879 protein-coding genes, 4 tRNA genes, 3 rRNA genes, 1 other RNA gene, 12 pseudogenes, 6 riboswitches and 7 other annotated features (2 of these 912 cut by a window edge) are annotated in these 922746 nt (G+C 44.2%); of the genes and pseudogenes, 638 read left to right on the top strand and 261 right to left on the bottom strand.

The features are described 5' to 3' along the window. From opp3b to ACZ444_RS13765, 10 genes are all read left to right on the top strand, one after another. Positions 1–47 carry the 3' end of an oligopeptide ABC transporter permease gene (gene opp3b, locus ACZ444_RS13810; RefSeq protein WP_382360489.1) on the top strand. It extends 883 nt beyond the left edge of the window, so the window shows 47 of its 930 coding nt (coding positions 884–930); its start codon lies beyond the left edge, outside the window; it ends in the stop codon at positions 45–47. Then, entirely contained in the window at positions 48–1205 is a 1158-nt protein-coding gene (gene opp3C / locus ACZ444_RS13805) for an oligopeptide ABC transporter permease (protein ID WP_382360486.1), read from the top strand. 20 nt (positions 1206–1225) lie between these two features. Further along, positions 1226–2266 carry an ABC transporter ATP-binding protein gene (locus ACZ444_RS13800; protein WP_382360483.1) on the top strand — a complete coding sequence of 347 codons (1041 nt, stop codon included), beginning with the start codon at positions 1226–1228 and terminating at the stop codon, positions 2264–2266. Next, a complete protein-coding gene (locus ACZ444_RS13795; RefSeq protein WP_382360480.1) occupies positions 2266–3201 on the top strand; it encodes an ABC transporter ATP-binding protein in 936 nt (311 codons plus the stop codon). Before ACZ444_RS13800 ends, ACZ444_RS13795 begins: the two co-directional genes overlap by 1 nt. 351 nt (positions 3202–3552) lie before the next feature. Continuing rightward, positions 3553–5259 carry a peptide ABC transporter substrate-binding protein gene (locus ACZ444_RS13790; RefSeq protein WP_382360477.1) on the top strand — a complete coding sequence of 569 codons (1707 nt, stop codon included), beginning with the start codon at positions 3553–3555 and terminating at the stop codon, positions 5257–5259. An 86-nt stretch (positions 5260–5345) separates the two neighbouring features. Beyond that, positions 5346–6284: an ABC transporter permease gene (locus ACZ444_RS13785; protein WP_382360474.1), complete on the top strand. Its 939-nt coding sequence runs from the start codon at positions 5346–5348 to the stop codon at positions 6282–6284. Beyond that, on the top strand, positions 6281–7204 hold the full coding sequence (locus ACZ444_RS13780; protein WP_382360471.1) for an ABC transporter permease: 924 nt from the start codon (positions 6281–6283) through the stop codon (positions 7202–7204). The genes ACZ444_RS13785 and ACZ444_RS13780 overlap by 4 nt, the downstream gene beginning before the upstream one ends. A gap of 14 nt (positions 7205–7218) precedes the next feature. Continuing rightward, a complete protein-coding gene (locus ACZ444_RS13775; protein WP_382360468.1) occupies positions 7219–8247 on the top strand; it encodes an ABC transporter ATP-binding protein in 1029 nt (342 codons plus the stop codon). Further along, positions 8240–9262: an ABC transporter ATP-binding protein gene (locus ACZ444_RS13770; protein WP_382360465.1), complete on the top strand. Its 1023-nt coding sequence runs from the start codon at positions 8240–8242 to the stop codon at positions 9260–9262. The genes ACZ444_RS13775 and ACZ444_RS13770 overlap by 8 nt, the downstream gene beginning before the upstream one ends. Positions 9263–9518: 256 nt before the next feature. Continuing rightward, a complete protein-coding gene (locus ACZ444_RS13765) occupies positions 9519–10328 on the top strand; it encodes a LysM peptidoglycan-binding and 3D domain-containing protein (protein WP_382360462.1) in 810 nt (269 codons plus the stop codon). A 49-nt stretch (positions 10329–10377) separates the two neighbouring features. Here the strand turns inward: ACZ444_RS13765 and ACZ444_RS13760 are convergent, their stop codons facing one another. Further along, positions 10378–10533, bottom strand: coding sequence for a hypothetical protein (locus ACZ444_RS13760; RefSeq protein ID WP_382360459.1), 156 nt, complete (start codon positions 10531–10533; stop codon positions 10378–10380). A 222-nt stretch (positions 10534–10755) separates the two neighbouring features. On the opposite strand from ACZ444_RS13760, the gene ACZ444_RS13755 reads away from it, so the two are divergent. Both ACZ444_RS13755 and ACZ444_RS13750 read left to right on the top strand, forming a co-directional pair. Next, positions 10756–11946, top strand: a complete 1191-nt coding sequence (locus ACZ444_RS13755) for a glycine C-acetyltransferase (protein ID WP_382360456.1) — start codon at positions 10756–10758, stop codon at positions 11944–11946. A gap of 130 nt (positions 11947–12076) precedes the next feature. Beyond that, the gene (locus ACZ444_RS13750; RefSeq protein WP_382360453.1) at positions 12077–13015 is read left to right on the top strand and encodes an NAD-dependent epimerase/dehydratase family protein; all 939 of its coding nucleotides are present in this window, start codon (positions 12077–12079) and stop codon (positions 13013–13015) included. Positions 13016–13068: 53 nt separating this feature from the next. On the opposite strand, the gene ACZ444_RS13745 is transcribed toward ACZ444_RS13750, so the two are convergent. The 4 genes from ACZ444_RS13745 to ACZ444_RS13730 all read right to left on the bottom strand — a co-directional run bounded on the left by ACZ444_RS13745 (position 13069) and on the right by ACZ444_RS13730 (position 18289). Then, the gene (locus ACZ444_RS13745) at positions 13069–14694 is read right to left on the bottom strand and encodes an ABC-F family ATP-binding cassette domain-containing protein (RefSeq protein ID WP_382360450.1); all 1626 of its coding nucleotides are present in this window, start codon (positions 14692–14694) and stop codon (positions 13069–13071) included. A gap of 66 nt (positions 14695–14760) precedes the next feature. Beyond that, the gene (locus tag ACZ444_RS13740) at positions 14761–15390 is read right to left on the bottom strand and encodes a YpmS family protein (protein ID WP_382360447.1); all 630 of its coding nucleotides are present in this window, start codon (positions 15388–15390) and stop codon (positions 14761–14763) included. 12 nt (positions 15391–15402) lie between these two features. Next, positions 15403–16320 carry a GDSL-type esterase/lipase family protein gene (locus ACZ444_RS13735; protein WP_382360444.1) on the bottom strand — a complete coding sequence of 306 codons (918 nt, stop codon included), beginning with the start codon at positions 16318–16320 and terminating at the stop codon, positions 15403–15405. A gap of 220 nt (positions 16321–16540) precedes the next feature. Then, positions 16541–18289 carry a PLP-dependent aspartate aminotransferase family protein gene (locus ACZ444_RS13730; protein ID WP_382360441.1) on the bottom strand — a complete coding sequence of 583 codons (1749 nt, stop codon included), beginning with the start codon at positions 18287–18289 and terminating at the stop codon, positions 16541–16543. Between the two features lie 120 nt (positions 18290–18409). Continuing rightward, positions 18410–18529, bottom strand: a riboswitch (SAM riboswitch). Positions 18530–18849: 320 nt separating this feature from the next. Here ACZ444_RS13730 and cls (ACZ444_RS13725) point away from each other — a divergent pair. The 3 genes from cls (ACZ444_RS13725) to ACZ444_RS13715 all read left to right on the top strand — a co-directional run bounded on the left by cls (ACZ444_RS13725) (position 18850) and on the right by ACZ444_RS13715 (position 22273). Beyond that, the gene (cls, locus tag ACZ444_RS13725) at positions 18850–20292 is read left to right on the top strand and encodes a cardiolipin synthase (protein ID WP_382360438.1); all 1443 of its coding nucleotides are present in this window, start codon (positions 18850–18852) and stop codon (positions 20290–20292) included. Between the two features lie 70 nt (positions 20293–20362). Beyond that, the gene (locus tag ACZ444_RS13720) at positions 20363–20884 is read left to right on the top strand and encodes an acyl-CoA thioesterase (protein WP_382360435.1); all 522 of its coding nucleotides are present in this window, start codon (positions 20363–20365) and stop codon (positions 20882–20884) included. A gap of 144 nt (positions 20885–21028) precedes the next feature. Then, entirely contained in the window at positions 21029–22273 is a 1245-nt protein-coding gene (locus ACZ444_RS13715) for an aminopeptidase (RefSeq protein WP_382360432.1), read from the top strand. 171 nt (positions 22274–22444) lie between these two features. Here the strand turns inward: ACZ444_RS13715 and recQ are convergent, their stop codons facing one another. After that, entirely contained in the window at positions 22445–24595 is a 2151-nt protein-coding gene (recQ, locus tag ACZ444_RS13710; RefSeq protein WP_464433430.1) for a DNA helicase RecQ, read from the bottom strand. A 189-nt stretch (positions 24596–24784) separates the two neighbouring features. Continuing rightward, the gene (gene brnQ, locus ACZ444_RS13705; RefSeq protein ID WP_382360426.1) at positions 24785–26083 is read right to left on the bottom strand and encodes a branched-chain amino acid transport system II carrier protein; all 1299 of its coding nucleotides are present in this window, start codon (positions 26081–26083) and stop codon (positions 24785–24787) included. A gap of 566 nt (positions 26084–26649) precedes the next feature. On the opposite strand from brnQ, the gene ACZ444_RS13700 reads away from it, so the two are divergent. Next, on the top strand, positions 26650–28545 hold the full coding sequence (locus tag ACZ444_RS13700; RefSeq protein ID WP_382360420.1) for a cation:proton antiporter: 1896 nt from the start codon (positions 26650–26652) through the stop codon (positions 28543–28545). A gap of 74 nt (positions 28546–28619) precedes the next feature. On the opposite strand, the gene ACZ444_RS13695 is transcribed toward ACZ444_RS13700, so the two are convergent. Both ACZ444_RS13695 and ACZ444_RS13690 read right to left on the bottom strand, forming a co-directional pair. Beyond that, a complete protein-coding gene (locus tag ACZ444_RS13695) occupies positions 28620–28799 on the bottom strand; it encodes an SE1832 family protein (RefSeq protein ID WP_382360417.1) in 180 nt (59 codons plus the stop codon). 81 nt (positions 28800–28880) lie between these two features. Further along, positions 28881–29963, bottom strand: a complete 1083-nt coding sequence (locus ACZ444_RS13690; protein WP_382360577.1) for an AI-2E family transporter — start codon at positions 29961–29963, stop codon at positions 28881–28883. 427 nt (positions 29964–30390) lie between these two features. Between ACZ444_RS13690 and ACZ444_RS13685 the strand changes: the two genes are divergently transcribed. The 5 genes from ACZ444_RS13685 (at position 30391) to ACZ444_RS13665 (ending at position 32845) form a co-directional block, all read left to right on the top strand. Next, a complete protein-coding gene (locus ACZ444_RS13685; RefSeq protein WP_382360414.1) occupies positions 30391–31191 on the top strand; it encodes a TerC family protein in 801 nt (266 codons plus the stop codon). After that, positions 31192–31548 (top strand): DUF488 domain-containing protein, encoded by a 357-nt coding sequence (locus ACZ444_RS13680; RefSeq protein ID WP_382360411.1) that lies wholly within the window; start codon positions 31192–31194, stop codon positions 31546–31548. Positions 31549–31610: 62 nt separating this feature from the next. Further along, positions 31611–32051 (top strand): OsmC family protein, encoded by a 441-nt coding sequence (locus ACZ444_RS13675; protein WP_382360408.1) that lies wholly within the window; start codon positions 31611–31613, stop codon positions 32049–32051. A 327-nt stretch (positions 32052–32378) separates the two neighbouring features. Continuing rightward, positions 32379–32624 carry a hypothetical protein gene (locus ACZ444_RS13670; RefSeq protein WP_382360405.1) on the top strand — a complete coding sequence of 82 codons (246 nt, stop codon included), beginning with the start codon at positions 32379–32381 and terminating at the stop codon, positions 32622–32624. A gap of 26 nt (positions 32625–32650) precedes the next feature. Further along, on the top strand, positions 32651–32845 hold the full coding sequence (locus tag ACZ444_RS13665; protein ID WP_382360402.1) for a hypothetical protein: 195 nt from the start codon (positions 32651–32653) through the stop codon (positions 32843–32845). A gap of 31 nt (positions 32846–32876) precedes the next feature. Here ACZ444_RS13665 and ligD read toward each other — a convergent pair whose 3' ends face one another. Both ligD and ACZ444_RS13655 read right to left on the bottom strand, forming a co-directional pair. Continuing rightward, positions 32877–34055 carry a DNA ligase D gene (gene ligD, locus ACZ444_RS13660; protein WP_382360399.1) on the bottom strand — a complete coding sequence of 393 codons (1179 nt, stop codon included), beginning with the start codon at positions 34053–34055 and terminating at the stop codon, positions 32877–32879. Continuing rightward, positions 34052–34669, bottom strand: a complete 618-nt coding sequence (locus ACZ444_RS13655) for an ATP-dependent DNA ligase (protein WP_464433847.1) — start codon at positions 34667–34669, stop codon at positions 34052–34054. Before ACZ444_RS13655 ends, ligD begins: the two co-directional genes overlap by 4 nt. A gap of 96 nt (positions 34670–34765) precedes the next feature. On the opposite strand from ACZ444_RS13655, the gene ku reads away from it, so the two are divergent. Further along, positions 34766–35602 (top strand): non-homologous end joining protein Ku, encoded by an 837-nt coding sequence (gene ku, locus ACZ444_RS13650; RefSeq protein WP_382360393.1) that lies wholly within the window; start codon positions 34766–34768, stop codon positions 35600–35602. Between the two features lie 179 nt (positions 35603–35781). Then, positions 35782–36804, top strand: coding sequence for an acyltransferase family protein (locus ACZ444_RS13645; protein ID WP_382360390.1), 1023 nt, complete (start codon positions 35782–35784; stop codon positions 36802–36804). Between the two features lie 123 nt (positions 36805–36927). Here the strand turns inward: ACZ444_RS13645 and ACZ444_RS13640 are convergent, their stop codons facing one another. Then, positions 36928–38277, bottom strand: coding sequence for a YjiH family protein (locus ACZ444_RS13640; RefSeq protein ID WP_382360387.1), 1350 nt, complete (start codon positions 38275–38277; stop codon positions 36928–36930). 284 nt (positions 38278–38561) lie between these two features. On the opposite strand from ACZ444_RS13640, the gene ACZ444_RS13635 reads away from it, so the two are divergent. The 4 genes from ACZ444_RS13635 to ACZ444_RS13620 all read left to right on the top strand — a co-directional run bounded on the left by ACZ444_RS13635 (position 38562) and on the right by ACZ444_RS13620 (position 39957). After that, positions 38562–38870, top strand: coding sequence for a phasin family protein (locus ACZ444_RS13635; RefSeq protein WP_382360384.1), 309 nt, complete (start codon positions 38562–38564; stop codon positions 38868–38870). Between the two features lie 125 nt (positions 38871–38995). Further along, the gene (locus ACZ444_RS13630) at positions 38996–39124 is read left to right on the top strand and encodes a hypothetical protein (RefSeq protein WP_382360381.1); all 129 of its coding nucleotides are present in this window, start codon (positions 38996–38998) and stop codon (positions 39122–39124) included. Positions 39125–39253: 129 nt separating this feature from the next. Then, on the top strand, positions 39254–39559 hold the full coding sequence (locus ACZ444_RS13625; protein ID WP_382360378.1) for a YwdI family protein: 306 nt from the start codon (positions 39254–39256) through the stop codon (positions 39557–39559). A gap of 29 nt (positions 39560–39588) precedes the next feature. After that, complete coding sequence (locus ACZ444_RS13620; RefSeq protein WP_382360375.1) at positions 39589–39957, top strand: DUF423 domain-containing protein; 369 nt, start codon at positions 39589–39591, stop codon at positions 39955–39957. 31 nt (positions 39958–39988) lie between these two features. Here the strand turns inward: ACZ444_RS13620 and ACZ444_RS13615 are convergent, their stop codons facing one another. The 3 genes from ACZ444_RS13615 to hemQ form a co-directional block, all read right to left on the bottom strand. Next, entirely contained in the window at positions 39989–40240 is a 252-nt protein-coding gene (locus ACZ444_RS13615; protein ID WP_382360372.1) for a hypothetical protein, read from the bottom strand. 147 nt (positions 40241–40387) lie between these two features. Continuing rightward, the gene (gene gerQ, locus ACZ444_RS13610; protein ID WP_382360574.1) at positions 40388–40879 is read right to left on the bottom strand and encodes a spore coat protein GerQ; all 492 of its coding nucleotides are present in this window, start codon (positions 40877–40879) and stop codon (positions 40388–40390) included. 640 nt (positions 40880–41519) lie between these two features. Further along, positions 41520–42260 carry a hydrogen peroxide-dependent heme synthase gene (hemQ, locus tag ACZ444_RS13605; protein WP_382360369.1) on the bottom strand — a complete coding sequence of 247 codons (741 nt, stop codon included), beginning with the start codon at positions 42258–42260 and terminating at the stop codon, positions 41520–41522. Between the two features lie 252 nt (positions 42261–42512). Between hemQ and pta the strand changes: the two genes are divergently transcribed. Further along, positions 42513–43481, top strand: a complete 969-nt coding sequence (gene pta, locus ACZ444_RS13600) for a phosphate acetyltransferase (RefSeq protein ID WP_382360366.1) — start codon at positions 42513–42515, stop codon at positions 43479–43481. A 347-nt stretch (positions 43482–43828) separates the two neighbouring features. Here pta and ACZ444_RS13595 read toward each other — a convergent pair whose 3' ends face one another. Then, positions 43829–44680 (bottom strand): lipoate--protein ligase family protein, encoded by an 852-nt coding sequence (locus ACZ444_RS13595; RefSeq protein ID WP_382360363.1) that lies wholly within the window; start codon positions 44678–44680, stop codon positions 43829–43831. Between the two features lie 88 nt (positions 44681–44768). Here ACZ444_RS13595 and ACZ444_RS13590 point away from each other — a divergent pair, with 88 nt between their 5' ends. The 3 genes from ACZ444_RS13590 (at position 44769) to ACZ444_RS13580 (ending at position 47178) form a co-directional block, all read left to right on the top strand. After that, positions 44769–46097, top strand: a complete 1329-nt coding sequence (locus ACZ444_RS13590; protein ID WP_382360360.1) for an HD domain-containing protein — start codon at positions 44769–44771, stop codon at positions 46095–46097. After that, a complete protein-coding gene (locus ACZ444_RS13585; RefSeq protein ID WP_382360357.1) occupies positions 46087–46587 on the top strand; it encodes a YwgA family protein in 501 nt (166 codons plus the stop codon). Before ACZ444_RS13590 ends, ACZ444_RS13585 begins: the two co-directional genes overlap by 11 nt. Before the next feature lie 69 nt (positions 46588–46656). After that, entirely contained in the window at positions 46657–47178 is a 522-nt protein-coding gene (locus ACZ444_RS13580; protein ID WP_382360354.1) for a YwhD family protein, read from the top strand. 184 nt (positions 47179–47362) lie between these two features. On the opposite strand, the gene ACZ444_RS13575 is transcribed toward ACZ444_RS13580, so the two are convergent. Continuing rightward, positions 47363–49423 carry a transglycosylase domain-containing protein gene (locus ACZ444_RS13575; RefSeq protein ID WP_382360351.1) on the bottom strand — a complete coding sequence of 687 codons (2061 nt, stop codon included), beginning with the start codon at positions 49421–49423 and terminating at the stop codon, positions 47363–47365. 224 nt (positions 49424–49647) lie between these two features. Here ACZ444_RS13575 and ACZ444_RS13570 point away from each other — a divergent pair, with 224 nt between their 5' ends. Then, positions 49648–50088 carry a YwiB family protein gene (locus tag ACZ444_RS13570; protein WP_382360349.1) on the top strand — a complete coding sequence of 147 codons (441 nt, stop codon included), beginning with the start codon at positions 49648–49650 and terminating at the stop codon, positions 50086–50088. Beyond that, positions 50085–51758: an arginine--tRNA ligase gene (argS, locus tag ACZ444_RS13565; protein ID WP_382360346.1), complete on the top strand. Its 1674-nt coding sequence runs from the start codon at positions 50085–50087 to the stop codon at positions 51756–51758. Before ACZ444_RS13570 ends, argS begins: the two co-directional genes overlap by 4 nt. A gap of 118 nt (positions 51759–51876) precedes the next feature. Here the strand turns inward: argS and ACZ444_RS13560 are convergent, their stop codons facing one another. Both ACZ444_RS13560 and ACZ444_RS13555 read right to left on the bottom strand, forming a co-directional pair. Continuing rightward, positions 51877–52266, bottom strand: coding sequence for a hypothetical protein (locus tag ACZ444_RS13560; RefSeq protein WP_382360343.1), 390 nt, complete (start codon positions 52264–52266; stop codon positions 51877–51879). A 1-nt stretch (position 52267) separates the two neighbouring features. Beyond that, on the bottom strand, positions 52268–52468 hold the full coding sequence (locus ACZ444_RS13555; RefSeq protein ID WP_382360341.1) for a helix-turn-helix transcriptional regulator: 201 nt from the start codon (positions 52466–52468) through the stop codon (positions 52268–52270). A gap of 337 nt (positions 52469–52805) precedes the next feature. On the opposite strand from ACZ444_RS13555, the gene ACZ444_RS13550 reads away from it, so the two are divergent. The 49 genes from ACZ444_RS13550 to ltrA (ACZ444_RS13310) all read left to right on the top strand — a co-directional run bounded on the left by ACZ444_RS13550 (position 52806) and on the right by ltrA (ACZ444_RS13310) (position 104212). After that, the gene (locus tag ACZ444_RS13550; RefSeq protein ID WP_382360338.1) at positions 52806–54896 is read left to right on the top strand and encodes a (Fe-S)-binding protein; all 2091 of its coding nucleotides are present in this window, start codon (positions 52806–52808) and stop codon (positions 54894–54896) included. Between the two features lie 184 nt (positions 54897–55080). Further along, a complete protein-coding gene (locus ACZ444_RS13545; RefSeq protein WP_382360335.1) occupies positions 55081–56268 on the top strand; it encodes an acetyl-CoA C-acetyltransferase in 1188 nt (395 codons plus the stop codon). An 87-nt stretch (positions 56269–56355) separates the two neighbouring features. Then, positions 56356–57207, top strand: a complete 852-nt coding sequence (locus ACZ444_RS13540; RefSeq protein WP_382360332.1) for a 3-hydroxybutyryl-CoA dehydrogenase — start codon at positions 56356–56358, stop codon at positions 57205–57207. A 47-nt stretch (positions 57208–57254) separates the two neighbouring features. Further along, positions 57255–58394, top strand: coding sequence for an acyl-CoA dehydrogenase (locus tag ACZ444_RS13535; RefSeq protein WP_382360329.1), 1140 nt, complete (start codon positions 57255–57257; stop codon positions 58392–58394). Positions 58395–58428: 34 nt separating this feature from the next. Next, positions 58429–59568, top strand: a complete 1140-nt coding sequence (locus tag ACZ444_RS13530) for an acyl-CoA dehydrogenase (protein ID WP_382360326.1) — start codon at positions 58429–58431, stop codon at positions 59566–59568. Positions 59569–59612: 44 nt separating this feature from the next. Beyond that, on the top strand, positions 59613–60248 hold the full coding sequence (locus tag ACZ444_RS13525; protein ID WP_382360323.1) for a TetR/AcrR family transcriptional regulator: 636 nt from the start codon (positions 59613–59615) through the stop codon (positions 60246–60248). Between the two features lie 27 nt (positions 60249–60275). Continuing rightward, the gene (gene icmF, locus ACZ444_RS13520) at positions 60276–63518 is read left to right on the top strand and encodes a fused isobutyryl-CoA mutase/GTPase IcmF (RefSeq protein ID WP_382360320.1); all 3243 of its coding nucleotides are present in this window, start codon (positions 60276–60278) and stop codon (positions 63516–63518) included. 352 nt (positions 63519–63870) lie between these two features. After that, positions 63871–64446, top strand: a complete 576-nt coding sequence (gene rpoE, locus ACZ444_RS13515) for a DNA-directed RNA polymerase subunit delta (protein ID WP_382360317.1) — start codon at positions 63871–63873, stop codon at positions 64444–64446. A gap of 307 nt (positions 64447–64753) precedes the next feature. Beyond that, positions 64754–66358 carry a CTP synthase gene (locus tag ACZ444_RS13510; protein ID WP_382360314.1) on the top strand — a complete coding sequence of 535 codons (1605 nt, stop codon included), beginning with the start codon at positions 64754–64756 and terminating at the stop codon, positions 66356–66358. Between the two features lie 217 nt (positions 66359–66575). Next, on the top strand, positions 66576–66935 hold the full coding sequence (locus ACZ444_RS13505; protein ID WP_382360311.1) for a response regulator: 360 nt from the start codon (positions 66576–66578) through the stop codon (positions 66933–66935). 215 nt (positions 66936–67150) lie between these two features. Beyond that, positions 67151–67792 carry a fructose-6-phosphate aldolase gene (gene fsa / locus ACZ444_RS13500; protein ID WP_382360308.1) on the top strand — a complete coding sequence of 214 codons (642 nt, stop codon included), beginning with the start codon at positions 67151–67153 and terminating at the stop codon, positions 67790–67792. A 143-nt stretch (positions 67793–67935) separates the two neighbouring features. Beyond that, positions 67936–69222, top strand: coding sequence for a UDP-N-acetylglucosamine 1-carboxyvinyltransferase (locus ACZ444_RS13495; RefSeq protein ID WP_382360305.1), 1287 nt, complete (start codon positions 67936–67938; stop codon positions 69220–69222). Between the two features lie 72 nt (positions 69223–69294). Further along, the gene (gene glpX / locus ACZ444_RS13490) at positions 69295–70263 is read left to right on the top strand and encodes a class II fructose-bisphosphatase (protein ID WP_382360302.1); all 969 of its coding nucleotides are present in this window, start codon (positions 69295–69297) and stop codon (positions 70261–70263) included. Between the two features lie 388 nt (positions 70264–70651). Beyond that, positions 70652–71938, top strand: coding sequence for a transcription termination factor Rho (gene rho, locus ACZ444_RS13485; protein ID WP_382360299.1), 1287 nt, complete (start codon positions 70652–70654; stop codon positions 71936–71938). A 172-nt stretch (positions 71939–72110) separates the two neighbouring features. Next, entirely contained in the window at positions 72111–72356 is a 246-nt protein-coding gene (locus ACZ444_RS13480; protein WP_382360296.1) for a type B 50S ribosomal protein L31, read from the top strand. Positions 72357–72527: 171 nt separating this feature from the next. Then, a complete protein-coding gene (locus ACZ444_RS13475; protein WP_382360293.1) occupies positions 72528–73148 on the top strand; it encodes a thymidine kinase in 621 nt (206 codons plus the stop codon). 178 nt (positions 73149–73326) lie between these two features. Continuing rightward, entirely contained in the window at positions 73327–74397 is a 1071-nt protein-coding gene (prfA, locus tag ACZ444_RS13470) for a peptide chain release factor 1 (protein ID WP_382360290.1), read from the top strand. Positions 74398–74399: 2 nt separating this feature from the next. Beyond that, a complete protein-coding gene (gene prmC, locus ACZ444_RS13465; protein ID WP_382360287.1) occupies positions 74400–75260 on the top strand; it encodes a peptide chain release factor N(5)-glutamine methyltransferase in 861 nt (286 codons plus the stop codon). A gap of 99 nt (positions 75261–75359) precedes the next feature. Continuing rightward, a complete protein-coding gene (gene spoIIR / locus ACZ444_RS13460; protein ID WP_464433415.1) occupies positions 75360–75971 on the top strand; it encodes a stage II sporulation protein R in 612 nt (203 codons plus the stop codon). A 65-nt stretch (positions 75972–76036) separates the two neighbouring features. After that, positions 76037–76438, top strand: a complete 402-nt coding sequence (locus ACZ444_RS13455; protein ID WP_382360281.1) for a GNAT family N-acetyltransferase — start codon at positions 76037–76039, stop codon at positions 76436–76438. 275 nt (positions 76439–76713) lie between these two features. Beyond that, positions 76714–77739 (top strand): L-threonylcarbamoyladenylate synthase, encoded by a 1026-nt coding sequence (locus tag ACZ444_RS13450; protein ID WP_382360278.1) that lies wholly within the window; start codon positions 76714–76716, stop codon positions 77737–77739. Between the two features lie 143 nt (positions 77740–77882). Next, positions 77883–78437, top strand: a complete 555-nt coding sequence (locus tag ACZ444_RS13445) for a manganese efflux pump MntP (protein ID WP_382360275.1) — start codon at positions 77883–77885, stop codon at positions 78435–78437. Positions 78438–78768: 331 nt separating this feature from the next. Then, complete coding sequence (locus ACZ444_RS13440; protein ID WP_382360273.1) at positions 78769–79362, top strand: hypothetical protein; 594 nt, start codon at positions 78769–78771, stop codon at positions 79360–79362. 535 nt (positions 79363–79897) lie between these two features. Further along, positions 79898–80062, top strand: a complete 165-nt coding sequence (locus ACZ444_RS13435; protein WP_464433412.1) for a hypothetical protein — start codon at positions 79898–79900, stop codon at positions 80060–80062. Positions 80063–80183: 121 nt separating this feature from the next. Beyond that, positions 80184–80858: a hypothetical protein gene (locus ACZ444_RS13430; RefSeq protein WP_464433410.1), complete on the top strand. Its 675-nt coding sequence runs from the start codon at positions 80184–80186 to the stop codon at positions 80856–80858. Positions 80859–80863: 5 nt separating this feature from the next. Further along, the gene (locus ACZ444_RS13425) at positions 80864–81502 is read left to right on the top strand and encodes an ATP-binding cassette domain-containing protein (RefSeq protein WP_382360267.1); all 639 of its coding nucleotides are present in this window, start codon (positions 80864–80866) and stop codon (positions 81500–81502) included. Further along, complete coding sequence (locus tag ACZ444_RS13420) at positions 81490–82047, top strand: hypothetical protein (RefSeq protein ID WP_382360264.1); 558 nt, start codon at positions 81490–81492, stop codon at positions 82045–82047. The genes ACZ444_RS13425 and ACZ444_RS13420 overlap by 13 nt, the downstream gene beginning before the upstream one ends. 126 nt (positions 82048–82173) lie before the next feature. After that, positions 82174–82782: a low molecular weight protein arginine phosphatase gene (locus tag ACZ444_RS13415; RefSeq protein ID WP_382360261.1), complete on the top strand. Its 609-nt coding sequence runs from the start codon at positions 82174–82176 to the stop codon at positions 82780–82782. A gap of 20 nt (positions 82783–82802) precedes the next feature. After that, positions 82803–84167, top strand: a complete 1365-nt coding sequence (locus ACZ444_RS13410) for a methyl-accepting chemotaxis protein (protein WP_382360258.1) — start codon at positions 82803–82805, stop codon at positions 84165–84167. Next, positions 84121–84669: a TIGR01440 family protein gene (locus ACZ444_RS13405; RefSeq protein WP_382360255.1), complete on the top strand. Its 549-nt coding sequence runs from the start codon at positions 84121–84123 to the stop codon at positions 84667–84669. Before ACZ444_RS13410 ends, ACZ444_RS13405 begins: the two co-directional genes overlap by 47 nt. A 56-nt stretch (positions 84670–84725) precedes the next feature. Continuing rightward, complete coding sequence (locus ACZ444_RS13400) at positions 84726–85961, top strand: serine hydroxymethyltransferase (RefSeq protein WP_382360252.1); 1236 nt, start codon at positions 84726–84728, stop codon at positions 85959–85961. 388 nt (positions 85962–86349) lie between these two features. Beyond that, complete coding sequence (gene upp / locus ACZ444_RS13395) at positions 86350–86979, top strand: uracil phosphoribosyltransferase (protein WP_382360249.1); 630 nt, start codon at positions 86350–86352, stop codon at positions 86977–86979. A gap of 15 nt (positions 86980–86994) precedes the next feature. After that, entirely contained in the window at positions 86995–88107 is a 1113-nt protein-coding gene (wecB, locus tag ACZ444_RS13390) for a non-hydrolyzing UDP-N-acetylglucosamine 2-epimerase (protein ID WP_382360246.1), read from the top strand. Between the two features lie 261 nt (positions 88108–88368). Then, positions 88369–90552 carry a S8 family serine peptidase gene (locus ACZ444_RS13385; protein ID WP_382360243.1) on the top strand — a complete coding sequence of 728 codons (2184 nt, stop codon included), beginning with the start codon at positions 88369–88371 and terminating at the stop codon, positions 90550–90552. Positions 90553–90993: 441 nt separating this feature from the next. Beyond that, positions 90994–91374: an ATP synthase subunit I gene (locus ACZ444_RS13380; RefSeq protein WP_382360240.1), complete on the top strand. Its 381-nt coding sequence runs from the start codon at positions 90994–90996 to the stop codon at positions 91372–91374. Between the two features lie 43 nt (positions 91375–91417). Continuing rightward, complete coding sequence (atpB, locus tag ACZ444_RS13375; protein ID WP_382360571.1) at positions 91418–92155, top strand: F0F1 ATP synthase subunit A; 738 nt, start codon at positions 91418–91420, stop codon at positions 92153–92155. Positions 92156–92210: 55 nt separating this feature from the next. After that, positions 92211–92417 (top strand): F0F1 ATP synthase subunit C, encoded by a 207-nt coding sequence (atpE, locus tag ACZ444_RS13370; RefSeq protein ID WP_382360237.1) that lies wholly within the window; start codon positions 92211–92213, stop codon positions 92415–92417. Between the two features lie 209 nt (positions 92418–92626). Then, the gene (atpF, locus tag ACZ444_RS13365; RefSeq protein WP_382360568.1) at positions 92627–93091 is read left to right on the top strand and encodes a F0F1 ATP synthase subunit B; all 465 of its coding nucleotides are present in this window, start codon (positions 92627–92629) and stop codon (positions 93089–93091) included. After that, the gene (locus ACZ444_RS13360) at positions 93088–93627 is read left to right on the top strand and encodes a F0F1 ATP synthase subunit delta (protein WP_382360234.1); all 540 of its coding nucleotides are present in this window, start codon (positions 93088–93090) and stop codon (positions 93625–93627) included. The genes atpF and ACZ444_RS13360 overlap by 4 nt, the downstream gene beginning before the upstream one ends. A 21-nt stretch (positions 93628–93648) precedes the next feature. Continuing rightward, positions 93649–95160, top strand: coding sequence for a F0F1 ATP synthase subunit alpha (gene atpA / locus ACZ444_RS13355; RefSeq protein ID WP_382360231.1), 1512 nt, complete (start codon positions 93649–93651; stop codon positions 95158–95160). A 97-nt stretch (positions 95161–95257) separates the two neighbouring features. Next, entirely contained in the window at positions 95258–96121 is an 864-nt protein-coding gene (gene atpG, locus ACZ444_RS13350) for an ATP synthase F1 subunit gamma (protein ID WP_382360228.1), read from the top strand. Positions 96122–96161: 40 nt separating this feature from the next. Further along, entirely contained in the window at positions 96162–97568 is a 1407-nt protein-coding gene (atpD, locus tag ACZ444_RS13345) for a F0F1 ATP synthase subunit beta (RefSeq protein ID WP_382360225.1), read from the top strand. Between the two features lie 95 nt (positions 97569–97663). Then, on the top strand, positions 97664–98062 hold the full coding sequence (locus ACZ444_RS13340) for a F0F1 ATP synthase subunit epsilon (RefSeq protein WP_382360222.1): 399 nt from the start codon (positions 97664–97666) through the stop codon (positions 98060–98062). Positions 98063–98363: 301 nt separating this feature from the next. Beyond that, positions 98364–98597, top strand: coding sequence for a DUF1146 family protein (locus ACZ444_RS13335; RefSeq protein WP_382360219.1), 234 nt, complete (start codon positions 98364–98366; stop codon positions 98595–98597). Positions 98598–98692: 95 nt separating this feature from the next. Further along, on the top strand, positions 98693–99406 hold the full coding sequence (locus ACZ444_RS13330) for a YwmB family TATA-box binding protein (protein WP_382360216.1): 714 nt from the start codon (positions 98693–98695) through the stop codon (positions 99404–99406). A 33-nt stretch (positions 99407–99439) separates the two neighbouring features. Further along, positions 99440–100756, top strand: coding sequence for a UDP-N-acetylglucosamine 1-carboxyvinyltransferase (gene murA, locus ACZ444_RS13325; protein ID WP_382360213.1), 1317 nt, complete (start codon positions 99440–99442; stop codon positions 100754–100756). Between the two features lie 267 nt (positions 100757–101023). Beyond that, positions 101024–101257 (top strand): DUF3953 domain-containing protein, encoded by a 234-nt coding sequence (locus ACZ444_RS13320; RefSeq protein WP_382360211.1) that lies wholly within the window; start codon positions 101024–101026, stop codon positions 101255–101257. 118 nt (positions 101258–101375) lie between these two features. Further along, complete coding sequence (locus tag ACZ444_RS13315; protein WP_382360208.1) at positions 101376–101609, top strand: hypothetical protein; 234 nt, start codon at positions 101376–101378, stop codon at positions 101607–101609. Positions 101610–102418: 809 nt separating this feature from the next. Further along, on the top strand, positions 102419–104212 hold the full coding sequence (gene ltrA, locus ACZ444_RS13310; protein WP_382359188.1) for a group II intron reverse transcriptase/maturase: 1794 nt from the start codon (positions 102419–102421) through the stop codon (positions 104210–104212). A 215-nt stretch (positions 104213–104427) separates the two neighbouring features. Here ltrA (ACZ444_RS13310) and ACZ444_RS13305 read toward each other — a convergent pair whose 3' ends face one another. After that, the gene (locus tag ACZ444_RS13305) at positions 104428–105033 is read right to left on the bottom strand and encodes a zeta toxin family protein (protein ID WP_382359505.1); all 606 of its coding nucleotides are present in this window, start codon (positions 105031–105033) and stop codon (positions 104428–104430) included. Continuing rightward, a complete protein-coding gene (locus ACZ444_RS13300; RefSeq protein ID WP_382359508.1) occupies positions 105033–105227 on the bottom strand; it encodes a hypothetical protein in 195 nt (64 codons plus the stop codon). Before ACZ444_RS13300 ends, ACZ444_RS13305 begins: the two co-directional genes overlap by 1 nt. A gap of 250 nt (positions 105228–105477) precedes the next feature. On the opposite strand from ACZ444_RS13300, the gene ACZ444_RS13295 reads away from it, so the two are divergent. From ACZ444_RS13295 to ACZ444_RS13180, 24 genes are all read left to right on the top strand, one after another. Next, positions 105478–106077, top strand: a complete 600-nt coding sequence (locus ACZ444_RS13295; protein WP_382359511.1) for a hypothetical protein — start codon at positions 105478–105480, stop codon at positions 106075–106077. Positions 106078–106421: 344 nt separating this feature from the next. Then, positions 106422–106841 (top strand): hypothetical protein, encoded by a 420-nt coding sequence (locus ACZ444_RS13290; RefSeq protein WP_382359514.1) that lies wholly within the window; start codon positions 106422–106424, stop codon positions 106839–106841. Between the two features lie 610 nt (positions 106842–107451). Further along, positions 107452–108384 carry an ABC transporter permease gene (locus ACZ444_RS13285; protein ID WP_382359517.1) on the top strand — a complete coding sequence of 311 codons (933 nt, stop codon included), beginning with the start codon at positions 107452–107454 and terminating at the stop codon, positions 108382–108384. Position 108385: 1 nt separating this feature from the next. Beyond that, complete coding sequence (locus ACZ444_RS13280) at positions 108386–109342, top strand: ABC transporter permease (RefSeq protein WP_382359520.1); 957 nt, start codon at positions 108386–108388, stop codon at positions 109340–109342. Between the two features lie 9 nt (positions 109343–109351). Next, the gene (locus tag ACZ444_RS13275; protein WP_382359523.1) at positions 109352–110356 is read left to right on the top strand and encodes an ABC transporter ATP-binding protein; all 1005 of its coding nucleotides are present in this window, start codon (positions 109352–109354) and stop codon (positions 110354–110356) included. Between the two features lie 18 nt (positions 110357–110374). Beyond that, positions 110375–112033 carry a peptide ABC transporter substrate-binding protein gene (locus ACZ444_RS13270; protein WP_382359526.1) on the top strand — a complete coding sequence of 553 codons (1659 nt, stop codon included), beginning with the start codon at positions 110375–110377 and terminating at the stop codon, positions 112031–112033. Between the two features lie 171 nt (positions 112034–112204). Continuing rightward, the gene (locus ACZ444_RS13265; protein WP_382359529.1) at positions 112205–113164 is read left to right on the top strand and encodes a C40 family peptidase; all 960 of its coding nucleotides are present in this window, start codon (positions 112205–112207) and stop codon (positions 113162–113164) included. Continuing rightward, a complete protein-coding gene (locus ACZ444_RS13260) occupies positions 113161–114177 on the top strand; it encodes an ABC transporter ATP-binding protein (RefSeq protein ID WP_382359532.1) in 1017 nt (338 codons plus the stop codon). The genes ACZ444_RS13265 and ACZ444_RS13260 overlap by 4 nt, the downstream gene beginning before the upstream one ends. Positions 114178–114340: 163 nt before the next feature. After that, positions 114341–115492: a stage II sporulation protein D gene (gene spoIID / locus ACZ444_RS13255; protein WP_382359535.1), complete on the top strand. Its 1152-nt coding sequence runs from the start codon at positions 114341–114343 to the stop codon at positions 115490–115492. Positions 115493–115845: 353 nt separating this feature from the next. Further along, positions 115846–116781: a peptidoglycan DD-metalloendopeptidase family protein gene (locus ACZ444_RS13250; RefSeq protein ID WP_382359538.1), complete on the top strand. Its 936-nt coding sequence runs from the start codon at positions 115846–115848 to the stop codon at positions 116779–116781. Between the two features lie 402 nt (positions 116782–117183). Further along, on the top strand, positions 117184–117486 hold the full coding sequence (spoIIID, locus tag ACZ444_RS13245; RefSeq protein WP_382359540.1) for a sporulation transcriptional regulator SpoIIID: 303 nt from the start codon (positions 117184–117186) through the stop codon (positions 117484–117486). 339 nt (positions 117487–117825) lie between these two features. After that, positions 117826–118827 carry a rod shape-determining protein gene (gene mreB / locus ACZ444_RS13240; protein WP_382359543.1) on the top strand — a complete coding sequence of 334 codons (1002 nt, stop codon included), beginning with the start codon at positions 117826–117828 and terminating at the stop codon, positions 118825–118827. Between the two features lie 55 nt (positions 118828–118882). Next, positions 118883–119686, top strand: a complete 804-nt coding sequence (locus ACZ444_RS13235; protein WP_382359546.1) for a flagellar hook-basal body protein — start codon at positions 118883–118885, stop codon at positions 119684–119686. 10 nt (positions 119687–119696) lie between these two features. Continuing rightward, the gene (locus ACZ444_RS13230) at positions 119697–120512 is read left to right on the top strand and encodes a flagellar hook-basal body protein (RefSeq protein WP_382359549.1); all 816 of its coding nucleotides are present in this window, start codon (positions 119697–119699) and stop codon (positions 120510–120512) included. A gap of 82 nt (positions 120513–120594) precedes the next feature. Beyond that, positions 120595–120990, top strand: a complete 396-nt coding sequence (locus tag ACZ444_RS13225; RefSeq protein WP_382359552.1) for a DNA-directed RNA polymerase subunit beta — start codon at positions 120595–120597, stop codon at positions 120988–120990. A gap of 82 nt (positions 120991–121072) precedes the next feature. After that, positions 121073–121492: a 3-hydroxyacyl-ACP dehydratase FabZ gene (fabZ, locus tag ACZ444_RS13220; RefSeq protein ID WP_382359555.1), complete on the top strand. Its 420-nt coding sequence runs from the start codon at positions 121073–121075 to the stop codon at positions 121490–121492. A 132-nt stretch (positions 121493–121624) separates the two neighbouring features. Continuing rightward, the gene (locus tag ACZ444_RS13215) at positions 121625–121927 is read left to right on the top strand and encodes a hypothetical protein (RefSeq protein ID WP_382359558.1); all 303 of its coding nucleotides are present in this window, start codon (positions 121625–121627) and stop codon (positions 121925–121927) included. A 272-nt stretch (positions 121928–122199) separates the two neighbouring features. Continuing rightward, positions 122200–123063 (top strand): TetR/AcrR family transcriptional regulator, encoded by an 864-nt coding sequence (locus ACZ444_RS13210; protein WP_382359561.1) that lies wholly within the window; start codon positions 122200–122202, stop codon positions 123061–123063. A gap of 26 nt (positions 123064–123089) precedes the next feature. Then, entirely contained in the window at positions 123090–123959 is an 870-nt protein-coding gene (locus ACZ444_RS13205; protein ID WP_382359564.1) for an efflux RND transporter periplasmic adaptor subunit, read from the top strand. Then, positions 123956–127006, top strand: a complete 3051-nt coding sequence (locus tag ACZ444_RS13200; protein WP_382359567.1) for an efflux RND transporter permease subunit — start codon at positions 123956–123958, stop codon at positions 127004–127006. The genes ACZ444_RS13205 and ACZ444_RS13200 overlap by 4 nt, the downstream gene beginning before the upstream one ends. 105 nt (positions 127007–127111) lie before the next feature. Further along, complete coding sequence (locus ACZ444_RS13195) at positions 127112–127402, top strand: hypothetical protein (RefSeq protein ID WP_382359570.1); 291 nt, start codon at positions 127112–127114, stop codon at positions 127400–127402. A 134-nt stretch (positions 127403–127536) separates the two neighbouring features. Beyond that, entirely contained in the window at positions 127537–128613 is a 1077-nt protein-coding gene (locus ACZ444_RS13190) for a glycosyltransferase family 4 protein (protein ID WP_382359573.1), read from the top strand. Positions 128614–128832: 219 nt separating this feature from the next. Continuing rightward, complete coding sequence (locus ACZ444_RS13185) at positions 128833–130053, top strand: amidohydrolase (protein WP_382359576.1); 1221 nt, start codon at positions 128833–128835, stop codon at positions 130051–130053. 211 nt (positions 130054–130264) lie between these two features. Continuing rightward, the gene (locus ACZ444_RS13180; RefSeq protein WP_382359579.1) at positions 130265–131725 is read left to right on the top strand and encodes an APC family permease; all 1461 of its coding nucleotides are present in this window, start codon (positions 130265–130267) and stop codon (positions 131723–131725) included. A gap of 1220 nt (positions 131726–132945) precedes the next feature. On the opposite strand, the gene ACZ444_RS13175 is transcribed toward ACZ444_RS13180, so the two are convergent. The 4 genes from ACZ444_RS13175 to tagD all read right to left on the bottom strand — a co-directional run bounded on the left by ACZ444_RS13175 (position 132946) and on the right by tagD (position 137126). Continuing rightward, positions 132946–134640 (bottom strand): aryl-sulfate sulfotransferase, encoded by a 1695-nt coding sequence (locus tag ACZ444_RS13175; protein WP_382359582.1) that lies wholly within the window; start codon positions 134638–134640, stop codon positions 132946–132948. A 96-nt stretch (positions 134641–134736) separates the two neighbouring features. Next, entirely contained in the window at positions 134737–135435 is a 699-nt protein-coding gene (locus ACZ444_RS13170) for a C39 family peptidase (protein ID WP_382359585.1), read from the bottom strand. 115 nt (positions 135436–135550) lie between these two features. Continuing rightward, positions 135551–136738: a CDP-glycerol glycerophosphotransferase family protein gene (locus tag ACZ444_RS13165; RefSeq protein ID WP_382359588.1), complete on the bottom strand. Its 1188-nt coding sequence runs from the start codon at positions 136736–136738 to the stop codon at positions 135551–135553. Then, complete coding sequence (gene tagD / locus ACZ444_RS13160; RefSeq protein WP_382359591.1) at positions 136728–137126, bottom strand: glycerol-3-phosphate cytidylyltransferase; 399 nt, start codon at positions 137124–137126, stop codon at positions 136728–136730. The genes ACZ444_RS13165 and tagD overlap by 11 nt, the downstream gene beginning before the upstream one ends. Positions 137127–137470: 344 nt before the next feature. On the opposite strand from tagD, the gene ACZ444_RS13155 reads away from it, so the two are divergent. From ACZ444_RS13155 to ACZ444_RS13145, 3 genes are all read left to right on the top strand, one after another. Continuing rightward, the gene (locus tag ACZ444_RS13155) at positions 137471–140086 is read left to right on the top strand and encodes an N-acetylglucosaminidase (protein WP_382359594.1); all 2616 of its coding nucleotides are present in this window, start codon (positions 137471–137473) and stop codon (positions 140084–140086) included. Between the two features lie 147 nt (positions 140087–140233). Further along, positions 140234–142894 carry a peptidoglycan recognition protein family protein gene (locus ACZ444_RS13150; RefSeq protein ID WP_382359597.1) on the top strand — a complete coding sequence of 887 codons (2661 nt, stop codon included), beginning with the start codon at positions 140234–140236 and terminating at the stop codon, positions 142892–142894. 192 nt (positions 142895–143086) lie between these two features. Further along, positions 143087–143914 carry an ABC transporter permease gene (locus ACZ444_RS13145; protein ID WP_464433390.1) on the top strand — a complete coding sequence of 276 codons (828 nt, stop codon included), beginning with the start codon at positions 143087–143089 and terminating at the stop codon, positions 143912–143914. A gap of 44 nt (positions 143915–143958) precedes the next feature. Here the strand turns inward: ACZ444_RS13145 and ACZ444_RS13140 are convergent, their stop codons facing one another. Further along, positions 143959–144672: a glycerophosphodiester phosphodiesterase gene (locus ACZ444_RS13140; RefSeq protein WP_382359603.1), complete on the bottom strand. Its 714-nt coding sequence runs from the start codon at positions 144670–144672 to the stop codon at positions 143959–143961. Between the two features lie 277 nt (positions 144673–144949). Here ACZ444_RS13140 and ACZ444_RS13135 point away from each other — a divergent pair, with 277 nt between their 5' ends. Both ACZ444_RS13135 and ACZ444_RS13130 read left to right on the top strand, forming a co-directional pair. Beyond that, complete coding sequence (locus ACZ444_RS13135) at positions 144950–146005, top strand: glycosyltransferase family 4 protein (protein WP_382359606.1); 1056 nt, start codon at positions 144950–144952, stop codon at positions 146003–146005. A gap of 23 nt (positions 146006–146028) precedes the next feature. After that, the gene (locus tag ACZ444_RS13130; protein ID WP_382359609.1) at positions 146029–146754 is read left to right on the top strand and encodes a WecB/TagA/CpsF family glycosyltransferase; all 726 of its coding nucleotides are present in this window, start codon (positions 146029–146031) and stop codon (positions 146752–146754) included. Between the two features lie 173 nt (positions 146755–146927). On the opposite strand, the gene ACZ444_RS13125 is transcribed toward ACZ444_RS13130, so the two are convergent. Further along, positions 146928–148049, bottom strand: a complete 1122-nt coding sequence (locus tag ACZ444_RS13125; RefSeq protein ID WP_382359612.1) for an LCP family protein — start codon at positions 148047–148049, stop codon at positions 146928–146930. Positions 148050–148335: 286 nt separating this feature from the next. Between ACZ444_RS13125 and ACZ444_RS13120 the strand changes: the two genes are divergently transcribed. From ACZ444_RS13120 to ACZ444_RS13110, 3 genes are all read left to right on the top strand, one after another. Next, entirely contained in the window at positions 148336–148479 is a 144-nt protein-coding gene (locus ACZ444_RS13120; RefSeq protein WP_382359615.1) for a hypothetical protein, read from the top strand. Between the two features lie 67 nt (positions 148480–148546). Continuing rightward, positions 148547–148780: a DUF1659 domain-containing protein gene (locus ACZ444_RS13115; protein ID WP_382359618.1), complete on the top strand. Its 234-nt coding sequence runs from the start codon at positions 148547–148549 to the stop codon at positions 148778–148780. A 54-nt stretch (positions 148781–148834) separates the two neighbouring features. Then, positions 148835–149050, top strand: coding sequence for a DUF2922 domain-containing protein (locus ACZ444_RS13110; protein WP_382359621.1), 216 nt, complete (start codon positions 148835–148837; stop codon positions 149048–149050). A gap of 68 nt (positions 149051–149118) precedes the next feature. Here ACZ444_RS13110 and ACZ444_RS13105 read toward each other — a convergent pair whose 3' ends face one another. Together ACZ444_RS13105 and ACZ444_RS13100 are read right to left on the bottom strand one after the other, a co-directional pair. Beyond that, positions 149119–149934, bottom strand: a complete 816-nt coding sequence (locus ACZ444_RS13105; protein WP_382359624.1) for a hypothetical protein — start codon at positions 149932–149934, stop codon at positions 149119–149121. Positions 149935–149955: 21 nt separating this feature from the next. Next, on the bottom strand, positions 149956–151380 hold the full coding sequence (locus ACZ444_RS13100) for a TcaA NTF2-like domain-containing protein (protein ID WP_382359627.1): 1425 nt from the start codon (positions 151378–151380) through the stop codon (positions 149956–149958). A gap of 297 nt (positions 151381–151677) precedes the next feature. Between ACZ444_RS13100 and hsdR the strand changes: the two genes are divergently transcribed. Genes hsdR through ACZ444_RS13085 form a run of 3 tightly spaced genes read left to right on the top strand, consistent with a single transcriptional unit; the run spans position 151678 to position 157171 of the window. Continuing rightward, positions 151678–154047, top strand: coding sequence for an EcoAI/FtnUII family type I restriction enzme subunit R (gene hsdR / locus ACZ444_RS13095; protein WP_382359630.1), 2370 nt, complete (start codon positions 151678–151680; stop codon positions 154045–154047). Between the two features lie 35 nt (positions 154048–154082). Next, complete coding sequence (locus ACZ444_RS13090; RefSeq protein WP_382359633.1) at positions 154083–155528, top strand: type I restriction-modification system subunit M; 1446 nt, start codon at positions 154083–154085, stop codon at positions 155526–155528. Continuing rightward, positions 155525–157171 carry a restriction endonuclease subunit S gene (locus ACZ444_RS13085; RefSeq protein WP_382359636.1) on the top strand — a complete coding sequence of 549 codons (1647 nt, stop codon included), beginning with the start codon at positions 155525–155527 and terminating at the stop codon, positions 157169–157171. Before ACZ444_RS13090 ends, ACZ444_RS13085 begins: the two co-directional genes overlap by 4 nt. A gap of 351 nt (positions 157172–157522) precedes the next feature. On the opposite strand, the gene ACZ444_RS13080 is transcribed toward ACZ444_RS13085, so the two are convergent. Further along, complete coding sequence (locus ACZ444_RS13080; protein WP_382359639.1) at positions 157523–159286, bottom strand: hypothetical protein; 1764 nt, start codon at positions 159284–159286, stop codon at positions 157523–157525. Positions 159287–159591: 305 nt separating this feature from the next. Between ACZ444_RS13080 and ACZ444_RS13075 the strand changes: the two genes are divergently transcribed. The 8 genes from ACZ444_RS13075 to ACZ444_RS13040 all read left to right on the top strand — a co-directional run bounded on the left by ACZ444_RS13075 (position 159592) and on the right by ACZ444_RS13040 (position 166170). Continuing rightward, a complete protein-coding gene (locus ACZ444_RS13075; RefSeq protein ID WP_382359642.1) occupies positions 159592–162015 on the top strand; it encodes a transglycosylase domain-containing protein in 2424 nt (807 codons plus the stop codon). 127 nt (positions 162016–162142) lie between these two features. Then, positions 162143–162916 (top strand): C40 family peptidase, encoded by a 774-nt coding sequence (locus tag ACZ444_RS13070; protein ID WP_382359645.1) that lies wholly within the window; start codon positions 162143–162145, stop codon positions 162914–162916. A gap of 172 nt (positions 162917–163088) precedes the next feature. Then, on the top strand, positions 163089–163625 hold the full coding sequence (locus ACZ444_RS13065) for a TIGR04104 family putative zinc finger protein (protein WP_382359648.1): 537 nt from the start codon (positions 163089–163091) through the stop codon (positions 163623–163625). Positions 163626–163635: 10 nt separating this feature from the next. Then, entirely contained in the window at positions 163636–164082 is a 447-nt protein-coding gene (locus tag ACZ444_RS13060; protein ID WP_382359651.1) for a hypothetical protein, read from the top strand. Positions 164083–164305: 223 nt separating this feature from the next. Beyond that, positions 164306–164662, top strand: coding sequence for a hypothetical protein (locus tag ACZ444_RS13055; protein ID WP_382359654.1), 357 nt, complete (start codon positions 164306–164308; stop codon positions 164660–164662). A gap of 26 nt (positions 164663–164688) precedes the next feature. Further along, on the top strand, positions 164689–165063 hold the full coding sequence (locus ACZ444_RS13050; protein ID WP_464433387.1) for a hypothetical protein: 375 nt from the start codon (positions 164689–164691) through the stop codon (positions 165061–165063). Between the two features lie 66 nt (positions 165064–165129). After that, complete coding sequence (locus ACZ444_RS13045) at positions 165130–165780, top strand: lysozyme inhibitor LprI family protein (protein ID WP_382359660.1); 651 nt, start codon at positions 165130–165132, stop codon at positions 165778–165780. 189 nt (positions 165781–165969) lie between these two features. Continuing rightward, positions 165970–166170 (top strand): hypothetical protein, encoded by a 201-nt coding sequence (locus ACZ444_RS13040; protein WP_382359663.1) that lies wholly within the window; start codon positions 165970–165972, stop codon positions 166168–166170. A 470-nt stretch (positions 166171–166640) separates the two neighbouring features. Here the strand turns inward: ACZ444_RS13040 and ACZ444_RS13035 are convergent, their stop codons facing one another. After that, positions 166641–167546: an IS3 family transposase gene (locus tag ACZ444_RS13035; RefSeq protein WP_464433843.1), complete on the bottom strand. Its 906-nt coding sequence runs from the start codon at positions 167544–167546 to the stop codon at positions 166641–166643. A gap of 11 nt (positions 167547–167557) precedes the next feature. Continuing rightward, positions 167558–167869, bottom strand: coding sequence for a transposase (locus tag ACZ444_RS13030; RefSeq protein ID WP_382360195.1), 312 nt, complete (start codon positions 167867–167869; stop codon positions 167558–167560). A gap of 70 nt (positions 167870–167939) precedes the next feature. Here ACZ444_RS13030 and ACZ444_RS13025 point away from each other — a divergent pair, with 70 nt between their 5' ends. The 9 genes from ACZ444_RS13025 to ACZ444_RS12985 all read left to right on the top strand — a co-directional run bounded on the left by ACZ444_RS13025 (position 167940) and on the right by ACZ444_RS12985 (position 173829). Beyond that, positions 167940–168176 (top strand): hypothetical protein, encoded by a 237-nt coding sequence (locus tag ACZ444_RS13025; RefSeq protein ID WP_382359350.1) that lies wholly within the window; start codon positions 167940–167942, stop codon positions 168174–168176. Positions 168177–168296: 120 nt separating this feature from the next. Then, on the top strand, positions 168297–168545 hold the full coding sequence (locus ACZ444_RS13020) for a hypothetical protein (protein WP_382359347.1): 249 nt from the start codon (positions 168297–168299) through the stop codon (positions 168543–168545). A 42-nt stretch (positions 168546–168587) separates the two neighbouring features. Beyond that, positions 168588–168872, top strand: a complete 285-nt coding sequence (locus tag ACZ444_RS13015) for a hypothetical protein (protein ID WP_382359345.1) — start codon at positions 168588–168590, stop codon at positions 168870–168872. Between the two features lie 299 nt (positions 168873–169171). Next, positions 169172–171229 carry an ABC transporter permease gene (locus ACZ444_RS13010; RefSeq protein ID WP_382359342.1) on the top strand — a complete coding sequence of 686 codons (2058 nt, stop codon included), beginning with the start codon at positions 169172–169174 and terminating at the stop codon, positions 171227–171229. 18 nt (positions 171230–171247) lie between these two features. Next, complete coding sequence (locus ACZ444_RS13005; protein WP_382359339.1) at positions 171248–172114, top strand: ATP-binding cassette domain-containing protein; 867 nt, start codon at positions 171248–171250, stop codon at positions 172112–172114. Between the two features lie 7 nt (positions 172115–172121). Further along, the gene (locus tag ACZ444_RS13000) at positions 172122–172745 is read left to right on the top strand and encodes a hypothetical protein (RefSeq protein WP_382359336.1); all 624 of its coding nucleotides are present in this window, start codon (positions 172122–172124) and stop codon (positions 172743–172745) included. 191 nt (positions 172746–172936) lie between these two features. Next, on the top strand, positions 172937–173395 hold the full coding sequence (locus ACZ444_RS12995; RefSeq protein ID WP_382359333.1) for a GNAT family N-acetyltransferase: 459 nt from the start codon (positions 172937–172939) through the stop codon (positions 173393–173395). Positions 173396–173483: 88 nt separating this feature from the next. After that, complete coding sequence (locus ACZ444_RS12990; protein WP_382359330.1) at positions 173484–173639, top strand: site-specific integrase; 156 nt, start codon at positions 173484–173486, stop codon at positions 173637–173639. 31 nt (positions 173640–173670) lie between these two features. After that, positions 173671–173829, top strand: coding sequence for a site-specific integrase (locus tag ACZ444_RS12985; RefSeq protein ID WP_382359327.1), 159 nt, complete (start codon positions 173671–173673; stop codon positions 173827–173829). A 284-nt stretch (positions 173830–174113) separates the two neighbouring features. Here ACZ444_RS12985 and ACZ444_RS12980 read toward each other — a convergent pair whose 3' ends face one another. Genes ACZ444_RS12980 through ACZ444_RS12970 form a run of 3 tightly spaced genes read right to left on the bottom strand, consistent with a single transcriptional unit; the run spans position 174114 to position 177688 of the window. Beyond that, entirely contained in the window at positions 174114–174758 is a 645-nt protein-coding gene (locus ACZ444_RS12980) for a hypothetical protein (protein ID WP_464433382.1), read from the bottom strand. After that, entirely contained in the window at positions 174745–175617 is an 873-nt protein-coding gene (locus ACZ444_RS12975; protein ID WP_382359321.1) for an ATP-binding cassette domain-containing protein, read from the bottom strand. The genes ACZ444_RS12980 and ACZ444_RS12975 overlap by 14 nt, the downstream gene beginning before the upstream one ends. 13 nt (positions 175618–175630) lie before the next feature. Beyond that, the gene (locus ACZ444_RS12970) at positions 175631–177688 is read right to left on the bottom strand and encodes a hypothetical protein (RefSeq protein WP_382359318.1); all 2058 of its coding nucleotides are present in this window, start codon (positions 177686–177688) and stop codon (positions 175631–175633) included. A 235-nt stretch (positions 177689–177923) separates the two neighbouring features. Here ACZ444_RS12970 and ACZ444_RS12965 point away from each other — a divergent pair, with 235 nt between their 5' ends. From ACZ444_RS12965 to ACZ444_RS12925, 9 genes are all read left to right on the top strand, one after another. Beyond that, complete coding sequence (locus ACZ444_RS12965; protein WP_382359356.1) at positions 177924–178514, top strand: ankyrin repeat domain-containing protein; 591 nt, start codon at positions 177924–177926, stop codon at positions 178512–178514. Between the two features lie 215 nt (positions 178515–178729). After that, a complete protein-coding gene (locus ACZ444_RS12960; protein ID WP_382359315.1) occupies positions 178730–179545 on the top strand; it encodes a ZIP family metal transporter in 816 nt (271 codons plus the stop codon). 471 nt (positions 179546–180016) lie between these two features. After that, complete coding sequence (locus ACZ444_RS12955) at positions 180017–180427, top strand: GNAT family N-acetyltransferase (RefSeq protein WP_382359312.1); 411 nt, start codon at positions 180017–180019, stop codon at positions 180425–180427. Positions 180428–181229: 802 nt separating this feature from the next. Beyond that, positions 181230–183023 carry a group II intron reverse transcriptase/maturase gene (gene ltrA, locus ACZ444_RS12950; RefSeq protein WP_382359188.1) on the top strand — a complete coding sequence of 598 codons (1794 nt, stop codon included), beginning with the start codon at positions 181230–181232 and terminating at the stop codon, positions 183021–183023. A gap of 225 nt (positions 183024–183248) precedes the next feature. Continuing rightward, entirely contained in the window at positions 183249–183428 is a 180-nt protein-coding gene (locus ACZ444_RS12945; protein WP_382359359.1) for a hypothetical protein, read from the top strand. 603 nt (positions 183429–184031) lie between these two features. Further along, positions 184032–184211, top strand: coding sequence for a hypothetical protein (locus tag ACZ444_RS12940; protein WP_382359362.1), 180 nt, complete (start codon positions 184032–184034; stop codon positions 184209–184211). 163 nt (positions 184212–184374) lie between these two features. Continuing rightward, positions 184375–184806, top strand: a complete 432-nt coding sequence (locus ACZ444_RS12935; RefSeq protein ID WP_382359365.1) for a hypothetical protein — start codon at positions 184375–184377, stop codon at positions 184804–184806. 228 nt (positions 184807–185034) lie between these two features. Further along, positions 185035–185361 (top strand): hypothetical protein, encoded by a 327-nt coding sequence (locus tag ACZ444_RS12930; RefSeq protein WP_382359368.1) that lies wholly within the window; start codon positions 185035–185037, stop codon positions 185359–185361. A gap of 64 nt (positions 185362–185425) precedes the next feature. Beyond that, positions 185426–186382 (top strand): threonine ammonia-lyase, encoded by a 957-nt coding sequence (locus ACZ444_RS12925; RefSeq protein WP_382359371.1) that lies wholly within the window; start codon positions 185426–185428, stop codon positions 186380–186382. Positions 186383–186439: 57 nt separating this feature from the next. On the opposite strand, the gene ACZ444_RS12920 is transcribed toward ACZ444_RS12925, so the two are convergent. Both ACZ444_RS12920 and ACZ444_RS12915 read right to left on the bottom strand, forming a co-directional pair. After that, on the bottom strand, positions 186440–187651 hold the full coding sequence (locus tag ACZ444_RS12920) for a CynX/NimT family MFS transporter (protein WP_382359374.1): 1212 nt from the start codon (positions 187649–187651) through the stop codon (positions 186440–186442). A 202-nt stretch (positions 187652–187853) separates the two neighbouring features. Beyond that, positions 187854–189110, bottom strand: a complete 1257-nt coding sequence (locus tag ACZ444_RS12915) for a YeeE/YedE family protein (RefSeq protein WP_382359377.1) — start codon at positions 189108–189110, stop codon at positions 187854–187856. Positions 189111–189385: 275 nt separating this feature from the next. On the opposite strand from ACZ444_RS12915, the gene ACZ444_RS12910 reads away from it, so the two are divergent. The 6 genes from ACZ444_RS12910 (at position 189386) to ACZ444_RS12885 (ending at position 196242) form a co-directional block, all read left to right on the top strand. After that, a complete protein-coding gene (locus ACZ444_RS12910; RefSeq protein WP_382359380.1) occupies positions 189386–190987 on the top strand; it encodes an ATP-binding protein in 1602 nt (533 codons plus the stop codon). Further along, positions 190988–191692 carry a response regulator gene (locus ACZ444_RS12905; protein ID WP_382359382.1) on the top strand — a complete coding sequence of 235 codons (705 nt, stop codon included), beginning with the start codon at positions 190988–190990 and terminating at the stop codon, positions 191690–191692. Between the two features lie 112 nt (positions 191693–191804). Then, the gene (locus ACZ444_RS12900; RefSeq protein ID WP_382359385.1) at positions 191805–192821 is read left to right on the top strand and encodes a tripartite tricarboxylate transporter substrate binding protein; all 1017 of its coding nucleotides are present in this window, start codon (positions 191805–191807) and stop codon (positions 192819–192821) included. A 142-nt stretch (positions 192822–192963) separates the two neighbouring features. Next, the gene (locus ACZ444_RS12895; RefSeq protein ID WP_464433375.1) at positions 192964–193338 is read left to right on the top strand and encodes a tripartite tricarboxylate transporter TctB family protein; all 375 of its coding nucleotides are present in this window, start codon (positions 192964–192966) and stop codon (positions 193336–193338) included. A gap of 15 nt (positions 193339–193353) precedes the next feature. Continuing rightward, complete coding sequence (locus tag ACZ444_RS12890; protein WP_382359391.1) at positions 193354–194853, top strand: tripartite tricarboxylate transporter permease; 1500 nt, start codon at positions 193354–193356, stop codon at positions 194851–194853. Between the two features lie 12 nt (positions 194854–194865). Continuing rightward, a complete protein-coding gene (locus ACZ444_RS12885; protein ID WP_382359394.1) occupies positions 194866–196242 on the top strand; it encodes an SLC13 family permease in 1377 nt (458 codons plus the stop codon). A 160-nt stretch (positions 196243–196402) separates the two neighbouring features. Here the strand turns inward: ACZ444_RS12885 and ACZ444_RS12880 are convergent, their stop codons facing one another. After that, complete coding sequence (locus ACZ444_RS12880; RefSeq protein WP_382359397.1) at positions 196403–197512, bottom strand: C40 family peptidase; 1110 nt, start codon at positions 197510–197512, stop codon at positions 196403–196405. Between the two features lie 442 nt (positions 197513–197954). Here ACZ444_RS12880 and ACZ444_RS12875 point away from each other — a divergent pair, with 442 nt between their 5' ends. Next, positions 197955–198719, top strand: coding sequence for a tyrosine-protein phosphatase (locus ACZ444_RS12875; protein WP_382359400.1), 765 nt, complete (start codon positions 197955–197957; stop codon positions 198717–198719). 110 nt (positions 198720–198829) lie between these two features. Next, on the top strand, positions 198830–201103 hold the full coding sequence (locus ACZ444_RS12870) for an ATP-binding cassette domain-containing protein (protein ID WP_382359403.1): 2274 nt from the start codon (positions 198830–198832) through the stop codon (positions 201101–201103). An 854-nt stretch (positions 201104–201957) separates the two neighbouring features. Here the strand turns inward: ACZ444_RS12870 and ACZ444_RS12865 are convergent. Beyond that, a complete protein-coding gene (locus ACZ444_RS12865) occupies positions 201958–202134 on the bottom strand; it encodes a hypothetical protein (RefSeq protein ID WP_382359406.1) in 177 nt (58 codons plus the stop codon). A gap of 235 nt (positions 202135–202369) precedes the next feature. Continuing rightward, entirely contained in the window at positions 202370–202822 is a 453-nt protein-coding gene (locus ACZ444_RS12860; RefSeq protein WP_382359409.1) for a hypothetical protein, read from the bottom strand. A 1262-nt stretch (positions 202823–204084) separates the two neighbouring features. Here ACZ444_RS12860 and ACZ444_RS12855 point away from each other — a divergent pair. Further along, on the top strand, positions 204085–204264 hold the full coding sequence (locus tag ACZ444_RS12855; RefSeq protein ID WP_382359437.1) for a hypothetical protein: 180 nt from the start codon (positions 204085–204087) through the stop codon (positions 204262–204264). A gap of 270 nt (positions 204265–204534) precedes the next feature. After that, complete coding sequence (locus ACZ444_RS12850; protein ID WP_382359496.1) at positions 204535–204723, top strand: hypothetical protein; 189 nt, start codon at positions 204535–204537, stop codon at positions 204721–204723. Here the strand turns inward: ACZ444_RS12850 and ACZ444_RS12845 are convergent. Continuing rightward, positions 204671–204820 carry an amidase family protein gene (locus tag ACZ444_RS12845; protein ID WP_382359440.1) on the bottom strand — a complete coding sequence of 50 codons (150 nt, stop codon included), beginning with the start codon at positions 204818–204820 and terminating at the stop codon, positions 204671–204673. The two genes, ACZ444_RS12850 and ACZ444_RS12845, sit on opposite strands and share 53 nt — an antisense overlap. Before the next feature lie 250 nt (positions 204821–205070). Then, positions 205071–206138, bottom strand: coding sequence for an aldo/keto reductase (locus ACZ444_RS12840; protein ID WP_382359443.1), 1068 nt, complete (start codon positions 206136–206138; stop codon positions 205071–205073). A 146-nt stretch (positions 206139–206284) separates the two neighbouring features. On the opposite strand from ACZ444_RS12840, the gene ACZ444_RS12835 reads away from it, so the two are divergent. Together ACZ444_RS12835 and ACZ444_RS12830 are read left to right on the top strand one after the other, a co-directional pair. Then, positions 206285–207712 (top strand): phospholipase D family protein, encoded by a 1428-nt coding sequence (locus tag ACZ444_RS12835; RefSeq protein WP_464433371.1) that lies wholly within the window; start codon positions 206285–206287, stop codon positions 207710–207712. Between the two features lie 154 nt (positions 207713–207866). Beyond that, on the top strand, positions 207867–208118 hold the full coding sequence (locus ACZ444_RS12830) for a TIGR04104 family putative zinc finger protein (protein WP_464433369.1): 252 nt from the start codon (positions 207867–207869) through the stop codon (positions 208116–208118). A 291-nt stretch (positions 208119–208409) separates the two neighbouring features. Here ACZ444_RS12830 and ACZ444_RS12825 read toward each other — a convergent pair whose 3' ends face one another. Together ACZ444_RS12825 and ACZ444_RS12820 are read right to left on the bottom strand one after the other, a co-directional pair. Further along, positions 208410–208688: a hypothetical protein gene (locus ACZ444_RS12825; RefSeq protein WP_382359452.1), complete on the bottom strand. Its 279-nt coding sequence runs from the start codon at positions 208686–208688 to the stop codon at positions 208410–208412. Positions 208689–208835: 147 nt separating this feature from the next. Continuing rightward, on the bottom strand, positions 208836–209429 hold the full coding sequence (locus ACZ444_RS12820; RefSeq protein ID WP_382359487.1) for an ECF transporter S component: 594 nt from the start codon (positions 209427–209429) through the stop codon (positions 208836–208838). A gap of 136 nt (positions 209430–209565) precedes the next feature. Next, a riboswitch (FMN riboswitch) is annotated at positions 209566–209690 on the bottom strand. Positions 209691–209897: 207 nt separating this feature from the next. On the opposite strand from ACZ444_RS12820, the gene ACZ444_RS12815 reads away from it, so the two are divergent. The 6 genes from ACZ444_RS12815 (at position 209898) to ACZ444_RS12790 (ending at position 216551) form a co-directional block, all read left to right on the top strand. Continuing rightward, positions 209898–210272: a hypothetical protein gene (locus ACZ444_RS12815; RefSeq protein WP_382359454.1), complete on the top strand. Its 375-nt coding sequence runs from the start codon at positions 209898–209900 to the stop codon at positions 210270–210272. A 187-nt stretch (positions 210273–210459) separates the two neighbouring features. Then, positions 210460–210570, top strand: a complete 111-nt coding sequence (locus tag ACZ444_RS12810; protein ID WP_382359457.1) for an LPXTG cell wall anchor domain-containing protein — start codon at positions 210460–210462, stop codon at positions 210568–210570. A gap of 387 nt (positions 210571–210957) precedes the next feature. Then, a complete protein-coding gene (gene aceB, locus ACZ444_RS12805) occupies positions 210958–212532 on the top strand; it encodes a malate synthase A (RefSeq protein ID WP_382359459.1) in 1575 nt (524 codons plus the stop codon). Continuing rightward, complete coding sequence (gene aceA, locus ACZ444_RS12800) at positions 212525–213805, top strand: isocitrate lyase (protein ID WP_382359461.1); 1281 nt, start codon at positions 212525–212527, stop codon at positions 213803–213805. Before aceB ends, aceA begins: the two co-directional genes overlap by 8 nt. 302 nt (positions 213806–214107) lie before the next feature. Beyond that, the gene (locus tag ACZ444_RS12795; protein ID WP_382359463.1) at positions 214108–215424 is read left to right on the top strand and encodes an MFS transporter; all 1317 of its coding nucleotides are present in this window, start codon (positions 214108–214110) and stop codon (positions 215422–215424) included. A gap of 161 nt (positions 215425–215585) precedes the next feature. After that, positions 215586–216551 carry an aldo/keto reductase family protein gene (locus tag ACZ444_RS12790; RefSeq protein ID WP_382359465.1) on the top strand — a complete coding sequence of 322 codons (966 nt, stop codon included), beginning with the start codon at positions 215586–215588 and terminating at the stop codon, positions 216549–216551. Positions 216552–216623: 72 nt separating this feature from the next. Here ACZ444_RS12790 and ACZ444_RS12785 read toward each other — a convergent pair whose 3' ends face one another. The 4 genes and pseudogenes from ACZ444_RS12785 to ACZ444_RS12770 form a co-directional block, all read right to left on the bottom strand. Beyond that, positions 216624–217238, bottom strand: coding sequence for a CadD family cadmium resistance transporter (locus ACZ444_RS12785; RefSeq protein ID WP_382359490.1), 615 nt, complete (start codon positions 217236–217238; stop codon positions 216624–216626). 98 nt (positions 217239–217336) lie between these two features. Beyond that, positions 217337–217516, bottom strand: coding sequence for a hypothetical protein (locus ACZ444_RS12780; protein ID WP_382359467.1), 180 nt, complete (start codon positions 217514–217516; stop codon positions 217337–217339). Continuing rightward, positions 217482–217679: a metal ABC transporter substrate-binding protein gene (locus ACZ444_RS12775; RefSeq protein ID WP_464433839.1), complete on the bottom strand. Its 198-nt coding sequence runs from the start codon at positions 217677–217679 to the stop codon at positions 217482–217484. The genes ACZ444_RS12780 and ACZ444_RS12775 overlap by 35 nt, the downstream gene beginning before the upstream one ends. 4 nt (positions 217680–217683) lie before the next feature. Further along, positions 217684–217884: pseudogene (locus tag ACZ444_RS12770) on the bottom strand (metal ABC transporter ATP-binding protein); the annotation flags it as partial. Positions 217885–218015: 131 nt separating this feature from the next. Between ACZ444_RS12770 and ACZ444_RS12765 the strand changes: the two are divergent. Continuing rightward, positions 218016–218297: a hypothetical protein gene (locus ACZ444_RS12765; protein WP_382359473.1), complete on the top strand. Its 282-nt coding sequence runs from the start codon at positions 218016–218018 to the stop codon at positions 218295–218297. Positions 218298–218409: 112 nt separating this feature from the next. Here the strand turns inward: ACZ444_RS12765 and ACZ444_RS12760 are convergent, their stop codons facing one another. Next, positions 218410–219426 (bottom strand): cation diffusion facilitator family transporter, encoded by a 1017-nt coding sequence (locus ACZ444_RS12760; RefSeq protein ID WP_382359476.1) that lies wholly within the window; start codon positions 219424–219426, stop codon positions 218410–218412. A 221-nt stretch (positions 219427–219647) separates the two neighbouring features. Here ACZ444_RS12760 and menB point away from each other — a divergent pair, with 221 nt between their 5' ends. Continuing rightward, the gene (gene menB / locus ACZ444_RS12755) at positions 219648–220469 is read left to right on the top strand and encodes a 1,4-dihydroxy-2-naphthoyl-CoA synthase (protein WP_382359479.1); all 822 of its coding nucleotides are present in this window, start codon (positions 219648–219650) and stop codon (positions 220467–220469) included. 290 nt (positions 220470–220759) lie between these two features. After that, positions 220760–222115, top strand: a complete 1356-nt coding sequence (locus ACZ444_RS12750; protein WP_382359493.1) for a C1 family peptidase — start codon at positions 220760–220762, stop codon at positions 222113–222115. A gap of 97 nt (positions 222116–222212) precedes the next feature. Here the strand turns inward: ACZ444_RS12750 and ACZ444_RS12745 are convergent, their stop codons facing one another. Both ACZ444_RS12745 and ACZ444_RS12740 read right to left on the bottom strand, forming a co-directional pair. Further along, a complete protein-coding gene (locus tag ACZ444_RS12745) occupies positions 222213–222353 on the bottom strand; it encodes a hypothetical protein (RefSeq protein WP_382359482.1) in 141 nt (46 codons plus the stop codon). A 692-nt stretch (positions 222354–223045) separates the two neighbouring features. Next, positions 223046–223180, bottom strand: a pseudogene (locus tag ACZ444_RS12740) (protein rep); the annotation flags it as partial. A 165-nt stretch (positions 223181–223345) separates the two neighbouring features. Here ACZ444_RS12740 and ACZ444_RS12735 point away from each other — a divergent pair. Next, positions 223346–223915: a cysteine hydrolase family protein gene (locus ACZ444_RS12735; RefSeq protein ID WP_382359484.1), complete on the top strand. Its 570-nt coding sequence runs from the start codon at positions 223346–223348 to the stop codon at positions 223913–223915. 437 nt (positions 223916–224352) lie between these two features. On the opposite strand, the gene ACZ444_RS12730 is transcribed toward ACZ444_RS12735, so the two are convergent. The 4 genes from ACZ444_RS12730 to ACZ444_RS12715 form a co-directional block, all read right to left on the bottom strand. Next, a complete protein-coding gene (locus ACZ444_RS12730) occupies positions 224353–225708 on the bottom strand; it encodes an IS1182 family transposase (RefSeq protein ID WP_464433229.1) in 1356 nt (451 codons plus the stop codon). A gap of 168 nt (positions 225709–225876) precedes the next feature. Beyond that, positions 225877–226491: a hypothetical protein gene (locus tag ACZ444_RS12725; protein WP_382359003.1), complete on the bottom strand. Its 615-nt coding sequence runs from the start codon at positions 226489–226491 to the stop codon at positions 225877–225879. 4 nt (positions 226492–226495) lie between these two features. Then, positions 226496–226696 (bottom strand): helix-turn-helix transcriptional regulator, encoded by a 201-nt coding sequence (locus tag ACZ444_RS12720; protein ID WP_382359005.1) that lies wholly within the window; start codon positions 226694–226696, stop codon positions 226496–226498. 218 nt (positions 226697–226914) lie between these two features. Next, on the bottom strand, positions 226915–227136 hold the full coding sequence (locus ACZ444_RS12715; RefSeq protein WP_382359007.1) for a TIGR04104 family putative zinc finger protein: 222 nt from the start codon (positions 227134–227136) through the stop codon (positions 226915–226917). 104 nt (positions 227137–227240) lie between these two features. Between ACZ444_RS12715 and ACZ444_RS12710 the strand changes: the two genes are divergently transcribed. The 7 genes and pseudogenes from ACZ444_RS12710 (at position 227241) to ACZ444_RS12680 (ending at position 234922) form a co-directional block, all read left to right on the top strand. After that, the gene (locus ACZ444_RS12710; protein ID WP_382359009.1) at positions 227241–227597 is read left to right on the top strand and encodes a hypothetical protein; all 357 of its coding nucleotides are present in this window, start codon (positions 227241–227243) and stop codon (positions 227595–227597) included. Positions 227598–227710: 113 nt separating this feature from the next. Further along, positions 227711–228661: pseudogene (locus ACZ444_RS12705) on the top strand (iron-hydroxamate ABC transporter substrate-binding protein). 182 nt (positions 228662–228843) lie between these two features. Next, complete coding sequence (locus ACZ444_RS12700; RefSeq protein ID WP_382359012.1) at positions 228844–229257, top strand: cupredoxin domain-containing protein; 414 nt, start codon at positions 228844–228846, stop codon at positions 229255–229257. Between the two features lie 249 nt (positions 229258–229506). After that, a complete protein-coding gene (locus ACZ444_RS12695) occupies positions 229507–229803 on the top strand; it encodes a metal-sensing transcriptional repressor (protein ID WP_382359103.1) in 297 nt (98 codons plus the stop codon). A 17-nt stretch (positions 229804–229820) separates the two neighbouring features. Then, entirely contained in the window at positions 229821–232208 is a 2388-nt protein-coding gene (locus tag ACZ444_RS12690) for a heavy metal translocating P-type ATPase (protein WP_382359015.1), read from the top strand. 236 nt (positions 232209–232444) lie between these two features. Further along, on the top strand, positions 232445–232654 hold the full coding sequence (copZ, locus tag ACZ444_RS12685) for a copper chaperone CopZ (RefSeq protein ID WP_382359017.1): 210 nt from the start codon (positions 232445–232447) through the stop codon (positions 232652–232654). Positions 232655–232858: 204 nt separating this feature from the next. Further along, positions 232859–234922 (top strand): heavy metal translocating P-type ATPase, encoded by a 2064-nt coding sequence (locus tag ACZ444_RS12680; RefSeq protein WP_382359020.1) that lies wholly within the window; start codon positions 232859–232861, stop codon positions 234920–234922. Between the two features lie 156 nt (positions 234923–235078). Here the strand turns inward: ACZ444_RS12680 and ACZ444_RS12675 are convergent, their stop codons facing one another. Next, positions 235079–235495 carry a cupredoxin domain-containing protein gene (locus ACZ444_RS12675; protein ID WP_382359023.1) on the bottom strand — a complete coding sequence of 139 codons (417 nt, stop codon included), beginning with the start codon at positions 235493–235495 and terminating at the stop codon, positions 235079–235081. 162 nt (positions 235496–235657) lie between these two features. Further along, positions 235658–237082 carry an aldehyde dehydrogenase family protein gene (locus ACZ444_RS12670; RefSeq protein ID WP_382359026.1) on the bottom strand — a complete coding sequence of 475 codons (1425 nt, stop codon included), beginning with the start codon at positions 237080–237082 and terminating at the stop codon, positions 235658–235660. A gap of 201 nt (positions 237083–237283) precedes the next feature. On the opposite strand from ACZ444_RS12670, the gene ACZ444_RS12665 reads away from it, so the two are divergent. The 3 genes from ACZ444_RS12665 to ACZ444_RS12655 all read left to right on the top strand — a co-directional run bounded on the left by ACZ444_RS12665 (position 237284) and on the right by ACZ444_RS12655 (position 241707). Continuing rightward, positions 237284–238594, top strand: a complete 1311-nt coding sequence (locus tag ACZ444_RS12665) for an aminotransferase class V-fold PLP-dependent enzyme (protein WP_382359029.1) — start codon at positions 237284–237286, stop codon at positions 238592–238594. Positions 238595–238765: 171 nt separating this feature from the next. Beyond that, positions 238766–240520, top strand: a complete 1755-nt coding sequence (locus ACZ444_RS12660; RefSeq protein ID WP_382359032.1) for a carbon starvation CstA family protein — start codon at positions 238766–238768, stop codon at positions 240518–240520. A 176-nt stretch (positions 240521–240696) separates the two neighbouring features. Further along, complete coding sequence (locus ACZ444_RS12655; RefSeq protein WP_382359035.1) at positions 240697–241707, top strand: DUF3231 family protein; 1011 nt, start codon at positions 240697–240699, stop codon at positions 241705–241707. Between the two features lie 115 nt (positions 241708–241822). On the opposite strand, the gene ACZ444_RS12650 is transcribed toward ACZ444_RS12655, so the two are convergent. From ACZ444_RS12650 to ACZ444_RS12640, 3 genes are read right to left on the bottom strand one after another with little or no spacing between them, the layout of a single operon-like run. After that, positions 241823–242821 carry an aliphatic sulfonate ABC transporter substrate-binding protein gene (locus ACZ444_RS12650; protein ID WP_382359038.1) on the bottom strand — a complete coding sequence of 333 codons (999 nt, stop codon included), beginning with the start codon at positions 242819–242821 and terminating at the stop codon, positions 241823–241825. Positions 242822–242841: 20 nt separating this feature from the next. Beyond that, positions 242842–243606, bottom strand: coding sequence for an ABC transporter permease (locus ACZ444_RS12645; RefSeq protein WP_382359041.1), 765 nt, complete (start codon positions 243604–243606; stop codon positions 242842–242844). Then, the gene (locus ACZ444_RS12640; protein WP_382359044.1) at positions 243590–244372 is read right to left on the bottom strand and encodes an ABC transporter ATP-binding protein; all 783 of its coding nucleotides are present in this window, start codon (positions 244370–244372) and stop codon (positions 243590–243592) included. The genes ACZ444_RS12645 and ACZ444_RS12640 overlap by 17 nt, the downstream gene beginning before the upstream one ends. A 318-nt stretch (positions 244373–244690) precedes the next feature. On the opposite strand from ACZ444_RS12640, the gene ACZ444_RS12635 reads away from it, so the two are divergent. The 4 genes from ACZ444_RS12635 (at position 244691) to ACZ444_RS12620 (ending at position 249061) form a co-directional block, all read left to right on the top strand. Continuing rightward, a complete protein-coding gene (locus tag ACZ444_RS12635) occupies positions 244691–246202 on the top strand; it encodes an AbgT family transporter (RefSeq protein WP_382359047.1) in 1512 nt (503 codons plus the stop codon). Between the two features lie 404 nt (positions 246203–246606). Then, on the top strand, positions 246607–247944 hold the full coding sequence (locus ACZ444_RS12630) for an L-cystine transporter (RefSeq protein WP_382359106.1): 1338 nt from the start codon (positions 246607–246609) through the stop codon (positions 247942–247944). A gap of 145 nt (positions 247945–248089) precedes the next feature. After that, complete coding sequence (locus tag ACZ444_RS12625; RefSeq protein ID WP_382359050.1) at positions 248090–248242, top strand: ketopantoate reductase C-terminal domain-containing protein; 153 nt, start codon at positions 248090–248092, stop codon at positions 248240–248242. A 309-nt stretch (positions 248243–248551) separates the two neighbouring features. After that, the gene (locus ACZ444_RS12620; protein WP_382359053.1) at positions 248552–249061 is read left to right on the top strand and encodes a YfiT family bacillithiol transferase; all 510 of its coding nucleotides are present in this window, start codon (positions 248552–248554) and stop codon (positions 249059–249061) included. Between the two features lie 81 nt (positions 249062–249142). Here ACZ444_RS12620 and ACZ444_RS12615 read toward each other — a convergent pair whose 3' ends face one another. Then, positions 249143–251350, bottom strand: a complete 2208-nt coding sequence (locus ACZ444_RS12615; protein WP_382359056.1) for a heavy metal translocating P-type ATPase — start codon at positions 251348–251350, stop codon at positions 249143–249145. 113 nt (positions 251351–251463) lie between these two features. Next, on the bottom strand, positions 251464–252288 hold the full coding sequence (locus ACZ444_RS12610) for a cytochrome c oxidase assembly protein (RefSeq protein WP_382359059.1): 825 nt from the start codon (positions 252286–252288) through the stop codon (positions 251464–251466). A gap of 379 nt (positions 252289–252667) precedes the next feature. Between ACZ444_RS12610 and ACZ444_RS12605 the strand changes: the two genes are divergently transcribed. The 11 genes from ACZ444_RS12605 (at position 252668) to ACZ444_RS12555 (ending at position 261074) form a co-directional block, all read left to right on the top strand. Then, on the top strand, positions 252668–253261 hold the full coding sequence (locus ACZ444_RS12605) for an SCO family protein (RefSeq protein WP_382359062.1): 594 nt from the start codon (positions 252668–252670) through the stop codon (positions 253259–253261). A gap of 3 nt (positions 253262–253264) precedes the next feature. After that, positions 253265–253675 carry a FixH family protein gene (locus tag ACZ444_RS12600; RefSeq protein ID WP_382359065.1) on the top strand — a complete coding sequence of 137 codons (411 nt, stop codon included), beginning with the start codon at positions 253265–253267 and terminating at the stop codon, positions 253673–253675. Between the two features lie 531 nt (positions 253676–254206). Further along, on the top strand, positions 254207–254641 hold the full coding sequence (locus ACZ444_RS12595; RefSeq protein ID WP_464433353.1) for an anti-sigma factor: 435 nt from the start codon (positions 254207–254209) through the stop codon (positions 254639–254641). 352 nt (positions 254642–254993) lie between these two features. After that, on the top strand, positions 254994–255578 hold the full coding sequence (locus tag ACZ444_RS12590) for a DeoR family transcriptional regulator (RefSeq protein ID WP_382359071.1): 585 nt from the start codon (positions 254994–254996) through the stop codon (positions 255576–255578). A 29-nt stretch (positions 255579–255607) separates the two neighbouring features. After that, complete coding sequence (locus ACZ444_RS12585; protein WP_382359074.1) at positions 255608–256084, top strand: FixH family protein; 477 nt, start codon at positions 255608–255610, stop codon at positions 256082–256084. 30 nt (positions 256085–256114) lie between these two features. Next, the gene (locus tag ACZ444_RS12580; protein ID WP_382359077.1) at positions 256115–257734 is read left to right on the top strand and encodes a copper resistance protein CopC; all 1620 of its coding nucleotides are present in this window, start codon (positions 256115–256117) and stop codon (positions 257732–257734) included. 27 nt (positions 257735–257761) lie between these two features. After that, positions 257762–258397 (top strand): YcnI family copper-binding membrane protein, encoded by a 636-nt coding sequence (locus ACZ444_RS12575; RefSeq protein WP_382359080.1) that lies wholly within the window; start codon positions 257762–257764, stop codon positions 258395–258397. A 604-nt stretch (positions 258398–259001) separates the two neighbouring features. Further along, the gene (locus tag ACZ444_RS12570; protein WP_382359083.1) at positions 259002–259151 is read left to right on the top strand and encodes a hypothetical protein; all 150 of its coding nucleotides are present in this window, start codon (positions 259002–259004) and stop codon (positions 259149–259151) included. After that, entirely contained in the window at positions 259132–259422 is a 291-nt protein-coding gene (locus tag ACZ444_RS12565; RefSeq protein ID WP_382359086.1) for a hypothetical protein, read from the top strand. Before ACZ444_RS12570 ends, ACZ444_RS12565 begins: the two co-directional genes overlap by 20 nt. A gap of 58 nt (positions 259423–259480) precedes the next feature. Next, a complete protein-coding gene (locus ACZ444_RS12560; RefSeq protein ID WP_382359089.1) occupies positions 259481–259771 on the top strand; it encodes a hypothetical protein in 291 nt (96 codons plus the stop codon). 232 nt (positions 259772–260003) lie between these two features. Further along, the gene (locus ACZ444_RS12555; RefSeq protein ID WP_382359091.1) at positions 260004–261074 is read left to right on the top strand and encodes an acyltransferase; all 1071 of its coding nucleotides are present in this window, start codon (positions 260004–260006) and stop codon (positions 261072–261074) included. Between the two features lie 57 nt (positions 261075–261131). Here the strand turns inward: ACZ444_RS12555 and ACZ444_RS12550 are convergent, their stop codons facing one another. Next, entirely contained in the window at positions 261132–262256 is a 1125-nt protein-coding gene (locus ACZ444_RS12550) for a 5-methyltetrahydropteroyltriglutamate--homocysteine S-methyltransferase (protein WP_382359094.1), read from the bottom strand. A 28-nt stretch (positions 262257–262284) separates the two neighbouring features. After that, on the bottom strand, positions 262285–263025 hold the full coding sequence (locus tag ACZ444_RS12545) for a cyclase family protein (RefSeq protein WP_382359097.1): 741 nt from the start codon (positions 263023–263025) through the stop codon (positions 262285–262287). Between the two features lie 99 nt (positions 263026–263124). After that, a riboswitch (SAM riboswitch) is annotated at positions 263125–263222 on the bottom strand. 148 nt (positions 263223–263370) lie between these two features. Here ACZ444_RS12545 and ACZ444_RS12540 point away from each other — a divergent pair. From ACZ444_RS12540 to ACZ444_RS12515, 6 genes and pseudogenes are all read left to right on the top strand, one after another. Continuing rightward, positions 263371–264031: pseudogene (locus ACZ444_RS12540) on the top strand (tyrosine-protein phosphatase). Positions 264032–264411: 380 nt separating this feature from the next. Then, entirely contained in the window at positions 264412–265284 is an 873-nt protein-coding gene (gene galU / locus ACZ444_RS12535) for a UTP--glucose-1-phosphate uridylyltransferase GalU (protein ID WP_382359100.1), read from the top strand. Positions 265285–265305: 21 nt separating this feature from the next. Then, positions 265306–266270 (top strand): annotated as a pseudogene (locus ACZ444_RS12530) (NAD-dependent epimerase/dehydratase family protein). A 136-nt stretch (positions 266271–266406) separates the two neighbouring features. After that, positions 266407–266816 (top strand): annotated as a pseudogene (locus ACZ444_RS12525) (Rossmann-fold NAD(P)-binding domain-containing protein); the annotation flags it as partial. A 205-nt stretch (positions 266817–267021) separates the two neighbouring features. Beyond that, complete coding sequence (locus tag ACZ444_RS12520) at positions 267022–268215, top strand: IS256 family transposase (RefSeq protein ID WP_464433219.1); 1194 nt, start codon at positions 267022–267024, stop codon at positions 268213–268215. Between the two features lie 412 nt (positions 268216–268627). Then, a complete protein-coding gene (locus tag ACZ444_RS12515; protein ID WP_464433229.1) occupies positions 268628–269983 on the top strand; it encodes an IS1182 family transposase in 1356 nt (451 codons plus the stop codon). A gap of 363 nt (positions 269984–270346) precedes the next feature. Here ACZ444_RS12515 and ACZ444_RS12510 read toward each other — a convergent pair whose 3' ends face one another. The 5 genes from ACZ444_RS12510 to ACZ444_RS12490 form a co-directional block, all read right to left on the bottom strand. Continuing rightward, entirely contained in the window at positions 270347–271465 is a 1119-nt protein-coding gene (locus ACZ444_RS12510) for a DnaD domain-containing protein (RefSeq protein WP_382359250.1), read from the bottom strand. Positions 271466–271540: 75 nt separating this feature from the next. Continuing rightward, positions 271541–272110: a sigma-70 family RNA polymerase sigma factor gene (locus ACZ444_RS12505; protein WP_382359247.1), complete on the bottom strand. Its 570-nt coding sequence runs from the start codon at positions 272108–272110 to the stop codon at positions 271541–271543. A gap of 879 nt (positions 272111–272989) precedes the next feature. After that, the gene (locus tag ACZ444_RS12500) at positions 272990–274180 is read right to left on the bottom strand and encodes a quaternary amine ABC transporter ATP-binding protein (protein ID WP_382359244.1); all 1191 of its coding nucleotides are present in this window, start codon (positions 274178–274180) and stop codon (positions 272990–272992) included. Between the two features lie 34 nt (positions 274181–274214). Next, positions 274215–275066 carry an ABC transporter permease gene (locus ACZ444_RS12495; protein WP_382359242.1) on the bottom strand — a complete coding sequence of 284 codons (852 nt, stop codon included), beginning with the start codon at positions 275064–275066 and terminating at the stop codon, positions 274215–274217. 121 nt (positions 275067–275187) lie between these two features. Continuing rightward, positions 275188–276126 (bottom strand): ABC transporter substrate-binding protein, encoded by a 939-nt coding sequence (locus tag ACZ444_RS12490; protein WP_382359239.1) that lies wholly within the window; start codon positions 276124–276126, stop codon positions 275188–275190. Between the two features lie 523 nt (positions 276127–276649). Here ACZ444_RS12490 and ACZ444_RS12485 point away from each other — a divergent pair. The 4 genes from ACZ444_RS12485 to ACZ444_RS12470 all read left to right on the top strand — a co-directional run bounded on the left by ACZ444_RS12485 (position 276650) and on the right by ACZ444_RS12470 (position 279731). After that, complete coding sequence (locus ACZ444_RS12485) at positions 276650–276949, top strand: hypothetical protein (protein ID WP_382359236.1); 300 nt, start codon at positions 276650–276652, stop codon at positions 276947–276949. 148 nt (positions 276950–277097) lie between these two features. Further along, positions 277098–277787, top strand: coding sequence for a FadR/GntR family transcriptional regulator (locus tag ACZ444_RS12480; RefSeq protein ID WP_382359233.1), 690 nt, complete (start codon positions 277098–277100; stop codon positions 277785–277787). A gap of 7 nt (positions 277788–277794) precedes the next feature. Further along, the gene (locus ACZ444_RS12475) at positions 277795–279048 is read left to right on the top strand and encodes a CynX/NimT family MFS transporter (RefSeq protein ID WP_382359230.1); all 1254 of its coding nucleotides are present in this window, start codon (positions 277795–277797) and stop codon (positions 279046–279048) included. Positions 279049–279251: 203 nt separating this feature from the next. Beyond that, the gene (locus tag ACZ444_RS12470; protein ID WP_382359227.1) at positions 279252–279731 is read left to right on the top strand and encodes a nucleoside deaminase; all 480 of its coding nucleotides are present in this window, start codon (positions 279252–279254) and stop codon (positions 279729–279731) included. Between the two features lie 164 nt (positions 279732–279895). On the opposite strand, the gene ACZ444_RS12465 is transcribed toward ACZ444_RS12470, so the two are convergent. Next, on the bottom strand, positions 279896–281941 hold the full coding sequence (locus ACZ444_RS12465; RefSeq protein WP_464433344.1) for a catalase: 2046 nt from the start codon (positions 281939–281941) through the stop codon (positions 279896–279898). 271 nt (positions 281942–282212) lie between these two features. On the opposite strand from ACZ444_RS12465, the gene ACZ444_RS12460 reads away from it, so the two are divergent. The 6 genes from ACZ444_RS12460 to ACZ444_RS12435 all read left to right on the top strand — a co-directional run bounded on the left by ACZ444_RS12460 (position 282213) and on the right by ACZ444_RS12435 (position 291704). Continuing rightward, positions 282213–283103, top strand: coding sequence for a proline iminopeptidase-family hydrolase (locus tag ACZ444_RS12460; RefSeq protein WP_382359221.1), 891 nt, complete (start codon positions 282213–282215; stop codon positions 283101–283103). 753 nt (positions 283104–283856) lie between these two features. After that, on the top strand, positions 283857–284456 hold the full coding sequence (locus tag ACZ444_RS12455) for a trimeric intracellular cation channel family protein (protein ID WP_382359218.1): 600 nt from the start codon (positions 283857–283859) through the stop codon (positions 284454–284456). A 382-nt stretch (positions 284457–284838) separates the two neighbouring features. Beyond that, positions 284839–286041, top strand: coding sequence for an ornithine--oxo-acid transaminase (locus ACZ444_RS12450; protein WP_382359215.1), 1203 nt, complete (start codon positions 284839–284841; stop codon positions 286039–286041). An 809-nt stretch (positions 286042–286850) separates the two neighbouring features. Beyond that, the gene (locus ACZ444_RS12445) at positions 286851–288206 is read left to right on the top strand and encodes an IS1182 family transposase (protein WP_464433229.1); all 1356 of its coding nucleotides are present in this window, start codon (positions 286851–286853) and stop codon (positions 288204–288206) included. 432 nt (positions 288207–288638) lie between these two features. Continuing rightward, positions 288639–290048, top strand: a complete 1410-nt coding sequence (locus tag ACZ444_RS12440) for a sodium/glutamate symporter (RefSeq protein ID WP_382358733.1) — start codon at positions 288639–288641, stop codon at positions 290046–290048. A gap of 36 nt (positions 290049–290084) precedes the next feature. Beyond that, positions 290085–291704, top strand: coding sequence for an amidohydrolase (locus ACZ444_RS12435; RefSeq protein ID WP_382358732.1), 1620 nt, complete (start codon positions 290085–290087; stop codon positions 291702–291704). A 691-nt stretch (positions 291705–292395) separates the two neighbouring features. Here the strand turns inward: ACZ444_RS12435 and ACZ444_RS12430 are convergent. Continuing rightward, complete coding sequence (locus ACZ444_RS12430; RefSeq protein WP_464433837.1) at positions 292396–292452, bottom strand: putative holin-like toxin; 57 nt, start codon at positions 292450–292452, stop codon at positions 292396–292398. 141 nt (positions 292453–292593) lie between these two features. Here ACZ444_RS12430 and ACZ444_RS12425 point away from each other — a divergent pair, with 141 nt between their 5' ends. Continuing rightward, on the top strand, positions 292594–292995 hold the full coding sequence (locus ACZ444_RS12425; protein ID WP_382358738.1) for a hydantoinase B/oxoprolinase family protein: 402 nt from the start codon (positions 292594–292596) through the stop codon (positions 292993–292995). On the opposite strand, the gene ACZ444_RS12420 is transcribed toward ACZ444_RS12425, so the two are convergent. Continuing rightward, complete coding sequence (locus ACZ444_RS12420) at positions 292932–294257, bottom strand: cyclic 2,3-diphosphoglycerate synthase (RefSeq protein WP_382358731.1); 1326 nt, start codon at positions 294255–294257, stop codon at positions 292932–292934. The genes ACZ444_RS12425 and ACZ444_RS12420 overlap by 64 nt on opposite strands. A 144-nt stretch (positions 294258–294401) precedes the next feature. Continuing rightward, on the bottom strand, positions 294402–295601 hold the full coding sequence (locus ACZ444_RS12415) for a site-2 protease family protein (protein ID WP_382358730.1): 1200 nt from the start codon (positions 295599–295601) through the stop codon (positions 294402–294404). A gap of 246 nt (positions 295602–295847) precedes the next feature. Between ACZ444_RS12415 and ACZ444_RS12410 the strand changes: the two genes are divergently transcribed. Next, complete coding sequence (locus ACZ444_RS12410) at positions 295848–296561, top strand: EcsC family protein (RefSeq protein WP_382358729.1); 714 nt, start codon at positions 295848–295850, stop codon at positions 296559–296561. A 248-nt stretch (positions 296562–296809) separates the two neighbouring features. On the opposite strand, the gene ACZ444_RS12405 is transcribed toward ACZ444_RS12410, so the two are convergent. After that, positions 296810–296866 carry a putative holin-like toxin gene (locus ACZ444_RS12405; protein WP_464433837.1) on the bottom strand — a complete coding sequence of 19 codons (57 nt, stop codon included), beginning with the start codon at positions 296864–296866 and terminating at the stop codon, positions 296810–296812. 356 nt (positions 296867–297222) lie between these two features. Here ACZ444_RS12405 and ACZ444_RS12400 point away from each other — a divergent pair, with 356 nt between their 5' ends. The 13 genes from ACZ444_RS12400 to ACZ444_RS12340 all read left to right on the top strand — a co-directional run bounded on the left by ACZ444_RS12400 (position 297223) and on the right by ACZ444_RS12340 (position 308062). After that, positions 297223–298008: a hypothetical protein gene (locus ACZ444_RS12400; RefSeq protein WP_464433340.1), complete on the top strand. Its 786-nt coding sequence runs from the start codon at positions 297223–297225 to the stop codon at positions 298006–298008. Positions 298009–298011: 3 nt separating this feature from the next. Further along, entirely contained in the window at positions 298012–298719 is a 708-nt protein-coding gene (locus tag ACZ444_RS12395) for an AAA family ATPase (RefSeq protein WP_382358727.1), read from the top strand. Between the two features lie 731 nt (positions 298720–299450). Further along, positions 299451–299750, top strand: a complete 300-nt coding sequence (locus ACZ444_RS12390; RefSeq protein WP_382358726.1) for a hypothetical protein — start codon at positions 299451–299453, stop codon at positions 299748–299750. Positions 299751–299805: 55 nt separating this feature from the next. Continuing rightward, positions 299806–300198: a disulfide bond formation protein DsbD gene (locus tag ACZ444_RS12385; protein WP_382358725.1), complete on the top strand. Its 393-nt coding sequence runs from the start codon at positions 299806–299808 to the stop codon at positions 300196–300198. An 83-nt stretch (positions 300199–300281) separates the two neighbouring features. Continuing rightward, positions 300282–301103, top strand: a complete 822-nt coding sequence (locus ACZ444_RS12380; RefSeq protein WP_382358724.1) for an SDR family oxidoreductase — start codon at positions 300282–300284, stop codon at positions 301101–301103. A gap of 126 nt (positions 301104–301229) precedes the next feature. Then, a complete protein-coding gene (locus tag ACZ444_RS12375) occupies positions 301230–301598 on the top strand; it encodes a thiol-disulfide oxidoreductase DCC family protein (protein ID WP_382358723.1) in 369 nt (122 codons plus the stop codon). Between the two features lie 112 nt (positions 301599–301710). Further along, a complete protein-coding gene (locus tag ACZ444_RS12370; protein ID WP_382358722.1) occupies positions 301711–302061 on the top strand; it encodes a hypothetical protein in 351 nt (116 codons plus the stop codon). Positions 302062–302882: 821 nt separating this feature from the next. Next, the gene (locus ACZ444_RS12365; protein ID WP_382358721.1) at positions 302883–303680 is read left to right on the top strand and encodes a fumarylacetoacetate hydrolase family protein; all 798 of its coding nucleotides are present in this window, start codon (positions 302883–302885) and stop codon (positions 303678–303680) included. Positions 303681–304090: 410 nt separating this feature from the next. Continuing rightward, entirely contained in the window at positions 304091–304462 is a 372-nt protein-coding gene (locus tag ACZ444_RS12360; RefSeq protein ID WP_382358720.1) for a GntR family transcriptional regulator, read from the top strand. Then, entirely contained in the window at positions 304459–305316 is an 858-nt protein-coding gene (locus tag ACZ444_RS12355) for an ABC transporter ATP-binding protein (protein ID WP_382358719.1), read from the top strand. Before ACZ444_RS12360 ends, ACZ444_RS12355 begins: the two co-directional genes overlap by 4 nt. Then, positions 305317–306024, top strand: a complete 708-nt coding sequence (locus ACZ444_RS12350; RefSeq protein WP_382358718.1) for a hypothetical protein — start codon at positions 305317–305319, stop codon at positions 306022–306024. It begins immediately after the preceding gene. A gap of 535 nt (positions 306025–306559) precedes the next feature. Beyond that, the gene (locus ACZ444_RS12345; RefSeq protein WP_382358717.1) at positions 306560–307468 is read left to right on the top strand and encodes a hypothetical protein; all 909 of its coding nucleotides are present in this window, start codon (positions 306560–306562) and stop codon (positions 307466–307468) included. Between the two features lie 78 nt (positions 307469–307546). Continuing rightward, the gene (locus ACZ444_RS12340; protein WP_382358716.1) at positions 307547–308062 is read left to right on the top strand and encodes a DUF6141 family protein; all 516 of its coding nucleotides are present in this window, start codon (positions 307547–307549) and stop codon (positions 308060–308062) included. A 115-nt stretch (positions 308063–308177) separates the two neighbouring features. On the opposite strand, the gene ACZ444_RS12335 is transcribed toward ACZ444_RS12340, so the two are convergent. After that, positions 308178–309311 carry an NADH-dependent flavin oxidoreductase gene (locus ACZ444_RS12335; protein ID WP_382358715.1) on the bottom strand — a complete coding sequence of 378 codons (1134 nt, stop codon included), beginning with the start codon at positions 309309–309311 and terminating at the stop codon, positions 308178–308180. A 475-nt stretch (positions 309312–309786) separates the two neighbouring features. On the opposite strand from ACZ444_RS12335, the gene ACZ444_RS12330 reads away from it, so the two are divergent. The 4 genes from ACZ444_RS12330 to ACZ444_RS12315 all read left to right on the top strand — a co-directional run bounded on the left by ACZ444_RS12330 (position 309787) and on the right by ACZ444_RS12315 (position 314715). Then, positions 309787–310728 carry a glycine betaine ABC transporter substrate-binding protein gene (locus tag ACZ444_RS12330; protein WP_382358714.1) on the top strand — a complete coding sequence of 314 codons (942 nt, stop codon included), beginning with the start codon at positions 309787–309789 and terminating at the stop codon, positions 310726–310728. Positions 310729–310863: 135 nt separating this feature from the next. Further along, positions 310864–311091: a binding site (T-box leader), on the top strand. Between the two features lie 86 nt (positions 311092–311177). Next, on the top strand, positions 311178–312341 hold the full coding sequence (locus ACZ444_RS12325; RefSeq protein ID WP_382358713.1) for a pyridoxal-phosphate-dependent aminotransferase family protein: 1164 nt from the start codon (positions 311178–311180) through the stop codon (positions 312339–312341). After that, the gene (gene serA, locus ACZ444_RS12320) at positions 312338–313924 is read left to right on the top strand and encodes a phosphoglycerate dehydrogenase (RefSeq protein ID WP_382358712.1); all 1587 of its coding nucleotides are present in this window, start codon (positions 312338–312340) and stop codon (positions 313922–313924) included. Before ACZ444_RS12325 ends, serA begins: the two co-directional genes overlap by 4 nt. 227 nt (positions 313925–314151) lie before the next feature. Beyond that, positions 314152–314715 (top strand): hypothetical protein, encoded by a 564-nt coding sequence (locus ACZ444_RS12315; RefSeq protein WP_382358711.1) that lies wholly within the window; start codon positions 314152–314154, stop codon positions 314713–314715. Positions 314716–314867: 152 nt separating this feature from the next. On the opposite strand, the gene ACZ444_RS12310 is transcribed toward ACZ444_RS12315, so the two are convergent. After that, positions 314868–315767, bottom strand: a complete 900-nt coding sequence (locus tag ACZ444_RS12310) for a glycine betaine ABC transporter substrate-binding protein (protein ID WP_382358710.1) — start codon at positions 315765–315767, stop codon at positions 314868–314870. Between the two features lie 389 nt (positions 315768–316156). On the opposite strand from ACZ444_RS12310, the gene betA reads away from it, so the two are divergent. Continuing rightward, on the top strand, positions 316157–317839 hold the full coding sequence (betA, locus tag ACZ444_RS12305; RefSeq protein ID WP_382358709.1) for a choline dehydrogenase: 1683 nt from the start codon (positions 316157–316159) through the stop codon (positions 317837–317839). Between the two features lie 493 nt (positions 317840–318332). Here the strand turns inward: betA and ACZ444_RS12300 are convergent, their stop codons facing one another. Then, positions 318333–319568: a cytochrome P450 family protein gene (locus ACZ444_RS12300; RefSeq protein WP_382358708.1), complete on the bottom strand. Its 1236-nt coding sequence runs from the start codon at positions 319566–319568 to the stop codon at positions 318333–318335. A 314-nt stretch (positions 319569–319882) separates the two neighbouring features. Between ACZ444_RS12300 and ACZ444_RS12295 the strand changes: the two genes are divergently transcribed. The 5 genes from ACZ444_RS12295 to ACZ444_RS12275 all read left to right on the top strand — a co-directional run bounded on the left by ACZ444_RS12295 (position 319883) and on the right by ACZ444_RS12275 (position 324869). Then, complete coding sequence (locus ACZ444_RS12295; protein ID WP_382358707.1) at positions 319883–320491, top strand: TetR/AcrR family transcriptional regulator; 609 nt, start codon at positions 319883–319885, stop codon at positions 320489–320491. 134 nt (positions 320492–320625) lie between these two features. Then, entirely contained in the window at positions 320626–321894 is a 1269-nt protein-coding gene (gene kynU, locus ACZ444_RS12290; protein ID WP_382358736.1) for a kynureninase, read from the top strand. Continuing rightward, positions 321894–322541 (top strand): arylformamidase, encoded by a 648-nt coding sequence (kynB, locus tag ACZ444_RS12285; protein ID WP_382358706.1) that lies wholly within the window; start codon positions 321894–321896, stop codon positions 322539–322541. The genes kynU and kynB overlap by 1 nt, the downstream gene beginning before the upstream one ends. Continuing rightward, positions 322531–323373, top strand: a complete 843-nt coding sequence (kynA, locus tag ACZ444_RS12280; RefSeq protein ID WP_382358705.1) for a tryptophan 2,3-dioxygenase — start codon at positions 322531–322533, stop codon at positions 323371–323373. The genes kynB and kynA overlap by 11 nt, the downstream gene beginning before the upstream one ends. 152 nt (positions 323374–323525) lie before the next feature. Next, positions 323526–324869 (top strand): sodium-dependent transporter, encoded by a 1344-nt coding sequence (locus tag ACZ444_RS12275; RefSeq protein ID WP_382358704.1) that lies wholly within the window; start codon positions 323526–323528, stop codon positions 324867–324869. A 21-nt stretch (positions 324870–324890) separates the two neighbouring features. Here the strand turns inward: ACZ444_RS12275 and ACZ444_RS12270 are convergent, their stop codons facing one another. Beyond that, positions 324891–325517, bottom strand: coding sequence for a YczE/YyaS/YitT family protein (locus tag ACZ444_RS12270; protein ID WP_382358703.1), 627 nt, complete (start codon positions 325515–325517; stop codon positions 324891–324893). A gap of 127 nt (positions 325518–325644) precedes the next feature. After that, positions 325645–326274 carry a YczE/YyaS/YitT family protein gene (locus ACZ444_RS12265; protein WP_382358735.1) on the bottom strand — a complete coding sequence of 210 codons (630 nt, stop codon included), beginning with the start codon at positions 326272–326274 and terminating at the stop codon, positions 325645–325647. Positions 326275–326868: 594 nt separating this feature from the next. On the opposite strand from ACZ444_RS12265, the gene ACZ444_RS12260 reads away from it, so the two are divergent. From ACZ444_RS12260 to ACZ444_RS12250, 3 genes are all read left to right on the top strand, one after another. Beyond that, positions 326869–327636: a gluconate 2-dehydrogenase subunit 3 family protein gene (locus ACZ444_RS12260; protein ID WP_382358702.1), complete on the top strand. Its 768-nt coding sequence runs from the start codon at positions 326869–326871 to the stop codon at positions 327634–327636. An 18-nt stretch (positions 327637–327654) separates the two neighbouring features. Further along, entirely contained in the window at positions 327655–329397 is a 1743-nt protein-coding gene (locus ACZ444_RS12255) for a GMC family oxidoreductase (protein WP_382358701.1), read from the top strand. An 88-nt stretch (positions 329398–329485) separates the two neighbouring features. Further along, positions 329486–329803, top strand: a complete 318-nt coding sequence (locus tag ACZ444_RS12250) for a hypothetical protein (RefSeq protein ID WP_382358700.1) — start codon at positions 329486–329488, stop codon at positions 329801–329803. A gap of 491 nt (positions 329804–330294) precedes the next feature. On the opposite strand, the gene ACZ444_RS12245 is transcribed toward ACZ444_RS12250, so the two are convergent. Both ACZ444_RS12245 and ACZ444_RS12240 read right to left on the bottom strand, forming a co-directional pair. Beyond that, the gene (locus tag ACZ444_RS12245; RefSeq protein WP_382358699.1) at positions 330295–330552 is read right to left on the bottom strand and encodes a DUF3006 domain-containing protein; all 258 of its coding nucleotides are present in this window, start codon (positions 330550–330552) and stop codon (positions 330295–330297) included. 14 nt (positions 330553–330566) lie between these two features. Next, the gene (locus ACZ444_RS12240) at positions 330567–331895 is read right to left on the bottom strand and encodes an MBL fold metallo-hydrolase (RefSeq protein ID WP_382358698.1); all 1329 of its coding nucleotides are present in this window, start codon (positions 331893–331895) and stop codon (positions 330567–330569) included. 434 nt (positions 331896–332329) lie between these two features. Between ACZ444_RS12240 and ACZ444_RS12235 the strand changes: the two genes are divergently transcribed. Both ACZ444_RS12235 and ACZ444_RS12230 read left to right on the top strand, forming a co-directional pair. Continuing rightward, positions 332330–332896, top strand: a complete 567-nt coding sequence (locus ACZ444_RS12235; protein ID WP_382358697.1) for a DUF3006 domain-containing protein — start codon at positions 332330–332332, stop codon at positions 332894–332896. A 551-nt stretch (positions 332897–333447) separates the two neighbouring features. Next, positions 333448–334857 (top strand): MDR family MFS transporter, encoded by a 1410-nt coding sequence (locus tag ACZ444_RS12230; protein WP_382358696.1) that lies wholly within the window; start codon positions 333448–333450, stop codon positions 334855–334857. A 99-nt stretch (positions 334858–334956) separates the two neighbouring features. On the opposite strand, the gene ACZ444_RS12225 is transcribed toward ACZ444_RS12230, so the two are convergent. Beyond that, the gene (locus ACZ444_RS12225) at positions 334957–335460 is read right to left on the bottom strand and encodes a hypothetical protein (RefSeq protein WP_382358695.1); all 504 of its coding nucleotides are present in this window, start codon (positions 335458–335460) and stop codon (positions 334957–334959) included. A 157-nt stretch (positions 335461–335617) separates the two neighbouring features. Here ACZ444_RS12225 and ACZ444_RS12220 point away from each other — a divergent pair, with 157 nt between their 5' ends. Then, positions 335618–336025, top strand: coding sequence for a hypothetical protein (locus tag ACZ444_RS12220; protein WP_382358694.1), 408 nt, complete (start codon positions 335618–335620; stop codon positions 336023–336025). Between the two features lie 138 nt (positions 336026–336163). Further along, positions 336164–336877, top strand: coding sequence for an arylamine N-acetyltransferase family protein (locus ACZ444_RS12215; RefSeq protein ID WP_382358693.1), 714 nt, complete (start codon positions 336164–336166; stop codon positions 336875–336877). A 447-nt stretch (positions 336878–337324) separates the two neighbouring features. Here ACZ444_RS12215 and ACZ444_RS12210 read toward each other — a convergent pair whose 3' ends face one another. Then, positions 337325–338041 (bottom strand): ABC transporter permease, encoded by a 717-nt coding sequence (locus ACZ444_RS12210; RefSeq protein ID WP_382358692.1) that lies wholly within the window; start codon positions 338039–338041, stop codon positions 337325–337327. Beyond that, positions 338038–338883: an ATP-binding cassette domain-containing protein gene (locus ACZ444_RS12205; RefSeq protein WP_382358691.1), complete on the bottom strand. Its 846-nt coding sequence runs from the start codon at positions 338881–338883 to the stop codon at positions 338038–338040. The genes ACZ444_RS12210 and ACZ444_RS12205 overlap by 4 nt, the downstream gene beginning before the upstream one ends. Positions 338884–339018: 135 nt before the next feature. Between ACZ444_RS12205 and ACZ444_RS12200 the strand changes: the two genes are divergently transcribed. Both ACZ444_RS12200 and ACZ444_RS12195 read left to right on the top strand, forming a co-directional pair. Beyond that, positions 339019–339609 carry a CBO0543 family protein gene (locus ACZ444_RS12200; RefSeq protein WP_382358690.1) on the top strand — a complete coding sequence of 197 codons (591 nt, stop codon included), beginning with the start codon at positions 339019–339021 and terminating at the stop codon, positions 339607–339609. Further along, complete coding sequence (locus ACZ444_RS12195) at positions 339606–340088, top strand: hypothetical protein (protein WP_382358689.1); 483 nt, start codon at positions 339606–339608, stop codon at positions 340086–340088. Before ACZ444_RS12200 ends, ACZ444_RS12195 begins: the two co-directional genes overlap by 4 nt. Here the strand turns inward: ACZ444_RS12195 and ACZ444_RS12190 are convergent. From ACZ444_RS12190 to ACZ444_RS12155, 8 genes are all read right to left on the bottom strand, one after another. After that, positions 340017–340310 (bottom strand): DUF3923 family protein, encoded by a 294-nt coding sequence (locus ACZ444_RS12190; RefSeq protein WP_382358734.1) that lies wholly within the window; start codon positions 340308–340310, stop codon positions 340017–340019. The two genes, ACZ444_RS12195 and ACZ444_RS12190, sit on opposite strands and share 72 nt — an antisense overlap. Before the next feature lie 756 nt (positions 340311–341066). Next, a complete protein-coding gene (locus ACZ444_RS12185; RefSeq protein ID WP_382358688.1) occupies positions 341067–342050 on the bottom strand; it encodes a DUF3231 family protein in 984 nt (327 codons plus the stop codon). Positions 342051–342232: 182 nt separating this feature from the next. Then, on the bottom strand, positions 342233–342763 hold the full coding sequence (locus tag ACZ444_RS12180; RefSeq protein ID WP_382358687.1) for a hypothetical protein: 531 nt from the start codon (positions 342761–342763) through the stop codon (positions 342233–342235). 441 nt (positions 342764–343204) lie between these two features. After that, positions 343205–343441 (bottom strand): hypothetical protein, encoded by a 237-nt coding sequence (locus tag ACZ444_RS12175; RefSeq protein WP_382358686.1) that lies wholly within the window; start codon positions 343439–343441, stop codon positions 343205–343207. Between the two features lie 131 nt (positions 343442–343572). Beyond that, complete coding sequence (locus ACZ444_RS12170; RefSeq protein ID WP_382358685.1) at positions 343573–343779, bottom strand: hypothetical protein; 207 nt, start codon at positions 343777–343779, stop codon at positions 343573–343575. A 667-nt stretch (positions 343780–344446) separates the two neighbouring features. Further along, positions 344447–345238, bottom strand: a complete 792-nt coding sequence (locus ACZ444_RS12165) for a VLRF1 family aeRF1-type release factor (protein ID WP_382358684.1) — start codon at positions 345236–345238, stop codon at positions 344447–344449. Between the two features lie 83 nt (positions 345239–345321). Further along, a complete protein-coding gene (locus ACZ444_RS12160) occupies positions 345322–345462 on the bottom strand; it encodes a lmo0937 family membrane protein (RefSeq protein WP_382358683.1) in 141 nt (46 codons plus the stop codon). A 79-nt stretch (positions 345463–345541) separates the two neighbouring features. After that, positions 345542–345784 carry a DUF4190 domain-containing protein gene (locus ACZ444_RS12155; protein WP_382358682.1) on the bottom strand — a complete coding sequence of 81 codons (243 nt, stop codon included), beginning with the start codon at positions 345782–345784 and terminating at the stop codon, positions 345542–345544. Between the two features lie 283 nt (positions 345785–346067). Between ACZ444_RS12155 and ACZ444_RS12150 the strand changes: the two genes are divergently transcribed. Together ACZ444_RS12150 and ACZ444_RS12145 are read left to right on the top strand one after the other, a co-directional pair. Continuing rightward, positions 346068–347225: a M20 family metallopeptidase gene (locus ACZ444_RS12150; RefSeq protein WP_382358681.1), complete on the top strand. Its 1158-nt coding sequence runs from the start codon at positions 346068–346070 to the stop codon at positions 347223–347225. 97 nt (positions 347226–347322) lie between these two features. After that, positions 347323–348729 (top strand): YfcC family protein, encoded by a 1407-nt coding sequence (locus tag ACZ444_RS12145; RefSeq protein WP_382358680.1) that lies wholly within the window; start codon positions 347323–347325, stop codon positions 348727–348729. Between the two features lie 126 nt (positions 348730–348855). Here ACZ444_RS12145 and ACZ444_RS12140 read toward each other — a convergent pair whose 3' ends face one another. Next, complete coding sequence (locus tag ACZ444_RS12140) at positions 348856–349743, bottom strand: LysR family transcriptional regulator (RefSeq protein ID WP_382358679.1); 888 nt, start codon at positions 349741–349743, stop codon at positions 348856–348858. Between the two features lie 130 nt (positions 349744–349873). Here ACZ444_RS12140 and ACZ444_RS12135 point away from each other — a divergent pair, with 130 nt between their 5' ends. From ACZ444_RS12135 to ACZ444_RS12110, 6 genes are all read left to right on the top strand, one after another. Further along, on the top strand, positions 349874–351079 hold the full coding sequence (locus ACZ444_RS12135) for an MFS transporter (protein ID WP_464433323.1): 1206 nt from the start codon (positions 349874–349876) through the stop codon (positions 351077–351079). 21 nt (positions 351080–351100) lie between these two features. Next, on the top strand, positions 351101–351526 hold the full coding sequence (locus tag ACZ444_RS12130) for a universal stress protein (RefSeq protein WP_382358677.1): 426 nt from the start codon (positions 351101–351103) through the stop codon (positions 351524–351526). A 358-nt stretch (positions 351527–351884) separates the two neighbouring features. Next, positions 351885–353078, top strand: a complete 1194-nt coding sequence (locus ACZ444_RS12125; protein WP_464433219.1) for an IS256 family transposase — start codon at positions 351885–351887, stop codon at positions 353076–353078. A gap of 133 nt (positions 353079–353211) precedes the next feature. Then, a complete protein-coding gene (locus ACZ444_RS12120) occupies positions 353212–354384 on the top strand; it encodes an AAA family ATPase (RefSeq protein WP_382358130.1) in 1173 nt (390 codons plus the stop codon). A gap of 257 nt (positions 354385–354641) precedes the next feature. Continuing rightward, positions 354642–354893, top strand: a complete 252-nt coding sequence (locus ACZ444_RS12115; protein WP_382358129.1) for a hypothetical protein — start codon at positions 354642–354644, stop codon at positions 354891–354893. A 375-nt stretch (positions 354894–355268) separates the two neighbouring features. After that, positions 355269–356261 (top strand): SAP domain-containing protein, encoded by a 993-nt coding sequence (locus tag ACZ444_RS12110; protein ID WP_382358128.1) that lies wholly within the window; start codon positions 355269–355271, stop codon positions 356259–356261. Between the two features lie 93 nt (positions 356262–356354). On the opposite strand, the gene ACZ444_RS12105 is transcribed toward ACZ444_RS12110, so the two are convergent. The 3 genes from ACZ444_RS12105 to ACZ444_RS12095 are packed head-to-tail and all read right to left on the bottom strand — an operon-like array spanning position 356355 to position 357398. Further along, complete coding sequence (locus ACZ444_RS12105) at positions 356355–356756, bottom strand: DUF3021 domain-containing protein (RefSeq protein WP_382358127.1); 402 nt, start codon at positions 356754–356756, stop codon at positions 356355–356357. Between the two features lie 2 nt (positions 356757–356758). Beyond that, the gene (locus tag ACZ444_RS12100; protein WP_382358126.1) at positions 356759–357208 is read right to left on the bottom strand and encodes a LytTR family DNA-binding domain-containing protein; all 450 of its coding nucleotides are present in this window, start codon (positions 357206–357208) and stop codon (positions 356759–356761) included. 25 nt (positions 357209–357233) lie between these two features. Next, on the bottom strand, positions 357234–357398 hold the full coding sequence (locus ACZ444_RS12095; RefSeq protein ID WP_464433322.1) for a hypothetical protein: 165 nt from the start codon (positions 357396–357398) through the stop codon (positions 357234–357236). Between the two features lie 113 nt (positions 357399–357511). On the opposite strand from ACZ444_RS12095, the gene ACZ444_RS12090 reads away from it, so the two are divergent. From ACZ444_RS12090 to ACZ444_RS12075, 4 genes are all read left to right on the top strand, one after another. Beyond that, a complete protein-coding gene (locus ACZ444_RS12090) occupies positions 357512–357910 on the top strand; it encodes a MerR family transcriptional regulator (protein WP_382358125.1) in 399 nt (132 codons plus the stop codon). Further along, positions 357907–359409, top strand: a complete 1503-nt coding sequence (locus tag ACZ444_RS12085; RefSeq protein WP_382358123.1) for a class I adenylate-forming enzyme family protein — start codon at positions 357907–357909, stop codon at positions 359407–359409. The genes ACZ444_RS12090 and ACZ444_RS12085 overlap by 4 nt, the downstream gene beginning before the upstream one ends. Before the next feature lie 28 nt (positions 359410–359437). Continuing rightward, positions 359438–361117 (top strand): acyl-CoA dehydrogenase family protein, encoded by a 1680-nt coding sequence (locus ACZ444_RS12080; protein WP_382358122.1) that lies wholly within the window; start codon positions 359438–359440, stop codon positions 361115–361117. 202 nt (positions 361118–361319) lie between these two features. After that, a complete protein-coding gene (locus tag ACZ444_RS12075; protein ID WP_382358121.1) occupies positions 361320–363725 on the top strand; it encodes a penicillin acylase family protein in 2406 nt (801 codons plus the stop codon). Between the two features lie 136 nt (positions 363726–363861). Here ACZ444_RS12075 and ACZ444_RS12070 read toward each other — a convergent pair whose 3' ends face one another. Further along, entirely contained in the window at positions 363862–365454 is a 1593-nt protein-coding gene (locus tag ACZ444_RS12070) for a fatty acyl-CoA synthetase (protein ID WP_382358120.1), read from the bottom strand. 549 nt (positions 365455–366003) lie between these two features. Between ACZ444_RS12070 and ACZ444_RS12065 the strand changes: the two genes are divergently transcribed. Then, a complete protein-coding gene (locus ACZ444_RS12065; RefSeq protein WP_382358119.1) occupies positions 366004–366330 on the top strand; it encodes a hypothetical protein in 327 nt (108 codons plus the stop codon). A 174-nt stretch (positions 366331–366504) separates the two neighbouring features. Here ACZ444_RS12065 and ACZ444_RS12060 read toward each other — a convergent pair whose 3' ends face one another. Beyond that, complete coding sequence (locus tag ACZ444_RS12060) at positions 366505–366837, bottom strand: fluoride efflux transporter FluC (RefSeq protein WP_382358118.1); 333 nt, start codon at positions 366835–366837, stop codon at positions 366505–366507. Positions 366838–367206: 369 nt separating this feature from the next. Next, positions 367207–367629: a ferritin-like domain-containing protein gene (locus ACZ444_RS12055; RefSeq protein ID WP_382358117.1), complete on the bottom strand. Its 423-nt coding sequence runs from the start codon at positions 367627–367629 to the stop codon at positions 367207–367209. A 344-nt stretch (positions 367630–367973) separates the two neighbouring features. On the opposite strand from ACZ444_RS12055, the gene ACZ444_RS12050 reads away from it, so the two are divergent. The 3 genes from ACZ444_RS12050 to ACZ444_RS12040 all read left to right on the top strand — a co-directional run bounded on the left by ACZ444_RS12050 (position 367974) and on the right by ACZ444_RS12040 (position 369874). Continuing rightward, on the top strand, positions 367974–368603 hold the full coding sequence (locus ACZ444_RS12050; RefSeq protein ID WP_382358116.1) for a YczE/YyaS/YitT family protein: 630 nt from the start codon (positions 367974–367976) through the stop codon (positions 368601–368603). Positions 368604–368730: 127 nt separating this feature from the next. Continuing rightward, positions 368731–369219 carry a hypothetical protein gene (locus tag ACZ444_RS12045; RefSeq protein WP_382358115.1) on the top strand — a complete coding sequence of 163 codons (489 nt, stop codon included), beginning with the start codon at positions 368731–368733 and terminating at the stop codon, positions 369217–369219. A gap of 268 nt (positions 369220–369487) precedes the next feature. Further along, positions 369488–369874: a hypothetical protein gene (locus ACZ444_RS12040; RefSeq protein WP_382358114.1), complete on the top strand. Its 387-nt coding sequence runs from the start codon at positions 369488–369490 to the stop codon at positions 369872–369874. 91 nt (positions 369875–369965) lie between these two features. Here ACZ444_RS12040 and ACZ444_RS12035 read toward each other — a convergent pair whose 3' ends face one another. Both ACZ444_RS12035 and ACZ444_RS12030 read right to left on the bottom strand, forming a co-directional pair. Then, a complete protein-coding gene (locus ACZ444_RS12035) occupies positions 369966–371342 on the bottom strand; it encodes a S53 family peptidase (protein ID WP_382358113.1) in 1377 nt (458 codons plus the stop codon). A 98-nt stretch (positions 371343–371440) separates the two neighbouring features. Continuing rightward, the gene (locus ACZ444_RS12030) at positions 371441–372565 is read right to left on the bottom strand and encodes an NADH:flavin oxidoreductase (protein WP_382358112.1); all 1125 of its coding nucleotides are present in this window, start codon (positions 372563–372565) and stop codon (positions 371441–371443) included. 248 nt (positions 372566–372813) lie between these two features. Here ACZ444_RS12030 and purU point away from each other — a divergent pair, with 248 nt between their 5' ends. Next, positions 372814–373677 (top strand): formyltetrahydrofolate deformylase, encoded by an 864-nt coding sequence (gene purU / locus ACZ444_RS12025; RefSeq protein WP_382358111.1) that lies wholly within the window; start codon positions 372814–372816, stop codon positions 373675–373677. A 139-nt stretch (positions 373678–373816) separates the two neighbouring features. Continuing rightward, the gene (locus ACZ444_RS12020) at positions 373817–375334 is read left to right on the top strand and encodes an SAP domain-containing protein (RefSeq protein ID WP_382358110.1); all 1518 of its coding nucleotides are present in this window, start codon (positions 373817–373819) and stop codon (positions 375332–375334) included. A gap of 441 nt (positions 375335–375775) precedes the next feature. On the opposite strand, the gene ACZ444_RS12015 is transcribed toward ACZ444_RS12020, so the two are convergent. Continuing rightward, positions 375776–376702 carry a prenyltransferase gene (locus tag ACZ444_RS12015; protein WP_382358109.1) on the bottom strand — a complete coding sequence of 309 codons (927 nt, stop codon included), beginning with the start codon at positions 376700–376702 and terminating at the stop codon, positions 375776–375778. Between the two features lie 296 nt (positions 376703–376998). Between ACZ444_RS12015 and ACZ444_RS12010 the strand changes: the two genes are divergently transcribed. Together ACZ444_RS12010 and ACZ444_RS12005 are read left to right on the top strand one after the other, a co-directional pair. Further along, positions 376999–377928 (top strand): LCP family glycopolymer transferase, encoded by a 930-nt coding sequence (locus ACZ444_RS12010; protein WP_382358108.1) that lies wholly within the window; start codon positions 376999–377001, stop codon positions 377926–377928. A 59-nt stretch (positions 377929–377987) separates the two neighbouring features. Then, entirely contained in the window at positions 377988–379154 is a 1167-nt protein-coding gene (locus ACZ444_RS12005; RefSeq protein WP_382358107.1) for a nucleotide sugar dehydrogenase, read from the top strand. A gap of 183 nt (positions 379155–379337) precedes the next feature. Here the strand turns inward: ACZ444_RS12005 and ACZ444_RS12000 are convergent, their stop codons facing one another. The 3 genes from ACZ444_RS12000 to ACZ444_RS11990 form a co-directional block, all read right to left on the bottom strand. Beyond that, on the bottom strand, positions 379338–379691 hold the full coding sequence (locus ACZ444_RS12000) for a SpoIIAA family protein (RefSeq protein WP_382358106.1): 354 nt from the start codon (positions 379689–379691) through the stop codon (positions 379338–379340). A gap of 157 nt (positions 379692–379848) precedes the next feature. Next, positions 379849–380685 (bottom strand): IS3 family transposase, encoded by an 837-nt coding sequence (locus ACZ444_RS11995; RefSeq protein ID WP_382359185.1) that lies wholly within the window; start codon positions 380683–380685, stop codon positions 379849–379851. Further along, positions 380685–381005 carry a transposase gene (locus tag ACZ444_RS11990; RefSeq protein WP_382359182.1) on the bottom strand — a complete coding sequence of 107 codons (321 nt, stop codon included), beginning with the start codon at positions 381003–381005 and terminating at the stop codon, positions 380685–380687. Before ACZ444_RS11990 ends, ACZ444_RS11995 begins: the two co-directional genes overlap by 1 nt. A gap of 322 nt (positions 381006–381327) precedes the next feature. Between ACZ444_RS11990 and ACZ444_RS11985 the strand changes: the two genes are divergently transcribed. The 4 genes from ACZ444_RS11985 to ACZ444_RS11970 all read left to right on the top strand — a co-directional run bounded on the left by ACZ444_RS11985 (position 381328) and on the right by ACZ444_RS11970 (position 385633). Then, complete coding sequence (locus tag ACZ444_RS11985) at positions 381328–381903, top strand: REP-associated tyrosine transposase (RefSeq protein ID WP_449280301.1); 576 nt, start codon at positions 381328–381330, stop codon at positions 381901–381903. Between the two features lie 84 nt (positions 381904–381987). Further along, on the top strand, positions 381988–382830 hold the full coding sequence (locus ACZ444_RS11980) for an aldo/keto reductase (protein ID WP_382359123.1): 843 nt from the start codon (positions 381988–381990) through the stop codon (positions 382828–382830). 135 nt (positions 382831–382965) lie between these two features. Continuing rightward, a complete protein-coding gene (locus ACZ444_RS11975) occupies positions 382966–384030 on the top strand; it encodes a DUF4236 domain-containing protein (protein ID WP_382359120.1) in 1065 nt (354 codons plus the stop codon). 271 nt (positions 384031–384301) lie between these two features. After that, positions 384302–385633, top strand: coding sequence for a short-chain fatty acid transporter (locus ACZ444_RS11970; protein ID WP_382359117.1), 1332 nt, complete (start codon positions 384302–384304; stop codon positions 385631–385633). Between the two features lie 127 nt (positions 385634–385760). Here ACZ444_RS11970 and ACZ444_RS11965 read toward each other — a convergent pair whose 3' ends face one another. Beyond that, positions 385761–386678: a DMT family transporter gene (locus ACZ444_RS11965; protein WP_382359114.1), complete on the bottom strand. Its 918-nt coding sequence runs from the start codon at positions 386676–386678 to the stop codon at positions 385761–385763. 602 nt (positions 386679–387280) lie between these two features. On the opposite strand from ACZ444_RS11965, the gene ltrA (ACZ444_RS11960) reads away from it, so the two are divergent. From ltrA (ACZ444_RS11960) to ACZ444_RS11930, 7 genes are all read left to right on the top strand, one after another. After that, positions 387281–388609 carry a group II intron reverse transcriptase/maturase gene (ltrA, locus tag ACZ444_RS11960; protein WP_382359111.1) on the top strand — a complete coding sequence of 443 codons (1329 nt, stop codon included), beginning with the start codon at positions 387281–387283 and terminating at the stop codon, positions 388607–388609. A gap of 206 nt (positions 388610–388815) precedes the next feature. Then, on the top strand, positions 388816–389526 hold the full coding sequence (locus ACZ444_RS11955) for a spermine/spermidine synthase domain-containing protein (RefSeq protein ID WP_382359109.1): 711 nt from the start codon (positions 388816–388818) through the stop codon (positions 389524–389526). 274 nt (positions 389527–389800) lie between these two features. Continuing rightward, positions 389801–390121: a transposase gene (locus ACZ444_RS11950; RefSeq protein ID WP_382359182.1), complete on the top strand. Its 321-nt coding sequence runs from the start codon at positions 389801–389803 to the stop codon at positions 390119–390121. Further along, the gene (locus ACZ444_RS11945) at positions 390085–390957 is read left to right on the top strand and encodes an IS3 family transposase (RefSeq protein WP_464433808.1); all 873 of its coding nucleotides are present in this window, start codon (positions 390085–390087) and stop codon (positions 390955–390957) included. Before ACZ444_RS11950 ends, ACZ444_RS11945 begins: the two co-directional genes overlap by 37 nt. Before the next feature lie 176 nt (positions 390958–391133). Continuing rightward, positions 391134–392300 (top strand): lactate 2-monooxygenase, encoded by a 1167-nt coding sequence (locus ACZ444_RS11940; protein ID WP_382358849.1) that lies wholly within the window; start codon positions 391134–391136, stop codon positions 392298–392300. A 136-nt stretch (positions 392301–392436) separates the two neighbouring features. Beyond that, positions 392437–393567, top strand: coding sequence for an FAD-dependent oxidoreductase (locus ACZ444_RS11935; RefSeq protein WP_382358850.1), 1131 nt, complete (start codon positions 392437–392439; stop codon positions 393565–393567). A 54-nt stretch (positions 393568–393621) separates the two neighbouring features. After that, a complete protein-coding gene (locus ACZ444_RS11930; protein WP_382358852.1) occupies positions 393622–394752 on the top strand; it encodes an FAD-dependent monooxygenase in 1131 nt (376 codons plus the stop codon). Positions 394753–394786: 34 nt separating this feature from the next. Here ACZ444_RS11930 and ACZ444_RS11925 read toward each other — a convergent pair whose 3' ends face one another. Continuing rightward, entirely contained in the window at positions 394787–394963 is a 177-nt protein-coding gene (locus ACZ444_RS11925; protein WP_382358854.1) for a hypothetical protein, read from the bottom strand. A gap of 156 nt (positions 394964–395119) precedes the next feature. On the opposite strand from ACZ444_RS11925, the gene ACZ444_RS11920 reads away from it, so the two are divergent. From ACZ444_RS11920 to ACZ444_RS11910, 3 genes are all read left to right on the top strand, one after another. Then, on the top strand, positions 395120–395551 hold the full coding sequence (locus ACZ444_RS11920; RefSeq protein ID WP_382358856.1) for a hypothetical protein: 432 nt from the start codon (positions 395120–395122) through the stop codon (positions 395549–395551). Positions 395552–395639: 88 nt separating this feature from the next. Then, entirely contained in the window at positions 395640–397583 is a 1944-nt protein-coding gene (locus ACZ444_RS11915) for a BglG family transcription antiterminator (protein WP_382358858.1), read from the top strand. Positions 397584–397679: 96 nt separating this feature from the next. Beyond that, on the top strand, positions 397680–399695 hold the full coding sequence (locus ACZ444_RS11910) for a fructose-specific PTS transporter subunit EIIC (protein ID WP_382358860.1): 2016 nt from the start codon (positions 397680–397682) through the stop codon (positions 399693–399695). 38 nt (positions 399696–399733) lie between these two features. Here the strand turns inward: ACZ444_RS11910 and ACZ444_RS11905 are convergent, their stop codons facing one another. After that, on the bottom strand, positions 399734–400249 hold the full coding sequence (locus ACZ444_RS11905) for a GNAT family N-acetyltransferase (protein ID WP_382358862.1): 516 nt from the start codon (positions 400247–400249) through the stop codon (positions 399734–399736). A 123-nt stretch (positions 400250–400372) separates the two neighbouring features. On the opposite strand from ACZ444_RS11905, the gene manA reads away from it, so the two are divergent. The 12 genes from manA to ACZ444_RS11845 all read left to right on the top strand — a co-directional run bounded on the left by manA (position 400373) and on the right by ACZ444_RS11845 (position 414892). Beyond that, entirely contained in the window at positions 400373–401332 is a 960-nt protein-coding gene (gene manA, locus ACZ444_RS11900) for a mannose-6-phosphate isomerase, class I (protein WP_382358864.1), read from the top strand. 237 nt (positions 401333–401569) lie between these two features. Then, a complete protein-coding gene (locus tag ACZ444_RS11895) occupies positions 401570–402754 on the top strand; it encodes a hypothetical protein (protein WP_382358866.1) in 1185 nt (394 codons plus the stop codon). Beyond that, positions 402751–403845 (top strand): 5,10-methylene-tetrahydrofolate dehydrogenase, encoded by a 1095-nt coding sequence (locus ACZ444_RS11890; RefSeq protein ID WP_382358868.1) that lies wholly within the window; start codon positions 402751–402753, stop codon positions 403843–403845. The genes ACZ444_RS11895 and ACZ444_RS11890 overlap by 4 nt, the downstream gene beginning before the upstream one ends. A gap of 140 nt (positions 403846–403985) precedes the next feature. Continuing rightward, positions 403986–405416 (top strand): MDR family MFS transporter, encoded by a 1431-nt coding sequence (locus ACZ444_RS11885; protein WP_464433320.1) that lies wholly within the window; start codon positions 403986–403988, stop codon positions 405414–405416. 315 nt (positions 405417–405731) lie between these two features. Next, positions 405732–407135 (top strand): peptide MFS transporter, encoded by a 1404-nt coding sequence (locus tag ACZ444_RS11880; protein ID WP_464433319.1) that lies wholly within the window; start codon positions 405732–405734, stop codon positions 407133–407135. A gap of 319 nt (positions 407136–407454) precedes the next feature. Next, complete coding sequence (locus ACZ444_RS11875; RefSeq protein WP_382358874.1) at positions 407455–408165, top strand: hypothetical protein; 711 nt, start codon at positions 407455–407457, stop codon at positions 408163–408165. A 485-nt stretch (positions 408166–408650) separates the two neighbouring features. Next, on the top strand, positions 408651–410369 hold the full coding sequence (locus ACZ444_RS11870) for a hypothetical protein (protein WP_382358876.1): 1719 nt from the start codon (positions 408651–408653) through the stop codon (positions 410367–410369). After that, positions 410362–411360 (top strand): membrane dipeptidase, encoded by a 999-nt coding sequence (locus ACZ444_RS11865; protein ID WP_382358878.1) that lies wholly within the window; start codon positions 410362–410364, stop codon positions 411358–411360. The genes ACZ444_RS11870 and ACZ444_RS11865 overlap by 8 nt, the downstream gene beginning before the upstream one ends. A gap of 3 nt (positions 411361–411363) precedes the next feature. After that, positions 411364–412167 (top strand): hypothetical protein, encoded by an 804-nt coding sequence (locus tag ACZ444_RS11860; RefSeq protein WP_382358880.1) that lies wholly within the window; start codon positions 411364–411366, stop codon positions 412165–412167. A gap of 39 nt (positions 412168–412206) precedes the next feature. After that, positions 412207–413670, top strand: a complete 1464-nt coding sequence (locus tag ACZ444_RS11855; protein WP_382358882.1) for an aldehyde dehydrogenase family protein — start codon at positions 412207–412209, stop codon at positions 413668–413670. Positions 413671–413802: 132 nt separating this feature from the next. After that, positions 413803–414537, top strand: a complete 735-nt coding sequence (locus ACZ444_RS11850) for an IclR family transcriptional regulator (RefSeq protein WP_382358884.1) — start codon at positions 413803–413805, stop codon at positions 414535–414537. Positions 414538–414640: 103 nt separating this feature from the next. Beyond that, positions 414641–414892 (top strand): hypothetical protein, encoded by a 252-nt coding sequence (locus ACZ444_RS11845; RefSeq protein ID WP_382358886.1) that lies wholly within the window; start codon positions 414641–414643, stop codon positions 414890–414892. A 90-nt stretch (positions 414893–414982) separates the two neighbouring features. Here ACZ444_RS11845 and ACZ444_RS11840 read toward each other — a convergent pair whose 3' ends face one another. Next, positions 414983–415852 carry a DMT family transporter gene (locus ACZ444_RS11840; RefSeq protein ID WP_464433316.1) on the bottom strand — a complete coding sequence of 290 codons (870 nt, stop codon included), beginning with the start codon at positions 415850–415852 and terminating at the stop codon, positions 414983–414985. Positions 415853–416129: 277 nt separating this feature from the next. Here ACZ444_RS11840 and ACZ444_RS11835 point away from each other — a divergent pair, with 277 nt between their 5' ends. Continuing rightward, positions 416130–416327, top strand: a complete 198-nt coding sequence (locus ACZ444_RS11835) for a hypothetical protein (protein WP_382358890.1) — start codon at positions 416130–416132, stop codon at positions 416325–416327. 237 nt (positions 416328–416564) lie between these two features. Here the strand turns inward: ACZ444_RS11835 and ACZ444_RS11830 are convergent, their stop codons facing one another. The 8 genes and pseudogenes from ACZ444_RS11830 to ACZ444_RS11795 all read right to left on the bottom strand — a co-directional run bounded on the left by ACZ444_RS11830 (position 416565) and on the right by ACZ444_RS11795 (position 423820). Beyond that, entirely contained in the window at positions 416565–417761 is a 1197-nt protein-coding gene (locus ACZ444_RS11830) for a cation:proton antiporter (RefSeq protein ID WP_382358892.1), read from the bottom strand. A 121-nt stretch (positions 417762–417882) separates the two neighbouring features. Beyond that, entirely contained in the window at positions 417883–418251 is a 369-nt protein-coding gene (locus ACZ444_RS11825) for a YuzC family spore coat inner layer protein (RefSeq protein WP_382358894.1), read from the bottom strand. A gap of 184 nt (positions 418252–418435) precedes the next feature. Next, a pseudogene (locus ACZ444_RS11820) lies at positions 418436–418555 on the bottom strand (thiaminase II); the annotation flags it as partial. 85 nt (positions 418556–418640) lie between these two features. After that, positions 418641–420206: a long-chain-fatty-acid--CoA ligase gene (locus ACZ444_RS11815; protein ID WP_382358898.1), complete on the bottom strand. Its 1566-nt coding sequence runs from the start codon at positions 420204–420206 to the stop codon at positions 418641–418643. 325 nt (positions 420207–420531) lie between these two features. Beyond that, positions 420532–421143 carry a Type 1 glutamine amidotransferase-like domain-containing protein gene (locus ACZ444_RS11810; protein WP_382358900.1) on the bottom strand — a complete coding sequence of 204 codons (612 nt, stop codon included), beginning with the start codon at positions 421141–421143 and terminating at the stop codon, positions 420532–420534. A gap of 110 nt (positions 421144–421253) precedes the next feature. After that, a complete protein-coding gene (locus tag ACZ444_RS11805) occupies positions 421254–422477 on the bottom strand; it encodes a Zn-dependent hydrolase (protein ID WP_382358902.1) in 1224 nt (407 codons plus the stop codon). A 21-nt stretch (positions 422478–422498) separates the two neighbouring features. Then, positions 422499–423059 (bottom strand): annotated as a pseudogene (locus ACZ444_RS11800) (hypothetical protein); the annotation flags it as partial. Positions 423060–423133: 74 nt separating this feature from the next. Beyond that, positions 423134–423820: an SDR family NAD(P)-dependent oxidoreductase gene (locus tag ACZ444_RS11795; protein ID WP_382358904.1), complete on the bottom strand. Its 687-nt coding sequence runs from the start codon at positions 423818–423820 to the stop codon at positions 423134–423136. A gap of 152 nt (positions 423821–423972) precedes the next feature. Between ACZ444_RS11795 and ACZ444_RS11790 the strand changes: the two genes are divergently transcribed. The 3 genes from ACZ444_RS11790 to ACZ444_RS11780 all read left to right on the top strand — a co-directional run bounded on the left by ACZ444_RS11790 (position 423973) and on the right by ACZ444_RS11780 (position 427773). After that, entirely contained in the window at positions 423973–424644 is a 672-nt protein-coding gene (locus ACZ444_RS11790; RefSeq protein ID WP_382358906.1) for a superoxide dismutase family protein, read from the top strand. Positions 424645–424945: 301 nt separating this feature from the next. Next, the gene (locus ACZ444_RS11785; protein ID WP_382358908.1) at positions 424946–426553 is read left to right on the top strand and encodes an amidohydrolase; all 1608 of its coding nucleotides are present in this window, start codon (positions 424946–424948) and stop codon (positions 426551–426553) included. Positions 426554–426756: 203 nt separating this feature from the next. After that, positions 426757–427773 (top strand): asparaginase, encoded by a 1017-nt coding sequence (locus tag ACZ444_RS11780; RefSeq protein ID WP_464433314.1) that lies wholly within the window; start codon positions 426757–426759, stop codon positions 427771–427773. Positions 427774–427910: 137 nt separating this feature from the next. Here the strand turns inward: ACZ444_RS11780 and ACZ444_RS11775 are convergent, their stop codons facing one another. Together ACZ444_RS11775 and ACZ444_RS11770 are read right to left on the bottom strand one after the other, a co-directional pair. Continuing rightward, positions 427911–428237: a hypothetical protein gene (locus tag ACZ444_RS11775; protein WP_382358912.1), complete on the bottom strand. Its 327-nt coding sequence runs from the start codon at positions 428235–428237 to the stop codon at positions 427911–427913. 356 nt (positions 428238–428593) lie between these two features. Further along, positions 428594–429625, bottom strand: coding sequence for a YeiH family protein (locus tag ACZ444_RS11770; RefSeq protein WP_382358914.1), 1032 nt, complete (start codon positions 429623–429625; stop codon positions 428594–428596). 116 nt (positions 429626–429741) lie between these two features. Here ACZ444_RS11770 and ACZ444_RS11765 point away from each other — a divergent pair, with 116 nt between their 5' ends. Further along, the gene (locus tag ACZ444_RS11765; protein ID WP_382358916.1) at positions 429742–430632 is read left to right on the top strand and encodes a LysR family transcriptional regulator; all 891 of its coding nucleotides are present in this window, start codon (positions 429742–429744) and stop codon (positions 430630–430632) included. A gap of 121 nt (positions 430633–430753) precedes the next feature. Here the strand turns inward: ACZ444_RS11765 and ACZ444_RS11760 are convergent, their stop codons facing one another. After that, complete coding sequence (locus tag ACZ444_RS11760; RefSeq protein WP_382358918.1) at positions 430754–432964, bottom strand: DUF6395 domain-containing protein; 2211 nt, start codon at positions 432962–432964, stop codon at positions 430754–430756. Between the two features lie 308 nt (positions 432965–433272). Between ACZ444_RS11760 and ACZ444_RS11755 the strand changes: the two genes are divergently transcribed. The 12 genes from ACZ444_RS11755 (at position 433273) to ACZ444_RS11700 (ending at position 446881) form a co-directional block, all read left to right on the top strand. After that, the gene (locus ACZ444_RS11755; protein ID WP_382358920.1) at positions 433273–434481 is read left to right on the top strand and encodes a NupC/NupG family nucleoside CNT transporter; all 1209 of its coding nucleotides are present in this window, start codon (positions 433273–433275) and stop codon (positions 434479–434481) included. A gap of 90 nt (positions 434482–434571) precedes the next feature. Further along, positions 434572–434675: riboswitch (TPP riboswitch) on the top strand. 164 nt (positions 434676–434839) lie between these two features. After that, the gene (gene tenA, locus ACZ444_RS11750) at positions 434840–435529 is read left to right on the top strand and encodes a thiaminase II (RefSeq protein ID WP_382358922.1); all 690 of its coding nucleotides are present in this window, start codon (positions 434840–434842) and stop codon (positions 435527–435529) included. 168 nt (positions 435530–435697) lie between these two features. After that, on the top strand, positions 435698–436873 hold the full coding sequence (locus ACZ444_RS11745; protein ID WP_382358924.1) for an SIS domain-containing protein: 1176 nt from the start codon (positions 435698–435700) through the stop codon (positions 436871–436873). A gap of 167 nt (positions 436874–437040) precedes the next feature. Continuing rightward, the gene (locus ACZ444_RS11740) at positions 437041–437322 is read left to right on the top strand and encodes a sulfite exporter TauE/SafE family protein (RefSeq protein ID WP_382358926.1); all 282 of its coding nucleotides are present in this window, start codon (positions 437041–437043) and stop codon (positions 437320–437322) included. A gap of 239 nt (positions 437323–437561) precedes the next feature. Then, positions 437562–438371 carry a transporter substrate-binding domain-containing protein gene (locus tag ACZ444_RS11735; protein WP_464433310.1) on the top strand — a complete coding sequence of 270 codons (810 nt, stop codon included), beginning with the start codon at positions 437562–437564 and terminating at the stop codon, positions 438369–438371. Beyond that, a complete protein-coding gene (locus tag ACZ444_RS11730; protein WP_382358930.1) occupies positions 438371–439069 on the top strand; it encodes an amino acid ABC transporter permease in 699 nt (232 codons plus the stop codon). Before ACZ444_RS11735 ends, ACZ444_RS11730 begins: the two co-directional genes overlap by 1 nt. A gap of 194 nt (positions 439070–439263) precedes the next feature. Beyond that, positions 439264–439986 carry a GntR family transcriptional regulator gene (locus tag ACZ444_RS11725; RefSeq protein WP_382358932.1) on the top strand — a complete coding sequence of 241 codons (723 nt, stop codon included), beginning with the start codon at positions 439264–439266 and terminating at the stop codon, positions 439984–439986. Between the two features lie 469 nt (positions 439987–440455). Next, positions 440456–441811 (top strand): aminotransferase, encoded by a 1356-nt coding sequence (locus ACZ444_RS11720; RefSeq protein WP_382358936.1) that lies wholly within the window; start codon positions 440456–440458, stop codon positions 441809–441811. A gap of 49 nt (positions 441812–441860) precedes the next feature. Beyond that, on the top strand, positions 441861–442769 hold the full coding sequence (locus ACZ444_RS11715) for a selenium metabolism-associated LysR family transcriptional regulator (RefSeq protein WP_382358938.1): 909 nt from the start codon (positions 441861–441863) through the stop codon (positions 442767–442769). 51 nt (positions 442770–442820) lie between these two features. Next, positions 442821–444602 carry a sulfoacetaldehyde acetyltransferase gene (gene xsc, locus ACZ444_RS11710; protein ID WP_382358940.1) on the top strand — a complete coding sequence of 594 codons (1782 nt, stop codon included), beginning with the start codon at positions 442821–442823 and terminating at the stop codon, positions 444600–444602. Positions 444603–444815: 213 nt separating this feature from the next. Next, positions 444816–446345 carry an APC family permease gene (locus ACZ444_RS11705; RefSeq protein ID WP_382358942.1) on the top strand — a complete coding sequence of 510 codons (1530 nt, stop codon included), beginning with the start codon at positions 444816–444818 and terminating at the stop codon, positions 446343–446345. A gap of 251 nt (positions 446346–446596) precedes the next feature. Next, a complete protein-coding gene (locus tag ACZ444_RS11700) occupies positions 446597–446881 on the top strand; it encodes a hypothetical protein (protein WP_382358944.1) in 285 nt (94 codons plus the stop codon). 85 nt (positions 446882–446966) lie between these two features. Here the strand turns inward: ACZ444_RS11700 and qoxD are convergent, their stop codons facing one another. Genes qoxD through qoxA form a run of 4 tightly spaced genes read right to left on the bottom strand, consistent with a single transcriptional unit; the run spans position 446967 to position 450783 of the window. After that, positions 446967–447260, bottom strand: coding sequence for a cytochrome aa3 quinol oxidase subunit IV (gene qoxD, locus ACZ444_RS11695; protein ID WP_382358946.1), 294 nt, complete (start codon positions 447258–447260; stop codon positions 446967–446969). 1 nt (position 447261) lies between these two features. Next, positions 447262–447867, bottom strand: a complete 606-nt coding sequence (qoxC, locus tag ACZ444_RS11690) for a cytochrome aa3 quinol oxidase subunit III (RefSeq protein WP_382358948.1) — start codon at positions 447865–447867, stop codon at positions 447262–447264. Between the two features lies 1 nt (position 447868). Further along, on the bottom strand, positions 447869–449803 hold the full coding sequence (gene qoxB, locus ACZ444_RS11685) for a cytochrome aa3 quinol oxidase subunit I (RefSeq protein ID WP_382358950.1): 1935 nt from the start codon (positions 449801–449803) through the stop codon (positions 447869–447871). A 23-nt stretch (positions 449804–449826) separates the two neighbouring features. Continuing rightward, a complete protein-coding gene (qoxA, locus tag ACZ444_RS11680; protein WP_382358952.1) occupies positions 449827–450783 on the bottom strand; it encodes a cytochrome aa3 quinol oxidase subunit II in 957 nt (318 codons plus the stop codon). Positions 450784–451165: 382 nt separating this feature from the next. On the opposite strand from qoxA, the gene ACZ444_RS11675 reads away from it, so the two are divergent. Further along, the gene (locus tag ACZ444_RS11675) at positions 451166–451360 is read left to right on the top strand and encodes a YwbE family protein (protein ID WP_382358954.1); all 195 of its coding nucleotides are present in this window, start codon (positions 451166–451168) and stop codon (positions 451358–451360) included. 91 nt (positions 451361–451451) lie between these two features. On the opposite strand, the gene ACZ444_RS11670 is transcribed toward ACZ444_RS11675, so the two are convergent. The 6 genes and pseudogenes from ACZ444_RS11670 to ACZ444_RS11645 form a co-directional block, all read right to left on the bottom strand. After that, positions 451452–452645 (bottom strand): DUF4317 domain-containing protein, encoded by a 1194-nt coding sequence (locus tag ACZ444_RS11670; RefSeq protein WP_382358956.1) that lies wholly within the window; start codon positions 452643–452645, stop codon positions 451452–451454. Between the two features lie 134 nt (positions 452646–452779). Beyond that, positions 452780–453619 carry a YitT family protein gene (locus tag ACZ444_RS11665; RefSeq protein WP_382358958.1) on the bottom strand — a complete coding sequence of 280 codons (840 nt, stop codon included), beginning with the start codon at positions 453617–453619 and terminating at the stop codon, positions 452780–452782. Positions 453620–453854: 235 nt separating this feature from the next. Then, on the bottom strand, positions 453855–454784 hold the full coding sequence (locus tag ACZ444_RS11660; protein ID WP_382358960.1) for a nucleoside hydrolase: 930 nt from the start codon (positions 454782–454784) through the stop codon (positions 453855–453857). Between the two features lie 120 nt (positions 454785–454904). Then, a pseudogene (locus ACZ444_RS11655) lies at positions 454905–455570 on the bottom strand (Na+ dependent nucleoside transporter N-terminal domain-containing protein); the annotation flags it as partial. A gap of 117 nt (positions 455571–455687) precedes the next feature. Further along, on the bottom strand, positions 455688–456611 hold the full coding sequence (locus ACZ444_RS11650) for a pseudouridine-5'-phosphate glycosidase (RefSeq protein WP_382358962.1): 924 nt from the start codon (positions 456609–456611) through the stop codon (positions 455688–455690). A 33-nt stretch (positions 456612–456644) separates the two neighbouring features. Continuing rightward, entirely contained in the window at positions 456645–457610 is a 966-nt protein-coding gene (locus tag ACZ444_RS11645; RefSeq protein ID WP_382358964.1) for a carbohydrate kinase family protein, read from the bottom strand. A gap of 193 nt (positions 457611–457803) precedes the next feature. Here ACZ444_RS11645 and ACZ444_RS11640 point away from each other — a divergent pair, with 193 nt between their 5' ends. Together ACZ444_RS11640 and ACZ444_RS11635 are read left to right on the top strand one after the other, a co-directional pair. Next, positions 457804–458889 (top strand): carbohydrate kinase, encoded by a 1086-nt coding sequence (locus ACZ444_RS11640; RefSeq protein WP_382358966.1) that lies wholly within the window; start codon positions 457804–457806, stop codon positions 458887–458889. Positions 458890–458967: 78 nt separating this feature from the next. After that, the gene (locus tag ACZ444_RS11635; RefSeq protein WP_382358968.1) at positions 458968–459651 is read left to right on the top strand and encodes a copper homeostasis protein CutC; all 684 of its coding nucleotides are present in this window, start codon (positions 458968–458970) and stop codon (positions 459649–459651) included. A gap of 21 nt (positions 459652–459672) precedes the next feature. On the opposite strand, the gene ACZ444_RS11630 is transcribed toward ACZ444_RS11635, so the two are convergent. After that, a complete protein-coding gene (locus ACZ444_RS11630) occupies positions 459673–460212 on the bottom strand; it encodes a TetR/AcrR family transcriptional regulator (protein ID WP_382358970.1) in 540 nt (179 codons plus the stop codon). A gap of 147 nt (positions 460213–460359) precedes the next feature. Here ACZ444_RS11630 and ACZ444_RS11625 point away from each other — a divergent pair, with 147 nt between their 5' ends. Further along, positions 460360–462951, top strand: a complete 2592-nt coding sequence (locus ACZ444_RS11625) for an MMPL family transporter (protein WP_382358972.1) — start codon at positions 460360–460362, stop codon at positions 462949–462951. A 123-nt stretch (positions 462952–463074) separates the two neighbouring features. Further along, a complete protein-coding gene (locus tag ACZ444_RS11620; protein ID WP_382358974.1) occupies positions 463075–464004 on the top strand; it encodes a glycine betaine ABC transporter substrate-binding protein in 930 nt (309 codons plus the stop codon). A 130-nt stretch (positions 464005–464134) separates the two neighbouring features. Here the strand turns inward: ACZ444_RS11620 and msrA are convergent, their stop codons facing one another. The 4 genes from msrA to ACZ444_RS11600 form a co-directional block, all read right to left on the bottom strand. Continuing rightward, on the bottom strand, positions 464135–464863 hold the full coding sequence (gene msrA, locus ACZ444_RS11615) for a peptide-methionine (S)-S-oxide reductase MsrA (protein ID WP_382358976.1): 729 nt from the start codon (positions 464861–464863) through the stop codon (positions 464135–464137). Between the two features lie 201 nt (positions 464864–465064). Beyond that, on the bottom strand, positions 465065–465721 hold the full coding sequence (locus tag ACZ444_RS11610) for a hypothetical protein (protein ID WP_382358978.1): 657 nt from the start codon (positions 465719–465721) through the stop codon (positions 465065–465067). A gap of 35 nt (positions 465722–465756) precedes the next feature. Further along, the gene (locus tag ACZ444_RS11605; protein WP_382358980.1) at positions 465757–466086 is read right to left on the bottom strand and encodes a hypothetical protein; all 330 of its coding nucleotides are present in this window, start codon (positions 466084–466086) and stop codon (positions 465757–465759) included. A 164-nt stretch (positions 466087–466250) separates the two neighbouring features. After that, complete coding sequence (locus ACZ444_RS11600; RefSeq protein ID WP_464433219.1) at positions 466251–467444, bottom strand: IS256 family transposase; 1194 nt, start codon at positions 467442–467444, stop codon at positions 466251–466253. Between the two features lie 213 nt (positions 467445–467657). Between ACZ444_RS11600 and ACZ444_RS11595 the strand changes: the two genes are divergently transcribed. Both ACZ444_RS11595 and ACZ444_RS11590 read left to right on the top strand, forming a co-directional pair. Further along, positions 467658–468050: a (deoxy)nucleoside triphosphate pyrophosphohydrolase gene (locus tag ACZ444_RS11595; protein ID WP_382357916.1), complete on the top strand. Its 393-nt coding sequence runs from the start codon at positions 467658–467660 to the stop codon at positions 468048–468050. 41 nt (positions 468051–468091) lie between these two features. Beyond that, entirely contained in the window at positions 468092–470986 is a 2895-nt protein-coding gene (locus ACZ444_RS11590) for a DEAD/DEAH box helicase (protein ID WP_382357915.1), read from the top strand. A 103-nt stretch (positions 470987–471089) separates the two neighbouring features. Here the strand turns inward: ACZ444_RS11590 and ACZ444_RS11585 are convergent, their stop codons facing one another. Further along, positions 471090–472010, bottom strand: coding sequence for an NADP-dependent oxidoreductase (locus tag ACZ444_RS11585; protein WP_382357914.1), 921 nt, complete (start codon positions 472008–472010; stop codon positions 471090–471092). A 316-nt stretch (positions 472011–472326) separates the two neighbouring features. Here ACZ444_RS11585 and ACZ444_RS11580 point away from each other — a divergent pair, with 316 nt between their 5' ends. The 3 genes from ACZ444_RS11580 (at position 472327) to betB (ending at position 474789) form a co-directional block, all read left to right on the top strand. Further along, positions 472327–472866 carry a TetR/AcrR family transcriptional regulator gene (locus ACZ444_RS11580; protein ID WP_382357913.1) on the top strand — a complete coding sequence of 180 codons (540 nt, stop codon included), beginning with the start codon at positions 472327–472329 and terminating at the stop codon, positions 472864–472866. Between the two features lie 4 nt (positions 472867–472870). After that, positions 472871–473200, top strand: a complete 330-nt coding sequence (locus ACZ444_RS11575) for a DMT family transporter (RefSeq protein ID WP_382357912.1) — start codon at positions 472871–472873, stop codon at positions 473198–473200. Between the two features lie 119 nt (positions 473201–473319). Next, positions 473320–474789 (top strand): betaine-aldehyde dehydrogenase, encoded by a 1470-nt coding sequence (gene betB / locus ACZ444_RS11570; protein ID WP_382357911.1) that lies wholly within the window; start codon positions 473320–473322, stop codon positions 474787–474789. A gap of 173 nt (positions 474790–474962) precedes the next feature. Here betB and opp4A read toward each other — a convergent pair whose 3' ends face one another. From opp4A to ACZ444_RS11520, 10 genes are all read right to left on the bottom strand, one after another. Further along, on the bottom strand, positions 474963–476840 hold the full coding sequence (gene opp4A, locus ACZ444_RS11565; protein WP_382357910.1) for an oligopeptide ABC transporter substrate-binding protein: 1878 nt from the start codon (positions 476838–476840) through the stop codon (positions 474963–474965). A 95-nt stretch (positions 476841–476935) separates the two neighbouring features. Further along, positions 476936–477853, bottom strand: a complete 918-nt coding sequence (locus ACZ444_RS11560; RefSeq protein ID WP_382357909.1) for an ABC transporter permease — start codon at positions 477851–477853, stop codon at positions 476936–476938. A gap of 28 nt (positions 477854–477881) precedes the next feature. Then, entirely contained in the window at positions 477882–478844 is a 963-nt protein-coding gene (gene opp4B / locus ACZ444_RS11555; protein ID WP_382357908.1) for an oligopeptide ABC transporter permease, read from the bottom strand. Between the two features lie 6 nt (positions 478845–478850). Then, the gene (locus tag ACZ444_RS11550) at positions 478851–479783 is read right to left on the bottom strand and encodes an ABC transporter ATP-binding protein (protein ID WP_382357907.1); all 933 of its coding nucleotides are present in this window, start codon (positions 479781–479783) and stop codon (positions 478851–478853) included. Next, the gene (locus tag ACZ444_RS11545; protein WP_382357906.1) at positions 479770–480786 is read right to left on the bottom strand and encodes an ABC transporter ATP-binding protein; all 1017 of its coding nucleotides are present in this window, start codon (positions 480784–480786) and stop codon (positions 479770–479772) included. The genes ACZ444_RS11550 and ACZ444_RS11545 overlap by 14 nt, the downstream gene beginning before the upstream one ends. Positions 480787–481194: 408 nt before the next feature. Continuing rightward, positions 481195–481617 (bottom strand): MarR family winged helix-turn-helix transcriptional regulator, encoded by a 423-nt coding sequence (locus tag ACZ444_RS11540; RefSeq protein ID WP_382357905.1) that lies wholly within the window; start codon positions 481615–481617, stop codon positions 481195–481197. Positions 481618–481627: 10 nt separating this feature from the next. After that, positions 481628–482380 (bottom strand): SDR family NAD(P)-dependent oxidoreductase, encoded by a 753-nt coding sequence (locus tag ACZ444_RS11535; RefSeq protein ID WP_382357904.1) that lies wholly within the window; start codon positions 482378–482380, stop codon positions 481628–481630. Between the two features lie 209 nt (positions 482381–482589). Continuing rightward, on the bottom strand, positions 482590–483474 hold the full coding sequence (htpX, locus tag ACZ444_RS11530) for a zinc metalloprotease HtpX (RefSeq protein WP_382357903.1): 885 nt from the start codon (positions 483472–483474) through the stop codon (positions 482590–482592). Positions 483475–483486: 12 nt separating this feature from the next. Next, positions 483487–484035 (bottom strand): LemA family protein, encoded by a 549-nt coding sequence (locus ACZ444_RS11525; protein ID WP_382357902.1) that lies wholly within the window; start codon positions 484033–484035, stop codon positions 483487–483489. A gap of 54 nt (positions 484036–484089) precedes the next feature. After that, positions 484090–485550 (bottom strand): aryl-sulfate sulfotransferase, encoded by a 1461-nt coding sequence (locus ACZ444_RS11520; RefSeq protein ID WP_382357901.1) that lies wholly within the window; start codon positions 485548–485550, stop codon positions 484090–484092. Positions 485551–485813: 263 nt separating this feature from the next. Here ACZ444_RS11520 and ACZ444_RS11515 point away from each other — a divergent pair, with 263 nt between their 5' ends. Beyond that, positions 485814–487037, top strand: a complete 1224-nt coding sequence (locus ACZ444_RS11515; protein ID WP_382357900.1) for a dicarboxylate/amino acid:cation symporter — start codon at positions 485814–485816, stop codon at positions 487035–487037. Between the two features lie 159 nt (positions 487038–487196). Here ACZ444_RS11515 and ACZ444_RS11510 read toward each other — a convergent pair whose 3' ends face one another. The 5 genes from ACZ444_RS11510 to ACZ444_RS11490 all read right to left on the bottom strand — a co-directional run bounded on the left by ACZ444_RS11510 (position 487197) and on the right by ACZ444_RS11490 (position 491933). Next, positions 487197–488207 carry a FecCD family ABC transporter permease gene (locus ACZ444_RS11510; RefSeq protein WP_382357899.1) on the bottom strand — a complete coding sequence of 337 codons (1011 nt, stop codon included), beginning with the start codon at positions 488205–488207 and terminating at the stop codon, positions 487197–487199. Further along, positions 488204–489211 (bottom strand): FecCD family ABC transporter permease, encoded by a 1008-nt coding sequence (locus ACZ444_RS11505; RefSeq protein ID WP_382357898.1) that lies wholly within the window; start codon positions 489209–489211, stop codon positions 488204–488206. Before ACZ444_RS11505 ends, ACZ444_RS11510 begins: the two co-directional genes overlap by 4 nt. Before the next feature lie 191 nt (positions 489212–489402). After that, entirely contained in the window at positions 489403–490341 is a 939-nt protein-coding gene (locus ACZ444_RS11500; protein ID WP_382357897.1) for an iron-hydroxamate ABC transporter substrate-binding protein, read from the bottom strand. Beyond that, positions 490292–491137: an ABC transporter ATP-binding protein gene (locus ACZ444_RS11495; RefSeq protein ID WP_382357896.1), complete on the bottom strand. Its 846-nt coding sequence runs from the start codon at positions 491135–491137 to the stop codon at positions 490292–490294. The genes ACZ444_RS11500 and ACZ444_RS11495 overlap by 50 nt, the downstream gene beginning before the upstream one ends. A gap of 139 nt (positions 491138–491276) precedes the next feature. Further along, complete coding sequence (locus ACZ444_RS11490) at positions 491277–491933, bottom strand: NAD(P)/FAD-dependent oxidoreductase (protein WP_382357895.1); 657 nt, start codon at positions 491931–491933, stop codon at positions 491277–491279. Positions 491934–492146: 213 nt separating this feature from the next. On the opposite strand from ACZ444_RS11490, the gene pepV reads away from it, so the two are divergent. Genes pepV through panD form a run of 3 tightly spaced genes read left to right on the top strand, consistent with a single transcriptional unit; the run spans position 492147 to position 495827 of the window. Then, positions 492147–493562: a dipeptidase PepV gene (pepV, locus tag ACZ444_RS11485; protein ID WP_382357894.1), complete on the top strand. Its 1416-nt coding sequence runs from the start codon at positions 492147–492149 to the stop codon at positions 493560–493562. A gap of 27 nt (positions 493563–493589) precedes the next feature. Next, positions 493590–495386 carry a M3 family oligoendopeptidase gene (locus ACZ444_RS11480; RefSeq protein WP_382357893.1) on the top strand — a complete coding sequence of 599 codons (1797 nt, stop codon included), beginning with the start codon at positions 493590–493592 and terminating at the stop codon, positions 495384–495386. A gap of 51 nt (positions 495387–495437) precedes the next feature. Continuing rightward, positions 495438–495827, top strand: a complete 390-nt coding sequence (gene panD, locus ACZ444_RS11475) for an aspartate 1-decarboxylase (RefSeq protein WP_382357892.1) — start codon at positions 495438–495440, stop codon at positions 495825–495827. Between the two features lie 52 nt (positions 495828–495879). On the opposite strand, the gene ACZ444_RS11470 is transcribed toward panD, so the two are convergent. Continuing rightward, complete coding sequence (locus ACZ444_RS11470; RefSeq protein WP_382357891.1) at positions 495880–496233, bottom strand: SpoIIAA family protein; 354 nt, start codon at positions 496231–496233, stop codon at positions 495880–495882. A 136-nt stretch (positions 496234–496369) separates the two neighbouring features. Between ACZ444_RS11470 and ACZ444_RS11465 the strand changes: the two genes are divergently transcribed. The 3 genes from ACZ444_RS11465 (at position 496370) to ACZ444_RS11455 (ending at position 499823) form a co-directional block, all read left to right on the top strand. Then, entirely contained in the window at positions 496370–497302 is a 933-nt protein-coding gene (locus ACZ444_RS11465; protein WP_382357890.1) for an aldo/keto reductase, read from the top strand. 384 nt (positions 497303–497686) lie between these two features. Next, the gene (gene putP, locus ACZ444_RS11460) at positions 497687–499207 is read left to right on the top strand and encodes a sodium/proline symporter PutP (RefSeq protein ID WP_382357889.1); all 1521 of its coding nucleotides are present in this window, start codon (positions 497687–497689) and stop codon (positions 499205–499207) included. Between the two features lie 157 nt (positions 499208–499364). Then, positions 499365–499823, top strand: coding sequence for a small multi-drug export protein (locus ACZ444_RS11455; RefSeq protein WP_382357888.1), 459 nt, complete (start codon positions 499365–499367; stop codon positions 499821–499823). A gap of 129 nt (positions 499824–499952) precedes the next feature. Here the strand turns inward: ACZ444_RS11455 and ACZ444_RS11450 are convergent, their stop codons facing one another. The 4 genes from ACZ444_RS11450 to ACZ444_RS11435 form a co-directional block, all read right to left on the bottom strand. Next, entirely contained in the window at positions 499953–501710 is a 1758-nt protein-coding gene (locus tag ACZ444_RS11450; protein WP_382357887.1) for a GMC family oxidoreductase, read from the bottom strand. 20 nt (positions 501711–501730) lie between these two features. Continuing rightward, the gene (locus ACZ444_RS11445) at positions 501731–502495 is read right to left on the bottom strand and encodes a gluconate 2-dehydrogenase subunit 3 family protein (RefSeq protein WP_382357886.1); all 765 of its coding nucleotides are present in this window, start codon (positions 502493–502495) and stop codon (positions 501731–501733) included. A 77-nt stretch (positions 502496–502572) separates the two neighbouring features. After that, positions 502573–504330: a GMC family oxidoreductase gene (locus tag ACZ444_RS11440; protein ID WP_382357885.1), complete on the bottom strand. Its 1758-nt coding sequence runs from the start codon at positions 504328–504330 to the stop codon at positions 502573–502575. Positions 504331–504351: 21 nt separating this feature from the next. Further along, entirely contained in the window at positions 504352–505185 is an 834-nt protein-coding gene (locus ACZ444_RS11435; RefSeq protein WP_382357884.1) for a gluconate 2-dehydrogenase subunit 3 family protein, read from the bottom strand. Positions 505186–505346: 161 nt separating this feature from the next. On the opposite strand from ACZ444_RS11435, the gene ACZ444_RS11430 reads away from it, so the two are divergent. The 4 genes from ACZ444_RS11430 to ACZ444_RS11415 all read left to right on the top strand — a co-directional run bounded on the left by ACZ444_RS11430 (position 505347) and on the right by ACZ444_RS11415 (position 507768). Next, positions 505347–505568: a DUF2829 domain-containing protein gene (locus tag ACZ444_RS11430; RefSeq protein ID WP_382357883.1), complete on the top strand. Its 222-nt coding sequence runs from the start codon at positions 505347–505349 to the stop codon at positions 505566–505568. A 99-nt stretch (positions 505569–505667) separates the two neighbouring features. Beyond that, complete coding sequence (locus ACZ444_RS11425) at positions 505668–506417, top strand: 3-oxoacyl-ACP reductase (RefSeq protein WP_382357882.1); 750 nt, start codon at positions 505668–505670, stop codon at positions 506415–506417. 100 nt (positions 506418–506517) lie between these two features. Then, positions 506518–507078 carry a QueT transporter family protein gene (locus ACZ444_RS11420; RefSeq protein WP_464433304.1) on the top strand — a complete coding sequence of 187 codons (561 nt, stop codon included), beginning with the start codon at positions 506518–506520 and terminating at the stop codon, positions 507076–507078. A gap of 39 nt (positions 507079–507117) precedes the next feature. Continuing rightward, on the top strand, positions 507118–507768 hold the full coding sequence (locus ACZ444_RS11415) for a YcxB family protein (protein ID WP_382357880.1): 651 nt from the start codon (positions 507118–507120) through the stop codon (positions 507766–507768). Between the two features lie 61 nt (positions 507769–507829). Here ACZ444_RS11415 and ACZ444_RS11410 read toward each other — a convergent pair whose 3' ends face one another. After that, positions 507830–508843, bottom strand: a complete 1014-nt coding sequence (locus ACZ444_RS11410) for an NADP-dependent oxidoreductase (protein ID WP_382357879.1) — start codon at positions 508841–508843, stop codon at positions 507830–507832. Positions 508844–508912: 69 nt separating this feature from the next. Next, a complete protein-coding gene (locus ACZ444_RS11405; protein WP_382357878.1) occupies positions 508913–509563 on the bottom strand; it encodes an SDR family oxidoreductase in 651 nt (216 codons plus the stop codon). Positions 509564–509930: 367 nt separating this feature from the next. Between ACZ444_RS11405 and ACZ444_RS11400 the strand changes: the two genes are divergently transcribed. The 4 genes from ACZ444_RS11400 (at position 509931) to ACZ444_RS11385 (ending at position 514098) form a co-directional block, all read left to right on the top strand. Beyond that, positions 509931–510548, top strand: a complete 618-nt coding sequence (locus ACZ444_RS11400; RefSeq protein ID WP_382357922.1) for a DUF47 domain-containing protein — start codon at positions 509931–509933, stop codon at positions 510546–510548. 19 nt (positions 510549–510567) lie between these two features. After that, positions 510568–511572, top strand: coding sequence for an inorganic phosphate transporter (locus ACZ444_RS11395; RefSeq protein ID WP_382357877.1), 1005 nt, complete (start codon positions 510568–510570; stop codon positions 511570–511572). A 285-nt stretch (positions 511573–511857) separates the two neighbouring features. Beyond that, positions 511858–512211, top strand: coding sequence for a superoxide dismutase family protein (locus ACZ444_RS11390; protein ID WP_464433303.1), 354 nt, complete (start codon positions 511858–511860; stop codon positions 512209–512211). A 144-nt stretch (positions 512212–512355) separates the two neighbouring features. Continuing rightward, complete coding sequence (locus tag ACZ444_RS11385; RefSeq protein ID WP_382357875.1) at positions 512356–514098, top strand: phospho-sugar mutase; 1743 nt, start codon at positions 512356–512358, stop codon at positions 514096–514098. 99 nt (positions 514099–514197) lie between these two features. Here the strand turns inward: ACZ444_RS11385 and ACZ444_RS11380 are convergent, their stop codons facing one another. Next, entirely contained in the window at positions 514198–514611 is a 414-nt protein-coding gene (locus ACZ444_RS11380; protein ID WP_382357874.1) for a YugN family protein, read from the bottom strand. A gap of 76 nt (positions 514612–514687) precedes the next feature. Then, positions 514688–515110: a pyridoxamine 5'-phosphate oxidase family protein gene (locus ACZ444_RS11375; RefSeq protein ID WP_382357873.1), complete on the bottom strand. Its 423-nt coding sequence runs from the start codon at positions 515108–515110 to the stop codon at positions 514688–514690. A 161-nt stretch (positions 515111–515271) separates the two neighbouring features. On the opposite strand from ACZ444_RS11375, the gene ACZ444_RS11370 reads away from it, so the two are divergent. Together ACZ444_RS11370 and ACZ444_RS11365 are read left to right on the top strand one after the other, a co-directional pair. Beyond that, on the top strand, positions 515272–515556 hold the full coding sequence (locus tag ACZ444_RS11370) for a transposase (RefSeq protein WP_382357872.1): 285 nt from the start codon (positions 515272–515274) through the stop codon (positions 515554–515556). 73 nt (positions 515557–515629) lie between these two features. Continuing rightward, a complete protein-coding gene (locus ACZ444_RS11365) occupies positions 515630–516568 on the top strand; it encodes an AEC family transporter (protein WP_382357871.1) in 939 nt (312 codons plus the stop codon). Between the two features lie 122 nt (positions 516569–516690). Here the strand turns inward: ACZ444_RS11365 and ACZ444_RS11360 are convergent, their stop codons facing one another. From ACZ444_RS11360 to ACZ444_RS11350, 3 genes are all read right to left on the bottom strand, one after another. After that, entirely contained in the window at positions 516691–517380 is a 690-nt protein-coding gene (locus ACZ444_RS11360; RefSeq protein WP_382357870.1) for an ABC transporter ATP-binding protein, read from the bottom strand. Positions 517381–517383: 3 nt separating this feature from the next. After that, a complete protein-coding gene (locus tag ACZ444_RS11355; protein WP_382357869.1) occupies positions 517384–518454 on the bottom strand; it encodes an ABC transporter permease in 1071 nt (356 codons plus the stop codon). Between the two features lie 171 nt (positions 518455–518625). Continuing rightward, positions 518626–519222, bottom strand: coding sequence for a TetR/AcrR family transcriptional regulator (locus ACZ444_RS11350; protein ID WP_382357868.1), 597 nt, complete (start codon positions 519220–519222; stop codon positions 518626–518628). 380 nt (positions 519223–519602) lie between these two features. On the opposite strand from ACZ444_RS11350, the gene ACZ444_RS11345 reads away from it, so the two are divergent. The 7 genes from ACZ444_RS11345 (at position 519603) to ACZ444_RS11315 (ending at position 526136) form a co-directional block, all read left to right on the top strand. Continuing rightward, a complete protein-coding gene (locus ACZ444_RS11345; RefSeq protein WP_382357867.1) occupies positions 519603–520361 on the top strand; it encodes a cytochrome c biogenesis CcdA family protein in 759 nt (252 codons plus the stop codon). A 16-nt stretch (positions 520362–520377) separates the two neighbouring features. Then, positions 520378–520950, top strand: a complete 573-nt coding sequence (locus tag ACZ444_RS11340; RefSeq protein WP_382357866.1) for a TlpA family protein disulfide reductase — start codon at positions 520378–520380, stop codon at positions 520948–520950. A gap of 47 nt (positions 520951–520997) precedes the next feature. Further along, complete coding sequence (locus tag ACZ444_RS11335; RefSeq protein ID WP_382357865.1) at positions 520998–521624, top strand: NAD(P)-dependent oxidoreductase; 627 nt, start codon at positions 520998–521000, stop codon at positions 521622–521624. Positions 521625–521900: 276 nt separating this feature from the next. Beyond that, on the top strand, positions 521901–523049 hold the full coding sequence (locus ACZ444_RS11330) for an NAD-dependent epimerase/dehydratase family protein (RefSeq protein ID WP_382357864.1): 1149 nt from the start codon (positions 521901–521903) through the stop codon (positions 523047–523049). 151 nt (positions 523050–523200) lie between these two features. Next, positions 523201–524355, top strand: a complete 1155-nt coding sequence (locus ACZ444_RS11325; RefSeq protein WP_382357863.1) for a glycosyltransferase family 4 protein — start codon at positions 523201–523203, stop codon at positions 524353–524355. A gap of 125 nt (positions 524356–524480) precedes the next feature. Next, a complete protein-coding gene (locus tag ACZ444_RS11320; protein ID WP_382357862.1) occupies positions 524481–524924 on the top strand; it encodes a GtrA family protein in 444 nt (147 codons plus the stop codon). A gap of 162 nt (positions 524925–525086) precedes the next feature. Then, positions 525087–526136 (top strand): enoyl-CoA hydratase/isomerase family protein, encoded by a 1050-nt coding sequence (locus ACZ444_RS11315; protein ID WP_382357861.1) that lies wholly within the window; start codon positions 525087–525089, stop codon positions 526134–526136. A gap of 165 nt (positions 526137–526301) precedes the next feature. On the opposite strand, the gene ACZ444_RS11310 is transcribed toward ACZ444_RS11315, so the two are convergent. The 3 genes from ACZ444_RS11310 to ACZ444_RS11300 all read right to left on the bottom strand — a co-directional run bounded on the left by ACZ444_RS11310 (position 526302) and on the right by ACZ444_RS11300 (position 527653). After that, the gene (locus tag ACZ444_RS11310) at positions 526302–526655 is read right to left on the bottom strand and encodes a SpoIIAA family protein (RefSeq protein ID WP_382357860.1); all 354 of its coding nucleotides are present in this window, start codon (positions 526653–526655) and stop codon (positions 526302–526304) included. 158 nt (positions 526656–526813) lie between these two features. Beyond that, the gene (locus ACZ444_RS11305) at positions 526814–527152 is read right to left on the bottom strand and encodes an ASCH domain-containing protein (protein WP_382357859.1); all 339 of its coding nucleotides are present in this window, start codon (positions 527150–527152) and stop codon (positions 526814–526816) included. A gap of 228 nt (positions 527153–527380) precedes the next feature. Then, on the bottom strand, positions 527381–527653 hold the full coding sequence (locus ACZ444_RS11300) for a DUF378 domain-containing protein (RefSeq protein ID WP_382357858.1): 273 nt from the start codon (positions 527651–527653) through the stop codon (positions 527381–527383). A 356-nt stretch (positions 527654–528009) separates the two neighbouring features. On the opposite strand from ACZ444_RS11300, the gene sph reads away from it, so the two are divergent. After that, the gene (sph, locus tag ACZ444_RS11295; protein ID WP_382357857.1) at positions 528010–528996 is read left to right on the top strand and encodes a sphingomyelin phosphodiesterase; all 987 of its coding nucleotides are present in this window, start codon (positions 528010–528012) and stop codon (positions 528994–528996) included. 89 nt (positions 528997–529085) lie between these two features. Here sph and cls (ACZ444_RS11290) read toward each other — a convergent pair whose 3' ends face one another. The 3 genes from cls (ACZ444_RS11290) to ACZ444_RS11280 form a co-directional block, all read right to left on the bottom strand. Further along, positions 529086–530558 (bottom strand): cardiolipin synthase, encoded by a 1473-nt coding sequence (cls, locus tag ACZ444_RS11290; RefSeq protein ID WP_382357856.1) that lies wholly within the window; start codon positions 530556–530558, stop codon positions 529086–529088. A 278-nt stretch (positions 530559–530836) separates the two neighbouring features. Continuing rightward, positions 530837–531598: a glucose 1-dehydrogenase gene (locus tag ACZ444_RS11285; protein WP_382357855.1), complete on the bottom strand. Its 762-nt coding sequence runs from the start codon at positions 531596–531598 to the stop codon at positions 530837–530839. 255 nt (positions 531599–531853) lie between these two features. Then, the gene (locus ACZ444_RS11280) at positions 531854–533005 is read right to left on the bottom strand and encodes a glycerate kinase (protein WP_382357854.1); all 1152 of its coding nucleotides are present in this window, start codon (positions 533003–533005) and stop codon (positions 531854–531856) included. A 271-nt stretch (positions 533006–533276) separates the two neighbouring features. On the opposite strand from ACZ444_RS11280, the gene ACZ444_RS11275 reads away from it, so the two are divergent. After that, positions 533277–534179 (top strand): nucleoside hydrolase, encoded by a 903-nt coding sequence (locus tag ACZ444_RS11275; RefSeq protein ID WP_382357853.1) that lies wholly within the window; start codon positions 533277–533279, stop codon positions 534177–534179. A gap of 213 nt (positions 534180–534392) precedes the next feature. After that, positions 534393–535451 carry an HD-GYP domain-containing protein gene (locus ACZ444_RS11270; RefSeq protein WP_382357852.1) on the top strand — a complete coding sequence of 353 codons (1059 nt, stop codon included), beginning with the start codon at positions 534393–534395 and terminating at the stop codon, positions 535449–535451. Between the two features lie 32 nt (positions 535452–535483). Here the strand turns inward: ACZ444_RS11270 and ACZ444_RS11265 are convergent, their stop codons facing one another. Further along, complete coding sequence (locus tag ACZ444_RS11265; RefSeq protein ID WP_382357851.1) at positions 535484–536353, bottom strand: LysR family transcriptional regulator; 870 nt, start codon at positions 536351–536353, stop codon at positions 535484–535486. A gap of 198 nt (positions 536354–536551) precedes the next feature. Here ACZ444_RS11265 and mmgD point away from each other — a divergent pair, with 198 nt between their 5' ends. The 4 genes from mmgD (at position 536552) to ACZ444_RS11245 (ending at position 541742) form a co-directional block, all read left to right on the top strand. Further along, positions 536552–537661, top strand: coding sequence for a citrate synthase (gene mmgD, locus ACZ444_RS11260; protein ID WP_382357850.1), 1110 nt, complete (start codon positions 536552–536554; stop codon positions 537659–537661). 90 nt (positions 537662–537751) lie between these two features. After that, the gene (locus tag ACZ444_RS11255) at positions 537752–539185 is read left to right on the top strand and encodes a bifunctional 2-methylcitrate dehydratase/aconitate hydratase (RefSeq protein WP_382357849.1); all 1434 of its coding nucleotides are present in this window, start codon (positions 537752–537754) and stop codon (positions 539183–539185) included. Between the two features lie 308 nt (positions 539186–539493). After that, a complete protein-coding gene (gene prpB, locus ACZ444_RS11250) occupies positions 539494–540402 on the top strand; it encodes a methylisocitrate lyase (protein WP_382357848.1) in 909 nt (302 codons plus the stop codon). A 236-nt stretch (positions 540403–540638) separates the two neighbouring features. Then, positions 540639–541742, top strand: coding sequence for a class II histone deacetylase (locus tag ACZ444_RS11245; RefSeq protein ID WP_382357847.1), 1104 nt, complete (start codon positions 540639–540641; stop codon positions 541740–541742). 128 nt (positions 541743–541870) lie between these two features. On the opposite strand, the gene folE is transcribed toward ACZ444_RS11245, so the two are convergent. Continuing rightward, complete coding sequence (gene folE / locus ACZ444_RS11240; protein WP_382357846.1) at positions 541871–542443, bottom strand: GTP cyclohydrolase I FolE; 573 nt, start codon at positions 542441–542443, stop codon at positions 541871–541873. Between the two features lie 345 nt (positions 542444–542788). Here folE and ACZ444_RS11235 point away from each other — a divergent pair, with 345 nt between their 5' ends. Next, positions 542789–544180 (top strand): tetratricopeptide repeat protein, encoded by a 1392-nt coding sequence (locus tag ACZ444_RS11235; protein WP_382357845.1) that lies wholly within the window; start codon positions 542789–542791, stop codon positions 544178–544180. Between the two features lie 184 nt (positions 544181–544364). Beyond that, a complete protein-coding gene (locus ACZ444_RS11230) occupies positions 544365–545699 on the top strand; it encodes a diguanylate cyclase domain-containing protein (RefSeq protein WP_382357844.1) in 1335 nt (444 codons plus the stop codon). 82 nt (positions 545700–545781) lie between these two features. Here ACZ444_RS11230 and ACZ444_RS11225 read toward each other — a convergent pair whose 3' ends face one another. Beyond that, complete coding sequence (locus tag ACZ444_RS11225) at positions 545782–545940, bottom strand: hypothetical protein (protein WP_382357843.1); 159 nt, start codon at positions 545938–545940, stop codon at positions 545782–545784. 78 nt (positions 545941–546018) lie between these two features. Then, entirely contained in the window at positions 546019–547134 is a 1116-nt protein-coding gene (locus tag ACZ444_RS11220; RefSeq protein WP_382357842.1) for an NAD(P)/FAD-dependent oxidoreductase, read from the bottom strand. A 101-nt stretch (positions 547135–547235) separates the two neighbouring features. Between ACZ444_RS11220 and ACZ444_RS11215 the strand changes: the two genes are divergently transcribed. Both ACZ444_RS11215 and ACZ444_RS11210 read left to right on the top strand, forming a co-directional pair. Further along, positions 547236–547742 carry a hypothetical protein gene (locus ACZ444_RS11215; protein ID WP_382357841.1) on the top strand — a complete coding sequence of 169 codons (507 nt, stop codon included), beginning with the start codon at positions 547236–547238 and terminating at the stop codon, positions 547740–547742. A gap of 175 nt (positions 547743–547917) precedes the next feature. Continuing rightward, the gene (locus ACZ444_RS11210; protein WP_382357840.1) at positions 547918–548850 is read left to right on the top strand and encodes a manganese-dependent inorganic pyrophosphatase; all 933 of its coding nucleotides are present in this window, start codon (positions 547918–547920) and stop codon (positions 548848–548850) included. A 245-nt stretch (positions 548851–549095) separates the two neighbouring features. On the opposite strand, the gene menC is transcribed toward ACZ444_RS11210, so the two are convergent. Next, the gene (menC, locus tag ACZ444_RS11205) at positions 549096–550211 is read right to left on the bottom strand and encodes an o-succinylbenzoate synthase (protein ID WP_382357839.1); all 1116 of its coding nucleotides are present in this window, start codon (positions 550209–550211) and stop codon (positions 549096–549098) included. A gap of 167 nt (positions 550212–550378) precedes the next feature. Here menC and ACZ444_RS11200 point away from each other — a divergent pair, with 167 nt between their 5' ends. From ACZ444_RS11200 to ACZ444_RS11175, 6 genes are all read left to right on the top strand, one after another. Beyond that, a complete protein-coding gene (locus ACZ444_RS11200; RefSeq protein ID WP_382357838.1) occupies positions 550379–550978 on the top strand; it encodes a Dph6-related ATP pyrophosphatase in 600 nt (199 codons plus the stop codon). Between the two features lie 31 nt (positions 550979–551009). After that, positions 551010–551564, top strand: a complete 555-nt coding sequence (locus ACZ444_RS11195; protein WP_382357837.1) for an SLOG family protein — start codon at positions 551010–551012, stop codon at positions 551562–551564. 136 nt (positions 551565–551700) lie between these two features. Continuing rightward, on the top strand, positions 551701–551853 hold the full coding sequence (locus tag ACZ444_RS11190) for a small acid-soluble spore protein P (RefSeq protein WP_382357836.1): 153 nt from the start codon (positions 551701–551703) through the stop codon (positions 551851–551853). 137 nt (positions 551854–551990) lie between these two features. Further along, positions 551991–552770, top strand: coding sequence for an ABC transporter ATP-binding protein (locus ACZ444_RS11185; protein WP_382357835.1), 780 nt, complete (start codon positions 551991–551993; stop codon positions 552768–552770). Continuing rightward, on the top strand, positions 552770–554521 hold the full coding sequence (locus ACZ444_RS11180) for a putative ABC transporter permease subunit (protein WP_464433301.1): 1752 nt from the start codon (positions 552770–552772) through the stop codon (positions 554519–554521). The genes ACZ444_RS11185 and ACZ444_RS11180 overlap by 1 nt, the downstream gene beginning before the upstream one ends. Before the next feature lie 70 nt (positions 554522–554591). Then, a complete protein-coding gene (locus tag ACZ444_RS11175; protein ID WP_382357833.1) occupies positions 554592–555374 on the top strand; it encodes an HAD family hydrolase in 783 nt (260 codons plus the stop codon). Positions 555375–555559: 185 nt separating this feature from the next. On the opposite strand, the gene ACZ444_RS11170 is transcribed toward ACZ444_RS11175, so the two are convergent. Then, positions 555560–555991, bottom strand: coding sequence for a DUF5392 family protein (locus tag ACZ444_RS11170; RefSeq protein WP_382357832.1), 432 nt, complete (start codon positions 555989–555991; stop codon positions 555560–555562). A 155-nt stretch (positions 555992–556146) separates the two neighbouring features. On the opposite strand from ACZ444_RS11170, the gene ACZ444_RS11165 reads away from it, so the two are divergent. The 4 genes from ACZ444_RS11165 (at position 556147) to ACZ444_RS11150 (ending at position 559316) form a co-directional block, all read left to right on the top strand. Next, entirely contained in the window at positions 556147–556479 is a 333-nt protein-coding gene (locus tag ACZ444_RS11165) for a tRNA-binding protein (RefSeq protein ID WP_382357830.1), read from the top strand. Positions 556480–556548: 69 nt separating this feature from the next. Next, on the top strand, positions 556549–556935 hold the full coding sequence (locus ACZ444_RS11160; protein WP_382357829.1) for a VOC family protein: 387 nt from the start codon (positions 556549–556551) through the stop codon (positions 556933–556935). A gap of 41 nt (positions 556936–556976) precedes the next feature. Then, a complete protein-coding gene (locus tag ACZ444_RS11155) occupies positions 556977–558359 on the top strand; it encodes an FAD-binding oxidoreductase (protein WP_382357921.1) in 1383 nt (460 codons plus the stop codon). A 78-nt stretch (positions 558360–558437) separates the two neighbouring features. Then, positions 558438–559316, top strand: a complete 879-nt coding sequence (locus tag ACZ444_RS11150) for a cytochrome c oxidase assembly protein (RefSeq protein ID WP_382357828.1) — start codon at positions 558438–558440, stop codon at positions 559314–559316. 51 nt (positions 559317–559367) lie between these two features. Here the strand turns inward: ACZ444_RS11150 and ACZ444_RS11145 are convergent, their stop codons facing one another. The 3 genes and pseudogenes from ACZ444_RS11145 to ACZ444_RS11135 all read right to left on the bottom strand — a co-directional run bounded on the left by ACZ444_RS11145 (position 559368) and on the right by ACZ444_RS11135 (position 560997). Then, positions 559368–559562, bottom strand: coding sequence for a Spo0E family sporulation regulatory protein-aspartic acid phosphatase (locus ACZ444_RS11145; RefSeq protein ID WP_382357827.1), 195 nt, complete (start codon positions 559560–559562; stop codon positions 559368–559370). Between the two features lie 258 nt (positions 559563–559820). After that, positions 559821–560525 (bottom strand): NAD-dependent protein deacylase, encoded by a 705-nt coding sequence (locus ACZ444_RS11140; RefSeq protein ID WP_382357826.1) that lies wholly within the window; start codon positions 560523–560525, stop codon positions 559821–559823. 175 nt (positions 560526–560700) lie between these two features. Then, positions 560701–560997, bottom strand: a pseudogene (locus ACZ444_RS11135) (AAA-type ATPase lid domain-containing protein). Between the two features lie 162 nt (positions 560998–561159). Here ACZ444_RS11135 and rocD point away from each other — a divergent pair. The 3 genes and pseudogenes from rocD to ACZ444_RS11120 all read left to right on the top strand — a co-directional run. Continuing rightward, a pseudogene (gene rocD, locus ACZ444_RS11130) lies at positions 561160–562291 on the top strand (ornithine--oxo-acid transaminase); the annotation flags it as partial. A gap of 35 nt (positions 562292–562326) precedes the next feature. Then, a complete protein-coding gene (locus tag ACZ444_RS11125) occupies positions 562327–563598 on the top strand; it encodes a Glu/Leu/Phe/Val family dehydrogenase (RefSeq protein WP_382357824.1) in 1272 nt (423 codons plus the stop codon). A 227-nt stretch (positions 563599–563825) separates the two neighbouring features. Then, positions 563826–565241 (top strand): hypothetical protein, encoded by a 1416-nt coding sequence (locus ACZ444_RS11120; protein WP_382357823.1) that lies wholly within the window; start codon positions 563826–563828, stop codon positions 565239–565241. A gap of 109 nt (positions 565242–565350) precedes the next feature. On the opposite strand, the gene ACZ444_RS11115 is transcribed toward ACZ444_RS11120, so the two are convergent. Continuing rightward, positions 565351–565800, bottom strand: a complete 450-nt coding sequence (locus tag ACZ444_RS11115; RefSeq protein ID WP_382357822.1) for a FixH family protein — start codon at positions 565798–565800, stop codon at positions 565351–565353. 274 nt (positions 565801–566074) lie between these two features. Here ACZ444_RS11115 and ACZ444_RS11110 point away from each other — a divergent pair, with 274 nt between their 5' ends. The 4 genes from ACZ444_RS11110 to nagE all read left to right on the top strand — a co-directional run bounded on the left by ACZ444_RS11110 (position 566075) and on the right by nagE (position 569905). Then, positions 566075–566686, top strand: a complete 612-nt coding sequence (locus ACZ444_RS11110) for a class I SAM-dependent methyltransferase (RefSeq protein WP_382357821.1) — start codon at positions 566075–566077, stop codon at positions 566684–566686. A gap of 251 nt (positions 566687–566937) precedes the next feature. Further along, the gene (locus ACZ444_RS11105) at positions 566938–567432 is read left to right on the top strand and encodes a PTS sugar transporter subunit IIA (RefSeq protein ID WP_382357820.1); all 495 of its coding nucleotides are present in this window, start codon (positions 566938–566940) and stop codon (positions 567430–567432) included. A 30-nt stretch (positions 567433–567462) separates the two neighbouring features. Then, on the top strand, positions 567463–568281 hold the full coding sequence (locus ACZ444_RS11100) for a PRD domain-containing protein (RefSeq protein WP_382357819.1): 819 nt from the start codon (positions 567463–567465) through the stop codon (positions 568279–568281). A 139-nt stretch (positions 568282–568420) separates the two neighbouring features. Next, positions 568421–569905: an N-acetylglucosamine-specific PTS transporter subunit IIBC gene (nagE, locus tag ACZ444_RS11095; RefSeq protein WP_382357818.1), complete on the top strand. Its 1485-nt coding sequence runs from the start codon at positions 568421–568423 to the stop codon at positions 569903–569905. A gap of 66 nt (positions 569906–569971) precedes the next feature. On the opposite strand, the gene ACZ444_RS11090 is transcribed toward nagE, so the two are convergent. Beyond that, positions 569972–570733: an NRDE family protein gene (locus ACZ444_RS11090; RefSeq protein WP_382357817.1), complete on the bottom strand. Its 762-nt coding sequence runs from the start codon at positions 570731–570733 to the stop codon at positions 569972–569974. 348 nt (positions 570734–571081) lie between these two features. Between ACZ444_RS11090 and ACZ444_RS11085 the strand changes: the two genes are divergently transcribed. From ACZ444_RS11085 to ACZ444_RS11035, 11 genes are all read left to right on the top strand, one after another. Then, positions 571082–572497, top strand: a complete 1416-nt coding sequence (locus ACZ444_RS11085) for an MDR family MFS transporter (RefSeq protein WP_382357816.1) — start codon at positions 571082–571084, stop codon at positions 572495–572497. A gap of 99 nt (positions 572498–572596) precedes the next feature. Continuing rightward, positions 572597–573208 carry a 3'-5' exonuclease gene (locus tag ACZ444_RS11080; protein WP_464433300.1) on the top strand — a complete coding sequence of 204 codons (612 nt, stop codon included), beginning with the start codon at positions 572597–572599 and terminating at the stop codon, positions 573206–573208. A gap of 61 nt (positions 573209–573269) precedes the next feature. Beyond that, positions 573270–573869 carry a short chain dehydrogenase gene (locus tag ACZ444_RS11075; RefSeq protein ID WP_382357812.1) on the top strand — a complete coding sequence of 200 codons (600 nt, stop codon included), beginning with the start codon at positions 573270–573272 and terminating at the stop codon, positions 573867–573869. 95 nt (positions 573870–573964) lie between these two features. Further along, positions 573965–574186, top strand: coding sequence for a YdbC family protein (locus tag ACZ444_RS11070; RefSeq protein ID WP_382357811.1), 222 nt, complete (start codon positions 573965–573967; stop codon positions 574184–574186). 94 nt (positions 574187–574280) lie between these two features. Next, a complete protein-coding gene (gene sppA / locus ACZ444_RS11065) occupies positions 574281–575273 on the top strand; it encodes a signal peptide peptidase SppA (RefSeq protein ID WP_382357810.1) in 993 nt (330 codons plus the stop codon). Between the two features lie 12 nt (positions 575274–575285). Further along, entirely contained in the window at positions 575286–575753 is a 468-nt protein-coding gene (locus tag ACZ444_RS11060; protein ID WP_382357809.1) for an RDD family protein, read from the top strand. Positions 575754–575856: 103 nt separating this feature from the next. Then, positions 575857–575997, top strand: a complete 141-nt coding sequence (locus ACZ444_RS11055) for a small, acid-soluble spore protein L (RefSeq protein ID WP_382357808.1) — start codon at positions 575857–575859, stop codon at positions 575995–575997. Positions 575998–576065: 68 nt separating this feature from the next. Beyond that, positions 576066–576252, top strand: a non-coding RNA gene (gene ssrS, locus ACZ444_RS11050) — 6S RNA. 118 nt (positions 576253–576370) lie between these two features. Further along, positions 576371–577519, top strand: coding sequence for an AI-2E family transporter (locus ACZ444_RS11045; RefSeq protein WP_382357807.1), 1149 nt, complete (start codon positions 576371–576373; stop codon positions 577517–577519). A gap of 132 nt (positions 577520–577651) precedes the next feature. Then, positions 577652–579892, top strand: a complete 2241-nt coding sequence (locus ACZ444_RS11040) for a YhgE/Pip family protein (RefSeq protein WP_382357806.1) — start codon at positions 577652–577654, stop codon at positions 579890–579892. A 201-nt stretch (positions 579893–580093) separates the two neighbouring features. Then, positions 580094–580915 carry an alpha/beta hydrolase gene (locus ACZ444_RS11035; RefSeq protein ID WP_464433299.1) on the top strand — a complete coding sequence of 274 codons (822 nt, stop codon included), beginning with the start codon at positions 580094–580096 and terminating at the stop codon, positions 580913–580915. Between the two features lie 94 nt (positions 580916–581009). On the opposite strand, the gene ACZ444_RS11030 is transcribed toward ACZ444_RS11035, so the two are convergent. Both ACZ444_RS11030 and dat read right to left on the bottom strand, forming a co-directional pair. Next, positions 581010–583004 carry a S9 family peptidase gene (locus tag ACZ444_RS11030; RefSeq protein WP_382357804.1) on the bottom strand — a complete coding sequence of 665 codons (1995 nt, stop codon included), beginning with the start codon at positions 583002–583004 and terminating at the stop codon, positions 581010–581012. Between the two features lie 161 nt (positions 583005–583165). Beyond that, positions 583166–584032: a D-amino-acid transaminase gene (gene dat, locus ACZ444_RS11025; protein ID WP_382357803.1), complete on the bottom strand. Its 867-nt coding sequence runs from the start codon at positions 584030–584032 to the stop codon at positions 583166–583168. A gap of 228 nt (positions 584033–584260) precedes the next feature. Here dat and ACZ444_RS11020 point away from each other — a divergent pair. From ACZ444_RS11020 to ACZ444_RS10980, 9 genes are all read left to right on the top strand, one after another. After that, a tRNA-Gly gene (locus ACZ444_RS11020) sits at positions 584261–584334 on the top strand. A 129-nt stretch (positions 584335–584463) separates the two neighbouring features. Beyond that, complete coding sequence (locus tag ACZ444_RS11015) at positions 584464–586167, top strand: ABC-ATPase domain-containing protein (protein WP_382357802.1); 1704 nt, start codon at positions 584464–584466, stop codon at positions 586165–586167. Between the two features lie 79 nt (positions 586168–586246). Beyond that, on the top strand, positions 586247–587392 hold the full coding sequence (gene queG, locus ACZ444_RS11010; RefSeq protein ID WP_382357801.1) for a tRNA epoxyqueuosine(34) reductase QueG: 1146 nt from the start codon (positions 586247–586249) through the stop codon (positions 587390–587392). 25 nt (positions 587393–587417) lie between these two features. Beyond that, positions 587418–587918 (top strand): methylated-DNA--[protein]-cysteine S-methyltransferase, encoded by a 501-nt coding sequence (locus ACZ444_RS11005; RefSeq protein ID WP_382357800.1) that lies wholly within the window; start codon positions 587418–587420, stop codon positions 587916–587918. Between the two features lie 52 nt (positions 587919–587970). Continuing rightward, a complete protein-coding gene (locus ACZ444_RS11000; protein ID WP_382357799.1) occupies positions 587971–588813 on the top strand; it encodes an amidase domain-containing protein in 843 nt (280 codons plus the stop codon). A 54-nt stretch (positions 588814–588867) separates the two neighbouring features. Further along, positions 588868–589341, top strand: a complete 474-nt coding sequence (locus tag ACZ444_RS10995) for a tRNA (cytidine(34)-2'-O)-methyltransferase (protein ID WP_382357798.1) — start codon at positions 588868–588870, stop codon at positions 589339–589341. A 543-nt stretch (positions 589342–589884) separates the two neighbouring features. Further along, positions 589885–592749, top strand: coding sequence for a 2-oxoglutarate dehydrogenase E1 component (locus ACZ444_RS10990; RefSeq protein ID WP_382357797.1), 2865 nt, complete (start codon positions 589885–589887; stop codon positions 592747–592749). Next, on the top strand, positions 592736–594022 hold the full coding sequence (gene odhB / locus ACZ444_RS10985) for a 2-oxoglutarate dehydrogenase complex dihydrolipoyllysine-residue succinyltransferase (RefSeq protein WP_382357796.1): 1287 nt from the start codon (positions 592736–592738) through the stop codon (positions 594020–594022). The genes ACZ444_RS10990 and odhB overlap by 14 nt, the downstream gene beginning before the upstream one ends. Positions 594023–594308: 286 nt before the next feature. Further along, positions 594309–595388 (top strand): undecaprenyldiphospho-muramoylpentapeptide beta-N-acetylglucosaminyltransferase, encoded by a 1080-nt coding sequence (locus ACZ444_RS10980; protein WP_382357795.1) that lies wholly within the window; start codon positions 594309–594311, stop codon positions 595386–595388. A gap of 309 nt (positions 595389–595697) precedes the next feature. On the opposite strand, the gene ACZ444_RS10975 is transcribed toward ACZ444_RS10980, so the two are convergent. Beyond that, entirely contained in the window at positions 595698–596249 is a 552-nt protein-coding gene (locus tag ACZ444_RS10975; RefSeq protein ID WP_382357794.1) for a beta-class carbonic anhydrase, read from the bottom strand. A 190-nt stretch (positions 596250–596439) separates the two neighbouring features. Here ACZ444_RS10975 and ACZ444_RS10970 point away from each other — a divergent pair, with 190 nt between their 5' ends. After that, complete coding sequence (locus tag ACZ444_RS10970; RefSeq protein ID WP_382357793.1) at positions 596440–597246, top strand: S1C family serine protease; 807 nt, start codon at positions 596440–596442, stop codon at positions 597244–597246. Positions 597247–597298: 52 nt separating this feature from the next. Here ACZ444_RS10970 and ACZ444_RS10965 read toward each other — a convergent pair whose 3' ends face one another. Beyond that, positions 597299–597535 carry a YhdB family protein gene (locus ACZ444_RS10965; RefSeq protein ID WP_382357792.1) on the bottom strand — a complete coding sequence of 79 codons (237 nt, stop codon included), beginning with the start codon at positions 597533–597535 and terminating at the stop codon, positions 597299–597301. Positions 597536–597694: 159 nt separating this feature from the next. Between ACZ444_RS10965 and ACZ444_RS10960 the strand changes: the two genes are divergently transcribed. The 5 genes from ACZ444_RS10960 (at position 597695) to ACZ444_RS10940 (ending at position 601909) form a co-directional block, all read left to right on the top strand. Next, a complete protein-coding gene (locus tag ACZ444_RS10960; protein ID WP_382357790.1) occupies positions 597695–598456 on the top strand; it encodes a YhcN/YlaJ family sporulation lipoprotein in 762 nt (253 codons plus the stop codon). A gap of 167 nt (positions 598457–598623) precedes the next feature. Then, a complete protein-coding gene (locus ACZ444_RS10955; RefSeq protein ID WP_382357789.1) occupies positions 598624–599091 on the top strand; it encodes an S-ribosylhomocysteine lyase in 468 nt (155 codons plus the stop codon). Between the two features lie 256 nt (positions 599092–599347). After that, positions 599348–600109, top strand: a complete 762-nt coding sequence (locus tag ACZ444_RS10950) for a (S)-benzoin forming benzil reductase (RefSeq protein ID WP_382357788.1) — start codon at positions 599348–599350, stop codon at positions 600107–600109. 170 nt (positions 600110–600279) lie between these two features. After that, positions 600280–601032, top strand: a complete 753-nt coding sequence (gene map, locus ACZ444_RS10945; RefSeq protein WP_382357787.1) for a type I methionyl aminopeptidase — start codon at positions 600280–600282, stop codon at positions 601030–601032. Positions 601033–601129: 97 nt separating this feature from the next. Beyond that, positions 601130–601909 (top strand): cobalamin-binding protein, encoded by a 780-nt coding sequence (locus tag ACZ444_RS10940; protein WP_382357786.1) that lies wholly within the window; start codon positions 601130–601132, stop codon positions 601907–601909. Between the two features lie 185 nt (positions 601910–602094). On the opposite strand, the gene nhaC is transcribed toward ACZ444_RS10940, so the two are convergent. Continuing rightward, positions 602095–603465 (bottom strand): Na+/H+ antiporter NhaC, encoded by a 1371-nt coding sequence (gene nhaC / locus ACZ444_RS10935; RefSeq protein WP_382357785.1) that lies wholly within the window; start codon positions 603463–603465, stop codon positions 602095–602097. A 377-nt stretch (positions 603466–603842) separates the two neighbouring features. On the opposite strand from nhaC, the gene ACZ444_RS10930 reads away from it, so the two are divergent. Together ACZ444_RS10930 and ACZ444_RS10925 are read left to right on the top strand one after the other, a co-directional pair. Next, positions 603843–604571 carry an AzlC family ABC transporter permease gene (locus ACZ444_RS10930; protein WP_382357784.1) on the top strand — a complete coding sequence of 243 codons (729 nt, stop codon included), beginning with the start codon at positions 603843–603845 and terminating at the stop codon, positions 604569–604571. Continuing rightward, positions 604568–604861: an AzlD domain-containing protein gene (locus ACZ444_RS10925; RefSeq protein WP_382357783.1), complete on the top strand. Its 294-nt coding sequence runs from the start codon at positions 604568–604570 to the stop codon at positions 604859–604861. The genes ACZ444_RS10930 and ACZ444_RS10925 overlap by 4 nt, the downstream gene beginning before the upstream one ends. 80 nt (positions 604862–604941) lie before the next feature. On the opposite strand, the gene ACZ444_RS10920 is transcribed toward ACZ444_RS10925, so the two are convergent. Further along, positions 604942–605808, bottom strand: coding sequence for a cation diffusion facilitator family transporter (locus ACZ444_RS10920; RefSeq protein WP_382357782.1), 867 nt, complete (start codon positions 605806–605808; stop codon positions 604942–604944). A gap of 225 nt (positions 605809–606033) precedes the next feature. On the opposite strand from ACZ444_RS10920, the gene ACZ444_RS10915 reads away from it, so the two are divergent. The 5 genes from ACZ444_RS10915 (at position 606034) to ACZ444_RS10895 (ending at position 610018) form a co-directional block, all read left to right on the top strand. Then, positions 606034–607230, top strand: coding sequence for an MFS transporter (locus ACZ444_RS10915; protein WP_382357781.1), 1197 nt, complete (start codon positions 606034–606036; stop codon positions 607228–607230). Positions 607231–607306: 76 nt separating this feature from the next. Beyond that, a complete protein-coding gene (locus tag ACZ444_RS10910) occupies positions 607307–607540 on the top strand; it encodes an IDEAL domain-containing protein (RefSeq protein ID WP_382357780.1) in 234 nt (77 codons plus the stop codon). A 150-nt stretch (positions 607541–607690) separates the two neighbouring features. Continuing rightward, complete coding sequence (fumC, locus tag ACZ444_RS10905; protein WP_382357779.1) at positions 607691–609076, top strand: class II fumarate hydratase; 1386 nt, start codon at positions 607691–607693, stop codon at positions 609074–609076. Between the two features lie 155 nt (positions 609077–609231). Beyond that, entirely contained in the window at positions 609232–609447 is a 216-nt protein-coding gene (locus ACZ444_RS10900; RefSeq protein ID WP_382357778.1) for a small, acid-soluble spore protein, alpha/beta type, read from the top strand. A gap of 208 nt (positions 609448–609655) precedes the next feature. After that, positions 609656–610018, top strand: coding sequence for a YlbF/YmcA family competence regulator (locus ACZ444_RS10895; RefSeq protein WP_382357777.1), 363 nt, complete (start codon positions 609656–609658; stop codon positions 610016–610018). Positions 610019–610086: 68 nt separating this feature from the next. On the opposite strand, the gene ACZ444_RS10890 is transcribed toward ACZ444_RS10895, so the two are convergent. Further along, entirely contained in the window at positions 610087–610269 is a 183-nt protein-coding gene (locus tag ACZ444_RS10890; protein WP_382357776.1) for a YhzD family protein, read from the bottom strand. Positions 610270–610549: 280 nt separating this feature from the next. On the opposite strand from ACZ444_RS10890, the gene ACZ444_RS10885 reads away from it, so the two are divergent. From ACZ444_RS10885 to ACZ444_RS10875, 3 genes are all read left to right on the top strand, one after another. Next, a complete protein-coding gene (locus ACZ444_RS10885) occupies positions 610550–611125 on the top strand; it encodes a GbsR/MarR family transcriptional regulator (protein ID WP_382357775.1) in 576 nt (191 codons plus the stop codon). A 44-nt stretch (positions 611126–611169) separates the two neighbouring features. Then, positions 611170–612117, top strand: a complete 948-nt coding sequence (yhaM, locus tag ACZ444_RS10880) for a 3'-5' exoribonuclease YhaM (RefSeq protein WP_382357774.1) — start codon at positions 611170–611172, stop codon at positions 612115–612117. Positions 612118–612200: 83 nt separating this feature from the next. Continuing rightward, a complete protein-coding gene (locus tag ACZ444_RS10875) occupies positions 612201–612395 on the top strand; it encodes a sporulation YhaL family protein (protein WP_382357773.1) in 195 nt (64 codons plus the stop codon). Positions 612396–612448: 53 nt separating this feature from the next. On the opposite strand, the gene ACZ444_RS10870 is transcribed toward ACZ444_RS10875, so the two are convergent. Both ACZ444_RS10870 and ACZ444_RS10865 read right to left on the bottom strand, forming a co-directional pair. Next, positions 612449–613366 (bottom strand): peptidylprolyl isomerase, encoded by a 918-nt coding sequence (locus tag ACZ444_RS10870; RefSeq protein WP_382357772.1) that lies wholly within the window; start codon positions 613364–613366, stop codon positions 612449–612451. Positions 613367–613822: 456 nt separating this feature from the next. Beyond that, a complete protein-coding gene (locus ACZ444_RS10865; RefSeq protein WP_382357770.1) occupies positions 613823–614368 on the bottom strand; it encodes a DUF3267 domain-containing protein in 546 nt (181 codons plus the stop codon). Between the two features lie 172 nt (positions 614369–614540). Between ACZ444_RS10865 and ACZ444_RS10860 the strand changes: the two genes are divergently transcribed. From ACZ444_RS10860 to ACZ444_RS10845, 4 genes are all read left to right on the top strand, one after another. Continuing rightward, positions 614541–614882, top strand: coding sequence for a DUF1878 family protein (locus tag ACZ444_RS10860; protein ID WP_382357920.1), 342 nt, complete (start codon positions 614541–614543; stop codon positions 614880–614882). Between the two features lie 430 nt (positions 614883–615312). Continuing rightward, complete coding sequence (locus ACZ444_RS10855; protein ID WP_382357769.1) at positions 615313–616527, top strand: quaternary amine ABC transporter ATP-binding protein; 1215 nt, start codon at positions 615313–615315, stop codon at positions 616525–616527. Next, positions 616520–617350: an ABC transporter permease gene (locus tag ACZ444_RS10850; protein ID WP_382357768.1), complete on the top strand. Its 831-nt coding sequence runs from the start codon at positions 616520–616522 to the stop codon at positions 617348–617350. The genes ACZ444_RS10855 and ACZ444_RS10850 overlap by 8 nt, the downstream gene beginning before the upstream one ends. Before the next feature lie 99 nt (positions 617351–617449). Next, positions 617450–618433, top strand: coding sequence for a glycine betaine ABC transporter substrate-binding protein (locus ACZ444_RS10845; RefSeq protein ID WP_382357767.1), 984 nt, complete (start codon positions 617450–617452; stop codon positions 618431–618433). Positions 618434–618755: 322 nt separating this feature from the next. On the opposite strand, the gene ACZ444_RS10840 is transcribed toward ACZ444_RS10845, so the two are convergent. The 3 genes from ACZ444_RS10840 to ACZ444_RS10830 form a co-directional block, all read right to left on the bottom strand. Then, the gene (locus ACZ444_RS10840; RefSeq protein WP_382357766.1) at positions 618756–619115 is read right to left on the bottom strand and encodes a YtxH domain-containing protein; all 360 of its coding nucleotides are present in this window, start codon (positions 619113–619115) and stop codon (positions 618756–618758) included. 135 nt (positions 619116–619250) lie between these two features. After that, a complete protein-coding gene (locus ACZ444_RS10835) occupies positions 619251–619769 on the bottom strand; it encodes a tryptophan transporter (protein ID WP_382357765.1) in 519 nt (172 codons plus the stop codon). A 194-nt stretch (positions 619770–619963) separates the two neighbouring features. Beyond that, positions 619964–620389: an HIT family protein gene (locus ACZ444_RS10830; RefSeq protein ID WP_382357764.1), complete on the bottom strand. Its 426-nt coding sequence runs from the start codon at positions 620387–620389 to the stop codon at positions 619964–619966. A 511-nt stretch (positions 620390–620900) separates the two neighbouring features. On the opposite strand from ACZ444_RS10830, the gene ACZ444_RS10825 reads away from it, so the two are divergent. Together ACZ444_RS10825 and ACZ444_RS10820 are read left to right on the top strand one after the other, a co-directional pair. After that, a complete protein-coding gene (locus ACZ444_RS10825; RefSeq protein ID WP_382357763.1) occupies positions 620901–621644 on the top strand; it encodes an ABC transporter ATP-binding protein in 744 nt (247 codons plus the stop codon). Then, positions 621637–622863 (top strand): ABC transporter permease, encoded by a 1227-nt coding sequence (locus ACZ444_RS10820; RefSeq protein ID WP_382357762.1) that lies wholly within the window; start codon positions 621637–621639, stop codon positions 622861–622863. The genes ACZ444_RS10825 and ACZ444_RS10820 overlap by 8 nt, the downstream gene beginning before the upstream one ends. 11 nt (positions 622864–622874) lie before the next feature. Here the strand turns inward: ACZ444_RS10820 and ACZ444_RS10815 are convergent, their stop codons facing one another. Continuing rightward, positions 622875–624053, bottom strand: coding sequence for a M20 metallopeptidase family protein (locus ACZ444_RS10815; protein ID WP_382357761.1), 1179 nt, complete (start codon positions 624051–624053; stop codon positions 622875–622877). A 152-nt stretch (positions 624054–624205) separates the two neighbouring features. Further along, the gene (locus ACZ444_RS10810) at positions 624206–624649 is read right to left on the bottom strand and encodes a ferritin-like domain-containing protein (RefSeq protein WP_382357760.1); all 444 of its coding nucleotides are present in this window, start codon (positions 624647–624649) and stop codon (positions 624206–624208) included. Between the two features lie 208 nt (positions 624650–624857). Here ACZ444_RS10810 and ACZ444_RS10805 point away from each other — a divergent pair, with 208 nt between their 5' ends. Continuing rightward, positions 624858–625355 carry a thioredoxin family protein gene (locus tag ACZ444_RS10805; RefSeq protein WP_382357759.1) on the top strand — a complete coding sequence of 166 codons (498 nt, stop codon included), beginning with the start codon at positions 624858–624860 and terminating at the stop codon, positions 625353–625355. Between the two features lie 42 nt (positions 625356–625397). On the opposite strand, the gene ACZ444_RS10800 is transcribed toward ACZ444_RS10805, so the two are convergent. Then, positions 625398–625901 carry an antibiotic biosynthesis monooxygenase family protein gene (locus ACZ444_RS10800; RefSeq protein WP_382357758.1) on the bottom strand — a complete coding sequence of 168 codons (504 nt, stop codon included), beginning with the start codon at positions 625899–625901 and terminating at the stop codon, positions 625398–625400. A 147-nt stretch (positions 625902–626048) separates the two neighbouring features. On the opposite strand from ACZ444_RS10800, the gene ACZ444_RS10795 reads away from it, so the two are divergent. From ACZ444_RS10795 to hemY, 4 genes are all read left to right on the top strand, one after another. Next, positions 626049–628184 carry a transglycosylase domain-containing protein gene (locus ACZ444_RS10795; protein ID WP_382357757.1) on the top strand — a complete coding sequence of 712 codons (2136 nt, stop codon included), beginning with the start codon at positions 626049–626051 and terminating at the stop codon, positions 628182–628184. Between the two features lie 117 nt (positions 628185–628301). Beyond that, complete coding sequence (gene hemE / locus ACZ444_RS10790) at positions 628302–629342, top strand: uroporphyrinogen decarboxylase (protein ID WP_382357756.1); 1041 nt, start codon at positions 628302–628304, stop codon at positions 629340–629342. Between the two features lie 17 nt (positions 629343–629359). Then, complete coding sequence (hemH, locus tag ACZ444_RS10785) at positions 629360–630301, top strand: ferrochelatase (protein ID WP_382357755.1); 942 nt, start codon at positions 629360–629362, stop codon at positions 630299–630301. Then, positions 630294–631709 carry a protoporphyrinogen oxidase gene (hemY, locus tag ACZ444_RS10780; protein ID WP_382357754.1) on the top strand — a complete coding sequence of 472 codons (1416 nt, stop codon included), beginning with the start codon at positions 630294–630296 and terminating at the stop codon, positions 631707–631709. Before hemH ends, hemY begins: the two co-directional genes overlap by 8 nt. Positions 631710–631898: 189 nt before the next feature. Here the strand turns inward: hemY and pepF (ACZ444_RS10775) are convergent, their stop codons facing one another. Both pepF (ACZ444_RS10775) and yhfH read right to left on the bottom strand, forming a co-directional pair. Continuing rightward, positions 631899–633710: an oligoendopeptidase F gene (gene pepF, locus ACZ444_RS10775; RefSeq protein WP_382357753.1), complete on the bottom strand. Its 1812-nt coding sequence runs from the start codon at positions 633708–633710 to the stop codon at positions 631899–631901. 330 nt (positions 633711–634040) lie between these two features. Beyond that, the gene (gene yhfH / locus ACZ444_RS10770) at positions 634041–634169 is read right to left on the bottom strand and encodes a protein YhfH (RefSeq protein ID WP_382357752.1); all 129 of its coding nucleotides are present in this window, start codon (positions 634167–634169) and stop codon (positions 634041–634043) included. Between the two features lie 101 nt (positions 634170–634270). On the opposite strand from yhfH, the gene ACZ444_RS10765 reads away from it, so the two are divergent. The 3 genes from ACZ444_RS10765 to ACZ444_RS10755 all read left to right on the top strand — a co-directional run bounded on the left by ACZ444_RS10765 (position 634271) and on the right by ACZ444_RS10755 (position 636814). Further along, positions 634271–635002 carry an MBL fold metallo-hydrolase gene (locus tag ACZ444_RS10765; protein WP_382357919.1) on the top strand — a complete coding sequence of 244 codons (732 nt, stop codon included), beginning with the start codon at positions 634271–634273 and terminating at the stop codon, positions 635000–635002. A 73-nt stretch (positions 635003–635075) separates the two neighbouring features. Next, entirely contained in the window at positions 635076–636071 is a 996-nt protein-coding gene (locus tag ACZ444_RS10760) for a lipoate--protein ligase (protein WP_382357751.1), read from the top strand. Positions 636072–636295: 224 nt separating this feature from the next. Beyond that, the gene (locus ACZ444_RS10755) at positions 636296–636814 is read left to right on the top strand and encodes a competence protein ComK (RefSeq protein ID WP_382357750.1); all 519 of its coding nucleotides are present in this window, start codon (positions 636296–636298) and stop codon (positions 636812–636814) included. On the opposite strand, the gene ACZ444_RS10750 is transcribed toward ACZ444_RS10755, so the two are convergent. After that, positions 636762–637151: a YhjD family protein gene (locus ACZ444_RS10750; protein ID WP_382357749.1), complete on the bottom strand. Its 390-nt coding sequence runs from the start codon at positions 637149–637151 to the stop codon at positions 636762–636764. The two genes, ACZ444_RS10755 and ACZ444_RS10750, sit on opposite strands and share 53 nt — an antisense overlap. A gap of 228 nt (positions 637152–637379) precedes the next feature. On the opposite strand from ACZ444_RS10750, the gene ACZ444_RS10745 reads away from it, so the two are divergent. The 6 genes from ACZ444_RS10745 to ACZ444_RS10720 all read left to right on the top strand — a co-directional run bounded on the left by ACZ444_RS10745 (position 637380) and on the right by ACZ444_RS10720 (position 648285). Further along, positions 637380–638027: a TVP38/TMEM64 family protein gene (locus tag ACZ444_RS10745; RefSeq protein WP_382357748.1), complete on the top strand. Its 648-nt coding sequence runs from the start codon at positions 637380–637382 to the stop codon at positions 638025–638027. A gap of 62 nt (positions 638028–638089) precedes the next feature. After that, positions 638090–638638, top strand: coding sequence for a signal peptidase I (lepB, locus tag ACZ444_RS10740; protein WP_382357747.1), 549 nt, complete (start codon positions 638090–638092; stop codon positions 638636–638638). 160 nt (positions 638639–638798) lie between these two features. Then, on the top strand, positions 638799–642296 hold the full coding sequence (gene addB / locus ACZ444_RS10735; RefSeq protein WP_382357746.1) for a helicase-exonuclease AddAB subunit AddB: 3498 nt from the start codon (positions 638799–638801) through the stop codon (positions 642294–642296). A 57-nt stretch (positions 642297–642353) separates the two neighbouring features. After that, positions 642354–646094, top strand: coding sequence for a helicase-exonuclease AddAB subunit AddA (gene addA / locus ACZ444_RS10730; protein ID WP_382357745.1), 3741 nt, complete (start codon positions 642354–642356; stop codon positions 646092–646094). 255 nt (positions 646095–646349) lie between these two features. Continuing rightward, positions 646350–646715 carry a YisL family protein gene (locus ACZ444_RS10725; RefSeq protein ID WP_382357744.1) on the top strand — a complete coding sequence of 122 codons (366 nt, stop codon included), beginning with the start codon at positions 646350–646352 and terminating at the stop codon, positions 646713–646715. A gap of 70 nt (positions 646716–646785) precedes the next feature. Beyond that, positions 646786–648285: an alpha-amylase family glycosyl hydrolase gene (locus ACZ444_RS10720; RefSeq protein ID WP_382357743.1), complete on the top strand. Its 1500-nt coding sequence runs from the start codon at positions 646786–646788 to the stop codon at positions 648283–648285. Between the two features lie 35 nt (positions 648286–648320). Here the strand turns inward: ACZ444_RS10720 and yppF are convergent, their stop codons facing one another. Then, a complete protein-coding gene (yppF, locus tag ACZ444_RS10715; protein WP_382357742.1) occupies positions 648321–648506 on the bottom strand; it encodes a YppF family protein in 186 nt (61 codons plus the stop codon). Positions 648507–648684: 178 nt separating this feature from the next. Continuing rightward, complete coding sequence (locus tag ACZ444_RS10710; protein WP_382357741.1) at positions 648685–649545, bottom strand: DegV family protein; 861 nt, start codon at positions 649543–649545, stop codon at positions 648685–648687. 121 nt (positions 649546–649666) lie between these two features. On the opposite strand from ACZ444_RS10710, the gene ACZ444_RS10705 reads away from it, so the two are divergent. Continuing rightward, positions 649667–650509: a YitT family protein gene (locus ACZ444_RS10705; RefSeq protein ID WP_382357740.1), complete on the top strand. Its 843-nt coding sequence runs from the start codon at positions 649667–649669 to the stop codon at positions 650507–650509. Between the two features lie 62 nt (positions 650510–650571). Here the strand turns inward: ACZ444_RS10705 and ACZ444_RS10700 are convergent, their stop codons facing one another. The 3 genes from ACZ444_RS10700 to ACZ444_RS10690 form a co-directional block, all read right to left on the bottom strand. Then, on the bottom strand, positions 650572–650835 hold the full coding sequence (locus tag ACZ444_RS10700) for a NifU N-terminal domain-containing protein (protein ID WP_382357739.1): 264 nt from the start codon (positions 650833–650835) through the stop codon (positions 650572–650574). 197 nt (positions 650836–651032) lie between these two features. Beyond that, entirely contained in the window at positions 651033–651239 is a 207-nt protein-coding gene (locus tag ACZ444_RS10695) for a DUF3813 family protein (protein WP_382357738.1), read from the bottom strand. A 132-nt stretch (positions 651240–651371) separates the two neighbouring features. Then, positions 651372–652220, bottom strand: a complete 849-nt coding sequence (locus ACZ444_RS10690; RefSeq protein ID WP_382357737.1) for a Cof-type HAD-IIB family hydrolase — start codon at positions 652218–652220, stop codon at positions 651372–651374. A gap of 131 nt (positions 652221–652351) precedes the next feature. On the opposite strand from ACZ444_RS10690, the gene yjfP reads away from it, so the two are divergent. Both yjfP and ACZ444_RS10680 read left to right on the top strand, forming a co-directional pair. After that, on the top strand, positions 652352–653113 hold the full coding sequence (gene yjfP, locus ACZ444_RS10685; RefSeq protein ID WP_382357736.1) for an esterase: 762 nt from the start codon (positions 652352–652354) through the stop codon (positions 653111–653113). A gap of 128 nt (positions 653114–653241) precedes the next feature. Beyond that, the gene (locus tag ACZ444_RS10680; protein ID WP_382357735.1) at positions 653242–653553 is read left to right on the top strand and encodes a metal-sulfur cluster assembly factor; all 312 of its coding nucleotides are present in this window, start codon (positions 653242–653244) and stop codon (positions 653551–653553) included. 138 nt (positions 653554–653691) lie between these two features. Here the strand turns inward: ACZ444_RS10680 and ACZ444_RS10675 are convergent, their stop codons facing one another. Both ACZ444_RS10675 and ACZ444_RS10670 read right to left on the bottom strand, forming a co-directional pair. After that, positions 653692–654384 (bottom strand): Crp/Fnr family transcriptional regulator, encoded by a 693-nt coding sequence (locus ACZ444_RS10675; protein WP_382357734.1) that lies wholly within the window; start codon positions 654382–654384, stop codon positions 653692–653694. A 120-nt stretch (positions 654385–654504) separates the two neighbouring features. After that, the gene (locus ACZ444_RS10670) at positions 654505–655329 is read right to left on the bottom strand and encodes an undecaprenyl-diphosphate phosphatase (protein ID WP_382357733.1); all 825 of its coding nucleotides are present in this window, start codon (positions 655327–655329) and stop codon (positions 654505–654507) included. A gap of 85 nt (positions 655330–655414) precedes the next feature. Here ACZ444_RS10670 and ACZ444_RS10665 point away from each other — a divergent pair, with 85 nt between their 5' ends. Further along, positions 655415–655945, top strand: coding sequence for a hypothetical protein (locus ACZ444_RS10665; protein ID WP_382357732.1), 531 nt, complete (start codon positions 655415–655417; stop codon positions 655943–655945). Positions 655946–656044: 99 nt separating this feature from the next. Here ACZ444_RS10665 and ACZ444_RS10660 read toward each other — a convergent pair whose 3' ends face one another. Beyond that, positions 656045–656221: a DUF2929 family protein gene (locus ACZ444_RS10660; protein ID WP_382357731.1), complete on the bottom strand. Its 177-nt coding sequence runs from the start codon at positions 656219–656221 to the stop codon at positions 656045–656047. A 172-nt stretch (positions 656222–656393) separates the two neighbouring features. On the opposite strand from ACZ444_RS10660, the gene ACZ444_RS10655 reads away from it, so the two are divergent. From ACZ444_RS10655 to ACZ444_RS10630, 6 genes are all read left to right on the top strand, one after another. Then, the gene (locus ACZ444_RS10655) at positions 656394–656963 is read left to right on the top strand and encodes a hypothetical protein (protein WP_382357730.1); all 570 of its coding nucleotides are present in this window, start codon (positions 656394–656396) and stop codon (positions 656961–656963) included. 68 nt (positions 656964–657031) lie between these two features. After that, positions 657032–658009 carry a BMP family ABC transporter substrate-binding protein gene (locus tag ACZ444_RS10650; protein WP_382357729.1) on the top strand — a complete coding sequence of 326 codons (978 nt, stop codon included), beginning with the start codon at positions 657032–657034 and terminating at the stop codon, positions 658007–658009. 147 nt (positions 658010–658156) lie between these two features. Beyond that, positions 658157–659098 (top strand): beta-ketoacyl-ACP synthase III, encoded by a 942-nt coding sequence (locus ACZ444_RS10645; RefSeq protein ID WP_382357728.1) that lies wholly within the window; start codon positions 658157–658159, stop codon positions 659096–659098. Between the two features lie 31 nt (positions 659099–659129). Next, a complete protein-coding gene (fabF, locus tag ACZ444_RS10640) occupies positions 659130–660368 on the top strand; it encodes a beta-ketoacyl-ACP synthase II (protein ID WP_382357727.1) in 1239 nt (412 codons plus the stop codon). 135 nt (positions 660369–660503) lie between these two features. Further along, a complete protein-coding gene (locus ACZ444_RS10635; protein WP_382357726.1) occupies positions 660504–660710 on the top strand; it encodes a hypothetical protein in 207 nt (68 codons plus the stop codon). 91 nt (positions 660711–660801) lie between these two features. Continuing rightward, on the top strand, positions 660802–661563 hold the full coding sequence (locus tag ACZ444_RS10630) for a YjbA family protein (protein ID WP_382357725.1): 762 nt from the start codon (positions 660802–660804) through the stop codon (positions 661561–661563). 105 nt (positions 661564–661668) lie between these two features. On the opposite strand, the gene trpS is transcribed toward ACZ444_RS10630, so the two are convergent. Continuing rightward, complete coding sequence (trpS, locus tag ACZ444_RS10625; RefSeq protein WP_382357724.1) at positions 661669–662661, bottom strand: tryptophan--tRNA ligase; 993 nt, start codon at positions 662659–662661, stop codon at positions 661669–661671. 53 nt (positions 662662–662714) lie between these two features. Beyond that, positions 662715–662891, bottom strand: a binding site (T-box leader). Positions 662892–663089: 198 nt separating this feature from the next. Between trpS and ACZ444_RS10620 the strand changes: the two genes are divergently transcribed. From ACZ444_RS10620 to pepF (ACZ444_RS10595), 6 genes are all read left to right on the top strand, one after another. Further along, positions 663090–664652, top strand: coding sequence for an FMN-binding glutamate synthase family protein (locus ACZ444_RS10620; protein WP_382357723.1), 1563 nt, complete (start codon positions 663090–663092; stop codon positions 664650–664652). A gap of 147 nt (positions 664653–664799) precedes the next feature. Next, positions 664800–666023 carry a putative glycoside hydrolase gene (locus ACZ444_RS10615; RefSeq protein WP_382357722.1) on the top strand — a complete coding sequence of 408 codons (1224 nt, stop codon included), beginning with the start codon at positions 664800–664802 and terminating at the stop codon, positions 666021–666023. A gap of 423 nt (positions 666024–666446) precedes the next feature. Continuing rightward, entirely contained in the window at positions 666447–666842 is a 396-nt protein-coding gene (gene spxA / locus ACZ444_RS10610) for a transcriptional regulator SpxA (RefSeq protein ID WP_382357721.1), read from the top strand. Positions 666843–667169: 327 nt separating this feature from the next. Beyond that, complete coding sequence (mecA, locus tag ACZ444_RS10605) at positions 667170–667862, top strand: adaptor protein MecA (RefSeq protein ID WP_382357720.1); 693 nt, start codon at positions 667170–667172, stop codon at positions 667860–667862. Between the two features lie 80 nt (positions 667863–667942). Next, the gene (locus tag ACZ444_RS10600) at positions 667943–669133 is read left to right on the top strand and encodes a competence protein CoiA (RefSeq protein ID WP_382357719.1); all 1191 of its coding nucleotides are present in this window, start codon (positions 667943–667945) and stop codon (positions 669131–669133) included. An 80-nt stretch (positions 669134–669213) separates the two neighbouring features. Beyond that, positions 669214–671028 carry an oligoendopeptidase F gene (gene pepF / locus ACZ444_RS10595; protein ID WP_382357718.1) on the top strand — a complete coding sequence of 605 codons (1815 nt, stop codon included), beginning with the start codon at positions 669214–669216 and terminating at the stop codon, positions 671026–671028. Positions 671029–671677: 649 nt separating this feature from the next. On the opposite strand, the gene ACZ444_RS10590 is transcribed toward pepF (ACZ444_RS10595), so the two are convergent. Continuing rightward, entirely contained in the window at positions 671678–672574 is an 897-nt protein-coding gene (locus ACZ444_RS10590) for a ClpXP adapter SpxH family protein (protein ID WP_382357717.1), read from the bottom strand. Between the two features lie 207 nt (positions 672575–672781). Continuing rightward, positions 672782–673429: a CYTH domain-containing protein gene (locus ACZ444_RS10585; protein WP_464433296.1), complete on the bottom strand. Its 648-nt coding sequence runs from the start codon at positions 673427–673429 to the stop codon at positions 672782–672784. A gap of 91 nt (positions 673430–673520) precedes the next feature. Here ACZ444_RS10585 and yjbM point away from each other — a divergent pair, with 91 nt between their 5' ends. The 5 genes from yjbM to ACZ444_RS10560 all read left to right on the top strand — a co-directional run bounded on the left by yjbM (position 673521) and on the right by ACZ444_RS10560 (position 677952). Further along, positions 673521–674126 carry a GTP diphosphokinase gene (gene yjbM / locus ACZ444_RS10580; RefSeq protein ID WP_382357715.1) on the top strand — a complete coding sequence of 202 codons (606 nt, stop codon included), beginning with the start codon at positions 673521–673523 and terminating at the stop codon, positions 674124–674126. A gap of 12 nt (positions 674127–674138) precedes the next feature. Then, positions 674139–674945: an NAD kinase gene (locus tag ACZ444_RS10575; RefSeq protein WP_382357714.1), complete on the top strand. Its 807-nt coding sequence runs from the start codon at positions 674139–674141 to the stop codon at positions 674943–674945. A gap of 30 nt (positions 674946–674975) precedes the next feature. Beyond that, positions 674976–675845, top strand: coding sequence for an RluA family pseudouridine synthase (locus ACZ444_RS10570; RefSeq protein ID WP_382357713.1), 870 nt, complete (start codon positions 674976–674978; stop codon positions 675843–675845). Between the two features lie 93 nt (positions 675846–675938). Further along, on the top strand, positions 675939–677297 hold the full coding sequence (mgtE, locus tag ACZ444_RS10565; protein WP_382357712.1) for a magnesium transporter: 1359 nt from the start codon (positions 675939–675941) through the stop codon (positions 677295–677297). Positions 677298–677442: 145 nt separating this feature from the next. Continuing rightward, positions 677443–677952: a CotO family spore coat protein gene (locus tag ACZ444_RS10560; RefSeq protein ID WP_382357711.1), complete on the top strand. Its 510-nt coding sequence runs from the start codon at positions 677443–677445 to the stop codon at positions 677950–677952. A gap of 73 nt (positions 677953–678025) precedes the next feature. On the opposite strand, the gene ACZ444_RS10555 is transcribed toward ACZ444_RS10560, so the two are convergent. Beyond that, positions 678026–678493 (bottom strand): CotY/CotZ family spore coat protein, encoded by a 468-nt coding sequence (locus tag ACZ444_RS10555; protein ID WP_382357710.1) that lies wholly within the window; start codon positions 678491–678493, stop codon positions 678026–678028. A gap of 337 nt (positions 678494–678830) precedes the next feature. On the opposite strand from ACZ444_RS10555, the gene ACZ444_RS10550 reads away from it, so the two are divergent. After that, on the top strand, positions 678831–679097 hold the full coding sequence (locus tag ACZ444_RS10550) for a hypothetical protein (protein ID WP_382357709.1): 267 nt from the start codon (positions 678831–678833) through the stop codon (positions 679095–679097). A gap of 71 nt (positions 679098–679168) precedes the next feature. Here ACZ444_RS10550 and ACZ444_RS10545 read toward each other — a convergent pair whose 3' ends face one another. From ACZ444_RS10545 to ACZ444_RS10530, 4 genes are all read right to left on the bottom strand, one after another. Next, positions 679169–679864: a DUF421 domain-containing protein gene (locus ACZ444_RS10545; protein WP_382357708.1), complete on the bottom strand. Its 696-nt coding sequence runs from the start codon at positions 679862–679864 to the stop codon at positions 679169–679171. A 377-nt stretch (positions 679865–680241) separates the two neighbouring features. Further along, positions 680242–680667 (bottom strand): GNAT family N-acetyltransferase, encoded by a 426-nt coding sequence (locus tag ACZ444_RS10540; RefSeq protein ID WP_382357707.1) that lies wholly within the window; start codon positions 680665–680667, stop codon positions 680242–680244. After that, positions 680664–681182 carry a YjcG family protein gene (locus ACZ444_RS10535; RefSeq protein ID WP_382357706.1) on the bottom strand — a complete coding sequence of 173 codons (519 nt, stop codon included), beginning with the start codon at positions 681180–681182 and terminating at the stop codon, positions 680664–680666. Before ACZ444_RS10535 ends, ACZ444_RS10540 begins: the two co-directional genes overlap by 4 nt. Positions 681183–681289: 107 nt before the next feature. Next, on the bottom strand, positions 681290–682003 hold the full coding sequence (locus tag ACZ444_RS10530) for an alpha/beta hydrolase (RefSeq protein WP_382357705.1): 714 nt from the start codon (positions 682001–682003) through the stop codon (positions 681290–681292). A gap of 141 nt (positions 682004–682144) precedes the next feature. Here ACZ444_RS10530 and ACZ444_RS10525 point away from each other — a divergent pair, with 141 nt between their 5' ends. The 3 genes from ACZ444_RS10525 to ACZ444_RS10515 all read left to right on the top strand — a co-directional run bounded on the left by ACZ444_RS10525 (position 682145) and on the right by ACZ444_RS10515 (position 683922). Further along, positions 682145–682876, top strand: coding sequence for a DUF421 domain-containing protein (locus ACZ444_RS10525; RefSeq protein WP_464433295.1), 732 nt, complete (start codon positions 682145–682147; stop codon positions 682874–682876). A gap of 117 nt (positions 682877–682993) precedes the next feature. Further along, positions 682994–683155, top strand: a complete 162-nt coding sequence (locus tag ACZ444_RS10520) for a hypothetical protein (RefSeq protein ID WP_382357703.1) — start codon at positions 682994–682996, stop codon at positions 683153–683155. 167 nt (positions 683156–683322) lie between these two features. Continuing rightward, positions 683323–683922, top strand: a complete 600-nt coding sequence (locus ACZ444_RS10515) for a nitroreductase family protein (protein WP_382357702.1) — start codon at positions 683323–683325, stop codon at positions 683920–683922. A 292-nt stretch (positions 683923–684214) separates the two neighbouring features. On the opposite strand, the gene ACZ444_RS10510 is transcribed toward ACZ444_RS10515, so the two are convergent. Continuing rightward, positions 684215–684287 (bottom strand) — tRNA-Val (locus ACZ444_RS10510). Positions 684288–684482: 195 nt separating this feature from the next. On the opposite strand from ACZ444_RS10510, the gene ACZ444_RS10505 reads away from it, so the two are divergent. Further along, complete coding sequence (locus ACZ444_RS10505) at positions 684483–684917, top strand: universal stress protein (protein ID WP_382357701.1); 435 nt, start codon at positions 684483–684485, stop codon at positions 684915–684917. Between the two features lie 69 nt (positions 684918–684986). Here ACZ444_RS10505 and ahpF read toward each other — a convergent pair whose 3' ends face one another. Both ahpF and ahpC read right to left on the bottom strand, forming a co-directional pair. Further along, positions 684987–686546, bottom strand: a complete 1560-nt coding sequence (gene ahpF, locus ACZ444_RS10500) for an alkyl hydroperoxide reductase subunit F (protein WP_382357918.1) — start codon at positions 686544–686546, stop codon at positions 684987–684989. An 11-nt stretch (positions 686547–686557) separates the two neighbouring features. Then, a complete protein-coding gene (gene ahpC / locus ACZ444_RS10495; RefSeq protein ID WP_382357700.1) occupies positions 686558–687124 on the bottom strand; it encodes an alkyl hydroperoxide reductase subunit C in 567 nt (188 codons plus the stop codon). Between the two features lie 235 nt (positions 687125–687359). On the opposite strand from ahpC, the gene ACZ444_RS10490 reads away from it, so the two are divergent. The 9 genes from ACZ444_RS10490 (at position 687360) to ACZ444_RS10450 (ending at position 695169) form a co-directional block, all read left to right on the top strand. Next, positions 687360–688538 (top strand): hydroxymethylglutaryl-CoA synthase, encoded by a 1179-nt coding sequence (locus tag ACZ444_RS10490; protein ID WP_382357699.1) that lies wholly within the window; start codon positions 687360–687362, stop codon positions 688536–688538. A 244-nt stretch (positions 688539–688782) separates the two neighbouring features. Next, positions 688783–689772, top strand: coding sequence for an NAD(P)H-quinone oxidoreductase (locus tag ACZ444_RS10485; RefSeq protein ID WP_382357698.1), 990 nt, complete (start codon positions 688783–688785; stop codon positions 689770–689772). A gap of 74 nt (positions 689773–689846) precedes the next feature. After that, positions 689847–690131 carry a WYL domain-containing protein gene (locus ACZ444_RS10480; RefSeq protein ID WP_449280296.1) on the top strand — a complete coding sequence of 95 codons (285 nt, stop codon included), beginning with the start codon at positions 689847–689849 and terminating at the stop codon, positions 690129–690131. A gap of 229 nt (positions 690132–690360) precedes the next feature. Continuing rightward, positions 690361–691143 carry a transporter substrate-binding domain-containing protein gene (locus tag ACZ444_RS10475; RefSeq protein WP_382357697.1) on the top strand — a complete coding sequence of 261 codons (783 nt, stop codon included), beginning with the start codon at positions 690361–690363 and terminating at the stop codon, positions 691141–691143. Positions 691144–691260: 117 nt separating this feature from the next. Continuing rightward, the gene (locus tag ACZ444_RS10470; RefSeq protein ID WP_382357696.1) at positions 691261–691920 is read left to right on the top strand and encodes an amino acid ABC transporter permease; all 660 of its coding nucleotides are present in this window, start codon (positions 691261–691263) and stop codon (positions 691918–691920) included. Then, positions 691920–692642: an amino acid ABC transporter ATP-binding protein gene (locus ACZ444_RS10465; protein WP_382357695.1), complete on the top strand. Its 723-nt coding sequence runs from the start codon at positions 691920–691922 to the stop codon at positions 692640–692642. Before ACZ444_RS10470 ends, ACZ444_RS10465 begins: the two co-directional genes overlap by 1 nt. Before the next feature lie 288 nt (positions 692643–692930). Beyond that, positions 692931–693461 carry a diaminobutyrate acetyltransferase gene (gene ectA / locus ACZ444_RS10460; RefSeq protein WP_382357694.1) on the top strand — a complete coding sequence of 177 codons (531 nt, stop codon included), beginning with the start codon at positions 692931–692933 and terminating at the stop codon, positions 693459–693461. A gap of 1 nt (position 693462) precedes the next feature. Beyond that, on the top strand, positions 693463–694743 hold the full coding sequence (gene ectB, locus ACZ444_RS10455) for a diaminobutyrate--2-oxoglutarate transaminase (RefSeq protein ID WP_382357693.1): 1281 nt from the start codon (positions 693463–693465) through the stop codon (positions 694741–694743). A gap of 39 nt (positions 694744–694782) precedes the next feature. Then, complete coding sequence (locus ACZ444_RS10450; protein WP_382357692.1) at positions 694783–695169, top strand: ectoine synthase; 387 nt, start codon at positions 694783–694785, stop codon at positions 695167–695169. A 59-nt stretch (positions 695170–695228) separates the two neighbouring features. Here ACZ444_RS10450 and ACZ444_RS10445 read toward each other — a convergent pair whose 3' ends face one another. Further along, complete coding sequence (locus ACZ444_RS10445; RefSeq protein WP_382357691.1) at positions 695229–696086, bottom strand: GNAT family N-acetyltransferase; 858 nt, start codon at positions 696084–696086, stop codon at positions 695229–695231. Positions 696087–696244: 158 nt separating this feature from the next. Between ACZ444_RS10445 and metA the strand changes: the two genes are divergently transcribed. The 4 genes from metA (at position 696245) to ACZ444_RS10425 (ending at position 703490) form a co-directional block, all read left to right on the top strand. Further along, complete coding sequence (metA, locus tag ACZ444_RS10440; protein WP_382357690.1) at positions 696245–697162, top strand: homoserine O-acetyltransferase MetA; 918 nt, start codon at positions 696245–696247, stop codon at positions 697160–697162. A 160-nt stretch (positions 697163–697322) separates the two neighbouring features. Next, positions 697323–698522, top strand: a complete 1200-nt coding sequence (locus tag ACZ444_RS10435) for an exonuclease SbcCD subunit D (RefSeq protein ID WP_382357689.1) — start codon at positions 697323–697325, stop codon at positions 698520–698522. 22 nt (positions 698523–698544) lie between these two features. Beyond that, complete coding sequence (locus tag ACZ444_RS10430) at positions 698545–701637, top strand: AAA family ATPase (RefSeq protein ID WP_382357688.1); 3093 nt, start codon at positions 698545–698547, stop codon at positions 701635–701637. A gap of 179 nt (positions 701638–701816) precedes the next feature. Beyond that, on the top strand, positions 701817–703490 hold the full coding sequence (locus ACZ444_RS10425; protein ID WP_382357687.1) for an ABC1 kinase family protein: 1674 nt from the start codon (positions 701817–701819) through the stop codon (positions 703488–703490). A gap of 103 nt (positions 703491–703593) precedes the next feature. Here the strand turns inward: ACZ444_RS10425 and ACZ444_RS10420 are convergent, their stop codons facing one another. Together ACZ444_RS10420 and ACZ444_RS10415 are read right to left on the bottom strand one after the other, a co-directional pair. Beyond that, positions 703594–703800, bottom strand: a complete 207-nt coding sequence (locus tag ACZ444_RS10420) for a twin-arginine translocase TatA/TatE family subunit (protein ID WP_382357686.1) — start codon at positions 703798–703800, stop codon at positions 703594–703596. 73 nt (positions 703801–703873) lie between these two features. After that, the gene (locus tag ACZ444_RS10415) at positions 703874–704233 is read right to left on the bottom strand and encodes a Lin0512 family protein (protein WP_382357685.1); all 360 of its coding nucleotides are present in this window, start codon (positions 704231–704233) and stop codon (positions 703874–703876) included. Positions 704234–704499: 266 nt separating this feature from the next. Here ACZ444_RS10415 and ACZ444_RS10410 point away from each other — a divergent pair, with 266 nt between their 5' ends. The 3 genes from ACZ444_RS10410 to ACZ444_RS10400 all read left to right on the top strand — a co-directional run bounded on the left by ACZ444_RS10410 (position 704500) and on the right by ACZ444_RS10400 (position 707602). After that, on the top strand, positions 704500–704991 hold the full coding sequence (locus ACZ444_RS10410) for a QueT transporter family protein (protein ID WP_382357684.1): 492 nt from the start codon (positions 704500–704502) through the stop codon (positions 704989–704991). Positions 704992–705056: 65 nt separating this feature from the next. After that, positions 705057–705650, top strand: a complete 594-nt coding sequence (locus ACZ444_RS10405; RefSeq protein ID WP_382357917.1) for a DNA-3-methyladenine glycosylase — start codon at positions 705057–705059, stop codon at positions 705648–705650. 488 nt (positions 705651–706138) lie between these two features. Beyond that, positions 706139–707602 (top strand): catalase, encoded by a 1464-nt coding sequence (locus ACZ444_RS10400; RefSeq protein ID WP_382357683.1) that lies wholly within the window; start codon positions 706139–706141, stop codon positions 707600–707602. A 243-nt stretch (positions 707603–707845) separates the two neighbouring features. Here ACZ444_RS10400 and ACZ444_RS10395 read toward each other — a convergent pair whose 3' ends face one another. Continuing rightward, a complete protein-coding gene (locus ACZ444_RS10395) occupies positions 707846–708778 on the bottom strand; it encodes an NADP-dependent oxidoreductase (protein WP_382357682.1) in 933 nt (310 codons plus the stop codon). 179 nt (positions 708779–708957) lie between these two features. Continuing rightward, positions 708958–709059: riboswitch (purine riboswitch) on the top strand. A gap of 165 nt (positions 709060–709224) precedes the next feature. Here ACZ444_RS10395 and ACZ444_RS10390 point away from each other — a divergent pair. The 8 genes from ACZ444_RS10390 to ACZ444_RS10355 all read left to right on the top strand — a co-directional run bounded on the left by ACZ444_RS10390 (position 709225) and on the right by ACZ444_RS10355 (position 715271). Beyond that, positions 709225–709815, top strand: coding sequence for a xanthine phosphoribosyltransferase (locus ACZ444_RS10390; protein WP_382357681.1), 591 nt, complete (start codon positions 709225–709227; stop codon positions 709813–709815). Positions 709816–709998: 183 nt separating this feature from the next. After that, complete coding sequence (locus ACZ444_RS10385; protein WP_382357680.1) at positions 709999–710469, top strand: hypothetical protein; 471 nt, start codon at positions 709999–710001, stop codon at positions 710467–710469. A 35-nt stretch (positions 710470–710504) separates the two neighbouring features. Next, positions 710505–711587 (top strand): aldehyde dehydrogenase family protein, encoded by a 1083-nt coding sequence (locus ACZ444_RS10380; protein ID WP_382357679.1) that lies wholly within the window; start codon positions 710505–710507, stop codon positions 711585–711587. A gap of 376 nt (positions 711588–711963) precedes the next feature. Further along, positions 711964–712263: a rhodanese-like domain-containing protein gene (locus ACZ444_RS10375; RefSeq protein WP_382357678.1), complete on the top strand. Its 300-nt coding sequence runs from the start codon at positions 711964–711966 to the stop codon at positions 712261–712263. A 288-nt stretch (positions 712264–712551) separates the two neighbouring features. Further along, positions 712552–712758: a copper chaperone CopZ gene (gene copZ / locus ACZ444_RS10370; RefSeq protein WP_382357677.1), complete on the top strand. Its 207-nt coding sequence runs from the start codon at positions 712552–712554 to the stop codon at positions 712756–712758. A gap of 254 nt (positions 712759–713012) precedes the next feature. Continuing rightward, positions 713013–713504 (top strand): MarR family winged helix-turn-helix transcriptional regulator, encoded by a 492-nt coding sequence (locus ACZ444_RS10365; RefSeq protein WP_382357676.1) that lies wholly within the window; start codon positions 713013–713015, stop codon positions 713502–713504. Further along, the gene (locus ACZ444_RS10360) at positions 713482–714444 is read left to right on the top strand and encodes an ATP-binding cassette domain-containing protein (protein WP_382357675.1); all 963 of its coding nucleotides are present in this window, start codon (positions 713482–713484) and stop codon (positions 714442–714444) included. The genes ACZ444_RS10365 and ACZ444_RS10360 overlap by 23 nt, the downstream gene beginning before the upstream one ends. Continuing rightward, positions 714444–715271: an ABC transporter permease gene (locus ACZ444_RS10355; protein ID WP_382357674.1), complete on the top strand. Its 828-nt coding sequence runs from the start codon at positions 714444–714446 to the stop codon at positions 715269–715271. Before ACZ444_RS10360 ends, ACZ444_RS10355 begins: the two co-directional genes overlap by 1 nt. Positions 715272–715513: 242 nt before the next feature. Here the strand turns inward: ACZ444_RS10355 and ACZ444_RS10350 are convergent, their stop codons facing one another. Continuing rightward, the gene (locus tag ACZ444_RS10350) at positions 715514–716620 is read right to left on the bottom strand and encodes a M24 family metallopeptidase (RefSeq protein ID WP_382357673.1); all 1107 of its coding nucleotides are present in this window, start codon (positions 716618–716620) and stop codon (positions 715514–715516) included. Positions 716621–716777: 157 nt separating this feature from the next. Then, a riboswitch (cobalamin riboswitch) is annotated at positions 716778–716962 on the top strand. 126 nt (positions 716963–717088) lie between these two features. On the opposite strand from ACZ444_RS10350, the gene ACZ444_RS10345 reads away from it, so the two are divergent. The 4 genes from ACZ444_RS10345 to ACZ444_RS10330 all read left to right on the top strand — a co-directional run bounded on the left by ACZ444_RS10345 (position 717089) and on the right by ACZ444_RS10330 (position 721355). Then, positions 717089–718072: an ABC transporter substrate-binding protein gene (locus ACZ444_RS10345; protein WP_382357672.1), complete on the top strand. Its 984-nt coding sequence runs from the start codon at positions 717089–717091 to the stop codon at positions 718070–718072. Continuing rightward, positions 718044–719087 (top strand): FecCD family ABC transporter permease, encoded by a 1044-nt coding sequence (locus ACZ444_RS10340; RefSeq protein WP_382357671.1) that lies wholly within the window; start codon positions 718044–718046, stop codon positions 719085–719087. Before ACZ444_RS10345 ends, ACZ444_RS10340 begins: the two co-directional genes overlap by 29 nt. Before the next feature lie 48 nt (positions 719088–719135). Beyond that, positions 719136–720542, top strand: a complete 1407-nt coding sequence (locus tag ACZ444_RS10335) for an ABC transporter ATP-binding protein (protein WP_382357670.1) — start codon at positions 719136–719138, stop codon at positions 720540–720542. Positions 720543–720677: 135 nt separating this feature from the next. Next, complete coding sequence (locus ACZ444_RS10330) at positions 720678–721355, top strand: uracil-DNA glycosylase (RefSeq protein WP_382357669.1); 678 nt, start codon at positions 720678–720680, stop codon at positions 721353–721355. Positions 721356–721401: 46 nt separating this feature from the next. Here ACZ444_RS10330 and ACZ444_RS10325 read toward each other — a convergent pair whose 3' ends face one another. Next, on the bottom strand, positions 721402–722199 hold the full coding sequence (locus tag ACZ444_RS10325) for an N-acetylmuramoyl-L-alanine amidase (protein WP_382357668.1): 798 nt from the start codon (positions 722197–722199) through the stop codon (positions 721402–721404). A gap of 419 nt (positions 722200–722618) precedes the next feature. Between ACZ444_RS10325 and ACZ444_RS10320 the strand changes: the two genes are divergently transcribed. From ACZ444_RS10320 to ACZ444_RS10305, 4 genes are all read left to right on the top strand, one after another. Next, entirely contained in the window at positions 722619–723350 is a 732-nt protein-coding gene (locus tag ACZ444_RS10320; protein ID WP_382357667.1) for a gamma-glutamyl-gamma-aminobutyrate hydrolase family protein, read from the top strand. 184 nt (positions 723351–723534) lie between these two features. Continuing rightward, the gene (locus ACZ444_RS10315; RefSeq protein WP_382357666.1) at positions 723535–723996 is read left to right on the top strand and encodes a hypothetical protein; all 462 of its coding nucleotides are present in this window, start codon (positions 723535–723537) and stop codon (positions 723994–723996) included. Between the two features lie 27 nt (positions 723997–724023). Further along, positions 724024–724902, top strand: a complete 879-nt coding sequence (gene garR / locus ACZ444_RS10310) for a 2-hydroxy-3-oxopropionate reductase (RefSeq protein ID WP_382357665.1) — start codon at positions 724024–724026, stop codon at positions 724900–724902. Between the two features lie 130 nt (positions 724903–725032). Continuing rightward, positions 725033–726028: an LLM class flavin-dependent oxidoreductase gene (locus ACZ444_RS10305; RefSeq protein ID WP_382357664.1), complete on the top strand. Its 996-nt coding sequence runs from the start codon at positions 725033–725035 to the stop codon at positions 726026–726028. 53 nt (positions 726029–726081) lie between these two features. Here ACZ444_RS10305 and guaC read toward each other — a convergent pair whose 3' ends face one another. Then, positions 726082–727065, bottom strand: coding sequence for a GMP reductase (gene guaC / locus ACZ444_RS10300; RefSeq protein ID WP_382357663.1), 984 nt, complete (start codon positions 727063–727065; stop codon positions 726082–726084). A 76-nt stretch (positions 727066–727141) separates the two neighbouring features. On the opposite strand from guaC, the gene ACZ444_RS10295 reads away from it, so the two are divergent. Then, entirely contained in the window at positions 727142–727477 is a 336-nt protein-coding gene (locus ACZ444_RS10295; protein WP_382357662.1) for an aminotransferase class III-fold pyridoxal phosphate-dependent enzyme, read from the top strand. An 83-nt stretch (positions 727478–727560) separates the two neighbouring features. Here ACZ444_RS10295 and ACZ444_RS10290 read toward each other — a convergent pair whose 3' ends face one another. From ACZ444_RS10290 to ACZ444_RS10280, 3 genes are all read right to left on the bottom strand, one after another. Then, positions 727561–729333 carry a cation:proton antiporter gene (locus ACZ444_RS10290; RefSeq protein WP_449280297.1) on the bottom strand — a complete coding sequence of 591 codons (1773 nt, stop codon included), beginning with the start codon at positions 729331–729333 and terminating at the stop codon, positions 727561–727563. Between the two features lie 154 nt (positions 729334–729487). Then, on the bottom strand, positions 729488–730258 hold the full coding sequence (gene sdhB / locus ACZ444_RS10285; RefSeq protein ID WP_382357660.1) for a succinate dehydrogenase iron-sulfur subunit: 771 nt from the start codon (positions 730256–730258) through the stop codon (positions 729488–729490). A 147-nt stretch (positions 730259–730405) separates the two neighbouring features. Then, positions 730406–731455: a C45 family autoproteolytic acyltransferase/hydolase gene (locus ACZ444_RS10280; protein ID WP_382357659.1), complete on the bottom strand. Its 1050-nt coding sequence runs from the start codon at positions 731453–731455 to the stop codon at positions 730406–730408. A gap of 187 nt (positions 731456–731642) precedes the next feature. Here ACZ444_RS10280 and ACZ444_RS10275 point away from each other — a divergent pair, with 187 nt between their 5' ends. Further along, positions 731643–733127: a BCCT family transporter gene (locus tag ACZ444_RS10275; protein WP_382357658.1), complete on the top strand. Its 1485-nt coding sequence runs from the start codon at positions 731643–731645 to the stop codon at positions 733125–733127. Between the two features lie 65 nt (positions 733128–733192). Here the strand turns inward: ACZ444_RS10275 and ACZ444_RS10270 are convergent, their stop codons facing one another. Beyond that, complete coding sequence (locus ACZ444_RS10270) at positions 733193–734779, bottom strand: peptide chain release factor 3 (protein WP_382357657.1); 1587 nt, start codon at positions 734777–734779, stop codon at positions 733193–733195. A gap of 411 nt (positions 734780–735190) precedes the next feature. Between ACZ444_RS10270 and ACZ444_RS10265 the strand changes: the two genes are divergently transcribed. From ACZ444_RS10265 to ACZ444_RS10225, 9 genes are all read left to right on the top strand, one after another. Next, positions 735191–735451, top strand: coding sequence for a metal-sensitive transcriptional regulator (locus ACZ444_RS10265; protein WP_382357656.1), 261 nt, complete (start codon positions 735191–735193; stop codon positions 735449–735451). Between the two features lie 216 nt (positions 735452–735667). After that, complete coding sequence (locus ACZ444_RS10260; protein WP_382357655.1) at positions 735668–735967, top strand: rhodanese-like domain-containing protein; 300 nt, start codon at positions 735668–735670, stop codon at positions 735965–735967. A gap of 62 nt (positions 735968–736029) precedes the next feature. After that, positions 736030–736431, top strand: coding sequence for a DsrE/DsrF/DrsH-like family protein (locus tag ACZ444_RS10255; RefSeq protein ID WP_382357654.1), 402 nt, complete (start codon positions 736030–736032; stop codon positions 736429–736431). Positions 736432–736449: 18 nt separating this feature from the next. After that, the gene (locus ACZ444_RS10250) at positions 736450–737574 is read left to right on the top strand and encodes an MBL fold metallo-hydrolase (protein WP_382357653.1); all 1125 of its coding nucleotides are present in this window, start codon (positions 736450–736452) and stop codon (positions 737572–737574) included. Between the two features lie 39 nt (positions 737575–737613). Beyond that, on the top strand, positions 737614–737841 hold the full coding sequence (locus tag ACZ444_RS10245) for a sulfurtransferase TusA family protein (protein ID WP_382357652.1): 228 nt from the start codon (positions 737614–737616) through the stop codon (positions 737839–737841). A gap of 275 nt (positions 737842–738116) precedes the next feature. After that, complete coding sequence (locus ACZ444_RS10240; RefSeq protein WP_382357651.1) at positions 738117–738698, top strand: class I SAM-dependent methyltransferase; 582 nt, start codon at positions 738117–738119, stop codon at positions 738696–738698. 70 nt (positions 738699–738768) lie between these two features. Further along, positions 738769–738915, top strand: coding sequence for an SHOCT domain-containing protein (locus ACZ444_RS10235; RefSeq protein WP_382357650.1), 147 nt, complete (start codon positions 738769–738771; stop codon positions 738913–738915). A gap of 130 nt (positions 738916–739045) precedes the next feature. Further along, positions 739046–739348 carry a metal-sensing transcriptional repressor gene (locus ACZ444_RS10230; protein ID WP_382357649.1) on the top strand — a complete coding sequence of 101 codons (303 nt, stop codon included), beginning with the start codon at positions 739046–739048 and terminating at the stop codon, positions 739346–739348. A 452-nt stretch (positions 739349–739800) separates the two neighbouring features. Continuing rightward, positions 739801–740292 carry a CBO0543 family protein gene (locus tag ACZ444_RS10225; protein ID WP_382357648.1) on the top strand — a complete coding sequence of 164 codons (492 nt, stop codon included), beginning with the start codon at positions 739801–739803 and terminating at the stop codon, positions 740290–740292. A gap of 10 nt (positions 740293–740302) precedes the next feature. On the opposite strand, the gene ACZ444_RS10220 is transcribed toward ACZ444_RS10225, so the two are convergent. Further along, complete coding sequence (locus ACZ444_RS10220; RefSeq protein ID WP_382357647.1) at positions 740303–741571, bottom strand: MATE family efflux transporter; 1269 nt, start codon at positions 741569–741571, stop codon at positions 740303–740305. A 377-nt stretch (positions 741572–741948) separates the two neighbouring features. Here ACZ444_RS10220 and ACZ444_RS10215 point away from each other — a divergent pair, with 377 nt between their 5' ends. From ACZ444_RS10215 to rrf, 9 genes are all read left to right on the top strand, one after another. Further along, positions 741949–742365, top strand: a complete 417-nt coding sequence (locus ACZ444_RS10215) for a GntR family transcriptional regulator (RefSeq protein ID WP_382357646.1) — start codon at positions 741949–741951, stop codon at positions 742363–742365. Continuing rightward, the gene (locus tag ACZ444_RS10210; protein ID WP_382357645.1) at positions 742349–743230 is read left to right on the top strand and encodes an ABC transporter ATP-binding protein; all 882 of its coding nucleotides are present in this window, start codon (positions 742349–742351) and stop codon (positions 743228–743230) included. Before ACZ444_RS10215 ends, ACZ444_RS10210 begins: the two co-directional genes overlap by 17 nt. Before the next feature lie 57 nt (positions 743231–743287). Continuing rightward, positions 743288–744007 (top strand): ABC-2 transporter permease, encoded by a 720-nt coding sequence (locus tag ACZ444_RS10205; RefSeq protein ID WP_382357644.1) that lies wholly within the window; start codon positions 743288–743290, stop codon positions 744005–744007. Continuing rightward, positions 744007–744702: an ABC-2 transporter permease gene (locus tag ACZ444_RS10200; RefSeq protein ID WP_382357643.1), complete on the top strand. Its 696-nt coding sequence runs from the start codon at positions 744007–744009 to the stop codon at positions 744700–744702. The genes ACZ444_RS10205 and ACZ444_RS10200 overlap by 1 nt, the downstream gene beginning before the upstream one ends. 156 nt (positions 744703–744858) lie before the next feature. After that, positions 744859–745185 carry an ArsR/SmtB family transcription factor gene (locus ACZ444_RS10195; protein ID WP_382357642.1) on the top strand — a complete coding sequence of 109 codons (327 nt, stop codon included), beginning with the start codon at positions 744859–744861 and terminating at the stop codon, positions 745183–745185. A 60-nt stretch (positions 745186–745245) separates the two neighbouring features. Further along, the gene (locus ACZ444_RS10190) at positions 745246–746190 is read left to right on the top strand and encodes a cation diffusion facilitator family transporter (RefSeq protein WP_382357641.1); all 945 of its coding nucleotides are present in this window, start codon (positions 745246–745248) and stop codon (positions 746188–746190) included. Between the two features lie 827 nt (positions 746191–747017). Beyond that, a 16S ribosomal RNA gene (locus tag ACZ444_RS10185) occupies positions 747018–748584 on the top strand. A gap of 258 nt (positions 748585–748842) precedes the next feature. Beyond that, a 23S ribosomal RNA gene (locus ACZ444_RS10180) occupies positions 748843–751768 on the top strand. Positions 751769–751888: 120 nt separating this feature from the next. Further along, positions 751889–752004 (top strand): 5S ribosomal RNA (rrf, locus tag ACZ444_RS10175). The 16S, 23S and 5S rRNA genes sit together here, the layout of an rRNA operon. Before the next feature lie 334 nt (positions 752005–752338). Here rrf and ACZ444_RS10170 read toward each other — a convergent pair. The 4 genes and pseudogenes from ACZ444_RS10170 to ACZ444_RS10155 all read right to left on the bottom strand — a co-directional run bounded on the left by ACZ444_RS10170 (position 752339) and on the right by ACZ444_RS10155 (position 754791). Next, positions 752339–752695: a hypothetical protein gene (locus tag ACZ444_RS10170; RefSeq protein ID WP_464433293.1), complete on the bottom strand. Its 357-nt coding sequence runs from the start codon at positions 752693–752695 to the stop codon at positions 752339–752341. A gap of 221 nt (positions 752696–752916) precedes the next feature. Continuing rightward, positions 752917–753111, bottom strand: a pseudogene (locus ACZ444_RS10165) (transposase); the annotation flags it as partial. Positions 753112–753300: 189 nt separating this feature from the next. Further along, a complete protein-coding gene (locus tag ACZ444_RS10160; RefSeq protein WP_464433292.1) occupies positions 753301–753450 on the bottom strand; it encodes a hypothetical protein in 150 nt (49 codons plus the stop codon). 69 nt (positions 753451–753519) lie between these two features. After that, positions 753520–754791: a BaiN/RdsA family NAD(P)/FAD-dependent oxidoreductase gene (locus ACZ444_RS10155; protein WP_382358579.1), complete on the bottom strand. Its 1272-nt coding sequence runs from the start codon at positions 754789–754791 to the stop codon at positions 753520–753522. A gap of 151 nt (positions 754792–754942) precedes the next feature. On the opposite strand from ACZ444_RS10155, the gene ACZ444_RS10150 reads away from it, so the two are divergent. Next, positions 754943–756559: a putative polysaccharide biosynthesis protein gene (locus tag ACZ444_RS10150; protein WP_382358578.1), complete on the top strand. Its 1617-nt coding sequence runs from the start codon at positions 754943–754945 to the stop codon at positions 756557–756559. Between the two features lie 13 nt (positions 756560–756572). Beyond that, a complete protein-coding gene (locus ACZ444_RS10145; RefSeq protein WP_382358577.1) occupies positions 756573–757298 on the top strand; it encodes a pseudouridine synthase in 726 nt (241 codons plus the stop codon). A 23-nt stretch (positions 757299–757321) separates the two neighbouring features. On the opposite strand, the gene ACZ444_RS10140 is transcribed toward ACZ444_RS10145, so the two are convergent. Further along, the gene (locus ACZ444_RS10140; RefSeq protein ID WP_382358576.1) at positions 757322–757546 is read right to left on the bottom strand and encodes an HTH domain-containing protein; all 225 of its coding nucleotides are present in this window, start codon (positions 757544–757546) and stop codon (positions 757322–757324) included. A 172-nt stretch (positions 757547–757718) separates the two neighbouring features. Between ACZ444_RS10140 and thpR the strand changes: the two genes are divergently transcribed. From thpR to ACZ444_RS10125, 3 genes are all read left to right on the top strand, one after another. Continuing rightward, a complete protein-coding gene (gene thpR, locus ACZ444_RS10135; protein WP_382358575.1) occupies positions 757719–758279 on the top strand; it encodes an RNA 2',3'-cyclic phosphodiesterase in 561 nt (186 codons plus the stop codon). 1 nt (position 758280) lies between these two features. Continuing rightward, positions 758281–759201, top strand: coding sequence for an NERD domain-containing protein (locus ACZ444_RS10130; protein ID WP_382358574.1), 921 nt, complete (start codon positions 758281–758283; stop codon positions 759199–759201). 155 nt (positions 759202–759356) lie between these two features. Further along, a complete protein-coding gene (locus ACZ444_RS10125) occupies positions 759357–760184 on the top strand; it encodes a phosphotransferase (RefSeq protein ID WP_382358573.1) in 828 nt (275 codons plus the stop codon). On the opposite strand, the gene ACZ444_RS10120 is transcribed toward ACZ444_RS10125, so the two are convergent. After that, complete coding sequence (locus ACZ444_RS10120; protein ID WP_382358572.1) at positions 760159–760446, bottom strand: YtzH-like family protein; 288 nt, start codon at positions 760444–760446, stop codon at positions 760159–760161. The genes ACZ444_RS10125 and ACZ444_RS10120 overlap by 26 nt on opposite strands. 68 nt (positions 760447–760514) lie before the next feature. Here ACZ444_RS10120 and trmB point away from each other — a divergent pair, with 68 nt between their 5' ends. Beyond that, positions 760515–761153: a tRNA (guanosine(46)-N7)-methyltransferase TrmB gene (trmB, locus tag ACZ444_RS10115; RefSeq protein ID WP_382358571.1), complete on the top strand. Its 639-nt coding sequence runs from the start codon at positions 760515–760517 to the stop codon at positions 761151–761153. 139 nt (positions 761154–761292) lie between these two features. Next, complete coding sequence (locus tag ACZ444_RS10110; protein ID WP_382358570.1) at positions 761293–762153, top strand: YtnP family quorum-quenching lactonase; 861 nt, start codon at positions 761293–761295, stop codon at positions 762151–762153. A 44-nt stretch (positions 762154–762197) separates the two neighbouring features. Here ACZ444_RS10110 and ACZ444_RS10105 read toward each other — a convergent pair whose 3' ends face one another. Further along, on the bottom strand, positions 762198–762515 hold the full coding sequence (locus ACZ444_RS10105; RefSeq protein ID WP_382358569.1) for a PepSY domain-containing protein: 318 nt from the start codon (positions 762513–762515) through the stop codon (positions 762198–762200). A gap of 194 nt (positions 762516–762709) precedes the next feature. Between ACZ444_RS10105 and ACZ444_RS10100 the strand changes: the two genes are divergently transcribed. After that, positions 762710–763774, top strand: a complete 1065-nt coding sequence (locus ACZ444_RS10100; RefSeq protein WP_382358568.1) for a M42 family metallopeptidase — start codon at positions 762710–762712, stop codon at positions 763772–763774. An 11-nt stretch (positions 763775–763785) separates the two neighbouring features. Further along, a complete protein-coding gene (locus ACZ444_RS10095; RefSeq protein WP_382358567.1) occupies positions 763786–764292 on the top strand; it encodes a DUF84 family protein in 507 nt (168 codons plus the stop codon). A gap of 207 nt (positions 764293–764499) precedes the next feature. On the opposite strand, the gene ACZ444_RS10090 is transcribed toward ACZ444_RS10095, so the two are convergent. Beyond that, a complete protein-coding gene (locus ACZ444_RS10090; RefSeq protein WP_382358566.1) occupies positions 764500–764940 on the bottom strand; it encodes a YtoQ family protein in 441 nt (146 codons plus the stop codon). A gap of 231 nt (positions 764941–765171) precedes the next feature. Here ACZ444_RS10090 and ACZ444_RS10085 point away from each other — a divergent pair, with 231 nt between their 5' ends. The 11 genes from ACZ444_RS10085 (at position 765172) to motS (ending at position 776094) form a co-directional block, all read left to right on the top strand. Then, a complete protein-coding gene (locus ACZ444_RS10085) occupies positions 765172–765489 on the top strand; it encodes a thioredoxin family protein (RefSeq protein ID WP_382358565.1) in 318 nt (105 codons plus the stop codon). A 16-nt stretch (positions 765490–765505) separates the two neighbouring features. Next, positions 765506–766309 (top strand): DUF1444 domain-containing protein, encoded by an 804-nt coding sequence (locus ACZ444_RS10080; protein ID WP_382358564.1) that lies wholly within the window; start codon positions 765506–765508, stop codon positions 766307–766309. An 18-nt stretch (positions 766310–766327) separates the two neighbouring features. Next, entirely contained in the window at positions 766328–766927 is a 600-nt protein-coding gene (gene ytpR, locus ACZ444_RS10075; RefSeq protein ID WP_382358563.1) for a YtpR family tRNA-binding protein, read from the top strand. A gap of 109 nt (positions 766928–767036) precedes the next feature. Further along, complete coding sequence (locus ACZ444_RS10070) at positions 767037–769286, top strand: DNA translocase FtsK (RefSeq protein WP_382358562.1); 2250 nt, start codon at positions 767037–767039, stop codon at positions 769284–769286. Positions 769287–769536: 250 nt separating this feature from the next. Continuing rightward, positions 769537–770862 (top strand): UDP-N-acetylmuramate--L-alanine ligase, encoded by a 1326-nt coding sequence (gene murC, locus ACZ444_RS10065; RefSeq protein ID WP_382358561.1) that lies wholly within the window; start codon positions 769537–769539, stop codon positions 770860–770862. 335 nt (positions 770863–771197) lie between these two features. Further along, positions 771198–771605: a DUF948 domain-containing protein gene (locus tag ACZ444_RS10060; protein WP_382358560.1), complete on the top strand. Its 408-nt coding sequence runs from the start codon at positions 771198–771200 to the stop codon at positions 771603–771605. A gap of 18 nt (positions 771606–771623) precedes the next feature. Next, positions 771624–772049, top strand: coding sequence for a YtxH domain-containing protein (locus tag ACZ444_RS10055; protein WP_382358559.1), 426 nt, complete (start codon positions 771624–771626; stop codon positions 772047–772049). Positions 772050–772194: 145 nt separating this feature from the next. Then, positions 772195–773280 (top strand): bifunctional 3-deoxy-7-phosphoheptulonate synthase/chorismate mutase, encoded by a 1086-nt coding sequence (locus ACZ444_RS10050; protein WP_382358558.1) that lies wholly within the window; start codon positions 772195–772197, stop codon positions 773278–773280. 161 nt (positions 773281–773441) lie between these two features. Beyond that, on the top strand, positions 773442–774440 hold the full coding sequence (ccpA, locus tag ACZ444_RS10045) for a catabolite control protein A (protein WP_382358557.1): 999 nt from the start codon (positions 773442–773444) through the stop codon (positions 774438–774440). Between the two features lie 75 nt (positions 774441–774515). Further along, positions 774516–775334 carry a flagellar motor protein MotP gene (gene motP, locus ACZ444_RS10040; RefSeq protein ID WP_382358556.1) on the top strand — a complete coding sequence of 273 codons (819 nt, stop codon included), beginning with the start codon at positions 774516–774518 and terminating at the stop codon, positions 775332–775334. Next, on the top strand, positions 775324–776094 hold the full coding sequence (gene motS / locus ACZ444_RS10035; protein WP_382358555.1) for a flagellar motor protein MotS: 771 nt from the start codon (positions 775324–775326) through the stop codon (positions 776092–776094). Before motP ends, motS begins: the two co-directional genes overlap by 11 nt. A 61-nt stretch (positions 776095–776155) precedes the next feature. Here the strand turns inward: motS and ACZ444_RS10030 are convergent, their stop codons facing one another. From ACZ444_RS10030 to ACZ444_RS10015, 4 genes are all read right to left on the bottom strand, one after another. Further along, positions 776156–777322 (bottom strand): acetoin utilization protein AcuC, encoded by a 1167-nt coding sequence (locus ACZ444_RS10030; protein ID WP_382358554.1) that lies wholly within the window; start codon positions 777320–777322, stop codon positions 776156–776158. Then, positions 777319–777969, bottom strand: a complete 651-nt coding sequence (locus ACZ444_RS10025) for an acetoin utilization AcuB family protein (protein WP_382358553.1) — start codon at positions 777967–777969, stop codon at positions 777319–777321. Before ACZ444_RS10025 ends, ACZ444_RS10030 begins: the two co-directional genes overlap by 4 nt. Before the next feature lie 33 nt (positions 777970–778002). Continuing rightward, on the bottom strand, positions 778003–778623 hold the full coding sequence (locus ACZ444_RS10020; RefSeq protein WP_382358552.1) for a GNAT family N-acetyltransferase: 621 nt from the start codon (positions 778621–778623) through the stop codon (positions 778003–778005). A gap of 132 nt (positions 778624–778755) precedes the next feature. Further along, positions 778756–781572 carry a transglycosylase domain-containing protein gene (locus tag ACZ444_RS10015; protein WP_382358551.1) on the bottom strand — a complete coding sequence of 939 codons (2817 nt, stop codon included), beginning with the start codon at positions 781570–781572 and terminating at the stop codon, positions 778756–778758. 126 nt (positions 781573–781698) lie between these two features. Beyond that, positions 781699–781911 (top strand) — a binding site (T-box leader). A gap of 60 nt (positions 781912–781971) precedes the next feature. On the opposite strand from ACZ444_RS10015, the gene tyrS reads away from it, so the two are divergent. Beyond that, positions 781972–783243 (top strand): tyrosine--tRNA ligase, encoded by a 1272-nt coding sequence (tyrS, locus tag ACZ444_RS10010; protein ID WP_382358550.1) that lies wholly within the window; start codon positions 781972–781974, stop codon positions 783241–783243. A gap of 136 nt (positions 783244–783379) precedes the next feature. On the opposite strand, the gene rpsD is transcribed toward tyrS, so the two are convergent. Together rpsD and ACZ444_RS10000 are read right to left on the bottom strand one after the other, a co-directional pair. After that, entirely contained in the window at positions 783380–783985 is a 606-nt protein-coding gene (gene rpsD / locus ACZ444_RS10005) for a 30S ribosomal protein S4 (protein ID WP_382358549.1), read from the bottom strand. Between the two features lie 357 nt (positions 783986–784342). Further along, complete coding sequence (locus tag ACZ444_RS10000) at positions 784343–784828, bottom strand: GAF domain-containing protein (protein WP_382358548.1); 486 nt, start codon at positions 784826–784828, stop codon at positions 784343–784345. A 115-nt stretch (positions 784829–784943) separates the two neighbouring features. Here ACZ444_RS10000 and refZ point away from each other — a divergent pair, with 115 nt between their 5' ends. The 5 genes from refZ to ACZ444_RS09975 all read left to right on the top strand — a co-directional run bounded on the left by refZ (position 784944) and on the right by ACZ444_RS09975 (position 790112). Further along, a complete protein-coding gene (gene refZ, locus ACZ444_RS09995; RefSeq protein WP_382358547.1) occupies positions 784944–785567 on the top strand; it encodes a forespore capture DNA-binding protein RefZ in 624 nt (207 codons plus the stop codon). Between the two features lie 174 nt (positions 785568–785741). Further along, the gene (gene ezrA, locus ACZ444_RS09990) at positions 785742–787433 is read left to right on the top strand and encodes a septation ring formation regulator EzrA (RefSeq protein WP_382358546.1); all 1692 of its coding nucleotides are present in this window, start codon (positions 785742–785744) and stop codon (positions 787431–787433) included. 46 nt (positions 787434–787479) lie between these two features. Beyond that, the gene (locus tag ACZ444_RS09985; protein WP_382358545.1) at positions 787480–788619 is read left to right on the top strand and encodes a cysteine desulfurase family protein; all 1140 of its coding nucleotides are present in this window, start codon (positions 787480–787482) and stop codon (positions 788617–788619) included. A 6-nt stretch (positions 788620–788625) separates the two neighbouring features. Then, positions 788626–789828, top strand: a complete 1203-nt coding sequence (thiI, locus tag ACZ444_RS09980; RefSeq protein WP_382358544.1) for a tRNA uracil 4-sulfurtransferase ThiI — start codon at positions 788626–788628, stop codon at positions 789826–789828. Positions 789829–789908: 80 nt separating this feature from the next. Next, complete coding sequence (locus tag ACZ444_RS09975) at positions 789909–790112, top strand: small, acid-soluble spore protein, alpha/beta type (RefSeq protein WP_382358543.1); 204 nt, start codon at positions 789909–789911, stop codon at positions 790110–790112. A gap of 48 nt (positions 790113–790160) precedes the next feature. Here ACZ444_RS09975 and ACZ444_RS09970 read toward each other — a convergent pair whose 3' ends face one another. After that, complete coding sequence (locus ACZ444_RS09970) at positions 790161–790961, bottom strand: NAD kinase (RefSeq protein WP_382358542.1); 801 nt, start codon at positions 790959–790961, stop codon at positions 790161–790163. A 110-nt stretch (positions 790962–791071) separates the two neighbouring features. On the opposite strand from ACZ444_RS09970, the gene ACZ444_RS09965 reads away from it, so the two are divergent. The 5 genes from ACZ444_RS09965 to ACZ444_RS09945 all read left to right on the top strand — a co-directional run bounded on the left by ACZ444_RS09965 (position 791072) and on the right by ACZ444_RS09945 (position 795089). Then, a complete protein-coding gene (locus ACZ444_RS09965; RefSeq protein ID WP_464433291.1) occupies positions 791072–791650 on the top strand; it encodes a DUF2953 domain-containing protein in 579 nt (192 codons plus the stop codon). Between the two features lie 21 nt (positions 791651–791671). After that, a complete protein-coding gene (gene ytfJ, locus ACZ444_RS09960; RefSeq protein WP_382358540.1) occupies positions 791672–792196 on the top strand; it encodes a GerW family sporulation protein in 525 nt (174 codons plus the stop codon). Positions 792197–792290: 94 nt separating this feature from the next. Continuing rightward, the gene (gene tpx, locus ACZ444_RS09955; RefSeq protein ID WP_382358539.1) at positions 792291–792791 is read left to right on the top strand and encodes a thiol peroxidase; all 501 of its coding nucleotides are present in this window, start codon (positions 792291–792293) and stop codon (positions 792789–792791) included. Between the two features lie 115 nt (positions 792792–792906). Further along, the gene (locus ACZ444_RS09950) at positions 792907–793884 is read left to right on the top strand and encodes a class I SAM-dependent methyltransferase (protein ID WP_382358538.1); all 978 of its coding nucleotides are present in this window, start codon (positions 792907–792909) and stop codon (positions 793882–793884) included. 23 nt (positions 793885–793907) lie between these two features. Then, on the top strand, positions 793908–795089 hold the full coding sequence (locus ACZ444_RS09945; RefSeq protein ID WP_382358537.1) for an acetate kinase: 1182 nt from the start codon (positions 793908–793910) through the stop codon (positions 795087–795089). Positions 795090–795163: 74 nt separating this feature from the next. Here the strand turns inward: ACZ444_RS09945 and ACZ444_RS09940 are convergent, their stop codons facing one another. Further along, positions 795164–795598, bottom strand: coding sequence for a universal stress protein (locus tag ACZ444_RS09940; RefSeq protein ID WP_382358536.1), 435 nt, complete (start codon positions 795596–795598; stop codon positions 795164–795166). Between the two features lie 129 nt (positions 795599–795727). Here ACZ444_RS09940 and ACZ444_RS09935 point away from each other — a divergent pair, with 129 nt between their 5' ends. The 6 genes from ACZ444_RS09935 to ACZ444_RS09910 all read left to right on the top strand — a co-directional run bounded on the left by ACZ444_RS09935 (position 795728) and on the right by ACZ444_RS09910 (position 800153). Further along, positions 795728–795880, top strand: coding sequence for a hypothetical protein (locus tag ACZ444_RS09935; protein ID WP_382358535.1), 153 nt, complete (start codon positions 795728–795730; stop codon positions 795878–795880). A gap of 138 nt (positions 795881–796018) precedes the next feature. Further along, the gene (locus ACZ444_RS09930) at positions 796019–796777 is read left to right on the top strand and encodes an SDR family oxidoreductase (RefSeq protein ID WP_382358534.1); all 759 of its coding nucleotides are present in this window, start codon (positions 796019–796021) and stop codon (positions 796775–796777) included. Positions 796778–796909: 132 nt separating this feature from the next. Continuing rightward, entirely contained in the window at positions 796910–797590 is a 681-nt protein-coding gene (locus tag ACZ444_RS09925; protein ID WP_382358533.1) for a metal-dependent hydrolase, read from the top strand. A gap of 137 nt (positions 797591–797727) precedes the next feature. Then, a complete protein-coding gene (locus tag ACZ444_RS09920) occupies positions 797728–798483 on the top strand; it encodes a prepilin peptidase (protein WP_382358532.1) in 756 nt (251 codons plus the stop codon). Between the two features lie 63 nt (positions 798484–798546). Beyond that, positions 798547–798768: a hypothetical protein gene (locus ACZ444_RS09915; protein WP_382358531.1), complete on the top strand. Its 222-nt coding sequence runs from the start codon at positions 798547–798549 to the stop codon at positions 798766–798768. Between the two features lie 77 nt (positions 798769–798845). Then, positions 798846–800153 (top strand): DRTGG domain-containing protein, encoded by a 1308-nt coding sequence (locus ACZ444_RS09910; RefSeq protein ID WP_382358530.1) that lies wholly within the window; start codon positions 798846–798848, stop codon positions 800151–800153. Between the two features lie 140 nt (positions 800154–800293). On the opposite strand, the gene ACZ444_RS09905 is transcribed toward ACZ444_RS09910, so the two are convergent. Beyond that, entirely contained in the window at positions 800294–800584 is a 291-nt protein-coding gene (locus tag ACZ444_RS09905; RefSeq protein ID WP_382358529.1) for a YtpI family protein, read from the bottom strand. Positions 800585–800717: 133 nt separating this feature from the next. Between ACZ444_RS09905 and ACZ444_RS09900 the strand changes: the two genes are divergently transcribed. Continuing rightward, entirely contained in the window at positions 800718–801665 is a 948-nt protein-coding gene (locus tag ACZ444_RS09900) for a DHH family phosphoesterase (RefSeq protein ID WP_382358528.1), read from the top strand. A gap of 65 nt (positions 801666–801730) precedes the next feature. Here ACZ444_RS09900 and ytrI read toward each other — a convergent pair whose 3' ends face one another. Together ytrI and ytrH are read right to left on the bottom strand one after the other, a co-directional pair. Beyond that, complete coding sequence (gene ytrI / locus ACZ444_RS09895) at positions 801731–802231, bottom strand: sporulation membrane protein YtrI (protein ID WP_382358527.1); 501 nt, start codon at positions 802229–802231, stop codon at positions 801731–801733. Beyond that, on the bottom strand, positions 802231–802563 hold the full coding sequence (gene ytrH, locus ACZ444_RS09890; RefSeq protein ID WP_382358526.1) for a sporulation membrane protein YtrH: 333 nt from the start codon (positions 802561–802563) through the stop codon (positions 802231–802233). Before ytrH ends, ytrI begins: the two co-directional genes overlap by 1 nt. A 183-nt stretch (positions 802564–802746) precedes the next feature. Here ytrH and dnaE point away from each other — a divergent pair, with 183 nt between their 5' ends. From dnaE to ACZ444_RS09850, 8 genes are all read left to right on the top strand, one after another. Beyond that, positions 802747–806085, top strand: a complete 3339-nt coding sequence (dnaE, locus tag ACZ444_RS09885; RefSeq protein WP_464433289.1) for a DNA polymerase III subunit alpha — start codon at positions 802747–802749, stop codon at positions 806083–806085. Positions 806086–806282: 197 nt separating this feature from the next. Continuing rightward, a complete protein-coding gene (gene ystJ / locus ACZ444_RS09880; RefSeq protein ID WP_382358524.1) occupies positions 806283–807521 on the top strand; it encodes an NADP-dependent malic enzyme in 1239 nt (412 codons plus the stop codon). A gap of 118 nt (positions 807522–807639) precedes the next feature. After that, positions 807640–808260 (top strand): FadR/GntR family transcriptional regulator, encoded by a 621-nt coding sequence (locus tag ACZ444_RS09875; RefSeq protein ID WP_464433833.1) that lies wholly within the window; start codon positions 807640–807642, stop codon positions 808258–808260. A 92-nt stretch (positions 808261–808352) separates the two neighbouring features. After that, on the top strand, positions 808353–809213 hold the full coding sequence (accD, locus tag ACZ444_RS09870) for an acetyl-CoA carboxylase, carboxyltransferase subunit beta (RefSeq protein WP_382358522.1): 861 nt from the start codon (positions 808353–808355) through the stop codon (positions 809211–809213). Further along, entirely contained in the window at positions 809210–810166 is a 957-nt protein-coding gene (accA, locus tag ACZ444_RS09865; RefSeq protein ID WP_382358521.1) for an acetyl-CoA carboxylase carboxyl transferase subunit alpha, read from the top strand. The genes accD and accA overlap by 4 nt, the downstream gene beginning before the upstream one ends. A gap of 255 nt (positions 810167–810421) precedes the next feature. Continuing rightward, positions 810422–811381: a 6-phosphofructokinase gene (gene pfkA / locus ACZ444_RS09860; protein WP_382358520.1), complete on the top strand. Its 960-nt coding sequence runs from the start codon at positions 810422–810424 to the stop codon at positions 811379–811381. Between the two features lie 21 nt (positions 811382–811402). Beyond that, positions 811403–813163 (top strand): pyruvate kinase, encoded by a 1761-nt coding sequence (gene pyk, locus ACZ444_RS09855; protein WP_382358519.1) that lies wholly within the window; start codon positions 811403–811405, stop codon positions 813161–813163. A gap of 71 nt (positions 813164–813234) precedes the next feature. After that, positions 813235–813621: an FxsA family protein gene (locus ACZ444_RS09850; protein WP_382358518.1), complete on the top strand. Its 387-nt coding sequence runs from the start codon at positions 813235–813237 to the stop codon at positions 813619–813621. A gap of 5 nt (positions 813622–813626) precedes the next feature. Here the strand turns inward: ACZ444_RS09850 and ytvI are convergent, their stop codons facing one another. Further along, positions 813627–814736 carry a sporulation integral membrane protein YtvI gene (gene ytvI / locus ACZ444_RS09845; protein ID WP_382358517.1) on the bottom strand — a complete coding sequence of 370 codons (1110 nt, stop codon included), beginning with the start codon at positions 814734–814736 and terminating at the stop codon, positions 813627–813629. Positions 814737–815013: 277 nt separating this feature from the next. Here ytvI and citZ point away from each other — a divergent pair, with 277 nt between their 5' ends. From citZ to ACZ444_RS09755, 18 genes are all read left to right on the top strand, one after another. Beyond that, the gene (gene citZ, locus ACZ444_RS09840) at positions 815014–816129 is read left to right on the top strand and encodes a citrate synthase (protein ID WP_382358516.1); all 1116 of its coding nucleotides are present in this window, start codon (positions 815014–815016) and stop codon (positions 816127–816129) included. 154 nt (positions 816130–816283) lie between these two features. Then, entirely contained in the window at positions 816284–817555 is a 1272-nt protein-coding gene (gene icd / locus ACZ444_RS09835) for an NADP-dependent isocitrate dehydrogenase (RefSeq protein WP_382358515.1), read from the top strand. Positions 817556–817769: 214 nt separating this feature from the next. Next, entirely contained in the window at positions 817770–819158 is a 1389-nt protein-coding gene (gene pnpS, locus ACZ444_RS09830) for a two-component system histidine kinase PnpS (RefSeq protein ID WP_382358514.1), read from the top strand. Between the two features lie 71 nt (positions 819159–819229). Beyond that, a complete protein-coding gene (gene polA, locus ACZ444_RS09825) occupies positions 819230–821869 on the top strand; it encodes a DNA polymerase I (RefSeq protein WP_382358513.1) in 2640 nt (879 codons plus the stop codon). A gap of 12 nt (positions 821870–821881) precedes the next feature. Beyond that, positions 821882–822706, top strand: coding sequence for a DNA-formamidopyrimidine glycosylase (mutM, locus tag ACZ444_RS09820; protein WP_382358512.1), 825 nt, complete (start codon positions 821882–821884; stop codon positions 822704–822706). Between the two features lie 14 nt (positions 822707–822720). Next, entirely contained in the window at positions 822721–823320 is a 600-nt protein-coding gene (coaE, locus tag ACZ444_RS09815; RefSeq protein WP_382358511.1) for a dephospho-CoA kinase, read from the top strand. Between the two features lie 145 nt (positions 823321–823465). After that, on the top strand, positions 823466–824497 hold the full coding sequence (locus ACZ444_RS09810; RefSeq protein ID WP_382358510.1) for a glyceraldehyde-3-phosphate dehydrogenase: 1032 nt from the start codon (positions 823466–823468) through the stop codon (positions 824495–824497). A gap of 267 nt (positions 824498–824764) precedes the next feature. Continuing rightward, a complete protein-coding gene (gene nrdR / locus ACZ444_RS09805) occupies positions 824765–825235 on the top strand; it encodes a transcriptional regulator NrdR (RefSeq protein WP_382358509.1) in 471 nt (156 codons plus the stop codon). Between the two features lie 37 nt (positions 825236–825272). Continuing rightward, positions 825273–826613 (top strand): replication initiation and membrane attachment family protein, encoded by a 1341-nt coding sequence (locus ACZ444_RS09800; RefSeq protein WP_382358508.1) that lies wholly within the window; start codon positions 825273–825275, stop codon positions 826611–826613. A 26-nt stretch (positions 826614–826639) separates the two neighbouring features. Beyond that, positions 826640–827572: a primosomal protein DnaI gene (gene dnaI / locus ACZ444_RS09795; protein WP_382358507.1), complete on the top strand. Its 933-nt coding sequence runs from the start codon at positions 826640–826642 to the stop codon at positions 827570–827572. A 244-nt stretch (positions 827573–827816) separates the two neighbouring features. Then, a complete protein-coding gene (gene ytxC, locus ACZ444_RS09790; protein WP_464433288.1) occupies positions 827817–828668 on the top strand; it encodes a sporulation protein YtxC in 852 nt (283 codons plus the stop codon). 340 nt (positions 828669–829008) lie between these two features. After that, complete coding sequence (gene thrS / locus ACZ444_RS09785) at positions 829009–830958, top strand: threonine--tRNA ligase (RefSeq protein WP_382358505.1); 1950 nt, start codon at positions 829009–829011, stop codon at positions 830956–830958. Positions 830959–831101: 143 nt separating this feature from the next. Beyond that, positions 831102–831220 (top strand) — a sequence feature (ribosomal protein L20 leader region). Positions 831221–831287: 67 nt separating this feature from the next. Beyond that, a complete protein-coding gene (gene infC, locus ACZ444_RS09780) occupies positions 831288–831797 on the top strand; it encodes a translation initiation factor IF-3 (RefSeq protein WP_382358582.1) in 510 nt (169 codons plus the stop codon). Between the two features lie 29 nt (positions 831798–831826). Then, a complete protein-coding gene (gene rpmI / locus ACZ444_RS09775; protein WP_382358504.1) occupies positions 831827–832024 on the top strand; it encodes a 50S ribosomal protein L35 in 198 nt (65 codons plus the stop codon). Between the two features lie 63 nt (positions 832025–832087). Next, positions 832088–832444, top strand: a complete 357-nt coding sequence (rplT, locus tag ACZ444_RS09770; protein WP_382358503.1) for a 50S ribosomal protein L20 — start codon at positions 832088–832090, stop codon at positions 832442–832444. 143 nt (positions 832445–832587) lie between these two features. Next, positions 832588–833160, top strand: a complete 573-nt coding sequence (locus ACZ444_RS09765) for a TVP38/TMEM64 family protein (RefSeq protein ID WP_382358502.1) — start codon at positions 832588–832590, stop codon at positions 833158–833160. 339 nt (positions 833161–833499) lie between these two features. Then, positions 833500–833985, top strand: a complete 486-nt coding sequence (locus ACZ444_RS09760) for a dUTP diphosphatase (protein WP_382358501.1) — start codon at positions 833500–833502, stop codon at positions 833983–833985. Between the two features lie 72 nt (positions 833986–834057). Then, complete coding sequence (locus ACZ444_RS09755) at positions 834058–835134, top strand: M42 family metallopeptidase (protein WP_382358500.1); 1077 nt, start codon at positions 834058–834060, stop codon at positions 835132–835134. A 60-nt stretch (positions 835135–835194) separates the two neighbouring features. Here the strand turns inward: ACZ444_RS09755 and ACZ444_RS09750 are convergent, their stop codons facing one another. Together ACZ444_RS09750 and sspI are read right to left on the bottom strand one after the other, a co-directional pair. Continuing rightward, positions 835195–835869 carry a lytic transglycosylase domain-containing protein gene (locus ACZ444_RS09750; protein WP_382358498.1) on the bottom strand — a complete coding sequence of 225 codons (675 nt, stop codon included), beginning with the start codon at positions 835867–835869 and terminating at the stop codon, positions 835195–835197. 263 nt (positions 835870–836132) lie between these two features. Continuing rightward, positions 836133–836357 carry a small acid-soluble spore protein SspI gene (gene sspI / locus ACZ444_RS09745; RefSeq protein WP_382358497.1) on the bottom strand — a complete coding sequence of 75 codons (225 nt, stop codon included), beginning with the start codon at positions 836355–836357 and terminating at the stop codon, positions 836133–836135. 94 nt (positions 836358–836451) lie between these two features. On the opposite strand from sspI, the gene ACZ444_RS09740 reads away from it, so the two are divergent. The 3 genes from ACZ444_RS09740 (at position 836452) to pheT (ending at position 841020) form a co-directional block, all read left to right on the top strand. Then, on the top strand, positions 836452–837189 hold the full coding sequence (locus ACZ444_RS09740; RefSeq protein WP_382358496.1) for a TrmH family RNA methyltransferase: 738 nt from the start codon (positions 836452–836454) through the stop codon (positions 837187–837189). Positions 837190–837544: 355 nt separating this feature from the next. Next, positions 837545–838594, top strand: coding sequence for a phenylalanine--tRNA ligase subunit alpha (pheS, locus tag ACZ444_RS09735; protein WP_382358495.1), 1050 nt, complete (start codon positions 837545–837547; stop codon positions 838592–838594). Next, a complete protein-coding gene (pheT, locus tag ACZ444_RS09730; RefSeq protein ID WP_382358494.1) occupies positions 838594–841020 on the top strand; it encodes a phenylalanine--tRNA ligase subunit beta in 2427 nt (808 codons plus the stop codon). The genes pheS and pheT overlap by 1 nt, the downstream gene beginning before the upstream one ends. Before the next feature lie 40 nt (positions 841021–841060). Here the strand turns inward: pheT and rnhC are convergent, their stop codons facing one another. After that, positions 841061–841987, bottom strand: coding sequence for a ribonuclease HIII (rnhC, locus tag ACZ444_RS09725; RefSeq protein WP_382358493.1), 927 nt, complete (start codon positions 841985–841987; stop codon positions 841061–841063). Positions 841988–842203: 216 nt separating this feature from the next. On the opposite strand from rnhC, the gene zapA reads away from it, so the two are divergent. The 11 genes from zapA (at position 842204) to uvrC (ending at position 855008) form a co-directional block, all read left to right on the top strand. Continuing rightward, positions 842204–842464: a cell division protein ZapA gene (zapA, locus tag ACZ444_RS09720; RefSeq protein ID WP_382358492.1), complete on the top strand. Its 261-nt coding sequence runs from the start codon at positions 842204–842206 to the stop codon at positions 842462–842464. Positions 842465–842470: 6 nt separating this feature from the next. Further along, the gene (locus tag ACZ444_RS09715) at positions 842471–843010 is read left to right on the top strand and encodes a CvpA family protein (RefSeq protein ID WP_382358491.1); all 540 of its coding nucleotides are present in this window, start codon (positions 842471–842473) and stop codon (positions 843008–843010) included. Positions 843011–843137: 127 nt separating this feature from the next. Then, on the top strand, positions 843138–844850 hold the full coding sequence (gene polX, locus ACZ444_RS09710) for a DNA polymerase/3'-5' exonuclease PolX (protein WP_382358490.1): 1713 nt from the start codon (positions 843138–843140) through the stop codon (positions 844848–844850). A gap of 61 nt (positions 844851–844911) precedes the next feature. Then, positions 844912–847254: an endonuclease MutS2 gene (locus ACZ444_RS09705; protein ID WP_382358489.1), complete on the top strand. Its 2343-nt coding sequence runs from the start codon at positions 844912–844914 to the stop codon at positions 847252–847254. Between the two features lie 379 nt (positions 847255–847633). Further along, a complete protein-coding gene (locus ACZ444_RS09700; protein ID WP_382358488.1) occupies positions 847634–849325 on the top strand; it encodes a long-chain-fatty-acid--CoA ligase in 1692 nt (563 codons plus the stop codon). 121 nt (positions 849326–849446) lie between these two features. Then, the gene (locus ACZ444_RS09695) at positions 849447–850034 is read left to right on the top strand and encodes a TetR/AcrR family transcriptional regulator (protein ID WP_382358487.1); all 588 of its coding nucleotides are present in this window, start codon (positions 849447–849449) and stop codon (positions 850032–850034) included. Positions 850035–850052: 18 nt separating this feature from the next. Further along, complete coding sequence (locus ACZ444_RS09690; protein ID WP_382358486.1) at positions 850053–850826, top strand: enoyl-CoA hydratase; 774 nt, start codon at positions 850053–850055, stop codon at positions 850824–850826. A 21-nt stretch (positions 850827–850847) separates the two neighbouring features. Next, the gene (locus ACZ444_RS09685; RefSeq protein WP_382358485.1) at positions 850848–851621 is read left to right on the top strand and encodes an electron transfer flavoprotein subunit beta/FixA family protein; all 774 of its coding nucleotides are present in this window, start codon (positions 850848–850850) and stop codon (positions 851619–851621) included. 54 nt (positions 851622–851675) lie between these two features. Further along, the gene (locus tag ACZ444_RS09680) at positions 851676–852650 is read left to right on the top strand and encodes an electron transfer flavoprotein subunit alpha/FixB family protein (RefSeq protein WP_382358484.1); all 975 of its coding nucleotides are present in this window, start codon (positions 851676–851678) and stop codon (positions 852648–852650) included. Between the two features lie 156 nt (positions 852651–852806). Beyond that, positions 852807–853124, top strand: a complete 318-nt coding sequence (trxA, locus tag ACZ444_RS09675; RefSeq protein WP_382358483.1) for a thioredoxin — start codon at positions 852807–852809, stop codon at positions 853122–853124. Between the two features lie 90 nt (positions 853125–853214). Next, on the top strand, positions 853215–855008 hold the full coding sequence (gene uvrC, locus ACZ444_RS09670; protein ID WP_382358482.1) for an excinuclease ABC subunit UvrC: 1794 nt from the start codon (positions 853215–853217) through the stop codon (positions 855006–855008). A gap of 47 nt (positions 855009–855055) precedes the next feature. Here the strand turns inward: uvrC and ACZ444_RS09665 are convergent, their stop codons facing one another. After that, positions 855056–855493, bottom strand: a complete 438-nt coding sequence (locus ACZ444_RS09665; protein ID WP_382358481.1) for a YslB family protein — start codon at positions 855491–855493, stop codon at positions 855056–855058. A gap of 270 nt (positions 855494–855763) precedes the next feature. On the opposite strand from ACZ444_RS09665, the gene ACZ444_RS09660 reads away from it, so the two are divergent. The 4 genes from ACZ444_RS09660 to ACZ444_RS09645 all read left to right on the top strand — a co-directional run bounded on the left by ACZ444_RS09660 (position 855764) and on the right by ACZ444_RS09645 (position 859579). Beyond that, positions 855764–856384 (top strand): succinate dehydrogenase cytochrome b558 subunit, encoded by a 621-nt coding sequence (locus ACZ444_RS09660; RefSeq protein ID WP_382358480.1) that lies wholly within the window; start codon positions 855764–855766, stop codon positions 856382–856384. A 134-nt stretch (positions 856385–856518) separates the two neighbouring features. Continuing rightward, positions 856519–858267, top strand: coding sequence for a succinate dehydrogenase flavoprotein subunit (gene sdhA, locus ACZ444_RS09655; RefSeq protein WP_382358479.1), 1749 nt, complete (start codon positions 856519–856521; stop codon positions 858265–858267). Positions 858268–858288: 21 nt separating this feature from the next. Next, on the top strand, positions 858289–859053 hold the full coding sequence (sdhB, locus tag ACZ444_RS09650; protein ID WP_382358478.1) for a succinate dehydrogenase iron-sulfur subunit: 765 nt from the start codon (positions 858289–858291) through the stop codon (positions 859051–859053). 82 nt (positions 859054–859135) lie between these two features. Beyond that, positions 859136–859579, top strand: coding sequence for an acyl-CoA thioesterase (locus ACZ444_RS09645; protein ID WP_382358477.1), 444 nt, complete (start codon positions 859136–859138; stop codon positions 859577–859579). A 45-nt stretch (positions 859580–859624) separates the two neighbouring features. Here the strand turns inward: ACZ444_RS09645 and ACZ444_RS09640 are convergent, their stop codons facing one another. Both ACZ444_RS09640 and ACZ444_RS09635 read right to left on the bottom strand, forming a co-directional pair. Beyond that, a complete protein-coding gene (locus tag ACZ444_RS09640; RefSeq protein WP_382358476.1) occupies positions 859625–859849 on the bottom strand; it encodes a helix-turn-helix domain-containing protein in 225 nt (74 codons plus the stop codon). Positions 859850–860054: 205 nt separating this feature from the next. After that, positions 860055–861410, bottom strand: a complete 1356-nt coding sequence (locus ACZ444_RS09635) for an IS1182 family transposase (protein ID WP_464433229.1) — start codon at positions 861408–861410, stop codon at positions 860055–860057. A gap of 240 nt (positions 861411–861650) precedes the next feature. On the opposite strand from ACZ444_RS09635, the gene racE reads away from it, so the two are divergent. The 7 genes from racE (at position 861651) to ACZ444_RS09600 (ending at position 866034) form a co-directional block, all read left to right on the top strand. After that, positions 861651–862463, top strand: a complete 813-nt coding sequence (gene racE, locus ACZ444_RS09630) for a glutamate racemase (protein WP_382360588.1) — start codon at positions 861651–861653, stop codon at positions 862461–862463. A gap of 115 nt (positions 862464–862578) precedes the next feature. After that, positions 862579–863691: a GerMN domain-containing protein gene (locus ACZ444_RS09625; protein WP_382360591.1), complete on the top strand. Its 1113-nt coding sequence runs from the start codon at positions 862579–862581 to the stop codon at positions 863689–863691. A gap of 140 nt (positions 863692–863831) precedes the next feature. Continuing rightward, the gene (gene rph, locus ACZ444_RS09620) at positions 863832–864599 is read left to right on the top strand and encodes a ribonuclease PH (RefSeq protein ID WP_382360594.1); all 768 of its coding nucleotides are present in this window, start codon (positions 863832–863834) and stop codon (positions 864597–864599) included. Next, the gene (locus ACZ444_RS09615; RefSeq protein ID WP_382360597.1) at positions 864596–865198 is read left to right on the top strand and encodes an XTP/dITP diphosphatase; all 603 of its coding nucleotides are present in this window, start codon (positions 864596–864598) and stop codon (positions 865196–865198) included. The genes rph and ACZ444_RS09615 overlap by 4 nt, the downstream gene beginning before the upstream one ends. A gap of 9 nt (positions 865199–865207) precedes the next feature. Further along, a complete protein-coding gene (locus ACZ444_RS09610; RefSeq protein WP_382360600.1) occupies positions 865208–865720 on the top strand; it encodes a metallophosphoesterase family protein in 513 nt (170 codons plus the stop codon). 155 nt (positions 865721–865875) lie between these two features. Then, positions 865876–865946: transfer RNA gene (locus ACZ444_RS09605), tRNA-Gly, on the top strand. Positions 865947–865960: 14 nt separating this feature from the next. Then, positions 865961–866034, top strand: a tRNA-Arg gene (locus ACZ444_RS09600). Between the two features lie 134 nt (positions 866035–866168). Here ACZ444_RS09600 and ACZ444_RS09595 read toward each other — a convergent pair. Further along, a complete protein-coding gene (locus ACZ444_RS09595; RefSeq protein WP_464433287.1) occupies positions 866169–866372 on the bottom strand; it encodes a helix-turn-helix domain-containing protein in 204 nt (67 codons plus the stop codon). Between the two features lie 367 nt (positions 866373–866739). Here ACZ444_RS09595 and ACZ444_RS09590 point away from each other — a divergent pair, with 367 nt between their 5' ends. The 13 genes from ACZ444_RS09590 to ACZ444_RS09530 all read left to right on the top strand — a co-directional run bounded on the left by ACZ444_RS09590 (position 866740) and on the right by ACZ444_RS09530 (position 882642). Next, positions 866740–867723: a tetratricopeptide repeat protein gene (locus ACZ444_RS09590; protein ID WP_382360606.1), complete on the top strand. Its 984-nt coding sequence runs from the start codon at positions 866740–866742 to the stop codon at positions 867721–867723. Between the two features lie 144 nt (positions 867724–867867). After that, a complete protein-coding gene (gene tig / locus ACZ444_RS09585; protein WP_382360608.1) occupies positions 867868–869154 on the top strand; it encodes a trigger factor in 1287 nt (428 codons plus the stop codon). Between the two features lie 286 nt (positions 869155–869440). Next, complete coding sequence (gene clpX, locus ACZ444_RS09580) at positions 869441–870721, top strand: ATP-dependent protease ATP-binding subunit ClpX (protein ID WP_382360611.1); 1281 nt, start codon at positions 869441–869443, stop codon at positions 870719–870721. A gap of 216 nt (positions 870722–870937) precedes the next feature. Then, positions 870938–873259, top strand: coding sequence for an endopeptidase La (gene lon / locus ACZ444_RS09575; RefSeq protein WP_382360614.1), 2322 nt, complete (start codon positions 870938–870940; stop codon positions 873257–873259). Continuing rightward, entirely contained in the window at positions 873256–873837 is a 582-nt protein-coding gene (gene yihA, locus ACZ444_RS09570; protein ID WP_382360617.1) for a ribosome biogenesis GTP-binding protein YihA/YsxC, read from the top strand. The genes lon and yihA overlap by 4 nt, the downstream gene beginning before the upstream one ends. Before the next feature lie 207 nt (positions 873838–874044). After that, on the top strand, positions 874045–875409 hold the full coding sequence (gene hemA / locus ACZ444_RS09565; RefSeq protein ID WP_382360620.1) for a glutamyl-tRNA reductase: 1365 nt from the start codon (positions 874045–874047) through the stop codon (positions 875407–875409). Positions 875410–875532: 123 nt separating this feature from the next. Continuing rightward, the gene (gene ccsA / locus ACZ444_RS09560) at positions 875533–876249 is read left to right on the top strand and encodes a cytochrome c biogenesis protein CcsA (protein WP_382360623.1); all 717 of its coding nucleotides are present in this window, start codon (positions 875533–875535) and stop codon (positions 876247–876249) included. A gap of 21 nt (positions 876250–876270) precedes the next feature. Beyond that, positions 876271–877200 (top strand): hydroxymethylbilane synthase, encoded by a 930-nt coding sequence (gene hemC, locus ACZ444_RS09555; protein WP_382360626.1) that lies wholly within the window; start codon positions 876271–876273, stop codon positions 877198–877200. Continuing rightward, entirely contained in the window at positions 877200–877970 is a 771-nt protein-coding gene (locus ACZ444_RS09550; RefSeq protein ID WP_382360629.1) for a uroporphyrinogen-III synthase, read from the top strand. The genes hemC and ACZ444_RS09550 overlap by 1 nt, the downstream gene beginning before the upstream one ends. Positions 877971–877984: 14 nt before the next feature. Next, positions 877985–878965 (top strand): porphobilinogen synthase, encoded by a 981-nt coding sequence (gene hemB / locus ACZ444_RS09545; protein ID WP_382360632.1) that lies wholly within the window; start codon positions 877985–877987, stop codon positions 878963–878965. A gap of 21 nt (positions 878966–878986) precedes the next feature. Beyond that, entirely contained in the window at positions 878987–880276 is a 1290-nt protein-coding gene (hemL, locus tag ACZ444_RS09540; protein ID WP_382360635.1) for a glutamate-1-semialdehyde 2,1-aminomutase, read from the top strand. Between the two features lie 155 nt (positions 880277–880431). Then, positions 880432–881508 (top strand): stage VI sporulation protein D, encoded by a 1077-nt coding sequence (gene spoVID, locus ACZ444_RS09535; protein WP_382360638.1) that lies wholly within the window; start codon positions 880432–880434, stop codon positions 881506–881508. A gap of 141 nt (positions 881509–881649) precedes the next feature. Beyond that, a complete protein-coding gene (locus ACZ444_RS09530) occupies positions 881650–882642 on the top strand; it encodes a phosphotransferase (protein WP_464433286.1) in 993 nt (330 codons plus the stop codon). Here ACZ444_RS09530 and ACZ444_RS09525 read toward each other — a convergent pair. Then, complete coding sequence (locus ACZ444_RS09525; protein WP_382360644.1) at positions 882639–882827, bottom strand: hypothetical protein; 189 nt, start codon at positions 882825–882827, stop codon at positions 882639–882641. The genes ACZ444_RS09530 and ACZ444_RS09525 overlap by 4 nt on opposite strands. Before the next feature lie 129 nt (positions 882828–882956). After that, positions 882957–883187 (top strand) — a binding site (T-box leader). A 54-nt stretch (positions 883188–883241) separates the two neighbouring features. On the opposite strand from ACZ444_RS09525, the gene ACZ444_RS09520 reads away from it, so the two are divergent. Then, the gene (locus ACZ444_RS09520) at positions 883242–885887 is read left to right on the top strand and encodes a valine--tRNA ligase (protein ID WP_382360647.1); all 2646 of its coding nucleotides are present in this window, start codon (positions 883242–883244) and stop codon (positions 885885–885887) included. A 24-nt stretch (positions 885888–885911) separates the two neighbouring features. Here ACZ444_RS09520 and ACZ444_RS09515 read toward each other — a convergent pair whose 3' ends face one another. Further along, positions 885912–886769, bottom strand: coding sequence for an ATP-grasp domain-containing protein (locus ACZ444_RS09515; protein ID WP_382360650.1), 858 nt, complete (start codon positions 886767–886769; stop codon positions 885912–885914). Further along, positions 886744–887661: an ATP-grasp domain-containing protein gene (locus tag ACZ444_RS09510; RefSeq protein WP_382360653.1), complete on the bottom strand. Its 918-nt coding sequence runs from the start codon at positions 887659–887661 to the stop codon at positions 886744–886746. The genes ACZ444_RS09515 and ACZ444_RS09510 overlap by 26 nt, the downstream gene beginning before the upstream one ends. Before the next feature lie 97 nt (positions 887662–887758). Here ACZ444_RS09510 and ACZ444_RS09505 point away from each other — a divergent pair, with 97 nt between their 5' ends. The 27 genes from ACZ444_RS09505 to yajC all read left to right on the top strand — a co-directional run bounded on the left by ACZ444_RS09505 (position 887759) and on the right by yajC (position 909856). Continuing rightward, positions 887759–889054 carry a bifunctional folylpolyglutamate synthase/dihydrofolate synthase gene (locus tag ACZ444_RS09505; RefSeq protein ID WP_382360656.1) on the top strand — a complete coding sequence of 432 codons (1296 nt, stop codon included), beginning with the start codon at positions 887759–887761 and terminating at the stop codon, positions 889052–889054. Between the two features lie 153 nt (positions 889055–889207). Then, positions 889208–890134 carry a hypothetical protein gene (locus ACZ444_RS09500; RefSeq protein ID WP_382360659.1) on the top strand — a complete coding sequence of 309 codons (927 nt, stop codon included), beginning with the start codon at positions 889208–889210 and terminating at the stop codon, positions 890132–890134. Between the two features lie 181 nt (positions 890135–890315). After that, on the top strand, positions 890316–891005 hold the full coding sequence (gene radC, locus ACZ444_RS09495; RefSeq protein ID WP_382360661.1) for a RadC family protein: 690 nt from the start codon (positions 890316–890318) through the stop codon (positions 891003–891005). Positions 891006–891223: 218 nt separating this feature from the next. Further along, positions 891224–892261 (top strand): rod shape-determining protein, encoded by a 1038-nt coding sequence (locus tag ACZ444_RS09490; protein ID WP_382360664.1) that lies wholly within the window; start codon positions 891224–891226, stop codon positions 892259–892261. A gap of 12 nt (positions 892262–892273) precedes the next feature. Further along, the gene (gene mreC / locus ACZ444_RS09485) at positions 892274–893155 is read left to right on the top strand and encodes a rod shape-determining protein MreC (protein ID WP_382360667.1); all 882 of its coding nucleotides are present in this window, start codon (positions 892274–892276) and stop codon (positions 893153–893155) included. Next, positions 893152–893691 (top strand): rod shape-determining protein MreD, encoded by a 540-nt coding sequence (gene mreD / locus ACZ444_RS09480; RefSeq protein WP_382360670.1) that lies wholly within the window; start codon positions 893152–893154, stop codon positions 893689–893691. The genes mreC and mreD overlap by 4 nt, the downstream gene beginning before the upstream one ends. A 42-nt stretch (positions 893692–893733) precedes the next feature. Next, complete coding sequence (gene minC / locus ACZ444_RS09475) at positions 893734–894420, top strand: septum site-determining protein MinC (protein WP_382360673.1); 687 nt, start codon at positions 893734–893736, stop codon at positions 894418–894420. Beyond that, positions 894413–895210, top strand: a complete 798-nt coding sequence (gene minD / locus ACZ444_RS09470) for a septum site-determining protein MinD (protein ID WP_382360676.1) — start codon at positions 894413–894415, stop codon at positions 895208–895210. Before minC ends, minD begins: the two co-directional genes overlap by 8 nt. A 100-nt stretch (positions 895211–895310) precedes the next feature. Next, positions 895311–896075 (top strand): peptidoglycan DD-metalloendopeptidase family protein, encoded by a 765-nt coding sequence (locus tag ACZ444_RS09465; RefSeq protein ID WP_382360679.1) that lies wholly within the window; start codon positions 895311–895313, stop codon positions 896073–896075. Further along, a complete protein-coding gene (locus ACZ444_RS09460) occupies positions 896062–896925 on the top strand; it encodes a site-2 protease family protein (protein WP_382360682.1) in 864 nt (287 codons plus the stop codon). The genes ACZ444_RS09465 and ACZ444_RS09460 overlap by 14 nt, the downstream gene beginning before the upstream one ends. 72 nt (positions 896926–896997) lie before the next feature. Beyond that, positions 896998–897082: a sequence feature (ribosomal protein L21 leader region), on the top strand. Positions 897083–897094: 12 nt separating this feature from the next. After that, positions 897095–897403 (top strand): 50S ribosomal protein L21, encoded by a 309-nt coding sequence (gene rplU / locus ACZ444_RS09455; protein WP_382360685.1) that lies wholly within the window; start codon positions 897095–897097, stop codon positions 897401–897403. Between the two features lie 61 nt (positions 897404–897464). After that, positions 897465–897806 (top strand): ribosomal-processing cysteine protease Prp, encoded by a 342-nt coding sequence (locus tag ACZ444_RS09450; RefSeq protein ID WP_382360687.1) that lies wholly within the window; start codon positions 897465–897467, stop codon positions 897804–897806. A 1-nt stretch (position 897807) separates the two neighbouring features. Further along, the gene (gene rpmA / locus ACZ444_RS09445; protein WP_382360690.1) at positions 897808–898098 is read left to right on the top strand and encodes a 50S ribosomal protein L27; all 291 of its coding nucleotides are present in this window, start codon (positions 897808–897810) and stop codon (positions 898096–898098) included. Positions 898099–898204: 106 nt separating this feature from the next. Next, positions 898205–898729 (top strand): Spo0B domain-containing protein, encoded by a 525-nt coding sequence (locus ACZ444_RS09440; RefSeq protein ID WP_382360693.1) that lies wholly within the window; start codon positions 898205–898207, stop codon positions 898727–898729. A gap of 12 nt (positions 898730–898741) precedes the next feature. Then, complete coding sequence (obgE, locus tag ACZ444_RS09435) at positions 898742–900019, top strand: GTPase ObgE (protein ID WP_382360696.1); 1278 nt, start codon at positions 898742–898744, stop codon at positions 900017–900019. A 39-nt stretch (positions 900020–900058) separates the two neighbouring features. Then, the gene (gene pheA / locus ACZ444_RS09430; RefSeq protein WP_382360699.1) at positions 900059–900910 is read left to right on the top strand and encodes a prephenate dehydratase; all 852 of its coding nucleotides are present in this window, start codon (positions 900059–900061) and stop codon (positions 900908–900910) included. Positions 900911–901079: 169 nt separating this feature from the next. Continuing rightward, complete coding sequence (gene safA / locus ACZ444_RS09425) at positions 901080–902180, top strand: SafA/ExsA family spore coat assembly protein (RefSeq protein WP_382360702.1); 1101 nt, start codon at positions 901080–901082, stop codon at positions 902178–902180. After that, a complete protein-coding gene (locus ACZ444_RS09420) occupies positions 902173–903123 on the top strand; it encodes a hypothetical protein (protein WP_382360705.1) in 951 nt (316 codons plus the stop codon). The genes safA and ACZ444_RS09420 overlap by 8 nt, the downstream gene beginning before the upstream one ends. 32 nt (positions 903124–903155) lie before the next feature. Then, entirely contained in the window at positions 903156–903902 is a 747-nt protein-coding gene (gene nadE, locus ACZ444_RS09415) for an NAD(+) synthase (RefSeq protein ID WP_382360708.1), read from the top strand. A gap of 66 nt (positions 903903–903968) precedes the next feature. Then, positions 903969–904496, top strand: a complete 528-nt coding sequence (locus tag ACZ444_RS09410; protein WP_382360711.1) for a YhcN/YlaJ family sporulation lipoprotein — start codon at positions 903969–903971, stop codon at positions 904494–904496. A 131-nt stretch (positions 904497–904627) separates the two neighbouring features. Further along, entirely contained in the window at positions 904628–905359 is a 732-nt protein-coding gene (locus tag ACZ444_RS09405) for a YebC/PmpR family DNA-binding transcriptional regulator (RefSeq protein WP_382360714.1), read from the top strand. 106 nt (positions 905360–905465) lie between these two features. Then, positions 905466–906071 carry a Holliday junction branch migration protein RuvA gene (ruvA, locus tag ACZ444_RS09400; RefSeq protein WP_382360717.1) on the top strand — a complete coding sequence of 202 codons (606 nt, stop codon included), beginning with the start codon at positions 905466–905468 and terminating at the stop codon, positions 906069–906071. 12 nt (positions 906072–906083) lie between these two features. Beyond that, positions 906084–907085 carry a Holliday junction branch migration DNA helicase RuvB gene (ruvB, locus tag ACZ444_RS09395; RefSeq protein WP_382360720.1) on the top strand — a complete coding sequence of 334 codons (1002 nt, stop codon included), beginning with the start codon at positions 906084–906086 and terminating at the stop codon, positions 907083–907085. Next, positions 907082–907279: a DUF2905 domain-containing protein gene (locus ACZ444_RS09390; protein WP_382360723.1), complete on the top strand. Its 198-nt coding sequence runs from the start codon at positions 907082–907084 to the stop codon at positions 907277–907279. The genes ruvB and ACZ444_RS09390 overlap by 4 nt, the downstream gene beginning before the upstream one ends. A gap of 60 nt (positions 907280–907339) precedes the next feature. Further along, the gene (gene queA, locus ACZ444_RS09385) at positions 907340–908368 is read left to right on the top strand and encodes a tRNA preQ1(34) S-adenosylmethionine ribosyltransferase-isomerase QueA (RefSeq protein ID WP_382360726.1); all 1029 of its coding nucleotides are present in this window, start codon (positions 907340–907342) and stop codon (positions 908366–908368) included. Between the two features lie 40 nt (positions 908369–908408). Beyond that, the gene (gene tgt / locus ACZ444_RS09380; protein WP_382361680.1) at positions 908409–909548 is read left to right on the top strand and encodes a tRNA guanosine(34) transglycosylase Tgt; all 1140 of its coding nucleotides are present in this window, start codon (positions 908409–908411) and stop codon (positions 909546–909548) included. Between the two features lie 20 nt (positions 909549–909568). Beyond that, positions 909569–909856, top strand: coding sequence for a preprotein translocase subunit YajC (yajC, locus tag ACZ444_RS09375; RefSeq protein WP_382360729.1), 288 nt, complete (start codon positions 909569–909571; stop codon positions 909854–909856). Positions 909857–909932: 76 nt separating this feature from the next. On the opposite strand, the gene ACZ444_RS09370 is transcribed toward yajC, so the two are convergent. Beyond that, a complete protein-coding gene (locus ACZ444_RS09370) occupies positions 909933–910310 on the bottom strand; it encodes a TIGR04086 family membrane protein (RefSeq protein ID WP_382360732.1) in 378 nt (125 codons plus the stop codon). Positions 910311–910449: 139 nt separating this feature from the next. On the opposite strand from ACZ444_RS09370, the gene ACZ444_RS09365 reads away from it, so the two are divergent. After that, positions 910450–911733: an ArsB/NhaD family transporter gene (locus tag ACZ444_RS09365; RefSeq protein ID WP_382360735.1), complete on the top strand. Its 1284-nt coding sequence runs from the start codon at positions 910450–910452 to the stop codon at positions 911731–911733. Between the two features lie 106 nt (positions 911734–911839). Here ACZ444_RS09365 and spoVB read toward each other — a convergent pair whose 3' ends face one another. Continuing rightward, entirely contained in the window at positions 911840–913393 is a 1554-nt protein-coding gene (spoVB, locus tag ACZ444_RS09360) for a stage V sporulation protein B (protein WP_382360738.1), read from the bottom strand. 112 nt (positions 913394–913505) lie between these two features. Between spoVB and ACZ444_RS09355 the strand changes: the two genes are divergently transcribed. From ACZ444_RS09355 to hisS, 8 genes are all read left to right on the top strand, one after another. After that, complete coding sequence (locus tag ACZ444_RS09355; protein ID WP_382360741.1) at positions 913506–913814, top strand: post-transcriptional regulator; 309 nt, start codon at positions 913506–913508, stop codon at positions 913812–913814. A 49-nt stretch (positions 913815–913863) separates the two neighbouring features. Beyond that, the gene (gene secDF / locus ACZ444_RS09350) at positions 913864–916137 is read left to right on the top strand and encodes a protein translocase subunit SecDF (RefSeq protein ID WP_382360744.1); all 2274 of its coding nucleotides are present in this window, start codon (positions 913864–913866) and stop codon (positions 916135–916137) included. Positions 916138–916275: 138 nt separating this feature from the next. Then, positions 916276–918603, top strand: coding sequence for a single-stranded-DNA-specific exonuclease RecJ (recJ, locus tag ACZ444_RS09345; RefSeq protein WP_382360747.1), 2328 nt, complete (start codon positions 916276–916278; stop codon positions 918601–918603). After that, on the top strand, positions 918593–919105 hold the full coding sequence (locus tag ACZ444_RS09340; protein ID WP_382360750.1) for an adenine phosphoribosyltransferase: 513 nt from the start codon (positions 918593–918595) through the stop codon (positions 919103–919105). The genes recJ and ACZ444_RS09340 overlap by 11 nt, the downstream gene beginning before the upstream one ends. Positions 919106–919322: 217 nt before the next feature. Continuing rightward, positions 919323–921524 (top strand): RelA/SpoT family protein, encoded by a 2202-nt coding sequence (locus ACZ444_RS09335; RefSeq protein ID WP_382360753.1) that lies wholly within the window; start codon positions 919323–919325, stop codon positions 921522–921524. 26 nt (positions 921525–921550) lie between these two features. Continuing rightward, positions 921551–922000, top strand: coding sequence for a D-aminoacyl-tRNA deacylase (gene dtd / locus ACZ444_RS09330; protein WP_382360756.1), 450 nt, complete (start codon positions 921551–921553; stop codon positions 921998–922000). A 133-nt stretch (positions 922001–922133) separates the two neighbouring features. After that, on the top strand, positions 922134–922307 hold the full coding sequence (locus ACZ444_RS09325; RefSeq protein ID WP_382360759.1) for a hypothetical protein: 174 nt from the start codon (positions 922134–922136) through the stop codon (positions 922305–922307). Between the two features lie 49 nt (positions 922308–922356). Further along, positions 922357–922627: a binding site (T-box leader), on the top strand. A gap of 101 nt (positions 922628–922728) precedes the next feature. After that, positions 922729–922746: the start of a histidine--tRNA ligase gene (gene hisS / locus ACZ444_RS09320; protein ID WP_382360762.1), read on the top strand. Its footprint extends 1272 nt past the window's final position; 18 of the gene's 1290 nt are visible here — the first part of the coding sequence; the start codon lies at positions 922729–922731; its stop codon lies off the right edge, out of view.

Genomic DNA, 922746 nt, shown 5'->3' with positions numbered 1-922746 from the left:
ATGTCATCATTGATCCGCGAATCCGGCTGACAGGGGGAGAGAGTTAAATGGCAACGAATCGAGACAAAGATGAAGTACAGAAAGAATTGTTTGTTCCCCTTGAACGGCAGGAAGATACAAGTGAAGATATAACAAAACCTAGCCGCTCCTTTTTTCAGGATGCAAGGCGGACATTCTTTAAAAATAAGCTAGCCGTTGTAAGTATGATACTTATGGCTATTATTATTCTTATGAGTATACTGGGACCTCATATTAATGAATTTGGACTGGATGACCAGGATTTATCACGTGCTAAAATGCCGCCGCGTGTCCCGGTTATTGAGGATATGCCTATTCTAGGCATGGATGGAACATTAGAATCTGAGTTTAAAGGTGATGATGTCGAGGAAGCTTCACAAAAGGCTGTGACCCGGTACAACAATGATGAAGACTTTGTTGATATCAATGTATTGTCAAAAGGAGATGGAAGCGCGGACTCTGCTGAAGTTTCAGCTTCTTATCATATTTATCAAGCAAAAGATATGCAGAGTGAATACTTCTGGCTTGGTACGGACCGGCTGGGCCGTGACCAGTGGACCAGACTGTGGCTGGGAAGCAGAGTGTCCTTAATTATTGCTTTTGTCGCTGCTGCAATTGATCTTTTGATTGGTGTTGCTTATGGTGCTATCTCCGGCTATTTTGGCGGCAGAGTAGACAATATACTACAGCGTATCCTTGAAATATTTATCGGGATTCCTAAGCTCGTGGTCATGTTCCTGCTCTTAGTCCTGCTTGAGCCGGGCATTATGTCAATTGTCTTAGCCCTCACATTAACCGGCTGGACAAGCATGGCGCGTATTGTAAGGGGTGAAGTTCTTAAGCAGAAAAACGAAGAATACGTTATGGCAGCCAGGACACTGGGCCAGTCAAACCGCAAGATTTTAAGCAAACATCTGCTGCCAAACATCATTGGTATTGTCATTATTAATATGATGTTCTCGATTCCAGATGCTATTTTCTTTGAGTCTTTCCTTAGCTTCATTGGACTTGGCATTGTACCGCCTGATGCGTCTCTTGGTTCTTTGATCAATGGCGGGTTTAAAGTGCTGAGACTGTATCCATTTATGGTTCTGTATCCGGCTATCTTGATTTCAGCTATTATGATTTCGTTTAACCTGATTGGTGACGGACTTCGTGATGCGTTTGATCCGAAAATGCACAAATAATGAGGAAGGTGCTTCAGCCCATGAGTGAATTATTGAATGTCGACAATTTACATGTATCTTTTAAAACTTACAGTGGAGAAATTCAAGCGGTTAGAGGGATTAGTTTTAATTTAGAAAGAGGCGAAACACTGGCGATTGTTGGTGAATCGGGTTCAGGGAAGTCGGTAACCACCAAGGCTATTACCCAGCTATTGCCAAAGCCACAAGGTTATATTAAAGCAGGAAATATCAGCTTTGAAGGCAACGACATTACAAATTATACGAATAAACAAATGCAGAAGCTGCGCGGAAAAGATATTTCCACGGTGTTCCAGGACCCAATGAATTCGCTGAACCCGACCATGAAAATCGGAAAACAAATTGCAGAAGGTCTGATGAAACATCGGAAACTGAATAAGTCACAGGCAAAGGCTAAAACAATTGAATTGTTGGAACTGGTTGGCATTCCGCAGCCTGAAACACGATTAGGTCATTATCCGCACCAATTTTCCGGCGGCATGCGCCAGCGTGTTGTTGTGGCCATGGCACTTGCCTGCAGTCCAAAAATCCTGATTGCTGATGAACCGACAACTGCACTGGATGTAACCATTCAAGCGCAAATTCTTGAGTTGATGAAGGATATTCAGCAGGAAATGGACAGTGCCATTATCTTTATTACACACGATCTTGGTGTTGTTGCCAATGTAGCTGATCGAGTAGCGGTTATGTATGCTGGGAAAATTGTCGAAATCGGTACATCTGAGGATATTTTTTATAATCCCAAACATCCATACACATGGGGCTTGTTAGGATCAATGCCCACAAGCGATAATGACGGGGAGCTGTATGCGATTCCAGGAAGTCCGCCGGATATGCTGAATCCTCCTGAAGGTGATGCTTTTGCCCCAAGAAATGAGTTCGCTCTGGAAATCGATAAACAAATGGAGCCGCCCATGTTTCAGGTATCCGATACACATTACGCCGCTACGTGGCTGCTGCATGAATATGCGCCAAAAATTGACCCGCCGGAGGCTATTCAACGTCGTATGCAAGGATTTGCATCAATGGGTGGTGATGATTAATGGAACAAGAAAACGTATTGGAAGTCAAAAATTTAAAGAAACATTTTAAAGCTGGATCAAAAACGGTTACTAAAGCCGTTGATGATATTTCGTTTAATATTAAAAAGGGTGAAACATTCGGGCTTGTTGGTGAGTCCGGGTGTGGTAAGTCAACAACAGGCCGGACTATTATCCGATTGCATGATGCGACTGAAGGTGACGTATTATTTAATAGCGAAAATGTCCATGAGAAAAAATCAAAACAGCAATTGCTGGAATTGAATCGCAAAATGCAAATGATTTTTCAGGATCCGTCATCATCTCTGAACCCTAAAATGACAGTTATGGATATCATAGCTGAGGGCATTGATATTCATAATCTGGCCAGCGATGAAACAGAGCGGAAGCAGCGCGTCGAATCCCTGCTGGAGACTGTTGGGCTGAATAAAGAGCATGCAACCCGTTTTCCGCATGAATTCAGTGGCGGTCAGAAGCAGCGTATCGGAATTGCCCGAGCGCTGGCTGTTGAACCAGAATTTATTATTGCTGATGAACCGATATCTGCATTGGATGTTTCCATTCAGGCACAGGTTGTCAATTTGCTGCAAAGGCTGCAGCGTGATCAGGAATTGACATATTTATTTATCGCACATGATCTGTCGATGGTGAAATATATCAGCGATCGTATTGGCGTGATGTACTTCGGTCATATGGTGGAACTCGCTAGCAGTGACGAGGTATATCACCATCCACTGCATCCTTATACAAAATCGTTATTGTCAGCTATTCCACTTCCGGATCCAGCTTACGAACGCCATCGCAGACGTACAGCCTATGATCCGTTTGATCATGATACAAGTGAGGAACCAAGATTGCGTGAGGTTAAACCAGAGCACTGGGTTCTCTGTACGACGAAGGAATTTGAAGAATATAAAGAGCAAGTGACTGCTAAATAACTAATAGCTGTTTGGTCACGCAAGCGTTCATTTTGATTGTTCGGGTTTTGGTTTGACAGGATACGTCTGTCTTAGTCTTTTTTAACTTTGAACATTCCCCATCTATAGTTGGATAGGTGTTCATGGTGGTATACTTCATCAAATTCACCGCCATGAACGCAAATCCTATTCATTTTCGACTTTCTTTTTCTCCTTTGGCGATCCATGTCTACTTTTTTTCAGCTTAAAGACTTTACAATTTATCAGAAAAATAGTACTATTAGAAACAATAACTCAGGAAACAAAACCAGGAGGTGATTTAGTAAAACATAAATATTGCTAATATTACAAAATTAGGAGGGTCAAGAACTGATGAGAAGGGGTAAATGGCAGTTACTTATTGCATTTATGTTTGTTATGGCACTTTTTATGGCAGCTTGTGGCAATGATTCAGAAGATGGTGGTGAATCTGCAGAGGGCAGTACGGACGAATCCGATGAAGGTGAAGCAGATAATGGGGGCGAAGAAGGTGAAGCTGACAGTGATTCGGATGGAATGGCAGACGATCAGTCACTGACAGTCAATATCAAGACGGAGCCTCCATCATTGCATCCAGGAAAAGCAACGGATACAACTTCGAATGCTGTTCTGAGTCAGATATTTGAAGGGCTGACACGCATTGGTCCGGACGGGGAACCACAAAAGGCAATGGCTAGTGAAATTGATGTTTCAGATGATAAGAAAACCTATACCTTTACCATTCGCGAAGATGCTGAATGGTCCAATGGTGACCCAATTACAGCCCAAACATTCGCTGATTCATGGAAGTGGGTATTGAATCCTGATAGTCCGGATACTGATTATGCCTATCAGCTATACCCCATAAAAGGCGCTGAGGCAGCCAAGAAAGGTGACAAATCCTTAGATGATGTCGGCATTACAGCAGTAGATGATGAGACACTCGAAGTGGAACTTGAAGAACCTACACCCTACTTTTTAGAGCTGACAGCATTCTATACGTTTTATCCAATTAATCAAAATGTAGCAGAAAGCAATGAAGACTGGGCTGCTGATGCAGGTGAAGACTATGTAACAAATGGTCCATTTCTATTAGATGAATGGAAGCATAAGAACCAGGTTGTTTTAAAGAAGAATCCTGACTACTGGGATGCGGAAAATGTGAATTTAGAAACGATTACGATGGAGATGGTTAACGATGAAAACACATCAAAACAAATGTATGACGAAGGCGAATTAGATTGGCTCGGATCACCGCTGGATGCGGTACCTTTAGCAGCCATCCCGCAAATGAAACAGGAAGGCAATCTGGAAATCTCTCCAAAGGCGGGCACGTATTACTATTCATTTAACACAGAGAAAGAACCGTTTACCAATAAGAATATTCGTAAGGCATTTGCATTGTCCATCAATCGTCAAGCCATCGTCAAAAACATTACAAAAGGTGAACAAGAACCTGGCATGGCTTTGGTGCCAACAGCTATTTGGGAAGAAAATGAAGAAGGATACTTTGACGATAATAATGTTGAAAAAGCAAAAGAATACCTTGATAAAGGACTGGAAGAAATGGGTCTTGATGAACTGCCGAAGATTAAACTTTCCTATAATACCGACGAAGCGCACGCTGCCATAGCAAAAGCTGCGCAGGATATGTGGCGAGAAAATCTCGGGGCAGAAGTAGAATTGAATAATGAAGAATGGAATGTTTATCTCGATTCTATGACTGAAGGCAACTATCAGGTTGGCCGTATGGGCTGGATTGCTGACTTCCTTGATCCAATCAACTTCCTGGAAATCTTTGAAACAGTTGGCGGCAACAACTATACCAACTGGGAAGATGATGAGTATGCCAGCTTGCTGCAAGAGGCAAGAAAGGAAAAAGATGAAGGGGTACGTAAAGAATTGCTTCGTGAGGCGGAACAGCTCTTTATGGATGAAATGCCACTTGCACCCGTTTACTTCTACACAAATGTTTATGCGCATAAAGATTTCGTCAAAGACGTTACAGTCGGAAACTTGGGGACTATCCAGTTCAAGTGGGGTTATATTGCCGAACATTAGTGTCATTTAAGTAAATAGGGGAGCGATAGCTTGTTTGCTCCCCTGTTCTTATCAACCTGACTTATGGAAATATGGGGTGTGGTGATTTGGCAAAATATTTACTAAAACGTTTAGGCTTCATTGTTATATCCCTTTTTATTATTGTTTCGGTTACTTTCTTATTAATGCAGACTGCTCCAGGCGGTCCATTCGCATCTGAAAGAGATGTGCCTCCTGAGATTGAAGAGCAATTAAATGCGCAATATGGATTAGATGAACCACTCTACATGCAATATTTTGATTATTTGACGGATATCGCAACGTGGGATTTTGGTCCATCATTTAAATATCCTGCCCAATCTGTAAACGATATTATTAATCGCAGTTTTCCCTATTCTTTAGTATTAGGGATGGAGGCTATTTTTATTGCGCTGGCTGTAGGTGTCCTCCTTGGTGTTGTTGCTGCACTGAAACATAATAAATTTGGTGATTATACGGCAATGGTGATTGCTGTTTTGGGTATTTCGGTACCAAATTTTATTGCGGCAACTCTTCTGCAGTTTGTATTTGCCATTCAATTAGATGCGCTTCCAGTTGCGCGATTTGAGTCTTTTTGGCATACCATACTCCCGGCAGTAGCGCTTGCGACAACGCCACTCGCATTTATCGCACGATTAATGCGTTCAAGTATGCTGGAAGTGCTGAATGCCGACTATATCAAAACAGGTAAGTCTAAGGGGCTTAGTGATCGCGTGGTGACCTATAAACATGCTCTTCGTAATGCGATTATGCCGGTCGTGTCTTATATGGGGCCTTTAGTTGTAGCTGTTTTAACTGGAAGTTTTGTTATTGAGAAGATTTTTGCGATACCGGGACTTGGTAACGAATTTGTTCAAAGCATAACCAACAGGGATTATACTGTTATTATGGGAACGACTGTTTTCTTTAGTATTCTTTTATTAGTTTCTATATTATTAGTAGATCTGATATACGGACTAATTGACCCCCGTATGAAAATTGGCAGTAAAGGGGGAAGCAAAAGTTGACACAACCTGATCTGAATTCTTCTGACTTCGAACCTATTGAATATGATGAGGCAGAAGCCGAAAAAATTGCGAGTGAAACAACGTCTTTCTGGAAAGATGCCTGGCGCAGGTTTAAGCAAAACAAACTGGCATTGTTCGGCGTTGTCATTATTGTTTTGCTCGGAATATTATCCCTGTTTGGCGGACCAATTTCTGGATACAATTATTATTCGAACGACTTGATTAATTCTAATAAGCCTCCATCTGGTGAGCACTGGTTTGGGACGGACCAATTAGGAAGAGACATATTTGCACGCAATTGGTACGGTGCCAAAATTTCCTTGTTTATTGGACTGTCCGCTGCATTTTTGGATCTGATAATCGGTGTTATTTGGGGAGCAGTTGCTGGCTTTTTTGGAGGCAAGATTGATGAATATATGATGCGCATTGCTGATATTCTGTATGGTGTCCCCTATCTCCTTGTTGTTATTTTGCTAATGGTTGTTCTGCCACAGGGCTTATGGACGATCATTTTAGCGATGACTATCACAGGCTGGATTAACATGGCACGAATTGTGCGAGGACAGGTTATGCAACTGAGCAATGAAGAGTATGTTATGGCAGCACAGTCGCTCGGAGCTGGGAAAATTAGGGTGCTGTTCAGGCATCTGGTGCCTAATACGATGGGCCCTATCCTTGTAACTCTAACATTGACAATCCCTAATGCTATTTTTACGGAAGCATTTTTAAGCTACTTAGGGCTGGGCGTTCCGGCTCCACTCGCAAGTTGGGGCACGATGTCCAATGATGCTTTGCCTTATTTGCAATTCCAGCCATATCAGTTGTTTTTTCCGTCATTCTTTATCGTATTAACGATGCTCGCATTTAACGTTATTGGCGATGGAATGCGTGACGCTTTGGACCCAAAGGAACGTAGCTAATGGGAGGACAAATAATGAAAAAACTTCTTGATGTTAACCATCTTTCAGTTTCGTTTACGACATTCGGCGGTGATGTTAAGGCCGTTCGAGATGTTAATTTCACATTGAATGAAAAGGAAACGCTGGCCATTGTCGGTGAATCAGGTTCCGGTAAAAGTGTCACGGCACAATCATTGATGCGCCTGGTACAGATGCCGCCGGGAAAGTTCACGGATGGTACCATTGAATTTAATGGCGAAGATCTTATCCAAAAGTCCGAAAAACAAATGGAATCTGTTCGCGGTCAGGAAATAAGTATGATATTCCAGGATCCCATGACGTCACTGAATCCAATTATGACGGTTGGAAAACAAATTTCAGAAAGTTTAATTAAACACCAGAACATGTCAAAAAAACAAGCCCATAAACGTGGGATTGAATTGTTAAAATTGGTTGGTTTGCCTAATGCGGAAGCACGAATTAACCAATATCCCCATGAGTATTCAGGTGGGATGCGTCAGCGAGCCATGATAGCTATAGCATTGGCGTGTACGCCTGAAGTACTGATTGCTGATGAGCCGACTACAGCGTTGGATGTAACGATACAAGCCCAGATTTTATCTTTAATGGATGATTTAAAAAAGCAGATGGGCACAGCGATCATTTTAATTACACATGATTTGGGCGTTGTAGCCAATTCGGCTAATCGTGTAGCGGTCATGTACGGCGGGAAAATTGTTGAGACGGGATCTGTTGATGAGATTTTCTATAACGCGCGGCATCCCTATACGTGGGGACTGCTGGAATCTATGCCTAAGCTGGAGGACGACAATAAAGAGCTTCATGCTATTCCAGGATCACCTCCGGATTTGTTAGATCCGCCCAAGGGCTGTCCTTTTGCAGCACGCTGTCCCTATGCGATGAAGGTTTGCAAAAATCATATGCCTGAGTATACTGAGCTGTCAGATACGCAAAAAACAGCATGCTGGTTACTGGATGAGCGAGCGCCAGACGTCGAACCGCCTGAATCCGCTGTGGCAGGAGGCTTGAAAAGTAATGGCTGAACAACGTGAAAAACTGCTTGAAATAAAAGATTTGAAAAAGCACTTTCAAGTTGATAAAAAAATAGTGCTTAAAGCGGTAGATGGTATTTCCTTCAGTATTTATAAGGGAGAGACATTTGGACTTGTAGGTGAATCGGGCTGCGGGAAATCAACGGCCGGCCGCACTATTATGAGATTATATGAAGCCAGCAGTGGAGAAGTTGATTTTCAGGGGCAGAATGTTCATGGAAAAAAGTCCAAGAGGGAACTCAAGGATTTCAATCGAAGTATGCAGATGATTTTTCAGGACCCGTATGCATCTTTAAGCCCTAGAATGACTGTAAAAGATATTGTTGCGGAAGGCATTGACATTCATGGGCTGGTTAGTACAAAAAAGGAACGATTGAACCGTGTTAACGCATTATTAGAAACGGTGGGTTTGAATCAACAGCACGGCAATCGCTATCCCCATGAGTTTAGCGGAGGCCAGCGTCAGCGTATCGGTATTGCTCGAGCTTTAGCGGTTGATCCTGAATTTATTGTAGCGGATGAACCGATCTCAGCATTGGACGTATCGATTCAGGCTCAGGTCGTTAATTTACTTAAGAAATTGCAAGAGGAACGCGGCCTAACCTATTTATTCATTGCTCATGATCTTTCAATGGTCAAACATATCAGTGACCGGGTAGGGGTTATGTATTTGGGAAATATGGCAGAAGTAGCGTCAAGTGATGATTTGTATCATAGGCCATTACACCCGTATACACAGGCGCTTTTAAGTGCCATTCCTGTTTCTGATCCGGAAGTTGAACGGTCACGGGAACAAATTGTTATTGAAGGTGATGTTCCCAGTCCAACTGATCCCCCAAGCGGGTGTCGCTTTCGCACCAGGTGTCCGCTCGCTATGGATGTCTGTGCAAACGTTGAACCCGAATGGCAGGAATATACAGAGGATCATTGGGTTGCTTGTCACCTATACAATGACAAGTACAATGATGAGTATAAAGCACGGCAAACAGCACAAGTAACCTCATAAAAAACAGCCGGTATTAAAAAAGATGAGCTTTTCCTATGATGGAAAAGCTCATCTTTTTGTGTCATATAGCTTACATAATGGCTGTTTTGAGATCGAACTGAAATGTTTTTGGGACTTTTACAATCAATCTATGATTCATGTAATATTTTAGCATTCATTTGGCAACCCTTGTAACAGACTCTTAATTGACCTGTAACTGCACACCCCATGGCCGTGTGTTAATATAGGCAATGCAAATTCAAAGGAGGGACTACCAATGAAAAAAATGGTAGCTTCAATCGCTACAGGCGTCATATTAGCAGGCGCGACAATGACAACTGCTTCTGCAGCAGACTACGATGTTGAAAAAGGAGACAACCTTTGGGGCATCGCCCAGGATCACGATACAACTGTGAATGAACTCGTCGACATAAATGATCTTAAAACAACGATTATCCAGCCTAAACAGACTCTGAATATCAATGAAGATAACGAGACTTATACGGTTGAGAAAGGTGACACATTATACGCCATCAGCCATGAATTTGATGTAACGGTTGCTGATCTGAAAGAATGGAATGATCTTGATTCTGACATTATTCAGATTGGGCAGGGTCTTCATATCAATGGCACTGCTGTGAATCAGGATGAGGAAGTCAAGTCAGCCAGCACAAATCAAAATGCATCCGCTCAGACAAATGAAACTGAGCAGGCGCAAGCAAGTAAATCAGACAAAACAAAAGATAATCAGAAATCATCACAGAGTAATCAGAAATCATCACAGAATAAACCCGACGGTAAAACCGTTTCGGTAACAGCAACAGCCTACACCGCTGACTGTGACGGCTGCTCAGGTATTACGGCAACGGGTGTTAATTTGAATGCCAATCCGAATAAAAAAGTCATAGCTGTTGATCCAGATGTTATTCCCTTAGGAACAGAGGTTTATGTTGAAGGCTATGGCCGTGCCACAGCTGCAGATACGGGTGGCGCTATTAACGGCAACAAAATTGATGTCCACGTTGCTTCTGAAAGTAAAGCCAATAACTGGGGCGTTCAAAACGTTAATGTAACGATTCTTAATTAATTGAAATACACTGAATGCAGAGGGAGCACCTAAATCGGTGCCCCTCTTTTTACATTTTATCTGTTATAACTGTCTGGCTGTCTTGTTCTGCCATGTTCCCATTGTCATCTGCCTTACCCTCATCATCGTCCAGCGTTTGCGAATAACCGGTAATACCAAATCCGAGAATCATAATGAAAAATAATGATAGTAAAACCTGCTTCATAAAAGGGGTATTCCTCTCCTTATCGATTTGCCTGCTTTTATTATAGTAAACTAGTCAGCAAAATACGAATAATCATAACAGGTAAATTATGGAATTATTTAGATGGCCTCATAACAGGTGACATACCAAAGTGCAGCCTGATGTGTTAAACTTGTCTTAGGAATATGATAAGCTAATGACTGGAAACGGAAACAATGCTTACACATGAGGAGGAAACCATAAATGACTAGCAATCGATTACAATCGTTCTTACAGGACAACATTGCTGATTTAAAGGAACGTGGTCTGTACAATGAAATCGACCCATTAGAGGGAGCCAATGGGCCAACGGTTGAAATTGATGGCAAACAAATGATTAACTTGTCGTCTAATAACTACTTAGGTCTGGCTACCGATGACCGGTTAAAGAAAGCTGCCAAAGAGGCTGTTGATTCACATGGTGCCGGCGCTGGAGCTGTCCGTACGATTAACGGTACACTGGATCTGCACCTGGAGCTGGAGAAGAAACTGGCTGAATTTAAAGGAACAGAAGCGGTTATTTCCTATCAGTCTGGTTTTAATGCTAATATTGCAGCGATTCCAGCTGTCATGGATAAACATGATGCGATACTGTCTGATGCATTGAACCATGCATCAATTATTGATGGCTGCCGGCAGTCTAAAGCAAAAATTATCGCCTTTAATCATTCTGATATGGACGACCTGCGTGAAAAGGCACGTGAAGCGGTTGAGTCCGGTGCTTATAATAAAATTATGGTTGTTACGGATGGTGTCTTTTCTATGGACGGTGATATTGCGAAGCTGCCGGAAATTGTTGGGATTGCTGAGGAGTTTGATCTGATCACCTATGTAGATGACGCGCACGGATCCGGCGTACTCGGCAAAGGTGCTGGAACCGTGAAACATTTTGGATTGCAGGATAAAGTTGATTTTCAGATGGGGACTCTGTCCAAGGCAATTGGCGTTATCGGCGGCTATGTTGCCGGCAAATCCGAACTGATCGACTGGCTGAAAGTTCGCTCCCGTCCGTTCCTGTTCTCCACAGCTGTGTCACCAGCTGATGCTGCTGCCAGTACAAAGGCGGTTGAGATTCTGATGACATCATCCGATTTGAATGAAAAGTTGTGGGCGAACAGTGATTACTTGAAGAGTGGATTAAAACAGCTCGGGTTCGACACTGGAAGCAGTGAGACACCAATCACGCCATGTATTATTGGTGATGAAAAAGCAACGCAAGCCTTCAGTAAGCGCCTGAATGAAGAAGGCATTTATGCGAAAGCCATTGTCTTCCCAACAGTACCACAAGGAAAAGGGCGCGTGCGCAATATGCCAACGGCCGCCCATACGCAGGCTATGCTGGATGAAGCACTGACTGCCTATGAAAAAATTGGCAAGGAACTGGAAATCATTTAATATTTTCAGTCAATGATAAAGCCGGAATCCCGGGATGCTGTCTAACCTTTCCGGGATTCTGTTATGACCAGTGACATATGCCCCGTAATCTACCGCGGCATGAGGAGACCAAACAGCTGGAGGAAAAAACATGAAAAAGATCTTAGTGACTGGTGCAATGGGCCAAATTGGTTCAGAACTGGTCAGAACACTACGCCAACATTATGGTACATCAAACGTTATCGCCTCAGATCTGAGACAAAGTGAAACAGACGAGGGGCCATTTGAAATGGTCGATGTCACCGATGAAAAAGCCATCTATGAAGCTGCTAATAAGCATCATGTAGACACCATTATGCATTTGGCGGCCTTGTTGTCGGCTAAAGCAGAAGAACAGCCGAAATTTGCCTGGAACCTGAACATGGGCGGCCTTTTAAATGCCCTGGAAGTAGCGCGCAAATTAAATCTGCAATTTTTCACGCCGAGCTCGATTGGTGCTTTCGGACCGACAACGCCTAAGCAAAAGACGCCGCAGGAAACGATTATGCGTCCGACGACGATGTATGGTGTTAATAAAGTAGCCGGCGAATTGCTGTGCAACTACTACTATGAGCATTATGGTGTTGACACACGGGGTGTGCGGTACCCTGGGTTGATTTCGCATGGCACACCGCCTGGTGGCGGGACAACTGATTATGCAGTTGACATTTACCATAAGGCCCTGAGTCATAAGCGTTATACGTCTTATATCGCACAAGGGACATATATGGATATGATGTATATGCCGGATGCGCTGAACGCGATCATGAAGCTGATGGAAGCTGATCCGGCTAAACTGCTGCACCGCAATGCTTATAATATTTCTGCGATTTCCGCCGCGCCAGAGGATTTTGCAAGATCCATTCAAAAGCAGATTCCGGATTTTGAATTGGCGTATGACGTTGATCCAGCGCGGCAAGAAATTGCTGAAAGCTGGCCGGATCAATTGGATTCATCGGCTGCCGAAGCTGAATGGGGTTTCAAAGCTGATTATGATATTGACCGCATGACTGCTGATATGCTGGCTAAACTCCGGACCAAACAGGATTGAAAAAAACGTTCCCTGAAATGTTCAGGGAACGTTTTTTAATGAATTGATGGTTCTTAAACGGCCTCATACATGGCTTCAACTTTTTCCTGCAGATCTTTATCGGCCACATACTCATCATAGGACATTTCTCTATCAATAATGCCCTGAGGTGTAATTTCAATGAGCCGGTTAGCGATTGTCTCGATAAATTCGTGGTCATGTGATGTGAATAGCACTGATCCTTTAAATCGCTTCAGCCCATTATTCAATGACGTGATTGATTCCAGGTCAAGGTGGTTGGTTGGTTCATCGAGTACCAGCACATTAGCACCTGAAAGCATCATTTTCGACAGCATACAGCGAACCCGCTCACCGCCGGATAAGACATTCGCTTTTTTCAGTGCCTGATCGCCTGAAAACAGCATGCGGCCGAGAAATCCCCGTAAAAAGGTTTCTGTTTCATCTTCTGGTGAATATTGCCGCAGCCACTCAACAAGCGGGAGATCATTGCCGTCAAAATAGGCAGCATTATCTTTAGGGAAATAGGACTGCGATGTTGTTATGCCCCACTTATACGTACCGGCATCCGGTTCCATATTGCCCATAATTATCTCAAATAGTGTTGTGTTGGCGACATCATCTTTGCCGATAAACGCAACTTTATCATCTTTGCCCAGGGTGAAACTGACATTATCCAGTACTTTTCGGCCGTTAATCGTTTTCGTTAAGCCTTCGACAAATAACAGGTCATTGCCAATTTCCCGGTCGGGTGTAAAGTTAATATAGGGATACCGCCGTGATGATGGTTTAATATCATCCAGTGTGATGCTGTCGAGCATCTTTTTCCGGGATGTGGCTTGTCTTGATTTCGACCGGTTAGCACTAAAGCGCTCGATAAACGCTTTAAGGTCTTTAATCTTTTCTTCTTTCTTTTTATTTTCTTCCTGTGCCATTTTTTTCGCCAGTTGGCTTGATTCATACCAGAAGTCATAGTTGCCGACATAGATTTCAATTTTGCCATAGTCAACATCCGCGATGTGTGTGCATACCTTATTAAGGAAGTGGCGGTCATGCGATACGACAATCACGGTGTTTTCGGATTGAATCAGGAATTCTTCCAGCCACTGAATGGCGTGAATGTCCAGACCGTTCGTTGGTTCGTCCAGAAGTAAAATATCCGGATTTCCAAAGAGTGCTTGTGCCAGCAATACTTTAACTTTCTGGGCTTCCGACAAATCCGCCATCTGTGCTGAATGATAGGACTCCTCAAGACCAAGTCCTTTCAATAGAACGGCTGCGTCGGCTTCTGCCTCCCAGCCGTTCATTTCAGCAAATTCGCCTTCCAGCTCGGCAGCACGGATGCCATCGTCTTCCGAAAAGTCCGGCTTCATGTAGAGGGCGTCTTTTTCCTGTTTAACCTCGTATAACCGCTCATGTCCCATAATCACGGTTTCCATAACATTGTAGTCTTCATAAGCAAAGTGATCCTGTTTTAAGACGGCAATCCGCTCATCGGGTCCTGTCGAGACAGTTCCAGACTGCGGGTCCTCATCACCGGACAGAACACGCAAAAACGTGGACTTGCCTGTTCCGTTCGCACCGATGACACCGTAGCAGTTGCCGGGTGTGAACTTCAGATTGACCTCTTCAAACAATTTTTTATCCGCATATCGCAAACTCACATTATTAACCGATATCATGCATTAACGTCCTCCAATTCTTTTCATTACTGTCAGCTTAAGTTATTTCATATGTTTCGTCAACGTTCATTGCGCGTTGTAAGCTGCCTGTTTAATTCCCAGAGAGCGGTAGGGCACTTCAATATTAAAGGCAATATTGTCAGCTTCCAGATCAATTTGCTTAACGCTTATATGGAAGTTGCTTTTGATGTCCATATCGGTTACCGCGACATAAATTTCTTCTTCGGCAGGATTAACCGTTACCCACTCCGGCATTGGCAAGTACTTTTCCAGGTATTCCATGATCTTCTTGTTCGGCAGTGCCAGTTTCCCAATTGAAATTGATTTCTGTTTAAGCGTAATATCACCATTTTTCTGCACAATTGGTTCAAGGTGCACCGATAGCGGAACAGTAGTGGAAAATACGGGCAGTTCACCGGCCAGCTCAACATCTTTATCCAGTGAGACGTGATATTGGTGACCATCGCCTTTTAAAAGTTTTTCCAAATAGGCGTTAATCAGTTGATCTAAATTTTGTTTCGTTGTACGCACAACGAATTCCGAACGGAGCTGGGTATGGTGATCAGCCGGATCGGGCTCTTCCGTTTCAGATACTGGCCAGAAGATTAGAATGGCAATACACGCAAGGGCCAGAACGTTTACCCCAAGCAGCAGAAAAAACCAGCGTCTCCATTTATGCACTTTTTGTTTTGACACGGCACACCCCCCTTAGTCGTCAATTATATGATTCAGTACCCGTTTGGCCATCCGCTGATAACCCTCATGGCTGGGATGGAAATTATCATCGGCGAATAGATCAGTATTTCCGGATGCGAACAGGTCGTCAATCGGAATAAATGCTGCCTGATCGTATTCTTCCGTTATATTCTGTCCTGTTTCATTCCAGTCATCAACGATCATGTCAAGTTCATCAATAGAGTCAAAATAATGCTCAAACGGATTATAAATACCTATTAAATAAATGGCGGCGTCTTGATTTAGATCATGAATGTTATTGAAAATGCGTTGCAGCCGGTGTTTGTACGCTTGTTTAGCCGGCTTAAACTGCTCTATGTGCAAGTCGGTTACGTTTTCTTTAACAACCTGCATAATATCATTAGCACCGATTGTCACCAGCACCATATCGGCATGTTTAATTGAATCCGTGATTTTAGGCTGGCTGAGGCGCTCCAGCAACTGGTCTGAGCGATTGCCGCGTTTGCCGAAGTTGGCAAACGACATGATGTTTTTATTTTTATTAATTTGATTGTCTAAAATCCCCACATAACCGCCATCCACAACATCATCACCGACACCCTGGGTCAGTGAGTCGCCAACAGCGGTTACGTATGTTTTCTTATCTTTAAATAAATCCAGTGTCCGCTTGATGGTGTCATTTAAAAATTCCTTGAGTCCAGTGGCGGGTTCTTCCGATTCCTTGTTTATAGGCACGTCTTTCTGGGAAGCAGCGTTTGCCTGCCTGTCGCTGTCATGATTCGTTTGCTCATTAGCAGCATCATCTTTATGCTGCTGGCTCGCCTGATCATTCGTCTGTTGATCTGGGCTTGATGATTCAGAAAAAATTAAAAAACCAGCAAGAGCCACAAGCAAGACGCCTGCTATCGTCAGCACATACTTTTTTGTCATGTTTTACACCTGTCGTCCTTTGTCACGTAATCAGCACGTTTCATCGTAGAATGGCAACCCTTTACTTTGCAAGCTATAGCTTTTAGCATTTTTCATCTTTATGTTCTCTTCTATTATAGCATATTCACGCTTGTATCAGCCCTATAAAAAACAGGTTTAAACATTAAAATTCGCCCTCGAACTGAAGGCGAATTTTAAAATCATAGTCTCGTGTGAGCACTCAGGTGTGTACCATTTCTTCGGCGGGATTATGATGCCGCAGCCGATAAGCCTCCTCATATGCCCGTCTGCCGGAAATGACCGTAAGACCGGATGTGCGTGCCCGTTCAAGCGATTGATCGTAATGGGCGGCTGGCTGTTCCGTCCAGAGTATCGCTGTTTTCTGCTCGATGGCCTGTTCAGTTATTTCTGGCGGCAGTGTGTGCTGATTCGTCAGGATGGCATCCACCTGGTAAGGGGAAGCGTCTAAGCTTTCAGAGGTGCCGCTGTCCTCTGTACCAATCGGGACAATCTGAAAGCCGGATTGTTTCAGCTGGCTGACATCTTCAGCAAAACGATCATCCCCTGAGTTCAGTCCAAAAACGGCGATGGTTTTAGGCCGTACTGTCCCATTTGTCCGGTCGAAAGGTGAGTGAAGCAGCCATCTGATCGCGTCATCTTCGGTTGGCTGGATGGCAGCTGGCCGCCCGGAGGCTTTCGCAATGGCCTGATCCAGATCAGCCAAAATATCCTGTGTTGCTTCAAGGCCAACTGACAAGCGAACTAATTCTTCCGTTACACCGCTTTGCGTCAGTTCATCTGTACTTAACTGCTGGTGAGTGGTTGAGGCCGGGTGAATGATCAGCGACTTCGCATCGCCTACGTTGGCAACATGGGACCAGAGCGTCACATTGTCAATTAGCTCCTGGCCGACTTTTCGTCCCCCTTCAACGCCAAATGTAATGATAGAGCCGTAACCACTGTCTAAATATTTATTGGCCAATTGATGCGAGGGGTGCCCCGGATGTCCTGGGTAATTTACCCATTCAACGGCTGGGTGGCTGTTCAGAAAATCTGCTACAACAGCAGCATTTGCGTTATGACGTTCGACCCTCAAGTGCAGTGTTTCCAGGCCCTGCAGCAATAAAAAAGCATTTTGCGGGCTCAAACAGGCACCAATATCACGTAATAGCTGGACACGCAATTTCATGGCAAACGCTGCCGGACTTAGATCGGCATAACGCAGACCATTATAGCTGTCATCTGGTTCTGTGAATTCGGGGAAGTTGCCATTATCCCATTGAAAACGTCCGCCATCGATAACGACACCTGCAATTGCCGTGCCGTGACCGCCAATCCATTTAGTGGCTGAATGGACGACAACATCAGCACCCCAGCTGATAGGCCGCGTCCCGTAAGGTGTAGCGAATGTATTATCAATGATAAGCGGGATCCCGTTTCGGTGTGCTATCGCGGCAATGGTCTCCACATCCAATATGTTCAGGCCTGGATTGGTAATAATTTCGCCGAAAAAGGCTTTTGTATTGGCGGTGATGGCTTTTTCGAAAGCGGCTGGATCGGTTCCATCGACAAATGTGACATGGATGCCGTATCTGGGCAGGGTATTGGCGAACAAGTTGTGTGTCCCGCCGTACAGACTGCTGTCGGCGATAATCTCATCACCACTGCTGGCCAGGTTTAAAATCGACAGTGTAATGGCAGCCATGCCGGAAGCAACGGCAACAGCTGCTGAGCCATCCTCCAAAAGAGCCATTCGCTGCTCGAAAGCATCGACGGTGGGGTTCATCATACGTGAGTAGATATTACCCTCTTCGGTCAGGCCGAAGAGATTGTGTGCGTGCTCCGTGTCGTCAAAAACATAGGATGTTGTCTGATGAATCGGGACCGCTCGCGCCCCTGTTTCTGGATCGGGTTTCTGCCCTCCGTGAAGTAATTGAGTCTCTTGACTGTACAGGTTGAATGGTGTCATTGGAATTCCTCCTTTGAAAATGATTGCGGGCTTTCTTAGCCAATTGGCATCATCATTCCGTTAACCAGGAAAAGAAAACCTCCTTCAGAAAAGAAGGAGGCTGACATAGCGCTAATCCTTCTCTTATCTGTCAGAATCTGCTCTAGTCTGCAGGATTTAGCACCTTTCAAAGTCATATCGCCGGACTTGATGGTTGCCGGGTTTCATTGGGCCTGGTCCCTCCACCGCTCGCAATAAGAGATTTTAATTTTTATTAATTAACTGAATATTATAGATGACCTGGTGGGCGTTCGTCAAGTTGTTTTTAAAATTTTATCGCTGGGTATATCATTTAGTGAGAGATGTCAACTATATGTATCTCAGCTGGGAGGTGAAATGGTGCTTAATCAGGCAGTTTTATAAAGTTATTCCAGAGACTTTCACCTAGTATCTGGCTAAGAGGTTATACGGTTTATGACAAAAGGGCAAATTAACAGCACATCCAGCTTGGCTCTAACGTATGAAGGAAAATTATGCTATATTATGGATAGTGGCCATATGCTGAAGAGGGGTTTTAACAAGTGAACATTATATCATTCTTTCTAGGCTTGATCCTTGTTTTGAACATTGCCCTGGCTTTTACGGTTATCTTTCTGGAACGAAAAGATGCGTCCACAACATGGGCCTGGCTAATGGTCCTTTTGTTCATTCCGATACTTGGATTTATTTTATATTTAATTTTCGGCAGACGGATCAGTGGCCAGCATATCTTTACATGGGATACCAAAGCCAGACTAGGGGTGAAATTTGCTGTCCAAAAACAGCTGCGAGCACTGGAAAACGGCACGTTCCATTTTAAAAATGATGCGTTGGCTGATTATAAAGATCTGTATTATTTGCATCTGCGCAATGATGATGCGATTTTGACACAAAATAATGATGTTAAGATCTTTACAGATGGCGCGAAAAAATTTCAGACCCTTATGCAGGACATGGAACAGGCGACGGATCATATTCATCTGCAGTATTATATTCTCCGCAATGACTGGCTTGGTGAGCGGACAGCCAAAATACTTATCCGAAAGGCGCGGCAAGGGCTGGAAGTGCGCGTTCTTTACGATGATATGGGGTCACGGAAAATTAACCGGAACTTCTTGCGGCGACTGAAACAAGAGGGGGTCATGATTGAATCTTTTTTTCCGCCGAAAATCCCTAAAGTCAATTTAAAAATTAATTACCGCAACCACCGCAAACTGGCTATCATTGATGGTGCAATCGGTTATATTGGCGGGTTTAACATCGGTGATGAATACCTCGGTTATAATCGCAGGTTCGGCTTTTGGCGGGACACGCATCTGCGGGTCGTCGGCAATGCAGTTGAGAATATGCAGACCCGGTTCATTCTGGACTGGAACCAGGCTTCGCGCAATCATATCATGTATGATGAGCGCTATTTCACGCCTAAGGCTGGTGGTGACATCGGGATGCAGATTGTTTCAAGCGGGCCTGATTCAGACTGGGAGCAAATTAAAAACGGCTATATTAAAATGATCATGTCGGCAAAAGAGTATATCTGCATCCAGACGCCCTACTTTATTCCTGATGACAGTCTGCAGGATGCACTCAGGATTGCAACCCTGTCGGGGGTTAATGTCAAACTTATGATTCCAAATAAGCCTGATCACCCATTTGTATACTGGGCTACATTCTCTTATATCGGAGATCTGTTGAATGCAGGGGCACAGGTTTATATTTATCAAAATGGTTTTCTGCACGCGAAAACATTGATTGTTGATGGCAAAATTGCATCAGTCGGCACAGCCAATATTGATGTGCGCAGTTTTCGCCTGAATTTCGAGGTGAACGCTTTTATGTATAATCAGGGCGTGTCTCAGGAATTATTGGATGCTTTTTACCGGGATATGGCGCGCTCAACCCAAATGACCCGAACACTGTACCAGAACCGCTCGCTTGGCATTCGGTTTAAAGAGTCCATAGCCCGTTTGCTCTCCCCCGTTTTATAAGTATTAGCGCTATAATCGTGCTACAATGGGGGAGAATACTTATGAAACAAGAAGAATTGGAGGCAACATTATGGAGTCAAAACCATGCAAAAATTCATTAGCTGTTAAAACATCACACGTGCTGCCGCCGGACACGAATAACCATGGTACATTATTTGGCGGTAAGCTAATGGCGCATATTGATGACGTTGCAGCCATATCGGCTGTCAGACACGCACGCAAACCTGTTGTAACGGCATCAACTGATTCGGTTGATTTTCTGGCACCGGTTAAAGAAACGGATTCCGTATGCGTGGAGGCATTTGTTACATGGACACACCACACGTCAATGGAAGTGTTTGCTAAAACCGTGAAGGAAGATTTGTTAACAGGTGAGCGTGAGGTGTGCACGACCGCATTTCTGACGTATGTTGCGATTGAAGATGATGGCAAGCCGGCGCAGGTACCAGTTGTCTATCCGGAATCCGCTCAGGAAAAGCAATTGCACGAAGGGGCACCGGAACGTGCGGAAGAGCGGAAAAAGCGCCGTTCGCATTCCAAAGCGGTTGCAGCTGACTTTGGCACCGATTATCCGTGGAATGGCAACGCCTGATCAGGCCGTCACAACGCCATATTACTGGTGTTGTGGTTAATCAGGCCAGAGAAACGATATAATTTGCGAACAGTTAGATTATTTGGTAAATAACATTATTTATGACATAATAATAGTGATATCAATTTGTTTGGAGGTAATCATATGGTCGCTCGTGAAACAATGGAAAAATACGCGGATCTGGCGCTGAGAACCGGTGTTAATCTGCAGCAGAATCAGGCACTCATGATCAATGCACCGATTGAAGGGTCGGATTTTACACGTATTGTCGCCCGGAAAGCCTATGAGATGGGCGCGAAGAATGTACATATTAACTGGGCCGATGACGAGCTGACACGTCTGAAGTATGAAAATGCTCCGGATGAAGTGATCGGTCATGTTCCGGACTGGAAGGTTGACATGCAGGAATCATTTGCTGAAGATGGCGCCGCAGTGCTGTCCATTAAGGCCACCGATCCGGATCTGCTGAAAGGAATTGATTCAGCGCGTGTGGCAATGGCAAATAAAGCATCTGCTGAAGCCATGCAAAACTTCCGCCAATATACGATGAATGACCGGATTACGTGGTCAATCATCGCCATTCCAACGGGGGACTGGGCACAAAAGGTATTTCCGGGTAAATCCCGTGAGGAAGCAGTCGCAAGTCTTTGGGATGCCATTGTCTCGATTGTCCGGGTTGACAAGGACGATCCCGTAGCAGCTTGGCGGGAGCATAATCAAACGCTGGAGACAGCCCGGGAGATTCTGAACCGGAAGCAATATCAGAAACTTATCTACAAGGCACCGGGAACAGATTTCGAAATTGCCTTGCCAAAAGGTCACCTGTGGAAAGGCGGATCAGCTGTATCGGAGCAGGGGACAACCTTTAATCCAAATATGCCGACTGAGGAAGTCTTCACGATGCCCCATAAATATGCCGTGAACGGCACGGTTTCCAATACGAAGCCGCTTAATTATGGCGGCAATGTGATTGACGGGTTCAGCCTGACCTTTAAAGACGGCAAAGTTGTTGATTTCCAGGCAGAACAGGGTGAAGAGACCCTGAAGCATTTGCTTGATACCGATGAGGGCTCGCGCCGTTTGGGTGAAGTTGCACTCGTACCGGATGAATCACCGGTATCCCAGTCAGGCCTGATTTTTTACAATACGCTGTTTGATGAGAATGCATCCTGTCATATTGCGCTTGGCAAAGCCTATCCGACCAATTTGGAAGGTGGCTCCGGCATGACGAACGAGGAGCTTGATCAGCATGGTGTGAATGACAGTTTAAGCCATGTGGACTTTATGATCGGCTCAGATCAGCTGGATATTGATGGCGTTCTGGAAGACGGCACGACTGAGGCTGTTTTTCGCAACGGAACATGGGCCATAGACGTTACCGGCAAGTAAGCGGCTCCGGCTGCTGAGGAGGCTCACCAGCCGCCTGCGGAAAGCGGCGTCTATTTTAGGAGCGGTTAGTCGGATGAGCCATTTATTTGGGCTGTTTGGACTTGTGTTTGACAAAACACTCGTCCCAGCCCTTTTTTAATGACTTTTAACGATTGTGGACATACAACCTGCTTACATAAAACCATTTTTAACCAGAACGGCTTTAATCGTTGTATAGTCATAGGTATCTGAAAGCATTTCTTTTAATGGTTTCAGTTTTGGCTCGTCAGTATTATGGCGGGCAGTTAAAATGGCCGCTTCTGCATCGGTGTTGAAAAATATCTCCCAGGCAATGGGATGGCCATCTTTAAAGGCCTTGAACAGGTGACTTTCAACCGTCTGGGATGTCATGTCCCGGATGAGCGCAATTTCCTGAATAGATTTACCCGACTGAAACATCGTATAGCTGATCACGTGACTTGGCCGCTCGTCAGCCTGCTTTTCCTGTTTGGGCGGCGACGGCTGATGGCTCGTCACTCTGACAGGTTTTTTCACGTCGGGATGCGTCTTAAGCCACGCTTGAACGGCTTCCAGAAATGCTTCTCCGTATTGTTCATATTTCTTATCGCCGACACCCTTAATTGTCAGCATAGCCTCTTTCGTTTCTGGTAAATAGCGGCTTATCTCTTTGAGCGTTGCATCGTTAAACAGCACGTACGGGGGAACGCCTTGCTCGTCCGCCATTGTCCGCCGCAGGTTTCGTAATGAGGCAAACAAATCCTCCTGATAATCAGCCTGTTCGCGTTCGGGAATAGGCGCGGTATACATGAAGACCGGATGTTTTCCTGTCAGCACATCAACCGAATACTGATTTAATTGCAATGTCGGGTATTTGCCGTCACGGGTGGCCAGTAAACGTTCAGCGACCAGGAATTGAATCCTTTCCGCAATGGCTTTTTCGGTATAAGCGGACAGAATGCCAAAGGTGGAGAGTTTCGTTAAGCCGAATTGGCGGATCCGGTTGTCGCGGGACCCCTTCAGCACTTTGGCCGTCATGCTTATGCCAAAACGCTCATCCATGCGTTTAACGCAGGATAGAATCATTTGCGCTTCTTCTGTGATGTCGACGCGCTCCTGCAGCTGACGGCAGTTGCTGCAGCGTCCGCAGTTTTTTCCGCCGGACACCTCGTCATGAAAATAATCAAGGATATAATCGGTCAGGCATCCTTGTGTATGACAATAGTTAATCATCGCCTGCAGCTTTTGGTATTCGTGCTGTTTTTTCTCATCGTCGAGCACGGATTGTTCAATTAAAAACTTTTGCAGCTGCACATCCTGCGGGGAAAATAATAGAATACAATCGCTGTGATCGCCATCACGGCCTGCTCTGCCTGCTTCCTGATAGTAGGCCTCAATCGTCATCGGCATGGCGTAATGAATGATGAAACGTACATCGGGTTTATCAATGCCCATACCAAATGCGTTGGTGGCAATCATGATGGTCTTGTCATCATGGATAAAGGCAGCTTGTGCTTGTTTGCGTTCATCTTCTGTCAGGCCGGCATGGTATTTAGCAACTGAGAACCCGCGTTTTTCCAATTGGTCTTTCAGTGTATCGGCCTGTTTGCGTGTGGCTGTGTAAATGATACCGGACTCTTCGGGATGCTCCGTCAGAAATGACTGAACATACGTTGGTTTATTCTTTCCCTTAACGATATGAAACGCCAGATTGTCGCGTTCAAATCCCGTTTTGATAACGTGTTCGCTGTCAATCTGTAATAATGTCTGGATATCGGCGATAACATCGCTTGTCGCCGTTGCCGTTAAGGCTGTGGTGACTGGAATGTTGGGGAGTTGCTGCAAATTCGGTATAATCGACCGGTAACTGGGACGGAAATCATGTCCCCACTCGGAAATGCAGTGGGCTTCATCAAACGCAACCAGCGCGATCGGAATCTGTTTTATGGCGGCCATGAAGCGCCCAGACTCAAATCGTTCGGGTGCGGCGTATACAAATTTGTATCTGCCAGCTTCAATATCAGCAAGGCGCGTCTTCTGTTCGCTGGCAGACAGGGAGCTGTTTATATAGGTTGCCGCGATGCCCTGAGCCTGTAATGCATCGACCTGGTCCTTCATTAGGGAAATGAGCGGCGATATAATAATGGCGGTGCCCTCATGTGCCAGTCCAGGGATTTGGTAGCAGAGAGATTTGCCTCCGCCCGTCGGCATCACGGCTAATGTGTTGTGGTTAGTGATAATGGAATCAATTGTCTGTTTTTGGCCGTTTCGGAATGTATCATAGCCAAAGTAGGTTTTTAATAGATAGTCAGGTTGTTTTGTCAAAACGTCAATGCCCCCTCTGGGAGGTTTGCCCGGCAGACTGATCCGGGCGCAATTCAGTCTGCCGAAAGCCCACACATAATCTGTTCTCCAGCTTAACATACCGTTTATGGCAGTGCCTATTAGAAAAACACCGCACTCAGCTGATCCAGCACCGTCACAAGCTGTATTGCGGGCTGTCAGTCACCAGCCTTAACGTGCGTGGGACGCTTTCGTTTTATTTTTAAAGATATAGCCAATCAAGCCGCCAATAATGGCCGGGAACAGCCAGCCAAGACCAATGGAGGAGAAGGGCAGTTTTTCCATAATGGCCGCAATCTCGGGCATGTTAACGCCAAATTCATTGAGCCCATCATAGAGAGCAGCAATCGCTGTCAGCAGAATGGCACCGCGATAAACTGTTCTGTAGCCGCCGAAAAACTTGTGCAAAAACGTCAGGATAATCAGCACGATGGCAATTGGATAAATAAACGTAAGCACCGGTACCGATACACCGACAATGGTGTTCAGGCCCTGATTGGCAATCACATAGCTGCCAATGGTGATAACGCTGATAATCCAGCGGTACGAAATGCCTGTCAGCTTATTAAAGAATTGCCCGCAGGCGACGACAAGACCGACTGATGTCGAAAAACAGGCAAGAGCGACGATCAGACCGAGTATCAGAGCACCGAAACTGCCAAAGATGCCTTCTGCGGCACTTGATAGAATGTCCCCGCCATTGGTGAAGTCACCCGCATCACCCATTCTGGTGCCGATCCAGCCAATGGATGTGTAAACGACTGCAAGGGCGATGCCTGCAACAGAGCCAGTCTTAAGAGTCGCTTTCATCAGACCTTTTCGGGTGGAGATGCCGCGGTCTTTAAATGCATTCACAACGATAATCCCAAAAGCAAGGGCCGCAATGGCATCCATCGTCAGATAGCCTTCCGCAAATCCGTTGAAAAAGGGAGCAGTTGCATAGTCTGCACTCGGCGGTCCTGCTGCTGTCTGATCCAAAAGCAGAAATCCACCAATGCAGATTACGATCAGGGCAAGCAGCAAGATTGGTGTCAGCCATTGGCCAATCCGATCGACAAGTTTCGACGGATTCATGCTGACAAGAAGAACTGCTATAAAGAAAATGGTCGTGAATATGAACAGCAAACCGCTTGTCCCAGCCGTAAATGGCTCAACCGTCATTTCAAATGCGACAGTTGAGGCACGCGGAATTCCGAAAAACGGGCCGATTGCCAGATAAACGACTGTTGTAAAGATCAGACCGAACAGCGGATGTACGTGATCGGCCAGTTCCCTGGCATCATTGCTGACAAAGGAAACCGCAGCAACCGCCACTACCGGCAGGCCGACTCCGGTTAAAATAAAACCGATGATGGCAGGCCAGAAAGATGTCCCTGCTTCAATGCCTAAGGTAGGCGGGTAGATCAAATTGCCAGCACCAAAAAATAAAGCAAACAGCATAAAACCGATGATGAGTGTATCTTTTTTCATAAAGGCGTACTCCTCTCGCTGGTTATTAACAAAAAAAGGTAAATTGTAAGAAAATTAAAGTTTAAAATATTTAGAAATGGGATTAGAGCAAACGTAGTTTAACAAAACGTGACGAAATATGTCAATTTATTTTAAACATTTACGTTTGTTCGGGTTATAATTGTTATGCCGGTTTTAAAATTAAATTGTTTACAATTAGATTCAGCACATTTAGAATGACCTTATCACTTAGAAATGAACGGGCAGCAACAATCCTGTGCTCATGGTATTGCGTTATAGTGTGAGCGATAAAGGGGAGCGGGCTGCCCATTACTATGTGTTTTTTTAGTCCTCTGCCATGCCGTCATGCAGGTGTTGCTACGCACCTCTGACAATTTCGATGCAACTTGTATTCTATCAAGAGAAGCCGGGCTGAGCAGCAGCTTCCAGTTGCCGCACCGGTGCCAGACACGTCCAGGCATCGAAAATTTTTCTCTTTTGTGTACCAAATGCTTGTACCTGCATATACAACACTGGATTGGTATATGTGGCATATGAACGATAAATGATTTAAAGGGGGGAAGCGTATGCTGCCATCTCTTTTATTTGAAGTTATGCTGATCGGTCTTTTAGGAGTAGGTTCGCAATGGATAGCCTGGCGGTACCGGATGCCGGCTATTGTTGTTATGTCGATCGTGGGGCTGCTTGCCGGACCGATTCTGGGATTTATGAATCCGGAAAAAGATTTTGGTGAACTGTATAACCCGATTATATCCGTAGCTGTTGCGATCATTTTATTTGAAGGCAGTTTGAACTTAAGTTTTAAGGAAATCCGGGGTCTGGGCCGTCCCGTTTTTCGCATTGCCACCATTGGTGTGTTTCTGGGCTGGGTCCTTGGATCACTGACGGCGCATTATGTCATTGGTTTAAGCTGGGCTGCCGCATTTGTTATCGGCGCGTTGTTTATTGTGACAGGCCCGACAGTCATTATGCCGCTTCTGCGTCAGTCCAAATTGCAGCCGCGTCCGGCGAAGATTCTGAAATGGGAAGGGATCATTGTCGATCCGCTCGGCGCCCTTCTAGCCGTTTTTGCATTTGAAATCATTGCCTTTTTAACAGCCAGCAATCCCGACGGTTCAGCCTTGCTCATATTTTTAGCGGCGTCTGTATTTGCGGCTGTAATGGGCTGGGCATGTGGTCTGGGGATAGGCTGGATGTTTGAAGTTGGCTATATCCCGGAATTTCTCAAATCACCTGCTGTCTTTATTATTGTCATTGCCTGTTTCACATTTGCCGATGAAATCGCGCACGAAACAGGGCTGCTTGCGGTGACAGCCATGGGCGTTACACTTGCCAACATGAACATCAGCTCAATTGACGACATGCGCCATTTTAAGGAAAATATTTCGTTACTGCTCATTTCGGCCATTTTTATTATGGTGACGGCTTCACTGCAGCTGGATACACTGCTGGAAGTATTTGATCCGAGTATTTTGGGTTATGTTTTATTAATGATGTTTATCGTCAGGCCATTGTCTATTTTTCTGTCGACGATTGGAACAGTCCTCTCCCTGAATGAAAAACTATTGCTGGGGTGGGTTGCACCGAGGGGGATTGTGGCTCTGACCGTTTCCAGCTACTTTGCGTCGATTTTAAGTCAGGCGGGCTACGCTGATGCGTCGCTGATTACGACGATCACGTTTGCGCTTGTGTTTTCGACGGTTGTTGCCAATGGTTTCTCAATTGGCTGGCTTGCCAAGAAGCTGAATCTGTCGAAGGAAGGCAGACCCGGTACACTGATTGTGGGCAGCAACAGTTTCACAGTGAACCTGGCTAAATCACTGCAGAAGGCAAAATCCCCCGTTATGGTGGTCGATTCATCGTGGAAAAATCTGCGAAAGGCCCGTGAAGCAGGCGTTCCCTTTTATCACGGGGAGATGTTATCGGAGCAGACTGAATACAATTTGGATACAATCCCTTATGATTATCTGATTGCTGCTTCGGAGTATGATGCTTATAATGCGCTTCTCTGTACAACGTTCATGCCGGAGTACGGGCGGACGAACGTGTTTAAAGTCAGGCCTTACCGCCGGAATATGAACGACACAGGCGATATGGTCAGAAAAGTCGGCGGACGCTTCCTGTTTAAACAGGAGCTGACACTGGAGGACTTAAACCAGAGAATCCGGGAAAATTATATTTTACGGCAAACGACACTTACAAGCCGGTACAACTATAAGCAATATTTGCAGGATAAAGCTGAAGAGACCATAAGACTGTACGTGATCAAACGATCAGGCCGGGTGCGCTATTTTTCAGAGGAAACACGGATTACACCGGAAGTCGGCGACGTTCTTGTCAGCCTGACACCGCCGGTTAAGGAGATCAACAAAATTAAAAAACGCCTGGAAAATCAGCGGAACAATGGCAACGGCAAAAGCCAGCCAAACGGCGAGCGTGGTGGCGTTGATCAAAGCAGTTAGCTAGCAGGGCCGGATCTTAATGAACCTATTAAAAAGAACCAGGGTGAGCCTTCATTGGCTTCCCCTGGTTCTTTTTAATCCAGCTGCTCCAATTGCTGGTTCAGCTTGGCGACGCGTTCCTCAATTTCAATCAACTTGTTCTCACCGGTTGATGTGTCCACACCAAATGAGGTTGCTTTTTCCACGTCACCCTGAATTCTTGCATAATCCGATTTCAGCTCGGCTAATTCCGCTTCGATTTGTCCTTTGGTCACACTGATCACTCCCTGCTCTTTAGTTTACTGAAAATGGCGTGTGAAAACAAGGATGCCTCAAGATTTATGGTCGCTGCGGCATCACAAGAGAGCAGCGTCTTCATCCTCATGCTCATCCTGATAAGTCTCGTAGAAATGACTGATGATTGTCTTGGCCACTGTATAGACAGGAATGACAAACAGCATCCCGAGCAGTCCAGCAATACTGCCTGCAGCCAGCACGAGTGTAATAACGGTTAATGGGTGCAGGTGCAGCACTTTGCCGATGACATTCGGCGATATCAGGTTGCTTTCAATTTGCTGGGCAACAAGCATGACAAGCGCTACCCAAATTGGCATGAGCGGGTCCTGAAAAAGCCCGACAAGCATGCCAGGGACAACCCCGATATAGGCCCCGAGAAATGGGATGACACTGAGAATCATCCCGAACAGAGCCAGTGTCAGAGCATACTTAAGACCGATCAGCACATAGCCGATATACAGCATAACACCTATACAAAAGGCAACAACTAATTGCCCCATAATATAGGACGTTAATGTTTCATCAATCTTATGCAACAGTGCACGCAGATTAGCTGCCTTCTTCTTTTTAAGAAACTGTGTGATAAACGGGACAAATTTCTCGCCGTCTTTCAGCATGAAAAACAGGAAAAAAGGAATCAGAACAACGGCAAATAGAATGCCGATAAACTCACTGATAAAGCCAAAAATGAATGACATCGCTGACTCGATATAGGTTTGCAGGTTTGATGTCACGTTATCAATGGTATCGTTTATCCCCGGAGGAATGACGTTCTGGTTTGCTTGTACATAATTGACGAGATCCTGAACGGCCGCAACCATGGCTGGTATGTTATTGACCAGATTATTGAACTGGGTTTGGAGAATAGGCATAAGATAGCGTGCAACGATATACAGCAGGAGCAGCAGCAATACAAAGACAAGCAATATTGCAACGATACGGTTTAGTTTCATTTTTTCCAATAAATGCATGACCGGCCGGGTTATATAAAATAGGAGACCTGCTCCGATCACCGGCAGAGCGACAGCGCCGACATATGTAAAAATGGGTTCGAAAATAAAATCAGCGGCTGATACTAATAATAAAAGCAGGAAACCAAGAATCAGGACGATTAATGCTTGGAACCAGCGTTTGTTGATCATGATAATCACATCTCTCTGTTAATTTATGTCAATGTCTATTGTAACGGCTCGGGCACTTAATAGAAAGGTATTTTGTCAGGTTAGCCGACAAACGATTCATTTAAACATTGTTGCCAGTGTCTATCGAGACATAATACGGGAAAAGCGGGCAGAATTTCTGGCTGCGACTGGTTGACAAATTGTGCAATAGACGGTTTAATAGAATGTAATAAGAATTGTTTCTGAAGGGGAGTAGCTGCACAATACAAGTCGTCAATACGAGATCGTCTATCTCCGGCTTGATTGGCAACGAACGTTGTTAGCGAGACCTTTACCATGCTGGTAAGGGTCTTTTTTTGGTCCTTGCCTATGGGCGGGGCTATTTTTTATGGGTTTTGGCAGCCGGCAATGGGTCCCGCCCCCAACCATACCACGAGGGGGAAAATCAGTGGAAACGTCATTAGTGATCGAGTATTTATGGGTCCTGGTTGTCCTGATTGGTCTGGAAGGGCTGCTTGCTGCTGATAACGCATTGGTTCTGGCCATTATGGTTAAGCACCTTTCGCCAAAAGATCGGAAAAAGGCTTTGTTCTACGGACTTGCCGGGGCATTTGTCCTGCGGTTTGGTTCCTTGTATATTATTTCGTTTCTTGTCGATGTCTGGGAGATACAAGCCTTGGGTGCTATCTATCTGCTTGTTATTTCCGGCAAAAATTTATATGATGTATGGACAGGTCGTGCAGGTACTGATGAAACGGACGTCAAACCGGCCAAAAATGGGAGTGGTTTTTGGCTGACGGTTGTTAAAATTGAGTTTGCGGATCTGGCATTTGCTGTCGATTCGATTTTGGCTGCTGTGGCTCTTGCGGTGGCTTTGCCGGAGACCTCATGGCCGCAGATCGGCAGTCTTGACGGGGCACAATTTGCCGTTGTGTTCGCCGGCGGGATGATTGGTCTGATTATTATGCGGTTTGCCGCGAACCTGTTTGTGGATTTGTTAAACAAACGGCCTGGTCTGGAAATTGCCGCATTTGTGATTGTAGGCTGGGTTGGTGTGAAGTTATCGGTGCTGGTGCTGGCTCATGAGGAGATTGGGCTGATACCGCACGCATTTCCGCAGTCAGCAGTCTGGAAGCTTATCTTTTATACGGTGCTGGTTGCGACTGCCGTTATCGGCTGGTTCTCTTCGGGGCAGAAGACGTCAGAACCGCCGCAGCAGACCTTTTCTGAACAAAGGGGTGATGACTAGATGGCTGTAAGGCTAAAACGTATTTATGATCAGGCAGAGCAGGATGATGGTCTTCGTGTTTTGGTTGACCGGGTCTGGCCAAGAGGCGTGGCCAAAGATAAAGCGCAGCTGGATCATTGGCTAAAAAGTATTGGGCCGTCCAAAGAATTGCGCCAATGGTTCGGGCATGATCCGGAAAAATACATGACATTTAAAGAGCGCTATGAGAATGAACTGAAGGAAGGAAGTCAGCATGAAGCGTGGGAGCAGCTGAAAGACCTGGCTGATGGGACGAAACAGCTGACTTTGCTGTTTGCCTCCAAGGATGAGGAACATAATCAGGCCAGAGTGCTCAAGGAGCTGTTGGACAAGTCTTAACAGGACGATAACGGAGCAGCTCTTGCGGCACTGGCCGCAATATTTTAACCTGAGGTGATTGTATGGCACAGCATCATTTTCATTTGCAGGCAGACTGGCCGGGCGGGCGAGACAGTACGGGTCAGATTGATGCCGGCAACCTGAAGACCTCCATTTCGATTCCGCCGGAGATGGATGGACCTGGCGTCGGGACGAATCCGGATGAGATGCTTTTGGGGGCTGCTGCGACGTGTTACGTTATTACACTGGCAGCGATGATTGAACGCGCGGAGCTCCCGCTTAAAGAGATGTCGCTGGATTCAGAAGGCATTGTCGACGTTACCAATGGTGTCATGACGTATGACAAAATTATTCACAGACCTTATGCAGCCCTCAAGGATGGTGCCGGCGATGCGGATTACCAGAAGCTGCATAAACTGGTTGAAAAAGCTGAATCAAGCTGTATGATTTCCCGTGCCATCAAGGGCAATGTCGCTATCGAACTGCAGCCGACGATTCAATAAGACTCAATGCAGCGTTCACAGTGTTTAGCAGACATGAGCACATGACCGCTGCGGGAAAATGCTGGGCTTTCCGGGGGCAGCTGGCAAGCCTCCTCGGCCTGTCGGCCTGCGGGGTCTTGCCTATGCCTTTGCTCCCCCAGGAGTCTTCGCATTTTCCCTTCGCTTTATTTAGTGACTAAATTCAGATAATTAGCTTGGGAGGCAGTCTCAGGCTTTTTTAGTGTGCTGTGGTATTTTTGTCTGAAATATTAATGTGGCCGTGCTTATTATGTTACGATGAAAGGAGTTGAAGGATCGGAATGATAGGAGGGCTGAGCATGCCTGTTTGTGACAACTGCGGATCCAGCTGGACGTGGGGGGCAGACATTTAAAAAGTCTTTCACACTGGATACGGGTATGGTTTGTCCATATTGTGGTGAGAAGCAATACGTGACACAGCGTTCCCGGAAGAAAAACGCATTGTATGCTTTTATAGCACCTGTCTTGCTGCTGCTTATTCTGTTCATTCTGATTTATTTAGGTGTTTATCCCAATTTAGTCGAATTATCTAATGAAGAGGAGCTTCCTTTTTAAATCTTCTTCTGATTGAGAGGTGCATGATGCTGAATATCAAAACGATTGACCGGGCTTTATTAGCGGGTCTTGCGGCTGGAATTGCTGCGTTTATAATGGCGTTTTTCTTTCCGGATACGAGTAAATTCATATCTATCATTATCGGTGCGCTGGCAGCGTGCGCCGGCTATATGATTGGTGATAAATTGTTTGCAGGAGACGATCAGACCAAGGGACGTTAGCTGCCATTCAGGAAAATCGCACTGATAACGTCTACTTCCTGATCAGACTTAAAACGTTAGCCAGCACCTGTGCGTCACCTGCTGCAAAGTATCCTGCAAACGGACAGCCAATGGTTTGTACGCGTTCAACTGCATTATCAATCTGGAACTCATCAGGTCTCAAATCATCTGTGAGCTCCTCCCAGAAAAGAGGCGCGGCAACTGTGGCATCTTCGCGTTTTCTCGGTGAGTAGGGCGCAACGATGGTTTTGCCTTCCGCGTGCTGCAGGTAATCGATATACAGCCGCCCGCCACGCTTAGCCTTTAACCGCTCTGTTGTAAATAAATCCGGATAGCTGTTTTCCAGCGTCCAGGCCACCGCCTGCGTCAGAACACCTGTCTCCTCATAAGTCAAACTGTCAGACGGCAGAGGAATATGCACCTGCAAGCCTTTCCCGCCCGATGTTTTCAAAAACGACACAAGCTGCAGATCATCCAATACCTGCTTTAATAAACGCGCTGCTTGGATGGCAAGGGTAAATTGCTCACGTCCAGGCGGGTCCAGATCAAATACAATTTCACGCGGTTTAACCTGATCCGCTGTCTGAAATGGAATGTGATATTCCAGCGCGCCCTGATTAGCGAGCCATATAAGCGCGTCTGTCGTATTGCAGACAAAACGTTTGTCCCCATCGTGTGTGATCCCTTTGAGAAAGTCCGGTGCGTCGTCAGGCCGGCTTTTTTGAAAAAAAGATTCACCCTGAACGCCGTCCGGACAACGGATGATTGTCAGCAGACGTTCACGAAGAAACGGCAGCATATAAGGCGCGATGTTTCGCATATACACCAGCAAGTCACCTTTCGCCAGGTCCGCACGCGGCCAAAATGCTTTCGCGGTATGCGTGACGTCAACTGCTTCTGGAAACATAGCCAGATCGAGCTGTGCCTGATGCCATGTGCATGAGGAAGCTGATTTCTCCGGTGTGAGACGGCGGAAATGCGGCTCTCGCAGCTCACCGCTGAGTAAATCCAATGTATGTATCGACGCACAGACTGCCGGCGGGAGCTCATAGCCCTCAGCGACCTGTCTTCCCTTTGTCCGGAATACGTCTTTTAGCGTACGCCATGTTTCCTCATCCAGTCCGTGTTTCACTTTTCCCAGTTCGACAATTTCCCCATTTTTATAAACAGCTGCGGTGACATAATCATTTTCCGGGTTGAAACGGGTCAAAAATGCCGCAATGGTTCGCCAATTTTTGATTTTAAACCAATCATGATGTTTTTCCCAGGCTGATACAGGCTATCACGCTGTTTGGCGACCAGTCCCTCACCCTTAGACGTCACAAGAGTCTGCCACAGGGCATGCGCATCCGTCGTGCAAGCAATATATTGCAGACGCTCTCCCAGCTGGTTCGTGTTGCCAAAAACCAGGGCCAGCTCGTGTTTACGCTGGGCAAATGGCTGGCCTTGACGTGAACTGCCGGCAGACGCCAAAAGATCAAACACCATAAAGCTCGCTGGATGCGCGGCAGCCTGTTCGTTAATCTTTTCTGTGTCCTGCAAGCGGCTGCGTTTCTGTATTAGCGCAAAGTTGGCCTGGTATGTGTGATTTAAGATAGCTAGTTCGCCGTCCAGTTCCAGAGGCAAATACGATTGGACGTGCGATTGCTCGGACCGGCACGCGTCAATAATCTCTGGGAATTTGCCACTTAAATCAGTTCCGTTGCGGCTGGTCAGCTGAACTGAATCATTTGTCCAGGTCAAAACACAGCGGAAACCATCATATTTCACTTCGTAAACCCAGGTCTCTCCGGAAGGTATCGTTTCACACATAATCGGCTGCATTAATGTCACGTTAAACACCTCTATGGGTAATTTGCCCTGAAGCTGGATAAATACACGTTCCAGAAGCCAAACTAACCGCCCAAAGGAGGATTTGCTATGCATACGATGTGGAAAGGGACCATCAGTTTCGGACTCGTGAATATCCCGGTGAAAATGCATGCGGCAACGGAAAATAAAGATATTCGGCTGCGTAATCTGCATAAAGAATGCCGAACTCCGATTAAATACGAGAAAGTATGCCCGAATTGTGATCGTGAAGTGACCAATGATGAGATCGTTAAAGCCTATGAATATGCCAAGAATAAATTTGTCGTGCTTGATGATGACGAACTGGCCGAACTCAAGAAAGAGCAGGCCGATAAGGCTGTGCAGATCATGGATTTTGTTGACATGGAAGAAATTGATCCGATCTATTTTGAGAAAAGCTACTATCTGTCGCCCAATGAGGGCGGGGCAAAATCCTATGGTCTGCTGCGGGAAGCGCTCGAGGATTCCGGTAAAATTGGCATTGCCAAGATCATGATCCGCTCCAAAGAACAGCTGGCGGTTATCCGGATTTATCAGAACACGCTTGTGGTGGAGACGATCCATTATCCGGATGAAGTCCGCGATGTGAAGGATGTGCCAAACGTGCCAGCTGAAAGCAATAATGACGCTAAGGAATTGGAAACAGCGAAGTTGCTGGTTGATGAGCTCTCGGCCGAATTTGATCCGGACAAATATCATGATACGTATCGGGAGGCTCTCATGGAGCTGATCGAAGCGAAAAAAGAAGGGGAAGAGGTCACGACAGCCGAAGATAAAGCCAAGCCGGATAATGTCACCAACTTAATGGATGCTCTGGAGAAATCGGTAGAACGTGCTCAAAAAGATGATGAGCCGCAGCCCAAACGAAAAATTGCACCTAAAGAAAAGAAAAAAATGGCGAAATAGCTTGTGTTTATAACGGATTTTTTTATGTCAGACGTGGCAAAATCAAAGCAAATTTATCATTCCAGTTACAAATGCTAACAACCTGATGAAATCAGTGCTCAGCGGTCGTAAGAATAAGTTAAAAGAGATATAGTGGAGAGTGACATCATAGGAATTTTGCATGTAAAGGGATGAGAAAAATGGCTAAAAGGGAAAGAAATCCGTATTTTGACAATGCCAGACTGGTCCTGATTTTTCTGGTCGTGTTTGGCCACCTTATTCAGCCATTCACGAGTGAATCCTCGGGTGTCAACACACTTTATCTCTGGATTTATACATTTCACATGCCGGCATTCATATTTTTGGCCGGTTTTTTTGCGAAAGGATCAGGATCCATCCGTGACATTATAAAATTAGCTAAAAAATTACTGGTGCCTTACTTGATTTTCCAGGTTATCTATACAGGGTATTACTTTTTGATTGGCAAAGATGGCTGGGAATTTGAGATGTTTTATCCGCACTGGGCTTTATGGTTTTTATTCAGTTTATTCAGCTGGCATATGCTTTTGATCGCGTTTAAACGAGTGCCTGCTGCTATGGGGCTGGCCATAACGGTTGGCATCGGGCTGATTGTCGGTTACTTTGGCGACATCGGACATTCATTCAGCCTCTCACGCACGTTTGTCTTTTTCCCATTTTTCCTGCTGGGGTACTTGGTGACGCAAAACCAGCTGGAATGGCTGAAACATATCCAGTTTAAAGCAGCTGCTGTTATTGTGATGCTTGCTGTTGCAGTTGGCATTTACTATGCGCCGGATTTTAATACAGGCTGGCTGCTCGCATCCAAGTCCTACAGCAGTCTGGGACTTCCGGAATATGGTATTATCGCAAGACTGCTTGTCTATGTCACATCGTTTGCGATGGCCGCAAGCTTTTTGGCGTGGATGCCACAGAAACACTATCCGCTGACGGTGTTTGGGACGCAAACCATTTATGTTTATTTATTGCATGGCTTTTTCGTGCAGTTTTTCCGGCAGGCGGATTTGTTTGCTGTGAATCATTTGGTCGATGTGCTGGGGCTGGCTGTTCTGGCAGCGCTCATTGTCTTCGCTCTCTCCAGCAGGCCGGTGCGCAGTATTTGGCAGCCGTTTGTTGAAGCAAAGGTCTCCATCCTGAAAGAAAAATTAAAACACCATGGGCGAAGAAGACGTATCAGTGCGTGAGACAACGGGGAACAGCGGACTGGTGAGCCGCCTTGGGGTCTCATCTATGTCTCTGTTCCTCGCAGGAGTCCTTAGAGTCGATAACCTAAGCTGGGTTACCACCATTGTGAGGCCGCGGGTTATTTAAAAGATCATGTGTGCAATCAGTGTAATGATCGGCAGCGTAATAAGGGTCCGCAGCAAAAAGATAATTACGAGATCCTTCATCGATACCGGAACTTTGGAGCCAAGCAAAAGTCCGCCGACTTCGGACAAGTAAACTAATTGTGTGACAGACAGCGCGCCGACAATAAACCGGGTGATTTCCGCTTTGATTGAGGCACCGATAACCGCGGGCAGGAACATATCCGTAAACCCGACTAACATCGTTTCGGACGCTTCTTTGGCGTAAGGCACCTGCATTAACTCCAAGAGCGGAATGAATGGCATGCCAAGCCAGCTGAACACAGGTGTATATTCCGCGAGAACCAGAGCGATCATTCCGAACGCCATGACAATTGGGGCAACCCCCATCCACATATCCAGGACATTCTGGCTGCCCTGTTTAAAAAACTGATAGATGCTTGTTTCCTGACGGGCTCTGTCTACCGCTTTTTTGTAGCCAAACGTTAAGCTGTTGTAGCCTTCCGGAATTTGTTCATTAATACCTGTTGAGGACGTATTAATATATGTGTCGTCTTTCCAGGACAGCGGCGGGATCCGCGGCATGATCAGGGCTGCGACAAATCCGGCGGCAATGACCGTCAAATAAAACGGCACAAACATGTGACCAAGGCCGACTTCACTGATGACGACCAGTGTAAATGTAATCGATACGAGTGAAAACGTCGTCCCGATAACGGCTGCCTCGCGTTTTGTGTAGTGGCCATCTTCATACTGCTTGCTTGTCATCAAAACGCCGATCGTCCCGTCGCCTACCCATGATGCAAGCGCATCAATCGAGGAGCGGCCGGGCAGTTTGAACAGTGGACGCATAATCTTGGTCATCAGGGTGCCGAAGAAATCCAAAAGGCCGTAATTCATCAGCAGCGGTAAAAACAAACCGGCAAATAAAAAGACGGCAAACAGGGTATGCAGCAAACTACCGAGCAATTTCCCACCTGTGTCGGGACCGTAAATCGCTTCGGGCCCCAGCTGAAAATACACCATGACCGCAAAGATAGCAGCAGCAACCCGTGTGATTGTCCAAAACAGGCTTTCGTAAAACAGTTTATGGAAGAAAGGTGTCCTCGCAAAGGCATTCGGCCCCATGATTCTTGCAAAAACGGTGAGAACAGCCGTCAGCACAATAATCACCATCATAATAGCCGAAAGTTCGCCACTCAGCCAATCCTGCAGCCAATTTGCGAGAACAGCAATGGGAATAGTCATCCCGTCCTCAGTGCTGACCGGTGTTATAAACATGAACACGCCAAGTAATGACGGAATAATAAATCGGAGGCGATCACCTATCGTATATGCGTTCTTCCCCATTGTTCCCCCTCCTCGATGTTCGTCTTTTTTCTATTATAAACGAATACAAGACCCTTGACTAGACAAAACATGACACGATTTTCGGCATTTTTTGAATTGTGAAGCATAAAGCCCAGACTGTATGGTTCTTGTAGAAAGTTTAACAGCATACGTTTAAATGGAGACAATAGCGGGAAAATACCTGTAAAGGATTATCCGTCACTGAGTACTGATCGGATGCCTGGTGATTTATTCATTGCAATCGTATGCTTGTTTAAAATCAATACGCCTAAGGAGTGGTGACGATGAGCGATTTCTTAAAAAAGGGCTTTTTACTTGGATTAGGAGCAGCTGTCTCCGGCAAAGAAAAAGTGACTAATAAACTGGACGAAATGGTGGAAAAAAATGAGCTGACTCAGGAGCAGGCAAGAAGTTTTATGCGTGACATTATTGATAAAGGTGAAACGAAAACGGATGAATGGAGCAGCAAGCAGTTTGAGCAGACGCAGCATATGGCGAAAGATCTCGGGATCGCAACGCAAGAAGAAGTCAATGAACTGCGGACACGCCTTGCTGACTTAGAGCGGCAGACGCAGACTGATAAGGAACACTGAAGCGGCTGAGGATTTTGGCGATAATCCGCAGATTTTGCTAATTTGCACGATTTTCTTGATTCCTTGGATGACGGGACGTATAATGTAAATAATTAAGCGTCATCACAGGGGGAGTGCTAAGCGTTATGGAAAGCTTTTCACAGTTTAGAACAGAGACGGAAGAGCAGCTTGGACGAAGGCTCGATGATCAGGAAACGGCTTTTCTGTGCTGGGTTTATAAACGCTATAAAGCGGAAAAAACGATGTCGCATTAATCTGTGATAGATGAGGGTGAACGGAAAGTCTTGGCACAAACCAAGGCTTTTTGTATGTGGTAAATAAAGGTGTGTTACACTGGGATGGCATTGGACAAGTGGTCATCAAGGCAAAAAGGAGACGTTAGCATGGCAGTGGAAACCAGAACGATTCTGCAGAAAATCCAGCGTGAGTTAACAAGTGCTCAGCAGACAATCGCTGATGAAAAAACGATGAAAAAGCACCTTGAAAGCATTCAGGTGCTCTCGGAATTATTGCTGGACGAGACGCCTGAATCATCTTCATCCGCATCACCTGCAGCATCCAGCCGCGATGTGAACACGGCAGAGGTGAAAGCGATGATGGGCAATCAATCCTCTGAATCCAAGTCCCAGCGTACCACTGCCCCCGACGATCATGATGGTGCGAATGGCGATTCTCTATTTGATTTTTAAATGAAAACGGACGCGAAAGGAGAGTTAAGATGAAATTATTCCTTGTTATTGGTGCTATTAATGGCTTTATAGCTGTGGCACTCGGTGCATTTGGCGCCCATGGGCTGGAAGGGCGTTTATCGGAAAAGGCCCTGGCGACTTGGGAAAAAGCGGTAAACTATCAAATGTTTCACACGATGGCGCTGCTTGTTACAGGGCTCGTTTTCGCTAAGATTCAAAGCATGGGCTTATTATGGGCTGGCTGGCTGTTTTTAATAGGTATCATTCTATTTTCCGGCAGCCTGTACCTTTATTCCACCACCGGGGTCAAAACGTTTGCGATGGTTACACCAATTGGCGGTGTCGCCTTTTTGGCCGCCTGGGCACTGCTTGGGTATGCGGTCGTGAAGTATTTATAAAGGGTGAAGTGGCACCCCATTGTTGATATGTTTACAGCCGGAAGAAAAGTGCCGTTATCAGCAGCACGAGCACTCCGGCTTTAATGAATTGTTTGATGCCTTCAGGGGTTTTATTGATATGGAGGTAGAAGAGGCCTTCACTCAGGATGCTGAATGCCAGCAAAAATAAACAGAACAGGATCATAACAGGGTAGCCCTTGAAAATAGCAATGGGACCAATGATCCCAGCAAGGGCCAAGCTTATCATTTCCATGCGTCTGTCATTTTCATATGGATTTCGCATACTGATTCCCCTTTACGGGTCAAAATCTAAAAGCGCCCGTTCAGCTGCGGGCGCTTCACCTGATGTCAGGCCATCACCGCCAGACCGGCTATAATGACTTATGCTCTATGGCGTCATGCTGAGTCCGGCGCGGCTGCTATACGTTCGTTACGTTTCCCTAGCGGTGCCTGGCGTCATTTGCGAAAGGTTGCTGTAAGGATATTGGTAATTCAGCACTTCATCAAATGTGACATAATCAAGATAGACCATAAGCAGTAAGTAGCGTTTCCCTGTATCCTGGTCACTTAGAATGATATGGTCACGTCCTGCCGCTTCAATCTGTCCGCGGAACACTTTAGCGTTCCATTCCTCATTGTTTTCAAATGTCATATATACGGTTGCTGTTTTTCCATAGTTCATACGTAAAATATTTTCGATGTATGATTGTTCCATTGGCATCTGATTACCCTGACTTTGCTGCGGCGGGCTCACCGGTGTTTGCTGCTGCTGTGGGTATTGCTGCTGGTATTGAGGCATCTGTTGTTGGTACTGCGGCATTTGCTGCTGATATTGAGGCATCTGTTGTTGGTACTGCGGCATTTGCTGCTGGTACTGAGAATACTGCTGATACTGCGGCATTTGCTGCTGATATTGAGGCATCTGTTGTTGGTACTGCGGCATTTGCTGCTGATACTGAGAATACTGCTGGTACTGCGGCATTTGTTGCTGATATTGCGGATACTGCTGGTATGGCATCATTTGCTGCGGATACTGAGGATATTGCTGGCACGGTGTCATCTGCTGCGGATATTGCGGATACGATGGCATTTGTTGCTGGTGTTGCGGGTATTGCTGGTATGATGGCGTCTGCTGCTGATATTTAGAATGCTGCTGATATTTAGAATGCTGCTGGTATTGCGGTTGCTGCGCTTGCTGCTGGTAATGAGCGGAATAGTTCGGCTGTGCCGGCTGCGTTGACTTCGAGCTGGACGGATAGGTCTGATGGGACTGTGATGTCTGATACTTGTTGTTATTATCTTTCTCACTCATCAAAAAACCTCCTCTATTTTAAATGAATCACCCTTAAGCGTTTGCTGCACTTCAAATGTTTTAGTAACTAACCCTCCACTTCTTTCAGCTTTTGTTCGGCTCCGCTAACTATATATATGAGGGGCAGACATAAATGATGACAGAAGTGCAGAAAAAGTAGGCTGACGTGCGTTCAGCATCCTAAGAGGAGTTCTGAGCAAAAAAAGAGACCAGCTTATCACCGGTCTCGTACAAGGTACATTCAGGTTTTTTAAACACTTAAATAAGTATCAATCGCATCTTTTGTTAAACGATTGCCGACGAAAAATTCACCGAATTCACCATAAAGGGCGGTTACGTCATCGAAGCGCATTTGATAAACGAGTTTTTTCAGCTGCAGTGCGTCATGAGCGAACAGGGTGACGCCCCACTCCCAGTCATCGAATCCGATGGAACCGGTAATGAACTGTTTGATCACACCTGCATACTGCCGACCGGTTTTCGAATGCTCATACATCAGTCGTGCACGCTCTTTGAAGTCAAGCGCGTACCAGTTTTCATTGCCTGATCGACGTTTATTCATCGGATAGAAGCACATGTGCTCCCATTTCGGCAAAATGGGATAGAGCCGTTCCCGTACTTTGGGATCTTCAGGTGAGTTCGTCCCGCTGTACTGTGACATTTCGATAACGGACACGTATGAATAGGCCGGGAGCAGGAACTCAGCAAATTTAGATTTGTTGAACGCTGTTTCAAGATCAGTGAGTTCATTCATTGTTGGGCGCAGAAACATGAACATCAAGTCCGCTTTTTGGCCAACGACCTGGTAGAGCACGTGGCTGCCTTTTTCCGCAGCTTCTGTTTCTTCCCATTTTGTCAGCAGACTTTTGAATTCATTGATAGCTTCCTGGCGCTCGTCAGCAGAAGCCTTTTTCCAGGACGTCCAGTCAATTGTCCGCATGTCGTGAAGTGCATACCAGCCGTCAATTGTTGTAACTGCTTCAGCTGCCATAAACAATCTCTCCTTTTTGTGCTAAAATAGCAGGGGATTCAATCTTTGTGCAGCCGAGCTGCCGCAAAGTTCAAGCAACGATAAGACGTGCAGCCGGCTGTCTGGATATATGCTAACTATACCATATTTGGACTGTAATAAACATGGCGTGATAGGCTTGTCATCCTTCTGTCAATAATGGATGACGATCACGTGACAGCTAGTTACAGATCACGCTTTGTCACTTAATATCGCAAATGGAGGTGTTGTAAGATGAGTCAGCTTTTTGACCAGATAACGGACCAGTTAACGAATGCTGATCGAACGATCGTCTTTCCTGAGGGTGAGGATGAACGGATTCTGACAGCCGCCAGCCAGCTCGCTGCTGCCAATATCGTGACACCGGTTTTGCTTGGTGACGAACAGGCCATTCAGCAAAAGGCCCAGGCGGCTGATGTCGATGTGTCTGTATGCCGCATCATCAATCCGCGTGCGTATGCCGCATTTGACGAGATGGTTAAGGCGTTTGTCGAGCGCCGCAAGGGTAAGGTAACCGATACTGAAGCGCGGGAGATGCTTTTGGACGCGAATTATTTCGGTACCATGCTCGTTTATTTGAATAAAGCAGATGGCCTTGTCAGCGGTGCGGTTCATTCGACAGCTGAAACGGTCAGACCAGCACTGCAGATCATCAAAACAAAACCAGGCGTGAACAAGACATCCGGTGCATTTATCATGGTGCGCCAGAATGAAAAATATGTATTTGCCGACTGTGCGATTAACACAAGTCTTGACAGCCAGGACTTAGCAGAAATTGCTGTAGAAAGTGCGAAGACCGGCGAATTGTTCGGAATTGACCCAAGGGTTGCTATGCTCAGCTTTTCTACGAAAGGCTCTGCCCAATCCGAAGAAACAGAAAAAGTCGTCGATGCACTTGAGGCAGCTAAGGCTAAGGACCCCGAGCTCGTAATCGATGGTGAATTCCAGTTTGATGCCGCGTTTGTTCCGAGTGTGGCTTCCAAAAAAGCACCTGATGCAACGATCAAAGGTGATGCCAATGTCTTTGTTTTTCCGAGTCTCGAAGCCGGCAATATCGGTTACAAGATTGCGCAGCGTCTTGGGGAATTCGATGCCGTCGGTCCGATTCTGCAGGGGCTGAATCAACCCGTTAATGATCTGTCCCGCGGCTGCAGCGCCGAAGATGTCTACAATTTGGCTTTAATCACGGCTGCCCAGGCATGAATAAGGTGAGCGGCTGGGACAAAACGAAAGCGAATACCTCAAGCGTCGAACGATGCTCCGATTCAGCGGAGGAAAAGACGGAGACTCCTGCGGGAGCAAAGGATAGGTGAGACCCCGGAGCGCGCCAGCGCTTCGGAGGCTCACCAGCCGCCCGCGGAGAAGATGTCTTTCTCCGGAGCGGTTCAGTCACGCAAGTGGTTCGTACTTTTATCCCAGCCTCTTTTAAATGGGGATCGAATTGATCATGGTGCGGTGAAAATCGCGCGAGCAGCAGCAAATATCGCGCGAGCATAGCACCGAATCGCGCGAGGTGAAGCAATCCGGCTCAGTCAAAGGATCAGTGCGGCTCACTGCATCGCCGCTACGTCTTCGTTTCGCTTCATCATTTGTTTATACCGCTTCTCAAACTGCGTGAGCTCCTCTTCGGAAATATCATCTGTTACAACCTGTTCGCTCACTTCGTCTAACACATGCAGGACGCGCCGTTTAATGTCGCCGACGCGCAAATCCCTGCCGAGCAGCTGCGACAATGAGGCCATCACGGAAGGATCGATATCCGGGTAGGTAAAACGTGTTGCTTCGTCTTTTCCTGCCGCGTCATAAAAATCCCGCACAAGCTTCGCGCGTTCCTGACTGCTGCCTTCTACATCCAGATAAATCTGGACCGACGCGCCATTTTTGACTCGGCGCTGGGAAATACCGGCGAATTTCCGTCCGTTAATACTCAGATCATAATCGCCGGGGCAATAGGAACGGGCAATTTCATAAGCTTCGATCTCGTCCGTTAAATCAGCCAGTACATAACGGATGAAGCTTACCATGGCTTCATAGCAGTCATAGATGGAGATGTGCCGGACATCCGGTAGGACGAGTGATATGTTCAGAACACCGGCGTCCAGTGCCACAGCCAGGCCGCCGGAATTACGAACGACAGCCGGATACCCGCGCTTATGCAGCAGATGAATGCCTTTTTCCAGATAAGGCAGTTTTGTATCGGTAATGCCGAGAACGATTGTATCCGGATGCACCCAAAGCCGGAGGGCCGGCACCTTTTCTTTGCTTCCGGGAAACAATGCCAGGGCATCATCGACAGCAAATGAGGTCAGTGCGGTATACGCTATATCATGGAAATAATTTTTTTCTGTGTGGTCGAAGAGGCGAAACTGACTGTGTGTGACCACATCCCGCCAATTTTTCATAAATGTCACCTTTACTTAAGTCTTTTATCTCTAGCATAACTCATATATAATAGATTATAACATTGTCGAGCAGGAACGGGTGGAATGAATGCCGTATAAAGACGAGCAATTACATGAAGAAAAAGTATTTAAAGATCCGGTGCACCGGTATGTGCATGTCCAGGACCGCGTGATCTGGGATCTGATTGCCACACCGGAATTTCAGCGGCTGCGGCGCATTAAGCAGCTGGGAACGTCTTACTTAACGTTCCATGGTGCTGAGCACAGCCGGTTCAGCCATTCACTTGGCGTTTATGAGATTGTCCGGCGTATTATCGGCAATTTCACAGACCGCGAGCACTGGGATAATGGGGAGCGTCTGCTCTGTCTCTGTGCAGCTCTTCTGCATGATTTGGGGCACGGGCCGTTTTCGCACTCGTTTGAGAAAGTTTTTAAACTGGATCACGAATATTTTACCCAGCAAATTATTCGCGGTGATACACAGGTGCACACCATTCTTGAACAGGCTGAGCCAGGTTTTGCGCAGAAGGTTGCGGATGTGATTGACAAGACGTATGAAGATCAGCTGGTTGTCAGCCTGATTTCCAGTCAGATCGATGCTGACCGGATGGATTATTTGCAGCGTGATGCTTATTTTACGGGCGTAAGCTATGGTCACTTCGATATGGAGCGGATTCTGCGCGTGATGCGCCCGAGAGAGGATCAGGCAGTGATCAAATACACGGGCATGCATGCGGTGGAGGACTACATCATGAGCCGCTATCAGATGTACTGGCAAGTTTATTTTCACCCGGTCACGAGAAGTGCGGAAGTCATTTTGTCCAAGATTCTTCACCGCGCCAAGTATTTGTATGAGAACCAGTATACATTTAAACTCGAGCCATTTCATTTTGTCGCGTTTTTTAATGAACGTCCGACGTTGGACGATTATTTAAAGCTTGATGAAGCCGTTGTGTTTTATTACTTTCATTTGTGGCAGGAAGAAGACGATGCGGTACTGCGCGATCTGTGCGAACGGTTTATGAACCGGCGGCTGTTTAAATACATTGAATTTAATCCGAACCAGCAAATGAAGGATTATCAGGAATTGTACAGACTGTTTCAGGAGACGGGTATTGATCCTGATTATTACCTTGTGGTTGATTCCTCTTCGGACCTGCCGTATGACTTTTACCGTCCGGGTGAAGAGGAAGAGCGTCTGCCGATTAATCTGCTGATGTCGGATGGCAGTTTGAGAGAACTGTCGCGGCAGTCGGATATTGTTGATGCGATTTCCGGGAAAAAACGGACCGATCATAAGCTGTATTTTCCGGAAGATGATTTGCGCTCCCTTGACGATGGTCCGGTCAAACAGCGAATTATGGAACTTTTACACCTTGATGAGCCATGGAAAGGAGCGAGGAACCATGCTGACTGATCATGCCAGATTGATGCAATTTTTTGCGGCGGCCAGTGCGGTCACCGGCCGAAAGAAACTGCAGAAAATGATCTATATCCTGCAAAAATGTGATGTGCCGTTTCAGGAAAAATATCAATTTCACTTTTATGGCCCTTATTCGGAGGAGCTTTCCCTCAGAGTTGAGGAATTATGCAATCTTGGATTTATTACGGAGGAAAAGCAGACGAAAAGCAGCTATGTTCAATATCATTATGAAATGACCGAAGACGGTGAAGCCTTTTTGCAGCAGTTTCCGGCGTCGATGCCGGATATGGCTGAGCCTATTGCTCAGTTGAAACAGCAAAGTTCGCGGTTTTTGGAGCTTGTCTCCACAATCCTTTATTTTGAAGGGCTGCCGGCGGATGAGGTCGCGGGCAAAGTGCATGCTGTTAAACCCAAACAAAACTACACGAATGACGAAATTAATGAAGCATTCCGCTTTATCCGTGAGATCAGGCCGCTGCAATAAGCTTTGGCCGAAAGGTGTTCACATGATATGCTGACATGTGAACCAACATTTAACAGGAGGGTTCTTGCCATGTCAGATCAATCGTCCGACCAGAATAAGAACAATCAGTTTACGATTATAAAAGACGATCCGAATGATGGACACGAAGGTTACGGCATCGGTTCCATCAGTCTGGAGAATATGTCCTCAGTGATTGTAGACCCGAATGAGGATAAAGCCTATGTCGATATGGAGGCTATGCATGCGCGCAGTGCCGTGGAGCGCCGTGTTAAATTCCAGAGTGACCCTGAGGCTGTTGAGAATGGCAAGTTATACTGGATTGTCTGGGTTACCACTGATAATGGTGAAAACGGGGCCTATTTTGCTGGTGTCGGTTCCAGTCATTTAATTGTGGATCGCTCGATTAAGCGTGCGTACAAGTCGATGCCAGAACATGTTAAACATATGGAGGATTCATTGAAAGGAAAAATTTCCATTGACAATATGGATGAGCATTCCAAAAAGCTGCTGAAGGATTTTTTGGCTGATTTTGAAGGCGGCGACATGTGGAAAAATTCCTCTGATGAATTAAAAAATGCTCTGTCGGAATAATCCGGCGAGCTTTTTTTTACGGTGTTATTTTGTGAACATTTTATGACTTATTTTTGAACAATAATGGAATGCCTTGTGCTCCATGCGGCGTATTTGTAAAATATGGATACATGGACGATACATGTATTACTAGGACTTAAAAAGGGCTGATCCCGATAAGATGGATCAGCCCTTTTTAGAGCGCTTAAAACAGCCGGTCCCATAGGCGTTTCCATAACCCTGGTTCATCCGTATCTTCTGCAGCATCTCCGTTATGCTGTTTCTGATCATCAGGCATGTGGATTTGGCAGTATTCTTCCGGCGCGTTTCCTGCTTTAAAATACATGGTGCGGCTTGTGTCACAATAAGGCGTTGTGCGCTTGCCGGTTTCCGGGTCAATCGCGATCCCGACAACGTCCTCCGGCTTAGCAAATGCTTCTGCAGTGTCTCCTGTGTGCGCTTCTTCCATAAACGATGCCCAAATCTCTTTGGCATACGCATTTTCAGCTGTTCGGGTGATGGCCCGGTTATCATCGTACCCTATCCAGATGCCCGTGACGAGAGATGGACTGTAGCCAAGCATCCAGCTGTCTGATTCGGTTGTGCCGGATTTGCCGGCATAAGTCCGGCTGAGACGATCGGCAATGGAAGATCCGGTGACAGACATATACCCGTCAAGTGAGCGGTCGAACATGCCGGTCATCAGCTGTGTCAGCACAAAGGTCGTCTGCGGATCGAGCACAGGATCCTGTTTGCCGTCTTCGCGTTTGTAGATGGTGCGGCCGTCCCGATCGACAATTTTTCGGATAGCATGACTTTCAAGCTCATGTCCGCCGTTTGCGAGCATGCCATAACCCGTCACCATGTCGTCCACAGTGACGGCTGCTGTGCCAAGGGCGAGGGAAGGCACCTCACGCAATTTGCCGCTGATGCCGAACTGGCGGGCTGTTTTCACAAGCTGGTCTGTACCCAGATACAAGTTAGTCTTAACAGCATAAACATTATCCGACAGCGCCAGCGCCTGGGCAAGCGGGATGGGTTCATCGGCGTAATAGCCGTTATAATTACTGGGCTGATAAACCTCGCCATTTTCCAGCTTGAAGGACGTTGGTTTGCTCATCAGCGTGGTTGACGGGGTATAGCCGTGATTGAGTGCAGCGTAATAGAGAAACGGTTTAAAAGCAGATCCGGCCATTCGCTTAGCATGGGTGGCCCGGTTGAAGGGGCTCTTCGTATAATTCCGGCCGCCGATTAAAGCGCGAATCCCGCCTGTATCGGGATTGATGGTCATGGCGCCGATTTCGATATCACTTCCTGGCTGGATCTCCTGCTGACTGCTTTGTTTCAGCTGTGACTGGAGCCGGGTGTCAAGGGTTGTATGGATTGCCAGGCCGCTGGAGCGTACGTCTTCAGGATCCATATCGAGAATTTCAGCAGCTTCATTCAGAGCGGTATCCTGAAAATAAGGCGCAGCTGATACGGTTTCGCGTTCGCCGGGTTCGGTAAAGGCAAGATTTTCGCGTGCAGCCTGAGACTGTTCTTGTTCTGTAATGTTTCCCTGCGCAAGCATTGAATCCAGGATGTGCTCCTGACGGTCTTTGGCATTTTGCCGGTTGTTAAAGGGTGAGTAGTAGGCAGGTCCTTTAGGAATCCCGGCCATCATGGCTGATTCTGCCACGGTCAAATCACTCGCCGATTTGTTAAAAATGTGCTGACTGGCTGCCTCGGCCCCGTAAGCACCGTGCCCGTAGTAAATGGTGTTTAAATACCCTTCCAGCAGTTCATCCTTCGTATAAAACATTTCCAGCCGGATCGTATAAAACGCCTCTTTTACTTTTCGCCACCACGTTTTTTGGTGCGATAGAAATAAATTTCGGGCATATTGCTGGGTCAGTGTACTGGCACCTTCCTCAAGCGATAAATTTTTCAGATCAGTCATGATAGCACTGGCAATGCGTTTAAAATCAAAACCATGATGATCGTAAAAATGCTGATCTTCAACAGCGAGTGTGGCTTCAATCAGATGGGGGGACATCTGATCAAGTGCCACCCAGTGCCGGTTTTCCGAACCAGTTTCTTCGCCAATAACGGTATCGTCAAGACTGTAATAGACCGTATTTTGTTCATTGGCGAGTTTCGGCGCTCCCATGAGAAAACTGACAGCATAGACGCTCGCAAGAAACATCACCCCCAGCGCCAAAAAACCAATTGGAAGCAAGTAGAACAGCCGGTGTTTTTTCTTAAGTTTATGAAAAAGCGTTTTCATAAGTGGCAGCCCCGTTCGTGTAAGTCTTATGACAGTTGGTCACGTTTGTTTGGTAAACGCGTATCTAGTGGCATTATGGGGAAAAATACAGGAAATTAAACCTGTCATAGGATTACCGGACAGTATCTGAACGTTTAGCGGGATGAGAGCTCGCATATTCCTTCATTGCAATGCAGGCGGGTTTATCGCTATAATAGGGAATCATACCATGCAGGAGCGATTAAATGGCAATGAAACAACAAGTGGCTGTTGAGCTCTCGACAGTCATAACGGATAACAGTGACCGCGACGAAAATACCGTGAAGGCAACAGGCTACTTTTACCCGAATCAGACGATGGATGTGCTGACTTACGAGGAAACGACCGAGGATGGCCTGACGGTGAAAAATATGCTGACACTCAGCTATGATAAAGTGAGCGTGAAACGAACAGGACCGGTATCGATGTATCAGCAGTTCCGTAAGCAGGCCTTAACGGAAAATGTGTACCAGCATCCGTACGGTCATATTCATATGGAGACCTTTACCCGGTCGATCAGCTATCAGCGCCTGACGGATGACGAGAATGGCAAGCTGGTCATGTCTTACAAATTAAAGCTGAATGGAGCGGATGAACGCCACCATCAGCTGATCCTGACGATTCAGCCTGAGGAGGATGTTTCATGAACAATACGTTATCACAGACAGAAGAGCTATTAAAACAGCAGATCAGAGCCGCCGTTTTGAATGCGGATCTGGCTGGTGAAAATGAACTGCCGGATGTGGAACTCGAAAGACCTAAAGATAAGGCGCACGGTGACTTTGCTGCAAATATGGCTATGAAGCTCGCCCGGATTGCGAAAAAGCCGCCGCGTCAGATTGCAGAGGATATTGTCCAGGAATTGGATGAGACAGCAGCGCGTGTGGATAAAGTGGAAATTGCCGGGCCGGGATTTATTAACTTTTTTATGAAACAGGATTTTTTAGGCAATTTAATTCCGGCCATCCTGGAAGCAGGCGAGACATACGGTCAGACCACTACCGGTCAGGGGGAACGTGTCCAAGTGGAATTTGTGTCCGTTAATCCGACGGGTGATCTGCATCTTGGCCATGCGCGCGGAGCCGCCTATGGCGATGTTTTCTGCAATGTCCTGGCGGCTGCCGGCTATGATGTGGACCGGGAGTATTACATAAATGATGCCGGCCGGCAGATTGACAAGCTCGCCCAGTCAGTGGAGACGCGCTACCTTGAGGCGCTCGGGTTTGAAGCCGAAATGCCTGAAGATGGCTACCGCGGTGCAGATATTATCCGGATCGGCAAGCGCCTCGCTGAAGATCAGGGAGACCAATGGGTGAATGCTGACAGAGATGAACGTCTGGCTTTTTTCAGAGATTACGGTCTTGAGCATGAACTCGGCAATCTGAAGCAGGATCTCGCTGATTTTCACGTCCATTTTGATAACTGGTTTTCCGAGCAGTCGCTCTATGATCATAACCGGGTGGAAGAGGCTATCCAGACGTTGCGGGATGGCGGTTATGTTTATGAGCAGGACGGCGCAACATGGTTCCGTTCAACAGACTTCGAGGATGACAAGGACCGTGTGCTGATTAAACAGGATGGCAACTATACGTACCTGGCACCGGATATCGCCTATCATAAGGATAAATTAGAACGCGGCTACAATCAGCTCATTAATGTGTGGGGATCTGACCATCATGGTTATATAGCCCGGATGCGCGCAGCCATTCAGGCGCTGGGCTATCCCGGAGACAAACTGGCTGTTAAAATCATTCAGACCGTGAATCTGTATGAGAACGGCGAAAAAGTCCGTATGAGCAAGCGGACCGGCAATGCTGTCGCCTTAAGAGATTTAATGGACGAGGTTGGTGTCGATGCAACGCGCTATTTCTTTGTCATGCGTTCAAACGATACACAGTTTGACTTTGATCTGGATCTCGCCCGTTCACAGTCGAATGACAACCCAATTTTTTATGTTCAGTACGCCCATGCCCGGATCTGTACGATGCTGGAACAGGCTGAGTCAAAATCATTGCTGGGAGACGGTGATTTTGATGCGGAGCTGCTGACATCGGAAAAAGAGACCGATCTGCTGAAAAAACTGGGTGAATTTCCAAAGACAATCGCTGATGCTGCGGAAAAACAGGTGCCGCATAAAGTCACCCAATATGTGTTTGACCTGGCATCCTTGCTGCACAGTTTTTACAATGCGGAAAAGGTTCTCGATTCAGCCAATCCGGAATTGACGAAAGCGCGAATTGCTCTGATGAAGGCTGTTCGTGTGACCATCAGCAATGGATTGAGTCTGATCGGGATCAGCGCGCCGGACAAAATGTAGGACTGGAACTTACAGGAGTGTGATGCTTCTGTAAGTTTTTTGGATAATCGGAAAATAGTATGGAACGAGGGTTAAAAAGTATCCTCTTCCATAGCCCTGGTCATTGTTTCATATTTATTTACTGATACTTTTTAGCGACCAAAAATTCAACAAAAGGTAATATTACCATCGCTAAACCTAATATCCCTAATAAGAAGACATTAATTGTACCGTTTATTAATTTGTCAGCAGCCACTCCTACTAAAATAAAGAATAATAGAATAAAATAACTGATTTTCGAGCTTTTTTCCATAATTCTTTGTCCAAGCTCTTCTTCCTGTAAAATTCCGTCTTTTTCTTCCTTATTTCCCCATGTAATTGCAGAGAAAAACATCATTAATAACGTCCCAATTACTATAACTTCATTGAATCCAACTTCTTTCCCAGTAATAATTTTAAAAATTGAATAGCCTATCACGATTAGAGTAGCAACTCCAGTTATAATTGCACCTATTTTTCGGGTCCTCATTTTAAATCTCCTCTCCGTTCAAAAATAAATTATCAACTTTAACACCTAAATTCTTCGCAAGATTAAATGCTAACTGTAAACTTGGGTCATATTTATTATTTTCAATCGCATTAATAGTTTGCCTGCTTACATTACATAAATCAGCTAACTCCCCCTGAGAAATACCTTCCTTTTCTCGATATTCTTTTACTCTATTTCGCATATACACAACACCTTCAAATTTAAAGTGATGTAAAACTTATTTTACATAAACAATATAAAATAAGACGAAAGGACTGTCAAACACTTTTTACAACCGTTTCGTCTTTTAAATATTTTATTGTCTGCGAAGAGAAGACTTTTTTATGAAAAAAGACGCGACGGTACCGGTCATTAAAGGATTATATGCGTTAATTTTCTGTTAATCTGTTGACTGAATGATCATTCATCGTCTATAGTGAGAGGTATAACTTGAGAATGATGCGACAGCCATTTTTTATTTTCAAAATAATGCAATCGCTAACATTTTACGTTATACTTGACAAAAGGGGGAGCGAGAGATGAACACATTGCTGTTGATTAATTGGGTGGCTTTCGTTGCTATTGTCGTATATGGGGTGTATCTGTTCGCCAAGGCAGTCGCAACAAGGGTTTCCTACATAAAGCTTGGTCAAAAGTCTGAGTTTGACCGGGCCTTTAAAGAACGGTTCCGGCGTGTTGGGAAGATAGTCTTTGGACAGTCCAAATTGCTAAAGGACAAGAAGTCCGGTTCAATCCACGTTATGATGTTCTATGGCTTTATTCTGGTGCAATTTGGTGCGATCGATATGTTTATCAGAGGATTGGCGCCGGGGAATCACTTGCCGTTCGGGCCTGTTTACCCTGCTTTTACATTCTTTCAGGAACTTGTAACATTAATGATTCTGGTTGCAGTTGGCTGGGCGTTTTACCGGCGCTATATGGAAAAACTGGTCCGTCTGAAGCGCAGTTTTAAAGCAGGACTGGTTCTGGTGTTTATTGGCACACTGATGATCTCAATGCTGTTTGGCAACGGGATGATGATGCTCTGGTCCGGTGAGGCGCTCACATGGTCAGAACCCGTCGCAAGCGGTATAGCCTTTCTGTTTAGCTGGCTGGCACCGACTGCCGCAACTGCTTTGTTTTATGTTTTCTGGTGGATCCATACCGTTACGATATTAGCCTTTTTAGTTTATGTACCGCAGTCCAAGCATGCGCATTTAATTGCTGCTCCGATTAATGTATTTTTGAGCAAGCGCGTGCCGGGCAAGCTTAAACCGATTAACTTTGATATTGATGAGGAAGCCAATGAAGAAGAAATCTCCTTTGGTGCCGGCAAGGTCGAGGATTTTGATCAGCATCAGCTGATTGACTTTTATGCCTGTACCGAATGCGGACGCTGCACGGACGTCTGTCCAGCATCCGGGACCGGCAAAATGCTGTCACCGATGGATATAATGGTCAAGGCGCGCGATCATTTAACGGCAAAAGGCGCTGCTGTTACAGGGACGTCACCATGGGTCCCGGGTTATGCGTTTTCCGGTGGCGCTGCGGAGGCGAATGAGACAACGCCAGGTATGGCTGATATCAGTCTGATTGGTGATGTCATAACCGAGGAAGAGCTGTCAGGATGTACAACGTGCCGTGCCTGTGAGGATGCCTGCCCGGTCATGAATGAGCATGTCTCAACAATTATAGATATGCGCCGCTATTTGGTGATGACTGAAGGCAAAATGAATCAGGGCGCTCAGCGTGCTGTTATGAATATTGAGCGTCAGGGCAACCCATGGGGGCTGTCGAAAAAAGACCGCATCAAGTGGCGTGATCAGGATGAGGATGCTTATGTCCCAACCATTAAAGAACTGAACAAAGAAGGGAAAGATTTTGAGTATCTGTTCTGGGTCAGTTCAATGGGTTCATTTGACAGCCGCAGTCAGAAAATTGCTCTTGCATTTGCTAAATTAATGAATCGCGCAGGCATCAACTTTGCGATTCTCGGCAATAAGGAGCAAAATTCAGGTGATACCGCCCGCCGGATCGGTAATGAATATTTATTCCAGGAGATTGCGGAGAAAAATATTAAAGAATTTGAGAAAAATGGTGTCACGAAGATTGTAACGATTGATCCGCACGCCTACAATCTTTTCAAGAATGAATATCCGGATTTCGGTTTTGAAGCGGAAGTCTATCACCATACGCAGATTCTGTATGACTTACTTATGAACGGCAAACTGCAGCCAGAGCGGGAGATTAATCAGCGACTCACCTATCATGATTCCTGCTATCTGGGCCGTTATAATGGTGTCTATGATCCGCCTAGAGAGATTCTGAAAGCCATACCGGGTATTGATCTGGTGGAAATGAAACGCAACCGTGAAAGCGGCATGTGCTGCGGGGCCGGCGGCGGTCTGATGTGGGCAGAAGACACGACTGGCAATCAGATCAACGTCGCCCGGACAGAGCAGGCGATGGAGACAGAATCAACTATGATTTCCAGTGCGTGTCCGTTCTGTCTGACGATGATGAGTGATGGCACAAAAGCCAAAGAAGTTGAAGAAGATATCAGCACGATGGATGTGGCGGAAATTCTTGCTTTGTCCGTTTTGACAGAGGATCAAGAACAGCCGGCATAGATACAGAAAAGATTTAAATGTTTATTTGACGAGGGGTGCGGAAAAGCTTCCCCTCTGTCTTTTACCAGTGAATTGAGCGAGCGTTCAATAGACGGTGAGAAGGTCAGTTTCAAAAAGCGGCGGCGCGGTTATCGTGATAATTCACTTAAACCAGCAATCTATGAAAAGAAAGGATGATTAAATTATGCGCAAGTCAGTTCTGGTCTCCGGAGCGCGGACACCATTTGGCAAATTTGGCGGTGCTTTAAAGCCCCTTCAAGCTTCACAGCTGGGAGGGATTGTCATCAGGGAAGCGCTGAAACGTGCAGGCGTGGAGGCGGAAAAAATTGATGAAGTCATTATGGGAAGTGTCCTGCAGGGCGGCCAGGGACAGCTCCCCTCACGCCAGGCAGCACGGGCAGGCGATGTTCCCTGGGATGTGAAGACGGAGACGATCAACAAAGTCTGTGCTTCCGGCCTTCGCAGTGTCACGCTTGCTGATCAGCTGATCCGTGCAGGTGATGAAAATATTCTGGTCGCCGGCGGTATGGAAAGCATGAGCAACGCACCGTATATGTTGCCCGGCGCACGCTGGGGACTTCGCATGGGTGATAAACAAGTCGTTGATATGATGATGAATGACGGGCTGATGTGTGCCTTTGGTGATGTCCATATGGGTAGCTATGGCAACAGCACGGCTCAGGAATACGGTCTGACACGAGAGGCGCAGGATGACTGGTCGTACCGGAGTCATCAGCGTGCAATTAAGGCTATAGATGAAGGCAAATTCACTGATGAGATTGTGCCGGTGGAAGTGCCGCAGCGGAAAGGTGATCCTGTCCAGGTCGATACAGATGAAGCGCCGCGCCGGGATACAAGTGCTGAAGCATTGGGTAAGCTGCCGCCGGCGTTTGACCGCGACGGGACGATTACAGCCGGCAACGCTCCCGGGGTAAATGACGGGGCAGGTGCTTTTGTTGTGATGGCTGACGAGACAGCGGAAAAGCTGGGCAAGACCCCGCTCGCCACCATTCATGGTCATGCGGAAGTTGCCGTGGAAGCGAAAGACTTTCCGACAACACCGGGTCTCGTGATTAATAAACTGCTGGAGAAAACAGGGTACCAGCAAAAGGATATTGATCTGGTTGAGATTAATGAAGCCTTTGCGGCCGTGTCACTGGCCAGCAGTCAGATTGCTGAGATTGACCCGGACAAAATCAATGTGAACGGCGGGGCTGTGGCCTTAGGTCATCCGATTGGCGCAAGTGGTGCCCGCATCCTTTTGACGCTTGTCCATGAGCTGAGGCGCCGCGGCGGCGGAATGGGAATCGCAGCCATATGCAGCGGCGGTGGTCAGGGTGATGCCGTGCTTGTGGAAGTACCAAAATCGTAACCAGCCTGATTTTGTCTAAACGAAGTCTAAACCGGATAAATGAAACATTGTAGAGCTTGAGATATGAAGCAGAGGGAGGCAGTTAACATGACAATTCAAAACGTGATGGTGATTGGAGCAGGCCAGATGGGTGCAGGTATTGCGCAGGTCTGCGCCCAGTCCGGCTACAATGTGCTCCTTCATGACGCCAAAGAAGAGGCGTTAAATCAGGGGATCGCGAATATTGAAAAACGCCTGGAGCGTTCCGTTTCCAAAGACCGGATCAGCGAACAAGCTAAGCAGGATGCCCTGGCCCGTCTGCAGCCAGCAGCTGCTCTGGAGAATGCGCGGCAGTGTGATATAGCGATTGAGGCGATTGTGGAAAACCGTGATGTCAAAACGGGTATATTCAGTAAATTGGATGCTTATGCACCGGAACACGCTATTCTGGCCTCCAACACTTCTTCCGTTCCTATCACGGAGCTGGCAGCAGCGACGAATAGGCCGGGGCAAGTAATCGGCATGCATTATATGAATCCGGTTCCAGTCATGCCGCTTGTCGAAGTGATACGCGGGCTCGAAACAAATGATGAAACGTATAAACAGGTGGCGGCTATGGCGTACAGTCTTTCCAAAACAGCTGTGGAGGTCAATGATTCTCCGGGTTTTGCCGCCAATCGAATTTTGATGCCGATGATCAACGAAGCTGTTTTCACTTTGCAGGAAGGGACGGCGTCGGTGGAGGATATTGATACGGTTATGAAGCTGGGCATGAATCATCCGATGGGGCCGCTAACCTTGGCCGATTTTATCGGACTGGATACGTGTCTTTTCATCATGGAAGTGCTGCAGGATGGTTTCGGTGACAGCAAATACCGGCCGTGTCCGCTGCTCAGAAAATATGTTAATGCTGGCTGGCTCGGCAAAAAGGCTGGAAGAGGCTTTTATCAGTATCAATAATTGATAGATTTTTAATAATCGGGATGGCACCAGAGGAGGAAAACGACATGAATCTTCAATTGACCGATGAACAGATCATGATGCGCCGCATGGTCAAAAAGTTTGCAGAAGAGGAAGTGAAACCAGCAGTGGCCCAGATGGAGGCTGAAGACCGTTTTCCTGCTGAACTGATTCGTAAAATGGGGGTTCTTGGGCTGATGGGCGTTCCTATACCAGAAGAACATGGCGGCAGCGGGATGGATTACACATCATATATTATTGCGATCCATGAGCTCTCGAAGGTCAGTGCGACACTGGGTGTGATTCTGTCCGTTCATACATCAGTCGGTACAAATCCGATTTTGACGTTTGGAAATGACACGCAAAAACGCTATTATCTTCCCAGACTGGCCTCAGGCGAATTTCTCGGGGCGTTTGCTCTCACGGAACCTGGTGCAGGTTCTGATGCGGCGAGTCTCCGGACAAAAGCCAAAAAAGATGGTGATGACTATATTTTGAATGGCTCGAAAATGTTTATCACGAATGGTGGGGAAGCCGATACATATATTACGTTTGCCCGAACCGGCGATGAGCAGGGCGCCAAAGGGGTCAGCGCGTTTATAGTCGAAAAGGATACACCGGGTCTTACAGCCGGTAAACCAGAGCGTAAGATGGGACTGCATGGCTCCAGCACTGTTGAGCTGAACTTCGATCAATGCCGAGTGCCGGCAAGTCAAATGCTCGGCGCAGAAGGAGATGGCTTTAAAGTTGCGATGGCGAATTTGAACGCGGGCCGCATTGGCATTGCGGCGCAGGCATTAGGGATTGCGGAAGCATCTCTGGAACATGCGACAGCCTACACGCAGGAACGGGAACAATTCGGTAAACCGATTGCTGCTCATCAGGGTGTCTCGTTTAAATTAGCCGATATGGCTACTGAGGTGGAAGCAGCTCGTCTGCTTGTTTATCAGGCAGCAGCGCTGATTGAATCAGGAAGTCCGGGCAACAAGGAAGTATCGATGGCCAAATTGCATGCATCGCGGACAGCAACGCAGGCCGCTATCGAAGCTGTGCAGCTTTACGGTGGCTATGGTTACACAGAAGACTATCCGGTCGAGCGCTTTTTCCGTGATGCTAAAGTGACAGAGATCTATGAAGGCACAAGTGAAATCCAGCATAAAGTTATTGCGAAAAGCTTAATGGAATAATAAATGACAGTCAGTCTAAAGGAGGATGCAGATAGTGGATTTTCAATTGAACGAAGAACAGGAAATGCTGAGGAAAATGGTGCGTGATTTTGCGTTAAACGATGTGGAACCGACGGCTGCTGAACGTGATGAGGAGGAGCGGTTTGACCGCGGTATTTTTGACAAGATGGCGGAACTCGGACTCACAGGCATTCCGTGGCCTGAAGCATATGGCGGTATCGGGGCGGACTTTGTCAGTTACGTGATCGCGGTTGAGGAACTGTCCAGAGTGTGCGCGTCAACGGGTGTGACGCTGTCGGCGCATCTGTCACTGGCAAGCTGGCCGATTTATAAGTACGGCAATGAAGAGCAAAAGAAGACGTTTTTATATCGTCTGGCCACCGGTGAGGCACTCGGGGCGTATGCATTGTCTGAACCAGGATCCGGCAGTGACGCAGGCAGCATGAAAACGGTGGCGCAAAAAGATGGTGACGCTTACATTCTGAACGGTAATAAAGTGTGGACCACCAATGGCGGTGTGGCTGATATCTATATTGTGTTCGCACTGACAGATCCCGACGCCGGCAATAAGGGCATTAGTGCCTTTATCGTGGAAAAAGGGATGGACGGTTTCACCACTGGCAAGAAGGAAAAGAAACTTGGCATACGCTCTTCTCCGACAACGGAGCTTATCTTTGATAATTGCCGTGTGCCCAAAGAGAATCTGTTAGGTGAAGAAGGGCAAGGGTTTAAAATTGCCATGTCGACGCTGGATGGCGGCCGCAACGGGATTGCTGCTCAAGCAGTCGGTATTGCGCAGGGAGCGCTGGATGCAGCCAGTGATTATGCTAAAGAACGCGAACAGTTCGGAAAGCCCATTGCGGCTAATCAGGGTATTTCGTTCAAGCTGGCCGATATGGCGACCGATATCGAAGCGTCCCGTCTCTTAACCTATCAGGCGGCCTGGCTGGAATCTGAGGGCAAATCTTATGGCAAGGCGTCAGCGATGTCGAAGCTGTTTGCCGGTGATGCAGCCATGCGTACCACGACGGAAGCGGTGCAGGTATTCGGCGGCTATGGCTATACGAAAGATTATCCGGTTGAGCGTTATATGCGCGATGCCAAAATTACACAAATATATGAAGGCACAAACGAAATTCAGCGGCTGGTTATCGGCCGGATGCTGACAAAATAAGATTCAGCATCACACGCCAGCCATTTTTAAAAGGAGGGAGCTGCATGGCACCTGATCAGGTCATCTCGTCGATTAAGGATGCCGAACTTGTGGCAAAACGGCGTCAGCAAATGATTCAAGGTGCCGTTTCGCTTTTCAAAGAGAAAGGGTTTCACCGGACAACAACACGTGAAATCGCGCGGGCATCGGGATTCAGCATCGGCACGCTCTATGAATATATTCGCACGAAGGAAGATGTGTTGTTCCTCGTGTGTGATGCTATCTATGAGCAAGTGAAGACACGGTTGGAATCAGTCATTGACTGGTGGAATCCGTCTGTTGCAACTCTGGAACAAGTGGTTGATTCGTACTTCCGCCTGATGGATGACATGCAGGAGGAGGTGCTGATCATGTATCAGGAAGTGAAGTCGCTGAAAAAGGAAACCAAGGACTATGTCATGCAGAAAGAACGGGATATGGTCACTATGCTGGAAAAGGTGATCACGACCTGCCTGCCAGAGGTTATGTCCAATCAGGATGTGGCGCTGGCAGCCAATAACATGTTTGTACAGGGCCAGATGTGGGCTTTTAGACGGTGGATGCTGCAGAAACAGTTTACGCTTGAGACGTATATCAGCCGGCAGACGCATTTTCTGCTGCAGGCTCTGTCGATTAATGCGGCATCGGAAGAAAAGGCTTAGCAAGCTATTTAACCAGGAGGGGTTCTTGTGGCAAGCGATCAGGTATATAGACCGGTCAATCCTGTCCGGTTTGTGACGGCGTCGAGTTTGTATGACGGACATGATGCATCGATTAACATTATGCGCCGGATTCTGCAGTCGAGCGGAGCTGAGGTAATTCACCTCGGGCATAACCGGTCAGTGCAAGAAGTCGTGTATGCCGCGATTCAGGAAGACGCTCAGGGAATTGCAATTTCATCGTATCAGGGCGGGCATGTCGATTACTTTAAATATATGATCGATTTGCTTAATGAATTGGATGCCAGCCATATCAAGGTTTACGGTGGCGGCGGCGGCACAATCATTCCCAGTGAGATTAAAGAGCTCGAGGATTACGGCGTTTCCGGGCTTTTTTCACCTGAAGATGGCCGTGAACTGGGTATGCAGGGCATGATTAACAACATGATCGAAGGATGCGATTTTCAGCCGCCGCTTTTTGACTTGGAGAAGCACCAGGACAAACTGGCATCCGGTGATAAGCAGACGATCTCCCGGTTCATTACTTATATTGAAAACAATGCCGGTGATGATGCTGCAGTGAACGGGCTGCTCAACCAGCTTCAGGCGAATTCGAATGGAGCACCCGTTCTGGGGATGACTGGCACGGGCGGATCCGGCAAGAGTTCGCTGACGGATGAATTAGTCCGCCGGTTCCTCAATGAACTGCCAGATAAAAAGATTGCGATTATTTCCATTGACCCGACGAAAAAGAAAACCGGCGGTGCCCTGCTGGGTGACCGGATTCGGATGAACGCCATTTTTTCCGATCGGGTCTACATGCGCTCGCTCGCAACACGCAGCTCCCGGGATGAATTGTCCCGCTCGCTGGAGGATGTTATGGCGGTACTAAGGGCATCCGATTATGACTTTATTATCATTGAAACGAGCGGCATCGGTCAGGGCGATGCGGCGATTACCGATGTGACCGATTTGTCCATGTATGTGATGACGTCCGATTTCGGGGCTCCATCACAGCTGGAGAAAATCGACATGATCGATTTTGCTGACTTTATTGTGATTAACAAATATGAACAAAAAGGGTCCGAGGATTCCCTGAGTCAGGTGCGCAAACAATATGAACGCAGTCACATGCTGTTCGGCGAAGATAAAAAGCTTTATCCGGTCTTTGGTACGATTGCCAGTCAGTTTAACGATGCCGGCACAAATGCTCTATTTGCATCAATCATTGATACGCTGAACGACAGCTATGGCTGGTCAGAAGCGGTTGATTTTGAACGGCATCGGATAGCTGAGAAACAAAATATGATCATCCCGAATGAGCGGCGCCATTATTTGCAGGAAATTGCCCGTCATATACGCGGTTATCATGATAAAACCCGGAGCCAGAGTGCTATCGCCCGTAAACTCTATCAGCTTGAAGGGGCCCGGGATGTGCTTGATGACAATACGGCAGCCGAGACGATTGATCAGGCGATTGAGTCCTATGAAGCTGAGCTGGATCCTGAGGCGAAAAAGCAGCTGGATAATTGGGATATGCTGCAAGAGAATTACCAGCAGGAAACGATGACCTATACCGTTCGCAACAAGGAATTCACGATGGATCTAACGACGGAATCCATCTCCGGGCTGCAGGTGCCGAAAGTTGCGCTGCCCAAATACCAGGACTGGGGCGACCGTCTAAGCTGGCTGATGAAGGAAAATGTGCCTGGTTCCTTCCCATTTACGGCAGGTGTTTTTCCGTTTAAACGGAAAGGTGAGGATCCGACAAGGCAATTTGCCGGTGAAGGCACACCGGAGCGGACCAATCGCCGCTTTCACTATTTATCGCAGGACAGTGACGCGAAACGGCTGTCCACGGCTTTCGACTCGGTAACGCTTTATGGCGAGAATCCGGCACCAAGGCCTGACGTATACGGTAAAGTCGGGGAAAGTGGTGTCAGTATATGCACGCTTGATGATATGAAGAAGCTGTATGATGGCTTCGATCTGACGGATCCGAAAACATCTGTCTCGATGACGATTAACGGGCCAGCTCCAATCATTCTGGCGATGTTTTTTAACACGGCGATTGATCAGCAGCTTGTTAAATTTCAGAAAGACAATGACCGGGAGCCGGACCAGGCTGAGTATGAACAGCTGAAGAATGAGACGATTTCGGTTGTCCGCGGAACGGTGCAGGCAGATATTTTAAAAGAGGATCAGGGCCAGAATACGTGCATTTTTTCAACAGAATTTGCCCTGCGCATGATGGGGGATATTCAGGAATACTTTATGGCTAAACAGGTGCGCAATTATTATTCGGTATCGATCTCTGGCTACCATATTGCTGAAGCTGGTGCCAATCCGATTACACAGCTCGCGTTCACACTGGCAAATGGCTTCACCTATGTGGAGTACTATTTAAGCCGCGGCATGGATGTTAATAAATTTGCGCAGAATCTGTCCTTCTTCTTTTCGAATGGACTTGATCCGGAATATACGGTGATTGGCCGCGTTGCCCGCCGCATTTGGGCGATCACGATGCGGGACAAATACGGGGCAGATGAACGGAGTCAGAAGCTGAAATACCATATTCAGACATCGGGCCGGTCTCTGCATGCTCAGGAAATTGATTTTAACGATATCCGGACGACGCTGCAGGCTCTGCTTGCTGTATTGGATAATACGAATTCCCTCCATACCAATGCGTATGATGAGGCGATCACGACACCAACTGAGGAGTCGGTCCGCCGGGCGATGGCCATTCAGATGATTATTAATAAAGAATTTGGCCTGACCAAGACCGAAAATGCTCTGCAGGGATCCTTTATTCTGGAAGAACTAACCGATCTTGTGGAAGAAGCGGTTCTGAAAGAATTTGAAAACATGAATGACCGCGGGGGTGTGCTCGGAGCTATGGAACGGCAATACCAGCGCGGTAAGATTCAGGAAGAGTCTATGTATTATGAGCATCAAAAACATTCTGGAGAGCTGCCGATTGTCGGGGTCAACACATTCATCAATCCGAATCCGCCATCCAGTGAGCAGATCGATTCGATGGAACTTGCCCGCGCTTCCCAGGAAGAAAAAGATCATCAGATTAAGGAACTGCAGCAATTCGAAAAGGCTCATGCAGCTTATACCGATGAAGCGCTGCAACGTTTGAAAGAAACGGCAGCATCCGGCGGCAATGTTTTTGCAGAGCTGATGGATACGGTAAGAGTGGCGAGTCTCGGTCAGATTACAAACGCGCTCTATGAAGCAGGCGGTCAGTACCGGCGCAATATGTAACCGTTGCTGACAATGACAGGTCACCGAAAAAGTTTATGAATCTTAAAGACGACTGGTTTTGGCACCGCGATAGCCGTTTATAAATAACCGGATAGGGATAATTTTATACCAATTCTATGGTTTCCGCTGGCATAAGGCATGCATTTTTGTTTATAATGAAGGGTACGATTCAGATACTGTCTAACGCTAAGGAACTTAAGGAATCAGGCGCTGCAGTCTGATTGGCTGAGCTGTCCTAAACATAGCAGATGAGACTTAGCCTGACAGATAAATGCCGATTCTCGCGGGTGAGATCGGCAGCGGGACGTGCCTATGTCCCCGGTAAAACTATGAAAAAAGGGAGTGCGGTATCGTGAGCTTGCAAAATTCCAGCCGCGAAGAACTAGATAACACCTCAATGCTTGAAGTGGCTTATGATCGGCTGATGGAAGAGCAAAAGGCCATGGATTTTAGCGATCTTTATGATAGGGTAGCCGATCTTAAAGATTTTACGGATGACTGGAAAGAAAAGCATCGGGCTCAGTTTTATACAGACTTGACCGTTGATGGCCGGTTTCTGACAGCCACCCCTGGTTTATGGGGTCTGAAACGCTGGTATCCAGTGGAACAGATGGATGAAGTGGCGGCTGCCACCACGAAGAAAAAGAAATCGAAAAAAGGGCAGAAGAAAAAGGAAAAAGCGGAGGAACCAGCCCCTCGCGAGGAATCCCAGGAACCGGAACGTGAACCGGACTCACCAGGCGATGGCGTCGAAGTCCTGACAGGTCAGTTTGCTGATGAGTCTGCTGCGGAAGAGGATGAATTCGGGGAAAAAAGCGATGTAGATGATGGCTTTGATGACCCAGAAGAATTGGCAGAAGCGGAAGTCTCTGATGACACCGAGTCAGACGAGGCTGATGATGATAAGCGTGAGGACAAAGATAAATAAAATCAGGCGTTTTGTTGGGTGCCGTGAATGCGACTGTAATCGACAATGAGCACTTGACTTTTCTATGGTGAATGCGTAGAATTTTTATTGGGCTCGCTAAAATCGTAAGCATCCGGCGCTCCCCCTTAATACTTGGGGGGAGCGCCTTTTATTTTGTGAAGCGGGATAGGCTGCAGGAGCCAGGCACTGATCAGGTACCTGCAGTAACCCGTTTTGGGATGTTTCATTGAAAGCGACATTGTTGCGTCTATGAGCATCGATTGCAAGCCGCTGCAGCAATTCTTTGGGAAAGACGAGGGATGAATCATTGACTAAATATATTTTCGTAACAGGCGGTGTGGTATCATCATTAGGCAAAGGCATTACCGCTGCGTCACTCGGAAGACTTTTGAAAAATCGAGGCCTTAACGTGACGATCCAGAAGTTTGACCCGTATATCAACGTTGATCCTGGTATGATGAGTCCGTACCAGCATGGCGAGGTTTTTGTGACCGAGGATGGGGCGGAAACCGATTTGGATCTGGGACATTATGAACGGTTTATTGATATTAATTTAAACAAATACAGTAATATTACAACCGGTAAAGTCTATTCCAGTGTCATCAAAAAAGAACGCCGCGGCGATTATCAGGGCGGTACAGTGCAGGTCATTCCGCACATTACCAACGAGATAAAGAAACAGGTTTTCCGGGCTGGCGAAAAGACACAGGCTGACGTGGTGATTACAGAAATCGGCGGTACGGTCGGAGATATTGAGTCATTGCCATTTCTTGAAGCCATACGGCAGATTAAGAGTGATATCGGGCGTGAACATGTTATGTATATTCACTGCACCCTTGTCCCATATATTAAAGCAGCCGGTGAAGTGAAAACAAAACCGACCCAGCACAGTGTGAAGGAATTGCGGTCATTGGGCATTCAGCCGGACGCCATTGTCCTGCGCTCTGAACTGCCGATCAGTCAGGATATGAAAGAAAAGATTGCGCTGTTCTGTGATACATCTGAAGAAGCAGTCATCGAGATGCTTGATGCCGATACCTTGTATCAGGTGCCAATGGCGTTAAAAGAACAGCAGCTTGATCAGCTGGTATGTAACCATCTGGGACTTAACGTTCAGGAAGCCGACATGAGTGAATGGGCGACACTCCTCGACACTGTCCGCCATTTGCAGGATACAACGGTTATCGGGCTCGTTGGCAAGTATGTGGAGCTTCCGGATGCTTACTTATCGGTGGTTGAAGCACTGAAACATGCCGGATTTGCTCATAATACGGCTGTTCAAATCAAGTGGATTGATTCGGAAAAGCAGGACAAGACGTCAATCGACCGTGAGTTGGCGGATGTCGATGGCGTTTTAGTTCCGGGCGGATTCGGCTATCGCGGAATTGACGGGAAGATTGAAGCCATACGTTTTGCCCGGGAAAACCGTATGCCATTTTTAGGCATATGTCTCGGAATGGAGCTGGCAGCTGTGGAATATGCCCGGAATGTGCTTGGGCTGGAGAACGCTCATTCGACTGAATTTGACCCAGCAACGCCGTATCCAGTTGTCGATTTGGGAACAAAGCAGGAAAACACCGATGAGTTGGACAGCATGCTGCGGTTGGGCAGCTATCCGTTCCAGCTGACCAGCGGTACGAAGGTGAAACAGGCGTATGAGGATGAGGATCTTGTGTACGAGCGGCAGCGTCACCGCTACACATTGAATAATGATTTCCGCGAACGTCTTCAGGCAAATGGCCTGCTGATGGCCGGTACAAGCTGTCATGAGGAGCTGGTTGAGGTGCTCGAATTAGCTGATCATCCATGGTTTGTCGCCTGTCAGTTTCATCCGGAATTTAAATCACGCCCGACACGTCCACATGCCTTGCTTCAAGGATTTGTCGGAGCAGCGCAGCAAATACCTGACTAGTGTCAAATTCGACAAAAGTCCCGTTCATCATTTCAGTAAACGGGGCTTTTTTTGATTGAATGCATGCGAAATAACGAACGCCTATTCGCAAAATTTGTTTAAAACTAGCTTAATACATGTGAATTCTCTTATTTTACCCTTTTCGTTTCAATTTTTTGTTCGATAAAAAGAAGGGTTTTTTCAAGTTCTCTTGAATACCTGCATAGGAGGGTCGCTAATGACCAAAACGATACTTGTGGCTGATGATCAGCCCGGAATTCGCATGCTGTTAAAAGAAGTATTCAGCGAGAAGGACTACGATGTCACAACAGCTGAGACAGGACAGGACGCACTTGATTATCTATATGGCAGTTCTTATGATTTGCTGATACTGGATTATAAATTGCCGGTTGTCGATGGTGCCGATCTCTTAAAACGATTGGATGCCGATCAAGTGGACCTGCCGACGATCATTATGAGCGGATTAACGGAGAATATCAGCGAAGAAATTAAACAGCTGTCTGCTGTCCGGGAGGTGTTCGCCAAGCCTTTTGATATACAGGAAATCAGCGATTCTGTCAGCTCAATTCTGGCTTGACGAGACCGTCGTCAGTGAGGTGTTTTATAGGGTGAAAATATGTGCAGCAGCGCCTGAAATTATGGCGCATTTATATGTTAAAAATTCTTATTAGATCCAATACTGCTGCTTGCGCCTTGACGCCCTTGCTGGTATTCTAGCAGTGTAGTGAGATTAGTTGACAGCGGTCTATAGATAAAGCGTGATAATCACAGATAAAGGAGAGGGGTTCTGTCATGAAGTTTTTCCTCGACTCGGCAAGCATTGAAGAGATCCGCTCGGCGAATGAACTTGGCATTTTGGCAGGTGTCACAACAAATCCGAGCCTTGTTTCCAAAGAAGGTGTGTCCTTTCACGACCGGCTGAAGGAAATCACCAGCGAGGTAAGCGGTTCTGTCAGTGCTGAGGTTATTTCCGAAGATGCGGAAGGCATGATTCAGGAAGGAAAGGAACTGGCGTCCATCGCACCGAATATTACGGTTAAGGTGCCGATGACACTGGAAGGTCTGAAAGCCGTTAAAGCCTTCAGCGATCTGACCATTAAAACGAACGTCACCTTGGTTTTCAACGCCAATCAGGCACTTATGGCGGCTCGTGCTGGCGCTTCCTACGTATCGCCTTTTCTCGGCCGGCTGGATGACATCGGCCATGACAGCATGGATTTGATTAACACGATTGCCACCATCTTTAATCAGCACGGTATTAGTACGGAAATTATTGCTGCATCCATCAGACACCCGCTGCATGTGACTGATGCTGCTCTCAATGGCGCTCATATTGCAACACTGCCGTATAAAGTGCTTGGGCAGCTGGTTCAGCATCCGTTAACGGATCAGGGTATTGAGAAGTTCCTGGCTGACTGGCATAAACAGCAATAATGCATAAATATGGAAAAACACACATACACTAGACAGACAAACGATACTGGCTTATCGCTTGGGTGCATTAGCGTGTTTGCTGGTATAGGAGAGGAACGATTTCGGGTGGAAGTGTACGTCTGTCTGGAAGCGGGGTTCTGCAAATGCAAAAAATCTTAATTGAGGGTGGCCGCCCACTAAATGGCAGCGTACGTATTAATGGCGCTAAAAATAGTGCCGTAGCGCTTTTACCCGCTGCTCTCCTGGCGGACTCGCGCGTCACGATAGAGGGATTGCCGGATATATCAGATGTTTATACACTTGGCGAATTGCTTGAGGAAATTGGCGGTGAGGTTAGCTGGGACGGCCAGACGGTCCATATCGACCCTGACCAAATGGTAGCTATGCCGCTGCCAAATGGAAAAGTGCAAAAATTGCGGGCATCGTACTATTTCATGGGGGCGATGCTCGGCAAGTTCAAGCAGGCAGTTATTGGTCTCCCTGGCGGCTGTTATTTAGGACCCAGGCCGATCGATCAGCATATTAAAGGGTTTGAAGCGCTGGGTGCTAAAGTCACGAATGAACAGGGCGCGATTTATCTTCAGGCTGATGAACTGAAGGGAGCCCGGATTTATCTGGATGTCGTCAGTGTCGGGGCAACGATTAATATTATGCTTGCGGCGGTAAAAGCCAAAGGGAAAACGATTATCGAAAATGCTGCTAAAGAGCCGGAAATTATTGATGTGGCAACGCTTTTGACAAATATGGGAGCGGATATTAAAGGCGTTGGCACGGATGTGATCCGTATCGAGGGGGCTGAGTCTCTGCATGGGTGCCAGCATACCATTATTCCAGACCGTATTGAGGCTGGTACATATGCGATTGCTGCAGCGGCCCAGGGTCAGAATGTAACCATTGATAATGTGATCTCAGAACACGTGGAGCCTGTCATGGCCAAGCTGGAGGAAATGGGTGTGACGGTGGAACACAATGATGAACAACTGCATATTTCCCCGCGTGAATCTCTTAAAAATGTCGATTTGAAAACATTAGTCTATCCGGGCTTTCCGACAGATCTGCAGCAGCCATTCACATCTTTGCTGACTGGAGCCCATGGCACGGGTGTGGTGACGGATACCATTTATTCTGCCCGCCTGAAGCATATTGATGAATTGCGGCGCATGAACGCCTCGATCAAGGTCGAGGGCGGATCAGTGATTGTATCTGGCCCCACCAGACTGGAAGGTGCCCGTGTTCATGCGAGCGATCTTCGTGCTGGTGCATCACTGATTATTGCAGGGCTGATGGCAAACGGCATAACAGAGATCACCGGCGTCGACCACATTGACCGCGGTTATGAACAAATCGTTGAAAAACTCAACGCGCTCGGTGCCCGCGTCTGGCGGGAAGACATGACAGAACAGGAAGTCATTCAGTTTCAGGATTCCTGAGGACGGGCAAAGCACCTCTCATATATGAATCCTTTTGGGATGAGGATGAATTTAATAAAGGAGAGGGACTTTATGGAGCGAAGTTTATCAATGGAACTCGTCCGCGTGACCGAAGCGGCAGCACAGTCGTCAGCACGCTGGATGGGATTCGGAAAAAAGAATGAGGCAGATGATGCAGCCACAACAGCGATGCGCCATGTGTTTAATACAATTCCGATGGATGGAACGGTAATCATCGGTGAAGGCGAAATAGATGAAGCGCCGATGCTGTATAACGGTGAAAAACTGGGCACTGGCTCAGGGCAGAAAGTAGATATAGCTGTCGATCCGGTAGAAGGCACCAATATCGTGGCGCAAGGGACCTGGAATGCTGTGGCGGTGATTGCGATTGCCGATGGAGCGGATATGCTCAATGCGCCGGATGTGTATATGAACAAAATTGCCGTTGGTCCTGAAGCCGTTGGTCAGATTGACATCAATGCGTCAGCTACAGCGAATTTAAAAGCGGTTGCCAAGGCGAAACATAAAGCAGTGGAAGACGTGCTGGCGATTGTACTGGACCGGCCGCGCCATGCGGCATTAATTGAGGAAATCCGTGCTGCCGGGGCACGCATCAGACTGATTCCGGACGGTGATGTGGCAGCTGCCATGAATACAGCCTTTGATGACACGGGGGTTGATATATTAATGGGCATCGGCGGCGCGCCTGAGGGTGTCCTGAGTGCAGCCGCGCTGAAATGTCTGGGCGGTGACATGCAAAGCAAGCTCTGCCCGTCCAATGACCAGCAAACTGAAAGGTGTCACAGCTTAGGGATTACCGACTTGGATAAAGTGTACGGGTTGGATGACCTTTGCGGCGGTGATGATGCTATCTTTGCTGCGACAGGCATTACGGATGGTGAATTGCTGAAAGGCGTTCAGTTTAAAGGCGAAAAAGCGACGACGCAAACCGTTGTCATGCGTGCTAAAAGCGGGACCGTTCGTTTTGTAGACGGGGAACACAGCCTGGAGAAAAAACCGAACCTCGTCATGAAGTCATAATTAATAACAGGAAGCCACTGCTTTTTCCCCCGTGGCTTCCTTCATTTATTTATCCATATGCAAGACAAACTGGCAAAAATATGGCGCAGCGTATTGAATCGTGGCTTCTAAAGGCGTATGATAGAGATGTTTAAAAAGAGAGTTTATAGGCAATGATAGTATAAACTGGGAAAACTTCCATTCTAGCTTCCTGCAAGTACTTCTATGATTCGTAACCTTTCAAATAGAAAGAGACATTCACAACTTTTCGAGACACATTTAAATTTTTCAAAAGCGGCTGTAAAGGGATTGGCAGACTGTGCTGCGGCCTTAGCTTAGCGGTATGTGCCTGTCTGTGCTTGAAGGTCCTTTTGACTAACCTTTAAAAATAAATAGGTGTGGTGATTAAATGGCTTCATTATCAATTTCCCAACTGCAGTCATCAACATTGAAAGAGATTTATGAGCTCGCACGGGAATACAAGGTTTCCTATTATTCGAAACTAACCAAAAAAGAATTAATTTTTGCGATCTTAAAAGCACAGGCTGAAGAAGATGGCTACTTATTTATGGATGGTATTCTGGAAATTATTGCCTCAGAAGGATTTGGATTTCTCCGTCCCATCAATTATTCACAGAGCGCAGAAGATATCTACATTTCCGCTTCACAAATCCGCCGCTTTGATCTGCGAAATGGGGATAAAGTGTCGGGCAAGGTGCGCCCGCCGAAAGAAAATGAACGTTACTACGGGATATTGCACGTGGATGCGGTCAATGGCGCTGATCCGGACACATCAAAAGAACGTGTGCATTTTCCTGCCCTGACGCCTTTGTATCCGGAGCGTCTCATGAACCTTGAGCGGAATTCGAAAAACTTGTCCACGCGCATCATTGATTTAATGACACCGGTCGGTTTTGGCCAGCGCGGCCTGATTGTGGCGCCGCCCAAAGCGGGTAAAACGGTGCTCTTGAAGGCTATTGCCAACAGCATTACAACCAACCATCCCCAGGCCAAATTGATTATCCTGCTGGTGGACGAGCGGCCGGAAGAAGTAACCGACATTGAACGTTCGGTTGGCGAAGATGTCGATGTGGTCAGTTCCACTTTTGATGAAGTTCCGGAAAGTCATGTTAAAGTATCTGAACTGGTTCTGGAGCGGGCCATGCGCCTTGTGGAACATAAGCGCGATGTGGTTGTTTTAATGGACAGCATTACGCGACTGACACGTGCTTATAACCTGGTCAGCCCGCCGAGCGGCCGGACGCTTTCCGGCGGTATTGATCCCGCGGCTTTCCACCGTCCGAAACGTTTCTTCGGAGCGGCACGTAATATCGAGGAAGGCGGCAGTTTCACATGTCTGGCAACGGCTTTGATTGATACCGGGTCACGGATGGATGATGTGATTTACGAAGAGTTCAAAGGGACAGGCAATATGGAACTGCACCTTGACCGCAATCTGGCTGAGCGCCGGATCTTCCCAGCCATTGACATTCTGAAATCAGGCACGCGCAAAGAGGAATTGCTCGTTAATAAAAACCATCTTGATAAAATCTGGGCTATCCGCAAGACCATGCAGGATAATCAAAACTTTCTCGACCGCTTCCTGAGACGGCTGCGTGCGACGAAGAACAATGAGGAATTCTTCCAGCAGATGGAAGACGAAATGAAGCGAAAAGGGACGAAAGTGCAAGGATGAATCAGCCGGCATCATCAAGGGGTGTGCCGCCGTTTTAGAGTTGGTTTGAGGTGCGCCGTACTATTGCAATCGAGACGTGTCGCTGTTATAATCTTTTTATGTGAGTTAGATGATATGACGATTACAATTAACTCTGTTTCCAAAGGATTCAGGGCAAAAGGAGCGAGAAGCTATGAGACAAGATATTCATCCCGAGTACAGAAAGGTTGTCTTTCTGGACACAAGTTCAGATTATAAATTCCTGACAGGTTCAACACAAGACTCTGAAGAAACCATCGAATGGGAAGATGGCGAGACGTATCCGCTGATCCGTGTTGAAATCAGCTCAGCGTCACATCCCTTCTATACAGGAAAACAAAAAGCCGATAAAGCCGGTGGACGTGTCGACCGGTTCAAACGGAAATATAACCTTAAGTAAAAAACGGTTGGCAGCTATATCCCGTTACAGCAAACAGGCAATAGTCGATATGTTGCCTGTTTTTTTCACGTTTAGTCGGGAAGAATTCAGACTAACGGGTTCTGCAGCAGCCAAGCGCATTGTAATCTAGCAGGCATAAGTAAAAATGACCTTGAAGGGAGTTCGGCATAAATGCACGTTTTAAACCAAAGCGGCTGGATTGAAGTCATTTGTGGCAGTATGTTCTCCGGTAAATCAGAAGAACTGATTCGCCAGGCTCGCCGGGCAATGTATGGCCATTTAGCTGTACGGGTTTTCAAACAGGCGATTGACGACCGTTATGCTGGGCAAACGGTCATGTCCCATAACGGCACATCCACAATTGCTCGTCCTGTCAAAAATGCCGCAGCGATTCTGGATGATTTGGACGGGACTCAAGTGGATGTCGTTGGGATAGACGAAGTGCAATTTTTTGATGAAAAAATCGTTCCAGCCGTCAATGAGCTGGCTGATCGGGGTATTCGCGTGATTGTTGCGGGACTTGATACAAATTTTCGCGGTGAACCATTTGGCCCAGTGCCGCAGCTAATGGCACAAGCTGAATCAGTCTCTAAGCTGACTGCCATCTGCCCGGTCTGCGGATCACCTGCCAGTCGTACGCAGCGTCTGATTGACGGCAGGCCAGCTGCCTATAATGATCCGGTGATTATGGTAGGTGCATCGGAAGCATATGAACCGCGCTGCCGCCATCATCATGAAGTGCCGGACAAGCCCGATAACCGCTCAAACGATATCCGGGCTGTGTCGGACTGAATGATCCCATAAAGAGTGCTGCGGCGCTCTTTTTTTACGCCTTCATGCGGGCTGACAGAAAGAAGGAACAGCTGCGCGACACGTCAGTCATTGAAAGGCTCACAATCCGCGGCTTCATTTTGACCTTGTGGCTGGCGTATATTATAATGATACTTTAACCTGAGAAGAGGTGACCGTTGTGCTCGAGCGTTTAAAGAGTTTGGAAGATCGCTATGAAAAACTGAATGAGCTGCTTAGTGATCCGGATGTTATAAACGACATTGATAAACTGCGTGATTATTCTAAAGAACAATCCGATCTGGAGGAAATCGTGCAGGCTTACCGGCAGTATCAGGACGTTCTTGGTCAATTGAAAGATGCAGAGGACATGCTGGAAGACGAATCCGACGAAGACATGCAGGAAATGGCCAAAACGGAAATTGAAGAACTGACGGAAAAGGAAAAAGATCTGGAAGAGCGGCTGAAAGTTCTGCTTATGCCAAAAGACCCGAATGACGATAAAAACGTCTTTATGGAAGTCCGTGCGGCTGCTGGTGGTGATGAAGCTGCCTTATTTGCCGGTGACTTGTATCGCATGTATACCAAATATGCCGAGATGCAGGGCTGGAAAACTGATGTGGCGGAAGCCCATCCAACCGCGGTTGGCGGCTATAAAGAAATCGTTTTTATGGTAAACGGAACGGGTGCTTATTCGAAACTGAAGTTTGAAAACGGGACCCACCGTGTCCAGCGTGTCCCAGAGACCGAATCCGGGGGACGCATCCATACGTCGACAGCTACGGTAGCCGTGCTGCCGGAAGCAGAAGAAGTGGAAGTTGAGCTTAATGACAAAGATATTCGCGTCGATGCGTTTGCCGCCAGCGGACCCGGCGGCCAGAGTGTCAATACAACGATGTCGGCTGTCCGTCTGACACACGAACCAACAGGAATCGTCGTATCCTGTCAGGACGGAAAGTCACAAATTAAAAACAAGGAAAAAGCGATGCGTGTGCTGCGTGCGCGGCTCTATGATAAATACCAGCAGGAAGCTCAGCAGGAAATTGAGGAAGACCGCAAGTCTGCTGTTGGAACTGGTGACCGTTCTGAGCGGATTCGCACGTACAATTTTCCGCAGACCCGTGTGACAGATCACCGTATCGGTCTGACGCTGCAGAAGCTTGATCAGGTGATGGAAGGCAAACTGGATGAAATTTTTGATGCCCTGCTTCTGGAAGAACAGACACAAAAACTTGAGGAAATTGGCGAATAGTTATGGCAGAATCCAAGCTGCATGAAGTCCTGCGCCGGGCTTCTCTTTTTTTAGATGATAACAGGCGCGAGCCGAAAGTGGCGGAACTTCTTTTAGAGCACTATCTGGATGTGGACCGGACAGCGTTTTTCGCGATGATGCGTGACCCGGTTCCAGAAGATGTGCTGCAGCGTTTCTGGTCTGCGGTGGAAGCGCATGCCCAGACTGGCGTGCCGCTGGAGCATTTAACCGGATATGCCCCTTTTTATGGACGCGATTTCCGCGTCACCGGCGACACGCTGATTCCCCGCCCAGAGACGGAGGAGCTCACACAGCTGGCTGTTCAGACGGCATCACCGGAGCCATTCACGATTGCCGATATTGGCACCGGGAGCGGCAGCATTGCGGTGACACTGGCTCTGGAACTGCCACAGGCCGCCGTATATGCGACAGACCTTTCCACGAAAGCTCTGGAGGTGGCGCGTTACAATGCGGCGCAGATGGAGGCTGATGTTACCTTTTTTGAGGGTGATTACGGCAAACCGCTGCTCGAACAGGGTCTTCAGGTCGACATGCTTGTTTCCAATCCGCCTTATATCGCATTAGACGAGAAATCCACTTTGTCCGATACGGTCAAAAATTTTGATCCGGAAGAAGCGTTATTTGCCGGTGACGATGGGCTGGCCGGGTACCGGACAATCGTCAATCAGCTGCCGCGTCTCGTGAAACCGCACGGCTATTGTTTATTGGAAGTGGGCAGCCAGCAGGCGCAGACGGTCCAGTGTTTATTACAAGGAGCCTTTCCTGAGAGCCATGTGGCGATTGTTCAGGATATCAGCCAAAAGGATCGCATGGTTAAGGCGGGTCCTTTAATAGATTCCTAGTATATGTAAAAAACCCCTTGGCCATACTGTTGATAAGACAGCTTGGGAGAGGGGTTTTTTACGATGCAAAGGGTCGTGTATTCAGCTATTATAGCCGTTATGATAATCTTAGTAATCCCTGTGACCGGGACTAGCGGGGATATGGCAGCAAATAGTTCAGCAAATGCAGCTCAGCAAGATATACAAGTGATCCCAGATGAGGCCATTCGCCTGCGCATTCTGGCTGACAGTGATGCTGAATCGGATCAGGAGCTAAAACACAAAGTGCGTGATAACGTGAATGCGGCGATCACAGACTGGGTTGGCATGATCACCGATATTGATAAAGCGCGTGAGCTAATTGCAGCGAATATTCCAGAAATCCGCACGATTGTTGAGGATACACTAAAGGAAGAAGGCAGTTCGCAGTCATCTGAAGTTGAATATGGCAAGAATATTACGTTTCCGGCTAAATTGTATGGTTCTTATCTTTATCCGCCAGGTGAATATGAGGCGGTTTTGATCACCCTTGGCGAGGGTGAGGGCTCCAATTGGTGGTGTGTTCTGTTTCCGCCGCTCTGTTTTCTGGACTTTTCCAGCGGTTCGACAGTGGCTGAGGCGGAAGAGACGGAGACCGGTGACGATGACGATGATAAGGAAGACGACGAAGAAGAGGCGTCTGATGAGGAAGAGACTGACGTTAGATTTTTTCTCTTTGAATGGTTTGATTGATTCATAGATTAGTTCGTTTTCACATAGTATTCTAGAGAATCTGCCAAAACATAGAGGTGAAAATCATGGAACTAATAACGGCCGAACATGCATCAGAGGAGAAACTAAACGATTTTTTGCAGCACAATCAAAATCTGGAACGTGAGCAGCTGCTGGCGAAAGGCTATGTCGTGGAATTTGCCGGGAAAATTGAAGGCTGCTTTGTTATGGACGATGTTGCTGATCGTGTCTACTGGCTGAAACAGTTATTTGTGACCAAACAGGCGGCGTCATCGTTGCCAGTTTTGCTGGAAGCCATTCTGGCACTTGCTAGAGAAAAGCAGGCCCAGCAAGTCTTTGTCCACAGTCATCAGCCGATGGTAGATGTGTTACTGGAATCATTGCAATTTCATCCACAAAAAGATAATGAATTCGTACAGAGTTCTCCGAATAACGAAGGATATTGGTGGATGTATCACGTTTCCTGATTAGTTATCAACAATTATATGTGCATAACTGTGTACATCCTGTTTAAAAGCTGTGTATATTAACATCTTGTTGTGCGCAGACCTGTGTATAATCGCCTGATGGGAATAATCCTATTTATGCTGGAAAACCACTATTCCCCATATTTCCAACAGTTGAAGCAATCAGCGGAAAATTTACTTAAATGTGGACAGCCTGTGGATAAATATCTACAGGCTCACTTTTTGTGTTCAAAATGTTATTCAGCTAGAATAAGCCATAGAAAAGAGGGTCAGTCATGATAGAGACAAAACGATGGAATATCCAAACAAAACAGCCGGATGAACGGGCAATAGCCGAGGCGGCATCTCTGCTGCAGAATGGCTATACCGTATCCTTCCCGACGGAAACGGTGTATGGACTTGGGGCTGATGCGACAAACGCTTCAGCCGTTTCTGGTATTTTTCAGGCGAAAGGACGGCCGGAAGATAACCCGCTAATTGCCCATGTTGCGTCGAAAGGACAGCTGCAGAATCTGATTTCAGCGCTCCCGCCTGTTGCCGAGAAACTGCTTGATACCTTTACACCGGGCCCGCTGACGCTTGTGCTTTCAAGCAATGGAGCTTGTGCGGCGAATGTGACCGCTGGGCTCGACTCCATTGGCATCCGCATACCGGAACACCCGGTGGCGCAAAGCTTGCTGCGAGCATGTGACCGACCAATTGCTGCGCCAAGTGCCAATTTATCAGGGAAACCGAGCCCGACGACAGGAGAACATGTCTGGGCTGATTTAGAAGGAAAAATTGCCGGGCTCATCGATGCCGGTCCCACCGGAGTTGGGGTAGAATCAACCGTCGTTGACTGCACACAGGAAATACCGGTCATTCTGCGGCCGGGCGGCATTACCAAAGAACAGCTCGAGGAAACCGTCGGCACGGTGATGGCCGATCCCGCATTGGCTGGTATGGCAGACAGTCCCAAAGCCCCGGGTATGAAATATACACATTATGCACCAGAAATCCCCATGTATCTTGTTGCTGGTGCGCCGGCAAAACTGCAAACGGCGATTGACCGCGCGAGCAGAAACGAGAAACGTGTTGGTGTTCTGGCCAGCACACAGACAGCGGAGCAGCTTCATTCGGCGCGCATTATTCCGCTTGGGGAGGATTTGCATGCTGTTGCGGCGGCGATTTATGATGCCCTGCGGCTGTTTAAAGACGGCGATGCCGATGTGATATTATGTGAAGCTTTTCCAAAGGAAGGCATAGGACGGGCGATCATGAATCGTCTGGAAAAAGCCGCCACGCGTTACTTGCCTGATTGATGCAAGTATTCAGCCATGCCTGTGTCTAAATGCCACAACGTCCTCAACTGAAACCGGCTGGCTTTAACAGCCTGTCTCCTATGTCTGCATATGGCAGACCGGACAAGCATAGAATGCACTAGCATGTCTGAGGGGGCGTAAAGATGCCGGTCTATCAATTAGGGGAAATGGTTTCACTTGTTTTTATGGCGTTTGCATTAGGGATGGACGCCTTTTCCATAAGTTTGGGCATGGGAATGCAGCAGATCAGACTAAAACGGATTGCTATAGCAGGTCTTGTAGTCGGTTTTTTTCATACTGTGATGCCATTTACGGGCATTGTTTTGGGATCTTTCATTTCCACCCAAATTGGACATTATGCCGAACTCAGCGGTGGTCTGCTTCTGGTCGCAATCGGTGCGCAAATGATTTTTTCCGCATTTAATTATGAAACAAAGAAACTGGTTCAGCCTGTTGGTCTGGGTCTGATTTTTTTCGCGTTTAGTGTGAGCCTGGACAGTTTCTCAGTCGGTCTCAGCTTGGGCCTGTCCAATGGCAAGACCGTTATTGCTCTAATTTTGTTTGCCGCTGCCAGTACATTCCTGACCTGGGCTGGCATGCTAATGGGAAAAAAGGTTTATGGGCTGCTGGGCGCCTATAGTGAAATACTGGGCGGCAGCATTCTTGTTGGCTTTGGCTTACATATATTATTTAGCTGACAATCAGGAAGACTTTCCAAAGCAGATGGAAAGTCTTTTTTTTTTCGGCGTGATAAAATGCGATCATAAATGACAAAAAATAGAGACAATGGTACCATTTAACGGAATAGAATGAGAAAGGTCGCAGATAAAGATGATAGCTGTTCAATTAAGACGATTACGACAGAGCAAATTATTCTATATCAGTCTATTACTCGGCGTTTTGATAACGTCGGCACATTACATACAAACGACAAGGACCATTTTACAAGGGGAAGCGTCAACTATCCCCGATTCGTCTTATCTATTATGGTTAAATGCCAGTGACTCTGAAATCACCAATTTGTTCTTCTTGTTAGTACCGATTCTAGCTGCTCTGCCGTTTAGTACCCAATTTCTTGTAGATAGAAAGACCAATTATTATGAACTGATGATGATGAGATCCGGGAAATATAAGTATCTGTTTTCAATGTTAGCTGTTAGTGCTTTCGCAGGATTTCTAGCTATTGCTATACCATTACTTATCAATTTTCTTTTGTTTTCTCTTACTTTTCCGGCTATCCATCCGGATCCTTTTGTGTATTATACGCAAGGTCTTTTTTCGTTTAAAACATTATTTTATTCTCTGCAGCTGAATTTCCCTTTAATTCACACGTTGTTTTATATCTTTTTAAGCGGCATAATTGGCAGCTTATTCGCTGTTTTTTCTGCAGCGTTGTGTCTTCATATTCGATTCTCACTCATTAGTTTGGTTATTCCGGTCATCATCAGTATATTAATTTCTGGGCTTAGTGAACTTGTCGAAGTGGGATTGTCTCCTATCGACTTTTTGGATATGAATGCCACTGCTCCTGTTTATTTATGGTGTATCGCGTTATTTGGTATTTTAATGATTATGTTAACTTTTATTCTAGCTATTATAGGTGTGAGAAGACTTGTTAGATAAAAATTACTTAAAATTTTGCGTCACATCATTTTTTGCACAACGGAAAAACATTTATTTATATCTAGTCACTGGCCTGATAATGTTATTAATATATGGCTTTTTTATGGTGCTATATCAGACAATCGATCCGGATACAGCCAGGCCCTATCATGTCATAACGTATGATGTGCTCAACTATTATCAATTAGTTTATTGGTTTTTAATCCCATTTATTTTGCTATGTGTCCTTGGGAGTCAAATACACAACATTCCAATAGACTTTCAAGTAAGGATGAATAGTCTTCGCCGGTTATTAAGTTTTTACGTCATTCAAATAAGTATGATGGCAATCTGGGGAACATTTATAATTGGATTTATAACATTTGTGTCCTTTCCTCTTTCATCAAAAGCCATCACGTCACATGATTTTGTGCATATTTTTGGGCTACTTATATTTTGTTATCTCAATCTCACGAATATAGGTCTATTACTGATAGTACTCGCAAAAAAGTTTCAGGTACAGATTAGCTTTCTTATTGTTTTTGTAGTATCCCAGATGGACCAGTATTTGTTTGGTCATGCGATTTTTAAATCGACCAATTTGCTGTATACACCCGATTTTTCGTTCATCAGACTTATAACAGCACTATCGGAAAACGCTGTTCTGATGTTTGGGTTACTAGTCATATTGTCTGTACAGATTAAAAGGAAAGAAGGATAAATGAATGCTTCCGTTAATCAAAAGAGATGTGAGGCTGCGTTTACATCACGGAAAAAATCTCATTATAGCCCAATTTTCCTTCTTTTTAATCACGACAGTTTCTTTTATCCTTATGTTCACGTTGAATGATCTGAATACGCAAATGGAATGGCTATCTTTTGAGCAATTTTGGGATGGCTTTTCAGAGCTGGACTTAAAAATGTTTAAGCAAGATGGCACCCTCGCCACGCCATATTTTTGGCTAATTTTTCAATTGCTGTATTTTTTATCACTCAGAACATTTTTCACAGCTGATTTAACAAGCAGCGGAGGACTCATAATCATTCGTACCGGAACTAGAAAATTTGTTATGAGTAAAGTCATATCATTATTACTGTATACAACGATTTATATAGCTTTGTTTGTTTTCTATATTTGCTTTGTTTCGTCTATTCAACACTTTCTGTTTGATAGCAGTATGTCCTGGAAAGCAAATTGGGAAACGTCTATTATCTTTTGTATTTTTTTAATTCTTGTCTTATTTTTAGAATCACTTTTTTATGAGTTAGCAAGTTTGATGATGGGTGACATAATACCATACATAATCTTGATTAGTGTTAATTTCCTATCTATATTCAGTCAGAATATAGTTTTAGTCACTAACTATACTATGTTCAGCAGATGGAGTGAAACAGGGTTATACAGTGACAATACGCTATTAATGCTGACTTGGGTTAGCAGTATGATTATTCTATTGGTCTTGCTTACATTGTGGTTGGTAAAGAAAATCGATTTTGTCTATGAAAAAGGGGAGTAATAACCATGTATGTCGTGGGTGAAAATGTAACCAAAAAAATAAAGGATTTTGTCGTTTTAGATAATATTAGTTTCTCTCTGGAAAAAGGAAAAGTACATGGCATTCGCGGGCACAACGGATCGGGTAAAACCATGCTGCTTCGTGCAATAGCTGGCCTGATTAAGCTATCTGATGGAAAAGTAGTAGTTGATGGAAAAACAATTGGAAAAGATATACTTTTCCCTGAAGATGTTGGTGTTTTAATCGAATACCCGAGTTTTATTCCGGATTATACGGGATTTCAGAACTTATTATTTTTAGCAAAGATAAAAAATAAAATAAGTGAAGAAACCATTCGGGAAACATTGAATTTAATAGGGCTGGATCCAGATGATAAAAGGAAGTTTAAAAAATATTCGCTTGGTATGAAACAGCGTTTGGGTATAGCACAAGCCATCATGGAAAGCCCTGATTTATTGTTGCTGGACGAGCCAACAAATGCCTTAGATGAAAAAGGTATTTCGTTTATGGAGCAAATTATACAAAGACTTAAATCAGAGGGAAAGACAATCGTTGTAACAAGTCATGACCGGGATTTCTTACAAGAGGTTTCAGATGATATCTACTCCATTTCTGAAGGGGTTGTTACCAAGTGGGAAGACTAATAAAAAGCAAAAGCTTATATGTGATACTCGCAGTCGTATTACTTGTTGTTTTTTCAGTTCGGATTGAAGCTGTTAATGATGACCGGGATCATTATGAGACCTATAGAGTGGATGTTCAAAACGGAGATGTCGTTACCTTAGGAGATTTAGAGATGTCATTTGGTGAAGCAACTTCCCCGAAACTGGAGGAATCTGAGAATCAGGCGAATGGTAAAAAAGCCGTTTATAAGCTGCCTATTAAGATAACTAAAAAAAGTGATGCTCCGCTTAAGTCAGAGAACCAATTTGCCATTTATGAAAAATATAAGGATTACATAAACCTGCCACTTGTGGATTACCATGGTAAGTTGAATAATCAAGGCGTTTTTTCTACCCTTAGTTCACTGAAAAAAGATGAAAGTGTTAATTTGACAGTATCTACTGATTTTGTAGTGGGTGATTTGTATTATTATTACGATGATTATAATACAGATAAAGCTGCTTATATTGTCATCGTTGGTCCACAAAGTGAAAAAGGCATGCCGCTTTATTATTACAAATTATAAACGAATGTTTAAACTGAATCCCTTAATGCAAACCCCCCCCATTATTTTCTGACAACCGCGCGATTCTGTGATATAGTTTGAGTAAGAATCATCCTGCATCCACGACAATCAGCGGAGGTTATGCGTTTGAAAATTCTGTTTGTATGCACCGGCAATACATGTCGCAGTCCCATGGCTGAAGCGCTGCTGAAATCGAAAGTACCTGATGCCGAGGTGCAGTCGGCAGGTCTTTTTGCCCCCAGTAATCAAGGTCCAGCCGGTAATGCTGTTGAGGCATTGAAACACGAGGGCATTACGCTGGATAGCCGGTCCAAGCCGGTCAGTGAAGCGCTGCTGCACTGGGCGGATCTGGTGCTTACCATGACGACACAGCACAAGCAGTCACTCATCCTCGAACACCCTGACTCTCAGGCTAAATATTTCACATTAAAGGAATATGCAGCACTTGACGATATAGAGATATGGGACGAATTAAAACAACGGTATGCAGCCTATGAGGAGAAACGTTTGCAATTCTTTAAGGCTTATCGGCACCAAATGGATGATCCTCAACTTGAACAGGCATTGAATGCTCATATGCAGGAAGAATGGCAGAGGATTCAGAAACTGGAAGAACGCCTGATCAGCTATGATATTCCGGATCCATTTGGCGGCAGCCTGACAGATTACCAGAACACATTGGCAGAACTTGAAACGTCTGTCAGTGTTTTGGCGGAAAAGCTGCGTACCAAATAGTTGAGTTGGAGGAACGTGTGATGAAACAGCATTATCGCTTTAGTCTGCGGGTGAAACTCGTTGGTCTGGTAACCTTATTAGCTACTATTACGTATTCAGTCAGCGCATTATTTATCTATGTTTTCTATGATTATGTTCAGACATTTTGGGCTATTTCCGAACAGTGGTTTACAATTATCACTCTGGTTCTGGGCATTATCTGGTCAGGGATACTGGCTTATTTTGCAGCAAGGTATATTACAAAACCTTTAGAAAAACTGAAAGATTCCGCAACAAATGCTGCTGATGGTCATTTGCAGCAAACGATTGACATACCCAAGTCAGAGGATGAGATTCGGTCGTTGTCCATTGCCTTTAAGACGATGCTTGATAATCTGACGGGTATGGTTCAGAATATCGATGAACATGCCGCGGCAACAAACCAGTCTGTCAGCCGGATAAAGTCAGCAGCCGAGCAGGCCGCCCATCATGGCAAGCAGGTTGATGCTTCAATTGATGAGATTTCCAAAGGGGCTGAAAACTCATCTGAGTCCATCCAGCAGACGGCTGAAGCTGTTGAGGAAGCGTCACAGCTTGCCCAGGGCGTGCAGACCAAAGCCAGTGAATCGCAGGAAAAATCCAGTCAGATGCTGAAAATGCTCAGCGACAGCCGTGCTATTGTCAGTGAATTGGTGACGGGGATAAGTCAGCTGGCAAGCGAACAGGAAAAGTCTTTGGAAGATGTTGATCATCTGAAGGAGCATACCGTCCAGATTGAATCCATTATTACAATGGTTGGCGATATTGCCGAACAAACGAATTTGCTGGCTCTCAATGCCTCAATTGAAGCCGCTCGGGCCGGTGAGCAGGGCAAAGGTTTTGCTGTTGTCGCCGAGGAGATTCGTAAATTAGCAGATCAGAGTGCGAGTGCCGTAAAGGATATTTCTGATTTAATTAAAACTGTTCAGGGTGATGCCCAGTCTGTTGTAACCAGTATGAATGAGCATGTGGCCTATGCCAGACAAGAAGTGGAGAACGGCAAAAAGACCGATTCAGCTATTGACGACATGTCAAAATCGGTGCATGATACGGCTAGCGTTATTGAGGATATTTCCGCGTATGTTGACAAACAGCTGAATTCGATCCAGGCAACATCCGAACAATCCCAGGAAGTTGCTGCGGTTGCTGAAGAGACGTCCGCCGGAGCTGAAGAGGTAAATGCGAGCATCCAGGAACAAGCTGGGACACTTGCAGAAATGGATACAATGACTGCAGAATTGGAAAAACAGGCAGGTGCGCTGACGGAACAGGTTCAGCAATTTCATATTGAGCATGACCAGGATGAGGAGGCCTCGGATGATGGCGTTACAACAGCAAGTCAGGCAGGATATGGACGCGCTGGCTAGGGAATGGCTTGAAAGCGGCTATCTCCAGGCAGGAGATGTATTCGTTGTTGGCTGCTCCACCAGTGAGGTGGCTGGTGAGCGTATTGGCACATCCGGCAGTGAAGACATCGCTGCGGCGCTTTTTGCCAGTCTGGAGAATCTTAAGGCGGACACGGGCATCACGGTAGCTTTTCAGTGCTGTGAACATTTAAACCGGGCACTTGTCGTGGATAAATCAGCTCGGAACAGATTGAATCTGGAAGAGGTATCTGCTGTACCTGTACCAGATGCAGGCGGTTCGATGGCTGCTTATGCCTATAAGCAAATGAATGAACCGGCTGTTGTGGAAACGATCCGGGCTGACAGCGGCATCGATATCGGGGACACGATGATTGGCATGCATTTGAAACCGGTTGCCGTGCCGCTTCGCTTTAACCAGCGCTTGATTGGAGAGGCCCGGGTAACGGCTGCCCGCACCCGCCCGAAACTGATCGGAGGCGAGCGTGCGGTGTATCGGGTATGAAGACGCATTAAGGCGGTCACACGCAACACCATTAGAATACAAGGGGGAAATGACTCATGGAACACTTGAAGCAAACAGATGACGCGTTGTACGAAGCCCTTCAGGCAGAAAAAACACGCCAGCAGGAAAAGATTGAACTGATTGCTTCGGAAAACTTTGTATCAGAAGCTGTTATGGAAGCGATGGGATCAGTGCTGACGAATAAATATGCGGAAGGCTATCCGGGCAAACGGTATTATGGCGGCTGTGAACATGTGGATGTGGCCGAAAATCTGGCACGCGACCGGGCTAAAGAGCTGTTCGGTGCCGATCATGCCAACGTCCAGCCGCATTCCGGGGCACAGGCCAACATGGCTGTTTATTTCTCTGTCCTGGATCCAGGTGATACGATTCTCGGCATGAATCTAAATCACGGCGGTCATTTGACCCACGGCAGTCCGGTTAACTTCAGCGGCCGCATGTACAATGTGGCTGACTACGGTGTCGATCAGGAAACCGAGAGGCTTGACTATGACGTTATTCGTGAACGGGCAAAAGAAGTCCAGCCGAAACTGATCATCGCTGGTGCGAGTGCTTATGCACGGGAAATCGATTTTGCCAAATTCCGCGAGATTGCGGATGATGTTGGCGCGTACTTAATGGTTGATATGGCGCATATCGCCGGTCTTGTAGCGGCAGGTCTGCATCAGAATCCAGTGCCGTATGCAGATTTTGTCACGACGACCACCCATAAAACACTGCGCGGGCCACGCGGCGGTATGATTCTGTGCAAAGCGGACTACGCGAAGAAAATTGACAAGGCTGTTTTCCCTGTCATGCAGGGCGGACCGCTGATGCATGTAATCGCTGCCAAAGCCGTTTCTTTCAAAGAAGCGCTGTCTGATGGATTTAAGACTTATGCCGAGCAGATTATCCGAAACGCCAGAGCCTTGAGTGAGGCACTCAGCAAGGAAGGGCTCCGGATTGTTTCCGGCGGTTCAGATAATCATCTCCTTCTGGTTGATGTGACACCACTTGGATTGACTGGCGATGTGGCTGAAAAAGCGCTGGATGATATCGGCATCACCGCGAATAAAAATACCATTCCATTTGATAAGGAAAAACCGTCCGTTGCAAGCGGTGTCCGGATGGGCACAGCAGCTGTGACAACGCGCGGCTTTACAGAAGCTGATATGCAGGAAATGGCTTCAATTATCGCCTCTGTATTGAAAAACTATGAGGATAAAAGCGTCCTGCAGGAAGCAAAAGAACGTGTAACAGCTTTAACCAGTAACTACCCATTATATGCGTAAGTGATAAGAGGCGGGGACATAACGAATACCTCAAGCGTCAAACAATGCTCAGATTCAGCGGAGGAAAAGACGGAGACTCCTGCGGGAGCAAAGGCTAGGTGAGACCCCGGAGCGCGCCAGCGCTTCGGAGGCTCACCAGCCGCCCGCGGAAAGTGACGTCTATTTCCGGAGCGGTTCAGTCACGCAAGTGGTTCGCACTTTTGTCCCCCCCGTATTACGCTTATCATTTTCATTCACCGAGAGTTTTGTCCCATCCCCTTTTTTCTGGCACGGCCACACTTCTTAGCAAGCATTAGATTAATAAGACGGATCGATCGGCACTTGCATGCCAGTCTATTTTTCAGTACAATTTGAAAGATGCCATTAAATATAAGGAGTGATTGCTAAAATGGGACAAGTACATGTGCTGGACCACCCACTCATTCAACACAAATTAACTTACATACGTGACAAAGACACCGGAACGAAGGAATTCCGTGAACTGGTTGATGAAGTTGCCATGCTGATGGCGTTTGAGATCACCCGCAACTTGCCTTTGCAGGAAAAAACAATTGAAACGCCAGTTATGGAAGCTGATACCCAAGTGCTTGCCGGCAAAAAAATCGGCCTTGTTCCAATTATCCGCGCCGGACTCGGCATGGTTGATGGCATGCTGAAACTGATTCCTGCAGCAAAGGTCGGCCATGTCGGACTTTACCGCGATCCGGAAACATTAAAGCCGCATGAGTATTATACGAAATTGCCGTCCGATATCGCTGAACGGGAACTGATTGTGCTTGATCCCATGCTTGCAACCGGCGGCTCAGCGAGTGAGGCTATCCATTTGCTGAAAAAACGCGGCGCCAAGCAGATTCGCCTTATGTGCCTTGTCGGGGCCCCTGAAGGTGTTGATGTCATTCATAACGAACATCCCGATGTCGATATCTACCTTGGTGCGCTTGATGACCAGCTGAATGATGACGGGTTTATCATTCCGGGACTTGGCGATGCCGGTGACCGTTTGTACGGGACCAAGTAAGGCTGGCAGCTGATTATGGCAAAACAGTTGCGCGTGATGACGATCTTCGGAACACGGCCGGAAGCGATTAAAATGGCGCCGCTCGTTCGCGCATTAAAGGAACGTCCGGAACATTTTGACCCGCTGGTTACGGTTACCGCACAGCACCGGGAAATGCTTGATCAGGTGCTGGATATGTTTCAGATTACACCTGACTATGATTTAAATATCATGAAACAGAAACAGTCCCTTGCACAGATTACAACGCGTGCGCTGGAGGGACTTGATTCGGTCATGAAAGAGACTTCACCGGATATGGTGCTCGTTCATGGTGATACGACAACCACTTTTGCGGCATCGCTCGCGGCTTTCTACAACCAGATTGCGGTCGGCCATGTAGAAGCGGGCTTGCGTACAGGCGATAAATACGCCCCGTATCCGGAAGAAATGAACCGGCAGCTGACGGGTGTTATGGCTGATTTGCATTTCGCCCCGACCGATAAAGCCAGACAGAACCTGATACAGGAAAACAAACCGGCTGAACGTATCATCGTAACCGGCAACACCGCAATCGATGCCTTAGCGACAACGGTTGATCCGGCTTATTCAAGTGCTGTTCTGGCGGATAAGGGTGACCGGCGGCTGGTGCTGGTCACAGCCCATCGCCGCGAAAATCTGGGGCGCAATATGGAACAGATGTTTCGCGCCATTAAGCGGCTTGTCGATACTCATCCAGATATTCAGGTTATTTATCCGGTGCATTTAAACCCGGCTGTCCGGCAGACGGCTGAAGCAATTTTAGGGCATGATGACCGGATTCAGTTAATTGAACCGCTCGGTGTGAAAGATTTTCATAATCTGGCTGCGAGAGCACATCTGATTATGACCGATTCAGGCGGTGTTCAGGAAGAGGCTCCGTCACTGGGGGTTCCGGTGCTTGTTCTGCGGGAGACGACGGAACGACCGGAAGGAATCCAGGCTGGCACTTTAAAATTAGCCGGAACAGACGAATCGGCTATCTTCAGCTTGGCTGATGAATTATTGCGGAATGATGCCCTTCACGACCAAATGGCGCAAGCTCCGAATCCTTACGGTGACGGAAAGGCATCCAGCCGCATTGCTGACGCGATCATGACATTTTTAAATTAATAGCCCCACAGAGGCTGGGATATGACGAATTGATCGATTCCCTGAGATGCGTAATAGGAACTGAGTAAAGGAAAAGACGGCGACGCCAGCGGGAGAAGAGGCTCACCATTCACCCGCGGAGAAGATGTCTATTTCCGGAGCAGCTTAGTCGCATGAACGATCCAGTCTGTCCCAGTCTTTTGTTATATCAAAATCGTCATGCATGGTTTTGTCTTCTTTTTCAAATACTACCAGCAGCTTAAATAAAAAGGAGCACCAGCTATGTACCGTATCCTCTCCGCCCTGCTTATGCTCGCGGTTTTCACGTGTACGCCCGCAGAAGCCGACTCCCCGGACACCATCCGTGAAGAAAAAGCTGTGATTATTGAAGTGGACGGCGATCCAGAAGAGCATAAAAATTATCTTGAGGCACATCACCCGGCGATTAACGTCGTGCATACATATGAAACATTGTTCAGCGGATTAGCTTTAAAGGGTGATCCCTGGCGACTTGACCAATTACGGTCACTCCCATTTGTCAAGACGATTCATCCTGTCGTGACGTACGAGACCCAAACCACCGTCTCAGACAGCGCGACAGCTGACAGCGTTCTCCCCGCAACTTTAAACAAGACAGCCTATACAGGAAAGGGTGTCCAGGTAGCGGTCATTGATACAGGTATTGATTATAATCATCCAGATCTAAAGGCGAATTATGCGGGTGGTTATGATGTCGTTGATCTTGATAAGGACCCGATGGAAACGCTGCCTGAGGAAGGCTTGCCGACCAAGCACGGGACGCATGTAGCCGGTATTATCGCAGCAAATGGTGATCTGAAGGGTGTTGCCCCAGATGCTGACATTCATGCTTATCGTGCCCTCGGACCCGGCGGCAGAGGGACATCTGTTAACGTCATTGCAGCTCTTGAACAGGCGGTTGAGGACGGCGCGGATGTGATTAACCTGTCCTTAGGCAATGCTGTCAATGGTCCGGACTTTCCCACGAGTGTGGCTGTTAACCGGGCATTCGATCTGGGGGTGCCGGTTGTCAGTGCTAATGGGAACGCGGGCCCGGACAACTGGACCATTGGCTCGCCGGCAACAGCTGCGAATGCTCTCTCGGTAGGGGCATCTGCGCCTCCGCAAAAAACACCATATTTAACGGCCCCTCTGAAAGACAAGCGCCTGCCGCTTTTGGAAATGGACGGTGCAAAACCCTGGCGTTTAGACAAGCGGTATGATACAGGCATACTTGATGAAGAGGCTGTTCAGGGAAAAATTGCGCTGATTGAGCGGGGAGAGACCCCGTTTGCTGAACTGGCCAGGCAAGCTGAAGAAGCTGGTGCTGTAGCCGCTGTTATTTATAATCAGGAACCCGGCAGCTTCCAAGGTACACTGCCAGAAACAGATGACCCGGTGCAGATCCCGGTGGCTTCAATGACAAAGCAGGACGGCCAGTGGCTTAAAGAGCACATTCGCAGCAGTCAATTTTATGTAAACACCAAGTATGCGATGACAGACTTTACGGTTGCTGATTTCAGCTCCCGCGGCCCGGTTACGGTGAACTGGGATTTGAAACCGAATGTCAGCGCACCTGGCACAAATATTTTGAGTACGGTTCCCGGCGGTTATCAGGAGCTGCAGGGAACAAGCATGGCAGCCCCTCATGTGACTGGCGCAATGGCCTTGTTGCGTGAAGCTCATCCTGATTGGACGCCAGAGGAGCTGACAGGGGCGTTAGCGACAACTGCCCGGCCCATTCGCCGTGATAAAGACGAGTTGCTGGACCCGATCATTCAGGGTGCTGGCGAAATCAGGCCCGAAAAAGCGGTCAATACGACAACGATTCTGGACGAGCCACTGCTGGCATTCGGGCAAATCACACATAATAAGGAAACGAAAACACAGGATATGACCGTTACAAACACATCCGGCAACGAGCAGACCTATAGATTTGAGACACCTAAACAGCAAGCAGGACTCCGCTGGGATTTACCGCTGGCATTTACACTGGATGAAGGTGAGTCGGCAACGATTCCTATCGGCTTGACGGTGCACGCAAACCCGCTGGATAAAGGCATTCATCAGGGCTGGCTGCGGTTGGAGCAGGATAAAAAAACGTATCAGCTGCCCTATCTGTTTATCAATGAGACAGCCGACTATCCTAAGGCGATGGGATTTGACTTAACGGTCAAACCATTTACCCGCGGGACTTATGCGTATCAATTTTATTTGACCGATCCAGCTGAAAGTGTTGACGTGGCGCTGTACCATCCGCAAACGCTTGTTTATGACCGGACGCTTTTCCATACAAGCGATGTGCAGACGGGTCTGAATAAAGGCCAGCTTGATGAGTCGGAACTCGGAGAACCCGGGCAATACGTTGCTGTGATCACGATCAGACTGGAAAACGGCGACAGAGAAAGCTATCAGACCAGACTCAATATCAGGGATCCAGCAGAATAGGAACGCACTGGCTATCAGAACTGTTCAGCCGGTTTTCGTATTATATGTGACAGATTATTACAATTGTCACATAATGTTCACTAAACAAAATGGCTTTTTTCCGTTATAATTAAAAATAGGATTATGTTTAATTATGATTGGCATAGTCACAGCCAGGTTGCTAAGCCATAATTCAAGGCAACTTTTAACCTCGTCCTAATTGACAATCATGAATGGCTCATGTAACATACCTCATTGATGGTATGTTAGGGTTTTCATAGAGGTATAATGGCTGGTACAATGAATTAATACCTGCGCTAACTTTTTTGTTTAACGCAGCATGTGCAGTGACAATTCGCACGTTACCCGTTTAGATTCGGGCTGGGCTTAAGAAAAGGATTGCCAGTGATGTGTTATTGCCTGCCGGTCTTTTTGAACGTTCTCTAAGGAGAAGTGTGAAACATGTCACAATATAATCAAATGGTCATGCGTCAGCGCAAAGGGATGTTGTACCTTCTCGCAATCCTGGTGATCGGTTCAGGTTTCTCCCCATTTCCAGCAATTTTCCTTGGTCTGCTGCTCGGAAGCCTGGTAAGTTTTTTTAATCTGTGGTTGTTGCAGCGAAAGATTCAAAGGTTTGTCGAGAATGCTGCTGAAGGAGAATCGGTGTTTGGGTTAGGTACCTTATCGCGATTGGCGGCAGCTGGTCTTGCTGTCCTGATTGCCATGCGTTTTGATTTCCATATTCTTGCTGTTGTGGCGGGACTGGGATCTTCCTATGCAGTTATTGTGATAAGTTTTCTGCTGCCAGGTCTTAACACACAGAAAAAGCAGTCGGAATAAGGGATCTTTTCAAAAAAATTAGGCCTGGAAAGAGGTGAAGACATTGGATCATGAAGCACCAATCGTCCACGATGCGTTTGGAATCCCCGGGCTGGATTTCAACATGTCGAATGTGATAATGATAGCTATCGCATCACTGATTGTATTTATTATTGGTGTTGTCGGAAGCCGTCATTTACAGATGAAGCCAACAGGCATTCAAAATTTCATGGAATGGTTAATTGATTTTGTCAAGGGCATGATTAATGACACGATGGACTGGAAAACAGGGAAAGTGTTTCTGCCTCTGGGGCTGACACTGATAGCTTACATATTTGTAAGTAACGTCCTTGGTGTTATTACACTTGGGGCAGTCGGCGATGACTTGTGGTGGAAGTCACCGACGGCCGATGCCGGAATCACTTTAACGCTTGCCGTAATGGTGGTTGTTTTAACGCACTTTTACAGCATCAAGATGAAAGGGGGCAAGGAATACGGTAAGGATTATCTCCGCCCGCTTCCATTTTTACTGCCCTTGAATATCATCGAAGAATTCACCAATACACTTACATTAGGCTTGCGTTTATTTGGTAATATCTATGCCGGTGAAGTTTTACTCGGATTACTCGTATCATTAGGGTTGTCAGGAGGATTTACGGCAGGAGGCATCTTTACCTTTTTAGGGTCTGGTGTTGCCTTAATGGCATGGCAGGCGTTCAGTTTATTTATTGGCGCCATACAGGCCTTTATATTCACTATTTTAACGATGGTCTACATGTCTCAGAAAGTAGGCACCGAGTAAAAAGACCATCACAAAACTATGAAACTGTTTTATTTATAAAAAGGAGGAAATATCAATGGAAGCTATAGCAGCAGCAATAGCAATCGGATTGGCCGCTTTGGGTGCAGGTTTAGGCAATGGTTTGATCGTTAGTCGTACAGTAGAGGGGATTGCACGTCAGCCTGAACTGCGCGGTTCTTTGCAAACGGTAATGTTTATCGGGGTAGCACTGGTTGAAGCGATTCCGATCATCGGCGTTGTTATCGCATTTATGGTCGTGTGATAGAGACTGGAAATATGGCACTATGGCGAAGTTCGGCGACACCGGATTATCGCCATTCCTTTATGATAGTAAACTTTATTAAAAATGACCTCATACATCATCAGTTCAAGTTCATTGACTGATCGTTTGCGAAAGGAGTGACGCATGTGCATCTAACAAGTGGTATTCCGGTTATTGCGGCAGGCATAGGCGGTTTGCATATTGGGGATATGCTTACGCAGTTAGTCTTTTTCCTGATATTGCTGGCCCTTTTGAAAAAGTTCGCCTGGGGCCCGCTTATGAATGTTATGCAAAAACGTGAGGAATATGTCACAAGTGAGATCGAGTCAGCAGAACAAAGCCGCGCCGAAGCTGAGAAAGCACAGGCTGAAGCGTCAGAACAACTGAAACAGACGAAAAAGGAAGCAACTCAGATTATTGAAGATGCCAAAAAAACCGGTGCCAAACAAGAACAGGAAATTGTTGAAGCCGCGCGGCGCGAGGCACAAAACATGAAGCAATCAGCTCAGGAAGAAATTGAGCATGAAAAAGAAAAAGCCGTTCAGGCACTCCAGGATCAAGTTGGTTCCTTGTCTGTACAAATTGCCAGTAAAGTAATTGAGAAAGAAATCAGTGAACAGGATCAGGAAGAACTGATTAATGAATACATTAAAGAGGCAGGAGAAGAGCGATGAGTCAAGTAGTTGCCAAACGTTATGCAGACGCTCTTTTCCAGCTGGGGCAGGATACAGGATCCTTGGACCAATTTGTCGAGGAAGCGAAAGTTCTGACATCGGTTTTTGCTGAAAACGATCAGTTAACGGCATTTTTAGAACATCCGAAAGTTTCGCATGAACAGAAAATGCAATTTATCGACGAGGTGTTTCAGGAATTTTCCGGAGACATCGTCAAGACATTCAAATTGTTGGTTATGCGCCATCGCACAGATGTTGCTCCGGCGGTTATGGACCACCTGGTTCATATGGTGAATGATGCAGAAGCTGTTTCGGAAGCAACCGTTTATTCAGTAAGAGAATTATCGGAAAATGAACAAGCGAAAATAAAAAATACGTTTGCTGAGCGTTTTAATAAACGGGACGTGAAACTTAAAACGGTTGTTGATCCGTCTATCCTTGGCGGTATCAAGGTACAGGTTGGCAACACGGTTTATGATGGCACAGTTCAGGGCAAATTAAGACGGATGGAGCGACGTATTGAGGCGGCAAATTAACGAAGATAGGGGTGAAATGGTATGAGCATTAAAGCTGAAGAAATCAGTTCGCTGATTAAGACACAGATCGAGAATTTTGACTCGGATATTGAAGTATCGGATGTCGGCACTGTTATTGAAATCGGCGATGGCATTGCGCGTGCGCATGGCCTCGATGACGCGATGGCCGGTGAACTCCTTGAATTCTCGAACGGTGTCATGGGAATGGCGCAGAACCTTGAAGAAGGAAATGTCGGTATCGTCATTTTAGGGCCATTCTCCGATATTCATGAAGGCGATGAAGTTCGCCGTACAGGTCGCGTTATGCAAGTACCTGTCGGAGAGGAGCTGCTCGGACGCGTTGTTAATCCATTGGGACAGCCACTCGACGGCAAAGGGCCCGTGGAAACGGCTAAAAGTCGTCCAATTGAAGAGCCGGCTCCATCAATTATGGATCGTCAGGAGGTAACCGAACCTCTGCAGACTGGTATCAAAGCGATTGACGCCTTAGTACCGATTGGCCGCGGCCAGCGTGAATTAATCATCGGTGACCGCCAGACAGGTAAAACAACACTGGCTGTCGACACCATCATTAACCAAAAAGATGAGGATATGATATCCATTTATGTCGCCATTGGCCAGAAAGAATCGACTGTGAGAAGTACAGTTGATACATTCCGCCGTCATGGCGCACTGGATAATACGATTATCATATCAGCGGGAGCTTCGGAACCTGCACCTCTCTTATATATGGCTCCGTATGCAGGCGCTGCCATGGGCGAAGAATTCATGTACAATGGCAAACATGTTTGTGTTGTATTTGATGACTTGACCAAGCAGGCTCAGGCTTATCGTGAACTATCCTTGCTGCTCCGCCGTCCACCAGGCCGTGAAGCTTATCCCGGGGACGTTTTCTACGTGCACTCACGTTTATTGGAACGGGCAGCTAAACTGAATGACTCAAAAGGCGGCGGGTCTATGACAGCTTTGCCGTTTATCGAAACACAAGCCGGTGATATCGGTGCCTATATTCCAACCAACGTTATTTCCATTACAGACGGGCAAATCTTCCTGCAGTCTGATATGTTCGCTGCTGGTAATCGTCCGGCGATTAACGCAGGTTTATCTGTTTCACGGGTTGGCGGTTCGGCACAGCTTAAAGCGATGAAGAAAGTCGCCGGGACCCTAAGGCTTGACCTTGCATCATTCCGTGAACTGGAATCTTTTGCACAGTTTGGCTCTGACCTGGATCAGGCAACACAAGCCAAACTTGATCGTGGTGCACGGACCGTGGAAATTCTGAAACAGGGACTTCATAAGCCGCAAGCCGTTGAAAAGCAGGTCATGATGATTTATGCCCTGACAAAAGGTTTGCTTGATGATTTGCCGGTCAAAGATGTTACCCGTTTTGAATCAGAGTTCCACGTATGGCTTGATGAGAACCGGAAAGAACTTTTATCAACTATCCGCGAAACCGGCAAACTTGCCGAAGAAGAAGACATGAGCGGGGCGGTTGAAACATTTAAGAAGACGTTTATGCCAACGGAAAAATAAACGCTTTAAATCAAACGAAACAGGTCTATGAAATGAGGTAAGAGCTGGAGTCACCGGCTCTCGCCTCCAGCTTCTGTCAGGAAGGGTGGTGAATTGCTTGGCATCACTGCGGGATATCCAGAAACGAATCGACTCAACGTCGAAAACAAAGCATATTACAAAAGCCATGGAAATGGTTTCAGCTTCAAAAATGAACAGGGCTGAAGACAATGCCAAATCATTTAAACCCTACAGTCAAAAAATGGAAGAAGTCGTTTCCAGTATTGCTGGCAATGACACGGATGCGCAGCACCCGATACTGGAAAAGCGTGACGTAAAACGCACCGGCTACTTTGTGATTACGACTGATCGCGGTTTGGCAGGTGCCTATAATAATAATATCTTGAAGAAGACTTACGAAACCATTAAGAATCGGCACCAATCGACGGATGAATACACTATTATTGTGGTTGGCCGTGTTGGCTATGACTTTTTCCAAAAACGTGGCATGCCGGTTGCTAAAAGCATTATCGGCATGTCGGACCAGCCGGTTTTTAACGATATCAAAGAACTTGCGGCTGAAACCGTACAGATGTTTATTGATGAAGAAATTGATGAATTGTCCATTTATTATCATCGTTTTATTAATGCGATTTCTCAGAAAGTGACCACACAGCCTCTATTGCCGCTGACGAATCTTAGCGATACGTCAAGTCAAAGCACCAGCCGGTATGAATACGAACCTGATCAGGGTCAAATTCTGGAAGTCCTTTTGCCGCAATATGTGGAAAGCCTGATTTTCGGCGCGTTATTGGATTCAAAAGCAAGTGAACACGCTGCACGCAGGACAGCGATGCGGAATGCGACTGATAATGCCAACGAAATGATTGATGATTTGACATTGTCCTACAACCGTGCCCGCCAGGCGGCGATCACACAGGAGATCACTGAAATTGTTGGCGGTGTTGCGGCACTGGAATAGTGCATTCTGATCGTTTGATAGCAGGATAGGAGGGAAATCAATGAGCAAAGGACACATTACACAAGTTATGGGACCTGTTGTCGACGTCAAATTTGACGAAGGCGAACTCCCTGATATTAATAATGCATTAGTTGTCCGTAGCAACGATAAGGATATGGACGTCAACCTAACACTTGAAGTTGCGCTCCACCTTGGCGATAATTCAGTTCGAACGGTTGCGATGGATTCAACAGACGGTCTTAAGCGCAATATGCCTGTTGAAGATACAGGCGAACCGATTTCTGTACCGGTTGGTCAGGTAACACTCGGACGCGTCTTCAACGTCACTGGTGATAACATTGACCTTGATGAACCGGTACCGGATGATACCCGGCACGACCCGATACATCGTCAGCCACCTGAATTTGAAAACTTGACGACAGGCACAGAAATTCTTGAAACAGGCATTAAAGTTGTTGACCTGCTGGCCCCTTACACGCGAGGCGGGAAAATTGGCCTGTTTGGCGGTGCCGGTGTTGGCAAAACGGTTCTGATCCAGGAACTGATCAACAACATTGCACAGGAACATGGCGGTATTTCCGTGTTTGCCGGTGTCGGTGAACGGACTCGTGAAGGTAATGACCTTTACTACGAAATGAAAGAATCTGGCGTTATTAAAAAGACAGCCATGGTGTTCGGTCAAATGAACGAGCCGCCAGGAGCTCGTATGCGCGTTGCTCTGACAGGCCTCACGATGGCGGAATATTTCCGTGATGAAGAAGGCCAGGACGTTCTGCTGTTTATTGATAACATTTTCCGTTTCACGCAGGCTGGCATGGAAGTTTCAGCACTGCTTGGCCGTCTGCCGTCTGCTGTTGGCTACCAGCCGACGCTGGCAACGGAAATGGGACAGCTGCAGGAACGTATTACGACAACGAATAAAGGATCAGTAACGTCCATTCAGGCGATTTATGTTCCAGCTGACGACTATACCGACCCAGCACCAGCAACAACGTTTGCGCACTTGGACGCTACAACCAATCTTGATCGCGGGTTGTCCGAACAGGGTATCTATCCAGCTGTGGATCCACTCGCATCAACATCGCGTGCTCTGGACCCGGAAGTTGTTGGCGAAGAACATTATAACGTAGCGCGTGAGATTCAGGAGACCTTGCAGAAGTATAAAGAACTGCAGGACATTATTGCGATTCTTGGTATGGACGAATTATCCGACGAGGATAAACTCACGGTTGCCCGTGCGCGCCGCATTCAATTCTTCCTGTCGCAAAACTTCCACGTGGCTGAACAATTTACCGGCCAGCCCGGCTCTTATGTCCCTATCAGTGAAACAGTTAAGGGCTTCAGGGAAATTCTGGACGGTAAACATGATGATCTGCCAGAAGATGCCTTTCGTCTGGTTGGCGGCATCGAGGATGTTGTCGAAGGCGCCAAAGGTATGACGACATAAAACTTTAGATGGAATGCTGGGGAGCGATCGAATGATGATGTTTTTGAACATATCATACTCCCTTCAGTCATTCACCTGTCTTGAGGAGGACTTGCATGAAAACACTGACGGTGAGTGTTGTTACGCCTGATGGTCCCGTCTTGGAAGACAGTTTTGAAATGGTCAGCTGTAGAGCAGAGAACGGTGAGATCGGTGTTTTACCCGGTCACATACCGATGGTCGCCCCATTAACGGTTGGTGCTGTCCGTTTAAAAAATGATTCTAATGCGGAGCAGATGCTGTTTGTTAATGGCGGTTTTCTGGAGGTGCGTCCGGATAACGTCACGATCCTTGCCCAGTCAGCGGAAGTCCCTGGGGATATTGATGTTGAACGGGCCAAACAAGCTAAACAGCGTGCTGAGCGCCGCCTCCAGGCTCAACAGGACGATCTGGACCATAAACGGGCAGAGTTAGCACTCAAACGGGCCATGAATCGTTTGGATATTGCCAAGTAGAATTAAAATCTCTTGTAACATTTTTGTTATAAGAGATTTTTCTGTCAGGTAATACAGTTAAATTAAGCAACTCAGCCAGAGAGTGTAGTTGCGTATTAATGGCATGTCGGCAAAAACAGGGGTATCTCGACACTAAGGTTAAATGAGCTCGATATTTCCCGGGCAATCAAAACATTGTCGAATAGACAGCTCGACATGTAACGTGGCGTTTTGTTGACAACAGACAAGAACCATGGCAAAGTACCAATTAGTTTCAAGCATCGATGCTTGGCCTGATAATTGAAATACAAGGTGTGGAATTATGTTTTCATCAATTGGTTTAACAGCTATCGTCAGTATGATATCGCATTTGATCTTTATCTATATAACATGGCGGCTTATTACCGCTGTTAAGTTTGACGCATTAATTAGAAAAGGACGGGAAACCGAAGCGAAAATCCTGCTTATCTTTATTGCGATTGTGATCGGGACAGGGGTCAGCCGATTCCTGCTGGACTTCATCCAGTGGTCCCAGGATTTGATGTTCCTTTTTTAAAGCAGGCTGTAAGTCCAATATTTTTGCATCAGTACCGTATGAAATCAATCTCTCCTGATTAGACTATGAATATAGTAATCAGGAGGGATTTTTTTATGCGGAAGTCAGCTATCATTTTTATTATGGGATTAATTCTTTTCACGAGTTCCGGTGCCGCGGCCGCCCAGCAGGATGAAATGCTTGATTTGGCTGCAGCGGTGACGGGGCAGTCATTACCCGTGGCCAGCTGGCAGGTTACAATTAAGGAAGATATGTCTAGAAACAAAGCCCGTCGTTTGCTGACAACCTTGCAGGCAAAACATGGGTATAAAGTCACTGGTACTGAGAAGGAAAAAGCGGTAAACTATGATATTGAGTCTGGGCAAGAAAAACAAGTCACGGAACGTTTCCATATAACCATTCCTAAGAATGCCCGTCATCAGGCAGCTTTTTCAGCCATTTTGCAGGGCGAATCCTGGAACAAAGAGGTTATGGAAGCGTATCGTGAGCGTAAGGATTCTGTCCGTTCAGCTTATTTCACAGACAGGTCGACAACATTTGCTTGTTTAACTGCCGACATTGATGATAAAATAAAGGAAGTTTATATTATTAGAAACATGAAAAAATCACTACAGTTGGAAAATGTTGAGGTTCAGCATGATAATGTGGAGAACGCGTCTTTAAAAACAATTGTGTACGGGTATACACCACAGTGGAAACAAGTCATGACTATGGACCAGCCAACAAATTTTCAAATGGCCATCCATGAAAGCACATCTGGTGGCAAACGTTTGACGATAGGCACACCTATCCTGATTAATGAATACTAATATAGTGAAATTGGTTTATAAGGGGAATAGTATATGGAACAAATCATCGTTAAGGGCGGGAACCGATTGCGCGGCTCCGTCAGAGTTGAGGGAGCGAAAAATGCTGTGCTCCCGGTTATAACTGCCAGTATGCTGGCAAGTGAGGGTCAGAGCGTCATCACAGATGTTCCCGTACTGGCAGATGTGTATACCATCAATGACGTATTGCGTTATATGAACGCCGATGTAGAATTCAATGATCAAACAATTCATGTAGATGCTTCCCAGGAACTGTTAACTGAAGCGCCTTTTGAATATGTCCGTAAAATGCGTGCATCTGTATTGGTTTTGGGACCATTACTGGCACGTTATGGCCATGCCAATGTAGCGATGCCCGGCGGCTGTGCCATTGGTTCGCGGCCGATCGATTTGCACTTAAAAGGTTTTGAAGCCATGGGTGCACATGTCGAGGTCGGGAATGGCTATGTGGAGCTGCAGGCAGAGGGACGTCTCCAGGGAGCTAAAATTTATCTTGATATGCCAAGTGTTGGTGCTACAGAAAATATTATGATGGCTGCCGTACTCGCAAAGGGTAAAACGGTTATAGAAAATAGTGCTAAAGAGCCTGAAATAGTTGATCTGGCCAATTTCCTCAATAAAATGGGCGCTAAAGTCGTTGGAGCTGGCACGGAAACAATTCGCATTGAGGGTGTGGAAAAACTGCACGGTGCTGAGCATAACATCATCCCGGATCGTGTCGAGTCGGGTACTTTTATGATTGCCAGTGCGATTACCGGCGGCAATATCCTGATCCAAAATGCTGAGAGTGATCATTTGCGCTCCGTTATTTCCAAACTGGAAGAAATGGGCGTGACCATTTTTGACGAGGATGGTGGCATTCGGGTCATCGGGCCGGACAAAATGCTGTCCACCGATATTAAGACACTTCCTTATCCCGGATTTCCAACTGATATGCAATCGCAAATGATGGCCTTGATGCTGAACGCTTATGGAACAAGCGTTTTCACCGAAACAGTGTTTGAAAACCGGTTTATGCATGTGGAAGAATTCCGGCGCATGAACGCTAAAATGAAAATAGAAGGCCGCAGCGTGGTTATCGAAGGACCAACCAAGCTCCAGGGTGCCAAAGTGGCTGCAACGGACTTGCGGGCTGCCGCTGCGCTTATACTAGCTGGTTTAAATGCGGAAGGCCATACCCGGATAACCGAATTAAAGCACCTTGACCGCGGCTATGTCGATTTGACCGGCAAACTGGCTGGCTTAGGTGCTGATATCGAACGTGTCGATGAGAACGGTGAAAAAGTCTATCAGCAGCCTGCTGGCGGAACCGTTTCCTATTTGATTGACTGAGCATATTTTATAAAAAACACAATTTAGAGATGCAAATCACATATGATTTAGCATCTCTTTTTTTGCGATTATGACGGTACTTATACTAGTTTTTATTGTTAAACACTTGTGTTTCTTATCGCAAACTTGGATATTAATTTTTAAATAATTAGAATTTATTTCGAAGGTCCTGAGATGTTTATGTTAAAATAAGCGTAATAAGCATTGTTAGGCAAACGGGTCAGATAACCGAATAATTGTGGTTTTAAACAATAGGGGGGTAGATAATTGCTAAAAGCACTGAGGGTTATATCACCCATAATTGTCGTAGTTTTAGCTGGGTATGCTTTAATAACTGGGAACTACATAGTAATGCCATATATGATGCTTTTTATGGGAATAACGTTCTTGGTTATGGGCATAGCCCAAATAAAGGAAGAAGGGAAGCTAATAGGTATATTTAGTATTATCGTTTCCATATTTGTTTTTTATGTTTCTGTTCAAAGTTTTTTATTCAGCTAAAGGGGGCAATTGTTAAAGAATGAAAATTCACTTATCTATCCAGATTGTAAAAGAAAGCTAAAACATTTTAGTTATTGCTAAATATGGTGTAAAAGATATTATTTAAGGAGCACAAGCTATGAAAGAAAAAATAAAAGCTTTTGCTGTTACCTTCTTATTAGGTCCATCATTATTAGGACTGGGAGTAGTCATAACATTTGATTTAATACCTATTCTATGGACTCTAATTACCGGAGGACAAGGGGATTTAACTTTCAAAGAAGTATTACTGGACTTCCTATTAGGCTATGTAATTTATCTCATTTATACAATCTACTTAACAATTAGAGCAAAAATAAAAAACGAAGAATAATTTAAGCCACTTGATGTAATGCTTTGGTAGAAAATCACATCTGAAAGGTTGTATAGTGATAGAACTAAAATGACCGAGGTTTACTTAACAATCGGGCGCCGCTCGACAAGTTCTGCTATAAGCGTTTTGAAGCGTGAAATGCAGGGGATTAGCTATCGGACAATCCCAACTTTACAATCAAGGATGGGAATGAGGGAACCATGTTTCCCAAAACCATCCCGTCAATACTCCTGCATGCGTCATGACTGACAGGTCAAGGGGTTTGAAGTACAGGTAGATTCGGCAGAACGAAGGCTAAAGCCACTCCTTCGGAGAAGGTACGTCAACGGATATGCCGCACGGCTGAAAAACTGAATATGGTGAGAATGGTTTCAGCGCAATGAAACTGACGAACAACCGAATATACAGGTCTAAAGATTGAACATAAGGAAACTTATGTCCCATCCGACGATGGGGTGAGTGGTGTGGAGTAAAAATGCGCCCTCTGAAACACGCTATACCGGACTAAGGCGGTATCCAGCTCACAGGCTTCCAGGGAACACCTAAGTTCAGTATCGATAGCTAGATTGTAAGGGACTTGGAAAACAAGGAACGTTGAAACAAGGACTGTCATCCAAAACGTTTGTCATAAGGCTTTTTGCCAAAAGACATTTATCCTTGCGAGGGTAGGGGTATGACTGATGAATCTCTTGTAATGAGAGTGGAGGAATAGCCCCAAGTCTAACGAAATGAAAGATTATTTTCCAAACGTGTATTGCACCGATCGGGTAGGAACGTGGGAACATCGCTCCGAAAGGTGGGATGCCACAGTGCAAGCTTTACGATATTGGGATTACTATGAAATGACCGAGACTTTCACAGATTTGTACGACAAAAGCTTGAAGCACCAATCCTTTTCTCATCTTTATGATGTCATCACATCTAGAGAAAACATTTTATTAGCCTATCGTACTATAAAATCAAATAAAGGCTCCGGAACACCCGGAACCGATAAGCGTACCATTAACGATATTAAAACGTGGTCTGAAGAAAAATTATTACTGGAAGTCCGAAGACAACTTGACAATTACCGTCCCAAGAAAGTCAGACGAAAATGGATTGATAAAGGAAACGGAAAGTTTAGACCGCTAGGCATTCCTTGCATCTTGGACCGCATTATCCAACAAAGCTTTAAACAGGTACTTGAACCGATTGCGGAAGCTAAATTCTATAACCATAGTTACGGATTTAGACCACTACGCTCGGCACACCATGCTATGGCAAGGGTCCAACAACTTATCAATTTATCCCACTTTCATTTTGTGGTTGATGTTGATATTAGAAGTTTCTTTGACCATATAAGCCATACCCTGCTTATAAAGCAGCTATGGAACATGGGGATTCAAGACCGAAAAGTATTAGCCTGTATCGGCAGAATGCTGAAAGCTGAAATAGACGGAGAAGGCATACCTACACAAGGTGTGCCCCAGGGCGGTCTGTTATCAACTTTATTGGCGAATATCGTTCTTAACGACCTTGACCAATGGGTTGCGGGACAATGGGAATTCTTCCCGCTATCCAAACCTTATCAATCCAAAGTAGGTGAAAGACAAGCCAAAAAGCGCACTAATCTTAAAGAAGGCTACCTCGTCCGCTACGCGGACGACTTTAAAATTCTTTGTAAAGACGGTAAAACGGCACATAGGTGGTATCATGCCGTAAGGCTCTACCTTAAAGACCGCCTAAAATTGGATATTTCGCCCGAAAAATCACAAGTTGTAAACCTGCGGAAACGTGAATCCGAATTTTTAGGCTTCACTATTCGTGCCGATAAAAAGCGTAAGAAAAGAGTTGCGCGTACCGGTATTAAAACCGACAAAAAGCGTCAAATTAAAGAAGAAGCTCGAAAACTGATTCGAAGAATGAGGTCTTCGCCTTCGGCGCTTAATGCGTTACGCTTTAACAGCTTTGTACTGGGGATTCATCAGTACTTCAGAAAAGCCACTAAGGTCAATCTCGAGTTCTCACGTCTTGCCTATGATTTAGGTGCGTTCATATACAATCATCTCAGACCAGTAGGTAAATATGGTCATCCAGCTAACGCGCCGCCGACCTATAAAAAGATATACCGTCGCAGCTTTAAAACGTTTCGAGTAGCTGGTGTCTATTTATTTCCGTTGGCGGATGTGAAAACGCAGAACACCATAGGATTTACTCCGGCAATGACGCCTTTCACCAAAGAAGGTAGGAAAATGATATACAATAAACTACAGCCGGATATTCAATCAGAAATTGGTGCATTAATGAAATCAACGCTACCGAATCGGAGTGTTGAATATATAGATAACCGTATCAGTCGATATAGTATGAAGATGGGGAAATGCGAAATTACTGGCACGGAAGTGCCAGCATCAGAGGTCCATTGCCATCACTATGTACCGTTAAGCCTTGGCGGAAACGACCAGTTTAACAATCTTCGCATTCTTCACGAAGATGTACACCGATTGATTCATACGAAGGAAAAAAAGATGATTTATGAACTCATAGAAAGATTTCAGCTTACAGGGACGATGATTGAAAAAGTCAATCGCTTCCGTGATAAATGTAAGCTTGAACCTATCTAGAAATTCCAAACACGAAGTAACGAGGAACTTATAATCGAGTAAATTACGTTAGATGGAACGCGGAATGCGGGGAAACTTGCACGTTCCGTGTGGAGCAGGGGAAAAGCCGGAGATAACTTCAAACGCTTACCTATTGCTGACTTATCTGGAATAAGTAACGTTGATGATCCCAAAATTTTATAACCGAACCAATTTTTCACGTAAAATTGGTTCGGTTATGGTTCTGTTGGTGGGTTTTTCTGAAATTGCTGATATAAAGGCAACACCCATTGAGGGAGTGGAGTAACTTCAAAAGTTATTTTCCCGTCATTTATTTCTAGTATAATTTCTCCACCGTCTTTACTATTATCAATCAGAACAATGTTATCGATAATAGGTGCATATTCATAAAGATGTTTAAATGACGTTTCGTCCCTCCTGAGAATATCTTCAGTTGAGATATGATGACCGCCATTTTCAACTCTCATTGCAACCCTTTCAATATTTTTTCTAACGTTATTTAGTGCAACGTAGAACATAGTCACTTCATAACCATATTCTTTGGCTTTCGCTATTTGTTTAAGCGCATTGTTTCCAGCTAGGGTTGTTTCAATTGAAAAATCTTTGCCTTCATTTAAATATTGATTAACTGATTTAATGATTTCTTTTCCCGCAGTGATTCTTTTTGTAGCTGGATCTTCTAAATTCAATCTTCTTGCAATAGCATTGGCATCTATGTTGATATCAACACCAATTTTGTCGATAATCAAATTGCGAATAGTACTTTTTCCACTGCCGTTATTGCCTGCAAACACAAAGAATATTGGTCGATGCTTGTGCATCAAGATTCACCTGCGTTATGGAAGGGGATAATTTCACCGTTGGGGTATTCCTTTACGAGCACACCATTTTTGTCATATATAATATATGTGTTATTAACTTTAGCATCAATTTTGGCTCGCTCACCGGTCATCTTGGCCCATTGGTCAACCCAGCCGTATTTGCGTCCGGATTCATTGTTTTGTTGTTTTAACATAAGGATCACCACCTTGATTTCATTATATCAGATTGCTGATGTAATTATAATATTTGTTGTCTTTCAGATTGTTTCCCTTTGACGGGCGAATATGTGCCAATTCTAAATGGCTTTATATATTCGTCAATGGTGTTAGGTATTTTAATATTCATAATTGGAATTGTTTCCTTTGTGAAAGATAAGAAATGATTTTAATACGATCGGGCCATTTAGTTGAAGAGTGTATGCATGATTGGGGGAATAAAAAATTATGGATAATTTAAGAGAAAGTAAAGAGTTACCATTCTTCGCAAGAAATCATTCAGGAAAAGTTGATATTAAATATGGTGTTAATAACGATCCAACTACTTGGGGGCTTTCAGAGCTGGAAATGCCTATTAATATAGAGACAGCCAAGGGGTTTCCGTTGTGTGAAGCAAATGTCGTTTATGACGGAAAAGGTTACCATTCGGTTTTTGGCTGGATTCAAACTATTTATATGGACATTAAAGATGTTGATCAGCAAAGTGCATTTGTTGATGTTGGCGCCCTTTTTAAAGAATCAGATATGCCTTTCTTTAGTTTCGGAAACCTTCCAACACTGTTTGATGCTCCGTGCATTAAAAATGTAAGCAATATGGACTGGACAGCTAACGCTTTTTTAGTAATGGCAGGAAACATTATGATGACAAAAGACGTTTATTATGTGATTGGTTTTGAATGGGGTTATGAAATTATTAATGAAATTCCACAAATTAAACCAATTAAAGAATTGAAAACGGAAGATTGGAACGCCAAAACCAATTTTTTAAATAAGGAATATGTTAATTGGGATTTTAAGAAAGGTTATACCGCCGTTCATGAAAAATGATGATTGGAATTGTACTTTTAATTCTTTGAAAAGTACATATTAGAAATTCTGTAGGTCTTTTCGCTCAATCTGGATGTTATTAATCTATTCGCTTACATCCTTCGCTTTATGCGGTATTCTGGAAAAATGATTAAAGGCTTTTAACAGGAATATACAAATTCCTGTTGACTCATTGGTGTATTAATTCTATAATACAGTATATCATGTATTAAGTGCTTAATACACGTTTTTTTACCTATACTGTATTAACAGGTTAATACAGTTAACTTCATCAGAAGAGTTGGGAGCTGTGCGTAAGCTTTGCAGCATTTATTTAGATTGTTATGAAGGGAAGGAATGGGCCTATGAAGAAAAAAGCAGCCTTGTTATCAATGTTTGTTTTAGTAGTTGCCTTTTTATCTGCTTGCACAAATAATAGTGATAATTCAACAAAACCAGATAGGAATAGCCTGGTTTTTAACATAGAAAACCAGGCTAATTTTGGTTTTAATGCGATAGAGATCAGTACTGATAAATCCTCAGGCGGCGGTATAAGTTATGCTGATGGCTCTAAAATTAAAAAAGGGGATACACTTAGAAAGCGTTATAATAATTTAGAAGACTTAGAAGGTGAGGCAACCTTTAAATTTGTGTTATTGATAGGTGACAAGAAACAAAGGGTACCATTGAAAGAAATAACACTTGATTTAGCAGCAAACAAAGAATACTCTTTTGAGATCACTGGTGATTTGGTAAATCAAGCTCGTTTAAAAAGAATAAATTAATGTTTCCTCAATCAGCGCGTTTGTTTCATAACACAACAAGTTATTACATAAAAAACGGGGCTGGAAAAAAGGACGCTCAACAACACAAACCCGAACAAATATCACGCATCAAAGTGAATATGTTCGGTTTTATTTTAGTCGCTAAATGGAGCGAAGGGAAAATGCGAAGACTCCTGGGGGAGCAAAGGCATAGGAAAGACCCCGCAGGCCGACAGGCCGAGGAGGCTTGCCAGCCGCCCCCGGAAAGCGCAGCATTTTCCCGCAGCAGTCATGTCTCTTCAACATTGTTCGCATTTTGAACTGAACGCATACGTTTTGTCTCAGCCCCGTTTTTAATCCGTGTGTTTTGGACTGAGTTTGCAGCTTATTCGGTGCCACTTTCCCCCTTAAACTTTCCCGCCTTTTCTTTCATTCGCCTAATATCTATTATGTAATTGAACATAAAAGGGCTGACATTCGAATAGAATTATCATAGTAAATCGCTTCTTCAATCTGCCAGGAAGCCGCCAGACCTTGACAGGAGTGTATCAAACTGGCCGGGTTGCCGGCTGTATTCAAGCAATTATGAAAGCGGTCTCTACAAAAGGCATCGCTACAGGGGTGTAACAGCATGCTGCGTTATATGGTGAAACGGTTCGGGATTATGCTGGTAACACTGTGGATCATTGTCACACTGACGTTTGTGCTTATGGTGACATTGCCGGGGTCACCGCTGAATGAAGAACGCACAACGAATGAGACGGTACAGGCGAATCTGGAGGAACATTATAATCTGGATGAACCCTATGCTATTCAGTATCTGCTTTACATTAAATCCATTGTCACATTAGATTTTGGACCGTCAATTAAGCAGCCGACACAATCGGTCAATGATCTTTTGGGGCGTGGCTTTCCGATTTCCTTTGAATTAGGGGTCATCACGATTATGACAGCTGTTATTTCCGGTATTATTCTTGGTGTGTTTGCCGCTTTGAAACATAACGGTTTGATGGATTATACGGCTATGACAATCGCTGTACTGGGTATTTCTATCCCTAATTTTGTTTTGGCGACGCTGCTGATTCAGATGCTCGCCGTTAATCTTGGGATCCTGCCGGCGGCCACCTGGTCAAGTGTCTGGCATATGATTATGCCGACCATTGCCCTCGCTACCGGTCCTATGGCGATTATTGCGCGTCTGACACGATCCACCATGCTGGAGGTGCTGACACAGGACTACATTAAAATGGCGCGTGCCAAAGGCTTGAAGCCGTGGAAAGTGATTATTAAACATGCGCTAAAAAATGCCCTGATGCCGGTTGTAACGATTATGGGAACATTGCTGGCAGGTATTTTAACGGGAACGTTTGTGATCGAGCAGATTTTTGGCATTCCGGGTATGGGTAAGTACTTTGTGGAAAGTATTAACCAACGGGACTATCCGGTCATCATGGGCACAACTGTCTTTTACAGCGCCTTTTTGATTGTTGCTTTGTTCTTGGTCGATGTCGCGTATGGTTTCCTTGACCCGCGCATTAAATTGCATAAAAAGGAAGGGGAATAAGATGCGTCAACATACTAACAGTCAATCACCTTACACATCCGCCAGCGTCCCCGATGAGTGGTTCGAGTGGCAGGAAAAAGACCTGAAGGCAGCTGAAAATGTTTCCCGCCCGTCCCTTTCTTACTGGCAGGATGTATGGCGCCGCCTCAAGCAAAATAAACTGGCGATGACTGGCCTGGTATTTCTTGTGCTTTTAGGCATTATGGCGGCTATTGGACCATTGCTGACACCGTATTCTGTCGTGGAGCAAAACCGGCCGGATCAGTTTTTACCGCCCTCAGCTGATCATTGGTTTGGCACGGATTCACTCGGGCGTGATGTGTTCGCCCGGACATGGTACGGGGCGCGCATCTCGTTATTTGTAGGGCTGATGGCCGCGCTGATTGACTTTTTTGTCGGGGTTATTTATGGCGGGATCTCCGGTTATAAAGGCGGTCGCACGGATAGTTCGATGATGCGTGTGATTGAGGTTCTGTACGGCTTACCCTATTTGTTGGTTGTGATTCTGCTGCTTGTCGTCATGGGCCAGAGTCTTCTGACCATTTTGATTGCCCTGTCGGTTACCGGCTGGGTGGGAATGGCTCGGATTGTCAGAGGTCAGGTGCTGCAGCTCAAAAATGAAGAGTTTGTGCTCGCTTCGCAGTCATTTGGGACGAAAACACCGCGCATCATCCGGAAGAATCTGCTGCCGAACACCATGGGGCCTATTATTGTGCAAATAACACTCAGGGTGCCGGATGCCATTTTCGCGGAAGCGTTTCTAAGCTTTCTTGGTCTCGGCATTCAATCGCCGTATGCCAGCTGGGGAGTCATGGCCAATGACGCCTTGGGAGCGATCTTATCCGGCCACTGGTGGACACTGTTTTTCCCGGCTTTCTTTATTTCCTTTACGATGTTTGCATTTAACGTGTTAGGCGACGGGCTGCAGGATGCCCTTGATCCGAAGCTGAAAAAGTAGGTGATTTGCGTGGCAAAAATGCTTGAGGTAAACGATTTGCATGTAAATTTTTCGACTTATGGCGGAACGGTTAAAGCTGTCAGGGGGATTGGTTTTGACTTGCACGAAGGCGAGACATTGGCGATTGTTGGGGAATCCGGCTGCGGTAAAAGTGTGACAGCAAACGCGATCATGCAGCTGATTCCAGATCCGCCTGGGAAAATCGCCGGGGGAACGATCACGTTTAATGGGCGGGAACTGACAGCGGTGCGTGAGAAAGACATGCGGTCGATTCGTGGTGTTGATATTTCAATGATCTTTCAGGACCCGATGACCGCGCTGAATCCGACGCTGACGATTGGCAGCCAGCTGACAGAAGGTTTGAAGGAGCATTATCAGACGTCAACGGCTGAAGCGAAGACGAAAGCGCTGGAAATGATGCAGCTTGTCGGTATCCCGAATCCTGAGGAACGGTTCAGGCAGTATCCGCACCAGTTCAGTGGCGGCATGCGGCAGCGAATGGTGATTGCGATTGCACTGATTTGTGAGCCGGAACTGCTGATTGCTGATGAGCCGACAACGGCACTGGATGTAACGATTCAGGCGCAGATTCTCGAATTATTTGAACGTATTCAGGCGTCTACCGGCGTGGCGATTATTTTAATCACACATGATCTCGGGGTCGTTGCGAAAATTGCTGATCGCATTATTGTGATGTATGCCGGGAAAATGGTTGAAGAAGGCACACGGGACGAAATCTTTTATGAGTCAGAGCATCCATATACGAAAGGTTTACTGAAATCGGTGCCCAGACTGGACAATCAGACGCAGCTGATCCCGATTGATGGGACACCGCCGGATTTATTCGCCCCACCCAAGGGATGCCCTTTCACAGCACGATGTCCGATGGCAATGGTCGTTTGTGATAACGTTTACCCGCCTTCATCGCACCTGAGTGATACGCACAGTGTGGATTGCTGGCTGCAGGATGAACGGGCTGAACGTCTGATGGCGCAAACGGCTGATAAAACATAATTTGGGGAGGCAAAACGTATGAAAAAATATGGTTTGTGGCTGCTCTTGCCGGCTCTGTTGCTGTTTCTGGCAGCGTGTACGACGTCATCAGGAAGTGAGGAAAAGGAAGACACTGACGAGGCGGAGACCGACACCGGGGAAGCGGCGGAGGACGAGGGCGGTGACAGTGAGGACGATGTGCTGTATATGAATAATGGGGAGGAACCGACGTCTCTGGATCCGCCGATCGGTTTTGACTCGGTTTCATGGGAAGTGCTGAATAATCTGATGGAAGGTTTGACACGTCTCGGACAGGATGACACACCACAGCCGGGGATGGCTGAGGATTGGGATGTTTCGGATGACGGCAAGACATATACCTTCCATCTCCGCGATGATGCCAACTGGTCGAATGGTGATCCCGTGACAGCTGGTGATTTTGCTTATGCCTGGCGCAAGCTGCTTGATCCGGAAACAGGTTCGTCAGCGGCTTTTCTCGGCTACTTCATCGAGGGCGGTGAGGCTTATAATGCCGGGGATGGTTCCGCAGAAGATGTCGCGGTTAAGGCTGTTGATGAAAAGACCTTTGAAGTCACACTGAAATCGCCAACTGGCTTCTTCCTGCATATCGTCAGCAATCCGGCGTTCTTCCCGGTCAATCAGGAAGTTGCCGAGAATAATCCGGAATGGCATACCGAGGCTGACTCGTTTGTGGCGAATGGCCCGTTCGAACTGGAATCATGGACACACGATAAAGAGATGATTTTGACTCGCAATACGGAATACTGGGACAGTGATACCGTCAAACTTGACGAAGTGAACTGGGTGATGGTGGATGATGTTAACACGGAATACCAGATGTATGAAAGCGGTGAACTGGATGTAACCGAAATCCCTTCTGAGATGGCCGAACAGCGAATTGACGGGGATGATGTGGTGATTGATGATCAGGCAGGCGTTTATTTTTATCGTTTCAATCTCGGGGAAGAACCCTTCCAAAATCAAAAGATCCGCAAAGCATTCGCCTTGTCTGTGAATCAGGATGACATTGTGAATTACGTCACCAAAAACAAGGAAAAAGCGGCCAATGCATTTGTGTCACCAGGTTTCACGAGCCCGTCCGGTGATGATTTCCGGGATGTGAACGGTGATCTGGTAAACTTCGACCCGGAAAAAGCTAAACAGCTGCTTGAGGAAGGGATGGAAGAGGAAGGCTATGATGAGCTGCCGCCAGTGACCCTGACCTATAACACAGATGAGCAGCACAAAGCCATTGCGGAAACAATGCAGAATATGTTCAGCGAGAATCTTGGCATCGATGTGGAACTGGCTAATACGGAGTGGAACGTTTTCCTTGAAGACCAGAAGGAATTGAATTTGCAATTTTCCCGGAGTTCGTTCCTCTTTGACTACGGTGATCCGATTAACTTCCTGGAAAGCTTTATCACGGATTCAACAATGAACCGCACTGACTGGTCAAATGAGGAATATGACGAATTGATCGCGCAGGCGAAACAGGAATCGGATGAGGAGAAACGCTGGGAGTTAATGTATGATGCTGAGGAAATGCTGGCGGAGGCCATGCCAATCTTCCCAATTCACTACTACAATCACGTATTTATCCATAAAGAGGGTGTTGACAATATTGTGCGGCATCCAGTCGGTTATCTGGAGCTGAAATGGGCGGAGAAGAATTAAACAACCGAAAGATGCGGCTGGGATTAACATGCTCATGCCACAAATCGCTCCGTAACTAGACGTTGCTCATGTGAATACGATTCAGCTTTGTGGCGCCCGGGTGGATTGGTTTGCCGGGCGTCATGAAGGCTGCATCAGGCAGGCATGTCACAAACAAAGGAGGAGCAGGAGATGACTGATCAAACGTTTGATCAATACCCGGAAGGATTATGGGTGACGGCGGTGCAGGCGGCAACTGTCTGGACATCGCCATCATCGCCCAGGGCAATCGATCAGCCAGGCATCAGCAATCCGGCAGACATTGACAACTGGCTGAGGCAGCTGACACATCAGGAAGCCGTCGCGCTGTCTGACGACAATCGTATCCAGACCCAGACGCTGTACGGGGAAGCCGTGATGGTTACGGAAACGCACGCTGACTGGGCACATGTCGTGGTGCCCGCGCAGCCTTCTGTGAAGGATGAACGCGGGTATCCGGGCTGGATCCCGTTGAGACAGCTGACCAATGTAGCAAAGCGTGACTGGCACCGCAGCAAGTCAGCAGCCGTTATCGCTGATCGTGTCTGGCTGGAAAATGACAATGGTGAGCAGACGCTCGAACTAAGTTTTATGACGATCCTGCCAGTTGCGGAAGAGGAGAAGAGCCGTGTGCAGGTGCTGACCCCGCACGGACGCCGTTTTTTGCCCAGAGAGACGGTGCGGGTCTTTTCATCGGATGAAGGTCTCAGCCAGCAGACAGGGCAGCAGCTGCTGACAGATGGCAGGCGCTTTTTGGGATTGGGGTATTTCTGGGGCGGCATGAGTTCATTCGGCTATGACTGTTCCGGCCTCACGTATGCGCTGCATCAGGCAAGTGGTTATCAAATACCGCGTGATGCACGTGACCAGGCACAAAAGGGGAAACCCATTTCCTATAATGCTCTTCAGCCGGGTGATCTGCTTTTTTTTGCCGCTGATACAGGGAGTGGGCCTATCAGCCACGTCGGTCTTTATGATTGTGACGGGCAAATGCTGCATTCACCGCAATCCGGCCGCGGGATCGAACGCATTAAACTGGCGGGAACGTCATATGAAGACAGGCTGTGTGCTGCCAGACGCTACTGGCGGTCTGAGGAGGAGCGGATATCATGACAAAACCTGTTTTACAAGTTGATCATTTAGATAAATATTTTAACGCGGCCAAAGGGCAAACGCTTCAAGCTGTTAGAGACGTGAGCTTTCATATTGAAAAGGGTGAAACGTTCGGGCTTGTGGGCGAATCCGGCTGCGGCAAAACAACCGTCGGACGGACCATTATGGGGCTGTATGATAAAACGGCGGGTGATGTGTTTTATGATGGGCAAAATGTGCACGAGCTGGATAAACAGGCAACGTTTGCCTTTTACCGGAACATGCAGATGATTTTTCAGGATCCCTACGCCTCTCTCAATCCGCGCTCAACGGTCAAAGATGTCATTGCTGAGCCGATGGAGGTGCACGGTCTGTATACGGCAAAACAAGCGCAGCTGGACAGGGTGCTGGCGCTGCTGGAAGAGGTGGGATTGAATCGTGATCATGCCAACCGGTATCCGCATGAGTTCAGCGGCGGACAGCGGCAGCGGATTGGCATTGCGCGTGCTCTGGCTCTGGATCCCGATTTCATTGTTGCTGATGAACCTATTTCAGCACTGGACGTGTCTGTTCAGGCGCAGGTGATTAATCTATTGCAGCGTCTGCAGCAGGAAAAAGGGTTAACCTTTTTGTTCATTGCCCACGACTTATCGATGGTTAAACAAATTTCCGACCGGATCGGCGTCATGTATCTTGGCAATATGGTTGAGCTGACATCCAGCGAGTCTCTTTATCAACAGCCGCTCCATCCGTATACACAGGCTCTGATGTCAGCGATCCCAATTCCCGATCCGGCTATTGAGGATACGCGGGAGCGGATTATACTGAAGGGGGATCTGCCCAGTCCAATTAATCCACCGAGCGGCTGTGTTTTCCGCACAAGATGTCCGTTTGCCATGGCTATTTGCTCCAGTAAAGTACCTGAATGGCGTGAAGTTACCCAGGATCATTATGTTGCGTGCCATTTATATAATGACGTGCCGGAACAGTCGTCACCAGAAGCGGCCGCCCAGCAGATCCCCCGCCAGTCCTGACAATTGTAACGATGTTGATGTGTGCCGCTGGGTGCCTCCCGCATAAAAATGATTTGTTTTCCTGGTTCTATTGTTCGCGGCTGCTGTATAAATTTAATAGTAGGCTAGCTAGACAATGCACCAGTCATAACAATGTCCTATTTTAATGTGAAGGAGGCTATTCATGCGGAAAAACAACATTATTTCGGAACTTCGTAAAAAAACCAAATCGCGAAAACGTCAATCACTGCAGCTCTTGGAAAAGAACAACAAGCGCGTACGCCTTAACGGTGTGCCGTCTTCCTGGAAGGGATCAACGACGCTCTTTCTAAGCAGTTTAATCATGGTTATTCTCGTTATTCCGACACTGATTGTCGTCGTACCATCTGCGTCCGGCGGCGAGGAGCAAGCAGCGGCCCCCAACCCAAATGCCAGTGCCAGCGGAGGAGATGCCCCTGAGGCTGAGACAGCCATGGCCACGGAATCGCCGTTTGCGGTGGATGTCATGCGGGCCAGTTCGGATCAAGTGGAGTCGGTCCCTCTGGAGACCTATGTTGCCAGAGTAGTAGCTTCTGAAACGCCCGCTGAATTTGAAACGGAAGCTTTAAAAGCGCAGGCGCTGGCGGCCCGGACGTTTATCGTGAATCGGCTGCTTTATCAGGAGGATGCCGGCAAGGCGGATGTTACGGATACAACGGGTGATCAAGTCTACCACAATGAACAGGAACTGAGAAAGACAATGGGGAGCGGTTATGAGCAGGAGATGGGCAAAATTAAACAAGCCGTTGCGGATACAAAAGACGAAATTCTAACCTACGAAGATGCTCCGATCACAGCTGCTTATTTTTCAACCAGTAACGGTTATACGGAAAACTCGGAGGATTACTGGGATGAAGAGGTTCCCTACTTGCGCAGTGTTGCAAGCCCGTGGGATAAGAATACCGAGAAATTTATGGACCAGCAGGTATTGTCCGTTGCTGATGTTGAAAAACAGCTTGGTACCGATCTGCCGTCTATTGATAATCTGTCGGTGGCTATAAGTCAGACGGAAGGCCATCGCGTCGATCAGCTCAAGCTGGGGGATGAAGCCTATTCTGGCCGTGAAGTCCGGGAGGCATTGGGATTGGCGTCGAGTGACTTTTCCATCGAAAAGAAAAAGGACCATTTAATCGTCACAACAAAAGGTTATGGCCACGGGATTGGCATGAGTCAATATGGAGCCAATGGTATGGCTGAAGAAGGCAAAAATTATAAAGATATTGTCAAACATTATTATCAGGGTGTCGAAGTCAGCAGCGTGTCGAATACGGCACCAGCACTGGCATCCAAAGAGTAGAGTCATCTGCTGGAGCGGCATTATGAGGTGGGATAGAATTTAAGCGACCAGCTCCCGAGATGAACAAAGTTGCGGCTCAGCGGAGGAAAAGACGGCGACTCCTGCGGGAGCATAGGCATAGGTGAGACCCCGCAGTGCGAAGCACGAGGAGGCTCACCAGCCGCTCGCGGAAAGCGCCGTCTTTTTCCGGAGCGGACTTATGGCTCTTACCTTCTGTCCCAGCCCCTCTGTCATCAGGTTAATGGCTTATGTTGTCCCACTTCTGCGAAAAAAATGCAAAAAAACAGGATTTTTTTTGAGTGATATGTATAGTTTTCCAATTTCATGCTCAGAATGGTTGTTGAGGTGATAACATGAATGAGGAAAACAATGGAGCTCCAAAAAATAAGTGGAGTCGCATTTTTCGCAAGAAGTGGTTTTTTCCGGCCTTGTATTTAGCAATAGCTGCTCTTCTTCTATCAGCGGTGGTATGGTATCAGAATCTCGGACCTGATGAAGCTCAGGACGATTCCGCAGACGATTATACACCTGTTGAGCATGATGAAGAGGCAGAACGTGTCATGGATCAGCAAGAAATCATTCAGCCGCCTGTTGAAAGCATGGATGAGGCTGAGATCATCACGAAATACTATGACTACGATGCTGACCAGGACGATCAGGAAAATGCCATTGTCGTGATGAACGACCGTTATTATCAAAGCACTGGGATCGATGTAGCGGCCGATGATGGCGAAACGTTCGACGTGGTTGCGTCACTGGACGGAACGGTTGATGACGTGAAAAAAGACCCGCTTCTGGGCAACGTCGTCAAGATGAAACATGATAATGGTGTAACTTCTCATTACGCAAGTCTTGAGGACGTCGACGTTTCAGCTGACGACAAAATCGAACAAGGTGAGGTTATTGGCAATGCCGGAGAGAGTCTTTTCGGAAAAGAGAACGGCACCCATCTGCATTTTGAAATCAGAAAAGATGGACAAGACGTCAATCCGGAATCCTTTTTTAATCAGCCGGTGAGCGCTCTGGATGACGTGCTGACTGAGGAAGATGAGACTGACGATGACAGCGACGCATCAGACGGCGCGGATGACGAGGAATCGGATTCTGATGAAACGGAAGTCGGTCCGCCGCTTGATAATAATCCGGAAGAGGACGACTCAACGTCTGATGACGATACGGATAAGTCCAAAGATGATAACGCGGATAAGGACAAAGATGATAACGCGGATAAGGACAAAGATGACGATGCAACGAAAGATAATGACACCGCAAATGAAAAGAGCGCCTGAACGTTACACATCCCCCATGAGTCATCGAAAGGCCCTGGCTGGCTTAGCCGGGGTCTTTTTTGGCATTAAGAGGCTGAAACGAGACAAAGGTCAGGGTATTTGTGAAAAAGGTGTCAATTTCATCATATTCCTCTCTGGTCAGTAATAAACTGTACTATCCAAGCATTCAGAATAGTCTGAGGTGAGAGATTGTGCAGCTTTTCTGCCAGTCATCAGAGTTTCTTAAGCTGATACATACGCATTCACTAAGTACGCGAGACTTTCGCGTATCATGTTTGAAGATTTATACATCCAGAGCTGCACAGAAGAATTTCTTAAAGCGAATAAGTAACTCATTTAATTTCTCGTACCACCTTGTCTCAGCCACACCTCGGAAATATCCAACTTAGGGAGGCGAACGGTGTGCACGATTACATCAAAGAAAGGACAATCAGGATAGGTCAATATGTCGTGGAGACGAGGAAAACCGTCCGGTTGATTGCAAAAGAATTTGGTGTCTCAAAAAGCACAGTCCATAAAGACTTGACGGAGCGCTTGCCGGAAGTCAGTCCGGAACTTTATAACAGGGTCAAACACGTCCTCGATTACAACAAGTCAATTCGCCATCTCCGCGGTGGTGAAGCGACGCGCAATAAATACAGAGACGACGAAAGTGACAGTGACAGCCCGGAAGAAGACGACCATAGCGCCAAACCGGTCGGATAAGAGTTTTCCTGTAAGCGATATGCGGGAGGTGAGGTCACAGTCGTTTGAAAACGCTTTAACACATTTTCCAAAAGCCCGGTCCGAGTAGGCCGGGTTTTTAAGATGGTGCTGCCCTTTCAGGATAAACATGGCAGAGCCCCATTTCATGTCGGCACAGGAACGCTCCAGCCGCTTCATGCCGTCATTAAGTAAAACCACCTTCCCAATGCTTTTTCATAATTTTTTTTGAAAACGGCAGTTATATGTTATGTTTTATGGTAAAATGAACTATTAGTAGAAGTGTGCTTACCTATAAATATTAATACGAGAAAGTTTTTGAAAGCAGGGAGGATTTGATGAATGTTTTCGAGAGATATCGGAATTGACCTTGGGACGGCTAATGTGCTCATTCATGTGAAGGGGAAAGGCATCGTTTTGAATGAGCCATCTGTCGTGGCGATGGAGCAGAGCTCTGGCCGTGTCCTGGAAGTCGGTGAGGAAGCACGCCGCATGGTTGGACGGACGCCTGGCAATATTGAAGCAACCCGCCCATTAAAAGAGGGCGTGATTGCTGATTTTGATGTGACAGAAGCAATGCTGCGGCATTTTATTGATAAAATTAATGTTAAAGGATTTCTTTCCAAGCCGAAAATGCTCATTTGCTGCCCGGCTAACATTACGAAAGTCGAGCAGAAGGCCATTAAGGAAGCGGCTGAGAAATCCGGCGGCAAAAAGATCTATCTGGAAGAAGAGCCAAAAGTGGCCGCTGTCGGAGCCGGTATGGAGATATATCAGCCGAGCGGGAATATGCTCGTGGATATCGGCGGCGGCACAACGGATGTTGCGGTTCTTTCCATGGGCAACATTGTAACAGCCGAGTCGGTTAAATTGGCCGGTGATAATTTTGATATGGAAATCTTGCAATATATTAAAAAGGAATACAAAATGCTGGTGGGCGAACGGACGGCTGAAGAGATCAAAATTAACGTGGCGACTGTATGGAAAGATTCGCGTCACGAGCAAATGGATATCCGTGGCCGTGATATGGTGAGCGGTCTGCCGCGAACGATTACGATTTATTCGGATGAGATTGAACAGGCTTTGCGCGAGCCGGCCGCTCTCATCGTTCATGCTGCGAAACAAGTTCTGGAAAAGACACCGCCTGAATTGTCAGCTGACATTATTGACCGCGGCGTAATTTTGACGGGCGGCGGCGCCATGATTCACGGGATTGATCAATTGCTTGCCGAAGAATTGAAAGTTCCTGTTCTTATGTCGGAAGAACCGATGGACTGTGTGGCTAAAGGGACTGGCGTTATGCTGGAAAATATTGATAAAATTGAACGGAAAAGCATCGTTTAGCCGGCAGCAGGTTTCTTATTTTTAAAGGGATATCAACGGCAGAGGAGGGAGAGACGTGCTGAGAGGATTTTACACAGCGGCGAGCGGCATGATTGCCCAGCAGCGGCAGCAGGAAGCATTGTCAAATAACATAACAAATGCGCAGACACCGGGCTATAAAGCAGATCAGCCTGCTATGCGGGCCTTCCCGGAAATGCTGATGCAGCAGATGGGCAACAAGCAAGTTCCGACAGAAGAAGGTCTGAACCTCTCCGAACAAAAGCCAATTGGAAGCATGCATACAGGCGTCTATACGCAGGAAACCATCCCGGATCAAAGCCAGGGAGACCTTCGCAACACCGGTACCTCCACTGATTTAGCACTGGTGAATGGGGAACTGCCCGATGATACAGGCGGCGTGTTTTTTACGGTGCAAAATGCAGAAGGGGAGGAACGCTACACCCGGAACGGCAGCTTCACCGTTGATAATGACGGGTTTCTGGCTACATCACAGGGCTACCGTGTTCTTGATGAAGCCGGGAATCCGGTACAAACGGATAACAAGGATTTCACGGTGGACGGCGCCGGTAACTTGCAGACAGATGACGAGACCACACCGCTTGGCATCGCGTATACAGATGACGTTGCCGCAATGGTTAAAGAGGGCAATGATGTGTTTGCCGGGGACACGGAAGCTGCTCCTGCCGGGGCAGGATATACTGTCAAACAGGGAAGCCTGGAGCAGTCAAATACGGACCCGGCCCAGTCGATGACGCAAATGATGGAAGGCTATCGTTTATTTGAAACGAATCAGCGGGTGCTCAAAGCTTACGATCAAAGCATGGGCAAAGCCGTCAGTGAGATCGCCCGTTTACGTTAGGAGTGATTTGATGTCACGATCGATGATGCAAGCAGCTGTTACCATGAATCAGCTGCAGAATAAACTGGATATGATCGGCGGTAATCTGGCTAACAGTCAGACGACCGGCTATAAAGCACGGAAAGCTGACTTTTCTTCTTTATTATCTCAGCAGATCGATAACATGAACGATCCAGCGAATGCAGAGGGACGTTCAACTCCAGATGGCATTCGTGTCGGTTCAGGAGCAAGGCTCGGAGCGGTTGATCTTGACCTGTCACATGGAGCTGTAAAGGACACCGGGCGGAAGCTTGATACCGCTTTGCTGGATAAAAATCACTTGTTTGAGATTCAGACACCGGAGACTCGGTATACGCGTGATGGTGCTTTCTACCTGAGCCCTGTGAATGACGGAGAGGATGTCATGCTCACAACAGAAAATGGCGATCCGGTCATGGGCGAAAACGGCGAAATCGTCTTTGAAGAAGGCTTTGATGACGTAACGATTGAGACAAACGGCCAGATTTCTGTCGAACGTGGCGACACAACGGAGAATGCCGGAAAACTGGCTATTAATGATGCCATTCGGCCCCAGCTGCTGGAGCCTGCTGGTGAGAGCAGCTTCCGTATGCCGGACTTGGCTGAAGCAGGCTATAACGCCGAAGAGATTATGCAGCCAGCAGATGATGAAGGTAATGTATTGCGTCACGGGGCACTGGAGCAGGCTAATGTTGACCTTGGCGAACAATTCACGGACATGATGACAGCACAGCGGTCTTATCAATTTAACGCCCGGACGCTTTCAATGGGTGATCAGATGATGGGGCTTATCAATCAGCTGCGGTAACCGCTGACCGGGACATCCTGAGTCATGTATCCGGTAATCCAGCTGAGGGCTGAGGCAGCAAATGGATGTGAGGAGAAAAGTCATGTCAACAGATCAAAGCAAGCAAGCCGCAACTGATGAAAACAATCAGCTGACGGCTGATGAGAAAACAGAACAGGAGCCAGTAGCCGGTGAACCACATGACGAGCAGGCGGCAAGTGTTGGGGAAGCCGAACGGCATGTTTCAGCAAAAGATCATGAAGCGCAGCAGGAACCGGCACAAAAGAAAAAACAAGCCAAACAGAGCAGGCAAAAAAAGCCGCGCCGGCGGGTGTTTCCGATATGGCTGCGGCTGCTTATCGTTCTGATTCTTTCAGCTCTAGCACTTGGCGCCGGGTTAATGATTGGCTATGGCGTTATTGGAGACGGCAGCCCAATGAACGCCCTGAAATGGGAAACATGGCAGCACATCATTGATCTCGTTGCAAAAGGAACTTAGAACGTGCTGTTTTTCAAGGTCGTCACAGGCTGAACGGCTGGCAGCCTGAAACTATATCATCCCACCTGAAGGAGCGATTGACATGGATAACGAACATATTAAAGAACGGATTCCGCACCGCTATCCGTTCCTGCTGGTTGATAAAGTGACGGACATAGAAGAAGGCCAGCGGGTTGTTGGTATTAAGAATGTTTCGGCTAATGAGCCATTCTTCCAGGGCCATTTTCCCGACTACCCCGTTATGCCTGGTGTTCTGATCGTAGAAGCCTTAGCTCAGGCAGGGGCGATTGGTGTCCTCGGCAGTGAGGAGAATGAAGGGAAAATCGGCTTTTTGGCAGGCCTGGACAAATGCCGCTTTAAACGCCAGGTGAAGCCAGGCGATCAGCTGCAATTAGAAGTGGAAATCACCCGTCTGAAAGGGTCAATTGGCAAAGGAAAGGGTATCGCCACCGTTGACGGGGAAACGGCCTGTGAGGCTGAGATTACATTTGCGATTCAATAGATGATTCGTTCGTTTCGCTGACTAAGCACCGGCAGCATGGCGTTCCTCCAACAGATAAGTGAGCATCTGTATCACTTTGGCTGAACAGGTTATACTAAGCCAAACGCGGTGACATTAAAGGAGGAACGCAACGTGCGCAAATTTAGCTTCTACCGGAAACTTGGTGTGCTGCTAATGGCTCTGTCGGTGCTTACAGCCTGCGGGGACACTGACGAAAATGATAAAGATGATAAGCCGAATAACGCCCCGGCCAATGAAGAAAATAAATCCCCCGATATGAACGGGCCTGATGAGGATGATCCGCATTTAAATGATAGCGGTGAACCGAAAGAGGATCAGATTGACACGGATAAGAAAAGCTATGACGGCCGTAATAACCCCTCAAATAATAAAGACCAGAGCGATGATCGGATGGAAAATGACACGAACCAGTAAACAAAGCATCAGATCTGGCCAAGCCCGCCCGCCCCTGTTTATGGCGTCTCAGACGAAAAAGCGCATACAGCGCTTCTCCCTGAGGTCATGACATTTCCGGGGGCGTTTTTTTGGTTGCTTTTACCGTATTTGGCATGTAGAATATTAAGATGACTGACCGGTTAGTTTTATATGACGATGTGCCGAATCGAACACTCTCACCATACTTATGGGCATCAGAAGCCATACCCGTCTTTAAACCATGAACTCAAAAAAGAAAATCAGGTGTTGTTATGAATCCGAAGAAGCTGAAATTGATCGAGTCCGGCATGATGCTGTTTTCTGAGAAAGGGTATCATGCGACATCGATTGAAACGATTGCAACTGAAGCAGGTATGTCTAAAGGGGCATTTTATCTGCATTTCCACTCGAAAAAAGATTTTGTTATGACCGCTCTACACCTCTATTACCAGGAAATCAGCAACCGGATACAGCACGTGCAGGAAGAAAACCTTACACCAAGTGACAGCCTGGCCAAGCAGATCGATGTTGTTACCCAGTTTATTTACAAATATAAAGAAGTGCTGACAATGTATCTTCGCGAGAACAGTGTTATGGGAACTCAAACGGATACACTGATTCAGCAGATGAAACTGGCGCATTTTAACTGGCTGCAGCAAAATATCCAGCAGATTTACGGTACGGAAATGGCGGGCTTTTACCCGGATCTTGTTATTCAGCTTGAAGGTCTGATGAACGGCTATTTTAAATGGATTATTATTGATGGCATCGCTATTGACCGCCATTACTTAGGCACATATCTTGTACGACGGATTGATGATATGGTGAAAGGAATGCTCGAACGCGGGGAAGCACCGCTCGTGACAATGAATCACGTTGAAGAGTGGTCTCGGGGAGTCTCGGATGTCACGTCAGTTTTGACGGCCATGCAAGCCAAAATCGATACATTAAATCTGACTTCAGAAAAAGCTGAGCAGCTGCATGATGCGCTTAATATGCTTTTTGAGGCGATTGAAAAGGATGAATCGCAAGCACCGCTGATTCAGGGGCTGCTTGTTCACTTTCAGCGCATACCGGCTTTTGTACCGGATTGTCATGAAATAGCACGTCAGTTACATATCGATTTATTGGACTAAAAAACTGGAGAAGAGGAGATTCAGCCATGCGAAAAATAAGTGTGAGCATTGCAGTGGTTTTACTTATAGGGATACTCGCTGCATGCAGTCAGGACGCAGAAGACGATGACAAGGACCAGGAGGATCAGGTAACTTCCGTTGAAACGGCGAAAGTGACAGCCGATGATCTCGTGATTAATCAATCGCTGTACGGGCGCACCAAGCCGGATAAAACAACGCCTGTCATGGTACAGAGTCCCGGTGAGGTAACCGAACTGAACGTGGCCGATGGTGATATGGTTGAGGAAGATGATCATCTGGCAACGATTAAGAGCCAGGCCGGCGAACAGACAATTAATGCACGGACAGACGGCGAAATCACTAATTTGAATGTTCAGGAGAATGACATGGCGTCACAGGAAAAGCCGCTTATGGTGATTGCTGACTTCGATCCCATGACCCTTTCGTATACGGTGACGGCTGATGAGCAGCAAGACTTAGGGACAGATGATACGTATACGGCGGTTATCGATGGAACAGAATATGACGCTGCTATCACGTCTGTCGGCTCAATGCCTGATGATACAGGTCTTTACCCAGTTAAGGCATCGGTTGATAATGCGGATGGCAATATTTTAGCCGGCATGATTTCTAAGCTGATTGTGCCGAAGAAAAAGGTTAGCGATTCGCTGATTGTGCCGACAGAAGCTGTCGTTACCGAAAGCGGTGAAACCTTCGTTTATGTCGTTGAGGATGATAAGGCCGTGAAGAAGGATGTGACTGTGAAAGAAAGCCAATCGAAAAAATCAGCTGTTAAAGGCGATGTTAAGGAAGGCGATCAAGTGGTCGTGAACGGTCTTCTAACCCTATCGGACGGTGCAGATGTTGACGTTGTCCAAGAGGGGGGTAATTCGTGAAGCTTGTTAAATCATCAGTCAAACGGCCTGTAGGCGTCATTATGATCGTTCTGGCGATTATTGCGCTCGGAACGGTCTCAGTTCGTAACTTGAATGTTGATCTGCTTCCCGATATTGATTTGCCGATCGCGGTTGTGGCGACATCGTACCCGGAAGCGGCACCTGAAGAAGTAGAGGATTTAATCAGCCGTCCGGTTGAGTCTTCTGTCAGTTCGATAGAAGGCATTGACACCGTGCAATCGCAGTCTCAGTCTGGCAGCTCGCTGGTTATGATGATGTTCAACAGCGGGACAGATCTTGACCAGGCGATGCTCGATGTGCGGGAAAACATCGATAAAGTGAAAGGTTCTTTGCCCGAAAGTGCCGGAGATCCGAGTGTTTTGCGATTCGACCCGGATCAAATGCCGGTTATGCAGGTGAGCCTCACAGGTGATGATGCAACAAAATTGACGCAAGTTGCGGATGACCAGATTGTGCCGTTTCTTGAACGGCAGAACGGGGTCGCATCCGTCAATGTTGAAGGAGCCAAAGACCGGGAGATTCAACTCGAACTCGATCAAGCCAAACTCCAGGAATATGGGGTAACGGCTAATTCGATCAGTCAGGCTCTGAAGAACTCGAACCAGTCGTCCTCTGCCGGTACTGTTAAAAAGGGCAACAAGGATCTGCAGCTGAGAGTGATTGGTGAATTTGACTCACTTGATGAGATCCGAAATACGCTTGTGCCTACTGAGTCAGATGAAACGGTTCATGTCGATGATGTGGCCGACGTTAACGATACGTATAAAGGATCATCAGGGGAAACAATGGTAAACGGTGATCAGGCTGTTGTGTTATCGATCATGAAAAAAACCGATGCCAACACAGTATCGGTTGCTGATACCATTCATAACAGCATGAGTAATGTTCAGGAGGATCTCCCGTCAGGGGTAAGTGCTGATGTTGTCATTGATACGTCTGATTCGATTAAAATGTCCATTAGATCGGTGATCCAGAATATTCTGATCGGCGGTATCATCTCCTTCCTGATTTTACTGCTGTTCTTGAAAAGTTTCCGGGCGACGCTCGTTATTGGTGTATCGATCCCGATTGCCATTATATCGACATTCTCGCTGATGTATTTCACAGGTGAGACGCTGAATGTGCTGACTCTGGGAGGGCTGGCGCTTGGCCTTGGCATGATGGTCGACAGCTCTATCGTAATACTGGAGCACATATATACGTACCGACAGCGGGGCTATTCACTGAAGGATGCAGCCATTAAAGGGGCATCGGAACTGACGCCAGCTGTGATTGCATCAACAACGACGACATTGGTTGTCTTTTTGCCGATGATCTTTGTTGACGGAATTGCAGCCAATCTGTTTGCACCGCTGGCTATAACGATTTCCTTCGCCCTGATTGCATCTTTGGTTGTAGCGATAACGCTCGTACCAATGCTGTCATCGAAATTGCTCGTTAAAGCCACTGAAAACAGCGGCAAGCGTTATTGGTTCAGCCGGGTCCTTGATCGCGTGACAAACGGCTATCAATCGGCACTGAAATGGGTGCTGGGTCACCGGAAAACAACTGTTTTCGGGACGCTGGCCCTGATTGTTGGCAGTCTGCTGCTCATTCCGGCGATAGGTGCATCGTTTATTCCATCATCGGACCAGGGACAGCTGCAAGTGACTGTGAAAACAGACACAGGAAGTACTAAGGAGCACACAGAAGACGTGACCGAGAAGGTTAACACCCGTTTAGGTGACTATGACGATGTGCTTGAGACTACTTATCTCAATGTTGGCGGTGATGCGTCCAATCAAGCATCCTATATGATGGAACTGACGTCTTCATCTGAGCGCTCACAATCAACCGAAGAAGTGGTACAATCGATGACTGAGGATCTCAAGTCGGTACCTGGCGCGGATATAACCGTCCAGTCAACCAATAGTGCGTCCGGTCTGGGGGATCCGGTGCAAATCAGTTTGAGCGGACCGGAACATGACGTTCTGAATGATCTGGCTGCTGAAGTAACTGACGAGATTTCCCAAGTAGACGGTGTGAGTAATCCTGCATCATCTGCTGAGAAGGGCACACCGCAGATGCACATTGACATCGATTCTGAAAAAGCAGCGATGTACGGACTGACGGCACAGCAGATAACAGGTCAGCTTCAGCTCCAGTTCACTGGCCAGACAGCTGCCAAGTACCGTGAAGACGGAAGTGAAATGGATGTGACGCTCAAGTATCCGGAAGATGAGCGCAGCACGATCAGTGACCTGGAGGATGTGTCCATTCAGTCGAAAAGCGGTGCATCTGTTCCACTGAAATCAGTGGTTACGCTGGAAGAAACACAAGGCCCAGCGACATTGCAGCGTGAAGATCAGCAGCCGCAGCTGAATGTGACGTCAGAAATAGCGGGCCGTGATCTGGGAAGCGTTACAAATGATATCCAGGACCGATTGGACAGTATGAACTTTCCAGAAGGCTACGACTATAACATCGGCGGCCAGGCTGAGGATATGGCTAGCTCGTTCAAGGACTTGTCTGTCGCGCTGGTGTTCTCGATTTTCCTTGTTTATGCCGTGATGGCGGTGCAGTTTGAAAACTTCTTATTCCCGTTTGTTATTATGTTTTCACTGCCGACAACGATTATAGGTGTATTGTTCGGCTTCTTTATAACGGGGCTGCCGCTGAGTATTCCGGCGTTTATCGGGATTATTATGCTGGCCGGTATTGTTGTTAATAACTCGATCGTGCTGGTTGATTATATTAATATACTGCGCGGTGAAGGCTATGGCAGCGATCGATATACCGCAATTATCGAAGCAGGTGCCAGCCGTCTGCGGCCGATACTGATGACGACATTGACGACGATTCTCGCGATGGTGCCGCTCGGACTGGCGCTTGGCGAGGGTGCGGAAATGCAGCAGCCACTAGCCATTACGATTATATTTGGTTTGACGGTTTCCAGCATCTTCACCCTGTTGTTCATACCCGTGGTCTATACACTGTTTGATGACCTGACGGCAAAATTCACACGCCGCGGAAAGAAAGCTAAATAATAGTAAAGGCTCCCTGCCGCGGCAGGGAGCCTTTATAAAAGGACACAAGCTGGCATGGTTTTAAAAAGTTTGCTATGATAAATGATATATGAAGGAGGTAGCATAATGGCATGGTCACGAATGATGAAATGGGTAACCGGTGGCTGTGAAGCGTTTCTCGGAATTCCGATAATCGGCGGTTCCCTTGTTTTTAGTACAACATGGGGCATCCTGTTAGTCATGTTCATCCTGCACCTTATAACATTGCTTCTGGCAAACAGAGGGAATAGAAGTATTGCGGGAAGTGTGCTCGGCATGGTCACATCATTTGTCGGTGTCATCCCGATACTTGGCATGCTCATGCATATCATAACCGCCATTATCTTAATCATCGACGCTGCGACACCGGAACGTTAAAACGGGCGAAAACGAGCGGTTAATCAGCAAGCATGACAGACTGCTGATTTAAATTTGTCTCACCGCCAACAGTCAGCTATAATTTAGACATATCTGGCACGTTTAACATACGGAAGCGATCAAGGGGATCCATTATGTTCAATTACAGTGATTGGGCGATTGCATGTTTAATTGCCCTTGTATCGACATTTCTATTAACCTATCCTGTTAAAAAGCTGGCCATTAAAATCAAAGTGGTCGATATGCCGAATGAGCGTAAAATACATACAAACTCAACACCAAGACTGGGCGGTCTGGCTATATTTCTCGGGACGCTGCTTGGCGGGCTTTATATACAGCCACAGCATGACCATTTGCTGGCGATTGTGCTCGGGGCAGTCGTTATTCTGATCACAGGGGCATTGGATGACCGCTTCTCCCTTCGTCCGGTGGTTAAATTAGCGGGTCAGCTGATGGCGGCGTCTTTTTTGATTTCCTCTGATCTGGTGATTGAACAAATCACCCTTCCTGCAATCGGGAGAATTGATCTTGGCTTCTTGAGTGTTCTGATAACAGCCGTCTGGATTGTCGGCATAACCAATGCCATTAATCTATTAGACGGGCTCGATGGGCTGGCCACTGGTGTTTCGACGATTGCGCTTTCGAGTATGTTCGTGATGGCGATCATTGACGGACAAGCGCTTCCGGCTGCTCTGTGCATTATTCTAATTGGGGCGAATCTTGGGTTTCTATACCATAATTTCCATCCAGCTCATATTTATATGGGGGATGCCGGTTCGAATTTTCTCGGCTTCATGATTGCGGTTGTGTCGATTGTTGGCCTGTTTAAAAATCTCACGCTTTTCGGTTTCATCATACCCGTGATTGTGCTTGCTGTGCCTATTTTTGATACCTTGTTTACCATGGTTCGCCGCGCCTATCATCAGGATCCGATCATGATGCCTGATAATAAACATATCCATTACCGGCTGCTGGCTGCAGGCTTGAGTCACCGGCAGACCGTTCTGGTGCTTTATGGGTTCAGTGCTTTATTTGGAACGATGGCTATTCTCTTCTCCTCCGCTAACGTGCTGGTCGGCATCGGTATTACGATTCTCGTCCTGTTTCTGCTGCAAATCTTTGCAGAAGCAGGCGGCCTGGTAACGGATGGCAGACGTCCAGTGCTGGAAGGCTTGAAACGTCTGTTCCGGAGGCGGGGTAAGGGGCATTGAAAGGTATTGATGCAGATCAATCATCCGCCGGACTGCTGGTGGGTGATTTTTTATATAAGATCCTGTGTGAGATTTTTGCACGTTCGGTGTCGGTTCGGTGATGATACAGGGTCAGCCTTATTTATAGAAAATAGCGACCATTTGCTGTAGAATGACATGCGTCAACGGTTGAATTAGAACGGATCACCATGAGGCTGACAATGGAAAGGACCGATTATCATGACGACGGCGTTTTGGCTTACAAATGCATTATTGGAGACAGGCTATCAAACGTTTCAAGGCAGAATAACGGGAACGGCAACAGACTTGTTTAATCTACTGATCGAGGATGGGAAGGTGAGCCAGGTTGTCCCGGCTGCCGATTCATTGACGGATGATTTACCTCAAACAGATGCCGGTGGCCTGCTGCTGATCCCTTCGTTTATTGAAAAACACTGTCATCTGGACAAGACACTGCTGGGTGATCAGTGGCGTTCGGTCACACTTGTTGACAGTATTTTCGAGCGTTTTGACATTGAGAAAAATGTCTTGTCATCATTGGAGACAACGACGCAGACGCGTGCTGAGAAGCTGCTTAATTGTTACGCATCATCTGGTGTGACGCATGTGCGCAGTCATGTCGACATTTACCCGGAAGCAGGGCTAACGAACCTGGAGGAAGTGCAAAAAGCGCTGGAGACCTATGAAGGTCAGTTATCGTCTGAGCTGGTAGCATTCCCGCAGCATGGTTTACTGCGCTCCGGGGCACAAGATCTGGTTAGAGACGCGCTTCGAAATGGTGCAGACTATGTGGGCGGTGTTGATCCTGCAATGGTGGACGGTGATATTGAAACGTCGCTGCAAACTACGGTTGAGCTTGCGGCAACGGAAAATGCCGGCATTGATTTGCATTTACACGATGCTGGTCATTTAGGCATTTTTACAATGCAGCGTTTAGCACAATTAACGAAGGAAGCCGGACTGCAGGGAAATGTATCGGTCAGTCACGCTTTTGGACTCGGAGATATTCCGGTGTCACAGGCGGCAGAAATGGCCGAGCAATTGCAGGAGGCAGGAATTGCGATTATTTCCAATGTGCCGATTGACGGCCGGTTCCCGCCGCTTCCTCTGCTTGCCGGACGTGGTGTCAACGTCGCGCTTGGCTGTGATAATATTTTTGATGTATGGTCACCATTCGGCAATGGCGATGTATTAGAACGGGCCAATCGTTTGGCCGAAGTTTCCCAGTGGGTGGATGAACGATCCCTCAGTCAGACGCTGTCATTTATCACGGGCGGCAAGACACCTCTGAATGAAGCCGGCGAACAGGTTTGGCCGCACATTGGCGATGAGGCGAGCTTTACATTTGCCGATGCCACCTGCTCGGCAGAAGTAGTAGCCAGACGGCGCGAACGTTTAGTAACGATGTTTCAAGGGAACGTCATTTCCGGTTCGTTTTAATGGCTGTTAAGAAAAGAATTATTAGCGGCATGATCAGTAGCGCCCAGTTAGTAAAAATCAGCTGATATCAGCTGATTTTTAACATAGCAGCTGACCCCGTAAGCATTGCAAGCCTGTCTGAATCATTGTTGCCATCTGATTTTGCAAACGGCAGTAAAGTCTGGTATAGCCAACAGGATAGTCTCAATCAAATGCAAAAAGGAGATAAATCATGGAAAAGCGTACAACCTTAAAGCAATCGTTAAAGCCGCATTGGGTCTGGGCGATAGCCCTGGGCTCATCAATCGGCTGGGGCGTGTTTGTGCAGCCCACCAATTGGATGGATACAGCTGGCCCAATGGGCGTCATTATCGGGCTGTCCATCGGTGCACTGCTCATGATGCTGATTGCTGTAAGCTACGGTTTTATGGTTAAAAGTTTTCCGGTATCAGGCGGCGAATTCGCTTACTCGTATATCAGTCTGGGACGCACACATGCGTTTATCAGCGGCTGGTTTCTGACGCTGGGCTATTTGTGTATTGTCGCGCTAAATGCTTCGGCATTTGCTCTGATGATCAAATTTGTGTTTCCGTCGATCCTTAACACGATGCATATGTATACGATTGCCGGCTGGAATGTTCACTTCACGGAAGTGCTGATTGCCTCGGTGCTGCTGGGAATTTTCGGTTACTTTAATATTCGGGGATCCAGTCTTTCCGGCCGGATGCAGTTTGTGTTTTGCACCATTATGGTACTTAGTGTGATTGCGATTACGGTCATGGTAGGTGTCCAGCCTGGATCAGGTCTTTCCAATGTGCAGCCATTATTCACAACCGATAAAACCGCATTTGCGGCGATCATTTCGATTGTGGCCATTGCGCCGTGGGCTTATGTTGGTTTTGATAATGTTCCGCAGGCGGCCGAGGAATTTCATTTTTCCTCGCGAAAAGCTTTTAGTTTAATCATTTTGGCCATTTTCTTTGCAGCGCTGCTCTACGGCCTGATGGTGTTTGCCACGTCTATGATTGCGCCGTGGCAGAGTCTCGTTGCCCAAGATCAAACGTGGGGAACGGGTGCAGCCATTCAGGGACTGCTCGGCAATGCCGGCCTTGTTATTCTGGTTGCAGGCTTGACGATGGGCATTTTCACCGGACTGAACGGTTTTATTATGTCAGCCAGCCGTTTGCTATTCGCGATGTCACGCGCCCGGGTTCTTCCATCGATATTCTCCAAGTTGCATCCCAAGTATGAAACGCCGCATGTCAGCATCATCTTCACGGTTGGTGTGGCGATGGTGGCACCATGGTTTGGGCGTGAGGCTCTGACATGGGTCGTGGATATGTCTTCGGTTGGTGTAACGATTGCTTACTTTTATACTTGTTTTACGGCGTTCAGGCTATTCTTGTGGTCCGGAAACCGTGATTTCAACACGGATAAATATAGTGTCGCACCGGTAAAGAAAGTATTTGCAGCCCTCGGTATGGCAGCGAGCATTGCCTTTCTGGCACTCCTGCTCATTCCAGGTTCACCAGCTGCACTAGGCAAAGAATCGTTCATCGCACTCATCGTTTGGATTGTGCTCGGAGCTATCTTTTATCTGACGCATCGCAAAGAATTGCAGCAAATCCCGACGGACGAGCTTAACTATCTGATCCTGGGCTCAAAAGAAATCAAAATGAAACATCAGGATTAAATCTGAGTTACCGTAACGGGTTCAGCAGGGAAGAAAACAAAAAAACAGTATATGAAACAGGGGTGCCAATTATATATGATTGAGCATCCCTGTTTTTAATAAGGTTTACACTCCTCTGTATATTTTAATGAATTTTTTAAATACACTTACTTTTTTCTCTAATTGTTTCAAAGGTACGAGACCTTTTATGTTAAAATAATTGTTAAGTACCGTGCCATAAACAGGCCAGATTGTTTGATAAGGAGCTAAAAAAATGATCTTAAATGTGTTATATATAATCTCAATAGTCGCTTTTATAGTTGTCATACCATTTATAATTAAAAAAGAAAAAAAGTAGGTGCCTCAGGTGTAAAAAGTGCGTTAACGTCAATCTGCTTTTTGCTTGTAGCTTTGATAAATATCTCAGCTTATTGGTTTAATTTTATGGGGTTATTATCCTGGACTATAAGCTTTTTTCTAATAATCTTAGCCGCTTATTTCACAAAATTCTTACCTGCCCCTAGAGAAAGTAATTGAACAAGCAAGTGCCGTTGCTGAATAAACACTGTGCCTGAATCGGGCCAGATTGGTGAGAGTTCATAACTATTAGAGGAGGTATTATGTCTGTGGTGGGTTGGATAGCAATTATTTCGGTATTACTAACTATTTCCAGCTTTTATTTCACTCTATCCTTTATTGAGAGCCTGCATAAAAAAGATGAGAGAATTACTAAGCAATCAAAAGCAGCTGCTATTATTTGTCTAGGGATAGCTTTAATATTACCAGTCATATTTATATTTCTATAAATTTTAAGAAAAACAAGAGTCATACTTAATTATTGATCTACAAAGATTTCCTGACGTTTTAACATGGCATGGATCCAGCAAACTGGACACGACTGGTGCATTGCATAGCAGCATACAACATTGAAAGGGGGCTGGGACATAACGAAAATGAATACCTCAAGCGTCGAACATGCTCCGATTTAGCGGAGGAAAAGACGGAGACTCCTGCGGGAGCAAAGGATAGGTGAGACCCCGGAGCGCGCCAGCGCGAGAAGGCTCACCAGCCGCCCGCGGAAAGCGACGTCTTTCTCCGGAGCGGTTCAGTCACGCAAGTGGTTCGTACTTTTTGTCCCAGCTTCGTACTATGCTTATCATTTTCATTCAGCGAGGGTTTTGTCCCAGCCACCTTTTTGCTTGTTATTTATAATTGTTATTGCCGCTGCCTTTTAAATCGTTCTATTCAAGAAAGGAAGCGGTATTTTCCCAGGTGTCGGTATATAATTGGTGACGGACACCGCGATATACCCAGGCACCTGAAGGAAAGTCGTCCATTTCTGCCTCAAAGACGACATTGGCATCGTCATCATGCGTCACTTCGACAATATTGCTCTGGTTGCCTTCGTCCACATGACCAAATCCTATCAGCACGTTGCCGGTATTTGGCTGGTAGCGGGCACTGCCAATAATATTAGTGAAAAAGTCCTCACCGCGTTCTTCACCATATGTCCAGATCAATTTGGCTTCCTTGGTTTTTTCATTAACCCGGTAGTGCGATGCAGCGCTGAATTCCTTGGATAAGTCCTCATTACCACGCGTCACAACGGTATTATTGTCATACAGCAGCAAATCGATGGTGTCCGGATTATCGTCAAAATCAGGCAGGATGCGGACATCGTGCTGGCCTGCCGGGTATTTAAAGTCGTCGCCCTGTCCCTCAACTAAATATTGTTCCATTTGCTTATCCCAGTCTTCCGGATAAGCAAGGATCCATTGGATTTCTTCCGTTTCATAATCAATTTTCATGACGGTGTCACTGTTCCGTCCAGAAATGATAATGCTGTTATCATCATCATCATAAACGACGGCATTCTGATGGAACCAATCTACTGGATCATCGCCAGGTTTAAAATCGTTGCCGCCATATTCTTCATACGCATCAGCTGGAAACAGATCTTTTAAGTCAATTTGGTTGACGACATCGCCGGTCTTACGGTTGATTTCGATCATCGTATCTTCCTTATACGTGCCTTCATCATCATTGACAGTAAGAAGAAGATTTCCTGATGGCAATTCAGCAGCGTCATGGTGTATCAGGGTTGACTCCATTCCGTCAGATTCGGCTTCAGCAACCTCTTCACTGATCTTGAAGGCATTGTATAACTTGCCTAAATAATTGGTTTCAAACAGGCGATTATAAGCGCCTCCGCTATTGTCATCCTTGCCCAGATACAATAAGTGACCATTGTCCAGTTCGTGGAAAATGTGGCTGTTATAGCCCGATCCATACCAGCGGATATCACCATTTGTGTCAAAGCCGTAATTATATTTGGTGCTCGGTATAGCAAATGTCAGCTCATTTGGCTGGATATCCATTTTGTCTTTTTTAGCGGTTTTAATGTTAACCGTTGGAATGTAATCCGGTAATTTCTCAGTTGTAATCGTGATCGTTTTTTCGGATGTGTCGCCGTCTTCTGTTTCAGCTGTAATGGTCACTTTATTGTCCTGATCAGGATAAAGCCCTAACACAGCCAGCTCATGATGGGTTCTATAATCATCAATTGTATTGGAAATAGTGGATGATGCGTCCTTGCCCTTGACGGTAAAGGATACTTTGGCTGCTTGCTCTGTATCAAAAACAACCAAGGCTGCAAGCGGGCTTCGGTCATAAGGATCCAGCTTGACATAAGGATTACTTAATGTGCTGCCCTCACTCTCATCCGCCATAGTGGCTTCCAGCTTCTCTTGTTTATCCAGGCGTTTAGAAGCCTTTTTCGGTGGGTATGGGTAAGGCTTTTCTTTCTGTTTTTCTGCTGCCTCGCTATCTTTTGAATGGTTGTCCGCTTCCTGATTTGTATCATTATTTAGAAAGAAAAAAACAAATGCAAGGCTTGCAACAACAACGACGGCAGAGATGGTTAAAATTTTTTTCATGTTTCCGCTCCTTATTGTCTGGCATTGTTTGGCGTTGCACTTATTCTACCATAGACGCTAGATTCGTGAAATAGATAATGCGGTGGACAGCTAGCTCTAATGGCCGGCTTTGTCTGTCAGTGTTATGGCTCGTCTGCCCATAGACTGCCAGTTCCGGACAAAGCGCTGCCGGTCATAAAATTCGGCTTCTCCGGTATGCGGGTCATGGCAGATAACGTGCTCAGCATCGATTCCGATAAGCACCACAGCATGTTCGTTTTCATACCAGTCGATAACCTGACCATCCGGAGCGGTCCAGGACAGTCCGTAATAGGTGTCACGCTGCGCCAGTGTGGTCCAGGCGAGCACGGGCCTGCCTGAGCGGATGATGTCAATAAGTGCTGTGAATGGTTTGCCTGAGAGATCAGCACCGCGGCCGGGCATAAATGTTTCCAGTGCTTCCAGAACCGGGCCTTCGAACACACCGTAGCTGCCGTCTTCCGAATCGGTATACGGATCACCGACAAACGCTTGATTAGGATGAGCACCTTTGAGCTGGCCATCTGCCATATGGACCTTGTCACCTTGCTTCAAGCTGTCCGCTGCAGTGTATGTTGTCACTGGTTCGCCGTGTCCCCAGCTTAACAGCATCGCGAGCGATGCAGCTTCACATCCAGTCGGCAGCTCGGGGTATTGTTTGTAGGCGGGAACCCCGGTGATCACTGTCGTCTTGCCCGGTGCCTGTACCCGCCGGCGTCCCAGCAGCCAAAAGATGCCAGCAAGTCCTGTATAGGCGGCCAATCGTTTGAGTGACATGTGCACCACCTCCAATTATGATCTTGCGCTAGTATCATTATGCCAGGCCATATCTTTCAATTCATGGAGAAAACGTATGCTTTTTAAAAACCCGGAGGCAATCACTGCCTCCGGGTTAGGCTTCACGGACAACGTCATAAGTTCTGTCTTCTGTTTGATAGACGGCTTTAATCAGACTGTCGCTTGCAGTCCCTTGTGAGTATTGATTCCATTCATCCGCAAATGACTTAATGCGTTCGAAATCAAACGTATTCTGTTCAATGACGCTGATCAGTTCATTAGTATGCGTGACAACAGGACCAGGGACAAGTTCTTCATAGGATCCCCAAAAGCCGCGTTCTTCCGTGTATTGTTCCTGATCATAAGCGAAGAACACCATTGGCCTGTTTAAAAGTGAAAACTCAAATGGAATAGATGAATAATCCGTAATTAAAATATCCGTTACCAATAGAAGATGATTAAGTGAATGCTGGCCGGATACATTAAATACAAAGCCAGGGTACTTATTCTGAAACGCATTTTCGACCGCCGGATGCAAGCGCAGGAGCAGTACGCAGTCATGTTTAAGAGCATGGTGCATTTTATCGATATCCAGTTGTATATCCTTGATATCGATGGTGTCATCGCGGTAAGTCGGCGCATATAACAGCACTTTTTTGTCATACAGCACCGGGTATTCCGCAATTAATGCATCGCGTGATTCCTGTTTTGCCGCTTCATCGAAAAAGAAATCGGTCCTTGGTATGCCTGTCCGTAAAATACGCTCTTCAGATACGTTGAAACTCCGCTTGAAAATGGATGCCATATTGTCTGAGCCAGTGACGACCGAATCAAACTGGCTATATACTTTCCGGAAACGTTTATTCGCGCTTTTTGAACGATAGTGATTCGATGGGTCTTCCAATCCGAATTTCTTAATGGCTCCGGCAGCATGCCAAACCTGGATGCAGCGGACATTTGGCTTGAAGTCTGCGGCGGCCAGAAACCCGTAGTAGTTATCGACAATAATCGCATGGGATGTGGCCAAATGATAGACAGAACGCAGCCAGTCCAGCATGCGGCTGACCTCAAATGTTCTTATAATTCTCGTTGGTGTGCGGAAGTCTGTGCTGCAATGGGAAGTTTTGAGAATAACAACCTGATCATCTGTCTGCTTTTCAAGTGCCCTTGCGCTGTACAAAATATTTTCCCCAAATGAAGCAACAAATGTTGTTTTCTTCTTCTGGGGAAACCGTTTAAAGATCATAAACATAACGCGAAAAGCAAACAGATACAGCGTAATGGCCAGTTCTCTAAACATCATTGGTCATATTTAAATCAGATTTGATTTTAGTTGTTGATATTCCCACTGTCCGCGGCAAATAGACAACCTCACAGGAGTCTTTCAGGAAGTCAAATTCACCTCTCCAGTCATCACCCATAACAAACACATCAACATCATGTTTATTAATGTCTTCCGCCTTTTGCTCCCAGTTATGCTCGGGTATGACTTCATCGACATAGCGGATGGCTTCCAGAATCACTTTGCGCTGTTCAAACGTGTAGTAGGCCTGTTTATGCTTAAGGGCGTTGAATTCATCAGACGAAATAGCTACGATTAAATAATCACCATATGCCTTGGCACGCCGTAAAATATTAATATGACCGACATGCAGCAAGTCAAATGTACCGTATGTGATCACTTTCTTCATGTCACAGAACCTCCCGTTTATGACCTCATTTATTTGTATGATCGTTATTCAGTCTTTGTGTGCTGCTTCTATTTCCAATCATTATATACCTAGAAGACTAATTGCTATTATACTATGAAAGTCAACTAATATAAACATGTATTTTATGTTAATACACGCCGCAGTTCGTGCGAATACGTATGGCAGTATTTGATGAAAGTTGTCATATTAAGGTTTCCATTTCATTTTTTTCCTAGTATAATAGCCACGGAGTAGATTAATATTCTGACAATACAGGAAGGTCCAGTCTGACTATTAATCTAGCAAATACAAGACAACACACGATTGTCGCATGGGGGTATAAAATGAGAAAGTTATCAATCGTGTTAGCTGTATGCCTGCTGTGCAGTACGGTTGCGCCTTCTAGTGTGTTCGCAGCCAACACTGATGCACAGGCTGAATCCGATCAGCCCGAAGCAGCCGCTGCAGCCGAAAACAATCAGCCGGTTTCAAGTGATGAACAGACAGCTGAACAGGATGAATCCGCTGCAGATGCTGATAAATCGGACAAGCAGCCGTCAGCTGACACTGATTCAAACGACCAAGCGGATGATGATCAGGCGAGGGAAGCTGACACCGAAGACAGCCCGTCTTCAAATCAGACATCGTCGTCAGATCACGAAATGACCGACCCGGAAGCAGAGCAGCAAAAGACTGACGAGGGGCAGTCTGCAGATGATGAAGAAGCTCAGCAGCCGGAAACAGATGATGACACAGATGTGACTGCCGAGCAGCCGTCTCCAAAACCATCTGATCCGGAACAGGCGTCAATCAGCGCGCAGTCTGTGACGAATGTGACGACCTCCCCTGCGAGCAAACTCGGTCATCTGCACGCAGGAGCGTCTATCTATGAACAGGCTGGCAAAGCGAGTACAGCCTTCAGTTCGGATGACTACCTCGATGCTGTTTACTACATTAAAGAACAGGCTGAAGCAGGCAATGAGCTTTATTACCTGATCAGTGAGCAGGCCAGCAGCACACGTGGTGTTATTGGCTGGGTCAAGGCAAGTGACATATCGACACATGTCCATAAAGCGAAAGACCGCAAGTCGAAAACGGTCGCGTTCACAGGTTCCGGCAATGCCTATGCAAAAGCCTGGGGCGGTTCGGAAGACCACATTTATGATCTTTCCAATTTCAAAGGCCATGTGTTCCGTGTCCATAAAACCGAGACAGTCGGCCATAACACGTGGTATCGCGGCGACTTCAAAGGTGAACGAATCTGGGTGCATGAGAATTATGTCACCAAGCTGAACGAAAGCCCGACCAGCAAATTGGGGCATCTGCGCAACGGCTCTATGATTTATGGATCTGAAGCCTCGTTCAGCGGAGAAGATTATAAGGATGCTGTTTACTATATTAAAAAACAGGCCAAATCCAAATCCGGTGACAAACGTTACTACCTGATCAGTGAGCAGGCCAGCAGCACGCGTGGCGTTATTGGCTGGGTCAAGGCAAGTGACATGTCGACACATGTCCATGAGGCGAAAGACCGCAAGCCGAAAACGGTCGCGTTCACAGGCTCCGGCAATGCTTATGCGAAAGCCTGGGGCGGTTCGAAAGACCACATTTATGACCTTTCCAATTTCAAAGGTCACGTTTTCCATGTCCATAAAACCGAGACGGTCGGCCATAACACGTGGTATCGCGGCGACTTTAATGGCGAACGCATCTGGGTGCACGAGAATTATGTCACCAAGCTGAATGAAAGCCCGACCAGCCGATTAGGGCATTTGCGCAGCGGTTCTATGATTTATGGATCTGAAGCCTCGTTCAGCGGGGACGATTACGATAATGCGGTTTATTACATTAAACGACAGGCTCAAGCCGGCAGCCGGACTTACTATTTAATCAGTGAGAAGCCGAGCAGCACGCGTGGTGTCATCGGCTGGGTTAAAGCCAGTGACATGTCAACACATGTCCACAAGGCGAAAGACCGTAAACGTAAATCCTTTTTTATCACCAAGCCTGGAAATGCCTATGCGAAAGCTTGGGGCGGCCCGAGAGACAAAGTTTATGATTTGTCTAATTACAAAGGTGACATTTTCCAAGTTCACAAGACCGAAACAGTTGGTCAAAACACGTGGTACCGCGGTGATTTCAAAGGTGAGCGGATCTGGATACATGAAGCCTACGTGGCCCATGAAAATAAGAGCCAGTACGATATGACCCTGAATGATATGGTCGATAAACAAATGGAAAAAACGAATAAAACCGATGAGGGGACATCGTCCGGCTTCGAATCCGCAAGCCATGATGACGTAGCTTACTATATGGATCCGGATAACTTTGAAGGCAATTTCCGGGGCTCCCTGCAATTTGTCGAACTGACTCAAAGTGCCAAAATTGATGTTTCAGAAGTGAATGACAGCATTCTGAAAAATAAAGGTGTGCTGGCCGGCCAAGCGCAGCAGTTTGTGAAGGCTGGCAGTGAGCATGATGTTAATGAAGTCTATTTAATGTCACATGCGATTCTTGAGACGGGGAATGGTGCGTCTGATCTCGCAACGGGCATTGAAGTCGGCTTGGATGAGGATGACGATCCGCAGCTTGTAACATCCGACAACAAGGATGATCTGACAGCCATTAAAACAGTTCACAACTTATTCGGCGTCAAAGCACACGATGACAGCGCGGTAGAATCCGGAGCGAAATATGCTTATAAGCAAGGATGGTTCTCGATTGATAAAGCCATTATGGGCGGTGCTGACTATATCGATCACGGCTACATCGACAGCGGACAGAGCACCCTGTACCAAATGCGCTGGAATCCGGCTTATGCGGACAATCATGACCATCCATCATTCCACCAGTATGCTACGGATATCGGCTGGGCTTATAAACAGACGCGCTACATGAGCAGAATCTATAATCTGCTTGATAATTATCGTCTGATGTACAATGTGCCGCAGTATAAGTAAATGAAATCCAGTTTTATGAAGTGCCTTGATTCAGGGGAGAACAGCCTGGATCAAGGTGCTTTGTTAGTGAGTCTGGCAATCTTTTAGCGGTTGAGAGTTTCCGGGATTAAGAGGACGCTTATAAACATACATATCAGGAGGATCTACATGAAAAAAACAAGCTTGCTGGCTGTGTCTCTGGCACTAATGGCATCATTATGGCCCGTTAATAGTTTTGCCGCTGAAGACACAAATGCAGAAGACATTGACAACGGAACAATCGTGAATGGGGAAGATATTAGTGACTTAACAGATGATGAACTTAAGTACATACCAAAAGCCTGGCGGGATGGCCATTCTGAAGAAGACGCCGACAAGAACGCGCAGGAAGGCGAAAAACCGGAGTCCAAATCGGGAAATGTATCGGCCTTTTCGACCTACCCGGATGTCAATGATTATATTAGAGATATGGATCCTGCTTCGGTGAAATATGAACATAATCTTGATTTTCCGCGCTTCAACTATCGTCATGGCAAGGGTGCTGTTGAGGGCGTTGTAGCACACGAGACGGCTAATGACAATACGACGATTCGCAATGAAATCGACTATATGAGCCGGAATTATAACAGCGCCTTTGTTCATGCATTTGTCAACGATCAACAAACCATTGAAATACACCCGACAGACCGGGCTGCATGGGGTGCCGGGCGCTTTGCCAACGAGCGTTTCGTCCATGTAGAACTGGTGCGCGCCGATACATTTGACGCGTTTGCTAAATCGATCAATAATTATTCCGATTACATTGCTTCTATTCTGTATAAATATAATACAGGCGTCGACAGTGCCGTTAGTGATGGTGAAGGCTCATTATGGTCCCATCGGGCAGTGAGTGATTACCTTGGTGGCACGACTCACACTGACCCGCATGCTTATTTTGACAAATGGGGCTATGACTGGAACGAGTTCGTCGCCCTTGTGGGAACCAAGTTTGAGGAGAAGGTTCGTCACCATAGCAAAAACACCAGCAAACTGGGCCATATTAATGCCAGCAGCGCGCGGATTTATGATGATCCGACAAAGCTGGACACCTATCAGAAGGCAGGCTCCAAGCGGACTGATGAGGTATTCCATATTAAAGCTGAAGCCAAACTAAGCGGCAAACAATATTATTTAATCAGCCGGAAGCCAAGTGCCCAAGACGGGACAGTCGGCTGGGTTCAGGCCAGCGATGTGAAGACGCATGAACACACCAGCGTGGATAAAAAGCAGAAGACATTTAAAGTCTATGGCAGCGGCAATGCGTATGCCGAAATCTGGGGTGGCTCGGATGATCACGTCTACAATTTAAGCAACCATACCGGCGAAACCTTTAACGTGAATCTGACGGAAGCTGTCGGCCATAATACGTGGTATCGCGGCAACCTGGACGGCCAGGAAGTATGGATCCATGAAAGCTATCTTGTTAAGAATGAGAAGACCAGCAAACTCGGCCATCTGCGGCATGATGCCACGATTTATGACACGTTGCGGGCTGATGCTCCGGGTGAAGAAGCCAGTCGATACGAAAATAAAGTGTACTACATTAAAAAGCAGGCTGATGTAAGACGGAACACCTATTATTTAATCAGTGAAAAGCCAAGCAGCACGAAAGGCACGATTGGCTGGATTCAGGCGTCAGATATGCTGACCCATTCCCATACGGGGGTTGATAAGCAGGATAAGACCTTTTATATTGACGGAACCGGCAGTGCTTACACGAAAGCGTGGGGCGACTCTGAGGATCACGTTTATGATTTAGCGAACCGTCAGAATGATGAATTTAACGTGAATCTGACGGAAAAGGTCGGCAGCAATATCTGGTACCGCGGTGATTTGGACGGGAAAACAGTCTGGCTGCATGAAAGCAAAGTCACGACGAAACAAACCAGCCCAACCAGTAAACTGGGTCATCTGCATAGCGGTGCATTGATTTATGAAACGATCGGGGATGAGTCGACAGCCTTCAGTTCAGATGATTATCTGAATGCTGTATACTATATTAAAGAGAAGGCTTCCTTTGGTAATCAGACTTATTACCTGATCAGCACGAAGGCGAGCAGCACGAGAGGCACGATCGGCTGGGTCAAAGCGGACAGCATGTCGACCCATGCCCACAAAGGCGCTGACCGCAAGTCAAAAACGTTTGTGTTTAATGGAGACGGTGATGCCTTCACGAAAGCGTGGGGCGGCTCCAAAGATCATGTGTATGATCTGTCCGATTACAAAGGCGCGGAATTCCATGCTCATAAAACGGAAACCGTCGGCCATAACACGTGGTATCGCGGCGACTTCAAAGGTGAACGAATCTTTGTGCATGAAAGTTTCGTAACCAAAGTTGACACATCACCTATCAGCCGGCTGGGCCATTTAAGATCAGGAGCCACCATTTATAATTCGGTTGGCGACCCGTCGTCAGCCTTCAGTGCTCAAGATTATTTGAATCGCGTCTACTATATTAAAGAACAAGCGTTATTCGCTGGTGATACGTACTATTTGATCAGCACGAAGGCAAGCAGCACGAAAGGTACGATCGGCTGGGTCAAAACAGCTGATATGTCGACCCATAAACATGTCGGTGTCGATAAGAAATCGAAAACATTCACGGTCAAAGGCACCGGCCATGGCTATGATACAGCGTGGGGCGGTGACAAAAACCTGGTGTATGATTTGTCGGACTATGCAGGGGAGACCTTCCATGTCTATCTGACGGAAAAAGTCGGTCACAACACGTGGTATCGCGGCCAGCTCGACGGCCAGACCGTCTGGATGCATGAATCGTTTGTTAAATAGTTAAACCGAACAGTTCTGCTCTTGTTATAAGGGCAGAACTGTTCTCTTAATAAGGAGGTTTCGTGTGCTGCACACGTTTATAAGGCTGTGAGCACATATTGTCAGCGTAATTTCTGATTGTCTTTTGCCTTATTCCCCTGTATAATCTACCATGAATTTATTAACGTATGATGTTCTGTGGCTCGAAAGGAAATGTCTATGAAATCTGCCATTAATGTCATCAAGGAACAGGTGAATTATTTTCATCTTATCCGAAGGCTTTCACTATATGAGATGAAAAGTCAGAACCGGAATAATTACCTGGGGATGGCCTGGGAAGTTCTGAACCCGGCTATCCAAATTTTAATTTACTGGTTCGTGTTTGGTACGCTCCGCACCCGGGATGATGTCGCTGTGGGCGACATGGATATACCCTTTTTCTTCTGGCTGCTGACGGCCTTTTTCCTTTGGTTATTTTTCTATCAGGGTACTGTTCAGGGATCAAAATCAATCTATAGCCGGTTAGGGATCCTGTCCAAAATGAACTTTCCGATGAGTGTGATACCAGCTTTTGTCATCTCGTCCAAGTTCTATATCCATTTGGCCATGATGGGGATTGTGATTATTATATTGCAGTTTAACGGGTATTATATCAATAGTCATTATGTCCAGCTGCTTTATTTTATTGTTGCGGCTTTTGTATTTATTTTTGCGCTGTCGCTGATTACATCCACCTTATCAACCATTATCAGAGACGTGCACATGTTTCTAAACTCAACGCTCCGCATGCTGTTGTATCTTTCTGGTGTTTTATGGCCGATCTCGATTCTGGGTAATATGGAATGGCTGATGAATCTGATGAAATTGAATCCGCTTTTTTATCTTGTTCAGGGTTACCGGCATTCGTTGTTTGGGACAGAATGGTACGCTGTGACCCAGTGGGAGTATACGCTCTATTTCTGGGTGCTGGTGGCGGTGCTGTTTATCATCGGTTCGGCTTTGCATATGAAATTCCGCCGACACTTTATTGATTATTTATAAGCTCTATACAAAAACGCCCTGGCAAAAGCAGGGTGTTTTTGTATTTAGGCCCCGAATATAGCTGGATTATTTGAAAACACCCCATCCACACCAGCGTCAACCAGCTCCTGATAGCGCGCTGGATCATTAACTGTAAACGGATAAACCTCATAACCAAGCTGCCTGCAGGCTTGAACAAACGTTTGATCAACATAGACTTGATTCGGATGCAGACTGCGGATACGGAGGCCACTCGAGACAGCATAGTCCCACGGGCGCAGCAGCCGGTAATAGAAAAGCATGCCCAGGTCGATGGCCGGATTAAGCGTCTGAATCCGTTTCAAGGCAACATGGTCAAACGAGGAAATCATGACATTCCCCCGATTATGCGCCTCCAGCGTCTCCAGCAAACGCCGTTCAATTCCCTCATATAATACAGGAATATTTTTGATCTCAATATTGAGCAGGACCGTTTCCGGACAGATGGCCAGCACTTCGTCAAGCGTGGGCAGACTGACACCGGCGAAATCCTGGCTGAAGGCGGACCCGACATCAATGCGCCGGACGGCTTCAAGGGTATAATCCTTGATCGTCCCCTGAATGGCTGGGTTAAAGCGGGTGAAGTGGTGATCGTGTGAGACGACTAAATGGTTATCCTTTGTCAGCTGCACATCCAGTTCTATCGCTCGCACGCCCCGGTCAAGGGCTTTTTGAAAGGCCGGCAGTGTATTCTCCGGTGCTTCGGTTAAAGAGCCGCGATGGGCAAAATTTAAAGGCATAACAATTCCTCCAATACGTTAATCCGGTGTGCCGTTGGACGATTTCCACGCACAGCACGGAGCTTATTTCAGTATAGGCCATCAGCGGGCACTGAAGCCAATGGATTGTCTGCTGGGTCCGTCAGTCCGAATCTGGTCAGCGCCAATCTGGAAAATTCTCTATGGCTACTTTTATTAAAAGGGTATATAATAGATAGTTGAATAGAATTGTGTGAGCAACGATTAAGCGAACGTTTAGCATATAAATGTCTGTTTCAGGTAAAAAGAGGTGCGCCAAGTGATCAGAATTGTGCTATTAGCTTCGGTAACTATACTTGTATCGTTAATTATAACACCTTTTTTAGTGACATTCGCCAAACGGCTGAATGCAACCGATAAACCGAACGAGCGGAAAGTCCACTCGAATCCAATACCGACTTTGGGCGGAATAGCCATTTTCGTCAGTTTTCTGATTGGTCTTTTGCTGCTGCAGCCGGTAGGGGACTATCATACGGCGATTTTGACCGGCGCATTTGTGATCATTGCGCTTGGCTTTTTTGATGACGTCTTCGAATTGCCGCCGAAAGTTAAATTGGCTGTCCAGCTTGCGGTTGCATCTTTTGTCGTGTTTTGGGGCGGGCTGCAGATGGAATTTATTAATCTGCCATTTGGCGGTGAGATTGAATTTGGCTTTTTCAGTTCCATCGTGACCGTCTTATGGATTGTCGGGATTACCAATGCGATTAATCTGATTGACGGTCTGGACGGTCTGGCTGCCGGTGTCTCGGCTATTGCCCTTTTAACACTGGGCGTGATGGCGGTGATTATGGGACATGTCTACGTCGCAGCGATAGCCTTTATTCTCTTTTTCAGCACCGCGGGCTTTTTACCCTACAACTTTTACCCGGCCAAAATTTTTATGGGTGACACCGGTGCCTTGTTTTTAGGCTATATGATTGCCGTACTCGCTTTGCTTGGCTTTAAAAATGTCACTGTTATTTCGTTTATCATTCCGATTTTTATTGTCGGCGTTCCGATTTCGGACACGCTCATTGCGATCGTACGGCGGTTTATCAACCGGCAGCCAATTGGCAGTCCGGACAGTGCCCATCTGCATCATCGGCTGATCCGAGCGGGGTTCACCCACAGGCAAACCGTGCTGTTCATCTATGCGCTTAATGCGCTGTTTTGCACCTCTGCGATTTTCTTTTCGATGACCACCGTATGGGGGTCGATCTTAATTTTTTCGGTGACGTTACTCACAATGCAAGTCCTAATTGAAAATCTGGAACTGATTAACAGTGATTACAAACCGCTTACTAATTTTTTGAAAGGGCTGCGGCAGCGCCCCTAGATCATATGGAAAGGTGTCAGGCCATGCATGATAGTGTTACGATCATGGATATAACGTTTCGAAACACAACCCAGCAAGCATTCGTGAATGACTATGTTGAGCCGCGCCTGCTGGCGGAGCAGCCTTACTATATAGTCACAGCCAATCCGGAAATAGTGATGAAGACGCGCTCGGATTCCCGCTATAAGCAGAGTGTCCAGCAGGCGGATGTGATTGTGCCGGATGGTGCGGGCATCCTGCTGGCGGCCAAAATCATGAAGCAGCCACTAGAGGAGCGGGTGGCAGGTTTTGATGTGATGCTGGACTTGCTTGCCTTTGCGGACCAGCATGGCTTAAGTTGCTATTTTTTGGGAGCGGAAGAAGCGGTCAATGAACGAGCTGTCGCCGAAGTGAAACGGCGTTTTCCAAATGTCGCCATTGCCGGCCGGCAGCACGGCTTTTTCCAGCTTGATGATCCAGAAGTCGCCGAGAACGCCGCTGCGGCTCAGGCTGATCTCATCTTTGTTGCGCTGGGTCTGCCGCGGCAGGAGTTATGGATCGCAGAACACAGGGATAAATTCACTAAGGGTGTCTTCATGGGTGTCGGCGGCAGTTTTGACGTGCTGGCCGGTACAGCCAAACGTGCCCCTGATATATGGATTAAGCTGAATTTGGAATGGCTGTACCGCTTGCTGAAGCAGCCGCTTCGTTTTAAACGAATCTTAAAAGTGTTTGAATTTCTGCTGCGGGTTGTCTTTCGAAAAACGTGAAGTGGCCCGACTGTGACATGCTTATCACAATACTAAAAGCTAGTGCGCCAATGCACTGGCTTTTTTTGTGTGGCTGGCGCGTTGAGGGAGATTTAAAAGGAAAAAGGCGCCTGCACCGTTTTAGAAGGAGACAGGCATCTAAAAAACCAGCCCGGTTAAGGCTGGTTTAGTATCTAATAGGCAGAGCCGGATGAATTGGCTGCGCCCCCAGAGGCAGGCGACTGTTCCCCACCATTCGAGTTCCCGGTGGAATTGGGTGCCTGTTCGCCATTGCTGGAGGAAGATGTTGAGCTGTTGTTACCTGGTGATGACATGTCTGTTTCCAGTTCAAGATGCTGTTTCAGCATACGTTTGGTTTTCTCAAGTTCGGTCTGATCAACTTTCCAGTAATACGCATCCCCTGGCCAATAATCGCTGCCCTGCAATGTATACGTGTCAAAGTCAAGGTCCTTGCCGGCCATGCCATAAGAAATAAAGCTTTTCATTTCACCGAATTTCATGTTTGTTGTCATATTGCTGCCGACTGCGTCAATAATATTGTCGATCTTCAGTATGGATTTGATCGATACGGATTTATCAACAACAGCCTTAATAACTTCCTGCTGACGCTTGCCGCGTTCAATATCATTATCTTTTTTACGTGTCCGGGCGAAGGCAAGAGCCTCTTCCCCGTTCAGCTTCTGTTCACCGGGATAGAGATGGACAGCGTTCGCATTACCCTCAGAGTCCTGTTCCTTGAATTCATAAGGCACATCAACGGTTATACCATTAACAGCATTAACGACGTCAATAAAGGCTTTGAAATTGAGTTTGACATAATAATCAACCGGAATGTCCAAAAGATTCTCGACCGTATCTCGCGTAGCTTCCATACCGCCAATAGCGTGGGCGCTGTTGATTTTTCTTTTCTGGCCGGCCTCCGGTATATAGACAAGCGAATCGCGCGGAATACTCAGCATCTTAACACTCTGTTTATCTTTATTCAGTGTCGCCAGCATCAGCGTATCCGTTAGTGGGTTGCTATTGTGGTAGCGGAGGTCGTTATTGTCGACACCTGCGATCAGAATCGAGACATTATCTTCGGTCGGATCCACGGCCTGTTCACGCAGATCAGATTTTTCCTTGCCGTCATCTACATGTGATTCGGAAAAGGTCGAGTCAGCTTTAACATATATATAGGTTGCGTAAACAGCAACTGCAAGTAATAGGATGACTGGGATTAATATAAAAATGACTCGTTTTCGAAGTTTTCGTTTTCGCCGTTTATACAGTCCTCTACGCGTTTCGTCAGACATAAAAAATTCCTCTCTGGATTTATCGAAAGCACTGGCACAAGCGAAGGCGATCAGGAGATACAAAAAGAGATCAAGCCTTATCTCATGCAAAATCATTTGAGAGTGCATGGAAATGATCGGGCAGTGCCTTCAACGTTTGTCTTCACTACGATCATTAGATCAATTATTTTTATGGTTCGCGTTTTTACAATCTCATAATATAGTTATAACCTTATAAACTATCATCAATCATATTTTACTATGAAATGCTTTAGAAGTAAATGTGTATTTGATTACAATTGTGTAAATGTGGGATAACATGTCGATTATTGTCTTCATACGCCGATTCGGTATGAGTCTGAAATCGCCGTGGGATGATCTTCTCTTAAAAGGTGAGTATATGCACCAGAATCTGATTTATGCACCATGCACGTATAAGCTGCATGCCTAAATGATTGCAGCGTCATGCCCCTGTTTGGCTGCCCTTACCGATTGTAAGGGTGAAAGGAGGTGAGGATATGGCCAAGCAACAGCTTGTTGATTCCCGCATGCGCCTTGTTTTGGATGATGGCGTTGATGAGGAAACCGGGAAGCAGCATTACAAAACGAAAGGCTTCAATAATGTGAAGACCGGCGCTACAGCTGATCAGCTGTATACGATCGCCACTGCTGTAACACCATTGCAGGAGCGTTCACTGCTGGATGTGGAACGCACGGACAGTTCTGAAATCATGGAGAACGAAGGGGTCTAAGCACCTGCTGTCACGTGGCAAACAGCATTAACGTAACGAGAGGGAGGTGACATAATGAAAAAGCTGGAATTGAAATTTTATAACGAAGATGACCGAACTGTAACCTATTCCTTGGAAAAACCGGTCGAACCGGCTGATCCGCAAGCCATTAAGGCTGCCATGGAGGAAATCATCGCACAGAATGCTTTCACATCATCGGGTGGTGATGTCGTTGCTATCAAACAAGCACGGATCGTTGAGCGTAACGTTGAAGACATCAAGCTGGATTAAATGCATAAGCTATGACAAGAGGGGCGCTGATCATTCAGCAGCCCCTTTATTATGATGTCGATGTCACGTTAAAAGCCCATTGGCGTATTCAGCATACTGGTGATTTGGCTGATCATTTCCGAGAAAAATAGTTGCGAGATGACATACATGAACAGCAGCATAATTAAGACAGCTGCGAGACTGAGATAGACTTTGGGACCTGTGCGGCTGACTGAATTGGTTTTGTCGTACACCATCAGCGCTGGAATCACATACAGCAATAAGCCGTTCGAGGCTGCCAATAGCAACAGAGTAAAAACAAACGAGCCGGCCAGAGCGGTCAAAATTGCGACTGCGTTAACTGTGGCAAAAGGAACGGTCATGCTTCCGAATTGTGTAAAAATCGTTTTGGCAGAATCCGGTGTTCTGCCAGCTTTGGCCATGATGAGCGTGCTGACAAAAGCCAGGGCTATTATAATTAGAGATACGGTGAGCACGGACAGCATCGTGGAAAAGAAAGGAAGATTCGTTCCCATCATTGTTCCCATCACTGAATTGATCATAGAGTCCATTAGGAAGTAAATGCTCAGCGATGATGCCAGGGCGGTTATAACAAGGGTGATCAGTGCCTGAAGCCATTCGTTTTCATGCGTTTGTAAAGCAAACGACGGGTTTTTCAGCAGGTTCAGAAAATAATGCCCGTAATGGCTCAGTCCATCTTTAATTTTTTCCCCGGTATTATCGGCTGGCTGCTCGTTCATAACCGGCTCTGCCGCAGCGGCTGTCTGTTCATGATTATCCTGATTGGCTGTATTTGTACCGGCCTCAGCTTCCAGAGTACTTCCGCATACACCACAAAAGTTTCCCGATGTCTGCTGGTGCTGGCAATTTGGACAAATTAACATAACGCAATAGACCTCCTAAGATTAATTTTCGTCACGATTGGTTTCATCGTAATCGATTGAACTGATTTCATATGCATCGTTAGTCGTTGTTACGGTATATGTTTTAATACGGTCGTAATCGGTTGTTTTACCGCGGTGATTGGTAAAGATAAATTGTTCGCGTGACGTAACTTCCAGTGTCTCTTCATCAATCGTCTCAACGTCTTGCACGCTATTTGCTGTGAAGTTGTAATTGTATCCCTTATCTTCCAGGTCTCCGATGTATTCCTTGAGTTCAGATTCGGCTTCACTGCCGCTTTGAATATACGACGCAATCTGGCTGTAATCCTTGCTGTTCAGCGCTTTTTCATAGTCCGATCGGAAGTCGAGGATAGTGTTTCGTGCATGCTTGTTCGTGTCTTCGTTCTCAGCAAAGGAAAAAGGAATGACGCCAAACATCTTGTTGTCATCAGGTGTGACGGTATTGGACTTGATAACGTCTCCATCAGGCGTCGTCCATTCCGCATGCATCTTGATATCACTGTCGTCTGGGATGGGTCCGAGTTCGTCTAGCTCACCCAGTTTCTGGCCGGTTTCCTCACCATTAATGAATAAAATCGCATCTTTGTGATTAGTTCTGAAGTCATAGGTGTCGCCAGTGAAATCCAGGTTTAACTCATAAGCCTGCTGTGACTCAATCTCCAGCGAATGGTCGATGGCGAAATCACCATATGCATTGCTGGCTTTTGCATTGAGGTCATAAGTTCCCGGGTAAGCCTTAAATCGTCCCGGATCATCCGGGCTGCCTGTTGTGGTTTCCTCATCAATCGTCATCTCCGTATCTTCCAGAGGCGTTGTCATGGTCAGCTCAGTCGGCTGTGCCTTGAGCGAATAAGTCGTGTACAGGCCCAATAAATGATCGTCCGGCTGGACCGTGAACAGAGTGCTGCCGTTACGATCGGTAATATCGCGCGTCAGGTCATTCCCTTCTTCAATGAGCTGCCGATACTGCTTTTTTGCTGAATCCCATTCGTTGGTCTGAATGTATGCCAAATAAGCCTGCTTATCCAGTAAACGATCATCAGTAAAGTCTATGTAACTGGTGAATGTCGCAGCATCATCCTCGGCTGCCGCCTGATCCATTGCCTGCAGATCGTCCATCGGGTCAAAATATGCCTGCAATCCCATGTGCGTTCCAAAAAGAACCACCACGACGGCTGCGGCGGAAATCAAGAGAATTTTTGTACGCTTTTTCATGGGCTTGTTTGGTGGCTTGTTTATGGTTGATTTAGATGCTGAACGGGATGGCTGCTGGGGCGGTGGCCTGTGCTCTGTCTGATCGTGGAGCGGCTGATCAGAGGCCTGCCCAGAGGTGCTGCTGTCAGCCGATTCCTGCTTCGCACCGCAATTTGTGCAGAACTGATGCTGATCTCCTAATGGATGACCGCATTCTGTACAGAAATTCATCTGTGAGCTCCTTTCGCAAAAATGATATGACTTCAAAAAATAGGCTTAATCCTCTATAATTTCATATTATAGCAGATTATGGAAGATTTAAAGAGAGTTCTAGAGAAAAATCCGTATTAATGTAGTATATGACTATATGATAAAATTTAGTCTATGACGACACTTGTTTAAAAACGGATAAGAGAAAATCAAAATTCATAAGTGAACATTCATCGTGTTGACTGATATAAACTGCTATTCGGCAGATGAAATCAATACGTTTTATTGACTTTCGGCTGGGCTGAAGGAGAGGATCAAATGGATATATCACTATCGGAACGTGATATTTGTACGAAATACATAACACCGGCTGTTGAGCAAGCAGGGTGGAATCGGCATAGACAGATGCGCGAAGAAGTCAGTTTCACTGATGGCAGGATCATTCCCAAGGGAAAATCATACACACGGAAAAAAGGCAAGCGTGCTGATTATATTCTCTATTACAAGCCGAATATTCCGTTAGCCCTTATTGAAGCAAAAGATGCTGCACATTCTGTTGGATCAGGCATGCAGCAGGCATTGGACTATGCGGAAATTCTTGATATTCCCTTCGTTTATAGTTCGAATGGCAGAGGTTTTTTGGAACACGATCGTACAGGAACGGGCGAGCTGGTAACGCGCGAACTCACGCTTGATCAGTTTCCCTCGCCTGAAACATTATGGCAGCGCTATCGAACTGGTCAGGGATTTACGGATGAGGAAGAACAAATCGTGACACAAGGCTATCTTACCGGACCGGATAAAAAGCCGCCCCGTTATTATCAGCGTATCGCAATAAATCGTACTGTTGAGGCTGTTGCAAAAGGGCAAGACCGTATTTTGCTGGTTTCGGCAACAGGAACGGGCAAAACCATGATTGCGTTCCACATTATTCACCGATTATGGAAATCAGGTGCAAAAAAGCGTATTTTGTTTTTAGCGGACCGCAATATTCTGGTTGACCAGGCAAAGAATAATGATTTCAGAGATTTTGGGGACAAAATGACAAAGATCCAAAACCACGAAGTTAATAAGTCCTATGAGATTTACCTGGCTCTGTACCAAGGTGTATCCGGTGCCGAAGACTGGAAAAACATTTATAAGGAATTTTCGCCGACGTTTTTTGATTTGATTGTGATTGACGAATGCCACCGGGGATCTGCTCGTGATGATTCAGCATGGCGGGAGATTCTGAATTATTTTGATCAAGCAACCCATATTGGAATGACCGCAACACCAAAAGAGACGGAAGATGTCTCCAATATGGATTACTTTGGCAAGCCTATTTATACGTATAGTTTGAAACAAGGGATCGATGACGGTTTTTTGGCTCCTTATCGTGTCGTGCGCTATCTATTTGATCGGGATGTGGAAGGATGGCGGCCTCATAAAGGCGAAAAAGACAGGAACGGCGAAGTGATTGAGGACCGGATGTACAACCGAAAAGATTTTGATAAAGGCTTAGTGCTGACTGAAAGGACTAAACAGGTTGCTAAACAAGTCTCAGATTATATGAAACATACTGATCGTTATCAGAAGGCCATTATCTTTTGTGTGAATATTGATCATGCTGAACGGATGCAGCAGGCTCTGATGAATGAAAATCAGGATCTGGTTAACGAGAATTCAAAATATGTGATGTGCATTACAGGTGACAAAGACGAAGGCAAAATGGAGCTTGATAATTTCATACACCCAGAAGAGACTTATCCGGTTATCGCGACAACATCGAAACTGATGACAACCGGTGTGGATGCCCAAACCTGTAAATTGATTGTACTGGATTCGAACATCAATAGCATAACGGAATTTAAGCAAATTATAGGGCGTGGCACACGTATCAACGAAGAATATGGCAAGCATTCGTTTACTATTATGGACTTTCGCGGGGTAACCGATTTGTTTGCGGATCCGGATTTCGATGGAGAACCTGTGCAGGTTTATCAGCCAAATGATGGGGAGTCGCCCGTTCCGCCTGATGACACTGATATACCTTCTGAACAAATAGGTGAAAGCCTGGGAGATTATGATATACCTGATGACACTCCCCCTGATATAAGTATTAATGGCAACGATGACTACGACGTGAAAACCTATTACGTTGATAATGTACAAGTGAACGTTCTTTCCGAAAAAGTCCAGTATTACAATGAAGAAGGAAAACTGGTAACTGAATCACTGAAAGATTATACTAAAAATACTGTTCAGGACAACTATCGTACAATGGATGAATTTCTTAACCAATGGCAGGCATCCGAACAAAAAGAAGCGATTATCGAAGAGCTTCTGGATCAGGGTGTGCTGCTGGATGAACTGGAGCGGACTGTTGGACGTGACTATGATCCCTTTGATCTGATTATGCATGTGGCTTTCGACCAGAAACCTTTAACCCGTCAAGAAAGGGTCCGAAACGTCAAAAAACAGGATTATTTTACTCAGTATGGAGAACAGGCCAGAGCTGTTTTGGAAAAGCTTCTGGATAAATATGCTGATGAAGGTATAGAAAATATCGAAAGTATGGATGTGCTAAAGTTAGATGATTTCAGCGAGCATGGTTCTGTCATGGAGATTATTAAACAATTCGGCGGTAAATCACAGTACCAGGTAGCTGTGCAGGAATTGGAACAGGCTATCTATGCCGAAGTATAATAAATTAAGATCAATAGAGCAGGAGATGGAGCAACATGAGCATAACGACTTTAATTAAAAATGTTCAGGATATTATGAGGCAGGATACGGGTGTCGATGGTGACGCTCAGCGGATTGCGCAGTTGGTATGGATGATTTTCTTGAAAATTTTCGATGATAAAGAAGAGGAACTGGAGGTTATGGAAGACGATTATCAATCGCCCATTCCTGAAAACCTGCGCTGGCGGAATTGGGCAGCGGACGATGAAGGCATGACAGGAGACAAGCTGCTTCATTTTATCAATGACGAACTTTTCCCCGGGTTGAAAGAACTTGAAGCCACTGACTTTTATTCTCGCGCCAATATGGTACAAGCCGTGTTTGCGGACAATTTTAATTATATGAAATCAGGTACGCTTATCCGGCAAGTAATTAACAAAATAAATGAAATTGATTTTAACAGCTCCGAAGATCGTCATCTGTTTAATGACTTCTATGAATCATTTTTGAAAGACCTGCAATCTGCTGGTAATAGTGGTGAATATTACACTCCTAGAGCGGTGACGCAATTTGCTGTTGATATGATTGATCCGCAGCTGGGCGAGGAGATCCTGGATCCGGCATGTGGCACGGGCGGCTTTTTAACCAGTGCTATTGAGCGGCTGCGCAAACAAGCGACAAGCGTTGAAGAAAATCAAGAGCTTCAGGAAAAAATCCTGGGCGTGGAGAAAAAGCCATTGCCTCATACGCTGGCAATGACCAACCTGATTTTGCATCGTATTGAGATTCCCCGGATCCGGCATGATAACTCCCTGGCACAGCCCCTTCGCAACTATACGAATAAGGACCGGGTTGATGTCATTGTGACGAATCCGCCATTCGGGGGCACGGAGGAAGACGGGATTGAAACCAACTTTCCCTCCGGTTTTCAGACGAAGGAAACGGCAGATCTTTTCATGGTGCTGATTATGGAATTGCTGAAAAACAATGGACGAGGTGCCATTGTCCTGCCAGACGGTTTTCTATTCGGAGATGAGGGCATCAAAGCACGCATTAAGGAAAAGTTGCTGAATGAGTTCAACCTGCATACGATTGTTCGACTGCCGCATAATGTTTTTTCACCGTATACAGGCATTCGTACTAACATATTATTCTTTCAAAAAGGTCAGCCAACGGAAGAGATTTGGTATTATGAACATCCTTATCCAGAAGGTCAGAAAAGCTACAGTAAGACGAAACCGATCCGTATTGAAGAATTTGAGCCTGAAAAGGCCTGGTGGCATAATCGTGAAGAAAATCGGTATGCCTGGAAAGTTTCAGCCGAGGAAATCAAAAAGCGTAATTACAATCTAGATATTAAAAATCCCTATGTAGCCGAAGAAGACCAGCTTGATCCTGAAGAAGCTTTGAAACAATATGAAGAAGCAGCAGCTAATGCTGAACAAACGAAGAAAAAACTAGCAGACGAACTGTCCGCGATTTTGAATGAGGTGTCTGAATGAACGTATTACAGCACTTTCAGGATATTGTAAAAACAGAAGATGATGTGAAGAAATTAAAAGATTTCATTTTACAGAAGGCTATGCGAGGAGAATTGGTCGAGCAGGATCCCAATGATGAACCAGCTTCCGTATTGCTTGAGAAAATCGAAGAAGAGAAAGAGCGATTAGTGAAAGAGAAAAAAATCCGGAAACCGAAAAAACTGCCGGAGATTACGGATTACGAGAAACCTTATGAGCTGCCTGAAGGATGGGAATGGGTGAGACTAGGACAGTTAATTTCTGTTTCTTCAGGTACAAATTTAACTAAAAAAGAAATGGATCATGGTGGAAACATCCCTGTATATGGTGGAAATGGTATTAATGGCTATCATAGCAATTACAATTGTAATTATTCAACATTAGCTATTGGCAGAGTTGGATATTACTGTGGAAGTGTACATATCTTACCGCAAAAATCATGGGTCACTGATAATGCATTTATTGTTAGCTTTTCAAAAGACAATATTGATATTCATTGGCTGTATAATATACTTAAAACAGTCAATTTGAAAATAAATGCTAGTGCAACTGCTCAACCAGTTATATCCGGAAGAAAAATATACCCTATACTTATTCCATTTCCCCCAATTGAAGAACAAAAAAGAATTGTAATTCAAATTGATAAGCTATTTAGTATATGTGATCAGTTAGAAGAACAAATTCAAAAAAAGAATACTTCTAATTCAAGTTTGAATAAGGGTGTGTTCAACAGGATTCAGGATGCCAATAATCCGTCTCAATACGAGGATTTGAATTTTGCTGTTGAGCATATGGATAGTCTTTGCGAAACAGAAGATGATGTTCAATTGTTGAAGCAAAGTCTGTTGAATCTGACTGTTCAAGGAAAATTAGTAAAACAGGATCCGAATGATGAACCAGCTTCAGTGCTGCTTAAGCAAATTGAAGAAGAGAAAGAGCAGTTAGTGAAGGAAAAGAAAATCCGGAAACCGAAAAAGCTGCCAGATATTAAGGAAGACGAGAAACCTTATGAGCTGCCTGAAGGATGGGAATGGGTGAGATTAAATGCTGTTGCACATTTTATTAATGGAGACAGAGGTAAAAACTATCCTTCCAAAGACAAACTAGTTTCATCAGGAATACCATTTATTAATGCAGGTAGTTTATACAAGGGAAGTATTGATAAATCAAGATTAAGTTTTATAACTGAAGAAAGATTTGAATTATTAGGAAGCGGAAAGGTAAACAACGGTGATTTATTATATTGTTTGAGAGGTACTCTTGGAAAAACAAGCATAGTAAATGACCTTGAGAAAGGAGCTATAGCTTCCTCGCTAGTTATTATAAGACCATATGTGGGTTTATACAGCAGTTATTTGTATTATTATTTAATAAGTAATCTTGGAAAGAATATGATATCTTTTCACGATAATGGGTCTGCTCAACCCAATTTATCTGCTAATGATGTGAAAAAATATAAATTCCCTTTACCTCCTGTAAGTGAACAAAAAAGAATTGTCAATCAAATTGATAAGTTATTTAGCATATGCGACCAATTAATCGAACAAATTCAATCAAGGAACGCTATACACGCAAACTTTGATATAGCTGCGTTTCATGAAGTCAGCGCTAAGGATAATGCCTGATAAAGGGTGTCGACATACAGAAGGATATACATCCAGTTGGAGGAATTCGTTTGTCAGGAAGTTTAATACGGCTATTTCTAATTGATTACAGGAGACGTACTGAAAGAACATAGCAGCAAAAATCTCTATGAATTTACGGATGATTATATATTTAATAGTCCGAGTTATGCGGCCAGCTATAGCTGGAGGGGCAGAAAATGGGAGAAGACGATGGAAGCATAACGGCAAAAACCTTAATGATATGGAACAGGAAGAATTGAACTAAAAAAACGTCAGACATGAGATTGAAGAGGTCCCGTGGCTGGATGTTCTGAACGTCTTTCAGCCACGGGACCAGCTTATGTGCAAGGTTTAGCTGTTCTCATCCGGCTCATCGTCTGCTGTTTGCTGTTTAGCCCCTTTGGCCAGTTCCGCCTGGGTAGGCTTTTGCCTGTCGTTAAGGCCCGGTGCAGCTTTATTAGCACTGTAGAGAGCCTGCATCGCTTCGCCGTCTTTTTCCGAGGAGGAAACGGCGATCAATTCTTTTTCTTCCAGGTAATCATTAACGTGGCTGACCAGCTGATTCAGCAGTTCATCCGATTTATGCATGCCCAGGATGTAGCGGGGGCCATCGAGCGCATGCCTTCCTGAACGCGCCTGGGTGCTCGTGACGAGTTCTGATGCTAAAAACCACGTGCTGAAGGATGATCTGATAACGGTATTTTCACTTTGGGTTGAGTCGTTTACCGACATGCCGACGGACAGCTTCGACTCCGAATACGTGCCTTCTCCCTGAAACTGGACAAGATAGCTTTTAAACTGCATTTCGCCCCAATAGACATGAGCCATGGTCAGCAGGGCAAGCCCGGTTGCGAAACAGATGCCTGGGAAGAAGATTCCTGTAAACAGGCTGCTGATAGGAAAAGATCCGCCTCGGCTCTGATTCAGAATAAACAGCAGAAAAGCAGCGATAATCAGCAAAATATGGCCGCCGACAGCCACACCGAAGCGAATTTTTTTCAAAGGTTCCGGGTAGCTGATGTCCTGGTAGACAGGCTGCGTTTCCTGAATCGTGTCCCCGTCAAAACTGCCTTTATCCATGTTGCCTTCCATATGCAGATTCGGATTCAGCTCGCGGTAAACGCGGTTAGGCATTTCTTTGTACCGTAAATCCGTCATTTTCAGATCGAGCGCCCGGAAGAAATCTTTCGGATGAACATTTTCCTGCCAGTGATCAATCGACTCCGACACTTCTGTTAAGGGCTTTGTCAGCTCTGAGCGTAACTTGGCAAGCGTCATGCCGGCTGTTGCGACAAGCAGAATGAGCGCGTAACTGACGACAAGCGCAAAAGCGGGATTGAACGGCGCTTCCGGGATGGTGATGCCCTGTCTTAACAGGAGTTCCGCTGCAGCCGGGATAAGAATCGTCAGCACAACTACCCAGATAAGCTGTGATCTCTGGCCATCATATAAGATATTTGCATTAATTTTCTTAGCCGATATTGGTGTGACGACCCATAAGACAAACAGGAACACCGCAAGCAGGATCCCCAGCCATTTCGACATAGATGACGTTGTGAGAAGCGTCAGGCCAAGTGAACCGGAAAGAAGGGCTAATAAGTAGACGCCCAGTGTGATCAGCGAATAGGCTGTATTGCGAACCAGGATATGCAAATAATTCCGCATGGCAATCGGGAGAAAGATGAAATTGGGAAAAATATTGTGCAGTACACGATCAAACAGCGTCACAGGTTCGCGGAATGTCAGATTCTTGCGCCCTTTGATCATCTGCGCGATTTCCTGGGCATTGTAATAAACGCTCGCTTTGGTCGTTGCCTCCGCACCTTCTGTCCTGTTTTCCGCCAGGCTCGCGGGCACATCCCGTCCGACATAGAACCGGGACATTTTAAAGATCCCTTTTGTGACGAAGTGAACTCCGCCCGCCAGTAAAATCAGGGTCACTGCAAGCCCGAACCAGCCTGTGGCCAGCCCATTATCTTCAATCTGTCCCTTTAGGGTCAGCAGGGAAATCACTCCGATGATGGCAATGATAACGCCGCTGATTAAGTAGAGAAGCCCCTCCTGTCTAAACGGATTTCTGATCTCTGGTGCATCCGATCCATATTGAAATGACACACGATCCTCTCCTTGTAGCCAGTATGCCAGACGGCAGCAGGCATCTGATCCCGATATCTAACCAATTATATAAAACTATCGTACTATAAGAAACGATTGCGTTACAATAGGTCATATTTGGAACAGGGGGTGTGCGATCTGCATGATGGCACAGAACTTGCCCGTACAGGAACGACGGTCAAAAAAATTTCATATATTAATGTGTTAAATGCTTTATACAAAAAAGACATAGCGGTAGAATTTTAAATACACTGGATAACGGGTATAGGAATCCACATAGATGATGAGATGAGGTAGGATAAAACATGTCAAAAGAAAATACATCACGAATGGAACGGCGGCATCAGAACAAAAAGGCAAAGTCACATAAGCGAGGAGGGTTATGGAAAAAAGGTCTGCTTGGCATAGGGACTGTGGTTTTGCTAATGGCTCTTGCCTTTAGCATTATGGTCATTATCATGGTTCATAATGCACCGACACTGAAGGCGAGTGATTTGCAGACGCCGCAATCAACCCGGATCTATGACCAGAATGACAAGCTTGTCAGCACATTGTTTGATGAGCATAATCGCATTAAAGTGGACATTGACAACGTTCCGGATATGGCAAAGGATGCTGTGGTCTCAATAGAAGATAGACGGTTTTATGACCATAATGGGCTTGATTTTCGGCGCATACTTGGTGCCGTGAAGGCTAATATCCAAGAGGGCTGGGGAGCAGAGGGCGGTTCGACCATTACCCAGCAGCTCGTTAAGCGGACTGTTTTAAGCTCGAAAAAAACCTTAAGGCGAAAAGTACAGGAAGCATGGCTTGCATTGAAATTGGAACGAAAGTACTCCAAAGATAGCATTCTCGAAATGTACTTGAATAATGCCTATTTTGGTGATGGAGCCTATGGTATCAAGACAGCCGCAAAATCCTATTTTGGTGAAGATGATTTGTCCAAATTGAATGTATCGCAAGTCGCTTTATTGGCGGGAATGCCGAATGCGCCAAGTGCGTATAATCCTCTTAAACATCCGGAACAGGCTAAAGAACGCCGTGATCAGGTCCTGTCAGCCATGGTCAGTAATCAGGCCATCTCCCAGAAACAGGCTCAAAAGGCGAAGGACCAATCCATCTCAGATATCCTGCGGGATGACGAGCAAGAAGAGCCGAATGATCAGCCTTATAAAGCTTTTGTCGATACGGTGTATGATCAACTGGTCAATCAGAAGAAGGAAGTCTCTGAAAAAGAATTCTATCAGGGCGGTCTGAAGATCTATACAACCCTTGATTCAAAGGCTCAGCGTTCTGTTTATAACATTCTCCGCTCGGATAAGATTCCTTATCCGGATGACAATTTTGAAACGGGAATCTCCTTGGTTGATACACAAACAGGAGAGGTCAAAGCCGTTGGCGGTGGACGTCACTTTAAAGCGGTCGGCTATCATAATTATGGATCAGCTATTGGCAACTCGCCAGGCTCTACGATTAAGCCTATTTTGGATTACGGTCCTGTTATTGATGATTTGCAGTGGTCTACGTCACATACACTGAAAGACGAGAAATACGAGTACAGTAATGGCAAACCAATCGGGGAGTGGGATAACAGATACTGGGGCAATATTCCCATGCGGCGTGCTTTAGCATGGTCACGGAATATTCCTGCCCTGAAGGCATTTCAAGCTGCGGGCAAAGATAAAGCCCAGACGTTTGCTAAAGGGCTGGGCATTAAGATTGATCCAATTTATGAGTCGGCGTCGATTGGCAGTTTTGACGAGGGTGCCACGCCGCTGCAAATGGCAGAAGCTTATGCCGCGTTTGGCAATGGCGGTACCTATAACCAGCCAACTGCCGTCAGACGCGTCGAATTCCCGAACGGAAAGGAATGGAAGCCGGAATCAGAGTCTCATAAAGCGATGAAGGATTATACGGCTTATATGGTAACAGATATGCTTAAAACGGTTGTCTCGAGCGGAACCGGCACAAAAGCAAATATTGCGGGATTGCCGCTCGCCGGAAAAACGGGCTCAACCAACATTCCCAAGGCTAAACGACAGAAATATGGCATAGCAGATGGTATTAATGATTCGTGGTTTGTCGGCTATACGCCCCAGTACTCCCTTGGTGTCTGGACCGGCTATCCATCATTCAAAAAAGATGATGACGGTATACAATATATTCAAGGTGACAGCGAAGAGGCTATTGCCAAACAGGTTTTCCGAAAGCTCATGACGGATGTATCGGATCCCAATGTGGCTGACTTTGAAAAACCGAGCAGTGTTGTTTCCATGAATTCAGAGCTGTATGTGCGGGGAACACAGCCTGACCCTAAGGAGATTGAGCCAGAGCACGAGACGAAACAAAAGGAAGAAGAACAGTCGGAGCAGGAACAGAATGAGGAACCGTCAGATGATAAGAAAGACGATGAAGCAGACAAACAGAAAAAGCAACCATCCGGCGACGAAGGCAATGATAAAGCAGATAAGCAGAAGCAGAATGAACAAAAGCCCAATGACGGGAATGAGACAGACAAACAGAAAAAGTCCAATGATGGGAATGACGGTAATAAGACAGACAAACAGGATAAGCAGTTATCCGCCAATGGAAATAACGGTAGTGAAGCAAACAAACAGAAAAAGCAGCCATCCAGCGATAAAAAAGCAGACGAAGCAGATAAGCAGGGTAAAAAGTCGTCTGATCATAAGAAGAAGAACCCTGACGCAACAGAAAAAAATGCCAATTAACACTTCGTATCAAATTGTTATCAAATGTTAGTAACCTGTTAAATCCTCTGAAATAATTGTTTGCTATAATGAGGAATCAGCAAACACAAACTAATCAATCAAACGAATGATATGGAGGATGGTTATAATGGCGATGAAGCTTACTGTGAAGAAGGGTACTGTATCAGCGCTGCTGGCAACTTCTGTAGCCTTTAGCCCGCTTATGGCAGGCACTGTTTCGGCACATGGTGCTCCGGATGCAGCAGGATCCAGTGAAGGAGCAGCTGGCGTTGCTGTTATGGACCAGGGTGAACAAGGTCAGGAAATTACAAATCTGCAGCAGCAATTGCAGAATCATGGTTATAACGTCAGCACTGACGGCATTTACGGTCCCAATGTAGAAGCTAAAGTCATCCGTTTCCAGAATGATCAAGGCTGGGATGCTGATGGCGTTGTAGATGCGCCGACATTGAATGCGCTGGACAGCGATGCAGCCACCCACCAGCCCGAGACCATGCAAATAAAATCACAAACGGTTAACAATGACAGTGTCAGTAATGATCAAGCGGTATCGACTGCACGCAATCTGGTAGGCACTTCTTACGTTACCGGTGGCACAACACCAGAAGAAGGATTCGACAGCAGCGGCTTTATTGACTATGTATTCCAGCAACAGGGTATCGATCTAAGCAGAACACATGCCCAGATGTGGTCATCAGATAAAGGACAAAATGTTGATAATCCACAGCCAGGCGATGTTATTTTCTTTGAGAATACATACAAAGATGGTGTTTCCCACAGCGGCATTTATATTGGCAATGACAAGATGATTCATGCTGGAACCGAAGATACCGGTGTCGAAGTCACGTCCTTGACTATTGACTACTGGCAAGACAAATACATCGGTGCCAAACGCTTTTAAAGCTTAAGCAAGCATGCTGAACAAACCCCAGTGGATTCGCATATAAAGCGTGGTACCCGCCATGAAAATGGTGAGGGGCCACGCTTTTTTTATGAACTAAATAATCTGAATCATCATTTGGATACTGCGTGAATGATAGTATATAATGGTGTTCATAAGGAATAATCAGGAAATGGGTAACCGTTATACAAAATGGAAACGATTAGTTGCACAAAAGGGGGGGGATTTGATGCCAACTTGCCAGAGCTGCGGAAAAAAGTGGACTTGGAGACAAACAGTTAATCAGTTATTGGTATTATCTTATGGGATGACCTGTCCCTATTGTGGTGACGAACAATATGAAAACGATTCAGCAATCGCAAAAAGAATCTTTCTTTTATTTCTGTCGTTATTATTACTGCGGGTTGCAGAAAAGCTGAATCTCCCAGGAACTATTCTACTTATTATGATTGTTAGTTTGCTTTTGATAATCGTTATCACATATCCCATGATTCTAAAATTATCGAATGATGAAGAACATAGCATTGCGGTGGCGCGCCCCTGGTATTTAAGAGAAAAATGGGTATATGCGATGTGTGTCATAGTGCCTCCGATCGGGTTCATTCATGTTTTGTTAAATCAGAGTCGCTGGCAACGTGACCAAACATTTATGTATCTGGGTATTGCTGTCATAATGGCAATATTTTGGGTTTTAAATTTTTCCGCTTAGAAGGGATAAGATGAATGAGATAGATTGGGATATACAAGAAGTTAAGCGCTTAAAAAAGAGGCAGCTAATTCAATTCAATTTTGTAGTGCTGTTGTTATTTCTTCTGTGTGTTTATCTTGAGGAAACAGGAAAGCCATTTTCCTTAGTCCTTCTATTTTGTTTTCTTTCATGGATCATGACAGTTTACAAACTGTATGAGCTTACAACAGGGAAGGCATTCACAAAAACAAGCAGTCGTGTCCTGACCTTTGACAGGGATCGTTTGGGAGAGAAACGCTGGAAGCGAAGTACGATAATAGAAATTGTTGTAATCAGTATTTGCAGCATTCTATTAACGGTCTTTGTGTCTGTTACGAATTTTAGTGATACAAGACAGGAATTGTTTATTCTTTATCCTTTTATAGGAGCCTGGATAGGTTCAAATATAGGTGAAATCGTAAGAATAAGTGATTTATGAATAGATTTGATGGAATAAAAAAGCATAAACTAAATCATGGAATGGATAAAAAGAGCCAGATGAATAAATAAACTGGGGGCTATCATTATGTAATTCGACCTTTTCTGGATTGCTTTAGGAATTGCTGTAGCAGGTTATTTTATAGGTAATGGCCTATTGTTGTATAAAAGGTTGTGTTAAGGACGTGCGTCATTCTGATAACGTTAGGTGGTTCAGGAAATTTATGGTATTAACTGTATTTAATATAGCACGATTAGGCTATATCCTAATTGGAGGTGCCGTAGCAGGCTATTTTGGCTATTATCTACCAAATAAAGACGCTTTTATTTGGGAATGGTTAATAATGGGGATTTTGGGACTCATTTGTTTAGCTTATAAAAATAGTCAGGTATCTAATGTAAAAAGGTTAAAGGCAATTGGACTAGATATTTTGTTTATGATTATATTACCTTTAATAGCTAGTATACCGTTACCTTACGGGTTATCCATTGTTTTGATGGCTGTTATTGCTGGGCTATTGGTTTACGGATTGATAAAGTATGCACTTAATCCCTGGCATTGGCAAAAACAAAATAAGTAAAATGGTTTTAAAACAAACGGGCCATTTTGTGGACCAAAATAATTATCGGGGTGTTGAATATTAGTGATTTTATTCCTGTCAATGAGCGTAAAAGACTAAAAAATAAATTACTGATTCGTCATTTTGTTATTTCTCCAATAGTCATAAGTTTTGGAGTGTATTTATATAGCTCTCTTAGTCAAGATGAATTTGTAGATCTTAATATTCTGCTGAATATGGGTGCTATAGTCCTTGTTGTAACATCAATACTTTGGATATTAACGAATACAGATAACGACATTAAAAGGGAAAAGCGACAGGAAATTAAAAAGCATAATAAAAGCAAAAAACGTATCGCTGTTGAGTATGTTTTATTTATTCTGTTACTTATCGCATTTGCCGTTTACGAGTGGAAGTATTAAATAATCAGGCGCAATTACAAAATAATAACATCACATCGTTTCTCAAATCATCGAATCAGATTACAGATGAAAGGTAGTATTTTAATGAAAATTAATCGTAAATTTTTAATGGTAATTTTAACAGTAGTATTAGTTATATTAGCTGCTTGCGAAAACTCATCTGAGGAGTCAAATGCTAAGTCAAACAATGGGTCACCAGATAGCAGTTCGACGCAAAATGTAAATGGTGACGCATCAAATAAAAGCTCAAAAGATACGAATGACACCCAGATAAATGAACAAGAAGATACTTCTGAAAATACATCTACAAATTCAAATAATGAAAAGTCTTCGACGTCCGGTAATGGTGACAGTGAAGTTACTGAAAATAAAAAAGAAGAATATCTTAAGAAACTGAATGAAATGGAAGAATCAGATAAAAACGCAGAGGCTAAAACAACAACATCAGATATGGAGGAACAAGAGGAGGAAAGATACGAAAAATGGGATAAGACATTGAATGAAATCTATGGGGTGTTAAAAGAACAACTTAGTACAGAACAGATGAGCAAATTAAGAGAAGAACAAAGGAATTGGGTAAAACAAAGAGATGAAGCTGCTAAAGAAGCATCACTAGAATATGAAGGTGGTTCAACAGAATCATTAGAGTATGTGGCTACACAAGCAACTCTTACAAAAGAAAGATGCTATGAGTTAGTCGCAAATTATATGAAGTAAACTAACCCGTAATTTACTTTCCATTTGAGTTATTCACCCAGGACTTGGTCCCTTGTGAAGATGGTCGCTAAATTTGTGAAAAAATATTTAAACAAACGGGCGCGATTCCTTAATAAAGAGCAGTGCCCGATTGCGTATAAGGGCCAGATAGTGAAGTAACACATAATTTTAAGAAAGGTGGTAGGTAGGATGGGTTTTTGGTATTTATTATTACTTTTAATAGGTGTCATTTTGATTATTGTAGGATTCGTGAAAAAGGGCGTCTCTGCAGCGGTTAAGGCAGTAATCTTGTTGTTTGTTATTGGAATCTTATTCGTTGTAATGTCGATAATTTTATTGATGCCTGGTAGTTCTGATTTAATTGCAGAACTGCTGAAATTAGATTGGTGATTTTTAATTTTTTAAAGCAATCGGGCGCAGTTGCGGCATAAATCATTGCGCCCTTTATGGCATATAAGAGCCAAGATAGCTTGATGAAAGGGGTGGATAATGGGAATTAAAAAAAGAGTGGTACTAGCAATTATTTTCTTGGCAGTTGCATTAACCTTAATTTTTTACATTTTTTAAATCTGGTACAATGCAGTTATTGTTAAATACACTTACTTTAATTTGTACAATCTTAATTATGAATTACAAAAGACAAGATAATCGGATTAGCCCCTATATTTTAGACATGTAAGGCGAAATTCTCTTGTTTACTCATATTTGCTTTGAATTCATCTGTTTTTCGTCCGCTGACAATGTAACCTTCACTGCGCCTGGGATCAAGGGTAAAGGCTGACGCCCGATCTACCGATCGCCGTTGATCTCATGCTCGTTCCGGCTGCTGTTAACACAGGACGAAAAATCAAGAAAAAATGTTATAGGGTCACCGTTTTCGTCGTTACGCCTGCCTGCATATGCTTACGAAAAAATTCAGCCGGAGGACGATAACCGAGGCTCCCATGAAGACGGACGTTATTATAATCATGAAAGAACTCAGAAACCCTTTCATACGCCGTTTTATAGCTCTCAAAGAGCTCTCGCGAGAGGCAATCGTCCTCCAGGACGCGGTGAAAGGATTCAATATGAGCATTTTTATTGGGCGTTTTGGGCGGAATCCGTTCATGTTCACAGCCCAGGGTTTCGCAAGCTGCCTCAAATGCCTTTGCGACATATTGTGGGCCGTTGTCACTGCGAATAATGGGCTGCGTATCTGCTTCCAACAGATCCCTTTGCCAAAGCGCGTTTTTCAAGGTTCTTACGGCGTCTGTCGCTCGACAGCTCCGCCCCATATGATAGGCAATAATCGAACGATCATAGACATCAAGAAACTCAAGGATAAAAAAGAAACGGTCTTCACCATCGACATAACCATATTTGATATCCGTTTCCCAAAGCTGATTGGATCCTGTGATGATGCGATTTCTAGCAATTCGCCTGGGATAATGGATTTGTTTACGATGCTGGCGGCGTAAAATGCCCAGTTCCTGACACAGCCGATAGATTTTCTTTTTATTAACCACCAATCCGTATTCCCGCCGCAAGGCCGCTGTGAGTTTATGATAGCCATAGTTGTAGCCTGATCCGCTGATCAGCTCCATCAGCCACTCCTGGATTTGCTCATCAGAAATACGTACATGATGGTCATTATAAGAATAGCCTGGCGCCGGACGTCCCTCACTTACTTGTTTTTCTTTCACGGCATAGCGTGTTTGATAATAGTAACTGGAACGGGCCACACCGGCAATTCGTAATACCTTCGCGACGGGATAGCCACGCCCAATCCATTGCTGGGCTACTTCAATTTTTTCAGCAAGTGAGGGTTTTTCTTTTTTACAAGATCCCGCAGGATCGCAATTTCTAGATCCTTATCACCAAGCAGCTGTTTGAGATGATCGTTTTCTTTGGTTAATTCACCAACTTCCTGGTTACTGGCTGCATCAGCATCAACGCCGGCAAAGCCTCCATCATGGTATTGCTTTTGCCAACGGTGAAGCATGTTAGGTGTAATCTCATATCGTCTGGCCACAGCTGCTTTATTGCCGACTTCCTCGGCTTCTTGAATAACCTGGACTTTAAATTCATTGGAATAATGTTGGCGTTCCATAACAAGATCCCCTTTCAACTTTAGTGTAACGCTTGTTACCTTAAGTGTTCAAAGTCACTTGGGGGCTTGTATGGTAGAAATAAATAGGAACCTTTTAGGAGATTTTAGTTTTATGTCTTTTGTTGCATTTTATATGGGCGTTATTTTGATGCCTTTTTTGTGTGTTATTTTTTGTTTGAATTTGGTATCTATATTGAAAAAAATAAAAAGTAATGAAAAAACAACGGTTAATACAGTTTGGATGACAATTTCATTTACAGTAATTATGTGGAGCATTGCAATACTTGCTTCTTATGAAGGCGCTTAATCTAAAAGAGAATACCTCTGTTAAGCTAACGGGCGCGCTAATCTAATAACTTTGCGCTAAATTTTGGCATTTAGTTGAAGAAGATATGTTAAGATTAAGTAACTAAACGGAGGGATATCAATGAAAAAATTTATTGTATTTTCCATTAGTTTTATAGCTTTGTTTGCCGTATTTCAAATTCTATCCGGATATTTTATGACACTTTTCTATACTCCAGATATGACAAGTGCTTGGAGTCAAAGTGGAAGTTTATCTAGCAGTGTTACTATTGCAGGAAGTTCTTCTTTTTCACCATTGCTTTTAGCTTTTCTAGCAGCAGGAATTGCTTATTTTTCACCTAAGATATTTATTAAAAACAGCAGCAAATAATCTTCCGTGATCGGGAGCTTGCCGACAGAAGGAGAGAATAAAATGCAAGAAAAATTGAATTTATGGACATTTGTATCTTCAATAATTTGTATAATTTTATTTCTACTGGTTTCCTTTTCTGGTTGGTTTGGAACCTCCGTAATGGGGGTTCACCCTTTGGCACCGATCCTAATAATTACTTTATTAACATTTCTGTTTAGCGTATTTGGATTATCAGGGATAAAAGACTTGAAAGGTTTGGCAAGAGGGACATCAACAATACTTTTAACGATAAGTTTATCTGTTTTACTGAGCTATATATTACTAATAGGAAAATTGTTCAGCTAAAGGGCGCGATACACCACACATGAAAACAGCTAATATGAGGATCATAGAAGCCATTTTAATTGATCGCCTAGGCTACAAGCCCCGAGGATCGATGAGAAGCTTCTCAATACCTTGGAAAAAAAAGAGGCTATGATCAGATGATATCTCGTTTCATAAAACTATTTTACGTTCTCTTCTATAAAACAGTTAGTGAAGAATTTAAATAATTCATTTACAATATAGACATCGTGATATGTATAGGGGAGGGAAATGTAATCGTTAGCTCATTTCATATGCTTTGGCTTATAGTCAAACGAAACTTGTTATTTTGGTTACTGATCATAAGTCTATTTATCTTTCACTTTTATGTATTCTACATAACGCTGTTAACCTCGGATGAATATGATCCGGGCTATTCGCTTGTCGGCAACAGTTATACGGTTCAAGGTGGTATTTTTATATTTCTGTTCCTGGGTGTTATGTTTGTGAGACTAGAGCAAAGACACGAATGGGACCAGTTATTACGCCCAATCCCTCATGCCCCCATCAAAAAATTAATGGGGAAGCTGTTATTCGCTATCACGGCCATTTTCGCATTATGTTTTTTAACTTATATTATGTGGGCTGCGATGGTTTTTCTATCCGGGCTGCCACTTTCGGAGTTTTATGTACAGGCCTTTTTGTATTTTATGCTTTATTGGGGCATAACTTTCTTCATTAGTTTGCTTATTGGGATACTCATGGCTGAATTGATCGGAAATTTGTTTGTTTATGTGGTTATTTTTATACTCTGGCTAATGATAGGACCATTAAACCAAATGTTTTTTAATGAACTGCTCATCTACTTTCCTGAATCCATTCTAAACTGGTTATCGCGGGAACTGAACCTGGGAGAGTATAATCCGTATATGGCTTATGATGCCATGTATGGTTTTTCTTTAGAAGGCTATCACTGGGTGAAGCGTTGGATTTGGATAGCATCGTTCCTGACATTGATATGTCTGACAGTTCTTGTTAAGCAGAAAATGCCTTTAAGGAAATACTGGCTCATGCCTTTCCTGCTCATAGTTTCTCTTGTTCCAGCCTTGTGGTATGTCAATACACCGCAGCAAGTACTGACATCCAACGGGAGCTCACTTGACCGCGAAATCTATGATTATCAATATTACAATAATTATTCGTTTTCCCATACGAAGTCTTTGGAAGAAAACAAAGTTAACGTTCTAGATTACGATATAGATCTCACGATTGACGACCGGTTAAAGGCAGATGTAACTATGAAAATAGCAGCAAAGGGAGATCATCCGTCACATTCAAAAGCAACCTTTTCCCTGTATCACCGTTTTAAAATATCGGATGTCTTCTTAAACGGTCAGAAGATTCCATATGATCAAAACGGGGATTCGGTAACTGTGAATCTTTCGACACAAGAGATATCTGATGGGAAGGATACACTGACCTTTCAATATGAGGGCGCATCGTCCCCTTTATTTGTTGCCAATCAGCAAGCTGTTTATTTGCCGTATTATTTTCCCTGGCTGCCAAGTACAAGCTCTTATCCAGCCATGCACTATGAAAATTTCGCACTCCATCGCAACAATCATGCTGAGACAGATAAAACCCATTATCAGTTAACGATTCATGGACAGGAACCTGATTATACAAATCTTAATCAGAAAGGGAAGCATACGTGGGAGAAAACAACGGACGAAGGTGTTACGCTCGCTGCAGGACTGCTAACGGAAAAAGATAAGGGAAATGATCAATTTGTGTATCCACTCACATGGGAACGCGGATTAGAGGATCTAGACAAATATAAGCAGAATATTAAGCAAATGAAAGATAACATCATGAGTGATTTGAATTTACCGGAAACACAAATGCCGGAAACAGTCGTAGCGCTGCCTGCTTTATCAAGTGCCGATTCCATGTATCATACAGAAGACTTATGGCTTACGAAGGATACATTATTAGTGAGTCTGTCCCAAGGAAGCACACCTGGCTCGGATATGTTCACCTCTTTAAATGATAATTTGATCTATCGTTTAGTCCCTGCGCTGACATGGAAAAGAGAAGGTATCGATCTATCTTATTATGCGTATTATAATGCTTTTGATATGACATATGGGACAGCCTATAACTTGGATCACGGCATATCTGATGACAAGCAAATAACGAAATCTCAACTATTTCAGATGGTCAAAAACACCGATAATACCGATAAGGCAAACGCATTACAGGCTGTCAGTCAGTTGATTTCAAAAGGTGATGGTGACGATCTGTATCAATTTAGTCACGACTGGTACGACCTTATTCAAAATGAGAAACCTAAATGGCAAAAACTTGAGACATTAGCCAGCGATCACATGGCATCCTGAAACGCGAGGGGGATAGGTATGGAACAATTAATCATCAATCATATGAGCAAAAAATACGGCGAGAAAACCATTCTTGATAATATTTCTATGAACATGGAAGGCATTTATGGCCTTTTAGGGCCAAATGGTGCCGGAAAAACAACGCTGATGCGCATTTTGGCAACATTAATCGAGCCCACTCAGGGAAGCGTGACATTCAATGGGATGAGTTGGCACCAGAAAGATGAAATCAGGCAAAAGATCGGCTATCTTCCTCAGACCTTTTCAGCCTATAAACAGGTTCGCGTGTTTGAATGTCTTAATCATTTAGCGATTTTAAAAGGAATTCAGGACAAAACCTATCGACGACAGCATATAGACAAGATTCTTGATCAAGTCAATTTAAAGGAACAAGCTAAAAGTAAAGTGAAAACATTATCGGGCGGTATGCAGAGACGACTCGGCATCGCTCAAGCTTTACTCGCAGATCCGCCTATTCTCATCATTGATGAGCCAACAGCAGGGCTGGATATTGATGAACGGGCCAGGTTCAGGCAAGTATTACGGCAAATTAAAGAAGGACGGCTTATTGTGATTTCAACCCATCTTGCTGAAGATATTTCATCCCTGGCTCAAAAAATCGGTATATTAAAAGAGGGGCAGCTAATATACGAAGGATTTGTCAGTGACTTCCCTGCTATTGCGAAAGATAAGGTTTGGGAAAAGAAAATCGATGATGAAGAGCTCAATTATATGGATAACGATCAGATCCTTTCCGTTCAGGAAGGTCCTGATCACCATGTTGTTCGTTTTATGTCAAAAGAATCCGTGAAACAAGCCTATCCAGTTCAGCCAAATATTGAGGACACGTACCTTTTTGCCCTGCGCGGTGGCCTTGATGTATAACAAGTCTATGATTCTATTCGAAACAAAAGTTATGGGAAATGCCTTTTATCTCCCTTTCATCGGATTTTTACTAGCTTTGGGGCAAATTTTTTGGGGAAAGGATAGCGATTTATCCCTTTTATTTTGGTCATTGGAATTCATCGTGACACCTTTATCAAGCTGGTGGACCGTCTTCTTGTTTTATGAATATTATGAGGAGGAAGCAGCTGAATTATTATTCAGTTATCCCATTTCAGCATTTAAACACGGGCTTGGGCGAATTCTAGTATTTTTATCGGGATATATTGTGTTGTTTATTAGTTTATTGGCTGTTGCCAGCTTAGCAGACAAGGGGGCATTTCTGGTCCTTATTGTTCAATACATACCAGAGACACTACTTTTTTCTGGATTCGCTTTTTTAGCTGCTGTGATAGTACGAAATATTTTTGTACCCCTTATTATAATCATATTTTACATCACAACAGAGTTTTTTACGAAAGGCAGCCTCATTCCCTGGTACCATGCCATGTTTTTTAATACATCACCCGTGCAGTTTCAGGATATTTGGTCCAGATCCCTTACAAACCTTGTGATATCAGTGGTACTTATGCTTCTTGGACATCTATATCTGTCAAAGAGAAAGCGATCATGAGTTTAGTAAACGGATGATGGGTCATTAATAATGTCATGTATGATTTATTTTTCATTGGTGATTTGATGTAATGTTTTCCTAGAACATTACGTCAAAAAGTTGAGTTATGCTAAAATTAAATCAATATAAATTTAAATGAGGATTGCTCAACTGTCCGTCCATTAGGAGCAACAAAAAAGGGGAGAAGAAAAATGACGGTGAAACTAGAGTCAATGGACTCTGATGAGTTTCAACAATATCTGGAGTATGCAATAAAAAACTATGCGGATGAACACATTAAGTCTGGTGATTGGGGCGAACAGGAAGCATTTAGCAAAGCAAAAAAGGAATTTGAAGAGTTATTGCCTGAAAAGGAGAATACGGAAAACAATTATCTGTTTACTATATGCGATAACGATGAAGAAGTAGGGATGATTTGGCTTGCACAAAGAACAAAAGAAGAAGGATTTATTTTTGATATCAATGTTTGGGATGGCAACAAACATAAAGGCTACGGTGAGCAAGCAATGAAAGACCTTGAAATTGTAGGTAAAGAGATAGGCTTGAAAAGCATAGGACTCCACGTCTTCGGACATAACAAAATAGCACGGAATCTATATGAAAAATTAGGATACACAGAAACAAATATAAAAATGAAAAAGGTATTATAAGTGATTTATTATATTGTGGTAGTCGGGCGCGATTGTGTAAGTCGTCGAAAACGTCGAGCCGTTACGTTCGGCAGCCGAGATTCAAAACATGCGTGAAGCGCTGAATCAGACCACATTTCTGAGACGTAATAACTTATTATTTAGTCTGGGGATTAATACCGGTCTGCGGGTTGAAGATGTGAAAGGCCGAAGCAGCGTGAAGATTCAGGAAGGCAAGACTAGCAAATCACGGCTGTCCATTTAGATGCGGTTATGATTATGTCGGAACCCACACCATGCGGAAAACCTTCGGGTACCACTATTTCCAGCAGACGCACGATATTGTGACCCTGATGGTCATCTTTAATCACTCGCCCCCCCAGAACATCACCAAATGTTATATTGGCATTGAAGAAGACGCTATTAAAAACAGCTTGAAAGATTTTCGATTATAAGATCGTTAAACAAGTCAGGGATAGGACAGGCGTGTCCAAAAGCACACTGATCAGGTCAGATCACCGAAGAGGCTAGGTATCATGCTGTAAAGAAGTTATTTTGATGCCTTCCTACTCATGTTCTGTAACATATATAGTAATTCCTGAATTGATACTTATACATTTTAACAATTTGTACCGACAAATCAGGAAGGCGCATTTTCTTATCCCTAAAATGTGTTTTTTGTTGAATAGTCTTTTCTGCTATTAGCTATATTATGGAAAAGTTAAAACTTCGTTGAGATTTATCTTTTTAATTGTCTTAAATAAATTTGTGCAGCAATAAGGAGTGAAAAACCAACTGATATATTAAGTAACCCTTTACCCAATGTCTCTTGTATGGACAAAGGTGATGTATTAAAAAACATGACATGATACCAAGGGATGACCTGTCCAAGGGTTAGCACTTCTGTAGCTACATACACACCTATGACCATGATAGTGATACTCACATTTTTTGTAAGTATAACTATCAAGAAACTGCCATATGCGAATATGATAGCTTCGGAAAAATACTGGATGAATAAGGGTATAAACGCTGCGTTCACCATTATCATATCTATGGCTGTGATCGTGATCGATAAAAGCAATAAATACATGACTAAAAAGTAATTCACTCTAATAAACCCATGTTCCCAATGAGTTAATGGATAGCTCCTTAATAAATCGTACAACCCTTCTTCAAAATAATCATAGAATAGATAGATGATCCACCATCCGGACATAGGTATTATTAAGTATTCCATTATTTTAAAAATAACAGCCTCATAACCATGAAACGTGAACAATTGATAAATTAAAAAAATATATACAAACATCGGCACGTAAAATGATAATCCCATTGATTTTATTTCAAAAAACGGGTGACATTTTAAATTAAATCGTTTCATTGTTTTCATATCTCATTCTATACAAATAGGCATCTTCTAAAGTAGGCCAATCAGACGTGCAGGCCCTTTGATTTCTAAAATCAAAATATCGAACGCTGTAATGATCGCCCATTTGTTTTATAGAAATAATAGCATCATCGTCCAGACTATCTAACTGTTTCTGTGACAGCTCAGATTCGAACACACATCCACTAGCCACTTGAATCACTTCATCACGTGTTCCTGAGCTAACAACGCTTCCGTTTTTGATAATTCCTATATGATCACACGTCGTTTCTAAATCTTCCACTATGTGAGAGGAAATAATGATAATCCTGTTTTCTGATAAACTTCTTAGCAAGCGACGGAAACGGGATCTTTCCTCTACATCTAGTCCAGCCGTCGGTTCATCAATAACCAGAATCTCAGGATCCCCTAGAAGAGCCTGGGCGATACCAACCCTTCTTAACATACCGCCGGACAAATGCTTTATTTTTGTCTTTTGATTTTGTTCAAGGTTTACCTGTTGCAATACTTGCTGCACTTCCTCATTTCTTGAATCTTTATTTTCCCGACCTTTAAGAACAGCAAAATGATCCAAGACATCAAGAATGTTTAGGTTTTGATACATTGAAAAATGCTGCGGTAAATACCCAATCAATTGTCTGACATTATCTTTGTTTTCCCAACTTATCTCGCCATATTTAATCTGGCCTTCATCAGAGTGAACTAAAGTGGTTAATATTCGCATCAGTGTCGTTTTACCAGCACCATTTGGGCCTAATAATCCAAGAGAACCCGGGATATCTAAATTTATGTTGTCTAATACCTTTCTTCCGCCAAAATATTTTGTTAGATTTTCTATTTTTATTTTATCCATATACACACACTTCCTAGCGGTATTGTTTAATAAGTTCTAACAACTGGCCCCAGCCTTGCTCGTCTTTTTTGACCAATTTAAACCAATCATTCAAAAAGTTATTCATTTTTTCATAATCATTAAAGGATGTAACCCAATTCGTAATAGCCGATAAAGCTTCAATTTTTTGCTGATCTCCTTTTAAATGATCTGGTAATAATTCACCTTCATCAGGAATATGATGTTGTTTATTATAGACGTACGCAAAAACTGTACCAAAATAACGGGCAAATGGTGATTCATCAACACCTGAATGTTTCCAAGTCAACGCTGGTACAGCCCAGTAGGCGTAAAAAGATTGTGGTTCTGGCATTAATGATTGTTGATAGCCTGAATTTTGACCATATATCATATAATCTTCAGTATACCAGATACGCTGGGATGACAAATGATCACGAATAGACAAAATCGGCAAGTACAACACCTTATTCGGATCATGTAAGTCCAGACCTAAGTTTTCTGACACAGCCTGTATTAGTTTATGGTTGGCTTGTTTCAGCATTTCTATATCTTTAGCACTATGACGCGGCCATGAGTTTGGCTGAATTAAAATGTCTTCCTGGAATTTGGTTTTATTGATCTCTCCTGCAGCTAAAGTCAATCCATGATCAGCTTTACCTTTCCAAACATGATTGTTGACCCGAGATAAGTTTGTATAAATTTGTTGATTGCCATCGTAGTTCAAAGTGAATTGAGCTTGTTCTTCTAACTGATGATTGTTTCTTAATAATTCTCCTGAATTTGACGTATTAAATGCCGGCTTTTGTAAAGACGAAGGCAACCATGGAAAATAATAAGGTAAATAAATGGCTTGCCTATTAGCAAAAAAGTTCGGAGAGCTTGTCCCTCTATAACTTACTTGAACATCCACATTATCGCCAGGGTCTAATGATTGATCTAGTTTGACTGTAAAAAAGTCTCGATTTTGTTTAACATTCACTGGCTTATTATTGACACTGGCCTGTTTAATCTTAAAGTTGTGATAAAGCGATAATGTTATTTGTTTTAGCGGCTTCTTCTCATTATTCACAACACTCATAGAAACGGTCGCTTCTAAGACTCGATCAATATTTAAATTGATTTTGTAATCGTTAATGGTTACATCAGTCTTGCGAATGTTATCCAACGATTCAGGATGTGCTGAATAATAATTATAATCATAGTTCTCACGAGCGTTTTCTGTGCTGGATGCACTTACATAAATTTGACGATCAAGCGTTAGAAAATGGATTGAAGGCATTAATAATAAAATACTCACTATTAAAACGATAACTATTTTTTTATTCAATTGGTTTTTAATTAAGTAGATAATTGAAAAAATAGCTATGAGACACAAAATCCAAAGAAGTTTTTTAGCCCAGTGAAATTCACTTAATGGAAAACCATAAAAGGCATTAAATATGGCATAAGGGTTAGGTTCTCCTAAATTTAATAAAGATAGAATCTTGTCTGCTCCTAACTTTGAAGCAGAGTTTCCCAACAAAAATTTATTGGCAGGACCTATGAGCGCCCAGATGAAAATTAAAATAGGGTAAACTAATTTCCCCTTAATGATGTAAGCTAATAAACAACCAATTAGCAAAGAAATAAGAAAAGTAAGACCCCAGTATAAAATAATATATTGATATGCACTCCAATAAAATGTCGACAGTTCTGTACCAGTAAACCACAACTTAAAAGCAAACATAACGTAAGAAGCTGAAATTAAAATAAATATAAAAATAATACTAAAAATAAGCTTTCCTGATATCTTATGAAATGAGCCATGATGAATTGTTTTAAATATGTCATTAAGATAATGTCTTTCTTCGATTCTTATAAACATCACACCAAATAATAAAAATGCTAGTATTCCGCCTTGAATTAAAAAACTCATCTGTGTAAGTGTTTCACCCGGAGAATAATCGTTTCCAGATGTATAGTAGTCAATTCCCATAAACAAATAGAGAAAATAGGCTATAACCAAAATCCACAAAAACGGATTTTTATTAATGATTTTCCAAGTTAAGCACGCGGTGTGTAAAATTTTCATAATAGTCCCCTTAATGCATAAACTATTGTAAGATTTTGTCACCTAATATGTTATCATATAGATATCGTATTAAAAATAATTTGGAGGGCATCAAGGGGGACGTCCCGAGCATAACTCATATCTTTAAGCGTAGACAGTTAGCCAGCGGGCCGAAAGCCATAGAATAAACTACCGAGAGCCTTTGTTTCCGGCGCAAAGTGTTCAAAACTAGTCGACAGAAAAAAAGGTGAAAACGATAAACCAACAACTTATTTCTTCAGCAGCGAAAGGAAACACAGAAGACGTTCTAACACTGCTTCACGATGGAGCAGCTATCAATGCCACGGATAACAGGGGCAGAACAGCCGTATTGGCAGCGACCTATAACAATAAACCAGATACGATAAACGCACTAATCGAAAACGGTGCGAATATAGATATTCGTGATAACCGCTTGGATAATGTGCTTTTGTATGCAGGCGCAAATGGACTGCTTGACATTGTAAAACTTGCTGTTGCGGCCGGCGCGGATACATCGATTACGAATCGCTTTGGAGGCACAGCACTTATACCTGCATCAGAACGCGGACATGTGGATGTCGTGAAAGAACTTCTTACCCATTCAGATACCGATGTCAATCACATTAATGATTTGAATTGGACAGCTTTGCTGGAAGCAGTCATTTTGGGTGACGGCGGGGAGAAACATCAAAAGATTGTACAACTGTTAGTGGATCATGGGGCCGATGTCCACATTGCCGATGGCGAAGGGGTTACACCTTTGCAGCATGCACAGGAACAAGAATTCAAAGAGATTGAAGCGATATTAAAAAAAGCGGGAGCATAGCTCAAAAACTGTAAGTGCTGAAAGATGAAGAAAAGGCAAACTAACTACAAGAAGTCTGTCTACTGGACGTGCTTCTTATTTTTTTGTTCAATGGTAATGTTTTGATAGAACATTACATGTGAAGATCATGTTGTGGTAGGATTAAAATAATCGCGATTTACTCAACAAACAGGTCGTTCAATCAAAAATATAAAAAAAGGAGGGGCTTATTCATTATGTTTGATTATTTTCTGGAATTAAACCCGATCGCACAGGCAACCATTGCCACACTTTTTACATGGGGCATGACTGCACTCGGTGCTGCGCTTGTTTTCGCAACGAAAGGCTTTAATCAGCGTTTTATGGACAGTATGCTGGGGTTTGCCGGAGGTGTCATGATTGCTGCAAGTTTTTGGTCCTTGCTGGCACCAGCATTGGAAAAAGCGGAAGGCGGGCCTTTACCGGTATGGGCTCCAGTCGCAATAGGCTTTTTGCTTGGTGGTATCTTCCTCTGGGCATCTGACAAACTTCTTCCGCATCTTCATCCGGGGTTGGCCATAGATGAAGCTGAAGGGATCAATCCGGACAGAAAAAGACGCAGCACGCTTCTTGTTTTGGCCATTACACTGCATAATATTCCGGAAGGGCTGGCTGTTGGTGTCGCTTTCGGAGCCATTGCCGCCGATTTGCCGACCGCGTCACTTGGAGGAGCCGTGGCGCTGGCGCTCGGTATCGGCATTCAAAACTTTCCTGAGGGGCTGGCCGTATCGATGCCACTCCGGCGTGAAGGCATGTCCCGGGGAAAAAGTTTCGCCTACGGGCAGGCATCCGGCATCGTTGAACCCATTGCTGGCATCATTGGGGCACTTGCCGTCACCATTATGCAGCCATTGCTGCCTTATGCCTTAAGTTTTGCTGCGGGTGCGATGATTTTCGTTGTAGTTGAAGAAGTTATTCCAGGGTCGCAGGAAAACAAAAATACCGACCTCGCCTCCATGAGTGTCATGGTCGGCTTTGCCATTATGATGATTCTTGATGTCGCACTGGGATAGGAAGGCGGGACAGCTATCGTTCCGTTTTTCATTCTCATGTCCGCGTCTCATCCGCCGTGTGTATCTGGAGAATGAAATGGTTCACATGGCAGGAATGAGTCCGTTTATTAACGTAAACGTTTACGAACCATATACAGAGAATATAATGTTCAAAAAGTACAGAAGGGTGAGCTAACGGGTTCCGTTAATTATCGCAAATATTAAAAATGAAGGTGAAAATGGCTATCAAAATGTAAGTTAATTTGTTAGCCATTTTTCGTAACAAATCAGCGTTCAAATATCTTACATTATCAAATCAGGAAATGAATTTTTCCTAGTTATATAAGGGTATTCTAAATATTATGTTAAAATAAACGTAGTACGCACTATTAAGCAATCGGGTCATTTTGCGTAATAAAAGGAGGTATAAGACAGTGGAAAGATTACGGATAAACTCTTCAAATTAAACAATTTTTTGAGGAGGATAAATAAATGACTATTAGTTTTAGTAGCAGTAAAAAGATAAGCAAAGAACAATTAAGCATATTATATAATGATGTTGAATGGTCTGCTTATACAAAAGATTTACGTAATCTTCAACAGGCACTAGAACAATCATTAGAAGTGTTATCTGCTTGGGATGATGAAAAATTAATTGGATTAGTTCGTATTGTTGGCGATGGATTAACCATTCTTTATATTCAAGATATCCTTGTGCTGAACTCTTATCAAAATCAAGGAATTGCTACTCAACTAATGCAACAAATCTTAAAGAAATTCAAAAATGTTCGTCAACAAGTTTTATTGACTGAGGAAGCCCCTGATGTGAGGCATTTTTATGAAAAGAATGGTTTTCAATCCTGTGATAAAGGATCGCTAGTAGCATTTGCTAAGATGAATTAGAGGTTATTACCGTAGGACGAATAAATAAAGGTGTATGATCGGAAGGAATTCTTTTGAATCCTCCTGATTTACCTTATTCAAGAATTGGGCGCCGCTCGACAAGTTCTGCTATAAGCGTTTTGAAGCGTGAAATGCAGGGGATTAGCTATCGGACAATCCCAACTTTACAATCAAGGATGGGAATGAGGGAACCATGTTTCCCAAAACCATCCCGTCAATACTCCTGCATGCGTCATGACTGACAGGTCAAGGGGTTTGAAGTACAGGTAGATTCGGCAGAACGAAGGCTAAAGCCACTCCTTCGGAGAAGGTACGTCAACGGATATGCCGCACGGCTGAAAAACTGAATATGGTGAGAATGGTTTCAGCGCAATGAAACTGACGAACAACCGAATATACAGGTCTAAAGATTGAACATAAGGAAACTTATGTCCCATCCGACGATGGGGTGAGTGGTGTGGAGTAAAAATGCGCCCTCTGAAACACGCTATACCGGACTAAGGCGGTATCCAGCTCACAGGCTTCCAGGGAACACCTAAGTTCAGTATCGATAGCTAGATTGTAAGGGACTTGGAAAACAAGGAACGTTGAAACAAGGACTGTCATCCAAAACGTTTGTCATAAGGCTTTTTGCCAAAAGACATTTATCCTTGCGAGGGTAGGGGTATGACTGATGAATCTCTTGTAATGAGAGTGGAGGAATAGCCCCAAGTCTAACGAAATGAAAGATTATTTTCCAAACGTGTATTGCACCGATCGGGTAGGAACGTGGGAACATCGCTCCGAAAGGTGGGATGCCACAGTGCAAGCTTTACGATATTGGGATTACTATGAAATGACCGAGACTTTCACAGATTTGTACGACAAAAGCTTGAAGCACCAATCCTTTTCTCATCTTTATGATGTCATCACATCTAGAGAAAACATTTTATTAGCCTATCGTACTATAAAATCAAATAAAGGCTCCGGAACACCCGGAACCGATAAGCGTACCATTAACGATATTAAAACGTGGTCTGAAGAAAAATTATTACTGGAAGTCCGAAGACAACTTGACAATTACCGTCCCAAGAAAGTCAGACGAAAATGGATTGATAAAGGAAACGGAAAGTTTAGACCGCTAGGCATTCCTTGCATCTTGGACCGCATTATCCAACAAAGCTTTAAACAGGTACTTGAACCGATTGCGGAAGCTAAATTCTATAACCATAGTTACGGATTTAGACCACTACGCTCGGCACACCATGCTATGGCAAGGGTCCAACAACTTATCAATTTATCCCACTTTCATTTTGTGGTTGATGTTGATATTAGAAGTTTCTTTGACCATATAAGCCATACCCTGCTTATAAAGCAGCTATGGAACATGGGGATTCAAGACCGAAAAGTATTAGCCTGTATCGGCAGAATGCTGAAAGCTGAAATAGACGGAGAAGGCATACCTACACAAGGTGTGCCCCAGGGCGGTCTGTTATCAACTTTATTGGCGAATATCGTTCTTAACGACCTTGACCAATGGGTTGCGGGACAATGGGAATTCTTCCCGCTATCCAAACCTTATCAATCCAAAGTAGGTGAAAGACAAGCCAAAAAGCGCACTAATCTTAAAGAAGGCTACCTCGTCCGCTACGCGGACGACTTTAAAATTCTTTGTAAAGACGGTAAAACGGCACATAGGTGGTATCATGCCGTAAGGCTCTACCTTAAAGACCGCCTAAAATTGGATATTTCGCCCGAAAAATCACAAGTTGTAAACCTGCGGAAACGTGAATCCGAATTTTTAGGCTTCACTATTCGTGCCGATAAAAAGCGTAAGAAAAGAGTTGCGCGTACCGGTATTAAAACCGACAAAAAGCGTCAAATTAAAGAAGAAGCTCGAAAACTGATTCGAAGAATGAGGTCTTCGCCTTCGGCGCTTAATGCGTTACGCTTTAACAGCTTTGTACTGGGGATTCATCAGTACTTCAGAAAAGCCACTAAGGTCAATCTCGAGTTCTCACGTCTTGCCTATGATTTAGGTGCGTTCATATACAATCATCTCAGACCAGTAGGTAAATATGGTCATCCAGCTAACGCGCCGCCGACCTATAAAAAGATATACCGTCGCAGCTTTAAAACGTTTCGAGTAGCTGGTGTCTATTTATTTCCGTTGGCGGATGTGAAAACGCAGAACACCATAGGATTTACTCCGGCAATGACGCCTTTCACCAAAGAAGGTAGGAAAATGATATACAATAAACTACAGCCGGATATTCAATCAGAAATTGGTGCATTAATGAAATCAACGCTACCGAATCGGAGTGTTGAATATATAGATAACCGTATCAGTCGATATAGTATGAAGATGGGGAAATGCGAAATTACTGGCACGGAAGTGCCAGCATCAGAGGTCCATTGCCATCACTATGTACCGTTAAGCCTTGGCGGAAACGACCAGTTTAACAATCTTCGCATTCTTCACGAAGATGTACACCGATTGATTCATACGAAGGAAAAAAAGATGATTTATGAACTCATAGAAAGATTTCAGCTTACAGGGACGATGATTGAAAAAGTCAATCGCTTCCGTGATAAATGTAAGCTTGAACCTATCTAGAAATTCCAAACACGAAGTAACGAGGAACTTATAATCGAGTAAATTACGTTAGATGGAACGCGGAATGCGGGGAAACTTGCACGTTCCGTGTGGAGCAGGGGAAAAGCCGGAGATAACTTCAAACGCTTACCTATTGCTGACGATTGTCGCACAAAGTTGTGCCAGCACGGGTCAATTAATGGAACAAGTAAAAATTTAAATTATTTAGAGGAAGGATGATAGGTAATGGGCGGAAGTAAAATATTTGTATTGTATCTCTTAGCATTAATGGGGCTAATCGGATTAGCAGGAATGGCTTTCGGATATACTGAACCATCCTTAATAAAAGCTGCTTTATTTATTGTCGGAATTACGTTATTGCTTATTTCTGTATTTAAAGAAAAAACAAAGCTAAAAAGTATTTAATAATATGATGATTTAGTTATATGTACGTAAAAAGCCACTCCGCAAACGGGCGCAATTCTGGAATAAGAAATGTGGCGTTATCGGGCCAGATTGTGGAGTAGAACTGATACAGGGAGAAATAAATATTATTATAAAATCGATTGTTGCCGCCTTAATAACTGGAGCCCTCTACTTTATTTTTGTAGTACCAATTATTAAGAAACAAGGCAAAGAAAATTCTAAACCATACTTAGGTGGAATTATCTTCACCATTCTTATCTTCATTGTATTTTTAGCAATATATAACTTTTAATAAGCTAAGTTGTAATATTTCCGCAAACGGGCGCTATTCCTGAATAAATTTAAAAGCAGACTCTCAGTTGATTGGAGTGGAAGGCGGCGACTCCTGCGGGAATAGCATGAGCTGAAGACCCCGCAACGAAGCGTAGCGAAGTGAGGAGGCTGAAGCCATGCCCGCGGAAAGCGTCCGCCTGGAACAGAAATCAACGGGGAATACGCTATTCCTTGGGCACAGTTGCGGAATAAAATACTGCGTCCCTAGTTGTCGAAACGGGCCATTTTGTTGAACAAAATACTATTTTAAAAAATAGCAGGAGTGATTTTATGAAGTGTGATGCCTGTGGCAGAGAAATTAAACCAAATGAATTTATGGCAGTATTAGCGAAGTTTCCTGAAAAAGACCATGTTGGAAGGACAGATGCGATTATCAAAAAATGGGTCAAAACCACTGATGGAGCAATTTATTGCAAGGCGTGTTTTGAAAATAAATTTGGGTCAGATTAAGCTATCGGGCGCATTTATGGAATAAAGCATTCATTTTAAAAAGTCAGAGACGATAAAAATATTGGAAATTATTTTCATGTTTGTTGTAGGATTTATAGTTTTAATCATAGCTGTAATTGCCATTATAAATCAGGTAAAAACATTGGTGAACGGAGGCTAAAATATGACTGCTGCTGAGGCACAGCACTACGAGAAAACAAAAATTTTCTTATTTGTTTTGATATGTAATATAGCAATAGATGGTATTGTCGCTTCTTACCTAAAAACAATTCCTTACGCCACCATAATACTTACTTTGCTTTGTTTCACTATAATTGGAGCAGTAAGATTTAATACAAAGAAATTTAATCGGCTTCGTACAGGGCTGATCATTATTTTAGTTGTGGCCTTTCTTTATGTTTTAGGTTTAAATCACTTAACACCATTATCTGTACCGTATTGGGCCCTTTTTTACCCTGCTATCGTCGGAATTACTACCTATATAGATATAAAATATAAGCCCGAAGGTTTGAAAAAATTCTTTATTCATTTTGCAGGCTTTGTTCTCTTTATCGCAGGTGTTGCATTATATAGCATACAGTTTCCACCTGCATAATGAAAAGTACTACAAAAACAATTTCTAACTCCATCAGGACAAAACACACCTATAAAATAAAAGGACAGAATCCTTTGGTTAAAACAATCGAAAAAAACGAAGATAAATGGGAACCCATTTCTAAAGACACTGGTTCTATAGAATCTGGATCGTTGTATCAATTCTGCCCGTAAACGCAAAAGATAATAATCATCGAGTTTGTTAGCCGCCTAGAAAGGTGGATTATGTTTGCTTGTATTATTCAGTTTTATCCTTGTTATGATTGCAGTTTTATTTTTTCTAATGGGCTATGCCTATCTCAATGACAAGGCCGAAAACATTGTTATGTGGAGCTTTACTGGCAAATTAGAAAAAGAAGTAACCGATAAAGAGGGATTCAAAAAATATAGTGGGAAGCATTCAATCGTATTAGGCTTAATATTTCTTGCAATACCTGTTTCTCTCTTTATCATTAATAGATTTGATTTAAATAGAGAGTTGCTGTATCTTTGGTTCTTTGTTTTTGCTGGTGACGTGATACTAAATAGCATTAAAGAAAGAAAGTTTTTTAAATGACGTGTGAGAGCCATTATCCCGATAATGAGTTCGAACAGATAATGCGAAAAGGTGGGCTAAAGCTGTGATTTCGATTAAAGCTATTGAGAACGCTTCACAAAATATAATTGACGTGGTCCGAAAGACGCCGATGATCACCTCACGCACGCTGTCATCCATGAATGATAATCAGCTGTTTTTAAAAGGAGAGCATCTGCAGCCAATCGGGGCTTTTAAAATCCGCGGTGCCACGAATAAAGTGAAAGCTGCTGCTGAGGCAGGGGCCAAGCATGTGGTAACGGCCTCATCAGGCAATCACGGGCAGGCGGTCGCTTATATTGCCGCGAAACTCGGGCTGCAGGTGACGATTGTCGTTCCGGAAAATGCTGTTTCCAGTAAAGTGGCAGCGATTCGCGGTTATGGAGCGGCTATTATATCATATGGCACGACGTCGACCGAGCGGCTGCAGAAGGCTGGTGAACTGACAGACGACGAGGAGACAGTGTTTATTCCGCCATATGATGATCCGCTTGTCATGGCTGGTCAGGGTACAGCCGGTCTTGAAATTCTCGATCAGATCCCCGATGTTGACGCGATTGTTGTGCCTGTTGGGGGAGGGGGCCTTATGTCTGGTATAGCGACGGCTGTCAAAGAGACAAGGCCCGATGTTCAGGTCATTGGCGTTGAGCCGGAGCGGGCCAATGATACCTATTTGTCCAAACAACAAGGCGCTATCACCGCGATCGATCATGCCGACACGATCGCTGACGGTCTCCGGGCATCGCAGCCTGGCGATCTGACGTTTCCGGTTGTCCAGAAATATGCCGATGACATTGTACTGGTGTCTGAAAAAGACATCCGGCAAGCGCTATTGCTCGTACTGGAGCGTACGAAACAGCTGATCGAACCCTCTGCTGCAACGGCAGTCGCTGCTGTCTTGTCCAATAAGACAGGCTTGCACGGGAAAAATGTTTGCTGTGTGCTGTCGGGTGGAAATATTGCGCTGGATCAGCTGTCCGAATTTATCGGCCAAGCCCGGTGAGCAAATGCGACTCACCATCGCTAACGTCAACACAATAGCCGGGATGCTGAATTATTTTTAGTCGAAAACATAGCGATTGCGTCCGGCTAGTGAACCAAAAATAATCACAAGCAGCGTTACGATAAGCATTGTCGTCAGCGGGATGGTCCAGGAACCTGTAGCATCATATAAATAGCCCATAAACACAGGACCGATTGCTGCTAATAAATAACCAAACGACTGGGCCATTCCAGATAACACGGAAGCTTGTTTTCCGTTGCGTGCCCGTATGCCTACGAATGTCAGGGCTAATGGGAATGTACCACCCAGTCCTGCGCCAATCAGTATAACACTGATAACCATCACGACATACGAGTGACCGAACAATAACCCGCTATATCCGATGAAATCGCAGGCGACCAGCAACCAGACCAGTCCCCATTGTGAGCGGAACTTGCCAGCAAGTACGGGCATAAGAAAACTGAATGGCAAGCCGACGAACTGCATAAACGACAGCATCCATCCGCCTGTAGCCATTGAGACGCCATAATCATGCAGTATCTCAGGCAGCCAAGAGATCGTTATATAAAATAAGAATGATTGAAAGCCCATAAACAGTGATAATTGCCAGGCTAAGGATGATTTCCAGATCGGGATATCAGGAGAAGTCTCCTCACTTGTATTTTCTTTGTTCTCTCGTGGTCTTTTACGGCTGAGATAGATCCAGATAATGACCCCGATGAGTGCAGGTACTGTCCAAATCAATAAGGCCACTTGCCATCCCAGTCCGATTCCTTCAGCTACTGGTATGCTTAAACCGGAAGCGACAGCAGCCATGGCATTCATGGCAGTTGAATAAATGCCCGTCATAAGTTCTGACTTTTTGGGAAGTTTTTCTTTAATGGCTGCAGGAAGCAGCACATTACCAAAAGCAATTCCAATACCAACAAGAAATGTTCCAATATATAATAACGACACAGAAGAAATCGAGCGCATACTAATCCCAATTGCTAATAAAACCAATCCCACTAATAAAGCTTTTTCATTGGAAAAGCGATTTCCGATTTTCGGTGCAAGAGGTGAAGCAGCTGCGAATGCAAGAAGCGGCAAACTTGTAATAACGCCTGCAGCCCCATTTGAAAGTCCCATATCATCGCGTATCAGGCCAATGACCGGACCAACTGATGTAATGGCTGGGCGTAAGTTAAATGCTGTAACGATAATAGCTGCATAGAGCATAAAACGGTACAAACGATTTGTTTTATCGTTTGTCAGCGTATTTCCATCCATAATAAACCCTCCATTCTTTTGAGTAATGACCGCAAACATAGCACAATATAATACGATAACATTTTTTGGGCAAAATTCATAAAGGTTTACTCAAGGAAGGGAATAAAGCGCTGAGTACGAGGAGGCTTACCAGCCGCCTGCAAGCCTCGTCAAGCAAGCGTTATCTGGTGGTCTCCACTTTTGCCTCAGCCCTATGCTGCTATCAGCAAAAGAAATCATTTTTGTTAGGGTTATTCATTCCGAACAGCGGGCGAAGATAAAGGGCAGCAAAGGTACCGGCAAGTGCGACGATTCCCCAGATCCAGCCGTGCAGACTAAATGAAGCAATACCGCCGAAATACGCACCAATATTACAGCCAAAAGCAAGCCGGGCGCCGTATCCCATCAAGACGCCGCCGACAAGGGAGGCAAGTGCCACGCCTTTTTTCATCCTTTTCGGTTTGAACAACCCACCTGAAGAGGAAGCGATAAACGCCCCGAGAATAATGCCGAAGTTCATGACACTCGTCGAATCCTTGAATACAGATTCGGTCAAAGCAGCACTTCGATCACCGCTCCAATACGTCCATTGGGACACGTCGATACCTAATGCACTAACTAGTTTAGAGCCCCATAAGGCAAATCCGGACGTAATGCCCCACGGACTTCCTCTGACAATTAACACCAGGGCATTTAATACAGCTAGAATGACAGCTGCGGTAAGCAACGGCCATGAACCGCGCAGGATTCGTTTCCAGCCTTTTTCCGAGGGCAGGGCCTTCATTTTTGGCGGCCTTTTCCGTTTGGCAACTTTCATGGTTATCCAAAAGATGACAGCAAACAAAGCGATCTGAACAAGCCAAGCGCCAAAATAGCCGAGGTTTGTCGATGTCGCGAGTGAAAATGCGGGCAGACTTGGCATATCATTTACCCAGAATCCCCAATGATCGGCCCCCATGACCGAACCGGCTATGAATCCAAGCAATGTCAAAACGGTCGGTGTTTCCCCGCTTCCGACATGATAAAGTGTTCCTGATGCACAGCCGCTTCCAAGCTGCATGCCAATACCAAACATAAATGATCCTACTAGGAGACTGACGCCAACGGGTGAAACATACCCGCTTGGACCCGAGCCAGTCAGCGAAAAATCAACTGTGAATATAAGTGCAAAGAGGCTGGAGGCAACGGCAAGCAAGACCAGATGGGCCTGTATTCCCTGCACATTGCCCACGGACATCAGCCGGCGAAAAGCGGACGTAAAGCTGAAGCGGGCATGAAACAAGGTGAATCCGAGGGCTATTCCCAGTGCATATAAAATACCTTGAATAGCGGAAACGCTCATAAAAATATAGGCACCTAGGATCACCGTGACAATAGAACCCAAAATGACATGCGGTTTTTGCCAATGACTCAGCGGCGGATTTGGGTTATCCGCTTGATCATGAAATGATTGCGCAGCAGCTTTTTGAGCAGTACTCATTTAAATCCTCCTTTTCATATCATTTTACTAAGGATTAAATCATGATGTGATTATAGCTTACGCATCGCTTGCTGTAAAGACCTTAGTTGGATGAAGCTATTTATATATGAATCATGGCGATCATTTATCCGAAGGCGTGCAGCCATCGTCTTCATGTGAGCACAAGGCGCGCCCATTCATGCAACCCAATTAATTGCCCAATGTTTTAAAATTTCCTATACTTATCCGTGACACATGAAGGATATATTTAATTCAGATAAAGCAGGTGACGTTTGGTGAAACAGCGGTTGCTGAATGTATCGATACAGACAAAAATAGCTGGGATCGTTATTGGCATTATCGTGATGATTGTGGTTTTATTGCTGAGCGCTGTCACGTACACTGAAATCAAGCAATTATATGCGAATAAAAATAGTCTGAGCCTGCAGACAGCGAAAACCATATCCTTCGTGCCTGCCGTGAAGGAGGCCTTGCGGGATCAGGACGGGGAACGACTCGAAGCTTTAACCAAGCAGCTTGATATTCCGGCTCAAGCGGACTACATTGTGATTCAGAACCGCCAGGGGACTGTTTTATCGCATCCGAATGAAGCTATGATTGGTATTGAGCAGGCGTTTCAGGATGGGTATAAGGCGGCTGTATTTGGCGGTTACTATAATATTGATTCTTCTAAATGGATTGGGCCATCTGTTACAGGAAAAGCACCCATCATGAATGAACGCGGAAATGTGCTTGGTGTCGTAACAGTTGGCTACTTAAAAGAAAACATTAATGATGTGGTTGCGCATCGTCTGCGGCGAAATATCTATCTATCTATTTTAGCGATTATAGTCGGTTTTGCTGCCAGTTATATGCTCGCCAGACATATCAGGAAGGATACCCTAGGCCTGGAACCGCGTGAGATTGCCACCTTGTACCGGGATCGTGCAGCTATTCTATCTTCTATTAATGAAGGTGTTATTGCAACCGACAAGAAGGAGAAGGTAACGCTTATCAATGAAACAGCTAAACAACTCCTGCAACTGAATGACCGTGATGTTAATCAAACGATTGATCAAGTGCTGCCTGATGTTCACCAAGGCCGTCTCACGAAGCAGACACCTATCGTTAATCAGGAAATGCATATCAACCGGCGAACAATTATTGTCAATATGGCTCCCATTATCAAAGAAAACGCTTATATGGGAACGGTTATGACGTTTAGAGATAAAACGGATGTAACAGAAATGCTGGATACCCTGTCAGAGGTAAAACGCTATTCGGATGATTTGCGCGCCCAAACACATGAGTTTTCCAATAAGCTATACGTCATTTCCGGCTTAATTCAGCTGGAAAAGTACGATGAGGCTCTGGAGATGATTCGTGAAGAGGCAAATGATGACCAGCAAATAAATAAATTGATTTTTGACCAAATATGGGATTCGAAAGTGCAAGCCGTATTGCTCGGCAAAATGAATAAGGCATCGGAAAAGAAAATTGACTTTCAGGTGGATGACCAAAGTCAGCTTGACCGGCTGCCAGGGCATATTAAATCGTCGGATATTATTACAATTATCGGGAATCTAATTGATAATGCGTTTGATGAAGTACTTAAGCAAAACAATCGCTATGTCACGTTTTCCGCATTGGATATCGGCCATGATATTATTTTTGAAGTAACCGATAACGGAAGCGGGATCAGGGAGGAAGCTATTCAGGATGTTTTTGCACAGCATTATTCTACTAAATCCAGCGACAATGGTGAGCATCGCGGCTATGGATTGTATAATATGAAGCAAGCTGTTGAAGCATTGCGCGGCCATATTGAGATAGATTCAAATGAGTACGGGACAGCGATTACTGCCTACATGCCAAAAGAACGGGAGGAGGGATCCTAAATGATTCGGGTTGCCATTGCAGAAGATGATTTTCGCGTTGCCAATATCCATGAAGGGTTTTTAGAAAAAATAGACGGTGTAGAGGTGGCTGGACAAGCTATGAATGGAAAAGAAACCGTTCAGCTGCTGAATGAACAGGAAGTGGATTTGCTCCTGCTCGATATTTATTTGCCCGACATGATGGGCATCAATTTGATTACACAAATCCGTGATATGCAACCGTATTTAGATATTATCATCATTACGGCTGCTGATGAAAAGAATCTGCTGGAGAAAAGTTTGCGCCAGGGTGTTTTTAACTATCTGATCAAGCCTGTTTCACTGGAGCATTTCATGAAGGTTATCGAAAATTATAAGGAGCGGCAAAGCGTGCTGCAGCAGCAAGATAAAATTGATCAGAACATGCTGGATCATTTATTCACACAATCAGATAAACCGGCTGCAGATACAGAAACGAATGACGAAACATACGAAAACCTTCCCAAAGGCATTGATCAGGTTACCCTGAAAAAGATTAACAACTATATCAGCCATCATCCTGATCCTGTCACGGCTGAAGAAATGGGGATACAGATTGGTTCGTCGCGGACAACTGCCAGAAGGTATCTCGAGTATTTAGTGTCGATTAATCGTGTTTTTGTGGAACAGGAGTATGGTATTGTCGGCCGTCCGGAACGAAAGTATGTGCCGAATCATGGCTCGTGAACAAAATGAACAAAATGAATAAAACATGGTTTATTTCATTAAATTTGAAAACGATTACAAAAGCGAATTTTGAGTTTATTATGTACTTAATATAAAAAGAAAGGTGGATATCATGCGTAAATTCATAGGGGTTTTACTGTTGCTGGCCGTGATTACTGTAGCCGGTTGCTCATCGTCATCTGATGGGGATGGCGGCAAGGATAAAGAAGGAGAGGCCTCCGGCGGTTCCGATTTCCCGGAGAAGAACATTGAAATTGTAGCTCCCGCATCGCCTGGTGGCGGCTGGGATGGAACGGCCCGGGCCATGCAGAAAATTTTATCGGATGAGGGTATTGTCAATCAAAACATGAATGTCGTCAATAAGCCTGGCGGCGGCGGAGAAGTCGGCTGGCAATACCTTAAAGAAAAAGATGCACATACGCTTGCTATTAATTCCAGCTTGGTGATTACGAATAACGTATTGGGTCAAAGTGACCTGACGTATAAAGATTTCACACCGCTGGCAACGCTCACAACCGAGTGGGTCGCTCTTGCAGTAGCACCAGATTCAGATATGACATCCGGCAAAGAGGTCATGCAGAAGCTGAAAGATGATCCGAAGTCGCTAAAAATTGGTGTTGCACCAAGCTTAGGCAATGATGATCACCTATCCTTTATACAGGCAGCTAAGGAATTTGGCGTTGATGTAACAAAAATTGATTTCCAGGTATATGAAAGCGGCGGTGACGTCGTAACAGCTCTCCTGGGAGGTCATGTGGATGCCGCAACGATGTCAGTATCAGAAGCCAAGGAACAGCATCAGGCAGATAAAATTAATATGGTAGCCGTCTCGTCTGATGAGCGCCTGGAAGGCTTGGACGATGTGAAAACGTGGAAGGAACAGGGCGTTGACATGGTCTTCCCGCATTGGCGCGGTATTATGGGACCACCGGATATGAGTGATGAAGAAATCGACTACTGGGATAACAAGATTAGTAAAATGATAGATACAGATGCTTGGCAAGACGTACTCGATAATAACGGATGGGAGTCCTACTATAAGGACAGCGACGAAACAAAGAAATTCCTCAAGAGTGAGACTGATAAATATGAAACACTGCTCAACGATGCCGGGTTGACAGATAAATAAGACAATAGAATGAATCCACCGGGCTAAACGCAGCCGGTGGATTCATTCTCATGGTGAAATGGGGGAAGTAAGCATGTTCCGGCTGATTATGCCAGTTTTTTTGATTGTATTAAGCACTAGCTACTTAATTTTAACGTTCAATATGGACAAAGCTCAGGTAGGCAATCCAGATGCACCAAGATATTTTCCGATGATAATCGGTTTCTTTCTATTGGTCATGAGCGTTATTTATCTCGTTCAGGAATGGAGACGCCGGAGAGAAATTATTGAAGATGTGAAAGAGCTGTCTTCTGGACGTACGCCGAAATTAATTGGTGTGACGATTGTCCTTATTTTGATTTACACCTTTTTATTTGAACGTATCGGTTTTCTCTATTCAACGATTTTGTTTCTGGGTGCATTGCTGTTTCTGGTTAATGGGCGGAAACATTGGCTTCAGAATATTATTGTTGCGGTCGTATTCTCATTTCTGTCCTGGTACTCATTCGCCCAATTACTGAACGTCAGTCTGCCATAGAAAGGAGCTGAAACCATGGGTGTGGATTTTCAAAATGTCATAGATGGTTTAATGGTATCGCTGCAGCCGGGCAATTTGCTCTGGGTGATGGTCGGTGCTTTTCTTGGAACGATTGTTGGTATGCTGCCCGGCCTTGGCCCTGCGACAGCCGTTGCCGTTCTTATTCCGATTACATTCGGGATGAACTCGACAAGTGCGTTGATTTTAATGGCTGCTATTTATTACGGGGCCATGTATGGTGGTTCGCGCAGCTCAATTTTATTGAATACGCCTGGAGATGGTTCTGCGATCGCTGCATCGTTTGATGGCTACCCCATGACGAAACAGGGACGAGCGGGGCAGGCACTGACGATATCGGCGATTGCATCACTGATTGGCGGTTTGTTTGCGATTGTCGGTTTTGTTCTTTTGGCTAAACCACTCGCATCATTTGCATTAGATTTTGGTCCTGCAGAATATTTCTTACTCTTCTTATTTACCTTATCAGCGGTTGTCTCGCTGTCAATTGGCAAAATGGTCAAAGGATTCATTGCTATGGCCCTGGGACTCATGTTAAGTACCATCGGTGTCGATCTGCAAACGGGTGTCTACCGTTTCACGTTTGATATACCGCAATTAAGCGAAGGTGTGGACTTCCTGATTGTTATTATTGGTATTTATGCGGTCGGGGAGGTGCTGTACAATTACCTTCATCTCGATGGCTTGAGTGTGCAGAAAAACAAGGTCGGCAAAAAAGGCATTAACAAAGAGCAATGGAAACAGTCAAAATGGCCGATTATCCGTAACGGCCCGATCGGGTTTTTAATCGGGGTGCTGCCTGGCGCAGGTGGTTCCATCGCATCAATGCTCAGTTATACAACCGAACGGCAGCTTGCCAAAAAGCCGGAGCGTTTTGGCAAAGGGGCCATTGAAGGGGTGGCTGCGCCGGAGTCGGCGAACAACGCTGCCTCAGTAGGCGCGTTCATTCCATTGCTGACAATGGGGATTCCTGGTTCAGGCACTACCGCCGTTATTCTGGGTGCTGTGATTATGCTGGGATTGCGTCCAGGCCCCTTATTATTTGAAAACAATCCTGATATGGTCTGGACAATGGTGAACAGTATGTTTATTGGAAATCTGTTCCTCGTGGTTCTCAATATTCTGCTGGTTGGGCTATTGGTTCGTATACTAAACACACCGCCTAAAGTCCTGTATCCACTGATTCTCGTGCTGGCGTTCATTGGAACATATACGCTGAGTTACAGCACGGTCGACTTTTACTTACTTGTGATCTTTGGCGTAATCGGATTGCTGATGAAACTGCTGGATATTCCGATAGCACCGCTTATACTCGCATTGATCGTCGGCGGTGATATGGAGCAGAACTTCCGCAAGAGTCTCGTTGCTCATGACGGTATCTGGAATATGCTGACGGCTTCACCTATAACGATTGTACTGGCTTTAATGACGTTATTATCCATATCCTATCCGTTTATTGTATCGTGGGTAAAAAAACGGAAAGCCAAAGCGTCATAAAGCAGGTTCACGATGACTAAACAAACTCGTTTTTTGATTACAATACTTGTTTTATATGTGATTTTCTTTATGCCAATTTGGGACTGGGATACACAGGTGCAAGCATTAGCTTTACTTGTTATCGTCCAGATTCTCTGGATTGGCCGGGTCTTTCCGCTTGCGTTGAGTTCACTTATTCTCATTGCCCTGTTATCCATTCATTTTTATTCGTATGATGAGGTGCTGAATGAGTTCGGATCCGGCCTGGTATGGCTGCTGTTTGCAACATTTATCCTGTCCCATGCATTTATCACGACAGGGCTTGCCAACCGGATTGCCATGATGATCCTTGATCTCGCTAAAGGCTCCGTCCGTCTGCTGCTGGCTGTATCGTTTGTTATGATGTTTGTGCTGACCGCCTTCATTCCATCTAATATTGGTAAAGGCAGTTTAATCAGCTCAACGCTGAATGACTTGCTGTCCCATTTGCGGCAAATTCAGGAAACCTCCAATCTTGGCAAGGCGCTGTTCATCGGTATTGCGTATGTCAGTTCAATTGCTGCAGCCTTTATACCAACCGGTGCCAGTTCTACCGTTTATGCGTTTGGGATGCTCTCAGACGTCTCCGATAAAATAACGTACACGAACTGGCTGCTTTTGTTTTCCTTCCCGGTTGGTCTGTTTGTATGTCTGCTGTGGCTGTTATTTATGAAAGCATTCCCGTCTGAACATGTTGACCGGACTGTTGTCGCCGAATTAATACAGACAAATAAACAGAAACTGGGCCCATGGACAAAGCAGGAAATCAAAATGGCTGGAATTATCAGTTTCACACTGCTGCTATGGCTGAGTCAGCCGCTGCATGGGTTCTCTATCCCGCTGGTAGGACTGTTCGGCGCTTTATTAACGGTTAGTCCATATATCGGCGTTATGTCGTGGGATGAAGCGAAAAAGGGTATTAATTGGGATATGATGATCTTTTTTGCCTCAACACTCATGTTAGCTCATTTGTTGCTGGATACAGGGGTGTTGGATACGATAGCTGGATTTATGATTGCACATGCCAGTAACTGGCCGACTTATGTCATCGTTATTGGGCTGATTGTCTTAACCGCAGTTATTCGACTTGTATTTGTCAATGTGCTCGGTTTTATGACCATCATGCTGCCGCTTGCCATTACGGTAGGTGAGCAAATTAACGGCATTTCACCATTGCTGCTTGGCATGGGTGTTTACCTCGCATGTGTCCCTGGTTTTCTGCTTGTGACTCAGTCACCGGTTCATTTAATCAGTTATTCGTATGGTTATTTTACCGATCGGGATTTGCTTCGCGTGGGATTTGTATCGATGCCAATGTGGTTACTAATTATCTTTCTGAGCGTATTTACTTACTGGCAATGGATGCTGTAAGCGTGGCAAGCGAACCTGATTTGTCCACAGACAATGAATGGTTTGCTCGGCCGCCTGGTTTATGGTGGTCTGTGAAAGCGGCGAAAGAAGAGGGGGGACAAACGTATTTTTAAGTCGCTCCGGAAATAGTTTTGTCCCATTCCCTTCTTATATTAATCAATTAATAAAAGCGCTTGTAGCCATCAAAATACTGCTGCCAATAGCTGCTGTTGACATTTGAAATCGTTACGCCATCGGAGCCGGCATGGATGAAGTCGCCATCACCAAGGTAGATTCCCATATGGGAAATGCCGTTTGCACCTGCATACGTATTTTCAAAAAATACAAGATCGCCGAGCTGCGGTTTACTCACATAGTGTGCACGATTATAGTAGCCTTCACTGGAAAGACGGCTGAGATTTTTGCCGGCTTGATTAAACGTGTACTGAATAAAGCCGCTGCAGTCAAAACCGTTTGTTGTGGTTCCGCCCCAAGCGTAAGGGGTGCCCTTAAGACTTTTGGCCGTGTTAATTAATTCATTAACATCATAGTCTGTGTCGACACTGCTCCCACCGTTAGCATTTGACGTGTTTGAGGAAGAATCCGAATCGCTGGATGTTCCGTTCGCTTGGTTCGAATCGTTTGCTCCGATCGAGAGCTTCTGCCCGACTAAAATTAAGTCAGACACTAGATTATTCCAGTCTTTCAGCTTGTGGACAGATACGTTGTACGCGCTGGCGATGGCCGACAGTGTATCACCTGATGCAACGGTATGTGTGTCTGGTGAGTCATTATTTGCGCTGCTGCCGGAAGAGCTTGTCCCATTGCTGGAGCTCGTTGATTCAGATCCGCTGTCAGAATTTGATTCCTTTTTGTTCGCAGCACTCACACTGAATTTGTCGCCTGGGTGGATCAGGTTTGAATCAAGATTATTCCAATCCTTCAGTTCAGATACCGAGATATTATGTTTGGACGCAATTCCACTCAGCGTATCACCGCTTTTTACCGTGTATGTATCCTTCGCACTGCTGTTATCTTTTTTGTTTGATTCGACAACTGATACAGTCGAATCATCTGTCTCCAGAACCTGGCTTGGATAAATGGTGCTTCCTGATAAGTCGTTCACCGATTTCAGCTGCCCAACATTCGTATCAAGCTGCTGAGCGATTGCCCACAATGTGTCGCCGCTCTTGACTTTATAAGAGGCAGCTTCTGCATCATCAGCACTATATATGGTTGCGGCAATCGCGGCACTTGCTGCTACGGACATAAGGATTTTTTTATTGGCCACGTCATATTCGCCTCCAGATCGTTTTATTCTAGTTGCTAGTATATCATGAAAAAATTGTATAATAAGGTTATTTATGGATTTGTAATCTATTCGTAATCTCCTTGTAATATATTAGTCCCTGCTGGAATAAGACTAATAGAAAGCTTCTGTATCGCTCCATGTGGCTAAGTTCGCTTCTCTTAGACTAGAAACGTATATCACAACTATATGAAAGCTGAGTCATAGTCTATCTGTGATCCTAATATAATAATTTCAGGGAAACGTATTAGTCTTGCCGGGATTGCCAGGAATATCAGGACCCGTCTGCGGAATTTACACCCAGAAGGCGTCATTTTCGTCGATTTTTTTAGTTGAAGGAGCCAGTTGAAAAGCTGTACAATAAGTCAATAAGCCTAAAATGCGTGTATAGTCTGAACATATAAACATAATCAGGAGTGTTTGAATGATCGATATCCATAGTCATATGCTGCCGGGGCTGGATAATGGGCCGCAAACCATGGACGATACACTGGCTATGGCGAAGACGGCTGTCAGTCAGGGGATTGATACCGTTATTGTCACACCCCATCACCAGAATGGTCGGTATCATAACCAGCGTGAAGCTATTATTGGCGTCACCGACTACGTTAATGCTAAATTACAGGAGACTGGCATCGCGCTTAATATTCTTCCCGGGCAGGAAATTCGAGTCCACGAAACGATCACGAACGGTCTGCAGGACGGTTCGCTTCTTCCGCTGAATCAGACAACACGCTACGTACTGCTCGAATTGCCGGAGGACACTCTGCCGTCGTATCTCGCCCAGCTCTTGTTTGACATGCAAATTGCTGGCTATGTCCCCGTCATAGCTCATCCAGAACGCCACAGCATCATCGCCGAAAACCCAAATCATTTATACGATATGGTGAAAAACGGCGTCTTAGTACAAGCGGACGCCGCCAGCCTTGTCGGCATTCATGGTAAAAGGGTGCAAAAATTAACCCGAAAACTGCTGCAAGCCAGCATGGTACACTTTATGGCGACAAACACTCACAGCGCCGATAGTGAAGAATTTCGTCTGGCAAAAGCATACCAATCAATGAAGCAATCAGCCAAATTCAAGCTGCAGGAAAATGCTGAATTGCTCATCGATGGCCAGCCAATCCAACCAGACGTCCCCACCCGTATTAAATTGAAAAGAAACTGGAATCCCCTCAAACGTAATTGAAACGTGTTACGCTGAGGGGTATTATTATAAGAACAGACAGCAAGACCGGCTGCAGCAGGATTCGACAAAAACCGGGAAGTGACAGGCACCACAACGAAAGGACGGATAATGTGTCAGAGGTGAAGGATGAAATTAGGCTAAGAGGTCTTAAAGAAAATAACTTGAAAAATGTTGCTTTAAATATACCGAAAGAACAAATTACTCTGTTTACGGGTTTGTCTGGATCAGGGAAAAGCTCCGTTGTTTTTGATACATTAGCTGCCGAAAGCAGGCGACAAATGACGCTGAACTATCCGCTTTATATCAGAAATCGTATGCCAAAATACGAACGGCCTCAAGCCGATCTGATGCAAAATTTAAGTCCGTCGGTTGTCGTGGAGCAGCGATCTGTCGGCGGCAATTCCCGCTCAACGGTGGGCACCTATATGGATATCAGTCCCTTAATCCGGCTTCTGTTCTCCCGTATCGGCGAGCCAGCAGTCGGCAAGGCGACAGATTTTTCGAGTCAGAGTTCGTTCGGCAGCTGCCCGGAATGCGGTGGTTTTGGCAGAGTTATTGCACCAGACCCCGATAAGCTGCTCGATTATAATAAATCACTCCGGGGCTATGCAGTGCAATTCAAACCCTTATCACCGGCAGGCTGGCAGGGCTGGTGGATGGTGACCGGCGGCTTATTCGATCCGGATAAGCCAATCAAGGACTATTCCGAGGATACGTTCAACTTATTAGTCTACGGGCCCCCGGAAGGTGAACGCGTTTTTGCGCCGTTTCATACCAAACATGGTTCTCAGGATCATGAGTGGGACGGGCTATTACCCCGGTTCAGGCGTCTGTATATCAACCGGGACGTCTCAAAGCTGGCACAGATATCCCAGGATGATGTCTTAGCCATGTCGAGTCATTCTTTATGCCCGACATGTCAGGGGTCAGGTCTCAATCCAGAGGTATTGAAATGCCGGATTAATGGCTTTAATATTGCCGAATACAATCAATTGGAACTGACCGAACTCAAGACAGAACTGGCGAAAATCAACGATCCGCTGGGTGAATCAATCGCGCAGCAGATCATTCCCCAGGTTAAACAGCTCATTGACATGGGACTCGGCTATTTGAGTCTGTCACGGCAAATGGGCACCCTGTCCGGCGGCGAAGCACAAAGGGTCAAAATCGCCCGTCATTTAGGGAGCAGTCTCAATAATATCACCTACATTTTCGACGAACCGAGTGCCGGTCTCCATCCCGATGAAGTGGCGATGCTCATCCAAATGCTGCAGAGCCTTAAAGCGCAGCATAATACCGTCATTGTCATCGAACATGATCTGTCAGTCATTAAAGAAGCGGATGTCATCATCGAAATGGGTCCGGGCGCCGGTTCAGCTGGCGGGGAGGTTGTCTTCCAGGGGGCATTAGAAGGCCTCGAAAACTCGAGAGCCGCAACATCCCTGAACCATGAGCTCAGCATCAACAAGCAGCCAAGGGCTATCAATGATTATTTCACCTTGGAAAACGTTAATCATCATAACCTGAAACAGATAAACATCTCGATTCCCAAAAATGTTCTGGTCTCGGTTTGCGGGGTATCTGGTTCAGGTAAAAGTTCCTTAATGCTGGAGGCTTTCCCGGAGACGCATCCTGAAACCATTATGGTATCCCAGAGCAGCATCGGTATCTCTGACCGGTCGACACTGGCTACGTATATGGGGATCATGGATGATATTCGTGCCATGTTTGCCAAAGCAACAGGCCAGCCAGCAGGCTTGTTCAGTTTCAACTCCTCAGGCGCATGTCCTGTCTGCAAGGGCAAAGGTGTCACAACCCCAGATGTCGCCTTTGCTGATCCTGTAACCATAGCCTGTGAAGCATGCGGCGGCACGCGTTATTCAGAAGAGGCACTGTCCTATCGGTATGGCGGTAAAAATATCGTGGAGATGCTGGAACTAACGATCGATGAGGCCATGAATTATTTTGAAACACCCAAGCTCACGAAACGTGTGAACACGCTCAAAGACGTCGGACTAGGCTATCTGACGTTAGGGCAAACGACGCGTTCTCTAAGCGGCGGTGAAGTGCAGCGTCTGAAACTGGCCAGTCATTTGAAAAAAGAAGGCCAGGTCTATCTGCTGGACGAGCCATCATTGGGACTGCACATGGATGATAACGCCCAGCTTTTAGAGGTCTTTCAAAATCTGGTGAACAAAGGCAATTCGGTTGTCATCATTGAACATAATCTGGACTTTATAGCGGCGAGCGACTGGGTCATCGAACTCGGTCCAGAAGGCGGCAAAAAAGGCGGTCATCTCATATTCGAAGGCACACCAGAAGAGATGCTGCATGCCGAAACACCAACAGCCAAATGGCTTAAAGATGAAGCCCAGGACCATTAACGGTGAAGGATTCTAGAACCTCCTCCACTTACCGGAGAGGGAGATGTATTGCTTAAATGAACTGGCCTTTTAGCCGCGATTGGCATTGAATAGGTACCGAGCCAAATGAAATAAGATATAATTATGTTATGCTGGAAGTTACAATAGATCGGCTTCATATGAGGGGGTGGCGTCCCTTATTCCTTACTTGGAGCTCCCCAAGGAGGGAGGTGGCGCCCATCGATGTAGCAGATGCCTTGGCCTTAATGGTCTCGTTCGGTGCTTTGGTAGCGCTGATTATGTCCGATCATAAATAACCCCTCATATGCCTGGAGAGCGTAAGGGGTTATCTTCCCAGCGCCGCCCCCTTTTGGTGGGGTTCGGTCTATTGAGCCGCAGACACTGTAACGTCTGCGGTTTTTAGTGTATGATCTTCTATATAGGAGTATACTTGATTTTCTCTGTCATGAAAAGGGGAGGCAGGGACAATATAAGTAGTTCACTTACTGTGGAGAAAATATAAAATATAACCATAAATACCACACCAAATAACATTCAAATGGGTGTGGTATTTTTTACTGTCATATCAATGTTTTGATTGTAGTCACACTCGTTTTAACATACAAATTCGCACCATTTTTAGCATAATGACAATAAATAGTGTCATCCTGTTATTTTGTCTTCTATTTACTATGTTAAAACAACTGTGAATTACTGTGTCAATTCGTATGTGATTTATCCACTGTTTTTTTAATTTGTAAAAATTTTTCTGTCATCTGTCATCATTTTTTTAATCCATATGTTAAAATGCAGGAAAATAACATAAATACTGAAAAGATTTAATTAGTGTTGCTTACAGTGCAACAAACGGGCCATTATGTTGAATAAAATAAATACCAAAAGGGATTGAGTAGCATGATGGTTTTAGCACCTTTTCTAGTGGCAGTTTTAATTGGAAGCGTTATATTGTTGATTACTTGGTGGTTTAAAAAAATGGATTTCTCTTTGTTTATACGCACCATACCTGCAGTTTTAACAACAATAGCCGTCATTGTTCTCTTTTACATTGGTTTTGTAAGCGTTAAATCAACCATATTTGCCTCAGTTTTAATAATAGTCAATTTATTTATATTCTTCTTCCCATTTTAATGGGTGAATTTTTATAAAGATTGTTCAAGAAAAGGGCGCGCTTCCGGAACAGTTTTGCTCCTGAAGCGGGACATTTTATTGAATAAGAATTTAAAATATAAAAGCCTGTTACATTCGAAAGGCTTTTGCAGATGTTTTTTATTTAACATTCCATTCAATAGTCCATTGTCCTGCTTTATCTAAAATTGCATCTGTATTAAAACTTACATGAAAACCAGATTGGCGTTTAGGTTTGAATTCAGGGATAGTGATTTTTTGTGTTCCAACGTATTTATTTTTGCTTACCCTTTCGATCCCTGAAGCATGCCCATGTACTCGTTTATCTCCAATATAGACATCTGGACTTTCGATTAACTCTCCTATTGAAGTCTTATTTAATTTTTTACAAGTTGTATCACATGTGACACTGTAATGTACTGCAATTGCGTTTCCATCGTCTTTAATGGAATATTCATTAACAGTCAGCGTTATATCTCCGTCTTTCGCTGATCTGTTCACAGGTATTTTTTCTTCAGCTGAAACAGAATTGACACCAACGAATAAACAAAATAACAATATAATCACGCTGAACTTTATCGGTAGATAATTCATTTTAATACGCCCCTTATTTTAGATTTACTTATAAGGTGTACCATTTTTAATGGGTGTATTCACCAATACGAACCAGCTAATAGCAGAAAGGACTATGCCATTAACGGGCGCGCGCGACAAGTTCCGCTATAAACGCTTTGAGGCGTGAACATGCGGGGAATTTTATTAAATTCTAACGTTACAACGAAGGATGGGAATGATGGAACCATGTTTCCTGAAACCATCCCGTCAACAAATCCTGCATGCGTCAAGGCTGACAGGCTTTGGGGTATGAAGCACAGGTGATTCGGCTGAACGAAGGCTGGAGCCACTCTTTTTTTAGAGAAAGGTATGCCAACGGATAGGCCGCACGGCTGAGAAACTGGATATGGTGAGAATGTTCTTTGGGAAAGGAACTGACAAACTTCCGAATGTACGGGTCTAGAGTTAAAACATAGGGAAACTTATGTGTCATCCAACGATGACGTGAGTGGTGTAGAGTAAAAATGCGCCCTCTGAAATACGCTATACTGAACAAAGGCGGTATCCAGCTCACAGGCTTAAAGGAAGCACCTACGTCCAGTATGGATAGCTACGTTGTAAGGGACTTGGGAAGCAAGGGACGTTGAAACAAGGACTGTCATCCGAAACGGTACTATAAGGCATATGCTGAAGGGTATTTATCCTTGTGAAGGTAGGGGTACGACCTGTGAATCTTCTGTAATGGAAGTGGAGGAACAGCCCCAAGTCTAGCGAATGGAACGATGGTTTTCCAAGCGTTTATCGCACCGATCGGGTAGGAACGTGGGATTTTCCACAGTGCGAGCTTCCAGGCAAGAGTTTTCTGTTTGGGCGATAGTTTTCCTCTTGTTTGAAGTTAACGAGGAACTTATCATTTATTACATATCGTTAGATGGAGCGTGGAGTGCGGGGAAACCTGCATGCTCCATGTGGAGCAGGGGAAAAGCTGGAGATAACTTCAAAGGCTTACCTATTGCTAACTATTCCTGAATAAATTTAAAAGCAGACTCTCAGTTGATTGGAGTGAAAGGCGGCGACTCCTGCGGGAATAGCATGAGCTGAAGACCCCGCAACGAAGCGTAGCGAAGTGAGGAGGCTGAAGCCATGCCCGCGGAAAGCGTCCGCCTGGAACGGAAATCAACGGGGGATACGCTATTCCTTTATTGGGCACAGTCGCGGAATAAAATACCGCGTCCCGAGTTGTCGAAACGGGCCATTTTGTTGAACAAAATACTATTTTAAAAAAAAGCAGGAGTGATTTTATGAAGTGTGATGCCTGTGGCAGAGAAATTAAACCAAATGAATTTATGGCAGTATTAGCGAAGTTTCCTGAAAAAGACCATGTTGGAAGGACAGATGCGATTATCAAAAAATGGGTCAAAACCACTGATGGAGCAATTTATTGCAAGGAGTGTTTTGAAAATAAATTTGGGTCAGATTAAGCTATCGGGCGCGTTTGTGGCATAACAGTGTTAATATATTATAAAAATCGCTCAATTGATTTGAGCGATTTTTTTCGTTTTAAATGCATACTAAAACGGGCGTCATTTCGGGTGTTAATAACATTGTTATTTGTCCTGATAAAACACCTGTTAAAATAGTAAGATTTTAAGCGTTAATTGCTTTGTTATTTTGCTTTTTCTCCACCAAAAGTGAACTACTTAAGGGACAATAGGGGTTTTTACACATACGTTAAAGGAAGTGAGAGAAGCTTGGAAAGTCCTTTATTACTACAAACCATAGCTTCCATTGGAGAGGCTATTCAGCATGAGCGCGTTTCTGTCGCTGAAATAGCAGATGAAGCTTTGAAACAGATTGAGAGGTTGAACTCACGTTTGAATGCTGTCATCACCACTCATCCAAACGTACGCGAGCAGGCGGAAAAGTACCTTTTTGATTAACGCTTGCATTTGACGGTTTCATGCCCACAATACCGCAAAAAGCAGCTGGCACACGGACGGACCCGCTTGTGTCGGTTCCAAGCGCTCCCAAGCACACCCATGGATGTGTGACAAAATAAAGATTTAAGACGTATTAACTTTAAAGCTGAAGATAGCTCAGATTGAGCGGAGGAAAAGACGGCGACTCCAGCGGGAGCAAAGGCATAGGTGAGACCCCGGAGTGCGAACGCACTTCGGAGGCTCACCAGCCGCCCGCGGAAAGCGGCGTCTATTTCCGAAGCGGGCTTATGCTCTAACCACTTGATCCAGCTAATTTTGTCCTATTTTTCATTTCGCCCCTCGTTTACTTACTCAATATTCATGGACTTTTTGTAACCTTTGAGATAAGGCATTTCAGACGGTGATCCTCTGTCGAAAGAACTCATCACACGGTGCCATAACGGATAAAATGGTTCCGGCCGGGTGACCGATTCAATTTTGTCATGCTCGTCCTCAGTTAAAACCATCTCAAACGAATTGATATTTTCGCGGAGCTGGTCTTCATTACGTGCTGCGATAACGACCGGGCCAACATTCGGACGGTCTTTTACCCAGGCAAGTGCTATTTGCGGAACGGTTGCGCCTCGCGCGTCCGCCACTTCCTGAAGGGCATCAATGACGTTATACAATCGTTCATTATCCATAACCCATGGTTCAGGCCATCCAGCACCTTGTCGTGTATTCTCCGGAGCCGTTTGCCCGCGGCTGATTTTACCGTTAAGAAGCCCTTCACCCAGCGGACTCCATATCATGGAACCCATTCCAAGTTCGCCAGCCGCTGGCAGCAGTTCGTATTCGGCTTCGCGTGCTTCTGGTGTATAATAAATCTGTTGGCAAACAGGCGGGATATAGCCAGCCTGTTCAGCAAGCGTATAGGTCCGTGCCAATGCCCATCCACTGTAATTCGAAACGCCCCAGTAACGGATTTTGCCGGATTTGACTAAGTCCGTCATCACTGCGATCGTTTCTTCAACCGGCGTACGCCCGTCCCATAAATGCACAAAATACAAATCAAGATAGTCCGTGCCGAGGCGCTTGAGGGATGCTTCAATCGACTTTTCGATATTCAGCCGTGAAGCGCCGCGCGCATTCGGATTATCGCCTAACTGGAATCCTGTCTTGGATGTCAAGAGAACCTCATCTCGGCGATCCTTAATAGCGGAACCCAGCACTTTCTCGGCATCACCATGGGAATACAGATTGGCCGTGTCAAACATGTTGATCCCAGCATCAAGACTCATATCCACCATTTTAGTTGCCTCTTTGACATCGACGTCTCCCATAGCTTCAAATCCATTTGTTCCACTAAAAGGAAGCGTCCCTAAAATGTATTTTGGAACACGCAGGCCAGACGTGCCTAAATAAATATAGTCCATTTAAAAACCTCCTTCCTGCTCTATGTTATGTGTGTACACTAATTGCATCCGAAGATTTCGCAGCCGGTTACTTTTTTGTTTATACTGCTGCATTTCTGGAGAAAGTAGGAGAATCGAACATCAGCTGTAAAAGAAGAGGTTATGTGATGAAAAAACTGTTGCACTCAAAGATGTTTTGGGTGGTTTTACTTGTAATTATTATATTATTTTCTGTTTTGCTGTATAACCAATTGAAGCCGCTTCCTGCAGGGATCTCTTACGAAAGTGATGTCTATCATTCCGACATTGAGTTCCTTAGAGATTTAACCTATCAAACCAAAACGGGGGAGGTGAAGCATGATCGTGAAATCTTTCCTGACATTTTTCGTATGGTCGAGAAAGCAGAAGATGTTATTGTGCTGGACATGTTTTTGTTTAACGGCTACACCAATGAATCACGAGATTTCCCCAAGTTAAGTGAGAAACTGACGACTAAACTCATTAAGCAGAAAAGAAAACATCCAGATTTGCAGGTTGTGTTTATCACGGATCCGGTTAATAATGGCTATCAGTCCTATAGCAATAAAAACATAAAAAAACTGCAAAAACATGATGTGGAAGTCGTTACAGCGAACTTGGATAAGCTTAGGGACTCCAATCCTGTCTATTCAGCGATCTGGCGGACGTTTTTCCGCTGGTTTGGCCAAGGGGGCAAAGGCTGGCTGCCTAATCCGCTGGGAACGAATGCTCCTAAAGTGACAGCGCGCTCCTATTTAGAGGCTTTTAATATGAAGGCGAACCATCGAAAAATGATCGCTACAGAAAATGCAGCGATCATTACATCAGCCAATTCACATGATGCAAGCGGGTTCTTTGTAGATATTGCGTTTAAAGTAACGGGGGATATTGTTCACGAGATCGTGAAAGCAGAGCAAGCCGTACTCGATTACTCTGACAGTGAAACGGATATAAAGCCGGCGAAACATAATAACCAGGCTGCATCGCGTACAGCCGCTGCCCAGTATTTGACGGAAGGAAAAGTGTCTGAACATGTTCTCAAGGAAATTAATCTGACCAGTAAGGGCGATGACATCTGGCTTGGTATGTTTTATCTCGGCAATCGTCAGATGATTCAGGCGTTACAGGATGCGGCGGAGCGAGGCGTCACTATTAAAATGATTCTGGATCCAAATAAAGGCGCTTTTGGCCATCATAATATTGGACTGCCTAATTTACCTGTGGCATCTGAATTAAAGAGCAAGGATCATGTGTCGATCAGGTGGTATGATTCAGCCAAGGACCAGTTTCACGGAAAATTGCTGTATATCAAAGAAGGAACGGAGGCCGTACTGATTGGCGGAGCGGCCAATTACACAACCAGAAATCTCGCTAATTATAATCTGGAAAACGCCATTAAAATTCAAGGGTCGCAGGATGAGCAAGTCATAAAAGACGTCGAACATTATTTTCTGAGGTTATGGCATAATCAGGAGGGCACTTTCACAGCTGATTATGATAAATTCCAGGATCGCAAAACACCGTTTAGAAAAGTGGTCTACTGGATACAGAAAATAACGGGATTCACAACATATTAACAATAAAACATTACATGTGAAAATCATGTTGTGATAAGATTAAAATAGTTGAAATTTATTAAACAAACAGGCATATGTTGCAGAAACAGGCGTAAGGAGAGATGAAATGCCAACTTGTGAAAATTGCCATAATACATGGAGTTGGAAGCAGACTATGAAAAAAATGTTTACTTTGGACCCTGGCATGAACTGTCCCTATTGTGGAGAAAGGCAATATCAGACACGGAAATCAAAAAATAAAGCAGGTTTTTTAAACGCTTTTGTTTTCTTACCAATATTTTTAAATATCTTTTTTGATATCCCAGCAGCGATTTTGATAAGTTTATTTCTCGTTTTAACTTCCTTAGTTATATCGCTTCACCCAGTTGTAATGCATTTAAGTAATAAAGAAGAATATTCTTTCTGAGTATAGCGTTTTATTCTTCAAGAATAGGGAGCGATTGTGTGACTAATTAGGCAAGCTTTTTATTTTAGGCTCTTCAACAAAATCCATGATTGATATTAAGGAATCAATATGGCGCAAGACTAGCCCGCGGAAAGCGACGTGTTTTTCCGCAGCGGACTTAATTTACGATCAGATCATGATTCACTTGCTTGGCTCTCCTGAGAACAGTTGTTACAGGAAAAAATAAAAGAGGCTGCCATTAAGGCAACCTCTTTTGAGAACGAGCGAACCTTACTGGTCGCACTTAATTAATTACCAGCGTCCTCCGAAATTTCCTGGGCCATAAGGTGTGGGGTAATAGTGGGGATAGCCACCGTAGTTGCCGTAGCCACCATAACCACCATAGTTGCCATAGCCGCCATAGCCACCATAATTACCATAGTTGCCGTAGTTACCGTAGCCACCATAACCTGGGCCAGGACCGTAGTAAGGATTGAAATTTCCATAGAAACCTTGCCCGCCATAGTATCCTTGGCCGCCATATGGGGGATAGCCATAATTGTTGTAACGACGATGATTTGAGAAAGCCAATTGATTCACTCCCTTCATAAAGTCTTAAGATATGGTACGTGGAAAATACATAATGGAAACGGCATCTATCAGGGGTGCTTATAAGAAAAAAGAGATTGCCTTGATGGCAACCTCTTTCGCTTTAAGTCGGATATATTATCCCTTGTTTTACGATACGTTTGATGTTGTTAGGGGATTCCAGCGATCGATCAGGGATTTGATCTTTGGATAAAGGAATAGGAAAAGGATTCCGGTCAGTCCCCCGCGGATCAGGTTGAAAGGCAACACCCCAATAACCGCCAGTTTCATACGAGCTGCTGCTGAAAATGACGGAAAATCAAGAAAGACTGTGTACAATGGCAGAAGGATCAAGTAGTTCAGAAATGCCATCATGACCGACGATAGAGCAATCCCGATTAAAAGACCAGACGCAAGCCCTTTTTTAGTACGGACTTTGTTGGCTACGAAAGCAACAGGCAGCACTAAAAACAGCCCCGTCACAAAGTTTGACGCCTCTCCCAAGGGGACACCAAATGAACTGCCGGTAATGAAATAATGCAGTAAATTTTTTAAGGCCTCGACAATGATACCGCCAACCGGGCCAAAAATAATGGCGCCGATCAATACCGGAATCTCACTAAAGTCCATTTTCAAAAATGGTGGGAGACCTGGTAATGGAAAATTGAGCAGCATTAATAAAAATGCTAACGCACTGAGCATTGCTAGAGCCACCATGCGAAAAACACGGCTCCTGGTTTGCATAAGAAATCTCTCCTCTGGCCGATCCACCCCGATTTCCAATGCAGCGCCATTGTACAAAATGAAAACCCCGAAGCAGGCAGCTCCGGGGTGATACATGCACAAATTCATCCGACAATTAACTGCGGACATTATGCGCCTACATCTTCTCCCATCCGGACTATACCGTCGGCTCCGGAATTTCACCGAATCAGTCGATACTCATGGTATCGAGTCGCGGGCTTTACCGCCGGTCAGGAATTTCACCCTGCCCCGAAGATGAATCGTTTATAATTTTAACTAAAGCAATTATACATCCTAAATCGCCTATTGTCCAGTTTTCATCCATATTGTTTTTGAAACAATTAATAATTAGCGTGATTAAATAGACATTGTATATCTGGAAAAGATACCAATTTAGATTTACCTGTTCGGACGCCATCCGCCGAAGATGATTCACTCGGGGATTTTGAACGACCAGAAATCGCAAAGATGATTGACAAGGAACCGATTCGCTCGGGAAATCGAACCCAAGAGATTCATCATAATCCGATAGAAGGAACGTGGGTATTAGAGGAATTTTCCGATGAAGGTGAAAGAAAACTGCCAGTAAACGGACTTATATTTGGCAGCAGCAATAGGGATACTTATACGATTAAAGAGAACGATCCCCTGTCCGCTCGCGTTCAATGTGAATGGGAATTGAAAGTTGGACGTGACGATTGGATGACGACACTTGAGTCGTATAGTGACATGACCTGTGATGAAACGAACTTTTATTTAACGAATACCATGACCGCTTATGAAAATGGCTCGCAAATTTTTGAGAAAACGTGGAACAAGGAAATACCACGGGATCATATTTAATGGCCTAGAAGCGTTAGGATGACGGAAGCTGTCAAAAGGTTTTATCACCCATTTAATGGAAATAACCCACTTTTGTATTAATGGGTTATTTGTATCTATTTTTTCCGTATGGTATTAAACGACCAGAACCGGGTACGAAAATGAGGTAGACAATGCGGCCTCTCAAAAGCCTGAAAAGGAAAAAGCAGTGAATGCCCAAAATAGTACGAATACACCATTATTTATTGTCATTGGCATAGGCATTATTGCAGCAGTCCTCATTTTCTTTTTCATCAGAAGAAGAAAACAAAATAGCTAACTAAGAAGCCAAGGCGTCATACCAGGTTATGACGCCTTTTTTAGTTCGACAAAAATCGAGCGATTACGGGTGGTGACAGGCACCTCCCCAAAAAACAGCCCCCAAAAAACAAGAAATCAAAAAAAGGCGTTGCATTTTTGATGTGCACCTCATATACTGTACTATAACAAATTAATAATTATAAATCTGTTGTATAAAAGAAGGGGGCTGAGGTGAATGACAATGGCTAAATGTCCTGATTGTGGCGGGGATGTCCAAAGCCAGGCGTATTTGCAGGAATGTGACTATTGTTTATCAAAGAAAGAAGCTTAATTTTTTTGCATGTATTGTTATATAACAATAAATTATTTTAAAGTCAGTACTATAACAGGTTGGAGGGACCGGTATATGTTTATCAAGCATGATCAAGTGCGTGTGCATGGGGATTTACAGGAACGGTATGATGAGGTGTTGACGGAAGGAGCTTTGAGTTTTCTTACCAAATTGCATAAAAGGTTCGATGCCAAGAGAAACGCGTTACTGCTGGAGCGAAGCAAGCAACAAGAAGCTATCAATCAAGGGGAACGCTTGGACTTTTTACCTGGAACGACTCACGTGCGGGAGGGTGACTGGACCATTGCGGATATGCCGGAAGAGCTGCATGACCGCCGTGTCGAAATCACCGGATCGGTTGACCGCAAAATGGTTATCAACGCGCTCAATTCCGGAGCTAAAAAGTTTATGGCTGATTTTGAAGATGCAACATCCCCTGTATGGGAAAATCTCATCGATGGTCATATCAATTTAAAAGATGCCATTAGAAGACAAATCGATTTTGTAGGACATAACGGAAAAGCGTATCAGCTCAATGATGACCCTGCTGTACTAATGGTAAGGCCACGTGGCTGGCATATGGATGAGAAGCATATAACGGTTGGGGGCGAGCCGATCTCAGCGTCCCTGGCTGATTTCGGTCTATACTTTTTCCATAATGCCCAGGAATTGATGGAACGTGGCTCGGGGCCCTATTTTTACTTGCCTAAGCTGGAAAGTCATCAGGAAGCTCGTTTATGGAATGATGTGTTTATATTTGCGCAGGAGGAACTTGGGATACCGTATGGCACCATCAAAGCAACTGTACTAATTGAAACCATTACAGCAGCCTTCGAGATGGATGAGATTTTATATGAACTTCGTGATCATTCGGCCGGTCTTAATTGCGGCCGATGGGATTATATCTTTAGTTTCATCAAGAAATTCAAGCACTATGATGATGCCCTTTTACCTGACCGGGCAACGGTAACCATGGAGGTTCCTTTCATGCATGCTTATTCACTGCTGGCTATCCAGACATGTCATAAGCGGAATGCGCCGGCTATTGGCGGGATGGCCGCCCATATACCCGTCAAAAATGACCCGGAAGCCAATAGCGCTGCCTTTGCCAAAGTCCGCGCTGACAAAGAGAGAGAGGTCAGAGACGGCCATGATGGTACATGGATTGCCCATCCGGGCATGGCTGAGCTTGTCAGAGATGTTTTTGACAGCGGAATGGGAAGTGCGAACCAGATACACAGGAAACGAGAGGATATTCAGGTTTCCCGTGAGGATCTTTTGGAGGTCCCGTCAGGTAAGATTACGGAGCAGGGTTTGTATACGAATGTAACAGCAGGCATCCACTATATGGCATCGTGGCTGGGTGGACGCGGCGCCGTTCCGATAAATCACTTGATGGAGGATGCCGCAACAGCTGAAATATCACGTGCCCAGGTATGGCAGTGGATACAGCATCCGAGGGGGATTCTTGAGGATGGGCGCAAGGTTACCAGGGAATTGGTTGGAACCATGATTGATCAGGAAATGGGTTCAATGCACCCGGAGGCGGCTGCATTGTTCCGTCGAATGGTTAGTGAGGAAACGTTTCCTGAATTTTTGACCTTGCCAGCGTATGATCAATTAATCGAGGGGGAAACAGCTAATGGGTAAACAAATGCGTGTGGAACAAGTCCAAAATGAATGGGTCATGAATTCGCGGTGGGATGGTATTGAGCGGCCCTATAGCGCGGAAGATGTTATTCGTTTGCGCGGATCGATTGATATTGACTACACACTCGCTAATAAAGGTGCACAGAAATTCTGGCAGCTTCTGAAAAGCAACCATTATGTTCATGCACTTGGTGCACTGACGGGCAATCAGGCAGTTCAACAAGTCAAAGCAGGTTTACAGGCCATTTATTTAAGCGGCTGGCAGGTCGCTGCAGATGCCAACCTTGCCGGGCAAATGTATCCGGATCAAAGTCTTTATCCGGCTAACAGCGTCCCGGAGGTTGCTAAACGGATGAATAAGGCATTGCAGCGTGCAGATCAGATTCATTATGCGGAAGGGGATGAAAGCATTGATTGGTATGCCCCCATTGTCGCCGATGCCGAAGCCGGCTTCGGTGGACAGCTGAATGTGTTCGAGTTAATGAAGGCCATGATTGAGGCAGGTGCATCCGCCGTCCACTTTGAAGATCAGCAATCATCGGAAAAGAAATGCGGTCATTTAGGCGGAAAAGTTCTACTGCCAACACAAACGGCTGTTCGCAATCTGATTTCAGCCCGTTTAGCGGCAGATGTGATGGGAACACCGACCATTATTATTGCCAGGACAGATGCCAATGCAGCCGATATGATGACCAGTGACATTGATCCATATGATGAACCGTTTTTGACTGGTGAACGTACGGCAGAAGGATTTTTCCGTACGACAGCTGGCATTGATCAGGCTATTGCACGCGGATTGGCTTATGCGCCTTATGCGGATATGCTCTGGTGCGAAACGTCCAAACCTGACTTGGAAGAAGCACGGCGATTCGCTAATGCCATACATGAAAAATATCCGGATAAACTGCTGGCTTACAATTGTTCCCCGTCATTTAACTGGAAGCAGGCGTTAACTGAGCAGGAAATGGCGGATTTTCAGAAAGAGCTGGCTGATATGGGGTATAAATTCCAATTCGTCACACTTGCAGGCTTCCATGCGGTGAATCACAGCATGTTTGAACTTGCCAGAAAATATAAGGATAACGGCATGGCGGCTTATTCTGAATTGCAGCAAGCAGAATTCGCAAATGAGGCATTCGGTTACAGTGCCACAAAACATCAGCGTGAAGTCGGCACAGGTTACTTTGATGACGTCGCTTCCGTTATTTCAGAAGGGACATCGTCCACCGGTGCCCTGGCAGGGTCAACAGAGGCTGACCAATTTTCTGGTTGAATATGGCGTGAAGGAAGTCTGACGTAAGGTATGAAAGGCTTATCCGTAAAACAGGAACAACAAAAACGCGGGCGCTAAGTCATCTTCAGGAATAGCGCCCGCGTATTATATGGGGATGCTGGAGCCAAATGAAAGTCACCAATTCCAAAAGCGATGTCTATTTCCGGCATTTGTGACTGAACTGCCCAAAAGGACTTGATTCAATCAGGATAAAGTGGTATTTTAAATTAAAATAAGTCCGACTATTTCAAATAATTGTTCAGACGTAATGCTGACGGAAAAAATTTAAAAGAGGGGTCCAATTGCTGTTAAATCAAGAGGTACCACGTGACGAGCGAACTAATTTTTTTATTTATATATTTAGCCGTGTCTCGCTGAATATTGGGGACAGCATCTATAATTTTGCTATCAGTTTTTTTATTCTTTATGAAACGGGATCTTCATTAGACTTTTCGATTAATATTGTGATTTCAACCGTTGTTGCTTTAATTTTTCTGCCGCTTTCAGGTGTGATAGCGGATATGGGAAATAAGCGGGCTATCATATTAATTGGTGAATTTATCGATCCGTTGATATTAACAGGTCTATTCCTATATACATATCAGTTTGGCTTCAGCTTGGGGGCCATTTATCTGACTACAGCGATTATGACGGTGACGAGTGCTTTCGCCATGAATGCTTTTCAGACCTCTATCACGGAATTATTTCATAAAAGCCGCGTCCAAAAGGTGTTAGGTTATACATCGAGTTTTATAAACGCATCCGGCATGATTGGTCCTGTTGCAGGGGGCATGCTGTCTGGTCTTTTCAGTTTTGAATGGATTGTTCTCGGTTTTGCCTTTTTGGGTTTCATTTCTGCTGTTATGGACTTCTTTCTAAAATTTGACTTATATCATGATGAAAATGACTATGCTGAGCAGTCTGAAGAAGATCAGGGGGGGTTCAAAAAGCTGCGAAAGGACTTGAAAATAGGGCTGGATTTTGTTTTAAATCATAGCGTGTTTCGGCCGCTTATTCTGTATTTAATGGTTATTAATTTTGTTGGAGCAAGTTTAAGTATATTGCCCTCAAAAATGCTGGTGGATGCATTAAACTTTGATTCGACTGTTGTTGGACTGTTATATACGGCGTTCACCAGTGGCGCTGTTATAGCGGGTGTCGTTGTTGGAAACATGAAGAATTGGAAAAATCCACTCCTCGTGTCCAAGCGGGCCAGTATTATCACTGGCATTATGGTTACGTTGCTGATTATCCCCATCTATATGGGCGGCAGTGATATATGGAAAATCCTAATAATTGCGATTCTTTTCATCGCCGTTAACATGGCTGTTGACTTTATAAATATACCTGTCAGCACTTTTTATCAGCAAACCATTCCCCAGCATATAAAGGGAAGGATTATTTCCATGATCACTATCTTTTCGATGTGCATTATGCCAATGGGGACTGTCCTTTATGGATTTCTATACGATTTAAACAGTTATATTTGGATTAACCTGGCATCAGGTGTTGGAATGGTCATAGCAACATTTTTTCTATTCAAACCGAAAGTTATCAGTGAATCTAAAAGAATGACTGAAGCTATAAGAGAAGAGACGGAAGAAGAAGTGGGAAATTGAATAGAGGAGAGGGGATGCGAATGATGAATCAAACAGAAGATAGGGAGAAGGAAAACAAGATGAATTATTCCTGTCATTGATTTGAAATTTTTAACCATTATCTCCTCCGGTCTTTGGCTTCATGCCACACCATCTATCATCTAAATTTTGGAGGCTATATTATGAACTATCGTCACCTTGGAAACAGTGGTCTAAAGGTCAGTGAAATAGGCCTGGGAAGCTGGTTAACTCATAATGAAACAGAAAGCATTCACCGGGCATACGACTTAGGAATCAACTTTTTTGATACAGCTAATGAGTATGGCCAGGGCGAAGCTGAGCGCGTTTTGGGCAAGGCATTGCACAGGTATCCGAGGGAGTCGTATGTACTGGCAACAAAAGCTTATTTTCCAATGGGGGACGGACCGAATGACCGCGGGCTTTCCCGAAAACATATTATCGAACAGTGCAATGCGAGCTTGAAAAGGCTTGGGGTCGATTATATTGACTTATACCAATGCCACAGATTTGATAAGGAAACACCTACAGAAGAGACGCTGCTTGCTCTGGAAGATCTTGTTCGCCAGGGTAAGATTCTTTATTATGGTGTCAGTCAATGGAGTGCCGCACAGATTACAGATGCGGTACATATAACAAACGAACGCAATCTTCATCCCATCGTTTCAAATCAGCCCGTTTATAATATGATTGTCCGGCAGATCGAAAGTGAGATTGTACCTGTAAGCAAGAAACATGGTATGGGTCAGATTGTCTTTTCCCCACTTGCACAAGGTGTTTTGACTGGAAAGTATAAGCCAGACGAGGACCTTCCTCCTCAAAGCCGGGCAGGAAAGGGTCAGATTAACTATTTGATGAAAAGCTATCTGGATAATAATGTGCTGAAGCAAGTGGCTAAATTGGAGGACGTAGCAGGTGAATTAAACATCGGTTTGTCACAGCTGGCCCTTGCCTGGATTTTGCGGCAGCCTGGCATTAGTTCTGCCATTGTCGGTGCAAGCAACAAGCATCAGCTTGAGGAAAATATAAAAGCAAGCGAGATAGAATTAACGCATGATGTTATCGAAGAAATTGAACCGATTTTAACCGAAATTGACAGAGTGCTGCCGCCTTGGTCTGAAAACGACTGAGATCTAAGAGGCCGCTGCCGTTTAAATACAGCTGGATGCATGGTCGCACAAGCTAAACAGCAGCCATTGAAGTTAACTTAAAAACGATAACAGTGTTTGTATCGTGCCATTTTCATACATAATAAAGGCACCTAATACAATATAAACCGTTGCTGTAATCCATCTGCTGAACCGCTCCATAACCTGGCCAACGCCGGGAATAGCCGTTAATTGTTTAGCCGTAAACATAAGCGCAAAAATAAGCACAATAAAAACGATCAGGGTCACGATGAGTTCATTGAGATCTAATGTAACGAAATAGGGCGCGAATAAGCCGATGTTATCAGCGCCGCAGCTCGCTATCGTTACGAAAGCAACCGTTCTGGTTAATTGGCTCAGGCCTTTTTGATCTAACTGCTTCTCAACTTCTTCCTCATCGTCATCGCCGAATATAGCTATTCTCAGACCGAAATAGAGAGGGACCAACCCTAGTAAACCAAGCAGCCATTTTTCAGGAATGAAATTTAACACATAGGCTAAAAACAAGCTAATGGCGATTAACGTTACAGAACCGATAAATTGGCCTATATAAATATCCCGGTATTGCTTTTTTGTGTGAGCTTGTGCGAAAAACAGCAGTAATATAACGAGTAAATCGGAAGCCGTTGCCGTATAGATGATGATGGCTGCAATAATAACTTGGAACATCATGATCAGCCTTTCTATTTCAGACTTTCAGGTATCATATGTAAATGACAAAAGCCCGGAACAGGAAATGAACCGGGCTTAAAAAGGAGGCTGTTGAGCTAATCCGTCATGAATTTTTTGGCAACAGTTTTCATTGGCTTTTGACTGACGTTTGATTCAACGACGAACAGGACGGTCGGGTCATTTTTATTAACAAATTTTACAGCATTTTTAATCTGGGATGGCGTGCCATTATCTTCTGTATCAATTTCCCATATAAAACCTTCTTTTAAATCCATAACGCTCAGTCAAATATTGATAAGCTCTTTCACTTGCCATAAAGACGCGATCTTCTTCAGGGATATCATTGATCTTGTTCTCGTATTCCTGATCAATACCTTCGAGTTCCCCTATATAGTCTTCTGCGTTTTTCTTATAAACGTCTTCATGATCTGGATCCACGCCGGAATCGCCGTTGCTGCTGCCCGCCGAATAATTCACCGATTTGTTGTTTTTTATAATCACTGAGGCCGACTTCTTCCAGACACCCTTCAGCCAGTTGTTTATCTGCTTTTTTGAGAAGATGAAATACACCCAGTTTAGGATACCTTCCCAGCAGGACGGTGTCGCGAACGTTAATCGGGAAGTCCCAATCGATATCAGTCTTAATATAATCACTTAATCTTATTTTGTCAAAAAAGTACAGTCCATCTTTAATGCTTGCCTTTCAAATTGCTCATTTATTTGATAGAGATATTAATGATGTTTTCCAATACCATTCAGAAGAGGGGAGTTTAGATGATTAAGTGGTTGGCCATTGTCATATTAGTATGGATTCTGTATCAATATGAAAAACGCTTTATGTTACAGGAAGGTCATGACGAAAGAGGGAAGATGATTCTTTACAAGTCCCGTTCAAGAACGTTTACATATGTTTTAGTTGGATGGACAGTTGTTTATTTCATAAATCAATTCTATCACTTGACCTATGCCCAATTTAGAGATGCTATAGCTATCATCATAGCAGGAGTCCTATTCGTTCAATTCATTTATTTGTTTATCTACTGCCGTCAATACTGACGACGCATTTATTTGCGCGTCACGTGTGGTGATTTTTGCTCGTTCCGGCGATCACTATCAAAAGCCGTTGTGGCGCAATCCCGCCAACAAGGAAAGCGCCTGTTTATCGTAGTTATTGTTTGCTTTGACCATCTCCTGATCCCTTTTCGCTGTTTTTTGTTTCGTTTTTCGACTCATCCCAATGCTGGGTGTCATCATGATCGTCAAACTCAATAATAACATCCGTTATCCTTTTTTCATCCAATATTTTCTTTTCAATATTATCGTGAATCTGGTCAGCTTCTGCTATGGTCATATCGGACTCAAGTTCTATCTTCAATTCAGCATGGAGTTCGTTACCTTCCTGCATGACCGCCAGCTTGCGAATGTCTTTGACTTTTGGCTCTTCATACACATACTCGCCAACTTTTTTGACCATATCTTGATCGGCAGCACCTAAGGCCCCTGCGGCATTATCGAGAAAAATTCGCCCGACAACCAGAAACAGCATGAGTCCAATAACAACAGAAGCATAACCTTCAGCCGATTGGAACGGCGTATAGGCGCCAATAAAAATCGCAATGATCGCAATAAACGCGCCGCTGGTAGCTACAGCGTCCTCCAAAAATACGAGCTTGGTTGCCGGATTTGCTTTACCTACGTTTTTAAAACTTTCCGATATTATGTTGAATCCTTTGATATCTTCGCCACCTAGATCTGCGGTGATTTCTTTCATTGATTTAAACCAGACAAACCCCTCGAGAATCATGGCTATCCCAAGAACACTGACGTTCAGCCAAAGCCATTCATTGGACTCAGGGGGCGCTATGATACGGTTGATCCCTTTCTTTATGGTTTCATATGCAAGAACCCCCACGATAAGAACAGCACCGAGCAATACCAGATTAACCAGGCGTGCAAAACCTTCAGGGAAACGGTCGGTAGGCGGTTTATTGCTTAACGCTGATCCGATATAGACAAAGGCTTGATTCACTGTATCGCCAATGCTGTGCATCAATTCAGCAAACATAGCCACATTGCCCGTGATGAAGAAAACAACGCCTTTTGTTATCGCAACCACTGCATTAATAATACTTGCCCATAATGAGGACATGGACCCTTGCTTGAGTAATCGAAAAAGTTCTTTCATGTTTTGCTCCTTTTGCATTAAAAAATATAAAGCCATTTATAGTATGCCACGATAATGCTATGCTACTCATGCTGTTATAGAGCCAGCTGTTTTTGCGGGGGCTGCTGTCAGACAGTGACACATTTAAAGAACTGGTGAGACACGTTTGATGTGACATCACCATGATTTTTAGTAAAATAGCTGTGGAATGAATTATTAAAAACGAAAGGACTGAGTGACTATTGTCAGTTAAATGGGAACCCGCACGGACATATGATGAGATTGTGTATGAGAAATCAGAGGAAGGGATTGCCAAAATCACGATCAATCGTCCCCACAAACACAATGCGTTTACGCCAAAAACAATTGACGAGCTGCTTGATGCGTTTACTGATGCCCGGAATGACGGCAGAGTTGGGGTCATTATTTTAACCGGCATGGGCGATAAAGCATTCTGCTCCGGCGGTGATCAGATGGTCCGCGGCGATGGCGGCTATGTCGGAGGCGACCAAGTACCAAGACTGAACTTGCTTGATCTGCAGCGTCTGATGCGCGTCACGCCAAAACCGATTATTGCGATGGTGGCCGGCTATGCTATTGGCGGCGGCCACGGTCTTCACGTTATCTCTGATTTGACGATTGCTGCGGACAACGCCATTTTCGGTCAGACAGAAAGTAAAGTAGGCAGTGTTGATGCTGGTTATGGACAAGGCTTCCTGGCCGAAATTGTAGGTCAAAAGAAAGCCCGTGAAATTTACTACCTGAGTGAGCAGTACACAGCTGAAGAAGCGGACAAGATGGGTCTTGTCAACAAGGTAGTCCCGCTGGAGCAGCTGGAGGACGCAACCATTGATTGGGCGCAGAAACTCGTCGCGAAAAGCCCGACAGCCCTGCGCCTGATGAAAGCATCCTTCAACGCTGATACAGATGGACTCGCTGGTCTGCAGCAATTAGGCGGCGATGCAACATTGCTGTATTACAGGACGGAAGAATCAAAAGAAGGCCGCGATGCTTTCAAAGAAAAACGCGAACCCGACTTTTCCCAATTCCCGCGTTTCCCATAAGCATACGGCTGCCCGAGCGAAGCGGATCGAGCGCGGCGAAAAATCGATCGAGGAGCGCACTGAAACGACCGAGCGCAACGAAAAATCGATCGAGGAGACGATAAAAATTTAATCAAATTATCACGTTCGGCAGGAATTTTGCAGAAATAAGTCGAATAAGTATAAAGCAACGACATGACAGACGATTGTTATACTGTAATAGCTGAAGCAAACATACAATGGTTTAAGCATAATGGTAGCTTTATAGAATGATGAGCGGGACAATAAATCGTACAAGAAAGGGTGATAAGATGACGGCTGAGGTAAAGGATAACCGTGCTGTAACACAGGATATGATTGAACGTTTCACAGATGATTTCCGGAGTAATCCGCAACACAAAGTCTTAATGAACGCGATCAAACAAAATGGCATCAATGCGGTCGCTATGGATCAGGATGCTGAAGTTAACATGCAGCAGACGTTTTCACATGAGATTAAGTCCGATAAAATAACGGACCAAAAACAAAGCGGACGCTGCTGGATGTTTGCCGGTCTGAACACATTACGGCATGAAGTAGCTAACAATTGCAACTTGAAATCATTTGAGCTATCGGAAAACTATCTGACTTTCTGGGATAAATTTGAAAAAGCCAATTATCTTCTGGAAAGTATTTTGGACACACTTGATGAGCCATTAGACAGCAGAATTGTCCAATGGCTGTTAATGGATCCTATCCAGGATGGCGGTCAATGGGATATGTTCACCAGCCTGGTTGATAAGTATGGTGTGATGCCGAAATACGTCATGCCCGAGACGTATCATAGCAGCCGTTCGGGTGCTATGAATGAGCTGGTAACTCAGAAACTTCGGGAAGACGCGGCCAAACTGCGCAAACAATATCAGGAAGAGGGCGTCTCCCCAGAATCGCTGCGGGACCAAAAGCCGGCCCTGTTAAATGAAATCTTTCGGATGCTGGCGCATTTTCTCGGAGAGCCACCTAAGCGGTTTGATTTTGAATACCGTGATAAGGATGAGACGTTCCATCGTGATACGAACATCACACCGCAAGAGTTCTATCAAAAGTATGTAACAATTAATCTGCATGACTATGTCAGTCTGATTAATGCGCCGACCGAGGATAAGCCTTTTGGGCGTACGTTCACGGTCAAATATCTGGGTAACGTCAGCGGCGGCCAGGATGTCTTTTATTTGAACGTCCCGATGGAAACGCTGAAAGAAGCCACGAAACAGCAAATTGAAAACAATGAGCCTGTATGGTTCGGCTGTGATGTGACGAAAATGCTGAACAGCAAAAGCGGCATTCTGGACACGGCTATGTACGATTATGAATCAGCGCTTGATGTCAGCATGAATCTTACCAAGGCAGAGCAACTGGATTATGGCAATAGCCAAATGACCCATGCGATGGTGCTCCAAGGCGTTAATATCGCCGAGGACGGCAACCCTAATCGCTGGAAAGTGGAAAACAGCTGGGGCGAAAAGCCAGGCAAGGATGGCTATTTTGTGATGAGTGACGACTGGTTTAACGAATTTATGTACCAGGTCGTTGTTCGAAAAGATTACCTCCCAGAGGAATTGCAAACAGCCCTGAACCAGGAACCTATCGCACTGGAACCATGGGATCCAATGGGGTCACTGGCTTAATTTAATCACATTGGCAGTATAAAGAAGCATGAGGAGCGATTCCTCATGCTTCTTTTAGAAAATAGGCCAAGACATAATCCTGCTTTTATTAAAATGATTAAGATTCAGCATCATTTGGCTGATAGACCATTTCTGTTTGGTCGTGCTTTGTGAAAAGGTTCCAATAGGCTTCAGCAATCCAGTCTGGGTCGAAAAATGTGCCTGCTTTCACGGCACTGCCTATCGTAACAGTCCCCACATAAATGCCATCATTTAAAGATGGTTATTCAATTATTGCTATGTGGAATTGGGAAAGAGGAAATTATTTTTAAAAGATTAATTCAACAAACGAGCCATTTTGCGGAATAATTGTATGTTAAAATTTAGTTAAAAAGGGATGATTTTAATGGGACAAAAAAACTTTTCGAGAATAATTTGGGTAATATTATCCTTAATTGTTGTTGCTGGAGTGTTTCTCGTCTGGCACACTATCGTTCACAACCTATTGTTATCCTGCATAATAACTGCGCTTGTAATTTATGGACTAACTAAAACAAATTTAATAAAATACAACCTTTTATTATTTAAAAATTAACCCTGACGGGCGCAATTGTCATGTAACGTGGGCCAGGACTATATTGCAGTTAAGAAGGTGAAGTAACAAAATGAGAATAATTACAACTGTTATTTGGATGTTTCTCATTCTTTATTTACCTGAAGTGATTGGGTTAGATAAAAATATTTATTTCTATTTAATTGCTTTCCCAATATCCCTAATCGGAGTGTTTGTAATGCAACATCTTTTCAATAAAAAATTGGGAAAAAATGCAGACCCACATAATGAAAAATAGTCTTATAAATACTTATACTGCAATCAGGCGCGTTTATTGAATAAGCGCATAAGAATGAGCGGTTTATGGCGGAATGGCTTTTTACCAAGAAGCATTGCTATTGGTTAATGTAATTTTCGGTATTCTTGAAATATGTATTTTCCACACAAAGTAAAACGTTCATGTGCCTATTATAAGAATCATCATGACTGTTTACTGTTACTTCTGTTGCTCTCATAAAGCCAACTAAATTCTTCGCTGATGTTCCTCAGCTGCAGCTCAGCCTCCCGTTGTCGTTTAATGAACCGTCGTATATGACCAGACCCTTTAAACGATTGTCCGTCTGTTAGTGGATAACGCATACATGATCCTAGTATAATATAGGAGAACCTGCCACTTATTAAAAAAGGAGCTTTTAACGATGCACAGCGATAATGAAAAAACTGCACTGCTGGTCATGGACATAGAAAATGGCATTGTATCACGTTACGCCGAAAATGGGGAGGAGCTGTCCCCGGTTCAACAAGCCGTGGCGGCCGCACGGGAAAACAATATGCAAGTGATTTTTGTGCGCGTTGGATTCAGCGAGGGTTATCCTGAGGTCAACCCGCGAAATCCGGCATTTACAAGAATTGCTGAAAACGGGGGCATGACGTTGTCAGATGAAGGCACGCAGATACACGAATCTGTTCAGCCCCAGGAAAATGAACCTATTGTCACCAAGTATCGGGTGAGTGCCTTTGCCGGCAGCAATTTGGAAATGATCCTGGAAGCTTTGGATATTAAGACGCTCGTTTTAACTGGTATTGCCACAAGCGGTGTCGTGCTATCGACATTGCGGGAAGCGGCGGACAAAGACTTTTCACTCAAGGTGTTAAAAGATGCGTGTCTTGATGGTGATCCTGACGTACACCGCGTCCTGACTGAAAAGGTGTTTCCGCAGCAGGCAGATGTCCTTTCAGTTAACGAATGGGCTGAGACAGTGAATTAAAATGGCGGGGATCGCAGTAACGAGTTCAGTTTTGACGGAGAAAAATGCTAATAACAGCATAAATAGTACACTAATTAGCGTATCTTCCAGCAAGCTATTAACAGTATAAATATCATACAGAGAACGCACAGAATTATTTTCTGTGCGTTTTAATGTAATTTTATTGTGTTAGGCAACAAACGCAACCGATTGTGTAAGACAGTTAAATCGTTAGTATATGGAAATTTGGTATTTTAGATGTTGGTCGAATGGTCTTTAAAAAAGATATAATAAGCTAAATATAAAAAGAAAAAACCGCCAATCAAACCTATTATATTATTCCAATAAAAATAAGGGTATTGGAATTAAAATTAAATAAATGAATCAATTTCATAATTGCTCTTATTAAAAACGCAAAGACCTGCAGAATTTCTAATGTGTATTTTTTTAAAATTCCTCTAAGCAGCCTGCTGCTGCTTTAACGCGGCATCAATGCGGTCTGCGGCTAATTTCGATGCATTATACATCAACGTAACGATATCAAAATGGATCTGAGCGCGTTTCCCTGAACGATGGCGAACATTGTTGAGCTGAAAGAATTCCTTTAAATAGGCATTGACACGTTCAACGGCTGATCGGCGCTTGTAGATGGTGTTCCAAGCTTTAGAGCCCCGTGCCGGGGCTGTGTATCGCCTGAGGTCTTTAGTGATTTTCATCTTGAATACTTTCTGGCATATGTCTTCATGGGCTAAAGGGCAGTCTTTGCATTCCTTTGGGTTTGTGTACTTCAGGGTTTCATGTTTGGCATCGTAACTTTCATAACGGTACGAATGTTCACGGAAACATGTTGGGGCAAAATATTTATCAAACCCTATGGGTTCCGATTCATTGCGTTTATTATAGGCAATGATAGATTGCTGGCCCATTCGATAGACCTGCGTGTAAATCGGTTCAAAATCATAACCCGCATCCATCGTCTGATAACGCAAGTTTGAAAGAGGCAAGCGTTCATTCATCCCCTTCAATAAAGGAATTGCGGCTTTTCCATCATTTAGATTTCCTGATGAGAAAAGGGCCTGTAAAATGTATTGACTTGATGTGCCGACAGCCAGATGTCCTTTATAGCCAAACCAGAATGTATTTTTGCCTTCGCTGTTTTTCTTGATCCCCCATTGGGGATCCCGGGGAACACCGTCTCGAAGTTCTGTTAAAGATGCATCCAGTTGAGCTTCGATTTTCCTGTCATAAAGAGGCAGATTCGCTTCTTTCTCAGCTTGTTCCTGGAGCCATTGGTCACGCTCTTCCCTGGATTTACGGCCGCGTTTTTTCGGTTCCGGCTTTGCCTTTTCTTCTTTAGGCGGGGCCTGATCACGTGCTTCGAAATGAGTCGCATCGATGGCGACTGTATCATCAGCGATAAAGCCTTCGGCAATGGCTTGAAGAACAACTTTTTCCTGGGCCTTTTCCAATGCATCTGACTCGCTCAGCTTGGTTAAAAGGCGGGAATAGGAAGCTTCCGAAGGAATCTTGTCTGAAACCAGAAATCCACAATTCAATTTGAAGGCAATATCATCATCTAAGCGTTTTTTCAGGTCTTTTATGGTTGGGATGCGTTCAACATACCGAATGAAAACGGAAATAATCATCGCTGCAACATTCAGCTCTTCAGGCGCGCCCAAACGGGATTTTTTAGCCATGTCGTGATAAATGGCATCCAAATCAACGGCGGAAATGATCGCCTCATACTTTTGGGTAGGTTCCATGTCATAAAGTTCTTGGATGCTAAATAAGCTTGGTTGTCGTATAATAGTCATAGGAAGTATTCCTCCAATCTCTATGGATGTTTTAGTTCAACTACCATTATACAAGATTTGGGGAGGTACTTCCTTTTTTACGTTTTTAAGTCCTTGCGCCGCAAGGGCTATGAATTATGAAATTCGCTCAAATAATCCCCCAAAAGATTCTTTGTTTTTTCGGCATCATTAGGAATCATCATCTTTTCTTTCCCTTAAGGAAAAAAGAAAAAGGAATGGAAAACAACCACATATTATAAATATGACTCCTGTCAAAATGCCATCTGTTGTAGAAAACCCTTCACTAAACGAGGTGAGAGTGCCAACGATAATACTAATTAACGCTAAAGTGATAAATGAAATCACTAATCCCTTTTTAGCAGATTTTTTATTACTTTCGTGATCTACACTAACATTCATTGATAAAAATGCCAGTACGATCGTTGAAACTATAAATACAATCCAAAGGGGATCATCTTTCATCCCGTCCATACCTTCTGCAACAAAATCATATCCTAAAATGCCTATGATACCAATTGTTTGAACAGCATATGCTATCCTTATTTTTTGCAAGTTTTTTGATATGAGTCGTTCATCAGTGGTCAATGACAAAAATGCTAATATAACTGTTGATGCTATAAATACAATCCACAAGGGATTTTCTTTTACCCCAATCATTCCATTGGTTATAAAGTTATACCCTAATATAGCCACCATACCAAGTGTTTGAAGGGCATAGATAATACGTATGTTCTTCAAATTTTGCATTATTAAACGCTCATCATTTATTCTTTGTATCTTCACTTTCTTATTCCTCCCTATCTATCCAAAAAACATCATCTAAGGTTTTATTTACCGCATAGCAAATATTAAGACACAGTTTTAAAGTTGGATTATATTTCTCTTTTTCAATCAAACTAATTGTTTGCCGAGTAACACCTGTTTTCTCAGCTAATTGTTGTTGAGTTAAGTCAACCTGGACACGAGCAACTTTCAAATTATTCTTCAATGTTTTGGCGCACCTCCTATTTATATAGTAACATATATTTTACATTATTCAATATATAAATTACTTAAATCAATGTATACATTACATCTGAACATAAAAATAAGCCATCTCTGTAAGATACCTTTGAAATATTAGTGTGATTTAATTGTTATGGACAATCTGGCCCGATTATGGCACATCGCTATGCCACAAACGTGCCCGTTTCTTGAGCAATAATATCATTCAAAAAGGCGCTCGTCTTTATCGCTTAATTTAATACTAAAAGTAAGAAATGGAACGAAAATTAGACTTAGATATCCTAGTGTAAATAACTTTTGTGTTTTTATAGAAATATATTGTTTTTCCCCGCAGTTGGGGCAACTTTTACCGTTCTTTGAGAATCCGGGCGATAAGATTTCTTTGGTTTTCCATTTATAATTACAGTAGGTGCACCGTGGCATTAAATCACCATAACGCTAGCTTCCATTACCTTTTAGCTGTAGTAATTTTATAGGGCTGATGCCAATATAAATAATGATGCTAGGTATTTGGGGGTGGAAGACTAGTGAATTCAAAAAAGTTAAAAGGCATCATGCCGTTGCTGTTGTTATGTTTGGTTTTGACTGCTTGCGATGAGCTGAAGCTGGGCGATACGTTCACACTAGATAGGACGGCTCAGGGTGGTATGACGATCAGCTCCAAGGAAAGAATAGCTGAAAAGACGCAGGCCCTTCAGGAAAAGGGTGGCGCCGATGCTGTAGAGGAATATCTCGATCTTAGCGAAATGGCCAGTTTTAGTAGCGGGACTGTCGTAAGAGTAACAGACTTCAGTGATGATATGGTTCAGATCCAAAACACGAAGCCGAAAGCGAATGGGATGAAAATATGGCTGGCTAAAGAAAAATTGAAAAAAGTGATGTAATCCGAACGGTGAACGGGTCTATCGGACATTTTTATTGACATTGATAATCATTTTCAATTATCATTAAACTCGAACAGTTAGTCGACAGAGAAGGATAGAAGGAGACGACCGCTATGATAAAAAAGATTTTTCCGTTCCTTTTATTGCTTGTCCTTGTGCTTAGCGCCTGCGGGAGCGGCGATTCCAGTGATGAAGCCAGTGATCAGGCAAAAGAGCAGGGAAATGAGAATCAGGATGAACAGGCAACCAGAACGTACGAGTCGCAGAACGGTCCAGTTGAGGTGCCGAAACACCCGGAACGCGTTGTCGTGCTTTCAACCTATGCCGGTGATCTAGCGTCTCTCGGTGTTAATGTCGTCGGAGTTGATAAATGGACGAAACAAAGCTCCGTGCTGAAAGATGAATTAGGCGATGCTGAGGTGGTGTCCAGTGACAATCTGGAGGGCATCATTGATTTGAATCCCGATTTGATTGTTGGCCGGGAAGGGGCAAATACGAAAAACTTGGATAAGCTTAAGGAAATCGCGCCAACCGTTACCTATGAATACGGCAAGTTAGACTATTTAGAGCAGCATATCGCTATCGGGAAGTTAGTGAATAAAGAAGACAAAGCGAAAGAATGGGTGGAAGATTTCAAACAGCGAGCCGAGAAAATCGGCAATAAAATCAAAGATAAAATTGGCAAAGACGCGACCGTTTCGGTTATGGAAAACTTTAATAAGCAGTTCTATATAGCCGGTCAAAACTGGGGACGCGGCTCGGAAATAGTGTATCATGCCATGGATTTGACCATGCCTGATAAAGTGAAAAAGGCAACTGAGGAGAATGGCTATCAGGAAATTTCCACAGAAGCTGTGCCTGAGTATGCCGGGGATTACATCGTGCTGAGCCGGGCGCCGGGTACGGACAGTGCATTCCAGAACACCGAAACTTAAGAAAATATCCCAGCCGTGAAAAATGATCATGTGATTAAAGTCAATCATAATATCTTTCAATTCAATGATGCAATCAGCCTTGATTACGAGCTGAACGTATTTAAAAAAGCATTTCTTGGCGAATCCTGATATCTAATGGAGCAGCTTTTCCTTGTGAAAGAAGGGAAAGCTGCTTTTTTTGTGCTGCAGCTCTTGTTATGACTTTTAACCAACTGCACCAGGAAAATTGTTCAAAAAACTGTCATTGCTATTTGTTAAAAATGGAATTATTATAAAAATGTAACCATTAAATGAATCGGGGAGGGACGACAATGAAAAAAGGTTTATTGGCCATGCTGGCGCTGGGACTGGTACTGTTTTTGGCAGCTTGTGGCGGCAGTGACGACAGCGAAAGCAGTGACAGCAGCGACAGCAACGGGTCTGAGGAAACAGAAACTGACAGTGGTGATTCAACCGAAGCATCCGGCAGTTCATTAGATATAACAGCTACCGACTTTGAATTTAATCAAGACGAATACACGGTATCTGCAGGTGAGCCTGTAGACATCTCGCTGACAAGTAAGGAAGGAACGCACGGCTTAGCTATTGATGAATTCGACGTCAACATTGAAGGTGAAGGTGAAGCATCATTTACACCTGAAGAATCAGGCGAATATACCATTTACTGCAGTGTCCCTTGTGGAGAAGGACACTCCGACATGAAATCAACATTAGTAGTTGAATAACATCTTAAAATCAAGAAGCTGTTCTGAACGAATGGCTTCTTAATTTTTTACATAAAGGCGTCCGGAAAAGTCATCATACTTCCGGATGCCTTTTTTCATGAGCCGGCCGTTTTTCGGCCATAATGGACATAAACGGTAGTTCAATGTACTACACAAAAACGTTAGATTGACATATATACATTAGGGGGGTATAGTATGAAGTAAGGAAACAAAAAGAAGGTGACCTAGTTGGATGAGGAAATGAACGGCATGCAGTCGGATAAACAGCCTGTTATGCCGCGCACAGATAAGGAAAAAGATCAAATGACCAATCGGCTGAATCGGATCGAGGGTCAGGTGCGCGGTCTTCAGAAAATGATTGAAGAAGACCGTTATTGCATCGATATTTTAGTACAAATCTCTGCGGTCCAGGCAGCTTTAAATAAAGTGGGTTACACCGTCATGGAGCGTCACGCAAAAACATGCGTCTCTGATGCGATACAGTCTGGAAATGGTGACGAATCCATTGAAGAACTCATGAAGGTGATTAAACAGTTTGCTAAATAGGAACGGAGGTGACTTATATGGAACAGAAAGAATTATCGGTAGATGTCACGGGTATGACCTGTGCCTCATGTTCAGCACGCATCGAAAAAGTCCTAAATAAGATGGATGGCGTCGATGCGCAGGTTAACTTGGCGACGGAACATGCTAAAATCCAGTATGATACGGCGAATGTCGAGCCGCAAGAGCTTGTCGGCAAAATTGAAAAGCTTGGTTATGGCGTCGCTGCGGAAAAGGTAGAACTTGATGTTCAGGGGATGACGTGTGCTTCCTGCTCGAGCCGGATTGAAAAAGTTCTGAACCGGACGGAGGGCATCGACGCCGCCAGCATTAATCTGGCGACCGAATCAGGAACGGTCTCCTATGAACCCGGCGCCGTGTCGCTTGATGATATCATCGGCAAGGTGCAGAAACTGGGCTACGATGCTGTCGTCAAACAAGGTCGCGGCGGACAGGAAGAACGCAAGGAAAAAGAGATTAAATCCAAAGAGATTCATCTTGCTATTTCGGTTCTGTTAACGCTGCCGCTTTTTTATACCATGCTGGGGCATATTGGCCTCCCGGTACCTGCATTGTTTGAAAATATGTGGTTCCAGTTCGCGCTTGCAACCATCGTCCAGTTTTATATTGGCTGGCCATTTTACAAAGGGGCCTACACAGCCCTTCGCAGTAAAAGCGCCAATATGGATGTCCTGGTCGCACTTGGGACATCGGCTGCGTATTTTTACAGTGTTGCTGGCATGATTGCATCTCTCGTGACCGGCAGTACGCCCGAGCTCTACTTTGAAACGAGTGCCATGCTGATCACGCTGATATTGGTCGGCAAGTTGTTCGAGACATTGGCCAAAGGACGTACAACGACGGCCATTAAGTCTCTCCTGAATCTTCAGGCAAACGAGGCCACTGTCCTCCGAAACGGGGAAGAAGAAAGCATTCCCGTTGAAAATGTGCAAGTTGGCGATGCGCTTATCGTTAAGCCGGGTGACAAGATTCCGGTTGACGGACGTATCGATGAGGGGCAAACATCCGTTGATGAGTCGATGATTACCGGCGAATCGCTGCCCGTTGAAAAAGATCAGGGAGACCAGGTGATTGGCTCCACGATTAATAGAAACGGCCGGCTGCAGATGACAGCCGAAAACGTCGGGGAAGATACCGCATTGGCTTCGATTGTTAAAACGGTTGAAGATGCGCAAGGGTCAAAAGCACCGATCCAGCGTATGGCCGATAGAATATCGGGTATTTTTGTTCCCATTATTGTCGGCATTGCTGTTGTGACTTTCTTGGTCTGGTATCTTTTAGTTGATCCGATGCAGTTAACGCCGGCGCTTGTTGCCTCCATCGCGGTGCTGGTTATCGCCTGTCCATGTTCACTTGGCCTTGCGACACCAACATCGATTATGGTCGGCACAGGCAAAGGAGCTGAACAGGGCATCCTCTTTAAAGGGGGTGAATACCTGGAAAGAACACAAGCTGTCGATGCTGTATTACTGGATAAGACAGGAACGGTCACCAAAGGCAAACCGGAAGTAACGGATTTCTTATCGTTCACACCGGATGAGCAAGGACTCTTGGAAACACTCGTTGCAGCGGAAAAAGGTTCTGAGCACGCGCTGGCCGGGGCCATTGTCGCTTACGGTACTGAAAATGGCCTGGAAGCAGGTACAGCTGATGATTTTGAAGCGATACCCGGTCATGGTATTAAAGCAACAGTAGGCAATAAACCAGTCGCTATCGGTACCCGCCGATTGATGGAACGCGAGGATATTGATGTTGCGGCACACGATGATGACATGACCAGATTGGAAGCAGAAGGCAAAACTGCCATGTTTATCGCTGTATATGGTGCTGTGCAAGGTATTGTGGCTGTCGCAGATACGGTTAAGGATACGTCCAAGCAAGCCATTACAGACCTTCACAACCTGGGTATCGACACCTATATGATAACCGGCGATAATCAGCGAACCGCCGAAGCCATTGCGCAGGAAGTCGGTATTGACGGGGTATTTGCTGAAGTCCTGCCTGAAGGAAAAGCAGACAAAGTTACCGAACTGCAAAAACAAGGCAGAACTGTTGCCATGGTTGGGGATGGCATCAATGATGCGCCTGCCCTTGCGACTGCTGATATCGGCATCGCGATTGGCACAGGCACCGATGTCGCTATCGAATCAGCTGATATTACGCTGATTGGCGGTGACCTTGAAAACCTAAGCAAAGCTGTCAGCCTCAGCCGCAAAACGATGCGCAATATCCGTCAGAATCTGTTCTGGGCTCTGGCTTACAACTCAGCTGGTGTGCCGATTGCAGCACTCGGATTACTCGCACCATGGGTGGCCGGTGCAGCGATGGCATTCAGTTCCGTATCTGTTGTGACGAACTCACTGCGCCTCAAGCGCGTACAAGTATAAGTTATCGGGACTGGGACAAAAGACAAGAGTCATAAGCCCGCTCCGGAAATAGACGCCGCTTTCCGCGGGCGGCTGGTGAGCCTCCTCGTGCTTCGCACTCCGGGGTCTCACCTATCCTTTGCTCCCGCAGGAGTCGGCGTCTTTTCCTCCGCTGAGCCGTAGTTTTGTTCATCTTGGGGGCTGGTCACTTAAATTCTGTCCCGGCCCCGACAAATATCAAAAAGGAGTGTGTACTAATGGCACAAATACAATTGAACGTAAAAGGCATGGATTGTGGTCATTGCAAGACAGCGGTTACGAATGCATTGGAAGAACTGGACGGTGTGACATCCGCCAATGTATCCGTTGAAAACGGGACAGCGGACGCCGAGTATGATGATTCCAAAGTAACCTTTGATCAAATGAAAGAGGCTATTGAAGATCAAGGCTATGATGTTGTAGCTTAAGTCCATGACAAGGCTCTTGATCGGCTGCCCTGATCAAGGGCCTGTTTCCTTAATGGGAATGCCGGTGATGGAAAAGAATAATGTACCGGAATAAAAGATGTTATCCAACTGTGAATGTCATCATCTTTGTTGTCATTCACTTTTTTATAAAATACTACATACGGTACGGTGGTATCATAAACATTGTCTAAAGAGGTGAAAAACATGTCAAATCATGATAACCACAGCCAACATCATCATGATCATCAGGATCACACCCAAGAGACACATAACCAGCATCATGATCACGAAGGTCATGGTGGCCATGATCATCACGATCACGGAGATCACCACGCTCACATGGTAGAGGATTTCAAAAAACGCTTCTGGATTTCTATTGTTGTAACCATTCCAATTCTTCTGCTGTCTCCGATGCTTCAGAGCTTTGCTGGGGTGGATTGGAGCTTCCCATTTGATCAGTATATTGTATTTGTGCTGGCGACATTCCTATTCTTTTATGGCGGCTGGCCGTTTATTACTGGCGGGATCAGCGAACTGAAAGAGAAGAATCCAGGCATGATGACCTTGATTGGTCTTGCCATTCTCGTGGCCTATGTTTACAGTTCGATGACTGTTTTCGGCTGGGAAGGCAGTGATTTCTTCTGGGAGCTGGCTACATTAATTGATATTATGCTGCTCGGCCACTGGATTGAGATGAAATCAGTTATGGGTGCATCAAATGCTCTGGAAGAACTGGTTAAACTCATGCCGAATGAAGCGCATAAACTTGATGAAGATGGCAACACGACCGATGTTCCGACATCAGAATTACAGCAGGGGGATCACGTACTGATCAAGCCGGGTGAAAAGATACCGGTTGACGGTACGATTGATGAAGGTCAATCGGCTATTGATGAATCCATGCTCACCGGGGAATCCGTGCCTGTTGAAAAGAAACAGGATGATGAAGTCATAGGCGGATCCATTAATAAAGAGGGGTCGATCAAAGCTACGGTCGAGAAAACGGGGGAAGATTCCTATCTGTCGCAGGTCGTAACGATGGTCAAAGAGGCGCAGGAATCCCAATCCAGAACGCAGGATCTGACCAACCGTGCGGCCAAATGGCTGTTTTATCTTGCGCTTGCTTCCGGCTTTATAACATTGTTTATCTGGATCGGACTGGGTTATCCATTTGACACGGCTTTGGAGCGGATGGTGACAGTGATGGTCATTACGTGTCCGCACGCACTTGGACTCGCAGCCCCATTGGTGGTAGCTGTGTCAACGTCTATATCAGCCAAACGTGGTCTGTTAATCCGCAACCGGGCTAATTTTGAAGGCGCGCGTCAATTGAATGCCGTTGTTTTTGATAAAACAGGCACTCTGACACAAGGCGAATTTGGCGTGACGGAAGTGATTGCGAACAACGGCTATGAAAAAGATGATGTTTTGACATGGGCTGCCAGTCTGGAGCAAAACTCCGAACACCCGCTTGCGACCGGTATGGTCAGCTCAGCGATGCAGCAAAATCTCGAACTTAAAACAATCGAAACCTTTGAATCCATTACCGGTAAAGGCATCGAAGGGACGATTGAGGACCGCAAAGTTAATGTTGTCAGTCCCGGCTTTGTCCAAAACAGTCATATGACGTATGACCAGGAAACATTTGAACAGCTGTCCGGTGAAGGGAAAACGGTCGTTTTTGTCCTGCTGGATGATGAATTGATCGGCATGGTTGCCCTGGCCGATATGGTGCGGGAAACAGCGAAAGAAGCTGTTTCATCACTCAAACGTAAAGGTATTGAGACCATCATGCTTACTGGTGATAATCAAAAGGTTGCCGATTGGGTTGCCGGTCAGCTCGGCATTGATGAGGTTTACGCCGAAGTGTTGCCTGATGATAAAGCTAATCAAGTGAAGACGATCAAAGAGAAAGGCTGGAAGGTGGCCATGACAGGCGATGGTGTTAATGACGCACCTGCACTTGCGACAGCGGATCTAGGCATTGCGATTGGCGCCGGAACGGATGTCGCCATGGAATCGGCTGACGTTGTCTTAGTCAAAAGCAATCCGAATGATGTGGTATCACTGATGGAGCTGTCCCGAAAAACATACCGCAAAATGATTCAGAACCTGTGGTGGGCAGCCGGCTATAATATTGTTGCGATCCCACTTGCCGCTGGTGTATTAGCGCCGATTGGCATTATCCTCAGCCCCGCCGTTGGAGCTGTATTAATGAGCCTGAGCACCATTGTTGTTGCGATTAACGCTAAATTGCTGAAAGCCTAATGAAAAGATGCCCTGAAGCCTATATAGCTTCAGGGCATGTTTTGTGCGATGTTTTTTAAGGCGGCGCATAACTGCATAAAATAAATGTTTTTTTAGCAGCGTGGTTATGCAAAAAAAGAAGCTATTCTTTTAGAACAGCTTCTTGAATTCAATGAGTTATTCAACAACCAATGTTGATTTCATATCTGAGTGTCCTTTACCACACGGGACACTGCAGTACATGGTATACTCGCCTGGTTCTTCAGGTGTGAAGCTTGCCTTACCCTCACCTTTTATGTTCACGTCAAATTTATCAATGGCTAGGCCGTGATTGCCTTCCTTGCTTGTCAGCGAGATGTCGACCGGCTCACCCGCAGATACCGTGTATTCGTCTTGATCAAATTTCCAGTTGGTTGCTGCTATATCCAATGAGTTGCCGGATGCTTCACTTGAATCACCACTATTTTCTTGTGTTTTTTCGGATCCATTACTGTCACTGCTGCCACTATCGTCATTGCCGCTGTCGCCACCGCCGCAAGCTGCAAGAAACAGAGCGATTCCCAGCACCAGCATGACCAATAAACCTTTTTTCATTATAGTACCTCCTTAACGTTTAAATACTTTAACAGTTATAATATCTGCAATAATGTCGTTTTTATGAGAAAACCATTCAATCTTTTTAACATCTGATCATAAAAAACGCCTTTATGCTTTGATCGGCATAAAGGCGTTTTTTATTTATAGTTTCACATGTTTTTATTCGGGCATGCCCATGATAGCCTTAGGTTCAAGGTATTCTTCAATGCCGAAATCGCCCCATTCGCGGCCGATACCGGATTGTTTGAAGCCGCCGAATGGCGCTGAATAGTCCGATGGTGCCGCATTGACCGTGATTTGGCCGGCGCGGATACCGGTGGCTGCTTTTCTTAGAGCCTCTGGATCCTTGCCTGCGACATAACCAGCCAGGCCATAAACCGTGTCGTTCGCGATCTCAATAGCATCATCAAGCGACTCATAGGTGATGATGGTGGTAACCGGGCCAAAGATTTCTTCCTGCGCAATGGTCATATCATTGCTTACATCGGTGAAGACGGTCGGTTTGGCGAAATAGCCCTTGCTCACGCCTTCAGGGTTGCCGGTTCCGCCTGCGAGGACTGTGGCGCCTTCATCGATGCCTTTCTGAATATAGCTTTGGACGCGGTCCTGTTGTTTTTTCGCAACGAGCGGTCCGATCTGGTTATCCTGTTGTGGATCGCCAACGGCCAGTTGAGCCACTTGTTCTTTCATTTCTGCTTCAAATGATGCTTTCATGTTTTTCGGCACAAGCACGCGGGTAGCGGCTGTGCAGACTTGTCCGGTGTTCATCGTGATATTGGATACCGCGATGCCGGCTGCTTCTTTAATATCCGCATCATCCAGCACAATCAGCGGTGACTTGCCGCCCAATTCGAGTGCGACTTTCTTGATATCTTTTGCTGCGTTCTCCATCACTTTGCTGCCGGCGATACCTGAGCCTGTATACGAGACGAAATCGATATCGGGATGTGAACTGATGGCATTGCCAACTTCTTGACCCGTGCCATTGACCAGGTTGAAGACGCCTTTTGGCAGGCCTGCCGCTTCAAAGATCTCAGCCAGAATCATCGCAGCATATGGCGTGATTTCTGCTGGTTTTAAGACGACAGTGCTTCCGGCCGCAAACGCACTTGCGATTTTAGTCGACGTCTGGTTGGTCGGGAAGTTCCAAGGGGTGATCAGTCCGCTGACACCGATAGGCTCTTTCATGATGGTTGATTTCTCACGTTTCTCACTAAAGGAGAAGTTCCGCAGTTCCTCAGCTGCCTGTTTAAAGTGGGAATAGCCCATCATAAAATGAACGTTTTCCGATACTTTAAGCGGCGCGCCAAGCTCTTCGGTCATGACTTCGATCAGCTCATCCTTGCGCTTGGTATACTCATCAGCAATTTTCTCTAACAACTCAATGCGATACTCACGGGATGTCTGGGCAAATGAAGGGAAGGCGCTGCGTGCTGCTTTAACAGCCTTATCCAAGTCTTCTTTTGTACCAGCGCTGATATGGCCCATAACTTCTTCCGTCGCTGGGTTCATAACCTCCATCGTCTGTGAACCAGTCGATTCAACCCATTCCCCGTTTATATAATGCTTCAGATTATCGCGCATAATCATGATAGCTCCTTTTGTGTAAAAATCTATTTTCACGGCAATACCGTACCAATCCGCAGCACAGGTTGGTACAGTATTGTCTTTAAAATGTGTTTCACAGGGTATATACCCAACTTACTCACTGTGGTAAACATTTGTTTATCGACTCAGTGAGTGGCATGCGTGTGGTATGATGGAGGGAAAAGGAGGAAATAATTTATGAATTCAAAAAACCTTGTAACAACATTTGAAAATGCAAGACAGTATTTTCCGGCGTTGTCCGATGACGTGGATCAAAACAAACTGTCTTATTTCGATAATTCAGCTGGTACACAAGTTTCTAATTATGTAATCGATAACATCACGAATTTCCTCATAAACCATAATGCTCAGAAAGGAACCATTTTTAAGCGGGAAGAATGGATGTCGCAGAAAATTGTGGAGGCGCGTCAGTTGGCTGCTGACTTTATAGGAGCTAAGGATCATACGGAGATAGCTATCGGCTTAAATGCCTCAACCTTTTTTCAAATGCTAGGCTATGAACTGGGTCAGGATCTTGATGCGGGCGACCATGTCATCGTAACGGATACGGGACACTGGAGTAATATTGACCCGTGGCAGGCACTGACTGATAAGGGTGTTCATGTTCATGTCTGGCAGCCGGACAGTCATGGCAATCTGGATTATGAACAATTCGGAGAGTTATTGACATTAGCGCCGAAAATCGTTGCGGCAGGCTGGGTATCGAATGCGACAGGCACCATTTTTGATATGAAGAAAATAACGAAAATGGCGCATGAAGCGGGTGCTCTTGTCATTGCAGATGCTGTGCAGCAAGTACCTCATCTTCCGACAGCAATTAAGGATGCGGATGTTGATTTCGCTGCTTTCTCCAGTTACAAAATATTCGGCCCCCACTTAGGATTCTGCTACTTTAACAGGGATCATCTGGACCGGCTTGATGGCTATAGAATGCGAGATAGCTTAACGCATGATGCGACAGCATTTGAAATTGGCACTCAGAATCATGAGGGGATTTTAGGTTTTAAAGGTGCTATGGATTATCTGTCTCAGCTCTACAATGATGCCCTGAGAAATGGCCTTTCGGAGCAGGAAATCCCGTTATCTCCAGATGTGAGTCCGAAGCGGCAGGCGTTATACAGTGCTATGTATTGGGTGAAGGAATATGAACAAATGCTGTCGGATTACTTTTTAGAGCAATTGGAAAAACTGCCTCATGTTGAGTTGTATGGCGAATGGTCCAGAGATAAATTGGCGTCCAGAGTGCCGGTTTTTTCGTTTAATTTAGAAGGCTGGCGGCCAGAAGAAATCGGCGAAAAATTAGATGGCTTTGGTATCGAAGCACGCACAGGCAATTTTCATAACGCCGTCGTTAAGCATTTAGCAAAACGATTTAACGGGTCGGCTGTCCGTATCAGTATGATTCATTATAATTCATTTGCAGAGATTGACTATTTATTTCAATGTCTAGAGCAAATGGTGACTGATCACGTTGAGAGTGGATCTTGAGTCAATCATCCTGTTAATTATTTAAATCGAGTCGATAATACCTCCTGTACAAGTTGACAAAATTTTAAGATAAGAACTATAATTAGACTATTACTTTAAAAATGTCAGTTATTTTAAACTATTTTGATATATCTTAAAAAGTAATGAATACTTACAGGAGGAGGCGTTTTTATGAATGCGATATGGCTGGCAGCATTTGGATTTATTGCATTTTTTGTAGGTTATCGCTATTATTCTAAATTCATTGCGACGAAAATTTATAAACTGGATCCTAAGTTTAAAACACCAGCGCATGAATTCGAAGACGGGGCCGATCATGTCCCCACGAACAAATTTGTCTTGTGGGGTCATCATTTCACCTCGATTGCGGGGGCTGCCCCGATCGTTGGTCCTGCCGTTGCAGTGTTCTGGGGCTGGCTCCCGGCACTGCTGTGGGTAGTTGTCGGAACGATTTTTGCGGCCGGCGTGCACGATATGGGTGGAATCGTTCTATCAGCGCGGCACAAAGGTCAATCGGTGGGAACAATTGCTCAGCGTTTGATCGGACAACGGGCTAAGGTGCTGTTTTTATTTATTATCTTAATTCTATTGATTATGGTCATTGCGGTTTTTTCCTGGGTGATCGCCAATCTTTTCGTCGGCTTTCCATCCAGCGTGCTCGCGATTTTCATTCAAATGCCTATAGCGGTCTGGATCGGCGTCTCCGTTTACAAGAAAAAAGGCAGCATGCTCGTGCCGTCGCTGATCGCGCTTTTGGTGATGTACGGGGCCGCCATAGTGGCGAACTATGTGCCTGCACTCCAAATTGACTTAATCAGCTATTTCGGTGGTGCGGATAACGACGTGGCCTTTGGGTTGACCGGGCATTCAATGGCATTCTTAATCTGGATTGTGGTCTTGATGGTCTATGTCTATATTGCTTCGACCATGCCGGTTTGGAAATTATTGCAGCCGAGGGATTTGATTAATTCCTATCAGCTGGTGGTCGGTTTGGCGATTTTATATTTAGGCTTGTTTTTCTCACAGCCAAACATCCAGGCGCCCGCAATGAATGGCGATGTGAGCACCCCTTGGTTTCCGCTGCTCTTTGTCACGATTGCCTGCGGTGCGATTTCCGGCTTTCACAGCCTGGTCGGATCAGGCACGACAGCCAAACAATTAAATAAAGAGCCAGACGCCCGCTTTGTGGGTTATTTAGGCGCTATTGGTGAAGGAGCCTTAGCCTTAGTTACCATTATTGCGGTCATTACAGGATTCGGTTCCGAAGGTGAATTCCTCTCTGCTTATACGGATTTTAATACAGCCAATGGTATTGGGCTGGATAACTTCGTCAGCGGTGCTGGTGCATTGGCAACGGGTGTTGGCATTCCGCCGGGATTGGCCGAGACGATTGTATCGATTATGGTTGTCAGCTTTGCCGCGACAAGCCTTGATACTGCCGTCAGACTAACACGCTATATCATTGCAGAACTCGGTTATGACTATAAGATTCCGTCCTTAACGAATGCGCATGTTGCGACCTCTATCGCGGTTGTATTAGGTGCGGCACTGGCCTTGATTCCACAGGGACCCAAGGGATTTGGCTCAGGTGGCTATCTGCTCTGGCCGCTGTTCGGGACGGTGAACCAGCTTTTGGCCGGAATTACGCTCATGCTCGTTTCCATCTGGTTAATCAATAAAGGACGAAATGCCTTGCCCGCCCTGATTCCGATGGGATTCATGCTGATTATGACGATCTATGCCATGACGCGGCAGCTCCTCTTTGACTGGATGGGCATTGGCGGCAGTGAAAGCCTCGATCCGTTATTGGCTGGTTTGGGAGCCCTTATTCTAATCTTTACGATTTGGGTGATTATCGAAGCCATTCGGATTTTCTTTACAAACAGACCCAAAAACAATGATTTGCAATATTACAATGAAAAGTAATTGAACTATAGTGACATACAATGAGGTTTAGAATCGAAAACATCAGAATTCCCATTTTCTTGTGCTATCTGCGCTGGAAATGGGAATTTGTCCAGGCTTCCCTTCTAAATTAAACGAATATTTCCTTCATAAGTGTAAAAAATAGCTTTAACGAATCATTCTGGAGGGAATTTATCATGGAAACAAACCACAATACGAAATTGACATCTGCCGAACATTCCCAGCTTTGGATAGGCTATATGCAGGATAGTATGTCTATCCGTACTTTGAGCTACTTTTTGCAAACCGTTGAGGATCCAGATATCCGCCCCGTCATCCAGCAAGCTTTAGATCTTTCTCAGGCGCACATTCCCAAGGTCGCCGCTTTATTCCAATCCGATAACCGCCCAGTTCCCATTGGGTTTTCCGACCAGGATGTCGATTTAAATGCGCCTCGTTTATTTTCCGATGAATTTATGCTAAATAATGTGAAGCAAACAGCGCAAATGGGAATGCAAATGTATGCGCAAGCCATCGCCCATAGTGCACGTCAGGATGTTCGGAATTATCTCTCTGAAGCCCTGAATGAATCCTCTCGGCTCTACGATCAATCGCTTGATGTTTTATTAGCCAAGGGTATTTATGTTCGTGCGCCTTATATCGATACGCCGGATCAAGCTAGTTTTGTTAACCAGGAAAGCTTTATGGCCGGGTGGTTTGGGGAACAAAGGCCATTGACCGCATTAGAAATCGGAAACCTGTATGCCAATATACAGCGAAATTCACTGGGGTCTCATTTATTAACGGGATATGCGCAAACAGCCCATTCGAAAAAAGTGCAGGATTATCTAAAGCGTGGCCGTGATATAGCCTCCAAGCATGTACAAACCTTTACCCAAACGTTACAAGAAAATGATCTCCCTGCGTCTGCACCATGGAACGATCCTGTAACGGACTCGACTGTCGCCCCTTTCTCAGAAAAATTAATGATGTTCCAAACGTTAGTGACAAATTCAATTGGGTTTGCCTATTATGGAACCAGTGCATCCACCTCGCTGAGACGTGATCTCCCCGCTCTTTACAGCCGATTAATGGCAGAGATCGGGAAGTATGTTAATGATGGAGGCGAGTTAATGATCGACCATGGATGGCTGGAAGAGCCTCCGCGAATGATTGACCATGATGAACTCATGAAAAACAAACATTAATTATAAAATCAGCTGGATTATATATGAAATAGGCAAGGGACGTTAGCTTCATATCAAAAATAATCCAGCTGCTGTAACGTATGGTCAATTGAAATCACGTTCATGTGCCTAGCATCTAGTCAATAAATTGTTTGTTGACGAGGTCACTGAAGTCTGGTTGTTCTTTGAGGAATTGCAGGTCATAGGATGAATCGCCGAATGCCTGGATGGTATTAGCATTAATGTCGGATTCAAAGTCTATGCGTTCCCATGCGCTTTCCATAACATCGCGCTCGAGTTTTTGGCCGGTGATATCATCTATAGCATTAATCGTCATATCAATTGCCTCATCGGTATGGTCATTTGTATAATCAATTGATTCCTGATGTGCATCAATCAGACTTTGCACCAGTTCTGGATCATTGTCTGACAGCTCGGAACTTGTTACAAAGACTGCAGCCGGAAGCGTCTCTCCGAAAGAGATGTCATCAGAATCAATCACGACATTCGCATTTTTTTTGGATTCTAAAACAGATCCCCATGGCTCCGGTGCTGTCGCAACATCGACATCATTATTTTCAAACATCGTCGTATATTGAGCCGGCTTTCCCGTGACATGATTCATCGTGCCACCTGTTCGTTCTGATGTCACGCCTAAATCTTTCATATACGTCTCAAACTGAACATCGTGCGTGCAGCCGACACGCGGCGAGATGAACGTATCTGAGTCAATATCCTGCGCCGTCTGAATGTTACTGCCATCACGGGAAACAATGACCGTCCCTCCGGTTGATGATGCCGCGATCATTTCAACATCCACACCGGAAATATAATTGTTCATAGCCGGACCTGGTCCGACAAGGCCGCCTTCGATTTCACCAGCTGCAAGAGCTGTCATGAATTCGGAACCATCCGGAAATGTCTGATAGTCCACATTGACATCATCACCTAAGTGGTCTTCATAAATGTTCTTTTCTTTGGCAATCATAGCAGGCGCATGATTGAGATTCGGAAAATAGCCAATTGTCACTGTTTGTTCAGCCTCTTCTGAACCTGAGGCTGTTGAATCATCGCCGCAGGCTGCCAAAACCAGAGTCAAACCGATCACAGCGACTCCCAGTAGTTGTTTTTTCACGTTTAAAAACTCCCCTCTTTTTAAGATACTTCGCTCATCATTCCCCAGCGTGTCAGGATCTTTTCTTCAACCCGGTGAAAGACTAATTGATCAACAACTGACCCAATCACCCCTATGATGATAATAATCCCGATAACGAGACTCATATTATTAAAATCCGACGCGTAAGAAAGGGTGTAGCCAAGACCCGGACCGGAACTCATCAGTTCAGCTGCCATTAAGGCACGCCAGCTGAACGCCCAAGCAAGGCGCACACCGGTAACCGCATGCGGGATCGCTGCCGGAAAGATCACGCGCCGGAACAGATCTGCCCCGTTAGATCCCATGGTGCGGGCAGCCTCTAAATACATCGGATCAACATTTTTGACCCCTGTGCGCATATTCATCGTCATCACAAACGTTCCCCCGATGACCACGACGAAAATAATGGAGGTCTCACCAAATCCGAACCAAATAATCGCAAGCGGTACCCACACAATACTCGGCACACTTTGTAAAGCGAGTATCATGGTGCCCAATGTTTCATCGACTGTTTTCACGGTTGCTAGTAACAACCCTAAACCCGTTCCTATCGCAATCGATATCACAAGGCCGATCAATAAATGACGGAAGCTCGCCAACAGATCATAAACAAGCGTCATATCCGCAAAACCTGAATAAAGCGACTGATAGACTGCATAAGGGCTTGGAATCATGGATTCAGGCCAAATACCGATCAGCACAATCACTTCCCATAACACGAGCAGCATCAGAAAGAACACGAGACGTTTAATGATGACTCGCATCGGACAACGCCTCTTTCATAACGGTATTGATTTCACTTTTTAATAAACTCGAAATCTCTGTTTCTAATGCTGCCATATCTTCTTGGTTTCTTGGACGGGTCAGTTCAACCCGCTTATCTGCCATAACGGTGCCTGGCCGTGCACCCAACATAATGATCCGGTCAGATAATTTAACCGCCTCACGAATGCTGTGCGTTATAAATAAAACCGTCTTGCCTGTTTTTTGCCAAATCCATTCAACCCAGTCCTGCAGAACAATCCTTGTTTGTTCATCTAACGCACCAAATGGTTCATCCATGAGCATTATTTGCGGGTCCATAGCAAGCACCCGGGCGATGGCTACGCGCTGCTGCATACCACCGGACAATTCATGCGGAAAATGATCCAGAAAACCACTCAGCTGCACCATTTGTAAATATTCCTGCACACGTTCGAGCTGTTCTTGTTTCGGCATCGTTTTTCTCAGCGGAAATCGGACATTATCCCGGACATTCAACCAAGGAAACAGGGCTGGTTCCTGAAAAACGACACCCCGATTTGGGTGTGGTCCGGTAATGGGATTGCTATCTAAGGCTATCGTTCCGGATGATGGATGCTTGAGACCGGCGACCAGGGATAATAGCGTTGATTTTCCACATCCCGATGGTCCAAGAATCGAAACAAAAGACCCTTCTTCAATCGTCAGGTTAATATCATCAAGCACGGTCAGCGGCGGTTTCTTTTTCTGTTCAAACTGCTTCGTAAGCCTATCAATCTGCAGATCCATCGATGACCTTCACTCCTTTAACCTCATAATTCCTATAAATTTAGTAAGATTTAAACTGTATTGTAGCACGTTACCCATCCTTTGCCAACTGTTTTTTATATAATTCTGACTAACGGTGTATTTTTAAAATATGTCTGATCTGGAAGGATAGAAACAAGGATCCTATACCCAAAATAGCCATTACTCGGGTTTCTGACAGGAACAACTTATGAAGGAATCTTGTCTTTACAGGAAGCGAGAAGTAAGCTAAAATCAGGCCAAAATCATAGTAAAATGATAGGGAAAAAGGGTTATAGTGAAAAAAAGGGGGAGAAGGTGATGAAAAAACGAACAAGTTTCTTCCAAAAAATTCTGGATGCGATCGAACGGGTTGGCAACAAACTTCCGGATCCGTTTATCATATTTGTCATACTAGCTGTATTAATGCTGTTTGTTTCCTTTGTCTTCAATTTATTCGATGCGTCCGTCGTTCATCCCGGTACGGGCGAGGAAGAACCGGTCAAAAGCCTTCTTTCCGGAGAAGGTCTGCAATTTATTCTCACCTCCATGATTGATAACTTTACCGGTTTTGCGCCGCTTGGCATTGTTATCGTCATGATGTTGGGGATTGGACTCGCGGAAAAGGTTGGCATGCTTGATTACGCCATCCGCAAGACCATCATGAAAGCACCGGGCGCCTTGCTGACGTATTTGCTTGTCTTTGTTGGCATTATGGGTAATCTTGCTGCAGATGCCGCCAATGTGCTGATACCGCCCCTGGGTGCGCTTGTCTTCTATAAGGTCGGACGTCATCCGCTCGCGGGACTGGCAGCTGGTTTTGCCGGTGCCGGTGCGGGATTTACGGCCAATTTGGCGATAGCAGGGACCGACGCGGTATTGTCTGGTCTAACAACGGAAGCAGCTTCAATTGTGAACGAGTCTTTTGTCGTGACACCGGCAGACAATTGGTTTTTTAACATCTTTTCGACTCTTGTATTGACGGTTGTCGGCGGATTAGTGACGTCGCGCGTTATTGAGCCGAGACTGGGAACGTATGACGGTGACGCAGCTGAAGAGGAAGAGGAGGAAGAATTGCCTCATGCCAAAAGAGGGATCGTCCTCGCGCTGATAGCGGCTTTAGTTTATGCGGCGATCATTTTTGTTTCGCTTATTCCGCATGACAGTCCGCTCCGCGGGGAGAATGGAAGTATTACCAACTCGCCGTTTCTCGACGGGATTGTTCCGCTGATCTTTTTCCTTTTCGTGATCATGGGGGTCACGTTTGGCATGACAGTCGGGAAGATCCAGAAAAGCAAAGACGTGAGTCACTACATGGGCGAGGCGATGAAGGATATGACGAATTTTATCGTGCTCGCATTTGCCATTGCGCAGTTTGTTGAATTCTTTTCCTGGTCGAACATGGGCGTTTGGGTGGCTGTTCATGGTGCCAATTTCCTGGAATCCATCAACTTCACCGGTTTTGGACTTGTGGTCGGCTATATTATTTTCACCGCTATCATGAACTTATTCATTACCTCCGGATCAGCTAAATGGTCGATTGAAGGACCCATATTTGTGCCGATGTTTATGCAGCTGGGCTATCACCCTGCATTTACGCAAATCGCCTATCGTGTGGCCGACTCGTCCATGAACATCGTGACACCGCTGTATCCTTATATGATTATTGTGCTGTCGTTTATGCAGCGATATGATAACAAGGCGAACATTGGAACATATATTTCCTTGATGCTGCCTTATTCGATCGCATTTCTCATCAGCTGGATTATATTACTGGCCATCTTCTATTTCACAGGCATGCCTTATGGCCCTGGGGTGCATACGTTTATGTAATGAGGACATAGATCATTCATTTTTGATAAGGCCTCCATTGAAAAAATGGTGGATGATCGGGCTACTAGCAAACATCAAATAATCCCTCATGCACCTGCTAAGGTGCATGAGGGATTATTTTTATGGTTATTATCAGAAATGTCTTTACAAGGGGCAAGGCGTAAGCTATAATCAAGTCATCGTTTAATTCCAAGTAAAATGATCGGAAAAGAAGGGATGGTGGATCGAAGGTTTTTGTGCTTGTATTAACTGTTGATTTTTCGCTGAATCATTTAGCAGGTACAGACAAAAGATTTGGAATCTGAGAGTGAATGATTGTTCATGAGGGGGACTTAATAGTGGCGGTATTTCACGTTTTGATCATTCTTGCCGTATTCTTGCTCATTTGTTACGGCTTGTTCAAAATGCAAAGGAAGCATGTTTCATTTGGAAAACGCGTTTTACTCGCGTTAGTCGTTGGTATCGTTTTCGGGCTTATTGTCCAGCTTTTGTATGGACCGACTTCAGACATCGTTACCAGTGCCATGGATTGGGTTAATATCGCTGGTAATGGCTTCGTATCCTTATTGCAAATGTTAGTCATGCCTATTGTTTTCTTTTCGCTTTTGCGAGCCTTTACGAGTTCTAAATTCACAAAAGGCTTTGGAAAAATTAGTGGCATATCCGTAGGTGTCTTAGTTGGAACAGTTATCATAGCAGGGGCAATAGGTGTTGCGTCTGCTGGTATTTTTGAACTAAAAGGTCTTGAATTTACAAAAGGTGATGAAGAAGCAGAAGCTATCGCAGGCATTGAAGATAGGGCAGGCGATATAGAGGATAGATCACTGCCGGAAATGATTGTGGATATGGTTCCCAATAATATATTTTACGATTTTGCTGGGGAAAGAAGTACGTCAGTCATTGCCGTTGTTATATTTTCAATTATAGTTGGCATAGCGTATATGGGTATTAGAAGAAAGCAGCCCGATCAAGCAGAAAAATTCGGGGCAGGGATTGAATCCATTTTTCATATTGTGATGAGAGTTGTAACGATCGTATTGCGTCTGACGCCATATGGCATTCTTGGATTAATAGCCAATAAGGCTGCGACAAGTGATATATCGACATTTGTGAATCTGGGGTTATTTATTATCGCGTCGTATTTGGCCATCATTCTTATGTTCCTCGTTCATATGCTGATCATTCGTTTTGCGGGCTTAAATCCAATGACGTACATTCGAAAAGGAATGCCAGCACTCATAATGGGATTCTCGTCTCGTTCCAGTGCGGGGACCTTACCTCTTAATATCGAAACACAAAAGAAAAATTTCGGCGTTTCAAATGGTGTTGCCGATATAGCCGGAGCTTTTAGTGTCACGATTGGACAAAACGGATGTGCTGGCATATATCCTGCCATGTTAGCGGTTATGGTTGCACCTGAAGCAGGTATTGATCCTTTCACGCCTGGATTTATTGCGATGTTACTGATTGTTGTGGCTATAGGATCATTTGGTGTTGCAGGAGTTGGCGGTGGAGCAACCTTTGCTTCGATTATCGTCTTATCAACGCTGAATCTGCCTATCGCTATTGTCGGGCTGCTTATTTCGATAGAACCGCTTATTGATATGGCGCGTACAGCATTAAATGTTAGCGGCGGTATGTTATCAGGTGTGTTGACAGGGAAAATAACAAATAACCTTGATAAAACGATTTATAATGAAAAAGAAAACCAAGTAGGTCAGGAACAGCGTCTATCAAGCTAAGATAATTGATGGAATTTGACTATTATTTGATGAGGCGTTCGAACATCTATAATAGATACAATCAAAGCCTATCACAGAAATACCTATACGGATTGAAACGATTGACTGATTGACTAGGGATCAGTCAGGGGAGGCGTTATAGGATTTGCAAAAAGGAAAGCCAATTGAGGTCGAGAATCTTCATGGCGGTGCACTGAATATGGCGAAAGAAAAAGGTTTGACGCTTCCGTTCATGCGATCCATCTATGCATTGTTAAAGCCGTATGAAAATGGATCAAGCTTCGATAGCACGGTTTAATTAGTCACCGCATATTTTAACATCAGTAATATAAAAGTATCATTAAATACTACCATTTAGACTGTGGTTACCAGAGAAATAATCCCTCACATATTTGCTAAAGTGCATGAGGGGTTATTTTTATGGTTATTGTCAGAAATGATAAACGTCCATATTATCCGGGCGTGACAGGCACCTGCTGGATATAATGTACCGGCACAGTATTGGCTATTTGCAAGGCATGGATACTGGCACGGATCATTCTCTGGAACAATTATATGCTATGTTATAATAATATGAGGTGAACAAAATTCTTCCGAGGTGATATAAATGAGTGTCAGATTTCCAATTGGGGAATTGCAAGTTCCTGAAACAGTGTCATTAGAACATATTGAGGAATGGCTGAATGAAATCAAAACGTACACGAGCAGACTAAGAGAGACTGCTGGCTCCTTAAGTGACGAGGAATTAGCGAAAACATACCGTGAGGGTAGCTGGAACGTTCGTCAGCTTGTCCATCACATTGCCGATTCGCAGCTGAACATGTATCAGCGTTTGAAAATGGCGCTGACCGATGACAATCCAACCGTCCCTGATTTTGACCAGGAAAAGTGGGCTGTTCAGCCGGATACGGAGCTGCCTGTCGACAGTTCGCTTAACATGCTGGAAGGTATCAACGAACGCATCGTCGCGTTAGGATCCCGTTTAACAGAAGACCAGCTTGACCGGGCTTTTACACTCCGGGGAAAGGGCGAGACAACCGTTGCCACCAAAGTCGCGAAACTGGCCTGGCACGAAGAACACCACCTAGCCCATATCAAGATTGCTCTATCCCATTGAGTTTCGACAAACTTCGGGTCGTGCCAGGCACGCAGTTCCTGTGTTTACAGAAAAAGAAACACAGGAACTGTCCTATGTTTTTCAGAGTGGGACAGTTTTTAGTCTGAGCGCATTTAAAACAACGGACACCGAACTTAAAGCCATGGCTGCTCCGGCGAGCCAAGGAGCTAGCACACCAATCATGGCAAAGGGTATCATGATAATATTGTATAGAAACGCCCAAAACAGGTTTTGCTTTATATTCCGCATTGTTTTTTTACTGATCAGGATAGCATCAACCAGTCGATTCAAATCACCTTTGATAATCGTGACATCTCCGGATTCAATTGCAATATCTGATCCCGTCCCAATGACTGCTCCGACATCAGAAACAGCAAGGGAAGGAGCATCATTAATGCCATCACCTGCCATTAGAACAGTACTGCCGTTTTGCTGTAATTGCGTGATACTAGCCGCTTTATCTTGTGGAGATACCTCTGCTTGATAGTTATCTATACCCGCTTTTTTCGCAATGACCTTGCTTGCACTTGTATTATCACCTGTCAGCATGCTTATATCGAATCCCAGTTGTTTTAAACGGGAAATGGCAGTCGCGGAAGAAGTCTTCATGTCATCTGCAACAGCTACTATTCCGGCAAAACGGGAATTGATAAATGCTATCATGACTGTTTTTCCTTCTGCCTCCATCTGTGTCATCAGCTGGTATGCTTTTTGCGGGAGGGGATGATCGTTTTTTATAAAGTACCTGGCGTTAGCAATTTTTACTTTTTTTCCGTGTACATAAGCCTGTACACCATAACCCGGGAGAGTGACCACTTGAGATGCTTTAGGAATCGCATGCATTTTCGCTTTTGCCTTATTGACAATGGCTTTTGCTACAGGATGCTCGATATCATTTTCGACCGCAGCGATTGTTTCCAAAAATGCATTTTCGCTGAAATGGTCAACGTAAATGTCTGTTATGTGAGGGAATCCCTTGGTAAGAGTCCCTGTTTTATCTAGAATTAAGGTTTTGCAGTTACCTAATAATTCTAAATGCTTCCCCTCCTTAAATAGGATTCCTAACTGCGCAGCCCGTCCGCTTCCAATCATAATGGATGTTGGTGTGGCCAGACCGAGGGCACATGGACACGCTACGATTAAAACAGCAATGACTTTTTCCAGAGCTTCGTTAAACGGCATCTCCAGAAAATCTGTATACCATGCTACTAATGGCATACATGCGATGACGATAACAATTGGTACGAAAACGCCTGTGACTCTATCGGCTATTTGCTGTATAGGTGCTTTGGAAGCTTGTGCCTCCTCTACAACATCAATGATTTGCGATAAAACCGTCTCTGAATTTCGCTTTGTAATCTCTATGGTTAGCAGACCATTTTGATTGACAGTTCCTGCATACACTGATTTATCAGCGTTTTTTTCTACTGGTATACTTTCACCGGTTAAAAGAGACTCATCAATCGTGGAATTCCCTTTGATGACTCGTCCATCGATTGGAACCTTTTCACCGGGCCTAACGATAAGGATATTACCTGGTGATAGTTGATCAACAGGCGCTTTAAATTCCTGTCCATCTTTATATAATGTTGCTGTTTTGGTTTGTAATTGGTAAAGTTTTTTGACAGCCTCAGTCGTCCGCAATTTCGTTTTTGCTTCCAATAACTTACCCAATAGAATAAATGTAATAATAAAAGCACTTGTTTCGAAATATAATGTCGGATGTCCTGGGGACGGCACAGAAAAAGACACAAACGTTATATAGTGACTATAGAAGAAAGCTGCTGATGTACTTAATACAACTAAAACATCCATGTTGGCGCTGCCGCCTTTTATGGCTTTCCAGGCCCTTTCATAAAATGGAAATCCTATTATAAACTGGATGGGAATCGTGATGGCAAGCTGAAAAAACGGGTTGGTCAATAACGTTGGCACATACATAGAAGAAGCCCAGTTAAAATGTGCAAACATGGCCCAGGCTAATGGAAAAGTGAGTAATGCCGAAACTATAAACTTCCATTGAAGAATTTTGATTTCCTTTTGTTTTTGATGATTCGATTGGTTGTCCCTTTTATCGATTTCCTTAGCTTCAAAACCAATTTTATTAATTTTACTGATGATAGCTGCCATGCTTGTCTGATTTGTGTTAAGTGTGACACGGCCCTTTTCAGTTGTTAAATTAACGTTTATTTCGGCTACCCCATCTATCTTAGAAACGACTTTCTCAATTCTTGCAGAACAAGCAGCACAATGCATTCCTGAGATTACCAGGTAATTGGTTTCTTCCATCTTAGTACCACCTTTTTAAACACTGTACTGTATTGTATTTTAAATAAAATACATTTAGAACATATAAAAAAGCAGTCTAGCTGAGCAGACTGCAAAAATGTGGATCGCTTCTGTTATGAGCTTGGGGCGGAAGGTCTGAATTTGTCCCCTAACTTAAATGTCACCATCAATCCTGTTTTGTGCAACCCTAACATAACGATTCCTGCCATCAATTGATCAAATTTTGTGTTAAAGGGGAAAGGTAGCAAGCTGAATGAATCGGCTTGTGAAGGGGAGCAGTATGGAGCAGTGGTTTGACTAATAGAAGAACTGTTTCCCATATCAATAACGGCCAATAGGATCAGCCATAAGCATGCCGGCATTAGAATAATCCCGCTTAAAAAGGCATAACGTTTCATTTCGCTTCTGCAAAGCCGCTGATTAGAATCTGGGGCTGCGATAGGCCACCACATCCCCAAAGATAACAGGAATAAAACGAATATATAGCCACTGTGTATTGGTGCACTTTTTGAAAGAATCGTTATTACAAATGGAAGGTGGTACATAAAGAATAATGCAGCAAAAACATAAAGCGCTATCTTAGGGGCAAAGAAAAGCTTGCTGATTCTATTCGATTTAAGAACTTGAGACACATGGTTAAACAGTTGATCGGGGATACCTAAGAAAAGAATAGGTGGGATTAGAAAATAAAGGACGCTCATTTGTGTCATGTGTAAACTTAATGATAGTTGACTAATATCTGCCAAAGGGCTGCCGGCTGTGATGTATAATAATCCTAAACCAACAAGAAAAAGAAGGGGCTTCATGTTCCTCAATTTCAGTTGCGTATAGCGTTTTACCAGAAAAACATATGAAATGGCTATACAACAAAGGAACCCCAACAGAGGATATCCCCATTCCAATTGATCGCCCAGCAATAATTGAAAGTATTCAATCAAATACAAATCTCCTCCTTTAATCTTTTTCTGAAATTATAAAGTATGTTAAAGAATCCCTTTTTATAATATTTATATAAAAATTTAAAATATTATAAAATGTTTAATCATATCATAGTATAACACTAGTGGTAACAGGAAGCAATAACCTGCTTATTACTTGTTATAACAGGAAATGTCATAGAGTTTTCACATAAATGTTATTGAATAATTATTCAATAAACTATATTATCGATGTTAGTTTATGATGTAATGTGTTATACAATAACAAACAAGTTATGCGGTTGAGAATATACAGGTGATTCTGCTTACTGTGTGCGATTGTGACAAATATGTCAGAGAGATTCATATTAAAAAAGGCGAGTTAAGGAGGCGGGTAAGATTGAAACGAATACTATTATTTACAACTTATCTGTTACTAATCATAATAGGCTCGGCATGCAGCAGTGAAAAGACAATCTCCGACAAGCTGGACTGGGATGTCCAAAAGTTTGAAGCGACGGATCAGGGTGGAGATACCGTTTCATTAGCTGATCTTAAGGGGAAAGTTTGGATTGCTGACTTTATCTTCACAGGCTGTACGACAGTGTGTCCGCCAATGACAGCCAACATGGCGAAACTCCAGGAAAAATTGAATGAAGCTAATGCTTCGGTTGAAGTGGTTTCATTTAGTGTTGACCCGGAGCGTGATACACAAGACATACGGAAAAAATATATTTCATCACGTGGAGGGGATTTATCAAATTGGTCTTTTTTGGGTGATTACGGTTTTGATTATGTGAAGGATCTTTCCGAATCATCATTTAAATCTGCCGTTGGAAAGCCACCGAAAGGATCAGATCAAGTCTCACATGGAACAAGGTTTTTTCTGGTTAATCAGCAGGGCACCATTGTTAAACAGTATGACGGCTATTCGGATGTGCCTTATGACAAAATAGTTGACCATGTGAAAATATTAAATTCGAAAGGTGACTAACCAATGAAAAGATTACTCGTATTAATCACTGCATGTTCACTTATGTTTCTGGCAGCTTGCAGTAGTACCAATGATGATAACGCAAACAATTCTAAAAATGATGAGGAAGCAGAAGAGTCTTTAAAGCCATTAGAAGTAGAATTTTTAACAAAAGCAGATGCCTTCCACACTGGAAAAGAAGGAACCATTAAAACAAAAGTAACAAAAGGTGACGAAAACGTTGCTGACGCAGATGAGGTCCAATTTGAAATTTGGAAGGGCGAAAATCAGGATACATCGGAAAAGTTTGAACCTGAAAATAAAGGGAAAGGCATTTATGCACTGAAACATACTTTTAATGACAAGGGTACTTATAAGGTTATTGCACACACAACAGCCCGGGACAGTCACGCCATGCCGAAACAGGAGTTTTAGGTAGGGAACGCTGAAAAGACCCATGCTAAAGGTGATCATCAGGATGCAGACGTGATGGCTAAGTTAATGAAACCAGATTCGATTCAAGCAAAAAAGGAAATTACGCTGATGCAGCATTTGCAAGACATCGGACAGTTTAAATAGTTATGAAATTGTGCTGTCCACTCAAAAAGTGCGGTGGGAATCATGAGTACTATTTCATACGCCGGTTGCAGTGACCTTCATTTGCAGTATATAGAGAGAGACAACCTCCTAGCAAAAGCACATTGCTCTATGTACTGGCAGGCCTTATTCCCGACTTCATTCAAGCCATGATGAAAGGAGGAATTTGGGATCCTCCTGAACGGAAAGGGATTCTGTTTCAAGACCCAGAAAGTCAGTTCTGCATGCTTACCGTTTACGCCATTGACATCGGGTCTTGTTATTCTTTTGTTTGCAGTTGCGACCATTTTGACATATGTCAATATACAGTCAGGAATCCAACAGTAAAGTGCAAGCAGCCAGCAAGCTGAAATTATGACGTCGCTCCATTTGAGACCCGCTAACAGCCAAATGCACGAAACGGACGGTTATGCGTATGTTGTGCAGCACAACAACACTAAAAAGCTGATAGTTCAAGTCGATGGATTGCCTAAGCTGGAAGGTACAGAAACTTATCAAGTGTGGTTGTTAAAAGATGGCAAACGTTTGAATGCAGGTATATTTAATACAGATGAATCTGGGTCAGGAGCGTTGACACATATGCTATCTCAAGATGAAGATTTTGACCAAACCGGCATTACAAAGGATCCAAAACTGGATGATACCCAGCCGGAAGGAAAAAAGCGGTGGGATCATAAGACTGACATACAAAAGCAAGGAATAGCAGAATTCTCGGATAATGAAAAAGGTGAATACCGAGCAAAAATTCTATTAATATGCTGGCGTGCATCAACGAGCGCATCGTCGCTTTGGGCGATCGTTTAACAGATGAGCAGTTTTTAAATAAAAAGTAACTGTTTTCCTTTAAAGATAGGTAGCAGTTACTTTTTTCTTCCGCGTTAATATAAACGATGTGACAATGGTTAGCTAACTTTTTGGCTTGTTAGGATGTAAGGGTATTTTTTCAAGTAAATCATGACTTTCTGCATGATACGCATTCATTTCAACAGGAGCGTAAACGAAGTTCGACAAACTTCGGGTCGTGACAGGCACCCCTCCAATGTTAAATCATGTTATATATAATAAATTTTAACATTTATGTCACACATATTGGTATTTTGACGTGTTATATTGGCTATAGTGATCCTAAAGCAAGGCAAACGAAGGAGGCGACGAGGTGTTTCCGATTGAGAGGCAGGAACAGATTAAACAACTGATTCAGATGAACAAGACACTAAGGATTAGTGAGCTGAGTGAGCGATTTAACGTTTCTGAAATGACTATTCATCGTGATCTTAATCCTTTGGTTGAGGAAGGCCTGATCAGCAAATTTTCGGGCGGCATGTCACTTATCGAAAAGAATTATCAAACATTAAGTGATCCGAACAATTGTGTCTATTGTTACAAACCGAATCGTTCGAACATGGTCTATCATTTAATTCTGCCCGGCGGCGAGATTGAATCGGCTTGCTGCGCGCATTGCGGCTTGCTGAGGCATCGTCAGTTGGGTCAAGAGGTATCCCATGCGATTTGCTATGATTTTTTCCTGAATACAACCATCAGTGCTTCGCTAACCTGGTTTGTCATGGATACGACGTTGAACGTTGCCTGTTGTCAGCCACAAGTTCTCACATTCGCTAACGGAGCGGATGCCAGGAAATTTGTTAACGGATTTGGTGGAACCGTTTATGGTTTCCGCGAAGCCATGGACACGGTCTATCAGCAAATGTTTGAGCATTCCGAGTGCTGTGATGATGACTAAAATGAAGTTATTAATGGGAGGGTTAAACTATGAACAATAAACTTTCGCTCGTTCTATTGCTAATACCTTTGGCACTGTTGGCATCGTGCGGCGACGACGATGATAATGAATCAGTCGATATGGATGACGTCAAAATGCTGAAGGTCGATTTTGAGCCGCCTAAGACAGTAGATGTCGATAAAACCTTTGAATTAAAAGCCAACGTTACCTATGGCGATAGCAAAGTAACGGATGCCGAGGAGATGAGATTTGAATACTGGAAGAAGGGTGACAAAGATAACAGCACATTCGTAAAAGGCGACAATAATGAAGACGGGACCTATACAACAGACGTATCTTTCGACGATGACGGTGTCTACGAAGTATATGCTCATACATCAGCGCGCGATCTGCACACCATGCCGAAACGCTATATCGCTGTCGGGGATGCGACTGAAGAAGATGTCGACAAAGCTAAAGAGGACAAGAAGCATGAAAACGAAGATGGAAGCGATAACGATGAGTAACATCAAGAGTACAACAAAGGAGCGGTGGATATGACAGATCGCGTCGACTTGAGGAGGCTGTACGCCAAAAAGTCTCATTTAGCCAACCTGATCGTCCTGTTCATGGCATTTTTCATACTATTGTCCTACACGCCCGCCGCCGAGGCGCATGCCACTTTGGTGGAAATGGAGCCTGCGGAGGACGTGGTGGCAGACAAACCGCCATCGGAGCTGATGCTGCGCTTTAACGAACCGGTCGAGCACGATCTGGCTATGGTCAACGTTTATGATGTTAACGCCCAGCCCGTTTTCACAGGCAATCCTGATAATGAGGAGGAAAAATCACCTAAACTGACATTTTCGCTCCCGGAACTGGACAACGGGACATACACGGTTAACTGGGACGCTGTCTCGGCCGACGGGCATCCCGTTAGTGGTACATATGCCTTTTCGGTTGGTGAGGCAACCGAAAGCGGCGTCAATACGGTTGATGAAAGCAATGGGACGGAAGGGACGCTCATCGCCTCACGAATCATCCCCGAAGTGCTCATTCTGCTCGGTGCTGGTCTGTTCTGGTTTGCGTGGCTGGCGGAACGAAAAGGTTTTCCCGGAATTGATGTGCTCTGGAGCAAACGGCGCTATATCGGAGCCACTCTCCTGTTCCTCGGGACGATGGCGGAACTCGTCACCTATAGTCTGTCACTTCCGCCGGGCATCATCCAAGTGATCCTGAACGGCAGATGGGAACTGTTAGGGCAATTTCCGTTTATCCTGATGCTCTTCGCGCAGCTGCTTTTCCTGATTCTGCTGGTTATTCCAGGCATGGAGCGCGGCTGGTATTTGGCACTCTGGCTCCTGCTGGCGGTGACACTCGCGTTTGGCGGCCATGTATGGGGCATGAAGGATCCGATTATAGCTCTCATTCCGCGTATCTTTCATCTATTGGCCATGGCTTTATGGCTGGGTGCCTTAGCTTATGTGATGTTGCTGGTTATTTCAGAAAAGCGGCAGAAAACGTCGGTTGACTGGCAAGCGTTCAGACCATTCTTTGTTTACAAGATGATCGCGGCTTCTGCACTGGTTGTTATATCAGGTGTGGTTATGGTCTATCTCCAGACCGGTATCACAGCTGTGTTCACCGACTGGAAAACATGGAGCGGCGTCGTCATCGCGAAAGTTTTATTAACTATGGTTATGGGAGGCTTGGCCTTATACCAAACTTTGAAATGGCGAAAAAGACAAACGTTCACAACCAGACGTTTGGTCCGGACAGAATGGCTGGTCGGTCTGGCTGTTATGATACTAGGCGTATGGCTGAGCCAGATTGCTTATCCGATTTCGGTCGAAACGTATGATGAAACCTTAGTGACCGATAATCAAGAAGCTGAGATCCATATTGATGAGCTGCAGACAGGCGACCGGACCATGACCGCGTCGATTCCCGAATTGGACGGCGAACAGCCCGAAAGCGTCGAGGCAAAAGTCACCATGCCGCAGCATGACATGGGTTCGGATGACATAAAGGCTGAAGAAAATGATGAAGGAAACTACACGGCCGAGCTGCCATTTTCGATGTCCGGCACATGGCATTTGGAAATGACAGCGACATACTCGGATCATGAGAAAGTCAAATGGGAAGATGACGTCTATATGGCTGGTCAAGGAGATTAAAACAAATACACTTATGGAGGTAATGATATGACACATAAAAAATGGATCGCACCACTCGTGGTATTACTGGCACTGTTTCTGACAGCACCCGCTGCAAGTGCCCACGTGACACTCCACCCGGAAAAGAGCTCAACCGACGCTTGGGCGAAATACACTGTGCGTGTTCCAGTCGAAAAGGATATGAATACAACCAAATTAGAACTGGACGTTCCGGAAGAGGCTGATCTGGTTAGTGTCATGCCGAAAGAAGGCTGGGATTATGAACTGGAAAAAGACGACGATGACGTTATTACATCCGTTACCTGGGAAGCAACGGATGGTGGTGTTGGCCCCAATGAATTTACCGAATTCAATATGGTCGTGACCAACCCCAGCGAGCCGACTGACGTGAGCTGGAACGCCTACCAAACGTATGAAGACGGCTCCGTCGTGGAATGGGACGGCGGCCCTGATTCAGACGAGCCAGCTCCCGTCACCAAGGTTGTGTCAGGTGACGCGACCGCTCAGCATAGTGATGACAATGATTCGAGTGACGCGACCCAAGCTGACGACAATACCGATGAAGCGAGTACAACGTCAGGCGGCAGCAACTGGCTGCCGATCACCCTTAGCGCTGTCGCCATTTTGTTGGCAGTCATTAGCTTGTTCCGTAAACGTTCCTGAAATCCGGATAGTTTCATGAGGGATGCCAATCACGTATGGTTTAGCATCCCTTTTTTGTTGTGATGGATGGCAGGATTTGAGTCATTTTATATAGAAAAATTGTTTTGTTTATGTACCTGTCACCTAACAGGAGAGTAGTTATAAATTCGGGTCGTGACAGGCCTCTAGGTGTTCGCGCGTTTTTCAGCGTCCTCGCGTGCTTTTTCTGTCACCGGGACTCTCGGCCGTTCGAACGGCATGCGATTTCACCCATACGCATGACGAACGCAGGAAGAACGACACAGATCATTCCGTGCTTATTGCTAAATCAAACATAATAAACGAGAACGACGACTGATGCATACAACCTCAAAATAATCCCCTTGAATGCCTGAACCAGGGCATGACGGAATTTTAGTACTTTGATCAAACGTTTGATCAAGGTTTATGGTTGTACTTGCCACTTATTTTGTAACGGGTGGTCTGATATATGCCAATATCTTAAAACTTTTCGGTATTCAATTAGGCCCTTGCTGGCTGTGGTTGATAAAAACAGTGATCTCTATTGCATTGAGTGAATCGCCTGTCTTAGAGTAGACAGGCTTTTTTAATTTAGAGACAGCGCATGCTGTTAATGGATGTGACTCGTATCATAGCAAACAAAAAAACCGGCGAATTGTTTAAGACAAGAGCCAGCTCATTAAAGCTGCTCATGAATATAGTAACGTATATTGAAAATAAAGGAGGGAAAATATATGTGGAAGAAAAAGTTTGATCAGGACGGGAACCAGAAGTTTGCTTTTTCGCAATCAAACGCTGATTGTGACTGTGATAATAACCATCATGTCGATAACGACAGTGACTTAAAGAGCAGAAATCGCAAGTTTAATAGTGCCAGGATCACGAGAAGTGGTAATTCTTATGTTGATGTTAATACAGATGATAATAAACGTAAAAACCATCAAAACCATCATCAAGACAAATGTAAAAACCATCATCACCGCAAACGTAAAAATCATCGCTACAAACGCAACGACTGCCATTAATCGGTAGTAGTGGGGTTATTTATTACCTCACTACTGCTTCTCATAAGGGGGGAGTATATTGGAACATGCTCAAGACAATGTAAGACCAATAGATGTCACAAATGACCAGCAATCCTCAATTGACTATAGTGGTAATTCAAATGTCGATGTCGACGTTAATGTTGATACAACGCCGATTGCGTATGCCATGCTATGCTCACTTTTAGCTACAAACCAAATGTCTAACAGCGAATTTGAGTCTGCTGTAAGCGAATTAGATGACTTAACCATGAAAGATGGAAAACACCACCCTATAAGAAGCCGTAATGATCTATCCCAGGTAAAAGTAAAAAAACAGCTAAGAAGGTGAAACAGCCTTCTTGCTGTACATAATTTATAGCCTGCTCATTAAGCCGTGCACGCATCATCCCTAAATGGTGTTATATATTTTTAATGTTTTTGTAACGGTACATGCTGTATTTTCATGATAGAATGCCGGTCGTTAAATATTATTCGATTAAAGCCCTATAGCGAAGCAAAAGCTAACAAAGGACTCAAGATAATACAGATGACTCATCCGATATACATTAGAGGGAGAAACAATGGAACGTAACAACATGATTGACTATGTGAAGGGCTTTGCCATTCTTTTTGTGGTGGCCATCCACACGAAAGCAGTTCAGGGTGCTCATCTTGGCATAATAGATGGTGATGATGCTAACTTTATCATTAACACATTGGCACGATTTGCGGTGCCTTTTTTCTTTGCAGCATCAGGCTATTTATTTGTACAGAAGCTGAACACAATTCAGCGAGACAATAAAAATGCGGAACAGGTTCAGTATGCTAAAAAATATATTCGTAAACTGATCAAGCTGTATCTAGCATGGTTTATCTTTTATTTTCTGTTTGAGCTAGCTGTCAATTTTATTGAGACAGAAAAAAACAGTGCTGCATTATGGAATATGTTTACAAATTATATCGACCATTTCAGCCTATGGAGCTTTATATACCTTGGCGACGGCTGGCCAGTCTATCATTTATGGTTTTTGCCAGCACTTATATGGGCGATACTTATTTTATTCCTGTTCATTCAAATGCGATTAATACGGGTATTATTCGTTGTGAGTATCGGACTGCATCTAATCGGTTTATTTGGTCAGTCCTATTCGTTTCTTTTCGATATACCCTTTAACACGCGAGACGGTATCTTTTTTGCGTTATTTTATGTAACGCTTGGCGGCATGATGGCCAAGTATCCAGTCTTCGCCAGCTTTGCGCGAAAGATGCCGACCCGTTCTGCTGTTATTTGGCTTGGCATTCTTTCATGCGTGCAAATACTGGAGGGATTTATCACATTACAAGTGTACGACGGCAAAGCAGAAAATTATTTTATCTCAACTATTCCATTGGTGATCGTACTATTTTTGCTGGTTATCAAACATAATCAGATGGGAAAGGGTTCCGTTATGGCTAAAATCGGTGCGAAGGCAGTGGGTATTTATGTGTCACATGTGTTTATTATGGCGTCTATTCACATTCTGATGCACCGAATGGGATTGACCATGGTGGAAGATTGGCTTCTATGGAAAGTGATAATCACACCAATCGTACTTTTACTGGCTTTTATCTTTTATAACCTATTACAGAACGGCAAGAAACTAGCTTCTTAGGTGCCAGGTACATACACTGTTCCGAATATTTACAATTGTGTATGTACCTGGCACTTGTTACTTGTTAGCAGCATCTCTCCAGATTTCTTTCGCGGTATCGGCGACAAAGGCCAGTTTAGCCCATTGTTGTTCTTCGGTCAGTTTGTTTCCGTGATGGGTAGAGGCGAATCCGCACTGCGGGCTTAATCCCAGTTGCTCGAGCGGCACGTAGCGGGCTGCCTCATGCACTTGAGCGATCACGTCTTGGCGGTTTTCCAGCTCGCCCGATTTAGAGGTGACCAGCCCAAGGATGACGCGCGGGCCGCCTTCCGGAATGTAGGCCAGCGGTTCAAAACCACCGGAGCGCTCATCATCGTATTCCAGGAAGAATCCATCGACGTTGGCTTCGGCAAAAACGTTGGGTGCGATCCGGTCGTAGCTGCCGCCTTCATAGGCCCATGATGAGCGGTAGTTGCCGCGGCACATATGAACGGTCACGGTTAAGTCGTCCGGCTTATAGGCGAGACTCTCATTCAGCACTCGAACAGCCAGATCAATCAACGCGCCACGCTGCTCGCCTGGATCCGCATTCCATGGGACATAGTCTGCCGCCAGTCCCGATATATAGACATCGTCAAGCTGCAGATAGCGGAGCCCGGCATCATAAAATGTCTGAATCGCCTTCTGATACGTCTTGATCAGATCATCTGCATAGCTCTCCAGATCCGGATATATGGCAGGATTCCGCGTACCGTCATTAAAGAACAGATTCGGACTCGGGAGGGTGAATTTAACTTCAGCACGCCCGTCGACAATGGCTATCAGATCTTTTAAATCTTGTACAAAAGGATGATCCGGATTAAACGAAATCTCACCGGTGTTCCGGATACCGTGTTTTTCCACCTTTTCACCATTAAAATCAGCGCCTTGCTCCGGAATATAGGCCTCAAACCCGTTCAAGTTTTCCATGAAATCAAAATTGAAAAATCGGCGGCGAAATTCCCCGTCCGTAACAGCTGGCAAACCTGTCTCCAGCTGTTTATCAACCGCCCGTTCAATCTCCTCATTCTCAACGCTGCGCAGCTTCTCAGCGGAAATGGTGCCTTGCTCAAAATTATCTCTTGCCTCGTGCAGGCGGTCGGGCCGCAGCAGGCTTCCCACCTGATCAGCTGAAAATGGTGCTTTCGTTGTGACGTTCGTCATAGTTAAGCCTCCTCATAAAGATACTTCTCTAAGGCAAAATGGCAAATGACCGTACCGGAAAACCGGACGCTCCTTTGGTTTTGGGTACGATATTAAAGATGACGGCGCCTTTTGCCGGAACCTGATCAAGATTGGTCATCACTTCCACTTGAAACGTATCCTGATTCAGCACGTAGTATTCGGCGACAAGTGCGCCATTCTTCCGGAAATCTGCAGCCGAATCGGTATCAAATGTCTCGTGACCGATGGCTTTAATATGGCGCTGTTCGAATAAAAACTGCAGCGCCTCAACGGACCAGCCCGGCATATGGCTATTGCCCGCGTCATCTTTGTTCTCAAAGGCATCCTGCTCTGGCCAGCGCTTGCTCCAGTCAGTTCGGAGCGCGACAAACGAACCAGGCTCAATCTCACCGTGTTCTTGTTCAAATGCCCGGATATCGTCGATGCTCAATGTAAAGTCAGGGTTGCGCGCGGCCGCCGCTGACTGATCAATCACAATGAGCGGCAGCACCAGTTCCTGGAGCTCCAGCTCATGCACATAACGCTGATCCCCCGGTACAAAATGGATTGGCGCGTCGATATGTGTTCCGTACTGTCCCGGAACGGTGAACGCTTGCGCAAAAAAGCCATCATCATGATCGAACAGCGTCTCAAATTCAGCCGCGTTAAATGCGGAAAAATGCGGTGAATCCGGCCCAAATGCATGTGTCAGATCAATCCATTTTTTCTGCTTTAAAACATTGAACGCCTCAATTAGCGAATTAACCATCGTGATCATCACCCCTTAAATGAAAGCGGAAAGCAAAACAAATAGGATACTAAAAAAGTCTCTTCAATTAAGAAGAGACTTGAATACGATCATTTGCTCTTCTTATCTTAAGCGCCGCACGCCTTCTGGAATTAGCACAGTCACAGACCGATGCTGAGGCTTCCAAGGGCCAGTCCCTCCACCTCTCTGGATAAGAATATATTGCTTCCGTTTTGTTATTAACTACCACAATACATCTGTTATAATAAAAAGTCAACAAAGAATTTTGAAATTTTTTGGTGCCAGGTACATAAATAATGCGAATTGTTTATGTACCTGGCACCACGCACCGCAGGATGTGATAGAATGATAGATATACACAGCCATATATTACCGGGGATTGACGACGGCCACAGACGATCGCCGGCTATGTCCGCGATTTTAATGAGATGCTGGCCCAGGAAGGGATACCGCTCACGGTTTTGCCGGGGCAGGAGTCGCGGATACACGGTGAAATGGCGGACAGGCTCCTGACCGGTGACATTATGCCGCTGAATCAGACGACGAGCTATGTCTTTGTCGAATTACCGTCCGGTCATGTGCCGCGCTATAGCAAGCAATTGTTTTTCGATTTACAAGTGCAGGGCTACATCCCTGTGATCGTGCATCCCGAGCGTAATCGCGAACTTATGGAGCGTCCAGACGAACTGCAGGATTTGGTTAAACACGGCGCGCTCTCACAGGTGACAGCTGCCTGCCTGTCCGGACATTTTGGTAAAAAACGGCAAAAATACGCCAATCAGCTGATCAACGCCAATCTGTCGCATTTCATTGCCTCAGATGCGCATAACACGACATCGCGCGGATTTTGCCTGCAGGAAGCGTATGCGGTGCTGGACAAGGAGCACGGCGCGGACGTCGCGGCGGCCTTCTCGGAAATTGCGAGCTGCTGGTGGCCGGCCAAACGGTTAACCGCCTGCCGCCTGAGTCCATCAAGAAAAAGTCATTTCTCGGTTTGTTTAAATAAAATGAGCGGGAGCATGCCACAGCATGACCAACCTGGTACGATTACTCCAATGCAGGGGAGATCGTTTGCTCAACGTCATGCTTGCTGATGCTCTCGTACTATTAATCTTGCACGTTTAACAAAAAACCTGCCAGCGAATTGCTTGCGATTGTGAAAGCTGTTACCCTATTTGTGACTAGCAGCATTGGGCAAAACGCATTCGCCGATAAATAGTCTGCAGCCACTATATAGGGGAATGCCCAATGACGATGAAATGCATTCCGACGACGTTTATGAGAAAATTTATGCCGGACGCGTTAACGAACGCGCTCATGCAGCGGATCAACACAAAAATACTAGGAAGACTATACAAGAATTGTAGACTTAGAGGAGGTTATCGTTTGGCTACTGTTAAGAAAGCTATTATCCCTGCAGCCGGTCTGGGCACACGTTTTTTGCCGGCAACAAAAGCCATGCCGAAAGAAATGCTTCCGATCGTGGATAAACCGACGATCCAATACATCGTCGAGGAAGCGATTGAATCAGGCATCGAGGATATTATTATCGTCACCGGCAAACATAAACGCGCGATTGAAGACCATTTCGACCGCAACTTTGAACTTGAATACACACTAAAGCAAAAAGAAAAGTATGATTTGCTCGAAAAAGTTAATGACATATCAGACGTGGATATCCATTACATCAGGCAAAAAGAACCAAAAGGACTGGGACATGCCGTCTGGTCCGCACGGAAATTTATCGGCAACGACCCATTCGCTGTCCTGCTGGGTGATAATATCGTCGAATCCGAAACACCTGGCCTGAGGCAGCTGATCGAACAGTATGAGCAAACGGCAAGCTCTGTCATCGGCGTCCAGCAAGTCCCCGATGAGGAAACGAATCGCTATGGCATCGTGGATCCGGATATAAAGGAAGACCGGCGCTACAAAGTCAATTACTTCGTCGAAAAACCCGCCCAGGATGAGGCCCCATCTAATTTGGCGATCATGGGCCGCTACGTCTTGACGCCTAAGATTTTCGAGCATCTTGATAAACATGAAATCGGTGCCGGCGGCGAAATCCAGCTCACTGATGCCATCCAGATGCTGAATCAGGAACAGGACGTCTACGCCTATGACTTTGCAGGCAAACGCTATGACGTTGGTGAAAAATTTGGCTTTATTCAAACAACGTTGGAGTTTGCGATGAAGGATCCGGATATAGGCGATGATGTCACGGCGCTGATCAAGCGTTTGGCCGCTGAACATGACTAATCACGGTGGCTTGGCTTCTATCTGTCTAAAAACTGCTGGATGAAGGCTGCCGCGTCATTGGGATTGATAATCTCAATGACTATTACGACGTGAATTTAAAACATGCCCGGCTGGATCAGCTTGTGCCGTTTGAACGGTTCACTTTTTACGAAGAAGATATCTCCAACAAGGATAAGCTGATGGCCATTTTCGCGGAGCACCAGCCGGATGTTGTCGCTAATATGGCGGCTCAGGCAGGGGTGCGCTATTCGATTGAGCATCCGGATGTTTATATCCAGAGCAATCTCATTGGCTTTTACAATCTGCTGGAGGCTTGCCGCTATTATCCGGTGGAGCATCTCGTGTATGCCTCGTCCAGTTCGGTCTATGGGGCGAACAAAAAGGTGCCGTTTGAGGAGACGGATTTCGTGGACAACCCGGCGTCACTGTATGCTGCCACAAAGAAGTCGAATGAGTTGATGGCCCATACATACAGTCATTTATATGATATTCCGGCCACAGGACTGCGCTTCTTCACGGTATACGGGCCGCTTGGGCGTCCGGACATGGCGTATTTCGGCTTCACGGACAAGTATTTCGCCGGCGAGCCGATCAAGATCTTCAACAACGGCGACTTCGAGAACGATCTGTATCGTGATTTCACCTACATTGACGATATCATCATGGGCGTGGAGCGTTTGCTGAGCCATCCGCCCGAGAGAGATGAGGATGGCAGTGATCCGCACCGTGTCTTTAACATCGGCAACAACAGTCCAGAACGACTGATGACATTTATCAGTACCCTGGAAAAAGCGCTGAGCAAAGCATTAGGGCGTGAGGCTGAATTTAATAAGGAATATGAATCGATTAAGCCAGGTGATGTTCCTGCGACTTATGCGGCGACGGATAAGCTTGATCAGGCGATTAGATTTAAGCCGGAGACGTCGATAGAGGACGGGCTGGAGACATTTGCGGAGTGGTATGTGGGGTATTATGGGAAGAAATGAGAAAACGGCCGACATGGCCGTTTTTACTGAAAGAATAATAATATTAAAAATGAGCTGTCATAGACAGCCCATTTAGCCCTTCCTTTTCACATATGAAAAGAACGGTTAATTTACTGAAGCTTGTTATCGGCTGAACTTCACGGATAAATATTACGCCGGCAAGACCATCAAGATCTTCAACAATGGCGATTTTGAGAACGACCTTCACCGTGATTTCACCTACATCGACGATATCATCATGGGCGTGGAGCGCCTCCTGAGTCATCCGGCCGAGAGAGAACCGAAGATGGCGATCCGAGCCGTGTCTTCGACATCGGCAATAATAGTCCAGAACGGCTCATGATATTTATTGGTGCGCTGGAGAAAGCGCTGAGCAAAGCATTGGGGCGAGAGGTTAAGTTTAATAAAGAGTATGAACCTATTAAGGCAGGTGACGTGCCGGATACATATGCATTGACGGACAAGCTGTATCAGGCGATTGGATTTAAGCCGGAGACATCGATAGAGGACGGATTGGAGAAGTTTACGTATTATGGGAAGGCGTAGGAAACGACCGTATGGCTGTTTTTTATGTAAGTATGCATTCTAGGGGATGTACTTATAAGGCTACGGTCATTGAATTATTATAATCATCTAGAGAGCGTAAAATAGTTTGTGTAAATCGCAATGACTCAATAATGGTCATAGAAAAAGGAAGACCCTTTCCTGTAGAATAGAGTTAGCCAAAACACACCCACAGGAGGTCTTCCCTATGAGCCATCTTACTACAGATTTGCTTGAATCACTAGCCCAAAAACAGGATATTGAAGAAGTTTTTCGCCATCACTTGGAAACAGCGATCAATCAGCTTTTAAAACACGAATTAACAGCTTTTCTGGACTATGAGCCTTATGAGCAGGCTGGCGTTAACTCTGGTAATTCCCGTAACGGATTTTATGGCCGTACGTTTAAGACAGAATACGGCAACCTTGAGCTGCATATTCCCAGAGATCGCAACGGTGCCTTTCAGCAACAAACCCTGGCACCCTATAAACGTTCCAACGACACACTGGAACAGTTTATCATCCACCTGTACGAAAAGGGCATCACAACGGATGAAATCGCCGATTTGATCGAAAAAATGTATGGTCAGCACTATTCCAAACAAACTGTATCCAACCTGACACAGCTTGTGTCAGAAGATGTTAAGGCTTTTCATGAGCGAACGCTGGAACAGCGTTATGTCTGCATTTATCTGGATGCCACGCAAATTCCAATCCGGCGTCAAAGCGTTGAAAAGGAATCGGTCTATATCGCCATTGGCATTGCGGAAGATGGCGGCAAAGAAGTGCTCGACTTCACCATCGCCCCAACGGAATCCGCCGAGGTGTGGGAGGAGCTCGTTCAGCGCTTATATGATCGCGGTGTTGAACACGTCCTTCTTTTCATTTCGGACGGCTTGAACGGCATGACGGATGCGCTGCATCGTGTCTATCCCAAGGCTAAACATCAGGTGTGCTGCGTTCATGTTTCCCGCAACATCGCTAACAAAGTACGTGTGAAAGATCGTGCCGTCATTCTGGATGATTTCAGGGCTGTCTATGAGGCTGAAAGCCGCCAGGATGCTTTAAATGCCCTGGAACAATTTCAAAACAAATGGCATAAGACGTATCCACGTGCTGTCGATGCCGTGATGAAACAGGATCGCTTATTAACGTTTTATGATTTTCCGGCATCCATCCGATCCAGCATCTATACAACAAACCTCATCGAAGGATTTAACAAGGAAATCAAACGCTACGTCAAACGCAAAGAACAATTTCCAAATGAAGATGCCCTGGAACGTTTCCTGGTGACCCAGTTTTTAGATTATAACCATAAGTTCGGTATGCGGTGCCACAGAGGCTTCAAAAAAGCAAAGCCTGAATTACTGCAGATGTTTGAATCGCTGGAGGAACAAGTTTAAACGACTAAAACACTGGCTAACTAAATTCAAAAGGGATAGGGTCATTTACACAAAATTATTGACGCCCCCAATTTTTTAAAACAAAGATTAGATTTTTGTTTATTCATCCAAAACTTACTGTTGTTCAACAGAAGAAGTGGAGTTGGTTTAAAAGTTCTGAATCGTCGTTTTCTGTTAAGGCTGATTGGTTAGTAAACGTTATACAGCATTGTTTTGCCAATTTGGAGCTCTGTTCTATCCATTTAATGCTCGAGTCAATTATCGATATATAAATCTTATACTTGAGCGAATTTCATAATTCATAGCCCTTGCGGCGCAAGGACTTAAAAACGTAAAAAAGGAAGTACCTCCCCAAATCTTGTATAATGGTAGTTGAACTAAAACATCCATAGAGATTGGAGGAATACTTCCTATGACTATTATACGACAACCAAGCTTATTTAGCATCCAAGAACTTTATGACATGGAACCTACCCAAAAGTATGAGGCGATCATTTCCGCCGTTGATTTGGATGCCATTTATCACGACATGGCTAAAAAATCCCGTTTGGGCGCGCCTGAAGAGCTGAATGTTGCAGCGATGATTATTTCCGTTTTCATTCGGTATGTTGAACGCATCCCAACCATAAAAGACCTGAAAAAACGCTTAGATGATGATATTGCCTTCAAATTGAATTGTGGATTTCTGGTTTCAGACAAGATTCCTTCGGAAGCTTCCTATTCCCGCCTTTTAACCAAGCTGAGCGAGTCAGATGCATTGGAAAAGGCCCAGGAAAAAGTTGTTCTTCAAGCCATTGCCGAAGGCTTTATCGCTGATGATACAGTCGCCATCGATGCGACTCATTTCGAAGCACGTGATCAGGCCCCGCCTAAAGAAGAAAAGGCAAAGCCGGAACCGAAAAAACGCGGCCGTAAATCCAGGGAAGAGCGTGACCAATGGCTCCAGGAACAAGCTGAGAAAGAAGCGAATCTGCCTCTTTATGACAGGAAAATCGAAGCTCAACTGGATGCATCTTTAACAGAACTTCGAGACGGTGTTCCCCGGGATCCCCAATGGGGGATCAAGAAAAACAGCGAAGGCAAAAATACATTCTGGTTTGGCTATAAAGGACATCTGGCTGTCGGCACATCAAGTCAATACATTTTACAGGCCCTTTTCTCATCAGGAAATCTAAATGATGGAAAAGCCGCAATTCCTTTATTGAAGGGGATGAATGAACGCTTGCCTCTTTCAAATTTGCGTTATCAGACGATGGATGCGGGTTATGATTTTGAACCGATTTACACGCAGGTCTATCGAATGGGCCAGCAATCTATCATTGCCTATAATAAACGCAATGAATCGGAACCCATAGGGTTTGATAAATATTTTGCCCCAACATGTTTCCGTGAACATTCGTACCGTTATGAAAGTTACGATGCCAAACATGAAACCCTGAAGTACACAAACCCAAAGGAATGCAAAGACTGCCCTTTAGCCCATGAAGACATATGCCAGAAAGTATTCAAGATGAAAATCACTAAAGACCTCAGGCGATACACAGCCCCGGCACGGGGCTCTAAAGCTTGGAACACCATCTACAAGCGCCGATCAGCCGTTGAACGTGTCAATGCCTATTTAAAGGAATTCTTTCAGCTCAACAATGTTCGCCATCGTTCAGGGAAACGCGCTCAGATCCATTTTGATATCGTTACGTTGATGTATAATGCATCGAAATTAGCCGCAGACCGCATTGATGCCGCGTTAAAGCAGCAGCAGGCTGCTTAGAGGAATTTTAAAAAAATACACATTAGAAATTCTGCAGGTCTTTGCGTTTTTAATAAGAGCAATTATGAAATTGATTCACTTCTTTAATATATAAAATTTTCTATATGATTTATGATTATTATACTATTTATTGGAAATAATTGATTGATTAACCATACCAGAAAGGTTCATTAAACAGGAAGACATCATGTCCTGTATCTCTAATAACATTTCCAAATAAGGCCATTTTCTAGGCAACTCCAACTGATTAGCTACTGTTAGAGCCGTGGTTATTGGTCCGAAATCTGATACTCATTTGTCCGTGACCAATCATGCCTGGGTTGGTTGAAAAAGTCGCATGGGTCATCATGCAGCTAAATCCCCTCACACATCCGCAGTTCGTTTTTTATGCGAATACTTAGCCAACAACCGCTCACACTCTTCCCACTCGGCTTGGCTATAATGAGAATTGGTATGATTGGCTGCTTGCTGCTGTTGCATAGCTTGTTTTTGTTTTCGCTCTTGAAACCATTCCGGTATGACTTCGGCTTTTCCGGGACGATGGCTGCTGGATAACTGGCTGTGCCGGTTGCGAAACTGGTGGTCATCGGCTGTGGCTTCTTCAACGGTTCGGATGCCTTTTGTCTGCCAGGATTTGAGAATGCCTTTGACGTAGCCCCATGAGAGCTTGTTCTGCTCCAGGGCGCGTCTCATCGCATCTAACACCAGTGGATCGCCCATGTCGCTAATCCAGCGCTCGATGTCCTGGGCGATATACGGGGTGGCGATGCCAAAATGCTGCTGGTAGAAGTCAGTAGCTGTTGTTATGGTTGGGTTTTGTTTGGTCTGGGTTTTGTATAGGTATTGTTTAACTAATGGGGCCGTGTTGTGGTCCGTCCTGTGGGCCACATAGTGGTCCGGATTGCGGACCGGATTGTGATCATAGGTGTGGCCCGGCGTTTGGTCTGACGGGTAGCCCTCGGATGGACGGATCGTGTCCGGGTGTGCAGCTGCTGGGTTGTCTGGCTTATCGTTATGTGGATGATCGGCATCTCGGTTTTCAGTTTGCCCGGTGACGGACTCTGTGGCGACAGGCTGTGTTGCTGGAATCGAATCCAGATGGTCTGGTGGCGTTTGTGGTGCGTTGTGCGATGCATGTTTCGGCGTGCTGGTTGGGTCGTATGGATCCTGGCAGGCGGCATCGGTATATGCGGTGAAGATTTTGATTTGCGAGATCATGCGATACGTCGCTGCTTGGTTGCCGCTGCCGGGTGTCACGTCGATATAGTCTTTTTCGATGAGTTCGGTGCGAGCGCGCTTGAAGGTGGTGCCTTTGACGCCGGATATGAACTCAAGCATAGTGGCAGGAACGGTGAACGAGGCCTGCCAGCCTGATTTATTGTTGAAGTGCATCAGCGCGTGCCAGACGGCTTGAGCCGAACCGGACAGAGGGTTGAAAACCATTTGGTCGTAGAAGGCGTTAAGTTCTTTAATATAATTCATGAGGATGCTCCTTAGCGTGGATTGTAGTGTGGTGCAGAATGGTGGTGACAGCATAGGGTACCTGGTACGGACGGATCAGAAGAAATCGTCTTGATTGATGATGTTTTGCTCGTTAAGGGTGCGCAGTTTTTTCCTGGCTTGTTTACCCCAGCTTTTTACGGCTTCAAGGGAGACATTCTCTTGCTGGGCGATTTCCGGCAAGGTTAGATTATCGATAATGTGAAATTGTACCCATTTCCATTGCTTGTCCGTCATGTGGGATTTGAGATGCTGCCAGGGTGTGGGATCGTTCAGCTGCGGGTGGGAATTGGCTGTGAGAGGCTGAGCCATTTCGCCTTCACGGCGTCGGTGATTGCCATCTGTCAGTTGTGTGCTGAATTCCTGTGTGGCTTGTTCCCTTACTTCGGTGTAGCGGTTTTCCTTGCGCATACGGTCGATAAGGCGGTTGCGGATCATGTAGTTGAAATAAGTGGCCATGGGGCCTTTATCGGGCTTGTACTTTTCGTAGGCATTCCACATGGCGATGAGGCCTTCCTGGAAGAATTCCTGATGCGGATCGCGGATGTTCATTTTGTGGAGCTGGTAATGAATCCGCCGCTTGTTCTGCTCGAAGATTTCGTCGAAGGTTATTTTGTTGTTAGTCATGTGAGTCTCCTTTGTGAATGTAATAAAGGTAGGATATGTGTGAAGGATGTCTTTGAAAAAGAGGGTGGCGAGTATCTCTATAAAGGCGAGATGCTTAGTTGTGATTACGAGTTGTTATCAATACATTTCTGGATTTCATCAAAGAAATAAAGGGGACGGCCAAGCGCGTTATGCAGTTTCAGTAAATATTTGGCTGTAACGCTGTATTCTCCCCTGAACAGCATCTAGATATTTGTCATTCATCTTAGCTTTCCAAGCAAGCTGTTCAATCGATTTTTGCTGTTGTTCCCGATACATATTTCAGATGCACCGTTAGCCACACATATCCCTCTTTTCAAGGTCAATTATCCTTGGACGGGATTAAAAGCGACACCGCGTATGCGCGGTAATTGTTGGTCTAGGGGAACATAGTTGGCTTATGGTGCCTGGCACGGTCCGGTTTATTTTCGAGATGATATATTCCACTATTTTACTAAGATATTTTTGACTATATTGGAAAGATAACAAAGTATACATTAGTATGTGGTACGTATATGCGTACCGATTGAGTGCTTGGCACGGCCCGGGTTTTGTCGATATATGTCGAATGGCGTTAATGTTCATTTGATATATTCGAAAGTTTGTTAAATATGCTTTTCTCTGCTTTGACGGGGGTTAATATTAGCAGATGAGCAGGGAGAAATCTGGTTTTTGATCTTCAGGCATATACAATACTGAAATTCTCTTATCTTTGAGGGGAACATACGACCTTGACTTTAATTAAACAATCGGCTAATCTATTAATACAAGAGATAGAGAGCATTTGTGGAGAACGCCCATGACAATACACAAAAAAACAGCCACTCCATCCTATATGGAGAGCTGTTTTAAGACGAGCGCTTATTCCTCATGATTTTCGCTGGAGAGACTGGAGAGAACGGCTACTCTTGGTACGATGCCAAGAAGTTTTCCGTCTTTGATGATGGCAATAGGATACTTGGATCTGGTTGCTTTGTTGATTAAGTCCTGAACATAATCGTCAGGGGCGGCTGTTTCGTTGTTGTCTGTCAGGACGTCTTGCAGCGTTTGGCCGGACTTTGATGCTTCCAGGGCGTCATCAATGGTTACAATGCCTTTGAGCTGTCTGTTTGTGTCAATTGCATATACACTGGACAAACCATTGCTTCTCATTTCCCGAATCGCTACTTTGACGCTGTCCCTGATATTAATGAGGGAATTGGGCCTGATCATAATATCTTCAGCCTTCAGGATTTTGGAACGGTCGATATCCTGGACAAAATCAGCGATATAGTCGTTTGCAGGGTTCTCTAAGATATTTTCCGGCGTGTCAATCTGCTCAATTTCTCCGTCTTTCATAACGGCAACACGGTCTCCGAGCTTGAACGCTTCATTGACATCGTGGGTAATGAAGATGACGGTTTTTTGCAGTTTGTTCTTCTGCAGATCAAGTAATTCCAGCTGCATGTCACGGCGGATGAGTGGGTCCAAGGCGCTGAATGGCTCATCCATCAGGAGGATCTCTGGTTCATTGGCGAGAGCGCGGGCGAGTCCCACGCGTTGTTGCATACCACCGCTCAATTCATCCGGGAATGTATCCTCCCATCCTTTTAATCCTACCGTTTCCAGGTTTGATCGTGCTTTATCCAAACATTCCTGCTTATCGATGCCCCGCACTTCCAATCCATAGACGACGTTCATCAGGATGGTACGGTGGTCGAACAGCCCGAAATGCTGGAACACCATCGCCAGTTGATGCCGCCGGAATTGTTTGAGTTGTTTATGGTTATAGTGTGTGATGTCTTCACCATCAACTAGAATATGGCCGTCGGTCGGTTTATTCAGGAGATTCAAACAGCGAATCAGGGTTGATTTGCCGCTCCCGGAAAGGCCCATAATGACGAACATTTCGCCTTCTTTCACATCGAAAGAAACGTTGTTAACGCCAACTGTATGCCCTGTTTCTTCATAAATTTCTTCTTTTGATTTGCCTTGTTTTGCATATTTTAAGGCTCTTTTGGGGTTTGTGCCAAAAACCTTCGATAATTCTTTCACTTCCATTTTAACCGTCATATGCACATACGCCTCCATTTACATGCTGCATGTTTTAATGTTGTTTTTGGATATTGTCTGATAGAGAAAGGGTGAGCCGGTCAATGATGATCGCCAAAAATACGATACTGATGCCTGCTTCGAATCCCTTGGCAATGTCCACTTGCCCGAGTGCGTGTAATACTTCCAGGCCAAGTCCTTTTACACCAACCATGGATGCAACGACGACCATCGCGAGTGCCATCATCGTCGTTTGGTTGACACCGGTCATGATGGCTGGGAGTGCTTGAGGGATCTCGACCTTCCGGAGCATTTGCATCCGTGAAGAGCCAAATGATAACCCCGCCTCGACTACTTCATTAGGTACTTGCCGGATAGATAGGCTTGTCAATCGCATGATTGGCGGGATGGCATAAATGACCGTGGAAAGCAGCCCCGCTGTCAGACCAAGTCCGAAGAAAAAGATCGCCGGGATCAGATAGACGAACGTGGGCATCGTCTGCATGCCATCCAGAATAGGCTTTACGATTATTTCAAATCGTTTGGAATAAGCCATCAGGACACCGAACGGAATACCGATGATAACGGAAATGATAACAGATGCCAGAACAATGCTCAGTGTGAACATCATATCATCCCAATATCCGAACATACCGATCAGCACCAAAAACAGAGAAAATACAATGCCGTTGGACAGGGATTTGAACTGCCATGCCAAAAGTAAAATGATCAAGATGAAATACCACCAGGGCAGCCAGATCAGAAAATCGTTGAAATTGTTCAGCATCCAGAGCACGCCTGTGTTGATTCCATCGAAAAAGGTGCCCCAGTGCGTTGTGAGCCATTTAACAATGAGATCGACGTAATCACCTAAGTGAAGAGTTAAAGATTCCGGGAAATTAAACATTGTGTGGGTTGCTTCGCCGCAACCGCCACCTCACTTTCTGTAAAAGATGTTAGAGTCGTTGAATGATAGAAAGTCGTTTTTGCATGGAAAATGATGTTGTTCCATTGGAAGGACATTAGCATCAGTAAGCATCCTGCACTTTTTGAGCCACATCATCCGGAACCCACTCGGCCCAGACATCTTCGTGCTCTTCCACCCACCATTTTGCTGCTTCCTCAGCTGATGCGTCATTGTCATCCATATAAACAAGTGCTTCCCCTGTTAGATCAGTGGAGGTTTTATATTGCTCCAGAAATTTCATCGCATCGGGATATTTCTCCTCAAAGTCTTTATAGACACTTACATAAACGTCATCTGGTGGAAACTTGGTACCAAAGTTATCGTTCCAGGTTTCCTCATCGTAATCAGGTTCTTCCAGCATGGTCATATCATATTTGGTCGCCAATGCAGTTGGCGTCCAGTAGTATCCAACCCACGGTTCTTTATTTTCATAGGCTCTGACGAATGATGCGGATAATGCCCCTTCTGTACCAGGTGTGAAATGGTTATATGTCTCGTCCAACCCATACACTTTCACCTTTTTCATGGTGATTTCAGACGCTTCTGCCTCACTATATCCTCCGATGATCCTGCCTTTTTCAGGGTCTTCTGGATCCTCGAAAATATCTTGGTAATCGGGTAAATCGTCGACACTTTCCAGATCAGGAGCTATAGGTTCGATACCTCTTTCTTTATCGCCTTCAATGACATATGTCGGGACAAAAAAACCCTGTTGACCGGTAAAATTTGTTTTTAATACGTCGATGTCTCCGGCTTTTTTTGCTTCCTCAAAAGCATCCCGGTAATTATTCGGCCACACTTCCATCGTTACGTCTATATTACCTTGCGTAAAATCGGTGAACGTAGCCGCCGTTGAACCGCTCTTTGTTTCTGTGTCATAGTCATATCCATTTTCAAGAATGAATTGGGCAATATGATTATGTACTCGAATGCTGTCCCATTGGGGGTCGGCAAAACTGATTGTTCCTTTTGCTTCTTCGGTCGCCGTCTCGGTTGTCATGCTGGATATTATAATTATAATAAATAACCCAAGCATGCCAATCCATGTGTAAGTCCATCTATTTTTCATATTCGTTTCCTTTCTATTGTATTTATTACCCTTAAAGCTGGATGAAGGATGAGATATTGAAATGTTCCATAAGGAAAAACAAGAGAACATGCATCAGGTGACTTCTTTCAAAACGATATTTATCCCGGACAATGAAGCTATTTTAATAATTGTAATATTTCCTTAATACGTTATAAGTATATAAAAAAATGCCTATTACCACAAATTGTATTTAAGATAATATTTTGGGATTTTAAAGGCTTATGTCGAAAAATAGTATTAATAGGCAAGAAAATCGGTGAAATACAAACACATAGTCCGTTTTTATTCGAATAACGTTAATCTCGTTCTTTCGGTGCCTGTCAACCCGGGTTTTGTCGAATGCTGAAAGCGAGTGCTGGCTATATGGATCTAGCTCTCGCTTTTTTTGTTTTAGGGGAAAAGAGGCAGGGTTGTTAAAATTCGTCCCTAACTTTTGGCGATCGCGGATTTTCAGCTTATATTTATCGAGCTGGTTGTTCCATCGGGTGTGGCGATAGCTGATGATGCGTTCTGGGATCGCGTGAAGTCGAAGCTGACGGCCAATCAGTGGAAATGGGTGCAGTATCACATCATTGAGGACATGCGTTTGCCGGAGATAGCGCGTCAGGAAGGTGTTTCGGCTGAGGCTGTGAAAAGCTGGGGACGCGAGGCAAGGAGGAGCGGAAGCGCGAACAGGAAGAAGCAGCGAAAGAGGTGCGTGACTCGGTTGCTGGCGAAGTATCGGAGCGGGTAAGGCGTGTGCTTGGGGTGGGTGGCTGCCTCCACAATTTGCATAAGTGCTGTCTTGTTTACCGCGTGCAAAGCATAAGTCTTTACAAGTTGATTTTATTACATTAATATATCCTATGAACCAATCATCCTACAACTTACGGAGGGGCCTCATGATACAAAAACCCAATCGCATGTCACTGGTGGAGCAGGTTGCCGAACAGATCGAGCAATTAATTGAACAAGGGGAATGGAAGATAGGCGAAAAACTGCCACCTGAAATGGAATTAATGGAGGATTTTGACGTCAGCCGTAATACATTAAGAGAAGCGATCCGGGCTTTAGTACACGCCGGATTATTGGAGACCAAACAAGGCAGTGGAACGACTGTGCGATCAAAAAGTGCTCTTGGAGCAGCGTTAAAACCCTATGCTAAAAAAGCTACCATGCTAGAAACACTTGAAGTACGATTAGGTTTGGAAAAACAAGCAGCCCAGATGGCTTCCCAACATAGAACAGATGCTGATTTAAAGAAAATGGAATCACACCTAAACAATGGTAAACAGGCTTTTGAACTCAAAAATCTTGATCAGTTTATTACGTCCGATATTCAGTTTCACAAAACGATTGTGCAGGCTTCCGATAATCAGTTATTGATTGATTTATATGAACATATGACAGATATCATATATTCCTTCGCTTATGATTTCATGGTTATGGAACCTTCTTTTCCATTTGGACAAGCGTTTCATCTTGGTCTATTTCAAGCCATTGAGAATCAGGATAAAGCGTCTGCAGTAGCGTATGTTGATAAGGATATGGCGTTATTAAGGGAAAGTATAACTAAAATGATGGAGGAATAGAGTAGTCATGAGTAAACAAACAGGAGCATTAACAAACAACACGACCAAAGCCAGCTGGTTATTACTTATCGGTGTTATCTTAGTCGGGTCTAATTTAAGGGTCCCCATAACGTCTGTCGGATCACTCGTTTCTTTTATCCGTGATGACCTTGGCATCAGCAATACGGTTGCAGGCTTAATAACGACATTGCCTTTGCTTGCATTCGCTGTTCTATCTCCATTTGCACCGAAAATAGCCAATCGTATAGGCATGGAATGGACAATAGCACTGTCATTGGTACTGCTTATCATTGGTATCATCATACGCTCAATAACAGGAATTGGGCTTTTATTTACCGGAACACTTCTTATTGGACTGGCTATCGCCGTTGGTAATGTGTTAATCCCAGGAATTATCAAGATGAATTTTCCTTTAAAAATAGGCATTATGACTGGTATGTACGCTGTATTCATGAATATATTCGGTGCTTTGGGGTCTGGGTTAAGCGTGCCTATTTCGTCTGCTGGAAACATGGGATGGCAAGGTGCCCTTGGTATCTGGGGACTACTGACACTTATTTCTCTGCTAGTATGGCTCCCACAGCTGCGCAAACAGCGTGATACATCACCTGAAGCAAATGCAGAAGCCAAGCAAAAAAGCAATTTATGGCGTTCCCCGATCGCCTGGGGGATAACCCTGTTTATGGGAGGACAATCCCTGGGCTTTTATACGTTAATTGCCTGGATGCCGGATATATTGAATTCTATCGGCTATAATGCAGGCACTGCCGGATGGATGGTCTTTCTGATGCAAGCTGCATTGATTCCCACTACTTTTGTTATTCCGGTTATCGCTGAAAAAATGAAGAATCAGATTAGTCTGGCTGTCGGAACGGCTGTATTGTTTATGATTGGATTTACCGGATTACTGTTTGAGAGTATGATGTTTGTGCCATTATGGGCTATTCTGCTTGGAATTGCCGGAGGAAGTGGATTTAGTCTCTCCATGATGTTCTTTACAATCAGAACCCACAATGGAAAAGAAGCAGCTGAATTGTCAGGCATGGCTCAATCATTTGGATACCTTTTAGCTGCCTTAGGTCCTGTGCTTGTCGGTACCTTGCACGACATAGGCGGTGGGTGGACAATGCCGCTGCTGTTCTTAATTCTCATATCCGTGATCGTTCTGATAGCGGGTATTGTGTCTGGTAAAGAAAGGACCATATCAGATCGGACCGCAAAACAAAGTGACCAAGAGATTGCGGAAGCGGAAATGTATTAATTTGTCAGGATAATGAAAGGATGGGCAAACATGTTTAATAACATTCTTGTCGCGATTGATGAGGATACGCCTGCATTTTGCGGTAGGTGATAGGCTATTTCCTAAGGACCAGGCTTTATAGTAGATCGGCTTTATGCGACAATGCCATCTGATATGCTAAAGTATAGGTATGGCTTGATGATCATATAGAGGAGGATGCATAGATGGTAAGTAATATGGATATGAAGCATCTCAAGCGGTGTGTGGAACTTGCTGAGGAAGCACTGGATGCTGGTGATGCGCCATTTGGATCAGTCCTTGTCTCAGCAGACGGCGACGTGCTAAAGGAAGATCGCAATCGTGACGCAACAGTCGACAAAACGCATCATCCCGAATTTGAATTGGCGCGCTGGGCTGCACAGAATATGACGCCGGAGGACCGGAAGCAGGCCACTGTTTATACATCAGGCGAGCATTGTTCCATGTGTTCAACGGCGCACGGAATTGCCGGCTTGGACCGGATTGTTTATGTCAGCTCATCACGTCAGCTGTCAGAGTGGCACAAAGACATGAACATTTCTAAAGAAGGTCCCATTTATTCTTACCCAATCGAAGACATTATCCGTGATGCGAATGTTGAAGGCCCTGTGCCTGAACTAGCCGAACAGGTTCGCGAGCTGCAGCGCAGGTATCATGAAGGGTGACTTAATCTCCCCGCGTCGATATGCGCGGGGAGTTAGCTTTTTGCAAAGTGAAATAGGTGTTTCAATCTCTGTTACCCCCGGATTAACGTAAGACCCCGCAGGTAAAAAAAGCCCCCGACCCATTCGTCCGGGGGAACATCACGATCCAACTAAAAACCATACTATTATGTTCTGTCCCAAAATCGCTGTTGTTTAATAGCACGGACAAAATCCAGACCGAAGTCAGCGTTATTGCCAGTGTAAACGACCCCGGCTGAATTATTCGTCCCTGATGCTGCTAGATAGGACTGCCCGGTTGATGCTACACCAATGGGTTTATAATGTTTATACGCTACGTTTACATACTCATTAACTTCATCATTAAATTTATCTTGTACCTTCGATTGACCTCCGATGATATAGAGAGAATCTAATAAATAAGGGTTTGTTGTCAGAAACGTCTTGTCAACTTTGAGTGTTGTGCCATCATCCCCGGTAACCGTTCCCAGGGTATCACTTACAATGACCACAAACACGCCGTATTCTTTTAATGTTTGGAGTGTACGTGTTACCTCATTGGCATTAAATCCGTCGCCAATCAAGACACCCACTTTTAAAGAGAAAGCATATTTAGGTGTACCTGTTTGGCTCAGGGATGGGTAACTTGTTGATACGGAGACATGTGTACCGCTTGGACGACTGACCCCAACGTTATCGGCGACAGTGGCAGCCATATTTTTATCAACATTGACTAATAAATCGACGGCTTGCTGGCGCACTGATTCACTTTTGACACTGCCAATTTGAAAATTCAGAGCTTCAATCATATGCTGCCTTTCAATAGCCGTTAAACTGTTCCAAAAAATTCTCGGCTGTGTAAAGTGATCATCAAATTTTTCAGGTCGCTCGCGTGTGAGGTGGCCCGATACTTGTGACGGGTAATGTTCGTATCCGCCTTGCTCGGGCGGCGTTGTGTACGGCGTATTGTTTAAAAGTGAGTTTTGATGATAATTCGTCTGATCCGCATCGATTTCATAGTTCATATACCCTTCTTGCTGGTTATTATGAAACGGACAAATAGGTCGATTAATTGGCAAGTGCTGAAAGTTTTTCCCGCCTAAGCGATGGTATTGGGTAGGCTGATAGGCAATTAACCTGCCCTGCAAGACCGGGTCATTCGAAAATCCAATGCCTGGGACGACATTCGCAGGATTAAATGCGACCTGCTCATTCTCAGCAAAATCATTTTCCACATTTCGATTCAACGTCATTTTACCAATCATCTGAACAGGGATAAGTTCTTCAGGCCAGAACTTCGTAGAATCAAGGATATCAAAGTCATAGTTGAATTGATCTTCCTCTGAAATGAGCTGCACGCCTAGTTCATATTCAGCATACGCGCCTTGATCAATCGCGTCTCTCAGATCCCGGCGGTGAAAATCCGGATCGATGCCGCCAATCTTCTGTGCTTCATCCATTAGCAGGGAATGGGATCCCAGGACAGGTTTCCAAACGTACCGGACAAACGTCTTCACACCTTCCTCATTCACAAAGAGGTATGTATTCACTGACCATGATTCCATCATCCGGTAACTTCTGAGCACGCCTCGGTCTGACATAACCCACAGCGTCATGTGCAGTGATTCAGGGTTATTTGCCACGTAATCCCAGAAATTATCATGGGCACCTGCGGCTTGCGGCATGCCAGTGCGTGGTTCAGGCTGGTAGGCATGAATCAAGTCAGGAAACTTCATCGGGTCCTGATTGATTAATACAGGGAAATCAATCGTCGTCAGATCGATATTGCCTTCCTCCGTGTACATTTTCACACCTAAGCAGCGTAAATCTCTCGCTGTGTCTTTTGAGCCTTTGTTTCCTTGCACCGTTGAAAAGCGAACAAATAAGGGCGTCTTTTTTCCAGCTTCCTGTAAAAAGCCAGCTTTTGTAAACTGCTTCATCGATTGGTAGCATTCAAACTCGCCATGCGCCCCGTATCCTCTGGCGTGAAGCCTTCTTGGAGGTACCGTTTCATGTCCAAAGGATGTCATCTTTTCAAAAAAATGGACATTCTCTAATACGCCCGGTCCTCGCTCCCCAGCCGTTAAGATTCTCTCGTCATTCGAGACTTGTCTTCCCTGATTCGTTGTCATTGGCTGTCCTGCATCACTAACACGAAATTCATCTAATTGTTCATTCTTGCTATTTCCATTGGAAGATGAATAATCAGACATAAAATCACTCCATTCATTTTGTTGTTGCTAATCAACTGATGTTTATGAACTAGTTTTGATCTTAAAAAAATTTTTATGCGTGTATTTACGGTGCCTGGCACGGCCCGCATTTTGTCGAATGCTCGTGGGTGGACAGGCAGGCTTATGGTGTGGTGCCGGGAAAGCGAGAGGCGTGAGAATAAACATTTTAAATTGTTTTCATTAAATGACAAATATTTAGACAAATGCTACAATAGTCTGACAATCCAAACATCGGAGAGGAGATGCACTTATGTCAGGCAAAACAACGATCGTACCAATCAGTGGTGGTTATCATGTATGGACGAGACGGGTGGGTGAAGGCCCGATAAAGGTTCTGCTGCTGCACGGCGGTCCTGGCGCGACACACGAGTACTTTGAAAACTTTGCGGATTATTTGCCGCCTGAAGGCATTGAAGTTTATTTCTATGATCAACTGGGATCTTATTTTTCAGACCAGCCTGATGACACTAGTCTATGGAATATTGAGCGGTTTCGCGAAGAAGTAGAAGAAGTGCGGCAATATTTGGGGCTTGAGCAATTTTACATCCTTGGTTCGTCATGGGGCGGTATTTTAGGTATGGAATATGCTCTGAAATATGGGGATCATCTAGCAGGATTGGTTATTTCCAATATGACAGCAAGCATTCCATCCTATGTTGAATATCTCAACGTGCTTAGAAATCAGCTTCCTCAGCATCTGATCGATACACTTAATAAATATGAAGCTGCCGGTGACTATAGTGCACCAGAATACGAGGAAATTATACATGAGCATCTGGACAAGCAGCATGTTTGCCGCCTGGATCCGTGGCCGAGTGCTGTTGAACGTGGCTTCGGCCGAACGAATGAAGACATTTATAACACCATGCAGGGAGCCAATGAATTTGTGTTCACCGGCACATTGAAGGACTGGGATCGCTGGGACTCTCTGAAAAATATTACGACACCAACACTAATGATCGTCGGGCGGCATGATACGATGTCTGTCAGCGATATTGAAGAAATGGGGCGCCGGATTCCTCACTCAAGGGTTGGCATCTGTGAGCAGGGCAGTCATTTATCCATGTGGGACGACCCGGAAGCTTATTTTAGTCACTTAATTCAATTTCTCAAAGACGTTAATGCTGGCGAGTTTGAATAATCTATTTTGAAAGGTCACGCAGATGAAGCAGTTTCTTCATTAAACAATCACCCTGTCCGCTTGGATCAGGGTGATTGTTTTGTGGGAAGGTTGATCATGGCAAGGGGGGATGTTATTTATGGGGCGTCAATAATTTTGTGTAAATGACCTTATCCCTGTAGAAGTTTAGCCATTGTTTTTCATAGCTTCAAGATTAGATGATTGCTCGAAGCCACAGCGGCAGCTGCTTGTCCTTGACCCTGCGCCTCTTCTTCGTGATTCGCTGTGTTGTGTTCAGGGACCCGGCCAGCGAGAGCGTAGAAGAGATCGGTCGTAGTACACTGGGTGCGTGGATGGAGCCCTTTGAGAGGGCAGGTATATACTGTTGATGGCGGCAGAATGACTCAGTTGAGCCTTCCCTGAACAAGGGTTTCACATCATTTGCTTGTGCTCTATAACCTTTACAGTAAGAACAGGCTGCATTCTGGAATGTTACTCCCTCGGACGATCATATCCAAAGGAATACCAATTGCTGGTGACTATTAAGAATTAAGTTAAAAGTCTCTTAGCAATCTCCTCATAGAGCAGAATGCCATTCGTATTTATCCAACTCAACATACACATCTGGCTGATGAGCGACGGATGCATCACCAGGCGTCTTGAACCCAGCCTGACAAAAGAATCCCTGTAACGGGACTGTTCGAATGCCGTTATTTACGCTACACTTGTCACATTATGAAATAACACGAAACCTAAAAGGGGAAGCGATGCAAAATGACGTGGGACGTTCTTAATATCATAGGCACGCTTGCTTTTGCCATTAGTGGTGCCATTATTGCACTAAAAGAGCATTATGACATATTAGGTGTCCAAGTTTTAGGGTTTACGACAGCATTCGGAGGCAGTACGATCCGAAATTTGCTAATTGGCATACCAATTGAAAACATTTGGACGCAGGGTGATTTATTCATCGCCGTTTTCCTAACGAATATCATTATCTTTATACTGCCGAGACAGTGGTTTGAATATTGGTTTAAATGGGGCATTCTTTTTGATGCCATCGGGTTAGCATCATTTGCGATTCAAGGGGCTGTCAGTGCTGTTGAAATTGGCGCACCTTTAAGTGCAGTGCTTGTTGCAGCAACTTTGACAGGTTCAGGCGGGGGTATGATCCGGGATGTTTTTGCTGGAAGGAAACCAATGATTTTTCGCGCTGAGATTTATGCTCTCTGGGCGGCACTTGGCGGGTTAATGGTTGGTCTCGGCGTCATCCAGGGCCCTTGGATGACAGGTGCCCTTTTTGCTGCAATTGTTACGTTGAGGATGTTGTCGGTGCAATTTAAATGGCGATTACCTCAGCGTTCAATATCGTGATGACACGGTATAAAATCAATGTTAAGCAATGGGTGCAATTCTGGCATAAAAATTATGCGCCAGATTACTGAAGAAGTACTATTATTGGGCCAGTGAACACAGTACTTCCATCCTGATTATATAAATCAAGAATCGATTGGCTGGCGCTCTATTCGTTCTTTTATGAAATGAGGTTTAATTCGATATTCATTGTTCGGTAAATGCTTCTTACTCTAGGTGTTAGGTCATCCAAATAAATAATATAAAACACAAAAAAATCACATTGTTTGCGTTATCAAGTAATACTGTAATATTCTATATGGGTAGTAGTGTAATGAGAAAGAAGAAGTTTAAGCTTTCTATTATATAAACGCTAATTTAAAAATCTGAGGAGGAATTGAGTATGTCTACAGAAACAAACTCTGCGAATATTATGGAACAAACCTTCCAATATAATGCACATAACTATCACCCATTACCGGTTGTTATTTCTGAAGCAGAAGGCGTCTGGGCAAAAGACCCTGAAGGAAATAATTATGTGGACATGCTGAGTTCTTATTCGGCACTTAATCATGGGCACCGCCATCCGAAGATCATTCAAGCAGTGAAGGATCAGCTTGATACTCTAACATTAACGTCCCGAGCATTTCACAATGACGTGCTTGGACCATGGGCTAAGCGTGTCGCTGAGTTGACGAACAAGGATAAAGTTTTGCCTATGAATACAGGTGTTGAGGCAACTGAAACGGCGATCAAGGCAGCTCGCCGCTGGGCTTATGAAGTCAAAGGTGTAGAAGATAACAAGGCTGAAATTATCGCAGCGACAGGGAACTTTCACGGCCGTACGTTAAATGCTATATCCATGTCCGATGACCCTGAGGCAACGAAAAATTATGGCCCTTTTATGCCAGGAATATACCAGGCAGCGTATGGTGACGCAGAGGCTATTCGAGAAGCTATTACAGCAAACACTGCCGCCGTGATTGTGGAACCCATTCAAGGAGAGGCCGGTATCATTATTCCGCCCGAAGGTTACCTGAAAGAGGTTCGTGACATCTGTACAGAAAACAATGTCCTGTTCATTGCTGATGAAATACAAACAGGATTAGGACGTACTGGTAAAATGTTTGCTTGTGATTGGGAAAATGTCGTTCCGGATATCTATGCTATGGGCAAGGCATTAGGCGGCGGTGTCATGCCGGTGTCTGCTATTGCTGCTAATGATGATATTATGAATGTTTTCATACCAGGGTCACATGGATCAACCTTCGGAGGCAACCCATTAGCTTGTGCCGCATCCATGGCCGCCATTGATGTGATTGAAGAAGAAAATCTTGCTCAAAAGTCACTTGAGCTTGGAGAATACTTCGCAAATGCACTAAAAGAAATCAATAATCCAGAAATAAAAGAGATTCGCGCCCGCGGTCTTTTCATCGGGGTGGAATTCAATAAACCCGTTCGTCCTTTATGTGAGGAAATCATAGAAGCTGGTGTGTTATGTAAGGAAACACATGAAAATACGATTCGGTTCGCGCCTCCGCTCGTTATTACGAAAGAAGAACTTGATTGGGGCATTGATAAGATAAAACAAGTATTGTCAAATTAAAATCATAATGTTTCTGATGAGAATTGACATGTCATTCTCTGCAGAGAACGACTCGCCAAATTTGGCCAGGTCTTTCAGTGAAAATGATAAGCTGCAGGCTTAACAATTAAGTGAGACATGGAATATCGCTAAGCTTGGCAATATAATATATTCTAATAGAAAGTCTTGATGAAGCATGGGGATTTCGACCTCATGCTTTTTTATTGATTTGTAAGTCTTATTGTAGTAAATATATTCTGAGAATCAGCGTATATTGCGTATTTCGGACTTGGCTGGCGACTCCATATAAGCGGGGAATACACAACGTTTCTGGCATATTCCTCGTTCACCAAGACTACCTCGATATTGATACTTCCCGAGCCTCTGTAATAGTTTCACAGGTTAGCAATGTATCAAGCATGCACCATGTTCGGTGGGTCCAATTCACGCTAGGACCAGTTTTTGCCCGTTTCAGACGGATAGATAGGCTTTCCTAATGTATAAAGAAAATATCCCAATCGTTTGGACTGTCTTTGGACAAGGAAATGACATATACCCAATTGGACAAGCGGATATGAGGTATTGTGTGCTTGGCCGGCAGTTGCTGACCATTACGGATATATGTGGGAAAGCGAAAATACGACTTCCCATACTATCGGTATCTGGTTATGGGTTAACTTATATAAAATATAGATAGTACTGAGCGAATTTCATAATTCATAGCCCTTGCGGCGCAAGGACTTAAAAACGTAAAAAAGGAAGTACCTCCCCAAATCTTGTATAATGGTAGTTGAACTAAAACATCCATAGAGATTGGAGGAATACTTCCTATGACTATTATACGACAACCAAGCTTATTTAGCATCCAAGAACTTTATGACATGGAACCTACCCAAAAGTATGAGGCGATCATTTCCGCCGTTGATTTGGATGCCATTTATCACGACATGGCTAAAAAATCCCGTTTGGGCGCGCCTGAAGAGCTGAATGTTGCAGCGATGATTATTTCCGTTTTCATTCGGTATGTTGAACGCATCCCAACCATAAAAGACCTGAAAAAACGCTTAGATGATGATATTGCCTTCAAATTGAATTGTGGATTTCTGGTTTCAGACAAGATTCCTTCGGAAGCTTCCTATTCCCGCCTTTTAACCAAGCTGAGCGAGTCAGATGCATTGGAAAAGGCCCAGGAAAAAGTTGTTCTTCAAGCCATTGCCGAAGGCTTTATCGCTGATGATACAGTCGCCATCGATGCGACTCATTTCGAAGCACGTGATCAGGCCCCGCCTAAAGAAGAAAAGGCAAAGCCGGAACCGAAAAAACGCGGCCGTAAATCCAGGGAAGAGCGTGACCAATGGCTCCAGGAACAAGCTGAGAAAGAAGCGAATCTGCCTCTTTATGACAGGAAAATCGAAGCTCAACTGGATGCATCTTTAACAGAACTTCGAGACGGTGTTCCCCGGGATCCCCAATGGGGGATCAAGAAAAACAGCGAAGGCAAAAATACATTCTGGTTTGGCTATAAAGGACATCTGGCTGTCGGCACATCAAGTCAATACATTTTACAGGCCCTTTTCTCATCAGGAAATCTAAATGATGGAAAAGCCGCAATTCCTTTATTGAAGGGGATGAATGAACGCTTGCCTCTTTCAAACTTGCGTTATCAGACGATGGATGCGGGTTATGATTTTGAACCGATTTACACGCAGGTCTATCGAATGGGCCAGCAATCTATCATTGCCTATAATAAACGCAATGAATCGGAACCCATAGGGTTTGATAAATATTTTGCCCCAACATGTTTCCGTGAACATTCGTACCGTTATGAAAGTTACGATGCCAAACATGAAACCCTGAAGTACACAAACCCAAAGGAATGCAAAGACTGCCCTTTAGCCCATGAAGACATATGCCAGAAAGTATTCAAGATGAAAATCACTAAAGACCTCAGGCGATACACAGCCCCGGCACGGGGCTCTAAAGCTTGGAACACCATCTACAAGCGCCGATCAGCCGTTGAACGTGTCAATGCCTATTTAAAGGAATTCTTTCAGCTCAACAATGTTCGCCATCGTTCAGGGAAACGCGCTCAGATCCATTTTGATATCGTTACGTTGATGTATAATGCATCGAAATTAGCCGCAGACCGCATTGATGCCGCGTTAAAGCAGCAGCAGGCTGCTTAGAGGAATTTTAAAAAAATACACATTAGAAATTCTGCAGGTCTTTGCGTTTTTAATAAGAGCAATTATGAAATTGATTCACTTATAAAATCTTAAAATAAATAAATTAACTAAACACTGTTGTATATCAACGAATTTATAATATAATGAAAATTAAGATAAATAATTGAAGATACTATCAAATTTTAAAGAGGAGGCTACAAATTCTTTGAATCTGAATAGTTGTTATAAAGAATAATTAGTCCTTTTTGATCAAAAGATCGTATGTATCTTGAAATCAAATCAATGGTTCAAATGTAGCAAACTTTATTCTAAGATCAGCTCTTTCTAAATTTTATGGTCAGCAAAATTTTGTAAGCGATTACATTACGTGGACGAAACATTAAACCACGGAAATGGTTGGGTCCTTGTGGTTAAATCTGAAAGGGAGGTTTTATGAGTGTTGTAGTGGCCTTTGGGCTGGCAAGTATTATGCTGTGTATTGGTTTAGTCATTCGGGTAAAGGTCCCATTTATCAGAAATATGCTGGTCCCTACGAGTATTATTGCTGGTATATTGGGATTTATTGTTATGAATACTGGTTTTATTACATCGACCGACTCAAATATGTATATCAATATAGTTAACTACTTATTTGCGATCATGTTCATTTCACTAACTTTGACAAGTAATAATGAATCAGAGTCAGAAAAATCTGGTGGAAAAAATATTGCTAAGGGAGCAATAGGATTAGGATTGATTTGGAACATACTGTATGCGCTGACACCATTGGTTGGAGCACTTGTCATTATGGGTATTGGTGGTTTTTTTGGAATGAATCCAATCTATGGTCTGATCATTCCTTTTGCTTTTACGCAGGGACCAGGTCAGGCTTCGACTTTTGGTACGGTTATGGAGCAGCAATACGGGATTGAAAATGCTGCTACAGTAGGTATTACTTTTGCTGCAATCGGGTTTATCATTTGCTTTGTTATAGGGGTACCACTGGCCAGATTAGGAATCAAAAAGGGAATGGCGAAGAACCTTGGTTCGGCCAAAATTGCAGATTTTATTAAAAGAGGATTTTATACGAAGGAGGAAAAAAGAGAGGAACTGGGAAAGGAAACAATGTTTAGTGGCAATATTGATACGATGACATTTCATTTCGCGATTATTGGCCTCTGTCTGATAATGGCCCTGTTAATATCAGAGGCTGTTTCATATATTCCGGCTATAGGTTCTACCTTTTCTGGTTTGCTGTTTGTTTACGGTATGTTTTCAGGTTATTTGATGAAATTTATTCTGAAAAAATTGGGAATTGACTATATGCTTGATAACACTTTTCAATCTAAAATCACCGGCTGGGCAACTGATTATTTAGTTGTTTCATCATTTATGGGTGTCCCATTGAGTCTCGTGGGCAACTGGATGATTCCAATTATTATAACATCCATTGTAGTATCTATCTTTGTTCTTGCAATATGTATCTTTTTTGGTCAAAGAATAGGAGGGCGTAATGACTTTGAAAGGACTCTTGGTTTATTTGGGGCAACCACTGGTCAGGTACACAGTGGTCTCGCGCTTATAAGGATTATTGATCCAACATTTAAAACGACTGCGGCGATTGAATTAGGCTTAATGAACCTTGCTATGATGCCCTCATTTCTGACAGTTCTTTCGATATTTGCCATATCGTCCGGTACATTTTCTTGGAATATCGGGATATTATTGATTTTGGCACCGGTACCTGTCTACTTGATATTGTTGAAATTTTTAAAGTCATTGGGCAAAAAAACATATACTTGGAAAACAAAACCGGAATCTGAAGACGAAAACGAAGAGATAGACACATTTGCTGCTAAGTAACTCTAAATAAATGTTAAAAGAAAGGGGATATTTTAAATGAGAAAATTATATTATGGTGGAGACATTATTACCATGGAGAAGGCAGATGATGCTGCAGAAGCAGTGTTGACAGAGAACGATATTGTTAAAAAGGTTGGCCGTCTGACAGAGTTTCAGGACATGATGAATGATTCAAGTATTGAAAAGATTGATTTAAAAGGAAACACATTAATGCCAGGTTTTGTTGATCCCCATAGTCATATTTCAATGGTTGGTCAGATAGCGTCTATGGCTGATTTAAGCACGTGTAAAACTTTCAATGAAATAATACAGACACTTAAATTGTATATGCAGAATAATGGCGCAGGAAAAGAAGATTACATTATAGGTTTTGGTTATGATCACAATATCTTAAAAGAAAGGGAGCATCCAAAAAAGGATGTGTTAAATCAAGTATCCGCGGACAATCCGATAGTTATTTTTCATGCGTCTGGTCACATGGGTTGTGTGAATGATGCTGCTTTAAAAATGGCTGGAATTGACGAAAATACTCCTGATATGGAAGGAGGCCATATTGGAAGAAAAGAGGAAACAGGAAAACCTGATGGTTACTTGGAAGAAGGTAATTTTATGTCCATACAAAGCAGTCTGCCATCGGATATGGGAATGGACCAACTAGAAGCATTTAATAAAGGCCAGGAGATTTATATAAGAAATGGAATCACTACAGCCCAAGACGGTGCAACATCGCACGAGACACTTGAACTTTTAAAAGCTGTAGCTGATCAAGAAAGACTAAAATTAGATGTGGTAGCGTATCCATTAGTAGCTGAAAATCCGGAAGACATTAAAAACAATGAAGAATATGTTAAAAAATATCACAATAGTCTTAAGATTGGTGGATACAAAATGTTTTTGGATGGTTCACCACAAGGTAGAACAGCATGGCTGACTGAACCATATGAAGGTGAGGAAAGCTACTGCGGCTATCCCAGATACCAGGATGAACAAGTGAAAGAATATGTGTCTAGGGCCATTAATGATGGGATGCAACTTCTTACGCACTGTAATGGTGATGCTGCTTCCGGACAGCTTTTAAGAAATTACGAATCGGCATTGCAGGAATCAGACAATCCCGATAAGCAACGTTTGCGTCCGGTTATGATCCACTGCCAAACGGTTCGAAATGACCAATTAGATAAAATGGCTGAATTATCGATGATACCATCTATATTTGTGTCTCACACATATTATTGGGGTGATGTTCATTTAAAAAACCTGGGGCGAAAACGCGGAAGTTTGATCAGTCCTGCCGAGTCAGCCTTTCGTAAAGGGCTTATGGTTAATTTCCACCAGGACTCGCCGATAGTGAAACCGGATATGCTTGATGCCATATGGTGTGGCGTTAATCGGCTCACGAGGAAGGGCACTAATATTGGTTCTGAGGAATGTGTAACCGTTTACGAAGGTTTGAAGGCCGCTACAATTAATGCAGCCTATTCATACTTTGAAGAAGACCAAAAAGGTAGTATAAAAGAGGGAAAGTTTGCAGATTTAGTTATACTAGATAAGAATCCATTAAAAATGGATAAGATGAAAATAAATGAAATACAAATTGAAGAAACTATAAAGGAAGGAAAAACTATTTACAAATCAGAATCTGTACTTACTGAGTAGAAATAGATTTCTGACAATAGCGGTATCCGATCAAATATACAACTATAAATTATAGGGAAGACCTCCTGTGGGTATTTTGTGGCTAACTCTATTCTACAGGAAAGGGTCTTCCTTTTTCTATGACCACCATTTCATCATATCCGTTTACACAAACTATGTTACGCTCACAAATATTTTAGTCTATTAAAAAAAATCATAGTTTATATATGAAGAGGCTGGGACAAAACGATGCCCAACAAAACAAACCCGAACAAATATCGCTTATCAAAGTGAATGAGTTCGGTTTAATTTAGTCACTAAATGGAGCGAAGGGAAAATGCGAAGACGCCTAGGGGAGCAAAGGCATAGGGAAGACCCCGCAGGCCAATAGGCCGAGGAGGCTTGCCAGCCGCCTCCCCGGAAAGCGCAGCATTTTCCCTCAGCGGTCATGTCGCTTCAACATTGTTCGCATTTTGAACTGAATGAATACGTTTTGTCCGAGCCCCTTAACTTCGGTGCCTGCTAAGGTCGAGAAAAACAAACATGTTTATTTTCTGCAGAAAATGAGGTATACTATATATAAATTAACATACAATAATAAATACCGCCCATGCTGATACATGGACGGTCACGTGTCATAACCCTCCAAAGGGTGACTCACATTTAATAGGCAAAAACCACCCTAAATGCTTGTCAGGCTAATATAGGGTGGTTATTTTTTATTAGAAAAAGACAGTATCGCCACAATCAGACTTCCAAAGGAAATCATGAGAAGGAGGCTTTGAAAAACTGTCATATTCGATCACCCCCTTTACAAAAGGGGTGAGCCACCCTAAGAAAAACCTTATGACACTCAATTTATAATAACATATTTCTAGCAGATGATAAAAAATTGTGAAAAGGTGATAAGATAGGGGGCAAAGGCGTTATAAGGTCGTGCCGTGCCCTTACAGACGGACAAGAAGCCACGCTTACATTTGGATGTAACAAGTATAGATTATGGGGAGCAAATGGTAGTTTAGAGGGCTCAGTAAACGAGTTTAATATCCATAAAGCTAACAGTGAAATAGATGGACCACATGGTGTGTATCCGCGCTATGTTTTACAAAAAGGTGATGTGCTGAAATTAATGATGGCAACAGGTGGCGGCTATGGTGATCCACCCCTGAGACAACCCCGTAAAACGGAAAAAAGCTTTGGTGATCACCAAAGCTTTTTTCCACCTCCGCCTAACCAAAATACAATCACCTATCCTATAAAATCCCCCAAAATATCATCCAAACTCGGACCACTGACTTCGTTTAAATCATAGTGCACGCGTGTACATGGTTTATCAATCGCTATAACGCGCGTCAGATCGATGGGTGTGCCGATGATGACGGCATCGCAGTCAGCGTTATTGATCGTATCTTGAAGGTCCTGCAATTGTTGCTCGCCGTAGCCCATCGCTGGCAGGACGTTGCCGATATGCTGGTATTGCTTGAATGTCTCTAGCAGAGTTCCGGCTGCAAATGGACGCGGATCGACGATTTCCTGGGCTTCCAGACGCTCAGCTGCTACAGAACCGGCACCGATTTTCATTTCGCCGTGTGTCAATGTTGGGCCGTCTTCCACGATGAGGACGCGTTTGCCGGTGATGCGTTCGGGATGATCGACGGTGATGGCAGATTCGGCTTGGATGATCGTGCTCCCGGGGTTGGTTTGTTTGATATTGTTTTCCACGGTACGAACAGATTCTTCTGGCGCACTGTCGACTTTGTTAATAATGGCTACATCGGCTGTTCTTAAACATACTTCGCCGGGGTAATAGGCCAGTTCGTGCCCCGGGCGATGCGGATCGAGAACCGTTACAGCTAGGTCTGGCTCAATGAAAGAAAAGTCATTATTGCCGCCGTCCCATAAAATCACATCACAGCCATCCGGGTCGTTTTCGGCTGCTTTTAATATTTTTTCATAATCCACGCCGGCATACACAATATTGCCTCTTGCGACATGGGGTTCATATTCTTCCATTTCTTCAATCGTACATTGATGTTTGTTCAAATCGTCAACTGTTGCAAATCGCTGAACACGCTGGGCGTTCAAATCACCATATGGCATGGGGTGTCTCACAGCAACGACGTTTAAGCCATGCGCCATCAGTGTTTCGATGATTTTCCGTGATGTCTGGCTTTTACCGGTTCCGGTTCTGACCGCACAAACTGAAATAACTGGCTTTTGGCTTGTGAGCATCGTACTGTTCGGGCCGAGCAGTTTGAAGTCGGCTCCTGCCGCATTCACCATGGCACTGATGCTCATCACATCGTCGTAGCGAATGTCACTGTAGGCGAACACGCACTCATCCACTTCATAGGTCCGAACCAAGTCAGGCAATTGATCCTGCGAATAGATAGGAATGCCTTCCGGATACAGGCTGCCTGCCAATTCAGGGGGATACCGGCGCCCGTCAATATCGGGTATTTGTGCTGCTGTAAACGCAACAACCCGGTATGCTTCATTGTCCCGGTAATAGGTATTAAAGTTATGGAAATCTCTCCCCGCCGCACCTATAATAATAACGTTTTTGGTTGTCATAGATACAAGCCTCCAATGATTGTCATTGAGCGTCTTAATTGTTTTTATTTTCTGTATTTTAAATCAAATAGGACTATTTTGCAATGAAAAGTTGGCAAATATCAATTTTCAAAAACGATTCACCTTAATCGAGAGGCCCCTGATCTACTGTCTAATGTTACTTGCCTCCAATATATTCATCCCGTACACGAGCAGCAGTGCCAATACAATGGCCAGGCCGAGATACAGGGACAAGGCGCGGATTTTTGTGCTGGTAGACGTTTTGTAATAGGCTTTGGCTTGGTTGATTTCTTGTCGAATTGGCGCCAGCTTTTTTTCGTTTTCACGGATGACGTTAGTCAAATCCTTATCAAGCGGCGTGTTTTCATAAAAGGCCATTTCATAGTTTTTGACGTTACTGAACAAACCTTGCAATATGTTTTTTTCCGTTCGAAGCTTTTTAAGATCATTGCGCTTAGTTTCCTGAATGATCGGGATAGCCTTTCCCGACTCATTCGAAAGGTGAGCATTGATGGTATCGAGCCTGCTCGCGATTTGGTTTTTTAAAGCACGCGCCTGGAGCGGATCTTGCTCTGCATGCGACGCGTCTTGCGATTCATCCGGAGCGATACGCTTCAAGGCGTCGTTCCATTTGGACCGTACAGTTTCTTCATGGCGCAGGATCTCGATGCGTGCATTGTCTTTATAACGTTCCCACCATGTGAAAATACCAAAAATGAAAATCAACATGATAATCGGATCCGGCGACAGGAACATAACTGGAATCATCGCCAAAAGCCCGATAAGCCATATTTTTGTTGACAGAACGGTCACGATCCGTCCGCCGTCAAGCGGTGAAACAGGAAAGAGATTAAACAGATTAATAAGCGCACCGAGCTGTATGACCAGGCCCCAGTAAGGCTCTTGTGTCATCAAATACAGGGCGACGGCTGGCATAATAGAAATGAATCCCGCCAGCGGGCCTCCATACGCCACAAAAAATTCCGTTTCCGCATCCTTGATTTTTTTCGGATCGATGCCGATAGCGGCGCCCAAAAACGGAATGAAAACGGCCGGACTGGTCGGAATGTTCCGCAGCTTGGCCGCAATGAGATGCCCCATTTCGTGGACAAAAATAAGATAGACGATAGCGAACGCGAACTTCCAGCCAAAAAACAGAGCATATCCGCCCAATGAAACGAACATCGACGCAAGCGTTGCAAACTTGCCGATTTTAAACAGCGCAAGCACCCATTTCAGTTTCGCCGCAAGAAACACCCCGATGACTGCGAGCCATCCCCATAAGCCTCGCTTGGTATTGTTGTTTGTATTCGTTGCCATAATAGCCAACCTTTCTAAACGCATCCAATTTCTATCCATTTTACCATATTCAGCGAAGGACTGGGAGAGTGGGATTACCCAGATAGCTGGTGTCTGGCACGATCCGGATTAGTTCGCAACAATTAACAAAGACAGCAATCAAAAATAAGATGTCACGTTTTCCTGGATCATTACATCTGCTAATGATAGTGTGCTAAGATTAATCGGAACTTATTTCAATATGAAGGTTTATGGCGAGGGTCTTTTGATTCCCATGCTGGAGGTTTTAACATGGACTATGAAGCATTGGTTCAGCAGGAACTGTACGAATGGGAGACGAAGATTTTCAGGCGTTCCAGCTGGTTCAAACGGCTGTCTAAAAAAACACAGAATAAAATAAACAGCAAAATACCTGATAAAGCACATGCGATCATTACAACAAGCATTAAGCAAATGGTGAAAGCCACCTTGTTCGGTTCGGACTTAACAACGACAAGTCATTACCCGAGCGAGCATTCCTTGTATGAAAGGGACCGGCTTTTAGACGAAAAGTTGACTGCTTACCGGCGAACGGCCACGGCAGAAGGTGCTGGGACAGGTACAGGTGGATTCTTCTTAGGCCTTGCAGACTTTCCGATGCTTCTGCAGATTAAGATGAAATTTTTATTTGAGGCAGCCAGCATCTATGGGGTAGAAACAAAAAGTTATGAAGAGCGGCTATTTCTGCTGCACGTCTTCCAGCTTGCTTTTTCGAGTGATGAGAAGCGCCGAGAAACATACCGGATTATAATCGATTGGGAAAACCAAAAAAATGGGCTTTTAGATATGGATTGGCACGTGTTTCAGCAGGAATACCGGGATTATATGGATATTATCAAATTGCTGCAGTTAGTGCCAGGTTTTGGCGCCGTGTTCGGAGCCTATGCCAACCACAATTTACTGGACCAGCTGGGTGAAACCGCCAAAAATGCTTACAGGATACGCTATTTAGAGCGCATGTTGTAGGCGCGTTTGGCAAGGGTGCCAGGTACATACACTATTGTGATTTTTATGAATATTTTATGTACCTGGCACGGTTTTGGATGTTTACTTGCTATAAAAAATGGCGTATACTATATATAGAAGAGTATAATATAATAAAGACCGCCCATGCGGATACATGGACGGCCGTGTGTCACAACCCTTCACAGGGTGACTCACATTGATAGGAATAAATAACCATCCTAGATGCTTGTCAGGCTAAGATAGGGTGGTTATTTTTTATTTGAAAATGACAGAATCGCCACAATCAGACTTCCAAAAGAAATCATGAGAATCAGGCTCTGAAAAACTGTCATATTCGATCACCCCCCCTTTATAAAAGGGGTGAGCCACCCTAAGAAAGCCTTATGACACGCACTTTACAATAACATATTTCTAATAGAATATAATACCATCACTGATTATGCATACATTATTATGCAAACATTAAAAGAAATGGAAGGGCTGCAGAGTGATGAGCACAGGGTGCCAGGTACATACACTACTATGATTTTTCTGAATTGTTCATGTACCTGGCACGGCTTCGTCCATTAATTATTTGTTATTTTCTTGCGTTGATTTTTATACTAAACTAAGTATATTGCATTTTATAATTTCCGAATATTACTAAAAAGGGATGAATTTATTGAGTAATTGGGTATGGGGTGGCATTTCAACGATTCTTAGAAGCTTTGAGTACTTTAAAATTTTTAATAAAGAAATTTTCTATAATAAAATTTCTTACATATGGTCATTAGGCGCTCCTATTATTTTTCTTATCATAAATGATTTCAATGAACGAACCAACATGACTTATGAAGCTTTTAGTTATGACGTTTTATTTTACTGGAGTTATATCATTCTCATAACCGGTATTCAAGGTATCGGAATCGATTTACTCTTTATGCGGGATCAAAACTTTTTGAAAATGTATACGTATATAACCGGAAGCAAATTCCCTATCATACTTGGCAGAATTCTGTCCCAGTGTCTTTTTTTGTGGGTGAATCTAATATTATTTACGGTCTTCATCGGTCTGTTTCAAGAGCAGCCGATAGCCAGCTTGCTCGTCACTAGTTTGCTAATACTTATTCCGGTAGTCATTCCAATTTATTTTTTCATTGTACTTATTGCTGCAATGCCGATAAGATCCAATAGCATCGGTCCGATACTAACTTTTATAGTCCTGTTTTTGGTAAGTTTGATAGGGTTAAAGATTGATACCGGCACAGTTATGGATTATTTTGTTTATTTGAACGACTTCCTGAATCCTGCTCAAGTTATTGTCACAAGCGCTGAATCGATCCACAGCATGCTGAGCGGTGCTGGAAGTATCCTCATCGGTTTTTCTGTATTGCCGCTGGCGGTTTATCTTTTAGTGGGAAGCATATCCTGTCAAGAGATGAGCATTATTTCAAAAAAAGGAAGGTAAAGTATGAAATTAGGGCCGATCAACTTTCAATATAAACAACAGAAGGAACCACTGTTGGATAATGCAGCTTTAACGTTACATCCAGGCAAATTGAATGTGCTTATTGGCACAAACGGAGCTGGTAAAACAACGCTTCTGGATATCATTAGTGGTTTGCATGATGTTTCAGATTTTAAAAGTCCATTTCAAAAGAACGAGATTGTCTATCAACTTCAGGGAAATTCTTTATCATCTTATGTACAAGGAAAAGATCTTCTGCGGCTTATTCTGAAATCTGATAATCCCCGCGAACCCTTTCGAAGTCTGGAAAAGAAGTTTTTGGATCAATTGTTTCCGAGAGAGCTTGACATGATGGTCCGGTTGCGGAATACAAAGTTTGGTGATATGTCCGGCGGTGAACGCAGGTGGATAATGATCAGAGCGATCGCCGCGCTTGATAGGAAACTTTACATATTTGATGAACCCACAACAGATCTGGATCCCGCTATGAGATCCATGGTTATGCGTTCACTCGAACATTTGGCTGCCCAGGAAAAGAGTCATGTTCTGATGTCTACCCATATTTTGCATGAGCTGGCCCATACGTCTTGCCAAATGAATTTTCTGCATGAAGGAAGGATCGCATTTACTGGTGACTATTCATCTTTCTTGAAGGAATATAATGCAGAAAATCCAGACACAGCCTTTCAGAACTTTTTGGATACGGTATGAAATAGAGGGCTGTGTTCGGGTAATGCTATTGTTGGTATCCGTCGAAACATATTCATTTAACGAAAGATGTCGTGTTTAGTAGAACTTGCTATGTGAAAAATTTTAAAAGGTTATTGCGCTTTTATTTTTATAGCTGTTGTATTATCTATTGGTTTAACTTGAAACAGTTAAAAGCCTGAATGATTTATGGTCAATCAGTAAAATAGACGCATGACATTCATAAATCGGCAACGTTTAACCTCCGCTATGGCACGGTTTTGGATGTTTACTTGCTATCCAAAATGGCGTATTCTATATATAGAAGAGCATACACTAAAAAAGACCACCCATGCGGTTACATGGAACGGTCATTATAAACTGAACCCCACAAGAGGGGTTGGCAGCTCAGGACAATAATCCCTCACTTACCTGTTAGAGTGCATGAGGGGTTATTTTTTATGGTTATTATTAGAAACGATAAACGCTATCAGCATCCCGAAGGATATCATCAGCGTTAGCGCACTAACAATGTCCATCGGCAAGCGCCTCCCTCCCTGGGAAGTCTCCCAATCGAAGACTAACGGCAGATCGGCAGTGCTGCCAGATCCCTCATGCGAAGCCAGTCTATTATACTTTATTTGTTATGACTGAAGAACTTTTTAGCTTTTAATACAAAATGTTTGAATTATGTTAAAATAAAGTTGGTATTTATAACCATATTGATTAGCAGTAAAATGGGAGTGAAAGCAAATATGAATTTATTTATTGGTATACTTATAGGTGCATTTTTAATTTGGGCCGGCTATATGGTCCAGGCAAAAAAGGTATTTTCCTTTCTTGCAGATGTCACGCAAATGTGGGAGCCGGTTAATAAAACAAGGCTGGGAAACAGGGTTGGTGTGCTCTTGATTATGATTGGCGTTATAGCCATACTGGCAGCTATCGTTACCCCGTGGTTCGGGGCTGCAGCTGGGATAGTCTCAGGTATCTTAGCTGGCATTGGTGCGATTATGATTATTATAGCAATCGGATTAGATCAAATGGGTTATTGAAGCCTCAAACGTTCTCAAAACAGATTAAGAAAGGACTGGAAAGGTGAACATTAAAGTGAGTCAAAAGCTGTTTAATACAGCCGGCTGGATGTTTCTTATAGCAATAGGCGTTTTCTGGATCATCATGGGCTATTCAGGCTTGTATTCATTGTTACTTGCATTATCTTATATAAGTTTTTCAATCAGTGATGGCAGCATTAAAAAACTAGGGAAGCTGTCATTCTCGCAAGCCGCTTTAATCTTATTTGCATTAGTGGTATCAGTGGCTGTTGCGTTTGGCTTAATTCAATTAGGGAACTATATTATTAACGATATGCTGCATTTAACAGGCGTTATCAAGACGATCAGCCTGATAATCGCTACTATCCTTTCGTTAACGCCTGCAATGTTTCTATTTGGCAGCATCATTTACAAAGTCTCCAATCATTTAGAGTCTCATAAATCATGAGTTTGCCAGCAATGGTCCTTTGTTTGATGATTTTTGCGATGTGGTAAAGACTAATGAGTACTGATTACGAAAGGGGCCTGACGATGAAGAGACTTGATCAATATGTATGCGTTATCTCGGGTGCGGCGACAGGTATCGGGCGTGCGAGTGCCAAGCGGTTTGCTGATGAAGGGGCAATGGTACTCTGTGCTGATCGAGATGAGGAGACGGTTCAAAAAACAGCACAGGAAATACGTGACTCCGGTGGTGAGGCGGAAGCATATTATGTGGATGTTTCCGAAGAGGAAAGTGTTAAAGCATTGACGGAAAAAGTCAAGCAGAAGCACGCAAGAATTGATGTTTTGTTTAATAATGCCGGTATTGACCGTGATGGCGGAAAAGTTCACGAATATCCTGTCGAGGCGTTTGATGCTATTATAAATATTGATTTGCGCGGCACGTTTTTGATGAGCAAGTATATGATTCCGCTAATGCTGGATAGGGGCGGCTCTATTATCAATACGTCCTCCATGTCCGGCTCGGAAGCTGACTTCGAACGTGTCGGTTACAATGCTGCGAAAGGCGGGGTGAACAACCTGACGAAAGCGACGGCCTTTGATTATGCACGTCAAGGCATTCGTGCCAATGCTATCGCCCCCGGAACCATTGAAACACCGCTCGTCGATAAAATGGCAGGAACGGAAGAAAATGAGGGTGGCAAGACATTCCGCGATGCCCAGAAATGGGTCACGCCAATGGGACGGTTAGGCAAACCGGAAGAAATGGCGAGCATCGCTCTGTTTCTCGCATCAAGTGACAGTTCGTTTGTGACAGGCGAGATCATTACCGGCGATGGCGGCCTAACTGCTTATACATGGCCAGCCGAAATGTTATTTGAAAAAGGCTGGAAAGACACAACAGACTGAGCGGTGCCTGGCACGGCCCGGTTTTTGTCGAATGCTGGCATATTTAAGCACGAAACGAATAGGGAAACTTGTTTAAATAGTCCGTACTAAACTGAGCGAAAAAAGCTGTTAAGGAGATATTTCCAAATGAAACATACCGTTTTTTACGATGCCAGATGTCCTTTATGCTCAAGTGTGAAGTGGGTGGTTGGTAAGCTGGACTGGTTTCGGCGGATTCGATGGATTCCCGTTCAGGACGCCGAAAATAACAATGACTATAGCTTTTTGAAAAACCGGGATATCTATGACCGCATTCAGATGCTTTCATCCAAAGGTAGGATATACGAGGGTTTTTATACCATACGAAAAATATTAACGCTCTTGCCAGTAACATTTCCTGTAAGCTGGCTATTCTATTTGCCTTACATCGATCGAATCCTGTCGCCTTTGTACATGTGGGTATCGAGAAATCGTTACCATTGGTTTGGACGTCAATCATACGTACCCCAGATCTAAAAAGACATTCAATATAAGGCACAGGGCTTATAGATTTCATCGAAAAAAGGGGAGAAGCTTTTCCCATAAGACTGACAAGGGAACGGAATCTTACGGTTAGGAGAATTAAAACATGGGTCTAAAAAGCAAGTCAGCTCTTCTCATTTCAGCAGGGGCTGTTGCTGCATTTGTGCTCCTGGTTTTTGTACAGAAAGACTCATACAGTACAGAAGATGTGGTTGATTCATTATGGGACCAGTATAGTATTCAAAGTACACAATTCGATGATGATCATACTGTCATGACGGTGACTGTATTTGATAAGGGAGATAAAAACAAAGTCAAAAATTATTTGGCAGACAATTTATCGGAAAAAGACCTGGAACATTATAAACTCAGGGTATATGAGTACTCATCCAATCAAAAGAAATTCCATGAAAACGCAGACAAAGCGGATTTAGTTGATTTTAATCCAGACAATTAAATAGAACAATGCTGCGGCATTTTTAACGTAGTGACACTATTTATTGTTGCTATGTTATTTTGCTGTTCATTAGTATGCTAAAGCATTTGTGAATTTTGGTGTGAATTAGTGTGTCTTTTGATAGTTAATATTAAAATTTGTACAATTAACAAAATGTTTTACTCCACCAATAGTGGTTACTTTCAGTTTTTACATGTTAAAATAAAGAGACACAATAAGAATTTTTAACTGCTTTAATTAGAATTATATTGCGACAAACAGAGTCATTTAGTTGAGCGAAAAGGAGGTATTTATTATTTATATTTTGGCTGCTATTGGAGGATGGCATCTGGAAGATATGATATCCCAGTTAGCGTTTCTAATTGCTTTTATAGTGATTATTGTCCTTATCGTGTCAGCTTTTCACTCACGTTCAAAGTGATCTAAACAATTGGATAGAATTGAAAAGAAATTAGACACCATAAGTGAACAAGTTAAAAAGAATAATTAACCCCCATATTGCGCTGAATTCAGCTAGCAGCACTGCCGAAAGAGACTTCTCCATTCAGTGCATACCACTTTGCTTCCTCTCCATCCCCTCCATATAAACCAGTTCCAATAACAATGAAAAAGCAATCCGTCATAATTTAAAAAAATTCCAGGCGTCATGACTAGCCGTGTAATTTTCAATGTGATAACATAATGCTGTAGAAACGCTTTCAAGTTCATCGGATAACTTACGGCAGAAAAAGCATGAGTCAGCAGAAGTATTTAAATGCCGAATGAAAAACCAAAAATGACAGAAGATAAAATGAAGCTAACGTTATAGGACTGGTGTTAACATGCAAACAACGGAAGAAACGCAGCGGATTGTTCGTTATCAGCAGCATAACGGACAAGTGTACTATGGTATTCTCGAAAATGGCGACATTGAACAACTGACGAGTGATTTTACGGATATTGTAAACGATGACTTAAATTACGATGGGACCAGCGTTAAGTATGAAAATGTGACGATTCTGGAGCCCGTCGAACCGTCAAAACTTATTAATTTTGGGTGGACGTATTCGGAACATGCCGAAGAGACTGGGGGAGAGGCTGATCTGGATGAGCCTTTTCTGTTTTTTAAACCGCCATCTTCTATGATTGCTGATCAGGAAACGATCATGCTTCCTTCCAAGGATTTAACCACGCAGGTGGAAATGGAGGGAGAGGTGGCCATTGTTATTGGAAAAAGAGGCAAAGATATAACAGAAGCGGACGCATTGACGCATGTTTTCGGCTATACCATATTTAATGATGTGACAGCACGGGATCTTACACAAACCGACCCTCAGTTCACGCGTGGCAAGGGTTTTGATACGTTTGGACCTATAGGAACGTATATCGTTAAAGGCATTGATCCCACTAATTTAGGGATCGTCACGACATTAAATGGTGATGTCGTTCAAAAGGGCAATACGAATCAGATGTCACTCTCCATTCCTTTTCTCATCAGTTGGATTTCACAGATCATGACATTGGAACCAGGTGATGTTTTGGCTACTGGTTCACCTGCTGGAAGCCGTCCTATGAAGGCGGGCGATACTGTTGTTGTGGAAGTCGAGCAAATCGGAAAGCTCTCTAACGGTGTGAAATAGAAATGACATAATGCTTTGTTAAACAACCCTGCGATTCATATCGCGGGGTTTTCTTTTAAGATTTTATCCGCAGATTTAGGTGCCTGGCACGACCCGGATTTTGTCGAATGCTATTGGCAAGAAGACAGACTGGTTTTTGGAATGGGTCCACCTGGAACAAGCAATCAAACGGCATTTGAGTTCAGCAAGGTTAATATGATTAAATATTCCATTAGATTAGCATACCGGGTTCAACTAGTTTGATTAAATACTTTGAGCCGGCGAAATAGATCCTGCTTGAAAAAAGCAGGTTTTTTAGTGTGCTTTTGTTCTAAGATATATCAGTAATTTCAAACGATTTTGACATTATACTTAATTAGTTATATAGTTAACCACATAAGTAGTTAACAAAGAACGCAAGGAGCTTAAACATGACGTTTCAATTGGATGAAAACAGTCCCATCTTCCTGCAGATTAAGGAACAGCTGGAGGATTCAATCATTAATGGCACGGTCAAACCGGGTGAACGTATTCCGTCTACGAATGAATTTGCTAAACACTATCAAATCAATCCAGCGACAGCGGCGAAGGGGATCAATGAGCTCGTGGATGAAGGTATTTTAGTGAAGCGGAGGGGTGTCGGCATGTTTGTGACGGAAGATGCAGAAACGATTCTCGTCAGGAAACGGAAGCAGACATTTTATGACCATTATGTAGTGCCATTAAAACGTGAAGCCAGGAAATTGTACATCAGCCAGGATGAGTTACTGGAAATGATTAAGAGGGAGGATGCCGAGTCATGAAAATTGATGTAAACCATCTATCGAAAACCTATAAAAACAAGAAGGTGCTGGACGATTTGTCATTCACCCTGACGGAGCCAAAAATTATTGGGCTGCTGGGACGAAATGGCGCAGGTAAGACAACATTTATGGAAATATTAGCTGGGCATATTTTAGCGTCTGAAGGGGCTATTCGTATTAATGGCGCCAATCCGTTTGATAATCAGCGTCTGACAGAATCGATTTGTTTAATCCAGGAAACTAATAACTTTAAAGCTGAGTTAAAAGTTAAAAATGTCCTGCAGATTTACGCTTATTTTTACCCCACATGGGATCAGGCATTGGCTGATGAACTGATTCGCAAATATCAGCTGGATCCGGATGCCAAGGTCAAAGCATTGTCTAAGGGAATGGCCTCAGCTCTTGGTATTATCGTCGGTTTGGCAAGCAAGGCACCTATTACGATTTTTGATGAACCCTATATTGGGCTTGATGCAGCTGCACGTAAGACATTTTACGATCAATTACTGGACGAATATGAGTCTGAGAAGCGAACGATCATCTTATCGACACATTTGATTGATGAAGTCAGTCTGATGTTTGAGGACGTGCTGATTTTACAGAATGGCAAACTGGTGTTAAAAGAAGAGGCTGAGCAATTGCGGCATCGTGCTTATGCTGTTTCCGGATCTGCCGAGGATGTTGAGGCATTTATCCAGGATAAAGAAATCATCCATAGCGAGGCATTTACTGGAGTGATGACCGCCTATGTTTACGGAAGTATGGAGCAGGCTAAAGCAACAGGTCTTTCTGTTGAAAGTATTCCTATTCAGAAATTAATGATTTATTTAACCGAGGAAAAGGAGGCGCAATAAATGAGACGACAAATAAAGGGACTGCTTTACTTTTTTGGAACGGACATTCGCAGGTCGCTGGCCATTTTCTACACGATTTTACTGGCAATCTTAGTAATATCTCTGGTCATCACTTACTTTCTGGCTCGTGTTGATAACGGCGATGGGATGTTTACGGTATCCTTAACTGGGCCGATGTATGTTTATTGCGCTATTTTTGGTTTTGTGAGCGTGAAGGAATTCGTGCCTTTTTCCATCAAGATGGGGGCGACACGCAAGAATTTGTTTGTTAGCACAGGGGTGTTTTATCTGGCGCTCTCATTTTTGATGGCTGTTGCTGCCAGTATCCTGCAGGAGCTTGTTATGGCATTCATGAAGACAGCCGGGATTGAGCTGTTTTCATTTCTCCATCCGGCATATTTTCTAAATAACACATGGTACACACGAATTGTTATGGATACGTCGATCATGTTTTTCTTTTTTGTGATCATGTTTGTCCTGGGTCTCTTGTTTTACAAATATGGTTTAGCAGGTGCAGGAAGTGTTCTGGGAGCTCTGGTGGTTATTATGTTATTGGGCATTGCCCAGGGCTGGCTCATTGATTTTATAATTGATTTATTTGCCGATATTGAAATGACATTCTTTTATCAGCTGTTTGGTATGGGGTTGCTGTTTTATGGTATCTCATTCCTATTATTGCGGCGAATCACAACGGTCATCGTAAAGTAGACGGATTAACGGCTGTTTTGAGGTGAAGCAGCCGTTTTTTAAGGTGCCTGGCACGGCCCAGATTTTGTTGAACGCTAGTCTTCTTGACTGAAAAAGCATTTAAAATCTAAACAAGAAATGATTGTCGCTGAACCTCAACGAAGCGCTGATTGCGTCGATTGCTACAAAACGACTGTGATTCATGTTATTTCCCGGGTAATAATGTCGAAGTATAAGATGACATAATATCCTGTTTTATAATCAATCACTTAATCAACTTTGAGTTAATTTCATCATTTAAAAGTATCTGAATGGTTGATTGAGTCAACTTATATTTAACTATACAATAAGAGTTAAAGGGGGGATAGTGAAATGTTGCAGATTGGAACAATTATTTCGAGGGAGCGGAAACGTCTTCAAGTGACACAGGATAGATTAGCTGAACATTGCCAAGTATCCAAAGCAACTGTTTCCAAATGGAAAAAATAAAGGTTAGCCTGATATTTTCTTACTGCCGAAGCTGGCTGCTTATTTTAATATCACGGTAGATGATCTATTGGGCTATGAACGGCAGTTATCAAAAGAAGACATACGAAGTCAGTATGCTGCATTCACTTATCGATTCAGTCAAGAACCCTTTGACCAAGTGCATGCCGATGTTGAAGAACAAGTCAAACGTTTTTATCATGACAGCAACTTCTTGCTGCAAATGAGTATTCTGATGTTGAATCATCATATGTTGAGTGAACATAGCGCTAGCATACTTAATGCTGCAGATGAATGGTTAGAACACGGCCGTAAATTAAGCGACGATATCTGGATAACGAAGCAAATCAATTATCTGCAGGCATCTATTGCTCTTATAAAGGCTAACCCTGAAACAGCATTGAATTTATTGGAGGCGGTTAACCAACCAAAAATGGGGGATGAAGTATTACTGGCTACTGCCTATGAACAACTTGATAACCAGACACAAGCAAAGCGGGTCATTCAAGTGATGATGTATCAGAATATTATTGAAGTTGTTGGAAGCAGTCCAAATTACTTACAGCTCGTCTCGTCTGATCTGCCCATTTTTAATGAAACGATAGATCGAATAGAAGGGCTTATTGAACTGTATTCCCTGCGGTGGCTCCATCCCAATACATGTTTGCAATTTTATTATAGCGTAGCACAACGTGCCGCCTCACAGGGAAATAGTGATTTGATGTACACTTATCTCGAAAAATTTGTGGATGGATGTATTCATGATCTTTTTCCTTTGGCGTTACGAAGTGATGATTATTTTTATCTATTGCAAGAATGGCTGGAAGATTTAGATTTGGGGACGAATGTACCGCGTGATGCATCTATCATCAAACAATCGATACATGACTCGATTAATACGCCGTTCTTTGACACCTATGCAGACGAGGATAGAATGACAAAATTGAAAGAACGCCTTGCTTCAGGAATGGAGATTTGATGAAGCCTGCTAATTGAATAGAGAACATCGATTAAGTGACTGCTTCTGAGCAAATGTTAACAAAAGGGACGTGTTTAAATGGATGAAAATAATGAGATGGTGTACCGGGAAGTCCAGCGGCCGCGGCAAATTTGGTATTGGGGATTAATTTTAGCGGTAGCTGTTTTAATGTGGTACTGGTTTATTCAGCAGATTGTGTTTGGTGTGCCAATAGGAAATAACCCTGCTCCAGACGTGGTGACGATTATCCTTTGGGTCCTTTTTGGCATTGCTTTTCCAGTGATCATGCTAGGCGTATTAAAACTCGTTGTTGAAGTCCATCATGATGGCGTTTATATACGTTTTGTTCCTTTTCATATTCATTACAGGAAGTACCTTTTCAAAGATATACGTGATTATCAACGTATGACGTATAGCCCTCTCAAACGGTTTGGCGGTTGGGGATTGCGATTTAATTTTGAGAATGAAAAAGCTTATAATCTGATTGGAAAAGAGGGTATAGAGTTAAGCTTCAATTATAGTAAACTGGTCATCGGCACTCAAAAGCCAGACGAGTTAAAGCGGGCAATAGATTCGGTACGAAAGGAACTGTAATATATCATGCTTAGCCTATTATATTAAACAAACGTACCATTTAATCAAAAAACATCAAAGCCATTGCGTTTACACAACGGCTTTGATGTTCAATCCGGGCTATTGAATTAAATACTTACTTACCATCCGTTCTAGGCAATGGATAGAAGCCGTCATTAAATGCGTCCCATAAATTAGGTGGTAAATCATGCTTATCTTCTCGATACGGATCGAATTTTGAAATGATGGTGTCCGTTGCATCATTTTCGATTTTATTAACGAAATTATGATCTAACAGGATCTCCCTGCCTAATGCCAAAAGTTCAATATTTCCTGTCTCGACAGCCTCTAATGCCTGCTCAGGCGTGAATATGGATCCGATACCAAGTAATGGCATACGGCCATCAATCCACTCGTGAAGCAGTTTAATGCGCTCTTCACCCTGATACTTGCCGACACGCGTTTTAGCGTGCACGTCCATTAATGAAACATGTAAATAATCCAGTGGTTTTTCAACTAAATGTTTGACCAGGTCTTCCGTGATTTCCATCGTGATACCCGGATTTTCGGCTTCTTCTGGTGAGAATCTGTAGCCAATGATGAACGAATCATCAGTATGCGTTTTAACCGCATTAACCACCTCATCGACCACTCTCATAGGGAATTTTAATCGATCTTCTCCCCATTCATCATCACGGCGATTATAGTGGGGTGACACAAACTGCTGGATGATATAGTGATTGGCTCCGTGGATTTCGACACCATCAAATCCTGCTTCGATCGCTCTGCGCGTCGCCTCGCCAAATGCCGTAATCGTTTCTTCAATTTCGTCTTGCGTGATTTGCCGGGCATAATGTTCTTCACTTTCATCGAAGCTTTTTAAGGTGATAGGGCTTGGAGCTGCAGCCTCGCCGCTTGATGTTAGACGCGGCAATGCCTGAGCCCCGCCATGATGGATTTGGGCAATTGCTTTGGCGCCATTTTTCTTCATTGCAGCAGCCAATCGTTTTAATCCATCCAGATCTGAATCACGCGAAACGGAAGGGTGGCCTGGGAATGACTTTCCTAAATCAGTCACATAACTGGCTGCCGTAATCGCTAATCCGACATCTGTCGAGCGTTGTTCCATATAGTTAATTTCCACATCAGAAATGGTGCCATCGTCGTTAGAAGATGTATGCGTGAGTGGTGCTAAGACAAATTTATTCCTTAATTCAGCTTTATTGGGTAATGTTACGTTTTCAAATAGTGGTTCGAACTTTTTATCCATTACTGTAATGCCTCCTCGTATTTATTATCAGAAGAGCGATTAGCCATTCTAGCTATTTCACCTTTTCAAATCCGCGACCAAATCATTATAAACTAAACAATTGGTTTATCAAAACGTAAGACTTGAGAAATTGTTTACAGTTAATGTAAACATGGTGATAGTCATGTCACGCAGGAAGGGTACAGATGGTATCTGACCATACATCCGACGTTTTGTTTCGGCACATATCTTTTCTAAAATCAAAACCCATAAAATGATGCAAATGATTGCTATATTCCTTGAATTTCTGGATAACTATTGTTTTATGTAAAATAATTATAAAAATGCTATGGTTTTCTCGGAAAAACCTTCAAATACACGTTTATGGATTTTTGTTTCTTTGTGTTATAGTGTTAAACAACATCGTTTAATTAGCAAAATTCATTATTTTTTTATCATGCTTGCTCAAACATAACAGAAGGAGTGACGGAAAGACATGAAGAAACAATCTTATATCACAGCGATGATAGCCATCCTGCTTTTAATGTTCCTTGGAGCGTGTGGAAGTGATGATAACAGTGGCAATTCCACATCTGATGCAGCTGATGAAGGTGGCATGGAACTCGGCGGAAAAAAGCTCACATTAGGCGTGGATAGCTATGTCTCCAATACCTCCAACACCTATGTCGCAAAATTATTACTGGAAGAAATAGGGTATGACGTTGATATTAATCAAACCGATGTTGGTGTTGAATATACTGGTTTAAATGAAGGCAGCAATGATGCTATCGTTGGTGGCTGGCTGCCAACCACACATGAAAGTTATTGGGAAGAATACGGTGATAATCTTGAAAAAATTAACACGGTGACAGAGAATGTCGAACTCAGTTTAACCGTACCAGCTTATATGGAAGATATTAATTCTATCAAAGATTTAGCCGATAATACTGATGATATTGGCGAAAAACTGGACTGGGAGATTACGGGCATAAGTCCAGGTGCAGGTGAAATGAAAATAATGAATGAAGACGTTATGCCTGGCTATGGTCTGGATGACGATTGGAACCTGACAGAGAGTTCAGGAGGCGCGATGTCTGCTGCTTTAGGCGATGCCATTAACAACGAAGATCCTATTGTTGTTACGCTATGGGAGCCTCATTGGACGTATAATGAATATGATTTGAAGAAGTTAGATGACCCGAAAGAGAAATTTGGCAAACCAGATGATGTTTTTGCAATTGCGGGCAAAGATTTTGAAGAAAATCACCCTGCAGCTTATAAATTCCTGAGTCAATTCGAAATATCTCAGAAAGATACCCAGGATATTATGCAGGCTATTAAGAATGATGTAAGTGAGGAAGAAGCAGCGAAAGACTTTATTGCTGAGCATCCAGACTTAAAAGATAAATGGCTGGAAGGCATCGAAACAGCCGGATAACAAAACGGCTTTTTTTGGTGCCTGTCACGACCCGGTTTTTGTCGAATGCTGGCGAGTAAGCGTGATACAGGCAGGCTGTTGACATTATCCGTTGATTTGGTTTATTATAAGAAAAATCAAACATACTTAAAATAGCTAACTATAAGGAAGAAGACAGGTGCATTTGTTTTAATCCCTCAGAGAGCTGGTGGGTGGTGTGAACCAGTGGATTGGGCAATGGACAGCACTTCGGAATAAATGGGTCGATAATATGTAGGCCCGTTCGGCATGTGCCCGTTATGCATGAGGACCAATGAAGGCTGGCCGCCACTTGGCCGGCAAAACAGGGTGGTACCGCGAAAACGCTAACCTTTCGCCCCTTCGTACGAGAAGAGGCGAAAGGTTTTTTATGAAACGATTTCATATCATTGGAAAACGATTCAAATCTATCGTGAAAGGAGAGAAAGACGATGCTGCAAGATTCTAAATTACTTCGTACACCAGGACCGACACCGATCCCGCCAAGTATCCAGCGTGCCATGAACCAGCCGATGATCGGACACAGAAGTGGGGAGACAAAGGAGCTTCTGGGGCGGATTCAACCCAAGCTAAAGTCCGTATTTGGTACGGAGGAAGACGTTATGCTGATGACCGGCAGCGGCACAAGCGGGCTGGAAGCAGCGGTTGTCAATTTGGCTGCAGAAGGAGATGAGGTGCTGGTTGTCGTAACTGGCGCATTCGGTGACCGATTGGCTACCATTTGCGAGACCTATCACTTACGCACACACCGGCTTGAATTTACGTGGGGTCAGGCAGCAGACCCTGATCAGATCAAAGCTTTTTTGCAGCAGCACCCGCATCTGAAGGCTGTCTTTCTCACTTATTGTGAGACATCGACTGGTGTGTTAAACCCGGTTCAGTCGATCAGCAAAGTGGTACGTGACCAGTCTGATGCGTTGGTGATTGTGGATGGTGTTTCCTGTATCGGTGGTGTCACCACACAAATGGATGCATGGGGAATCGACCTCCTTGTAACAGGATCGCAAAAAGCGCTGATGCTGCCGCCAGGCTTAACCTTTATTGCTGCAAGCCAGCGGGCATGGCACACGATTGAGGCAAACAAACAAGCAAGATTTTACCTTGATTTGCGCCAGTACCGGGAACAGTTGGCGAGTCATGCTACCCCGTTTACGCCTGGTTTGTCTTTGTTGTTTGGATTGGAAGCGTCGCTGACCCTCATGGAGGAAGAAGGGCTGAACCGTGTTTATGAGCGGCATGAAACAATGGCAAAAATGCTGCGCGCGGCCATGAAAGCCTTAGATGTTCCCTTATTAACCAAGGATCAGGATGCCTCCCCAACCGTTACGGCGATTCAGCCGAAAGATGTCAACGCTGAATCGCTGCGTGCCCAGGTTAAACAAAAATTTGGCCTCGAGTTAGCGGGAGGTCAGCAGCATTTAAAGAATAAACTTATTCGTGTTGGCCATATGGGCTATTGTGCACCGAAGGATATTTTACAGATGGCAGGGCTCTTGGAACTTGGATTGCAGCTAGTGGGAAAGTCAGTTGTGCTGGGAAGTGGCGTCGCAGCAGCACAGGAAATTTATTTGCAGCGGGAGCGTGAGTTGGCATGACATATCGCGTATTTATCAGTGATCCATTAAGCGAAGATGGTATTTATCCATTGCAGGAAGCGGACGATATGGAGGTTGTGCAAGAAACCGATCTGACAAACGAGCAGCTCCACGAGCGCCTGACCGATTATGATGCATTACTGGTTCGAAGTCAGACCAAAGTAACGCGGGAACTGATAGAGAATGCTCATCGTTTAAAGGTGATTGGGCGAGCGGGTGTCGGTGTCGATAATATTGATCTGGAAGCAGCAACAGAATACGGCATTATGGTTGTGAATGCGCCGGATGGCAACACGAATTCAGCGGCCGAGCATACGATGGCGATGCTCGCGTCTCTAGCCCGGAATATCCCACAGGCTGATGCTGCGTTGAAGCAAAACCGCTGGGACAGGAAAGCCTACGTTGGTGTGGAAATGAAAGGCAAAACACTGGGGATTGTTGGACTTGGCCGCGTCGGTGCTGAGGTGGCAGCACGTGCCCAAGGGCAGCGCATGAACGTGATTGCTTATGATCCCTTTTTAACGGCGGAACAGGCCGATAACCTGGGAATCAGGAGCGGATCAGTGGCTGACGTGCTGCAGGCAGCAGACTTTATTACCGCTCACACCCCGTTATTAAACGAGACAAAACACATTATTAATAAGGAAGCATTCGAACAGATGAAGGATGGTGTGCGGATTGTTAACTGTGCGCGTGGCGGTATTATTGATGAGGATGCTTTATATGAAGCTATTATCAATCAAAAAGTCGCCGGAGCAGGGCTGGATGTGTTCGAGGAAGAGCCGGTTTATGACCATAAATTACTTGAACTGCCAGAAGTTATCGCAACCCCGCATCTGGGAGCCAGCACGGTTGAAGCACAACGAAATGTAGCCATTGATGTCAGTAATGATGTTGTAACGATTTTACGCGGCGGGGTCACGCAAAACGCCGTTAACATGCCATCTGTCCCACAAGACATCATGAATCAGATTGCCCCGTACTTTGATCTGGCTGCAAAGCTTGGAACATTTCTGGCGTACCTGGAACAGGATGCTGTCGAGGAAATACATGTTTACTATGCAGGGGAATTGGCGGAAATGGACGTCACCCCTTTAACAAGGAATACGGTTAAGGGCCTGTTGAAACGGCATTTGGGCAATCGCGTTAATGATGTGAATGCAGCATTTTTAGCCGAAAAAAAGGGAATTACCATTCACGAGCAAAAAACATCCGCAACCAACGGATTTACCGACCTGTTAACAGCAGAAATTAAAACCAAATCCAGTATACGTCAAGTGGCAGGAACATTGCTGCGTGGACTCGGGGCACGCATTGTCAAAATAGACCATTACAGCATGGATCTTTCGCCACAGGGGCATATGGTCTTCATCCGCCATAACGATCAGCCGGGAGCCATCGGGCGCGTCGGCGGGCTTCTGGCTGACAATCAGGTTAATATTGCCACCATGCAAGTGGGGCGTACAGAAATCGGCGGCGAAGCGATCATGATGCTTGTGATCGACAAACCACTGAAACAGCACGAACTGAACCAGCTGAAGGAACTGACAGAAGTGCATGACGCGACCGCAGTGGAATTGTAGATGGCGCGGCTGTTCCTGGGGGCTGTTCCTGGGTGCCTGGCACGACCCGGTTTTTGTCGTTTTCTGGCGGATGCTGTCGCCGGAGAGGGTAGCCATTTTACTGGAAGTTAGCTTTATTTAAACGTGAGATGTTAAAGTGAGAGGGGATTAACCAGAGTTTACCATTCTAATGATAATCATTTCTCTGGCTAACCAATAAAGAATGCTTGAAAAGGGGTCCATTTATAATGAAGAAAAGATATTTAGTTACGATTCTAGCTGTTGCTTTTACACTACTATTACTATCTGCATGCAGCGATGATTCCTCAAGTGCGTCAGATCAACCCGATGAAAACGATCAGGAAGACGTGATAGATGATAACCGTCATGCAGATAACAATGCTGACGCTGCAGCAAATCAGGATGAATCTGATAGCAAAGACGTGCATGGATCGCCTGACAGTGAGCAAAACGATCCTTCTTCCGATACAGATCAGACTAATACCGTTAACGGAAATAATAGTGAAAATGCAAGTTCTAATGATAAGTTCACGAAGGGCGATCATGACAATGCGAAGATAACGCGTATGGCTGAAGCGATTGACCATCTGAAAACGAAACTTGATGAGAACGATGAGGTCAATATGAGTGACACAGAATTCATCCCTGATGATAGATCTCCAAAGACAGATAAAAAGGGCAAGTATTATATCATCAGCTTAGTGTCTAAGTCGATGAGAGAAGAGGGCGGCTCCGGAACTGTTGGAAAATATAATGTGTATCAAAACGGCGATTATGAAATGGCATACTAACCATACTCAAAGCAGTGCCTGTCACGACCCGATTTTTGTCGAATGATATAAAAAATGCTAGCTGAATCCCTGAGTTTTCGAGTGATGCAAACTCGGGGATAAGCAGCTAGCGTTAGAACTTTGAAAAGTATTAGTGTGTTTTATTTTTTATGTTAGTTCATCCATTCGTCAACAACGTCTTGGTTGTTTTCTATCCATTTTTCAGCGCCTTTAATTGGTGCATCCTCATTTTCTTGGACCGAAACCATTAAGTCACCGAGTTGCTCGTCCGTTAATTCCCAATTGCTCATCCAATTATAGACATTTTCATAATCTGATTTAAATTCATCACGGCTTGCCATATAAATTTTCTCTGTTTCCCCATATGTTTTTTGGGGATCGTCCAGAAACTTCAAATCAGCTTTGGAGAAAATGTCATGAGGCTTCCATAATGGTGCCACGACAGGCTCTTTATTATCCACTTTATCTTGAATGGTTGCAATCATGGCGGCCTCGCTGCTTTCGATTAGGTTATAATCAAGGTCATAGTCCTCAATGACTTCCTTCGTTTTCTTCATTGTGCCTGCGCCAGGCTCAAAACCTGTTATGTCGCCGTTGAACTTATCTTTATTTGCATTTAAATCTTCAATACTATTAATATCTTCCATATATTCAGGAACGGCTAATCCTACGATGCCATTCCGATACCATGGATCCTCCTCAAAATTGGCTTCATCTTTATATTTGTCATAATAACTTTTATCCTGTACAGGAAGCCATACTTCAGGAGCTATATCTAAATCGCCCTCAGCTAAAGAGGCCATTTGAGGGCCCATTTCCATAAGTTTTAAGTTGACGTCATACCCTTCATCTTCCAAAAGAGCCTTCCACATGCTTGTTACAGCAATGTTTTCCGGCCAATTAATTTGTCCGATAATGATTGTGTCTTTATCTTCAGCTGACGCTTCACTTTCTTTATCTGAATCATCACTTGAATCACTTTCGCTGCAAGCTGCGAGAACAAGGAGCAGCATTGTGGTTAAGATTAATAGACTTTGTTTACTAAAACGCATGAATTTTTTAACACCCTTCTTTGTTGAATTTAAAATAAGATTTTTCATTAAGTATTATAACTTATTTGTATATGGCGCCTTCCCCCTTTACGATGTTAAAAATAATAAATGTATTTATTTTTAATTAAACAATCGTTCCACATAATATGATATTAAAATAAATAGTTTTGTCAAATCAGTTATTGATTTTTACGCCCATTTTACATCACTAATGCCGTGTCACGTGTTTTTTGTTCGTTTCTATTACTTTTTAATGGTTTACAAGGTTTATAGAACCATGTTATATTAAGGTTATTCAACCTGTTAAAAATAAATTTAACAAACTAAATTAAACGTATAAAAGATATGATGATGTTTTAATGCAATCGATAATTTGGGGAGGTTTTAACATGAATCATGAAAAATATGACTATGTCATTGTCGGTGGTGGCAGTGCGGGTTCTGTCCTTGCCAATCGCCTTAGTACAGATGAAGATAAGAATGTCCTGCTCCTGGAAGCGGGTCGCAGTGATTATCCGTGGGATTTGTTCATTCAAATGCCGGCAGCGTTAATGTTCCCGTCAGGCAATCCGTTTTATGATTGGCGCTACGCAACGGATTCGGAGCCTTATATGAATGGGAGGCATGTCGACCATGCCCGCGGCAAAGTACTCGGGGGCTCCAGTTCCATTAATGGTATGATTTATCAACGCGGCAACCCGTTGGATTTTGAACGGTGGGCATCTGATAAAGGAATGGAGAATTGGGATTATGCCCATTGTCTTCCTTATTTCAAACGACTGGAAACAACATCTGGAGCCGATGATTCTGATGCGTATCGCGGTCATCACGGACCCATGAAATTAAAACGCGGTCCTGCGACTAATCCGTTGTTTCAAGCCTTTTTCGATGGAGCCGTAGAGGCCGGTTATTCAAGAACCCCTGATGTCAATGGTTTTCGCCAGGAAGGGTTTGGTCCCTTTGACAGCCATGTGCATAATGGCCGCCGCATGTCTGCATCACGTGCCTATTTGCGCCCGATCATGCACCGAAAAAATCTCAAGGTGGAAACACGTGCGTTTGTCACCGGCATTGACTTTAACGGGACGCAGGCTGAAGGTGTAACCTATCAAAAAGATAAAAAAGCCTATAATGTATCTGCCGGAGAAGTGATTCTGGCAGGCGGTGCCTTTAACACGCCGCAATTACTGCAATTGTCCGGTATAGGGGAAGCTGAACATTTACGGTCGCTTGGCATTAATCCGATCGTTGATTTGCCAGGTGTTGGTGAAAATCTTGAGGATCATCTGGAAGTTTATATTCAGCACGCAACGCCGGAACCTGTTTCCGAGCAGCCAAGTCTTAATAAAGCTAAAATGCCTTGGATCGGTCTGCAGTGGCTCCTGGGAAGAACGGGACCCGCGGCATCCAATCATTTTGAGGGCGGCGGTTTTGTCCGTTCGAATGAAGAGGTCGATTATCCAAACCTCATGTTTCATTTTCTGCCGCTGGCGGTACGGTATGACGGGCAAAAAGCTGACACCGAACATGGCTTTCAGGTTCATGTCGGCCCGATGTATTCGAACTCACGCGGAAGCGTTAAGATTAAATCACGCAATCCTTTCGAGCATCCCAGCATCATCTTTAACTATCTATCGACGGAAAAGGATCGACGTGAATGGATTGAAGCGGTGCGCGTTTCAAGGAACATTTTGAATCAGCCATCCTTACAGGCGTATAGTTCAGGTGAAATTTCACCCGGGCCATCGGTTCAAACCGATGAGGAAATTCTGGAGTGGGTAGCCAACGATGCTGAAACAGCCCTGCATCCATCCTGCACAGCTAAAATGGGGGATGCGTCTGACCCGATGGCTGTCGTTGATCCGAATTCAATGAAAGTTCATGGACTCGATAATGTGCGTGTGGTTGATGCTTCGGCTATGCCGTATACCACCAATGGCAACATTCATGCACCGGTATTGATGCTTGCCGAAAAAGCGGCGGACCTTATCCGCAGCCAAGAGCCTATGCCACCTTTATATAAGGACTTTTATCGTCATGGTGTGCATTCGAAAGACGCCGGAACCGTTTAAAAACAGCAGCCTGCTGGATAATAATTTAAACTACTGGATTGATTAGCTATCCAGTAGTTTTTTCATTCGGGATTCATGTAATCTGGGAAGGGAAAAACGCTAGGGGCACGTTACAGTATATAGGAACAATTGTTCGGTTAAGTTTCTTGTGTTACAATGTGGTCAAGCATAATGGATCGATTTCCCAAGGGAGGGCGGCTATCCCCTATGAAAGGGGGGTGATGCCTATCGACGTTTTCCAAGTATTATCCTTGATGATTTCGTTTGGGATACTTGTTTATATGCTGACCAGTCATAACGATAAATAGACCTCCCATAAGGTAGCTGCTCTACCGGGAGGCCTCTCACTTAAAACGGAGCTGCCCCGCTTGACGGGGTGCGGTCCGTTATGCTCATGTTACATACATATTGCTTAGTATTATTGTACCATTTTATCTATTGAGCTGCCAGGTACATACACTATTCAGAATTGTGTATGCACCTGGCACTGCTTTTAAAATGCTACGGGTAATTCTTTCAGGCCGCGCATTAGCATTCCTGGGCGCCATTGCAGTTTTTCTGGTTCGGTGTCCAGCTGGAGATCGGGCATCCGGCGCAACAAAGTCGTTATGGCGATTTCGCCTTCTAAATCCGCCAGCGGGGCGCCAAGGCAAAAATGCACACCCTTGCCAAAAGCAAGGTGTTTGCTATTACTTTCCCGTTTGATGTCAAACACATCGGGATCATCAAAATGCTCGGGATCATGGTCCGCAGAATCCAGCGCGACCAGCACATGATCGCCTCTTTCGATGGTTTTGCCTTGCAGTTCCACCGTTTCATTTGCCCAGCGATCGGTGCTGAACTCAACAGGGCCTTCGTAGCGGAGGAATTCGTTAAGTGCACCATGAATAAGGTCCGGCTGATTTTTTAATTGTTCCATTTGGTCAGGGTGCTGCAGCAAGGCAAGGACACCATTTGTAATCAAGTTCACCGTTGTCTCATGTCCGGCAATAATTAAGAGCGATATAACGCCATAAAGTTCCTTCTCTGTCAGACGGTCGCCCTCGTCCTCAGCGTGGATGAGCTGGCTGACCAAATCATCCTGAGGATCCTTACGACGTTCGGCGGTTAACTGCTGAAGATAGGTCACAAAGGCCTCGACGTATGGCTGCATATTTTCATTGGCGTGTTCTGGATTGTTATTAGCTTCCACAAGCGCATTCGACCATGTACGAAATTGGTTCCGATCTTCTTTCGGAATGCCAAGCAGTTCACAAATAACGATAATTGGCAACGGAAAAGAAAAATCACCGACCAATTCCATACGACCTTTGGCTTCTGCATTATCCAATAATTCATTGGTAATCTCTTCAATTCTCCCCCGGTAGCGCTCGATCATCTTAGGTGTAAAGGCTTGCTGAACCAGACTGCGCAGTCGTTTGTGATCAGGTGGATCGGAAAATAGCATGTTTTCAGCTAAAGCACTTGAATGATCATGACTTGTTTTTTGCTCTTGTTCGTCCCGCAACTTGGCGTAATCCTTAATAAATCGTCCATCCTTTAAAACGCTTACAGCATCTTCATAACGCGTTACGATCCATGCAATATGACCGTCCGGCATGAGCGTTTGATAGACGGGATCATGGCCGCGGAGGATGCGAAACGTTGGATAGGGATTTTGATTAAACGTTTCGCTGAATAGATTAACCGATTCATTTGACTGCTGCTGCCTTGATGACTGTTCGGACATATGATGATGTCTCCTTTCGTTTAGTGCCTGTCATGATCCGAATGTTGTCAAATCACATCCTGTTGAGCATTATTTATTATAGGATAGTTTTCACCCCATCCTAAAAAAATATGTCCAGGTGCCAGGTACATACACAATTCTGAATAGTGTATGTACCTGGTACGTTAATAACATTTTCTGGGCTTTTGTTAAGTCATGCCTAATGAGATAATAGGTCTGAATTTTAATGTGGGAATGTATGGATCACTTGGGAGATTAATACAGGGTGCAATGGCATTACATTAGGTGATCTCAATGTAAAGGGATGTTTATACATGGAATTCTATGAGACAAATCGTGACAAGCAGGCAATGGAAACGAAAAAGCGAGTGATTGAAGCTGCCCGGCATATATTCTTAAAAAATGGCTTTGATAAGACCACCATTTCCCAAATCATTAAGGAAGCGGGCGTCGGTTATGGTACGGCGTATGTCTATTTTAAGAATAAGGATGATATATTCGTTACCGTTATGGAAGATGTTATGGCGAAATTTTTAAAAGTGGCTCACCAAACATTTTATCCGCAATCGAAAGAAGAAGCTGTGGAACAAATCAGAAGCCAGGTGACTGACTATATGGCCCTGGCGGTTGATGAGCGTGCCATCTTAAAAATTGTCAATGAAGCGATTGGACTAAGTGATATGATTGCATCGAAGTGGTCGGAAATCCAGCATAAGTTTATCGATGGTATTACGGCCGATATAACGTATTCTCAATCCAGACAACTCGCCAATTCTGCATTTGATCCCGCGATTACGGCTAAAAGCTGGTATGCGATGAACGAAACATTTATGTGGCATTTTGTGGCGTCACAAGATCAGGAATTGAAACCAATCGTCGATCAATTAACGTTATTTTACATGTCAGCGTTATATGAGGAATGACTATTAAGCAATAGTTAATTGTCAGTTAACTGATATAGGGTCATTGACATTGTATCAATAATTCTATATAATCTGAATATAAAAACAAATTTACAAATAAGCATATAGTAGGATGGTGACAATGCATGGCGGACATGATGTATTCAAGAACAGATGCCGAGGATATGGATGCTCGCGACGAATTGCGTCAGTATCGCGATGAATTTTATATTCCAAATAATACTGTTTACATGGACGGAAATTCATTGGGACTTATGACCAAACGGGCAGAAAGCTATACACAGTCGATGCTTGATGCTTGGAAGAACTATGGAATTGATGGATGGACAGAAGGAACATATCCGTGGTATTACGTGTCTGAATACCTTGGTGATCGGATGGCACCGCTGATTGGCGCGAAAAATGAGGAAGTGATTGCAACCGGTTCCACAACGGTTAACTTACATCATTTGGCAGCAACTTTTTATCACCCTAAGGGCAATCGGACTAAGATTCTAGCAGACACGCTGAATTTTCCCAGTGATATTTATGCATTGAAAGCGCAGTTGCGCCTGAAAGGTTATGATACTTCCCAGTTGGTGCAGGTGTCCAGCCAAGACGGGCATATGCTGGATGAGGCAGACATTATCGCGGCGATGACGGATGATGTTGCGCTTATTGTGCTTCCCAGTGTATTGTACCGGAGCGGGCAGATTCTGGATATGGAGCGGCTAACGAAAGAGGCGCATGCGCGCGATATTACCATCGGGTTTGACTTATGCCATTCAGTCGGAGCCATTCCACATAACTTGCATGATTGGGGTGTTGATTTTGCCTTTTGGTGTACGTATAAACATTTGAACGGAGGACCAGGCAGTATAGGCGGACTCTTCCTGCATGAAAAACATTTTGGCATAACGCCGGGGCTTGCAGGCTGGTTCAGTTCTGCGAAGGATAAGCAGTTTGATATGGAACATACCTTGACACCAGCAGATGATGCCGGAGCTTTCCAAATTGGAACCCCGCATGTGTTGAGCGCGGCACCTTTGATTGGTGCTCTGGACATTTTTCATGAAGCCGGGATGGCAAGCGTGCGCCGAAAATCACTCGAATTGACGGATTATATGATGAAGCTGATCGATTATGAACTAGCTGCATATGGCATGGCGATCTGCAATCCGAAGCAGCACGAACAACGGGGCGGGCATGTCTATGTAGAGCATCCGGAAGCTGCCCGCATATGCAAAGCGTTGAAGATGAAGGGCGTGATCCCGGATTTCCGGACACCGAGTGGTATTCGCCTGGCACCGGTTGCTTTCTACAACACGTTTACCGACGTGTATGATACGGTACATACTTTAAAAGACATTATGGCTAATGGTATCTACAAACAATTTGCCAACGAAAGGGATGTTGTTTCCTGATGGGTGAATGGATCGATATTTCGCAACCACTCAATAATGATTTGGCGCACTGGCCCGGAGATCAGGCCTTTAATTATCAGACGCCGCTCACTAAGGACCAGACTGGTTCAGTAAATATAGGGAGAGTGACGACGAGTGCGCACGTCGGGACGCATGCAGATGCGCCTTATCATTTTCAAAAAGATGGCAAGAAGATACTGGATTTAGAAATTGATCGCTATATCGGCCCTTGCAGGGTAGTTGATCTGCAGATGTTTAATCGTATTGATGCAAATGCCTTAAAAAGTAAAGTTACCGCCTATACCGAACGATTGCTGATCCGGACTTCCTTGCCGAATGACCCGAAACGTTTCCCGGAAGATGTCACTCCGATTACAGCTGATGGCGCCCGTTATATGCAGACACTCGGCGTTCAGGTTGTTGGAGTCGATACGCCTTCGGTTGATCCGATCACGAGCAAGGAGCTTGTCGGCCATCACGCTCTATTCGAGCACGACATCAATATTTTAGAGAATGTTATGCTTGATCATGTGGATGAGGGCATGTATGAGCTGATAGCGCTGCCGCTGCCGCTTCAGGATGCTGATGGAAGCCTGGTCAGAGCGGTGATCAAGCCAATGAAGGGGGCCAATGACCATGCAAAATAAGCATGAAACCTTTAAAAATGAAGCTGGCATTCATACGGATTTTAAAGAGAAGATGACATACAGCGATTATTTAGGACTGGATACATTGCTGAATAGTCATCATCCATTGAGTGACCACCATGATGAAATGATGTTCATTTCCGTGCACCATGTGAGCGAAATCTGGATTAAGCAAATTCTGCATGAACTGCATTCGGCCACTCGTGATATTCAATCAGGCCATTTATCCACGTCATTCAAAAAATTAGCGCGGGTGGCTGAGATTCAGAAACAGCTGAAACATGTCTGGGATGTGTTGGGTACATTGACACCGGCAGAGTACATGGCGTTTCGTGATAAGCTCGGCAATGCTTCCGGATTCCAATCATATCAGTACCGGATGCTGGAATTTGCACTTGGCTATAAAACAGAATATGTGCTGCAAATCTATGAAAATGAGCCGAAACTGCTGGCGATTCTGCAGGAAGCACACAATGCTCCGAGTCTTTATGATGTCTCCGTCCAGGCACTTGCCCGAGCAGGACTTCCGATCGATGAAGGTGTTCTGCAGCGTGACGTGCGTTATACGCATCAATCCAATACGAGTGTCAAAGAAGCGTGGATCATGGTATACCGGAACGTGGATCACTATTGGGAGCTTTATGAGCTAGCGGAGAAACTGGTGGACATCGAAGACCTCTTTCAGCAATGGCGTTTCCGGCATATGAAAACGGTCGAACGGGTCATCGGTTTCAAGACGGGAACGGGCGGATCCGGCGGTGTCGCCTACTTGAAGAAAGTATTGGATCAGTACTTTTTCCCCGAGCTTTGGGAACTGCGAACAGAGGTATAAGCACGTTATCCTGGAAATATACATGTGATGGGCAGACGTTCGTGTAAGGACACTGCTGAATAGCAGGAGTGGCGGCTGAAAGCAGGTTACGCAAAGGGGAGCCATTTGGCGTCATTGGAAGAAAAACGTTTATTAAAGGGGGAGGAAGGACATTGGCACAAGGCGATAAATTTCGTTCAAAAGCTGGTTTTATTTTAGCTTCGGCTGGTTCCGCAATCGGTTTGGGAGCGATTTGGGAATTCCCTTATATGACCGGACATGCCGGAGGTGGCGCTTTCTTTTTCATGTTTCTCATTTTCACCTTCCTGGTGGGATTGCCCATTCTGCTGGCGGAGTATTTCATCGGAAGGGGATCGCAAAAGGACGCTGTGCGTTCTTATAAACATTATGCGCCTGGAAAGTCGTGGCATTTAGTTGGACGATGGGGCATCGTGGGCAGTATCATCCTTCTGTCTTTTTACAGTGTTGTCGGCGGCTGGATTTTAGTCTATCTATTGAAGGCTCTAACAGGTGGTTTGAGTAACCTGGGAAGCGAGACATATGGAGATGTTTTTGCGGCTATGTCCGCGAATCCTTTCATCGCTTTCTCAGCTCAGATAGTCTTCTTGCTGGTGGCCGTTTTGATTGTGTCACGCGGCATTAAAAATGGTATTGAAAAAGCAAGCAAATTTCTCATGCCCGCATTGCTCGTGTTGTTTATTATCATCGTCGTACACTCCTTAACACTGGCCGGTGCAGCCGAGGGCGTATCGTACTTTTTATCATTTGATTTTTCCGGCTTGACGGCAGAATCGATCCTCATGGCCTTAGGGCAATCCTTTTTCCTCTTGAGTGTCGGTTTCAGTAACCAAGTCACGTATAGTTCCTACGTCGCCAAAGATGAAAACCTCGTGCGCTCAGGTACCACTGTTGTCATCATGAATATATTCGTTGCTTTGCTGGCGGGATTAGCTATTTTTCCGGCTGTATTTTCATTTGGTATTGAACCGGAGGCAGGACCAGGCTTGCTATTTATCGCATTGCCGGCTGCGTTCAGTCAAATGCCATTGGGAATGGTGTTCTTCACGCTTTTCCTTATTCTGTTCCTGTTTGCGGCTCTCACGTCGGCTTTTCCGCTGCTGGAAATTGTCACAGCTGCATTGACTAAAGATGACCAGTCCAAACGTAAAAAAATGGCATGGCTCGTGGGTCTGATCGTGTTCATCGTTGGTATTCCATCCGCCCTCTCATTTGGCGTCATGAGCGATGTACAACTTTGGGGCAACACGGTATTCGACAATGCCAATTATCTCGTTTCCAATATCATGCTTCCGCTGGGTGCATTGTTCATCGCCCTTTTTGTACATTTCCAGATCCCGAAAGAAACATTGTGGAAAGAATTCACCAACGGCATGAGCAAAGGAAGGCGCCTATTTGCCGGCTGGCTGTTCATCATTAAATATGTCGCCCCCATCGCCATTATAATAGCCTTTCTGAATGTTATCGGCGTATTTTAAAGTACCAGGTACATAAACAATTCAGAATTGTTTATGTACCTGGTACCTTCTATTATGCAGGATTTTTCGGCTGCAGTGGAGAGAGACTTGAATGATGGGTCCAAGTGCAAAAGCAATGATAACCGTCCCTATGCCGATGGGGCCGTCTAATAAAAAGCCTGTGATAGCGACGGCAATTTCCAAAAGCGTTCGCGAAAAAGTAATGCTCCAATTCAGCTTATCCGACAGCAGAAGCATTAATGAGTCCCGCGGGCCGGCTCCTAAATCCGCTGAAATATAGATGCCGCCGCCGATGGCCAGAAGTATAACACCAAGAATAAAAGCGCTGGATTCCGACAGAAGTGTATGCGGATCCGGTATCAGCCAATTAAATAAATCGATAAAAACACCGACTAATGTTAAATTCGCAAATGTGCCTATCTGCGGCAGCTTACGCAAGCCAATCGATGACGCTATAATAATAATGACGCCGACAATAATGGACCATAGACCAATGGAGAGTCCCAGCTGTTTAAACAAGCCGACGTGCAGCACATCCCAGGATCCTACACCAAACCGCTGTCCTTTGACGGTCAGAGCAACACCAAGTCCTTCGATCATTAGGCCAACAAAAAAGAAAAGCCACCGAATACCTAGATCTCGTTTCATGTTTGTCCTTCTTTCGCTTGTCATATCGTTAACCAGTCTAGTTATAACAGACTATTAGATTTTCGTCTATATAGGTGGCAGGTACACGAACAATTCCAAATATTATATAGCATTTGTGCCTGGTACCTTAATGAGCTGCCTGGCTTTCTTTACCTATTTTGCTATGAAGGAATTTTCGGCTGTAGCGCAGAGAAACCTGAATGATGGGCCCGAGTGCGAAGGCGATGATAACCGTCCCTACGCCGATGGGGCCACTCAATAGAAAGCCGATAACCGCGACAGCAATTTCCATAAGTGTTCGTGCAAAGGTAATACTCCAATTCAGCTTTTCTGACAGCAGAAGCATTAACGTATCACGTGGACCTGCGCCTAAATCCGCCGAAATATAGATGCCACAGCCTATGGCTAGAAGCATAACGCCAAGAATAAATGTGATAAATTCCAGTACAAATGAATGCGGATCCGGAATAAGCCAATTAAAAAAGTCGATAAATAAACCAACTGATGCCAAATTCGCAAAAGTGCCGATTTGAGGCCACTTACGCAAGCCGATAGAAGCACTCGCAACAATAAGGATACCCATAATAATGGACCAGAGCCCAATCGATAACCCGAGCTGTTTAAACAAACCCACGTGCAGCACATCCCAGGACCCAACGCCAAATCGCTTCCCTTTGATAGTCAAGGCAACGCCCAGGCCAAGGACCAAGAGACCAGTAAAAAAGAAAAGCCACCGAAAACCTAAACCCCTTCTCATATCCACCCTTCTTTCACTCATCGTAAAGTCAATTAGTCTAGTTATAACAGATTGAAAGCATCCGCGTCCAGATGATTAGATGTTTTATTTAGCTGTTCTGGTCGTCAGCTATTTTGTTTATTATTTGATTGAACAGCTATGAAAAAATAAGATTTTAGTACTTCGATGGGTTCAAGGATTCACATAAGATATCCTTGCTAAGAAATGTCGGTTATCCCTACTTAAGCTGAATGACTTAAGACTTCAGACTAGTTCAGAAACACAGTTATATCAATCAAGTTTTGAAAGAACTGTATAGAGTCGGTGATCACTTCGTATATCTTGATCCACGATTTATTTGTTGCTGGTACTGCAACATGGCAACCCCCTAAAACAGCCTCATCCCCTTATTGAACCAAAACCGGATAAAATCTCATGCTGTTCACCATATGAATGAGGAATAATACCAAAAACATACATAACAAAAAGAAATTGGTTAACAATGATAAATGCAAAGACTGACAATGATTTACACACATAATCGATTTTACCAATAAGTCTTTGCGATAAAGTTGAATCACCTAAAAACTTTAATGTCGTAAGGAGGCGGGGAAAGTGGCAGATGATGATAACCCAAATAATCAATCCTCGGAAAAAGAAAGGTTTGATTCGAGCAGACGTCGATTTGTTAAAAATACCGGAATGGTTGTTGGAGGCGTAGCTGGGGGTTCTCTCCTTGGTGGTTTTTTTACTGATCAATTTCTGGACGATACAGGAACAAAGGAAAAGGAAAATGGCAAACAGCCTATTGACTATATTGAAGCAAGGATGTTTTTTAAACATAAAAAAGACTTTGATGTTCTTAACCATGCAACAGAGCGTATTTTTCCTGAAGATGAAAGTGGTCCAGGGGCGATTGAATTAGGCGTTCCTTATTATATTGACAAACAATTGGCGGGAGATTGGGGAAAAAATACGGAAATGTATATGCAGTCTCCTTTCCAAGACGATGAAATACCTTTAAAAAGAGAAGATGTTTTTTTACAAGGTGTACGTAAAATTAATGAAGCGAGTAAAAATAAGTTTGAAGACGATTTCAAAAATCTGGAAAAGGGCGAACAAATTGAAGTGCTGCAATTACTTGAAAATGATGACGTCGATATGGAATTAATCAGGGCATCTGATTTTTTTGAAAGTCTAAAAAGCGCTGTGATGGAAGGGTGTTACTCTGACCCTATTTATGGCGGTAATAAGAATATGGAAGGGTGGAAGATGAAGGAATATCCAGGTGTTCAAATGTCTCATAGAAGTAATCTGGAGAAAGAGGAATTTATCGCCATGGAGCCAAAAAGCTTGAAAGATTACATGGATATCGAAAATTAATATACAAGGAGTATTAAAATGCCTAAAAAAATGGATAAAGTAGATGTCGTAACAGTTGGCGTTGGCTGGACGGGAGGAATTATTGCTGCTGAACTGACAAAAGCTGGTTATAAGGTAGTAGGATTGGAAAAGGGCGGCGAAAGAAGCATTAATGACTACCGATACGATCGGAACGAACTCAAATATTCTGCCAGAGGCGAAATGATGCAAAATTTAAATGATAATACGATTACTTATCGAAATAATTTAGATCAAAAAGCTAAACCAGTAAGAAATAAAAACTCCTTAGTATTGGGGACAGGGACTGGAGGTGGAGGGAGTCATTGGGCTGCTCAGGCACATCGTTACTTTAGTTATGATTTTGAAATTCGAAGTAAGACGATTGAAAGGTATGGAAAAGATAAAATTCCAAAAGGCATGATCATAAAAGACTGGGGAATCACTTATGACGAATTAGAACCCTATTATGATCGCATGGAAAAGACAATGGGTACTTCGGGTGAAAAAGATCCTCTAGCGGATGAACGATCTGACGCCTATCCAACACCGGCAAATAAATTACCGCCATCAATGAAACTATTTCGGAAGGCAACTGAAAGTCTTGGCTACCATCCGTTTGTTAGACCTACGGGCATTGCATCTGAGAAATATGAAAACCCAGATGGGAAAACGATTCAAGCCTGTCAATTCTGTGCCTTTTGTGTTAATTATGGTTGTGACTGGGGTGCTAAAGCAGATCCTAATATTACTGTTATACCAACAGCTAAAGAAACTGGAAACTTTGATTTGCGTACACACGCTGAAGTAAAACGTATTTTATACGATGGCAATAAAGCGACTGGCGTTTTGTATGTAGATACTAGGACAGGTCAGGAATATGAACAACCTGCAGATGTTGTTTCTCTGACAAGTTTTATATTCAATAATGTTCGCTTATTACTTTTATCGGAAATCGGCGAACCTTATAATCCCAAAAGTGGAAACGGGTTAATTGGAAAACATTTTGTGGATCACCATTTTGAGCCTGTTACCAGGGGATTTTTTGAAGACGAAAAGTTTAATAACTATATCGGATCTGGAGGCCTTGGTGTTTGTTTCACAGATTTTGGTGCAGATAATTTTGACCACTCAGATGTTGATTTTCTCAATGGTGGCCAAATTGAAATACAAATGGGTGGAAATGCTCCGATTAGCAACAATCCTGTTCCCGAAGGCACACCTACATGGGGAGAGGAATTCAAAAAACAATCATTAAAGTACTATAATAAATACCTTGATATAAGTTTTAAAATGGCAACATTATCTTTTGAAGATCAGTACATGGATTTAGATCCAGTATATAAAGACAGTTCAGGCGATCCGTTAATTCGATGCACGTATGATTTTACAGATGATTACCGTGCCAAGAGTGAGTTTTTACAAAATAAGTGTGTTGATGTACTGGAAGAAATGGGTGCGGATAAGATTGAAAAACACGGACTTCCTGACCATTTTGATGGTAGTTTTATCTTCCAGCATAACGGTGGCGGCGCCGTAATGGGAGATGACCCAGAAGACTCTTTTGTAAATAATTACTCACAAACATGGGATATGGATAACCTGTTTGTCATTGGTGCTTCGTCTTTCCCGCAATTTGGCATGACAAACCCAACCTTGACAGTAGGAGCATTAACTTATCGTGCATCCGAGGGGATCATTGAATACCTGGAGAACGGCGGTGGTCAATTAGCTAAAGCGACTACTAAACATCAACGCACGTAAACAGTGCGCTCCCCTGGATACAATACAGCATGGATATTTAGATGTTGGTTAGCTGAAACTAATCATCAAACATAAAGGAGATAAAAGAATGACAAAAAAATGGATTACTAAATTAGTCATACCTGTTGTCGCACTCGCCCTGGTGAGTGCTTGCAATACAACGGATGACGATAATGATGAAGCACCGCAGGATACTAATGCTCCAGAAGATACCGATACACCAGAAGAAGAAAACCATCCAGAAGACGAAAATGTTCCAGAAGACGAAAACGTTCCAAAAGACGAGGGGCCAAATCATGATGACACTTCTGATAACAATGATGACTTGAATGCTCCCAATAATAACGTGAACGAAGATCAAAGACCCGGAGCTGGCGGGGAAAGCCGGGATGATAATAATAACTAGGAAAGTGAAAAATGGTTCTCTAATAAGGGATACCCTTAAGAAAATTGCCAACCACCTGCATGGGTGGTTGGTCATTTTAGTGTGTCATGTTATGATTCGTCTCTTTTTGGATTGAATATTAAATCTAAAGTCTCAGCATTTTCTTGAATTCTCCCTGCGAAACGGAGGTTTCCATCCACCTTTCCTGATCCGCAAGTTTTATTCGATGATCTCCAACGTTCGCGGTATATCTATAATCGAAACCAGTGTTATCCTGGGGTCTAATACCGCCTAATTTTTTCTTCAGCTGCCCCCTCTTTTGCTAGAGATTTGTCATGTCTCGATTGGTTTTCCGCATTAAATGTGACTTCAATATAATTATCTTCAAAGGTTTGATTGACTAGACAATTAGCAAGATAGATGCTTGAATAGGTGAGCCGATTCAGGACTTCCTAGGCGATCATAAAACCTGACTAATAGTCAGAACATAATGTTATATCCAGTCACAGCTGCTATTTCTTCTTAAATTGACTCCCCCGGCTTTTCGCTCTGAGCTCCGCCACTAAATCAGCCGACGTCTGCGCTTCCTGGGCGGTTTTTTCCGGATCAATCGTTAAATGATACTGCTCCCCGCTTTGTTCGATATCAAACCATGTATTGACGTCGCTGCCTGCAGGGAGACTATGCCAGTCGATAATAATTTCCGTATTGTTTTCTTCCATTAGAATAACCGCCTGTTTCTCTTCAAACCGGTCTAATACGCCTTTCATAACACATGTCTCCTTTATGATTTAACGCATGCCACATCTTCTGCTTTAATTTTTTTAATGTATGCGTCACCGATCCCCTTGACGTCTGTTAAATCATCTACGGAATCAAAAGGGCGGTGGTCCGACACGTTTGGTGCTCGCTTTTTTCCAATGTATTTGATATTTTGCAGTTCTTTAGCGGAAGCATTGTTAATATCGACACATCCCCCCGTACTTGCTGAATCGCCATTGCCGCTGGTGTTTTTATTAGCTGGTGGTTCGGAATCAGACTGATTGGAGGCGCTTGTCTCGGCGCTTCCGGTACTCTCTGCACGTATCGTGCCTTCTTTTTCCGTGGAAATATCATAGGACGTGCCATCGGTGGTGACGGTAATCGTCCCGTGAACGTCCGTGCCATATAAATCAATGCCCGCATCCTGAATCCTATTGACGACTTCGGCATGGGGATGGCCATATTGATTGTCGGCACCTGCGCTGTAAATCGCTGTGTCAGGATCAACAGCTTCGATAAACGCAGATGTGCTGGATGTGTTTGATCCATGATGACCAAGCTGCAGGATATCGGCGTCGAGCGGCGCGTCAGATTGAACCATGGACGCCTCGGCGGCCTTCTCGGCATCGCCTGTAAACACAAAATTAACGTCTCCATAGGCCATGTGCAATGACACGGATTCTTCATTCAAATCGCTCGATATGCTATTGGGATACAACACGTCGATAGCCATGGGACCGATGGAAAATTCCTCACCGGTTCGTGGTTCGTGATAGTCGGCACCGCTGTTCTTGACAGCCTGGAGTGCCTTCTGGAATGTCTTGGACGAGGATATATTTCCAGACATCCAAACCTCGCCAACATCGTATGTATTCACGATTTCTGCGAGCTGGCCGATATGATCGGAGTGCGGGTGACTGATGACGATCAGATCAATGTCAGCAATAGCCTGGTTTGCCAAATAGTTAACGACATCATCACGCTGCCAGTCCCCGGTATCGAACAGGATGGTATAAGGTTCACCGTCATGCCCATATTGGAAAAGGGTTGCGTCCGCCTGAGCGGCATCGATGTATTGAACGGTCAACTCCTGTAATGCAGAACTGTTTGCCGTTTGTTCTGAGTCGTCTTTTTCGCTGTCATTTGCCTTTTCATCCGCTTCATCTTTGTCCTCATTATCTTCTTTTGGTTCTGCATCGGAATCTTCTGCTGTGTCAGTCGTAACGGCTTCAGTTGTTTCTGCATCGTCAGTATCTGCATCCGCTGCTGACTGCTCAGCATCATCTGTTCCGCACCCGGCCATGACAAGAAAGAAAGCCGTGATAAAAGCTGTAAAACTGTGTCTGAGCAACTATATATCCTCCCTCTATTTATCGGGAGCCCGGTTCATTAAAGGAAAAAAACAATACCAAGTTTTTCCGCACCGCGAGCCGCCACCATTTAATGAGATCGCTTTTCATCTTATCTAGTAACCTATCTAAAAGATATCAAATTGACATGGGGAAAGCTACTGAAAACTGTATTTTCTTTCCGGAAAGAGCCAGCGAAATTAAAAAATCAAGGTGCAGTCGGTACGTATTTTTGCAAAATACAGGGTGCCAGTCTGCCGTTTATGTGCAAATTCGTTTAAAACGGTTTTCTCGATGAACAGAGGACAGGCAAATAGCAATTGGCCCCTTGGCAAAATTTGTTTTCAGAGGCGCTTTTTACTCACGAATTTGTTTTTTGCCAATGTGCGTTATGTCTGATCGGCTGGCATAATGAACAAAATGGGGTGGCTAGGATTTGAAAATATCATTTACAGTTCGTTTTATTCTGGTTGTCAGCGTTTGCTTTTTATTAGTCATTATTGATCCAAAAGGAATGAATGCGACGTCGTCGGATAAGCTGATTAAGGTTAATGCAAACGCATCATGCCATGACATGATGACGTGGCAAGAAGTCAGTGCGGCGAATGTGCTTGGAAACAGATTTGACGTCTGCCGGGATACGTTTAGTTATCTGAATGCGTGCGGAATGCATCCCCTTCAATCATCCGCGGGAATAGGGAACAAGGGTAGTTTTCAGGCGGAGACAGCCATGATGCAGGCATTACTCGATTCGTTCCCCCGGTACACAGAAGCAGTCCTGGAGCGATTCGAAAAAGATAAAGCTGTTATTCTGTTTGAGTCGCTTAATGAAGAGATGGTTGTTCCGAAGCAAGATATCCCCTATGAGGCAGATGTCAATACCTGGTTTAATGTCTGGACGGATAAGCAGGGAAATGCGTCCTTATCCATAAATTATAACCAAACAGAACAGGCACAAAAGCATGCTGAAAAGCTAATAAACCAGCTGAGGTTCATGGAATAGCGGATTTAGATCGCAAAATAATTTAGCGAGTTATGAACATGTGGGTAGTTATTAAATAAGATATATGCTACAATAAAATAATCTTGATGAGTTAGAAGAAGTCGGAAGAACGGAGAATTTGATTTTTTTCAGGAGTGCTCTGCCAGCTGAAAAATAGTCAAAAGGAAGACATCCGTATGCCGGGTGTTTTTTAGTTACCAGCGCTGCTGTGTGGAAATCGATCTATGCACATAGCCAATTAAAGCCATCACAGTGTTAGACAAATTCCCCAAAACACACTTGGATTACACGCTTTATACTGACAATTGCATACGAAGATGGGACAGTAAATATGGGAGTTATATCCTAATGCATCTGGTGAACAATATACAGAACACACACCCAACCAACCTTTCCTTGAGTGTGTGCGTTTTCTGTTGCTGGTACAGCCGTTTAATTTTCGGTTTTTCTTATCATCATAAATATCTGTTTTGTTTTTTATTTTTCGGACATGGTATAAACAGCAGATATTTTTCATCAGCAATTAATTTTTGAAAGAAGGTTGGTATGTCATGGCGAATAAAGAGTCATTTGATTTCAAAAAATATATTCCGCTTTTCGTGGTATTGCTCTCAGGTGCTTTTATTACCATTTTGAACCAGACGCTTCTGGGGACAGCGCTGCCACCTATTATGCGGGATCTCGGATTGGCTGAGACGACAGCTCAGTGGCTGCAGTCCGTTTTTATGCTCGTCAACGGTATTATGATTCCTATTACCGCATTTTTAATCGAGAAATTTACGACACGTCAGCTTTTTCTGACGGCTATGAGCTTGTTTGCTACAGGTACCTTAATTGCTGCCATAGCACCAAGTTTTGCCTTCCTAATGGTTGGTCGTGTCCTGCAAGCTTCAGGTGCGGGTATTATGATGCCGCTCATGCAGACCATTTTATTCCTGACCTTCCCCAAAAATAGAAGGGGTACGGCAATGGGACTGTTCGGACTTGTAATTGCGTTTGCTCCGGCAATTGGTCCGAGTCTTTCCGGCTGGCTTGTCGATCAGTTCCCATGGCGCAGCGTTTTTTATGTCATACTGCCAATTGCTATTTTGGACATTATAGCGGCATATTTCTTGCTGAAGAATGTGACGGAACAGAAAAACCCAAGAGTGGATATTTCATCAATTATCCTCTCGACTGTTGGTTTCGGAGGCCTTTTATACGGATTCAGTACCGCTGGTGATGCTGGGTGGATCAGCCTGCAGGTTATCCTGTCGCTTGTCATCGGTGCCATTTCTCTCACTGTATTCATTACAAGACAGCTGAAATTGAGAGAACCGCTTCTTGAATTCAGGGTATTCAAACATGGCACGTTTGCGTTAGCGACCGGTCTTGGCATGATTGCTTTCGCAGCGATGATTGGAACGAATGTGATCCTGCCATTGTACATGCAGAACATGGTTGGATTTTCGGCGCTTAAATCTGGACTTGTGTTGTTGCCAGGTGCCATTATCATGGGATTTTCAAACCCGATCACCGGTTTTCTGTTCGACAAATTTGGAGGGAAATGGCTCGCCCGCGGTGGTTTGTTACTATTGTCACTGACAACATTCACGTTCACGAATTTGTCTCCGGATACAAGCTTTGCCTATTTGGCAAGCATGAATGGTATTCGTATGATTGCTATTGCCATGATCATGATGCCGATGACAACGTTGGCTTTGAACCAGCTGCCTGACGATCTAATTCCACACGGAACAGCGATGAATAACACATTCCGCCAGGTTTCCGGATCGATCGGGACTGCGATTCTCGTCACGATCATGTCGACAGCTTCCATACCAAGTGAGGGTGTAAGCGGTCTTGTTCATGGTGTGAATATTTCCTTTATCGTCGCAGCCGCCGCGGCTATTGTAGGGTTCATCCTTTCGTTTAAACTGAAAGAAACGGTGAAACCTGGAGAGGGATCATCTGACAGTTAATATATGGTATAAAAAAACCGTCCTTGCTCAGGGCGGTTCTTTTACTGCTGGCTGTTATTATCTTTCAAAGAAGGAATCATTTATTATCACTTCTATTCATTAACCTAGGTTGGACATTGAAAAGAATGCGTAAGTGATGCCAGCCAGCAAAAGAGGGTCTAGGGGGACGTTGGTATCGCTTAGTTTAATTTCATAATAGCCATTAAAAAACAGTCCTTTTGGTGATGCTTCACCTATAAGTTCTTGATTTATAAATAGCTGAATTCCGGACTTAAACAGCCCTTCAGCTTTAATGAACAATGTCGTACCGTCTTGAAATTGTGTTTTGATTTGATCAATTTTTTTCAATGTACCACTCTGCATGTCTGCAACAGGAATGCCTCTGTCCAGAATATGCCAATTGTTGCCTTCGATTATCGAGGACGTTTGCTGAAGAATTTCATAAGTTTGTTCGTTGCTTTCTATTGCAATGTTGACATCATTTTTAGGGTCATGTGAATGACCTTGTTTCCAATAGCGCATTTTGCCGATTTTCGCTTCACCTTGATAGATATCCAAATATTTACCTGATATGAACATCGGGCGCTTGAACGTGATAGTCATGTTTAACGATGCCTCCGTAATATGATGCTATTATACAGGCACTATAACGTTTAGGAAAGTTCTTGTATATGTATTAAACGCTCATTTGTTGAATTAATAGATAGAACATTGTACGGTGTTGTAAAAGAAACGTTTCATAGCAAGGGGGCATAGCAGCATGACGTTTTATGGAACGAATACAGTTTATAAGCAGATGCTGACGTTTGGAATTCCCGCTGCATTAGCAGTGTTTGTCATCGCGCTTTTTATGCAGGGGAAGGGATCCAGTATTGTCAGTCTGCTGTTATTTGCGCTCACCGGCCTTTTGGCAGGCGGTTTAATTGTTCTTCCGATTACCTACATGAAGGACAGGGACAAACGGGTTGTCCTGACTGAATGCGAACTGCGTGTCGAGGAAAAAGGGCATTCGCAATCCGCAAAGTACAGCGATATTCAGGACGTTAAATTTAATGGCAAACAGATCCAAATTAAACTTAAAGAAGTTAAGATCGACATTGCTCATGTTCATGGGTATCCTGTGAATGACATTTATGAACAGTTAGAGAAAAAGCGTCCTAAGAAATGAGAATTAACACCAAAATCTATGGTTGATAAATCACTGCTGGATTATATGTTCGCTGCGGAAAAGGATAATAAATCAATCACTAATGTGTAGAAAGGGCATCTTAAAATGAATGTTAATTCCTATTTACAACGAATAGGTATGGACCGTGTAAAAGAGGTAAATTTAGAGACACTAAGCGAACTTCAGTTACAGCATATGCTCCATGTTCCTTTTGAAAATTTGGATGTGATGCATCAGGTTCCGATTCCATTAGACGTCGAAACGTATTATAAAAAGATTGTGCTGAACAAACGCGGCGGTTTTTGTTATGAATTAAACGGTTTGTTCAACTGGTTATTGCAAACGCTGGGTTTCAATAGTTGCTTTATATCGGCTACCGTTAGCCGTCCCGATGGCTCATGGGCTAAAGAAGGCAGCCATGCAGCTCAGATTGTTGAGTTCGACCAGCCTTATCTGGTTGATGTCGGTTTTGGAGACTCTGCAAGGAAGCCTATCCCTTTAACAGGAGAGCCCTGTGAGGATGTAAGCGGTGTTTACCGTGCCGTCAAGGTGAGGGAGAATATTTTTGACCTGCAAAGAAAGAAAAATGAACATAAATGGGACACGCTATTTCGCTTTGATACAACGCCTAAGGAATTAGCAGATTTTGAGGAGGCATGTTATTTTAATCAAACCTCGCCAAAATCTCATTTTACTCAAAAAGACATCGTATCATTGGCCACTATAGAAGGCCGTATGACGCTTTCGGGTAATGCCTTCATCATCACGCGGCACGGCGAAAAGCAGGAGACGACCGTCAGTGACAGTGAAAAAACCACTGTATTGGAAAAATACTTCAATATCCATTTATAATCATGTGCATACGCTATCCATAAAAAATTTAGTTTTCTTTTTTAAAAATGTGGGGTATAATCATGGAGGATGGTCATATAATGAAAACCGTAGGCATTTGTTTAATGCCTACGGTACAATAGACCATCTCCATTAAGAGGGGTGGCGCATGTGGCTAAATAACCCTTCACGGCCGCCAAGCATATGAGGGGTTATTAGGATTTGTCGGACATAATAAACGCTATCAACGTGCCGAAAGAAATCATCAGCGTTAATACGTTTGCTGTGTCCACTGGCGTCATCTCCCTTCTTGGAAGGCTCCAGAACACCCACCCCTCATATGATGCTGGTCTACTGTTATACATATTTTAACATGTATGCATTTATTATTAAGCGTTTCCCGGAAAAAGTATACAATTAGACAGCCTTCGCTACTTTATTCAACGAACGCACCTCTAGTCTAACCTTCTAGCAGGAACCCTGATATCCCCGATGCTGAATCCAGAAAAACATTAAGATTAAAATGGCGGAATATATCGCTAGCCACACATAAACAAAACCGATCGCCGGAAAAATTGATGCAGCATTGGTTCCTCCCATTAAAGACATCAAATACGGTACGGGTGGCAGAGCCCATGCAATCCACTGCAGGGCATGCGGCAATGCATCATGCAAACCGGCAGAGGCAATGGAGGCAAGCAATACAAAAATAATACCAAGCCAGGCCATTCCCGAATTTTTGGCAATGTGTCTTGTGAATAAAGCTGTTATCGATACTGATAGAACGCCGAGAAAGATGTGACTGAGAAATCCGATGGTTAATTTAGGAATCGAAATAGTTGCCCCGAACATACCCAAAACTACTGGATAAGCCACGGAGGAGGCAGAAAGAGCGATGACGCATAAAGACATCGTTATATATTTGGCTAAAAACACTTTCGCCTTGCTCTTTGCATGAAGAATCGTTAAATGCTGCTGGACAGGATTTTCTGTATGGAAAAAAGTCAGTGTAAACCAGGCCATAAGCAAAAATAAATACACCGCCGTCATGGCTGTACTGCTTAACACCGGGCTTGGCTTATAAGTGTAATTAATGACGACTGCGATCAGATAAATTGTAAGCGGTGGAACATAGCGGTATGATTTTATATAATCTGAGACGTAATAACTGACTAATTCCTTCATTTTTCGCTCTCCGTATGCAGGGATTGAATGGAGCAACCGTGCTGGATAAGTGCAAGCAGAATGCGGTCACTGGCAAACGGCTCAACATCCAGCCGAATAACATCCCCATCATCTATTGGTTCCTTATCTATCACGCCAGCTATTCCATATAGAAAGTCGAGTTTTTGGGCGTTGGTATCGGCTTGAATGATGACACGATGCGGCAGTTCCCCGGCAGGATAATATTCCGATTGAATCGGCTGATCACCCAAAATAATGCCCCTGTCAACGATACTGTTAAAGCGTTTTTGCTCATGACAGGCGACTAAAATCGTCATGCCATCCAACTTCAATTGATATAAAATTGACTCCAAGTCATCCTGTGTACCCGTATCAAGGCCTGAAAGCGGCTCATCCAGCAAAAGAATATCCGGTTTCGCCAATAGAGCCTGCATGATGCCGACTTTTTGTTTCATACCTTTGGAAAACGTATGAATAGCATTAGCATGCTCGCTTTCCAAGCGAAATTGCCTGAGAAGCGATGATATACGATCTTGCAATTCCGGTTTTGTGAGTCCCTGAATCCTGCCCATATGATAGAGATATTGTTTTGCAGTAAAACGAATATCGTCTGGGAATTTTTCCGGTACATAGCTGATTATCAAATCTGGTTTCATGCGCTTAATGGTACCATGTGTCGGTTCTGTGATGCCGGCAAGTATTTTCAAGAGCGTACTTTTGCCCGAGCCGTTGTTGCCCCTTATCACAAGGACTTCACCATGATTAACAGACAGTGAAAGATTAGAAAAGAGTCTGACAGAGTATTTCTTAGTAAGCTCTTGCGCTTCAATTAATGTCGTCATGAATACACTCCGATTCGCTATATAAGATACCAAGCAATATATGCATTCATTATGCCATAATTTGGTTCAATCGTGGCATAAAATTTATCTCTTGGGAAAGTCTAAGTAAACAAAACCATTAAAGGCGGTTACTTAATGAAACAACAACCTTCCGTCTCGATCCAAAAGCTTTACGATGTAAAACAGCAAATGTTTGAAGCAAATTACGAACGTTGGGTAAACGATGTTCTTTTCACATTTAATTGGTGGCTCTTAATTATTTTGACGCTTGTTGTCATCTTTATCTGGCTAAAAGCATTAGACACAAGCCGGCTCCTGGAGATTCTGTTCGTGGGGCTGTGCATAGGAATCCTGGCTACGATTCTTGATGTTACAGGTGATTCCTTGTCTTTTTGGACTTATGGATACAAAGTTGTCCAAATAATAACGCCGCTTAATCCTGTTGACCTTGCCGTTTTACCGGTCGCTTACATGCTGATATACCAATGGTTTACGAAATGGAAACCATATATTTGGGCAACGATTGCTTTAGCCGCTATCGGAACATTTGTGGCAGAGCCTGTCTTCGAGTTGTTAGGTATATATCACTTAAATACATGGAAATTTATCTATTCCTTCCCGATTTACATTGCGATGGGTATCGGTATTAAAGCCTTAACACACAAGATGATGGCTATTCAAAGGCGAGCACGATCAACCAAACAAGGTGAGGAAGACGCGACATGAAGGATCAAAAAAAATCGCCCATTGTAGCTTTAGCCTGGGCTGTTGGCTTGCCGGGATTTGGTCAAATTTATAATCGTGATTATGTCTGGGCCTTGGTTCTCATGGCATGGGAACTATATGTGAACTTACAAGCCGAGATAAATTTATCCCTGTATTATACGATCCAATTAGACTTCGAGCAGGCTCATGACATTGTTAACTTTGAATGGGGATTATTTTACCCTTCCGTTTATGCCTTTTCTATGTGGCAGGCGTATAACCAGGCCAGAGTGCTAAATGGGAAACAAGGCATGGATTTGACCGGCTTTTTCGTGGGATCTGTTGTTGGAATGGTGATAGGCATTACACTTTACTTTTCCTGGACGATGCACACGCCGTTTGCGAGCCCTGTTATAAGCGGCATATTACTAGGACTTATCGCCGGATTTATAGGCCATTTGATTGAAAAACGTTTCGTGCGTAAGCGAACTGATTATTGACACCGGGCGCGATGCCGTTTTTTCCAATTGCTCGGCCAGCCGTTTCAGGCTATTGTTTTCTCTCGTCAGTTTAAAGGGGAGCGATTGGCCATTCTGTCTAAATGTTCCTTCAATCGGGCGCTTGTTCCTGATAAACGCCCGATTGACTAATTTAATCTCAGGTGTTTGCGGAACACCAGCACCATCAACTTCTCTCAGCCAAATAACAGCTGTCCCCGTCACAAACAGCAAAATTCAGACTCGTTTGAATTTGTATGATGACTGTGAATATATACCTGTTTTACTAAACGTTTTCCATCGTCAACCATTCTAACCAATGGCATCCTTAAGTCTGCAGCTTAATCTATCTGAAACTTTAACATATGATTCGATTAAATAAGTCATTTCGGATGGCTCTAAAATTTTCTTTTGTGACCTTTTTCCATATAGCAGCAAATATGACGAAAACAGCAAGACATACCGATAACTCAATCACCTGGTTAAGGATCCAGACATGCGTCAGCTGCGTATTTTTTTAGACGTCTAATGTGATATAAACCAAAAATATAGTGATGAAGAATTCTTTATCAAACATGATTAATGCTCCCAGGTGTTTTTAATTTCCCGAAGGTTGAGGTAGATACCGTACCCTCCAGCTATCAATAGGACTATTTGGCCCAGACCGAAGTTAAGATTGAGCCCATAAGTGAATAAGGCGAGGAATCCAGTCACACTAAACACAATGATTATAATATTCAGGTGATATTGCGTCATCGTCTACCTCCTTGGTTGTTAGGCAAATGGTGTTGAATGATAAATTTACCGAAAATGGTTTTAACTTAATTTTATCATGATTCATTCACTCATTTAACCAGGATCGGATAATTTGGAAAAACATTGCATAAGGTGACGCGAGAAATTAAAAGTCTGCCCAGCTTGAGACAGACTCTCCCGTGCTTGTTATCATAGTACGGTTTAAAAACCGCTCGGGGTGATGGATTAAAGATTCATTTTTGGGGGTTCTTCAAACCAGCCTTTAGACATCATGAGCTTGGTGCCTTCCCGTTGATATTCAAATTCGTCCTTGGCAAAAATCCCGGTTTTGATCTGCAAATCATTCCGTAAATTAAAGCCGGCGCCGAAACCGCCTCCGCCAATAGCAAGGCCGCCTAACAGATAATTACAGAACATCATCAGTTTTTCAGAAAAAGGTGGTATAGTTGAACTTGTAACAGTGCCTCCAGGTGTGGCGGGGGGCTGGATACCATTTTCGAGAAGAATATCTGATGTTTCACTTATAATCTCTTTCGCCAGCTCTCGCCCTTTCGTAAAGTACTTTTTTACATCTTCGTCCTGCGTTGTCTGTATAAAGCCATCCATCAGCTGCATGCCCGTAATATTTGTCTCAATATAACGATATAAAACACCAAATTCAACTGTGTTGAGTGGTCGTTTATTCCCCATTATATTCGTTCCTTTGGCATAATTCTTATCGGTTATATAGCCAGTCGATTTTGGCATTGTGACATAGTTGGGGCGAGAAAGGAATCTTTCTTCAATAAGGTATTGTGTGAAATGGTCATAATAGGTTTCGGTTATCTCGGTCAGTTCTTTATAAAGCTTAATGATATCTTTCCGGTAAGTCATTGTTAGATGAAGGACGTATATACCCATACTGACTTGCTTCAAAATACGGCTGAACATAATGTCGAAACCATTGTCCCACAGCTTGGATGCTTCAAGGTTAATATCTTTTTTGGTAAAACCTTCGGGAACAGCACTACCCTCGTTTTCAAGCAATGTTTTTATTTCGATTGCTTTTGGGTGAATTTCTTTCCACAAACCTGACATAAGATCTTTAGCTTTTGGATCATCAGCTTTTTCAATAAAGTACTCCAGCATTCGCAAAATGACACCTTTTTTATGGTATGTCATCCATAGCGCACCCAGCTCAGTGGAACTCATCTTAGGTTGCTCATTCATACGGGTCCTCCTAAATGCATGTTTTAAGATTAGCCTTTGTTTCGTTCTCAAAAATATGTATTTAGGAGGAATCTGACAAGCTAAAAACACCCTTAAAAGAATAATCTGAGTTCAAATACTCAAGATACTATTGTAGCGAGTGACCCAATTGATGAACAGCCTTTGTCGTCTATAATAAATGGTTAGCTTTCAGAAACGGCTTTTGCTAACCCGTCGTCAGCGTTAAATTTAAACCGCTTAATGTCTCCCTCTTCCGAAAAATTGGCCTGACCTTTTATTTTAAAATGCTGCTTGTCTGCGTCTTCCTTCTGGTATGCTACGTTGGCTGTAAAGTCATAGATGATTTCATCTGAACTCTTTTGCTTAATATCAATGTCCGCAACGTTCATGTCATCGTTTTCTTTTGCCTGATAAGAATAAACGTAGCGACCGATGTATTCCTCGTACATATCTTCCGTGAAATAAGACTGGTACATGTCTTCTGAATATGAATCCAGTTCCGTATCAGCCGGCGATACCACCTTATTTGTTTCATCCTGATCATCAGGAACATTGATATTCTCAGGATCAGTCAATCGATTTAATTTTTTATCTGGCCCTGTAAACGTGTTTTCCAAAACGGCTTCTAAAGTCGTTATGTTTTCATCTTCTGGTTCGGATTCCGAGCTGTCTGCTGAACAGCCTGCACTTAATAAAACAACGCCTAGTATCACAAAAGGGATAACAAGTCGATAAACAATCCTAGTTTGTATTATTTCGAATACCTCCCCGTCATTAGTACGAATGGACGCTAAAGATTTAAAAAAATAAAAAAATCGTAGCGATTAAGCTGACAATTGTATAAAGAACAGAGCCATAGAATGCAGCACCAACATGTGCCTTCAGTTTGCTGCTTTCTTTTTGGACTTTCCATACAGATTCACTTGTCTCAAAAATCGCTCCTTTAGATAAAACACCGCCACTGCTATTAAAAAAATAAATAATAACTGATAAACCCAGACCAATAAAAAAACTCCATTCACTATAGGAAAAGGTGAAAAGGATACTGGCGATTCATACAACGACAGCAATGATGACGGCTGATAAAATTGATCGGCTAATAACGCTTTTCACTGCAAGAACGCCTCTTGGATGATTAGTCGTTTAATTCTGATTTAAGAAGCTTTTTTAGCTGACATTTTTACGGACATAGTAACACCTGTGATTAACTCGAGAATGGCTAATCCCAATACATATAAACCGATCGATGGCAGCGATAAAATTCCCAGAAAAACATGAAAAACGGCGGCAAGATATAAGCCTATCGATCTCCTTAAATAAATACTTAAAATAGCATAGATCAAAACAGCTGTTATCATGCCTGCGATAAGCCAAGGCGTCCAGGATGTCATTAAAGAACCTCCTTTTTATGGTTATACTTTCATTATACACACTATTCAAATGTTAAGGGAACCCAAAAATGACGCTGTACCTGATATGATTAAGGCAATCGACAGTCCTTTCTGCCGCAGTATGACCGCCTTCAGCTCTCTGTTCCGTCTGATTTATCCTTTTTGATCTGTTGGATTGTCGTGATCAATCCTGATAAACCGGCGACAAAAGCGGCTGGCAGGCTTAAAAGAAAAAAGCCCCAATCCCCAGTGTATAGGGATATAATCAGAAAAATAACAGGGATGCCAACTAACGCAAACAGTGAAGCAGTCAATCCCATTCTGTTGTGTTTTGTCATTTATAAACCCCCATTTTTTAATGAGTAGCTAGTGCCTTTGTGATAGCACGACAGCTATTTATCTAAACCACGAGACCGTCTGTTTCAAAGATTTATCAAAGGCTGCAGAACAGTCTCCAAAGGATTTTATAAACGTCGCATCATCTTGTCATAACGATCCAACCCAAGATAACAGCTGCATATAATACGGCAATATAGGTTGCTGTATTATGTTTGAGCGCGTATTTCATCGAGATAAACAGCCTTTCGATTTTAAGTTTTCATTCAATAATCTAGCCAATGGACACCTAAATCCGCAATGAATGAAATGGAGTAATTTAATTGAGGGAAGAAAAGAAGGTGTAACGTAGCCTAAAGCCGTTCTAAGAAAAAATAAAAATGGCAGATGGAATGCAAATAGTGCGCTCTCGGTATTTGTTCACGCTGCGTTCCTCTTGCATGGGATTTACCAAATTAACTGAATATTAGTTTAACATATTTCAAGGTGTTCGTCATTGTTTTTTGTCCGGATGCGGAGAATTCTTACGCGTTGAATCGAAAACAGAGACAAGGAGAGTTTGAGAGGGGAAATAGGGGAGTAAAGTCTTACTACAAACAGTCCTTTCTTTATACAACAAGACAGCCCTTCGCAAGGACTGTCTTGTTAGTCTTTTATGTCTCAAAAAACTTATTCTTCCTCAAAGACGTCAGCTACAATTTTGCTTGGGTTTTCATCTAACAAATTACGCGGGACCATTTTATTGATTTTCCGATCAAAATAATCCTTCAGATGCTTAATCTCATCGTTTTCACCGACTAGCTGAAGCTCGTCCCAGCCTTGTTGTTTAGCCTTTTTCTGTATGGTTTCAGCCAGGCTTTTGAACCAGCGCTGCTGATGAGCTTCAACGCGCTCTTGGTATTCATCTTTTTTGGCGCCGCCCTGTGTCCAGTCACTTCCTTGCGGGCCTTGATGCTCGCGCCAATTATCTGTGTTCAGATCCAGTTTATAATAGTCGGTGTTAAGCACCATACCGATTTCAGTTTCAATCAGCTGTGCCCGGTCCTGTTGAATAACCAGAACGCCCGAGTGCGGATAATCCGAAAGAAGATTTTGCAATTGTTCCGTGTGAGGCTTGTTGTCCCAATGATACTCTGTTGTAACCGGAATATTAAGAGCCTCTGAGAACCATAAGTCTTCATCTGATGTAGCAAATAAAATGATGCTGCGCTTTAATTCATTTTCCTTACCATAAATTTCGTTTTCGACTTTTTCCCGAATTTCTTTGGCTTGGTTCTTTTCTTCATGCGAGTCACTGTCCTGTGTTTTATTAGCCAGATCTTTCAAGGCATTTTTGAGTCTTATTTTCCATTCATCAGCCTGTTGCTCAGGGTCACGGGGATCCGTGTTGAGATATAGGGTAAATACCTTTTTCGGCTCCTCATAAGCCGTGTTTTCCAATTGTTTAAGATAATCTTTCATTAGCATGCAATCTTCCTTTCTTTTTACGTGTAATATATTCAGTATTGTTTTGTGCCGGATTCACACTTAGAATACAGCTCAATTCAAAGTATTGCTCGTATGATTTTAACAACAAGCAGAATGACAGCAATGACCAAAATAATGTGGATCAAACCACCGGCAATGTGGAAGGAAAAACCAATCAGCCACAGAATAAATAAAATAATTAATATGGTCCAAAGCATTTTTACATCTCACCTTATTTATTATTAAGCTCTGCAATATTTACATTCCCATGTATGGTTGCATTTAAAACACAGCAAACTAATCAATTACATCAAAAAACTGCATCAGCACCCCAACGATACTCAGAATCAATCCGGCTATTGCCATGCCTTTGCCAGACACCTCCTGCTGCGATATGTCGTTTTTGGCTTTTACGTACAAAACAATGCCAGCAATGCCAAGGATGAGACCGATCCATTCTTGGGTGACAAGCGAGAGAATTCCTAACACTAAAATGGTAATGGCTTTACCGCTGTATGGCTGTTTCGTTTGTGGCGTCATGCCCAGCACCCTCTTTGAAAATGATACAGTATTATACACTAATATGGTCGGCTTAATCAGTCTTTATGCATTAAATAACACGTCTATGACAGTCCTGTTTTAAGGCAAGTATAAAAATCGCCGATAGGGCATGTATCCCTATTGAAGCGATTTTTTTGTTTGATGGTGCTTGAAAGCGTTCGTTAACCGTTAAAATCGTTATTGACGATCGTCTGATAATGCATTATTATTAATTAATAAGCATAAATATACATTCATTATTCTTATATTGGAGGGCTTTTCTATGGGTTTGCTTAATGAATTCAATGCGATTCAAGACGATTTAGTTCGCATTAGTGAACAGTTGTACCATCATCCGGAGCTTGGAAATGCAGAATTTAATTCAATGCAGCTGCTCGTTGATTACCTGGAGAAACATGATTTTGCCGTGGAAACCGGACTGGTTGATGTGCCGACATCCTTTCGCGCGGAATTCGCTAGTGACAAACCCGGTCCGACGATCGCTTATCTGGCTGAATACGATGCATTGCCGGATATCGGCCATGGATGCGGCCATAATCTGATTGCGGCCACGAGTATTGGTGCTGGTATTGTCCTGAGTAAAATGCTTGAGGAGACTGGTGGAAAAGTAGTCATATTCGGAACGCCCGCTGAAGAAACGGACGGGGCCAAAGTGCCGATGGCTGAACAGGGCATTTTTGCCGATGTGGATCTGGCGATGATGGCTCATCCGGGTGGCGTGGCTGAGGAAAGTGGCCCGACACTTGCTTTGGATGCCATCCAGTTTGCATTCACCGGAAAATCATCACATGCTGCCGCAGCACCGGAAGAGGGTGTTAATGCGCTGGATAGCGTTATTCAGCTGTTTAATGGCATCAACGCCTTGCGCGAGCACGTGCCTGCTGATGTGCGTATGCATGGTATTATTCCGCAGGGAGGAAAAGCAGCTAATGTTGTTCCGGACTATGCCGTGGCGCAATTCTACTTCCGGGCCGAGACGCGCAGCACGTTAAATAACGTTGTGGAAAAAGTCAAAGGCATCGCTGACGGGGCTGCCAGCATGACAGGCGCAACCGTAGCCATATCCAACTATGAACTCAGCAATGACAACTTAGTCACGAATAAACGTCTGTCAGATCAATTCCTGAAGCATCTAAAAGACATAAGCGACGAGGCGATTGAACCAGCTGGTGAGGCGTCGGGATCAAGTGATGTAGGCAATGTCAGCCAGGTTGTTCCGGCCATTCACCCGCATATTGGGATGAATGATGCCAGTCTGGTTCCGCATACCAGGCGTTTTGCCGATACCACCGTTACAGAGGACGGACAGGGTTTCATCAGGAAAGGCGTGCTGTCGCTTGCCGGGACCGGTTATGATGTGTTGACCGATTCCAGTCTGCTGGCGTCAATACAAACAGAATTTAATCAGACGAAAAAATAAAATCAATGGAAGGCCAGGTGGCTGTCAGTTGGACATCTGGCCACTTGTAATCTTAATATTTGTAAAATTAAAATAATTAATTTGAAAGGGAGGTTCCATGAAAAAATCAGGGAACACAATCGGCAACAAGAAGAAATTTGAATTCCCCCATGTTTTTGTTCTTTTATTTGGTATGATTATTATTTTCTCGATCCTGACGCATTTTATTCCTGCCGGTGAATTTGACCGCGTTGATACAGACGACGGGCAAACCGAAATCGTTGAAGGAACCTACCATCAAGTAGAAGATAATCCCATCGGCTTTTTTGATATATTCCAAATGGTGCATAAAGGGATGGTAGAAGGGTCAGGAATTATTGCCTTTATCCTGATTATTGGCGGTGCCTTTGGCGTATTGAATGCTACCAAATCAATTGATACGAGTTTAATCCGAATCTCTGAAAAAATGAAAGGGAAAGAGATTCTCATCATCCCGATTGTCATGACACTCTTTTCGCTTGGCGGGGCGACATTTGGCATGTCAGAAGAAACAATTCCGTTTGTGCTGATATTTATACCGCTGGCATTAAGAATTGGCTATGATTCCATAGTCGGCGTGGCCATGGTGCTGGTTGGGGTATATGCCGGTTATGCCGGCGCGTTTCTTAATCCATTTACGGTAGGTGTTGCCCAGGGGATCGCCGAATTGCCGTTATTTTCAGGCTTAGGCTTTCGCATATTAGCATGGGTGTTATTCACGGGTATCAGCATCGCTTTTGTCATGCTGTATGCCCGGAAAATTAAAAAAGATCCAGCTTCCAGTTCGATGCATCAGATTGATCAATCCTACGAGGTTGCAGACTCAGGTGACGTAACATTGCTGCGGAGACAAGTCATTATTATTGGCCTGTTTTTACTCACGATTGTCGGTCTTGCAGTCGGCGTTATGCTGTTCGACTGGTACATCAAGGAAATAGCTGGTCTGTTTTTGCTGATGGGAATTGTGGCCGGCATCATCTACGGTATGCGGCTAAATCAGATCGCCGAAAAATTTGTTGAGGGGTGCAAGGATATTGTTCTGGCAGCTGTGTCGGTTGGATTTGCTTATGGCATTTTAGCTGTACTCCAGGAAAGTTCCACCATTGACACCGTGTTAAATACCATTTCGACTTGGTTAAGTCAGGTACCGACCAGTTTTTCCGCCGTTGGGATGTATGGTGTTCAGGCGGTCATGAATTTTCTTGTTCCATCCGGCAGCGGTCAGGCAGCTTTGACGATGCCGATTATGACCCCGCTATCTGATCTGGCAGGGGTTAGCCGTCAGGCAGCCGTCTTTGCCTTCCAGCTCGGGGATGCTATCTCCAATGTGTTTTTACCAACATCCGGTATTGTTATGGGTTCCTTAGCGATCGCCCGGATTTCCTGGATTAAATGGATACGCTGGATCCTGCCGCTGCTCGCTATCCAATACGTACTGGGCGCCGCACTCCTGATAGTAGCTCATACCGTTATTTGGCCGAGTTGATGGGTGCCTCTTTGGTGCCTGTCTCCCTTTGGTGCCTGTCACGACCCGGTTTTTGTCGAATGGAGTTCTTTAACAGGGCGCATCTTTAATGGTTGTCTTTCACCACCATTGAGACGTGCCAGCCTGTTAGTACTGACTGGTATTAGCATATTTAAGAAAAAGGTCTGCCGCCTTGGATAGACGATGATTCTTTAGCCATACGACAGATGGTTCAATGTAAAAACCGAAATACGTCATATCAATCGCCACGATATCGTGATAAAAGGCTTTTTGGATAGCTGATTTAGGCAGGATTGACAGTCCGACGCCTGAAGCAACAAGGGCTAATAATGTCGAGATATCTTTACACTCCATAATAACATTCGGCGAAAGATTGCGTTTGTGAAAATGCTGGATAATATTCTCGTAAACCGAATAACCCTCCATAGGCGCAAGCATTAGAAATGGATAGCTCGCAATTTGCTGCAGCTGCACATTTTCCGTGATGGGCTGCTCTTCCCACTGCCTGGGCGCTGCGATGACAAACGGCTCAGATGGAAGTCTGGAAAAGTGATACGCGTCCAGTGCCATCGGCAGCAGCATGAATGCTAATTCAATGATGCCTTCCTGAAGCAATTCCTCCAAATAAGACGAATCGCCGCGCCAGACTTTCAAATAGATGTTGGGGTGAGCAGCCCGGAATGTTTTAATCACCTCAGGCAAATAGGAAATACATGTTGACGATACCCCGATTGCTAATGTGCCGCGTGTTCCCTGACTGATTTCTTGAATCTCCGTTACGATATCCGCAGACGATTGCAGCATGTTGACAGCATGCTGGTATAACGTATTGCCTGCTTCTGTCAGCTCCCACTGCTGATTACTTCGATGGATTAAGGTGGCATCCAGTTCGGTTTCCAATCGCTTTAAATTCTGACTAAGCGGTGGCTGGGCCATGTACAGGATTTTCGCCGCTTTCGAAATACTTCCGGCATCCGCTATGGTCTTAAAATAAGACAACTGCTTTAAATCCATTTTGATCACCCTCGCCCTATATCTTTTACATTATAACATTATCATATTATATATATTTTTCATATATAAGAACCCTTGTTAGCCTTGGGAGGTGCTATTTTTTATAGTTTAGATGAATAGGAGTGAAACGATGGATTCGACTAATAAATTATGGTCCAAAAACTTTATTTTAGTTGTTGTCGCTAACTTATTTGTTTATCAGGGATTTCAAATGCTGATCCCGACATTGCCGGTTTATGTTAAAAGTATGGGCGGGAGCGAACTGCAAGCCGGTTTGGTCGTCAGTTTATTTGCGTTCTCCGCATTGGTCTTTCGGTCCATAACCGGAAAAGGCGCCGATACCATTGGCCGGAAACCATTTCTGCTTATCGGTTTTTTGGTTCTGATTTTGTTTAACGTAAGTTTCTTCGCGTTTTCCATTGTAGCGATGCTGCCGCTGTTGCGTTTGTTCCAAGGCGCAGGATGGGGCATGACCTCAACAGCGATCGCGACGATTATGGCCGATAATGTTCCGGATGCCCGGCGCGGGGAAGGGACAGGCTATTATGCCTTATCGGTTATTCTTGCCACATCTATCGCACCGATCATTGGTATTTCGGTGCTGAATCATTATGATTTTAATATGATCCTTGTTCTGACAACGGTCTTTATGGTAATTGGATTTATATTAACACAAGGTATTTCCATTCCAAAACAGGAAAAACAACCTGAACCAGCCAACGCGCAAAAAGAATCCTTTTGGAAAAGCCTTTTTGAAAAGAAAGCATTGCTGCCATCATTGCTTTGTTTATTTTTAGCCGTCCCGTTTGGCGGATTGATGAGCTTTATAGCCTTATTCGGTGAAGAGATAGGCATCGAGAACATTTGGATTTATTTTGTGGGTCATTGTTTCATGATCCTGATTAGCCGGCCGTTTATTGGCAAGTTATTTGACAGTAAAGGACCTGCTATCGTCATATTTCCAGGAGCTATTTTAATGCTGATTGGCTTGCTGCTTTTATCGTTTACGACGACGATTCCGATGCTGATTCTAACGTCCGTCTTTTATGGTTTAAGTTTTGGAGCGGTCCAGCCGTCGCTGCAGGCATGGGCTATTGACCGGTCAGCTTCAAATCGTAAAGGGGCAGCAAACGGCACCTTTTTATCTTTCATGGATTTAGGTGTCGCATTAGGATCACTTGTACTGAGTTCTGTTGCTGCAGCTACTAGCTATGCCATGATGTACCGGATTTCTTCCATTTGTATGGTGATTTTCATTATTATTTATGGTATCTATTTATTGAAAACCCGAAGCCAAAAGCATTCAGAAGATCACGCAGAAGCGGCGAATCATTAATTTAAAAAGCAGGTGAGATGTATGTTTTGCGAAAAAGTCGTACTCGCTTATGATGGATCAGATGTAGCTGAACAGGCATTGGAAAAAACAGTGGCGATTGCTGAGGCGAATGCCTCTATTCAAATCAGTGTCTTATATGCTGTTGAACTGCCTCAGACGCCTTATGTCATTGGCGATGTATTTGAAGATATGCAGAAGTCGATGCATGAACACGGTGATAAAGTTCTCGCCGAAGCAAACGAAAAATTGGAGGGACTTCCCAATCAGATGGACTTTACTGTCGTGGAAGGAAAAGCACCTCGAGCGATATTAGAACACGCCACAGATCAGGATTGTGATTTGATTGTTATCGGCAGCCGCGGATTAACAGGCGTTAAGGAGCTCTTAGGGAGCACCAGTCATTACGTCGTGCATCATTCGGACGTCCCGGTGTTGGTTGTTCGGTGATAGATGATTTTAGATTAAAAGCTGTTTGTTTTATAGATTCTTATTCCCCCTTTAATGATCCTATTTAAAGGGGGATTCTTATAATCACACGTTTTGTGTTAGCTCATATTGTAGCTGTAATGCGTTTTTTATGTGTTAAGCTTATAGTGTCTTTGATAAAAAGAGACAAAATAATAATAGGACTGGATATTGAATTATGTTACAATAAACGTCAATAACTGTTTAAACAAAGTGTTTTTAGCTGAGAGCGTAAAATAGTTTGTGTAAATCGCAATGACTCAATAATGGTCATAGAAAAAGGAAGACCCTTTCCTGTAGAATAGAGTTAGCCAAAACACACCCACAGGAGGTCTTCCCTATGAGCCATCTTACTACAGATTTGCTTGAATCACTAGCCCAAAAACAGGATATTGAAGAAGTTTTTCGCCATCACTTGGAAACAGCGATCAATCAGCTTTTAAAACACGAATTAACAGCTTTTCTGGACTATGAGCCTTATGAGCAGGCTGGCGTTAACTCTGGTAATTCCCGTAACGGATTTTATGGCCGTACGTTTAAGACAGAATACGGCAACCTTGAGCTGCATATTCCCAGAGATCGCAACGGTGCCTTTCAGCAACAAACCCTGGCACCCTATAAACGTTCCAACGACACACTGGAACAGTTTATCATCCACCTGTACGAAAAGGGCATCACAACGGATGAAATCGCCGATTTGATCGAAAAAATGTATGGTCAGCACTATTCCAAACAAACTGTATCCAACCTGACACAGCTTGTGTCAGAAGATGTTAAGGCTTTTCATGAGCGAACGCTGGAACAGCGTTATGTCTGCATTTATCTGGATGCCACGCAAATTCCAATCCGGCGTCAAAGCGTTGAAAAGGAATCGGTCTATATCGCCATTGGCATTGCGGAAGATGGCGGCAAAGAAGTGCTCGACTTCACCATCGCCCCAACGGAATCCGCCGAGGTGTGGGAGGAGCTCGTTCAGCGCTTATATGATCGCGGTGTTGAACACGTCCTTCTTTTCATTTCGGACGGCTTGAACGGCATGACGGATGCGCTGCATCGTGTCTATCCCAAGGCTAAACATCAGGTGTGCTGCGTTCATGTTTCCCGCAACATCGCTAACAAAGTACGTGTGAAAGATCGTGCCGTCATTCTGGATGATTTCAGGGCTGTCTATGAGGCTGAAAGCCGCCAGGATGCTTTAAATGCCCTGGAACAATTTCAAAACAAATGGCATAAGACGTATCCACGTGCTGTCGATGCCGTGATGAAACAGGATCGCTTATTAACGTTTTATGATTTTCCGGCATCCATCCGATCCAGCATCTATACAACAAACCTCATCGAAGGATTTAACAAGGAAATCAAACGCTACGTCAAACGCAAAGAACAATTTCCAAATGAAGATGCCCTGGAACGTTTCCTGGTGACCCAGTTTTTAGATTATAACCATAAGTTCGGTATGCGGTGCCACAGAGGCTTCAAAAAAGCAAAGCCTGAATTACTGCAGATGTTTGAATCGCTGGAGGAACAAGTTTAAACGACTAAAACACTGGCTAACTAAATTCAAAAGGGATAGGGTCATTTACACAAAATTATTGACGCCCCCTTTTAGCTAATAATAGTATATAAGTTATATTATAAACAGACATTATGTTTATGGAGGTGTTATCTTGAAATTGTTACACTTATCTATAAATGGGATAAATCTCTTTCGGGATGGACTTGAATTAGACTTTATAGCTCGACAACGAGTGACTGATAATAACAGCGAGAATTTGACTCACTTATTTAGTTCTATATATAAGCAAGATATTTTAGGTATTATTGGAATCAATGCTTCAGGAAAAACAACGGCTTTACGTTGGATTTCATTGATACTTGATATTTACTTACGAGAAGGAAAAGTGAATGATAAAGACCATCGGGTTTTATTGCAAAATCAAACTATAACGGCAGAGGCATATTTTTCTGACGGAATTAATTTATATAAAATTCAATCCTTGATAAAACCAGCAGAAGATGGTGAGCCGATTTTTGATGAAGAAAGACTCTGGATAAAGAAACAAACGAAAACTTTAAGCAGAATAAAATTGCTTGAATTCACAGATCACCATTTAGATACTGTACGTTCAAAAGAAGAATTATCTTTTCTCTCTGATTATATGAGTATTATGATATCACTTAAGAAAAAGCATGGTACAAATCCTATCGTGGTTGATCAGCTGCAGGATACAAACATTAATTTAATGAGAGTAATAGGGGATGTACCGACCGAGGTCATTCAATTTCTAGATGATAATATTGAGTATGTGTCTTATGATGGTAATTCTGAAGGAAAAATACATATTCAATTAAAATTTAAAAACAAAGAGGATATTATTTATATATATGATCCTTTGCAATTACCTATATATCTGTCTTCAGGTACCATCAAAGGATTGAATGTCTTCGCAGGAATCGAAAATGTTATGGCCAGCGGTGGCTTTCTAATTGTAGATGAATTGGAAAACCATTTTAATGAAGCGATTGTAAGAATGATTATACAAATGTTCAAACACAAAGATATTAACGTAATGGGTGCTACGCTAATTTTCACGACACATTATGCAGCACTTTTAGATGAATTTGACAGAAATGATACTATATATATTAGCTTTAAAGAAGAGACTTTGCATTTGAAAAACATGTATGATTTATTGGATAGAAATGATTTTAAGAAGAGTGACGTATATCAGAGTAGTTATTTAGGGAAAACGGCTCCTTCATATGAAGCTTATATGGGATTAAAAAATTATTTTTTGCAGCTTGGAAAAAATATACGAAATAAAATGGAGTCGAAATAAATGAGCATGGTCGCTTGTATTTGCGAGGGAAACGCTGAAAGAGCTGTTATAGATTTATTATTGGATCATGATTGTTTAAACTTTACACGGTCAGAAATGTTAGAAGGGGAAGTTCTAAAATATAGAAGTGCTAAGAGCTTTCAAAAAAACGTTTTAAATAAGACTATGAATGAAAAAATCAGGATTTATCGAATACTGGATTCAATAAATGAAAACTTTCAAATTACGGGACCTTTTGAAAAAAAGTCGAAGAAATTGTGAATGTCATTACTGCTCCAGAAATAGAGATGCTTATTATACATGCAGAGGATTGTTATGATGATTATTCCAAAAAAGGGCTGAAGCCAAGTGACTATGTTAAGCAGCAACTTAAAATGAGTAATATAAAAAATTATAACGTATTTAAAGACTATTTCAGTGATATAGATAAGTTAAAGAATGCTATTAGGGTTTATCACTCTAAAACAAAATATAAAGATAGTACTATTTATCAACGATTAATTAAATAACAGCCATATTAATCGTTGATTTCCAATGAGCGAAAAATGTATAAAATATCCAGACTCTGAGCCAGTGCTTCAGGCAAATTTTTATTAAGATAGTATATAGGGAAGATCTCTTGTAGATGTTGTATGCTAACTCTGCAGGGAAGGGTCTTCCTTTTTCTATGACCATCTTTTCATCTAATCCATTTATACAAACTGCTTTTCACATTCAGTTAAATTTTCTGCAGCAGGTAAGTTTGCTCAAGGTGTTAAAATTGAGTAGCACTTATATTGTGGTGACACTGCTCGATACGCAGGCTTTGTCATGACGGAGATAAAGAAGGCTCCGGAAATAGACGTCACTTATTATGCAAACTAGAGAAAAAGGTGGATTTAAGCGTGGGTTTGTTTAACATTTTAAAAAGAATCGTGGGTAAGGATAAATCAGCCCCGAAAGCTCTCGAAGAACAATCAGCATCAAATGTTAACGTGTCTGAAACGGCTGACAGTGAAACGCAACTGGACCCGATCTATCTTGAGCCATTATCGAATGGTCTATTGCCAGGTGAGGTTCTCTTAATTGATTGGATGGATGGCAAGGACACGAATTCGAACATCCCCGACTATTTTTCTGATAGATATGGCTTGGACCCCGAAACGTCCGTGGCTAAATTACGGGAAGAAGCATTTATGACGGAAGCTGGTTTGGTTGAATCATTACAGTCATTTAAAGTACCTGAACTCAAAGATATATTAAGGCAAAATGAGCTGAAGGTCTCCGGAAAAAAACAAGAGCTTATCGACCGTTTGATGGATTATTTAGACGAAGCGGTCATTCATAACTATATTCAGCAAAAGCCATTTAAACGAACGTCAAAAGGTCAGCAGGCTTTAGATGACTACGACTATATTGTGTCAGCTCATAAGAACGAATCAAAAGATGGTATTTATAATATGGGTGAAGCTATTAAGTATGTGAGTCAATTGGATTATCAGCCCAGTAATAGTGAGATTTCCTGGGCGCTGTTTCAGAATGCATTAGTAACGCATTACCAGAATCAGGACTTTCGTTCATATAGAAACGTTTATCATCATATGGCTCAGCAACTGCAGCGAGAAGAGGATTTTGAGAATGCCCTTCTATACTATCTGGAGATTTTTATAATCGATTTAAGTGGTCTTGAAAACGGTGATGGCCTCGAAAGTCCCGAACGTGTGCAGATTGTTCCTGGTATCATAAATAATATTGAAAACTTATATGCCAAGCTTGATCTTGATAAAGAATCCATTCAAGATCTGTTCGGACAAGCCTGGGAAAATGTTTCCTCTTCATTGCCATTTCATTCTTTGGACCAGGAAGCATGCTTTCAGCGTTTATTAGCGACTCTTTAGCTTACGTGCCTGTCACCACCCGGGTTTTGTCGTTTTATGTCGGAAACGCAGGGGTGACAGGCACTGTGTGTGAGTTATTTTTTGAGGATGATGCTATTTAATTGAATTATTCATGTCTTTGATCATTTTTTTGTAATAGAGAACATGACCAATCCAAAATCCCGCGTAAATCAATACGAATAAAGTGAGGTTCAGGAGAATAGGCCAGACTTCCAGTGACTGAAGTCCGGTGCCAAGCATGATAATATGAAAAACAACAAGTGATACTGAAAAATGCACGATCGTTTTTTTCAAGAGACTCCAATTCTCATTTTCATAGATGGAAGATGCAAAGCCGAAATACAGACCGATCAGCATGAATACGACTGTTGCAAGCCAAATTCGGGACAAGTTGTCGCTGTCAATTGAGAAATTTAAAATGGTCATGTAAATCAGCGTGAATATGCCGCCGTGAGCAAACCCCATCATACTTCGAAATAAAATCTTAGTCCCCATTTTTAATGACCTCCCATCATAAGCTGATTTTTTAATGCTTTGACATAATTACGTGATACATATTCCTTGTTTCCGGATTTAAAATAAACACATAGATTACCGTTGAAAGCTACTTCGAATCGCTGAATGTGTTCAATATTCCCGATTACTGACTTTGAAAACCGCTGGAATTTTTGTGATACCAGCAATTCTTCCACTTCATATAGCTTCATTTTTAATTCCATACGCTGCTTTCCCACTGCCGCAAAGACTTTGCGTCCCTCGGAAAATACGTAGTCGATGTCCTCTGGCTGGAGCAGTACCGATTGTTCCCCGTCGACTGCTACAATACGGCCTGGGTCTAAATTCTTGATTTTTTTAACCAGAGCATTCAAGTCTTCACTCCATTCCTTAGCATGAATCGTGACAAACGGTTCTTCATTATTTTCGTCGATATCAATTTGAATTTTCACTGATGCAGCTCACCTCCGATCTGTCTTAATTATGAGAAATAATGACAGATCTGACTACCACATTTGTATAAAATGCCGCCAATTTTGTATAACATGCCATATTCAGCTTATCAACGAAACAATCGGACGCGCCTGCTCCAGCGGGTGGCACACTTTGGTGCCTGTCACCACCCGGGTTTTGTCGTTTCATGTCGGAAAAGCAGGGGTGACAGGCACTGTTAATAGACTGGCATCTGCACTTGAACTTGACGTTAACGTTAATGTTATACTAATTGTTAGAAAATTGCATAAGGGAGGATGCTTATGAGTGAAGGTGAGGTCTATACCATTTCCGAACTCGCCAAGCAATTCGGGATTACGACGCGGACAATTCGGTATTATGAAGAGATCGGTTTGCTGCAGCCAGAACGCAGTGAGAGAGAACGGCGCTTATTTACTAGAAAAGAATACGTCCGTTTGCGCTTAATCATCCGTGGCAAAAAGTTTGGCTTTAACTTGGAAGAGATTGGCGACATGATTCAGTTGTTTGATCACGACCCATCCGGCAGAGCCCAGATGCAAAAGACGATGGCCTATGGCAGAGACAAAATAGAGGAGATAACGGCGCAAATTGATGATCTAATGCTTCTTCGTTCGGAAATGGCGGATTTAATGGATGACTTTCAAAAGCAATTACATGCGTTGGAGGGAGAAAAGGTATGAATATATCCGGACTGCTGGCTCATCAGGCAAGGAAAAATCCGAACCATGAAGGCATTGTTACCGATTCCGATCGCATCACGTATGGCGAATGGAACCAGCATGTTAATCAGCTGGCTGACAGTTTTCGGAAACTCGGGGTTGCCAAGGGCGATAAAGTTGTTTTGCACATGCCAAACACGAAAGAATTCTTATATACGTATTTTGCTGTGCACCGGCTGGGCGCGATTATTATCCCCATTAATGCCAAACTTGTCCAGCAGGAAATTTTATATATCGTGCGGCAAAGTGATGCCAAAGTATTTGTTACGCATGAAGATGTATTTGAACAGGTGAAGGATCTGCCTCAGGAAGCGAATCTCGATTATATAAAAACAGGACATAAAAAGGGCGAATGGTATTCATTTGAAAGGTTGCTCGAGCAAGGGTCACCTGATGATATTCCCTGTGATTTAATCGAGGGGGATGAAGCATCAATACTCTATACATCTGGTACGACTGGGCTGCCAAAGGGTGTTGTGTTCACGAATCGTAATATCCTGACGGTCGCAACTATGATCTGTATTGAAATGTCTATGAGTCCTGAAAGCAGAGTTCTTCATATGATGCCCTTAAGCCATTCCGCACCATTGCATTTATTTCTGATTGCAGGTACTTATGTGGGTGCTACTCACGTCCTGGCTTCAGCGTTTTCGCCGGAGACCTTGCTGCAAAAAGTCGACCGGGAAAAAACAACGCATTTTTTCGGTGCGCCGGTTGCCTATCTGACCACGGCCAAGCATCCTGATATTCAGCAATACGATCTGTCGTCAATGCAGTATTGGGTTTATGGCGGAGCGCCGTTGTCCCAGCATGATGTGCATCTGGTCAAAGATGCCTTCTCTACCGATCGGCTAATGTGTGTTTATGGTCCAACGGAGGCGGGTCCGAATGGGACGATTCTAACCTTTGATGCCCAGGATACGAAAGCCGGAAGTATTGGCAATCGCGCTGCCATGCAGTGTGAAATCAAAGTGGTGGATGAATCCGGCTTTGAAGTCAAAACAGACGAAATCGGCGAGATCATCTTGCGGGGTGAAGGCAATATGAAAGGTTACTATAAAGAACAAGAGAAAACAGATGCGGTGCTCAAGAATAATTGGTTTTACACGGGCGATATGGCCAAACAGGATGAAGACGGCTATTATTGGATGATCGACCGGAAGAAGGATATGATCATATCCGGCGGTGTTAATATTTATCCGAAAGAAATCGAAAATGTTCTCAGCACGCATCCAAACATTGCAGAAGCCGCTGTCATTGGTGTTCCGAATCCTGACTGGGGCGAAACTGTCAAGGCGTTTGTTGTGCCTGAAGAAGATGTTCACGATATAGAGGGTATGTGCCGCGCGTTTTTGGAAGGAAAGATTGCGCACGACAAAGTGCCGAAATTATATGACGTTTTGGAAGCGCTACCAAGAAATGCAACAGGGAAATTGTTAAAAACTCAATTGCGTGAGTAAAAGGGCTAAATAATGTTGGGAGGTTCATATGAATACGAATTTTTACAGGGAAGATCCTCATCTAAAAACCATACTCGAGGAACGTTTGTCTCCGGATTTTTTGGTGTTTGCCGATAACGAACTGGATCAGTTTGGTGCATTATGTGCGGGTGAGATTGACAGGCGGGCGGTTCATACCGATCGAAAAGGTCAGCCTGAACTCATCCCCTATGACAAAATGGGAAATGAGATATCATATGTCTGGCTGAATGAAGGGTACAAAAAAACAGTTGAGGAAACGTATAACACGGGCATTGTCGGCTATATTCATAAGGACATTCCTGAACTGGGACATAAGGGGAATTATGTCTATTCCTATGCGCAAAACTATTTGTTAGCGCATGCCGAGCCTGGTTTCGACTGTCCGGTTGCCCTGACTATGGCAACAGCCTATTTAATCGATCATTATGCTTCGGCAGCGCTGAAAGAAAGATTTTTGCCGCATGTTCTGGCAACAGGGGATACTGAGCTGTATGAAGGTGCTACGCTGTTAACGGAGCGCCAAGGCGGATCTGATGTCGGTGCTAATGACGTCAGAGCTGAGCGTGACGGTGAAATCTACCGCATTACTGGTGAAAAATATTTTGCCAGTAATGCTGGTGCCTGTGGCGTGGCGATGGTGCTCGCGCGTCTCGATGGTGCGCCGGAAGGAACGAAAGGATTGAGTTTATTCCTTGTTCCGTGGGAAGAAAACAGGGCTGGAAATCGGCTGCGGATTCGGAGACTGAAGGATAAATTAGGGGTTCGGGCGGTTCCATCAGCCGAAGTCGAATTTACCGGCGCAAAAGGCTATTTAGTAGGTGAGGAAAATCAAGGATTCTACTATATGGCAGAAGCTTTGAACCTGTCACGTGTTTCCAATGCCATCTCGTCGCTGGGGATTATGCGCCGTGCCTACTTGGAAGCCAGAGATTATGCCAAATACCGGGAAGCGTTCGGCAGTCAGTTGGTCAACTATCCTATGGTTGAGGAAACGTTAAGTGTTCTTGCAGCCAAGCAGGAAGTGGAAATGGACGCTGTCTTTAACATGATAACGCTGATGGATAAGGTGATGGGTCCCGATTCGAAAGACGTATCCGAACGGGAACGCATACTATTCCGGCTTTATGTCGCGACATTAAAAGTGGAAACCGCCAAGCAATCTATTCAATTCGCACATGAAGCTATTGAAATGCATGGGGGGAATGGGTATATTGAGGACTTTGTAACGCCGCGATTATTGCGGGATGCTCAGGTTCTAACCGTTTGGGAAGGAAGCGAAAACATCCTCGCTCTGGAAGTACTGCGGCTGATAAAAAAATACCAGGTGGAGCATCTCTTTGCAGATGACATGCATGACCGATTGACGACGGTGCGGACAGAACAGCAAGAAGACGCTTCAGATGACGTCATAGGCTGGATAGAATTTGTGGAATCTAAACTAAATGATTTAGTTGAAAGACTAGCAGCGGTTAAGACGTTATCTGAGGATAAACAAATCTATTATGCTAAAAAGGCAGCTAAACAAATGACTGATCTGTTAGAGAGCGTCACTGCGATCGAAGCCTTTGGTAAAGGCAATCAAAGACAGCAAGCCATTTCTGAGGTATTCCTCCATAATCTATGGCAAGAACATGAATTTCAAGAGAATCCCATAACACTTAAACACTTTGCCACCATTGTTGGTTAGACATCGGGTGTCTGCTCTGTCTCGTAGGTAGCTGGTTCCGCGCGGATCCTGGGTGGTGCCTGTTCCGGGGGAGTGCCTGTCACCACCCGGTTTTTGTCAAATAATGTCGGATTTGTGTGGGGTGACAGTGTCAGCGGAATTTTCGAAATTTATTATTTGAAAATATAGAATTTTCGCTTCCATTCATGTATAATGATTAGCAATGATTAAGGAGGGGACTTTTTTGGAGGAGAGACAACAGACTCTGAACACAAAAACGGGGAAAAAACGGAATTGGAAAAAAATCATATGGATCACGCTGGGCATCATGCTGCTATTATTAATTGGTATTATCTTTTATGCAAACGAATACATAAATAAATCACTTCCGCAGCTGGAGGGAGAAATTGACCTGCCAGGTTTAGAGCAGGAGGCAACGGTTGTCACGGACGATAGTGGTGTTCCGCATATTACTGCGTCCAATGATCATGATGTGTATATGGCACAGGGCTATGTGCAGGCACAGAACCGGATGTTTCAAATGGAGATGTCACGGCGCCAGGCCTCGGGAACCTTAAGTGAAGTGGTCGGAGAGAAAGCCGTTGATCAGGATAAATATTTTCGCACGCTTGGCCTGAGACGGGCTGCCGAAGCGTCTTACGATATGTATTCTGATGAATCCAAAGCCGTGCTCCAGGCATTTGCAGACGGCGTTAATGCCTATATAGAGGATGCAACTGAGGAAGGAAGTCTTCCGGTTGAGTTTACGCTGATGGGCATCGAACCAGCTGAATGGACAGTTGTGGATTCGTTGACCATTGGCAAATATATGGCCTTTGATCTCGGCGGTCATTGGGAACGCCAGGCATTCAACTATTACGCTTTAAACAGATTTCCCGAAGATAAAGCAATGGAACTGTTTCCGGATTACCCCGACAATAAACCAGCAATTATTGGTGATGGCGAGATGGATATAGCCGGCAGTTTTGATGAGGCTGTGATTCCTAATGATTTTAACGGCAGCAACAACTGGGCTGTAAGCGGGGAAAAGACAGAAAATGGCTCGCCGCTTTTGGCTAATGACCCGCATCTGGGTCTCGCCACGCCATCCATTTGGGTGCAGATGGTTTTGGAAACAGACGATATGAAGGTTGACGGCGTTATTTTTGCTGGTATTCCAGGAATTATTTTAGGACATAACGAGCAGATTGCCTGGGGTGTGACGAATGTTGGCCCGGATGTTCAGCAGCTCTATGTCGAAAAACGGAACCCGGACAATGCGGATGAATTTTTGTTTGAAGATGAATGGGAAGAGGCTGATGTGATCGATGAGCCGATTAAAGTGAAAGACGGCGAAACGATTGATTATCAGGTGACAGAAACGCGGCACGGACCGATCGTTTCCGAATTTGCTGAAGAAAGTGGCGAGGACGAGGTGCTTTCTTTAAGGTGGACGGCACTTGACCCAACAACCGAGCTGGAAGCCATTCTGGAGATTGACCGAGCGTCGGATTGGGATGAATTTGAACAGGGTCTGGAAAAGTTTCTCGCCCCTGCGCAGAATTTCGTATTCGCATCCAAAGATGGCACGATTGCTTATAAAGCCAACGGACGGATCCCGATATATGACGACGGCGAAGATGCGCTGCTCCCACTTGAAGGATGGAAGGAAGAAACGGAATGGGATGATTTTATACCATTTGACGAATTACCAAGGGTTGTGAATCCTGATAAAGGGTTTATCGCAACAGCGAATAATAAGATCACAGGTGATGACTACCCCTATCACATCAGCAACGTATGGGCCCAGCCGTACCGCTATGAGCGTATTGCCGAGGTGCTGGAATCCGGCGACAATCTGACGGCAGACGATATGCAGGATTTGCAAATGGACACCACCGATCTGCAGGCAGAAGAGTTCCTGCCCCAGTTTTTAGATGTATTGGAAGATGCGTCACTGAACGACCGTGAGGAAAACGCCCTGGAGCGGCTCGGGGAATGGGATTTCTCTGATGACAAGGAGGATGCTGAACCGCTGATTTTTCGCCGCTGGTATGAGGAAATACAGGCAGTGATCTATGGTGACGACATCCCGGAATCGATGATGGATCTGTTTAGTGCAGAAGGGCAGACAACCGATCAATTACTGCGTGCTGCTTTAGACGGTGAACAATCTGTTTGGATAGAGGAAGCAGGCGGTCTGGAGGATGTGCTTGATAAATCGCTGACGAAAACGTTGGACCAATTGGCTGACGAATTCGGTGATGATATGAATGATTGGGCATGGGGGGATTATCACCAAGTGCAGTTCGAGCACCCGTTATCAGGTATTCATCCGGTTCTTGAATACTTTTTTAACAACAAGGATCCGCTTCCGGTTGATGGCAGCAGTGTGACACCAATGGCAGCGTCCTATAGTGAAGACGGTCTGGTGGATCACGGGGCTTCCTGGCGCTTTGTTACGGATACGGATGATCTTGACACCGGCTATCACATTGTCGGCCCCGGCCAGTTCGGTCATTTCCGCAGTGACTGGTATGACGACCAAGTAGACGATTGGGTAGAAGGCGATTACCACACGACACGTTTTGAGATGGAAGAGGGCGAGACGCTGAAGTTGAAGCCATGAAGTTAGAGAGCCTGTTTCGCTGAATAAAAATAGATAGACCCCGCGAAATTGATATCTTGCGGGGTCTTGTCTGGTTTAAAAACGATATGGGATACTTTCCACAAGGAACCAGAAAATAAAATCATTAGCTGACAGCCTATGTTTCACTTTTGTCTCTGTCTCTAAGTGTGCGCTTCATGACTTTGCCACTGGGATTTTTAGGGAGTTCATTTATAAGATCCACTTGTTTGGGAGCCTTGAATTTTGACATCCGCTCTTTGCAGAATGTAATAATGGCTTCTTCGGTCAGCTCTATACCTTCCTTGGGGACGACGACAGCTTTTACAGCTTCAATCCAATAGGCATCTGGAATGCTTATAACAGCTGCTTCAGACACGCCATCCATTTGATAAATAGTCTCTTCAATTTCACGGCTGGACACATTGACGCCGCCGGTATTGATCATATCTTTCTTTCTGTCGACTATAGTAATGTACCCTTCTTTGTCTTTTACGCCAAGATCACCGCTGTGCAGCCATCCACCGCGAAAAACCTCGGCTGTCTTTTCCGGATCGTTCAAATAACCCTTCATGGCATGTGGCGTGCGATGCACAATTTCACCAACTTCGCCGCAGGGTACTTCATTGTTTTCATCATCCACAATTTTTGTTTGCGTATGAAGCGATGGGACACCTGCTGAGCCCAGTTTACGCAGCTGATCTTCAGGTTGGAGTGCTGTAGCCAGCGGAGCAACTTCTGTCTGACCATAAAAGTTCCAAAACCTCGCATTAGGAAGTCGCTCAGCTAATTCCTTCAGGACCTCTTTCGGCATAATTGCAGCACCGTAATAGCATTTTTCTAAACTGGACAGATCGTATTTGTCAAAGTCTGAATGCCGCAACAACGCTATCCATACAGTCGGAGGTGCGAATAGCTGCGTTGCGCCTTCCCTTTCAATTGTTTTAAGAATGCTGTCTGGGTCGGCGGATCCGAGAATAATGCCGCTGGAACCAAGATAGATGCTTGGTCCAAGAAATACATGCAGCTGAGCACTATGATAAAAGGGCAGCGCATGAACCAGAATATCCCGTGACTCCATTTTCCCATCAATGACGCTGCTGACATATTCGCTGATAATGCTTTTATGAGATAGCATAACGCCTTTTGGGGAAGTTTCGGTACCGCTTGTATATAGGACTTGTGCTACATCATCATCGTCAATCGAAATATCGACAAATTCTGTTGAATGGTCTTCACGTGCCTCAGCTAATGTTGTCCAAGCAGCCAATTCCACATCAGAAACATCAATTGTATCCATTAAATAGCAGTGGTTTATAACAAGATTCGTCGCTGCGTGTTCCAATAGAGGGGCATACTCCTTAGAAGCTATGAGATTGCTAACATTTGCATGTTCTAAAATGTATCGGACTTCCTCACGGGTTAGCATATAGTTAATTGGAATCATAATCGCTCCAATACGTGCCAAAGCAAACTTAACAACGACAAAATCCAGACTGTTTTTGGACATTACCGCAACCATATCGCCCTTTTTGATGTCATCAGTTATCATAGCATGTGCCGTCTGATTAACCCGATCGTCCAGTTCTGCGTAGTTTAAACGCTGATCGTTGTAAGTGAGTGCCATTTTATGCGGCATCCGTTCCCGCGTTCGTACAAGTAAATCCCCAAGTGTATTTCGACGCGCTCGCTGTAATAAAATGTCTGTGTCTTGAAACGTATCTGCTCTCATCATCACCAACTCCTTTATGGTCTAAAAAATACGATTGAACAAGCTTCTTTATTTCAGTATAAGTTAACCATAAGTTAAATATGATTTAAATCATAATATTTTAACACTTATAGTGCTACACTCCTATACGACATCGGCGATATACAAATTTAAGACCGTAAAGCAGGAGCAAACCGGGAAGTGACAGGCACCATCACCAAAATAATTGAAATTGAAATACCGGTGGATTAGCAAGTAGATAAGGGTCGCTTGTGAACTGAAAACGATATTTCGAGTATCAGCGTGTTTTGATAATGCCCTTTTAACGCAATCTCACGCTCAAATGCTATTTTGACAAAAGATTGGCGACTGCTTATGATGTATTTAGCAATACCTCTATTTCCCTCTGCGTCCATTCAAAGTCTGGTGAACGCAAGCAAGACACGTTTTTTTATTTCCATAAACGATCTCCAGCACCTAACCTTCACTCGGACCTCATTAAAATGAAATCCCTTAGATGACGATGCTCGTGTGGTGTACAGAGAATTTAATATAAAGGAGCTGTTAAAGATGAGTCATGATATTTTCGGAACCAATAAGGCCGGCGAAATCATTGCTTATTTGCGCTTTACCATGGGTGATATAAAATCTGGTTCGGTTTATAGTCTTCTGGATGTTGATGAATACCATGCAGGCGTGAGCGGAACTGGTGATGCAGCCACGTTTTCTGAGGATCAGCTTGCACAAGCACTGGATCAATATAGGCAGTATCATTTTCAATATTCCGGTGAGACGAACACAATTGACGACTTGCAGCAAACGGAAGTTCTTAAGTTTTTCAACAATTGTTTTTATGCAGCTAAAGCTGAGAAAACAGTCCAGATATTTTTTGGCTGAAGATAGAATTCTGTTGTCGCATCCATATGCAAGCCTTTAAAAAGGTTTAGATTATCGCTCACGATTAATGTAAACTGTTATGGATTCAGGGGATGAGATAGAGGCTATTGCACACGTGTCACTTGGAGCTATGGCGCATCTTATGCGATTGCCTGGCATGATGGCAACGACTGGTTAAGAGCGTGGTAAGAATTTCTTTAATGCATGCCAATGATTAATCCGAGAAACGCTAATAAAATACCGTCGATATAACTTATACCCAGGTAGGTTATAAGCGTTTTCTTTTTGCTTTGGTAATAAAGGTTTAATCGTTTCAATTTTAAAGGTTGAAAAGGTCGTAAAAGCGCCCATAAAACCCGTTCCAAAAAGCAGGTGCCACGACGTTTTGATATCTGTTCCGACAAGCAGCCCCAGTATAGTGTCACCTGAAAAGCCAAAAATCAAACTCAATCCGTAGCGGAGTAACGCTCCGATCATTCCGGCTATACCGATTAGAACATAAATCATCATTTCTCATCCTTTTTTATAAAAAAGCGGACTTTTATCACTATACTGGAAATAAGAGGTGCCAGATACATAAACAACTCTAAACAATTTGAATTATCTATTTTTATCGCACCTAATGAAACTGTCTATGTTAGACTTTAAGTTAATAGGGTTAGTCGATTTGCAAACGCTTTAACAGCTCAGAAATGTACTTCATGGCGAGTATACCATTTACAGTCTTATTGACAAAAACCGACAAAAACCGGGGAGTGACAGGCACCGCGCGCAATCGAGTGACTCAAAGAATGGAGGTGCTTGGAGGTTGGGTTCCAGGTACATAAACAAGGTACATACACAATTCTGAATTGTGTATGTACCTGGCACTTTTCATTAATTATCAAGCAATTTGGCTACTTCTTCCTTATGCTTGGTTTCGTCTGCAATCATATCTTCCAGTTTGACGACAAGATCCGTGTAGCCTAGATCTTCCGCTTGTTTTCTCCGAGTTTCATAGCGTTCAATCGTATCTTCTTCAGCTTTCCTGATCGCTTTTAGCAATTCTGTCGTTTCGGCAGGCTGCTCAACTGATGCTGCTTCAGTTGTTGGAACGCCGCCAAGTGCACTTATTTTTTCAGAAAGATAAAGGGCGTGGCCCATTTCATCGTTGATTTCCTCTGTGAAAAAATCTTTTAAAGCAGCACGGTGTATGCCAGTAACGACCGCTGCGCTATATGTGTATTGAATAGCAGCTCCGTATTCATGTGCCAAATCAACATTTAATCCGTCAACTAATTGTTGTACATTTTGATTCATGGTTATCTCTCCCTTTGTATGATTTAAAAGCAGGTGCAAAAACTCAATCAATAGGTCTGCAGCTGATCCAAGAGGATGCAGACGTCCTTGCGATATCTATTTACAATATATATTATATTATAATTATTATAATTTGTAAATACAAAAGAAGAAATTTCTAATAATAGTTACGCATCTTAGGATGACGTTGTTTAGATCGGGGTTTGGTGAAGTGCATCGATATGATATACAATGGTACCTTGAAATCTTTTAATTTAGATACACACCCTTGTTATCAATGTTGACAAAAAACGACAAAACGCGGGAAGTGACAGGCACCATCCGGAGGAGGAAGGATGATTCGTATGCGGCTGGTACGTGCTGGTATTCATTTTTATATAGTTGGCATTTTGATTCTGACATTTGGGATCGCTCTTACCATTTTATCAATGATGGGTACTTCCCCGTACGATTCATTACTGGTTGGTCTGAATCGTACGTTTGGCTTCACGGTAGGTACGTGGGAGGTAGTTCTCGGGTTGTCTCTGCTTATATTCAATGCCATTGCGGAAAAAAGGCGTCCTGAGCTTTTTGCGATGATTACATCTGTTATAACAGGGATTGGTATTGATTCCTGGTTATTTTTATTGGAAAATGTGGTAATTCCTGAAGCTTGGGCTGGTGAATTTGGTTATTATCTGTTGGGTCTTCTCTTTACATGTCTTGGGACTGCTTGTTATCTGCAGTCATCGATTGCACCGAATCCGCTCGATCGGGCTATGCTTGTGGTGACGAATCTAACAGGCTTGAGTGTAACGTATTCCCGTTCTCTCATTAGTATTGTTCTGGTTATTCTTGCCTTTTTCTTTGACGGAGCAATCGGTCTTGGAACACTTATCAATGCCTTGTTTTCAGGATTAATCATCAGTCTGTTTCTCCCGTACTTTGAAAGTCTTCATCATAGACTTCACCGGCGACTGGAGAGGGTATCCTGATGGTTGTATCCGACAACAAACGACAAAAACCGGGTGGTGACAGGCACCATGCATTCCCACAGATAAACAATTAAGCATCCGACACATATCATGCTGTAGACCATTTAAAAGAAAAGGGGCGAAACGCATGATAACATTTGGATCGTTTACAGGAAGCGTGATGGGTATCAGCAAAGTTGAACGTGGGGATGTTCCGGACGGCTGTGTGCAAATGGTGCATCTGCAAAATGAAGAAGGGACGCTTGCCAATTTTATTGTCAGTCCGGATACGTATGTGCTTAATCAGGAGATGATTACCATGGGGGATATTGTAACCGGCTATTACGATGCAAGCGCACCTATGATATTGATTTACCCGCCTCAGTATCCAGCTCTTGTCATGGTGAAGCAATGCCCAGACTTCAAAGTGAAGGTAAGCCATTTTAACAAGGATCTTGTAAGTGACGACAACAGATTAAGCCTGAACATGAATCCTTATACACGAGTGATGACCACCAACGGACAAATGTTTATGGGGCATCCTGGAGGACACGATTTGGTCGTGGTTTATAGTCCGTCAACCAAGAGCATCCCAGCGCAAACCACGCCTTATCAAGTTGTGGTGTTATGTCAGTGAGGCAGGAGGGAAGCTGCCCTCCTCTTCTGGTAGTCGAGGACAGCCGGAGCCTCATCTCTGTGTCAGCATTATAGATCACCACTATTTGTATTCGACATAATTCGTCAGAACCTGGGAAGTGACAGGCACCCAAGCCCAACTATTTGTATTCGACATAATTCGTCAAGAACCGGGAAGTGACAGGCACCCAAGCCCCTCTGCTTTTAACGTTGTCAATCAATCATTATACTGGTTATAGATCTATGTATTGAATAAGGAGACATATCCTATGCCCACATATATTCAGGAAGATTATGTACGTTGTGTATGGCCGAATGTTGCGCTTCCGTTAGGCAAAAAGGGTGACTTTTTGGTCAAACGTTTTAAAGAAAAGTATGGTATTAATATTGAGTATCTCGAAGAAACAACGACCTTGCCGCATCGCAGTGCTGAAGGCAGAAGAGTTGATCAGATATTCAATGTGCAAGGGGACAGCATCGAGAAGTTCGAGCAGATAAAATCTGAGATAGGCGCTTATTATGTCAAAGAGATTGTTCGGAATAAGCAGCATTATATCTATATCGAGCGCGTTTATTTAAGATATTTCAAACGGTCTGAGGATGAACTTATCAGAGAAGGGGAACTATCAAAAGAAGATGCCTATAATACGCTATAAATAGCTTTAACACATAAAGTACGTGCCGGAGCAGGCGACCATGGCTCGCCTCGCAACCCCGGCACATTTTTAAAAATGTGTCTGATGGCACCTAATTCGCGTTTAGGTTTTCTGCTAATTTGGCTACGTCTGGTACACCCCAGCCTGTGCAGTAATCCCAGCCGGGTCCGGCATGATAGCCTCCAATTCCCTGGGAACTGTTGTTGCCCGATACAATATCCCGAAAACCTTTTCCGCCGAGGGCATAAAGCTTTTCATGAATATGATCTAATGCGGGCAAATCCGCGTTTTCACGCTGCTGATTGATTCCCGCCAGGATGCCAGCCCATACCGGGGTGGCAGCTGAGGTTCCACCTACTGTCCCTGGATTGCCATCGAACGTAATAAAATAACCACTATTCGGATCCGCGTTTGCTGCAACATCTGGCACGCCGCGTGATTGTCCCTGAATGCCGGCTTCTTGCTGGTAAGACGGCATAGGAAAAATGCTGGATACACCGCCACCTGTGGCGCCATTATCGTTTGTATTGGTCCATGCTGTTTCCGATTCGACGTCTCCCTGATTCATCGCAAGCGTTGTGCCTCCGATGGACAAGGCGCTCGGACAACTGGCGGGCCCGAAGACGCTGCGTGTTTTAGCTACATTGGGTTGGTTTTTCCCATAAGCGCCGGTATCGCCGGAAGAAATACAAATGATCATTCCTTTTGATACGGCCACATTCATGAGTGCCTCCCAGCCTAATAAATCATTATCAGGAACGGAGGATTCTGAAACACCGTAACTGATCGATAAAATGGATGGCTGATTGTTGGTATCTGTCATGGCTGCATACAGAGCGTGCAGCATATGTAGCGAGAAAGTCCGGCTCGACGTTCCATTGGGTGCCTCATAAATAGCCATTTTCGCTTTTGGAGCTATCGCATAGGCCCATTCAATATCAAGTGTGGCCTCCCTGTCTTTTGGTGCGGATCCACTGGTATTCTGCTGACCATCAACGGAAACTATGGCAGGATTGTTCGGGACCTGCAAACCGGTTTCCATTGTAAAAACGTCCAGGCTGTTCTGGTTGAATCCGGAATTAAACTGCAGGATGCCGATGGTTTCGCCTTCTCCTGTAAAAGAGTCCGGAATATTATAAGCCGCCCGAATGTCATCTGGATAAAAGCCTTTTTTATCGGTACTGATCTGATGCGGACCGGAGCGGTGACCGGTCGGACGCGCGTCAATACCGACAACTGCATGGACGCCAGTCGGCTTCACCGGATCCGTATGTGGGTACCACGCCCCGTCCTGACGCATCGTCAAATCAACCTGAAACGCCTGGGAGATGATATCAAGCGTTCCCGCGATATCGATATAATACGGATTCTGTCCTTTAATCACGAAATGATTCGACCCGGCCCATTGACCAACGCTTTGGCTGTATTCAGAACTATCCAGAACCAGAGCCAAATGAATAATCTTCATAGAAAAACCTCCTGTCATAGCTTATTCTGCCGCGTAGGAAGGAAAAACATGCACGTATTTGCATGGATGGGGCTCTGCATGGGTGCCAGGTACATACACTATTCAGAATTGTTCATGTACCTGGCACTGCTTAATTCCTGATCTTTAATGTAAGCCTGGGGGTCTAAGAGCTCTGAATTAAAGTCTTTGAGTGGTGATCCTTCTTTTACGCGGTTTGGCCAATCCGGGTTGGCGAGAGCTCCTTTGCCAAGCGTGATAAGATCGGCATCACCTGCGTCCACTAATTTTGCTGCCTTTTCAGGGTCTTCTAAATGACCATTGGCGATAACGGGAAGCTTGCCGTATTTCTTAGCTAGTCCTGCCAGTGACAGACCCATTCCAAATGCCGGTTGTGTCGCATCGTATTCCGTTATATGGATGATGTCGACGCCTGCCTCAGCAATGGACTCAAAAATAATAGCTGCATCATCTTCGCCACCTGCCCATTGGTGTGAGAAGTCGTTTATTTTGGATTGCGAAATGCGAATACTCAATGGAAAATCGGATCCGATCGCATTCCGCACAGCACGAATGACCTCCTGCGCAAAACGTAAGCGGTTTGTCAGACTGCCGCCGTATTCATCTGTACGCTGATTGGTGTAATCCGTTAAAAATTGATCAACAATATAACCGTTTGCCCCGTGAATCTCCACACCATCGAAACCGGCATTTCGCGCACGGGTCGCCGAATTGGCAAACGACGTGATAACCTGATTGATTTGCTGCTTGGTTATTTCTTGAGGCACTGGAAATTTTCCGCTTCCGCCATACATCGCAAGCTGTTCCCCCTTTGGCTCTACAGGAGAAGGAGCAATTCGAGTCTCTGTACGAGGATTATCCTGGGACAGTGCGCCCGCATGCATCAATTGAGCAAAAATGGCAGATCCGTGCTGATGCACCGCTTGAATTACAGGTTCCCATCCTGCAGCCTGTTCTTCACTGGCGATCCCAGGCTGATTGAAATAGCCTTGACTGTGCGGTTCATCCGGGTACAAACCTTCTGTAAAAACAAGTGAAAACCCACCTTTGGCATATCGTTCATAATAACGGACCATCCGATCAGTGACCTGACCGTCCTCTGTTCCGCTTATACGTGTCATCGGCGAAACGCTCATGCGATTTTGTAGCTGTATCCCTTTCAACGAAAAATCCTGAAAAAGGGATGCGGTCTTTTCTGATACCATCCAAAAAGTCCTCCTCTAAATTGACAAGTCATGCTTTTCAATCGATCTGGTTTAAGTATTTACCAAATTGAGCTGAATAATTATAAGTGCCAGGTACATAAACAATTCAGAATTGTTTATGTACCTGGCACTGAAGCATCTGTCCTGTGCTATGTGGCAGATGTCAGGTGAACAAATATGCTATAATTGCTTTAGCAGTAGATACAGCAGGTGCGAATGAGTGAGATAAACAGGAAAGGATGGGGTGTATGAATTCAAATGATCATGTTACTGATCTATTAATTTCTTGTCCGGAGAATCCAGGTGTTATTTCAGCGGTTACGAATTTCTTGGCAGATCATCATGCTAATATTGTTCAGTTTGACCAAAATACAACGGATCCAAGTGCTGGCATGCTTTTTATGCGCATATCCTTTGAGCTGAAAGATTCGCGTGTATCTTATGATCAGGTAGAAGCAGATTTAGCTGCACTGGCAAGCGATTACGGGATGTATTGGGAGTTGAATCCTAAAAAGACGCGGAAACGCATGGCTATTTTTGTTTCCAAAGAAGGGCATTGTCTGACAGAGTTATTACTGCGCTGGCAATCGGGAGAAATCCCTGTGGAGATTCCGATGGTCATCAGCAATCATGACGACTTAAGGCATGAGGCCGAACGTTATGGCATACCTTATTATCATATTCCGGTAACCTCCGAAACAAAGGTGCAGGCTGAAGAAAAAGCTCTTAATCTAATGGAAGGGAAAGTGGATTTCATTGCCCTGGCTCGCTATATGCAAATCTTAACGCCTGAATTTGTAGCACATTACCCCAATCAAATTATCAACATCCATCATTCTTTCCTCCCTGCGTTCACAGGTGCGAATCCTTATGTGAAAGCCTTCAATCGAGGCGTGAAACTCATTGGGGCAACGGCGCATTATGTGACCAATGATCTTGATGAAGGCCCTATTATTGAACAAGACGTTCAACGGGTTAATCACCGGAGTACAGCAGATGATTTAAAAATCTCGGGACGTCATGTGGAAAAACAAGTACTGGCCACCGCCGTCTCCTGGCATGTAGACAACAAAGTGCTGGTGCACGGCAACAAAACTGTTTTATTTGTATAGGTGCCTGCTGGTGTCTGTCACCACCCGTTTTTTGTCGAATGACTGTGGTGTGTTCTAGAAGTAATTTTTCATTCTTTTAGTTTTTTTGTGATATAATTGAATTCAGTGACTGTTTTGTATAAATAATGGGGGAATAACATTGTATTTAGAAGGTATTTTGCCAAAAATGTCCAAACTATATTTGGGTCGCATTTTAGATAGTTTTTTAAAAAATGTACATATGGAAACTGAAGAAGAGATGAGAGAAGTCATCCTGCGCAACATAGAAGAATTCAAAAATGAAGAGCGTATTATCAACAATCTGGATTTTACTAAGGAAACCAGAGATGTTGCTCTGCTGAACGAAATGATTTTAATGTCCTTAATGGAACAAGAAGGTTATATTTCAACTGAGAACGGTCTCTATCAAATGGTCGAGGAATTGGAAATAGGTATTTTAGACCAGAGCCGCGACGACGATTTCATGAATAAGGCTATTCCGAGTGAAGCAAAAAGGATATTTAGCTCAGTTTTAACGGAGGCGTGGAAAAAAGATGACTACCTAAATGAACATGAGATCAATATTTTAAATGTTTTACGTAAAGAACTGCACTTATCGAAGCGTGATCAATACTTACTGGAATGCCAGATTGGACGTTTCCCGCAGAAACACAATAAATTGCACACCACGCAGCAAGTCGGAAAATCACTCATTAACCTGCAATCCAGAGGTCTTATCCTGCGTTTCCGAGAAGATACATCTTATTATGTTATTCCTGCAGAAATTGAACGAACGCTGCGTTATGAAATGGGCGTTGAATTAAGAGATGAAGTTTATAAGACGCTGCTTCAAGATTTGAGTGTTGATCAGTTGAAGAAGATTCTGGATGAAATGGATATCGGCGTCAGTGGACGTAAAGGGGATTTAGTGAAACGTATTATAACCCATAATATCCTTCCATCTACATCTCTCAATATATTTGGAACGTCAGAGCTTACGGATATTTTACGCGAACTTGAAGGTGCCAAAATTAGTGGAAGTAAAGAGGACAAAGTGCAGAATATTATTGAGTATTATGAAAAGTTATCCACACCTACTTTATCTGATCCGACAGATCAAAGGTCAAGGCTATTCGATTTCTTTGAAGAGCTTGCTGCAAGAGATTATAAGACATTACGCATCAATAAAATCATAGATAAAGATGTAGAATCAGAAAATGACTTTGAGAAGGCTACGCGCTATACTTTTGAAAAGAAACTTGGATTAACGCTGGCTGATATGAAAGGTACTAGGCATGCAGATGGAAAAGTGCTATTTAATCAGCGGGAAGTTGTCTTGTGGGATAATAAAAGCACCGAAGAACCTTATACTTTTCCTGAAAAGGATTTTAACCAATTCTTACGCTATATTCGTTCTGATGAGATGCGCGTGACACTCTTTTTAGTTATCGTACAGGACTACACGAAAGAGGCTGTTGCTCAAGCTCAGAAATTAAAGGCTTTTTCAGAAGAAGACACAGATGTTGCCTTGATTAAGGCGGCTGATTTAAAATATACCGCGGAAGAATGGCAAAGCTTTTCGGATAAAACGAATCCAGTTTTTGATTTGCAGGTTTTTAATCTGACGGGTGAATTAACCCGGAATCAGCTGATCAGCAGGATGCAATGGGCTCTCTAATAGTGACCATTTCACCGCTGGTGCCTGTCACCACCCGTTTTTTGTCGAATGCACCATTCAGCAGAGGTGACGATAGAATGGATTGATATATGTATCAATTCATTAAAGATAACGTGCGATATTGTTCAGCAGCACTAATAGAGGGAGAGATTAACTGTTGTTTTTAAAACCGCTTGTCGCCGCCTTAATATCAGGAGGTCTCTACTTTATTTTTATAGTAAGAATTATTAAGAAAAAAGGCAAAGAAAATTCTAAGCCATATTTAGGCGGGATTATATATACTATTCTTATCTTCCTTGTATTTTTAACAGTATATAACTTTTAATTGAGTGACTTTAAATGAGGGATCCGTAAATGAGATGTTTCACTGGTTGTCTGCGCATCTGGCTATCGAACAACGTAGCCAGGTAAGGCAATTCAAATGGCACAGAGGGGCGAAAGCTAAATGAAGATACCAATCCAGATACTAGTGGTCATAGCCAGTATCAATAGCATTTTTTCATGGGTGGATACATCCTTATCATCGTTAATTCGCATCTTCAGAACAAGACCAATCGCTATAACACTTATGACGAACACCCCAATGGCACCCCACAGGCGGTCTGATCCCATCCAAAAAGCACAGACTGCTATCATAGCAAAATAAATGAGAGCAGGCAGTCTGGCAAACGCTAATCCAAATCGGTCGACAGCCCACACGACACTGGTGACTTTAGCTGGTGAAGCAGCTCTGTCTGCTTTATGATCCGGAATATGGTGAATCATGACCCATGCACTGCAAAATAACGCATTAATCACAGCGTTTTGTAATGCCCACTCAGGAATTGTATCAAGTGCTATCCAAGCGCCTCCTAATCCGAGCATCAAAACAGCTGGGAACATGGCTAACCATTCGCCGATAAATGGCTTATAGCTCAATTGTAGCGGTTTAAGTGAATAAGACCAGGCACTCCAGAGTCCAATCGCCAGCAGAATGGCTAACTTGTAAAACCCGGCCAAAACAAACATTATGATAACAAACAGTGTAGCTGATATAAGCTGTTTGCCGAGGCGTGATAGACGTGAAACAGTGATCATATTATTCTGAATCAATCGGCTGCCGCCAGACAATATAGCCGGACTGTTTTGATCAGTTCCCGATAAATAATCGGCATGATCATTTAAAACATGAGTTAAAACGCCATGAATAAACACACCGCCAAACAATAGGATCAAAAAGATGAAAAATAGTTTTTCATTAGGGACTTGGCTATACAAAAAGAGAGGAAGCATTGTGGATACAATAGTCGCCACACTCGACGATACAACGGCAATAAGGCGAATTAACGTCCAGCCGGCTCTTAACTTGTTTAAGAAATTCTGTGGCATAGGAGTGCCCACTCCCCTCTAGCTACTTGGAAAAACAATCTTTAGTTATTATTCGACAATGAGTGGCATAAACCCTTTCCTGAATCCTAGAAATTCTTTAGGTGCCAGGCACTGTTCGCATTTAGACAGAGTTTGACAAATTTCGGGAAGTGACAGGCACCCTGCAACAATATAAAATCATTTATGTTTCTGATAGAATAAAATTTATTGGGTCATGTTTTGATTTGCTACAGTGACAGCAATGATGGTTTATAATTAGCAATAAATGGTTTCAGTGGAATGGGAGGTAGTTTACAGTGGCAAAGCGACAGGACCGCCGGAAACGTAAAAAACGCAAATGGCCGTGGATTTTGCTTATTGTTGTGCTAGTGGTCGCAGGCGCTGGAACTGCTTATGGCTATTCTATTTGGCACAACGTCAAAAGCACGGTTGATGATCAACTGCACGAGCCGGTTTCGGGAATCGATACAAAGGTCACGAAGCGAAAGGTCACGGATCAGGAACCTATTAATCTCTTGCTGCTTGGTGTTGATGAACGCAAGGGTGATAAAGGACGCTCTGATACGATGGTTGTGATGACACTGGATCCAGCAGAAGATCAAATGCAGCTGGTCAGTATTCCACGTGATACGCGCACGACTATTGTTGGTCACGGGACGGTAGACAAGATCAATCATTCATATGCGTTCGGTGATAGTGAGATGTCAGTCGATACGGCGGAAAATTTTCTCGATATTGACCTGGATTATTACGTCCGTATGAACATGGAAGGTCTCGATCAGCTGGTAGATGCAGTTGACGGCATTACTGTGATGAACGAGCGCGCATTCTCACAGAACGGTCATTCGTTTGATACCGGTGAGCTGCAGCTGAATGGTGAAGAGGCTCTCGCATATGTCCGCAAGCGAAAAGGTGATCCTGAAGGCGATTTGGGACGTAATGGACGACAGCGTCAGGTGATTGAGGGCATCATCAAGAAAGGTGCCAATTTTAAAGTCGTGAACAAAATCGGCAGTATCATGGATGTTCTTGGTCAGAATATGACCACGAACATGACTTTTTCCGATATGAAGGACCTGGCCACCAACTACCGCAGTGCCCGGAAAGATATCAGTGATTATCAAATGGCCGGTGAAGGCACACGCATTGACGATAGATATTATCAAATAATGTCCGATGAAGAAATTGCAAAAGTGCATGACATGATTACGAAATTTGGCTCGTAATGGTGCCTGGCACGACCCGAATTTTGTCGAATAATCTAGAATGCAGGGAGGCAGCAACTATGAAAATTGCAGTCGCCGGGACAGGCTATGTCGGTCTGTCCAATGCCGTTCTGCTCGCTCAGCATAATGAGGTTGTCGCTTACGATGTTCTTGAGGAGAAAGTGACGATGATTAATGCGGGAGAATCTCCCGTTGTCGATCCGGAGATAGAGAATTTTCTCACCTATAAGGATTTGAATTTGACCGCTACAACTGACAGTGAAATTGCTTTTGCAGACGCTGATTACGTGATTGTTTCCACGCCGACTAACTATGATCCTGATCAGAATTATTTTGACACATCCACCGTTGAGACAGTTATTGGTCAGGTGCTGGATGTAAACGCTGATGCGGTGATTATCATCAAATCAACGGTTCCTGTCGGCTATACGAAGAAGGCTTGCGTTACATTTGCCACAGATAATATCATCTTTTCACCAGAATTTTTGCGGGAGGGCAAGGGTCTTTATGACAATTTATATCCATCCCGCATTATTGTCGGTGAGCAGTCTGAACGCGCCCGCACGTTTGCCAGTCTTCTGGTTCAGGGAGCAGATAAGGAAAATATTGATGTGCTGCATACGAACGAGACCGAGGCTGAAGCGATTAAGCTGTTTGCAAATACGTATCTGGCCATGCGCGTTTCGTTCTTTAATGAGCTCGACTCCTATGCTGAAGTGCGCGGCCTCAATTCGAAGCACATTATCGAAGGTGTCGGACTCGATCCGCGTATCGGCAACCATTACAATAATCCGTCCTTTGGCTATGGCGGTTACTGCCTGCCGAAAGATACGAAGCAGTTGCTGGCGAACTACGAAGACGTGCCGAATAATATTATGAAGGCGATCGTGGATGCGAACAGCACCCGGAAGGATCATATAGCAAACATGATTATCCAGCGCCATCCGAATGTTGTTGGGATTTACCGCCTTACGATGAAGACTGACTCTGACAATTTCCGGCAATCTGCTATTCAGGGCGTGATGAAGCGTCTTAAGGCGAAAGGCATCGAAGTCATCGTCTATGAGCCTAATCTGCACGATGAAACATTTTATAATTCCCGCGTTGAGAACGACTTTTCAGCATTCAAACAGTCAGCAGACGTGATCGTTGCCAACCGAATGACGGATGATCTGCGGGATGTAGCGGAAAAAGTCTATACACGCGACTTGTTTAGTCGGGATTAAGGGGGTACCTGCCAATTGTTCTGATATTCAGTAGGCGTGTCTACAATCGAATCTTTTCTGGAAAAAGTGCTATACATGACACTTTTTTCGTGTGGAAAGCGATTATTAGATGAGAGGCGGTTGCGTTGCAGCCATTAAAAAAGGGCAGCTTTTCATTTATCAGCTGCCCCTTCCAGGTTTTTTTTAATCCTTAAGCCACTCACGAGCCGTCTCCGCATGGTCGGGCGTGAAATAATTCACTTCAACACCTGGAAAGAGATTTTCCAGTTTGGCATCAGCTTTGAGCCAGGTTGTGTCTGTGACCACTGCTGCTTTTTTCATACTTCTTATATACCGAATCATTTTTAGATCTTCAACAAGCCCTTTCAGTGTCACACCTTCCATATTTTCAACCGTGATGAGCAAATTAACTGGTTCTTGCTCCGTCATTTTCTGTTTGAACGTTTCTTCAAATGCCTCGATATCCGATTTGTCGACGTTCCCGTTGATGGCCATCTCGATAATAGGGCTGTTCGTCTGGGTGGTCACATTGATCATCTTCAACACATCCTTTCCGTTCTACAAACAGCATTCCTCATCAGCTAGTAAGTCAAACATACATGGTGCCTGTGGTCAATACCCCATTTTTCGGACAAGAAAATATTCGACACATTGATCATAAATGATCATGTTTATTCGATTGTTTGCTTGTGATTCAGGCTGCCATCCATTGAAAATATTGACTCGGAGACAGCCTGTTCAAACCTTTTTGACAGCGCTGCTTATTATAATAAGCAATGTACTTGGAAATGGTTCTATAAGCGCCTTGAACGGATTGGCACGGAAATAGAATAAAAGCTTCGGATTTAAAATGCGAGAAAAACCCCTCTGCACATGCGTTATCAAGGCATGTGCCTTTTCTTGACATGCTTGGTGTCAGGTTATATGCTTTCATTAATTGATGATATCTATTGGAACGGTACTGCATACCCCGATCACTGTGTAAGATGGTATCAGTATGCGTTCCTTTCTTTTTAACCGCCTTCTTGATCGTATTTTCGACCAGATTAATGTCGTGATCCCGACTTGCCTGATAGGCAACAATCTCGTTATTAAACAGATCCATGATGACCGAAAGGTAAATCGTTTGATTGCCTGCCTTAAACTCCGTGACATCTGTCACCCATTTCCTAAATGGTTTATCTGCATCAAAATCCCGTTTCAATAGATTGTCGTAAACTCTTCCTGCAGATGATTGCTGGTATTTCCTCTTATGGCTTTTCTGTCGGATAACCGCCTTTAAGCCAAGCCTTTTCATGATTCGGTATACCTTTTTATGATTCATGTCCCAACAATAATCCTGGCGAATCCTTGATTCGATACCCCGTACGCCCAGAACACCTTTGTATTGATGATAAATATAAGAAATAAGTTCTTCTTCATTGGCATCTTTGTTGGAACGTTTAAGATAGGCATAATAACCACTTCGGGAAACGCCCAATGCCTCACATAAAGCATTGATAGGATAAGCTTCGCTTCGAAGCTGATCGATTACTTGAAATTTTGTTTCTCCTCCTTTTGGCGTGATAGTTCTAAATACTTTTTTAAGGCATCAACTTCTATTTGGAGGCGATCGACCTTTTCCTCTGTGGTGGAAGAAGTCTCGCCCTTTTTGGGACGTCCTAAAGACCGGTCAAAGGCGGCTTCACCATTTCTTTGATATTTCTTAATCCATTCATAGATGTTATCCCGATGGCGAATATTAAGATCATCCACGACAGACTGGACAGCTTCATTATTTTCCAGGACACGCCGAATCGCTTCTAATTTTGTTTGCTTACTGTAGCGCTGTTTCTTTTGTGATTCAGACATTCTAAAACCTCCCCTCATACTCGCAGCGTAAATGTCGAATCATTTATGTGTCCAGTATAAGGGGTACGGACTACTGTCACCGCCCGAATTTTGTCGAACGATAGAAGCATAAATATTAATTGTTTCGGTCTGCGAATGAAAATACTCATTTTTGTATGCGGTTTTTTCTTTTATGACATTCGTCATCATGACAATGCTATTTTATGCGGTTTATGGATATTTTACTGATTTGATGCTGCAGCCTTTTTAGTCCATCTTAGATCAGAGAAACCAATATAAATTCCACTCGTACTAAGAGGGACAGAAAGGGCTGGTGACAGAGTTGGGAAGAAATAAGCGTATTTGGATGCCAGATGCTTTTTATCACATTGTTTGCCGTGGAAATCGGCGGGATAATCTTTTCTTGGACGATGAAGATATCAAGGTATTTTTTCAGATTATGATTCAAGTGAATAAGAAAACCCCGTTTGTCCTCGCCTCGTACTGCCTCATGACCAATCATTTTCATCTGCAGCTTCGTTCAGGGCAGCATACCGTTTCTAAAGTCATGTCTCTTATTAATAAGCGCTATGCCGATTATTACAATACAAAGTATAAGTTGACCGGGCATGTGTTTGAAAAGCGTTATTATGATAAACTGATTGATTCGAAACTTGGGATGCTGGAGACAAGCCGGTATATTCATCTGAATCCAGTAGAGGCTGGAATGGTGGCTATGCCGGCGCACTATCCCTGGAGCAGTTATCGCTATTACTTATATACGACTGGCCATCGTTTGTTAAATGTGGATGAGGTGCTTGATTGTTTTGCAGGTGATCCTGCGGAAAAGCGGCGAAAGTATCAGGATTTTATGGATCTAACCAAGAAAGAGGTTCTAATAAGGGAAGAGACGATGTGATTGTTCGACAAAAACCGGGAAGTGACAGGCACCGCAACAAAATGGTAATCTAATAGGAAAGGAAGTAAAGGGGTTTGATTGTTGATGAACACGTCTATTCCAGAAATTATTTTGAATGATGGGGTTACGATTCCGGCTATTGGTTTTGGTACATACAAACTGCGTGGCGATGCAGGAGCCAACGCTATAAAAAGTGCCATTGACAATGGCTACCGACTGATTGATACGGCTTATAACTATGAAAATGAGGGTGCTGTCGGAGAGGCTGTTAAAAGATCGCCGGTTCCGCGCCAGGATTTATTTATTACGTCCAAACTGCCTGGTCGCTATCATACCTATGATCTGGCAGTTGAAGCGATTCAGGAATCGTTGTATCGTGCCAATCTGGATTATTATGATTTGTATCTTATTCACTGGCCGAATCCTCAGCAGGACCATTACGTTGAAGCCTGGCAGACATTAATTGAAGCCAGGAAGTGGGGACTTATCAGATCAATAGGTGTATGCAACTTTCTGCCTGAACACCTTGATCGGCTGGAGACTGAAACAGGTGTTAAACCGAGCATCAACCAGATTGAATTGCATCCTTTTTTCAACCAGACAACCGGGCGCGAGTATCATGCGGAACGAGATATTCAAACCCAGTCCTGGAGTCCGCTTGCTAAGGCGAATGATATTTTGACAAATAAAACGCTGCGTGGGATAGCTGAGCGTCATCAAAAAACTGTCTCACAGGTTATTTTACGCTGGCACTATGAGCTCGGGAATATTCCGATTCCTAAGTCGGCTTCTGTGACACGCCAGCGGGAGAATCTCGCCATTTTTGATTTTGCGTTGGACGAACAAGACATAGAGAAGATCGCCATGTTAACCACGCCAGATGGCCGGCTGAACGATCAGAACCCGGATGTATATGAGGAATTTTAGGAGTTTTTTTCAGACGGGCTCTGTCTCCTTTGTCATCATGACGAGGCATCTAAGGACAAATCAGAGACTGAAAACTGATGTTCGACAAAAACCGGGCCGTGACAGGCACCAAAACAAAAACGAGGGGGGATAGGATTGGCTCTACGTTTTAGACGCAGTGTGAAGTTAGGCAAAGGTATTAAGCTTAATGTCAGCAAGGGTGGTGTTGGCATGAGTCTTGGCACCACAGGGCTGCGGCAGTCATTTCATTCAACAGGCCGGGGGACGCAAACGATTGGCATCCCGGGAACAGGCCTATCGTATGTTAAGACGAAGAATCTCTCCGGTAAGCGTTCTTCAAATAATAGCATTTCGCAAATAAGTCAGAACGTGTCACAGAATGAAGCGGCGGTAGCAGAATATAACAACTATGTTCACGCGATCACGCATCTGCATACAAATACGCCGGAAACGACTGACTGGCAAGCGCTGCGTGCTGAATCACCGCCGTTTCAACCGGGAGAAACAGGCCCCGGAGAAGCCGATGCTCAAGCGGATTATCAGGCTTACCAGCCGAATTTCCTGGCTCGTCTCATTAAACCACTGGCGACGAAGCAAAAGAAAGAATTGAAGCAAGCGATCAAACAGGCAAAAAAACAAGATACAGCAGCTTATGAGAAATGGGAAAAATGGCATGATTTAGCGCAAAGGGTTTTGAAAGGCGAAGCAGATGCCTATATCCAAGCGGTCAAGGAGAATCCTGCGTTTGCTGACGTTATTGAGCGCGGCGTTTCCCTGGGCGTGCCGAACGCTCGTGAAGTTGAAGCAGAGCTCCGGGTCAAGCCCAATGATGTTGCTCCAAATAAAAAGGTGACCCTGACAAAAACAAGAAAAGTATCCAAACAGAAAATGGGTAAAAAAGACTATTATAAGATTGTAAAGGATTTTGTCTGCGGCTATGCGCTCTGGGTGTCGCGAGCGTTGTTTGCGAGTCTTCCTATTGAGTCGTGCGTTATCCATGTCACGGCAAATGCGCTGAACACCGCAACAGGCAATCGGCAAAGAAAAGTATTGCTTTCAGTGCGGATTGACGAGCAAATGTTAAATCAGTTGAATTTCGAGCATCTTGATCCATCTGATGCTATGGAAAATTTTGATCATCATATGAATCATTTGAAGACAAAAGGATTCCGGCCTGTCAAACGTCTGACAGTGAAATAACCTGTGAGTTTGAGAAGTTCTGGTGGGTTGATCAGAGCGGTTTAGGTTTTGAGTAGATAGGATTGATAGTTTCATAAATAAGAATAAGCAGACAAGTGTTAATAGAATTTTGACGCTTGTCTGCTTTTTTCGACAAAAACCGGGGGAGTAAACCGGGGAGTGACAGGCACCAAAATTAACGCAATATTATTTATTTAGTAATATTTAATTAGATCATGTTTTATGGTACTGTTAATGTAAGCGTTTACCATAAATGAAAGGGAGATTTGATATGAAAGCTCTCACAAATTTTTTCGACCGCATTGTCCAGCGGTATTTGCCTGATGCGTTTTTATTCGCTATCATTCTTACATTTATTGTATTTCTCATGGGCGTTTTGTTTACCGGAAGTGGGCCTATAGGGATGATTGGAAATTGGGGAGATGGATTCTGGGATCTGCTTGATTTCGCGATGCAGATGTCTCTTATTGTAGCAACTGGCTATATATTGGCTAATACTCCTGTTTTACAAAAAGGGCTGACGAAATTAAGTACTATGGCCAACACCCCTGCTCAAGCAATCATATTAGTAACGTTTGTCGCCTCAATCGCATCATGGTTCAATTATGGATTTGGATTAGTCGCCGGAGGGCTTCTCGCAATATACGTGGCGAGGCGGGTTCCTTCTGTGGACTTTCGTTTGCTGGTGGCCAGTGCTTACAGTGGATTTTTATTGTGGCACGGAGGACTTTCTGCATCCGCTCCTCTATTAGTTGCGACGGAGGGACACTTTCTCGAGGATACAGTCGGCACCATACCAGTTTTAGACACATTGTTCAGTAGTTTCAACCTGTTCATCGTAATTGTTTTGCTGCTTACTCTGCCACTTGTGAATTGGCTGTTGATGCGGAGCCGAGACCCGCTCAGCCAGCCTAACCCCACACTATGGCAAAACAGTAATAATGAACAACAAGAAGAAGAGAAAGAGCAAGCGAAAGAGGTGACACCGGCAACCCGTCTGGAAAATAGCCAAATTATTTCTCTACTGATTGGGCTAATGGGATTTTCCTATATTGTGTATCATTTTGTACAAAATGGTTTTGATTTGAATTTAAATATTGTGATTTTTATATTCCTGTTTTTAGGTATTTTGCTACATCGAACACCTAAGCGATATTTAAATAGTGTTACGGAAGCCGTTAAGAATATCGGTGGTATCGTCATTCAATTCCCATTTTACGCAGGAATTATGGGAATGATGGTTGGATCTGGACTATCTGAGCAAATGTCGGCATTTTTTATTGACATTTCCAATGAGTTCACGTTTCCACTGTTCACCTTTATTAGTTCAGGGATTGTCAATTTCTTTGTTCCATCTGGTGGTGGCCAATGGGCAGTACAGGGGCCAATCATGGTGCCGGCCTCATTAGAAATCGGTGTAAGCACTGCTAAAACAACGATGGCCGTTGCATGGGGAGATGCATGGACGAATATGATTCAGCCATTCTGGGCATTGCCGCTTTTGGCGATCGCTGGATTGAAAGTGCGTGATATAATGGGCTTTTGTGCCATCATTCTTATCTACAGTTTCTTTCCGATCGCCATTGGGTTGTTATTCCTTTAGCAACAAAAAGGTCCTCAAATTTTAAAATAAACGCCCTCTCAGCAATAATGTTGGTCGGGCGTTTTATTTAGTCTGTCGCATTTTGCTTGTCTGCTTATTTCGACAAAAACCGGGCCGTGACAGGCACCTACGTTCTCCGGCTTTTTGAAGTCTGCGCTATGATAATGCCGATGATAATCAGGCCAGATCCGATTAGGATTCCAGTTGATAGATGTTCGCCGAGAATGATGCTAGAAAAGAAAAGGCCGAAAACGGGTACAAGTAAGGTTGAGATGGTGGCCGTGACCATATCGATGAGGCTCAGAACGACAAACCAAGCTGTAAAGCACAAAGCTGAGGCGAGCACGCCAGTAAATAGAATATAGGATATGCTGGTGACATTGAGCACAAGAGGTTCGCCCGACTCAGTAACGAATGCAGCAATTATGATGCCGATTGCGCCGAATGTCATTTGCCACGTGTTGACTTGCAGCTGGGAGGCGTCCCGCAGGTTGCGCCGGTAATAGACGTTGGCAATTCCCCAGGAAATAGCCCCCACAATAATCAGCAGTTCACCTGTCAAGATATCCATTGACTGATTAGTCCAAATATCCCAGCCAAGAATGGTCAGCAGTCCCACTAGGCCGGTGAGAAGCCCCGTTAATTTGGCGGGCGTTAATTTTTCGCCGAGAAATCTAGCGGCGAACAAGCTCGACCACATGGGCATCGAGTATAAGAGCACTGAAGACTTTCCGGCATCAACGAATCTGAGACCGTACATAATAAGAAGATACACAATGGTCGTCTGCAGGATACCTACAACGATGAAATGCTTCCACTGATGTCTTGGGGGCAATCCAGTTCTGGAGAGCCAGATGACGAGAAGCATTGTTACTGCGCCAACACCAAACCGGAATGCGGAAAACGTGAAAGGCCCCATGTAGTTGAGGGAAAGCTTCATGAATACCCAGGCGTATCCCCACAGTAAGATCACCAGGAGAATTAACAGCCATAAGGCCCATCTGTTTTTATGTAAAAAGGTTACAAAGGCATTTTGCTGAAACATAATCCGGCTCTCCTTTTGCTGACTATCGATCTTAAAACTATCATAGCAGGAAATCAAAACAGTTTAAAGACATGACATAGTCGTTCGGGTGCCTGTCAGAGCGACCGAGCGTAGGTCGTAACATATAGCGGGTGGGATGCCCGTCGAGTAAGAGTTAGCCACTCACTCGTAGCGAGTTTTGGATGATAGAAGGTGACTTCTACCATTAAGCGTAAACAGTTAGCTAGTGGGCCGTAAACTACGGTTGAAGGGATTGAGCCCCGAAATACCCAATGAAAGGGCAGATGGTTTTGACAGTCCAGAATGCAACATCTTGATAAGCGACATAGGGCGAGCTTATTAAGACCTTTCCGGGGTCGGTGACCACGGCACGCTAGACATGGATATGTTACGGCAACTCGGGAGATCCTATCGGGTCTTCCTGCGGAAGTAGGGAGTATGGTGTACAAGCGATACAAAGTGAGGAAACCAAATGCCTGATAGGAAGTCGGAGGGCTGCATAGTACCAGTGAAGCCGGGTAATTCCGGTGGAGGAAAGGCAAGCCCCTTATCATTATCTTAATCAGGGAAACATTATCTACACACAGAGGTAGGGAATAATAATGGAAACAAAACTGTTAAGAATCGCAGAATTAGCGAGATCTTATCCTGAGATGCAATTTACATCACTGGCACATTTGTTGGATGAAGCGTCTCTAAAGCAATGTCATCAAGAACTGCCTGATAATAAAGCTACAGGCATCATGGGGGTTACGAAGGAAGAGTACGGTGAGGAATTGAATAACAATGTTGAAAATCTTGTGCGTAGGATGAAGAAGAAAAGCTACCGCCCCCAGCCGGCTAGACGAACCTATATTGATAAAGCTGGCTCAAAGAAGAAACGCCCGCTAGGGATACCAGAGCATGAGGATAAAATTGTGCAGCGTGGATTAGCTAAAATTCTTACTTCAATCTATGAAAGTGACTTCCTCGACTGTTCTTTTGGCTTTAGACCCAAAAGAAATTGTCATGATGCTTTAAAGATTCTGAATGTCTACATTGAACGAAGGCGTACGAACTACATCGTAGATGTCGATATAAAAGGATTCTTTGATAATGTAGATCATAAATGGATGATGGCATTTCTAGAACATCGAATTAAAGATCCCAGTATATTAAGGCTTATAGCCAGATTCTTAAAAGCTGGTTATATGGAGGAGACTAAGCTATACAAAGAATCGTCTGGCACGCCACAGGGTGGTGTTGTATCGCCTATTTTAGCAAATATCTATCTCCATTATGTGTTGGATTTATGGTTTGAGCGTAAGGTGCGTAAAGAATGTAAAGGACAAGCGTACTTAGTACGCTACGCGGATGACTTTGTGTGCTGTTTTCAATACCAACAGGATGCGTACAAGTTCTTTGAAGGCCTCAAACAGAGGCTGGCGAAATTCAATCTTGAAGTTGCAGAGGATAAAACGAATATTATCTCTTTTGGTAGGTTTGCGGAAAAGAAGTGCAGACAAAATGGGAATAGAAAGCCTTCAACGTTTAATTTCCTAGGCTTTACACATTATTGTGGTCAAAGTCGAAAAGGCAAATTTAGAGTTAAACGGAAAACTGACAACAAGAAGATGAGAGCGAAGTTACGTCAAACTAAAATTTGGTTAAAAGAAAACAGAACCAAAGGTGCTGAATTTATTATGGATAAAATTCGCAGGTCACTTATAGGATATTATAATTATTATGGTATTACAGACAACTCACCAGCAGTTGATTTGTTTCGTGACAATATAAGAACATTACTCTTTAAGTGGCTGAATCGAAGAAGTCAGAAGAAATCCTTCACATGGGAGAAATTCGTCTTGTTTCTAAAGAAATTTCCGCTTCCAAGACCAACTGTTAAAGTTAGCATATATCAGCTCAGAGATCATATCAATTATATTCTGTGAAGAATGATAGGTGGAGCCGTGTGCGGGAAAATCGCTCGCACGGTTCTGTGAGGGGAGTGATACACAATCTGCCGTGAGGCAGAAAGGTTCACTCCTACTTGACCGACCCGGTTTTTGTCGAAGATCTTCCGCAGCTGTCACCATCATGTGTGTGGTGATGCTTTCCGCATAGGATTTTAAAGCTGCTTCGTTTAGTTTCGATCGACATGGGTTATATTAAGAGAATCGGTCATTTGTACATTTATGTCAGAAAGGGTGTTCGTATGGAAACGTCTGTTCATGTTTTAGACCGAGTGCAAACGCCCAGAGGCGAATTGCAGCTGCAGCGCCGCGGCAGTCATTATGAAATAATTAATAATGGTATCTTTCTGATGGCAACGTATAATGGCGAATCTGAAAAATATTTGGTTCGGCAAGCGCTGGCGTCTGTAGCCAGTCCGAAACGCGTTGTGATTGGCGGGCTGGGTGTCGGTTTTTCACTGGCAGAAGCTCTGCGTGATTCATCCGTTACCGAGGTGGTTGTTATCGAGATAGAAAATAAAATCATAGAATGGAACCGGACCTATCTTTCCGCCTTTTCGGAGGCGTCATTGGAGGATCCGCGTACGCGTGTTATCCATGATGATATGCTGGAGTGGATGAAGAAGGAGACGGGCCAGTTTGACGTGATTTGCCTGGATATCGATAATGGCCCGGACTGGACCGTGACTGAGCATAATCATGATATGTATCAGCCGGACAGTCTAAGGCAATTGGCCAGTTTGATGCGACCAGGTGGTGCTGTTTCGTTTTGGAGTGCTTCTTCCTCGCCTGACTTTTATCAATTACTTAAGCGCGTTTTTCATCATGTTACGGCATGGAAAGTTTCCCAGAATAAAGGAGACGACGACTGTATATATATCGCTTCTCTTGCTTAGGCACCCCCCTCCAATTTTCAAATGGATCATGAATTTAAGATCTTATCCACCAGTCATAATCTGGAATTTGTTTCCTTTCACCTTCCCTGAACGTGTATAGACAAAGCTATGACCAGTATTTGAAAATGCATCCGAATTTAAAGGGACTCTACCGTAATTGAAACAGGACAGTCCTATTCGACAAAAACCGGGAAGTGACAGTAGTCCGTACCCCTTATACTGGACACATAAATGATTCGACATTTACGCTGCGAGTATGAGGGGAGGTTTTAGAATGTCTGAATCACAAAAGAAACAGCGCTACAGTAAGCAAACAAAATTAGAAGCGATTCGGCGTGTCCTGGAAAATAATGAAGCTGTCCAGTCTGTCGTGGATGATCTTAATATTCGCCATCGGGATAACATCTATGAATGGATTAAGAAATATCAAAGAAATGGTGAAGCCGCCTTTGACCGGTCTTTAGGACGTCCCAAAAAGGGCGAGACTTCTTCCACCACAGAGGAAAAGGTCGATCGCCTCCAAATAGAAGTTGATGCCTTAAAAAAGTATTTAGAACTATCACGCCAAAAGGAGGAGAAACAAAATTTCAAGTAATCGATCAGCTTCGAAGCGAAGCTTATCCTATCAATGCTTTATGTGAGGCATTGGGCGTTTCCCGAAGTGGTTATTATGCCTATCTTAAACGTTCCAACAAAGATGCCAATGAAGAAGAACTTATTTCTTATATTTATCATCAATACAAAGGTGTTCTGGGCGTACGGGGTATCGAATCAAGGATTCGCCAGGATTATTGTTGGGACATGAATCATAAAAAGGTATACCGAATCATGAAAAGGCTTGGCTTAAAGGCGGTTATCCGACAGAAAAGCCATAAGAGGAAATACCAGCAATCATCTGCAGGAAGAGTTTACGACAATCTATTGAAACGGGATTTTGATGCAGATAAACCATTTAGGAAATGGGTGACAGATGTCACGGAGTTTAAGGCAGGCAATCAAACGATTTACCTTTCGGTCATCATGGATCTGTTTAATAACGAGATTGTTGCCTATCAGGCAAGTCGGGATCACGACATTAATCTGGTCGAAAATACGATCAAGAAGGCGGTTAAAAAGAAAGGAACGCATACTGATACCATCTTACACAGTGATCGGGGTATGCAGTACCGTTCCAATAGATATCATCAATTAATGAAAGCATATAACCTGACACCAAGCATGTCAAGAAAAGGCACATGCCTTGATAACGCATGTGCAGAGGGGTTTTTCTCGCATTTTAAATCCGAAGCTTTTATTCTATTTCCGTGCCAATCCGTTCAAGGCGCTTATAGAACCATTTCCAAGTACATTGCTTATTATAATAAGCAGCGCTGTCAAAAAGGTTTGAACAGGCTGTCTCCGAGTCAATATTTTCAATGGATGGCAGCCTGAATCACAAGCAAACAATCGAATAAACATGATCATTTATGATCAATGTGTCGAATATTTTCTTGTCCGAAAAATGGGGTATTGACCACAGGCACCAGTCCAATCCCTCCCATTTTAATTTCTGATAATTTGTAATATAATTAATGTTAGCCTGGAGAGGAAGGGAGATTATTAAATTTATGGCTAATTTCGGCAACCAAGTGCAGTTCCAAAAATACAGGACGATGCAAAATCCGGATCCGCACAGGCTTCCGGTCGTATATGAGGAATGGGAAAGGAAGGCTCGAGACGTTCTGGAAGATGGGCCCTATTATTATGTTGCTGGCGGTGCTGGCGGCGGCAAAACCATGAATTCGAATCTGAATGCTTTTAATCAGTGGCATCTTGTGCCACGCATGCTCCGGGATGTAGAGGAACGGGATTTGACTGTGAACCTGTTTGGCGAAACATACAATTATCCGGTGTTACATGCCCCAATTGGTGTTCAATCGATTATTCATGAGGAAGGCGATCTTGGTTCAGCGAGAGCCTGTGCGGAAATGGGCATTCCGTTTATTGCCAGTTCTGCATCAACTGAACCGATGGAGACAATCGCTGATGAAATGGGCGAGGCGCCGAAGTGGTTTCAGCTCTACTGGAACAAGAACCCTGACGTTACGGCAAGTTTCCTTGAACGGGCAGAATCGTCCGGTTATTCAGCTATTGTTGTGACACTGGATACGCATACACTTGCCTGGCGGGAGTATGATTTAAAAAATGTTTATTTGCCGTTTTTAATGGGAGAGGGAGTGGGCAACTATATGTCTGATCCTGCCTTCCGTGCAAAGCTTGAAAAATCTCCTGAGGAAGATCCTTTGTCTGCTACTATGCAATGGACGGAACTGTTTGGCAATCCCGGTCTGACATGGGATGATTTATCATTTTTGCGGGAGCATACGTCGTTGCCGATTTTATTGAAAGGAATATTGCATCCGGATGATGCGAAGCTTGCCATGGAACATGGGGTTGACGGGATCATTGTTTCCAATCACGGAGGACGTCAGGTGGATGGCGCCATAAGTGCTCTTGATGCGCTTCCGCAAGTTATGGACGTGGTTCAGGATAAACTTCCTGTTTTAATGGATAGCGGCATACGACGCGGTTCGGATATTTTGAAGGCCATGGCTCTTGGCGCAAAGGCTGTACTGGTCGGGCGGCCTTGTATGTATGGATTGGCCGCTGCTGGGGAGGAAGGTGTGCACGAAGTTCTGCAGAATATGCTGGCCGACATGGATTTGACGATGGGTTTGGCTGGTGTAAAATCAGTCCATGAATTAACGCCATCTCATCTGGAGGAGTACCAATAGACAATAGGGTCTGCATCTGAGATGACCAGCCTCCTTCCGTTAAAGTGAATGCTGTACTCGAATGATCATGCAGCTTTAGTTCTTGCCAATCTTTGATATAATGGCATTTATAACCACCGTAACGGGAGGATTTTTAGTGAAAAAAACGGCTCCAGATAAAGACATTGAAAAACCTGCCGCAGATGGATCGGCTGTTGTCGTCGGTGCGTCGCTCTCCGGATTAATGGCTGGTATTGCTCTGGCTCGGGAAGGATTGCATGTAACCATTTTAGAAAAAGCCGATGAGGACAGGCCTGGCGGCGCGGGTTTGCAAGTGGACGGTGGTCTGTTTGATCGGTCGAAAACAGCACGTTATTTGCGAAAAATCGTAACCGATGGAAAGAAATCAATCAAGCTTTGGTCAACGCTCGAAAATCGTTTGCGGACAGAAGTTCAATCTTATTCGACCATTGATTTATGCTTCAATGTACGTGTGCAAACGGTAGACCAGGATAATGCAGCCGCGTGGGCTGAGACGGATGAGGGCGAGGTGTTTCGCGCTGATATCCTGATTGGTGCTGACGGCCATCGCAGTCAGGTGCGTCGCCATGTGGCGCCGCATAAACCAGATGCAACGTATGCTGGCTACTTGGTATGGTTTGCCTCTATCAAAGAAGAATCTATGCCTGAAGGTGAACGTCCAGGCGATGGAGGTCCGAGTGTGAATATGCTGGGCGGCATTAATGGCGGTTTCTTTTTCGGTTCAGTGATTGGACGGGAGGACGGTTCACCCGGATCAGAGAACAGGCGCATTGGCTGTACGTTTTATGATAACACGCGCAATGATCAGTTGCGCCGTCTCGGTTGTGTCCAAGGCAATGTTGTGCATCATTCCCTTGCAGGCCCGGATATTCCGGACGATACACTGGATAAATTAGCTGACCAGGCTTATGAAAGGTGGCCCGAGCCGTGGCTGTCCGCGACGCTCAAGGCTCTGGAGACAAGGAATCTTACGGGAATCCCCATCAAGGAGTATGTGCCGGACAATCTTGTCAAAGGACGTATCGGTCTGATTGGCGATGCCGGGCATGTCCCCGCTCCGATCACGGCCAGCGGTTTTAACGAGTCATTGCAGGATGCAGCGGCCCTGAGCAAATGTGTATCCGCAGGTGTGCAGGGAGATGCGGGCACTAAGGCGCTGGATAAATATGAATCACTCCGTTTAAATAAAGTACGTCAAATGGTGGAATCCGGCCGGGGTTTTGGAATGTCGTATGGCCGTCCGTAGTGGAATGGGTCATACGTGCAACAGCTGGCCAGGTATGCTGGAGGCAGGTTAGAAATGAGACTCGCAATTATTGGCGGCGGCATTGGCGGGCTTGCTTTAGCGGCTGGCCTTCATAAAAAAGGTATCAAAGCGCATGTATTCGAAAAGACGCAAGCGTTTAAACCGCTCGGTGCCGGTCTTGGACTGGGAGCTAATGCGGTGCTTGCCCTGGACCGCATGGGCATTGCGGACGCGATTGAACAAGCTGGTATGCCGCTCCAGGAGCAGCGGTTATTAAACGATGAACTTACGGTGATGAATCGGATTGACTTTTCCCGGTTGAAGAAGCGGTACGGCAAAGAGACGCTGACCATTCATCGGGCCGATTTGCATGAAGCCTTGTACAATGCCGTTGATCCGGATTATTTCCATTTTAATAAGCAGGTGATAGATTTTAACCAGTACGAGGATCAAGTCACGCTGACATTCCAGGATAATGTCACGGAAACGTTTGATTATGTTATAGCGGCAGAGGGCATTCACTCGGTATTCCGGCGCGCGCTTGTGCCGGGAAGTGAACCGCGTTTTGCGGGTTATACGTGCTGGCGGGGCATTGCTTGGAATAAAGGTGATGTGCCATATTATACATCATCGGAAGCTTGGTCTGGACGAGGCCGTTTTGGCTGGGCACCGCTTTATGACGGGCGTGTGTACTGGTTTGCCTGTGTCAATACGCAGGCAAACAATGAATATTATGCTAATCTGACGAAAGAAGGCACGGCGCGCTTGTTTGGGCATTTTTCGCCGACAGCAGAAAGATTGATCCGCGAAACGGAAAGCGGCTCTTTCCTGCATCACGATATTCACGATATCAAGCCGCTCGATTCCTTTGTATACGGACGCATTGCGCTGGTGGGTGATGCAGCGCACGCGACCACGCCGAATATGGGGCAGGGTGCGGGCCAATCAATTGAAGATGCTTATGAATTAATGAACGCCATCAGTCAGGAGTCTTCTATGCCGGCTGCTTTATCGCGCTATGAGGCAAAACGTCTGAAAAAGGCCAATAAAGTCATCAAGCTTTCCCGGCAGATTGGCTGGGCGGCTCAGTGGCAGCACCCGTTAGCCACCGGTTTTCGCAATACAGTGCTTCCGCTGGTCCCCGAATCGTTACTGTTTCGCAGGCTGATGTTTCTGTTTAAATAACAATGGTCAGCCTTTGACGGTATGGTATGAGCGTCTAATCGTCTGCTGCGTCAGCCTGCGATGGTTTACGCCTGTCACCAGTTTCTGCAGATTCATCTGATAATTCGTCTGCTACATCATAATAATTGAGCGCACCTAATCCACCCTCATTGATCATTCGGGAAATCCCCTCTGTCCGCATTTCCTCGTCTCTTTCTGGTCGATTCTTCATGATCAATCCTCCTTTTTAATGTTTGACTATTATCTTTCAAACCCGTCTCATTTATGTCACACCTTTATAATTAGCGGCACGTTTATACGCCACTTTCCTAGAATTCTATGTGCTGAAAACGTATCATGGTATGATGAATGATGAGGAGGGTGTCGTGTGAAAAGAACAGGCCTGTTTTTATTAATCATTTCGTTTATAATGCTTTTAAGCGCATGCAGCGGTGATGGGGAAACGCCTGCCATAACAGACAAAGCGATTCAAGAGGCGAACAATACGATTCATGACGAAGCAGAGGTGCGCGATTCGTCGATTGATGTGTCCGAAAAAGATGAGGAAATCATCTTTATCCTTCAAGTGGATGCATCGACAAGCAAGCAGCGTGCTCAGGAATTAAGTGAAGCCTACATTAAAAAACTTGCCGCAGGTGTGGCAGAGACACCGGACAACGTTAGTGATCCGCCGGAGAAAGACAGTCTCGGCGGGCTTTATGATCATTATGATATACGGGCAGGGGTCAAAAATCCGTCTGATGAATGGCTCCTTGAAGGGGGTAAAATTGGATCAGCTTCTGGTATTATATGGGAATGAGCGGGGTGTTAACTGTATAGCAGCAGCCGACGAATGATTCTGACAACTGCAGTGCATACCCGACACGTGCTATACTGGAGGCCAGGCATTGGGATGGACGGTGAGACGGATGACAAATCGTCAGAAAGAATTGATGCACCGATTACTGACGCAGTCAAATGAATTTGTGCAGGTGCAGGAACTGGCTGATGAGCTTGATTGCTCGGAGAAGACCATTCGGAATGATTTGAATCAGCTGGAGCGTGCGTTTGAAACCGATTCCTCTTTACGGTTTGCGCGAAAACCTGGCATGGGTGTATCCCTTGTCATCAGCAATGAGGCTAAATCCCGGCTGTTTCGCCAGCTGTATCAGTCACAGACGACGCAGGAACATGAACAAATCGCTGAGATAACGTATCAGCTTTTAGTCAGCAACAAGCCTATGACATTAACATTTCTTGCTGATAAGTATTATACCAATAAAATGACCATCAAGCGCTACCTTGAAAAAATTGCTGAATGGCTGGAAGACTACAATTTAACGCTTGTCTCTAAACAGCGTCTCGGCAGTCAGGTGCAGGGAACTGAGCTTAACAAACGCAATGCCCTCGCCCATTTGTCGGAACTCGTGACCTCAAAGATGCAGGAAAAAGCTTATGTGCTGCAGCTGTTTCCGGAACAGGAGATTAACACCGTCAGAAAAGCGCTGCGTGATCTGCAGACACAGTTCTCGTTTTCCTTGAATACTGGTGAGTTTGAGAGCTTGCTGATTCATGGCTTAATCATGATTAAACGAACGCGGCAGCGCTCACTTGTAGCTGTGGAAAATGACACTGAAAAGGGACGCGGTGTGACACTGGAAAACTATCACATGGCCGCTTGGTTCTTAAATCAACTGGAGACAATGCTCGGGCTTAGATTTCCGGAAAATGAGCATATCTATTATACGTGGCATCTGGAAAGCTGCAGGGAAGCACGGCTAGTAACGGATCAGGCGGCTAATCATCTAATCAAGAAAGTTGTTCCAAAAATCACAGAACAGCTGGAGCGGATGACCATGAACCATTTTCAGGCGGATCAGGTATTGCTTGATGGTCTGCAGACGCATCTGGAGTCAGCCATTGACCGGCTGCAAAATGGATTGACAATCCGCAATCCGATGCTTGAAGATATCAAACAGAAATACCCGTATATGTTTAGTATGGTTGTGTTTGCGGTTGAAGATGTGAATGAGACGTATGACCTGACCATTCCAGAACATGAAGCAGCTTATCTGGTTCTTCATTTCCAGGCTTCTGTTGAACGAATGGCTCAGGAACAATCTTATCGTAAACGTGTTGTGATTGTTTGTGAGCTTGGTGTCGGTATGTCGCATTTGCTGCAAGCGAAACTGGAGCAGACATATCAGCAGCTTGACATCATTGGTGTCACCAGCAAGGCAGAGGCTGAGTCGTTTGCGAAACAGCATGCAGCTGATGTCATCATTTCAACAACGGCGATGCCAGATGCTGCTTTGCCTGTCATTGTGGTGTCGCCCCTTTTAGAAGCAGATGATAAAGAGCGGCTCAATCAATGGTTTCGTTCCTCGGATGCCGATGACCCGGTTAGTCAGGAAAAAATCGGTGCACTCCAGCAGCTGTTGCGTGATGATGTGCTCTTTTTGGATATGCAGCAGACGCATCGGCTGGAAGTGGTGGAGATTATGGCTGAGAAGCTTGTTGCGCAAGGTTATACTGACCGGTCGTTTGTTCATAGTGCCATGCTGCGGGAACGATCGTCCGCTACCTCGATCGGAGGAGGGATCGCGATTCCGCATGCCCGGCCGGATCTTGTGACGGAATCGGTTGTCGCAGCAGCCATCCTGCCAGAGCCGCTGCTGTGGGGACATGAACAGGTTTCTGTGGTCTTTCTTCTGGCTATTGCCAGACAGGATGCTCATATGATTAAACCACTGATGCAAACCATCGCATCGATAAGCCGGCAGCCTGCTTTGGTTAAACAGCTGCAGGGAGCAACAAGCGTCGCTGCTATCGTGAATGCGCTTTATCAATAATTCATTTTTTGCCACTTCTCCGGTAAAAGTGAATTATTTTTTATGGGGAAAACCATTATATAATGTAAGCGGATTATCAAAGGGAGGGATTCACTGATGAAGCTCTTAGCTGTAACGGCCTGTCCGGTCGGGATCGCTCATACGTACATGGCGGCTGAGAATCTGCAAAACGCAGCGGATGACTTGGGTGTCGCTATCAAGGTTGAGACGCAGGGCTCGATTGGCGCAGAAAACGAACTGACGGCTGATGATATTAAACAAGCTGACGCCATTATTATTGCGAGCGATAAAGAAGTGGATAAAGAACGTTTTGCCGGCAAACAATTGCTTGTTGTTGGTGTTCAGGAAGGGATCAATAACCCCGAAGAACTGATTAAACGTGCTCAAAGCGGCGATATACCCGTGTATGGAAACGGCGGAAACGATAAGCAGCCAGCTCAGGCTAAGCAGGACAAAAAAGACGGGCAAAACCCGATCTATCGTCACTTGATGAATGGTGTCTCGTATATGATTCCGTTCATTGTTGTCGGTGGTCTTTTGATTGCGATTTCATTAGCACTCGGCGGTGAACAGACAGACGGTGGCCTGAAAATACCGGATGATTCGTTCTGGAAACAAATTGAAAATATCGGTAACGCATCATTCAGTTTTATGGTCCCTATTTTAGCTGCTTTTATTGCTTACAGTATTGCTGACCGCCCGGGACTGGTACCTGGCATGGTCGGTGGTTATATAGCTGTTACGGGAAGCTTTTATGGCAGTGAAGCTGATGCTGGTTTCCTGGGTGGTATTATTGCAGGTTTTCTGGCAGGTTATGTTGCCCTTGGGATCAAAAAGATTAAGGTGCCACAAGCGGTACAGCCTGTCATGCCCATTATATTCATACCAATTATTGCGACATTAATTGTCGGTGCCGTGTTTATTTTCGTTGTTGGCGCACCGGTCGCCAGCGTATTTGAATCGCTGACAACATGGCTGCAGGGAATGCAGGGTGCCAGCTCGATTATCCTTGCCTTAATTCTTGGCGCTATGATTGCAGTTGACATGGGCGGACCCTTTAATAAAGTCGCCTTTCTGTTTGGTTCAGCGATGATTGCTGAAGGGAACTTTGAAATTATGGGAGCAATTGCGGTTGCGATTTGTGTGCCGCCACTTGGCATGGGACTCGCAACATTCATGAACAAACGCAAGTATGAGTCTACGGAAAAAGAAACGGGTAAGGCATCCTTTACGATGGGCTTATTCGGTATTTCCGAAGGTGCTATTCCCTTTGCAGCGCAGGACCCGCTGCGAGTGATTCCAAGTATTATGGTCGGATCAATGGCTGGATCCGTGATTGCGATGATGGGCAGTGTTGGTGACCACGTCGCTCACGGCGGGCCGATTGTAGCCGTGCTTGGTGCCATTGACAACATCGTGATGTTCTTTATCGCAGCTATTGTCGGTACGGTGGTAACGGCTCTCTTGGTCAACGTATTGAAAAAAGATGTGACACCGAAAGCTGTAACCCCTGAAGGTGTGGCTGTCGGCGGCACTGATAATACAGATAACAATTCTGATCAATCAGAGACAAATGCCAGCCAATCCACAGACGCGGCTGAATCGGAGACCAATACGGAAACGGAAGGACAGACCGATCAGGAATCCATTACGATTAATAAATTAACGGATATTCTGACAAAGGATCTAATCACAACAAACGTTGAAGGGACAACTCAGGAAGCAGTCGTTGATGAATTTATCGGCATGCTGAATGCCGAGAATCTGATTTCCTCAACGGAAACGATGAAGCAAGCGATTTTCGAACGGGAACAGGAAAGCACAACCGGAATGGGAATGAACATTGCGATTCCTCATGCGAAGTCAGCTGCGGTTAAGCAGCCTGCAGTTGTCTTTGGTCACAGTCAACAGGGCGTCGACTGGAAGAGCATGGATGGAACGGATGCTCATTTGATCTTCATGATAGCAGTTCCGGAAGAGCGCGCTGGAGACGATCATTTGCGAATCCTGCAAATGCTTTCGCGCAAGCTCATGGATGAATCATTCCGCAACGACTTATTGCAGGCGGATTCTAAAGAAAAAGCCTACGAGCTGCTGGATACGATTCAATAATTATTTAAGAGAGGATCAGCTGTTGTGATCCTCTCTTTTTACGTGTCAGAGAGTTTGGCGTATACATGATTCCAGGTTTGTTTACTGGCTTCATCGATCAGGAGCGGCTGGAAACCGAAGTGCAAGTAATTATGTATGGCGGCCAGATTGTGCGGCTGCGTTTTTAAATAAGCCTGGTTGTGGTGTTGAGCGAGCACATTCATGGCTTTAGCAATTAACGGCTTGGCCAGTTTTTGCCCTTGATATGCCGGATGAATAGCGGTCCAGTGCAGCCGCCCGATTGTTTGGTGGTTGTACGCATTAAACCAGGCCATTGTGGTACCAGCATAATTACCGTTCGGATTCAACAGGAAGATGAGACGTTTTCGTACTTCATCCAAGTGTGGCTCGCACTCATTCTGGAACCGTCGCAATGCGCTTGCTTCAATTTGGAATTCATTGGCGGCGGTTTCGATTTCCGCCCAATGATTTCTGTCATCGAAATCGCTGAAAAATTGAAATTGATAACCCTCCGGGAGAGTGTGATCCGGAATAAAAGATAAATCGTGTGTCATGTATAACGTATTTTTCATTAAAGCTCACCACAAATCATTTAGTACTATAACTGTATTATAGCATAAAATAGTTGCTATAATGAGATTAAAGCTGATCGAATTTAACGTAATGGAGGGAGTTCCATGTCTAACGAACCGATTTTTTTACAGCCCGTATTCAAAGAAAAAATATGGGGCGGCCAGAAATTAAAAACGGAATTTAAGTATGATATCCCGTCTGAGCAGACAGGGGAGGCTTGGGTCATTGCAGCCCATTCTCATGGCGCAAACGTTATCGAAAACGGACCGCTAAAAGGCTGGACGCTCGCTGACGCCTGGGAGAAACATGGCGATCTATTCAATCGTGCGCCAGATGCTGATGATGCTTATCCGCTTCTGGTTAAAATACTGGATGCTCATGATGACTTGTCGGTCCAGGTTCATCCGAATGATGCGCTCGCCCGCGAAATGGAAAATGAGCCATATGGCAAGACAGAATGCTGGTATGTATTGGATGCTGAGCCGGATGCTGAACTGGTTCTTGGCCATCATGCTGAGACGCAGGATGAGCTGAGTCAAATGATGGATGATGGTAAATGGGACAAGCTATTGCGGCGTGTGAAAGTGCAGCCTGGTGATTTCGTGTATGTTCCCAGCGGCACGATTCATGCGATCGGCGCAGGTGTAGTTATTCTCGAGACCCAGCAGAGTTCGGATATTACGTATCGTGTCTATGATTACGACCGGCAGGACAGTCAGGGCAATCAACGCGAATTGCATCTTGATAAGGCTAGACAGGTGACAAATGTTCCTCATCAGACTCCGGAATTGGATCAGAGCACGTCGCATGTTGGTGACATGAAGGTGACGAAACTGGTGGAAAATAACTATTTTGCAGTCAGTCACTGGACACTTAACGGTACAGTTGAAAAGACGCTATCGACAGACTTTCTGCAAGTCAGTGTAATTTCAGGTGAGGCTGTGCTGAAGGTTGATGGCGACGAATATTCTCTTTATAAAGGCACGAACTTCATTTTGCCACATGACATAACGGAGTATGAGCTCTCTGGTGAAGCTGATTTTGTGGTGTCATGGGTTTCGTGAAAAACATATTAACCGCGTGAAGACTTTAGTCTTTTTCTCTGCTAAATCTGAGCTTCGTTTGATTTAGAGTCGATCACTTTCGTTTTATCCCCCCTCCTTTTTATGTTGTTGTTTACAGGGATGCTTTAAACAATGGTCTGAATTCTTATTCTCATTTCAGGGGTAGTTTCAGTATATGGCTTGCGGGTATACTGTAAGGGGCATGAATTAGAAATAAGACAGGAAAGGAGGAAAATTATGGCGTCAATGACAGTTGGGCTGATTCCTTCTCCGGATTTGCCTGCAAATGTTGCTGAAAAAGTTATTAGCCGATTGGCTGAAGACTTGGAGAAGCGCGTCGATGCAACCGTTGATTGGCATGTTGAAAGAGAAGTTAATCCGATTACAGGAGCTGCGGAATATGTCAGTGACATTATTGAAAAGGCGGCCCGTATTAAACAAGAGCACGCTTGGGATTATGTGATCTGTCTTACCGATCTGCCGAGTTTTTCCGATTACAAGGCCGTTACGACAGACGCCAGCGTTCAGCGCGGAGCAGCTCTGGTATCTTTACCGTCGTTCGGTGCTTTCCCGCTTAAACACCGAATCCGGAAAGCGTTCGTTTTTATTGTTGAACTGCTTTATACCAATGGTTACACAGATCAAACGGAAAAAAAGACGTCACCTATTCGCGAGCGGTTTTTATTAGCCAGGGTTAACCGAGTCATTCCACAGGAAAGCGGCAGTACAGATGTACGCTTTATTCTGCAATCAAGCGTTTTTGGCTGGCTGCGGGTATTGTCCGGCATGACATTCGCTAACCGGCCGTGGCTGGCGCTGAAGTCTTTTAAAAAAATTCTGGCTCTGGCCTTTGCGACAGGGACTTATATATCGATTTTTTCAACACCGTGGCAGTTAAGTGTCTCCTATACACCGCTCCGGTTTATACTGCTGATGCTTTTGTCTATTGGCGGCATGGTGACATGGATTATTTTTGCTCATAATTTATGGGAAAGGCCTTCATCTAAAGGGCAGAATCAATACCGGATGTTATATAATACCACGACTGTTATGACATTAATCTGTATTGCTGTTCTTAATTATGTTCTGCTGTATGCGATGTTTATGTTCAGTATTTCACTCTTTGTTCCAGCTGGTCTGTTTGAGGAATGGACCGATTCTGGTACTGATCAGCCTTTGCAAAATTTCATGCGGCTGGCGTGGCTGGCAACGTCACTTGGAACACTCGCCGGAGCCATTGGTGCTACCGTTGAAAAAGAAGACGAAATCCGGCATATTGCGTATTCTTACCGGCAGCTGACACGCTACTATCAAATGGAGCAGGGCACAGTCGAATCAGATAATCGTGGTATCGCAAAAGATGAATCGTCCTCTTATGAGGGAACAGAGCAAAGACACAGAGAGGAGGAGGGTGCGCCATGACACAAACGATTAAAATTGGTCTGATTGCAGCGCCTGAGCTTGCGGAAAGACTGGCTCATGACTTGGCCAGGACGTTGCCTGACACACTGACAAGCGCGCTCTCCCGTGAAGCAGAATGGGAGGTAGAGACTGTCGTTGATTCACTGACCGGTGCCGCTGAAACAGCTGGCGAGATTATTAGTGAAGCCGCCGGTTACCGTCAAACAAAAGATTGGGATTATATTATCAGTCTGACAGATTTGCCTGTGTTTCATAATAAATATATCGTTGCCGTTGATATCGATGAGGATCGTGACGTCAGTCTCATTTCTATTCCAGCATACGGCTGGATGCCTGTTTTGAAACAAATCCAGAAAACGGTGCTGCATAATGTCCAGCATATGCTGAGCGCTGATGAGAGGGAGCGTGCGGTTCCGGGCTCTCGGGTGCTGCAGAGACAATTTCCCATTTCGCCCGTACGAAAAATGCGGGCAAGGCTTGAGGAGACGGGGAATCGCCACACGCGCTATATCTTCACACCGCAAGTGAATGGCACGATTCGTTTATTATCGGGCATGACATTTGCTAATAATCCGTTTAGCATGATGACAAGTCTGACAAAGGTTATTGCGATTGCGTTTACCACTGGTTCGTTTGGGATGATTTTTACAACGATGTGGCAGTTGAGTCATTTATTTTCAAGCTGGCGTCTGGTAATCGTGACATTTGCAGCTATTTTCGGTATGGTTCTCTGGATAATCATGGCCAACGATCTCTGGGAACGTCCGTCAACGCGAAGTCAAAAACGTATTCGCAGGCTTTATAACTTAACAACAGTGCTGACCCTGGTGATTGCTGTTAGCATTTATTATGCGGTCTTATTTTTGTTGTTTTTAGTTACCTCACTTGTATTTATCCCGCCAGATTTTCTGGGCGAAACGTTATCGCTTAAGACGTCTGCCGGTATGGTGCAATACTTGAGAATCGCCTGGTTTGCATCCTCGATTTCGACTGTGGCTGGTGCCATTGGCGCCGGACTGGAAAATGAGGCACTGGTGCGCAACACGACCTATGGCTACAGGCAAAAACACCGCTGGCAGCAGACACATTAAACAGATGAATGGAGGCATCTGCCCGCTTTAATCACGACTCTTCAGGGGTTGTGCTTACTCGCTGATTGATGTAATATCGTGAAGGATGTAATATGTGCATCAGTGTGTCTGCGGTTGCTGCGATGGCATCATGTTTGTGAGTGTTTAAGGAAAAGGGGGCAGGCAATATGGCTTCGGTGGATTTATCACGTTCTTATAGACGCTTGATTGTGGCGATTACCTTATCGGCATCTTTTTTATCTGTTTTGACACAATTTCTGCTTATCACAGCCTTCCCGAAAATCATGGAGGAATTCTCCGTTAACTCGACGGAAGTTCAATGGCTGACAACTGGTTATATGCTGACGATAGCCGTCTTGATTCCAATAACGGGCTATTTGATCGATAAATTTAAAACACGGACATTAATGCTGAGTGCGATGTCGATGTTTTTTATTGGAACATTGATTGGTCTGGCGGCACCTTCCTTCCCTGTCTTGCTGGCAGGACGGATCTTTCAGGGTGTCGGTTCTGGTATTATGATACCGCTGATGCAGACGATTCTGTTTTTGGTGTTTCCTAAGGAAAAACGCGGATTCGCGATGGGACTGGCCGGTCTTGTGATTAATGTGGCACCTGCTATCGGGCCGCCGATATCGGGCGTTATGGTACGCTATTTTGAATGGCGTTCATTATTCTGGGTAACGCTTCCGATTGCTGCATTAATTCTTGTTTTGGTATTTATATTTATGCGCAATATTACGGAACAGCGAAAAACAGATATTGATTTTTCCTCAATTATACTGTCAACGGTCGGTTTTGGCGGCATGCTGTACGGATTTAATCGCGTAGAGGATGCAGGCATAGGAGATCCGATTGCGATTGTGAGCATGCTTGTGGGTGCTGTCGCGCTGGCGCTATTTGCTGTCCAGCAGCTGCGGTTGCAGACGCCGATTTTAGAACTGCGCGTGCTCAAAGTGCCTACGCTGGCATTAGTTGCATTTGTTTCGATTCTCGCATTCAGTCTGCTTATTTCGTCTGAGACGATGCTGCCGATGTATGTACAGAACGCGCAGCAGTTTTCGGCATTTTATGGTGGTCTGATTGTGATGCCTGGTGCTTTAACGCTTGCGCTGATGTCGCTTTTCGCAGGCAATTTGTTCGATAAATATGGCGGAAGAATCATTGCGATTATAGGGTTTGTTTTGTTAGTTGTGAGCACACTCGGCTTCCATTTCATTCTGACGCTTGACACACCATTTATTGTGACGATGATACTCTTCATGCTGGCCATGGCGGGTGTCGGTTTGATTAATATGCCGATCATGACCGCCGGCATCAATGCGCTGCCAGATGAGCTGATTCCGCACGGGACTGCGGTTGTCAATACAGCACGGCAGTTTGGTGGATCACTCGGACTGACGTTTATCATTTCCTTTATCAGTCAGGCTGAAACTGGCTCGGAAGCGGTGGATCCTTTGAATTATTTAAGCGGTGTGAAAACAGCCTTTTTCGTTGCCTTTCTATTCGCGGTGATTGGATTGATATCCGCCTTCTTTATCGACCGGAAGCGAAAGTCAGCTAGAGGCTAAGTGACGTTAATAGCAGTAAATCACAGGAAAAAAATAAGCTTGCCGTCCCCGGGGGGAATTCGCAAACCCCGGGGCTGTTTAATGATTCAGCTGTTCAGGGCCTAACTAAATGAAAATTACGAAAAGCCTCTCTTTTTTCTATTATATTGACGATTGTGACGTTATAGCAGTATAGTAGTCAATACTATAAAACAAATATAATTTTGTTTAAATTTTAACGATTGAAAGGGGTTTAGTACATTGTCCTCTGCACAGCAACGAAAAACACCTAAAGGTTTCTTTGGACATCCCCCTGCGATGTTCACATTATTCAATATGGAATTATGGGAGCGTTTTTCCTACTATGGCATGAAGGCGCTCGTCATCTATTATATGTACTATGAAGTATCACAGGGCGGCCTCGGTTTATCGAAAGACTTAGCTTCCTCTATTATGTCGGTTTATGGGTCGCTTGTCTTTATCTCCGGTATTATTGGCGGCTGGGTTGCGGACAGAGTTTTAGGCAACCGCAATACGCTGATCTGGGGCGCTCTCATTATTATGCTCGGGCATATTACACTATCATTTCCGGGTGGAGTTGGGCCATTATTTATCGGAATGCTGTTTATCATTCTGGGCTCCGGCTTAATGAAGCCAAATATTTCGAATATTGTTGGAGATTTGTATAGTCCGACAAGCCCTAAGCGTGACGCAGCTTTCAGTCTGTTCTATATGGCTGTCAACATTGGCGCTCTTGTCTCGCCGCTGATTGTCGGTCCTGTCGGGCGGAATGTCAATTTCCACTTAGGTTTCAGCCTGGCTGCGATTGGCATGGCGCTCGGCTTGATTATTTATATCTTTACAGCGCGTAAAAATCTTGGTGAGATCGGTAAAAGCGTTAAAAACCCGCTTGAATCAGGTGAACGCAAAACCATGTCAAAACGCATTATGCTGGGAGGCATTGCTTTTCTGTTTCTCCTTCTGATCGCGTTTATGACTGATAATCTGACTGTACAGATGTTCATTAACTTTATTAGTTTCATAGGTATTGCGATTCCAACGGCATACTTTATTGTCATGATTAAAAGCAAGAAAACAACAGATTTAGAACGTTCACGTATCTACGCCTATATTCCACTGTTTGTTGGGGCGATGATGTTCTGGTCCATCCAGGAGCAAGGGGCTGTTATTATGGCCCGGTTCGCTGACCAGCGAACAAATCTGGATTTGTTCGGTTTTAGTATTGATCCGTCATGGTACCAATCTGTGAACCCGTTATTTATTGTGCTATTTGCGCCGATGTTTGCCGCTATGTGGCAAAAGCTGGGAAATAAACAACCGTCAACGCCGCATAAGTTTACAATGGGCTTATTCCTAGCCGGTTTATCGTTCTTACTGATGACATTGCCGGGCTTGCTTCAAGGTACAGATTCACTTGTCAGTCCGCTGTGGCTTGTCGGTTTCTTCTTCCTGGTGACAATGGGTGAATTGTTCATCTCGCCAGTTGGCCTATCAGCGACCACGAAAATGGCGCCGAAAGCCTTTGCCGCACAGACCATGAGTGTCTGGGGTCTGGCTAACGCTGCAGGCCAGGGCATTAACGCGCAAATCACGCCTCTGTACGGACCTGAGACGGAAGTCACTTACTTTGGGATTATTGGCGTTATCAGTATAGTACTTGGTATTATTCTGTTATTACTGTCACCGAAGATCAGTTCCTACATGCGCGGATTGAAATAATAACGCCAAACTGACAATTGACTATGCCGCTCACAAGCCCGTTTGCCGAGAAACCTTCTTGGCAGACGGGCTTTTTAGGTGCGGGCGCGGGCGCCCGTGCCTGTCACCACCCGATTTTCCTCGAATTTTGTCGAATATCTACTGCCGTTTGATCACATCTATTTATTAGGAGCACGCCACTCAGTCTGATACAGTAGAGATAAGATACGTGGAGCGGTAAGGCAAAGGCAGGCTTCATTTAGCTAACAGGTATCAAAACTGTTGTCGTGAGAACATGAGCAAAAGATTGCTGCAAATGAGTGAAGCGGGGGAAGTCAGCATGTTTTATCGAATAACATGGTTTATGGTTGCTATTTTTCTGATTGTGCCAGTAATCGGAATGAGCTTAATGTGGCTGCGCAAGTCTTGGTCAAAGGCCGTTCGAATCACTTTAACGGTTTTATTCAGCATTTATGTTATTGTTATCGTGATTTTCCTGCTGCCATCTGGCGGCACTGGTCCAGATGAGCAATCCCAACCCGACCAGGGGCAAGATGAGCAGACGGAGCAAGACACCGACCAAGAGCAACCGGGGGAAGCAGATGAGGAAAAAGATGAACAGCATGAGCGTGATCCGGCTGAAGAAAAAGGTGATCCCAAAAAACAGATTAAGCAGGGTCTGGCAGATATGTCTGCTGCAAACGTGTTAGCTATTAAAGGGTCATTTGATCAAGAGCCTTATGATATAGAGCTCGTATTACGCGGTGTTCAGGGATCAACTGAGAGTGAGTCGGTGAAAAACATGAAAAAGGGCATCTTAAAAGCCGTTTATGTGGTGAAGGACTCTGGTTATGATATTGAGGATTTAGATATTAATGTTAAGTATCCTGTCACTAATCAAAATGGCCTTGACGAAGAACAGTTCGCTATCAAGTCAAATTTCAGCGGGGAAACCATAGACGAACTGGCAGGAGATCAAGCAGATACTGATGTGACTGAGCTTGATACGATAGCGGACAGCTGGTGGAAGCATCCGGTATTAAATGGATAATATTTTGTTCTGTGACCGTTTTGGCGACACCAATGAGCGGCAAACTCATATGAATACACCTATGGCCATTCGCCTCAAACGTTCACGATCCCCAGTCAAAATAAAATCTTAAAGGTAACCATATGAACTGCTGGTTTATAAAAACTGGCAGCTTTTTTTATGTCCTAACGAATGCTTTTTAAAATGTCTGAAAAGAATATCAATAAAGCATTGACAATGCATTTTCCATGTTTTATTATATAGTTAAATAACGGAATGTGTTTCCGATAAACGGAAAAAGGTATTCTGTTAAACTTATTTACGGTTATCACTTATTAATGTAACGCTCGTTTGTAAGCGTTTACGTAAACACGGGTGCAATACCTTAACTTGAGAGCTGGCGTTCGCAAACAGCGGATTTATTAGATACATGAGTCTAATAGATTCCTGTTTATAGATCATTAAATGAACTGCTAGTACCGGAGCATTTATTGGAGGTGAGAGGCTTGCTGGCAGCGGAGAATATGAAGCATCCATTGCGTCATGCTTCTGAAGTGATGAAACTGGAACGAATTGGTTCACTTCGGCTAACCAGCTTAAGTTTTTTGCGGATCATGATGCGGCATGTGATGCGGGAGAATTGGACGATTGCGTGCAGCACATTTGATTTGGATGATGAAGGGCATGGGCATGTGATTTACGACATTTACACAGCCAAGCATTATTTTTCGTTTGTGGTGATTTCCTCAGATATTAGCGATGACGAGCGAAGTGACCGCGTTATTGCTGAACAATGGGATGTCACTTTCGCACTTAGCGAAGGGGGTATATCCGATGAAAAGTTAGAACGATTAAAGATAAACTTGCCCAAACAAGAAGCCGGACGGGGAGAAGCCTCCGATCTTGTCTGGTCACGAGCCAATAAAAGTAATCGTGTATTTGACTACGTTATCGATTGTCTGACATCGGGGGAGCAGCCGGATCCGAAAGTGCTGAATGAAGTCGGCTATCTGCTGCGGACAACAGCTGTTTACGGAAACGGGAAATTCGGGATTTCTCCCTATGACAAGATCAGGGGTGATCACCCTTTCAATGGTCCGTTTCAAGCGCAAATGTTTGCTGTGTATATGCTGCGACATTTTAGTTTTGACCTGGTGGAACACATCGCTAAACGGCAGGATCCAGAGGCTATCCCGCTTGATCCTGAGGTAAAACGTTTTATCGGCACGGGCAATGCAACCGGCCTTGGCATGGCACCATTTCTGATATCACATCCGCGATTGATTCACCAGTGGATCTATATCCGTGAAGTGGCTATTGCCAGAGTGAAAGACATCAAGCCGTCACAGGATGATTTGATGCTTCTGGTCCAGTGGCTGAACCGCGTTGCGAACTACTTTGATGAATCTAGGCTGATCGACAGACAGATTTACGCCAAGCCGGAAAAATTGGCTGAACAAAGCCGTTTCCTAACGGAGCGTGTTCTGGAGTATTTGGAACTTGGTACATTTGCTGGAATTCCTGCGAATGATGTTTGGGAAGCGTTGTCAGAGATGGCTGTCCGTACCGTTTCAATTGAGATGCAGGAATTACTGCATACCTTGCTCTTGGAGATATATGCCGATCACGTTATGGACCTGGAGCAATATATGAATGTCGAGGAGACGTATCAAATTTCTCCGCGTATGAGTATTCAGGAGCTGAAAAACCTCATTAATCGGCAGTATCAATGGGCTTTTCAGTACGATTTTAATGATCCGGATGAAAAATACTATTTTTGGTATCGCTCGGAGGAAAAAGAGGAACCGCGTTTAGGTGTGCGTCATGAAGAGGCAGGAGCTGAGCTGGCTATGTCTATGAATATTGCCGAGCAGGTGCAGGATTTATATGCCATGTTAAAACAGGCATCACCGGAAGAAATGGTTGCAGCCTTTATTTTAAGATATCCGCGCTATAAGGGCATTATTCAGCGCATTCAATCACTTGACGGCTATGAATACGGCGAAATTCAAGCGAATCTATTAAACAAAGATTTTATGCCGCTCCATCTGCTGCGGTGCAAACTAGCATTCTTTGGGGCCGAACGTTTTAACCCGAAATCCAATCGCTGGCTCCGCATCACCCTATTTCAGGGGGCGCCGCTTGTTGAGGAGATTGGCGAAACATTCCCGGACAATTGGGTTTTCCCACATTTACCAACGATGGAGGAAGATAAACATGCGTAATCAGCAAGACACAATCGTTATCGATGCACTGGAATTAAGTAATTGGGACCGCGATTTTCTGACGATGCTGCAGCAAGGTGGTGTTACGTGTGTTCATGCGTGCTGCGGCATATGGGAAAATGCTCGGGAAACCCTCAGCAAAGTGGGCGAATGGCATCGTTTCTTTAAAGAAAATGCTGATCTGGTACTGCCGGTGCAACAGGGTGATGATATTCGCAGAGCGAAAGAAGAAGGGAAAATTGGTGTTGTGCTCGGCACCCAAAACACGTCACCTCTGGAAGATGAACTGTCACTTGTCTCAGTGTTTAATAAGCTTGGCATTAAAGTGATGCAGCTGACGTATAACAATCAAAATCTGGTTGGGAGCAGCTGTTATGAAGCACGGGATGTTGGTCTCTCACGGTACGGAAAACTCGTTGTCCAGGAAATGAATCGGGTGGGCATGGTCGTTGATCTTTCCCATGTCGGGGAGCAGACATCCCTGGACGCGATTCATACCTCATCACGACCCGTAGCGATTACGCATGCGAATCCGGATTGGATTTATCCGAACAAGCGCAATAAACCATCCGAGGTATTGACGGCCCTGCGTGATAACGGCGGCGTACTTGGATTATGTGCTTATCCGCACCTGGTAAATGGCAAGGAAACAACGTTGGATGAATTTTGCGATATGATTGTCCAGACTATTGATTTCATGGGCATTGATCAGGTCGGCTTGGGGACCGATTTAACATTGAATAAGTCAACTGAGTTCCTGCACTGGATGCGTATGGGCCGCTGGACACATGAAATGGATTATGGTGCTGGATCCAAAGAAAATCCGTCCTGGCCGGAATGGCCGTCCTGGTTTAAAACACCAGCCGATTTCCCCAATATTGCACAAGGATTGTCAGACAAAGGCTTGTCTGCTGAGGCCATTAATAAAGTGATGGGAGGCAATTGGCTGCGTTTCTTTACGGATGGTTTTAAACCCGAAAAGGGGGCGTAGGATATGCGCGTATCTTTCGTAGAGATGTTTAACCATTGTAAAAAAGTGTTCCTTGCATGTGATATTCCTTATGGCTGTGCAGATGACGGAGCAGGTGTGGTCACATGGAGTGAATTTGTTGGCCTTCCCGGGATGCACGTGCTGCAGCGGGAAATTCCGAATATGCATCCGCCTGGCATGGAGAGTGTTAATCTGCTTCAGGAAAGTGAAGGATTGCTTCATTTTGACGGAGGCAAGCAGAGCGCCATCATTCTAGGAAAGCTGATGGCCGACTATGCCTTGTCACAGGCTGAGACAAGGGAAACAGTCCGTGTCCACATGGAAAATACAACCCGTTCACATTTACTGGCACAGCCTGCTAATTATATCGCATCACGCAACAGGGGGTGTTTGATAAATTACAAAACAAGAGACGGGCTGCCGATGTGGATTTTGTCCACGCCGGAGATCGCCTATCCCGTTTTTGCAGAAGGTACTAAAGCTGAGGAAATGGTGCAGCATAGCCTGACCGCAGAACTGGGACAGTATGAAACAACCAGCTTAATGTCTGATGATTTTTGGCTCGTTTGCACAACTAAAACGAACTTAATCACATCTTGTATCCGGAATCTCAGACAAGAAGCAAAATATGGCACCTTTCAATTGACCGAATCAGCGAAGTTGAAAGCGATATTTGAAAGGAACTTCAACAACGGTCTGGAAGTAAATGATCAGCTCTGGCAGGAACTGGACGACATTGGAAGACAGACGCTGGTCAGCGCAACTGAAGAATCAAGACAGCGCGGTGCCGGTGAAATGGGCCCATAGTAAAACTAGATTGATAAAATCATTTGAAGGAGGATTATCATGACAACACGTACAGCTATTACATTGAAAAATTTCGTAAACGGTGAATGGGTAACTCCATCCGGTGAGGCAAAAGAAGGACGGAATCCAGCTGACACGCGAGAAGTTGTTTCATCTTTTCGCCAGTCAACTTCTGAGGACGTGAAAGCTGCGATTGACACAGCAGCGGAAACGTTTCCGTCCTGGCGCAATACACCTGCTCCACAACGCGGCGATTATTTATTCAAAATAGCCGCTTTAATGGAAGAGGAAAAAGATGATCTTGCGAAAACAGTGGTACAGGAAGAAGGCAAAACGTATAACGACGCTGCCAAAGAAGTGGGTTATGCTGCAGGTATCGTCAAGTACTACGCTGGCGAGTGCCGCCGCATGAAAGGCACTATTCAGGAAGCAGACATGCCGAATATTCAAATTGAGACAAAACCTGATCCGCTCGGTGTCGTTCTGGTTGTAACACCATGGAATTTCCCTATGTCCATACCAGCCTGGAAATCGGCACCAGCGATTGCAAGCGGCAATACGGTCGTCCTGAAGCCATCATCTGAAACGCCATTAACCGTTATGAAATTTATGGACATTATCCGGCGCGCAGGCGTGCCAGCAGGTGTCGTTAACCAAGTGGTCGCACCCGGCAAACTCGTTCCGGAAATGATCCATCATCCAGCCGTTAAAGCTGTGACATTCACAGGCTCTAATCCGGTCGGGAAAAAGATCTATGCTGAAGCAGCGAAAGATATGAAACGCTGCCTGCTGGAGATGGGAGGCAAAAACCCTCTGATTGTTATGGATGATGCCGATGTGGATGAAGCTGTGCAGCTGGCGGCCGCAGGTGCATATGGCCAGACTGGGCAGGCTTGTACTGCAACAGGCAGAGTCATTGTCCATGAAAAGGTCGCCAAAGAATTCACGGACAAACTGGTTGAAAAAACGAAAAACTTCCAAGTAGGTAATGGCATGCAAGAAGGGATTGACATCGGACCGCAAGTCAATGAGGATGAACGGCAATCCACCCTTGATTTAATTCAAAGTGCCCGCGACGAAGGGGCTACTGTGCTGACCGGCGGCAAGGTGCCTGAAGGAGCCGAGACGGAAAACGGCTATTTTGTTGAGCCGACAGTCATCAGCGGCGTCAAACCATCCATGACGATTGCTCAAGAGGAAGTATTTGGCCCCGTCAATAATATTATCGAAGTCAGAGATATTGACGAAGCCATTGAAGTTGCCAACAACGTGGATTATGGTCTGTCATCATCGATTTGCACGAAAAACCTGGAATATATGAATCAAGCACTCAGTGAAATCGAAGCAGGCATTGTGAAAGTCAATATGACAACAACCGGAACCTTCTTCCAGGCACCATTCGGCGGCTATAAACAATCCAGCACAGGCACGTTCAAAGAACTCGGCAGTGAAGCTCTGGATTTCTATAGCCAGTACAAAACACACTATATTAAAAGTAACTAATACGATCGTGATGTGAATACCTGTGCGTAAGCAGCGCAGAAGGCTTTAAGGGTCTTGTGTGCTGCTTACATTTATTTAATTAAGTACTATGGTATAATAGTCAAAACAAACAACGGAAAAACGGAGGACGTTATGGCAACCAAAGCAGATGTTTCTGCAACTGTATTGCGAGCGATTCGCATCTTACATTATTTAAAAGAAACACCAGGTCCGCAAAGTGTCAGCTATATCAGTAAAGCCCTGGATTTGTCCCCAGCCATCGTGCATCGCCTATTGGCAACCTTAAAAACGGAAGGATTTGTTTTCCAGGATCTGCAATCTAAACAGTACTCCCTTGGTGCTGCCTTTTTGGAATATGCAAACAAATTATTAACCGATCTGCCATTCGCCCCCATCGTCGAGCCGTGGCTCCTTCATTTACGCAGCATGACTGAGGAAACAGCCGGATTTTATATCCCGAGCGGCAACGCACGTTTATGTGTCATGGAATATGAAAGCAACCAGGAAATACGGCGTTCTGTTGGCGTGGGCACCCAGCATCCGATTCATGCAGGCGCAACAGGCCGTGCGATCCTCGCCTTTCAGCCTGAAGAGATCCAGGAGCGCATTCTGCAGCAGCTGCCGCTGGAAGAACGAGATGCCTTAACGCAAAAACTGCAAACCACAAGGGATTATGGTTACGCCATCAGTTTTGAGGAAATCAACTCTAATGTAGCAGCGCTGTCGGCACCGGTTTTTGAACAGCAGCAAGTTGTTGGCGCCGTGTCGATATCAGGCCCGACATTTCGCTTTAACGAGGAACTGGTTAATAAACATATCCCCACGTTAACTGAGGCGACAGCCAGGATTTCCAACTCATTTGCCTAGCTTCACGAGGAAGATGTTTCATATTAATGGCCAATGGCTTTTTCAGATAAACAGAGTTATAATAGACTCATATAGTCAGCCAAAAGAGAGGAGGGTGCTATTAATGGCGGACAGCCAAAACGAGAAGATTCTGCAGGCGGTCAGAGAATTGCATGAGCAAATGAATGACGGATTCCGCAAAATCGATCAGCGTTTTGAAGAGATGGATAAACGATTCGAAGGAATTGATGAGAAATTCAGGCAAATGGATAAACGGTTCGATGACATGGAGGAAAGGTTCAGCAAATTGCAGGACAGCATGGATCTCCTGGCGAAGAAACAGTTCGATAATGAAACAGATATTTATCGACTTTAAAAAGCTACAGGTCAACACTGAAGCGCAGCAACAGTGCTGCGCAAAAGACACCATCCTGCAGAAGCAAGAGGCATGATACCCGCACCTGTTTTACTGGCGTCTTCTTAAGCGTCGCGCTCGGCGCTGGTAGGTCGCAAACAAGACACCGCCCACAATCAGCAACGATCCCGTAATTTCGTAAATCGTAATAGGCTTCTGCAAAAGAATAACACCCATGAGCATGGCCGCGAAAGGTTCCAGATTGGATAAAATCCCCGCCTTGGATGCATCAGCATAACGAATGTTTTGATTCCATAGTAACGTAGCGAGACCGTGGACGATGATCGCTGTCACAATTAGAAAGGACCAGCCTTGCCAATCACTGCTAACGCTCACTGGATCATCCATAATAAATATGACCGGAATGGATACAATCAAACCTGTCAAATTGGAATAAAAGGTGGTCGTCATCGGACTGACGCGCTGTGACAAGACACGCGTAATGATAATTAAAATGGCAAACGTCACCATGGTGGCAACAATCCACCATAAACCCGGTTCAAAATGAATGGCCGCGCCGCCCTTCGTTACCACAAAGTAAATGCCAGTGATCGCAATAACTGCTCCCAGAACCATACGCACAGTGATGGATTCTTTTAAAAACACTGCAGCCAGAAAGCCCGTAACGATCGGCGACATAGCCAAAATAAGAGCAGACGTTGTGGAATCCGCTGTCACAAGTCCCTCAAAGAAGGTAAGCTGGTTAAAAAACACCCCGACAATACCCAAAAGGACGATCAATCCCATATCACGAAGCGCTATTTTATGGAGACCTTGTTTGGTCAACACGATGATACTTAGGAATAAGACAATAAATAATAGCCTGAGTGATGTTAAAACGGCCGGTGAGAACTCATCCACAAGTATTTTTCCAAATACAAAATTACTTCCCCACGCAGCCACACACAATGTTAACCACATATATATTTTTAACATAAAATACCCTGTCCTTCTGTATAATCATAGCTGCTATAGAGACGACTATGGACACCCGTGACATATTTGTTATAGCAGAATAAAGTGCTGGAAGCAATTAAAAATCATGATTCGAAAGTAGATCTGGTGTTAGCATATAGCTTATTGACATTTTTCATAACTTTATCGTTAACTCAGCTGCCTGCTGCAATTTATCATACGATTGCAGCGGGCAGTTTTTTATGTTCAGCACTGTATAATATTTTAATGCTTAATAATTGATTTGTTTAATATTTCATTCACGTTTGCGGGAAGCGCCGTGTCAGCAACGATGGTTGGCGTTTTCACTGGTTCACTGGGATTTGGTTATCTGACGGACCGTATCGGTGCTAAATATACAGCACTGCTGGCTATGGTGTCAGGTTTATTATCGATGATTTTGTTGCACGTCTTTCCTGTAATGATCGAGACTGGGACATAGCGAAAGCGAATAACTCAAACTTCGAACAATGGCTCGGTTCAGCGGAGGAAAAGACGGAAACTCCTGCGGGAGCAAAGGTAGGTGAGACCCCGGAGCGCGACAAGTGCTTCGAAGGCTCACCAGCCGCCCGCGGAAAGTGACGTCTTTTTCCGGAGCGGTTCAGTCACACAAGTGGTTCGCGCTGTTGTCTCAGCCCCTTTTCCTGTCTCTAATTATGCGTTAATTATTTGAGCTTGTTTAATCTTCTTTAGAAGCAAGCGCTTTGGTTAAAGGTGTGATTCCCAGGCTCTGCACAATGAGTGAAATCAGAACAGCCGCAAAAGCGAGCGAAAGGATCAAGTTGTATTCACCGGCACTCCGGGATTGAAGCTCGAGAATCAGGAACACGGACATCGAGCCTTTTAAGCCTGACCATGTCAAGACAATGGGTTCACGCCAGGTGACGTGGTGACGCCATGATGGAAACAGTTGGAGGGTGCCAGAAATAATGGCAAAACGAATGATTAGTGAAACAGCAAATATGGCAAACGCAAACCCCCACGCGTTAAAGGCCAGATATTCGGAAGACTGAATGCCAATTAATAAAAACAATAAAGCCAGTATTGTCAGTTCAGCGATGCTCCAGAAGCCATTCAATTTTTCCTTTAGATGATTTTCCTGGATTGTGCGGCCGTATTCAAATGACAGCATAATGCCGGCAAATACGGTCGCCAAAACACCAGAGACCCCAATTTTCTCAGCCAGATTGAAAACGCCATAAGCAAGGATGATGCTCAGCATGACCTGATATTCACGGTTATGCGTGATGTGCACTGCTTTACTCATCAGCCAGCCGAAAATGATACCAATCAAAACCCCGCCGATAGATACAACTAAAAAGTCACGCAAAAAGTTCATGACAGTAAGTGACTGATCACCAAGCAGCATGCCTGACAGAAATGTGAATATAACAATGCTTGTCCCGTCATTAATCAGCGATTCGCCTTCAACGACATTTGCGATCTTAGGACTGCCGCCTGATTTTTTAAGGATCGTCACAACTGAAATCGGATCAGTTGGTGTTAAGATCGCAGCGACAACAAGTGCTCCCGCGAAGGAGATGGACACAAACGCACCGCTCATTACATAAATAACGGAACCAAGTATCGCAACGGTTGCTATGATGCCGAATGTCGCCAGAAACGTAATCATACCAGCGTTTTCCCGGAATAACTTTGAGGAAAAGCGGTAAGCGGATGTAAATAATAGCCCCGGGAGAAGTATGTAGTAGATTAAATCACTGGTGACCTGAATGGAGTCAAAATAGGGGATGAATGACAAAATAATGCCCGTCAGCACTAATACGACGGGCGCCGGTATATAACTTTCCTTTCTGTCGAGTGTATAAATCAGGTAGCCGATTAATAATAGTAAGATGATCTGTGCGGATGTCATGACGATTCTCCTTGCCAAGATGTCTTGTTAGTATCTGCTTTTAGACAAATTGCAATACGCCATTATCTCAGATTGATTGCCCCATTCGGATAAGATAATGAGATTATCCTGTATCCTATTTTTAGCGCCAGCGCAGAGCGATGTTAAGTTTACAGCAGTCCTTATGGTTAACTTGTGATTTAAACAGTAAATGAAGACCGTCAGGATTGAATTGAACATCTACATCAGATGCAATACCCGTCGACTTCATAAATTGTTTTACTTTGTCGTGTTCGGACATTTGTGCTGCATTCATGACTTTCGCGCTGAAATCATCTGATTCGGCAAGCTTGTCGATAATCACGCTTGCATCATCCATCAGTTTTTTCGTTTCGCTGGCTGATTGATTAAAAAGGGATGTATCAATTGCAGGATACTGCGGACGACTCCATCCGTATGGGACATAAGGATAATACCCATTATAAAACGCTTGACCATTGGCATAATACATGAATAAATCACCCCTGATTAATGCTTTCACCCCATTGTATGCATGCAGTCTTGTCTTAGGGCCTTATTCATTGGTGATTCTATATATGATACGGTCAGAAACGATGTATTAAAAGTATGATTGGCCGCTGGAGCTAAAACACTCCTTTCGAATTATACTTTAACCAGTTCGAAGGGAGTACTGGTTAAAGTATAGTTATCTCAACCGGCCACGCAAACCGATCTTCAGCCATGTCCCAGAACATATATTCAAAATAGCTCGTTATCACAACAATGTCTTTCAGTTGCTGTAATTCGTGTTCTGATGTTCTAAATAAGCGTTCCATAAAGGTTCCACCCGTTTAAAAATATATTGGTAACACTAGCAAATAATATTATCGGGCCGCGGGTTTACTCAGCTATCTCTCTTAACTGTACCTTCTGAATTTTACCGCTGGCGGTTTTAGGCAGTTCATCTAAGAAAGTGACGCTCTTAGGACATTTGAAATGGGCCAGTCTGTCGCGAACAAAGGTGATTAATTCTTCTTCACTCGCTATATGCCCTTCCTGGAGGACGACCATGGCATGCGGTGTTTCGCCCCACTTTTCATCCGGTTTCGAGACAATGGCCGCTTCCTGCACGGCAGGGTGTTCATGGAAGATACCTTCAACTTCAATGGATGAAATATTCTCGCCGCCGCTGATGATGACATCTTTTTTGCGGTCTACCATATTAATCCGGTTTCGTTCATCAATCGTCCCCATGTCACCTGTATGGAGCCAGCCATTTACAAGCGTCGCATTCGTTTCTTCTTCATTATTCCAGTAACCCTTCATAACGCCATTGCCTTTGACGATGATTTCACCCACCTCTTGTCCGTCATGGGCAACTTCCTGCTGAAATTCATCGACAACACGCACTTTGGTGCCAATCATTTCATAACCGGTTTTGGCTTTCATGGTGTAATAAGCATCTCCGGTTAAATCGCTGTCCTCGGATGACTGGTAGGAGGCAAGCGTTAAAGGCGAGGATTCAGTCATACCGTAGACGTGGTTGAACTCCCATCCCATTTCTTCTTCCACCTGTTTAATAAAAGCCTGCGGTGGTGCAGCTCCGGCAATGACCACACGCACATTTTGGCTGATGGCTGGTTTTGTTTCCATAAATTTATGAATAATACCGTTAAGAACTGTTGGTGCCATATGCATGACACTCACTTGATACGTCTGTACCTTGTCAAGGATGGCGGCGGGATCAATGGATTTCTGCATAACCTGTGTAGCGCCGTTGGCTGTGTAATAAAATGGTGCTCCCCAGCCATTCACATGAAACATGGGCAGAATGTGCATCAAGGTATCCTGGTCACTGACACGAATATGGTGCATGCTCGATAAAGCATGCAAGTAATTATTCCGGTGGGTGAGCATAACCCCTTTTGGCTTGCCAGTCGTCCCGCTTGTGTACAGAAGGGTCGCGGTATCATTTTCATCGAGATCAGCACGCGGGAAGTCTGCTTCCGGCTGGGACTGCAGCCAGACTGGATAAGCAATGTAGCCGTTGTTCGCATTCTCTGCACCATGGATAACAATTTGCTGAACCGTTTTCATTTCATTGATGACAGGTTCAATTAAAGGGAAAAGGTCATAATCGACGAATAGAACTTTGCTTCCGCTGTCATTTAAAATATACAGATATTCTCGCGGATTCAGTCTTGTGTTGAGCGATACCATGATAGCGCCCGTTTGAAAAATGCCATAAAAACCTTCATACATCTCCAGTGTATTAGGTGCCAGGTAAGCGACACGATCGCCTTGTTCCACGCCAAGTGAGGCCAGACCGTGTGATAATTGGTTCACGCGTCTATTGATATCGCTGTAAGTATAAGAATTCTCATCCTGATCAATGATAGCGGGCTTATTGCCATATAGACGGACAGCACGATCGAGAAAATCAGTCAGAAGCAGCGGCGTTTGCATATGGTATCTCTCCTTCAATTAGATAATTATCTAAATAGTAACATATTTAATATAGCAAGTATATTTTTAAGTCAGGATGAGGACCACTGGCTGATTTAGACCGCATTGTTTATGTCGGTTTGTCTAATTAACTGAGCATGGTTCAGTGAAATGGGGTTCACCGGTTAGCCCCGCGTTTGTAGCCTTTCGATCGAGGATGTTATCCGTGACACGACAGTGTAAGGACCTGTTTCTGAGCTTGCAGAAGAAGTTCACGAGCTTCATCGCCAGTATCATATGTAAAATGCCATAAAACGAGCTCCCTGTAATTTAAGGGAGCTCTTGTTTATTCAATAATGATGACTTCGCCGTCTTTCAGTGTCTTAAAGGGGATGTTATGATTCGTCATATAGGTAACCGTCTGATCCGGGACATTTGATTGGTAGTGTGGAATAATGGTATAGTCTAGTATATTTAAGCCGTCCCAAACCGTTGCATAGTCTTCGCCATATGGTTTTTGGTTTGGATCATCAACTAAATGGAGGCCTTCCAATGTCGGTCCAAGCATGCAGATGCCAGCACTGTAGCCGCCATATAAGATGTTTTTATTATCTTTATAAAACGTTCTAACAACATCATCGAAGCCGCTTAATGCTATGGCCTGTGCCAGAATAAACGTATTACCGCCTCTCACCCAGATGACATCGTACTGAGCGAGTGTATTTTCTAAAGCCTCTCTGTTATTGAAGTATTGTTTCAGATCGACGTTGTCTACAGTGAAACCCAGACGCTCTAGTTCCGATGCCTCACTTGCGTCAATGTGACTCTTCTCGTCCATGTCAGTCATAAAATCCATGGCATTGTTGATAAGAGCAACTTGTTTACTGCTATTTTTTGTCATGTTTTTGAGTTTTTGTTCTTCATTTCCCACGCCTTGGGAAGACAGGTAAAAGTTCATATGACCTCCCTATTTCTGTTAAATAGATTCCGTATGTTTCTACGTTAACAGAGAAATCAACGTACATCATATGAAAAACCTCAAATAGTTAGACAAAATTAACGTTAAAATCACGCTTCCGTCAGTTGTTTAGCTGTTTCATATAAGACATTAACCCCACGAGCTAAATCCAGCTCATGTGTATATTCCTCCGGACAATGACTGAGTCCGTCTTGACTTGGTACAAAAATCAGACCGACATCTGTTACATCGGAAAAAACCATAGCATCGTGTCCGGCGCCGCTGTTCATCTTGGTAGAAGCGATATTTAAATCCGTGCAAGTATCTGACAGTAACGATTGAATATGGTCATTTAATGTTTTGGGTCTTATATACAGAGACTGCTGTATGTTAGTTTTAATACGATCATTGTGATAAGAATGAATAAGTTCCTTCGCTTGATTAAGGATATTTAAAACATGCTCTTCTTGTGCTGATCGAATATCAATGGTGAAGTTTACACTATCTGGAATGACGTTTGCAGCATTGGGTGAAACTTGCAACTGTCCTACTGTAAGAACTGAGCCATTACCTTCATCGGCTGCTAGCCGCGGCAAGTCTGAAATCATTTCGGCTGCTGCTATTAGGGCGTCTGATCGTTTATCCATTGGTGTTGTCCCTGCATGACCAGCCTGTCCAATGACAGTCACATTCAGCTGTGTTAATCCTACAATCGATTGAACGACGCCAATTGGTATCTGGCTTTCTTCTAAAGTGGGACCTTGTTCAATATGCATTTCCAAAAAGGCCCTCATGGTACTCGGGTCTCGGTATATTGGCTGTGATATATCAAGCCCTGCGTTTGCCATCGCATCAGTGACGGAAATTCCGTCGGCATCTGTTATTTCACTAAAAGTGTTTTCTTTAATTGAACCTGTGATCCCACTGGATCCCATGAGACCACGAAAACGTGAACCTTCTTCCTCAATCATTGCAATAACTTCCAGCGGATAATGGGGTGTTAATTGATTATCCTGAAACAAGGCGGCAACTTCCAATCCAGCAACAACACCTGCTGCGCCATCATAGGCACCCCCATTTGGCACGCTGTCAAAATGGGATCCCACAATGACACTTGGCGCTTCCCTCAGTTTGCCTTCCAGCTTGCCATAAATGTTTCCCATTCCATCTTCTTGGACACGTAATCCATAGGACTGCATGGTTTGTTTAATATAGTCACGCGCCTGAAGATCTTCTTTGCTATAAGTAAGTCTTGTGACACCATTTCCAGGTGTTTTGGTAAAAGCACTTAAGTCCGTTATAAGTTGTTGAATACGTTTAGGTTTTGCCTGCATAGTGATCCCTCCATGTATTTTTTACAGAAACTTCACAAGCGTACCAGCTAAAATAACTGACACAATTGTAACGGTAACAAACCCGCCAACAAGCATCGGCGGCAGCATATAATTTGTTAAAACTTCCTTTTCCTCCTCATCATTTGTCAAAGAATCAATAACTTCACTTGTGATAATATAATCTGCTGGGAAACCATATAAAGCAGTTAAGGCCACCGCAAAAGACATTTCCTTACTATACTTAAGGAATTTTCCGGCTATTAATGAAAACAAGTACATACCCGCTATTCCTAAAATGATGCTGCCTATAAGAATAAAAACGATATTCATCATCATATCTGGTGTGGCATTTTTTAAACCGTCAAGTATATAGAATATTAGCCCCATCATAGCAAATCCAAATCCATTGGCTTTTTGTAAAGAATGTTTCTCCAGAAAGCCAACATGAGTCGCTAAGACACCGAAGATTAAACAAAGAACAAAAGGACTTATGGAAACGATTGGGTCTAAGGCGGTTGAGATAAGATAGGCTAAATAACCAACAAAAGCGAGCTTGAATAATTTGAAATAGTTGGTATTATATAAAAGTATCGTCTAAAAAAGGCAAAGCAGTAAATGATACTGCTTCGCCTAATTGAAAAATGATTACATAATGTTTAGGAAACGTCCGGTTTCACTACTTCGCCATGTTCTACGATCGCGCTGGAAGCAGCCAAATCAGGCAATCCACTGACAAGATCCATAGGGTCATATTTTCCTTGTGGGTTCCCCTCTGATGTGGCGTTTAGCGGATCAAACAGATTAACCTGGATGCCATTTTCCTTTTCTTCTTCGGCGACAGTCTTCATAAGGCCTTCAACAGCTGCTTTGCTTGCTGAATAGGCGCCCATACCTTTCATGAAGAAATTCACCATACCGGATGTTACAGAAATAAGTTTACCATTGTTACTTTGCCGCAGCATTGGGAGAAAAGCCTTTGTTGTCAGAAACTGACTCGTGAGATTCAAGTCAAACATGCTGTGCCATTGGTCGAGCGTCATGTCTTCAATTGAGCCCATAGCATTGACACCGCCTGCATTATTGACGAGAATATCGAGTTTCCCATCTGTTGTTTTCTCAATTTGATTGACAAGGTCTTGAATCTGCGCTGCATCTGTTACATCCGCCGGGGCTACGATTGTTTTGTCATTTCCGATCTCATCGGCCACTTCCTGCAGTTTTTGTTCGCGCCGGCCGTTTAGAATAACGGTTGCATCTTCTCTTGCAAATGTGATGGCTATCGCACGGCCTAGTCCTGATCCGGCACCTGTTACCAATGCTGTTTTTCCGGTTAATTTGGCCATTGTCTATCCACCCCTCATGATTAATTAGTCTGTTACATATCATATCATTTTATCTGAAAAATACAATAAATAAGCTTTTAAACCTGATCCGTTTAGTACCCGAATAATGCGTCAAGACTGATTATTAAATGATTTTGGAAAGGGGTATTGCAATGCAGATGGTTAAACGCTGGAGTCTGTTCATCGTTTTATTAAGCATCATGACTGTACTGGCAGCATGCGGTGGCAACGGTGATGATAATAACGCAGATAATCAGGACAATGCTGATCAAGAGGACGCTGCAGAACAGGACAACAATGCGGATCAGGAACAGAACGATGGAGCAGCTGACAATGAGAATGCTGATATGGATAACACTGAAAATGCAGACACACAAACAATCGAGGCAGACTTGGAGAATGGTGATCAAGAATCTGTCGGCACGGCAAAACTGGAGGAAAAAGCAGATGGTGTAAATGTCACGCTAAAGGGTGAAAATCTCCCGAAAGGCACGCATGCTTTTCACATTCATGCAAAAGGTGCATGCGAAGCACCAGATTTTAAGTCAGCTAAGGGCCACTATAATCCTGATGATACCGATCACGGCTTTGATACCCCAAATGGCCCGCACGCCGGTGATATGCCGAACATTGAAGTTGGCGAAAATGGCACGGTAACGCAATCATTCCTTGTCCGGGATGTGACACTGGATAAAGATGACGATCATTCCCTCACAGCAGACGGCGGTACAGCGCTGGTTATTCATGAAGGTGCTGATGACGGTGAGTCACAGCCATCCGGAGATGCCGGTAACCGTTTGGCGTGTGGAGTTATTCGTCAATAATTTAGCTGAGCTTTTCTGCACCTCCCCCAAAGTGACGGCTTTGGGGTTTTTACTATTATGTTTCTTTGGCTGACGTGTGAAATAGTTTAGTCATTTCGAATGATTTTAATTAAAACATCTTTATTTCTTATCTGTACTTATGAAAAAATCAAATCGAACATTTACAAATTGTTATAACGATGATAATTCCTCCGCTAACGACCGAGAATTTTTCATCTTGAGAAGGGCATATTAAAGCCTGCAATCATTACAACCGGCTTTAATAGGCTGAACATCACTCAGAAAAGGAGCGGGCGTTAATATGGAAACACTATATTATGGCGGCAGCATTATTACGATGAATCATAATTCTGAAAATGTTGAAGCTGTTCTTATTGACGATTGGAAGATTAAAGAAGTTGGAACGCTGGAAGTATGTAAAGCTTCGGTTCAGCATGATGATGCTAAAATGATTGATCTGCAAGGGAAAACGCTGATGCCAAGTTTTATTGACCCTCATAGTCATATGTCATTAGTAGGCCCTGTCGCTGAGATGTGTGATTTACATGCCTGTAATAACTTCGATGATATTGTCTCGACGCTTAAGTCTTGTGAAAATGCAAAAGGGGCAGATGCGCCGGATGTTATTCTTGGCTTTGGCTACGATCACAACTTTCTGGATGAAGGTGAGCACCCAACAAAGCATGTGCTGAACCAAGTGTCTGTGGAAAAACCAGTTCTTATAATGCATGCATCAGGCCATGTGGGAAGTTCGAATGATGCAACCTTAACCAAGGCGGGCATTGACCGGAATACCCCTGATGCAGAAGGCGGACATATTGGCAGAGAAGATGACTCAATGGAACCTAATGGCTACTTGGAAGAGGCGAATTTAATGGAATTACGTCACACGGTTCTCTCGGGTCAGTCATTTGACTTTTATAAGCTGGCAGTTAAAGGACAGGATGTTTATACAAGCAACGGGATTACGACTGTTCAGGACGGTGCAACAGGCGCTGATTCGCTTGAGCTGTTAAAGGCATTATCCGAAAATGAACAGCTGAAAGTGGATGTTGTGGCCTATCCGACTATTGCTGATAATCAAGAAGGTTTAAGCAAGAATCAGGCCTATGTCAAAAATTACTATAAGCGGCTCAAGATCAATGGTTATAAAATGTTTTTGGATGGCTCGCCACAAGGGAAGACAGCCTGGATGACTGAGCCTTATGCAGGTGAAGATACCTATCGGGGCTATCCGTCGCATTCAGATGAGCAAGTGAAGGATTACGCCAGACAAGCTATCTATGATAACGTACAGCTTTTAACACACTGTAATGGTGATGCCGCCTCTGACCAGCTGTTACAGAATTATGAGGCCGCTCTCGAGGAAACCGGTGATCCACATAAAAATTATCTGCGTCCTGTGATGATCCATGCTCAGACTGTCCGGAACGATCAGCTGGATAAAATGGCTGAATTAGCTATGATTCCATCTATTTTTAACGCGCATACGTACTACTGGGGTGACATTCATCTGAAAAACCTCGGCGATAAACGCGGAAGGCGGATCAGTCCTGCTAAATCAGCGTTCGATCGTGGTCTGGTCGTGAACTTCCACCAGGATTCGCCTGTTATTAAGCCTGATATGCTTCATACCATCTGGAGTGCTGTCAATCGTACCACGCGGCAGGGGCAATCAATCGGACCAGAAGAACGTGTCGATGTCTATGACGCTTTAAAAGCAGTGACGATCAATGCCGCTTATGCCTATTTTGAGGAAGATCAGAAAGGCAGTATTACAAAAGGGAAACTGGCCGATCTTGTCATTCTGGATCAAAATCCTTTAGCCATTGATAAAGACAAGCTGAAAGATATACAGATCGTTGAGACAATTAAAGAGGGCGAAACCATTTATCAAGCAAATGAATAACTAGCGTCAAATCACTTGCTGTATGTTTGTTATGTTTCCTGGATTAGATAGGGAGATGATTAAACTAATATGCTGCAAGTGATTTTTTTAGGTATATTTTATGAATGATGTATTTATTATGAAAATTCTGCTATAATTAAATCAGCTATTTAGTATAGGCGCTTTTGCAGACCCTGCAAGAATAAATGAAGGGACGGATCAATGTGCGTTATTCCGCTGAACAGCCAATCCAGGTTTACCGGGGAAATTATCTGGAAAGTATACATGATGTGCATATTGCTATTGTCAATGCCAGTGGCGACCTGCTGGCTTATTATGGGGATGCCAGCAGGCTAACGTTTGCCCGTTCCTCGGTGAAACCGTTTCAGGCTGTGCCGCTTGTGCAGTCCGGAGCGATGGAAACATTCCATTTGACCGAACGGGAATTGGCCTTATTTTGTGCCAGTCACAGCGGTGAGTCGTTTCACCGGGAAGCGGTCGCCGAGGTACTTGCAAAACTCGATCTGCAGGAGGATGACTTGCAGTGCGGCACCCATATGCCGCACGATACAGCAAGTGCCAGGCAGCTGATGCGTGAAGGAGAGGAGCCAACCCCTGTTTACAGCAATTGTTCCGGTAAGCACACCGGAATGCTTGCCGCCTGTGTTAAACAGGATCTGGATCTGGCGACATACCGCGATGTGTCTCATCCTTATCAGCAGCAGATTATGAATGCAATTGCTGATATTAGCTGTTTTAAGCGGGATGCTATTGCCACATCAGTGGATGGATGCGGTGTGCCTGTTCATCGACTGCCTTTGTACAATGTGGCGCGTGCGTTTGCCAATCTTGCAGCGCCGAAAGATGATGACAGTCAGGGACAAGCATTGAAGCGGATAAATGAGGCGATGACCGCTTACCCTGAGATGGTAGCGGGAACGAAACGATTTGATACGGATTTAATGGGTGCTTTTGAAGGCAGACTTGTTGCCAAAGGCGGGGCAGAAGGTGTGCATTGTTTCGGTGATAAAGAGCGCGGCGTTGGCGCAGCGATCAAAATTGAGGATGGCGATGTCCGGGGAACCAGTGTTGCGGCCCTGGAGGTTCTGCAGCAGCTTGGTATTGGCGATGAAACGACTTATGAGTTATTGGCCGATTATCACGTAGCACCCGTCTTGAACGCCCGAAAAGACAAAATAGGCCGGATTGAAGCTGACTTCCAGCTGAATGTGCTGCGCTAATGTGTTTAAATGCCTTTTGGAGTGTGCGATGTTTTGAGGGTGTGGTGTGTCGCCAAACATTTGGGGCCATCGTTAATCTTTTCGATGTGACGATGACCCCTCGTTAGTGTGCTGACGGCATAGTGAACGATCCGCTTCTACCAGGTGTCCCACTTTTTATTAAGGATTCCGATGTCCTTTAATAGGCTGATCAGCAGCGTATCTTCCTTGCTGTTTAGTGCCTCTTTTGTACATGATCCATTGGCTTCGTAGTTTTGTTCTTTGGCTTCATCTAAAGTGGCATCTTCCAGATTGTTGCTGGGATCGGCTTGCTCAAAGCAAGGCGGTGCAATATAGGTTTGTTTCGAATGTTCAAGAACAATCCGCGTGTCAGATGACGGTGCTGTCTGTCGGGGAATGACCAGCATCAGTGCAATGGCGATGACAATCAGACCCGCAATTAATAAAATCGTTCGCTGTTTCATTAAGGCTTACCCTCCGGCTGAATAGCAGTTAGAGAAATCTATTACATTTTATTATAACAATTTTAAACACGTTAGCAACTGCTTTCATGTGAGCGCCTTAACAAAATGGAATGAGACATAACAAAAGCAAATAACCCAAATTTCGAACATGGCTCGGTTCAGCGGAGGAAAGACGGAGACGCCCGCGGAGAAGACCTCTTTTTCCGCAGCGGTTCAGTCACGCAAGTGGTTCACACTTATGTCCCATCCCCATTGACGATAAACCTATTTAGCGGACGACCAGAACCGGCCGGTCTGTACGGTGACTGGGAGCCATCTGTTGCAAATACAATCGTATTCATCTGGCAAACCTCCTTTTAAACGGTAAAGTAGAAGACAACTGACAGTAGAATGGATGTGACAGTCATGGCAGCTAAAGGACGCAGAGCACGTGAGCGCAAGTCGCTTAAGCTGACATTCAGACCAAGACCAGTCATGGCTGCTGTTAGTACCCAGGTTGTCAAGGAATCAACGAAATCAAGCACATTGCTGGATACCGGGATAACCGGGCCAATGACATAAGTTCCTAAAATACTCACAATGATAAATCCGACAAGGAACCATGGAAATTCGATTTTTGAACCATCTGCTTCATTTGAATTGCTTTTGCGTTTCATAATCGCAATAAGAATAAAGCATAGTGGCACAAGCAGGAAGACGCGTCCCAATTTTGCCAGTAATGCAATGGCTAATGCGCTGTCACCAGCCGGTGCGCCAGCAAGAGCGACGTGTGCGACTTCATGCAGCGTGCTGCCAGCCCACACCCCATAATCCATGGAATCAAGCGGAAGAATTGGCCGCAGGATGGTGTAGACAATGGCGAAAACAGTTCCCATCAGGGCTATAATGCCGACACCAATGGCTGTATCTTTTTCTTTTGACTTTAAAATGGGCGAAACGGAAGCGATAGCGGCTGCACCGCATACACCTGTGCCGATGCCGAGCAGCAGTGATATGCTTCTGTCAGCTTTAAACAGTTTTGCCAGCCATATGGTTACAAAGATAGCAAAAACAATGACAATAGCATCACGAGCAAGCAATCCCAGACCGTCACTCAATACTGTATCGATATTGAGTTTCAATCCGTAGAGAATAATAGCTGCTCGCAGCAAACGTTTTTGTGAAAAAGCAATGCCTGGCCGGATGACTTCCGGGTAACCGAAAAACTGCCGGTATAAAACAGCGAGGACGATAGCACATGCCATTTGTCCGACACGACTAAAGCCGGGTACCATAGCAAGTAAATAGCCTAATAAAGCAATTAAAAACGTAAATGCTATTCCGCCCAGCCATTTAATCAAAGGAGATGGCTGTTTCTGCGGCCCTGGATTCGATTGTACGTTCTGCATATATGTAACACCTCCTGCATTAAGGATAGGGGATTGATTGCTATAAGAAAAATAAATATTTATAATGATAACCATAAGTATTATGTTATAATGAGAAAATAGGCTAGGTGTTAATCATGGATCAGCATTTACACGTTTTTATGACAGTAGCAGAGAAACATAACTTCTCCCGTGCAGCAGAAGAACTGCATATGACACAGCCCGCCGTCAGTCAGTATATACGTATTCTGGAAGAAAACCTCGATGTCAGGCTGCTGGAGCGGAATAACCAATATGTGCATTTGAACAAGGCCGGTGAAATCGTGTATGATCATGCTAAAGAAATTATCGGCTTGTATACCCGCATGCAAAACCTTTTGGATGATTTAACCCATAAAGCGAATGGGCCGCTTTCCATTGGAGCCAGTTACACGTTTGGCGAATATGTTCTCCCCCATATTATTGCAAACATGAAAACGCGTTATCCGGAAATTCAGCCGACGGTAACCATTGGCAATACAGCTGAAATAGCTGATTTTGTGATGCACCATCAGCTGGATATCGGAATTGTTGAAGGCCATTTTAAAAAAGAAAAACATCTAAAGACCGAGGTATTTGCTGAGGATGATATGGTTGTGGTCGCAAGTACCGGCCATCCCCTGGCTAAACGGCCTGGAAAGGTAACCGTCGGCGATCTAGCAGCACAGACGTGGATTTTGCGGGAACTGGGATCAGGAACCCGTGAAGCAGCTGACAACGTATTTGAACAGCTTAAAATAGAACCGGAAACAATCATTAATTTTGGCAGTACGCAAGCAATTAAAGAAGCTATTGAATCAGGACTGGGCGTCAGTTTATTGTCGAAATGGGCAATTCAAAAAGAACTGCGGCATGGCGACTTGCAGATCATTGAGGTCGACGGACTACCAGTTGCCAGACAATTTTCCCTTGTCACCGCAACACCTTACCAGACCAAGGCATTGCAAGTGTTTATTGAGCTATTGCGCCAGAAAGAATGGCTGGATTGACCATTGAACTGGGATGTTCCTTAATTCTCTTGAGCCGGTGCACCGCATCTATGGGCCGATGCAGCACAGACATAAGTCCCACCGCGGCATGCATGTGTCTTCCTCTCCAGGATCGGTGATATCAAATAACCGCCTGGATCATGTCGACAAATTGCTTGGCGCGGACTCGGTTGGTATGATGGCGATGAACGAGTTTGTAGCCTTCCTGAGCGATTGCCTTCCGTTCTTCGTCGTGCTTTAAATAGTAGAGGGCTTTGTCATAGAAATTGGTTTGATTCGCGGCAATATAATGAACGCCATCCTGAAAGCCCAGCGCTTTTAAATCTGAATTGGGCTCTGCGATTAAAAGCGTATTGCAGCCAGCCACTTCAAAATATTTCATAACTGGATACTGATAAGTTGAACCACACGTGAAGAATATTTTGGCGCGGTTAATCTCTTGTCCGAAAGCATCGTCAATAATCAGCTTCGACCGGTCTTTTTCAAGGTGGCCGGGATGCTTGTGATAGACAAATCCTTGTGTTCCTGCCAATTTATCCCAAACGGCCCGGCGAAATGGATAATTATCTGCCATATGGCCCATCAATAGAAAGTCGATATCTTTTGTGCGCTGCCAGTCTTTTATATGATCGGGATTGATGGAAAAAGGCAGGAACCGAAACTGGGAAGCATACGCGGGAAACCGCTCCAGAAAAGGGTGTTTGCTGACTGAAAAGATCAGAGAAATACGATTGTCACGAAAGTATTTGCGCCGCAGTTCATTTTGCCAGTGAGCATCGATTACATAGGTGCCGACTGGTATAGTGATTTTATCAAGATTGTTAATGCGTGGCGATAAACGGTGTTTGGCCGTTATATCGTAATGAAAAATGAAGTCCGGACGCGTTGGCTGCTTGTTCAATATATTTAATATATCGCCATCGTCATGATGGTAGGTGACATTGGCAAATGCCTCAATTGCCTGTAAGAATTCATATTTTACTTTATGCTTGGGAAATAGTTGATCAAATCGGCGAACGAGTATGAGGATGTTAATTTTTTTAGAGTCAGTTGCTTTTTCTGTTTCTGGCAAATCACCTTCATTATAGGATTGTTTCATCGCTTTTATATCGCGTGTATCCATAGGTTTTGTATATTTTTGGATGGTCTGTTTGATCTGGTTACGATATTTTGGCGCGAGAAGTGCTTGTGCCTTAGGATGCCATCGCTCCATCCAGTCGAATTGCAGATGATCGCCCCGGGTTTTTTTCTTGAGTGCCAGCATGTCTGGATGATTCCCATTATAGTGGGCCGTCACATAGGTTAAGACATTTTCATAATAGATAGGTGATTGTTTAATAATTTTTTGAACTTCGTCAATCTGAAATAAACGATCCAGATACGACTTTTCGAGTGTGCTGTCTGTTGTCGTCTTATCCAGAAGGCCTTTTCGGAAGCATTTATAACAGTTCATACAAGGCTCATGAACCTGGCCTCTGCTGCAGGCGTGAGCAAATGTATAATATGGCGTCTGTCTTGCAATTTGTGTTGTCATAACTTCGCTCAAACCGATTGTTGGCAGCGTAAATGGCATATCAACCGCTTCCAGCAGATGAGACCATGGTTTTCCTATCTCTGTATCCTGACACTCCTGATAAGGTCCGTGCCCGATTTGATAGCCGATTTCCAATGTTTGTCCGTGTCCTGTTGTATCAAGTCCGTAGTAATCCGCTAATAAGAGCGCAGGCACACTATCGGTCAGATACGTGTTAAAGCCGACCGGTTTTCGTATATAGGGCATGTCAGTTTTAATTTTGTGGACGTTTTTTCCCATGTCAGCCATGGCATCACAGGCATAGTGGGCTGCTTCCTGATTTAAAAGCGTGTGACCCATCCCTTCTTGCGTTAGGCGATCAATATAAAACAGATGGGTATCCTCGGGCAGCAATGCAACTGCCGCAGTTGAATCAATTCCGCCGCTGTATGAAAGAGCAGGGACCGCATGTGATGGTGCTTGTCTGGGTTTGATGGTTCCCTGAACGGGTGAGACGCGTATATTCGTGGTTTGCCTGAGGCGTTCGTGGAATGATTTGCTGACACCTCGAGGCACTCGGATGCGCGAACCGCAAAAGGGATAAATAATGGCTATGGTGGCAAGTGCGAGCAGATCAGGATGAACCGAATCGAGCGTCCAGTCAGCCGGCAGATGGAACTCACAACGTTTGGATCCCATACGAGTCGTTTGGTTTGTCTTGAAAACGCTATTAAATACGGTGTTTGTTTTGGGATCGTCGTTTTCTGGCGTGAATCCCAATTCCAGTTTGCCGTTGTCAGCTTGAGCGTTAATGATCACATTTAGTCACACCTTTACAGAAGTTTTGGTCTTTCTAGTATATGTAAAGGTTAATTCGAATGTATGGGTTGCTCTCGCGGTATATCAGTGTCATGATGCTAACGCTTTGACAAGCATTCAAGGTGCTTGGTACTATGACTGTATCCGATTACAAAAATCGACAGAAATCTATTAGGGGAGGCTCGCACTTTAACTATATTTCAATCAGTTACAAACTGTGCGATATTTCAGAAGATACTTAATTAGAAGTCTGAAGTCTAACATTAGAGAATCCGAAACAATACTTTCGATAGGGATGTGGACAAAGAATGAATATTTTATGGGGAATAGCGGGTATTGTAATACTTCTTGCAATCGCCTTCCTATTTTCAAACAATAAGAAGAGAATTAATTTTCGAACTGTATTTGTCGCTCTGGCAATTCAAATCGTTTTCGCACTTATCGTGTTAAAGTGGCCGCTTGGGCATAAGGCACTTGAATGGGTCTCCGGTATTGTGGAGAAGATTATCGGCTCTGCTAATGCTGGAATAAGTTTTCTTTTTGATCCCCTTATCCCTAAGGACGATAGCATCTTTGCTTTTCAGGTACTGCCTGTCATCATCTTTTTCTCGTCACTTATTTCAGTCTTATATTATCTTGGTGTCATGCAGTGGATCATTCGGATGCTCGGCGGTGCGCTCTCTAAACTGCTGAAAACAAGCAAAGTCGAATCCATGAACGCCGCAGGGAGTATCTTTCTTGGACAAACGGAATCACCGCTCGTAATCAGACCGTATGTTAAGAACATGACGCTTTCTGAATTGTTTGCTGTGATGACTGGAGGCCTGGCTACTGTTGCCGGATCAGTCCTGGCTGGCTATGCTTTGCTTGGTGTTCCTATGAGATTTTTAATTGCAGCAAGTTTCATGGCTGCGCCGGCTGGTTTATTAATGGCAAAAATTATTATCCCTGAAGTTAATAAGGAACAAACCACAGATGAAGTTACACTGGAAAAGGATACAGAGACGACCAATGTGATCGATGCAGCTGCCGGGGGTGCCAGTGATGGTCTGAAATTAGCCCTGACGGTTGGCGCAATGCTTATCAGTTTTCTTTCACTTATTGCTCTCGCCAATCTGTTTTTAGGCTGGGCCGGCGGTTTATTCGGTGTGGATGATTTAACCTTGCAGCAAATTCTTGGCTATATCTTTTCACCAATTGCGTTTATGATTGGTATTCCATGGGATGAAGCTATGCGTGCCGGATCGCTTATTGGTCAAAAGATTATTACGAATGAATTTGTTGCTTTTTCCAATTTCGGTCCTGTTATTGATACTTTTTCTGATAAAGCTCAAACTATTATTACATTCGCTTTGTGCGGATTTGCCAACTTTGGCTCGATGGCCATCCTGATCGGCGGACTTAGTCCAATGGCGCCAAATAAAAGGGGTGACATTGCAAGAATCGGGCTGAAGGCTGTGCTGGCCGGGACACTCGCCAATCTATTAAGTGCCGCAATAGCAGGTATGCTTGTTTAAAGCTAGATTGGCAGTCTGACGTACAGCGAAAAGGTCCGTACTTGTTTGACGAAGCCTTCTTGATAAGTTATGCTAAAATTAAATTAATAAGAAATCCACTAGGGGTGCCTGCGCGGCTGAGATAAGATGACTGTCTTAATCCCTTTGAACCTGATCTAGTTTGCACTAGCGGAGGGAAGTGGAGCTGGTACAATAGTTGAGATTGCTAGAAAACCACTCCATTTCCGGGGTGGTTTTTTATTAGTTTCTTGAAAACCAGCAGGGCATCAAATTTATTGTATATCGTCAATACTGTGGTGGAAGTTGGCTGCTAGATGCGGATAATTGGTTGATCATGCATTTTGAGGAGGATTTAGTGATGCGTTTTTCGGAATCTTTGAAAGAGGCGACCGGACAGAGCTGGACATACAGCCTGAACCATCCTTTTGTCCAGGGGATTGTGAGAGGCGATTTGCCGCTGGAAACATTCAAAAATTATATCATGCAGGACATCTATTATTTAAAACACTACGGGAAAGTCCATGCCTTTGCGGCTGCTCAGGCAGATGACTTCAGTCAGGCAGCATCTCTGGCGGAAAAAGCCAAAACAACAGCTGAAGCAGAGCTTACCGTTCATAAGGAACATGCCAGAATTTTAAATATTACCGATGAAGACGTGCAGCAATTCAAACCTGCGCCAACAGCTTATGCCTATACATCCCATTTATATCGCGCCGCGTTATCCGGCAGTCTGGCGCAAATGATCGCTGCGATGCTCCCGTGCTACTGGTTATATGCCGATATCGGTCTGGAAAACAAGGGCACGAAGACCGGCGTCGAAATTTATGATAATTGGATTCAGATGTATGCAAGTGATGAATTTCAGGAATCAACGCGCGACATGATCAACTTGCTGGATGACCTCGCAGCCGAGGCAAGCGCAGCAGAGAAGGCGAAAATTAAAGATCAGTTTGTGATAGCTAAAGAATATGAACTTGCTTTCTGGGAAATGGCTTATAGATTTGAAACGTGGCTTTCGGAGCAGAAACAGACGAAGGTCTCCGGTTAATTATCACAACAGGGTGTCCCGCACTAGAGCGGGGCACCCTGTTTTTTATGGCAATATGAAACAAAGCAATATGAATTTTTCGGGAAATTGTTTATAATGACTAATAGACGTTACGCCAACCGCGCGAGAAAACAGTTCATGTACTAAAACCATTAAGGGAGCATACGTATGTTTAATTTAACGCATGACATGCTGGAAGCTAACAGCGCGATGCAAACAGCTGAAGAAATAGCCCAGCAGCCAAACGTATGGGTAAAAATGACGGACATGGTGTTTAAACAAAAGAGTGCCTGGAAGGAATTTGTTGAATCGATTTATGCCAAGCACGAACGTGTCCGGGTCATTATGACGGGAGCCGGTTCATCCGCTTTTGCCGGGGAAACACTCGTGCCGGAATTGCGCAGGCAAACCGGTACTCATGTAACATTTGAAGCGGTTGCGACAACAGATATTGTTGCCACACCGAAAAATTATTTGTTTCAGAATATACCGACCATCATGGTATCGTTTGCCCGCTCAGGCAACAGTCCCGAAAGCCTTGCTGCTGTTTCCCTGGGGAAACAGATGGTTGATCATTTTTATCAGGTGGTCATTACATGCAATGCGGAAGGTCAATTGGCTGTAAACAGCAAACAGGACGACAATTCCCTGACCATTTTGATGCCGGATGAGGTAAATGACCAGGGATTTGCGATGACGAGCAGTTTCACCTCCATGATGATGACAGCTTATGGCGTGTTTACGGAAAAGCCTTTCACCGGTAATGAGGCGAAACTCCTAATATCAACGGCCGAGGATTTTCTGGCAACTATTCCTGATAAGATTGATGAGCTGCTTGCGTTTGATTTTTCCCGGGTTGTTTATTTAGGCTCCGGTCTGATGAGCCCGCTTTCCCACGAGGCAGCGTTAAAGATGCTGGAACTGACGGCCGGTAACGCTGTTGCCATTCATGAATCGTCATTAGGTTTTCGTCATGGTCCGAAGTCCATTTTGAATGACCAATCCGTTGTCGTTCTATTTGTATCCAGCCATGCGTATACACGGAAGTATGATATGGATTTATTGCGGGAACTGGCAGCTGATAATTCCGGTTCAAAGGTTATCGCTCTCACAGAGAAGCCAGACGAGGAAGCAGACGAGCTGGCTGATTGGGCTATTTATGCGCATGATAGTGAAGAATCGTTTTCAGGTGATTTCCAATTAGCGTTTACCTACATTTTGTTTGCGCAGCTGCTGGCCTTCAGAAAATCATTGCAACTTGGGTTGACACCTGACAATCCGAGTCCGGACGGGCGTGTTAACAGGGTCGTGCAAGGTGTAACTATTTATGATTATGAACAATAGGAAAATGCGAATTTAATCGATCGGGGTGGACGACCCTTCGATCGCAAAGTAACCCATTATAGAAACGGGCTGACCAATTGTTTTGAGGTCGGCCTTCTTTTTTATGGTTGAAATAGGGGTTTTTGTGTTGCTTATATACATTGCAATTGATGTATAACTTTATTTGTATGGGTATATTATCCAATTATTTTGGTATTGGCGGTGTATGGCTTCTTGTACCAATTCTGATTTATATATTTAAGTTCCCTGCCCATTTAGCAATAGCAACTTCCATTTTCTCATTATGCCTTTACTCTTCCTATGGCGTTGTATCCCAGTTTTTTTATGATAAAATCGACTGGATGGCTATTTTATGGGGGGCAATTGGTATCATTATTGGCTCTAAGCTTGGCATGAAACTGGCCCAGCGTATGGGGGATTATTATGCAAAATGCTGTCCATTCTATTAATTTTATTGGCTTTCGCATGTATTTTGGATAGAATAGCCATCGTCAGTAACACACCGAGAGCTTTGTTCCAGTCATAGCCTGTTTTTATCGCGTATAGTCTTTAAAGTTGTTAGCAACCAATGATACGCGTCTTGCTTTAGTGACAGAAAGCCATTACAATATTCGTGTTAATTTTTATAATACGTATTTAAAAGCGGGGGAGAAAGTTGCGGTTAAGAGGGGATTTATTAGTTGTTGTTATGTGTTTCATATTTGTATTAGGGGGCTGTGGTCAGACAAGTAATAATGCTAAAGATGATACATGGGACCAAATAAAAGAAGAAGGGAAACTGGTTGTCGGAACTCCCGGAACGCTGTATCCTTCTTCCTATTACCCGGAAAACTCCGATGAGTTAACTGGTTATGATGTAGAAATAATGAAAGAAGTTGGCAATCGGTTGGATCTAAATGTTCAGTTTGAGGAACTTGGCTTTGACGAAATGTTTGCTGCCTTGCAGTCAGGCCGAATTGATGTTGCACCGGCCGGGTTAAGGGGCAATACTAAGAAAAAGTTTTCGTATAGTAAACCGTACAAATATTCATATGCAACCATGGTTGTACGTGAAGATGAGGTAGATGATTTTACATCGCTTGAAGACTTGGATGGAAAAATTGCAGGTGGTGCTGCGACAACAGTATACAGCGATATTGCCCGTAAATTCGGTGCGGAAGTGAAAACATATGGAAACGTTACGAATGATGTTTATTTAAGAGATGTTGAGAATGGCAGAACGGATGTTGTGATTAATGATTATTACTTACAAATGCTGGCTCTAAAAGCACTTCCCGATTTGGATGTCACGATTCAGCCAGATTTAAAATTTTACCGGTCTAATCAGCATGCTGTTATTGAAAAGAATGCTGATAGACTAAAAGAAAAAATCAATGGTTCTCTAACAGATATGAAACAAGACGGGACCCTTACTAAACTGTCTGAAGAATTTTTTGCTGGAGAAGATGTATCAGAGAAGCCGGAGGAAAATATACGAACAATTGAGGATATTGATTAATGTTTGACTTAGAAATGGATCAAGTTCAGTTGGATAAATTGTTTGATTGGCATTTAGCATGGGATAGTCTGCCATTTCTTTTAGAAGGTGTACCAGCTACATTAATCGTATCATTTATTGGAATGGCAATTGGTTTAGTTCTGGGTTTCTTTTTGGCTTTGGGTCGCGGCTCGAATCGGACTGTCTTAAGGTGGCCGTCGCGACTCTATATATCGTTTATGCGCGGGACGCCTATACTTGTATTTTTGTTTATACTGTATGCAGGACTGCCGGTTATCGGTATTGAACTTTCCGCATTTTTAGCTGCTTCGTTGGCGTTTGGCTTAAATAGTGCTGGTTATATCGCGGAAATTAACCGTTCATCACTAAGCAGTGTCGATAAAGGACAATGGGAATCGGCTAAGGCCCTTAATCTTGGGTATTGGCAGACAATGCGAAAGATTATTTTGCCGCAAGCGACCCGAATCGCTATTCCGCCTCTGACCAATGTTTATTTGGATCTGGTGAAGGCAACGTCACTGGCAGCCGTTATTACAGTTCCAGAACTGTTTCAGAAGGCGCAAATTGTTGCAGGGCGCACATATGATTCGATGACCATGTATATTCTTGTTGCTCTTATTTACTGGCCTATTTGTATTATTATATCTGCTTTGCAGGAACGACTGGAAAAGCGATTCAACCGGTATTTGGAGCCCTGATGATGATTGCAACTATGTTACCTGTTTATATTGCACAGACTTAATCTCCCTGTAAACTAGTGCAGTGGAACCGGGAGTCATTGCGGCATACCTCTATATTATGTTAGTATATTGTATTAATTCAATTCAGAAAAATTAGATACACTAACAGAACGAGAAACTGGACTATACTGCATATTAAAGGAGTTTTCACTGTGCAGCTTGATTATAAGAGTCCGATGCCGTTACATAGCCAATTGAAGGAGGTTATTGAGAAACAGATTGAAACTGGGGAGCTGGCAGGACAAATCCCGAGTGAACGTGAATTCATGGAAACTTATCATGTAAGCCGAAGTACAGTGCGTGAAGCGATTCACTGGCTTGTCCGTGAGGGTGTTCTGGAAAAACGCCATGGAACCGGGACTTTTGTTTCTCTTAAGTCAATCAACGAGTGGCTGGGCAACCTCGTGAGCACGACTGACACCATCAGACAAATGGGGATGGAGCCTGGAGCAAAACTGGTAACCTATTATAAGGTGACGCCGTCTTTAACGATTCAGGAGCGGACAGGTTTTGCAGAGGCTTATTTTATTAAGCGGGTCCGTTATGCCGATAGTATTCCGATAGGTGTTGAATGCCACTACTTTCCGCTGTCCATTGGTGAGGCGCTCGTGCAGTATGATTTAGATGACATATCTCTGTATGAATTTGAGGAGAATGAGCTGGGTATCTGGTTTGCGGAAGCGAGTCAGACGATTGGCGGTGGGCTAATTCCTGAAGAAAACGCGAAACATTTACATATTCCTGCCGGTTCTTCTGGTTTAATTGCTGAACGGCTTATTAAGGATCATGATGATCAGATTATTGAACTGGAGAAGGCCTATTACCGGAGTGATATGTATCAGTTTACGATTAATTTATCACGAAAATTTGGCTGAATCCGGGCGTCTGTTCTTAATCCCACTTCATTTGTTCCTCCGTATGCCGCTTAGTCGTTAAAAGATCCGTCATATACACTTCAATTAATAAAGAAAGATTATAATTGTTATTCAAATCCTTAATGACGGAAATTTCACAAAACTTATTGCGTTCATTGTCTTTTGAGAATATACTGAAGATAAATCAACTAACTGGTCCGGACGTCACAACGTTCACTGGTCTAGCTGGTTTAGGGGCTTATTTAAAGGCGATTGAAAGTGTTTCTGTGCTCAGTGGTGCTATGCGGAAAGTTAATTAACACCGCTTGGCGTACCGCTGTTGCAAAGGGGTGACTGTGATTTAAACACAGAATAGCAGCTGAAATGAAAGCGGTTACTAAAGCGTTGCGATTGCGCAGACAGAACCTGCTGATAAAGTAAGTATTCAATCCATTTCGGCCATTATTCAGTGATAAAGGGGGATGGAATCATGAAAACGGAAAAAGAGGTTAATCGTGTTTCTGCAGCAGAGGACTCACATCTCTGGAATGCCATGCACAAATATGATCCGGAAGCTAAGGCAATGGTTGCTGAATCGGGTAAGGGGTCCTGGTTTAAGGATGAAAATGGTGATCAGTATTTAGATGGCGTTTCTGGATTATGGTGTCTGAATGTGGGCTATGGGCGTGAAGATATCGCTGATGCAGCGGCTAATCAGCTGAAAAAACTAGCTTATTTTCCGCTGACGATGAACCATAAGCCGGCCATCCAGCTGGCTAATAAGCTTAGCGAACTCCTCGGAGCCCAATACCAAACGTTTTTCTCCAACAGTGGCTCAGAGGCGAATGAAACGGCATTTAAAATCGCACGGCAGTATCATATTCAGACAGGAAATCCGACTAAATATAAATTTATTGGCAGATACCGGGCCTATCATGGTTCAACGATGGGTGCTATGAGTGCGACCGCTCAGGCAAATCGCCGGGTTAAATACGATCCAGGTGCGCCAGGTTTCATGCATGTGGCACCTCCTTACAGCTACCGGTCACTTTACAGCGGAACAGCGGAAGAGAAAGATCTTGCCGCAGCTGAAGAACTGAAAGAGAAAATTATCTGGGAAGGGGAAGAAACGGTTGCTGCTGTCATCATGGAACCAATCATTTCAGGCGGTGGTGTTATTATCCCATCCATGAAATATGTTGAGCGGGTGGCAGAGATATGCAAGGAACATCAGGTTCTTCTCATTATGGATGAAGTGGTTTCCGGCCTGGGACGTACAGGTGAAATGTTCGGGTTTAAACATGCAAATGGCGTCACTCCGGATATTGTGACGATGGCTAAAGGACTGACAAGCGGCTACATGCCACTGGCAGCGACTTCAGTCAAAGAGGACGTTTTTTATGCATTTAAACAAGAAGGCAAAGACAGTCACTTCCGGCACGTATCAACTTATGGCGGTCATCCTGCAGCCTGTGTCGTTGCGCTGGAAAATATCCGCATTATTGAAGAAGAGGATATTATTAATCGGGTCAGACAGCTTAGTCAGACAAAACTTGAGGCACTGCATGATTTGACTGAGCATAAAAACGTCGGCGAAGTCCGGCAAAAAGGCTTCTTTATCGGTCTGGAAATGGTTGAAGACAAAGACACGAAAGAGCCGCTGTCAGAAGCGAAAATAGGTGAGATTGTTGCTGGCTGTAAAGCAAAAGGCTTAATTATCGGCAAAAATGGTGATACGGTCCCAGGCGGCAATAATATTATCATGATTGCACCGCCACTGACCAGCACAGAAGACGATTTAGATTTTATTGTCGACACAGTCAATTCAGTTATCCACAGCATGTAGCGCTATGCCGGATGCTGACACTAATATGCTGGATTGGCGGTGTTGAGGCGTGAATTATGAACGATTAAAAACGTTTATCACAGTAGCGGAAAAAAGCAGTTTTTCCGAAGCGGCCAAGCGGTTGTTTGTCACGCAGCCGACAATCACGTCACAGGTAAAAGCTCTTGAAGATGAGCTGGATACCAGATTGTTTGAGCGTACAACCAAAAAAGTCGAAATGACACAGGCCGCCAAGGTATTACTGGATTATGCCAGGGATATTGTACAGATGAATGATGCCGCACACAAAGAAATTTCGCAAATGGAAGATCATGCTTGCGGTGATCTAAAGATGGGATGCAGTCTGACAATTGGTGAGTATTTTTTACCGGAATTTTTGAAGCGCTTTAACGAAGCTTATCCTTTAATCCAGATTCAGGTCAGCATCGCTAATTCCACACAGACTGTTGAGCGGATCAAGGATCAGGTGATTGATGTCGGTTTAATTGAAACGCCGATTGAGGATGAGAGCATCCAGATGGAGTCGTTTTTAGAGGATGAACTGGTGTTGATTGCGCCTCCTGATTTTATAACAGACGAGGATACGATCACGCTGGAGCAGATAGAGGAGACACCTATTATCCTTCGAGAGGGGGGATCAGGAACGCGGGAAGTGCTGAAGTACTATTTACAGCAGGCGGGATTGTCTGAAGATGATTTGGATATTGTTATGGAACTCGGCAGTACCGAAGCTGTTAAACGCGTTGTGGAGTCCGGATTAGGTGTTTCCTTTATATCAAAAAAAGCTATTCAAAAAGAGCGTGAATTAGCGCTTTTAGAAGCTTACAGGATTAATGGTCTTAAATTGAACCGGCATTTTTATATTGCTTGCAGGCAGAAACAGGTTTTAAAAACAGTATCTGAACGTTTTCTTGAATCGCTGAGAGGAATGGCTTGGGAGACAATGCCGGTTCACTGACATACACTGTCACATTTTAAGTTAATTATTATGCCGAGGAGGTATAGACTCATGGTCAAACAAAAAGAAGAAGTGCAGCAGGCAGTTCAGCAGCAGAAGCAGAAGATGACGCCGAGTGAGGCAATTGTGGAAACGCTCGTTCAGGAAGATATAAAAGAAGTTTACGGCATTGTTGGTTCGGCATTCATGGATATGCTTGATTTATTCCCAACTGCCGGCATCCGTTTCCTGCCTGTACGTCATGAGCAGTCGGCCGGACATATGGCTGATGCACAGGAGCGTGTCTCAGGCAAGGCTGGTGTCATTGTCGGTCAGAATGGCCCGGGAATATCGAACATGGTCACGTCAGTTGCTGCCGCTTATCAGGCACACAGTCCGCTGGTTGTGATCTCACCATCTGCTGGTAATCCTGCTAAGGGACTCGACGGATTCCAGGAAGCCGATCAGGTATCGATCTTTGAGGATATCACATTAGAAACAGTTACCGTCACCCATGCAAGCCGTGCTGCTGAACGTCTGCGGACAGCTTTCCGAATTGCTTATGCAGAGCGCGGACCGGTCTTGTTTGATATTCCGCGGGATATGTTCTACGGGGAAATGGAAGACTATATTCTGGAACCGCATCAGTACCGTGCCGAAAAACGGGGGAGCGGTGATGCTAAGGCCATTGAACGTGCTGTGGACTTGCTGAAAAACGCTAAAAACCCTACCATTATCTCCGGCCGCGGCACTGTTGATGCTGGAGGTAATGACACCGTTGTGAAACTTGCTGAATATCTGTCGGCTCCGGCGGCAAATGCCTATATGCATAATGATTCCTTCCCGGCCGATCATCCGCTCGCAGTTGGTCCAATCGGTTATATGGGGTCAAAAGCTGCTATGTATACGCTGGAAGAAGCCGATGTTGTGCTGGCAATCGGTACACGTTTATCCCAGTTCGGTACATTGCCTTGTTACGATATTGATTATTTCCCGAAAAACGCGAAAATCATTCAAATCGATATTAATCCGCGCCAAATCGGACGGACACATCCGGTTGAAGTAGGTATTGTCGGCGATGCGAAGGCTGCCAGTGAAGAAATTTATCAGCAGCTGCAGACGGCTCTTCCTTCACCGCAAAAAGACGACGAGCGGATGAAGGCAGTAGCTAAACGCAAAGAGGACTGGGATCAAGAGCTGGTTGATATGGCGATGGAAGATGGTATTCCCATTAACCCGCGTCGTGCGCTTCTGGAAATGACGAAGGCACTGCCTGAAAATGCCATTGTCTCATCTGATATTGGTAACGTCTCATCAACTGCAAATGGCTACTTGAAATTTACACAGCCGCGTCGTCACATTGCAGCATTGACATATGGCAATACCGGATTTGCCTATCCTGCAGCATTGGGCGCTCAAAGAGCTGAACCGGATGCCCCCGTATTTGCCGTTGTCGGTGATGGTGCTTGGGGTATGAGTCTGCATGAAGTCAGTACAGCTGTCGAACAGGACATTCCGGTTGTTGCCTGCGTATTCAACAATCAGGCATGGGCAGCTGAGAAGAAAAACCAGGTCGATTTCTTTGATGACCGTTATGTTGGTTCGAATATCAAGGGCCCGGAATTTGCTGATGTTGCAAAGGCTATGGGGGCACTCGCCTACAGCATTGACAAACCAGAAGATATTGTCCCTGCGATTGAAGAGGCTCTGAAGCAGCGGAGACCAGCTGTCTTGAACATCTATGTTGATGGGACGCAACTTGCTCCGCCATTCCGTAAAGATGCCTTGAATATGCCGACACGTATACTTGATAAGTATAAACATCTCGACTACAGTCAGTGGGGCAATAAGTAATTTTTGGCGGAAAATCTCTCTGTCGGTCTGTGCTGACAGAGAGATTTTTTAAAAATAAGTTATTGTAATCGTTACCAAGCGAAAGGGAAACAGTCTTTTGGCCACGAAGGTATAGTTCAAGCCAGTCAGAGTCATAATGAGAACCCGTACTTAATTCTGACTTATATAGGAGTCTTGTGTTAAACAGAAAGCTCAGAGGAGGAACATTTTGTAATGGAACAAAGGGGACAACTCTCAAGAACGCTAAAACCCCAGTGGGTCTGGGCGATTGCATTAGGATCGGCGATTGGCTGGGGTGCGTTTGTGCAGCCGTCTGTATGGATGGAAGACTCCGGACCGCTGGGAGCTATGATTGGTTTTGGCATCGGTGCGGTTTTAATGATGATTATAGCAGTCAGTTACGGTTTTTTGATAAAACATTTCCCTGTGTCCGGCGGTGAATTTGCCTATGCTTTTTTAGGCTTTAATCGTAATCATGCTTATGTGGCTGGGTGGTTTTTAGCGTTAGGGTATATCTGCATTGTTGCTTTAAATGCAACGGCATTATCACTTGCTGTGCGCTACATCTTTCCGTTTATTGCGGAACAGGGGTATCTCTACAGTGTAGCTGGTTATGATGTATACCTGATGGAAATCCTTATCACAAGTGCAGCCCTGATTCTGTTTGCTTATACGAATATACGCGGAACAGGCGTGTCGGGACGTGTCCAGTTTGTATTTGTTATCTGTATGCTTCTGGGTATTGCTATTCTAAGTATTGGTGCTATTTTTCATCCGTCCACATCTTTCAGTGGTATGGAGCCCTTGTTTAAACCTGATACATCGATCTGGTCCAGCATCGTTGTGATAGTAGCGATTGCGCCGTGGGCTTTTGTCGGTTTTGACAGTATTCCCCAAGCGGCAGAGGAATTTAATTTTCCGGCTAAAAAAGGCTTCACCCTGATTATTTTAGCACTTTTTTTCGCTGGGATTGTCTATATGGCGATGATTATGGCAACATCCCTGGCAGATCCGTGGCAGAGTATGACAGGCTTGCAGTGGGGGACAGGCGATGCCATGGTTGACTTATTTGGAGATTTCGGCCTGATCATTTTAGCCGTTGCCTTAGTCATGGGTGTCTGCACTGGTTTGAATGGCTTTTACTTGTCAAGCAGTCGTCTGCTGTTCGCTATGGGTCGTGCCAAAATTATACCTGGGATCTTCGCGAAATTGCATCCGAAGTACGGAACACCGTATGCAGGTATTATGTTTACATCTATTGTATGTTTGATATCACCGTGGTTTGGCCGGGAAGTTTTAAATTGGATTGTTGATATGTCATCAGTCGGCGTTACCATTGCGTATATCTACACATGTGTTACGGCCTTTAAAATGTTTAAATGGTCTAATGAGACATCGCTCAGTGATCAGTTTAGAACGCTTCCCTCCGTGGCTGCCCCGTTTAAGAAAGTGTTTAGTTTAGCGGGTGCGCTGATCGGCTTTGCTTTTCTTCTGCTACTGCTTATCCCGGCGTCACCAGCGTTTATGGGGATACCATCATTGATTGCGCTAGTTATTTGGCTTGCTCTCGGAACGGTCTTTTATTTGTATAAGGCTCCTGAGTTCAATAAAATTGAGTACCAGGAAATGGAGCATCTGATTTTAGGTCATCATTCAGAAAATACCAGTCCGAATGATACAGAAGAAGTCAGTGCCACTGATGAGGATCCATCTGCTGACAACATGAAGGGTAAATATGAATGAATGATGACTTGACAATGGCAGGGATACGGCTATCAGCGCCCTGAGTCCCTGTTTTTTGTGGTGGCAGCGGCAGTCGATTATAAGAAATGTGTTTGTTTTTAGCTCATCAAGCCATAATATAAAATGTAAGTGGTTTGACAATGTCAATAAATATTTTTAAATAAAATGTGAAAAATGTGTGACAAATGTGAGTCAATTTGTTATACTAATTGTAGAAATCGCTTACATCACATTAATTGGAGATGGTTAAAATGGATGTTTCTTTTATGCTGTTAGCATCGGTTACACCATTTATGTTTCTGTATCTTAAAAAATATCTGCTCGTGGGTGTGCAATCGATGCTTCTAATTGGAATGTGGTTTTACGTTATAGAGGCAATGTTTTTCGCAGCTCCGAGTGCTTTTTCCATCACGTGGCTGACGTTTTACGGAAGTTTAATTTTAGCAGAAGTAGCCTGGGTACAGTTTATCATCCGCATTGTCGAAGATTCGAAGCAATACACCACTAATTATCGATCCAAAGAAGTTTTTGACTAAATAAACATCTCCTAATATATAAAGAACCTCTTTCCTGAAGAATTCTGGAAAGAGGTTCTTTATGGTTCTGTTTTCGATTTCCACTTTAGAAACCAAATGACATCGTAAGCAGCGAACCGCCGATCAGGACAACAGCTATGACGGCCGCGTGGAACATCATATTCCATGGGGTGTTCCCATTGCTCTGTTCTGTTATGTGCATGAACATAAACAGCTGTATGATTGCCTGTAAAATGGCCATGACAAAAATGGCGATGATAATCCATTTAACCGGTAAGCTGGACCCTAGTGCTGTCCAAGCTGCAAGTACTGTCAGCACGAGCGACAGAACAAAGCCTATAATTTGCTGATACGGTATTTTTTTGGATTTGTTTTCCATATTATACCACCATCCCAATCAGATAAACGCCTGTGAAAATGAAAATCCATACGACGTCTAAAAAGTGCCAGTACAAACTGAAAATAAAGACCTTTCTGCTGGTCGTGGCTGTAACACCCTGCAGAGCTGACTGAATCAAAAGCAGAATGCCCCAGCCGGCGCCAAATGTTACGTGAATGCCGTGTGTTCCTGTCAGGACAAAGAAGGCCGACCAAAAGGCAGCTGACTGCAATGTTACGCCTTCCTGGGTGTAGTGTATAAATTCGTTAACTTCCAAACCCAGAAAACTGAGACCCAGAACCAGCGTGATAGCGAGCCATATGATCAGTCCTTTAGATGACCCGCGGCGCATCTCATGAATGGCAAGCCCAGATGTAAAACTGCTCAAAAGCAGAATGAAGGTCATCACCAGGACACTGCCCGGCTCGAACATGTCAGCGGGTGATGCTGCATCTGCTGTCCGGCCGAACAGGACTGTGTATGTGGCAAACAGTGTCCCGAATAACGCAATTTCCGCTGCCAAGAAGATCCAGAAACCGACAATGCTTAGCTCACCTTTTTCGGTCTGGTGCTCCAGCGGTTTAGCATTGGTTTTTTCTGTACTCATATTATAACCCCCTTGACGAGCGTTCCGTCTCGATGATCTCGTCCCTGCTGATGTGATAACCTTCATCTTTATCAAAGGAACGGATAATCATCACGACAATGCCGCCGATCAAACCGATAATGGCTGGCCATATCCATTCAAAGATAAGGCAGAAGCTGGCGATAGCTAATATACCCATCATTATAAATGGTTTTGCGCTTTTATCTGGCATATGAAGCGATTCAACCTTGGATTCATCATAGACAGATTCGCCTCTTTGTTTCATAACCCAGTAGGCATCCAGTGAATCGACTTCTGGCACAATAGCAAAGTTGTATGCAGGGACCGGATTTGGCGTAGCCCATTCAAGCGTTCTGCCATCCCAAGGGTCGCCGGTTGTCTCACGTTCACTGTACCGATAGCTGTAATAGACATTGTAGACAAATACTGCAAAACCAATGCCCATGCCAAAGGCGCCGATCGTTGAGACCACATTCAAGTCAAACCATTCTGGAATGATGTGGAATACCCTGCGTGGCATTCCGTTGAGTCCCAGGAAGTACTGTGGCAGGAAACAGATGTGAAAGCCAATGACAAAGAACCAAAAAGCAACCTTTCCAAGAGCTTCGTTCATCCTGTGGCCGAACATTTTAGGATACCAGTAAACCAGTCCGGCAAAGCAGGCGAATACAGTACCTGCAATCAGCACATAGTGGAAGTGAGCGATCAGGAAATACGAGTTATGGAATTGTTTATCAGCTGCTGCCATGCCAAGCATAACGCCTGTAACACCGCCCATGACAAAGCTTGGGATAAACGCCAGTGACCACATCATAGGAACCGTCATGCGTATTTTTGATTTATACAGGGTTGCCAGCCAGTTGAATATCTTCACGCCGGTTGGTATTGCAATCGCCATGGTTGATACCGAAAAGATCGAGTTGACGAATGCGCCTGCACCCATCGTAAAGAAGTGGTGCGCCCAGACTAAAAAGCTCAGACCGGCAATCAGGATGATCGACCAGACCATAACACTGTAGCCGAATAATTGTTTCCGGGCAAACGTCGCGATTACTTCGGAAAAGATACCGAATGCTGGGAGAACAACGATATAAACCTCGGGGTGTCCCCACATCCAGAATAAGTTCACCCACATCATCGGCATTCCTTCACCGGCCAATGTGAAGAACTGTGACCCGAAAATACGGTCAATCGTTAACAGCGCCAGTGCGACTGTTAAGATCGGAAAAGCAAATACAATAATAAACGAAGTGATCAAAGTTGACCACGTAAATATTGGCATTTTAAACATTTTCATGCCTGGTGCCCGCATCTTCAGAATCGTTACCATCAGATTGATACCTGTTGCAAGTGTTCCGATACCGGATAACTGCAGGCCAAGCAAGTAGAAGTTTTCACCAGGTCCTGGACTCATAGCAGCGCCTGCAAGCGGTGTATAACTTGTCCAGCCAGCATCAGGCGAACCTCCGATAACAAATGAAATGTTAAATAGCATGGCACCGAAGAAGAATGCCCAGAAACTCAGCGCGTTTACAAATGGAAGTGCAAAGTCACGCGCCCCAATCTGCTGCGGCACGACAATATTCATAAGGCCAATCAGAAAGGGCATGGCCATGAAAAAGATCATAACAGTGCCGTGCGTTGTGAATATTTCATCATAGTGCTCGGCATCCAGAAAATTCATACCTGGAAAGGCAAGCTGTATCCGCATCATTAAAGCATCAACGCCACCGCGGAACAGCATGGCCAATGCACTTAGAATATACATAATTCCGATTTTCTTATGATCAACGGTGGTTAACCACTCGCGCCATAACCATCCCCATTTTTTAAAATAGGTCAGCAGGAAAATGACAGCAATCGTTACGAGCGCGATGGAAACCATAGCCCCATAGACGAGGGGTTCACCGGTCACAAAGAAATCATCAAGCTGCATAAATGTCCACCTTCTTTTCTTAATTAATCGTGATGATGATTCTTGCTATTTTCAAGACCGAGGTCATCCTTGTATTCATCTCTATGCCGTTCAATCGAATAGTCACTGCCTTTCATGGTTCCATGATCAACCCACTGCAGATGTGTTGATGAAAATTCCCTCGTATTATCCAAAACACTTGGTTCTAATAAGTTGTCATACTCATTTTGTGTCAGCTCAGGCGCTGAATCCTGAACGTTTTTCACCCATTCATTAAAGTTATCCTGTGATTCAGCATGAACTTTAAATGTCTGTTCAGTAAAGCCTTCTCCGTTAAAGTTGGAGTTGCGGCCCTGGTAAACGCCAGTTTCATCAGCCTGCAGAAAAAGTGTTGTCTCCATGCCCGCCATGTTGTATTTCTGACCACCTAATGCTGGGATCCATAATGCTGACATGGAGCCCGCTGATGACAAGCGGAATTCAATAGCCCGATCCTTCGGTATGTGCAGATAGTCAACGGTTTCTATCCCTTGTTCCGGATAACTGAAGAACCACTTCCAATCAGCAGCCGAGGCATAAATGACGAGTGGATTTTCTGCCTTAGCTTCAGTTGGCGCCCCAGTGGCCGTTGATCCTGGCGATTTTTCCAAATCGTACAGCGTAGTGACCGTCGGAATGGCCAGCGATACGATAATAATAACCGGGATAATGGTCCAAATTGTCTCGATCAAGGTATTCCCATGCATCTCCGGCTTGTAGTCTTTCGGGTCCCGACCTGGTTTGTCACGATATTTAATCACTATATAGGCAAATAGCACAAATACCACAACGACAATCCCCAACATAAAGTAGAGGGAATAAACGATCAGATCCTTCTGCTGCTCACCGACCGGTCCCTTTGGATTCATAACGGTCAGATCACTGCACCCGCTAAGCATCAGGAGAAGCGGAATGAAGAGAAGCAGGATCCATTTGATTGAATATTTTCCGCTGTTTCTCATGAGGCAATCCCTCCATAATAAACTGGCATTGAACAGCCAGCTATTTATTAATCCGTTCGTCAATAAAAATTATAACAGACCAATGGCTTTTTACCAGCAGCTTCATTAAATTACAATAAAATGTTTCGCTTTTTGTAACGTTTTACTCAAAAAATGTTCACTTTTAAGGAAAAAACTGGCCATATGCTTAAATAGTGAATAAATTTGCGACAAACAAAATTAAGAACGTATAAGTGGTTTATGCAGATTAATTCTATTTTGGTCAGAATGGGGAGCGATTATGCCAGGTGAAGGCGGATCACGTATTGATGGCGGCAGGTCATTGTTTGGTGTTATGCTTAGGATAAACGCGTCTGACGATAAAATAAGGAGTTAATTAACAATGTCTGGAACCAATCGGGCCCATGTGAAAATCGGCCAAACAGTAAAGGTAGTCCAAAAACAGGACCAGCGTACCGGAAAATTAACAAGGGGCGTCGTCGACAAGCTGCTGACAAATTCAGCCACTCATCCTCATGGGATCAAGGTTAAGCTGGAGGATGGCGTGGTCGGACGCGTGAAGGAAATCGTGAGCTAAGTCAAAGGAAGCCCTTTAAATGCGGCACCGGATTCAAATGATGAATCCGGTGCCGCATTTTATTAGCTGTCCATGCCAGGATCAGGTCTTATCATTCCTTATTGTCTGGTGCTTGCTGGAATAAAGCTTCGGGGATCATTTCAAAGCCTTCAATTACTGTATTTTCTTCGACTTCCATCATGAGATACCGTTTATTATCGAAGTGGACCTGGCGTACATAGCGCAAGTCCTCTGGTTTAATAGCAATATCCGCCAGTTTCGTTTCAATTTTAATGGACTTGGAAGAATATTTCGGTATGACGTTCGGTGCTTTAAACTCATAGGACGTATCATCTATGACCGTTTTAAAAGCGGATTCAACCTTTTCAGTATTGATATCTTCAAGGCCGCTGTGCTGCAAAACCTGTTCCACGTCTTTATAATCCAGCTTGGGTGTCTCGTCTTCGTCGTTTTCTTCGGTTACCCGGTGGATTTCATCGTAAACATTGGAGAGCGTGGATGTTGTGATCGCTTGCTCACCGGCTGCATTTTTTACAATCTCCTCAAATACGAGCTTGTCCTGTGCGGCGGTCATGATTTCCTCAGCATTTAAGACGTTCTCAATAAAGTGATAATCCGGCTCGTTCTTTTTGCCTGAGGCGTAAAGAACATGGTTAACATCGACGGCGTTATCCGTAATTGAAGGGAAAAGAAAGCCGGATAGTGGTGATTTCAAATTAATCACGGGATCGACGACAATATTATATTTAAATGCTTTTTCGACATAATCAAATAGTAATTCTTTCTTCGGCTCCTCTGTTTTATTCATACTGCACAATATAAATGGATTAGCGTATACGGTATCCCACTGACTTTCTTCTGATTCCTCGCTCGCACGCTTCGTTGGTTTCATGTATTCACCGCGAATGAACGTGATAACAATATCCATGTCATATTGTCTGTCCTTCAGCATTTTTTCCACGAGTTTGAGCATTTGCTCCTTCCATGCTTCAGTATCATCGGTCAGCAGTCCCTGGTGCAGGATGAGCTGGCTGCTGTTTTCGGCTTGCTGCTGGAATTTTAATTCGAACAATTTTTCGTCGAGCTGACCGGTCAGAACCTTTTTAAAGTTCTCCATAAACAGCATTTTCTGCTCTTCTTCCAGCAGGTCAAAAGGGGTGCTTTGATAATGGTAAATCTCGCTTGATTCCTTCAGGATGTAAACGTTAAAAATGTCACGTATTTTTAATTGGTCATTATTAATCTTAAATTGTTTGCGAATAGTTGCTATATCTTGTTTATCCATTTTGACGATTCTCCTAAGTCACTGATATAGCCTTTATTTTATCATAGGTGGCATCTATTTTCCTGGCTTTATCCTGATTTAATTTAAGACATCCGTACGTACGCTATTTAAAAGGGGCTGATTCCTGTACGTGTTCAGGATTTTTTCGCTGGCCAGGAGAAACTGCCGCCGAACACATCACGCACGTCATGAATCACCACAAATGCCCGATCATCAACCGAATTAATGAGCCGTTTGAGTCTCATAATCTGATACTTGCTGATAATAATGTAAGCCATGTCAGAATGCTCTTTTAAATAACCGCCATACCCTTCAAATACGGTAGCGCTGGTATCCATGTGCTGCACGACTTCATCTGTTATAGCTGGAGCACGGCTGGAAATGACACTGACAGCTTTGCGGGTATCAAGCCCTTCAATAATAAGATCCGTCGCTTTTTTACCAACGAATAGCGATATAATGGTATACATCGTGTTAAGCGGCCCAATGATAAATAAGCCTGCTGCGACAACGATGATATCCAGGACAAAATTCGTCCGTGTCAGATCCCAGTCCAGGTTATGGTGAAGCATTCTGGCGATGACGCTTGTCCCGCCCATGGAGCTGCCGGTCCGGAATATCAGCCCGGTGCCGATGCCAATAAATAAACCGGCGAAAATGGCTGATACAAGCGGGTCGCCCAATGACTCACCCAAGCCCTCTGTCAAATAAAGAAAAAGCGAGATGAGGGGCGATGTGATCACCGTTAGCATCACGGATCGTCTCGGTAAAACGCGATAACCAATCAGAATAATAATAGCTGCTAAAATGAAGTTAACGATACCCGGTGACCAGCCGAATGCATAGTGCACAATGACGGAAATTCCGGTCAAACCGCCATCAGCCAGATTGTTGGGAATAGCCAGAAGTGTAAGTGCCAGGGCATACATGAGCGTCCCAGCGATAATGAACACCAGATCTTTGACGAGCCGCATTCTCATTCCTCCCTTAGATGGTTTCAGTAAAACGGTTTATTGATTGATGCCAAACCGATCATACATTTGTTTTAAATAAATCAAACAAATGCATGATTAAATCCATAAAGAGTCTACATTTTCTTGTTGGCTGATGCAAGATTTTAACGTGAATGAGCTTGAAATCAGGGAACTGACGGCAACTGTATAACAAAAACCCCTTGACTGCCGAAGCAGAAAGGGGTATAAACCGCATCTAATAGGTCTTAAGTGCATTAATCATTAAGGTCCAAAAGCCATCCACGTCCAGTTCGGTGCCAAATTTGGCATTGGTTTCCCGGCCGGTCACACCTTGGAGGTCGACTGCTGTTGTACCAGCCGTGAATTCACCTTTTGTTTCCACGGCGATGTTGACATCTTGCATGGTAAACAGTTCAGGCGCCACACAGTAGGCAGCAGTCAGCACATCGTGCACGGGAGCACTTTTGAAATTGAACGTTTCCTGATAGGTCGACGTGAAAAAGTCTAATAATTCTCCAACAACTTGAGCCACATTGTTGTCAATGCTGTTGATCTGCTTAATAACCTCAGGGGTCGCAAGTGCCTGATGCGTGATATCCAATCCCATGACAGTGATAGGGATGCCGCTTTCGAATACGCTTCTGGCTGCCTCAGGATCTGCCCAGATATTGAATTCAGCTGTCGGTGTCCAGTTTCCGCTGGTACCACCGCCCATGAGTACAATCTCATTAATATTTGCTTGAATGCCTGGCGTTTTCGCTAAAGCGAGCGCGACATTGGTCAAAGGCCCTGTCGCCAGAAGTGTGACAGGCTCTGCTGCTTCCCGCGCCAACCGGCTGATTGTATCGGCACCATGCTCATGTGACCATGAACGGCTTGGTTCGGGAAGATCAGGACCGTCCAAACCGGAATCGCCGTGAATAGAAGGCGCTGTTTCGCGTAAACGAACGAGTGGCTTGCTTGCACCCTGGGATACGATCACATCGTTCAGTCCGACAAGGTCACAAATTTTCAGGGCATTCCGTGTTGTATTGTCAATGTCCGCGTTTCCGGAAACGGTTGTTATGCCAATAATATCCAATTCCGGCCGGGCTGCAGCTAAAATAATGGCGATCGCATCATCGTGACCCGGGTCACCGTCCATAATTATTTTTTTCGTTGTCATCATGTTTCCTCCTTTACATAACGAGTCCCATCATCGTTCCTGAAATGATAGAAGCCAAGGTAGCTCCCAGTAATAACTTCATTGAAAGAAAGGAACGCGTTCTTGATCATCCGTTTGCACAAGGTCCTCTTCGTCTGACAGATCATAAGGGTTAATAATATTAGCGACAATGAGTGCACTGAATATATTCAAAGCAACGGCTGTTACGACATATTTCGGTTCCAGCATTGTCATATAAGATCCAACCATGGCCATACTGACGGCACTCATTGCTGACGTGCAAATGGTGTATAAACGTTTCTGACCCAGCTTAGGAATCTGGTTCTTAACTGTCAAGAATACCTCCGGCTGTCCGAGTGCGGCAGTGGATACAGCGAAATAGCTTTCCAATTTCCCCATACCTGTTAGTTTGCTTATAATAAGCCCTACATATTTAATAATGACAGGGAGTATTTTGAAATGATTAAGGATACCGATTAAGACCGAAATAAACACGAGCGGGAGAAGAGCTGAGAAGATGAATGGATCCTCGCCTTCATTGACAATACCGCCAAGGACAAAATTGATACCGGCATCGGCAATCGACATCAGCCCTTCGAAAAATTTCCCGATATTTTTGACAATCGTTAATCCGGCCGTTGTGTTCATCAGCGTGAAAACCAGAATCAGCTGTATGACCAGCATGAGGCCTATGCGTTTATATTTGATATGCTTTCTGTCATTACTGAACAAATAGCCAAGGCCAAACACTAATAATAATCCGGTTATAAGGAATACAACATTCATTTTTTGTCCTCCTTGAATGTTAACGCTTTCATCTTAGATGGCGAAATATCGATAAAATAGAAATACGGTATTCCATTCTATTTTATCGATATTAGGGACAAGGTTCAGGTGATCATTTTAGGATTGATTAACTTGCCTGTTATAGCTCACGGCAATTTGACTGCCGATTTTCGCGTTGTGTTTAACCAGTGCTATATTGACATCAAGGCTTTTGCCTTCAGTCATCTCTGTTACTTTTGCAAGCAGAAATGGGGTTGTGTCTTTACCGGAAATATGCTTTTCTTCTGCCTCTTTAAGGGCATCATTAATAATCTTATTAATGTAATCGGCATCCATGGCATCTTTTTGAGGAACCGGGTTAGCAATGACAATCCCGCCATCCAGCTGCAAGTCCCATTTGGTTTTCATCGTTTCAGCCACGCCATCTGTTGAATCTGTTGAGGATGGCAGCAACTGATCGCTCTCTCTTGTGAAAAAGGCAGGTAAATAATCGGTTTCATAGCCGATGACAGGGACGCCTTTTGTTTCCAGGTATTCCATTGTGAGCCCTAAATCAAGAATCGATTTCGCACCGGCACAGACAACTGCAACGTTTGTACGGGCTAATTCCTCCAGATCGGCCGATATGTCCATGGTTGTTTCGGCACCTCTGTGCACACCGCCAATGCCGCCTGTCACAAATGTTTCGATGCCGGCTAATTCAGCACAAATCATCGTGGTCGCGACAGTCGTTGCACCCAGCTTGCCAGAGGCAACGACCTGAGCTATATCCCGTCTTGAAACTTTGGCGACATCATCACTGCTGCCAAACATTTCAAGTTCCTGATCAGATAGACCGATTTTGATCTGGCCGTTCATAATGGCAATGGTGGCTGGCACGGCTCCGTTATCACGGACAATCGTTTCAACATCCCGGGCCATCTGGACATTTTGCGGATAAGGCATACCGTGTGAAATGATGGTCGATTCCAATGCAACAATGGCTTGTCCATTGTCTTTAGCCTGCTGCACCTCTTGCGAAAATTCGAGATATTGTTTCATATTTTTGTTCCTCCTTATGGTCATAAACATGTATTAATGGTTAGGAGCATTAATGGCTCGCTTGACATCTGCAGCCAGCTGAGCAGATGATAAATCGGTTCTTACCGTTTGGTTTGACATGATGGTTTTATGTGCATTAACCATACCCGATTGAATGTTGGTATCTAGTGACTGATCTTGCAGCCAGGCATGTATGACAGCTGAACAAAAAGAGTCACCAGCGCCGGTTACATCCGTAATGACAGGGGTGTCAATGGACGGATAATAACATACGCCGTCATGCTCATTTCCAGCCATGGCCCCCTCAGCACCATTTGTTATAACAACATTTTGGATACCACAGTCTAACCAGTTTTGGACAGCGTGCTCCCAGTCCTTGTGGTTTTGTATCATCATATTCATAAATGTCTCTGTTTCATCTTTATTGATAATGAGCCAATTGACAGCATCAAGTGCTGCCGGCAGATTCGCCATTTTTGGGGCAGAAACCGGAATAATTGCTAAAGGAATCTGCTCTTTCACCGCAAACCGGCAAAGAAAATCGATCGTATCCTGTGAGCAATTTAAATCAACGACAATGCATTTTGCTGTTTTTAAAGTGGCTTGCTTTTCCTGTAATAAATCGGGCGTGATTGCGTCAAATACTTCCATATCGGCAAAGGCTATTGCCAGATCACCGTTTTTATCGAGTACAGCAGTGTAAGAGCCGGTAGCCTGTTCTTCAAATTGAGCAGCAGCACTTAAATCCATAAATGAGTAAGACCCATTGGCTATTTCCTGCCACGCAGCATCATAGCCACTTGCTGTGATCAATTTGACATGTTCACCCAGCCTGCCTAAGTTTTCGGCTATATTTCTGGCCACACCTCCTGCTGAACTGCTGGATTGAACTGGATTGGATGTTTCACTGACCATATTCGATTTTAAATAGAATTTGCGATCGACGTTTGCCCCGCCAATACAGATTATAGGCGATTCTTGGTACGGATCCTTCTTCATATTGTCACCTCACTACTAAACAAAAGTTTAGTAATTAAACATAAGTTTATTGTATTCGCTTTCCTGCTAGATTGTCAATAATTTTATAGTTTTCTTACGAGAGGAAAGATAGAATTTTTGACTGTATGTATCCGAATGATTTACAAATGTGTGTCATTAACCTAAACTAAATTTGTAAAGAGAGGTCGTGCCAATGAGTAAAGAAAACGAAATCTTATATCAAATCCGGATGAATCCATTTATCTCTCAGCAGGAGTTATCAAATAGAATAGGCCTGTCACGTCCAGCGGTCGCCAATTACATAACCAAATTAATAAAAAGCGGCGACATTAGGGGGCGTGCCTATGTGTTAAACGACATGTCTATGATCACTTGTCTGGGGGGCATGAATGTTGACCGTAAAGCAAGGGCAGAGCAGGACGTTCGTCTGAATACGTCGAATCCTGTCAGAACGAAAGAAACGTGTGGCGGCGTGGCACGCAATTATGCTGAAAATCTGCGGTACTTAGGCTATAATACACAACTGATGGCCTGTGTCGGAGATGATAAGGAAGGCCATTGGCTGTTAAATGAAACGAAAAGTGCTGGTGTTGATGTGAGTCAGGTTTGGAAATTTGCGGCAAGCGGTACCGGTACTTTCACAACGTTATTGGATGCGAATGGGAAAAGTGTTGTCTCAATGGCAGACATGAACATTTATGAGCATCTGACAATTGCGATGCTGGAGGAAAAGTGGTCAGCAATTACGTCAGCAGGCATCTTTTTAGATACAAATCTGCCTGCTGCTTGTGTTCATTATATAATTGATCGAAGTTTTCAGGAAAACATCCCATTGTATATCGATCCCGTTTCGTCAACTAAAGCTCTTAAACTGCCAGAACGTCTGGATGGTACAGAATTGCTGATCCTCAGTAAAGATGAGGCGGAAGCACTGTACGGCAAACCGATTCATTCAGTCAGCACGTGTGAAGCAGTTTGTGAAACGTTGAGCCAGCGCGGTGTGAAACGGGTGGTTATTAATCTGGACGATGGAGGTGTCTATTATTATGCTGCAGGTGAAGCAGGCCTTCTGACGCCTTTTGAAACGGAAGTGACTGATGATACGGGCATTAGTGACGCCCTGGGAGCAAGTGTTGTGTATGGTATTTTGCATGGCGAATCGTTGCGCGATGCCTGTCAGCTGGGTCTTGCGGGAATGGAACTGACGCTGCAGACCGAGGCATCGATATCCAGCCAGCTTAAACCGGAAAAACTGCACAGGATGATAAGGCCCGATTGATGCGGGAAAAATTCTATTGGAAGACAATCTAATTCTGTTACGCGTATATAGCTAAATGTCAGAAAGAGGGAGATAGCGATGAAGCTGGAAGTTATTGTACAAAATGGGGACGAGGCCAAACAGGCGGAGGAACTGGGTGCCGATCGGCTTGAACTTGTCTCCGCAATCTCAGAAGGAGGGCTTACACCTAGCTGCGGGACGATCAAACAAGTGCTGCAGAGCGTATCGATTCCAGTTCAAGTCATGATACGTCCGCATAGTTTTCATTACCATTATACGACCAGTGATAAGGCGATTATTTTCGAGGACATTCAGGCGTTGACTGATATGGGCGGCCACAGAATCGTTTTTGGCGTATTAAATAAAGATGGCACGATTAATGAGACTGTTCTGAGGGAACTGACGGAACGTTTTCCCGAATTGGACATAACGTTTCATAAGGCGTTTGATGAGGTTCCTTCACAGCGAGACGCTTATATGACGCTGGCTAAGTACCAAACACATGTGAAGCGCATCCTGACTTCCGGCGGGAAAATGCTGAGCGCCGATAATCTTCAGGATCTGCTGCAAATGAAACATGAGACAGGCGGACCGGCTATTATGCCCGGAGGCGGGCTGAATACAGATAACATTGCGGCTATTCATCGTAATGTCTTGGCTGATCAGTATCATTTTGGTAAAGCTGTCAGGGTGCATGACTCGTTTGCTAATTCATTTGACAGTGAACGCATGGCCAGGGTGAAAAAGGCAATAAGCACTTGAACGCCTTCATTAATAAATCTGCTAAATTTCCATTTTAATAACCTGATGAAAAATTTGATCTAATTCTTGTGACGTTTTGTTGATTTTATTTTCACGAGCCCATTTTAAAATAGCATCAAGGTTTGCCCTGTAAATATATATAATTAAGCTTTCTGGCACATTAGAATCAATGCGAAAACGTTTTATATTGGCCTGGATATCATTTTCTAATACACCAACAAAATAATTAGTTAATATCTCGTGAAATTCGGGCTCTTTTTTTTGTTTTTGCTGAATCCCTTTAATTTTTGAAGTGATAATATAATTTATAGACTCTATGGGCGAATTAATCCGTGTTTTAATGTCTAATTCAAAATAGTTTTTCGAGTATCCCTTGAATAGATAAACTAACAGGTCATATTTGTCCTGAAAGTGTTTGTAAAAAGTGGTGCGATGGACTAAAGCATTATCACAAATCATCTTGATTGTGATGGAAGACAATCCATTTTCCTCCAGCAGATGGAATAAAGACGTAGAAAGTAAGTTTTTTGTTTTAATGACACGTAAATCGTTCTGATTCAATCTACATTATCCCCTTTATCTGTAGTTTAACTATATAGATTAATAAAATTAACTCTATGATTTATATGTTATTAATTATAACCTGTTATCGTATGATATGTATATTATTTACTTAGATTATACGATTTTTTTGTAGGAGGTCATACCTTGGCTAATTTCTTATATAAAGTAGGCTCATTTTTTGCAAAACACAAATGGTGGAGTGTGCTTATTTGGCTAGTATTGTTAATAGCCATCATTACGCCGCTCACCACGAATGCCCCTAAGTTTGACAGCGATATTAAAATGAACGGTCTAAAATCTATCGATACAAATGAAAAAATCGGGGACGAATTTAATCAAGACAGTGAAAAAGCTAAAATACGTATTGTCTTTAAGTCGAACACAGATAATGGTATTACAGAAGAGGATACCAAAAATGATATTCAGGATACCTTAACTGATATCAAGAGAAATGACGATTACGTAGCAAGTGTTACAGACCCGTATGAAGCTAAGCGAATTAATGATGACGGGACAACAGCATTTGCTGATGTGAACTACGTTACCGCTCAAACGTCTTTGAAAGAAGCATCTAAAACGAATGTAGAGCATGAATTAGATGACTTAAAAGAAGATCATATGCTTCAAACAGAGTTAACGGGGAGCGGCATGGAAGATTTAGAATTTGGCGGACTTCCTGAAGTCGTAGGGATTGTCATTGCGTTCATAGTATTATTAGTCACATTTGGTTCGCTGATTGTCGCAGGTATGCCAATACTAAGTGCATTGCTCGGGTTAGGGTCAAGTGTCGGTATTATCGCATTATTAACCTTCGCGTTTGATATTCCCAATGTGACATTGACGCTTGCGATTATGATAGGCCTTGCGGTTGGTATTGATTATGCGTTGTTTATTTTATTCAGATATAGACAAATTGCTAAAACAGAAAGAGACCATGTGAAGGCGATTGGCCTCGCCGTAGGGACAGCAGGAAGCGCTGTTATATTTGCTGGTATCACTGTGATTATTGCCGTTTGCGGTTTATCCCTTGTTGGTATTGATTTCTTAGCAGTGATGGGCTTCTCCTCTGCGATTAGTGTGTTTATTGCTGTCTTAAGTGCTCTCACGTTATTACCGGCTTTCATTAGCATTTTCCATAAACGTGTGCAGCCAAAGGCCAACAAAACGGAGACAAAAGATCATGTAGAAACGCCTTGGTCAAAATTTGTCGTTGGAAAACCAGCTCTAGCGGTGTTTCTCGTTTTGGTTGTTCTTGGATTGGCCATTATTCCTATGTCACATATGAGATTAGGCCTGCCTGATGATGGCATGAAGCCAAATGATTCAACACAGCATAAAGCATATGAAATTATTTCAGAAGACTTTGGCGAAGGATATAACGGGCAAATTGCCATGTTGGTTAATACGAAAGATAAACAAGACGGAGATGCGCTGAACCAGGACTTACAAAATATGACTGATGATATTGCGGATATGGACAACGTTGATACGGTTGCGCCAGCACAATTAACGCCAGCCAATGATTATGCATTAGTAGGAATCATTCCCGATGATGGTCCGAATTCGGAATCAACGAATAATCTTGTCCATGATTTGCGGGATTACAGTGATCAGGCAAAAGACTTATATAACTTTGATACCGAAATTTCAGGACAAAGTGTGATTAACATTGATATGTCTGAAAAGCTGAACGATGCGATACCAGTTTTCGCTGGTGTCATTGTTGCGCTGGCTTTTGTGCTGTTGATGCTTGTGTTTAGGTCGATTATTGTTCCATTGAAAGCAGTATTAGGGTTTGTCCTTTCATTAGCAGCAACCTTAGGATTCACCACGCTTGTTATGCAAGATGGCTTTATAAGCGGATTGTTTGGAGTCGATACACCGGGGCCATTACTTGCCTTTTTACCAGTGATTGTAATTGGCTTGTTATTCGGACTCGCTATTGATTATGAACTTTTCTTAATGACACGAATTCATGAGGAATATAGTAAGACACACGATAACGAGCATTCTATTAAAGTAGGCATTAAAGAAAGTGGACCGGTGATTGTGGCGGCAGCTTTGATTATGTTTAGTGTGTTTATTGCTTTCGTATTCCAAGATGATGTCATCATTAAATCACTTGGTATTGCACTTGCATTTGGCGTGTTATTTGATGCCTTTATCGTTCGCCTGACATTGATACCTGCCCTTACGAAATTATTTGGGAATGCTTCGTGGTATCTTCCAAAATGGCTCAATCGCGTCTTGCCTAAGATTGATATTGAAGGGTATGCGCTGGAGGAGAAAATGCATTCTGACCAAACGTTATCAGCGGGTTATCAGTCATCAGCTGATTCAGAAGATGAACAAATGGCACCTTTATCCGATATAGAAATGGATAATCAAACAGAACATCTGTACCATGATTTACTGGAAGTATCACCAGATCGCAGCACATTGTTTAACGGTGTATTATTTAATGCGTTAATGGAATACGCAAGAGAAAATCACCGGGAAATCTATGATAAGTATACTTCAAAAATGACAGATGAGGAGATTAGTAATCAACAAGAGCTAATGAAAAACGTTCACTCAAGCGAGCCAGCCAAAGAGTTAGAAGGAAAATTAAGCGATGATGAGATATTGAAGTTATTGAATCAGCAAAACCAAAATGTTGAAAAAATAAATGATATCATTTCCAAACTTGTTGATAAAGGTAACGAAAACAACGAAGACAACAAAAATAACGACTAAAGTTAGACTGCATTTTGTCAGCTTGTTTCCTAAAAGCAGCAAACTATATTCAAAAGTACCTGACGAAAGGTCACTATAGTTTGCTTGCTTTAAGGTTTTGATTCATAAAGGAGGATTTGTTTCATGCATAAAAGCAACTTTAAAATCGCGGGGTTAATTATAGCTCTTTCTTTATCTGGCCTATTAGCTGCATGCAGTGGCGGGACCTCCTCCACTGATGGCAATGTTGAAATAGGAGGAGAAGATATCGAAATTCCTTATATTGGGGCTGGATCAACGGCGCGTTCACTTGTATTAGCTCAAGTACTCGAAGATGTTGGCTATAACGTTACCTCTACTCAAGTTGGAGCGACGGGACCAATGTTTGCAAGTACAGCAGAAAATAAGGATACCTTAAACACGTCAGGCTGGTTTCCCGCCACTGACAAAGCATATCTTGATAAATATGGAGATGACTTAGACATTTATGACAGTGATAATGTCATTGATAATGCTTCCCTCTCTCTGGCAGTACCAGAGTATATGGATGATGTCGAGTCGATTAATGATCTGAAAGACAATAAAGATTTGGGCAAGTCGGTCGATTGGACCATTGTAGGTATCGATCCAAGAACGGGTATTATGAAAAATACCGAAAAAGGACTTGACGACAATGATTTGGATAAGTGGGATCTAAAGAAAGGAACCGAATTATCCATGTTATCTGAGCTTCAGGAAGCCTATAAAAACCAAGATCCCATTATTATAACGGGCTGGCAGCCCCATTGGATCTTTAACGAATTGGATTTAAAAATGCTAAAAGATCCAGACAAAATTTATGGTGGAAATGATGATCATATTAATTTAGTCTTTAATAAAGATTTTCAGGCCGCACATCCTGCCGCTTATAAAATTGCAACAAGAATGGCCGATGACTGGAACAAAGAGGATGAAAATAAGCTTATGAAACGCATTTTCGTCAAAGAAGAGAATGCTGAAAAAGTAGCGGAAGACTTTGTAGACGATCATACTCACAGAATTGATAAGTGGAAGCAAGACGTTGAAAAGAAATAAGTTCAAACGTTCTTTATCATTCACGACGATAAGAGATGATGATGTCTAAACAGTTCCGGCCGCGTTAAGACATTTGAAACGAAACGGAAGAATATATGGACCGGGCGCTGACTGATAGCGCCCGGCTGCGCTATTGGCTCAGCTTTTTCACAATGTCTTTATCCTTCTCAATTGGCTCGATCGCGAAATCATTGGCAGTCGTTAAATTAATATGACAATAACCATTCGGATTTTTCTCTAAATAGTCCTGGTGCATCTCTTCAGCTTTGTAAAAGTTATCCAGCTGTTTAGCTTCCGTCTCAATAGCATCATCATAATAGGCCTGTTCATCCGCAACCGCGCTTTTTACGGTTTCCTCATCTGCTTTATCTGCATAATAAATCCCCGTCCGGTATGCTTCACCGACATCATTACCCTGCTGATTTTTGCTCGTCGGGTCAATCACTTTAAATAGCCGATTGATTAACGTGTCCAATGAAACACGTTCAGGATCATAGGTCACTTTGACGGTCTCAGCAAAGTGTTCATCGCCTTTTACGACGTCTGCGTAACTGGGATCACTGCCTTCACCATTCGCGTATCCGGAAACAACATCAGCCACACCATAAATACGGCTCATATAGGCTTCCACACCCCAGAAACAGCCACCCGCCATATAGATGGTATCTGTCTTGCGGTCTTCGTAATCAAGATGATCATTAATATTGTCCACATCCTCTTTGATCATGTAGCCTTCTTCTTGTTTAGAGGATGCCTGATCCGGGTGGTTATTGTCAGCTGAACCCTGCAACTGTCCGCCGCATCCAGCGAGCAGCAGGAAGAACAGTATAACAGCACCAGATTTATACAGGAATTGCATCCGTTAGCACCTCTTTCCGGAAAGGAGTCTTGGCTGGCTTATTTTCTCAAAAGTTATTTTCAGTTTAACATGGATCATGCTTAAAAAAGAGAAAAACGCCTGACGCAAGCGGAGGTGTGAACGAAAAAAAGCACCAGTCAAACGTGACAGGTGCCTCATTAAATAGTCATCCCTGGAAAAATATGTTTCCCAAGCGTCTTTTTAACGTTCAGCCTCTTTCTTTAGCTTACCCTGTTGTTTATTCAATCGTACTGACAAAAGATAGACGTCTTCATAGTCGGTCGCTTGTTTAATAGCTTCGTCTGTGTCCAAATCGGTCCGCTGTGAAACGCTATGCTGATTGGTGTGAATAATCGTTGATGCGTATTGCCGCTCGCCTATGGTAAAGGATGTTTGGGAACTGATCCCGCCTGAGGAGACACTGGCGTAATCATCAGAAGGCGCCTCCACAGTGTTTTCAACGCTGGAAGAGCCATTAGCTCTTATAACCGAGCCAACCCATTTTTCCTGTCCCTCACCGGCCTTTTGCCGTAAAAATACGACCTTCAGGTTATCAGACGGTTTCACATTTTTTAAACCGGATGCCATATTGAGAATTTCATTCACTTTTTCGCCGTTCTGATAGTGTTCCACCGTAACTTGCAGCTCTTTCGCCTCCTGATTATGAAGCTGGATGTCATAGGCGAAAGACATATCAGTGGCTAGATTCATTAACTTTTTGTCAAAGTCGGTCAAATCTGCTTCGGCAATCGTCGCATCGCCTTTCTTATCAGGACCAACCGGTTTCGTATCATCAGAACACGCGGTTAAAACCAATGCCAATAAAAAAAGAATGACTGTTAAAGCACGCAAACGCACGTTACTTCCTCCTTAAATGGCGAACACTTATTTTGTCAGGATAATGGATGATTCTGTAAAAATGCAATATCCTCCTTGGACAAGGGGTGATCGTTCAGCAGCAGACCGCCGCCCAGAAGCACTTTGCCATCAGCCAGATGATCTTCCGGTACAATCAGTGGGATGGTCTGTGTCACGCGTTTTCCGTCCGGATCATAAAAAAGATAACCGTCTCTTTTATCATAGATAACGGAATGGATGCTAATATTTGGTTTGATGAACAGTGTAAGTTTTTCCTGATTGTTCCAGATAACTTTCATAAGCGTCTTACTGTCGATTTTTGTTTCCACTAATGCTTTTAATGCCTGTATTGAAACACTTTCCATTGTCATGCCTCCAGATTTCAGATTACTATAATAATACCAGCTGAGGGGAATATTGTTATTCTTATTTTGACATATTTGGTGTGGGATGATCCAGTGGGGGCGTCAATAATTTTGTGTAAATGACCCTATCCCTTTTGAATTTAGTTAGCCAGTGTTTTAGTCGTTTAAACTTGTTCCTCCAGCGATTCAAACATCTGCAGTAATTCAGGCTTTGCTTTTTTGAAGCCTCTGTGGCACCGCATACCGAACTTATGGTTATAATCTAAAAACTGGGTCACCAGGAAACGTTCCAGGGCATCTTCATTTGGAAATTGTTCTTTGCGTTTGACGTAGCGTTTGATTTCCTTGTTAAATCCTTCGATGAGGTTTGTTGTATAGATGCTGGATCGGATGGATGCCGGAAAATCATAAAACGTTAATAAGCGATCCTGTTTCATCACGGCATCGACAGCACGTGGATACGTCTTATGCCATTTGTTTTGAAATTGTTCCAGGGCATTTAAAGCATCCTGGCGGCTTTCAGCCTCATAGACAGCCCTGAAATCATCCAGAATGACGGCACGATCTTTCACACGTACTTTGTTAGCGATGTTGCGGGAAACATGAACGCAGCACACCTGATGTTTAGCCTTGGGATAGACACGATGCAGCGCATCCGTCATGCCGTTCAAGCCGTCCGAAATGAAAAGAAGGACGTGTTCAACACCGCGATCATATAAGCGCTGAACGAGCTCCTCCCACACCTCGGCGGATTCCGTTGGGGCGATGGTGAAGTCGAGCACTTCTTTGCCGCCATCTTCCGCAATGCCAATGGCGATATAGACCGATTCCTTTTCAACGCTTTGACGCCGGATTGGAATTTGCGTGGCATCCAGATAAATGCAGACATAACGCTGTTCCAGCGTTCGCTCATGAAAAGCCTTAACATCTTCTGACACAAGCTGTGTCAGGTTGGATACAGTTTGTTTGGAATAGTGCTGACCATACATTTTTTCGATCAAATCGGCGATTTCATCCGTTGTGATGCCCTTTTCGTACAGGTGGATGATAAACTGTTCCAGTGTGTCGTTGGAACGTTTATAGGGTGCCAGGGTTTGTTGCTGAAAGGCACCGTTGCGATCTCTGGGAATATGCAGCTCAAGGTTGCCGTATTCTGTCTTAAACGTACGGCCATAAAATCCGTTACGGGAATTACCAGAGTTAACGCCAGCCTGCTCATAAGGCTCATAGTCCAGAAAAGCTGTTAATTCGTGTTTTAAAAGCTGATTGATCGCTGTTTCCAAGTGATGGCGAAAAACTTCTTCAATATCCTGTTTTTGGGCTAGTGATTCAAGCAAATCTGTAGTAAGATGGCTCATAGGGAAGACCTCCTGTGGGTGTGTTTTGGCTAACTCTATTCTACAGGAAAGGGTCTTCCTTTTTCTATGACCATTATTGAGTCATTGCGATTTACACAAACTATTTTACGCTCTCGATCCAGTGCGGTGAAGGAACGTTTTATTCTCTTTAAATAGCCCTCATTATTCCAGTATAATGATTTACAAAGACAATCAACAATAGGAGAGGTCTTAATGAGCAAAAAAAACATCCATGTGGTTGGTGCTGTTATTGTCAATCTGGAGCAAATTCTTTGTGCTCAGAGAGGTGAGACAAAAACATTACCCTATAAATGGGAATTTCCTGGTGGGAAAATAGAAGAAGGGGAAAGCGCTAAACAAGCTCTTCAGCGGGAGATACAAGAAGAAATGCGTTGTGATATTCAAGTTGGTGAACAAGTCGATCATACCGTCTATGAATACGACTTTGGGATTGTTCATTTAACAACGTTTTATTGTGAACTGCTGAAAGGTGAGCCAGTCTTGACCGAACATGCAACATTCACGTGGTTGCCAAAAGAAGAATTACTAACACTCGATTGGGCTGCGGCTGATATTCCAGCAGTCGATAAGTTAGCTAGAGATTAATTGACAACTAAAATGAATTACACTTGTATTGCGGTGATTATGTGGAAGATTTTTTAAGTAACTTAGAGAATTCTTTATATAAAGGGTTTATTGATCAGAATATTGGTACAGCAGGCAGATATAAACCTGAGTTATTAGTGAACGATACGCGAGCGAATGAACATGTATTAACATCTCTGGTTGACGAGCTTGATACTTGTCAGTCATTCATTTTTTCGGTGGCATTTATTACAGAAAGTGGTCTTGCTACTTTAAAATCCCAATTGTTGGATCTCAAAAGAAGAGGTGTGCGTGGACGCATTTTAACGTCTACGTTTTTACATTTTAATCAGCCCAAAGTATTCAAAGAGCTCATGAAGATTACGAATGTAGAAGTTCGACTAACCAGTTTAGAAGGATTTCATTCAAAAGGTTACATATTCGACCATGATCAACATGTTTCGTTGATCGTTGGTAGTTCAAATCTTACGGCCCAAGCCTTAAAAGTAAACTATGAATGGAATATAAAAGTCACATCCCATCAGAATGGTGAGGTTATTGCACACTTTAAAGATCAATTTGAAAGGGCATGGGAGCAAGCCAGTCTATTAACCGACGATTGGATTGCGAGCTATGAAGCCATGTATGAGCCTGAAACTTACGAGACAGCAAACAAAGTGATGGAATTACCTAAAACGTACGGTGCCAATCCAGTAAGAGAAGCCGTAACGATTCAGCCAAATAAGATGCAGGAAGAAGCCTTGAAACATATACAAGCTGTTAGAGATGAAGGGCAGGATAGAGGACTTGTTATTTCTGCAACCGGAACGGGCAAAACGTACTTAGCAGCGTTTGATGTCCGTCGTGTGGCCCCAATACGTATGTTATTTATTGTTCATCGTGCGCAAATTTTAGAACAAGCCATGGCCGATTTCCAACGCGTTATGGGAGGAATGGACAAAGATTTTGGCATTCTATCAGGTTCGAGCAAGCAAACAAATGTGACGTACTTATTTGCAACGATACAAACGATCTCCAAACAAGATGTGTTAAATCAGTTTAGCACTCAGGAATTTGATTATATTTTAGTTGATGAGGTTCATAAAGCAGGAGCTTCTTCCTATTTAAAAGTCCTTGATTATTTCAATCCCGACTTCTTGTTAGGTATGACTGCCACGCCAGAGCGCACGGACGATTTTAATATATTTGAGCTATTTAATTACAATATTGCGTATGAAATCCGGCTGCAAGAGGCCCTTGAAGAGGATATGCTCTCCCCGTTTCACTATTTTGGTGTGACTGATTTTGAATATAACGGGCAACTCATTGATGATACGACGATGTTATCCAATCTTGTAACAGATGAGCGCGTTGAACATATTATGGACAAGGTTCATTATTATGGTCACTCAGGTGACAGGGTTAAAGGGATCATGTTTTGCAGCCGCCAACAAGAAGCTATTGAACTATCACAAGCTTTGAATGAAAGAGGTTACCGGACAGCTGCGCTAACAGGAAAGAGTTCACAAGAGGAAAGATTGCATCAGGTCGACCGTCTCGAAAATGGTGCGCTCGACTATATTTTGACTGTCGATATTTTTAATGAAGGTATTGATATTCCTAGCATTAATCAGATCGTCATGTTAAGGCAGACCGCATCCAGTATCGTTTTCATTCAGCAATTAGGCCGTGGACTACGCAAACATGGGTCCAAAGACTTTGCCACAATCATCGACTTCATTGGTAACTATAAAAACAATTATTTAATACCGATTGCTCTATCAGGAGATGGATCGCAAAACAAAGATAATATCCGCAGACGTACGACAGAAAGCAGCTATATTAAAGGTGTTTCTACTGTCAACTTTGAAGAGATTGCAAAGAAACAGATATTTGACTCGATCAATGCGAGTAAGTTGACGTCGATGAGGACAATTCAAGATGCTTTTGCAGCATTGAAAAATCGCATAGGTAGAACGCCTTATCTGTATGATTTTATCATAAATCATTCAATTGATCCTGTTGTTATTGCGAACAAATTTAAAAATTATTATACCTTCTTAATCAAAATGAGGGAGGATGTTCAAGGATTTTCTTCTTATGAAACTAGTATTCTAACGATGTTCACCTTAGAATTTTTAAATGGGAAACGTCAGCATGAACTGATTCTACTTGATCAGTTATTAAGAAAACAGACAATAACCTATAACACTTACCTGGACGCTTTACGAGATTCTGGTTGTTTGGTTGATCAGGATACTCTGAAGTCGGTGCATCGCATATTTAATTTATCTTTCTTCACACAAAAGGATAAGGATAAGTATGGTACGATGCCAATTGTTCAATGGGACGCAGATAACAACTACTCTTTTAATCATAAAATACAAAAGAGTTTAGAGGTTAATACCCAGTTCAAGCATTTAGTCGAGGATGTTATTCAAACCGGTTTGAAACGAAGCGAGAGGTATGGAACAGGAAACGGACTCACCCGTTATGAAAAATACACGAGAAAAGATGTATGCAGACTATTAAATTGGGACAAAGATGAGAAAGGTACGATGTTTGGTTATAAAGTCAAACATCAGACATGTCCGATATTTGTGACGTACCACAAAGACTCTCAAGTTGATGATAGTGTAGCTTACGGCGATGAGTTGATAAGTCCAGAAATAATGAAGTGGGAATCGCGAAACAATGTCAATATCTCATCTAGTGAAGTACAAAAAATTATCTATGCGAAAGAACAGGGGATAGATATTCATTTGTTTGTCAAAAAAAGCGATGATGAAGATGGGGGCGACTTTTATTATCTAGGGAGACCATTGCCAGATAAAAGGTCGGTCGAGCAAACAACCATGCCGAATACAAAAGGACAAATGGTCCCAGTCGTTCATATGAATATGGTTTTAGATCAACCGATTGAGCAACGAATGTATCATTATATCGTTGATGCGTAAGTTAGTGGTTGATCATTTGAATTGGTAAAAGCGAACAGTTTTTGGACTGTTCGCTTTTGTTGTCATATGAATCGCCATTTTTTAGAAACCTAACTTCTTACGATTACTCACTCGGACGTGTGACCACCAATTTGCCCCGGGCATGTCTGGTTTCTGTTTTTTGAAGAGCATCTAAGCCTTGTTCAAATGGATAAGCGTTTTCGATAACCAGCTTAATTTTGTCGTCAGCAATGTTTTGAACAAGCTGAATAACCTCTTTTTGACTATCATCATGATGGCCGATTTGCTCAACGGTTATATCACGTTCAGCTTCAAACTGGCCGCCTGATACGGTGATGACTCTTCCACTGTCCTTAACAATGTCCATGCTGTCTTTTCCAGTTTCCGGCTGTATAGCCAAAGCAGCTGTCACACCGCCATTGGACCACTCGTTAATGTGCGTTTGCCAGTCAGGGTCATGATAATCGACCGTTTTTTCTGCACCAAGGGATTCCATATAGTCATGATTTTGAGCTGAGGCTGAGCCGGCTACGTGGATGCCTTTAGCTGCTGCCAGCTGAATGACAAAGGTGCCGATCGCTCCGGATGCGCCAGCGATGAAAAGCGAATCGCCTTCATTAAGGCTAAGGGAACGCATACTTTCCAGTGCAGTGTTACCTGCAACGGGAATGGCTGCGCCCTGCTGAAAGCTAAGAGCATCAGGCATAGGGATAAGTGCTGTCTGATCAGTTACAGCATATGCTGCCCACGCACCGCCTTTTGGCTGCAGAGTGGTCATAAATATCACGCGATCGCCAACTGCAAAATCGGTCACTTGCTTGCCGGTCTGCACAATTTTGCCTGCTCCTTCAGTGCCAATTGGATAGGGAAAATCAGTATTCTTTGGAATAAAAAATCGATCGTGAATACCAACGCCAAACGCCTCCACCTGCACGAGAACTTCATTATTACTAATCTCAGGAACTGCGACGTCCGCGATTTCGACATGGTTACTGCTCGAATCTGTTCGTACAAATGCTTGCATGGTGCATACCTCCTCAGATCAAGATGTTTATTGGAAATTGCTAAGAGTTTATTCCGTGTCAGCAAGCAGGAGTAAGTCCGCCGTTTTTGTAGCTTGCTGAATACAATGTCAATTAAAGGTGAATGAGTCAGAAAAGTCAAAGGAACTGTTTATAATGACTGATAATGCAGCCTGAGCTGCCAGTCTGTTAGTCATTCCTTAAAATATTTCCTGGGTAATAAAATGTGAAATAGTGTCGAAGGATATTTGATTTTTTGACATTATACCGTCCGGACGGTATAATATAACTATAAACCAAATTGAAAGGAATTATGCTGTGTCTAAACAAGAAACGCAAGATAAAATTCTCGAAGCTGCTGCAGGTATTGTGCAATCAGATGGAATACTGGATTTAACATTGGAAGGGACGGCGAAACGCGCTGGAATTAGTAAAGGCGGTCTGCTTTATCATTTTCCATCTAAAGATGCGCTGATCGGAGGAATGATTCAACACCTGATGCAGCGCTACAAAGATTTCATTAATCAAGAGGCCAGTGATGATCCCTCACAGCAGGGGAAATGGACACGGTCATTTATCAAAGGAACGTTCCAGCAAAGTTCGGCAGATGAAAGTATGGATGCAGGCCTGATGGCTGCTGCTGGCATTAATCCTGATTTATTAAAACCAGTGCAGGAAGCTTATCAGGGATGGCAAAGCAATATTGAGCATGATGGACTTGAGCCTGTTAATGCCACGATTTTGCGTTTAGCAGTCGACGGGCTCTGGTTTTCAGAAATATTCGGTTTGGCGCCATTAAATGAAACGCGGCGTCAACGTGTTTTAGAAAGGCTTATTCAGCTGACAAGGGAGGAATGAACTGATGCGGGGAATGGTTTATCTTCTGATTGCAACAATTGGGGAGGTGGTTGGGACAACGGCCTTAAAAGCAAGTAATGGATTTAGTAATCTGTTTCCGTCTATTATTGTGATAATCAGTTATAGTTTTTCTTTTTATCTTTTGGCCCAGTCATTAAAAACGATCCCTTTAGGTATTGGTTATGCTGTGTGGTCGGGAATTGGTACGGCGATGACAATTTTGATTGGTGTATTGGTGTGGAAAGAGTCGTTGTCATTGGCAGGCGTTCTGGGTGTTCTCCTGATTTTCTCAGGCGTTCTCATCCTGAATTTGAAAGGAACTGTGGCCGGCTAGCTTTGCTGTAGTATTTATTTGCTTTTGATAAATGTAAAATGCTACGATAGTTTTAAAGTGTTTAAACTATTAAATTGTAACTTAATATAGTTTGATTTTAATAATGGGAGGAATAGCGTGTGAGCACTAAGCAACAATATATTGATGGACTATGGGTAGACGCCATCTCAGCTAAAACGCGGGAGATTATTAACCCATTTAACCAGGAAGTTATTGCTGAGGCAGCTGAAGGTGATGCATCGGATGCCCAAAAGGCTATAATGGCTGCACGAAACGCATTTGATCAGGGTTCCTGGCCTCAGACACCTGCGACCGAACGCGGAAGAATTGTTGGTAAAATCGCTGACTTGATTGAGCGGGACAGCGAAGAACTGGCAGAACTTGAATCACATGATACGGGCAAAACAGTCGAAGAGAGCCGCGGTGATATGGAAGATATTGCTGGCGTGTTTCGCTATTATGCGGAAATCGCTGATAAAGATGGCGGGGAAGTCATCGACTCACCCGTTTCAGATTCTGTCAGTCGGGTTGTCAAAGAACCTGTGGGCGTCTGCGGTCAGATTACACCATGGAATTATCCGCTGCTTCAGGCTTCCTGGAAGCTTGCACCAGCGCTTGTCGCCGGTAATACGCTGGTGATCAAGCCGAGTGAAATCACACCGCTGACCCATGTCAAAGTGTTTGAATTGATAGAGGAGGCAGGTGTACCTGCAGGTGTGGCCAATTTAGTCCTTGGTGCAGGTGATACGGCAGGCGCTGAGCTCTCCCGAAATACGGATGTTGATCTGATTTCATTTACCGGAGGCATTAAAACCGGCAAAAAGATCATGCAGGCAGCCAGTGTTAATGTTAAAAAACTGGCACTCGAACTGGGCGGTAAAAACCCAAATGTGATATTTGCTGATGCAGCGTTTGATACCGCTGTTGACCAGGCTCTCAATGCTGTCTATTTCCACGCCGGGCAAATTTGCTCAGCCGGTACGAGACTAATTGTCGAAGAAAGCATCCATGATGACTTTGTCCAGGCTTTAGTCGACCGCGTTAAAAATATTAAACTTGGAAACGGTTTTGATGACACAACACAGATGGGGCCTTTAATTTCACAGGAGCATTTAGATAAAGTAACGAATTATGTCGAAACGGGCGTTCAGGAAGGTGCAACGGTGGCAGTCGGCGGACAAAAACCTGATGATCCGGCTTTGCAAGATGGTTTCTTCTATTTGCCGACTGTATTGACCAATTGTACAACCGATATGGATGTGGTCCAGCAGGAAGGATTCGGGCCAGTCATCACGGTTGAGACATTTAAGACAGAAGATGAAGCTATTAAGCTGGCAAATGACTCAATTTATGGACTTGCCGGAGGTGTCTGGACCAGCGATATCGCTAAGGCCGAGCGCTGTGTCGCCAGAATGCGTATGGGCACTGTCTGGATTAATGAAGTTAACTTCTATTTTCCACACGCGCCATGGGGCGGTTTCAAACAATCCGGTATTGGCCGTGAACTCGGAAAAGCAGGTTTGGATGAATATCAGGAAACCAAACATATTTACCATAATCTAAACCCGGAACCGGATCACTGGTTCTAACATAATACTTGTAACAGCATAAGCAAGCAAAATAGGGATTCTTACAAAAGTGCGAACCACTAGAATGACACTTGTGTGACTAAACCCGCTCCGGTTGCTTATCGATACTATTAGATTAATAGGTTTCACTTAAAAGAGGATGCCGTTATTCAGGCATCCTCTTTCATAGTTGGTTAATCGGCTGTATACGGCTCTTCCTGCGTTACGCCAATTTCATTTAGTGGTATTGTCGTCGTTCCAATGGTAATATCATAGTTAACAACCCGGTTATTGACCGGAACAATGGCAGATCTGTATAGTGTTGGGAATACTGGTACTTCCTCAACCATCAGCTCTTGCCAGTCATTATAGACGTCTTGTCGATAGTCCTGATCGAATGCTTTTTCGGAGATGCCTTTCTCGAGAAGTTCATCATTTTCCTCACTGGCATAACGTGAGAAGTTAAACAGAGCGTCACGTCCGTATAAGCCTTGAGGGTTGACGTCAAAAGCGACGGACCAGGCACCTTGATAGATATCAACCTCAGGGTCATCCTCGCCTGTTTGACCGATCTTTTCATAAAACGTGTTAAACTCCAGCAGACGGCCATTTAAGAGCTCTACGTTCAGACCGACCTTTTCCCAAGCCTGAATATAATACTTGGCTAATGGTTCTGCTGTGTCACCGCCGGACATTGATGCGAAATTGATAACCAGCTCCTCACCATCCGGGTCTTCGCGGAAGCCGTCATCGTTTGTATCTTTATATCCGGCTTCATCAAGCAGTTTTTTTGCTTTTTCCGGATCAAATTTCCGTCCCATGTTGTCGTCATCATGATACGTTGGATGAGACGGTGGAATCAGCGTTGTTGCATTCCAGCGCAGGCCGTGGTAAAACTTCTCGCCGACGGTATCATTGTCGACAGCGTGCCACATGGCCTGCCGTAGCTTTTTGTTGGCCATTTTAGCATCTGGGTCAGGAGCAACTGTGTCATTTTCATTGTCCCAAGTCCCCAGTTTGAAGCCGATATACGTGTACGACCGGTCGATGGTGCCCAAGTATTCGACATTACTCATGTCAGCATTTTCCGGATATTGATCGGCCGGGAAGCTATCGACAATGTCGACCTTACCGCTTTCATATGCTTGCACGACAGTATTCGGGTTAACTGTTTTAATGATAACTTTGTCAAGGTTCGGTTCACCGCGCCAATAATCCTCATAGGCCGATAGTGTTACAGATTCGCCTGGCACGATTTCCTCAACTTTATACGGCCCAAATCCGATTGGGTTTTCCCGTACTTCTGGTGATTCGGGTATGTCTCCAACGGGCATATCTCCGAAAATATGCTTAGCCATCGGGTAAGACCAGATAGCCCCAGTTTTCAGGGAAGGTGTTGCTTCCTTAAAGGTAACTTTCATTGTTTTGTCATCAACGACTTCAATGCCGGATATGGAATCAGCTTCTCCATTATGATAGGCGTCCATGCCTTCAATATTACGAAAATCTGCTGTGTAGCGTGGTCCGTCGTAATCCGGATGGCCGATGACTTCATGGGCGAATTCCCAGTCCTCAGCCGTAACCGGTTCACCATCATGCCAGTTGACATCATCGCGTATGGTGAAGGTAAAGGTACGGTCATCATCAGACACTTCATAGGTTGCGGCCCCATCTTTTGTAATGGTATACTCTTCAAAATCTAAAAGTGTTCCGCCAAACCAATCGAGAATTTCACCATCATAGGTGCCATCGTAGTATTGCCAATTCAAAGATCCCTCAAAAGCTGTATCTGTTACGAGACCATAATTCAGTGTACCGCCATCCATGGGCTCGCCTTCATTTGTTTTAGCAGGATCGAAGTCGTCTATCGAATACAGTTTATCATCGGACGCTTCGGCCTTGTCTCCGTTTCCGTCTTTGTCTTCGTCAGAGTCGCCCTCTTGCTCCTCGCTGTCTTTACCATCATCTGTATTGTCTTCCGCCTCATCAGACTCTCCGCTGCAGGCTGAAAGTGTCAATAGGAGCACTAACATCAGTGCGAACCATGTCTTAAATAAGTAAGATTTCGCCATTCAACAGACCTCCCTTGTTATTTAATCTTAAATACTGGTATAACCACACCTGAATACTATCTGCATGGCTAACCATGACCTCTTCTTCAAATTAATCACCCCCTTCGCTGTCTGGCATCAGCTGCACGCTTGAGTGCCTGCCCGACATTGTTAACACTCAGCATTAAGACAAAAACCATAAGCGATGCCGGCAGCCAAATCCACCACCTTTGTTCAAGGGTTGTCGGGTTTTTGGCATAACTGATCAGCGTCCCCAGACTTGGTGTATCTTCCGGCAAGCCGAATCCCAGAAAGGACAACCCGGACTCCAGGCCGATATTATTGGCTAAGTTCAATGTCATCGTTACAATAATCAAAGAGCTTATATTCGGTAAAACCTGACTAAACATTGTTTTCAGATTTGATGAACCGAGTGTTTTGGAGGCCTGTGCATAATCCAGTTCTCTTTCCTGCAGGGCCTTTGACCTAATCAATCTGGCAATTCCCATCCACAAAAATAGTGTCATGATAAGTGAAAAGGATACCACGCCGTATTTCGGAACCAGTGCTACAAATACAATCACGATCATTAAGAAAGGAAGTATAAGGAAAAAGTCCAGAATACGCATCATAATATTGTCAATGTGTCCGCCGAAATAACCGGATATCAAGCCGTAGACAACGCCAATGATACCTGTCAACAGTGTGACAAGAACGCCAATTGAGATAGAATTCCTCGTACCGACAATTAATTGACCAAAAATACCTCGGCCGCCATAATCCGTCCCCAGTAGAAATTCGTCCGAAGGCGGCTCATGGATTGCAAATAAATCAACTTTAACAATGTCCTCATGATTTAGAATAAGCGACGTTCCATAGACAAACAGCATCACAGCAACTAAGAAAATTAAAGATAGCAGTGCTACTTTGTCACGGACGATTTCCCGCCAGAAAATGCGCAAGCCGGATGGACTTTCATTTTCAGCGGACTGATTTAATGTTTCGTTTGCCGGCTGCTCATATTTATTCTCCATTTCAGTCACCTCAGAGTCATTGGATTTCTTATTTAATACGGATGCGAGGGTCTACAATACTTAATATAATGTCCGAAATCAGCGCTCCGAGAACAGAAGCTGTTCCGAGCAGCAAAACAACGGATGTTACCACGGTATAGTCGCGTTGTGTTATCGAGTTTAAAAACAGCTGTCCCATTCCGGGGTAACCAAAAATTTGTTCGACAAATACCGTTCCGCCTATTAAACCGGTCAGTTCGAAGCCGAAAAAAGCAGCAATGGGCAAAAGCGAATTGCGTAAAATATGGCGGTTGTAGACTCTGGATTCAGATGCCCCTTTTGCACGTGCTGTAATAATAAAATCTTTCTGTTTCGTATCAATGATTTCACTGCGCAAATACTGCACCGTATTGACGGTTGTAATCAAACCAAGTGATAGGGCTGGCAATAATAAATGATTGAGCCGGCTCAGAAAGTACTCCCATGTGCCTGACTCGGTTCCTGGGGTAACACTCCCGCTTGTCGGGAACAGACCCAATTTAAAGCCAAAAATCCATAACATAATGAGTGCGAAAATAAAAATAGGTGTGGCGAACCCAATATAGGTGTAGCCGGTTATCGAGCTGTCCAGTAATGAGTCATTAAATCGGCCGCTTGTCAGTCCTAATGGAACAGCAATGGCATAGGTGATAACCAGCGTAAATACCCCGAGCCAGAAGGAATTGACGGCCCGCTGCCAAACCAGTTCCGAAACATCCATTTTATGGACCATCGACTGACCGAAATCTCCATGAAATATACCAGTGATCCAGTCGGTATATTTAACATACCACGGGTCATTCAATCCTAGTTGCTCCCGTTGCTCAGCAATCGCCTCCGGGTCAATACTTGGATCAATCTGGCCCGTTAACGCGTCACCTGGCATGGCTTGTGACATTAAAAACACGATAACGCTCAACAAAAATAATTGCGGTATCATAATGAAAATGCGCCGTAAAGTAAATTTCCACATATTTGGTCAACCTTTCTCTGGCAAGGCTACTAGATGCGTATCTGATATTTGTTTGAGATCATATGCACGTCCGTTATCACCGAAGTAATCGTTATAAGATGCTTCATACGTTTTCTCCACCTTCTGACGGTGACTGATCATTTCCTGACGGTTTTGGGGGTTGATGTCCGGTATAGCCGCAACAAGCCGTTTTGTATAGATATGCTGCGGGTGATTGAAAATGTCCTCAACTGTTCCTTCTTCAACATAGCGTCCGTTATACATAATGCCGATATCGTCGCACATATGCCTGATAACGCCTAAATCGTGGCCGATAAAAATATAGGTGAGTCCTAATTCCTCCTGGATATCTTCCATGAAATTGAGAACCTGAGCCTGCACTGATACGTCAAGCGCCGATACGGGTTCATCTGCAATAATCAGCTTCGGTTTCAGGGCGATAGCTCTGGCAACACCGATACGCTGCCGCTGACCACCGGAAAACTGAAAAGGATATTTCATAATATCGTCAGGACTTAGACCAACCAGTTCCAGCAAATTCTGGATACGTTTTTTTTCTTCCTTATTGGATAATTTCTCATAGTTGCGCAATGGCTCAGCAATAATATCCAGGACACGTTTCCGTGGGTTAAGTGATGAATAAGGATCCTGAAAAATCATTTGAACTTCCTGGGGGATATCGATTGCCGCTTTTTTCGGGTTTGTAATATCATAGCCATTATAAAGAATCCGTCCTGATGTCGGTTGATTTAAGCCAATAATGGCACGGCCTGTTGTTGTTTTGCCTGAACCTGATTCGCCAACGAGTCCATAAGTTTTTCCTTCCTCGACTGAAAATGAAACACCGTCCACAGCCCTGATATGATCAACCGTTCGCCCAAATATACCGCCTTTAACCGGGAAGTGTACCTTTAAATTGTCGACTTCAAGAAACCCCATGGTGCTGATCCTCCTTTCCTTCATCCGGGAAGTAAAATGACTGATAACACGTGCAGCGGACAAAGTGACCGGGACTTATTTCTCGCAGCTGGGGATGGTCTTCATGTGCTGATTGGTCGATCCAGGGGATTCTGGAACGGAAACGACAGCCCTCACGCGGCATTTTTTTAAGTGAGGGAACGATACCCTGAATGACATGAAGTTTCGAGTCAACAGCCTCCAAACTTGGCACTGAACTTAAAAGCGATCGGGTATAGGGATGCTGCGGATTGTTAAACAGTGTGTAAACATCCGTGATTTCGACCATTTGTCCCGCATACATCACAGCTACACGATCGGCCATTTCTGCGACTACGCCTAAATCGTGTGTGATTAAAATAATGCCGGCATGCATACTTTCTTTCAGATCATTAAGCAAATCGAGAATTTGCGATTGAATGGTGGCGTCCAGTGATGTGGTCGGTTCATCTGCAATTAATACTTCCGGGTCATTGGCGATCGCAATCGCAACCACTGCACGCTGGCGCATACCGCCTGACAGTTCGTGCGGAAATTGATTGTACACGTGGGCAGGAAATGTGATGCCTACCTTGTCAAGTAAAGATATGGCCGTCTTTTTGCGCTTGTCTTTGGACAGCTTTTTATTGTGCAGCAGAAGAATTTCCGTGATCTGGTCACCAATCGATTTCAATGGATTTAATGCCGTCAGCGGGTCCTGAAAGATCATGCCCATCTGATCACCGCGCAATTTATTAATCTGCTTTCGTGCATAAGTTGTGATATCATCACCTTTGAATAAAATATCACCTTCAATTCTGGCCCGATTATGCAGCTGCATAATCGAGAAGGCTAGGGCACTTTTTCCACAGCCCGATTCCCCAACGACCGCGAGTACTTCATTTTCATTGAGTGTCAGCGATACATCATCCACCGCTGCATAATAGGCGTCTTCAATCTGAAATGATGTCGTCAGATTATTAATGTTCAGTAACGTTTTTGTCAATGTCATCACCCTAATGCCTAAATTTAGCTTCCGGATGTTTCCCATTCATAAGCGTTTGCGGCTGAATTCAGAGCCTTTTGCCAACTGTCCGGGTGTAAATTTCAAACTTAACTGAAAATTACTACATTGAATTATAAGTTAAAACTATGCATTTGACAAGTAATTTTCTTAATTTTTAACTAATTTTTTGTTTTCATGAACATGGTAAAGCAACCGGGAAGCTAAAGATCGTTTTATCTAATGTGAAATGGCAGGAGGGAGGGTGACAGAAACGGCTCATGCCAGGGGTGGTGTTGAAACAGAAGTATCAGGATGGCCCAAGCTTACATTAAAAGACCCAAGCTGACGATGTGACGAAAACCTGGGTCTCATTAAACCATGTCTTAGAAGCGTATGGGTCGAGCTTGTCTATTTTTCGAGCTGCTGCAGTAATTTTTCATAAATACTTAAGAATTGCTCGACTTCCTTGTCAGTCAACGTTTCAAATAATGCCTGTCGCAACGTATGTCCTGTTTGTTGGGCGTCCGTGAGAGCCTGCTCTCCTTGTTCTGTGATAGCCAGCAATACTTTACGACGGTCCTGCTCATCATATTGGCGAACGGCGTAGTCCTGATTAATAAGCTTATTGGCCACATTCGTTATCGAGCCGGGTGTGTAGCCGAGTTCCTTGGCTACAGCAGTTGGCTTGCTAGGTCCTTGCAAGTGCAGCTGATGTAACGCGAGAATAGAAGAAATACCAATCGGATGCGAATAATTCTCATAGAAACGAATCAGCAATGCATCGTTAAAACGCTCCGCTAAACGAATGAGATGAAAGATGGAATCGTTCATTCTTTGGCTCTCAAAACTTCACAGAGCCGCCATCAACGTTGATTGTCTGGCCTGTAATGTAAGAGGAATCCTCACTTGCCAGGAATACGGCCGCATGCCCGATATCTTCTTCGAGTTCACCAAAACGCCGCATCGGAATGTTTTCCAGGACTTGCTGATAATATTCCGGTTCTTCTTTTGCCCACTGCTGAACGCCGGGAGAGTTGGCAATCGGAGCAATCAGATTCACATTAATGCTGTCTTTGCCAAATTCATTTGCTGTCACTCGTGTCAGGGCACGGATTCCTTCTTTTGCTGCAGCATAAGCACCTTGAGTAGCATGGCCTTCAATTCCGGCACCTGAGGCAAAGTTAATGATATTCCCTTCTGTTTTCTGCAAATGCGGAATAGCTGCTTGCATCAAGTAAAATGTTGGATAGAAGCCAGTGTTAAATGACAAATCCAGATCCTGCTGGGTTATCTCCAGGAAAGGTTTAGCTTTTGAAGCATGTGCATTGTTAACCAGAATATCCAACTTGCCGAACTTGTCTACAACCTGGTCGACAATGTCTTTTAACTTATCATGATTGGCCAGGTCAGCCTGAATGAACATTGATTCCGGCTGATGTTTCTGCAGTCGCTCGACAACTTTTTGGCCGGACTGCTCATCGAGGTCTAAAATCGCAACTTTTGCTCCTTCTTTAACAAAAGCTGTGGCGATTCCCTGGCCAATACCGCCGGCACCGCCAGTAATAATGGCTACTTTATCTTGCAGTTTACCCATCGTTATCACTCCTTCGTTAGGTTACCTAATTATTTTAACACTAAAATAGGCGAATTTAAAATAAGAAGGTAGTTTGCCGGGCAAGTGTAACCATTTACAGCTTTGATGGATTGCTGGATTTTCCTGACTGGCTCAGGCTCAGCCATGTGTCTGTCTTTCACTATATACCGACGCTTCCGTCCGATGATTTCAAGATCATTCCTGTTACGCTACATTTCCTGCAATTTTTCAATACGGCTCTCAATAGTAGGGTGGGTTGCCCAGAGGCTGCCGCGTTTTTTTCGGTTCTTTTTACGGGGAACGTCGATATACATTGCAGCTGTTGCATCATCAGCCCGCTCCACATCATTTGAGTCACCACTGATTTTCTTTAAAGCGCTGATCATGCCAGCCGGATTTCGTGTCAATTCTACTGATGTTGCATCGGCTAAATATTCCCGGTTTCGTGAGACTGCAAGCCGGACAAACTGAGCGGCAAGCGGTGCCAGAATGACCAGGACGAGAGCGACGATCATTAAAAGCGGATTGCGTTTTTGATTGTCACCCCGGCCGCCGCTGAATAACAGCATGTGTGATCCGAATTGTGCGATGACGACAATCACACCGACAAGCGCGATGCAAATGGTCATTAACCGAATATCATAGTTGCGGATATGACCCAGCTCGTGCGCGATTACGCCGGAGAGTTCCTCACGGTTCAGCTTATCGAGCAAGCCCGTGGTTACGGCGACAGACCCTTTTTCCGGCTTAATACCAGTCGCAAATGCATTAGGTGATGCTTCCTCGATTACATGGATCTTAGGCTTGGGGATGCGGGCAGCAATTGACAACTCTTCCACAATATTTACCAGTTCAGGATAATCATCACTTGTTACTTCCTTTGCCCCAGACATGCTGAGGACCTGAGAATTCGCTGACATAAAGGTGATAGGAACGTAAATGGCCAGAATGATCAGCGTGACGACCAGGCTTGTCCAGGGACTATGACCGAATAAATACCCGATTGCCCACCCAATTGCCAAAACGAGGATTGTGAATAGAGTCACCAGCAGCATTGTTTTGCGTTTGTTTTGGGCGATTTGTTCATACAGCATAGGCTTCCTCCATTAGAAATTCACGTCAGGTGCTTCGCGCTCTTCTTCCGGTATTGTCAGTTGATCTTCGTGCTGGAAATTGAACATATTGGCCATAAGATTCGCTGGAAATGATTCGCATTTAATGTTGTAGTCGGCGACGGTTTTATTGTACAGCTGACGCGAGTAGGCGACTTTATTCTCCGTTGTGGTCAGTTCTTCCTGCAGTTCCCGGAAGTTCTCATTCGCTTTGAGATCCGGATAGGATTCCGATAGGGCGAAAATTGATTTCAAACTCCCCTCGATTTCGTTATCAGCATCAATCCGTTCCTGAGGTGTACCGCTCACAAGCTGGTTGCGCGCCTGAATGACATTTTCCAGTGTCTCCTGTTCATGGGATGCGTAGCCTTTCACCGTATTAACCAGATTAGGGATCAAATCATGACGGCGTTTCAGCTGGACGTCAATCTGACTCCATGCTTCCTGCACCCAATTTTGATACTTAACCAGTTTGTTGTAAGTCGTAATCAGCAATATCGCAATGATCACGACAACCGCAATAATGATAATTGTTGTCCACATTACTATCTACCTCACTTTTAATAGGTGCCAGGTACATAAACAATTCAGAATTGTTTATGTACCTGGTACCTTAAATCTTGCAGCCCGGTATACGTGCTGTTTGCTTTCGGGTGCGAAGCCATAAATCGTTGCTTCGAACACGTCTTCGCTGCTGTCAGTTACTTCGACAATTTTGGAGGAACGGCCGGTTCCTGTTTGAATATAACCAGATGTAATAAGACGGTTGCCTGTTTCCGGCAGCCAATCGGCGTCGCCCACAATTGGTGAAAAGAAGGCTTTTCCGCGTTCTTCGCCGTAGGACCATACCTCTTCAACTGTCTGGTTTGTTTCATGGACCCGGTATTGTACAGCCCGGCTGAACGTTTGACTAAGCTGCTGGTCTCCACGTGTGAGAACGTTATTATTGTCAAACAGCAGAATATCCAGTGTTTCTGGGTTACCATCCTGATCGGGCAGTGTCATAACGGCATGCGGTCCGCCCGGGTATTTGAAATGATCGCCTATGGGTGTCAATAATGTGTTTTCCCATGACGCTGGCCAGTTTTCAGGTGAGGCAAGAATCCAATCTACCTCACCTTCAGGGAAACTGTGTTTCATGACTAAATCCTGGTGTCTTGCTGTCATAATCACTTTTCCATCGTCTTCTCTGTCCGCCCATATGGCGTTGTTATGCAGCCAGTCACCGCCATCCTCTGAAAAGCTGTCTGGAAAGATTGACCGGTAGTTAAGGCTGTTTATGGGCTTGCCTGTATGCCGGTTGAATTCGGTGAGTTTGTCTTTTACACTCAAGGATGTTTCCTGATGGGTTGTGACAAGCAGATTATGATTGGCGCGTTTGATCGCATCCGTATTAACTGCAGTCTTGGGAATGTCCTCTTTTGGATAGATGGTCCATGCATTATAAATCTGACCAAGCAAGTCTGTTTCTATGATGCGGTTATGTTTTGTTTCTTTATTCGGCTTAGTATAGATTAAAAAGTTCCCGTCTTCAGTCGGTTTGAACAGTTGTCGGATATTAATTTTGCTGTACCAGCGCACCTCGCCTTTATGGTCGATAGCAAAAGCGTAGTGGGCGCTTGGCACGATAAATGTCAGCCCATTTTCCATTTTTTCTTTATCTGCGTTAGTCACGCTCACCCGTAAAAAATCCTTCGGTAATGCTTGTGTTTTTATCTGAATGGTATTGGTTGTCGTTTGCCCGGAGTGTGTAGTTGCGGTAATGGTAACCCGGTTTCGTTTGTTAGCATATAAGCCAATAATCGGGATCTGGTGAATAGTATGATAGCCTGGAACTGTTTTTTCAATTGGCGTGTCACCATGAATCATTAAAGTGATCGATGCCGGTTTTTTTGTTGTAAATTGAACAAGCGCCGACAAAGGTGCAACCCGATAAGGATTCAATTGAACAAAAGGATTGTTCAATGAGTGCACGCGATAATTAAATGCCCGTCTCAGCCGCTTTCTTATTTGCTGCTGTTTATGCATGCGGGGCATGTTGCGCTGCGAGATAGCCACTTGTCTTCCCTCCTTAAATACAAATGTAACCACTCCTAAGTATACAATAAATTGAATTCGTGTTCCAGTTCATGGGTATCGCTGCGTTTTAAATTCCAGACATAAATTGTTGCACGCATGTAATATAATACGGTAGAATATGAGATATTCTGCATTTGGCAGTGCTGGTCAAATAGAATTGTATTAATTTTTGCATATATCCAAATTGCATGACGTAATAGATTGATAGAAACATCCAAAGACAGACTAGGGGGGGACTACAAATGAAAAAGAGTCTTATATGGCAGTTAATTGCTGCGTTTGTATTAGCTATTGTAACCGGTATCATTTTCGGCGATAAGATGGAGGTTGTTCAGCCGCTTGGGGATCTATTTCTCCGCCTGATCAAATTTATTATTACGCCTTTAGTGCTCGCCACATTAGTTGTTGGGGTCGCCAGCACGAGTGATGTGAAAAAGCTTGGGCGACTTGGCGGTAAAACGGTTATCTTCTATCTGGTAACCAGTATGCTGGCTATTACATTAGGGATTGTTGCCGGGAAACTGTTTTCGCCAGGCAGCGGTATAGATATATCCTTAGAAGGAAAAGAGGCGCCTGAACCGACTGAAACGGATGGTGTCATTCAGACGATCTTAAATATTGTGCCAACGAATCCGTTTGAAGCACTGGCATCAGGCAATATTTTGCAAATTATCTTTTTTGCGTTACTGATTGGTATTGCTATTACACTTGTTGGTGAAAAGGCACAGCCGGTCCAGCGGTTCTTTGACGGACTGGCAGAGGTTATGTATAAGATCACCGGAATGGTTATGGCAATTGTACCGATTGGTGTTTTCGGACTTTTAGCGCCTGTCGTCGGCGAGTATGGCGCCGATGTATTGCTGCCGTTAATTAAACTTGTTCTGGCAATGCTTGCAGCTTGTGTTATTCAGCTGGCCATTGTGTATGCTTTAATCGTCAAGCAATTTGGCAAAATGAGTCCTATCCGTTTCTTTAAAGGGATCTTTCCGGCAACGGCCGTGTCTTTCAGCACCAGCAGCAGTTCAGGAACACTGCCGGTAACGATAAAAAGTGCTCAGGAGAACCTTGGTGTTTCCAAAGAGGTCAGCACTTTTGTGCTGCCGCTGGGTGCGACAATCAATATGGATGGAACCGCCCTGTATGTTGGTCTGTGTTCCATGTTTGTTGCCCAGTATTTTGGTATCGACTTGTCGATTTCACAAATGGCTACAGTCGTGCTGGTCGGGACACTTGCCTCGATCGGAACAGCTGGTGTGCCAGGTGCAGGCCTGATTATGCTGACAATGGCGTTAAGTGCTGTTAATCTGCCGTTGCAGGGTATCGCGCTGGTTGGCGGCATTGACCGGATCCTGGATATGATGCGCACATCGGTGAATGTGACAGGGGATGCTGCTGCGAGTGTGGTTGTTGATGCGACTGAAAAGCGGAAACTGGAGAAACAGAAGAAGCAGAAGCAGTCTGCTTAGCGTTAAGGCAATAAGGCTGCTCCGGAAATAGACGCCGCTTTCCGCGGGCGCTGGTGAGCTTCCTCGTTCTCGCCACGTCCGCGGGCATTTTGGCGCAGTCTCTGCTTCCGCAGGATTCCCCATATTTTCTTCGCTAAATCCAGCTTCTTTTGAGTCTGCTTAAATTTTTCGTATTAATAAATATAAGAAGTAAGGTGCGCCAATTAAAGCGGTGACGATACCGGCAGGCATGCCATTAGGTTCAATCAAATGAAGACCAATTGTATCTGCAAGCATAAGAAGCCAGCCCCCGACAAGCGTCGCGACCGGGATTAAGAGTCCGTGACGCGGACCAACCAGGGCACGTGCAATGTGCGGTGCCATTAAGCCAATAAAGGCAATGCCTCCCGTCACAGATACCGCAGCAGCCGCCAAGGCAACGGCTGCCAGAAGCAGGGTTAACCGTTCCCGTCCCAAGGCAACACCGAGTCCAATGGTTGTCGATTCATCCAGGCTGAGTATATCGAGACGGCGGGCTTTCCATAGGGCATATGGAATCAGGATAATAAGCCAGGGGAGCATGGCACCAGCAAAGACCCAGTCGGTTCCCCAAACACTTCCCGCCAGCCAATTGGAAATAAAGTCAACCTTTTCACGGCTTGCTGTCGAGATCAGTACAATCATCACCCCTGATAGCGCCATCGAAAAGCCCACACCCACCAGAACCAAACGAACCGGCTGAAAACCGGTGAAGCGGCTGTAGGAAAAGACATAAATCAATCCAGCTGTTAAGAAAGCTCCAATGAAAGCAACGACAGGCAATACATATACAAATGAATCTGCTTCAATTGGGAAGAAGAGGAAGAATACAGCGATGGCGACACCTGCTCCATTGTTAATCCCAATGATGCCAGGATCGGCCAGATCATTGCGTGTCATGCCCTGCAGAATAGCACCAGAGACACCCAGTGCCATACCGGCAAGAAGTGTGACGGTTAACCGGGGCAAGCGTATAGAAAACAGGATGAAATTTTCTTTTAAATCACCGTTGCCCAGGAGAACGGCAGGCAATCGGCTGTACGGGAGAGACGCATCCCCGAGACCCATTCCGATAAAAGCGGTCGCGATGATTAATAAACTAAAGCCTAATAAAATCAGGCGTTGTTTGTGATGCAATGATGTACGGATCATGAGAAAGTGCGGCCTCCCTTATGGATAACAATCAGGAAAAATGGAAGCCCGAATATAGCGATAATCGCAGCAACCGGCGTTTCATAGGGGGCGTTCATCGTGCGGCTCAGTGTATCCGCCCATAACATGAACGCTGCGCCAGCAATTGCCGACATAGGTACGATGAATCGATAATCCGGTCCAACGACTGCCCTCACAATATGCGGAATCATCAAACCAAGGAAGGCGAGGTTGCCCGCAAGAGCTACGGAAGCACCGGCAAGCAAAATGATGGCCAGAAACAGGAACGTTTTTATAAAGGTGGTTTTTTGGCCCAAGCCAACCGCAACATCCTGGTTCAGACTCAGAACGGTGAGATGACGTGAAAAGAGCAGTGCTATGATGATACCTGCCAGAATAAATGGTACGACAACCTCAAGCTGCTGCCAGACGGTGCTGGTCAGACCGCCTGCCGTCCACATTTTCACATCTTTTGAGAGTTTAAAGTAGAGACCTGTTCCATCTGCAATGGCTTCTAGAAAGGCTGAGACAGCAGCTCCTGCAAGCACAATCCGAAAAGGCGACAAACCGCCTTTTTTCATACCGCCAATGCCAACAACAAGGAGCATCCCAACTGCAGCGCCGATGAAGCAGGCAATCATAATCACAAATGTTGATGGTCCAGACCAAAAAGCGAGTGTGAGAGCGAGAGCGGCATTTGCTCCTGCTGTGAGTCCGAGCAGGCCCGGGTCTGCCAGCGGATTCCGGGTTACACCCTGCATCAATGCGCCTGATACGGCTAAGGCTGCACCCACAAAAACAGCTGCCGTCTCTCTCGGCAGGCGTATTTCGCGGATAAGAACGGCGGCGTCAGTTTTTGCGTGGAAGCCAAATGCTGCCAGGACATCATGCATCGTGGTATCGGCCGCCCCGAAGAATGCAGTCACCCCAAACGAGGCGAGCAAAAGGACAAGTGCTATGATAAATTTATAAAACATGGGAATGGTCTTTATGAATTTTGCCATGGCTCTCATCTTTCTGAATGCAGACTGGAAATACAAAAATTCTTTTTGTATGCTGGTTTTCGCTATACAAGCAACGGCAGGTTAAGATCGGTGTTTGCTATGATGGCCGAACAGATCGGGCATCATTGAATGATAGGACATTGCAAACGAAAAAGGCGGAATGTCTAGCCCGCCCATTCCGCCTTGATAAATTAGGATTCACCCAAAAAAGCCTCTTTGAATACATTCAATTCATAATCCAGGCTGATCGCATCATTAAAATGAAATGCGTTGGCATTCACGTGGATGACGTGATCGTTTTTGACAGCCGGAATATTTTTGTATGTCTCAGTATCCTGAAACGCATTGTCGGCACCCGGGTCTTCAGCGATAACCATATAGTCGCCAGCGTAGTCTGGAATCGCTTCTGGTGAAATAGAAAGATAACCTTGCTCTTCCGCTGATTCTTTCACGTTTTCCGGCATTTTCAGATCCATAGCCTGATAGAGGATTTCCGTTCCACGGGCCCAGTTATCACCATAAACGTAAAACTGTTTATCAAATTTCTCGGTAACTGAGATCGTTGTATCTGCGCCAATGTTGTTTTTGACTTTTTCTCCGAGATCCTCTGCCCGCTTTTTAAAGTCCTGTACCCATTCTTTTGCCTGATCTTTTTTACCGAGCAGCTTGCCGATTTCAATACGCTGATCTAAGTAACCAAGCTCCCCGTATGTGTAGGTGACGGTTGGGGCGATTTCTTCTAATTTATCACTATTTTTGACCGAGGACAGACCAATGATTAAATCTGGATCGAGATTTAAAATCTTCTCGACATTTTCAGCTGAGACAACCTCAGCATCCTTTACCTTATCTTTTAGCACAGGGCTTTTTTTCGCTCCCTGGTCGACGCCAACAATATCGCCATCCAGTGCTGCCACATCCCCGGCAAAGAAGGAGGTCAAAACGACAATGCGTTCAGGATCTTTTGGGACTTCAACAGGACCGTCTTCAGATTCATAGGTTCTCATAGCTTTGTCATCCTGGTCTTTGTCCATAGCTTTATCTTTCTGATTATCATCATCTGATGTCTCGCTGCACGCACTAAGCAAAAGCGCGGTTAAGAGCAGACAAAGGGCAAGTATTTTCTTCATGCTGATTTTCTCCTTTAAGCAGGTTATAGGTTAAACACATAGGTTTATTGGTTCTTGGGTCACGGCAAATATCAGCATCAATCGAGAAAACCTCGCGTAAAACATCACATTGGATAACATCTTCACTCGTACCAGTCTGAACAATGTCGCCATCTTTCATAGCAATGAGATGATCAGCGAATCTGGCCGCCTGATTTAAATCATGCAGCACCATCACGATCGTCCGGCTTTGTTCCAGATTCAATTGCTGAAGAAGTTCCAGCACTTCCAGCTGATGGGCCATATCCAGATAGGTTGTCGGTTCATCCAAAAAGATCATGTCTGTATCCTGTGCAAGCGACATGGCAATCCAGACGCGCTGACGCTGCCCGCCGGATAATGTATCGACTGACTCATTTCTTAACGCAGAAATATTTGTCACATCAAGAGCCCAGTCGATCAGTTCGCGGTCATATTGCTTTAAGCGTCCCAGACCTTTTTGATAAGGATAACGGCCGTAGGAGACGAGCTCGCGTACGGTTAAGCCGTTGGCGCTTTCAGGACTCTGTGGCAAGATAGCCATCTTCTGTGCAAGTGCCTTGGTTTTTTCCTTGGCAATGTCTTTTCCATCAACTAAAACAGATCCGGATTGGTGCGGGATAATACGTGTTAAGGCTTTTAGCAGTGTTGATTTTCCGCAGCCATTTGGTCCAATAATCGTAGTGATCTGATTTTGAGGGATTTCTACAGATAGATTCTCAATGATCGGCTGTTCGCCATAGCCGATCTCGATGTTGTCGGCGTTTACAGAGACCATGACATAACCTCCTATATAATCAAAAGGGCGTGAATTGAAAATAGTTCTCATTACAGTGCTAATGGTACTATAATCTGCCCGCTCTGTCCTGTCAATGACACTCTAAGAGTTATCACAAAATAATCATAAAAAGCATTTATCAGGGATCTAATAAAAGCGAGCTGTACACTTGAGCAGGAGCTGATGGATCAAGGTAAGTTTTAGCGTGATTGACTGCTGTAACAGCTTCCGTATAAGCCGAGGCTATTAACCGCCACTTGCCGGTATAACCCGCCATATCACCTGCTACGTATACATGAGGCATCTGGGTTTCCATGTCGTTCGAAACGGGTATGCGCCGTCTTTCTAATGGAAACCCCCAGGCTTCAATGGGAGCAGGATCGCAGAAATACACGTCTTTTCGCTCTCGCTTAGTTATCACACCCGGGCCGGCTGCAATTAAAACTGTCTTCGAATGATGCACGTCACCATTTTCCAGTGTCAGTGACAGAGATGCATCAGCGTTGCCACCGATTGCCTTAACCGTACGATTCATAATAATGGACGGATTAAACATTAAGGCCTGTTCTTCCATTTGACTGATAAAATCGGCGCCGCTGATTTTCGGGATGCCGCCAATATCGTAAATCATTTTTTCCGGGTAAAAAGCCGTCACGGTTCCGCCGAGAAAAGGCAGACAATCGATGATTTTCACCGACATGCCGCGCATACCCGCATAATAGGCTGCATACATACCAGCGGTACCGCCGCCAATAATGGTCATGTCATACAACTCTGGCTCTTGCTGCCAATTCATAAGACAAACCCTCTCTCTATCGCTCAAACTCATTCTAGTCTACATTATACCGTAATTGATAATCGTTTTCAATTTATTAAGGCTGGCTTAAGTGAAAATAGTTTGAACATAAGAACAACTGCGATACAATAAAAGGTACACGATGAAAGCGCTGGCCTTGCCAGGTTGTATTAACTTATGACAGGACTGGCTGCACGAAGGAGTGATAAGGATATGGATAAAATCAATTGGATGGATGAAGTTGTCAAACGGCAGGATGAGCTGCTTAAGGATCTGCAAGGGTTTCTCAGTATTAAAAGTGTCCTGAATGAAGAACAGGCTGACTCAGAGGCACCGCTTGGCCAAGGTGTTAAAGATGCCTTGCACTATATGCTGAATTTAGGTGATGGCGACGGGTTTTCCGTCAAAAACGTGGACAACCTTGCCGGTCATCTGGAGATGGGTGAAGGTGAGGAAATGCTCGGTATACTTGGGCATGCTGATGTCGTCCCAGAAGGTGATGGCTGGAGCATGGAACCCTACGGCGCCACAATTAAAGATGGCCGAATTTATGCGCGCGGATCCAGTGATGACAAAGGGCCGACGATAGCAGCTTATTATGGGATGAAAATCGTAAAAGAGCTGGGAGTGCCACTCGATAAGCGCATTCGTCTGATTATTGGAACGGATGAAGAAAGTGACTGGCGGGGTGTTAACCACTACTTCGCAAAAGAGGAAATGCCGGATATGGGTTTTGTTCCGGATGCGGAATTCCCAATAATCTTCGCAGAAAAAGGCTTATCTGATTTTGATCTGGTGCTGCAGGCAGATGCGGAAGCTGCACAAGATGAACGTGTCTTACAAACATTCCAATCCGGCCTGCGTTACAATATGGTGCCTGACCATGCTGAAGCCCGTATCACGGCTCCGCAAAATACACAAGACATGATACAGTCATATCAGCGTTATCTTGCCGATGCTGGACTGGACGGACAGGCCAGTGCTGAGGACGGAGAAATGACGTTCACCCTGAATGGTGTGAGTGCACACGGCGCCGAACCGGCAAACGGTATCAATGCTGGCATACGACTCGCGCAGTTTTTACAGGACCTGCCGCTGGATGCTTCAGGGAAAAAGTTCCTCGAGACAATTGCTGAATTCCGCGGTCAGACTCGTGGTGAAGCATTTAACATGGCGGTTTCTGATGATGTTTCTGGTGATTTAACGATGAATGCAGGCGTCATGCAATATACAAGAGGATCGAAAGGGCGCATTGGCGTCAACATGCGCTACCCGGTAACATTTGATATGGATAAAGGAAAAGAGACCTTAACAAAAGCCATTGCGGCAAAAGATCTCACGATGGAGAACATGACAGATTCCAAACCAGCTTATGTTGAAAAAGATGATCCGCTTGTTCAGACGCTTAAGCAGGTTTATGAGGAACAGACCGGCGAAACGGGCGAACCGCTGGCAATCGGCGGCGGCACCTATGCACGCGCTCTGGACCGTGGTGTTGCTTTTGGCGCGATGTTCCCAGGACGTGAGGATGTTATGCATCAAAAAGATGAATATGCTATCGTGGACGATTTGCTGAAGACAACGGCCATTTATGCCCAGGCGATCTATGAATTGGCAAAGGCAGACTAATGGACCAATAAGAGGAGGTGACCAGTCATGAATTACCCAGAGACATGGGATCTGGACAGTATTTTTCCAGGGGGAACCAAGTCAGAAGAACTGCAAACCAAGCTATCGGCTATAAAGGAAGACATTACTGTTTATCAGACAATGCTTGATGACTACAGCCTGAGCGATAACCCTGCCGCCGAGTCACTAAAAGTGCTTCTCGGGCAGCAGGAGACGATCGGTAAAGGGATCGGACAGGCTGCGACCTTTGTACAAATGTATCATGATGCGTATATGGATGATGAGCATGCTGATGTCGTAATGGGTCAGATTATGGATTTAGAGAGTGAGATGCAAAAGCTTTCCAATACGTTTACAAAACAATTGGTCGCGATACCAGATGCGGACTGGAACGCATTGCTGGAAGATGAATCACTCAATAAGAGAGCGTTTGCGTTGAATGAGATTCGCAGCAAGGGCGAGCGACTGCTGTCTGACGGTGAGGAAAAACTTATTGCCGACTTGAATCAGGATGGTCTGGCTGGCTGGAGCAATCTTTATGACACGGTTGTTTCACTCATGACGATCCCCTTCACTGATCAAAACGGGGAAACAACGGAATTGTCAGTGGGACAGGCAATGAACCGGATGTATACGGATCCCGATGCTGACGTGCGCAAGCAGTTATTTGATAATTGGGAAGCTGCCTGGAGCAAATACGCGCCGATTTTTGCCGACATCCTTAACCATTTGGATGGCTACCGGCTGACCTTGCAGAAGGCGCATAATCGCGGCAGTCACTTAGAAGAGCCACTGGAGTACAATCGGATGACTAAGGAAACGCTGGATGCCATGTGGACAGCTGTTGAAGAGAACAAGCAGCCGTTTATTGATTTTCTTAACCGCAAGGCAAGCGTCCTCGGTATGGATAAACTCGGCTGGCAGGATGTGGAGGCACCCGTCGCCATTAATGGTGTTCAGCCGATGACGTTCACGTTTGATGAAGCTTGTGAATTTGTAATTAATCATTTCGCCAGCTTTAGTACAAAACTGTCAGCGTTTGCCCGGCATGCACTGGAGAACCGCTGGGTGGAAGCGGAAGACCGGTCGAATAAGCGTCCCGGCGGTTATTGTGCACAGCTCCCGGAGTGGGAAGAGTCACGCATTTTCATGACGTTCACCGGTTCTGCGAGTGATGCAAGCACCCTGGCGCACGAATTAGGGCATGCCTTTCACAGCTATGTCATGAAAGACTTGCCTGCGTTAAATCAGGAATATGCGATGAACGTCGCGGAAACAGCCAGCACATTTGCGGAAACGATTATTACGAATGCAACACTTGCTAAAGCTGAGAGCAAAGATGAGAAAATCACACTGCTGGATACGAAACTGGAAAATGCAACGGCAATGTTTTTAAATATTCATACACGTTTCCTGTTTGAAGATGCTTTTCATACGGAGCGGGCCAAGGGCATTGTCTCGGAAAAGCGCATCAATGAATTAATGGTCAATGCGCAGAAGGAAGCATATGGTGATTCCCTGGCCAGCTATCACCCGCATTTCTGGAGCAGTAAATTGCACTTTTTCTTTGATGATGTGCCATTTTATAATTTCCCTTATACATTTGGCTTTTTATTCAGCCTGGGAATTTATGCGGAATATCTGAAACATCCGGAAGGCTTTGAAGATAAGTATATTGCCCTTTTGCAGGATACAGGCTCGATGACTGTGGAAAATCTCGCTTTCAAGCATTTAGGCGTTGATCTTACCAATAAAGCTTTCTGGGAAGGCGGTATCCGCATCATGGCTGAAGACGCTGAAGAATTTATCAGACTGACGGAATAAATCAGGCGGAGCTGGGTCAAAACGAAAGTCATCAATTAGGAGGTTCTTTTCATGCAACGATTTATGTGTAAAGGAAAAATTCATCGGGCGACCGTCACAGAAGCCGATTTGGATTATGTCGGCAGTGTCACGATTGATCGCAAACTCATGAAAGAAGCCAATATTATACCATATGAAATGGTACAGATCGCCAATATACGGAATGCTGCCAGATGGAAAACGTACGCAATTCCTGGACCGGATGGATCAGGACAGATTTGTCTGAACGGCCCGCCTGCCAATTTGTTTTCAGTCGATGATCTCGTGATTATCTTAAGCCAGGGACTGATGACAGATGAGGAAATCGAGGCGATGAAACCGCGGGTTGTGTTTGTTGATGGGGATAATGAGGTGACCAGCATAGAAGAACATGACCTGAGCTCTGAGGAAGCAGAATTGTAACGCAAGACAGCAGGCACGTGTTTACTTGTACATGTGCCTGCCTTCTGTCAATTTACTCAGAGAGCCATGCTTTAGCATCTTCCTTTTGATCTTTTGTATAGAATTGCAGCGACACGCCTGGCAATAGGCGGTCCAATTTCGAATCCGCCTCCATAAGTTTGCTGTCGGAAACAAGCGCAGCCTTATTGATGCTCGTCAGGTGTTTCATCACTTTTAAATCTTCCAGCAGCCCTTTCAGAGTTATGCCTTCCCAGTTTTCGGTTGTGATCAGCAAGTTAATTTTCTCCGTGTCGGCAACTTGATCCTTAAAGAAATCATCGAGCTTCTGCACATCTTCCTTTGTCAGCTTATTTTGAATGGTAACGTCTACATTGGGACTGTACTCAATATTCGCGTTTTCAATCATTTTTTATCACAAACCTCTCACTTAGGTGTTCACAAGCTGGTCCCCCGCTATTATTTACCATTGCGTCATGTTTTATAAACAGAGAAAAGTGGAAGATCCTATTGACGGATGATTTATTAAAAAAGGAGTTATTCATATGGATCAGCAAGTTCAATTGGGTCAATCTGGCATCCGTGTGTATCCAGTAGGTGTTGGTACGAATGCGGTTGGCGGTCATAATATATATCCGAATATGCTTGATGAAGAAGAAGGAAAAGCATTGGTTCGCGAAGCTGTCGGGAATGGCATGAATATGCTGGATACGGCTTATATTTATGGCAAAGGACGTTCCGAGGAGCTGATCGGCGAGACTCTGAAAGACTTTAAGCGGGACGATGTCGTTCTGGCAACTAAAGGAGCGCACGAATTTGTTGGCGACGATGTTGTGATGAATAATCATCCAAAATTTTTGAAGCAGCAGGTCGAGAATAGCCTGCGACGTCTGCAGACAGATTATATTGACTTATTCTACATCCATTTCCCTGATGAGGACACACCGAAATATGAAGCAGTTGGCGCATTAAAAGAATTGCGCGATGAGGGGAAAATCCGCTCCATCGGGGTATCCAACTTTTCTCTGGATGACCTGAAGGAAGCTAATCAGGATGGTTATGTTGATGTCGTTCAGGGTGAGTATAATTTACTGAACCGTGATGCTGAAACAGCAATGCTGCCATATACAGCCGAAAATGGCATGACGTTTATCCCTTATTTTCCGCTGGAGTCCGGTCTGCTGACAGGAAAATACGATAGCACGTCCACCTTTACAGACATCCGTGCCAGCAAGCCGAGCTTCCAGGGTGAAACATTTCAGGAAAATATTAAAAAAGTGGACAAGCTGCGTGACATCGCAAATGACTATGGCGAAGAGGTAGCGCATATTGTTCTTGCCTGGTATTTTTCCCGGCCATCACTGGATGTTGTGATTCCCGGCGCAAAACGGGCTAACCAAGTGCGTGCTAATAAACGTGCAGGCGAGATCCAGCTCACCCAGGAAACCATTGATACGATCGACCGTTTGTTCAGTTAATTGACGCGTACACATACTATTAAGCCAGGCGCATAGAATTGTTATATGTGCCTGGCTTAATCTACCTTTGGGTTTAGTCAAAAAGGACTGATATGATTCGTTTGAACAAAAAAAGCTTCGAGTAGTGACGTGTTTTAAATGTTTTTTGAAAAGTTTGACATTACAAGGTCTAATATTTTTCATTTAACTGATTATTGCACAACTTACCAAACCTATGCTATTTTTTTATTGAAGCGGAAATCTTATAATTTCTAAAAATGAAAGGGGTTGCAATATGGAATACGCTATATCTGGAGCAACATGGTTTTGGATATTTGTCCCTATGCCATTGTTGATAATACTGTCTATCATAACTTTATTTGGAAGTAAAAGGAGGGATTAAACGTGGAAACGTCAACATTGATAACGTTTATTGTTTATCTGATCTTTTTACTTATCATCGGTGTTGTCATGTATCGCCGTACAAGCGATTTATCGGATTACGTTCTTGGCGGTCGGAAACTTGGACCCGGTGTCGCAGCGTTAAGTGCAGGCGCCTCGGACATGAGTGGGTGGCTGCTTTTGGGCCTGCCGGGAGCGATTTATGCGTCCGGATTATCTGAAGCTTGGATGGCAATTGGACTCTCAACGGGTGCTTATCTTAACTGGCAATTTGTTGCCAAGCGTCTGCGCGTTTATACAGAGGTCTCCAATAACTCAATTACTATCCCGGATTTTTTGGCTAATCGTTTCAAAGATAAGTCGCATTTATTAAGAGTGATTTCGGCACTTGTTATTTTATTGTTTTTTCTATTTTATACATCCTCCGGTATGGTAGCAGGCGCCAAATTATTTGAAGCGTCTTTTGGTTTGCCGTATCATGCAGCTCTGCTGATCGGTGCGCTGGTTGTCGTTTCGTATACGTTATTTGGCGGCTTTCTGGCAGTAGCCTGGACAGATTTTATCCAGGGAATCCTGATGTTCCTTGCTCTCATTGTCGTCCCCATCGTAGCTTTAAATCAAATGGGCGGCTGGAATGAAGCAGTTCAGGCTGTTGGAGAGATTAACCCAGACCATTTGAACATGATTCAGGGTGTGGGTGTTATTGCTATTTTATCATCGCTCGCCTGGGGGCTGGGTTATTTTGGTCAACCGCATATCATTGTACGTTTTATGGCATTAAAATCGCCCAAAGATGTTAAGAAGGCTAGATTTATTGGGACGACATGGATGGTTCTGGGTTTGTATGGTTCGATCTTTGTCGGTTTTATTGGCCTTGCCTTCATCAGTACTCAGGACGTATCGGTGCTGAGTCAGTTGGGGATTGAAATAACGACAGAGGACGGACTGCAGGTTCTCGGCGATCCGGAAAAAATCTTTATCGCTTTTTCCCAAATATTATTTAATCCGGTTGTGGCTGGTGTTCTGATTGCTGGTATTTTATCTTCTATTATGAGTACCGTTGACTCTCAGCTGCTTGTTTCGTCGTCAGCTGTAGCTGAAGACTTTTATAAGGCTATTTTCCGCAGAAATGCAAGTGATAAAGAGCTCGTCTGGGTTGGCCGGCTAGCTACATTGCTCATTGCACTGTTTGCCGTATTGATTGCTATCAATCCGGATAGTTCCGTACTTGATCTGGTCAGTTATGCCTGGGCTGGATTTGGCGCCGCATTTGGCCCTATTATTCTTCTGGCTTTGTTTTGGAAGCGAGCGACACGTACCGGTGCTGTTGCGGGGATTCTGACAGGTGCTTTGACAGTTATCGTCTGGGGTGACCTTCTGGAAGGCGGTCTGTTTGACTTATACGAGATCTTTCCAGGCTTCATCCTGAATCTTGTTGTAACGATTGTTGTCAGTCTGTTCACAACCCCTGATCCAGAGATTGAACGGGAATATAATCAGACTCTGGAGAAACTAAACGACTAGGACGGAAAACTATCAGTCAGCTCAAGTGCCTGTTGCCCGGTACTTGAGCTTTTTTTTATCGTGATTAGTATCTGAAATAATCGCCAGCCGTACCGCTATACTTCCCTGCAATCTTGTTATCGTGTATGATCATGGGAGATAAAATGACGCTAAAAGGGTGAGACTGTTGCTTTATAAGTATTTACTGATTTTTTTAGGGGCAGCGGTGCCTTGGCTGGAAGTGATTGTGGTTGTGCCAATCGGTATTGTCTGGGGAATGATGCCATTTTTAGTTATGCTGGTAGCATTTGCGGGCAATATGTTATCAGTGCTTGTTGTCATTTTTGGATTTGATAAATTAAAACGCTGGTATGTCAGACGTCGTGAGGCAAAAGGAAAACAATCTTCAAAGGGCAGTCTCAGAGCGGTAAGGTTTTTTCAGAAATATGGCGTTCCCGGCCTTGCATTACTGGGACCATTTTTAATCGGTACCCATATCTCAGCCTTTATTGGCATGGCTCTGGGTGCATCCAAACGAGCGATGAGCCTCTGGATGGGCGCAGGGATTCTGCTATGGATCATCATTATTGGTGTTGCCACAGCACTCGGATTTGATTTTTTTACGAAAGATTTTTAGCGATGACAACTGCCTCATTGTTTAATTCGGTGTGCTCTATGTTTTATATGGGGCATCCCCTAGTGTCAACATCAAAACAGCTGACTCTGAAGACAGAATCAGCTGCTTTGCCTTATCGGCACCATGTGATTAGACGCGCCGGGTTTCCTGTTTGCCGTACGTTACCAGACCGCCATCCTGCAGATACTTGTCCATGCCTTCTGCCGCACGATAGGCAAATGCGCCAATCGTTTCAGTCGGGTTGTAGTTGCTGTTATGCGGGAAGGACGAACCGCCGATTACGAATAAGTTTTCCATATCCCACATTTGCGAGTATGTGTTAACAGCGGATGTGTCAGGATCATCGCCCATCATCACACCGCCCAGGAAGTGATCGGTGTAAAATTTATGATCAAATGTAGCGTCATCCGCCACCCCGTCCGTGTCAATAATGTCGGCACCCATTTCCTTCATAATCTCACCGCATTTATCCACGCCATGCTGCGCGCGCTTCCGATCCTGCTCATCATATTGCACAGTCACACGCAGAAGCGGGTTGCCCAATGCATCTTTATACGTCGGATCAAGATCCATATACGTGTATCGGTTGGGCAAAAAGCCTGTCTGCGGGGTAATGAATAAGTTGCGATTGTGATAAAACAGATTTTTGTCTTTAAATTCTTTACCCCATGCTGGTGTTCCTCGCGGGACTACATTATGGGCAATCGGCCGTTTGCCCAGCTGGAAATAGTGGACTTCATACCCATGCAGAAAATCAACATCCGAGTGATCCATATTATCACCGGAGAAATCATCGATCGTTGCGCCAAGGGCACCGGCTCCCATGGCCAGGTTAAACTTCTTATCTTTGAAAAAGCCGCGCGCCCCAATATAGGTGGACAAATTGTTGAAATGACCTGTAAAGTTTTTACCGATAATGCCTTCCTGCGTATCTGGATTATACGGTTTGCCAATATCCGACATCAATAATAGTTTATTATTCGTAAAGGTGAAACCAGCCAGTACGACGAGATCGGCAGGCTGGATGTATTCATCACCGCTCGCGTTATCAACGTATTTTAACCCGGTTGCTTTGTTACCATCGTGGATGACTTCGGTAACCGTGGATTCATTGCGAATTTCAAAGTTCCCGGATTTTTTAGCTGTTTCCAGAACCGTAACAATCGGATCGGATTTAGCGCCAAAATCACAGCCATATTCTTCGCAGAATGCGCAATACATGCACGCATTAATGGTCTCGCCATCCGGATTTTTATACTGCTCGGTCACGTTGGCGGATGGCAGATGGTAGGGATGATAGCCGAGATTTTTGGTCGCTTCTTTAAAGAGATTAATGGACATGGTATTTTTCATCGGCGGGTTCGGATACTTATCGGAACGTTCAGGCCCGATGGGATTTTCCTCACCGGAAATGCCAGCCATCTTTTCGAACTTGTCATAATAGGGTTCGAGTTCATCATACGTTATGCCCCAATCCTTAATGGTACAGTCTTTCGGAATCTTCTCTTTCCCGTACTTTTCAACCGTTTTACTGTATATTTCAAAATCATAGGGCAGCCAGCGGAAACTGACACCATTCCAGTGTACGCCTGCACCGCCTGTGTCCGTTCCGAGCCGTGCATCTGAATTGTTTCGGACAGGGCGGGCCGTGTTGTCTATATGACTCCTGGCAGTTACGGTTTCCTTGGATAAATCCTGCATCAATTCATAGCGAATTGAATATTTCAGTTCGTCTTTGGTACCGACAAAGTCATCTTTTGTTTGTTTTTTGCCTCGTTCCAGTGAGACGACCTGATAGTCTTTTTTTGTCAGCTCAGCAGCGGCAATACCGCCAGCCCAGCCAGTGCCGACAATGACAGCATCAACTTTTTCTAACTCTTGAGCCATCTATTTCACCTCCGCGGTTATTAACTGTTCTTTTGATAATCCGTCAGGCTGACAGGTTCCATATCGACAAATTCATCTTTCTCAATGACATTTCTATAAGAGGTTTGAGCGCCCGGAAAATCCTTCATGCGCCAGCCATCCATATTTTTGTTTCCCCCGTATAACGGATCGCAGAAGGCGCCTTCCTGTGTTGCCTGTTTTAACAGAGCGAAGAAGCCATCTGAGGGAACGGTATTCATCTCGATTTTACCGTCCTCCAAGTCGCTCATAATCTCGCTTTTTTGATCATCATTGGCCTGGTCAAATGTGGTATCAAACCGTTTCTGACTTGTCCTGTTCATTTGCCGCAAGCCTTCTAAGAAGATTTTACCGCGATTTTCCCTGGCGTAGTCCGCTTTGCTATCAGACTCGAGATTATCATGTTGTTTGGCGAAAGGCCCTCGTCGGTAATCGTCACCATTGATGCCCCAACTGCCGGCGAGCTGCCTGTCGATGTAGTAAGGCACATCCAGTTCAATCGCACCTGGACCGTTATCATCCTTTGGAAAAATGAGCTCAGTCGCCTGTTCCAGCACGACGAAATCTTCAAATCGGTTAAAAAACATCCGTGCCCGGTCCGGCTGTCTATTGTCAGTCTGTTTGCTCTCTTTTTCCGTGTCTTCTGATATGAATTGATCAGTCAGAAATCCACCCAGCAGTGAGCCGCCGACAACACCGCCGGCTGCAATGCCTGTATTCTTAAGAAATTTCCGGCGTCCCGGATCTTCTGTATTTTTGTCCGCCATGTGAATCACCTTCTTTTCACGCTTTATAGTCAGTATTTTCCTGTAACTGATTTTCTATACAGGTGTTCCGCTAACTGTTAAGCATATCTGGTTTTCTGTGTGCCATGTACCAGCATGCCGCCATCACCCTGCAAGTACTGATCCATACCTTCTGCAGCGCGGTAAGCCAGTGCGCCAACGGTTTCAGTCGGATTGTAATTGCTGAAGTGAGGGAACGATGACGCGCCGACAACAAACAGGTTTTCCATATCCCACATTTGGGAGTAGTTGTTGACAGCAGATGTTTTCGGATCATCACCCATAATCACGCCACCGCCAAAGTGCCCGGTTGTATAGGAATTATTGAACGATACATCATCCGCAATCTCATCAGGCTCAATAGTGTCCGCGCCCATTTTCTTCATAATGTCCTGGCATTTTTTCACGGCATAGCGATTGAGCTGACGATCCTGATCGGTATACTGATACGTCACACGGAGCAACGGATTGCCGTAAGCATCATCGTATGTGGGATCCAGGTCCAAATAATTAAATGTCCATGGCAATGACCCGGCAAGGGCGTTCACATATAAATTGCGGTTCGTGTAAAACAGGGATTGATCTTTAAAGGATTCACCCCATGATTCAACATCGCTGGGAACGGCGTTATTTTCTATCGGGCGATTACCAGTGGTTTGTATTTGGATCTCAAACCCATGCAGAAAATCCAAATCGCTGTGATCAATATTATCGCCGCTGAAATCGTCAATCGTAGCCCCCAGCGCTCCGGCTCCAGCAAAGTTATTAAACTTTTTGTCATCGAAAAAGCCACGTGCGCCAAGGTACGTAATATTATTAAAATGACCCGTAAAGTTCTTTCCGATAATACCTGTACCGTTCTCAGGATCGTAGGGTTCGGCGATGTCTGACAACAGCAAGAGACGTGTGTTCGTGAAAACAAATCCGGCCAGTACAACAATATCTGCCGGCTGTTTGTATTCCTGGCCGGTCGAGGTATCGATATACTGCAGGCCAGTCGCGCGATTGCCGTCATGGAGCACTTTCGTGACAGAGGCTTGATTGCGGAGTTCATAGTTTCCTGTTTTTTGCGCTGTCGGCAGAACAGTGACAATCGGATCAGCTTTAGCGCCGAAATCACAGCCATATGTTTCACAAAAGGCACAATACACACAGGCATTAATGGTCTGGCCGTCGGGATTTTTATATTGCTGTGTCACATTAGCCGACGGAATATGGTAGGGGTGGTATCCCAGCTCCTCTGTACTGTCTTTAAACAGGCGAATTTGTGGTGTATCTTTCATAGGCGGATTCGGGTAATCATTTGAGCGCTTGGGACCAATCGGATTGGGTTCACCGGATATGCCCGCCATTTTCTCGTACTGGCCATAATAGGGTTCCAGTTCATCATAAGTGATACCCCAATCCTGCAGTGTCATATCGTCAGGGATTTTGTTCTTGCCGTATCGATCAACTGTCTGACTGTAAATTTCAAAGTCGTAAGGCAGGAAGCGAAAATTAACGCCATTCCAGTGTACCCCGGCCCCACCGGTATCTTTGCCGAACAGGGCATTCTCGTTATTCCGGACGGGAAGAGCTGTCTGATCAGAAGAACCTCTGGATGTGATGGTTTCCTCCGTCAGATCCTGCATCATTTCATACCGTCGGGAAAAGCGCAGCTCATCTTTTGTGCCTATGTAGTCTTCCTGCTGTTTCTTTTTGCCGCGTTCCAAACCGACCACCTGATAGCCTTTTTTGGAAAGTTCCGCAGCGATAATACCGCCGGCCCAGCCGGCACCGACAATGACAGCGTCCACTTTATCTTTCGTTTTTACCATGGTGATGCCTCCCTGGAGATCTTAGTGTCCCTGATAGTTGTTCAGACTAACAGGTTTTAAATCTGCAAATTCATCCTGTTCGATGACGTTGGCATAAGACGTTTGCGCACCAGGAAATTCTTTCATTTTCCAGCCTTGCATGTTCTTATTGCCGCCATGCATTGGATCCGAATAAGCCCCTTCTAGTGTTGCCTGCCGCAGCAGGATAAAGAAGTTTTCAGCTGCCACACCGTTCATGGCAATCGTGCCTTTTTGGATATCTTTTATTATCGCAATTTGCTGATCTTTATCGGCCTTATCAAAGGATGTCTCAAAACGTTTCTGACTGACATGATTCATTTTGCGTATGCCTTCCAGAAAAATGTCACCGCGTGTCAGTCTGGATTGATGGCGCTGATTCTCTGTTTCCAGCTTTTTATCCTGTCCTTGGGCACCTTGAGGATTGGGCGGCAGACTTTCTTGTTCTTTTCCTTTAACATTCTCGACCGCTTCATATTTGATAAAAGGTGCCTGCCGGTAATCTTTGGCGTTCATGCCCCAGGATCCGGCCAATTGACGATCAATAAAGTAGGGGACATCAAGGTCGATCGCACCAGGTCCGTTTTTATCTTTGGGAAAAATGCGCTCGGTAGCTGCTTTCAGCACTGCAAAATCCTCAGGCCGATAAAAGAATTGCTGGGCTTGCTGGAAGCTTGATTCATTATTCTCAGTTTCTTTTTGGGTCGACTCGTTATCTGTGAATTGGGTCGTCAGAAATCCACCCAGCAGTGAGCCGCCGACGACACCACCGGCTGCAATGCCTGTGTTCTTGAGAAATTTCCGACGTCCCGGATTTTCTGTATCCTTATCCGCCATATAGATCACCTTCTTTGATACTAGTCATTTATAGTTATTTCCATAAAATGAATCTATATACGGAATTTCAAAGAGAATGCGGTAAGAATGTTGGGCAAAAGGCGGATGTCTGTTAGTCATTGACGTGTTATACTCAATCTAGTAAAGGGGGGGAAGAATTCATGACATTTGAAGCTATACTGCCATCTTTAAAAGCAGGGGGAAAAGTGATTCGTACAGGCTGGAGCGGATCTGAACAGTATGTCAAACTCATCGGCGAAAGCACTTATGAGGGGGAAACGCTGAATCCGTATATGCTAATTAACGTCGAAGGGGAAGGCTATACGATGTTCACCCCGGCAGTGTGTGATATATTAGCAGATGACTGGGAAATGGTTGACTGACGCATGACTCGGGATTGAAGTGATAGGTGTGCATTTGTCACAGAGCTTATCACGTCTCGACACGTGTCCAAAGAAATGGTATGAACGGAGGCGGCTGTTATGTTTGACGACTATAACGGTAAAGTGGTTTTTGTGACAGGAGCTTCGTCCGGTATTGGCTCAGCCCAGGCACAGCGATTTCTAGAGTGCGGTGCATGGGTATTTGGATTTGATAAACAAGCTGAGGGTCTGTACGAACTGGATGCTTTACATAAAGACCGCTTCAGCTATTTTATTGGAAATACCGCTGACAAGGAGGCCGTGACTGCGGCGGTAAACCAATGCCTGTCGCAATTTCAGACGATTGATATATTGCTGAATACAGCGGGTGTGTTAGACGGCTATGCCCCCACTCTGGATACGGACGAAGCGTTGTGGGATACCGTCCTGGATACTAATGTTAAAGGTATGTACACTGTGACGAATGCTGTACTGCCGCAAATGCTTGAACAGGGGACAGGCGTTGTTATTAATATGGCCTCTATCGCAGGACTTGCTGCGGGCGGCGGTGGAGCAGCCTATACAACGTCCAAACATGCGATTATAGGATATACCAAGCAGCTTTCTTATGATTACAGCCGCTCCGGGATACGGACAAATGCGATTGCACCCGGCGCGATTCGAACGCCGATGAATGCAGCTGACTTTGCCGGAAAGGGCGAAACGGCGAATTGGGTAGCCAATGAGACGCCTGCAGGCAGATGGGCGATGCCGCAGGAAGTAGCTGATCTGACGCTGTTTGTTGCCAGCTCTAAAGCGGATTATATGCACGGAACAGTACTGCCGCTGGATGGCGGCTGGACAGTCTAATACGTCTGCTGTCTGTTCAGTCCTAACAGTGCTGTCATTTAATGTTAAATCGCTGGTCAGAACCCAGCACTGCGGCACTTCTGCTTCTTTGGCCGCAGTTATGACTAAAATAGCTGTTTGCTATTTTACAAAGGAGATACTGCAAATGAATAAATCGATTGATTATTCGCTTCACCCGTCACTTCTATCAGCGTCAGAGATGACAAAAATAGCACTGGTGACCGCCTTATATGTCACGCTTACATCTCTTCTGGCTGTTGTTAGTTTTGGGGCGATACAGCTCCGCTTATCAGAAATGTTCAACTATCTTGCACTGTACAATAGACGATACGTAATTGCTGTCACCATGGGTGTTCTGATTGTTAATTTTATGTCGCCTACATGGGTTCTTGACGTCCCAATCGGTACTGCAGCAACCCTCTTGGTATTGCTATTATGCCGTTTCCTTACGAGGCGCATCAAACATGACATTGTGAAAATTGTTATGACGGCGCTTGTATTTTCATTCTCTATGTTTACCGTTGCCGCTCAGCTTGTGATTTTGTTTGATTTGCCTTTTTTCTATACGTGGCTGACAACAGCTCTGGGTGAACTGTTATCGATGACGATAGGCGGCATGATGGTTTATTTCCTGAGTCAGAAAATTGACTTGACAAAATAGGTATTGTGACGATGCTCTTTAATATGAGGACAACAAGACATGTTAGCATTTTTGGTGTTTGAGCTTAAAATAAGCCATCTGTTAAAACACGAAAGAGGGGATACGATGTCCATCCACTGCCAGCTTGACTTTGACGACGTGCTGGCCTTGCAGCGACATGTCGTCAAGCATTCATATACGCATTATATTAAAAAAACGTATTTTAAATGGATCTCAGCCGTTTTGCTTTTTTTAACTATTTGGTTTATATTTCAGGTAACCTTGACATCGGCTATGGCTGGGGCTGTCATTACGGCGGTCTATGTGTTTATGTTTCCTGCGCTATACGTGGAAATAGTCATGGCACGGGCAAAAAGTCAGATGCAAAACCAGGATCTGTCGCATATCATTGGTCAGTGTGACATGACATTGACGGAAGAGGGAATCGATCGGGAGAAAGACGGCACCATAACGCATTTCAATTGGGATCAATTTATCAAGCTTGGCGAGGATGATCAGCATTTCTTTTTGTATAAATCTGATCTGCAAGGATTGATCCTGCCCAAGAAGCCGGCTGATAAAAATCAGGATGACATCGCTGCTTATCAGGCGCAGATTAAAGGCCATGTCAATCCGACCGGCTCAACTAAGTCAAGTGCCATTACGGAGACGAGTGGAAAGGATAATAGTGAGCCTGCAAAGGATGACTAGTGAAGCAGAACAAAAAACACCGCTTGACGGCTGAATGCTCAAGTCAAGCGGTGTTTTCTTGTTATGATGGATCAGCTACTTTAACGAGCTGCTTACCAATATTCTCACCTGAAAACAGACCAAGAAACGCATCCGGTATGCTGTGAAAGCCTTCTTGGATCGTTTCTTCATAAGTCAGATCACCATTCGCAACAGCTTTAGCGAGAAATGCGTAAGCCTCATCGAAATGATCACTGAAATCGCCGACTAACAGTCCTTGCATTTTGACTCGGGATTTAACCAGGAACGGCTGGACGCGCAGTCCGATATCCTGTTCACCATCCTTTAGATTATACGATGAGATAGCCCCGCATACCGGGACACGCGCAAATGTATTTAACAGCGGCAGGATAGCATCGCCAATTTCGCCGCCGACATTTTCATAATACACATCAATGCCATCCGGGCAGGCATTCTGCAGCTGCTGCGCTACATCGCCTTTTTTATATTGAACAGCCTCATCATAACCGAGTTGTTGGGTAATGTACGCTGCTTTTTCCTCAGAGCCGACAATACCAACGGCACGTGCACCGGCTTGTTTGGCCAGCTGACCGGCAACCTGGCCGACTGCTCCAGCGGCACCTGAGATGACCACAGTCTCACCGGGTTTCGGTTCGCCGATATGCATCATGCCAAAATAGGCAGTCAATCCGGGCATACCGAGAATACTGAGGGCAGCACTCGGGCTGAGGCCATTTGTATTAACTTTGCTGACATCGTCTGCGTCCAGGACATGATATTCCTGAAAAGGCAGGCTGCTCCTGACAATGTCGCCTTGTTGCAGCTGATTGCTCTTTGACTCAATGACCTCAGCAACAATGCCGCCATCCAGGGGTTTGCCGACCTCAAACGGTGCCACATAGGATTTCGTATCGGACATACGTCCGCGCATGTAAGGGTCAACCGATACATACAGCGTTTTTAACAACACTTGATTGGCTTCTGGTTCACCAACGTTTGTTTCCACGAATTTAAAGGTGTTGTCATCTGGCATACCGTTTGGACGTTCATTTAATAGCAACTGTTCTTGTGTCATTATTAGCCTCCAATTATGTTTCGAATAAACATGCAGCAAGCGGCTTCTCGGATTAGGCCGTCACCATTTTTATAACTGCTGCAGACTGTCTTGAATAGGTGTCTGGCCGCCGATTACTTTGAATTCCTTGCCAATTGACGCATCATTTTTGAGCGATTCTAATATCACATTGGCTATATCTTCACGCGGGACGTCAGCAGCGTCAACAGCGGTTCCAGTATGAACCTTTCCAGTACCGGCGTCATTCGTCAGTGTGCCTGGATGGATCATGGTATAGTCAAGTCCAGCGTTCCGCAAGTGTTCGTCTGCGTAGTGTTTGGCAATGACATAGGGAGCAAACGAATCGGGAGCGTTCTGAATAGCCCTGCGTGTTGTATCAAAGGAGCTGATCATTACAAAGCGCTTCACACCAGCCTGTTTAGCGGCTTCGATGGTTTTAACTGCACCATCCAGATCTACCATGATCGTTTTGTCTTTCCCTGTTTTCGGTCCGGACCCGGCTGTAAAGACAACTGCGTCCACATCGTCAGCGGCTTGGGTGATCTCGTCAATCTCACCTTCGAGGTCTGCGATATATGTTTCAGCACCGAGTTCTTTAAAATCGGCTTCCTGCTCTTGTTTTCGCAGCATCGCTCGCGCCGTATGACTGCCACTGGCCTGAATGGACTGCACTAAATGTTTTCCGATTTGGCCATTTGCGCCAACAACTAAGATTTTCATGTTCTCATCCTTTCCTGAGAATGGGATATATTTATCAACTATACCCTAAAAAAGCAGCTTTTAATCAGAACGATGCTTTTTGGCTGTAGCTGGGACAAAAGGTCTGTTTCTGGGAAGGTTCACTTTTGTCCTAATTTGTTACCGACACAATAATAAATTATATGGATCAAATTAGCTAAAAATCTGTTTATAGCGTGTGCACCCAAATGTCTCTGATGCAAGGGGGACCGGCATGTGTCAGAATTCGGCACGTTTTTTGTTTTATACTGGATTCAAGAGTGCAATATCATGCATGATCGCGTATAATAGCAGACGAACATGTCGAATTATGTATTTACGTAATCCTGTATGGAGGGTCGATATGGGTATTTTTCATAAAAAGCCTGACAAATTCGCGGCGTACTTAGTCGATTTTGGACGTTATCTTAATGAAGCAACCAGCTATTTTCTGGAATTTAAAGTGCAGGACGCTGACACACTGCAGGAATTTGCCGCGACGATGAAACAATATGAGTCGGGTGCTGACGACAAGGTACATAATATTCTCCGGGATCTTAATCATGTTTTTATCACCCCTATTGAACGAGAAGACATCATGCAGCTGACCATGAGTCTTGATGATGTCATGGATGGTATGGAAGAATTCACAGCTTTGATGGACATTCACCAGATTTTTTCATCCGACACCCACATTGATCAATTTTCAGATTACATCCAAAAATGTGCAGGCGAAATTGGTTCAGCCTTGGAATTACTTGCTGCTAACAATCTCGAAGCTATGGAAAAGCATGCTATTCAAATAAAAGATTACGAAAGTACTTGTGATAATTTACACCGCCATTCCATGAAAGAATTATTTCAGAAGGAAACGAATGCTATAACCGTCATTCAATACAAAGAAATTTATGAAACACTGGAACAAATCGCCGACTATTATGAGGATGTCGCAAATATTTTGCAAAGCATTATCATGAAGAACGCATGATGAGAGGTATCGCACGATTATGAACAGTTTACTCGTGATTGTCGTTTTGATCGTTATAGTTGCACTGGCATTTGATTTTATTAATGGGTTTCATGATACGGCCAACACGATTGCTACGGCTGTATCAACCAAAGCACTGACGCCGCGCGTTGCGATTACACTGGCGGCTGTTATGAATTTTCTTGGAGCGCTGACGTTTACGGGCGTGGCGCAGACAATTACGAGCGGCATCGCGAATCCATTTGATCTGGAAAACGGGACAACCGTGATTCTGGCTGCATTGATATCCGCTATTATCTGGAATTTGATCACCTGGCTGTTTGGCATTCCCAGCAGTTCCTCACATGCTATTATTGGAGCTATTGCCGGAGCAGTGATTGCCTCGGATGGTTTTGGTGCGGTACAGTTCGGCGGGTTTATTTCGATTGTTGAAGGACTGATCTTGTCCCCGCTGGTCGCATTTGGTGTAGGTTATATTTTATATTCGATTATTAAGCTTATATTCAAGAATCGCAACTTGGCTAAAACCAATAAGCAATTCCGGCGTGTCCAAATGCTAACAGCAGCTGTGCAATCTTATGCCCATGGTACGAATGATGCCCAGAAGTCCATGGGGATTATTACGATGGCGCTTATTGTCGGGGGCATGCGTACGTCGACCGAAGTGCCGTTCTGGGTTCAGGTCAGCTGTGCAACCGCGATGGCGCTGGGAACATCCATTGGCGGCTGGCGCATTATCAAAACAGTTGGCGGCAAAATTATGAAGATCCGGCCGGTTAACGGTGTGGCTGCCGATTTGACGGGCGCATTCACGATTTTCGGTGCCACCTTAGTTCATTTGCCAGTCAGTACGACACACGTTATCTCTACCGCTGTCATGGGTGTGGGAACAGCTCATCGCATTAAAGGTGTTAACTGGAGTGTTGCCCAGAGCATGATTGTCACCTGGGTGATTACATTGCCTGTGACTGCTTTGATCGGGGCTCTTATACTGTATTGTCTGCAATTATTGCCTTTCTTTTAAAGCATGACAGCTATCACAGGACTCTCAACACGGCATAGAATGGAGAACATAAGGAGGTTCGAACCTATGTATCCATATGTTTATAATCCAACGTACCATTATGATCCATTCAGAAATGCAATCCCAAACCCAAACCCATATCCAAGCCCAAACAACGCAAATGCAAACACAAGTGCAAATGCAAGAGCCCATGCAGAAATTAAGGGAAGCCCTCTGGCGCCCAATTTGCGTGGGTATGTCAAATTCACAGATGTGCCTAACGGAACGAGGGTAAGTGTTAGGGTCATGGGACTGCCATCATATCAGGAAGCTCAAAACGATCAGGCTCCGATTGGTCCGCATGGATTTCATATTCATGAAGATGGTGCTTGTTCTATCGGGGATAACTCAGATCCGTACCAGTCGGCTGGCGGTCATTGGAGTCCCGACGATCAGCCGCACGGTAATCACGCAGGTGACTTTCCGGTGTTGTTTTCCAATAATGGGCACGCCAGAATGACTTTTTTTACTGACCGTTTTAAAAGCAGCGATGTCACCGGCAAGTCCATCATTATTCATCAAAACCCGGATGACTACCGTACACAGCCGGCAGGCGATGCTGGAAAACGTATAGGCTGCGGTGTTATTAACGCGTATTAACGCCTTTCATCGTGTTTGATTACGATTGGCCACATAGGGGCTGTTCGACCTTCTCGCTGGACGGGTGGGCCCGAACAGCCCAATTAGTAGCTGATTTCTGTTAAACTAACAGTCAGAAACGACTAATGAAGGGAGATGGCGGGTATGACAGACTGGCGGGCAGCCTATCAGAGATGGCTGGACAAGCCGGATCTTGATCAGGATATGAAGGAGCAGCTGCATGCACTTGCAGGTCAGGAAGACGAACTGGAAGATTGCTTTCATAAATATCTTGAATTTGGGACGGGTGGTATTCGCGGAGTGCTCGGACCGGGGACGAACCGGCTGAATCTTTATACAATCCATAGAACAGCAGAAGGATTGGCGCGCTGGATCGATGATGACGGGGATGCGGCCAGAGATAGAGGTGTGGCCATTGCCTATGATGGCCGCTATAGGTCGAGAGACTTTGCTTTTGACGTAGCTATGACGCTCGGTTATCATGGCATTCGCTCGTATGTCTTTGCGTCATTGCGGCCAACGCCGGAGCTGTCATTCGCGGTACGGCACTTGCATGCCGCGGCTGGTGTGATGATCACGGCGAGTCACAATCCGCCTGAATACAATGGCCTTAAAGTGTACGGGCCTGATGGCGGCCAGATTATTTCAGAAACGGCTGATGCGATTGTTCGGAAGGTGAATGCGGTCGAGGATGAACTGGCAGTTCAGACGGTTAATAAGGAAACTTTGTCTGACAGCGGCTTGCTGCAAATGATTGATGAGGATATAGATGAAGCTTACCTTAGCCAGCTCCAGACAGTTGCAGAAAATCCGGATGTGATTCAAAAAGCGGCAACTGATCTGGGAATTGTTTATACACCCTTGCACGGAGCAGGTCTCCCATTAGTCAAAGACAGCTTACAGATGATGGGCTTCAAGCATGTGTATACAGTAGCGGAACAAGCAGAGCCGGATCCTGAGTTTTCCACTGTCGCCTCACCCAATCCAGAAGAACATGCAGCGTTTGAACTGGCCATTCGTGATGGTGATAGGTACGACGCTGATATTCTGATCGGGACAGACCCGGACGCTGACCGGATGGGTGTTGCCGCTAAAAACAGGGACGGGCTTTATCAGGTGCTGACAGGTGATGAAGTGGGAGCACTCATGCTGCACTATCTCCTGACCCAAAAAAGACAAAAGGACGAACTACCTGCTAATGCTGCCGTTATTAAAACAATCGTCACATCAGAGCTGGGACGTGCTATTGCCAGCGCCCATGGCATTGAAACGATTGATACCTTAACCGGGTTTAAATATATTGCTGAACAGATTGAAACGTTCCATGAGACAAAATCACAGCAGTTTTTGCTCGGGTATGAGGAAAGCTACGGCTACTTAATCCATGATTTTGTTCGCGATAAAGATGCGGTGCAGGCAAGTATGCTGATCGCCGAAATCGCTGGTTACTATAAACTGCAGGGTATGACACTTCACGAGGCTTTAATGGCACTCTTTGCAGCATATGGCTATTATCAGGAAGATCTGGCTTCGCTAAAGATGACAGGCCAAACAGGTTCGAGCAGGATTGACGCTATCATGGAGACGTTTCGCAGTCATCCACCCGAAACGGTCGCCGGCAAACGCGTGCTTGCGTCTGAAGACTACCAGACGAACCTTCGTCATGACTTGCTGAAGGGCGAAACAGCCAGAATCACCCTTCCAAAAGCCAACGTGCTCAAATACAAATTAGATAATGACGCTTGGTTCTGCCTGCGCCCATCTGGAACTGAGCCAAAGATTAAGTTCTATTTTGGGGTTAAGGAAACAAGTTTAGAGACAAGCCATGATGTGCTGCAGCAGTTAAAAGATGATGTGCTGGGGATGGCTAAAGATGCATCATCTTAATGGCTGATGGATTCTTCGGATCGATGAGGTATTTAGGAAGGGGAGGAGGGAGCAGCTGCTAAGCGCCTCCCTCAGGCAAACAGATTGGATGGTGTCCTGTTATATGGCTAAATCATTGACAACTCTGTCTATTTCTTGCTCGCCAGCTGATTCCCAGCGGCTTTTATCAGTAATATTGCCATCTCTGTCAAGCGGTGTCTGGAATTGGTTGAAGCCTGTTGTTGACAACAAGGCATTTTCCTCCCACTCTAATCCAGTGTTGACGACATGTTTGATGACATAAGGCGTCCGGAATTCTAAGTAGGCTTTAGCGCTGTCGAGTTCGCCATCGATGACATCGAACGGAATCCGGACATAGATAGTTTCAGCATCCTCACGGCATAGAATCATGTCGAATTTTCCACGGTCATACTCCCAGTTCCCACAAAGTGAATAGCCATTCGATCGAAACGCCCGGTATACATCACCGAAGTAAGCCTTTTTGCCCTCAATCTTTGTATCCAATTTTAGCATGTGCGTCTACTCCTTGATTGTTAGTGACTGTTAGTTTTTCCAGATAATCAGATGACCATACGTTCAAATCAGATTGCTAAAGCTCAACCGTTTTGGGTTCAACACCTTTTTTATTCATGACCCTTATCGCAACGGGTGTGATTTCGAGCACAATATAACTGGGATCATCTGGACCTTTAAACCAGTTTTCCATATAATCAGTCCATAACTCCTGTTTAAGATGTTCATCATCGCTTAAAGAGACTTTTCCTTCGTACTCCACGTAATCATCACCAAATCCGTCACCCTCGTAGCCCAGCAAAATATGTGTATAAGGATTCGCCTTAATTTCCTCTGTTTTGTGTGTTTCAGAGCTTGTTGCTGTGTAAAGTGTTAAACCTTTGCGAATAAATGTCATATAGCGCGAGTGCGGTTTATTCTGTTTAATAGTTGCCATCGTACCAACGGCACTGTCATCGATTATTTTTTCTGCGGTTTCTTTTATGTCCTGCTGGCTCATGTGAGCACTCCTTCCAGTATCAACATTATTAAATGATTTCAGCCTATCCAGAGCTGTTACCTATAGGTTTTCACTTAAGCGCAATCCTATACATCTGTATTAACAGCCTGTGAACGGAAATCCTACAAAAAACGCAAATATTACGAAGGGAGGATGCAGCTATGAAACTGCTTCTGATTGCAGGGAGCATTGTTTTGCCCGTCGTTATGTACGTAACACAAAAATACTGGGGCGGGCTCTTGTTTCTGTTTAATCTGGCAGGGCTTCTGGCCGCCATTATATTTGTTGATATCGCTTCACTGGCGATTCATGACATTATAAAAAATGGCACCGTCATGATGACAGATATTCATGCGATTTTTTTAAATCCCTGGTTTTTGATCACCGGTGCCTACTTAGGGGTATACGCTATTTTTTGGCTGCTGTTAGCAGTTATTGACGATTAAGCAGTAATCTGCTGTTCAGTGACAACAAACCATTTGTCACTCCGGTTCATACAGTACAACAGGAGTGATATTTATGGATTCAGCCTGGGCTTTTCTGCAGGAAATGATCCAGCTTTATGTAATTGGGATCATCGGCTTTACAGTTCGGAAAACAGGGATATTGAATCAGGCAACGGATCATGTTTTAACGCAGCTCATATTATATGTCACCCTTCCTGCTTTGATTTTATTCTCCCTGGCTATACCTTTCTCGTATGCTTTGATTAATGAATTTCTTTTACTGTTGGGGATGTCAGCTTATATCCTGCTGGTGGCTGTGTGTCTGGCCAGATGGATGCGGCGGCACTCCGATCTGTCAGCCCGCAAAGGAAGTGTTTATGAAGGTCTGATCATATTTGGCAATCAAGGCTATATTGGTTTTGCGGTGATATTTGCAGTCTTCGGGGAAGAAGGGATTGTTTATTTAACACTGTTTAATATCATTTATTTTATCCTCATATGGACATATGGTATTTACTTATTCACAAAGGACAAAAAGCAGGTGAACTGGAGAAGGCTCGTACGCAACCCGGGTATACTCGCTACGCTAACCGGCCTGCTGGTTTTGCTGCTTCCAGTCAGCTGGCCCGGCTTCATAGCCAGCACATTGGAAAGTGTCGGAAAAACGACCGTACCCTTGTCGATGATTTTGATTGGCAGCTTAATCGCCGGCATAACGTATCGCGACATTGCCTTTATGGTGAAAGATAAATATCTCTGGCTGGCAGGGGCGGCAAAACTGCTCATTATTCCGCTGCTTTTACTGCCATTCAGCCTGTTTTCGGTTCCGTTTTCGCTGCTTCTGGTAGCTGTTCTCACAGCTGGTATGCCTTCTGCTCCCACGATGTCGCTTTATGCACAAAAATTCGCGGCAGATGCCCATTTTGCCTCAATTGGGGTAATGATCTCCAGTATGTTCAGTATCATCACAATTCCGCTGTTATATGCCGTCGTTCATGTCATTTATATGTAATCCAGATTTATACGAGAAAAGGAGACATAAGAGAAATGATTAATTCTAAAGCTGAGTGACGTTAACATGAGGGGGGGGAGAAGCAACGGTGAGACCCCAGAGTGCGAGCACGAGGAGGCTCATCAGCTCTCCTCGGCACGCTGCTGCTGCAAATGCATGTCACCATCTGTGATCGCATAAACTTTATCGCAATATTCAAGCAGCCGGGTGTCATGGGTCACGACAAGTGTTGTCTTATTGCGTTTCTGGCTTAAATCCTGCAGCATTTTCATCACGTCAAACGCCCGCTCGGAATCCAGCGAAGCGGTCGGTTCATCAGCCAAAAGGATGCTGGGATCTCCGTACAGGGCTTTGGCAATCGCAACACGCTGCTGTTCACCACCGGACAACTCAGAGGGATACTTGGTTCGCAGCGATTCAATTCCCAGTGACTGATAGACATCCAGCAAAGCCTCTTTAGAAAGATTATGTGACTTTACTTTATCCAGCAATTCCATTTGTTCATCAACTGTCAGGAAGGGGACCAGATTGGATGCCTGCAGGATAAAGCCGATTTCCTGCAGACGAATCTGTGATCGCTTCTTTTCTGTAAGCTGTGTTACGTTGCGTCCATTAATGGTCACTTCACCGTGACTGGGTGACTGCAGCCCGCCAGCGATTGTCAGAAAAGTACTTTTGCCGGATCCTGATGGGCCGATCACCACAATCAGTTCACCGCTTTCGGCTGTGAAATCAATCTGTTTCAAGGCCTCAACGACGGTACGGCCTGAGCCAAAAACTTTATCGACGTTATGCATTTCGAGTGCTGGCATCTTTTAACCTCCTATCGCTTGCAATGGATTTATTTTGGCAATTGTCCGGACTGAAATAAAAGTACCGACTATTGATACGGCAATCAAAACCATTCCGTAAAGCAGCATGGTTAAATAATCAAATTGGATCGGGACGGCGGACGGTAAAAAGAATCCGGTCACAATTGTCAGCAGAAAACCGGTCACAACCCCGGCCAGCGCGAGTTGAGACGTCTGGATTATGACGGAATTGGCCAAGTACCGGCCAGGAATGCCTTGGGCTTTCATAACCCCGAACATACTGATTTTCTGAATCGTCAGGACGTATAGGAAAATAGCTAAAATGACAGCACAGATAATAAATAGAAAATAAATCATAAAGGTGAGCGTCAGATTTTGTGCCGTATAGCCTGGAAGATTCTCAATGAACGTTGGGATACCCACAACTTCCAGTGCGTCATCTGCAACTGAAACATCGTCTAAATGATCGTCACGAACAACAAAACCGTTAACCGGCATACCCTGGCTGTCGCGAACTTCTCCTGAACGCACGTGCTGCATTGTTCCAAAGTCTGTGTATAAAGCCGGTGCTGCATTAAAGCGGGCATTATCAGTCAAGCCTGTAATTGTCAGGGTCTCGTCGGATGATGATATGTTTAGTTCATCGCCAATCGAAAATCCTTCATCCAGTAATGAGTCATCCGCAATTACCTCGCCTTCTTTTGCAAACGCTTTGCCTTTAGTAACGTCAGGTGCAATAAAGGCGTCCTGCTGAAGACCAAGGAGCGAGACATTGGATTTATGATCCCCGTCACTGGCAATCGCACTTAGCTGACCTATTGCCGCTGATTCATCAAACATATCACTGCTGATAGTATCTTCGTTCATTGTGGAACGGGGAAGTCGTTTATCAGATTCCTTTGTCAGGACGATGCCATCTGCGTCCCATTTGTCAACAGCCTCCCGATTTAACTGCTCCAGCCCATTGGCGAGTCCCGATAAAACGAACACGAGATACGAGACAAGTACCAGAATCCCCATTATCAGGGCGTAGCGCAGTTTGTTATACTTAATTTCCTTCCATGCTAAGAACATGAAACCTCCCCCTTGCTTAAAATCAGATTCATTTATCATTTGATAAGCGAATCATACAAAAAGTCATACTCAGATCATTTATAAAGAAGTGCCTATAAACATATCATAATGCTGAGTACTTATCAATTGATAAACTGCTGCTAAGTTTAAAACACGCTAGTCGATGCTGGTTTAGTCAGGCTTTTGTGTCCCATGTAATATGAGGTCAACAAGCGAGGCATACCTGCCGGTCAGAGAATCCGACTCCTTGGATCCGCCTGCTGACATGTCTTGCCCGACGGTTAATAAACAGAAACGTGCAGCTGCATCAGGCGTGATCGTATCTCTTAATAAGTTATCCAGTTTCATCTCTTCAAATATACGAACGAATGGTTCTAAATATGTTTGCTTCCAGAGGAAATAAATATAGCGCTGATTATCCTCGCTGAATTCTACAAAAATATCATGAATCATCATCATGATGCTTGTCGGATGCTCCTCTGACAATACTTCAAGCATGGTTTCTAAGCGTTTAGCCGTTGTTTCTTCAGAAATGGCTTCCAATTTTGACTGGATACTCGAAACAAACATCTCAAGCATCGCAATGTACAAGGTCTGTTTGTTGGGATAATGATAGTACAGTGCAGGCTGTGATATGCCGCATTTGGCAGCAATATCCCGTGTTGTCACAGCGCGATAGCCTTTTTCCATGAATAACTGCTGGGCAGCGTTTAATATTTGCTCATTTGTCTGTTGTAATGTTTCATGTTTCGTCTGTGAACGTTTCATAAATGACTCCCTTTTATCATTGTAGTTTAATGACAGGTGACAAAATACTGTTTAACACGTATAACGGTTTAGTTTATTATAGCATGTTTCTGCTTCATGTGACCGCAGTCTCCAGTTATGCTATGATTATTTAGAGAATGTTTATCTCAAAATTCAAGCAGCAGTTCTTTCTGTGATCGTTTTAGTATGGCCTTATAATGAATTGTCATATTATCGTTGCAAAATAGACAATTCTTTTCATCAAATTTTAACACAGACCTTGTATGATAAAAGATGGGAACCATTAAAATGGCTAAACTGTTCAGATTGATTATAGCAATTACATAAGTGAACAGCACGTTTTTCAAGAGCGTTAGTTCAGGATAGAAAGAGGGATGAACATGGGTGGAATTGATGCCGATACGATGTTGATTGCAGGTATGCTTCTGGCGGCAGGGGCCGGCGCGTTGTCATTTTTATCGCCCTGTGTGCTGCCAATTTTCCCTGCGTATATGTCTTATATCACGGGTATTAGTGTCAAAGAACTGCAAGGCGAGAAGAATGCCAAAATCCGCCGCCAGCTATTAATGCACGCGTTATTCTTTTTATTGGCCGTCTCACTGGTTTTCCTCAGTCTGGGTGCTGGCGCATCCTTTTTGGGGGAATGGATCAAAAACTTATTAATGGGTGATTCCGGCCTGTTCATACAGCGCATCGCAGGGATTTTCATTATCGTTATGGGATTGTTTGTGGCAGGGTGGATTAACATTCCAGCCCTAATGAAAGAAAAGCGATTCCAATATTCGAAAAAAAGCGTTGGTTATGCAGGAACATTTTTTGTTGGTCTTGGCTTTGCTGCGGGCTGGACACCGTGTATAGGTCCGATTTTTGCATCGATTCTGCTTCTGGCTGCAAGTAATCCAGGTCAGGGCATTTTTTACACAATTATGTATGTCATCGGATTTTCACTGCCGTTTCTCGTGTTGACCTTCTTCCTGGGATCGACGAAGTGGATTGTCCGGCACAGTGGTATTATCATGAAAATAGGCGGCGCTATTATGATTATCATGGGCTTAATCCTATTCTTTGGTCTAATGCCGCGTATTACCCAGTTTTTGCTTGAACTGGTAGAAGGTACATGGTTATCACAATTAGGATAATTTGGAGGAGTCATCAATGAAAAAAGCCGTACTGATTGTGCTGATAGCAGGCATGGCAAGCTGGGCTGTCTATGACTTTGTCAGTCCAGCTGCGGATACAGCTGATAAAGAAGAGGATACCGGCGAATCTTCCAGCGGCGAGACTGCTGGTGATGAGTCTGATGAAGGTGGACTGTCCAAAGGTGATCTGGCACCTGACTTCGAGCTGAAGACCCTGAAGGGAGATGCGGTCCGCCTTTCCGATTATCAGGGCGAGCGTGTTATCGTTAATTTCTGGGCAAGCTGGTGTGCACCGTGCCGGGATGAGATACCTGACCTGCAAAAACTTTATGATAATAAAGATGTCGAAATTTTAGCCGTAAATTTGACGCGTTCGGAAGAGAGTCAAGAAAAAGTTCGTGACTTTGTTGATAATTATGAGATGAGCTTCCCGAAACCGATGGACAAAGATGGCGATGTTGCCGAGAAATATAAAGTTCGCGCTTATCCGACATCTTATATGATTAATTCAGATGGCCGTATCCAATTCAAGGTCAGAGGTCCAATGCCATATGATGTCATGACTGAAGAATTAGCCAAGATTGAGTGAATCGACTAATACAGGGAATGCTGCCAATTATTCAGGGAGGATAAGATATGAATATACTGCTATTAGGGGCAACTGGACGCGTGGGATCAGAACTGCTTCAGAGAGCACTCGATGATGGTCACGAGGTTGTGGCACTGGTCCGGTCACAGGCGAAATTAAACGCAGCCAGTCCGCATTTATATACGATACAAGGCGATGTGCTTCAGAGCGCTGATTTGGAAAGGGCTATGAGAGCCATTCCTGTCGATAGCGTCGTGAGCGCCCTGGGAACTGATAAAAATAATACGCTGTCGCGCGTGACACCATCATTGATCAGCCTTATGGATAAACATGCGGTGAGACGGATTATAACGGTCGGCACAGCCGGTATCTTGAACAGCAGGAACGATCCAGGGTTATACCGCTTTCAGGCAAATGAATCCAAACGCAAAACAACAACCGCGGCTGAGGATCATCTGGCTGCCTATCGTCATGTTAAGGCGTCCGATCTTGATTGGACGATCGTCTGCCCGACCTATTTACCTGCGGGCGATGAATACGGCAACTACCGTGTTCGAAAAAACTGGCTGCCTGAAGACGGACAAAAAATTACAGTACCAGATGCAGCGGCGTTTGTTTATTCGCAAATTGCCAGTTCCGAGTATAGTCAAAGCCGCGCAGGCATTGCTTATTAATGTCATGACGCAGTCGCACATAGAAAGTATGCCCCTTAAGCAGCGTGAAACTTTTCTCTCGATGCCTAAGGGGTATTTGTCATGGTGTTACGCGTGCTCATTGCTCATATACCAGTCATGTGTCTGTTTGACTTAACTCTTATTTGTAAAATAGCATGTAATTATGATAACTTTTATATGAAATTATATTTTGTGGAAGTATGTATATCATTGTACCTTGTTTATTATGGATAGTACCGGGCATAATAACTATAAAGCTAAAATGGAGGCAATAATGTGAAAATTGTAGTAGCAGGGGGAGACGGCTTTTGTGGATGGCCGACTGCTTTATACTTATCAAAGCAGGGCCATGATATTGCTGTTATTGATAATATGGTGAGAAGAGAGATGGATAACGAACTTCATTCCAATTCGCTTACACCTATTGCTTCACTTGAAGATCGTGTGGCCAAATGGAAGGAAATGACTGGTAATGACATCCGAACGTATAAGGGCGATTTGACCCATTATGACTTTTTACGGGAGGTTCTCTTGACTGAGAAGCCTGATGCGTTTGTGCATTTTGCTGAACAGCGCTCGGCTCCCTACTCCATGATTGATCGCGAGCATGCCGTATATACACAGACTAATAATGTGACAGGAACGCTGAACGTTTTGTATGGCATCAAGGAGATCGTACCGGATTGCCATTTAATTAAGCTTGGCACAATGGGAGAATATGGAACGCCGAACATCCCGATTGAAGAAGGCTACATTGAGATTGAGCATAAAGGCAGAAAAGATACGCTGCCATATCCAAAGCAGCCGGGATCTTTTTATCACCTTTCCAAAGTGCATGACAGTCACAATATTACCTTTGCCTGTAAAATCTGGGGTATCCGGGCGACCGATTTGAATCAGGGTGTTGTGTACGGCCTTGACACTGACGAAACGAAAATGGATCCGCTTCTTACTAACCGTTTGGATTATGACGCTGTTTTCGGCACGGCCTTTAATCGCTTTATCATACAGGCGGCTGCCGGCCATGATTTGACGGTTTACGGAAAAGGGGGACAGACACGCGGCTTTTTAAACATTAAGGACACGGTTCGCTGTATTGAGATTGCCGCAGAAAACCCCGCTGACAGAGGCGAGTTTCAGGTGTTCAACCAATTCACGGAAGAATTTTCTGTTAGTGAACTAGCTGAAAAAGTGCAGAAAGTCGCTCAGGAAGAGGGTCTCAAACCAAATGTGGCTCATCTTGACAATCCGCGGGTTGAAGAGGAGGAACATTTCTTTGAGGCGGCTAATACGAAATTGAAAGATCTCGGTCTTGAACCGCATTTGCTGGATGATGACGTGGTCAGGGAAATACTCCGTACAGTCATGCAGCATGAAAACCGCGTTATTCAGAAAAATATTATGCCGCAAGTATCCTGGAAATAACGTAGCATTCCAACATTAATGCCTATGCCGCACTGATACAAAAGGCGATCGGCATCTGTATCGTTTTGCCGTCCGTTACTTGCGGGATCAAAATATAGTTGATAAAGACTTGCTTTTGGCAAATTGTTGTATGAAAGAGGAAGTGTCGTAATTGAAAATTGCTATTATAACTGAAACATTCGTGCCCTCCACCGATGGCGTGGTCACGCGTTTAAAAGCGTGCATTCGTTATTTTCAGAAACAGGGACATGACGTCCAGGTTATCGCACCTGATCTTGGCGTCTATGAATTCGAGGGAGTCGAGATCAAGGGTGTTCCGGCCAGGACACTTCTTCTCTATCGCTCGAAGAAATTTGCACTTCCCACTAAACAAGTGAAAGGACTGCTTGAGGCGTATGATCCTGACGTCGTTCATGTTGTCAATCCGGCGCTGGTTGGCATGTCCGGTGTTCATTATGCCAAAAAACTTGGCTATCCTTTGATCGCCTCTTTCCATACGCAAGTTCCCAAATATGCGGATTACTACCACGTTCCAATGTTCAAAGGTCTTCTGTGGTGGTACTTTCGCAAGCTTCATAATAAGGCAGATTTAAACCTATGCACCTCTGAGACAGTAAAAGAGGAGCTGCTTGAGCAGAATATTCACAATGTGCATGTATGGAAACGTGGCGTGGATACAGAACTGCTTCGTCCCGATAAGTATGATAAAGACATGCGGGATAGGCTCTCGAATGGGAATCCTGATAAAACACTGCTTCTGTTTGTAGGCCGTCTTGCTCCAGAGAAGGAAATTGAAAAAATTAAATCGGTTCTGGATGCCTCCGATGAGTTTGTACTGGCCATTGCGGGTGATGGCCCGCACCGGAAATCGCTTGAGAAGCATTTTACAGGAACAAACACAGTATTCACTGGCTTTTTGCATGGTGAAGAGCTTGCTAAAGCCTATGCGTCCTCGGATGTGTTTGTCTTTCCATCGACTTCTGAAACACTTGGGCTCGTTATTACGGAAGCGATGGCTTCAGGACTGCCGCTTGTTGCTGCGAAAAGCGGCCCGACCTGTGAACAGATTGCGGATAACCGCACCGGACTGCTTTATGATAAGGATAAACCTCATGATTTTACCAATACGGTCTTGCGTTTTGCAGATGAGACATTGCGAAAGCGCCTTGCTAAAAATGCGCGCAGCGATATAGCAGAAATGGGCTGGGAGGCTCAGTCGAAGCAGGTACTTGATTACTATAAGGCAATCGCCGGAATAGAGGGCGTGACGTTAAAGCAAGATAATTCGGATCACTCCAGCTTGTAAATGGTAAGTAGAAGGCAGCAGTGAATGAACCGCTTGATAAGTGACCAGCAGTACGTTTAAGCTTCTGCCATCCGTCCACATTTGCAGGCGTAAACTTACAAGAGGAATAATGAAGAGGAATGCTCATGGCACAGCAAAAACAAAAGAAAGGTCCCAAGCAATTTCTGCAGTTTGGTACTGTTGGCATTGCGAATGCAGCTATTGATATCGGGGCATTGAATTTATTACTGATTTTATTTCATACAGACGTTAAATGGTTGCTGTTAGTGTATAACACCATAGCTTATATGCTGGCTATAGCTAACAGTTATTACTGGAATGCCCGGTTCACATTTAAGCATTCAGCTGAAGGAAGCAACCGCCAGCGTATACTGTTTATCGTTCAGGGGCTGGTCAGTCTTGTTGTGAGTAACCTCGTGTTTCTTGGTGCTAATGAACTGCTGCAGCTCATCGATACTAATAATTGGCTGCGCTATAATGTTTCCAAAGGCTTAGCTATGTTTCTTTCATTTTTGGCAAGTTTTTTTATGGTGAAATATTTTGTTTTCAAGGATTACGGCAAACATTAAGGGAGTCACAGGGCAAAAGATCAGGAATGCAGACGGCATTTCTGGTTTTTTATTATCACTTAGTCAGCTTATCTAAGCATAACTGTTATTTATAAACCTTTGTCATTATATACAGAAATGTAGTAACATTACTAATAGACTATACATAAAGGGGTGTTGACTATGACAGAGGATGGTGTTTCGTTCCAGCGACATGAAAACGGCGTTGCCACAATCACGCTTAATCAGCCTGAAACATTGAACGCGTTAACGCTTGATATGCTTATACCTATGCGTGACAAACTGCGGAAATGGCGGGATGACGATACGATCAAGCTTGTTCTTCTGGAAGGAGCGGGATCAAAAGGCTTCAGTTCAGGTGGTGATATGAAGACACTCTATCAAGCCATCAATCAGTCTGAGGCATTAGAAGAAGCCGAGCGTTTTTTCGAAGTGGAGTATAAGACCGATGAATTAGTGGCTTCTTTCCCTAAACAGATTGTTGTGTGTATGGATGGCGTCGTGATGGGAGGCGGCGTCGGGTTGAGCTATGGTGCCAGTCACCGGATTGTGACTGAAAAGACAAAATGGGCCATGCCTGAGATGAACCTTGGCTTCTTCCCTGACGTAGGTGCTGCTTATTTTCTGAATCAAGCACCTGGCTATACCGGCCGTTATCTCGCATTGACAGCCCAGGTGCTCAGGGCGGCTGATGTTTTGTATATAAACGCTGCTGATTATATGATAGCAAGTGATAAGCTTGATGATCTTAAGCACGCTATAGCAGTCACTAATTGGCACCGGCCAAACCGGGATGAAATTCTGGACAATCTTTTGCAGTCTTATTCCATGCAGCCTGAGCAGCCTGCCACTTTGGCTGAATTGCAAACCGAAATCGATGCCCATTTCGCGTTTGAGTCCGTCGAGACGATTGTTGCTGCCTTAGATCAGGCAGATACACCATTTGCACGCGAAACAATGGATACGATGTTAAGCAAATCACCTGTGTCGCTGAAAGTAGCCCTCGCACAGCTGATAAAGGGCGAAACGAATGACTTGCGCGGCTGTCTGGAAGTGGACCGCACGCTAGCGAGAAACTTTATGCAGCATAATGATTTTTTCGAGGGTGTTCGTTCGGTTCTCATTGATAAAGATCAAGCGCCGCAATATGATTACCGGCAGCTGTCTGATGTGTCCGATGAACTGGTTAACAGCTTTTTTCAGAATCACTAGGATAGAACAAAACGAGTCAAAGACGTATGCCATTTGAAATAAGCGGACAGATCTAGGTAAGACCCCCGGAATGGGGTCTCACCAGCCGCCTGCGGAAAGCGATGTTTATTTCCGGAGCGATTAGACAGGCAAGCGTCATTTTGGCTGTTTGTACCTGCTCGTCCCTTACGCACGAAGCCAATTTCTGGCGTCTTCCAATTCTTCTAACGGGTACTGGTTCAATTCGACACTGGGAATGAGCTTTTGAATCGTTTCGTCAATACCAGTGAACGTCTCATCAGCTACGATCGCGCTCTTGTTGATGCTATTCAGATAAAGAACAATCTTGAGTGCTTCCATGACTGCTTTTGGTGTATTGCCGTCGATGTTCTTAAAAATAAATAGGATATTGACCGGTTCCTCTTGCAGTGTTTTTGCTTTCAGTGCATCCTTGAATTTCTGCAAGTCCTCTTGAGTTGCTGTTTTCTGAGTCGTGATTTCAAGCAGCTCACCCTGTTCTTCGCCGTTCGCTTCTAACATAGTAGACATCCTTTCATGCGTCTTACTTATTCTTAAGTATTATTGGATAAAAACGATCAGTCCATACAAAATCTTTTCATTTCTTGCGTTTGCTATGCCGCATACCACGCATGGCAATAAAAAAAGGCTGCCATCATCAGGCAGTCTTTTTCGCAAATTTATTGTTTCTTCAATTCGTGTGCCCAGATAACGCCTTCGGGCTCCCATACTTCACCTTCGTGAATTGAATTGATGGCGTCTTTATATTCTTCCAGGCTGCTATAGCCTTCCTGTTTTGCTTCTTCATCGGTTATGGTTTTAAGTTTTTGCGGATAAATATTAGCCACAACGAAGGTTTGTCCGTTCAGCACCAATTCGTCTCCTGGATCGGCATAACGGTCATTTCGCCGTTCTGACGTCTTATCGCCATCTATGATTTTCTGGATATCGTTTTGACGTGTGACCAGCTTGTTAATATCATATTTTTCCGGCCAGTCTTGTTTGTTTTCATAAACCATGCGTCACCCACTCCTTTAATAAGATCTACACATCAGTATAGCACGTAAAAATGAACACCATGTGAACAGTATTTTACATTTTTTATTCATATTCGCAGATATATTTTGTCTAATTACTTATACGTAATTCCCTTTTAAGGCTTTTCTTAAACATTTGAACGAAATAAATGAGACTGCTCCAAATTGTGGCAGCAGTCTCATCAAATTCAACGATTGTGCGCTGTGTTTTTATTCCTTGTCACGAAATGTCTCGTTATCTTCACTGAATTCTGTGGCATAATTGGTGTTATAATTGTAATCATCACCCTCGATTGGGGCAAACAATGATGGCAGGCAGAGTACGCCGCCGATCCCAACTAGCGTATATACCACTCTTGACAGTGCCGCATCTTGTCCACCGAAGAGGGCTGCTACTAAGTCAAATTGAAACAAACCAATAAGCAGCCAGTTAATCGCACCGACGATGATGAGTGCTAAGGAAATGCGTTTAACTGTTTCCATTTTTTTCCTCCTAACATGAGTCAGGTTATATTGTGAGCCAAATGAAAATGCGAGCAAAAATTTGTCCAGTGCAGTGCACTTAAGCTTATTGTTTGAAATGGTGCCTTATATTATGCATTGGGTAACAATTGTCAAGGTGTTTTGGTTTATAGAGGCATCGTTATAGTTGAACTTTTAATTTTATCAAAACAAGCTAACTTGACAATAAATTTTAAACCTTTAGAATTATGTTTAGCCATGTTTATTAAGTATTTTCTAAATAAAATTAACAAATTATTTAGCATAGCATGTAATAATTTGGTTCCTTTCAGCGTTTTGCCGGGGGAAGAAACAAATTGAAGGAGGACGTTTAATTTATGCGTAAAATATTAGGTACTGTCATTGTTGGATGTATTTCGGGGATATTACTGTTAGCAAATTCTGCTGTACAAGCAGATGCAAACCAAAGTTACCCGGGAGATTTTGAAATTCTTTCTCATAATGTTTATATGATGTCACAAGCTATATACCCTAATTGGGGTCAAAATCAAAGAGCGGAACTTATTTCTGACGCTGATTATGTGCAAAACCATGATGTCATTATATTTAATGAACTGTTTGATAATGAAGCATCTGGAATATTGCTGGATGGTATTAGGAAACAATATCCTTACCAAACACCAGTGTTAGGAAGAAGTACCAAAGGCTGGGATGAAACAACAGGCAATTATTCTCATGCTGCTTCAGAAGATGGCGGCGTTTCGATTGTAAGTAAATGGCCGATTGCTGAACAAATCCAGCATGTGTTTAAAGATGGATGCGGTGTCGAAGCATTAAGTAATAAAGGATTTATATATATTAAAATTATGAAAAATAATGAGCCATATCATGTCATTGGCACACATGTTCAGTCAACAGACGAAACCTTATGCTCACAGGGGGAGCCGGCAAAAATAAGGGCATCTCAAATGAACGAAATAAAAAGTTTTATCAGTAAAAAACATATACCGGAAGATGAAGTAGTGTTCATAGGCGGTGACTTAAATGCTATGAAGCAGACAAATGAATATGGTGCAATGCTGCAGAATTTGAATGTTAGTGAACCGGATAATTATAAAGGATTTAATGCTACATGGGATCCGACATCCAATTCTATAGCCAATGAAAATTATCCAGATCTTAATGGGCAGCATTTAGATTATGTGTTTATTGAAAGAAATCATGCACAGCCGAATCACTGGGAGATAGAAACTAAAAAGGTGAAGTCTCCAGTTTGGTCGGTTACTTCGTGGGGACAAACTTACAAGTATAACGACTACTCAGACCACTACCCAGTTATTGGCACAACTAAATCATCTGAGTGATTGATTATGTTAAGCAAAACCGGCTGATACTTTTGAGAAGTACAGCCGGTTGCTCATTTACAACATTAAACGACAGCATGACTGGATTCTTATAAAATGGGCGACAGCAGACGTGAAACAGATTCTTTTAATTTCACCATCATTGGACGCTTATGATACTCCTCTAATGTCAGTTCTTTCGCGAGATGAATATCCTGTTCAAAAACCCGCCGTAATTCGGTGGACGCTGCTTGATCATATAAAAAAGCGTTCACTTCAAAGTTAAGCCGGAAGCTTCGGATATCAAAATTTGCTGTACCTACTGATGACATCGTATCATCTGCCACCAGTGTTTTTGCATGGATAAACCCATTTTCGTAAACATAAACTCTGGCACCTGCTTTCAGCAGATCACCGACATTGGACATGGTGGCCCAGTAAACAAACATATGATCTGGTTTATCTGGTATCATAATCCTTACATCTATCCCAGATAAAGAGGCAATTTCCACCGCATTCAATAACGCTTCACTCGGAATAAAGTAGGGCGTCTGCAGATAAACATATTCTTTGGCCGAAAGAATCATTTTCACATAGCCGTTCCGGATTTGCTGCCATTCCGTATCAGGACCGCTCGCCACAATCTGTGCACCAACATTTCCAGCCTCTGGGGTGTCAGGGAAATAACGCTCCTGATAAATGAAAGGATGCCGTTTGGAAGCTTGATTCCAGTCCAGAATAAAACGTGTCTGCAGGGCATGGACAACTTGCCCTTGTGTTCTTAGATGGGTATCCCGCCAGTAGCCAAACTTATCATTCAGACCGAGATATTCATCTCCCACATTAAACCCGCCAATATAGCCGATCCCGCCATCAATAATGGCTAGTTTTCGGTGGTTACGGTAATTAAGGTGCAAATGCGGGAAAAAGACGGCCACCAGGCCACCAGCTTGTTTCAGGTCACTGAAAAAGTTAGCTGATAAGCCTCTTGATCCCATGTAATCATAGAGAATACGCACATCAATGCCCTGTCTGGCTTTTTCCGTTAAGGCACTGAGCAATTCTTTTCCTAAACCATCTTCGTGAATAATATAATATTGTATATGGATATGATCAGTGGCATGCTTAATATCTGCCAATAGAGCATTAAATTTTTCCCGGCCATCAGTGTAGATGGTCACCGCATTATCCTGGGTGAGAATAGCGCCACTGTTGACAAGATGCATATAAATATTATCTTTGTAAGCTGCACTGTCCTCGTTTTTAAACGGAAAGGAACCATTCTTGATAGCTTCAGTCTGTTCAGTAATCCGGTTTGTGATGCCCATTTTTTCCTCATCAGGCCAGTAAAACAGGTGTTTGCGGGAAAAATTCTGGTTGAAAATAAGATAAAGAATAAATCCGATCACTGGAAGGAACATCAAAACCATTAGCCAAGCCCAAGTGGAATTTGGGTTTTGACGCTCGAAAAATATAACGACAATTGCAAAGATAATATTGACAATAAAGATACCGCTTATAATAAAGGATGTAATATCCACTTCAGCCTCCTCAATAGCAATCAACTGGGACGATAGGTTCATTTACCAAACAAAGTTCGAATAACCCGATTAAATCGCTCCGGAAGTATATGTCGTTGCGCTGGCGACTCCGAGGTCTTATCTATGTCGCTGCCGCCGCAGGGATCTCCATATATATCACAAGTTTAATACATTCAGCCTGAATTGAACAGGTTAAGTTTTTTAAGCTTAACGCCGTACAGGCAAAAAAGGACCCCAACCATTAGAGTTATTCTAATACTTGGGGTGTCAGGGCACTCATTGGATAAGGGCACTGTTCAGTTGTGGTCAATGCGACTGGTTTATTCGGCTGTTTCGCCGCCATCTACAGGCAGGTTTACGCCGGTAATATAGGCTGCTTTATCGGAGCATAGAAATACAGCAGCATTCGCCTGATCTTCTGGTGTCCCCATATGTCCAATTGGTATGGATGCTTCAAATTCTTTAGCCTGTTCAGGTGATTCACTGGACCAGGAGTCAACACTTGCTGTACGTGTCATGCCTGGACAAATTGAGTTCACACGAACACCTTCTTTGCCGGATTCAAGTGCAACTGTTTTGGTGAGGCCGTTGACGCCCCATTTTGCAGAGGTGTAGGCTGCGAGTCCGGGAGTTCCAGCTAGTCCGCCAGTAGAAGCTGTGTTGACAATGGCACCTTTCCCCGATTTTTTCATAGCGGCAACTTCATATTTCAGGCTGTAATACATGCCATCGAGTGTAACACTCATAGCTTTTCGCCAATTTTTGGCTTCTGTCTCGGTAACGGGTGCTGTAGGGGCACCGATCCCAGCATTGTTGTGGGCCCAGTCAAGGCTTCCATAAGTATTAACGGCTGTATCGATAAGGTTTTCGACTTCGGTTTCTTCAGCGACATTGCATTTAACAAACATTGCTTCGCCGCCATCTTCTTTAATCAGACGTACCGTTTCGTTGCCGGCGTCCTCGTCAAGATCCGATACAACTACTTTTGCCCCTTCTTTGGCAAAGGCAAGCGCACTGGCTCGTCCAATTCCTGCTCCGCCGGCGGTAATAACACCAACTTTGTTTTCCATTAATTTTTCCATGCTTATAACCTCCTTACGCCATCATACGAACATATGCGTTTTGTTTGTTATGGCGATTTGTTACTTTTAATGAAATCCGTTACATCATCTTTATTCCGGATTATATTCACACAATTCATCGTCTATTGTGTTAATCCACCTTTAATATGCATCTGAATCCAAGTTGTTGTCAAACATTTTGACATTAAAATATTTGAGGCAAATAATGATGGGACAGTGGCGAATTGCAAGAGGCTGGTTTCCCATTACTGACAGTCAGTCATACGGCCATTTGAGTACGCTGGCGATATTCTTAGATGTTGCTTCCAAGGATGTCTCTCCATTTCGTAATGTCTGCTGTAAGGGTTGGCCGGGTTCGTTAACAATACTGAATATGGCGTCTATCCCGTGTTTCAGGACGTCTTCATAGTCAGTTCCTAAAGTGCCGCACAGCGCGATGACGGGCACATGATAATGTTTAGCAGCTTGCGCGACGCCGACTGGGGTTTTCCCATAGATCGTCTGCCTGTCGATTTTCCCTTCGCCTGTTATCACTAAATCTGCATGCTTAACCCGTTCATAGAAGCGCGTTTCTTCAAGCACAATCTGAATGCCGGGTTCTAGTGCGGCGTTTAAGAAAGCCAATAAACTGGCCCCTAATCCACCGGCGGCTCCAGCACCTGGTACAGCCTTCACATTGTGTCCGGTTACGCTGGCAAGCACGTTATGGTAATGGTTTAATGCTTGATCCAGTGTTGCCACCGAGATATCATCTGCACCTTTTTGCGGGCCATATACAGCACTAGCGCCTGTTGGCCCTAAGAGAGGGTTATCCACGTCACAGGCAACAGAGATATGCGTGCTCTGAAGTCTGGCATCAATATGGGTCACATCAATATCTGCAAGTTCAAGCAGTGGGCTGGCTCCGTGCTTTAATGGCTGTGCCTGCTCGTCATAGAAACGACCGCCGAGTGCTTGTATCATGCCAGCCCCGCCATCATTGGTGGCGCTGCCCCCAATACCGAGAATAATTTTGCTGACGCCATGATTGAGGGCAGCCTTGATAAGCTCGCCGGTGCCATAGGTTGTGGTAACCAGAGGATTGCGCTGGTTTTCAGGCACGAGATGCAGACCAGATGCTTCGGCCATTTCGATAATAGCTGTTGACTGGTCACCAGAAATGGCATACGTTGCTGTGACGGCATCGCCAAGTGGTCCGGTGACGAATGTCTCATAAATGCGGCCGCCGAGTGCATCAGCCAATGACTGCATCGTTCCTTCGCCTCCATCGGCCATGGGAAGCGAATCGAACTTCCAGGTATCAGGGACAATCGAGCGGAACCCTCTGATAATAGCCTCTGATGCCTGTTGTGCTGTCATGCTCTCTTTGAATGAGTCAGGTGCTATTAAAATTTGTTTGTTTAACATAGTTATCAACTCCATTTTACAAAGCCACTGGAGGTCAGTGAAGAACGATTACTCCTGTGTAGGAGACGGGAAAACGATCTGAGGATCCACCTCACCTTTAGTTGTTATTATAGAATAAATAACTAGTTGACGCCAGGTGGTAAGCCCCTTTTAGCGATTAAGCCATGTCTGGTGTCTAATAGTGTAAGCGCGTTTTTATCAGTGTCTGTCTGTCCAAACATGTTATAATATCTAAGTGTTTGGCTAATGAGAGATATAGGAGGACAAGACAATGAGACCCATTATTATTGATACAGATCCCGGAATTGATGATGTTGTAGCCATCACAACGGCACTATTTTCCGAGAAGCTCGATGTTAGATTGCTAAGCACGGTTGGAGGCAATGTTGGCATTGAGAATACGACAAAGAATACGATTGACCTGGTAACGTTTTTAGGAGAAGACACCCCTATTGCCAAAGGGGCCAGCGAGCCGCTTCTCGGTGAGACCAGAACAGCGTCAACAGTGCACGGCGCGAGTGGAATAGGCACATATCAATTCAATGTCGAAGGAAACAAGTCTCTATTAACAAAAGTAAATGCGATTGAAGAATTGCACAATCGTATTATCAACGCTCACGAACCTGTCACGCTTGTCGCAATAGGGCCGCTGACGAACATAGCTTTATTATTCAAGGCATTTCCGGAGGTTAAGGCCAATATTGAGCAAGTCGTGTTAATGGGAGGAGCTGTCGAAGGCGGTAATGCGACACCGGTTGCAGAGTTTAATATTTATGCTGATCCGCATGCCGCTAAAATTGTATTTGATTCAGATGTTGAGGTCGTGATGTGCGGACTTGATGGCACCAGCAAGACCAGCGTGTCTGCAGCTGATTTGGAAAAGGTGAGACATCAGGGCGCTGTCGGCGAAATGATGTATGAGATGCTCGTACATCTTAAAAAAGGTGGCGGTTATACGGATGAAGCCATTGCGATACATGACATGTGCACGATTATGTATTTAACACATCCGGAATTATTTACGACGAAACGCGCTAAAGTCAATGTCGCGACTGAGGGGCCAGCAGCTGGCTGCACGGTAACGCATTTCCAGGAAGATGGTAACGTCTCTGTCTGCGTCGATACGGATACAGAAACATTCAGAGAGGAATTCTTAAAGGTGTTTGCGGATTAAAACTGTGGGCAAAACAGCTTCCGCTTGCTCGTCACGGGCGGAAGTTGTTTTGAGCGCAGACGCATTTCAGGCTGCATTAGCCTTTTAATGAGAAAGTTCGTTTACTGGTTACGTGAAAATGTGTTGAGAGTTTTATAAAAGTTTTGACATCACTTAATAGAATTAATATAGTTATGATAGTTCTATTAAATTGAAGAAGGGGGGGATATTTAAATGACCCTTATTAATATCAAAAGCGTCCGGACAGGTGATGTTTTAGAAAATGACCTTTACCGGGAAGACGCTCTGGTTGTCAAGAAAGGGAACAGTCTGTCCCGTAATGTTATTTCAAAATTAAAGGAATGGGGCGTCACCTCGGTTGATGTGAGACAATATGATAGTCAAACGCCTCCTGCAGATACCAAAAAGCACATAACCCCTCCTCATGTTCTCTCATTAAAACAACAATTTTTCCAGGATTTAATGTCCATTGGCCATGAATATCGGTATGGTCTTGCCCTTCCTGATACTAAAGATTATCAATGGCTAGAAGGTTTATTCGTCAAGTTCATGTCAAACAGCCGTGTCCGTCAGCTTATGGAGCATTTGCGGCGTGTTGATGAAGACACCTACCAGCACTCTTTTGATGTTTTCATTCTGGGAGCCATGTTTGCCAGAAGAAGGGGGCTCAGCGATATCGAGAATTTCGCTCTTGGCTGCCTGTTGCATGATATTGGAAAACTCGAAATCCCAAGCACCATTCTCAATAAAGAAGCCAAACTGACAGCCTCCGAATATGAAGAAGTCAAGCGTCATCCATTACATGGCTATCAAATACTGAAACGCCATCATTTCGACGAGGATATTGCTGTGCTGGCGAGATCTCATCATGAGCGTATGGATGGCAGTGGTTATCCGGATGGGTTAACAGCTGAAGCATTTACGGAAGCGCTGAAGCTTATTCATATTGCTGATGTTTATTCCGCTTTGACGTTAAACCGTCCCTATCGAGAGGCATTTGGTGCCGCATCTGCTGTAACGATGATTCTTCGAGAATGTCCGGCAATTGAGGACAAATACTTCTACCAATTCTTCAGTATGCTGACTATTTTCCCCGTCAAATCAATTGTTAAATTAACAAACGGTGTCCAGGCCCGGGTGATTGGTGTCAGCGATGAAGCCCCTACTTTTCCCAAATTACAGAATCTCGATAGCACTAGTAAGGTTGCTATACCCTTGAATCGGGCCATTGATATTGAGCACATCATTCAATTAGCTCCTGTTAGTGACTGACCCACGCATGTCATATCCATTTTTAAGTTACCTTACAGCGCTTTGACATCAATTGTACGGAGGAAATTGACGAATGCGCGAACGATATTCAGCTGGAGTGAATCATCATGGTAGTACATCCAGGTTTTTCGTGTAATGGCCTCACCTGACGGATAATGCAGCGGTGTCGTTATAATATCTGTATGTTCACGGACGACAAGGTTTGCAAGTATTGCGTAGCCAAGCCCGTTAATAATCATTTCTTTACACGTTTCCACCTGATTCACCTGAATGTTGATATTAGGATGCTGCTTATAATTTTTGTACCACCAGTTATCGATGATCGCCCACATTTTTTCGTCCGTATTATAGTCAATGCGGGGCAGTTGAGGAAGGGTGCTCCAGGTGAATTCCCAAGGGGAGGCAATGCAGATATCTTCCTCATAGAGCAGTTCTTTATGGTCCTTCCAGCTGTAATCACCTTTAATAAATCCAATATGAACATCATGGTTTAAAAGCCTGCGGTACATTTCACTGCTCCAGCCGGTAATTACCTGGAATTCAACATTTGGATACTTCTGTTTAAACAGGCGCAGTAATTTGGGCATTTTATTGAGGGCAAAAAAATTCGATACCCCAACTCTTAACGTACCGGCGACTTGCTGTTTCATATTGCTCAGTTTTTCCTCAATGTGTACCTGTTCAGAGAGCATTTTTCGCGCATGGCGGGCAAGCACTTCCCCTTCTGGTGTAAACGTTATGCCGCGTTGCTTTCGAATGATTAAAGTGACGCCGTAATAATCTTCGAGGCTTCGGATGCGTGATGTTAAGGTCGGCTGTGACAGAAACAGGCGCCGGGCAGCCTGTGTAATATTTTCGGTCGCGAAAAGCGCATCCAGTATTTCCCAATCCTGAAGTTTCATAGGACACATGATCCCCCTCATAAATCACTCAAAAAGCTGATATTGAAAAATTCTATGTCTGATGATTCAAATTATATATTTTTCTGATTGCTATTGCAACTTTATAATAGGCTTATAGACAGGTTAACAGGGCAATGTCCCGTTATTTTTTAAAAACGTGAAAGGGATTTCAATACGGAGGGGAGAAGGAGGAATAGGATGAAAACGGATGATACGTTTGTTCCAGGTCTGGAAGGTGTTGTTGCATCGGAAACAGGGATTTCTCTTTTGGATACCGAACAGGAAAAAATCATTATCAGGGGTTATGATTTAATTGATCTGTCAAAACGGAAGACGTATGCAGATCTGATTTATCTATTGCTGGAGGGAATCCTGCCAGCAGATGCTGAGCGGCAGGCGGTTGAGGAGCAATTGAAGAGTCATTATGAACTTCCCGCCGCGGTCATGGATATTTTGAAATTATTGCCGGAAGGTACTCATCCAATGGACGGACAGCGTACAGCCCTGTCGGCGCTGGCAGGCTATGACGAAGCGCTTGATGACCGTTCACTGGAAGCGAATAAACAAAGAGCCTATCGCATTTTAGGGCAGCTGCCCGCAATTACGGTCAACAGTTACCGCATTCTTAATAACCAGGATCCGGTTGAACCAGATACGGCACTTCCGTACAGTGCCAACTTTTTATACATGATCACGGGTAAGAAGCCGACCGAACTCGAAGCTCAAATTTTTGATCGCTCCCTTTTACTGTACAGTGAGCACGAGATGCCGAACTCGACCTTCACCTCACGTGTTATAGCATCCACTCACTCAGATATGTACGGTGCCTTGTCAGGGGCTGTTGCGTCGCTTAAAGGGGATTTGCATGGCGGTGCTAATGAAGCGGTTATGCACATGCTGGAGCAGGCCCAGTCGGCTAATGACTTCGTTGATATGTTAAAAAACAAACTGGCAAATAAAGAAAAAGTTATGGGCTTCGGGCACCGGGTTTACATGAAGAAAATGGATCCAAGAGCAAAGATGATGAAAGAATCACTAAAGCAGCTCTGTGATTTGCATGGTGATTCAAGCTTGCTCGAGATGTGTGAAGCAGGGGAAAAACTTATGGCTGAGGAAAAAGGCTTGTATCCAAACCTTGATTACTATGCAGCACCGGTTTACTGGATGCTCGGGGTTCCGATTCCGCTTTACACGCCGATTTTTTTCAGTTCCAGGACAGCTGGACTGTGCGCTCATATCATTGAACAGCATGACAACAATCGTCTATTCCGGCCAAGAGTCAAATATACTGGCGACCGGAATTTATAAAAAAACAGAGAATACGATTATAAAGCCAGGTTAGACGCATACGGCATCAGGTGCGATCACTGCCTGGTTCGGAAAGGACGGAAGCTGCGAATGGTTAAAGTAGAGGACAAGAAGACGACGGATGCTATCCTGGAAGATATTACGGATTATGTGCTGAATCAGGATATTACAAGTGAGGAGGCTTTTTCGACCGCTCATTATACGTTTCTTGATGCATTGGGATGCGGCATCTTAGGGTTAAGCTACCCGGAATGCACGAAACTTCTGGGCCCGATTGTTCCTGGCACTGTTGTTCCTAATGGGACTCGGGTGCCGGGGACACCGCACGTGCTGGACCCGGTTCAGGGTGCTTTTAATATTGGCACCATGATTCGCTGGCTTGATTATAACGATACATGGCTGGCTGCTGAGTGGGGGCATCCATCCGACAATCTGGGCGGTATTTTAGCTGCTGCGGATTACGTGAGTCAAGAGCGTCTCGCAAAAGGCCAGAACCCTATTGAAGTTAAGGAAGTACTGGAAATGATGATCAAGGCACATGAGATTCAGGGCATCCTTGCACTGGAAAACAGCCTGAACCGTGTCGGGCTTGATCACGTTCTGTATGTTAAAGTTGCCACAACAGCTGTTGTCACTAAACTGCTGGGCGGCGGACGCACCGAAATTATGAATGCCTTGTCCAATGCGTGGATCGATAATGCCAGTCTTAGGACATACCGGCATGCGCCGAATGCCGGATCTCGGAAATCCTGGGCTGCTGGAGATGCTACAAGCCGGGGTGTTCGCTTGGCGTTAATGGCTCTCAGTGGTGAAATGGGCTACGAGACCCCATTAAGTGCTCCGGGATGGGGTTTTCAGGATGTTTTGTTCAACCAGCAGGAACTGACACTCAGCGAGCCACTGGGCAGCTATGTGATGGAGAATGTCCTGTTTAAAGTATCTTATCCAGCTGAATTTCATGCACAGACTGCCGCAGAAGCTGCGGTCCAGCTTCATTCACAAGTGAAAGATCATCTGGATGAGATTGACAAGATCACGATCACGACACATGAATCAGCCATCCGCATTATTGATAAGCAGGGCCCGCTCTATAATCCGGCAGATCGTGATCATTGTATCCAGTACATCACGGCTGTAGCTTTGATGAAAGGCGGCGTTACAGCCGAAGATTATGAGGAAGAGGCGGCTGCTGATCCAATTATTGATGAACTGCGCGGGAAAATGGTGCTTGAGGAAAACGAAGCTTATACGAAAGATTATCTGGATCCAGCTAAACGCTCAATCGCCAATGCAGTGCAGATCCATTTCACAGACGGAACCTCCACCGAAAATGTGGTGTATGAGTACCCATTGGGTCATCGGTTCCGCCGGGAAGAAGCAATGCCGCAGCTGCGTGAAAAATACATGCATAATCTGGGGACACAGTACGCGCCTAAACAGTTGGAAGCGATCGAAGAAGCAAGTTATAATTATGAGCGATTAGCGACTATGCCGGTCAATGAATTTGTGTCACTATTTGTATAATGAAAGCACAACAGGGGCTGGGACAAAACTTAAGTGATCAACCCTGAAAGTGAACAAAGCTCAAATTTAGCGAAGGAAATATACGTCGACTCCTGCGGGAGCAAAGGATAGGTGAGACCCCACAGTGCGAAGCACGAGGAGGCTCACCAGCCGCCCGCGGAGAAGATGTTTATTTCCGGAGCGGGATTATGGCTCTAACTATTTATGCCAGTTGTTCGGCTTTTAATTGATAAAAATACTTTTGACCCAACTCCAACTCCAAATACATTTAGTGATGGAACGGTTTTGGAGAAAGGAGACTTTTGAAAATGGTATGGATAGTTGATCAGTCTGCAACACAGGAAACATTAGCCAATCAGTTTAAGGAACTGATCAAACAGGATACAATCTTGCAAATGCCCGGTGCCCATGATGCAATGGCCGCACTGGTCGCGAAAAAGACGGGCTTTTCAGCCTTGTACTTATCAGGCGGGGCCTATACAGCAAGTATCGGCATGCCTGATTTAGGGATAACGACTTCAACCGAAATGGCGGACCGGGCCAAAGAGCTTGTCCGGGCGGCAAATCTGCCAGTTCTGGTTGATATTGATACCGGATTTGGCGGTGTCTTGAATGTTGCCCGGACAGCGGTGGAAATGATAGAAGCCAAGGTAGCGGCCGTACAGATTGAAGACCAGCAGCTCCCGAAAAAGTGTGGGCATTTGAACGGGAAACAGCTTGTTGCGAAAGAAGAACTGGCACAAAAGATTAAAGCGATCAAAAAAGTGGCGCCGTCACTCGTTGTGGTTGCCCGGACAGATGCCAAAGCAATTGAAGGCATTGATGCAGCCGTTGAGCGTGCACAATTCTATGTCGATGCAGGCGCTGATGCTATTTTTCCTGAAGCGATGCAGACAGAAGAGGAATTTCGCCTATTTGCGGAGAAATTGGATGCACCGCTCCTTGCCAACATGACGGAATTTGGCAAAACACCTTATTTCACAGCTCAGGCATTTCAGGACATGGGCTTCAGTATGGTGATTTATCCGGTCACGTCCTTAAGAGTCGCTGCGAAAGCCTATGAGCGGATCTTTCAGATGATTATGGACGAGGGCACTCAGAAGAATGGGCTGGACGATATGCAGACACGAGAAGAATTGTACGAGATTAATTCTCTGTCTGAATTCGAAGAGCTGGACGGTAATATTGCCAAAACTGTGCTGGATGATGACGAGTAACTGAGATTGATATACAGCTAAGCGGATGCTGCGGGATAAAACCACAGCATCTTTTTTTAGTTTTAATGCTGAATGCAGTATATAGGTTTGAATCACTATCCCCCTGAATTTTATAAATGGCGTTCTTTTTACCATAGCAATTAAATATTATAGAAGTAACTATTTATGAGGAATCAACCTTACCTGGTAACTATTAATGATAATGCTATGTAATCTGAAAAACAGGAGGGATAGTCATGGCAAATAAGACAGGCTTTATATCGCACGAGAGTTACTTTTGGCATCAAACCGGAAATGGCGCTTTAAATTTGCGTTCAGGCGGATCGGTGCAGCCGGATACCCACGCTGAAAATCCGGAGACGAAGCGGCGCGTGAAAAATTTGCTGGAGCGGACCGATTTTATGAATAAACTAGAGCCCATCACACCGCGATCGGCAAGGCGGACAGAAGTCGAGATGAATCATCAATCAGCTTATATAGATTATGTCGAACAATTAAGTGACGCGGGTGACGGTGATGCAGGTTTTCATGCGACTGTCGGCCCGGACTCTTTTGAGATTGCGCTAAGATCAGCAGGCGGTGCCATAACCGCGATTGATTCAGTGATGCAAGACAGGGTGCAGACAGCATATGCCCTTGTCCGGCCGCCGGGTCATCATGCCGAACCCGATAAAGGAGCAGGTTTTTGTCTTTTTAACAATGTTGCCATTGCAGCGAATTATGCCCGTAAAACATACGGCGTTAAGCGAATCGCTATCGTGGACTGGGATGTCCATCACGGGAATGGGACTGAAACAGCTTTTTATCATGATCCAGATGTTTTATTTATGTCTGTTCATCAGGAACATATCTTTCCTAAAGACCGCGGCATGATGACAGACGTGGGTGCCGGGGATAGCGAAGGAAAGAATGTCAATATAGAACTTCCGGCTGGCACAGGAAATGAGGGCTATATGTATACGTTCGATAACGTTATTGAGCCGATTATCGACCAGTTTCAGCCTGAGCTGATTCTTATATCGGCCGGTCAGGATGCCAGCCGTTTTGATCCGCTGGGGCGGATGCTGGTGACCGCAGAAGGCTATTATAACATGACAGTCCGGATGAAATCGTTAGCTGCTAAACATTGTAGTGGGCGCTTGGTCGCCTGTCATGAGGGCGGGTACAGCACGGCCTACGTTCCCTTTTGTACATTGCGGATTATAGAAGCACTCAGGGGTGAAACAAGCGGTATTGCTGATCCGTTTGACCAGGGATTTCATGAAGGTCCGATTTATCCGCACCAGAAAGAGGCGGTGCACCAGGCTGTGGACATTCAATCGGCGTATTGGCAATTATGATAATGTGTTGTGAAGGATACACCATTTATTTCCCGGGATGTGTTTAAGTCCTGGGAAATAAAATGGACTCAGATCAGCTTTAACCTGTTCAACCAATACGGCTGCTTTCAGCTTAGCAGCTTTATTATTTAGCTGTTATTCCCGTTAATCAAACTAAGCACTTCTGCCCGTGATGAGGCATCTTCCTGGAAAATACCCCGGACAGCTGAGGTGACGGTTTTGGAACCAGGTTTCTTAATCCCGCGCATGGTCATGCACATATGCTCAGCTTCAACGACAACTATAACACCATGCGGATCGAGTGTTTCTCTCATGGAATCCGCAATGGTTGATGTTACGCGTTCCTGCAGCTGCGGCCGGCTGGTGACGGTCTCAACGGCTCTTGCCAGTTTGCTTAACCCGGTTACCCGGCCGCCCTTCGGTATGTAGCCGACGTGCGCCACACCGTAAAACGGCAGGAGATGGTGCTCACACATGGAGTAAAAGGGAATGTCTTTGATTAAGACAAGTTCCTCATGGTCTTCGCCAAAAATGGTAGCGAAATATTCTTTAGGGTCCTGTTCCAACCCCTGAAAGACTTCTTCATACATGCGGGCCATGCGGCTTGGTGTATCAACCAGGCCTTCCCGCTCAGGGTCTTCGCCAATTGCTTCTAAAATCATATGTGCTGCCTTCTCAATTTTTTCGTGATCAACTGCCATGTTATGACCTCCTCTTATCTGTTATAGGATTGTGCACTGCTAACCATAACATACGTCAACATACGGCTGAATTCGATTTTTTGCTAGGGATCAAGGCATTTGCTCCCCGCGCTGATGTTAAACGCTTCCACTGAGTATGATATACTAACAGTTATGCGATTGTACCTGGAAAAAGGGAGACAGGATAAGTTCATCTACCTGAGAATGAGCCCGGTAATAGAACAAACCACCTCACAGCGTATGAGTTGTTATCGTTCAGAGTCTGGTCATACCGGATAAGCTTTCACAGACTCATATAATAATCTGCTATGTTATAATAGGTTAAAAAGGCAGGGGGAATAACGTATGATGACCGATCAGTTTCAGATTTACACAAACAGCCAGAAGGCGCTTAAGCTGCGAGCCGACAGAATAACACTTTATCAAGGTGCCCAGATTATCGAAGCCTGCAGCAGCAATCAAAGTGTTTATTATCTCTTCTTTTATAAACATCACTACCTGACAGCTGTTAAGGCAAAGAAACTGCGGCGTTATTCGTTTATCGCGTCTGCTTTTAAATACGGTATGGTTTCGAGCGCCCCACATCCGTTTATCGATACCCTTCTGTCGGAAAATGCACCATGCCGCATCACAGGCTTCGACCCTTTGCTCCAGAAGCTTGATAAGCATTATACGCCCCAGGAGAAAGCCTTTATCCTAACATTTTTTGAATCATTCATTTCTAAAAAACGCTTATTTAATGAAATCCTCTCAGTATTTTATGGTTATCGCCGCAAAGGGCAAATGTTTCTGGGCTACCGGATCATTCGGATTTTAATGGATTTCGCGCCAGACCACAGTCTTGTCCGGGAGCTGTCAAACGACAGACAGTTTCGGAAATATGCCGATTTATATAGTGCAAAAGCTGACAAATTGTTGTCTGACGACCTGATTTTTGCGGAGAAAGTCTTTTATGCTGAAAGGAACCATTATTTTTCAAGACTCATAAATCTGCTGGACACCCAATCCAGATGGATGGATATGACAGACCTGTATCGTGAAGCCTTAATCGGGACGGCATCAGATGAACACTATCAGGCGCTTAAAGCAATGCTTGATACGTATTTGACCACTGAGCAGCGCACATATATACTGGAAGACTTGTATCGTTTCCTCCCTCATTACCCTCCGCTGAAACAAGACCTGCTGACGGCTTTTATTGAAGCGGCTGACATCGTGAATATTTTGCATCTGTACAATGATCCTGATTTAACCCTTAATAAGCAGCAGGCTCAAGCAATCAGCGACTTACTTGAAAAGCTGGATGTCAATACAGCGTCACTTACCCCGACCTCATTGCGGACCTTGTTTGAATTAACACTTCAACTAAACCCGAAAGCAGCTCAACAGCTTATTCATGACGATGTTTCAATGCTGCTGAACACACATGGCCCATGTGATGTGAAAGAGCTTTTGGAGCCGTTTTATGATCGCCCTGCCGTTCATCCCATCTATCAAAAAATTGACTATCTGCTGATTCATCAGGATGACTTGGATCACATGCAGGTACTGGGTGAATTATACTATGAATTCGGCCAGTCCGAGCAGGCTATCGACTGTTTCAGCTGGGAGACTGAACTCAAGCCAGACGACCCGAAACCACCGAAATGGCTGGCTAAAGTTTATCGGGCTTTAGATATGACGCAGGAATCGGAAGCCTACGAGCAGTTAAGTGTTAATCTGCAAAAAAGAGTGTAACGTATCAGTCAGTATAAAAGTTTAGTTCTTTCATCACAATATGTTTATATTTTCTGAAATGAAAATCGGGAAATAGGCAAAAAAGACTAGAAAAATTTTAAAAAAACGCTATAATGTAAGTGGCGCTTCGATTTCGAAGATCTTTCAATATTAAAATTAAATAAATGAAGTGGGGGGGTTCTGATTGCAATCGTCTGATGCATCATTATTTCAAAGAGTATTGGCCAAAGGGATTGGCGAAATTGTATTCGTTATCACTGTTGATGAACAGGGGAGATTTTACTATGATTTTTTAAATCAAGCCGCTAAGGAGTGGACGGGCCTGACAGCAGATGTGATTGGGCAGACAATTCATGATGTTTATCCTGTCACTATAGCCGATCATTTAGTGCAGCAATACCGGAAAGTTCTTGAAACAGAAGATATTGTTACATACGAGGATCATTATGAGTCGACAGCAGGGACCAAATATTCGGAAACGACACTCACACCTCTGTTTACTGACGGGCGATGCAGTCATATCGCAGCTCTTGTCCGGGATGTCAGTGATCAAAAAGCAAATGAGCGTAAGCTGCGTCGTTCATTGGATAAATTGACGGAAAATAAACAAAAATTCCGGGAAAGCGAAAATCGGCTGCGTATTATTACTGATAATACCAATGACTTAATCACGATGATTGATCATGACGGCTACATTACTTATGTATCACCGTCCTATGAAAAAATATTGGAGCACGATGCTGAGGAGTATATTGGGAAACACTTTCTTCACAACATTCACCCAGATGATACGAAACCACTCGTGGAGTCGTTCAGACATTCAGTCGAAACACATATCGTGTGGCAGGATCAGTTCAGACAAAGGAACCGGTCAGGGGAGTATATCTGGTCAGAACTGCGCGGAACGCCGGTGTATGATGCGAACAATGCTTTCACGCATATGGTAGTTGTCACCCGAAATATTACGATTTGGAAGGACTATGAACTGAAACTGCAGTATATGGCTTATCATGATCCATTAACAGGTCTTCCGAACCGTCGTTACTTTATGGAGCAGCTTTCATGGCAGCTGGAAGATATGGCTGGACGCACTGACTGTTTAGCCATTATGATGATGGATCTGGATCAATTTAAAACAATCAATGACCAGTTGGGACATCACATCGGGGATCAAACGATTCAGGAATTCGCTGAACGTGTCAATAAAAATGTTCGGGGCAATGATTTGCTGGCTCGTCACGGCGGTGATGAATTTATGCTGTTGCTGCCTGGTATTGAGGGGACATGTGATGTGCTTAAAGTGGTGGATCGCATTCAGCAAGCCGTCAACCAAGCGTGGTGTATTGGGCAGCACGAATTTACCACAACTTCCAGTCTGGGAATTGTTATATCATCATCCAGTACCCCCGAGTCATCCAGGACCTTGCTGGAAGAGGCTGATAATCAGCTTTATAAAGCTAAACAGTCCGGAAAAAATGGTTATCAGATTTACGATTTCAAATGCGATGATCAAAGTTGAATAGGCCGGAGCGCATGTTAGTTCCGGTCTCGCTTGGGACCATCAGTATGATTTTATAAGGGGCTGTGCTGAAAGCCGGCGGCTATATGACATGATCTGAGTGCCATATGATCTCGTTTGGCGCTGAAGATGTATTACGGTCAATATCGTGCTCATCAATGAAATATTGCAGTCCAAACCAGCCGGCAATCATCACGATCAGTGTAATGACAATAAGCAGAAAAACAATTTTTTTCCCCACAGAGCATGCCTCCTTATTATCTCTAATATAAGATTAGCAAATCATTCCTTTTCTGTAAATTTATTTCACATATCTTTCTTAATGGTCTATAGCGCCGGCGGGATCATAATTTGCCAAATTAATTGCCAATTCATCCCCAAGTGCCAGATGGGCCAGCTGACGGCCGATAAATGGGCCGGTGGTGAGTCCCGAAGACCCAAGGCCATTGCCGATAAGCAGTCCGTCGATACCAGGTATGGGGCCTATAACTGGCAAAAATCCCGGAGTATGCGGTCTGAACCCGACACGTGCCTCTAGCACTGTACTCGTCTCGAGGCCTGGTGCAACATTCAGCGCCTTCGTTAAAATTTCTTGCATTCCGCCGGCTGTGACACGGCTATCGAATCCAGCATCATCTTCATGCGTCGCTCCAATGATGATCCGGTCGTCCCAGGTCAGCATGAATTGATCATTTGGAGGCATGACAACAGGCCAGTCAGATGTATCTGTGCTGGGGGATTGCAGATGCAGAATTTGCGCTTTTTGCGATGTGCCGTTAAACTTAATATTCAAGGGTGCGAGCAGCTCATGCATCCAAGCGCCGCACGCAGCGATGACTTGATCAGCCTCGATTGATTCGCCGTTAACGGTTACACCGGTGATCCTTGAGCCGTTTTGGATAAGCTGTGCGTCCCCGTGAATGATAGTTGCATGATGTTTCTGAGCTCCTCTTATAAGGGCGTCCCGCATAGCGCGGCCATGGACACGGGCAGCACCGCTGACATGGACGGAGGCGTAATCTTCACTGAGATGTGGGAATTGTTTGTTCGTCTCCTGGGCATCAAGCAGTGTGACATCGCCGATTTCCGGAGCATCTTCCCGGCGCTTCAGAGCTCGCTCTTTTTTGGCGATGAGCTTTTGTTCATCGGTATGAATGCTGATAGCACCGGTTTGGGCATAGCCTGTTCTGGTCTCACCATCAGCTGCGAGTTCCTGAATTAATCTGTGATAAATGCGTGCGCCGCCTTTTGCCAGTTCATACCATGCTTTATTCCGGCGCTGGGAGAGCCATGGACAAATAATGCCAGCTGCTGCATCAGTTGCCTGGCCGTCATCATGCCGGTCAATTATGACTACCTCTGCGCCTGTTTTTGCCAGTTCGTAAGCTGTGGAAGCACCTAATATACCGGCGCCAATTATAACGATTTTATTCATGGAATCATCCTTTCTGAATGTCGCCAACGGCTATGAAACGAACGTAAGATACTTAATTAATGATACATAACAAATTTGTATAGGAAAAGGGGGTCACGCACGTGTATCGAAATAATATTGCCAGACTGCTGTTTGCCATCGGCACTGCCCATATGATTGCAGGTCTGATAATCGGCCTGATCAGTACGGCGATGAATGTGTTCTATACAGGGTCAGGCTGGTCTAACTTTTTTGTCTGGACGGCCGGCGGTTTTATTGCAGGGATGCTGTTCATTGGTTTTGCGGAAAATATTCGTCTGCTTCAGCAGATTAATCACAAACTTGGCCCGGATACCAATCGGCAGGAAGTGTCTCAGTATATTGCTGATTCAAACATTACGAAGAATTTAGACGAAGCTATTAAAGCAAGCATCTATGACCATTATCCGGATGAGACAATTGTTGCCATTGTTCCTTCTCCAAAAGACGATTACTTTTTAGTCCATTTTCAGGACGGGCAGGAAGATTATGTGCGCGTTGTTTATACGGGCGGATCGGAAGTTGAAGAAACGAATGATTCGTCCATCAGACAATCGGTTATTCAATGGTATAACAGCAGAAACAGCTGATGCGTACGCCGCGTTCCACGACTTGACTAACGATTTAATTCACCTGGAGGTTTATAACGCCATTTTTAAACATCACAGTGACATGGAACGACACAAATTAGTATTCATTCACCATATTTTTATGATAATCTTATAACTGGAAATACGATAAACGGAATTAAAGGAGTAATCGATAATGCGTAAGACGTTAATTTTCGGGCATAAAAGTCCGGATACCGATACGATTTGCTCAGCACTTGTCTATGCTGATCTAAAAAGTGTACTGGGTGTTGAGGCACAGCCTGCCCGCCTGGGTGACGTTAATCAAGAAACACAATATGCGCTGGATTACTTTGGCGCCGAGGCTCCGGAGCGGATTGAAGAAGTCGGCGGCGATGTCAGCGATGTTATTTTAGTGGATCATAATGAAAGTCAGCAAAGCGCTGATAACCTACAGGACTTCCGGATTTCAGAGGTGATTGATCATCACCGCGTAGCCAATTTTGAAACGAAAGAACCGCTTTATATGCGTGTGGAACCTGTCGGCTGTACGGCAACGATTTTAAATGACATGTATAAAGAAAAAGGTGTCGTTGTATCGCCGAAAAATGCGGGGCTCTTGCTGTCAGCAATTATGTCGGATTCGCTGCTCCTCAAGTCCCCGACCTGCACCGAAGCTGACCGGGAGGCGGCGTATGAGCTGGCAGGTATTGCTGGCGTTGATGTGGAGACATATGGCCTGGATATGCTGAAGGCTGGAGCAGACTTAAGTGATAAATCAGCCTATGACTTGACCACGATGGATGCAAAAGAGTTTACAATGGGCGATGCCAAAGTTCAGATTGCGCAGGTAAATGCTGTGGATACGAACCAGATTTATGAATCACAGGCTGCCATTGAAAAGGAAATTGACCAGCTGATCAAGGACAATGGTCTTGACTTATTCCTGTTCGTTGCCACTGATATTCTGGAGAATGACTCAGATGTTCTCGTATTGGGCACAGCTACAGACCGTGCCGAACAAGCCTTTGACGTTTCTTTGGATGACAATAATCGAGCATTCTTAAAAGGGGTCGTTTCCCGCAAGAAGCAGGTTGTTATTCCTTTAACTGAAGCATTCACAAAATAGGAACCATTCAAAGCAGGGCTGGGACAATAGTTAAATGATTCGCTCTAAAAACGAACAAGATCCAGATTTAGTGTGAGGAAAAGACGGAGACGCCCGCGGAAAGCAATGCCTGCTTTCGGAGCGGGCTTTCTCTAACTATTTATGCGAGCTGTTCAGGTTTTATGTGATGAAAATAAGCTTGTTCCAGCCCCGTTTTATGCAGGTGCATGTGCACAGCTCTGCGTCCGGTCTGTGAACCGTGCCTTTTATAAATCAAATACCATTTCATCGATCATATAGGCTTCCAGTGCTTCTTGATCGATCTCATAGCCAATACCTGGTTTATCTGGGGCCGTAATCGTGCCGTTATGAACGATCACCTCAGGCTGAATAATATCACGTTCCCAGTAAAGTGATGAGCCAGCTGTATCGCCGGGCAGGTTAAATTGCGGCAGGGTTGTTAAAGCAATATTGTGCGCCCGGCCGACACCGGCTTCCAGCATTCCCCCGCACCATACATCAATACCACGCTCGCGGCACAGGTCGTGAATAGCCAAGGCCTCAGTTAACCCGCCGACACGGCCAATTTTCACATTGATGACCCTGCAGCTGCCCAGATCAATCGCCTTACGCGCATCAGCAGCTGAGTGAATGCTCTCATCCAGACATATAGGTGTTTGGATCAATGCCTGCAGTTGCGCATGATCAGTGATATCGTCATGTGCCAGCGGTTGTTCGATCATCATCAAATTAAATTCATCCAGTTGTTTAAGCCGGTTAAGGTCCTGAAGCGTGTAAGCTGAATTGGCATCGGCCATGATAGGGATATCGGGAAATTGCTTCCGGACTTCCCGAAGGGTTTTAACGTCTGAACCCGGTTTGATTTTAAGTTTAATACGCTTATAGCCCTGCTGGATATGATCCCCCACCTTCTGCAGCAGATCGTCTATGGTTGGCTGGATTCCGATACTGATGCCTGCGTCAATTTCCGATTTATGGCCGCCAAGCACCTCAGCAAGTGTCTGGTTTTTCCGCTTGGCGTCAAGATCCCAAATCGCTCCTTCAAGAGCCGCTTTCGCCATATTATTCCGCTTAATGGGGCTGAAAATCTCACGAACATCGTGTGGATGACTAATTGTGTTTTCGTGTAATAGCGGGATTAAAAAGTCCTTCATAACATGGGCATTCGTTTCCACGGTTTCCTCGGTATACCAGGGTGCTGGAAAGGCGACTGATTCGCCAAAACCGCTTCTCTCCTCTGTGTCAATCGCTTCAGTTATGAAAAAATCCTTATCCCGCATCTCCCCGAAACTGGTCGTGAAGGGGTGATTGAGTTTCATACGTAAACGTTTTAGTTTGATCTGTGTGATTGGAATGGGCATGGATTCATCCTCCTGACTTATTCAGCAGTTACTATAGCTATGCATAACCAGCGTATCGAAAATGGCAGGGTCCGTCCAGCTGGTAAACGCAGCGATAAAACTGCTAGCATGGCTATAGAAGTAAGTATATAATGAATGAAAACATGCTGGTAAAGGGGGAGGTAGTGGTGCCAAAGCAAGTAGCCCTGTCGTTCAGCGGCGGGAAGGACAGTTGTCTGGCGCTCTATTATTTGCAGAAGCAGGGTGTGGACGTTAAGTGTTTACTGACGACGGTATTGGAGGACAGCAAGGAAACAGTAGCCCATAACGAAAAACTGGAACGTGTCGAACGGCAAGCGGAGCGGCTGGACATTCCTGTTTATTTTATTGAGACGAATTTTCCCACGTATGAGGATGATTTTATCTGGTATATCAGCGACATGAAACAGCGCTACGGTATTGACGGCATGGCTTTTGGCGATATTTATCTGCAGGGTCACCGTGAATGGGGCGAGAAGCTGGCTGCACGGGCTGGTGTCGAGCCTGTTTACCCCCTATGGTCGGAACAAGCGAAAGCTGCGGGATGGCTATGTGACTTTATCGCTCTGGGTTTTGAAGCGGAGGTTATTAAGGTGGATTCCGAAAAACTTCCGCAAAACTGGGCTGGCCGTAAACTGGATCAGTCATTTGTTTCCGATATCATGACTTATTCGGATGTTTGTCCAATGGGCGAATCAGGCGAGTATCATACGTATGTCCATGACGGCCCTATTTTCAGGCCGGATTGATCGGGTAAAAAACCCGGAAAGGCGGAAGGTTATGAAAGTGCTTCTGGTAACAGGTTATAAACCAATGGAAATTAATATCTTTCAGCCGGATGATGAACGGATTAACATCATTAAGGCGGCGATTGAACAACGATTGATTGGCTTGATCGACGAAGGGCTTGAGTGGGTGCTGATTTCCGGCAAAAGGGGTGTTGAACAATGGGCCGGTGAAGTGGCGCTAAATCTGCGCGACCAATATGGTCTTAAACTGGCGCTTATCCCGCCGTTTGAACATCAGGACGGGCGCTGGCCTGAGTCAATTCAGGAACTTTATCAGGGGCTTATGGCTTCTGCTGATTTTTACAAACCGCTTTATCAAGGCGATTATCGTGGGCCTTACCAGTATCAGGCGAGCAACAAGTGGCTGGTTGCTAAAAGTGATAGCTGTCTGATGCTTTTGGATGAGGATTTCCAGGGCAGTAATCAGTATATTTATCAGGAAATCCAGACATACGAAGGGGATTATCCGTTGTACCAGATTACGCCCGCTGATCTTGAGGACATAAAAGATGATGAGCAAATGACAGATCCCGACTATTGGCAGTGAGTTTATTTTTACCGTCTGACCGCTCATTTAAACGGGAAAGCCGAAAATGCGGTAATCATATAATTTCCTGATTTTCTGCAGGATAAATTCATTATTTCCTCAAACGCTAAGCAGGAACCACAAAGGAGGCAAATGAATGGGTGGCAAACCGAAAGGACCTAAGCAGCAGAAAGAACCGGACTTGCCAGAGAGCCCAAAACAGCCTTATGGTGAACCGCTAAAGGGATCTCACAAGGATAAACAGCGCAATCATTCAGGACAAAAGCATAATCCGCATCACGGTTTGTAAGGATCTTATTAAAAAAGCACACACGCCGCTGTGTGCTTTTTAATGCTCTGGTAATGACGCAAAAGTCTATAAATCGCACCGGCATCAGTTGTTAATTTCTGCTATAATGGAATGAAACATTTTGGGGAGGAAGAATCATGCATGCGGCACTTGAATTGACGAATCTTGCTAAATCATATCGGAAACATCAGGCCGTCCAGGATTTGAATCTTGCCGTGCAAAAAGGGGAATTGTTTGGATTTCTTGGACCAAATGGTGCAGGCAAAACGACAACGATTAAAATGCTCACCGGATTGCTGGAGCCGACGAATGGTTCCGCAGAAATTTCGGGTATCGATATCTGGCAGCATCCGCTGAAAGCGAAAGAAAAGCTTGCTTATGTACCGGATCAGCCCAATCTTTATCCCAAATTAACCGGATGGGACTATCTTGAATTTGTTGCATCCGTTTTTCAGCTGCAGAAAGACTGGTTCCAGGAAAGGGCGAATGAACTTCTGGCCAGTTTCAATCTCACGGAACAGGCGAATGACCTTATCGAAAGTTATTCACACGGGATGAAACAAAAAATAGCCTTATGCGGTGCACTGATCCACGAGCCGGATGTGCTGTTTATGGACGAGCCGACGGTGGGACTTGATCCGAAAAGTGCCCGCACGCTGAAAAATCTTCTCCAGCAATTGTGCGCGAGCGGAATGACCGTGTTTTTATCGACCCACATTCTTGAAATAGCTGAAGAAATGTGTGACCGCGTAGGAATCATTTATGAAGGCGAAGTGATTGCGCTGGGAACCATGGATGAGCTGCGGGGCGGTGACGATGCCGATAAAAGTCTGGAAGATATCTTTCTTGAATTGACCGGCGGTGAGGATCAGCAGGCGATTATCAGTGAAATGACCAATCATGGTGATGCAACATGATGAAGGCCATGTTAAAAAATCAGTGGAAAATGATGCTTAATTCCATTAAAACACAGCCTGGTAAAAATTATGTCAGTTATGGCATCGTGTTTGCGGTCCTTGCGATGTTACTGCTATGGCTCTCGATGGGGATCTGGTTTATACACGATCTCATCACCGAGCCTGTTTTCACCGGTATGCTTTCATACGGATTTTTGCTGAGCATTGGACTTATTTTGCTGCTGGGCATGCCTCAAGTGTTTAAACAGCTGTATTCAGCGACAGATTTGAATTTGTTATTTACCATGCCCATTCCGACACGGATTATCTTTTGGGTTAAATATTTACAAAGCTTTGCCGGGATTCCCTTACTTGTATTTGTGTTTTTAATCATCCCTGTTTACGTTTATGGCGCGGCGACCGGTGTCAGCTGGCTGTATTACCCGGTTGTGATGCTTGTACTAATAGCCTTCGTTGTTATAGGTCTTTCACTTGCCTACCTGGCTAATTTGCTGCTGGTTCAGATTATTCCTGCAGCGAAAGCCAGCGAGTTTATGACTGTTATGAGTTTGCTTTCCGGCCTGCTGACATATGGTCTGTTTATGCTGCCCACACTGCTGAACGAACGTCCATTGTCTGAATTGATTTTGGAAGGATTGCCGTTATTTCCAGAATGGGCTCCCGTAACATGGGGGAGTCAGGCGATTATAGCAGCATCAGCCGGTTCGCTTGATTTTCTGCTGCCGTTTCTTATGATACTGACACTTGCTGCTGTCATCGTTATGCTGACGCTGGCACTGGTGGAAAAAGGATTCCGCACAGGCTGGGTGCGATTGAATGAAGGCGGTGGGAAAAAGCAGCGAAAAGGTTCCCGGAAGACGGCTCGGTCTCAATTGCATCACCCGGCGATCGCTGTCGGCAAAAAAGAATGGCTGACCGTTAAGCGCGATATGCGTGAATGGCTCGTGTTTATGCCGCTTGTCTTTTTTCTTGTGTTTGGTTTTGTTGGTGCCCTGTCAGGCGGAGCGGATCTCAGTGATTTGCGGGGTTCCGCGGAAATAAGCTGGCCGATTGCTCAAGTTTTATTGCTGTTTATGTACGCCATGTTTAACGGCCAATTGGCTGCTTCGGCTATTGCGCGGGAAGCCTTATCCATTTGGCTGCTGCGTGTCTTGCCGCTATCTGGCAGACATATTGCGCTTGGCAAGCTGTGGATCAGCTGGCTGCTGTCATTTTTACTTTTAACAGTGATTGAGATCATTATAGGCCTCTTTTTAGGGTGGTCCGTTACACAGTTTCTCACTGGTATTGCTATAAAAGCTGTGATAACAACTGGCATCAGCAGCATTGGCATATGGTTTGGAACAATCGGTGCCAAATATAACCCGTCAAATCCGCAGAACAGATTAACCTTTGGCACCAGTTTTATGCTTATCATCGTTTCATTCGTGTATCTATTCGTAACACTGATTCCATTTATTATCGTCCTGATACCGGTTGACGCGATGAATGTTACCGGCTCAGCCAGCCAAAGCAGCCTAGGAATTTTCAGCATGGTATCAAGTTTGATTCATACGCTTTTGAGCTGGAAAGCAGCTTATCCGGTTATGGTTATGGCATCCGGTATTATTCTGATGGCTGCTGTCTCCTTAGGTATTGCGTATTTGTTCATCGTGATGAGTGCACGTCGCCTAGATCAGGGTATTGAAATTGATATGGTGCAGAGTGCTGCGTCAAAACCATCACTTGGAAACAAATCTGGCCGTCTTTAACTCATTTTCAAAGGGGAATTGTGTTATTATTTAGTCAGCAGATAAACATCTCAGGGAGGGGGGTGAGTCTATGCTTAAGGCTATTTTTCTGGATTTGGATAATACCTTGATATGGGATAAAAAAAGTGTCGATGAAGCATTAAAAACAGCGTGTGAGCTGGCTGCAGAAAAATCGGATGCTGATCCAGGGCAGCTGGAACAAGCGATCCGGGAACGAGCGCCAGAGTTGTTTACATCCTTCGATACATATAATCTTGGCGATAGAATAGGCATTAGCCCTTTGGAAGGGTTATGGGCTGATGCTGATAATGAGCACCCAGGTGTCCAGCTGACAAAAATGCTGCCAGAATACAGAAGGAAAACCTGGACAACAGCCTTACAGCAGGCAGAGGTTGATGATCCGCATTTAGCAGGCGAGATCGCTGAAACGTTTAAACAAGAACGCGAGACCCGTCAGTTTGTCTATGAGGAAACATTTGAGGTATTAAATAAACTGCGGGAACATTACCAGCTGCTTTTGCTGACGAACGGGTTAACGGGACTCCAGCAGAAAAAATTGAGCATAACACCGGCATTAAAAGCCTATTTTGACCAGATTGTCATATCTGGATCGTATGGAAAGGGAAAACCGGATCCAGCTATTTTTGAGCATGCGTGTGGCTTAACGTCTGTTCATCAGAATGAGGCATTGATGGTGGGCGATAATCCTTATACCGATATAGCGGGGGCAGCAAGAGCAGGTATTCCGTCCGTGTGGCTTAATCATCATGCAGAGGATGTGCAGGATGTGAGGCCGACTTATGAGGTATCACGGTTGAGCGAGCTGCTGGAAGTCGTGGCGAAATTGAAGTGAAATAAAAACAGCGACCATACAACAAGCAGGTGCACAAGGGGTGTGCCTGCTTGTTGTATGGTCGCTCTATATGCGGACAGGCTGCACGTTCACTTCTCGCTGTGCAATTCCTTTTCTGCGTATTGTGTCAGGTCGGTTTCGCTGACAGCAATTGTTGAAAGCAGCTCCTTTATATCACATTTTTATTATTTCTGCCGCTGATGTTCATCTGACAGGAAGTTAAAGAAGGTTTGCAGACTAGACCTTGGTTTGGCTTTAATCTCATTAATATATTGATCTTTCATATAATCATTCACAAGCTCACTGGATTTAATACGCTGAATGATATGATCCATCCCTATTTGCCGTATTTCTTTGTTCACATGTCTGGATTCCTTGAACAAGGCAGCGCCAATAGCTCCTAAAAGTGCGTAGATACCGAGTGACAGCAGCATGTCTGATTGGTATCCCGTGATGACGAGCATAATAAACAGATTAATAATTGAAATAATCAGAAATGGGATGGCAATCATCATATATTTCGTGCTTTTATTCAGTTGTGGCTTAACCAGTTCATCAATAGCCTCCAATTCCTTCTCAATGAATTGAGGCATGTTTTTAAACGTCCATTGACTCATATACGTTATCCGCTCCTTAAGTTTATTATATAATGCTTTCGTCGGTCTGTCATGTTAAATGCCTCTGGAGAAAACTGCGGCATAGGCAGGAAAATAACGATCGTTAAGCGAATTATATTATAAACCAATTAAGTGACATAACTGGAGGTGTGAACATGGCAACACTTGATGACTTTAATCAACTTGATATGCGTGTCGGAACAGTTTTAAAAGCTGAACCTCTTCAGGGAGCGAAAAAACCAGCCATTAAACTGCAGATCGATTTTGGGGAGGAACTGGGGCGAAAACAATCGTCAGCGCAAATCACCAATCGTTATAGACCTGAACAGATTGTCGGACGTCAAGTCGTCGGTGTCGTTAATATGCTGCCAATGCGCGTTGCTGGATTTAAATCAGAAGTACTGGTGCTTGGCGGTGTTCAGAACGAACATGATGTCATGCTGCTGCGGCCGGACGAGCCAGTCACCAATGGCACGCATGTATCGTAGGAAAAACGATCGTATGTAAACGAATAGGGCATTCCTGATATACTGGAGTCATTAGAATGGAGGATCAATATGCGGATTAAAATAACCAGTGTTTTTGTAGATGATCTGGAAAAAGCTTTAACGTTTTACACAGAGGTTCTCGGGTTTCAGAAAAAAATGGATACAACGGCAGGTGCGGCTAGATGGATAACGGTTGTCTCACCTGAGGAACCGGACGGTGTTGAATTGCTTTTGGAGCCGAATGACAGTGAGGCAGCACAGACATATCAGCAAGCAATTTACGAGCAGGGTGTTCCGATGACATCATTTGTTGTCGATGATCTTCAGGACGAATATACCCGCCTCGCTGATCAGGGTGTTGTCTTTTTTGCAGAGCCGACTGAAGCAGGTCCAGTGACATTTGCCGTTTTTGATGATACATGCGGCAACTTGATTCAGCTTTCGCAGGCACGGTAGTGAATACCTGCCGGTCATTACCAAAAGGGAGTGTGAAGATTATGCCGGGAACGGGAACAACGATGCAGCTTGTGACAGAGCTGCAGACAATCTTAGCGGAAGAACGTGTCACTGCCAACGATACGCTTTTGGCGCAGCACAGTTCTGATGAATCGTACCACACAGCACATTTGCCGGACATTGTTGTGTTTCCGGAAACAGCTGAGGAGATCCGTGCGGTAATCAATTGTGCGGATGCCTATGATGTGCCTGTTACACCATATGGTTACGGATCCAGTTTAGAGGCCAGTGTTATTCCGCAACAGGGTGGTATCGTCGTTGATTTTGCCAACATGGATAAAATTTTAAATGTAAGAGAAAATGATTTCCTTGTCACAGTGCAGCCGGGTGTTACTCGCTCGCAACTGGAGAAAGAACTTAAGAAATACGGACTGTTTTTCCCTGTTGATCCCGGCGCAGATGCGACACTTGGGGGTATGGCAGCAACGAATGCCAGTGGGACGACATCCGTTAAGTATGGCATCATGCGGGATAACGTACGTGATTTGGAAGTTGTTACGGCTGATGGATCGATCATCCACACCGGTAATTTGGCTGCCAAATCGTCGTCAGGCTATCACCTGAATGGGTTGTTCGTTGGGTCAGAAGGGACATTGGGCTGTTTTAGTGAACTGACATTGCAAGTAACTGGCATTCCGGAACATATTCTGGCGGGAAGAGCCGAATTCACAAGTGTTGATGATGCGGTGAACGCCGTGATTGCCATTATGCAGTCGGGTATCCCTGTAGCTCGGGTGGAACTCGTCGATGAAGAAGCTATTACGCAGATGAATCTATACAGCGAAACCGACTATCCGGAAGTGCCTACATTATTTCTGGAGCTGCATGGCAATGAAGCCGGATTGCAGCAAGACGTACAATTTATGGAAAATATCGTCACTGATATGAATTGCCGGCAAGTGGAATTTGAAACGGATACAGCTGGCCGCAACAAATTGTGGGAAGCCCGTCACAATGCAGCTTATGCCTTTATTCATAATCACCCAGGCCGAAAACAGATGGTAACGGATGTCTGTGTTCCTATTTCCGAGCTGGCCGGTGCCATTAAGGATGCGCGCACCGCCATTTCTGATTCAGGCCTTCCGGGCGGCATTGTCGGCCATGTTGGGGACGGAAATTATCATATTTTATTGATGCTGAATCCGGATGACCCGGACGCTATTGAGCGGGCTGATATGCTGAATGAACGGATTGTCAGTTATGCGCTTGAACGTGGTGGCACATGCACTGGCGAGCACGGTGTCGGCACGGGTAAACGAAAATATCAGGAGCGGGAACATGGTGAGGCGCTCCGAGTCATGCGCAGCATCAAACAAGCACTCGATCCGCATGATAGACTGAATCCAGGGAAAGTTATCGAGTAACGCCGGTGAAGCCATAAAACATAAATCTCTGCATCTCTAACAAATCAAGACGCCAATCCAGATTAGGGGTGATACATGATGCACCATGTATTGGCGAATCATGCATGGTATGAGCTGACTGGCCCTGTGACACTGGTGGTAACAGGGCTTTTGTGTTACTGGTATATCAGCAAAATGATTAGATCGCCTCATGTTTCGGCGACATATACACAGCGGATGTATTTTTTTCTGGCTATCAGTTTGTTTTTCCTTGTCAAAGGGACACCATTTGCTGTGATTGCCGACCATTATTTGTTCAGTGCTCTGTTATCTCAGCTCTCGTTTATGGCGTTTGTCATCATGCCGTTGTTTATTCTCAGTTTGCCTGAGCAGTATGTAGCGGCCTTTTTTTGGAATCACCGGCGTGCGGAAGCGGCGAGGCTGATACTGAATCATCCATGGTTTTTGGCAATCATGTTTAACGTCCTTATCTCGATTTATCTGATTCCGCCGGTTTTTAGCGTTATTCATGAAAGCACATCATTGCAGCTTCTCTTTGAGGTATTGTTTATGAGTCTTGCCTTTTTGACATGGTGGGTGATTATTCAGCCATTGACTGCAGTGGCCGGTCACAGTTACTTTAAACGAATTGTTCTCGTATTTTTTATGGCGATGTTTTTGATGCCGGCTGGATTTTATCTGCTGGTCGCACAAGAACCAATGTACGGAACATATGCTACTGCATCAAGTGCCCTGTTGCCAGTTTTGACAGCGGTTTATGATCAGCAGGCGGCAGGCGGTGTGCTGAAAATTTTACAGCTTACCAGCTATGCATTTGCGTTGTATTATCTGCTGAAAAGATGGGGGTTGCGTGAAGAAAAGGATGAAGGCAACGTCAATGACGATACACGTGTTGTCCAGGGAGTTGTCATCCAATTGAATGAATACAACCAGCAGAAAAAAGGCAGAAAACGGTGAAAACCTGTCCGTTTAGTGACCATAACGGAAAATATCTGTGATGGAGCTTGACTATCCTGTCAGCACGAAGAATTGACAATCGCTATGTTTCTTTAAATTCAGCAGGTTATCAAGCTGTCTGCTGCATCTCAGGGTTCTTTCGTCGTTTAAGCCATAAGTCATGCCGGTATCGACCAATTTTTGACGTTTATCAGCAATAGCCGTCAGCAGATCTTCACGGCTCTGTGCAAGCGTAGTATGATGCATCGTCCTCATGCTCCCTTTCAAATGGTGTGAGTTTGGGGCGTTTATTTCTCAAAACGCACAAGAACTATTATGGCATCTTGAAATTAAAATGCAATCGCTTCGGCAATAAAAGTCATAACATTACAGAAAGCGACAGGACTTATTTGAAAGCTGATGCATGATGAGCCATTGTCAGCCGAACAGAAGACTTCACCGAATGAGCTGCAATCTGTGGGGCATGCAGGCTTCGCCGTTCACACTTGTGTCCCAATTTTATCACTAGCGATGCCATTCCTGTAATACGTCACCAATGTTTCGTCTGTTAATCACGTGATCGGCATAGCTGTCAAGTTCTGTCGGATCACGATTGACAATTACGAGCCGGGCGCCATTTTCCCGGGCAAGAAGCGGTAACTGATTGGCTGGTGATACACTTAATGAAGACCCCAGCACAATAAACAGATCGGCTTTTTCCGCTTCAGAAACGGCAAACTGGAAGGCCTTCTGTGGCAGTGTTTCTCCGAAAAGAACAAGAGAAGGCCGTAAAACACCACCGCACGTGCAATAATAGACGTGATTAACGTAGGCCTGACTGTCATATTCCCAGCCGCAGGATTGACAATGCAGTTTTGTTAGTGAGCCATGAAGCTCCGCAACATTGTGACTGCCAGCTTTCTGGTGAAAGCCATCGACGTTCTGAGTAATGATGGATTTAACCTGATTTTCCTTTTCCCACGCCGCTAAAATAGCATGGCCTTTATGAGGTTGGTAGTCCTGAACTTTGAGCACGCGACTCCGGTAAAAATCGATAAATTCTTCAACATTGTTATTCAAGGCTTCGGTACTGGCAACCTGGCTTGGATCTTTTTGCTGCCATAAGCCTTCGTTAGCGGAACGGAAATCAGGCAGACCGCTCTCAGTGGACATGCCAGCGCCGGTGAATACAACAGTATAATGTGAGTTAGTAAGCCACTCCTTGACCATAGGACATTCCTCCTGTTACGTGATTACTATAAAACGTGTTGACGCGTCATGCGAATCCTGTGTATGGCCCTTGCAGCTAGGTTACTGGACGTATGAACCCGTTTATTAAAGGCCAAACTTCCGCATCCGCCGATTGCGCTTTGAGCGACTGTTTCTCTGCGTTCTCATGTGTGTTTTATAAATCAGCTGCGAATTCACGCGGTTCCTGCTGATATTTTCCCCGCAGGTTGACGGGTAGACTGTCAACTGTGATAATATCATCATCGAGGATCAAATTCATAGTACCTTCGATTGTGTGTTCCAGTTCCCGGACGTTTCCGGGCTAATCATGCTCTTGGAGGATTTGTCTGACGCGTGAACTGATTCCTTTAATATCCATTTCAAATGAGGCATTGTACTTGTCGATAAACTTCTGTGTTAAAAGGTCAATATCTTCTTTTCGTTCACGCAGCAGCGGGACAAATAGTGACACAGGGTATATGCCAAATAAATTTGCACTTATAAATCTTAACATATCATGAAAGTCTGCCATATCAAAAGAAGGTATATTTGGCATGGATTTTGCTATTAAACTGGTGTATAATAAATAGGGAGGTCCTTTTGTTATGAGCGAATCAAAAGCAATCATTAACAGACGGAAAACTATGGTGCGCCAAATTATAAACCACTTCCAGTCGTGATCTCGGAAGCAGAAGGTGTATGGGTGAACGATCCTGAGGGCAATCAATACATGGCTATGTTAAGCTCTTATTTGGCGCTCAATCATGGCCATCGTCATCCCAAAGTCATGAGGACTCTTCAAAAGCAGGCAGGGCGTGTTACACTGACATCCCGTGCTTTTCATAATGATCAGCTTGGCCCATTTTATGAGAAAGTATCAAAAGTAACCGGCAAAACTATGGTGCTGCCAATGAACTCAGGCACTTAAGCAGTCGAGACAGCTCTTAAGGCAGCACGCCGCTGGAGTTACGATAAAAAAAGGATTCCTGAAGATCAGGCCGAAATCATAGCATGTGACGATAACTTCCACGGTCATACGATGGCGCCTGTTTCATTATCCACCGACCCCGATAACAAATGCGGATATGGTCCGATCTTCCAGGGCTAAAGGTGATTTCATACGGTGGTATTGAAGCACTGAAAGAGGCTATAACACCTAATACGGCTGCATTTCTGATGGAGCCAATTCAAAGCGAGGCAGGCATCAATATTCCGCCAGCAGAAGGTTTTTCTGAAAGAGGCATATGATGTGTGCCGTGATCAGAATGTGCTGTAGTTTCAGTCAGGATTTGGACGGACAGGCAAAATGTTGAATCCGATGTTTATATACTCGGTAAAGCACCTGGCGGCGGTGTTATGCCAATATCATGTATTGCGGCAAATTGCGATGTGCTGGATGTCTTTAACCCAGGATCACATGGCTCAACATTCGGGGGCAATTCGCTGGCGTATGCTGTGTCTGTCACAGCTCTCGATGTCATTGAAGAAGAACATTTAGCGGAACGGTCCCTTAAACTCGGGAATCATTTCCTGGAAAAACTAAAAGGGCTTGATAATCCTGCTATTAAGGAAGTGCGCGGAAGAGGACTGTTTGTGGGCGTCGAGCTTTATGAACCGGCAAGAAGTTGTTGTGAGGCACTGAAAGAAGCCGGTCTGCTTTGCAAAGAGACACATGAAATTGTTATTTGATTTGCACCCCCCGCTGATTATTAGTGAGGAAGATCTATTGGGCAATTGATAAAATTTATCAAGTCTTGTCCAACTAAGTAATCATTACAAGTCAAGGAAGTGAAGCATACCAATGGTTAATAAAACGGAGAATGAACAAACGGGTGAATCCGTTGATTTGATGGATTCAACACAGGTTACGATTAAAGAGGCGCTCGATAATCTGGGTTATCCCGATGAGGTCTACCAATTATTGAAAGAACCAATGCGGACGCTTACAGTGCGGTTTCCTGTTCGTATGGATGACGGAAAAGTCCAGATATTTACGGGTTATCGTGTTCAACACAGTGATGCAGTTGGACCGACAAAAGGCGGCGTCCGTTTTCATCCGGATGTCAATGAGACAGAGGTTAAAGCATTGGCTATATGGATGAGCATGAAGAGCGGTATTCTGGATATTCCGTACGGCGGCGGCAAAGGCGGTATCATTTGTGATCCGCGGGAGATGTCTTTCCGGGAAATAGAAGGCATCAGTCGTGAATATGTCCGCGCAATCAGCCAGATTGTCGGACCAACAAAAGATATTCCGGCACCCGACGTGTTTACAAACTCGCAGATTATGGCTTGGATGGTTGACGAATACAGCAAGATCAGTGAGTTTGATTCACCAGGGTTTATTACCGGAAAGCCAATTGCACTGGGTGGCTCACAAGGCCGTGATACGGCAACGGCTAAAGGCGTTACTATCTGTGTTGAAGAAGCAGCCCGGAAGCGTGGCATGGATCTGCACGGGGCGAAGATCATTGTCCAGGGATTCGGTAATGCCGGCAGTTATTTGTCGAAATTTATGCATGATGAAGGTGCGAAAGTTGTCGGCATTTCAGACGCATACGGTGCCATTTACGATGCAAATGGTCTTGATGTTGATTACTTGCTGGAAAAGCGGGACAGCTTCGGTACAGTAACCAATCAATTTGACAATCCTATATCGAATAAGGAATTGTTTTCCCAGGACTGTGACATCCTTATTCCGGCTGCAATTGCTAATCAGATTACAGAGGAAAATGCCCGGGATATCAAGGCATCTATTATTGTGGAAGCCGCAAATGGTCCCACGACACGCGAAGCTACAAAAATTCTGACAGATCGCGGTGTTTTGCTCGTTCCGGATGTGCTTGCAAGTTCCGGTGGCGTGACTGTATCCTACTTTGAGTGGGTACAGAATAACCAAGGCTATTACTGGAGTGCTGAAAACGTTGCCAATATGCTGCAGTCGAACCTTGTCAATGCGTTTAATAAAGTTTATGACGCATCTGAAACACACAAGGTCAATATGCGATTGGCAGCCTTTATGGTAGGCATCCGCAGATTGGCTGAGGCTGTTCGATTCCGCGGCTGGGTCTAAGTCACTGCATGAGCGCTCAAACATGTTTAGTCAGACATGTTTGGGCGCTTGTTATGTTTATGGATGAAGACGCAGCATAGATATATCTCAGCACGATCGCCAGACACTGAGATTAGAGAGTGTTGTTTTTAAATGTGTGGCTCAATGCATGTCTTTTAGCCATATTTGGCAACAGCTTCAAAACTGAGTAACATAAGGTCCGGAATACGTTTGAGAGGAACATCAAAATGAATGTCACCACAGACGCAAAACTGCTCAGATTTGTTATTTTTCTTTATGTGCTGCTGTATTTTGTTAATTACTTTCTTAAAATGGATGTGCTAACAGCTATTCAAGCGACTCTGGGGCTGATCATGCTGGTTCTGGCAGGTGTCAGTTTCAGGGTTAAGCACTTTAAACTCCCGCTTTTCCTTTTTCTGACAGGGTCTGTCATTATGGTGTTGTTTACAGACGGCCCTTTTCTAGGAAATCTGCAAAGCGGGCTGCTGCAAATGAGCAATATTATTGGTCTTTTGGCTGTTGTTCCGATGATCAGCTGGGTATTGCGGTCAGAGCCTTATATTGAGGAAATAATCGGTCTGGCACACAACTTTCTCAACACGAGTCGTAAATTCTACTCGGGCATACTGGTGTTCACACATATTATTGCCTATTTCTTATTGTTTGGCTCCATCCCGATGATGTATGAATTTGTTAATAACATTTTAAAAAATGAGCGGGGCGAGGCATGGGAAAAATTTAAGGGAACTGCTTTGTTGCGCGCGTTCGCTCTTTCGACTCTGTGGGTTATCAGCATTCCCAGCTTCGCTTATGCAGTCGAGGCACTGGATGCGTCATTATTTACGACGATGATGCAAGGCTTAATCACGGCTGCAGCAGCAATGATCGTAGCAATTGGGTTTTCTTACGCTGAAGAGAGACACTATTCGGTTGATTTGACCGCTGCTATTAATACAGAACTTGACAGGATGCGGGAAGATGCTTCAGACAAAAAACAACAGATACGAAAGGCGCTGGAATTCGGCTTTCTGTTCATCTCGCTTTTTGGCACTATTTTTTTCATTTACTCGATTATGAATGTGGAACTGATGGTATTGATTCCAATCGTCATTTTAATTTGGTCGACTAGCTATTTTCTGATTAAGAAGCGGCCAAAAAGGCAGCTCGACGAGGCACAGGACTATTACCGGTACGGTCTATCCGGAAAGGGGTACCAGTTTAGTGTTCTGACAGCAGCAGGTGTCCTCATATTCGGCTTAAATCAAATGGGTATTGGAACAGTGATCGTCGATGGTATTTATGCGCTGCAGGAGTTTGTCCCTTTTATTAATATATTGTACTTCCTGCCGCTAATTGTTATCGTGCTTGGCTTTATGGGACTTGGACCACTTACCGTTATGGTGCTTGTCGCGGGGATTCTTGAAGATATTTCATTGCCTTATCCGCCTGAACTTGTCGTTCTTGCAGTTACGTCAGGCAGTGCTATTTCGATTTTGGTGTCACCGCTGCTTATGCCGGTTATTGTATTAAGTGACACGAACGGCCTGAGCCCTTTGAAGAATGGATTCAAGCATAATTATAAATATGCGATTGTGCTTTATGTTATGGTTCAGATCTATATTCAGTTTATGGTGTATGTTTAGAACACCCCATTTACTATTGGGGTTAAAACAGGTTTATTCTTTTAAGTAACCACTGCGATTATGCCAGGACTGAGACCTGTTATTTAAGGTCACAGCCTGCTTTAGCGATTTAGTGATTGTCACTGCCATTAGCGGTATCAGAATTTTCTTCTGCGTCCCCAACCACTATGGCTTCCTTAGGCATTGTGTGCAGTTCTCGTGCTGACGTATGTGCATATATTTCGTAAACCGCATTATCCTCAAAAGTTACGTCAGCTGTGTAAATTCCGTTTCCCTGGTTAGCTGCTTGCACCATGGAACTGCTGTCTTTATGATCTTGTTTCCAATATTCGAATTGGACTTCCTCTGCATCTTTGACTAACTCATCGCCGTATGTAACGGTCGCTTTTAATGTAACTGTCTCACCCGCCTCTGCTGTTTCGGGCGGATCGAAGTCAACATGAAGGGCGGCCGGTTCTTCATGTTCATCGTCTGCTGTGCTGTCACTGCCCTCACTGCTGCATGCACTGAGCAAAGCCAATGTCAATATGATCAGGGCGGCCCAAATATATTTCTTCATGCTTTGTCCCCCGTTTCTTCTTATACCGAGATTAACACGATTATAGAAAATCAAGTGCTATAAAGCAATCATGTTTGTGTGCATAAATATGAATCTTTTGTGACGGAATTTTGGACTGCAGATGACGCACGCTGTCTACAGGCTTTTCAAATCGTATGTTATGATATGGTTAATGAGAGCCTTCTGCTGTGCTGGATGGATCCTCTGTATGTATCATTAGATGCCGCATCATGGTGATCCCGCCACGATTATTATCGTTTAAAGGAGTTCGGTTATGAAGGAATACCGTTATGACAAGTTATTAAATATCAAAACCCGCCGAAAAAAATGGATACATGCAGACCTGCATCATAACCCCTATGAACCGACACCCTATCATGCGCTGGAAACGTTATGTCATAATTATCATATTACGAGTCATGATCAAATCGTGGACTTCGGCTGCGGAAAAGGTCGTCTGAATTTTTTTAGTCATTATTATTATCAGGCGTCTGTCACCGGTGTGGAAATGAATTACAAACTTTTTAAAGAAGCTATTAAAAATCGCTATCGTTATATGGAGCAAACAAAGCAGGCTACCGACCCTATTTCCTTTCATTGCTGTTTAGCGGAAGACTACAGAATTGATCCGGCAGATAACCGGTTTTATTTTTTTAATCCCTTTTCGATTCAAGTGTTCAAGCAGGTGGTTAATAATATTCTGCATTCGGCTGCGCAATCCGCACGGGAGATTGAACTGATTATGTATTATGCATCAAACGCATATATTAGGTTTCTGGATGGTGAAACTGCTTTTGAACGGCAAAAGGAGATCGTACTGCCGGAGATGATTAATCGGGATCCCTATGAACGGTTTAACATTTATCGATTGACGGGTACTGAATAAGGTTGATGCTGACTGATGACAAGTGCTGAGCGGTTCTTCATGTGACTATTTTTTGAAATTATGGATTGTCATTTAAAATAAAGCGTGATAAACTAAAAATAACTGGATAGATGACACATGTTACTGACATGATTAGGCATAGTGGTATATTACAAGGGGAAAGGGCGCCTTGTTTGCCGCTATATCTTTTTTTCTGCCTGCGTTTGAAGATTCATCCAGCGAATCAGCATCCCAGAGAAGGAGTTTTCGTTATGTTTAAAAACTTATTTAAGAAGGGCAATTCGAAAACAGAGATGGTAGCGCCTGTCGCTGGTGAGCTTATCTCACTGGAAGATGTGCCCGATCCAGTTTTCAGTCAAAAAATGATGGGTGATGGCATCGCGATCAAACCGTCCGATAACCAAATTGTAGCACCAGTGGATGGTGAGGTTGTTCAGTTGCCAGAGACGAAACATGCTGTTGGACTGCGGACAGAAGACGGCATTGAAGTTCTGGTTCATATTGGGCTTGAAACCGTCTCCCTTAATGGTGAAGGTTTTACACCGAATGTGAAAACAGGGGATCAGGTCGCTAAGGGTGATCCGCTTATGACCTGTGATTTCGATTATATTCGTGAGAACGCTTCAAGCGATATCACGCCGGTTGTTATCACGAATGGCCAGGATACTGATAAGACATTTACGATGACGGAAGAAAGCAACGGAAAAACAGGCGAAACGGTGATTATCACGGCGTCAGAAAAGTAGCTACGCAATGTGAAAGGGAGCGTGACCCGGATGACGATCCGAAAAATATTAAATAACAATGCCGTCATTGTTTGGGATGAAGACGAAGAAAAAATTGCGATCGGTTCGGGCATAGGCTTCAATAAACAAAAACATGACGTGGTAAATCCCCGAAAAATCGAGAAATTGTTTGTACTGAAAGAGAATGAACCATTACAGCAGCTATTGCTCCGAATTCCGGAAAAACACTTTATTGTGTCAGAAGATATTATTAACCATGCTGAACAACAGCTGAAGACGGATTTAAGTGATCATGTCCTGATCCAGCTTGCTGATCATATTTCCTTTGCTATCGAGCGTGAACAGAATGGCATTCAGCTGCAAAATGCCCTTTTGCGGGAGATTAAGGTGTTATACCGGCAGGAGTTTAAGATTGGTTTATGGGCTCTTCAGCATATTGAAACAGAGATCGGTATAGAAATGCCTGTGGATGAAGCGGCGTTTATTGCACTGTATCTTCATACAATGAAAATTGGAGGGGGTGATATACACGAAACGGTGCGTCAGACAACGATTGTTCAGAACATGGTGCAAGAGATCAGGAATTGTTTAAATGTTGTTATTGATGAGACGGACATTGCTTATGAACGGCTTGTGACACATTTGCAGTTTGCCTTAACACGAGCTAAAGATCAAAATAGTCATGTTATGGATGAAGACATGTTCAACATGATCAGACAAAAATACGATGCCGCTTATCAATGTGCTATGCATGTCGCTGAGGAAACAGAAAAGACACATGGTATTAGCTTGCCTGAAGAGGAACTTGGATACATTACACTGCATATTGAACGCTTGCGAACGCACTAATAGTATCGAATTCAAACAGTAAGATAACGTTAATATTTAGATTGTAATCGGATTCACCAGATGATTGTACTTCTTGCCATAAATCAGGCATGATTGTGGGTTCGTTAAATTTATCAAATGAATACAGGGGGGAATAAACATGATGAAATATCTGCAGAAGCTTGGTACGTCTTTAATGCTTCCTGTCGCAGTACTGCCCGCTGCCGCGCTTCTAATGGGTATCGGAAACTGGATAGCGAGCGCTGATGAAAATAATGTCATCGCCAATTTTCTCACAAATGGCGGTGATGCCATCCTCGGTCACTTGGGCATTCTGTTTGCTGTTGGTGTTGCTATCGGGATGTCTAAAGATCAGCATGGCTCGGCTGCATTAAGCGGACTTGTTGCCTATCTGGTAACCACAACAGTTCTTGGCGTCAGCGGGGTTGCTGGACTCCAGGGGATTGAGGAGAGCGCGGTTGATCCTGCTTTTGAAAATACTAAAAACGTTTTTATCGGGATTCTTTCAGGTCTCGGAGCCTCTATTATGTACAACAGATTCAGTCACGTGAAGCTGCCCGACGCACTTGCTTTCTTTAGCGGGAAGCGTTTAGTGCCGATCTTGAGTGCGGCACTCATGATGGTTGTTTCAGCTATTCTTTTCTTCGTATGGCCTGTTGTCTATAATGCATTGGTTTCGTTTGGCCAGTCCATCGTTGATCTGGATGCGGTTGGTGCCGGATTATACGGCTTCTTTAACCGTTTGCTCATTCCGACTGGTCTGCACCATGCCCTTAATAATGTGTTCTGGTTTGATGTGGCTGGCATTGATGATATCGCCAGTTTCTGGGCCAGTGAGGGCACAAAAGGAATTACCGGCCGCTACTTGGCTGGATTCTTCCCAGTTATGATGTTTGGTCTGCCTGCTGCTGCTTTAGCGATGTATCATACAGCTAAAACAAAACGGAAAAAACAGGCTGCGTCACTGCTGATGGCTGCTGCTTTCGCTTCATTTTTTACGGGTGTTACAGAGCCACTGGAATTCTCATTTATGTTCCTGGCACCTGCATTGTATGTTGTACACGCAGCCTTAACAGGGCTTTCATTATTTGTAGCAGCGTTGTTTCAGTGGACGGCCGGATTCAGTTTCAGCGCCGGTTTAGTTGACTACGTTTTAAGTCTCGGTGTGCCAATCGCAAACAAACCGCTTATGCTCATTCTGCAGGGTCTCGTATTTGCGGTGCTTTACTACTTTATATTCCGCTTCTTAATCAGTAAATTCAATATGAAAACACCAGGACGTGAAGATGACGAGCATGTAGAAGAAGAGGAAAGTGAAGCGACAGAGACTGAGGCTGCAGGTACTAAGGAAGATGCCAGTGCTTCCAAAAAGGATAAGACAACGGTTATGGCTGAGACCATTTATGAAGGTCTCGGCGGTGATGACAACGTCCGGAGTGTTGATAACTGTGTATCCCGCTTAAGACTGGAAGTTGATGATATGAACAACGTTAACCAGGCTAAAATCAAAGAAGCCGGAGTACCGGGCATCAATGTTGTCGGCGAGCATAGTATTCAGGTTGTTGTTGGAACACAAGTACAATTTGTAGCCGATGAAATCCTTAGAATACGGCAAAGAGAATAGCGTCGTATAAAAGCGAACAGCTGAATGCTGTTCGCTTTTATTAGAGTCTGGAAAACGCTCAGAAGTTTAACCGATTGTAAATGAAAATGGCTTTTCTATTTTAAAAGCCCCATTCTGATAGGTTCGTTCCGCAAATACAGCATGATTATTCCGGTCAATAAGCAAAACAGTTGAAGAACGGGTTCCATAACCGGATGTCTTAATAAAGATTGGTGAGAGCTGCCGATCAACATGAGTGATCTCTGATTCAGGCAAGTCGTTATCTGCAGCTTTTTCCGTATCAGACAAGATGTTAAACAACGGCTCGGTGGCCACATGCCTATGCTGGCCTGTATAGGCTGCCAGCCTGCTTGTTCCTTTCGATACTTTTGGCCATGGAGTATCCAAAAATGCATTGCTCAGTCCGTGAGTACCTTGTGAAACAGTCGCGATGTTGTTTTCAATATTGTTATAATATACGAGGTGATCGGGTGTTCCGGCGATTATATTAAAACCGGCATACCTATCCTTTGTTTCCTGCAGGCACAGCAAAAATTCGCTGGCCGACATGGTGTCATTGAGGAAATCCTTAACAATCGTTCCGCGTGATTCTGGATAAGTTTGATTGTCATTTGCATTTCGGCAGTTGGTTAATGCTGCAAATCGGCCGGTTTTGGTAATACCCAGCCAAGTCCCCATTCCCAGCAAATCTCTTCCAGCCAAAATGTGTGGATGGTCCTTCCAAAATTGAGCTGGTGCAGTAGGGCGCTGATGGAATTCGTCACGATTGGCAGCAAGAATTAATTTATATTGTGGATGGCTATGGAATTGAAAATTAATAAGACACATATTACCCCCCCTTTTTCCTCATTATAACTTTCAGCGTTAACCGTTCCTATAGATAATAACCATTCTTTGTGCGTTTTCTGTCCTTCAGTTAATAATTTCTTCTTTTATGTCAAAACGATAATTGCTAGAATTGTCGATGTGATTGCGCGCCTGCTGGGTTTTACTTTCTTCATTCATCTCCTCAATGCTGTTTTTCCAGTATAATGCGCATGTTGTGCTACCATGTGCACATTCATTTTATGATCAAACATAGTCTGCTATAATTAGCTGGTATGTTTCAACGTTGATTTGTTCCCGAGCAGATTGTGGGAACTTGTTTTATTTAATCAAAGAAAGAAGGTTCGTTATATGTCTGAAAATCAAGCGCTAGAATACTCACAATCGAAGGCAAAGCGAACGACACTCATGCTTGTGCTCATTTCGGGGGCATTTGCCGCCATCTTAAACCAGACGCTGTTGGCGACAGCGGTGCCGCGTATTATGATTGATATGGACCTTACAGAAAGTACGGCACAGTGGCTGAACTCCGTTTTCATGCTTGTTAACGGGATTATGATACCTGTTACAGCGCTGCTTGTCGGGCGTTTTACGACCAGACAGCTGTTCCTTTTTGCTCTGGGTTTATTTGGCGTGGGCACTGTTATTTGTGCGATCGCACCATCTTTCTTTATATTGATGGCTGGCCGGGTTATTCAGGCAGCCGGAGCCGGCATTATTATACCGTTGATGCAGACAATTTTAATGCTTCTCTATCCTGTGGAAAAACGCGGATCGGCCATGGGCATGTTCGGGCTTGTTATTGCCTTTGCGCCAGCGATTGGTCCTACCTTATCAGGCTGGCTGATTGACCATTACCAATGGCGTGTTCTGTTTTTAATCATTATCCCAATTGTAATTATCGATGTTATCGTTGCGTATTTTCTGCTCCGTAATGTCACCGAACAGACTTTTCCGAGAGTGGACGTGCCATCCATCATCATGTCAACACTCGGTTTTGGCGGTCTGCTGTACGGGTTCAGTGCTGCTGGAACAGATGCAGGCTGGGGCAGTCCGCAAGTGATTATTGGGATCATAGCTGGTGCTATTATCCTGACTATGTTTATTCTCAGGCAGCTTAAACTTGAAGAGCCGATTCTGGAATTCCGGATATTTAAGTACAATACGTTTGTGCTGGCAACAGCTCTTGGCATGGTCGTCTTTATGGCTATGATCGGTGCTCAGACTGTCCTGCCGATTCTGATGCAGAATATGCTGGGCTTCTCGGCATTGCAGTCAGGCATGGCGCTCTTGCCGGGTGCTGTCGTTATGGGTATTATGAACCCAGTAACCGGGCGGCTGTTTGATAAGTTTGGCGTCAAATATCTAGCGCTTATGGGGCTGACCATTCTGGCGGTAACGACATTTATGTTCTCAACGCTGTCACCGGATACCTCATTCGCCTATATTGCTATTCTGAATGCGGTACGGATGCTTGGTGTGGCAATGGTATTGATGCCGTCCACCACAGCAAGTCTCAACGAATTGCCGAATAAAGTGATGCCGCATGGAACAGCCATGAATAACACAATGCGTCAGATTTCTGGTGCTGTCGGTACAGCACTGATGGTAACGGTTATGTCCAATGCGGCACTGCCGGATCAAGGCGCATCAGGGCAAATCCATGGTGTGAATATATCCTTTATCGTTGTCGGTTTGATTGCGGTCGCCGGTATCGTTTTGGCCTTGTTTATGAAAAGTCCGCGAAGCAGCAAAAATGCTGGTTAGTCAGAAGAAAACTTCCGTCATGCAAATTGCTTGGCGGAAGTTTTTTGAAACAGGCGTTAATACGTCAGTTAGTATTAGCAGGAGAGAGGAGTGAGGTTAGTGCGATTTACAGCGATTGACTTTGAAACGGCTAACGCAAGCCGCAGCAGTCCCTGTGCAGTTGGACTGGCTGTTGTGGACGACGGTGTCATTGTCGATGAATTTTATAGTCTGATTAATCCGCTGATGACTTTTAGTTCATTTAATATTGGGGTACATGGTATTACAGCAGGAGACGTGTCGGACGCGCCTACCTTCGCCCAATTGTGGCCCACACTGGAGAGCTATTTGACCCAGCAAATGGTTGTGGCTCACAATGCCAGTTTTGATATGGGCGTCCTGCGGCATACACTGGATGCCTTTAACCTTGCCTATCCAGTGATGAACTATCTTTGTACATGCAATATCTCCCGGATTGTCTGGCCTGAGCTGTCTAACCATAAATTAAATACAGTTGCCCGTAAGCAGGGGATTCAATTTAATCATCACCATGCTCTGGAGGATGCCCGGGTCGCTGCAAAAATCCTGACAGCCGCTTTCAGGACATATGATACGGCTGAAATGGATATATTTCTAGAGAAGTGTCACCTGTCAAAAGGAAGAATTAATCAACAAGGATATGTTCCGCCGCGAAAGAAAAGCAAGAGAAAAAGCAGATCCATCTATTTATAACGGTTTCCTGTCCTTTTGATAATGTGGCTCGAACTTTTATGAACGAAAGGAGATGATGTGTGTGCGTATACTGGTAGTTGGAGCAAGCGGCACCATTGGCGAGAAGGTAACGGAAAGTCTGGCATCCCGGCATGAGGTGTTTCGTGCCGGGCGGAATGGCGCTGACGTCTCTGTTGACATCATGTCACCGGAAAGTATTTCGGACATGTATAAAACAATTGGCCCTGTAGATGCGGTTATTAATGCATCAGGAGGTGCCAATTTTAAATCAGTTCCGGAATTAACGCCGGAATTGAATGAAAAAGGCATCGAAAGCAAGCTGAAAGGCCAGGTTAATCTTGTTCTTTTAGGTCAGGAATATATGAATGATTATGGAAGCTTCACCCTGACAACGGGCGTGATGATGGATGATCCGATTCCTTTCGGTTCCTCAGCTGCGATGGCAAACGGCGGTATTAAGGCGTTTGTAGCCTCTGCAGCGATTGAACTGCCAAGAGGTATCCGGATAAACAGTGTCAGTCCGAATATTGTTCAGGAATCCTGGGACCGAATTGGCCATTTATTTGCCGGTTTCACACCTGTGCCGGCAGAGCACGTTGCCCGTGGGTACCTAAAAAGTGTGGAAGGCGCACAAACTGGACAGAATTATAATATGTATTAAAATGCAGCTTGTCATTGGGAGCGTCTCCGTTTGTTCAGGAGACGCTGCTGCATCATTCGTTGTTGACTAGCGTATTGATTACAGGAGGAATAACGATGGCTGATATAAACTATGATATTGTCGACCATATTGCGGTATTATCTGAGTCGCCAAAGGGCTGGACGAAGGAATTAAACGTCGTCAGCTGGAATGGACGGGAGCCGAAATACGATTTGCGTGACTGGTCGCCCGATAAAGCGAAAATGGGAAAAGGGATCACATTAAAGAATGACGACTTAGCTAACCTGAAAGCTGCTCTTAATCAACTGAACTTATAAAATTTTATCTGGCTGTTAAAATTTGGGTGAAAATGGTCTAAGATAGACGTATAGCGATTACATAAACTGTATAAACAGAATGGAGGATGTCAGCTTGAACAAAAAACGTTGGATTGCACTCGGAGTTGCAGCAGCTCTTTTAGCATTTTCCCTCTTCTTTCGTTTCACGAGCACGCTGTTTTCAAGTGATGTGGAAACGCTGTTTGATGGGCCGGAAAACCAGTATCAGCAGGAGGTTATTGAAAAGGGTTCTGGTCATAAAATTGCCACGCTGCAGCTTAATGGCACCATTCAGAATACGTCTCAATCGTCGTTGCTGAATGAGGGCTACAATCATGACCGTTTTCTTAAGAAATTGGAGCATGTCGGTGAAGATCAGTCGGTAGACGGGATTATACTGCGTCTCAATACACCGGGCGGGGGCGTTGTCGAAAGCGATGAGATTCATGATGAAATTGTTGAGATTCAAGAAGACCATGACAAACCCGTTTATGTTTCAATGGGCAATACAACCGCTTCGGGCGGCTATTATATTTCCGCTTCTGCTGATAAAATTGTCGCTCATCCAGCCACATTGACAGGCTCGATTGGTGTGATTATGCAAAGCATCAATGTTTCCGAACTGGCTGATGATCTTGGTGTTAATGTGAATACGATCAAAAGCGGCAAATATAAGGATATTATGTCCGAGACGCGGAAGATGACCGATGATGAACGTGATATTTTGCAATCTATGGTTGATGATATGTATGACGACTTCGTACAGGTGATTGTTGATGGCCGTGATATGTCCGAATCCAAAGTGCGTGATCTTGGAGATGGCCGGGTTTATACCGGTGAACAAGCAGCAGACAATGGTCTTGTCGATGAACTGGGCGATTTTGACGATACAACGGCTATGATGGAAGACGATTATGACTGGTCAAATGCGCAGGTCGTTAAGTACAAGTCAAATACCGGTGTTAATAATATGCTTGGCGGTTGGGCGCAAAACCTGCTTCAAAACGATCACACTGACTTGAAAGCTGTGCAGGAACTCTTGCAGCAGTCAGATGGACCGCGCGCTATGTATTTATACTCAAAATAGGGAGGTGCCGTTATGCATGAGTATCAGGAAACTTATACTGAGCCGCCTGCAGCCGATACAAAACGCTATGCTGGATTCTGGATGCGCTTTTGGGCCTACCTCACCGATCTGATCGTTGTCTTCAGTCTTAACGGCATCCTGCTGAGTCCCTTTAAGTTCATCAATGACGGGGATGCAATAGGTATCTGGGACTGGACGGTTGCGGGTATCATTAGCATGGTTGTTCTGTATGTTTATTTCTTACTGATGACAAAATTTTATGGGAAGACATTGGGTAAAATGATCTTCGGCCTTCTGGTTGTCCGTGAAGACAGGCAGCCGCTTAAATGGCGTGATCTGTTTTTTCGGGAAGTGATTGGCCGTTTTATTCATCGTGTGTTCTGGTGGACAAATGTCCTGTATTTGTTCGTTGCTTTTACTGATCAGAAACAAGGTCTGCATGATATGGCAGGCAATACCAGGGTCTTGCTGGACAGGTGATTGTCAGAAAAAGCTCTTTTACAGCGTTACGTTAATCTGGGTTTAGCTGCTAGTCAGCATAAAACACTTGCGCTCAGAAATACTACTGGCAGGAGGTGTTTTTATGTCTGATAAAAAAGATAACCAGAGCAAACAGCAGGTCAAAACGAGTGTAAACAAGCAGGGTCTGGGTGAGGACGTGGCCGACCAGCAGCCGGACAGCCAGCTTGAAGAACGTGCCAAAAAGAAAAACACGAAAATTTAACCCTGGCCGTGGGAACTGGCACGATCAATCGTTTATTGCTATTTGAGTTTTTAAGGTGTATGATATGAATTAAGCTGCATTGTGCGTATCCTATTAAGTTTTAACCTCTGACATATGACTAGGGAGTTTTATATCGGGACTTGGAATGTCGTGCCTCCTTATGAGAGGAAGACAGGAAGGTTCCTGCAAACACCCACTTGGCGAAGTGCGGTTTAAAAACTTTTTAAGTCTGAATACGGCAATTGTGGCTGCTGATGATTTAAAAATAAGCCAGTTCCTTTAGGGATCTGGCTTTTATTTTTAATTGAAACGCTTGCTGTTATGGTATTTTGTCGCCTTATCATTTATAATTTGAGTTCAGAGGAGGGTCATTATGAAAACACTGAGCCGGTTCATGAAATTTATTGGCGGCCGTGATCTGTTTTACGGTCTGACGCTGTTAATTCTAATTGGTGTTACCATCTTTATTTATACAAAGGTGTCCTTTATATTTGACCCACTTATAACGATTGCATCAACCATTTTACCGCCGTTTATTCTGGCATTTATCGCTTTCTATTTATTAAATCCGATTGTGGATTTATTGGAACGATTACATATTTACCGTATTTGGGGCATTGTGATTATTATTCTGGCACTCAGCGGAATCCTTACAGGGTTGATTTTGCTGATGGCACCCGCCGTTGAATCACAGGTTAAAGATTTGGTATCCAGACTTCCAGCTTACGTACAGCAGCTGGGGGAAGGTATTGACAGCTGGCTGCAGCAATCATTTCTGGCCCCATACTATCAACAGGGCTATGCTTGGCTGACGTCCAATTTGAGCAATATATCCAGTCAGGTAGGCAACTATATAGGCGGAGCCGTTGAAGGGTTCCAGAATGTTGCCAGTACGATCACCAGTGTCGTTGCCGTTATTATTACCTTTCCGATTATTTTATTCTTTATGTTAAAGGATGGCGGCCAGTTTAAACGATTTTTCCTGAATTTGCTGCCTCCTAAATATCGAAATGAAGTTAATAAAATTCTGCAGAATATGGATGTCCAGGTTGGCTCCTATATTCAGGGACAAATTATTGTTGCCACATGTATTGGTATCCTCCTCTACATCGGTTATTTGATAATTGGCCTTGATTACGCCATCACACTTGCCATTATCGCTGCGATAACCAGTGTTGTACCTTATTTAGGTCCAATGATTGCTATAACACCTGCCATTATTATTGCGATTGTTGATTCACCAATCATGCTGCTGAAACTGGGGATTGTCTGGGCAGCTGTTCAGTTTTTGGAAGGCAATTTTATCTCACCCAATGTCATGGGCAAAACGATGCAGGTTCATCCGCTCAGTATTATTCTTGTGCTGCTGGTGGCCGGCAACCTGTTCGGTGTCGTCGGTGTCATTCTGGGCATCCCCGGCTATGCCATTTTAAAAGTCATCGTCGTCTTTCTGTTTGAGAAATTTAAAGCACGCTACAACTACTTTTATGGTGACGAATACGGTGGCTACAAAGAGAAATAATGATACCTCCTGAGTAAAAAACGTCAGAACTGTTAGCTTTCCAGTTCCTGATGCACATGGTATAATGATTACATATGTAATTTAGGTAATAGCCAATGCACGAGTGTATTGGCTGGAATGAGGCATAGTCTAATGAAAAACAGCTGGAAAATTTACTCGAAAGACATGAATAATATTGTTAAAAACTGGGTGGCAGCCATGATTATAGGCGGCTTGATTATCCTGCCTTCGCTTTATGCCTGGCTTAACATTTACATGTCTTGGGATCCTTATGGCAATACTGATCAAATTCCTATAGGTGTTGTTAATGAGGACACAGGAGCTGAAGTGCAAGATGAAACGATAGATGTCGGTGACGAACTTGTGGATACGTTAAAAGATAACGATAAAATGGATTGGCAATTTACTGACCGTGAGAAAGCTATGGATAAATTGGAACATAGTGATTATTTTGCTGTTATCTTAATACCGGAAAACTTTTCAGAAAAACTTTCAACGGTCATGGATGATAAACCAGAAAAAGGCAACATTGAATATTATGTGAATGAAAAATCTAATGCAATTGCACCAAAAATTACCGATAAAGGGGCAAGCTCAATTATCGACCAGATGACCGGTCGATTTATTTCGACTGTCAACGGTGTTATTTTTGATATGTTTGATGAGATAGGTCTCGAATTGCATGATCAATTGCCGGATATAGAAACTTTCGAAGATTATATATTTAAGATGGAAGAAGATCTGCCGGAAATACATGATTTAGTTTCTAACGGTTATGATGATACAAAAGAAGCGCAATCGCTTATTAATCAAGCGGAAGGTAAAATTCCGCAAGCTGAAAAAACGACAGAAAATGGACTTCAAACGGTACATGAAACATCATCATTACTGTCAAAAGCACAAAATCAATTAGATGATATGGCGCCAAAAATCAAAAAAGATTTACAAAAAGCCGAAAATACTGCCGGCGACATTAATGATGTTGTTAAAAATGCACAGAATCAGGATATTGATTTCAGTAAGGGACGCGAATTGCAAGAAGATGTTGATAACTTGCTGGACAATGCGACAAATCGTCTAGATAATGTTGAACAATCACTGAAGGATTTGCGCGATATGGATATACCTGAGCCGGATACGGATCCATCTCAAGAAGAGTCCGCTGAAGAAGATTCTTCTGGCAATGACAAAGAAAACACTGATTTTGAAAAGAGACGCGATCAACTAATAGATGATGGTTTAGCGCGTGTCGATACATTACGTGGGGCACTTAAAGAAGCACAGCAAAATGGAGAAAATATCACGTCATTTGTAAAAGATAAAAGAAAAGAAGTTGATAAGATATTATCAAATATAGCAGATGTCTCAGGAAATGCTGAAAACCGGATTGGGGACTTTTTGAGAGAGTATAAGGAAACGATTGAGCCTGAAGTGAAAGAAAAAATAGGTCAGGCGCAGGGTACTCTGGGCAATGCGGATAATATACTGACAGATATTCAATCCACAATACCTGAGGTTAAAAATGTGCTCAATAAGACAGAAAATCATATTGACGAAGGGCAGGATTATTTAACAACGATCCTTAATAAATATCCTGTTATTCATGATAAGGTCAATAAAGTAGCTGATAATATCCGTGATGTTCAGGATGATACGGATATCAATCAAATCATTGATTTATTGCGCAACGATTCTGAAGCGGAGAAAAACTTCTTTGAAGAACCGATTAAATTAAATGAAAATGAAGTATTCCCTGTCCAAAACTTTGGTGCAGGCATGACACCTTTTTATACAGTGCTTGCCTTCTGGGTAGGCGGTCTTCTTTTGATTTCCTTACTGGCAACTGATGTCAATGACCGCGAAAATTTAACTGGACGCGAACAGTACTTTGGAAAATTGTTTTCATTTATGACATTTGGCCTATTACAATCCCTTATTGTCACTTTGGGCGACTTATACATTCTTGGTGTTGAAATGGCTCATCCTGTGTGGTTTGTTTTATTCGGACTTTTCATTAGTATGGTTTTTGTCACTATTGTCTACACGCTTGTTTCCCTGTTTGGTGATGTCGGTAAGGCTATGGTTATTGTTCTGCTCGTTCTGCAGCTTTCAGGAGCAGGCGGAACTTATCCAATGGCTTTAGTACCAGAATTCTTCCATGTTATTCATCCATACCTGCCTTTCACTTACGCTATTGATCTCATGCGTGAAGCAGTAGGCGGTATTATATGGCAGACAGTATTTACTGATGCTGCTGTTCTTGCAGCGATTGGGATAGGTGTCCTTATACTTGGTACGCTATTTAAAAATGTGCTCAATAAACATACAGACCGTTTGATGAAAAAGTCACGGGAAGCGGGACTGTTTCATTAACATGTTCTCTTGCCATGATCCTGTATAATGTATATGAGGATTATGAAGAAAAGAGGGAATCAAGTGAAATGAAAAAAGTGGCTGAAGATCCTAATCGGAATTGTAAGTCTCGCTTTTATTATAGATATTGCAGCCAGCTTCTTCTTTTATCATTTAGCTATTGACCGAAATGAAAAAGACTTTTTACAGGGAAATAAGGACTTGGAAGTGTCCCCCGAAACGATGGATGAACTGTTAAATGGTGACTGGCGGACATGGGTCGACCAGCAGAATTTTGATGAATGGACGCTTGACTCGCGTGATGGCCTGGACTTAAAGGGCTATTTTCTGGAAGCAAAAGAGCCATCAAATAAAGTTGTTGTTATGGCGCACGGCTATCTCGGAGGCGCGATGGACATGGGGTTATTCGGGCAGTATTACTATGAACAGAAAGGTTATAACATCTTCACAGCAGACGCGAGAGGGCATGGATCAAGTGGTGGTGACTATATTGGCTTCGGGTGGCCTGACCGCTTGGACTATCTTGACTGGATTCATAAGATTATTGACACATATGGTGATGATACAGAAATTGTCCTACACGGCATTTCCATGGGTGCTGCGACAGTTCTGATGGCCGCTGGTGAGGATTTGCCGGATAATGTCAAAGCAGTTATTGCTGACAGCCCCTATACGAGTGTGAGCGACTTGTTCAGCTATCAGATAGGCCGGATGTTCCATTTGCCTGCCTTTCCCTTTATTCCTTCAACAAGTCTTGTGACGGAATTGCGGGCTGGTTATTCTTTCAAAGAAGCCTCAGCACTGGATCAGGTCAAGAAAGCTGATGTTCCGATTCTGTATATTCACGGGAATGATGACACGTTTGTACCTGCGCGAATGTCCAAAACGTTATATGATCATACGAAAAGCGAGGCAGAACGCATGACGCTTGACGGTGCGAACCATGGCGGGTCATTTATTGTAGCTAAAGATAAATACATCACTAAACTGAATAGCTTTTTGGCTGATTATGCAGGCTGGTGATAGAAGGGGACTGGGACGCCAATTAAAATCCGAGCAGGTTCGTTGTTAAATGGATCACTTAAGTTTTGTCCCAGTTCCGCTTTTGAATTAAAATTTATAGATACTGTTCAAACCAGCGGGTGATATGACGCAACCGCTCGATGCGCATCTCTGGCTTGCCATTTCGGCTTAATTCATGATTGGCATCTGGGAAGCGGACAAATTCGGTGTCTTTTTTCATATGCTTTAAAGCGACAAACAGCTGTTCACTTTGTTCGATTGGACAGCGGTAGTCTTTTTCCCCGTGCACAAGCAATAAAGGTGTCTGCACATTTTCAGCGTATTTCAGCGGTGAGAAATTCCACAGAGCAGTGGGATCTTCCAGCAAATTCTTGCCCTGTTCCCATTTGGTAAAGAAATAACCAATATCACTGACCCCATAAAAGCTGAGCCAGTTGCTGATGCAGCGCTGCGTGACAGCGGCCTTGAACCGGTTGGTATGGCTGACAATCCAGTTGGTCATAAACCCGCCATAACTGCCTCCGGTTACGCCGAGACGCTGATCATCCAGAAAATCATATCTCTCAAGCACACCATCGACAGCAGTCATCAGGTCTGTATAATCTTTACCGCCATAATCGCCGCGACAAGCATCAACAAACGCCTGACCATACCCGTAGCTGCCACGCGGATTGGTGTACAGCACGGCATAGCCTTTAGCCGCAAGCAGTTGCATTTCGTGGAAGAAAGTCTTGCCATACATCATATGCGGACCGCCATGGATTTCCATAATCATTGGGTATTGCCTGCCTTCCTGGAATCCATATGGCCGCAATAGCCAGCCTTGAATATGCCAGCCGTCGTCTGCTTGAAACGTCAATGTTTCCGGTTCACTGAGTTCAACACTGTCCAGAAACGTGCGATTGGCATCAGTTAACCGCAAGAGATTGTTCTTGTCATCCAGTTGATAGAAGTCACCAGGATTGACAGGTGTGCTGATACCCAGAATGAAGGTGCCCGATTGACAGGCAAAATCAAAGACATGGTTGTCCGCTGCATAGATGGTTGTTAAGTCACCATCAAGACTCGTTTGATAGAGACCGGTTGTGCCATGGCTGGATGCGATAATCAGTAAATGTTTTCCGTCCTCTTGCCAGACGGGGCCGTTTTCGGACTGGCCCATGCGTGTATCACCGATCATGACATCGCCAAGCTGCATATCCCAGCTTTGACTAGGGCATGTGCGGTAACCAGTCGCTGCATCAAACACATATAATTCGTTTAAAGTGGCCCCATCGTAAGCAAATTCATGACCCAGCGAGGCGATTTTCGCACCGCTCGGTGAGAAGCGGGCATTCCCATACTGACCTTTTCCGTTCGTTAGGGAGGTCATGGCTTTTGTTTTCAGATCCAGCAGATAAAGGTCATTGGTCTGTTCGTAATCGCTGTTTTCACTGAAATTAGCACTGACTAACATTTTTTCCCCGTCTGGTGACATATCTTCAAAGCTATGATCTGTATCAGCAGACGTCAGCTGTTCAAATGTGTCATGCTGGATATCATAACGAATGATCTGTGTCCGTTTGCCATCATCGAAACCGCCGGCGTCCGATTTATACTGCAGTCGATTAATGATAAGCGGCTGTTTGGACCCTGTTTCCTCCTGCTGGTCAGCTTCACTGGAAATCGCTTGATTGACTGCTTCATCACCCTGTTCCAGCGGGGCACTAAACATAATATAATGCCCGTCCTTCGACCACTCTGGGCTGACTGCGCCATGTTTAAACGTTGTCAGCTGCCTTGCTTCCCCGCCATCTGTATGCAGCAGCCATAATTGCGCGGTGCCTGTGCGGGTTGACTGGAAAACAACTTGTGAGCCATCTGGCGAAAAACGCGGATGACTGTCTTTGCCATCAGCGAATGTCCATTGCCGCGGGTTTTGTTCCGCAAGCGATTGGAAAAACAGGTGCGATGTATAGCCGTCCTGGTCATTAGCCCCTGTCGAGACAAAGGTATAACCGCTTCCATCCGGTGTCAGCTGTGAATCACTTAAAATAGCGATTCTTTGCAAATCTTCTGCTGCTAATGGTCGTTTTACTGTATCAGACATATTGAAAGCCTCCTCATAAAAATGTAAATTTTCCAATAATTATAGCTGAAAATTAATGCTGTTTTCAAGCGAATCTTAACGCGTCACTTCATAGCTACAGTGTTGATCATAAACGTTTTCAGATAATAAGGCAATAAAAAGCCTTTTGAAAATTCAAAAGGCTAGGAAGTCACATTCGATATTTGAGCATCTGCTTCATAAGCCGTTTGCAGCTGGCGGGTTATGCTGCCTGGCTGGCCGTCAGCGATTGGTTTTCCGTTAACCATAACAATAGGCATCACTTCCGATGTACTGCTGGTGAGAAATAATTCATCAGCATTTGCAATCGCCTCAGGTGAAAAGGCCTCCTCAGTCAGCGGATACTCTAAATCAGCAGCAAACTGTTTTACACGCATGCGCACACAGCCGTTTAGAATCTGGTTTGTGGCTGGATGTGTGTAAATGTGATGATCTTTGACGAGATAGAGATTGGAGGAACTGCCCTCAGTAACACGTCCATCCCGCTCGAGTATTGCCTCGAAACAGCCATTTTCCTGGGCTTCTTGCTTAGCCAGCACATTTGGCAGCAGGTTCAGACTTTTAATATAGCAATTTTCCCACCGGATGTCGCGTTGTGTAATGGCTGATACGCCGTTAATGATCTCTTCCCGTTTACGCGGCATATCTTTAACATACGCATAAACATTAGCAGGGGTATCAGCGGCAGGGAAAGCATGCGTCCTTGGCGCTGAGCCGCGCGTTGCTTGTAAATAAACAATCCCGTCCGTTGTCATAGCGTTTTTCGCCAGCAATTCCTGCAGCTGATTTGTAATCGTCTGTTTGGAAAATGGCAGTTGAAGCTTAATGGCAGCAGCAGAGCGGAATAAACGATTCACATGTTCGGTGAGCAAATAGAAGGACCCCTGATAAATGCGGATAACTTCATAGATACCATCACCAAACTGCAAGCCTCGCTCTTCAAATGGATAGGTCAGGTCGTCACGTTCAGTGAAATCTGTCTGTGACAGAATCGTTTGATAAACTGACACGTTAATCGCCTCCTTTATCGTTATTTTATACGGAGGTGTTTGGTCTGTAAAGGATCTTTCGGCCCAGATCCAGTCATATGCCAGGCGGGTGAGGCATCTGTTCTAGTGGGTTTTCCGTAAATTCGTTGTTATGGTAAAAAAGTTATTGGCGGGGCATTGAATTGATTCTGTAAACCTGCTATACTAAGTGATGTCTTAGAGAGACAGGAAACGACAAACCTTGCATAGGCGGGTGTAGTTTAGTGGTAAAACCTCAGCTTCCCAAGCTGACGTCGCGGGTTCGATCCCCGTCACCCGCTCCATACATATGTCACAACGCAGTGTTTCGCTATATTTACGAAGCATTGCGTTTTTTCATAGGTTTCGCAGGCTTGAATAAGTTCAGCCTGCCATGTATTCTAAAAGTGAAATATAAGTTTGAGGAGTTTTGTATGAAACAACTACAACAAACGTTAAAGCAGATTGATGGCAAGGGCTATAAAGCGTATAAAGACATTCAAGGCCACCATCCATTTTCCGAATTTGATTTATATATTGACTATGTTCAGGGGGATCCGTTTGCAGCCCCATCCAAAATACGTGTCGTTATACCGACAAAAAAACGGCCGTTAAAATCAGAATGGCTGGAATCGTATAGAAGAAGAGTGGCAACTGAGGACATCCTGGCACGGAAAACAGGCACCGCTGTCAGTAAAGGTGATGTGTTTATTAAAGGATCGGGAAAAAGCGGCGCGATCCAATTTGACCGGCCAGGGCAGGAGGTGCTCGAACGGAGTGCTGTCCAGGCTGATGAAAAGTCAATCACCGTATGCTTTTCGGTAGGCCTGCCGGCAAATGGCCGTAAAATTAACGGCCGGGAAGCGGAAAAACTGTTCTTCAATGCAATACCTGATATCTTGAAACGGTCCATTTTCGCAATCAGCGACGATGAAGTCGAACAAGCGGTTCAACTGGCTGATCAGCAGGAAGCCATAAGAAAGGTGATGCGCGACAATAATTGGCTGGCCTTCATTGCTAACGACTCGATCCTCCCCAGAGAAAGCGGGATCAGCAACCGGCCATTAAAGAAAGCCGTTCCTTTCGAAAGCCCTGCAGAAGATGAAGTGACAATCGAAATTCCGCACCGCACAGAGCCCTTAAAAGGCATGGCCATTCATAGAGGGATTACGCTGATTGTCGGCGGTGGCTATCACGGCAAGAGTACACTTCTCGAAGCAATGGAACGCGGCGTGTATTCGCATATTAAAGGCGATGGTCGTGAATATGTTCTCACTGATATGGATGCAGTCAAAATCCGTGCGGAAGACGGCCGGCAGGTAACAGGTGTCAATATTTCACCGTTCATCACCAACTTGCCGCATAAGCAGAATACCCATTTCTTCACAACAGAGAATGCCAGCGGGAGCACGTCGCAGGCAGCTAATGTAATGGAAGCACTGGAAGTGGGAGCGACGACCATTCTGATTGATGAAGACACCAGTGCCACGAATTTCATGATCCGCGACGAACGCATGCAGCAGCTGGTCCATAAAGACAAAGAGCCGATCACACCTTTCATTGATAAGATTAAACAAATGTATGATCAGCTTGGTGTGTCAACGATTCTCGTCATGGGTGGTTCCGGCGATTACTTCAGTGTAGCTGATAACGTCATCATGCTGGAAGCCTATGAACCTTATAATGTGACAGACGATGCCAAGCAAATTGTCGCAGAAAACCCGAATAGACGGGAGTCGATGCTGGAGCAGACGTTTGGTGATTTAACGGAACGGTATTTTCAGCAGTCGTCTGTCCAGACACAAAAAGGGAAAAAATCCAAAGTCCAGGCTAAAGGACTGACAACCATTATTATGGGCCGGTCGGATATAACATTTGCGGATACGGAACAGCTGGTCGATCCGTCACAAACACGCATGATTGCCGAAATCATTCAGCATCTGGACCGGACAAATGCACTTGGAAACCAGTCACTGAATGACCTGTTGGATACAATTGAACAGCAAATGGATCAGAAAGGGCTGGCCTCATTCACGGCGTTCGGGAACAAGCATCCGGGAGATATAGCACGTCCCAGACGCCATGAGATTGCTGCAGTTCTCAATCGCATGCGCACCGCAAAAGTTACACAGCAATAAAAACGTTCTGTCCCTTTTTTAAAAAGACCAGGCTGATCAAAGAAGGGGCAGTTAGTCATCAGGGAAGGAGGCCGTCCAAATGAACACAAGTCAGCTGCGTCAGGCCATACTTGATTACAGTGAGGAAATCGGGATTGATAAACTTGGGTTTGCCTCTGCAGATGTATTTGAAAGCTTGAAACAGCGTTTGAAACGGCAGCAGGAACTTGGGTATCAATCCGGTTTTGAAAAAGGGTCGATTGAGGAGCGGACTGAACCTGACCGATTGCTCCCAGAGGCTAAATCGATTATTTCGATTGCGCTTGCTTATCCTTCGCGCACAAAGGATAGGCCCGCGAATAAAAAAGAAGAGCGACGAGGTGTTTTTTGCCGGGCCTCGTGGGGGAGAGATTATCATGAAGTGCTCAAAGCCAAATTGACCGATCTCGATGCCTTTATCAGAGAGCGTTTTCCTGATGCTGAGACCAATGTGATGGTCGATACTGGCGAGCTGTCTGACCGCGCTGTTGCTGAGCGTGCTGGCATCGGCTTCAGCGGCAAAAACACCTCCATTATCACGCCAGAATTTGGCTCCTATGTTTATCTGGGGGAAATTATCACCAATATTCCATTCGTGCCGGATACCCCGCTTGAAGATGGGTGTGGCTCCTGTACCAAATGTCTGGATGCTTGTCCAACAGGGGCTCTTGTCCAGGGCGGCCAATTGGATGCGCAAAAATGTCTGGCCTTTCAAACGCAAACGAAAGATTTTATGCCCGAAGAATACCGCTCGAAAATCGGCCATTTCATTTATGGTTTCGATACCTGCCAGGCTGTATGTCCGTATAACAAACATATGGATGTGCATAAACACCCGGAATTTGAGCCGGATCTTGATGTAGCCAAGCCTAAGTTAAAGCCGATGCTCCGGATTTCCAACCGGGAATTCAAGGAGACGTTTGGCCACGTCGCCGGGTCATGGCGTGGGAAAAAGCCCCTGCAGCGCAACGCATTAATCGCACTTGGAAACGACAGAGATACGGCATCAGTTGACGAGATCATCAGTGTTATGAGTAATGATCCGCGGCCGGTTATTCGCGGGACCGCAGCCTGGTCGCTCGGAAAAATCGGAACCGAAGAGGCTTACGCTGCTATTAAAGATGCGATGAAACAGGAACAGGATGATCAAGTGGTTGAAGAAATGGAAAAAGGGCTGACCTTTCAGGAGGTTACTCTGACTGATTGATGTTCGTCGAAAAGAGGCATTCACTATGAAGCTTTATTATGATGAAATGGATTCCCCAGTTGGTCCATTGACTATTTTAAGTGATGGGGAACAAGCAATCCGGATTGACTACGGCCCATTTAGGGAGCTGACCGGCCTGACGAAATGGGCCCAGCGCTACTTGGGTGAACCGGTGTTCCAAAAGCAGCCTGGTCAAGTGGCTCTTATCAAACGTGAACTGACCGATTATTTTCGGGGAAAACGGGAAGCTTTTTCATTCGCCTTTGTTTTTTATGGCACACCATTTCAGCAGCAAGTCTGGCATGCCTTGTGTCACGTTCCTTACGGTGAAACGCGGACATACAAAGCGATAGCCGATTCAATAGGCAATCCGAAAGCCGTGCGGGCTGTCGGCGGTGCGGTTAATAAAAACCCATTTTCGATTGTCGTGCCATGTCATCGGGTTATTGGTGCAAATGGCCAGATGGTTGGTTATGGCGGCGGACTGGCTAAAAAAGAATTTCTGCTGGAACTTGAGGCAAAATAGCAGGTGTTGGACAAACTTTCTCTCCATATAGTAATAGTGGAGGGATTTTTTTATGGAGAAACTCAAACGTGATTGGCTTGCTTTTTTTCAATCGGACCGGCAAACAGATACCTGGTGGAGTCGGAAAAAAGGACTGTTTCAAAATCGCGGTGCTGACATTGTTAAGATCAGCGGACAGGGGCATGCTTTTGAGGAGATCCGATATGCCGGTCAAGCTTTTGGACGTTACCTGTTGCATTTAACGTTTTTAATTAAGCAAAAACAGCATTTTTTTCTGGAAGAGCAAGTCATACCGTGTGAAGTTAGATGGAAGGATGGTGAGATGACTGAGCATAAGGTGATGGCTATGCCTGTTCAAATGGCCAGCGAAGCGGTGCTTGAATCGTCGTCGTTAAGAGATAGCACAGGCGACCGCTTTTCTTATGACAGACGAGCAGCCGTCCGATATGCCGAGCGGTGGTGGAACAGTTATAATCCCAACTACCGTCAATTCGAGGTAGACTGCACCAATTACGTTTCCCAATGTATGCGGGCAGGCGGCGCACCGATGAGAGGAGCTCCTGAACGGGACAAAGGCTGGTGGTATCAGGACGATAATTGGAGCTACAGCTGGGCAGTCGCTCATTCCCTGCGCTGGTATTTAAGCGGTTCAACGTCAGGTTTAAAAGGAAAAGAAGTGGAATCGGCTCACGATCTTCTCCCAGGTGATATTATTTGTTATGATTTTGCCGGTGATGGGAGATGGGACCATAATACAATCGTGGTGGCCCGTGATGCTGAGGGGATGCCACTGGTAAATGCTCATACTGATAACAGCCGGAATCGTCACTGGTCATACGAGGACTCGCCTGCCTGGACACCAGCCATTCAATATAAGTTTTTTCGAATTGGGTAAGCGTGGTATACTAATGCTGTTGCAGCATGTTACTTGGAAGAGGGGATTGGAACAGTGAGTCTTAATATCGTACTTTATCAACCCGAAATACCTGCTAATACAGGCAACATAGCGAGAACGTGTCTGTCGGCACATGCGACATTGCATCTAATCCACCCGCTTGGATTTTCCACCGATGATAAGATGGTGCGCCGGGCAGGGCTTGATTATTGGCCATATGTGGATGTGCGTGAATATAATGACATCGACACATTATATACAGCTTTTCCAGATGGGTGTTATTACTATATTGAAAATATCGGTTCTAATTATTACACGGATTATAACTTTTCGGATACGAATCAGGATTTATTCTTTGTATTCGGCCGTGAAGGCAGCGGTTTCCCGGAGGCGTTTCTTGCCGGTAAGGAAGATCAGTGTCTGCGGGTTCCTATGGGTGAGAAAGTCCGTTCATTGAACCTGGGGAATACGGCAGCTATAATCATTTACGAAGCGCTTCGCCAGCAGGGATTCCCGAATATGGCATAAACATCGCAGGAATCACGATGAAAGCATCGGCTTATTTGCCGATGCTTTTCTGTGCGATGGCTGAAGCCGCATAAGACAGGAAACTGACACCATTAACGCGTTGTATTCACTGCTTCTTTTTGGGAACGCCTGGTTTAGCGTCATATCCCGCCGTGAAAATGGAAACGAGAAATGTCGCTGTAACGCCTAGTATGAGAGCAATGTCCATGAATGCATCTCCTCCTATTGTTTATGTAAATCGTACTTTAACGTTATTATACCCTTATTATACCGGATAATGCCTATTATGTGAACCGTCACAACAGAAAGGTATCTACGGAACGCTGTGTGAATTATTCTATTTTTAAAACAGTGCGATCCTGTGTTGTCTGTGGCGCAAAAATAGGGTATATTAGTTGATGGAGCAAAACGAAAAGAGCTATAATGCAGTTGACGTATGCGAAACGTGATAATATGTATTTACTGACACATGCGTGTGAACTGTTTTAATGTTATTATGCTAATAGGGTACGATAACGACAAATGCAAATGGGGGTATAAGACGTGGCACAAAATGAAGCATCTCACGAAAATTTCTGGGAGAGTTTTCATGGACCAAACATGGGGTATATTGAAGAACAGTATGAGTTATATAAGGAAAACAGTGATGCGATCGATCCTTCCTTAAAAGAACTTTTTGACAAGCATGGATCCCCTGTCCAGGTGCAATCGTCACAAGGAACCAGTCAGGAATTGCAGCAATCATCTCTTTCCACAGGTGATGTTAAGAAGTTAACCTCAGCAATGAAGCTTGTTGAGGCTATTCGTCGTTTTGGCCACATGGAGGCGGATATTTACCCTGTGGGGCGTGATGAGCGCGATTCAAATCTGGTTGATCCCGAGACATATGGACTGTCAGAAGAGGATTTAGAAAGCATGCCGGCTTCATGGCTCTGGGAACAAGCACCAGCCAGCGTTGATAACGGCTCAGATGTTATCCGGGAGCTGAAGAAAATTTATTCCGGAACGATCACATTTGAATATGATCACGTCAATAATGATAACGAACGTGCTTGGCTGCTGGATTATATTGAGTCCGGCAAATATGATGCTGCATGGTCTGATGAAGATAAACAGAATATACTGGAGCGGCTGGCTCAAGTAGAAGGCTTTGAAGAGTTCCTGCAGAAAATGTTCACCGGTCAGAAACGTTTTTCGATTGAAGGTATGGAATCAATGATTCCGATGCTCGATCAGGTTGTTAAAAATTCAATTGATGACCGGGTGGAACATATTATGATGGGAATGGCACACCGGGGACGTCTCAGTGTTCTGGCACATGTTCTTGGAAAGCCGTTTGACAGGATTTTTTCCGAATTCCATCATTCTACTGATAAAGAACTTATTCCATCAGAAGGATCGACAGGCATTAATTCCGGCTGGACCGGTGATGTGAAGTATCATTATGGTGCGACGAAAGATGTTCAGGACGGCACGGAAACAACAACGCGTATAACACTTGCCAACAACCCTTCCCATTTGGAATTTGTTAACCCAATTGCTGAAGGACTGGCGCGTGCTGGTCAGGACGACCGCGCACACAGAGGATCTCCAGGACAGGACTTTAATAAAGCACTGCCTGTTCTGATTCATGGTGATGCCGCATTCCCGGGAGAAGGTGTTGTCGCTGAAACACTGAATTTCAAGGGTTTGCCAGGCTATCAGACGGGTGGAACGCTCCACATCATCTCAAACAATCTGCTCGGGTATACGACAACCCAGCAGGATGGACGCTCAACCCGCTATGCCAGTGATTTGGCAAAAGGGTTTGAAATACCGATCATTCATGTAAACGGTGATGATCCAATTTCATGTGTGATTGCTGTTAAAATGGCTTATGAATACCGGCAGACATTTCATAAAGATTTCCTGATTGATCTTGTTGGTTATCGCCGTTATGGCCATAACGAAATGGATGAACCACGGGCCACACAGCCTATGCTTTATCAAGTTATTGATGACCATCCAGCAACTTCAGCTGTTTTCGCAGAACAATTGCAAAACGAGGGCATCATTAACCAAGACACATTGCAGCAATTCAAGCAGCAGACAGAAGCTAATTTGCGCGAGATTTATGAGAACATGAAAGAGAATGATGCTGATACCGAAACAGCTAATGACATGCCAAAAGCTTTAACGAATGGACTTGATCAATTTAAGACGGCAATACCGCTGGAAACTCTGAAAAAGCTGAATAACGATTTGCAGAAACGTCCTGAAGGCTTCACTGTCTTCCGCAAGCTGAAACGGATTCTCAAGCGCCGTGAAAACCTGTTTGAAGATGGCAATAAAGCCGATTGGGGTGCTGGTGAGGCGTTGACATATGCGTCCATTCTCAATGATGGCATCCCGATCCGCTTAACCGGTCAGGATACAGAACGCGGGACATTTGCACATCGTCATTTAGTTCTGCATGATGCTGAGACTGGTGAAACATATAGCCCAATGCACGGGCTTGAAGGAGTCGAGGCTTCCTTCGATATCCAAAACAGTCCGCTTTCGGAAGCCGGCGTATTAGGATTTGAATATGGTTACAGTGTACAGGCACCGAATGCCCTTGTTATTTGGGAAGCCCAATTTGGTGATTTTGTCAATGCGGCTCAGGTCGTTATTGATCAGTTCATCTCTGCGGCACGCGCTAAATGGGGCGATAAATCCAACATGGTCATGCTGCTGCCGCATGGTTATGAAGGGCAGGGGCCGGAACACTCCAGTGCTCGTTTGGAACGTTTCTTGCAGCTTGCTGCTGAGAACAATTTAATTGTTGCCAATGTCACATCATCAGCACAATATTTCCATTTGCTCCGCCGGCAGGCTGCCATGCGCGGCAAAGAAGAGGCACGGCCGCTTATCCTGATGTCGCCAAAGAGTTTATTGCGCAATGAGCGGGTTGCTTCCAGTGCTGAAGAGTTTACAGATAGCGGGTTCAAGCCATTAAGAGAGCAGCCAAATCTTAAAGTGAGCAAGAAAAATGCAACCCGGCTGCTAATGGGAAGCGGCAAGGTTATGGTTGACATTGAAGAGGAAATGGCGGATTCAGATAAGTCATTTGACTGGCTGCGTGTTTTACGGGTGGAACAAATTTATCCATTCCCGTCTAAGCAGCTGGCAAACGAATTAAAACAACTGCCAAACCTTAAAGAAATTGTCTGGGTCCAGGAAGAGCCAAAGAATATGGGCAGCTGGGATTTCGTGGATAACTATTTACGGGAGTTATTAACCGAAAACCAGACACTGCGCTATGTTGGCCGTCCACACCGGGCATCACCGGCTGTCGGAGACCCGAATGTGGACAAAGCTGAACAGCGTTATATTATTCAACAAGCGATTAATCCGTCAGAAGGAGGAGATTCCAGTGAGCGAAATTAAAGTTCCAGAACTTGCCGAATCGATTACGGAAGGAACCATTTCCGAGTGGTTTGTCAAAAAAGGCGACAAAGTTGAAAAAGGTGATGTCGTTCTTGAGCTGGAAACAGATAAAGTTAATCTTGAGGTTAACTCTGATTATTCAGGTGTTATCACCGAAATCCTGCAGGGAGAAGGTGACGATGTCGAAGTTGGCGACGTGATTGCCAATGTTGACGAAAATGCAGAAGCAGGCAGCAGTGACGCCGGGGAAAGCACTGAGCAAAACGAAGCAAAAGCATCTGAACAGCCGGCAAACGAGCCAAAGGAAGCACCACAGGCAGAGCAGCAGACAGAACAGGCTGATGCTTCGGACAACAGCCAGGATGTTATTGCATCACCTGCTGCCCGCAAGCGTGCACGTGAATTGGGTATCGATCTGAATGATGTTCAGGCGCGTGACCCATTAGGCCGTATTCGTCCGGAAGATGTCGATGCATCGGCAAAAGGCGGCAATGACAAAGCAGCGTCGAAGCCTGAGCAAAAAGAAGCATCGAAACAGTCATCCGATAAGTCGGAGAAGACAGAATTTGATAAGCCTGTCGAACGTGTTAAGATGTCGCGCCGTCGTCAGACAATCGCCAGCCGGATGGTAAATGTACAGCAGGAAGCAGCGATGCTGACAACATTTAATGAAGTTGATATGTCAGCCATCATGCAGCTGCGAAGCGAACGGAAAGATGCCTTTAAAGACAAACATGGTGTCAAATTAGGATTTATGTCTTTCTTTACCAAAGCGGTCATTGGTGCTTTGAAAGACTTTCCGCTCTTAAATGCCGAGATACAAGGCAAGGAAATTGTTAAGAAACAATTCTATGATATCGGGATTGCGGTTGCCACTGATGACGGTCTGGTTGTCCCTGTTGTCCGTGATGCCGATAAACTGGATTTTGCCAGCGTCGAAAAAGAAATCGGTGAATTAGGTCAAAAAGCGGTTAATAAAGAATTGTCATTGGAGGAGCTGCAAGGTGGTACATTCACCATTACTAATGGCGGCACCTTTGGATCAATGATGTCAACACCTATTCTCAATTCGCCGCAGGTTGGTATTTTGGGTATGCATAATATTCAAAAACGTCCTATGGTTATGCCGGATGATTCGATTGAAGTACGCCCAATGATGTATCTAGCTGTGTCGTACGATCACCGGCTTGTTGACGGTAAAGAAGCTGTCCAGTTCCTTGTCCGGATCAAAGAACTTCTGGAAGATCCATATAACTTATTGCTTGAAGGCTAATCTTGAAAGCAAACCCGCCATGATGATTATCATGGCGGGTTTTTTTAGAAATAGCTGACATGTCGTCTGATTAACTAAAAAGGTACTTTTAATGTTTTCTGCCCCGGTCTCTTCCTTTTCATATGGATATCCCTTAAGATGGGAGAAGCCGGAATATAAATATATGGTCTTTCTGTATAAATGCGCTCGCGTATCTGACTGCGGTCAGATTATTGAAGTGCTGACCACTGGCAATGTAAAAAACTGTTCGGTTCGCGGATGTTTTGAAAGAAGGAGTGCTTCGTTTATGTGTGCCAAACGATTATTATTTACAGGCGGCGGTACAGCCGGTCATGTCATTGTTAACCTTGCCCTGATTCCAGCCTTCCAGAATGAAGGTTGGGAAATAGATTACATCGGCTCTCATGATGGGATTGAGCGTAAGCTGGTTGGGTCTCTTAATAATGTTACATACTACCCGATTTCCACTGGCAAGCTGCGCCGTTATTTATCAACTGAAAACATAAAAGATCCATTTAAAGTGGTGAAAGGGGTGATGCAGGCTTGGCGTATTATTGGAAAACAAAAGCCGTCCGTTATTTTTTCCAAAGGCGGTTTTGTTTCTGTCCCGGTCATTATGGCGGCGAAATTGCGCGGTGTTCCAACTGTCATTCATGAGTCTGACTTCACACCTGGTCTTGCTAATAGACTCTCCATTCCATTTGCCAAGAAGGTACTGGCTACTTTTCCCGAGACAATGAATTATTTACCAGAAAAAAAATCCGAGCACGTTGGAGCCGTCGTGAGGGATGAGCTGTTTGCAGGTGATAAAACAGAGGGGCTCACTATGTGCGACTTTACCAGCAATAAGCCTGTTCTGCTCGTCATGGGGGGAAGCGGCGGTGCGGAAAAAATCAATCAGACAGTGCGGGAGAACCTTGATCAGCTCTTAACCATGTTTCAGATTGCCCATATTTGCGGACAGGGGAAAACGGATCCATCTTTTGAGCAGGCGGGGTATGCCCAGTTTGAGTATGTTAATGAAGAACTGCAGAATTTATTCGCTGCAACGGATCTTGTCCTGTCACGTGCTGGCTCCAATGCGATTTTTGAATTTCTGGCGCTTCATAAACCGATGCTGCTGATACCGCTCTCAAGATCTGCCAGCAGAGGGGATCAGATCATTAATGCTCAATCATTCAAGGATCAAAACTTTGCCCGGGTTATGGAGGAAGAGGAATTGACGGATGAATCGCTGGTGAATGAGTTGTCTCAGTTGAAAAAACAGGCACCCGTGATAGTAGACCATATGAAAAATTACCGAAGTGACAAATCTCGTGAACGGGTGATGTCGATCATTAAACAGACAGGCGGAATCGATGTATGATATAAGGACTGAAATATCTGCACAGGGGCTGGGACAGAAGGCAAGAGTCATAAGCCCGCTCCGGAAAAAGACGCCGCTTTCCGCGGGCGGCTGGTGAGCCTCCGAAGCGCTGGCGCGCTCCGGAGGCTCACCTATCCTTTGATCCCTTAGAAGTCGCCGTCTTTTCCTCCGCTGAGCTGAAGCATATGTTGATCTTGGGAGCTGGTCATTTAAATTCTGTCCCAGCCCCTTTTTAATCATTGACAGCAGATATAAAGCAAATTCTAATCTTATGTCTGTAACAGTGAAACCGGCTGGGTATCTGATTTCCTACCCCCTTGTCACTAGATCTGCCTGCCCCGTATCAGGATCGATAACCAGGCCGTGAACATGAATAGATGATGGTAATAAAGGATGATTTCGAATGACCGAGACACTTTCCTGAACAGAGTCCTCTACTGCGTTAAACCCTTTGAATTCACTTTCTAAATCAATCCCCGCATGTTTTAGGGTATGAATGGATTCAGATGGTACGCCTTTGTCCAGAGCAGACTGTTCAAAGTCGTCCTGATCCATATGAGACATGCCGCAATCATGATGGCCGATGACCATAACTTGTTCCGCTTTTAATGCGTGTATAGCGACCAGGATACTTTTCATAACGCTATCAAATGGATCACGAAGAATCGCACCAGCATTTTTCACCATTTTCACATCGCCGTTTTGGATGTTTAATGCTTTCGGAAGTAATTCGATCAGCCGCGACTCCATACAAGTGAAAATGACTGTGCGTTTGTTGGGAAGGCTGTCTGTCTGATAGGGCTCGTAAGCTTTATTTTTTACAAATTGTTCATTATACGTCAGCATATCGTCAAGCAGCATGTTATCTTTCCTTTCCTTTGTATGATTTTGAAATAATGCTACCATTATAGCACGTTTTCTGCCATTTTGTGCCTGCGTGCATACTGTCCAAAAAACTGTTTTTTATTCATCGCTGGGTTTAAGCTTGACAAATGTTAGCATATAGATACATCTGTTGGTAATGATTGACACGTGTTATGGGGGCTGGCTTATGTCTGATGATAAAAAGAACCATAGTGATGATGATTTGTATGAAGAACTTGATGAAGAAGAACTTTTCGAGCTTGTTGAGGAGGAACGGCAGAAGGCTTTAGCAAAAGAGCAGCACAGGAAGCAACAGGCAAAGCCCCGCAGACGATTTCCAAAGTGGGTATTCTGGCTGATTGCTGCTGTCATGGTATTAAATGTTGGTGCCCTGATTCCGCAAACGTTTTCGATTCCTGCAGTTGATTTCTTGAAAACCTCTGCCAAATTGTCCACCCAGGAAAATATTCAAACATACAAGCAATCGGTTGTGGTGATTGAAACAGAAGAAGGCAGGGGAACTGGCTTTTCCATATCTGCCGATGGGAAGGTTCTTACTAATTACCATGTTGTGGAAGGCAATGATACGGTTACAGTTGCGTTTCCTGACAAAGGGCTTTTATCCGGGCATGTGGAAACTGTTTATCCATCGGTCGATCTGGCGGTTGTGAAGGTTGATGAGACTGGATTGCCTCATCTTGACGTTGCCGAAAAGACGGCGTTTGAAGCCGGGAGTGAGCATGTTTATTTCATCGGGAATCCCATTCGATTCAGCGGCATTGCCAATGAAGGCCGGGTACTGGATTATATCCAGCTCAGCGACTGGGACAAACCAGTGGTCATGATGGATGCGCCCGTATACCGCGGCAATAGCGGCAGTCCGGTCATTAATGAAGACGGGAACGTGATAGGCGTTGTATTTGCAACCATCCACCACGATGACTATGGACGTGTCGGTTTGTTCATTCCAATTGATTACTATCACGCTTTATAAAGGAAAAAATGCACTGGTACAAGTGCACTTTTTCCCGATAAATCATTTTTCCTTATACCTCCATCGTTACAGGCGGCATATAGGTCATAGCATGGTCAATATAATACAGCAGTTCATCGTGGGAATTCATTACTTTAGCCTGTTCAGGTGAATAATAATAGGCGTGCAGAAATACCTGTATTTTTTTGGAAAGCATATCGTCATCTGTGCGGACCATTAGTATAAGCAGTTCATCCCATTGGCCCCACAATGTGTAATATAAAGCTTTATCGTAATCAGGGATTTCCATTTTTAAAATCCTCCTTCAATTTGAAAGGATCTTCTATAGCCTTCCCTGATATCTTATATATTTGTCCGTAACAAGCACAGTGTTCGTTCCCAATTTATGTAAGCGTATAAAACTTAAGTGCTGCTGCAGACTAATAGCAAAACCGTAAGGAGGATTTATATGAAATGGAAATTGGTAAGTCTGATGGCTGTCTTGCTTCTTGTGTTAGCTGCCTGCAATACGAATGGGAACGATAACGCTGCTGAAGATGGTCAGGACAATGATGGCAATGTGGAAAAGACAGGTTATGAAAACGATGGCGATACAAACGATATGAACCCCGATAATCCGGATAACACTAATACAGATGATAATCGTATGAATGATCGTAACAACAATGGGAATATGAACGACGGTGACAATTATACGCGGAATACAAATAATAACAGCCAGTATAAACTGGCAAATAAAGCCGCAGATAAAATCACAAATAAAATGGACAATATTGACCATTCGTATGTTTTAAAGACTGACAATAATGCGTATGTAGCAGCTCAGCTTAATCAGGCTAACAAGAACAAAGATAATGCTGATATGAATGATGGCGATAATATGGATGGCAACACAGCAAATGACGACAATGGAAACATGGACGGCGACACAGCAAATGATGGCGATAATGGAAACATGGATGGCAACATTAATAACACTAATACTGACAAAGGCAGCAACGTTACTGACAGTGTAAAAAATGACATCAGTGACATTGTGAAGTCAGTTGATTCTGATGTTGATAACGTTTATGTAACGACAAATCCAGATTTCTTTGATCTTGCTGGTGATTACTCGGATAAAGCAGGTAATGGCAAACCTGTCAGAGGATTATTCGATCAGATGGGCAACATGATTGAGCGTATTTTCCCGCAGCAGGGCAATAAATAATAAACGAAAAAAAGGGTGGCAAGCAAAAGCAGCTGTCGCCCTTTTTTGCGTTTGCAGCCTGGAAGCAAGAACCGTGGTCAGGGTCTAGACAGATTTTTTTACACGTCTGATGATTCATGTTAGGTTAAAATAAGAATCACTTGGAAGCGTATAAAGGAGCGGTCACTATGCCTGAAAACATGAATGCCGAAAGTTTCAGCCTTGATTACACAAAAGTCGCAGCACCTTATGTTCGCCTTGTCAGTGAAACAAAAGGTGTGAATGGTGATCAGGTTAATAAATATGATATTCGGTTTAAACAGCCGAATCAGGAACATATGGATATGCCCGGTCTGCATTCAATTGAACATTTAATGGCTGAGAGTATCTGCGTCCATCTCGATAATGTGCTGGATATTGGGCCGATGGGCTGCCAGACGGGATTTTATCTGTCCGTTCTTAACAATGACAGCTACGAAGAAATAACAGATGCGCTGGAAAAGACATTACAGGATGTTCTGACGGCTGATGAAGTGCCGGCCTGCAACGAAGAACAATGCGGCTGGGCGGCTAATCATAGTCTTGACGGAGCAAAAACAATTGCAGAGGCTATGCTGAAGCGAAAAGATGAATGGAATCAGGTGTATGCACCATAGGTGAATAGGTTATATGGTCTGAGGGACAGCCTTGCATTCAGGCTGTCTTTTTTATGGATCGTCTTAAATGCTTATCGGCACCCAGCATGCTTTGTTCTTTTTTGCTTCTCTGTGTGCTAAAATAGTATTAAACGATCAGGGGAGATGAGCCAGCAGGCATTGCGCGCTTTATCCGAGAATAGGTATGGGAAGCACTCGTTTACTGCTGGTCTGAGCGTTAATACTTTAGCTAAACCATGTATGGAGGGTCGAAACGATGCGACATGCTGTTGTCACCGGTGTTTCGAAAGGACTGGGCGAGTCAATTGCTAAAAAGTTTATGGAAAGAGGGGTGCATGTAACAGGGATATCCCGCGGAAAAAATCATCGGCTTGCGGACGTGGCGGCAGCGAATCAGGTAACATATCAGCACTATGCGATTGACTTAGGAAATCTGCAGGCGACTGAGAAAACGTTTCAGCAAATCAGTGATGATATTTTTTCCCGCAATCTGGATACCGTTTATTTAATTAATAATGCAGGTGTTCTGGAACCGATGAGTCCCTCAATGAATACGACAAGTGCTGATATAGCCCATCATATTCAGGTTAATATGACAGCGCCAATGGTGTTAACCAACATCTTTCTGAAAAAAGCTGCTGACTGGGATGTGCGCTTTATGGCGGCAACGATTACATCAGGCGCAGCAGAAAGGCCAGTGTATGGCTGGAGTGCCTACTGCTCGACCAAAGCAAGCATTAATATGTATACGCAAACGGCCGCCCTGGAGCAGGATAAACTGGAAACGCGGAGTAAAGTAATTGCTTTCAGTCCAGGTATTATGGATACAGACATGCAGAAGACAATCCGCAACAGTGATAAGCATGCTTTTCGCGAGGTTGACCAGTTCCGGGCTTATAAGGAACAAAATAAGCTAAAAGATGCTGATACGGTTGGTGGCGTTCTCGTTGATATTCTGACAGACGACTCATCCGTTGTTAATGGAAAAATTTATAATGTTGCGGATTACACGGACTAACGATGCCCCGGCCGATGCGTTTTATAGGCTATTGTAACAGGCCGGGCTGAAAGGCAGGGGATGGAAGTCCGCTGCCAATGTATAGTGTTACCTGCTATGCTGATTCTAAGGCTCATCCCAGGTCACGATTGATAGCAGGCTAAGAATTATAGACAGAAAGGACGAAACGTATGATTACACGAAAAAGTGAACGCGAAATTGAAAAAATGCAAAAGGCTGGCGATATTCTCGTCGCGTGTCATCAGGAAATTGGGAAAATGATTAAACCCGGGGTCACCACGAAACAGATTGACTCTTTTGTTGAGAAGTTTCTTGCGGAGCGCGGTGCGACACCTGAACAAAAGGGATTTGAGGGGTATCCCTATGCGACATGCGCCTCGGTTAATGACGAAATCTGCCATGGTTTCCCACGCGACGAAGAACTGGTTGATGGTGACATTGTCACGGTTGATATGGTGGTCAATTTGAATGGCGGACTGGCTGACTCAGCCTGGACATTCCAAGTCGGAACCCTGGATGATGTTGGGGAGAAATTGCTCGATGTTACTAAAAAATCCCTTTACAAAGGGATTGAACAAGCGCAGCCAGGCAGTCGAATAGGAGATATTGGCCATGCGATCCAGACTTATGCTGAAGCGGAAGGTTTCTCCGTTGTCCGGGACTTTACAGGTCATGGTATCGGCCCAACACTGCATGAAGAGCCGCATATCCCGCATTTTGGCGAGGCAGGTAAAGGAACACGGCTGAAAGAAGGAATGGTTGTCACGATTGAGCCGATGATCAATGAAGGCAGCTGGCAAAGTAAAATGGACACTAACAACTGGACAGCACGGACCATTGATGAAGGCCGCTCGGCACAGTATGAACATACCATTGTTATCACTAAGGACGGTCCCATGATCACCACTGAGCAGAATCAGTAGCTTTTGCCTGAACGGGCCAATACAGACACGAACGTCCTCGTTTTTAGGCAGGGGTGGACGGCTTTAGGCATCTTTCCGGAAAGGAGAGGCGTTTTTTATGCGCGTTGTTTCGATTTGTCCCAGCAACACGGAAATTATGGATTATTTAGGTCAAACAGATTTACTGATAGGTGTTGATGATTATTCCGATTGGCCTGATGCTGTTCAGAACTTGCCAAGCCTCGGTCCCGACCTTTCCATTGATATGGATAAAGTGGCGGCATTATCGCCTGATTTGGTTCTGGCTTCTTTAAGTGTCCCCGGTATGGAAAAGAATATAGAAGCACTTGATGAGAAGGGACTGCCTTATCTGATACTGGACCCCAATTCACTGGCGGATATTGCAGATGATATTGCAAGCGTCGGGGCAGCTCTGGGGAAGACATCACTTGGGATCGACAGAGCAAAAGCTTTTCGACAGGAGGTGACGGCTTTTCGTGAGCGAGCTGCAGCAATAGAGCAGAAGCCATCCTTGTATTGGGAATGGTGGCCTAAACCGATTTTTACCCCTGGTGGGCGTAATTGGCTGACAGAAATCAGTCATCTTGCTGGCGCGGAGAATCTTTTTGCTGCTAAAGACGAAGCTAATGTTCAAACAACCTGGGAGGATGTGAGAGAACGAAATCCGGATGGTATTTGCATGGTGTGGGTTGGCGTGCAGGAAGCGAAAATGCGGCCGGATCATGTCCGCAGGCGCCCTGGATGGGATCAGATAACGGCCGTTAAACACAATCACATTTTTGTTCTTGAAGAGTCACTTTTCTGCCGGCCATCCCCCAGGTTGCTTGAAGGCCTGCGTCAATTGACAGCATTGCTGGAAGGAAAGGGTTGGGACTAGCTTAGGCTTTGCCGAAAAGCTTGCGGGTGCGGCGAGCACGAGGAGGCTCGCCAGTCATCCGCAGAAAGCGATTCCGGAGCGGCTTATTGCTCTAACTGTTCACGTCAGCTGTTCGTGTTCTAGTTGATAAAACTATTTTGTCCCATCCCTTTTTTAAGCTTTCAGAATATAAACCAGAACCTTCTTTAACCCTTATTTTTCAGTGCCTTGCCGCCAAACAACACTGTGATAACAGGACTCAAAAGGCAGAAGAACGCAAATGGCAAGTAGGTAAGAACCGGAACACCGAGAACTTCGGCGATAAAGACCCCACAGACACTCCAGGGCACCAGTGGGTTGATAACAGTACCAGCGTCTTCCAGCGTCCGGGCGAGCACCTTATTCGATAACCCTGTCTGCTGATAAACACTTTTGAATGTTTCACCCGTCAGCATAACGGACAGATATTGTTCCCCTATCAGCACATTGACGCCAAGTGCTGTAGCAGCCGTTGAGGCAATAATGGCCCGCACATTCTGCAGTTTTTGCTGGAAAGAAGCTAAAATGGCAGGGATAATGCCGGTCACAAACAGTAAACCTCCAAATCCGAGAGCGAGAATCACAAGTGAGATGGTGAAAAGCATACTGTTAATGCCGCCTTTGGTTAATAGCTCGTCAACGGGTCCGAAGCCTGTTGACGCGGTATAGCCATTGAACAGGATTCCCCATATCTCCGTCCAGGCGACCCCGCTTGTTATGCCCCCCAGTACAACAGCTATGACACTGCTGAGAGCAATTGATACAAAAGCAGGGATCCGGAAAATCGTTGCCAGAAAAAGAATGATCAGTGGGATCCATGATGTCCAATACATCAGTCCGGTATCTGCAAGACCTGATTTATAGGCATCTAAATCAGCAATCGTAACCGCCTCGCTGGGTGATAAAACGGCGAATAGAACAAACGAAATGACAAATGCCGGAATGGTTGTCAGTCCCATATGTTTAATATGGCTGAATAAATCCACTTGCACAACCGTTGATGCCAAGTTTGTTGTATCAGACAACGGCGACATTTTATCACCAAAAAACGCACCAGAAACAATGGCACCAGCTGTAATTGCCATGGATGCATCCATAGCACTGCCCATACCAATAAAGGCTACACCGATTGTGGCGGTTGTTGTCAGGGAACTGCCGAGTGATACACCAATAATCGCTGTTACGGCAAATACAATCGCATAAAACCATGTTCCGCCAACAAGTGAGAAACCGGTGTCGATCAGAATGGGAATCGTACCGCTGATCATCCAGCTGCTGATTAAAATTCCGATTAACAGGAACAGGAAAATCGCTGCCAAACCCGATTTAGCACCAGCAATCATACCTGCTTCAAGGTCCTGGAACGAAATTCTGCGCATGAGTCCATATGCTACCGTGAGCAGTAAAGCAAGCAGAATAGGGATGTGTGGTTCAGTTCCTAATCCAATAATAAAATAACTGATTAACCCAATTGTTAGAAGGAAGAATAAAACTGATTCAATCAAGGATGGTTGATACTTGGGCTGTACAGAAAACATACTTGAACGCCTCCTTTTAATAAATATAAAAAAACTCCGCCCCCATATAGGGACGAAGCATGACTCCGTGTTACCACCCTGTTTGATGAGCATCACATTAGTGTATACTCACCCGCTCGATACATTACCCGCGTTTATTCGAATGTGTATTTCGATCGCTGCCCTGCCAGGGATTTCACCATCCTCCCTGTCTCTATCGGCTGCTCGGACAGCATCTACTGCGCATTCACGGGTGCTTAATTCATCTGTAAGATTTGCCATGACTATACATGGTATGCTAAACATTTGTCAATGTTCATTTAACAAAAACATAACTTTTCCTTTATCAGAAAATAAGTTATAATAGTCTTAATTTTTAATGCAGAGGGGGCCTGAGCATGGATACAGACGTTACACCGGAACAAAAAACATCTTCTGCTAAACTGATGATTCAGAAAGGCATTGCCACAGGTTTTCCGATTATGCTCGGCTACCTGCCGATCTCGATTACCTATGGCGTGCTGGCCAAACAGTCGGGTATGACCATGCTGGAATTAGCGTTAATGAGTGTGATGGTTTTTGCAGGGGCGAGCCAATTGATGGCAGCCAATATGATCGCTGTGAGTGCCGGTGCTGCGGAAATTATCGTTGCCACATTCGTCCTGAATTTTCGTCAATTCGTGATGAGTTTATCATTTATGAACCGGTTGCGGAATTTTACATTGAAATGGAAAGTTCCTTTATCAATGGGGCTGACAGATGAAACATTTGCGGTATCCTCTCTTCATACGGAAAAGGCGGACATGAAAAAAGGGGGCTATTTCTATGCGGGCCTGATTCTTACGGCGTATGCCGCTTGGGTATTTGGTTCTATTTTGGGTGGTCTTCTCGGCGAAGTTATACCCGAGCAGTTAAGTCAAAGTATGGGGATTGCGCTGTATGCTATGTTTATCGGCCTTTTAATTCCATCGGTTAAAAAAGAGTGGCGCATTGGTCTGGTTGCCATATTGGCCATGCTGATTAATGCCATATGCAGTCAGTTTATGAGTGAAGGCTGGGCTATTGTATGCGGGACGGTGCTCGGCGGTTTGAGCGGTGTCGTTTTGCTGAAGGAGGATAGCGCATGATTTTAGCCATTATCATTGGTATGTCTCTTGTCACGATGTTACCGCGTATAATACCAGCGTTTATCGTGGATAAACTGCAGTTCCCTGACTGGGTGAACCGATGGCTGAACGCGATTCCTTATGCGGCCTTGGGTGCTCTGATTTTTCCGGGTATTTTGAGCGTGATACCAGAACGGCCGTATGTAGGTCTTTTAGGCGGCCTGGCGGCGGTAGCTCTGGCTTACTTGAGGGTTAATGTTGTCCTGGTTGTTATAGGCGCGATTGCAGCTGTGTTTTTATTGACGCTGTAAATGCCTGCCCATTTTATCTTGAATTAGAAGCTGTTCGGTGAGAGCCGGCAGCTTTTTTAATGCGTAACCTGAATCGTGATTTATTCATAAGGCTCAATATGGATCTGTGCATACGGAATATTGTATTGATCCTGCAGGAAACGTTCGATCTTTTCAGTTATAGCATGGCTCTCTTTAACATTTAAACTCGGCTCAACAAGGATCGTTACATCGATAAATGCTTGATTGCCATAAATTCTGCCTTTTACGTCAACCACTTTTTTCACTTCGGTCACATCTGCAATGCCTGCTTTGACTTGTTTAATCTTTGTTTCGTCAAATCCGTCCGTTAATGTATGAGTGGCGTCAACGAAAATGTCCCATGCTGTCTTACAGATAATAATGCCTACAATCAATCCGGCCAATGGATCAAGCCAGTAGATACCGAATTGAGCCCCTGAAATGCCAACAAAAGCACCAACGCTTACAAAGGCATCCGACCGATTATCCTTCGCTGCTGCGGAAAGGGAGCTGCTGCCGATTTTAGTGGCAAGTCGTCTATTGTAGAGATAGACACCATAGATCAGAAAAGCAGTCCCCAGTGCAGTCCAGCCTGTGAGCATACCAGGCTGAGCGGTTTTACCGGCTAAAACATTTTCAAATGATTCTGTAATAACTTGTATACCAACTGTAACAATAACGAAGGCGGCGAACAGTGAAGCGATTGTCTCAGCTCGATGATGGCCATAACGGTGGTCTGCATCAGGTGGTTTTCGGGATATTTTCAGACCGATCAGCACTGCAACTGAAGCAACCACATCGGTTGTGTTATTTAAACCATCCGCCCGCAATGCATCAGAATGGCCAACTGAAGCAATAATCAATTTAACGACGGCTAAAATGATGTACGTAATAATGCTTATCCAGGCACCTTTGTCACCCTGCTTAAAATCATTTGCCTGATCCATCTTAATGGCCTCCTGTTTTCATCAACTTTATCACGTGTATTATAGCCACAATAGTTTATCAAAGCCTGCAGCAGTGAGTCTAGAGAAACAGAAAGAGGCATCACCATCTAAATTGACCTGTCTAAATCATCTTGAGTTATGGCAAAAATTGCAGGAATAAAACGACGTGTTAAGCAAATATTAAAACCAGTAGTGATCAAATCGGTGTCAAAGGAGAAACGTATTATGCCTGATTCCAAAGAACAAGAAAAACGCTGGGCTGTTATAGCTTTATCAACTGTTCCGCTGATTATGACTCTGGGAAATTCCATGCTGATTCCGGTTCTGCCGGTAATGGAGCAAGAAGTGGACATTTCAAAATTACAGTCAAGTTATATTATTACCGTCTATTCTGTTGTCGCTATTTTTTTGATTCCTGTTGCAGGTTTTTTATCAGACCGATTTGGCAGAAAAGTCGTGATTGTACCTTCATTAATCATCACCGGTATTGGCGGATTAGCCGCCGCTCTCGCTTCACAGTTTATGGATAACCCATTTGTGGTTATTCTCCTGGGAAGAATCCTGCAGGGAATTGGTTCCTCAGGTGCTTTTCCCATTGTTATACCGCTTGTGGGCGACATCTTTAAAGATGATGAAGAAGCAAGTGCGACACTTGGAATTATCGAGACATCGAACACGATTGGGAAAGTGCTGAGCCCGATACTAGGAGCTGCACTGGCCGCGATCGTCTGGTACATGCCTTTTTACTCGATACCCGTATTTTGTGCTATCTCGACAATTATGGTTATGTTCATGATAAAAAGTAAAAGTGGCGAAGAGGAAAAAACAGAATTCAAAGAATATGTCGGGTTTATCAAAGATGCCATGAAAGAGCATGGCAAATGGCTGGTTGCTGTGTTTATCATTGGTGCCATCTTAATGTTTATTTTATTTGGCTTTCTGTTTTACTTATCAAGCATTCTTGAAGAAAAATACGGCTATGAAGGCATCTGGAAAGGTGTGCTGCTTGCCATTCCGTTATTGGCTTTATCGATTGCTTCCTTCATCACCGGGCATCAGATTAAAGATAATTTAAACGTTATGAAATGGGTAACTTTCACCGGTATTGTGTTAGCAGGGGCATCTGTGGCCGTTATCCCGCTTATGGATCATCCGATCTATTTGTTGGCGATCTTTCTTATTTGTGGAACTGGTATTGGTATGGCACTGCCTTGTCTGGATTCCCTGATTTCAACTTCATTAGAAAAGAATGTCCGGGGTGTCATTACATCACTGTATAGTGCTATGCGCTATGTTGGTGTAGCAGCAGGTCCGCCTGTTATTGCATTGATGATGAATTGGAATATTAGCTGGACGGCCAGTTTGCTGGCAATTTGTGCCCTTGTGGCCGGATTTCTGGGCTACCGGAATATTAAGCCTTAGACGCACAAAAATCGACCCTTGCAAATTTTCTCATTATTTAGGATAATGGGAAAAAGGAGCAAGGGGGAGTGTTCCATTGAAAAAGCAGAAGAGCATCTATCGGCTTTACCGGTATAGAGGGACAGCTAAACAAGCCAAGCGGCAAATGCCGTTTGAATGGCAATTAACGGCACAGCTTTTATTAGATGAACTATGTTTTACCTGGAATAAGCAAAGATTACAGGATGCGATTAATCACAGTCTTGATACGGGAAACCGGGATCGGTTTGAACAATTATGTGTTGCATACAGACATTTCGTCTGGGAATAAATTCCTCTTAAAAAGTCTCACCAGTGCTGGTGAGACTTTTTAAGATGCAATGCAGTAACGTTCATGCGATATGATTTTTGCTAACGCTCAATACTTTTATTTTGTTATAATATAGTCAGTTATTGTTTTACCAAAGGAGGCACTACGGATATGGACTACCGGATTGAAAAAGATACACTGGGAGACATGAAAGTCCCCGCCGATAAATATTGGGGTGCGCAGACGCAGCGGAGTAAAGAGAATTTTCCAATCGGCGGTGAAAAAATGCCTGTTGAAGTTACCCGGGCATTAGCAATTCTGAAAAAGGCTGCTGCTAAAGCGAATCATGAATTAGATTTAATGAGCAAGCAAAAGGCTGATGCGATTGGCTATGCTGCCGACCAAATTATTAGCGGCGAACTCGATGATCATTTCCCTCTGGTCGTCTGGCAGACCGGGAGCGGCACACAATCTAATATGAATGTTAATGAAGTGATTGCCCATGTCGGAAGTGAATGGCTGAAAGAGCAGGGAAGTGAGGAAACCCTGCACCCGAATGATGATGTCAATAAATCACAAAGTTCTAATGACACGTTTCCAACAGCCATGCATGTGGCGTTTGTTTTGAAGCTGGAAGATCAAGTTCTGCCGGCTGCCAAAACGCTGAAAGACACTTTGAAAGCGAAAATGGACGCTTTTCAGGAAGTTGTCAAGATCGGGCGTACGCACTTGCAGGATGCCACACCTCTGACGCTGGGACAGGAAATCAGCGGCTGGCACCGCATGCTGGAAAAGTCAGAAACGATGATCTCGGAGAACATCAAGTATCTGAAAGATTTAGCCATCGGCGGCACTGCAGTCGGGACAGGCCTGAATGCTCATCCGGACTTTTCGGAAGCCGTCACCAGAGCTATCAGTCAAGAAGCAGGCAAAACGTTTCAGTCAGCGCCTAATAAATTTCACGCCTTGACGAGCCATGATGATACGGTTCAGGTTCATGGTGCGCTAAAAGGACTGGCAGCTGATCTCATGAAAATCGCTAATGATGTGCGCTGGCTTGCAAGCGGGCCACGCTCAGGCATCGGTGAAATTACGATACCGGCAAATGAACCAGGCAGCTCAATCATGCCAGGTAAAGTTAATCCGACACAGCCTGAAGCCGTGACACTCGCAGCGACCCAAGTCATGGGAAATGATGCAGCTATTGGTTTTGCGGCTAGTCAGGGCAACTTTGAGCTGAACGTTTTCAAACCTGTCATTGCTTATAATTTCCTGCAGTCATGTCAGTTGCTGGCGGACAGCATGAGCTCGTTTAATGAGCGTTGCGTGCAGGGTATCGAACCGAATTATGAGCGTATTGATGACTTTTTGCGTAATTCCTTAATGCTTGTTACGGCTTTGAACCCGCATATTGGCTATGAAAATGCCGCGAAAATTGCTAAAAAAGCATTTGAGGACGATACGACGCTTAAGGAAGCGGCTGTTGAACTCGATTTGCTCACTGAAGAAGAATTTGAACAATACGTCAATCCTAAAGATATGACCCATCCGAACTAATGAAAAAGGCTGGGACAAACGTAATGTATTTTTATTATTTCACCTATGCCTTTGGTTTCAGTGCCTGCCCGCGCTATTAAACAACATTTACCAGTGGAATTCCATGATAAGTTTTCGAAACCTGTGAACAATAGTGTTTACAGGAGGTGATAAACATGGCTAACAACAACAGCAGCAGTTCAAACCAGCTGGTTGTCCCTGGCGCAGAGCAGGCTCTTAACCAGATGAAAACAGAAATTGCCCAAGAGTTTGGTGTTAACATGGGCGCTGATACGACATCCCGTGCCAACGGTTCTGTCGGCGGTGAAATCACGAAGCGTCTGGTTCAGTCAGCTCAGTCCCAATTTAATGGACAACAACAATCATATTAAATGGCTCCACAAGGGCTAATTCCCTTGTTCAGAAGAGGAAAGTCTTAGGCTTTCCTCTTCTTATGTTTTTTTCAGCCGTTTGGTAATTTTTACATTCAAAACTGTTTTATACATATCTTATGCAAGATAAGTGAAGCATCCTCTTTATAGTATACAGTGGTGGACACGTCTGTTATAGTGTGTTTAGACAAAATGAAGGAGGATTAGCGTGCCTAATATTTATGATAGTGCCTATGATTTAGAAAAGGCAATCCGTAACAGTGATGAGTTCACCAGGCTTAAACAGGCCTATGACGCTGTGATGGCGGATGAATCTGCTAAACAAATGTTTAATAATTTCCGGAATACCCAAATGGCTCTGCAGGAAAAGCAAATGCAGGGTGAGGAGATTTCTGAACAGGAAGTCGAAGAAGCCCAAAAAGTAGTGGAAACCGTGCAGCAGCACGATGATATTTCGAAATTAATGGAAGAAGAGCAGAATCTAAATGTCGTGATCAATGAAGTCAGCCAGATTATTACGAAGCCGCTTGAGGAACTTTACGGCAGTCCAGAAGAAGAGGCACAAGAATAAGCAACTCTAAGATCCCGCTGTGAATCATTGGTCAGCGGGATCATTCTATATCCAGTGCAAGCCCCGATTCACCTGTGAAACAGTATTAATTTGGCGTCTGGTGACACGCAGCGGTGGGTGTATTGACTGTATCCTTCGTCGTCAAGGCGTTTTTGGCCAATTGTTTTGGCCTCTTCGTTATTGGGTGCTTCGAATGATTCATCGAGCAGCTTCTCACCGGATTGTTCAAATACGGTTAAAAAATACGTCATATCGTTGTTCCTCTCCCTTCAAATCAAATGATGTCTAATGTCAACATACCATATCAGGCATACTGTAAGCGAATAATAATAGAACGTGCCTTCACTTTTTATATTTGCTAAAATGACACAGCGTTAGAATCACTGCCATATCAAGTCAATTCGCCGGATAATACGTCCATATTCTATTCGCATTCAGTCATTATTCATGATAAACTATCTTAAGATAAGTGACGGTGCCTTAAGTGGCTTCAGTCTATCGAATAAGCATTAAGCATATGGAGGGAGCCGAATGCCAAACAACCGCCAAACACCAACCGATCATGAAAGATATGAAGAAACGATTGAAAAGTACATTCAGGTTATCGCTAAAAATATGAACTTATATGGTATGACGACTTCTGTTGGGCGTTTATATGGTATTCTCTATTTTTCAGATGAACCAATGACCCTGGATGATATGCGTGATGAGCTGGAAATGAGCAAAACAAGTATGTCGACAGGTGTACGGGCCTTGTCGGATATGAAAATGGTTGAAACGACTTTCAAGCGGGGCATCCGAAAAGACTTGTACCGCTCTGAAGAGGACTGGTATAAGTCATTCACTTCTCTGTTTGGCAATCGCTGGCGTCATCATACCGAAACAAATATAGAAGAAACAAATGAGACGATAACCGAGCTGATAAAAATAAGAGAGCGCAACAGTGATCAAACGCTGCAGGCTAAAATCGACCGCGATCTGGAACGGCTCCGTTATGCAAAAGGCTACTATGAATGGTTGATGACATTTATTCAGGTCGTTGAATCAGGGGAGATTTTTGACTATATACCAAAAAATTCTGCAGAGACAAAATACGAAGATAATTAGACCTCAGCAGCTAATGATGTCTCAAAAAGGGGGAGCAATCAGGCTTGAAACAGGGGATAGAACATTACAGTGTTGGTGATGCATTTGATGACTTTATACTAATTAAATCAGCTTCACGCGGTATTACGAGTAATGGGAAGCCATTTTTAACACTGATTTTACGCGATACGACAGGTGAAATTGAAGCAAAGCTCTGGGATTCTACAAAAGAAGATGAAGATATCTTCTTACCAGAACAAATTGTGAGGATCTCAGGAGAAATCAATCAGTTCCGGGGTAAGCCGCAGCTGAAAATTTTTTCGATCCGGCTTTCTCAGCCGACAGATAATGTCCAGGTGGCTGACTTTATTGAAAAAGCACCGGTTGCACCGGAAACATTAATGGAGCGATTGACTAGTGCTATTTTTGAAATGACAAACCCGTCATTGCAGCGAATTGTCCGGGCCCTGGTTAAGAAATACCAGGAAAGCCTGCTGAGTTATCCGGCGGCTGCCAGGCACCATCATGCCTACGCCTCAGGTTTGGCTCATCACACGGTGAGTATGCTTGCAGTAGCAAAAGACCTGCACGACTTGTATCCGCAGACCAACAAGGATCTGTTGTATGCTGGGGTTATTTTGCATGATATGGGTAAAATAAAAGAACTTTCAGGTATGGTCACAACATCTTATACACTGGAAGGGAAACTGCTTGGTCATATCCCGATAATGGTTGAAGAGATTGGGCTTATGGCAAAGGAACTGGAAATTGAGGGCGAGGAAGTATTGATTTTACAGCACTTAATCCTTTCCCATCACGGAAAGGCAGAATGGGGCAGTCCCAAGATGCCTCTAATCCGGGAAGCGGAATTGCTGCATTTAATTGATCTGATCGATGCCAGAATGAATACATTAAATCGAGCACTGGACAAAGTGGAACCGGGGGAATTTACAGAACGGTTGTTCGGACTAGATAATCGGGCATTTTATAAACCAGCATTTGAAGAAAAATAAAGCACACTGATCCACATCCAGAACATATTTAAGCCTCGGTATTGCATATACATTAACTAAATGGATGGACAAGGGGGCTTATAATGATTCTTGGAGTGCCTTGGTGGGTATTTATGTTGATTATGTTCATTTTTTTAAGCGGCTATATGGCGTTTCGGGCGATGCGTGCAGAGCGCAGGCTTGAACAGCAGTATATCGAACAGGAAGGCATGGTTTATATTGACCGGATGGAACAGGAACGGCACGAAAAGCATAGACAGCGACAGCATATGTCCTGATCGTAACAAAAAGACGGCTGCGCCCATAAAGGGGTGTCAGCCGTCTTTTTGACTTAGTCTTTAGATTTTTGCTGTTTGTTGTCATCTTTTTTGAAAATGCCCTGCAGATCATCTGGTTTAATATTAACATCAGAATCCTCAATCAGCCCGTCTATCTTTTTCTGAAGCTGCTTGACGTCAACACGGCGATTAATAATGTTACGGCGTATCTTGTCTTTGTTATCCTCGAATGATCCGATATCCTTATCCTTATCACGCTTGTCCGTAACTTTTATAATGTTGTAGCCATAATCTGATTTGATAGGGTCACTGACTTTACCCCCATCCATGTTATAAGCAGCGTCCTCAATCGCAGGCGTCAGATCGCCAGCTGTAAAGTAGTCTAACTCACCGCTCTGCTGGGCGCCGCCTCCCTGACGTCTGCCACGTTGCGGTGTTTGTTTATCTGAGGTGTATTTTTCCATTAGATCATCGAAATTTTTACCGTTATCGAGTTTCTTTTCAACTTTCTTGGCTGTTTCTTCATCGTCCACTACAATATTTTTAGCTTTGATCTCGGTTTGCATCCGATTGTAGCGCTGTTTTAAATCGTCTTTTGTAATATCCATATCCTCTGCTGCCGCTTCCAGCTGCAGGAGGCTGAGTCTGATGGTATCACGATAGGCGTCTTCATCTTTGAAGCCCTGCTGCTGGAGAAACATGTCAAATTGATCACCTAATTGATCCTTTGTATCCTTTACTTGTGCATTCACGTCTTCATCTGAGACGTCATAATTATCTTCCAGCACTTTACGCGTCACCATTTGGCGCAAGACATCTGAGCCGGTTTTATCCTTCATCTGATCATAAAAATCCTGCTTGGTTATGTCTCCCGCACCTGTTTCAGCTACAACGTCCGAGCCACCGTCTGAACTGCAGGCTGACAATGTCAGGATGCTGGCTATACCGGCAGCAATGGCTAATTTCTTCATTTGTGTACACTCCTAATTAATAATAGTGTCTAAGTCATTTTTTAAATATAACATAGATAGCGGAAAAAATGGTGTAATTATTCATTTTATATTTTATACTGTCACATTCAGCACTTTGACATATGAGGATAGAAGTAAAATCAAAATCATAATATTAATTACGCGATACATGGAAGATTGCTTTTTGGCTTTCAACTCCATTTTCATGCAAAATTTATGTGTTAAGGAATTGAAAACTAACAAAACCAAAAGGGCATAAAATGGAAAAATTAATGTCAATGTCAAAACCCCCTTAATGAAATACCATGTCAATCCTATTCATACTGTATCAAAAGATGACTGGGATGAACAGTATAAATTACTTTCGGGCGGCGTGAAACAATACATGGTTATCGGTGTTCAGATGTACTTTTTATAACCTGTGTTGTATAATAAATAAACCAGTTTTAAACCGGTTTAGTCGTTCCTGTTTACGAGTATGACAATTTCATCTGAACTGTTTTCGATATAGGCATGTTTCGGCGATTTAGAAATATAAGCCATATATAAAATATCTTTAAACGACAAAGCGATATGGGCGGCTGTGAAGATAAGAAAGTATACATAATACGTACTAAACAGCCAGCTTCCCAGTATACCCGGAATGGTGATCAACAGCGTTGGCGCTGCTGTTGCTAATAAAGACGCTTTTTTTGTTAAATACTTTTTTGTATAATAGTTCGTGACAGGAAAAAAAATCATGTTTCGTTTATAAATCAGACGTGTCCGTTTATTTAATATCATTAAGGGCAGCATGTGCACGAATGTATGCATAGCGGGCAAAAAAAGAATTGCCAGAATGAACGGAATAATACCCGATTCATTTAAATTTGCTGTTCCATGCTTAACAGATAAGGGGATATAAAGAAATATGAACGTCAGCAGCCCAATTAATAAAGATTGCGAGTGCAGTCTGTTCATACCAAATTTTTTATCCAGATTGATGATTTTCCAGCAATTCATTGTGGATCCCCCCTTATATTGTCAGGAGCCTTTCAGTTCAATTTCCCTTAGAGATCATAATATGTTCCATTGTAAAAATCAATAGGTTATGTAAAAATAATATGATTTGTCATAGGTCTGGTAATGACTGCTATGACTGAGCTGAAGAAAAATGAATGCTGCGGATCTGGGGGTGTTATGGTTGGATGATACAGAAAAATTTGAAACCATTTATTTTCATCTTAAGCTGTTAGCGGAAACAATTGATTCAGAGACGTATCCATTCACAAAAATGATTGTCGAAAATCATTTAACCCGAAAGGAATACGAGGATCTTATGCAGCTTATCGCAAAGCTTCATGCTGAATACATAGTTCAAAAAGCGAGAGGATACCTGGACTTCTCCCCGCTTTTAGTGCATTTTGCTGGCATGCTGAATATAAAATTGGACCCGGATGCAGCCATTTACGCTCTGAAGCAGGAAGGCTATTATTCTTCTTTAATGGATGAATTTGTAAACGTATTGAAAAGATAATAACAATTTATGGAACAAATTATAATTGGTGCAGTTGGTTTCAGCCGGCATTAGACATCAGTATTAAATGCTTTAAGCCAGCATTTTATAGCAAATTAAAGGAAATGCAAGAAAAAACTCGTATATGTTGTTCAGCACAAACTGAACAAAAAATATGTACAAAATTGACGCTATTTAATAGTTGAAATAAAATTGTAATAGATTTATAGTTGTAAGGGTAGGCAGCGAGAGATCAGTTTTTTATTAAAGAATTAATCAGGTGATTTTTTATACTTTTGAACTGATAGAAAAGTTGCAGGATTTTTTAACCTCGTCGTTCAACTGTTAGGACTGGAAGAAATATGTCAAAAATGAATGGTTTTGTTTGGATATACATAGTTTCTTCACATTCAAACCAAAAAATTAAACACTGTTTAAGAGAGGTGAAAAAATGAGTAAAATTAAGGTTGACCGATTGACTAAAGTATTCGGCCGACGACCGAAACAAGCTATCAAATACCTTGATGAGAATAAATCGAAAGGTGAAATTCTTGATCTCACAGGTATGACAGTGGGTGTCAATCAGGCAACATTTGACGTTCAAGATGGGGAAGTCTTTGTTATCATGGGCTTATCCGGAAGCGGTAAATCCACACTTGTGCGTATGCTTAATCGTCTTATCGAGCCGACTTCTGGTGATGTATGGCTTGACGATGAGAACGTGACAAAAATGGATAAGGAAAGTCTGCGTAATATGCGCAGGAAAAAAATGAGCATGGTGTTTCAGAATTTCGCTCTCCTTCCGCATAAGTCAATTCTTAAGAACGCCGAGTATGGTTTAGAGGTTCAGGGCGTTGATAAAAATGATCGTGATCAAAAGGCACGTGATGCTTTGAATCTTGTAGGACTGGGCGATTATATGGATAAGTCTCCAAGTGAGCTTTCTGGCGGCATGCAACAGCGTGTTGGTCTAGCAAGGGCCCTTGCCAATGACCCGGAAATCCTTCTAATGGATGAGGCATTCAGTGCGCTGGATCCATTGATTCGTAAGGATATGCAGGATGAACTTATGGATCTGCAGCAATCAGTGCAGAAAACAATCATCTTTATCACGCATGACCTGAACGAAGCGCTTCGTATTGGCGACAGAATTGCTCTGATGAAGGACGGCGCTATTGTACAAATTGGTACGGCTGAGGAAATCCTGATGTCACCCGCCAACGATTATGTTGAGCGTTTTGTTGAAGATGTTGACCTCGCCAAAGTTCTTACGGCGGGCCATGTCATGAAACGTGCTGAAAGTGTCACAGTTGACCGGGGTCCAAATGTTGCCTTGAGATTAATGAGAGAAAGCGGCGTTTCTACGATTTATGTCGTCGATAAAAAACAAAAGCTCCTTGGCTATGTAACAGCAAATCAGGCAGCTGAAGTCGCTAAACAAGACAAGACGATGGAAGATATTTTAATATCCGATATCCCGAAAGTTTCTCCAGATACTTTATTGTCTGAGTTATTTGAACCAATGACGAATGATGCGGCACCATTGTCGGTTGTTGACGAATCCGGCAAGTTGCTTGGCATTGTTGTCAGAGGATCTGTTATTGGGGCACTTGCTGGCAATGATGAAGTGATAAATGGAAATGGGGGTGACGAGTCAAATGCCTGATACCATTTTTCCGCAGCTCCCATTAGGAGAATGGGTTGAGTCGTTTAAAAACTTTTTGACAGACACATTTGGTGTTGTGTTTGACACGATATCTGCCGTTCTGTCATTTATTACGGAGAATTTTGTTAGCTTACTGGAAGTACCGCCACCACTTGTGCTGATTATTATAATCGCTCTGCTCTCGTGGTGGGCTGTGAACTGGAAGATAGGTTTATTTGCTGTTATTGGTCTTGGCCTAGTTAATAACCTGGGTTATTGGCCTGAAATGATGGAAACACTTTCGCTTGTTCTTGTGTCGGTGGTTATTTCCATGCTAATAGGTATTCCCATTGGTATTTGGATGTCACAGAAAGATTCCGTTCAGGCGATTGTCACACCAATTCTTGACTTCATGCAGACTATGCCGGCATTTGTTTATTTGATTCCGGCAGTTGTGTTCTTCAGTCTTGGTATGGTTCCAGGTGTCATCGCGACAATTATTTTCTCAATGCCACCGACTGTGCGGCTGACAAACCTTGGTATCCGAGAGGTAGATGAAGAACTGATTGAAGCGTCTAACGCTTTTGGTTCAACGACAGGGCAAAGGCTGACAAAAGTTCAGATACCGCTGGGCATGACATCAATTATGGCAGGGGTTAATCAGACTATTATGCTGTCTCTGTCAATGGTTGTTATCGCTTCGATGGTCGGAGCACCAGGTCTTGGTACTGTTGTTTACCGGGCTGTTACCCAGGTAGATATTGGATCAGGCTTTGAAGGTGGTATATCGCTTGTTATTCTTGCGATGCTGCTTGACCGCGTGACCCAAGGGGTTAATAAATAGAAAGATGTCTGCGGACGATCCATCCAGAGCATTGTATGCTAAGCAGGATGGATCATCCGAGAACATATATATTACTAAGATTTAGGGGGAATATTTCTTATGTTTAAGAAATTTAGATTGTTAGGCTTAGCTGCAGCTCTTGTTCTGGCTATTACGCTTGCAGCATGTGGCGATGATTCAAACGAGGAAAGCTCTTCTTCAGATGGCAGCGATGAGTCAACTGAGGACAGTGGCGACGACGCAAGCAGCGATGGCACTAAGCTTGGCGGGAAAGATATCACACTGCCGTATGTAGCGTGGGCTGGTTCTACAACCCGTACGCCAATACTCGCAAATGTGCTTGAAGACGTTGGCTATAACGTTGACGTAAAACAGGTTGAAGCTGGTCCAATGTGGACAAGCACAGCAGATAATAAAAATACGTTTAACGCAACAGGCTGGCTGCCGGCAACTCACGGTGACTACCTGGATCAATATAGTGATAAAGTTAAAGTTTATGAGGAAGACAGTTTAGTTGAACAGGCACCACTTGCTTTGACTGTTCCTTCTTATATGGAAGATGTTAATTCGGTTAAAGACCTCAAAGGCAATGATGAACTTGGCGAAAAAGTTGACTGGGAAATCATCGGCATCGACCCAGGCGCTGGCATCATGCAGAACACCGAAAAAGCACTTGAAAACTATAGCTTAGACAATTGGGAACTTACGTCCAGCTCTGAATCCGCTATGCTTTCCGAACTGCAAACTAAAATAGAAAACGAAGAGCCAATCGTTGTACCTCTTTGGAAGCCACATTGGATTTTCGCTGACCTTGATCTAAAAATGCTTGAGGATCCAGACGACGTCTATGGTGGTGCAGGTGACAAGATTCAGCTTGTCTTTAACAAAGGATTCGAAGATGCCCACCCTGCAGCTTATAAAATTGCGACCCGCTTCGCTGCAGATTGGGGTGAAGAAATCGAAAACGAATATATGGCACCGATCTTTGTTGATGACAAAGATGCCGAAAAAGTTGCCGATCAATTTATGGACGAAAATGGCGACTTAGTCGAGAAATGGGAAGAAGGCATTGCTGCTGAGTAAAAGCTTATAGGGCAATTCCTTCCGTAAATTAAAATAATAAGCGTGGCGTCCACCATGAAAAATGATAAGGATGCCACGCTTGTTTTATAGTTAATCGCCGAATTTATTTTTTGGACAGATGCCCTGAAATGTAGGGATACTGGTATGGAAGCTTATCCTATTATTATGATAATGGTGCAAACTAAAAATGGTTTCAATCCGTAAAAGACGAATTGAAACCATTTTATACTGCTCTATGTCGCAGCCATTTTTTGCAGGCTCCTAGACGCATTCAGATACGCTTGGATAATGTGCGTATTAGGTATAACGAATTTATTCAGAACTACGACTGACGGACCTTATTTTCCAAGTCAGTTATGCTGGATTCAAGCTGTTCCAGATATTCCTGCATATTCTCCTGGTGAGGTTCGATTGTTTTTTTCCACTCTTCCACGGATTTTTTCATTTCCTGTGTTAAATCCTTAGCAAGAAAGGCACCTTCTTTGGATGTCTTGGTGAGCTGATTACTTAATGTTAAACCACGGTCTTTTAGCTTCTTAATCTGAAACATGAAATTGGAACCTTGTTGTTTGACACGGCCCCGCATGCCAGTGCCTGCTTCAGGTGTGGTTAATAAAGCTGCTCCTGCGCCTATGGCAGTCCCTGTTAGAAACCCTAAAAATAATGATTTGTTATTGGCCATGTGTCGAACACTCCTTCCAGTAATTCTTATACGTGTTTCGTTTCTCCTTCACAACGTTTAATCAAGTAACAAAAGGCTAAAAAAACTCTGACAGAATGGATGTGCCAGAGGATTACTGTAACTAGTCATCGTGTTTTAAATGGTGGTTAATTGTGTCTGTTTTAGAATGTTTTGGACAATTGGATAGACGATCATCATAAATGCTGTATTCAGGACTGCTGCCGGAAGTACAATGGATACAAATAAAATTGGAAATGCGCCGTCCATTAAACCGACTATATAAAGAGCTGCAGTCAAAAATATTGAGCCGCTGATCATCGTACCGACAGCCGTTAATACAGGAACGCTAAACGTATTATTTAACCGATTTTGAATGAGCAGTAATAGCCCTAAGAAAAGCAGGCCTGTGATCGGCTTATCAATGACGTTGGCAATCTGACCGCCTGGTGTTTGGGTTGTCAGCGCGGAAATAAATGCCGCAGCCATTGATACGACAAGCGTATACTTCAGCCTGGGAAACAGCATAATGCCCAAAAACATCATAGAGAGCAGCATGTCAGGTTTCATTCCATAAAAGAAAGGCGGAATGATAAAGTGTAACACTGCTCCAATCCCCATAAATAATGATAGAAGCACTAAAACTCTCGTATTCATTTTTATCTCTCCTCTTCTAAGCTAAGCTAGAGCCTTAAGGATGTAAATGATTATACTTTATATTCAAATGCAACCTTTGGCGTATTGTCTTCCAACTGTGCTTCTTCGCCAGCTGCGAAAACGTAGTTTCATTATAACAGATTGACAAACAGATAAACAGCCGTCAATTTTCCTAATTTTAGTGTAAATGGTGACTACAATTCACTTCCGATTGTTTGGGCTATTGTTTGCAGATCATCTTGCGAATAATTATTGGCATGAACCTGCCAGTTCGATGAAAAGCCATCATTTTCATCATAACGTGGAAGCAAATGGATGTGCAGATGGAATACAGACTGATCAGCTATTTTCTCGTTATTATTTAGTAAGTTCATGCCTGCTGGGTGGTAGGCCCTTTTAATGGCGTTAGCTATTGCTGGAACGCGTTCAAATAATTTACCGGCGACATCCGGAGGTGTTTCATAAATGTTTTGGGTATGTGTTTTGGGTACGACCAGCGTATGTCCCTTTGTCACTTGACTGATATCCAAAAATGCGTAGACATTCTCATCCTCATATACCTTCGCTGATGGAATATCTCCATTGATGATTTTGCAAAAGATACAATCCTCATGATCCATGCCAATCACTCCCTATGTATGTATTTCATTCATTGTATAAAGAAACAGGCTGATAAGTAAAGTAAAGCAATTTATTTGACGCCACTCCATACACTAAAAACAGGCCGGGATTAAGAGTGATCCGGCCTGTTAATAACAAGCAAGAGACGGACAGACATCTGTCATGTTGGGGACTTTGTGTGATCGTTACACAGTCCAAAGTGGTGATAAACCATTAAGTCGGCATTCCTTAACAGAGATATCCGGCAAAAAGGTTTATACAATAGATGGTTTTCAAGATTGGTTTACAGCGTTATACTTACGCTTATCCTGAGTTCAATCATCTGATTATCGAACACAAACACCTCGTTTTGGATCGTGCGATAATAGCTGATTCTGTTCCTTCTCTTGCTTCATAATTAGTATTAACGGCCAATGCGCATATATACTCGTTTTTGTCGAAGAGTTTTTTTGGCAACGTCCATTAAACGTGGTAAACTTTTAGTGAAGTGGATTTTTGGGAGGAACGCTTGTGGAATCTTTGTTGCATATAGCCGATTTACATGGCGGCTATACCCATAAAAATGTGCTGCACGGCATTTCACTGGATGTATTTCCAGGCGAAATCGTTGGGTTAATCGGTCTCAATGGTGCCGGGAAAAGCACGACGATTAAACATATTATAGGTTTAATGCAGCCCAAAAAAGGGCGTGTTTCGGTTAATGGTCAAACGTTTTCGGAAAATCCGAATACATACCGGCGTCAAATCGCCTACATTCCGGAAATGCCGATATTATACGATGAACTGACACTGTATGAGCATTTGCAGTTGACAGCGATGGCCTATGATATCCCGGAAGATGTGTTTGAAAAACGCCTTACACCGCTTCTGAAGGAGTTTCGGATGGAAAAACGGCTGAAATGGTTTCCAACGCACTTTTCGAAGGGAATGCGTCAAAAGGTCATGATTATGTGTGCGTTTTTGATCGAACCGCCGCTGTACATTGTGGACGAACCATTCGTCGGACTTGATCCCCTTGGTATTAAGTCATATCTTGAATTAATGGACGGTATGAAAGCAGAAGGATCAGGTGTGCTGATGTCAACACATATTCTGGCCACAGCGGAACGGAATTGCGACCGGTTTGTCATTTTACATGATGGAGGCATCCGAGCGATCGGTACGCTGGAGAGTTTGCGCAGGGACTTTAACATGCCGGGTGCGACACTGGACGACTTATATGTGGAGCTCACAAAGGAAGATAGCCATGTTTAATTCTCATCGCTTCTTTAAACAGCGGCTCGCGTCTCATGTTAAAGAACTGAGCCGTTATCTGCGCTATATTTTTAACGGGCATATTGCGTTTGCGATGCTGTTTTTTGTTTCGGCGGGTGCCTATTATTACCGGCAATGGCTGGAAGAACTGCCAGAAGGCTTTCCAACAGCTCTGATTATCGGTGTTACATTCGGCCTGCTTGTGAGCCATAGTCCTGTACGCACATTGGTGAAAGAACCGGATCTGGTTTTTCTGATTGCAGCGGAACATAGAATGGGACCATATTTCCGTGATGCCATAATCTACAGTTTCGTCGTACAGCTTTACGTGATCTTTCTGGCCGGTGCGATGTTTGGCCCGCTTTATTTTGCGTCGTTTCCAGACCGTGCCGGTGATGCGTACTTGGGAACATTGTTTGTGATGCTGATTCTAAAAGCCGGCAATTTAATTGCGAACTGGTGGATGCTGAAAATCCGGGAGCCTGAATTGCGGCTGACGGATCAGATTATCCGCGTTTTGCTGAATGTGGCCGTGTTTTACTGTCTGGTACAAGGTGCGATGCTATGGGCCGGCATCACGACAGTGTTGTTTGCACTCATATTTTTATATGATTTAACGATTTCCCGTAAACGGGCTGGTGTCGTTTGGGATATGCTTGTGGAGAAAGACCGCAGTCGCATGCAGACATTTTACCGTGTGGCTAACATGTTTACAGATGTGCCCCATTTAAAAAATCAGGTTAAACGCAGACAGTGGCTCGTGTCGCTTGTCAGCCGGGTGCCGCTTGTCCAAAGCCGGACATTTGATTATTTATACCGGATCTCGTTTGTTCGCAGTGGTGATTATCTGGGGATTTACGTACGGCTGATTATTATTGGAGGATTAATCATTTATTTTGTGCCTAATATGTGGATGAAATTGCTCTTTGCTCTGCTCTTCGTCTACATGAGCAGTTTTCAGCTGATGACACTGTATCACCAGCACAGAACGAATATGTGGCTTGATCTTTATCCGGTCAGTCTGGCTGTTAGGCAAGACTCCTTTTTAAAATTGCTGTTCCAGCTGACAGGCATCCAGACGGTTCTGTTTACGCTTCTGTTTTTACTGATGCAGGAATGGGGCAGTATGGTCATCATACTGGCAGGCGGTACGGTGTTTAATTACGTGTTCACTAAGGGCTATGCAAGGCGAAAAATTAGTGCAGGCACAAAAGGCTGATCTTTATAGGATCAGCCTTTTGCCTGTGTTTGGGCCTGATAGGCGAAGTAGGCAGCGATCAGTGTTTTGGCAGCGACTGGAATAGCTCTCTCGTCAATATCAAACATCGGATGGTGGTGAGGGTATCCCTCTTTTTTGGCACCTGTGAAAAAATAGGCGCCCGGTTTTGCTTGCGTGTAGTAGGCAAAGTCCTCGCCGGCCATAACGGGCTGTATTTCCTCGGAAGTATGAATGTCGTCAACCTGTTTAGATGCCTCAAGAACTAGTTCTGCCTCCTGGGTGTTGTTAACGAGCGGTGGATACCCTTTGTCGTAGTCAAATGTATAGGAAGCGTCGTTGGCAATACAGGTCCCTTGAATGACTTTCTCCATTTCTTCAATTATCTGTTCCTGAACGTCCAGCTGCAGATAACGAACTGTACCTACGAGGCGTGCTTTATCGGCAATAACGTTAAAGGCGCTGCCGGCTTCAAACTGACCAATTGAGATAACGGCAGTTGACAGCGGATCCAGCCGTCTGGAGACGATTTCCTGCAGCTGTGAAACAAGTCGTGATCCAATTGTGATCGCATCTTTTGTCTGATGCGGGTAGCCGCCATGTCCGCCTTGGCCTTGAATCGTTATTTCAAAACGATCCGGTCCGGCCATGAAAGTATCTTTTGACGTCTGCAGGACGCCGAATGGTGTTGTTGCCCACAAATGCGTTCCGAAAACAGCATCCGCCTTATCAAGCGCACCGGATTCGATGATAGGCTGTGCTCCGCCTGGTGCATATTCTTCTGCATGCTGATGTAAAAACAAAATCGTTCCTGGCAAATCATCCTGAAACGCGGTCATGACTTTGGCAAGCGTTAAGAGTGAGGCCGTATGTCCGTCATGTCCGCATGCGTGCATGACGCCATCTATTTTTGACTTATAGGGCACATCTTTTTCATCCTGGATTGGCAGAGCGTCAAAATCAGCACGAAGGGCAACCACTTTTCCCGGTTTGCCGCCTTCAAGAGTTGCTATCACACCATTGCCACCGACGTTTTGCTGATATGGGATACCAAGTTCTTCATAAAAATCAGCAATGTACTGAGCTGTTTTGGTTTCCTGGAATGACAGTTCTGGATACTGGTGCAAGAAACGCCTGATTTCCACCATTTCCGGATATAGGTCATCCAGTTTGTTATGAATCGCCTTTAACACGTGAAGGCCTCCTTTATGTACTTCTTTTATCATAACATGCGTTGTAAAAAGGTATGGCCGGAATTTGCTGGCATAAAAATCCCCCTCAGGGCATTCAGATGCTGATTTGCAGATCTGTCTGTCCTAAGGGGGGTGCCCACAATAGCTTATTGTTACTTGTTTAAGACGCCTTCCGGATCAGCTAGAAGGTTTTCGACTTCTTCCTTATGCTTCGTTTCGTCAGCAATGACATCTTCCAGTTTTACAACGAGTGCTGTTTCGCCTAATTTCTCTGCCAGCTGTTTGCGTTCTTCATAGCGTTTGATCGTATCTGTCTCCGATTGCAATGTTGCCTCAAGCAGATCTTTGACTTCCGTTGGCTGTGATAGTTCAGCGGCTTTCGTTGTTGGAGTCCCGCCTAGAGCGCTAATTTTTTCGGACAGATATAACGCATGACCCATTTCGTCATTAATTTCATCTTCAAAGAAGGGTTTTAACGCTGCCCGATGCACTCCTGTTACAACAGCTGCACTGTACGTATATTGAATCGCTGCTGCATATTCGTGAGCCAGGTCGTCATTCAAACCATCAATCAGATTTTTGTAGTCTTTATTCATTATCCATCACAACCTTTCAATTATAGTCTGTCTTCACAAGTACTATTCCCGTCTGTGTTTTTTTGAAACATAAAATTGTTAAAAATACCTGCTGCAGAGGAGACGTCATTTTTGCTTTTGCTTTCTGGTCACTGTATAATACGCAGTGACTGGGCAATGTAAGCTGTTTGTACGAATACGATCAAGCATCAAGGGGAGATTTAACGCTATGCAAAAGAAAATACTGATCATCCTTGGCGTCATTATTGTGCTGGTTGCAGCTCTTTATTTTGCAACTAATTATAAGAGTGAACAGGCAGCGGTAGATAAAGACAACCCATATGGCAAAGATAATTTAGATCAGGCAACAATCGATCAATTGGATAACCCGAACTATCAGAATCAAATGGTGCCAAAAGAACTTGATGAGAAACTGTCAGATGGTGACGATATGGTCGTTTATTTTTATGATCCGACATGTCCGCATTGTCAGAAACTGACACCAAGACTGGTGCCGATTGCTCAGGACATGGGTGTTGATATGAAGAAATTGAATCTGCTGGAATTCAGGGATGGCTGGGACACGTATGACATCGATAGTACGCCGACGCTTGTTTACTATGAAGATGGTGAGGAAGTCGACAGGATTAACGGTCCTCAGCCGGATGATATGTACCGGCAGTTCTTTAAGGAATATGTTGTTAACGATACCGGTGAAACGGATTAACAAGCAGGCCAGAGATGATTAAGCCTGCTTGTTTCCACCGGCTTATTCGTTTTCCTCAATCATATGATAGCTGGTTAGAAAAGGTCTTTCCAGAAAATAGGCCGGCGGTTTGACGTCACTGCCTTCCTTGTGCGCCTGCTTAAACTGATCTGAGTTTTTCCAGTTGTTAAAGTCTGCTTCTGATGCCCATTGCGTCATAACAATATATGTATTGCCTTTTTTGGGACGCAATAACCGAAAACACTGAAAACCAGGTTCTGACTCAACCATTTGCTGCCGCTGTTTGAACTTGTCTTCAAATAGAGCTTTGCCATCATCAGAAACCGGGATGTTGTTCATCACCACGAAACCACTTTTGTTTAAATCACCGCTTGCCGTTACGGCTTCATATGACCGGCCGGCGGCAAAGACGTTCTTCTTGAAATTGCCTTCGCAGTAAACAAGCGTGTTGGCATTATCATGCATAAAGAAGAAGTCAATTGATGGTTGTTCAGCCGGAAGCTTCTGCAGAAAGTCATATGTTCCATTTGTCATATACGCGTTCATGATTAGTCTCCTTTCGTTAACTTTCCTTTCAGTTTAACATACCCGTTAAGCGACGTTATTAATCTGTTTAGAATAATGACTAACTAATATTATCTTTCGTCAATAAAAAGATTGTCGTATACTGTTTTTGAGGTGAATTTCCTAACAATGAAAAAGCTGAAATGGCTGCTGCTTTCATTCACATTCCTGCTTATATTAGGCGGCGCCGGGTTTCTTATCATATACTTCGGAGGGACTTTCCTTGTCGATGAGGATGCGCTGACGCTTGATGCCACAACGACAATTAAAACTTCAGACGGTGAGCTCATAGGTAAGCTGTATGATGAAAACCGGGAGCCTGTGACATTGGATGACATTCCGCAGAACGTTCAGAATGCGTTTATAGCGATTGAGGACAGGCGTTTTTATGATCATGGAGCTATTGATTTCAAAGCGACCGTCCGGGCCGTTGTGCGTGATATCATAGCCATGGACAAAGTGGAGGGAGGCAGTACCATAACCCAGCAGTTGGCGAGAAACCTGTTCCTTTCGAATGATAAAACGTGGATGCGCAAGATAAAAGAATTAATGACAGCTATTTATTTGGAACGCCATTTGTCAAAAGAGAAGATTCTTCAGTTGTATTTGAATAAAGTTTACTTTGGGAGCGGTGTGTATGGTATTGAAGCAGCAGCCTGGAAGTATTACGATAAGTCCGCTGATGAGCTGTCCCTTGCGGAAGGGGCGCAATTGGCCGGGTTGGTAAAAGCCCCTAATGGCTATTCGCCAATTCGGCATCCTCATAAAGCAAAAAAACGCCGTAATGTTGTATTGCAGGCTATGGAAGAGACGGGAGCTATCTCAGAGAACAAGCTTGATAAAACACAGGCAAAGGGTACGGAACTGGCTATTCAGAATTATGAGCCCAAGCCATGGACGGCAAGTTTTATCGACCTTGTACTGCAAAAGGCTAACGAACGGTATGATCTATCCAGGGATGAATTACGGCGCGGTGGTTATCAGATTGTGACAACCCTTGATCCGGACATTCAGCAAATTGTCTATAATAAATTTCAAAATGACGATTATTTTGCAGGCAATACCGGCGGAGCTGAAGGGGCTTTTGTTATGCTGGAACGCGATACAGGACACATAACGGCTGCTGTCGGCGGCCGCGACTATAAGCTTGGCGGCTTGAATCGAGTGACTGTGAAACGTCAGCCAGGATCGGCCATGAAGCCACTTGCTGTTTATGGACCAGCCATGATGGAAGAAACCTATCAGCCCTATAGCTTAATTCCTGATCGGAAAGGTGATATTGACGGGTATACCGTAACGAACTACGATGATCAGTATGCTGGTTATGTATCGCTATATGATGCTCTGGTGGAATCCAAAAATGTTCCAACCGTCTGGCTCTTAAATGATATCGGCATCCCGTATGCCAAGGATTACTTGGACAAACTCGGTATGCCGATTAAGGATAAGGGACTGGCTATTGGCTTAGGCGGATTATCCAAAGGAGTGACACCACTGCAGGTGGCCTCTGGCTATCGTGCATTTGCTAATGATGGTGCTACAGGCGATTCGGTAGCTATTGAGAAAATGAAGGACCGCGAAGGAACTGTCCTGCAGGCAGCGGAAACACATGATGAAAATGTCTTCAGCCCGCAAGTGGCCTGGGATATAACGTCTATTTTATCCACTGTTGTGACAGACGGTACCGGAAGTGCGGGGCGTTATCCTAAAGCACTTGCAGGCAAAACGGGTACAACACAGCATCCGCATGTGAATGGAGCTGATAAGGATGCCTGGTTTGCCGGATTCACACCCGAATATGTGAGTGCAGCATGGATGGGTTATGACACGTCCGATGCGGAGCACTATTTAACGGCGGGAAGTGAGATGCCCACGAAATTAACAAAGGCGATATTGTCACAAATCGATAAGCGGGATACGCTGGCCGGCTCGTTTGAAAAACCAGCGAATGTCTCAGCGCTGCCGGAACCAATCGAGCTTCCTGACGACATAACGCTGCATGGGAAGTATACATTTGGCGGTTTTTCACTGTTTGATGCTAAATTAGAGTGGACAGAGCCGCGTGATGACCGGATTATTTACCGTATTTATGAGGAAAAGGACGAGCAGGTTGATAAACAGGTTGCTGAAGTCAAAGGTGATCATGAATACGAAATTGATAACATCAAGCTGTTCGGCTCCTCGCGTTATTATGTTGTCCCCTATGACCCATTGACAAAAACAGAGGGACAAAAGTCGAATACAGTCGAGCTGTCGATGCAGTGATATAGAAGGGCTTATTAGACAAATTCATGACAATGCCTGATAATTCCTATACATCGGCATGAAGAATCGCTATAGTAAAACCTATACATGTTTATTACCGTGAAAAGGGTGGTGTCTGTGATAAAAGATTTTAATGATACGCTTTTACAAGCTTATCGAGGTGAATCAACCACTTACACGCCTGCCTGGTTTATGCGGCAGGCGGGCCGATCGCAGAAGGAATACCGTGAGTTAAAAGAAAAATATTCATTGTTTGAGATTACACATCAGCCGGAATTATGTGCCTATGTGACACGTTTGCCAGTGGAACACTATGGTGTGGATGCCGCGATTTTATATAAAGATATTATGTCGCCGCTTGTGCCATTGGGTGTTGATGTGGAAATTAAAAAGGGTGTTGGACCGGTGATCGGCAATCCAATCACCAGTTTTCAGGACGTCGAACAATTGGGCACGTTACAGCCGGAACGTGACGTGTCCTATGTGCTGGATACGATCCGCCTGTTAACTGAAGAACAGCTGAATGTACCGTTGATCGGCTTCAGCGGTGCACCATTCACCTTGGCAAGTTATATGATTGAAGGCGGCCCGTCTAAAAATTACAGCCAGACAAAGGCGCTCATGTACAGTCAGCCGGATGTCTGGTTTGCCTTAATGGATAAACTGGCAGTCATGACGATTGATTATGTGAAGGCACAAATTGCTGCCGGTGCTCGTGCTGTGCAAATTTTTGATTCATGGGTCGGAGCCTTGAATGTGGAAGACTATCGCTATTATATTAAGCCAGCTATGTCGCGTATCTTTTCAGCTTTGCAGACAGAAAATGTGCCGCTGATTATCTTCGGCGTAGGCGCACGGCATCTGTTACTGGAATGGAATGACTTGCCAGTAGATGTGATTGGGCTTGATTGGCGCACGTCGATTTCTGAAGCGCGTCAGATGGGAATCACCAAAGTGCTGCAGGGAAATCTGGATCCAACGGTTCTGCTTGCTGACTGGAAGACGATTGAAACAAAAACAAAAGCAATCCTGGATGAGAGCATGCACGACGGACGGCATATCTTTAATCTGGGCCACGGCGTAACCCCGGATATTAAGCCGGCTACTTTGCAAAAATTAACGAATCTGATCCATACGTATTCAAACAAAGCAATTTAAATTAAGAGGTGTTACATATGGAAAAAAAGAAAACAATTGGTTTGCTTGTGATGGCTTATGGAACGCCATACAAGGAAGAAGACATTGAACCATATTACACGGATATCCGGAAAGGCAAGAAGCCCTCTGAAGAAGCCTTGCAGGATTTGAAAGACCGTTACAAGGCGATTGGGGGTATTTCACCTCTGGCAAAAATTACGGAAGAGCAGACAAGTGCATTGGAAGCCAAGGTTAATGCTGAACAGGATGAGGTAACCTTTAAAGCTTATATTGGTTTGAAGCATATCAATCCATTTATTGAAGATGCTGTAGAACAAATGGCGGAAGATGGGATCGATGAAGCAGTTTCCATCGTTTTGGCTCCCCATTATTCAACGTTCAGTGTTAAATCGTATAATCAGCGCGCTGCTGATAAAGCCGCCGAACACGGCATAGCGATTGAATCAGTCGAAAGCTGGTATAATGAGCCAGGATTTATTAAATATTGGGCTGATCAGATTAAGGACGTTTACAGTGATATGCCGGAAGAAGAGCGGGAAAATGCTGCACTTGTTATATCAGCCCATAGTCTGCCGGAAAAAATACTGCAGAATGGCGATCCGTATCCCGACCAGCTGAAAGAAACAGCACGGCTGATTTCAGAAGAGACTGACATTCAACATTATGCTATCGGCTGGCAGAGTGAAGGAAACACGCCTGATCCATGGCTCGGACCGGATGTGCAGGATCTGACACGTGATCTGTATAAACAAGAAGGCTACCGCTCGTTTGTGTATGCGCCGGTTGGGTTCATCGCTGACCATCTGGAAGTTTTATATGATAACGACTATGAGTGCAAGCAGGTCTGTGATGAATTGGGCGCCACCTATCATCGCCCGGACATGCCTAATACACACCCACAGTTTATTGCAACACTTGCGGATGTCGTCATGAAAAAAAGCGTGACTGGCTATGAGTGAAACCAAAAAGATTCTAATTGCCGGCGGCGGCATTACGGGGCTAACAGCTGCCTACTACTTGCAAAAAGACATTCAGGAAAAAGGATTGCCCTATGAGGTAAAACTTGTTGAGGCAAGCAGCCGGATCGGGGGCAAAATTAAAACGACCCGCCGCAACGGATTCATTATCGAGCAAGGCCCCGATTCTATGCTGTCACGCAAACAGCCTGGTGTAAAATTGACAGGTGAGCTGGGAATGCGCGACCAAGTCGTTCACAACGGTACGGGTCAGTCTTACATTCTTGTCAAAAATAAGCTGCACAAAATGCCTGGAGGTGCCCATATGGGGGTGCCTGTAAGGATTCGTCCATTTCTTTTTTCCAGTATATTGCCGCTATCGGGAAAACTGCGGGCCGGTATGGATCTTGTCATTCCCAAAGGCAAAACAGGCGACCAGTCTCTGGGGGCTTTTTTACGCCGGCGTTTTGGCAATAAGTTAGTAGAAAATACGATCGAGCCGCTTTTGTCAGGTATTTATTCCAGTAATATTGATGACATGAGCATTCAGGCAACATTTCCGGAATTTTATCAGCTGGAACAGAATCACCGCAGTTTGATAAATGGCCTGAAAAAAACAAGACCGGAAAAGGCGAAACCGCCCCAAAAAACGAACAGCCAAAATCAGGGCGCATTTTTCTCATTTGCTAATGGACTGGAAACACTGGTTGAGCGTCTTGGTGACGTTTTGGGAGACACCATTTCACGGGAAATTGGCGTTGATCATGTCGAAAAGAAGGAACGGGGCTATCATGTTCTGTTGAGCAATGGCGAGGTCTATCAGGCTGATGCTCTCATTATGGCAACGCCTCATCAGACGTTGCCTAAGATCTTCAGCCAGTTCAGCTTGTTTGAACCATTGCGGGCTATGCCAGTGACATCGGTTGCCAATGTGGCGATGGCCTTTGATAAATCGGCCATTAAAAAAGATATTGATGGAACTGGATTTGTCGTGTCGCGGAACAGTGATTTCCGGATTACGGCATGCACCTGGACACATAAAAAATGGCCTGGTGCGGCTCCTGATGGTAAAGCACTCGTGCGGTGTTATGTCGGCAGACCAGATGATGCCTCAATCGTGAATAAATCGGATGAGGAAATTAAGGCTATCGTACTGCGGGACTTAAACAAAACGATGGACATCACAGCTGAGCCTGAATTCAGTGTCGTCAGCCGCTGGAAGTCTATTATGCCGCAATATACTGTCGGTCATACCGATCGGATTGCTGGTGTCCGCCGGGCTGTGCGCAGAGAACTTCCGGGCGTCACTTTAGCAGGCAGTTCTTACGATGGTGTTGGTGTTCCTGATTGTATCGATCAGGGTGAGAAAGCCGCTAATGAAGTATTGGCTCATTTGAATGATCACGACTGAATACTGCCGTACAGCGGTGTTTTGACTTCCGGCGTTTTCACCATGCCTGATGGACCCCAAGAATAATAAAAAGCTGGGACAAGATTAGTGGAGCCGCCCGCGGAAAGACGATGTCTATTTCCGCGGGCGGTTTAGTCAGGCAAGCGTTGGTTTTGGCTGTTCGCACTTTTGTCCCAGCTTCTTTAATAATCAGTCATACGTTTTTTCCAGTTCATCTATAAGCTGGCCGACATAGGCAACAGCTTCTTTGATGGCATCTGGATTGGTCATATCAACGCCGGCTTTTTGTGCCAATTCGGACGGTGTCCTGGTTCCGCCATCTTTCAGGACAGATAGCCAGCGATCGACAGCCGGCTGTCCTTCATGGCGGATCTGACCGGCCATTGCCGTGGAAATGGTCAAACCGGCTGAATAAGTATACGGATACAATCCCATATAATAATGTGGCTGGCGCATCCAGGTAAGGCCGGCGTCATCATCAATAACAGCAGCATCGCCCCAGAAGTTTTCGAGTGTTTCTTTTTTCTGTTTACACAGGACGTCAGCGGTCAGTGGAGTGCCTGTTTCCGCCAGGTCATAAACACGGCGCTGGAACTCACCTTCGAGCAAGTGGGTCACAAAGTTATGATAATACGTGCTTAAAAGCGAACTGATAACCCAGCGTTTCCTGCGCTTATCGTCCGTTTGGGCCAACAGATTATCAGCCAGCAGCAATTCATTCAATGTCGAAGGTGCTTCGATAAAATAGGTAGACGGGCGGGTGTTGACAAGGGACTGATTGCTACCGGCAAGATAAAAATGACCAGCATGTCCCAGTTCGTGTGCCAGCATAAATGCACCGCGTATCGAATTGGTCCACGTGATGAGAACATAGGGATGAACACCGTATGGCGATGAGCAGAATGCCCCTGTCTTCTTGCCGATATTATCTGCCCGATCAATCCAGCGCTCAGTGATGCCCTTGTTTATAATCGCACTGTATTCCGGTCCCATAATCTGAAGGGCCTCCGAAATCATATCGGTTGCTTCCTGATAACTCGTTTCGGGGTTAAATTCCGGATCGAGCGGTGCCTTCAGATCGCAAAAACGCATGTCACTCAGACCAAGTTTTTCTTGTTTCAGTTTAGCAAACCGGCGCATGTGCGGTGCCAGTTCCTGCTGAATGATGTCAAGCTGGTTGTGATACATCTCCCGGCTGACCTGCTGCGGCTGCAAAAGCATATCAGTGACGGAATCATACCCTCTTAAACGCGCGGTGGTAACTTGTTTGGTCACTTCAGTAGCGTAAACTGCTGCCTGCGTGTTCTTGTACTGGTTTAGAGTGCTGACAAATGAGTCATAGGCTTGACGACGCACATGTGTATCAGATGACATTTCATAGCTGTCTTCGAAAAGTGCGGCAGACATCGGCATCTTATTGCCATCGCGGTCCTTAATTGGCTCAAATGTCATGTCAGCTGTTTTATTTCGTTCATAGATCTTTTGCGGCGCACTATGGACATCGGCAAGCGCGGCGAGTGTTTTCTCCGTATCTGGGGATAAAGTGAACGGTTTTTTTGCCAGAATATCCTGCACCATTTTACGATAGACTGCCAGATCCGGCTCTTCATTTATGAATTGTGTTAGGGTCGCTTCGGATAGCATTAAGAGTTCATTTTCTACAAATGCCAGCTTAGCACCTATGTCAGCCAGCACGGCGGAAACTTTTGCTGCGTCAGCCTGATTGTCTGGATCGGAACCGTCGGCGCTTGATTTTAAATTGGCATAAGTGGCTGCACGAATCAGCCGCTTTTGAAAATTTTCTTCAGCCTGCAGTCCCTTGAGCAAGGTTTTGGCATTGGCAGTCAGCTGCCCCTGGAATTGTATGACCTCACTCACATCCGTTTGAATAGCGTTTAGTTCCTGCTCCCATTCCTTATGGGTGGTGAACAAATCAGTTAAGTCCCAAGTCTCCTCTTTTGGTACTTCGGCACGTGATAAACGTTTTGCTTCCCTGCTCATGATCATGCTCCCCTCCATGTAATTTGTTTCTCCAGTAAATTATAAAATAAATAAGGTATAAATAACATCATTTTCCGATATTTTAAAAATTATTTTTAGAATCTTTTTTGGATCAACGTTCGCTTTTTTTCTGCGGGGTCTTCTTCCCGCAGGAGTCTTCGTGTTTTCCTCCGCTAGCTGGTCTTGTGCCATATTGATTCATTAATATAAACCTTAGATTTTGGTGGAGAGCCTCTTTTTTACCGGCTCGATTTAAGACAAAAAAATACAGCTGTTGCATAGCTGTATCAATGGAAAGGAAGGCTATTGTGCAGTACAATGATGTTAGACTTATCTGGCCGGACTATCACAATTGTCACACAGGTTGCCGTAGCAATCGGCTTTCTCAGATATTATTTGACCGCAGTTATGGCACTTTTTGTGCGGCAGGTTCCGGAAAAACTCAACAACGTTCATCATGTGTTAACAACCCCTTTTGAATAGTAGTTACATTGTATTATAACAGTATGAAACAAGTCAACCCTGTGTTACAACAAAATGGATTAATTGAGGTGATTTTTTTGAAATTAACAATTATTGGTTTATGGGGTGGTTATCCAGCTCCGGGTGGTGCCACTTCATCTTATCTACTGGAAGAGGACGGCTTCACACTGCTTCTTGATGCAGGGAGCGGTTCTTTATCGAGATTACAGACCAGAAAACAGCTTACGGATCTGGATGCTGTTATCCTGTCACATTACCACCATGATCATGTGGCAGATATTGGTGTCCTGCAGTATGCTCTGCTGTCACAGTCCTTTATCAGTTATGATGGTAATGTCTTACCGATTTATGGGCATCAGGAAGACGCGGATGGTTTCGCTTCACTGACGCACAAGTACACAGAAGGGATTGCTTATGACCCGAATGCGTCACTGGAAATTGGGCCATTTACGATCACTTTTTTAAAAACGGTTCATCCAGTTCCCTGTTATGGCATGCGAATCAGTAACGGAGATAAGGTCATTGTCTATACTGCCGATACGGCATTTCAAGAGGATTGGTATGATTTCGCAAAAGATGCCGATCTTTTGCTGACCGATTCTAACTTTTATGCCGAGCAAGATGGCTCTCAAGCAGGCCATATGACCAGTCGGGAGTGTGGCATAATTGCGCAGGAAGCCAGTGTTCAGGAACTTGTTCTTAGTCATTTACCGCAATATGGTGATCAGAACAATCTGGTCCGTGAGGCTGAGAATTATTTCTCCGGCAAAATTGAGCTGGCCAGGGAAGGATTGACTTGGGAGAAATAGATTTTTTGCTTGTCACGGCCATTTCATATATGATTGAATGAGATTAACTTTATAAGGAGAGGGAGGCAGAAACATGAAATTCATTGATAATCAGGGGATTACCGATCCAATGCTTAATTTGGCAATTGAAGAATATATCCTGCGTCATTTCGGGGAACAGGATACCTATCTGTTATTTTACATTAATCAGCCGTCGATTATTATCGGGCGGAATCAAAACAGTATAGAGGAAATTAATACGGATTATGTTGATGATAAAGGCATTAAGGTCGTCCGTCGTTTATCCGGTGGCGGAGCAGTCTATCACGACGAGCAAAATCTTAACTTCAGCTTTATCACAAAAGATGACGGTGAAAGTTTTCAGGATTTTGAGAAGTTCACACAGCCGATTATTGAAGCTTTGAATGAATTAGGGGTGCCGGCTGAGATGAAAGGGCGGAATGACTTGGCTGTGGAAGGCAGGAAAATTTCCGGGAATGCGATGTTCTCAACCAAAGGACGTATGTTTAGTCATGGGACATTGATGCTTGATTCGGAAATTGAAAATGTTGTTTCCGCCTTGAATGTCAATAAGGAAAAAATTGAGTCAAAAGGGATCAAGTCGATTCGAAGCCATGTCGCTAACATATCTGAGTACCTTGATGAAAAACTATCAATCGATACGTTTAAAGATATGATTCTGAAACACATTTTTGCTGTGGACGATGTGCAGGATGTGCCGCGCTATGACTTAACAGAAGCGGATTGGGAAGCTATTCATAAAATTTCTGAAGAACGTTACCAAAAATGGGAATGGAATTATGGCAGATCACCTCATTTTAATGTGCAGGCCTCTCATAAGTTTGCTGCCGGCCTTGTGGACGTGCGGCTGGATGTACGAAATGGCATGATCGAAAATTGCACGATTTATGGTGACTTTTTCGGCTTAGGTGACGTTAGTGAGCTTGAAAATGCCCTGACAGGTATCCCTCATAAACGCCAAACAATTGAAGATGCACTGTCTGACATTGATGTGTCTTATTACCTTGGCAAAATTCCTGAAGATGAATTTATTCGAATGCTCTATTAATGAGACAAGCTTTGTTAATCGCTCAGTCACGTAACGATCCGGCTGCCTTAAAATGACTTCTGTGTGTCGCACAGGAGTCATTTTGAGTTTTTCTAATAAAATTTTGCTCATATTCACTGAAAAATTAAGAAAAAAAGCAATCTTCTATTGCCTTTTAATGAATAAATTGGTAGATTATAGACAGCCTCTTTCTTTTCATTTAATTATGAAAGGATGAAAAACAGATGAATCATTCATATTCACCTTCTTATGAAGTAACACCTCTCACTATGGCCATCATTAGAGAGCAGAGTGAAGATGGCAGTGCCCGTTCGTGTATTTTAGAAGAACAGGATGAATTTGCTGCTTACCATACTCCGAGTAAAATCATCGATAATGCCTGCAAGTTTTTTGGATCGAGTTTGAGAGGCAGACAGGACGGTACACGCAATATTTCCAACATCACACATAAAGCTCCAATTGCGGTTGACCCGGCCAGTGGTATGTACTTTTTCCCAACAGCTTCTCCAACAAGTGCCAAATGTTCCTGGATTGCTCATTCGCATATTAATCATGTGAACCAGGGGCCTGGAAAACAGACGAAAATTGTTTTTAAAAACCAGAAAACGCTTCTATTGGATGTATCGCTGGGTTCTATACTTAATCAGGTACAGCGGACAGCACAATACCGGTACGTACTGGATAATCGCATTAAGTATCTGCAGCAGCATAATGCTGATATGGTGGCTGAGCCTTTTCCATGAGTTCTTCAATAATAGCTTGCACCTTTTTTCGGATAGCTGGATTAAAGTAATTGTGTTTTTCTTCGCTTCCCCGGCAAAGAAATAAATAAGATGAAAACGAATCATTTTTAGCCAATGTTACGACGTCAATGTTTTTATCCCGCATCCTTCTGCGCAGCTCCCTTCGCTCATCGGTAGCTTCGGCAGTCATTTTCTCCAAAAGATTGAGATAAGGTTCCTTAATCTTAAACGTGCCTTTTTGGATATGCTGTTTATCCTGCTGAATGACAACCATAGCCATAGAAAGAAACAGGAAACGTGAAGCCAGCTGCAGTTCTTCATCAGACAGGTATCGCATGTAATCCCTCCGGTACGAACATTTGTTCCAAAACTATTATATGATAAATTTCACAAAAAATATACATTAAAACCATTATTTAAGGTAAAATGAAAAGAAAGAGGCAATATATTTCCCAGTGATGTTAGTGAAATAGTTGGAACTGTTTGAGGGACGGTGGCGTTACAGCAAGACACGTTTACCGGCCAGGTGGCAAACGTCTTCTGAGCATAAGGGGCAATGAACACAATGTATTGGTTAAATATAAGTATGGCGGATTGGCAAAACTTATTCGAACAGGAAAAAATTCAGCAATTACTGCAGTCGTACGAAAATCTTGGACCGCTGCCAGGCATTTTACTGCCATTTATCGAATCGTTTCTTCCATTTTTGCCGTTAGTTGTCTTTGTGATAGCCAATGGTGCTGCATATGGTTTATGGAAAGGGTTTATATTATCCTGGATCGGAGCCTGTGCTGGAGCAGTTATTGTGTTCTGGGTTATTCGTAAACTTGGGGACAAGTCTTTATTCAAGGCTTTACGCCGAAACAAGCAGGTGCGGAAAGTGATTGGATGGGTTGACCGGCATGGCTTTGGACCGCTTTTTCTATTAATGTGTTTTCCTTTTTCGCCGTCATCGGTCATTCATGTTGTTTCAGCCCTTTCAGGCATCAGTTTCCGGCAGTTTATGCTGGCAGTGCTCATGGGGAAGTCGATCATGATTTTCTCCATTGCTTTTGTCGGTTCGAGTATTTTTGAATTTGCCAAAAACCCGGTCCGTACAGTTGTTGTGGGTGGCTGCATAGGGCTATTCTGGATTCTTGGCAAGTATATTGAACGGCGTCTTCAGCGGAAATCCCTGCTGTATGATCAGGAGAGTCAGGAGGTTAAAAGATAGACAAGCTGGTTATGCTGGTAACAGTTATATAAACTGAAGCCATACCCAGGAGGAAAGCAAGAATGAAAACAGCCTATCGTCGCACGTTTATCTCGGTTGTCCTAATGGCAATCATTCTGGCGATTATGTTTCGCTCCTGTTTATATACCAGCTATGTCGTGAACGGTGAATCAATGGAGCCTACTTTGTATGACGGGAACCTGATGATGGTTAACAAAGTTGTCTATCAGCTGACAGATGTTAACCGTTTCGATGTTATTGTGTTTCATGCTGACAAGCAGGATGATTATGTCAAACGCGTGATTGGTCTGCCTGGCGATGAAATTGTTTATCAGAATGACCACTTGTATATCAATGGTGACATGGCTGAAGAGGCTTTTTTGCAGCCTTTGCAGAAAGCGAATGCCAGACAATTGTATACACAGGATTTTACATTAAAAAATGTGACGGGAACTAAAAAAGTCCCGGAAGGCAAGCTGTTTGTGATGGGAGACAATCGCCCCTATAGCTTGGACAGCCGTAAAATTGGGTTCATTGATGCTGACGAGCTGGTTGGAAAAGTTGATATCACCTACTGGCCATTCTCTGATATGAAGCTGAGTTTTGGTTAATCCTGTCTTAGATGTGTCTTAAGCCTTTTTCTCTGTTAAAATGAGAAAAAGGTTTTAGTTTAATGTTTCGTATGAGAGTATCGGCAGAATGGTTGCTTTGATATTGTTCAATAGAGGTTATGAATGTTTCATTCGTATATTTAAAGGCAGGGGGGATATGATGGGAATTCAATTTTTACTGGGACGGGCTGGTACAGGCAAACGTGAGAAAATTTTAACTGATATTCGGCGGCAGCTGACCGAACAGCCACAGGGTCCGCCGATTTTTTACATCGTCCCGGAACAAATGACGTTCCAGCAGGAATATGCTTTATTTCAGGATGAAACCGTGAAAGGCAGTATCCGTGCTCAGGTTATGAGTTTTTCCAGACTGGCATGGCGCGTTCTTCAGGAAACCGGTGGAGCGACGAGACAATTTATTAGTTCAGTCGGCACGCAAATGATGCTCCGTAAAATCATTGCGGAAAAGGAAAGCGACTGGCATGTTTTTCAGAAAGCCTTGGAAAAGCAGGGGTTTCTGGAACAGCTTGAGAAGATGATGACGGAATTTAAACGTTACCGGATCACGCCGGGCACGCTGCGTGGGCAAATTGACGAGATGGATCAATTCTTCCATAAGAATCCAGGCGAGGCAGCGCTGTCAGGAAAGTTAGATGATCTGGCCTATATTTATGATCATTTAATCAAGGCTTTGCATGAGCATTATATTGACAGCGAAGACCAGCTAAAGTTATTGGCTGATAATATGGAGGATGCATCGTTACTGGAGAATGCGATTATTTATTTGGATGGTTTTCACCGTTTTTCCCCGCAGGAAATGCAGGTTGTGGAAAAATTGATGCAGACATGCCGCTCGGTGACGGTTGCCTTGACTATGGATGAACCGGGCGCGACAAATCCTTCAGAGCTTGATTTATTTTATCAGACGAAGGATACCTACCATAAACTGCGAGCGGTTGCTGCCGAAGACGGTGTTCCAATTGATGATCCTGTTATCATGAAACCGGAAAATGGCCGGTTGTCCGAACGGCCGTATTTCGCTCATTTGGAGCAGTATTTCGATGACCGGCCTGCTCCAGCTTATGAAGGAGAGGTGCCCATTCAGATTGCTGAGGCTGTTCATCCGCGTGCTGAAGTGGAAGGTGCTGCCCAGGAAATCCTTCAGCTTGTGCGGGAAGACAAGTATCGTTTCCGTGATATAGCGGTTTTCATTCGTCAGCCTGAGGTGTATCAGGATTTAATTTCGACGATTTTTCATGATTATGGTATTCCCGTTTTTATAGATGAAAAACGCAGTATGCTGAATCATCCGCTGATCGAATTGATTCGGTCCGCTATGGATACTGTTGAAAGCAATTGGCGCTATGATGCTGTTTTTCGTGTGCTGAAAACTGGGTTTATTCCAGCAACTGATAAACGTTACCCGCTGGATGCTGATGCGATTGATGAACTGGAAAATTATGTGCTTGAGTATGGCATTCGCTCACGTACACAGTGGCTTGGTGATAATGAGTGGGCCTTCCAGCGTTTTCGCGGATTTGAGCAATTAGCGCAGACGGATGCGGAAAAAGAGACTGAACGCCGAATTAATGCTTTTCGCAAACAGGTCGCCGCAGCATTAGGGACATTTGACCAGGATTTTCGCCAGGCTGCTACTGTCCGTGAACGCTGTGAAGTCATCTACCGGCTCCTGGAACAGCTTGATGCACCCGGGAAATTAGAAGACATGCGGGAAACATATGATGCGGAAGGACAATTGGAAAAAGCACGTGAACAGGAACAAGTCTGGAATGCGGTGATTCAGCTGCTGGACGAAATGGTCGAAATGGCCGGAAATGAAACAATGACAGAGCAATCTTTTCACGCCGCTATTGATGCCGGCTTTGAGACACTTACTTTTGCACACGTCCCGCCGAGCATTGATCATGTCATTGCTGGCACGGTCGACAGGTCCCGTATCAGCGGTACAAAATGCTCGTTGCTGCTCGGTGTGAACGATGGTACATGGCCGATGAAACCAGCAGAAGAGGGTATGATTAATGAACAGGAGCGGGATCTGTTATCAGAACATGGACTGGAGCTTGCGGAAAACAGCAAACGCCAGCTGTTGGATGACTGGTTTTATATGTACGTAGCTTTTACATCAGCACGTGATTATTTATGGGTCAGTTACCCGCTGAGTGATGCGGAAGGCAAGGCTAAGATGCCTTCACAGCTGATTAAACGTCTGGAGGATCTGTTCCCGGCTTGCTGTGATCATCTTCTGCTGCAGGATCCGGATGAGCTTATGGATGCTGAGCGTTTCATAACGACACCGGTGAAGACACGGGCAGCTTTAACGGCCCAGCTTGCTCGCGGACGGCGAGGCTATCCCGTTAAACAAGTCTGGTGGCACGTCTTAAACTGGTATATTCAGAACCATCCTAAATACAGCACAACCTATACCGTCTTACAAAGCCTGTATTATGAGAACCAGCCGGCTAATTTAAATCAGCAGACAATCAGCCAGCTCTATCCCAAACAGGTGAAAGCGAGTGTATCACGGCTGGAATCCTACTACCGTTGTTCGTATCAGCATTTTGCCAAATACAGTCTGCAGCTGCAGGAGCGACAGATATATAAGCTTGATGCGCCTGATATTGGTCAGCTGTTCCATGAAGCGCTGAAAAAAATTACCGAATGGATTCAAGCAGAGGGTAAAGACTTTTCCAAATTGACACGTCAGGACAGTGCCGGTTATGCCAGCCAGGCTGTAGAAACGCTTGCCCCGGTTCTGCAGCATCAGATCTTACACAGTTCCAATCGCTATCAATATATTCAGCAAAAATTGCAGGATGTTATTACGCGCGCGACTTATGTGTTAAGTGAGCAGGCCAGGCAGAGTGACTTTGTTCCGGTGGGACTGGAACTTGGATTCGGGGATGACGAGACGCTTCAGCCGGTTTCACTTGATTTGTCCAATGGTTTTGAGCTGAAGCTGCGCGGCCGTATTGACCGCGTTGATAAGGCTGAAGATGGCGATGGTTTGTTTTTACGGATTATTGATTATAAATCGAGTGAAAAAGGTCTGGATCTTGTCGAAGTGTATTACGGCTTGGCCTTGCAGATGCTCGCATACCTGGATGTTATTCTGTCTCAGTCAGAACAATGGCTTGGAGCTGAAGCAACCCCGGCTGGTGTGCTGTATTTTCATGTGCACAATCCTATGATTTCAGCCAGTATGAATATGCCGGATGACTTACTTGAGAAGGAACTACTCAAGCAATATAAGATGAAAGGACTCATGCTGTCGGATGAGGCGATTGTCAAATCGATGGATACGTCACTTAATTCTGGCCGCAGCGAGGTGATTCCAGCTGGTGTGAAAAAGAACGGAGAGTTTTTCAGTAATTCCAGTGTTGCTAGTCTGGAAACGTTTCACAGTCTGCAGGATCATGTCCATCATTTAATGCGGCAGGCAGGGCTTGATATCACATCAGGCGGTGTTCATTTGAATCCGTTCCAGTATAAACAGCAGACAGCATGCACGTATTGTCCGTTCCGCTCAGTCTGCCAATTTGATCCCACGCTTGAAGATAACAACTACCGTAAACTGACAGATATGAAAGATGAAGATATTTTAGCTAATCTCCGTCAGTCGACTTTCGCGGACACATGATCATGCCTTATCAGTTCGATTGACGTTTCACACTAAAAGGGAGGAGCAGGAGTAATCATGGTCAAATGGACTACGGAACAAGAACAAGCCATTTATACAGATGGCCGGGATGTCCTGGTGGCTGCTGCTGCCGGATCGGGGAAAACAGCCGTCCTGGTGGAGCGGATCATTCAAAAAATCGTTCGTGCTGACGATCCGGTAGATATTGATTCGCTGCTTGTGGTGACATTCACCAATGCAGCAGCCCAGGAAATGCGCAATCGGGTTGGTTCGGCACTCGAGAATAAGCTGGCTGAGAATCCCGCCTCTAATCATTTAAAAAAACAGCTCTCATTGCTGCAGCGTGCTCCTATTTCGACATTGCATTCATTTTGTCTCGATATCGTCAGGCGATACGCTTATTTGCTTGATATGGATCCTGCTTTCCGGATTGCTGACGACATGGAAACCGATTTGATTAAGCAGGACGTTATCGATGACTTGTTTGAGGAGTGGTACGGAAAAGAAGGCAGCGAACAACAGACTTTCTTTGACGTGGTTGATCGTTTTTCCGGTGACCGGAGTGATACCGATGTAGAAAATCTGGTGCTTCAGCTGTATACGTTTGCCATGCAGAATCCCGACCCGGATCTATGGCTTGATTCCCTTGCTGATGTTTATGAGATTCCAGATGACTGGCAGGAAAAAGATTTAAACTGGCTTCCGATTATGAAACAGGAAGTGCGTAATGAATTTGCTGCTATACGGGAAGAAATGAATAAGGCGATGGATCTGACACGCGAAAAAGACGGTCCTTACCATTATGCGGATACGATTGAGTCAGAATTGCTGCAGCTGCAGGAAGCAGAAGCTCTGGCTGATTCGTGGCAGGATCTGCAGCCGTTTATGACGGCCAGTTCGTTTCAGAAACTGTCTGGAAAAAAAGTCGATTGTGATGAAGATAAAAAAGCACGGGCTAAAAACCTGCGCGACAGCTATAAAGAACGCTGGAATAAGATGAAAGAAAACTGGTTCAGCCGCAATCTGGAGGGCCATGCTGCTGACATGCAGGAATTAGCACCGGTTATTAGACAGCTGACGACGCTGGTGAAGGCGTTTGAAGTAAAGTACACAAAGCGTAAGCGTGAACAGGCGCTTGTTGACTTTCCGGACCTTGAACATTATTGTCTGCAGTTGTTAAGAGAGGACAGCGCTGACGAGCAAGCGGTGAAGCCGTCTAATATTGCTCTTAATCTGAAGGCGCAGTTTACAGAACTGCTGATCGATGAATACCAGGATACGAATCTGGTTCAGGAAACGATTCTATCATTAATCAGCGATCAGGAAGGGGCCGGCAATCGATTTATGGTCGGTGACGTTAAGCAAAGTATTTACCGTTTTCGGCATGCTGAACCTGCTCTATTCATTGATAAATATAAACGATTTGCGAGTGAATCCCTGTCAGCCAAACGCATTGACCTTGCGAGCAATTTCCGGAGCCGGGAACTGATTCTCTCAGGAACGAATTATATTTTCCGGCAGCTTTTGGACGAGAATGTGGGTGAGATCAATTATGATGCCGAGGCAGAACTGGTCTATGCTAACGCGATGTATGATGAGCTGCCGCTTCGGGACCCGGAGCCGGAACTTGTCATCATTGACCGGGAAGCGCCGGCGGATAACGATTCAAATGCGGATGATGACGAAGAGTATCAGGATCTGACAAATGCTCAGCTTGAGGCGCGTGCCTATGCTGATAGGATAAAAGACTGGATTGGCCAGACAAACGGATCTCCGCTGCAAATTCATGATAAAACGACGGATGCACAGCGCGAAATGCAGTATCGGGATATCGTGATTCTGCTTCGTTCCATGACGTGGGCACCGACGATTATGGATGAGCTGCAAAAACAGGGGATCCCCGTATATGCCGAACTCTCGTCTGGTTATTTCGAAGCCATGGAAGTCCAGATCATGCTGAATTTGCTCAAAGTGATTGACAATCCAAGACAGGATATTCCGCTGGCGTCTGTCCTGAAATCGCCGATTGTCGGCTTGGATGAGGATGTTTTAGCCCAAATCAGGCTGGCTGATCGTCGCGGGACCTATTACGATGCTCTGAAAGCGTACCGGCAGCAAAATACGGGAGATGCCGTTTCCCAAGTGGCCGACTTTTTAGATCATCTCGAGCGGTATCGCCGTATGTCACGTCAAGGGGCTTTATCAGAGTTGATTTGGCAGATTTACCGTGAAACCGGCTATTATGATTTTGTGGGCGGCATGCCCGGTGGCCGGCAGCGTCAGGCAAACTTGAGAGCATTGTATGATCGCGCACGGGGGTATGAAACAACGTCCTTTCGTGGATTATTCCGGTTCTTGCGTTTTATCGAGCGGATGGAAGAGCGCGGGGATGATCTTGGTGCTGCGAGAGCCTTGAGCGAGCAGGAGGATGTTGTCCGGATTATGACGATCCACCGCAGTAAGGGACTGGAATTTCCGGCTGTTATACTGGGTGCGATGAACAAAGAATTCAATATGCGGGACTTGAATGCGCCTTATTTATTGCATAAAGATCTCGGGTTTGCCAGTAAATATATTGACCCGGTTAAACGGATTACTTACCCAACTTTGTTTCATCATGCTATAAGACAGAAAAAACGGCGTGAGCTGCTGGCAGAGGAAATGCGGATTTTATATGTGGCCTTAACCAGAGCAAAAGAAAAATTGCTGATGGTGGGTAACGTTAAATCGTTTGCGAAAAGCCAGGAAAGCTGGGAAGAAATCGCAGATCAGCCGGACTGGCTGCTGCCAGCACATGACCGTCTGGCGTCCAAGACCTATCTTGACTGGATTGGCCCTGCTCTGATCAGGCACCAAACAAACGGCGTTTTGCGTACGACTGGTGTCTCTGAACAGGTGCTGGAGGCCATTAGGATGGATCCATCTGACTGGTATGTGTCTGTTGTGCATGCCAGCACCTATACAGAGACGGCTGCTGATAGCAATGAGACTGCTGGCGATCTGAAAGAAAAAATCGTAAATTGGGAAAAACTTGATCTTGAAGATAATGCTTACCAGCAGGCAGTTCATAACCGGTTATCTTATACTTATCCGTATGACCAGGCTGCTCGTTCTCGTGCTAAACAGACCGTAACAGAAATTAAGCGGCAGCGGGAGACAGCAGATGAATACAGCGGTGATCAGATTGTCCGCCCATTTCAGCCTCCGATTGTTAAACGGCCGGCTTTCATGCAAGAACAGCAGACAATCACAGCAGCTGAGCGCGGCACAGCCATGCACACGGTTATGCAGCACATTCCGCTGCGGAGTCCGCTGAGCCCAAACGAGATTGCTGAATTTGTAGAGTCGCTGGCTGCTCGTGAAATACTGACGCGACAGGAAGCAGATGCAATTGATTTGGAAGCTGTTGCTGCCTTTTATCAGACGGATATCGGACATATGATCATGAACGCCGCGTATATTTACCGTGAAGTACCATTCAGCTTAGCCTTGCCGGCAGAAGAAATTTATGCCGACTGGACAGGCGATACTGGTGAGCATGTGCTGGTCCAGGGTGTTATTGATTGCGCCGTTCCGACAGAAGACGGCTGGGTGATTATTGACTATAAAACTGATGCTATCGATGAGGCTGTAACAGAAGAGCTGGAGCAAACATTGGCAGAGCGCTATGAAACTCAGATGACGCTGTATCGCCGAGCACTCGAGGACATTTGGCAACAGCCTGTAACAGCTGCCTACCTTTATTTCTTTAATATGAAGAGGCGACTGGAGATCCGTAAGACAGAGATCTTTCTGTAGGTTGCAAGGGGCTGGGACAAAAGTGCGAACCACTTGCATGACTGAACCGCTCCGGAAATAGACGTCGCTGAACCGAGCCATTGTTCGAAGCTCGAGTTAGTCGCTTTCGTTATGTCCCAGTCCCTGCAAATCCGTATTTTGTTCAATCAGCTAATTTTTAATGAATTTAGTCCCAGGACATGTTATGATAGATTTGATTTATGACAGCAATCCATTGATACATAAACATATTTGGAAAAAAGGGGGAACGATGACATGAATACACATTTGCATATAACCTCATGGGTTCTGGCTTTTATTTTGTTTGCCGTTGTTCTGATTTTGAATAAAAGCGGCAAGACCAAAGGTGCGACCATTGTGCAAATGATCTTGCGTCTGGATTATTTGCTGATTCTGTTTTCCGGCGGTCAATTGCTTTTCGCCTATTTTGGCAACGCGATGATGGGTGAGGCAATATTTAAAGGACTGGCAGGTATCTGGGCAATTCTCGCTATGGAAATGATCAGTCTGAAATCAGGACGAGAGGAGCCGTTGAAAGGCTGGTGGATTCAGCTTATTATTGCTGTCCTTCTCACACTGATTTTAGGTTTTGGCAGATTGCCTTTCGGATTTTTGCCATAAAGACGCAAGCGGCTTCCCGTTATATGGGAAGTCTTTTTCATACTGACCATGAAAAAGGCGGGGACAAAATATGAAACAATTACTTGGCATGCTGCTTGCTGTCGTTTTTATTTCAGGTTTGATTCACCCTGTTTCAGCTGCAGCAGACAAAGAAGATGTGAAGGACGAGATTATGTATGATATCGTGGTTGATCGGTTTAATAACGGCGATTCGTCGCTGAAAGGCCAGGCTGAACTTAGTGATCCATATACATATCATGGCGGCGATTTGCAAGGGATTATTGCTAAACTTGATCAATTGAAGAAATACGGTTATACGACCCTTGTTTTATCGCCTGTTATGGCTAATGCGCCTAAGGGCTATCACGGTTATTGGATAGAAGATTTTTATAAAGTCGATGAACAATTCGGGACAATGGCAGATTTGCAGGAACTAGTTAAAGAGGCGCATGACCGTGATATGAAGATTGTGCTTGAGTTTGTCACAAATTATGCTGCTGATACGCATCCCATGACTGACGATCCGGCGAAACATGATTGGTACAGCGAAAGCCAAGGTGACACATCCTTCCAGTGGCAGGATCATACCGTTACACTGGATCAGACCAATTCGCATGTCCGGCAATTTTTAACCGATGTGGCAGATTATTGGATGGATGAGACTGATATCGACGGCTATCAATTTCATGCAGCAGACAAAGCTAATCAAAATTTTTTAGGCGACTTAACCGCTCATCTGCAGGAAAACTATCCAAATATTTATTTGCTCGGCGACCGATTGGATAAAACATCCGGTGACGGGGAACTGACAAAGAATACAGCTATTCAAATGACTGATAATCCGGCATTGATGCCAGTGATGTCGGACGTATTCGCAGCTGCCGGAAAACCGGTTACATCCATCTACGAAACATGGCAGAACAATGGCCGCCAAAAAGGCCTGAATTATTTGGATACGCCGTCCAGTGAACGATTTAGCGAAAAAGTAGTGAACAGTAAACGAAACGTGCTGACGGCTTGGAAATTGGCGTTAACGTATTTGTATACACTTCCAGGCACCCCTATGGTTTATCAGGGATCAGAAATTCCAATGCTTGGTGAAGGTTTTCCGGAAAATCAGAATTTGGTTGAATGGAATAGCGCTGATGAGGATCTGGAGAAATTTAATAACCGCATTGCTTCACTAAGGTCGGAGTTTCCTGCACTGCGTCATGGCGACTATGAAATGGTTGACTCAAACGGGGCTATGAGCTTGTTTAAACGATCGTTTGAAGGTGAGTCCCTTTATATTGCGATTAATAATGATAAGGAATCACAAATGATACCAGTCAGCAGCATTAATCAAGGCAAGCAATTAAACGGTCTGCTAGGTGATAACCTTGTCAGGGCAAATGACGACGGTGACTTTGAAATTGTGCTGCCGCGTGAAACGGCGGAAATTTATTCTGTTGAGACTAATACGGGCTTGAATTGGTGGTTTATTGCTCCGATTGTAGGTATCTTGTTCATTTTTATAGCAGGGCTCATTTACTTAAAACGAAAAGAAAAAAAGCGGGAAGCTGCTGACTAATGTACAGCTTTCCCGCTGAGGGTTAATTTAAGTGTTCAGGTATATTCATGAGCAGAAATAGCACCTTGACGATGCAAATAGTAATAAACTTTCCGGTAATGGCTGATGTCAATGACGCCAGTGATGTATTTTTGCTGATAAAAATCCAACAGATCATTAATAGATTCCGGTGGGCGGTTTCGCTCGGTCTCGAAAATGGTAATCAATTCAAAAATACTCACCTTAATCCTCCTCCAAAGGGGCTTTATTAAACACTATGTCAGCGATAGCCAGTTCATGACAGAAGGCTGGCGCCGATAATAGTCACAGGAGTCTGCTGCACTGAAGGAAAAAGGCAGCTGGAGGGGATATGGCTTAATTCATTTAAAAAGGATACCCGAACGGATATCCTTTTTGCGTTTAGTTATAATGATCATTCAAAAAGAAAATAGCAATGGTGCCAGGACCCGCATGCGCTCCGATTGTTGCTCCGACCATATCGATCAGAATGTCGGCCGGATTGAATTTTTCCCGGATAGAGGCGGCTATTTCCCTGGCTGTTTCCAGATCATCTGCATGACTGATACCGACTGTTTGACTGGAAAAATCAGTTCCGCGTTCTTCCATAATCGTGAGCATCCGATTAAAAAGCTTTTTTGACCCGCGTTGCTTTTCTAGTGGAACCAATAGGCCGTCTTCAACATGCAAGATGGGTTTAATTTTCAGAAATGAACCCACAAAAGCTGCTGTCTTGCTGACGCGGCCGCCGCGATATAAGTATTCCAGATCATCGACGGTGAAAATATGTTCCATGTGCTCGGCATGATAGGTTACTGCTTCAATGATACGATCAAAGTCTGATCCATTTTGAGCAAGCTGGGCGGCGCGCAGGACGACCAGCCCGCATCCAATTGAGGCACATTTTGTATCAATTACCTGCATTTTAGCGTTTGGATATGTTTCCTTGATTTCCTGTTCAACCATTTTGGCGGTCTGATATGTACCAGATAATTCAGATGAGAATGCAGGGTAAATAAATGGCTGATCGGCCTCTGCGTAAGATGTGAAAATCTGCCTGAATAAATGTGGCGACACTTGGGATGTTTTAGGTGTTTTGCCTTCCCGCATAGCATGATAGACTGTCGTTGGTTTAATTTCGACCCCATCCTGGTACTCCTGATCGTCAAGATGAACCGTTAATGGTATCATCTCAATATTATATCGGTTATAATAGTCTTCAGATAAATCACATGCTGAATCAGCGAGGATTTTAACTGTCATATGTTCACCTCCTTTAACTGGGTTTAACGTTGACTTTTAGTTTAAAACGATTGCGGCAAATAGTCAAAGAATAGTCAAAATTCATGATAAGGCACTGTTCTTGTCAGGGGGAGTGAGACTTTTGTTCTTAGTTGAAGCCAAACGAATGATCATTGTGATAGTGGGTGCTATCCTGAATGCATTGTCACTGAATTTTTTCCTAATTTCCGCTAACGTCTATGCGAGCGGTTTCACGGGTGCAGCACAACTGATCGCAAGTGTTTTCAACGACTTTTTAGACATCGGATTATCGACTGGTATTATTTTATTTATCTTAAACATTCCCGTGGCTATATTAGGCTGGATTAAAGTCGGGAGAGGCTTCACTATATACAGTGTTGCATCAGTGTTTGTAACATCGTTTTTCCTTGAGGTGCTGCCAGTTATCCAGTTTTCGGACGATATTATTTTAAATGCCGTTTTTGGCGGTATACTTGCAGGTGCGGGTGTTGGACTGACATTAAAACATGGTGCATCCACTGGTGGTATGGATATTGTTGCAATGGTAATGTCCCGGCTTAAGGACAAGCCGATCGGAAATTATTTCTTATTGCTTAACAGCGTAATCACACTTATGGCCGGCATTCTTTATGAAGCTGAGAATGCTTTGTATACCCTGCTGACAGTGTATGTGACAACCCGCGTTATTGATGCCATCCATACCCGTCATGAGAAAGTAACAGCTATGATTATTACCCATAAGGCCGATGAACTCCAGCAAGCCATTCATAATACAATGGTGCGCGGTATCACGATCTTGCCAGCCCAGGGTGCCTATACACGAGAAGATAAAAACATGATGTATCTCGTTGTGACTCGTTATGAACTTTATGATCTGGAACGTATCATCGGTGAGGTCGACCCGAACGCCTTTACCAACATTGTCCAGACAACGGGTATATTTGGTTTCTTTAGACGGGATTGAACAGTTGTATTAGTAGCTATACATAAAAAGACAGCAATTGACGGTTGCTGTCTTTTTATGTATCAGTAGCCATATTTTTCAATGACATCAATGACTTTGGGTTTCAGTTCGTCCCATTCTACGTCAAATGCTTTATTGACAGTGATGAAGTTCTGGTAGCCAAATACATTATCGACACCATTAACTTCCATCAAATCATTTAGAATGGCGTGTTCACTTGTGTTGCCAGGCATGACAGAAATGCTGCTGTCACCTTCAAAAATCAGACTGTCTGTTGTGAATTTCAGTGCATTTGGATTTGGTGTAGCCTCAGCTATAACACCCATTTGTTGTCCCTCCATCACTTTTCATAATCAGCCCAATCATAACAGAAAAAATGACAAAAGGAAAACGCCCTTATTCAGTGGTATGAATAAGGGCGTGTGCATTTGTCTGTTAGAATCCCGCGCTTCATCATGATAATGAATGGTGGATCGTTAACATACAAGTTGTTAATTTTTAGCCTGAATGCTGTTGCTGGAAGTTATTTTGATTGGTTGCTCTGCTGTAATTGCTGTTTCAGTTCCTCCAGCTGTTGCTGTTCTTCAGGAGAAGCACTGTTTTTAGCGTCTTCAATCGCGTTGTGCGCTGTCTGCTGCTCCTCTTGATTTGCGTCAGCCGGATCGTTCATGAATTGGTCAACGGCGTTTTTAGCACGCTGCATCATACTGTTATTTTGCTCCTGTGCCATTGTAAGCCCCTCCTGTTAAATGACGGTTTTGTTCACGTGCTGTTCAACGTGAAACAGGATGAAACGAAGTGAACGCCTTTTCGCGTTCAATCCTAGTTTGTACCGTTTTAATTCAGGTATGAAAGGAAATTTCTAGAGGTTGTCGGTTTTAACGTCATGATAATGGAGGTTTAAATAGTCATTCAGGAAATGGCCAATGCCGTCCATTTCGTTTGTATCCGTTATGTATTTGGACACTGTTTTAAGCTCATCAATGGCATTGCCCATCGCTACCCCAACGCCAGCGTAATCAATCATTTCCAGATCATTATCCTCATCTCCGAATGCAATTATACGCTCTTTTGGGATATGATAATAATAAGCGACTTTTTGCAGCCCGATTGCTTTATTCAAACCTTTTTTGACAATCTCGATAATATTCCATGGCAGACCCCATTTACGGTGTTCGATGAGCTCGGCATGGTAATGATCAAGATGACTGCGCAGCTGGTCAGCGTTATCAGCATGAGGATGAATCAGCAAAGAGGTCGGATCCGTCTGCAGTTTGTTTTTCAAGCTGCCAATCGTAAACAAGGTATTTTGATCTGAGTTCTGGAAAAGCTCCATCATTTGTTCATCGTATTGATCTATATAGACACTGTCCATGACCTCGGCTACAATATTTCTGACGCCCAGATTATAACATGCTTCGATGATATGCTGAGCGCTCCTGACAGGCATAGGATTATGCAGTGTATGCCATTTGGCATCTGCAGGATGATGGATTAAGGCACCATTAAAATTAACCATCGGTGTATCCAGCTTCAGTGTTTGATAATAATCAATGCTGGAACGGTGCGGCCGTCCTGTAGCAATCACAACAATGTGTCCATTATTAATAGCTTTTCTGATTATGTTCAGATTAGTCTGACTGATTTTTTTATCAGCCGTTAAAAGTGTTCCGTCCAAGTCAAGTGCGATTAAGTGCTGTTTCGTTTTCATATTTTTCTCACCACCCCGTATGCTTCTTAGTTTATAGAGGTTAAAACATTATGTAAAGCATTCGTTTGCAATTTGCAAAAAACCCATATTATGATTAGGATACACTTATATTACAGGAAGGAACTTTAAGCATGATAGGAGTAACACAAGAGACCATTGCCAATGTGCCCAGTTTAGTCATTGTCGATCACGCAAAAGAATATGAAGCATTGCCTACAGTGACTTTCTTTCACGGATTCACCAGTGCTAAAGAACATAATTTGCCCTTAGCTTATCTGCTGGCTGAAGAAGGCTTCCGGATTATTCTCCCTGACAGCATGCATCATGGTGAACGGGACCAAGGTATATCCAGCATGAAAATCCAGCTCGCGTTCTGGGATATTGTTATGCAGAATGTTGCAGAGCTGCAGGCAATTAAAAATGAGCTGGACGAGCAAAACCTTGTGCTTGATAATCGTTTCGGCATTGCTGGGACAAGTATGGGCGGTATTACATCCGCGGCAGCATTGACACAGTATCCCTGGATTAAAACAGCCGGCATTTTGATGGGAACGCCAAAATTGCTGACATATGCCAAAACGCTTGTTGACGGCTATCAGAAAGTGGACGAAACTGCCATCACAGATGACATGACCAATGATTTGTACGCACAGCTGGAGGCATATGATTTGTCAAATCAGATCGATAAGCTGGCTGATCGGCCGGTACTCTTCTGGCATGGTGAACATGATGAGGTAGTGCCATTCAACCATTCTTATGCATTTTATGAGAATGCTCAGTCTTATTACAGCCATCCCGAGAATATCCGTTTTCTCAGTGAAGCAAATCGTGGTCATAAAGTCAGCCGTTATGCTATACTGGAAACAGTACGCTGGTTCAAACAGCACTTATAGCTATTTTATCAGGACACTGTTTCTGATAAATCAGCAGTCCTATGGTGTGCACCGCGCTGCATGAATCATTTAATCATGTATGTGTCATATGTTTAAATAAGGATAGTAACATTGAAGGAGGGATAGCTGTGGAGGCAGATCTCGAAGAAAATGTGATGGGTGCTCTTGAGAATGTTATCGACCCAGAGCTTGGTGTTGACATTGTTAATCTTGGTCTGGTATATGGCACTTCTCTGGATGATCAGGGTGTCTGTACGATTACGATGACGCTGACAACAATGGGGTGCCCGCTCCAAGGCATTATTGAGCAGGATGTTCAGCGTGTGCTTGCCGATATCCCAGAGGTCGAACAAGCTGAAGTGAATATCGTCTGGGATCCGCCATGGGGCAAAGAAAAAATGTCACGCTATGCCAAAATCGCACTTGGAATTCCGGATTGATAAGACAACTAGAGATAGTGAAAAGTATAGCTCTTCTGAAGGCTGATTCATAATATGGATCGGCCTTTTTTATGCTGTTTATTGGGAACAGACAGTCAGAAAGTGCCGCTGCAGTTTATTCAGGGGGGATGGATTCACCTAGAATAACTTTTCTTTCATTGCATCGGTATCAAGAACAAGCGCTCCCGATTCACTGGTTGTCACTAATTTTTGGTTCTTCAGCTGTGTTAATGTCCGGTTAATCGTCTCCCGGCTGGAACCGATCATGCTGGCCAGTTCACGATTGGTAAACAGGGTCGTGAATCTGACGCCTCCATTATCTGTTGCTTGCCCGTAGCTCCGTGACAGGCGCAGCAACAGCATAATAATTTGTTCATAAGTATTATGCAGCAATTTTTCTTCCAAACGCTCCTGTAAATCAACGATAATGTTGCCAAGCACCCGCAGCAGTTTGACGCAAATTTCGGGATGATTCAGCAGAACATTTTCAAACGGCTGAATCGGGATATAGATTAATACCGCGTCTTCTGATATCTCGGCGTTGGCTGGGTATTCATCCTGACGAAAGAAACCCTGATGCGGAAACATGTTGCCACCCTGGAGGATGTTGACAATCTGCTCTCGGCCGTGAACGTCGGTTTTATAGATTTTAACTTTGCCCTGATAGATAAAATAGACATCTGTTAAAGAATCGCCCTGCAGGAAAACGTATGAGCCACGCTGGTACTTCTGGTAACGGGCGAGATTTATAATGGGCGTGAGTTCGTCATCGGTCAAATCTTTGAACAGGGGAACACTCTGAAGCAATTCCTTAATGGTACGGGTGTTCATAATGCTCACTCCTTTTCCTGCCTATACTGTAAAAATAGCGTCACAGTATTGTATCATAAGTCGGCAAACACCGTCTTTTCCCAGTCTTGATTAAGCATGTGGAGTTCTATTCAGCGCGTGTTATAAAAATAGAATGACCAGTATGCCAACGATAAAGCAATACGAGGCAAAGTATTTCAGATTCCCTTTTGCCATAATATTCATGAACCATCTCAAGGAATAGTAAGTAGCTGTAATAGACGCCGCCAGTGCCATAATGGGTGGTATCATCCCAACATCAATATGACTGCTGCTGTTCAAAAGATCACTGGCAGACAGCAGCGTTATCCCAAGACTGACAGGTATATACAGCAGGAAAGAGAATCTTAAAGCTGTCTCTGTTTTCATGCCGGTAAGCATCGCGGCCACAATTGTGGCGCCTGAGCGGCTGATGCCTGGTACAAGCGCGACTGACTGGGCCAGTCCAACTATAATGGCATCGCGCATTGTAATGCTGCCGTCATGTTTATGCCCGCGCAAATTACGAATGACCCATAAGGCTGCTCCGGTTATCAAAAGCGTTATACCGACAATGGCAGCACCACTCAAGCGGCTTTCAATATAATCTTCAAATAAGAGACCAATGATTCCAGTCGGAATGGTTGCAATGACTAAACAGGACACAAAGTGAAAATCATCTCGTGAACGGCTTTCCCGCGTCATAATGAAACGGATGCTGTTTGTGATTAGATGATAAATAGCTGTCCGGTAAATGACCAGTATCGCTAGCAGGGAACCAAAATTGACCATAATCTCAAATGATAATCCTTGAATTTCGATACCGAAGAGTTCCCTGACAATAACGAGATGGCCGCTGGATGAAATAGGAATGGGCTCAGTGAAACCTTGCAGCAAACCGAGTACAATATACTTTACTAATAACCAAAACGCTTCAATTGTTTCCATTTGATGACCACCTCAATTTTTAATGCCATATAGTCACCAACCCATGGGTAAGTGAATAGGTTGGTGAGCAAGGAGGCTGATAAACATGGAAATGACGAATCATTATCAACATACGTATGACATGTGTAAACAGCATATGCATTCCTATGTTCTTGCTGAGATGAATGACGGTACACAAGTTGATGGGATTATTACAGGGCTGGATGGTGAGTGTGTCTATATGGCTGTTCCAATCAGCTGTGGTGAACAGGTGCCATATTCAGGGCAGGCGCCTTATGGACAGATGCCATATGGGCAAATGCCATATTCAGGCCAAATGCCTTATGGACAAATGCCATATTCGGGGCAAACACCTTATGGACAGATGTCATATCCTGGAGGCCATCAGTACCATAATTGCCACCAGCGTGAGGAAGATATAGGTGGTTTTGGCTATGGTAATCCTGGATACGGCTATGGATCCGGTTATGGCTATGGTTACGGCTCAGGCTATGGTTCTGGTTATGGGTATGGCTACGGCCCTGGTTACGGACATTACGGACGTCGGAGACGATTCAATCGGGCAGTCCTTCCACTGGCTGCTTTGATATCCTTAACCGCACTTCCGTGGTACTAAAATTAGACGATTCATGAAACGATCGAGACATAGCGTTTCATACAAAAAGCCCTTGTCCCCAAAACAATAGGGGGCAAGGGCTTCTCTTAAAAGTCTGTATTACTGACTCTCGTCTTTCAGCATACCTTCACCCAGTACATAGACAGCGACTGATATCGCAATGGTCATCACCAGGGTACCTCCAATTTGAAATGCATTACCTGCCATGCTGGATAATACATATGAAACAGCACAACTGATCACAAATGTCCAGATTAGTGGCCATATAAAACGCATGTCTCGACACCTCATTTTTAAGTAGACTCTCTGTTTACAGTTTAGCAAACCGATTCGGAAAATGGAAGGACTTAATTTAATCCGCGGCTATAAAACAGTCAGTGCAGTATGGGTATAACGGACCGTTTTGGTGATTTTAAGTAACTGTTTTAGCAAGGAGGTGTTCCGGTTAATGCTGTTAGTTGAAAATTGCTTTCACTGGATAGGTTTTCATATTACACGTCATTTGCTGGAAAAAGGGTATTCCATCGATGGTGTTGATGATTTGGAAACGGAAAAGAAAGAGCATCTATCGTTATTTGTTGGACGTCATAATGCGTTTCGGCACTACCAGACAATGTCTGAGTTATCAGAACAGCACTATAATGTTATTATTCGTATACAAGATCACAGATTAAGATTAGGGGGCGGTCGGTCAGTCACCGTCAAATTACCGTTCATATTCGGTGAGTGGATGCCAATTGTCAACAACAGTGAATCTGACAGCCGGCAAGAGAACATGCCATTTGATTTAGATGCGTATTTACGGGGAGCAGTTTATATTGATGACCTGGTTCAATGCCTGGGGCAGTGGATCGAAGCCTCACAGCTGCCGGCGGTTATGGAGGTTCGATCTGCTGATGGTCCGCACCTGGAAGGTGGACAACTTGAAAATTATGTCTATGTACGGAACAATAGACCTGTACTTGAAAATGCTGAGAAGGTTAAACGCCACTATCAGCGGTATCAGTCATTTTATTAATGCTATCAGAACAATTAGTGTTGCCATCTCTGTACAAGCTAATGATGGTTTAGAAATGGGGCGTCAACGTGAAACAGTTTTTGATGATTTTGATGACTGGTTTCGTGCTGCTTTTAGCCGGCTGCAGTCTCTTTATTGATTCAGGTCACTTGCAAAATGCCGGGATGCTGGTGGAAACGTCTATCGATAATCAGCCATGGAATCAAAAAGGTTACGACGGACTGCAGGCGATTGAAGACACCTATAATACCGATGTGTTCTATAAAGAAGAGATAAAAACGAAAGACGAAGTCCGTCAGGCCGTTGATGAATTTGCGGACAAAGGTGTCAATCTTATATTCGGTAACAGCAGCAGTTATGGCAAATATTTTGAGGATTTATCCGAAACATATCCAGGGATCCATTTTGTTTATTTTAATGGTGAAAAATTTGCTGAACGCGTGACCAGCCTGAACTTCAACTCACATGCCATGGGTTTTTTTGCTGGAATGCTTGCAGGCAAAATGAGTCATACGAATCAAGTTGGCGTGATTGGTGTTTTTGATTGGCAAGCGGAAATAGAAGGATTTTATGCAGGTGTGAAGTATCAGGATCCAGAAGTTAAGGTCCATTTAAACTATGTGAATGACTGGAATAACAAGGATAGGGCAATGCAAATGTACGATGAACTGAGAAATGATCATACAGATGTTATCTACCCTGCTGGGAATGCTTACAGTCAGAAAGTCATTAAACGTTCGCGCAATGATGGCATTTATACCATTGGTTATATAGCTGATCAATCAGAAATCGCAGAACAAAATGTGCTGACAAGTACTGTTCAGGATATCGAAACGTTATATAAACGAGCAGCTGAAAATGTTAATGAAGGTGATTTGCGCGGGGGTGTGCTGACGTATGATTTCCAAGACGATGTCATTTCGCTTGGTCAATTCAGCCCGGATGTGCCTGAGTCATTTCAGAAAAAACTGCAGGAAGAGGTGGATGCCTATAAGGATACAGGCATATTGCCGAATGAACGGGAAAATGAGCAGGGAATGGATTAGCAAATTCTTGCATATTAATTTAGCATACCTTAAAATTAAGACCAAGTCATAATGATTGCTTTTAAATTTATTTGCTTTTATAGTTTTTGAAGCGATGAATACTTGTAAAAATCGCTATTAACGATTCATAATAAGGAGATGGGAATTATGGGCGTTGGCTTGTTAGGGACGGGACATTTTGTACCGGAACATGTTTATACAAATAGCGACATGGAAAAAATCGTTGATACAAGCGATGAATGGATCCGGTCACGAACTGGGATTGAGGAGCGGCGTATTGCAGACGATGAGACGGACACATCTGATATGGCTTTCTATGCTGCGCAGAACGCTTTGGAAGAAGCCAATGTAAACGCTGAAGATCTTGATATGATCCTCGTTGCAACAGTGACCCCCGATACACCTTTTCCCTCAGTAGCCTGCATGCTGCAGGAGAGGCTTGGAGCAGGAAATGTTGCAGCTATGGATCTTGCAGCCGCATGCTCCGGCTTTATGTATGGTGTCATAACAGCTAAACAGTTCATTGAATCAAATGATTACGAAAACATTTTAGTAGTCGGGACAGAGAAGCTTTCTAAAATTACAGACTGGACGGACCGGAGTACGTGCGTTCTTTTTGGTGACGGTGCCGGGGCGGCCGTGGTTGGTCCAGTTTCAGAAGGGAAAGGGATTCTCTCATTTGAACTGGGATCCGATGGTTCCGGCGCAAAAAATCTTTATCAGGGTGAAGATTCAGGTTACCTTCACATGAATGGACGTGAAGTGTTTAAATTTGCTGTCAGACAAATGCCCGAATCATCTGTTAACGTCGTGGAAAAGGCTGGCTTTCAAAAAGATGATGTCGATTATTTAATTCCGCATCAGGCAAATATTCGTATTATGGAGTCAGCCCGCGAGCGCCTGGGTATTTCTGAAGATAAGATGGCAACATCGGTTAAGCGGTATGGCAACACTTCTTCTGCTTCCATTCCTATTGCTTTATCAGAAGCCGTTAAAAGTGGTAATATAATAACTAATGATTTAATCGTTCTCGTTGGTTTCGGCGGCGGTCTGACGTGGGGTGCTGTTGCCTTGCGCTGGGGCCGTTAAGACTACTCAGGGATCTATAGGAGGCGTGAAAATGGTTGAAAAAAGAGTTGTGGTTACAGGTCTGGGAACGATATCTCCCAACGGTAACGATGTGGCAACAATGTGGAATAATGTTAGTTCTGGAACAAGCGGCATTGACTATATCACCCGGATTGATCTCGATGAACTGCCTGCAGTGGCAGCAGCTGAAGTGAAGGCGTTCGATCCGACTGGTTATATAGCGAAAAAAGATGCCAGGAAGATGGACTTATTCACACAATATGCTGTCGCAGCCTCCCGCATGGCAGTGGACGATGCGGAGTTGACAATTGATGAAACGAATGCCGATCGCGTTGGTGTTTGGGTTGGCTCCGGAATTGGCGGTATGGCAACGCTTGAGGATCAGCATACAAAACTTTTGGAAAAAGGGCCCCGCCGGGTCAGTCCTTTTTTTGTGCCGATGATGATACCGGACATGGCTGCAGGACAAGTATCGATTCAGTTGGGTGCAAAAGGCATTAATTCCTGCACAACAACGGCGTGTGCATCCGGTGCCAATTCGATTGGTGATGCCTACAGAGCGATTGAACGTGGTGATGCTGACTATATGGTTGCTGGCGGAACAGAAGCTCCTATAACCGCTCTGGCATTCTCCGGGTTTTCAGCCATGAAGGCACTATCGACAAATGAACAGCCGAATAAAGCAAGCCGCCCGTTTGATAGTGATCGTGATGGTTTTGTCATGGGTGAAGGGGCTGGTATTCTTGTGCTGGAAACATTGGAATCAGCCCTTGAACGTGGTGCGCATATTTACAGCGAGATCGTTGGCTATGCTGCAACTGGTGATGCCTATCATATTACAGCACCCGCTGAAGATGGGGAAGGCGCTGCTCGTGCTATGAAACAGGCTGTTCAGGATGCTGGCATCGCTCTGTCAGATGTTGATTACATCAATGCACATGGGACAAGTACAGAACTCAATGATAAATATGAAACACAGGCTATTAAAGATGTGTTCGGCGAGCATGCCCGGCATTTAGCTGTCTCCTCAACAAAAGGTGTCACAGGCCATTTGCTGGGAGCTGCTGGAGGCCTGGAATCAGTCATTTCCTCTAAAGTAATTGATGAAGGTGTGATTCCGCCAACCATGAACTATGAGACACCGGATCCGGATTGTGATCTGGATTATGTGCCAAATGAGGCACGGGAACAGTCAGTTAATACGGTCTTGAGCAACTCACTTGGATTCGGCGGACATAATGCTGCCTTGATCTTTCAAAAATATCAGTAATGAAACTGGCTGCTTAAGCAGTCAGTTTTTTTGTCCGCACACTTATAATACGTAACGACAAACTATAATCATGAATCATTTGCTGCCGCATAAACTATAGTAAATAGATTGGACAAGCTAAGGTGGGACAAGCGTATGCTGCTGATTTTTATTTTCCTCACCGGATTTGGTCTGGCTGTTTCAGGCGGCGTATCGATTATTGCCTATATGAATTTTTTGCCTGTTGGTGTAACCTGGGGAGATTATCTTATCTTTTTAGCCGGGCGGCCTGAGTGCTATTTCTTCCCGGCTGGTCTCTTGTTGATGGCTCTGACATTATGGCGCTACAGCAGTAACCCTTAATTTTGAATGGATCGAATAAAATTTTACAGGATGGTTAAAATGTATTTTAAATACATTTCTTTAATGATTCATTCAAAAGTGAGGGTGATGTATGCTATATTTACATGATGTTTGGCTGAACTGGTTTGAAGGCGAAGAGAATGGCTATAATGTATGTTTTTTTCATGAATGGCGCAGAAGTGACAGTATTGAGCTGCTTGATCAAGTACCCTTGCTGTACATAACAGAAGAACTTTTCGATTATATTGAGAATGACATGCATAGTCTGCCGGACGATATGATGAACCAAGTTTACAAGCGGGCTTACATGCGCAAGAATCAGGATCGTCAGCCTCTTGAGTTTGCAGCTGTGGTGACAGATGGCCGCGACATTATCGCTTTTGATACAATCGGCTATCAGATTCCTGTACGGAAGAGCCGGCTCATTCCAAGGCAGGAACAACTTGTTTATGATATGATCAAAACAACGCAGCCGGAATCGTTTAACTTTGACGGAAGTTCCGTTACCAAGGAATATCATATATTGTCTATGAATCCAGAATTCGTTCATGGTCTCACAAGGCGTGAACGCCAGCTGAAGCAGCTTCTGATGATTGCCATGGATCAGCTGAAGACTGCTGACAATCTGGAGGAACTGCGGTACTGGCTGACTGAATGGGATCCCAAGCAGTATCCCTATATACAGAATATGGATGTGACTGCGGTATGGAACAGACTGTATGATGGTGTTAAGTATGGCTGGCGACAAGCACATGAGGATTTGTGTCAGAAGATGATTAAAGGTCAGCCTTTTCTGGAACAGATGTGGGATATCGAGCAGAAGACGCTGCAAAATACGTCAAAACTGAAGTGAATCATGAACGTCTGGCTTGTAACATCAAAACGGCAAAGGACAACTTAAAGATCTGTTAATAAAAAAACGTGCGGCTCCTGCGAAAAGGGCAGAACCGCACGTTTTTTATTGTTTTTTCACGCGTCCGAGTCCCATGGCTTTTTTGGCCTTCTTCAGCATTTTATTGGCGGCATGGGAGGCTTTATCGGCACCTGTATCCAAAATATCATCAAGCGCATCAGAGTCAAGCAGTTCCCGGTAACGATCCTGGATGGGCTGCAGCACGCTGATGACGGCGTCAGCCGTGCCCTGTTTGAACTCACCATAACCCTTTCCGGCATAGAGTGTTTCTATTTCTTCAATTGTTCGGCCGGAACAGCTGGCGAAGATCGTCAGTAAGTTGGAAATACCAGGTTTGTTCGTTTCATCATACGTTACAATCCCGTCAGAGTCAGTAACGGCACTTTTAATTTTTTTGTCAATTTTTTTCGTATCATCAAGCATGGAAATGAACGCTTTTTCGTTTTCGTCCGATTTGCTCATTTTTTTAGATGGATCCTGTAATGACATAATCCGTGCTCCGACTTTTGGAATGCGGGTTTCAGGAATGGTGAAGATATCATTAAATTGCCGGTTGAACCGCTCCGCTAGATTGCGTGTCAGTTCCATATGCTGTTTCTGGTCTTCCCCAACAGGCACCATGTCTGTTTGATATAATAAAATATCTGACGCCATAAGTGATGGATAAGTCAAGAGCGCTGATGAGACCGTTTCTTGTCCGGACGCTTTATCTTTGAATTGTGTCATGCGTTCCAGTTCGCCGGTATAGCTAATGGACTCAAGCATCCATCCCAATTGTGTATGGGCCGGCACTTCGGACTGGATAAACAGGGTTGCTTTTTCCGGGTCGATACCGGATGCTAAGTATAAAGCTGCTAGTGAACGGATATTGCTGCGCAGTTTCAACCGGTCTTGTGGAACGGTGATGGCATGCTCATCAACAATGCAAAAATAACAGTTGCTGTCTTCCTGCAGCCTGACGAAATGCTGAATGGCTCCAAGGTAATTGCCCAGAGTTAATGTGCCGCTTGGCTGAATACCTGAAAAAATTGTCTGCATAGTTGTCACTCCTTCATTTTTGGCCAATAAAAAAAGATTCATTTATCCCAGTTGAAAGGGACGAATGAACCGCGGTGCCACCCTGTTTACCATACAATAACTATATGGTCACTTTAAAAATAAAGCTCGAAAGCCCATTTCCAAATTAACCCGGTGCTTGTTTTCACCAGCCACAAACTCTCTTGAATAACCGTGAGCTAACTGTACTTCTACTTTGTCATTGCTTTTTTATGATTTTTTATCATTATATACGATACTGATATCAAAAATCAAATGTTTTATGAAACAGTTTAGAGAAAAGACATGCGAATCGCGTTTACGGACACCGCCGATTCAGTTAGAATATAAAGAGTGGCTATAAAACGGCGAATTTTATGACGACTGTTAATTAGCTTGATAACTAAAAAAAACAGGGGGAGGCGTCATTAATGGTAACCAAATGGGTGATTATCGCTCTTGTGGTATTTCTGATACTGATTGTACTGATTCCGGGAGTGATTTTATTCAGGCTGTACAGGAGGGACACTCAACAAAAACAGCATGCTGTATTGCAAAATTATCCTGTTCTGGGACGAGTACGTTATATTCTGGAAAAAATCGGTCCAGAGCTTCGTCAATATTTGTTTTTGAATGATCAGGAGGGGAAACCCTTCAACCGGGATCAGTTTGAATTTGTCGTGAAGGCCGGCAAATATAACAGCAGTATTATGAGCTATGGGTCTGAACGGAATTTTGCGGATGATGGTTTCTATTTAACGAATAGTATGTTCCCGGCTTTAGATGATGAATTACGAATCGGCAAGACACCCGCAATTAAAACCCGAACGTATGAGATTGATCAGGAAAATCTGTTTAAACGTAAGGAAAAGAGCAAAGAAACCGAAATTAATCCGTCTTATCTGGCTGATGAAGATAATGTGATACTGGGATTCCATACGGCAAGGCAGCCTTTTTATTTAAAAGGCCTGATCGGCCAGTCTGCGATGAGTTATGGATCGCTGGGCGAGAATGCTATCACCGCCTTGTCTGAGGGACTAGGCATTGCCGGCGGTTCATGGATGAATACCGGAGAAGGAAGTGTTTCACCTTATCATTTAAAGGGTGATACAGATCTTATCATGCAAATCAGCCCAGGGTTATTTGGCGTGCGTGATAAGGCTGGTAACTTTTCCTGGGAGGCCTTTCGGAAACAAAGTGAGGTTGAGCAAGTTAAAGCTTTCGAACTGAAACTTGCTCAGGGTGCTAAAACAAAAGGCGGCCATGTGAATGGTGAAAAAGTAACTGAAGAAATTGCGAGAATCCGGCATGTTGAGCCGGGGCAGGATATTGATAGTCCCAATCGATTCCCCGGCATTTCCAGCCCAGAAGAATTGCTTTTCTTTTTGGACCAGCTGCGGGATGTCAGCGGCAAGCCGATCGGGATTAAAATTGTGGTCGGTGATGAACAGCAAGTTGACAGCCTGGTGAGTAAGATGGCTGATTCTGGGATTGTACCGGATTTTGTGACAATTGATGGAAGCGAGGGCGGCACGGGTGCCTCTTTTTATGCACTTGCGGAATCTGTGGGTCTGCCTGCTTTCTCGGCGCTTCCGCTTGTGGATGAGGCTCTGAAGCGATATGGTCTGCGCGATAACCTAAAAATTATCGCATCTGGTAAGCTGATGACACCTGATAAGATTGCCATCGCTCTCTGCCTTGGAGCGGATCTGATTAATATCGCGAGAGGTTTTATGATCAGCACTGGCTGCATTATGGCTCAGGTCTGTCATACGAACACTTGCCCAGTAGGGGTAGCTACGACTGATCAGCATCTGCAGCAGGGATTGGTTGTCGACGAGAAGAAATACCGTGTGGCTAACTATTTGACTGTCTTGCGTCAGGATCTTTTTGATCTGGCAGCGGTAGCTGGTCTGGATAGTCCGACTAAATTTAACCGCGATCATTTAGTATATCGTTCAGCATTCCGGCAGTTTTCACAGGAACAAGTATAATTAGCTTCAATGATTCCTGTATAAAGGTGAAAATATGGCCATGGCTATAAAAAATTGTATCATTTTGTCGTAAAAGGAAATTTTTATTCTATTAAAAATGCATTTTTTCCTATATAATAAATTAAAAAGGGATAGGAGACTGATGATATGAAGGCCAAACTTCTTAAGATGCCGGCATTTGGTATAATTCTGGCCATAGCTTTGCTGTCATTTGCACCATCTGCCGCGAATGCGGAAGAAGAGGACGACGCTTTAAAAGAAACGTCGCATATAAAGCGGCAAATCAGTTTGGAGCCAATTGACTTAGATAAGCATATGCAACGATTTACATATGACACAGGTCTGGATTTTGATTACCCGGATGCTGTGCGGGGTATCTATGTGACAGGCAATTCTGCGGGCGGTGATCGCCTGGATAAACTGGTTAATCTTGTGAACACGTCTGATTTAAATGCGATGGTTATTGATATTAAAGAAGACCATGGGAACATCACCATCAGTGTTCCGGACGATTCGCCATATAAAGATGCAGCATCTGATTTTATTGGTGAACCGAGAGAGCTGCTGGAATATCTGGAGGAGGAAGGCATTTATCCGATTGCCCGGCTTGTTGTCTTCAAAGACTCGGTCCTCGCGGAAAAGAACCCAGAGCTTTCGTTCAGGAAAAATGGGGAAATCTGGACAAATAATAAAGGCGAGGCGTTTGTCAGTCCGTTTCAGAAAGATGTCTGGAAGTATAATGTTGATTTGGCCAAAAAGGCGGCTGAACTAGGGTTTCAGGAGATTCAATTTGATTATGTTCGTTTTCCGGAGGGATTTGAAAAACGGGATGATGAATTGGACTACAGCATGGGTGACTATAAAAATGACGACACGAATAATGTCGAACGCCGTGTTCATGCCGTAACTGATTTTGTGGAATATGCCAAGGACGAACTTGATTATTATGATGTTGATGTAGGCGTCGATATTTTTGGATATACAGCAACAATCGACGATGCCCCGGGTATAGGACAGAATTTTTCAGATATATCCAATCAAGTTGATGTTATTTCGTCTATGATTTATCCAAGTCACTGGACAGCATATTTCGGCATTGACTTTCCTGATAAAGAACCTTACAAAACAGTCAATCGCTATGCGGAGACTGAAAATAAACTGCTTGAAAGAATTGACGACAAACCTGTTTCGCGTCCCTGGATACAGGACTTTGAAGCACCATGGCTGTACAGTGGTGCACCAACCAGTTATGGTAAACCTGAGGTCGAGGCCCAGATTAAAGCATTAAACGAAAATGGTATCGATGAATTTTTACTGTGGAACGCCGGCAACTCGTATACTGAAAATGTTGATTATACACCATTGAACTAATGTATTGTGCATCGAGTGGCTGATAATTTAATGAAATGCTGGATATTTAGTGAATAAATGCCGTCTAATCGTTGCATAATAGGCATAGAAGGCAACAACAGTGAAACTGTTATTGGTGAGGCAGAAAATCTCTTAATCGAGAATGCTGTGTTGTACTTGAAAACAGAATTTGCTAAGAAGAAAGGTTGTTGCCTGGCGAAGGTTCTTTCAATTAAATGGGTTTAGTTTAGCGTCAAATGTGGTATTAACTATTAGATGAGCATTTTATGAATTAACGTTTTGTCACTATTTCTCAATAAAACAACCTACATTTTAATTGACATGTATAGTATAATATACATATAAGTTATTTAAACCTATTTTAATCTGATAACAAGTTGTTCATGAGATGTATCCATATTTAGAATTGAGGAGTGATGTTACATGGTAACACTTTATACCTCACCAAGCTGTACATCATGCAGAAAAGCAAAAGCGTGGCTGGAGGAGCACGATATACCGTTTACAGAACGCAACATCTTTTCGGATCCATTAACGTTGGATGAGATTAAAGAAATTCTGCGTATGACAGAAGATGGAACTGATGAGATTATATCAACCCGTTCAAAAGTATTTCAAAAGCTGGATATTAACATTGATCAGATGCCAATGAAGGACTTGTTTCATTTGATTCAGCAAAACCCGGGTCTTTTGCGCAGGCCAATTATTCTCGATGAAAAACGGCTTCAGGTTGGCTATAACGAAGATGAAATCCGCCGCTTCCTTCCCAGAACAGTACGGACATTCCAGCTTCGTGAGGCCCAGAGACTGGTCAACTGATTTGTGCAATGTGTACAGCAAAATTAAAAACGCAGATCCTCAAAAATCAGGTCTGCGTTTTTTCATGAATTGGATTTGCTGGCTGACTAAAAATGTGAACAGCGCTAGTGACATGAAGGATGAAATCATTTAAAATATTGAATAAACATTATTTATAGGCAAATGAATTTTCAATTAGGATCCTGTTATCATATAATATAATAAAGAACCATGAATCGTACCATGTGTTCATAAATATATCACTGCGAAAGATACCTATTTGACTCTTCCGCCTTATACTGCAAAATATGAAATACATGATTCTTTATTAGAAGGGAGAGAAGCAGGATGGAAATAGAGCGGATTAATGAAAATACAGTTAAGTTCTATATTACGTATATGGATATTGAAGATCGGGGATTCCAGCGGGAAGAGATTTGGTATAACCGTGAACGGGGAGAACAGCTTTTTTGGCAAATGATGGAAGAGCTTAACTATAAAGAAGACTTTAACGTTGACGGGCCGTTATGGATTCAAGTACAGGCAATGGATAAGGGATTGGAAATCATCGTTACAAAGGCACAGATTTCTAAAGACGGTGAAAATCTTGAACTGCCGGATGACGACGGGCAGACTGTCGACGTTTCAGTAGATGAAAAAATTGAAAATGTACTGGATTATAAGTTTGGTTCCAATCAGCAGACCGACAATAAAAACGCTGACGAAGATGGAAGTCTGACATTGATTGTCCGTTTCAATGATTTTGAGGATATTATACAGTTAAGTCATTATGTCCGGGTTAGTGATGATGAACTGGAAAATGCCCTGTTTCATTATCAGGATGATTACTACTTGTCTATTGTGTTCCCGGAAGAGGATGATGACAGACAGGAGGATCTGCTCAGTCAAATATTTGAATTTGGCATAGATACGGATATAACTATTCACTTGCTTGAGGAATACGGCAAGCAGATATTTGCCAATAACACTTTCGGGCAAATTCGTACCCATTTCCCTGCTATGGCTGGACGCTCTGAATAAAAAGAGTGTCTTTTTTTTGTTTCTACAAATTTGCAGGATTTTGTCCATCTCTGTCGAATTAGATGCGAGGAGGTGTTTTTATGCTGCAAGCTAAAACAGAATATGGTGAGTTTGTGACCCTTGCATCGCTAAAGCGTGAACGTATTAGCCGCTTGAAAATGCAGAACCAATTTTTCTGTCCGGTGTGTGACAAGCCTGTTATTGCTAAAGCAGGCTCTCTGATGGTGCCGCATTTCGCCCATCATTCTAAGGGCAACTGTCCATCACATGAAGGTGGAGAAGGTGTTTATCATGAAAAGGGCAAGCTGCTGCTCTATCAGTGGCTCGTGCATCAGCACCTGGATGTACGTCTTGAAGCCTATTTGCCTGCTATTAACCAGCGTCCGGATATTCTTCTTAACGTGAATAATAAAACGATTGCTATTGAGTATCAATGTGCGAGAATTCCACTGAGTCAAATTATCAGTCGAAATGAAGGCTATTACAGTCAGGGGATTGAGCCGATTTGGATCCTCGGTGCAAACCGGTTCAACCGGCGTGGCCAGAATCACATTAAAATTGATCAGTTTCAGCTTCAGTTTATTCATCAGTTTTCTTCTGATTTTCCTCTTACGTTATACTACTTTTGTCCGAATACACTTCGCTTTATTTTATTTCAGGATTTTTATTTTTTAACATTGCAGAAAGCTGCCGGGAGATTGCTTATCAACAAATTGCCGCAAATGATTGTAACCGATTTATTTCAACCGGCATGGTTTCAGCATGAACAGCTCTGGCGAATATGGAAACGTGAGAAGCGCTCGTTCCGTTTAAAGCCTCCCGGACGGGGTTATGGACGTGAATTCGCATGGCAGCAATGGCTGTATGTTAATCGTCTGCATAAAGAAACACTGCCTGCTATCATCCATCTCCCTGTATCAAGTCAATTTAGAATGACAACGCCGCCTTGGAACTGGCAGAGCCGTCTTTGTACCGATATTATTGCTCCGCTCGAAAACGGTGACGCATTCAATCTGCAGGACTGCTTGCATTTTTTACGTCAGCATATTCGGAATCCACAGTCAACGCCGCTTGTTAAACCCTCTATCTGCCCAGTTTATCAGTACTTGCAGCTGTTGGAACACATGCAGCTTATTCAGGAAGTTACCCCAAATGTATTTGTCAAGAGGCAAACCATCCTATTTTTTAAGCATGTTGAAGATGCCTTACATGGTGAATCTGTATTGATGGAACAGATGATGAAGCAGAATACAGGCATGGATCACGTATAATTCGTTATACTAAGTTAGAAGGTTTTTTGTTTCAAAACAAGAATAAAATGGTTATGCTGAATGGTAAAGGAGGCTAAATAATGGCAAATGAAACGAAAGAATTACCGGCAAGAAGTGATATACCAGAAGAACGAAAGTGGAATCTGGAAGATATTTTTGCAACCGATGCTGATTGGGAGGAGGAACTTAAAGCACTGCAGCGTGCGTTTCCGGAAATTGAAGCGTTTCAGGGAAAAATCGCTGAATCGGCACAAAATTTATACGATGTTTTGCAGTTGCAGGATAAGCTTTCAGAGCGGCTTGGACAGTTTTTTGCCTATGCACATATGCGCAGTGATGAGGATACAACGAATCCAACCTATCAGGCGATGGAAGCCAAAGCGGAAAACCTTTTGACGATTGCTTCTAGTTCCATGAGTTTTATTGTTCCAGAAATTTTAGCGATGGACGAAAGCAAATTGAAACGCTTTTTGGAGGAAAATAAGGATCTGCAGTTTTATGAACACGTTTTAAATGACATTAACCGGCAGCGTCCACACGTATTGAACGAAAGAGAGGAAGCTCTTTTAGCGGAAGCATCTGAACCTATGTCGAGTGCACCGAATACGTTCAGCATGTTAAATGATGCCGACTTAGAGTTTCCTTCCATAAAAAATGAAAAAGGGGAAGATGTTGATTTAACACAAGGCCGGTTTATAGGATTTATGCAATCGAATGACCGTGATGTCCGCAAATCAGCTTTTAATGCGATGTATGGCACATATGGTAAATTTATTAACACCTTTGCCTCGACACTCTCAGGTATGGTTAAAGCCAATAATTTCAATGCTAAAGTGCGGAACTATGATTCAGCACGTCAGGCAGCATTGGACAGCGATAACATACCAGAACAAGTCTATGATAATCTGATTGAGGCAGTTAATGAAAAACTTCCGCTGCTGCATCGTTACATGCGGTTGCGTAAACAGGTCCTGGGTCTTGATGAGCTGCATATGTATGATGTTTATACCCCGCTTGTTAAAGATGTCGACATGAGCTTTTCGTATGAAGAAGCACAGGATTATGTGCTTGAAGGACTAAAACCTCTCGGGGATGAGTATGTGAATACCGTGAACGAAGGTCTTAATAGCCGCTGGATTGACGTGGAGGAAAATAAGGGTAAACGCAGTGGTGCTTATTCATCCGGTTCGTATGGGACACATCCTTATATTTTGCTGAACTGGCAGAACCAATTGGATGACGTGTTTACACTGGCCCATGAACTCGGTCATTCCATGCACACATATTATACAACCCATAACCAGTCATTCCGCTATGGCAATTATTCAATCTTTGTGGCTGAGGTTGCTTCAACAACGAATGAAGCTTTAATGAATGATTACTTGCTGAATAAGGTTGAAGATGATAATGAAAAACTGTATTTGCTGAACCACTTTTTGGAGGGCTTCCGCGGGACAGTCTTCCGTCAGACGATGTTTGCAGAATTTGAACATGAAATTCATAAGCATGCGCAAAACGGTGAAGCTTTGACAGCTGAGAACCTGACATCTATTTATTATGATTTGAATAAAAAATATTATGGTGAAGACATGGTGTCAGATGAGGAAATCGGCAAGGAATGGGCGCGGATACCGCATTTCTACATGGATTACTATGTTTATCAGTATGCAACCGGCTACTCAGCTGCTACGACACTTGCTAATAAGATTCTGAGCGGCGAAGAAGGTGCTGTAGACCGCTACTTGGATTATCTTAAATCAGGAAGCAGTGATTATCCGATTGAAGTGCTGAAAAAAGCAGGCGTTGATATGACATCGAAAGAACCAATTCTGTCTGCCCTCGATGTGTTTGAGGAAAAACTGAATGAAATGGAAAACCTGCTGCTTAAAAAATAATCGAAAAAAGCTGCTACTGCACTAATGCGCAGTGGCAGCTTTTTATTGCTGATATTAAGGTTTCTGCGGATAGCACGGCGTGAACACTCGGCCAGTTATCAATGATCCATTACCGCATCCGTTTTTTTGTGTGAATATTTCGGTGTGTGAAGGAAAAAATTGTTAAATAAATCGAGATGAACAAAAATGGCAGTGTAATGTAGAGCGGGATAAGCTGCATTAGTCCGAGAAGGTTAAAAAATATGGCGACCACTGTCAGCAGAAAAAAAAGAAATGGGAGGAGATTTTTCATCCTATCACTCCTATATAAAGATAATCAGTAAAACGTTAAAGGATTCCTAATGAATGGTATGTGACAGAGCTGTGAAATAGACGTGTGACATTTTTGTGAAATAGTGAACACACTAATTGCGAAATAAACAGGCCACTGTTATTATTAAAATGTGATATAAATCACAAACAAAACCCCTTTGTTTTGATCATGAAACTTTCTCCTACCCCCCTTTGTTTAATACAGAGACGGAGAAAAACAGGATGTGCGCTGCCCCGTACATCCTGTTTTTTTGCATTGTTATAGACTTTTATTAGAAAGTCAGGGTGCAGACTATTAAAAAACGCCCATGAGCTTTTTTCGGCTCTGAGCGTTAGTCTAGTCAGCTATATATCTCCAAAACGTTCCGTGCTTAACAGGGATTTTTTCCACTGTCTGCTGCAGTTTTAGTTTTTTCATCTCCTTATCCGTTTTGCTTGCGGACCAGTCATAGACAACTGAGATTTCTCGATTGCCGACCACCTTGTAATATTTAAGAAAACTTTCAAGCGGCGGCTTGCTTGAGGGGACTGGATCTTTCTGCAGAATTTGTTTAAGAATCTGGACGTAAATATCATATGGATAAAGACCTGATACTTTAATCCCCTGATCGTCCGTCTTTTGATTAAAAAAGACAATCGACGGCACATAGTCTACATTCATCTCGCCGGTCAGTTTCAAATCCGATTGAAAGGCTCTTTTAGCTGAAGATGAGTACAAGTCATCGGTGAATTCATCAATATCCAGCTTGGCTTTTTGGGCGCAATGTTTAAGAACATCTGCGTCAGATATATTTTCTTTTCCCAAAAATGCACTTTCTTGCATGCGGCGCAGGAACGTTTTACCTGCCTTTTTGCCCTGTAATTCAGCTGCTTTGACAGCAATCGAAGCAAGCCATGGAGACGAGATGTTATTTTCCGTCCATAAGTCACCGTCACAACACATACCCGTTCGCGTGGCTGTTTTTTCCCATATGCGTTTTAATTGCTGCGGTTTATCAAAATTGTCTTTATTCAGTGAATGAAGCAATCCGCTGACGATGGGCTGTAAAGTGAAAAAACGCCCAAATTCCATGGACAGTTTTTTTAGAAAAGGCTCAAGTGACCAGCATTCCGGACACAATGGATCGATAAAAACATAAACCTCAACAGGCTTTTGAAAGGAATCGACATAGCTGTATGTTGACGATGTTTTTGTATTTGATGAGCCTTGCAGCTCCTGCTGATTCCAACGCACATCGATTCTCCTCTCTAGTGGATAGTCAAAAAGTGAGCGGATCAGCTTTTGGACGGTAACATTTTTTCGCCGTGTTAATACGCCCATTTTGCGTTATCATTTGAACAGCTTGTTTCGTATGGTTTACACATTTTTGCTTTAATTGATCGCACCTATATTTTAGCAATGTCACATAAGCATGGCAACAAATCCGATTACCTGCTCGGTTTAGCGGCCTGGCATAGCGGCAAAGAACCGCTGGATTTTATTAGGTGTTGCGCGTTTTTTTATATCAAAGTCTTCCAGTGTTTTGCTGATCGCCTGTTCGCCATCCGTTTTGGAAGCTGCTTCAATTTCCAATTCATAGTCGGTAATACCGTGATAGGTGCTTTCATCCAGGACGAAAACCAGGCTGCTGTCATCGAATTCCCGCCGTTTTGTTGTCATACTTCCAAAATAAAGCAAATCTTCAATTGAAATATTTTTGTCGGTGAGCCGTTTAATGACACTGCTTCCTGCTGTGCCTGCTCTGTTCAGCCAGTTATGGGCCTCTTCCGGCGTCAGTGTATCATGCGTTTCCAATAGACCATCCGTGCTGGGCTCCTTTAGTGTTAATGTGAATGCTTGTTCTTTTTCGCGTATTCGAAGCGCACATCCCAGGTCTTTCAGGGCAAAATCAGGGGTTTCAAAGTAATGGTTTGTTTGCACGTCAGGATATTCCGGGAAAGCCAGCCCTCCGAAGAGACGGTCAAACTCTTCTTTTATTAATAAATTTTTGTACTCAATTTCGATTTCCTGCACAAGCCATTCCTCCATCATTATAAATTTAAAACGTTGCTTCAAGACGTATGCAACCATATGCCTTTCTGAACTCATTATGGGAAATGATACGTCAATATGCAAAATAAGACCAGGAAAATATGTTATGATAAGTGACAGAAGATAGATTGGACAGGTGATGTGAACAATGCAATGGGACGCAATGCTTGCACCGTATGAACAGGCAGTGGAAGAACTGAAGATTAAATTAAAAGGCATACGCAAACAGTTTGAGTTTGATGCAAAGCATTCACCGATTGAATTTATAACTGGGCGTGTCAAACCAGTGCCAAGCGTTTTAGAAAAAGCTGAAGCTAAACGAATACCGCTTGACCGGCTTGAGGAACTGCAGGATATTGCGGGTGTCCGTGTTGTTTGCCCATTTGTTGGTGATATTTATACAATAGTCGAGATGATTCGCTCACGTGAAGACTTAACCATCAGTGAGGAAAAGGATTACGTGTCACATAAAAAAGAAAGCGGTTATCGCTCGTACCATATGATTATTGACTATCCTGTCGAAACAATTCAAGGTGTTAAAATTGTTATTGCTGAAATTCAGATCCGTACCCTGGCCATGAATTTCTGGGCAACAAATGAGCACTCTTTAAACTATAAATATAAAGGGAATATCCCATCTGATATTAAAGCCAGACTAAAACGTGCTGCAGAGGCAGCATTTAAGCTTGACGAAGAAATGTCCATCATTAAGAATGAAGTACAGGAAGCAAAACGAATGTTTTACCGGAAATGAGGAGGACAGCTATTGAAATTTGCGATTGTATCGAAAGGCGATGAACGCTCCAATAAAATTCAGGCAACCATCAAGCAATATCTAACGGATTTCGATTTGGATTACGATGAAGCAAGTCCTGATCTGGTCATTTCAATTGGCGGTGATGGTACGTTTCTGGAAGCATTTCATCAATATATTGATTGTCTCCATTACACCTCATTTATAGGGGTGCATACTGGTCATTTAGGCTTTTATGCGGACTGGACATCGGATGAAGTCGAAAAACTGATTATCGAAATTGCCAAAACGCCTTTTCAAGTGGTGGAATACCCGTTGCTTGAAGTTGTCATACGGGATGAAGATGGAGGCGAAGAAGACCGCTTTTTGGCCCTGAATGAATCGACAATCAAGACAGCTGAAGGTTCAGTTGTCTTCGATGTGGAAATTAAAGGCTCCCACTTTGAAACGTTTAGAGGCGATGGGCTGTGTGTGTCCACACCATCTGGGAGCACAGCTTACAATAAAGCGCTGGGTGGCGGCATTATCCATCCGTCACTCGAAGCATTTCAGTTAACTGAAATGGCTTCCATCAATAATCGGATGTTCCGCACGATTGGTTCACCGCTTATTTTGCCAAAGCATCATACATGTATGCTGAGACCTATCGGCAGTAAAAAGACATTCTTAATTGCAGTGGATCATTTTGCGAAGACTTATTCCCATGTGAAATCCATTCAATTCCGGGTTGCGGAAGAACAAATACGGTTTGCCCGGTTCAGGCCATTTCCCTTTTGGGACAGGGTGCGTGATTCATTTGTTACAGATGATAATGTTTGATAGGGACATGTTTAAGGATGGTGCTGCAGCATGAACTGGATAATCACCGCACAGCATGAAGGATTGATGGTACGAACTTATTTGCAGCGGGAGAAGCGATTTTCCAAACGGCTGCTAAAACAAGTGATCCATGGTGGTACCATCCAGGTGAATCATGCCACAACAACAGCAAGACATATTCTGAAAGACGGTGATGTGCTCAGCATCCGTTTGCCGGAAGAGAAAAAAGGTGCTATGATGACACCGGAAAAGATGCCGCTGGCTATTCTATATGAAGACGATGCGGTTCTCGTCCTTAACAAACCTGCTGGGAGAGCGTCCATTCCATCGATCAATCATTCGAGCGGAACCATGGCAAATGGTGTTTTGGCCTATTATGCGGAGAAAGGGTTGCCTTACACTTTCCATATCGTGACCAGACTTGATCGGAATACATCTGGCGTTATGCTGGTGGCAAAACATAGCTGGAGCCATTCACTTTTAGCGGAAGCACAGCGAAACGGCGTTGTGGAACCGACTTATTATACCATCATCGAAGGCCATCTGAAGCAAAAACAGGGCAGTATCAGTGCGCCCATAGGTCGCAAGGATGGCTCAATAATTGAGCGGACGGTCAGAAGTGATGGCAAAAAGGCTCTGACACATTACCAGGTTGTTAAGGAGACCACGGAGCATACATGCGTTCTCGTCAGGTTGGTGACAGGACGCACCCATCAAATCAGAGTCCATTTTGCACATATGGGGCATCCGATCGCCGGAGATGATTTATACGGCGGGGCTCTTTCTTTTTTTAAACGCCAAGCGCTGCATTGTTATCAATTAACATTTGTACACCCAGTGTCAAGTGAGCGCATGACGTTTAACGCTGAACTGGCGGATGATCTGCAATTCCCGTGTTAATCTGTGACAAGAAATCAGACACCATAGTGGCAATTGACGTTGTTGATAATCGTCCAGCTGGTGTCATACAACACCGAGAAAGGTTGTGCTCATATGGACAATAACGACAATGAAACAATCCTGGCAGAGGAATTGCAGCAGTCTGTTAAACATGACGATATGCAGGCTTTCCGCACCGCATTTTTCGATTTGCATCCTTATGATCAGGCCTCTTTTTTTACTGAACAGCCCAAAACCGTTCGCTTGCAAGTTTATACATATTTATCTCCAGAAGAAACAGCAGATTTTATAGAGCACATTGATCTGGCTGATATTCGACCGCTTGTCAGAGAAATGGACCCGCGCTTTGCTGCTATGGTGATAGCGGAAATGGCCACAGATGATGCGGTCGACATATTAAATGAACTGGAAAAAGATGTTGTTGTCAGCCTGCTGACCATCATGGATCAAAAAAGTTCTGCGGCGATTAAAGAGCTGCTTCATTATGAAGAAAAAACGGCTGGCAGTATTATGACCACCGAATATATTGCCATCGACGAATCTAAAACCGTGAATGAGACAATGGCTTATCTCCGGGCTGAGGCGCCTGAAGCGGAGACTATTTATTACTTGTACGTCGTTGACGAGGATAAGCACATTGCTGGTGTTTTATCACTGCGGGATCTGATTGTGGCAGAAGCGGATGTCCGGGTTGACCAGTTAATGAATGAAAGTATCTATGCGGTATCAGTCGCAGAGGATCAGGAAGACGTGGCGCAGATGATTCGTGATTACGATTTTCTGGCACTGCCTGTCGTTGATTTTCAAAATCATTTGCTTGGTATTATTACAGTCGATGATATTTTAGATGTGATGCATGAAGAAGCCGGTGAGGATTATTCGATGCTGGCTGGTGTATCCGAAATGGACCGATCAAAGGATGGTGTACTGAAATCAGCCAAAAAACGTTTGCCATGGCTTATCATTCTTTTATTTTTAGGAATGCTGACCGCCAGCCTGATTGGCCAGTTTGAGGATGCACTTGAAAAAGTAGCCGTGCTTGCTGTTTTCATACCGCTGATTGCTGATATGGGCGGGAATACAGGAACTCAGGCCCTGGCCATTGCTGTGCGCGGTATTACAACAGGAGAATACGGCAAGCAGGGAAAAATGAACCTTATTTTACGTGAGACAGGCATTGGCCTGATTAATGGGCTGGTTTGCGGTCCGATTATTGCTGTCATTGTTTATTTCTGGCATGATAATCTTGTTCTCGGTCTCCTGGTCGGATTATCGATTGCCTCAACACTGCTGGTGGCGACACTGGCAGGAGCGCTTGTTCCGCTTCTCATGCATCGATTGCACATTGATCCGGCTGTCGCTTCCGGCCCATTTATCACAACCATTAATGATATTATTTCTATTATGATCTACTTTGGAATGGCAACGTTATTTATGCAGTATTTAATTTAAAGTCAGGCTTAATCAAGCTGCCCGGTGGCTGCTGATTAAGCCTGTATTATGTTTGAAAATAATGGATGCTATAAGCAGGCAGACACACAAAGAAAACAGTTCTCATATAATGGGGTGATGAATGGTTAAAAAGGAGCTGATAGCAATGGCTAAAAAAGAGGCGAGAAATCCATTACTTTATATTCAGCAGCCGGGTATCAAACCACCAGAAGCAACCATGCAAAGTCATTACAGGACCCCCAAAAAAGAGAATCAGACCGAGTCTAAAAAAGTTAAGACACACCCGTTTAGCCGAAATTATTTTGAACATAAACAAGACATATATGAAGAGGCGGAAGAGGCGGATGTTCAGAGGGCTGAGCCAAGCGGCGAATTCCTTGATGACAACGACCAGCCAATTGATGAGCCTGCAGAAGATCAAGCGCGCAAAAAGCGGTTCAGGGATATGGACTTGGAAGAACGGATCAATTATTTTCTGGTGACGCCTGACCATGTCCCGGCTATGCGGGCTGAAGTTAAAACAGAGGATCAGAACTATCGTGGAAAGATTGTGGATTATCAGGATGCGACCGTCTATATGCGTGTGGGAAGGCGGCCAAAGCTGACAGAAATCCCGTTTGATACAGTTACAGAAATTCGTTTGATTGGCTTCTAGTGTCCATTTAATATGTGAAAATAAAATAAATAAAAACGGCACTCACCATTGAGGTAAGTGCCGTTTTTATTCATTACCTGAACGCGTTAATTGCTGGCAGGCATGTGACATGGCAAAAGCAGTCTAGATCTACAGTGATGCAAATGCCTGTGGCACACAAATGCTTCGTATATTGGTGGATTGGATCATGCGGTGATTCATTGTCATCATGTGGGTCGCGCAATAGTTCAACGACGGCACAGCAATTTTCGTCGATCTTTTTGACGCGGAAGTAAAAACTTGATGTCATGTTACTGACGTCATTCGGATTCGCACCATAACCTTTAAACGGCTCGCAGCCATCCCCGCAATAGAGTATAACGGGTACTGTATCCAGGCCATTGTTGCCGCCACCTCCATCTGACTCACCAAGAAGATCGTTTATAGACTTTTCACAGCTGGTGGAGCAGCAATTCTCGACGACATCCTGCTGGGCATCCTCAATTTCTTTTAGTACATCGCAGACACAGTTACCTGAACGATGGTCTTTTCCACATCCCATGAACGATTACCCCTTTCATGTTTTATTGACTTGATGTCTCTAATAGAGTATGTGCGGATGGGTATATGGTGTGGGCACTTGTCTCACCAGCATAAAAATATTCGGGCGGAGGTCGATTCGTGAACGTAAAAGGTGGATGGATTCAGTTAGCGGCGGGAATATAAGTCTGTACATTCAGACTTATTTATGCATAGACTAATAGCAATCATCTCATTTGAACTTTGTGTTGAAGCAAAAAGTTAGATTTTTGCGTGAATAGTGGAATATTTTGTACGCACAACGGGTATAGATAAGTAAGAACACATTTGAGGATGTGCAGAAAGGGGGGGGACGGATTATGGGTTATATACTGCCAGTGAATCATGATCAGTATTATAATTATCAAAGGCGTTCCATCAGAGAAGAGCAGAATCCCTTCCACATCGAAAAGCCAGCCAGGATCATTCTGAAAAAACTTAATCGTCAGGATTGGCAGTGGCGTTCGGATACCTATAGAACAGACAACCAGACTGCTTTAGAATTGAGACGACCTGGTCTGCCTGAAGCTGCTGAATTATATGGCCAATTGACCGGTAAAGGCCGGGAATTTAATCAATCTGTATAGAGAAGAGCGAACAGCGGGAGAACAAGAGTTGCAGAAGGAGGGTGGTAACCGCAGACGCCCTTCTTTATGCATTAGGTGCTCTTTTGATCATGATAAAGCGTTACAAACAGTTTTTGCTGGTTATCCTGCCACTCAGCATAAAAAACGTCGTCAATGGCCTGAATGTTTTGCCTGTGCAATTCATTTTCCAGCCATGTTTTTGTTAATTTCGCTTCTTCTAGATTGTCCCACACGATTTCGCCATCACTAATGACTGTTCTGCCAATTTTTACAGGCGTTGGCGTGACATTGAGATCAGCATTCGTGGGTGTCTGATAATCCGGTTTTTTCAATACAGAAATCGTGCCGTCCACTTCAAGAACAGCATACTCCACTTCTTCAACTGAAAAGACATCTTTAGAACGCAGCAAGTGCTGCAATTCATTAAGATTCAGCCGATTTTTCTTCAGAATATCATGGATAAGGAGACCTTTATGGATAACGAGAGAAGGCCGGCCTTCCATGACCGCTCGTGACCCTTTGAATTTCAGGGTGGTCTTTTCTGTAATGTACAGCAATAATCCCCATAGAACGACTAAAAAGGCGATTTCAGTTATCCCGGAATTTTTGTCAAATAAGGCGTTGCCAACAAGTTCCCCCAAGATAATAGCTGAAATAAAATCAAATGGCGTCAGAGCGGAAATCTGCGTTTTACCAAGGGCTTTTACCAACACGAATAAGGCAAAGAAACCAAAAACGGTATCAACGAGCATCAATAAGTATTTCAAGAACATTACCTCCTTCTGTAGGTAGTGTAACCATGATGGCATATGTCATACAGGAAGTAGAGGTGGTATTTGTTCTTAAAAAAATAGGCTGGGACAAACGTGCGAACCACTTGCGTGACTGAACCGCTCCGGAAATAGACGTCACTTTCCGCGGGCGGCTGGTGAGCCTTCTCGTGCTCGTCGCGTTAAAAGCTTTTTCGATGTAGCCTACGCTCCTCGCAGGTTGCAGCTTATTCGGCGAAGCTTTGCGCTGCGCTTGGCGCGCTCCGGGGTTTCACCTATCCTTTGCTCCCGCAGGAATCTCCGTCTTTTCCTCCGCTGAATCGGAGTATTGTTCGACGCTTGAGTTAGTCGCTTTCGTTATGTCCCAGCCTCAGTTAGCTCAATTGTTTGGACATGGCAACATGCGGAATGCCCGCTTCCATGAATTCTTCCGATATTGCATGATAGCCCAGTCTCTTATAAAAATGAATCGCATGTGTCTGAGCATTTAGTTGTGCTTCAGTATAACCTGCATTCTTTATGATCGTTTCCATCGCCTGGATCATCTGCGTTCCGAGGGATTGTCCGCGCTGCTGTTTAAGAACACAGATTCGTTCCAATTTGCCCAGGCTGTCAGCAAATCGGACACGGCCCACGGCAACGGGGCTGCCAGCATCATAGCCGAGCAAATGGATGGCCTCTTCATCATAGGCATCGATTTCTTCATCTGCCGGCACTTGCTGCTCGTCAACGAATACCGTTGTGCGAACAGCGAAAGCTTGCTGTTTTTCTTCCGCTGTTTCCACTACTTTGACGTTCATACAAATTCCTTACCAAATATAAAGGATTCATGAACATTCCAAATGCCATTATCGAGCTGATAGACCAAATGGAAGCGGTCAATCTTATCGGTGAGCTGAATATCTTTCATGCTGAGACTGCCATAAACATCTGAATATTCATCCTGGGAAAGATCCTGCGCCATTGTAATATGCGGAACAAATGAATACGTACGATTGTCCGGGAATTTGCCTGATTGCATTTTTTCCGCTAAGTCATACAAAGGCTGAACCGGTTCAACTTTTAAATAGATTGTGTTGGTAACCGGGGCAAAGGTGCTCACCTTATTGACGGTTAAGTCAAACGGTTTGGTTTCATTCGCGATATACTTTAATTCGGTTATCAATTCTGTGATTTTAGCATCGTCAGTATCAAATGCTTCTTTTAAGGTGAGATGAGGCGGAATCAGTGTATAGTGCGGATCATAACGTTTTCTGTAAGCATTAATTTCATCTTGAACCGGTTTTGAAGGAAATATAACAATACCGTAGTGCATGAAAAAACCTCCTCATTGTAATAACTGTGTTGCGTATTTTATAAACAGTTATGCACCCTAATTATAACAAACATAAAATTAATCTAAAATTAAAATGCGGTAAAATTTTAAATAGGCCCTAATATATTGGCAAATGCTTGTCTTAAATCATGCTGCCAATAGCCCCATGTATGGCGGCCATTTTCCAGTTCATGATAGGTGTTATCAACATGGGAAGTCTGCAGCAGATTATGAAGTTCACGGTTAGATGTTAAGAAGTCCTTTATATCGCCGTCGGTTGTTTCAACAGCAGTTTCTTCCGTGCCAATGGAGTGGTAAACAGCAATACTGGAAATGGCTTTTGCAGTTTTGACAGCATCTAAAACTGACTGATCCACGTAGGGCGATTGCATGATCACCTTGCCAAACGTATGCGGATACGTCAGGGCTGTCATCAAAGCTTGAGATCCTCCCAGTGAGTCGCCAGCCAGTGTTCGTGCATGGGCCATATAGAGGGAAGGAAAGCTGTCATCAAGATATGGAACCACCTCAAGGGCAAGAAATTTTCTGTAAGCGCGGCTTTGCTGGCCTTGCGGATGGTATTTTTCCCGGCGGTCCCATTTGTCGCTGTAATGGATTCCGACTAAAATGGTACCAGTTATAGCACCTTGTTCCTGCAGTTCGTCACACCACGTTGCAGCTCGTCCCATCTGATAATAATCATTTCCGTCCTGCATAATACAGAACTGATATTTGTACAGCGGTGAAAAGGCTTCCGGCTGATATATTTTCAGAGTCATTGTTTCCTGCAGATACTGACTGTGGAGCTGTTTTTCGGTCATGGTTCCTTTGTGTCTGATAATGACCACCTCGCTTGAGTGTGATTTGGGTTAAAACGTGATCGACTCAAGTTTATCATGTTTGGCTTCGATGTGTGACCTTTTAATCACCGGATCTGCTGTCAAAGCAGCGATGTTATATTTTTGACAGTCAAGGCAAATACTAATGGCCAAAAACAAGGTGAGGTGAGGATTCAGATGCTTTGGCTGATTGGAAAAACCGTTTTTCTATATTTTATTGTCATTATTATTATTCGCTTATTGGGAAAGTCAGCATTTGCCCAATTAACTGCACATGATATGGCTGGCATTTTTTTTGTGATTACGATTGCGTCCGGGCCAATAGTCACTGATCATTTTGGCCATACAATAACGGCTCTGGTGACGGTCAGTCTTGTCCATATTGGTATTTCCAGGTTAATGCTGCTCAATCGTCTAAAAAAACTTTTTATTGGCGAACCGGCAATTGTGATTAAACATGGCAATCTGGTCAAGGAAAACTTACAACATTTTCATATCACGCTGTCTGAATTGTTATCCGAATTAAGGGAAAAAGGCTATCCTGATATCGCATCAATCGATTATGCGATTATTGAGCCGTATGGGGGTATAAGTATTGTGCCAAAGCAGGAAGTGAGACCTGTCACATCGGATCAGCTGAATCTTGCAGTAAGCTATCAGGGTCTTCCTATTACAGTGATCGTGGAAGGCAGCATTCAACAGCAAAATTTAACATTGATTAATCGAGATAAGCAGTGGCTGATGCATGAATTAGAAAAAGCGGGGTTTTCGGGTCCGGGAACTATATTCTACGGCGCTGTCCGGGAGTTCAATCATTCGCTGGTCATTGATGACGGAACAGGTGATACAGGTTAATAAGGGGTGAAAACCTGGAAAATGTGATGATTTTTTTAAATATGTGTGGAAATGACGTCTCCTAAGTTTTTTTGCGTTACATTATAATAGACACGGATTTAAAAGGAGGATACGCTCATGGAAACAGGCGGAAATGAAAAAGCACAGCGATTGCAGGGAATGCTGGAAGAAGCCTTAACCTCTGTAACTGAAAGATTAGACGTATTAGAGCAGGAAATCGCCTCTGTCCGAAAAGAACAGAAAGAACTGAAAGAAATGCTGGAACATAAGGAAGAATAGTGTATTGCCATATGCAAAAGACTGAGCCTGACTATCATCTGTGGGGAAGTTAGCGACACTTGAGCAGGATACTAACGAACTTTAGACTGATCCGGTAAAATTAAGACTGTTATGTCAATTATTGGAACAAGATGTCGAAATAAAAAGGCTTAGGGAGATGTTATAAAATGGTCAGCGATTTTTACCACGCTTTAACAACAAGACACTCATATTATGAATTGGATAAAAACATACAGATATCCGATGAAAAGATTCAAGAGATCGTTGAATTTGCTGTAGCGCATACACCGTCCGCTTTCAATTCCCAAACGGCCCGTCTGGTAGTTTTATTGGGAGATGAACATGATAAGTTATGGGCTATTACAACGGAAAGGCTAAAACGGGAAGTTGGCGATAACGATTTTTCGAACACCCAGAAGAAAATGGATGCTTTTCAAGCGGGTTATGGAACCGTGTTATTCTTTGAAGATCAATCGGTCGTTCAGCGCTTCCAGAATGATTTTGCACTGTATGCTGATAAATTTCCTATTTGGTCAAGTGAGGCATCCGGTATGCACCAGTTAGTGGTATGGACGGCACTTGAATCAGAAGGGCTGGGAGCATCCCTGCAGCATTATAACCCGCTTATTGATGATGAGGTGAAAGAAACATGGAACATTCCTGATCACTGGGCATTGCATGCGCAGATGCCATTTGGCAATCCCACATCTTCTGTGAGCAAGAAGGACATGCAGCCTATTGCAGATCGTGTGAAGGTTTATAAATAAGGCAGTATCTAAAATATGGTGTGATTTGCGTTATCTTTTGATGTCAATTAATACTGAGTCCTCCTTGGTTCTATCATGTCGGAGTCGACGCTTCGATATCCTGTAATACGATACCAAGGGGCTCATTTTTGTATTAAACCTCACATTTTTCCTTGCAGGAATGCTCCGCTAATTTTGATTCGTTTTAAGTTTGATAAGTCTCTGTCCCAGTCTTTTTTTACTAAGAGGGACTATCGTCATCTGCTTACAATAAAAACGCCTACACCCGTTGGGGCGCAAGCGTTCTGCGGTATGATTCCGAGTGGGCTCGAACCACCGACCTCATGCCTGTCAAGCATGCGCTCTCCCAGCTGAGCTACGGAATCGTATATGTATTAATTTGTCGACAGTTAATAATATAACTGATTTATGGTTAACTGTCAATGGTTTTCTTATTGCCCCCTCCTGATTGGAAATGTCTTGCAAAGTCAAAATAATTAATCTGCTTTATCATGTATTTTATGTTAATCTACTATTAGGAGGAAAGAAGTTCTTCCTAATCTGCTAGAGGAGGGATGCAGATGAAACGAAAAATTCTGGTTGCCTATGATGGTTCTGATTTAAGTCATGAAGCACTGAATGAGGCCAAACTGCAGGCAAAAGGCGTTCCCGAGACGGAGGTTTATGTACTTGCGGTGGTGACTCAGGCAGGACCGGCCACCAATGCAACAGCTGCAAGCAGCTTTGAAAAGGAAATTGCGGATAAGTTCCATACCAAAATGGAAAAGATCAAGAGCGATTTTGAACAAAGCAATATAACTGTGTATACGGATGTAACGATTGACGTTGACAAGCGTAACGCAGGTGAGCAAATTTGCTCGTACGCTCTTGAACATCAGGCTGACTTAATCATAGTTGGCAGCCGGGGGCTCGGAGACGTAAAAAAACTGTTTCTTGGCAGTGTAAGCAATCGTGTTGTGGAGCTGTCACAATGCCCGGTTCTGATTATAAAATAATGTGTCATTAAAAAAGCGGCGCTTAACTGCTCGGGGCAGTCAGGCGCCGCTTAAAATGTGTTCCAGCGTTTAACTGGCATTACTTGCAGTGGGTGTTGTGTTCCGGATCATATAATCAAATGCACCTAAAGCGGCTGTTGCACCGGAACCCATAGAAATGATGATCTGTTTATAGGTCGTGTCGGTGCAATCGCCGGCAGCAAAAATCCCAGGAACATTTGTCGCACCTTGTTTATCAACGGCAAGCTCACCGTACTGGTTTTTTTCAATTGAGTCATCAAGCCATTCAGTATTTGGCAACAGTCCGATCTGAACAAAAACACCTTCAACGTCCAACTGATGGGATTCCTCAGTTTCACGATCAACGTAAGTCAGACCATTGACTGTTTCGTCACCGGTGATTTCGGTTGTCTGTGCATTTTTAATCACGGACACATTCGACATGCTGTTCAAACGATCCTGGAGAACGGAATCAGCTTTTAATACTGACGAACGTTCAAGAAGCGTAACATGTTTAACGAGTCCGGCAAGATCAATGGCTGCCTCTACACCGGAATTGCCGCCGCCGATCACTGCAACAGGTTTTCCTTCAAATAAAGGCCCGTCACAGTGTGGACAGTAGGCAACACCCTTGTTTCTGAATGCTTCTTCACCAGGGACATCGATTTGACGCCAGCGGGCTCCTGTCGCCAGGATGGCCGTTTTGCTTTCGAGAACAGCGCCATTTTCCAGCTCAACCTCAATGAAGTTGTCTTTTCTTTCGAGACGTTTAGCATTTTGCTGAGCCATGACGTCCACCTTATAATCAGAAACATGGTTTTCAAGATTAGCAGCTAAGTTAGGGCCATCTGTCTGTTTAACGCTAATGAAGTTTTCAATCGTATTCGTATCGAGAACCTGGCCGCCAACACGATCGGTTAAGATGCCAGTGCGGATGCCTTTACGGGCAGCATAAATGGCAGCGCTGCCCCCAGCTGAGCCGCCGCCGACAACAAGCACATCGAAAGGATCCTTATCAGCAAACTCTGATGCGTCTGCACCACTTCCCAGTTTTGTCAGGATTTCTTCAAGTTCCATGCGGCCGCTGCCCCATTCTTCGCCGTTTAAGAAGATAGTCGGAACGCCCATGATGTTATTCTGGTCAACTTCATCCTGATAAGCTCCGCCTTCAATCATGGTATGCGAAATATTGGGGTTCAGCACACTCATAATATTTAACGCCTGAACAACAACCGGGCAATTATGGCAGCTGAGACTGACATACGTTTCAAAATGATAGGTGCCTTCCATGTTTTTGATCCGGTCAATAACGCTCTGCTCTTCTTTTGGAGAACGTCCGCTTGCCTGAATCAGCGCGAGTACAAGTGATGTGAATTCATGTCCAAAAGGGACGCCGGCAAATGTGATGCCAGTGTCCTCATCGGCACGATTAACGCTGAAACTAGGGGTTCTCTTCAGTGCTACTTTCTCGATTGTGATTCTGGAAGACATGGAAGACAGCTCGTCCACCAATTCCTGCATTTGTTTAGATACATCATCAGAACCGATGCTGACTTTTAGTACTAAATCGCCTTCTAGAAGCTGCAGATATTGCTCTAATTGTGATTTAATTTCAGCGTTTAGCATAATTATCGTACTCCTTAGATTTTACCTACGAGATCAAGGCTTGGTTCAAGCGTCTCGTCGCCTTCTTTCCATTTAGCTGGGCAAACTTCACCAGGGTTTTTCCGGACATATTGGGCAGCTTTGATTTTATCAATCAGCGTGCTCGCATCACGGCCGATGCCGTCAGCATTAATTTCCATAGTCTGAACAATACCATCCGGATCGATGATGAAGGTACCACGATCGGCAACGCCCTGATCTTCAATGAGAACATCGAAATTACGAGCGATTTGATGAGAAGGATCACCAATCATGGTGTATTCAATTTTGTTAATCGCTTCAGAATGATCATGCCATGCTTTGTGAACAAAATGGCTGTCAGTAGAAACAGAATAGACTTCTACGCCAAGTTCTTGCAGTTTAGCATATTGATCCTGCAAATCTTCAAGCTCAGTTGGGCAGACAAATGAGAAGTCCGCTGGATAAAAGCAAACAATACTCCAGTGCCCTTTTAGATTTTCTTCATTTACGTCGATAAAATCACTGCCTGGCTGATAAGCCTGAGCCTGGAATGGTTCTATTTCTTTGCCGATTAATGACATAGTATAGCCTCCTCAGTGTTGTTTGTAATTTTTATTACATAACTATTATTACATATATCTTAATTAATTTCAGCAGATGAAGCGTAAAATTTTGTGAACGGTGTCGACTATTAGGATTGACATAGACGTTTTAGTCTATACGTATTTAAAGTCAGTCGAAAATTGTTTAAGCTTTTGGCTACTATGTTATAATAAAATTATTTGCATCGAGTCTTAATGAAATAGGTGACGACTGTTGAAGATAGGAATTGATAAAGTTGGATTTTTTGCACCCCACTTATATTTGGATATGAGAAAATTGGCTGACAGCCGGGGGGTGGATCCGGATAAGTTTACGATCGGAATTGGTCAGGACAGAATGGCGATTGCTCCCATCACACAGGACGCGGTGACATTAGCTGCGAATGCCGCACTGAATATATTGACCGAAGCGGATAAACAGGCAATTGACTTTGTTATCTTTGGAACGGAGACGGGCGTTGATAATTCCAAGTCAGCAGCCGTTTATGTCCATGAACTGCTGGGACTCAATCCGTATGCCCGGGCGATTGAGGTGAAGCAGGCCTGCTACGGAGCAACAGCTGGTATTCAAATGGCTAAAGGGCATATTACACTGAATCCGGACAGTAAAGTGCTTGTGTTGGGGTCTGACATTGCACGATACGGCTTAAACACTGCAGGTGAGGCGACACAGGGAGCTGGCGCAGCAGCTATGCTGATCAGTGCTGACCCGCATATCCTGGCGCTGGAAGATGAGAGTGTCTACTTCACGTCTGACATTATGGATTTCTGGCGTCCGCTATATTCGGATAATGCTTTTGCAGATGGTAAATTGTCCAATGAGCAATACATAGCCTTCTTTTCGACTGTATGGGAAAAATACAGGGCAAAGACAGGGGTGACCCTGAATGATTTTGCTGCGATGTGCTATCATTTGCCATATACAAAACTGGGATACAAAGCCCTGAAAACGATTTTGGATGAGGTGTCCGAAGAAAAGCAGGAACAGCTGCTAGCCCGTTATGAGCAAAGCACTCGTTACAACCGGAATATCGGTAATATTTATACGGGGGCATTATATTTGAGTTTGTTGTCGTTGCTTGAGAACACAGATAATCTGCAAGCGGGTGACCGGATTGGCATGTTCAGTTATGGTTCAGGGGCTGTCGGTGAATTTTTTGCTGGTATACTGCAGCCTGGCTATCAGGATCATTTGTACACACAACAGCATCAGCAGCTGTTTTCCAGCCGATCTGAAGTGACGATTCCGGAATATGAGTCAATTTTTGAAAAGACACTCCCAAAAGACGGGTCAACAGTTGAACTGCCTGTCGCTAACGATCCCGCTGTGATTTGTCTGGCCGGTGTGGCTGAGGATAAACGGCACTATATTAATAAAGAGTCTGAACGTTAACGAACCGAGCGCGACTCATTTTATTTGTGTGCAGGAGACATGCTAATAATGGATGATATAATGAAAGCAACTGACCTGAAAACAAAACAATTTGATAAAGCATTGGATGATATCCTGGATTTGTTTAACAATTGCGTCCTGTATGACGGAGGATCGTGACGAATGATTATACAGGCTGTTCGCTTGTTTTCCCGGATAACGATCGTTAAACTGCAGTTATCGAGACAGGTCAGGAGGGGTCATGTTGAAAAGTGTTATCGTTAAGCAGAAGGAAGACGGAAATATATTGGCAACGACTGACAACCCGGCACCGGAAATGGGACCGGAGGATTTACTGGTTAAGGTGCATCATGCAGCAGTGAATCGGACCGATATCCTGAACAAAAAAGGGAAGGTAAATTACGCAGTCAATCCCATTTTGGGTGTCGAAGCTGCAGGAACGGTTGTCGATGCAAATGGCAGCCGGTCATTCTCTGAAGGTGACAGGGTGATGGGGCTTGTCAATGGCGGCGGATATGCCGAATATGCCGTGATGCCGGCTGATCGCGCGATGCCCATTCCTCAATCATTATCGTTTGCTGAAGCAGCTGCCATTCCGGAAGTTTTTCTCACAGCTTATCAAACACTGTTCTGGATTGCTGAATTAAAGTACCAGGAGACGGTCTTAATTCATGCAGGTGCCAGTGGTGTCGGGACTGCTGCTATTCAATTAGCTAAACAACTTCGTGATGCGCAGGTGATTGTGACAGCTGGTTCAGAGGAAAAACTGCAATTTTGCCGCGAACTTGGCGCAGATGTCCTGATTAATTATAAGGAACAATCATTTGCGGATGCTGTACAGGAAGCAACCAACGCACAAGGCGTGGATGTGATTCTTGATTTCGTCGGTGCCCGCTACTGGGACAAGAACCTGGCAAGCATTAAAGAAGGCGGCCGCTGGGTATTGATTGGTGTTCTCGGTGGCAGCGAGCTGTCAAGTGCCGATTTAATGCCGCTTATGTCTAAATACGTTCAGCTTACGGGGACGTTGCTGACGCCGAGAAGTGATGCTTATAAGGCTGAACTGAGCAAGGAATTTACCAGAGTGGTGACAAATGAGCTTGAGCGGGGCAGCATTCGCCCGGTTATTGACCGCATTTTTCCAATTGATGAGGCGAATGAAGCTCACGAGTATATGGAAACCAACAGCAATATCGGAAAGATCATTCTTGAGGTGATTTCCGGAGAAGCTTAACAGCACTTAGCGTTTAAAAAACCTTAAGGCCTGTGCGGCAGGTCTTAAGGTTTTTTATAATGATATGAGAACATATGTTTGATAACAGCTGGCGGTCATGTTACTTTGGGATCAAATGTTCTTGTGTAAAGGTGATGCTTATGAATCGTTTGCTGCAAAGGGCCGTACAAACTGGAAATAAGTTCGAAATCATTTATCTTGATGCCCGCAATCACGTGAGTCAGCGAATCATCCGTGTGCACGGCGTTCAAGGGACAGCAGTCACGGCGTTCTGTTTCACACGACGGCGAATCAGAACGTTCAAACAGGACAGAATTTTATCGATCAGACCTATCAGACATTGGGCTTATGGTGCATAAACTTATGGAAAAAGACAATTTTTACGACAGCAGCTTTTTATCTTTAATTTGATACCTGTCTCTCTCCTCTGCTATAGTACGTTCCTTTATCACTATTAAAAGTGATTGGCATGTTAACGCCCAGCCAATCATACGCTTGTATCAATATGCCAAAACATGCTGACAGGACACTGCAGGACATTTAATATAGTTTATTTGCGCGCGTAAATAAATGCATAGGAGGGCTTTTTTGTTAAAACAAGGACGCAAATGGCTCATTGCTGGTGTTGCAGGTATCGGGCTGATTAGCTTGCTGGGTGCTTGTGGTTCTGACGACTCGGAAGCTTCTGGTGAATTGAAGGACACGTATACAGTGGCCACTGACTCCTCGTTTGTTCCTTTTGAATTTGAAGAGGACGGTGAGTATGTCGGGTTTGATATCGATTTAATTAATGCTGTCGCTGATGAGGTCGGATTTGATATTGAATTGGAAGTAACGAATTTTGATGGTATCATTCCAGGTCTGCAGACAGGCTCGTTTGATATGGCGGTTGCCGGCATCGGGATCACTGACGAGCGCAAGAAGAAGATTGATTACAGTGACCCATATTATGAATCAGGTCTGGCTATTGGTGTGGCAGCTGACAATGAGTCGATTAATGGTCTTGGCGATCTTGAAGGTAAATCAATTGCGACACGCCTTGGTTCGACAAGTGCGGACTTTATCAAAAGCAGTATTGATGATGCTGATCCCCAGCAATATGAACAGCTGGACCAGGCCTATTTGTCTGTAGAAAACGGTCGTGATGATGCCGTTCTGTATGATGCTCCAAACGTTAATTATTATATTCAGACAACAGGCGACGATCTAAAAGTTGTCGGTGACTTATATCAAGCTGAAGATTATGCTATTGCAATATCTGAAGGACAGGAAAAGCTAGTGACTGCTGTTAATGACGCCCTGGAAACAATAAAGGAGAACGGTACTTATGATGAGATTTACGAAGAGTGGTTTGGCAAAAGTCCTGAATAAATAAGTGAAAACGTGTTTTTAAAACTGGAGCAAACTAAGACTTATCCCCCGCGCAGGAAGTAGTGATAGGTCTTAGTTTTTCTTATTTTGAAGCAAATTTTCAGAAGAGGTGGTCACATGATAGGAAGATTCAACTGGGCCGGGGTGGTTGATTTTTTACCGCAGCTGCTGACCGGACTGCTGTATACATTACTGATATCTGTTGTTGGCCTTGTTATCGGATTTATATTAGGCGGTTTATTTGGAATGGGACGGATTGCGGCTAACAAGTTCGTACGGAGTGTTTCGGTCGTGTTCATCGAAGTGATACGCGGAACGCCTGTTCTTGTTCAGGCTATTTGGATTTACTACGCTCTGCCGCTCATTATTGGTTTTGAGTTAGGTTCTGTTACAGCCGGTATTATTGTTATTGCACTGAATTCAGGTGCCTATATTGCAGAAATTGTGCGCGGTGCTGTGCAGTCGATTGATCCTGGTCAAATGGAGGCGGGACGTTCACTCGGACTTAATCATGGCCAGGCAATGCGTCATATTATCTGGCCACAGGCATTCAAGCGAATGATTCCTCCCCTTGGGAACCAGTTCATCATTAGTATTAAGGATACCTCACTTCTTTCAGTTATTCTTGTTCCAGAGCTGATTTTTCAGGGGCGTCTGATTGCCGCCAACCATTTTAATGCGGTGGAAATTTATACAACGGTAGCTGTCTTCTACCTAGCGGTTACACTGACATTGTCTTTTATTTTACAGCGAACTGAAAGGAGACTGGATATCTAATGATTCAGGTTACTGATCTGCATAAATCATTCGGGAACACTGACGTTTTAAAGGGAATTAATTGCGGGATTGATCCGTCAGAAGTTGTCTGTGTGATCGGCCCAAGTGGATCCGGGAAAAGCACATTTCTGCGCTGTTTAAATTTGCTGGAGTCCATTACGGCTGGTGAGGTTGTAGTAGATGGGCGCAGTTTGGCGGATCCGGCAACCGACATTAATCACGTCCGGGCTGAAGTGGGGATGGTTTTTCAGCAATTCAATCTTTTTCCGCATAAAAAAGTGATTGAAAATCTGATGCTTGCGCCTGTAAAAATACGCAAAATCAGTGAAAAAGAAGCACGTGAAAGGTGTCTGACGTTGCTGGAGAAGGTTGGTCTGGCCGACAAAGCTGACCAATATCCACAGCAATTGTCCGGCGGCCAGCAGCAGCGGGTTGCTATTGCAAGAGCATTGGCAATGGAGCCGAAAATGATGCTGTTTGATGAACCAACATCTGCATTGGATCCTGAATTAGTTGGTGAAGTGCTGGCTGTGATGAAACAGCTGGCAAACGAAGGTATGACGATGTTTGTTGTCACCCATGAAATGGGATTTGCCCGGGAAGTAGGTGACCGGGTCCTGTTTATGGACGATGGCATGATCGTTGAAGAGGGTATACCAGAAAAGATTTTTTCTGATCCGCAGTTAGAACGCACACAGGAATTTTTAAATAAAATTTTATAGCAATAGATGCTGAATTCGCCAAATAATGCTTGCTGCCAGTCTTCATGAAGATTGCCTGAGCAATGTGGCATCCTGCTGAAATTGAAAACGTCCGTTTATTTCCAACAATATGGGAGCATTTTTTACCTTAAGCCACTTATGTGCTCTTAGTGATAAGCCATTATGTTTAAACAACCGTCATGCTGATTAAACAGCTTTGACGCCTGCCGCTTTTTTGTTTATTCTTAATAGGAATGCTTTTTCAAAAAATTTGGAGGTGGAAGCATCTTAAACAGTAGTGATCAAGGCATGACTGTTACGAAGGAAAAGGAAGTGGATTTGGGTTTTCGCAAGCCCAGCAAGGAAGATGGAGCAAGCGTCTGGGAACTTATTAATCAGACGGGAGTTCTGGATCTTAATTCTTCCTACAGTTACCTCATGTGGTGCGAAATTTTTTCGGAGACATCTGTGGTGGTGGAACGTGATGAGAAGATTGTGGGCTTTATTTCGGGGTTTATTCATCCCGATGAGCCGGAGACATTATTCATCTGGCAAGTTGCTGTAGATGAATCGGAACGCGGCAGCGGCCTGGCTACACGCATGCTGTACCAGCTGCTTAAACGCGAAGGATGTGAAGAGGTCAATCACGTCGAGGCAACGGTCTCACCGTCGAACATCGCTTCTCAGCAGCTGTTTAAAGGACTTGCGAAAAAACTGCGTACCAAATGTTTAATTCATGACTACTTTACAGCCAATGATTTTCCGCGAGAAGGTCATGAGGATGAACGCTTGTTTAAGATCGGACCAATTCAAAAAGACAAAATAGAAGTGGAAGGGTGAAATGGTGACAACAACAGTAACTGAAACTGACAAAATGAAGTCGTTTGAAGAACTGGAGTCAACCGTCAGAAGTTACAGCCGGGGCTGGCCGACTGTTTTTGCAAAAGCGAAAGGCTATAAAATCTGGGATACAGACGATAACGAGTATATTGATTTTTTCGCAGGTGCTGGTGTCCTGAACTATGGACATAACGATGACAGCATGCAGGAAAAAATGATTGACTATATTCGAAATAACGGTATTCTTCATAGTCTTGATATGGGATCAACATCACGGAAGGAATTCCTGGAACGATTCAAGGAGGTTATTCTTGAACCCCGGAATCTTGACTATAAAGTTATGTTTCCCGGACCGACCGGAACGAATTCGGTGGAAAGTGCCCTAAAAATTGCCCGGAAAGTGACAGGGCGCGATACGGTCATCAGCTTTACAAACGCATTTCACGGTATGACGATTGGTTCGTTGTCTGTGACGGCCAATTCGTTTAAGCGCCACGGCGCCGGTATTCCGTTGCACCATGCTGTATCGATGCCCTTTGATAATTATATGGAAGATCAGGACTCAATCGCTTATCTGGAGCGGTTTTTGGAAGATGGGGGGAGCGGTGTAGCTCTTCCAGCAGCTATCATTCTGGAAACAGTCCAGGGTGAAGGCGGTATTAATGCGGCAAGAATGGACTGGTTGAAAAAAGTTGAAGAACTTTGTAAACGCTGGGACATATTGCTGATTATTGATGATGTTCAGGCAGGGTGCGGCCGAACAGGCACATTCTTCAGTTTTGAACCGGCCGGCATTGACCCGGACATTGTCTGCTTATCAAAATCAATTGGCGGTGCCGGTTTGCCAATGGCTCTGACACTGATCAAGCCAGAATTTGATCAATGGGGCCCTGGCGAGCATAATGGTACATTCCGCGGCAACAATCTGGCGTTCATCGGTGCCATTGAGGCTCTCGATTACTGGAAGACAGATGACTTCAGCCATGCAATTAAGGAAAAAGGATCTAGCCTGCACAAGGGAATTCAAGCGATTATTGACAAGTATCCTGAACTTAAAGCAACGCATCGCGGAAGAGGTCTTATGCAGGGGATCGCTGTTGCAAAGCCTGAACTGACGGATGTCATTTGTTCTGAAGCATTTCAGCGCGGTCTGATTATTGAAACGTCCGGGCCGCAGGATGAGGTTATTAAATTCCTCCCTCCGCTAATCATAGACGAAAAGGGTCTTCAGCAGGGTCTGAGCATCTTAGATGAGAGCATTAAAGCAGCCCTGAACCCATAAATACAGCAGGTGAAATCGAACTAAAGGAGGCACTATTAAATGATTGTCAAATCACTGAATGATTTGGTTGGCACCGATGATGAAACGTCTGATGAAAACTGGTCAAGCCGCCGGTTCATACTGAAACAAGACGGTGTCGGCTTCAGTATGAATGATACAATTATTAAAGCGGGCACTGAAAATTATTTCTGGTATAAGAATCACATCGAAGCGGTTTATTGTATTGAAGGCGAGGGCACAATCGAAAAGGTGCAGACTGGTGATGTTTATGACATTAAGCCAGGCACGATGTATCTTTTAGATGAACACGATAAGCATATTTTGCGTGCAACGTCGCAAATGCGTATGATCTGTGTGTTTAATCCGCCACTAGTCGGAAGAGAAACACATAATGAAGAAGGCTATTACCCGTTGTTAACGGAGTAAACGATAAGCTTCCAAAGGCCGGAGCAGTTTAATACTGCTCCGGGCTTTTTTTGTTCAGGCTATGTTACAGGCATACCATGTAAGATCCACGGTGCAGATAATTGGAATGGATGATTGTCCGGGAGCGTCTGAATGTTATCCTTCGTTAAATCTATCCATATGTAGGCAGTTTCATTTGTGTGCTGTTTCAGCTTCACATAGTCATGCCTGATTGTTTCCCACAAGCCTGGCTGAGAAGTGACATCCCGCCACGGGTAAACGACATGTAACAGATGATATTTTTTACGATCGTATTTTGTGATCACAAACCGTGTGCGATCATCGTTCTCATAAAAAGACCATTGGTTTAGGATATCATTTGAAAATAAATCGTCTGATGCGGGAAACGGATAAAAGCATTCATATGGAAAAATCGCTCCGGTTTGGATGTAAAGCTTGTCAATCCATTCGCGTTTGCGCGCTAAACGTGTGATAGGCTGCCAGGAATGAGAGCCTGATTCCAGAACGGTTGTATCCTCTGCCGTTGCACCATACAGCGGTAGGTATGGTGCCAGATTAAGGCGTTTTAATAGACGCCGGGCCGGTACATTATCTTCCTCTGTATTTGCTCCGATCCACCGAATGCCGGAAAGTTTCTGTGCCTCCTTCAAAACATAAGTTACTAATTCGGTCGCATAGCCGTTTCCACTGAATCGCTGGTCACTTCTTAGCCGTCCGAGCATTGCATAATGCTTGGCATAAATGGAATAGCCGCACAGGACGATCATTCGGCCATCTAGGAATAAACCGTATAAGCGATTGTCGCCTGTCGTAAGATCAGCAAAGATAGATGAAATATAGTCAGAATCCATACCGGTTTCCATAGCATCAAAGTATGAAAAATCGTTACTGCTTAGCAGGCGGATATCTTTGATCAAAGTGTCACACCCCTTTCTAATGACAGGTTACCATGCTTGATATGCCTGGAAAACTTGTTCGATTGTTTAATAAATATTCTGTGAAATGATTGTGATTTTCACCATCTGCTTTTATAATGGAAAGAACTTAATCGTGTAAATTAAAGGAGTGGTGACGGTTGCCGATCAATGTTTCAAAAGAATTGCCTGCGAGTGACGCATTAAAGCAGGAAAATATCTTTGTTATGGATGAAGACAGGGCTCAGACGCAGGATATCCGCCCTCTTAATATATTAATTTTAAATCTTATGCCGGAAAAAGAACGCACGGAACTGCAACTGCTCCGTTTGCTGGGCAATACACCGCTGCAGGTTAATATCTGTTTTCTGCAAACGGCAACACACCAGCCGACACATACAAGCGCCTATCATTTGGATAATTTTTATACGACATTTAACGATATAAAAACGCAACGGTTTGACGGATTGATCATTACAGGTGCTCCAGTGGAACAATTAGCCTTTGAAGATGTTACTTATTGGAATGAGCTCACAACAATTATGGACTGGGCCGAAAACAATGTAACGTCTGTCCTGCATATTTGCTGGGGTGCCCAGGCAAGTCTGTATTATCATTATGGCATTAGCAAATATGATCTGCCCGAGAAGTATGTTGGTATTTATAAGCACTATGTTCAAGATACGCGTGTGAAACTTATGCATGGCTTTGATGATATTTTCCATGCCCCACATTCACGATTTACCGGGGTGTCCAAACAAGCTGTTGAAGCCCATACCAATTTGACATTACTGGCAGCGTCTGAGGATGGGGCACCGTTTATCATCATATCTGACGATGCCCAAAACATTATGGTCACGGGTCATCTGGAGTATGATGCGACCACGCTTCGTGAGGAATATGAACGTGACCGGGCAAAAGGGGCAGCGACGCCATTGCCGGAAAATTATTTTCCCAATGATAATATAAATGAACAACCGCCGCATATGTGGCGTTCACACAGCCATTTATTATTCGCCAACTGGTTAAATTATTATGTTTATCAGGAAACGCCTTATGAATGGCATCAGAAAACGTGAAGTGACACTGCAGACCTTGTTTCAGGGTTTGCAGCTTTTTAATATAGACAAGTGCGAAAGATGATACCGTGGTTGCATATTATTTTTCACTTATTCACACGAGCAATGCTTTTTGTACTATAATAGATGATAAGAATGATTGATCGGAGGAGACAAGCCTATGAAACTATTCCATACGGCGGACTGGCATTTGGGTAAGCTCGTCCAGGGCGTGTACATGACAGGGGACCAGCGTTATGTGCTGGATCAGCTGTTGCAGGCCATTAAAGATGAAAAGCCTGATGCTGTGATTGTTGCTGGTGATTTATATGATCGTGCTGTACCGCCGACTGAAGCGGTGCATCTGCTGGATGATGTTTTAAGCAAAATTGTTCTTGACTTAGAAACACCTGTCCTGGCAGTGGCAGGCAATCATGACAGTCCGAGCCGTCTCAACTTCGGAACCACGATTATGAAACAGCATGGATTGCATATAGCAGGAACATTTACCGGAATTCCGGATCCCGTTAGTTTAAACGATGAACATGGACCGGTTCACTTCCATCTGATGCCCTACTGTGATCCGAGTATTGTCCGCACAAACCTGGAGGACGAAAGCATCCGTACCCATAACGACGCAACGGCGCGGGTTGTAAATGATCTCCAAGCGCAAATGGATCCAAATGCACGTCATGTTTACGTAGGCCACGCGTTTGTCACCCCCTACGGCGAGGAAGAAGAGAATACGAGTGATTCTGAGCGGCCGCTTTCAATTGGCGGAGCTGAGTACGTGGCTTCGCGTCTCTTTGCACCTTTTGATTATACAGCGCTTGGCCACTTGCACCATGCGCATCATGTTGCTCATGAAACGGTGCGGTATTCGGGTTCGATTCTCAAATATTCTATCTCTGAGGAGAATCAGTCAAAAGGTTTTTCCATTGTGGAGCTGGATGCTGACGGTCAGGTATCAATCGACAAACGCACCTTTATACCCGAGCGCGAGATGCGAACCGTTGAGGCGACGATGGATAACTTGCTGATGCATCCAGTTAATGATGACTATGTATTTGTCCGGCTGCTGGATCAGGCGCCTGTTCTATCACCTATGGAACGGATTAGATCTGTTTATCCCAATGCCATGCATGTGGAACGGAAAAACGACGGCTTTTCTGCGGTGACGGCAGATCAGCAACCGTCAGTGAACCGCAGCGATATGAGCACTGTGGATCTTTTTAGATCTTTTTATAAAGAAGTGAAAGGAACCGATGCCGGTGAGGAGACAGAAGCTATTTTTAAAGAAGCTTTAGACGACTTGCTGCAGACTGAAGATGATACCGGAATAGTCGGTCATTCTAACGAAAGGCTGACGGAGCAGACTTGACACAGAAAAGGGGAGACGCCGCTTGAAACCACTGACATTAACCATGACGGCATTCGGTCCGTATAAATCAACCGAAACCGTTGATTTCACTCAACTTAATCAGCATCGTCTGTTCATTATTTCAGGGAATACCGGTGCAGGCAAGACAACCATTTTTGATGGTATCTGTTTTGCTTTGTATGGAAGCGCCAGCGGATCGGACCGGGAAGATTATCGGATGCTCCGCAGTGATTTTGCTGATGATGATACACATACATCTGTTGAATTGACATTTTCCTTAAATGGTCACTATTATCGTATCCTGCGCCAGCTGGGGCATGTGAAGCAGGGCAATAAAACGCGGACTGGTGAGCGGTATGAGTTTTATGAACAAGTGGACGGAGCAGAATTCCCCTGTGTTGATCGGCAGATGGTCTCCGAAATCAATCAAAAAGTTGAAACACTTATTGGGCTTTCTCAGGATCAGTTCAAACAGATTGTCATGCTCCCACAAGGTGAATTCCGCAAACTATTAACCTCCGAAACAGAAAACAAAGAAGCTATTTTACGGCGGATTTTTAAAACGGAATCATATCAGCAATTAAACGACCGGCTTAAACAGAAAAAAGACACTATCCAGCAGACATTCTTGCAGGAAAAACAAATGCGCGATCATTATATTCAGACGATTTCTGCTTCACTGCCACAACGAGACAATTCGTTGCTGTTTCAGGTGCTCGCTGAGACGTATTATAATGTCAATCAGATCGTGGAGGGTCTGGATGAAGAGATTCAATTTTACCAGTATCAGATGGCAGCTGATCAGAAAAGGTACGAACAAGCCTATACAGCTCATCATAAGAAACAATCTGAATACCATACTGCAAAGGCCTTGAACGACCGCTTTCAGGAGCTGGAGCAGAAAAAAGCTGAACTGGCCGAATTGCAAGAGCAAACTTCAGCTATGAAAGTTCAGGAACAGAAACTTGAAGCGGCGGAGAAGGCCAGCCATCTCGAGCCATATGAAAAACAAACTGCTGACTGGCGGAAAGACGAGCAGGACAAGATGCAGGCTCTTGAACAGGCCCAGACTCGGAGTCAACAGGCTGAAACGCAGTTGGAACAAGCCAGGACTGTTTATAACCGTGAGGCAGACAACGAGACAAAACGCGAGGAAGTACGCAAGAAGCTGGACCGGCTGCAGGAGTTTTTGCCTGTGGTTCAGGAAATTGATGAGCGCAAACAGCAAGTGGAACGTTTGAAAAAGCAGGCCCAGCAGGCATCTGCTGACTTAGACCAGATGACCAAACAGGTGGAAGCAAAAAATTTATCAATTGAAAACGTGACGAAAACCATTCAAGAGATGGATCAGGCAGTCAGTCAATTACCGGAAAAACAGCAAGCATTGAACGATAAGCGCGATCAAATAAAGCTCGTTATGCAGTTTCTCGACTTGGAACAAACTCAGGCACAGCTGGACCGGGATGTGAAAACCTGCGAAGCTGCTTATCGTCATAAGAAAGAGCAGTATAACCGGCTGGAACAGGATTGGATGCACAATCAGGCGAGCGTTCTGGCTGCCCAGCTCCATGATGGTGAGGCATGTCCTGTGTGCGGCAGTCTTGAGCACCCGAATAAAGCGGACGGAAAAGGGGGAGCTGTGACCCAGGAGAAGCTCACTGCTTTGAAGCAGGAACTGGATAATCAAGACCGTGCATATCGTGACGCTGTAACCACGCAAAAATCCAACAGGATGCAGCTTGAGGACAAGCAGGAGACGCTCCAGCAATACCACATTCAGCCAGAAAATGCTTCTTCGGTGAAAGATACGCTGGAAACACAGGGGAAGCAGCTGAAACAGGACGTCGATGAACGTCTCAAGCAACAGGAAAAACTTCAGCAGGCTAAACAAACTTATACGAACGAAATTGAAGCAAAAAAACAGTTAGAGACAAAAAAAGAAGAGCTGGATAAATACCGGCAGGAACAAGAGACAGCCTATGAAAAGAAGAAGACTGCCTATGAAGAACAGATTAGCCGCATTCCCGAAGAAGTTCGTGTGTTATCGGAGCTGCAAAGACAAATTAATGAGCTAACGGCGCAGCAAACACGTTTGGAAAAAGCCTGGGAAGATGCACAGACACAGCTCCAGCAGGCAAAGGATGACGCGACAAAAGCAGCAGCTAATCTGACACATACGCAGTCGCAGCTCACAGAAACACAGCGCAGGCGGGAACAAGCGGAAACAGCTTTTCACACAGCCGTTGCGGATGCCGGTTTTGCATCTGAAGACACGTACCAAAAGGCTAAACTTTCAGAAGCTGACCGTTCAGAGTTAAAAACATCGATTCAGCAATTTAACGAAAAATTGTCAGCACTGAAACAAGTCGTCAGTGATTTGCAGGAGTCACTAAAAGGCAAACAAAAAGCCGATTTAGCTGTCATACAAACAGCGCTTGAGCAATGGAAAGAGGCCTATGAATCAGCGTTGAAGCAATTAAACATGTCCAAAGGCTATCATGAGGAAGCTGTGGATTTGCGAACACATATTGCAGAGACACATGAGCAGGTCGCTGCACGTGAGAAAGAATTGGCCACCGTCACGGATTTATATGATATACTGCGGGGACAAAACGAGGAAAAAATTTCATTTGAACGCTATTTGCAAATCGAATATCTGGAGCGGATCATTAAAGCAGCTAACGGGCGACTGAAAGGGCTGACAAACGGTCAATTTCAGTTGATGCGCAGTGACCGTCAGGAAACCCATGGCAGACAAAGTGGTCTCGCACTCGATATCTATGATGCTTATACAGGACAGACACGTGATGTCAAGACCTTATCAGGCGGTGAGAAGTTTAATGCCTCCTTATGTCTGGCACTGGGTATGTCGGATGTTATCCAGAGTTTTCAAGGAAGTGTTTCGATTGAAACGATGTTTATCGATGAAGGGTTTGGCTCGCTCGATGACGAATCGCTGAATAAAGCGATTGAAACATTAATTGATCTGCAGAGATCTGGTCGAATTATTGGTGTGATTTCCCATGTTGAGGATTTGAAAACCATGTTTCCTGCACGCCTGGATGTACTCAAAACGAAAGAAGGCTACAGCCGGACCGCGATCACGGTGACATAGCATGGTGTTACTTTTGCAGTCTTGTGCGAAAAAGCGATCATGATCTCATTCCGGCGGATCTGCTCGCTCGATTCGTCAGAGTATCCGACAAGTTCTGTGTTTAAACGTTCAGCCTTAGGGAAAGGGTTGACTGTCTAACTCATGTGACACGATGATTTAAAAACGGGAGTTGGTGTAAAATGCTTGGAAAAGGCCTTCGACATACAAGGCGTTACCGGGAAATTATCAACGCACTGATTAAGCATGGGTTTGGTTATTTTCTGTCGCAAATTGGATTGACAGACCGCGGTACGGTGAAAAAGAAAGGCTCCACAGAAGAAAATAAGAACATGAGAAGTATGGGCAAACAGCTGCGGCTCACCCTGCAGGAGCTTGGACCAACAGCTATTAAGCTTGGGCAGATTGCGAGCACCCGCTATGACACGCTGCCTGAAGAAATTACTGCTGAACTCGAGAAGCTGCAGGATCATGCTCCCATTATCGATTTTGCGAACGTGCAGAATACGATTGAATCTGAATTTGATGACAGTCTGGATCATTTATTTACATTCATCAGCAGTGCCCCTCTGGCCACCGCCTCTATTGGTCAAGTGCACGCCGCACAGCTTTTAACAGGCGAAGATGTGGCTGTTAAAGTGCAGCGTCCGGGTCTTAAGCCTCAGATGGAAACAGATTTGGAAATTGTCGCTGGGATTGCTCGTCTGCTGGAAGAACGGATGGCTTGGGCCCAGCATTACCGGCTTACGGATATCGTGGATGAGCTTGCTATGACGCTGCGAAATGAACTTGATTACCTCATTGAGGGGCGTAATGCTGAACATCTGGCCGAACAGTCAGGACATCATATATACACGAAATTTCCGGAAATCTATTGGGATTTCACAACCGAAAAAGTGCTCACAATGGAAAATATAAGCGGTATTAAAGTCTCGGAAATTGAGGAACTCGATGAGAAGGGTTATGATCGCAAGTTAATTGCGAAACGTCTGTCAGATGCCATGCTGCGGCAAATTCTTGATTATGGTTTCTTTCATGCTGACCCGCATTCAGGCAATATTTTCGTTATGCCGCAAAATACCATAGCGTTTCTGGATTTTGGTGAGACAGCGCGGATTAGTGAAAAACTGAAACGGCATTTCGCAGCAATCATTGTGAACTTGTATCAAGGTGAGACAGATGCAATGATTAAGACCTTTACCAAAATGGATATCATAGAGGAGGATACCGATACCGAAGCGCTGAAACGTGATCTTGATCAGCTGCACCAGCGATATGAAAATGTCAAAGTTCGCAATCTCAGTCTGGGTCAGATTATTACAGGGATTTTTAGTGTTGTTAACCATCATCACATTAAAATCCCGACCGAAATTGTTATGATCAGTAAAGCTGTACTGACCCTTGAAGGTGTGCTGGGACGACTTGATCCAGCGTTCAGTTTAATGCGGGCGGCTGAACCTTATGCCCGCAAATTGCTGCAAAAGCGGTATCATCCTCGTGAACTTTTAAGAAATTCTCTGGCTGAAATTGGGGAGAATATCGATATTCTAACGGACATGCCCAGAGATTTGAAAGATGTGATGACGGCTGTCAAACGAGGCCGAATTGGTCTGGACATTAATGTTAAACACGTCAGCCAAATCATGCGTCGTCTTGATAAGATTACAAATCGTATTACATTCAGTATTTTAATGCTTGCTTTCAGCATTATTATGGCGGGCCTGATTATTGGGTATGCCGTTCTTGGTAAAAGCACGATTATCTGGGATTTGCCGATTATAGAAATTGGTGCTGTTGTGGCTATGCTCATGTTTATTCTCATGGTTATCATGATTATTCGGTCCAACCGCATGTAGCCGGGACTTAATGTTTGAGCATAAAAAGAACTGTTCCAAGTTATTATGGAACAGTTCTTTTATATGGTCAATTCTGCTTGATCGTATCAGTACAAAGGCAGTCTTAACTGTCAGTTTTCTCCTTCTCCTGCTGGTCTGCAGGAGACCGGCTATCGTCATCTGTAACCAAATCACCAGCAGACTGTTTAAATTCACGCAGTGTCTGTCCTGATGCTTTACCGATTTCAGGCAATTTTTTCGGTCCAAAAATGATCAGTGCAAGAACAACAATCAGAATCAGACCGGGTATACCGATATTAGCTATTCCCATAAGGATTCACCTCTTTTAAACAGTTAATACTATAATTCCCTGGAAACGCCAAAATATACATAAAGACTGTTCACTAGCAGCCAACTTCCACTACAGCATTCACAATATACATGACATCATTTTTGTCCTGCTGGTCTTCTAAATAAATGCCGCTTGTTGTTGCCATACCACCGTTCATGATATTAACAGTCACATCTCCATATGGAATGAGTGTTTTGATTTTAGCTGCATCCAATTGATCCTGGTCCTCAGGAATCGCAAGTTTGACAGTGATTTGCATGTTATCAAGGTTCTGATCTGGCAGCATGTTTTTGATACCGGGCATGGAGTTGTAATGGATGGCATTGACTACAGCCCGTTCTGATGCAACATTGACGTCCTGGCCATGCACATCGATACCCATACCTGTTTCAATGAATAAAATGGTCTCCATTAATTTAGCCTCCTGGAAGTAAGCTTGTTAGTCAAATGCAATTGTAGCCACTTTTAGCATCTATTCAAACTAAAAGCATTCATTTTAAGGTTTGGCAGTCATAACTTACGGGAAATTTAACCATTTACTTCTGGGCTGGATGGACAAATGACTTAGATGCACTATACATGGTCACAACTTTCAGGTATAATAGATTCGCTTTGAAGGATTTCTTCAAACCGTGGTTCGAAACCATCCCACGTCACAAAAACTAAGGAGTGACCAACGTGACTATTAAAACACTAGTCACCAATGCGCTTGTGGCCTCAGCATATGTCGCGGTGTCATTGGTTGCAGCACCTATTGCCTTCGGAAGCATTCAGTTTCGCATTCCTGAGATCTTTAATCACCTCGTGATATTCAACAAAAAGTATTTTTTCGGGATTGTACTGGGTGTCCTCTTGACTAATTTGTTCTCGCCAACGGGTATTTATGATTTAACATTCGGTGTAGCCCACACAGCACTGTCTCTTAGTATCGTTATATTTTTGGCCAAATTTATAAAACATAAGTGGACCCTGTTTATCATCAACACAATTGTTTTCACATTTATGATGTTTATCATAGCGTTTGAACTTTATCTGGCTGCTGACTTGCCATTTTTGTTCACCTGGCTGACATTGGCTTTAGGGGAATTTGGTATTATGGCAATTGGGATGCCAATTATGCATGCATTAAATAAGAAGCTGAATTTTAATTATCTGCTGGAAAAACGCTAACGTTATTTAGTGGATCAAAATTCATGTACAACCCAGACACAGGTGAAAGGGTGCTTAATCGGGATATGAGACCAAAATCACTGCCTTTATCATTTTATAGCGAGCCAACTCTTCAGCTGGCACAATCACTGCTGGGTCATATGCTGCTGAAGGAAACTGAAGAGGGACTGACTGGTGGCTATATTGTGGAAACAGAAGCATATTTAGGACCCAATGATCGGGCGGCACACAGTTTTAATCATCGCCGTACAAAACGTACCGAGATTATGTTTGGTGAAGCCGGCTATGTTTATACGTATACAATGCATACCCATTGTCTTTTAAATATAGTGAGCGGCGGCACTGATGAACCGGAAGCTGTATTGATCCGGGCTGTGGAACCTTATTATGGGCAAGATCTCATAGCACAGCGGCGGTCAAAGATTACGAAGAAAAAACATTGGACAAATGGTCCTGGTAAATTAACCAAAGCACTCAATATTACGATGGATGATTATGGACATAAACTCGATCAGCATCCACTCTGGATTGCTCGTGGAAAAAGTCTGGATGCAGCTGATATTGCTTCGGGACCGCGGATTGGCATTCAAAATAGCGGCGAAGCCAAAGCGTATCCATGGCGTTTTTGGGAATACTTGAATACTTTTGTGTCCAAGTGACAATGTTAAATGCACGGCATCTTAAATCAGAATGATAAGCATTTTTAATACACGTTATCAGCACGCAGCTTCTGAGCATCATGAAAGGAAGTTTGCGTGCTTTTATTTTAAATTGTTTTTTAACTGACAAATGCGCGCTTGCGCTGGATTTAAGAGTGCCAGACGAACTTGATAAACATTCTCAGTATAACTTGTTTGGTGATAATCAGCTAAAAGTGTTACAATATTTTAAAGATAGGAAATTCACGTTGAGCGAGCTTTCCAGCTAGCTGATTTTCGTGAATTTGTTCGCGATATGGCTATAGCAAAGAACTTATGACACTTTAGTTCTGAGTGCCTCATAGTTAGCTTAAAACCAGCGATACATAAATTGGACCGCTAGGAGTCGTTCGCTATTTAAAATGATTATTATAAAGTATTGACTTTAACCAGATATCTATTATAATAGTAAGCAGTCGAAAATCATTTAGGGAGAGGTGTTCAAGTACATGGGTAATGAAAAGAAACGTATCACAACTGCTTCCGGAGCCCCCGTTGGTGATAATCAAAATTCAATTACGGCAGGTGAAAGAGGCCCGACGCTCGTTCAGGATGTTCATTTTCTGGAAAAGATAGCTCATTTTGATCGTGAGCGTATTCCTGAGCGTGTTGTGCATGCTAAAGGCGCCGGCGCTTTTGGCTACTTTGAAGTAACCAATGATGAGATCTCTAAATATACCAAAGCTGATTTCCTGAGTGACAAAGGCAAGCGCACAGAGATGTTTGCCCGTTTTTCTACTGTTGCCGGTGAACAGGGCTTTGCTGACACTGTCCGGGATCCGCGCGGTTTTGCGTTGAAATTCTATACTGATGAAGGCAACTATGACATGGTTGGGAATAATACGCCTCTCTTTTTCGTTCGTGACGCGATTAAGTTTCCTGACTTTATCCATTCACAAAAACGGAATCCGCGCACAGGATTAAAAGATAAAGATATGGTCTGGGATTTCTGGTCACAGTCACCGGAATCACTGCACCAGATTACTTATTTGCATGGTGACCGCGGCATCCCTGCCACATATCGGCACATGAATGGTTATGGCAGCCATACCTATAAATGGGTCAATGAGCAAGGTGAGGCATACTGGATTAAGTATCACTTTATCAGTGATCAGGGCGTTAAAGGTCTTGATGTTGATGTAGCTGATGAGCTTGCAGGCAAAGAGCCGGACTATCACCGGGAAGATCTTTATAATGCGATTGAAAAAGGAGATAGTCCTTCCTGGACACTATATGTCCAAATTATTCCTTATGCAGATTACAAAACGTATAAATGGGATATTTTTGATGTAACCAAAACCGTTTCCCATAAGGATTATCCGCTTATTGAGGTTGGTAAAATGGTATTAAATCGCAATCCTGAGAATTTTTTTGCTGATGTTGAACAAGCAGCCTTCTCACCAGCAAATCTGGTGCCAGGTATTGAAACCTCACCTGATAAAATGCTGCAGGGCCGTTTATTCAGCTACTCGGATACACAGCGTTACCGTTTAGGAACGAATCATCAGCAAATTCCTGTTAACCGTCCGAAAGTCGAAACGAACCATTATCAGCGTGATGGCTATATGGCTGTAGATGGCAACGGTGGCGGTGATCCGGTTTATGAACCAAACACGATTAATGGACCGGTTGAAGATCGTTCAGTAAATGTTAGTCCTTTTGATGTCGATGGTATGGCTGATAGTGTCTCTTATACGAGTGATGATCATTATACACAGCCGGGAGATCTTTATCGTCTGATGAGTGAAGATGAAAAAGCCCGTCTCGTGCAGAACTTTGCCGACCATATGCGTCCTGTTACACGTGATGATATTAAACTGCGTCAAATTGAGCACTTCTATAAGGCGGATCCCGATTGGGGCGAGCGTGTGGCTAAAGAATTAGGTTTGGCTGTTCCCACGGGCGTTAAATAATTGACTTTAGCGTGTCAGCGGTCTATTAATTGTTGCAGTTTGCTAAGATAAATAACGAGAATGATAGGAGCAGCCGTTCCCACATAGAGGGGAGCGGCTGCTTTTATTAAGTGATTCGTCTACTTCGTTTTGATGATTATTTTTCCATTTGTTCTTCTCGCCCCGTATTGATCTATGGCAATTGCTTTCACATACATACTCATCTCATATTTACATTGAAAAACGACTGGTGCGATTAAGGCACTATTTTTCAGTAATGACAATCTTCCCTTTGGCATGGTGTGTTTCACTCAGCCGATGCGCTTCACGCAAACCTTCCTGTGTCAAGGGGAAGGTATGACCTATAATCGGTTTAACCTCACCTTGTTCCATCAATTGTCCTAATTGAGCGAGTTGTTTTCCATTCGGATTAAGCCACAGCGAGTCGGCTTTCAGCTGATTGGCTTCCGCTCGTCTCTGATCAGGTTCACCGGCAATCGACACCAGGCGTCCTCCGGCTTTTAGAATGTCATGACTTTTTTCGAGTATGTCACCCCCGAGTGTATCGAGCACAATATCGGCGTCTTGGACAACATCGGCAAAATCAGTTTGCTCATAATTAATAAATTCATCGACCCCTAATGATTTCAGTAAGGCTTCATTTTTGCCGCTTGCGGTGGATACAACATACGCACCAAAACTTTTAGCAATTTGAATTGCCAGGCTGCCAACACCTCCGGAACCTGCGTGAATGAGGACTTTATCGCCAGATTGAATCGCGGAAAAGTCTACTAGACATTGCCAGGCTGTCAAGCCCGCCAGCGGGACAGCTGCCGCATCCTGAAAGGAGATATCAGCAGGCTTTTTGGCTAGCAAATTGGCATCGATGGCTGCATACTGAGCATATGTCCCGTTTTCCATAGCTGGTCTGGCAAATACGTCGTCGCCTGCTTGGAAGTCTGTCACATTTGCTCCGGTATCACGAACAACACCAGCTGCGTCCCAGCCAAGTATTGCAGGAAACGGTAAAGGAATTGTGTCTTTCATATAGCCTTCACGGACTTTCCAGTCAATTGGGTTAATGGAGGTCGCATAAAGTTCAACCAGCACTTGATTCTCACTGATTTCTGGTTTTGGCATCTCTCTTTCTATAAGTTCCTCTGCTTTTCCATATTGCTCTATAACAACTGCTTTCATAGCACATGCTCCTTTTTTAGATATAACAATGTCGTTAATAGTCATTATAGACGAAATGCCTGTTCTCGCATAAGAAAGAGCTTATATAGCAGCGAATGGCGTTTCAAACAACATCGTTTAACAAGCACGATTGTTTCGGCTGGGGTTGATTTTGCAGTTCACCGTGTTACAATTTACATATTAATTGAAAAGTATCATTTCATATATCAGCAGGGATATGGCTTGCAAGTTTCTACCGGTTCACCGTAAATGAACTGACTATGAAAGAAAGCGTCGTACTGGTGCCGTTATCAATATAGCTGGCGTTTATCTTGTTTCGGATTGTTTAAACCCGGAAAACAAGCTTTCCTCATAGACGAGCGGAAGCCTGTTTTCCGGGTTTATTTATTGGGGCAGCTGTTGCTTAGCGGGACAACTAAAATACTGATTGCAGAAAGGTGATCATCATGCAGCGATTAAAGCAAAAAATTGAGAACGAGGGCGTTGTTGTGTCCGAATCTGTGTTAAAGGTTGATGGGTTTTTAAATCATCAGATTGATCCAATAATGATGCAGGAAATAGGTGAAGAGTTTACCTCTCGTTTTGCCAATGAAGGTGTTACAAAGATCGTGACGCTCGAATCGTCAGGCATTGCACCTGCGGTAATGGCAGGACTGTCATTGGGGGTTCCGGTTGTTTTTGCCCGAAAGAGCAAGTCCCTCACGTTGACAGATCACCTCTATAGTGCGGACGTCTATTCGTTTACAAAACAGGAATCAAACCAGATTTCTGTATCCACAGACTATCTTTCCAAAGATGATATCGTTTTGCTTATTGATGACTTTCTTGCTAACGGCCAGGCAGTGCTCGGAATGGTCTCTATGCTGGAGCAGGCTGGGTCGGCACTTGCTGGGATTGGCATTGTTATCGAAAAAGGTTTTCAGGACGGCGGCGCCATTTTGAGAAGCCGCGGCATTCAGGTGGAATCACTGGCCATAGTTGACTCGCTTGCTAACGGAGAAGTAACTTTTCGTGATGAGAAGGCCTCGTCGGAATAAAACCTTTCACTTTCTTTATAACATTTGCTTGTATGCGGTGCTATTGTAGTGCCGTTTATGGCAGCCAAATGTAATAAGCAAACTACATTAGTAAAGCTTCTCATTATGTTTCTTAAGTTGTGGAAAAATTCAAATGGTTATGTTAATATAAAATAAAATAATTCGAGATGAGGAGGACGTATGTTGCATGATACGGATGATGTCAGTACTTCCTTGATGAACATTTCTGCAAACTTTGAGGGACGTGTTATGAACCGGATTTATCCTTTTCATATCCTTTGCATCTATAACTCCCATGAAAAACAGGATTATTTGAAACGCTATGCAAAACGCGTTATTTCTGGCGCGAAAGATGACTTGCGATTGTTTAGTCATGAACAGGAAGGTGAGTCATTCATAATATCGCAAACATCCTATCAGCAAAATCAGGGGATTTTTTCCAGAATTCGTACTCAGGCAAGAGACGATGTATTTAACCGTATTGCAACAGGAATTACGGCATACTTTTTAAAGAAATATACGCATTTGATTCAATCATCCATGTCACAGCATTGGGTTTTGAGAAACCCACAGTTACTGAACACGTCAGTGCAAAAAATTAAGGTTCTCTTAAAGGAGAATACCTTTCTTGCTGAAGAAACAGCTTCAGGGTGATGGTCTGGTCGGATCGTGGGAATATCTTGAGTGGGATGAAACGCTGGCCGGTTCTGATGGCTGGGCCAGGGGTCCCCTATGGGGTTGTTCTGGGAATCAGCCCGTGGAATGCCGGATTGTTTACGTTCACTATTAAGGCCGCTTATGCACTGGCAGCAGGAAATACGGTCATTATAAAACCATCTGAACTGGCCGCTGTAGCTTCACTTCGCTATGGCGAGATTCTTTCAGACATTCTGCCTCCTGGTGTTATCAATGTGATTTCTGGTTTAGGCCGCGACATAGGCGATGCACTTGTCAGTCATGAAAAAGTGAACAAGGTCAGTCTTACTGGTTCTAAACCAACAGCAAAGGCCATTGCACATGCCTCTTCTTCCGATCCGAAGTCATTGATTTTTGAGCTGGGCGGAAAATCGCCCAATATTGTTTTTGCTGATGCGGATTTGGAAAAGGCGGCAAACGGCGTCCTAAATGGAATTTATACACCAAATGCTGGTCAAATTTGTGCCGCTGGTTCTCGTATATTGATTCAGCGTTCAGTTTTTGAAGAAATGTTAGCCCTTCTCAAAACGAAAATGACCTCTCCGGGGGCTGTCAAATTTGGAGATACACTGGATACAGCTAATAACATGGGACCAGTAGCAAACAAGCCGCAATATGATAAAGTGCGTGCTTTTTTGGCGAGGGGATTGGAGGAAGGCGCGGAACTCGTTTTTGGAGGCCGAAGCGCCGGCGAGACGCTATTACCCGATCAGCCAGTGTTTGCGGATGGTTACTGGGTTGAACCGACCTTGTTTAAAACAGAGAGCAATCAGTTAAGTATCTGTCAGGAAGAAATTTTCGGGCCAGTTGCAGTAGCCATTCCGTTTGATGATGAGGCTGAGGCTATACAAATAGCTAACGATACGGAATATGGACTTGCTGCAGGTGTTTGGACCAATGATCTGCAGCGAGCCCACCACATGGTGGAAAAGATAGAGGCTGGCAGTGTATGGGTTAATACGTATGCAATGGTTGGACCAGACTTGCCTTTTGGAGGCCTTAAGGGCAGTGGCTACGGTACCGATACGGTGCTCGAATATACACGAGAAAAAGCAAGTGTTATCAATTTTGGATAGTATAAAGACATAACCAGGGTACATCAAAAGGCTGATTTGACGTAATCAGCCTTTTTGTACGGCGCTATAATTTTGCTGTGCCTATAGCTTCGGGGATTAAAGACGTAATTTTCAGTTACTTCGATAACATTCCCCGGGAAATAATGCCTTAAAGACAACTTATTTTATTTTGTTATGTCAAATATGAAACAAGATATTGGAAAAATGGCATTCCATCCTCTATCATAAGACTTAGCGGCAGCTTAGGGATGATCAATTAGAATGGTGGATTGGTCAAAGTGATACTTGAATAACCATACGTGTCACTTTAGACAGTGCCATGATAAGATGGAAATTGCAGAAAGCCTGTATAAACTCAAGTTTAGGAGGCCACATTATGAAACAAATTGATATGACAACGTTAGAAGAAAAAATGAAGAATAAAGAAAACGTGAATGTTATTGACGTACGTGAGGATGATGAGGTAGCACAGGGGAAAATTCCAGGTGCCAAACATATACCCTTAAATGACATCCCGGATCGTCTTAATGAATTGGATGAAAATAGTCATTACTATATGGTTTGCCGCTCAGGCGGCCGCAGCGGCAAAGCAAGTGATTATCTTGAAAGTGAGGGCTATGATGTTACCAATGTTGACGGTGGCATGCTGGCCTGGAATGGTGAAGTCGAGAAATAAAGGGCTGCCATCAAAACAACTGCTAAAACAACTAAAGTCATAAATCTTTATAATGCAATAAGTTTGACCGTTAAATGGTAACAATGGGCATCTTATGAGTGTGTATGAAACGTGTTAACTAGTAAAGACATAAGTTATAAAGAGATCCTGTAACGCTAGTAATGCTTGTTAATTGAAATTGGTTAGCGGGCACTGCTAAAATTTAGTACAATGAGAGTGATTTTTAGGGAAAAGCCAGTTATTTGGAAAACCTTCCTATATTATTATCTTTAAAAGGAGTGACTAGATATGCAAACAACACTTAATGTCCAGGGCATGACTTGTGAACATTGTGAAAGCGCCGTAAAGGGTGCGTTGGAAAATTTGCAGGGCGTTCAGAGTGCTGAGGTGCATCTCGATACAGGAAAAGTTGATGTTACGTACGATGATGCGGCTGTAAGCATTGCTGCTATGCATGAAGCTATTGAAGATCAGGGTTATGATGTTGTCGCATAATCATAAAAACGGCTCCTTACTAGGGGCCGTTTTTTTATGGCATGGCAAATTTTAAAAGTTCAGCGACGGTTAATGCTTCTCTTTGCATAGCAGGATGGATCGGAAAACAGTTAATATATCAACGGAATAATGAATTGCTTTAAAGTCTATCTAAAATGAACACACCAAATAGCGCTTTTTGGTTTATCTTAGTCTGTTAATATGGTAAATTATTTAGTGTACGAAATATTCGTGTACGAAAAGGAGAAACGGGTATGGAACACCGTGAATTCTCACGCTCAGGCATGCAAACGGCTGAGCTTTTCCGTGAAATAAACAGTGTGTTAAATCAGCGCATGCGCCAGTCATTTCAGGAAGTAGGCTTAACACCGCCCCAAATGATGATTTTGCATTATTTATATAATCATAATGGATGTATGGTGAGTGATATCAGTCAGGATCTTCATTTGGCTGCCAGTACTGTTTCGAGTATATTGGATCGGCTGGAACGCAACGATTTTATTACCAGGCAGCGAAAGCAGGCAGATAAGCGCGTTGTGCAGGTAATTTTGTCGCAAAGAGCGCTCGACTGGAAAGACTCCCTGCGCGCCAATCTTGATGGGACGATGGAGCGTATGGTTCGGAACGCCACGGATGATGAGCTTGAACAGATTATCAGTGGTTTGCAGTTAATGAAAGATGTGTTAAATAGAAATATACAGACTGAGGAAGGGGAGGAGCCGCATGGAGACAATTGTGGAAGTTAATGATTTGAAAAAGACTTATAAAGATAAAGAAGCTGTCAAGGGCGTCAATTTTTCCGTTGAGAAGGGCGAAATATTTGGTTTTCTCGGTCCGAATGGCGCTGGTAAAAGCACCACGATCGATATGCTGTCAACCATTAACAAGCCAACCAGTGGTGATGCCATTATCAATGGTTATCATGTTGCTTCTGAGAAAGATCGTGTACGGGGAAGTATTGGCTTAATATTTCAGGAGTCAACACTTGATGAAAAATTAACCGCTAATGAAAATTTAAAACTTCATTGTCGTTTTTACAATGTTCCTAAGGAGAAACGGGAAGAACGTATTCAAGAAGTATTAGAAATTGTTGACTTAACAGAAAACCGCTATAAGATTGCAGAAAAATTCTCGGGTGGTATGAAACGCCGGCTGGAAATTGCGCGGGGGCTCCTGCATTATCCGAGGGTTCTGTTCCTGGATGAGCCAACTGTCGGTCTTGACCCGAATACACGTAATCATATCTGGGATTATATTCTGAAATTAAAGAAAAAAGCAGGGATTACGATTTTCTTAACCACTCATTCTATGGACGAAGCAGAACTTTGTGATCGTATAGCTGTCATGGATCATGGGGAAGTGATTGCTTTGGATTCTCCGGAAAAAATGAAGACAGATGTTGGTGGCGATATTATTGAAATTGAGACTGCCGATAATGAAAAAGCAAAGGCAACAATCGAAGCTGACTATAGGTTAGAGGTCAAAGAAAAGGATGGTATGCTAACGTTCCAGATAAACAATGGAAGTGAATTTCTCGTGCAGTTTGTAAAAGATTTCACGGTAGAAATTCTGACCGTTAATCTGCGACGTCCAACGCTAAATGACGTGTTTATGCATTTAACGGGACGTGGCATCCGGGAAGAAGCAGCACAGCCTGCTGAACAGACGAAAGGAGGAACAAACTGATGGAAGGCATTCTGGCTGTATGGCAGCGTGATGTCATTAAATTTTTCCGTGATATAAGCCGACTACTGGGATCATTTGCTATGCCATTTATGTTTTTAATTTTGTTTGGAAGCGGCATGAGTGGCGCAATGCAATCAATGATTGGCGGCAGCGGTGGCGGACCTCTGGCTGATTTTGACTTTGTCAAGTTTATGTTTCCGGGTATTATCGGAATGGTTGTGTTTACTAACTCGATATTTTCAGCGCTATCGGTTGTGCAGGATAAAGAATTTGGCTACATGCGTGAAATCCTTGTATCACCTATGTCCCGTGTATCAATTGCGATCGGAAAGGTACTTGGAGGTACAACGGTAGCCGTTATTCAAGGATTAATGATGCTTATTTTCGTACCATTTATTGGTGTTTCAATAAGCTTTCTCATGGTTGTGAAATTAATTCCAATTATGTTCCTCGTTGGCTTTACCATGTCATCAATTGGCCTTCTGATAGCGAGTCTGTTAAATTCAGCACAAGGTTTCCAAATGGTATCCCAAATTCTATTATTCCCAATGCTGTTTTTGTCCGGTGCACTGTTCCCATTAAATGGAATGCCGGCATGGATGGATGTTATCGTTAAAATTAATCCGTTAACTTATTCGGTTGATATGCTCAAGAATGTTGTATTACAGCCAGGTACTCTGAGTGAGCCGATGCAGGAAGCGATGGGACTTAACTTAGACTTATTTGGACATACGATTTCACTCACAGGCGATATCCTGATCGTTCTTGGGATTGCAGCTGTGTTTATTGTATTGGCTACAGTAAGATTTGCTAAAACAGAAGCGTAGGTCTTCATATATACCGCTGATGCAAAGCTCATGGAAAATATAACAGCCCAGATTTACAACATACTTGGCGAACGATTAAACCCAGGCTCATATAAACGAGCTGGGTTTAAATGTTTTATTTAGACGAAAATGACTGGAAACTAAACGGCTGTTGAAAACAAAAATAGCGTGGCCTTCACTGATGATCGTGAGGGCCACGCTTAGTTTATTGACTGGGTTAGTCTAACCAGCATTCAAATAGTTTATAGAACTTGCAGCTCTTTAGGGAATGTGGTCAATACGTCTGCTTCTCCGTTCTCATTGATATAGACCTCGTCTTCAATGCGAACACCGCCGAAGTCAGGAATGTAAATCCCGGGTTCAATTGTGAACATGAGTCCATTTTCAGCTGCAGCTTCATTATTTTCATGCAAGGATGGCTCTTCATGCAGTCCGATGCCAAGTCCATGGCCGACGCGGTTATTGAAATACGCGCCATAGCCGCTGTCGTCGATAACGTTTCGCGCTGCAATGTCGAACGTTTTAAGCGGAACACCGGCTTGTACAGCATTGATGCCAGCTTGATTGGACTTTAGCACGATGTTATAAATGTTGCGCTGTTCCTCGGATGCTTCACCGATAACAAAAGTCCGTGTCATGTCGGAACAATAGCCTGCATTTGTCACAACGCCGAAGTCAATCAGTAAAAAGTCACCATTCTGAAATGCGCGGTCTCCTGGTGTGCCATGCGGCATGGCTGTTTTTTCACCTGCAAGTGCGATGGTGGAGAAGGAAGGCCCCGCTGCCCCAAACTGTTTCATGAGGTATTCTAACTCAGCAGCCAGCTCCGCTTCTGTCATACCGATTTTAACCTTTTTAATTCCTTCAGTAAGGACCTTTTCGCTGATGGTTACAGCTTCCTGCATCAGATCAATTTCACTTCTGGTTTTTTTGAGCCGTTGCTTGTTTACCAGTGGCTGGATATCAGTATAAGACGCATCAGGAAAAACATCCTGTAAGCGGCGATGACGGAACATACTGACTACATTCATCTCAACGCCAATCTGCTGAATGTTTGTTCCCAGTTCTGCTTGCAGCTTATCAAATGGGTCTTCTTCATCAGAAATCGGAATAATTGTTTTAATGATTGATTCATTGTCGGCTATTTCTTTATCCAATGCTGGAACAAACAGTCTGGATGTTTGCTGACGGCCATCTAATACCAGTGCCATAAAACGTTCATGCGGATCAGAATTAAACCCTGTGTAATAGAAAACATTGGCCGGGTCAGTGATGATTGCTACATCAATTTTCTGCTCCTGCAGGCTGTTTTGCAAGGTTATTAGCCGTTTTTCGTAGTTTATTGCCATTTTTGGACCCTCCAATTCGTTTGTCACCATTATAACATGAAACGATTAATCCCGCTTAACTAATCGAATTCATTATACATACAGATCAATTTTGCTGATCGACAAAAACCGGGAAGTGACAGGCACCTTGTAAAGATGTATAATAGAGTCAGAAAATAATTTCATTTTGGGCACAGGTGATTTCGTTTTGTGAAATCTTGAAAGGGAAGCTGGTGAAAGGCCAGCGCGGTCCCGCCACTGTGTTTGCGAGCGAGCTGCGATACCACTGACATGTGAATGTATGGGAAGGTGCAGTGAGTGATGACCATGAGCCAGGAGACCTGCCTGTTGTCTTTTGAACACCAGAGCCTGCGAGGAATAGGAGGGTGTAGAGGGACAGGTATATCAAACTGCCCTTTTACATAACCATCTTCATTTTTCGTGAAGATGGTTTTTTATTTGTTTTAATTTAAATTAAGGGGGATTAACGTGAAGAAAAATTTGGCCTTTACATTATTAGTGATGGTTATGATGGGGCTGTTAATCAGCTGCAGTGCAGGGGATTCTACTGCAGATGAGGGGACAGAAAATGCAGATGAAGACGCGACGCAGACAGATGCAGGCGATTCCGATTTTCCGTTAACGGTAACAGATGCACTTGATAATGAGATGACGATTGAGGCGAAACCTGAACGGATTGTTTCATTAATTCCAAGCAACACAGAAATTGCATTTGCGCTCGGATTAGAGGATGAAATTGTTGGCGTAACAGATAATGATGATTATCCTCAAGAAGCACAGGAAAAAGAAAAAGTGGGCGGTATGGAATTGAATGTGGAAAAGATTATAAGTCTTAAACCAGACCTAGTGCTGGCCCACGCTTCTGCTGAACAAAATTTTAAAGAAGCGTTAAAACAGATCCGGGATGCGGATATTAATGTATTTGTTGTTCAGGGTGCGCAGCAAATTGACGAAACGTATGATACGATTAATCAAATCGGTGAAATTACGGGTACCCAAGAGACAGCTGAGGATATTGTCAGCAATATGCAAGAGGAATTTGCTTCGCTGATTGATAAAACCGATTCCATCAGTGATGATGAGCGGAAGTCTGTCTTTTTTGAGGTAGCACCTGCACCAGACATGTTTACGGCGGGTGAAAATACGTTTTTCAATGATCTGCTGCGCGTTGTGAATGCTGATAATGTTTCCAAAGATCAGGATGGCTGGACGCAGATTGACCCAGAGGCTGTTGTGGAACTTGATCCGGATGTCATTATAACGACATATGGAACGGATAATGATCCTGTCGAACAAGTAACCAATCGAGACGGCTGGGAGGACATGACGGCCATTAAAAATGATCAGGTTTATCAGATTGATTCAGATATTGTCAGTCGTCCCGGGCCTCGATTAGTCGACGGTGCAAAGGAGATCGCTAAGGTTGTCTATCCGGAACTTTTTAAGGAATAAACATTTAGTTGCCTATGGATTGGCGCTAGCATTTTTAGTGATAGCGGTTCTGACGGCTGTGTCTGTTGGCACTGTATCGGTCCCGGTTTTGGATATTATTAAAATAATTGGTGCACAGATTTTCCGTTTGCCGGCAGCTGATGATATTGACCCAATGTATGTGAATATTATCTCGGAAATCCGTTTGCCCAGAGTGCTCCTTGCAGGACTTGTCGGAGCATCTCTGGCGATTGCCGGGGCGGCGTTTCAGGGACTTTTGCAAAATCCGCTCGCGGACCCGTATATTTTAGGTGTTTCATCTGGAGCCTCTGTAGGTGCTGTAGCTACCTTGTTTTTTAACGTGTCAATCCCTTTTCTCGGACTTTATACGTTACCTGTGCTTAGCATCGCGGCTGCTTTACTTACGATTTTGCTTGTCCTGTTTTTTGCACGTCGTGTAGACCGGTCGATGCGCGTGGAAACAATTATTCTAACAGGAATTATATTCAGCTCCTTTCTGGGGGCTTTTATATCGTTAATTATTGCCTTGACAGATGACCAATTGCAGCAGATTATGGGCTGGCTGCTTGGAAGCGTCTCCTCCCGTGGCTGGCGTTACATTGGTATTATGGTTCCGTTCTTTATTTTGGGAGTTTGTCTGCTGTTAATGAACACCCGTGAATTAAATGCCATGTCCTTTGGTGAAGAAAGGGCACAGCATTTAGGTGTTGATGTTGGAAAACGCAAATTGATGATTCTTGTGGCTGGGTCGATCGTTACTGGTGCGGCTGTGGCTGTCTCTGGAGCCATTGGTTTTGTTGGATTAGTCATTCCCCATTTAACACGACGGTTATGGGGACCTGATCATGTTCATTTGCTGCCTCTCTCAGTCATTATTGGTGCTGGTTTTTTAATACTGACGGATCTGATATCCCGGACGATTATATCACCAACGATTCTGCCAATTGGTGTGATCACCGCATTAATAGGAGCTCCCGTGTTTGCGATTATTTTAATGAACCAACGTCAAAAGTAACCATTGGCATGACACAAAAACAAGGCACAGCAAAAGAAGGAGGATGTCATGTTAAACCTGCAGCATGTTTCGGGTGGTTATGATGATCAGCCGATTATTCAAGATCTCAGTTTTTCTGTAACGCGTGGCGAATTTTTTGGGATACTGGGACCGAATGGCAGCGGAAAAACAACGCTGTTAAAAATGATTAGCGGCCTTATTCCCACTGTATCTGGCTCTATTCAGCTGGCGAATGTGAGTATAGCCAGCTTTTCACGAAAGGCACTGGCACGAAGAATGGCTGTTCTTCCTCAGTTCACAGCTCAAGTATTTTCCTATACGGTCCGGGAAACGGTGGCATTGGGGAGATATGCCCACCATCAGGGGATGTTTCAAACCTGGACAGCTGAGGATGAACAAGTGCTTCAGACAGTCATGGAACAGACAACGACTAAAGCATTTGAGCATGAAGATGTGCAGGCATTATCAGGCGGCGAGCAGCAACGTGTGTTTCTTGCTCAGGCTTTAGCCCAGCAGCCAGATTTATTGCTGCTCGATGAGCCGACGAATCATCTCGACCTGGCTTATCAAAAAGAACTGCTCGATTTATTAAAAAAAGACGTAAATGAAGATGGCCTGACAGTTGTATCCATTTTTCATGATCTTAATCTGGCAAGTTTGTACTGTGACCGTTTGTTACTGCTGCATGAGGGCCAAAAGCAGGCCTTGGATACACCGGATAGCGTGTTGGCAGAGGATTTGATTCAAGACGTTTATCAAACAGATGTGACGAAGCATCCGCATCCGGCTATTGCAAAACCACAAATTCATTTGCTGCCAGATGCTGCTGACACAGCGACAGACACTGTCATCATTGATTCTTCCTTTTTGCATATACAGTCAGATCATCTTGTTCTTGCTGCACCAGCCCCATTGCGAACACTAGCACTTGGTGCATGGGGTTCTGGCATCGGTTGGAAGCAATATTTTGTGAACTGCCACATGTCAGCGGGTCATGCTTGTCCAGATACTGAGCGGGACATGCAGGAATATCTGGATGAATACCAGTTTGACTCGTCACGCACAGTCAGTATGGCGACAAGTGTTCAGCCCGGGCAAGCTGTCTCCGTTTTTCGAAAAAACGAATACATCTCTGTTTTCACGGTTGCTGCAGCCAGCGGAGGCGGAGAGCAAAAGAGCGTCATTCTCTGGTTGTTTATCAATGGGCATTTAGCTGATGAAACACTTATCCAGATGTTGGCGGCCGCAGCTGAGGTCAAAACTTATGTGCTGCAGGAATTGGCTGTCCGCGCGGAAAATGGAAATTTCCCTTCTTCAGCTAACACGTTTGACCGGCTTGCGGCAGCCGCTGTGCAACAGGGCGAAACATTGTCAAAGAATGCTCTCGTCGCGCTGGAGGACTTAATCCGGACAAGCGTTTATACAGCAACGACACAAGCAATTCAGCGTTCTTGAGGTGTGCTGCATCAGGTATAAGATTCAGCTGTCCGTGACGCTGCTTTTAGTTAACTTATTCACAGGTCATTTTCAGCTGTACACTGCCGTGATATGATAATTAAAGATTCTTTTAGATTGTTGGGAGCTGACAATGTGGCTATTTTAACGAATGATTGGGCGCCAATCATGGAAAAAGAATTTCAGAAAGATTATTATTTAACGCTGCGTTCGTTTTTAAAACAAGAATACGGTGCACACACGGTTTATCCGGATATGTATGATATTTTTAATGCGCTGCATTATACGGATTATCAGAATACGAAAGTAGTTATTCTCGGGCAGGATCCATATCATGGGCCCAATCAGGCACACGGCTTGAGTTTTTCTGTTCAGCCGGATGTCACCATACCGCCATCATTGAAAAATATTTATCAAGAGCTGAACGATGATATCGGTCTGCCTATACCAGAGCATGGATGTCTAACCGACTGGGCGAAACAAGGTGTCCTTCTTTTAAATACGGTGCTGACGGTACGAGCCGGAAAGCCAGCATCTCATCGCGGCCAGGGCTGGGAGCATTTTACCAATGAAGTGATCCAGCAGGTGAATGCGAAAACAGATCCGGTTGTATTTATCTTTTGGGGAAGACACGCCCAGGCTAAGGAGTCACTTATTACCGCGCCGCAGCATCTTATCATTAAATCCTCTCATCCAAGTCCGTTTTCTGCGCATAAAGGATTCTTTGGCAGTCGTCCTTTTTCGCGCACAAATCAGTTTTTGAAAGAAAATGGCCGCGCGCCGGTTGACTGGCATGTTAGCCCGGCGAGATAAAGCGCGGCCGACTGTTAGAAAGCCAGTTGAACCGGAAATAGCCGGATCAGCTGGTTTCCTTTATAATATAGGCATCACTGACATCGTTGGCTTTTACCACTTGCAGGTATTTCTCCGCATTCTGCCACTTAGCAAAAGCACCAGCTTGAACACGGTGCCATGTTTCACCAGAAATCGTGACTGCCGCAATATAGGCTTCTAATCCATTTGATTTCAGGTGATCAGCCCGTTTTTTGGCATTGGACTGTGATCTGAAGGACCCGGCTATGATTTTATAAAATGTTTTCGTTTTTTTTGTCTGTTTCAGGTTAAAGATCGCAGCAAGTCCATTAACGTGTCCTTGTGCTACTGTTTGCCGCCAGGCTGAATCTTTCATTAATGCCGCATCTTCTGGGTTGTCAATAAAGCCATTTTCCGTCAGGAGAGCCGGCATAGTCGACTCACGCAGCACATGAAAATTGGATTTTTTTGTACCACGGTCTTGCAGCTGATTCACCTTTAAAAGGTTCTCATGCATTGTGTTCTGATGAGCCGCTGTGGTTGAAGAATCAGTTAAGCTGCTGTGAATATAATCTTCATAGCCATCAGCCGATCCGTTAAATGAATTGGCATGAATGGATAAAAAGTAGTCAGCCCCCCAGTCGTTTGCTTCATCTGTCCGCTCCGTGAGACTTTTTGTCGTATCGTCAGAGCGGCTCATGCGTACATGGGCGTCAGGGTAGTGACTTGTTAAAATGGAACGGATCTTGCGGGCAACATCCAAATTAAACGTTTTTTCATTCATCCCGTTGCCATGAGCACCTGCATCTGAGCCGCCGTGTCCTGGATCTAAATATAATTTCATTAGTAATTCCTCCTTTTCATGACAGTATATTTTCTGGAAGCTGCTCACTCGTGGACACCTTGTTCAAATAGAACAAAATTGAGAAACATACCATCGGCCAAATGCTGACAGAACGGTTCGCAAGCTTATGGTCTGTGCTGTTTCTGCTGATTTGTAAAAGGTTCCTGTGAGACTTCCTATATAAATAATCGTTTAAGCTGAAAATAAAGGGGCAACAGGTCCGACTATTTTCCAAGTTGCATTCTCTTAGCATTTATGTAAAAATAAGGGTTAAAATTATCTGAATAAAAATAAAAATCCGGTTATGAATGACAATACGACTGGCATACGCCGATGGCAATTTGGTTTGCATAGTTATCAACTGGCTGCTAAGAATAACGGTTATAGACTTAAATGAGCAACCTAGAAGGAGCGGCCAAATGCAACAGTTTACCAAACCTGTAATAGGCATTACCAGTTCGATTGTCAGTCATAATACGATTAAGAGTCTTAATGTGCATGAGAGATTTATCCGCACGGTCATACAGGCTGGAGGTGTTCCGATTGTCATTCCAAATGGTACTGACGATATGCCTGAGACATGGATGTCGATGTGTGACGGCTTGATTTTAAGCAGTGGTGAGGATGTCGATCCAAATTCGTACCTGGAAAACCCTGATCCTCAGTTACAAAAAACGAATGTGAATCGGGATAATACAGAAATAGCGCTCGTTCATTGTGCAGAAGAACAAAAAAAGCCGATCTTCGCTGTATGCAGAGGTATTACATTGTTAAATGCTGCTTTAGGGGGGACGGTTATTCAGGATATTGGGACGTGGTTTCCACAAGCCATCCAGCATTATCAGCTGGCAGAAAGATATGAAGCGACACATGATATTCAAATTGAATCCGGAAGCTGGCTGCAGAAGATCACAAATTCTACAGGAATTCGGGTTAATAGTCACCATCATCAGGCCATTAACAAACTGGCTTCTGGTTTGAAAGTGACGGCTAAAACGCCCGATGGCATGATTGAAGCAGTCGAATCCAGTGATGCCGCCGCTGTACCCCTTTTTATGGGTGTTCAATGGCATCCAGAGGCAATGGCGCGTGTTAATCCGACAATGCTGGAACTGTTTAAATCATTTGTTATGAAGTGTACAAATACCTAAGGGGGTGATTATCATTCAGGAATCGTCACAAGATAATCATTTAGTCTGGTATGCGAGTTTCGGCTCTAATTTAAACCGGGACAGATTTCTATGTTATATTAAAGGCGGACAACCACCAGGCTCGGACAAGGTAGAGGATGGCTGCCGTGATCAGTCGCTCCCAGTTAAAGAGCGAACGCACGTCATGAACTACCCATTATATTTTGCCGGGGAATCTGATCGGTGGCAGCACGGTGGTGCGGCTTTTATAGGCTTGGATCGTAACGAAAACTGTAACACGTACAGCACCAAATATCTGGTAACAGAGGAACAATTCAAAGACGTCGTGGAACAGGAAAATGACGGTTTGGATCTGGCGGTCAATTTTGATGCTATTATTAAAGACGGGTCGAAAACCCTGCGTGATTCATGGTATGGGACGATTCTTTACTTAGGTGAGGAAGATGGCTATCCCATATTCACATTTACATCAGGACGCGATTTAGATGTTTCAGTTAATGCACCGTCAGATGCGTATTTAAGTATGATTATTCAAGGCTTAGAAACAACAGTCGATCTTGCCGATTCAGACATTTTGGATTATCTGCGGACAAAGCCGGGGATTGACGGCCGTTACAGTCAAAAGGAACTTGAGGAACTGCTTTGATCAGAATGTGAAGGGGAGGAAACTGCTATGAAAATTGGTTTTATTGGTCTGGGGATTATGGGAAAGCCCATGAGTAAAAATCTATTGAAAGCTGGCTACGAATTGGTTGTTTCCAGCAGTAAGTCAGGAACAAATCAGGAATTGCAAGAACTTGGAGCACACGTGGTGCCTGATTATGAAACGTTAGCGTCCAAATCGGAGACGATTATTACCATGCTGCCAAATTCACCTGAAGTGCGTGACGTTATTTTAGGTGAAGAAGGTCTGATACATAGCATAAAGCCGGGGAGTGCTGTGATCGATATGAGTTCGATTGCCCCTATCGCCAGCCGAGAAATTGGGGCAGAACTGGCAGATAAGAATATCGGTTTTATCGATGCGCCAGTAAGTGGAGGTGAGCCTAAAGCCATTGATGGCACTATTTCGGTCATGGCAGGGGGTAACGAGGATGTTTTCGATCAATGTGTGCCTGTTATGGAAGCTATGGCCGCTTCTGTTACCAGAACAGGTGATGTAGGTTCAGGCAACTCAACTAAACTTGCTAATCAAATCATTGTTGCTCTGAATATCTCGGCCATATCGGAGGCATTTGTGCTGACGGAGAAGCTGGGTGTTGATAATCAAGCAGTTTACAATGCCATCCGAGGCGGCCTTGCCGGCAGTACGGCTTTAGATGCTAAAGCACCAAAAATGCTGGAAGGCAATTTTGATCCCGGCTTCAAAATTGATCTGCACTTAAAAGATTTGAATAATGTGATGGAGACAGCGACAAATCTTGGTGTACCGCTGCCATTAACAGCTTCGGTCAGGGAAACGCTGAAGGCACTGACAGCTGATGATCTTGGTGAAGAAGATCATGCGGCGATTGTGAAATATTATGAAAAACTGGCCAATATAAATGTTTGAAGCGCAGTTACATGGGTATGATTGTTCTGTTTAATGATTCAAACAGATGTGAAGCAAATGCTTTTAGTGTGGGTATCTTTTCTGTCATGCTGAATATACAAGCGGGAAAGGCGAAAGGAGATTATTTAGCATGAAATTGAGTGTTTTGGATCAGGCACCAATATCACGGGATTCTACACCAGAAGAGGCATTGAATAACACCTTAAAGTTGGCGGCTGAAACAGAAAAACTGGGTTATACGCGCTATTGGGTAGCTGAACATCACAATACGAACGGTCTCGCAAGTGTCTCACCGGAAATTTTGCTGACACGGATTGCTTCTTATACGAATACAATTCGCGTTGGTTCTGGCGGGGTGCTTCTGCCGCAATACAGCCCTTATAAAGTTTCGGAGAATTTTAAAATGATCGAGGGCTTGTTTCCAGATCGGATTGATTTAGGAATAGGCCGTTCACCAGGCGGTTCACAGGATACACGGATGGCTTTGACTGATGGTGAGGCTAAAGATATGTCTGAATTTCCTCGTCAATTGCAGGATCTGCAGGGTTTTTTGCATAATACACTGCCCAAAGATCACCGTTACCGTCTGGTTAAAGCATCTCCAAGAACAAATAGCGTCCCGCCGATGTGGGTGCTTGGATTATCGGAACGGGGTGCGCAAAACGCTGCGGAAATCGGAGCTGGATTTGTCTTCGGTCATTTTATTAACCCGGACCATGGGGAGGAAGCATTGCAAACATACAGACAAGCATTCAAGCCGTCAGAAAATATAGCCCGGCCGACAAGTGCCGTCTGCATTTTTGTCGTGTGTGCCGATACAGAAGAAGCGGCGGAAGAGCTGGCTCTTAGTCAAGATAAATGGCTGTTGAATGTTGGCAAAGGGGCCGATACGAAGGTGCCATCTATTGAGGAAGTCAAAAAGCGAACATTCCGGCAGGAAGAACTGCAAGAGATGCAAAAAAATCGCAGACGTTGTGTCATTGGAACGCCAGATCAGGTGAAAATGGAGCTGGAGCGGCTGAGTGATATTTATCAAACTGATGAATTCATGATTATCACGAATATTTATGATTTTTCAGCTAAAGTACATTCCTACCGGTTATTAGCGGAAGCATTTGATCTCTAAAACCATGATCAGGTGTGAACCTGACCATGGTAATTCATGTGTCTTTTTGGATTTTAATAGGCGCTATCGCCATTAAATATTGAGTTTTTAACAACCACATAATCAACATACCGAATGGCTTGCAATTCTTTTCCGCCGGCATAGGAGATAGCAGATTGGAGGTCCTGCTGCATTTCGGATAATGTATCCTCCAGTGAGCCTTTGTGCTCGACATACATCTTCTTGCCTTCTACGTTTTTCTTCTCGCCTTTTTGAAATTCAGATGCTGACCCAAAGTATGCTTTGTACCGTTTGCCCTCCTGCTCAATGGTTTTCCCCGGTGATTCTTCATGACCAGCAAATAAAGAGCCGATCATCACCATTGAGGCTCCAAGGCGAATAGATTTGGGAATATCGCCATGTGTCCGGATGCCTCCATCGGCAATAATGGGTTTGCTCGCCGCTTTAGCACACCATTTGAGGGCGGCCAGCTGCCAGCCGCCGGTTCCAAAGCCTGTTTTTGTCTTTGTAATACACACTTTGCCTGGTCCAATCCCGACTTTTGTCGCATCAGCTCCTGCATGTTCCAGTTCCCGCACTGCTTCCGGCGTTCCCACATTTCCTGCAATAACAAAACTGTCAGGCAACAAGTGTTTGATATGCTGAATCATATTTATGACACCATCGGAATGGCCATGAGCGATATCAATTGTTATAAATGCAGGCGTAAGTCCGGTATCGGCCAATTCACGGACAAACTGGTATTCTTCTTTTTTGATGCCAACACTGATTGATGCTATAAGCCCTTGCTGATGCATATCACGAATAAAGTTAGTTCGTGTTTCTGGTTCAAAACGGTGCATGACATAAAAATAGCCATTCTCTGCCAAAAGTTTAGCGACATTTTCATCAATTATCGTTTGCATGTTAGCCGGAACGACAGGCAGATTGAAGGTATAGCCGCCAAACGTCATCGTGGTGTCGCATTCGGAGCGACTGCTGACAATACATTTAGCCGGTATTAATTGAACGTCTTCATAATCAAATACACTTTCCATCGATACACCCCTAAAAACGAATGATTATTTTATTTAATATTTAAATGTTCGTCTATTGCTAATCTACAAGACTTTCATGACATTGTCAATCGACAGCCAATATAAATATGACAGAATTATGTATAAATATACAACGGGAACGTACTTATATAAACGTCTGCATCACGTCATTGGGAGACTGCCTGTTGTGTCAGCAATTCGCGGGAAAGGCCTCATGATTGGCATTAGATGTACAGAAGATATAGATGATAAGGTCAGCTCATTAATGGCTAAAGGATTGCTTGTATTAAAGGCTGGACCCAGAGTCATTCGTCATCTGCGACCACTTATTGTAAGTGAACAGGAAATTGATATGGCGGTTCAATTGATAAGTGATGTATTGACTGAGGAAGAAGCTGATACAATCTGCTAGGAGGCTGGTGAGTCGCCTCGTGTCGCCGGACGCCGGGGTATCACCTATGGCTGTCATCCCACAGGAATCCTCTAGTCTTATCGTTAATCGTTTTCTGTTATTAGGAATACAGCTTGATCACCCTGTTCTATCTGCAAGTTACGGGTGCTTGCTGTAATAAAGGTAACGCCCGCATTCTTTTTGCGGATAAACAATAACAGACCGTTTTCTTTTTCCGCAAACTGTTGTTTCTTAACTGTCTGTTTTTCTTCCATCGTTATCGTTTTAAGCGAATAATCCGCGGCAAGTTTTTCATTCAATGCAGACAGAGTCATACCCTCATCAAATAGTATATGCCCTTTGATAGCCGGGGAAATATCGCGGTTCATCTTATCTGCTGGCAGCACAAATGTATTGTGATAACCGAATTCCGGGGCGAATGATTGGCCTATAAGTGCGTTATAGGCAGAATCATCTGTCATGATCAGGATATTATCATACGGTGCCAGATCAATTTCCATCCGGGTATGCTCATAGAGAATATCACCATTGAAGACGTCGATCCCCTTGTTATTCTGGGCAGGTATTAACCTGTCTAAAACACTGTCTGCGAGCAGAACAGGTATATCGCTTGATTGTAAATAGTCAGCTAAAACGGTAGCTGTACCGCCTTCTTCTGTGCTGGCAAGATTAAGTTTTTTCGCTAAGGGCGCCAGTGTGAAACCATGGACGCAGACAGTAATAAATACCAGGGCAAACGTCAGGGTCATCAAAATGGAAGCATCCGTAAAGCCGTCCTGCTGCAGGATACCAGCAAAATAACCAGCTACAGTCAGGGCCACAATACCGCGCGGTGCGATCCAGCTAATTAATGTTTTCTCATTTGTTTTCAGCTCTGTGCCAATCGTTGCAATCCAGATCGACAGCGGCCGGACAAGAAATAACATCACAAGAACAAAGCCGAGAATAGGCAGTGTGAACATGTCCATAATGGTTTCTCTTGTCAGCGACGCGGTTAGTAGCACAAACACTGTTGATGTTAAAATAACAGAAATGTTTTCAGCGAAATGGGTCACATTAGCAATTGACGCGATATATTTTTTCGTTACGGCTACAGTCAGCCCCATAACCGTAACGGCAAGCATGCCTGTCTCCTGCATGATGAGCTCACCAAGACTGAAGCAGAGCAAGACAAATGACATGATGATCGGCGATTTGAGAAATTCCGGAAAGAGCCCCTTATTGGCCATATGACTGGTTAACAAGCCGATGACCAGTCCAATAATAATGGCCAGCAAGGCACCGCCAAAGAAATTTAGCAAGTAACTCCCCTGAATTTGCTCATTCGTGACAACTTTTAAAATCTGGTAAGCCAAAAGCGCGATTAACGGGCCTGCGGGATCAATTATGGTTCCTTCCCATTTTAGAATGGTTGCGACTCTTTGTTTTAATTTGGCTTGCCGCAGAAGCGGTATGATGACGGTCGGACCGGTAACGATAAACAAGCCGCCAATGACAAAAGCAACCGGCATGCTTAAACCAGCTATGTAGTGTGCGGCTAAAGATCCTCCTACCCAAGCAAGCAATGCGCCAAGCGTGACTACGCGAAAAACGGATTTAGAAATATCTTTTATTTCCCGAAAGTTCAGACTTGAGCTTCCTTCAAATAGGATAACAGCGACTGCCAGTGATATCAGCGGATTATATAATTCACCTAACGCTGCTTCCGGATTAATTAATTGAAGTACCGGGCCAATCAAAAGCCCGACAACTGACATAATGACAATCGATGGCCACTGAATCCGCCAGGCCAGCCATTGGGAGAAAGTGCCGAGTACAATAATAATGACGATACTGAGTAATACGGCTTCCTGCAACTGTTTCACCTTCTTAAACGGTCCTGTAGAATATCTAATAGTGTAATACGAATACTGTATTATGCAGTGTAAGATTATGGCAATTTTAGGATGGCACTGGATCGTTTGAAATGGTGCAATAAAAAATAAGCAGCCTCCTCAGCTGAAGGCTGCTTTAATAATTATCACTGCCAAAGAAATTTTTAAACGACTGCAGTGAAGCTTCGCGGTTAACAGCTGCAATTGAAGTCGTGATCGGAATACCTTTCGGGCACACCTGCACACAGTTCTGTGAATTGCTGCAACCCTGGAGCCCGCCATCCTCCATAAATGCATTAATTCGCTCATCACTGTTCATCTCACCAGTTGGATGGGCATTTTTTAAGCGTACCTGAGAAAAAACAAATGGTCCCATAAAATCACTTTTATCATTAACGTTTGGGCATGCCTCCTGGCAGACACCGCATGTGAAACATTTCGAAAGCTCATAGGCCATAAGACGCTTGTCCTCACTCATACGCGGACCGGCACCGAGATCGTAAGTGCCATCAATTGGTATCCAGGCCTTCACTTGTTTCAGCGAGTCGAACATGCTGTCCCGGTCTATAATTAAGTCTCGGACAACCGGGAATGTGTACATAGGATGAATGCGGATTGGCTGTTCCAGTTCATCAACCAGTGTGGAACAAGCCTGGCGCGGGACATCATTAATCACCATCGAGCAAATCCCGCATACCTCTTCCAGACAGCTCATGTCCCATTGAACGGGCGTTGTTTTTTCACCCGCTTTATTGGTCGGGTTTTCCCGAATAGACATAAGTGCCGATATAATATTCATGTTCGGGGTATAAGGGACTGAGAAGGTTTCTGTATATGACCCTGAATCGGGGTCGGACTGTCGTTCAATAATGAGTTCGACGGTTTTTTGATCGGTTGCCGTTGGCATAACACAACTCCTTTCTGGCGATAACGGCTGTTTTATACAAACTGTATTGGCTAGTATGACAGGATTATTGGACTTATATACACGTCTCAGTCAAATGCCTGGCTGGTTTGTCAGTCAGACTGTCTATAGATATGGTTAACGAAGGCGTTATATCAGTGCTTTATTGATAAACGGATCTGAATAATTGATTTCCCCTTTAATGCGTTTAATAGGGGTGTCGTTGCCTTTGAGCCAGCTGTCAAAGTCAAAAACAACCGGCATTCGGTCCGGCCCGATAGCAAACCATGCTTTCATTTCGTTCGGAAGGTAGGCTGCTGTATGGAGCGTTCCGGCTGCTGCATCATATTTTTCAGAGAAGACTCCTTGGTCCAAATCGTTCATCACCCGGAAAGCGTCATAAGGATTGGTTGTATAGCGCTGCTGATCCTGAATGGTTTGTTCCCGCTGGCGCGACTCTTCCTGCCGGTAGCGGTTTTCATCGTCCAGTAAATGGAAGTGGTTGGTGCAGACATTTGCAGGACGTGCCACCACTTCTCGTGGTGTAGCTTCCACAACGTATGACTCGCCACTTCGGTCTAATAAAACGTAGCTGAATGAATGCCGGTGTGGAATGGCTTTTAGCAGGCTGATCGCCTCATCGACAGTGGAACACGTTTCCAGAATCATTCGCCCAATCATGTTGCACAGAAAACCGTCACCGGCTTGTTTGCGATGGGTGAAATTGTAACCCATTACGAGTCCCTTTTCATTCATCCCATCGATACGGCCGGTGATTTGCATGGATGGTCCGATAACGGCATAACCTTGATCGGTGGGCTGATAAAGTAAAAAACGTCCCTCGTAAGATATAGGATGGCTGTCATAATTGCGGATCATGTATTCTGGCTGGGTGAATATGGAACAGCCGCTCCGCCCGTATTCGAGATAATAGCCGCCGAAAAGTCTGATTGCCTCATCCATCTTCATATTAAGGGAAGCGGCCAGACCGCGGATTTCGTCCCAGACCCCCGGTGCAAATGCTATAAGCGATTGTTTGACTTCTTCTGGATTAATTAAAAAATGCCGGTCTTTTTTGGGCTCCCATTGTTTTTGACGGTTAGGGAGAATAGGGGAGTTTTTCAGCTGTTCACCCTGGCTATAACCAAAATCAAAATGGGTCCCTCTGTATTGGAAAACGTCACTGTAGACGTGGTTCATAAATGTCAGTCCTCTTTCATATGCAAACTAATCTTAGTGTATGCCATGTCACCACGAAAGCAAATCATCTTGCTTACAGAAGTACGATGACCTGATCTTGATCATCAATCATTGTATAGAATCGTCATTCAGCGAAAAACTAATGATTGCATGAAAGCCGTATTACTAAACAGGAAGGTTGGGTCATATGAAAAAGGTAACCATTGTCTTTTGGGTGACACTGGCCATCACACTCGGATTATCTGTAATTGGCGTTATCTGGCCTGATCCGTTTGAACAAATATCTGGTCAGATTATGGACTTCTTTTCGGCCAAGTTTGGCTGGTTTTACTTAATTATGGTCACATTATTTCTTTTATTTTGCTTGTACCTTGTGGTTAGCCCGTATGGTAAAATCAGGCTGGGAAAGCCAGGTGAAAAACCAGAGTTCAGCTACCCATCATGGATAGCCATGTTATTTAGTGCTGGTATGGGCATTGGCCTCGTCTTTTATGGCGTGTCTTCACCTGTGGGTCATTATATAAACACGCCGCCGACAGCAGATCCTGGTACAACAGAGGCATTAGAAGAATCTCTGAGAGTAACTTTCTTTCACTATGGCATTCATGCTTGGGCGATTTACGCAGTGATTGCGCTCATTCTGGCTTACTTTATGTTTCGTCATGAAAAGCCAGGGCTTGTCAGTGCTTCATTGGAGTCTCTTTTTGGCGAGCGGATGAAAGGTGCCTGGGGTAAGGTTGTAGATGTTATAGCTGTATTTGCTACGATTGTTGGTGTAGCTACGACGCTGGGTTTTGGCGCTACACAGATTAATGGCGGTTTCGCTTATTTGTTTGACATGCCGATTGCGTTTTGGGTCCAGCTGATTATCATTCTAATTGTGACCGTTTTATTTATGATTTCAACATATACAGGTCTCAGTAAAGGCATTCAGTATCTGAGCAATGCCAATATGGGGCTGGGCGGTCTTTTGATGCTGGCAACATTGATCCTTGGACCAACGTTGTATATTATGAATTCCTTAATTGATACAATTGGTTCCTATATACAGCAATTGCCATCCGAAAGTTTCCGTCTGGCACCTAATGATGAATCGGAACGGAAATGGGTGATGGATTGGACGGTGTTCTTTTGGTCCTGGTGGATTGCCTGGTCACCGTTTGTTGGCATATTTATCGCTCGTGTATCAAAAGGGCGCACGATAAGAGAATTTTTAGCCAGTGTGATTATTGTTCCGACTGTGGTAGGCTTTTTATGGTTTGCAACATTTGGCATGTCGGGCATTAATGCGCAAAATAATGGTGCAGACATAGCTGAACTTCCTCAAGAACAGGCCTTGTTTGCCATGTTTGATCAGTTGCCGTTTGGAATTATTTTGTCGATTCTCGGTCTTCTGCTGATCAGCACATTTTTCATTACGTCTGCTGACTCGGCAACATTTGTCCTCAGCATGCAGACAACGAACGGATCCATGTCACCGCCAACGACGGTAAAATTCGTATGGGGGCTGGCACAATCAACCATTGCTGCAGTTCTGTTGTATACAGGCGGGCTCCAGGCGTTGCAAAATGCTTTAATTTCCGCAGCTCTGCCATTCTCGATTATTATATTTCTCATGATTATGTCGTTTTATAAAGCTATAAAAAAGGATAAGGACAAAAATTGGTCATGATAGAAAAACGATAAAAACACACTGAATTTCAGTACTGAAATTCAGTGTGTTTTTTCTGTCAGGTATTAAGAAGTCTGATCATACTGATTGACATCAAACAGGTCAATCAGTTCAATATCGGGATGATTCTCCTTGAACCAGTTTAAGGAGAACTCATTTTTAAACAAGACAACATAATTGCCACTCCGGTCCTGAACCAGCATGTTGCGCTCATCATAAAGAGAGGGATCGACCTGATCCGGTTTGAGCCAGCGCGGGACCCGATCACCAATAGGTTCCAATTCGACTTCTGCATTATACTCATTTTGCATCCTTTGTTTGAATACATCAAATTGCAGTTCACCAACTGCTCCCAGGATATATGATTCGGTACGATGGTGCCTGAATAATTGAATGGCACCTTCCTGAACGAGTTGTTCAATACCCTTTTTAAACTGTTTGGCCTTCATGACGTTTTTGGCCGTCACACGTTGAAATTGTTCTGGCGGGAATTGCGGCAGTTCCTGATACTCAAACGTGTTCTTGCCTTCCAGTAAGGTGTCACCAATCTGATAAGCGTTTGGGTCATAAATGCCGATAATATCACCGGCATAAGCTTCTTCAATGGTATCCCGGGACGAAGCAACGAATTGTTGTGTCTGGGCCAGCCTGACAGGTTTGCCTGTACGGGCCAGGGTTACACGCATTCCACGCTCAAATTTGCCGGAACAGACTCTTAGAAAGGCGACACGGTCACGGTGTGCCGGATCCATGTTGGCCTGGATTTTGAAAATAAATCCGGAAAAATCCGGGTCATCCGGTGAAATGACCCCTTCTGTTGATTTGCGCGGTGCCGGTTCAGGGGCCATAGAAATAAATGTATCAAAAAACGTCTGGACGCCAAATGGAGCGAGCGCACTTCCAAAGAAAACAGGTGTCTGATCACCAGCCATGATAGCATCAAGAGAAAAATCGTCTCCAGCTTCTTCAACCATGGACAATTCTTCCTGCGCTGCCTGATAAGTTGGATCAGAAACTAACGCCTCATGCTCCGTCTTATTCAATTCCTCATAGGGTATATAGCGTTCTTCTCCATTACCGTTAAATTGAATAAATTGGTTGCCGTCCCTGTCAAAAGTGCCAAGGAACCGTTTGCCCATACCGGCGGGCCAATTCATCGGATATGTCTCAATGTTTAACACATCCTCGATTTCTTCGAGCAATTCGAGCGGTTCACGTCCTTCACGGTCCAATTTATTGATAAACGTGAAAATCGGAATGCCGCGCATTTTACATACTTTGAATAATTTAATGGTCTGCGCCTCAATTCCTTTTGTTGCATCAATAATCATAACAACGCTGTCTACAGCGGTCAGCGTCCGGTACGTATCCTCACTGAAATCCTCGTGTCCGGGGGTATCGAGGATATTAACCTGATAACCCTGATACGGAAAATTCATCACACTGGACGTTACAGAAATGCCGCGCTGCTTTTCAATGGCCATCCAGTCTGAGGTTGCAAACTTGCCCGATTTTTTGCCCTTAACCGTACCGGCAGACCGGATAAGATTACCAAACAGAAGCAGCTTTTCCGTCATGGTTGTTTTCCCGGCATCCGGATGCGAAATAATGGCAAATGTTCGCCGTTTACTGGCTTCGTCATTCATCGTCATAAAAAAATCCCTTCCATTATAATTATGTAGGCTGTACGGCTGATGGGGGATTTAGCTACATAAGCTTGATACTCCTTATAATTTGTTTAAACGATCGTCTTATACTCTCAAACGATAGCATGCTGCCGGTGATTCGTCAATCAATCGAAGGCAGTATTAACACTGATTTGCCGGATAATGGATGGCTTAACAACACAAACATGACAAAGCATGCCTGCCCAATTTCAGCACTGTTTTTCATTAATGAAGACATAAAGTCTTGACAATATACCTAAGGGGGTATATTGTAGAAGTAGTTCTTTTGAAAGACAGATTACAGCTGATCATGTGAAGATCATGAATCTGCTGACTAAAAGGAACGATTCTGGCAGACAATCGTGGATAAGACTGCGTAAAGAAGGGTGAATGCAAATGGAGTATGAAGCAGATGTCAAAAATCGGGTGAAGCGAATTGAAGGGCAGGTCAAAGGGCTTCTTAAAATGATGGAGGAAGAACAGGATTGCCGCCAAGTTGTCACACAGATGACGGCCGTGCGCAGTGCGCTTGATCGAACAGTGGCTTTGCTTGTCAGCCAGAATCTGGAGCAGTGTATACGTGAAGAAAAGCAAGACGGTGAAAGTTCTGAGGATCTTGTTAAAGAAGCCGTTAATTTGCTTGTTAAAAGCCGGTAACGGGATCTTTATCCAGCTTCGAAGATTAAATTGACACAAGGTTTAGTCACATAAATGAATGGACTAATCCTTTTATTCCAATTTATATACCCAGCCCCGTATGTTAAGAGAACGGTTGAGCGAACGTTGCCAGATTACAAAAATATTTTTTAGCCTTTAATATACCCCTGCCCGTAGGTGTATGAAAGAGGGTCTGAATCAGGAGGGACATTGAAAATGAAAGAAGTTACCACTCAACAATTGGAGCAGATGGTAAACAGTCATGAACAGGTCAATATCGTTGATGTTCGAGAGAATGAAGAAGTCGCCCAAGGAAAAATCCCAGGAGCCAAGCATATCCCGTTGGGTGACGTTCCAGAACGTCTTGATGAACTTAATCAGAACAACCATTATTATATGATTTGCCGTTCTGGGGGCCGCAGTGCGAAAGCAACCGAACTTCTGGAATCAAACGGTTATGATGCAACCAATATAGATGGTGGCATGCTTGCTTGGAATGGGCGCACAGAAGTGTAACACAAAGCATATTTGAACAAGATGTCTGTTCAATACATTCAAGATAATAGGAGGACATAATCATGGAAAATAACACACGCGTAGCGATTATTGCAGCCAACGGAGGTCTATTTGATGCCTATAAGGTATTTAACATTGCAACAGCAGCAGCTGCGTCTGATAAAGAAGTCGGGATTTTCTTCACATTTGAGGGATTAAATCTGATTCACAAAGAAGCGCATAAAAACTTGCCGTTGCCAGAAGGGAAAGAACATTTTCAGGAAGGCTTCGAAAAAGCGAATGTCCCATCGATACCCGAACTTTTGCAAATGGTACAGGAAATGGGCGTTAAGATGATTGGTTGTCAAATGACAATGGATGTGATGGATCTGGAACAAGATGATTTTGTTGACGGTATTGAAGTTGGCGGCGCAGCCTCATTCATCGAATTTGCCAAAGACGCTGATATTTCCCTGACATTTTAAGGAAAGGAGCTATGCATAATGACTATAACGGCTAAAGACCTGGCAAAACGTGTTATTAATCAGACGAAAACGTTGATTCTGGACGTTCGAAATACGAATGAATTTAACGACTGGAAAATCGAAGGCAATTCAATTGAGATTATGAACGAACCTTATTTTAATCTGCTGGACAGTGTTGAGCCACTTGCAGACAAACTGGATAAACATCAGGAAGTTATCGTTGTTTGTGCGCAGGGCGGTTCCTCAGAGATGATTGCTGACATGATGGAAGACGCGGGATTCACGAATGTTTATAGTTTAGAAGGCGGCATGCAAGCCTGGAGTGAACATATGGAACCCGTTAAAATAGCTGACTTATCAAATGGTGGCCATCTCTATCAGTTTGTTCGTCAGGGCAAAGGATGTTTATCCTATATGGCTATTTCCGGTAATGAGGCGGCTGTTGTTGATGCAGCTCGTATGACAGATGTATATGAACAATTTGCTGAGGATAAAGGCGTTGTCATTAAGCATATCATTGATACACATCTTCATGCCGATCATATTTCCGGTGGTCGTCAACTGGCTGAAAATACAGGTGCAAATTATTATATGCCGCCAAAAGATGCTGAAGACGTTACATTCGATTATCAGCCATTAGAACAAAACCATACGATAACGGTTGGCCAGACAACGATTAACGTACAGCCTGTTTATTCACCAGGTCATACCATTGGCAGTACGTCCCTTATCATTGATGAACAGTATTTGCTCACAGGGGACATTCTATTTATCAAATCCATTGGCCGTCCTGACTTGGCCGGAAAAGCTGAGGATTGGGCAGCTGATCTTCATAAAACACTCTATAAGCGTTATGAAAAGCTGTCTAAGGATTTAGTTGTCTTGCCAGCCCATTACGCATTTATGGAAGAAATGAGCGAGGACGGGAGCATCAGGGCGCGACTTGGTGATTTATACAAGCATAATGATTCGCTTAATGTACCGAATGAACAGGCATTTCGCAAAATGGTGACTGAGAACATGCCGCCGCAACCGAACGAGCATGAAACCATTCGTCAGACTAACATGGGTCAAATGAATCCAAAGGTTGAAGAGCAGCGCGAAATGGAAATTGGCCCAAACCGTTGTGCTGTTCACGGTTAATCGTTTGAGATTCAAATTAATTTGAAGGAGGAAATGATCATGGAAGCAGCAAAAATGTTAGATGCCAAAGGTGTTGCATGCCCAATGCCTGTTGTAAAAACAAAAAAAGCTATCGAAGAGTTGAATTCAGGTGACATTTTGGAGGTTCATGCAACAGATAAAGGTGCAAAAAGTGATCTGACAGCATGGGCTCAGGCAGGCGGTCATGAATTGATTGATCAGACAGAAGAAGATGACGTCCTGAAATTCTGGATTAAAAAAGCCTAAGAGCGTTGACTGGGATATAAATGAAGTGAACAACTTTAAAAACAAGCAAAACTAAGGTATAGCGGAGAAATATACGTAAACGCCACATAGGCATTAGCCATTATGATCGTTGCCTGCATTCGCCCCGCCAATCGGCGCAAATGCAGGCAAACGTGATCAATACAAAATTATTGCAAGCTGTTTTAGCTGTCCTTATACTTGGAACTGTCATTAAGATCTGGTTTGAATTTGTTTGATCAACGAGTCAACATTATAAAATAAGCAGGTGATAAATGATGGAGAATAAACGTTTTGACCCGAAAAATTCCGATAAATTAATGAATCAGGCACGCCGTGATCGATTACAGCCTGAAAAAATAATGCAGCATTTAGATCTAAAAACTGAGGATAACGCGGTTGATTTGGGAGCAGGTCCGGGTTTGTTTACAATCCCCCTTGCTAAGCAAATCAATGGTGAGGTTTATGCTGTCGATGTGGAACCGGCTATGCTGGAGAAACTTAAGACGAACGCCGAACAAGAAGGGGTTCATGGTATTACGTATATAACAAGTGACTTGGAAACGTTGCCGTTATCTGATCAGTCGGTAACCAAGGTTCTTAATACGTTTGTCATTCATGAAGTCGACAGTGCTGAGAATGCCATTCGCGAAATGAATCGCATTTTAGAGCCTGGCGGTATTTTGTTATTAGTCGATTGGGCGAGAATCGAAACGGAATCCGGTCCGCCGCTCGAGCAAAGATTTGAAGCTGATGATATGGCTGAACGCATTCAAAAAAACGGATTTGAAACAGAAGTTATGCGTCCGAATCCGGATGAAAATTTTGCTATTAAGGCGGTTAAAACGGCGTCTTGCTAAGACAAGTAAAAACTAAGCATCCATGGAGCTGAAAATAATGTGTTTTATCATTACTCTGGCAGTTATCCTTATGGCTGTCTGGTTCTTCAAACGTGGTGAAACCAACCCTCCCCGTTCATCAGGAGGAGATTCACTGGACACGCTAAAGGAGAGATTGGCTAAAGGTGAGATATCGGAAGAAACTTACGACAGGCTCAAACAAAAATTGCACGAATGATATATGAATGGACTTGGGCGAATGGCGTGATCAGCTCTCTTTTTATGCTTCCACAGCCAGTTTCTCTTCAAATTTGACAAACATACATAAGGGGGTACCCTGTAATTGGGAAGGAAAGGAGTGAAGCGACATGGGTGATTACTTGCATGAGCATCCTGCAACCCCCCGAACATATGAAGAAAAGCAGGCTGTCAGCAACCGCCTTAAGCGGATTGAAGGACAGGTGCGCGGTATTCAAAAAATGATCGAGCAAGACCGTTATTGTATTGATATTTTAGTACAAATCAATGCTATTAACGCCGCATTGAAAAAAGTGGGTTTTTCTGTTGCCGAACGGCATATGAAACATTGTGTCAGTAATGCCGTTCAAACGGGTGAAGGAAACGAAGCGATTGATGAACTGATGCAAGTTATGAAGCAGTTTTCCAAGTAGGGAGATAATAATACCTGAAACTTATTCCGCCTAAAACGTCTTAAAATTTAAAGGTTAGCTGACCTTTTCGGGGCGTTATTGTCTGTAACGCCAACATAAACCGGTCTCCATTGGGGAACCGGTTTTTTATGACTATCGTCAAATGGGTGACTGCTTTGAAAACGTTACGGATAGTATTAAGAGAACATGCATTGATAAGGACGATATGTGCACGCTAATTGGCAAAAGCTATTAATAAGCTGGGTGAATGGCAGCGCATATCCTGATTGGTCCGTAATGGGCAGCATAATGTTGAGTTTGACTGTTTTAATGGTTCAACTCCCAATACCTGCGGCCGCACCGTACGCACCCATTTATGGCACACGTCACTGTCCCTGCGATTACTGTCAGCTTATTTGTGGTGTACCACGTCTCATGGAACAAAGTTTTCGCCTTTAATAGGAGCTGTTAGTATGGATATGATATTATTATGGGTGTTTTTTATAGCTGGTGTCGGCATTTTAATCATTTTATTGCAAAGGCCGCCGCTTAAAGAATGGCTATTATGTTTCTTTATTGCTGCTTGTTTGGCATCATTCTTGGGTCAATTAGTTGTTTCGAGTAACTTAATTTCCTATCCCGTTAAGCTTTTTCCCATATTTAAGTCGAGTATTCTCTATGAATATCTGCTTCTCCCGCTTTTAAGTGTTATCTACTACCGGACAACTTATCGCAAAGATATATACAGTTCTCTTTGCCAGGCATTTATCTACAGCAGTGTTTTAACAGTTTTAGAAGTGTTATTGGAGCAAGGCACAGACTTCATTCACTACATTTCCTGGAATTGGATGTTCTCATTGGTGAGCCTGTTTAGCTTTTTACTGATAATACGTTACATCATGCAGCTGATCAACAAGGTCACGCAAAGGAAAGAACGCAATCAGGCGCACTCAGATGACGCTTGATTGCGTTATATCAGAGTCCGCGATTCTTCAGCTCCTTGCGCATAATACCAGGTCTTGCAACTAACAGAAGAAAGATGGCTGTCAGTGCCTCTGCGGCGGGAAGTGCCAGCCATATACCGGTTGTATCCAGCCATAATGGGAGAATAAGGAGTGCGGCAATTAAGAGAATAAAGCCGCGGAATAGCGTGATCCCGATTGATGGTCGTACATACGCAATCGATTGATAATAGGTCATGTAAATAAAGTTAATACCCATGAATACATAACCGATAAAAAACAGCATAATTCCTTTTTTAGCCAGCTGACGTACAGCTTCGTCTTCAATTCCAAATATTGAGACAAGACCTCCGGCGCCAGTCCAGCCAACGATGAGGAAACCAATTCCTAATAAAACAGTCGTTATTTCTGCAATTTTCACGGTATGTTTAATAGAAGCATACTTTTGGGCGCCGTAATAAAAACTAATGATAGGCTGAATGGATTGACCTATACCAATGAAAGCCAAAAACATAAAGGTGTGCAGATAATTAATCACAGAGAATGCTGCAAGCCCTGTAGTGCCGGCATAGTAAGCTAAAGCCGTGTTATAGCCTACGACAAAAACGGCTGTTCCGGCCTCGGATAAAAAGTTGGGCATACCCAGCTTGCCAATCATCATAAGGTCATCTTGTTGCCAAGGCTTCCGGATGAATTTCAAACCAGACCCGTTTTTTAGAAAATGAATACAATATATGAGCAGGCCAATAGCTGTTGCAATCACCGAAGCAAGGGCAGCACCGGTTACCTCCATATTTAAAATGAAAATCATCCAGTAATCCAGGACAATATTGAGTAATGCCGATATGACTAGACCGATCATAGCGAGCTTCGGACTGCCGTCGTTACGGACAAAAATACTGAGTGCATTTTCCCATGCTAAAATCGGTGCCCACATAAAAATGATCTGCATGTAGTCTGTTGCATACGCCAATGTCTCGTCGTTGGCGCCGAATAAGTAAGCAAGCGGCTCGACGGCAAAATAGCCTGTGATGCCAATGACGATCATGATAACGGTGATAGATGTCATAGCAAGTGTGAATGCCCGCTGTGCTTTCTCAGTATCCTGTGCACCGCTGGCTATGGAGTAAAGTGTTCCGCCGCCAACCCCAATAAGAAGTGAAATGGAAATAACAATAGACCAGACAGGAACAGCGACATTAACGCTCGCGAGCGCAACCGAGCCAACGCCATTTCCGACAAATATACCATCAATAACAATATTGGCAGACATCAGCATCATGCCAATAAGGGTAGGAAGCAGGTATTCAAAAAAAACGCCTCGTAACACTTCGGGTTGAAAGTTTTTGTTCGACCAAGCTCATCATGATTCGCTCGCTTTCTCAAAGTTCTGTATCCATTTTATAATTTTATCAGGCGAAAATCCATAACATACACAATTTTAAATTAGAAGAAAAGTGTTCTTGTCAAAACGTGCGCACTTCTTTCAAAAAGGGTGCGCTTTTTAGTGTGGTTTCTCACAGATTTCTCAGAAAACAGATTAGCATCATATTGTTTTCGGCCGGATTATTATGTATACTGTGTATACTATGTAAACACAGTATAACGGTAACCGTATTAAATTGTGTTGAATGATTTTGAACAAGGGGGTGTTTGAATGTGCTGATTCATATTTCGCAAACGAGTTCGGCGCCCATGTATGAGCAGGTTGTCAGTGAAATCCAACGGCTGATAGCTATGGGTCACATGGAGCCCGGCGAGATGCTGCCGTCCATTCGGGGATTGGCTAAAGAGCTGATGACAAGCGGAATCACCATTCGACGTGCCTATCAGGGACTCGAACAGTCGGGATTTATTTATACGCGCAAGGGCAAAGGAAGTTTTGTTGCTGAATTAAGTGAAGCAAGACTGAATCGGTGGAAGATTGAACAAGTACAGGGACCTTTGTCAGAATCAATTTTAAAAGCAAAACAGCTTGATCTTACAGAAGATCAGTTTCATGACTTGATTAAACGTTTTTGGGAGAAAGCGGACGACGATAGGCAAGGGGGAGATACCTATGGATCTGAACGGTGAACAGCCTTTATTAGACGTGCACCATCTGACAAAAATATATGGCGATTTTCAGCTGCAGGATGTCAGTTTTAATGTTCCTGCGGGTACCATTATGGGGTTCATTGGCCGGAATGGTGCGGGGAAAAGTACCACAATGAAAGCCATTATGGATCTAGTTAAACCGGATGACGGACGTGTTTTTGTTTTGGGTAGGCCAATGCCTGAAGAAGAAGTTGCTGTCAAAGAACAGGTCGGCTATGTCGGTGATATCCCGTTATTGAATGATAACTGGACGCTGGACCGGACGCTGCAATTTGCGCGTCAATTCTATCCAAACTGGAATGAGGAAGCTGTTGAACAACGCCTGGAACATTTTGCGATTGCGAGGCATAAAAAACTCGGCGAGCTGTCCAAAGGCATGAAAATGAAAGCGTCACTTATTTTGGCAATGGCACATGAGCCGAAGCTGTTGTTATTGGATGAACCGACTTCAGGTCTGGATCCGGTTGTACGGACAGAAGTCCTGGAAATGCTGCTGGATTTTGTACAAGATGAAAGCCGGAGTGTTCTGTTTTCTTCCCATATTACGCCTGATGTCGAAAAAATTGCTGATTGGGTAACGATTCTTGATGATGGGGAACTCATCTTCAGTGAAGATAAAGAATCACTCCTCGACCGGTACAAACGTATTGTTATGGCAGGAAAGGGCAGTGACTATACCACGGAAACGCCATTACTTTTCAATTGTCACAAAACAACTGGCGGCTATATTGGTTATACTGATCGTTTTCCGCAATTTCAGCGTGTGGCTAAAGGGAACTGGTATGCAGAACGTCTGACATTGGAAGAATTGTTTGTCTTGTTGACAGGGAAGAATGCTGATTAATCACGGGTGTGATGTATAACCGGAAAAAGACATGATGTAATGGAGGTGGACGCAAAGATGAAAATGCTCATCAAGCGGGAATTAAACCAAATGAGCCTAGCTAATAATTCTAAATACCCAGTGCTTATTAATGGCCTTTTTGTGATCGGTGTTCCTATCATTTTATGGCTGACTGGTCCAGGTCTGCTTAGTTTTTATGATACCGAGGGATTTTACTCAAATGTATCAATTGTTGGACTAGTGATTGTTACGCTGACTGTCACCGGTAATATACAACGTGAAGCAGCCAACCAGCAGCTTCTTTTTCTACAAACCTTGCCTGTGTCAAAAAGCAGTATCGTGAATGCAAAGTTTATCAGTGTATTAATATTTGCATGCACAGTGGTGGCATGGCTTAATGTGGTTGTCTTGATATACAGTTTAATTACTGACGATCATCTGGCAGAGTATGGCATGCTTTTAGGCTATTTCTCGTCACTCATCTTGTTTGTTGCGGCTATATTACTGCTTAAATCTATTGAGACTGGCTCTCGAAATATCTTCATGACAGGTATTATTTCAATTTTCGCCTGGGGCGTTGTATTTTTCATCGGAGAATTTGCTAAGAGAGAAATGGGAATGGACACGGGCGTGTCAGATCTTGTCATATTTATCGGCTTGTCATTAGCAATTTATGGGCTTTGCTGGCAGGTGGCACTGCAAAGGGTCAAGAAAAAGGGATTTCCTCTGGATAAAAGCCACAAAAATCATACGCGGTCATTGGAGGGGGGAGGTTAATGCGATTCAAGGTAATTAGCAGTGTTATGAAAGAAGAGTGGCTCAGTAATCGACGGAAGCTGTTGTGGTATATGATCGTGTCACTGATTTTTGATATAGCCATGATAGTCATTAGCCGGATTGACTGGGTTATGAGGCAGGTTGAGCAGTCGAACCTAAGTTTTGAAGAATTTTCTCTGACTGTATTTGCTATTCTTTTTATACCATATGTCGTTACATGGGTGATGCTTACTTTTAAAGCAGATAAAGATAAAAGTTCAGGATTGTTTAAATTTATTCATATGCTTCCGATTTCAATAAGGGAATTGGTGACAGCTAAATTCATTGCCGCATTTCTGATAAACCTGCTTCTGGCCGGCTGGTTCAGTATGTTATGGCGCGCCTATGAAATGGTGTTTATTGATGCAGGATTACTGCAGGCCTGGACGGGGATATGTATGGTTGTTTTCCTGCTGACTTTCGCTATACATGCTGTTCAATTGGGTCTCTTTTTCAGCCGAGGGAGCACCAGCATTGTTTTAATGATTCTAATGTTATTATTGAGTCAATTGGATGCTGCCGATACGCTGGCTGATCAAACAATGGTTTGGATGGCGCACACACCTTTCTTTATGTGGGGAATCAGCTTTTTATTAATAGGTTGTATCTGGATTCTATGCTGGCACTGGTCGGTTAAAACTTATTTGAAATATTGAGAGTAATTTAGCGTAATAGCAGTAACACTAAATTCAGGAACCAGTATGATTGACAGCAGCAGAGCAATTACCATATCATATTATTATATATGACAATATGATCATATAACGATCAATAATTCACCATCATGATCTGCCTAAAGTGGGGGAATTCTAATGGAAGATAAGCAAAATCAAAACATTGGTTCCTATAAAGAAATGGATGACGAAACGCTATTTGGCGTATCACAAACGTTCAAGGCGCTCGGGGATCCTACCAGAATCCGGATACTCCACCTGCTTATTCATCATGAATGTTCGGTGAACGAGATGGCTGACATTCTGCAGCTCCGTCAGTCAACCGTTTCTCACCAGTTGCGATTCTTAAAGGATTTACGCTTGGTGAAAAATCGCCGGGAAGGAACGACGTTGTATTATTCGCACGATGATGATCATGTCATTAATCTGCTGAGACAAACGATTAACCATGCTTATTATGGCTAGCGTTATGTGAAGCACGACTGATTAATCTTTTAGACATAATTGAGACGGGAGGGATCTTTTATGGCACATGATCATGATCACAGCCACAATCATACACATAGTCATGATCATGCACATGGCGCGAATAAAAAAGCACTTATGATCAGTTTTTTGATTATATTTGTTTATATGCTTGTTGAAGTTGTTGGAGGTTTTCTCTCTGGCAGTCTGGCTTTGTTATCAGATGCAGGTCATATGTTAAGTGATGCTGCTTCACTTGGCGTTGGGCTTTTAGCTTTCAAATTTGGCGAAAAGAACGCCAGCTATGAGAAAACTTATGGCTATAAACGGTTTGAGATACTAGCGGCTGTGTTTAATGGTGCTGTACTGATTGTCATTTCACTTCTTATTTTTTATGAGGCTTTTCAGCGCTTTATGGCACCACCCGAGGTAGCATCTACCGGCATGCTTGTTGTTGCATGTATTGGTCTAATCGTCAACCTTGTGGTCGCCCGGGTTTTGCATGGCGGCGATAAGGATGAAAATTTAAATATGCGTGCAGCTTTCTTGCACGTGCTGGGTGATTTGCTTGGATCCATCGGTGCTGTCACAGCAGCGATCCTGATTATGCTGTTTGACTGGACCTGGGCCGATCCGTTAGCAAGTGTTATTGTAGCAATTCTTGTTTTAATAAGCGGGTGGCGTGTAACAAAAGATGCCGTTCATGTTTTAATGGAAGGAACACCTGAAAACGTCGAACTCGATGATATCATTAAGACCATTGAGAATATCCCTGATGTTATTTCAATCCATGATCTGCATGTATGGAGTATTAGGAGCGGTCAGAATGCATTGTCGTGTCATGCTGTTGTTGACGGGCATTTGTCTGTATATGACAGCCAGAAGCTTTTGCAGACCATTGAACACGAAATGGCCCATAAAGAGATTGGTCATGTGACAGTACAGATGGAAAGTGAACAACACCCGCATGACGGTTCATTGTTTAGTCAAGACGATCGTGAGTAAGATCGATAATTTGTAAAACGTCATAAAATTGATTGAAGATGCTGGGACAAAACGAAGGTCGTTAACACATGATATCTAAGATTATCGAGTAAGAGACTAAAGATTCCCGTGGAAAAAGAAGGATAAGTGAGACCTGGTGTGCGCCCGCACAGCGCAAAAACGTCGCCGAATAAGCTGCGATCTGCGAAGAGCTGCAGAGCGCTGGGAAAGCTTGCCGGCGTGATGAGGCGCTTACTTGCCGCCTCAGAAATTGACGTTTATTTCCGGAGTGGTTAGTCGCAAGCATTCATTCTGGTTGTTCGCACTTTTGTCCCAGCCTCTTTCACTTTATTAAAAATTGCATACTCATTTATGATGTAATTTTTCATTATATTTAGTGGCAGAAGGTCATTGACATTTTAATTCTCGCCTAGTATTATCACTCTTGCTCTCAACGAGAGGCGAAGATATTGTTAATCATGAACTGATCAAAATACTGTTAAGTTCAATTCAAGAAGTTTATTCTTCTAGTTATCTATTGACGATCTCATGAATAAATGATATTCTTATTGAGTTGCATTCAAACGAGGTATTTATAAATAACCTCTTAATCAAACTAAAAAAGTTCTTGACTTCATTGAATGCAGATGTTATATTAATTAAGTCGCTTTTGAGAGGCGGCATCCGATTTGCTCCTTGAAAACTGAACAAAACAACCAGCCTGAAACAGATGTCAGGTAAGAGGCTCCCGGTCATATGTCTTCATATGATTGGATGAAGCTTTTTGAGACATTATGAACGCTGAGATAAAACGATTGATCGGTGTCAGTCGTTTGCATCTCTCTTATTTATTGGAGAGTTTGATCTTGGCTCAGGACGAACGCTGGCGGCGTGCCTAATACATGCAAGTCGAGCGCGGGAAGCAAGCAGATCCCCTTCGGGGGTGATGCCTGTGGAACGAGCGGCGGACGGGTGAGTATCACGTGGGCAACCTGCCTGTAAGACCGGGATAACTCGTGGAAACGCGAGCTAAAACCGGATAACACCTCTCACCGCATGGTGAGGGATTGAAAGGCGGCCTCAGGCTGCCACTTACAGATGGGCCCGCGGCGCATTAGTTAGTTGGTGGGATCAAAGCCTACCAAGGCCACGATGCGTAGCCGACCTGAGAGGGTGATCGGCCACACTGGAACTGAGACACGGTCCAGACTCCTACGGGAGGCAGCAGTAGGGAATCATCCGCAATGGACGAAAGTCTGACGGTGCAACGCCGCGTGAGTGAAGAAGGTCCTTGGATCGTAAAACTCTGTTGTCAGGGAAGAACAGATACTGTTCAAACAGGGCAGTATTTTGACGGTACCTGACCAGAAAGCCCCGGCTAACTACGTGCCAGCAGCCGCGGTAATACGTAGGGGGCAAGCGTTGTCCGGAATTATTGGGCGTAAAGGGCGCGCAGGCGGTCTTTTAAGTCTGATGTGAAAGCCCGCGGCTTAACCGCGGCAGGTCATTGGAAACTGGAGGACTTGAGTACAGAAGAGGAGAGTGGAATTCCACGTGTAGCGGTGAAATGCGTAGAGATGTGGAGGAACACCAGTGGCGAAGGCGACTCTCTGGGCTGTAACTGACGCTGAGGCGCGAAAGCGTGGATAGCGAACAGGATTAGATACCCTGGTAGTCCACGCCGTAAACGTTGAGTGCTAGGTGTTAGGGGGTTTCCGCCCCTTAGTGCTGAAGTTAACGCATTAAGCACTCCGCCTGGGGATTACGGCCGCAAGGCTGAAACTCAAAAGAATTGACGGGGGCCCGCACAAGCGGTGGAGCATGTGGTTTAATTCGAAGCAACGCGGAGAACCTTACCAGGTCTTGACATCCTCTGATGGCGGTAGAGATACCGTGTTCCCTTCGGGGACAGAGTGACAGGTGGTGCATGGTTGTCGTCAGCTCGTGTCGTGAGATGTTGGGTTAAGTCCCGTAACGAGCGCAACCCTTAAGCTTAGTTGCCAGCATTAAGTTGGGCACTCTAAGGTGACTGCCGGTGACAAACCGGAGGAAGGCGGGGATGACGTCAAATCATCATGCCCCTTATGACCTGGGCTACACACGTGCTACAATGGATGGTACAAAGGGACGCGAAGCCGTGAGGTGAAGCAAATCCCATAAAACCATTCCCAGTTCGGATTGCAGGCTGCAACTCGCCTGTATGAAGCCGGAATCGCTAGTAATCGCGGATCAGAATGCCGCGGTGAATACGTTCCCGGGCCTTGTACACACCGCCCGTCACACCACGAGAGTTGGCAACACCCGAAGTCGGTGAGGCAACCTTTTTGGAGCCAGCCGCCGAAGGTGGGGCCAACGATTGGGGTGAAGTCGTAACAAGGTAGCCGTATCGGAAGGTGCGGCTGGATCACCTCCTTTCTAAGGAAGATATTATACGGAAGCCGGTGCTTGTCGCTTAGCGCGGCAGTATCGGCCGGACCGATATCTGTTTTCAGCTACTCTGGTTGTTTGGTTCAGTTTTGAGGGAGCAAACCCTCATCTGTCTAAGTTATCACATACTGTGATGCTTGCAGATAGAAGCCTTGTGCAGAGATGCACATTTGCACCTTGAAAACTAAATAAGAGCAAACCATTCAAGACGACATCCAGACGTTCGTTTAAACGAATGTTTTATTAAGTTAAGTGATCAAGGGCGCACGGTGAATGCCTTGGCACCAGGAGCCGAAGAAGGACGGGACTAACACCGATATGCCTCGGGGAGTCGTAAGCAGACTGTGATCCGGGGATTTCCGAATGGGGCAACCCACTGTCCGTAATGGGACAGTGCCTGTGTCTGAATTCATAGGGCGCAGGTGGCATACCCGGGGAACTGAAACATCTCAGTACCCGGAGGAAAAGAAAGCAAACGCGATTTCCTGAGTAGCGGCGAGCGAAACGGAAGCAGCCCAAACCGGAAAGCTTGCTTTCCGGGGTTGTAAGGACACGCCATCGGAGTTATCAAGAAATGGCTTAGGCGAATTGATTTGGAATGATCAGCCAAAGAGGGTAAGAGCCCTGTAGCCGAAAAGCGATTTCCTCCGGCGTGGATCCTGAGTACGGCGGAACACGTGACATTCCGTCGGAATACGGGAGGACCATCTCCCAAGGCTAAATACAACCTGGTTACCGATAGTGAACCAGTACCGTGAGGGAAAGGTGAAAAGCACCCCGGAAGGGGAGTGAAAGAGAACCTGAAACCGTGTGCCTACAAGTAGTCGGAGCCCGTTAATGGGTGACGGCGTACCTTTTGCAGAATGGACCGGCGAGTTGCGATCGTATGCAAGGTTAAGTGGAAGACACGGAGCCTGAGCGAAAGCGAGTCTGAACAGGGCGATTTGAGTATACGGTCGCAGACCCGAAACCGTGTGATCTACCCATGCCCAGGGTGAAGGTCAGGTAACACTGACTGGAGGCCCGAACCCACGTATGCTGAAAAATGCGGGGATGAGGCGTGGGTAGGGGTGAAATGCCAATCGAACACGGATATAGCTGGTTCTCTCCGAAATAGCTTTCGGGCTAGCCTCAAGGAGCGTGTACCGGAGGTAGAGCACTGATTGAACGAGGGGCCCTCACCGGGTTACCGAATTCAGTCAAACTCCGAATGCCGGCTACATAGCCTTGGGAGTCAGACTGTGGGTGATAAGGTTCATGGTCGAGAGGGAAACAGCCCAGACCGCCAGCTAAGGTCCCTAAGTATACGTTAAGTGGAAAAGGATGTGGCGTTGCTCAGACAACCAGTATGTTGGCTTAGAAGCAGCCACCATTTAAAGAGTGCGTAATAGCTCACTGGTCGAGTGACTCTGCGCCGAAAATGTACCGGGGCTAAACGTATCACCGAAGCTGCGGATTGTTCTTCGGAACAATGGTAGGAGAGCGTTCCAAATGCTGTGAAGTCAGACCGTGAGGACTGGTGGAGCGTTTGGAAGTGAGAATGCCGGTATGAGTAACGAAAAAAGAGTGAGAATCTCTTTCACCGAATGCCTAAGGTTTCCTGAGGAAGGCTCGTCCGCTCAGGGTTAGTCGGGACCTAAGCCGAGGCCGAAAGGCGTAGGCGATGGGTAACAGGCCGACATTCCTGTACCACCTCGTGAGCATTTGAATGATGGGGAAACGCAGAAGGATAAGGAATGCGCACTGCCGGAAATGTGCGTCCAAGCAGTGAGGAAATTGGTCAGGCAAATCCGGCCAATGGTTCCAGGCTGTGACGGGGAGGGAAATTGAGTACCGAAGTTCCTGACTTCACACTGCCAAGAAAAACCTCTAGTGAGTTCACAGGTGCCCGTACCGCAAACCGACACAGGTAGGCAGGGAGAGTATCCTAAGGTGAGCGGGAGAACTCTCGTTAAGGAACTCGGCAAAATGACCCCGTAACTTTGGGAGAAGGGGTGCTCAGGGCCGAGTCCTGAGCCGCAGTGAAGAAGCCCAAGCGACTGTTTACCAAAAACACAGGTCTCTGCGAAGCCGCAAGGCGACGTATAGGGGCTGACATCTGCCCGGTGCTGGAAGGTTAAGGGGAAGCGTTAGCGCCTCTGGCGCGAAGCGGCGAACCGAAGCCCCAGTGAACGGCGGCCGTAACTATAACGGTCCTAAGGTAGCGAAATTCCTTGTCGGGTAAGTTCCGACCCGCACGAAAGGTGCAACGACTTGGGCACTGTCTCAACGAGAGACCCGGTGAAATTATACGATGCGTGAAAATGCGCATTACCCGCGACAGGACGAAAAGACCCCGTGGAGCTTTACTGCACCTTGACATTGAATGTTGGTACAGCTTGTACAGGATAGGTGGGAGCCGTGGAAACGTGAGCGCGAGCTTACGTGGAGGCACCCGTGGGATACCACCCTGGCTGTACGAACATTCTAACCCTGGACCGTTATCCGGTCCGGAGACAGTGTCAGGCAGGCAGTTTGACTGGGGCGGTCGCCTCCTAAAAGGTAACGGAGGCGCCCAAAGGTTCCCTCAGAATGGCTGGAAATCATTCGTAAGCGTGCAAAGGCACAAGGGAGCTTGACTGCGAGACCTACATGTCGAGCAGGGACGAAAGTCGGGCTTAGTGATCCGGTGGTTCCGCATGGAAGGGCCATCGCTCAACGGATAAAAGCTACCCCGGGGATAACAGGCTTATCTCCCCCAAGAGTTCACATCGACGGGGAGGTTTGGCACCTCGATGTCGGCTCATCGCATCCTGGGGCTGTAGTCGGTCCCAAGGGTTGGGCTGTTCGCCCATTAAAGCGGTACGCGAGCTGGGTTCAGAACGTCGTGAGACAGTTCGGTCTCTATCCGTCGCGGGCGCTGGAAGTCTGAGAGGAGCTGTCCTTAGTACGAGAGGACCGGGATGGACACACCGCTGGTGCACCAGTTGTTCCGCCAGGAGCACGGCTGGGTAGCTACGTGTGGTCAGGATAAGTGCTGAAAGCATCTAAGCATGAAGCCCCCCTCAAGATGAAACTTCCCATCACATCCAGTGAGTAAGATCCCTTAAAGACGATGAGGTTGATAGGTCCGGGGTGGAAGCGTGGCGACACGTGAAGCTGACGGATACTAATCGATCGAGGACTTAACTAACAGGATGTAGCTTGATGGTTCTCTTATTTAGTTTTCAGGGTGCAAAGGTTTAAAAAACCTCTTGCATTTTGAGTTAAAAATGCTTATAATGGTTTCTGTGATTTCAAAATCAATATAAAGTCTGGTGACGATGGCGGAGAGGACACACCTGTTTCCATGCCGAACACAGCAGTTAAGCTCTCCAGCGCCGATGGTAGTTGGGGTTTGACCCCTGCAAGAGTAGGACGTTGCCAGGCAGTGAAAACGGAAGTATAAAGCTTCCGTTTTTATTGTACCTAGGTTATAAAATTAAGTTAGACACAAAAGTGACATATCATGGTATATTCAATCTATAACCTCCCAAGTTGGGGTTATTTAAACTACCCTTTTTTTGACAGGTAATTCCAGATTGTTAAGATTGTCCAAGATAAAAATATAACAATAATAGATAAGCCTTTATATAGGTCTGGTAAAGTGAAGACTAATACTATCATCGTAATAAAAGACGGTGGCATAAGTATCCAATAACGCCTTTTTTGAGTGCGGTCATTACTATCATAACCGATGAATTTTTTTGACATAAAAGTACCTTTAATATTCCACAAATTTTACAGGAGGATCGCTATATACAGTATACGCCTGTTTACTTAGGCTTCCTTCAACGCCATCCGCGTAAACCTCAACCCAAGACAACATTTTTCCTTCACGAGCAGCTTGTTCCATATTAGTTTCAGATAAGGACATGAGTCCACCTTCTAAACCTGGAACCATTCCAGCAGTACCTGAACCTACTAAACCCATAGCTCCAAACCCACCATAAACTATCGTAGAAGCAATGCTAAACCAAGTAATATTTTGGTTTCTTTTATCTATTAATTCCCATAATTCATTGTTGGTCATATAACCAGATGCATGAATAGGTTTATCTACATGATAAACTAACATCATGGGTTGTATGGATGAATTGGAATCTGTTGGTTTAGCACAGATAGTTGTTGTGCCAACTGTGGTGACTAATCAAGCAGACATAACAGAAATTGTTACAATTTTTTGTTTAGGGACAAAATGAACAACGCTCCCCTTTTTAAAATATCAAAATATTGTTTCTAATTTATCATAAATAGATATAAAGTTAAAGGCATTAACAAAATGAAAGGAATGTTTAAACACAGGCCCATCCCATATCGGCGCTTGCCTTCCCCAAATTCACCTTCGATCGCATTACGTTCGGAGGCATCCTGTTGCTCCATTTGTTTGTGTGTTGCGTTAAGCTGTTCGTCTTTCAATGGTCTGCCAAGTTTCGGGCCACTTAGGCGGATCCCGCGCTCCTTGCAATACCGCCAGGAGAAACGCGTGAAATGAATTAGGATTTGCGTTCATGGCGGTGAACTTGAGAAAGTATACCGCCACGAACACAGATCTAAATGTGGATGGTGATAATCATCCAGACCAAAAAGGATCCAAGCATAAAAATTGATGCTTGGATCCTTTTTTATACTGACTGGCACTAGTTATGCCCCAGCCCCTTTTTAAATCACGTGCTGACAATTTGTTTATTGTTCATTATTCATTCTAGAAACAAACGGAATCATCTGTTGCATAGCCTGGCTGAACTGGTTACTGCGTGTCATACTGTAATACGTTGCTGCTCCAACACCAACAGAGGCAATCAGGGGTAACCACATGCTATTATTATTCTGCAAATCCTTCAGTCCTTTCTAAGTCCCCAACATTGATTAGTTTGGCTTAAATGCACCAGCCTATAACAGGTATCAACTGCCATCTTCACGAATCGATTCACTGGCAGCATTCATCCCCGCCAGACGTCCGGTTACTAAAGCTGAGGTTATATTATATCCACCCGTATAGCCATGAATATCTAAAATTTCCCCGCAAAAATAGAGACCATGCATCTGTTTGGATTGCAGGGTTTTAGGGACGATTTCTTTTAAAGAAACCCCTCCGCCAGTAACAAAAGCTTTTTTTAGTGGCAAACTGCCGTTAACAGTGAAGTGGAACTGCTTTAGCTCATGAACAACGTGCCGAAAGCTTTCTTTGGAGGTTTCCGCTGCTTTTTGTTCCTGATTAATATTCCAAATTGACAGTATATAATCGAGCAGTCTTTCGGGAATAAGGCCTTTCAGTAAGTTCCTGACAGATTTTTTCGGATTATCTGCCGCTGACTTCAAAACCTCTGTCACAAGCTGGTCCTCCGTTTTGTCTGGTAACACATCAAGCAGCATCGGCACTTCTTCACGTCCTTTTTTGAGTTCCTTAACAACAAATTGCGAGCAACGTAATACAGCTGGGCCAGAAATACCAAAATGTGTAAAGATCATATCCATTTGATGTGTGATCATAGGTTTCGATTTTTTGTTTAATACCGAGAGGGCAACATTGCGCAGCGATAGTCCCTGAAGCCGTTTATTTTGTATGAATGCCTCATCAGATGTGATTGCGACTTCAGTTGGATATAAGTCAGTGATTGTGTGGCCGGCTTTTTGGGCCCAGGGATAGCCGTCTCCAGTTGAGCCAGTGTGTGGAACAGCTTTGCCGCCCACAGCAATGATTAACGATTTCGTTAGTATTTTTGAGTCATCTTCAAGTATGATGGTATGTTCATTTTCACCGTAATCGACGGATTTTACCGGTGTTTTCATGCGGATTTCAATGTTAAGGTCATGCAATTTGTTGACCAATGCATTGATGACCGTTTTTGATGAATTTGTAACTGGAAACATCCGTCCGTGATCTTCTTCTTTAAGTTCGACACCTAAGCCATTAAAAAAATTGATAATATCGTAATTACTAAAAACCGTAAATGGACTGTATAAAAACTTTCCATTTCCTGGGATGTGTTTAATCACTTCTTCGGCTGGCACCCGATTCGTTACATTACAGCGGCCACCACCGGAGATGGCAAGTTTCGTGCCCAGTTTTCTGCCTTTTTCAAGCAGCAATGTTTCGGCATTGTGTTCCGCGGCAGCGATAGAAGCCATTAAGCCAGAAGGTCCACCGCCGATTACAACGACATCATAAGTCAAAATTCTTCAGTCCTTTCACACATAGCATACCATCTTTTGAAGGTCTGCAAAAGCATTCCTATTTCCTGAGTTTCCTTTAAACTTGCATTTGTCGTATATATGATAAAATAACATTTACATGTGATTTTTAAACTTAGATGCAGGTGAAATAATGTCGAATATTGTTAAAGGCACCATGATACTTACTGGTGCAACTTTTTTATCAAAATTTCTGGGGATGATATATGTTATTCCCTTTAATGAAGTAGTGGGTGAAACCGGTGGGACACTGTTTGCCTTCGCTTATAACCCTTACAGTATTTTAATCAGTATTTCCACAATCGGCGTTCCGCTTGCAGTTTCAAAATTTGTATCCAAATATAATGCGCTTGGAGATTATGAGACAGGCATGCGGATGTTTAAAGCAGGCATTATGTTAATGGCTGTAACGGGAATATTGGCATTTTTAGGACTGTTTATAGGGGCGGAATGGCTGGCAGGCTTTATGATCACTGATGAAGATAACGGCATTGCGGTAGACGATATAACGATGGTTATACGCATGGTCAGTTTTGCGCTCTTAATCATTCCATCAATGAGTATTGTACGCGGTTTTTTTCAGGGGCATCAATCGATGGAGCCGACCGCTATTTCACAGGTCGTGGAACAAATTGTACGAATTAGCTTTATACTGATTGCCTCATTCACTGTTGTGAAGATTCTTGATGGCAGTATCGTTACAGCGGTCGGATTTGCAACGTTTGCTGCCTTCATTGGTGCACTTGCCTCTTGTATTGTATTGTTCATATTCTGGCAGAAACACAAGTCTGGCATTCGCAGCACTATTCAACAGCAGAAAAAAACGTATGATATACCGCTCAGGAGTTTATTTGCCGAGTTATTCCGTTATGCTGGTCCATTTGTGATGGTGGGTGTGGCTGTTCCGTTATATCAGCTGGTGGATCAGTTTACGATGGCACGGGCAATGACCGCGATTGGTCAGTATGATTTGTTCGATGCGGCTTATTCGACCATTAATTACTACGGTCATAAACTGGTGATCATCCCGGTTACCATAGCAACAGGCATGTCGCTCACGATTGTTCCAGCCATGACAGAGACGTATATGCAAAATAATCGATCATTACTGCATCAGCAGATCAATCAGGCACTGCAGATTGTGCTTGTTCTCGTTGTTCCGGCAGTCGTGGGTCTGGTTGTTCTGTCACATGAGGCTTACGGCGCTTTATTTGGTATGGGTAACATTGATTTCCGAGGTGGACTCTTAGCCTGGTATGCGCCGGCTGCTCTAATGTTTGCACTCTTTACTGTGACATCATCTGTATTACAGGGAATTAATCGGCAGCAATTTGCGGTTATCAGCTTGAGTGCAGGTGTGTTAGTTAAAGTGTTATTAAATATACAGCTCATCCATACGTTCGGTGCTAAAGGGGCGATTTTTGGAACAGTGCTTGCTTCGGGTACGGCAGTCGCTCTGAATTTATGGCGCATTAAAACGTCAATTAACTTTTCTTTCCAGCAGACATTCAAACGTTTTTTGCTTATTTGCATCTTTTCTGTTTTCATGGTCATAGCAATTGCTATAGTTAAAGGTCTGTTCGGCATGTTTTTAGATTATGAAACATTTCGCTTTTCAGCTGCTATGATGCTGGTTGCTGGTGTAGCAATTGGCGGTCTTGTCTATGTCTGGTTCAGCTATCAGTCAACATTGCTTGAACGAGTTTTAGGCGAACGGGTCCATATATTGGATCGGTTATTCCACAGGTGACGGGAGGATTTGGATGCGTCTTGATAAATTGTTGGCCAATACAGGTTACGGCAGTCGGAAAGATGTCAAAACGCTGATAAAAAAGAAACATGTAAGTGTTAATGGACAATTGGTGAGATCGAGTGATTTGCAGGTACATCCTGATTATGATCGTGTCCTTGTCGATCAGGAAGAAGTGCACTATCAAGATTATATCTACATCATGCTGAATAAACCGTCTGGCTTTATATCGGCGACTGCCGATGGTCAGACAATGACGGTTGTCGACCTTCTGACGGCTGATTATCAGCGGTTTAAGCCATTTCCTGTCGGGAGGCTCGATAAGGATACACAAGGACTGCTGCTGATGACAAATGATGGTGAACTGGGACATCAATTAACGTCACCGAAGAAAGCTGTGGAGAAAGTGTATTATGCCCAGATCGACGGGCATGTAACGGATGATGATGTCAGCCAGTTCCGGCGCGGTATTGAGCTTGATGACGGTTATATGACCAAGCCCGCTGTGCTGGAAATCATTGAGGCGGGGGATTTGTCCGAAGTCTATATCACGGTTACAGAAGGGAAATTTCACCAGGTGAAACGAATGGTTGAAGGACTTGGCAAAAAAGTCATGTTTCTTGAACGAATCAGAATGGGGACGCTGACACTGGATAATCAATTACAGCCTGGAGAATACCGGGAACTGACTGAAGCAGAGGAGTTGAGCCTGCAACCAGCTGAGCAAAAAAAGCGCTGACAGAAGATGTCAGCGTCTCCTTATCAAGCATCAGGAATCTTAACGCGTTTATTTGTGATTTTCCAGTTTCCTTTATTAGGGCTTTGTACGAGGCCATTATATGTAAGAATGCTTAGATCGCGCTGTACCGTCCGTCTCGTTGTCCCGAACTCTTCAGCGATTTTTTGGGTTGATACGGTCCCCTGTTCTCTGATGTAGAGGTAAACGGCTTTCACTCTTGTTAGCATGCGCGATGTTGAATGACTCAAACAATCACTCTCCCTAAAAATTTTAGGCTCAATGATGTCATCATCTGTGTAGTTAATTTTAATTTTAACGCTATTCTGCTTTGGATTAAAGTGTAAGTTTGCTTTTTGTCAAAAAAGTAGCCCAAATTAATTGAAGTATACGCTGACAATTGTAAAAAAATGAGGGAAATTTATGAATCTGCCACATTATTTTATTGCCGTCCCCCTGCCGGATTTTATCAAAGAACAAGTTGCCAGCTGGCAGGTAATGCTAAAAGAACATTTGCTTTATAAACAATGGACCCATCCCGATGATCTGCATATAACGCTGAAATTTTTGGGTCCTGTTTCTCCGGGGCAATATCAGATTTTATCCAGCATGCTGGAAAGTCTTCAAAGGACTGAGGCGTTCACGTTAAAGACGCGTATGTTGGGAACGTTTGGCGATCCTGATAAACCACGTGTCTTATGGACAGGTGTCCAAAAGCAGGATGCACTGCTGAATCTGCAGCAAACAGTGGCGCATCTGACAGAACAGGCAGGCTTTCAGCGGGAAAAACGCACTTATACGCCTCATATTACGTTGGCCAAAAAATGGGCCGGCGGAGCCAGAGATCTCTCCAAATTGAATACATGTGATATGGAAGGGCAGACGTTCAACGTTAATAACGTGGTCATTTACCGCATCTATCCGGAAAAAAGCCCGAAGTATCACAAAACTTCTGCTTATCATTTGACGGAAGAAGGGACTTGAATTGGCACAGCTGATTAAGCTTGAAGATTATATATCACGGTATGAACGGAATATTTACCGTTATCCGGGACAATTTATCCGGATGAAACAAGAGAATTGGAAAAATCTTCTGCAGTTATGGCAAAACGGCTCTATGCAGGAAACGACAACTGAATCAGAGCCTGTTTCAGTCTGGTCCAAGTGGAAAGAACTTCTGGGAATGAAAAATCGTGAAACGTTTGAGAAGACGTTCAGCGAAGACAGCCGCCTGCCAGAAACAAAAGAAGATTTGAAACATTACTTTTTAGATAAATTATTTCCGCTGCAATTGCAATGGGCCTCCTCAACCGTAGCGGAGGTGTCATTTACCAAACAGGCATATGAAGCGGATACATGGTTAAAATTCTTTCTGCAGCGATTTTCCGATACGTATTTAGTGATGTATTATCCCGTTTTTAATATCAGACAAGCACCTGTTGATGGCGAAATTATTGTAATTGGTCCTACCGGAATCGACATTATCTATCTAGCTGATACAGCGGCTGGAACAACGATATGGGCTGAACAGGAACGGACTTGGACAATTCAAAACCAAAATAAGCAGCAGACAAAAATGCTGAATCCGCTTTTCGCTTTGAAACGTACCGAGCAAATTGTTAAGAGTATTCTTAAGCGGGGGGATACATCTTTGCCTGTGACAAGGGTTGTTCTGGCCCCGTCCAGCAATCTTATCTTTCATGATAAACCGTATAATACACACTTAATCGGCAAACTGGAGTATGAGAATTGGTTTCATAATAAGCGGAGGGTTGTTTCGCCTTTAAAAAATCAACAGCTTAAAGCTGCGGGCTTATTATTGAGCATGTGCCGTACAACTTCTGTGAAACGACCGGAATGGGAAGCGAAGGATGCTGCTTTTACAAACGATTATAATGACCAATAAATGTTAATGAGTTGAAAACAGCGTCAATTTCGGGTAACCTTATGACATGTCTGTTTTATCAGGACGGTTTGATGACTGCTGCATGCCATTAGCAGAAGTGTTAATGTTTTAAGCAGGCACAACAAGGCAATCTAAGATGATTTGAGGTATGCCAGTTGAATTGGTTCCAGAAAGCGGTGGGAAAAGAATGGGATATTACGCCTGCAGGTGGTTTGACCGGTGATGCCTACATTGCCGCAAAGGATGATCGGCGTTTGTTTCTGAAGCGGAATTCCTCGCCATTTTTGGCGGTTCTGTCGGCAGAAGACATCGTACCAAAGCTTGTGTTCACAAAGCGAATGGAAAACGGTGATGTGATCACAGGTCAGGAATGGCTGAGTGGAAGAGAGCTAAGATCAGAAGAAATGCAGCAATATCGTGTGGCTGATTTGCTGCGCAAGATACATGAGTCTTCTGAACTTCTTTATATGCTGATGCGGCTGGGCAAACAACCGGTGACACCTGATGAACGGTTTCAAGCTATTACAGATCAATTAGAGGAAGACGGCTTGGTCAGTGCTCACCTGGAAATCCAGCAAACTTTGAAACACCTATGGCTGCTATTGCCTGCCACGCGCGGCCAGCAGTATGCTGTATGCCATTGTGATCTGCATCATAATAATCTCATCCTGACGACAAGCAGCCAGCTTTATCTGGTTGACTGGGACAATGCGATGATAGCTGATCCTGCAATGGACTTTGGCTTTATATTAAAATGGTATGTACCGGAAGAAGACTGGGAGGCTTGGCTTACCCGCTATGGTGTGAACAGCAGCCCGCAGTTATTTGAGCGGATATACTGGTATGTGCTCCTGGATGTCCTGCAGTACGTAACTTGGCATTGGCAGCGCCGGGATATGGAAAAAATACAAAACCGTCTTGCGGATTTGCGCAGTTTAAACGATCACATCAGCCATACTATTCTGAGCTGGTCTGATCGATAGCATTGAGCCATTTATTAATATTTTCCGCGTTTGTTACGATGTGTTCTTCATCATTTTGGGCGACCTCTCCCTGACGTCCATAATTATAGATCTCGGGCAACAGCCGAAGAAGCTGTTCGTTCCTGACACTGTCATTGGCCATGACCGCTTGTACCTGCCGTTTGATGAGCTGATATTCAGAAATGCTCCCAGAGCACTCCTCTTTTTGCTCTGTCAAAATATCATACAATAATTGTAATTGATTATGAGTTGTTAATGTCATGTGATCACCTCATTGATAGTTTTAACCATTTCGCAACTTTTATGCTAAAGGATAAAGGAGACATAACCATGCGACAACGCCATAAGCCATGGGCAGAAGACTTTCTAAAAGATGCAACAGATTTAGTTATATCGAATCCACAAGACATTAAAGGTAAGTGGCAGACTCAATTTGGCAACGATCGGCCGATTCACCTGGAAATTGGAACTGGCAAGGGCCAGTTTATTGCGACTATGGCGTCACAGTACCCGGAAATTAATTTCATCGGTATTGATCAGGGCAAGAGTATTATTGCTACAGCTGGCAGCAAGGTAAGGGATGCTGGTTGTGAAAATGTATTGCTGATACTGACAAACGCCACAGTGCTGGATGACTTGTTTACTGAAAATGAAATTGCGGCCATTTACTTAAACTTTTCTGATCCATGGCCGAAAAAACGCCATGCTAAACGACGGCTTACATATTATACATTTCTCAAACAATACCAACATCTTCTGCAGCCAAAGGGTGAAATTGTCCTTAAAACCGATAATCAAAACTTATTTGCCTATTCACTCGTAAGTTTTTCCCAATATGGTTTGGTATTGAATGACGTGAATCTCGATCTTCACAACAGTGACGCTCCTGAAAATGTCATGACAGAATACGAAGAACGTTTTGCCGCGAAGGGCCAGCCAATTTATCGTTGCAAGGCTCAATTTGTCTAGGTCCCCTTAATGGGGATTTTTTTCATTATTATGGAATCGTTTACATAACGGCTGGAATTCGCTAAACTGATTATAGTCGTTCATCTTGTTAAACAAGCGGAACAATTAACTGAGATTTAGGGAAGAGGGGGCGCTTTTAGTGGAAACGATGCAGATTGGCCGGGCAAAACTGACCTGGTTGAATGGCGGTGTTAATTTTCTCGACGGTGGTGCGATGTTTGGGGTTGTTCCCAAAGCTTTATGGAGCAAAAAATACTCCTATAACGACAAAAATCAGATTGAATTGCGGACGGATCCAATATTAGTGCAGCTGGACGGTCAGAATTTTATTATCGATTCCGGTATGGGAAATGGCAAACTGACAGCTAAGCAAGTCCGGAACTTTGGTGTGAAGGAAGAGTCGTCAATTGTCCAGTCTCTGGCTGAATTGGGACTGCGGCCGGAAGATATCGACGCCATGCTAATGACACACTTGCATTTTGACCATGCGTGCGGACTGACATATCCTGTATCGGATGATTATGTGTCTGTCTTTCCGAATGCGGTGATTTATGTTTCACAGGTGGAGTGGGACGAAATGCGCCAGCCTAATATTCGATCAGCCAATACATATTGGGAAATGAACTGGAAACAAGTCCAGCATCAAGTCCAGCCGTTTGCCGAGGAGCTGACGATTACGGATGGACTGAGGATGATTCACACTGGCGGTCACAGCGATGGACACGCAATTTTAGTGTTTGAAGATGGTGATGTTACGTGGATTCATATGGCCGATATCATGCCGACACACGCCCATCAAAACAAGCTGTGGGCACTGGCCTATGATGATTATCCGGTCACGTCTGTCCATCAGAAAGAAAAGTGGATGAATTTTGGGTATCAGCGCCAGGCATGGTACACATTTTATCACGATGCCTATTACCGCGCGATTCAATTTAATGAATCGGGTGAAGCGATTCATTACGTGGACCGTGAACGTTATGCTTATCCAGATCATTAAAAAAACAGCCATCTGCTTTATGTTTGAAGCAGATGGCTTTATGTTTATGATGCGGTTTCGATCGAGTCAATAATAGCCCCGGTGTCAATGTCAATATAAAATTCGTACTGTTGGCTGGCACCATCAATGTTACGTGTGACCCCACCGCGATAAGTATTATACATTAATCCGTCTTTTTCGATTTCTTCCGGCTTCATATAAATCCAGGAACCGCTGATAGGTCCTTCTTTTTTAAATGACTCTTTAGCTTGCTTCAGGGCCTTTTCGGGTGTGATTGTTTGATAGCGGTCAAGCTGTCGTTTGACCAAAAAACCTGTTGCAATACCTGCACTGGCACCAATGATTGCATTTCTTGCTTTCATTTTTGTCACCTCTGTATAGTTAATAGACGCTTTTTATCTTATAAATACCATTATAACGGAAATACCCAAAAATAAAAACCGATAAAGTAAAACAGCATGTTGTTCACGATTAAAATTAAAACAACTGAATTGTGGCAATATGCTACCAATGTCCGTTATACTTGTGTTATACATATTAAGAATGGAGGAATGCTATGAACCCGGAAACAATGGATCTATTTAAAAACCTGACGGAATTGCAGGGCGTTCCTGGGAATGAACATGCTGTGCGCAATTTTATGCGCAGTGAATTAGAGAAGTACACGGATGACATCGTTCAGGATAATCTTGGCGGAATTTTTGGTGTCAAGAGAGGAAGTGGCCCACGTGTGATGGTTGCTGGGCATATGGATGAAGTAGGGTTTATGGTTACTCAAATCACGAAAAAGGGCATGATTCGCTTCCAGACATTGGGCGGCTGGTGGAATCAGGTATTGTTGGCACAGCGTGTGCAAATTATGACTGACAATGGTCCTGTGATCGGTGTGATTGGCTCGATACCACCCCACAATTTAACACCTGAACAAAAGAAGAAGCCAATGGATACGAAAGATATGCTGATCGATATAGGTGCAGACGATAAAAAAGACGCTGAAACCATTGGCATCCAGCCAGGTCAGGCAATTGTACCGGTTTGTCCGTTTACACCAATGGCCAATGAAAAGAAAATCATGGCTAAATCATGGGATAATCGGTATGGCTGTGGACTCTCAATCGAGCTTCTGAAAGAATTGCAGGGCGAAACACTGCCAAACGAGCTGTATTCAGGCGCGACGGTGCAGGAAGAAGTAGGAGCAAGAGGCGCTAAAGTAGCTGCTAATATGATTCAGCCGGACATTTTCTATGCGCTTGACGCTTCGCCAGCCAATGATATGGCCGGTGATGACGAAGCATTTGGTCAGCTGGGCAAAGGGGCGTTACTGCGCATCTTTGATAAAACAATGATTACGCATCACGGCATGCGGGAATTTGTTCTGGACACCGCCGAATCCAATGACATCCCGTATCAGTATTTTGTTTCACAGGGCGGGACGGACGCCGGCAATGTTCATCTTGCAAACAGCGGGGTGCCATCATCGGTTATTGGTATTTGTTCACGTTATATCCATACGTCCTCATCTATCATTCACGTTGACGACTATCAAGCGGCTAAAGAGCTGCTGGTGAAATTGGTCAAATCGACTGATCAGTCTGCTGTTGATACAATTAAAACAACTTAAGGGGTCGCAAATTGAAAATTGTAATTGGTTCAAAAAATTCTGCTAAAATTGCAGCGGTCGAAGAAAATTTCACACAGGCAGATGTTTCGGCAGCGGACGTGCCTTCCTTCGTTAATGATCAGCCATTTTCTGACGCCGAAACGCGAGAAGGGGCGTTGAATCGTGCGGCTAATAGTATTAAACAAACTTCTGCGGATGCTGCCATCGGGCTCGAAGGCGGTGTTATGTATGTTGGAGACAGCCTGTACTTATGTAATTGGGGTGCGTTGGTTACAAAGGAAAACCGGACATTCACCGCCAGTGGCGCCAGAATCTTGCTGCCAGAACACATTGAAAAAGAATTGATAAACGGTCGTGAACTTGGTGATGTTATGGATGACTATGCTGAACGGCAGAATGTTCGGCAAAAGGAAGGAGCGATTGGCGTTTTCACGAACGAACACCTCTCGCGTCAAGATATGTTCAGCCAGGTTATAAATCTCCTGTATGGTCAATGGGCGTTTGGACAGGAACGTTAAAAGAGGCTGGGTTAAAGCGACGTCACGAATTCCACAGACGTATGTCATTTAACAGAAGGGGAAATGAAGACGCCTCCGCGAACAAGGGGCACAGGTGAGCCCTCGGAGTGCGTTCGTGCGATGAGGCTCACCAGCCACCTGCGGAAAGCGACGTCTCTTTCCGAAGCGATTTAGTCACGCAAGTGTGTTCACATTTGTCCCAGTCTCTTATTCATAAATGTAGTTCAGTACATCGAGAGCCTGGTCAATTGTTTCGACTGTTACATTTGCTTTGTTGGCGAGTTCTTTTAACGGATGAATCAGTGATTCTGGACGCACCAGGATCGTGGGCTTATTCATGGTCATGGCAGCACTTGCATCCATTGCTGTATTCCATTGTTTATAGTGTTCGCCAAACAGGGCGATGACAACGTCTGACTTTTGCATGAGTATCTGTGTCCGCAGGTTATTAATGCTTGAAGCAGCATCGTCTTTGTACACCTTTCCGGGCTGCTCACCCAGTATGTCATCACCTACGTTATCAGAACGGTCATGATTTGTTTGTGGAGCGACAAAGGTGAGCGGTAAGTTTTTCTGCGTGGCTTTTGCCTGCAGATCTTCCCGCCAGTCATCGTGAATCTGACCTGCCAAGTAAACTGTTAATTCCATTATAAACCCCTCCATCCAATAAGATTATAAGGATATCGTATCGATCTTAAGCTGAAACGTAAACAAAAATGGCTTCAAACAATTTGTTTGTCAAACGAACGATTCCTGATATCATAGATTGCGAAAATCGTTTCTGTTGCAGTTTAATGCTGATAGAAGCGTATTTTTTCACATGACTAATTGATTCCAGCTAAAATCATCGATATGATAGTTATAATGGAGGTTGATGTTATGATAACACTTGAATCCGAAACGCAATTGCATGACTTAATAAACAATGATCAGGCTGTAGCATTCTTTTCAGCTGACTGGTGCCCTGATTGTCGTGTGATTGAGCCAGCTATGCCGGAAATTGAAGAGGCATATCCGAATGTTACATTTATCTCAATAGACCGTGATCAATTCATTGATCTTTGTCAGGAATATGATATCTTCGGAATCCCGAGTTTTGTTGCATTTAAAAACGGTGCTGAGACTGGCCGTTTTGTCAGTAAAGACCGCAAGACAAAAGAAGAAGTTATGGCTTTTATGGACAGAGTAAGCGGTTGAAAAGAGGTGACAGCTAATGAAAATGACAAGTCTCAAAATGAAAAAGCTTCTCGATGACCGATTGGGAAGTGACGCATTTAAAACATCTTATAATCGTGACCAGGACACTTACCGGATAGAATGGAAGGATACTGGTCAAGGCATAACGATCACGTTGCCCAATGTTATTTCTAAGTACAATGAACGCGGTGATTCGGCCATTGACGATCTCGAAGCGCACGTGACAGAGGCACTGAGAATTATGAATGAAAATCATCAGTTATCCGGAAAAGAACAGCAAATTTATCCGGTGATTCGTGCTACATCTTTCCCCACAGAGACGAAAAATGGCAATAAGCTTATTACCAAAGAGCATACAGCTGAGACCCGTGTCTTTTATGCTCTGGATCTGGGGAAATCCTATCAGCTGATTGATGAGTCGATGCTGGAAGGAGAAGGATGGACCCAGGAACGGATTGATGAAATGGCTATGTTTAACGTTCGTTCGCTCAACAATGACTGCACCAAAGATCGTGTGGCTGATAACGATTTTTACTTTGTGGCGAAACAGGACGGCTACGATGCCAGCCGGATTTTGAATGAGGCGTTTCTGGAGGAAATGCTGATTAATGCAAAAGGGGAACTTGCTGTGGCCGTGCCGCATCAGGATGTACTCATTTTTGCTGATATTCAAACTAAACAAGGTTATGACATTTTAGCACAAATGACCATGAAATTTTTTGCGGAAGGTCAAATACCGATCACATCACTGCCGTTTATTTATGAAAATAAAACACTGGAACCGATCTTTATTCTGGCGAAACAACGACCGGAAAAATAAGAGAAAGGAATGTCGTTTATGGATGTGTATTACAATCAGAATGGGATTGGGGATGTCCTGATTGTTCCACTGAAAGACGTTGATCACTATGATACGTCCCAAAACTATGGTGACATAACACGCATAACGGACTGGGAAGGATCTGTTGCGGGTTATAATATTTTCCGTGCATCTGTGTACTTTGATTTGCACACAGCGGGGAAAATAACGATGACAGAACCCTTATTACAGCAAATGAAGGAGGCGTTCAGAAAAAATAGTCTGAATGACCCGCTGGATTTTGATGTAAGCCCCAAATTTGTTGTTGGCTATGTCACTGACAAATCACCGCATGAGAATGCTGATAAATTAAGCGTTTGCCAGGTCAATACAGGGGAAGCGACACACCAGATCGTGTGTGGAGCGCCGAATGTTGAGGCCGGTCAAAAAGTGGTTGTCGCGAAAATGGGCGCAGTGATGCCAAGCGGTATGGTGATAAAACCAACAGAACTGCGCGGTGTCCCGTCAAACGGTATGATCTGTTCCCAGAAAGAATTAGGGCTGCCTGATGCTTCTGAAGAAAAAGGAATTTATGTCCTTGATAACGCCTTTACAATAGGTGAACCATTTGAACTTTAATGTTTTTAACAACCTGAGTCGCTGGACAAGGGTTGTTTTTTAATGACCGTTTGCTGCTGAACCTGTTAAACTGACATTAGTGTTATTTAGTAGAAATGAGTGAAAATCTATGTTTGATCAATGGAAAAGAAAAATCCGCCATTTTCTTTTTGAAGAACAGGAAAATGAAAATGAAAAACCATCTGAGCCCACTAATAAATTACCTAAACGAAATCAGGATATCCAAACACGCATGACGTATCAATATCCTAAAGAAAAGCCATTTCGCTTTCCTGTTATTCCTGATGAGAAAAATGGAAATGATCAATCTGATACACCAGCTTTTCAGCGCAGACAACATCAGGCTGCTCCTGAAGATGAACAGCCGGTTAAACAGGAAGAAGAAGAAAACGAACCGGTACGGAAAAAAATTGAGCCCGAATACGATGAACCCTTTAAACCAAGCGATGTACCGTCCCCCATTCATGGTTTCCAGAGGTCGTATAATACTGACGGTTTTGATAATGTACCAGCTTTTCAGCGGAAATCAGCAGCAAGGGAAGACACATATTCTGAACGGCCTCGAGATGAAGCGAAAGAGGAGACAGCTGCAGCCATCGAGGAATTGAATAACGATGAGGAAGTGTCCGGATATTCTGAGAGCGTTAGTGATGATGGATCGACCATGGCCGAACAGGATGATGCATCCGACGTGGAATCTGTTCATGACGAAACGGCTGCTCAGAGCAAATCCGATGACGCACTTTCATATAGCAAACCGTCTGAGCCTGAAACAGCTGAAACACGTGAAACGGCCAGTCCTCAACCAAACAAGCAGCGTTCCAAAGAGCCTGGCAAAAGTCAGCCTAACACGGAGACGCCGCCATTTAATGTTTTAATGTCAGCTAATGATAAACGCAGCTATTCAGAACGTCGTCGAAACAAGCGGTCCCAGACATCTGAAACGCGGGATGTCACGCAATATGAGATGCCTATCCATTTACTGGATGACCCCGAGCCAGGGACAGATCAGGATCAGTTGTGGATGGAAGACGAACGGCAGTTACTGGAAAAAACGCTAAAATATTTTCATGTCCGTGCTGATGTGGTCAATACAACGCAGGGACCATCAGTAACCAGGTTTGAAGTTCAGCCGGAATTAGGTGTCAAGGTAAGTAAAATTAAAAACTTAAGTGATGATCTTAAGCTGAATATGGCTGCCAAAGATATTCGGATTGAAGCCCCGATTCCTGGCAAAAATACAATCGGGATTGAAATTCCAAACCAGCATCCACGTACGGTCAGTCTGCAGGAAATCTTTACAGATCAAGCCTTCCAGACAAATACGTCCCCGCTGACAGTTGGCTTGGGACTGAGCATTGAGGGTGAGCCGCGGCTTACAAATATTCAAAAAATGCCGCATGGCTTAATTGCCGGGGCTACGGGATCAGGTAAAAGTGTTTGTATTAATACAATCCTTATCAGTCTGATTTATAATGCCAGTCATGAAGATGTGAAATTTATGCTGATTGATCCAAAAATGGTTGAACTCGCCCCGTACAATGGTATACCGCATCTGATTTCGCCGGTCATTACAGATGTTAAAGCAGCCACTGCGGCGCTGAAATGGGCTGTTCGGCAAATGGAAGAACGCTATGAGGCATTTGTCCGGGAAAATGTCCGGGATGTTGAGCGATTCAATAAGAAGATGACACAGCAAAATCGCCCCGGCGAAAAAATGCCATATATGGTGATAGTGATTGACGAACTTGCTGATTTAATGATGATAGCACCGCAGGATGTTGAAGATTCAATTAGCCGAATTGCTCAAAAAGCCCGTGCCTGCGGTATTCATTTGCTCCTTGCTACACAGAGGCCATCCGTGGATGTCATTACCGGTTTGATTAAAGCCAACATCCCAACACGGATTGCTTTCAGTGTATCATCACAGGTTGATTCCAAGACAATTCTTGATACCGGCGGAGCTGAGAAGCTTTTAGGAAAAGGAGATATGCTGTTCACGGAAAATGGTGCCGGCAAAAGTGTCCGACTGCAGGGGGCGTTTGTATCCGATGAAGAAATTGACCGCGTAACGGATTATGCACGTTCAGTTGCTGAACCGGATTATCAATTTGAACAGGAAGAGCTTCTGCAGCATGCTTCTGAAGAGGATGAGGCAGATGAACTGCTTAATGATGCGATTATGTTTGTTGTTGAACACAATAGTGCCAGCACGTCTCTGTTGCAGCGGCAGTTTAAAATTGGCTATAACCGGGCAGCCCGATTGATGGATGCGATGGAGGAGCGGGGAATTATTGCAGAGCAGAACGGGAGTAAGCCGCGAGAAGTTCTGGTCTCCGCTGCACAGTTCGAGAATTAGGTCTTAAGACTTAATGAAAACCCATTTTGTCCAGAAGAACATTTGCAGCTTCACATGTATATAATGTAGTGAAAATGGCTGATTATTCTTCGGGTGATTTAGATTCACAGCATAGAAGCAGCATGCCACCTGTGAAACATGCAGGTAACGTTTCTTATTTAACTCTTGACCATCATTTGCTATAATAGCAAAATAGTTGTAAAGTTATAGCTGATGACTAGGCTTAGACATAAAGTTGGAGGTTCTTTTTATGACGACTTACCATTTTATTGGTATTAAGGGAACCGGAATGAGCGCCCTTGCTCATATACTTCATGATTCTGGTGAGAACGTGCAAGGGTCTGATGTTGAGAAACGTTTTTTTACACAAAAAGCACTAGAGGAAAAAAACATTCCTATTTCCCCTTTTTCGGAAAAAAATATTGAAGAGGGTTACACGATTATAGCAGGTAATGCTTTTTCAGATAGCCATCCTGAAATCGAAAAGGCCAGAGAATTGGGCCTGACGTTTTATCGTTACCATGAATTCTTGGGCGAGTGGCTGAAGCAGTATACAAGTATCGCCGTTACAGGCACGCATGGCAAAACATCCACCACGGGACTTTTGGCATATGTTCTTAATCAGACTTATCCGATTTCCTATCTAATTGGTGATGGAACTGGCAAGGGTCACGTCGATAGCAATTATTTCGTGTTTGAAGCGTGTGAATACCGGCGTCATTTCCTGAGCTATCAGCCGGACTACGCTATTATGACCAATATTGATTTTGACCATCCTGATTACTTCACAAGTATTGACGATGTATTTGAAGCGTTTCAGTCTATGGCTAATCAAGTCAAAAAAGGAATTATTGCCTGCGGTGATGATGAACAATTGCAGCAAATACAAGCAAAAGTACCGGTTATTACGTACGGTTTTTCCAGTACAAATGATTTTCAGGCACAAAATATCACCGAAACAGAATACGGCACTGAGTTTGATGTGTTTGTGCGCAATACTTATTATGATACATTCTCTATCCCTATGTATGGGGATCATCACGTGCTGAATGCTTTATCGGTTATTGCGATATGCCATTATGAGGATATCAAAACCAGTACAATGAAGATGCTAAGCCATTTCACAGGTGTGAAGCGGCGATTCACAGAAAAAAAAGCAGGAAATCAAGTGCTGGTTGACGATTATGCTCATCACCCGCGTGAGATAACTGCAACGATAGAGACTGCGCGCAAAAAATATCCAAACAAACCGATTGTTGCCATATTTCAGCCGCATACATTCACACGAACACGAACGTTTCTGCAGGCGTTTGCTGACAGTTTAAATGCTGCTGATACCGTTTATCTGTGCGACATTTTTGGCTCAGCGCGAGAAGAAAGCGGTAAACTGACAATACAAGATCTGCAGGAGCACATTGCTAATTGCGAAATTCTTGATCTGAACAGTACAGAAGTGCTGCTGCAGCATTCTGACAGTGTCTTGCTATTTATGGGCGCTGGCGATATTCAAAAGTTCCAGGAGGCTTATGAAAATCAGTTTGATACAACAGCCTCTCAGCACAAAAAACAAGCTTAATGAAGCAGACATACATTTCCGTCTTTATCGGTTATTCTGCTGGCCGTTAATTTTGTCTCACATTCGATTACGGACATACTTTCAGAGCTGAGAGTAATTTGCTCAGGTTGTTTATAGTAATAAGCAGTAAACGTATAATGTACCGTTTAGTCAACTGATTTTTAGGGTATAGATCCTCTGAAATCCTTTAAACCAAAGGACGAACACATGGCAGCTCGACAGCCGCTGGCAGAAAAGTTTGGCGATGTTTGGCTGCCGGTGCACTTTTTGATATGCTGCAGCTTCGGTAGCGTTTGCTCTGTGTGTTAGTCTTATAGAAAGGAGTTGATCAGTCAATGGATGTATTATTGTATGTTGCCGCCATTGTTGCTGCAGCTGCATTGGTTGTCCTCATTGTTTATTTGGTTACTACATTAAAAGCAGCCCAGCGAACATTGAATAATGCTGCTGATACACTGGCGAATATGGATTCACAGATGCAGGGAATTACCAGTGAAACGACTGAATTACTGCAAAAAACAAACCATCTTGCTGATGATGTAAACCAGAAGTCGGACAAGCTGAATGCCCTGTTTGAAGGGTTGAAAGGGGTAGGTGAGACAGCCGATGGATTGAATCAGTCGGTAAGGAAGCTATCAGCCCAAATTTCAGCGGCTGCCTCTAAGAATCAGGAAAAAGTGGCTGAAGCCCTTAAATGGGGTAATTCAATTATTGATTCCTTTAAAAAGAAAAAAAACTATTAATGAAGGTGAGGAGATAAAGTGGAAGAAAATAAGCCTGATTTGGACAGTCAGAACGTCCTGCTCGGAACACTCATTGGTGCTGTAACGGGTGCAGTCATTGCCCTTCTGTGGGCTCCAAAATCCGGTCGGGAACTGCGAAGCGATCTCAATCGTAATGCTGCACAGCTGCGGAACCGTGCCAGCGATTGGAAAGATATAGCCTATGACAAAGGATCTGAGTTAACTGGAACAGCCTATCAGAAAGGTTCAGAACTGAAAGAAAAGGCGTATTTAAAGGGGTCAGATTTGCGGACAAAGGCTGTCGACTCTACGATAGATCTATCAAAAAAGACACAGCAAAAAACGAAGGAAGTAGCGACAAATGTGCAGGATAAATTGAATATCGACAGCAACGCAGCTGAATCAGCAGATGATGATGACAAGAAAACGACAGACAACCCTTAAGTCGCCTGAATTAACCAGTGAATTATCACTGGTTTTTTTCTTAATGAAACAGCTTATAACTGATGACAAATGCGTTATTTTTCGGTATAATTATGTCTAATTACTTAATAATCTTATAATTAATAATGGAACAGGAGGGATTCGATTGGATAATGAATTAGAACAACTGCGCCAACAGCTTGACGGCGTTAATATGGATCTTTTAAAACTGATTAATCAACGTGCTGAAATTGTTCAGCAGATTGGAGCAGTTAAGGAAAAGCAGGGCATTAATCGGTTTGATCCAGTCAGAGAGCGTGATATGCTGACTGAATTGACGCAACAGAATGAAGGCCCTTTTGAGAATTCGACGATTGAATATCTCTTCAAAGAAATTTTCAAAGCCAGTCTTGAACTTCAGCATGATGATCATCGCAAAGCACTGCTTGTATCACGAAAAAAGCAACCTGATAATACTGTTATTGATATTAAAGGCGATAAAATTGGAAACGGCGGTTTTCAGCACGTAATGGGACCGTGTTCTGTTGAAAGTTATGATCAGGTGGCGCAGGTAGCTGAGGCAGTTAAGCGCAATGGTATTAACTTTTTGCGTGGCGGCGCATTTAAACCCAGAACATCACCTTATGATTTCCAGGGCCTCGGTCTGGAAGGCTTGCAGATTTTGAAAAGGGCTGCTGATGAATACGGCCTGGCAGTTGTCAGTGAGATTGTTAACCCGGCACATATCGCTCAGGCACTTGATTATGTAGATGTTATCCAAATCGGCGCACGCAATATGCAAAACTTTGAGTTACTGAAGGCAGCGGGTGAGACCGATAAGCCTGTACTGTTAAAACGTGGTATGTCCGCGACGATTTCCGAATTTATTAATGCAGCTGAATATATTATATCACGGGGCAATGGCCGCATAATTTTATGTGAACGGGGCATACGAACTTACGAAAAAGCAACGCGCAATACACTTGATATTTCCTCAGTTCCCATTCTGAAGCAGGAAACGCACCTGCCAGTGATGGTTGATGTTACGCATTCCACCGGCCGCAGAGACCTGTTGCTTCCAGCTGCTAAGGCAGGCGCTGCGATTGGTGCAGATGGCATTATGGCTGAAGTGCATCCTGATCCTGCCGTTGCATTGTCGGACTCAGCGCAGCAAATGGATATTCCCACCTTTGACCAGTTTATGAAAGAACTTGACGCATTCGCACCTCGTAAAGGCATGCAGCAGGATTAAAACGGATACTGTACTGGTTTAAAATTAACGGCCAGAATAAATGTTCTATATTTAAAGGCTGATCTAATAAAGGATCAGCCTTTAATTGTGTTTTGAAACGTGTTAGCGTATTATAATGGAAAAGAAGACGTTTTGCTTATTATGATGGAGGTAGATTTGAAATGACAGTCACAATATACGATGTTGCAAGAGAAGCAAATGTATCAATGGCGACCGTTTCTCGTGTTGTTAACGGAAACCCAAATGTTAAACCGGTAACGCGAAAAAAAGTTTTGACAACGATTCAGGAACTGGGCTACCGTCCGAATGCTGTTGCAAGAGGTCTTGCAAGCAAAAAAACCACGACAGTGGGAACGATTATTCCGGATATTTCAAGTATCTTTTTCGCTGAGCTGGCAAGAGGCATTGAAGATATTGCCACCATGTACAAGTATAATATGATACTGAGTAACTCGGATCAGAATAAGGATAAGGAATTGCAATTAATTGATGCTATGCTGGAGAAACAAGTGGATGGCATCCTATTTATGGGGGGCGATATTACAAACGACCATGTGGAACAGTTCCGGTCATCATCTGTTCCGGTTGTGCTGGCAGCGACCTATGATGAATCCAATGTTATCCCGTCTGTTAATATTGATTATGAAGCGGCTTCATTTGACGCAACATCTTATCTGATGGATAAAGGAAATGAAAAAATTGCGTTTATCTCGGGCGTGGATAATACGCTGATTAATCAGCGAAAATATGATGGCTACGCTCGTGCTTTTGATGAGAAGGGGATAAACCTTAAAGATGAGTATATCCTGAAAGGTGATTATTCCTATGATTCCGGACTGGAAGCAGTTGATCAGCTGTTGCAACTGACGGAAATACCGACTGCTGTGTTTGTAGCATCTGACGAAATGGCGCTTGGTGTTATCCACCGGCTACAGGACAATGGTTATCAAATTCCGAATGACATGGAAGTGTTTGGTTTTGATAATACAAGACTCGCAACAATGGTCCGGCCAACGCTGTCAACGATTGTACAGCCTATGTATGATATTGGAGCAGTTGCGATGCGCTTGCTGACAAAATATATGAATAAAGAAGAGGTTGATGAGAAAGAGGTTATCCTGCCGCACCGGATTGTTGAAAGAGATTCAACAAACTTATAAGACTGCCGGTATATACCATAATGGTTAGATATGCATGGCTGGATGGAAAAGTCTATCTTTGGGGGAGATAGCTCTATGCGGAAACGGGATGTCCTGACACCAATCGGTATTACCTTAGGCTTTATCATGCTTATGCTGGCCATCCTTTTCAAAGGTGGGACACAGGGAACAAAATTTTTTCTGGATATTTCGTCGATTTTTGTCGTAATGGGCGGCGTGGCTGCTTCACTTCTGATCAATTTTAAAACGGAACAGATCAAACTTACGGGAACGGTGCTGAAGGAAGCCTTTCATCAGAATGATCACCGGATCGAGGATCTTATCAGTATGTTTGTCAGGCTGGCTGGGCGTGCCCGCCGGGAAGGTATTCTTGCTCTTGAAGATGAAATAGACGACATGGAAGATCCCTATATTAGAAAAGGAGTGCTGCTTGCAGTAGATGGGATTGAACCTGAGGTTATTTCTGATATTATGAACTCTGAAATAACAGCAATGGAAGAACGTCATTATCAAGGACGGGCTATTCTGGAAAAGGCTGGTGAGTATGCGCCTGCCTGGGGCATGATTGGGACACTGGTTGGACTTGTCTTAATGCTTAACAGTTTGACTGATCCAGCGACGCTTGGACCCAAAATGGCAGTAGCTCTGCTGACAACCTTGTACGGCACTGTTATGGCTAATCTATTTTTTATTCCTATGGCCAGTAAACTGCAAACTAAGACAGAGGAAGAAATGTTTATTAAACAAATCGTTATTGAAGGTATTATTGGTCTGCAGTCCGGCCAGAATCCGCGCACTTTAGAAGAAAAACTGAACGCTTTTTTGCCGCTTGATTCAAAAAATCATGCCAAATCGGCAACTGCCCGTGCAGGAGAGAATACCCATGAAGCGTAGAAGGGCGAGGAAGCGTCATTATTCAGGTGCTCCAAAGTGGATGGTGACTTATTCTGATTTAGTGACATTGATTCTTGTTTTCTTTATTTTACTATTCTCGATGTCTCAAATCGATGAAGACAAGTTCGAAGATGTATCGGCATCTTTTAGAAACCGGATGATCCTGGATTTTCATTCGTCGATGGCGCCTATGGAGCAGCCAGCTAACGAGGATGCTAAAAAATCTGGTGAACTCGAACGGCAGACACAGCAGGATACTGCTGACAATACTGGTGGCCACCAAGATAATCTGGCAGACCATGTTAAACAATTTTTGCAGAAGAATGACTTAAATGATGTTGTTTCTGCAAATAAAACCGATCAGGGGATAGCACTGGTGCTGCAGGAAAATATCCTGTTTGAAACAGGAAAAGCAACTATTGTGGATGCAGGAAAACCTGTACTGGATAAAATCGGAGAGATGCTGTCTGATCTGCCAAACAATGTAAGAGTTGAAGGGCATACTGACGATCGTCCCATTTCGAGTTACAAATATCCATCTAATTGGGAGTTATCTGGTGCAAGAGCGAGTGGTGTGATCCGATATTGGCTAGATACCTATGATTTTGATGAATCACGATTTTCATCAATTGGTTATGGCGATACAAGACCAGTTGTTAAAAATAATTCTAAAGTAGACTGGCGGCAAAACAGACGTGTTGAGATCGTCATCAAAGAGAATGAATCATCTGAAAAAGAGGGAAAGAAGGGAGATGACTAGATGTTTCTCCCTTTACCCGTGTGATTTTGGCATCTTCCGGTCCATTATTTTGGTCGTTCCCCTAGAGGTGACTTTTACTTGAATGTGTATACATCAGAGCACTCTGCAAAACCTGTTTATTTTTTTCAGTAATTTCCGCTTTTCTTGGAATGACAGGTACAATTTGTTCCGCATCATGCCAGGTTTCAGGCAACGTTAGTGGTGTTTCTGACTGCCAGCTGGTGCGCCATGCAGACGGCAGCATCCCTTGCTGAATGCTTCCAGTTTTCATCACGCTCCAGACTTGTGCCCAGGCACGGGGAGGAACCCGCCACATGTCATAACCGCCGCCTCCAAGTGCTATCCAGCGCCCATCACAGTATTCATGTGCTAATTCGTGTGCCAGTAAGGGAATCTGTTCAAAGGCTTGCATGGTGACACACAAGTGCGTCAGCGGATCATTCACATGAGCATCCGCGCCATTTTGCGTTATGATAACATCAGGCTGGAAAGATTCGGCTATTTGTCTGAATGCGGTTTCATAAACGTACAGAAACGATTCATCTTCAGTGAATGCATCGATCGGCATATTAAATGTATAGCCGTGTCCTTCCTTAATGCCACGTTCCCGGATGTAGCCAGTTCCCGGAAACAGATAACGTCCAGTTTCATGAATGGACAGCGTACATACATTGGGATCATTGTAAAAGGCCCATTGAACACCATCACCGTGATGCGCATCTGTATCAACATATAAAACTTTTAAATCATATTTTTCCCGTATATATTTAATTGCAATAGCACCGTCATTATAGACACAGAATCCATTTGCCTTTTGACTGAAGCCATGATGCAATCCGCCTCCAGGGTTCAGTGCATGTTCCGCTTTTCCTTGTAAGACGGTGTCAACGGCTGCTAGCGTTCCACCAACGAGATAACTCGAGGCCTCGTGCATATTTTCGAATAGTGGTGTATCTTCTGTACCTATCCCATATTCCATGCCCTCACCAGGTGATAAGAAACCGCTACCAGCTCTCTTAACAGCATTTATATACGGCTTATAATGGAAAAGATTCACTTCTTCTTCGGTTGCTATTCGCGGTATAATTATGTCATTGTTTGTGAGCAAATTCCCTTTTTCTAATAGATCCTTTGTCAGCAATACCCGTTTTTGATTAAATGGATGATCCGCATGAAAATGATAATTCAAAAATTGATCTGAATAAATAAAAGCAGCATGACAAGTCATTGTTTGGGCCCCGCTATGTTATTCGGCCACATAAGTGTGTAGCCGGCTTTCCGCAAATCCTGGATAACGGGCAAAGGATTGATTGTCTGTATACGGAAAACAAGAATTTTATAGTTTGGATCATCATTATACGGATATAGCAGGACAGACGTGATGTTTGTCTGTCGTTTTCCAAAAACGGCAGCTGCTTCAGGTAAAACACCTGGCTTGTGGGGCACTTTAATCTCAATCTGAGAGCTTTGCACATTTGTCCCGGTTAACTGAATGAGTGTGTAAAGCATATCACTGGCTGTAATCATGCCAATCAGTTTATTGTCACTGACCACTGGTAGACAGGAAATATCTTTGTCGTAGAATATGTGGGCAACTTCCTCCGAGAGATCCAAGGGGTGAACCGTTACAACTGGATGGCTCATAATGGATTGAATTTCATGTGATAATACGTGCTGCTCTTGCGATTCATTAAAAATGGATGGTGCAGCGATGCGAAGGTCACGATCAGATACAATGCCTATAATCTGATTTGTTTCATCAACAATGGGTATATGCTTAATGTGATTAATATGCCGCAGTTTTAGGCCATCGGCAATGGCTGCTGTTGGCGAAAGTGTCACGACTTCCGATTGCATCATTTCTTCCACAAGCATCTATAACCTCTCCCTCATATGACGGTGCTGCTCTCACTGTAAAAAGCGGAGCCGATCAAATTGCTTCACAGAGTCTTCCGGAACATTCCTGCCAATCCGAACCATCAGGCAGTTAGCCGGATGTGAGATAATCTCCGGATCATTGGTCGCTGCAGGGTGCAGTCCACCTGCTGCCATCATTTTTTCCATCACGTTGCGGTAACCCCATACGCTCAGACCCTCTCTCTTTAAGTCCCAATGCCAGTAATACTCTGTGGAGATGATGATATAGTTTTCCATATAGTCATCTGTCATGGAAACTGTCAGCAAATCAGAAGCAACTTTTGCACTGCGATAGGCGGGAATGACTTCGACGACTCCTAGTTCCATCAAGTTCTCCATTTTAAAAGCTGACCAGCGTTCCATCGGATCGGGATGTAAATATGTGACATAGCCAATAATCGTATCTTTTGTTCTGGCAACGATGAGCCGTCCTTCTGGAAAATCTGCAATATTCAGAATGGCATCGAACTGTTTCGGAGCTGGCCTGAATACGGCCAGATCCTCATGAAAATGATAGAGTTTCAATTGCTCCGATGACAGCGGCCCCTCAATCACGATTTGATTATTTAATAACATCCGTGTTTTTGCATGGCAGGTTTTTGTATGCTTCAATATTTCACCACCTTTTGCTGACATCATTTAAAGCGGTTATAAGATTCATGATACATGATAATGGTTCATTTGTTTAGTGAAAATAGGCATTATTTTAACAGTTCCAGGTATTGCATTGATTCATCCAATGATTCATGATTCTGTCTTGATCGATGAAGCTTGTGATTCTAATCCAAAATAATCAACGGCTCTTACTTGATAGATACCAGTCGCTTTTGAAATAGTAAGGTTTGTTCCTGTTGTATTGCCAACAAGGCTGAATGAATTATTCGGGCTGCTGGCATGATAAATACGGTATCCAACAACATCCTGACTTGCCGATTCACGCCATGATAATGTATTGCCATTCAATTTAGCGGTCTTTGGTGCAACAGGATTTGTACCGTCATTTTGCACCGTTTCCTGGCTGATGCCTGCTTGTGGTAATCCAATTTTTGACCATTTGTCGCGATTGGTTCGTGGTAGCAGAAGGGAAAGATCACCCAATTGGGTATAGCCATTCCGCTGTAAAAATGCCGGATTGAATGTAAGACCATCACCTTCCACGAATTCTTCTGGTGTATTGGGGCCGGCCTTAACTGTCTGGCCATTGACTGTGACGTAAGAGCCTCTGATCAGGCTGTCATCTTTCTCAGTTGGCGCATATTTGGCATTAAATAAATCGGTTTTAATCAGTCCGGCTTTTTGACATAAATTGGATGGCAGCATACCGGAAATTCCACAGTAGTTTCGCGAAACAATGCCATCTGGCCGTTCAAAATTTTTATCAGGTGCTACAAGCTCCGGATGGATGTCGGATGCTTTATTGATCAATTCAGCCCATAATTTTTGGGTGCGCTGACTGTAACTTAAAGCACATGTTGGGCATTGTATACTTTTCCCAATATCGTAGCCTAGCCACACGCCCATCGAAACTTTGGGATTGACGCCAACAAACCAAGCATCTTTGTAGTCTTGTGATGTACCGGTTTTTCCAGTCCAATCCACATTTCTGTGTTTGATTTGCGAGTTTAGGTATGTTCCCGTGCCTTTGTTGATAACATCACGCATAACATCCAATGTCAGATAGGCTGTCTCAGGTGAGAAAACGTCAGTTGTATTCGTTTTATGCTCGTAAATTACATTTTCTTGCTGATCAGTAATTTTCTCGATCATATGGCTGTCGGCCGATTCACCCTGATTGCCCAGCGTGGCGAATGCACTGACGTTATCTTCTACAGTGACCCCTTGTGTTGTCGCGCCAATACTCAAAGACAGATTGGCATACTCATTTTTTCCCAGTGTGGTTATACCCATTGGTTCAAGAAATTCACTGACGGGATCCTGGTCATTAATCCGGTTATACACATTAATTGCCGGGATATTATACGAATTATAAAGTGCTTTTCTGGCAGATACAAGACCGTGATAGCCCCCGCCATAATTGTCCGGCGACCAGTCACCATACGAAGTGGGTACATCAGCAACTGGGGTGCCTGGCTGAATCACACCTTTTTCAAATGCTGGGGCATAAGCGAGAATCGGCTTCATTGTACTGCCATTGGACCGTTTGGCTGTAGTCGCATAATTAAGCTGGTTATCGCGGCTGTAATGCCGCCCGCCGACAAAGCTGATGATTCTGCCGGTGGCATTTTCAATCAGGACGCCGCCGGTTTGGACAGACTGGGTTATTTTAGTTTGTTCACCTGACTCATCTTCCACAAACCCTGTCCAGTCAGGTCCGTAATGATCATAATTTGCTGCAATATCTTTAAAAGCGTCGTGTGTTGACTTGTCAATGGTTGTATGAATCTCATAGCCACCCTGACGCAAAGACTGTTCGGCGCGTGCATGGTATTGTTTTTTTAAATCATCATCGTTTTCCAGATCGTCTGTTGAATACCCATCTTTTTCAGCCAAATGGTTCATAATGATGTTGCGGGCACGTTTTTCAGCTTCAAATGTTAAATAGGGATATTGTTCAACAGGCGACTGCGATTCTTCTGTGAAATCAGCAGTAATATCGTAGCTTAAAGCTTTTTCATATTGCTTCTTAGCGATATAGTCTGATTCATACATCCGCTTTAAAACGGAATGCATCCGATCAAGTCCCGGCTGGATACCGCTTTTACTTTTTAAGCCTCCATTATTTTTGAAAGGCGTGTAGGCTGAGGGACTTTGGGGCAGACCGGCGATGTAAGCTGCCTGAGGAAGATTCACCTCTGCGGCATCAATTCCAAAAATGCCTTCAGCTGCTGTCTGGACACCGCCAATATTGCTCCCAGAGGCATCTCGGCCAAAAGGGACGACATTCAAATAGGCTTCGAGTATCGCGTCTTTTTCAAAAAAACGTTCCAGTCGCATGGCAATTAAAATTTCTGTAGCTTTTCGGTCAAACGATACTTCATTTGTAAGAATCTGGTTTTTAACGAGCTGCTGAGTAAGTGTACTTCCGCCGGACTGATTCGAAGCAACGCCTGCTTGCTGTACAAGCGCCCTGACAATGGCCTTAGGCACAATCCCTTTATGGGCGTTGAAATATTCATCTTCCGTGGCTATAACCGCATCTTTCAGCAGCCCCGACACGTTTTCCAGCGAGATGTCCTCACGGTAGATATCTGATCGTAAATCGCCAATAGGTTCATTATTGGCGAAGTAAAGTGATGATGTTTCGGCATAGTTATGAATATCCTGCTGCATGCTGTCATAGTCACGCACTGGTTCATCTTTGACGAGTGAAGCAAAATAACCCATTCCTATGCCACCTGCAAAGACAGCGCCGACAACTGTTATAAGCAATAAGCCTAGCAGGACGTTCCAAGACACATCATAGCTGATGCGGGACCATTTCTGAATGTTGCCTGTTCCCCAGATGGCTCTTATCTTTTTAATATAACGATGTGTTCTGAACGTCTTCCAGAACAATTTTATCTTGCGGATTGATCGACTGAATATGGTATTAAAATCCACGTACAATCTCCCCCTGAATTACATACATTATAGCACAGTCCATTTCCAGGTTGAATGGAAATCTGTGTTTTTATATTGCATTTGCCATTTAGTTATGATAAGAATAAATGGGAAAACATAGTCATTTTAAATGCGTGGAAGGGTCGCAGTAGTCTTGCAAATTCCTTATTCAGAGAGCTGGCGGTGGGTGCGAGCCAGTAATAATTGCAGACGAATTACAATCCGGAGCATCTTCTTTTACAGGAAATTGGTGAAAGAAGACGGTTGAACAACCGTTAAAGAGTCCCAAGTGGCATTCGTGCAACAAGGGTGGTACCGCGAACTGAACTCGTCCCTTATTTTTAAAGGGGGCGGTTTTTTTATTTGTTGAGGCATTATATCTGAAATGGAGTGACGACGATGACTATTTTACAGGATTTAGAAAAGCGTGGTCTTATTCAACAGACTACAGACCGCGAGGCTTTAGAGCAGCATTTAAATGATCATCAGGTAACGTTATATTGCGGTTTTGATCCAACGGCTGATAGTTTGCATATTGGCCACTTATTGCCAATTATTATGCTGAAGCGATTTCAGCGTGCAGGACATAAGCCGATTGCGCTGATTGGTGGAGGCACCGGTATGATTGGTGACCCGAGTGGCCGGTCATCTGAGCGGTCTCTGAATGAAAGCTCAGTCGTTCATGATTATAGTGAAAAGGTGAAACAGCAATTAACCAGACTGCTTGAGTTTGACCAGGGATCGAACGCTGCAGTGGCCCGCAATAATCATGACTGGCTTGGCCAAATGACGGTGATTGATTTTCTCCGGGATGCTGGCAAACATTTTAGTATTAATTATATGCTTGATAAAGAGTCTGTTTCGGCTCGCATTGAGCAAGGGATTTCCTATACAGAGTTCAGTTATATGATCCTGCAGTCACTTGATTTTATGAGGCTGTATGAAGAGGAGAACTGTACGCTGCAGATAGGCGGCAGTGACCAATGGGGCAATATCACTGCGGGTATGGAACTTATACGCCGTTCCCGTGAGGATGAAGAGCGAGATGTTCAAATATTTGGTTTAACACTCCCGCTGATCACAAAAGCTGACGGCAGCAAATTTGGTAAAACTGCAGGGGGAGCTATCTGGCTTGATCCGGAGAAAACAACACCTTATGAGTTTTATCAGTTCTGGATTAATACAGATGATCGAGATGTCATGAAATTCCTGCATTATTTTACATTTTTAGAAGAAGACGAACTGGCTGAGCTGCAAACTGAACTTGATAATCATCCGGAGAACCGACAGGCTCAGAAACGTCTTGCGGAAGAAATGACTATGATGGTGCATAGCCGCGAAGCATTGGAACAGGCACAAAAGATAACGGCATCTCTTTTTAGCGGTGATTTAAAAGATCTGTCTGCCCAGGATATTGAAGAAGGCTTTAAAGATGTTCCGACTTATGAAACAGCTAAAGAAGACACAGGTTTAATTGATTTACTCGTGGATGCGTCCATTGCATCGTCCAAACGTCAGGCACGAGAGGATATTCAAAATGGTGCTATCTATATTAATGGGGAACGCAAGCAGGATTTACAGCACGTTGTGACTAAGAATGATCGGATTGAGGATCAGTTTTCCGTTATACGCCGTGGCAAGAAAAACTACTTTCTTATTCATTTCAGCTGAAACTGAAACGCTGCAGCAACTGGCAGAAGCATTGACGCTAATCCATAAACCAGCGATCGTGCTGTAAATACAGATAAAAAAGATCCATCCTTCTATAATTGAAGGATGGATCTTTTACATACGTTGTTAAGCAGCTTTATTGACGTGAGTAGTACTCAACGATAAGTGCTTCATTTATTTCAGCCGGCAGTTCCGACCGTTCAGGATAACGTGAATAGGTTCCTTCTCTTTTATCCGCGTCAAATGTAACATAATCCGGGACAAAGTTATTCACTTCGATGGCTTCCTGGATTATGTCAAGGTTTTGCGATTTTTCACGCAAACTAATCACCTGGCCAGGAAGGACACGATAGGATGGAATATCAACACGTCCGCCGTCCACTTTTACGTGACCATGGTTTACCAGCTGCCGGGCCTGAGGACGTGTACGGGCTAAACCAAGGCGATAAACTAGGTTGTCCAACCGGGATTCAAGAAGAATCATGAAGTTTGTACCATGAACGCCTCTCATTTTGCCTGCTTGGTTAAACAAATTACGGAATTGACGTTCGTTCAATCCGTATGTGTAACGTAATTTTTGTTTCTCCTGAAGCTGAAGACCATATTCAGACATTTTCCTGCGCTGAGTAGGTCCATGCTGTCCCGGCGGGTAAGGACGCCGATTCAATTCTTTGCCTGTTCCAGTTAGTGAAATGCCGAGTCGGCGTGATTTTTTCCATTCTGATCCGGTAAATCGTGCCATTGGACATTTCCTCCTTTATTTGTCTATTTGGCATAAAATAAACGACCGTGTTCCTGGTCACTGTCCATTTTGTTTTCATGTACCATCGCCCCAGCAGCAGAGAGTTACCTGATACACCTCTTTTATATTAGTCAAAAGTCAGGTTCAACTTCATCCAGTTCTGTCATAAGAGGAACAAAATGGCGGCAATGCCGGTTCACATAGGCTACCTTTTTATTTTACACAAGGAATAGTATAGCCGTTATGAGACCGGAAGTCAACCCTTTCTGATGATTATCTGTCCTCAGGAAGCCATTTCATCGAACTGGCAGACAGTTTAATAAAAAAACAGCTGGTATGGTTACCAGCTGGCAAAACTTATTTTTGTATCAGACGCTCGATTTCTTTTGCAAATTTTTCGAGATAGAGCTGATCGGTTTCATCGAAGCGGCTGTTAATCGGACTGTCAATATCAAGAACGCCATAGATATCCTGACCTGTATACAGCGGCATAACAATTTCTGATTTACTGGCGCTGTCACAGGCGATGTGACCTGGAAAAGCCATCACGTCGTCCACTCGCTGTGTTTTTCCTTCTTGAATGGCTGTTCCGCAGACCCCTTTGCCGTATGGTATTCTGATGCATGCCGGTAAACCCTGGAAAGGTCCAAGTACTAATTCACTGTCTTTCCATAAATAAAATCCGATCCAATTAATGTCACCGAGGGATTGGTTTAATAAAGCAGAAGCATTCGATAAATTCGCTAATCGATCGGTTTCGTCTTCGCATAGTGCTGTTAGCTGTTTTAATAATTGCTCATAGGAATGTGCTTTTTCGGTTGAATGAGCGGTTAACTGTGACATGCTGATTCATTCCTTTCATTTTATATTTCAACAAATTGCGGTAACAATTGTCGAAGGAAGATTGCAGGATTTTCGCTCAGTTCGTCGTAAAAGAACGACAAGGGAGGCATCGTTTATGACAGTCAATCCGACGAAACAGAAAGTTATTGATGCTGCATCGCTCTTATTTTTTCAGAATGGCTTTGACGGTACATCTGTCAGGGATATAGCTGACAAAGCTGCAGTCAATGTTTCCCTGATCAGCTATTATTTCAAAAGCAAGCAAGGGCTGCTTGAATATGCTGTAACCCAATACTATGAAGCATATCTTGAAACAATAGAGAGATCTCAGGCAGGGAATGAAACACGGACGGCACTGGAAAATTTAAAGAATTTAGCGGAAACAATTATACAATATAAACAGCACCATTATCAATTATCCTGTTTTATTCAGCGGGAACTGTCACTGGATTCCGTATTTGTCCGTGAAATGACTGTGACTTATTTAGCAAAAGAGAATTACATTATCAGTCATGTTTTTGATACAATTTTATCAACGTATATGAGAAATCATCAGGATAATCAATTTTTATTGATGCAGTTTAAGGGGATGCTAATCACACCTTATTTCATGCAGCATGAATGGAGAAATCAGGTTATGGGTGAATTTTCCCATCAGCAGTTTGTCCGGAATTATACAAAAGCAATTGGAAAGTGGCTTGATTATGTTGTTGAACAAAACTTTCACTCGACACAATAAACAGTGAGATAACCGGGAAAATCCTGTCGAATCATTAATTTATTTGAATTTTTTTAGCCAAAAATGCCATTAACATGATATTATTAGTAATATCGATAATGAATACGTGGCTTCCTGTAATACCTTGCATACAGGAAGAACCTCTTATATAGGACGAAGTTTAGGAGGCATTTTATGGCATACCTGATTGGCGGGGTTTTAGTACTGGTTGCAATCATAATTACAGGACTCATCATGCGCAAGAGGATCTATGACGATGTTGATCGTCTTGAATCCTGGAAAATGACGATTATGAATCGCAACATTGCTGGTGAACTTTCGCGAATTAAAAATTTGAATTTATCCGGTGAAACGCAAGAAAAATTTGAGGCGTGGAAAGAACAATGGGAACACATTGTGGCCAATGATTTGCCGGATATCGAGGAATATTTGTTTGATGCCGAGGCAGCGGCTGACCATTACCGCTTTCCCAGCGCAAAAAAAGTATTGCGCCAGGCAGACCAGGAGCTCCAGACAATTGAACAAAAAATTGAGGACATGCTGTCTGATCTGGACAATCTAATGAATTCAGAAGAATCGAGTCGTCATGAAATCGAAAAGATTCAGCCGCGTTTAAAAGCAATGCGTAAGACGCTCTCACAGAATAGAATCCAATTCGGCAAAGCGGATGAAAGTTTCGAAAAAGCCATTGATGAACTGGAAGAAAAACTGAACAAGTATCATGAGTTGACGGCTGACGGGGATTATTTAGAAGCCAGGGAACTTGTGGAAAACCTGAAGGAGCAAGTGGATGCTCTCTCAGGTGAAATGGACGCCTTTCCAGCTGTTTATCGAAAATGCAAATATGAATTGCCGAAAGAACTCGATGAGCTGCACAGGGGTTTCAAACAAATGGAAAACGATGGCTACCGGGTCAGGCATCTTGGCTTTGAAAAAGAAATTCACCATTATAAACGTCAGCTTGAGGCATGTATGGAGGAATTGGAGACAGGTGATACATCACAGGCGAATGCTGTCATATCGGAAGTGGAAGAGCGCCTGGCTGACATGTACCAGCTGCTGGAAAAGGAAGCAATTGCTAAAAATTATGTCGATACAAACTTTCCATCTTTTGAGGAGTCACTGGGTGCATTTGAACATACGTTTGCCATGACCAAAGAAGAAGTGACACAACTGCAGCAAAGCTACTATTTTGAGGATAGTGACATGGAAAAATATTTGTCATTGGATAAATCAATTACGCAGTTAAGAAACCATCTGGAAGAAATGACGCACAAGCTGAATGATGATGAAACGGCTCATTCCGATTTGCGAGATGACCTTGAGTATGGTTTTAATGACCTGGAGACCTTACAGCAGAAACATGATGCTTTTAAAAAGCGAATCGATAATTTGCGTGAAGACGAAATGGAAGCAAAAGAGAGTTTAGAAGCGAAACGTGAACAGCTGTATGAGGTGAAACGACGCTTGACGAAAAGTAACGTTCCAGGTGTACCGTCTTATATTTGGAATAAGATGGATGAAGCTGTGCAAAAAAACAATCAAGTTTTTTCGACGCTGGAAAAGCAGCCGCTTGACATGACAGAGGTTCAGGATGCATTATCAAAAGCGAAAACAGCTGTTGATGATGTTGCAGAACAGACGGAGACGATGCTTGATCAGGCCCATTTGACAGAACAAGTGATTCAGTATGCCAATCGTTACCGCAGTCAAAATCCAGAGCTTGCTGCTAAACTGTCGGAAGCTGAACGTCTATTCCGCTCATATGAATATGAAATGTCATTGGAGCATGCAGCAAAGGCTGTTGAGCAAATTGAACCAGGTGCCTTAAAACATATTGAAGAATTTCAGAAAACGGCCAACTAACCGTTCTCTAAATGATTCAGAATCAACAAATCGGGGAGTCATGCTAATGATTTATTTGGATAATAGTGCCACAACAAAACCCGATCCAGCTGTCCTGCAAAGTTATCAGCAGGCAGCGGAACGTTTTTTTGCAAACCCTGCCAGTATCCATCAGTTTGGGGGGGAGTCGGAAAAGCTGTTGACACGTGCAAGACAACAGGCGGCAGACCTGATGCATGTCAGCCATAATGAAATTATCTTCACCTCTGGCGGGACAGAAGGAAATAATCTCGCTATTAAAGGAACGGCTCTGAAGCACCAGCAGCGCGGCTGCCACATAATTACTACCGCAGTTGAGCATGCTTCGGTGTCAGAAGCCTGTGGAGGTCTGGAACAGCTTGGATTTGATGTCACGTACTTACCTGTCGACGAAAATGGTGTGGTATCCGTCCAGGCAGTCAAGGATGCCATCAGGGAAGATACGATACTGATCAGCATGATGCATGTTAATAATGAACTTGGCTCGGTTCAGCCTGTTCAGGAAATTGGTGAAGTCGCTAAAGACCATCCAAAGGTGGTTTTCCATGTGGATCATGTCCAGGGTATGGGAAAAGTGCCACTAAAGCTTACGGATAGCGGCATTGATTTATGTACGATTTCCGGTCATAAAATTCATGGATTAAAAGGTACCGGGATACTCTATGTTAAACAAGGGACAACACTTTTTCCACTTCTCCACGGCGGTGGCCAGGAAGATGCTTTACGTTCTGGAACGGAAAATCTTGCTGGTGCTGTCTCCCTTGTTAAAGCTATCAGGCTGATTAAAGAAAAAGAGACGAGCGGTATCAGGCATATGCAGGAGCTGCAGTCACTATTGCGAAAAAAATTAACCGCCATGGAAGCTGTTAAGGTGAACACACCGTATGATGCAGCGCCGCACATAATAAATGTTTCCGTTCCGGGCTTTAAGCCGGAAATTCTTATACACGCACTCGGTGAGAAGGGTATTTATATTTCCACGAAATCGGCTTGTTCCTCGAAACAGAGCGATGAAAGTAAAATTCTTTCAGAGTGCGGCTATAGCAGGGACCGCACAGCCTCTGCACTCCGTATCAGTCTGGCTTATGATACCACTGAAACGGAAATTCACACATTTGCAGATGCGCTGGCGGAATCCATTGATCAATTAAAAGCAGTAATGGAGTAGATCTTGATGCAATATGACCATATATTAATTCGTTATGGAGAACTCGCCTTAAAAGGAAAAAATCGAAAAAATTTCACGTTGCAGCTGCAGGATAATCTTTATGAACAATTAAAATCATATCCGGATGTAACGATCAAACGAACACAGGGACGCATGTTTATCTTATTGAACGGGCATGATCCAGAACCAGTTATGGAAAAATGCCAGTATGTATTTGGGATTCAGAGCCTTAGTCTGGCCATCAAAGTTCATAATGAGGAAGAAAAGATCAAAGAAGCTGCCCTGTGGGCGTTGCAGAATCGTCCGGATGTCCAGACGTTTAAAGTCTCGGTGAGGCGTGTGGATAAAACATTCCCGATTCAGTCACAGGAAATGAATCAGGTTCTGGGAAAGCATTTGTTAACAAATACCGCTGGTTGTGAAGTTGATGTTCATAATCCGGATTTGAAATTGAATGTGGAAATCAGACATGAAGCCACGTATATAACGTCAGACGTCGTATATGGTCCTGGCGGTTTGCCGGTGGGCTCGTCAGGTAAAACACTTTTGATGCTCTCCGGTGGGATTGATAGCCCAGTTGCAGGGTTTTTGGCCATGAAACGCGGCGTGCAAGTAGAAGCTGTTCATTTTCACTCCCCGCCATTTACAAGTGACCGGGCAAAGCAAAAAGTGTTCGATCTGGCCGACAAATTAAGCCAGTACGGCAGTCAGATTCGGGTTCATGTAGTGCCATTCACCAAGGTTCAGCAGCATATTTTTCAGGAAATCCCTGAAAGTTATGCGATGACTGTTATGCGCCGGGTAATGATGCGTATAAGTGAACAAGTCTGCAGACAGGAATCCATTTTATCAATAACGACAGGGGAGAGTCTGGGACAGGTTGCCAGTCAGACGATGGAAAGTATGAATGCGATTAATGAAGTGACAAATTATCCCATTTTACGCCCTTTAGTAGCAATGGATAAGAATGACATCACGGCTATTTCCAAGCAAATTGACACGTATGATATCTCCATTCGTCCTTATGAAGATTGCTGTACGATTTTTGTGCCCAAATCGCCCAAAACAAGGCCTCGCCGTGATAAAATTAATGAACTTGAGGAACACACAGACTTTTCAGAACTGATTGATGAAGCCGTTGCAGGTGTTAATGTCGTAACGCTGACCGGCGAATCTGATGTAGAAGAAGAATTTGATGAGTTGTTCTGACTGGTTGCGTTAACAACAACTACCAGTTTTAAAATCCACCTCCAGTGCACACCATAAGCGTAACAAGGAGGTGATTTAACATGGCAAGCAACAACTCAAATCAATTAGTTGTACCAGGTGCAGAACAAGCACTTGACCAAATGAAAACGGAAATTGCACAGGATTTCAATGTTCAGCTTGGTGCTGATACAACTTCCCGCGGTAATGGATCTGTCGGCGGGGAGATCACAAAGCGTCTTGTGCAAACGGCGCAGCAGCAGTTTGACGGCAATATGCCACAATAACAACTAAATAAAATGGCTGGGGCTATCCTTTTTGGGATAGCCCCATTATTATAGAAAGGTTCGTTTGACGCGATCCCAATAAGAATTGTGTTTAAGTTTAACGGTTTTGACCACTTTATTGCTTAAACTAACCGTCAGATTTTCAATGTTGCGTATCGAGTAGGCTTCATTATCCATACCTATCAGTGGATGGTCATTTCCATCTTGAACAACATCCAGTGTTAAAGTCCGGTCTTCGCTTAATATAAATGAGGAACCAAGCGTTCGGTAGCGGTTGTTGTTGAGTGATGCTATTTCAGATACTTGAAACGACGGGATCTTAGGATCAACAACAGCGCCTTGTGTTGATTTGTTGTAGCCCGTGCTTCCGGTAGGCGTGGCCACAATCAGCCCGTCACCGCGAAACCTTTCAAAATGCAAGTCGTCAATCGACACATCAATGACTATAGATTTAATAATGTTGGAGCGAATACTGACCTCATTTAAACACTGAAAGGTGGTGTCCCCATTTACCGAGACATTGATAACCGGAAAACGCCGTACTTCCATTTCTTCATGAACCATTGAACGCAGCATTTCTTCAAAGCTGTCCAGATTGAAATCACAATAAAGGCCTGATTCATTTCCTTGTGTGATACCGGTATATAAACAATTCTGCCGAAAACCGGTTTGCCGGACGGCCTGCAAAAATGCCCCATCCCCGCCAATGCTTATGATGACATTTGCATCTTTTGCATCGCTGACGATTTGAAAACCATTGTCACGTGCCAGTTTAAACAAAGGCTCTAATTGAACATTCGGCTCATGATTAGCCGGGTAGTAAAAATACAGGTTGTTTCGTGAAAACATCTCTAAACCTCCCACTCAAGAAGTTTTCCTCAGACATAGTTTACCACGTTTTAATTGTGATGTGTAAGAATGCTGTTTTGTTGCATACTAACCTCAAAAGGGGTGTGATTATGGTTATTGGCATCGTCGTCATAAGTCTGCTGGTTGTTTGTATGGTTCTTCTCTGCTCCAACATCTATATTAATGGTTCAGCTGCCGTTAATTTACATACACAAACGGTTGACATTAAAGTATATTTTTATCGTATTTGTCTGTTTAAGCGGTCCATTGACCTAATGAACGAGGAAACTGATGAAAAACATTCGCTGCAAGATATTTTATCAATGATACATAAGACAAGTCATGATCTTCCGCGCAAGGTAAGCGATTTTAATGAGGCAGCAACCATCATTTTGAGCCGCCTTCGATTCAAAAAATGGTATTGGCACACTCATATTGGCACAGGTGAAGCGCATACAACCGGTATAGCTGGCGGCGGTTTATGGGGAGCAAAAGGGACAATTGTCGGGTTGATTGCTTCTAAAAGTCAGTTCCAATGCGAGCCATCACTTGCTGTTACACCCTCTTTTAACCAAAAGCAGCTTAATTCAGTGGCTGACTGCATGATAGCGATAAGGCTGGGGCAAGCTATTTATGCATTACTCAAAATCATATGGAAACTGCCTGCCAGACGGCAAGCTGCTATTTAATATTTTAAAGGAGGATTATACATGAATGATGACCATCCAATACAAGGTTTAATGACAACAGCAATGGAAAATTTACAGGATATGATAGATGTTAATACGATTATTGGTGATCCTGTTGAATCACCAGACGGCAGCATGATCATCCCTGTATCGAAATTAGGTTTCGGATTTGCTGCCGGCGGGAGTGAGTTTACCGGCGGTCAGCAATCCAGTGATTCCAGCAGCAGTGATTCATACCCTTTCGGGGGCGGCAGCGGTGGTGGTGTATCCGTTACGCCAATCGCCTTTTTAATCATTAATTCTAAAGGCGTGAAAATGATTCATTTAGATGAGAGTACCCATATTTATGAAAAAATGATGGACTTTGCTCCTAAAGCGGTCGAAAAAATTCAGCAATTGCTTAAGGAATCGGGTTTGCCGGAAATGATGAAGCAGCAAACAAAACAAAGCGGCAATCAAGAAAACCAGAACAGCCGTCAGGAAAAGAAACGCCGGTCAAAACAGGATCAGGATGACGAATCAGACGATGAAGATGAGTCTGACTAGCCCTGTTTGTATTGCAGGCCGAATCATTGGACACAACCTGCGCCTTCCTTCATAATGAATTAAAGGAAAATGATTGCTATGGGAGGATGATTCAATGGTACAAGTGACATTTAATCAGGATCCAGTCACACTGAAGGGGCAGGAAATGAAAGTCGGGGACAAAGCGCCGAATTTCACAGTTTTGTCAAATGACCTTCAGGAAGTCTCCTTGGACGATTATAAAGGTAAAGTCAAATTGATTGCTGCTGTGCCGTCTGTTGATACAGATGTCTGTTCACAGGAAACGCGGCGATTCAACGAAGAGGCTGCGCAATTGGACAATGTACAAGTCCTGACCATCAGCATGGATCTGCCATTTGCTCAGCAGCGCTGGTGCGCCGCTAATGGCATTGAAAATCTGGATACGTTATCAGATCACCGCGATGCTGATTTCGGTGAAAAATATGGCGTTTTAATGCAGGAACTTCGTTTGTTGGCACGGTCAATTTTTGTTGTTGATTCTAATGATAACGTTACTTATGTGGAATACGTAAGTGAGGTAACGAATGAACCCGACTATCAACAAGCACTTGAGGCTGCACGCAAAGCCGAGTAGATCAACAGAAGCTCTCCTGTCAGGGTTACCCTGACAGGAGATTTTTTGTTTTAGGGAATATGTGCTGTCTGTTACAATATAGACGTTCTGAGACCATTGATCGGAGGATTGTGACATGGATCAATCAAATGTGGAATTATTGTATGAACCAATCGATAAGTTGACGGAAAGTCTGCAGCAGTCTACGAATCAAACGTATCTGGATAGTTTGATTACCACAATGGAGGCTGTATTTAACGCAAGTCTGCCAGAAGAGCTCGATGAAAGTATCAAACAAAATCTCCCGGCTATTCCGGATGCATCTGCTTATGAAATTGAGGATATCCGCAAAGCTGTTCAGATGGCAACTTTAAAAGGCATGAAAGGTGCTACACAAGAACAGCATCTAATGACGCCTGAAGCGATTGCGTTGTTTGTCGGGTATCTGGCTTCAAAAGTGACCGAAGGCCGGGAACATATACGCCTGTTTGATCCGGCGAGCGGCACAGGGAACTTGTTGACGACCGTTACGGAACAGCTCGAGAAACTTGAGGCTGTGTTTGCAAGTGAAGTTGATCCAACCCTTATTAGGCTGGCTGCTTTAAATGCCAACTTGCAGCAGAAGGAAATTGAGTTTTTCCATCAGGACAGTCTAGGGCCATTTTTACTGGATCCGGTTGATCTTGTTGTCAGTGATTTACCAGTCGGTTACTATCCCGATGATATTCAAGCTGACGATTTTGAATTAAAGGCTGATGAGGGTCATTCTTATTCACACCATCTGTTTATTGAACAGAGTATAAAATATACAAAGGCAGGCGGCTATTTAATCTTTGTTATTCCTGAATTTCTTTTTGACAGCGATCAATCTGATAAATTGCATGCCTATCTTCAGGAACAGGTCCATATTGTAGGTGTTCTGCAATTGCCGGAAACCGTGTTCAAGTCAGAAAAAAATCATAAAAGCATTATGATTCTGCAAAAGAAGGGACCGGACACAACTGCTGTCAAACAGCCGCTGCTTGCTCAAGTTCCGTCATTTAAGAATACACGAGCTATGAGTGATATTTTGTCACAAATAAATAGCTGGTTTTCCGAGAATATGACTAAATAACAGCATGAAGGGGGTTGAACAGCATGTCGAATGTACTGGCAATCAATGCCGGCAGTTCTTCGTTAAAATTTCAACTGTTTCGTATGCCCGACGAGACAGTTCTGGCAAAAGGACTTATGGAACGAATCGGACTGCCCGAATCGGTGTTGTCGTTTGAAGTTAATAATAAAGAGAAAAGCGTTCTGGAGATACCGGATCATGAAACGGCGGTTAATCACTTGCTGGAGAAGCTCTTATCAAGCGGTGTGATCCAGTCTATGAGTGACATCGATGGGGTCGGTCATCGGGTCGTCCATGGCGGAGAAAAGTTTGATGATTCAGTTCTTATTACAGATGACGTGATTAAAGCGATAGAAGAAGTTTCGGAGCTGGCACCATTGCATAACCCGGCTAACCTGACAGGTATCCGGGTGTTTCGGGAAATTTTGCCTGATGTGCCGATGGTTGCTGTATTCGATACGGCTTTTCATCAGACAATGCCGGAAAAATCCTATTTATATAGTCTCCCGTATTCGTATTATGAGGACTATGGTATTCGGAAATATGGTTTTCACGGGACATCGCATAAGTATGTTGCCCATCGAGCATCGGAAATGCTTGATCTCCCGCTTGACCAGCTGCGTCTCATTTCATGTCATTTAGGTAATGGTGCCAGTATTACCGCGATTGATAAAGGTGAATCGATTGATACATCCATGGGTTTTACGCCCCTTGCTGGTGTGACAATGGGAACGCGGTCAGGCAATATAGACCCGGCCCTCATACCTTACCTTATGGATAAAACGGGCAAAGATGCTGATGAGGTTATTAACGTGCTGAATAAAGAAAGCGGCATGCTGGCACTGTCCGGATTTTCCAGTGACCTCCGGGATATTGAGCAGAACGCTGATAGCGATGACCGGGCCGAATTAGCTTTGGAAGTCTTTGCAGAACGGATCCATAAGTATTTGGGGTCGTATGCAGCACGAATGTCCGGTGTTGATGCCATTATTTTTACAGCAGGTGTCGGCGAGAACAGTGATGTTATCCGGGAAAAGGTGCTGTCCGGGCTGGAATTTATGGGGATTTATTGGGATCCTGCCCGAAATCGTATACGTGGTGAAGAGGCATTTATCAATTATCCGTATTCGCCGGTGAAGGTTATGGTCATTCCAACCAACGAAGAAGTGATGATAGCGCGCGATACGGTTCGTCTCATCGGCTAGTGCGTTTAAGCGTCAAAGGGAATCTAAATGGAAGCCAGGCAGGCCCCGCTGCTTGCCCGGCCGTTTTAGATGTATCAGCGTACAACGAGGACATCGCACGTTGCGTATCTGGTAATATTCTCGGATACACTTCCGATCAGAAAACGTTCAACAGCGCCCATTCCTGTTGCCCCGCAAATAATTAAATCAGCTTGGAATGTTTCTGCAATATCTTTTGCAATTTTAACTTTCGGCGAGCCGAATTCAATAGATCTCTCTATATCCGTTAATCCTGCTTTTTTCGCCGTTTGTGCATAGCCGTCGACGAGATCTTTGGCATATTCCTCTGAGCGTTCTGCCAGCGTTCTGTCATAGGCTTCAGCGGTAGCGAATGTTTTAGAATCGACCACATGTGCCAAAACCATCCTGGCATCGTTGCGCTTAACAATAGCCACTGCTTTGTTGAATGCTTTTTCAGAAGCTTCCGATCCATCCACGGCAACCACAATTTGCTTATAATCCGCGTCCATTTTATCTCCTCCTTTTTTAAATCTAACACCATTTTTAACACTGTTGCAATCGTTTTCCAACAGAATTGGAAATAGTCTGCGGTTGTTTGAAGCTTAAATGTGAACATACTAAACGTGGAGGTGATAAGAATGGCTAAAAAAGACAACAAATCAGAAGAAGAAAAAGGCATCGATGCAGTCAAAAATCAATTAGTTGAAAGTTATCAAAAAGGTGTTATTGAAGACCAGGACAAGCTGGCCAATAACCGCGGTATTCACACGTATAATAACCAAAAGAATTAACAAATAAACAGAGGCTGGGACAAAAGACGCCTAATAAGCGTCTCTTTTGTCCCAGTCCCTGTATGTATGAGACGATTTCAAAACTGACTTGGCTGGCATCTCATGTTATGGTAACTATAAGGAAAGGAGGATGAAGCGATGGGTCATGCTCTTATAACAGCTGGGACGTCCGGATTAGGCAGACAAGTGGTGCAAAAATTTTTGGAAGCTGGGCATTGTGTTACGACTACTTATCACAATCATCCTGAGAAAGCACGCCAAACGGAGGAAGAACTGTCTCTATATAAGCACCTATTACATACTGAACAAGCAGATATTACCAATAAACAAGATATCTCCAGACTGGTAGATAGCGCTGTGAAACATTTTGGAGGTGTTGATTATCTGATTAATAATGCTGGTCCATTTGTTTTTGAACGCAAAAAGTTACTCGACTATTCTGATGATGAGTGGCATAATCTGATAAATGGCAATCTGAACGCTGCTTTTTATTTACTGAAACAGACAATTCCACATATGCGGGAGCAGCAGTTTGGCCGTATTATTAACTATGGCTACCAGGGAGCCGACAGTGCCCCCGGCTGGATGTATCGCTCGGCGTTCGCTGCCGCTAAAAGCGGTCTTGTTTCACTGACTAAGACGATAGCCTTTGAAGAGGCGAATCATCATATTACATCTAATATGGTATGTCCGGGCAATATTGCTGGCGAAATGAAAGAAGCAAGTATTGAAGAAAGCCGGCACAGGCCTAATGATGAAACGCCGATTGGCCGACCAGGAACAGGTGAGGATATTGCTCGGACAATTTTATACTTATGTGATCAGGATTCCGATATGATAACAGGAGCGGTTGTAGACGTCACTGGCGGCATTGACGTTATCAGCCAATATCGCTAAACGAATCTGCTGTCCAATTCACCTGTGAACACAAACTCTGATGATTAAAAAGAGATAAAAACGGGTAAAGTTATAAAAGGAATCTATGGAAAATAGAAGGTATAAGGTAATCTGAGAAAAGGAGCGATTTACATGCAAGTATCTTTCCATGGCCATTCAGTAGTACGAGTTAAAACAGATAAACATACAATCTTGATCGATCCATTTATTTCGGGAAATGACATTTGTGATCTTGATGCAGATACAGTTGAAACAGATGTAATTCTTCTGACACACGGACATGATGATCATGTCGGTGATACAGAGCAAATTGCTAAGCGTAATAATGCATTCATTGTAGCTCCAAATGAACTGGCCGTTTATCTAGGTGAAAAAGGTTTTAGCGCACATGGAATGAATATTGGCGGTTCCCATGATTTTGACTTTGGCAATGTTAAGTATACACAGGCATTTCACAGTTCCTCTTATACGAGCGAGGGCGGAAATGTTGTCTATACAGGAATGCCTGCAGGGATCCTGCTGACTATTGATGGTAAAACAATTTATCACGTTGGTGATACTGGCTTATTTAGCGATTTGAAATTGATTGGTGAAATGAACGATATTGATATCGCGTTTGTGCCAATTGGCGACAATTTCACCATGGGGCCTGATGATGCTTTAGTTGCCGCAGACTGGATCAATGCCAAGACGGTCGTGCCCGTGCATTACAACACATTCCCTGTTATTGAACAGGATCCAGATGCCTTTGTCAGCAAAGTGAAAACTGGTAAAGGTCTGGCCATGAAAGCCGGTGACTCCGTAGAGTTGTAAACTGTTAAAAAAACGTGAGTGTTTTGCTCACGTTTTTTTAATTGATATTTTAATCCCGTCAGGCTATACTATAATTGTAAATATCTGAAAAAACCTCGCATTTTCCTATTTTGTATACTGCGATAAGGAGCCCCGTTATGAATGATGTGCTAATCCTGCTATTTTTCCTCTTAGGTTTGATCTTCGGTTCATTTTTTAATGTTGTCGGTCTGCGCATGCCCCAAAAGCAGCCTTTTGCCAACGAACGTTCGATGTGTCCGGATTGCGGACATCTATTGGCTTGGTATGAGTTGATACCTCTGTTGTCCTACGCCGTTCAGCGGGGGAAATGTAATCAATGCCAAAGACATATCTCGATTTTATATCCTGTTATAGAACTTTCTGCTGCTTTGCTTTTCGCGCTGAGTTACATTAAGACAGGGTTAAGCTGGGAATTACCAGTCGCATTGCTGACTGTAACTCTCCTTCTCATTGTGTTTGTTTCTGATATCAGGTACATGCTTATTCCCAATCGGCTGTTAGGCTTCTTTTTGCCGTTTTTGGTTATAACGCGTGTCATACAGCCGCTTGACCCCTGGTGGTCTTCTGCAGTGGGAGCATTGATGGGGGTTATAATAATTGCGCTTATTATTCTCATAAGTCGTGGCGGTATGGGAGGTGGTGACATGAAGCTGTTCGCTTTACTGGGGATTGTTTTAGGTTTTCAAAAGACATTATTGGCTTTGCTTCTTTCCAGTGTCATAGGTGCGCTCATTGGAGGTGTATTATTGGGGCTGAAACGTATTAATCGTAAACAGCCAATTCCATTTGGGCCTTTTATTGTAATGGGATCCCTTATAAGCTACTTCCAGGGAGATTTTTTATTGGCGTGGTATTTACATAATCTGATTTAAAACGGCCGTTCTGTTTCACCTTTCTTTTTCATAAATTAATAGAAATGAAAAGAGGTGAGAATTATGCGTTACTATGCCATATTGCGTTTACTTTTAGGAGGTTTCTTTCTTTACATTGCCTGGCCTGCAATTCCAGAGGCGATAACGCAGGAAGCCATTTTATTTTGGGGGCTATGGCTGGGTTTTCTGTTATTGGTTATTGGATCTAATCTGGCCTCACTTTTACAAATAACCGACCCACCTGTAATGGAACAGGATAGGGAGCTTCTCCAAGAAAGGGCTTAACTATTGAGGTTCGGCTGTATCAACTGTATAATTGAAATGAGACAAAAAGATTAGTACAGTTGAAAGCAGGTGTCCAGTTGGCAACAAAGCATGAACAGATTTTACAGCATATTTTATCGCTGGAAATTGGTTATAAAATTTCAGTCAGGCAGATTGCCAAAACGTTGAACGTGAGTGAAGGAACAGCTTACCGAGCTATTAAAGAGGCAGAAAATCAGGGGATTGTCAGCACCATTGAACGTGTGGGAACTATTCGGATTGAACGAAAAAGTAAAGATAATTTTGATAAACTGACGTATGCCGAGGTTATAAAAATTGTCGATGGACAAGCGCTTGGAGGCCATCAGGGACTGCATAAGACCTTGAATAAATTTGTTATAGGGGCTATGCAGCTTGATCCCATGAAGCGCTATACGGAAGCAGGATCATTGTTGATTGTCGGCAACCGTGTAGAAGCTCATGAAATGGCACTGAACGAAGGGGCAGCTGTTTTAATTACGGGCGGTTTTGATACAAATGAGACTATGAAAAAGCTGGCCGATGAAAAGCAGCTGCCGATTATGACGACCAGTTATGACACGTTCACGGTAGCAACTATGATTAACCGAGCTATTTATGACCAATTGATTAAAAAGGAAGTCATATTTGTCGATGATATTTATACACCGCAGGAACAATCGTTGCGTTTGTATATGACAGATACCTTAGAACGCTGGTATGCGTTAAACGAGCAATCAACTCACACCAGATATCCTGTTGTTGATGACAAAGGGCGCGTCGCTGGTATGCTTAGTTCAAAGGATATTATCGGAAAAGACAGGCAGATACGTATTGACAAAATTATGTCCCGGAATCCAATCGTTGTCCAGGAAAAAACGTCGCTCGCGTATGTGGCTCATATGATGGTATGGGAGGGAATTGAAGTCGTGCCGGTTGTTGATCCTTCCAGCAAACTGAAAGGCGTTGTTTCCCGGCAGGATGTTTTGCAAGCTCTGCAGCAAATTCAGCGGCAGCCACAAGTAGGGGAAACCATCGATGATATTGTTGGACGGCAGCTGTCCTCCCCGGAAAGCGATGAAATGGCTTTCCACACACAGGTGACGCCGCAGATGACGAATCAAATCGGGACGCTGTCGGATGGGGTGTGCACATCCCTTATGACGGAAGCGAGCAGCCGGGCCTTAAGCCGTCAAAAAAAAGGTGATCTTGTTGTGGAGAATCTAACAGTATACTTTTTAAAGCCGGTGCCCATTGACAGTAAGGTAACGATTAAGCCAAAAATACTCGAAGCTGGACGCATTTATGCTAAAGTGGATGTGGAAATGTTCAGCGGTAATAATATGGTTGGGAAAGGTTTGCTGATGACTCACCTGATCGATAGGTAACGGCTGTGGCGGATGTGCTATCAACACGTTTATTTGAAAGGATCGATTGTTGCCCCGCAGAAAAGTCTGGCAAGAGTTTGGTTGGACTTTTTGCCAGATCGCGGTACATAAGAGCGCTTATGGCTTAATGATAATTGCTCTCAGGTATTCAAACGTCTCCATTCTTTCCGGTAGTGCTTCGCTTCTTTCATACCTGAATATAAATGCACCACACCGAAAAATAAAAAAACGATGCCGATAAATAATGCCAGCTTTGTCTGGTAAAAGATATATTGATTAATCGCAAAAAAGAACAGGAGACTGCCAAGACAAATACGTGATTTGGCATTAAAGTAAGCTTGTGTCAGCCCATCGTCACTTTTTAGGATAGCTACTTTGTAATAAATCCAGAAAACGACTGACAAAACAATTATAATAGGAAAAATAATCATGCAAATCTGCTCCTATACTTAATAAGTCATTGGCCAATTTAGATGATAATGCCAAAATAATGCATAATTTAATTGTAGCTTGTTTTGCTTTAAAAGAAAAGTAATAAATTTGTGAATCAGATAGGAGAGTATTATGACTATACAGGCAATTGTTGATGCAATTAAAGAACATCAAACGATTATTATTCACCGTCATGTCAGACCTGATCCTGATGCGTACGGTTCTCAAGCCGGACTCAAAGAATTAATTTCGGGTTCATTTCCGGATAAACAAGTTTACTTAACGGGAGAAACGGGTCCAGGACTCGAATTTTTAGCTGAAATGGATCCTATTGATGATTATATGTATCAAAACGCCCTTGTCATTGTTTGTGATACAGCCAATACTGCCCGTATTAGTGATCAGCGCTATCATATGGGAAAGAAATTGATAAAGATCGATCACCATCCCATTGTGGATGATTATGGTGATGTATCATATGTCGATACGAGCGCCAGTTCATCCTGCGAGATAATTTATGATATTTATCAATTTGCTAAAGATCAGGGCTTCACATTAAATGCTGAAGCAGCGCGCCTGATTTACGCCGGTATAGTAGGTGATACAGGCCGGTTTTTATTCCCGAGCGCTACTAAAAAGACGTTTCAGCATGCTGCGGAACTTGTAGCGTATAACTTTGATCGTCCCGGTCTTTATGATGGCCTTTACCGTACCAGCCGCAATATCGCCAGACTGCAAGGATATATCCTGCAGCATTTTGAGCTCACTGGGTCTGGTATGAGTTCGATTAAATTAACGAAAAATACTTTACAGGAATACGATGTCAGCCCGATGGAGACGGGTCAGCTTGTAGGCGTTCTGGGAGATATTGCCGGTATTAAGGCATGGGTCCTTTTTATTGAGGAAGATGACGAGATTAGAGTGCGGCTCCGTTCAAAAGGGCCAGTCATTAATGATATAGCTGCTAAATATAATGGCGGTGGCCACCCAATGGCATCGGGAGCTTCGGTTAAAACATGGTCGGAAACAGAGCAGGTTCTAAAGGATCTGGATGACGTATGCATGTCTTATAATCTATAGATATAGCGAGAGCGAGCTATCCATGCGAGAGATAGCTCGCTTGTATCACTTTTTCAATCGGCCTCTTAAGTAGCAATATCAGCATTAACAGTTATTTTTACAGTTTGGTGAATAACAAGGGTATCAACGCTGAATTGGTAGGTGAAATCATCAACCGTATAATCTCTGTCTTCAATCGTTGCTTTTAACAGGCTATCGCTTTCTGAAATGATGGATACATTTTTTCCTACAATATGATTAATCTCATGTTTGATTAACTCTTCCATGTCATGGATGATTAAACTGTCCGGCAGTTCGTCTTCATTTGCGATCGTAATCTCAATGGTTTCCACTTTGATGGACTCCTGGGATTGCTCATCAAGGTTCTTGTTATCCTCGAGTAACGCATCATTCTGATTTTTTAATTCCGAAACGTTCGCTTTTAAATCACGGTTTTCTTCCAGAAGTTCGCCATACATTGTCCCGTGCATATAGATGAATAAACAATAAGCAATAACAGCACCGACAAACGTGCCAACAAAAAAACGCTGCCAGGTGGCTTTTTTGTGGTATGGTGGAATATGCATTAACGGATACTCTCCTGAATCAGCCAGCTTAATAGGACGAGGCCTGCTTTAACACCACCCATAGCTGTTAAAATTAACAGAATTTGTTTAAGAAGATCAAATGTTGATCCATCCAGGATCCCTTTTTCAAAATTTGCTATGGCATCAAAAGTCCCGCCTATGGCAGCTACAATGGCCCAGATTCTTAACCGGTCAGCAATCCGGTTGATTTGGGTGAAAGGGGCATCGCCTGTAATAAACGCACCAATACTGCCAATAATAGCTCCACCTACGATGACACCAAATGCAATAAAAAAACAATGAATGAGCTGGGCGATAAATCGTTCTTCCATTAGGCTCGCTCCTTGTCCATATACTGTTTCATTTTATGATGGCGATGGACAGAATATGCCTGAGGTAAACATATTAATGGATGCAGTTTTGGATCGGATTAGCTATAATAGAGTTAAGAGTGAAAGGAAAGATGGGATCGTATGTCTTTTACACATTTACAGGTCCACAGCGGTTACAGTTTTATGAGCAGCACCATTACGATTGACAAATTGGCTGAAAGGGCCCGCGAATTGCAATTTGAAGCCCTTGCACTTACAGATGAACATGTTTTATATGGCGCTGTCCCTTTTTACAAGGCTTGTCAGAAAAACGGGATCAAACCAATCATCGGTATGCATGTGAGGGTGAATACGAATGGCAGTGAACCGGACTTGTGTCTGTTGCTTGCTAAAAACAATCACGGGTACGAGAACTTAATCCGTTTAAGCACTCATATTCAATTATCGCAAAAAAAGAGTATTTCAGCTGAGGCGTTAACATCTTATAATGAGGATCTCATTTGCATTGTGATAACCTATGATTCCAATATTGGTTCATTGCTGCAGAATGCTTCTTTTGACCAAGTCAGCGATTATCTCGTGAATTATTGGCATATGTTTGCACAGAGTGATTTCTATCTTGGTGTTCAGGATCATGGCATCCCGAAGGAGCGTATGATCAGTGAATCGATTAAAGCCTTCCAGGAAACATCTCAGACCAAAGCGGTATTACTTAATGACGTCCGCTATTTGAATGAAAAGGATGCTGTAGCCTACGATTGTTTGCGTTCTATGAAACATGATGAAACATGGCCGCTGCGAATAACGGATATAAGTGTCAAACAGCGCCATTTGCGTCCCGCCGCTGAAATGGAACAACTCTATGGAGATGAGTGGCCCGGGATTGTTCAGGAGACTGCAAATATTTCGGGCAGGTGCGATGTTACCCTGAACTTTGATAGACACATGCTTCCATCTTATCCGGTATCGGAACAGCTTGATGCCCATACTTATCTGGAGCAGCTGTGCTGGGAAAATGTCAAACAGCGCTACACTGCTGTCAACAGTGACATCGAAAAACGTCTTACATATGAACTGCGGACTATTCAATCGATGCAATTCAGCGATTACTTTTTAATTGTTTGGGATTTTATTAAATATGCTAAAGATCAGGGGATTCTCGTCGGGCCTGGGCGTGGTTCAGCAGCCGGATCTCTGGTTGCGTATGTGCTTGGCATCACTGAGGTTGACCCAATGGCTCATAATTTATTGTTTGAGCGCTTTCTTAATCCTGAGCGTGTAACGATGCCTGATATTGATGTTGATTTTTCGGATCACAGGCGTGATGAAGTGATCGATTATGTTCGTGCTAAGTATGGTGACGATCATGTAGCGCAGATTATTACATTTGGAACGTTTGCAGCCAGATCACTATTGCGTGAATTGATTAAGACCATGGATATCGACCGGCAGGATGCAGCGTTTATCTTAAAGTATATCCCTGCACAGGCAAATCAGCCTATTGCAGCTTATATCAAAGGATCAGAAGAATTGCAGCAATATATCAAACAATCAGATAAACTGAAATTGTTATTTACGATTGCAGCTAAACTGGAAGGACTTCCGAAGCACATGTCCACCCATGCTGCTGGCGTTGTCATCAGCGAAGAGCCACTCATTCATCATGTTCCGTTAACGGTGGGGACTCATGAGACCTATTTGACTCAGTATGCGATGAATGATCTGGAAGCTGTCGGGCTCTTGAAAATGGACTTTCTGGGACTGCGCAATTTGACACTTTTGGAACGCGTATTGCAGACAATTCGCTATACCGGAAACGGCACGATGACCCTGGAGGCTATTCCTGATGAGGATGATGCGACTTACGCGATGCTGCGGCAAGGCAGAACGAATGGTGTGTTTCAATTGGAGTCACAGGGTATGAAACAGGTGCTGAAAAGGCTGAAACCGACCCATTTTGAAGATATTGTGGCTGTCAACGCGTTATACCGGCCGGGGCCAATGGACAATATACCTGTTTATATCAACCGTAAACACGATCAAGAGGCAATTAATTACCTGCATCCGGATCTGGAACCGATTTTAAAGGAAACCTATGGTGTTCTGATTTATCAGGAACAAATTATGCAAATAGCACATCAGATTGCTGGATTTTCTTTAGGACGGGCCGATATATTGCGACGGGCAGTCAGTAAGAAACAACAGCAGGCGATGAATGAACAGCAAACGGCATTTATTCAGGGCTGTTTGGCACAAGGCTACAGTGACGTTATTGCCAGGGAAATATTTCAGTGGATTGCTAAGTTCTCTAATTACGGTTTTAACAAAAGCCATGCGGTTGCCTACAGTAAACTGGCCTATCAGCTTGCTTATTTGAAAGCTCATTATCCTAAAAGCTTTTTCGCTGAACTTTTAAGTTCGACAGCCAATCAGCAGTATAAGCTGAATCTGTATATTAAAGAATTGAACGCGACTGGACTGTCTTTGGCACCACCATCGGTTAACAACAGTTATGGTAAATATTCGGTGGAACGTCAGCAAATTCGTATGGGATTTATGGCGATAAAAGGAATTGGTTATCAAGTCATCAATGAAATTATCCGCGTACGACAGGATGGTGTTTTCAAAAGTTTGTTTCACTTTTGTTTACGTGTATCACTGACAGTTGTGAACCGCCGAACTATGGAAACGCTGATCATGGCAGGTGCTTTTGATGAGCTTCATGCAAATCGCGCAAGTCTTTTGGCTTCACTTGATCAAGCTATGGAACAGGGCGAACTTTTTAAGGAATTCAATAGTCAGACTGATTTGTTTCAGGACAAGCTTGACATACAAGAGCAATACGTAGCGATTGATGATTTTAGTCTGATAAAGAAACTTCGCGATGAAAAGGAGCTGCTTGGCCAATTTGTTTCCAGTCACCCGCTGACCCATTACAGGGCGATGCTGAAAAAAGCTGGTTATGCCGCTATGGAGGATGGTCCGAAGCTTACAAATGAACGGCATGCGAAAGGTGCAGCCATTGTACAGTCGATTAAACCCATTCGGACAAAACGGGGTGATCCGATGGCGTTTGTGACTATTGGTGATGAAACGGGTGATATGGAGGCAGTAGTTTTTCCGGAGTTATACAGAGACATCCACCGCTGGCTTTCGGAAGACATGCTGATTATGTTTGCTGGCAGGGTTGAAAACCGGAATGGTCAGCAGCAATGGATCTTATCGAGTGTGGAGATGTTCCAGGAAGCGGATTGGCAAATTGATCAAAGAAAGCGTTTGTTTATTAAAATCACTGAAGCTAATGATCACCATGCCTTGTCAGCTATCCAAGCCATCTCTGATCAATACCCGGGCCAGACACCAGTCATTATTTATAATCCTAAAGAAGGTGCTGCTTATCGCCTGTCCCATGCCTATTTGCTGGAACCGGATGAGCCATGTCTGGAAGCTTTGCGGTCCCGATTTGGAACCGCCAATGTTGTGATTTCGGAGGATAAGGATGACGATCATTTATCAGAATAAGACGGGGCGTGAGGTGTGTGAAAGCTAATTTTTCTTCTTTACACAAACAAGCGATTTGTTATAATGAAAACATTAAGTGGTCAGACCACCTGATTCATAAGATTTTCATAAGCTCTTAGCTTCTGGAACTTGTAAAGGTGGGTCTAGCGGCTGGAATAGTTATATTGTTTTGGACACCTATTAAAGGAGTGATGAATTTGGCAGACTTAAGAGATGAAGCATTGCATATTCATAAGATAAACAAAGGTAAACTGTCAACTGAGGCGAAAGTGCCTGTCCGTAATGCACGGGATTTGAGCTTAGCCTATTCGCCAGGGGTAGCAGAGCCGTGCAAGGAAATCTATGACCAGAAAGAAGCTGTTTTTGATTATACCATGAAAGGCAACATGGTAGGCGTTGTCAGTGACGGATCAGCAGTACTGGGACTGGGGAACATTGGAGCAGAAGCGTCATTGCCTGTTATGGAAGGCAAAGGCGTTTTGTTCAAAAGTTTTGCTGGAGTGGATGCGTTTCCAATCTGTTTAGGTTCACATGATGTTGAAAAAGTTATTGAGACTGTGAAACTGCTGGAGCCGACATTTGGCGGTGTCAATCTTGAAGACATTGCGGCACCAAACTGTTTCATTGTCGAAGAACGGCTGAAAAAAGAAACAAGTATTCCGGTCTTTCATGATGATCAGCACGGAACAGCTATCGTTACAGTTGCCGGACTGATCAATGCGCTGGAGCTGTCCGGCAAATCCTTTTCTGATATAAAAGTTGTTGCGAATGGAGCAGGCGCTGCCGGCATCGCTATTATCAAACTTCTGCATCATTTTGGTGTGCGTGATATGATTATGTGTGATTCAAAAGGTGCTATTTTTGAAGGCAGATCATATGGCATGAATGACGTAAAAGAAGATGTTGCCAAAATGACCAACAAAGATAAAGAAGAAGGATCACTTGAAGAAATCTTGACAGACGCGGATGTCTTTATTGGTGTATCGGCTGGTGGTTTGCTGTCCAAAGAAATGGTCGAGACCATGCATGATGATCCGATTATTTTTGCTATGGCCAATCCTGAACCGGAAATCATGCCTGAGGATGCCAAAGAGGCCGGTGTTAAGGTTATTGGGACTGGTCGTTCTGATTTTTCCAACCAGGTGAATAATGTACTCGCATTTCCAGGTATTTTCCGGGGAGCTCTTGATGTGCGGGCGACTCAGATTAATGAAAAAATGAAGGTGGCTGCAACTGAAGCGATTGCGTCGCTGATTACAAAAGATGAGTTATCTGAGGATTACGTGATACCGGCACCTTTTGATCCGAGAGTTGCACCACTTGTTGCTTCCCGTGTTGCTCAGGCGGCAATGGATTCAGGCGTGGCAAGAATGAATGTTGACCCTGAAGCAGTAGCTGAGAGAACCCGCCATATGACACAGATTGATAAAACGTGATGCTAACATAACGTAATCTGCAGTTCTTGAACGGCTGGATCGGTTCTCACAGATCCCGCTCAATCGTTCAGGAAAATAATGCATAACGTCCTGCAAAGGGGTGATGACGGCTGTGACTATGTCGCTGGAACAGAAAGTATATCAGGGTGTTCTGCAGGAAATCCGCAAGTATATTGATGAACACGATTTACAGCCAGGTGACAAATTGCCATCTGAGCGTGAACTGTCGGAAAACTTGCAGGCTGGCAGATCTTCCATTCGGGAAGCACTAAGAGCCATGGAACTACTGGGATTAGTTGAAACAAGACATGGCGAAGGGACATTTCTGAGCGACTACCGGCCGTATCACTCAGTTGAGGTGCTGTCGTCATTCATTTTGCGGGGGGCAAATACACGTAATGATCTGTTGTTTGCCAAAAAAATCATTGAAAAAGAAGCGGCGAGAATTGCATATAAGCATATCCGCCAAGATGATATTGATACGCTGTCGGCGATTACCTGCGACAATACATTGAGCAGTAATGAGAAACATGCAGCTTTTTTTCAGTGCCTGTTTCGCAGAACGGAAAGCCTGTTGCTTGCTAAGGTCTGGCAGCTGATGGATGCGTTTTCTTACACGATTTCCAGCCTTGCATATAATCCGTCTTTTTATCAGAAACTCATAAATCTTTACCAAACAGGGCGCTTTGATGAGATTGAACGTTTGTTTTATCAACTGCCGGCCGAACAAAACGAATGACATTTTGTTGACAGGCTATCGCAGTTTTGGCAGTTTATTAGTATAGTGACCAATAGGTGTCTCGTTCTGTTGCGAACAAAGGAGGAATAATCTTGCTTAAAGATTTTTTTGGCAAGAAAAGGAAATATGCCACCGTTCCTAATGAACAAAGCAAGCTGGATATACCGGAAGGCCTCATGAAAAAATGCGACAATTGTCATAAAATCTATTATCGCAAAGAAATGAACAAAAATTTAAATGTTTGTCCCAACTGTGACTATCATCATCCTTTAAGTGCCTGGGATCGGATTCACAGCTTAGTTGATGAAGGCACATTTACGGAATGGGATAGTGGCCTGACGTCCGCTAATCCGTTGGAATTCCCTGGATATGAGGGAAAAATAGCCAAAGACCGCGAAAAAACTGGTTTAAATGAAAGTGTCGTATGCGGCAAGGCTTCTATAGGCAACCAGTCAACTGCCCTGGCAGCTATGGATTCCGGGTTTCGTATGGGAAGTGTAGGATCGGCCGCTGGTGAAAAGATTGCTCGTGCGATTGAACAGGCTAATGAAGAGTCACTCCCATTTATTATTTTTACAGCCTCTGGCGGTGCAAGGATGCAGGAGGGTGTTTTAAGTCTTATGCAAATGGCCAAAACATCGGTTGCTGTGAAACGTTTTTCGGAAGCTGGTCAGCTGATGATTTCTGTTATGACCCATCCAACAACTGGTGGGGTATCAGCCAGCTTTGCCTCAATTGGTGATTATAATTTTGCTGAGCCAGGTGCCCTGATTGGGTTTGCTGGACGTCGCGTTATTGAACAGACAATTAATGAGGAGCTGCCGGATGATTTTCAGACAGCGGAATTTCTGTATAATCATGGTCAGCTGGACAGTATCATTCATCGGCATGATATGACATCTACTCTAGAAACGTTGCTCTTGATGCATCAGAAGGGCGGGGAACAGACATGAAGGATGCCTTGGATTTTGAAAAGCCAATTGTGGACTTGAAAGACAAAATTGAAGAACTGAAGACCTTTACAGCCGACAGTGATATTGATTTGACTGAGGAAATTAAAACACTGGAAGAACGTCTGGAAACACTGGAAGAGGATATATACGGTAATTTAGAACCCTGGCAGCGTGTCCAGATGGCGCGTCACCAGAAACGGCCAACAACTTTGGACTACATAGAGGAACTGTTCACGAATTTTATGGAGTTTCATGGTGATCGCTTATACGGGGATGACGAAGCAATCGTGTCAGGAATCGCTCTGTATCAGGATACCCCAGTTACAGTCATTGGCCATCAGCGAGGTCGTGGAACGAAAGAAAATATTCGCCGTAATTTTGGTATGCCGCATCCTGAAGGGTACCGGAAAGCGTTGCGGCACATGCAGCAAGCTGAAAAGTTTCACCGTCCTATTATTTCTTTTATTGATACGAAAGGTGCTTATCCAGGCAAAGCTGCCGAAGAACGCGGTCAAAGTGAAGCAATTGCCCGAAATTTAGTGGAGATGGCTGGCCTTAAAGTTCCGATTATTTGTATCGTCATTGGTGAAGGCGGAAGCGGCGGAGCTCTCGGCCTGGGTGTCGGTGACCGTATTCATATGCTGGAAAATTCAACTTATTCAGTTATTTCACCTGAAGGAGCAGCTGCTTTGCTATGGAAAAACGCTGATCTGGCACAGCAAGCAGCCGAAACAATGAAGATTACGTCTTATGATTTAAAAGAATTGGATGTTGTTGATGAGGTTATCCCAGAACCAAAAGGCGGTGCTCATCGTGACATCAAAAATCAGGCCGCCTCAATTGATGCTGTTCTGGCCAAATCACTGCAGGAAATGTCAGAACTGTCGACGGATGAATTACTTGAAGCAAGATGGGAAAAATATCATAAAATAGGTGATTATCAAAACACTTAATCAGAAGAGAGGTTGACATGAGTCAGCCTCTTTCACGCTTAAGCGTACTAATAACGAGATTTGTTGCTGGTGATAATTTGACGTTGATTAAAATGATTGCTGTTTGCAGCGATTTTGATTAATTTGGATATAGTGGTTAGATGATCTGCATCGGCGTTACATATCTGTAATCAGGTTTTTAGTTGTGTTTATGTGTTCGCAGGAACGATTCAGGTTCTCAGAAGACGAATGAAATGAGTGGGGTGAAAGGACAGTATGAAAAAACTGGGTGTCTTAACGAGCGGTGGCGATGCACCGGGTATGAATGCTGCCATACGCGCAGTTGTGAGAAAGGCTATTTATCATAATATTGAAGTGTTTGGCATTCATAATGGATTCCAGGGTCTTATCGACGGTCATATTGAACAGATGGATATCGGCTCGGTCGGTGATATTATTCAGCGCGGCGGAACGATTTTGCATTCAGCAAGATGTGAGGCGTTTGTAACAGATGAAGGGCAAAGTAGAGGAATCGAGCAAATGGAAAAGCGCGGGATTGAAGGCTTGATTGTAATTGGTGGTGATGGAAGTTTTCGGGGTGCCCAGGCATTGAGTGAGAAAGGGTACCCTTGTATTGGCATTCCTGGAACGATTGATAATGATATTGCCGGTACTGATTTCACAATTGGGTTTGATACAGCACTGAACACAGTGATCGAAGCAATTGATAAAATACGGGATACAGCCTCATCGCATGAACGGACATTTATCATAGAGGTTATGGGCCGGAATGCTGGTGACCTCGCACTTTGGGCCGGATTGGCTGATGGTGCAGAAAGCATTCTTATTCCGGAAAAACAGGATGCGATGGAAGACATTATTGACAGGTTGAAGCGTGGACAGGAACGTGGCAAAAAACACAGTATTATCATTCTTGCTGAAGGTGTTGGAAGTGCGTTTGATTATGCCGATGACATTAAAAGGACAGCTGATCTGGAAACACGTGTAACGGTGTTGGGCCATATTCAGCGTGGCGGTTCTCCAACAGCTTCAGACAGAGTGCTGGCAAGCCGTTTAGGTGCAGAGGCTGTCGATCTGCTTCAAGCCGGCCAGGCTGGAAAAGTAGCAGGTATTCAGAACAATCAATTGGTACACCATGACATTTCAGATATTTTGAGTAAAAAACATACCATTGATATGAACATGTTTCAATTGTCCAAGGAATTGTCAATATAACGTTTGTAAGGAGGAACTGGAATGCGAAAAACAAAAATTGTGAGCACGATTGGTCCGGCATCCGAATCGATTGAAACATTAACAAAGTTAATTGAGGCTGGAATGAATGTTGCCCGTTTAAATTTTTCACACGGCGATTATGCAGAACATGAACAGCGGATTCGAAACATTCGCGAAGCTGCAGCTAAAACAGGAAAAACAGTTGCGATTCTTCTTGATACGAAAGGGCCTGAAATCAGAACCGGAACATTCAAAAACGGTGAAGCCGAAATAGAAAAAAACAGTATCGTACATGTAACGATGGATGATGTCGAAGGAACCTCAGAACGCTTCTCTGTTACTTATGAAGGGCTGATGGATGATGTGCATGCCGGCTCAAAAATCCTGCTTGATGACGGTCTGATTGAATTGGAAGTGTTGTCGGCTGATACAGAGAATAGAGAGGTCAGAACGAAAGCTTTGAACTCAGGCACCATTAAGAATAAGAAGGGTGTCAATCTCCCGAATGTTCATGTCAATTTACCTGGCATAACTGATAAAGATGCTCAGTATATTGAGTTTGGCATTGAACAGGACGTTGATTTTATAGCAGCTTCTTTTGTTCGCCGTCCATCTGATATACTGGAAGTGCAGAAACTGCTTGAAGAACATGATGCAACACACATTAAAATTATACCTAAAATTGAAAACCAGGAAGGTATTGATAATATTGATGCGATCCTGGAGGTTAGTAACGGACTGATGGTGGCGCGCGGTGACCTGGGTGTGGAAACACCAGCAGAAGATGTACCGCTTGTGCAGAAGAAACTGATTGCGCAGTGCAATACGGCTGGCAAACCAGTTATAACAGCCACCCAAATGCTTGATTCCATGCAGTGGAATCCAAGGCCTACACGGGCTGAAGCATCCGATGTAGCTAACGCTATTTTTGATGGGACAGATGCCATTATGTTATCCGGCGAGACGGCAGCGGGAGACTATCCGATTGAGTCAGTACAAACAATGAGCAATATAGCTATAAAAGCGGAAACTGGACTCGATCATCAGCTGCTTCTTGATGATCGTTCAAAATGGGTTGATATGACGATCACTGATGCAATCAGTCAGTCCGTAACACATACCGCAATGAATTTATCGGTAAGTGGTATCATTACACCGACTGAAAGCGGACATACGGCCAGAATGATTTCGAAATACCGGCCGGAAGCCCCCATTATTGCTGTTACGTTTCATGAAAGTGTTAACCGGCAATTATCATTAGTATGGGGTGTTCATGCCGTTGCGGGCAGTAAAGCAGGTTCCACCGATGATATGCTGGACATAGCGGTGAATCAGGGACTGAATACAGCGCTGTTTGACCGGGGCAGCAGAGTGATTATTACAGCCGGCGTTCCACTTGGTGAAAGCGGCACGACTAACTTAATGAAAGTCCATGTCATTGGAGATGTCATGGCTAAAGGGCAAGGAATTGGACGAGGCAGTGCCTATGGAAAGGCGGTTGTTGCTGAAACAGCTTCTGAAGCAATTGAAAACCTTTCGGAAGGTGATATTCTGGTAACGCGTGGGACAGATCGCGATATGATGGAAGCAGTTGAGAAAGCCGGCGGCATTGTCACTGAAGAAGGCGGCTTAACCTCCCATGCGGCTGTTGTTGGATTAAGCCTGGGGATACCAGTCATTGTAGGTGTTGAAAATGTATCCGATAAAATTCACAGTGGAACAGATATTACAATTGATGGGGCCAAGGGCGACATCTATGAAGGCCATGCCAAAGTATTATAAATCGCGATTATTGTCACACATTAACGCTGCTGCCACTGTGAAAAGGTTATAATATGAAGGGGGAGCGGACGATGCAATGGTTAATTCTTGCTTTTATTATTATACCTGCGATTGAAATTGGTGTATTTATTTGGGCGGGCGGTATCATTGGCCCGATATGGGTTGTAGCATTAATTATTTTTACAGGTATCGCCGGCGTAGCTCTTGCGCGAAGAGAAGGTCTTGACGCGTGGCGTCGTGCCCAATTGGCGATCAATAATCGTCAGCCGCCGGGCAGGGCTATCGTGGATGGTATTTGTATCTTTACTGGCGGCATTTTTCTGTTTGCGCCTGGTTTTATTACCGATATCGCAGGATTTATGCTGGTACTTCCCTTTACAAGGGCGCCGTTTCAGCGAATGGCGGAACGATTTCTGCGGAAACGTGCAGCCAAAGGCACCATTATTTATCGAAAATAGTAATATTATGATCCTTTAATAAAGTGAAATGCCTGATGGAGAACACCTGCTTGATAAAAGGCAGCTCCGATAATCACTAGAAGAGGACCGATTAACAGTCCAAATGCTCCCCATACCTGAAGAGCAATGAACAGCGTGACAAGTGTCACGAGTGGGTTTGAACCAATGCCATCTGACACGAGTTTTGGCTCCAGAGCCTGTCTCTGAACGGCGATGATCATATATAAAATTGTTAAACCAATTGTGAGAGAATAATCGCCAGTCAAAAATAAATAAATGATCCACGGCATGAAAATAAGCCCTGCCCCGATAAATGGCAGTATATCTGCTAAAGCAGTCAACAGCGTAATTGTCAGTGCATAGTCAATTTGTAATATGAGCAGACCAGTCAGGGCAGTGACAGCCGTCAGGGTTATTAGCAAGAGCTGAGCTTTGATATAACCGGTAAAGATTTTTCGCAGATGATACCAGACACGAGTGTTTGCTTCAAATAGGCTTCGGGGAACGATTCTTTTGCTTTGAGCAAGCAGCAAATGCCAATCTTTCATTATGAAATAAGCACCTAAAATGGTGAACAGCAAGAATGTAACAGAACCTGGCAGTGACGCTAATGCATGTGATAGTTGTGTTAGGACATAATTAAGCATATCTGAACCAAGTGATGCAAACTGCTGAATTAATTGGTGAATCGTATTAGTTATACTTTCCTGTTGTTCAGGATTCAGTGTCTGAAAGAAAGACGTTACGTTTTGATATAATGGCAGAAGGTACTGATTAATCAAATCTTCTACTAACGACATGAATGATTGAATATGTTTCGGAATTGCCTCGGCCAAATAAGATGTCCCGTGTACGAGTTCAGAAATGAAGATAATCATTAATCCAATGAAACTGGCGATAGTAATGAACAGCACGCTGAACGATGCAAGGCCACGTGGCATGTTCAATCTATTTTCTAAATAGGACACAACTGGGTTCAAGCAAAACACAAGAATGGCTGCCGCTAAAAATGGATAAATGTAAACAGCAGTGTAGTGTATCAGCATGCCGACAGCAATAATTGCTGTTAGGACAATCCCGCTTCTTAAAAGCTGGTACATGCGCTTTTTGTACAATTCAATGCCACCCTTCAGCCTTAAAAATGCTTGTACTGTTTTATTTATGATTGGAAACGGGAAAGTAGACTAATAAGTCAGCTTTTACAAATTCAGGATTTTGTCTCGTTTTGATTTTGCACCAAAATTTAATTTTATCGGTTTCAATTCACAATACGTTGATTTTATTTTATAATTGGTTTTAAGGACCCTGTTATCTGTAATGAATTGTCATGTTTAATAACTGGTAACTTAATCCTGACGTATTGAACAATTTGTGAAAAGGAGAGGGTTTGTGATGTCATCACAAAAAGGGTTAGAAGGAATTGTTGCGACGGAAACATCGATAAGCTCTATTATCAATGATCAACTGACGTATGTTGGTTATAAAATTGATGATTTAGCCGAAAATTCCAGTTTTGAGGAAGTTATTTACTTATTATGGCATTTAAAAATGCCAACACAAGCAGAACTGGATGAGCTCAAGGCTGATCTGACTGCCAATATGAACTTGGATACGGCTGTCATTGATCACTTGCGGTCATATGATTTATCAAGCGTCCATCCAATGGCAGCATTACGGTCAGCTGTTTCCATCCTTGGACTGTATGATAAGGAAGCAGATGTTATGGATGAAGCGGCGAACCAGCGCAAGGCAGTCCGTATTCAGGCGAAGATCGCGACGATTGTTGCCGCATTTGCCCGTATCCGCAAGGGGCAGGATCCTGTTGGACCGAAAGAAGATCTCAGTTTTGCAGCTAATTTCCTCTATATGCTGAATGGCAAAGAGCCAGAAGATGTAGAAGTGGAAGCTATCAATAAAGCGCTCATCTTACATGCGGATCATGAGCTGAATGCCTCAACGTTCACTGCGCGTGTATGTGTCGCGACATTGTCGGATATTTATTCCGGCGTGACAGCTGCAATCGGTGCGTTAAAGGGACCATTGCACGGCGGTGCTAATGAGCGTGTCATGGCAATGCTTACGGATATTGGCGACGAAGAGAATGCTGTTCCCTATATTAAAGAAAAGATCGCCAACAATGAAAAAATTATGGGGATGGGGCATCGTGTCTATAAAAGTGGTGACCCGCGGGCTAAACACTTAAAACGTATGTCTGAGAGATTGACCAAACTTACCGGTCAGCCCAAATGGTATAATATGTCTGTAAAGATCGAGGATTTTATTAAAGAAGAAAAAGGTCTGCCGGCTAATGTGGACTTTTACTCAGCATCTGTTTATCATAGCCTGGGAATCGATCATGATCTGTTCACACCACTGTTTGCAACAAGCCGTGTTTCAGGCTGGCTGGCACATATTCTGGAACAATATGATAATAATCGCCTCATCCGTCCGCGTGCAGAGTATGTGGGTCCGGACACACAGGACTATACAGCCATTGAAAACCGCTAAATAAATCACAGTGAAATTCAAAGAAACCTGCTCCAAAACGGCTATTAGCCGTCTCCAGTTTAACAGCAATAGCTGGAAATTAAGCCGCCTATTAACCAAGTGGCGGGTATTGTGGTAGACTGGTGATGCATGATTAAGAACAGGAGGTAGCAATATGACACAAGCCGAAAAAATTACAGTTGAGAATGGAAAGATGAATGTCCCGAACAAACCAATCATTCCATTTATTGAAGGTGACGGGACCGGCCCGGATATTTGGGCGGCCACTAAGCGTGTCATCGAAGCAGCTGTTGACAAAGCTTATAATGGTGAAAAACAGATTGAATGGAAAGAAATTTATGCTGGTCAGAAATCATATGATAAAAGTGGCGAATGGCTTCCGGATAACACACTTAATACGATTAATGATTATAAAATCGCTATTAAAGGTCCGCTCACAACACCAGTCGGCGGAGGCATCCGTTCATTAAACGTTGCGCTCCGGCAGGAATTGGACTTATTCACATGCCTGCGTCCAGTACGCTATTTTTCAGGTGTCCCGTCCCCGGTCAAGAACCCTGAAGATGTCGATATGGCCATTTTCCGTGAAAACACGGAAGATATTTATGCAGGTATCGAGTGGCAAAAAGGAACAGACAGTGTGAAAAAAGTTATTGATTTTCTGCAAGATGAAATGGGCGTTGACAGTATCCGTTTTCCTGAAACATCCGGAATTGGTATTAAGCCCGTATCTGAAGAAGGAACAAAACGTCTGGTACGAGCTGCAATTGACTATGCACTTAACGAAGGACGCCAGAATGTTACGCTGGTACATAAAGGTAACATTATGAAATTTACGGAAGGGTCCTTTAAATCATGGGGCTATGAAGTTGCCGAACAGGAATACGGTAATAAAGTCTTTACATGGGCTGAATATGACCGCATTGTTGAAAAAGATGGAAAAGAGGCAGCCAACAAGGCACAGGATGAGGCCGTTGCAGCCGGAAAAATGATTGTTAAGGATGCTATTGCGGATATCTTCCTGCAGCAAATTCTGACCCGTCCGAAAGAATTTGATGTTGTTGCTACGATGAATCTGAATGGTGACTACATTTCCGATGCTCTGGCAGCACAGGTAGGCGGCATTGGTATTGCTCCAGGCGCTAATATTAACTATGATACTGGTCATGCCATCTTTGAAGCGACACACGGAACAGCACCTAAATATGCCGGTATGGATAAAGTGAATCCATCTTCTATGATCCTGTCGGCTGTATTGATGCTTGAACATCTCGGGTGGCGTGAAGCAGCCGATCTTATTACTAAGGCAATGGACACTACCATCGCATCAAAAGTTGTTACTTACGATTTTGCTCGTATGATGGAAGGTGCTGCGGAAGTTAAAACGAGCGGATTTGGTGATGAACTGATTAAAAATATGGATTAATCGTCGAATCTTACTAATCAGCTATGCAACCAAGACGTCGTCCAAACATGCTTGCGTAAGTGAAAAAGCTTCTTTTTGCCTGTTGGTGAGAAGAAGCTTTTCATTTATAATAGCTTCACATCACAGCGTTAGATTTTATATGTTTAACAGCGTCATTTATCACATTCCGGGTTAAAACAGTCCGGGAAATGGGTTATAAATTGGAGCATCCGACATGATGAAGCCATTATTCACAAAACCATTAATTTCTTATCACGCAAGTCTGATTCTGTTGGTAGCAATAACAAGTTTTGCGCTAAGCCAAATTGTGAATGATTATATCATTCTTATTTCGATTATGATTGTGGAATATGTCATTTTATTAATTATTATGCTTCATGTATATGATAAACATATGAAGCCAATCGTCAAAACATCCCAGACAGTTGATGAACTTGTGAAAGGCAATTATCGGGCACGAGTTCATGATACTGCCGGCGGTCGTATAGGCGAACTTAATTATAAATTAAATATATTGGCACGCAATCTCAGTGAATTTCAGATTCAGGAACAGCTGCAGGAAGAACAGTTGTCAACATTAATTGATAATACAGCAAGTGGTCTGGTCTTGATTGATGAAAAAGGGTTTATCCATTTAGTCAATCGCAAATTTTTAATCATGTTTGAAGGAAATACGCACGATTATCATGGGTATCTATACTATGAAGTTCTGGCGAATGAAACGATTCAAAAAACTGTGCTTGATACATTTTTATATGAAAGAAATATGACTTATTCATTCACCCAGTTTGTTGGTATGGAGAAAAAGTATATTGAAATCGTCGGGGCTCCTATATTCAATGAACGTGAGATGCTGAAGGGCGCTGTTCTTTTGTTATATGACATTACCCACTTAAAGAGACTTGAATTGATGCGTAAGGATTTCGTAGCTAACGTTTCACATGAGCTTAAAACTCCTATGGCATCCATGACAGGCTTTGCGGAAACGTTATTGAATGGTGCTAAACATGATCCTGAATCACTGGATCGGTATTTGACGATTATTTATGATGAGAGCAGCCGGATGGAGGGGCTGGTTCAAGATTTACTGACTCTGTCCAAATTGGAAAAAGAGGAATTTCAAATCACCTGGGAAACAGTCGATCTAAACCAGGTTGTCAGTGACATCAAACCGCTGATCAGCCAGAGTGCTGAACAAAAAGAAATTACGCTGACATTTGATTTAGATGAAAATCTGATACTTCAAACAGATAGTGAACATATGGAGCAGATTTTGATTAATTTGCTGATAAATGCTATCAGTTACACGCCAGAGCAGGGCAAGGTGGATTTGATTCTTAAAAATGAAGATGACAACATTCATTTCAAAGTGAAGGACACTGGCATTGGCATTCCGGAAGAAGCTATCCCCAGAATTTTCGAGCGTTTTTACCGGGTAGATAAAGCACGCAGTCAAAATACTGGCGGTACGGGGCTTGGTCTAGCGATTGCTAAACATATTGTTGAAGTCCATGATGGCAGCATTACTGTGGAAAGTGAACTTGAAAAAGGATCTGTTTTCGATGTCTACTTACCAAAAGAAGAGGATCCGGCACTCTCGTAAAGGGAGTGCTTTTTGTTAGATTGTGATAAACTTGGTATAACGACTATGGACAGGATCGGAGGAACATAAATATGAGCAATAAGCTAGTGCTGATTGACGGGAACAGCGTCATTTACAGGGCTTTTTTCGCTTTGCCCTTATTGAATAATAATAAAGGTGTCTATACAAATGCCGTTTATGGTTTTACGAATATGCTGCTGAAAATTATTGAAGATGAACAGCCAACACACATGCTCATTGCATTTGACGCTGGTAAAACAACATTCCGGCACGACACATATAATGCGTACAAAGGCGGACGGCAAAAGACACCCCCGGAATTATCGGAGCAGATTCCGCTGTTGAAAGAGCTGCTTGATGCTTTTCAGATTGCCTATTATCAGCTTGATTTATATGAAGCTGATGATATTATTGGAACTTTGTCCAAACTAGGCGAGAGAGAAGAGTGGAATGTCAGCGTTATATCGGGTGATAAAGACTTGCTGCAGCTTGTATCAGACAAGGTGACAGTTAAGTTGACGAAGAAAGGGATCAGCGACATTGAAGTGTATACGCCGGCATCTATGCAGGAGAAAATGGCTATTGCGCCGGAGCAGATTATTGATCTTAAAGCATTGATGGGCGATAATTCGGATAACATTCCAGGCGTCCCTGGAATTGGCGAAAAAACAGCCACAAAGTTACTGACACAATTCCAGACGGTTGATAATGTCTATGAGCATCTTGACGAAGTGAGCGGAAAGAAAGTAAACGAAAATTTGAGAAATTATCAGGATCAGGCATTTATGAGTAAACAGCTTGTCATTATTGATCGTGACTCGCCGATTGAGGTGTCATTGGCAGACGTGACTTATACAGGCTACCCGCAAACAGAGGTCAGTGCCATGTTTAAGGACCTGGGCTTTCAGTCACTTCTGACCCGGATTGGTGATGAATCAGAGGAAACGGGTGACAACCGGGATGAGCTGAAACCAATCGATTATACGATCGCTGACACTGTGACAAACGACATGCTGGGAGATGAGACAGCGCTGGTGCTGGAAATGCTTGATGACAATTATCATTATGGCAGCATTGAAGGTATTGGCATCGTTAATCAAACAGCTGCCTATTTCATACCTGCTGAAACAGCAATCACATCGAGTGCTTTTAAAGCCTGGGCAGAGGACCGTCATCAAGCAAAAATTGTATTTGATGCCAAGAAAACACTTGTCACTTTATTGAACCGGGGCATTCATATTCAGGGCATCGTCTTTGATATGCTGCTCACGTCTTATTTGCTTAATCCGGCTGAGAATAATCATGATATCCCGATGATTGCCCATCGTATGGGCGTGACTGACGTTCTATTTGATGAAGAAGTTTACGGAAAGGGTGCTAAAAGACAGGTTCCAGAGCAGCAAATCCTTAGTGAACACATCGCCCGGAAAACGCGCAGTCTGTTTCAGCTTAGTGACAAAATGGAAGAGCAGCTTAAGGCAAATGAGCAGTTCAACTTGCTTAAAGAGCTGGAACTGCCGCTTGCGCTCATTCTGGCCGAAATGGAACATACCGGTGTTCAGGTTGATACAGAACGGCTGCAGCAAATGGGGAGCGATTTGAAACAGCGTCTGAGCGAATTGGAGACCGAAATACACACATTAGCTGGTGAGACGTTTAATATTAATTCGCCTAAGCAGCTTGGGCCAATTTTGTTTGAAAAGCTGGGTTTGCCCGTCATCAAAAAAACGAAAACGGGCTACTCCACAGCAGCTGGTGTTTTGGAACAGCTGCAGCATGAACATGAGATTATACCCAAGCTTCTCTTGTACAGACAACTCGACAAATTGCAGTCAACCTATATCACCGGCTTACAGAAAGTTGTGGATCCGGATACCCGGAAAATTCATACGCGTTTTAACCAGGCTCTGACACAGACAGGACGGCTGAGCTCGGTTGAACCGAATTTGCAGAATATCCCGATCCGGCTTGAAGAAGGCCGTAAAATTCGCCAGGCTTTTGTGCCATCGAAGCAGGACTGGATTATGTTTGCGGCCGACTACTCGCAAATTGAACTACGCGTTCTTGCCCATATTGCAGGCGATGACAAACTCGTCGAGGCTTTCACTGATAACCTGGATATTCATACACAAACAGCAATGGATGTGTTTCATGTCGACAAGGACGATGTAACAGCTAATATGCGCCGGCAGGCCAAAGCCGTAAACTTTGGCATTGTCTATGGTATCAGTGATTTCGGACTGTCACAGAACCTTGGCATTCCGCGTAAAGAAGCGAAGGCATTTATCGATCGCTACTTTGCCAGTTATCCTGACGTTAAAACTTATATGGATGACATCGTTCAAGAAGCGAAACACCAGGGTTATGTGACGACTTTAATGAAGCGCAGACGTTATTTGCCGGATATTACAAGCCGGAATTTTAACCAGCGGTCATTTGCAGAACGTACAGCTATGAACACGCCTATTCAGGGCAGCGCGGCGGATATTATTAAAAAAGCCATGATTGATCTGCATGAGGCATTAAGAGATGCCAAACTTGAAGCGCGCATGCTGATGCAGGTTCATGACGAACTGATTCTGGAGGCGCCGAAAGAAGAAATTGAACAATTAAAAGAGATTGTACCAGCGACGATGACGAAAACGGTCAATCTCAGTGTGCCGTTAGAAGTTGATTATGAATATGGAGACAGCTGGTTTGAAGCCAAGTAAGGGGAATGAGACATGCCAGAACTGCCGGAAGTTGAAACGATAAAAGAAAACCTTAAACGATTTGTCATAAATCAAACGATCATCAGCGCAACTGTATTCTGGCCAAATATTATTAAACGGCCGGAAGACGTGTCAGAATTTAAACATCTTATCGCGGGACAGACGATTCAGGACATCAGGCGAAAGGGCAAGTTTCTGTTATTTGAATTGGATGATTTGGTTCTTGTATCTCATTTGCGAATGGAGGGCAAATATAAGGTTCATTTGTCAGAGGAACCAATCGACAAACACACACATGTTTTGTTTAGATTTGAGAACGGCGAAGAACTTCGGTATCGTGACGTGCGAAAATTCGGCACGATGCATGTATTTGCAAAAGGTGATGAACTGAATCATAAGCCACTGAACCAATTAGGGCCCGACCCGTTTGATGACGCTTTTACGATCGTCTATCTTTATCAAAAATTAGCCAAAACAGATCGTGTCATTAAGTCCGTGCTCCTGGATCAGACAGTTGTTGCCGGTCTGGGCAATATCTATGTTGATGAGACGTTATTTAAAGCTGCTGTTCATCCGTTAAGAAAGGCAAGCACATTAACGAAACATGAGGCGGAAGCGATTTGGGAAGCAGCTATCGACACATTGCAGGAGGCCGTTACTCTAGGAGGAACAACCATTCGTTCGTATGTTAATTCCCAGGGAGCGATGGGTATGTTTCAGCAAAGGCTGCTTGTATATGGTCAGGTGGATGAGCCTTGTCAGAGATGCGGAGAACCTATTGTTAAAATGTCTGTTGGCGGACGTGGGACACACGTCTGCATAGCATGTCAAAAATGAAATGAGGATTGTAAATGACACTTGTTATCGGATTAACAGGAAGTATTGCCAGCGGAAAAAGTACTGTCTCCTTAATGTTTGATGATTTCAATATTCCGGTGATTGATGCTGACAAATTATCACGCGAGGTTGTCAGGCCTGGTGAGACCGCCTATGAACAAATCGTGAACACGTTTGGTGAATCGGTCTTGCGGGATGATGAAACACTTGACCGCAAAAAATTAGGGGCTATTGTCTTCAATGATGACGATAAAAGAAACCAGCTGAATAATATTGTGCATCCAGCCGTCCGGAAAAAAATGCTTGAGCAACGAGATGCTTACGTTAATTCGGGGGCTGGAAGCATTGTGCTGGATGTTCCCTTGTTATTTGAAAGTAAATTAACGCACTTTGTTGATAAAACGATTGTGGTCTATGTCGATGAACACGTGCAGCTCAATCGGCTGATGACACGTGATGGTTATTCTGACACAGAGGCCCGTCAGCGAATTGATGCACAAATGCCTGTTAGCGAAAAAGCTGAAATGGCTGATGCGGTGATTGATAATAACGGCTCAAAGCATCATGCCTATGAGCAGCTGGAATGGCTGCTTCAGTCATGGACGGGTGCCTGATTATCACTGGTTGTTTAGCAGAATTTATTATAAATTATTAGAAATAAAGCAGAATTTTTCCTGAAAGCGGTCACACTATTCCTGAAATGTGTTATACTAATTAATACAAAGAACAAAAAGTATAACATATAATGAGGGATGACATATGCGTAAAACGCGGATTGCAATTAATGGATTTGGCCGCATAGGACGAATGGTTTTCCGGCAGGCGGTAAAAGATGATGATCTGGATATTGCAGCCATCAATGCCAATTATCCTGCTGACACACTTGCCCATCTTATTAAATATGATAGTATTCATGGTATCTTTGACAGGGACGTAAAGGCTCTGCAGGATGAACTGGAAGTGGATGGCAAGCGAATCGCGATTGTCAGGACACGTGAACCGGAAAAACTGCCATGGCAAGCATATGAGATTGATATTGTTGTAGAAGCGACAGGTCAATTCAAAACACAAGAAGAGGCCGGCCGCCATATTCAGGCTGGTGCCAATAGAGTTGTCATTACGGCACCCGGTAAGCAAGTCGACAGGACCATTGTTATGGGTGTGAATGAGTCACAGTTTAATCCTGACGGTGACAGGGTTCTTTCAAATGCTTCATGCACGACCAACTGTCTCGCTCCGGTTATTAAGGTGCTTGATGATCATTTGACGATCGTAAATGGGTTGATGACCACTGTACACTCATTTACCAACGATCAAAAGAACCTTGATAACCCGCATAAAGACTTACGGCGTGCTCGCGGCTGTACGCAATCAATCATTCCCACTTCAACCGGCGCGGCCAAAGCAATCGGTGATGTCATGCCGCATCTGGAAGGGAAATTGCATGGCACAGCCTTACGCGTACCAACGCCAAATGTATCACTTGTTGATTTAGTTATTGATGTGGAGGAGCCGGTCACAGCAGCGTATATTAACGATCTTTTCCGGAATGCTGCGGAAAATGACATGCAAGGCATCCTTCAGTACAGCGATGAGCCGCTTGTCTCAGTTGATTACACAACAACAAACTATTCGGCCATTATTGATGGTTTATCGACGATGGTGCTCGAGGATAATAAAATTAAAATCCTTGCCTGGTATGATAATGAATGGGGCTATTCCAGCCGGGTTGTGGATCTTGTCCGTTATGCTGGAGACCGGGTTAAGAAAGAGCAGCCGCAGATTTCCTAGTGCTGTTAGTTAAAAGAGATTGACCATTTTGATCAGGAAATGCGTCAATCTTTTTTTATTCCGTTAGAACAGGAAATCGTGTTATAATAAGTATACATATCATGAATGAGTAAGGTCGTTTGTGGGACGAACAACAGGGCATGCTTAAGCCTAGCTGCTTTAATGTATTCCAGCAGCTGCTGGAGAACAATGTTCTGTGTGTCATTTCGTTACCTTGCTATGAATGAATGACGGCAGTATCAGCGAAAGCGAATGGGGTTGAGCAGTATGCGATGTTCAAATTGTCAGAACAAAAGCACCAAAGTATTGGATTCCCGCCCGATAGAAGAGGGCCGGTCGATTCGCAGGCGCAGGGAATGTGAACGATGCGGTTTTCGGTTTACAACGTTCGAGCGGATAGAAGAGACACCCTTGATTGTCGTTAAAAAGGATGGCAACAGACAAGAATACAGCCGTGAAAAGCTTGTGCGCGGATTACTTAAAGCATGCGAAAAACGGCCTGTTCCTCTGGAAAACATCGAAGAACTTGCTATTGACGTGGAAAAAGAATTACGTGATGCCGGTATATCAGAAGTGGCGAGTAATGAGGTGGGTGAAATGGTGATGACACGGCTTTCAGAAGTCGATGAAGTCGCCTATGTTCGCTTTGCTTCTGTTTACCGCCAATTCAAAGACTTGTCCGTATTTTTTGATGAGCTGAAGGATTTGATAAAATCCGATAAAGAGCCATCTGATTGATGTTCCGGTATGCTGTAATAAGGAAAGGGTTAGGCTAATGAGTGACATCGGACAGATATTGCCAATTGAAGGTTACCGGGTTTTACTGACTGGCAGTCTTTCATCTGACTACACAACATCTTTAACACATCTCTATCAGCCTCTGATCGGCATTCAGGCTGTTTCCTTATATATCACGCTTGTAAATGAACAGGACTTGCAGATGGATTCAGCACAGACGCATCACACACTGATGAACTACATGGATTTGCCGCTCGATGCTATCTATCGCGCCCGGCGAAAGCTGGAAGGGATTGGTTTGCTAAGAACGTTCAGGCAGCAATCTGCTGAACATACGACATATCTTTATGAACTGCATCCCCCTTTTACACCTGCCCAATTTTTCTCAGATGATATGCTGACGCAGTTGCTTTATCATCATATTGGTCAGGATAAATTTGACATGCTGAAAATGTATTTCGAGGATTCGTCCACATGGGAAGGGACGGACATTACGGCATCGTTCAGTGATGTATTTCAGACCTTTCAGCTGCATACAGACGATGTGGCTATCACTGATGCTGCACATAATACCCAAGATGATACGGCTTCATCGATTGATTTTTCCTGGATAGAACAGAGGCTCGAATCGCAGCTGATACCGGTAAAAAAGGTTTTGACCACTGCTAATAAGCGGCTGATATCGCAAATGATGACCTTATACGGTCTCGCTGAATATGAAGTGGAAAAAGCTGTATTATGGGCCCTTACGAGTGATAATACACTTAATGCACAGGAATTCAAGGAAGCTTGTCATGATGTATTTGAGACTAACCACCAGCAAGCTTCTATCAAACTGACCGAGAAACAGGAAAACACGGTTAATCAGACACATTCAGAAGAAACGCATTCTGCGGATAAGCCGACAACAAAAGAAGAACAGCTCATCCGGAAAATGGAAAACATTTCACCGAGCCAGCTTCTTGCAGATTTGTCCAGCGGCGGGCAGGCTTCCGGCCAGGACCTTAAAGTTATCAGGGAAGTCATGGCAACACAAGGTTTGCCGTCACCGGTTATGAACGTTCTCATACACTACGTTCTGCTGCAATCGGATATGAAGCTGTCAAAAGCGTATATGGAGACGATTGCGAGTCACTGGTCACGTGCTAATCTGCAAACAGCCAGAGAAGCCATGCACTTTGCTAAACGGCAGCAATTACAGAATCAGAAAAAACAGCCGAAACAGAAAAACGATCGCAGGCAAACATCAAAAGAAGTTATTCCTGACTGGTTTAAAGAGCGCAAAAAACAGTCGGAACAAACACAGCAGCAAACGGTTAGTACTGATGAAGAGTGGCAGGAAACTGAAGCGCTTCTGCGCAAGTATTCCAAAAAGTAGAATCGTCATTTATAAGGATGGTTTAAATGGAACCCGTACAATCTGAATTAAGAAAATGGATGCAGCAAAATAAAGATTTTCAGGCAAACTACCGGCAAATACGGGAAGATGTTCTTAATGATCCGGAAATCAAGGCATTTCTTGAGCGGCATCCACAACTGACACAGAGCACTATCAATAAAAATTTGATCAGGCTGTATGAATACAAGACGCAGTCGAAGCAGTGTGATCGCTGTCAGTCATTCGGCGGCTGTATCAATATGGTCCAGGGGTATTCACCTGTTCTGCGTGTGGAGAATGGGGACATCAGGCTTCTCTATGAAAAATGCTACAATCGGATTGATTATGAAAAGCAAAAAGAGCAGCAAAATCTGATTCAAAGCCTGTACATGCCAAAAGATATTTTAAACGCATCCATTGCCGATATTGAGCATGACAGTGAAAGAGGAAACAGCATCCGTGAGCTGCTGCTTTTCTTAGAAAATGCGCAATCAGAACTTCCATCCCAAGGTATCTATTTTTATGGCCCTTTTGGCGTTGGCAAGACGTATCTTCTGGGAGCGCTGGCCAATGCTTTAAAAGAGCATCACGTATCATCGACGCTTATCTATATGCCCGAATTTGTCAGGGAAATGAAAAATTCTATTAAAGATGATTCGATTAATGAAAAGATGAATTATTTTAAAACGGCTGATGTTCTGATGCTGGATGATATTGGCGCTGAAACGCAATCAGCCTGGTTCAGGGATGAAATACTTGGCTCAATACTGCAATATCGTATGATGGAGAATTTACCAGTGTTTTTCACCTCCAACTATAGTATGGCACAATTGGAGGAACAGCTCGCTTTGACGAACCGCGGCGGCAGTGAAATGGTCAAGGCTGGCCGTATCCTCGAACGGGTTAAGCAGGTCAGCCGAGAAGTCAGTCTATCAGGTGAAAACCGCCGTGATGGCTGATCAGTCACACATCTTTTCAGAGCGTGTTTAACAACATTCGGATCAGTCTTTACAAAGCAGCATCTTCTTCCCGTTCTGCAGGAGGTGCTGTTTTTTTATGTTGTTTAACCTGACATTACTTGTTAATCAGCATATCCTACCACAACAGCCAAGCCATGAAGATTTACTAGTTTCTTGACACCATACATGTTTTGATTATGCGGTCCATATAATGTATCAGTTTGGTTGGATGAGGGTGATGTATTTGCTGGAGGTTTACTTTGAGTCAGATAAAGAAACAATCAGTTTCTGTGAAAGGCTGTTTCAATTAAATAAACAGATTGAATTGCATTGGAAAACTGCCGAGGAATGGGGCAATCATTTACAATTGGACAATCAGTCGGATAATAGCCATTTTCTTGAAACAGTTGCCCGTGCAATGGCGGGTGTGTACATGTCACATCGATTAACAGGTATGATCGGATTTGTCATCAGACGCTTCTACTATTATACGAGCTCAGCCGAAATAGAACGTATTATGGACTTATCCCACTGGATTATTCTAGGTGATGATGGTGATAGTCAGATGGTTCGAAATAATCAGGATCCGGGTCAGTTGCTGGATTCAATTTTTCTGGCTAATATTCAGCATACTGGAGAGCTTCATTTTGATTCCGTTATTAACTTTCAATTAAAATCTTTCAAAGATGACATTATTTATTACGTTGGACTGGCCATTGATGAATTTAAACGTGAAGAAGATCATCAGGCATTTCTTGATATGCTCAGGGGCTATGTTAGCAAACGACCTTCTTTAATGGATACAGTGTATGTTATACAAGGTGAGACGTTTACGTTTTTTCGCCCGGATGGCAGACAATATTCCACTATGGAGCTGCAGACACTTATGCAGAAGGAACCTCTTTATATAACTGGTTTAGATGCGAATGAGCTGAATTTGTCACCACTGATTACAATGGCGCCGAACACTATTAAAATATATGGAGATGATCCGTCCGAACCGAAAACACTGACTATCATCAATATATTTCAGGAAAGAGCTGAATTTACATCTCTAAGACATTTTCCATTTCCACTCCATTTAAAATCTAAGTGATACCGGTTGATATTATTAGTTGTAACAGCTATAATATGTTCTATACGATTCATCATTTAAAAGTGCTGATGAGGCCACAGCTATTTAGCATACGGCAAGAGAAGAGAAGGAAGTCTGCGGCTGAGAACTTCCCCTTACCGGCTAAATGGTCACCACCTCTGAACTCTGTTGTGGATCACTTCGTAAACAACAGCGAGAATGCCTGCGTTAAAGGTTAATGAAGCCGCAATCTATGCGGAAATCAGGGTGGAACCACGTGCAGGACGCTCGTCCCTTTACTTTCAAGTGAAGGGACGGGCGTTTTTTAGTGGCTGAGTATAAAAGCGAAGGAGCGGTTATGATGACAGATATGACGATCACGTTCCCCGACGGGACGAACAAACAATTTGCGGGAGGGACAACGGGCGAAGATATTGCACGTTCGATTTCCTCCGGGTTAAAGAAACAAGCACTGGCCGTTAAAGTGGATGGTCTGCTGTATGATCTTCGGCGTGAACTGCCTCATGGCGGAGCGATTGAAATTATCACGTACAGCGATCAGGAAGGAATTGACATCATGCGTCATTCTGCAGCACATTTAATGGCTCAGGCGGTCAAACGGCTGTATGGCGAGGTTAATTTTGGTGTTGGCCCTGTTATTGAGGAAGGTTTTTATTACGATATGGATCTTGAACATACGCTGACGCCTGAAGATCTTCCAAAGATTGAAAAAGAAATGAAGCGAATTATAGATGAAAATCTGGAAATCAAGCGTGTTGAAGTGTCACGGAATGAAGCAAAACAGATGTTTAGAGAGATCGGTGATGATCTTAAGCTGGAATTAATCGATGACATCCCTGAGGATCAGCAAGTCACGATTTATAAGCAAGGCGAATTTTTTGATCTGTGCCGTGGGGTGCATGTGCCTTCAACAAGCAAAATTAAAGCCTTCAAACTGATGAGTGTATCAGGTGCCTATTGGCGCGGCGACAGTGATAATAAGCAGCTTCAGCGTATTTACGGAACAGCTTTCGAAAAACAAGGCCAGCTTGATGAACATCTTCGCATTCTGGAAGAGCGCAAAGAACGTGATCACCGCAAATTAGGCAAAGAACTGGAAATCTTTAGTGTCTCACAAAAAGTTGGACAAGGCTTGCCGCTCTGGCTGCCAAAAGGGGCAACCGTCCGGCGCAATATCGAACGTTATATTGTCGATCTTGAAGAGCGGCTTGGCTACGACCATGTGTATACACCTGTTTTAGGCAGCTCAGAATTGTATAAAACAAGCGGTCACTGGGAGCACTATCAGGACGACATGTTTCCGGTTATGGAAATGGATAATGAAGACTTCGTGCTTCGTCCGATGAATTGCCCGCATCATATGATGGTCTTTAAGAACCAGATGTACAGTTACCGTCAGCTGCCGGTTCGAATTGCAGAACTTGGCACGATGCATCGTAATGAAGCATCTGGTGCTCTTTCAGGACTGCAGCGTGTACGTGCGATGACCTTGAATGATGCGCACATTTTTGCTCGTCCAGATCAATTGAAAGATGAATTTATGCGGGTTGTAGAGCTTGTTCAAAAGGTTTATGAGGACTTTGGCATTAAAGATTATTATTTCCGGCTGTCTTACCGCGATCCGGAAGATAAAGCGAAATACATTGACAATGATGAAATGTGGGATAAAGCACAGGCCATGCTGAAAGAAACGATGGAAGACATGAATGTTGACTACGTTGAAGCAATTGGTGAAGCTGCCTTTTACGGTCCGAAATTGGACGTTCAGGTGCAAACAGCCATCGGAAAGGAAGAGACGCTGTCGACAGTACAGATTGATTATCAGCTGCCAGAGCGCTTTGATCTGACTTATATTGGTCAGGATGGCGAGGAGCACCGTCCGGTTGTTATTCACCGCGGTGTTGTGTCCACAATGGAACGGTTCGTGGCTTTTCTGATTGAAGAGTACAAAGGGGCATTCCCGACATGGCTGGCACCGGTACAGGCAGAAGTGATCCCAGTATCACCGGATGCACACCTTGATTATGCCAAAAGAATAGCAGACCAGCTGCGCTATGCAGGCATGCGCGTTAATGTGGACGAGCGTGATGAAAAAATTGGCTATAAAATCAGACAAGCACAGACACAAAAAATTCCATTTTCACTTGTGCTGGGAGATAAGGAAATGACGAACGGCACTGTCAATATGCGGCGTTACGGTGAGGAACAAACGGAGACACTAAACTATGATGATTTTGAGTCGCTGATTAAAGAGGAAGTTGAACAAAAAGTACTGCAGAAACATTCCTAACCTGAGAAGCTCGAATGCCATGCGTTCGGGCTTCTTTTTTAGCCAAAACCATGTTATAATATAATTAAAGCTTTTACAGTGTCTTGACAGCAGTTGACATATAGTTAATTAAGTGCTATTCTGTAAAGGCTGAAAAATTGATCTGAGACAAGTAGAAGCACCCGCTTCTCACCTGATCGACGCATGAAAGCTGTCGGCTGGTTCTTATCCAACAATTATTGGAGACGTGTGGGTGCCTGTGTACCGACACTTTTTTATTTGTAATAAATGCGCTTGTCAACGACAGATCACGGACAATATCTTGGAGGTGTTTGACGATTAGCAAAGAAATGTACGTCAATGAAAAAATCCGTGCCCGCGAGGTGCGGCTGATAGATTCGAATGGCGATCAGTTAGGAGTAAAATCACGCAACGAAGCACTGGATATCGCGCAGACAAGAGATTTGGATTTGGTGCTGGTAGCTCCGAATGCCAAACCGCCGGTATGCCGTATTATGAATTACGGCAAGTATCGCTTTGAACAGCAGAAAAAAGAAAAAGAAGCGCGTAAAAAACAAAAGGTCATTAATGTTAAAGAGGTGCGTTTTACTCCGGGAATTGGCGAGCATGATTTTAACACGAAACTTAAGAATGTGCGGAAGTTCTTAAGCAATGGTGATAAGGTGAAGGCGGCTGTCAGGTTCCGCGGACGAGCGATCACGCACAAGGAAATTGGCCGGGAAGTGCTTGACAGGCTGGCAGAAGAGACAAAAGATGTGGCAACGCTTGAATCCAAAGCTAAAATGGAAGGCCGCAATATGTTTATGATGCTTGCCCCAAGTAAAGAAAAAGAAAAATAAATGCTTGATGATACAAGGAGGATACTCATATGCCTAAAATGAAAACTCATAAAGGAACGCAGAAACGTTTACGCAAAACAGGTTCTGGAAAGTTAAATCGCGGTCACGCATACACAAGTCACATGTTCGCGAATAAATCACAAAAGCAAAAGCGCAAATTGCGTAAAGCAACGACAGTTTCCAACAGTGATTACAGACGTATCAAAACGATGCTGCAAAATAAATAAGCGGCACCAACTTTAACAATGGGACGAACCAACGATTTTCAATTGTATTAGGAGGTAATGAACATGCCACGTTCAAAAGGTGGACCAGTAACGCGTCAGCGTCATAAACGAATTTTAAAGCTAGCAAAAGGGTACTACGGTTCAAAACATTCCTTATTTAGAATAGCTAAACAGCAGGTAATGAAATCCGGTCATTATGCCTACCGTGATCGCCGGCAGAAGAAACGTAATTTCCGCAAACTGTGGATTGCGCGTATTAATGCTGCCGCTCGTATGAACGATATGTCATACAGCCGTTTAATGCATGGCTTGAAAGAGGCAGGTATCGAAGTGAACCGTAAAATGCTGTCAGAGCTTGCCGTTAATGATGAACAGGCATTCAGCCAGTTAGCTGATAAAGCAAAAGCGGCCTTGAAATAAAATGAACTGTGATTGACGGTCAGATCCACTTAATGGATTTGGCCGTTTTTTGTTTCTCGGCAGTTATGTCATAAAGGCTCGTCTCTTGTCATACAGATGTACTGGTATAAATAGGGCAGGCGCCGGAGAAAGGAGGCGAAAGAATGGAGCAGCTTGGAAACAACATCATGATACTTATTGAAACAGGCGGCCTGTTCGCACCGGTTTTATTTATTAGCTTCCATTTATTACGGCCCTTATTCTTTTTGCCAGTTGTTTTTATGTGTATATCAGGAGGGATCATGTTTGGGCCGGTCGCTGGAACACTGTATTCGGTGATCGGAATTACCCTTTCCAGCATGATTTTTTATGGGCTGATTCGCTGGATGCCCAGGACATTTGACAAACTCACCCGCTTAAAACAAAAATTAATGGGCGACAGTACGGCTATGACAACATCACAAGTGGCTCTTTTGCGACTTGTGCCATTTATCCATTTTCATTTGTTATCACTCTGTTTGCTTGAAGCATCGGAAAGCTTCAGAGCGTACACCAAAGCGTCACTGCTGACCAACATCCCGCTGGCATTTGTTTATACATCTGTCGGCAGGTGGCTGTCACATTTATCGCCATTATATATCTTCGTTTTTTTGCTTGTTTTATTACCACTTATTTATTTATTGCGCCGTAAAGAAATTATTATCAAATGGCAGGATTTTTTTCAGGCGAGCACCTGAAGTGAAGGTCCATGAGACAGGGGCAAAAAGTCGTCAATATCAAAAACGCCTGCCAATTAACATGAGCGGTGGAATAGGCGGTGACTTCTAAAGAATAGCGTATAGGAAAGACTCCGGTGTGCGTTAATGCACGCCGGAGATTCACCAGCCGCCTGTGGAAAACGAGATCTATTTCCGCAGCGGCTTCTTTCATGCAAGCGTTTATTCAGGTTGTCCGGATTATCGTTTGACAGGATATTTGTGTCCCAACTTTTTTTCAACAGTCCAGCATCTTGAATGTTCCCGAATTTAAGCGTTTCGTGATAGAATTGTTTTAAAGATGTGAAATGAGGTGGGAAAATGGACTGGTCAGCGCTGTATACAATGCAGGAACATTTAGATACTTATATTGAAGCGCAGCACAATTTGTCGGACAGAGATCTCTTCCGGGAAAAGTATTTAGCTTTGCTGGTGGAATTGGGTGAACTGGCTAATGAAACCAGATGTTTTAAATTTTGGAGTACAAAACCGAAAAATGAACAATCTGTCATTTTGGAGGAATATGTTGACGGAATTCATTTTATATTGTCACTGGGTCTGGAGAAGGGCTATCGGTTTGATGCAAGAGAAGTGGAACCAGCCAATACAAATGTGACCGGGCAATTCACGCTGGTATACAGCGATTGTGTTGCTTTTTACCAGGAACCTGGCGAAGCAGCTTATAAGCAGCTGTTCGTGCGTTTCATACAGTTAGGCAAGTTACTTGGGTTTGATGAGACGGCCGTAATGACAGCCTACTTAAAAAAGAATGACATTAACTATGAGCGGCAGAATCAAGGGTATTAGTAAAAAATATTTTGTCATTTCTGATTTTAGCGTTATAATAATGACGGAGCATGAAAAGGGAGGCTGTTACATATGGATAAAATGAATACGATGCTGAAAGATTTAACCGATGCACGCGGGGTCCCCGGAGATGAGAAGGAACCAAGAAATGTCATGGAGCAGTATATCACTCCCTGCGCCGATAACGTGTATACGGATAATTTGGGCAGCTTGATTGCGGAAAAAACTGGTGAAAAGAACGGGCCAAAAATCATGGTTGCCGGCCATTTGGATGAGGTTGGGTTTATGGTTACCCGCATAGACAGCAATGGCTTTGTCTATTTCCAGACTGTCGGGGGCTGGTGGAGCCAGGTAATGCTTGCCCAGCGTGTTACGATTATGACGGCAAACGGCGATGTTACAGGTTTAATCGGCTCCAAACCGCCGCATGTGCTCTCGGCTGAAGAACGCAAAAAACCGGTTGATATTCAAGATATGTTTGTTGATATCGGCGCCTCAAGCAAAGAGGAAGCGCAAAATTTCGGTATCCGGCCCGGTGATTCAATCGTCCCTTACTTTGAATTCACACCAATGACCAATGAAAAGATGCTGATGGCTAAAGCATGGGACAACCGGATCGGCTGTGCAATTGCCATTGAAGCGTTAAAACAACTGCAGGGCTCCCAGCACCCTAACATCGTTTACGGTGTCGGAACCGTTCAGGAAGAAGTTGGTCTGCGCGGTGCGGGTACAGCAGCTCGTACGATTCAGCCGGATATCGGCTTTGGCGTTGATGTCGGTATTGCCGGTGATATGCCAGGTGTGTCTGATAAAGAAGCGGACAGTGAACTTGGTAAAGGGCCGCAAATTCTTATTTATGACGCTTCGATGGTGCCGAACAAAGGTGTGCGCGATTTGGTTGTCGATACGGCTGATGAAAATCATATCCCATATCAATTTGCATCGCTTGCCGGCGGAGGTACCGATTCTGGATCGATCCATTTAACGGCTGATGGTGTTCCGTCATTATCGATTACGATAGCCACACGTTATATTCATTCACATGCTGCTATTTTGCATCGTGACGATTTTGAAAATGCCGTGAATCTGATCGTTGCAACGATTAAAAAACTGAATGCTGACAAAGTAAATGAAATCAAATTTAATTAAGAGTTAATAAAAAACGCCCGGATGAGCATCCGGGCGTTTTCATTACCAGCGTCTGGGAAGTCATGCCAGATAATCTGTCATCACTTTATTCACATATTGCCTGGTTTCCTGAAATGGCGGTAAGCCCTGATGTTTGTCCACATTTCCTGGACCGGCATTATAAGCTCCGAGGGCAAGTTCAGTATCGCCATTATACCTGTTAAGCATTTGACTTAAATATTTTGTTCCACCGTCAATGTTCTGCTGCGGATCTTTCGGGTTTGTTACACCAAGTGATCCAGCCGTTGCTGGCATAAGCTGCATTAATCCCTGTGCACCAGCGTCACTGGTTGCATTAGTATTAAAGTCCGATTCAGCTTTGATAACGGACTGAATTAAATTTGGGTCAACATCATATGTCTCAGCTGCGTCTGTTATGTATGCGTTATATGTGTCTGGTTGTCCTGCCGCCTCTGTCATATTAGGCTGATCATTTATTCTGTCAGAAATTTGGCTGTTTGCGGCTGTTTGTAAATCTTGCCTGTTTCCTGCCAGGTTAGGCTGCACGGCTTTGTAGTTATCCGGCGGGTTTTGCTCACTCGGTATGGTGTTTGTAATCTGCTGTTCAAGCATCTGTTTAAATAATGAATTGAACATGGATGTCGATGATGATCCTGATTTTTGGCTGGATGCTGGCGAAGCCAATGTTTGCATGGCTTGTTGCTGTATAAATGACTGCATAGAGCGTATATCCATTAAATTAACTCCTCCTTGCCATTATTATCAGTTTAAAACGGAAATGGTTATAAGGCAACAAAGAATTTCAATGGAATGCTGTATGTGACACGTGAATAGTTGGACATTAAAAAGAGGCTGAGACAAAGTGCGAACCACTTGCGTGACTGAACCGCTCAAAAAAGACATCTTCTCCGCGGTCTCACCTACCCGTTGCTCCCGCAGGCGTCTCCGTCGACGCTTGAGTTAGTCGCTTTTGTTATGTCCCAGCCTCTTCAAATTATTCATTGGTCTGTATTAGCTTGTTGAACACCGTGTTCCAGAGATTCGATCATATGCTGCTTGTTTTCAGTATCAGACTGCTTCCAGATTAATTCAAAAAGGACACCCAATCCAGGCAGCATCTTTTCCTCGCCTCCCTGGACAGCGTCACTTATGGTTGCTTCCAGTTCTTCTTGATTGTTTTGGGCTATGTTGTAGAGAATAGCCTCACGCAGGTTTAAATCCATGAAATCACCTTTTCTGAATAATAAGCTACGACTAGTTTGACCAGAACAGTCTGGAATATGTATGATATAAGAAAATGGTAATAAGGAGACCATCATGATTACATCGCTGCAGAATCAAAACATTAAACGGTGGCAGAAATTGCATAAACAGAAAGGACGTAAGCTATCCGGCACATTTCTTGTTGAAGGCTTTCATTTAATTGAAGAAGCTTACCGGAGCAACTGGCTAATCGAGGAAATGATTGTGGCAGAAGATGTTGACATTCCTCACTGGTGTGAACCTTACGCGCCTGTTGTGGTCACCACCCAGGTGATGCAGCATATGACCCGGACCGAGTCGCCTCAGGGGATTGCGGCGGTTGTCCGGATGCAGGAGGTAGAGGTACACGTCTGTGACACAGTATTGCTGCTTGATGCTATTCAGGATCCCGGCAATCTCGGTACAATGATACGAACTGCCGATGCAGCAGGCTTTGATATGGTGATGATAGGTGAGAGAACAACTGATGTGTACAATGATAAAGTCGTCCGGGCCACACAGGGATCCTTATTCCATATGCCAATTCGTTATGTGAATTTACCGGAACGCATTTCCGTGCTGCAAGAAGATGGATTTACGATCTGGGCATCAGCACTTACAAATGCTGTTTCATTTCATAAGGCAGAAGCGAGTGACAAAATGGGGCTTATCATTGGCAACGAAGGAGCAGGAATCAGTGAAGAGGTCCTCGATTCAGCTGACAAAATCGTAAATATTCCGATTTATGGACAAGCTGAATCACTCAACGCCAGTGTCGCAGCAGGTATCTTAATGTACGCCTTGAAAAGTTAGTTGCATATTATTCATAAATTATTTATAATGTAGGCAATCTGACTGGTTATAGTTTGAAAAGCTGTGAACGAGCAAGACAGCTATTACGCGGTACGGCACAAGGGAGGAGATGCCATGGACTGGAAGCATCTCCGCTGCAGGCTGCTGTCAATTCACTCTGGAGCTGGCACTTGGACCTTGCGTTAAGTAAAGGTGCCCCGGATCGTTATCCGTTATCATGTTAAGCCGGACACGATGCAGTTGTGTCAACAAGGGTGGTACCGCGATAAGACAGCCTCGTCCCTTACTAGAGGGATGAAGGCTTTTTTTATTGATGGCTGTCACTCGCCAGTGGGTAAACAAAGGAGGCATATTGATGCAAGAGGAACTGGAAAGCATTCGGCAGGAAGCACTTGCGGCCGTCGATGCGGCAAACGACTTAAAAGAGCTTCAGAACATAAAGGTAACCTATTTAGGCAAAAAAGGATCTGTAACAAAAGTCTTGCGCGGTATGGGACAGCTGTCCAAAGAAGAGCGGCCTGTTGTAGGTGAATTGGCCAATAAGGTTCGTGAGGCTATTACAGCAGCGATCGACAATAAGACGGCCGTTCTTGAACAGGCTGCTCTGGAGGAAAAACTGGAACAGGAAACCGTTGATGTGACATTGCCGGGACGACCGGTGCATGTTGGCGGTCCGCATTTATTAACGCGTATTATCGAAGAAATTGAGGATCTGTTTATTGGAATGGGCTATGAAGTGCGTGAAGGCCCCGAGGTGGAAACGGATTATTACAACTTTGAAGCTTTGAATTTGCCTAAAGGCCATCCAGCGCGTGACATGCAGGACACGTTTTACCTGACGAATGAACTGCTTCTCCGGACGCATACATCACCCGTTCAGGCAAGAACCATGCAAGAATACGGCGGACACCAGCCCGTGAAAATGATCTGTCCTGGAAAGGTTTATCGCCGCGACTCGGATGATGCGACGCACTCCCACCAGTTCACGCAGATTGAAGGCCTGTATGTTGATGAAAATGTCCGAATGAGTGATTTAAAAGGGACATTAAATACGTTTGCCAAACGCATCTTTGGCGAAGACCGGAAAATTCGTCTGCGCCCAAGCTTCTTCCCATTTACTGAGCCGTCAGTTGAAATGGATATTTCCTGCAAGGTATGTGAGGGAAATGGTTGCTCAGTATGCAAACAATCAGGCTGGATTGAAATTCTTGGGGCTGGTATGGTTCACCCGAATGTATTGGAAATGGCCGGCTATGACTCCAATCTCTATACCGGGTTTGCTTTTGGCATGGGACCAGATCGCATTGCTATGCTGAAATACGGGATTGACGATATTCGTCACTTTTATAGAAATGACAAACGTTTTATAACACAATTTCATTATGCAAAAGGAGGGACTCTCTAGTGCTTGTTTCATTAAATTGGCTTAATCAATACGTTGATATTGCCTCAATCAACCCGGAAGAACTTGCCGAAAGGATAACCAAGACGGGCATTGAAGTTGAGGGCATCAATTATGTGGCTGACAAACTAACAGGTGTTGTTGTTGGATTGATCGAAAGCTGTGAACAGCACCCGCATGCTGATAAACTTAGCCTTTGTCAAGTGGCTGTTGGTGATGAACAACTGCAAATTGTTTGCGGCGCTCCTAATGTTCGCGAAGGTCAAAAAGCAGCTGTGGCCAAGCCTGGTGCTGTTTTACCCCAAGATGTTCACATAAAACAGACGGAACTGCGGGGAATTCAGTCAAATGGTATGATTTGTTCCTTGCAAGAACTTGGGATTGATGACAAATATGTACCCAAAGATGCCACTGAAGGGATCTTCGTGTTCCCGGACGATGTTACAGTCGGTGACAATGTTGAGCCGCTTCTGAATTTAGATGATGCTGTTTTGGAATTTGATTTGACCCCAAATCGTGCCGATGCATTGAGTATGCTTGGTGTTGCCTATGAAACGGCAGCTATCCTGGATCAGGATGTGTCATGGCCTCGGGAAGATGCCAATCAGAGCAGTGAACAGGCCGAAGACATGGTTTCCGTGCAAGTGGAGGCGCCTGATTTAAACCCTTATTATGGGGCGTTCATTGCCAAAGATATTGTTATTAAGCCGTCCCCATTATGGATGCGTAACGCCTTAATAGCGGCCGGTATACGTCCTATCAATAATGTGGTGGATATTACGAACTACGTGCTGCTCGAATATGGCCAGCCGCTGCACGCTTTTGATTATGACCGCTTTGGATCAACAGAAGTCGTAACACGACGTGCCCGGGAGCAGGAAACCATGACCACACTCGATGGCGAAAAATGGTCATTAAGCAGTGAGAATCTTGTCATCACAAACGGCACGGAGCCAGTTGCTCTAGCTGGCGTTATGGGTGGTGCGGATACAGAAATTACAGAAGATACGACGACGATCCTTCTGGAAGCTGCTTATTTTCATCCATCTGCTGTCAGAACAACAGTCAAAGACACAGGACTCAGCAGCGATTCCAGTACACGTTATGAAAAGGGCGTTGATCCCAATCGTGTGGAACAGGCTGGCAGGCGTGCCTGTCATCTGCTCGAACAATATGCAGGCGCAACAATCCTTTCAGGTCCTGTTTCTTTTGATGAACTGAACCGCCAGGAAACAATTGTGTCGCTTGCAACAGACGAGGTTAATAAACGCTTGGGTACAGTCATTGCGGCTGATGAAATTGGCGCTATTTTACGACGATTGCAATTTCCATTTGAACAGGAGCAGGACACGTTTGTTGTGCATGTTCCGACTCGGCGTGGTGATATAGCGATTTTTGAGGATATGCTGGAGGAAATCGCCCGTATATATGGTTACGATCATTTGCCTTACACATTGCCGCAGGGTACAGCACAAGCAGGTGGTTTAACGGCAAGTCAGCAGCTCAAGCGCGAGGTCAAAAACTATTTGCAGGGTGCCGGGCTCATGGAAACAATCACTTATGCCCTGACTGATGAAACGATGGTGGATAAGCTGCTCAGCCCAGACTTGGCTGAACAATACCGAAGCCCCGTCCAGGTTGCTATGCCAATGAGTGAAGATCACCGTTATCTGCGCCTGAGCATTTTGCCGGAGCTGCTCCGCACACTAACCTATAATTTGGCACGTAAACAAACGGATCTGCATTATTTTGAACTGGGTCATGTTTTTAGTTCTGATGAAGAGACCCTTACACAGCAGCCAAATGAATTATTACGTTTATCCGGTGCGCTTACTGGATTATGGCTGAACCATCCATGGCAGCAGGAGAAAAAGCCGGTTGACTTTTACGTTATTAAAGGCATTATTGAAGGGCTGTTCGACTATCTTGAAATGCCGATAGCCTTTAAACAGACTGAACTGCCTCATATGCATCCAGGCAGATGCGCAACGATTGTCTGCAATGACCGCGTCATTGGTTTTGCAGGACAGGTTCATCCCGCTTTTGCGAAAACAATGGATCTGAACGATACGTATGTGTTTGATTTGGCTATGGATGATGTAGTGAACAGCTTTGAAAATACGACAAGCTATCATTCAATTCCGAAATACCCATCAATTGCAAGAGATATCGCTTTTATTGTTGATGAGTCAGTCCATGCAGGGGATATTAAAGCATTAATTGAAGAAACAGGGGCACCTCTTGTAAAAAATGTGCAGCTATTTGATGTGTATAAGGGTGAGCATTTACCATCTGGCAAGAAGTCGATTGCCTATAACCTGGTTTATCAGGATCCGGAAAAAACACTGCAAGACGATGAAATTGAAGAATCCTATCAGGCCATTATTAACAGAGTGAATAACGTTTTTGATGCCTACGTCCGCAGCTGAGATGAACGAGCGGTCACCGTTTTGAGGTGACTGCTCGTTTTTATAGTCGCTTGAACGCTTTGCTTGTATTAGCAAAATGCGTTTTGGCACACGTATCGAGATAATTCTTTCCCTTAGCTTGAATGAGTCTGGCAGCGGCCTGATCCACTTTCCCTGCAGCACCCTTTGGAAGTGTCATCCCTGCTTGTTTCGCTAATTGATCCATTTTCTGCAGGAAACTGGTTCGGGCGAGAATCGATGCAGCTGCTACTGCAATGGAGTGACTTTCAGCTTTTGTCATGAAGTAGGTGTCTTGTGGAACGCGTTTGCTTTCACTTGCAATGTGCCGTTTGTAAACGTCAGGTTTACAGAACTGATCAATTAGAATACCTTCTGTTTCAGCCGAATCAATTTTGTCCAGGACATTACAAGTTGCCTGATGATGGAGTATTGCTTTCATTTTTCCCTGAGTCCAGCCCTGGTTTCTCAGTTGATTGTACTTCGGATTGTGCAACGTCAAAATCGAATAGGGCATATCCAGTGCCACGATATCTTTGGCAATGTGTCTGATAGTGCTGTCGGCGAGGTTTTTAGAATCCTTAACCCCTAATTCTTTTAACAGTGGCATTTGTTCTTTTGTGACAAAGACCGCGGCTGTGGTAATGGGACCGAAATAGTCCCCTGTGCCAGCCTCATCTGAGCCAATGTGGCTGCCGGATAAGAGGGATTCCGGTGGGGCAGCAGCTGTTTCTGGAAAAGCTTTTTCCGGAGCTGCCTGCTTTTCCTCGCTGTTGATCCATTTTTCTGCTTCGGCAGCCGGGCTTTTACCCTGGAATAGAACTTTGCCGGACTTGTAGGCTGTAATCACAGCATTGGACGTTTTGGCCCGAAAAAGCGCTCCATTAGGCGCTGATTCCAGATTGTGTGTATAGTAGGCTCTCATTTTAGAAAGAGTTGTTTCTGGTAACTTATGGACTGTCTGTGACATGGTTAGCCTCCAGTGAATAGTGTTTCCCCAACAGCAGCGGTCGCCAATGAAGAAAATGCAAGCAATTTCGGAGTCAATTGATATTAGTAATGGATATAGATTTCCTGGACGGCCATCTGTGTGTTAGGATATAGTGTATATTAAGCTTTGTAACACCAGCTGGGCAGCACTGTAAATGTGTCATCACTATTTTATTGCGATAGGAGGGTGTCTGGCGTGGCCCAGGATGATAAAACGCGTGTAACCGTTGAAATATATAACAGAAATTATACAATAGCTGGAAAAGAAGATGCAAGTCATGTTCGCCTGATAGCGAACCAGGTTGATCAGAAAATGCGTGAAATTCATGAGGTTAATCAGCAGCTTACGATGGCAGAACTGGCTGTCCTGACTGCTGTTAATACCATGAGTGATTATATGAGATTAAAGGAAGAATATGCGAAACTGCTGGGATCGCAGCATGAGAAAGAGGATTAGTAGCTGATGGTGGATCTTATACTCATTTTGTTGCTTATTTTCGGATGTTTTATCGGCCTGAGACGTGGTTTTATTCTCCAGGCATTTCATCTGATTGGCTTTATAGCGGCTTTTATTCTGGCTGCTTTATACTACGATAAGCTGGCCTCACAGCTTGCTTTATGGATCCCTTACCCTAATTTGGACAGTGACAGTGCGTGGGCAGACGTTTTGGATGCCATCCCGATGGAGAACGCTTTTTATAACGCGATTGCGTTTGCCATTATCTTTTTTGCTGTCAAAATACTGTTGCAAATCATAGCATCCATGCTTGATTTTGTGGCTGAATTACCGATAGTGCGGTTGTTTAACAAATGGCTGGGTGCGGTACTTGGGTTTGTGGAAATCTATTTAATGATTTTTATTGTTTTATATATACTGGTATTAACGCCATCAGAAACGATTCAGACATGGATCAATGGTTCATCGGTTGCAGTATTTATCATTGATCATACACCTTTTTTATCGGAACAGATTAAAACGTTATGGTTTCAGGGCATCAAATAACTGATGAATGCTGATGAGCATAGATAAAGCTGGTTCGAATCATGAGCGATCTGGTTATCATTGTGTACCCATGGATTGACTTTAATTGAATCGGCTTTTTTAATGATACTAAAGCAGGTGAAGGGAAATGGCAGTTAATAAAAAAGATGTGATTAAATTATTAGAGGCTATTGCTGTCCGTCTGGAGTTGAAAGGGGAAAATTCATTCAAAATCTCTGCCTATCGCAAAGCTGCTCAAGCACTTGAACGCGATGACCGGTCGATTACCGATATTGCAGATTTTACAGCGCTGAACGGAATTGGTAAAGGTACCTCAGCCGTTATTGATGAGTATATTGAGACCGGAACGTCTGAAACCCTGACGCAGCTGGAAAAAGAAGTGCCACAGGGATTAGTGCCGCTTTTGGATCTGCCGGGCCTGGGCGGCAAAAAACTGGCGAATCTATATCAGCAGCTGGGGATAACGGATGCTTCTTCGTTGCGTAAGGCTTGTGAAAATGGAGATGTTGAACAATTAGATGGATTTGGCAAGAAGACAGCCCAAAAAATTATAGCAGCGATTGATGAAGCGAATGAGCGTCCGGAGCGACTGCCAATAGCCACAGTGCTGCCGCTGGCCGAGAGGATTGAACAGTATTTGGATGCAATTCCCGCTATCAGACAGTATTCTCGTGCCGGCAGCTTGCGGCGTATGCGGGAGACAGTCAAAGATATTGATTTTATTATCGCGGCAGATCATTTTAAGTCAGTCCGTGATCAACTGCTTGAAATGGACAGTGTAAAAGAGATTATTGCACAGGGTGATACAAAAGTTTCGGTCACGCTTGCCGATGTTTATGATGTTAATGTGGATTTTCGTATCGTTGCGCCAGCAGAATTTGTAACAACGCTGCATCATTTCACCGGCTCAAAGGATCATAATGTAGCCATGAGGCAGTTGGCTAAGTCAGGCGGTTATAAAATAAATGAATATGGCGTAGAAGCTGAGTCCACTGGTGATATTGTCACGTTTTCCAGTGAACAAGCGTTTTTCAACCACTTTAACCTGAATTATATACCACCGGAAGTCCGGGAAAATACTGGTGAAGTGGAAGCCTATCATAATCCTGTTCCATTGATTGAGCAGACAGATATCATTGGCGATTTGCACATGCATACGACTTGGAGTGATGGCGCTCAATCGGTCGAAGAAATGGTGAATGCAGCACGCAGCAAACATTATGATTATATAACGATTACAGACCATTCCAAATTTCTCCGGGTTGCTGACGGTCTGAATGAAACACGGCTGCGCAAACAGCGTGAGGAAATCGACCGATTAAATGAAAAATATGCTGATATTCATATCTTTGCCGGTGTAGAAATGGATATTTTGCCGGATGGTTCTCTGGACTTCTCAGACGAATTTTTGCAGGAAATGGATTTTGTTATTGGAGCGATTCATTCCAGCTTTAACCAATCGCAGACAAAGATCATGACGCGGCTCGAAGCTGCCTTGGCTAATCCGCATGTATCTTTGATTGCTCATCCGACAGGCAGAATAATTGGCCGCCGGGAAGGGTATGACGCCGACGTCGACCGGCTGATTCAGCGTGCGAAAGAAACCAATACGGCTTTAGAGATCAATGCTAATCCGAATCGGCTTGATTTATCCAGTGCCTGGGCATACAAAGCACGGGCGGCAGGTGTTAAAATCGCTATTAATACGGATGCTCACGATTTTGCAATGCTTGACCATACAAGCTATGGGGTTAGTGCTGCCCGTAAAGGATGGCTTAAAAAGGAAACCGTTATTAATACATGGCCGAAGCAGCAATTGATCGATTTTATGAGCCGCTAGACAGGTGGCATTAAAGCTGAAATGCGATCTGCATGTTTAACCAGTCAAAGGAGAAAGCCCGATGAATGAACATATACAGCAAACATTAGAATTTGACAAAGTCATTGCCCGATTAAGTAACCAGGCAGCGACGACTGTCGGAAAAGAACTGACCCGCAAACTGAAACCTTCAGCCGATATTGAGGATGTGAGAACACGGCAGACGGAGACCGATGAAGCCGGTCAGATATTACGCTTGAATATGGCTGTGCCCTTAGGCGGAATTGCAGATATTCGTGCAAGTGTGAAGCGGAGTGTTATCGGCGGGATATTGACTGCTGAGGATTGTCTTAATATAGCCACGACACTTTATGCAACCCGTCAGGTTAAGCATTTTTTTGATACTTTAGAAACGGATGTGCCCCATTTAGACGATATGGCCGGACGTATTGTTTCCTTGCCTGAATTGGAGAAAGCCATTAATAACTGTATTGATGAAAGAGGAAACGTGATGGACAGCGCCACACCTAAATTGCGGAGCATTCGGTCATCGATCAGGTCCTATGAGGGCAATGTACGTGATAAGCTGGACCGCTATACGAAATCACAGAGTAAAATGCTGTCAGATACAATTGTCACCATTCGCAATGACCGCTATGTTCTGCCTGTGAAACAGGAATACCGCGGAGCAATCGGCGGAATTGTTCATGACCAGTCCACATCCGGTGCGACGTTATTCATGGAACCAAAGGCGATTGTCGACTTGAATAACCAGATTCAGGAGGCAAAAAGTAAAGAAAAACAAGAGATTGATCGGATTCTCCAGGAATTGAGCGGGCAAATTGCGGCTAATGAAAACGTTCTTACAGAGAATGTCTCGCTTCTGGCGCAAATCGATTTTATTAATGCCCGGGCAAAATTAGGCAGACAAATGAATGCGGCTATGCCTGTTATGAATGAAGACGGGATAATTAATCTCGAGGCAGCCCGGCACCCGCTAATCCCTGAGGACGAGGTCGTGAGCAATGATGTTTCTATCGGTGAAGACTATACAACCATCGTTATTACTGGTCCCAACACCGGTGGCAAAACGGTTACATTAAAAATGGTCGGGCTGTTCACGTTAATGGCTCAGTCAGGTCTGCAAGTTCCTGCAGAGGATGGTTGTCAGATGGCTGTTTTTGATAATGTTTTTGCTGATATTGGTGACGAACAATCGATTGAACAAAGTTTAAGCACGTTTTCATCGCATATGACAAATATTGTTTCAATTCTCCAGCAAGTCGATCACAAATCTCTTGTGCTGTTTGACGAACTCGGTGCGGGAACTGATCCTCAAGAGGGTGCTGCATTAGCTATGGCTATTCTGGATGATGTTGTCGCTCGTGGTGCCCTCACAGTGGCTACAACACACTATCCTGAACTAAAAGCATACAGTTATAATCGTGAACATGTGGTGAACGCCTCAGTAGAATTTAACGTGGAAAGCTTAAAGCCTACTTACAGGCTGCTGATTGGCGTACCTGGACGCAGTAACGCGTTTGATATTGCCAAACGTTTGGGACTGTCTCATTCGGTGATTGATCAGGCTAAAAATCATGTCGGTGTTAATGCTGCAAGCGTGGAAAATATGATTGCCTCACTTGAACAATCACATCATGAGGCTGAAGCTGATTACGAACAGGCACAGGAAGTTCTGGAAGAAAGTGAAAACCTTCATAAGGAACTGCAAAAGGCGTGGAACCAGTTCAAAACGAAGCGTGAGACAATGTATAAAAATGCGGAAGATAAAGCGGCTAAAGCACTGCAAAAAGCGCGTGATGATGCAGAAACCATTGTTGACGAAGTCCGTACTATGAAAACAGACGCCCAGTTAAAAGAGCATGAGTGGATAGAAGCCCGGAAAATGCTTGAAGAAGCGCAGCCAGATTTATCAGCGAAAAAATCGGATAAGACAGCATCAGCCAACGCTTCAGCACAAGAACTGAAACCCGGCGATCAAATAAAACTATTGTCAGCAAACCAGCAAGGTTCGGTATTGGAAAAGGTTAATGATCAGGAATATTTGATTCAGGTAGGCGTCATGAAAGTCAAAGTGAAGCGGAGCGACTTGGAGCGTATTAATGAGCAGAAGACGGAAACGGAAAAACCGATGACAACCGTTAAGGGTTCCAGTCATCATGTCAAAACAGAACTTGACCTCCGTGGTGAGCGCTACGAGGAAGCGATGGAGCAATTAGAAAAATATGTTGATGATGCCTTGCTTGCTGGCTACCCTAAAGTTTTTATTATTCATGGAAAAGGTACTGGCGCTCTGCGCAAAGGGGTTAAACAATTTGCCCAAAAAAATCCCCGCATTAAAGGAGACAGGCAGGGTGAAGCAGGTGAAGGCGGAAGTGGTGTGACTGTCCTTGAATTGGCATAACATCAATGTTAGCTGCTGCCGGACAATATGTACTGGGATGACTTTATTTGATAAGATCTTTTTGTTTCGGCTCGTATGTCCAGGCAGATTTTTAATGACCTGAAGCCAGCTGAACGTGATAGTTTGATTCCTGCTTTATTTAGAGTATGGAGTGCGTATTGGAGGGGATTCAGATGCTGCTGAAGCGTCTGGCGAAGATCATGTTTATCGTTAGTGCCATCTTCTTAATAGTTGGAATTGTTTACTTGCTTTAAATATGCTGTATATCTTTGTTTAGCAGATATTTTAAAAAATTTTAAAGAAAATGGTATTTTAAGTTTCAAAAAATAATCACTTATCGGTATAATGGAATTAGCCAAGCAAAGAGGAGGAGTATATAATGGTGAACCAATCGTATTGGCTAAAGCATTATCCGGAAGTGATTCCAGAAACGATTGCATATGAAAAGAGATCACTAGATTCGTTTTTGGTCGAGTCAGCGGAACAATTCCCAAAAAAGAAAGCGATTCATTTTATGGGGAAAGACATGACTTTTGGGGATGTCTATTCACAGGCGAAAAAGTTGGCAGCTTATTTTCAATCACTTGGTTTGGAAAAGGGGGATCGGGTAGCAGTTATGCTGCCGAACAGCCCGCAAGCCGTTATCAGTTATTACGGGGCCCTGCTTGCTGGCGGAATTGTCGTTCAGACGAATCCGTTATATAAAGAACGTGAACTTGAGTACCAGCTGATGGATAGCGGCGCAACGTTTATTGTCTGTTTAGATGTTTTATTGCCGCGTGTTTCCAAGGTGCGCGGCAACACTGAGTTGAAGCATACTATTGTAACAGAAATAAAAAGTTATTTGCCTTTTCCGAAGAATCTGGTCTATCCGTTTATCCAGAAGAAAGAATACAATATGGTTGTCAATCCGGAGTCATCGGAGGACATTCATATTTGGCAGTCAATCATGGAAAACGGTCATGAGCACTATACACCAGTTGACATCGATCCACAGGATGATGTGGCCCTGCTGCAGTATACTGGCGGCACGACCGGACATCCAAAAGGTGTGATGCTGACGCATTATAACCTGGTCAGCAATGTGCAAATGTGCCGGAACTGGCTATATAAAACGGAAACTGGCAACGAAACGGTTTTGGGTGTTTTGCCATTTTTCCATGTATATGGTATGACGACCGTTATGAATCTGTCTGTGATGTATGGGTTTAAAATGATTCTAATGCCTAAATTTGATGCGGAAGACGTTCTTAAAACGATCCAGAAACAAAAACCCACTTTATTCCCTGGTGCACCAACGATTTATATCGGACTATTGAGTCATCCCGATTTGAAAAAATATGACTTGTCGTCTATTCAAGCCTGTATTAGCGGATCGGCACCATTGCCTGTTGAAGTTCAGGAGCAATTTGAGAATGTAACCAATGGCCGTGTTGTGGAGGGCTATGGTTTAACTGAATCCTCGCCAGTTACACATGCCAATTTAGTATGGGAACATCGTGTTAATGGCAGTATCGGTTTACCATGGCCGGACACGCTTGCGAAAATTGTGCTGGAAACCGGTGATGAAGCACCTGTCGGGGAGACTGGTGAATTAGCTGTAAAGGGTCCGCAAATTATGAAGGGCTACTGGAATAATGAAGAAGAAACGAATCATGTCCTGAAAGACGGATGGTTGTTCACAGGTGATGTTGGGTACATGGATGAAGATGGGTATTTTTACATTGTTGATCGGAAGAAAGATTTGATTATTGCTGGTGGCTACAACATTTACCCTAGGGAAGTGGAAGAAGTGCTGTATGAACATGAAGCTGTTCAGGAAGCTGTGATTGCAGGTGTTCCGGATCCTTATCGCGGCGAAACAGTTAAAGCCTATGTTGTTTTGAAAGCTGGTCACCAAGTTGATGACAAAGATCTTAATACATTTTGCCGTAACAATCTGGCAGCGTTTAAAGTACCAAGAGTCTATGAATTTCGTGATGAATTGCCTAAAACAGCCGTGGGTAAAATCTTACGCCGTCAGCTTATCGATGAAGATAAAAAACAACAGCCAAATTTTGAATCCGTTTGATTCATTAAACGACAACCGACCTGCCTGAACGATATATTGACAGAAGATAGCCTGCCCTTTAGAATAAGGATATGAATGACTGTTCATTCACTATTCACTAGTGAATTTCAAGGAGATTATGATGGAAAAAAACAAACCGAAGTATAATCAAATTATCGAGGCAGCTGTTGAAGTCATCGCAGAAAATGGTTTTAATGCATCGCAGGTAGCTAAAATTGCTAATAAGGCGGGTGTTGCTGATGGAACCATTTATCTTTACTTTAAAAATAAAGAAGATATTCTTATCTCAGTTTTCAAAGAAAAAATGGGTGAGTTTATTAAAGAGATTGCCAGCAGCATACAATATGAGGACAATGCTGAAGCTAAGTTATACACGCTGATCAGCATGCATTTCCATCAGCTTGCTGAGGATCATCATCTCGCCGTTGTTACGCAGTTGGAGCTGAGGCAGTCGAATATAAAACTCAGGCAGGAAATTAATCAGATTTTAAAGCCCTATCTAACGGTGATTGATGATATAATTAAAGAAGGCATAGAGGAAAATATCTTTCGTGATAATTTGAATATTCCGCTTGTTCGGCAAATGATCTTTGGTACGCTTGATGAGATCGTTACCAATTGGGTTATGCAGGACCAGCGATATGAGCTTATTTCACAAAGTTCGGATGTTCACGCCTTTATCACGTCTGGTCTTTCCGTTAATCATTAGAAAGGAGGCGCATTTGATATGAGTACCATAAACTATGAAACACACGATCATGTAGCAGTCCTGACGATCCAGAGTCCACCGGCAAATGCTTTGACACGTAATCTATTAAATGATCTAAAAGATTATATGGACAAACTTGAAACCGATTCCACTATTAAAGCTGTCGTCTTAAAAGGGGAAGGGAAATTTTTCTCCGCCGGAGCGGATGTTAAAGAGTTTACGGCTCTGCAAAATGCTTCTGATTATCAATCTTTATCACAAAAAGGACAGGAATTATTTAACCAGATTGAGCGTTTTTCAATCCCTGTCATTGCTGCCATACACGGGGCTGCCTTAGGAGGCGGACTGGAACTCGCGATGGCCTGTCACATTCGCATTGTGACTGAAGAGGCTAAACTTGGCCTGCCTGAAGTGACGCTGGGTATTCTTCCGGGATTTGCCGGAACACAGCGTTTGCCGCAGCATGTCGGGGCCGCCAAAGCTTATGAAATGATTTTAACAGGCGAGCCCATTAGCGGCAAGGAAGCTAAAACAGTTGGTCTTGCCAATCAGACAGTAAAAGATGGGGAAGCTTTTGATAAGGCATATGAACTGGCTGGGACGATTGCATCAAGAAGCCGATTATCAATTAATGCGGTCATGGGCTTGATCCCTTATGCTAAGTCTGAACAATTTGAAACAGGGGTTCAGGAGGAAGCAAAGGCATTCGCCGATATTTTCGGTTCAGAAGATGCAAAAGAAGGGATAAATGCATTTCTGGATAAACGCAAACCAGACTTTCAGGATAAGTAATTTAAAGGAGGAGAAACGGGTATGAACATTTACGTACTGTTGAAACGCACGTTTGATACAGAAGAAAAAATCAGTGTATCGGATGGACGCATTGAAGATGAAGGCGCTGAATATATTATTAACCCGTATGATGAATATGCTGTAGAAGAAGCGATTAACCAGCGTGATAAGCACGGCGGGGAAGTGACAGTTGTGACAGTTGGTGATGAGGAGGCTGAAAAACAATTGCGCACAGCTCTTGCTATGGGAGCTGACCAGGCCGTTCTGATTAATACAGAAGATGATCTTGAAGACGGTGATCAGGTTACAACAACCAAAATTCTGGAATCCTATTTTAATGATAAAGAACCAGAACTGATTTTGGCTGGAAACGTCGCTATAGATGAGGCGAGCGGTCAGGTCGGCCCACGGCTTGCTGAAAGGCTGGGCATCAATTATGTGACAACAATTACAGGGCTTGAAATTGATGGCAGCACAGCATCTATAGAAAGAGACGTTGAAGGTGATGTCGAAAAGGCAGAAGCAGATCTCCCATTACTGGTTACCTGTCAGCAGGGGTTGAACGACCCGAGATATCCGTCACTGCCTGGTATTATGAAGGCTAAGAAAAAACCGCTTGATGAACTCGAACTTGATGATTTGGATCTGGACGAAGAAGATGTTGAGGCTAAAACCGAAACAATTGATATATTTTTGCCTCCTGAAAAAGAAGCAGGACGCATTCTGGAAGGCGACATTGACGAACAGGTGAGTGAACTGGTTTCACTGCTTAAAGATGAAGCCAAAGTACTTTAATTCGTTTGGGAACAAAATACCTGCTTAATTTTTGATAAGGAGAGGAGAAATAGCATGAGTGATAAATTACTTGTTATAGGTGAGGCGAGGCATGGGGAGCTGCGCCATGTCACATTTGAAGCAGTTGCGGCAGCTAAAAGGATTGATGACGGAGCAGAAGTTGTTGGTGTTTTATGCAGTCATGAAGATATGAATGAACAGGCACAGGAGTTTATTTACAACGGAGCTGACCGTGTCATAACGGTTAAGCATGACAATCTGGAAACGTATTCGTCCGAAGGCTATTCACAGGCGCTTATGACAGTGATTAATAACGAATCACCAGATGGCATTATCATGGGACACACAGCATCCGGAAAAGATTTAACGCCAAGGCTTGCCGCCAAACTTGATACTGGTTTGATTTCGGATGTTACAGATATTGAAATCAATGATGATCAAGCTGTTTTCATCAGACCCATTTATTCGGGGAAAGCATTTGAGAAAAAAACGATATCAGATGGTTTAACCTTCGTGACCATTCGTCCGAATAACCTGCCAGCACTTGAACGCGATGAATCACGTTCTGGAGATATAACGGCTCAGGAAGTTGATGTCAAAGATCTTAATACAGTTATCAAAGACGTGATTCAGAAGACGTCTGAGGGTGTTGATTTATCTGAGGCAAACGTCATTGTTTCCGGCGGACGCGCAGTGAAAAGTGCCGAGGGTTTTGAGCCTTTGTATGAACTCGCGGATGTGCTGGGAGGAGCTGTCGGCGCTTCACGCGGTGCATGTGATGCCGAATACTGTGACTATTCGCTGCAGATTGGTCAGACCGGTAAAGTTGTCACACCTGATTTGTATATTGCTGTCGGTATTTCCGGTGCAATCCAGCATCTTGCAGGCATGTCCAATTCGAAAGTGATTGTTGCCATCAATAAAGATCCGGAAGCAAATATTTTCAATGTTGCGGATTATGGCATTGTCGGTGATATATTTGAAGTGGTTCCAAAACTGACCGAAGAATTGAAGCAGGCTGTGGTTTAAGGTACTGAAAGGCACTTTGATACTTAAAAGCAATAGCAGCATCGTTATGTTATCGCGTGTATGACGCTCTGGAAGTGGAATAAACAAAGTATTCGCCAGGAATAATGAACGATGATATACTCAATTTACAGTATAGTGATTGAGGAGGTAATGAAAATGGCAATTGAACATGTAACAGATCAAAACTTTGGTCAGGAAACAGCTGAAGGGCTGGTTCTGGCGGATTTTTGGGCCCCATGGTGCGGACCTTGTAAAATGATCGCTCCAGTTCTTGAAGAAATTGACGGCGAAATGTCCGATAAAGTACAAATTGTAAAATTGGATGTTGATGAAAATCAGGAAACAGCCGGCAATTATGGCGTCATGAGCATTCCTACACTTCTGCTGTTTAAAAACGGCGAGGTTGTTGATCAGGTTGTTGGCTTCCAGCCTAAAGAAGCACTCGTTGACTTAATCAACAAACACGCTGCATAATAAAAGAGCGTTGCATCGTAATCCCTTGTTACATCACGTAGCAGGGGATTATGTATAGACAGGTATCATAATTTAGGGATGAGTTTTGCAATGAATCAGCTATTACAGGAAAAACTGGCTGTTCTGCCGGCACAGCCAGGCTGTTATTTAATGAAAGATAAAAATGGCACGGTTATTTATGTTGGAAAATCTAAATTGCTCCGCAACAGAGTCCGATCATATTTCAATGGAGCTAATGATAAAAAAACACAACGCCTGGTTCAGGAAATTCAGGATTTCGAGTATATTGTGACATCATCTGAAATGGAAGCATTAATTCTGGAGATGAATTTAATTAAAAAATACGATCCCAGATATAATGTCCTTTTAAAAGATGATAAAACCTACCCGTATCTAAAAATTACATCTGAAAGACATCCGAGGCTGCTTATTACACGAAATATCAAAAAGGATAAAGGAAAATATTTTGGACCCTATCCAAATGTACTGGCAGCTAAGGAAACGAAGAAGCTGCTGGACCGATTGTATCCATTACGGAAATGCAATAATCCTCCAGGCCGCCCGTGTCTTTACTATCATATGGAGCAGTGTCTTGCCTGCCGTGAACAACCGGTTCCGGAAGAAACCTATAAAGAGATTATTCGAAACATCACCTCTTTTCTGCACGGTGGTCACAAAGAGATCAAGGATGATTTGCTCAATAAAATGCACGAAGCCAGTGCAGAAATGAATTTTGAACGGGCTAAGGAACTGCGGGATCTTATTCAGCATATTGAAGCCGTTATGGAACGGCAAAAAATGACATTAAATGATCAGAAAGACCGCGATATATTCGGCTATAGTTATGATAAAGGGTGGATGTGCATTCAGGTTTTTTTTGTGAGACAAGGGAACTTAATCGAGCGTGATGTTTCAACATTTCCTTTTTTTGATGACCCTGAAGATACCTTTGTCAGCTTTATTGGACGATTTTATATGCACCAGCACCATCTGAAACCAAAACAGCTGCTTGTTCCGATTGGCACTGACACTGATTTGTTAAGTGACTTATTGGAAATAAATGTCCACACCCCATTCCGCGGGCGGAAGAAACAGCTTGTGGATTTGGCGATGAAAAACGCCCGGATTGCCCTGCAGGAAAAGTTCTCACTCATTGAACGTGATGAAGAGCAGACATTTCAGGCTGTTGACAGTCTTGGTGATGCCTTGAATATTGAAACACCGCACAGGATTGAGGCGTTCGATAACTCGAACATTCAAGGGGCGGATCCCGTATCAGCAATGGTAGCTTTTATCAATGGGCGGGCTGACAAACAAGAATATCGCAAATATAAAATCCGAAATGTTGAAGGACCGGATGATTATGAAACGATGCGTGAAGTTGTCCGTCGCCGGTATACAAGAGTGCTGAAAGACGACCTGCCATTGCCTGACTTGATTATTGTCGATGGCGGCAAAGGTCAAATGAGTGCAGCGATGGATGTGCTGGAAAATGAGCTGGGTCTGGATATTCCGCTTGCCGGTTTGGTGAAGGATGACAAGCATAAAACAAGTGAATTACTGTATGGTAATCCACCCGAAGTGATCCAGCTGTCAAGACAATCACAGCCATTTTATCTTGTGCAGCGCATTCAAGATGAAGTACATCGGTTTGCTATCTCTTTTCATAGACAACTACGAGGCAAAAATAGCATCCAGTCAGAGCTGGATAACATTCCAGGTGTTGGGGAAAAGCGGCGGCGTCTGCTGTTGACCCATTTTAAATCAATTAACGATATTAAACAGGCGTCCGTGGAAAATCTTACGAAATTAGGCGTTCCGCAAACTATTGCCCAAGACATTCTAACCCATTTGAATAACGATAAAGGGGGCGAAACAACCTGACTTTGTTTCGCTCCTTTTAATCTGACAGCTTCCAGAAGTGCGATTGTTTAATCAGTATAGGTGACTGTGAATTCGACAAGATGGACTTTTTTATGTATATCTTCATGGCATTCGCATGAATTGCTGTTAATCTTTTCAACTGATGCAGCTAAAAACCCGGATTCAAGACGGAATTCCGTTTCGATTGGCGCTGTGAGACGATAAACCACGGAGTCGGCCATTAATTGAAAAGTCAGCTTATCTTTTTGCTCGCTTAAAAGTTCCAGTTGGCCCCATCCTAATTTTTCAAATGCGTAGATAATATCGGATACGGCTTGTATTTCAAATTTTCGAGCCAGATTTTTACCCATAAAATAAAGCATAGTATGGGTTTCATTCCCAAATAAATCCGGCAGGCCAATATACCGGATGAGATCATATCCGGCTCCCGGCGTGTTTAATTTATCCAAAAGTGTAATTGGCATCATGCTGTGGTCTTTAGTCATTAAAGTCATCCCTTCCCCAGTACGAATACACGCATAAACACATTTATTGGTTTAAACGGAATCATAGTAATATTATCAATGCAAATGTGTTAAAGTGCAAGCAGTGTCCGGCATTTTTTAGTAGGATAATATGCATATTCACTTCCTTTTCTTGACGCCCAACCCGGATAGCATTACAATATATATGTCATAAATTGTGCATCTTTTGGGCAATAATAACTACAGTCTTATTGTCTGAAGTGTATTAAACGTGAAGAGGGGGGATAAATCATGGCAGAACATCGTGAATTTTTTTATCGGCGACTTCACTCGCTTCTTGGTGTCATTCCAATTGGTCTTTTTCTGATTGAGCATTTGATTGTGAACCACTTTGCTGTTTACGGTGAGGAAAGCTTTAATCAAGCGGCATCTTTTGTAGATAACTTGCCATTCAGACTTTTGTTGGAAATAGTGCTTATTTACTTGCCGATTTTGTTTCATGGAATCTTAGGGGTTTACATTGTATTTATCGGAAAGAGCAATACAACACGATATGGTTTTTTCCGCAATTGGATGTATCTTTTGCAGCGAATCACCGGTATTGTTACATTCGTGTACATCATTTGGCACGTTTGGGAAACGCGCATACAGATTGGTTTGGGCAACGAACCGCTTGATTACAGTTTGATGGAAGATATTTTGTCCAATCCATTAATGTTTTGGTTTTACATCATCGGCCTTTTGGCAGCAACGTTCCATTTTTCGAACGGACTCTGGAGCTTCATGGTAACATGGGGTTTTACACAATCGCCACGTTCCCAGAAGGTGCTTACATACATTACAATGATTGTATTTTTAGCACTCAGTTATCTCGGTGTCAGAGCGTTGATCCAATTCGCTTATGGTGTTTAAAAGAAACGGTTTGAGAAGACCAGATCAGGACGTGCTGCATCGTCAGTTAAACATCGGCTTTCGAGCGGAATAGTTTGATCTCACCGGTTTTCTTGAACCATATTTTACAGAAAATAAGGAGTGAGCCTTATACTATGAGTAATCGTAAAATGGTTGTTGTTGGCGGCGGTTTAGCCGGTCTGATGGCAACAATTAAAGCAGCTGAAGCAGGCGTTGAAGTCGATTTGTTTTCGATTGTTCCTGTTAAGCGTTCTCACTCTGTGTGTGCTCAGGGCGGCATTAACGGTGCTGTTAACATACAGGGCGAAGGTGATTCCCCGTGGCTCCACTTTGATGATACGATCTACGGCGGTGACTTTCTGGCTAACCAGACACCCGTGAAAGAGATGTGTGAAGCAGCGCCCGGTATAATAAATATGCTGGACCGCATGGGTGTTATGTTCAATCGTACAGCAGAGGGCCTTTTGGACTTCCGCCGGTTTGGCGGGACACAAGTTCACCGGACAGCGTATGCAGGCTCAACAACAGGACAGCAGCTCCTATATGCACTTGATGAGCAAGTGCGCCGTTATGAAGTGGAAGGCCTTGTTAATAAATATGAAAACTGGGAATTTGTTGGAGCCATCATTGATGATGATAATGTTGGACGCGGCATTGTCGGCCAAAATATTCGCTCACATGAGATTAAATCGTTTCCGTCGGATGCTGTTATTATAGCAACAGGCGGTCCTGGCATTGTTTTTGGCAAGTCCACGAATTCTATGATCAATACTGGATCAGCTGCAAGCATTCTTTATCGTCAAGGCGCAAAATACGCAAATGGTGAGTTTATCCAGATTCATCCCACAGCTATCCCGGGAGAGGATAAGCTCCGTCTGATGAGTGAATCAGCCCGTGGTGAAGGTGGACGTGTCTGGACGTATAAAGATGGCGAACCATGGTATTTCCTTGAGGAGAAATATCCAGGTTATGGAAACTTGGTTCCGCGTGATATAGCGACACGGGAAATCTTTGATGTATGTGTCAATCAGAACCTCGGTGTTGATGGTGAAAATAAAGTCTATCTTGATTTGTCACACAAAGATCCTGAAGAGCTCAATGTCAAATTGGGCGGCATCATGGAAATTTACGAAAAATTTGTAGGGGACGATCCCCGCAAAGTTCCAATGAAAGTTTTCCCTGCTGTCCATTATTCCATGGGTGGTCTTTGGGTCGACTATAACCAGATGACTAACATTCCAGGCATTTTTGCCGCTGGTGAGTGTGACTTCACCCAGCATGGCGCAAATCGTCTGGGCGCTAACTCGTTACTGTCGGCTATTTATGGCGGATCAGTAGCCGGGCCGAATGCTATCGATTATATTGAGGGACTGGACAAACATGTTGATGATATGCCATCTGAATTGTTCGATAATAAAGAGAAAGAAGAACAAGATAAATTTGAGCAGCTGATGCAGATGAATGGTTCTGAAAATGCTTATGAGATTCATAAAGAACTCGGCGAACTGATGACCAACTATGTCACCGTTGTCCGTCATAACGATCAGCTGAAAGAAGCTGATAAGCAAATTCAGCAGTTGATGGAACGCTGGAAAGATATTAACATAAATGATACGTCCCGCTGGAACAACCAGGGTGTCATGTTCACGCGTCAGCTGGAAAGTATGCTGGAACTGGCACGCGTTATCACGATCGGTGCTCTGAAGCGTGATGAGACACGTGGTGCGCACTATAAACCAGAATTTCCCGAGCGTGATGATGAAAACTTCCTGAAAACGACTGTCGCTCAATTTGATGAAACAAATCATGAGCCTGTCTTTAACTATGAAGAAGTAGATACACAATATATAGCGCCCCGTAAGCGTGACTATTCAAGCAAGTAGTTAATGAAAGGAGTCAATGAAATGGCTGAAAAAAGTACTGTTACGTTTATCGTTACCCGTCAGGACAGTCCGGATTCTTCTCCTTATAAAGAGACATTTGAGGTGCCTTATACACGTAATATGAACGTGATTTCCGGACTGATGGCCATTCGGCAAAACCCAGTCAATGCGAGTGGGGAGAAAACATCACCAGTTCAATGGGATATGAACTGTCTTGAAGAGGTCTGCGGAGCTTGTTCCATGGTTATTAATGGAACAGCTCAGCAATCCTGCTCTGCTCTGGTAGATGAGCTGGAACAGCCAATACGTCTTGAGCCAATGACAACATTCCCGGTAATTCGCGATTTATTCATTGATCGGGAAGAAATGTTCGAATCATTGAAACAAGTGAAGGCCTGGATTCCAATTGACGGAACTTATGACCTTGGTTCCGGTCCGCGGATGCCTCAGAAAAAACAACAATGGGCTTATGAATTATCGAAATGTATGAGTTGTGGGGTTTGTCTTGAAGCATGCCCGAATGTTAATGATAAATCCGATTTCATCGGTCCAGCAGCTATATCGCAAGCACGTTTGTTCAACTCACATCCAACAGGTGAAATGAATGCCAGTGAACGTCTCGAAGGGTTAATGGGAGACGGCGGTATTAGCGGCTGCAGCAATGCTCAGAACTGTGTTGAAGTGTGCCCTAAAGGTATTCCTTTGACGACGTCAATTGCTGCCATGAACCGTGCAACCAATATTCAAGCGTTCAAGAACTTCTTTGGCAGTGATGAAGCACATTAGATTATAAAACTATCAATCTATCTATATAATGACCCTTGCTCCATTAAGTGGCAGGGGTCATTTTCATAGGGAGGCAGTTTAATTGACAAAGGTTTCTTATATTGAAGATTTAGATCAGTGGATGTCGGAATTTTCATTTTATATTCCTGTTAAAGTTCGTTTTTCCGAAACGGATATGTTCGGACATGTTAATAATGTGTCAGCTTTTATTTATTTTGAGGAAGCACGGATTGAATTTTTAAAACAAGCAGGGGTGTTTCCTCAGGAGCATGATGAAAAGGTCATGCCGATTGTAGCGGATTTACAATGTGATTATCATAGGCAAATTTATTTTAATGAAACGATCAAATTGTATGTCAAACTAGGTCACGTTGGCAACACGTCTCTGGACGTTCATTATATGGCGTTAAATGACAACTATGAACTCTCTTTAACGGGCCGCGGACGAATGGTCATGATTCATTCCGATACGGAAAAGCCGGTTCCGATGAACGATACAATGAAACGTCAGCTTATGGCTTTATAGATGACAAAAACCGGCTTTTTGAAAAGAAAGCCGGTTTTTAACTCCCTATAGCTTTAACTCCCCCATACGGAGGAGTTCGACAACAGCCTGGGAACGCCCCTTGACGCCCATTTTTTGCATTGAATTTGAAATATGGTTCCGGACTGTTTTTTCTGATATAAACAATTCCTGGGCAATATCTTTTGTTGATTTATCTTGTACAAGAAGTTCAAATACTTCCTTTTCCCGTTTTGTCAGTAGCTGTGATGTTTTGTTTGTCTTATCCTTCAATTGATAACCCCTCCTCGCTGTCCAAAGAGTCGCAGTTGAAGGGTGAGTTATTTAGTCATGATTAGTTTATGAAAGAAGACGTAAACAGTGAGCCCCTTTGCGGGTTATTTAAGAAAGTTTTTTGACCTGAATCAATTTCATAATTGCTCTTATTAAAAACGCAAAGACCTGCAGAATTTCTAATGTGTATTTTTTTAAAATTCCTCTAAGCAGCCTGCTGCTGCTTTAACGCGGCATCAATGCGGTCTGCGGCTAATTTCGATGCATTATACATCAACGTAACGATATCAAAATGGATCTGAGCGCGTTTCCCTGAACGATGGCGAACATTGTTGAGCTGAAAGAATTCCTTTAAATAGGCATTGACACGTTCAACGGCTGATCGGCGCTTGTAGATGGTGTTCCAAGCTTTAGAGCCCCGTGCCGGGGCTGTGTATCGCCTGAGGTCTTTAGTGATTTTCATCTTGAATACTTTCTGGCATATGTCTTCATGGGCTAAAGGGCAGTCTTTGCATTCCTTTGGGTTTGTGTACTTCAGGGTTTCATGTTTGGCATCGTAACTTTCATAACGGTACGAATGTTCACGGAAACATGTTGGGGCAAAATATTTATCAAACCCTATGGGTTCCGATTCATTGCGTTTATTATAGGCAATGATAGATTGCTGGCCCATTCGATAGACCTGCGTGTAAATCGGTTCAAAATCATAACCCGCATCCATCGTCTGATAACGCAAGTTTGAAAGAGGCAAGCGTTCATTCATCCCCTTCAATAAAGGAATTGCGGCTTTTCCATCATTTAGATTTCCTGATGAGAAAAGGGCCTGTAAAATGTATTGACTTGATGTGCCGACAGCCAGATGTCCTTTATAGCCAAACCAGAATGTATTTTTGCCTTCGCTGTTTTTCTTGATCCCCCATTGGGGATCCCGGGGAACACCGTCTCGAAGTTCTGTTAAAGATGCATCCAGTTGAGCTTCGATTTTCCTGTCATAAAGAGGCAGATTCGCTTCTTTCTCAGCTTGTTCCTGGAGCCATTGGTCACGCTCTTCCCTGGATTTACGGCCGCGTTTTTTCGGTTCCGGCTTTGCCTTTTCTTCTTTAGGCGGGGCCTGATCACGTGCTTCGAAATGAGTCGCATCGATGGCGACTGTATCATCAGCGATAAAGCCTTCGGCAATGGCTTGAAGAACAACTTTTTCCTGGGCCTTTTCCAATGCATCTGACTCGCTCAGCTTGGTTAAAAGGCGGGAATAGGAAGCTTCCGAAGGAATCTTGTCTGAAACCAGAAATCCACAATTCAATTTGAAGGCAATATCATCATCTAAGCGTTTTTTCAGGTCTTTTATGGTTGGGATGCGTTCAACATACCGAATGAAAACGGAAATAATCATCGCTGCAACATTCAGCTCTTCAGGCGCGCCCAAACGGGATTTTTTAGCCATGTCGTGATAAATGGCATCCAAATCAACGGCGGAAATGATCGCCTCATACTTTTGGGTAGGTTCCATGTCATAAAGTTCTTGGATGCTAAATAAGCTTGGTTGTCGTATAATAGTCATAGGAAGTATTCCTCCAATCTCTATGGATGTTTTAGTTCAACTACCATTATACAAGATTTGGGGAGGTACTTCCTTTTTTACGTTTTTAAGTCCTTGCGCCGCAAGGGCTATGAATTATGAAATTCGCTCACCTGATAGTTTGTCTTAATAACTGCGATGTGTATTCGGCTGTGTTATACTCTATTAAGTCTGAGTGAATGTATGATTGAAACAACCATAACAGCATGAAGAGGCGATTATGTGAGTCAGAATATAGGTGTCGTCGATTCCGGGGTTGGCGGCCTAACCGTCGTACATGAGTTGATGCGCCAGCTGCCGGGTGAAAGTTTAATCTACTTAGGTGATACGCTGCGATGTCCATATGGGCCGAGGTCCGAAACGGAAATCAAACGCTTCACTTGGGAAATGGTACGTTTTTTACTGCCTAAATCTATTAAAATGCTCGTCGTTGCGTGCAATACTGCGACAGCGTTTACATTAAAAGAACTTCAAGAACAATTACCGATTCCAGTGATTGGTGTTATTAAGCCTGGAGCACGAGCGGCTATTAAGTATACTGAAAACAGTCATATTGGCGTGATTGGAACAGAAGGGACAATCAGAAGTCAGGCTTATGCATCGGCACTGAAGCAAATTAATCCTGAAGTCTCCGTCGATTCCCTGGCTTGTCCGTCATTTGTTCCAATGGTTGAGCAGGGTGTCATGTCAGGAGACAACGCTGACAATATTGTATCTCAGTCCTTGCAGCCTCTGCAGAGAAATAATCGTATTGATACGTTAATTCTTGGCTGCACGCATTATCCTTTAATTAAGCAAACGATTCAAGAGGTTATGGGTCATAACATAGCCGTTATTTCATCGAGTGAGGAGACTGCGCGTGAGGCCAGTACCATTCTGGAATTTTATGATCAGTTAGTTTCAGGAACAGTACCGCCAGCTCATCGTTTTTACACAACAGGCGATATTGGTCACTTCGCCAAAATGACTGAATCCATTTTCAAAACATCAGTTGACCGATTCCAGGCTGTGACCATTGAGCAAGCCATTATTTAGAGCCCTTTTGATATTATCTTTCAAACAGGGTTCTAATTTTTTTGTGCTTAAATTGGTCTAAAATCTGTATTGGCTCGTATATATAATAGTACAAACCATCGTAGGAGGGTAAAACATGCTGAAGCGCACATTATTGCCATTGAGCCTGGCAGTGCTGATGATGATTATATTAACGGGCTGTTTTCAAGGGGAACAATCATTGGATAATGAAGAAATGGATCCGCCGCCAGATGCCGAAGCAACTGATGATAAAAAGGAGAAAACTGATGAGGGTGAATCGGATGAAAATAAAGATGGTGAAGGAAAGGAAAAGAAATCAGAAAATCAAGATAATAAGACATCGGAAACAGTCGAAAGACAACTCTATCTATTTGATGCCAATGGAATGGTAGCACCCCAAAAACTGGAAATACCTGAACCGGATTCAAAAGCAGTGGCTGAGCAATCACTGGAGTATCTTGTGAAAGATGGCCCGGTTACGTCGCTCCTGCCAAACGGGTTTGAAGCTGTACTGCCGGCAGGGACTGAGATTCTGGGGCTTAATTTAGAAGAGAATGGCACAATGATTGTTGATGTTTCCAAGGAGTTCGAAAATTATAAGGCAGAAGATGAATTGGAAGTTCTTGAAGCGATGACATATACGTTAACACAATATGATACTGTCGATGAAATGAAACTGCGCATTGATGGGAATCCACAAGAGTCCATGCCAGTTGATGGAACGCCTATTGCGGACGGTTATTCAAGGGCTAATGGCATTAATCTGGTTCAGAACGGTACTGTTGACTTGCTGGGCAGTGAATCTGTAACTTTGTATTATCCGTCCGCCCAAGGTGATAATAAGTATTTCGTACCAGTAACGGAACATATCAATGTGGATAGTGACCATGTTTATGAATCAGCAGTGCAGGCATTAATGCAGGGACCCGCAATGGATACGAATTTGCAGCATGTTTTCAACCAGTCTGTGGAATTAACGAGCCATCCGGAATTAGATGATGATGGTGTATTAGAAATGGTATTCAATCAGGAAGTGCTGGAGGACAACGATGATGCCATCATTTCGAATGATGTCATGGGGACGCTTGTTCGTACTTTAACACAGGATAAGGAAATTGAAGCGATTGATGTCAAAGTTGAAGATGTTGAAACATTATTTAATGAAAATGGAAAGGCCTATACAGAGCCGGTTACAGTGCAATCATTTACAGGCATAGAAAAACTCTAGTATGTATATTGCTTAGCGTTACTAAAGACTGTGCTCAGCAGTCTTTTTTCTTTTTCTGGCAGAGCAATTCATAATTTATGTTTACGGGTAAAAAATATGTTAATATATAAACTGACGCATTATGAAGGAGGTTAGGGTCAGTGAGACATGATCAGCGAGACTATAATGAATTACGACCGATCACCATAACGCCAGGGTATATTAAACATCCGGAAGGTTCCGTTATGATTGAATGTGGTGATACGAAAGTTATTTGTAATGCAAGTATTGAAGATCGGGTGCCTCCTTTTATGCGGGGTCAGAAAAAAGGCTGGATCACAGCAGAATATGCCATGCTTCCAAGAGCAACACAGCAGCGTAATGTACGTGAATCGTCCAAAGGCAAGGTAAGCGGACGCACAATGGAAATCCAGCGTTTAATCGGACGTGCATTAAGATCAGTTGTCGATCTGAAACAAATTGGTGAACGTACTGTCTGGGTGGATTGTGATGTCCTGCAGGCAGATGGCGGCACGAGAACCGCATCCATTACCGGTGCTTTTGTTGCTGTGGTATTGGCATTTGATAAGCTTCTGCAGAATGGGACCATTAAAAAAATGCCCGTGACAGAATTTATGGCAGCTGTTTCGGTTGGTATTGCGCCCGATGGGACAGCTTTGCTTGATTTAGACTATGAAGAGGACTCTGAAGCAGCTGTTGATATGAACATTGTGATGACAGGGGCGAATGAGTTCATTGAAATACAGGGAACCGGCGAGGAAGCGACTTTCACAGGCGGACAGCTGCAAACCATGCTCGGACTTGCCGAAAATGGTATGCAAGAATTGAATGCTGTGCAGAAAACGATACTTGGGACGTCTGCTGAACGAATTGGTGAAACAAAACAAACAAAGGAAGATACGCCTTGAACGAGATTATAATTGCCACAAAAAATGCAGGTAAAGCAAATGAATTTAAAACCTTTTTTTCCAGGTATTCAATAAATGCCATCTCGCTTCCGGAATTGTCTCAGGAAATCGCCGATATTGAGGAAACGGGTACAACTTTTGCGGAAAATGCAGCTTTAAAGGCAGAACAGATTGCTGAATGGCTGCAGAAACCTGTCTTGGCTGACGACTCAGGACTTGTCATCGATGCGTTGGATGGACGTCCTGGCATTTTTTCAGCGAGATACGCCGGAGAACCAAAAAATGATCAAACAAATATTGATAAAGTACTGCACGAACTGGACGGAATCGACATGCCTGACCGGACCGCTCACTTTGTTTGTGTACTGGCCGTGGCCATCCCTGGTGACGCAACCATTTTTAAAACAGGCTTCTGTGAGGGGATAATAAATACTGAGCAAGCAGGTGTCAACGGTTTTGGTTATGATTCGGTGTTTATTCCTGATGGTTATACGCAAACAATGGCAGAGCTTTCTTCAGATGAAAAAAACCGGATCAGCCATCGTCGTAAGGCCATGGATCAATTGGAAACATGGGTTCAGACATATGCAGCCAACTGAGGTGATACAATGACAAGCGTTTTAATTGTCAGTGACAGCCACGGTTCAACAGAGGAATTGAAAACGATTGTGCAACGGCACCGCCCTGATTATCAAATTCACTGCGGTGATTCGGAATTGGAAATGGATGATCCAGCACTGAAAGGATTCATTAAAGTAGGCGGCAATTGTGATATAGATGCTAGATACCCAGAGGAACAAGTCAGCACTATTGAGGATATAACATTTTTTATCGCACACGGACATCTCCATGAGGTCAAAACAAACCCGATTGCAATTGCGTACCGGGCTGAAGAAGAACATGCGCAAGTCGTTTGTTTTGGCCATACACATATGGCAGGTGCAGAGAAAATTGGCAATCAAATCCTTATTAATCCAGGAAGTATTCTTCTGCCCCGGGGACGAAGCGAGAAAACATATGTGCTAATGGACTGGGACAAGCCGGACAGCATTGATATCTATTTCTATACAGCGGATGGTGACCTTGTTCAAGACTTATCAATGACAGTCTCTTTATCATAATCGGCTGGCCGGCGAGATGAAGTGAAGAAATCGGCAGTCTTGTCGATTTCTGCAGCCATCCGTTTCAGCATATAAAAAGAAATGTTATATACAGATATCTATTGACAAATTGCCAGGAAATAAATATAATTAACGTTGTCTGTAAAAGGTTACATGCGAGTGTAGTTTAGTGGTAAAACCTCAGCCTTCCAAGCTGATGTCGTGGGTTCGATTCCTATCACCCGCTCTATGTATCAAAATGTCCCAGTAGCTCAGGTGGATAGAGCAATAGCCTTCTAAGCTATAGGCCGCAGGTTCGAGTCCTGCCTGGGACACTTCATTAAAAAGAGCCTGAATCTCTTGCCATATAAGGGTTCAGGCTCTTTTATATACTGAGATATCCAATCCATATCAGTCAAGTAACTGACGGTCAGTTATACATGGCATCAGTCCGTGCTTTCACTATCTTTTATGAAGGTATGTAGGTGAAGAGATCGCCTACATCACAGTTCAACTCCTTACAAATGCGCTCAACTAAAGGAACTGGAATACGGTCGTTGTTTCCTTGGTATAATTGGCGTACACTTTCGTACCGGTAGCCTATTCTTCTTGAAAATTCCCGGATGGAAATATCTCTGGAGTGTAATAATTCCTTCAAGTTCGATTTGATCATGGTTGTTTCTCCTTTTAAGTTTAAGTTCATGTCTATTTTGCCTTCGACTCGTTTTCGTCAGTCAGAAAGTCAATACTAAAAATGACTGACTCTAGTTTATTAGGCTTTCTATCTAAATGAAAGATGGCATCGACTTGTCTGCGGATACCACCACTTATTTCGCTCGCAAAGTTAGGGGGATTTCAAAACAAATTATACCCATGGCGTCGACGCTAAATGCGGCTTAATACTTTAGAAATAGTCAGGTATAATAATATTCATTTTAACGCAGCACTTATATATGGTACTATATAGCCAGCATGCTGCAACTGCTGACCAGTTATAAGGAGATTGGATCTTCCAGATTCCTGCTGAAAGGAGTGAATTTATGGCGAATCCGCCGGAAAATGTTATTCTTTTTCCAAAGTGGCGCTGGCGTTTAGAAGATGAGAGTCTTTTGGCTATCAAGGAGAAAAGATATGAAGACGCCCTGGAAAAGCTTAATGAGTTAATTGACTTCGGCATCTATAATCAGGAAATTAATATTGGCCGGCTGATATGCTTGATGGAATTGAATCGTTACCAGGAAGCACAAGACTTTTGTGAAACGCTTTTAACTTGGCATGACGATCATTACTATGACTACATTCATATCTACTTGACGATATTATTCCAGACAAATCAATATGAATTACTGATGAATCAAGCTGACCGGGAACTGGCTTCAGGAAAAGTCCCGGACGATATGACCAAACAGTTCAGGCAGCTGCATGCTGTCAGCAGAAGACTGCGCGAAGAGATCCGGGCGGAAAAGACGACCGAATACATAAACGATTTATTCCGGTCCGTCGAAGAAGCAAATCATGTTCGGCAATATGCACTTGTTGAACAGCTCCGCAAGCTGTCCATTGAACCAACAGATCAAGTGCAGCCATTGCTCGCTGATGACCGTGTGAATCCAGTGACCAAGACAGCCATTTTTGTTTGGTTTCAGGAAACAGGGGTTTCGGAAAAAATTCATATACATAAATTAGGGGCAGATCTGACGGTTGCCCCAGAACAAGTACCGCCGCTGCGTACCCATCCTGTGATGCAGGAGGTATCCAGGATCATCGATGATCAGGAACAGGAAAATCCAACTCTTTTTCAATTTATGGCTCAGCTGTTGCGGCATTATCTTTATGTGCGCTATCCATTTATGCCACATGAAGCTGATGGCGGATCGATTGCGGACGCCCTGATGGCAATTGGGAAAGATTATTTGCAAAAACCTGCAAACACCCGCACAAATGAAGGGAAGCCTGTATCTAAATACGTTGATGAGATCAAAACATGCGAAGCAATCTATTCGACTGTTATAGATGAGGCCTAGACTTAATCAAAGGTCTGCCATACTTGAAAGGCGGTCTATTTATGTTATAATGAGTTGGTGCAAAATGACGCATAACCATTTGAATGAAATATTGAGGACTTTTATTATGTTATGTAAGGACTAATAGATTTTGGAGGGTATGTTATGTCAGCAAATTGGGAAAAACAGGAAGGGAATCAGGGTGTCCTGACATTTGACGTCAGTGCAGATGAGTTCGATAAAGCACTGGACCAGGCGTTTAAAAAAGTTGTCAAAGATGTGGAGATCCCGGGTTTCCGTAAAGGGAAAGTACCTCGTAAATTGTTTGAATCACGATTCGGTGTTGAGTCCCTGTATCAGGATGCTGTGGATATCGTGCTGCCTGATGCTTATTCCAAAGCTGTGGACGAAACGGGTATTGAACCAATAGAACAGCCGGATGTTGATATTGACCAGATTGAAAAAGGAAAAGACCTTATCTTCAAGGCTACTGTTAACGTCAAACCCGAAGTGACATTAGGTGATTATAAAGGACTGGAAGTAGAAGAACAGTCCGTTGAGGTTACAGACCAGGATGTTGAAGATGACATTGAACAGCAGCGTGAACAGCAAGCTGAGCTGGTCGTTAAAGAAGAAGGCAGTATTGAGCAAGGCGATACCGCGGTAATCGACTTCAAAGGCTATGCCGATGGTGAGGCATTTGAAGGCGGAGAAGCCCAGGATTTCTCATTGGAGATTGGTTCAGGCCAGTTAGTTCCAGGTTTTGAAGAAGCTTTAGTCGGAAAGCAGTCAGGCGAGGAAACCGAACTTCAGCTGACGTTCCCTGAAGATTATCATGCTGAGAATCTGGCAGGCAAAGAAGCGGTGTTCGAGGTTAAAATACATGATATTAAAACAAAAGAACTGCCAGATTTGGATGACGAGTTCGCTAAAGACGTTGATGAGAACATTGAAACGCTGGACGAGCTGCGAGAGAAGAAAAAAGAAGAATTGCAGAGCCAGCGCGAACAGGATGCTGAGAATCAAAAGCGTGAAAGTTTGATCCAGCAAGCCACTGATAACGCTGACGTGACGATTCCGGATGCAATGGTCGAAACGGAATTGGACCGTATGCTGCAGGAATTTGAACAGCAGCTCCAATCACAGGGCATGACTTTGGATATGTACTACCAATTCTCTGGGCAGGATAAAGAAGCTCTGAAAGACCAGATGCGTGAGGATGCTCAGAAACGTGTCAAAACGAATTTGACGCTGGAAGCTGTTTATTATCAGGAAAACCTGGAAGTCACCGATGAAGATGTTGATAAAGAAATCGACAAAATGGCCTCGATGTATGGTACAGATGCTGATCAGCTGAAACAAATGCTCGGCGGAAATACCGATGCACTTAAAGAAGAATTGAAGGGAACAAAATCGATTGAGTTTTTAGTTGACCATAGTCAAACGGTCTAACCCTGACTTTAAGTTAATAAGATGTTAAAACAAGGTGCGGTGTTACGCACCTTGTTTTAAACTGTTAGGTTATTTTTGTTATCTATCCTGTACTCTTGGCATACGCTAATGAAAGAATGAAACAGCCAACGATATGCCAGTCTTTCTGGATCTGCTGCCAATTTAAGTAAAACGACGTTTGAAAAAGCGTTATTATTTTGTTTTCGCATAGTCATTTGATATGATGACGATAAGTTAATGAAGGTCATATGACAAGTAGCAGATTTAAACTTTAGGAGTGAAATGCATGTTTAAATTTAATGAAGAAAAAGGGCAATTGAAATGCTCATTTTGCGGAAAGGGTCAAGACCAGGTTCGCAAGTTAGTAGCTGGCCCAGGTGTTTATATATGTGATGAATGTATTGAACTTTGCACTGAAATTGTAGAAGAAGAACTGGGAACGGAAGAGGCAACGGAATTTGAAGAATTGCCTAAGCCGAATGAGATTAACGGGATGCTGAATGAATATGTCATCGGTCAGGATGAAGCTAAAAAGAACCTGTCTGTAGCGGTTTATAATCATTATAAACGAATCAATGCACCCAAAAATAATGCCGATGATGTTGAACTGTCAAAGAGTAACATTGCTATGCTTGGCCCGACCGGCTCCGGTAAGACACTGCTGGCGCAAACTTTGGCACGGATTTTGAATGTTCCTTTTACCATGGCAGATGCTACTTCGCTGACAGAAGCTGGCTATGTCGGTGAGGATGTGGAAAACATTCTGCTGAAGCTGCTCCAGACGGCTGATTATGATGTTGAAAAAGCTGAAAAAGGTATTATTTATATCGATGAAATTGACAAAGTTGCCCGTAAATCGGAAAATACGTCCATCACACGTGACGTATCCGGTGAAGGTGTTCAGCAGGCTCTCTTGAAGATACTGGAAGGTACAGTTGCCAGTGTGCCGCCACAGGGTGGTCGTAAGCATCCGCATCAGGAATTCATTCAGATTGATACAACGAATGTTCTGTTTATTGTCGGTGGTGCTTTTGATGGTATTGACCAGATCATTAAACGCCGTCTTGGGAAAAAGGTTATTGGTTTCGGTTCGGATGATGCCCAGCAGGATATGGATGACAGTGAATTGCTGCAGCAAATCCTGCCGGAAGATCTCTTGCAATATGGGCTGATACCTGAGTTCATCGGAAGAATTCCGGTTGTTGCCAGTCTGGCACAGCTGGATGAGAATGCACTGGTCGACATTCTGACACAGCCGAAGAACGCTCTTGTTAAGCAATATGAAAAACTGTTTGAAATCGATAATGTTGATCTCGAGTTTGAAGATGAGGCTCTCCGGTCAATAGCGAATCGGTCAATCGAACGGAAAACGGGTGCACGCGGGCTGCGTTCCATCATTGAAAGTATCATGCTTGATGTTATGTTTGAGATACCGACACGCGAGGATCTTAGTAAATGTATCATCACAAAAGATACGGTCGAGAAAAAGAACGGGCGTCCTAAGGTCGTATTCCAGGACGGCACGGTTCAGGATGAAAACGAAAAACTTCCCAAAGAAAGTGCTTAAGTCAACAAATTAACTGAAATGAGTCAGAGACTGGCATTTATTTGACTTCGCTCAAGATGGCATTTCAGGAGCAGAAGTCCAATAGTTGGTGTCAGTCTCTTTCTATGTTGTATGCTGAATACATGAGCTAACGTCAGCTCTCACATATTTCGAATGATAAATGGCTGCCTGCAGATTAGAGCTTGAAACCCAGTCTTGATGGAGGTACCTTACAAAATGACTAAAGAATCGATACAACTTCCTCTTCTACCATTGCGCGGGCTGCTTGTTTTCCCTTCCATGGTGCTGCATATCGATGCTGGCCGTGATAAATCAGTCGCTGCTCTGGAAAAGGCTAAGATGGAAGATAAGACGATTTTCCTTGCGGCCCAGAAGCAAGTGAGTGTTAAGGAGCCTGGACCCAGCGATGTTTATCCAGTGGGAACAGTCGCGTATATTAAACAGATGATGACACTTCCCAATGGAACGATAAGAATCCTGGTGGAAGGTCTTTATCGCGCGGAAGTCAACCAATTTACAGATGACGATAAAATGCTCGCAGTTGACATCAATGAACTGACAGATGAACACGATGATGCGGATGAAGAGGAAGCATTAAAGCGTTCCTTGCTCAACCAATTTGAGCGATACATAAATGTCTCAGAAAAACTGACAAACGAAACACTGGCTGCTGTTTCTGATATTCAAGAACCAGGCAGACTGGCCGATATTGTAACCTCACATTTGTCTCTGAAAATACCAGACAAGGAAAATCTTTTGGGAATGGTGAATGTCAAAGAACGTTTGAACCATTTGCTGGAGTTGCTTTCAAACGAGAAAAATGTACTGGATCTCGAAAAACAGATTGGACAGCGTGTCAAACAGTCGATGGAAAAAACGCAAAAGGAATATTATTTGCGGGAACAGCTAAAAGCTATCCAGACGGAATTGGGTGAGAAAGACGGCAAATCCGGAGACGCTGAAGAGCTCCGTGAAAAAATTGAGGCTTCTGATATGCCCGGCCGGGTAGCTGATGCGGCCAGAAAAGAACTCGCACGATTTGAAAAAGTCCCCCAAAGCTCAGGGGAGAGTTCGATCATTCAAAATTATATTGAGTGGCTGGTGGCATTGCCATGGACAGTTCAGACCGAAGATACGTTTGAAATTGATCGAGCTGAAGCAACGCTCCATGAGGATCATTATGGACTTGAAAAAGTAAAGGAACGTGTGCTTGAGTATCTGTCCGTTCGAAAACTGACTCAATCGATTAAGGGTCCGATTCTGTGTCTGGTCGGTCCGCCTGGTGTTGGTAAGACATCACTGGCTCAATCGATCGCCCGCACGATTAACCGGCATTTTGTTCGCATGTCGCTCGGGGGTGTTCGTGACGAAGCTGAAATTCGTGGACACAGACGTACTTATATTGGTGCGATGCCCGGTCGTATTATACAAGGAATGAAAAAAGCAGAAACGGTTAACCCCGTGTTTTTGCTCGATGAAGTGGATAAAATGGCCAGTCATTTCAATGGTGATCCGTCGTCTGCGATGCTTGAAGTGCTGGATCCGGAACAGAACAATCAGTTCAGCGACCACTACATTGAAGAAACGTACGATTTATCCAATGTCATGTTTATTACGACGGCTAACGATGCAGGCAGCATACCGGAACCACTGCGGGATCGTATGGAACTGATTACCATTTCCGGCTATACTGAAATTGAGAAATTACACATCGCTAAAGATCACTTATTGCCGAAGCAGCTGATGGAAAATGGATTGGGCAAAAGTGACCTGCAGATCCGTGAAGAAGCACTGTTGAAGTTAATTCGAATGTACACACGTGAAGCAGGTGTTCGCGGCTTGGAACGGCAGCTGGCTAATCTCTGCCGGAAAGCGGCGAGAATCATGATTTCCGGTGAAAAAAAGCGCGTTATTGTCACGGAGAAGAAATTAGAGGAACTTCTGGGTAAACCGCTTTTCCGATATGGACAAATGGAAGAAGAGAATCAAATTGGAGCAGCAACAGGGCTCGCTTATACGACGGCTGGCGGTGACACGTTATCGATTGAAGTATCACATTATCCCGGGAAGGGCAAATTAACTCTCACCGGGAAACTAGGTGATGTCATGCAAGAATCTGCCCAGGCTGCCTTCAGCTATATCCGGGCGCGTGCAGAAGAACTCGAAATTGACCCGGACTTTCATGACAAATATGATATTCATATTCATGTTCCCGAAGGTGCCACGCCCAAAGACGGACCTTCAGCTGGCATCACGATGGCTACAGCTCTTATATCGGCTCTGACAGGACGGGTTGTTAAGAAAGAAGTAGGCATGACGGGAGAAATAACACTGCGTGGTCGTGTATTACCGATAGGCGGATTGAAAGAGAAATCATTGAGTGCCCATCGTGCTGGGCTCACGACCATTATTATTCCAGAAGACAACGCCAAAGATATCGAAGACATACCCACAAGTGTGCGTGACGCGTTAACCTTTATCAAAGTTAATCACTTAGACCAAGTGTTAACACATGCACTGACGGAGGAGAAAACATGAAAGTAACAAATGCTGAAATCGTCATAAGTGCCGTGAGCCAAAAACAGTACCCGGCTGACAAGCTTCCTGAGATCGCTCTGGCCGGCCGTTCCAATGTCGGGAAATCGTCATTTATCAATAAGCTTATTCAGCGAAAAAATCTGGCCCGTACCTCCTCAAAGCCTGGCAAAACACAAACGTTGAATTTTTATAAAATCAATGACCTATTCTACTTTGTTGATGCTCCTGGTTATGGTTATGCCAAAGTATCGAAACAGGAGCGTCAAAAGTGGGGTGTCATGATGGAGGAATATTTTGCGACGCGTGATGTGCTGAAGGCTGGTATGCTGATAACGGATATACGACATGAACCGACTGATGGAGATGTGCAGATGTATGATTACTTGAAATACTTTGAACTGCCGGTTTTGATCGTTGCAACGAAGCTTGACAAAATCTCAAAAGGCAAGCGCGCTAAACATTTGAGCCAGACAACTCAAGCATTCAATATTGAACCTGAGGATGCGATTATACCCTTTTCCGCTGAAACGGGTGAGGGAAAGGATGACGTCTGGCGCAGAATCAGACAATATATCTGATTAGATATGATCCTTCCGGTATACCGGAAGGATTCGTATCTAACCTAATAGTATTTAAGCTGATATTTTGAAATTTCTATGGGCTAGTGACGGAATGCTTTATTCAACACGTGTTTGGGTTTCAAAGTCCGTTCACATTTTAAATAACGTTCGACGTCTATTCATGTTATAATAAAGATTAACTGATGTTTTGTTGGGGGTATAGCAATGGATTTACTTAAAGTTGGTTTTGATTATAAATCAGCCCCTCTGGAAATCAGAGAACGGTATGTGATTTCTGAAGATAAGCTCGATCAGGCAATGGTGCAGCTCAAGAGACAAAAAAGTATTCTTGAAGATGTGATTATCTCCACGTGCAATCGGACGGAAGTTTTTGCTGTAGTTGATCAGGCTCATACAGGGCGTTATTATATTAAACAGTTTTTGGCTGATTGGTTTCAGGTTGACTTGAGTTTTTTGTCATCTTATCTGCGTATAGCTGAAGGTGACGAAGCAGTTGATCACTTGTTCCGTGTGACAACCGGACTGGACTCAATAGTCTTAGGCGAGACCCAGATAATAGGCCAAATGAAGGCTGCTTTTTCTACGGCACAAAAACAACAAACGACTGGAACGATTTTTAATGAATTGTTCAAACGAGCAGTTACGTTTGCCAAAAAAGTTCATAAAGACACAACCATTGGCCAGCAGGCAGTATCGGTCAGTTATGCCGCGGTGGAACTTGCCAGGAAGATATTTGGTGATTTACAGAAACGGCATGTCGTTATTCACGGTGCTGGTGAAATGGGCGAACTAGCCGCGAAAAACATGCATGGATCAGGAGCTTCTGACATCACTGTTGTTAACCGGACATTTGCCAAGGCCGAGTCTCTGGCACAAACTTTTCAGGGTCAGGCGAAACCGATTGAACAACTGCAGGAACAACTGCAGAATGCGGATATTCTGATTAGCTCAACAGCTTCTGATTCTGTTGTATTAACCAGAGACTTTATGGAAACCGTGCAGCGAAAACGCAAAGGGCGGCCACTTTTCATGGTTGATATTGCTGTTCCAAGAGACATGGATCCAAAAATTGGCGAGCTCGATGATGTATTTTTGTATGATATTGATGATCTGCAGCATGTCGTTGACGAAAATCTGGCATCCAGAAAAGCAGCTGCAGAAGGTGTTGAAACAATGCTTGATGATGAGATTGCTGCTTTTAATGAATGGGTCCAGACACTGGGCGTTGTTCCAGTTATATCGGGACTTCGAAAGAAAGCACTGGCCATTCAAACGGAAACGATGAAAAGCATTGAGCGGAAAATGCCTGACTTAACTGAACGTGAAAAAAAGGTCTTGAATAAACATACAAAAAGCATTATCAACCAGCTGTTAAAACAGCCGGTAACACAAGCAAAAGAGTTAGCTGCAGCTGATAGAAAAGAGGAAGCGCTCCAGCAATTTATTGCGACTTTTGGAATAGAAGATGAAGTTAATGAGGAATCAGAGAGACAGGCGGAAAAATACAGCAGTACGAATTTAAATGAACATACGCCTTCTCCGGCTACGAACAGTTTATCATCGCCTTAACAGGAAAGGGTTGCTGTTATGGACGCAGTTAAATGGTTTCAGGAAATAATACTGGTCATTTATAGTTTGAGTCTCGTAGGGTATTTTATCGATTTTATACAACCCGACCGGAGGGTCAGCAGAATGGCCTTCTGGCTCCTGTGTGTGGTTTGGCTCTTGCAAACGGTGTTTTTATTGCAGCAAGTTTTTGTAGAAAAAGGCTTTCCGGTCTTAACGCTGAATGACGGGCTTTTGTTTTATTCCTGGATTCTTATTTCTTTTTCACTTGTTATCAGTAAATTTTCACGTGCTCAGTTAACGCTGTTCTTTTTGAACTTGCTTGGGTTTTTTACGCTTTTATTCTCGATCTCAGCCAAAATGTCAGAGCAAGCGCCTGAACAAGGGGCTGGCCTGATTCATGAGATGCTGATAGCGCATATCACTCTGGCCTTCGCTGCGTATGGTTTTTTCACCGTTTCGTTTATTTTTTCTCTCATGTATCTTATTCAATACAGGCTTTTGAAACGGAAAAAAGGTTTTCGCTGGGTATGGCAGATTGGTGATCTGTCTCAGCTCGATACGTACTCGTTTAAAGCTATAACGCTCGGGGTTCCATTACTAACGATTGCAATCGTACTCGGGGTAACCTGGGCGTATTTTGCCGGCGCTGAATTTTACTGGTTTGATCTGAAAACGCTCGGATCACTGCTTGTTCTCGGACTCTATGTCCTATATCTTGTGCTGAGATTAGGTAAAGGCTATCAGGGAAAAGCTATTTCCAGCTATAATTCGGCAGCCTTTCTGCTTTTATTAATTAATTTCTTTCTGTTTAGCAGTTTATCGAACTTTCATCTGCCGTAGAAGACGTAAGGAGGATTCCGGATGCGTCAAATTGTCGCAGGAACGAGAAAGAGCAATCTTGCCCTGACCCAGACAGATTGGGTTATTGATCAATTGAAACAAGCTGGTATTACGAACGATATTCAGGTTGAAAAAATTGTCACACAAGGTGACCGGATTTTGAATGTAACCTTGTCTAAAGTTGGCGGCAAAGCGCTGTTTGTTAAGGAAATTGAAAAGGCCATGTTCAACAAGGAAATTGATATGGCTGTCCATAGTATGAAGGACGTCCCATCAGAAATGCCTGAAGGGCTCGTTATCACAACGATTCCGGTCAGAGAGGATCACCGTGATGCCTGGATTGCCAAAGATGACATTCCATTGAAAGACTTACCGGCAGGATCCATTGTTGGTACCAGCAGTTTAAGGCGTAAGGCTCAAATACTGGCGGAACGCCCTGACCTGGAGATCAGCTGGATCAGGGGAAATATTGAGTCACGCATCCGGAAATTGTATGAAGAAGACTATGATGCTATTGTACTGGCTGTTTCCGGGTTAAAACGTGTTGGTTTAAGCGAGGAACTGATTACTGAGTATTTGGAGCCTGACGTATGTGTTCCTTCTGTCGGACAGGGTGCACTGGCGATTGAGTGCCGGGAAGAAGATTACGAGCTGCGCGACCTTTTAGCTCTCATTCATGATCAGGAAACAGCACAAACGGTGACGGCGGAAAGAACACTCCTCAAAATACTTGAAGGCAGCTGCTCGGTACCGGTTGGCGGTCACGCACGGCTGGAAAATGGTGATATTCATATGACGGCGTTTGTTGGCACAACCGATGGTGAAACGCTGTTACGGGAAAATGTGCAGGGAACGGATCCGGAAGAGGTTGGCGCAGAAGCAGCGAATAAATTAATCGGTCGCGGTGCTAAAGACATTATTGAGCAGATAAAAGAGGAGCTTGACAGTTAATGGTCTCCGGGTTACAAGGAAAACAGATTCTGATCACCCGTGAGGAAAAACAAGCCAGTGTTTTTGCCGATCAGATTTCGCAGTATGGCGGTGTGCCCGTTCAAGTGCCGCTGCTGAAAATCACTTGTCAGCATCATACGTCCAACAAAGAGCTTCTCCGCAGCCCAGGCACATACAAATGGCTGTTTTTCACGAGTGCTAATGGCGTGTCCTGTTTTTTTAACTTTCTAAGCGAGGAACAGGCAGTGCAGGATTTTACAGCCGGCAGCAAGTTTGCGGCTGTAGGCCGTAAAACGGCACGTGTGCTGGAAAGCTATGGGTATCAGGCTGATTTCATACCAACAACCTATAATGCCGAGACGATGACGCGTGAGTTTTTCTCTGAACACACACAACTGGAAGAACCCGTATTGCTTATCCAGGGCAACTTATCCCGGCGTATACTGCCTGTATGGTTCAACGAACAGGGGATTCGTTATAATACCATGGAGGTGTACAGAACAGACGTTCATCATGAGATGAAAGACCAGCTCAATGCTACAATCACCCAGCAGAGATTTGATGCCATAACATTTACCAGTCCGTCGTCAGTTAATGCCTTCATGGAGATGAAAAACGTTCCGCTTGCAGATGCGACGCCTATCTGTTGTATTGGGACAACAACCGAACAAAGGGCAGCGTCATTTGGATTTCGCAATCTGCTTGTCCCGGAGGAATTTACAATCGGTGGTATGGTGAGGAGACTGGAAACTTATTTTACAAAGAATTGAAAGGACCGATAATCATGCAACAGACATGGGAATTTAAAAGGCATCGTCGTCTGCGTTCATCCGCAGCAATGCGATCGCTTGTCCGTGAAAATCACTTGACTACAGATGATTTGGTTTATCCGCTATTTATTACAGAGGGCGACGCTATCAAACATGAAGTTCCCTCAATGCCAGGCGTTTATCAACTATCGCTTGATCAGCTGAAACAGGAAATGGATGAATTGCAAGCACTCGGTATCAAGTCGGTGATGCTGTTTGGTGTTCCGGATGAAAAAGATGAACAGGGCAGTGGAGCTTACGCGGAAGATGGCATTGTTCAAAAGGCCACACGGCTTATTAAACAAGAGGCACCGGACATGCTCGTCCTCGTTGACACGTGTTTATGTGAGTATACATCACACGGCCATTGCGGCGTGATTCACAATGGTGATGTTGATAATGATAAATCACTGGAACTGCATGCCAAAACAGCTGTTTCACAAGCAGAAGCGGGTGCAGATGTTATTGCCCCATCCAGCATGATGGACGGATTTGTAACGGTGATTCGGCAGGCACTGGATGAAGCAGGATTTGAAAATATTCCAATTATGTCTTATGCGGTCAAATATGCCTCGGCATTCTTCGGTCCATTCCGGGAGGCAGCGGGCAGCGCGCCGCAATTTGGTGATCGCAAGACGTATCAAATGGATCCGTCCAACCGCCGTGAAGCATTAAGAGAAGCAGGGACAGACGTCGACGAGGGTGCAGACTTTTTAATCGTTAAACCTGCTTTATCATTCCTGGATATCGTTCGTGACGTGCGCAATCATTTTGATACGCCGGTTGTTGCTTACAATGTAAGTGGTGAATATGCTATGATAAAAGCAGCTGCATTGAATGGCTGGATTGATGAACAGCAATTGGTTCTGGAGAAATTAACAGCCATGAAACGTGCGGGTGCTGATATCATTATTACGTATTTTGCTAAAGATGCTGCGGCATGGCTTCAAAACTAAATTTTTCTTGAGGTGATCATATTGCGTCAGTTTGACAGATCAAAGGAAGCATATAAACAAGCCGTGAATTTAATGCCCGGCGGTGTCAATTCGCCTCCAAGAGCATTTAAATCAGTAGATATGACACCGATATTCATGGATCAGGGGAAAGGTTCTAAGATATACGATATTGATGGCAATACTTACATCGATTATACGCTTAGCTTTGGGCCGCTCATTTTGGGACATGCTGATGATCGTGTTGTCTCTGGTCTTCAGGAAGCTGTTCAAAAAGGAACAAGTTTTGGTATGCCGACTTTAAAAGAAAATCAACTGGCTGAGCTTATCAAGGAGCGTGTGCCGTCCATAGAAATGCTGAGAATGGTTAACTCAGGGACGGAAGCAACCATGAGCGCCTTAAGAGTTGCCCGCGGTTATACTGGTCGCAATAAAATCCTGAAATTTGAAGGGAACTATCATGGCCACAGTGATTCTCTGCTGATTAAGGCTGGATCTGGAGTAGCAACGCTTGGACTGCCTGACAGCCCGGGCGTTCCAGAGTCAATTGTACAACATACTATTACAGTTCCCTATAATGATATGGACAGTGTACGTTATGCATTTTCCGAATACGGTGATGATATTGCAGCTGTGATTGTTGAGCCGGTTTCAGGAAATATGGGTGTTGTGCCGCCACAGGCTAATTTCTTGCATGATCTTCGGGACATAACGGACGATAATGGTTCACTTCTTATATTTGATGAGGTTATGACCGGCTTTCGCGTTGATTATAATTGTGCTCAGGGGTATTTTGGCGTAACACCTGATATGACTTGTTTAGGAAAAGTGATCGGTGGTGGTCTGCCGGTTGCTGCTTATGGGGGCAGACGTGAGATTATTGAGAAGGTTGCCCCGACTGGTTCGGTTTATCAGGGTGGTACCTTATCAGGAAATCCTTTGGCCATGACAGCTGGTTATGAAACATTAAATGCGCTGGATCAAACAGCTTATGAAGCCATTAATCGTAAAGTGGACAGACTTATTGAAGGATATGAGCAAGCATCGATTGATTATGATATCCCGCTTCAGGTCAATCGGGCTGGATCAATGGTTGGCTTCTTCTTTACAAATGAGCCAGTGATTAATTTTGAAACAGCGCAAAGGGCTAATGTCGATTATTTTGCTCAATATTACCGGATGATGATTGAAGAAGGCATCTTTTTACCGCCATCACAGTTTGAGGGTGTTTTCCTGTCAACGGCTCACACAGATAATGATATCGAGCAAACGATTGAAGCCGCACGTAGAGCATTCTCTAAAATTGAAAAATAACACTGATAAAAGCTATTCCGAAACAGGAATAGCTTTTATTATTATCGGGAATGTGCCTGTTTTTTGTCCAAAAATCATATCACCAGTCACATTCGCATATAGTTGCATTGAGGCCGTCAAGTATATGACGCATAGGCAGAAGGGAGGAAATCTTAGTGGAAAGCAATCAGGAAATCTTTCGTTTTGATCTGGATGAATCACTTTATTTTGAGACAGGACAGGAAGTTGGTGAAATGACTGGCATTTCACTGGATCCGGAAATTTCGATACACCCCCTTAATGATTATGTATCCATAAAAGGCGTGATGGAACTTCGGGGTTCTTATTTGAAAGATGCTGCCCGGGAGCCGAAAGAAGAAGAACTATCGGAATTTGCGGAAGATCAAGCCAAACGTTATATCGAAAATGTGGTGAGCGTTGATGAGGATCAGGCTGAATTCTCGCATCGTTTTCCAATTGAAATTTCAGTTCCGACGCATCGCGTGCACAATACAGATGATGTAACAGTCAATATTGGCGCGTTCGATTATGAGCTCCTCAATCCGAATCAGCTGAAATTACAGTCAACTGTTGAAATACGGGGGGTCAGTGCTGAATCGTCTCAACCGCCCGACAGTAATTTGGAAACAGCGGATTCACCAGAGTTGCTTAGGGGCAGCGGGGATTCGTTTGCTTTTGATTTGAAAATGGATCAGGAAGACGAAAGCACTGACGAACAGAACGCAGCTGATATGACACCTCCTCCGGCATTGTCACAGGAGACAGCCCCACTGGAAGATGAGGATCCGAAACAGACATCACCTTCACCTGAAAAGGAACGATTGAAACATAAAAAATCCCAGACACTGTCTGAGTTTTTCGGAACAGAAGAAAAAGCCAATCCAGAAACGCTGGAGCAAGAGTCAAGCTTAGGGACGACATCATCGGAGGATTATGCGGAACCGGCTTCAGCGGCTATAGAACTAACGGAAGAAGACTACGAGAACGACAGTGACGAAAGCTCTTCGTCTCTGGAAGAGATACGTTATTTGGCCGATATGTTCGGCGATGATGAGGAAGAAACGCATAGTAAAATGCGGTTATGTATTGTGCAAAGAGATGATACGATCGAGTCCATTGCGGAGCGGTATGAGATTTCGGCTATTCATCTATTAAGGCAAAATCGGTTTGCGGAAGAAGAAGATCTGGAAGAGGGACAGCTCCTTTATATTCCACATAAAAAGAATTCATAGTTATTAATACACCCCTTGCTTTTTTCCGGTAAGGGGTGTCTGTTTTCGGAATATAGCACTCAAACTGACTGACGATGTTCAGGATATCCAGAATACGTTCTATAAGGGGTGGCAAGCATAATGGAGGCAATCAGGAGCATAATGAAAGAATATGGAATTATGCTGGATCAGACAGAACAAGTGTCACCACGTTTGTATAAAGTGAGTGTTGGCCAGGATGTCTATGCCTTAAAAAAGAGCCGGCTCACCAAGAATACGGTCGAGGCATGGGAACAGGTCTATCATCAGGCTCATGCCAGGCAGCTGTCAGCGATTCTGCCTGTCTTTTTAACCCAGCAATCACGCTTATATGCAGCAGACGACGATGCTTACTATTATTTGACGCCTTGGGTCCCTGATGCTGAATTAACGCATGAGAAGAGTGTACGTCACACATTTGAGGCGATTGGGGATCTGCATGCCAGGACAAAAACCCCTATTTCAATTGATATCAATTCGGTTAAGCATTATTTTAATGATTATCAGAAAATAAATACTGAACGCCGTCATGAATTAATTCGCAGCATTGATCAATTTGAGCAAAGCCGTTATATGTCACCATTTGAATTGCAAGTGTGTACGCATTACCGTGTATTGGTAAAGGTATTCACAGAACTTAATTACCACATTGATCATTTTATCGAAGAGCTGGAATTGAATTCAGATTGGCATTGCAGTTTATGTCATAGGCACTTAACGTTACCCCATGTACGTCATAACAGGGATACCCTGTTTTTGAATTGGGAGTATGCTGCCTATGATCATCCCGTCGTTGATCTAGCGATGCTGTTTCATGGGATGGCTAAGACCTTCGACGAGAATTTGGGTCAGGTGGTCAGCCTATTCCCGGTCTATAATCAGCAAAATCCGTTGATGACAAGTGAACAACATCTGCTGGCCATTCATCTGCTGGATCCAGCAGCTTACATATCGTTGGTTGATGACTATGTGCAGAGTCCGAGGCAGCAAACAATGATAGAACGAACCCAGCAGCTGGAGATCGCATTTCGGCAGCTTAATGCGGGACTTGCCTGGTCAGATTTTATGGCTCATGCTGAGAACAGCTATGAAGATTCAGCGGGAACAGAAACTTAAATCCATTCTAAATAAAAGGCGATGAATAAACCAACAAGTGCACCAAGCAGGAAAACATCCAGTGAAGTTGGAAAGAGAAGCGTGCGAATGAGCTGAAAGATTAAGACAGGCAAGGTGACTTTTTCGACAACGGTTATGCAATTTCTAGCCCAGGACGGCAGCCGGTATCGGTAATGACGGGACATTCTTGTTCACCTCTTCCGTTTTGTATTATACTATGTATAAATAGGTTGGTTCTGTGCTAATCTTATGGGATATAGTTGATTTTCTCGGCAGACATGATAAAATGAAAAAACTAAAAGACTTATATTGTGTGAAAAGCTTAGAATGGGAAGAGTACAGAATGAAGGCTCTGAAGAGAGGGAGCGTGTATGGTGGGAACCTCCCGGGCGCAATCATTTTGGAAGGTCGCCCAGGATGCTGCTTCTTTGAATTCAGTAGAGGGAGCCGGCTGAGTCCGTTATCATGTTCCTGCGAGAGTGCATGGGTTTGGTATGCCCATGAATGAAGGTGGTACCACGGAGAAGATCCTTTTCGTCCTTTTATGGATGGAAAGGTTTTTTTAATGGTCTTAACGACTGACATAAGGAGGAATTAGGATGGGAAAAGCTAATGAAACGTCGATGCCATCGAAGTATAACCCACATGACATTGAACAGGGTCTTTATAAATTCTGGGTGGATGGTGATTTTTTTGAGCCGGCTGACGATAAGACAAAAGAGCCGTTTTCGATCGTCATCCCGCCGCCAAACGTCACAGGACGTCTGCATTTGGGACATGCCTGGGATACGACAATGCAGGATACCATTGCCAGAATGAAACGGATGCAAGGCTATGATGTGTTATGGATGCCTGGTATGGATCATGCTGGAATTGCAACACAGGCTAAAATTGAAGCACAATTACAAGAACAGGGGCAAAGCCGTTACGATCTGGGCCGGGAGAAATTCCTGGAGGCCGCCTGGGACTGGAAAGAGGATTATGCTGCGTTCATCCGCTCACAGTGGGAAAAACTGGGGCTCGGTCTGACTTATTCCCGGGAGCGGTTCACACTGGATGAAGGCTTGTCTGATGCTGTCCGTGAGGTGTTTGTCAGTCTGTATGAACAAGGCTTAATCTACCGTGGTGAGTATATTATCAACTGGGATCCGGATACCCAGACAGCTCTGTCGGATATTGAGGTGGAATATGCAGAAATCGAAGGCAAGTTCTATCATATGCGGTATCCGATTAAAAATAGTGATGAAATGATTGACATTGCCACAACCCGTCCGGAAACAATGCTTGGTGACACAGCGGTGGCAGTTCACCCCGATGATGAACGATACCAGCATCTGATTGGTCAAACAGTTGTCCTGCCTATTGTCGGCCGGGAAATGGACATTGTCGCCGATTCTTATGTTGATATGGAAATGGGCTCAGGTGCGGTGAAAATAACCCCCGCTCATGATCCGAATGACTTTGAAATTGGGAATCGCCACGGCCTTGAACGGATCCTTGTCATGCATGAAGATGGTTCTATGAATGAAAACGCCGGCCAGTATCAGGGTATGGACCGATTCACATGCCGGAAACAAATTGTCAGTGACCTGCAGGAGCAGGGCGTCTTATTTGAAATTGAAGATCATGTTCATCAAGTCGGTCATTCAGAACGAAGCGGAGCTATTGTTGAACCGTATCTTTCTACCCAATGGTTTGTTAATATGCAGCCGCTTGCTGATGCTGCTATTAAACTTCAAAATGGAGAAGAAAAAGTTAATTTTGTTCCTGATAGGTTTGAACAGACTTATCTGCATTGGATGGAGAATATTCGTGATTGGTGTATATCCCGGCAGCTTTGGTGGGGCCACCGGATTCCCGCGTGGTATCATAAAGAAACTGGCGAGGTATATGTCGGCAAAGAGGCGCCGGCTGATATTGAAAACTGGGAGCAGGACGCTGATGTTCTTGATACATGGTTCTCTTCCGCATTATGGCCATTTTCAACCATGGGCTGGCCAGATGAAGAAGCGTCTGATTTCAACCGGTACTTCCCGACAAATGTGTTGGTTACAGGCTATGATATCATCTTCTTCTGGGTAAGCCGCATGATTTTTCAATCAAAACAATTCACGGGCGAACGTCCGTTCAAAGATGTGCTGATCCATGGTCTTATTCGTGATTCCGAAGGCCGTAAAATGAGCAAGTCACTTGGAAACGGTGTTGACCCAATGGACGTGATTGACCAGTATGGTGCCGATTCACTGCGATACTTTTTGCTGACAGGCTCAACACCTGGACAGGATTTGCGATTTCATTGGGAAAAGGTTGAAGCAACATGGAATTTTGCCAACAAAGTTTGGAATGCGTCCCGTTTTTCCTTAATGAATATGGGTGACTTATCTTACGATGCTATTGATTTAACAGGTGAAAAATCACTCGCAGATAAATGGATTTTAACACGCCTGAACGAGACGATTGAACACGTTACCAAAAACACGGATAAATATGAGTTTGGTGAAGCAGGGCGCCACCTCTACAACTTTATCTGGGATGATTTGTGCGACTGGTACATTGAAATGGCAAAATTACCTTTATACGGGGATGATGAAGAACACAAACAGACAACACGTTCGGTGCTTGCCTATGTTCTTGATCAGACGATGCGTATGCTGCATCCGTATATGCCATTTGTTACGGAAGAAATATGGCAGAAACTTCCTCATAAAGGGGCATCGATTACAGTTGCCAAATGGCCGGAGCCCCGGGCTGAATTTCATGATGATAAGGCTGCCAGTGATATGAAACGGCTTGTAGCGATAATTAAATCAGTGCGCAATAGCCGCGCGGAGGCAGACACGCCTCTGTCGAAACAGATTCAATTGTATATCAAGCCGGAAAATGATGCGATTCGTGCTGAACTGGAAAACAACCGTCATTATTTAGAACGTTTCTGCAATCCGAGTGATCTCATTATTGCCACGGATGTGGAAGCGCCGGAGAAAGCCATGTCAGCCGTTGTCACAGGAGCAGAATTATTCCTGCCTCTGGAAGGTTTGATCGATATTAATCAGGAAATTGCACGGCTGGACAAAGAATTAACCAAATGGACGAATGAAGTGGAGCGTGTCCAGAAAAAGCTGGCCAATGAAGGGTTTGTAAATAAGGCACCACAGCAAGTGGTTGACAGCGAACGGCAAAAGGAACAAGACTACCTTGAAAAACAAGCTAAAGTGCAGGAACGACTGGAAGAACTAAAGAATTGAAAAACAAGCGGGAATCCTCTCTAGTCAGGGATTCTCGCTTTTAATATGCTGAATATAGTGTCTGAGAATATTAACATCACTGACTGCGCTCAACGTCCGGGATCCAACAACATCTTCTATTTCGTTGAAGATAAACCTTCCGTTCTGATCAAGCAGAAAGTCGATTCCCACCATCCCAAATTGAAAAGAAGCTGTAATTCGGCTGACGATAGCAACTTCCTGACTGCTAAGCCGATACCAAACCGCCGAACCGCCTAATTTGTAGTTGGCCCGGAAATCATGGTCGCTTTTTCGCAGAACGGCTCCAATAATCGTGGAGCCGACAACAAATACACGCACGTCACGGCCTAGCTGAATATGCTGCGCTGACTGAATAATTAAGTCATCCGGGAAGCATATATCTTTTAACTGTTCCCATTCAGGGGTGTTTGTAACTAAATAAACATTCTGACCGCCTCTGCCGCCAGCTTCTTTCATAACAAAGGGATATGCCATCGGAGCCTGTTCTGTGAGCCCGCTGTTTGGATCGACAAACAATGTATCATTTGTGGGAATCCCCAGCGAACTCACATGACTGTGCGTCAGACCTTTATGATTGCAGATACGAGCTGTATCAGCGTTGTTATACACGCTGATGCCCAGGCTTTCAAGATGCTGGTTCAAAAGCGGCTCAATGGTACGGACAACCGCAAAATCAGGCCGGGTCACAACCCCGCCGTTAAGGTGTATAGCTGGCTCACCATCGCTGATGCCAATGGTTAAATTCTCTCGCAGTATCAGCCGGAGGTTTACTTGTTCATGAGCTGCCTCAGTCTGGAACCAGCGGATAAAATGTTTATTGGTTTCAGCGTCTGTTTTACGGTAGATCAGCCAGCCTTCCATGGTTATGCCTCATTTCTTGTTGGATATAAGCCATCATCGCATCTGCTGCGTTGATACCGGTACAATCAAAGAGATTACGGATATGAGCATTTGAATTGATTTCACAAATAATCGGCGTACCATCAGGGCCAATTAATAAATCCACACCTGCAAAATCGGCACCAATGACTTTTGCCGTGGCAATTGCGAGACGTTCTTCTTCTTGTGTCGGCTGATAAGCCTCCATTGTTCCGCCTGTTGTAATATTAGAGCGAAAATCACTGGCCGAATGCCGCCTCATGGCAGCAACAACCTTATTGCCAACGATATGCAGACGTTTATCTTGTCCATAGCTGGACGCGATAAATTCCTGCATCATAAATGAACGCCCTTGCAGCTGTTGTATCGTATCAGTCAGTTCCTGTTGATTATGAATAAGATGCACTTGTTCACCAAATGAACCGAATGCTTCTTTAACAATCAGGGGAAAACCTAACAGCTGTACAGCTTTCTGATAGTCATCGATCGTATCAGCCCCGGTATTATAAAAAGCTTTAGGTGCGATAACGGTTTTGGGAACCGGGAAATTATGAGCTGCCAGCACTTGATAGGAGGCGATTTTATCGTCGCTTGCGGCAATCGCTTCTGCATGATTGAAAACACGAATTCCCATCAATTCCAGCTGCCTGGCCAAATAAATATCTTTATCGAGAAAGACAACAAAATCAGGCCTGGTTTCTGTATCAACCAGACCGACTGAATCAGATGTCAGGCAGCTCAGCAGATGATTATTTTTGTAAATTGTTGTTCGAATGCCCTGATTAGCGGCGGCGCGCTGGATCCATTCAGCAAAATCACGGAATTTCGTTCCCGGCAGGTAGCCGTTGTAGACAATCCAACCAGTAAGATTCATGGGATTATGTTCCTTTCTTCATGCAAATTGCAAGGGTCTACTGCTATAATGATGTTGTTTGAAACTGCACCTGACTTAAACGAAGAGAGGTGTTCGTATGTTTGACCAGTATCAGCAAGTGGAACAGTTTCTGCAAAAACGGCGGCAATATGGTGTGAAACCTGGTCTGGAGCGGATTAATAAGCTGCTGTACTTACTCGGCGACCCGGAAAATAACATACAGGCCATCCACATTGCCGGCACAAACGGAAAAGGATCCACAGTTCATTATTTAAAAAAAGCTCTAATGGCAAATGGTTTTCATGTTGGTGCGTTTCAGTCTCCCAGTCTAACAGGCTATACAGGTCATATAACGCTTAATGATACCAGCATACCAGAAACGGCTTTTGTATACTATGCTAATATAATTTATCCTGTCGTGGAAAGGCTTGATGCTGTTAATCATCATCCAACGGAGTTTGAAATCATAACTGCTATGGCGTTTTTATATTTTGCCGACACGACGGATATCGCATTAATAGAAGCCGGTATGGGGGGGCGGGCGGATACGACCAATTGCTTCATGCCTCTTCTGTCCATTATAACAAACGTATCCTGGGATCATACGGCATTTTTGGGTAAGACACTGGACGCGATTGCCTGGCACAAGGCTGGGATTATTAAAGGGAATAAGCCGATTATTGCCGGGGAAATGAACCAGGATGCACGTTCTGTTATTGAACAGGAGGCTTCTTCCCAAAATGCTCCGCTGTATTTAGCAGATGAGGCGTTTCATTACAAAACCGCTAACAGTAATGGATCAGAGCTGGCCTTTAACTGGCTGTCAAACGCGGGTGACCAATTGGAGATAACACTGCCGACAGCTGGTGTTTATCAGATAAACAATGCGTCACTGGCTGTCATGGCTCTTGTATTGCTTAAAGATATCGGTTTTCAGCTGGACATGCAGGTGAGCGCCCGTGGGTTAGCTGAGACCCGTATACCCGGCCGGTTTGAACAAATGCATACCAGACCAGCAATCATTCTGGATGGCGCCCATAATCTGGGTGGCGTGCGGGCTTTCACCACTGCTTTACAGTATCATTATGCTGACGCAGATAAACATCTGATTTTTGCCGCATTTCATGATAAAGATTTAAAAAATATGCTGGACGAACTGGAACCGTACTTTTCATCAGTAACCCTGACAACATTTGATCATCCACGGGCTGCCAGCCTTGAACAGCTTCAGAACAACAGTCATCATCAGGCTCAACAAGCCGTGCAGGACTGGCGAAAGGCTATCAGGGATATGTCTTCTGCCAGGGAGAATGACTGCTGCTGTATAACCGGGTCCATGCAGTTCATAGGAATGGTTCGAGCGTATATGCATGATGGTCCTTGTCCTGAATGAAAAACAGGAGCAGTTATGTGAAGCGCTTTAAATAGCTTATTATGTTGAATGATGCTGAAAGTTTTTCTGATAGGAAGACACGTTTCGCCTTAATTTGAACCGTCCATATGCTAAAGTTGGACAAACTGGCATATATGGAGGGGAGGGAGATATGTGCGTAAAACTAACAAAGTTGATATTTGGATAAACGGTAAAAAGATCAAGCAGACACAAAACGATAAAGCCCCGACTAAAAAGCGCGACCAGAAAGATTCCAGTGATGAACATGCTGCTGCAGTCGACGATACTGAGATCGTCAAGACAACTGAACAAGATCAAACGAGTAGACATACTGGCAGTGCTTTTACCCGCAACTCAAAAGTTAAAGACCTTAAACCCTTTTTCCTTGCAGCGTTTTCAGCGATTGTGATTGGCTCTCTATTAGGTTTTTTTCTATTGAATATGTTTGTCGACATCAATGCGGACATGAACGGCCATGAAAGCAATCGTCCTTCTGCAGCTGGTGCCGATGAAAAAGGAGACGGTACAGCTCAAGCTGATTCGGAGGGGCAAGGTACAACTGGTTCCTCTGTCCAGCCTGAGTCGGCTTTCGTTCTGCAGGCTGGCAAATTCAGTGACCAGTCTAATGCCCGCAGCAAAGCGGACGCGTATCGTGCAGCAGGTTATCCAGGCGTTGTCTGGGAAAAAGATGGATTCTTTTTTGTGTTATCAGGCATTGCCGGCTCAGCTCAAAAAACTGAAAAAATGGCAAGTGAACTGGACGACAACGACATGACAGTTTACGTTAAAAAATGGAAAACAGCATCTGTAGAAAAAGAATTGGCACAATCTGACAAAAAATGGCTGCAAACATTCACAGAGCAATGGCAGGCATCACTTAAACAAGTGAGCGCAGGTGAGTCTATCTCTAAAAAAGCGTGGTCAGAAGTTGTCAATGCTGTCCCTGCAGATACAGATCAATTGTCTGAACTTACAGCGTCTTTGACAGATCAGCAGCCACGCATGGGTGAAGGAGATGAATGGCACGATCAGCAAATACTTTTAAGCCTGTGGCAAAAAGGGAATCAAATCCTGCACTGACAATAAGGTGTCAGATGTAATTTTATGTTTTAACAGGCTGAGCAGGATACACTTGGTGATTTTATCTGGCACATTTTTGAATAATGGATGGGCTTCTGTTCGTGGAAAGCAATTCTTGTGTGTTTGTCCACCAGATCCAAAACATATATGCTAAAGATATATTTGTATAGGAGGATTGCTGATGAACTTACCGACCATTATGTTAAAAGATGTGCCAAAAGAGGATCGCCCTCGTGAACGGTTGTTAACGTTTGGACCAGACCACCTGTCTAATCAGGAACTGCTTGCGATCTTGATTGGCAGCGGTACGAAAGACGAATCTGTCATGATCTTAGCCAATCGGATTTTGATGCATTTTGAGGGCATCCGTCTATTACAGGATGCTACGATTGAAGAATTAACGGCAATAAAAGGCATCGGCACTGCTAAAGGTGTTTTGCTTTTGTCAGCTCTCGAACTGGGCAGGCGCCTGCACCAATACAGACCGGATGAGCTGTATGTTATTCATTCACCGGAAGACGGTGCTGATTACGTCATGGAAGAAATGCGGCATTTGAATCAGGAACATTTTGTCACGTTATTCTTAAACACTAAAAATCAAATCATTCACAGGCAAACCATTTTTATTGGAAGTCTCAATGCCTCCATTGTCCATCCACGTGAAATTTACCGTGAAGCTGTTAAACGGTCAGCTGCTTCAATTGTATGCGCACATAATCACCCCTCCGGCGATCCGGCACCTTCTCAAGAGGATATTCACGTAACCAGGCGTTTAGTGGATTCAGGTAAAATGATCGGTATCGAACTTTTGGATCATTTAATTATTGGTGATCGAAAATTTATTTCATTAAAAGAAAAAGGATACTTATAAAACACTATCTATTTTATTATTTTTTTCGTATAATTAAAGGGACGTTTAATGTTGCGCCAGTTTCAGATGCAGGATTGAAATTGGCGCTCAGTGTATTTTTACAGTACATATCGGATGGCTGATCGCTTCCATGCTGTATGGTAAAATAACTGCTTATGGAATGGTCGAATAATATGGTGAGACATCAATGAATCAGCTGCGGGAAAGGAAGATTCGTTTTGGGGAAATTCAGTTTGTCACAGGACTTAGGAGTAGACTTGGGGACGGCCAACACGCTTGTTTTTGTTAAGGGGCAGGGTGTTGTCGTCAAGGAGCCGACAGTTGTTGCCACAAATGTCCAAACAGGTGACATCCAAGCAGTTGGAGAGTCAGCTAAGCACATGATAGGCCGGACTCCCGGCAGTATTTCAGTAGTCCGCCCGATGAAGGACGGCGTCATTGCTGATTATGATACGACAGCTGTTATGATGACGTATTTTATTAAGCAAGCGATGCGGAAAAGGTCACTTTTTGCGCGGAAGCCAAATGTTATGATATGTGTCCCTTCAGGTATTACGATGGTTGAGGAGCGTGCTGTTATTGACGCAACTAAACAGGCCGGTGCTAAAGAGGCTTTTCCGATTGCAGAACCATTTGCTGCAGCTATAGGAGTGGGCTTGCCTGTATGGGAACCAATGGGAAGCATGATTGTCGATATTGGCGGTGGAACAACAGAAGTAGCGGTTATTTCACTGGGCGGTATCGTAACAAGCCGTTCTATCCGTACGGCTGGGGATAACATGGATGAGGCCATTACAAACTATATTCGTAAAGAATACAGTTTGATGATTGGTGAACGGTCAGCCGAATCTATTAAAATGGATATAGGTGCAGCGGGTGAAGAGCTGGAAAACGTAGATATGGATATTCGGGGACGTGATTTGCTTACTGGCTTGCCAAAGACCATCACGTTGACTTCAAGGGAAGTGGCCGCGTCTTTAGAGGACACGGTCGCTGGAATTACTCAGGCCGTTAAGCAGACACTCGAAAAGACGCCGCCGGAACTGGCTGCTGACATTGTTGACCGTGGAATCGTTCTTACTGGCGGAGGTTCCCTTTTAAAGAATCTGGATAAAGTTATCAGCGAGGAAACACAAATGCCTGTCTTCGTTGCAGAAGAGGCACTGGAGAGTGTGGTCATCGGGACAGGTAAATCTCTGGAATACATTCAGCGTTTCCGCTCCCGCCCGAATGTATCGTCTCGTCCAGTCGAGTAAGCGGGTGTTATCATGAAATTTCTGCGCAGAAGAAGACTGTTTATTTTATTAATCGGGATTATTGTACTTGTTGCATTGATCGGTTATTCATTACAGGACCGGGAGAAGACAACAGCTGAACAATTTATTAATGATGCAGCTGGATGGGTTCAGAATGTCATCTATATACCAATTGATTATGTGGCAGGTATCTTTAAAAATATTGGCGATATACAAGACACTTATGAAGAAAACAAAGTTTTACGCGAAAAAGTTGCTGAGTATGAAAGCTTGAAATATGATGCACAGGAATTGAAAGAGGAAAATGAGCAACTTAGGAAAACATTGGAAAAAACGGAAACGATTCGTAAATATAACCCGGTTCAGGCATCTGTGATAGCCCGATCACCTGAACGATGGGTCGATCAGATTACAATTAATAAAGGGAAGCAAGATGGTGTTGAGGAAAATATGGCGGTTATAACAGCCGAGGGAATGGTAGGTAAAGTTGAAAGTCCCTCAAAATTTACCTCAACGGTGAAACTTTTAACCGGCTTTGACGAGTATAATCGTATATCGGCTACTGTTTCCAGAGAAGACAGTGATGATGTCTTTGGTATGATCGAGGGCTATGATACAGAAGCAGGCCATTTGCTATTTCGAATTATTGAAGAATCTGATCAGGATTTAAAAGAAGGGGAAAAGGTGTACTCTTCTGGCATGGGGGGCGTTTTCCCATCAGGTTTGCCTATCGGCGAGGTCCAGGAAGTCAAGCCTGATCAGTACGGACTGACACGTATGGCCTTTGTTGACCCTGTTGCTGATATGTACGATATTGACAATGTGATTGTTGTCGAGCGCGAGCAGACTGCCTCTGATGATCAGAAGGAAAAAGGGAAGGATGAATCATCATGAAGCGATTGCTGATTCCGTTCATCCTATTTATCCTTCTTACCGTTGAAGGTGTTGCTTTGGACATACTGCCAGTCTCTCTTATTAAGAGCGACCTTATTTTTGTTCCGCATTGGGATTTTGTGTTCATTATCCTCATAGCAATTTTTTATGACAGGGAGGACACCTATTTTTCTGTTTTTTATGGCCTGCTGTTTGGACTTATGACAGATATCGTGTATACCGGTGTGCTGGGTCCTTACATGTTCAGCTATGCTTTGAGCGCTTATATGGTGCATGGATTGATTAAACTGCTGCACGCCAATTTTGTGGTTACCATCATCCTGGCTATAGCTGGCCTTCTGATGGCTGATATATTCATTAATGTCATATTCTCTGTTACGTCGCTGGCTGATATTAGCTGGTGGGATTATGTCATTAAACGGCTTCTGCCGACTGTTGGTGCCAACATGGTATTTTTACTGGCCGCTTATCCGATTGCGGTTAACCCGCTAACCAAGTGGAAGAAAGAACGTTCTTCGGGAAAAAGCGGATTCTAATCATGCGCAAGTTTTAAGGTGAAATATTGAGGTGAACAAAGCGTGCTTGAAAAGAACCAAACAATAACTATCAAGGGTACAAAAGACGGATTAACATTATTTATTGATGATCGAGAATCATTTGATGACGTTATGGATGAGCTTGCAGCAAAACTATCAGACTATCATCCCCGTCAGGATGAACCGATCGTCCCGGTTACTGTTAAGCTGGGTGAGCGGTATGTCAATGACCAGCAAAAACAGCAATTGCATGAGCTGATAGGCAATCACAAACGTTTTACAATTGATTCGTTTGATTCGAATGTTATACATAAAGATGAGGCTTTAACATGGAAAGAGGAAAGTGATGTAAAAATCCTTAATCGAATCGTTCGATCCGGTCAGGTACTGGAAAACACTGGTGACTTGCTGCTGATTGGAGATGTCAATCCAGGCGGAAAAGTTACGTCAACCGGGAATGTATTCATCATGGGAAATTTACTTGGGATCGCGCATGCCGGAGCAAACGGCGATCAGGATGCCGTAATAGCTGCATCTTATATGAGGCCGAACCAGCTCAGAATAGCGGATTACATCAGCCGCGCACCAGACTATGATTCTGAAGGTGTTTATATGGAATGCGGTCTGATTGATGATGAAGAGGATAAAATCGTTATTGACCGGCTGCATGTTCTTTCCCAGAAACGCAAAGATATCAGCGGGTTTGAAAGGAGAATGCTGAATGGGTGAAGCAATCGTTGTGACGTCCGGTAAAGGCGGGGTAGGCAAAACGACTACCACTGCCAATATTGGGACGTCGCTTGCCTTAATGGATAAAAAAGTTTGCCTGATCGATACAGATATTGGCCTGCGGAACCTTGATGTGATTATGGGGCTCGAAAACCGTATCATTTATGATATTGTAGATGTCATTGAAGAACGCTGTAAACTTGGGCAAGCTCTAATTAAAGATAAGCGATTTGATGATTTAACACTTTTACCCGCAGCTCAGACAAGCGACAAAACAGCTGTTACGATGGAAGGCATGACAAGCATTATAGAAGAATTAAAATTAACCTATGACTATATTATTATTGATTGTCCAGCAGGTATTGAACAGGGATTTCAAAATGCAATTGCCGGGGCAGATAAAGCTATTGCGATAACCACGCCCGAAAAATCCAGTGTCCGGGATGCTGATCGTATTATTGGACTGCTGGAAAACGAGGCAATCGAATCACCAAAGCTTGTGATTAACCGGATCCGCAATCATATGATGAAAAATGGTGACATGCTGGATATTGACGATATTATCCAGATTCTTTCAATTGACCTGCTTGGTATTGTTATTGATGATGATGAGGTTATTAAAGCTTCCAATAACGGTGAACCGATAGCACTTCAGAGTCATTCCAGGGCTTCTACATCCTATCGCAATATCGCACGGCGAATATTGGGCGAAACAGTTCCGCTGCAATCATTGGAAGAAGAAAAAGGAATGGTGCAGAAGGTGAAAAAGTTCTTTGGAATTCGTTCGTAATATGTGAAGCATGTGCGTTTTGATAATAGCCTTATATGTCATAATGTCAGCATATGGCTCATACACTTTTATCAAAGTATTATAAGGGTTGTGAGCCAATATGAGTAAAGGTGTCAATAAAATCAGAAAGTCCATTAATCAGCGGAAAAGAATGCGCGACTTAACATCCGGGTCTGCATCGTCAAAACAGATCACGCCATCTTCTATGCCGCAGGAGGAAGAAAAGCACGGGTTTCCTCCTGTTGTAACAAAGCAGACGTTTCCGGGCGGCAAGACAAGCAGGCGGCTGTCTGGCATGGTCATTAAAGGTATGTTATCTGTGATGCTTTTCTTTGCGGCTGCCCTGTTATTACAGACGGATTCAGATGTGCTATCCGGGACTAAAGAATGGACTGAAACGGCATTGACAAATGAATTCCCATTCGCTCGCGTTAATCAGTGGTATCAGGAAACGTTTGGTGAACCAATGGCTTTATCTTCACAATCAGCTAATAAGGGTGATAGCGGACAAGCTTTACCGGTCAATGGGAGTGTTTCGGAATCGTTTCAGGCAAATGGAACAGGCGTTATGCTTGCACCTGAGAAAGAAACGGATGTTTCAGCACTGCAGAGTGGTGTCGTCACTTTTGCGGGGAATGACCGCGATACGAACAAAACGGTTGTTGTTCAGCACCCGGATAACAGTGAAACGGTGTACGGCCTTTTAAGTTCGATTGATGTTCACTTATATCAATTTATTGACAGCGGTCAAAGCCTTGGAACATTCAGCCCGGATGATGATAGCCAAAACGTGTATTTTGCTATTGAACAAGGTGATGCATATGTTGATCCTGTTCAGGTGATCCAAGTTGATGACACGCCATAAATGGCTGCCGCCAGTCCGAATCCATCCCATTCTATTAATCTTTATCCTCATCTCGTTTTTGACAGGAACGTTTGTTGAACTGATGACGATAGTGTCTATTGTATTAATACATGAACTGGGGCATTTTACGGCAGCAAAATGGTTTGGATGGCGGGTGCGCGGTGTCACACTATGGGTATTTGGCGGCGTGATGGATACAGATGAACAAGGAACAAGGCCAGTCCATGAAGAAGTTATTGTGACACTTTCGGGTCCGCTGCAGCATGGTTTTATTTATTTGCTGTTATTTCTTCTGTCAAACAGCCAGGGGGAATTTCAGCCTGTTATTGAAACAGCTTATTTTTATAATACAGTCATTTTGGTGTTTAATCTGCTGCCTGTCTGGCCGCTGGATGGGGGCAAATTGTTACTGTTGTTATTCTCAGAATATCACCCATATCGTTATGCATACAATGCCGTCATTTTGTTTTCGTTATTGTGTAATGCGGCCTTAGTGCCTGTCTTATTGTTTGCAGTTCCATTTACGTTCAGTGCCTTTATGTTATTTTTGTTTTTGGCAGTTGAAAACCGAAATGATTGGAAACAGCGTTATTATGTATTTATCCGATTTTTGTTGCAGCGTTATCAGGGCAGAGTCTATTTTAAACGGGTTCAGTCGGTTGAAGTCCCTTGTGATTACAGGCTTCTGGATGTTTTTAACACGTTTCGCCGTGACAAGACACATACCATCTATGTGACATTTCCCGGAGGCAGCCGGCGGTCATTTCATGAAATGGAATGTCTGCACTACTACTTTCATGACCGCCAGCATCAGAAAACGATCGGTGAGCTTGTCAGTCATGTATCCTGATATGTAGAGATAATCAAACATTGACAAGCAAATTTGGATCATGGTAATATTTATATGCTAGATTACGTAGCACCAGTGCTACAACCGCTCAGAACAGGCTGGTTAACATCCGTTGATTTTTTAACGGAGGGCCTGTATGGCGAGTCTTAGGATATTAGGAGGTGCAACTATGTACGCTGTTATCGAAACAGGCGGCAAACAGATTAAGGTTACTGAAGGACAGGAAGTTTATGTCGAAAAGGTAGCGGCTGACGCCGAAGAATCGGTTACGTTTGATAAAGTTCTGTTTGTTGGCGGAGATGATGTGAAAGTCGGAGCTCCATATGTTGATGGGGCAACTGTTACGGCAAAAGTTGCAAAACATGGCCGTCAGAAAAAAATCAATGTATTCACTTATAAGCCCAAGAACAATTATCATCGCAAACAAGGTCATCGTCAGCCTTATACTAAGTTGACGATAGATAAAATCAATGCGTAAAGCAAATGATATAAGTGTGCTGGACGTTACGCAGCTTGTAACATCTTAAGAGGGTAATCATATGATCCAAGTCACAATAGACCGGCAGGACAGTCGGATTAGTCAATTTGAAATGTCAGGTCATGCCGAAAGCGGACCGTATGGCTATGACCTCGTATGCGCAGGCGTTTCAGCTGTCTCATTTGGTTCAATTAATGCGGTCATGACAATAGCTGGTACAGAGCTGGCGATTGAACAGGACTCAGATGGCGGATTTCTCCGGGTGACAGTCCCTTCCGGCCTATCAGAGGACGTTATGAACAAAGTCCAGCTCTTGCTTGAGGGTATGCTTGTCTCCCTGAGAACGATTGAACGGGATTACAACACATTTATACGAATTACAGAACATGAGGAGGTGCTGTAGTATGCTGCGTTTGGATTTGCAATTCTTTTCCCAGAAAAAAGGTGCCGGAAGCACGAAGAACGGACGTGATTCACACCCAAAATACCTTGGTGCTAAACGTGCCGATGGTCAATTTGTTAATGGCGGTTCTATTCTTTACCGTCAGCGCGGTACGAAAGTCTATCCGGGCTTAAATGTTGGCCGCGGCGGTGATGACACATTGTTTTCCAAAATTGACGGTGTCGTTCAATTTGAACGTATGGGCCGTCATCGTAAACGTGTTAATGTGCACCCAGCGGCTCAAGAAGCATAAGCTGCTGAATCAGCAAAAGAACCCCAGCCAGTCTTTGGCTGGGGTTCTTTTGCTATCATATGTCATTGTTTGCTATACTTTGCTTATTATTCGGGAGGGGAAAAGCATGGGGGACGACGATGTTATCGAGCTGTTCCGTCATTACCGTCATGATTTAATGAATCATTTACAAGTCATCGATGGGTATGCAAGTATGGGAAAAACAGATAAATTGCAGCATAAATTAAAGGATTATCTGACAGATTTGCAGGAGGAAAGCAAACTGATTAATTTAAATGCACCAGCATTTAGTTTATATATCCTGCAATTGATGATATTACATCCACGCTTTCACTTAGCTTATCGTATCGGTATGGAGAACGCTGATTTGCGAACAGTGGATCAGCTGCTTGCAGAACGCAGTGAGGAAGTCATGGCCAAAATCGAAAGGACGACAAATAACCTGGACGTCTATGATTTAACGATGCAATTAGACCATGTCTCGGATGACATTATCGAGCTGGCCTTTACTGTCAGTGGTTATTTGCCGCCAAATGTGTCAATACAGAACCTGGAAGATAGAGATAAGCTTATCACCGTCTATCAGGAGAAAAACAGTATGAAATATATCGTGACAATTCCGTATGAATGAGGTGGAAGAAACATGTTTGTTGATCAAGTAAGTATCTATGTTAAAGCCGGTGATGGCGGAGATGGAATGGTCGGTTACCGGCGGGAAAAGTATGTGCCTAAAGGCGGTCCAGCTGGCGGGGACGGCGGTAACGGCGGTGATGTTATGTTTCAAGTTGATGAAGGATTGAACACACTTATGGATTTTCGTTACAACCGTCATTATAAAGCCAAACGCGGTGAAGATGGCATGAGCAAAAATAAGCATGGCCGGAATGCAGATCCTTTAATGGTCGCCGTCCCTCCAGGCACAACCCTTATTGATGAGAATACAAATGAAGTGCTGGCTGACTTGACTGAAGAAGGACAGCAGGCACTTATCGCTAAAGGCGGTCGCGGCGGTCGTGGAAATAGCCGATTTGTCTCATCAAAGAATCCTGCTCCGGAACTTTCTGAGAATGGTGAACCGGTATATGAACGTCGTATTCGAGTTGAATTGAAATTACTCGCGGATGTTGGTCTTGTCGGGTTCCCAAGTGCGGGTAAATCAACACTCCTGTCAGTCATTAGTGCTGCCAAACCCAAAACGGCTGATTATCATTTCACGACGCTTTCTCCTAATCTTGGGGTGACGGATACCGGCGATCACCGAAGTTTTGTCGTAGCTGATCTGCCTGGGTTGATTGAAGGTGCGCACGAAGGTGTGGGACTTGGTGAGCAATTTTTGCGGCATGTTGAACGAACACGTGTCATCGTGCATGTCATTGATATGGCCAGCAGTGAAGGACGGGACCCATATGATGATTTTGTTACCATCAACAAGGAATTGAAAGCCTATGATTCATCACTAATGGAACGGCCACAGATCATTGCTGCTAATAAAATAGACATGCCTGGAGCAGAAGAGAATCTGCAGGCTTTTAAAGCTAAATTAACGAACGATACGCCCATTTATCCCATTTCGGCATTAACGAAAACGGGTATTCGGGATGTCATATTTGCAACAGCTGATCTGCTGGACCGTATTCCAAAAGAAACGAATGCTGTTAATTCGGAAAAACAAGTTGTGTACCGCTTCGAGCCTGAGGAGACACCATTTGAGATCACCCGTGATTCGGATGGTGCTTTTGTGCTGTCAGGTGGCAGACTTGAAAAATTATTCAAAATGACAGATTTCACAAAAGATGAAGGCGTACAGCGATTTTCCCGGCAGCTGCGCGGCATGGGTGTGGATGATGCACTGCGCAAACAAGGAGCTGAAGATGGTGATATTATCCGGCTGCTGGATTATGAATTTGAATTTATTGAGTAACCATTCGATTTGAAATGACTTCATAACAGGGGGGATAACATGGCGGCAATTGGCTATTTAGGACCGCGCGGCACATTTACGAAAATGGCTGTTGATACGGCGTTTAATGGGGGAGAAAAGCAGAGTTTTACCACCATTCCAAATTGTATCGATGCTGTTCAGAATCAGCAAATCGACATTGGGGTGGTGCCGCTGGAAAATGCGATCGAAGGCACTGTCCAATTAACGCTGGATTATCTGGTCCATGAAGTCAGGCTGCCGATCGTTGCGGAGATTGTTGTGCCTATCAAGCAGCATTTGCTGGTCGCGCCGGACTTCTCTGGTGATTTAACGAAGGTGAGGACTGTTTATTCACACAGTCATGCTATTGCCCAGTGTCATCAGTTTCTGCATAAACATATGCCCGCTGCCGCGTTTAGCTTTTCGTCTTCAACCGGAAAAGCAGCCGACATTGTTAGCAGCAGTGATGAAGCAGTCGCGGCTATTGGCAATAGACTGGCAGCTCACGAATATGGATTGCGCATTTATCAGGAGAACATTCATGACTATCCACACAATCACACCCGTTTTGCGGTTCTGGCGAAGGATAAGCAGCCCGTCAACCTTAGTCAGGAAGCGGATTCTGAAAAGACGAGTCTTTTAATCACGCTTCCCAGTGATTATGCAGGGGCATTGCACCAGGTTCTGTCAGCATTTGCCTGGCGCAAGATGAATCTGTCCAAGATTGAATCACGTCCAATGAAAACAGGTTTAGGAAATTATTTCTTTATTGTTGATGTGAATCAGCCCTATGACGCTGTATTATTTCCAGGCGTTAGAGCTGAATTAGAAGCACTTGGGTGTGGCGTCACTGTTTTAGGAACTTATCCGGTCTATCAGATGGATGTATAACAGGATAACTGCATGGACTGCCTTAACTGGTTTCGTATCCATACGTGGTTTTTTAAAATTGGATAAGCGTTTTTTTATTTTCAGCTCAACATTTCTTCATTCGCTGCATATGGTGTTAATGTGTGATCAGCCCAAGTTTTGAATGCTGAAGGAAAGGAGTATGTTTGAGTTGAAAATTCATATTGTCCAAAAAGGGGATACATTGTGGGAGATAGCACAGCAATACGGTGTCGACTTTAACGAGTTGAAACAGCTTAACCCGCAAATATCCAGTCCGGATATGATCATGCCGGGCATGAAAATCAAAATCCCAGCCTCCTCAAAACCAGTGAAGAATGAAGGTGCCCAGCAAAAGAACGTATCAAAAGCTGAACCAAAACCGGCAGCGGAAGAGCTTTATCAGGATTCATCACCGAAGCCGATGCCGTTTATTCAGGAAGATGATTCAGAGTCACCTAAGGAGATGAAACCGAAAATGCCACAAAAGCAGTCCAGCATGCCTGCCTACCCGCAGATGCCAAGCACATCCAATGTGCCACACCAGTCAAAGGCCGAAGCACCTAGCACGTCCGGAAAGCCAGCGATGCCGGAACATCCAAGCATGTCACAGCATCCGGCACCCCCTGAAACAAACATAACACCGTGGCCGGAAAATATGACTCAACCGCACATGCCCAGCCAGCTTCATACCCAGCCTATCATTTACAATATGACGTACTGTTTTCCACAAATGCCGGTATATCCGCAACCGCAACCACAACCGCAACCACAACAGGGACCATACGGCATGCAAAGTGGTATGTATCACCAGCCTTATCAGGAAATGTCTTATCAAAATCAGCAAACCCCGTATCCCGGATCAGCTATGCCCCCTATGAATCAGCATTACGGCATGCAGCAACAGGACTGCGGCTGTGGGGGCTATCAGTCGATGCCGATGTATCAGCAGCCGCCGAATGCTCAGCAGCCAATGCCGATTAGCCAGCCAATGTCCCAATATCCAGTCAATCCGAATTATTCATCATATGCTGGTTATATGGAATCGTCTGAGAGCTCTGATATGTTTGAGGCATCAACAGCCCCAACGCCTTATCCTAATATGGCAGGAAGCGGTGGCTATTACTCACCAGCGGGCATGCACCAGGGGTATCCTAATCCGCAAATGCCGCCAGCGATGTATCCTGACACAGGCAATCAACAGTATATGCCAATGCCTCCAGGTTATGGAAACATGTACCGCGATGACGAGGAAGATTGGGCCAGTGAGTAATCTGACAGAAGGAGAGATGAGTATCAATCGTCTCTCTTCTTTTTTGTATCAAGAGGGTGAGGTGAAGCCAGCAAGCCTTTTGCAAATACAAAAACATGTCTATCATCTCAAAACGGTCTCTCATGAGCATTTCCTGTTGAAGCGGCATAGCCAGAAGTTGCGGATGGAGCAGCAATGGGCTTTTTTTGTGAGACAGAGTTCGTCAGTGGTTATTTCTTTTCAAATGTTTCCTAATAAAAGGCGTTATTTATATGATGGTCATTATTATTGGACACTTTCGCCGTTTATCGCCGGCCGTAAACTGAATTATCGCACTGAGGCGGACCGTAAAGTCGCGCTGCAAACAATCAGGCAATTTCATAAGGATACAAAGGGCGTTAAGCTCAGTTACCCGCGCAGACCGGAGATATTCTATGAACGATGGTCCAAGCGATTGTACAGATTCCAGACAACAGAAATGATATTTCACAAATACGGGTATGAAACGCTGTTTTATGACATTGTCCGGACTGCTAAAATGTATTTACAGCTAATCAGAACGCTGGACTGGGAGACCGGGGAAATAGACGCATTGCGAACCGGGACCTGGAGTCATGGTGATGTTGCAGCTCACAACTTTTTGCAATATGATAATGATGTTTATTTGATTGATTATGATTTGTTGTCCTGCAGTTCCACGCTGCATGATTATGTACAGCTTGGGCAGCGATTTCTGCCTTATTTGAACTGGGATATTGATCGTCTTTTAGCATATCATATGGTAGATGAATCGCGTGTAAGAGCCTGGCTGTATGCGCTATGCATTCCCAGTGATGTTATGCGCGATTGGTTGTATTATATCCAGCGCTATTCCAGTCATACACAAAATTATTTAATAAAAATGGATGCAAATTGGAGCAAACAACGATCATTTTTAAAACATGTACAGAACGTGCTAAACTAACCTAAGGATCTAGAACATAACGGAGTGATTAGATGGAGAAGACAATTCAAAACATTATTGCATGGTTGCAGGAGCAGACAAAGGAAGCTGGTGTCAATGGCCTGCTGGTCGGGGTTAGTGGTGGTCTGGATTCAGCCGTTGTCGCATACTTGATTCAACGCGCGTTTCCGGACAACTCGCTCGGTGTGATCATGCCGGTCCACACGAATTCAAACGATTTGGCACATGCCAGGGAAGTCATGGATGGTTCGGGGATTCATGGTTTAACGCTCGACTTAAGTGAAGCGCACAATCAAATGTATACGACCATATCGCAGCAGCTTAAGGAAACGAATGCGTTTGAGCAGACCAGTGATCAGCTGGCAAATGCCAATCTCCAAGCGCGTTTGCGTATGAGTGCCCTGTACACCGTTGCTGCCCATTACAATTATTTAGTGGTGGGAACAGACAATGCGGCAGAATGGTATATCGGTTATTTCACAAAATACGGAGACGGTGGCGTCGACCTCCATCCTTTAGTAACGTATACGAAGCAGGAAGTCTACGCAATGGGTGAATACCTGGGTGTACCTGGGGCTATTCTGACGAAAAAGCCAAGTGCTGGTCTTTGGGAAGGTCAGACAGATGAAAGCGAGATCGGCATGACTTATGATACCATTGATGCGTATTTGGAGGGTCAGGAAATTTCGGCAGACGATAAAGAGCTGATAGAGCAAAAACATCAGCGAACAGCTCATAAGCGTGGAGCAGTGAAACAATATCAGCGCATGGATAAATAATCCTTTCATTTTCACTGATTAGAATAGCTTGTCTTATCCATCCTAAAGGGTAAGGGAGGTTGTTTTATGTTCGCAGGCAAACGTCTCATAATACCGATTTTGACTATTCTGCTTGCCGGCTGTATGCAAAATGATACGCAGGAATCTGAACAGGAAAATTCGAATTCTCAGCCGATCAAATATGAAACAGAACAAGAACAGAATGATGGTGAACAGAAAAAGTACCCGGATGATACGTATCAAAATGTGAATGAAGGTGATCAAGAAGGTCAAAGTGATAAATTCACAAATGAGTTATCAATGTCAATTGCTGATTCTTTAAAGGGACGCCAGGCTATTCGACAAGCGCAAGTCGCGGCAGGGGATGACAAGGTGGTTGTGGGTATCATGCTCAACAATAATGCATCGCCTGATATCCGGGATAACGTTGAACAGGACGTACAGGAAATGGTGCCGAAGCGTGACGTGCAGGTTTATACCGATGATAGCTACTGGGACCGGATGCGTAATAAGGATGCGGAGCTTGATCAGCTGAACGGGGATATGCGTGAGTATCTGCAAGAATTCTTCAGACGGGACAGAGAGCATTTTTAAAAAACGCCGGCCGATTCGGTTCAACTAACATTCAGCAGGATAAACCACCCTGCTGAATGAAGTTTCACTTTATCCAACAGGTGTTTTTTGATATAGTTATAAAGGAATTCCAGGAGAGAGGAGAGTGTCCTATGTCTGGTCATTCTAAATGGCATAATATACAAAAGAGAAAGAACGCGCAGGATGCGAAAAAAGGAAAAATATTCATGCGCCATGCTAAAAATATCTACACGGCCGCTAAAGAAGGCGGTGCGGACTTTGAGATGAATCCTGGACTGAGAACAGCGGTTGATAATGCAAAATCAGACAATATGCCCAGTGATAATATTGACCGGGCCATCAAAAAAGCTACGGGTGGTTTAGATGGGGTTCATTATGAAGAGATCACCTATGAAGGTTATGGTCCTGGCGGTGTCGCTGTCATTGTGAACGTTTTGACAGATAGTAAAAATCGCGCAGCTGGTGAAATCAGACATGCGTTTCGAAAATATAACGGCAACCTTGGGGAAAACGGAAGCGTGACCTTCATGTTTGATCGTTTAGGCTATATCGTTGTCTCAAACGAAGATGGCTCAATCGATGAAGATGCGATGAGCATGGAAGCGATTGAAGCCGGAGCGAACGATATTGTAGCTGGAGAAGGTGTCTACGAAATTTATACTGATCCGGAGAACTTTCAGTCTGTCCGCGATGATCTGCGTGACCAGGGCTATGAACTGGCTGAGGCCGAGGTCACATACTTCCCGCAAACGTATACCCCGCTCTCAGAGGATAATGAACAAAAAATGACGAATTTGATTGATGCACTCGAGGATAACGAGGATACGCAGGATATTCATCACAATATGGAAATATCAGATTAACTGTGTGGGACTTCTATTTCTCTCAATGAGAATGGAAGTTTTCTTTTATGCAATGTTTAGGGGCAAGTATGTTAGAATGGTGCAGGGAGTCAAAGGAGAAGGTTAAATGATTTTCTATATCAAAGGGACGCTTGCCATGATACAGGAAGAGGCTGTGATTGTTGATGTCCAGGGGGTTGGCTATGAGATTATTCATTCCAATCCATTCTCTTTTCAGGACTCATTACACCAGCAGGTTACGATATATACATATCATCATATCCGTGAAGATGCTGAGGTTCTCTATGGGTTCCGCACTGAAGATGAGAAGGTTTTATTCACAAAACTTATTTCTGTTTCCGGTATTGGGCCTAAAGGTGCGTTAGCCATAATGGGAAGTGCTGATGTCAGTCGTCTTATTGAAGCCGTTGAATGGGAGGACGATGCGTTTCTGACAAACCTTCCGGGAATCGGTAAGAAAACGGCCCGACAAATGATTCTGGATTTAAAAGGTGAATTATCTGCGATGGTATCTATTTCTGAACAGAATCCGGCGAATTCTGCTGCCAAAGCAGTTCCAGCCGAATTGCAGGAGGCACAGGAAGCGCTGAAGTCGTTAGGCTATACTGATCAGGAAATAAAAGCAGTTGTTCCCGATCTGCAGAAGGAAGATGACCAGACAACGGATGTTTTAATCCGTAAAGCACTCTCTTTGCTCACGAACAATCAATAAGGTGGGATACTGATGGAAGATCGCATGGTCACAGGTGAATGGCAACAGGAAGATTCAGCTGCTGAACTTAGTCTCCGGCCCACAACGCTGAACCAGTATATCGGCCAGCAAAATGTAAAAGAGAATTTACGCATTTTCATTCAAGCAGCCAAAATGCGTGATGAAGCCTTGGATCATGTATTACTGTATGGTCCGCCAGGGCTTGGCAAAACAACGATGGCATCTATCATTGCCAATGAAATGGGTGTACAGTTCCGATCGACGTCAGGCCCGGCCATTGAACGATCTGGCGACTTGGCGGCTATTTTGTCATCACTTGAGCCTGGTGATGTTTTATTTATTGACGAGGTTCATCGTCTGCCAAAATCAGTCGAAGAGATATTATACCCGGCGATGGAGGATTTCTTCCTGGATATTGTGATTGGCAGCGGACCGAGTGCCCGGTCGGTTCAGATTGACCTGCCGCCATTCACCCTGGTAGGAGCTACAACAAGAGCGGGACTGTTAACCGCACCGCTGCGTGACCGGTTCGGTGTCATGAGCCGTTTGGAATTTTACGGCATTGAAGCCCTGTGTGATATTGTGGAGCGGACCTCAGATATTTTTGCCACAACGATAACCCATGAGGCAGCTATTGAGGTTGCGCGCCGGTCCAGAGGGACACCCCGGATTGCCAACAGACTGCTGAAACGCATTCGCGACATTTCACAGGTTCGAGGCGAAGATGAAATCAGCTTGCAGACAACGGAAGAGGCTTTGGACATGCTGCAGGTTGATCGGGAAGGACTGGATTACATTGACCATAAATTGCTGACGAGTATTATGGACAGTTTTCAGGGCGGACCAGTTGGACTCGATGCAATTGCCGCGACAATTGGGGAGGAACCACAAACAATTGAAGATGTGTATGAACCGTATTTACTGCAAGTAGGCTTTATTCAGCGCACCCCTAGAGGCCGCGTCGTCACAGCGAAAGCCTGCCGGCACTTTGGCCGGGAGCTGAAAGATGAATGAACATGGGTAAATGGTTTATCACGCTTGGCATTATTTTTGTAGCTATCGGCCTTATCTGGACCTTTATTGGGAAATTGCCGGGAGACATTACAATTAAACGCGAGAACATAACGATTCATTTGCCAATCATGACATCCATTATCGTGAGCATTGCAGTGTCATTGATTTTACTGATCGTTGAAAAACTCAGCTGATTGAATTTGTTCACAAAAAACGTTTTGTAAAACTTTCATAACGACGATAGGAGAACCAGCATGAATCTTGAAGACTTTGATTATGAACTGCCGGAAGAATTAATTGCTCAGACACCGCTCGAGCAGCGCGATGCATCGCGGCTGCTCGTCTTGCATAAGGATACACAGGAAATGGAGCATAAACAGTTTCCGGATATCAAACAGTATTTGCACGAAGGTGATTGTCTTGTTCTGAATGATACGCGGGTGATGCCAGCCCGATTATATGGTATTAAAGAGGATACCGGCGCTAAAATTGAAGTACTGCTTTTGCATCAGCAAGAAGAGGATACTTGGGAGGTATTAGTCAAGCCTGCCAAGAAGGTTAAAGTTGGTACCGTGATTAATTTTGGCAATGGCGAGATCCGCGCAGACTGTACAGGCCTTAAAGAGCATGGCGGCAGAATCTTGAAGCTCTCTTATGAAGGAATCTTTTATGAGCGGCTGGATGAGCTCGGTGAAATGCCGCTGCCGCCATATATTAAAGAACAGCTGCCTGAGCGCGAACGCTATCAGACGGTTTATGCCAGTGAAGAAGGATCAGCTGCAGCCCCCACTGCCGGTTTGCATTTTACGAATGATCTGCTCAGCGATATAAGAGCAATGGGGGTTTCCATTGAGTTTATTACACTTCATGTTGGACTGGGCACATTCAGACCGGTCGATGAAGCTAATATCGAGGAACATGACATGCATGCTGAATTTTATCGCATGTCACAGGAAACAGCAGACAGGCTGACGGCTGTAAGAGAAAAAGGCGGCCGGATTATTTCGGTAGGTACAACATCAACACGGACGCTCGAGACAATTGCCCGGGATAATGATGGCGAATTTACTGAGTCGAGCGGCTGGACAGATATTTTCATTTATCCGTCTTTTGAATTTCAGGCTATTGATGGGCTGATCACCAATTTCCATCTTCCAAAATCGACGCTGATTATGATGGTCAGTGCTTTGGCTGGAAGGGAAACGATTATGCAGGCTTATCAGGAGGCCGTCGCTAAACGCTACCGCTTTTTTAGTTTCGGTGACGCGATGTTTATTTTGTAATGGAACTGTTAAAAATGTGATGATAAAGGAACGATATATGATGCCAGCTATAACGTATGAGCCTATTAAAACATGCAAACAGACCGGAGCCCGTCTTGGAAAAGTCCACACACCACACGGGTCCTTTGATACGCCGGCTTTCATGCCTGTTGGAACAATGGCAACGGTTAAAACAATGAGTCCGGAAGAATTAAACAATATGAATGCGAATATTATTTTATCCAATACGTATCACTTATGGCTTCGTCCAGGTGAAGACATTATTGCTGAAGCAGGCGGTCTTCATCAATTTATGAACTGGGACGGGGCTATATTGACAGATTCGGGCGGCTATCAGGTGTTCAGCTTGAGCAATCTGCGCGATATTAAGGAAGAAGGGGTCCATTTTCGCAATCATATTAGTGGGGAAAAAATGTTTCTCTCACCTGAGAAGGCTATGAACATTCAAAATGCGCTGGGTTCAGATATCATGATGGCGCTTGATGAATGCCCTCCTTATCCTGCGTCACATGACTATATGCAGGCGTCTGTTGAACGGACGTCACGCTGGGCAGAGCGCGCACTTAACGCTCATGCGCGGCCATCTGAGCAGGGATTGTTTGGTATTGTTCAGGGCGGCGAATACGAGGATTTGCGAAAACAGAGTGCTCGTGATCTTGTGTCACTGGACTTCCCTGGGTATGCTGTCGGCGGTTTGTCTGTCGGCGAACCGAAAAATGTTATGAACCGGATGCTTGAGTTTACGACGCCGCTCTTGCCTGCAGATAAACCCCGCTATCTGATGGGAGTAGGATCACCGGATTCTCTGATTGACGCGTCAATACGCGGAATTGACATGTTTGATTGTGTATTGCCGACACGCATTGCCCGAAATGGAACATGTATGACGTCACATGGGAGACTGGTCGTTCGCAATGCTCAATATAAACGCGATTTCCGTCCTGTTGATGATAATTGCCACTGTTATGTGTGCCGGAATTATACCCGGGCTTACATTCGTCATTTGATCAAATGTAACGAAACATTTGGATTCAGACTTACAACTTATCATAACTTGTATTTTCTGTTAGAATTAATGAAGCAAGTACGTGATTCTATTAAAGAAGACCGGCTTGGTGATTTTAGAGACGCATTCTTTCATCAATATGGATTTGATAAACAGAATGCGAAAAACTTTTAACCGTAAGGAGGGATAGATAGATGGAAATGATCGTATCACTGTTACCGATTATTTTAATGTTTGTTATTTTCTACTTTCTGCTTATTCGTCCACAGCAGAAACGACAAAAGCAAGTTAAACAGATGCAGGCTGATTTGCAAAAAGGAGATCAAATCGTTACCATCGGAGGCTTTCATGCAAAAGTTCATGCGCTTGATGAGGAAACGGTTGTTCTTCAGCCTGGAGACGGTCCAAAGTTAACCTATGACCGGTCCGCTATTAGCAAAGTTATAAATGAACAAATTGACCAAAGCGACCAGACACAGTAAAGCTTTTTGAATCGTACATAAAAAGGCGCAGAAGTCAGTTTTTATAACTGGCTGTCTGTGCCTTGTTCGATTCAATTCAATTTTCCGATTTCAGCATATTGACTCCGACAGATCCCCCCAGAAGTGCTGCCAGAATCAGTCCAGCATGGTAAAGTGACTGCTCCAGTGAAAATCCTTGCTGATAGCCAATATATTGGACGAGAAATGTGAAAAGAGTAAAGCCACCCCCTGTAGCAGCTCCGATGAGCCACCCTTTCTTCTGACCTTTAATACCTGCCGATAGGCCGCCAATAAATAAACTGATAAAGCCGACTGCAAGCGTTATCCACGATAATGCTGTTTCGGTCAGGACGGTCACTTCCAGAAGCAAGGCGAGAATAACACTTGTTGCAAGAATCAGCCCAAGCACGATAATCCATCCATATAACAGAGCAGCAAATTGTTGTTGACGCAAGCTGTCCCCCTCCTTTTCACTGATTGTCCATGTACTATGATCCTATTCAGCTGAATAAAAAAATAGACTTAAATATTTTGTGTTCTGCCGCATATAGTGATAAGAGAAGACGACAACCCATGGTGAAAGAGGATGTTATATGGACGTCATTGTGGCGGGGACAGTTTTTGTTATAAGCTATATTTTTATTATGACCGAAAAAATAAACCGGGCCGTCGTAGCGCTGACAGGTGGTGTATTGCTGTTATTAACGGGGGTTTACAGTACTGCCGACATGTTTACGAATTATATTGACTGGCGTACGATTGCTTTACTGTTTTCGATGATGGTTCTCATTTCAATTACTGAGAAAACGGGTTTATTCTCATTTATTGCTATACGATTTGCGCAAATGGTGAAGGGATCACCTATACCATTGTTTATCGGTATCAGTATTCTGACGGCTGTTGGGTCGGCTTTATTGGACAATGTGACAACGGTTCTAATTTTAGTCCCCATTATTTTAAAAATTACAAAACAGCTATCTTTGCCAGCGTTTCCTTATTTACTGGTGACAATTTTTAGTTCAAATATCGGCGGTACGGCAACGCTTATCGGTGATCCGCCAAATATTATGATTGGACAAGCGGTTGAACAGTTAACATTTCTATCGTTTATCAGTCATCTGGCGCCGGTAGCTGGCATCATGCTGCTGATTATGCTGGGGCTGTTAGTGCCATTGTTCCGGCGCCATTTGCCTTCTAAAAGCAGCCATATCGAATCATTGATGGAAACGGACGCGTCGCTTTATCTTGTACGTACACCGATGCTCTATCAGTCGATAGCCGTTCTTTTGCTGACGTTAACAGGCTTTTTACTGCAGGTGTTTCTCCAAATTGACTTGACGGCAATCGCTTTGAGTGGTGCGGTCCTGCTGTTGCTTTTAACGGAAAAAGAGCTCGCTGCGGAACAGGTATTTTCCCAGGTTGAGTGGATCACTCTATTTTTCTTTATTGGTCTGTTTGCCCTGGTGGGCGGGCTGAAATCTGCCGGCATCATTGATGACTTAGCACAGGCTATTGTAGCTGCAACAGATGGTCATTTTGCTGCAACGGCCATTCTGATTCTATGGGTATCGGGTCTTTTTTCTGGGATAGTGGATAACATTCCCTTTGTGGCGGCTATGATTCCAGTCGTTGAACAACTCCAGGGGTATGGCATGAAAGATATCAATGCTATCTGGTGGTCACTTGCGTTAGGGGCCTGCTTAGGCGGAAATGCAACGCTTATTGGTGCCTCAGCTAATGTTGTTGTAGCGGGTCTGGCGGAAAGAGAAAACGCGAAATTGTCATTCATACGGTTTATGTTTTATGGGATTCCTTTTGTTATCTTATCACTTGCAGTCGCTACGGTATATATTTATATTCGCTATCTGTCTCCTTAATAGTTTGATGATGGACAAGGAGCTGAACGTGGACCAGACAAATCGATTCTCATAAAAAAACGACGCTGCATCTCGCAGCGTCGTTTTTTCGTTAGGCCCTGTGTCATCAGGAAACCCATTTTTGCAGTACCGGCAACTGTTTTAATTCGTCCTTTGTTAAAAACTTTAATGCAAATAGCAGCATAATATAGACGACTGATAAACTTAGGAGTATCAGAATAAAGGTGAACAGGTTTGGCACTTGAGAGGTCATCAGTCCTTTTAAAAATGTTCCGCTGAGCCATGTTAACGTAACAAGTGCTGTCATTTTAACAAGGTCACTGCCGGGTATCATAAATCCAATCTCCTTATAAAGGCTTGTCAAATGCAGCAATGTTACAAGTACAACACCGACACACATGGCTATGGCAGCACCATTTATGCCAAAGTTCGCGTTTGACGCGAGTAAAACCAGAATTGTCAGTTTTGCAACTGCCCCAATTAAACTGTTCCACATCGCTGGTCTTGCCAGGTCAAGTGCTTGTAACGCTGCCTGTAGCGGTGATTGAATATAGAGGAGAAGGAAGAAAGGTGCCATGAGTACTAAAAAATGACCGGCATCAGCTGATCCATACATATAGGTTAGGATGGGTTCGGCAAATAGGGTCAGTACAACAGTCGCAATTGCTCCGGAAGCAAATGAAATTCTGATGGCTTGATGAATCCGGTAATTGATCATTGATTTATTTTGCCGCGCATCTGCATCGGAAATGGACGGTACCAGTGTAATGGACAATGAATTTGTGATAAATGTTGGCAGAAATAACAGGGGCATAGCGTAACCTGTCAGCTCGCCGTATTGTTTCGTTGCCATGGAACTTGATATTCCCGCAATTGCAAGACTCTGTGCTACCAATATGGGCTCAAGAAAGTTCGTTATATTGCCGATAATCCGGCTTCCAGTGCTGGGCAGAGAAATAGAGAATAATTCTTTTAATGTCTTTTTCCCGGATTTAATGTACTTGAAAAACTGGTGACGCACGTGTATCACTTTTTTTGATTTAAATGTACCTGTTAAATAGAGCATGGAAGCAAATTCGCCGAGTATGACACTGAACATGGCTCCCGATGCTGCAAATTCGATGCCATAAGGTATCAGCAGTTTGACAAAAAGGGCGACGAAACTAATCCGAATAACTTGTTCGATTACCAGCGCTATGCTTTGCGGCTTCATATTTTGACGTCCCTGGAAATATCCTTTCAGCACTCCAGACACGGCAATGATCGGAATGATCGGACTTATAGCGATCAAAGGATAGACAGTTCGTCCATCAGTCAGCAGCGTATCAGCGATGAACGGAGCAGCACTAATCATGCCAAGCGTAAAGATGACGCTTGTTAAGCCAGTAATGAGAAGCGATATAACAAGTATTTGCTTTACTTTAACAAAGTTATTTTTAGCCTCTGCTTCCGACACCCGTTTGGAAATAGCTACCGGAAGACCCAGCTGTGTCAGTGTAATCACTAAAAACAGAGTCGGAAGAGCCATCATGTAAAGGCCAACACCTTCTTCTCCCATGACCCTGGCAATGACCAGACGGTTTATGAAACCAAGAAAACGTGTTATCATACCCGCTGTGATCAGGATTAACGTACCTTGCAAAAATGTTTGTTTGGCCAATGTAGCCGACCTACCTTCTCAAAAATTAAAATTTCAGCTACAATGATATATATGCAACGAAGCTGGCCAAGCATGACAAGCATCGCAAACAAGTTGATAAAGGTATGGAGGAATGTTTCTGGAAATGATTAAGAATGTGCATGAATGGCGACCGGAGATTGAACCAGCCCTGAAAAGTAAGGCGACTGAACTAAAATTAATGGGTTATCATAGAACGACAAGTGATAATGTTTGGAACTGCTTACTTGTGAAAGTTTGGAAAGATGATGCATCCAAACGCTTATATGAAGTCGTTCAGGATATTTTTCATCTGTCCTCCAATGTTTATATGAGTTACTTAACCGTTAGCGCTCAACAAACGAGTGATTTGGCAGCCTCGATCGCTGCATTGACTGAGGACAGTCAAATGGATTCTCATTAATGACCTGCATATCAGACGAAGCGTGACACAGTAGGGAGGAAAACGAACGATGAAAACAAGAGGCAGAATTGTTGCCTTTTTTCTGATCGTCCTGGTTTTGGCAGGAACGATTGGAACAACGGTAACAAGTGTTGCAAAAGACATAAACTTAGGTCTGGATTTGCAGGGCGGCTTTGAAGTACTGTATAAAGTTAAACCTGTGGACGAAGACCAGCAAACAGACAGAGATCTGCTTGAGTCTACTGTCAGGATCCTGAACGAGCGTGTTAACCGGTTAGGGATCAGTGAAGCGAATATTAACATAGAAGGCGACAACCGGATTCGGGTACAGCTTGCCGGTGTTGATAATCCGGAAGAGGCCCGTAATTTATTGTCAACGTCTGCAAGGCTGAGCTTCAGAAATGTGGAAGATGAGAAGCTGATGGATGGCAATGATGTTGTTGAAGGCGCGGCCAGCCAGGACTTCTCTCAGAAGACCAATGAACCGATCGTTACGCTGAAGTTAAAAGATGCTGATGAATTCCGGAACATCACCAGCAATCTGTCAGATAAATTTGAACGGGGCGTTCCTTTTCCGGACCGTGAGGATTTATTAGTTATTTGGATGGACTATCAGGACGATGATTCATTCGCTAAAGAGGTTCAGAAAGACGATCCGAAGTATGTATCCGCAGCTGGCGTCACAAAAACATTGAATACGACAGATGTTATGATTCAAGGCAATTTTACCGTTGATTCTGCACAAAGGCTGGCGGATGTTATCAATGCGGGTTCGCTCCCCGTTAATATGACTGAACTTTATTCCAATACCGTAGGAGCTCATTTTGGTGAACAAGCTCTTGATAAAACGGTGTTTGCAGGGATTATTGGTATGGGTCTGGTGTTCTTGTTCATCATGGCTGTATACCGCTTTCCGGGCATTATTGCATCGATTAACCTGGGTGTTTACATATACCTGGTATTATTAATCTTTGATTTGATGAATGGTGTTCTCACATTGCAGGGAATTGCCGCATTAATACTTGGTGTTGGTATGGCAGTGGACGCGAATGTCATCACCTTTGAACGCATTAAAGAAGAATTGAGGTCAGGAAAATCACTGCAGGCGGCATTCAGAGCCGGTTCGAAAAGCTCCCTGCGTGCTATCGTTGACGCCAATATTACGACGCTGCTTGCAGCCGCTGTGTTATTTATATTTGGCACCAGCTCAGTCAAAGGGTTTGCGACTATGTTGATTCTGAGTATTGTTGTCAGTTTTATAACATCTGTTTATGGCACAAGATTATTGATGAAACTCTGGATTAAAGCCAAATTCCTGAGAAATCGCCCAGCTTGGTTTGGTGTTAAGCAGCAGGATATTCAGGATATCTCTGATACCAGTGAGCGGGAGCCGAAAGTTCTGAACCGTAAACTGGACATTGTTCGCCACCGGAAGAAGTTTCTGCTGGCTTCGGTTATCATGGTAGCACTTGGTGCCGTTTCACTGGGGCTGTTCCAGCTGAACCCGGGTATTGATTTCACCAGCGGTTCAAGAGTTCAGCTGGAGACAGACCACAGTATAACAACTGATAAAATCGAACAGGGATTGGACGAGCTTGGTCTTGAAGCCCAATCGATTGTTCTGACAGGTGATGATAATGGGGCCGCTATCCGTTATGACCGGGTCCTTAATAAAGATCAGATTGCGGACGTGCAGGACTATTTCAAAGAGAACATGGATGCCAAAACAAGTGTCAGCGTTGTATCATCGATTGTCGGCGAGGAACTTGTGAAAAACGCGCTTTATGCAGTCGGGATAGCATCGCTTGGAATGGTTATCTATGTGGCTCTCAGATTTGAGTTATTCTTTGCTGTCACATCAATTATTGCGCTGCTTCACGATGCGTTTTTCATTCTGGTGATTTTCAGTCTGACGAGGATGGAATTTGACGTGACCATTGTCGCCGCGATATTGACAATCATTGGTTATTCCATTAATGATACGATTGTGACGTTTGACCGAATACGTGAAAATCTGCGGGCCAAAAAACAGATCAAATCGTTTAAAGAACTCGCTAAAGTTGTCAATCGCAGTCTGGTGCAAACGATGACACGCAGTATTAACACCACTGTTACGACATTGCTTGCTGTTCTGGCGTTTTTGATCCTTGGTGCACAGTCCATAACAGGCTTTGCTGTGGCTCTTGGAGTCGGGCTGCTGGCAGGGACCTACTCCTCGCTATTTCTGGCATCTCTGCTGTGGCTTGTATGGCGCGGCAGAAATGTTAAAGAAAAACCAGTTGTCTTTGAGAAAAAGAAACAGACAGAAGGACCGCAAGTATAAACAACCACCCCCTGATGCTTTGATTGGCATCAGGGGGTTTTTAGGTTAAATTTAACGGATGAATACCGGCTTGGAATAAACCCGCGATTGCCCCCAAAGCTGATCTCTTGTATACTGATGGGCGTCAGAGGTGAGCTTATGTTAGAAAGCAAAATGAAATGGAACTTTGCCGATGAATATCACGATACAGCACAGTGGGAATCCCGTCGTTTCTCACCGTTTATGAAAGAAATGCTTATAAAGCTGGGCATTACATCAGATGAAGAGGCTGCTAGGTTTTTGTCGCCAGAATTGGCTCATATTAATTCTGTGCAGTTGTTGTCGATGATCGATGAAGCGGCAGAACGTGTCTATCAAAGTATAAATACAGGTGAAAAGATTCTTGTATACGGGGATTACGATGCTGATGGCGTAACGTCCACAGCGATCATGATTCAAACGCTGAAGGAACTGGGAGCGAATTGTGATTATTATATTCCTAATCGATTCACAGAAGGCTATGGTCCGAATGAAGAAGCATTTAAAGCAGCGTCTGCGAATGGCTGTCGGCTAATCATAACTGTGGATACCGGGATTGCGGCTGTTCACGAAGCTGAGGTTGCCAAACAGCTGGGCATTGATTTGATCATCACCGACCATCACGAGCCGCAGGAAGTGCTGCCGGATGCTTATGCGACGATCCATCCAAACTGTTCACCGTCTTATCCATTTAAAGATCTGGCGGGAGCAGGCGTCGCGGTCAAGTTTGCGGAGAGACTGCTCGGGTACTTTCCTGAACAATTTCTCGACTGGCTTGCGATTGGGACAATTGCTGATATGGTTCCATTAAGAGGTGAGAACCGGGTTTTTGCCTCACTTGGTTTAAAAGCTTTGTCCGCTGCGACGAAACCAGGTTTAATCGCTCTTAAGAAAGTGTCTGGTATTGAAGGAAGTGTTGATGAAGAGGACATAGGCTTTTCACTTGGGCCCAGAATTAATGCTGTCGGCCGTTTGCAGGATGCCAATTTAGCTGTTCAGCTGCTGTTGAGCGATAATCAGGAGGAAGCCAGTCAGATGGCTGAGACCGTCCAGTCGATTAATCAAAAACGGCAGGAAATCGTTAATACTATTGTTAAAGAAGCAGAGGACATGATAGCGCCAGTCGGTGATCAAGGTGTTATTGTGGCAGCCAAAGAAGGTTGGAATCAGGGTGTGCTGGGCATTGTAGCTGCCAATCTGGTCCGGAAATACGACAGGCCGGCCATTGTGATGTCCATATTCCCGGAAGAAGGCACTATGAAAGGATCCGCTAGAAGTATTCCAGCTTTTGATTTATTCAGCAATTGTATGCGAGTAAAAGAGCTTTTCACCCATTTTGGCGGCCATGCCCAGGCAGCTGGGATGACGATGCCTTTGGACAACTTTGACACCCTTAAATCAGAATTGCATCATTTGATTTATGAGCAGCTGGATTCAGCAGATTTTACACAGGAGATAGCTGTTACAAAGTCGATTGCTCTGCCGGAAGCTAATCAGGAATTGGTTGAGGAAATGGCCCAGCTGGCACCATTTGGGATGGCGAATCCCAAGCCAGTTTTTCATATAAAAGAACTGCCGGCTGCTGCTAAGCAGGTCGGTCAGCGTAAAAATCATTTGAAACTGCAATTTCATAACCAGCAAAAGACACTTGATGCTATTGGTTTTGGATTAGGCGATTTATACGATTATATGACACCGCAAACGCAGGTATCGGTGGTCGGAGAACTCGGCATTAATGAATGGAATGGCTTTCGCAAAGTTCAGATTATCATGCAGGATATGAAAATTGATGAATGGCAATTGTTTGACCACCGGGGACAAAGAAACGTTGATATGACACGTTTCGTAAATCCTCAAAGGAAGCAGATAGCTGTTTACAGATCATTGCCGGATGAAGATCAGCTGCCGGATCATGTTACGCGGATGACATATGATGCGGCCATAGACAGCCTGGTGGGTGGCGATACACTATTTTTGTTTGATTTGCCAACTGACTTGCGAACATTGCACATGATGCTGCAAAAGCTGCAGCCTGAGAATATTCATGTCTGTTTCCAAGTGACGAACAGTGCATTTATGAATGTTTTCCCGTCAAAAGAGGACTTTAAATGGCTCTATAAGCATCTGCTGCAACGAAAGCAATTGGATATGCGTCATGATTTTCCTATGATCATGGACGCTAAAGGATGGACAAAGGATCATTTGCAGTTTATGGCAGATGTGTTTTTTGACCTCGGTTTTGTTAAAATGACGGATGGCACGATTGAGTTAAATATGGAGCCTGTTAAACGGGATTTAACAGAATCGGCGATTTACCAGGAACGACTGGAACAGGCCAAAATTGAGAAAACGTTATACTACTCAACTTATGATGAATTGCAATCGTGGCTAATAGCATGTATGAAAGACGTACAAGCGTCTGGGGAGGAAATGGCTTATGGACTATAAAAATTATGTCGAAATTGTGGAAGATTGGCCTAAAGACGGCGTTCAATTTAAAGATATCACACCTTTGATGAATAACGGGAAAGCTTTTAAATCAGCTACAGATGAAATTGTCACCTTTGCTCGTGAAAAAGAAATTGATCTTGTTGTGGGACCTGAAGCGCGCGGATTTATTATTGGCTGTCCTGTTTCTTATGCAATGGAAGTTGGCTTTGCCCCTGTCAGGAAAGAAGGGAAATTGCCGCGTGATGTGATAAAAGTCGATTACGGACTTGAATACGGTCAGAATGTCCTGACGATTCATCAGGATGCTATTCAGCCTGGCCAGCGTGTTCTTATCACAGATGACCTTCTGGCAACGGGCGGTACGATTGAAGCAACGATTAAATTAGTCGAGCAGCTGGGGGGTATTGTCGTCGGCTGTGCCTTTCTGGTTGAACTGTCCTATTTAAATGGTTCAGCTAAATTGGATGGCTATGATGTATTGACATTAATCCATTACTAGCGGCTGCCTAAGGTGTGTTTGTTTTAACGCATTAAGCTGACTCGAAGCGTGCGAAAACAGACATAATAAACGTTTTTTCTTTACATTTCAGCAAATTTTTTCAATACTGTAAGAACAGACATTGAAGTCCTTCGTATCGATATGTGAACGGTACAAGAGATTTAGCACTGGGCTGAACAATCAGAAAGTACAGTGAAAGTGAAATCAGGTGATGTTAATGGCTAAGGAAACGACGCTGACAAGTGACGACGTGATTAATGAAGCCCGCCGTTATTTGACGGAAGAGGATGCAGATTACCTGCGCCGTGTTTATACGTTTGCGGAGAATGCCCATAAGGATCAGTTCCGGAAATCAGGTGAAGCTTATATTATTCATCCGATTCAGGTTGCCGGGATTCTGGTTGAACTTGAGCTGGACCCGGTGACCATTGCAGGCGGTTTTTTGCATGACGTTGTGGAGGATACACCGGTGACATTGAATGAATTGGAAGATTCATTCGGTCATGAACTGGCCATGCTGGTTGATGGTGTGACGAAGCTCGGCAAAATCAAATATAAATCAAAAGAAGCTATCCAGGCGGAAAATCACCGCAAAATGTTTGTGGCGATGGCAAAAGACATCCGGGTCATCCTGATTAAACTTGCTGATCGGCTGCACAACATGCGGACACTGAAGTATTTGCGGCCTGAAAAACAGCGCAGTATATCCAATGAAACGCTTGAAATATTCGCCCCTTTAGCTCACCGGCTGGGAATATCAACAATCAAATGGGAACTTGAAGATACCGCATTGCGTTACCTGAACCCGCAGCAATATTACCGGATTGTTCAGCTTATGAAACAAAAACGCAATGAACGGGAATCCTATATTGATGATGTGATGAATGAATTGAATGATCAATTAAATGATTTCAGCATCGAGGCTGATGTTTCCGGCAGACCCAAACATTTGTACAGTATTTATCGGAAAATGGTTAAGCAAAGCAAACAATTCAATGAGATTTATGATTTACTGGCCATTCGGATTATTGTTAACAGTGTAAAAGATTGCTACGCCGTACTTGGCATTATTCATACACGTTGGAAACCGATGCCGGGCAGATTCAAAGATTATATTGCTATGCCGAAACTGAATCTCTATCAGTCATTGCATACAACGGTTATTGGTCCACAAGGTGACCCGCTTGAAGTACAGATACGGACCCAAGAAATGCATGAAATTGCTGAATATGGGATAGCTGCACACTGGGCTTATAAGGAAGGAAAACAGCTGTCGAAGGGAAGTCAGTCATTTGAGGATAGATTGACCTGGTTTCGGGAAATTCTTGATTGGCAAAGTGAAACCCATGATGCCGAAGAATTTATGGAAACATTAAAAATTGATTTGTTTTCGGATATGGTGTATGTTTTTACACCCAAAGGGGACGTTATTGAATTGCCCTCTGGCTCAGTGCCGCTTGATTTTGCCTACAAAATTCATACGGAAGTCGGCAACAAGACGGTTGGCGCTAAAGTGAACGGTAAAATGGAACCGCTGGATTATCAGCTGAGGAATGGTGATATTGTTGATGTTATGACCTCTCAGCATTCCTACGGTCCATCACAGGATTGGCTGGCGATCACCCAGACATCTCAGGCGAAAACCAAAATTAAACAGTTTTTTAAAAAACAGCGACGTGATGAAAATATCAGCAAAGGAAAAGAGGCGGTTGATAAAGAAATCCGCGCTCTTGGCATCGAGCCAAAACAGGTTCTGACTCAGGACAATTTAAAACGTGTATATGAAAAATATAGTTTTTCAACTGAGAACGACATGTATGCTGCAGTTGGTTATCAGGGTATTACCGCCGCCTTAATTGCGAATCGTTTAACAGATAAGGTACGCCAGGCTAAACAGAAAAAACAGCACCTGGAAGAATCCATCGAAGACATTAAACCAGATAAATTAACGCAAGAAGTGCAAAAAGGGGATTCAGGTGTCAAAGTAGAAGGTGTCGACAACTTACTGATTCGGTTAGCCAAATGCTGTAACCCGGTGCCCGGTGATCCAATTACTGGCTATATTACCAAAGGACGGGGCGTATCTGTTCATCGTACGGATTGCCCTAATGTCCAGTCAGATGAGGATGATCAGCGGCGACTGCATGTTGAGTGGGAAACTAATCAGTCAAATAAGAAACAGTATCATGTTGATCTGGAAATTTCCGGGTATGACCGTCGCGGCCTGGTGAATGAAGTGCTACAGGCAGTCAACGAAACCAAAACAAATATTACTTACGTTAATGGCCGCTCAGACCGGAAGCGAATGGCTGTGATTCATATCACCATTCTGATTCATGATAAAAGTCATTTGAAACGGGTTGTGAAGCGAATTAAACAGATAAAAGATATTTATACTGTGACACGGATTATTCAATAAACCATTAGAGAATAAGGGGTTGAAGCATGAAGGCAGTTATTCAGCGGGCGAGAGATGCGAGCGTAACAGTAAATGAATCAGTTGTTGGGGCAATCAACCACGGTCTGGTTGTTCTGCTTGGTGTTACGCATGAGGATACAGAAACAGATGCGGATTATCTTGTCAATAAGCTTGTCAATCTACGGATTTTCTCAGACGAAGATGGTAAAATGAACCATTCTTTAAAGGATATATCTTACGACGTATTGTCAATATCTCAATTCACACTGTATGCGGATACGCGTAAAGGAAGGCGCCCTAATTATTTGCAAGCTGCAAAACCTGAACAAGCAAGGGCTCTTTATGACTATTTTAATGAACAAATCAAAGCGCATCATGTTGATGTGAAGACAGGTGAATTTGGTGAAGAAATGCAGATTCAGCTCACGAATGACGGACCTGTAACGATTATATTGGACAGTGCTGAAACAAAGTAACGACATTAGGGAACGATAGATACGCTGTGTCTTGTCAGTGACATCATAAATTCTGATTGCATCAGATTCCTGCCACCGATGATTAAAAGTGACTGAATCGGTAAGACTAACGGTAACAAGGGAGGAATCTGCTATGCGTTTTCAGGACAAGCAATCGCGCTCAAACGTTAGTAATGATATTTACGGGGTTGACTTTCATCGGTTCATGGAAATTGAAGACAGCTTTCAGCATATGGAGATATCAGAAGAATTAGGCATCTCACTGGGTGCGGTGCAAAGACTGAGGAAAAAAGTAACTCGTACTTGACAACGGGGATGTGACATCTTAATATAGTAATCATTCAAGAGCGCTAATAGTAAAGCCAACGAAGGAAAGAGTAGTCAGATTCCTTATGCCAAGAGAGAAGATGTCAGAGGCTGAGAACATTTTTGCATAAGTCCTGATGAACGACATTCCTTGGGCTCTGTATCGAACAGGAGCAGCTGCAGCAAAAGCATTATCGGAAGCGCTCCGACAATGTCAGCTGTTTTCGAAGTAGTTGCAGACGTGTGCAGGCGTTAACTGCTGTGAGCGGATGTTAGAGACATCAACCAGGGTGGCAACGCGGGTAAGCTCCCGTCCCTTATTTATAAGGGGAGGGGGCTTTTTATATGTTGTAGACGGCAGGGGCAAAACCGCCCGGGTTAAAAACTGTGTAACAATCACAATCGAGTTGGAGGTATGGACAATGAGCATGAAGGCTCCA

The sequence above is a fragment of the Lentibacillus kimchii genome, from assembly GCF_055381965.1.
Note: the sequence above shows the minus strand (reverse complement) of the source record. Positions and strands in the feature narration are given on the sequence as shown.

Bases quoted from the DNA above. Each gene is read 5' to 3' on its own strand.
- ACZ444_RS10915 (WP_382357781.1), top strand. From the start codon at position 606,034: ATGCCTGATTCCAAAGAACAAGAAAAACGCTGGGCTGTTATAGCTTTA.
- ACZ444_RS09765 (WP_382358502.1), top strand. From the start codon at position 832,588: ATGGAGCAGCTTGGAAACAACATCATGATACTTATTGAAACAGGCGGC.
- ACZ444_RS12905 (WP_382359382.1), top strand. From the start codon at position 190,988: ATGATTCGGGTTGCCATTGCAGAAGATGATTTTCGCGTTGCCAATATC.
- ACZ444_RS10615 (WP_382357722.1), top strand. From the start codon at position 664,800: ATGAAGGCCAAACTTCTTAAGATGCCGGCATTTGGTATAATTCTGGCC.
- ACZ444_RS10840 (WP_382357766.1), bottom strand. From the start codon at position 619,115: ATGGCCAATAACAAATCATTATTTTTAGGGTTTCTAACAGGGACTGCC.
- ACZ444_RS11435 (WP_382357884.1), bottom strand. From the start codon at position 505,185: ATGGCGGATAAGGATACAGAAAATCCGGGACGTCGGAAATTTCTCAAG.
- rnhC (WP_382358493.1), bottom strand. From the start codon at position 841,987: ATGTCACAGACAGTCCATAAGTTACCAGAAACAACTCTTTCTAAAATG.
- ACZ444_RS11950 (WP_382359182.1), top strand. From the start codon at position 389,801: ATGTCTGAATCACAAAAGAAACAGCGCTACAGTAAGCAAACAAAATTA.
- ACZ444_RS11120 (WP_382357823.1), top strand. From the start codon at position 563,826: ATGAATGTCACCACAGACGCAAAACTGCTCAGATTTGTTATTTTTCTT.
- ACZ444_RS11360 (WP_382357870.1), bottom strand. From the start codon at position 517,380: ATGCCAGCACTCGAAATGCATAACGTCGATAAAGTTTTTGGCTCAGGC.
- ACZ444_RS10335 (WP_382357670.1), top strand. From the start codon at position 719,136: ATGTTAAACCTGCAGCATGTTTCGGGTGGTTATGATGATCAGCCGATT.
- ACZ444_RS12380 (WP_382358724.1), top strand. From the start codon at position 300,282: ATGAAGAGACTTGATCAATATGTATGCGTTATCTCGGGTGCGGCGACA.
- ACZ444_RS09440 (WP_382360693.1), top strand. From the start codon at position 898,205: ATGGGGGACGACGATGTTATCGAGCTGTTCCGTCATTACCGTCATGAT.
- ACZ444_RS13305 (WP_382359505.1), bottom strand. From the start codon at position 105,033: ATGCACAAGCATCGACCAATATTCTTTGTGTTTGCAGGCAATAACGGC.
- mgtE (WP_382357712.1), top strand. From the start codon at position 675,939: ATGGACAATAACGACAATGAAACAATCCTGGCAGAGGAATTGCAGCAG.
- ACZ444_RS10260 (WP_382357655.1), top strand. From the start codon at position 735,668: ATGAAAGAAGTTACCACTCAACAATTGGAGCAGATGGTAAACAGTCAT.
- ACZ444_RS12205 (WP_382358691.1), bottom strand. From the start codon at position 338,883: ATGACGACATTAATTGAAGCGCAAGAGCTTACTAAGAAATACTCTGTC.
- ACZ444_RS13635 (WP_382360384.1), top strand. From the start codon at position 38,562: ATGAGCGATTTCTTAAAAAAGGGCTTTTTACTTGGATTAGGAGCAGCT.
- ACZ444_RS13105 (WP_382359624.1), bottom strand. From the start codon at position 149,934: ATGTTAATTTGTCCAAATTGCCAGCACCAGCAGACATCGGGAAACTTT.
- ACZ444_RS11380 (WP_382357874.1), bottom strand. From the start codon at position 514,611: ATGCTAAAATTGGATACAAAGATTGAGGGCAAAAAGGCTTACTTCGGT.
- ACZ444_RS09930 (WP_382358534.1), top strand. From the start codon at position 796,019: ATGGGTCATGCTCTTATAACAGCTGGGACGTCCGGATTAGGCAGACAA.
- qoxB (WP_382358950.1), bottom strand. From the start codon at position 449,803: ATGCAGCTTGATGATTTCTTTGTGACCGGTGAACCCCTCGTCTATGGG.
- ku (WP_382360393.1), top strand. From the start codon at position 34,766: ATGCATACGATGTGGAAAGGGACCATCAGTTTCGGACTCGTGAATATC.
- ACZ444_RS11415 (WP_382357880.1), top strand. From the start codon at position 507,118: ATGTTAGCATTTTTGGTGTTTGAGCTTAAAATAAGCCATCTGTTAAAA.
- ACZ444_RS12410 (WP_382358729.1), top strand. From the start codon at position 295,848: ATGGACTATGAAGCATTGGTTCAGCAGGAACTGTACGAATGGGAGACG.
- ACZ444_RS12555 (WP_382359091.1), top strand. From the start codon at position 260,004: ATGGAACGTAACAACATGATTGACTATGTGAAGGGCTTTGCCATTCTT.
- ACZ444_RS12995 (WP_382359333.1), top strand. From the start codon at position 172,937: ATGACGGTGAAACTAGAGTCAATGGACTCTGATGAGTTTCAACAATAT.
- kynU (WP_382358736.1), top strand. From the start codon at position 320,626: ATGATGTATTCAAGAACAGATGCCGAGGATATGGATGCTCGCGACGAA.
- ACZ444_RS09985 (WP_382358545.1), top strand. From the start codon at position 787,480: ATGATTTATTTGGATAATAGTGCCACAACAAAACCCGATCCAGCTGTC.
- ACZ444_RS11105 (WP_382357820.1), top strand. From the start codon at position 566,938: ATGTTTAAAAACTTATTTAAGAAGGGCAATTCGAAAACAGAGATGGTA.
- ACZ444_RS13025 (WP_382359350.1), top strand. From the start codon at position 167,940: ATGGTAGAAATAAATAGGAACCTTTTAGGAGATTTTAGTTTTATGTCT.
- ACZ444_RS12340 (WP_382358716.1), top strand. From the start codon at position 307,547: ATGGATGAAAATAATGAGATGGTGTACCGGGAAGTCCAGCGGCCGCGG.
- ACZ444_RS12975 (WP_382359321.1), bottom strand. From the start codon at position 175,617: ATGGATAAAATAAAAATAGAAAATCTAACAAAATATTTTGGCGGAAGA.
- ACZ444_RS12060 (WP_382358118.1), bottom strand. From the start codon at position 366,837: ATGATTTATGTTCTAATCGGTATAGCCGGAATGATCGGAGCGTTACTC.
- rplU (WP_382360685.1), top strand. From the start codon at position 897,095: ATGTACGCTGTTATCGAAACAGGCGGCAAACAGATTAAGGTTACTGAA.
- ACZ444_RS11815 (WP_382358898.1), bottom strand. From the start codon at position 420,206: ATGCAAACGCCGCTGCTTCTGACTGATTTTCTCGATCGTGCTGTCCGT.
- ACZ444_RS10690 (WP_382357737.1), bottom strand. From the start codon at position 652,220: ATGAAAACGAAACAGCACTTAATCGCACTTGACTTGGACGGAACACTT.
- ACZ444_RS12200 (WP_382358690.1), top strand. From the start codon at position 339,019: ATGAAACAACAACCTTCCGTCTCGATCCAAAAGCTTTACGATGTAAAA.
- ACZ444_RS10230 (WP_382357649.1), top strand. From the start codon at position 739,046: ATGGGTGATTACTTGCATGAGCATCCTGCAACCCCCCGAACATATGAA.
- ACZ444_RS10670 (WP_382357733.1), bottom strand. From the start codon at position 655,329: ATGGAAACAATTGAAGCGTTTTGGTTATTAGTAAAGTATATTGTACTC.
- motP (WP_382358556.1), top strand. From the start codon at position 774,516: ATGCGGAAACGGGATGTCCTGACACCAATCGGTATTACCTTAGGCTTT.
- ACZ444_RS12655 (WP_382359035.1), top strand. From the start codon at position 240,697: ATGGAAACAAACCACAATACGAAATTGACATCTGCCGAACATTCCCAG.
- ACZ444_RS12390 (WP_382358726.1), top strand. From the start codon at position 299,451: ATGAATTTATTTATTGGTATACTTATAGGTGCATTTTTAATTTGGGCC.
- ACZ444_RS13575 (WP_382360351.1), bottom strand. From the start codon at position 49,423: ATGAAAACGCTTTTTCATAAACTTAAGAAAAAACACCGGCTGTTCTAC.
- ACZ444_RS11875 (WP_382358874.1), top strand. From the start codon at position 407,455: ATGTTTTATCGAATAACATGGTTTATGGTTGCTATTTTTCTGATTGTG.
- ACZ444_RS11005 (WP_382357800.1), top strand. From the start codon at position 587,418: ATGAAGCTTTATTATGATGAAATGGATTCCCCAGTTGGTCCATTGACT.
- ACZ444_RS12440 (WP_382358733.1), top strand. From the start codon at position 288,639: ATGAGTGTTGTAGTGGCCTTTGGGCTGGCAAGTATTATGCTGTGTATT.
- kynB (WP_382358706.1), top strand. From the start codon at position 321,894: ATGGGTGAATGGATCGATATTTCGCAACCACTCAATAATGATTTGGCG.
- ACZ444_RS11670 (WP_382358956.1), bottom strand. From the start codon at position 452,645: ATGGATAAACAAGATATAGCAACTATTCGCAAACAATTTAAGATTAAT.
- ACZ444_RS09970 (WP_382358542.1), bottom strand. From the start codon at position 790,961: ATGTTTTCACGAAACAACCTGTATTTTTACTACCCGGCTAATCATGAG.
- rpmI (WP_382358504.1), top strand. From the start codon at position 831,827: ATGCCTAAAATGAAAACTCATAAAGGAACGCAGAAACGTTTACGCAAA.
- obgE (WP_382360696.1), top strand. From the start codon at position 898,742: ATGTTTGTTGATCAAGTAAGTATCTATGTTAAAGCCGGTGATGGCGGA.
- ACZ444_RS12980 (WP_464433382.1), bottom strand. From the start codon at position 174,758: ATGAAACGATTTAATTTAAAATGTCACCCGTTTTTTGAAATAAAATCA.
- ACZ444_RS12125 (WP_464433219.1), top strand. From the start codon at position 351,885: ATGAGCCATCTTACTACAGATTTGCTTGAATCACTAGCCCAAAAACAG.
- ACZ444_RS12940 (WP_382359362.1), top strand. From the start codon at position 184,032: ATGAAGTGTGATGCCTGTGGCAGAGAAATTAAACCAAATGAATTTATG.
- ACZ444_RS13260 (WP_382359532.1), top strand. From the start codon at position 113,161: ATGACAAAACCTGTTTTACAAGTTGATCATTTAGATAAATATTTTAAC.
- ACZ444_RS13380 (WP_382360240.1), top strand. From the start codon at position 90,994: ATGTCACAATATAATCAAATGGTCATGCGTCAGCGCAAAGGGATGTTG.
- ACZ444_RS12920 (WP_382359374.1), bottom strand. From the start codon at position 187,651: ATGGATGGAAATACGCTGACAAACGATAAAACAAATCGTTTGTACCGT.
- ACZ444_RS12730 (WP_464433229.1), bottom strand. From the start codon at position 225,708: ATGACTATTATACGACAACCAAGCTTATTTAGCATCCAAGAACTTTAT.
- ACZ444_RS13700 (WP_382360420.1), top strand. From the start codon at position 26,650: ATGCTGCCATCTCTTTTATTTGAAGTTATGCTGATCGGTCTTTTAGGA.
- minD (WP_382360676.1), top strand. From the start codon at position 894,413: ATGGGTGAAGCAATCGTTGTGACGTCCGGTAAAGGCGGGGTAGGCAAA.
- ACZ444_RS11770 (WP_382358914.1), bottom strand. From the start codon at position 429,625: ATGCAGAACGTACAATCGAATCCAGGGCCGCAGAAACAGCCATCTCCT.
- folE (WP_382357846.1), bottom strand. From the start codon at position 542,443: ATGGCAGTTGATCACGAAAAAATTGAGAAGGCAGCACATATGATTTTA.
- ACZ444_RS13170 (WP_382359585.1), bottom strand. From the start codon at position 135,435: ATGTCACTCAAACGATTGGCCGCCTATACAGGACTTGCTGGCATCTTT.
- ACZ444_RS10145 (WP_382358577.1), top strand. From the start codon at position 756,573: ATGCGTCTTGATAAATTGTTGGCCAATACAGGTTACGGCAGTCGGAAA.
- ACZ444_RS12270 (WP_382358703.1), bottom strand. From the start codon at position 325,517: ATGAAACGAGATCTAGGTATTCGGTGGCTTTTCTTTTTTGTTGGCCTA.
- ACZ444_RS09700 (WP_382358488.1), top strand. From the start codon at position 847,634: ATGGTGAACCAATCGTATTGGCTAAAGCATTATCCGGAAGTGATTCCA.
- ACZ444_RS11090 (WP_382357817.1), bottom strand. From the start codon at position 570,733: ATGTGTCTTATTAATTTTCAATTCCATAGCCATCCACAATATAAATTA.
- ACZ444_RS11305 (WP_382357859.1), bottom strand. From the start codon at position 527,152: ATGGTTTATGAAAACAAACAAGACTGGCCGGAAAAATATGATATTAAC.
- ACZ444_RS10540 (WP_382357707.1), bottom strand. From the start codon at position 680,667: ATGAACGTCAAAGTAGTGGAAACAGCGGAAGAAAAACAGCAAGCTTTC.
- ACZ444_RS12780 (WP_382359467.1), bottom strand. From the start codon at position 217,516: ATGGATTTAAAAGAAGGTTTTATATGGGAAATTGATACAGAAGATAAT.
- polX (WP_382358490.1), top strand. From the start codon at position 843,138: ATGGCAGTTAATAAAAAAGATGTGATTAAATTATTAGAGGCTATTGCT.
- ACZ444_RS12690 (WP_382359015.1), top strand. From the start codon at position 229,821: ATGGAACAGAAAGAATTATCGGTAGATGTCACGGGTATGACCTGTGCC.
- fabF (WP_382357727.1), top strand. From the start codon at position 659,130: ATGGTTGAAAAAAGAGTTGTGGTTACAGGTCTGGGAACGATATCTCCC.
- ACZ444_RS12165 (WP_382358684.1), bottom strand. From the start codon at position 345,238: ATGAAAGATTATCTTAAACAATTGGAAAACACGGCTTATGAGGAGCCG.
- ACZ444_RS11270 (WP_382357852.1), top strand. From the start codon at position 534,393: ATGACCCTTATTAATATCAAAAGCGTCCGGACAGGTGATGTTTTAGAA.
- pta (WP_382360366.1), top strand. From the start codon at position 42,513: ATGAGTCAGCTTTTTGACCAGATAACGGACCAGTTAACGAATGCTGAT.
- ACZ444_RS13590 (WP_382360360.1), top strand. From the start codon at position 44,769: ATGCCGTATAAAGACGAGCAATTACATGAAGAAAAAGTATTTAAAGAT.
- ACZ444_RS11160 (WP_382357829.1), top strand. From the start codon at position 556,549: ATGCGGATTAAAATAACCAGTGTTTTTGTAGATGATCTGGAAAAAGCT.
- ACZ444_RS11790 (WP_382358906.1), top strand. From the start codon at position 423,973: ATGCAGATGGTTAAACGCTGGAGTCTGTTCATCGTTTTATTAAGCATC.
- hemB (WP_382360632.1), top strand. From the start codon at position 877,985: ATGCAACAGACATGGGAATTTAAAAGGCATCGTCGTCTGCGTTCATCC.
- ACZ444_RS09695 (WP_382358487.1), top strand. From the start codon at position 849,447: ATGGAAAAAAACAAACCGAAGTATAATCAAATTATCGAGGCAGCTGTT.
- murC (WP_382358561.1), top strand. From the start codon at position 769,537: ATGACGACTTACCATTTTATTGGTATTAAGGGAACCGGAATGAGCGCC.
- ACZ444_RS10105 (WP_382358569.1), bottom strand. From the start codon at position 762,515: ATGAAAGCAAGAAATGCAATCATTGGTGCCAGTGCAGGTATTGCAACA.
- ACZ444_RS13745 (WP_382360450.1), bottom strand. From the start codon at position 14,694: ATGATATCGGTTAATAATGTGAGTTTGCGATATGCGGATAAAAAATTG.
- ACZ444_RS11420 (WP_464433304.1), top strand. From the start codon at position 506,518: ATGACTAAAATAGCTGTTTGCTATTTTACAAAGGAGATACTGCAAATG.
- ACZ444_RS13525 (WP_382360323.1), top strand. From the start codon at position 59,613: ATGGCACCTGATCAGGTCATCTCGTCGATTAAGGATGCCGAACTTGTG.
- ACZ444_RS09945 (WP_382358537.1), top strand. From the start codon at position 793,908: ATGTCGAATGTACTGGCAATCAATGCCGGCAGTTCTTCGTTAAAATTT.
- pepF (WP_382357753.1), bottom strand. From the start codon at position 633,710: ATGAGCAGGGAAGCAAAACGTTTATCACGTGCCGAAGTACCAAAAGAG.
- rho (WP_382360299.1), top strand. From the start codon at position 70,652: ATGGCTTCATTATCAATTTCCCAACTGCAGTCATCAACATTGAAAGAG.
- ACZ444_RS10470 (WP_382357696.1), top strand. From the start codon at position 691,261: ATGATAGGAAGATTCAACTGGGCCGGGGTGGTTGATTTTTTACCGCAG.
- icd (WP_382358515.1), top strand. From the start codon at position 816,284: ATGACACAAGCCGAAAAAATTACAGTTGAGAATGGAAAGATGAATGTC.
- ACZ444_RS09850 (WP_382358518.1), top strand. From the start codon at position 813,235: ATGCAATGGTTAATTCTTGCTTTTATTATTATACCTGCGATTGAAATT.
- ACZ444_RS10835 (WP_382357765.1), bottom strand. From the start codon at position 619,769: ATGAATACGAGAGTTTTAGTGCTTCTATCATTATTTATGGGGATTGGA.
- ACZ444_RS12065 (WP_382358119.1), top strand. From the start codon at position 366,004: ATGAGTCATGATATTTTCGGAACCAATAAGGCCGGCGAAATCATTGCT.
- uvrC (WP_382358482.1), top strand. From the start codon at position 853,215: ATGAATCAGCTATTACAGGAAAAACTGGCTGTTCTGCCGGCACAGCCA.
- ACZ444_RS12170 (WP_382358685.1), bottom strand. From the start codon at position 343,779: ATGACAAAACACAACAGAATGGGATTGACTGCTTCACTGTTTGCGTTA.
- ACZ444_RS10150 (WP_382358578.1), top strand. From the start codon at position 754,943: ATGTCGAATATTGTTAAAGGCACCATGATACTTACTGGTGCAACTTTT.
- ACZ444_RS10850 (WP_382357768.1), top strand. From the start codon at position 616,520: ATGCCTGATACCATTTTTCCGCAGCTCCCATTAGGAGAATGGGTTGAG.
- ACZ444_RS13065 (WP_382359648.1), top strand. From the start codon at position 163,089: ATGGGTAACCGTTATACAAAATGGAAACGATTAGTTGCACAAAAGGGG.
- ACZ444_RS09635 (WP_464433229.1), bottom strand. From the start codon at position 861,410: ATGACTATTATACGACAACCAAGCTTATTTAGCATCCAAGAACTTTAT.
- mmgD (WP_382357850.1), top strand. From the start codon at position 536,552: ATGAAAACGGATGATACGTTTGTTCCAGGTCTGGAAGGTGTTGTTGCA.
- ACZ444_RS11190 (WP_382357836.1), top strand. From the start codon at position 551,701: ATGGGTGGCAAACCGAAAGGACCTAAGCAGCAGAAAGAACCGGACTTG.
- ACZ444_RS10865 (WP_382357770.1), bottom strand. From the start codon at position 614,368: ATGAATTGCTGGAAAATCATCAATCTGGATAAAAAATTTGGTATGAAC.
- wecB (WP_382360246.1), top strand. From the start codon at position 86,995: ATGGCAAAACAGTTGCGCGTGATGACGATCTTCGGAACACGGCCGGAA.
- ACZ444_RS10450 (WP_382357692.1), top strand. From the start codon at position 694,783: ATGATTGTCAAATCACTGAATGATTTGGTTGGCACCGATGATGAAACG.
- sph (WP_382357857.1), top strand. From the start codon at position 528,010: ATGCGTAAAATATTAGGTACTGTCATTGTTGGATGTATTTCGGGGATA.
- ACZ444_RS13335 (WP_382360219.1), top strand. From the start codon at position 98,364: ATGTTTTCATCAATTGGTTTAACAGCTATCGTCAGTATGATATCGCAT.
- nadE (WP_382360708.1), top strand. From the start codon at position 903,156: ATGGAGAAGACAATTCAAAACATTATTGCATGGTTGCAGGAGCAGACA.
- ACZ444_RS11150 (WP_382357828.1), top strand. From the start codon at position 558,438: ATGCACCATGTATTGGCGAATCATGCATGGTATGAGCTGACTGGCCCT.
- ACZ444_RS11525 (WP_382357902.1), bottom strand. From the start codon at position 484,035: ATGTGGACAACAATTATCATTATTGCGGTTGTCGTGATCATTGCGATA.
- mecA (WP_382357720.1), top strand. From the start codon at position 667,170: ATGGAAATAGAGCGGATTAATGAAAATACAGTTAAGTTCTATATTACG.
- ACZ444_RS13020 (WP_382359347.1), top strand. From the start codon at position 168,297: ATGAAAAAATTTATTGTATTTTCCATTAGTTTTATAGCTTTGTTTGCC.
- ACZ444_RS11480 (WP_382357893.1), top strand. From the start codon at position 493,590: ATGAATTACCCAGAGACATGGGATCTGGACAGTATTTTTCCAGGGGGA.
- ACZ444_RS12580 (WP_382359077.1), top strand. From the start codon at position 256,115: ATGACAGATCGCGTCGACTTGAGGAGGCTGTACGCCAAAAAGTCTCAT.
- ACZ444_RS12960 (WP_382359315.1), top strand. From the start codon at position 178,730: ATGTTTGATTATTTTCTGGAATTAAACCCGATCGCACAGGCAACCATT.
- lepB (WP_382357747.1), top strand. From the start codon at position 638,090: ATGAAAACAGCCTATCGTCGCACGTTTATCTCGGTTGTCCTAATGGCA.
- hemY (WP_382357754.1), top strand. From the start codon at position 630,294: ATGAGTGAAACCAAAAAGATTCTAATTGCCGGCGGCGGCATTACGGGG.
- ahpC (WP_382357700.1), bottom strand. From the start codon at position 687,124: ATGTCATTAATCGGCAAAGAAATAGAACCATTCCAGGCTCAGGCTTAT.
- ACZ444_RS13315 (WP_382360208.1), top strand. From the start codon at position 101,376: ATGAAAGAAAAAATAAAAGCTTTTGCTGTTACCTTCTTATTAGGTCCA.
- ACZ444_RS11175 (WP_382357833.1), top strand. From the start codon at position 554,592: ATGCTTAAGGCTATTTTTCTGGATTTGGATAATACCTTGATATGGGAT.
- kynA (WP_382358705.1), top strand. From the start codon at position 322,531: ATGCAAAATAAGCATGAAACCTTTAAAAATGAAGCTGGCATTCATACG.
- mreC (WP_382360667.1), top strand. From the start codon at position 892,274: ATGAAATTTCTGCGCAGAAGAAGACTGTTTATTTTATTAATCGGGATT.
- ACZ444_RS12570 (WP_382359083.1), top strand. From the start codon at position 259,002: ATGCTGTTAATGGATGTGACTCGTATCATAGCAAACAAAAAAACCGGC.
- ACZ444_RS11245 (WP_382357847.1), top strand. From the start codon at position 540,639: ATGGCAAATAAGACAGGCTTTATATCGCACGAGAGTTACTTTTGGCAT.
- map (WP_382357787.1), top strand. From the start codon at position 600,280: ATGATTACACGAAAAAGTGAACGCGAAATTGAAAAAATGCAAAAGGCT.
- ACZ444_RS10420 (WP_382357686.1), bottom strand. From the start codon at position 703,800: ATGGGAATAGCTAATATCGGTATACCCGGTCTGATTCTGATTGTTGTT.
- ACZ444_RS12760 (WP_382359476.1), bottom strand. From the start codon at position 219,426: ATGAAAGAACTTTTTCGATTACTCAAGCAAGGGTCCATGTCCTCATTA.
- ACZ444_RS10245 (WP_382357652.1), top strand. From the start codon at position 737,614: ATGGAAGCAGCAAAAATGTTAGATGCCAAAGGTGTTGCATGCCCAATG.
- ACZ444_RS11965 (WP_382359114.1), bottom strand. From the start codon at position 386,678: ATGTTTCAGCAAAATGCCTTTGTAACCTTTTTACATAAAAACAGATGG.
- ACZ444_RS12455 (WP_382359218.1), top strand. From the start codon at position 283,857: ATGACGTGGGACGTTCTTAATATCATAGGCACGCTTGCTTTTGCCATT.
- ACZ444_RS10655 (WP_382357730.1), top strand. From the start codon at position 656,394: ATGCTGTTAGTTGAAAATTGCTTTCACTGGATAGGTTTTCATATTACA.
- ACZ444_RS09810 (WP_382358510.1), top strand. From the start codon at position 823,466: ATGCGTAAAACGCGGATTGCAATTAATGGATTTGGCCGCATAGGACGA.
- ACZ444_RS11345 (WP_382357867.1), top strand. From the start codon at position 519,603: ATGGGTGGAATTGATGCCGATACGATGTTGATTGCAGGTATGCTTCTG.
- ACZ444_RS11110 (WP_382357821.1), top strand. From the start codon at position 566,075: ATGAAGGAATACCGTTATGACAAGTTATTAAATATCAAAACCCGCCGA.
- ACZ444_RS10405 (WP_382357917.1), top strand. From the start codon at position 705,057: ATGAGACCAAAATCACTGCCTTTATCATTTTATAGCGAGCCAACTCTT.
- ACZ444_RS11980 (WP_382359123.1), top strand. From the start codon at position 381,988: ATGAACACGTCTATTCCAGAAATTATTTTGAATGATGGGGTTACGATT.
- ACZ444_RS10795 (WP_382357757.1), top strand. From the start codon at position 626,049: ATGAAAAAGCTGAAATGGCTGCTGCTTTCATTCACATTCCTGCTTATA.
- ACZ444_RS11810 (WP_382358900.1), bottom strand. From the start codon at position 421,143: ATGAACTTTTACCTGTCTTCCCAAGGCGTGGGAAATGAAGAACAAAAA.
- ACZ444_RS12095 (WP_464433322.1), bottom strand. From the start codon at position 357,398: ATGAAACGACAAAACCCGGGTGGTGACAGGCACCAAAGTGTGCCACCC.
- ACZ444_RS10970 (WP_382357793.1), top strand. From the start codon at position 596,440: ATGTCTGATGATAAAAAGAACCATAGTGATGATGATTTGTATGAAGAA.
- ACZ444_RS10960 (WP_382357790.1), top strand. From the start codon at position 597,695: ATGAAATGGAAATTGGTAAGTCTGATGGCTGTCTTGCTTCTTGTGTTA.
- ACZ444_RS12945 (WP_382359359.1), top strand. From the start codon at position 183,249: ATGGGCGGAAGTAAAATATTTGTATTGTATCTCTTAGCATTAATGGGG.
- ACZ444_RS13765 (WP_382360462.1), top strand. From the start codon at position 9,519: ATGAAAAAAATGGTAGCTTCAATCGCTACAGGCGTCATATTAGCAGGC.
- ACZ444_RS10380 (WP_382357679.1), top strand. From the start codon at position 710,505: ATGAAACGCTGGCCGGTTCTGATGGCTGGGCCAGGGGTCCCCTATGGG.
- ACZ444_RS11220 (WP_382357842.1), bottom strand. From the start codon at position 547,134: ATGAATAAAATCGTTATAATTGGCGCCGGTATATTAGGTGCTTCCACA.
- tagD (WP_382359591.1), bottom strand. From the start codon at position 137,126: ATGAAGAAAGTGATCACATACGGTACATTTGACTTGCTGCATGTCGGT.
- ACZ444_RS13735 (WP_382360444.1), bottom strand. From the start codon at position 16,320: ATGACAAAAAAGTATGTGCTGACGATAGCAGGCGTCTTGCTTGTGGCT.
- ACZ444_RS13580 (WP_382360354.1), top strand. From the start codon at position 46,657: ATGTCAGATCAATCGTCCGACCAGAATAAGAACAATCAGTTTACGATT.
- ACZ444_RS11430 (WP_382357883.1), top strand. From the start codon at position 505,347: ATGACATTTGAAGCTATACTGCCATCTTTAAAAGCAGGGGGAAAAGTG.
- ACZ444_RS12175 (WP_382358686.1), bottom strand. From the start codon at position 343,441: ATGACATCCTGGACGCCTTGGCTTATCGCAGGCATGATAACAGCTGTT.
- ACZ444_RS10435 (WP_382357689.1), top strand. From the start codon at position 697,323: ATGAAACTATTCCATACGGCGGACTGGCATTTGGGTAAGCTCGTCCAG.
- ACZ444_RS11755 (WP_382358920.1), top strand. From the start codon at position 433,273: ATGAATATTTTATGGGGAATAGCGGGTATTGTAATACTTCTTGCAATC.
- ACZ444_RS10975 (WP_382357794.1), bottom strand. From the start codon at position 596,249: ATGCTGCTTGACGATATGCTGACGTATAATGAACAATTTGTAAAAAAT.
- ACZ444_RS12515 (WP_464433229.1), top strand. From the start codon at position 268,628: ATGACTATTATACGACAACCAAGCTTATTTAGCATCCAAGAACTTTAT.
- ACZ444_RS12860 (WP_382359409.1), bottom strand. From the start codon at position 202,822: ATGAATTATCTACCGATAAAGTTCAGCGTGATTATATTGTTATTTTGT.
- tpx (WP_382358539.1), top strand. From the start codon at position 792,291: ATGGTACAAGTGACATTTAATCAGGATCCAGTCACACTGAAGGGGCAG.
- ACZ444_RS11730 (WP_382358930.1), top strand. From the start codon at position 438,371: ATGTTTGACTTAGAAATGGATCAAGTTCAGTTGGATAAATTGTTTGAT.
- yihA (WP_382360617.1), top strand. From the start codon at position 873,256: ATGAAAGTAACAAATGCTGAAATCGTCATAAGTGCCGTGAGCCAAAAA.
- ACZ444_RS10355 (WP_382357674.1), top strand. From the start codon at position 714,444: ATGGAAGGCATTCTGGCTGTATGGCAGCGTGATGTCATTAAATTTTTC.
- ACZ444_RS10700 (WP_382357739.1), bottom strand. From the start codon at position 650,835: ATGGGTGTTATAGCTGAGGCTACACCAAATCCAAATGCACTGAAATTC.
- ACZ444_RS10555 (WP_382357710.1), bottom strand. From the start codon at position 678,493: ATGGGATGTGGAAAAGACCATCGTTCAGGTAACTGTGTCTGCGATGTA.
- ACZ444_RS12370 (WP_382358722.1), top strand. From the start codon at position 301,711: ATGGGTCTAAAAAGCAAGTCAGCTCTTCTCATTTCAGCAGGGGCTGTT.
- ACZ444_RS12225 (WP_382358695.1), bottom strand. From the start codon at position 335,460: ATGACTATCACGTTCAAGCGCCCGATGTTCATATCAGGTAAATATTTG.
- ACZ444_RS13165 (WP_382359588.1), bottom strand. From the start codon at position 136,738: ATGATGTTTAGAGAACTGGCCATTACGCTGTATCTGTTTGCTTTTCGC.
- hemC (WP_382360626.1), top strand. From the start codon at position 876,271: ATGCGTCAAATTGTCGCAGGAACGAGAAAGAGCAATCTTGCCCTGACC.
- ACZ444_RS10805 (WP_382357759.1), top strand. From the start codon at position 624,858: ATGCAAAAGAAAATACTGATCATCCTTGGCGTCATTATTGTGCTGGTT.
- ACZ444_RS12210 (WP_382358692.1), bottom strand. From the start codon at position 338,041: ATGAAGGAATTAGTCAGTTATTACGTCTCAGATTATATAAAATCATAC.
- ACZ444_RS10900 (WP_382357778.1), top strand. From the start codon at position 609,232: ATGGCTAACAACAACAGCAGCAGTTCAAACCAGCTGGTTGTCCCTGGC.
- ACZ444_RS12215 (WP_382358693.1), top strand. From the start codon at position 336,164: ATGGACCGTGTAAAAGAGGTAAATTTAGAGACACTAAGCGAACTTCAG.
- ACZ444_RS11830 (WP_382358892.1), bottom strand. From the start codon at position 417,761: ATGACATCCGCACAGATCATCTTACTATTATTAATCGGCTACCTGATT.
- dtd (WP_382360756.1), top strand. From the start codon at position 921,551: ATGAAGGCAGTTATTCAGCGGGCGAGAGATGCGAGCGTAACAGTAAAT.
- ACZ444_RS13555 (WP_382360341.1), bottom strand. From the start codon at position 52,468: ATGCGAAATAGAGTAAAAGAATATCGAGAAAAGGAAGGTATTTCTCAG.
- ACZ444_RS09335 (WP_382360753.1), top strand. From the start codon at position 919,323: ATGGCTAAGGAAACGACGCTGACAAGTGACGACGTGATTAATGAAGCC.
- qoxA (WP_382358952.1), bottom strand. From the start codon at position 450,783: ATGAGAAACAGCGGAAAATATTCAATCAAATGGATCCTGCTTCTCTTC.
- ACZ444_RS13225 (WP_382359552.1), top strand. From the start codon at position 120,595: ATGTCAACAGATCAAAGCAAGCAAGCCGCAACTGATGAAAACAATCAG.
- ACZ444_RS10665 (WP_382357732.1), top strand. From the start codon at position 655,415: ATGGAAATGACGAATCATTATCAACATACGTATGACATGTGTAAACAG.
- ACZ444_RS10635 (WP_382357726.1), top strand. From the start codon at position 660,504: ATGCTGCTGATTTTTATTTTCCTCACCGGATTTGGTCTGGCTGTTTCA.
- ACZ444_RS11515 (WP_382357900.1), top strand. From the start codon at position 485,814: ATGAAAAAGAGTCTTATATGGCAGTTAATTGCTGCGTTTGTATTAGCT.
- ACZ444_RS10950 (WP_382357788.1), top strand. From the start codon at position 599,348: ATGCGACATGCTGTTGTCACCGGTGTTTCGAAAGGACTGGGCGAGTCA.
- ACZ444_RS12955 (WP_382359312.1), top strand. From the start codon at position 180,017: ATGACTATTAGTTTTAGTAGCAGTAAAAAGATAAGCAAAGAACAATTA.
- ACZ444_RS12575 (WP_382359080.1), top strand. From the start codon at position 257,762: ATGACACATAAAAAATGGATCGCACCACTCGTGGTATTACTGGCACTG.
- ACZ444_RS12885 (WP_382359394.1), top strand. From the start codon at position 194,866: ATGACTAAACAAACTCGTTTTTTGATTACAATACTTGTTTTATATGTG.
- ACZ444_RS11045 (WP_382357807.1), top strand. From the start codon at position 576,371: ATGAAAACACTGAGCCGGTTCATGAAATTTATTGGCGGCCGTGATCTG.
- ACZ444_RS12250 (WP_382358700.1), top strand. From the start codon at position 329,486: ATGACAAAAAAATGGATTACTAAATTAGTCATACCTGTTGTCGCACTC.
- ACZ444_RS12050 (WP_382358116.1), top strand. From the start codon at position 367,974: ATGCGGCTGGTACGTGCTGGTATTCATTTTTATATAGTTGGCATTTTG.
- ACZ444_RS11280 (WP_382357854.1), bottom strand. From the start codon at position 533,005: ATGTTAAACAAACAAATTTTAATAGCACCTGACTCATTCAAAGAGAGC.
- ACZ444_RS13690 (WP_382360577.1), bottom strand. From the start codon at position 29,963: ATGATCAACAAACGCTGGTTCCAAGCATTAATCGTCCTGATTCTTGGT.
- infC (WP_382358582.1), top strand. From the start codon at position 831,288: ATGTACGTCAATGAAAAAATCCGTGCCCGCGAGGTGCGGCTGATAGAT.
- ACZ444_RS10360 (WP_382357675.1), top strand. From the start codon at position 713,482: ATGGAGACAATTGTGGAAGTTAATGATTTGAAAAAGACTTATAAAGAT.
- ACZ444_RS13040 (WP_382359663.1), top strand. From the start codon at position 165,970: ATGGGTTTTTGGTATTTATTATTACTTTTAATAGGTGTCATTTTGATT.
- ruvA (WP_382360717.1), top strand. From the start codon at position 905,466: ATGATTTTCTATATCAAAGGGACGCTTGCCATGATACAGGAAGAGGCT.
- ACZ444_RS12435 (WP_382358732.1), top strand. From the start codon at position 290,085: ATGAGAAAATTATATTATGGTGGAGACATTATTACCATGGAGAAGGCA.
- gerQ (WP_382360574.1), bottom strand. From the start codon at position 40,879: ATGCCTCAATATCAGCAGCAAATGCCGCAGTATCAGCAGTATTCTCAG.
- ACZ444_RS12785 (WP_382359490.1), bottom strand. From the start codon at position 217,238: ATGTTCCAAGTTATTATTGCAGCCATCATCATCTATACGGCAACGGCT.
- ACZ444_RS11495 (WP_382357896.1), bottom strand. From the start codon at position 491,137: ATGGTCTCTGTAAACGCCGACAACATCGAGATCGGCTATGGCGAACAG.
- ACZ444_RS10515 (WP_382357702.1), top strand. From the start codon at position 683,323: ATGGTCAGCGATTTTTACCACGCTTTAACAACAAGACACTCATATTAT.
- yhfH (WP_382357752.1), bottom strand. From the start codon at position 634,169: ATGATGAACGTTGTTGAGTTTTTCCGGAACCTGCCGCACAAAAAGTGC.
- ACZ444_RS13140 (WP_382359603.1), bottom strand. From the start codon at position 144,672: ATGCCTTTAAATTTTGCCCATCGCGGCTCTTTAACCGAAGCACCGGAG.
- ACZ444_RS09355 (WP_382360741.1), top strand. From the start codon at position 913,506: ATGTTTCTGGAAATGATTAAGAATGTGCATGAATGGCGACCGGAGATT.
- ACZ444_RS12090 (WP_382358125.1), top strand. From the start codon at position 357,512: ATGAGTGAAGGTGAGGTCTATACCATTTCCGAACTCGCCAAGCAATTC.
- ACZ444_RS12545 (WP_382359097.1), bottom strand. From the start codon at position 263,025: ATGGTTAATTCGCTAATTGAGGCGTTCAATGTTTTAAAGCAGAAAAAA.
- ectB (WP_382357693.1), top strand. From the start codon at position 693,463: ATGGTGACAACAACAGTAACTGAAACTGACAAAATGAAGTCGTTTGAA.
- ACZ444_RS10400 (WP_382357683.1), top strand. From the start codon at position 706,139: ATGGGTAATGAAAAGAAACGTATCACAACTGCTTCCGGAGCCCCCGTT.
- ACZ444_RS11890 (WP_382358868.1), top strand. From the start codon at position 402,751: ATGACACAAACGATTAAAATTGGTCTGATTGCAGCGCCTGAGCTTGCG.
- ACZ444_RS11705 (WP_382358942.1), top strand. From the start codon at position 444,816: ATGGAACAAAGGGGACAACTCTCAAGAACGCTAAAACCCCAGTGGGTC.
- ccpA (WP_382358557.1), top strand. From the start codon at position 773,442: ATGACAGTCACAATATACGATGTTGCAAGAGAAGCAAATGTATCAATG.
- ACZ444_RS10415 (WP_382357685.1), bottom strand. From the start codon at position 704,233: ATGGAGACCATTTTATTCATTGAAACAGGTATGGGTATCGATGTGCAT.
- yjfP (WP_382357736.1), top strand. From the start codon at position 652,352: ATGATAGGAGTAACACAAGAGACCATTGCCAATGTGCCCAGTTTAGTC.
- ACZ444_RS11465 (WP_382357890.1), top strand. From the start codon at position 496,370: ATGGATCAGCAAGTTCAATTGGGTCAATCTGGCATCCGTGTGTATCCA.
- ACZ444_RS12130 (WP_382358677.1), top strand. From the start codon at position 351,101: ATGTTTTGCGAAAAAGTCGTACTCGCTTATGATGGATCAGATGTAGCT.
- ACZ444_RS11585 (WP_382357914.1), bottom strand. From the start codon at position 472,010: ATGCAAGCATTTGTACGAACAGATTCGAGCAGTAACCATGTCGAAATC.
- ACZ444_RS13055 (WP_382359654.1), top strand. From the start codon at position 164,306: ATGGTATTAACTGTATTTAATATAGCACGATTAGGCTATATCCTAATT.
- ACZ444_RS11340 (WP_382357866.1), top strand. From the start codon at position 520,378: ATGAAAAAAGCCGTACTGATTGTGCTGATAGCAGGCATGGCAAGCTGG.
- ACZ444_RS12550 (WP_382359094.1), bottom strand. From the start codon at position 262,256: ATGACGAACGTCACAACGAAAGCACCATTTTCAGCTGATCAGGTGGGA.
- ACZ444_RS11445 (WP_382357886.1), bottom strand. From the start codon at position 502,495: ATGGCGGACAAAAATACAGAAGATCCGGGACGCCGGAAATTTCTTAAG.
- spoIID (WP_382359535.1), top strand. From the start codon at position 114,341: ATGCGGAAAAACAACATTATTTCGGAACTTCGTAAAAAAACCAAATCG.
- ACZ444_RS11600 (WP_464433219.1), bottom strand. From the start codon at position 467,444: ATGAGCCATCTTACTACAGATTTGCTTGAATCACTAGCCCAAAAACAG.
- ACZ444_RS11185 (WP_382357835.1), top strand. From the start codon at position 551,991: ATGCATGCGGCACTTGAATTGACGAATCTTGCTAAATCATATCGGAAA.
- recJ (WP_382360747.1), top strand. From the start codon at position 916,276: ATGTTAGAAAGCAAAATGAAATGGAACTTTGCCGATGAATATCACGAT.
- ACZ444_RS09390 (WP_382360723.1), top strand. From the start codon at position 907,082: ATGAACATGGGTAAATGGTTTATCACGCTTGGCATTATTTTTGTAGCT.
- ACZ444_RS11310 (WP_382357860.1), bottom strand. From the start codon at position 526,655: ATGTTAGAAGCGAACGGCGAAGAACAGGGTGAGCTGCTTGAAATCACG.
- ectA (WP_382357694.1), top strand. From the start codon at position 692,931: ATGACTGTTACGAAGGAAAAGGAAGTGGATTTGGGTTTTCGCAAGCCC.
- ACZ444_RS13230 (WP_382359549.1), top strand. From the start codon at position 119,697: ATGTCACGATCGATGATGCAAGCAGCTGTTACCATGAATCAGCTGCAG.
- ACZ444_RS10375 (WP_382357678.1), top strand. From the start codon at position 711,964: ATGAAACAAATTGATATGACAACGTTAGAAGAAAAAATGAAGAATAAA.
- ACZ444_RS12035 (WP_382358113.1), bottom strand. From the start codon at position 371,342: ATGAAGATTATTCATTTGGCTCTGGTTCTGGATAGTTCTGAATACAGC.
- opp4B (WP_382357908.1), bottom strand. From the start codon at position 478,844: ATGTGGAAATTTACTTTACGGCGCATTTTCATTATGATACCGCAATTA.
- ACZ444_RS12300 (WP_382358708.1), bottom strand. From the start codon at position 319,568: ATGTCCGAACAGTCATCAAGGCAGCAGCAGTCAAATGAATCGGTTAAT.
- accA (WP_382358521.1), top strand. From the start codon at position 809,210: ATGAAGGATGCCTTGGATTTTGAAAAGCCAATTGTGGACTTGAAAGAC.
- fumC (WP_382357779.1), top strand. From the start codon at position 607,691: ATGGACTACCGGATTGAAAAAGATACACTGGGAGACATGAAAGTCCCC.
- ACZ444_RS10320 (WP_382357667.1), top strand. From the start codon at position 722,619: ATGCAACAGTTTACCAAACCTGTAATAGGCATTACCAGTTCGATTGTC.
- pheA (WP_382360699.1), top strand. From the start codon at position 900,059: ATGGCGGCAATTGGCTATTTAGGACCGCGCGGCACATTTACGAAAATG.
- guaC (WP_382357663.1), bottom strand. From the start codon at position 727,065: ATGGAAAGTGTATTTGATTATGAAGACGTTCAATTAATACCGGCTAAA.
- ACZ444_RS13775 (WP_382360468.1), top strand. From the start codon at position 7,219: ATGAAAAAACTTCTTGATGTTAACCATCTTTCAGTTTCGTTTACGACA.
- ACZ444_RS12865 (WP_382359406.1), bottom strand. From the start codon at position 202,134: ATGACGGCTATTGTTGTTAAAACTGCAGGTATGGTGCGTATAAACAAA.
- trxA (WP_382358483.1), top strand. From the start codon at position 852,807: ATGGCAATTGAACATGTAACAGATCAAAACTTTGGTCAGGAAACAGCT.
- ACZ444_RS10350 (WP_382357673.1), bottom strand. From the start codon at position 716,620: ATGGCAATAAACTACGAAAAACGGCTAATAACCTTGCAAAACAGCCTG.
- ACZ444_RS09905 (WP_382358529.1), bottom strand. From the start codon at position 800,584: ATGATTATTTTTCCTATTATAATTGTTTTGTCAGTCGTTTTCTGGATT.
- ACZ444_RS11905 (WP_382358862.1), bottom strand. From the start codon at position 400,249: ATGACACACGATTTATCTTTTATTCCGGATCACACTCTCCCGGAGGGT.
- ACZ444_RS11895 (WP_382358866.1), top strand. From the start codon at position 401,570: ATGGCGTCAATGACAGTTGGGCTGATTCCTTCTCCGGATTTGCCTGCA.
- ACZ444_RS10085 (WP_382358565.1), top strand. From the start codon at position 765,172: ATGATAACACTTGAATCCGAAACGCAATTGCATGACTTAATAAACAAT.
- ACZ444_RS13630 (WP_382360381.1), top strand. From the start codon at position 38,996: ATGGAAAGCTTTTCACAGTTTAGAACAGAGACGGAAGAGCAGCTTGGA.
- ACZ444_RS12835 (WP_464433371.1), top strand. From the start codon at position 206,285: ATGAAAAAACTGTTGCACTCAAAGATGTTTTGGGTGGTTTTACTTGTA.
- ACZ444_RS12750 (WP_382359493.1), top strand. From the start codon at position 220,760: ATGACGGCTGAGGTAAAGGATAACCGTGCTGTAACACAGGATATGATT.
- ACZ444_RS09920 (WP_382358532.1), top strand. From the start codon at position 797,728: ATGAATGATGTGCTAATCCTGCTATTTTTCCTCTTAGGTTTGATCTTC.
- ACZ444_RS13145 (WP_464433390.1), top strand. From the start codon at position 143,087: ATGTCTATGAAATCTGCCATTAATGTCATCAAGGAACAGGTGAATTAT.
- rpsD (WP_382358549.1), bottom strand. From the start codon at position 783,985: ATGGCACGATTTACCGGATCAGAATGGAAAAAATCACGCCGACTCGGC.
- ACZ444_RS11620 (WP_382358974.1), top strand. From the start codon at position 463,075: ATGCATAAAAGCAACTTTAAAATCGCGGGGTTAATTATAGCTCTTTCT.
- ACZ444_RS13100 (WP_382359627.1), bottom strand. From the start codon at position 151,380: ATGAATTTCTGTACAGAATGCGGTCATCCATTAGGAGATCAGCATCAG.
- ACZ444_RS10060 (WP_382358560.1), top strand. From the start codon at position 771,198: ATGGATGTATTATTGTATGTTGCCGCCATTGTTGCTGCAGCTGCATTG.
- ACZ444_RS11535 (WP_382357904.1), bottom strand. From the start codon at position 482,380: ATGGGTAAACTGCAAGATAAAGTAGCCATTATTACTGGCGGTGCCGGC.
- ACZ444_RS10675 (WP_382357734.1), bottom strand. From the start codon at position 654,384: ATGAACACCCGTACCATTAAGGAATTGCTTCAGAGTGTTCCCCTGTTC.
- ACZ444_RS10855 (WP_382357769.1), top strand. From the start codon at position 615,313: ATGAGTAAAATTAAGGTTGACCGATTGACTAAAGTATTCGGCCGACGA.
- ACZ444_RS13090 (WP_382359633.1), top strand. From the start codon at position 154,083: ATGAGCATAACGACTTTAATTAAAAATGTTCAGGATATTATGAGGCAG.
- ACZ444_RS10235 (WP_382357650.1), top strand. From the start codon at position 738,769: ATGGCTGTCTGGTTCTTCAAACGTGGTGAAACCAACCCTCCCCGTTCA.
- ACZ444_RS09875 (WP_464433833.1), top strand. From the start codon at position 807,640: ATGTCGCTGGAACAGAAAGTATATCAGGGTGTTCTGCAGGAAATCCGC.
- ACZ444_RS11925 (WP_382358854.1), bottom strand. From the start codon at position 394,963: ATGAAGAATCGACCAGAAAGAGACGAGGAAATGCGGACAGAGGGGATT.
- sspI (WP_382358497.1), bottom strand. From the start codon at position 836,357: ATGGATTTAAACCTGCGTGAGGCTATTCTCTACAACATAGCCCAAAAC.
- ACZ444_RS10745 (WP_382357748.1), top strand. From the start codon at position 637,380: ATGTATTGGTTAAATATAAGTATGGCGGATTGGCAAAACTTATTCGAA.
- ACZ444_RS10365 (WP_382357676.1), top strand. From the start codon at position 713,013: ATGGAACACCGTGAATTCTCACGCTCAGGCATGCAAACGGCTGAGCTT.
- ACZ444_RS10205 (WP_382357644.1), top strand. From the start codon at position 743,288: ATGAAAATGCTCATCAAGCGGGAATTAAACCAAATGAGCCTAGCTAAT.
- ACZ444_RS12310 (WP_382358710.1), bottom strand. From the start codon at position 315,767: ATGCGTTTTAGTAAACAAAGTCTATTAATCTTAACCACAATGCTGCTC.
- ACZ444_RS13715 (WP_382360432.1), top strand. From the start codon at position 21,029: ATGGTCGCTCGTGAAACAATGGAAAAATACGCGGATCTGGCGCTGAGA.
- ACZ444_RS09595 (WP_464433287.1), bottom strand. From the start codon at position 866,372: ATGATCAAATCGAACTTGAAGGAATTATTACACTCCAGAGATATTTCC.
- ACZ444_RS12445 (WP_464433229.1), top strand. From the start codon at position 286,851: ATGACTATTATACGACAACCAAGCTTATTTAGCATCCAAGAACTTTAT.
- ACZ444_RS12935 (WP_382359365.1), top strand. From the start codon at position 184,375: ATGACTGCTGCTGAGGCACAGCACTACGAGAAAACAAAAATTTTCTTA.
- ACZ444_RS09935 (WP_382358535.1), top strand. From the start codon at position 795,728: ATGGCTAAAAAAGACAACAAATCAGAAGAAGAAAAAGGCATCGATGCA.
- ACZ444_RS13770 (WP_382360465.1), top strand. From the start codon at position 8,240: ATGGCTGAACAACGTGAAAAACTGCTTGAAATAAAAGATTTGAAAAAG.
- ACZ444_RS09590 (WP_382360606.1), top strand. From the start codon at position 866,740: ATGGCGAATCCGCCGGAAAATGTTATTCTTTTTCCAAAGTGGCGCTGG.
- ACZ444_RS09755 (WP_382358500.1), top strand. From the start codon at position 834,058: ATGGATAAAATGAATACGATGCTGAAAGATTTAACCGATGCACGCGGG.
- ACZ444_RS13425 (WP_382360267.1), top strand. From the start codon at position 80,864: ATGTATGTCGTGGGTGAAAATGTAACCAAAAAAATAAAGGATTTTGTC.
- ACZ444_RS13495 (WP_382360305.1), top strand. From the start codon at position 67,936: ATGCAAAAAATCTTAATTGAGGGTGGCCGCCCACTAAATGGCAGCGTA.
- ACZ444_RS13155 (WP_382359594.1), top strand. From the start codon at position 137,471: ATGAGAAAGTTATCAATCGTGTTAGCTGTATGCCTGCTGTGCAGTACG.
- ACZ444_RS13550 (WP_382360338.1), top strand. From the start codon at position 52,806: ATGAACACATTGCTGTTGATTAATTGGGTGGCTTTCGTTGCTATTGTC.
- ACZ444_RS11070 (WP_382357811.1), top strand. From the start codon at position 573,965: ATGGCTGATATAAACTATGATATTGTCGACCATATTGCGGTATTATCT.
- ACZ444_RS10520 (WP_382357703.1), top strand. From the start codon at position 682,994: ATGGAAACAGGCGGAAATGAAAAAGCACAGCGATTGCAGGGAATGCTG.
- clpX (WP_382360611.1), top strand. From the start codon at position 869,441: ATGTTTAAATTTAATGAAGAAAAAGGGCAATTGAAATGCTCATTTTGC.
- ACZ444_RS13625 (WP_382360378.1), top strand. From the start codon at position 39,254: ATGGCAGTGGAAACCAGAACGATTCTGCAGAAAATCCAGCGTGAGTTA.
- atpA (WP_382360231.1), top strand. From the start codon at position 93,649: ATGAGCATTAAAGCTGAAGAAATCAGTTCGCTGATTAAGACACAGATC.
- ACZ444_RS10200 (WP_382357643.1), top strand. From the start codon at position 744,007: ATGCGATTCAAGGTAATTAGCAGTGTTATGAAAGAAGAGTGGCTCAGT.
- ACZ444_RS09685 (WP_382358485.1), top strand. From the start codon at position 850,848: ATGAACATTTACGTACTGTTGAAACGCACGTTTGATACAGAAGAAAAA.
- ACZ444_RS11865 (WP_382358878.1), top strand. From the start codon at position 410,362: ATGCGTAATCAGCAAGACACAATCGTTATCGATGCACTGGAATTAAGT.
- thpR (WP_382358575.1), top strand. From the start codon at position 757,719: ATGAATCTGCCACATTATTTTATTGCCGTCCCCCTGCCGGATTTTATC.
- ACZ444_RS12500 (WP_382359244.1), bottom strand. From the start codon at position 274,180: ATGACGGTTAAAATGGAAGTGAAAGAATTATCGAAGGTTTTTGGCACA.
- ACZ444_RS13300 (WP_382359508.1), bottom strand. From the start codon at position 105,227: ATGTTAAAACAACAAAACAATGAATCCGGACGCAAATACGGCTGGGTT.
- ACZ444_RS10225 (WP_382357648.1), top strand. From the start codon at position 739,801: ATGGATATGATATTATTATGGGTGTTTTTTATAGCTGGTGTCGGCATT.
- spoIIR (WP_464433415.1), top strand. From the start codon at position 75,360: ATGATAATCTTAGTAATCCCTGTGACCGGGACTAGCGGGGATATGGCA.
- hemA (WP_382360620.1), top strand. From the start codon at position 874,045: ATGGATTTACTTAAAGTTGGTTTTGATTATAAATCAGCCCCTCTGGAA.
- ACZ444_RS12855 (WP_382359437.1), top strand. From the start codon at position 204,085: ATGAAGTGTGATGCCTGTGGCAGAGAAATTAAACCAAATGAATTTATG.
- aceB (WP_382359459.1), top strand. From the start codon at position 210,958: ATGTTTATCAAGCATGATCAAGTGCGTGTGCATGGGGATTTACAGGAA.
- ACZ444_RS13125 (WP_382359612.1), bottom strand. From the start codon at position 148,049: ATGTCTGACGAAACGCGTAGAGGACTGTATAAACGGCGAAAACGAAAA.
- ACZ444_RS09515 (WP_382360650.1), bottom strand. From the start codon at position 886,769: ATGGAAGGCTGGCTGATCTACCGTAAAACAGACGCTGAAACCAATAAA.
- ACZ444_RS11055 (WP_382357808.1), top strand. From the start codon at position 575,857: ATGTCTGATAAAAAAGATAACCAGAGCAAACAGCAGGTCAAAACGAGT.
- thiI (WP_382358544.1), top strand. From the start codon at position 788,626: ATGCAATATGACCATATATTAATTCGTTATGGAGAACTCGCCTTAAAA.
- ACZ444_RS11855 (WP_382358882.1), top strand. From the start codon at position 412,207: ATGACAACACGTACAGCTATTACATTGAAAAATTTCGTAAACGGTGAA.
- ACZ444_RS11410 (WP_382357879.1), bottom strand. From the start codon at position 508,843: ATGACACAAGAACAGTTGCTATTAAATGAACGTCCAAACGGTATGCCA.
- ACZ444_RS12510 (WP_382359250.1), bottom strand. From the start codon at position 271,465: ATGAATTATATTAAAGAACTTAACGCCTTCTACGACCAAATGGTTTTC.
- atpF (WP_382360568.1), top strand. From the start codon at position 92,627: ATGCTTACGCAGTTAGTCTTTTTCCTGATATTGCTGGCCCTTTTGAAA.
- ACZ444_RS12335 (WP_382358715.1), bottom strand. From the start codon at position 309,311: ATGGATAAAAAGTTCGAACCACTATTTGAAAACGTAACATTACCCAAT.
- mutM (WP_382358512.1), top strand. From the start codon at position 821,882: ATGCCAGAACTGCCGGAAGTTGAAACGATAAAAGAAAACCTTAAACGA.
- ACZ444_RS09800 (WP_382358508.1), top strand. From the start codon at position 825,273: ATGAGTGACATCGGACAGATATTGCCAATTGAAGGTTACCGGGTTTTA.
- ACZ444_RS09940 (WP_382358536.1), bottom strand. From the start codon at position 795,598: ATGGACGCGGATTATAAGCAAATTGTGGTTGCCGTGGATGGATCGGAA.
- ACZ444_RS11840 (WP_464433316.1), bottom strand. From the start codon at position 415,852: ATGTGGTTAACATTGTGTGTGGCTGCGTGGGGAAGTAATTTTGTATTT.
- ACZ444_RS13130 (WP_382359609.1), top strand. From the start codon at position 146,029: ATGCATGATAGTGTTACGATCATGGATATAACGTTTCGAAACACAACC.
- ACZ444_RS11235 (WP_382357845.1), top strand. From the start codon at position 542,789: ATGATGACCGATCAGTTTCAGATTTACACAAACAGCCAGAAGGCGCTT.
- ACZ444_RS12030 (WP_382358112.1), bottom strand. From the start codon at position 372,565: ATGGTATCAGAAAAGACCGCATCCCTTTTTCAGGATTTTTCGTTGAAA.
- yajC (WP_382360729.1), top strand. From the start codon at position 909,569: ATGGAAATGATCGTATCACTGTTACCGATTATTTTAATGTTTGTTATT.
- radC (WP_382360661.1), top strand. From the start codon at position 890,316: ATGAACTTACCGACCATTATGTTAAAAGATGTGCCAAAAGAGGATCGC.
- ACZ444_RS13045 (WP_382359660.1), top strand. From the start codon at position 165,130: ATGAAAGGTAGTATTTTAATGAAAATTAATCGTAAATTTTTAATGGTA.
- ACZ444_RS12565 (WP_382359086.1), top strand. From the start codon at position 259,132: ATGTGGAAGAAAAAGTTTGATCAGGACGGGAACCAGAAGTTTGCTTTT.
- ACZ444_RS11265 (WP_382357851.1), bottom strand. From the start codon at position 536,353: ATGAAACTTCAGGATTGGGAAATACTGGATGCGCTTTTCGCGACCGAA.
- ACZ444_RS12620 (WP_382359053.1), top strand. From the start codon at position 248,552: ATGAGTGTCAGATTTCCAATTGGGGAATTGCAAGTTCCTGAAACAGTG.
- ACZ444_RS11375 (WP_382357873.1), bottom strand. From the start codon at position 515,110: ATGAGCCAGCAGGACATAAAAGAAACCGCAGAAAAAATAATCGATGAC.
- ACZ444_RS12365 (WP_382358721.1), top strand. From the start codon at position 302,883: ATGCAAACAACGGAAGAAACGCAGCGGATTGTTCGTTATCAGCAGCAT.
- ACZ444_RS11155 (WP_382357921.1), top strand. From the start codon at position 556,977: ATGCCGGGAACGGGAACAACGATGCAGCTTGTGACAGAGCTGCAGACA.
- ACZ444_RS12470 (WP_382359227.1), top strand. From the start codon at position 279,252: ATGGTAAGTAATATGGATATGAAGCATCTCAAGCGGTGTGTGGAACTT.
- ACZ444_RS13505 (WP_382360311.1), top strand. From the start codon at position 66,576: ATGACCAAAACGATACTTGTGGCTGATGATCAGCCCGGAATTCGCATG.
- ACZ444_RS12520 (WP_464433219.1), top strand. From the start codon at position 267,022: ATGAGCCATCTTACTACAGATTTGCTTGAATCACTAGCCCAAAAACAG.
- ACZ444_RS10585 (WP_464433296.1), bottom strand. From the start codon at position 673,429: ATGAGTTCAGAAAGGCATATGGTTGCATACGTCTTGAAGCAACGTTTT.
- ACZ444_RS09365 (WP_382360735.1), top strand. From the start codon at position 910,450: ATGGACGTCATTGTGGCGGGGACAGTTTTTGTTATAAGCTATATTTTT.
- betA (WP_382358709.1), top strand. From the start codon at position 316,157: ATGAATCATGAAAAATATGACTATGTCATTGTCGGTGGTGGCAGTGCG.
- ACZ444_RS11275 (WP_382357853.1), top strand. From the start codon at position 533,277: ATGAGACCCATTATTATTGATACAGATCCCGGAATTGATGATGTTGTA.
- ACZ444_RS11505 (WP_382357898.1), bottom strand. From the start codon at position 489,211: ATGGCAAAATTCATAAAGACCATTCCCATGTTTTATAAATTTATCATA.
- ACZ444_RS10870 (WP_382357772.1), bottom strand. From the start codon at position 613,366: ATGAAGAAATTAGCCATTGCTGCCGGTATAGCCAGCATCCTGACATTG.
- ACZ444_RS10465 (WP_382357695.1), top strand. From the start codon at position 691,920: ATGATTCAGGTTACTGATCTGCATAAATCATTCGGGAACACTGACGTT.
- ACZ444_RS11745 (WP_382358924.1), top strand. From the start codon at position 435,698: ATGTTTAATTTAACGCATGACATGCTGGAAGCTAACAGCGCGATGCAA.
- ACZ444_RS10955 (WP_382357789.1), top strand. From the start codon at position 598,624: ATGCCTGAAAACATGAATGCCGAAAGTTTCAGCCTTGATTACACAAAA.
- ACZ444_RS09405 (WP_382360714.1), top strand. From the start codon at position 904,628: ATGTCTGGTCATTCTAAATGGCATAATATACAAAAGAGAAAGAACGCG.
- ACZ444_RS12085 (WP_382358123.1), top strand. From the start codon at position 357,907: ATGAATATATCCGGACTGCTGGCTCATCAGGCAAGGAAAAATCCGAAC.
- ACZ444_RS13005 (WP_382359339.1), top strand. From the start codon at position 171,248: ATGGAACAATTAATCATCAATCATATGAGCAAAAAATACGGCGAGAAA.
- ACZ444_RS11665 (WP_382358958.1), bottom strand. From the start codon at position 453,619: ATGCGGCTCGTCAAAGATCTGGTGTTCATTATCGCTGGGACGCTCATG.
- ACZ444_RS11040 (WP_382357806.1), top strand. From the start codon at position 577,652: ATGAAAAACAGCTGGAAAATTTACTCGAAAGACATGAATAATATTGTT.
- ACZ444_RS11440 (WP_382357885.1), bottom strand. From the start codon at position 504,330: ATGGTAAAAACGAAAGATAAAGTGGACGCTGTCATTGTCGGTGCCGGC.
- ACZ444_RS13195 (WP_382359570.1), top strand. From the start codon at position 127,112: ATGGCATGGTCACGAATGATGAAATGGGTAACCGGTGGCTGTGAAGCG.
- ACZ444_RS09900 (WP_382358528.1), top strand. From the start codon at position 800,718: ATGACTATACAGGCAATTGTTGATGCAATTAAAGAACATCAAACGATT.
- ACZ444_RS13620 (WP_382360375.1), top strand. From the start codon at position 39,589: ATGAAATTATTCCTTGTTATTGGTGCTATTAATGGCTTTATAGCTGTG.
- ACZ444_RS11395 (WP_382357877.1), top strand. From the start codon at position 510,568: ATGAACAGTTTACTCGTGATTGTCGTTTTGATCGTTATAGTTGCACTG.
- ACZ444_RS13295 (WP_382359511.1), top strand. From the start codon at position 105,478: ATGGATAATTTAAGAGAAAGTAAAGAGTTACCATTCTTCGCAAGAAAT.
- ACZ444_RS09690 (WP_382358486.1), top strand. From the start codon at position 850,053: ATGAGTACCATAAACTATGAAACACACGATCATGTAGCAGTCCTGACG.
- ACZ444_RS11085 (WP_382357816.1), top strand. From the start codon at position 571,082: ATGTCTGAAAATCAAGCGCTAGAATACTCACAATCGAAGGCAAAGCGA.
- upp (WP_382360249.1), top strand. From the start codon at position 86,350: ATGGGACAAGTACATGTGCTGGACCACCCACTCATTCAACACAAATTA.
- ACZ444_RS10080 (WP_382358564.1), top strand. From the start codon at position 765,506: ATGAAAATGACAAGTCTCAAAATGAAAAAGCTTCTCGATGACCGATTG.
- ACZ444_RS10560 (WP_382357711.1), top strand. From the start codon at position 677,443: ATGGCTAAAAAAGAGGCGAGAAATCCATTACTTTATATTCAGCAGCCG.
- ACZ444_RS11955 (WP_382359109.1), top strand. From the start codon at position 388,816: ATGGGTTATATTAAGAGAATCGGTCATTTGTACATTTATGTCAGAAAG.
- ACZ444_RS12070 (WP_382358120.1), bottom strand. From the start codon at position 365,454: ATGAGAGCAGATACGTTTCAAGACACAGACATTTTATTACAGCGAGCG.
- ACZ444_RS10800 (WP_382357758.1), bottom strand. From the start codon at position 625,901: ATGAACGCGTATATGACAAATGGAACATATGACTTTCTGCAGAAGCTT.
- ACZ444_RS11785 (WP_382358908.1), top strand. From the start codon at position 424,946: ATGGAAACACTATATTATGGCGGCAGCATTATTACGATGAATCATAAT.
- murA (WP_382360213.1), top strand. From the start codon at position 99,440: ATGGAACAAATCATCGTTAAGGGCGGGAACCGATTGCGCGGCTCCGTC.
- ACZ444_RS13175 (WP_382359582.1), bottom strand. From the start codon at position 134,640: ATGAAAAAAATTTTAACCATCTCTGCCGTCGTTGTTGTTGCAAGCCTT.
- ACZ444_RS09325 (WP_382360759.1), top strand. From the start codon at position 922,134: ATGCGTTTTCAGGACAAGCAATCGCGCTCAAACGTTAGTAATGATATT.
- ACZ444_RS10100 (WP_382358568.1), top strand. From the start codon at position 762,710: ATGAACCCGGAAACAATGGATCTATTTAAAAACCTGACGGAATTGCAG.
- ACZ444_RS10190 (WP_382357641.1), top strand. From the start codon at position 745,246: ATGGCACATGATCATGATCACAGCCACAATCATACACATAGTCATGAT.
- ACZ444_RS10255 (WP_382357654.1), top strand. From the start codon at position 736,030: ATGGAAAATAACACACGCGTAGCGATTATTGCAGCCAACGGAGGTCTA.
- ACZ444_RS12840 (WP_382359443.1), bottom strand. From the start codon at position 206,138: ATGGACTATATTTATTTAGGCACGTCTGGCCTGCGTGTTCCAAAATAC.
- ACZ444_RS13795 (WP_382360480.1), top strand. From the start codon at position 2,266: ATGGAACAAGAAAACGTATTGGAAGTCAAAAATTTAAAGAAACATTTT.
- ACZ444_RS12265 (WP_382358735.1), bottom strand. From the start codon at position 326,274: ATGAGAAGGGGTTTAGGTTTTCGGTGGCTTTTCTTTTTTACTGGTCTC.
- ACZ444_RS09410 (WP_382360711.1), top strand. From the start codon at position 903,969: ATGTTCGCAGGCAAACGTCTCATAATACCGATTTTGACTATTCTGCTT.
- ruvB (WP_382360720.1), top strand. From the start codon at position 906,084: ATGGAAGATCGCATGGTCACAGGTGAATGGCAACAGGAAGATTCAGCT.
- ACZ444_RS13570 (WP_382360349.1), top strand. From the start codon at position 49,648: ATGGCAATGAAACAACAAGTGGCTGTTGAGCTCTCGACAGTCATAACG.
- ACZ444_RS12990 (WP_382359330.1), top strand. From the start codon at position 173,484: ATGCGTGAAGCGCTGAATCAGACCACATTTCTGAGACGTAATAACTTA.
- ACZ444_RS13560 (WP_382360343.1), bottom strand. From the start codon at position 52,266: ATGAGGACCCGAAAAATAGGTGCAATTATAACTGGAGTTGCTACTCTA.
- ACZ444_RS13120 (WP_382359615.1), top strand. From the start codon at position 148,336: ATGTGGGATAACATGTCGATTATTGTCTTCATACGCCGATTCGGTATG.
- brnQ (WP_382360426.1), bottom strand. From the start codon at position 26,083: ATGAAAAAAGATACACTCATCATCGGTTTTATGCTGTTTGCTTTATTT.
- ACZ444_RS11100 (WP_382357819.1), top strand. From the start codon at position 567,463: ATGACGATCCGAAAAATATTAAATAACAATGCCGTCATTGTTTGGGAT.
- ACZ444_RS12875 (WP_382359400.1), top strand. From the start codon at position 197,955: ATGATCGATATCCATAGTCATATGCTGCCGGGGCTGGATAATGGGCCG.
- ACZ444_RS11140 (WP_382357826.1), bottom strand. From the start codon at position 560,525: ATGGTCAAGGAGTGGCTTACTAACTCACATTATACTGTTGTATTCACC.
- ACZ444_RS12145 (WP_382358680.1), top strand. From the start codon at position 347,323: ATGAAAAAATCAGGGAACACAATCGGCAACAAGAAGAAATTTGAATTC.
- ACZ444_RS11015 (WP_382357802.1), top strand. From the start codon at position 584,464: ATGAAACAACTACAACAAACGTTAAAGCAGATTGATGGCAAGGGCTAT.
- ACZ444_RS10660 (WP_382357731.1), bottom strand. From the start codon at position 656,221: ATGCGTTTTATATGGCCACTAATCTGGACATTTGTGATCAGTTGTGCT.
- ACZ444_RS12040 (WP_382358114.1), top strand. From the start codon at position 369,488: ATGCCCACATATATTCAGGAAGATTATGTACGTTGTGTATGGCCGAAT.
- ACZ444_RS12985 (WP_382359327.1), top strand. From the start codon at position 173,671: ATGCGGAAAACCTTCGGGTACCACTATTTCCAGCAGACGCACGATATT.
- ACZ444_RS12735 (WP_382359484.1), top strand. From the start codon at position 223,346: ATGCACAGCGATAATGAAAAAACTGCACTGCTGGTCATGGACATAGAA.
- ACZ444_RS12505 (WP_382359247.1), bottom strand. From the start codon at position 272,110: ATGACTAACAACAAAATAACCTTCGACGAAATCTTCGAGCAGAACAAG.
- ACZ444_RS10760 (WP_382357751.1), top strand. From the start codon at position 635,076: ATGAAATTCATTGATAATCAGGGGATTACCGATCCAATGCTTAATTTG.
- ACZ444_RS12815 (WP_382359454.1), top strand. From the start codon at position 209,898: ATGATTGACAAGGAACCGATTCGCTCGGGAAATCGAACCCAAGAGATT.
- prmC (WP_382360287.1), top strand. From the start codon at position 74,400: ATGGCAGAATCCAAGCTGCATGAAGTCCTGCGCCGGGCTTCTCTTTTT.
- ACZ444_RS13330 (WP_382360216.1), top strand. From the start codon at position 98,693: ATGCGGAAGTCAGCTATCATTTTTATTATGGGATTAATTCTTTTCACG.
- ACZ444_RS09625 (WP_382360591.1), top strand. From the start codon at position 862,579: ATGCTGAAGCGCACATTATTGCCATTGAGCCTGGCAGTGCTGATGATG.
- ACZ444_RS10220 (WP_382357647.1), bottom strand. From the start codon at position 741,571: ATGATGCTGATGTCTGCCAATATTGTTATTGATGGTATATTTGTCGGA.
- ACZ444_RS09975 (WP_382358543.1), top strand. From the start codon at position 789,909: ATGGCAAGCAACAACTCAAATCAATTAGTTGTACCAGGTGCAGAACAA.
- ACZ444_RS12355 (WP_382358719.1), top strand. From the start codon at position 304,459: ATGAAAATTGATGTAAACCATCTATCGAAAACCTATAAAAACAAGAAG.
- ACZ444_RS10265 (WP_382357656.1), top strand. From the start codon at position 735,191: ATGGAGTATGAAGCAGATGTCAAAAATCGGGTGAAGCGAATTGAAGGG.
- ACZ444_RS12585 (WP_382359074.1), top strand. From the start codon at position 255,608: ATGAACAATAAACTTTCGCTCGTTCTATTGCTAATACCTTTGGCACTG.
- ACZ444_RS11355 (WP_382357869.1), bottom strand. From the start codon at position 518,454: ATGTTCTTAGCATGGAAGGAAATTAAGTATAACAAACTGCGCTACGCC.
- sdhA (WP_382358479.1), top strand. From the start codon at position 856,519: ATGAGTAATCGTAAAATGGTTGTTGTTGGCGGCGGTTTAGCCGGTCTG.
- mreB (WP_382359543.1), top strand. From the start codon at position 117,826: ATGTTTTCGAGAGATATCGGAATTGACCTTGGGACGGCTAATGTGCTC.
- mreD (WP_382360670.1), top strand. From the start codon at position 893,152: ATGAAGCGATTGCTGATTCCGTTCATCCTATTTATCCTTCTTACCGTT.
- ACZ444_RS11720 (WP_382358936.1), top strand. From the start codon at position 440,456: ATGAAAACGGAAAAAGAGGTTAATCGTGTTTCTGCAGCAGAGGACTCA.
- ACZ444_RS11195 (WP_382357837.1), top strand. From the start codon at position 551,010: ATGAAAGTGCTTCTGGTAACAGGTTATAAACCAATGGAAATTAATATC.
- ACZ444_RS12140 (WP_382358679.1), bottom strand. From the start codon at position 349,743: ATGGATTTAAAGCAGTTGTCTTATTTTAAGACCATAGCGGATGCCGGA.
- ACZ444_RS13110 (WP_382359621.1), top strand. From the start codon at position 148,835: ATGAAAAAGCTGGAATTGAAATTTTATAACGAAGATGACCGAACTGTA.
- opp4A (WP_382357910.1), bottom strand. From the start codon at position 476,840: ATGGCGAAATCTTACTTATTTAAGACATGGTTCGCACTGATGTTAGTG.
- ACZ444_RS09550 (WP_382360629.1), top strand. From the start codon at position 877,200: ATGGTCTCCGGGTTACAAGGAAAACAGATTCTGATCACCCGTGAGGAA.
- ACZ444_RS12230 (WP_382358696.1), top strand. From the start codon at position 333,448: ATGGCGAATAAAGAGTCATTTGATTTCAAAAAATATATTCCGCTTTTC.
- ACZ444_RS11180 (WP_464433301.1), top strand. From the start codon at position 552,770: ATGAAGGCCATGTTAAAAAATCAGTGGAAAATGATGCTTAATTCCATT.
- ACZ444_RS09340 (WP_382360750.1), top strand. From the start codon at position 918,593: ATGGACTATAAAAATTATGTCGAAATTGTGGAAGATTGGCCTAAAGAC.
- ACZ444_RS10090 (WP_382358566.1), bottom strand. From the start codon at position 764,940: ATGGAATTAACAGTTTACTTGGCAGGTCAGATTCACGATGACTGGCGG.
- ACZ444_RS10270 (WP_382357657.1), bottom strand. From the start codon at position 734,779: ATGACGATGAATGACGAAGCCAGTAAACGGCGAACATTTGCCATTATT.
- ACZ444_RS11575 (WP_382357912.1), top strand. From the start codon at position 472,871: ATGCGGGGAATGGTTTATCTTCTGATTGCAACAATTGGGGAGGTGGTT.
- ACZ444_RS09705 (WP_382358489.1), top strand. From the start codon at position 844,912: ATGAATGAACATATACAGCAAACATTAGAATTTGACAAAGTCATTGCC.
- ACZ444_RS12480 (WP_382359233.1), top strand. From the start codon at position 277,098: ATGATACAAAAACCCAATCGCATGTCACTGGTGGAGCAGGTTGCCGAA.
- ACZ444_RS11825 (WP_382358894.1), bottom strand. From the start codon at position 418,251: ATGTATTATGCCAATGGTCAAGCGTTTTATAATGGGTATTATCCTTAT.
- ACZ444_RS09915 (WP_382358531.1), top strand. From the start codon at position 798,547: ATGCGTTACTATGCCATATTGCGTTTACTTTTAGGAGGTTTCTTTCTT.
- ACZ444_RS13535 (WP_382360329.1), top strand. From the start codon at position 57,255: ATGAATCTTCAATTGACCGATGAACAGATCATGATGCGCCGCATGGTC.
- ACZ444_RS13595 (WP_382360363.1), bottom strand. From the start codon at position 44,680: ATGAAAAATTGGCGGGATGTGGTCACACACAGTCAGTTTCGCCTCTTC.
- ACZ444_RS09680 (WP_382358484.1), top strand. From the start codon at position 851,676: ATGAGTGATAAATTACTTGTTATAGGTGAGGCGAGGCATGGGGAGCTG.
- ACZ444_RS12640 (WP_382359044.1), bottom strand. From the start codon at position 244,372: ATGGATCTGCAGATTGATAGGCTTACGAAGCAGTTTGAACAGAAAAAG.
- ACZ444_RS12045 (WP_382358115.1), top strand. From the start codon at position 368,731: ATGATAACATTTGGATCGTTTACAGGAAGCGTGATGGGTATCAGCAAA.
- ACZ444_RS11320 (WP_382357862.1), top strand. From the start codon at position 524,481: ATGGCACAGCAAAAACAAAAGAAAGGTCCCAAGCAATTTCTGCAGTTT.
- ACZ444_RS11350 (WP_382357868.1), bottom strand. From the start codon at position 519,222: ATGAAACGTTCACAGACGAAACATGAAACATTACAACAGACAAATGAG.
- ACZ444_RS11595 (WP_382357916.1), top strand. From the start codon at position 467,658: ATGAGCAAAAAAAACATCCATGTGGTTGGTGCTGTTATTGTCAATCTG.
- addA (WP_382357745.1), top strand. From the start codon at position 642,354: ATGGTCAAATGGACTACGGAACAAGAACAAGCCATTTATACAGATGGC.
- ACZ444_RS11450 (WP_382357887.1), bottom strand. From the start codon at position 501,710: ATGGCTCAAGAGTTAGAAAAAGTTGATGCTGTCATTGTCGGCACTGGC.
- ACZ444_RS12450 (WP_382359215.1), top strand. From the start codon at position 284,839: ATGTCTACAGAAACAAACTCTGCGAATATTATGGAACAAACCTTCCAA.
- opp3C (WP_382360486.1), top strand. From the start codon at position 48: ATGGCAACGAATCGAGACAAAGATGAAGTACAGAAAGAATTGTTTGTT.
- ACZ444_RS12150 (WP_382358681.1), top strand. From the start codon at position 346,068: ATGGGTTTGCTTAATGAATTCAATGCGATTCAAGACGATTTAGTTCGC.
- ACZ444_RS10620 (WP_382357723.1), top strand. From the start codon at position 663,090: ATGGTAACCAAATGGGTGATTATCGCTCTTGTGGTATTTCTGATACTG.
- ACZ444_RS11405 (WP_382357878.1), bottom strand. From the start codon at position 509,563: ATGAAAATCTTAGTTGTTGGCGCAAATGGCCAAATCGGAAAACATTTA.
- ACZ444_RS10600 (WP_382357719.1), top strand. From the start codon at position 667,943: ATGCTGCAAGCTAAAACAGAATATGGTGAGTTTGTGACCCTTGCATCG.
- ACZ444_RS13385 (WP_382360243.1), top strand. From the start codon at position 88,369: ATGTACCGTATCCTCTCCGCCCTGCTTATGCTCGCGGTTTTCACGTGT.
- menC (WP_382357839.1), bottom strand. From the start codon at position 550,211: ATGCCCATTCCAATCACACAGATCAAACTAAAACGTTTACGTATGAAA.
- ACZ444_RS11255 (WP_382357849.1), top strand. From the start codon at position 537,752: ATGGTTAAAGTAGAGGACAAGAAGACGACGGATGCTATCCTGGAAGAT.
- ACZ444_RS11510 (WP_382357899.1), bottom strand. From the start codon at position 488,207: ATGATCCGTACATCATTGCATCACAAACAACGCCTGATTTTATTAGGC.
- ACZ444_RS13075 (WP_382359642.1), top strand. From the start codon at position 159,592: ATGTCAAAAGAAAATACATCACGAATGGAACGGCGGCATCAGAACAAA.
- pyk (WP_382358519.1), top strand. From the start codon at position 811,403: ATGCGAAAAACAAAAATTGTGAGCACGATTGGTCCGGCATCCGAATCG.
- ACZ444_RS10820 (WP_382357762.1), top strand. From the start codon at position 621,637: ATGTTTAATTCTCATCGCTTCTTTAAACAGCGGCTCGCGTCTCATGTT.
- ACZ444_RS11385 (WP_382357875.1), top strand. From the start codon at position 512,356: ATGACAGACTGGCGGGCAGCCTATCAGAGATGGCTGGACAAGCCGGAT.
- ACZ444_RS10645 (WP_382357728.1), top strand. From the start codon at position 658,157: ATGGGCGTTGGCTTGTTAGGGACGGGACATTTTGTACCGGAACATGTT.
- pfkA (WP_382358520.1), top strand. From the start codon at position 810,422: ATGAAAAAACTGGGTGTCTTAACGAGCGGTGGCGATGCACCGGGTATG.
- rpmA (WP_382360690.1), top strand. From the start codon at position 897,808: ATGCTGCGTTTGGATTTGCAATTCTTTTCCCAGAAAAAAGGTGCCGGA.
- ACZ444_RS13290 (WP_382359514.1), top strand. From the start codon at position 106,422: ATGAAGAAAAAAGCAGCCTTGTTATCAATGTTTGTTTTAGTAGTTGCC.
- ACZ444_RS11775 (WP_382358912.1), bottom strand. From the start codon at position 428,237: ATGAAACAGCGAACGATTTTATTAATTGCGGGTCTGATTGTCATCGCC.
- ACZ444_RS13760 (WP_382360459.1), bottom strand. From the start codon at position 10,533: ATGAAGCAGGTTTTACTATCATTATTTTTCATTATGATTCTCGGATTT.
- ACZ444_RS13680 (WP_382360411.1), top strand. From the start codon at position 31,192: ATGGCTGTAAGGCTAAAACGTATTTATGATCAGGCAGAGCAGGATGAT.
- ACZ444_RS11210 (WP_382357840.1), top strand. From the start codon at position 547,918: ATGCGTAAGACGTTAATTTTCGGGCATAAAAGTCCGGATACCGATACG.
- ACZ444_RS12660 (WP_382359032.1), top strand. From the start codon at position 238,766: ATGAATGCGATATGGCTGGCAGCATTTGGATTTATTGCATTTTTTGTA.
- ACZ444_RS12220 (WP_382358694.1), top strand. From the start codon at position 335,618: ATGACGTTTTATGGAACGAATACAGTTTATAAGCAGATGCTGACGTTT.
- ACZ444_RS13450 (WP_382360278.1), top strand. From the start codon at position 76,714: ATGATAGAGACAAAACGATGGAATATCCAAACAAAACAGCCGGATGAA.
- ACZ444_RS12695 (WP_382359103.1), top strand. From the start codon at position 229,507: ATGCAGTCGGATAAACAGCCTGTTATGCCGCGCACAGATAAGGAAAAA.
- panD (WP_382357892.1), top strand. From the start codon at position 495,438: ATGCAACGATTTATGTGTAAAGGAAAAATTCATCGGGCGACCGTCACA.
- ACZ444_RS11675 (WP_382358954.1), top strand. From the start codon at position 451,166: ATGTCTGGAACCAATCGGGCCCATGTGAAAATCGGCCAAACAGTAAAG.
- ACZ444_RS12160 (WP_382358683.1), bottom strand. From the start codon at position 345,462: ATGCTTTGGACCATATTAATTATTTTATTTATTCTGTGGCTGATTGGT.
- nagE (WP_382357818.1), top strand. From the start codon at position 568,421: ATGATGAAATATCTGCAGAAGCTTGGTACGTCTTTAATGCTTCCTGTC.
- ytpR (WP_382358563.1), top strand. From the start codon at position 766,328: ATGGATGTGTATTACAATCAGAATGGGATTGGGGATGTCCTGATTGTT.
- ACZ444_RS13480 (WP_382360296.1), top strand. From the start codon at position 72,111: ATGAGACAAGATATTCATCCCGAGTACAGAAAGGTTGTCTTTCTGGAC.
- ACZ444_RS11805 (WP_382358902.1), bottom strand. From the start codon at position 422,477: ATGCAGGCAAAACCTAAACGTATTCAACAACTTATAACGGACTTAAGT.
- fabZ (WP_382359555.1), top strand. From the start codon at position 121,073: ATGGATAACGAACATATTAAAGAACGGATTCCGCACCGCTATCCGTTC.
- ACZ444_RS10750 (WP_382357749.1), bottom strand. From the start codon at position 637,151: ATGCGATACCTGTCTGATGAAGAACTGCAGCTGGCTTCACGTTTCCTG.
- argS (WP_382360346.1), top strand. From the start codon at position 50,085: ATGAACAATACGTTATCACAGACAGAAGAGCTATTAAAACAGCAGATC.
- ACZ444_RS13615 (WP_382360372.1), bottom strand. From the start codon at position 40,240: ATGCGAAATCCATATGAAAATGACAGACGCATGGAAATGATAAGCTTG.
- ACZ444_RS10480 (WP_449280296.1), top strand. From the start codon at position 689,847: ATGTTTGATAACAGCTGGCGGTCATGTTACTTTGGGATCAAATGTTCT.
- ACZ444_RS10505 (WP_382357701.1), top strand. From the start codon at position 684,483: ATGAAACGAAAAATTCTGGTTGCCTATGATGGTTCTGATTTAAGTCAT.
- ACZ444_RS10830 (WP_382357764.1), bottom strand. From the start codon at position 620,389: ATGGATCATGAGGATTGTATCTTTTGCAAAATCATCAATGGAGATATT.
- ACZ444_RS12375 (WP_382358723.1), top strand. From the start codon at position 301,230: ATGAAACATACCGTTTTTTACGATGCCAGATGTCCTTTATGCTCAAGT.
- ACZ444_RS11470 (WP_382357891.1), bottom strand. From the start codon at position 496,233: ATGATTGAAAACGCGAATATTGAGTACAGTCCCAATGTAGACGTTACC.
- thrS (WP_382358505.1), top strand. From the start codon at position 829,009: ATGACAGATATGACGATCACGTTCCCCGACGGGACGAACAAACAATTT.
- ACZ444_RS09520 (WP_382360647.1), top strand. From the start codon at position 883,242: ATGGGAAAAGCTAATGAAACGTCGATGCCATCGAAGTATAACCCACAT.
- ACZ444_RS10630 (WP_382357725.1), top strand. From the start codon at position 660,802: ATGCTATATTTACATGATGTTTGGCTGAACTGGTTTGAAGGCGAAGAG.
- tyrS (WP_382358550.1), top strand. From the start codon at position 781,972: ATGACTATTTTACAGGATTTAGAAAAGCGTGGTCTTATTCAACAGACT.
- copZ (WP_382359017.1), top strand. From the start codon at position 232,445: ATGGCACAAATACAATTGAACGTAAAAGGCATGGATTGTGGTCATTGC.
- htpX (WP_382357903.1), bottom strand. From the start codon at position 483,474: ATGCTGTATGAACAAATCGCCCAAAACAAACGCAAAACAATGCTGCTG.
- ACZ444_RS11300 (WP_382357858.1), bottom strand. From the start codon at position 527,653: ATGGAAACAGTTAAACGCATTTCCTTAGCACTCATCATCGTCGGTGCG.
- ACZ444_RS11660 (WP_382358960.1), bottom strand. From the start codon at position 454,784: ATGACAACGAAAAAAATAATTATGGACGGTGACCCGGGTCACGATGAT.
- ACZ444_RS11540 (WP_382357905.1), bottom strand. From the start codon at position 481,617: ATGAACGATTCCATCTTTCATCTCATTCGTTTAGCGGAGCGTTTTAAC.
- ACZ444_RS11315 (WP_382357861.1), top strand. From the start codon at position 525,087: ATGACAGAGGATGGTGTTTCGTTCCAGCGACATGAAAACGGCGTTGCC.
- ACZ444_RS11500 (WP_382357897.1), bottom strand. From the start codon at position 490,341: ATGAAGAAAATACTTGCCCTTTGTCTGCTCTTAACCGCGCTTTTGCTT.
- ACZ444_RS11640 (WP_382358966.1), top strand. From the start codon at position 457,804: ATGAGTAAAGAAAACGAAATCTTATATCAAATCCGGATGAATCCATTT.
- ACZ444_RS11030 (WP_382357804.1), bottom strand. From the start codon at position 583,004: ATGTCTGATACAGTAAAACGACCATTAGCAGCAGAAGATTTGCAAAGA.
- ACZ444_RS13180 (WP_382359579.1), top strand. From the start codon at position 130,265: ATGGAAAAGCGTACAACCTTAAAGCAATCGTTAAAGCCGCATTGGGTC.
- ACZ444_RS13645 (WP_382360390.1), top strand. From the start codon at position 35,782: ATGGCTAAAAGGGAAAGAAATCCGTATTTTGACAATGCCAGACTGGTC.
- ACZ444_RS13115 (WP_382359618.1), top strand. From the start codon at position 148,547: ATGGCCAAGCAACAGCTTGTTGATTCCCGCATGCGCCTTGTTTTGGAT.
- pepF (WP_382357718.1), top strand. From the start codon at position 669,214: ATGGCAAATGAAACGAAAGAATTACCGGCAAGAAGTGATATACCAGAA.
- ACZ444_RS13455 (WP_382360281.1), top strand. From the start codon at position 76,037: ATGGAACTAATAACGGCCGAACATGCATCAGAGGAGAAACTAAACGAT.
- ACZ444_RS11700 (WP_382358944.1), top strand. From the start codon at position 446,597: ATGGATGTTTCTTTTATGCTGTTAGCATCGGTTACACCATTTATGTTT.
- hemQ (WP_382360369.1), bottom strand. From the start codon at position 42,260: ATGGCAGCTGAAGCAGTTACAACAATTGACGGCTGGTATGCACTTCAC.
- hsdR (WP_382359630.1), top strand. From the start codon at position 151,678: ATGGATATATCACTATCGGAACGTGATATTTGTACGAAATACATAACA.
- ACZ444_RS11560 (WP_382357909.1), bottom strand. From the start codon at position 477,853: ATGGAGAATAAATATGAGCAGCCGGCAAACGAAACATTAAATCAGTCC.
- ytrI (WP_382358527.1), bottom strand. From the start codon at position 802,231: ATGCATATTCCACCATACCACAAAAAAGCCACCTGGCAGCGTTTTTTT.
- ACZ444_RS10280 (WP_382357659.1), bottom strand. From the start codon at position 731,455: ATGAACCACGTCTACAGTGACGTTTTCCAATACAGAGGGACCCATTTT.
- ytfJ (WP_382358540.1), top strand. From the start codon at position 791,672: ATGAATGATGACCATCCAATACAAGGTTTAATGACAACAGCAATGGAA.
- ACZ444_RS12135 (WP_464433323.1), top strand. From the start codon at position 349,874: ATGGATTCGACTAATAAATTATGGTCCAAAAACTTTATTTTAGTTGTT.
- ACZ444_RS13280 (WP_382359520.1), top strand. From the start codon at position 108,386: ATGCGTCAACATACTAACAGTCAATCACCTTACACATCCGCCAGCGTC.
- ACZ444_RS11880 (WP_464433319.1), top strand. From the start codon at position 405,732: ATGGAATTATGGGAGCGTTTTTCCTACTATGGCATGAAGGCGCTCGTC.
- ACZ444_RS09965 (WP_464433291.1), top strand. From the start codon at position 791,072: ATGGTTATTGGCATCGTCGTCATAAGTCTGCTGGTTGTTTGTATGGTT.
- ACZ444_RS13185 (WP_382359576.1), top strand. From the start codon at position 128,833: ATGACGACGGCGTTTTGGCTTACAAATGCATTATTGGAGACAGGCTAT.
- ACZ444_RS10535 (WP_382357706.1), bottom strand. From the start codon at position 681,182: ATGCACTACGGTATTGTTATATTTCCTTCAAAACCGGTTCAAGATGAA.
- ACZ444_RS12000 (WP_382358106.1), bottom strand. From the start codon at position 379,691: ATGATCAATGTGACCACCCAGACGAACAGCCCTATTATCGAGATGGCC.
- rplT (WP_382358503.1), top strand. From the start codon at position 832,088: ATGCCACGTTCAAAAGGTGGACCAGTAACGCGTCAGCGTCATAAACGA.
- ACZ444_RS12155 (WP_382358682.1), bottom strand. From the start codon at position 345,784: ATGACGCCACAAACGAAACAGCCATACAGCGGTAAAGCCATTACCATT.
- tig (WP_382360608.1), top strand. From the start codon at position 867,868: ATGTCAGCAAATTGGGAAAAACAGGAAGGGAATCAGGGTGTCCTGACA.
- ACZ444_RS13750 (WP_382360453.1), top strand. From the start codon at position 12,077: ATGAAAAAGATCTTAGTGACTGGTGCAATGGGCCAAATTGGTTCAGAA.
- ACZ444_RS09665 (WP_382358481.1), bottom strand. From the start codon at position 855,493: ATGACTAAAGACCACAGCATGATGCCAATTACACTTTTGGATAAATTA.
- ACZ444_RS11285 (WP_382357855.1), bottom strand. From the start codon at position 531,598: ATGGAAAAATTAATGGAAAACAAAGTTGGTGTTATTACCGCCGGCGGA.
- ACZ444_RS13000 (WP_382359336.1), top strand. From the start codon at position 172,122: ATGATTCTATTCGAAACAAAAGTTATGGGAAATGCCTTTTATCTCCCT.
- ACZ444_RS09610 (WP_382360600.1), top strand. From the start codon at position 865,208: ATGACAAGCGTTTTAATTGTCAGTGACAGCCACGGTTCAACAGAGGAA.
- ACZ444_RS10275 (WP_382357658.1), top strand. From the start codon at position 731,643: ATGAAAAAGGTAACCATTGTCTTTTGGGTGACACTGGCCATCACACTC.
- ACZ444_RS09465 (WP_382360679.1), top strand. From the start codon at position 895,311: ATGAGTAAAGGTGTCAATAAAATCAGAAAGTCCATTAATCAGCGGAAA.
- ACZ444_RS12245 (WP_382358699.1), bottom strand. From the start codon at position 330,552: ATGAAAGGCGTATTAGACCGGTTTGAAGAGAAACAGGCGGTTATTCTA.
- trpS (WP_382357724.1), bottom strand. From the start codon at position 662,661: ATGCAGACAATTTTTTCAGGTATTCAGCCAAGCGGCACATTAACTCTG.
- ACZ444_RS11910 (WP_382358860.1), top strand. From the start codon at position 397,680: ATGAAGCTCTTAGCTGTAACGGCCTGTCCGGTCGGGATCGCTCATACG.
- ACZ444_RS13640 (WP_382360387.1), bottom strand. From the start codon at position 38,277: ATGGGGAAGAACGCATATACGATAGGTGATCGCCTCCGATTTATTATT.
- ACZ444_RS10710 (WP_382357741.1), bottom strand. From the start codon at position 649,545: ATGACAGTTAAAATCCTCGCTGATTCAGCATGTGATTTATCTGAAGAC.
- ACZ444_RS10725 (WP_382357744.1), top strand. From the start codon at position 646,350: ATGAATACACATTTGCATATAACCTCATGGGTTCTGGCTTTTATTTTG.
- ACZ444_RS10930 (WP_382357784.1), top strand. From the start codon at position 603,843: ATGGATACAGACGTTACACCGGAACAAAAAACATCTTCTGCTAAACTG.
- ACZ444_RS10025 (WP_382358553.1), bottom strand. From the start codon at position 777,969: ATGCTTGTGGAAGAAATGATGCAATCGGAAGTCGTGACACTTTCGCCA.
- ACZ444_RS12005 (WP_382358107.1), top strand. From the start codon at position 377,988: ATGAAAATTGCAGTCGCCGGGACAGGCTATGTCGGTCTGTCCAATGCC.
- ACZ444_RS13265 (WP_382359529.1), top strand. From the start codon at position 112,205: ATGACTGATCAAACGTTTGATCAATACCCGGAAGGATTATGGGTGACG.
- garR (WP_382357665.1), top strand. From the start codon at position 724,024: ATGAAAATTGGTTTTATTGGTCTGGGGATTATGGGAAAGCCCATGAGT.
- ACZ444_RS11740 (WP_382358926.1), top strand. From the start codon at position 437,041: ATGGGTATATTATCCAATTATTTTGGTATTGGCGGTGTATGGCTTCTT.
- ACZ444_RS12015 (WP_382358109.1), bottom strand. From the start codon at position 376,702: ATGCCACAGAATTTCTTAAACAAGTTAAGAGCCGGCTGGACGTTAATT.
- ACZ444_RS13445 (WP_382360275.1), top strand. From the start codon at position 77,883: ATGCCGGTCTATCAATTAGGGGAAATGGTTTCACTTGTTTTTATGGCG.
- ACZ444_RS11170 (WP_382357832.1), bottom strand. From the start codon at position 555,991: ATGAGTCAATGGACGTTTAAAAACATGCCTCAATTCATTGAGAAGGAA.
- ACZ444_RS12350 (WP_382358718.1), top strand. From the start codon at position 305,317: ATGAGACGACAAATAAAGGGACTGCTTTACTTTTTTGGAACGGACATT.
- ACZ444_RS11650 (WP_382358962.1), bottom strand. From the start codon at position 456,611: ATGAAACAATATCTCGAATTTTCGCAAGAGGTGCAGCAGGCTAAAGAC.
- ACZ444_RS11970 (WP_382359117.1), top strand. From the start codon at position 384,302: ATGAAAGCTCTCACAAATTTTTTCGACCGCATTGTCCAGCGGTATTTG.
- ACZ444_RS09740 (WP_382358496.1), top strand. From the start codon at position 836,452: ATGATTACATCGCTGCAGAATCAAAACATTAAACGGTGGCAGAAATTG.
- qoxD (WP_382358946.1), bottom strand. From the start codon at position 447,260: ATGGAAAACAAATCCAAAAAAATACCGTATCAGCAAATTATAGGCTTT.
- ACZ444_RS10250 (WP_382357653.1), top strand. From the start codon at position 736,450: ATGACTATAACGGCTAAAGACCTGGCAAAACGTGTTATTAATCAGACG.
- ACZ444_RS12900 (WP_382359385.1), top strand. From the start codon at position 191,805: ATGCGTAAATTCATAGGGGTTTTACTGTTGCTGGCCGTGATTACTGTA.
- ACZ444_RS10395 (WP_382357682.1), bottom strand. From the start codon at position 708,778: ATGAAAGCAGTTGTTATAGAGCAATATGGAAAAGCAGAGGAACTTATA.
- ACZ444_RS11850 (WP_382358884.1), top strand. From the start codon at position 413,803: ATGGCAACCAAAGCAGATGTTTCTGCAACTGTATTGCGAGCGATTCGC.
- ACZ444_RS11860 (WP_382358880.1), top strand. From the start codon at position 411,364: ATGCGCGTATCTTTCGTAGAGATGTTTAACCATTGTAAAAAAGTGTTC.
- ACZ444_RS10890 (WP_382357776.1), bottom strand. From the start codon at position 610,269: ATGACGTATTTTTTAACCGTATTTGAACAATCCGGTGAGAAGCTGCTC.
- ACZ444_RS12820 (WP_382359487.1), bottom strand. From the start codon at position 209,429: ATGCAAACCAGGAGCCGTGTTTTTCGCATGGTGGCTCTAGCAATGCTC.
- ACZ444_RS12330 (WP_382358714.1), top strand. From the start codon at position 309,787: ATGAAGAAACAATCTTATATCACAGCGATGATAGCCATCCTGCTTTTA.
- ACZ444_RS12600 (WP_382359065.1), top strand. From the start codon at position 253,265: ATGAAAAGATTACTCGTATTAATCACTGCATGTTCACTTATGTTTCTG.
- spxA (WP_382357721.1), top strand. From the start codon at position 666,447: ATGGTAACACTTTATACCTCACCAAGCTGTACATCATGCAGAAAAGCA.
- ACZ444_RS09760 (WP_382358501.1), top strand. From the start codon at position 833,500: ATGGACTGGTCAGCGCTGTATACAATGCAGGAACATTTAGATACTTAT.
- ACZ444_RS12475 (WP_382359230.1), top strand. From the start codon at position 277,795: ATGAGTAAACAAACAGGAGCATTAACAAACAACACGACCAAAGCCAGC.
- ACZ444_RS13015 (WP_382359345.1), top strand. From the start codon at position 168,588: ATGCAAGAAAAATTGAATTTATGGACATTTGTATCTTCAATAATTTGT.
- ACZ444_RS13790 (WP_382360477.1), top strand. From the start codon at position 3,553: ATGAGAAGGGGTAAATGGCAGTTACTTATTGCATTTATGTTTGTTATG.
- ltrA (WP_382359111.1), top strand. From the start codon at position 387,281: ATGGAAACAAAACTGTTAAGAATCGCAGAATTAGCGAGATCTTATCCT.
- ACZ444_RS12715 (WP_382359007.1), bottom strand. From the start codon at position 227,136: ATGCCACGGTGCACCTACTGTAATTATAAATGGAAAACCAAAGAAATC.
- ACZ444_RS13210 (WP_382359561.1), top strand. From the start codon at position 122,200: ATGAATCCGAAGAAGCTGAAATTGATCGAGTCCGGCATGATGCTGTTT.
- ACZ444_RS13405 (WP_382360255.1), top strand. From the start codon at position 84,121: ATGGCGTTACAACAGCAAGTCAGGCAGGATATGGACGCGCTGGCTAGG.
- ACZ444_RS11550 (WP_382357907.1), bottom strand. From the start codon at position 479,783: ATGGGGTTTCTTGAAGTCGACAATTTAAAGGTACACTTCCCGGTTAAA.
- ACZ444_RS11930 (WP_382358852.1), top strand. From the start codon at position 393,622: ATGAGACTCGCAATTATTGGCGGCGGCATTGGCGGGCTTGCTTTAGCG.
- ACZ444_RS13435 (WP_464433412.1), top strand. From the start codon at position 79,898: ATGGACCAGTATTTGTTTGGTCATGCGATTTTTAAATCGACCAATTTG.
- coaE (WP_382358511.1), top strand. From the start codon at position 822,721: ATGACACTTGTTATCGGATTAACAGGAAGTATTGCCAGCGGAAAAAGT.
- ACZ444_RS11765 (WP_382358916.1), top strand. From the start codon at position 429,742: ATGGATCAGCATTTACACGTTTTTATGACAGTAGCAGAGAAACATAAC.
- tgt (WP_382361680.1), top strand. From the start codon at position 908,409: ATGCCAGCTATAACGTATGAGCCTATTAAAACATGCAAACAGACCGGA.
- polA (WP_382358513.1), top strand. From the start codon at position 819,230: ATGAGCAATAAGCTAGTGCTGATTGACGGGAACAGCGTCATTTACAGG.
- queA (WP_382360726.1), top strand. From the start codon at position 907,340: ATGAATCTTGAAGACTTTGATTATGAACTGCCGGAAGAATTAATTGCT.
- ACZ444_RS13545 (WP_382360335.1), top strand. From the start codon at position 55,081: ATGCGCAAGTCAGTTCTGGTCTCCGGAGCGCGGACACCATTTGGCAAA.
- ACZ444_RS12970 (WP_382359318.1), bottom strand. From the start codon at position 177,688: ATGAAAATTTTACACACCGCGTGCTTAACTTGGAAAATCATTAATAAA.
- xsc (WP_382358940.1), top strand. From the start codon at position 442,821: ATGGTCAAACAAAAAGAAGAAGTGCAGCAGGCAGTTCAGCAGCAGAAG.
- copZ (WP_382357677.1), top strand. From the start codon at position 712,552: ATGCAAACAACACTTAATGTCCAGGGCATGACTTGTGAACATTGTGAA.
- ACZ444_RS09510 (WP_382360653.1), bottom strand. From the start codon at position 887,661: ATGAATCTTACTGGTTGGATTGTCTACAACGGCTACCTGCCGGGAACG.
- ACZ444_RS12915 (WP_382359377.1), bottom strand. From the start codon at position 189,110: ATGAGTACTGCTCAAAAAGCTGCTGCGCAATCATTTCATGATCAAGCG.
- ACZ444_RS10980 (WP_382357795.1), top strand. From the start codon at position 594,309: ATGTGTGCCAAACGATTATTATTTACAGGCGGCGGTACAGCCGGTCAT.
- ACZ444_RS10845 (WP_382357767.1), top strand. From the start codon at position 617,450: ATGTTTAAGAAATTTAGATTGTTAGGCTTAGCTGCAGCTCTTGTTCTG.
- ACZ444_RS12395 (WP_382358727.1), top strand. From the start codon at position 298,012: ATGAAATTAGGGCCGATCAACTTTCAATATAAACAACAGAAGGAACCA.
- ACZ444_RS12325 (WP_382358713.1), top strand. From the start codon at position 311,178: ATGCTGCAAGATTCTAAATTACTTCGTACACCAGGACCGACACCGATC.
- ACZ444_RS13800 (WP_382360483.1), top strand. From the start codon at position 1,226: ATGAGTGAATTATTGAATGTCGACAATTTACATGTATCTTTTAAAACT.
- pheS (WP_382358495.1), top strand. From the start codon at position 837,545: ATGCAAGAGGAACTGGAAAGCATTCGGCAGGAAGCACTTGCGGCCGTC.
- ACZ444_RS12630 (WP_382359106.1), top strand. From the start codon at position 246,607: ATGCAAAGGAAGCATGTTTCATTTGGAAAACGCGTTTTACTCGCGTTA.
- citZ (WP_382358516.1), top strand. From the start codon at position 815,014: ATGTCATCACAAAAAGGGTTAGAAGGAATTGTTGCGACGGAAACATCG.
- ACZ444_RS10000 (WP_382358548.1), bottom strand. From the start codon at position 784,828: ATGTCACAGTTAACCGCTCATTCAACCGAAAAAGCACATTCCTATGAG.
- queG (WP_382357801.1), top strand. From the start codon at position 586,247: ATGAACACAAGTCAGCTGCGTCAGGCCATACTTGATTACAGTGAGGAA.
- ACZ444_RS09660 (WP_382358480.1), top strand. From the start codon at position 855,764: ATGGCAGAACATCGTGAATTTTTTTATCGGCGACTTCACTCGCTTCTT.
- ACZ444_RS13360 (WP_382360234.1), top strand. From the start codon at position 93,088: ATGAGTCAAGTAGTTGCCAAACGTTATGCAGACGCTCTTTTCCAGCTG.
- ACZ444_RS10570 (WP_382357713.1), top strand. From the start codon at position 674,976: ATGAACTGGATAATCACCGCACAGCATGAAGGATTGATGGTACGAACT.
- ACZ444_RS10425 (WP_382357687.1), top strand. From the start codon at position 701,817: ATGCTTGGAAAAGGCCTTCGACATACAAGGCGTTACCGGGAAATTATC.
- ezrA (WP_382358546.1), top strand. From the start codon at position 785,742: ATGGCATACCTGATTGGCGGGGTTTTAGTACTGGTTGCAATCATAATT.
- ACZ444_RS10530 (WP_382357705.1), bottom strand. From the start codon at position 682,003: ATGACCGAAAAACAGCTCCACAGTCAGTATCTGCAGGAAACAATGACT.
- ACZ444_RS11335 (WP_382357865.1), top strand. From the start codon at position 520,998: ATGAATATACTGCTATTAGGGGCAACTGGACGCGTGGGATCAGAACTG.
- ACZ444_RS13675 (WP_382360408.1), top strand. From the start codon at position 31,611: ATGGCACAGCATCATTTTCATTTGCAGGCAGACTGGCCGGGCGGGCGA.
- sdhB (WP_382357660.1), bottom strand. From the start codon at position 730,258: ATGCCAACGGCAACCGATCAAAAAACCGTCGAACTCATTATTGAACGA.
- ACZ444_RS10295 (WP_382357662.1), top strand. From the start codon at position 727,142: ATGACATTGTCAATCGACAGCCAATATAAATATGACAGAATTATGTAT.
- ACZ444_RS12075 (WP_382358121.1), top strand. From the start codon at position 361,320: ATGATTAAGGAGGGGACTTTTTTGGAGGAGAGACAACAGACTCTGAAC.
- ACZ444_RS13475 (WP_382360293.1), top strand. From the start codon at position 72,528: ATGCACGTTTTAAACCAAAGCGGCTGGATTGAAGTCATTTGTGGCAGT.
- ACZ444_RS12360 (WP_382358720.1), top strand. From the start codon at position 304,091: ATGACGTTTCAATTGGATGAAAACAGTCCCATCTTCCTGCAGATTAAG.
- ACZ444_RS13030 (WP_382360195.1), bottom strand. From the start codon at position 167,869: ATGGAACGCCAACATTATTCCAATGAATTTAAAGTCCAGGTTATTCAA.
- ACZ444_RS12055 (WP_382358117.1), bottom strand. From the start codon at position 367,629: ATGAATCAAAATGTACAACAATTAGTTGACGGATTAAATGTTGATTTG.
- ACZ444_RS13250 (WP_382359538.1), top strand. From the start codon at position 115,846: ATGAATGAGGAAAACAATGGAGCTCCAAAAAATAAGTGGAGTCGCATT.
- ACZ444_RS13150 (WP_382359597.1), top strand. From the start codon at position 140,234: ATGAAAAAAACAAGCTTGCTGGCTGTGTCTCTGGCACTAATGGCATCA.
- ACZ444_RS13585 (WP_382360357.1), top strand. From the start codon at position 46,087: ATGCTGACTGATCATGCCAGATTGATGCAATTTTTTGCGGCGGCCAGT.
- ACZ444_RS12790 (WP_382359465.1), top strand. From the start codon at position 215,586: ATGAACTATCGTCACCTTGGAAACAGTGGTCTAAAGGTCAGTGAAATA.
- ACZ444_RS09925 (WP_382358533.1), top strand. From the start codon at position 796,910: ATGCAAGTATCTTTCCATGGCCATTCAGTAGTACGAGTTAAAACAGAT.
- ACZ444_RS13665 (WP_382360402.1), top strand. From the start codon at position 32,651: ATGCTGAATATCAAAACGATTGACCGGGCTTTATTAGCGGGTCTTGCG.
- ACZ444_RS13070 (WP_382359645.1), top strand. From the start codon at position 162,143: ATGGCGATGAAGCTTACTGTGAAGAAGGGTACTGTATCAGCGCTGCTG.
- ACZ444_RS11490 (WP_382357895.1), bottom strand. From the start codon at position 491,933: ATGAATTGGCAGCAAGAGCCAGAGTTGTATGACATGACCATTATTGGC.
- fsa (WP_382360308.1), top strand. From the start codon at position 67,151: ATGAAGTTTTTCCTCGACTCGGCAAGCATTGAAGAGATCCGCTCGGCG.
- ACZ444_RS12645 (WP_382359041.1), bottom strand. From the start codon at position 243,606: ATGCGAGTCATCATTAAACGTCTCGTGTTCTTTCTGATGCTGCTCGTG.
- ACZ444_RS13085 (WP_382359636.1), top strand. From the start codon at position 155,525: ATGAACGTATTACAGCACTTTCAGGATATTGTAAAAACAGAAGATGAT.
- ACZ444_RS10810 (WP_382357760.1), bottom strand. From the start codon at position 624,649: ATGAATAAAGACTACAAAAATCTGATTGATGGTTTGAATGACGACCTG.
- ytrH (WP_382358526.1), bottom strand. From the start codon at position 802,563: ATGGAAGAACGATTTATCGCCCAGCTCATTCATTGTTTTTTTATTGCA.
- yjbM (WP_382357715.1), top strand. From the start codon at position 673,521: ATGCAATGGGACGCAATGCTTGCACCGTATGAACAGGCAGTGGAAGAA.
- cls (WP_382357856.1), bottom strand. From the start codon at position 530,558: ATGAACCTATCGTCCCAGTTGATTGCTATTGAGGAGGCTGAAGTGGAT.
- ACZ444_RS11370 (WP_382357872.1), top strand. From the start codon at position 515,272: ATGAAACTGCTTCTGATTGCAGGGAGCATTGTTTTGCCCGTCGTTATG.
- secDF (WP_382360744.1), top strand. From the start codon at position 913,864: ATGAAAACAAGAGGCAGAATTGTTGCCTTTTTTCTGATCGTCCTGGTT.
- ACZ444_RS12465 (WP_464433344.1), bottom strand. From the start codon at position 281,941: ATGTCTGATTATTCATCTTCCAATGGAAATAGCAAGAATGAACAATTA.
- ACZ444_RS13540 (WP_382360332.1), top strand. From the start codon at position 56,356: ATGACAATTCAAAACGTGATGGTGATTGGAGCAGGCCAGATGGGTGCA.
- ACZ444_RS10695 (WP_382357738.1), bottom strand. From the start codon at position 651,239: ATGGCACAGGAGCAAAATAACAGTATGATGCAGCGTGCTAAAAACGCC.
- ACZ444_RS12105 (WP_382358127.1), bottom strand. From the start codon at position 356,756: ATGGGGACTAAGATTTTATTTCGAAGTATGATGGGGTTTGCTCACGGC.
- ACZ444_RS12080 (WP_382358122.1), top strand. From the start codon at position 359,438: ATGAATACGAATTTTTACAGGGAAGATCCTCATCTAAAAACCATACTC.
- ACZ444_RS12700 (WP_382359012.1), top strand. From the start codon at position 228,844: ATGAAAAAAGGTTTATTGGCCATGCTGGCGCTGGGACTGGTACTGTTT.
- ACZ444_RS11115 (WP_382357822.1), bottom strand. From the start codon at position 565,800: ATGAAGAAATATATTTGGGCCGCCCTGATCATATTGACATTGGCTTTG.
- ACZ444_RS12765 (WP_382359473.1), top strand. From the start codon at position 218,016: ATGATTAAGTGGTTGGCCATTGTCATATTAGTATGGATTCTGTATCAA.
- ACZ444_RS13410 (WP_382360258.1), top strand. From the start codon at position 82,803: ATGAAACAGCATTATCGCTTTAGTCTGCGGGTGAAACTCGTTGGTCTG.
- purU (WP_382358111.1), top strand. From the start codon at position 372,814: ATGAATTCAAATGATCATGTTACTGATCTATTAATTTCTTGTCCGGAG.
- ACZ444_RS11795 (WP_382358904.1), bottom strand. From the start codon at position 423,820: ATGGCCAAATTAACCGGAAAAACAGCATTGGTAACAGGTGCCGGATCA.
- ACZ444_RS13285 (WP_382359517.1), top strand. From the start codon at position 107,452: ATGCTGCGTTATATGGTGAAACGGTTCGGGATTATGCTGGTAACACTG.
- pepV (WP_382357894.1), top strand. From the start codon at position 492,147: ATGGATAAAATCAATTGGATGGATGAAGTTGTCAAACGGCAGGATGAG.
- ACZ444_RS10325 (WP_382357668.1), bottom strand. From the start codon at position 722,199: ATGAAATTATATTTAGATCCAGGACACGGCGGCTCAGATGCAGGTGCT.
- ACZ444_RS10240 (WP_382357651.1), top strand. From the start codon at position 738,117: ATGGAGAATAAACGTTTTGACCCGAAAAATTCCGATAAATTAATGAAT.
- prpB (WP_382357848.1), top strand. From the start codon at position 539,494: ATGGTATGGATAGTTGATCAGTCTGCAACACAGGAAACATTAGCCAAT.
- ACZ444_RS12670 (WP_382359026.1), bottom strand. From the start codon at position 237,082: ATGCGCGATAATCTGAAGCATTATATAAACGGGGAATGGGTTGAATCG.
- ACZ444_RS10965 (WP_382357792.1), bottom strand. From the start codon at position 597,535: ATGGAAATCCCTGATTACGATAAAGCTTTATATTACACATTGTGGGGC.
- ACZ444_RS10885 (WP_382357775.1), top strand. From the start codon at position 610,550: ATGCCAAACAACCGCCAAACACCAACCGATCATGAAAGATATGAAGAA.
- ACZ444_RS11735 (WP_464433310.1), top strand. From the start codon at position 437,562: ATGTGTTTCATATTTGTATTAGGGGGCTGTGGTCAGACAAGTAATAAT.
- nrdR (WP_382358509.1), top strand. From the start codon at position 824,765: ATGCGATGTTCAAATTGTCAGAACAAAAGCACCAAAGTATTGGATTCC.
- manA (WP_382358864.1), top strand. From the start codon at position 400,373: ATGTCTAACGAACCGATTTTTTTACAGCCCGTATTCAAAGAAAAAATA.
- ACZ444_RS09505 (WP_382360656.1), top strand. From the start codon at position 887,759: ATGTTTGACCAGTATCAGCAAGTGGAACAGTTTCTGCAAAAACGGCGG.
- ACZ444_RS12315 (WP_382358711.1), top strand. From the start codon at position 314,152: ATGAAGAAAAGATATTTAGTTACGATTCTAGCTGTTGCTTTTACACTA.
- ACZ444_RS13730 (WP_382360441.1), bottom strand. From the start codon at position 18,289: ATGACACCATTCAACCTGTACAGTCAAGAGACTCAATTACTTCACGGA.
- ACZ444_RS12460 (WP_382359221.1), top strand. From the start codon at position 282,213: ATGTCAGGCAAAACAACGATCGTACCAATCAGTGGTGGTTATCATGTA.
- ACZ444_RS10940 (WP_382357786.1), top strand. From the start codon at position 601,130: ATGCGCGTTGTTTCGATTTGTCCCAGCAACACGGAAATTATGGATTAT.
- ACZ444_RS12675 (WP_382359023.1), bottom strand. From the start codon at position 235,495: ATGAAAAAAGGTTTATTGGTCATGCTGGTGCTGGGAATCGCTCTGTTT.
- serA (WP_382358712.1), top strand. From the start codon at position 312,338: ATGACATATCGCGTATTTATCAGTGATCCATTAAGCGAAGATGGTATT.
- ACZ444_RS11125 (WP_382357824.1), top strand. From the start codon at position 562,327: ATGGTTAATAAAACGGAGAATGAACAAACGGGTGAATCCGTTGATTTG.
- ACZ444_RS11165 (WP_382357830.1), top strand. From the start codon at position 556,147: ATGGCAACACTTGATGACTTTAATCAACTTGATATGCGTGTCGGAACA.
- ACZ444_RS11645 (WP_382358964.1), bottom strand. From the start codon at position 457,610: ATGAAGAAGGATCCGTACCAAGAATCGCCTATAATCTGTATTGGCGGG.
- ACZ444_RS12830 (WP_464433369.1), top strand. From the start codon at position 207,867: ATGAAAAAAATGTTTACTTTGGACCCTGGCATGAACTGTCCCTATTGT.
- ACZ444_RS11365 (WP_382357871.1), top strand. From the start codon at position 515,630: ATGGATTCAGCCTGGGCTTTTCTGCAGGAAATGATCCAGCTTTATGTA.
- ACZ444_RS10390 (WP_382357681.1), top strand. From the start codon at position 709,225: ATGCAGCGATTAAAGCAAAAAATTGAGAACGAGGGCGTTGTTGTGTCC.
- ACZ444_RS09450 (WP_382360687.1), top strand. From the start codon at position 897,465: ATGATCCAAGTCACAATAGACCGGCAGGACAGTCGGATTAGTCAATTT.
- motS (WP_382358555.1), top strand. From the start codon at position 775,324: ATGAAGCGTAGAAGGGCGAGGAAGCGTCATTATTCAGGTGCTCCAAAG.
- ACZ444_RS11605 (WP_382358980.1), bottom strand. From the start codon at position 466,086: ATGGAAAGTGTTTCAATACAGGCATTAAAAGCATTAGTGGAAACAAAA.
- ACZ444_RS12195 (WP_382358689.1), top strand. From the start codon at position 339,606: ATGAAGGATCAAAAAAAATCGCCCATTGTAGCTTTAGCCTGGGCTGTT.
- ACZ444_RS12255 (WP_382358701.1), top strand. From the start codon at position 327,655: ATGCCTAAAAAAATGGATAAAGTAGATGTCGTAACAGTTGGCGTTGGC.
- ACZ444_RS11060 (WP_382357809.1), top strand. From the start codon at position 575,286: ATGCATGAGTATCAGGAAACTTATACTGAGCCGCCTGCAGCCGATACA.
- atpE (WP_382360237.1), top strand. From the start codon at position 92,211: ATGGAAGCTATAGCAGCAGCAATAGCAATCGGATTGGCCGCTTTGGGT.
- ACZ444_RS13060 (WP_382359651.1), top strand. From the start codon at position 163,636: ATGAATGAGATAGATTGGGATATACAAGAAGTTAAGCGCTTAAAAAAG.
- ACZ444_RS13270 (WP_382359526.1), top strand. From the start codon at position 110,375: ATGAAAAAATATGGTTTGTGGCTGCTCTTGCCGGCTCTGTTGCTGTTT.
- ACZ444_RS09715 (WP_382358491.1), top strand. From the start codon at position 842,471: ATGGTGGATCTTATACTCATTTTGTTGCTTATTTTCGGATGTTTTATC.
- qoxC (WP_382358948.1), bottom strand. From the start codon at position 447,867: ATGAGTACAGAAAAAACCAATGCTAAACCGCTGGAGCACCAGACCGAA.
- ACZ444_RS11000 (WP_382357799.1), top strand. From the start codon at position 587,971: ATGGAGAAACTCAAACGTGATTGGCTTGCTTTTTTTCAATCGGACCGG.
- ACZ444_RS10305 (WP_382357664.1), top strand. From the start codon at position 725,033: ATGAAATTGAGTGTTTTGGATCAGGCACCAATATCACGGGATTCTACA.
- dnaI (WP_382358507.1), top strand. From the start codon at position 826,640: ATGGAACCCGTACAATCTGAATTAAGAAAATGGATGCAGCAAAATAAA.
- ACZ444_RS10195 (WP_382357642.1), top strand. From the start codon at position 744,859: ATGGAAGATAAGCAAAATCAAAACATTGGTTCCTATAAAGAAATGGAT.
- ACZ444_RS09950 (WP_382358538.1), top strand. From the start codon at position 792,907: ATGGATCAATCAAATGTGGAATTATTGTATGAACCAATCGATAAGTTG.
- ACZ444_RS13340 (WP_382360222.1), top strand. From the start codon at position 97,664: ATGAAAACACTGACGGTGAGTGTTGTTACGCCTGATGGTCCCGTCTTG.
- ACZ444_RS10315 (WP_382357666.1), top strand. From the start codon at position 723,535: ATGAACTACCCATTATATTTTGCCGGGGAATCTGATCGGTGGCAGCAC.
- ACZ444_RS10875 (WP_382357773.1), top strand. From the start codon at position 612,201: ATGATTCTTGGAGTGCCTTGGTGGGTATTTATGTTGATTATGTTCATT.
- ACZ444_RS12185 (WP_382358688.1), bottom strand. From the start codon at position 342,050: ATGAATGAGCAACCTAAGATGAGTTCCACTGAGCTGGGTGCGCTATGG.
- ACZ444_RS10070 (WP_382358562.1), top strand. From the start codon at position 767,037: ATGTTTGATCAATGGAAAAGAAAAATCCGCCATTTTCTTTTTGAAGAA.
- ACZ444_RS12490 (WP_382359239.1), bottom strand. From the start codon at position 276,126: ATGACAACCGAGACGGCGACCGAAGAAGCAAAAGGAACAATCAGTTTT.
- ACZ444_RS13720 (WP_382360435.1), top strand. From the start codon at position 20,363: ATGGAGTCAAAACCATGCAAAAATTCATTAGCTGTTAAAACATCACAC.
- ACZ444_RS13190 (WP_382359573.1), top strand. From the start codon at position 127,537: ATGTTCAATTACAGTGATTGGGCGATTGCATGTTTAATTGCCCTTGTA.
- addB (WP_382357746.1), top strand. From the start codon at position 638,799: ATGGGAATTCAATTTTTACTGGGACGGGCTGGTACAGGCAAACGTGAG.
- ACZ444_RS13400 (WP_382360252.1), top strand. From the start codon at position 84,726: ATGGAACACTTGAAGCAAACAGATGACGCGTTGTACGAAGCCCTTCAG.
- ACZ444_RS11390 (WP_464433303.1), top strand. From the start codon at position 511,858: ATGGGACTGCCATCATATCAGGAAGCTCAAAACGATCAGGCTCCGATT.
- refZ (WP_382358547.1), top strand. From the start codon at position 784,944: ATGACAGTCAATCCGACGAAACAGAAAGTTATTGATGCTGCATCGCTC.
- ACZ444_RS10720 (WP_382357743.1), top strand. From the start codon at position 646,786: ATGAAACAATTACTTGGCATGCTGCTTGCTGTCGTTTTTATTTCAGGT.
- ACZ444_RS10920 (WP_382357782.1), bottom strand. From the start codon at position 605,808: ATGGATCAGGCAAATGATTTTAAGCAGGGTGACAAAGGTGCCTGGATA.
- ACZ444_RS10120 (WP_382358572.1), bottom strand. From the start codon at position 760,446: ATGACATTAACAACTCATAATCAATTACAATTATTGTATGATATTTTG.
- ACZ444_RS11425 (WP_382357882.1), top strand. From the start codon at position 505,668: ATGTTTGACGACTATAACGGTAAAGTGGTTTTTGTGACAGGAGCTTCG.
- msrA (WP_382358976.1), bottom strand. From the start codon at position 464,863: ATGCAATTCCTGTATAAATCTGGTGCTGTTATACTGTTCTTCCTGCTG.
- ACZ444_RS12295 (WP_382358707.1), top strand. From the start codon at position 319,883: ATGGAATTCTATGAGACAAATCGTGACAAGCAGGCAATGGAAACGAAA.
- ACZ444_RS09460 (WP_382360682.1), top strand. From the start codon at position 896,062: ATGACACGCCATAAATGGCTGCCGCCAGTCCGAATCCATCCCATTCTA.
- trmB (WP_382358571.1), top strand. From the start codon at position 760,515: ATGCGACAACGCCATAAGCCATGGGCAGAAGACTTTCTAAAAGATGCA.
- ACZ444_RS12415 (WP_382358730.1), bottom strand. From the start codon at position 295,601: ATGCGTTTAGAAAGGTTGGCTATTATGGCAACGAATACAAACAACAAT.
- glpX (WP_382360302.1), top strand. From the start codon at position 69,295: ATGGAGCGAAGTTTATCAATGGAACTCGTCCGCGTGACCGAAGCGGCA.
- ACZ444_RS09530 (WP_464433286.1), top strand. From the start codon at position 881,650: ATGAAAGAATATGGAATTATGCTGGATCAGACAGAACAAGTGTCACCA.
- ACZ444_RS13205 (WP_382359564.1), top strand. From the start codon at position 123,090: ATGCGAAAAATAAGTGTGAGCATTGCAGTGGTTTTACTTATAGGGATA.
- dnaE (WP_464433289.1), top strand. From the start codon at position 802,747: ATGAGCAGCACCATTACGATTGACAAATTGGCTGAAAGGGCCCGCGAA.
- ACZ444_RS10925 (WP_382357783.1), top strand. From the start codon at position 604,568: ATGATTTTAGCCATTATCATTGGTATGTCTCTTGTCACGATGTTACCG.
- ACZ444_RS10210 (WP_382357645.1), top strand. From the start codon at position 742,349: ATGGATCTGAACGGTGAACAGCCTTTATTAGACGTGCACCATCTGACA.
- ACZ444_RS09525 (WP_382360644.1), bottom strand. From the start codon at position 882,827: ATGTCCCGTCATTACCGATACCGGCTGCCGTCCTGGGCTAGAAATTGC.
- ACZ444_RS11940 (WP_382358849.1), top strand. From the start codon at position 391,134: ATGGCTAATTTCGGCAACCAAGTGCAGTTCCAAAAATACAGGACGATG.
- ACZ444_RS13655 (WP_464433847.1), bottom strand. From the start codon at position 34,669: ATGCAGCCGATTATGTGTGAAACGATACCTTCCGGAGAGACCTGGGTT.
- hemH (WP_382357755.1), top strand. From the start codon at position 629,360: ATGGAAAAAAAGAAAACAATTGGTTTGCTTGTGATGGCTTATGGAACG.
- ACZ444_RS11145 (WP_382357827.1), bottom strand. From the start codon at position 559,562: ATGCATCATACTACGCTTGCACAGAGCCGTGAAGATCTGCTGACGGCT.
- ACZ444_RS10550 (WP_382357709.1), top strand. From the start codon at position 678,831: ATGGGTTATATACTGCCAGTGAATCATGATCAGTATTATAATTATCAA.
- ACZ444_RS12635 (WP_382359047.1), top strand. From the start codon at position 244,691: ATGAAAAAACGAACAAGTTTCTTCCAAAAAATTCTGGATGCGATCGAA.
- ACZ444_RS12665 (WP_382359029.1), top strand. From the start codon at position 237,284: ATGAATTCAAAAAACCTTGTAACAACATTTGAAAATGCAAGACAGTAT.
- atpD (WP_382360225.1), top strand. From the start codon at position 96,162: ATGAGCAAAGGACACATTACACAAGTTATGGGACCTGTTGTCGACGTC.
- ccsA (WP_382360623.1), top strand. From the start codon at position 875,533: ATGGCCTTCTGGCTCCTGTGTGTGGTTTGGCTCTTGCAAACGGTGTTT.
- ACZ444_RS12890 (WP_382359391.1), top strand. From the start codon at position 193,354: ATGGGTGTGGATTTTCAAAATGTCATAGATGGTTTAATGGTATCGCTG.
- nhaC (WP_382357785.1), bottom strand. From the start codon at position 603,465: ATGTTTTCTGTACAGCCCAAGTATCAACCATCCTTGATTGAATCAGTT.
- ACZ444_RS10170 (WP_464433293.1), bottom strand. From the start codon at position 752,695: ATGATGTTAGTTTATCATGTAGATAAACCTATTCATGCATCTGGTTAT.
- tenA (WP_382358922.1), top strand. From the start codon at position 434,840: ATGCGTTTTTCGGAATCTTTGAAAGAGGCGACCGGACAGAGCTGGACA.
- ACZ444_RS10755 (WP_382357750.1), top strand. From the start codon at position 636,296: ATGAATCATTCATATTCACCTTCTTATGAAGTAACACCTCTCACTATG.
- ACZ444_RS12420 (WP_382358731.1), bottom strand. From the start codon at position 294,257: ATGACAACCAAAAACGTTATTATTATAGGTGCGGCGGGGAGAGATTTC.
- ACZ444_RS12615 (WP_382359056.1), bottom strand. From the start codon at position 251,350: ATGGAAGAAACCAATTACCTGGTAATCTCAGGAATGCATTGTGCTGCT.
- ACZ444_RS12680 (WP_382359020.1), top strand. From the start codon at position 232,859: ATGTCAAATCATGATAACCACAGCCAACATCATCATGATCATCAGGAT.
- aceA (WP_382359461.1), top strand. From the start codon at position 212,525: ATGGGTAAACAAATGCGTGTGGAACAAGTCCAAAATGAATGGGTCATG.
- ACZ444_RS10030 (WP_382358554.1), bottom strand. From the start codon at position 777,322: ATGACTTGTCATGCTGCTTTTATTTATTCAGATCAATTTTTGAATTAT.
- ACZ444_RS09750 (WP_382358498.1), bottom strand. From the start codon at position 835,869: ATGGATATACGCTCTATGCAGTCATTTATACAGCAACAAGCCATGCAA.
- ACZ444_RS11990 (WP_382359182.1), bottom strand. From the start codon at position 381,005: ATGTCTGAATCACAAAAGAAACAGCGCTACAGTAAGCAAACAAAATTA.
- ACZ444_RS11635 (WP_382358968.1), top strand. From the start codon at position 458,968: ATGAAGCTGGAAGTTATTGTACAAAATGGGGACGAGGCCAAACAGGCG.
- ACZ444_RS12495 (WP_382359242.1), bottom strand. From the start codon at position 275,066: ATGTTTAATTTCCCGGAATCTTTAACTCTTCACTTAGGTGATTACGTC.
- ACZ444_RS13755 (WP_382360456.1), top strand. From the start codon at position 10,756: ATGACTAGCAATCGATTACAATCGTTCTTACAGGACAACATTGCTGAT.
- lon (WP_382360614.1), top strand. From the start codon at position 870,938: ATGACTAAAGAATCGATACAACTTCCTCTTCTACCATTGCGCGGGCTG.
- pnpS (WP_382358514.1), top strand. From the start codon at position 817,770: ATGATGAAGCCATTATTCACAAAACCATTAATTTCTTATCACGCAAGT.
- ACZ444_RS12895 (WP_464433375.1), top strand. From the start codon at position 192,964: ATGGACAAAGCTCAGGTAGGCAATCCAGATGCACCAAGATATTTTCCG.
- sdhB (WP_382358478.1), top strand. From the start codon at position 858,289: ATGGCTGAAAAAAGTACTGTTACGTTTATCGTTACCCGTCAGGACAGT.
- ACZ444_RS11845 (WP_382358886.1), top strand. From the start codon at position 414,641: ATGGCGGACAGCCAAAACGAGAAGATTCTGCAGGCGGTCAGAGAATTG.